713 protein-coding genes, 28 tRNA genes, 12 pseudogenes, 1 CRISPR repeat array and 2 riboswitches (1 of these 756 only partly in view) are annotated in these 922,746 nt (G+C 64.0%); of the genes and pseudogenes, 494 read left to right on the forward strand and 259 right to left on the reverse strand.

Annotation, left to right across the window (positions count from 1 at the left end; translation table 11 throughout):
* Positions 1–382 (reverse strand): rhamnan synthesis F family protein (locus tag PT282_RS00885; RefSeq protein WP_277167723.1); only part of this gene is annotated, 382 nt, incomplete at its 3' end.
* A gap of 102 nt (positions 383–484) precedes the next feature.
* Positions 485–2,371, reverse strand: coding sequence for a rhamnan synthesis F family protein (locus tag PT282_RS00890; RefSeq protein ID WP_277167724.1), 1,887 nt, complete (start codon positions 2,369–2,371; stop codon positions 485–487).
* 275 nt (positions 2,372–2,646) lie between these two features.
* Here PT282_RS00890 and PT282_RS00895 point away from each other — a divergent pair, with 275 nt between their 5' ends.
* The gene (locus PT282_RS00895) at positions 2,647–3,522 is read left to right on the forward strand and encodes a decaprenyl-phosphate phosphoribosyltransferase (protein WP_277167725.1); all 876 of its coding nucleotides are present in this window, start codon (positions 2,647–2,649) and stop codon (positions 3,520–3,522) included.
* A 135-nt stretch (positions 3,523–3,657) separates the two neighbouring features.
* The gene (locus PT282_RS00900) at positions 3,658–5,055 is read left to right on the forward strand and encodes a DUF6056 family protein (protein ID WP_277167726.1); all 1,398 of its coding nucleotides are present in this window, start codon (positions 3,658–3,660) and stop codon (positions 5,053–5,055) included.
* A 181-nt stretch (positions 5,056–5,236) separates the two neighbouring features.
* On the opposite strand, the gene PT282_RS00905 is transcribed toward PT282_RS00900, so the two are convergent.
* Positions 5,237–7,087 (reverse strand): hypothetical protein, encoded by a 1,851-nt coding sequence (locus tag PT282_RS00905; RefSeq protein ID WP_277167727.1) that lies wholly within the window; start codon positions 7,085–7,087, stop codon positions 5,237–5,239.
* Positions 7,088–7,371: 284 nt separating this feature from the next.
* Here PT282_RS00905 and PT282_RS00910 point away from each other — a divergent pair, with 284 nt between their 5' ends.
* The 4 genes from PT282_RS00910 (at position 7,372) to PT282_RS00925 (ending at position 9,877) form a co-directional block, all read left to right on the forward strand.
* Positions 7,372–8,223, forward strand: coding sequence for a glycosyltransferase family 2 protein (locus PT282_RS00910; protein WP_277167728.1), 852 nt, complete (start codon positions 7,372–7,374; stop codon positions 8,221–8,223).
* A 155-nt stretch (positions 8,224–8,378) separates the two neighbouring features.
* Positions 8,379–8,924 carry a hypothetical protein gene (locus PT282_RS00915; RefSeq protein ID WP_277167729.1) on the forward strand — a complete coding sequence of 182 codons (546 nt, stop codon included), beginning with the start codon at positions 8,379–8,381 and terminating at the stop codon, positions 8,922–8,924.
* 63 nt (positions 8,925–8,987) lie between these two features.
* Positions 8,988–9,461, forward strand: coding sequence for a helix-turn-helix transcriptional regulator (locus PT282_RS00920; RefSeq protein ID WP_277167730.1), 474 nt, complete (start codon positions 8,988–8,990; stop codon positions 9,459–9,461).
* Positions 9,458–9,877, forward strand: coding sequence for a hypothetical protein (locus PT282_RS00925; protein ID WP_277167731.1), 420 nt, complete (start codon positions 9,458–9,460; stop codon positions 9,875–9,877). The genes PT282_RS00920 and PT282_RS00925 overlap by 4 nt, the downstream gene beginning before the upstream one ends.
* Positions 9,878–9,919: 42 nt before the next feature.
* Here the strand turns inward: PT282_RS00925 and PT282_RS00930 are convergent, their stop codons facing one another.
* Positions 9,920–11,041, reverse strand: coding sequence for a glycosyltransferase (locus tag PT282_RS00930; protein ID WP_277167732.1), 1,122 nt, complete (start codon positions 11,039–11,041; stop codon positions 9,920–9,922).
* A 248-nt stretch (positions 11,042–11,289) separates the two neighbouring features.
* Here PT282_RS00930 and mvk point away from each other — a divergent pair, with 248 nt between their 5' ends.
* The 4 genes from mvk to PT282_RS00950 all read left to right on the forward strand — a co-directional run bounded on the left by mvk (position 11,290) and on the right by PT282_RS00950 (position 16,994).
* Positions 11,290–12,375: a mevalonate kinase gene (mvk, locus tag PT282_RS00935; RefSeq protein ID WP_277167733.1), complete on the forward strand. Its 1,086-nt coding sequence runs from the start codon at positions 11,290–11,292 to the stop codon at positions 12,373–12,375.
* A gap of 183 nt (positions 12,376–12,558) precedes the next feature.
* Positions 12,559–13,734, forward strand: coding sequence for a diphosphomevalonate decarboxylase (gene mvaD, locus PT282_RS00940; RefSeq protein ID WP_277167734.1), 1,176 nt, complete (start codon positions 12,559–12,561; stop codon positions 13,732–13,734).
* Between the two features lie 142 nt (positions 13,735–13,876).
* Positions 13,877–16,219 carry a phosphomevalonate kinase gene (locus PT282_RS00945; protein WP_277167735.1) on the forward strand — a complete coding sequence of 781 codons (2,343 nt, stop codon included), beginning with the start codon at positions 13,877–13,879 and terminating at the stop codon, positions 16,217–16,219.
* Positions 16,220–16,424: 205 nt separating this feature from the next.
* Entirely contained in the window at positions 16,425–16,994 is a 570-nt protein-coding gene (locus PT282_RS00950; protein ID WP_277167736.1) for a DNA-3-methyladenine glycosylase, read from the forward strand.
* Positions 16,995–17,048: 54 nt separating this feature from the next.
* Here the strand turns inward: PT282_RS00950 and PT282_RS00955 are convergent, their stop codons facing one another.
* The 3 genes from PT282_RS00955 to PT282_RS00965 all read right to left on the reverse strand — a co-directional run bounded on the left by PT282_RS00955 (position 17,049) and on the right by PT282_RS00965 (position 20,581).
* Positions 17,049–17,972, reverse strand: a complete 924-nt coding sequence (locus PT282_RS00955) for a YwiC-like family protein (protein WP_277167737.1) — start codon at positions 17,970–17,972, stop codon at positions 17,049–17,051.
* 153 nt (positions 17,973–18,125) lie between these two features.
* Complete coding sequence (locus PT282_RS00960) at positions 18,126–19,517, reverse strand: MFS transporter (RefSeq protein WP_277168901.1); 1,392 nt, start codon at positions 19,515–19,517, stop codon at positions 18,126–18,128.
* 125 nt (positions 19,518–19,642) lie between these two features.
* Positions 19,643–20,581, reverse strand: coding sequence for a nucleoside hydrolase (locus PT282_RS00965; RefSeq protein WP_277167738.1), 939 nt, complete (start codon positions 20,579–20,581; stop codon positions 19,643–19,645).
* 339 nt (positions 20,582–20,920) lie between these two features.
* Here PT282_RS00965 and PT282_RS00970 point away from each other — a divergent pair, with 339 nt between their 5' ends.
* Positions 20,921–21,958: a LacI family DNA-binding transcriptional regulator gene (locus PT282_RS00970; protein ID WP_277167739.1), complete on the forward strand. Its 1,038-nt coding sequence runs from the start codon at positions 20,921–20,923 to the stop codon at positions 21,956–21,958.
* 110 nt (positions 21,959–22,068) lie between these two features.
* Here PT282_RS00970 and PT282_RS00975 read toward each other — a convergent pair whose 3' ends face one another.
* The gene (locus PT282_RS00975) at positions 22,069–23,040 is read right to left on the reverse strand and encodes a ribokinase (protein WP_277167740.1); all 972 of its coding nucleotides are present in this window, start codon (positions 23,038–23,040) and stop codon (positions 22,069–22,071) included.
* Positions 23,041–23,213: 173 nt separating this feature from the next.
* On the opposite strand from PT282_RS00975, the gene PT282_RS00980 reads away from it, so the two are divergent.
* A complete protein-coding gene (locus PT282_RS00980) occupies positions 23,214–24,239 on the forward strand; it encodes an alpha/beta hydrolase (RefSeq protein WP_277167741.1) in 1,026 nt (341 codons plus the stop codon).
* Between the two features lie 132 nt (positions 24,240–24,371).
* On the opposite strand, the gene PT282_RS00985 is transcribed toward PT282_RS00980, so the two are convergent.
* The gene (locus PT282_RS00985) at positions 24,372–25,385 is read right to left on the reverse strand and encodes a ribose-phosphate diphosphokinase (RefSeq protein WP_277167742.1); all 1,014 of its coding nucleotides are present in this window, start codon (positions 25,383–25,385) and stop codon (positions 24,372–24,374) included.
* A 484-nt stretch (positions 25,386–25,869) separates the two neighbouring features.
* Here PT282_RS00985 and PT282_RS00990 point away from each other — a divergent pair, with 484 nt between their 5' ends.
* The 10 genes from PT282_RS00990 to rplI all read left to right on the forward strand — a co-directional run bounded on the left by PT282_RS00990 (position 25,870) and on the right by rplI (position 35,147).
* The gene (locus PT282_RS00990) at positions 25,870–26,601 is read left to right on the forward strand and encodes a hypothetical protein (protein ID WP_277167743.1); all 732 of its coding nucleotides are present in this window, start codon (positions 25,870–25,872) and stop codon (positions 26,599–26,601) included.
* 23 nt (positions 26,602–26,624) lie between these two features.
* Entirely contained in the window at positions 26,625–27,194 is a 570-nt protein-coding gene (locus tag PT282_RS00995) for a zinc ribbon domain-containing protein (RefSeq protein ID WP_277167744.1), read from the forward strand.
* Between the two features lie 91 nt (positions 27,195–27,285).
* Positions 27,286–27,873, forward strand: a complete 588-nt coding sequence (locus PT282_RS01000) for a hypothetical protein (protein WP_277167745.1) — start codon at positions 27,286–27,288, stop codon at positions 27,871–27,873.
* Positions 27,874–27,977: 104 nt separating this feature from the next.
* The gene (locus PT282_RS01005; protein ID WP_277167746.1) at positions 27,978–29,315 is read left to right on the forward strand and encodes an SPFH domain-containing protein; all 1,338 of its coding nucleotides are present in this window, start codon (positions 27,978–27,980) and stop codon (positions 29,313–29,315) included.
* Between the two features lie 11 nt (positions 29,316–29,326).
* Positions 29,327–30,049, forward strand: a complete 723-nt coding sequence (locus tag PT282_RS01010; protein WP_277167747.1) for a hypothetical protein — start codon at positions 29,327–29,329, stop codon at positions 30,047–30,049.
* Positions 30,050–30,121: 72 nt separating this feature from the next.
* On the forward strand, positions 30,122–33,046 hold the full coding sequence (locus PT282_RS01015) for a zinc-ribbon domain-containing protein (protein ID WP_277167748.1): 2,925 nt from the start codon (positions 30,122–30,124) through the stop codon (positions 33,044–33,046).
* Between the two features lie 336 nt (positions 33,047–33,382).
* Complete coding sequence (gene rpsF / locus PT282_RS01020; protein ID WP_277167749.1) at positions 33,383–33,679, forward strand: 30S ribosomal protein S6; 297 nt, start codon at positions 33,383–33,385, stop codon at positions 33,677–33,679.
* A 71-nt stretch (positions 33,680–33,750) separates the two neighbouring features.
* Positions 33,751–34,377 (forward strand): single-stranded DNA-binding protein, encoded by a 627-nt coding sequence (locus PT282_RS01025; RefSeq protein ID WP_277167750.1) that lies wholly within the window; start codon positions 33,751–33,753, stop codon positions 34,375–34,377.
* 56 nt (positions 34,378–34,433) lie between these two features.
* Positions 34,434–34,682, forward strand: a complete 249-nt coding sequence (gene rpsR, locus PT282_RS01030) for a 30S ribosomal protein S18 (protein ID WP_277167751.1) — start codon at positions 34,434–34,436, stop codon at positions 34,680–34,682.
* Between the two features lie 18 nt (positions 34,683–34,700).
* Entirely contained in the window at positions 34,701–35,147 is a 447-nt protein-coding gene (gene rplI / locus PT282_RS01035) for a 50S ribosomal protein L9 (RefSeq protein ID WP_277167752.1), read from the forward strand.
* Between the two features lie 271 nt (positions 35,148–35,418).
* On the opposite strand, the gene PT282_RS01040 is transcribed toward rplI, so the two are convergent.
* Positions 35,419–36,162 carry a glucose 1-dehydrogenase gene (locus PT282_RS01040; protein ID WP_277167753.1) on the reverse strand — a complete coding sequence of 248 codons (744 nt, stop codon included), beginning with the start codon at positions 36,160–36,162 and terminating at the stop codon, positions 35,419–35,421.
* Positions 36,163–36,468: 306 nt separating this feature from the next.
* On the opposite strand from PT282_RS01040, the gene PT282_RS01045 reads away from it, so the two are divergent.
* Positions 36,469–37,884: an MFS transporter gene (locus tag PT282_RS01045; protein WP_277167754.1), complete on the forward strand. Its 1,416-nt coding sequence runs from the start codon at positions 36,469–36,471 to the stop codon at positions 37,882–37,884.
* Positions 37,885–37,927: 43 nt separating this feature from the next.
* Here the strand turns inward: PT282_RS01045 and PT282_RS01050 are convergent, their stop codons facing one another.
* Both PT282_RS01050 and PT282_RS01055 read right to left on the reverse strand, forming a co-directional pair.
* Complete coding sequence (locus PT282_RS01050; RefSeq protein WP_277167755.1) at positions 37,928–38,311, reverse strand: type II toxin-antitoxin system PemK/MazF family toxin; 384 nt, start codon at positions 38,309–38,311, stop codon at positions 37,928–37,930.
* Positions 38,308–38,553, reverse strand: coding sequence for a hypothetical protein (locus PT282_RS01055; RefSeq protein WP_277167756.1), 246 nt, complete (start codon positions 38,551–38,553; stop codon positions 38,308–38,310). Before PT282_RS01055 ends, PT282_RS01050 begins: the two co-directional genes overlap by 4 nt.
* 514 nt (positions 38,554–39,067) lie before the next feature.
* Between PT282_RS01055 and PT282_RS01060 the strand changes: the two genes are divergently transcribed.
* Complete coding sequence (locus PT282_RS01060) at positions 39,068–43,654, forward strand: BspA family leucine-rich repeat surface protein (protein WP_277167757.1); 4,587 nt, start codon at positions 39,068–39,070, stop codon at positions 43,652–43,654.
* A gap of 135 nt (positions 43,655–43,789) precedes the next feature.
* Here PT282_RS01060 and PT282_RS01065 read toward each other — a convergent pair.
* A tRNA-Lys gene (locus PT282_RS01065) sits at positions 43,790–43,866 on the reverse strand.
* Positions 43,867–44,376: 510 nt separating this feature from the next.
* On the opposite strand from PT282_RS01065, the gene PT282_RS01070 reads away from it, so the two are divergent.
* From PT282_RS01070 to PT282_RS01120, 11 genes are all read left to right on the forward strand, one after another.
* Entirely contained in the window at positions 44,377–45,279 is a 903-nt protein-coding gene (locus PT282_RS01070; protein WP_277167758.1) for a DUF3152 domain-containing protein, read from the forward strand.
* A gap of 218 nt (positions 45,280–45,497) precedes the next feature.
* Complete coding sequence (locus PT282_RS01075; protein ID WP_374114124.1) at positions 45,498–46,682, forward strand: glutamate--tRNA ligase family protein; 1,185 nt, start codon at positions 45,498–45,500, stop codon at positions 46,680–46,682.
* A 434-nt stretch (positions 46,683–47,116) separates the two neighbouring features.
* Complete coding sequence (locus PT282_RS01080) at positions 47,117–48,586, forward strand: anthranilate synthase component I family protein (RefSeq protein WP_277167760.1); 1,470 nt, start codon at positions 47,117–47,119, stop codon at positions 48,584–48,586.
* Entirely contained in the window at positions 48,583–49,182 is a 600-nt protein-coding gene (locus PT282_RS01085) for an aminodeoxychorismate/anthranilate synthase component II (protein ID WP_277167761.1), read from the forward strand. Before PT282_RS01080 ends, PT282_RS01085 begins: the two co-directional genes overlap by 4 nt.
* Before the next feature lie 146 nt (positions 49,183–49,328).
* On the forward strand, positions 49,329–50,375 hold the full coding sequence (gene trpD, locus PT282_RS01090; RefSeq protein WP_277167762.1) for an anthranilate phosphoribosyltransferase: 1,047 nt from the start codon (positions 49,329–49,331) through the stop codon (positions 50,373–50,375).
* A gap of 55 nt (positions 50,376–50,430) precedes the next feature.
* On the forward strand, positions 50,431–51,297 hold the full coding sequence (trpC, locus tag PT282_RS01095) for an indole-3-glycerol phosphate synthase TrpC (RefSeq protein WP_277167763.1): 867 nt from the start codon (positions 50,431–50,433) through the stop codon (positions 51,295–51,297).
* On the forward strand, positions 51,294–52,493 hold the full coding sequence (trpB, locus tag PT282_RS01100) for a tryptophan synthase subunit beta (protein WP_277167764.1): 1,200 nt from the start codon (positions 51,294–51,296) through the stop codon (positions 52,491–52,493). Before trpC ends, trpB begins: the two co-directional genes overlap by 4 nt.
* Positions 52,486–53,439, forward strand: coding sequence for a tryptophan synthase subunit alpha (gene trpA, locus PT282_RS01105; protein ID WP_277167765.1), 954 nt, complete (start codon positions 52,486–52,488; stop codon positions 53,437–53,439). Before trpB ends, trpA begins: the two co-directional genes overlap by 8 nt.
* A 233-nt stretch (positions 53,440–53,672) precedes the next feature.
* Positions 53,673–54,554, forward strand: a complete 882-nt coding sequence (locus PT282_RS01110; protein ID WP_277168902.1) for a YggS family pyridoxal phosphate-dependent enzyme — start codon at positions 53,673–53,675, stop codon at positions 54,552–54,554.
* Between the two features lie 347 nt (positions 54,555–54,901).
* The gene (locus PT282_RS01115; RefSeq protein ID WP_277167766.1) at positions 54,902–55,291 is read left to right on the forward strand and encodes an acylphosphatase; all 390 of its coding nucleotides are present in this window, start codon (positions 54,902–54,904) and stop codon (positions 55,289–55,291) included.
* A 217-nt stretch (positions 55,292–55,508) separates the two neighbouring features.
* A complete protein-coding gene (locus PT282_RS01120; protein WP_277167767.1) occupies positions 55,509–56,327 on the forward strand; it encodes a fumarylacetoacetate hydrolase family protein in 819 nt (272 codons plus the stop codon).
* 80 nt (positions 56,328–56,407) lie between these two features.
* Here PT282_RS01120 and PT282_RS01125 read toward each other — a convergent pair whose 3' ends face one another.
* Positions 56,408–57,472, reverse strand: coding sequence for an endonuclease domain-containing protein (locus PT282_RS01125; RefSeq protein ID WP_277167768.1), 1,065 nt, complete (start codon positions 57,470–57,472; stop codon positions 56,408–56,410).
* 179 nt (positions 57,473–57,651) lie between these two features.
* Between PT282_RS01125 and clpB the strand changes: the two genes are divergently transcribed.
* The 15 genes and pseudogenes from clpB to PT282_RS01195 all read left to right on the forward strand — a co-directional run bounded on the left by clpB (position 57,652) and on the right by PT282_RS01195 (position 74,937).
* Positions 57,652–60,279, forward strand: coding sequence for an ATP-dependent chaperone ClpB (gene clpB, locus PT282_RS01130; RefSeq protein ID WP_277167769.1), 2,628 nt, complete (start codon positions 57,652–57,654; stop codon positions 60,277–60,279).
* 239 nt (positions 60,280–60,518) lie between these two features.
* The gene (locus PT282_RS01135; RefSeq protein ID WP_277167770.1) at positions 60,519–61,877 is read left to right on the forward strand and encodes a DNA recombination protein RmuC; all 1,359 of its coding nucleotides are present in this window, start codon (positions 60,519–60,521) and stop codon (positions 61,875–61,877) included.
* Entirely contained in the window at positions 61,870–62,496 is a 627-nt protein-coding gene (locus PT282_RS01140; RefSeq protein WP_277167771.1) for an orotate phosphoribosyltransferase, read from the forward strand. The genes PT282_RS01135 and PT282_RS01140 overlap by 8 nt, the downstream gene beginning before the upstream one ends.
* Position 62,497: 1 nt before the next feature.
* Positions 62,498–62,665 carry a hypothetical protein gene (locus PT282_RS01145; RefSeq protein ID WP_277167772.1) on the forward strand — a complete coding sequence of 56 codons (168 nt, stop codon included), beginning with the start codon at positions 62,498–62,500 and terminating at the stop codon, positions 62,663–62,665.
* Positions 62,658–63,129 (forward strand): annotated as a pseudogene (locus PT282_RS07580) (RNA methyltransferase); the annotation flags it as partial. The gene PT282_RS01145 and the pseudogene PT282_RS07580, both read left to right, overlap by 8 nt.
* 68 nt (positions 63,130–63,197) lie before the next feature.
* A pseudogene (locus PT282_RS07585) lies at positions 63,198–63,449 on the forward strand (TrmH family RNA methyltransferase); the annotation flags it as partial.
* 729 nt (positions 63,450–64,178) lie between these two features.
* On the forward strand, positions 64,179–64,412 hold the full coding sequence (locus PT282_RS01155) for a hypothetical protein (protein ID WP_277167774.1): 234 nt from the start codon (positions 64,179–64,181) through the stop codon (positions 64,410–64,412).
* Between the two features lie 391 nt (positions 64,413–64,803).
* On the forward strand, positions 64,804–65,103 hold the full coding sequence (gene gatC, locus PT282_RS01160; RefSeq protein ID WP_277167775.1) for an Asp-tRNA(Asn)/Glu-tRNA(Gln) amidotransferase subunit GatC: 300 nt from the start codon (positions 64,804–64,806) through the stop codon (positions 65,101–65,103).
* Positions 65,103–66,641: an Asp-tRNA(Asn)/Glu-tRNA(Gln) amidotransferase subunit GatA gene (gene gatA, locus PT282_RS01165; RefSeq protein WP_277167776.1), complete on the forward strand. Its 1,539-nt coding sequence runs from the start codon at positions 65,103–65,105 to the stop codon at positions 66,639–66,641. The genes gatC and gatA overlap by 1 nt, the downstream gene beginning before the upstream one ends.
* A 21-nt stretch (positions 66,642–66,662) precedes the next feature.
* Positions 66,663–68,162, forward strand: a complete 1,500-nt coding sequence (gene gatB, locus PT282_RS01170; RefSeq protein WP_277167777.1) for an Asp-tRNA(Asn)/Glu-tRNA(Gln) amidotransferase subunit GatB — start codon at positions 66,663–66,665, stop codon at positions 68,160–68,162.
* A 278-nt stretch (positions 68,163–68,440) separates the two neighbouring features.
* Positions 68,441–69,700 carry a GNAT family N-acetyltransferase gene (locus PT282_RS01175; protein ID WP_277167778.1) on the forward strand — a complete coding sequence of 420 codons (1,260 nt, stop codon included), beginning with the start codon at positions 68,441–68,443 and terminating at the stop codon, positions 69,698–69,700.
* Entirely contained in the window at positions 69,697–70,011 is a 315-nt protein-coding gene (locus PT282_RS01180) for a DUF2469 domain-containing protein (RefSeq protein WP_277167779.1), read from the forward strand. The genes PT282_RS01175 and PT282_RS01180 overlap by 4 nt, the downstream gene beginning before the upstream one ends.
* Positions 70,012–70,480: 469 nt before the next feature.
* A complete protein-coding gene (locus PT282_RS01185) occupies positions 70,481–72,127 on the forward strand; it encodes an NAD(P)/FAD-dependent oxidoreductase (RefSeq protein WP_277167780.1) in 1,647 nt (548 codons plus the stop codon).
* Between the two features lie 367 nt (positions 72,128–72,494).
* Entirely contained in the window at positions 72,495–74,366 is a 1,872-nt protein-coding gene (gene rho / locus PT282_RS01190) for a transcription termination factor Rho (RefSeq protein WP_277167781.1), read from the forward strand.
* Between the two features lie 178 nt (positions 74,367–74,544).
* Positions 74,545–74,937, forward strand: a complete 393-nt coding sequence (locus PT282_RS01195; protein ID WP_277167782.1) for a chorismate mutase — start codon at positions 74,545–74,547, stop codon at positions 74,935–74,937.
* Between the two features lie 235 nt (positions 74,938–75,172).
* Here PT282_RS01195 and valS read toward each other — a convergent pair whose 3' ends face one another.
* From valS to PT282_RS01215, 4 genes are all read right to left on the reverse strand, one after another.
* Complete coding sequence (gene valS / locus PT282_RS01200; protein ID WP_277167783.1) at positions 75,173–77,929, reverse strand: valine--tRNA ligase; 2,757 nt, start codon at positions 77,927–77,929, stop codon at positions 75,173–75,175.
* A 51-nt stretch (positions 77,930–77,980) separates the two neighbouring features.
* On the reverse strand, positions 77,981–79,510 hold the full coding sequence (locus PT282_RS01205) for an ABC transporter substrate-binding protein (RefSeq protein WP_277167784.1): 1,530 nt from the start codon (positions 79,508–79,510) through the stop codon (positions 77,981–77,983).
* Positions 79,511–79,578: 68 nt separating this feature from the next.
* Positions 79,579–80,247 carry an endonuclease III gene (nth, locus tag PT282_RS01210; protein WP_277167785.1) on the reverse strand — a complete coding sequence of 223 codons (669 nt, stop codon included), beginning with the start codon at positions 80,245–80,247 and terminating at the stop codon, positions 79,579–79,581.
* A 200-nt stretch (positions 80,248–80,447) separates the two neighbouring features.
* A complete protein-coding gene (locus PT282_RS01215; protein WP_277167786.1) occupies positions 80,448–81,239 on the reverse strand; it encodes a response regulator transcription factor in 792 nt (263 codons plus the stop codon).
* A 256-nt stretch (positions 81,240–81,495) separates the two neighbouring features.
* On the opposite strand from PT282_RS01215, the gene PT282_RS01220 reads away from it, so the two are divergent.
* On the forward strand, positions 81,496–82,365 hold the full coding sequence (locus PT282_RS01220; RefSeq protein ID WP_277167787.1) for a hypothetical protein: 870 nt from the start codon (positions 81,496–81,498) through the stop codon (positions 82,363–82,365).
* A gap of 7 nt (positions 82,366–82,372) precedes the next feature.
* Here PT282_RS01220 and PT282_RS01225 read toward each other — a convergent pair whose 3' ends face one another.
* The 3 genes from PT282_RS01225 to PT282_RS01235 form a co-directional block, all read right to left on the reverse strand.
* Positions 82,373–82,942, reverse strand: coding sequence for a manganese efflux pump MntP family protein (locus tag PT282_RS01225; protein WP_277167788.1), 570 nt, complete (start codon positions 82,940–82,942; stop codon positions 82,373–82,375).
* Positions 82,943–83,105: 163 nt separating this feature from the next.
* Positions 83,106–83,600, reverse strand: a complete 495-nt coding sequence (locus tag PT282_RS01230) for an inorganic diphosphatase (protein WP_277167789.1) — start codon at positions 83,598–83,600, stop codon at positions 83,106–83,108.
* A gap of 157 nt (positions 83,601–83,757) precedes the next feature.
* Complete coding sequence (locus PT282_RS01235; RefSeq protein ID WP_277167790.1) at positions 83,758–85,893, reverse strand: maltotransferase domain-containing protein; 2,136 nt, start codon at positions 85,891–85,893, stop codon at positions 83,758–83,760.
* 307 nt (positions 85,894–86,200) lie between these two features.
* Here PT282_RS01235 and PT282_RS01240 point away from each other — a divergent pair, with 307 nt between their 5' ends.
* The 4 genes from PT282_RS01240 (at position 86,201) to PT282_RS01255 (ending at position 90,368) form a co-directional block, all read left to right on the forward strand.
* On the forward strand, positions 86,201–88,432 hold the full coding sequence (locus PT282_RS01240) for a peptidase (RefSeq protein ID WP_277167791.1): 2,232 nt from the start codon (positions 86,201–86,203) through the stop codon (positions 88,430–88,432).
* A gap of 232 nt (positions 88,433–88,664) precedes the next feature.
* On the forward strand, positions 88,665–88,928 hold the full coding sequence (locus PT282_RS01245) for a hypothetical protein (protein WP_277167792.1): 264 nt from the start codon (positions 88,665–88,667) through the stop codon (positions 88,926–88,928).
* 22 nt (positions 88,929–88,950) lie between these two features.
* Positions 88,951–89,301, forward strand: coding sequence for a hypothetical protein (locus tag PT282_RS01250; RefSeq protein ID WP_277167793.1), 351 nt, complete (start codon positions 88,951–88,953; stop codon positions 89,299–89,301).
* Between the two features lie 599 nt (positions 89,302–89,900).
* On the forward strand, positions 89,901–90,368 hold the full coding sequence (locus tag PT282_RS01255; RefSeq protein ID WP_277167794.1) for a hypothetical protein: 468 nt from the start codon (positions 89,901–89,903) through the stop codon (positions 90,366–90,368).
* On the opposite strand, the gene PT282_RS01260 is transcribed toward PT282_RS01255, so the two are convergent.
* Positions 90,334–90,609, reverse strand: coding sequence for a hypothetical protein (locus tag PT282_RS01260; protein ID WP_277167795.1), 276 nt, complete (start codon positions 90,607–90,609; stop codon positions 90,334–90,336). The genes PT282_RS01255 and PT282_RS01260 overlap by 35 nt on opposite strands.
* Positions 90,606–90,845, reverse strand: a complete 240-nt coding sequence (locus PT282_RS01265; RefSeq protein WP_277167796.1) for a helix-turn-helix domain-containing protein — start codon at positions 90,843–90,845, stop codon at positions 90,606–90,608. The genes PT282_RS01260 and PT282_RS01265 overlap by 4 nt, the downstream gene beginning before the upstream one ends.
* A 134-nt stretch (positions 90,846–90,979) precedes the next feature.
* Between PT282_RS01265 and PT282_RS01270 the strand changes: the two genes are divergently transcribed.
* A complete protein-coding gene (locus PT282_RS01270; RefSeq protein WP_277168903.1) occupies positions 90,980–91,216 on the forward strand; it encodes a helix-turn-helix transcriptional regulator in 237 nt (78 codons plus the stop codon).
* On the opposite strand, the gene PT282_RS01275 is transcribed toward PT282_RS01270, so the two are convergent.
* Positions 91,173–91,249 (reverse strand) — tRNA-Met (locus PT282_RS01275). The two genes, PT282_RS01270 and PT282_RS01275, sit on opposite strands and share 44 nt — an antisense overlap.
* Before the next feature lie 300 nt (positions 91,250–91,549).
* Between PT282_RS01275 and metA the strand changes: the two genes are divergently transcribed.
* From metA to nucS, 10 genes are all read left to right on the forward strand, one after another.
* Positions 91,550–92,584, forward strand: coding sequence for a homoserine O-succinyltransferase (metA, locus tag PT282_RS01280; RefSeq protein WP_277167797.1), 1,035 nt, complete (start codon positions 91,550–91,552; stop codon positions 92,582–92,584).
* Positions 92,585–93,235: 651 nt separating this feature from the next.
* Positions 93,236–94,048 (forward strand): F0F1 ATP synthase subunit A, encoded by an 813-nt coding sequence (atpB, locus tag PT282_RS01285; protein WP_277167798.1) that lies wholly within the window; start codon positions 93,236–93,238, stop codon positions 94,046–94,048.
* Between the two features lie 86 nt (positions 94,049–94,134).
* On the forward strand, positions 94,135–94,362 hold the full coding sequence (gene atpE / locus PT282_RS01290; RefSeq protein WP_277143542.1) for an ATP synthase F0 subunit C: 228 nt from the start codon (positions 94,135–94,137) through the stop codon (positions 94,360–94,362).
* A 55-nt stretch (positions 94,363–94,417) separates the two neighbouring features.
* Positions 94,418–94,945 (forward strand): F0F1 ATP synthase subunit B, encoded by a 528-nt coding sequence (locus tag PT282_RS01295; RefSeq protein WP_277168904.1) that lies wholly within the window; start codon positions 94,418–94,420, stop codon positions 94,943–94,945.
* Positions 94,946–95,005: 60 nt separating this feature from the next.
* Entirely contained in the window at positions 95,006–95,833 is an 828-nt protein-coding gene (locus tag PT282_RS01300; RefSeq protein WP_277167799.1) for a F0F1 ATP synthase subunit delta, read from the forward strand.
* Positions 95,834–95,898: 65 nt separating this feature from the next.
* Positions 95,899–97,530, forward strand: a complete 1,632-nt coding sequence (gene atpA / locus PT282_RS01305; RefSeq protein WP_277167800.1) for a F0F1 ATP synthase subunit alpha — start codon at positions 95,899–95,901, stop codon at positions 97,528–97,530.
* A gap of 3 nt (positions 97,531–97,533) precedes the next feature.
* The gene (locus PT282_RS01310) at positions 97,534–98,493 is read left to right on the forward strand and encodes a F0F1 ATP synthase subunit gamma (RefSeq protein WP_277167801.1); all 960 of its coding nucleotides are present in this window, start codon (positions 97,534–97,536) and stop codon (positions 98,491–98,493) included.
* An 8-nt stretch (positions 98,494–98,501) separates the two neighbouring features.
* The gene (gene atpD / locus PT282_RS01315; protein WP_277167802.1) at positions 98,502–99,986 is read left to right on the forward strand and encodes a F0F1 ATP synthase subunit beta; all 1,485 of its coding nucleotides are present in this window, start codon (positions 98,502–98,504) and stop codon (positions 99,984–99,986) included.
* Positions 99,986–100,276 (forward strand): F0F1 ATP synthase subunit epsilon, encoded by a 291-nt coding sequence (locus PT282_RS01320; protein WP_277167803.1) that lies wholly within the window; start codon positions 99,986–99,988, stop codon positions 100,274–100,276. Before atpD ends, PT282_RS01320 begins: the two co-directional genes overlap by 1 nt.
* Positions 100,277–100,427: 151 nt before the next feature.
* Positions 100,428–101,228 (forward strand): endonuclease NucS, encoded by an 801-nt coding sequence (gene nucS / locus PT282_RS01325; protein WP_277167804.1) that lies wholly within the window; start codon positions 100,428–100,430, stop codon positions 101,226–101,228.
* Between the two features lie 125 nt (positions 101,229–101,353).
* On the opposite strand, the gene PT282_RS01330 is transcribed toward nucS, so the two are convergent.
* Positions 101,354–102,319 carry an FKBP-type peptidyl-prolyl cis-trans isomerase gene (locus tag PT282_RS01330; protein ID WP_277167805.1) on the reverse strand — a complete coding sequence of 322 codons (966 nt, stop codon included), beginning with the start codon at positions 102,317–102,319 and terminating at the stop codon, positions 101,354–101,356.
* Between the two features lie 150 nt (positions 102,320–102,469).
* Between PT282_RS01330 and PT282_RS01335 the strand changes: the two genes are divergently transcribed.
* The 3 genes from PT282_RS01335 (at position 102,470) to PT282_RS01345 (ending at position 106,490) form a co-directional block, all read left to right on the forward strand.
* Entirely contained in the window at positions 102,470–104,431 is a 1,962-nt protein-coding gene (locus PT282_RS01335; protein ID WP_277167806.1) for a hypothetical protein, read from the forward strand.
* Positions 104,432–104,433: 2 nt separating this feature from the next.
* Positions 104,434–105,438 (forward strand): hypothetical protein, encoded by a 1,005-nt coding sequence (locus tag PT282_RS01340; protein ID WP_277168905.1) that lies wholly within the window; start codon positions 104,434–104,436, stop codon positions 105,436–105,438.
* Between the two features lie 86 nt (positions 105,439–105,524).
* A complete protein-coding gene (locus PT282_RS01345) occupies positions 105,525–106,490 on the forward strand; it encodes a tetratricopeptide repeat protein (protein WP_277167807.1) in 966 nt (321 codons plus the stop codon).
* Positions 106,491–106,559: 69 nt separating this feature from the next.
* On the opposite strand, the gene PT282_RS01350 is transcribed toward PT282_RS01345, so the two are convergent.
* Entirely contained in the window at positions 106,560–107,180 is a 621-nt protein-coding gene (locus tag PT282_RS01350) for a hypothetical protein (protein WP_277167808.1), read from the reverse strand.
* Positions 107,181–107,328: 148 nt separating this feature from the next.
* Between PT282_RS01350 and PT282_RS01355 the strand changes: the two genes are divergently transcribed.
* From PT282_RS01355 to PT282_RS01395, 9 genes are all read left to right on the forward strand, one after another.
* Positions 107,329–107,405: transfer RNA gene (locus PT282_RS01355), tRNA-Arg, on the forward strand.
* A 122-nt stretch (positions 107,406–107,527) separates the two neighbouring features.
* Positions 107,528–109,333, forward strand: a complete 1,806-nt coding sequence (argS, locus tag PT282_RS01360; RefSeq protein WP_277167809.1) for an arginine--tRNA ligase — start codon at positions 107,528–107,530, stop codon at positions 109,331–109,333.
* Between the two features lie 190 nt (positions 109,334–109,523).
* The gene (locus PT282_RS01365) at positions 109,524–111,143 is read left to right on the forward strand and encodes a diaminopimelate decarboxylase (protein WP_277167810.1); all 1,620 of its coding nucleotides are present in this window, start codon (positions 109,524–109,526) and stop codon (positions 111,141–111,143) included.
* 164 nt (positions 111,144–111,307) lie between these two features.
* Positions 111,308–112,690 carry a homoserine dehydrogenase gene (locus tag PT282_RS01370; RefSeq protein ID WP_277167811.1) on the forward strand — a complete coding sequence of 461 codons (1,383 nt, stop codon included), beginning with the start codon at positions 111,308–111,310 and terminating at the stop codon, positions 112,688–112,690.
* An 85-nt stretch (positions 112,691–112,775) separates the two neighbouring features.
* A complete protein-coding gene (locus PT282_RS01375; protein WP_277168906.1) occupies positions 112,776–113,828 on the forward strand; it encodes a homoserine kinase in 1,053 nt (350 codons plus the stop codon).
* 120 nt (positions 113,829–113,948) lie between these two features.
* Positions 113,949–114,215 (forward strand): type II toxin-antitoxin system RelB/DinJ family antitoxin, encoded by a 267-nt coding sequence (locus PT282_RS01380; protein ID WP_277167812.1) that lies wholly within the window; start codon positions 113,949–113,951, stop codon positions 114,213–114,215.
* Positions 114,208–114,486 carry a type II toxin-antitoxin system YafQ family toxin gene (locus PT282_RS01385; protein ID WP_277167813.1) on the forward strand — a complete coding sequence of 93 codons (279 nt, stop codon included), beginning with the start codon at positions 114,208–114,210 and terminating at the stop codon, positions 114,484–114,486. Before PT282_RS01380 ends, PT282_RS01385 begins: the two co-directional genes overlap by 8 nt.
* A gap of 187 nt (positions 114,487–114,673) precedes the next feature.
* Complete coding sequence (locus PT282_RS01390; protein ID WP_277167814.1) at positions 114,674–116,812, forward strand: BspA family leucine-rich repeat surface protein; 2,139 nt, start codon at positions 114,674–114,676, stop codon at positions 116,810–116,812.
* Between the two features lie 280 nt (positions 116,813–117,092).
* Positions 117,093–118,640 carry a Maf family protein gene (locus PT282_RS01395; RefSeq protein WP_277167815.1) on the forward strand — a complete coding sequence of 516 codons (1,548 nt, stop codon included), beginning with the start codon at positions 117,093–117,095 and terminating at the stop codon, positions 118,638–118,640.
* Between the two features lie 132 nt (positions 118,641–118,772).
* Here the strand turns inward: PT282_RS01395 and PT282_RS01400 are convergent, their stop codons facing one another.
* Positions 118,773–119,714 (reverse strand): AEC family transporter, encoded by a 942-nt coding sequence (locus PT282_RS01400; RefSeq protein ID WP_277167816.1) that lies wholly within the window; start codon positions 119,712–119,714, stop codon positions 118,773–118,775.
* Positions 119,715–119,959: 245 nt separating this feature from the next.
* On the opposite strand from PT282_RS01400, the gene dapE reads away from it, so the two are divergent.
* From dapE to rplA, 15 genes are all read left to right on the forward strand, one after another.
* Positions 119,960–121,150, forward strand: coding sequence for a succinyl-diaminopimelate desuccinylase (gene dapE / locus PT282_RS01405; protein ID WP_374114125.1), 1,191 nt, complete (start codon positions 119,960–119,962; stop codon positions 121,148–121,150).
* 303 nt (positions 121,151–121,453) lie between these two features.
* The gene (locus PT282_RS01410; protein WP_374114126.1) at positions 121,454–124,393 is read left to right on the forward strand and encodes an Rne/Rng family ribonuclease; all 2,940 of its coding nucleotides are present in this window, start codon (positions 121,454–121,456) and stop codon (positions 124,391–124,393) included.
* A gap of 201 nt (positions 124,394–124,594) precedes the next feature.
* Complete coding sequence (gene rplU, locus PT282_RS01415; RefSeq protein ID WP_277167818.1) at positions 124,595–124,903, forward strand: 50S ribosomal protein L21; 309 nt, start codon at positions 124,595–124,597, stop codon at positions 124,901–124,903.
* Between the two features lie 39 nt (positions 124,904–124,942).
* Complete coding sequence (gene rpmA, locus PT282_RS01420) at positions 124,943–125,194, forward strand: 50S ribosomal protein L27 (protein WP_277162447.1); 252 nt, start codon at positions 124,943–124,945, stop codon at positions 125,192–125,194.
* 232 nt (positions 125,195–125,426) lie between these two features.
* Positions 125,427–125,702, forward strand: a complete 276-nt coding sequence (locus PT282_RS01425; RefSeq protein WP_277167819.1) for a hypothetical protein — start codon at positions 125,427–125,429, stop codon at positions 125,700–125,702.
* A complete protein-coding gene (locus PT282_RS01430) occupies positions 125,699–125,923 on the forward strand; it encodes a hypothetical protein (RefSeq protein WP_277167820.1) in 225 nt (74 codons plus the stop codon). Before PT282_RS01425 ends, PT282_RS01430 begins: the two co-directional genes overlap by 4 nt.
* Before the next feature lie 35 nt (positions 125,924–125,958).
* On the forward strand, positions 125,959–126,183 hold the full coding sequence (locus PT282_RS01435) for a hypothetical protein (RefSeq protein WP_277167821.1): 225 nt from the start codon (positions 125,959–125,961) through the stop codon (positions 126,181–126,183).
* A gap of 180 nt (positions 126,184–126,363) precedes the next feature.
* Positions 126,364–128,070 (forward strand): GTPase ObgE, encoded by a 1,707-nt coding sequence (gene obgE / locus PT282_RS01440; RefSeq protein WP_277167822.1) that lies wholly within the window; start codon positions 126,364–126,366, stop codon positions 128,068–128,070.
* Between the two features lie 71 nt (positions 128,071–128,141).
* Positions 128,142–129,269 (forward strand): glutamate 5-kinase, encoded by a 1,128-nt coding sequence (gene proB / locus PT282_RS01445; protein ID WP_277167823.1) that lies wholly within the window; start codon positions 128,142–128,144, stop codon positions 129,267–129,269.
* Positions 129,270–129,494: 225 nt separating this feature from the next.
* Entirely contained in the window at positions 129,495–130,700 is a 1,206-nt protein-coding gene (locus PT282_RS01450) for a pyridoxal phosphate-dependent aminotransferase (RefSeq protein WP_277167824.1), read from the forward strand.
* A 280-nt stretch (positions 130,701–130,980) separates the two neighbouring features.
* Positions 130,981–131,056: transfer RNA gene (locus PT282_RS01455), tRNA-Trp, on the forward strand.
* 28 nt (positions 131,057–131,084) lie between these two features.
* Positions 131,085–131,312 carry a preprotein translocase subunit SecE gene (gene secE, locus PT282_RS01460; protein WP_277167825.1) on the forward strand — a complete coding sequence of 76 codons (228 nt, stop codon included), beginning with the start codon at positions 131,085–131,087 and terminating at the stop codon, positions 131,310–131,312.
* A gap of 31 nt (positions 131,313–131,343) precedes the next feature.
* On the forward strand, positions 131,344–132,213 hold the full coding sequence (gene nusG, locus PT282_RS01465; protein WP_277167826.1) for a transcription termination/antitermination protein NusG: 870 nt from the start codon (positions 131,344–131,346) through the stop codon (positions 132,211–132,213).
* Positions 132,214–132,777: 564 nt separating this feature from the next.
* Positions 132,778–133,206, forward strand: a complete 429-nt coding sequence (rplK, locus tag PT282_RS01470) for a 50S ribosomal protein L11 (RefSeq protein ID WP_277167827.1) — start codon at positions 132,778–132,780, stop codon at positions 133,204–133,206.
* Between the two features lie 14 nt (positions 133,207–133,220).
* Positions 133,221–133,913 carry a 50S ribosomal protein L1 gene (rplA, locus tag PT282_RS01475; protein ID WP_277167828.1) on the forward strand — a complete coding sequence of 231 codons (693 nt, stop codon included), beginning with the start codon at positions 133,221–133,223 and terminating at the stop codon, positions 133,911–133,913.
* A 234-nt stretch (positions 133,914–134,147) separates the two neighbouring features.
* Here the strand turns inward: rplA and PT282_RS01480 are convergent, their stop codons facing one another.
* Together PT282_RS01480 and PT282_RS01485 are read right to left on the reverse strand one after the other, a co-directional pair.
* The gene (locus PT282_RS01480) at positions 134,148–134,936 is read right to left on the reverse strand and encodes a PucR family transcriptional regulator (protein WP_374114155.1); all 789 of its coding nucleotides are present in this window, start codon (positions 134,934–134,936) and stop codon (positions 134,148–134,150) included.
* 191 nt (positions 134,937–135,127) lie between these two features.
* Positions 135,128–137,578, reverse strand: coding sequence for a DUF6020 family protein (locus PT282_RS01485; RefSeq protein ID WP_277167830.1), 2,451 nt, complete (start codon positions 137,576–137,578; stop codon positions 135,128–135,130).
* 174 nt (positions 137,579–137,752) lie between these two features.
* Between PT282_RS01485 and PT282_RS01490 the strand changes: the two genes are divergently transcribed.
* From PT282_RS01490 to PT282_RS01560, 15 genes are all read left to right on the forward strand, one after another.
* Positions 137,753–138,643 (forward strand): biotin--acetyl-CoA-carboxylase ligase, encoded by an 891-nt coding sequence (locus PT282_RS01490; protein WP_277168908.1) that lies wholly within the window; start codon positions 137,753–137,755, stop codon positions 138,641–138,643.
* 199 nt (positions 138,644–138,842) lie between these two features.
* Complete coding sequence (locus PT282_RS01495; protein ID WP_277167831.1) at positions 138,843–139,868, forward strand: sugar kinase; 1,026 nt, start codon at positions 138,843–138,845, stop codon at positions 139,866–139,868.
* Between the two features lie 25 nt (positions 139,869–139,893).
* Positions 139,894–140,595 carry a bifunctional 4-hydroxy-2-oxoglutarate aldolase/2-dehydro-3-deoxy-phosphogluconate aldolase gene (gene eda, locus PT282_RS01500; protein WP_277167832.1) on the forward strand — a complete coding sequence of 234 codons (702 nt, stop codon included), beginning with the start codon at positions 139,894–139,896 and terminating at the stop codon, positions 140,593–140,595.
* A 42-nt stretch (positions 140,596–140,637) separates the two neighbouring features.
* Positions 140,638–142,104 (forward strand): tagaturonate reductase, encoded by a 1,467-nt coding sequence (locus tag PT282_RS01505; RefSeq protein WP_277167833.1) that lies wholly within the window; start codon positions 140,638–140,640, stop codon positions 142,102–142,104.
* Positions 142,105–142,192: 88 nt separating this feature from the next.
* The gene (locus tag PT282_RS01510; protein ID WP_277167834.1) at positions 142,193–143,761 is read left to right on the forward strand and encodes a UxaA family hydrolase; all 1,569 of its coding nucleotides are present in this window, start codon (positions 142,193–142,195) and stop codon (positions 143,759–143,761) included.
* Between the two features lie 118 nt (positions 143,762–143,879).
* Positions 143,880–144,992 carry a LacI family DNA-binding transcriptional regulator gene (locus tag PT282_RS01515; protein ID WP_277167835.1) on the forward strand — a complete coding sequence of 371 codons (1,113 nt, stop codon included), beginning with the start codon at positions 143,880–143,882 and terminating at the stop codon, positions 144,990–144,992.
* 243 nt (positions 144,993–145,235) lie between these two features.
* Entirely contained in the window at positions 145,236–146,642 is a 1,407-nt protein-coding gene (gene uxaC, locus PT282_RS01520; protein ID WP_277167836.1) for a glucuronate isomerase, read from the forward strand.
* A 259-nt stretch (positions 146,643–146,901) separates the two neighbouring features.
* Positions 146,902–148,350, forward strand: a complete 1,449-nt coding sequence (locus PT282_RS01525; protein WP_277167837.1) for a glycoside-pentoside-hexuronide (GPH):cation symporter — start codon at positions 146,902–146,904, stop codon at positions 148,348–148,350.
* A gap of 38 nt (positions 148,351–148,388) precedes the next feature.
* Positions 148,389–149,267 carry an aldose 1-epimerase family protein gene (locus tag PT282_RS01530; protein ID WP_277167838.1) on the forward strand — a complete coding sequence of 293 codons (879 nt, stop codon included), beginning with the start codon at positions 148,389–148,391 and terminating at the stop codon, positions 149,265–149,267.
* Between the two features lie 177 nt (positions 149,268–149,444).
* Positions 149,445–151,367, forward strand: a complete 1,923-nt coding sequence (locus tag PT282_RS01535) for a biotin carboxylase N-terminal domain-containing protein (RefSeq protein ID WP_277167839.1) — start codon at positions 149,445–149,447, stop codon at positions 151,365–151,367.
* Between the two features lie 38 nt (positions 151,368–151,405).
* Positions 151,406–152,974, forward strand: coding sequence for an acyl-CoA carboxylase subunit beta (locus tag PT282_RS01540; protein ID WP_374114156.1), 1,569 nt, complete (start codon positions 151,406–151,408; stop codon positions 152,972–152,974).
* Between the two features lie 106 nt (positions 152,975–153,080).
* A complete protein-coding gene (locus PT282_RS01545; protein ID WP_277167841.1) occupies positions 153,081–162,512 on the forward strand; it encodes a type I polyketide synthase in 9,432 nt (3,143 codons plus the stop codon).
* A 485-nt stretch (positions 162,513–162,997) separates the two neighbouring features.
* Complete coding sequence (locus PT282_RS01550) at positions 162,998–165,652, forward strand: BspA family leucine-rich repeat surface protein (protein ID WP_277167842.1); 2,655 nt, start codon at positions 162,998–163,000, stop codon at positions 165,650–165,652.
* 453 nt (positions 165,653–166,105) lie between these two features.
* Entirely contained in the window at positions 166,106–168,988 is a 2,883-nt protein-coding gene (locus tag PT282_RS01555; protein ID WP_277167843.1) for a BspA family leucine-rich repeat surface protein, read from the forward strand.
* Between the two features lie 496 nt (positions 168,989–169,484).
* Positions 169,485–170,864, forward strand: a complete 1,380-nt coding sequence (locus tag PT282_RS01560) for an ATP-binding protein (protein WP_277167844.1) — start codon at positions 169,485–169,487, stop codon at positions 170,862–170,864.
* Positions 170,865–171,059: 195 nt separating this feature from the next.
* On the opposite strand, the gene PT282_RS01565 is transcribed toward PT282_RS01560, so the two are convergent.
* Positions 171,060–171,680: a DUF3021 domain-containing protein gene (locus PT282_RS01565; RefSeq protein WP_277167845.1), complete on the reverse strand. Its 621-nt coding sequence runs from the start codon at positions 171,678–171,680 to the stop codon at positions 171,060–171,062.
* A gap of 11 nt (positions 171,681–171,691) precedes the next feature.
* On the reverse strand, positions 171,692–172,177 hold the full coding sequence (locus PT282_RS01570) for a LytTR family DNA-binding domain-containing protein (RefSeq protein ID WP_277168909.1): 486 nt from the start codon (positions 172,175–172,177) through the stop codon (positions 171,692–171,694).
* A 355-nt stretch (positions 172,178–172,532) separates the two neighbouring features.
* Here PT282_RS01570 and PT282_RS01575 point away from each other — a divergent pair, with 355 nt between their 5' ends.
* The 5 genes from PT282_RS01575 (at position 172,533) to PT282_RS01595 (ending at position 183,457) form a co-directional block, all read left to right on the forward strand.
* Positions 172,533–175,295, forward strand: a complete 2,763-nt coding sequence (locus tag PT282_RS01575) for a BspA family leucine-rich repeat surface protein (RefSeq protein WP_277167846.1) — start codon at positions 172,533–172,535, stop codon at positions 175,293–175,295.
* Between the two features lie 469 nt (positions 175,296–175,764).
* Positions 175,765–178,728, forward strand: a complete 2,964-nt coding sequence (locus PT282_RS01580; protein ID WP_277167847.1) for a BspA family leucine-rich repeat surface protein — start codon at positions 175,765–175,767, stop codon at positions 178,726–178,728.
* A 213-nt stretch (positions 178,729–178,941) separates the two neighbouring features.
* On the forward strand, positions 178,942–179,520 hold the full coding sequence (locus PT282_RS01585; protein ID WP_277167848.1) for a holo-ACP synthase: 579 nt from the start codon (positions 178,942–178,944) through the stop codon (positions 179,518–179,520).
* A 186-nt stretch (positions 179,521–179,706) separates the two neighbouring features.
* The gene (locus PT282_RS01590) at positions 179,707–180,285 is read left to right on the forward strand and encodes a LemA family protein (protein WP_277167849.1); all 579 of its coding nucleotides are present in this window, start codon (positions 179,707–179,709) and stop codon (positions 180,283–180,285) included.
* Between the two features lie 391 nt (positions 180,286–180,676).
* Entirely contained in the window at positions 180,677–183,457 is a 2,781-nt protein-coding gene (locus PT282_RS01595) for a DUF2207 domain-containing protein (protein ID WP_277167850.1), read from the forward strand.
* A 127-nt stretch (positions 183,458–183,584) separates the two neighbouring features.
* On the opposite strand, the gene PT282_RS01600 is transcribed toward PT282_RS01595, so the two are convergent.
* Positions 183,585–183,860, reverse strand: coding sequence for a hypothetical protein (locus tag PT282_RS01600; RefSeq protein WP_277167851.1), 276 nt, complete (start codon positions 183,858–183,860; stop codon positions 183,585–183,587).
* Positions 183,861–183,896: 36 nt separating this feature from the next.
* On the opposite strand from PT282_RS01600, the gene PT282_RS01605 reads away from it, so the two are divergent.
* The gene (locus PT282_RS01605) at positions 183,897–186,551 is read left to right on the forward strand and encodes a DUF2207 domain-containing protein (protein WP_277167852.1); all 2,655 of its coding nucleotides are present in this window, start codon (positions 183,897–183,899) and stop codon (positions 186,549–186,551) included.
* 274 nt (positions 186,552–186,825) lie between these two features.
* On the opposite strand, the gene PT282_RS01610 is transcribed toward PT282_RS01605, so the two are convergent.
* Both PT282_RS01610 and PT282_RS01615 read right to left on the reverse strand, forming a co-directional pair.
* Positions 186,826–188,337, reverse strand: a complete 1,512-nt coding sequence (locus tag PT282_RS01610) for a nitrate/sulfonate/bicarbonate ABC transporter ATP-binding protein (RefSeq protein WP_277167853.1) — start codon at positions 188,335–188,337, stop codon at positions 186,826–186,828.
* A 131-nt stretch (positions 188,338–188,468) separates the two neighbouring features.
* Entirely contained in the window at positions 188,469–190,250 is a 1,782-nt protein-coding gene (locus PT282_RS01615; RefSeq protein ID WP_277167854.1) for an ABC transporter permease subunit, read from the reverse strand.
* Between the two features lie 615 nt (positions 190,251–190,865).
* Here PT282_RS01615 and PT282_RS01620 point away from each other — a divergent pair.
* The 14 genes from PT282_RS01620 (at position 190,866) to PT282_RS01685 (ending at position 211,026) form a co-directional block, all read left to right on the forward strand.
* Positions 190,866–192,509 carry a DUF2207 domain-containing protein gene (locus tag PT282_RS01620; RefSeq protein WP_277167855.1) on the forward strand — a complete coding sequence of 548 codons (1,644 nt, stop codon included), beginning with the start codon at positions 190,866–190,868 and terminating at the stop codon, positions 192,507–192,509.
* 112 nt (positions 192,510–192,621) lie between these two features.
* A complete protein-coding gene (locus tag PT282_RS01625; RefSeq protein WP_277167856.1) occupies positions 192,622–193,206 on the forward strand; it encodes a DUF2207 domain-containing protein in 585 nt (194 codons plus the stop codon).
* A gap of 270 nt (positions 193,207–193,476) precedes the next feature.
* The gene (gene rplS, locus PT282_RS01630; protein ID WP_277167857.1) at positions 193,477–193,848 is read left to right on the forward strand and encodes a 50S ribosomal protein L19; all 372 of its coding nucleotides are present in this window, start codon (positions 193,477–193,479) and stop codon (positions 193,846–193,848) included.
* 245 nt (positions 193,849–194,093) lie between these two features.
* Complete coding sequence (lepB, locus tag PT282_RS01635; RefSeq protein WP_277167858.1) at positions 194,094–194,852, forward strand: signal peptidase I; 759 nt, start codon at positions 194,094–194,096, stop codon at positions 194,850–194,852.
* A gap of 287 nt (positions 194,853–195,139) precedes the next feature.
* Positions 195,140–195,844, forward strand: a complete 705-nt coding sequence (locus PT282_RS01640; RefSeq protein ID WP_277168910.1) for a ribonuclease HII — start codon at positions 195,140–195,142, stop codon at positions 195,842–195,844.
* Positions 195,845–195,959: 115 nt separating this feature from the next.
* Positions 195,960–197,075 (forward strand): LacI family DNA-binding transcriptional regulator, encoded by a 1,116-nt coding sequence (locus PT282_RS01645; RefSeq protein WP_374114127.1) that lies wholly within the window; start codon positions 195,960–195,962, stop codon positions 197,073–197,075.
* A 379-nt stretch (positions 197,076–197,454) separates the two neighbouring features.
* Positions 197,455–199,089, forward strand: a complete 1,635-nt coding sequence (locus PT282_RS01650; protein WP_277167859.1) for a xylulokinase — start codon at positions 197,455–197,457, stop codon at positions 199,087–199,089.
* A gap of 331 nt (positions 199,090–199,420) precedes the next feature.
* Entirely contained in the window at positions 199,421–200,938 is a 1,518-nt protein-coding gene (gene araA / locus PT282_RS01655; protein WP_277167860.1) for an L-arabinose isomerase, read from the forward strand.
* A gap of 178 nt (positions 200,939–201,116) precedes the next feature.
* On the forward strand, positions 201,117–202,007 hold the full coding sequence (locus PT282_RS01660) for an aldo/keto reductase (protein WP_277167861.1): 891 nt from the start codon (positions 201,117–201,119) through the stop codon (positions 202,005–202,007).
* A 137-nt stretch (positions 202,008–202,144) separates the two neighbouring features.
* Positions 202,145–203,140 (forward strand): family 43 glycosylhydrolase, encoded by a 996-nt coding sequence (locus PT282_RS01665; RefSeq protein WP_277167862.1) that lies wholly within the window; start codon positions 202,145–202,147, stop codon positions 203,138–203,140.
* A 312-nt stretch (positions 203,141–203,452) separates the two neighbouring features.
* Positions 203,453–204,748: an oligosaccharide MFS transporter gene (locus tag PT282_RS01670; RefSeq protein WP_277167863.1), complete on the forward strand. Its 1,296-nt coding sequence runs from the start codon at positions 203,453–203,455 to the stop codon at positions 204,746–204,748.
* Positions 204,749–205,071: 323 nt separating this feature from the next.
* The gene (locus PT282_RS01675; RefSeq protein WP_374114128.1) at positions 205,072–206,148 is read left to right on the forward strand and encodes a LacI family DNA-binding transcriptional regulator; all 1,077 of its coding nucleotides are present in this window, start codon (positions 205,072–205,074) and stop codon (positions 206,146–206,148) included.
* 145 nt (positions 206,149–206,293) lie between these two features.
* Positions 206,294–210,022, forward strand: coding sequence for an ATP-binding cassette domain-containing protein (locus tag PT282_RS01680; protein ID WP_277167865.1), 3,729 nt, complete (start codon positions 206,294–206,296; stop codon positions 210,020–210,022).
* A gap of 296 nt (positions 210,023–210,318) precedes the next feature.
* On the forward strand, positions 210,319–211,026 hold the full coding sequence (locus PT282_RS01685) for an HNH endonuclease family protein (protein ID WP_277167866.1): 708 nt from the start codon (positions 210,319–210,321) through the stop codon (positions 211,024–211,026).
* A gap of 248 nt (positions 211,027–211,274) precedes the next feature.
* On the opposite strand, the gene PT282_RS01690 is transcribed toward PT282_RS01685, so the two are convergent.
* Entirely contained in the window at positions 211,275–213,077 is a 1,803-nt protein-coding gene (locus PT282_RS01690) for an MDR family MFS transporter (protein ID WP_277167867.1), read from the reverse strand.
* 297 nt (positions 213,078–213,374) lie between these two features.
* Here PT282_RS01690 and galE point away from each other — a divergent pair, with 297 nt between their 5' ends.
* Positions 213,375–214,394 carry a UDP-glucose 4-epimerase GalE gene (gene galE, locus PT282_RS01695; protein WP_277167868.1) on the forward strand — a complete coding sequence of 340 codons (1,020 nt, stop codon included), beginning with the start codon at positions 213,375–213,377 and terminating at the stop codon, positions 214,392–214,394.
* Positions 214,395–214,900: 506 nt separating this feature from the next.
* On the opposite strand, the gene PT282_RS01700 is transcribed toward galE, so the two are convergent.
* Positions 214,901–215,881 carry a G5 domain-containing protein gene (locus tag PT282_RS01700; RefSeq protein WP_277167869.1) on the reverse strand — a complete coding sequence of 327 codons (981 nt, stop codon included), beginning with the start codon at positions 215,879–215,881 and terminating at the stop codon, positions 214,901–214,903.
* 261 nt (positions 215,882–216,142) lie between these two features.
* Positions 216,143–216,487 (reverse strand): thioredoxin, encoded by a 345-nt coding sequence (trxA, locus tag PT282_RS01705; RefSeq protein WP_277167870.1) that lies wholly within the window; start codon positions 216,485–216,487, stop codon positions 216,143–216,145.
* A gap of 153 nt (positions 216,488–216,640) precedes the next feature.
* Between trxA and PT282_RS01710 the strand changes: the two genes are divergently transcribed.
* The 5 genes from PT282_RS01710 to PT282_RS01730 all read left to right on the forward strand — a co-directional run bounded on the left by PT282_RS01710 (position 216,641) and on the right by PT282_RS01730 (position 223,420).
* The gene (locus PT282_RS01710) at positions 216,641–217,273 is read left to right on the forward strand and encodes a DUF4916 domain-containing protein (protein ID WP_277167871.1); all 633 of its coding nucleotides are present in this window, start codon (positions 216,641–216,643) and stop codon (positions 217,271–217,273) included.
* A gap of 138 nt (positions 217,274–217,411) precedes the next feature.
* Positions 217,412–218,491 (forward strand): NAD(+) diphosphatase, encoded by a 1,080-nt coding sequence (gene nudC / locus PT282_RS01715; RefSeq protein WP_277167872.1) that lies wholly within the window; start codon positions 217,412–217,414, stop codon positions 218,489–218,491.
* Positions 218,492–218,652: 161 nt separating this feature from the next.
* Entirely contained in the window at positions 218,653–220,200 is a 1,548-nt protein-coding gene (locus PT282_RS07555; RefSeq protein WP_277167873.1) for a L,D-transpeptidase, read from the forward strand.
* A gap of 129 nt (positions 220,201–220,329) precedes the next feature.
* Positions 220,330–220,761, forward strand: coding sequence for a glycine cleavage system protein GcvH (gene gcvH / locus PT282_RS01725; RefSeq protein WP_277167874.1), 432 nt, complete (start codon positions 220,330–220,332; stop codon positions 220,759–220,761).
* 91 nt (positions 220,762–220,852) lie between these two features.
* Complete coding sequence (locus tag PT282_RS01730; protein WP_277167875.1) at positions 220,853–223,420, forward strand: S9 family peptidase; 2,568 nt, start codon at positions 220,853–220,855, stop codon at positions 223,418–223,420.
* Between the two features lie 7 nt (positions 223,421–223,427).
* On the opposite strand, the gene PT282_RS01735 is transcribed toward PT282_RS01730, so the two are convergent.
* Entirely contained in the window at positions 223,428–224,039 is a 612-nt protein-coding gene (locus tag PT282_RS01735) for a hypothetical protein (RefSeq protein WP_277167876.1), read from the reverse strand.
* Between the two features lie 177 nt (positions 224,040–224,216).
* On the opposite strand from PT282_RS01735, the gene PT282_RS01740 reads away from it, so the two are divergent.
* The 12 genes from PT282_RS01740 to PT282_RS01795 all read left to right on the forward strand — a co-directional run bounded on the left by PT282_RS01740 (position 224,217) and on the right by PT282_RS01795 (position 240,972).
* Positions 224,217–225,254 (forward strand): 3-isopropylmalate dehydrogenase, encoded by a 1,038-nt coding sequence (locus PT282_RS01740; RefSeq protein ID WP_277167877.1) that lies wholly within the window; start codon positions 224,217–224,219, stop codon positions 225,252–225,254.
* A 20-nt stretch (positions 225,255–225,274) separates the two neighbouring features.
* A complete protein-coding gene (locus PT282_RS01745) occupies positions 225,275–226,417 on the forward strand; it encodes a biotin/lipoate A/B protein ligase family protein (RefSeq protein WP_277167878.1) in 1,143 nt (380 codons plus the stop codon).
* A 52-nt stretch (positions 226,418–226,469) separates the two neighbouring features.
* On the forward strand, positions 226,470–227,189 hold the full coding sequence (locus PT282_RS01750; RefSeq protein ID WP_277167879.1) for a Crp/Fnr family transcriptional regulator: 720 nt from the start codon (positions 226,470–226,472) through the stop codon (positions 227,187–227,189).
* 189 nt (positions 227,190–227,378) lie between these two features.
* On the forward strand, positions 227,379–229,682 hold the full coding sequence (locus PT282_RS01755; protein ID WP_277167880.1) for a transglycosylase domain-containing protein: 2,304 nt from the start codon (positions 227,379–227,381) through the stop codon (positions 229,680–229,682).
* A gap of 263 nt (positions 229,683–229,945) precedes the next feature.
* On the forward strand, positions 229,946–230,770 hold the full coding sequence (locus PT282_RS01760) for a DeoR/GlpR family DNA-binding transcription regulator (protein WP_277167881.1): 825 nt from the start codon (positions 229,946–229,948) through the stop codon (positions 230,768–230,770).
* Positions 230,771–230,778: 8 nt separating this feature from the next.
* Entirely contained in the window at positions 230,779–231,912 is a 1,134-nt protein-coding gene (locus tag PT282_RS01765; protein ID WP_277167882.1) for a phosphate ABC transporter substrate-binding protein PstS, read from the forward strand.
* A 483-nt stretch (positions 231,913–232,395) separates the two neighbouring features.
* Positions 232,396–233,790, forward strand: coding sequence for an NCS2 family permease (locus tag PT282_RS01770; protein WP_277167883.1), 1,395 nt, complete (start codon positions 232,396–232,398; stop codon positions 233,788–233,790).
* Between the two features lie 442 nt (positions 233,791–234,232).
* Positions 234,233–234,754: a 50S ribosomal protein L10 gene (gene rplJ, locus PT282_RS01775; RefSeq protein ID WP_277167884.1), complete on the forward strand. Its 522-nt coding sequence runs from the start codon at positions 234,233–234,235 to the stop codon at positions 234,752–234,754.
* Positions 234,755–234,882: 128 nt separating this feature from the next.
* Complete coding sequence (gene rplL / locus PT282_RS01780) at positions 234,883–235,266, forward strand: 50S ribosomal protein L7/L12 (RefSeq protein ID WP_277167885.1); 384 nt, start codon at positions 234,883–234,885, stop codon at positions 235,264–235,266.
* Positions 235,267–235,559: 293 nt separating this feature from the next.
* Positions 235,560–237,119, forward strand: a complete 1,560-nt coding sequence (locus tag PT282_RS01785) for an FHA domain-containing protein (protein ID WP_277167886.1) — start codon at positions 235,560–235,562, stop codon at positions 237,117–237,119.
* Positions 237,116–240,751 carry a helicase gene (locus tag PT282_RS01790; protein WP_277167887.1) on the forward strand — a complete coding sequence of 1,212 codons (3,636 nt, stop codon included), beginning with the start codon at positions 237,116–237,118 and terminating at the stop codon, positions 240,749–240,751. The genes PT282_RS01785 and PT282_RS01790 overlap by 4 nt, the downstream gene beginning before the upstream one ends.
* A complete protein-coding gene (locus tag PT282_RS01795) occupies positions 240,751–240,972 on the forward strand; it encodes a hypothetical protein (protein ID WP_277167888.1) in 222 nt (73 codons plus the stop codon). Before PT282_RS01790 ends, PT282_RS01795 begins: the two co-directional genes overlap by 1 nt.
* 121 nt (positions 240,973–241,093) lie before the next feature.
* Here PT282_RS01795 and PT282_RS01800 read toward each other — a convergent pair whose 3' ends face one another.
* The 3 genes from PT282_RS01800 to PT282_RS01810 all read right to left on the reverse strand — a co-directional run bounded on the left by PT282_RS01800 (position 241,094) and on the right by PT282_RS01810 (position 243,213).
* The gene (locus tag PT282_RS01800) at positions 241,094–241,855 is read right to left on the reverse strand and encodes an SAF domain-containing protein (protein ID WP_277167889.1); all 762 of its coding nucleotides are present in this window, start codon (positions 241,853–241,855) and stop codon (positions 241,094–241,096) included.
* 152 nt (positions 241,856–242,007) lie between these two features.
* Positions 242,008–242,199: an FmdB family zinc ribbon protein gene (locus tag PT282_RS01805; protein ID WP_277167890.1), complete on the reverse strand. Its 192-nt coding sequence runs from the start codon at positions 242,197–242,199 to the stop codon at positions 242,008–242,010.
* Positions 242,200–242,352: 153 nt separating this feature from the next.
* The gene (locus tag PT282_RS01810; protein WP_277167891.1) at positions 242,353–243,213 is read right to left on the reverse strand and encodes a 5-formyltetrahydrofolate cyclo-ligase; all 861 of its coding nucleotides are present in this window, start codon (positions 243,211–243,213) and stop codon (positions 242,353–242,355) included.
* A 54-nt stretch (positions 243,214–243,267) separates the two neighbouring features.
* Here PT282_RS01810 and PT282_RS01815 point away from each other — a divergent pair, with 54 nt between their 5' ends.
* The 12 genes from PT282_RS01815 (at position 243,268) to dapC (ending at position 252,925) form a co-directional block, all read left to right on the forward strand.
* Positions 243,268–243,918 carry a GNAT family N-acetyltransferase gene (locus PT282_RS01815; protein WP_374114129.1) on the forward strand — a complete coding sequence of 217 codons (651 nt, stop codon included), beginning with the start codon at positions 243,268–243,270 and terminating at the stop codon, positions 243,916–243,918.
* Positions 243,919–244,288: 370 nt separating this feature from the next.
* On the forward strand, positions 244,289–245,416 hold the full coding sequence (locus PT282_RS01820) for a hypothetical protein (RefSeq protein WP_277167892.1): 1,128 nt from the start codon (positions 244,289–244,291) through the stop codon (positions 245,414–245,416).
* A 188-nt stretch (positions 245,417–245,604) separates the two neighbouring features.
* Entirely contained in the window at positions 245,605–245,898 is a 294-nt protein-coding gene (gene groES / locus PT282_RS01825; RefSeq protein ID WP_277167893.1) for a co-chaperone GroES, read from the forward strand.
* 171 nt (positions 245,899–246,069) lie between these two features.
* Positions 246,070–247,152: a histidinol-phosphate transaminase gene (locus PT282_RS01830; RefSeq protein WP_277167894.1), complete on the forward strand. Its 1,083-nt coding sequence runs from the start codon at positions 246,070–246,072 to the stop codon at positions 247,150–247,152.
* A 396-nt stretch (positions 247,153–247,548) separates the two neighbouring features.
* A tRNA-Tyr gene (locus PT282_RS01835) sits at positions 247,549–247,630 on the forward strand.
* A gap of 1 nt (position 247,631) precedes the next feature.
* Positions 247,632–247,703, forward strand: a tRNA-Thr gene (locus PT282_RS01840).
* Positions 247,704–247,707: 4 nt separating this feature from the next.
* Positions 247,708–247,781: transfer RNA gene (locus PT282_RS01845), tRNA-Met, on the forward strand.
* Positions 247,782–247,829: 48 nt separating this feature from the next.
* Positions 247,830–248,000 carry a 50S ribosomal protein L33 gene (gene rpmG / locus PT282_RS01850; RefSeq protein WP_277156933.1) on the forward strand — a complete coding sequence of 57 codons (171 nt, stop codon included), beginning with the start codon at positions 247,830–247,832 and terminating at the stop codon, positions 247,998–248,000.
* A 93-nt stretch (positions 248,001–248,093) separates the two neighbouring features.
* Positions 248,094–249,398: a UDP-N-acetylmuramate dehydrogenase gene (locus PT282_RS01855; RefSeq protein WP_277167895.1), complete on the forward strand. Its 1,305-nt coding sequence runs from the start codon at positions 248,094–248,096 to the stop codon at positions 249,396–249,398.
* A 167-nt stretch (positions 249,399–249,565) separates the two neighbouring features.
* Entirely contained in the window at positions 249,566–251,137 is a 1,572-nt protein-coding gene (locus PT282_RS01860; protein ID WP_277167896.1) for an amino acid permease, read from the forward strand.
* A gap of 164 nt (positions 251,138–251,301) precedes the next feature.
* Positions 251,302–251,625, forward strand: a complete 324-nt coding sequence (gene fdxA, locus PT282_RS01865) for a ferredoxin (protein ID WP_277146267.1) — start codon at positions 251,302–251,304, stop codon at positions 251,623–251,625.
* Positions 251,626–251,788: 163 nt separating this feature from the next.
* Positions 251,789–252,925 (forward strand): succinyldiaminopimelate transaminase, encoded by a 1,137-nt coding sequence (gene dapC, locus PT282_RS01870; RefSeq protein ID WP_277167897.1) that lies wholly within the window; start codon positions 251,789–251,791, stop codon positions 252,923–252,925.
* 133 nt (positions 252,926–253,058) lie between these two features.
* On the opposite strand, the gene PT282_RS01875 is transcribed toward dapC, so the two are convergent.
* The gene (locus PT282_RS01875; protein ID WP_277167898.1) at positions 253,059–254,045 is read right to left on the reverse strand and encodes a hypothetical protein; all 987 of its coding nucleotides are present in this window, start codon (positions 254,043–254,045) and stop codon (positions 253,059–253,061) included.
* A gap of 424 nt (positions 254,046–254,469) precedes the next feature.
* Here PT282_RS01875 and PT282_RS01880 point away from each other — a divergent pair, with 424 nt between their 5' ends.
* Positions 254,470–255,402 (forward strand): CPBP family intramembrane glutamic endopeptidase, encoded by a 933-nt coding sequence (locus tag PT282_RS01880; protein ID WP_277167899.1) that lies wholly within the window; start codon positions 254,470–254,472, stop codon positions 255,400–255,402.
* 394 nt (positions 255,403–255,796) lie between these two features.
* Here the strand turns inward: PT282_RS01880 and dinB are convergent, their stop codons facing one another.
* Positions 255,797–257,212 carry a DNA polymerase IV gene (gene dinB / locus PT282_RS01885; protein ID WP_277167900.1) on the reverse strand — a complete coding sequence of 472 codons (1,416 nt, stop codon included), beginning with the start codon at positions 257,210–257,212 and terminating at the stop codon, positions 255,797–255,799.
* Positions 257,213–257,468: 256 nt separating this feature from the next.
* Between dinB and PT282_RS01890 the strand changes: the two genes are divergently transcribed.
* Entirely contained in the window at positions 257,469–258,437 is a 969-nt protein-coding gene (locus PT282_RS01890) for a DMT family transporter (protein ID WP_277167901.1), read from the forward strand.
* Between the two features lie 77 nt (positions 258,438–258,514).
* Positions 258,515–258,601, forward strand: a tRNA-Ser gene (locus PT282_RS01895).
* Positions 258,602–258,916: 315 nt separating this feature from the next.
* On the opposite strand, the gene PT282_RS01900 is transcribed toward PT282_RS01895, so the two are convergent.
* The gene (locus PT282_RS01900) at positions 258,917–259,714 is read right to left on the reverse strand and encodes a GNAT family N-acetyltransferase (RefSeq protein ID WP_277167902.1); all 798 of its coding nucleotides are present in this window, start codon (positions 259,712–259,714) and stop codon (positions 258,917–258,919) included.
* 421 nt (positions 259,715–260,135) lie between these two features.
* On the opposite strand from PT282_RS01900, the gene PT282_RS01905 reads away from it, so the two are divergent.
* The 36 genes from PT282_RS01905 (at position 260,136) to PT282_RS02080 (ending at position 283,643) form a co-directional block, all read left to right on the forward strand.
* On the forward strand, positions 260,136–260,786 hold the full coding sequence (locus PT282_RS01905) for a YigZ family protein (RefSeq protein WP_277167903.1): 651 nt from the start codon (positions 260,136–260,138) through the stop codon (positions 260,784–260,786).
* Between the two features lie 321 nt (positions 260,787–261,107).
* Positions 261,108–261,947 carry an AbrB family transcriptional regulator gene (locus PT282_RS01910; protein ID WP_374114157.1) on the forward strand — a complete coding sequence of 280 codons (840 nt, stop codon included), beginning with the start codon at positions 261,108–261,110 and terminating at the stop codon, positions 261,945–261,947.
* 1,036 nt (positions 261,948–262,983) lie between these two features.
* The gene (locus PT282_RS01915; protein ID WP_374114158.1) at positions 262,984–264,603 is read left to right on the forward strand and encodes an InlB B-repeat-containing protein; all 1,620 of its coding nucleotides are present in this window, start codon (positions 262,984–262,986) and stop codon (positions 264,601–264,603) included.
* A gap of 192 nt (positions 264,604–264,795) precedes the next feature.
* Positions 264,796–265,245 (forward strand): 50S ribosomal protein L13, encoded by a 450-nt coding sequence (gene rplM / locus PT282_RS01920; protein WP_277167905.1) that lies wholly within the window; start codon positions 264,796–264,798, stop codon positions 265,243–265,245.
* Positions 265,246–265,266: 21 nt separating this feature from the next.
* Complete coding sequence (rpsI, locus tag PT282_RS01925; protein ID WP_277167906.1) at positions 265,267–265,761, forward strand: 30S ribosomal protein S9; 495 nt, start codon at positions 265,267–265,269, stop codon at positions 265,759–265,761.
* 641 nt (positions 265,762–266,402) lie between these two features.
* Entirely contained in the window at positions 266,403–266,711 is a 309-nt protein-coding gene (gene rpsJ / locus PT282_RS01930) for a 30S ribosomal protein S10 (RefSeq protein WP_003808013.1), read from the forward strand.
* Between the two features lie 14 nt (positions 266,712–266,725).
* Positions 266,726–267,379, forward strand: coding sequence for a 50S ribosomal protein L3 (rplC, locus tag PT282_RS01935; RefSeq protein WP_277167907.1), 654 nt, complete (start codon positions 266,726–266,728; stop codon positions 267,377–267,379).
* A gap of 6 nt (positions 267,380–267,385) precedes the next feature.
* Positions 267,386–268,045 carry a 50S ribosomal protein L4 gene (gene rplD / locus PT282_RS01940; protein ID WP_277167908.1) on the forward strand — a complete coding sequence of 220 codons (660 nt, stop codon included), beginning with the start codon at positions 267,386–267,388 and terminating at the stop codon, positions 268,043–268,045.
* Positions 268,046–268,049: 4 nt separating this feature from the next.
* Entirely contained in the window at positions 268,050–268,346 is a 297-nt protein-coding gene (gene rplW / locus PT282_RS01945; protein WP_277167909.1) for a 50S ribosomal protein L23, read from the forward strand.
* A gap of 35 nt (positions 268,347–268,381) precedes the next feature.
* Positions 268,382–269,212 carry a 50S ribosomal protein L2 gene (gene rplB / locus PT282_RS01950; protein WP_277167910.1) on the forward strand — a complete coding sequence of 277 codons (831 nt, stop codon included), beginning with the start codon at positions 268,382–268,384 and terminating at the stop codon, positions 269,210–269,212.
* A gap of 14 nt (positions 269,213–269,226) precedes the next feature.
* Entirely contained in the window at positions 269,227–269,505 is a 279-nt protein-coding gene (gene rpsS / locus PT282_RS01955; protein ID WP_091847714.1) for a 30S ribosomal protein S19, read from the forward strand.
* Positions 269,506–269,520: 15 nt separating this feature from the next.
* Positions 269,521–269,880 (forward strand): 50S ribosomal protein L22, encoded by a 360-nt coding sequence (rplV, locus tag PT282_RS01960; protein WP_277167911.1) that lies wholly within the window; start codon positions 269,521–269,523, stop codon positions 269,878–269,880.
* Positions 269,881–269,882: 2 nt separating this feature from the next.
* A complete protein-coding gene (rpsC, locus tag PT282_RS01965) occupies positions 269,883–270,704 on the forward strand; it encodes a 30S ribosomal protein S3 (RefSeq protein ID WP_277167912.1) in 822 nt (273 codons plus the stop codon).
* 6 nt (positions 270,705–270,710) lie between these two features.
* Positions 270,711–271,130, forward strand: a complete 420-nt coding sequence (rplP, locus tag PT282_RS01970; protein ID WP_277167913.1) for a 50S ribosomal protein L16 — start codon at positions 270,711–270,713, stop codon at positions 271,128–271,130.
* The gene (gene rpmC, locus PT282_RS01975) at positions 271,130–271,384 is read left to right on the forward strand and encodes a 50S ribosomal protein L29 (protein ID WP_277167914.1); all 255 of its coding nucleotides are present in this window, start codon (positions 271,130–271,132) and stop codon (positions 271,382–271,384) included. The genes rplP and rpmC overlap by 1 nt, the downstream gene beginning before the upstream one ends.
* A gap of 2 nt (positions 271,385–271,386) precedes the next feature.
* Positions 271,387–271,653 carry a 30S ribosomal protein S17 gene (gene rpsQ, locus PT282_RS01980; protein ID WP_277167915.1) on the forward strand — a complete coding sequence of 89 codons (267 nt, stop codon included), beginning with the start codon at positions 271,387–271,389 and terminating at the stop codon, positions 271,651–271,653.
* Positions 271,654–271,724: 71 nt separating this feature from the next.
* Positions 271,725–272,093, forward strand: a complete 369-nt coding sequence (rplN, locus tag PT282_RS01985) for a 50S ribosomal protein L14 (protein ID WP_277167916.1) — start codon at positions 271,725–271,727, stop codon at positions 272,091–272,093.
* Between the two features lies 1 nt (position 272,094).
* The gene (gene rplX / locus PT282_RS01990; protein WP_277167917.1) at positions 272,095–272,430 is read left to right on the forward strand and encodes a 50S ribosomal protein L24; all 336 of its coding nucleotides are present in this window, start codon (positions 272,095–272,097) and stop codon (positions 272,428–272,430) included.
* On the forward strand, positions 272,427–272,999 hold the full coding sequence (gene rplE / locus PT282_RS01995) for a 50S ribosomal protein L5 (protein ID WP_277167918.1): 573 nt from the start codon (positions 272,427–272,429) through the stop codon (positions 272,997–272,999). The genes rplX and rplE overlap by 4 nt, the downstream gene beginning before the upstream one ends.
* Before the next feature lies 1 nt (position 273,000).
* A complete protein-coding gene (locus tag PT282_RS02000) occupies positions 273,001–273,186 on the forward strand; it encodes a type Z 30S ribosomal protein S14 (protein ID WP_277167919.1) in 186 nt (61 codons plus the stop codon).
* A gap of 87 nt (positions 273,187–273,273) precedes the next feature.
* Complete coding sequence (rpsH, locus tag PT282_RS02005) at positions 273,274–273,672, forward strand: 30S ribosomal protein S8 (RefSeq protein ID WP_277167920.1); 399 nt, start codon at positions 273,274–273,276, stop codon at positions 273,670–273,672.
* A 17-nt stretch (positions 273,673–273,689) separates the two neighbouring features.
* The gene (gene rplF, locus PT282_RS02010; protein WP_277167921.1) at positions 273,690–274,229 is read left to right on the forward strand and encodes a 50S ribosomal protein L6; all 540 of its coding nucleotides are present in this window, start codon (positions 273,690–273,692) and stop codon (positions 274,227–274,229) included.
* 1 nt (position 274,230) lies between these two features.
* Positions 274,231–274,602 (forward strand): 50S ribosomal protein L18, encoded by a 372-nt coding sequence (gene rplR, locus PT282_RS02015; protein ID WP_277167922.1) that lies wholly within the window; start codon positions 274,231–274,233, stop codon positions 274,600–274,602.
* Positions 274,599–275,366, forward strand: a complete 768-nt coding sequence (rpsE, locus tag PT282_RS02020) for a 30S ribosomal protein S5 (RefSeq protein ID WP_277167923.1) — start codon at positions 274,599–274,601, stop codon at positions 275,364–275,366. The genes rplR and rpsE overlap by 4 nt, the downstream gene beginning before the upstream one ends.
* Positions 275,366–275,545 (forward strand): 50S ribosomal protein L30, encoded by a 180-nt coding sequence (rpmD, locus tag PT282_RS02025; protein ID WP_277167924.1) that lies wholly within the window; start codon positions 275,366–275,368, stop codon positions 275,543–275,545. The genes rpsE and rpmD overlap by 1 nt, the downstream gene beginning before the upstream one ends.
* A 1-nt stretch (position 275,546) precedes the next feature.
* On the forward strand, positions 275,547–276,008 hold the full coding sequence (gene rplO, locus PT282_RS02030; protein ID WP_277167925.1) for a 50S ribosomal protein L15: 462 nt from the start codon (positions 275,547–275,549) through the stop codon (positions 276,006–276,008).
* Positions 276,009–276,229: 221 nt separating this feature from the next.
* Positions 276,230–277,561 (forward strand): preprotein translocase subunit SecY, encoded by a 1,332-nt coding sequence (gene secY, locus PT282_RS02035; protein WP_277167926.1) that lies wholly within the window; start codon positions 276,230–276,232, stop codon positions 277,559–277,561.
* Positions 277,562–277,692: 131 nt separating this feature from the next.
* Positions 277,693–278,253 (forward strand): adenylate kinase, encoded by a 561-nt coding sequence (locus tag PT282_RS02040; RefSeq protein ID WP_277167927.1) that lies wholly within the window; start codon positions 277,693–277,695, stop codon positions 278,251–278,253.
* A gap of 140 nt (positions 278,254–278,393) precedes the next feature.
* On the forward strand, positions 278,394–278,612 hold the full coding sequence (gene infA / locus PT282_RS02045; RefSeq protein ID WP_003808114.1) for a translation initiation factor IF-1: 219 nt from the start codon (positions 278,394–278,396) through the stop codon (positions 278,610–278,612).
* 20 nt (positions 278,613–278,632) lie between these two features.
* The gene (gene rpmJ / locus PT282_RS02050; protein ID WP_043164480.1) at positions 278,633–278,746 is read left to right on the forward strand and encodes a 50S ribosomal protein L36; all 114 of its coding nucleotides are present in this window, start codon (positions 278,633–278,635) and stop codon (positions 278,744–278,746) included.
* 126 nt (positions 278,747–278,872) lie between these two features.
* Positions 278,873–279,250 carry a 30S ribosomal protein S13 gene (gene rpsM / locus PT282_RS02055; RefSeq protein ID WP_277143870.1) on the forward strand — a complete coding sequence of 126 codons (378 nt, stop codon included), beginning with the start codon at positions 278,873–278,875 and terminating at the stop codon, positions 279,248–279,250.
* A gap of 98 nt (positions 279,251–279,348) precedes the next feature.
* Positions 279,349–279,747 carry a 30S ribosomal protein S11 gene (gene rpsK / locus PT282_RS02060; RefSeq protein WP_277167928.1) on the forward strand — a complete coding sequence of 133 codons (399 nt, stop codon included), beginning with the start codon at positions 279,349–279,351 and terminating at the stop codon, positions 279,745–279,747.
* 84 nt (positions 279,748–279,831) lie between these two features.
* Positions 279,832–280,827, forward strand: coding sequence for a DNA-directed RNA polymerase subunit alpha (locus PT282_RS02065; protein WP_277167929.1), 996 nt, complete (start codon positions 279,832–279,834; stop codon positions 280,825–280,827).
* Between the two features lie 92 nt (positions 280,828–280,919).
* A complete protein-coding gene (rplQ, locus tag PT282_RS02070; protein ID WP_308201362.1) occupies positions 280,920–281,576 on the forward strand; it encodes a 50S ribosomal protein L17 in 657 nt (218 codons plus the stop codon).
* 524 nt (positions 281,577–282,100) lie between these two features.
* Complete coding sequence (locus PT282_RS02075; RefSeq protein ID WP_277167930.1) at positions 282,101–283,051, forward strand: tRNA pseudouridine(38-40) synthase TruA; 951 nt, start codon at positions 282,101–282,103, stop codon at positions 283,049–283,051.
* Between the two features lie 507 nt (positions 283,052–283,558).
* Positions 283,559–283,643: transfer RNA gene (locus PT282_RS02080), tRNA-Ser, on the forward strand.
* Between the two features lie 164 nt (positions 283,644–283,807).
* On the opposite strand, the gene PT282_RS02085 is transcribed toward PT282_RS02080, so the two are convergent.
* Entirely contained in the window at positions 283,808–284,605 is a 798-nt protein-coding gene (locus PT282_RS02085) for a hypothetical protein (RefSeq protein WP_277167931.1), read from the reverse strand.
* Positions 284,606–284,778: 173 nt separating this feature from the next.
* Here PT282_RS02085 and nusA point away from each other — a divergent pair, with 173 nt between their 5' ends.
* From nusA to PT282_RS02110, 5 genes are all read left to right on the forward strand, one after another.
* Complete coding sequence (gene nusA, locus PT282_RS02090) at positions 284,779–285,825, forward strand: transcription termination factor NusA (protein ID WP_277167932.1); 1,047 nt, start codon at positions 284,779–284,781, stop codon at positions 285,823–285,825.
* A gap of 186 nt (positions 285,826–286,011) precedes the next feature.
* Positions 286,012–288,828 carry a translation initiation factor IF-2 gene (gene infB / locus PT282_RS02095; protein ID WP_374114130.1) on the forward strand — a complete coding sequence of 939 codons (2,817 nt, stop codon included), beginning with the start codon at positions 286,012–286,014 and terminating at the stop codon, positions 288,826–288,828.
* Positions 288,829–288,989: 161 nt separating this feature from the next.
* Positions 288,990–289,472 carry a 30S ribosome-binding factor RbfA gene (gene rbfA, locus PT282_RS02100; RefSeq protein ID WP_277167933.1) on the forward strand — a complete coding sequence of 161 codons (483 nt, stop codon included), beginning with the start codon at positions 288,990–288,992 and terminating at the stop codon, positions 289,470–289,472.
* The gene (locus PT282_RS02105) at positions 289,456–290,811 is read left to right on the forward strand and encodes a tRNA pseudouridine(55) synthase TruB (protein WP_277167934.1); all 1,356 of its coding nucleotides are present in this window, start codon (positions 289,456–289,458) and stop codon (positions 290,809–290,811) included. The genes rbfA and PT282_RS02105 overlap by 17 nt, the downstream gene beginning before the upstream one ends.
* A gap of 121 nt (positions 290,812–290,932) precedes the next feature.
* The gene (locus tag PT282_RS02110; RefSeq protein WP_277167935.1) at positions 290,933–292,177 is read left to right on the forward strand and encodes a riboflavin kinase; all 1,245 of its coding nucleotides are present in this window, start codon (positions 290,933–290,935) and stop codon (positions 292,175–292,177) included.
* A 231-nt stretch (positions 292,178–292,408) separates the two neighbouring features.
* Here the strand turns inward: PT282_RS02110 and PT282_RS02115 are convergent, their stop codons facing one another.
* The 6 genes from PT282_RS02115 to radA form a co-directional block, all read right to left on the reverse strand.
* Positions 292,409–294,526: a BspA family leucine-rich repeat surface protein gene (locus PT282_RS02115; protein ID WP_277167936.1), complete on the reverse strand. Its 2,118-nt coding sequence runs from the start codon at positions 294,524–294,526 to the stop codon at positions 292,409–292,411.
* 263 nt (positions 294,527–294,789) lie between these two features.
* Positions 294,790–297,108, reverse strand: a complete 2,319-nt coding sequence (locus PT282_RS02120) for a BspA family leucine-rich repeat surface protein (protein ID WP_277167937.1) — start codon at positions 297,106–297,108, stop codon at positions 294,790–294,792.
* 803 nt (positions 297,109–297,911) lie between these two features.
* Positions 297,912–298,487 (reverse strand): cupin domain-containing protein, encoded by a 576-nt coding sequence (locus tag PT282_RS02125; protein ID WP_277167938.1) that lies wholly within the window; start codon positions 298,485–298,487, stop codon positions 297,912–297,914.
* A gap of 53 nt (positions 298,488–298,540) precedes the next feature.
* Positions 298,541–298,822 (reverse strand): helix-turn-helix transcriptional regulator, encoded by a 282-nt coding sequence (locus PT282_RS02130; RefSeq protein ID WP_277167939.1) that lies wholly within the window; start codon positions 298,820–298,822, stop codon positions 298,541–298,543.
* On the reverse strand, positions 298,815–299,186 hold the full coding sequence (locus PT282_RS02135; RefSeq protein WP_277167940.1) for a type II toxin-antitoxin system RelE/ParE family toxin: 372 nt from the start codon (positions 299,184–299,186) through the stop codon (positions 298,815–298,817). The genes PT282_RS02130 and PT282_RS02135 overlap by 8 nt, the downstream gene beginning before the upstream one ends.
* A gap of 51 nt (positions 299,187–299,237) precedes the next feature.
* Positions 299,238–300,662, reverse strand: coding sequence for a DNA repair protein RadA (gene radA / locus PT282_RS02140; protein ID WP_277167941.1), 1,425 nt, complete (start codon positions 300,660–300,662; stop codon positions 299,238–299,240).
* A 193-nt stretch (positions 300,663–300,855) separates the two neighbouring features.
* On the opposite strand from radA, the gene PT282_RS02145 reads away from it, so the two are divergent.
* The 3 genes from PT282_RS02145 (at position 300,856) to tpx (ending at position 302,314) form a co-directional block, all read left to right on the forward strand.
* Entirely contained in the window at positions 300,856–301,464 is a 609-nt protein-coding gene (locus tag PT282_RS02145) for a hypothetical protein (RefSeq protein WP_277167942.1), read from the forward strand.
* Positions 301,465–301,565: 101 nt separating this feature from the next.
* Positions 301,566–301,655, forward strand: a complete 90-nt coding sequence (locus PT282_RS02150; protein ID WP_004268639.1) for a 30S ribosomal protein bS22 — start codon at positions 301,566–301,568, stop codon at positions 301,653–301,655.
* Positions 301,656–301,807: 152 nt separating this feature from the next.
* Entirely contained in the window at positions 301,808–302,314 is a 507-nt protein-coding gene (gene tpx, locus PT282_RS02155; RefSeq protein ID WP_277167943.1) for a thiol peroxidase, read from the forward strand.
* A 122-nt stretch (positions 302,315–302,436) separates the two neighbouring features.
* On the opposite strand, the gene rpiA is transcribed toward tpx, so the two are convergent.
* The 3 genes and pseudogenes from rpiA to pgm form a co-directional block, all read right to left on the reverse strand.
* Positions 302,437–303,135 (reverse strand): ribose-5-phosphate isomerase RpiA, encoded by a 699-nt coding sequence (gene rpiA / locus PT282_RS02160; protein WP_277167944.1) that lies wholly within the window; start codon positions 303,133–303,135, stop codon positions 302,437–302,439.
* Positions 303,136–304,111: 976 nt separating this feature from the next.
* Positions 304,112–304,724 (reverse strand): annotated as a pseudogene (locus PT282_RS02165) (ribonuclease H); the annotation flags it as partial.
* A gap of 117 nt (positions 304,725–304,841) precedes the next feature.
* Complete coding sequence (gene pgm / locus PT282_RS02170) at positions 304,842–306,518, reverse strand: phosphoglucomutase (alpha-D-glucose-1,6-bisphosphate-dependent) (RefSeq protein ID WP_277167945.1); 1,677 nt, start codon at positions 306,516–306,518, stop codon at positions 304,842–304,844.
* Positions 306,519–306,752: 234 nt separating this feature from the next.
* On the opposite strand from pgm, the gene PT282_RS02175 reads away from it, so the two are divergent.
* Both PT282_RS02175 and PT282_RS02180 read left to right on the forward strand, forming a co-directional pair.
* A complete protein-coding gene (locus PT282_RS02175; RefSeq protein ID WP_277167946.1) occupies positions 306,753–307,193 on the forward strand; it encodes a DUF3290 domain-containing protein in 441 nt (146 codons plus the stop codon).
* 200 nt (positions 307,194–307,393) lie between these two features.
* Entirely contained in the window at positions 307,394–308,029 is a 636-nt protein-coding gene (locus PT282_RS02180) for a DUF421 domain-containing protein (RefSeq protein ID WP_277167947.1), read from the forward strand.
* A gap of 241 nt (positions 308,030–308,270) precedes the next feature.
* On the opposite strand, the gene PT282_RS02185 is transcribed toward PT282_RS02180, so the two are convergent.
* Positions 308,271–309,368, reverse strand: coding sequence for a diacylglycerol kinase family protein (locus PT282_RS02185; RefSeq protein WP_277167948.1), 1,098 nt, complete (start codon positions 309,366–309,368; stop codon positions 308,271–308,273).
* 539 nt (positions 309,369–309,907) lie between these two features.
* On the opposite strand from PT282_RS02185, the gene PT282_RS02190 reads away from it, so the two are divergent.
* From PT282_RS02190 to PT282_RS02215, 6 genes are all read left to right on the forward strand, one after another.
* Positions 309,908–311,389: a hypothetical protein gene (locus PT282_RS02190; RefSeq protein WP_277167949.1), complete on the forward strand. Its 1,482-nt coding sequence runs from the start codon at positions 309,908–309,910 to the stop codon at positions 311,387–311,389.
* Between the two features lie 633 nt (positions 311,390–312,022).
* Positions 312,023–313,282, forward strand: a complete 1,260-nt coding sequence (locus PT282_RS02195; RefSeq protein WP_277167950.1) for an aromatic amino acid transport family protein — start codon at positions 312,023–312,025, stop codon at positions 313,280–313,282.
* A 259-nt stretch (positions 313,283–313,541) separates the two neighbouring features.
* Positions 313,542–314,828, forward strand: a complete 1,287-nt coding sequence (serS, locus tag PT282_RS02200; RefSeq protein ID WP_277167951.1) for a serine--tRNA ligase — start codon at positions 313,542–313,544, stop codon at positions 314,826–314,828.
* 243 nt (positions 314,829–315,071) lie between these two features.
* Positions 315,072–315,156: transfer RNA gene (locus tag PT282_RS02205), tRNA-Ser, on the forward strand.
* 69 nt (positions 315,157–315,225) lie between these two features.
* Positions 315,226–315,411, forward strand: a complete 186-nt coding sequence (locus tag PT282_RS02210; protein ID WP_277167952.1) for a hypothetical protein — start codon at positions 315,226–315,228, stop codon at positions 315,409–315,411.
* A gap of 210 nt (positions 315,412–315,621) precedes the next feature.
* Positions 315,622–316,158 carry a Fic family protein gene (locus PT282_RS02215; RefSeq protein ID WP_277167953.1) on the forward strand — a complete coding sequence of 179 codons (537 nt, stop codon included), beginning with the start codon at positions 315,622–315,624 and terminating at the stop codon, positions 316,156–316,158.
* Positions 316,159–316,247: 89 nt separating this feature from the next.
* On the opposite strand, the gene PT282_RS02220 is transcribed toward PT282_RS02215, so the two are convergent.
* The 3 genes from PT282_RS02220 to PT282_RS02230 form a co-directional block, all read right to left on the reverse strand.
* Entirely contained in the window at positions 316,248–316,715 is a 468-nt protein-coding gene (locus tag PT282_RS02220) for a hypothetical protein (RefSeq protein ID WP_277167954.1), read from the reverse strand.
* A gap of 64 nt (positions 316,716–316,779) precedes the next feature.
* Positions 316,780–317,331 carry a helix-turn-helix domain-containing protein gene (locus PT282_RS02225; protein ID WP_277167955.1) on the reverse strand — a complete coding sequence of 184 codons (552 nt, stop codon included), beginning with the start codon at positions 317,329–317,331 and terminating at the stop codon, positions 316,780–316,782.
* A gap of 780 nt (positions 317,332–318,111) precedes the next feature.
* Positions 318,112–318,723 carry a TetR/AcrR family transcriptional regulator gene (locus PT282_RS02230; protein ID WP_277167956.1) on the reverse strand — a complete coding sequence of 204 codons (612 nt, stop codon included), beginning with the start codon at positions 318,721–318,723 and terminating at the stop codon, positions 318,112–318,114.
* Positions 318,724–318,936: 213 nt separating this feature from the next.
* On the opposite strand from PT282_RS02230, the gene PT282_RS02235 reads away from it, so the two are divergent.
* Complete coding sequence (locus PT282_RS02235; protein ID WP_277167957.1) at positions 318,937–320,367, forward strand: MFS transporter; 1,431 nt, start codon at positions 318,937–318,939, stop codon at positions 320,365–320,367.
* Positions 320,368–320,577: 210 nt separating this feature from the next.
* On the opposite strand, the gene PT282_RS02240 is transcribed toward PT282_RS02235, so the two are convergent.
* Complete coding sequence (locus PT282_RS02240; protein WP_277167958.1) at positions 320,578–321,093, reverse strand: HXXEE domain-containing protein; 516 nt, start codon at positions 321,091–321,093, stop codon at positions 320,578–320,580.
* A 168-nt stretch (positions 321,094–321,261) separates the two neighbouring features.
* Between PT282_RS02240 and PT282_RS02245 the strand changes: the two genes are divergently transcribed.
* Positions 321,262–321,807, forward strand: coding sequence for a TetR/AcrR family transcriptional regulator (locus PT282_RS02245; RefSeq protein WP_277167959.1), 546 nt, complete (start codon positions 321,262–321,264; stop codon positions 321,805–321,807).
* 84 nt (positions 321,808–321,891) lie between these two features.
* Here PT282_RS02245 and PT282_RS02250 read toward each other — a convergent pair whose 3' ends face one another.
* Together PT282_RS02250 and PT282_RS02255 are read right to left on the reverse strand one after the other, a co-directional pair.
* The gene (locus PT282_RS02250) at positions 321,892–322,554 is read right to left on the reverse strand and encodes a response regulator transcription factor (protein WP_277167960.1); all 663 of its coding nucleotides are present in this window, start codon (positions 322,552–322,554) and stop codon (positions 321,892–321,894) included.
* 112 nt (positions 322,555–322,666) lie between these two features.
* On the reverse strand, positions 322,667–324,418 hold the full coding sequence (locus PT282_RS02255) for an ATP-binding protein (RefSeq protein ID WP_277167961.1): 1,752 nt from the start codon (positions 324,416–324,418) through the stop codon (positions 322,667–322,669).
* Positions 324,419–324,530: 112 nt separating this feature from the next.
* Between PT282_RS02255 and PT282_RS02260 the strand changes: the two genes are divergently transcribed.
* The gene (locus tag PT282_RS02260; protein ID WP_277167962.1) at positions 324,531–326,819 is read left to right on the forward strand and encodes a PspC domain-containing protein; all 2,289 of its coding nucleotides are present in this window, start codon (positions 324,531–324,533) and stop codon (positions 326,817–326,819) included.
* On the forward strand, positions 326,816–327,361 hold the full coding sequence (locus tag PT282_RS02265) for a hypothetical protein (protein WP_277167963.1): 546 nt from the start codon (positions 326,816–326,818) through the stop codon (positions 327,359–327,361). The genes PT282_RS02260 and PT282_RS02265 overlap by 4 nt, the downstream gene beginning before the upstream one ends.
* Positions 327,362–327,498: 137 nt before the next feature.
* On the opposite strand, the gene PT282_RS02270 is transcribed toward PT282_RS02265, so the two are convergent.
* Positions 327,499–328,686, reverse strand: coding sequence for an MFS transporter (locus PT282_RS02270; protein WP_277167964.1), 1,188 nt, complete (start codon positions 328,684–328,686; stop codon positions 327,499–327,501).
* Positions 328,687–328,710: 24 nt separating this feature from the next.
* Here PT282_RS02270 and PT282_RS02275 point away from each other — a divergent pair, with 24 nt between their 5' ends.
* Positions 328,711–329,085: a hypothetical protein gene (locus tag PT282_RS02275; RefSeq protein ID WP_277167965.1), complete on the forward strand. Its 375-nt coding sequence runs from the start codon at positions 328,711–328,713 to the stop codon at positions 329,083–329,085.
* Positions 329,086–329,135: 50 nt separating this feature from the next.
* Here the strand turns inward: PT282_RS02275 and PT282_RS02280 are convergent.
* Positions 329,136–329,212, reverse strand: a tRNA-Pro gene (locus PT282_RS02280).
* 362 nt (positions 329,213–329,574) lie between these two features.
* Here PT282_RS02280 and lysS point away from each other — a divergent pair.
* The 4 genes from lysS to PT282_RS02300 all read left to right on the forward strand — a co-directional run bounded on the left by lysS (position 329,575) and on the right by PT282_RS02300 (position 334,518).
* The gene (gene lysS, locus PT282_RS02285; protein ID WP_374114159.1) at positions 329,575–331,179 is read left to right on the forward strand and encodes a lysine--tRNA ligase; all 1,605 of its coding nucleotides are present in this window, start codon (positions 329,575–329,577) and stop codon (positions 331,177–331,179) included.
* Positions 331,180–331,439: 260 nt separating this feature from the next.
* Positions 331,440–332,462, forward strand: a complete 1,023-nt coding sequence (gene menA, locus PT282_RS02290) for a 1,4-dihydroxy-2-naphthoate octaprenyltransferase (protein WP_277167967.1) — start codon at positions 331,440–331,442, stop codon at positions 332,460–332,462.
* A 164-nt stretch (positions 332,463–332,626) separates the two neighbouring features.
* Positions 332,627–333,640 (forward strand): 1,4-dihydroxy-2-naphthoate octaprenyltransferase, encoded by a 1,014-nt coding sequence (gene menA, locus PT282_RS02295; protein ID WP_277167968.1) that lies wholly within the window; start codon positions 332,627–332,629, stop codon positions 333,638–333,640.
* Between the two features lie 131 nt (positions 333,641–333,771).
* Positions 333,772–334,518, forward strand: a complete 747-nt coding sequence (locus tag PT282_RS02300; protein WP_277167969.1) for a phosphoglyceromutase — start codon at positions 333,772–333,774, stop codon at positions 334,516–334,518.
* A 163-nt stretch (positions 334,519–334,681) separates the two neighbouring features.
* Here the strand turns inward: PT282_RS02300 and PT282_RS02305 are convergent, their stop codons facing one another.
* Complete coding sequence (locus PT282_RS02305; protein ID WP_277167970.1) at positions 334,682–334,939, reverse strand: hypothetical protein; 258 nt, start codon at positions 334,937–334,939, stop codon at positions 334,682–334,684.
* Positions 334,940–335,335: 396 nt separating this feature from the next.
* Here PT282_RS02305 and PT282_RS02310 point away from each other — a divergent pair, with 396 nt between their 5' ends.
* The 4 genes from PT282_RS02310 to PT282_RS02325 all read left to right on the forward strand — a co-directional run bounded on the left by PT282_RS02310 (position 335,336) and on the right by PT282_RS02325 (position 340,653).
* On the forward strand, positions 335,336–336,286 hold the full coding sequence (locus PT282_RS02310) for a CHAP domain-containing protein (RefSeq protein ID WP_277167971.1): 951 nt from the start codon (positions 335,336–335,338) through the stop codon (positions 336,284–336,286).
* A 135-nt stretch (positions 336,287–336,421) separates the two neighbouring features.
* Positions 336,422–337,096, forward strand: coding sequence for a C40 family peptidase (locus PT282_RS02315; RefSeq protein WP_277167972.1), 675 nt, complete (start codon positions 336,422–336,424; stop codon positions 337,094–337,096).
* A gap of 157 nt (positions 337,097–337,253) precedes the next feature.
* Positions 337,254–338,261: a universal stress protein gene (locus PT282_RS02320; RefSeq protein WP_277167973.1), complete on the forward strand. Its 1,008-nt coding sequence runs from the start codon at positions 337,254–337,256 to the stop codon at positions 338,259–338,261.
* Between the two features lie 169 nt (positions 338,262–338,430).
* Complete coding sequence (locus tag PT282_RS02325; protein WP_277167974.1) at positions 338,431–340,653, forward strand: BspA family leucine-rich repeat surface protein; 2,223 nt, start codon at positions 338,431–338,433, stop codon at positions 340,651–340,653.
* Positions 340,654–340,777: 124 nt separating this feature from the next.
* On the opposite strand, the gene PT282_RS02330 is transcribed toward PT282_RS02325, so the two are convergent.
* Positions 340,778–341,194 (reverse strand): OsmC family protein, encoded by a 417-nt coding sequence (locus PT282_RS02330; RefSeq protein WP_277167975.1) that lies wholly within the window; start codon positions 341,192–341,194, stop codon positions 340,778–340,780.
* Positions 341,195–341,330: 136 nt separating this feature from the next.
* On the opposite strand from PT282_RS02330, the gene PT282_RS02335 reads away from it, so the two are divergent.
* The 4 genes from PT282_RS02335 to PT282_RS02350 all read left to right on the forward strand — a co-directional run bounded on the left by PT282_RS02335 (position 341,331) and on the right by PT282_RS02350 (position 343,962).
* Positions 341,331–342,200 carry a thymidylate synthase gene (locus PT282_RS02335; protein ID WP_277167976.1) on the forward strand — a complete coding sequence of 290 codons (870 nt, stop codon included), beginning with the start codon at positions 341,331–341,333 and terminating at the stop codon, positions 342,198–342,200.
* A gap of 48 nt (positions 342,201–342,248) precedes the next feature.
* Positions 342,249–342,908 carry a dihydrofolate reductase gene (locus PT282_RS02340; RefSeq protein WP_277167977.1) on the forward strand — a complete coding sequence of 220 codons (660 nt, stop codon included), beginning with the start codon at positions 342,249–342,251 and terminating at the stop codon, positions 342,906–342,908.
* A gap of 38 nt (positions 342,909–342,946) precedes the next feature.
* Complete coding sequence (locus tag PT282_RS02345; RefSeq protein WP_277167978.1) at positions 342,947–343,459, forward strand: low molecular weight protein-tyrosine-phosphatase; 513 nt, start codon at positions 342,947–342,949, stop codon at positions 343,457–343,459.
* 338 nt (positions 343,460–343,797) lie between these two features.
* Complete coding sequence (locus PT282_RS02350) at positions 343,798–343,962, forward strand: hypothetical protein (RefSeq protein WP_277167979.1); 165 nt, start codon at positions 343,798–343,800, stop codon at positions 343,960–343,962.
* Between the two features lie 135 nt (positions 343,963–344,097).
* Here PT282_RS02350 and PT282_RS02355 read toward each other — a convergent pair.
* The 3 genes from PT282_RS02355 to PT282_RS02365 form a co-directional block, all read right to left on the reverse strand.
* Positions 344,098–344,173 (reverse strand) — tRNA-Phe (locus PT282_RS02355).
* Between the two features lie 46 nt (positions 344,174–344,219).
* A tRNA-Asp gene (locus PT282_RS02360) sits at positions 344,220–344,293 on the reverse strand.
* A 61-nt stretch (positions 344,294–344,354) separates the two neighbouring features.
* Positions 344,355–345,527 carry a DUF4190 domain-containing protein gene (locus PT282_RS02365; protein WP_277167980.1) on the reverse strand — a complete coding sequence of 391 codons (1,173 nt, stop codon included), beginning with the start codon at positions 345,525–345,527 and terminating at the stop codon, positions 344,355–344,357.
* A gap of 57 nt (positions 345,528–345,584) precedes the next feature.
* Between PT282_RS02365 and trmB the strand changes: the two genes are divergently transcribed.
* From trmB to cydC, 9 genes are all read left to right on the forward strand, one after another.
* Complete coding sequence (trmB, locus tag PT282_RS02370; protein WP_277167981.1) at positions 345,585–346,385, forward strand: tRNA (guanosine(46)-N7)-methyltransferase TrmB; 801 nt, start codon at positions 345,585–345,587, stop codon at positions 346,383–346,385.
* A 102-nt stretch (positions 346,386–346,487) separates the two neighbouring features.
* Positions 346,488–346,559 (forward strand) — tRNA-Glu (locus PT282_RS02375).
* A gap of 344 nt (positions 346,560–346,903) precedes the next feature.
* Entirely contained in the window at positions 346,904–349,999 is a 3,096-nt protein-coding gene (locus tag PT282_RS02380) for an HAD-IA family hydrolase (RefSeq protein ID WP_277167982.1), read from the forward strand.
* Between the two features lie 270 nt (positions 350,000–350,269).
* Positions 350,270–351,442: an NAD(P)/FAD-dependent oxidoreductase gene (locus PT282_RS02385; protein ID WP_277167983.1), complete on the forward strand. Its 1,173-nt coding sequence runs from the start codon at positions 350,270–350,272 to the stop codon at positions 351,440–351,442.
* A 388-nt stretch (positions 351,443–351,830) separates the two neighbouring features.
* Entirely contained in the window at positions 351,831–353,012 is a 1,182-nt protein-coding gene (locus PT282_RS02390; protein WP_277167984.1) for an NAD(P)/FAD-dependent oxidoreductase, read from the forward strand.
* A 45-nt stretch (positions 353,013–353,057) separates the two neighbouring features.
* Positions 353,058–354,524 carry a cytochrome ubiquinol oxidase subunit I gene (locus tag PT282_RS02395; protein ID WP_277167985.1) on the forward strand — a complete coding sequence of 489 codons (1,467 nt, stop codon included), beginning with the start codon at positions 353,058–353,060 and terminating at the stop codon, positions 354,522–354,524.
* Entirely contained in the window at positions 354,521–355,591 is a 1,071-nt protein-coding gene (cydB, locus tag PT282_RS02400) for a cytochrome d ubiquinol oxidase subunit II (protein ID WP_277167986.1), read from the forward strand. Before PT282_RS02395 ends, cydB begins: the two co-directional genes overlap by 4 nt.
* 151 nt (positions 355,592–355,742) lie before the next feature.
* The gene (locus tag PT282_RS02405) at positions 355,743–357,680 is read left to right on the forward strand and encodes an ABC transporter ATP-binding protein/permease (protein WP_277167987.1); all 1,938 of its coding nucleotides are present in this window, start codon (positions 355,743–355,745) and stop codon (positions 357,678–357,680) included.
* Positions 357,681–357,696: 16 nt separating this feature from the next.
* Positions 357,697–359,598 (forward strand): thiol reductant ABC exporter subunit CydC, encoded by a 1,902-nt coding sequence (cydC, locus tag PT282_RS02410; protein ID WP_277167988.1) that lies wholly within the window; start codon positions 357,697–357,699, stop codon positions 359,596–359,598.
* Between the two features lie 130 nt (positions 359,599–359,728).
* On the opposite strand, the gene PT282_RS02415 is transcribed toward cydC, so the two are convergent.
* The 3 genes from PT282_RS02415 to PT282_RS02425 all read right to left on the reverse strand — a co-directional run bounded on the left by PT282_RS02415 (position 359,729) and on the right by PT282_RS02425 (position 362,662).
* Positions 359,729–360,697, reverse strand: a complete 969-nt coding sequence (locus PT282_RS02415) for a polyprenyl synthetase family protein (protein WP_277167989.1) — start codon at positions 360,695–360,697, stop codon at positions 359,729–359,731.
* Positions 360,698–360,809: 112 nt separating this feature from the next.
* On the reverse strand, positions 360,810–361,523 hold the full coding sequence (locus PT282_RS02420; RefSeq protein ID WP_277167990.1) for an MgtC/SapB family protein: 714 nt from the start codon (positions 361,521–361,523) through the stop codon (positions 360,810–360,812).
* A 245-nt stretch (positions 361,524–361,768) separates the two neighbouring features.
* Positions 361,769–362,662 (reverse strand): glycosyltransferase family 2 protein, encoded by an 894-nt coding sequence (locus PT282_RS02425; protein ID WP_277167991.1) that lies wholly within the window; start codon positions 362,660–362,662, stop codon positions 361,769–361,771.
* 57 nt (positions 362,663–362,719) lie between these two features.
* Between PT282_RS02425 and PT282_RS02430 the strand changes: the two genes are divergently transcribed.
* From PT282_RS02430 to PT282_RS02465, 8 genes are all read left to right on the forward strand, one after another.
* Positions 362,720–364,273 carry an AI-2E family transporter gene (locus PT282_RS02430; protein ID WP_277167992.1) on the forward strand — a complete coding sequence of 518 codons (1,554 nt, stop codon included), beginning with the start codon at positions 362,720–362,722 and terminating at the stop codon, positions 364,271–364,273.
* A complete protein-coding gene (locus PT282_RS02435; protein WP_277167993.1) occupies positions 364,273–365,496 on the forward strand; it encodes a glycosyltransferase family 2 protein in 1,224 nt (407 codons plus the stop codon). The genes PT282_RS02430 and PT282_RS02435 overlap by 1 nt, the downstream gene beginning before the upstream one ends.
* Before the next feature lie 79 nt (positions 365,497–365,575).
* Entirely contained in the window at positions 365,576–367,051 is a 1,476-nt protein-coding gene (locus tag PT282_RS02440) for a D-alanyl-D-alanine carboxypeptidase/D-alanyl-D-alanine-endopeptidase (protein ID WP_277167994.1), read from the forward strand.
* A gap of 7 nt (positions 367,052–367,058) precedes the next feature.
* On the forward strand, positions 367,059–368,186 hold the full coding sequence (gene tilS / locus PT282_RS02445) for a tRNA lysidine(34) synthetase TilS (RefSeq protein ID WP_277167995.1): 1,128 nt from the start codon (positions 367,059–367,061) through the stop codon (positions 368,184–368,186).
* Positions 368,173–368,736, forward strand: coding sequence for a hypoxanthine phosphoribosyltransferase (gene hpt, locus PT282_RS02450; RefSeq protein ID WP_277167996.1), 564 nt, complete (start codon positions 368,173–368,175; stop codon positions 368,734–368,736). Before tilS ends, hpt begins: the two co-directional genes overlap by 14 nt.
* Positions 368,733–370,832: an ATP-dependent zinc metalloprotease FtsH gene (ftsH, locus tag PT282_RS02455; RefSeq protein WP_277167997.1), complete on the forward strand. Its 2,100-nt coding sequence runs from the start codon at positions 368,733–368,735 to the stop codon at positions 370,830–370,832. The genes hpt and ftsH overlap by 4 nt, the downstream gene beginning before the upstream one ends.
* 41 nt (positions 370,833–370,873) lie before the next feature.
* On the forward strand, positions 370,874–371,743 hold the full coding sequence (locus PT282_RS02460; protein WP_277167998.1) for a hypothetical protein: 870 nt from the start codon (positions 370,874–370,876) through the stop codon (positions 371,741–371,743).
* Positions 371,740–372,315 carry a DUF3180 domain-containing protein gene (locus PT282_RS02465; RefSeq protein WP_277167999.1) on the forward strand — a complete coding sequence of 192 codons (576 nt, stop codon included), beginning with the start codon at positions 371,740–371,742 and terminating at the stop codon, positions 372,313–372,315. The genes PT282_RS02460 and PT282_RS02465 overlap by 4 nt, the downstream gene beginning before the upstream one ends.
* Before the next feature lie 17 nt (positions 372,316–372,332).
* On the opposite strand, the gene PT282_RS02470 is transcribed toward PT282_RS02465, so the two are convergent.
* From PT282_RS02470 to ettA, 3 genes are all read right to left on the reverse strand, one after another.
* Positions 372,333–373,262, reverse strand: coding sequence for an acyl-CoA thioesterase II (locus PT282_RS02470; RefSeq protein WP_277168000.1), 930 nt, complete (start codon positions 373,260–373,262; stop codon positions 372,333–372,335).
* Positions 373,263–373,538: 276 nt separating this feature from the next.
* Entirely contained in the window at positions 373,539–374,498 is a 960-nt protein-coding gene (locus PT282_RS02475; protein ID WP_277168001.1) for a hypothetical protein, read from the reverse strand.
* 193 nt (positions 374,499–374,691) lie between these two features.
* The gene (gene ettA, locus PT282_RS02480; RefSeq protein WP_277168002.1) at positions 374,692–376,368 is read right to left on the reverse strand and encodes an energy-dependent translational throttle protein EttA; all 1,677 of its coding nucleotides are present in this window, start codon (positions 376,366–376,368) and stop codon (positions 374,692–374,694) included.
* A gap of 437 nt (positions 376,369–376,805) precedes the next feature.
* On the opposite strand from ettA, the gene PT282_RS02485 reads away from it, so the two are divergent.
* Positions 376,806–377,699 carry a dioxygenase gene (locus PT282_RS02485; protein ID WP_277168003.1) on the forward strand — a complete coding sequence of 298 codons (894 nt, stop codon included), beginning with the start codon at positions 376,806–376,808 and terminating at the stop codon, positions 377,697–377,699.
* 89 nt (positions 377,700–377,788) lie between these two features.
* Here the strand turns inward: PT282_RS02485 and PT282_RS02490 are convergent, their stop codons facing one another.
* Entirely contained in the window at positions 377,789–378,205 is a 417-nt protein-coding gene (locus tag PT282_RS02490) for a peptide deformylase (protein WP_277168004.1), read from the reverse strand.
* A gap of 260 nt (positions 378,206–378,465) precedes the next feature.
* Here PT282_RS02490 and PT282_RS02495 point away from each other — a divergent pair, with 260 nt between their 5' ends.
* Positions 378,466–380,514 (forward strand): DEAD/DEAH box helicase, encoded by a 2,049-nt coding sequence (locus tag PT282_RS02495; RefSeq protein WP_277168005.1) that lies wholly within the window; start codon positions 378,466–378,468, stop codon positions 380,512–380,514.
* Between the two features lie 159 nt (positions 380,515–380,673).
* Complete coding sequence (locus tag PT282_RS02500; RefSeq protein ID WP_277168006.1) at positions 380,674–383,448, forward strand: excinuclease ABC subunit UvrA; 2,775 nt, start codon at positions 380,674–380,676, stop codon at positions 383,446–383,448.
* Positions 383,449–383,454: 6 nt separating this feature from the next.
* On the opposite strand, the gene PT282_RS02505 is transcribed toward PT282_RS02500, so the two are convergent.
* From PT282_RS02505 to msrA, 3 genes are all read right to left on the reverse strand, one after another.
* Positions 383,455–383,892, reverse strand: coding sequence for a type II toxin-antitoxin system VapC family toxin (locus PT282_RS02505; protein ID WP_374114131.1), 438 nt, complete (start codon positions 383,890–383,892; stop codon positions 383,455–383,457).
* The gene (locus tag PT282_RS02510; protein WP_277168008.1) at positions 383,882–384,193 is read right to left on the reverse strand and encodes a type II toxin-antitoxin system RelB/DinJ family antitoxin; all 312 of its coding nucleotides are present in this window, start codon (positions 384,191–384,193) and stop codon (positions 383,882–383,884) included. The genes PT282_RS02505 and PT282_RS02510 overlap by 11 nt, the downstream gene beginning before the upstream one ends.
* A 329-nt stretch (positions 384,194–384,522) precedes the next feature.
* Complete coding sequence (msrA, locus tag PT282_RS02515; protein ID WP_277168009.1) at positions 384,523–385,527, reverse strand: peptide-methionine (S)-S-oxide reductase MsrA; 1,005 nt, start codon at positions 385,525–385,527, stop codon at positions 384,523–384,525.
* Positions 385,528–386,028: 501 nt separating this feature from the next.
* On the opposite strand from msrA, the pseudogene PT282_RS07590 reads away from it, so the two are divergent.
* The 3 pseudogenes from PT282_RS07590 to PT282_RS07600 all read left to right on the forward strand — a co-directional run.
* Positions 386,029–388,212, forward strand: a pseudogene (locus PT282_RS07590) (SNF2 helicase associated domain-containing protein); the annotation flags it as partial.
* Positions 388,213–388,263: 51 nt separating this feature from the next.
* Positions 388,264–389,331, forward strand: a pseudogene (locus tag PT282_RS07595) (DEAD/DEAH box helicase); the annotation flags it as partial.
* Positions 389,332–389,460: 129 nt separating this feature from the next.
* Positions 389,461–390,087, forward strand: a pseudogene (locus PT282_RS07600) (DEAD/DEAH box helicase); the annotation flags it as partial.
* 80 nt (positions 390,088–390,167) lie between these two features.
* On the opposite strand, the gene PT282_RS02525 reads toward PT282_RS07600, so the two are convergent.
* The 6 genes and pseudogenes from PT282_RS02525 to PT282_RS02550 form a co-directional block, all read right to left on the reverse strand.
* A complete protein-coding gene (locus PT282_RS02525; protein ID WP_277168011.1) occupies positions 390,168–390,668 on the reverse strand; it encodes a PIN domain-containing protein in 501 nt (166 codons plus the stop codon).
* Positions 390,668–391,216 carry a helix-turn-helix domain-containing protein gene (locus tag PT282_RS02530; protein ID WP_277168012.1) on the reverse strand — a complete coding sequence of 183 codons (549 nt, stop codon included), beginning with the start codon at positions 391,214–391,216 and terminating at the stop codon, positions 390,668–390,670. Before PT282_RS02530 ends, PT282_RS02525 begins: the two co-directional genes overlap by 1 nt.
* A gap of 216 nt (positions 391,217–391,432) precedes the next feature.
* Positions 391,433–395,113: an ATP-binding protein gene (locus PT282_RS02535; RefSeq protein ID WP_277168013.1), complete on the reverse strand. Its 3,681-nt coding sequence runs from the start codon at positions 395,111–395,113 to the stop codon at positions 391,433–391,435.
* A gap of 197 nt (positions 395,114–395,310) precedes the next feature.
* Positions 395,311–396,455 (reverse strand): annotated as a pseudogene (locus PT282_RS02540) (IS256 family transposase); the annotation flags it as partial.
* Positions 396,456–396,801: 346 nt separating this feature from the next.
* Entirely contained in the window at positions 396,802–397,779 is a 978-nt protein-coding gene (locus PT282_RS02545) for a hypothetical protein (protein ID WP_277168014.1), read from the reverse strand.
* Complete coding sequence (locus tag PT282_RS02550; RefSeq protein ID WP_277168015.1) at positions 397,772–398,158, reverse strand: nucleotide pyrophosphohydrolase; 387 nt, start codon at positions 398,156–398,158, stop codon at positions 397,772–397,774. The genes PT282_RS02545 and PT282_RS02550 overlap by 8 nt, the downstream gene beginning before the upstream one ends.
* Positions 398,159–398,335: 177 nt before the next feature.
* Here PT282_RS02550 and PT282_RS02555 point away from each other — a divergent pair, with 177 nt between their 5' ends.
* The 6 genes from PT282_RS02555 (at position 398,336) to PT282_RS02580 (ending at position 407,238) form a co-directional block, all read left to right on the forward strand.
* The gene (locus PT282_RS02555) at positions 398,336–400,576 is read left to right on the forward strand and encodes a DUF2075 domain-containing protein (protein ID WP_374114132.1); all 2,241 of its coding nucleotides are present in this window, start codon (positions 398,336–398,338) and stop codon (positions 400,574–400,576) included.
* A 44-nt stretch (positions 400,577–400,620) separates the two neighbouring features.
* Positions 400,621–402,567 (forward strand): ATP-dependent endonuclease, encoded by a 1,947-nt coding sequence (locus PT282_RS02560; protein ID WP_277168017.1) that lies wholly within the window; start codon positions 400,621–400,623, stop codon positions 402,565–402,567.
* Entirely contained in the window at positions 402,564–404,411 is a 1,848-nt protein-coding gene (locus PT282_RS02565; protein WP_277168018.1) for a UvrD-helicase domain-containing protein, read from the forward strand. The genes PT282_RS02560 and PT282_RS02565 overlap by 4 nt, the downstream gene beginning before the upstream one ends.
* Positions 404,412–404,504: 93 nt before the next feature.
* Positions 404,505–405,185, forward strand: coding sequence for a hypothetical protein (locus PT282_RS02570; protein WP_277168019.1), 681 nt, complete (start codon positions 404,505–404,507; stop codon positions 405,183–405,185).
* 180 nt (positions 405,186–405,365) lie between these two features.
* Entirely contained in the window at positions 405,366–406,316 is a 951-nt protein-coding gene (locus PT282_RS02575; RefSeq protein WP_277168020.1) for a zinc-binding dehydrogenase, read from the forward strand.
* A 316-nt stretch (positions 406,317–406,632) separates the two neighbouring features.
* Positions 406,633–407,238 carry an NAD(P)H-dependent oxidoreductase gene (locus PT282_RS02580; protein ID WP_277168021.1) on the forward strand — a complete coding sequence of 202 codons (606 nt, stop codon included), beginning with the start codon at positions 406,633–406,635 and terminating at the stop codon, positions 407,236–407,238.
* Between the two features lie 428 nt (positions 407,239–407,666).
* On the opposite strand, the gene PT282_RS02585 is transcribed toward PT282_RS02580, so the two are convergent.
* Both PT282_RS02585 and PT282_RS02590 read right to left on the reverse strand, forming a co-directional pair.
* Positions 407,667–409,067 (reverse strand): CapA family protein, encoded by a 1,401-nt coding sequence (locus PT282_RS02585; RefSeq protein WP_277168022.1) that lies wholly within the window; start codon positions 409,065–409,067, stop codon positions 407,667–407,669.
* Positions 409,068–409,226: 159 nt separating this feature from the next.
* Positions 409,227–410,582, reverse strand: coding sequence for a hypothetical protein (locus tag PT282_RS02590; RefSeq protein WP_277168023.1), 1,356 nt, complete (start codon positions 410,580–410,582; stop codon positions 409,227–409,229).
* Between the two features lie 168 nt (positions 410,583–410,750).
* Between PT282_RS02590 and PT282_RS02595 the strand changes: the two genes are divergently transcribed.
* The 4 genes from PT282_RS02595 to PT282_RS02610 all read left to right on the forward strand — a co-directional run bounded on the left by PT282_RS02595 (position 410,751) and on the right by PT282_RS02610 (position 413,508).
* Positions 410,751–411,287 (forward strand): NADPH-dependent FMN reductase, encoded by a 537-nt coding sequence (locus PT282_RS02595; RefSeq protein ID WP_277168024.1) that lies wholly within the window; start codon positions 410,751–410,753, stop codon positions 411,285–411,287.
* 212 nt (positions 411,288–411,499) lie between these two features.
* Positions 411,500–412,135 (forward strand): CE1759 family FMN reductase, encoded by a 636-nt coding sequence (locus PT282_RS02600; protein ID WP_277168025.1) that lies wholly within the window; start codon positions 411,500–411,502, stop codon positions 412,133–412,135.
* Positions 412,136–412,457: 322 nt separating this feature from the next.
* Complete coding sequence (locus PT282_RS02605) at positions 412,458–413,228, forward strand: ECF transporter S component (RefSeq protein ID WP_308201363.1); 771 nt, start codon at positions 412,458–412,460, stop codon at positions 413,226–413,228.
* A 206-nt stretch (positions 413,229–413,434) separates the two neighbouring features.
* Positions 413,435–413,508: transfer RNA gene (locus PT282_RS02610), tRNA-Ile, on the forward strand.
* Between the two features lie 29 nt (positions 413,509–413,537).
* Here the strand turns inward: PT282_RS02610 and PT282_RS02615 are convergent.
* Positions 413,538–413,777, reverse strand: coding sequence for a hypothetical protein (locus PT282_RS02615; protein WP_277168026.1), 240 nt, complete (start codon positions 413,775–413,777; stop codon positions 413,538–413,540).
* 306 nt (positions 413,778–414,083) lie between these two features.
* Between PT282_RS02615 and rpmE the strand changes: the two genes are divergently transcribed.
* The 3 genes from rpmE (at position 414,084) to prmC (ending at position 416,646) form a co-directional block, all read left to right on the forward strand.
* Complete coding sequence (gene rpmE / locus PT282_RS02620; RefSeq protein ID WP_277168027.1) at positions 414,084–414,296, forward strand: 50S ribosomal protein L31; 213 nt, start codon at positions 414,084–414,086, stop codon at positions 414,294–414,296.
* A gap of 141 nt (positions 414,297–414,437) precedes the next feature.
* Positions 414,438–415,526, forward strand: a complete 1,089-nt coding sequence (gene prfA / locus PT282_RS02625) for a peptide chain release factor 1 (protein WP_277168028.1) — start codon at positions 414,438–414,440, stop codon at positions 415,524–415,526.
* A gap of 109 nt (positions 415,527–415,635) precedes the next feature.
* Positions 415,636–416,646, forward strand: a complete 1,011-nt coding sequence (prmC, locus tag PT282_RS02630) for a peptide chain release factor N(5)-glutamine methyltransferase (protein ID WP_277168029.1) — start codon at positions 415,636–415,638, stop codon at positions 416,644–416,646.
* 178 nt (positions 416,647–416,824) lie between these two features.
* Here prmC and PT282_RS02635 read toward each other — a convergent pair whose 3' ends face one another.
* Positions 416,825–417,481 (reverse strand): sugar O-acetyltransferase, encoded by a 657-nt coding sequence (locus tag PT282_RS02635; protein ID WP_277168030.1) that lies wholly within the window; start codon positions 417,479–417,481, stop codon positions 416,825–416,827.
* A 146-nt stretch (positions 417,482–417,627) separates the two neighbouring features.
* Between PT282_RS02635 and PT282_RS02640 the strand changes: the two genes are divergently transcribed.
* The 9 genes from PT282_RS02640 to PT282_RS02680 all read left to right on the forward strand — a co-directional run bounded on the left by PT282_RS02640 (position 417,628) and on the right by PT282_RS02680 (position 428,900).
* Complete coding sequence (locus PT282_RS02640) at positions 417,628–418,281, forward strand: L-threonylcarbamoyladenylate synthase (RefSeq protein WP_277168031.1); 654 nt, start codon at positions 417,628–417,630, stop codon at positions 418,279–418,281.
* A complete protein-coding gene (locus tag PT282_RS02645; protein WP_277168032.1) occupies positions 418,278–419,630 on the forward strand; it encodes an MraY family glycosyltransferase in 1,353 nt (450 codons plus the stop codon). The genes PT282_RS02640 and PT282_RS02645 overlap by 4 nt, the downstream gene beginning before the upstream one ends.
* 178 nt (positions 419,631–419,808) lie before the next feature.
* Complete coding sequence (guaB, locus tag PT282_RS02650; protein WP_277168033.1) at positions 419,809–421,359, forward strand: IMP dehydrogenase; 1,551 nt, start codon at positions 419,809–419,811, stop codon at positions 421,357–421,359.
* 353 nt (positions 421,360–421,712) lie between these two features.
* Entirely contained in the window at positions 421,713–422,207 is a 495-nt protein-coding gene (locus tag PT282_RS02655; RefSeq protein WP_277168034.1) for a hypothetical protein, read from the forward strand.
* Between the two features lie 100 nt (positions 422,208–422,307).
* Positions 422,308–422,958, forward strand: coding sequence for an oligoribonuclease (orn, locus tag PT282_RS02660; RefSeq protein WP_277168035.1), 651 nt, complete (start codon positions 422,308–422,310; stop codon positions 422,956–422,958).
* 169 nt (positions 422,959–423,127) lie between these two features.
* Positions 423,128–424,540 carry an ATP-dependent RecD-like DNA helicase gene (locus PT282_RS02665; protein ID WP_277168036.1) on the forward strand — a complete coding sequence of 471 codons (1,413 nt, stop codon included), beginning with the start codon at positions 423,128–423,130 and terminating at the stop codon, positions 424,538–424,540.
* 87 nt (positions 424,541–424,627) lie between these two features.
* The gene (locus PT282_RS02670) at positions 424,628–426,442 is read left to right on the forward strand and encodes a proline--tRNA ligase (RefSeq protein ID WP_277168915.1); all 1,815 of its coding nucleotides are present in this window, start codon (positions 424,628–424,630) and stop codon (positions 426,440–426,442) included.
* 272 nt (positions 426,443–426,714) lie between these two features.
* Positions 426,715–427,566: a 3-hydroxyacyl-CoA dehydrogenase gene (locus PT282_RS02675; protein WP_277168037.1), complete on the forward strand. Its 852-nt coding sequence runs from the start codon at positions 426,715–426,717 to the stop codon at positions 427,564–427,566.
* A 542-nt stretch (positions 427,567–428,108) separates the two neighbouring features.
* Complete coding sequence (locus tag PT282_RS02680; protein ID WP_277168038.1) at positions 428,109–428,900, forward strand: single-stranded DNA-binding protein; 792 nt, start codon at positions 428,109–428,111, stop codon at positions 428,898–428,900.
* 251 nt (positions 428,901–429,151) lie between these two features.
* On the opposite strand, the gene PT282_RS02685 is transcribed toward PT282_RS02680, so the two are convergent.
* Positions 429,152–431,230: a M13 family metallopeptidase gene (locus PT282_RS02685; protein ID WP_277168039.1), complete on the reverse strand. Its 2,079-nt coding sequence runs from the start codon at positions 431,228–431,230 to the stop codon at positions 429,152–429,154.
* 211 nt (positions 431,231–431,441) lie between these two features.
* On the opposite strand from PT282_RS02685, the gene PT282_RS02690 reads away from it, so the two are divergent.
* From PT282_RS02690 to PT282_RS02700, 3 genes are all read left to right on the forward strand, one after another.
* Complete coding sequence (locus tag PT282_RS02690) at positions 431,442–432,257, forward strand: HdeD family acid-resistance protein (protein ID WP_277168040.1); 816 nt, start codon at positions 431,442–431,444, stop codon at positions 432,255–432,257.
* Between the two features lie 211 nt (positions 432,258–432,468).
* Positions 432,469–433,245 carry a type I methionyl aminopeptidase gene (gene map / locus PT282_RS02695; RefSeq protein ID WP_277168041.1) on the forward strand — a complete coding sequence of 259 codons (777 nt, stop codon included), beginning with the start codon at positions 432,469–432,471 and terminating at the stop codon, positions 433,243–433,245.
* 312 nt (positions 433,246–433,557) lie between these two features.
* Complete coding sequence (locus PT282_RS02700; protein WP_277168042.1) at positions 433,558–434,853, forward strand: citrate synthase; 1,296 nt, start codon at positions 433,558–433,560, stop codon at positions 434,851–434,853.
* A gap of 111 nt (positions 434,854–434,964) precedes the next feature.
* On the opposite strand, the gene dapD is transcribed toward PT282_RS02700, so the two are convergent.
* Positions 434,965–435,966 (reverse strand): 2,3,4,5-tetrahydropyridine-2,6-dicarboxylate N-succinyltransferase, encoded by a 1,002-nt coding sequence (gene dapD / locus PT282_RS02705; protein WP_277168043.1) that lies wholly within the window; start codon positions 435,964–435,966, stop codon positions 434,965–434,967.
* Positions 435,967–436,119: 153 nt separating this feature from the next.
* The gene (locus tag PT282_RS02710) at positions 436,120–438,417 is read right to left on the reverse strand and encodes a BspA family leucine-rich repeat surface protein (protein ID WP_277168044.1); all 2,298 of its coding nucleotides are present in this window, start codon (positions 438,415–438,417) and stop codon (positions 436,120–436,122) included.
* 130 nt (positions 438,418–438,547) lie between these two features.
* Between PT282_RS02710 and PT282_RS02715 the strand changes: the two genes are divergently transcribed.
* The 12 genes and pseudogenes from PT282_RS02715 (at position 438,548) to PT282_RS02770 (ending at position 452,681) form a co-directional block, all read left to right on the forward strand.
* Positions 438,548–438,679 carry a hypothetical protein gene (locus PT282_RS02715; RefSeq protein WP_277168045.1) on the forward strand — a complete coding sequence of 44 codons (132 nt, stop codon included), beginning with the start codon at positions 438,548–438,550 and terminating at the stop codon, positions 438,677–438,679.
* A 188-nt stretch (positions 438,680–438,867) separates the two neighbouring features.
* A complete protein-coding gene (prfB, locus tag PT282_RS02720; RefSeq protein ID WP_277168046.1) occupies positions 438,868–440,016 on the forward strand; it encodes a peptide chain release factor 2 in 1,149 nt (382 codons plus the stop codon).
* A gap of 90 nt (positions 440,017–440,106) precedes the next feature.
* Positions 440,107–441,087 (forward strand): annotated as a pseudogene (gene ftsE, locus PT282_RS02725) (cell division ATP-binding protein FtsE); the annotation flags it as partial.
* A 290-nt stretch (positions 441,088–441,377) separates the two neighbouring features.
* A complete protein-coding gene (gene ftsX / locus PT282_RS02730) occupies positions 441,378–442,301 on the forward strand; it encodes a permease-like cell division protein FtsX (protein ID WP_277168048.1) in 924 nt (307 codons plus the stop codon).
* A 102-nt stretch (positions 442,302–442,403) separates the two neighbouring features.
* Positions 442,404–443,729, forward strand: coding sequence for a CHAP domain-containing protein (locus PT282_RS02735; protein WP_277168049.1), 1,326 nt, complete (start codon positions 442,404–442,406; stop codon positions 443,727–443,729).
* Between the two features lie 127 nt (positions 443,730–443,856).
* Positions 443,857–444,336 carry an SsrA-binding protein SmpB gene (gene smpB / locus PT282_RS02740; protein ID WP_277168050.1) on the forward strand — a complete coding sequence of 160 codons (480 nt, stop codon included), beginning with the start codon at positions 443,857–443,859 and terminating at the stop codon, positions 444,334–444,336.
* Between the two features lie 523 nt (positions 444,337–444,859).
* The gene (locus tag PT282_RS02745; RefSeq protein WP_277168051.1) at positions 444,860–445,807 is read left to right on the forward strand and encodes an ABC transporter substrate-binding protein; all 948 of its coding nucleotides are present in this window, start codon (positions 444,860–444,862) and stop codon (positions 445,805–445,807) included.
* Between the two features lie 129 nt (positions 445,808–445,936).
* Positions 445,937–446,938 carry an amino acid ABC transporter permease gene (locus PT282_RS02750; RefSeq protein WP_308201364.1) on the forward strand — a complete coding sequence of 334 codons (1,002 nt, stop codon included), beginning with the start codon at positions 445,937–445,939 and terminating at the stop codon, positions 446,936–446,938.
* Between the two features lie 88 nt (positions 446,939–447,026).
* On the forward strand, positions 447,027–447,833 hold the full coding sequence (locus tag PT282_RS02755) for an amino acid ABC transporter ATP-binding protein (RefSeq protein WP_277168916.1): 807 nt from the start codon (positions 447,027–447,029) through the stop codon (positions 447,831–447,833).
* A 279-nt stretch (positions 447,834–448,112) separates the two neighbouring features.
* Positions 448,113–450,002, forward strand: coding sequence for a glutamine--fructose-6-phosphate transaminase (isomerizing) (gene glmS, locus PT282_RS02760; protein WP_277168052.1), 1,890 nt, complete (start codon positions 448,113–448,115; stop codon positions 450,000–450,002).
* A 375-nt stretch (positions 450,003–450,377) separates the two neighbouring features.
* A complete protein-coding gene (locus PT282_RS02765; RefSeq protein ID WP_277168053.1) occupies positions 450,378–451,130 on the forward strand; it encodes a pseudouridine synthase in 753 nt (250 codons plus the stop codon).
* Between the two features lie 195 nt (positions 451,131–451,325).
* Complete coding sequence (locus PT282_RS02770; RefSeq protein WP_374114160.1) at positions 451,326–452,681, forward strand: sugar ABC transporter substrate-binding protein; 1,356 nt, start codon at positions 451,326–451,328, stop codon at positions 452,679–452,681.
* A 38-nt stretch (positions 452,682–452,719) separates the two neighbouring features.
* On the opposite strand, the gene PT282_RS02775 is transcribed toward PT282_RS02770, so the two are convergent.
* Positions 452,720–453,484 carry a type III pantothenate kinase gene (locus PT282_RS02775; RefSeq protein WP_277168055.1) on the reverse strand — a complete coding sequence of 255 codons (765 nt, stop codon included), beginning with the start codon at positions 453,482–453,484 and terminating at the stop codon, positions 452,720–452,722.
* A gap of 206 nt (positions 453,485–453,690) precedes the next feature.
* On the opposite strand from PT282_RS02775, the gene PT282_RS02780 reads away from it, so the two are divergent.
* The 5 genes from PT282_RS02780 (at position 453,691) to PT282_RS02800 (ending at position 459,003) form a co-directional block, all read left to right on the forward strand.
* Positions 453,691–455,397, forward strand: coding sequence for an ABC transporter substrate-binding protein (locus tag PT282_RS02780; RefSeq protein WP_277168056.1), 1,707 nt, complete (start codon positions 453,691–453,693; stop codon positions 455,395–455,397).
* A gap of 29 nt (positions 455,398–455,426) precedes the next feature.
* A complete protein-coding gene (locus PT282_RS02785; protein ID WP_277168057.1) occupies positions 455,427–456,398 on the forward strand; it encodes an ABC transporter permease in 972 nt (323 codons plus the stop codon).
* Positions 456,398–457,309 carry an ABC transporter permease gene (locus tag PT282_RS02790; RefSeq protein ID WP_277168058.1) on the forward strand — a complete coding sequence of 304 codons (912 nt, stop codon included), beginning with the start codon at positions 456,398–456,400 and terminating at the stop codon, positions 457,307–457,309. Before PT282_RS02785 ends, PT282_RS02790 begins: the two co-directional genes overlap by 1 nt.
* Positions 457,309–458,097 carry an ABC transporter ATP-binding protein gene (locus PT282_RS02795; RefSeq protein WP_277168059.1) on the forward strand — a complete coding sequence of 263 codons (789 nt, stop codon included), beginning with the start codon at positions 457,309–457,311 and terminating at the stop codon, positions 458,095–458,097. The genes PT282_RS02790 and PT282_RS02795 overlap by 1 nt, the downstream gene beginning before the upstream one ends.
* Before the next feature lie 126 nt (positions 458,098–458,223).
* Entirely contained in the window at positions 458,224–459,003 is a 780-nt protein-coding gene (locus PT282_RS02800; RefSeq protein ID WP_277168060.1) for an ABC transporter ATP-binding protein, read from the forward strand.
* Between the two features lie 19 nt (positions 459,004–459,022).
* Here PT282_RS02800 and PT282_RS02805 read toward each other — a convergent pair whose 3' ends face one another.
* Positions 459,023–460,015, reverse strand: a complete 993-nt coding sequence (locus PT282_RS02805) for an NAD(P)-dependent oxidoreductase (RefSeq protein ID WP_277168061.1) — start codon at positions 460,013–460,015, stop codon at positions 459,023–459,025.
* Between the two features lie 139 nt (positions 460,016–460,154).
* On the opposite strand from PT282_RS02805, the gene PT282_RS02810 reads away from it, so the two are divergent.
* From PT282_RS02810 to PT282_RS02835, 6 genes are all read left to right on the forward strand, one after another.
* Positions 460,155–460,520 (forward strand): damage-inducible protein J, encoded by a 366-nt coding sequence (locus tag PT282_RS02810; RefSeq protein ID WP_277168062.1) that lies wholly within the window; start codon positions 460,155–460,157, stop codon positions 460,518–460,520.
* Positions 460,517–461,026, forward strand: a complete 510-nt coding sequence (locus PT282_RS02815) for a PIN domain-containing protein (protein WP_277168063.1) — start codon at positions 460,517–460,519, stop codon at positions 461,024–461,026. Before PT282_RS02810 ends, PT282_RS02815 begins: the two co-directional genes overlap by 4 nt.
* Before the next feature lie 100 nt (positions 461,027–461,126).
* Complete coding sequence (locus PT282_RS02820; RefSeq protein WP_277168064.1) at positions 461,127–461,750, forward strand: isochorismatase family protein; 624 nt, start codon at positions 461,127–461,129, stop codon at positions 461,748–461,750.
* Between the two features lie 108 nt (positions 461,751–461,858).
* The gene (locus PT282_RS02825; RefSeq protein ID WP_277168065.1) at positions 461,859–464,057 is read left to right on the forward strand and encodes a RecQ family ATP-dependent DNA helicase; all 2,199 of its coding nucleotides are present in this window, start codon (positions 461,859–461,861) and stop codon (positions 464,055–464,057) included.
* A gap of 330 nt (positions 464,058–464,387) precedes the next feature.
* A complete protein-coding gene (gene ileS, locus PT282_RS02830) occupies positions 464,388–467,768 on the forward strand; it encodes a mupirocin-resistant isoleucine--tRNA ligase (RefSeq protein WP_277168066.1) in 3,381 nt (1,126 codons plus the stop codon).
* A 269-nt stretch (positions 467,769–468,037) separates the two neighbouring features.
* Positions 468,038–468,111, forward strand: a tRNA-Arg gene (locus tag PT282_RS02835).
* A gap of 300 nt (positions 468,112–468,411) precedes the next feature.
* Here the strand turns inward: PT282_RS02835 and PT282_RS02840 are convergent.
* The gene (locus tag PT282_RS02840) at positions 468,412–469,428 is read right to left on the reverse strand and encodes a DsbA family protein (RefSeq protein ID WP_277168067.1); all 1,017 of its coding nucleotides are present in this window, start codon (positions 469,426–469,428) and stop codon (positions 468,412–468,414) included.
* 522 nt (positions 469,429–469,950) lie between these two features.
* On the opposite strand from PT282_RS02840, the gene PT282_RS02845 reads away from it, so the two are divergent.
* From PT282_RS02845 to PT282_RS02905, 13 genes are all read left to right on the forward strand, one after another.
* A complete protein-coding gene (locus PT282_RS02845) occupies positions 469,951–471,153 on the forward strand; it encodes a TraX family protein (RefSeq protein ID WP_277168068.1) in 1,203 nt (400 codons plus the stop codon).
* A 404-nt stretch (positions 471,154–471,557) separates the two neighbouring features.
* On the forward strand, positions 471,558–472,766 hold the full coding sequence (locus PT282_RS02850) for a type I-U CRISPR-associated protein Cas7 (RefSeq protein ID WP_277168069.1): 1,209 nt from the start codon (positions 471,558–471,560) through the stop codon (positions 472,764–472,766).
* A gap of 11 nt (positions 472,767–472,777) precedes the next feature.
* Positions 472,778–474,493, forward strand: coding sequence for a type I-U CRISPR-associated protein Csb2 (csb2, locus tag PT282_RS02855; protein WP_277168070.1), 1,716 nt, complete (start codon positions 472,778–472,780; stop codon positions 474,491–474,493).
* Complete coding sequence (gene cas3u / locus PT282_RS02860; RefSeq protein WP_277168071.1) at positions 474,493–477,570, forward strand: type I-U CRISPR-associated helicase/endonuclease Cas3; 3,078 nt, start codon at positions 474,493–474,495, stop codon at positions 477,568–477,570. Before csb2 ends, cas3u begins: the two co-directional genes overlap by 1 nt.
* Positions 477,571–477,576: 6 nt before the next feature.
* Positions 477,577–478,668, forward strand: a complete 1,092-nt coding sequence (locus PT282_RS02865) for a hypothetical protein (protein WP_277168072.1) — start codon at positions 477,577–477,579, stop codon at positions 478,666–478,668.
* Complete coding sequence (gene cas1, locus PT282_RS02870; protein WP_277168073.1) at positions 478,665–480,263, forward strand: CRISPR-associated endonuclease Cas1; 1,599 nt, start codon at positions 478,665–478,667, stop codon at positions 480,261–480,263. Before PT282_RS02865 ends, cas1 begins: the two co-directional genes overlap by 4 nt.
* Positions 480,264–480,274: 11 nt before the next feature.
* On the forward strand, positions 480,275–480,571 hold the full coding sequence (gene cas2 / locus PT282_RS02875) for a CRISPR-associated endonuclease Cas2 (RefSeq protein WP_277168074.1): 297 nt from the start codon (positions 480,275–480,277) through the stop codon (positions 480,569–480,571).
* 259 nt (positions 480,572–480,830) lie between these two features.
* Positions 480,831–484,368: direct repeats of the CRISPR family, unit length 36 nt; unit sequence GTCTCAAAGCTTCAATGCTCTGAGCTTCATTGAGGA.
* Between the two features lie 207 nt (positions 484,369–484,575).
* The gene (locus PT282_RS02880) at positions 484,576–485,073 is read left to right on the forward strand and encodes an S-ribosylhomocysteine lyase (protein ID WP_277168075.1); all 498 of its coding nucleotides are present in this window, start codon (positions 484,576–484,578) and stop codon (positions 485,071–485,073) included.
* A 175-nt stretch (positions 485,074–485,248) separates the two neighbouring features.
* Positions 485,249–485,797 carry an N-acetyltransferase gene (locus PT282_RS02885; protein WP_277168076.1) on the forward strand — a complete coding sequence of 183 codons (549 nt, stop codon included), beginning with the start codon at positions 485,249–485,251 and terminating at the stop codon, positions 485,795–485,797.
* Positions 485,798–485,969: 172 nt separating this feature from the next.
* Positions 485,970–487,328, forward strand: a complete 1,359-nt coding sequence (alr, locus tag PT282_RS02890; protein ID WP_277168077.1) for an alanine racemase — start codon at positions 485,970–485,972, stop codon at positions 487,326–487,328.
* Between the two features lie 68 nt (positions 487,329–487,396).
* Positions 487,397–488,683 (forward strand): deoxyguanosinetriphosphate triphosphohydrolase, encoded by a 1,287-nt coding sequence (locus PT282_RS02895; protein ID WP_277168078.1) that lies wholly within the window; start codon positions 487,397–487,399, stop codon positions 488,681–488,683.
* Positions 488,684–488,792: 109 nt separating this feature from the next.
* Positions 488,793–490,949 carry a DNA primase gene (gene dnaG / locus PT282_RS02900; protein ID WP_277168079.1) on the forward strand — a complete coding sequence of 719 codons (2,157 nt, stop codon included), beginning with the start codon at positions 488,793–488,795 and terminating at the stop codon, positions 490,947–490,949.
* Positions 490,950–491,583: 634 nt separating this feature from the next.
* Entirely contained in the window at positions 491,584–492,780 is a 1,197-nt protein-coding gene (locus PT282_RS02905; RefSeq protein WP_277168080.1) for an SLC13 family permease, read from the forward strand.
* 81 nt (positions 492,781–492,861) lie between these two features.
* On the opposite strand, the gene PT282_RS02910 is transcribed toward PT282_RS02905, so the two are convergent.
* The 3 genes and pseudogenes from PT282_RS02910 to PT282_RS02920 form a co-directional block, all read right to left on the reverse strand.
* The gene (locus PT282_RS02910) at positions 492,862–494,121 is read right to left on the reverse strand and encodes an ATP-binding protein (protein ID WP_277168081.1); all 1,260 of its coding nucleotides are present in this window, start codon (positions 494,119–494,121) and stop codon (positions 492,862–492,864) included.
* A gap of 188 nt (positions 494,122–494,309) precedes the next feature.
* Complete coding sequence (locus tag PT282_RS02915; RefSeq protein ID WP_277168082.1) at positions 494,310–494,726, reverse strand: type II toxin-antitoxin system HicB family antitoxin; 417 nt, start codon at positions 494,724–494,726, stop codon at positions 494,310–494,312.
* Positions 494,723–494,919, reverse strand: a pseudogene (locus tag PT282_RS02920) (type II toxin-antitoxin system HicA family toxin). The gene PT282_RS02915 and the pseudogene PT282_RS02920 overlap by 4 nt, the downstream one beginning before the upstream one ends.
* Before the next feature lie 222 nt (positions 494,920–495,141).
* On the opposite strand from PT282_RS02920, the gene PT282_RS02925 reads away from it, so the two are divergent.
* The 3 genes from PT282_RS02925 to PT282_RS02935 all read left to right on the forward strand — a co-directional run bounded on the left by PT282_RS02925 (position 495,142) and on the right by PT282_RS02935 (position 496,291).
* Positions 495,142–495,215: transfer RNA gene (locus PT282_RS02925), tRNA-Arg, on the forward strand.
* 78 nt (positions 495,216–495,293) lie between these two features.
* A complete protein-coding gene (locus PT282_RS02930; RefSeq protein ID WP_277168083.1) occupies positions 495,294–495,602 on the forward strand; it encodes a YhbY family RNA-binding protein in 309 nt (102 codons plus the stop codon).
* A gap of 278 nt (positions 495,603–495,880) precedes the next feature.
* Entirely contained in the window at positions 495,881–496,291 is a 411-nt protein-coding gene (locus PT282_RS02935; RefSeq protein ID WP_277168084.1) for a Fur family transcriptional regulator, read from the forward strand.
* A gap of 112 nt (positions 496,292–496,403) precedes the next feature.
* Here the strand turns inward: PT282_RS02935 and PT282_RS02940 are convergent, their stop codons facing one another.
* Together PT282_RS02940 and PT282_RS02945 are read right to left on the reverse strand one after the other, a co-directional pair.
* Complete coding sequence (locus tag PT282_RS02940) at positions 496,404–499,568, reverse strand: bifunctional lysylphosphatidylglycerol flippase/synthetase MprF (protein WP_277168085.1); 3,165 nt, start codon at positions 499,566–499,568, stop codon at positions 496,404–496,406.
* A 46-nt stretch (positions 499,569–499,614) separates the two neighbouring features.
* Positions 499,615–501,012, reverse strand: coding sequence for an alpha/beta hydrolase-fold protein (locus tag PT282_RS02945; RefSeq protein ID WP_277168086.1), 1,398 nt, complete (start codon positions 501,010–501,012; stop codon positions 499,615–499,617).
* 221 nt (positions 501,013–501,233) lie between these two features.
* Between PT282_RS02945 and PT282_RS02950 the strand changes: the two genes are divergently transcribed.
* Positions 501,234–503,483 (forward strand): LTA synthase family protein, encoded by a 2,250-nt coding sequence (locus PT282_RS02950; RefSeq protein ID WP_374114133.1) that lies wholly within the window; start codon positions 501,234–501,236, stop codon positions 503,481–503,483.
* A 114-nt stretch (positions 503,484–503,597) separates the two neighbouring features.
* Complete coding sequence (locus PT282_RS02955; RefSeq protein ID WP_277168087.1) at positions 503,598–504,956, forward strand: glycosyltransferase; 1,359 nt, start codon at positions 503,598–503,600, stop codon at positions 504,954–504,956.
* 199 nt (positions 504,957–505,155) lie between these two features.
* Here PT282_RS02955 and PT282_RS02960 read toward each other — a convergent pair whose 3' ends face one another.
* The 5 genes from PT282_RS02960 to PT282_RS02980 all read right to left on the reverse strand — a co-directional run bounded on the left by PT282_RS02960 (position 505,156) and on the right by PT282_RS02980 (position 511,779).
* A complete protein-coding gene (locus tag PT282_RS02960; RefSeq protein WP_277168088.1) occupies positions 505,156–506,181 on the reverse strand; it encodes a low specificity L-threonine aldolase in 1,026 nt (341 codons plus the stop codon).
* 284 nt (positions 506,182–506,465) lie between these two features.
* The gene (locus PT282_RS02965) at positions 506,466–507,356 is read right to left on the reverse strand and encodes a formate/nitrite transporter family protein (protein WP_277168089.1); all 891 of its coding nucleotides are present in this window, start codon (positions 507,354–507,356) and stop codon (positions 506,466–506,468) included.
* A gap of 573 nt (positions 507,357–507,929) precedes the next feature.
* Positions 507,930–508,005 (reverse strand) — tRNA-His (locus tag PT282_RS02970).
* Between the two features lie 378 nt (positions 508,006–508,383).
* Complete coding sequence (locus PT282_RS02975; RefSeq protein ID WP_277168090.1) at positions 508,384–510,168, reverse strand: adenine deaminase C-terminal domain-containing protein; 1,785 nt, start codon at positions 510,166–510,168, stop codon at positions 508,384–508,386.
* Between the two features lie 234 nt (positions 510,169–510,402).
* On the reverse strand, positions 510,403–511,779 hold the full coding sequence (locus PT282_RS02980; RefSeq protein WP_277168091.1) for an NCS2 family permease: 1,377 nt from the start codon (positions 511,777–511,779) through the stop codon (positions 510,403–510,405).
* A gap of 291 nt (positions 511,780–512,070) precedes the next feature.
* Here PT282_RS02980 and PT282_RS02985 point away from each other — a divergent pair, with 291 nt between their 5' ends.
* The 8 genes and pseudogenes from PT282_RS02985 (at position 512,071) to gmk (ending at position 520,126) form a co-directional block, all read left to right on the forward strand.
* The gene (locus PT282_RS02985; RefSeq protein WP_277168092.1) at positions 512,071–513,084 is read left to right on the forward strand and encodes an adenosine deaminase; all 1,014 of its coding nucleotides are present in this window, start codon (positions 512,071–512,073) and stop codon (positions 513,082–513,084) included.
* A gap of 480 nt (positions 513,085–513,564) precedes the next feature.
* Positions 513,565–513,936: a 30S ribosomal protein S12 gene (gene rpsL, locus PT282_RS02990; RefSeq protein WP_004269067.1), complete on the forward strand. Its 372-nt coding sequence runs from the start codon at positions 513,565–513,567 to the stop codon at positions 513,934–513,936.
* Positions 513,937–513,941: 5 nt separating this feature from the next.
* A complete protein-coding gene (rpsG, locus tag PT282_RS02995) occupies positions 513,942–514,412 on the forward strand; it encodes a 30S ribosomal protein S7 (protein WP_277168093.1) in 471 nt (156 codons plus the stop codon).
* A gap of 30 nt (positions 514,413–514,442) precedes the next feature.
* Positions 514,443–516,572: an elongation factor G gene (gene fusA, locus PT282_RS03000; protein ID WP_277168094.1), complete on the forward strand. Its 2,130-nt coding sequence runs from the start codon at positions 514,443–514,445 to the stop codon at positions 516,570–516,572.
* Positions 516,573–516,738: 166 nt separating this feature from the next.
* Positions 516,739–517,941: an elongation factor Tu gene (tuf, locus tag PT282_RS03005; RefSeq protein ID WP_277168095.1), complete on the forward strand. Its 1,203-nt coding sequence runs from the start codon at positions 516,739–516,741 to the stop codon at positions 517,939–517,941.
* Positions 517,942–518,124: 183 nt separating this feature from the next.
* A complete protein-coding gene (efp, locus tag PT282_RS03010) occupies positions 518,125–518,691 on the forward strand; it encodes an elongation factor P (RefSeq protein WP_277168096.1) in 567 nt (188 codons plus the stop codon).
* A gap of 49 nt (positions 518,692–518,740) precedes the next feature.
* Positions 518,741–519,295: pseudogene (nusB, locus tag PT282_RS03015) on the forward strand (transcription antitermination factor NusB); the annotation flags it as partial.
* Positions 519,296–519,556: 261 nt separating this feature from the next.
* Positions 519,557–520,126 carry a guanylate kinase gene (gene gmk, locus PT282_RS03020; RefSeq protein WP_277168918.1) on the forward strand — a complete coding sequence of 190 codons (570 nt, stop codon included), beginning with the start codon at positions 519,557–519,559 and terminating at the stop codon, positions 520,124–520,126.
* 345 nt (positions 520,127–520,471) lie between these two features.
* Here the strand turns inward: gmk and ilvD are convergent, their stop codons facing one another.
* A complete protein-coding gene (gene ilvD / locus PT282_RS03025; protein WP_277168097.1) occupies positions 520,472–522,331 on the reverse strand; it encodes a dihydroxy-acid dehydratase in 1,860 nt (619 codons plus the stop codon).
* Between the two features lie 167 nt (positions 522,332–522,498).
* On the opposite strand from ilvD, the gene rpoZ reads away from it, so the two are divergent.
* The 9 genes from rpoZ to dop all read left to right on the forward strand — a co-directional run bounded on the left by rpoZ (position 522,499) and on the right by dop (position 535,520).
* Positions 522,499–522,792 (forward strand): DNA-directed RNA polymerase subunit omega, encoded by a 294-nt coding sequence (rpoZ, locus tag PT282_RS03030; protein ID WP_277168098.1) that lies wholly within the window; start codon positions 522,499–522,501, stop codon positions 522,790–522,792.
* Between the two features lie 153 nt (positions 522,793–522,945).
* On the forward strand, positions 522,946–524,169 hold the full coding sequence (gene metK, locus PT282_RS03035) for a methionine adenosyltransferase (RefSeq protein ID WP_277168099.1): 1,224 nt from the start codon (positions 522,946–522,948) through the stop codon (positions 524,167–524,169).
* A gap of 225 nt (positions 524,170–524,394) precedes the next feature.
* Entirely contained in the window at positions 524,395–525,705 is a 1,311-nt protein-coding gene (locus PT282_RS03040) for a class I SAM-dependent methyltransferase (protein WP_277168100.1), read from the forward strand.
* A gap of 225 nt (positions 525,706–525,930) precedes the next feature.
* On the forward strand, positions 525,931–528,705 hold the full coding sequence (locus PT282_RS03045; RefSeq protein ID WP_277168101.1) for a hypothetical protein: 2,775 nt from the start codon (positions 525,931–525,933) through the stop codon (positions 528,703–528,705).
* A 303-nt stretch (positions 528,706–529,008) separates the two neighbouring features.
* On the forward strand, positions 529,009–529,716 hold the full coding sequence (locus tag PT282_RS03050) for an HAD family phosphatase (protein ID WP_277168102.1): 708 nt from the start codon (positions 529,009–529,011) through the stop codon (positions 529,714–529,716).
* A 113-nt stretch (positions 529,717–529,829) separates the two neighbouring features.
* Positions 529,830–530,816 carry a methionyl-tRNA formyltransferase gene (gene fmt / locus PT282_RS03055; RefSeq protein WP_277168103.1) on the forward strand — a complete coding sequence of 329 codons (987 nt, stop codon included), beginning with the start codon at positions 529,830–529,832 and terminating at the stop codon, positions 530,814–530,816.
* Positions 530,817–530,942: 126 nt separating this feature from the next.
* Positions 530,943–531,797, forward strand: a complete 855-nt coding sequence (locus PT282_RS03060) for an aldo/keto reductase (RefSeq protein ID WP_277168104.1) — start codon at positions 530,943–530,945, stop codon at positions 531,795–531,797.
* 234 nt (positions 531,798–532,031) lie between these two features.
* Complete coding sequence (arc, locus tag PT282_RS03065; protein WP_374114161.1) at positions 532,032–533,612, forward strand: proteasome ATPase; 1,581 nt, start codon at positions 532,032–532,034, stop codon at positions 533,610–533,612.
* Positions 533,613–533,747: 135 nt separating this feature from the next.
* Positions 533,748–535,520, forward strand: a complete 1,773-nt coding sequence (dop, locus tag PT282_RS03070) for a depupylase/deamidase Dop (RefSeq protein WP_277168106.1) — start codon at positions 533,748–533,750, stop codon at positions 535,518–535,520.
* Between the two features lie 257 nt (positions 535,521–535,777).
* On the opposite strand, the gene PT282_RS03075 is transcribed toward dop, so the two are convergent.
* The 15 genes from PT282_RS03075 to PT282_RS03145 form a co-directional block, all read right to left on the reverse strand.
* Positions 535,778–537,349, reverse strand: a complete 1,572-nt coding sequence (locus PT282_RS03075) for a proteasome accessory factor PafA2 family protein (protein ID WP_277168107.1) — start codon at positions 537,347–537,349, stop codon at positions 535,778–535,780.
* Positions 537,349–537,552, reverse strand: coding sequence for a ubiquitin-like protein Pup (locus PT282_RS03080; protein ID WP_277168108.1), 204 nt, complete (start codon positions 537,550–537,552; stop codon positions 537,349–537,351). The genes PT282_RS03075 and PT282_RS03080 overlap by 1 nt, the downstream gene beginning before the upstream one ends.
* A 46-nt stretch (positions 537,553–537,598) precedes the next feature.
* Positions 537,599–538,462: an inositol monophosphatase family protein gene (locus PT282_RS03085; protein WP_277168109.1), complete on the reverse strand. Its 864-nt coding sequence runs from the start codon at positions 538,460–538,462 to the stop codon at positions 537,599–537,601.
* Positions 538,463–538,664: 202 nt separating this feature from the next.
* The gene (locus PT282_RS03090) at positions 538,665–538,949 is read right to left on the reverse strand and encodes an HU family DNA-binding protein (RefSeq protein WP_277168110.1); all 285 of its coding nucleotides are present in this window, start codon (positions 538,947–538,949) and stop codon (positions 538,665–538,667) included.
* Positions 538,950–539,095: 146 nt separating this feature from the next.
* Positions 539,096–541,540 carry a lysylphosphatidylglycerol synthase transmembrane domain-containing protein gene (locus tag PT282_RS03095; RefSeq protein ID WP_277168111.1) on the reverse strand — a complete coding sequence of 815 codons (2,445 nt, stop codon included), beginning with the start codon at positions 541,538–541,540 and terminating at the stop codon, positions 539,096–539,098.
* On the reverse strand, positions 541,537–542,982 hold the full coding sequence (purB, locus tag PT282_RS03100) for an adenylosuccinate lyase (protein WP_277168112.1): 1,446 nt from the start codon (positions 542,980–542,982) through the stop codon (positions 541,537–541,539). Before purB ends, PT282_RS03095 begins: the two co-directional genes overlap by 4 nt.
* Positions 542,983–543,264: 282 nt before the next feature.
* Positions 543,265–544,800: an alpha/beta fold hydrolase gene (locus tag PT282_RS03105; protein ID WP_277168113.1), complete on the reverse strand. Its 1,536-nt coding sequence runs from the start codon at positions 544,798–544,800 to the stop codon at positions 543,265–543,267.
* Positions 544,800–545,105, reverse strand: coding sequence for a hypothetical protein (locus tag PT282_RS03110; protein ID WP_277168114.1), 306 nt, complete (start codon positions 545,103–545,105; stop codon positions 544,800–544,802). The genes PT282_RS03105 and PT282_RS03110 overlap by 1 nt, the downstream gene beginning before the upstream one ends.
* 100 nt (positions 545,106–545,205) lie before the next feature.
* Positions 545,206–545,841, reverse strand: a complete 636-nt coding sequence (locus PT282_RS03115) for a DUF6466 family protein (RefSeq protein ID WP_277168115.1) — start codon at positions 545,839–545,841, stop codon at positions 545,206–545,208.
* Positions 545,838–546,878: a VWA domain-containing protein gene (locus PT282_RS03120; protein ID WP_277168116.1), complete on the reverse strand. Its 1,041-nt coding sequence runs from the start codon at positions 546,876–546,878 to the stop codon at positions 545,838–545,840. Before PT282_RS03120 ends, PT282_RS03115 begins: the two co-directional genes overlap by 4 nt.
* The gene (locus PT282_RS03125; RefSeq protein ID WP_277168117.1) at positions 546,875–547,942 is read right to left on the reverse strand and encodes a VWA domain-containing protein; all 1,068 of its coding nucleotides are present in this window, start codon (positions 547,940–547,942) and stop codon (positions 546,875–546,877) included. Before PT282_RS03125 ends, PT282_RS03120 begins: the two co-directional genes overlap by 4 nt.
* On the reverse strand, positions 547,939–548,508 hold the full coding sequence (locus tag PT282_RS03130) for a hypothetical protein (RefSeq protein WP_277168118.1): 570 nt from the start codon (positions 548,506–548,508) through the stop codon (positions 547,939–547,941). Before PT282_RS03130 ends, PT282_RS03125 begins: the two co-directional genes overlap by 4 nt.
* Positions 548,505–549,464 carry a DUF58 domain-containing protein gene (locus PT282_RS03135; RefSeq protein ID WP_277168119.1) on the reverse strand — a complete coding sequence of 320 codons (960 nt, stop codon included), beginning with the start codon at positions 549,462–549,464 and terminating at the stop codon, positions 548,505–548,507. The genes PT282_RS03130 and PT282_RS03135 overlap by 4 nt, the downstream gene beginning before the upstream one ends.
* The gene (locus tag PT282_RS03140) at positions 549,461–550,525 is read right to left on the reverse strand and encodes a MoxR family ATPase (protein ID WP_277168120.1); all 1,065 of its coding nucleotides are present in this window, start codon (positions 550,523–550,525) and stop codon (positions 549,461–549,463) included. The genes PT282_RS03135 and PT282_RS03140 overlap by 4 nt, the downstream gene beginning before the upstream one ends.
* A 42-nt stretch (positions 550,526–550,567) precedes the next feature.
* The gene (locus PT282_RS03145) at positions 550,568–551,314 is read right to left on the reverse strand and encodes a uracil-DNA glycosylase (protein WP_277168121.1); all 747 of its coding nucleotides are present in this window, start codon (positions 551,312–551,314) and stop codon (positions 550,568–550,570) included.
* A 216-nt stretch (positions 551,315–551,530) separates the two neighbouring features.
* On the opposite strand from PT282_RS03145, the gene PT282_RS03150 reads away from it, so the two are divergent.
* The 3 genes from PT282_RS03150 to groL all read left to right on the forward strand — a co-directional run bounded on the left by PT282_RS03150 (position 551,531) and on the right by groL (position 554,429).
* Complete coding sequence (locus PT282_RS03150) at positions 551,531–552,124, forward strand: LytR C-terminal domain-containing protein (RefSeq protein ID WP_277168122.1); 594 nt, start codon at positions 551,531–551,533, stop codon at positions 552,122–552,124.
* A gap of 209 nt (positions 552,125–552,333) precedes the next feature.
* A complete protein-coding gene (locus PT282_RS03155) occupies positions 552,334–552,537 on the forward strand; it encodes a cold-shock protein (protein WP_277168123.1) in 204 nt (67 codons plus the stop codon).
* Positions 552,538–552,803: 266 nt separating this feature from the next.
* Positions 552,804–554,429: a chaperonin GroEL gene (groL, locus tag PT282_RS03160; RefSeq protein ID WP_277168124.1), complete on the forward strand. Its 1,626-nt coding sequence runs from the start codon at positions 552,804–552,806 to the stop codon at positions 554,427–554,429.
* Positions 554,430–554,570: 141 nt separating this feature from the next.
* Here the strand turns inward: groL and PT282_RS03165 are convergent, their stop codons facing one another.
* Positions 554,571–554,864: a WXG100 family type VII secretion target gene (locus PT282_RS03165; RefSeq protein ID WP_277168125.1), complete on the reverse strand. Its 294-nt coding sequence runs from the start codon at positions 554,862–554,864 to the stop codon at positions 554,571–554,573.
* A gap of 85 nt (positions 554,865–554,949) precedes the next feature.
* On the opposite strand from PT282_RS03165, the gene PT282_RS03170 reads away from it, so the two are divergent.
* The 7 genes from PT282_RS03170 to PT282_RS03200 all read left to right on the forward strand — a co-directional run bounded on the left by PT282_RS03170 (position 554,950) and on the right by PT282_RS03200 (position 564,527).
* Positions 554,950–555,798 carry a TPM domain-containing protein gene (locus PT282_RS03170; protein WP_277168126.1) on the forward strand — a complete coding sequence of 283 codons (849 nt, stop codon included), beginning with the start codon at positions 554,950–554,952 and terminating at the stop codon, positions 555,796–555,798.
* Positions 555,799–556,094: 296 nt separating this feature from the next.
* Positions 556,095–556,838 (forward strand): response regulator transcription factor, encoded by a 744-nt coding sequence (locus PT282_RS03175; RefSeq protein ID WP_277168127.1) that lies wholly within the window; start codon positions 556,095–556,097, stop codon positions 556,836–556,838.
* 56 nt (positions 556,839–556,894) lie between these two features.
* Positions 556,895–558,808 (forward strand): ATP-binding protein, encoded by a 1,914-nt coding sequence (locus PT282_RS03180; protein ID WP_374114134.1) that lies wholly within the window; start codon positions 556,895–556,897, stop codon positions 558,806–558,808.
* A 193-nt stretch (positions 558,809–559,001) separates the two neighbouring features.
* Positions 559,002–559,391 (forward strand): cold-shock protein, encoded by a 390-nt coding sequence (locus tag PT282_RS03185; protein ID WP_277168128.1) that lies wholly within the window; start codon positions 559,002–559,004, stop codon positions 559,389–559,391.
* Between the two features lie 7 nt (positions 559,392–559,398).
* Complete coding sequence (locus tag PT282_RS03190) at positions 559,399–560,889, forward strand: DUF3027 domain-containing protein (protein WP_277168129.1); 1,491 nt, start codon at positions 559,399–559,401, stop codon at positions 560,887–560,889.
* A gap of 154 nt (positions 560,890–561,043) precedes the next feature.
* On the forward strand, positions 561,044–563,758 hold the full coding sequence (locus tag PT282_RS03195) for an ATP-dependent Clp protease ATP-binding subunit (protein ID WP_277168130.1): 2,715 nt from the start codon (positions 561,044–561,046) through the stop codon (positions 563,756–563,758).
* Between the two features lie 319 nt (positions 563,759–564,077).
* The gene (locus tag PT282_RS03200) at positions 564,078–564,527 is read left to right on the forward strand and encodes a hypothetical protein (RefSeq protein ID WP_277168131.1); all 450 of its coding nucleotides are present in this window, start codon (positions 564,078–564,080) and stop codon (positions 564,525–564,527) included.
* A gap of 71 nt (positions 564,528–564,598) precedes the next feature.
* Here the strand turns inward: PT282_RS03200 and PT282_RS03205 are convergent, their stop codons facing one another.
* On the reverse strand, positions 564,599–566,110 hold the full coding sequence (locus tag PT282_RS03205) for a DUF349 domain-containing protein (protein WP_277168132.1): 1,512 nt from the start codon (positions 566,108–566,110) through the stop codon (positions 564,599–564,601).
* Between the two features lie 91 nt (positions 566,111–566,201).
* On the opposite strand from PT282_RS03205, the gene hisS reads away from it, so the two are divergent.
* The 9 genes from hisS to PT282_RS03250 all read left to right on the forward strand — a co-directional run bounded on the left by hisS (position 566,202) and on the right by PT282_RS03250 (position 578,943).
* Complete coding sequence (gene hisS, locus PT282_RS03210) at positions 566,202–567,602, forward strand: histidine--tRNA ligase (RefSeq protein WP_277168133.1); 1,401 nt, start codon at positions 566,202–566,204, stop codon at positions 567,600–567,602.
* 54 nt (positions 567,603–567,656) lie between these two features.
* Positions 567,657–569,456 (forward strand): aspartate--tRNA ligase, encoded by a 1,800-nt coding sequence (gene aspS / locus PT282_RS03215; RefSeq protein ID WP_277168134.1) that lies wholly within the window; start codon positions 567,657–567,659, stop codon positions 569,454–569,456.
* 200 nt (positions 569,457–569,656) lie between these two features.
* Positions 569,657–570,448, forward strand: a complete 792-nt coding sequence (locus PT282_RS03220) for an amino acid ABC transporter ATP-binding protein (RefSeq protein ID WP_277168135.1) — start codon at positions 569,657–569,659, stop codon at positions 570,446–570,448.
* A gap of 23 nt (positions 570,449–570,471) precedes the next feature.
* Positions 570,472–571,326: a glutamate ABC transporter substrate-binding protein gene (locus PT282_RS03225; protein WP_277168136.1), complete on the forward strand. Its 855-nt coding sequence runs from the start codon at positions 570,472–570,474 to the stop codon at positions 571,324–571,326.
* Positions 571,323–572,000 (forward strand): amino acid ABC transporter permease, encoded by a 678-nt coding sequence (locus PT282_RS03230; protein ID WP_277168137.1) that lies wholly within the window; start codon positions 571,323–571,325, stop codon positions 571,998–572,000. Before PT282_RS03225 ends, PT282_RS03230 begins: the two co-directional genes overlap by 4 nt.
* Positions 572,001–572,003: 3 nt before the next feature.
* Positions 572,004–573,164, forward strand: a complete 1,161-nt coding sequence (locus PT282_RS03235; protein ID WP_277168138.1) for an amino acid ABC transporter permease — start codon at positions 572,004–572,006, stop codon at positions 573,162–573,164.
* Between the two features lie 110 nt (positions 573,165–573,274).
* On the forward strand, positions 573,275–573,994 hold the full coding sequence (locus PT282_RS03240; protein ID WP_277168139.1) for a hypothetical protein: 720 nt from the start codon (positions 573,275–573,277) through the stop codon (positions 573,992–573,994).
* 80 nt (positions 573,995–574,074) lie between these two features.
* Entirely contained in the window at positions 574,075–576,663 is a 2,589-nt protein-coding gene (locus PT282_RS03245; protein ID WP_308201365.1) for a DUF3516 domain-containing protein, read from the forward strand.
* Between the two features lie 657 nt (positions 576,664–577,320).
* The gene (locus PT282_RS03250; RefSeq protein ID WP_277168920.1) at positions 577,321–578,943 is read left to right on the forward strand and encodes an ABC transporter substrate-binding protein; all 1,623 of its coding nucleotides are present in this window, start codon (positions 577,321–577,323) and stop codon (positions 578,941–578,943) included.
* Between the two features lie 138 nt (positions 578,944–579,081).
* On the opposite strand, the gene PT282_RS03255 is transcribed toward PT282_RS03250, so the two are convergent.
* Positions 579,082–580,428, reverse strand: a complete 1,347-nt coding sequence (locus tag PT282_RS03255) for an amidohydrolase family protein (protein WP_277168140.1) — start codon at positions 580,426–580,428, stop codon at positions 579,082–579,084.
* 154 nt (positions 580,429–580,582) lie between these two features.
* On the opposite strand from PT282_RS03255, the gene PT282_RS03260 reads away from it, so the two are divergent.
* The 9 genes and pseudogenes from PT282_RS03260 to PT282_RS03300 all read left to right on the forward strand — a co-directional run bounded on the left by PT282_RS03260 (position 580,583) and on the right by PT282_RS03300 (position 592,610).
* Positions 580,583–581,992, forward strand: a complete 1,410-nt coding sequence (locus tag PT282_RS03260; RefSeq protein ID WP_277168141.1) for a replication-associated recombination protein A — start codon at positions 580,583–580,585, stop codon at positions 581,990–581,992.
* Between the two features lie 112 nt (positions 581,993–582,104).
* Positions 582,105–582,815 (forward strand): annotated as a pseudogene (gene mtrA, locus PT282_RS03265) (MtrAB system response regulator MtrA); the annotation flags it as partial.
* A gap of 105 nt (positions 582,816–582,920) precedes the next feature.
* Positions 582,921–584,588: an MtrAB system histidine kinase MtrB gene (gene mtrB, locus PT282_RS03270; protein ID WP_277168143.1), complete on the forward strand. Its 1,668-nt coding sequence runs from the start codon at positions 582,921–582,923 to the stop codon at positions 584,586–584,588.
* Complete coding sequence (locus PT282_RS03275) at positions 584,585–586,330, forward strand: LpqB family beta-propeller domain-containing protein (protein WP_277168144.1); 1,746 nt, start codon at positions 584,585–584,587, stop codon at positions 586,328–586,330. Before mtrB ends, PT282_RS03275 begins: the two co-directional genes overlap by 4 nt.
* 208 nt (positions 586,331–586,538) lie before the next feature.
* Positions 586,539–587,528 carry a substrate-binding domain-containing protein gene (locus PT282_RS03280; protein WP_277168145.1) on the forward strand — a complete coding sequence of 330 codons (990 nt, stop codon included), beginning with the start codon at positions 586,539–586,541 and terminating at the stop codon, positions 587,526–587,528.
* Positions 587,529–587,652: 124 nt separating this feature from the next.
* Entirely contained in the window at positions 587,653–589,197 is a 1,545-nt protein-coding gene (locus tag PT282_RS03285) for a sugar ABC transporter ATP-binding protein (protein ID WP_277168146.1), read from the forward strand.
* Positions 589,197–590,273: an ABC transporter permease gene (locus tag PT282_RS03290; RefSeq protein ID WP_308201372.1), complete on the forward strand. Its 1,077-nt coding sequence runs from the start codon at positions 589,197–589,199 to the stop codon at positions 590,271–590,273. Before PT282_RS03285 ends, PT282_RS03290 begins: the two co-directional genes overlap by 1 nt.
* The gene (locus PT282_RS03295; RefSeq protein ID WP_277168148.1) at positions 590,270–591,304 is read left to right on the forward strand and encodes a sugar ABC transporter permease; all 1,035 of its coding nucleotides are present in this window, start codon (positions 590,270–590,272) and stop codon (positions 591,302–591,304) included. Before PT282_RS03290 ends, PT282_RS03295 begins: the two co-directional genes overlap by 4 nt.
* A gap of 313 nt (positions 591,305–591,617) precedes the next feature.
* On the forward strand, positions 591,618–592,610 hold the full coding sequence (locus tag PT282_RS03300) for a D-2-hydroxyacid dehydrogenase (protein WP_277168149.1): 993 nt from the start codon (positions 591,618–591,620) through the stop codon (positions 592,608–592,610).
* 238 nt (positions 592,611–592,848) lie between these two features.
* Here the strand turns inward: PT282_RS03300 and PT282_RS03305 are convergent, their stop codons facing one another.
* From PT282_RS03305 to PT282_RS03315, 3 genes are all read right to left on the reverse strand, one after another.
* On the reverse strand, positions 592,849–594,198 hold the full coding sequence (locus tag PT282_RS03305; protein ID WP_277168150.1) for an amidohydrolase family protein: 1,350 nt from the start codon (positions 594,196–594,198) through the stop codon (positions 592,849–592,851).
* Between the two features lie 97 nt (positions 594,199–594,295).
* Positions 594,296–596,890, reverse strand: coding sequence for an energy-coupling factor transporter ATPase (locus PT282_RS03310; protein ID WP_277168151.1), 2,595 nt, complete (start codon positions 596,888–596,890; stop codon positions 594,296–594,298).
* A gap of 33 nt (positions 596,891–596,923) precedes the next feature.
* Positions 596,924–597,538, reverse strand: a complete 615-nt coding sequence (locus PT282_RS03315) for an ECF transporter S component (RefSeq protein WP_277168152.1) — start codon at positions 597,536–597,538, stop codon at positions 596,924–596,926.
* Positions 597,539–597,543: 5 nt separating this feature from the next.
* Positions 597,544–597,694, reverse strand: a riboswitch (FMN riboswitch).
* A 155-nt stretch (positions 597,695–597,849) separates the two neighbouring features.
* On the opposite strand from PT282_RS03315, the gene PT282_RS03320 reads away from it, so the two are divergent.
* Positions 597,850–598,920 carry a glycosyltransferase gene (locus tag PT282_RS03320; RefSeq protein ID WP_374114135.1) on the forward strand — a complete coding sequence of 357 codons (1,071 nt, stop codon included), beginning with the start codon at positions 597,850–597,852 and terminating at the stop codon, positions 598,918–598,920.
* Positions 598,921–599,067: 147 nt separating this feature from the next.
* Here the strand turns inward: PT282_RS03320 and PT282_RS03325 are convergent, their stop codons facing one another.
* Entirely contained in the window at positions 599,068–599,850 is a 783-nt protein-coding gene (locus PT282_RS03325; protein ID WP_277168154.1) for a nitroreductase family protein, read from the reverse strand.
* A 194-nt stretch (positions 599,851–600,044) separates the two neighbouring features.
* On the opposite strand from PT282_RS03325, the gene ppgK reads away from it, so the two are divergent.
* Both ppgK and PT282_RS03335 read left to right on the forward strand, forming a co-directional pair.
* The gene (gene ppgK, locus PT282_RS03330) at positions 600,045–600,812 is read left to right on the forward strand and encodes a polyphosphate--glucose phosphotransferase (protein WP_277168155.1); all 768 of its coding nucleotides are present in this window, start codon (positions 600,045–600,047) and stop codon (positions 600,810–600,812) included.
* 30 nt (positions 600,813–600,842) lie between these two features.
* Positions 600,843–602,078 carry a pyridoxal phosphate-dependent aminotransferase gene (locus PT282_RS03335; protein ID WP_277168156.1) on the forward strand — a complete coding sequence of 412 codons (1,236 nt, stop codon included), beginning with the start codon at positions 600,843–600,845 and terminating at the stop codon, positions 602,076–602,078.
* On the opposite strand, the gene PT282_RS03340 is transcribed toward PT282_RS03335, so the two are convergent.
* Positions 602,075–604,342, reverse strand: coding sequence for a glycosyltransferase (locus PT282_RS03340; protein WP_277168157.1), 2,268 nt, complete (start codon positions 604,340–604,342; stop codon positions 602,075–602,077). The genes PT282_RS03335 and PT282_RS03340 overlap by 4 nt on opposite strands.
* 254 nt (positions 604,343–604,596) lie before the next feature.
* On the opposite strand from PT282_RS03340, the gene PT282_RS03345 reads away from it, so the two are divergent.
* The 3 genes from PT282_RS03345 (at position 604,597) to PT282_RS03355 (ending at position 612,293) form a co-directional block, all read left to right on the forward strand.
* Positions 604,597–608,025, forward strand: a complete 3,429-nt coding sequence (locus PT282_RS03345; RefSeq protein WP_277168921.1) for a tetratricopeptide repeat protein — start codon at positions 604,597–604,599, stop codon at positions 608,023–608,025.
* Positions 608,026–608,136: 111 nt separating this feature from the next.
* Entirely contained in the window at positions 608,137–610,995 is a 2,859-nt protein-coding gene (gene ligA / locus PT282_RS03350; RefSeq protein ID WP_277168158.1) for an NAD-dependent DNA ligase LigA, read from the forward strand.
* 185 nt (positions 610,996–611,180) lie between these two features.
* Entirely contained in the window at positions 611,181–612,293 is a 1,113-nt protein-coding gene (locus PT282_RS03355) for an Mrp/NBP35 family ATP-binding protein (RefSeq protein WP_277168159.1), read from the forward strand.
* 167 nt (positions 612,294–612,460) lie between these two features.
* Here the strand turns inward: PT282_RS03355 and PT282_RS03360 are convergent, their stop codons facing one another.
* The 5 genes from PT282_RS03360 to PT282_RS03380 form a co-directional block, all read right to left on the reverse strand.
* Positions 612,461–613,291 carry a hypothetical protein gene (locus PT282_RS03360; protein WP_277168160.1) on the reverse strand — a complete coding sequence of 277 codons (831 nt, stop codon included), beginning with the start codon at positions 613,289–613,291 and terminating at the stop codon, positions 612,461–612,463.
* Positions 613,292–613,612: 321 nt separating this feature from the next.
* Positions 613,613–615,049, reverse strand: a complete 1,437-nt coding sequence (gene glnA, locus PT282_RS03365; RefSeq protein ID WP_277168161.1) for a type I glutamate--ammonia ligase — start codon at positions 615,047–615,049, stop codon at positions 613,613–613,615.
* Positions 615,050–615,224: 175 nt separating this feature from the next.
* Positions 615,225–616,007 (reverse strand): DUF4191 domain-containing protein, encoded by a 783-nt coding sequence (locus PT282_RS03370; protein WP_277168923.1) that lies wholly within the window; start codon positions 616,005–616,007, stop codon positions 615,225–615,227.
* A 124-nt stretch (positions 616,008–616,131) separates the two neighbouring features.
* Positions 616,132–617,676 carry an NAD(P)/FAD-dependent oxidoreductase gene (locus tag PT282_RS03375; RefSeq protein ID WP_277168162.1) on the reverse strand — a complete coding sequence of 515 codons (1,545 nt, stop codon included), beginning with the start codon at positions 617,674–617,676 and terminating at the stop codon, positions 616,132–616,134.
* 145 nt (positions 617,677–617,821) lie between these two features.
* The gene (locus PT282_RS03380) at positions 617,822–618,442 is read right to left on the reverse strand and encodes a DUF3043 domain-containing protein (RefSeq protein WP_277168163.1); all 621 of its coding nucleotides are present in this window, start codon (positions 618,440–618,442) and stop codon (positions 617,822–617,824) included.
* Between the two features lie 110 nt (positions 618,443–618,552).
* Here PT282_RS03380 and PT282_RS03385 point away from each other — a divergent pair, with 110 nt between their 5' ends.
* The 8 genes from PT282_RS03385 to argR all read left to right on the forward strand — a co-directional run bounded on the left by PT282_RS03385 (position 618,553) and on the right by argR (position 630,685).
* Entirely contained in the window at positions 618,553–619,920 is a 1,368-nt protein-coding gene (locus tag PT282_RS03385) for a dipeptidase (RefSeq protein ID WP_277168164.1), read from the forward strand.
* 798 nt (positions 619,921–620,718) lie between these two features.
* Positions 620,719–620,836, forward strand: a riboswitch (TPP riboswitch).
* A gap of 49 nt (positions 620,837–620,885) precedes the next feature.
* Positions 620,886–621,536: an ECF transporter S component gene (locus PT282_RS03390; RefSeq protein WP_277168165.1), complete on the forward strand. Its 651-nt coding sequence runs from the start codon at positions 620,886–620,888 to the stop codon at positions 621,534–621,536.
* Between the two features lie 53 nt (positions 621,537–621,589).
* Positions 621,590–624,286 carry an ATP-binding cassette domain-containing protein gene (locus PT282_RS03395; protein WP_277168166.1) on the forward strand — a complete coding sequence of 899 codons (2,697 nt, stop codon included), beginning with the start codon at positions 621,590–621,592 and terminating at the stop codon, positions 624,284–624,286.
* A 45-nt stretch (positions 624,287–624,331) separates the two neighbouring features.
* Positions 624,332–625,225 carry an RNA methyltransferase gene (locus PT282_RS03400; protein ID WP_277168167.1) on the forward strand — a complete coding sequence of 298 codons (894 nt, stop codon included), beginning with the start codon at positions 624,332–624,334 and terminating at the stop codon, positions 625,223–625,225.
* Between the two features lie 196 nt (positions 625,226–625,421).
* On the forward strand, positions 625,422–626,489 hold the full coding sequence (gene pheS / locus PT282_RS03405) for a phenylalanine--tRNA ligase subunit alpha (RefSeq protein ID WP_277168168.1): 1,068 nt from the start codon (positions 625,422–625,424) through the stop codon (positions 626,487–626,489).
* A gap of 7 nt (positions 626,490–626,496) precedes the next feature.
* The gene (gene pheT / locus PT282_RS03410; RefSeq protein ID WP_277168169.1) at positions 626,497–629,100 is read left to right on the forward strand and encodes a phenylalanine--tRNA ligase subunit beta; all 2,604 of its coding nucleotides are present in this window, start codon (positions 626,497–626,499) and stop codon (positions 629,098–629,100) included.
* 25 nt (positions 629,101–629,125) lie between these two features.
* Positions 629,126–629,938 carry a DUF4190 domain-containing protein gene (locus PT282_RS03415; RefSeq protein WP_277168170.1) on the forward strand — a complete coding sequence of 271 codons (813 nt, stop codon included), beginning with the start codon at positions 629,126–629,128 and terminating at the stop codon, positions 629,936–629,938.
* A gap of 243 nt (positions 629,939–630,181) precedes the next feature.
* A complete protein-coding gene (gene argR / locus PT282_RS03420; RefSeq protein WP_277168924.1) occupies positions 630,182–630,685 on the forward strand; it encodes an arginine repressor in 504 nt (167 codons plus the stop codon).
* Between the two features lie 324 nt (positions 630,686–631,009).
* On the opposite strand, the gene PT282_RS03425 is transcribed toward argR, so the two are convergent.
* The gene (locus tag PT282_RS03425; protein ID WP_277168171.1) at positions 631,010–631,456 is read right to left on the reverse strand and encodes a GNAT family N-acetyltransferase; all 447 of its coding nucleotides are present in this window, start codon (positions 631,454–631,456) and stop codon (positions 631,010–631,012) included.
* Positions 631,457–631,816: 360 nt separating this feature from the next.
* Here PT282_RS03425 and arcA point away from each other — a divergent pair, with 360 nt between their 5' ends.
* From arcA to PT282_RS03450, 5 genes are all read left to right on the forward strand, one after another.
* Complete coding sequence (arcA, locus tag PT282_RS03430; protein WP_277168172.1) at positions 631,817–633,076, forward strand: arginine deiminase; 1,260 nt, start codon at positions 631,817–631,819, stop codon at positions 633,074–633,076.
* 233 nt (positions 633,077–633,309) lie between these two features.
* Positions 633,310–634,359, forward strand: coding sequence for an ornithine carbamoyltransferase (gene argF, locus PT282_RS03435; RefSeq protein ID WP_277168173.1), 1,050 nt, complete (start codon positions 633,310–633,312; stop codon positions 634,357–634,359).
* Between the two features lie 23 nt (positions 634,360–634,382).
* Positions 634,383–635,324, forward strand: coding sequence for a carbamate kinase (gene arcC / locus PT282_RS03440; protein ID WP_277168174.1), 942 nt, complete (start codon positions 634,383–634,385; stop codon positions 635,322–635,324).
* A 145-nt stretch (positions 635,325–635,469) separates the two neighbouring features.
* Positions 635,470–636,891 carry a basic amino acid/polyamine antiporter gene (locus tag PT282_RS03445; RefSeq protein ID WP_277168175.1) on the forward strand — a complete coding sequence of 474 codons (1,422 nt, stop codon included), beginning with the start codon at positions 635,470–635,472 and terminating at the stop codon, positions 636,889–636,891.
* Between the two features lie 334 nt (positions 636,892–637,225).
* Complete coding sequence (locus PT282_RS03450) at positions 637,226–637,825, forward strand: hypothetical protein (RefSeq protein ID WP_277168176.1); 600 nt, start codon at positions 637,226–637,228, stop codon at positions 637,823–637,825.
* Between the two features lie 486 nt (positions 637,826–638,311).
* Here the strand turns inward: PT282_RS03450 and PT282_RS03455 are convergent, their stop codons facing one another.
* Positions 638,312–638,953, reverse strand: coding sequence for a GntR family transcriptional regulator (locus PT282_RS03455; protein ID WP_277168177.1), 642 nt, complete (start codon positions 638,951–638,953; stop codon positions 638,312–638,314).
* 187 nt (positions 638,954–639,140) lie between these two features.
* On the opposite strand from PT282_RS03455, the gene PT282_RS03460 reads away from it, so the two are divergent.
* The 13 genes from PT282_RS03460 (at position 639,141) to PT282_RS03520 (ending at position 655,088) form a co-directional block, all read left to right on the forward strand.
* Positions 639,141–639,911, forward strand: coding sequence for a dimethylarginine dimethylaminohydrolase family protein (locus PT282_RS03460; RefSeq protein ID WP_277168178.1), 771 nt, complete (start codon positions 639,141–639,143; stop codon positions 639,909–639,911).
* 153 nt (positions 639,912–640,064) lie between these two features.
* Positions 640,065–641,126 (forward strand): alanine/ornithine racemase family PLP-dependent enzyme, encoded by a 1,062-nt coding sequence (locus tag PT282_RS03465; RefSeq protein WP_277168926.1) that lies wholly within the window; start codon positions 640,065–640,067, stop codon positions 641,124–641,126.
* Between the two features lie 148 nt (positions 641,127–641,274).
* The gene (locus PT282_RS03470; protein WP_277168179.1) at positions 641,275–642,357 is read left to right on the forward strand and encodes an alanine/ornithine racemase family PLP-dependent enzyme; all 1,083 of its coding nucleotides are present in this window, start codon (positions 641,275–641,277) and stop codon (positions 642,355–642,357) included.
* 19 nt (positions 642,358–642,376) lie between these two features.
* Positions 642,377–643,801, forward strand: coding sequence for a basic amino acid/polyamine antiporter (locus PT282_RS03475; protein ID WP_277168180.1), 1,425 nt, complete (start codon positions 642,377–642,379; stop codon positions 643,799–643,801).
* Positions 643,802–644,039: 238 nt separating this feature from the next.
* Positions 644,040–644,753 carry a B3/4 domain-containing protein gene (locus PT282_RS03480; RefSeq protein ID WP_277168181.1) on the forward strand — a complete coding sequence of 238 codons (714 nt, stop codon included), beginning with the start codon at positions 644,040–644,042 and terminating at the stop codon, positions 644,751–644,753.
* 622 nt (positions 644,754–645,375) lie between these two features.
* Positions 645,376–646,614, forward strand: coding sequence for an argininosuccinate synthase (locus PT282_RS03485; protein WP_277168182.1), 1,239 nt, complete (start codon positions 645,376–645,378; stop codon positions 646,612–646,614).
* Positions 646,615–647,077: 463 nt separating this feature from the next.
* Complete coding sequence (argH, locus tag PT282_RS03490; protein ID WP_277168183.1) at positions 647,078–648,559, forward strand: argininosuccinate lyase; 1,482 nt, start codon at positions 647,078–647,080, stop codon at positions 648,557–648,559.
* A 233-nt stretch (positions 648,560–648,792) separates the two neighbouring features.
* Positions 648,793–649,524 carry a GDSL-type esterase/lipase family protein gene (locus tag PT282_RS03495; protein ID WP_277168184.1) on the forward strand — a complete coding sequence of 244 codons (732 nt, stop codon included), beginning with the start codon at positions 648,793–648,795 and terminating at the stop codon, positions 649,522–649,524.
* A gap of 130 nt (positions 649,525–649,654) precedes the next feature.
* Positions 649,655–650,977: a tyrosine--tRNA ligase gene (gene tyrS / locus PT282_RS03500; protein ID WP_277168185.1), complete on the forward strand. Its 1,323-nt coding sequence runs from the start codon at positions 649,655–649,657 to the stop codon at positions 650,975–650,977.
* Between the two features lie 137 nt (positions 650,978–651,114).
* Positions 651,115–653,091, forward strand: a complete 1,977-nt coding sequence (locus PT282_RS03505; protein ID WP_277168186.1) for a lipopolysaccharide assembly protein LapB — start codon at positions 651,115–651,117, stop codon at positions 653,089–653,091.
* 23 nt (positions 653,092–653,114) lie between these two features.
* A complete protein-coding gene (locus PT282_RS03510; protein WP_277168187.1) occupies positions 653,115–654,152 on the forward strand; it encodes an HAD-IIA family hydrolase in 1,038 nt (345 codons plus the stop codon).
* Between the two features lies 1 nt (position 654,153).
* The gene (locus PT282_RS03515) at positions 654,154–654,333 is read left to right on the forward strand and encodes a hypothetical protein (RefSeq protein ID WP_277168188.1); all 180 of its coding nucleotides are present in this window, start codon (positions 654,154–654,156) and stop codon (positions 654,331–654,333) included.
* A gap of 17 nt (positions 654,334–654,350) precedes the next feature.
* Positions 654,351–655,088, forward strand: a complete 738-nt coding sequence (locus PT282_RS03520; protein WP_277168189.1) for a TlyA family RNA methyltransferase — start codon at positions 654,351–654,353, stop codon at positions 655,086–655,088.
* Here PT282_RS03520 and PT282_RS03525 read toward each other — a convergent pair.
* Positions 655,070–655,759, reverse strand: coding sequence for a hypothetical protein (locus tag PT282_RS03525; RefSeq protein ID WP_277168190.1), 690 nt, complete (start codon positions 655,757–655,759; stop codon positions 655,070–655,072). The two genes, PT282_RS03520 and PT282_RS03525, sit on opposite strands and share 19 nt — an antisense overlap.
* Positions 655,760–656,000: 241 nt before the next feature.
* Between PT282_RS03525 and PT282_RS03530 the strand changes: the two genes are divergently transcribed.
* From PT282_RS03530 to PT282_RS03545, 4 genes are all read left to right on the forward strand, one after another.
* On the forward strand, positions 656,001–657,137 hold the full coding sequence (locus tag PT282_RS03530) for an NAD kinase (RefSeq protein WP_308201366.1): 1,137 nt from the start codon (positions 656,001–656,003) through the stop codon (positions 657,135–657,137).
* A complete protein-coding gene (gene recN / locus PT282_RS03535; protein WP_277168191.1) occupies positions 657,137–659,038 on the forward strand; it encodes a DNA repair protein RecN in 1,902 nt (633 codons plus the stop codon). The genes PT282_RS03530 and recN overlap by 1 nt, the downstream gene beginning before the upstream one ends.
* A 346-nt stretch (positions 659,039–659,384) precedes the next feature.
* Entirely contained in the window at positions 659,385–660,047 is a 663-nt protein-coding gene (locus PT282_RS03540) for an HAD family phosphatase (RefSeq protein ID WP_277168192.1), read from the forward strand.
* A gap of 110 nt (positions 660,048–660,157) precedes the next feature.
* Complete coding sequence (locus tag PT282_RS03545) at positions 660,158–660,535, forward strand: GntR family transcriptional regulator (protein WP_277168193.1); 378 nt, start codon at positions 660,158–660,160, stop codon at positions 660,533–660,535.
* 282 nt (positions 660,536–660,817) lie between these two features.
* Here the strand turns inward: PT282_RS03545 and thrC are convergent, their stop codons facing one another.
* Entirely contained in the window at positions 660,818–662,326 is a 1,509-nt protein-coding gene (gene thrC / locus PT282_RS03550) for a threonine synthase (protein WP_277168194.1), read from the reverse strand.
* A gap of 418 nt (positions 662,327–662,744) precedes the next feature.
* On the opposite strand from thrC, the gene PT282_RS03555 reads away from it, so the two are divergent.
* The 10 genes from PT282_RS03555 to PT282_RS03600 all read left to right on the forward strand — a co-directional run bounded on the left by PT282_RS03555 (position 662,745) and on the right by PT282_RS03600 (position 672,456).
* Positions 662,745–664,061 carry a glutamate-5-semialdehyde dehydrogenase gene (locus tag PT282_RS03555; protein WP_277168195.1) on the forward strand — a complete coding sequence of 439 codons (1,317 nt, stop codon included), beginning with the start codon at positions 662,745–662,747 and terminating at the stop codon, positions 664,059–664,061.
* 169 nt (positions 664,062–664,230) lie between these two features.
* Complete coding sequence (locus PT282_RS03560; RefSeq protein WP_374114162.1) at positions 664,231–664,854, forward strand: phosphoribosylglycinamide synthetase; 624 nt, start codon at positions 664,231–664,233, stop codon at positions 664,852–664,854.
* A 4-nt stretch (positions 664,855–664,858) separates the two neighbouring features.
* A complete protein-coding gene (gene nadD, locus PT282_RS03565) occupies positions 664,859–665,659 on the forward strand; it encodes a nicotinate-nucleotide adenylyltransferase (RefSeq protein WP_374114136.1) in 801 nt (266 codons plus the stop codon).
* Between the two features lie 118 nt (positions 665,660–665,777).
* Entirely contained in the window at positions 665,778–666,800 is a 1,023-nt protein-coding gene (locus PT282_RS03570) for a ribose-phosphate diphosphokinase (RefSeq protein ID WP_277168197.1), read from the forward strand.
* A 93-nt stretch (positions 666,801–666,893) separates the two neighbouring features.
* Positions 666,894–666,964, forward strand: a tRNA-Gln gene (locus PT282_RS03575).
* Between the two features lie 100 nt (positions 666,965–667,064).
* Complete coding sequence (gene glmU, locus PT282_RS03580; protein ID WP_277168198.1) at positions 667,065–668,447, forward strand: bifunctional UDP-N-acetylglucosamine diphosphorylase/glucosamine-1-phosphate N-acetyltransferase GlmU; 1,383 nt, start codon at positions 667,065–667,067, stop codon at positions 668,445–668,447.
* Positions 668,448–668,450: 3 nt separating this feature from the next.
* A complete protein-coding gene (rsfS, locus tag PT282_RS03585; protein WP_277168199.1) occupies positions 668,451–668,882 on the forward strand; it encodes a ribosome silencing factor in 432 nt (143 codons plus the stop codon).
* Entirely contained in the window at positions 668,879–669,610 is a 732-nt protein-coding gene (locus PT282_RS03590; protein ID WP_277168200.1) for a histidine phosphatase family protein, read from the forward strand. The genes rsfS and PT282_RS03590 overlap by 4 nt, the downstream gene beginning before the upstream one ends.
* A gap of 313 nt (positions 669,611–669,923) precedes the next feature.
* Positions 669,924–671,201: an alpha-amylase family protein gene (locus PT282_RS03595; RefSeq protein ID WP_277168201.1), complete on the forward strand. Its 1,278-nt coding sequence runs from the start codon at positions 669,924–669,926 to the stop codon at positions 671,199–671,201.
* A gap of 271 nt (positions 671,202–671,472) precedes the next feature.
* On the forward strand, positions 671,473–672,456 hold the full coding sequence (locus tag PT282_RS03600; protein WP_277168202.1) for a hypothetical protein: 984 nt from the start codon (positions 671,473–671,475) through the stop codon (positions 672,454–672,456).
* 108 nt (positions 672,457–672,564) lie between these two features.
* Here PT282_RS03600 and PT282_RS03605 read toward each other — a convergent pair whose 3' ends face one another.
* Both PT282_RS03605 and PT282_RS03610 read right to left on the reverse strand, forming a co-directional pair.
* Entirely contained in the window at positions 672,565–673,263 is a 699-nt protein-coding gene (locus PT282_RS03605; RefSeq protein ID WP_277168203.1) for an SOS response-associated peptidase, read from the reverse strand.
* A 168-nt stretch (positions 673,264–673,431) separates the two neighbouring features.
* The gene (locus PT282_RS03610) at positions 673,432–673,836 is read right to left on the reverse strand and encodes a pyridoxamine 5'-phosphate oxidase family protein (protein ID WP_277168204.1); all 405 of its coding nucleotides are present in this window, start codon (positions 673,834–673,836) and stop codon (positions 673,432–673,434) included.
* Between the two features lie 225 nt (positions 673,837–674,061).
* Here PT282_RS03610 and PT282_RS03615 point away from each other — a divergent pair, with 225 nt between their 5' ends.
* The 15 genes from PT282_RS03615 (at position 674,062) to PT282_RS03685 (ending at position 694,189) form a co-directional block, all read left to right on the forward strand.
* Positions 674,062–675,204 carry a hypothetical protein gene (locus tag PT282_RS03615; RefSeq protein ID WP_277168205.1) on the forward strand — a complete coding sequence of 381 codons (1,143 nt, stop codon included), beginning with the start codon at positions 674,062–674,064 and terminating at the stop codon, positions 675,202–675,204.
* A 226-nt stretch (positions 675,205–675,430) separates the two neighbouring features.
* Positions 675,431–675,503, forward strand: a tRNA-Ala gene (locus PT282_RS03620).
* A gap of 171 nt (positions 675,504–675,674) precedes the next feature.
* Positions 675,675–676,514, forward strand: coding sequence for a histidine phosphatase family protein (locus PT282_RS03625; protein ID WP_277168206.1), 840 nt, complete (start codon positions 675,675–675,677; stop codon positions 676,512–676,514).
* 268 nt (positions 676,515–676,782) lie between these two features.
* Positions 676,783–677,751: a magnesium transporter CorA family protein gene (locus PT282_RS03630; protein ID WP_277168207.1), complete on the forward strand. Its 969-nt coding sequence runs from the start codon at positions 676,783–676,785 to the stop codon at positions 677,749–677,751.
* 62 nt (positions 677,752–677,813) lie between these two features.
* On the forward strand, positions 677,814–678,797 hold the full coding sequence (locus PT282_RS03635) for a transporter substrate-binding domain-containing protein (RefSeq protein ID WP_277168208.1): 984 nt from the start codon (positions 677,814–677,816) through the stop codon (positions 678,795–678,797).
* 83 nt (positions 678,798–678,880) lie between these two features.
* Positions 678,881–681,859, forward strand: a complete 2,979-nt coding sequence (leuS, locus tag PT282_RS03640) for a leucine--tRNA ligase (RefSeq protein WP_277168209.1) — start codon at positions 678,881–678,883, stop codon at positions 681,857–681,859.
* A 395-nt stretch (positions 681,860–682,254) separates the two neighbouring features.
* The gene (locus PT282_RS03645) at positions 682,255–683,910 is read left to right on the forward strand and encodes a ComEA family DNA-binding protein (RefSeq protein ID WP_277168210.1); all 1,656 of its coding nucleotides are present in this window, start codon (positions 682,255–682,257) and stop codon (positions 683,908–683,910) included.
* 401 nt (positions 683,911–684,311) lie between these two features.
* Complete coding sequence (locus PT282_RS03650; RefSeq protein ID WP_277168211.1) at positions 684,312–686,012, forward strand: ComEC/Rec2 family competence protein; 1,701 nt, start codon at positions 684,312–684,314, stop codon at positions 686,010–686,012.
* Between the two features lie 123 nt (positions 686,013–686,135).
* Positions 686,136–687,119 carry a DNA polymerase III subunit delta gene (holA, locus tag PT282_RS03655; RefSeq protein WP_277168212.1) on the forward strand — a complete coding sequence of 328 codons (984 nt, stop codon included), beginning with the start codon at positions 686,136–686,138 and terminating at the stop codon, positions 687,117–687,119.
* 1 nt (position 687,120) lies between these two features.
* Positions 687,121–687,747, forward strand: coding sequence for a tRNA (adenosine(37)-N6)-threonylcarbamoyltransferase complex ATPase subunit type 1 TsaE (tsaE, locus tag PT282_RS03660; protein WP_277168213.1), 627 nt, complete (start codon positions 687,121–687,123; stop codon positions 687,745–687,747).
* 151 nt (positions 687,748–687,898) lie between these two features.
* Positions 687,899–688,852, forward strand: a complete 954-nt coding sequence (tsaB, locus tag PT282_RS03665) for a tRNA (adenosine(37)-N6)-threonylcarbamoyltransferase complex dimerization subunit type 1 TsaB (protein ID WP_277168214.1) — start codon at positions 687,899–687,901, stop codon at positions 688,850–688,852.
* 8 nt (positions 688,853–688,860) lie between these two features.
* A complete protein-coding gene (locus PT282_RS03670) occupies positions 688,861–689,514 on the forward strand; it encodes a GNAT family N-acetyltransferase (protein ID WP_277168215.1) in 654 nt (217 codons plus the stop codon).
* Positions 689,507–690,550, forward strand: a complete 1,044-nt coding sequence (tsaD, locus tag PT282_RS03675) for a tRNA (adenosine(37)-N6)-threonylcarbamoyltransferase complex transferase subunit TsaD (protein WP_277168216.1) — start codon at positions 689,507–689,509, stop codon at positions 690,548–690,550. The genes PT282_RS03670 and tsaD overlap by 8 nt, the downstream gene beginning before the upstream one ends.
* 172 nt (positions 690,551–690,722) lie before the next feature.
* Positions 690,723–690,795: transfer RNA gene (locus tag PT282_RS03680), tRNA-Asn, on the forward strand.
* A gap of 433 nt (positions 690,796–691,228) precedes the next feature.
* Entirely contained in the window at positions 691,229–694,189 is a 2,961-nt protein-coding gene (locus PT282_RS03685) for an acyltransferase family protein (protein WP_277168217.1), read from the forward strand.
* Between the two features lie 61 nt (positions 694,190–694,250).
* Here PT282_RS03685 and PT282_RS03690 read toward each other — a convergent pair whose 3' ends face one another.
* Positions 694,251–694,940, reverse strand: a complete 690-nt coding sequence (locus PT282_RS03690) for a DNA-3-methyladenine glycosylase I (RefSeq protein ID WP_277168218.1) — start codon at positions 694,938–694,940, stop codon at positions 694,251–694,253.
* Positions 694,941–695,136: 196 nt separating this feature from the next.
* Here PT282_RS03690 and PT282_RS03695 point away from each other — a divergent pair, with 196 nt between their 5' ends.
* Complete coding sequence (locus PT282_RS03695; RefSeq protein ID WP_277168219.1) at positions 695,137–695,922, forward strand: M23 family metallopeptidase; 786 nt, start codon at positions 695,137–695,139, stop codon at positions 695,920–695,922.
* A gap of 8 nt (positions 695,923–695,930) precedes the next feature.
* Here PT282_RS03695 and PT282_RS03700 read toward each other — a convergent pair whose 3' ends face one another.
* The gene (locus PT282_RS03700; protein WP_277168220.1) at positions 695,931–697,712 is read right to left on the reverse strand and encodes a hypothetical protein; all 1,782 of its coding nucleotides are present in this window, start codon (positions 697,710–697,712) and stop codon (positions 695,931–695,933) included.
* Between the two features lie 81 nt (positions 697,713–697,793).
* The gene (locus PT282_RS03705; RefSeq protein WP_277168221.1) at positions 697,794–699,011 is read right to left on the reverse strand and encodes an NADP-dependent isocitrate dehydrogenase; all 1,218 of its coding nucleotides are present in this window, start codon (positions 699,009–699,011) and stop codon (positions 697,794–697,796) included.
* 207 nt (positions 699,012–699,218) lie between these two features.
* On the opposite strand from PT282_RS03705, the gene PT282_RS03710 reads away from it, so the two are divergent.
* The 25 genes from PT282_RS03710 to PT282_RS03830 all read left to right on the forward strand — a co-directional run bounded on the left by PT282_RS03710 (position 699,219) and on the right by PT282_RS03830 (position 724,443).
* Positions 699,219–700,340 (forward strand): GuaB3 family IMP dehydrogenase-related protein, encoded by a 1,122-nt coding sequence (locus PT282_RS03710; RefSeq protein WP_277168222.1) that lies wholly within the window; start codon positions 699,219–699,221, stop codon positions 700,338–700,340.
* A 464-nt stretch (positions 700,341–700,804) separates the two neighbouring features.
* A complete protein-coding gene (locus PT282_RS03715) occupies positions 700,805–701,317 on the forward strand; it encodes an Rv3235 family protein (RefSeq protein ID WP_277168223.1) in 513 nt (170 codons plus the stop codon).
* A 77-nt stretch (positions 701,318–701,394) separates the two neighbouring features.
* Complete coding sequence (locus PT282_RS03720; RefSeq protein WP_277168224.1) at positions 701,395–703,443, forward strand: long-chain fatty acid--CoA ligase; 2,049 nt, start codon at positions 701,395–701,397, stop codon at positions 703,441–703,443.
* Positions 703,444–703,447: 4 nt separating this feature from the next.
* Positions 703,448–703,930 (forward strand): peptide deformylase, encoded by a 483-nt coding sequence (gene def, locus PT282_RS03725; protein WP_277168225.1) that lies wholly within the window; start codon positions 703,448–703,450, stop codon positions 703,928–703,930.
* A 435-nt stretch (positions 703,931–704,365) separates the two neighbouring features.
* Entirely contained in the window at positions 704,366–705,214 is an 849-nt protein-coding gene (gene rpsB / locus PT282_RS03730) for a 30S ribosomal protein S2 (protein ID WP_277168226.1), read from the forward strand.
* 81 nt (positions 705,215–705,295) lie between these two features.
* On the forward strand, positions 705,296–706,147 hold the full coding sequence (tsf, locus tag PT282_RS03735; RefSeq protein WP_277168227.1) for a translation elongation factor Ts: 852 nt from the start codon (positions 705,296–705,298) through the stop codon (positions 706,145–706,147).
* 235 nt (positions 706,148–706,382) lie between these two features.
* Complete coding sequence (gene pyrH, locus PT282_RS03740; protein WP_277168928.1) at positions 706,383–707,132, forward strand: UMP kinase; 750 nt, start codon at positions 706,383–706,385, stop codon at positions 707,130–707,132.
* 65 nt (positions 707,133–707,197) lie between these two features.
* Entirely contained in the window at positions 707,198–707,752 is a 555-nt protein-coding gene (frr, locus tag PT282_RS03745) for a ribosome recycling factor (protein WP_277168228.1), read from the forward strand.
* A 45-nt stretch (positions 707,753–707,797) separates the two neighbouring features.
* Entirely contained in the window at positions 707,798–708,799 is a 1,002-nt protein-coding gene (locus PT282_RS03750) for a phosphatidate cytidylyltransferase (protein ID WP_277168229.1), read from the forward strand.
* 433 nt (positions 708,800–709,232) lie between these two features.
* Complete coding sequence (rlmN, locus tag PT282_RS03755) at positions 709,233–710,417, forward strand: 23S rRNA (adenine(2503)-C(2))-methyltransferase RlmN (RefSeq protein ID WP_277168929.1); 1,185 nt, start codon at positions 709,233–709,235, stop codon at positions 710,415–710,417.
* A 450-nt stretch (positions 710,418–710,867) separates the two neighbouring features.
* Positions 710,868–714,155 (forward strand): leucine-rich repeat domain-containing protein, encoded by a 3,288-nt coding sequence (locus tag PT282_RS03760; protein ID WP_277168230.1) that lies wholly within the window; start codon positions 710,868–710,870, stop codon positions 714,153–714,155.
* 317 nt (positions 714,156–714,472) lie between these two features.
* Positions 714,473–715,243, forward strand: a complete 771-nt coding sequence (hisF, locus tag PT282_RS03765; protein WP_277168231.1) for an imidazole glycerol phosphate synthase subunit HisF — start codon at positions 714,473–714,475, stop codon at positions 715,241–715,243.
* Positions 715,244–715,366: 123 nt separating this feature from the next.
* A complete protein-coding gene (gene hisI, locus PT282_RS03770) occupies positions 715,367–715,801 on the forward strand; it encodes a phosphoribosyl-AMP cyclohydrolase (protein WP_277168232.1) in 435 nt (144 codons plus the stop codon).
* A gap of 86 nt (positions 715,802–715,887) precedes the next feature.
* Positions 715,888–716,841: a prolipoprotein diacylglyceryl transferase gene (lgt, locus tag PT282_RS03775; RefSeq protein WP_277168233.1), complete on the forward strand. Its 954-nt coding sequence runs from the start codon at positions 715,888–715,890 to the stop codon at positions 716,839–716,841.
* Positions 716,842–717,127: 286 nt separating this feature from the next.
* Complete coding sequence (rpe, locus tag PT282_RS03780; protein WP_277168234.1) at positions 717,128–717,793, forward strand: ribulose-phosphate 3-epimerase; 666 nt, start codon at positions 717,128–717,130, stop codon at positions 717,791–717,793.
* A gap of 43 nt (positions 717,794–717,836) precedes the next feature.
* Entirely contained in the window at positions 717,837–718,100 is a 264-nt protein-coding gene (locus PT282_RS03785) for a phosphoribosyl-ATP diphosphatase (RefSeq protein WP_277168235.1), read from the forward strand.
* A gap of 37 nt (positions 718,101–718,137) precedes the next feature.
* Complete coding sequence (gene hisG, locus PT282_RS03790; RefSeq protein WP_277168236.1) at positions 718,138–718,989, forward strand: ATP phosphoribosyltransferase; 852 nt, start codon at positions 718,138–718,140, stop codon at positions 718,987–718,989.
* 12 nt (positions 718,990–719,001) lie between these two features.
* A complete protein-coding gene (locus PT282_RS03795) occupies positions 719,002–719,610 on the forward strand; it encodes a CDP-alcohol phosphatidyltransferase family protein (protein ID WP_277168930.1) in 609 nt (202 codons plus the stop codon).
* A 6-nt stretch (positions 719,611–719,616) separates the two neighbouring features.
* Complete coding sequence (locus tag PT282_RS03800) at positions 719,617–720,603, forward strand: DUF881 domain-containing protein (protein WP_277168237.1); 987 nt, start codon at positions 719,617–719,619, stop codon at positions 720,601–720,603.
* A complete protein-coding gene (locus PT282_RS03805) occupies positions 720,603–720,935 on the forward strand; it encodes a small basic family protein (RefSeq protein WP_277168238.1) in 333 nt (110 codons plus the stop codon). Before PT282_RS03800 ends, PT282_RS03805 begins: the two co-directional genes overlap by 1 nt.
* 6 nt (positions 720,936–720,941) lie before the next feature.
* Entirely contained in the window at positions 720,942–721,760 is an 819-nt protein-coding gene (locus PT282_RS03810; RefSeq protein ID WP_277168239.1) for a DUF881 domain-containing protein, read from the forward strand.
* 4 nt (positions 721,761–721,764) lie between these two features.
* Positions 721,765–722,202: an FHA domain-containing protein gene (locus PT282_RS03815; RefSeq protein ID WP_277168240.1), complete on the forward strand. Its 438-nt coding sequence runs from the start codon at positions 721,765–721,767 to the stop codon at positions 722,200–722,202.
* 71 nt (positions 722,203–722,273) lie between these two features.
* Complete coding sequence (locus PT282_RS03820; RefSeq protein WP_277168241.1) at positions 722,274–722,969, forward strand: MerR family transcriptional regulator; 696 nt, start codon at positions 722,274–722,276, stop codon at positions 722,967–722,969.
* Positions 722,970–723,010: 41 nt separating this feature from the next.
* Entirely contained in the window at positions 723,011–723,391 is a 381-nt protein-coding gene (locus PT282_RS03825) for a hypothetical protein (protein ID WP_277168242.1), read from the forward strand.
* Positions 723,392–723,552: 161 nt separating this feature from the next.
* Positions 723,553–724,443 carry a dihydrodipicolinate synthase family protein gene (locus PT282_RS03830; RefSeq protein WP_277168243.1) on the forward strand — a complete coding sequence of 297 codons (891 nt, stop codon included), beginning with the start codon at positions 723,553–723,555 and terminating at the stop codon, positions 724,441–724,443.
* A gap of 862 nt (positions 724,444–725,305) precedes the next feature.
* Here the strand turns inward: PT282_RS03830 and PT282_RS03835 are convergent.
* The 6 genes from PT282_RS03835 to PT282_RS03860 form a co-directional block, all read right to left on the reverse strand.
* Positions 725,306–726,007: an HAD hydrolase-like protein gene (locus PT282_RS03835; RefSeq protein ID WP_277168244.1), complete on the reverse strand. Its 702-nt coding sequence runs from the start codon at positions 726,005–726,007 to the stop codon at positions 725,306–725,308.
* Between the two features lie 268 nt (positions 726,008–726,275).
* A complete protein-coding gene (locus tag PT282_RS03840; RefSeq protein WP_277168245.1) occupies positions 726,276–726,623 on the reverse strand; it encodes an RNA polymerase-binding protein RbpA in 348 nt (115 codons plus the stop codon).
* A 135-nt stretch (positions 726,624–726,758) separates the two neighbouring features.
* On the reverse strand, positions 726,759–729,422 hold the full coding sequence (locus PT282_RS03845) for an RNA helicase (protein WP_277168246.1): 2,664 nt from the start codon (positions 729,420–729,422) through the stop codon (positions 726,759–726,761).
* A gap of 2 nt (positions 729,423–729,424) precedes the next feature.
* Positions 729,425–729,853, reverse strand: a complete 429-nt coding sequence (locus PT282_RS03850; RefSeq protein WP_277168247.1) for a hypothetical protein — start codon at positions 729,851–729,853, stop codon at positions 729,425–729,427.
* Between the two features lie 9 nt (positions 729,854–729,862).
* Positions 729,863–731,773, reverse strand: coding sequence for a YafY family protein (locus PT282_RS03855; protein WP_277168248.1), 1,911 nt, complete (start codon positions 731,771–731,773; stop codon positions 729,863–729,865).
* Between the two features lie 231 nt (positions 731,774–732,004).
* Entirely contained in the window at positions 732,005–733,399 is a 1,395-nt protein-coding gene (locus tag PT282_RS03860; RefSeq protein ID WP_277168931.1) for a UTP--glucose-1-phosphate uridylyltransferase, read from the reverse strand.
* A gap of 294 nt (positions 733,400–733,693) precedes the next feature.
* Here PT282_RS03860 and PT282_RS03865 point away from each other — a divergent pair, with 294 nt between their 5' ends.
* A complete protein-coding gene (locus PT282_RS03865; RefSeq protein WP_277168249.1) occupies positions 733,694–734,257 on the forward strand; it encodes a hypothetical protein in 564 nt (187 codons plus the stop codon).
* A gap of 656 nt (positions 734,258–734,913) precedes the next feature.
* Positions 734,914–735,858 (forward strand): bifunctional 2-polyprenyl-6-hydroxyphenol methylase/3-demethylubiquinol 3-O-methyltransferase UbiG, encoded by a 945-nt coding sequence (locus PT282_RS03870; RefSeq protein WP_277168250.1) that lies wholly within the window; start codon positions 734,914–734,916, stop codon positions 735,856–735,858.
* A gap of 134 nt (positions 735,859–735,992) precedes the next feature.
* Here PT282_RS03870 and PT282_RS03875 read toward each other — a convergent pair whose 3' ends face one another.
* From PT282_RS03875 to PT282_RS03885, 3 genes and pseudogenes are all read right to left on the reverse strand, one after another.
* On the reverse strand, positions 735,993–737,576 hold the full coding sequence (locus tag PT282_RS03875) for a hypothetical protein (RefSeq protein ID WP_277168251.1): 1,584 nt from the start codon (positions 737,574–737,576) through the stop codon (positions 735,993–735,995).
* A 458-nt stretch (positions 737,577–738,034) separates the two neighbouring features.
* Positions 738,035–738,556 (reverse strand): annotated as a pseudogene (locus PT282_RS07560) (hypothetical protein); the annotation flags it as partial.
* A 439-nt stretch (positions 738,557–738,995) separates the two neighbouring features.
* Positions 738,996–739,310: a helix-turn-helix transcriptional regulator gene (locus tag PT282_RS03885; protein ID WP_277168253.1), complete on the reverse strand. Its 315-nt coding sequence runs from the start codon at positions 739,308–739,310 to the stop codon at positions 738,996–738,998.
* Positions 739,311–739,317: 7 nt separating this feature from the next.
* Here PT282_RS03885 and PT282_RS03890 point away from each other — a divergent pair, with 7 nt between their 5' ends.
* Together PT282_RS03890 and PT282_RS03895 are read left to right on the forward strand one after the other, a co-directional pair.
* Complete coding sequence (locus PT282_RS03890; protein ID WP_277168254.1) at positions 739,318–740,724, forward strand: MFS transporter; 1,407 nt, start codon at positions 739,318–739,320, stop codon at positions 740,722–740,724.
* 622 nt (positions 740,725–741,346) lie between these two features.
* The gene (locus PT282_RS03895; RefSeq protein ID WP_277168255.1) at positions 741,347–742,582 is read left to right on the forward strand and encodes a Na+/H+ antiporter NhaA; all 1,236 of its coding nucleotides are present in this window, start codon (positions 741,347–741,349) and stop codon (positions 742,580–742,582) included.
* A 168-nt stretch (positions 742,583–742,750) separates the two neighbouring features.
* Here PT282_RS03895 and PT282_RS03900 read toward each other — a convergent pair whose 3' ends face one another.
* Positions 742,751–743,623: an aldo/keto reductase gene (locus PT282_RS03900; protein WP_277168932.1), complete on the reverse strand. Its 873-nt coding sequence runs from the start codon at positions 743,621–743,623 to the stop codon at positions 742,751–742,753.
* A 172-nt stretch (positions 743,624–743,795) separates the two neighbouring features.
* On the opposite strand from PT282_RS03900, the gene PT282_RS03905 reads away from it, so the two are divergent.
* The gene (locus PT282_RS03905; RefSeq protein ID WP_277168256.1) at positions 743,796–744,248 is read left to right on the forward strand and encodes a MerR family transcriptional regulator; all 453 of its coding nucleotides are present in this window, start codon (positions 743,796–743,798) and stop codon (positions 744,246–744,248) included.
* Positions 744,249–744,548: 300 nt separating this feature from the next.
* Positions 744,549–744,935, forward strand: coding sequence for a helix-turn-helix domain-containing protein (locus PT282_RS03910; protein ID WP_277168257.1), 387 nt, complete (start codon positions 744,549–744,551; stop codon positions 744,933–744,935).
* A 211-nt stretch (positions 744,936–745,146) separates the two neighbouring features.
* On the opposite strand, the gene PT282_RS03915 is transcribed toward PT282_RS03910, so the two are convergent.
* Together PT282_RS03915 and PT282_RS03920 are read right to left on the reverse strand one after the other, a co-directional pair.
* Positions 745,147–745,320: a hypothetical protein gene (locus PT282_RS03915; RefSeq protein ID WP_277168258.1), complete on the reverse strand. Its 174-nt coding sequence runs from the start codon at positions 745,318–745,320 to the stop codon at positions 745,147–745,149.
* Positions 745,321–745,640: 320 nt separating this feature from the next.
* Positions 745,641–746,072 (reverse strand): hypothetical protein, encoded by a 432-nt coding sequence (locus tag PT282_RS03920; protein ID WP_277168259.1) that lies wholly within the window; start codon positions 746,070–746,072, stop codon positions 745,641–745,643.
* A 499-nt stretch (positions 746,073–746,571) separates the two neighbouring features.
* Here PT282_RS03920 and PT282_RS03925 point away from each other — a divergent pair, with 499 nt between their 5' ends.
* Positions 746,572–746,976: a hypothetical protein gene (locus PT282_RS03925; RefSeq protein WP_277168260.1), complete on the forward strand. Its 405-nt coding sequence runs from the start codon at positions 746,572–746,574 to the stop codon at positions 746,974–746,976.
* On the opposite strand, the gene PT282_RS03930 is transcribed toward PT282_RS03925, so the two are convergent.
* The 3 genes from PT282_RS03930 to PT282_RS03940 all read right to left on the reverse strand — a co-directional run bounded on the left by PT282_RS03930 (position 746,958) and on the right by PT282_RS03940 (position 750,144).
* Positions 746,958–747,031, reverse strand: a tRNA-Pro gene (locus PT282_RS03930). The two genes, PT282_RS03925 and PT282_RS03930, sit on opposite strands and share 19 nt — an antisense overlap.
* A 219-nt stretch (positions 747,032–747,250) precedes the next feature.
* On the reverse strand, positions 747,251–749,374 hold the full coding sequence (gene der, locus PT282_RS03935) for a bifunctional cytidylate kinase/GTPase Der (RefSeq protein ID WP_277168261.1): 2,124 nt from the start codon (positions 749,372–749,374) through the stop codon (positions 747,251–747,253).
* Positions 749,371–750,144 (reverse strand): pseudouridine synthase, encoded by a 774-nt coding sequence (locus tag PT282_RS03940; protein ID WP_277168262.1) that lies wholly within the window; start codon positions 750,142–750,144, stop codon positions 749,371–749,373. Before PT282_RS03940 ends, der begins: the two co-directional genes overlap by 4 nt.
* A gap of 214 nt (positions 750,145–750,358) precedes the next feature.
* Between PT282_RS03940 and PT282_RS03945 the strand changes: the two genes are divergently transcribed.
* Complete coding sequence (locus PT282_RS03945) at positions 750,359–751,402, forward strand: MIP/aquaporin family protein (protein WP_277168263.1); 1,044 nt, start codon at positions 750,359–750,361, stop codon at positions 751,400–751,402.
* On the opposite strand, the gene PT282_RS03950 is transcribed toward PT282_RS03945, so the two are convergent.
* The 19 genes from PT282_RS03950 to PT282_RS04040 form a co-directional block, all read right to left on the reverse strand.
* Positions 751,391–751,678, reverse strand: coding sequence for a DUF3017 domain-containing protein (locus PT282_RS03950; RefSeq protein ID WP_277168264.1), 288 nt, complete (start codon positions 751,676–751,678; stop codon positions 751,391–751,393). The two genes, PT282_RS03945 and PT282_RS03950, sit on opposite strands and share 12 nt — an antisense overlap.
* 121 nt (positions 751,679–751,799) lie before the next feature.
* A complete protein-coding gene (gene purH / locus PT282_RS03955; protein WP_277168265.1) occupies positions 751,800–753,515 on the reverse strand; it encodes a bifunctional phosphoribosylaminoimidazolecarboxamide formyltransferase/IMP cyclohydrolase in 1,716 nt (571 codons plus the stop codon).
* A gap of 55 nt (positions 753,516–753,570) precedes the next feature.
* The gene (locus PT282_RS03960) at positions 753,571–754,887 is read right to left on the reverse strand and encodes a DUF6350 family protein (RefSeq protein WP_277168266.1); all 1,317 of its coding nucleotides are present in this window, start codon (positions 754,885–754,887) and stop codon (positions 753,571–753,573) included.
* Entirely contained in the window at positions 754,884–755,807 is a 924-nt protein-coding gene (gene sucD, locus PT282_RS03965; protein WP_277168267.1) for a succinate--CoA ligase subunit alpha, read from the reverse strand. The genes PT282_RS03960 and sucD overlap by 4 nt, the downstream gene beginning before the upstream one ends.
* Entirely contained in the window at positions 755,804–757,000 is a 1,197-nt protein-coding gene (gene sucC / locus PT282_RS03970) for an ADP-forming succinate--CoA ligase subunit beta (RefSeq protein ID WP_277168268.1), read from the reverse strand. The genes sucD and sucC overlap by 4 nt, the downstream gene beginning before the upstream one ends.
* A gap of 59 nt (positions 757,001–757,059) precedes the next feature.
* Complete coding sequence (locus PT282_RS03975; RefSeq protein ID WP_277168269.1) at positions 757,060–757,641, reverse strand: adenine phosphoribosyltransferase; 582 nt, start codon at positions 757,639–757,641, stop codon at positions 757,060–757,062.
* A 58-nt stretch (positions 757,642–757,699) separates the two neighbouring features.
* Positions 757,700–758,206, reverse strand: a complete 507-nt coding sequence (yajC, locus tag PT282_RS03980; RefSeq protein WP_374114137.1) for a preprotein translocase subunit YajC — start codon at positions 758,204–758,206, stop codon at positions 757,700–757,702.
* A 63-nt stretch (positions 758,207–758,269) separates the two neighbouring features.
* Positions 758,270–759,334 carry a Holliday junction branch migration DNA helicase RuvB gene (gene ruvB / locus PT282_RS03985; RefSeq protein WP_277168270.1) on the reverse strand — a complete coding sequence of 355 codons (1,065 nt, stop codon included), beginning with the start codon at positions 759,332–759,334 and terminating at the stop codon, positions 758,270–758,272.
* A gap of 1 nt (position 759,335) precedes the next feature.
* A complete protein-coding gene (ruvA, locus tag PT282_RS03990; RefSeq protein ID WP_277168271.1) occupies positions 759,336–759,953 on the reverse strand; it encodes a Holliday junction branch migration protein RuvA in 618 nt (205 codons plus the stop codon).
* A 123-nt stretch (positions 759,954–760,076) separates the two neighbouring features.
* Positions 760,077–760,658 (reverse strand): crossover junction endodeoxyribonuclease RuvC, encoded by a 582-nt coding sequence (gene ruvC / locus PT282_RS03995; protein WP_277168272.1) that lies wholly within the window; start codon positions 760,656–760,658, stop codon positions 760,077–760,079.
* Positions 760,659–760,665: 7 nt separating this feature from the next.
* Positions 760,666–761,424, reverse strand: coding sequence for a YebC/PmpR family DNA-binding transcriptional regulator (locus PT282_RS04000; protein ID WP_277168273.1), 759 nt, complete (start codon positions 761,422–761,424; stop codon positions 760,666–760,668).
* A 243-nt stretch (positions 761,425–761,667) separates the two neighbouring features.
* Entirely contained in the window at positions 761,668–762,324 is a 657-nt protein-coding gene (locus PT282_RS04005; protein WP_277168274.1) for a CDP-alcohol phosphatidyltransferase family protein, read from the reverse strand.
* Positions 762,325–762,351: 27 nt separating this feature from the next.
* Positions 762,352–764,385, reverse strand: a complete 2,034-nt coding sequence (thrS, locus tag PT282_RS04010; RefSeq protein WP_277168275.1) for a threonine--tRNA ligase — start codon at positions 764,383–764,385, stop codon at positions 762,352–762,354.
* A gap of 466 nt (positions 764,386–764,851) precedes the next feature.
* Positions 764,852–764,927: transfer RNA gene (locus PT282_RS04015), tRNA-Gly, on the reverse strand.
* Positions 764,928–765,107: 180 nt separating this feature from the next.
* A complete protein-coding gene (locus tag PT282_RS04020; protein ID WP_277168276.1) occupies positions 765,108–767,930 on the reverse strand; it encodes a CAP domain-containing protein in 2,823 nt (940 codons plus the stop codon).
* 379 nt (positions 767,931–768,309) lie between these two features.
* Positions 768,310–768,382: transfer RNA gene (locus tag PT282_RS04025), tRNA-Val, on the reverse strand.
* 45 nt (positions 768,383–768,427) lie between these two features.
* Positions 768,428–768,500: transfer RNA gene (locus PT282_RS04030), tRNA-Val, on the reverse strand.
* Positions 768,501–768,540: 40 nt separating this feature from the next.
* Positions 768,541–768,611: transfer RNA gene (locus PT282_RS04035), tRNA-Cys, on the reverse strand.
* Between the two features lie 29 nt (positions 768,612–768,640).
* A tRNA-Gly gene (locus PT282_RS04040) sits at positions 768,641–768,713 on the reverse strand.
* A 236-nt stretch (positions 768,714–768,949) separates the two neighbouring features.
* Here PT282_RS04040 and PT282_RS04045 point away from each other — a divergent pair.
* Positions 768,950–769,822, forward strand: coding sequence for a PAC2 family protein (locus tag PT282_RS04045; RefSeq protein WP_277168277.1), 873 nt, complete (start codon positions 768,950–768,952; stop codon positions 769,820–769,822).
* Positions 769,823–769,938: 116 nt separating this feature from the next.
* Here PT282_RS04045 and PT282_RS04050 read toward each other — a convergent pair whose 3' ends face one another.
* The gene (locus PT282_RS04050; protein WP_277168278.1) at positions 769,939–770,811 is read right to left on the reverse strand and encodes an undecaprenyl-diphosphate phosphatase; all 873 of its coding nucleotides are present in this window, start codon (positions 770,809–770,811) and stop codon (positions 769,939–769,941) included.
* Positions 770,812–770,994: 183 nt separating this feature from the next.
* Between PT282_RS04050 and PT282_RS04055 the strand changes: the two genes are divergently transcribed.
* Positions 770,995–771,786, forward strand: a complete 792-nt coding sequence (locus PT282_RS04055; protein WP_277168279.1) for a fructosamine kinase family protein — start codon at positions 770,995–770,997, stop codon at positions 771,784–771,786.
* 40 nt (positions 771,787–771,826) lie between these two features.
* On the opposite strand, the gene dnaJ is transcribed toward PT282_RS04055, so the two are convergent.
* The gene (dnaJ, locus tag PT282_RS04060) at positions 771,827–772,966 is read right to left on the reverse strand and encodes a molecular chaperone DnaJ (protein WP_277168280.1); all 1,140 of its coding nucleotides are present in this window, start codon (positions 772,964–772,966) and stop codon (positions 771,827–771,829) included.
* A gap of 54 nt (positions 772,967–773,020) precedes the next feature.
* Positions 773,021–774,118, reverse strand: coding sequence for a heat-inducible transcriptional repressor HrcA (gene hrcA / locus PT282_RS04065; protein WP_277168281.1), 1,098 nt, complete (start codon positions 774,116–774,118; stop codon positions 773,021–773,023).
* A 289-nt stretch (positions 774,119–774,407) separates the two neighbouring features.
* Between hrcA and tkt the strand changes: the two genes are divergently transcribed.
* Positions 774,408–776,507 (forward strand): transketolase, encoded by a 2,100-nt coding sequence (tkt, locus tag PT282_RS04070; RefSeq protein WP_277168282.1) that lies wholly within the window; start codon positions 774,408–774,410, stop codon positions 776,505–776,507.
* A gap of 105 nt (positions 776,508–776,612) precedes the next feature.
* Complete coding sequence (gene tal / locus PT282_RS04075; RefSeq protein WP_277168283.1) at positions 776,613–777,716, forward strand: transaldolase; 1,104 nt, start codon at positions 776,613–776,615, stop codon at positions 777,714–777,716.
* Between the two features lie 228 nt (positions 777,717–777,944).
* Here tal and PT282_RS04080 read toward each other — a convergent pair whose 3' ends face one another.
* The 10 genes from PT282_RS04080 to uvrA form a co-directional block, all read right to left on the reverse strand.
* Positions 777,945–778,742, reverse strand: coding sequence for an alpha/beta fold hydrolase (locus tag PT282_RS04080; protein ID WP_277168284.1), 798 nt, complete (start codon positions 778,740–778,742; stop codon positions 777,945–777,947).
* Positions 778,743–778,799: 57 nt separating this feature from the next.
* Entirely contained in the window at positions 778,800–779,651 is an 852-nt protein-coding gene (locus PT282_RS04085) for an HAD hydrolase family protein (RefSeq protein ID WP_277168285.1), read from the reverse strand.
* 160 nt (positions 779,652–779,811) lie between these two features.
* Entirely contained in the window at positions 779,812–780,063 is a 252-nt protein-coding gene (gene secG / locus PT282_RS04090) for a preprotein translocase subunit SecG (protein ID WP_277168286.1), read from the reverse strand.
* 162 nt (positions 780,064–780,225) lie between these two features.
* On the reverse strand, positions 780,226–781,029 hold the full coding sequence (gene tpiA / locus PT282_RS04095) for a triose-phosphate isomerase (RefSeq protein WP_277168287.1): 804 nt from the start codon (positions 781,027–781,029) through the stop codon (positions 780,226–780,228).
* 192 nt (positions 781,030–781,221) lie between these two features.
* Complete coding sequence (gene pgk / locus PT282_RS04100; RefSeq protein WP_277168288.1) at positions 781,222–782,427, reverse strand: phosphoglycerate kinase; 1,206 nt, start codon at positions 782,425–782,427, stop codon at positions 781,222–781,224.
* 265 nt (positions 782,428–782,692) lie between these two features.
* Positions 782,693–783,652 (reverse strand): DNA-binding protein WhiA, encoded by a 960-nt coding sequence (gene whiA, locus PT282_RS04105; RefSeq protein ID WP_277168289.1) that lies wholly within the window; start codon positions 783,650–783,652, stop codon positions 782,693–782,695.
* 156 nt (positions 783,653–783,808) lie between these two features.
* Positions 783,809–784,735, reverse strand: a complete 927-nt coding sequence (gene rapZ, locus PT282_RS04110; RefSeq protein ID WP_374114163.1) for an RNase adapter RapZ — start codon at positions 784,733–784,735, stop codon at positions 783,809–783,811.
* Between the two features lie 32 nt (positions 784,736–784,767).
* Positions 784,768–785,889 (reverse strand): shikimate dehydrogenase, encoded by a 1,122-nt coding sequence (locus PT282_RS04115; protein WP_277168290.1) that lies wholly within the window; start codon positions 785,887–785,889, stop codon positions 784,768–784,770.
* A 301-nt stretch (positions 785,890–786,190) separates the two neighbouring features.
* The gene (gene uvrC, locus PT282_RS04120; RefSeq protein WP_277168291.1) at positions 786,191–788,722 is read right to left on the reverse strand and encodes an excinuclease ABC subunit UvrC; all 2,532 of its coding nucleotides are present in this window, start codon (positions 788,720–788,722) and stop codon (positions 786,191–786,193) included.
* A 47-nt stretch (positions 788,723–788,769) separates the two neighbouring features.
* Positions 788,770–791,709: an excinuclease ABC subunit UvrA gene (gene uvrA / locus PT282_RS04125; RefSeq protein ID WP_277168935.1), complete on the reverse strand. Its 2,940-nt coding sequence runs from the start codon at positions 791,707–791,709 to the stop codon at positions 788,770–788,772.
* Between the two features lie 203 nt (positions 791,710–791,912).
* Here uvrA and PT282_RS04130 point away from each other — a divergent pair, with 203 nt between their 5' ends.
* From PT282_RS04130 to PT282_RS04150, 5 genes are all read left to right on the forward strand, one after another.
* The gene (locus PT282_RS04130; RefSeq protein WP_277168292.1) at positions 791,913–793,514 is read left to right on the forward strand and encodes an ABC-F family ATP-binding cassette domain-containing protein; all 1,602 of its coding nucleotides are present in this window, start codon (positions 791,913–791,915) and stop codon (positions 793,512–793,514) included.
* Between the two features lie 347 nt (positions 793,515–793,861).
* On the forward strand, positions 793,862–795,751 hold the full coding sequence (locus PT282_RS04135) for a bifunctional ADP-dependent NAD(P)H-hydrate dehydratase/NAD(P)H-hydrate epimerase (RefSeq protein ID WP_277168293.1): 1,890 nt from the start codon (positions 793,862–793,864) through the stop codon (positions 795,749–795,751).
* Between the two features lie 104 nt (positions 795,752–795,855).
* Positions 795,856–796,557: an HAD family phosphatase gene (locus tag PT282_RS04140; RefSeq protein WP_277168294.1), complete on the forward strand. Its 702-nt coding sequence runs from the start codon at positions 795,856–795,858 to the stop codon at positions 796,555–796,557.
* A 148-nt stretch (positions 796,558–796,705) separates the two neighbouring features.
* On the forward strand, positions 796,706–797,629 hold the full coding sequence (locus tag PT282_RS04145) for a LysR family transcriptional regulator (protein WP_277168295.1): 924 nt from the start codon (positions 796,706–796,708) through the stop codon (positions 797,627–797,629).
* A gap of 218 nt (positions 797,630–797,847) precedes the next feature.
* Positions 797,848–798,903, forward strand: a complete 1,056-nt coding sequence (locus PT282_RS04150) for an Abi family protein (protein WP_277168296.1) — start codon at positions 797,848–797,850, stop codon at positions 798,901–798,903.
* 179 nt (positions 798,904–799,082) lie between these two features.
* Here PT282_RS04150 and PT282_RS04155 read toward each other — a convergent pair whose 3' ends face one another.
* Positions 799,083–799,922, reverse strand: coding sequence for an SdpI family protein (locus PT282_RS04155; RefSeq protein ID WP_277168297.1), 840 nt, complete (start codon positions 799,920–799,922; stop codon positions 799,083–799,085).
* Positions 799,919–800,311, reverse strand: a complete 393-nt coding sequence (locus PT282_RS04160) for a metalloregulator ArsR/SmtB family transcription factor (RefSeq protein ID WP_277168298.1) — start codon at positions 800,309–800,311, stop codon at positions 799,919–799,921. The genes PT282_RS04155 and PT282_RS04160 overlap by 4 nt, the downstream gene beginning before the upstream one ends.
* Before the next feature lie 251 nt (positions 800,312–800,562).
* Between PT282_RS04160 and PT282_RS04165 the strand changes: the two genes are divergently transcribed.
* Together PT282_RS04165 and PT282_RS04170 are read left to right on the forward strand one after the other, a co-directional pair.
* Complete coding sequence (locus tag PT282_RS04165; protein WP_277168299.1) at positions 800,563–801,117, forward strand: hypothetical protein; 555 nt, start codon at positions 800,563–800,565, stop codon at positions 801,115–801,117.
* A 68-nt stretch (positions 801,118–801,185) separates the two neighbouring features.
* Positions 801,186–801,323 carry a helix-turn-helix domain-containing protein gene (locus PT282_RS04170; protein ID WP_277168936.1) on the forward strand — a complete coding sequence of 46 codons (138 nt, stop codon included), beginning with the start codon at positions 801,186–801,188 and terminating at the stop codon, positions 801,321–801,323.
* 277 nt (positions 801,324–801,600) lie between these two features.
* Here the strand turns inward: PT282_RS04170 and PT282_RS04175 are convergent, their stop codons facing one another.
* The 9 genes from PT282_RS04175 to PT282_RS04215 form a co-directional block, all read right to left on the reverse strand.
* A complete protein-coding gene (locus tag PT282_RS04175; RefSeq protein ID WP_277168300.1) occupies positions 801,601–803,415 on the reverse strand; it encodes a long-chain fatty acid--CoA ligase in 1,815 nt (604 codons plus the stop codon).
* Positions 803,416–803,531: 116 nt separating this feature from the next.
* Positions 803,532–804,224 carry an orotate phosphoribosyltransferase gene (pyrE, locus tag PT282_RS04180; RefSeq protein WP_277168937.1) on the reverse strand — a complete coding sequence of 231 codons (693 nt, stop codon included), beginning with the start codon at positions 804,222–804,224 and terminating at the stop codon, positions 803,532–803,534.
* A 172-nt stretch (positions 804,225–804,396) separates the two neighbouring features.
* A complete protein-coding gene (locus PT282_RS04185; RefSeq protein ID WP_374114138.1) occupies positions 804,397–805,371 on the reverse strand; it encodes a dihydroorotate dehydrogenase in 975 nt (324 codons plus the stop codon).
* A 50-nt stretch (positions 805,372–805,421) separates the two neighbouring features.
* Positions 805,422–806,258, reverse strand: a complete 837-nt coding sequence (locus tag PT282_RS04190) for a dihydroorotate dehydrogenase electron transfer subunit (RefSeq protein ID WP_280925218.1) — start codon at positions 806,256–806,258, stop codon at positions 805,422–805,424.
* A gap of 162 nt (positions 806,259–806,420) precedes the next feature.
* Positions 806,421–807,419, reverse strand: coding sequence for an orotidine-5'-phosphate decarboxylase (gene pyrF, locus PT282_RS04195; RefSeq protein ID WP_277168301.1), 999 nt, complete (start codon positions 807,417–807,419; stop codon positions 806,421–806,423).
* A gap of 128 nt (positions 807,420–807,547) precedes the next feature.
* Positions 807,548–809,023 carry a dihydroorotase gene (locus PT282_RS04200; protein ID WP_277168302.1) on the reverse strand — a complete coding sequence of 492 codons (1,476 nt, stop codon included), beginning with the start codon at positions 809,021–809,023 and terminating at the stop codon, positions 807,548–807,550.
* A 217-nt stretch (positions 809,024–809,240) separates the two neighbouring features.
* Positions 809,241–809,660 carry an aspartate carbamoyltransferase regulatory subunit gene (locus tag PT282_RS04205; protein WP_277168303.1) on the reverse strand — a complete coding sequence of 140 codons (420 nt, stop codon included), beginning with the start codon at positions 809,658–809,660 and terminating at the stop codon, positions 809,241–809,243.
* Positions 809,660–810,643, reverse strand: coding sequence for an aspartate carbamoyltransferase (gene pyrB / locus PT282_RS04210; RefSeq protein ID WP_277168304.1), 984 nt, complete (start codon positions 810,641–810,643; stop codon positions 809,660–809,662). Before pyrB ends, PT282_RS04205 begins: the two co-directional genes overlap by 1 nt.
* A 271-nt stretch (positions 810,644–810,914) precedes the next feature.
* Positions 810,915–814,109, reverse strand: a complete 3,195-nt coding sequence (locus PT282_RS04215) for a bifunctional [glutamine synthetase] adenylyltransferase/[glutamine synthetase]-adenylyl-L-tyrosine phosphorylase (protein ID WP_277168305.1) — start codon at positions 814,107–814,109, stop codon at positions 810,915–810,917.
* A 213-nt stretch (positions 814,110–814,322) separates the two neighbouring features.
* On the opposite strand from PT282_RS04215, the gene PT282_RS04220 reads away from it, so the two are divergent.
* Positions 814,323–814,619 carry a hypothetical protein gene (locus PT282_RS04220; RefSeq protein WP_277168306.1) on the forward strand — a complete coding sequence of 99 codons (297 nt, stop codon included), beginning with the start codon at positions 814,323–814,325 and terminating at the stop codon, positions 814,617–814,619.
* Between the two features lie 57 nt (positions 814,620–814,676).
* On the opposite strand, the gene metF is transcribed toward PT282_RS04220, so the two are convergent.
* The 10 genes from metF to hemW all read right to left on the reverse strand — a co-directional run bounded on the left by metF (position 814,677) and on the right by hemW (position 831,274).
* Positions 814,677–815,528, reverse strand: a complete 852-nt coding sequence (gene metF / locus PT282_RS04225) for a methylenetetrahydrofolate reductase [NAD(P)H] (protein ID WP_277168307.1) — start codon at positions 815,526–815,528, stop codon at positions 814,677–814,679.
* Between the two features lie 202 nt (positions 815,529–815,730).
* Complete coding sequence (gene metE, locus PT282_RS04230; RefSeq protein WP_277168308.1) at positions 815,731–818,052, reverse strand: 5-methyltetrahydropteroyltriglutamate--homocysteine S-methyltransferase; 2,322 nt, start codon at positions 818,050–818,052, stop codon at positions 815,731–815,733.
* A 256-nt stretch (positions 818,053–818,308) separates the two neighbouring features.
* Positions 818,309–819,397, reverse strand: a complete 1,089-nt coding sequence (locus PT282_RS04235) for a tRNA (adenine-N1)-methyltransferase (protein ID WP_277168309.1) — start codon at positions 819,395–819,397, stop codon at positions 818,309–818,311.
* A gap of 238 nt (positions 819,398–819,635) precedes the next feature.
* The gene (locus tag PT282_RS04240) at positions 819,636–820,487 is read right to left on the reverse strand and encodes an ABC transporter ATP-binding protein (RefSeq protein ID WP_277168310.1); all 852 of its coding nucleotides are present in this window, start codon (positions 820,485–820,487) and stop codon (positions 819,636–819,638) included.
* 192 nt (positions 820,488–820,679) lie between these two features.
* On the reverse strand, positions 820,680–820,856 hold the full coding sequence (locus PT282_RS04245; protein ID WP_277168311.1) for a hypothetical protein: 177 nt from the start codon (positions 820,854–820,856) through the stop codon (positions 820,680–820,682).
* 416 nt (positions 820,857–821,272) lie between these two features.
* Entirely contained in the window at positions 821,273–822,490 is a 1,218-nt protein-coding gene (gene glgA, locus PT282_RS04250; protein WP_277168312.1) for a glycogen synthase, read from the reverse strand.
* 49 nt (positions 822,491–822,539) lie between these two features.
* Positions 822,540–822,989 carry a tripartite tricarboxylate transporter TctB family protein gene (locus PT282_RS04255; RefSeq protein WP_277168313.1) on the reverse strand — a complete coding sequence of 150 codons (450 nt, stop codon included), beginning with the start codon at positions 822,987–822,989 and terminating at the stop codon, positions 822,540–822,542.
* A gap of 229 nt (positions 822,990–823,218) precedes the next feature.
* The gene (locus PT282_RS04260; RefSeq protein WP_277168314.1) at positions 823,219–824,751 is read right to left on the reverse strand and encodes a glutamate synthase subunit beta; all 1,533 of its coding nucleotides are present in this window, start codon (positions 824,749–824,751) and stop codon (positions 823,219–823,221) included.
* A complete protein-coding gene (gene gltB / locus PT282_RS04265) occupies positions 824,748–829,337 on the reverse strand; it encodes a glutamate synthase large subunit (protein ID WP_277168315.1) in 4,590 nt (1,529 codons plus the stop codon). The genes PT282_RS04260 and gltB overlap by 4 nt, the downstream gene beginning before the upstream one ends.
* Positions 829,338–829,747: 410 nt before the next feature.
* Positions 829,748–831,274: a radical SAM family heme chaperone HemW gene (gene hemW / locus PT282_RS04270; protein ID WP_277168316.1), complete on the reverse strand. Its 1,527-nt coding sequence runs from the start codon at positions 831,272–831,274 to the stop codon at positions 829,748–829,750.
* Between the two features lie 96 nt (positions 831,275–831,370).
* On the opposite strand from hemW, the gene PT282_RS04275 reads away from it, so the two are divergent.
* Positions 831,371–831,604, forward strand: coding sequence for a hypothetical protein (locus tag PT282_RS04275; protein ID WP_277168317.1), 234 nt, complete (start codon positions 831,371–831,373; stop codon positions 831,602–831,604).
* A gap of 305 nt (positions 831,605–831,909) precedes the next feature.
* Here the strand turns inward: PT282_RS04275 and PT282_RS04280 are convergent, their stop codons facing one another.
* From PT282_RS04280 to PT282_RS04290, 3 genes are all read right to left on the reverse strand, one after another.
* Positions 831,910–832,596, reverse strand: a complete 687-nt coding sequence (locus PT282_RS04280; RefSeq protein WP_277168318.1) for a nitroreductase family protein — start codon at positions 832,594–832,596, stop codon at positions 831,910–831,912.
* Between the two features lie 189 nt (positions 832,597–832,785).
* Complete coding sequence (gene lepA / locus PT282_RS04285; protein ID WP_277168319.1) at positions 832,786–834,678, reverse strand: translation elongation factor 4; 1,893 nt, start codon at positions 834,676–834,678, stop codon at positions 832,786–832,788.
* Between the two features lie 85 nt (positions 834,679–834,763).
* Positions 834,764–838,921 (reverse strand): BspA family leucine-rich repeat surface protein, encoded by a 4,158-nt coding sequence (locus tag PT282_RS04290; protein WP_277168320.1) that lies wholly within the window; start codon positions 838,919–838,921, stop codon positions 834,764–834,766.
* A gap of 250 nt (positions 838,922–839,171) precedes the next feature.
* Between PT282_RS04290 and rpsT the strand changes: the two genes are divergently transcribed.
* Positions 839,172–839,432, forward strand: coding sequence for a 30S ribosomal protein S20 (gene rpsT / locus PT282_RS04295; RefSeq protein WP_277168321.1), 261 nt, complete (start codon positions 839,172–839,174; stop codon positions 839,430–839,432).
* Positions 839,433–839,550: 118 nt separating this feature from the next.
* Here the strand turns inward: rpsT and PT282_RS04300 are convergent, their stop codons facing one another.
* From PT282_RS04300 to PT282_RS04315, 4 genes are all read right to left on the reverse strand, one after another.
* Positions 839,551–839,694, reverse strand: coding sequence for a hypothetical protein (locus PT282_RS04300; protein WP_277168322.1), 144 nt, complete (start codon positions 839,692–839,694; stop codon positions 839,551–839,553).
* A 159-nt stretch (positions 839,695–839,853) separates the two neighbouring features.
* On the reverse strand, positions 839,854–840,567 hold the full coding sequence (locus PT282_RS04305; protein WP_277168323.1) for a trimeric intracellular cation channel family protein: 714 nt from the start codon (positions 840,565–840,567) through the stop codon (positions 839,854–839,856).
* A gap of 244 nt (positions 840,568–840,811) precedes the next feature.
* Complete coding sequence (locus tag PT282_RS04310; protein ID WP_277168324.1) at positions 840,812–841,939, reverse strand: branched-chain amino acid aminotransferase; 1,128 nt, start codon at positions 841,937–841,939, stop codon at positions 840,812–840,814.
* Positions 841,940–842,145: 206 nt separating this feature from the next.
* Entirely contained in the window at positions 842,146–842,814 is a 669-nt protein-coding gene (locus PT282_RS04315) for a 50S ribosomal protein L25/general stress protein Ctc (RefSeq protein ID WP_277168325.1), read from the reverse strand.
* A 322-nt stretch (positions 842,815–843,136) separates the two neighbouring features.
* Between PT282_RS04315 and PT282_RS04320 the strand changes: the two genes are divergently transcribed.
* Both PT282_RS04320 and PT282_RS04325 read left to right on the forward strand, forming a co-directional pair.
* Positions 843,137–844,192: an alpha/beta hydrolase gene (locus PT282_RS04320; protein ID WP_277168326.1), complete on the forward strand. Its 1,056-nt coding sequence runs from the start codon at positions 843,137–843,139 to the stop codon at positions 844,190–844,192.
* Positions 844,193–844,360: 168 nt separating this feature from the next.
* Entirely contained in the window at positions 844,361–846,403 is a 2,043-nt protein-coding gene (locus PT282_RS04325) for an AMP-dependent synthetase/ligase (protein ID WP_277168327.1), read from the forward strand.
* Between the two features lie 98 nt (positions 846,404–846,501).
* Here PT282_RS04325 and PT282_RS04330 read toward each other — a convergent pair whose 3' ends face one another.
* From PT282_RS04330 to PT282_RS04360, 7 genes are all read right to left on the reverse strand, one after another.
* The gene (locus tag PT282_RS04330; protein WP_277168328.1) at positions 846,502–847,581 is read right to left on the reverse strand and encodes a GTPase Era; all 1,080 of its coding nucleotides are present in this window, start codon (positions 847,579–847,581) and stop codon (positions 846,502–846,504) included.
* Entirely contained in the window at positions 847,574–849,004 is a 1,431-nt protein-coding gene (locus PT282_RS04335) for a hemolysin family protein (RefSeq protein WP_277168329.1), read from the reverse strand. The genes PT282_RS04330 and PT282_RS04335 overlap by 8 nt, the downstream gene beginning before the upstream one ends.
* Positions 849,005–849,107: 103 nt before the next feature.
* Positions 849,108–849,698, reverse strand: a complete 591-nt coding sequence (gene ybeY / locus PT282_RS04340) for an rRNA maturation RNase YbeY (protein ID WP_277168330.1) — start codon at positions 849,696–849,698, stop codon at positions 849,108–849,110.
* Positions 849,695–850,933: a PhoH family protein gene (locus PT282_RS04345; protein ID WP_277168331.1), complete on the reverse strand. Its 1,239-nt coding sequence runs from the start codon at positions 850,931–850,933 to the stop codon at positions 849,695–849,697. Before PT282_RS04345 ends, ybeY begins: the two co-directional genes overlap by 4 nt.
* A gap of 6 nt (positions 850,934–850,939) precedes the next feature.
* Positions 850,940–851,272 carry a histidine triad nucleotide-binding protein gene (locus PT282_RS04350; protein WP_277168332.1) on the reverse strand — a complete coding sequence of 111 codons (333 nt, stop codon included), beginning with the start codon at positions 851,270–851,272 and terminating at the stop codon, positions 850,940–850,942.
* Positions 851,273–851,394: 122 nt separating this feature from the next.
* Positions 851,395–852,192 (reverse strand): 16S rRNA (uracil(1498)-N(3))-methyltransferase, encoded by a 798-nt coding sequence (locus PT282_RS04355; RefSeq protein WP_277168333.1) that lies wholly within the window; start codon positions 852,190–852,192, stop codon positions 851,395–851,397.
* A 157-nt stretch (positions 852,193–852,349) separates the two neighbouring features.
* Positions 852,350–852,438 (reverse strand) — tRNA-Leu (locus tag PT282_RS04360).
* A 357-nt stretch (positions 852,439–852,795) separates the two neighbouring features.
* On the opposite strand from PT282_RS04360, the gene PT282_RS04365 reads away from it, so the two are divergent.
* From PT282_RS04365 to glgC, 3 genes are all read left to right on the forward strand, one after another.
* Positions 852,796–854,367: a DUF2142 domain-containing protein gene (locus tag PT282_RS04365; protein ID WP_277168334.1), complete on the forward strand. Its 1,572-nt coding sequence runs from the start codon at positions 852,796–852,798 to the stop codon at positions 854,365–854,367.
* Positions 854,368–854,495: 128 nt separating this feature from the next.
* Positions 854,496–855,425 carry an RNA methyltransferase gene (locus PT282_RS04370; RefSeq protein ID WP_277168335.1) on the forward strand — a complete coding sequence of 310 codons (930 nt, stop codon included), beginning with the start codon at positions 854,496–854,498 and terminating at the stop codon, positions 855,423–855,425.
* A gap of 149 nt (positions 855,426–855,574) precedes the next feature.
* Positions 855,575–856,816, forward strand: coding sequence for a glucose-1-phosphate adenylyltransferase (gene glgC, locus PT282_RS04375; RefSeq protein ID WP_277168336.1), 1,242 nt, complete (start codon positions 855,575–855,577; stop codon positions 856,814–856,816).
* A 285-nt stretch (positions 856,817–857,101) separates the two neighbouring features.
* Here the strand turns inward: glgC and PT282_RS04380 are convergent, their stop codons facing one another.
* The 7 genes from PT282_RS04380 to PT282_RS04410 form a co-directional block, all read right to left on the reverse strand.
* Positions 857,102–857,656 (reverse strand): metal-sulfur cluster assembly factor, encoded by a 555-nt coding sequence (locus PT282_RS04380; RefSeq protein WP_277168337.1) that lies wholly within the window; start codon positions 857,654–857,656, stop codon positions 857,102–857,104.
* A 199-nt stretch (positions 857,657–857,855) separates the two neighbouring features.
* Positions 857,856–858,410, reverse strand: coding sequence for a Fe-S cluster assembly sulfur transfer protein SufU (sufU, locus tag PT282_RS04385; RefSeq protein ID WP_277168338.1), 555 nt, complete (start codon positions 858,408–858,410; stop codon positions 857,856–857,858).
* A gap of 2 nt (positions 858,411–858,412) precedes the next feature.
* Positions 858,413–859,684 (reverse strand): SufS family cysteine desulfurase, encoded by a 1,272-nt coding sequence (locus tag PT282_RS04390; RefSeq protein ID WP_277168339.1) that lies wholly within the window; start codon positions 859,682–859,684, stop codon positions 858,413–858,415.
* Positions 859,685–860,135: 451 nt separating this feature from the next.
* On the reverse strand, positions 860,136–860,912 hold the full coding sequence (sufC, locus tag PT282_RS04395) for a Fe-S cluster assembly ATPase SufC (protein ID WP_277168340.1): 777 nt from the start codon (positions 860,910–860,912) through the stop codon (positions 860,136–860,138).
* Positions 860,913–862,136 carry a Fe-S cluster assembly protein SufD gene (sufD, locus tag PT282_RS04400; RefSeq protein ID WP_277168341.1) on the reverse strand — a complete coding sequence of 408 codons (1,224 nt, stop codon included), beginning with the start codon at positions 862,134–862,136 and terminating at the stop codon, positions 860,913–860,915. It lies immediately after the preceding gene.
* Positions 862,137–862,139: 3 nt separating this feature from the next.
* Positions 862,140–863,594 carry a Fe-S cluster assembly protein SufB gene (gene sufB / locus PT282_RS04405; protein ID WP_277168940.1) on the reverse strand — a complete coding sequence of 485 codons (1,455 nt, stop codon included), beginning with the start codon at positions 863,592–863,594 and terminating at the stop codon, positions 862,140–862,142.
* Positions 863,595–863,869: 275 nt separating this feature from the next.
* Positions 863,870–865,552: a CTP synthase gene (locus PT282_RS04410; RefSeq protein ID WP_277168342.1), complete on the reverse strand. Its 1,683-nt coding sequence runs from the start codon at positions 865,550–865,552 to the stop codon at positions 863,870–863,872.
* Positions 865,553–865,980: 428 nt separating this feature from the next.
* Between PT282_RS04410 and PT282_RS04415 the strand changes: the two genes are divergently transcribed.
* Entirely contained in the window at positions 865,981–866,937 is a 957-nt protein-coding gene (locus PT282_RS04415; RefSeq protein WP_277168343.1) for a hypothetical protein, read from the forward strand.
* A gap of 188 nt (positions 866,938–867,125) precedes the next feature.
* Here the strand turns inward: PT282_RS04415 and PT282_RS04420 are convergent, their stop codons facing one another.
* The 3 genes from PT282_RS04420 to aroC form a co-directional block, all read right to left on the reverse strand.
* Positions 867,126–867,578, reverse strand: a complete 453-nt coding sequence (locus tag PT282_RS04420) for a type II 3-dehydroquinate dehydratase (RefSeq protein WP_277168344.1) — start codon at positions 867,576–867,578, stop codon at positions 867,126–867,128.
* Between the two features lie 142 nt (positions 867,579–867,720).
* The gene (locus PT282_RS04425) at positions 867,721–869,346 is read right to left on the reverse strand and encodes a bifunctional shikimate kinase/3-dehydroquinate synthase (protein WP_277168345.1); all 1,626 of its coding nucleotides are present in this window, start codon (positions 869,344–869,346) and stop codon (positions 867,721–867,723) included.
* 97 nt (positions 869,347–869,443) lie between these two features.
* Positions 869,444–870,625, reverse strand: a complete 1,182-nt coding sequence (gene aroC / locus PT282_RS04430; RefSeq protein ID WP_277168346.1) for a chorismate synthase — start codon at positions 870,623–870,625, stop codon at positions 869,444–869,446.
* An 86-nt stretch (positions 870,626–870,711) separates the two neighbouring features.
* Here aroC and PT282_RS04435 point away from each other — a divergent pair, with 86 nt between their 5' ends.
* The gene (locus tag PT282_RS04435; protein ID WP_277168347.1) at positions 870,712–871,305 is read left to right on the forward strand and encodes a hypothetical protein; all 594 of its coding nucleotides are present in this window, start codon (positions 870,712–870,714) and stop codon (positions 871,303–871,305) included.
* Between the two features lie 155 nt (positions 871,306–871,460).
* Here the strand turns inward: PT282_RS04435 and mltG are convergent, their stop codons facing one another.
* The 6 genes from mltG to PT282_RS04465 form a co-directional block, all read right to left on the reverse strand.
* The gene (gene mltG / locus PT282_RS04440) at positions 871,461–872,636 is read right to left on the reverse strand and encodes an endolytic transglycosylase MltG (RefSeq protein WP_277168348.1); all 1,176 of its coding nucleotides are present in this window, start codon (positions 872,634–872,636) and stop codon (positions 871,461–871,463) included.
* Positions 872,636–873,103, reverse strand: coding sequence for a Holliday junction resolvase RuvX (gene ruvX, locus PT282_RS04445; RefSeq protein ID WP_277168349.1), 468 nt, complete (start codon positions 873,101–873,103; stop codon positions 872,636–872,638). Before ruvX ends, mltG begins: the two co-directional genes overlap by 1 nt.
* A gap of 6 nt (positions 873,104–873,109) precedes the next feature.
* On the reverse strand, positions 873,110–875,791 hold the full coding sequence (alaS, locus tag PT282_RS04450) for an alanine--tRNA ligase (protein WP_277168350.1): 2,682 nt from the start codon (positions 875,789–875,791) through the stop codon (positions 873,110–873,112).
* Positions 875,792–875,885: 94 nt separating this feature from the next.
* Complete coding sequence (locus PT282_RS04455; RefSeq protein WP_277168351.1) at positions 875,886–876,131, reverse strand: hypothetical protein; 246 nt, start codon at positions 876,129–876,131, stop codon at positions 875,886–875,888.
* 3 nt (positions 876,132–876,134) lie between these two features.
* Positions 876,135–876,545, reverse strand: coding sequence for a DUF948 domain-containing protein (locus tag PT282_RS04460; RefSeq protein ID WP_277168352.1), 411 nt, complete (start codon positions 876,543–876,545; stop codon positions 876,135–876,137).
* An 87-nt stretch (positions 876,546–876,632) separates the two neighbouring features.
* Entirely contained in the window at positions 876,633–877,307 is a 675-nt protein-coding gene (locus tag PT282_RS04465; protein WP_277168353.1) for a histidine phosphatase family protein, read from the reverse strand.
* Positions 877,308–877,373: 66 nt separating this feature from the next.
* On the opposite strand from PT282_RS04465, the gene PT282_RS04470 reads away from it, so the two are divergent.
* The gene (locus tag PT282_RS04470; RefSeq protein WP_277168354.1) at positions 877,374–877,763 is read left to right on the forward strand and encodes a phage holin family protein; all 390 of its coding nucleotides are present in this window, start codon (positions 877,374–877,376) and stop codon (positions 877,761–877,763) included.
* 152 nt (positions 877,764–877,915) lie between these two features.
* On the opposite strand, the gene rpsD is transcribed toward PT282_RS04470, so the two are convergent.
* The 6 genes from rpsD to deoC all read right to left on the reverse strand — a co-directional run bounded on the left by rpsD (position 877,916) and on the right by deoC (position 884,147).
* The gene (rpsD, locus tag PT282_RS04475) at positions 877,916–878,542 is read right to left on the reverse strand and encodes a 30S ribosomal protein S4 (RefSeq protein WP_277168355.1); all 627 of its coding nucleotides are present in this window, start codon (positions 878,540–878,542) and stop codon (positions 877,916–877,918) included.
* Between the two features lie 251 nt (positions 878,543–878,793).
* Positions 878,794–879,672, reverse strand: coding sequence for a hypothetical protein (locus PT282_RS04480; RefSeq protein ID WP_277168356.1), 879 nt, complete (start codon positions 879,670–879,672; stop codon positions 878,794–878,796).
* 165 nt (positions 879,673–879,837) lie between these two features.
* Entirely contained in the window at positions 879,838–881,130 is a 1,293-nt protein-coding gene (locus PT282_RS04485) for a pyrimidine-nucleoside phosphorylase (RefSeq protein ID WP_277168357.1), read from the reverse strand.
* A gap of 11 nt (positions 881,131–881,141) precedes the next feature.
* Complete coding sequence (locus PT282_RS04490; protein WP_277168358.1) at positions 881,142–882,101, reverse strand: sugar-binding transcriptional regulator; 960 nt, start codon at positions 882,099–882,101, stop codon at positions 881,142–881,144.
* A 186-nt stretch (positions 882,102–882,287) separates the two neighbouring features.
* On the reverse strand, positions 882,288–883,475 hold the full coding sequence (locus PT282_RS04495; RefSeq protein ID WP_277168359.1) for a phosphopentomutase: 1,188 nt from the start codon (positions 883,473–883,475) through the stop codon (positions 882,288–882,290).
* 3 nt (positions 883,476–883,478) lie between these two features.
* Entirely contained in the window at positions 883,479–884,147 is a 669-nt protein-coding gene (gene deoC / locus PT282_RS04500; protein WP_277168360.1) for a deoxyribose-phosphate aldolase, read from the reverse strand.
* Between the two features lie 485 nt (positions 884,148–884,632).
* On the opposite strand from deoC, the gene uhpT reads away from it, so the two are divergent.
* Both uhpT and PT282_RS04510 read left to right on the forward strand, forming a co-directional pair.
* Entirely contained in the window at positions 884,633–886,036 is a 1,404-nt protein-coding gene (gene uhpT, locus PT282_RS04505; RefSeq protein ID WP_277168361.1) for a hexose-6-phosphate:phosphate antiporter, read from the forward strand.
* Positions 886,033–886,788: a tyrosine-protein phosphatase gene (locus PT282_RS04510; RefSeq protein ID WP_277168362.1), complete on the forward strand. Its 756-nt coding sequence runs from the start codon at positions 886,033–886,035 to the stop codon at positions 886,786–886,788. The genes uhpT and PT282_RS04510 overlap by 4 nt, the downstream gene beginning before the upstream one ends.
* 302 nt (positions 886,789–887,090) lie before the next feature.
* Here the strand turns inward: PT282_RS04510 and PT282_RS04515 are convergent, their stop codons facing one another.
* Entirely contained in the window at positions 887,091–889,772 is a 2,682-nt protein-coding gene (locus tag PT282_RS04515) for a UvrD-helicase domain-containing protein (protein ID WP_280925247.1), read from the reverse strand.
* Positions 889,773–890,357: 585 nt separating this feature from the next.
* Between PT282_RS04515 and PT282_RS04520 the strand changes: the two genes are divergently transcribed.
* Together PT282_RS04520 and PT282_RS04525 are read left to right on the forward strand one after the other, a co-directional pair.
* Positions 890,358–890,936, forward strand: a complete 579-nt coding sequence (locus PT282_RS04520) for a xanthine phosphoribosyltransferase (protein WP_277168364.1) — start codon at positions 890,358–890,360, stop codon at positions 890,934–890,936.
* A 771-nt stretch (positions 890,937–891,707) separates the two neighbouring features.
* Positions 891,708–893,045 carry a nucleobase:cation symporter-2 family protein gene (locus PT282_RS04525; RefSeq protein WP_277168941.1) on the forward strand — a complete coding sequence of 446 codons (1,338 nt, stop codon included), beginning with the start codon at positions 891,708–891,710 and terminating at the stop codon, positions 893,043–893,045.
* Between the two features lie 139 nt (positions 893,046–893,184).
* Here the strand turns inward: PT282_RS04525 and PT282_RS04530 are convergent, their stop codons facing one another.
* Positions 893,185–894,357 (reverse strand): ArgE/DapE family deacylase, encoded by a 1,173-nt coding sequence (locus tag PT282_RS04530; RefSeq protein ID WP_277168365.1) that lies wholly within the window; start codon positions 894,355–894,357, stop codon positions 893,185–893,187.
* Positions 894,358–894,549: 192 nt separating this feature from the next.
* Between PT282_RS04530 and PT282_RS04535 the strand changes: the two genes are divergently transcribed.
* Positions 894,550–894,894, forward strand: coding sequence for a hypothetical protein (locus PT282_RS04535; RefSeq protein WP_277168366.1), 345 nt, complete (start codon positions 894,550–894,552; stop codon positions 894,892–894,894).
* Between the two features lie 39 nt (positions 894,895–894,933).
* Here the strand turns inward: PT282_RS04535 and PT282_RS04540 are convergent, their stop codons facing one another.
* The 3 genes from PT282_RS04540 to guaA form a co-directional block, all read right to left on the reverse strand.
* Positions 894,934–896,142: an MFS transporter gene (locus PT282_RS04540; RefSeq protein WP_277168367.1), complete on the reverse strand. Its 1,209-nt coding sequence runs from the start codon at positions 896,140–896,142 to the stop codon at positions 894,934–894,936.
* A 220-nt stretch (positions 896,143–896,362) separates the two neighbouring features.
* Positions 896,363–896,842 carry a GNAT family N-acetyltransferase gene (locus tag PT282_RS04545; protein ID WP_277168368.1) on the reverse strand — a complete coding sequence of 160 codons (480 nt, stop codon included), beginning with the start codon at positions 896,840–896,842 and terminating at the stop codon, positions 896,363–896,365.
* A 327-nt stretch (positions 896,843–897,169) separates the two neighbouring features.
* The gene (guaA, locus tag PT282_RS04550) at positions 897,170–898,732 is read right to left on the reverse strand and encodes a glutamine-hydrolyzing GMP synthase (protein ID WP_277168369.1); all 1,563 of its coding nucleotides are present in this window, start codon (positions 898,730–898,732) and stop codon (positions 897,170–897,172) included.
* A gap of 453 nt (positions 898,733–899,185) precedes the next feature.
* Between guaA and PT282_RS04555 the strand changes: the two genes are divergently transcribed.
* The 3 genes from PT282_RS04555 (at position 899,186) to PT282_RS04565 (ending at position 905,266) form a co-directional block, all read left to right on the forward strand.
* Positions 899,186–901,666: a phosphoketolase gene (locus PT282_RS04555; protein ID WP_277168370.1), complete on the forward strand. Its 2,481-nt coding sequence runs from the start codon at positions 899,186–899,188 to the stop codon at positions 901,664–901,666.
* Positions 901,667–901,851: 185 nt separating this feature from the next.
* The gene (gene pta / locus PT282_RS04560; protein WP_277168371.1) at positions 901,852–903,531 is read left to right on the forward strand and encodes a phosphate acetyltransferase; all 1,680 of its coding nucleotides are present in this window, start codon (positions 901,852–901,854) and stop codon (positions 903,529–903,531) included.
* Positions 903,532–904,036: 505 nt separating this feature from the next.
* Positions 904,037–905,266, forward strand: a complete 1,230-nt coding sequence (locus PT282_RS04565) for an acetate/propionate family kinase (protein WP_277168372.1) — start codon at positions 904,037–904,039, stop codon at positions 905,264–905,266.
* A gap of 209 nt (positions 905,267–905,475) precedes the next feature.
* Here PT282_RS04565 and aroA read toward each other — a convergent pair whose 3' ends face one another.
* The 3 genes from aroA to PT282_RS04580 all read right to left on the reverse strand — a co-directional run bounded on the left by aroA (position 905,476) and on the right by PT282_RS04580 (position 910,317).
* Entirely contained in the window at positions 905,476–906,927 is a 1,452-nt protein-coding gene (aroA, locus tag PT282_RS04570) for a 3-phosphoshikimate 1-carboxyvinyltransferase (RefSeq protein ID WP_277168373.1), read from the reverse strand.
* 61 nt (positions 906,928–906,988) lie between these two features.
* Positions 906,989–908,176 carry a hypothetical protein gene (locus PT282_RS04575; protein ID WP_277168374.1) on the reverse strand — a complete coding sequence of 396 codons (1,188 nt, stop codon included), beginning with the start codon at positions 908,174–908,176 and terminating at the stop codon, positions 906,989–906,991.
* Positions 908,177–908,328: 152 nt separating this feature from the next.
* Positions 908,329–910,317, reverse strand: a complete 1,989-nt coding sequence (locus tag PT282_RS04580; RefSeq protein ID WP_277168375.1) for a hypothetical protein — start codon at positions 910,315–910,317, stop codon at positions 908,329–908,331.
* Between the two features lie 235 nt (positions 910,318–910,552).
* On the opposite strand from PT282_RS04580, the gene PT282_RS04585 reads away from it, so the two are divergent.
* A complete protein-coding gene (locus PT282_RS04585; protein ID WP_277168376.1) occupies positions 910,553–911,449 on the forward strand; it encodes a TipAS antibiotic-recognition domain-containing protein in 897 nt (298 codons plus the stop codon).
* 10 nt (positions 911,450–911,459) lie between these two features.
* Here PT282_RS04585 and PT282_RS04590 read toward each other — a convergent pair whose 3' ends face one another.
* On the reverse strand, positions 911,460–912,182 hold the full coding sequence (locus PT282_RS04590) for a YaaA family protein (protein WP_277168377.1): 723 nt from the start codon (positions 912,180–912,182) through the stop codon (positions 911,460–911,462).
* 205 nt (positions 912,183–912,387) lie between these two features.
* On the opposite strand from PT282_RS04590, the gene PT282_RS04595 reads away from it, so the two are divergent.
* Positions 912,388–913,845, forward strand: a complete 1,458-nt coding sequence (locus PT282_RS04595) for a catalase (protein ID WP_277168378.1) — start codon at positions 912,388–912,390, stop codon at positions 913,843–913,845.
* Positions 913,846–914,007: 162 nt separating this feature from the next.
* Here PT282_RS04595 and PT282_RS04600 read toward each other — a convergent pair whose 3' ends face one another.
* From PT282_RS04600 to PT282_RS04610, 3 genes are read right to left on the reverse strand one after another with little or no spacing between them, the layout of a single operon-like run.
* Positions 914,008–916,407, reverse strand: a complete 2,400-nt coding sequence (locus PT282_RS04600; protein ID WP_277168379.1) for a BspA family leucine-rich repeat surface protein — start codon at positions 916,405–916,407, stop codon at positions 914,008–914,010.
* A gap of 14 nt (positions 916,408–916,421) precedes the next feature.
* Positions 916,422–917,522 carry a class C sortase gene (locus PT282_RS04605; protein ID WP_277168380.1) on the reverse strand — a complete coding sequence of 367 codons (1,101 nt, stop codon included), beginning with the start codon at positions 917,520–917,522 and terminating at the stop codon, positions 916,422–916,424.
* Positions 917,523–917,572: 50 nt separating this feature from the next.
* Positions 917,573–919,459 (reverse strand): isopeptide-forming domain-containing fimbrial protein, encoded by a 1,887-nt coding sequence (locus tag PT282_RS04610; RefSeq protein ID WP_277168381.1) that lies wholly within the window; start codon positions 919,457–919,459, stop codon positions 917,573–917,575.
* Between the two features lie 462 nt (positions 919,460–919,921).
* Here PT282_RS04610 and PT282_RS04615 point away from each other — a divergent pair, with 462 nt between their 5' ends.
* From PT282_RS04615 to PT282_RS04625, 3 genes are all read left to right on the forward strand, one after another.
* Positions 919,922–920,476 carry a DUF2975 domain-containing protein gene (locus PT282_RS04615; RefSeq protein WP_277168382.1) on the forward strand — a complete coding sequence of 185 codons (555 nt, stop codon included), beginning with the start codon at positions 919,922–919,924 and terminating at the stop codon, positions 920,474–920,476.
* Between the two features lies 1 nt (position 920,477).
* Positions 920,478–920,720, forward strand: a complete 243-nt coding sequence (locus tag PT282_RS04620) for a helix-turn-helix transcriptional regulator (protein WP_277168383.1) — start codon at positions 920,478–920,480, stop codon at positions 920,718–920,720.
* 104 nt (positions 920,721–920,824) lie between these two features.
* The gene (locus tag PT282_RS04625; RefSeq protein WP_277168384.1) at positions 920,825–922,366 is read left to right on the forward strand and encodes a DUF4153 domain-containing protein; all 1,542 of its coding nucleotides are present in this window, start codon (positions 920,825–920,827) and stop codon (positions 922,364–922,366) included.
* A gap of 135 nt (positions 922,367–922,501) precedes the next feature.
* Here PT282_RS04625 and PT282_RS04630 read toward each other — a convergent pair whose 3' ends face one another.
* On the reverse strand, positions 922,502–922,746 hold the 3' portion of the coding sequence (locus PT282_RS04630; RefSeq protein WP_277168385.1) for an aldo/keto reductase. Its footprint extends 622 nt past the window's final position; only the last 245 of its 867 coding nucleotides appear in the window; its start codon lies off the right edge, out of view; it ends in the stop codon at positions 922,502–922,504.

Here is a 922,746-nt window from a genome sequence, read left to right on the forward strand (position 1 = left end):
TGCCCCAGAAGTCCAGGTCGCGTTGGTCCATCGCCTCGAACATCTCCGAGAAGGGATAGACCGGCCCCATGATGGTGTGGTTGAACAGGCAGACCTCGTCAAAGGTCGCGAGCTTTTCCCAGCCATAGGTCTCCAGTCCCGTTTTGTAGGCCCAGACGTCAAACCCCTTGTTCTCACGGACGATGAGCTTGTCGGCATCCGTGTACCTAAGGAGTCTTGCGCGGCTGGTGTCGGTGAGCTTGCCGTTGACCACGATGGTGAGTTCGGAGAAGAAGGGCTTGAAGCCAGCCAAGAGAGTGGTGACGTAATCGTCAACAACGCCTTCGGCGTCATAGAAGAAAAAAATCCCTAAGCGATTTACCTTCTTGCCTGGCAATAACATGAATTATGCTGCCTTCTCTGTAATCAACAACGTATGCCGCTTCTTCTCAAGCCTAGATTATCGATATTCTCGGATAACAATTTGCAGTGACGGGGCCGATTATCACTTGTTGAGTTGTCGTTTTCTTAACTTGACCAAAGCCGGACCGATGAGAGGGATGCGCTTGACGATGTTCTTGATGAACCGCAGTATGGTGTACCGGAACCGTTTGCCCTTCATCACGCTGTGCTTGGTCTTCTCCAATGTCTTCTTGATCCATGGATCGGAGATGGCTCTGACGATCTCACGCTCCTCGAATGCTAGGTTGGTCAATTCGATGCGGGCGAACCGGTCGGAGAAGATATAGGCGGGGAAATAGCCGTTGGACTGGGGGACATACGCGTATGAGCGTTCAATATAGTGCAACGGTGTGTTGTCGATGTCGTTGGGTTCCGCGGGAAAATCCGTGTATTTCCAGTCAAGGTCGAGCAACCCTCTCATTGCTTCAGGGCGGAACCAGAACATTGTGCCTAGAGGGGCGATGGCCTCCTTCTCGTCGTCCAGCGGTACATCGATATGCAACGTGTCGTGGAGGAACTCCTCGGTGCCGTCGAAATTAGGGCCCCAAGTGAAGGTGAAATTGGGGAAGTAGTCGCCATGGTTGGGTGGCGAAGGCATCGCGATGCCCAAACGAGGGTTGTCCTCGAAAAGCTGAAGGACGTTCTCAACATATGCTTTGGTGGGCAGCATGTTCTCGAAGCACTTGTAGCGGAACCCATCACCGATGCTCTGTGGCGTCAGCTGAGTCACCTTCTTATCGTGCATGAAACAGACATAGTCATAGTCGAAGAGGTCCTTGCCAGCGCCGACGAGTAGGGCGCTGACGTCACGTCCGCGGTTCTGGATGACGCGCACATCGGCGTGGTAAGGCAGATCCTTGCACTTCTTGCGCACCAGCTCGGCGTTCTCCTCGCTTACGACGGTAAGGATGAGGTCGCTGCCGGCGGGCATGGATCTTGCGTAGGCCAATGTCTGATCGAGCAGATCCATATAATACAAATGCATCACCAGCGCAATCCTCTTGCCGCTGGACAGTTGCGCGCCGTGGTTCGAGGGGAGCACAAAATCGAGGTGCAGGTTTTTCATGAGGTCCGCGAGGTTCATGGTGCGCAGGGCGTTCTGCCAGATGAGGTCGGTGTCGTAATCGGTGTGGTCGCGCAGGAACTCGTAGAGGTCCAAGGCGTTGTTGCCCACGGATTGGTCCATGCTATCGCTATAGGGGTGGAAGAACGAACGGCGCTTGAAGATGGGGCAACGCTTCTGTTCGATGAGCTGTTTTACCGCGAAAGTGATGGGGCCGTAAGTGAATCCTTCGAGGTCGTCGGTGTTGACGTAGACGTCCCATTTGAAGCCCTTGTCGGCGAAGCGTTTCGTGAACAGGCTTTCGTGCAGGCCGACGGAATCGTAGTAGCTCTTGATCTCTGGCAGGTTGTCCCAGTAGTCGTGGAATGCCTGGCTGGTTACCAGGCTGTGGCGATAGGCGTGGAAGTGGGATTGGATGTGTTCGGGCAGGTACCCATAGGGGCTGCGGCCGAATGGATCCCCTTCGGTCTTGTGGAACTTGGTGATGCCCCAGAAGTCCAGGTCGCGTTGGTCCATCGCCTCGAACATCTCCGAGAAGGGATAGACCGGCCCCATGATGGTGGCGTTGAACAGGATGATCTCATCGAACTTGTCGAGCTTTTGCCAGCCATATGAGTCAAGGGCCGTTTTGTAGGCCCAGGCGTCAAACCCCTTGTTCTCACGGACGATGAGCTTGTCGGCATCCGTGTACCTAAGGAGTCTTGCGCGGCTGGTGTCGGTGAGCTTGCCGTTTACCACGATGGTGAATTGCGAGAAGAAAGGAGTGAGGCCATCGAGAAGGGTGAGCAGATAATCATCTACGATGCCTTGGGCGTCATAGAAAAAGAAGATTCCAAGACGGTTCACATCGGTTTCAGAAAGCACCATGGGTTTGCGGTTCTCCTCATTCGGACAATTTCAGACAATACGGTAGACTACAAGGTTACACGTATCTCTGTAGAATCTAAGATTTCAAGCGTTGAGGGAACTCACCATGTTCGTTGTGAGGAAGGACGGATTGTGCGTCTCGCTCTCCTTGATGGAATCAGGGCGGGAGATGGGCTAGAGTGGTAAGGTGAAGAACTTATGGACTCATGGTATTCCGCTGTGATTCGATATGGGTTTGTTGGGATGATTGGCCACTGGTCATTGAGGTTTCGGGTATGAAATATTTGAAGTTGATGCGCGTGCGGCATTACGTGAAGAACGTGCTTATTTTCGCTGCCTTGCTATGCAGCGGGAATTTCTTCCACGTCCATGAGCTGACCGCCGATCTTATCGGTTTCGTGTCCTTCTGCTTGATTTCCTCAGTCGTCTATATCATCAACGACATTCGCGATCGCGATAAGGACCGTGCCCACCCGACCAAGTGCCATCGGCCCATCGCCAGTGGAGCGGTGAGCGTGCGAAGCGCATGGGTGCTCGCCGGTGTGCTGTTCATCCTGTCCATGGCCATCAACGCCGCTGTGTTCCACGTGGTGTCCACCGTGGTGATTTTATTGTATTTGGCCTTGAATCTGGCTTATAGCTTCGGTTTGAAGAACGTTCCTTTGCTCGATGTCGCGATTCTAGTATCGGGGTTCCTTATTCGCGTCGTCTATGGAGCGGTCATCAGCGATATCGATGTTTCCAATTGGCTGTATCTGGCGGTTACCACGTTGGCATTCTATTTTGCCTTCGGCAAGCGTAGGAACGAATTGCAGCGTAGCTTGGATTCGGACCAAAAGAAGCGCGGGGAGACTCGGGCGGTGCTTAAGCACTATACCGCGCATTTTCTTGATAGCAGCATGAACATGTGCATGACGTTGGCTATCGCCTTTTACTCGTTGTGGAGCATCGAAGCTAGTCATCCGCCGCTGTCCCGCAGCAAATATCTGGTGTTCACTGTCCCGCTAGTACTGCTTATCGTCATGAAATATAACCTCACGATTGAGGGGGATTCCGATGGCGATCCCGTGGAAGTGTTGGTACACGATAAAGTGTTGATGGCGCTTTGCGTGCTGTATGCGGTCGTCATGTTCGCGCTTCTCTATCTGTAAGATATCGGTGCCAATATTTCAAAGGTCATACGCGATTAAGGTTACGTAGGTGTACTGTTGCGGATGATTCGTTTTGTTTCGTGCAGTATATGACGTTTTGCCGCGATGCGGTACGTACCATGGAGAGGAAAGCTTTTGAAAGGATCCGAGCTGGTAGGTTCCCTCAAGAAAATCAGTAAGAGGGACGGTTTCAAAGCTACATTGGCGTTATGCCTGTGCTGGCTGTTCTTCTTCCTGCTTTCGTTGCTGGAAGTCCGTTGCACAGGAGCGCAGGATGACGATGCGGTCTACACGAAACAGCTCCTCCATATGAACGGAATCCAATGGCTCGGAGAACGGTACAGGACATGGTCGGGCAGAGCCTTCTCGGAAGTGGCCGGAGCCCTGTTTTTCCCCGCGCCTCAAATGGTCTGGCGTATTGTCAATGCGGCATTTGCCGTGCTGCTGGTTTATGCGATCACAAAGATTGCATTCCGGCGAATCAACATCGCAAACGTCGCTTTTGTATGTGCTGCCTACTGGCTCATCGCGCCTAAGATCCTGCTCGACTCGACCTTCTGGATGACGGGGTCCTTTGTATATCTTTGGCCGGCGGCACTGGCCGTATTCAGCTGTATCGTACTCGACAATGCGGTGCGTGGTGAAAAAACCAAGTACTGGTTCCTGTATGTCGTCGCCGCTCTGTTCGCTTCCACCGGTGGCGAGCAGGTGGGGCCGTGCATCGTGGGATTCTCGGCAGTGGCCGTGATCTATCTTTTGGCGACCACACACAAATTGCGCAAAGAGCCTTTTGCGGTGCTTATCGTCTCGGTGATAGGCGTGCTATTCGAGTTGACGAGTCCGGGCGAGCAGGCACGGTCTGGTCTGGAAACGAAGCATTGGTATCCGGAATACAAGACGTTGCCGTTGTGGGAGAAGATAACTAGGGGAATGACATGGCAGTTTAGCTCGGTTGCCAATGATATGTTCCTTCTTCTGACTTGCATCATCGTGGCGCTGGTGCTTGCTGTCGTCATGCGGCAGAAGGCCGGCCATCAGGATGGTCAATTGGTGAAAGAGGCGGCGAAGACCACTTCGCTGGATTATGCGTTGATGGCGATTCTGATTGGCCAACTGCTGGTCGTTGCCGCAGAACCGAAAATGCGACTGGGGTCTGTGCTCTTTAATTTCATAGGCTTCGGCAGCGCCGGTTCGGCACTTGCCAAAATCGTTCCCTATCTTTTCTGGACGGTTCTGTTTGTCTGCCTGATAGTGCTGCTTCTGCGCTTCGTCGATCAGAAATACACGGTGTTGTTTATCGTGCTGGCATCGGTATGCGCGGAAATGATCATGTACTTCTCTCCGACCATCTATGCGTCAGGGGCGCGGCCGCTGTACTTGTCCTCCATCATGATGGTGGTTGTGCTGTGCATGATTCAACGGCAATCCAGGAACAGAATAGCGTATGCCGCGATTTATGTTCCGGCAATCGCGATGATGTTGGTATTCGTTTATAGGATTATGCGTTTTGGGTACAGCATGACGATTTTCTAAGACACGTTCTTATACCGGGGTGGGTTTAGGCTGGCCTGCTCAATAGAGCCGAGTGGCATAGTTTATTCTGCGGCATTTGGTCAGCATACGAAGTAGAAACAAAGAACCCGTTGAGGCTGCCTATGCGAGCAGCCTCAACGGGTTCTTTGTATGATTCCTGCGCTATTGACGTTCCGTTCCCTCAGACGCCGAACGCATAGGTTCTTGTGTCCGCGAGGCGGCCGTCGGAGGTATACAGCTCATAATGTGTCCAATAGACGCCGGGAGTCGGATGCCACACGGACCATTGGCCATTGAACTGGGCCACCCAGCGCTTGGCGTTGTAGTCGTAGATTTTCTCCACGTACTTTCCTTGGGGGTCGTTGGAACTCATGCCGAGCAGAATGCCGTCGCTGCGATAGCCGGAGTAGGTTCCGGTAATCGCTGCATAACCCGGTGTGTAGTGGAAAGCGATTGTCTTGCTGCCCAGGGAACGATGGCTGCCGGCTTCCCTGACCTCCAGATGCAGCCAGTAGTCGCCGGTTTCCGCTGACCATCCTGCCCAGTTCCCCGCATACCAGTTCGTGATGTTATGCCAGACGTGGGTGGAGAGATTATAGGATTGCCACTTGTACTCGAGGTTGTGTACGGGTGAGTTGACCGCAGCGCCCACGGCGATGTCTTCGCTGCGGACGATCCAGGTCAGGTCGATTGTGCTGACGGAAGCGGGATCTGCGGCCAGGGTCAGGGCATCGCGTGCCTGTGTCAGTTGCCAGTAGCTTATGGTGAAGTATGCCGGATCCAGGGTCGTGTCAGGTGGCAGGGGCGCGACTCGCGATTTTGCCATGTTCAGGGCGTCGGCGAAGTCCTGCCATCCGTCGCTATAGTCGCTTTCCTTCAATGTGCTGCAAGAATCGATAAGCTGTTGCAGCTCCTCACGGGTCTTTCCAGGAGACGCGCCATTGGGCTCTCCGGCCTTGGCGTGCTTGAGCTCTGTGGGGATGCGGTTCAAATGATCATTGAACCAGTCGGTCCAACCGGTTGGGCCCGCATCCGGCTCAATACTTCCATAAAGCTGATTCATGTCCATTTTGAAAAGCAGCCAAGATAATTGCGTATAGTCTGCCGGGTTATCGCTCAGATGTCTGCTCTGCTCGGAATATAACGCATTCATCTTTTCCCAGTCATCAATGGTCGTGCACTGGTATTGTCCGCAGAAATCAGCATACAGAGAGATTGCAAGAGTGAGATCATCTCGATAGATCAGAAGCTGCTTGTACTCTCCGGTCCAACCGGTTGAGGGCGTGGTGCCTGTCGCATCCATCTGTTTTGCGCTGTCGATTTCGTTTTTCAGCGCATTCCAAGCCTGGACGGTGCCATAGCACCCTGGTGTTTGAGAAGACTTCAGCTGCGAATATTGTGCGACCAAGGCCATTACATCCGTTTTCGATTTTTCTCCGGACGACCAGCCGGGAATCGGACGCAAAAGCGTGTTGTCACCATCTTCCATGTGATAGAAATTTCCATTTACCGTGACGTAATAAGGTGCATTGAACGTACTTTGGTCGTATCCGTTCGCAGTGGCTGTGGCGTCGTCCATGTCATGCAGTGTCTCAACTGTCGCCACACTTTGCTGGAACGCGGCCCACATCTCAGCGCGATACATATTCGGATTGTCGTTTTTGTGCTCTTCAACGAAATCGTAGGCTTTGTCAATCAAGTCGCGGAAGAACGTCGTTTGTGCGCCGGGGTTTGCCTGAGGCGCGCTTGGATCGGAAGGGCTGGAGGTTTGACCTGATTGCTGGGCAGGATTTTGGGTTTCCGGTGCTTTGGCGGTTATCGGAGCCTGCGGATTCGGCGTTATGCCGGTCTCCTGTTTTTGCGCGCTCGAATCAGGGGTCTGGCTTGAGGGCTGGGGAGTCTGGGCATTCGTTGTTTGCGTTTCCGGAATATCGGCTGCGTTCGCCACGATATTGCCGGAAACCAGCATACAGACTGCAATGGTGCTGGCAGCTGTGTATGCGATTCGCCGCACGAAGCTGTGTTGCCTCATAACGATTTCTCTCTTTCTGTTCCCACGATGAAAACGGTCCTCTCTATGCTACTATGCGTTGGACATGCCAATTTTCTGTGTCTAAATATTGGTATGACGGCAATAAAGTAATTTGTTTGTGTTGATGAAGACCATCTTTCTGAAGTGGGATGCGATGCCGCAAGGGGCGTACTCGACGCGATGGAGCGGCAGCTTACGGATAATTGGCAGATAAAGTGGGTGGACATCTGCCTATGCTCCATGTTCTACAGTAGGGTGACAGGTATTGGAAATCTGGGAGGCATATGCGTATTGCGGCATCGATGGTGACGTTCAACCCGTCGCTGGACGACCTGCGGGCCAGCGTGCCCGCGCTGCTGGGGCAGGTGGACGCGCTCGTCGTGGTCGACAACGGCTCCGGCAACGTGGACGACGTCGCGCGGCTCGTCGGCGGATTCGACAAGGTGACGCTGCTGCGCAACGGCAAGAACCTGGGGGTCGCCACCGCCCTCAACCGCGCGTTCGAGTGGGCGCGGAAGGCCGGCTTTGACTGGGTGCTCACGCTCGACGACGATTCCGAGATCCCCGAGGGCATGGTCAGCGGTTACGTGCGCTGCCTTCAGTCCCAGCCGGACGGCGGGACGGGCGTCGGCATCGTCTGCCCGCTGCTGCGCAACCGCAGGGACGGCACCGTCTTCCACAGCAAGCGCAACGAAGGCGAGTGCATCACCTCCGGCAGCCTGACCAACGTGGCCGCATGGCGCGCGATCGGCGGGTTCGACGACTGGTTGTTCATCGACGGCGTGGATTTCGACTTCTCGCGCCGACTGGTCGCCGCCGGCCATCCGATCGTCGAATGCGCGGACGTCATCATGCCGCACCAGATTGGCGAAAGCCGCACGGTCAACCTCGGCTTCAAGCATCCGATCGCCTGGAACCACGCGCCGTTCAGGTGGTTCTACATCGAGCGCAACGCCCTCTACATCGACGCGAAACTCGGCACGTATTCGTGGCCGCGCTCCCTGGCGCGCCTCGCTCAGGACATGCTCATCGTGCTGCTCTTCGAGCGAAACAAGGCCGCGAAGGTCGGCGCCATGCTGCGTGGCTGGCGCGCCGGCAAGCGCAAGATTCGTGCGATGCGGGCTGGGCGGGGTTAGCCAGAAACGGATACTGTGCTGGAAGCCGTCCGGAATTCTTGTGTACGGTAATCTGCCTTATTTCGTAGCAAAACAGGTGTCGTTGGCTGCCCGCGAGCGGTGCCATCGAAGGCATATTATATTTTTAGGTAACGATACCGATACACTGGAAAAGTATGAATGAAACGCCGCTTCCCTCAAAGGTGCTGATTGGCCCCAAGAAGTCGTTATGCGCGGATTCGGGCAACAATCGCCTCTTCTGGGTGCCCGGAGACAAAGTCCGGACGATTGTGGAAGCATTTGACGCTTACTTGGCCGATCGGTTCCCCAATGAGGAACAGGAGAGTATGGCGTTCGGGGAATACGTGAGCCGTCTCTTACGCGCGATGCATGGGAAGCTGCGCCAGTCGAGAGGAAGCGATGCCGAAGTCAAGCGGATGCTCGAGGCTCCGGGTATTTTCGAGATTCGTTGGCATTGGAACGTCATGGAGCATGGGCTTCGGAAATTCATAGGAGCTCGGCTGTTCCATAGGGAAATCAGCGAAGGCCGTAAACTCGTCGCGGCGCGTCTGATGTGCAAGAAAGGTGATATTGACCAGCTCGCGACGCATTACAAGCAGACCGGTTTTGCCAAGGACGCGGATTGGGCCATTCGGCATTCCGATGAGACTCAGTGGAATGAGGTTTTGCGTTCCGACCTTGAGATGCCCAGCGATGAATAATGGACGGACGGGTGCTTTATGATGTTTAATGGGATGACAATGTGAAAAGGAAGGAGGATGCGTATGCGAGAACATAGTAAAAATTACGCCCGATTGGTGAAGCAGGCCAGTTTGCTGGTCCGCAATGACGAGAAGCTCATCGACGAGCTTGCTGAGTACAGGAAAAAATCAGGAATGAGTGTCGAGACCGTCGCCGACAAGATGGGAATTCCGGCTGACGAACTGCGGGACATCGAAGGCGGCGTCGGTGATCCGGCGATGTCGGTCGTAAGGCGCTTCGCCCATGCGTTGGGATTGGTCGTCTCGCATGACGTTCGTCCTTACGAGGATTTTGTTGGCGGCCAAGCAAAGGGCAATCCCTTGAATGAGCAGACCATCTATCTGTTGATTCAGCAAAGCGACAATGTGCCTGAGCTTGCCAGTGTCCAAGCCTCGTCTGGCCCCATCGCCTCGATGGAGGCCTTCACGAAGAGCGGTGGCAAAATACACTTTGATTCGACCATGTCCGTACCGTCGGCAGGAAGTGCGCTTGTATGAAACGAGTCAAGGGATTTAGCCGCCTGTCTTCGCAAAGCAGGTTTGCCTACGATCAATTTCAGGGAATCATAAATGAGGCCGTCGCGAAGGATGCCGGTGCGACGCAAACCCAGGTGCCGATTTCGTACGATATGAATGTGGCGGTTTCCGCCAAGGAGAATGGATTCTGGCCGGTAGTGGTGACGGCTGAGATGACTGCGACTTTTTCGAAGAAATCAGGCGGTGCCTCCTCGAAGCGCGAGCCTTTTATGCTGATGCGCGTCGAATACGGGGTTACGCTCGATGACAACAGCGTCGAAACCGATGCCGAAAAAGACGAAGTCAGGTCTTTGGTATGGCCATATTGCAAAGACTATTTTGATGAACAGACGCGGTATATCCCGGTGCCAACGCCTGATCTGCCCCTTTTCCGGTAGGGCAACACGTGGTTGACGCATGGGAGATGCTGCGGCGGCGCCTCACTTCATGTTCTTGATCTTGTGGTCGTAGACGAACTTTTCGAAGAGGCGGATGGCGCGCAGGGCCATGCAGGTGAGGCGCTGGGCCAGGCTCAGTGACGTGAGCGCCTGAGCGGTCCGGCTGTTGTCGCTTTCGGCGACGGCGGATGCGCTTGGCGAGTTCGTGGCGTCTGATGTGGTGGCCGAAGTGCCTGCCGGGTTCGTGGCGCCCATGGCGCTCGCGGACTGGCCGCCCGCCTCGATCCGTGCGGCCTTCTGCTCGTAGCGGTTGTTGCTGACGAGGGTGTAGTAGCTGCGCGCGGGCAGGACGTGCTCGGCCTGGCACAGGCGCATGTTGCGCAGCGACGCGGCGACGTGGTCATGGTAGAACGACGCGCTGCGCATTCGGTGCGTCACGGAATCCGCGCGCTGCAGCCAGTTGTAGAGGTTCACGTCGATGTCGGCCACCCTGCCCATGCGCGCGTAGAGCCGGCACGCCACGGCGGTGTCCTGCGCGTAGACGCCCTCGGGGAAGCGGATGCCGTCCCACAGCTCTCGGCGGTAGAGGCGGCACCAGTTGGCCTCGTTGAAGTACTTCGCCTCGGTGTTGCGGCCGAGCGCGCCGCCGAGGACGCGCAGCGACTTGCAGAACACCGTCTGGTAGGCGTGCAGCGGGTGCGAGAACACCGTGATCTTGCTGGGCTCCGTGGCGCCATGCCGTGCCTCGTCGGCGACCTGGTCGATCTGCGAGACGCCGAACTGGCGCCAGCGTGCCTTGCTCATGTCGGCGCCGGTCGAGGTGAGCGCGTGCAGCAGCAGCTCGATGTTGCGCCGGTCGAGGATGTCGTCGTTGTCGGAGAACGCGATGTAGCTGCCGTGCGCGGCGTCGAGGCCGGCGTTCTGCGCGCGGCCGATGCCGCCGTTGGCCTGGTGGATGACGGTGACGCGCTGGTCGGCCGCGGCGTATTCGTCGCACACCTGCGCCGAGCCGTCGCTCGAGCCGTCGTCGACGAGGATCACCTCGAGGTTCGTGTGGCTCTGCGCCAGGATCGAGTCGACGCAACGGCGCAGGTAGTCCGCCGCGTTGTAGACGGGCACGATGATGGAAACGAGCGGTTCGGCCGCGTCGGAGGTCTTGGTCATATCCACAAGTGTAGATGGTGGCTGGGGCAGCCGCGGAGCGGGGCCTGCTCTGGCTGGTGACGGCGTTCACAATTGCGGGACGGCCTTTTTCGTTATCTTCACGTTCGTTCGCACCTGATTCACAAATCCATTTCTAGACTCGGGAACTGAACGGCAGACGGCGGCGATGCCATTATCGTCTTATCGTTGCCGCGATTGCCGATGGCGAACGGACGAACACAAGCATTTGTGAAAACGGAGGGCTGATCATGGTGCGGGTTCATGCTGGCTACGGGGAAACCTGGGCGAAGATCATCCTCATGGGCGAGCACTCCGTGGTCTACGGGTATCCGGCGGTCGCGGTGCCGATCCAAGCGCTGAAGATGCGGGCCTGGGTCACGCCCATGCAGGCCGATGCCGCTTCAGACACCGCCAGCAACGCTTCGGGCAGCACCGTTTCCGAGACTTCTTCCCGCATCGTTAACAAGACTTCTCACGATGCCTCCGTGCCCAGTAACGTCTCTTCCGACCCTACCGACCTGTGCCATATCGGCACGCTGAAGGCCCTCAACTACGACGGCTCCATGGCCGACGCGGGCACCCGCTTCGGCGGACTGGAACGCGCGGTCAAGGTCGCCACCGAATTCGTGGGCCATCCGGACCAGGCCTTCGATGTGGTCACCGACGGGTCGTTCCCCGCGGGCCGTGGCATGGGCTCCTCGGCGGCGTCGTCCGGGGCCGTGATCCGCGCGATCCTCGACGCCTACGACGCCCATCCCGGCGAGCGTGAGATCCTACGGTTGACCAACGAGGCCGAGATCGTCACGCACGGCAACCCCTCCGGCCTGGACGCGGCGACGACCTGCTCCGACGAGGCCGTGGTCTTCGAGTCCGGCGAGATGAGCACGATGCCGGTCAACATGCCCGCCTATCTGGTCATCGCCGACTCCGGCATCGCCGGCAGCACACGCGAGGCCGTGGGTGGCGTGCGCCAGCAGGACGAGCGCGACCACATGCGCGTCAAGGGCATCATGGACGAGCTGGGCGAGCTGGCCCGGGATTCGGAGACCGACCTGGAGCGTGGCACGGTGCGGCTGCTGGGCGAGCGCATGAACGAGGCCCACCGCCTGCTGCATAACCTCAAGGTGAGCCATCCGCTGGTCGACCGGCTGGTCAACGCGGCGCGCAAGGCCGGGGCCGTCGGCGCCAAGATGACCGGTGGCGGCCTGGGCGGCTGCCTCATCGCCCTGGCGCCCACCGCCGAGACCGCGGACCGGGTGCGCGCGGCGTTGCTCCACGGCGGCGCCCGCGAGGCGTGGGTCCATCCGATGGCCGACGCCGTCGTGGCCGCCTGAGATTTCGGCGAGCTGCCGCGGTCGTGCTGTGGTTTGTGCCGCGGTGTCCACAAGCGTTCTTGCCAGTCAGCTTTGTCCATCAGCCTTGCCAATCGGGCGGATTCGGTGGATGATATCGCCATCCCGTCTCGCGGACGTGATGCACGGGGTAGGCTTTCAGTTGTGAAAATCGGAGTATCGGATATGAACGTGACGTCAGTGGGTGAGGCGACGGGCGATTTGGGCCAGGCCGCGCAGCTCGGCGCACGTTCCTACGGCACCGATGCTGATATCGATATTGATACTGATTCCGCCGTCGTTTCCCGCACTTCCGCTACTTCCGCACTCGGCTCGGCCACGGCCAGTGCGAACGCGAACATTGCCCTCATCAAATACTGGGGCAAGGCCGACGAACGGCTCATCATCCCACGCGCCTCGAGCCTTTCGCTCACCTTGGACGGCCTCACCACGCGCACCAGCGTCGAGTTCCTGGCCGATGGCGGTCCCGGCGATACCGGCGACTCCGACGTAAGCGCTTCCAACAACGCCACCGATACCAGCGCCATCGCCGACAGCCTGACCATCGACGGCAAGCCGCAAGCCGGCAAATCCCTCGCCAGGGTCTCCCGTTTCCTCGACATCGTGCGCGAGCGCTCCGGCATCGACGCCCCCGCCCGCGTGGTCTCCTCCAACACCGTTCCCTTCGGCGCCGGGCTGGCGAGTTCCGCCTCGGCGTTCGCCGCGCTCGCGGCCGCCGCCAGCAGGGCCGTCGGCCTCGACCTCCAGCCCCGCGACCTGTCGCGCCTGGCCCGCCGCGGCTCCGGCTCGGCCTGCCGCTCGGTGTTCGGCGGACTGGTGAAATGGAACGCCGGCCACGACGACGCGACCTCGTACGCCGAGCCGGTGGACGACTCCAAGCTCGACCTCGCCATCGTCGTGGTCCTGATCTCCGGCGAGAAGAAGCCGATCTCCAGCCGCGAGGCCATGCGCCGGACCATCGCCACCTCGCCGCTCTACGACGCGTGGATCGACTCGTGCGCCAGCGACCTCAGCGAGGCGTTGCGCGCGGTGGCCGGCGGCGACGTGCGCCGGCTGGGCGAGGTGACCGAGGCGAATTCGTTCGGCATGCACGCGGCGATGATGGCCTCGCGTCCGGCCGTGATGTATTGGCTGCCCGAGACGGTGGAGGCGCTGCGGGCCGTGGCCTCCATCCGCGAATCCGGGCTGGGCGCGTGGGCGACGATGGACGCCGGCCCGAACGTCAAGGTGCTGGCTGACGGGCGAGACGCGACCAAAGTCGCCGACGAATTGCGCTCGCGGCTGCCCGGCTGTGGCGTGGAGGTCCATCGCCCCGGCAGCGGCGTCCGCTTCGAGCGCTGACACGGAGCGCCCAATCGCCCGGCGGCGCGCGATTTCGGGTATTTGGTGCAGAGAATGCCAAATAATCCCATAGCGTTGCCGCGCGTGCTTAGATTGATTGGTTAGGTACTTTTCAGCGGTGCGTCGAAGGGACAGCGTTCAGATGGGCGGTAAGCAGGGCGAGCAGCCTCGTGGCAGTGAGGCGAGCGCATCCGGCAAACTCTACGTCGCGGGGGAGTACGCGGTGGTGGAGCACGGCCATCCCGCGATCCTGGTCGCCGTCAATCGCCTGCTCACCACCCGCATCACCGCCTGCGACGAGAGCCGCCGCGCCCATGGCGTCGAGGCCGTGGGCCGCATCCATTCCGCCGGCCATCCCGAGGCCTCGGTGACCTGGCGTCGCCGCGCCGGCCGCGTGGTGCCCGATCTGGAACAGCCCGGCGCCGCCTTCATCCTCGCGGTCATCCACGCCGTCGAGGAGCTCGCGCAGGAGGCCGGCAAACGGCTGGTCACCTACGACGTCAACATCGACAGCCAGCTCGACGACAAGTCCGGCCGCAAATACGGGCTCGGCTCCTCGGCCGCGGTGACGGTGGCCACCATGAAGGCGCTCACCAAGTTCTACGGCCTCAAGCTCACTCCGATGCAGCAGTACAAGCTCGCGTTCGTGGCGGCTAGCAGGGCGCAGAAGGTCGGCTCCGGCGGCGACATCGCGGCGAGCCTCTTCGGCGGCTGCATTCGCTTCACGGCCGTCGACCGGCGCTGGGTCACCAACCGCCTGCAGGATAGGCCGCTCGTGGAGCTGATCGACATGCCCTGGCCCGGCCTGAGCGTCTCGCGCATCCGCGCCTTCGGGGCGTCCAGCACCCTGCGCCTGATGGTCGGCTGGACCGGCGATCCGGCCTCCACGCCCACCCTGGTGGGCCACGTGCAGAGCCAGAGCGCGGCCGAGCACGAGCGGATGTACCAGGACTTCCTGGGCCAGAGCGACGTGTGCGTCGACATGCTGGCCCGTGCGCTTGGCGAGGACGACGAGCAGGAGGCCGCCGCCCAGATCCGCCAGGCGCGCAAGCTGCTGCAGGGGCTTTCCTCGTTCACAGGCGTGACGATCGAGACCCCGGAGCTGCGCGAGCTGACGAAGGTGGCCGAGTCGCACGGCGCGGCCGCGAAGAGCTCCGGCGCGGGCGGCGGCGACTGCGGCATCGCCATCGCGGGTCCGGACGCCGACGCCAAGGCCATCGAGGACGGTTGGACCGAGCGGGGCATCGTGCCGCTGCACTTGGACGTCTGCGCCCCGCAGGTCAGCATCCCAGAATGGCGCGCCGGCGGCCGCCACGCTTCCGATGGGTCGGTCTCCGAGCGCAAGGACGACCACGTCCGCCTCGCCCTGGACGAGCACGCCGACGAGCGGCGCAACGCCTTCGACGACCTCGCGTTCATGCACCACAGCCTCGCCAGCGTCGCCGTCAACGACGTCGACATGTCCACCGAGGTGTGCGGCAAGGCGTGGGCCGCGCCGTTCTTCATCAACGCGATGACCGGCGGGTCGAGCCGCACTGGCGAGATCAACGCTTCCCTGGCGCGCGTGGCCGGCAGGACCGGGCTCGCCATCGCCTCGGGCTCGCAGCACGCCGCCATCCGCGAGCCGGCGCTCGAACCCACGTTCACCGCCATCCGCGAGCACGACGCCGAGGGCTTCGTCTTCGCCAACGTCGGGCCCACGGTCACCCCGGAGCAGGCCGTGCGCGCCGTCGGGATGGTGCGCGCCGACGCGCTGCAGGTCCACGTCAACGCCGCGCAGGAACTGGTGATGCCGGAGGGCAACCGCGACTTTGACGGCTGGCCGGAGCGCATCGCCGCTATCGTGAAGGCCTCGCCGGTGCCTGTGGTGGTCAAGGAGGTCGGGTTCGGCATGAGCGCGCGCACCATCCGCCAGCTGGCCGGGCTCGGGGTGCGCACCGTGGACGTCAGCGGCCGCGGCGGCACTGATTTCGCGCATATCGAGAACGCGCGGCGCCAGCGGGGCGACTACGCCTACCTCGACGGCTGGGGCCAGTCCACGACCCTGTGCCTGCTCGCCTGGCAGCAGGTCGCCGATGCGTCTGATTCGTCGACGCGGTCGGCCGGGTTCGCCGGCTCGGCCAGTGCTGCCGATTCGGGCAAGGGCTCCGACGGTTCCGACGGTTCCAACGGAAATATCGCCGTGATGGCTTCCGGCGGCGTGCGCAATCCGCTCGACGTGGTCAAGGCGCTCGCCTTGGGCGCGCGGGCCGTGGGCGTCTCCGGACACTTCCTGCAGGTGCTGTCGTCCCATGGCGAGGACGGCCTGGCCGCCGAGATCGAGGCCTGGAAGGACCAGGTCCGCTCGCTGATGGCGCTGCTCGGCGCGAAGACCGTGGCCGACTTGGGCGCGACCGACCTGCTGGTGACCGGCAAAAGCGCCGAGGAGGCCCGCCTGCTGGGCGTCGACCTTCAGGCCTTGGCCCGCCGTTCGCAGGCTCGGTAGTTCGCAGGTCACCGTAGTCCGGTTGCCGTTTGAACGTGGTGCCTACTGCTCGCAGGTGCGGTAATTCGCCGTTCGCCGACGTTTCTCGCATCCAATGAAATATACGGACTGCATAATGTGTCCTGAATATGCAGTCTTTGCATAATATGCAGCATATGCATATTCCGACGGTGCGATATCCGGGGCGACGACTTCAATGAGAGCCATGTTCCCAACATTTCTGGATGAGACCGCCGAAGAAGTGGCGCGCAAGCTGCTGGGCTGCCGGCTGGTCAGGATCGTCGACGGCCAGCGCCTCGTCGTGCGCATCGTGGAGACCGAGGCCTACGACCAGCTCGACCCCGCCAGCCACACCTTCCGTGGCAAAAGCGAACGCAACCGCGCGATGTTCGGCCCCGCAGGCCACGCCTACATCTACCTGGTCTACGGCACGAACCTGTGCATGAACGTCACCGCGTTCGAGGAGGGCTTCGGCGCCGGCGCCCTCATCCGCGCCGCCGAGCCGGAGAACAGCGAGACCGCGGAGAGCATCGAGGCACGCCGCGGCGGCAAGCGCATCCGCGACTGCCTCAACGGGCCCGGCAAGATCTGCAAGTCGCTCGGCATCACCATGGACCTCTACGGCCACGACCTGCGCAAGCCGCCGCTGAGCTTGGAAATGGGCAAGCTGGGCGCCGGCGAGAAGGTGGAGGCGACCGAGCGCGTCGGCATCACCAAGGCCAAGGAGAGCAAGCGCCGTTTCGTGATCGCCGGCAACCCCTACCTTTCGCGCTAGGCAACCGGGAGACCGAAACGGTCGGAGGCCGGAACAAGGTGGCGTCGTTTTGTCTCAGAGCAGCACCACGACGATGACGACGAGGTTCATCAGGCTCGTGGCAACCTCGACCATGCCGGTGAAGATCGGCTTGAGCCGCCGGTGGGTGAGCGGTAGGGCGGCCGCGCGCAGCAGGAGCACGCACGCGGCGACGCCCCAGACGGCGTTCATGGCGAATCCGGCGGCAGTGAGCGCGAGGTGGTAGACCACCGAAAGCGCGTAGTAGCCGCGGTGGCCGTGCTCGCGGATCATCGTCTTGACGAAAAGCGCCGAGGCGTATTCGGTGGCGATGAACGCGGCCGCCGTGATGACGCCGACACCGGGCAGCGGGATGCGCGAGGGCATGCCGCTTTCGTAATATCTCGAGCCGAGCGAGACCGCGACGAGTGCCATGCCGCCGGCCGCGATGACGGCGACCGCGTTGCCCCACAGGCTGCGCTCGCGCCTCAGCCACGCCGCGCCGAGCGAGAGCGCGGCCAGCGCGGCATACGCGGGGATCCACCACAGCAGCAGGGGAGCGGCGACCAGCAGCGGCAGGCCGACGACGGCCGTGACGATGGCGTAGGCCGCCGCCGGGAGCAGATAGGTGGCGGAGCGGTTGGAGGTATGCCCGGTCGTGCGATAGACCTTGCCATTCTGGATGCCAGAGGCTTCGTGATCGCAGTTTCGAGTGCGGCCGCGAACTTCGTGGGCGCGGGCCGCGAGCCAGCGCGAGGCGGTGAACTGGAAGCAATAGCAGAGCGTCCAGGCCACGAACAGCCAGACGTTGCGCCACGAGACTCCGCCGACAATGATGCCGCCCAGCGCCGGATAGAGCGCCATCGCCCAGGCGCCCGGCTGGTCCGGCAGCCACAGCTTGGCGCGGTGGCGATGGGGCCGTCCGCGTTCTTTCGTCGTCGTATTTTTTGCGACAGAATCAGCATGAATTGTCTCGCTCATGAGGCCAACACTATCGCCAGCGGTCTATTGGGTCAATGAAATAATAAAAAATCCGGGACCGGCGGAAACGTACGCAATGACGTTCCGCCGTTCCCGGATCAAATACTCAACCAGCTAACCGATCAATGTATCGGTTGGCCGGCAGGCTCCGTCTCAGTCGACGCTGTCGGGGTCAGGGATGAGGAAGGAGCAGGCGAAGGCGAGGACCAGCAGGACCAGGCCCGCCACCATCGCCGCGGAGTAGCCCGCGACCGCGCCGCTGGACTGGGTGAAGGCGTTCATGAACGCGTAGAGCACCGCGAAGCTCAGGCCGGAGCCCAGGTTGAAGGCGCCGGCGTTCATGCCGGGCAGGTAGCCGGTGTTGTCCTTCGGGGAGAGCACGATGCCCAGGCCGTTGAGCATGATGTTGCCCGTGCCGGCGTAGCTGACGCCGAGCACCACGGAGATGAGCACCAGGGCCCAGATCGAGGGCGCGTGCGCCACGTAGATGCCGAAGATGGCGCCGAGGATCGTGACGACCATGCCCACGCGCAGCACGCGCTTGTAGCCGAAGCGACCGGCCAGCTGACCGGCGATGGGGCCGAAGACGAGGCCGACCAGGGCGTAGGGGGTCAGGGTGGCGAAGGAGACCACGCTTGCGCTCATGCCGGCGCCGAACTGGGTGTCCTGCGCGATGGCGGGGACCACGCCGTTCATGATGGCGAAGACGCCGGTCATGGTCAGCAGGGTCGTGGAGAGCAGGCCCCAGGTGCGGCGCTGCTTGAGGTAATGGGTGGAGACCATCGGGTCCTTCTTGTGCTTCTCGATCTGCCAGAAGGCGACGAAGAAGACGGCCGCGACCACGATGAGCACGGCGACCAGGATCCAGTTGGCCTTGGCGAGCTTCTGGATCTCGTTGATGGCCAGGTAGGTGGCGAGGAACGCGATGACCAGGGCGGCGACGCCGAGCCAGTCCATCTTGGGGGTGTCGGAGGCGGTGGACTCGTCGGTGAAGAGCATCACCAGCACGATGGCGGCGACGGCGACGACGGCCATGGCCCAGAAGACCGAGCGGAAGCCGAAGGTGCCGGCCAGCCAGCCGCCGAGGATGGCGTCGACGCCGGCGATGCCGCCATTGACGCTGCTCAGGATGGCCATCAGTCGGGCATAGCGCTGCTCCTCATGGATGCGGTCGTGCAGCATGATCAGGCACAGCGGCAGCAGCGGGCCGGCGGTGCCCTGCAGGATGCGGCCGAACATCAGGATCGGCACGTTCGGGGCCAGCGCCGAGATCGCGCAGCCGACGGTCGTGGCGATGAGCATGCCCAGCAGCACCTTCTTGCGGCCGGCCAGGTCGGCCAGGCGCGGCAGGAAGAGCGCGAAGAGCGCGGCGGCGGTGTAGAACACCGTCTGGATGAGGCCCACCTGGTCGGCGGTCGTGTTCAGCTCGCGCTGCATGGTCGCCAGGGCCGGCGAGAGCATGGAGGCGTTGAGCTGGAAGGCGAAGATCGCCACCAGCAGCGCGACCATCAGCGAGACGATCGAGCCGCCGCCCTTGTCGAGCATCTTGGCGTCGACGGGATCGCCGGAATGCGATACTTGTTTGTTGTCAGTCATTGTCGTTCGTTTCTTCTGTCTATCTGGATTTCGTGAATCTGTCTAGGTTGGAATTGCCTGTCCGGGGCAGCCGCTCAGCCGATGCGCTTGATGGCGTCGATGATCAGGCCCCAGAACTTCTCGAAGTCGAGCTTGGTGGCCACCTGGGTGTGGCACTCCTCGGCGCTCGGCTCCGGGCCGCGCAGGTCGGCGACGGTCATGCCCAGGGCGGGGCCGTCGGCGGTCTCGATGTCCACCGGGCAGCGGCGGGTGGCCACCACGCTCGGGTCGATCAGGTAGGCGACGGTGCAGGGATCGTGCACCGGCGGATCGATGAAGTCCTGGTTGTTCTGGTAGGACTTGCGGAAGAAGTCCATCAGCTGGCTGGCGAAGTGGGCGAGCGGTGTGCCGATGCCGTCGATGCGCTTCTGCACCTCCGGGGTGCACAGCGCCTGGTGGGTGAGGTCGAGGCCCACCATCGTCACCGGCCATGCCTCGTTGAAGACGATCTTCGCGGCCTCGGGGTCCACCTTGATGTTGAACTCGGCCACGGCGCTCCAGTTGCCGACGTGGTAGCCGCCGCCCATGAGCACCACTTCCTTGACGCGCTCGACGATGCGCGGCTCGAGGCGGGCGGCCATGGCGATGTTGGTCAGCGGGCCGGTGGGCACCAGCGTGACGGTGCCGGGCTCGTTGCTCATCACGGTGTCGATGATCCAGTTGACGGCATGGCCCTCGTCGAGCGGACGCGTGGGCTCGGGCAGGTCGACGCCGTCGAGGCCGGTGTCGCCGTGGATCGAGGCGGCCACCTCGAGCGGGCGCAGCAGCGGGCGGTCGCAGCCGGCGTGCACGGGGACGTCGGTGGCGTGCGCCATCTGCAGCACGGAACGCGCGTTGTAGGTCACCTTGTCGAGGCTCTGGTTGCCGCCGACGGTGGTCACGCCGAGCAGGTCGATCGTGGGGTTGCCGAGCGCCAGGAGAATCGCCATCGCGTCGTCATGGCCCGGGTCGGAGTCGAGAATAATCTTTTTCATGTTTCCTCCTTCGCCTGCGGTCATCGTCTTCCATGGCCGTGGCGGATTGCGGCATTGCTGGTAAAACAAGACAGAGATAAAGCGTTTTATCAATATCCGTCCCTATATTAAAAGCGTTCACCGATCGAGTCAAATCTCATTCGATTTCTTTTACATTAGATAAATCACTTGTGGATGCCGCGCCCGGATTCCTCGGGTTTCCGCTGGTTCCCGCCGGCCTCTGCCGTGCCGGTCCGCCGGGTTCCCGTGGTGTTGCCCCGTCGGTTTCGCCGATATTGTATGGTATCTGGTATGGATGCCCCTTTCGTGGGGCATCGCGCATGGTGGAGGTTATGGCTGATGGGGTCCAGGGTCACGCTCAAGGATGTGGCGAAGATGGCGGATGTCTCGATCGCCGCCGCGTCCCGGGTGCTCAACGGCCGCCCCGTGCGCGTCTCGCCCGGCAAGCACCGGCGCATCGTCGAGGCGGCGCGCGCGTTGCGCTACGTGCCCAACCAGGCCGCGCGGAGCCTGGCCACCAAGCGCTCCATGCTGCTGGCGCTGCTTGTGCCCGACATCGAGAACATGTTCTTCGCCTCGATGGCCAAGGCCCTGGAGGACGCCGTGAGCGCCGAGGGCTACACCCTGGTCGTCGCCAACTCCGACGATTCGCGCGCCATCGAGCGCAATGTGCTCACCCAGTTCAGGGCCCGTGGGGTCGACGGCCTGTTCCTGGTCCCCTCGCGCGAGTCGGTCAAAAGCTCCGAGGGGTTGCGCGGGGACGTCGAGAGCCTTGATTTTCCGGTCATCCTCACCGACCGGCTCGTGGAGGAGCCGTGGTGCGACGGCATCGGCTCCGACAATTTCACCGGCGGGCTGGTGGCCGCGCAGACGCTGGTCGGGCTCGGCCATCGACGGGTGGCCTGCATCTCCGGCGACAACACGCTCACCGACAGCGGCGTGCGGCGCAAGGGCTTCGTCTCCGGGCTTCGGCACGCCGGCCTCGAGCTCGATCCGGCGCTGGACTGCGACGGCGACTACCGCTTCAGCAGCGGCTACCGGATGGCCGGGCGCATCGTGGAGGCGGGGGCCACGGCCGTGTTCTGCGGCAACGACCTGATGGCGCTGGGGTTCATCAAGCGGCTCGGCGAGCTCGGCGTGCGCTGCCCCGAGGAGTTCTCCGTGATCGGCTACGACAACATCGACAGCCGGCTGGGCCTCGAGCTGGGGCTGACGACCCTCGACCAGGACGTGCGGGCCGTCGCCGAGGCGTGCCGCGGCTGCATGAAGGCCCGGTTGGACGGCGACGACTCGGACGACCGGCAGCTGGTGCATTGCCTCGTGCGGCCGAGGTTCGTGCGTGGCAAGACCGTGGCCAGGCCGCCGGAGGGCCGCTGAGGGTCCGGCGCGCACCTGGCGGCCATAGGATTGGCGGCCATAAGAAAAGGCCGGTCGGATTCACGATGAACCCGACAGGCCGATGCATATATGCGGTATATATCCGGCGATCACTCGGCGCCGAAGAACCTCTTGATCTCCTCGCCGGTGCCGTAGGAGGCCTGAGCGCCGTAGTTCGTGGCCGCGTATCCGGCGACGTAGACGGCCAGCGAGGCCGAGTCCCTGATCGACAGGCCGGAGGAGAGCCCGGCCAGCAGAGTGCCCATGAACGCGTCGCCGCAGCCGGTGGTGTCCTTGGCGTCGACGGTGGCGGCCTCGACGTGGTGGGTGGAGCCATCGGCGTCGATCACCACCGCGCCGTCGCCGCCGAGGGTGACGATGGCCTCCTTGAAGCCGAACTCGTGCATCGAGGCGGCGATGGCGCCCCAGTCGCTGCCCAGCCAGTCGCCGTCCTCCGGCTCGCCGATGCCGAGCAGCTGCGCCATCTCGTGCTCGTTGACCAGCAGCACGTCGGCGTACCTGATGAGCTCCTCGGGCAGCTCGGCGGTGAAGGGGGAGTCGTTGAGCAGCACCTTGATGCCGGCGTCGTGGCACATCTTCGCCGTCGCCGTCACGGTCTCCATCGGGCTCTCCAGGCACAGCCCGAGCACGGAGGAGGCGAGCAGCGTCTCCTTCTGGCTGTTGACGTAGTCCATGTCCACCTTGGCGTTGGAGCCGGCGGAGTAGATGATGGTGTTCTCGCCCTTGGCGTCGACGGTGATGACCGTGGTGCCGCTGGCGCCCCCGACATGGCGCACATGCGAGGTGTCGACGCCGGCGTCCTGGAGACGGCCCAGCAGGAAGTCGCCGTTGGCGTCGCTGCCCACGGCGCCGAACATCGTCACGTTCGCGCCGATGCGCGCCGCCACGGCCGCCTGGTTGCCGGATTTGCCGCCGGGCAGGATCTGCAGCGGGCCGCCGTTGAGGGTCTCGCCGGGTTGCGGCAGGCGCTCGGTGGTGACGGTGTAGTCGGCGTTCATGGAGCCGACGATGCTGATGGAGCCGGAGATGTGGTCCAGCGCGGAAAGATCGATTCTTGTCATGACACCTTCGTCCTCTAGTGGTTTGGCGTTGTGGTTGACTCTTATGATAAAGCGCTTTATCATGAAAGTCAACAACGCTGGTCCGTGCCTGGGGTATGACGTCTTCTCCATGGCTTCGGTCACAATATGGATAAACATAGTGGTTTTCGACAACGATGCGAAAGAGGGTTGCCATGACGCAAGGCGAACGATTGGACGACGACGAGCGCAAGGTGCTCGACACATGGACGGAACTGGACGAGGACCTCGGCGGCCTCGACGGCAAGCTGGCGGACGCCACGCTCTTCTCGAGGGTCATGTTCGCCAGGGGCGACCGCCCGCGCGTGGAGCACTGGCAGTTGCCGGAGGACGTGGACGTCCTCGCCGACATCCCCTACGCCGACGACGGCCTGCGCGGCCACCTGCTCGACGTCTACCTGCCGCACGACGCCGTGATGCGCGGCGGGCACAGCCTGCCGGTCTACATCGACGTGCACGGCGGCGGCTTCATGTACGCGCACAAGGAGATCAACCGCAACTTCAACATGAACCTGGCCGCCTCCGGGTTCGCCGTCTTCTCGGTGAACTACCGGCTGGCCCCGGGCGCCGACTTCATCGACCAGCTTTCCGACGTCGAGAAGGCGTTCGCCTGGATCCGCGAGAACCGCAAGGACTATCCGGTCGACCAGGGCGACGTGTTCCTCACCGGTGACTCGGCGGGCGCGACCCTGGCGCTCTACGCGGCGGCCGCCGAGGGCAGCGCCGAATTGGCGCATGAGCTGGGCGTCGAGCCCTCGGGCCTCAAGTTCCGTGGCGCGGCCTTCGTCTCGGGCCTCTTCGATATCACGCCCTATTTCGCTTTCGACAAGCCCGGCGAGATGGACCTCTCGTCGCCGACCTTCGGCATCGAGGCCGTCGCGCCGGTCTTCTTCAAGCGCATGCGCGAGAAGCACGCCGAAAGCGCCGCGCTCGACGAGCTGATTTCACGGGCCGATCTGCCATCGGTCTACCTCAACACCAGCAACGACGACTTCATCCAGCGCGACACCCTGCTTTTCGCCTCGATCTCGAGCGAGCAGGGACGGGACTTCGAGATCAACGACCGCCACACCGCCAAGGGCGAGTCGCTCGGCCACATCTACCCGGTCAACATGAGCTGGCTGCCCGAAAGCCGGGAGGCGCTGCGCCGTATCCACGACTTCTCGTACCGGCTGCTCTAGGTGCTGCGGCGCGCCGCGTCGGGTCGTGACGGCACGTCCACCAAACACTTGAGGCATCCACGTAACGTCCATTGCCAATGGCATGAGTCGTTACGTGGATGCCTCAAACAGTTTCAAGTCGGCGATCAGCGCTTACGCATACATGTTGCGCGGGTGCATGTCGTCGGGCAGGCCGTCCATCAGCCCGGAGACCGAGCCGGACTCGAAGACCGAGCGGATGCCGGCGGCCAGCAGCGGGGCGATGGAGAGCACGGTCATGTTTGGCAGGCGCTTCTCCTCGGGGATCGGCACGGTGTCCATCAGGACGATCTCGCGGGCGCCGCAGGTCTTGAGCCTTTCGATGGCCGGGCCGGACAGCAGGCCGTGGGTGGCCACCAGCGTCACCGACTTCGCGCCGGCCTCACGCAGCGTGCGCACGGCCTCGCAGATGGTGCCGGCGGTGTCGATCATGTCGTCGACGACCACGCAGTCGCGCCCGCGCACCTCGCCGATGATGCCATGGGCCACGGCGTGGTTGGGGCGCGTGACGTCGCGGGTCTTGTGGATGAAGGCCAGCGGCAGTCCGCCGAGCTTGGCGGCCCAGCGCTCGGAGACCTTGATGCGCCCGGCGTCGGGGGAGACGATGGTCGCGTTCTCCAGCGGCATCGAGTTCTTGACGTAGTCGAGCAGCACGGGCATGGCGGTCAGGTGGTCGACAGGTCCGTCGAAGAAGCCCTGTTCCTGCGAGGCGTGCAGGTCGACGGTCATGATGCGGTCGGCTCCGGCGGTCTTGAAGAGGTCGAACATCAGGCGGCCGGTGATCGGCTCTCGGCCCTGGCCCTTCTTGTCCTGGCGCGAATAGCCGAGGAACGGGGCGACGACGGTGATGGAACGGGCCGAGGCGCGCTTGAGGGCGTCGAGCATCAGCAGCTGCTCCATGATCCACTTGTTGATCGGATCGGTGTGGGCCTGCAGCACGAAGACGTCGGCGCCGCGCACCGGCTGTGTGTAGCGCACGTACATCTCGCCGTTGGCGAAGTCGTAGGCCGTGGTCTCGAGCGGTTCGATGCCCAGGCATTCGGCGGTGGCCTCGGCCTGTTCGGGGTAGGCTCGCCCCGTCACCAGCGCCATTCGTTTCTTGGGCTTGCTTTTGAGAATCGCCGACATGTCTTGCCTTCCAATGAGTCGATCTTGCCCGGCGGGCGTCACCCGGATGCCGGACGGCAGACGGGTGAAGATGAGTTATATAAGGAATCCTGCTCCATGATACAGGCAACCCCGCGCAAATGTTCGGCAGGAGGCCGGGCCGGGTTTCCGGCGGCCGGTCCGCTTTCCCGTACTTGGTCCGCTTGACGTCGGCGCCCGCATTGCGTCCGGCGGCGGCTTCGGTTGCGCGATATGCCCGTCAATCGGGGGACACGTTCGCGTTCAGGGTTGTTTCGGTATTGACGTCAAACATTTGACAACATTCCGCTAGTCATTTATCTGGCTTCTGCCTTGTAATATGTTCGCTGTATGCGTATTATTTGACGTAGGCAAGTATTACGTGTGTGTTGCCGAGAAGAGCGGAGGAGGATCGATGGTGCTTCGTCATGGCGCCGCTCTGGTTCCTTCTGCCCAGCAATGAGACCAACCAGAAAAGAAGGTGACCATGGCCAAGCAGCAGAAGGTCGATGAGTACAAGAACGCCATCACGGTCCTCGATACCGATTTCTCGTATGAGGTGACTGAGGCCTACCAGACCGCGAGAACGCAGTTCGACAAGATTCAGCAGATGAACCTTTCGGGGCCGGACCGTGCGTTGCCTTCCGAACTCCGCAACAACCTCGAGAACCTCAACACCACCTTCCGCCAGCAGATTCCGCAGAAGCAGGCGCAGATCCAGCCGGCCAGGCAGAAGGCCGAGCAGCAGCACACCATCTTCCTGGTCGTCCAGATCGCACTGATTGTGCTCGGCGTGCTCCTGTGCTTCACCGGTTCCGGCACGGCGGCCACCTTCGGCGTCATCATGGTCATCGCCGGCATCATCTGCCATTTCGTCTTCAAGTCGAAGAGCGCCAAGGCGGTGCAGGGTCTGGCCGCGGACTGGCGGGCCTTCTTCGACTACTACGCCGAGGTGATCGGCCATCCCGAGTCTCTGCATGAGATGGCGACGGGGCTCTACAAGCAGATCGACGATGTGTATCTCAAGAGCCTCGACAACATAAGCCGTGGCTTCGAGATCCAGCAGCGCCAGATGAACAAGCAGGCTCAGGCGCAGGCCGAGCAGAGCCGGCAGGCTTTGGCGCTGCAACAGCAACAGCTGGCGGCCATGGACAATATCACCGATGCAGTCATTGGTACGCACGTTGACGCTATGACCAAGTTCGGTTTTCTTAAATAATCTCGAAACGAGGAATTTAGGTCATGCCATCTATTGACACTTCACTGGTATGTCCAGGATGTGGGGCGCCCCTTTCCCGCGATGACACCGTCTGCGAATACTGCGGACGCAAGGTGGCCGTCACGGGAGTGACGTTGAAAACGACGAACCGGGACGTGTTCAAACAGGCCGACAAAACCATCGAGAAGATCAAGGGAATCGTGGGGGCGTCCGAGAACTCGGATGTGCTGGCCGCCGAGGCGTTCAACATGCTTCACCGCGGCCAGTACGCCGAGGCGGCCCGAAAGCTGGATCGGGCGCAGGCCACCACCAATAACCCCGATATCGTCTTCTACGACGCCGTTGCGCATTACAAATGCCAGGAGCCCTACGAAATCGATCTGGATGAGGCCGAATCGATCATCGCCACCATCGACTCGGCTGTCGCCCTCAATCCCGATCCGCAATATTTCTATGCGAAGGCGTTCATCATCCGTGAGGTCTTCGAGAAACGTTTCCTGAGCTATGAGGAAAGCTCGCAGGAAGTGTTCGCGAAGGCTGTGGGATTGAACGAGGGAGACAAGGCCGATATCGAATCGATTCTGTCGCAGTGATGCGGCGGCGTCTGTTCTGACGGAGTTGCAGGCGCCGATGTTAGGCGGAATACAAGCAACCAGCAGGTGTTAGTTGAATTTGGAGGAGACGATGGACGAATCGAATCAGGCTTTCGTCGCACAGATGCGTGAGATGGCCATCCACCTGTGTGGCGCCAGCCCGAAGGAAGTGTCCAGGGTCAGGGAGCTGACCTATTGCGAACCGTCGGGGCAGCATTTTTTCGTCACGGTCTGGTTGTTCGGCAACAACAAGCTCATGTCGGCCATGTTCGATCCCAACGCCCCGCTTGATTCATTGGGCAGGCCTCAGGACGGTTCGGTCGAGGAATACGAGATCAAAAGCATCAACAATGTGATGGTCGATCCCTACGGCTGTGTCATCACCCTGAAAAACGGCAGGAAGCTGGAACTGAAGCCCGAGTGCATGGAGGGGCCGGAGTCCTTCAACGCCTCCGCCAACGGGCTGAGGTCGTTGTGGCATCAGTTCCGCAAAGACGCTTCCGGCGGAGGCGTGCGTTCCAAGGACGTGCAGGAGATTCTGGACCAGCTGCAGGACATCAGGCAGATGCTGGAACAGATGCAGCAGGCTCAGCAGGCCGCTTCTTCGATGCCGCAGCAGGGTATGGGGCAACCGCCGTTCCCCTCGCAGCAGCCACCGATGCCGGGGCAGCCATGGTAGGCCACTGATCCACACCGGCCGGGCGGCGACGGCGCCGTCGCCAATGCGGCCGGTCTGCAACCAACATTCGTACGATTCCCGCAACGGGAGCAAGAGAGGTAAAGATGGCGATATTCAAGAAGAATCCCAACGAGGTGATGTACCAGGGCGGCCAGAAGCATTTCGTTGACGTCATTAAAAATCGCGCCCCTGATGACACGTTCCTTTTCAAGAATCCGGAAGAGGATTTCAACAATGGCACCACCTTGGTGGTCGGGCCGGGCGAGCAGGCGATATTTGTTAACGAAGGCAACATCGAACAGACTTTCAATCAAGGCACATATACGCTTTCGACCCAGAATTATCCCTTCATTTCACGCTTGCGTAATGCGTTTTCGGGCGGTATATCCTCGTTCCATTGCCTTGTCTATTTTGCGCGTATCGCCAGCGGCCACGAAATCAAGTGGGGGACGTCCGAACCCATCAAGGTCTACGACAAGGCCCTTGCCGATCCGTTCACCGGTATCGGCGCAGAGACTGAAATCCGGGCACGCGGGGCCTACCGTGTAAAAGTAGTGGATGCAGGATTGCTGTTGACCAATTTGGTTGGAGGTAATTATGACCTCACCAGTCAGGAATCACTACGTGATTTCTTCCGCAATGAATTCCTTGAGAGCATCATCTCGACGCTGACTCAGGAATTCAATATGTGGAATGGTCCGTTGAACGCATTGCCTGGCAACGCGGGAAAGTATAGTTCCGAGATTCAGGAACAACTCGCTCCCAAAGTGGCCGAGTATGGTCTTCAAATGCAGAAATTCTCTATTTCGGCCATCAACGTCGCCGACAACGAGCAACGCCGCGAGGCTCAGGAACTGGCTTCGGAAAACCGCCGTAACTATTTAGGAAGTATGGCTGCGGGGGCTGGGAATGCCGCCTTTGCTCAAGGTCAGCAGCAGGCTTATCAGGCATATGGTACCAACTACCAGCAGGCGCAGGTGCTCGGCGCGATGAACAAGACCGCCGAGAATCCGGGCGCCGCCGGCTCCTCGCTGATGAACGCAGGCTTGGGTCTGACGATGGGCGCGGGACTCGGCCAGGCGCTGCCGAACGTGTTCGGCTCGACGATGCAGGCGGCCCAGGGGCCTGCGGGTCAGCAGGCGGGTCAGGCAGCCCAGAATACGCAGGGCGCTCAAGGTGCGGCCGGACAGCAGCCGGCTCAGCCTGGTCAGCCCGGCGCTCCCAGTGTCCCCATGCCGCCGTCACCTTCGGCCGCGGCTTCTCAGCCCGCCTCCCAGCCCGCTGCGCCCGAGGCACCCGCGGCAACGGGTGAGCCCGCGCCGCCCGCCGCGCCTCAGTCCATGTTCGATCGGCTCAGCCAGCTCAAGCAGATGCTCGATGCCGGGCTGGTCTCGCAAGACGAATACGACAACAAGAAATCCGAAATCCTGAAAGACCTGTGAGGCGCAATATCATGAAATACCTGGCTTCCATCATCGTTACCCTCTTCTTCGCCGTCGCCGCGGCCGCGTTCGGCGTGCAGCTGGGCACCTACGGCTTCGCGCCGCCGGCCCAGTTCGTGGTCATGTTCTTCCTGCTGCTCTTCACCGCCCTGGTCTGGGTGGCGCAGTCCCAGCGCGACAAGGGCGACCCCTCGCAGCCCGACGCCAACGGGCTCTACTACCGCACCATCGCCGACAACTCAGCCTTCCCGATCGTCGGGTTCGTGGTCCAGTGCGTGATCACCGTGCTTTACTTCTGCGCCTGGAACCTGCCGTTGCAGAATCCGCTGGCGACGAGCCTGAAGCTGGTGCTGCCCAAGGGCCTGTTCGTCCCGCTGGTGATCGAGCTCATCATCGCCGTCATCGTCGTGGTGCTCTGGGTCGGCAACAACCGTGCGAACGAGCATACGGTCGTGCAGCAGCAGGTCCGTCAGCAGAAGATCATGCGCAACGATCAGCTGTCCTCGTTGGTCACGTTGATCGCGCCGCGTGTGGATGCCGCTGACGCCGATGCCCTCTCACAGCTGAACCTCATCCAGGAGAAGGTCCGGTCCCTGCCGCTGAACGTCAACCCGGCCACCGCGATGTTCTATCAGCAGGCCATGCAGGAGCTCAACGCGGTCGCCGAACGCCCCGGAACGGTGGACGCCGTGGAACTGCGGAAGATCTGGGGACTGGTCTCCCAGGTGCGGTGAGGCTCGCCCCGGTTGTTTCCGGCGAGTAGCATTTCCGGCAGAGGATGCCAATGAGATTGGCGGAGGATGCCGGTGAGACCGGCAGAGGCCGCTGGCGAGAAAGGTTTACGAATGTATTGTTCGCATTGCGGCACGGGACTTCCCGACGACGCGAAATTCTGTTCCAAGTGCGGGTCGTCGACCGTTGACGCGACCGTCGAAGCGCCGGCTGGCCCGTTGCCCGGTTCGCCCGCCGATGTGGCTGCCGATGCGCCCATCAGCGACGAGACGGTGCTCTCTGCCGGAACAAGTGGTGTGAATGGCGCAGCTGGTTCGGTCGGTTCGGTGGAGTTCGGCAGTATGACTGACGCCGCTGATTTGGCTGGCACACAGGCAGGTCCCGTTTCGGCGAATCTCGCTGGTTCGACCGGTGCACAGACAGGATCCGGAATGGTTGATGTTTCGGAACCGAGTAAGGCTTCGCCGTCCGCGGACGTACCCGCACCTGCCGCTGCGGCTTCCGCCGTGCCGGTGCCGGGCCCGTCCGGTCCGACCGGTGCCGCCGGTGCAGGCGATCAGGCTCCGTTGAGCGTGCCCCTGCCGGGCAGCCGGTCCGGCAACATTCCGGGCAGCGCGTCGGCTGGCGTGCCGCAGGCATCGTCGGCCATGGCTTCTTCCGCCACATCGGCGCAGGCACCGCTTCCGGCGGCCGCGTCCGTTTCCTCTCAATCTTCCGCAACTCCCATTCCGTCGACCGCTGCTTTCGCGACGCCGTCGAACGGCGCTGCCGGAACCCTGCCCGGTGCTGGAACGGCTGCTGGTACCGCATTGCCGGGTGCGGGTGTCGGCACTGCCGCCGGAACACTCCCGGGTGCCGTCCCGATGGCGGCGGGCTCCGGTTCCTCCGCCGGCAAGAGCCTGCTCGCCGAACTCACCGATGCACGGAACATCAAGGGCATGCTCACCTCATGGGGCATCGGCCTCGGCGCCTCGCTGGTGGCCGCGCTGATCGTGCTCGGCGATCTTGCCCTTGCGCTGGCGAAGGCGCCTTGGGCCATGCTGTTCAGCAACACAAGCATGGACCAGATGTTGTATGCGTCCACGAACCACGGCTTGGCCTGGGGTGGTCCCCGTGGTGTCATCAAGGTGCTGGCGTTCCTGCTGAGCACGGGCGCCGGCGGCGGAATGAGGATGAAAGTCTGGGTGGCATCTAACCATGCCCATCTGATCGGCGTGAAGTCGTTCGCCTTCGGCAACGTGAATCTCGTCGGCGTCGCCTTGCTGCTTGGCGCGGCCTTCGGCATGTTCATCTTCGCGCGCAAGGCGAACGTCCATTGCAAGTGGGCCGGCCTCGCCGGTTCCGCCATCGTAGGCGTGGCCACCGGAGCGGTCTATCTGCTGGTGGCTGGGGTCTTCCCCTTGTCAGGAATCCTGGATTATGGCGACCTGCGCACCGCTTTGACCGGTGCGGTGAGCCTGGGGTCCCATTCCGACGGTTCCATGTTCTACGCCATCGCCAGCACACTGACGTGGCCCACCTTCGTCGTGCCGTTCCTGCTGGCAGGGTTCGGCGCCTTCGTGGGCTACGTGCTGGGCGAATACGCCTCGGATGCCGGCAACGTGTTCGCCGCGGCGTGGCGCTGGGGTCACAGGGCGCGCGGCGGCATCCGCACGTTCGTCGAAGCCTGCTGGGTGTATTTCCTCGGGGCGCTCGGCGTGCTCGTCGTCAATGTCGTGCTCGTCGTCATTACGTTGAGGAGCAGTGGCGCGAACATTGGCGTGCAGTTGCTCAACATCGTGACCGGTTTGCCGGGCAACGAACTGGGTATGCAGTCCGCATACTCGTTGGGTGGCCAATTCGGGCAGGGCGTGAACGGCCAGACGACCCATTTGACCTTGTTCTCGAACTACAATAACGTGCTGTATTGGCTCTACTTCGTCGTGTTCCTGCTGCTGACCGTCTACCTCGCCTTGCGCGCCTCGGTCCGCAACATGCAGGACCGGGCCAACGCCGAGTGGCGCCACACGTGGAAGGCGCCGGCCATGATGGCGGGCACGTGGGTCGTCCTGATCGCGCTGTGCGGATGGAGCATGGTCTCCTGCAAGCTGGACCCGAATTCCACGGAGTACGCCTTGGCCGAGCGGTTCGGCATCGGAGACGAGGCACATACGCTCTCCAACGGCATCGAGCTGTGGTACGTCGTCGTCATCGCCGCGTGGGTGTTCGTCATCGAGGCCGTGGCCATGACCGTCGGCCAGCAGGTGGCGGCCAGGTTCCCCGCGCTCATGAAGGTTCTCAAGGGCGGACTGGTGCGGCCGATTCCCGTCGAGGTGATGCTGCGCGTGCGCTCTCTGGACGGCTACGGCACGACCTACGGCTCGCAGTTCACCGATCCCGACCTGTTTGTCGCCATGATTGGCGCCGGCCAGATCGCCGCCAAGCCGATGAATATGCCTTCTTCGATGTCGTCGGCGACGGCGGCTTTCAGGGCGGGTGCGCCTGCGGCATCCGGTGCGATGCCGGGCTCGGCTGCTTCGTCTGGCGCTCTGCCGGGTCTTGGCACTCCGCTTCCCGGTTCGGGTTCGTTGCCCGGAGCAGCGTCGCCCATGACCGGTGCGACCGGCAGTTACCAGCCGCAAAGTCCCGCACCCGCGGCCGTGCCCGATGCGTCGTCGGCTGCCGGTGCCGCGTCTTCGCCGTTGCCGGGTTCCGGTTCCATGCCGTCCCAGCCGCAGGCGATGGACGGTGCGCCATCAATGGACGGCGCTCAGCCGACAGAGGCTTCTTCGGTTCCGGCCTCCGCTCCCATGGCTCCAACCGCGTCGTCCGCGCCGTTCGATCCTTCGGCTTCACCGATGCCGGTGGCGGCTCCAACACCGGTTCCTGACGCCTCACCTGCGCCTAGTGCGCCGGCTGCGGGCGAGACCCCTGCCGCTCCTGAGGCGGCTCCGGCCGCGGATGTGCATCTGCCGGGCCTCGCGGACCTCGAGCGTCTGCGCAACGGCGGCGGCATGTAGTCAGACTCGGTCGCCAGAATCCCCAAGAGTGGCGCGTCATCCGATAGTCTCGGATGGTGCGCCACTTGTCGTCCGGATGAGAATGGCAAGGCGGACGCGAGGGTAGATGTAATTCCCATGTCCATATCCGTTCGAATTGGCCCAAACCTTTCGAAACCCGTCCATACCCTGCTTGCTCCCAGCCTTTGAGCCGTCCACATCCGCGCACCTCCGCGCTGTCGCAGGCCGCCCGTAATATTGAAAAGCTATGTCTGGGCTCGATGCCCAAGCATGGCATGCATACACACTCCTGTCGCGGAAAGGCCGCGGCCGACTTTAGTCCAGAGGAGGTGGGTGATGTCTGCACACAAGTATGAACTGATGTTCATCGCCGATCCCGAGCTCGATGAAAGGGCTCTGAAGAAGCTGACCGATCAATACATGGAAATGGTCACCAAAGAGGGCGGTTCCGTCTCGGATCCCGACATTTGGGGACGCCGCAAGCTTGCCTATGAGATCGACGGCAAGAACGAGGGCAACTACGTCGTGGTGAACTACAGCTGCGAGCCGGCGACGAGCGACGAGCTCGACCGTGTTCTCAACCTGAACGAGTCCGTAATCCGCACGAAGATTCTTCGCAAGGACGTCAAGTAAATAGTATTTTCGTCTGTTCATGTTCCGGTCCAACCGGACCAGGGCATGCGTTTTGTTGAGGGAGACAGGTCATGGCAGGGGATACCAGCATCACGATCATCGGCAATCTCACGGCTGATCCGGAGCTGCGCACCATCGCCAGCGGCGCTTCGGTCGCGAGCTTCACGATCGCCAGCACGCCGCGGACGTTCAATCGCAACACCCAGCAGTGGGAGGACGGCAACGCGCTGTTCATGCGCTGCTCGGCCTGGCGCGACATGGCCAACCATTGCGCGCAGAGCCTTTCGAAGGGCATGCGCGTGATCGCCCAGGGCCGTCTCCAGCAACGCAGTTACCAGGCCAACGACGGGTCGAACCGCACGGTCGTCGAGATGACGGTCGATGAGATCGGGCCCTCGCTGCGTTACGCCACCGCACAGGTCGAGCGCCAGCAGTCCAGCAATGGATTCCAGGGCGGCTCGCGTGGCGGCAATGGCTACAACGGCGGCAACCAGGGCAACGGTGGCTACAACAACAACGGAGGCTACCGTGGCGGGGCCGGCTATTCCGGCGGCGCGTCCGCGACTGGCAACGGCCAGTCCCAGCAGAGCGCACCCGCTGCCGATCCGTGGGGGTCCTCGACCTCCTCGGGCGACGGGTTCTCCACCTTCGGCGGAAGCTCCGATTTCGGCGGCGACTCCGACGAACCGGAGTTCTAGCCCCGGGCGCCACCAAGACGAACAGACGTAGGAACATATATTAAGGAGACATCATTATGTCACGCAAAAGGCCGAAACCACCAGTAAAGCCGTTTAAGAAGAAGCCGAACCCGCTCAAGGCGGCCAAGATCACCGAGATCGACTACAAGGACGTCGCGCTGCTGCGCAAGTTCGTCTCCGACCGCGGCAAGATCCGCTCCCGTCGCATCACCGGTGTGACCATCCAGGAGCAGCGCAAGATCTCCCGCGCCGTGAAGAACGCCCGCGAGATGGCCCTGCTGCCGTACTCCACCACCGGCCGCTGATAGGAAGGACCAAGGAACATGGCTGAAACCAAAGTTATTCTCACCAAGTCCGTCCCGAACCTGGGCCACTCCGGCGATGTCGTCGAGGTGAAGCCGGGCTACGCCCGCAACTACCTGTTCCCGCAGGGCTTCGCCTTCGCGTGGAGCAAGGGTGCCGCGGCGCAGATCGAGGGCATGAAGCGCGCCCGTCTGGCCAAGTCCGTCGCCACTCGCGAGGATGCCGTCGCCGCCAAGGCCGCCATTGAGGGCACCGTTGTCGAGCTGAAGGCCAAGGTCTCCGAGTCCGGCAAGCTCTTCGGCGGCATCTCCGCCGTCGACATCGCCGTGGCTCTCGAGTCGCAGGCCGCCGTCGATCCGAAGGCCATCAAGGTCGAGACGATCAAGACCACGGGCGATTTCCCCGCCACCGTGGCTCTCCACCCCGAGATCTCCGCGAGCTTCACGGTTCGTGTCGTCGCCGAGTAACCAGGGCACCATCGGTAATATCACCGAAGCTTAAGCATTCAGGAGACCCCGCCGCGCAATCGCGTTGGCGGGGTCTCCTGTCGTATGCGGCCCGGATATGGGTGGCGGATTCCACGTGACCGTCGTGTGCCGGTTCCGTCCTTCCGCAGGCACGTATCCGCACATGAATGGACCCCTGCCGCAACTTGATGTTGCCGCAGGAGCCCATGCGCCTCAGGCCGGCGTCACCGCGATCCGATGGATGCGGATCTGCCGGGCCGGCCAGCCGGAATCACTGGGCGGTGAAGCCGCCGTCGACCACGAACTCGGAGCCGGTGGCGAACTTGGACTCGTCGCTGGCCAGGAAGGTGGCCATGTTGGCGATGTCCTCGGGCTCGCCCAGGTGGCCCAGCGGGGTCTTGGACTCCTCGAGCTTCACCAGGTCGGGGGAGACGTCCACCATCGGGGTGTGGATGTAGCCGGGGTGGATGGTGTTGACGCGGATGTTGAGCTTGTTCTCGGCGCAGTAGAGTGCCGCGGACTTGCTCATGATGCGCACGCCGCCCTTGGTGAAGTCATAGGCGAGGTTGAACGACTCGCCGATGAAGCCCTCGATGGACGACATGTTGATGATCGAACCGCCGCCGAACTGCTTCATGGCGATGATGCCGTGCTTGGTGCCGAGCATCATGCCGGTGCCGTTGATGGCCACGATCTTGTTCCACTGCTCCAGCGGGATGTGCTCGATGTCACCGCCGATGGCGATGCCGGCGTTGTTGACCACCACGTTGACCTTGCCGAATTTGTCGACGACGGCCTTGAACGCGTCGTCCCACATGTCTTCCTTGGTGACGTCGAGGGTGACGAACATGGCGTTGTCGCCGATGCCCTTGGCCACCTTCTCGCCGGCCTCGGCGTTGATGTCGCCCAGCGCGACCTTGGCGCCCTCGGACGCGAACTTCTTGGCGATGGCGAGACCGATGCCGCTGGCGCCTCCGGAGATGAGCGCGACCTTGCCGTTAAGACGATCTGACATGGAAAACCTCCTTGTTTTGCGGATACACCCTGTTGTATATCGTTGGTTTCCATCATAATCTGACTGTGATATGTCCTGGGAGAAATTGCACGCTCGATGCGCGAAATGAATAGTCGCTTTGACGGTGTGTTATGCGCGGGCCGCCGGCCGCGTTTCCAGCCGCTTGCGCCGCCGTTCTTCTCGTCGATACCGTCGGCATAAAATGACGAGGTTATGCCCGGTTGGGGGCCGCTGCCAACAACGCCATGGCGATCTGCCAGGCGGCCAGGCCCACGTAAACATTCCGGTGCTGAATGGGGTTCGAATTTGCAAGAAGAACGCGTCACGCTGCAGACCAAGCTTTCGATTGCCGCGACGGCACTGCTGTCGTTCGACGGCATCCTGACCGAGACGTCGCTCAACGTCACCTTCCCCGGCATGACCGCCGAATTCGGCCTGCCGCTTTCGACCATCCAGCTGCTGACCTCCGGCTACCTGCTCATGGTCACCGTCATCATGAGCACCTCCTCGTTCCTGCTCAAGCGCTTCGACGCGCGCCCGCTCTTCCGCTGCGCCATCATCATCGCCATCCTCGGAACGGTCCTGTGCAGCCTGCCGCTCAACTACTGGCTGCTGCTGCTCGGCCGGCTGATGCAGGCGATGGCGACGGGCATCTCCACGCCGCTGCTCATCCACGTCATCCTCTCGATGGTGCCGATCAGCCACCGCGGCGCCTACATCGGCCTGGCCAACATGGTCACCTCCTTCGCCCCGGCGCTCGGCCCCACCTACGGCGGCCTGATCAACCACTACTTCTCCTGGCGCATCATCTTCGCGCTCACCCTGCCGCTGCTGCTCGTCTCCTGGATCCTCGGCGAGACGAACCTGCGCCTCAAGGCCGACGGGGCCGGAAAGTCGTTCGACGGCCTGGGCCTGGTGCTGCTGAGCCTCTTCATGGTCTCCTTCACCGAGATCTTCGACCAGATCGGCGTGGCCGGCGGATGGTCGCCGCTGGTGGGCGTCGCCATCGCGGTGGCCGCCGCCACCCTCGCGCTGTTCGTCTGGCGCTGCCTGAAGGCGAGGTCGCCGCTGCTCGACCTGCGGATCCTGCGCACGCCGATCGTCAGCCTGCGCGGCGCCAACTACTTCATCCTGCAGTTCATCAACATCGGCAGCTCCTTCCTGCTGCCCGTCTTCGCCGAGAACTTCCTCGGGATCGACTCGCTGGCCGCCGGCCTGATGCTCCTGCCGGGCTCGCTGCTCGGCGCGCTCATCGCCCCGTTCGTCGGCCGGCTCTACGATCGCCGCGGCCCCAGGCTGGTGCTGCTGGTCTCGAACGTCTCGCTGATCGTGGGTGCGTCGGCGCTCTGGGCGGTCACTGGCAGGGCCACCGTCGTGCTGCTCACGCTGCTCTACATGTTCCTGCGCGCCGGCTTCAACTTCGGCTACGGCAACACCATGTCGGACGCCAGCAAGTTCGTGGACGGCTCGAAGCAGACCGATTTCAACTCGTTGTTCAACGTGCTCCAGCAGTACGCCGGCTCGCTGGGCACCACCGTGCTCTCCTCGTCGCTGTCGCTGAGCGAGGCTCGCATCCCGCACGACGTCAAGGCCGCTTCGGCCGCCGGCGCCGGCAACGCCTTTGCGCTGCTCATCGTCATGTCTCTGGTGGCGCTGGCCCTCACGCTCGTCTCGCTGAAGGTGCGCCGGGATCCGACGCCCCAGCTCCGTACTGTCGAGTAGCGAGGGGCGTGCGCAGCGGGCATTATGGGAGAGGCACGATCTGTCATTCCGCGTCGAGAACATCTCGAATGAATGTTGTGGGTCTGCGTAGGCAGTCGAAGATGCGTGCGCTGATGACTGACAGCGTTCGATAGTCCAGAGAGCCGACTTTTACCGTGTTGCGTATGCTGACATCCAATGATTTCAGCTGCTCTACCTCGGCCCAGCCGTGAATGGGCTTTTTGGAGTCTTCTTGCGGTACGGTTCCAATATCGACATGGAGAGGATATTCCTTTGCATGTGATATCGGAACTACCATAATCACGTTGTTATATCGGTTGTAGGCGTCATTGCTGACGACGACGGCCGGCCGTCTTTTCTTCTGCTCGTGGCCAAGCGATGGGTCAAAATTCATCCAGACCAAGTCTCCATAACGGAATTGGCTCATCGTATCTCCTCTCCGGCTGGTATGTAATCGTCTGTGGGCTGTGGGCCGTCGTAATCGGCGAAGAGCTTGTCGAAATCCAACGGCGAGATGACGTGGAAATTCGAGGGCGTCAGGGTGATGACGCAGTCCTTGACGCTCACTTCGAATTCGTCGCCGAGTTGCAGGTTGCCGTTCTCCATCATCTCCTTGGTGATGCGGAACCCCTGCCCGTTGCCCCATTTGATGAGTTTCGTGGTTGACATACCGACCTCCTTGTTGTGTTGGTATACATTGTATACCAACGAGGGGCGGCCGGCGAATGCGCCGGACGGGTGACGGCCTTTTCTCTGTGGGTGCGTTGGCGCTGGCCGCTGTTCCGAGGAGCGTATGGGGGCGGAAGTCCTCGGTCTGTTGCGCTGTGTGCGGCGCGGTGGTGCGGTGACTGTTGCCATGTTGGTCCTCCGTTTCGGTTTCGGTTGGTTCCGGCTGATGGTCCGTCGGATTGAGGGGCGCTCACGCTCAACTCGTCTGCTCGCCGCTCCGTTCCGGTGCCATAGGGAGAGTCTCTCATGGTTTCGTCGTCGGGACGGGGAATTTCGGCCACTGTGGTCGAACGGTTGCCGTTTTCCGTTTTTTCGGCGTGTCTGTGGATAACTTCGCGCCCGAATACGGGTTGTGGATGGAGTTCCGCGCTGAGAGTGATTTGTCTTACAATCGTTATATTGTATTTTCTAGTAATTTATGACGCGTTTCATAAACACTGTGAAGAGGGAAGTTATGAAGAAGGGTTCATTCAAGGCACTTGGCGTGGCGGTCGCGGCGGCGATGCTGCTCGGCACGGTGACGGTGTCGGCCACGGCGAACGAGTCGGTGGGCGATGCCGAAGGGTCGAACGTTGCGACGCAGGCGCTGCAGCCGGGCACCCGGCAAACGAAGGACGCGCAGCCACAAGGCCAGGCTCCGCAGCTTCCCGATGCCAATGCGCCGGCTGATCCTGCCAATCCAGCCAATCCATCCACTCCAGCTCAGACTCCAAGTGCCGACGGGTCGACTTCGCAGAACGAAGCCCAGCAGAATGGCTCATCCGAGCCCGGTAAGGCGAACGGTTCCAACGCGGATGGCTCGAAGACGGGCAAAGCCGATGGCGCTGATTCGTCCGCCAAGTCTGGTGCGGATACTTCTAACCAGCAGGTCGGCACGCAGGGCGACGAGTGGGCTCCTGCTTGTCCGACGTCGTACCCAGCGAAGTGGGGCGACGCGGATTGGTTCCTCACTCGTGATGGGGATACGCTGGTATTCACCGTCCACGCGGGCCACGTCGGCGACGATTTGCACGCCCCTTGGCACTGCGGTAACTCGCCGTATCCACTTGTCAACACCTATAAGCTGAGAATCGTGTTCACCGACCCTACCCATACGGTGCTTCCGGAGGACAGCTCGCTGCTGTTCGCCAACGAACGCGGGCTCAGTTCGATCGAAGGCGTGGGCGATCTGGACGTCAGTCATGTGAAGAATATGCATTACATGTTCGGAGACGACCCGAACCTCGACGATCTGAGCACACTGAGTCACTGGGGCCGCAACACCCATAACGTCACCGACATGTCCGAGATGTTCAAGTCGGATGTTTACCATAGCCCCAGCGAAGGCTATCTCGGCATCAAAAAGATTGGCGTGTCCGGCTGGGACACCTCCAACGTCACCACTATGAAAGAGATGTTCCAATACGATGAGCGTGTCGAGACCCTCGATGTCGGCACTCGGCAGGCCACGGACAGCAAGGGCACGTACACTGCTTGGGACGTCTCAAAGGTGACCAATATGTCCTATATGTTCAACGACTGCGTGCAGCTGGTGAACCCCGACGTCTCGCACTGGAACACCCATAACGTGACGACAATGGAAAGCTTGTTCTCAGGTATGGGCGGAGACTCGCCGATGAAAGGCATCACCAATGTCGATGTCAGCAAGTGGGTCACCAGCAATGTCACTAACATGAGCGGGTTGTTCTTCGCCAGCTATATCGACCACCCCGCAGTGGACAAGTGGGACACCTCCAAGGTCACCGATATCGGTGGCATCTTTGGTTTCGACACCAAGCTGACCTCGATCGGTACCGTCAAATGCTCCGACGCGAAGGCCAACGGGCTGAAGGCATGCCCGTCGCATGCGAAGCTGAAGGATGTCGTCGGTGCGAACGACGTGCCGGACACCGTGGGCGTCTCTGATTGGGACACCTCGAAAATGACGAGCTTCACCGAGGCGTTCTATATATGCCCGAAGCTGAAGTCCGTGGATCTGACGAATTGGGATACCAGCAGTGACTTGACCATGACCTTCATGTTCGCCAATGACTACAGCTATCCGGGCAACGGGAACGGGCCCTCCGCGCTGACCTACGTCGGTGATCTGAGTGGCTGGGACACCTCGAAGGTGCGCGACATGGAATGCACCTTCCGCTATAACGAGAATCTGAAGACCATCGGCGATCTCTCCAACTGGCAGACCGGCGATGTAACGGATATGTCCTCGATGTTCGAGGATACCGGCATCGAGTCGCTCGGCGGTGAGGACCCTGAGCATCCGGAGGCTCCGCCCGCCGGTCTGAAGAACTGGGACACCTCGAAGGTCACGAGCATGGCCTGGATGTTCGGGCAGGCGACTGCACTCAAGGGCCTGGACCTGAGCAAGTGGAACACCTCTGCAATAAGAATGGATGATGATGGTAATTGCACTCCGAACGGTTTGCATAGCTGCTGGAACCAGTCCGGCATCACCGACATGTTCTACAAGACGACCAATCTCAAGTCTGTGGGTAACCTGTCGCATTGGGACGTGTCGCATGTCAAGCAGCTGAGCTCCTTGTTCCGTGAGAGCGGCGTCGAGTCCCTCGATCTTTCCGGCTGGGATGTGAGCAATGCGGAAGAGGCAAATTACACGTTCGCATTGACTCCCAATCTACAGAACTTGAAACTTGACGGCTGGGATATGCGCAAAGTCACGAGTATGCGCCAGCTGTTCTCGTATACGGGCTATCAGATTGGCGTGTTGCTGGATCTGACTGACTGGAAAGTCAATCCGAATCCGACCGATTCCAAATTCATATTCTATGGTGACAGCCTGCTATCCCTCGATCTGTCCGGTTGGGACACGGACACCATTGGCTCGTTCGAACTGTATTTCCCGAAGAGCCTGCAGCGGCTGACGCTTGGGCCCAAGACCAAGTTGCGTAATTCGTTCTTCACCGGGGATGCGGCGAATCTGGGTATCCGTACGGGCGATCCGTACAACTTCCAGGAACATGATGCGAATGGCAATCTCACCACCGATTGGACCACGATCTATTCCGGCGAATGGGCCGAAGCCACCAACAGGACCAGTGGCTTCACTGCGCCTAGCTGCTCCGTCGGCGGTGCACGCCGTGGCGAGGAGTGGAACAGCTGCGACAGCCACGCCGGCGGTTCGGCCACCTCGTCGTTGGTCGATCGTAACGCGACCACGCCGCACGCGGGCACCTACGTCTGGGAGACGAAAGCCACCGTTCATTTCTCCGGACTGAACCATACCGATGCCGCCGATGCCGCTGCTGAGGATGGCCAAAAGGGTCCTGAGACCGCTTATGGCGTGCATGGCGTCGGCAAACTTGACGGTGCTGCGGAGCCAGAAGACTTCGACTCCTTGGCCATCAAGGCGCCGGCCAAGCTGGCGGCGCAGGACCATCACACCTTCACCGGTTGGAAGCTGGATGGCAAGAAGGACGGCAAGGGCAATCCGACTTCAGTGGTCGACGAGGGCGACTTCGTCTATGTCAGGCCCGGTGACACTCAGGTCGATCCCACGGATCCGACCGGCCAGCGCCGCGTTGACACCAACATCCTGCGCGGCCAGTGGCAGGAAGCCAATAAGACGTCCTTCTACACGCTTCACTTCGACTCCAATATCCACGATTCTGGAGCGACCGTAGACGGAACGGTTGCCGATTGGACGAGCGAGCCGTCGTGGACCGATTCCGGTTATGCGCAACCCACCCTGCCGCAGAACGGCTTTACGGTGACGAGTGACGACAATGTGTATACGTTCAAGGGTTGGTCGCCTACTCGTGATGGTTCTTCCGCTGTCTATCCTGCTGGTTCCACCGGGTACATGATGGTCGGTCTGCTTGGGCAGCATGAGGCGACGATGTACGCCCAGTGGGAGAAGACACCGAAGGTCAACTATCAGTTGCAATTCGAAGCCAATACCGGCTCCGCCGCGACCGATGGCGACGTCACCGGTCTGCCTGATTCGCAGTCCCAGAAGACCGCGGACAACAGCCACAAATTCACGTTCGCTGGTGCCGATCCGGTCCGCGGGAGCCATGATAACAACTACACGTGGGAATTCACCGGTTGGAGCACGGTTGCCGGCAACACCGGCGGCACTTCGCTGACCAAGAACCATGCAGGCGGCTATGATTACACGGTTGAGAAGGAGAATCCGTCCGTCAAGCTGTATGCGCATTGGCAGAAGAGCTACACGTACGAGCTGTCGTTCGACCCGAACGTCCAAGACGGCAGCGCCACGGGGCATTATACCGATACCGTTTCTGCCCATTCCACCAATCATGCGCAGACCATTGTCCTGAATGGCAACGAGTCCTACGAGCGTCCTGGCTATGAGTTCACCGGTTGGTCCGAGGATTCGCATGACGTGAACAATCCCCATTACAGGCCGGGTGTGAGGTACAACATCGGCTTCTGCGGCACCGGCACCGCCAATCCGTCTTGCCCGGCCACTGCCGATGGCACGACGGCGCGCGTGCACGTGGTTCTGTACGCGCAGTGGAAGCAGAACCCTGTGCCCTCCACCCCGACTCCTCCGACGCCGACTCCTCCCGCTCCTGCGCCGCCGGCTCCGACGCCTCCGGCTCCTGCGGCGCCGCGTCTGCCGGTTCCCGCTCCGGCGGTGACCCCTGCGGCGCCGGCGCTGCCGCAGGCGCAGTCCGACCAGCCGAAGTCGCAGCCCGAGCGCCGCAAGGGTTCGTCCTCCGACGGTTCGGCCTCGTCGCCGGCCCCGTCGGCGAGCGGCCGTGACTGGCGTTGCAATCCGATTACGGGCGAGGTGACGCCTCGCGACGGTTCCGGGTCCGGCAGCGCGTACGTGACGCGTGGTTCCGGGTTCGTAGCGATCGAGGACGCTTCGGCGGTGTCGGCTTCGCAGAGCTGCGCTTCGATGGCGGCCCGCATGCTGCGGTTCGTGAAGATGCAGGCGGACTTCCCGTGGTGGATCGTGCTGGCGTTGGCCGTGCTGCTGATGCTGATGTTCGTGCGCAGCCGCGAGCGGTTCGTGTACGCGCAGCATCGCGCCCCGGAGGTCGATGACTGACCTAGCGAGGTAGCTGCTAAGGTTTCGGGCCGGGCTCGCCGTTTCGACGGCAGCCCGGCCCGAACCGTAGGCGCCTCGCCGCCGTGCCTTGCCGAAGAAAGCAAAAACCCGCAGCCATGACGACTGCGGGTTGAATGGTGCCCCCACGCGGATTCGAACCGCGGACACGCTGATTAAGAGTCAGCTGCTCTAACCAGCTGAGCTATAGGGGCGCTGGCAAATTCAAGAGCCAAGTGGTTATATTACTGTCTCGGCCTCAAGAGTGCAACTCGGTGTGTCGTGATAGCGAAATCCGCCCCTCCATCGCGCCTCGCAGGCCAGCCATGCCGCGCCACGCATGAGGTCATGAAGGTCGCATATCATGAACACAGAAATGGTGATGCCCGACATGGGGAGAAGATGTGAAACACGACGGACGATCTGACAAGGGTACGGCCGGCAGGTTTTCGGCTGTGTCGGGGCCCGTCGCCGAGTGGGCGCTCGTCGTGCTGCGGCTGTTGGGCCGCGGGGCGCTGGCAGTCATCCGTGCATTCAACCACGGTGCCCGTCGCGGCCTTCGTGCATTGATGGGATTCCTGGGATTCTCCGGCGAACGCAAGGCGAAGAGGGCGAACAAAGGCGGGCACGCGCGTCGTGGCGGTGCCCATACCCACGCCTCACGGGCGAAAACCAACTCAAGGCATGGAACGCGGGCACGGCCTGAAGCGACGGGCGCGCTGGACATGGCGTCGATATCCCACAGCTTCATCGGTTCGGTATTGGAAACCGACGGTTCCGGAGCGCAGGCGTCGGGACGCTCGGGGCGCCGGGCCAAGGCGAGGCCCTCGGCCGCCGTGTACCGCGTGCGCCGTACGGTCGTGGCGCTCATCGCCGTGCTGGTCGTGCTCGCAATCGTCTTCGCCATCCACGCCCTGGCCGCGCCAAAAGCCCAGCCGCAGGCCAACGACGCCGAGCAGACCGCCGCCCAAGCGGCCCGGAAGCGCAAGGCCGCCAAGGCCCGGGCGAAGGCCAGGCGCGAGGCCGCCCGCGCCCCCTACAGGATTCCGCGCCAGCCGGCGCTGACCGATCAGTCACGCCAAGACATCCTCGCCAAGGCCCAGAAGGTGGCGGACGCCAGCGGCAAGCCCGCGCACCAATACGTCTACTGCGTCGGCACCCGCGGCAACGTGGAAGACTCCAGCATGCGCGTCTTCGAGAACGACATCTTCCGCACGCTCAACAACCCGAAGGGCTGGCCGAGGGCGGGCGCGACCTTCACGCTGGGCAGCGCCGACGCCGGCAACTGTGACTTCACCATGTACCTGGCGCAGGCCAACCAGATGACCACGTTCTCGGCCGACTGCTCCGACGAATACAGCTGCCGGGTGGGCGACGACGTGATCGTCAACGAGGACCGCTGGAACGGCGCGACCAAACAGCTCATCAAGGCCGGGCTCACCCTGCAGCGCTACCGTGAGATGGTCATCAACCACGAGGTCGGCCATCGCCTCGGCCACATCGACAACGAGCAGACCTGCGCCGGGCCAGGCAAGCCCGCGCCGCTCATGCAGGAGCAGTCGATGGCGCTCGACGGGTGCAAGCCCAACGAATGGCCCACCGACAGCGAGCTCTGGATCACGGAATGACCGGGCCGGGCCGGGGAGCGGGCGTTACGGCAGCGGAGGGCTCTGCGGCTGTGGGGGGTTCCGCGGCGGATTCCGCGTTGGCGGGAGCTATGACTGCGCGTTCGGTTTCGGGTATTCCGGAAGTTCCGGTCGCGTGCCAATCTCCAATTTCGGCATCGCCTTCGCAGCGGCCGGCCGCCGGGCGCGTGGGACGGTTCGCGCCGACGCCCTCGGGGCGGATGCATATCGGCAATGTATATGCAATGCTCGGCGCATGGCTTTCGGCGCACGCGGGTGATGGTTCGGAATCGGGCAAGGTGTTGTTGCGCATCGAAGACGTCGACGAACCGCGTTCGGTGAAAGACGCCGACAAATGGATCATGGACGATCTGCACTGGCTCGGGCTCGACTGGGACGGCGAGCCGGTCTATCAGTCGCAGCGCACGGAAATCTACGAGGAGGCGCTGCAGGCGCTCAAATCGGTGGGTGTTGAAGATGTCACATCGGCCGATGCGGTTTCAAAAGGTTCGTCGACGTCCGCAGATTTTCCGCTGGTTTACCCGTGTTTCTGCTCGCGTGCCGACCTGCGCGCGGCAACGGCGCCGCAGGAGGGCGACCGGTTTCTGATCTATTCCGGGACCTGCCGAAGGTTGTTGGCAGAATGTCCCAACGAGGTGCGCTCGCGGCTGGAAGAGGGGAGGCGGCATTCGTGGCGTATCGCCGTGCCGGAAGAAGGCTCGCAGGGAAGCATCGTCACGTTCGATGACCGCGTATTCGGCCATCAGCGCTTCGACTTGCCGCTTCAGGTCGGCGACACGGTGATTCGCCGTTCCGACGGCATCTTCTCCTACCAGCTGGCAGTAGTGGTTGACGACTTGTTGATGGGTGTCAACGACATTGTGCGCGGCCGTGACCTGCTGCGTTCCTCGGCCTTGCAGGTCTGGATTCGGCGTGCATTGATCGCTTCTGGTTTCGCTGCGGAATATGGGATTGGCATAGACGGCACCATCGCGGAAAACGGCAAAACGCGAACCGTGCGAGGTGAGAACGCAGGACGTGGGTTTGGTGATTCAAGCGATGGCGGCGCAGCCTCTGCCGTGAATCCAGCCCATGCCCACCTTCCGCTGATTGATGATCCGAGTGGGATTCGTTTGGCCAAACGCAAGCACTCGCTGGATATCGGCGCGCTGCGTGCGAACGGAGTGAAACCGGAGCAGGTTATCGGGTATTGCGCGTGGCTGCTTGGCGTCCGTCCTCCCGACCGTGTCCACGATTTGGACACTTCCGCGCCGATTGCGATGAGTGCTCGAGAGGCCTTGCATTGCTTTACTTTTGACGATATACGAGCCGATAACTCCGACCGAATTTTGGCTCCGAATTGGACAGATGAAGTTGACAGGCCGGAAAATGGAAGTGTAGCGTAAGCGTCAATAATTAAAAACACTACAAACCGATGAAGCGGGGAAGTAGGCGGAAACGCGCGAGGAGCGAGCCCGGGATGGTGAGAGCCGGGACGAGATGCGAACCGTTGAGTGGGCCGCTGAGGGCGCACCGATTGGCCGGGTTTCCGGCGATGAGGCTGCGACGTAAGGCATACGTCAGTTGCCAGGGGTGTGATGGCATCCCGATAAGGGCACGGGAGACCGTGAACCAAGGTGGCACCGCGGGCATATATTCGCTCGTCCTTGGCTGTAATTGACAGCTGGGACGGGCTTTTTTAGTCCCTCAATGAGGCGGAAGCCTTCGGGAGGTGCCCATGGTGAACGTGAGTGCGGGAGCTGGTGCGGCCGTTCGGGGCGCTGCCGGCGACGAGAGCCGTTACGCTGGCATTCGGCCGACGCTTGTTGAAGTGCGCGACATGGCGAAAACTGGACAATACCGCCGTATCCCGGTGATGCGCGAACTGCTTGCCGACCGCCTGACCACCATCGAGGCCATGCGTCGGGTGCGTGCCGCTTCTAATCATTGCTTCCTTCTAGAAAGCGCCGAAGCCGATCAGCGCATGGGGCGCTATAGCTTCCTTGGATTCGCGCCGACGCTCGAGCTGACCTGCAAGGCCGGCGACCTGCGTGTCAAGCGCGTGGCTCCTGCCGGAACTTCGGATGGCGACGTCGTGATCGAGCATACGCACGTCGACCACCCCAGCGATGCGATACGCAAGGTGCTCGACCAATATGCCAGCCCGCGGCTCGAAGGCTTTCCGCCGTTCGCCGGCGGCTTGGTGGGCTACTTCTCCTTTGGCTATTTCGCCTACGCCGAGCCGACATTGCGGCAGGAAACCCGCGATCCCAAGGCGTTGCCCGATGTCGACCTCATGCTCTTCGACCAGCTCATTTCCTTCGATTCCTACCGTCAGCGTATGCAGCTTATCGCCGGGGTCGATACCGATGATGTGGACGCCTCCTACGAGCGCGCGGTCGCCCGGATTGAGGGCATGCAGCAGATTCTCGAGAATGGTAAGCGCTACGATTTCAAGCCGCTGGAGCTTCAAGGCGAATTGCAGCTTACCCTCGACCGTGAGCAGTATGGCTCGATGATCAGGACGGCGAAGGAACACATCTACGCCGGCGACATCTTCCAAGTCGTGCTCTCCAATCCCAGCACCGCTCTGGCCTCGGGAAGCCTGTTCGATTCCTACCGTCTTATGCGGGCCGAAAACCCGAGTCCCTACATGGTCTTCATGTCCAGCGACGACATCGAAGTCGCCGCCGCCTCGCCCGAGACGCTGGTACGGCTCGAAGATGGCAGGCTGCTCACCTATCCGCTGGCCGGAACGCGTCCGCGCGGCGCGACGCCGGAAGAGGACAAGCGCATCGAGCGCGACTTGCTCGGCGACGAAAAGGAACTGGCCGAGCACAATATGCTGGTCGACCTCGGGCGCAACGACATCGGGCGGGTGTCTTCGCTCGGTAGCGTCGAAGTCGAGCGTCTGCACGATATCCTGCGCTTCTCGCATGTCATGCATATCGGCTCCACGGTTGCGGGCAAGCTCGCACCTGGCAAGGACGCGCTGGACGTCATCGACGCGGTACTGCCGGCCGGCACCCTTTCCGGAGCCCCGAAAATTCGCGCCTGCCAGATCATCGCGGAACTCGAGGATTCCCCGCGCGACATCTACGGCGGGGCCATCGGCTACCTCGATTTCTCGGGCAACCTCGACACCTGCATCGGCATCCGCCTGGCGTTCAAACACAACGGCAAGGTGACGGTGCAATCCGGCGCGGGCATCGTGGCCGATTCCAACCCGGACAAGGAATTCGAGGAATGCCGCAACAAGGCGCTCGCTGTCGTGGACGCCGTCAACCAGGCGAACGGAGGCCTGAAATGATCACCATCGTCGACAATTACGACAGCTTCTCCTACAACCTCTACCAGATCATCGGCTCCATTGAGCCGGACGTCAAGGTGGTGCGCAACGACGACCTCGACGTCGCCGGGCTGGCCGCCTTGGGTTCCGATGGCATCGTGCTTTCGCCGGGGCCGGGCAAGCCTGCGGACGCGGGTATCTGCGAAGACGTGGTGCGCGAGCTCGGTGGGAAGGTGCCGATTCTGGGCGTCTGCCTCGGCCATCAGGCCATCTGCGAGGCGCTGGGCGGCAAGGTCGTTCCCGCTGCGGAGCTGATGCATGGCAAGGCCTCACCGGTCGAGCTCGACAACGATTGCCCGTTGTTCGCCGGAATGCCCGCCGAGATTCAGGCTGCGCGCTACCACTCGCTTGAGGCGGACAAGGCCACGTTGCCGGAGACGTTGCGTGTCGTGGCCCGCACGCTCGGCACTGACGAGATCATGGCCGTCTCCCACGTCGCCGATCCGACGTTCGGCGTCCAGTTCCATCCCGAAAGCATTCTGACCCCGCAGGGCTCGCAGATACTCAGGAATTTCATCGATGTGGTCGACCGATGGCGGGCGGGCAAGCGCCGTTGAGCCGCCGTTGAGCCGATAAGCCAGACGGGCGGGTCGGCGGGCGGGATGTCAACGGTTTGCTCATCGATATCGATAGTCATCAATCAATAAACCAATCAGTAAGTAAACCGATAAGTAAGTAAATCAGTCACAAGGAAGTAATCATCATGATCAGTGAAGCAATCGTCAAAATCGTCAACAAGCACGACCTCACCTACGACGAGGCCTACCAAGCAATGAAGGAGATCATGGGCGGCAAATCGACGCCGACCCAGAACGCGGCCTTCCTCGCGGCGCTTTCCACCAAGTCGGCCGAGGCCGAGACCATCGACGAGATCGCGGGCTGCGCGGCTGCCATGCGCGAACTGGCCACCCCGGTGCCGCACCCCGGCATCGAGACCATCGACATCGTCGGCACCGGCGGCGACGGCGCCAACACCTTCAACATCTCCACCACCGCGGCGCTGATTTCCGCGGCTGCCGGAGCTCACGTGAGCAAGCACGGTAACCGCGCGGCCAGCTCGCAGTGCGGCACCGCCGACTGCCTCGAAGCTCTGGGCGCGAACATCTCGCTGGCGCCCGACGAGGCGCTCGACCTGCTCAAGGCCGACAACTTCACCTTCCTCTTCGCCCAGCGCTACCATACCGCGATGCGCTACGTCGGCCCGATCCGCAAGGAGCTCGGCTTCCGCACCGTCTTCAACATCCTCGGGCCTCTCACGAATCCCGCTCGCCCCGAATACTTCCTGCTCGGCGTCTATGACGAATACCTCGTGGAGCCCATCGCCCACGTGCTCGAAAGCCTTGGCGTCAAGCGCGCGCTGGTCGTCTACGGCCGCGACAAGATGGACGAGGTCTCGCTTTCCGCCGAAACCGCCGCATGCGAACTGCGCGACGGCGAATACCATCCGATGACGCTGACGCCCGAGGAATTCGGCCTGACCCGCTGCACCAAGAAGGACCTGCTGGGTGGCACCCCGCCGCAGAACGCCGAGATCACCCGCACCATCCTGGGTGGCAAGGAGACCGGTCCGAAGCTCGAAGCCGCGCTGTTCAACGCCGCTTGCGCGCTCTATGTTTCTGGCGTTGCCTCGTCGATTGGCGAGGGCGTGGAGCTGGCCCGCGAGCAAATCGCCTCCGGAGCCGCGATGAAGACGCTCGAGGCGTTCGTCGCCGGTTCGCAGAAGTTCGCCAAGGCCGACGCGGATAAGTAAGGACTGCCATATCCGATTCCGGCTTCGATGTCAATGATGAGAAGGTGCAAGAGTAATGGCTGATTCCGAGAATATCCTGCAGCGTATCGCCGCGAAAATCCGCGAGCGTGTGGCCGATGAAAAGGCGCAAACCCCGCAGGATGTGGTGGAGGCGCAGGCCCGTGAAGTCGCCGCGCAGAAGGTGGCGGCAGGGGAGACCGGCGACGCGGCGTTCCCGTTCGAACGCGCGTTGAAGGCCCCGGGCATGAGCTTTATCTGCGAGCTCAAACGCGCCTCGCCGAGCAAGGGCCTCATCGTGCCGGACTATCCCTACCTCGACATCGCCCGCGACTACGAAAAGGCAGGCGCTGCGGCCATCAGCTGCCTGACCGAGCCGACTTGGTTCAAAGGTTCCGACGAGCATCTGCGGCAGGTCGCGGCGGAGGTCAACATTCCGGTGCTGTGCAAGGATTTCGTCATCGACGAATACATGATCTTTGAGGCCCGTGCGTGCGGCGCCTCGGCCGTGCTGCTCATCTGCTCGATTCTCGACGACCGGCAGATCGCGGATTACGTCGCGCTCGCCCACGAACTCGGCATGAGCGCACTCGTGGAGGCCTACCAGTCCGACGAGGTGCCGCGTGCCATGGCCGCCGGTGCCGGAATCATCGGTGTCAACAACCGTGACCTGCGCAATTTCGAGGTGGATTTCGAACGCAGCCTGCGTCTGCGGCCCACCGTCGGCCCGGACCGCGTGTTCGTCTCGGAATCCGGTGTATACACCCGTGGCGATGTGGCGCGGCTCGAGGCGGCCGATGTGGACGCGGTGCTGATCGGCGAGACGCTGATGCGTTCGCCTGACAAGGCCGCGGCGCTCGCCGAGCTTCGTGGTGACACCGCCAATAATCAAAAACAACTGTATGTATTAAGGAGCAAATCATGACCAATTCGCCCAATTCAAAGGGACGCTTCGGCATCCACGGGGGACAATACATCCCCGAGACGCTGATGGGCGCCGTCAACGAGCTGGAGGAAGCCTACGACCATTACAAAAACGATCCCGACTTCCTCGCCGAACTCGACGACCTCGAGAAGAAGTACGCAGGTCGTCCGTCGCTGCTGTATTACGCGGAAAACATGACCAAGGACCTCGGCGGAGCGAAGATCTATCTCAAGCGCGAGGACCTCAACCATACCGGCGCGCACAAGATCAACAACGTGCTCGGCCAGGCGCTTTTGGCCAAGCGTATGGGCAAGACCCGCCTGATCGCCGAAACCGGCGCGGGCCAGCACGGTGTGGCCACGGCCACCGTCGCGGCGCTGTTCGGCATGGAGTGCGTGGTCTACATGGGCCAGGTCGATATGGAACGTCAGGCGCTGAACGTCTACCGCATGCGGCTCTTGGGTGCGGAGGTGCGCGGCGTGACCAGCGGCACCGGCACGTTGAAGGACGCGGTTTCCGAGACCTTCCGCGAATGGACGCGTCGCATCGCCGACACCCACTATTGCCTCGGCTCGTGCATGGGCCCGCACCCCTTCCCGACGGTGGTGCGTGACTTCCAAGCCGTCATCTCCAAGGAGGCCCGCGAGCAGATTCTTGAGGACGAAGGCAAACTGCCCGCTGCGGTGATCGCGTGCGTCGGCGGTGGCTCCAACGCCATCGGCAGCTTCTACAACTTCATCGGCGACGAGGGCGTCAAGCTCATCGGCTGCGAGGCGGCCGGCCGTGGCATCGACACCGACCGCACCGCCGCCACGATGAACACCGGCTCGCTCGGCATCTTCCACGGCATGAAAAGCTACTTCTGCCAGAACGAATATGGCCAGATCGCGCCGGTCTACACGATTTCCGCCGGCCTCGACTACCCGGGCGTTGGCCCGGAGCACGCGGCGCTGAAGGATTCCGGACGTGCCCAATACGTCGCCATCACTGACGACGAGGCCGTCGACGCCTTCGAATACCTGAGCCGTACCGAGGGCGTGATTCCGGCCATCGAAAGCGCGCACGCCGTGGCCTACGCCATGAAACTCGCGCCGACGCTTCCAAAGGACCAAAGTATCATCGTCACCCTTTCCGGGCGTGGCGACAAGGACGTGGCGGCCATCGCCCGCTACCGTGGGGAGGATCTTCATGACTGACAACAATGTTGACCAGAAGTATTTTGACGATGCGTATACTCGTGCCGCGGCCACCGAGGCGCGTTTGTTCGCCGACAACGACGGCGATGCTCAGGGTTCACGCCCGGCCGGCGACGCTGCAAAATCGCAACCCTTCGCGTTGCACCGTTCTCGCATCGCGACTGCGTTTACAGCTCCCGACGGCAGCCGCCGTAAGGCGTTCGTCCCGTTCGTCACCGTCGGCGACCCCTCGATTGCCCTGACCGAGAAGTTGGTGCCGGCCATGGTCGACGCCGGTGCCGACCTGATCGAGTTGGGCGTGCCCTTCTCCGACCCGACCGCCGAAGGCCCGGTCATCCAGGAAGCGAGTAACCGTGCGCTTTCCGCTGGGACGACCACCGACGACGCTTTCGCGCTGGTCGAGCGCCTGCGCGGCGAGCACAGGATCGAGACGCCGATGGTGTTCATGACCTATTCCAACGTGCTCTATTCCTACGGCCTCGAACGTTTCGCGCGCCGCGCCGCCGAAGTCGGGCTCGACGGCGTGATTCTGCCCGACGTGCCCCACGAGGAAAAGCCGGAATTCGACGAGCCGCTCGCTGCCGCAGGGCTCGATCTGGTCAGTCTCATCGCGCCGACCTCGCACGAGCGGATCCGCAGCATTGCCTCCGATGCCAAGGGCTTCATCTATTGCGTCAGCTCTTTGGGCGTCACCGGCGTGCGCAAGGAAATCACCACCGATGTGGCGGGGATGGTGCGCGAGGTGCGCGCCGCCACCGACGTGCCGGTCGCGATCGGCTTCGGCATCTCCACCCCCGAGCAGGCCGCGAAAATGGCTGGTGACTCGGACGGCGCCATCGTCGGCTCCGCCATCGTGCGCCTCGTCGGCAAGTACGGCGAGGACGCGGTGCCCTACGTCGCCGACTACGTGCGCTCCATGGCCGACGCCGTGCACGCCTTGAACTGAGTGATGCGTGTGCGTGCACGAGGTGCGTGTATGTAAAAAGTGCATTATGGCGATCGTATTTCGCATGTTTTTACGTGACTGTGAAAAATGTGCGTTATACGGTTTCCATCTCGTATATTTTTCACACGGATGCCAAAAAGTCCAATTGGCTTGGATGCGCTATACATTCGGAGCGCGATGACATGGGCGTGCATAATATGGAGGCGGACAATCAGCGTGGGAAGCGGGGAATCATGACTGCTTATATGGATCACAAGGATCTCGCCAACGAGGCCATCGACGAGACGCGGATCAAGGAAATCACGGACGGCGTGCACCGCGTGCTCGACGATATCGCGCAGGCCGAGGCGACTTCCGGGCGCAAATCCGGAGCGGTCAAGCTGCTGGCGGCCACCAAAACTCGCGATGTCGGCGAGATCATGGCGGCCATCGACGCCGGCGTGCGCATGATCGGCGAGAACCGTCCACAGGAGATCTCGGCCAAGGCCGAGGGGCTGATTCGTCAGTGCGCCGAGCGCGGGTTTTCGCTGGGCGCCGCTACGAATGTCCAGAATGCCAATGGTTCCAATAGTCTTGCCGTTTCCGCCGCTTCTGTGGATACCCAAATTTCCCAAGCTGCGCCGAATGGCCACATCCCCTTCCACCTCATCGGCCAGCTGCAGTCCAACAAAATCGGCAAGGTCCTGCCGTACGTCGATACCATCGAATCGGTCGGTTCGCTCGACGAAGCGCAGAAAATCTCGCATCGCGCCGTTGCCCGCAATATCGTCGTCGGTGTGCTTATGGAGGTCAACGAATCCGGGGAAGCCTCGAAGTCCGGGTGCGACCCCGATGAAGCCGCGGATCTCGCCTACCGAATCGCCGCACTTGAAGGCCTTGAGCTGCAAGGTCTGATGACCATCGGCGCCCACGTCGACGACGAAAAGACGATACGTGCCGGATTCGCCCACTTGCGTGGCGTCCGTGATACGATTCTAAAGTCCGGCGAGACCGGAACGGCGGGCTGCAAGGAACTCTCGATGGGCATGACCCACGATATGGACTACGCCGTGGCCGAGGGGTCGACCATCGTGCGTGTCGGCACCGCCATCTTCGGCGAGCGCGCCTTCATCTGAGTGGGTGTTCGGCGAGACCGGGGCCGTTTGTGGTTGAAGCGGCTCGGGCGACTGGTTCGAGCATCCGCCGTTCGTGGCCCTGAGGAATCGCTCTCTCAATCGGTGTGGTTTCTGTCGTGCGGCCCGTTCGTGTCTTGGAAACATGAACTGTTGGGCCGAGACGGGAACTAGGCCTCTTGATAGTTCGCAGCCTCATCGACCGTGCACCACGCATGCTCCTCGATAGACGGAAATGCCGGAATACCGGTCATTTCAGCGTGCCCTTGGGGTGCAAAACCCTGATATGGATTCGAAATGATCTCAAGACCAACCCCATAGATGCGAACGGAAGGAGCGTGAGCAGGCCTATGTCGCGACACAACGATTCCACGAGCGGTCGGTGGCCGAAGCATGCCGATGTTGGCGAGCTTGTCAATGTCGACGCTGCTGCCGATGCTGGCGGCGAAGTGCGCGTTCGGGCCGTGGTCACCGGGATGGTGCAAGGGGTCGGATACCGTTATTTCACCGTGAACGCGGCCTCGCGCCTGGGCGTCGCCGGATGGGTGCGCAACCGCCGCGACGGCTCGGTCGAAGTGGAGGCGCAAGGCGACGCCGAAGCCGTGTCCGCGCTGGTCAAGACGCTGAACGACGGGCCTCGATGGGGCCACGTCGACCATGTGGCGGTGCGCGGCGAAGCGGTGCGGAACCTGCCGTCAAGCTCTCCCCGGCGTCGGTTCGAGGTCCGCGCGGACGTGTGAGCGGCCGCCTTCCTTCATGGCGAAGGACCATCGTGCCGAAGCCACGCAATGTGTCATGGCGCTCCGGCGCTTTCAAATCTGCGTGTGGTGAATGTTCCAATTCCTCACGTCGGTAATTCTCCCAGATCTCATGACTCCGGGCGCTGATCGACGCCGCAACCGCGCCTGCGGCAGAATAACCGCGGCGAAGTGACGCGGGTCGGCGTAGGCTGGAACCATGAGAATCGCACGTTTCACACATGATGACAGCGCCCCGCAGTATGCCTTCGTGCAGACCGACAAGGGCGACGGCAAAGACTACCTCGTGGTGCTCGACGGCTACCCCTTCGGCGGCCAGACGGTGCGGCCCACTGGCAAGCGCCTCCCGGTCGACGGCGACGGCGTCCGCCTCCTGGCACCGATCATCCCCTCGAAGGTCTACGGCCTGGCCAAGAACTACGAGGCCCACGCCGAATACATGCACGCCAAGGGCCAGTCGCAGGCCGAGCACGCGCCGAGCGAGATGGTGGTCTTTATGAAGCCCAGCACCTCGGTGATCGGGCCCGACGACCCCATCGTCATTCCCTCGTATTCCAACGACATGAACTTCGAGCCCGAGGTGGCCGTCGTCATCGGGCGTATCGCCAAGAACGTCTCGGTGACCAAGGCGATGGACTACGTGCTCGGCTACACCTGCGTCAACGACGTGACGCTGCGCGACCTGCAGGGCGACGACCCGATGTGGACGCGCGCCAAGGGCTTCGACACCTCCTGCCCGCTCGGCCCGTGGATCCAGACCGACCTCAACTGGCAGGACGCGAAGATCTCCTTCGCCCTCAACGGTGAGGACGTGCCGGCGGCCTCGGGCACCACCGCCGACCTCATCCACTCGATTCCCGAGCAGATCGCCGAGATCTCGAGCTTCGCCACCCTGCTGCCGGGCGACGTCATCATGACCGGCACCCCCAACGCCTCCGGCACGTTGAGGCCGCGCGACGAGGCCATCGTCACCATCGAGGGCATCGGATCGCTGCGCAACGTGGTCGTCAAGGACTGATTTCGATTTTGGCGCACACACTAACTCGACTTATAAAAATAAATCCCCGGAATTGCAAGGATCGTTTTTTAATTCTCGAGTTAGTGTGTGCGTGGTCTTGAGTTTTTCCTTCTAAGATCGCACAAAGAGTCCAATGTGATCGGCCTGGTCAGATGTGAGAATGTGCGATTGCCCGACTGACGGATAGCACCTTCTAATTGATTGCAAAATCTGATGTTGAGCATGGTCGTACCTAGGTTCTCAGTTCCGACAGTGAGGATTTTCCATCCATGGGATTGAACTGTATTGGATCGGTCCCAGTCTTGGGCGATTTGACGATAATGGTGTCTTCCGTTGAATTCGATGCCGATTCTGTATTTCGGATAAGCCATGTCAAGGAAACAATATGATTTGCCCGTTTTGATTTGGTAGTTGATGCAGGGATTCGGGAATCCGTACCTACGTAGCATGAGCCGTAGTTTTGTTTCCGCTGGAGAATCGGTGTTTTCCCGTATCTGGGTGAGGGCTTTCAGGCATGCGTGGTGTCCTCGGAATGGTTGGCAATCGCGTAGGTAACGTCCTATTGACCGTTTGCTGCTGCGTCGGAGCTGCGGATTCCTGCAGACGATGGAGTCTCCCAATATTATGAGCTCTTCTAAATTGAGCTCTCGAGATAGTTGCGCGAACGTCGCTTCCGGAGATGAACAGAGGATATTGGCGACTTCTATGGCATTGCCGGTCATGTCGGCGTTATTCCAAGTCCTGAATCGGACGCCTTTCATACGGAATCTCGATGAGCCTTGTTTCACGCAGGCATAGAGTGCGGTGTTTCTGGGATGTTCCGGTGTTGGAATGCCCATCAGGTGAGCCGCTGTGAAATGGCTGGCGGTCAATGTTTTTCTGGTTCGGTTTTGAGCTTCGAGAAAAGCCTGCAGGGTATGCCTTTGGCGTGACCATGCCTCGTGGAGCATGAGATCGCCGGCGCTGGGCTCGTTAATAAATTCAAACATGTTTTCAAAATAAAGACTTTTTCGCGCGAATGAAAGGTATTTCGGGCAATGTGGATAAGTGGTTGGCAATTCGACACGCAGTAACTGGCGAATCAAAAAATAATCGTTGGAAACAAAGGGGTCTTTTTTGAGAAGTCGAGTTAGTGTGTGCGTCAATTCCTTGGAAACCGTGATTTTTCGAAGCTAGACAATACGAATCTAAAAGTTGAGTCGAAGACGCTCAAGTTTTGGGAATAGCTGTGGCCGCGACGCTGTTGTATAAGGCAGACAACGGAATATGCCCCGGGGCCCGCGCGCAGAGGGCGCGGAATCGGGGCGAACAGACGGAGGTAGATATGGAACAGAAGTTCACGACCATGGCGCAGGAGGCCATCGGCGACGCGATCCAGAGCGCGTCGGCGGCGGGCAACCCGCAGGTCGACACCCTGCATGTGCTTGACGCCCTGCTGCGGCAGGAGAACGGCGTGGTGCCCGGGCTCATCGAGGCCGCGGGCGGCAACCGCCAGGCCATCGGGGCCGCGGTGCGCAACGCGTTGGTGGAGCTGCCGAGCGCGAGCGGGTCGTCGACCTCGCAGCCGCAGGCCAGCCGACAGCTGACCACCGCGATCGCCGAGGCCGAAAAGGAGATGCAGAAGATGGGCGACGAGTACGTCTCCACCGAGCACCTGCTCATCGGCATCGCCGACGCCGAACCCAATGAGGGCGCGACGATCCTCAAGAACAACGGCGTGACCGCCGAGGCGCTGCGCAAGGCCGTGCCGGGCGTGCGCGGTGGCGCGAAAGTCACCAGCCCCGACGCCGAGGGCAGCTACAAGGCGCTTGAGAAGTATTCCACCGACCTCACGGCCCAGGCGAAGGAAGGCAAGCTCGACCCGGTCATCGGCCGCGACCAGGAGATCCGCCGCGTCATGCAGATCCTCTCGCGCCGCACCAAGAACAACCCGGTGCTGATCGGCGAGCCCGGTGTCGGCAAGACCGCCGTCGTCGAGGGATTGGCCGAGCGCATCGTCGCCGGCGACGTGCCGACGACCCTTCAAAATAAGAAATTGATCAGCCTTGATCTGGGGTCGATGGTGGCCGGCTCGAAGTACCGTGGCGAGTTCGAGGAACGGCTGAAGGCCGTCCTCAACGAGATTAAGAGCGCGAACGGCGAGATCATCACCTTCATCGATGAGATCCACACCATCGTCGGCGCGGGTGCCGCCGAGGGCTCGATGGACGCGGGCAATATGTTGAAGCCCATGCTGGCGCGCGGCGAGCTGCGCCTGATCGGCGCGACCACGCTCGACGAATACCGCGAAAACATCGAGAAGGACCCGGCCTTGGAGCGTCGTTTCCAGCAGGTCTTCGTCGGTGAGCCTAGCGTCGAGGACACCATCGCCATCCTGCGTGGCCTCAAGCAGCGTTACGAGGCACACCACAAGGTGACCATCGGCGACGATGCGCTCGTGGCCGCGGCGACGCTTTCGAACCGCTACATTTCCGGCCGTCAGCTGCCTGACAAGGCCATCGACCTGGTCGATGAGGCGGCGGCGCACCTGCGCATGGAGCTCGACTCGCAGCCCGAGGAGATCGATGAGCTGCAGCGCCGCGAGACACGTCTCGAGATGGAGGAGATGCAGCTGAAGAAGGCCGAGGATCCGGCCAGCAAGGACCGCTTGAGGAAGCTGCAGAGCGACCTGGCGGACACCCGCGAGAAGCTCTCCGGCCTGAAGTCGCGGTGGGACGCCGAGAAGGCCGGCCACAACAAGGTCGGCGATTTGCGCGCCCAGCTCGACGCCAAGAAGGTGCAGGCCGACAAGTTCACCCGCGAGGGCGACCTGGAGCAGGCCAGCAAGATCCTCTACGGCGAGATTCCGGCGATCCGCAAGCAACTCGACCTGGCCGAGCAGGCCGCGGACGAGGAGAACGCGAACGGCCAGGAGACCGAGCCGATGGTGCCCGACCATGTCGACGCCGATTCGGTGGCGGGCATCGTCTCCGAGTGGACCGGCATCCCCGTCGGCCGCCTGATGCAGGGCGAGAACGAGAAGCTGCTGAACATGGAGAAGGCGCTCGGCAAGCGCGTCATCGGTCAGAGGGAAGCCATCCAGGCGGTCTCCGACGCGGTGCGGCGCTCGCGTGCCGGCATCTCCGACCCGAACCGCCCGACCGGTTCGTTCCTCTTCCTGGGCCCGACGGGCGTGGGCAAGACGGAGCTCGCCAAGGCGCTCGCGGACTTCCTGTTCGACGACGAGAAGGCCATGGTGCGCATCGACATGAGCGAGTACATGGACAAGGGTTCGGTGACCCGCCTGATCGGTGCGGCCCCTGGCTACGTCGGCTACGAGGAGGGCGGTCAGCTCACCGAGGCCGTGCGCCGTCGCCCCTACTCCGTCGTGCTGTTCGATGAGGTGGAGAAGGCGAACCCCGAGGTCTTCGACATCCTGTTGCAGGTGCTTGACGACGGGCGGCTGACCGATGGGCAGGGCCGGACCGTGGACTTCAAGAACACGATCCTGATTATGACCTCGAACCTCGGCTCGCAGTTCCTGGTCTCGCCAGACATGGACGACGAGGCCAAGCGCAACGCCGTCATGGACGCGGTGCACACGCACTTCAAGCCCGAGTTCATCAACCGTCTCGACGAGCTGGTCATCTTCCACCCGCTCACCCGCGAGGAGCTGGGCGAGATCGTGGACATCCAGGTGCGTCAGGTCGCCTCGCGCCTGACCGACCGCCGCATCACGCTCGACGTGACCAAGGCCGCCAAGGAATGGCTCGCCAACGCCGGTTATGACCCGGCCTATGGCGCCCGTCCGCTGCGCCGCCTGGTGCAGACCGAGGTCGGCGACCAGATGGCCAAGATGCTGCTGAGCGGCAAGGTCCACGACGGCGACACCGTCTTGGTCGACCAGACCGGCGGCGAGCATCTCGAGCTGAGCGCGATGCCCGAGGACCCGCTCGACGAGGATGGCGAGTGAGGCGATTGGCCGCTTCGGGATAAGGCTCGGCTGATGGCCGAATGATGTGGATGGCGTTTCCGCTGGGATTTTCCGGCGGGGACGCCATTCCCGTGTCTGGAGAGGCGCTTCGCCATTGATTGGAGCGACGGGCTGAATCTCGGTGGTTTGAATGAGGGAAATTATCCGGTTGCCTCTTGGGGGATGCGGATGACGTAGCCGGCTGGGCGTCGTCTATGGTTTCCGGTTTAATAGAACATATGTTCGAAAATCCTGTTGTGATTATTGTGCTGGTCATCCTCGCGGCGGCGCTGGGACTGATGGCCGGCTTCGTGCTGGGCAAATCCAAGGGCCAGGAGGCCGTGCAGGGTGGCGGTAGCGGTGTCGATGCGAGGCAGGCACAGGCCCAGAACGACGAGTTGCGTCGACAGGTCGGCGACCTGACGACGAAAGCGGCGCAATACCGGACGCAGGCCGAGGGGCTGAACCAGCAGCTCGCCTTCGTCAAGTCCCAGTTGGCCCAGGCGCAGCAGGCTGAGCAGGTGCGTGTGGCGCGGCAGCGCGAGCAGGAGCAGCAGGCCGCCGCGCGCAAGCAGGAACGGCAGGCCAAGGCGATGGCCGAGCAGAGCAAGGTGCTCTCGGCGCTCGCCCCGGTGCAGAAGAACCTCGACGCCCTGCAGCAGAAGGTCGCCCAGATCGAGGAGGGCCGAAAGCACGAGATGGGCGCCCTGGGCCAGCAGCTCAAGGGCTTGAACGACCAGCAGACCCGTTTGGACAAGGAGACCAGCTCGCTTTCGGCCGCGTTGCGCAACAACAAGGTGCGCGGTGCGTGGGGCGAGGCGCAGCTGCGCAACATCGTCGAGTCGGCGGGTCTTCTGGAACATGTCGATTTCGACACTCAGGTGGTCGTCACCGATCCTGAAGGCCGGGTGCAACGGCCGGATATGGTGGTCTATCTGCCCGGCGGCAAGACCATCCCCATCGATGCCAAGGCTCCGTATTCCGATTACCAGCGGGCCTGCGAGATTCCCGACACCGCCTCGCAGGACGAGCTCAAACGCCGTGATGAGCTGCTCGCCGCCCATGCCAAGGCGCTGCGCGAGCATGTCAAGACCCTGGGCGACAAGGCCTATTGGAACGCCTTCGACACCACTCCCGATTTCGTCATCGCCTTCATCCCCAACGACGCGTTGCTCGAAGCGGCTCTGCGGGTTGATCCGACGCTGATGGACGACGCGTTCGCACGCAAGGTGGCGCTCACTTCGCCGGTCACCCTCTGGTCGGTGCTGAAGTCGGTCGCGTTCGCCTGGCAGCAGCAGAGCCTCACCGACGACGCCAAGATGCTCTTCGACCTCTCGCGCGAGCTGTACGAGCGCTTCGCCGTCCTGGGCGACAGGGCCAACAAACTCGGCCACTCACTCACCCGTACGGTCTCCGCCTACAACGCCTTCGCGGCCTCGCTGGAATCGCGTGTGTTGGTCACCGCGCGTAAGATGCAGAAGATTGATTCGAGCAAGGTCATCGAGCCGGTCGACATGGTGGATTCCGAGAAGACCGACGTCCACGAGCTGACCGCCCCCGAATTGAACCTTGAATCCAAGGAGGGCGCAAATGAGTGACGGCAATGGCAGGGCCGAGGGCGACGATGAGCTGCGGGCATTGTTGCGCGCCATGATAGCCAAAAAGCCATTCAGCGAGCTATACGACGTCAGCCTCGGGCACAGGGGAGCGGAGCTGATCGGCGACGCGTTGCTCGACGCGCTCGGGCGCCGCGGTTTTGCGCTTGGCGACTTTGATGCGGTAGGTGCGTTGACCGCCGCCGCCGTGCCCATGGTCACCGCGGTGATGCAGGCCGCCGGTGCGCGCGGGCACGAGCTCGACGGTTTCGTGATGGACTTCGTCTACCCCTCGGTCAAGGGGCCGTCCGTCAAAGGCAAACGCGTGGTGCTGCTCGACTCATGGCTTTCCGAAAAATCGTATGTGCAGACCTCGTCGCTGGTCACCTTGCGCAATGGCAACGAGTTGAGCCTAGACTTCGGCATCGTCGAGCACGAGGGCGCGCAGGTGGTGGCCATCGCCTCGCTGATCGGCGGTGTGGGCCGTGACGGCGACGCCGATGCGGACAGCATCAAGGTCATCAACCCCGTTTCCGGCGACAAGCACGATCTGCCGTTCGTGAAGGCTTTCGACGAGGACGAGTTGCGTGGTGACGCCTCGGTCGCGGAACGGGCCGACTGATATGCGTGAGGCAGGATTTGCGCCCGCCGTGGCTTTCGCCGCATGTGGCAAGCGTTCGTATTCCAGGCAGTTCAATCGCCGCGTACAGTTGAGAAGCATCGGTGGTGTGGCCATGGCCGGTGTCGATGCCAATGCAATGACCGAGGAGGGCACTGAATATCATGCGTGATCCCAATCCCGTGACCGCCGCAGCCCAGGCTTCCGGCGAACCGGTGTTCCGCAAGATAGGCGTCGGCCCGTGGGCGCAGGAGCACGCCGGCGAACCCCGGCCCGACGATCCGCAATCGCCGAATTTCGACGCGCGTTACGATACGGGACTGCTCGACAATGGCGATCGTCGCAATGTGCTCGACCGGTTCCGTTATTGGTCGGTCGAGGCCATCAAGGCCGATCTCGACAACCGGGGCAGGCACGGCTTCGAGGTCGCCGTCGAGAACTGGACGCACGATTTCAACATCGGCTCCATGGTGCGCACCGCCAACGCCTTCGCCGCCCGCAAGGTCCATATCGTCGGCCCCCACAAGTGGAACCGCAAGGGCGCGCTGATGACCGAGCTCTACCAGCACGTCGACCACCATCCTTCCATCGAGGAACTGGTGGCGAGCTGGAAGCAGGAAATCGCAGAGGAGATCAAACAGGCCGAGGTCGACGAGGCCAAGGCCGAATTCCGTGTGGACAAGGCCCGCTATCACCGCATCGCCGAAGAGGCCAAAGCCTCGCGCATCATCGCGCTCGACATCATTCCCGGTGCCGTCCCCATCGAGACCTACCGATTCCCGAACCGCTGCCTCATGCTCTTCGGCGCCGAAGGACCCGGCCTTTCCCAGCGTGCGCTCGAACTCGCCGATGACGTGGTCTACATCTCCCAATTCGGTTCGGTGCGCTCGATCAACGCCGGCGCCGCCGCCGCGGTCTCGATGCACTGCTGGATATCCCAGCATCTGACCGCCTGAGCATGGGTGGCGGCTTCCTCCGCCCGCCCGTGCTCGTGTGATTACGTCAAGTTCATGTGAGTGCAAGAGCGCACCGGGCGAGAGTTGCTTTCGCTTGCCCATATCCGTGTGATTGCACCGGAACCGGAACTAGGTTGCCGCTTTCATGCGTCCGTGCAGCCTCATTGACTTCTTGATGTTGAATGCCACAAATGCGACGGAATTCGCAATGGTGATTCGTAGCGGAGCGTCCGAGTATATTTCCTTTCTTCCTACACATATGAATTCGTATGGGTTCTCGAAGCATCAAGACCTGTCGACCATTCCCTGTCAGTATTTGCCACCAATCGCCGAAGCCCTGGGATCCGCCCCAATTCCCGCGACACGCCTGGATTGTGGATAACCCCAACCGTTCGACCACATCACCCGTTCCGGCTTGTATACGAATCAGTTCGTCCTGTGCAATGGGAATATGCAAATATCTCAGGACAACATTTTGGTCGATCCCAGGATTCATCGGCGGCATCCGCAGATAGCCGACGATGACGTCAGGCATGCCTGGCGCTCGCGGATTCGTGTCCGTCAGCGAAGGAACGACAGAAGCAGATGGTCGGCGATCGGGCTTGATGGCCGAGGCAGATTACTTGAGATGGTCGCGACGTTTAAGGAGAACAGGGAGTGGCTTATTTTCCATGCGCTTACACCGCCGACAAAAGGTATGATGAGAGAACTCGGGTTATGAAAGGAGGCATGATGAATCAGGAAGCGATGTATAGGTATTTCGGCGTCACGGCAGAGCAAGTGGAACAGTGGTCGGAGGAGGCCGAAAACGGTGAATTCCGGGGGGAGCCAGGAACGCTGATTCAGCAGCATCCGGTAACCGCACAGGAGCGGGCGGCGATCGATCGAGCGCATGAATACCACCGTCGGCAAGACGCGCAAGCCATTGGAAACGGGCGAAAGCTGACGACGGCTTCTCGGTGAGGATGCGCCGATTCAAACGCAACTGTCGATGTGCCGCTCACGATTGTCGTGGTTCGACCGCTAGATCGCGCTAGAAACAAGACAGTCCTGCTGGAAAACGTGTACTTTGAAGGCCTAAAACGTACGTTTTCTCGCAGGATTGTCTTGTTCCCAGCAGTAGTCGCGGCGGGGCAGGCACCAGTCTGTTCGTTTCGGTGAGGAAACCTATGTTTGCGGACGTTGGGAATGGTCGTCTTGTCGGTGATGGAGCCGGTTGGGCGACAATATGACTGGTTTGGAACCGTGGGCTGGGTGGCCGTTGATCTACCGTCGGTCCGCCGCCACAGGAAGGTCGCCATGGCACCCGAATCTCGTCACCCGAACGTCACAGACGACTCATACAATTGAGGCTATGCCTACTTTCACAAGAGATACAGTCGAGCATCTGGGCCAACTCGCCCAAATTGCGCTCACCGACGAGGAAGCGACCCGCATGCAAGGCGAGTTGAACGTCATCGCCGATTCCATCAACAAGGTGCAGGAGGTCGCGTCCGACGACGTCGAGCCCACCGCCAACCCGGTGCCGCTCGAGGCGTACCTGCGCCCCGACGTCCCCGAAACGCCGCTGCGCCGCGAAGACGCGCTCGCTGGTGCGCCCGCCACAGAGAGCGGCATGTTCGTCGCCCCGCGCATCCTTGGAGGTGAGGCCTGATGACCGAAGCAAACGAACTGGTGAAGCTCACCGCCGCCCAGATGGCGGAGAAGATTCGCAACAAGGAAGTCTCCAGCCGCGAGCTGGTCGACGCCGAGCTCAACGTCATCGACGCCGCCGAGCCGGACATCCACGCCTTCCTGCACGTCTCCGCCGACGAGGCGCGCGCCCAGGCCGATGCCTTCGACGCCAAGAACGCCAAGGGCGAGACCGAGGGATTGCCGGAGCTCGCCGGTGTGCCAATCGCCATCAAAGACATGATCGTCACCAAGGGTATCGAGACCACCGCGGCCTCGAAGATCCTCGAAGGCTGGATCCCGCCCTACGACGCCACGGTCATCACCAAGCTCAAGGCCGCCGGCATGCCGTTGCTCGGCAAGACCAACCTCGATGAGTTCGCCCAGGGTTCCTCCACGGAGCATTCCGCGTTCGGCCCGACCCACAATCCTTGGGACACCTCCCGCGTCCCCGGTGGCTCCGGCGGTGGTTCCGCTTCGGCGGTCGCCGCGTTCGAGGCCCCGCTTGCGCTCGGCACCGATACCGGCGGTTCGATCCGCCAGCCCGGCAGCCTGACCGGCACGGTCGGCGTCAAGCCCACCTATGGTGGCGTCTCCCGTTTCGGCGCGATCGCCATGGCGAGCTCGCTCGACCAGATCGGCCCCGTCTCGCGCAACGTGCTCGATTCCGCGCTGCTGCAGGAGGTCATCGGCGGCCACGACGTGCGTGACTCCACGTCCATCCCGATGGACGTGCCGCCGATCGTCAAGGCCGCCCGCGAAGGCTACAAGCGCGACCTGAAGGGCATGAAGGTCGGCCTGGTCAAGCAACTCGGCGGCGACGGCTATCAGCCTGGCGTCGAGGCCCGCTTCAACGAGGCCGTCAAGCTTCTGCAATCCATGGGTGCCGAAGTGGTCGAGGTCGATTGCCCGCACTTCGACTACGCGCTCGCGGCCTACTACATCGTCATGCCGTCCGAGGTCAGCTCCAACCTGGCCCGCTATGATGGCATGCGCTACGGCCTGCGCGTCATGCCGCCGGAAGGCGTGCCGCAGACCGCCGCCAACATGATGGCCTACACCCGTGAGGCCGGCTTCGGCGACGAGGTCAAGCGCCGCATCATCCTCGGCATCTACGCCCTTTCCGCCGGCTACTACGACGCGTGGTATGGCTCGGCGCAGAAGGTCCGTACCCTGATCATCGACGACTTCAAGAAGGCGTTCGAGCAGGCCGACGTGCTGATCGCGCCGACGAGCCCGACCACCGCGTTCAAGTTCGGCGAGAAGATGAACGACCCGCTGACCATGTACATGAGCGACGTCGCCACGATTCCGGCGAACATGGCCGGCACCCCCGCGATGAGCATTCCCGCCGGTCTTTCCGACGACGGTCTGCCCGTGGGCTTCCAGTTCATGGCGCCGCAGAAGCACGACGAGCAGATGTACAAGCCCGCGGCCGCGCTCGAGGCGGCCCTCGAGGAGCAGTGGGGCGGCCCGGTGTGGCAGAGCCTGAAGACCCCGTGGCTCGACAGCGCGAAGTGAACGGACGGCAAGGAGAAAATCATGGCTGAAAAATTGATGAAGTATTCCGATGCCGTCAAGGAGTTTGACCCGGTATTCGGTCTGGAGACCCACGTCGAGCTGTGCACGCAGACCAAGCTGTTCTGCCCGGCGCACGAGGAGTTCGGCGCGGAGCCGAACACGGAGCTGAGCCCGGTGAGCCTTGGCCTGCCCGGAAGCCTGCCGGTGGTCAACAAGACCGCCGTCGACTTCGCGATCAAGCTGGGCTTGGCGCTGCACTGCCAGATCAACGAGTGGAGCCAGTTCGCCCGCAAGAACTACTTCTACCCCGACATGCCACGCGACTATCAGATCTCGCAGTTCGACAAGCCGACCAACGGCAACGGTTACCTCGACGTCGAGCTCGACGACGGCACCATCTTCCGCGTGCCGATCGAGCGTGCGCACATCGAGGACGACGCCGGCAAGAACACCCACGTGGGTGGCGCCGACGGCCGCATCGAGGGCGCGGACCATTCGCTGGTCGACTACAACCGCGCCGGCGTCCCGCTCATCGAGATCGTCACCAAGCCCGTCGAGGGCGGCGGCGACCGCGTCCCGGAGATCGCGGACGCCTACATGCGCGCCATCCGCGACATCGTGCGTGCCCTGGGTATCTCCCACGGACGCATGGAGCAGGGCAACATGCGCGCCGACGTCAATATCTCGTTGCGCAAGAAGGGCACCACCAAGCTCGGCACCCGTTCTGAGACCAAGAACGTCAACACGTTCCGCGGCATCAAGAAGACCTTGCAGTACGAGATTCGCCGCCAGGCGGCCATCCTCGACGAGGGCGGCGAGATCCTGCAGGAGACCCGCCACTGGGACGAGGCCACGCAGACCACCGCCGGCGGCCGCGTGAAGTCCGACGCGAACGACTACCGTTACTTCCCCGATCCCGACCTCGTGATGCTGCACATCACGCAGGAGCACATCGACGAGATCGCCAAGACCATGCCCGAGATGCCGCGCGAGCGCCGCACCCGCCTGCAGAAGGAATGGGGCCTGACCGACCTGCAGATGCGCGACCTCATCAACGCCGACGCGCTCGACCTGGTCGAGGAGACCGTCAAGGACGGCGCGTCCGCCACTGGCGCTCGCAAGTGGTGGCTCGGCGAGATCTCGCGCGTCGCCAACGAGCGCGGCGTCTCGCTCGAGGAGCTGCCGATCACCCCGGCCGACGTGGCCGAGGTCGAGAAGCTCGTAGCCGCGGGCAAGCTCAACGACAAGCTCGCCAAGCAGACCGTCACCGGTGTTCTGGCCGGCGAGGGTACGCCTGACGAAGTCGTGAAGAAGCACAACTACCAGGTCGTTTCCGACGATGGTGCGCTCGAGAAGGCCATCGACGAGGCCCTGGCCGCCAACCCCGACGTGGCGGAGAAGCTCAAGAGCGGCAACATGAAGCCCATGGGCGCCATCATCGGCGCCGTCATGCGCGCCACCCATGGCCAGGCCGACGCCAAGGCCGTGAGCTCGCTGGTCATCAAAAAGATGAAGGGCTGAGTCTTCTCGGCTGGGTAGTTACTGACGCCTGGCCGGAAGGATATACGTTATTCGACACGCTCCGGGCCGCTCTGGCCGAGTCTTTACGGTCGAACAACGCATATCCTTCCGGCCAGGCTTTCGCGTATATAAGTATGCCGAAGACTCAGCAAGTGGGGAGCGGATAGAACATACTGGTGCTTGACGGGAATATCATGTGGTGAACGCGGGACTCGTCACTTCGATACACTATCCTTGTGTTATAGATGTGTCTCGAGTTCGTTGGAGGGTGAGTGACGATGTCTGCAAACTCCGCAAAGCCGGCTGCCGGGCCGGATGCCCGTCAGCTTCCCAACCGTATTTCCATCCCCGAGATCCGTGGCGAGATGGTGCATCTGCGTCCGGCCACGATCCAGGACCTCCCCAAGCTCGACCGGCTGCAGGTCTACGCCAACGCCTCGGGCGACATGGGCAAGGACGAGGCCTCCGAGCGCGCGCTGGTGCACGCCTGGGTCCAGCGTTCCGAGGCCTGGCAGCACGGGGTGGCGCCGGGCGATTCCGGCGTCGGCGACCCTGAGTCGCGCCGCACGATGGCCTGGGCGATCCTCACCGACGCCGACCACGACATCGACGGCAAGATCGACGCGGGCGAGACCGACAACGTCATCGGCATGATCTTCCTCATCGACCTCGACGGCTGGTCGCGCTCGGCCCGCATCCAGGTGATGCTGGGGCGTGACTACCGTGGCCGCGGCTACTCCCGCGACGCCATGCCCCGCGTGATGACCTACGCCTTCGCCTCCGAGCCTGCGGGCCTGGGCATGCACCGCATCTGGGTGGCCGTGCCCGAGAAGAGCGCCCGTACGCTTTCGGTCTACCAGTCGCTCGGCTTCATCAAATCCGGCACCTCGCGCGATTCGCTGTGGGACCCGGCGCTCGGCAAGTACCAGGACCTCATCGTCCTCGACACCCTCGTCGACGAATACGACCCGATCCGCTCGCTCGACGCCTTCGGCATGCACGTCATCGAGGGCAACCCCGGGGTCAAGGAGGCCATGGCCGCCCGCGAGCACTCCATCGAGATCCAGCAGCGCGCCAAGGTCAAGGCCGACCAGCTGGCGGCGGAGATCGCCAAGTCGGCCACCGCCGATGCGTCCGGGAACGCTGCCGGTTCCGCTGCCGGCGATACCTCGGCACGTTCCGAAGCGGCCAAGGGCAACGGCGAGATGCATTCGTTCGCCAGATCATCCGAACAGGCCGGTGAGGCCTCGCCTCAATCCGGCAAGAAGGCCAAGGCCAAGGGCAAGGTCGCTTCGAAGGAAACCGCTTCCGCCACGGAGCCGGGTAAGCCCTCGGCGAATAAGGACGGACGGAAACGCACCACGCCGGTCGTGGTCGGCAAGGACGAGAACGAGAACGGCGCCGACTGGCCCTTCTCCGCCACGCAGACCAAGACCTCGAAGAAGGCATGGTGGCGTAATCTGGGCCACGGCAACCATGGCGGCCGCACCCAGAAGGACGACCGCCGCTCCAACGATCAGCAGGGAGGACGTCGGTGAGTGCCGAAGACCTCGACAATTACGAGACCAACGCCGAGCTCGCGCTCTACAAGGAATACCGCGACGTCATCAAGCTCTTCACCTACGTGGTGGAGACCGAGCGGCGCTTCTACCTGGCCAACAAGGTCGATTTCAACGTGCGCTCGGCCGGGCAGGACGTCTACTTCGACGTGCGGCTCACCGACGCGTGGGTGTGGGACGTCTACCGCTCCTCGCGCTTCGTCAAGAACGTGCGCATCGTCACGTTCAAGGATGTCAACGTAGAGGAAGTGCAGAAGACCGACATCGATATCCCTGATGCGTTGATGTGATTCCTTATTTATGACGGTGTGGATAGCAAAAATATGCTTTCTTCGGGACGCTCCTTGGCCGCTCGGCCATGTCTTACGCCCGAAGAAAGCATATTTTTGCTATCCACACCTCAGCCAAGGTAATCCTCGAGGCGAGTGACTGCGAAGGATGTCGGTGTTCTGAGGCGCTTTTAAGCGGATAAAAATAGATTATTGGTGCTTTAGCAGTTGTTGGTTGAAGATGTCGGGGAAGATATGCTTTGCTCGGGCGTAAGACATGGCCGAGCGGCCAAGGAGCGTCCCGAGCGAAGCATATCTTCCCCGACATCGTGAGTTGTTTTCAACGTGAATTATCAGCCCGCTTGCAGATGGTTCGTGTATGTTGGCGCACATTGATGGCGCGCGTTTGCGGCTGCGTGTAGGCTTGTGGTGATTTGAACAATGCAGGACGACGGGGCGTCGAAAGTCCCCGGAACTGTTTCAGGAGGTAATGGTGAGCGACGGTAAATCCGGCAAGAAGTCGGTGGTGATCATCGGTGGTGGGCCTGCGGGCCTGACGGCGGCTTGGGAGCTGTTGAAGGACGGCGGCGCCGACAAGTATGACGTGACGGTGCTGGAGGCCACGCGCGAGTTCGGTGGCATCAGCCGCACGGTGAAGCACAACGGCAACCGCATGGACATCGGCGGGCACCGGTTCTTCTCCAAGGACGACCGCGTGATGGACTGGTGGAAGAACATCATGCCGCTGCAGGGCGCGCCCTCGTACGACGACAAGAAGCTCGGCCGCCACCACGACCTCGAGCCCGGCGGCCCGGACCCGGAGAAGACGGACGTGGTGATGCTCAAGCGCCACCGCGTTTCGCGCATCTTCTGGAACCAGCATTTCCTCGACTATCCGATCTCGCTTTCCCCGGCCCTGTTCAAGGCGCTGGGCTTCAAGCTGACGATGAAGGCCGGCTTCAGCTATCTGTGGTCGATGATCCACAAGCTGCCCGAGGACAACCTCGAGAACTTCTACATCAACCGTTTCGGCCGCCAGCTCTACTCGATGTTCTTCGAGGGCTACACCACCAAGGTGTGGGGGCGCACCCCCGCGCAGATCAGCGCCGACTGGGGCGCCCAGCGCGTGCGTGGCCTCTCCGTGATCACGGTGCTCAAGAACGCGATCGCGAAGATGATGCCGAAGAAGCGCGATTCCAGCCAGGTGGAGACCTCGTTGATCGAGGAGTTCTGGTACCCCAAGCTCGGCCCGGGCCAGCTGTGGGAGATCGTCGAGGGCCAGGTCGTCGACAACGGCGGCAAGGTCATCACCGACGCGAACGTGGTCGAGCTGCGCCAGAAGGACGACGGCGGCATCGCCAGCGTGGTCTACGTGGACGACAAGGGCGCGCGCACCGAGCTCGGCGCCGACGAGTTCATCAGCTCCATGCCCGTCAAGGACCTGGTCAACGCCATCGGCCGCGCCACCGACGACAAGAGCGAGGGCAAGGAGGTCGCCGCCGAGCCGAAGGCCGTGCCCGCCGACATGACCCGCATCGCCAACGGTCTGCCCTACCGCGACTTCGTCACCGTGGGCCTGCTGGTCAAGCACCTGCGTCTGAAGAACACGACCGACATGAAGACGCTCGGCAACCCACCGATCGTGCCGGACTGCTGGATCTACGTGCAGGACCCGGGCTACAAGGTCGGCCGCGTGCAGGTCTTCAACAACTGGAGCCCGTATCTGGTCAAGGACGTCGACAACACCGTGTGGGTCGGCCTCGAGTACTTCTGCGAGGAGGGCGACGACTTCTGGAACCTCTCGGACGAGGAGGCCACGAAGCTGGCGATCAAGGAGCTGACCCGCATGCGCGTGATCAACGGCCCCGAGGACGTCCTGGACTCCCACCGCGAGCACGTCAAGAAGGCCTACCCCGCCTACTTCGACACCTACGACGAGATGCCCGAGCTGATCGACTACCTCGACACCTTCGGCAACCTCTACTGCGTGGGCCGCAACGGCCAGCACCGCTACAACAACCAGGACCATTCCATGGCCAGCGCGATGGAGGCCGTCTCGAACATCAAGACCGGCCGCGCCGACAAGAAGAACGTCTGGAGCGTCAACACCGAGAAGTCCTACCACGAGGAGAAGTAACACCTCCGCGTCCAATGGGATTCGAATGGGATCCTGACGTAATCGGCGAACCGGCCACCCACTTCGCATGGGTGGCCGGTTTCGCATTCCCGGTGGGTTTTCCGATTGCGGTCCTGGTCTGTCTCGCCGGCCGCTTTCCTCCTCGTTTTCTGTGTCATTTTCATAGCGTTCCGCGTGCCGCAATCCTGCGTTTCGGCCGACGCGCCGCCATATCCCCACATTGGTCTTAGCTTTACGGTATCGTGAACATCAGTTCGAAAGTCGCATAATGGCGACGAACGTTCGTACGCGGTTTTTCATAATCCGCATCTTTTTCATAAAGCTTCCGAGCGATATTGCTATAGGAAGCCAAGGAAAGGCATTACCAGTGGCAACAAGCCAGAATATTGAAGACATGAAGCTGCCCGAGCTCAAGCAGCTCGCCAAGCAGATGGGACTCCGGGGCACGTCAACGATGCGTAAGCCGGATCTTCTCGCCACCCTTCAGGCTGCCCGTTCCGGCGGTGAGGCGCCGAGCGGCGTCACCGTACGCGCGCCCAAGACCAGCGTCAAGCCCGCCGTCAAAGAGACGAAGGACGATGCCGAGGACACCACCGTGAAGCAGCAGGAGCCCGCCGAGCCGGAGCATGCCCAGGCCGAGCGCGCCCACGCCGCGACCTTCGATTTCGAAGAGGCCGAGGAGGAGCCGCTGCGCAGGCACGTTCGCTCGGTCCACCACCATGGCGAGCGGATGGACGACGACGGGGAGAGGCGAGTCCATCGCGGCTCCCGCGCCGAGCGCGAATCCGGCCGTGACGGCCATTCCGGCGATGTGCGCGACCTCGACGACATCCTTGCCACGCTGCCCGTCGCTGACGACAGGCACGAGCGCGAGGACGAGAAGTCCGAGCCTCGGCACGAATACAACCGCCGCTCCCGTGGCCGCAACGAGCGCCACCAGCGCGGCGACCACGATCGTCATCAGCGTCGCATGCGCGGCCGTGACCGCGACCGCAACTACGACTACAACGACCGCCGTGACCACGAGGACCGCTACGGCCGTTCCGAGCGCGAGCGCGAGCGTGACCGTGACGACCGTCGTGACGACCGCCGCAACGATTCGCAGGAGGGCCTCGTGCCCGTCGCCGGCATCATCGACGTGCTCGATTCCTACGCCTTCGTGCGCACCTCCGGCTATCTGCCCGGCCCCAACGACGTCTACGTCTCCATGGGCCAGATCCGCAAGTACGGGCTGCGCAAGGGCGACGCCGTGCAGGGTACGATCCGTCCGCCGCGCGAGGGCGAACGCCGCAACCAGCGCCAGAAGTTCGTGCCGCTGCAGTCGGTCGACACCATCAACGGCATGAGCATCGAGGATGCGGCCAGCCGCCCGCACTTCTCCAAGCTCACCCCGCTCTACCCGCAGGAGCGTCTCGTCCAGGAGACCGCTCCCAACAAGCTCATCGGTCGCCTCATCGACCTGGTCTCGCCAATCGGCAAGGGCCAGCGCGGCTTGATCGTCTCCCCGCCCAAGGCCGGCAAGACGATCACCCTGCAGAACATCGCCAACTCCATCGCCACCAACAACCCCGAGGTCCACCTCATGGTCGTGCTGGTCGACGAGCGACCCGAAGAGGTCACCGACATGGAGCGCACGGTGCAGGGCGAGGTCATCTCCTCCACCTTCGACCGTCCCGCCTCCGACCACACCACCGTCGCCGAGCTCGCCATCGAGCGCGCCAAGCGCTTGGTGGAGCTGGGCCAGGACGTGGTGGTGCTGCTCGATTCCATGACCCGCCTGGCCCGCGCCTACAACATCGCGGCGCCCGCCTCCGGTCGCATCCTCTCCGGCGGTGTCGACGCCCAGGCGCTCTACCCGCCCAAGAAGTTCTTCGGCGCGGCCCGCAACATCGAGAACGGCGGCTCCCTGACGATCATCGCCTCGGCGCTGGTGGAGACCGGTTCCAAGATGGACGAGGTCATCTTCGAGGAGTTCAAGGGCACCGGCAACATGGAGCTGCGCCTGTCGCGCGATCTGGCCAACAAGCGCCTCTTCCCGGCCATCGACATCAACGCCTCCGGCACGCGCCGCGAGGAGCTCATCACCCCGAACGACGAGCTGGCGGTCATCTACCGTCTGCGTCGTCTGCTCGGCGGCCTCGAGCCGGAGCAGGCCTACCAGACCATCGTGCCGAGGCTCAAGAAGACGGCGACCAACCGCGACTTCCTGCAGGCCATCATCAAGCAGAAGGCCAACTGATCGGGTCGCTTTATCCGATCGACGGCGGCATCCGGCTACGGCTGGGTGCCGCCGTTTTCGTATCCGGAATCGTGTGCGTATCGGAGCCCATGCCGGCCTTTCATATCGGATATGGCGGATCTCGTTCGCCTGCACCTGCGGCGCGCTGGTTGGCGCCGGGCGCGCTATCCTAGGAACCATGAACGATAGTGAGCAATCCGGCTGGAGCGACACGACCATCGACGACGCCCAGGCCCAACGCAATCCTGAAGTCTCGCGCGACGTGGCGCGCATCAAGCAGCTGCGGCAGTCCATCGACAACGTCGACACCGCCATCGTCTCGCTGCTCGCCGAACGCTTCACATGCACCGCCGAGGTGGGGGCGCTCAAGGCGCGCGCCGGCTTCGCTCCCGAAGACAAGGAGCGCGAGAAACGCCAGTCGGAGCGCCTGCACCAGGTGGCCGTTTCCGCCGGCCTCGACCCCGATATCGAGGAGCGTTACCACGAATTCGTCGTCACCGAGGCCAAGAAGCGCCACCAGCGCATCGCCGATGCCGGGGGAGACCCGGGCGCGCTCGGCGTCTCCGCGTGAGACAGGTAGGGCTGAATATCAGGGCGGGTATGCAGACCGGCTGAATGCCTGTACGGTTCCGATATTCCGGTGGCTCGAAGGTGGATTCGACAATTGAATATCCTGGCCTGTAACCCATAGCTTCTCAACGCATATACAGTCCGAATTTGCAAGGATATACAAGAATATACAAAGCGGGGCCGCGCACGAACCAGATGTCGCGCGCGGCCCCGCTTCGCTGTGGGAAGCCGGAAGCCTACTTCTTCTTGCGGGGCTTCTTGGCCGGCGGCTCGCCGAGCTCGGCGTCGCTGACCTTCACCATGATCTCGCTGTCGGCGGCATCGGCGGAAGCGTCGAGTGCGACCGCGAGCGGGCCGGTGACCTTGCCCGCCTCGGCGATGTCGACCAGGCTCGCGTCGACGGCGGTCTTTCCGGCCTCGTTGGCCACGTTGAGCGTCGCCTTGAGGATCGGGGTCTTCATCGAGACCTTCGCCTGCGACTTCAAGCCGCGCAGCTCGGCCAACGCCTTGCCCGCCCAGACGAGCATGTCCGGGTCGGCGTCGCCCGCGGCGGCCTCGTAAGGTTCGGCGGTCGGCCAGGCGGCGGTGTGCACCGAGCCCTCACCGGCGTGCATCCAGCCCCAGACCTCTTCGGTGGCGAAGGGCATGTAGGGGGCGAGCAGACGCGCGAACGCCTCGAGGCCGAGGCCCAGCGTGGTGTGCGCGGACTTCACGGCGGCCTCCGACGGCGTCTTGCCGGTGGAATCGGCGGTGCCGTAGGCGCGGTTCTTCACCAGCTCGATGTAGTCGTCGCAGAACTGCCAGAAGAAGGTCTCGATGAGCTCGAGCGCCTTGGAGTGCTCGTAGACGTCCATCGACTTGGTGGCTTCGCGGATCACGGAGGCCAGGCGCGCCATCACCGCGCGGTCCAGCGGCTCGGTGACGTCGGCCGGGTTCCAGGCAGCGGTGGCGGCCTCTCCGACATGGTGGTTCTCGTCCTCGCGGCCGATGGCCAGTGCGAACTTGGTGGCGTTCAGCAGCTTGATGGCCAGGCGGCGCCCGATCTTCATCTGCCCCTCGTCATAGGTGGCGTCGAGGCCGAGCTTGGCGGAGGCGGCCCAATAGCGCACCGCGTCGGCGCCGTACTTGTCGACCGGCTCCTTGGGGACCACGACGTTGCCCTTCGACTTCGACATCTTCTTGTGGTCGGGGTCGAGGATCCAGCCGGAGAGCGCGGTGTGCGCCCACGGCAGGCAACGGTTCTCCAGATGTGCGCGGTCGATGGTGCTGAAGAGCCAGGTGCGGATGATGTCCTGGCCCTGGGGGCGCAGGTCCATCGGGAAGGTCGCTTTGAAGAGGTCCTGGCTCTCCTGGTCCGGCTCGGCCCAGTGCGTCACGATTTGTGGGGTCAGCGACGAGGTGGCCCAGGTGTCCATGATGTCCTTCTCGGCCGTGAAGCCGCCGGGCACGTCGCGCTGGTTCTCGCTGAACCCGGCCGGCACATCGTTGGTCGGGTCGATCGGCAGCTGGTCCTCGCTCGGGGTGATCGGATGGTCGTAATCCGGCTCGCCGTCGGCCTTGACCGGGTACCACAGCGGGAACGGGACACCGAAGAAGCGCTGGCGGGAGATCAGCCAGTCGCCGTTGAGGCCGTTGACCCAGTTCTCGTAGCGCACGCGCATGAAGTCAGGGTGGAACTGCAGTTCCTTGCCGCGCTCCAACAGCTCGGCGCGCAGACCCATGTCAGTGCCGCCGTTCTTCAGGTACCACTGGCGCGAGGTGACGATCTCGAGCGGCTTGTCGCCCTTCTCGTAGAAGTTGGTCATGCGCTTGGTCGGCTTCGGCTCGCCGTCGAGGTCGCCGGACTCGCGCAGGTGCTCGACGATGATCTTGCGGGCCGTGAAGGTGGTCTTGCCTTCGGTCTCCTCGAAGATGGCCTTGCCGCCCTCGTCTTCGATCCAGTCCGGCACGCTCATGATGATGCGGCCGTTGCGCTGGATGATCGGGCGGGTGGGCAGCTTCAGGTCGCGCCACCACTCGATATCGGTCTGGTCGCCGAAGGTGCAGCACATCGCGATGCCGGCGCCCTTGTCCATCTCGGCGGCCGGATGCGCCAGGATCGGCACCTTCACCTTGAAGAGCGGGGAGTAGACGTACTGGCCGAAGTACTTCTTGTAGCGCTCGTCGTCGGGGTTGGCGATCAGCGCGCCGCACGCTGCCAAGAGCTCCGGGCGGGTGGTCTCGATGTAGATCGGGGTGCCGTCCTCAAAGCGAAAGGCGACGCGGTGGTAGAAGCCGTCGTATTCGCGGCTCTCCAACTCGGCCTGCGCCACGGCGGTCTGGAAGGTGACGTCCCAGAGGCCCGGCGCGTCCTTCTGGTAGACCTCGCCGCGCTCCAGGTTGCGCAGGAACGCCTTCTGGGCCACGCGCTGCGGATGCTCGCCGATGGTGTGGTAGGTCTGCCGCCAGTCGATGGACATGCCGAGGCTGCGCCAGAGCGCCTCGAACTGCTTCTCGTCCTCGGCGGTCAACTTCTCGCACAGCTCCACGAAGTTCTTGCGGCTCACTGGCACCTGGTCGCGGGCGCTGATCTTCTTGCCCTGCGTGCCCTCGAACGGCGGCTTGAAATCGGGGTCGTATTTGAGCGACGTGTCGACGCGCACGCCATAGTAGTTCTGCACGCGGCGCTCGGTGGGCAGGCCGTTGTCGTCCCAGCCCATCGGGTAGAAGACGTGCTTGCCGCGCATGCGCTCGTAGCGGGCGATGACGTCGGTGTGGGTGTAGGAGAAGACGTGGCCGACGTGCAGGTGGCCGGAGACGGTGGGCGGCGGGGTGTCGATGGAATAGACGGCCTTGCGGTCGGGCTCGCCGTTGCCGTCGCGCGGGATCTCGAATTCATAGGTGCCGTCGTGGTCCCAACGGCCACGCCATTTGTCTTCGAGGCCGTCGACGCCGACCCGGTCGGGAAGCGGCGAAAGGCTGGCGTTGATGGTGTTATTGTCCTGATCAGTCATAACCCTCAAGTTTAGAAAGCAATGGTGACATCAGGGCGTGCGCGCCGGCGGCTATTTCAGGCGCAGGTCGCGCAGCGGCAGCAGCTGGTCGGTCATGTTGCCGGGGGCGCCTATCACCTTCCTGCCGGTCACCACCGTGCTGCTCTCGTTGTAGAGCCATGCGGCCGCGGCGTCCTGGCTGACGGCCTTGGCGTAGGAGCGCAGCCCGGCCTGGTGGTCGGCGTCGTTGGTGGCGGCCATGGCCTGGCGCCACATCGCCTGCGCGTCGCCGTTCTGGTAGCCGAAGATGCCATCGGCGAACTGGCCGGCGTCGTCGGTGCCGTCCATGGTGGTGATGGCCATGGTGTAGTCGCCGTTCGTCAGGCGCTGGCGCAGCGTCTCGTCGTTGACGACCTGGACGCTCAGGCTGAATCTGGTCGGCTCGAACTGCTTGGCGATCTGGTTGCCCAGGTCGCTGTATTCCTCCGGCACAAGGAACGTGGTGGTGCCCAGGTACTCGGGAGAGAAGTAGTTGATGTCGTTCTCGCCCTCGCTCAGGTCGTGCTCGTAGAGCGAGTTGAGGTCGTCGTAGCCGGGTTCGAGCGGGCCGATCGGGCCTCCCAGCGGCGCCGACGCGCTCGGCTCGTGACGCACCAGGCTCGGGGTGTCGACGATGAGGCGTGCGGCCTTGCGCGCCCGTTCATCGGAGAAGATGGAATTGGTGCCGTTGTTGAGCGCCAGCATGACCTTCACGGTGCCGTTGCCCTTGGCGACATGGTACTTGCGGTTGCCTTCGTACGGTTGCGGCGATTCCCCGGGGCGAAGCACCGCCATCTGGATCCGGCCGTCGCGCATCGCCTCGCGCATGGCCTTGGGGGTGTCGAAATAGCGCAGGCGCACCTGCGCGCTGGCGGACTGCTGCTGCCAGTAGAGGGTGTTGCGCACGAGCTTCATGGCATTGCCGGGCTCGAAGTCGCGCACGGTGAACGGTCCGCTGCCCAGCGCCTGTTTGGCGTAGTCGAGCTTGGCGCTCGAATCGTAGACGATGCCCGCCCGCGAGGAGAGCGCGCGCAGCAGCTTCGGGTTCGGGGCGCTCAGGGTCACCACCACCGTGGAGGGGTCGGGATTGCGCACCTTGGCGATGCCGGCCAGCTCACCCGCGTCCACGTAGTTGCCGTCGATGGCCTGCTGGAGCGAATAGACGACGTCGGAGGAATCCATCGCGTCGCCGTTGGAGAAGCGCATGTCGCTGTGCAGGTCGAAGGTGTAGGTCAGCCCGTCCTTGGAGACCTGCCAGTGCTCGGCCACCGAAGGCACGAGGTTGTTGTTCTGGTCGCGGCCCACCAGCGTCTCGTAGACGTTGCCCAGCAGCGCCTGATCGAGCTCCTTGCCCGCGCTTTTGCGGATGTCGAGCGTCTGGGGCGCCGGGCCGTCGATGCCCACGGAGACCTCCTCGACCTGGGCGAAGGGGGAGAGGGAGCTGATGGAACGGCGGCTGTGCGCCGCCCAGCCGACGCCCACGACGGCGAAGAGCATGGCGGCGACACCGATGAAGGCAAGACCCCTCAACGGTCGAATCGAATGCTGCGCATGCCGTGACATAATTATGTACTTTAGCCCGTGGTGCTGAATGCCAGCTGAAAGCCCTCCGAGTGTGCCGGACGCCGGTCTCAGCCGAACATGCCGGCCGAGGGGCAGGTGTCGTTGAGCGGGCAGTCGGCGCAGGCCGGCCTGCGCGAGTGGCAGGTCGAACGGCCGAAGAGGATGAGGCGGTGCGAGAGGTTCGTCCATTCCTCCGGCGCGAAATAGCCGGTGATCTCCTTCTCGATCTTCACCGGGTCGGGATGCGCGCTGCGCCAGTCGGTGCGCCAGCGCAGGCGGCCGGTCAGGCGCATGACGTGGGTGTCGACGGGGAAGCCGGGGATGCCGAAGGCGTTGCCCAGCACGACGTTCGCCGTCTTGCGGCCCACCCCCGCCAGCCTGGTCAGCTCCTCCATCTTCTGCGGCACCACCCCGTCGTAACGTTCCATGAGTTGGCCTGAAAGCGTGATGATGTGGTCGGCTTTGGCATGGTAAAAACCGACCGGATGGATGATGTCTTCGATGACTTCCGGGTTGGCCGCCGCGAGCAGGTCCGGGGTGCCGTAGTCCGCGAAAAGCGCCGGCGTGACGCTGTTGACCCGCACGTCGGTGGTCTGGGCGCTTAGGACGGTGGCCACCAGCAGTTGGAAGGGGGTCTCGAAATTGAGGGCGCAGGCCGGCTCCGGGATGAGCTCGCGCAGCACCTCGTACTCGGCGTGCATGCGTTGCAGCCGGTGCTTCTTCGTTTCCTTGGGCATGCGACGATTATAGAAGCCGGGCCTGCCGTCTGCGGCCGCCGGAACAGATTGCGCCATTTTTGAGCCGCTGACGCCTGCCAAAAGGCCCGAATATGGCGCGATTTTTAGGTTCCGCCATTTTTGAGCCGCTCAGTTGGACTCAGCGGCTTGTTTATGGCGCAATTCGGGGATGGTTTGCGGTGGGCTGGCCGGATGGGATGTCAGTCGGTGCCGGAAGCGGCGGAAGCTGTGGATGCGCTGGACGGTGCCGCGCCATTTTCGGTTGCGTCGCCGTCCTCGCCGTCGCCCTCCTGCTCGGGAGGGTCGAAACGGTAGCCGACGTTGCGCACCGTGCCGATCATATGCTCGTATTCGCCGCCGAGCTTGGCGCGCAGGCGACGGATGTGCACGTCGACGGTTCTGGTGCCGCCGTAGTAGTCGTAGCCCCACACCTCCTGGAGCAGCTGGGCGCGGGTGAAGACGCGGTGCGGATGCTGCACGAGGTATTTCAGCAGCTCGAACTCCTTGTAGGCCAGGTCGATCGGCTGGTTCTTCAGGGTGGCCGTGTAGCTCTTGGTGTCCACCACCAGGTCGCCGGAGCGCACCCGCCCGTCCTCGCGGTAGTCGGCCAGGTCCTTCGGCGCCGGAGCCGTGGCCGGGGCGTTCGCGCCGCGCTCGCGGACCAGCCGCAGCCTGCCCTCCACTTCGGCGGGCGAGGCCGTGTTGACCACCACGTCGGCGGCGCCCCACTGGCCGTTGACCGCCGTGAACCCGCCTTCGGTGAGCACGAGGATGATGGGGACGCCCAGCCCCGAGGCGTGGATGAGGCTGCACAGCGTCTTGGCGTTGGCCAGGTCGTCGCTGGCGTCGAGGAAGAGGATGGTGCGTTCGGGTAGTTTGACGAGGCTCGCGGCGTCCATCGGCAGCACGCGCACGCGATAGGAGAGCAGGGCCAGGGCGGGCAGCACGCCCGCCGGATCCGAGGCCGCGGTCATCAATGTCAGATCTGTCATTGACTCCCTCCCAGTCGCCCTCGGGAGCCTCGTCCGCGCATATGCGCGCGTGGCCGGACCCCGCTGATTACGTGTCATTCTAGCCGTTGGTTGTGGACACTTACGGCTAGCATATAATGCTATGGAAAGCCCGGATTGTGTCGGCTGTGTTACGCTCGGCGCTCCCGGAGCCAGACAATCGGGCCGGAAACGACTGTGTGACGGCCAAAGAGGCGATATGGGGCGATGCCCCACATGCGAGAACGGAGCTCATAATATGGACGCTGGGGTGGCGAAGGACGCCGAAGGGCGGCAAGAGGTCGGCTCGGCGCACGGCTCCGGCCACCCGGCCAGGCCCGTCGCGCTGCTTGAGGCCTGCGCCTATGCCGTCATCGCCGTCCTGCTCGTGCTCTGCGCGTTCGTCGACGGCAGGGTCCAGCTGGTGGTCTGCGAGATCGTGGCCCAGGCCGTCCTGTTCTTCGGCATGGTGTTCTGGCCGATGCGAGGCACCGTCGTCGACCGGGTCATCGGCGTGGTCGGCGGCGAGGCCATGATCTTCGGCACGCAGGCGGTGCTGGTCGGTATGCTGCCGCGCGCCACCCGTCCGTTCGGATTCGGCTGGAGCGGCCAGACCGGATTCGGCATGGTCGCCGCCTCCTTGCTGCTGCACGTGTGCACGGTGTGGGCGACGGGCGCCATGGTGGTGCTCACGGCGTTCGTCATCGTCGGGTTCCTGCACCAGATGCTGCGTCGCGAACGTACCGATATGGTGCTTTCCCTCTCGCAGAGCCTCATGGTCAACGTGGGCATGCTCGCCTCGTCCGGATGGATGTTCGTGCCGGTGCTCTTCCGCTATCTGCACATTCATGAAAGCGGTTTCGTCGGTCCGGCCGCGGCCTACGCCGGGACGGTGGTCGGCGTCGTGCTTGTCGTGGCGATCGCGCTCATCGCCGCCATCTCGGCGGTCTCCCTGCGCTGGTACCGCGATTTCGAACCTGTGCCGGGCGGCATGCGGCAGTCCGAGGCCGAGCGGAACGTCACGGTCTGGCAGCGCTATTCGTGGGCCGGCATCGGCCTGAGCGCCGTCATGCTCTCCGGCCTGGTCGTCTATCTCGCGGCGGTCGCGCTGCTGTTCGTGGTCGGCTGAGCGAATCTCACCAGGCGATGACGCCCAGGTGCTCCAACAGTGTTTTCAGGCCGATGAGGATCAGGACGATGCCGCCGGCGATCTGCGCGGCCTGCTGCCAGCGCACGCCGATGACATGGCCAAGGTAGAGGCCCGCCGCCGAGAAGGCTCCCGTCACCACGCCGATGATGGCGGCCGCGCCCCAGATATCGAGCGGCATGAACTGGAAGCTGACGCCCACGGCGAAGGCGTCGATGCTGCACGCGACGGCCAACGGGGCCATGTGCCGCCAGTCGAACTGCGCCGTTTGGCTGGCATCCTCCCCGGGCTCGCCGAAGGCCTCGCGAATCATGTTGCCGCCGATCAATGCCAGCAGACCGAAGATGATCCAATGGTCCACCGCCTCCACGTAACGGCCGAAGAGCGAGGCGAAGAAGTAGCCCAGAACGGGGAAGAACGCCTGGAAACCGCCGAACCACAGCGCGGTCTTGAGCGCGTTGATCGGCCTGACGCGGCGCGTGGCCAGCCCCTTGCCGATGGCGATGGCGAAGGCGTCCATGGAGACGGAGACGGCGATCAGCAGTATCTCGACGAGCATGGCCTGTGCCTCCGTGGTGCGGGAATGTGGCTGGTAAATGAAATGGTTGTTTTATAAAAACGGAGGCGCCGGAACCCATATTCGAATTCCGGCACCTCCATCAAGTCGGGGTCTCTGCGGCGAATCATGTCACCGCACGAGACGAGTCAGTGAACGGAAGCGCTCACTTCTTCTGGCTGGCAAGGCGCTCACGGGCGGCCACGATCTGCTTCTCGGCCTCGGCCACGTTGGTCCAGTAATCGCCGGGCATGACCTCCTTGCCGGGCTCCAGGGCCTTGTACTGCTCGAAGAAGTGCTTGATTTCGGCCTTGTGGTACTCGTTGACGTCGTCGATGTCCTTGATGCCGTCGAAGCGCACGTCGGCGGGCACGCACAGCACCTTGTCGTCGCCGCCCTCTTCGTCCTCCATGTGGTAGAGGCCCACGGCGCGGCACTCGATGACGCAGCCGGGGAACACGGAGTTCGGAATCATCACCAGGGCGTCAAGCGGATCGCCGTCCTCGCCCAGGGTGCCCTCGATGTAGCCATAGTCGTCCGGGTAGCCGAAGGAGGTGAAGAGGGTGCGGTCGAGCGTGATGCGGCCCGTCTCCTGGTCCACCTCGTACTTGTTCTTCGATCCGCGCGGAATCTCGACGAGAACGTTGAATGTCTCTGCCATGGTTGCTCCTTTTTGAACATGCTCATATAGAGGGTTTGTTACCACGTCCAAGTCTAGCGCAGATACCCGTCGGTGGCGTGGCCGCGGTCCGGGCCGGTGTCCGCACGCGATTGGTGGCTGCCGTCTCGCTCCGCCGCCTTGCCGCGGTCCGCCACCGTCAGCCGCGGACCGTGAAAATGTAGGCCGGCCGTTCGGCGGGGTCGAGGGTGACGGTGTTGTCGCTGCACCAGGTGACCTCGCCGCCTCCCAGCTCGTCGCGCACCGTGAATTCCCGGTCGCGGGGCAGGCCGAGCAGAGCCGGGTCGAAGTTCACCTGCGAGGTGCGGGGCTTGGAGCAGTCGAGGTTCACCACCACGATGACGGTGTCGCCGTTCGCATGGGCCTTGCCGCCGTCGTGTTCGCCGGATTCGCCGTCGGCATCCGCTGGCGGGATGTGGCGCGCGAAGGCGACGACGTCCGGGTCGCTGGTCCAGAGCATGGCGAGGTCGTGGTAGCTGCGGCAGGCGGGATGGGCGCGGCGGATGCGGTTGAGCTCGGTGAGCAGCGTGGCGATGCCATATTTATCGGCCTTGCTCCAAGCGCGCACCTTGATCTCGTATTTCTCGTTGTCCGCCTGCTCCTCCTGGCCTTTCTGCTGGCGGTTCTCCACCAGTTCGTAGCCGTTGTAGATGCCCCACGAGGGCGAGCCCATCGCGGCCAGCACCGCGCGCACCCTGTGCCCGGCCGCGCCGTTGTCGCGCAGGTAGTCGGTGAGGATGTCGGGGGTGGTGGGCCAGAACGTGTTGTGCTGGCAGTAGGCCTCGTCGCCGTTGGTGGTCTGCAGGTATTCGCCCAGCTCGTCCTTGGTGTTGCGCCAGGGGAAGTAGCAGTGCGACTGGGTGAAGCCGGCCAGGCTCAGCGCGCGCATGATGGCCGGGCGGGTGAAGGCCTCGGCGAGGAAGAGGATTTCCGGGTGCTTGCGCTGCACCGCCTCGATGACGTCCTGCCAGAAACGCACCGGCTTGGTGTGCGGGTTGTCGATGCGGAACATGGTGACGCCCGCCCCGATCCAGAGGTCCATGATGCGTTCGGTCTCGCGCTCGATGCCGGGCATGTCGACGTCGAAATCGATGGGATAGATGTCTTCGTACTTCTTCGGCGGATTCTCGGCAAAGGCGATGCTGCCATCGGGCTTGTGACGGAACCAGTCCGGATGCTCGCGCACCCAGGGATGGTCGGGCGAGCACTGCAGGGCGAAGTCCAGCGCGACCTCGAGGCCGAGCCCGTGGGCATGACGACAGAAGGCCCTGAAATCGTCCATGTCGCCCAGCAGCGGGTCGACGGTGTCGTGCCCGCCGGCAGCGGAGCCGATGCCGAACGGCGAACCCGGGTCGTCTGGGCCGGCCACGAGCGCGTTGTTGCGGCCCTTGCGGTTGGTGGTGCCGATGGGGAAGATCGGCGGCAGATAGACCACGTCGAACCCCTCGGCTGCGGCACGGTCGAGCCCGGAAACCGCGGTGGAGAAGGTGCCCTGCGTGATCCTGCCGGTCTTGGGGTCCCGGCTCGCCCCCTCGGAGCGGGGGAAGAACTGGTACCAGGCGGTGAAGCTCGACTTCGGCCGTTCGACGCGCAACCGCAGGGGAGCGCTGGCCGTCAGCCCGTCGCGCAGCGGATGGTGCCGGTGCAGGTACTCGATCGAAGGGTTGTCCGCGGCCGCCAGGCGCGCCTTGGCATCAGCGCCGTCGTCGGCGAGGTTTCGCGAGACTTCTTCCAAGGTCGCCTTCTGCGCGTCATCGAGCCGAGAGTCCTCCGAGCACGCCCAACGGGCGAACAGCGCGGCACCGGAGGCGAGGATGTTATTGACGTCATCATCGACCTCCACCTTGATCCGCGCGTCGGCCAGCCATGAGGCGTAGGCGTCCTCCCAGCCCTCGAGCGTCACCGTCCACTTGCCGAGCCGCCGGGCGACCCGTTCGAACCCGGGTTCCCAGGGTTTCGCGTCGCTCGGCTCTCCCGCCGCCAGGGTCGCCTTGAACAGGTCGAGGCCGGGGTTGACGCACGTCATCGCCACGCTTCGGCGTACCGTGCCGCTCGGGTCGCGTAGCGTCGCGGTGGCGCCCGTCTTGGCACGGCCCTCGATGAAGATCCGGGCGCTGACGGTGAACGCCTCGCCCAGCTCGACCCGTGCCGGCCACGCCCCGCATCCGACGCTCGGCGTGGCCGAGAGGATGACGATGCGCCCGAACTGGCCTGGCCTTGTTATAGGGAAGCTCGGTGTGCCCGTCTGCTCGTTGGTTGTCGCTGGTTTCATCATTGCCCCGCTCCGTTGGTGTCTGTGCGCCGGAATTCCGCCCCGATCCAGCTTCCTGCCTTCATTGTAGATGGGCTCGTCGCAGGCTTCCAGCGACGTCCTGGACGTCCAGATGATTTGTGGATAAGTCGGCGACGTCGGTCTCGAAAACGGCGAAATGTGGATAAGTCGGCGGCAGTTATCCACAACACGCCGGAGACCCCCACCGTTCGACCACAGTGGTCCGAATCGCTTTCGCGGTAGCGCGGAAGCGCGCATCCTGTTGTCTACCCGCTCGGGATCGGGAGGGAGGAACGGAAAGGACGTTGAGATGAGAATATGGACAAGACGCCTGGCCGCGGTGGTCTGCGCGGTGGCGATGATGGCGGCAGCGCTGGTCATGGGGGTCACGGGCGCTTCGGCGCAGGCCAACGTGCTGCAGAAACCCGGAGCGGACACGTACCTCAAATACCGCATCGATGGCTCCTCGATGCATATCGGCGTCATCAGCCAGGACGCGCAGGGGCGCAAATACTACTGCATCGAGGCGGGAGCGCCGTCGAACCACGACGTGAACAACGTCATCGGCCTGCCCGACAGCCAGGAGGCCCGCCGCGTCTCGTGGCTGATGGGGCGCTACGCCCAGTCCGACCAGCGCACGCAGGCGGCCATCGGCGTGCTCACCCACGACCATTTCGACCACAACGCGGCCATCTGGGGCCAGCACCGCGCGATCATCATGGGGCAGTACCCCGACCTCGCCGGGCGTGCCGACGCGCTGTGGGCCGAGGCCGGCGCGAACACGCCCACGGGGGCTGACATCCAGCAGGCCTATGTGCAGGGCATCAGGAAGGGCAAGCTCACCGTGCAGATCGAGGACGCCTCCGGCTCGCCGGTCGCCGGTGTCGTCTTCCATGCCAGGCTCAACGGTCCGGCCGTCTTCGACACCGGCAGCGCCGAGACGAGCGGTGTATCCGCCTCGCAGCCGATCGAGTTGAACTGGAAGGCGACGGGCAAGGGCGACGTGACCGCGTCGCTCACCTACGAGCGCAAGACGCTCGACATGGTTCTCAGCGGTCAGGACTACGCCCGCATCGGCAACGACGAGAGCACCGACGCCGGCTCGATCACCTTCAAGGTGCGCAAGGACTTCAAGCCGGGCATCCTGAGCACCGTCTCCAGCAAGATCGTCAACGACGGCCAGCCCGTGCGCGACGAGCTCACGTCCACGCTCGTCGGCGAGGACAACTATTGGGTGCCGGATCTCAAGGTGACGGCGTCCGGCTGGTATTTCGCCGGTCTGACTCCCGAGCAGCTGCGTGGCGCGGTGACGGCCCGCCAGGGCGAGGGTGCCGCCAACGCCTTCCTCGCCCGTCTCGCCGCGGACGGCCACAGGCCCGCCGCCTACGGGAGCGCCGATTTCACCGGACCGGGCCAGAGCGTCCGGGCCACCGCCGTCACCGAACCCGGAGGCTCGCAGCAATACCGTGCGCCCTCGGGAGGCTTCGGCACCTGGGTGTGGGCCTTCGAACGCGACAAGCAGAGCGCGGAGGCGCAGGACTACCTCATCGGCGACTCGGTCGCTCCCTTCCTGGAGCCGAACGAGACCAACTCCAACCGCTTCAGGCTGCACGTCGAATCAAGCGTGACCGAGCATTCGGCCAGCGTCGGCTCCGAGCTGAGCGACACCATCACCGTCTCCGGGTTTCCCGACGACCACGGCAGTTTCCAAGGCAACCAGAGCTACGGGTTCCGCCCGGACCAGCCCAACGCCCAGGTGGACGTGTGGTGGGCCGGCAGCACCGACGACCAGCAGGACGACGAGCGGTTCCGCCCGCAGGGCAAGGTCGAGCCCGAGGAGGACGGCAACCACCGCCTCGTCGGCACCTGGGACTTCCCGGCGCGCAACGGCACGATCCGCGTGGGGGCCGGCGCCAGCGACGCCCACGGCGCACCGGTCAACATCGCGGCCCAGGACCACGGGTGGTACGTGTTCGTCTGGCGCTTCACCGGCGACGACCGGGTGAAGCCCGCCGCCAGCGACTACGACGACGCCTGGGAACGCACCCGCGTCGAAGGGTTCTCGCCGCAGGAGAAGGCGATGATCGTCACCCACGTCGACAAGAGCGAGGTCAACGTCGGCGACACCTTCCACGACGTCGCCAAGGTCACCGGCGACCTGCCGGCCGGTTCCCGTGTCGAGTTCACGGCCTATGAGCCGGTGGCCAAGGGCGCTCCCGCGGGCAGCGGCCGGAAGATCATGGACGCCCGATCGGTCGCGGTCACCTCGAAACATGCCGGAGCCAAGGTCTCCAGCCCCGAGGTGACGGCCGACAAGACCGGCGAGGTCTACTGGAAGGCGGCCGTGGTCTCGCCGCAGGGCGATGTGCTGGCGTCCCACGATGTCGGCGTGCCCGAGGAGACGGTGAGCGTCGGCGAGGAGCCCAAGGGAAGCCTGGCGCATACCGGCGCGCCCATCCTGGTCTTCGTCGGCGTCGGACTCGCGGCGCTCGCGGTGGGCGCGCTCATGGTCGCGTTCATCCGTCGCCGCAGCGGCTGCTGATCGGCGCTGACCGGTGTAGTCCCATGCCTCTGATTCAGCGGGTGAGGCCAGCAAAGCCCGGAACCATCACGATTCCGGGCTCTGTGTCGGCGCTTTTGACGGTTTGCATATGTGTTTTGACAGGTATCGGAAAGGCCTAAGAGCCGTATTCGACACAGCATAAAGGTGTCGTCTTTTGAAGAAATGGTTCGCAACAATTAACTGTAGCACTAGTTTGTAGGATGATTATAGTATGATTATTGAGATAGAGGAATCGGCTCGAAAGCATGGGTGCAAGGACTGCGAAATTGAGTACGCGGTGCTTCATGCTGTGAATTACGAGCAGATTCCAGGTAGGCGTGGACGGCTGGCTTTCATGTTTGTCGGGCATCCGCATCGGGGAGCATTGGATGATGATTGGCTGGAGGTCGGTGTCGCCCGCTGGAGAGATGGCACACTGCGTGCTTTTCATGCCATGAGGATGACCGACAACTGGTGGCATCTCAGCAAGAAGTAGATCGTCGAAAAGGAGAATGACAATGGAGAATAGAAGGACAGAAGAGGAACAAGCGGAAATTCAGGCTTGGGCTGAGGATCTTAATCGTAAGGTCGAGAATGGCGAGCTTAAACCCATACCTGGAACCAGAGTGCACCGTGGCGAGGACGCACCGGCATTGACGGACGATGATTTATTGGCTATTTTCGAGGGACGACCTCGCCAGGAAGAGCATCAGCCTGCAAAGAAGACGTGGAGAGTTCGCACCACGCAGAAACTCGATGCGTGGGCCGCTGCAGGCGCCCATGAGGAGCATCTGAACACTTCTGCTTTGATTCGTAAGGCGGTAGCCGAGTATCTGACGTTGCACCATCTTTCCGCGCAACCTGCCTGATGTCTACATGGTCTTTTTGGCTGATTGCTCAGAATGAATATAAACGCGGAAAAGTTTGGGCTGAGGTCAATGGTCTATGCGCATATGCAACCACTCATCAGATTTTCTTCAGCTAGCTTTTGAATCAGGCAAACAGCACTATCTGTAATAACGCCAACAGCAGTCCGAGCTCCATGAACACCACGGCCGTGCGACGCACGAGGTGTTTCGTCTCCTGCTTCCACCCGCCAAAACTAATGCCAGGTACAACGTGAACGCGGCGAAAAGCCACCAGAAGCCACACAGCAGGCTCACCAGCCCACCAGCAACCACCACCTCACAAGCCCTCTCATCGACGACCTCCTTCACGAAATGCCGACCTTGGCCGTAAACTTGGAATCGCCAGACAAACAGGCAAACAGCCAAGGAAGGCAAAAATAATGGCAATAGACTGGATAGCAATAGGCGCTCTAGTGGTATCCCTTGCGTCGTTCGCCCGAACAATCCGACGGCGGCCAGAAGCCTCGTGGTCGTTCACTCGTGTCGACATCGAGGAATATGAGCTTGCTGGACTAATGCCGGCAATTAAGGAAGCCAGTGGCATCGCTGGAATGCAATATATGCAACTGACCAACGACGGAGACGGCGACGCCTTCGACGTGCGGGCGTTCGGGCATAACTGCATCGTGTACGAAGCCGAATGGGAAAAGCGGCCGGACGGACGGTGGACCAACAAAGAAGTGACTATGTACCCAGCCATGCCCAGCAACGGCGAAACCGCAAACCTGATAATCCTGCCACCCGAGGGACACGACGAAATACCATGCGACGCGGAAGTCTGCATACACTGGAAGAGGTCACCCACCCGGCTGCGCCGTTGTGGATACACGCATACTCCGATCGCCGGTGACGAGGACTGGTGGAACGACAAAGACTGGCAGATTCGGCACCGAGTTGCTGAGCGTCTCAAATTAGTGGTGGAGCATCGAAGGTTCCACCACAACCCAAAGGACGCGGAGACGACCCCGAACCAACCTATCTCAATGCCGAATCTCACTCCGACTCCTGACGCTCAAGCTCGGAATTGACCGCATCCTTCAACATCGTCGCCGAGGAACGTGTCATCATTTTCGGATAAAGATAGACCGCCTTTGCGTTCTTGATGATCACTTCGTCGTTTTCCTTAGAGAAGCCTTTCGCAGACACCACAACGACCTTGCCGGAGCAATCCACCGTCTTCGGCGAAATGGTGGGGTCGTCGTCGGACCAGAGATTGTCGTCATGTTCGGTAGCAACACCATTGAGACTCTTATATTGTCCGATGATCATTGCGCCACCTCCATTGGTTCGCGGCCGAGCAAAGCGTCAGTGGAGACGTTGAACAAATCGGTCATAGTTGATAGTTCATCCGCCGAAAAGCGAATCTTTCCGGTGAGCTTGTTGGACAGAGTCGCAAGAGCAATCTTTAAAGCGGCGGCTAAATCTTGCTGCCGTAATCCGTGAAAGGCCAGTTGACTTTTCACTATCCGCTTTATCGTTTGTCTATTACGAATTGCACTCGTCATAAACGTATTTATAACATGATAATTCGTAATAAGCAAATCTATATGTCGATTTGCGTTGAAAATCATAATATACTAAATTAATTCGTATGAGTACAGCAACGTTAGAATCTGTAGTAGAAGCTAAGACGAAACACATGTCATTGCAAGATAAAGTTACCTTTAACCTAAGGTTACTTTTGATGTTGCGTGACCGTACGCAGAAAGATTTGGCTAAAGCTATCGGTATAGCTGGAGCAACTTTGTCTCAAAAGTTCAGTGGACGCACGCGTTGGAATCTTGATGATATAGAAAAAGCCTCCGATTTCCTTAATGTGAAACCGGAGGCATTGGTAGCGGGGTCAGGATTTGAACCTGAGACCTCTGGGTTATGAGCCCAGCGAGCTACCGAACTGCTCCACCCCGCGACGGCTGCTTCAAACAGCAATAAACTACATTACGAGAAACACGGAGAATGTCAAACCGCGGCGCGTTTTCAGCTCTGAGACGAGCGATTCGCCTATAACCGACCAATTATGAGTCGGCTGGCCTAATAATCGGCTGGCTCAGCAAACGGTTGGCTCGGCAACCGGGTGATTGTCGGGACAAGCATCGGCAGTCAATCGTTCCCTGCATCGGGGTATCGGGTATCGAAGATATCGAATCGGCCATCTTCCCTCGTGGAAATTCATATTCATAAAGGGCGAGGGCAAGAGGATAATGGAGACATGCCTATCAGGATTCCCAGCGGCCTGCCCGCGCGTGCCATACTCGACTCGGAGCGCATCTTCGCCCTCGAGCGGCCCGACGCCGAAGAGCAGCAGATCCGCCCGCTGCGTTTGGTGATTCTCAACCTCATGCCCAAGAAGATCGAGACCGAGACCCAGCTGCTACGCCTGATCTCGAAGTCGCCGCTGCAGGTCGAGATCGACTTCATGAAGACCTCCACCCACGAGTCCACCCACGTCAGCGCCGACCACCTGCTGAAGTTCTACGAGAACCTGGACGCCTTCGCCGACAACTATTACGACGGCCTCGTGGTCACCGGCGCGCCCGTGGAGCAGATGGACTTCGAGCAGGTGGACTATTGGGACGAGCTCACCTCGATCCTCGACTGGGCGCAGTCGCACGTCTTCTCCACGATGTACCTGTGCTGGGGCGCGATGGCCGGGCTCCACTACCATTACGGGGTGCGCAAGGTCGACTACGAACGCAAGGTCTTCGGTGTCTTCCCGCAGTTCCTCCAGGACGAATACTGCTTCATCACCAACGGCTTTGACGAGGTCTGCCTGCAGCCCCACTCCCGGCTGGCCGGCATCGACGAGGGCGACGTGGCCGCCAACCCCGACCTGCAGGTGCTCACCTTGGGCCCCGAGTCCGGCCCCGGGCTCATCGCCTCGCGCGATTTCTCGGAGGTCTTCGCGCTCGGTCACTGGGAATACGGCAAATACACCCTGCGTGAGGAATACGAGCGCGACATGGCCAAGGGCCTGGATAACGTGCCCTTCCCCAGGAACTATTTCCCGCACGACGACCCGGGCCTCGAGCCGGTCTTCTCGTGGCGCGCGCACGCGAACCTCCTGTGGCGCAATTGGCTCAACTGGGTCTACCAGACCACGCCCTACGACCTCGCCGAGGTGCCGCACCTGCGCGCTAGGAAACTGCTGGGCACCGACCGCGCCATCCGTCACGAGCCGGGGGCGCCGAGGAAGGACGGCTTCAGGCCGCTGGAGCATGACGGGTACGGCCTGATTCGGCACTGAACGCACCTAGTAAAGATGAGTGCGCTCAGCGCGCGATGTGCGCCGTCGCCTCCGTCCTGGGATTGAAGAAACCCGAGACAGTGAAGATCTTGGATGGGCCAGGGCAATCGTTTCGAAAGCCGATCGACAGCCCGACGCGTACGTTTCGTGCCCTGAGCGCCGTCACCGCGTTCGCTCGCGGCCCAATTCGGCCGTCTCGGCTGTGATTCAGCTCCTATGTTCGGCCCCTTTTTGGGCTGTTTCCGACTCGTATTCACGGTGCGGCCGCCGAATCAACACCGAACAGGCATCCCCGTCCGTTTTCGGCTCCGAGACCCGTCAACCGGCAACTAGACAACCGATTTCAATGTGCCGCAATTGAAGCCGGCAGTAAGGCTTACGGGGGGGTGCGGCAAACAAGAAACGCCGAGGAAACCGCCGACTTCGAGGGGCTGTCGCGCTGGCCCCAGCGCAACGGCGTACAATCATCTCTCGGTTCTCTTCAGGCCATGCCACACAGGGGATGAGCGGATGTTCGCGCCGGGTTTCCGCCCGGAGGCGGTCCGGGGGACGTCGCATCGCGCCAAGCAAGCGACGCCTGCCGAGACGTCAGACCATTATCTCCGACGTATGGCTTAGACTGGTAAGCCTGTAGTGAGTCAGGAGGCGCACATGATGGAAACGGTTGGCACGAGTATGCTGCTGGCGGCCGGGGCAGGTCCCGAGCTGCCGACCGTCAATGACTTCCTGCCCCCCGAGATCCTCTTCCAGGGCACGCCTTTCGCCATCAACCGCATCATTCTCATCAGGTTGGTCGCCACGGTCGTGCTGCTGCTGGTCCTGGGCATCACCGCCGCACGCGCCAAGCTCATCCCCGGCCGCTGGCAGGGTCTGATCGAGTACGGCATCGACTTCGTGCGCAACAACGTCGTCTACGAGACGATGGGCGAGCTGCGTGGCCGCCGCTACGTGCCGATGATCGCCACGCTTTTCTTCACGATCTTCATCTTCAATCTCTTCGGCATCATCCCCGGCGCGAACATGGCCGCGACGGCCACGGTCACCATGCCGCTGGTCTTCGCCATCTGGGTGCTGGTCCAGTACTGGATCGCCGCCTGCCGCGAGAAGGGCTTCTTCCGCTACATCCGCGACGAGTGCTTCACCCCGGGCGTGCCGTGGCCCATCTACATCCTGCTGGCGCCGATCCAGCTCATCGAGCTGCTGATCATCCGTCCGGCCTCGCTGACCATCCGACTCTTCGCCAACATGATCTCCGGCCACTTGGTGCTGGCCACCTGCTTGGCGTTCGCGCAGTACTGGATGGTCGAGGCGGCCAACAAGTTCGTCGGCATCCCGGTGGGCGGCATCTGGTTCCTCGGCGGCTTCGTGATGACCCTGTTCGAGGCGTTCATCGCCTTCCTGCAGGCCTACGTCTTCGCGATCCTCGCCACCGTCTACATCAACCTGAGCTATCCGGATGAGTGAGGCGAAAGCCACGGCCCGAGTCGGCAAGCAACCAAACAAACAAACAGATTTTTAACGTGAATCCATCCCGTTAGAAAGGAAAACAAATGGACATCATCACCCTCGCAGAGGTTGCAGGCAACCTGAGCGTCATCGGTTACGGTCTCGCCACCATCGGACCAGGCATCGGCTTGGGCATCCTGTTCGGCAAGGCCATGGAATCCACGGCCCGCCAGCCCGAGATGAGCGGCAAGATCCAGACGATCATGTTCATCGGCCTGGCTCTCGTCGAGCTGCTCGGCCTGCTCGGCTTCGTGGCGCTGCTCATCAAGTAGTCCATAGGCTCGGCAGAACCATAACGGCAACAAAACGTGAAAGGAGGACTTCATGATGACACTTGCGGACGGCGGCATTGACCTGTTCATTCCCAAGGTCTACGACATTGTGTGGTCCCTGATCATTCTCGTTATCGTCGCGCTGTTCTTCTACAAGTTCTTCATGCCCAAGTTCAATGCGATCTTCGATGAGCGTGCCGAGAAGATCGAAGGCAACATCTCCAAGGCCAAGCAGGCCAAGGACGATGCGGACAAGGCCAAGAAGAAATACGAGGACCAGCTCAACCAGGCCCGTGTGGACGCGTCGAAGATCACCGACGACGCGCGCACCGAGGCCACGAAGATCATCTCCGAGGCGCACACCCGCGCCGATTCGGAGGCCGCGCAGATCGCCGCCAACGCGCAGCGTTCCATCGCCTCGCAGCAACAGCAGGCCATGGTGAGCCTCAAGGGGCAGGTGGGCACTCTGGCCACCGCCCTAGCCGGCAAGATCCTCGGCGCCAAGCTGCAGGACGGCGATGTGCAGCAGGGCATGCTCGACCAGATGATCGACGGGCTCGACAAGACGAGCGAGAAGAAGTGACGCCACAGGAGGGCAACCGGCTGTGAGCTGCAAACGGATTGAATGGAAGTGAGGTGAACAATGCGAGGAGAGGCATCACTGAGCGCCGATCGCGAGTCTCGTGACTCGCTGGCACCCAGGCTCAAGGGCGCAGGCGCCGACACCTGGCGTATCGGGGAGGACCTGTTTGTGGTCACGAACCTCCTTGATCACGATGTGCAGGTGGAGCGTTCGCTGACCGATCCATCCAGGCCGTCGGCCGACAAGGTGGCCCTGGTCAAGGCCATCGTCGGCTCGCAGGCCCATCCGATCACCGTTGAGATTCTCTCGGACCTGGTCTCCCGCAAGTGGAGCAAGGTGGGCGACATCGCCAACGCCACCGAGGATTTCGCCGTGGACGCGATGATGTACTACGCGGATTCCACCGACGCCACGCTCGAGGTCTCCACCCAGCTGGCGCAGATCCACTCGGCGTTGCTGGAGATGTCCGTGCTGCGCTCGGAGCTTTCCGACGGGTACGCCTCCGCCCAGGCCCGTGTCGACCTGCTGCGCAAGGCCCTGGCAGGGACCGAGCTCAACAAGGTGACGATGCGTCTGACGGAGCACGCCGCGGCCAATCCCCGCAGGCGCCGCTTCCTGCAGACCGTGCAGTGGCTCATCGGCAAGTTCTCGCGTCACATGGGCCAGTCGATGGTCACCGTGACCACGGCCACGCCGCTCAACGAGGCCCAGACGCAGAAGCTCGCCAGCCACTTCGGCAAGCAGGTGGGCCGTCCGGTCCACATCAACTCCGTGGTCGACGCCTCGGTGCTTGGCGGCATGCGCGTGCAGATCGGCGACGACGTCACCGACAACACCGTCGCGGCCCAGCTCGAGCAGCTTCACCGCAGCGTGCGGGAGCACGTGTGAGGCGGCGCGGCAGGCGTGACGAAAACAAGACTTACCAGTCAATCAATAATCAATAAGGAGTGATCATGGCAGAACTTACCATTGATCCCACCGCGGTACGGAAGGCCCTCGACGACTTCGTCGAGTCCTACCAGCCCAGTGACACACCCACCCAGGAGGTGGGCTATGTCGCGACGGCCGGTGATGGCATCGCACACGTGACGGGACTGCCTGGTTGCATGGCCAACGAGCTGCTGACGTTTGAGGACGGCACCCTCGGCCTGGCCTTCAACCTTGATCCCCGCGAGATCGGCGTGGTGATCCTCGGCGACTTCGCAGGAGTCGAGGAAGGCCAGGAAGTACGGCGCACCGGCGAGGTGCTCTCCGTGCCCGTGGGCGACGGCTATCTCGGACGCACGGTGGACCCGCTGGGCAAGCCGATCGACGGCCTGGGCGAGATCAAGAGCGAGGGTCGCAGGATCCTCGAGGCGCAGGCGCCCGACGTGATGCACCGCCAGCCCGTCGTCGAGCCGCTGTCGACCGGCCTCAAGGCCATCGACGCGATGACGCCGATCGGCCGTGGTCAGCGCCAGCTCATCATCGGCGACCGCCAGACGGGCAAGACCGCCATCGCGATCGACGCCATCCTCAACCAGAAGAGCAACTGGGAGAGCGGCGACCCGAAGAAACAGGTGCGCTGCATCTACGTCGCCGTGGGCCAGAAGGGTTCCACCATCGCCTCCGTGCGCCAGAGCCTCGAGGAGGCCGGCGCCATGGAGTACACCACGATCGTGGCTTCCCCGGCGTCCGATTCCGCGGGCTTCAAGTACATCGCCCCCTACACCGGCTCGGCCATCGGCCAGCACTGGATGTATCACGGCAAGCACGTCCTCATCGTCTTCGACGACCTGTCGAAGCAGGCCGAGGCCTACCGTTCGATCTCCCTGCTGCTGCGTCGCCCGCCGGGGCGTGAGGCCTACCCGGGAGACGTGTTCTACCTGCACTCCCGTCTGCTCGAACGCTGCGCCAAGCTCTCCGACGACCTTGGCGGCGGCTCGATGACCGGTCTGCCGATCGTGGAGACGAAGGCGAACGACGTGTCCGCCTACATCCCGACGAACGTCATCTCGATCACCGACGGCCAGATCTTCCTGCAGTCCGACCTCTTCAACGCCAACCAGCGCCCCGCAGTGGACGTCGGCATCTCGGTCTCCCGCGTCGGTGGCGCGGCCCAGACCAAGGCCTTGAAGAAGGTCTCCGGCACGCTCAAGATCTCCCTGGCCCAGTACCGCTCGCTGCAGTCCTTCGCGATGTTCGCCTCCGATCTGGACGCGGCCTCGAAGGCACAGCTGACGCGCGGCGCCAGGCTCACCGAGCTGTTGAAGCAGCCGCAGTTCTCCCCGTATTCGATGGAGCAGGAGGTTGTCTCCGTGTGGGCCGGCACCCATGGCAAGCTCGACGATCTCGAGATCGTCGACGTGCTGCCCTTCGAGAAGGGCCTGCTGGACTACGTCGACCACAACACCGATATCCTCAAGACCATCCGCGAGAGCGGCAACTTCACCGACGAGACCGAACAGGCGTTGGAGAAGGCGGTCGAGGCGTTCCGTGCCACCTATGTCACCAAGGCGGGCAAGCCGCTGGTGGGCAAGGACGACGACGCGGAGTTCACCCCGGCGAAGGTCGAGCAGGAAAAGATCGTGGCGGGAGATAAGTGACGCATGGCTTCGCAACTCGCATTAAAATCACGAATCAATTCCACGACGTCGTTGGGGAAGATCTTCAACGCGCAGGAGATGATCGCGTCTTCGCACATCGCCAAGGCACGTACTGTGGCTTTGAATGCGAAGCCCTACAGTGACGCGATTTCGGATGCGGTGCAGGCGCTGGCCGCCCATACCGACATCGATCACCCGATCGTTCGCAAGAAGGAACGCAACCCCCGTGTCGCGGTGCTGGCCCTGACGGCCGACCGTGGCATGGCCGGTGCCTACACCTCTTCGATCATCCGCGAGACCGAGTCGTTGCTCGACCGCCTCGACGGCCAGGGCAAGCAGCCGGAGCTCTACGTCTACGGACGCCGTGGCGTCTCCTACTACAAGTACCGGAACCGCGACATCTCCGCGACTTGGGAAGGCGACAGCGACCATCCGGGCGTGCGTGTGGCCGAGGACATCGCCAACCGCCTGCTGGCCGACTACATGAAGCCGGCGAGTGAGGGCGGCGTCTCCGAGCTCTACATCGTGTTCACCGAATTCGTGAACATGGTGGTGCAGAAGGTGCGCGTGCTGCGCATGCTGCCGGTGAAGGTCGTCAGGTCCGGTGACGCCAAGAGCGTGGTCGGTGACGGCGGCAAGGCTCCGAAGGCCGATGCCACGGACGCCGACGATGCGCAGGCCGACGGCACCTCGCCGCTCTACTCCTTCGAGCCGAGCGTCGAGCAGGTGCTGGACGCCATCCTGCCGAAGTACGTGCAGTCGCGCATCCACGAGTGCCTGCTCACCGCGGCGGCCTCCGAGACCGCGAGCCGGCAGAACGCCATGCACACGGCGACCGACAACGCCAACAACCTGATCGACGAACTGACCCGACAGCTCAACGCTTCGCGCCAGGCCTCGATCACCCAGGAACTTACTGAGATTATCAGCAGCGCTGACGCGCTGAACAAAGAGGAAGAGTAGGAACGCATATGGCTGACAAGCAGTCCACAGCGGCTTCCGAAAAGCCGACGATCGATCCGAGCGCAGGGCGCATCACACGCGTCCAGGGCTCCGTCATCGACGTCGAGTTTCCGGCTGGCCACCTGCCCGACATCTACAATGCCCTGAAAGTCAAGATCGGCAACGAAGGCGACACCGAAGGCGAGACCGTCAAGGAGATCACCCTTGAGGTCGAGCAGCACCTCGGCGACTCCACCGTGCGTTGCGTGGCGCTGAAGCCGACCGACGGCTTGGTGCGCGGCGAGAGCGTTCAGGACACCGGCGGCCCCATCGAGGTGCCGGTCGGCGACGTGACCAAGGGCCATGTCTTCGATGTCACGGGCAACATCCTGAACAAGAAGCCCGACGAGACCGTCAAGGTCAAGGAGCGTTGGTCCATCCACCGCAATCCTCCGGCCTTCGACCAGCTCGAGAGCCGCACCAAGATGTTCGAGACGGGCATCAAGGTCATCGATCTGCTCACCCCGTACGTCGAGGGTGGCAAGATCGGCCTCTTCGGCGGCGCGGGTGTCGGCAAGACTGTGCTGATCCAGGAGATGATCCAGCGCGTGGCGCAGAACCACGGCGGCGTCTCCGTGTTCGCGGGCGTCGGCGAGCGTACCCGTGAGGGCAACGACCTGATCGGCGAGATGGACGACGCTGGCGTGCTGGAGAAGACCGCGTTGGTCTTCGGTCAGATGGACGAGCCCCCGGGGACCCGTCTGCGCGTGCCGCTGACCGCGCTGACGATGGCCGAGTACTTCCGCGACGTGCAGAACCAGGACGTGCTGCTCTTCATCGACAACATCTTCCGCTTCACGCAGGCCGGTTCCGAGGTCTCCACGCTGCTCGGGCGCATGCCTTCCGCAGTGGGCTACCAGCCGAACCTGGCCGACGAGATGGGCTCCCTGCAGGAGCGCATCACCTCGACCCGCGGCCACTCGATCACCTCTCTGCAGGCCATCTACGTGCCCGCCGACGATTACACCGATCCGGCCCCGGCCACCACGTTCGCCCATTTGGACGCGATCACCGAGCTCGCTCGTGACATCGCCTCCAAGGGTATCTACCCGGCCGTCGACCCGCTGTCGTCCACCTCGCGAATCCTCGATCCGCGCTACGTGGGCCAGGAGCACTACGACACCGCGAACCGCGTCAAGGCGATTCTGCAGCGCAACAAGGAGCTCCAGGACATCATCGCCCTGATCGGCATCGACGAGCTCGGCGAGGAGGACAAGACCACCGTCAACCGCGCGCGCAAGATCCAGCAGTTCCTGGGCCAGAACTTCTACGTGGCGAAGAAGTTCACCGGCCTGGAGGGCTCCTATGTGCCCGCCGACGAGACGGTCGAGGCCTTCAAGCGCATCTGCGACGGCGTCTATGACGAGGTGCCCGAGCAGGCGTTCAGCGGCATCGGCGGCATCGACGACCTCGAGCACAAGTGGCACGACATGCAGAAGGAATACGGTGCGTGATGGCAGGGTCACAGTCTTCCATGCAGGTGAACATCGTCGCCGCTGACCGCCCCCTGTGGAGCGGCGCGGCCAGGTCCGTCACCATCCCCGCGAGCGAGGGTGGCATGGGGATTCTGCCCGACCACGAGCCGATTCTCACGGTCATCAAGTCCGGCACGGTCTCCGCGGTCGACACCGAGGGGAAGCGTCACTCGTTCGATGTCTCCGATGGGTTTATCTCGTTTGACTCCAACAGGCTCACCGTCGCGGTCCAACGCGGCGAGGAGCCCAAGGCGGGCGCGGCCGAATAGCGCGCCGCCGTTCCTTTCAAGGGCGGGGATACCGGTTCGTCCGGTGTCCCCGCCTTTTGCATGCCCGTGTGCGCCATGCCGACGGAGCGCATGAACCGTTGAATCGGACGGTTGCTCGCGCTTCGCCCAGAGGATTGGGTAGAGTGGTCCCGTGCGAATTATTGTTGCTGACTGCTCCGCCATCTATTCCGGCAGGCTGAACGCCTCGCTGCCCATGGCCAAACGCGTGCTGCTGATCAAGGCCGACAACAGCCTACTGATCTTCTCCGAGCTCGGCTCCTACAAGCCACTCAACTGGATGGCCGCGCCCTGCACCATCAGGGAGGTCACGCCCGAAGCCGACGACGCGGTGACTGACGGCATGGCCGATGACGGTGCCGGCGACGCCGATAAGACCACTGAAGTCGTTGAAGTCGCTGAAGCCAGTGACGCCGTGGAAGTCGATGAATCCGTCGAGGCGGCACCGGAGAAGGTCTTCCGCGTGGCGGCGCAGAAGTCGAGCGACATCCTCGAGGTGACCCTGCAGCACGTCTACTCCGACGAGACCTACGACCTGGGGGAGGACCCAGGCCTGGTCAAGGACGGCGTCGAGGACCACCTGCAGCACTATCTGGCCCAGCAGATCGGGCGCATCGGCGAGGGCGCCAGGCTCGTGCGCCGCGAATACCCGACCCCCATCGGTCCGGTCGACATCATGGCGATCGACGGCAAGGGCCAGCATGTCGCCATCGAGATCAAGCGCCACGGCGGCATCGACGGGGTCGAGCAGCTCACCCGCTATTGCAAGCTGCTCAACAAGGACCCGTTGCTCGCCCCGGTGCGTGGCATGTTCGCCGCGCAGACCATCACCCCGCAGGCGCGTGTGCTGGCGCAGGAGCGTGGTTTCGAATGCCTCATCCTCGACTACGACGAGATGAAGGGCACCGACGACGACAGCCTGCGCCTCTTCTGATACGACTGATACGACTGATACGACGATGCCCACTCCATCTGCTGGTGAAGTGGGCATCGTTTTTACGTGGTGCGTTCCTTGGCCCGCGGTCGGTTCAACACCGAGCAGCCAAGGGCGCCGCGCCGCTACTCGGACTGCTGCGGGCCGTAATCGTAGAGCAGGTCGACCACGAAGTAGAGCGTGGAGTTCGCCGGGATCTTGTCCTGTGCCTTGTCGCCGTAGCCGAGATCTGGCGGGATGACGAGCAGCACCTGCGAGCCGACGGTCTGGCCGGCCAGGCCCTGCGTCCAGCCCTTGACGACCTGCTGCAGCGAAAGCTGGACCGGGGCGCCCTTGGACCATGAGGAGTCGAACTGCGAGGGCTTGCCGTCCTTGCCCATCACCCAACCGGTGTAGTGGACGTCGACGGTGTCGTTGGCCGTCACCTTCTTGCCGTTGCCGCGGATCAGCGTCTGCGCCACGAGGCTGCCGCCGGGCTGGTAGCCATTGAAGTCGATGGAGGGGGCGCCGTTAGAGGCGAGCGTGACCTTGGGCAGGTCGGCCGGGACGTCGGCCACCTTCTCGCCCTTGGCGCGCATATCGGCCTTGGACTTCGAGACCAGGGTGAGCGCCATGATGTAGGAGGTGCTGGACTTGTTGCCGTCGTTGACGCCGAAGGCCACGGTCGTATTGATCTTCTGGCCCTTCAGCAGGTTGTAGTACATGGAGTTGAGGCTCTTCTTGTTGATCACGATGGAGCAGTCGGGAGTGCCCTTCTCCCAGGTGCTCATCATCTCGCTGCCGTCCTTGGCATTGAGCGAGACGCCCTGCGTGCATACGCGGTCGCCGTCGCCGATCGTGGCTCCGTCGCCCTTCTGCAGGACCGCATAGGAGTTGTTGACCACCTGCATCGGGGTGTGGAACGAGATCTTCGGCTTCTTGCCGAGCTGGCCGGACGCGGTGACGCCGGCCATCTGGGTGTCGTCGGAGCTCGCGGACGAGTCGTTGGAGGAGCCGCAGGCGGCGAGGCCCACGGACAGCGCCAGGGCGCACAGCGCCGCGCATGCCCGGGCCAGTGATTTCAAGGGTGAACCGGTCTTGAGATTGTGCATGGTTCTCCACTCTAGCCTTTGACCATGATTAATGGTGTGCTCGTTATTGTCATGGGGGAATAGATATCGGCAAGGCCGCCGCCGTGGTACGCCGGGGGTTTCACCCGATTCAGAAATCTATCAGCCTCGTCTTGTAGAATCGAGACAGTTATGACTTCAATACACCATGAACCACAGAAGGCGAACGCCAAGCCGACGCGGCGCGCCTCCGTCATGCGTGGAATCGTCGCGCCGATTCTGGGTCTGCTGGCCGTCGCGTCCCTCGTGCTGGGCGTGCTCAACGCCACCGTCTGGAAGCCAAGCCCCGAGATCACCGCCTCCGGGCAGGTGCAGGGCACCAGATACATCGTCACCGACCCGGGGGTGCTGAACCTCGTCGACGACGCCGTGGACCTCAAGGTGGGCGTGGGCGGCCACGCGCGCAAGTCGAAGGTATGCGTGGCTTTGGCCTCCTCCAAGGACGCCGCCGGATGGGTGGCGGGCCACAGCTACACGAGGGTGACTGGCCTGGGCAATTGGACGACGCTCGCCAGCAAGGTGAGCCAGGCCGGAGCCGATTCCGCTGGCAGGACTTCCGACGGCGACGTGGCGTTCAAGGATTCCGACATGTGGCGCCAGGTGCGCTGCGGGGCCAGCGGGACGAGCCTCAGCCTGCGCAACGTCGACGATGGGGAAGTGGCCATCATCGACCTCAAGGGCGGCGAGGCCCCCGCGAAGACGGCCGCACATGCCGACAAGAAGTCCCATCATTCAGCCAAGAGCGATGACGCCTCGTCGGTTCCGGTGTCGCTGAGCATGCACTGGGTGCGCCACACGGCCTCCAAGACGCCCTATGTCTTCTATGGCCTCGCGCTGCTCTTCGCCATCCTCACGGCTCTGGCCGCCTCGGTGCTCGCCATGGAGCCGAAGAGACTCAAGCGGATGCTCGGTTTGGACAAGCACAAGCGCAAGGCCAGGAAGGCCGAGCCCGTCAGCGAGGAAGTGACCATCAGCGAGGCGATGACCGGCAGCTTCCAGGCCCTGGGGCTCAGCCTGAAGCGCAGCGACCATACACCCACCCACACCGCCAGCCACATCGCCAGCGTCCAAAGGACGGGTGGCGCCGAGGCGGGTGCCATGGGTGATGAGGGCGCGTCCGGCACGCCGAACATCATCGATCCGTTGCGCCGCAATATGGTGGCCAGTCTCCAGGCGAGCAACGCCGGCGACATCGGGGCCAGCGGCACGGGTACGGCCGAAACGGGCACGGACGCCGTCGCCTCCGATTCGCTTCGCGTTCCCGACTTGGCCGGCGCCTCGGCGCTCGCTGGTGCGGGTGTCGCCGGAATCGCCGGCAGTGTCGCCACTGCTTCTTCGAACGATGATGCGTCCATGGTCTCCGGCGAGGATGGCGAGGCTGGCAATGCCGATCGCGCCGCCGTAGCCGAAACGGACGATCTGACGAATGCATCCGGTGCCGGCATCGGGACCGGCGAGCCCGGCGAATCCGGTATGACCGCTGACGAATCCGATTCCGACAGCAAGCCGGATACCATCGGCGAGAAGAGCGTGCTGGGTGGCAATCCCCAGGATGAGGTGTCCACCGCCATGAACGACGCGGGCGCGATGGCGTCCCTTTCCGCGCTGGCGACCGATCTCGGCGGTGACCAAGACGGACAGGGCACCCAGGATGACCAGCCGGCCCACATGGACGACGCATCCGCCGCTCAGCCGGCGGAGAAGGCGGACGGGTCCAGGGAGTCCGGCCGCACGGGCCACGCCAGGCACGGCAGGCATGCCGGTCGCCCCGAGAGCGAACCTGTCGAGACGCACGAGGCCAGCCGGAACGAGCTGCAGTACTATCTGCAGCGTCTCGCCGCCGAGGCCTCCGCACAAGACGATGGCGAGGGCGATCGGAACGGCCAGGATGGCCAGAACGATCAGAACGTCCAGAATGACCAACATGGTCAGGGCGACCACGAATCGGCCGAGACGCCCTCTGTGAAGCAGGACGATATGGATTCCTTCATGGCGGCCCTGAACGGCACCGCCACGGATCCGGTGGCGGCCCAGGCGCAGAACGCCGGGGGCGCCGACGGCGACGATAACAAGCATGAAGGAGGGGCGGCATGAGCATGAACAGCGTATGCAGGAAAGTGGCCATCGCCGGGCTCGCCATCGTGGCGGCGTTCGGCATGACCGGCTGCGCCGGACAGGTGCCCCATCCCTCGGGTTCGGCGGACTCCGCCTCGCAATCCCCCGACATGAGCGAGGCGCAGGAGAGGAAGATCCGCGGCGAGGTGCTCGATACCCTGGCCGAGGCCGACAAGGCGAAGAGCCCCGACGGGCTTTCGGCGCGGCTTTCGGGCCCGGCGCTCGAGGTGCGTTCCAGCGAGCTGCAGATCGCGCAGGCCACCGGCAACCTCGATTCGAAGGCCACGATCCCGCGTGACATCGCGCAGACCGTCATCCCCACCCAGTCGGGCTGGCCGCGTTCCGTCTTCTCGATCACGACCACCACCAAGGACCAGCAGTCCAAGCGCCTGATGGTGATGAACCAGGAGAGCGCCCGCAGCAACTACAAGCTGTGGGGCATCGTGCGCCTCTTCCAGGGCGCGAAGCTACCGAAGTTCGCCATCCCCAGCATCGGCGCCGACATGGGCTCCGCCGACGACACCGGGCTGGTGGCCACCCCGCAGGACACGGTGAGCGAATACGCCAACGTGCTCGAGAAGGGCAAGCAGAGCAAATACGCCTCCCAGTTCGATGACGACTACTTCCGCCAGGACCTCGACAAGCTCTCGCAGACCGTGGCGCAGGGCATGGAGCGCAACAAGGGTACCCAGACCCAGACCTTCGCGCCTGTCAAGGGGCAGATTGCGGTGATGCGTTCCAGCGACGGCGGTGACCTGGTGGTCGCCCAGATCGACTCCGAGTGGACCCGTGCCGCCGGCGAGGGGCGCGAGTCCCAGCCCGCCTCCGACGCCGAGCGTGCGCTGTTCGGGCAGGGCAAGGCCACCAGCACCATGAAGGTGACCTATGTCAACGTGGTCGCCTTCTACGTGCCGCCGGCCAAATCCGGCCAGAAGATCATCGCGGTGGGCGCCGAACGCCAGCCGACCAAGGTCGAGGCGGTCTGATGGTCCGGCGGCCGGTCGGGGCCGCGGAAAGATATGAGCATAACGTTTAAGCATGCGAGCGACGCGTGCATGGGGAAAGAGGCAACATGGCAGAGAAGAAGCCGCAGGCGAATCCGGGCATCTCACTGGCGGGCGCGGTCGACTTGGGCGCGCTGAAGCACCAGGTCAAGGCCGAGCCGGGGCAGGCGGGTGGTGCGCCGGCCGCCGGAGGCTACGTCATCGACGTCAGCGAGGCGACGTTCCAGGCCGTGGTGCAGACATCCGCGACCTATCCGGTGCTGTTGCTGCTGTGGATGCCCACCGACGACAGGCTCTTCCCGATGGCGCGCGCCCTGGCCGACGCCGTCAACGCGCTCAAGGGCAAGATGCAGCTGGCCCGCATCGACGTCAACCAGGATCCGCAGATCGCCCAGGCGCTGCAGATCAAGGGCGCGCCGGCGCTCTTCGCCCTGATCGGCGGGCGTCCGATGCCCATTCTGCAGGGTCTGCCCGGCGACGCGGAGATGAAGCAGATCGTCGACGAGCTGTTGCCGCAGATCGTGCAGCTGGCCCAGCAGTCGGGCGTGACCGGCGAGGCGCCGTATTCCGGCGATCCCGATGCCGATGCCGGTGGCGCCGGGGCCAATGCCGAGCCGGCCGTGCCGCCGGAGCACCAGGAGGCGCATCGCCTCGCCGCCGACGGTGACTATGCCGGCGCCGCCGAGGCCTACGCCAAGGTGCTCGAGGCCAATCCCAACGACAGGCTGGCCGCCCGCGAGCGTTCCAAGGCACTGCTGCTCGGCCGTTCCGGCGATGTGGATGTGCGGCAGGCCCGCACGGCCGCGGCCGACAGGCCCGACGACGTCGACGCGCAGCTCACCGTCGCCGACGTCGACATGATCGGCGGGCAGATCGGCGACGCCTTCTCGCGCCTGCTGGACTATCTGGCGGCCGGGCACAAGGCCGACCTCGAGCCGGTCCGCAAGCGCCTGCTGGAATACTTCACCATCCCCGAGCCCGACGACCCGAGGCTCAAGACCGCGCGCCGCCGCCTGTCCACGCTGATGTACTGATGTACTGACGGATTGATGGATTGATCGAGCCGGCTCGCCGATTGCCGAGGCAACCAGCGGGCCGCTGTCTTATTCGTGGCGGTTGTGCCCGTAGATCTGCTCGAAATGCGGGCCGGTATGCGCCAGCTCCCGCTCGAAGTCCGCGCTCCATTCGCCGAAGGGCCGCCCGGCGAGCCCATCGTTGGAGAACCGAGCCTGGTCGGTGATCTCGGTGACGCAGAAATCGGGGATGACGAGGTTGGTCACCGGCCTGCTGCGCTTGGCCTCGGCGATCACCAGCGGGGCGTTGCCGCCGCCGAAGACGTCGATGTCCCAGCCGTCCTCGCCGATCCATGCGGCGAACCGGTTCTTGATGATGGTCTCGCCGCCGCGCTTGACCAGTTCCGCGGCGATGTTGGCGTCGATCGGGCGCGAGGCCTCGTAGCGCGTGCCGCCCACCGACGGGCCCTTGATGGCCACGGAGGCCTCGGTGAAATCGTCGCGATAGTGGTCGAGCACTGCTCTGGCGTCGGTGTCGGGGCCCATTTCGATGCGGGTCTGATGGCTCACCAGCCGCACGCGCAGCGCGTAGTTGTCGGCGTGCACGTAATAGCTCTGCACGATCAGCGTCGGCGTGTCGTCATAGGCGTCCGGCATCTGGCGGCAGAAGAACCGCCGGTCGAATTCGAAATCGTTCATTTCAGGGGCCATACCCCAAGTCTAGACGCAAATCGGCGATCGCGCATGCCGGTTTCCGCGCCGCTCGCAGGTGGACGCGCCCTGTCCGCCGGCTCTTTCCGGCCCTCGCCGCGCGCCCGCCGGGTTGGTCGGCTGAGGTGCTATGCTTGAGAAGTTGTCTGGGTCCGTAGCTCAGCTGGATAGAGCGTTTGCCTCCGGAGCAAAAGGTCGTGGGTTCGAATCCCATCGGGCCCACCAGATTCGCGGATTGTTCCCCTGTGTCTTTTTGTTTTCCCGATATGGGCGTTTCGATGTCGAATGGCGGACCCGGCACGTCGTGGGGTCGCTAATTGGTTATGAGATATAGTATCGTAAGTTCTATGAACCCAGAAGCGTTAAGTGAACTGATTTCGAAAACAGCGCATGAGCTGGTGGACGAGGGTGCCGCCGGCCAGATGACCGCTGACATGATCCCTCCCGTCGAGAAGCTGAGCGTCATGCGACCCAAGGACCGCGCCCATGGCGACTGGTCCTCCAACGTGGCCATGCAGTCGGCCAAGAAGGCCGGCATGAAGCCGCGCGACCTGGCCCAGGCCTTCGCCGACAGGCTCGCCAAGGCCGATGGCATCGCCTCCGTCGAGGTGGCAGGCCCCGGCTTCATCAACATCACCCTTGACTCCGCATCGGCCGCCGCCGTGGTCGACGACGTGCTCGAGCAGGGCGACAAGTACGGCAAGAACGACCATCTCGGCGGCAAGGTGCTGAACCTCGAGTTCGTCTCCGCCAACCCCACCGGACCGCTGCACATCGGCGGCGTGCGTTGGGCCGCGATCGGCGACGCGCTCGGCCGCGTGCTGGAGGCCAACGGCGCCAAGGTCGTCCGCGAGTACTACTTCAACGACCACGGTTCGCAGATCGACCGCTTCGCCAAGTCGCTGGTCGCCGCCGCGCACGGCGAGCCGACCCCCGCCGACGGCTACAAGGGCAAGTACATCGACGAGATCGCCCAGCGCGTGATCGACGAGGCCAAGGCCGACGGTGTCGACGTGCTCTCCCTGCCGCGCAAGAGCGCCGGCGTCGACGAGAGCGGCGAGTCGCTCGGCGAGGGCGATTCCGAGCAGCGCGAGGAGTTCCGTTCGCGCGGCGTGGACATGATGTTCACCGAGATCCAGGATTCGCTCGAGAACTTCCGCGTCAACTTCGACGTGTGGTTCCACGAGAACAGCCTCTACCAGAATGGCGCGGTCGAGAAGTACATCGACAAGCTGCGCCAGCAGGGCGACATCTACGAGAAGGACGGCGCCACCTGGTTCGCCTCGACCAAGCACGGTGACGACAAGGACCGCGTCATCATCAAGTCGAACGGCGAATACACCTACTTCGTGGCCGACATCGCCTACTACTACAACAAGCGCCATCGCGACGGCGACCCCTCCATCCCGGCGGACGTGGCCATCTACATGCTCGGCGCCGACCACCACGGCTACATCGGCCGTCTGATGGCCGTGTGCGACGCGTTCGGCGACACCCCGTACGTCAACATGCAGATCCTGATCGGCCAGATGGTCAACGTGATGAAGGACGGCAAGGCCGTGCGCATGTCCAAGCGCGCCGGCAACGTCGTCACCATCGAGGACCTGGTCGACGCCGTCGGCGTGGACGCCGCCCGCTATTCGCTGGCCCGCACCGACTACAACACCAGCATTGACGTGGACCTCGGTCTGCTGGCCTCCCATACCAACGAGAACCCCGTCTACTACGTGCAGTACGCCCACGCCCGCAGCTGCAACGTCGACCGCAACGCGGCCGCCGCCAAGATCGACGCCAAGGACGCCGACATGTCGCTGCTCGACACCGAGGTGGACGGCGAGGTGCTCGCCTCGCTGGCTCAGTGGCCCGCCATCGTTACCGAATCGGCCGATCTGCGCGCCCCGCACAAGGTCGCGCACTACCTCGAGGCCCTCGCCGGCTCGTACCACAAGTGGTACAACGTCGAGCGCGTGGTGCCCATGGCCCTCACCGACGCCGAGGAAGGCAAGGGCGAGGCCGAGCGCGAGGCCCTGCGCATCGCCAAGAACCCGGAGCCGGCCCGCGCCGCCGCGCGTCTCAAGCTCAACGACGCCGTGCAGCAGGTCATCGCCTCCGGCCTCGACATGCTGGGCGTCACCGCTCCCGACAAGATGTGAGGCAAGGGCTTCTGAAGAGCCTGTGAGGCGACGCCGCCAATGGCCGTCGCCCGACGCGCCCCGCGTACGATGTTTCGGCATCCGTACACGGGGCGCGTCTTTCATGCGGGTTCGCTATCGTTGAATCATCGAATTATCGAATCATCGGTTCACCGCCGGGCATCCGGCCGACATGGAGGGGACGAGCAGCATGGGTATCACTTCGATCTGGCCGGAGGCGACGGCCTTCAACGCGGACGGCGAGCTGGCCTTCCATGGCCACGGCGTCTCGTCGCTGCTCGACGAGTTCGGCTCGCCGCTCTACCTCATCGACACCGACGAGGTGCGCAAGCGCGCGCAACGCTTCATGCGGGCCGCGGCCGACGCCTTCGCCACCTCCACCACGCACGCCAGCTTCGCCGGCAAGGCGTTCCTCTCCAAGGAGGTCGTGCGCATCGTCACCCAGGCCGGCATGTCTATCGACACCTGCTCGATGGGCGAGATCCGCATCGCGCTCGCCGCCGGGGTGCCGGGCCGCCGGCTCGTGCTGCACGGCAACAACAAGTCCGACGAGGAGATCGAGCTGGCCATCCGCGAGGGGTTCGCCAAGATCGTGGTCGACTCGCCCGACGAGCCCGCCCGCATCGCCGCCATCGCCCACCGCCTGGGCCGCCGCGCCAAGGTGATGGTCCGCGTCACCTCGGGCGTGCACGCCGGCGGCCACGAATACATCTCGACGGCGCACGAGGACCAGAAATTCGGCGTCCCGCTGCTGCCCGCCGGCATGGGCCCCGAGGTGCTCTCGATGCTCGATACGTTGGGCGAAGGGAATGGCGACGAAGCCGGCAAGGCCGGTGAGGCCAACGAGACCGGCAATGGTGCCGGCGCCGGTTCGTCATCCAAGGTCGACTACTCGGTGAAATATCCCTACGACCTCAACAACGTGAAGGTGTCCGATGCCGACCGCGAGCTCGCGCAGGCGATGGAGGCCGTGGCCGACGGTCCGGCGCTCGCGGTGCTCAAGGACATCCACCGCCGCCGGGAGGACCTGGAGCTGGTCGGCATCCATTCGCACATCGGCTCGCAGATCCACGACGCCGACGCCTTCGTGATCGCCGCGCGGCGCATGATGCTGCTGCGCAAGACCTTCTACGCCACCGACGCCTACACCCTGCCCGAGGTCGATCTGGGCGGCGGCTATTCCGTGGCCTATACCGACGCCGAGGACTCCATGGACATCGACGCCGAGCTCACCCGCCTGGCCCACGCCGTCACCACGGTCAACAAGGCCCTGGGCATGCCCGCGCCGGTCATCTCCTTCGAGCCCGGTCGCTGGATTGTCGCCCCGGCGGGCGTCAGCCTCTACCGCGTCGGCACCGTCAAGCGCGTGGCGTTGCCCGAAGGCACCAAGGACAGCGCCGGCAACCCGATTGCCGAACGCACCTACGTCTCGGTCGACGGCGGCATGAGCGACAACATCCGTCCGGCGCTCTACGGCGTGGATTACATGGCGCTGCTCGCCAACCGCGGCTGCGGCGGCGGCATCGACGGACACGGCCGGATGGCCGAGGGCACCGAGACCATGCTCGCCCGCGTGGTCGGCAAGCACTGCGAGTCCGGCGACATCATCGTGCGCGAGTGCCTGCTGCCCGCCGACGTCCGCCGTGGCGACATCCTCGCCGTCCCGGTCACCGGGGCCTACGGGCGCACCATGGCCAGCAACTACAACCAGGCGCTGATCCCCGCCGTCGTCGCCGTGAGCGAACGCGACACCCACGTGATGATCCGCCGGCAGACCATCGACGACCTGCTCGCCCTGGACGTCAGCTGAGGCGGATTGCCGTAGTACGGAAAGTCGTTACTGAGGGATTCCCGATGAACGGTTTTCCGCATGTGTGGCGGTGAAAACGGGAAGATTGCCTGTCGGATTCGTTTCATAGGATTGATGAGTCTGAACGAATAGTGCGAAACAAGCGGCTGAAACGGGAGAGTGACATGGGTCAGGTGGAAGATTCGGCGCGGCAGCGCACACAGGGTAAGGGCGATCGGGCGCAAGCCGCGCCGAAGGGAACGCGTGACGGCTCGGCCCCGATCCGCGTGGGCCTGCTGGGCGCCGGCACCGTCGGTTCGCAGGTCGCGCGGCTGCTGGTCGAGCAAGGCGACGAGCTCGCGCAACGCGTCGGCCGACCCCTCGAGATCGCCGGCGTCGCCTGCCGTCATCCGCGCAAGGTCAGCCAGCCCTGGATCGATCACTCGCTGCTCATTGATGACACCGCCCACGTGGCCACTCATGCCGACATCGTCGTCGAGTTGATCGGCGGCATCGAGCCGGCGCGCACGCTGGTGCTGCAGGCGCTTCGCAGCGGGGCCTCGGTGGTGACGGCCAACAAGGCGCTGCTGGCCAAGCACGGCCCCGAGCTCTACCGCGCGGCCGAGGCCAACGGCGTCGATCTCTACTTCGAGGCGGCCGTGGCGGGCGCGATCCCGCTGGTGCGGCCGCTGCGCGAGTCGCTGGCCGGCGACACCATCACCAGCGTGGTCGGCATCCTCAACGGCACCACCAACTACATCCTCGACGAGATGACCACCAAGGGCCTCGATTTCGACGTCGCGCTCAAGGACGCGCAGGCCAAGGGCTACGCCGAGGCCGACCCGACCGGCGACATCGAGGGCGAGGACGCGGCCAACAAGGCGGCGATCGTGGCCACGCTGGCTTTCCACACGCCGGTCGGCATCGACGACGTCGCCGTCGAGGGCATCACCAAGGTCACCGCCGACGACATCGCCGCCGCCACCGCCGAGCACAAGGTGGTCAAGCTCCTCTCCGTGGTCTCCAACGGCGAGCATGGCGTCTCGGCGCGCGTCTACCCGGCGCTGATTCCCGAGGAGCATCCCCTGGCGAGCGTGCACGGCAGCTTCAACGCGGCGTTCGTGCACGCGCAGGCGGCTGACGACCTGATGTTCTATGGCCGTGGGGCCGGCGGCGCGCCCACCGCCTCGGCCGTGCTGGGCGACATCGTCACTGAGGCCCGCCACATCGCCGGCGGCTGCGTCGGGCCGAGCATCCCGCTCTACGGCGACCTGCCCAAGGCGCCGCTGGATGCCTCTCGCGCCGCGTTCGCCGTGCGCTTCCGCATCTGCGACCGGCCGGGCATCCTGGCGGCGATCTCCAAGACCTTCGCGGACTACGGCATCTCGATCAACGGCATCAACCAGGACCTGAAGCCCACTCCGCATAACCCGGGCTATTCCGGGGAGCTGCAGACCCTGCGCGTGGTCACCCACATGTGCGACGAGACCACGCTGCGCCGGTGCGTCGAGGAGGTCTGCAAGCTCAGCTTCGTGGTGGGCGATCCCTCCATTCTGCGTGTGATGTGAGCCGTTGGGGCTCGTCGTATCGTGAGTCCCATCGGACGGTAATTCTGACGCCAACTCGAACGGCAATGAGGTGAATATGACTGGAATGACGCCACAGGCGAAGGTCGTGAAGGTGCGGGTGCCCGCCACGAGCGCGAATCTCGGATCGGGATTCGACACGGTCGGCCTGGCGCTCGACTACCACGACGAGCTCACCTTCACGCTCGACGACGCGCAGGAGCAAGGTTCCGCAACCCGCGCCAACGTCATCATCCATGGCGAGGGCGAGGACACGTTGCCGCGCGACGAGACCCACTTGGTGGTCTCCACGTTCCGCCAGGCGTGCGAGGCGTTCGGCCTGCGCCGTTTCGCCTTCACCCTCGAGGCATGGAACCACATTCCCCAGGCGCGCGGCATGGGCTCGTCCGCCGAGGCCATCGTCGCCGGTATCGCCGCGGCGTCCGCCTTCGCACGTGGCGGCGCCGAGCTCGACCGCGACACCATGTTCCGCATGGCGGCGGCCATCGAAGGCCACCCGGACAACGTGGCCCCGGCCGTCTACGGCGGGCTCACCGTCTCGTGGGACTTCCGCACTCCGGAGGGTGTGGGCTCCGTGGGCATCCCCGGCGGCGAGCCGTTGCGCGCCGGGTTCCACACCGTCAACTACCCGGTCTCGCCCGCCGTCGTCGCCTCCGTCTTCGTCCCCGATTTCGAGCTGTCGACCCAGAAGGCTCGCGAGGCTCTGCCCGAGCAGGTGCCCTACCAGGACGCGATCGCCAACGTTTCGCGTGTGGCGTTGCTGCCCGAGGCGATGAATCCGCAGGGGCTGCGGGGCGATGCGCAGGGGGCGGGGGATGCTCGGGACGATGCGCAATCCCGGTCCCGTTCGAACGCCCTGCTCTTCGCCGCCACGCAGGACTGGCTGCACCAGCCCTACCGCAAGTCGCTGATGGCGCCGTCGTGGCAGCTGATCGAGTCGCTGCGGGCCGAGGGCTTCGCCGCCGCGGTCTCGGGAGCGGGCCCCTGCGTGCTGGTCCTCCACCACGGCGACGCCTCCGCCCGGATCGACGAGATCGCAGCCCCCCAGCTCGCCGGCAGCCACTGGCGAGTCCTCCACCTCCCCGTCAGCCCGCGCGGTGTCGAGGTAGAGCTGCGCTGAACGAAGAGCGCCTATAATCCTGCTGTTGCTTGTTGTATTTTTGTTTTTAATGAGCCAATATGGCTCAATTTTGACTATACTTAGTTGATATAGAGAACATTATTGCAGTAAGGAACGAACATGGCACAGGTGACGCAGGGCATTTCCCGCATTCAGATCAGGACGAAGAAGAGCCTCAAGGACCAGGCGTCGAAGCTCTTCGACAGCCTCGGGCTCGACATGGGCACCGCCATCAACATGTTTCTGGCGCAGTCGGTGCGCGATGGCGGCCTTCCCTTCCGTGCGAGCCTGACCCCGATGGAGCGCGACATTGACGAAGCCGAGGCCTCGCCGGTTTATTATGCGGGCGACGCGGATGCCATGAAACGGATCATTGAACATGTATGAGTTCGAGTACACCGGGAAATTCATCAAGGACGTGAAGCGGCTCAAGAAGAAGCACTATGACTTGGGAAAGCTGAATCAGGTCCTCGATGATTTGCAGGTCTATGATTCCGCTCAATTGACGCGCCGATATCGCGATCATCGGCTTAAGGGGAATTATCGCGGTTACCATGAATTGCACATCGAAGGCGATTGGCTTCTGGTCTACCGGCGCGAGAAGAAGAGACTCGTGCTCACGTTGATGAGCACTTCGGACCATGACGACACGTTCTGATTGTCGCAGGTCATCTTAAGGCATTGAATTTGAGCGGTTGCGTCACCCATTTTGTTGGTGGTGTCCGCTGTGTTTTTTAAAGTTGTGAATATCTATCGCGTTTGAAGTTGAGCGCGGGAAGATGTTGTGTGAGGTACGGGTGCGGTTCCCGTTGGTTATGGTCTTTTCGGCGTTGTTGGGAGCATCGATGAGCAAGCGTGGTGTCGCGTTCAAGGTTGTGGCGGCGGTGGCCGCGTCGGTGCTCGCTTTCGCATTGCCTGCCGGTTCGGCGATGGCCGATGAGCTCCCGTCTTCGGTTTCTTCCCCGGTTTCGTCGGCTTCGGCGAATAACGAGAAATTAGCTGGGGGGGGGGGGCAGGTAGCTGCTCCTTCTTCGTCCACATCGGGTTCTGCGTCGTTTCCGTCTGCGTCGAAAATTTCTAAAACTGAAACGAATGAGATTAATTCGAGCGTTTCTGCACAATCTCAGCAAGAACCGGTTCCCAGTGTTGCCGCGCAAAGCACATGCGCTCCGTTGGCAAATCAAAAATGGAAGGGTTCGGATCACGGCGGTCCAACAACTGATTACATCAATTGGAGTATCGATTCCAGTTGTAATTTCACGGTTTCAGACGCCATGGTTGATACTGGCTATGCTATTGCATCTGTTCCTTATAATTATTTTCCTTGGTCTCAAATGTATCAGAACTCAGTCGCAAGTATCACGATACTGAATTGGCATATGGGGCCTCATGCAACGGATATAACTAACTGGTTTGTCGCTTTGCCTAATTTGCGGTCTATTAGTGGTCTGGAACATATTGATATCAGCAACGTATTAAGTATGAATAATCTGTTTTGTGACGACGCATCATTGAATGCGGTATCAGGCTTGTCTGATTGGAATACGTCGAATGTGACTTGGATGCAGGGCGTTTTTGCAAGAAATTATTCGTTGCGTTCTTTGGATTTATCCGGTTGGAATTTTTCTAAAGTCGTTCATTGGTATGGCTTCTTTGAAAGAATAGCAAATAATTTTGTTGCGTTGCGTTTAGGCCCTGGTGTGGCATTGCCAGATGATGTTCGAACTCCGGCAACTCCAGAGGGCGGTCCATTTACAAAAGTTCAGGGCGAAAATAAAACCTGGGAAGGAAAACAATGGACTTCTGAAGATGGCTCTTGGGCTGGTTGCCCTGCGTATGGGATTCCAGCACGTAGTAAAAAGACGTGGTACGGCCTTCGAGGTGCGCAATTCTATGTTTCGTACGATTGGAATGGTCAATCTGATGCTCCGCTTCCAAACGCTTTCGGGCCTGTAACGTTTCCGAATTCGTTCCCGTCGACAAGCGTTCCTCTCCCTATTGTCTCTCATATAGGACATCCGGGTGTTCGTGCCGTTGGATGGAGTCGCTTCCCGTCCGCTGTCAATCCTGATTGGATGTTGGGGGCGTCAGCGCCTCTTGATGATGTTGTCGGTTCGACTTTGCATACTACTTGGTATTCTTTGCCCATTGCGCATATGGCATCAATGACGTCATCTGGAACAGCGAGCAACCCGGTGACCGAGCTAAGTGTGTCTGGCACGGTGCCTCAGGGGACGGGCATCGCTCCACTCAACCAGACCGGTGATGGAGTGGTGGCGAAGCTGTTGCCGCAGGACAGGCAGGCTTCCACGATCGACGCTGACGGCACTGCATTGACGGGCATGTCTTTCGACCCGACTGCGCATACGTGGTCTGGATCGGTTGCGGTTTCCGATCTGTCTGCTGCCGATACGGTTGGCAAGGGTGCTTCTTATGTGTTCCGCACGCGGCTGACGACGACCAGTGACGGCAATTCCGAGTACAGCTTCTCGTCTCCGATGAAGGCGGATGTGGTGGCTCCGGCGTTCGGGGCGGGGTCGCTGAAGTTCGACCAGGACGCACGCACGGTATCCGGCGCGGTTCTCAGTGGCGACAAGGCGGCTCATGCCGGTGCGCTCGCCGAGCAGGGCGATGCGGTGACGGTGACGTGGCCGGCCGGTTCGACTCCCACCACTTCGACCGGTACCACCGATGCCAACGGAAAGTTCATCATCGCGATTCCTCGGGGTGTGCTGCTCAGGGGTAACGCGCGTCTGACGGTCGGCGACCATCCGGCGGCCGATGTCCCCACGACGACCGGCACCGGTTCGCCGAACGTCTCGCCGATCTCGACGCTCGATGTCACCGCGGAGACGGTCTCGTCGCTGCCGCTGACCGGTGGCACACAGCCGTGGTGGAAGCAGCCGTGGTTCTATGCGCTCCTGGCCGCCGTCGGCATCGCGCTCACCGACGTCATCCTCCGCCGCCGCTCTTGCGTTCGATGAGGATCAATCGATTGCGTTTCGAACGGCTATTTCCATATACCTATCTGCTGGTGGATCCTGCCGGCGAAATGAGGGTTCCGTGATACGCTGCTTAAGGGTGATGGGGTGGGTCCCATCCGAGATCTCATTGGCCTCCTTGCAAAAGGAGGTCAGTTGTTTTTTTGAGGTATAGGCCAGACTCCAATCTTGAGTTCGCTTTTCGTTTGATAACCCGGAATTGGGTAGGATAGGCGTAGATAAGTGTTGTGCCGGTTGTGGCCGGTGAAACGTTTGGAGTGTTATGTCGATTCCGCTGATCCTCGCCTCGCAGTCGCCGTCAAGGCGCAATGTGCTCAATGCCGCTGGCATCTCGCCAACCATCCACGTCTCGCATGTCGATGAGCCGGCCGCCGTGGCCGCCGAGGCGGAGGCGCGGGGCGTCGCGGTCGACGACCTGAGCTGCGAGCAGCGTGTGATGATACTGGCGCAGGCCAAGGCGCGCAGCGTCTACCAGGCGTACCGGGAGGTGGCGGCCGCGGCACAGGGCGCCGGCGGAGAGCAGGTGACGGCCTTCCCGCTTCGGGCCAAGGGTGCCGCCGAAGCCGGTACGGATTCCAGCGCAGGGGATGGCAAAGGCGGTATCAGCAGCACCGCGGATGGCAACACCAATCAGTACGGCGAGAAGGTCTACGACCACCATTCGACCCTGACCCGCGACTTCTCCGACGTCGACGTGCCCGTCGAGGCCGAACCGATGAAGAAGGCGCTGGCCGAGCACCCCGGATTCGCCGACGCCAAGGCCGGCCCGCTGATCGTCGGCTGCGACTCCATGTTCCTCTTCGAAGGCGAGCCGCTGGGCAAGCCGCACACCCCCGAGGTCGCGCGCCGGCGTCTGGGCGCGATGCGCGGCAAGTCGGGCGAACTGTGGACCGGCCACTGCCTCATCGACTTCGCAACCGGCCGCCAGGAGCTCGAGTCCAGTCATGCCACGGTGCGCTTCGGCGATTATTCCGACCGCGACATCGAGGCCTATATTGCGTCCGGCGAGCCGCTGGAAGTGGCCGGATGCTTCACGCTGGAAGGCCTCGGCGGCGCATTCATCGACGGGGTGGACGGCGACCCGAGCGGCGTGCTCGGCCTGAGCCTGCCGCTGTTGCGCCGCATGGTCGGGCATATGGGCGTGGCGTGGACCGACCTGTGGAACGTGGGCATCGGCAAGCTCGCCGCGGCGAGGCTGGAAGAGGCCGAGGCGCGGAAGGCCGACGGCGACGAAAAAGCCAAAGCCACCACGGATGATGGCATCTCGGCCGAAGAACAGGCCGCATCGATCGTGCCCCCGAAAAGCAACGTCCACCAGCCCGGCGACGGCTGGGTGCACTGCGCCTGCGGGCGTCGGCACTGGGGGCTGAACGGCGCCGCCGGCGTGCTGCTCGCGCGCCGCAGCCCGGAGACCGGCGAGGTGACCCATGTGGTGATGCAGCACCGTGCGATGTGGAGCGCGGAAGGCGGCACCTGGGGCATTCCCGGCGGTGCGCTCGCCGACGGGGAGAGCCCGATCGAGGGAGCCCTGCGCGAAAGCTACGAGGAGGCCAACATCACCCCCGAGGACATCGAGGTGGTCGGCACGCACCGCGAGGAGCACGGTCCCTGGGCCTACACCACCGTCTTCGCCTTCGAGAAGCCGGGCCACGAGGTCGACCCGCATCCCAACGACGACGAGAGCATGGAGATCGCCTGGATCCCAGTCGCCGAGGTCCCCAAGCGCAAGCTGCTGACGGCGATGAACGCCGACTGGCCGCGTTTCGTCGCTCGCTTGGGCGATCTGGCGCGTGAGTACCGGCAACAGTAACCTGTTGATTCGTTTTGGGGTCCTTTATGCCGGAAACGGACTCACAAAAGTCGCAGATACAACGGTGCTGTTGGCTTGATTGCGCCGATCGCTGTTTTGTATCTGCGACTTTTGTGAGTCCTGACCCGCGGCCTAGCTCAGTATCGCGGCGATGATGGCGATGATGACGGGGCTGGAGACCGTCGAGATCAGCACGCCGTCACGCGCGAAGGTCATGCCGACGTTGTAGCGCGCCGCGTAGTTGTAGACGTTCTGGCCGGCCGGCAGCGCCGCGAGCACGACGCACGCGTAGAGCACCTTGCCGGTGAAGCCCATGATGAAGTAGGCGATGAGGTAGGCGATCAGCGGCATCACGATGTTCTTCAGGACGGTGACCGCGATAACCGCCGAGCGCGAGCTCTTGTTCTGCATCGGCTTGGAGCCGTGCAGCGACATGCCGAACGCCATCAGGATCATCGGCACCGCCGCCTGCCCGATCATGTTGACCGGGTCGAAGATGAATTTCGGGATGGGGTAGAAGCCGATCCACGTGCTGATGGCCGAGACGAGGATGCCGCCCAGCGAGCCGATCAGCAGCGGCTGGTGCAACGGCTGCATCAGCGCCTTCTTCGCCGACATCTTGCCGGTGGTCGTGTAATCGAGCACGGTCAGGGCGATGGGGGTGAAGATGGCCTGCTGCATCACCAGGATCGGCGCCACCAGCGCTGGGTTGCCAAGGATGTAGGTGGCGATGGGCAAGCCGATGTTGTTGGAGTTGAGGTAGAGCGAGTTGAGCGCGCCCACCGTCGCGTCGGCCGGGCCCATGTGGAAGAACAGTTTGTTGAGGATCAGGAAGAGCACGCCAACGGCCAGCGCCGAGAAGAAGGCGACGAAGATCGAGGGGTGGAAGATCTCCATGATCGGCTCCTTGGAGAGGATGGCGAACATGAGGAACGGGTTGGTGACGAAGAAGGCGTAGCGGTTGAGGACCATCTGCGCGGTCGGGCCGCCGACGTTGAAGCGCGCCGCGACGTAGCCGGTGCCGATGATGACGGCGATGACGACGAAACCCTGCATTGCGTTCAGCAGACCCATGAGTTCTCCCTTGGCCGGAGCGATCGTACCCCGCCTCACACAATATAATGCCCCGCCACCCCACGTTTGTGAAGAACGGTCTCAAAACCCGTCTCCCGCCTGGCTTCGCCGTGGCAACATGTTTCCAAAGGCGCGAGGCCGGGATGGGGAATTCGCAGGCTGGAACATCGGAAGTGGCCGGAGGAAAGGCCGACGGAATCGATCACGGGCGGATGGGGCGCGGACCTTTCCGATACCATGGAGGCATGAGTCTGATGATCGAGCGGGGGGCCTTGCGAAAGGCCGCGTTGACGGGATTGTTCGAAGGGCTGATGGGCGTGCGCTCCGTCAGCGACGAGGAGACGGCGCTCGCCGACCAGGTCGAGGCGTTCCTGCGCTCGCAGGCCCACCTGACGGTCCATCGCCTGGGCGACACCGTGGTGGCCTCCACGTCGCTGGGCCGTCCGCAGCGCGTCGTGCTCGCCGGCCATCTCGACACGGTGCCGATCATCGACAACTTCCCACCGGTCTGGCTCGACCCGGGCGACCCACGGGTCCGCGCCGACGTGGCCGAGGCGCATCCCGGCCAGCGCGTGATGTTCGGCCGCGGCGCCACGGACATGAAGGCCAGCGACGCGGTGATGCTTTACCTTGCCGCCACGATGACCGATCCGCGATATGACCTCACTTTCGTCTTTTACGACCACGAGGAGGTCACGGCCGAGAAGAACGGCCTGGGCAAGGTCGCGCGCGCCCATCCTGAGTGGATACGGGGCGATTTTGCCATCATCGGCGAGCCCACCGACTGCGGCATCGAGGGCGGCTGCAACGGCACCATGCGCTTCGACGTGGTCACCCACGGCGTCGCCGCGCACTCGGCCCGCGCCTGGATGGGGTCCAACGCCATCCACAAGGCCGCCGCCATCCTCGACCGCCTGGCCGCCTACGAGCCGCGGGACGTCGAGGTGGACGGCCTGACCTACCGCGAGGGCGTCAACGCCACGCTGATCTCCGGAGGCAAGGGCACCAACGTGATCCCCGACGAGTGCCGCGTGCACGTCAATTACCGTTTCGCGCCCGACAAGGACCTGCCGGAGGCGAAGGCCCTGATGATGGGGGCCGACGCCGGCGCCGAGATGGGCAACGGCGAGCGTCGGGCGACAGGTGGCATGTTCGAGGGCTTCGGCATCGAGATGAAGGACGAATCGCCGTCCGCACGCCCCGGCATGGACGCGCCGCTGGCCGTCTCGTTGGCCCGTCTGGTGGAGGAGAGGACCGGGCGCAAGCCGTTGGCGAAGCTCGGCTGGACCGACGTGGCGTGCTTCTCGTCGATCGGCGTGCCGGCCGTCAACTTCGGTGCCGGCTCGCCGCTGCTGGCCCACAAGGCCGACGAGCAGCTGCCGGAAGACGACCTGGAGCTCATGGCCGCCATCCTCGTCGATTGGCTGGGCGAGTAGCGTTCCGCGGCCCATCCGCAGGTGATGATTCCGCGCCGGTTCCGCCAAATCGCTCTGCATGGCACGTTCGGTTGTTGCCAGGCCCTATAATGGTATTAGGTAATTCTGCAAGTTACCCAGACCCGATGGCGTCGATCCCCTCGCGAGCCGATTTCGCGAGCGCCGGTGTCCGCCATCGGCAAGATGACTTTTAGGATGCTGTCTACGAACGCAATTGTTGCGTGGCCGCGGTGAGAGCGCGGTGTGAGCCAACGTGGGCGGCCGGAAACGACGACACGATTGCAGCGTGTCGCAAGGAGCATTGTGCCCAGGACAAAACGTGATGGGGTCGAGGAAGCCGACTCCATGGTATCCGCCAACGAAAACAGCAATTCATCAACCGAATCCTCCGATTCCGCAGCCGGTGGCTCAACGACCCGTCGCCGTCGTGGCGGCAGGCGTGTGGTGCGCGGGACCGGTGCCGCCGGCGCGGCCCTCGCACTGAAGGTCGAGGAGCGCGAGGCCAAGACCCGCGCCACCAGGAGGCGCAAGGCGGCCGCCGCCGAAGAGGAAAGCGCCGAGGGTTCGCACTCCGAGCGCGACAAGGACGACGAGGGCAACGGGCGTTCATCGCAGCGTTCCGGCGCCGCCTCCGCTCGCACCCGCCGTGCTACGGGCACCCGTTCCCGTTCCCGCTCCACCGTTGAGCGTGCGGATGCCGGAGCCTCTGAGGAGTCCGGCGACAACAGCCGCTCGAGGGGTCGTGGCGGCCGTCCGATGACCTCGCTGCTCTTCCAGGAACCTGTGCTGCCGGCCAGCGACAACGGCGGGCACGACACCATGGACGACGATGACGAGGACAGGCATTCCTCGCGCCGCGGGTCCCACTCCGGCCGTCGCAGCCGCTCGCATCGCGGCCATGACGACGAGGACCGGTATGAGGAGGAATCCCGCCACACCCGTTCGCGCCATCGCGGCCGTGGCCATCACGACGACCATCGCGACGACCGCCGTGAGGACCGCCACGAGGACGAGGAGCGCATCGACGACGATTTCATCGACATCGAGGACTTCGAGCGCGAGCCCCGTCGCCGCCGTTCCCGCAGGCTCAACGCCGAGGAACGCCACGCCGCCGACGAGGTCGAGCAGATCGAGGAGGACCTCGAGGACGACGACATCACCTACCGTCCGATAACGGATTTCGAAGAGGACGAGGAATCGTCCACCCGTTCGCGCCGTCGCCGCCGCCGTGGGGGCAGGGACGAGGAGAGGGACTCCCGCCGCGAGGGCCATGGTCGCCGCGACCGCGACCACGATGACGAGCATGAGGACGACGAGCGTGGGGGCAGGTCCTCCAGGCGCCGCCGTTCGCGAGACGAGCGTCACGACCACGATCATGACCATCAAGATCGCCAGGAGCACAAGGACGAGGAGAAGGAGTCGCGCTCCGAGTCGCGTCGCCGTCATCGCCGCGAGCACGAGGAGGACAACGAGGAGCAGACCACGGTCCGCCGCCGTCGCCGCCGCCGTGGGGGCAAGGACGAGGAGAAGGACTCCCGTTCCTCCGGCCGTTCGCGCAAGCAGCAGTACATCGACGAGATCACCGACATCGCCGGTTCCACCCGTCTCGAGGCCAAGAAGCAGCGCCGCCGCGACAACCGCCGCGAGCGCGGGCGACAGAACCAGCTGATGGAGCAGAGCTTCCTGGCCCGCCGCGAGAACGTCGACCGTCTCATGGTCGTGCGCGAGCGCGGCCACCACACCCAGATCTCCGTGATCGAGGACAACGTGCTTGTGGAGCACTACGTCTCCGACATCCAGGAGGTCGCCACCGTCGGCAACATCTACCTGGGCCGCGTGCAGAACGTGCTGCCCAGCATGGAGGCCGCCTTCGTCGACATCGGCCAGCCGCGCAACGGCGTGCTCTACGCCGGCGAGGTCAACTGGGACGCCACCAGGCTGGAGGGCCGTCCGCGCCGCATCGAGCTGGCGTTCAAGTCCGGCGACCCGGTGCTGGTGCAGGTCACCAAGGACCCGATCGGCCACAAGGGCGCGCGCCTGACCTCGCAGGTCACCCTCGCCGGCAGGTTCCTCGTGCTCGTGCCGTCCGGCGGCATGACCGGCGTGAGCCGCAAGCTGCCCGAACGCGAGCGCGGCAGGCTCAAGTCCATCGTCTCCAAGATCGCCCCGAAGCACATGGGCGTCATCATCCGCACCGCCGCCGAGGGCGCCAGCGAGGAGGCCCTGGAGAAGGACCTCAAGAACCTCGAGGGCCAGTGGGAGAAGATCGAGGAGAAGCGCAAGCTCTACCGCAACGGCAAGCGCGCCAAGCTCCTGCAGGGCGAGCCCGACGTGGCCATCCGCGTGGTGCGCGACATCTTCAACGACGACTTTTCCAAGCTCATCGTCGAGGGCGACACGGTCTACCACCGCATCGAGGAATACCTCGACTCCATGGCCCCCGACCTCAAGGAGCGCCTGGAGAAGTGGGACCCCGAGGAGCACAAGGGCAAGGACGTCTTCGACCATTGGCAGATCGACTCCCAGCTCAGGAAGGGCATGGAGCGCCAGGTCTACCTGCCCAGTGGCGGCTCGATCGTCATCGACCGCACCGAGGCCATGACCACCATCGACGTCAACACCGGCCGGTTCATCGGCAAGGGCAAGTCGCTCGAGGAGACGGTGACCCGCTGCAACCTCGAGGCGTCGGAAGAGATCGCCCGCCAGCTGCGCCTGCGCGACATCGGCGGCATGATCATGATCGATTACGTCGACATGGTGATGCCCGCCAACCGCGACCTCGTGCTGCGTCGCTTGGTCGAGTGCCTCGCGCGCGACCGCACCAAGCACCAGGTGGCCGAGGTCACCTCGCTCGGCCTGGTGCAGATGACCCGCAAGCGCATCGGCCAGGGCCTGGTGGAGGCCTTCAGCGAGGAGTGCCCGACCTGCAAGGGCCGCGGCTTCATCCTCCACGACGAGCCCACCATCTCCTCCGACTACTCCGACCCCTACGCGATGAAGGGCGGCGATCCGTTCGTGCACACCAACAAGCACGGCCACGGCACCCACGCCGCGCCCGAGGTGCAGGCGCCGAAGGGCTCGAGTCCGGCGGTCAAGGCCAAGCTCGCGCAGATCGCCGCGGCGGCCGTGGCGGCCAACGACGAGGAAGAGCAGGAAGGTTCCGCATCGTCCAAGGCAGGCGGGGACGCCGCGAAATCCAAGGCGGACGACGCTTCCGGCGATACGGGAGACGCGAAGGAATGATCCGGTAGGACGTGATGTTCGGCAACGCCGTCGTGGGGCCTTCACCCATGGTCCGCGGCGGCGGTTGCGCCATGTGGATGCCGGCATTGCGTTAGTACGTGGGTCGGTGTACTCTAAAAGACTGGTGTCTGGCCATGAGACTCGCTGTGGGGCTCGCAAACGTGCTGGGCAGGTTAGCTTTCAAACAGCAAGGAACGGAATATGTACGCGATTGTGAAGGCCAGTGGCCATCAGGAAAAGGTCGAGGTCGGTGACGTCATCCTGGTCAACCGTCTCAATGCGAAGAAGGGCGATACCGTGGAGTTCCCGGTCGCGCTCGTGGTCGACGGCGCCAAGGTGACGCTCGCCGCCAAGGATCTTGCGAAGATCTCGGTGAAGGCCGAAGTCGTCAACGACGAGGCCAAGGGCCCGAAGATCAACATCCAGAAGTTCAAGAACAAGACCGGCGTCGCCCGTCGCAAGGGCCATCGTCAGCCGCTCTCCATCGTCAAGATCACGTCCATCGCCTGATTGACGGCGTGGGCAATTAAAGACTGAAAGGAACAGACAATGGCACATAAGAAGGGCGCATCCGCTTCACGCAACGGTCGCGATTCAAGCGCGCAGTACCTCGGCGTCAAGAAGTTCGGTGGCGAGGCTGTCGTCGCCGGCAACATCATCGTCCGCCAGCGTGGCACCAAGTTCCACGCCGGCCAGAACGTCGGCACCGGCAAGGACCACACCCTGTTCGCGCTGTCCGACGGCAACGTCAAGTTCGGCGTCCGCCGCGACCGCAAGGTCGTCGACGTCGTCTCCGAGTGAGATAGCCGAGCCAATAGCTTTTAGGAAAAGGCCGTGCCCTTCGTGGGTGCGGCCTTTTCGCATGTCCGGGCGCCACCGTCGTATGTGCATAACTTTTCCCGAGCCTCGTCCATTCGGTGGATAAGTCGGCGCTCAGCGCCGCGACACGCCACAAATGTGGATAACCCCAACCGTTCGACCACATCGCCCGGTTTCCCTTCGGCTCCCGTTCAATTTCCCGTTGAATGGGACCATGAGCCAAGATCCGATCATCGCCGAACGCATTCACAGACGACATCCTCAGCTTCGAGATGCCGATGTGAAGGCCGCTTGGCATGCCATATTGCACATGGAACGCAGGAGAAGCAATCCGACGCAGTGGCTGGCCATTGGCGTGGACAGTAATGGCAGATTGCTGGAAATGATTGCGACATATGAAAAGGATGGGGTATGGCTTATTTTCCATGCGCTTACGCCGCCGACGAAAGGTATACTGAAGGAACTGAGAATGATAGGGAGGCGACATTGAACGACGACGAGATTTTTGAACGATTCGGGATTACGGCCGAGGAGATGGACGAGAGCGCCGAAGCGGCGGAAAACGGCACGTTTGAGGTCGACCCCGATTCCATCGTTCGGTTTCGGCCGATTACTCCCGAAGTCCGGGCGGCCATCGATAGGGCAGTGGCCTATTGGGACGCTAAAGATGCAGAGAAGGCGAAGAGGCAGGTCGTTGGAGTGCATGCGTAGCTTTTGATATCCGGGAAGGTCGCAATGAGGTGACGATGAACGAAAAAGAGCTAAACGAGCGGTTCCATATTACCGAACAGGAGATGGATCAGTTAGCTGAGGAAGTTGAAAATGATGTTTTCTCTGTGGACCATGACTCGTTAATAAAATTCAGACCGATCACTCCTGAGGTGCGAGCATCTATTAATAGGGCGGTGGCTTACTGGGATGCTAAAAATGCGGAACAAAGCAAAATGCAGTCCGCCGGGGCAACCGCCTAGTTTCATTTGCTCGGACGTGTGAGTGCGAAGAGGCATGATGGATCGAACGGAAATCAGCCGTCTCGCTGAGTGCAGCGAGCGGACGTGATGAGGCCAACACCGCTTTTGCCCAAAACGATAATGCGACATATCCTCGGCGGGTTGTGCGAAGATGAATACCCACCGGTAGGGTAAGGAATCATGACAGACTTTGTAGATAGGGTGACCGTCCACGTTAAGGGCGGCGATGGCGGCAATGGGTCCGCAGGCGTCAAACGCGAGAAGTACAAGCCGCTCGCCGGGCCGAACGGCGGCAACGGCGGCGACGGAGGCTCGGTCATCTTCGTGGCCGACCCCAACGCCAACAGCTTGCTCGACTACCGCTTCGTGCCCCATCGCAGCGCCGAAAGCGGCACGATGGGCCTGGGTGACACCAAGGACGGCTCGAAGGGCGCCGACGTGGTGCTGCCGGTGCCGCCGGGCACGATGATCTTCGAGGCGAAGGGCCGCCAGGGCCAGTCGAAGCATCCCGGCCGCGAGCTGGCCGACCTGCGCCATGCCGGCGAGCGATTCGTGGCCGCTGCGGGCGGCATGGGCGGTCTCGGCAATGCCTCGCTGGCCAACAAGACCCGTCGCGCCCCGGGCTTCGCGCTGCTCGGCGAGCCGGGCGAGGAACGCGACGTCATCCTCGAGCTCAAGTCCATCGCCGACGTGGCGCTGGTCGGCTTCCCCTCGGCGGGCAAGTCCAGCCTGATCGCCGCGATGAGCTCCGCCAAGCCGAAGATCGCGGACTATCCGTTCACCACCCTGGTGCCGAACCTCGGCGTGGTGAAGATGGAGGAATACCGCTACACCATCGCCGACGTGCCCGGCCTGATTCCCGGCGCCTCGCAGGGCAAGGGCCTCGGCCTGGAGTTCCTGCGCCACATCGAGCGCACCGAGATCATCGCCCACGTCATCGACTGCGCGACGCTGGAGCCCGGCCGCGACCCGGTCTCCGACTACAAGGCCCTCGAGTCCGAGCTCGCCCAATACGCCGACAGACTCAAGCTGCCGATCGGCGTCATCCCGATTCCCGAGCGCCCGCGCGTGGTCATCCTCAACAAGGCCGACGTGCCCGAGGCCAAGGAGCTGGCGGAGTTCGTGCGTCCCGAGTTCGAACGCATGGGCCTGAAGACCTTCATCATCTCCACCGCCTCGCACGAGGGCCTGAAGGAGCTTGGTTTCGCCCTGGGCGAGATGGTCCAGGAACTTCGCGGCAAGCTCGCCGCCCAGGAGGCCGAGCGTGACGAGGCCCGCGTGGTCATCAAGCCGCTCGAACAGAAGAACCGCCGCCGTCGTCGCGCCGACGACGAGCACGGCACCTCGCTCGACTTCCACGTCGAACGCAAGGGCGACAAGAACGGCAACGTGTGGTTCACCGTCACCGGCGCGAAGCCGGAGCGCTGGGTGCGCCAGACCAATTTCGACAACGACGAGGCCGTGGGCTATCTCGCCGACCGCCTGGCCGGTCTGGGCGTGGAGGACGACCTGCGCCGCCATGGCGCCAAGCCGGGCGACGAGGTGCGCATCGGCGAGGGCGCGAACGCGGTCGCCTTCGATTGGGATCCGACCGTCGCCGCCGGCGCCGAGATGCTTGACGGCACCCAGCTGGGCGCGCGCGGCAAGGACCTGCGCCTCGACGACGGCGCGGACGGCAACAGGGTCCGCCGCCGCACCAACGCGGAGCGCCGCCGCCAGTACCATGCGATGATGGACGCCAAGAGCGCGGTGCGCGAGGCCATGCGCGAGGAGCGTACGGCCGGCCATTGGGCCGATCCGAGCGTGGACGACGACCGTCACGACGAGCATGCGATCCTCGGCGGCCACGACACCGACGACGGTTCCGGTGACGGCTCCGACGAATAGGATCTGGACGGTAACGCTTCAACACAACAACGCAATGATCACGAGGCATGGCTGAAATGTCGGAACATCGAATGCAGACGGAGGATACGGTCCGCCAGGCGGTGGCGCAGGCGCGGACGGTGGTGGTGAAGGTCGGCTCCAGCTCGCTGACCAAGCCCTCCGGCCATCTGGACGTCGACAAGGTCGGCGCGCTGGTCGAGGCGCTGGCGCAACGGGCCAGGCACGGCACACGGATGGTGCTGGTGTCGTCCGGCGCCATCGCGGCGGGCTTCGGGCCGTTGGGCTTCGAGTCCAGGCCGACCGACGTCTCGACCCAGCAGGCCGCGGCCTCGGTGGGCCAGGGCGTGCTCATGCAGCATTATGAGACCGGTTTCGCCCGCTACGGCGTGCGCGTCGGCCAGATCCTGCTGACCGCCGACGACACGATGCACGCCTCGCGCTACCGCAACGCGCAACGCACCCTGTGCCGCCTGCTCGACCTCGATGTGGTCCCCATCGTCAATGAGAACGACGCGCTGGCGACCAACGAGATCCGTTTCGGCGACAACGACCACCTTTCGACGCTGGTGGCCAACCTGGTGCGCGCCGACGCCCTGGTCCTGCTCACCGACGTCGACGGGCTCTACACCGCCCCGCCCTCCAAGCCGGGCGCACGACGCGTCGGTTTCGTGCCCGACGTCGAGGCGATCCTGGGCAAGGTCTCGGTGGGCGGCAGCTCCTCGGGCGTGGGCAGCGGCGGCATGGTCACCAAGCTGGAAGCGGCGCGCATAGCGTCCAATTCGGGGATTCCGGTCGTGCTGACCAGTGCCGGCAGCATCGTCGGAGCCCTGGCCGGAGAATCGACGGGAACGGCGTTCGCCCCGAAGCAGCATCGTGACTCCTCACGTCGTCTGTGGATCGGTTTCGCCGCGAACCCGCGCGGAACACTGGTCGGCGACAAGGGCGCGATCAGGGCGGTGCTCGGCGGCAAGGCGAGCCTGCTGGCGGCCGGCGTGCTTGAGGTGCACGGCGAGTTCTCCGCCGGCGATCCGGTCTGGATCGACGACGAGGACGGCAACCATGTCGCCAAGGGTCTTTCGGGCTTCGATTCCGACGAGATTCCGCACACCCTCGGCCGCGACACCTCCCAGCTCAGGCGCCTGCTCGGCGAGGAATACGCCCATCCGCTGGTCCACCGCGACAACCTGGTCCTGCTGTAACCCAAGCCTTCGTAGGTCGATTGCGCCATAAACGAGCCGCTGACAGCTACTCAGTGGCCTGTTTATGGCGCAATCGCGTGGATGGCGGGTTGGGCGTCGGCGGATGACGGGTTGGGCGTCGGCGGGCGTCCGCCGTTTCGGCATATGCCCATCCGCCGGTCCAGTTCGCGTCGCCGGTCTAGTCTTGAGGTGGTAATGAACGCCGAGCGACGTGGGAGATGCGAAATGGCAGACTGGCAGACGTTGAGTGACCGTGTGAACCGCGTGGAGCCGAGCGCCACGCTGGCCGTGGACACCAAGGCGAAGGCGATGAAGGCCTCCGGCATCGATGTCATCGGCTTCGGCGCCGGCGAACCGAATTTCCCCACCCCCGACTACGTCGTCGTGGCCGCGGCGAAGGCCTGCCGCGACCCGAGGAACCACCGTTACACGCCGACCCCCGGCCTGCCGCCGCTGCGCGAGGCGATCGCCAACAAGACGCTGCGCGACTCCGGCTACGAGGTCGATCCCGCGCAGGTCGTGGTCACCAACGGCGGCAAGCAGGCCGTCTACGAGGCGCTGCAGGTGCTGATCAACCATGGCGACGAGGTCATCATCCCCGCGCCGTACTGGACCACCTATCCCCAGGCCGTCAAGCTCGCCGGTGGCACGCCGGTGGAGGTGCTGGGCGACGCCGAGCATGGTTTCGAGCCGAGCGTCGAGGCGCTGGAGGCGGCGCGCACCCCGCGCACCAAGGCGATCATGGTCAATTCCCCGACCAACCCGACCGGCGCGGTGTGGAGCGAGGAGACCATGCGCGCGGTCGGCGAGTGGGCCGTGGAGCACCACATCTGGGTGCTGAGCGACGAGATCTACGAGCACCTGACCTATGACGGCGCGAAGACGGCGTACATCGGCGCGGTGGTGCCCGAGGTGCGCGACCAGCTCATCGTCCTGAACGGCGTGGCCAAGACCTACGCCATGACCGGCTGGCGCGTCGGCTGGCTCATCGGCCCCGAGCCCGTCGCCAAGGCGGCCGCCAAGCTGCAGGGCCACATGACCTCCAACGTTGCCGACGTCTCCCAGCAGGCCGCGCTGACCGCCGTGGCCGGCTCACTCGACGCCGTGGCCGCCATGCGCGTCGCCTTCGACAAACGCCGGACCGCCATCGTCGCCGCGCTCAACGCCATCCCCGGCGTCGAATGCCGCACGCCCCGCGGCGCGTTCTACGCCTTCGCCGACGTGCGCGCGCTGCTCGGCCATCCGGTCGGCCCCAAGGGTTCCGTGGCCTCCAGCTCCGCCGATCTGGCTGCGCTGCTGCTCGACGAGGGGCATGTCGCCGCGGTGCCGGGCGAGGCGTTCGGAGCGCCCGGGTTCCTGCGTTTCTCCTACGCGCTCGCCGACGATGACCTCGACGAGGGCATGCGCCGCTTCAGGCAGTGGGTCGGCTGAGCTTTTCGGTAGGGTTCGGGCTCGCGCCGTACTTTCGCGCAACGCGATGAACCGTGACGAACCTCGGCATACTGTGACCGAACGCGGCATACCGCGGCATACCGCGACCGAACGTGACCGAACGTGACCGAACGTGACCGGATGCGACCGGATGTGACCGGATGAGACGAAATGCCGCGACTCACGGAGTGGACGAATCGGCGATGAGACGTTACACTATTACCTCGGCGGTTTATGTCGCATGGTCTCGTGCTTCGAGTATCGTGGACAGAGTTCACCTAGGGAAGTGGCGCAATTGGTAGCGCAACGGTCTCCAAAACCGTAGGTTGTGGGTTCGAGTCCCGCCTTCCCTGCCAAATTTGAGAAGCCAAACGAAGGATGGATATGGCGAAGGCACGCGAGTCTGAAGAAGACGTCAAGCCCAATGTGTTCATGCGGATTGGCCTGTTCATCAAGCAGATCATCGACGAGTTGCGCAAGGTCGTCACCCCGACGACCAAGGAGCTGGCCGGCTGGTCGATCGCCGTGTTCATCTTCGTGGTGCTGCTCATGGCCGCCGTCACGGGCATGGACCTGGGGCTCGGCAAGCTGACGCTGTGGATCTTCGGCTGATCGTAGACAAATCTTTAAGGTGACTAACAGTATGGATAATGAAGTGAATCTCGAAAACCTCGACGCGCTGCCGGACCAGCCGCAGGGCGACGCCGCGACGGTCGAAGACGCGCAGGTGGACATCTCGCAGGTTCCGGCCGGCGACGAAGCCCAGGAGCCCGCCACCGAATCCGCCGATGCCCAGGCCGATGCGTCCGACTCGTCCGATTCGTCCGCAGAGAACGCGGGCGACGGCGAGAACACCGAGAGCGCCGGCGACGCCGAGCCTGCCGAAGAGGTCGAGGACGCCGGCACCAAGGCCGTCAAGGAATTCTCCAAGAGCCTGCGCGGCCTGGACGGCAAGTGGTACGTGCTCCACACCTATTCCGGCTATGAGAAGCGCGTGAAGGCCAACGTCGAGTCGCGTATCCAGAGCTTCGGCCTCGAGGACCAGATCTTCCAGGTCGAGGTGCCGCTCGAAGAAGTCGAGAAGCACACCGACAAGGGCAAGAAGGTCGTCACCCGCGTGCGCGTGCCCGGCTACGTGCTCATCCGCATGTGGCCCGACGAGAACGCCCGCCGCATCGTGCGCGAGACCGAAGGCGTCACCGGCTTCGTCGGCCCCACCAAGGAGCCGGCACCGCTCAGCCGCAAGGAGGTTGTCAAGATGATGGCCCCCATGATCTCCTCCCAGGCGCTCAAGGAGGCGGGAGACAAGCCCGCCGCCGCCAAGAAGCGCACGGTCGAGGTCTCCTACGCCGTGGGCGATCAGGTCACCGTCATCGACGGACCCTTCGCCACCATGGCCGGCGCGGTCTCCGACGTGGAGCCGACCACGCAGAAGCTCACCGTCCTGGTCTCCATCTTCGGGCGCGACACCCCTGTCGAGCTCGGGTTCGGCCAGGTCGAGAAGATCGTCTGATTCGATTCCATCCTTTTTTGACGGTGCCGCAGGTCGCAAGGTCTGCGGCACCGTCGTATTTGCGGGGCTGCCCTAGCTCCCGTTGCTTCACCGCAACCGATTGCTCCTGTTAAAAAACCGCATCTGACGCATTGTTAGGTGCGGTTCCTTCACTTGGACTCATTGCTCTGTTACGAAACCGAATCTTACGCGCGCTTAGATGTGGTTCCTTCACTGGGAGTGGTCGGGTGCTGGGTATGGGCGTGTGGGTGTGTGTGGGTGTGTGGGTGTGCGGGTGTGTGTGGGTGTGCGGGTGTGCGGGTGTGTGTGGGTGTGCGGGTGCATGGGCACGTGGGTGAAGTAGGGCAATGAGGATTGTCCCGCTGGGTTGGAATAATGGTAAGGCTTGTGTCTGGAGGGGAGACCCGCTAGCACAGCACAGCAATATCGGTTGCGGGAGGAGACCCGCGACGTCAGATGCACCAAGGTTCGGCGCGGCCCCAGAGGCACGGCCGGGCGAGGTATGTCACGATGGCGCCGTAGGCGACCGATGGCACCGCACAGACAAGAAAAGGAGCCATATTCATGGCTGGAAAAAAGGTCACTGCGCTGATCAAGCTGCAGATCGAGGCCGGCAAGGCCAACCCCGCGCCGCCGCTCGGCCCTGCGCTCGGTTCGCACGGCGTCAACATCATGGACTTCTGCAAGTCCTACAATGACGCGACGAAGGACAAGATGGGGCAGGTCATCCCTGTCGAGATCACCGTCTACGAGGATCGTTCCTTCGACTACATTCTTAAGACCCCGCCGGCCGCGGCCCTGCTGCTCAAGGCCGCCGGCATCAAGAAGGGCACCGACAACCCGCTGACCCACAAGGTCGGTTCCGTCACCTCGGCCCAGGTCCGCGAGATCGCCGAGACCAAGATGGCCGATCTTTCCGCTCGCGACGTCGAGGCCGGAATGAAGATCATCGCGGGCACCGCCCGTTCGATGGGCATCACGGTCGAAGGCTGAGAGGGGACACAGAGATGACTAAGCATTCCAAGAAGTACCGCGAGGCGGCCGAGAAGGTCGATAGCAGCAACCTGTACACCGCTTCCGAGGCGATCGCCCTGCTCAAGAGCATGCCCGAGCGCGGTTTCGACGAGACCCTCGAGGCGACCTACTGCCTCGGTGTCGACCCCCGCAAGGCCGACCAGCTCGTGCGTGGCGTGGTCAACCTGCCCAACGGCACCGGCAAGACCGCGACCGTCCTCGTCTTCGCGCGTGGCCCCAAGGCCACCGAGGCCACCGAGGCCGGCGCCGACCTGGTCGGTGACGACGACATGGTGGCGAAGGTCCAGGGTGGATTCCTTGACTTCGACGCCGTCGTGGCGACCCCCGACATGATGGGCAAGGTCGGCCGCCTGGGCCGCGTGCTCGGCCCCCGTGGCCTCATGCCGAACCCCAAGACCGGCACCGTGACCATGGACGTGGCCAAGGCAGTCAAGGACATCAAGGGCGGCAAGATCGAGTTCCGCGTTGACAAGGACGGCAATCTGTCGTTCATCATCGGCAAGAAGTCCTTCGAGCAGAAGGCTCTGGAGGAGAACTTCCAGGCCGTGGCCGACGAGATCAAGCGTCTGCGCCCGGCGACCGTGAAGGGCCGCTACATCTCCAAGGCGACGCTCACCTCCACGATGGCCCCCGGCGTGCCGCTCGACATCGCGACGCTCGCCTGAGTAGGTCTTTCCAAGATCGGGTGACGATGGCCTGAAATGGCCGTCAGTCGTTTGCAGAAGGTCCCGAACCAGTGCATGATGCACCAGTTCGGGACCTTTCGCATATTCTGGGACATCCGGAAGATTGTCTCGCGTGGACTTTCCGGGAATCGCACATGCCTGTTCGCCATCAGACGGGCCTTATCCGGATACGCTTGCCCATACAGGGGCACCCATGGCGCAAGTCGGCGGATGTCAGCGCCGGTCGCGGATGCGGCCGATGACGATGGCGGTGCGCAGCACGAAGGCGTCGCGCGGATCGCCGGCGTCCCAGCCGGTGGATTCGGCGGCGCGCTTGATGCGGTAGCGCACCGTGTTCGGATGCACGTTGAGCTCCTTGGCGGTGACGTCGAGCGCGCCGCCGTTGTCGAGGAACGCGGAGACAGTCTGCAGCGTCGGATCGTTGTCGTTGTTGGTCAGCAGGCTGCGGTAGACGTGCTCGTAGAGCTCGTCGGCGGCGTCCTCGTCGCCGATCAGGGCCCGCTCGGGGAGCATGTCGTCGGCGCGCATCGGCCTGGAGGGCGCGCCGATCGCGGGCAGCGCCTCGAACGAGGCCAGGGTGGCAGACAGCGAATGTGCCGCGCCGGCAAGGTCGCGCCGCGTCGGCCCGAGGCACACCGGTTCGTCGGACTTGAAGGCCTCCATCACCGCGGTGCAGGTCACCTCTGGGGTCACCGCGCTCTGCATGACGATGAGCGCGAGCGTGAGCCCATGGGCGCGCCCGACCAGGCAATGCCCACCGCCGAGGTCGCGCACCTTTGCCTCGATGATCGAGCGCGAAGTGGCGAAATCGATGGCCGCGGTGCCGCCGATGGAGAAGCAGGAGAACTCGTCGGGCCAGTCCAGCACATGCAGCAGGGCGTGCACCCGTCCGTCGCAGAGGCCGCCGGCCAGGCATTCGAAGGCGATGGACCTGAGCGTCGCCTTGCTCGAAAAGTCGAGGTGCGGGGCGTGCGAGGGATTGTCCTGCACGTCGGCGAGCACCTTGATCCGCTTGTTCGCGTCATCGTCGCGCAGGTGGACTTCGCCTTCGCCGGCGGAACGCAGTGGCATCGCGTCGGTGTTCGAACCGTCATCGCCAGAGCCGGCCGCACCGGCGCCATCGCCGGCCTTGGCGGCCATCGAGCGTTTCATGCCGACGATCAGGTCGAGGAAATCGGGGACGTCGCGCATGCTCATGCCTTCATCCTAGTCCGTGGCGCGTTCGCCTCGCGGGGATTCCGGCGATTGTTCCCGGGGCGCATGCCGGCCCGCCGGTCGGCGAGGCTGTCCTGCCAGAAGGTGATCGCAACGAACCCGAGCAGGAAGGCCAGGGGCAGCATATGCCGCTCGAAGTTGTTGGCCGGCGAGGTGATCATGACGCCCATGAGCAGCAGCAGCGGGATGTGCGTGACGAGCGTGCGCCAGCGCCGCTGGATGACCTCGGCGGCCCCGATCAGCAGGGTGGCGATGACGTAGGTGTTGCCGTGGATGATCCAGCCGAGCACCGGGATGTGGCTCCACTGCTTGGCGAACTGGGTGATCGCTCCGCGCCAGGGCGCGCACCAGGAGCCGATCCATGCGGTCGTGGTGCGCACGTACTCGTTGGAGGCGTAGTAGGTCATGTCGATGTAGGGGCCGTCGGCGATGTCGAAGTAGCCGTAGCTCTTGGCCATCAGCGCGTCGAGCGAGACGCGTGGGTTGGCCTTGACGATCTGCAGCCACGCCTTGTTGAGGTTGGCCATGTCGGCGGCGGTGACGGTGCGCCAGCGGTAGCTGACCTTCTTCGACTGGATGCCCGAGGACTTCACCGGGTCCGCGTCCTGCTGCTTGTAGGCCTCCGCCATCTGGTCGAGGTTGAAGATCGGGGCGAGCTCGTCGCGCGCGGATTGGGGGATGGTCTTCGGCTCGAGCCTGGCGACGCGGGCGATCTGCTGCAGCTGGACGCCGTGGCTCTCGATGGGGTCGCCGCCGATAATCGTTCCGTTCGCGATGAGCAGCGACAGGCCGCCGTGCACCACGACCAGCGGCAGCAGGATGCCGACGGCATAGGTCTTCCAACGCTTGCGGTCGCTGACCAGCAGCAGCACGATCTCGACGACGAGGATGTACCAGGCGTATTTGGCGGAAATCAGCATCACGACCGTCGAGACGGCCAGGGCGGCGAGGCTGTGGCCGCGTATCTGGCCGAGCAGGGGAGCGCCGGTCAGCCGCTTCCTGTCGGATTTTCCGGATTCTCCGGATTTTCCGTCATGGTGTGGTCGCTCGATGCGCATGCCGCGGGTCATCAGCAGCTCGTAGACCACGCCGAACCACCAGATGAAGGCGAAGGCGAAAAGCGGCGACTTGGTCAGGCTGATGGTGGAGAAGACGGCCAGCGGGCAGAACAGGAAGAACGCCATGATGGCCAGGCGGACGAGCGGGCCGATGATCGGCAGCGCGCCGACGAGCTTGTCGCCATCGGTGCCTTTGACCGACGTGGCGTCAGCGCCATCATGCTTGTTCCGGTCGTCCTTGCCGTTCGCGCCGTTGCGCACATGGGCGAGCCAGGGGCGGTTGAGGAACCGGTCGGCGGTGACCGCCACGCAGAAGACCGCGAAGAGGAACTGGGCGAAGGAGAGCGCCGCGATGCCCCAGTCGTTCGAGCCGGTGAAGAAGCGCGAGAGGGCCGCCACCGAGCCGTAGACCATGGTCAGCACGATGTTGTGCTGGTCGGTCAGGTAGGTCGGGTTGGCCGGCCACAGGTAGTGCGCGGTGGGGTAGATGTCCATCGGCACGAAGGAGAAGAAGCCGATATAGGGTTCTCTGAGACCGGTCCACTGGTTCAACGCCCAGCTGAACTCGCGGAACTGACTGCGCAGGTCCGCGCCGAACGCGGTGACGAGCGTCGTCGGCACCCACAGCCAGCCGATCAGCAGGACGAGTGCGATGCGCTGCCAACGGTCGGTGCCGCGCATGAGCCAGCGGCGGCAGAGCGCGACGGCCTTGCGCGCGAACCGGCGGAAGCGTCCCTTGCCGGCCTTGCGCGATTTCGCTTGGGTCTGGCAATGGTGGTCGGCGGCAGAGTCGGTGCTTTCATCATCGCCACGAACGGTATCACCGCCGTCATCTTCTCCGTCTGTTGCGTGTGCGGAGGCTGCGCCATCGTGGTCGGCATCCTCGGTGACACTGACGGCGACGGGTCGCGAGCCGCGCTTGCCATGATGCAGGCGGATCGAGGCGCGTTGGAACCACCAGCCCACCCGCCGCGGCACCAGCCGCAGCCCACGGGCGTAGCGCACCAATTCGATGATGATAATAAGGTAAGCGGCGAACGTGAGCACGCCGATCAGGCCGTTGATCCACGAGAAGGCGCCCAGGGTCGCGGCCTTGGGGTTGAGGTCGAACTGCCAATAGAGCGGGCCGATCGCGGTGCACCATGCGAGCCACAGGCAGGCCAGCACGGCCAGGCCCCAGCGGGCCGTCGCGCCGATGGCGCCGTGCCACTTGCCGCCTGCCGTGTTCCCGCCGTGCATGGTCTGCGTGTCGCGGGGAGAGGTTCGGGAACCGGTCCCAGACAATTCCGTGACGTGCGCGATTCCCGGAATCTGGCCGTTCTCGCCCATGGCGTCCGGGCGCGGTCTCGCGGAATCGTTGGCATTGCTCATGCTCTGGATTCTAGCGTGCGTCGTGAACCTGCCCGGGCCAGAGCGTGACGGCGGGCGCGTAGAGTGGTCAGCATGAGCGAACAGTCATGGTCCGGCGTCCTCGCGAGGCGCCTTGAGCGGGTCGGGCAGGAATACGCCTTCTTCGCCGATGAAGTGGGAGCAATCACGCCGGCCATGCCACGCACCGCACTGGCCGCCGACGAACTGGTCGCGCTCGCGGCCGTCGACTCCACGAACATCCTGGGACGCACGCTGCTGGCGGATGGTGCGTTGGGACTCGTCGACGAGGGCGGGCCGCGCCTGGCCGTGATCTGCGCCGACGCGCAGTCCGCCGGCCACGGGAGGCTGGGGCGCCGGTGGAGCGACCAAGCCGGCTCGTCGCTGCTGGCCACTTTCGTGACCGCCTTGCCGCGCCGCCTGGTCACCGACCCGGAGCTCAACGGCTGGTTCACGATGGTCGCGGGCCTCGCCTCGCTCGACGCCCTGAACGGGGCGCTGGGGGAGTGCGGCGTCGAACCCCTTGGCGCGCATGACGGCGGCCTTATGCTCAAATGGCCGAACGATATCTTCCATGACGGCCACAAGCTGGGTGGCATCCTCGCCGAACTGGTGGAGCTGCCGGATGGCGTGGACCGGTTTCGGAATCCGGGCGACACCGCCGCCGACGCCGAGCCGGCCGTGGGCGTGATGTTCGGCATCGGCATCAACCTCGCCCTGCCCGCCGAGGCGCTGCCCACCCCCATCTCCACCTCGCTGCAGTTGCTCTACCAAGGCCTTCCCGACGGCCGCACCGTGCGCGACATGGTCGCCGCGCGCTTGGCCGCCTCGCTGCGCCGTCGCCTGGCCGCCCTGGCCGCCGACCCGTCCGGGGAGCTGCCCCGCCTGCTTGACGAAACCCAACGCCACTGCTGGACCCTGGGTCGGCTGGTCGAGGCCAGGTTCGCCGACGGCACCACGCTTCGGGGCCGGGCCCTGTCGCTCAACGCCGACGCGTCGCTCACCGTCGAGGACGAATCCGGCGCGCCGCATGTGGTGCGCACCGCCGACGTGGGCGTGCTCGCCTGAACGCGCCCGCGTGCCACGCCGCTCCATGGGCCCCGACGAAATCTGCAACTGTTGGCAACAAGATGAATGATTCCATGCTCCATTCCATAAGGTTGTGGGTACGGGACAATATGTGAGGAAAGTCACATAGCACTATGACGTAGTGGGAACGTTGGTTTCACTTGCCCCGCATCCATCCGGCAGATACAGAGGAGTGGGCATGGTTGGCACAAACGAGGGTCCGGCGTTCGGGATTCGCGGTCTGCGCGCAGGTGGGATATTGCTCGTCGGCGAGAGCATGGGGCTTTTCGCCGCCGACGAGGAAGGCTCGTGCAGCCGGGTGGACGAGTTCCACGCCTCGGTGGCCGGCGCCGAGCTCAACGTGGCCCTCGGCCTCAAGCGCCTCGGCCAGCGCCCCGTATACGTCACGCGTGTGGGCAAGGATCCCATGGGCGAGCGCATCACCTCGTTCATCAACGACAACGGCCTCACCGATTCGCGGGTGGGCGTTGACGAAAGCCGTTACACCGGGTTCATGATGAAGACGAAGGTCTCCCATGGCGACCCGAAGACCTATTACTTCCGCCGCGGCTCGGCGGCCTCCGCCATGTCGGCGCAGGACATGTTCGACCTCGACCTGCAGGGCATCTCCGTGCTGCACCTGACGGGGATCCTCTCGCCGCTTTCCGCAAGCACCATGGAGGCCGCCGATGCTCTGGTGGCCCGTGCGCGCTTCAACCACATCTTCGTCTCCTTCGACCCGAACCTGCGTCCGGTGCTCTGGGATTCCGAGCGCCAGATGCGCGCCACGCTCAAGAGGCTGGCCTCGCAGGCCGACCTGGTGCTGCCCGGACGGCGCGAGGGCGAGGAGCTCTTCGGCTGCTCCACCCCGCAGGACGTGGGCCGGGCATTCATCGACAACGGCGCGCGCTACGCCGTGGTCAAGGACGGGGCCCGCGGCGCGTGGGCGACCGACGGCACCCATGGCGTCTACGTGCCCGGATTCGTGGTGGACCACGTCGTCGACAGCGTCGGCGCGGGCGACGGATTCTCCGCCGGCCTGCTCTCCGCGCTGATGGAGGGCCTGCCCGTCGACAAGGCGCTCGAGCGCGGATGCGCCGTGGGCGCCATCCAGACCCAGTCGCCCTCGGACAACGAGGGACTGCCGACCCCCGAGCAACTCAAGGCGTTCATGGACGGTCACCGCCGTGCCGCCACACCCGACACACACAACGACAAGCAATGAGCAACGATTCCACGAAGGAGCGATCATGACCACCATCACCACCTATCCCAAGCGCGAGAGCCACGAAAGGCTGAGCCTCAAGGAGCAGACGGACTACCTCTGCTCGATCGGCGTCATCCCGCTGGTCACCTTCAACACGCCCGACGAGGCCGTCCCGCTCGCCCGCGCGCTGGCCGCCGGCGGCGTGCCCGTCGCCGAGGTGACGTTCAGGTCGGCCGCCGCGCTGGAAGGCATGCGCCGCATCCACGCCGAGGTCCCGGAGGTCACCCTGATGGCCGGCACCGTTCACACCGTGCGTCAGGCGCACCAGGCGATCGAGGCGGGCTGCACCGGCATCGTCACCCCCGACTTCGACGAGCAGGTGGTCGACTGGTGCATGGGCGACGACATCCTCGTCGTGCCCGGCACCGCCGTGCCCACCGACGTGGAGAAGGCCTGGGACCGCGGCCTGCGCTACGTCAAGTTCTTCCCGGCCGAAGCCTACGGCGGCGTCAAGACGCTGAAGGCGCTCAACGGCCCGTTCTCCGACATGAAGTTCCTGCCGACCGGCGGGGTCTCGCTGAAGAACCTCAAGGACTACATCAGCCTGCCCAACGTCTTCGCCGTCGGCGGTAGCTTCCCGGTGCCGAAGGACGCGCAGAACTCCGGTGACTGGGACGCCATCACCAAGGCCTGCAAGCAGGCGCGCGAGCTGGTCAAGCCGATCATCGAGGCCAAGAACGCCTGAGCGGCGCACGGCTGCGGACAATGTTGTAAACAATAAGGAATTATGAGCAAAGGAGTCATAATCATGGAGCATCTCAACAAGGAAGTGGCGCTGAAGCTGGGGCTGACCAAGCCGGAGGCCGCCGATCGGCCGATCAAGGTCATCCAGTTCGGCGAGGGTGGGTTCCTGCGCGCGTTCGTCGACTGGACCTTCCAGAAGCTCAATGAGAAGGGACTGTTCAACGGCAACGTGGCCGTCGTGCAGCCTCTGGCGAAGGGCCGGGTCGATGACCTGCGCGCCCAGGACAACCTCTACACCGTGGTGCTCAAGGGCATCCTCGACGGCAAGACCGTGCAGAGCGAGACGCTGGTCGATTCCATCGGCAAGACGGTGAAGGTCTACGACGAGTGGGACCGCTACCTGGCCCTGGCCGACGACCCGGCCACCCAGATCATCATCTCCAACACCACGGAGGCTGGCATCGCCATCGACGACGCCGACACCGTGCAGATGACCCCGCCCAACGGCTACCCCGCCAAGCTGGCCCACCTGCTCAAGCGCCGCTTCGACAAGGGCCTGCCCGGATTCCTGATCGTGCCCTGCGAGCTCATCGCCGACAACGGCAAGGCGCTGCACGACGCGCTGATCGAGGTCTCGCACCGCTTCGGCTTCGGCGACGACTTCATCAAGTGGATCGACAGCGACAACACCTTCGTCTCCACCCTCGTCGACCGCATCGTCCCCGGCTTCCCGGCGGCGGAGGCCGACCAGCTCTGGAAGGACATCAACTACCAGGACGACCTGCTCGACAAGGCCGAGCCCTTCTACTCCTGGGTCATCGCCGGCGACAAGGCCGCCCAGGCCAAGGTCGACGAGCTGATCCCCGCCAAGAAGCTCGGCATCAACCTCATCACCACCGACGACGTGCAGCCCTACCGCGAGCGCAAGGTCTACCTGCTCAACTGCCAGCACACCTCGCTCGCCCAGATCGCCCGCCTCGAGGGCATCTCCACCGTGGGCGACGCGATGAACGACGAGACCATGCGCTCCTTCGTGCTCGGCGAGATGAACGAGGAGGTCATCCCCGTCCTCACCCTGCCGGCCGACGAGCTCAAGACCTTCGCCTCGCAGGTCATCGAGCGCTTCGCCAACCCGTTCAACGAGCACCGCCTCGATTCGATCGGCCTCAATTCCGTGTCGAAGTACAGCGTGCGCATCCTGCCGATCGTCAAGCGCAACGTCGAACAGCGCGGCAGCCTGCCCAAGCGCCTGGTGCTGGCGCTCGCGGCCCTGCTCTACACCTACGGCGGATTCGCCGACGGCAAGGTCAACATCGACGATTCGCCCGAGGTGCAGGAGCTGTGCCTCAAGCTCGCCAAGAACGACTCCTACGTCCATGACGCCCTGGCGTCGGCCGAGCTGTGGGGCGAGGACCTCACGGCCATCGCCGGGCTCGAGGACCTGGTCAAGCAGGACTTCGAGGCCATCGGCAAGGACGGCATCGCCAGCCTGGTGCAGGGCCTGGCCTGATCAACGGTTAACCAAGTCGCCGGTCGTCCCATGCGGGTCCGCGGAGGTCCGCATGGGACGGCGGCGCATCTAGGTGAAAGAGACGGATATGGATACCATAAAGCTTGACAACGCCGACAAGGTGGTCGTGGCCGCCCGTGATTTCCACGCCGGAGATCAGGTCGAGGTGGCCGGCATGGACCAGCCGCTCACGGTGCGCGACGACGTGCCGCGCGGGCACAAGATCGCGGTGCGCGACATCGCCGCCGGCGAGCAGATCGTCAAATACGGCTACCCGATCGGCCACGCGAAGGCGGACATCCCCGCGGGCTCATGGGTCCATACCCACAACTGCAAGTCGAACCTCGGCCCCGACCTTTCCTATAGCTACGAGCCGGTGGCCGGCGTGGTGACCCCCGGTTGCGACGTCGACGGAGGAGTCTCGACGCGCACCTTCCAGGGCTACCGGCGCAAGACCGGCAAGGTCGGCGTGCGCAACGACCTCTACATCGTGCCCACCGTCGGCTGCATCAACTCGCTGTGCGACAACATCGTCTCCCGGTTCAAGCAGCGCCATCCCGGCAACGGCTCGTTCGACTCCATCGTCATCGCCCACCATCCCTACGGCTGCTCGCAGCTCGGCGGCGACCACGAGATGACCAAGCGCCTGCTGCAGGACATCACCGCCCACGCCAACGCCGGCGGCGTCCTGGTGGTCGGCCTGGGCTGCGAGAACAACCAGATCGACGAGTTCCGCTCGGGGCTCAGCTGCTGCGGCGAGGAGAGCGAGAACCCGTGGGAGGGCGTCGACGACATCCGCGAGGGGCTCGTCTACGACCCGGAGCGCGTGAAGTTCATGGTCTGCCAGAACGAGGACGACGAGTACGCCACCGCCGAGGCCCTGCTCGACCAGCTCGACGAGGCCGCCAAGGGCGACCACCGCGAGCCCGTCCCGCTCAACGAGCTGACCATCGGCGTCAAGTGCGGCGGCTCCGACGGGCTCTCCGGGGTCACGGCCAACCCGCTGGTCGGCAAGTTCGCCGAGTTCCTGGTGGGCCAGGGCGGCAAGGTCGTGCTCACCGAGGTGCCGGAGATGTTCGGCGCCGAGCAGGTGCTGATGAGCCACGCCAAGGACGAGGCCACCTTCGACAGCATCGTCTCGCTGATCAACAACTTCAAGGACTACTTCCGCCGCCACCACCAGCCCATCGGCGAGAACCCGTCGCCGGGCAACAAGAAGGGCGGTATCACCACCCTCGAGGACAAGTCGCTGGGCTGCATCCGCAAGGGCGGCAAATGCCAGGTCACCGACGTGATCGCCTACGGCCACTACGCCACCAAGCCCGGCCTCACCCTGCTGCAGTCGCCCGGCAACGACTTGGTCTCGTCCTCGGCGCTGGCCTCCGCCGGCTGCAACATGGTGCTCTTCACCACCGGCCGCGGCACGCCGTTCGGCACCTACGTGCCGACCTTCAAGGTGGCGACCAACAGCCCGCTGGCCGGCAAGCACTCGCATTGGATCGACTTCAACGCCGGCCGCCTGCTCGAGGAGCCCATGGACGACGTCCTCCCCGATTTCATCGACAAGGTGCTGGGCGCGGTCGACGGCGAGCAGACCCGCAACGAGCAGTACGGCATGCACGAAATCGCGATTTTCAAGGATGGCATAACAGAGTAACATAGCAATTAATCCGGTTTTGCCTGTTAAACGGTGATGTTCGCAGGCATGGGCCCGCTGTCGTCGCCTCGGCGTCGGCAACGGGCATCCGGGTATACGCACTTAGGTGAGGAGGCCTATGCAACGACCACATACCAAAGTGACGATACGCGATGTGGCGAGCAGGGCGAAGGTGTCCACATCAACGGTCTCAAGGGCCTTCTCGCGGCCGGACAGGGTCAGCGCCACCACCGCGAAGAGGGTGTTCAAGGCCGCCGACGAGCTCGGCTACCACAGCGAGGCCGTCGACGTCAGGCCGATACGCCATCGCAAGGGCCTGATCGCCATCCTCGTGCCCGACATCTCCAACCAGTTCTATTCCGACATCATGCGCAGCGTGCAGCGCCAGTGCTTCAAGCACGGGCTGGGCCTGATCGTCTCCGAGACACGCGAGAGCCCCGCGCTGGAGCGGATCGCCTTCGACAAGGTAGTCAAGGACGCCGACGGCGTCATCCTCGTCTCCTCGCGCATGACCGACGCGATGATCCGCAAATGCGCGCAGGCCCGGCCGCTGGTGGTCGTCAACCGCGCGGTGCGCGGCGTGCCCAGCGTCGTCATCGACGTGCGCCCGGGCATCCGGCAGGCCATCGAACAGCTGCAGGTCAGCCAGCCCGGCGCGGACATCACCTACCTCGACGGCCCGGCGAGCTCCTGGTCGGTGGGCGTGCGCTGGAAGGCGCTGCGCCACGAATGCCAGGTCCGTGGGATCCACGTGCGGCGCTTCTGGCCCGGCACGCCGACCTTCGAGGGCGGCTACGCCTGCGTCGACCGCTACCTCGACTTTCCCACCAGCGCCGTGATCGCGCACAACGACATGATGGCGATCGGGTTCGTGGCCGGCATGCGCAAGCGCGGCCTGCAATGCCCCCGTGATTTCTCGGTCATCGGCTTCGACGACGACCTCGTCGGGCGCATGAGCAATCCGTCGATCTCGAGCATCCACATGTCGTTGCCGGAGGTCGGGGCCTACGCCGAGAAGACGCTTCGCGACGTCATCGGCGGCGATGCGAAGAAGGAGCTCTTCGCCAGCATCCCCACCTCGTTCGTGCTGCGCGAGAGCACCCGGGGAGGGGAGCCGCCGGCATCGGGCTTCCACATGGCAGGCGGCCTGTCGGGGCCGCTGCAGGGCTTGCCCGCTTCCAAGCCCCCGGCAGGCCGCGTCGGAGCGGGGCTCAGGACGAGTCGGGTCTGAACCGGTTCCGCGGGTGCGGCGTGCATCTCCAGACGCGTTATTGGCGGCGTGGCTTCGGTCACGCCGCTTTCGCATGTCCCGACGTCTTGCGTACCGAAGCCGTACATTGCATTACAATGCCTTGCAAACCTTGGCAACAAAAGCAAGATTCCCCATTTAGTTGAAATAACGTGATAAATGTCACAAAAAAATCTGCATTGTGCTGGCAATGAGGCCGATGCAAGGTTCACAAAGGAAGCGAAAATGGATTTTCTTGATGATGACTATCTGCTGACGACAGATACCGCGAAGAAGCTGTTCCACGACACCGCGGAGGATTTGCCCGTGGTCGACTACCATTGCCACCTGCATCCCCAGGAGATCTACGATGATCCGAACTTCGGCAACATCGTCGACGCCTGGCTGACCGACGGCAAGAACTACGGCGACCACTACAAGTGGAGGCTCATGCGCGCCAACGGCGTGCCCGAGGACCTCATCACCGGCAAGGGCGACCCCTGGGACAAGTTCCAGGCGTTCGCCTCGACCATGGAGAAGGCCGTGGGCAGCCCGGTGTTCATGTGGACCCAGATGGAGCTGCGCCGTTACTTCGGCATCAAGGACGTGCTGAGCAGCCGCACGGCCCGCAGCATCTATGAGCAGACCAACGAGATGCTGGCCACCCCCGAGTTCTCCCGCCGTTCCCTGCTGCGTCGTTTCAAGGTGGACACCATCTGCACCACCGACGACCCCGTGGACGACCTGCACTACCACGAGCTGTTCGCCAAGGACAACGAGAGCTTCAACATGATCCCGGCCTTCCGCCCGGATCCCGCCCTCAAGCCCGACCAGCCCGGATTCGGCGACTGGGTCAACCGCCTGGAGGCCGCCAGCGGCGTCACCATCCATTCGTTCGCCGATCTGGTCTCCGCGCTCGCCAAGCGCGTGGACTACTTCCACGACCACGGCTGCCGCCTCTCCGACCACGCCGGTGGCATCATGACCTACGACGAGGCCAGCGATTCCGAGCTCAACGCCATCCTCGACAAGGCGCGCGCCGGCAAGGGCGTCACCCCGCTCGAGTTCTCGCAGTACCGCACCGCGCTGTTCATCGAGCTGATGCGCATGTACAACGCCAAGGGCTGGACCATGCAGCTGCATATCCACTCCCTGCTCAACATCAACACCAAGGGCTTCGCGGACCACGGCCCCGACACCGGCTTCGACGCCCTGAACGACCGTTCCATCGCCGAGCCCCTGGCCTACCTGCTCAACGCGGCCCACAACAAGGGCGGCATCCCGAAGATGCTCATCTACTCGCTCAATCCGAACGACTACATGGCCATCTCCACGGTCGCCGGCTGCTTCCAGGGCGGCATGAAGCAGCGCATGGCCCTGGGCAACGCCTGGTGGTTCAACGACACCCGCAACGGCATCCGCAAGCAGCTGCAGGTCATGGCCGAGACGTCGCTGCTGGGCAACTTCGTGGGCATGACCACGGATTCCCGCAGCTTCCTGTCGTTCCCGCGCCACGAGTTCTTCCGCAGGATCCTCTGCGAGCAGATCGGCGAGTGGGTCGCCCGCGGCGAGATGCCCGGCGATCCCGAGTTCCTCGAGCCGATCGTGCGTGACGTGTCCTTCAACAACGCCAAGGAACTGTTCACCGACTGAGGCGATGTGCGGCGTGCGGCCGGCTGAGCGGGCCGCACGCCATCGATAGGGTCTCTGTGCGTCGGGGCGTCGATTCGGCCCGGCGCGCAGAGATTCGTATACGGCCCGGTGCGAAAGCCTGCTGCCAATGGCGGGTTCGCAAGGCCTGGTTCGCGCTGATGCGCATCGGTCCCTTTCCCGATGGGGCCGTATCGGTAGGGACAACCCGATACCGGTGGATGCCCGGCGACGATGAGACCACAATAGAAAGAGAAAAGCAATGACTGAGACTAGCAAGGTCGATGGGGCCGTCGAGGGCGACGTCATCAACGACGAGGCGGGCAGCGTCAACAAGAAGATCCCGCTGATACAGAAGATCTCATATGGCTTCGGCGATTTCGGCAACGGATTCATGTTCGATCTGGGCCAGGCCTACCTCACCAAGTTCTACACCGATGTCGCCGGCATCGGAGCCGGCGCGGTGGCCGGCATCTTCGGCTTCACGAAGATCTTCGACGCGTTCATGGACCCGATCGCCGGCACGGTGATCGACAGCCGCAAGAACATCGGCAAGCGCGGCAAGTTCCGCCCGGTGATGATGCTCTGCGCGATGATGTTGGCCGTGATGACGGTGGTCACCTTCACCATGCCCGACCTCTCCGCGGGCGGCAAGCTGGTGTGGGCCTACGCCACCTACATGATCTGGGGCCTGATCTATTCGTTCACCAACGATCCCTATGGCTCGCTCGCATCGGTGATGAGCCGTAACGTCGAGGACCGCAGCCTGATGTCCACCACCCGCCAGGTCGGCTCCGTGGGCGCCCAGCTGGTCACCGGCATCGCCTTCATCCCGCTGGTGCTGCTCTTCCCGACCGAGAAGCAGGGTTACTTCTTCGCCTCCGTGGTCATGGCCGTCATCGGCGTCTGCGGCTTCGCCGTCTGCTACCTGGGCACCAGGGAGAACGTGAAGGTCAACCGTGAGGTCCAGAAGGAGAAGAACGGCTTCAAGGACTACATCAAGGTCGTCTTCACCAACGGCCCGCTGCTCGCGCTCATCCTCATGACGCTCTTCACCATCTCCGCGATGAACACCAACAACCAGATGATGGTCTACTTCTGCCAGTACGACCTCGGCAACATCGGCCTGCAGCCGCTGGTCAACGGCATCATGATGGGCACCTCCGTTGTCGGCGTCTTCATGATCCCGACGCTCACCAAGCACTTCGGCAAGAAGCGCACGGCCATCGCCGGCTTCGTGGTCGGCGCGGTCGCCAACATCCTCAACTTCGTCATCCCCACCAACCTGTGGTCCTTCATCATCCTGGTGACCATCGGCTACACCGGCCTGGCCATCCCCAACGGCATCACCTGGGCCTTCGTCTCCGACACCATCGACTACGGCGAATGGCACACCGGCGTGCGCAAGGAGGCCACCACCTACGCGGCCTTCAACTTCTCCAGGAAGATCGCGCAGTCCCTGGCCGCCATCATCTCCGCAGGCGTGCTGGCCGTCACCGGCTATGTCGCCAACGCCAAGCAGTCGGCGCAGACCCTGCTGGGCATCAAGGCCGCCATGACCCTGTATCCCGGCGTCGCCCTGATCGCCGCCATGCTCATCCTGCTGTTCCTCTACAAGCTCTCCGACAAGGAGTTCAAGCGCATCGCCAACGATCTTGATCACGGCAGGTGGCAGCACGGCATCATCAAGTCCGCCAAGGCGGCCAAGTGATGCCCGCCGTTGTCGGCAGCAAGACTAAGGACTAGATAATGGAACAACTGCAAAATGACAACTTCCTGGTGGAAGTCGACCGTCATGGCGCGCAGATCAACCACATCTACAACCGTCACGGCCACTTCGACTACATCTGGAACAACGACCTCTGGCCCAAGCACGCGCCGGTGCTGTTCCCGGCGATCGGCAGGTCGAACGAGGACGCCTACACCTACGGGGGCAAGCGCTACGACATGCCCCAGCACGGCTTCGTCAGCGAGTACGATTTCGACGTCGTCGAGTCCAGCGACACCAAGCTGACGCTGCGGCTCGCCGCGAACGCCGAGACGCGCAAGCTCTACCCCTTCGACTTCACGTTGAGCATCACGTTCACGCTGGGCGAGGCGGGGCTTTCGCTGAGCTTCGCCGTGGGCAACGAGGGCGACAAGCCGCTCTCGTACTCCTTGGGCTCGCATCCGGCGTTCAACGTGCCGGTGGCGGGGGAGGGGTCCTTCGAGGACTACACCCTCACGTTCTCGCCCAGCCAGAGCAAGCTGCGCCAGTTTGAGATCGTCAAGACCCCGAACCCCTACCGCGACGGCAAGCTCAAGGAGGTCGAAGGGTTCGACGGCGAGCTGCCGCTGCGCTACCGCCACTTCGACGACGGCCTCATCATCATCGAGAACGAGGGCATCGACAAGGTCACGCTCTCCTCGCCCAAGACGAGCCACTCGGTGTCGCTGACGCTCTCCGACTTCCGCTACCTGACCTTGTGGACCAAGGAGGGCGCGGACGCGCCGTTCCTGTGCATCGAACCGTTCAACGGACTGCCCGACGTCACCGGCGATCTGGTGGACATCATGCATAAGGAAGGCAATATCCTGCTCGATCCGGGCAAGACGAAGACCAGTTCCTACGACATCCTCCTCTCGTAGTAGGCATTGGCACCCGACGGGGCGCCGTTCACCGAGTGTTGGCTCGGCGGGCGGCGCCCCGTTTTTTCATGGTTTCCCATGTGTCGTGCATCTTTGTACGAACCTACAAAAGCGCTCCGACGATTTTGTGGATTTGACGCTCGCGCCGGGTTCGGCCCAGGCGTTACGTTGGAAACCATGGTCAAGAATGTCAACAAACTGCTGGTGGCGAACCGCGGCGAAATCGCCTTGAGGGTCATCCGCACGGCCCACGAGATGGGGATTCCGACGGTGGCGATCTACGCCGAGCAGGACAGGGATGCGCAATATGTTCAGATGGCCGACGAGGCCTATCTGCTTCACGGGGACTCCTACCGGTCCTATATGGACGAGGATCTGATCATCGACGTGCTGCGCCGCAGCGGGGCCGACGCGGTCCACCCCGGCTACGGCTACCTCTCCGAGATCGCCTCCTTCGCCGACAAGGTCATCAAGGCCGGCGCCACCTGGATCGGGCCGAGCCCCACCGCCCTGACCGACCTGGGCGACAAGATCACCGCACGCCGCGTCGCCAAGCGCGCGCACGTGCCACCGGTGCCGGGCCTCTCCGAGCCGGTGAAGGACATGCGCGAGCTGCTCACCTTCGCGCAGATCAACGGCTACCCGGTGATGATGAAGCGCACCGACGGCGGCGGCGGCAAGGGCATCACCCTGGTGCACAACGACGACGAGCTGCGCAGCTTCTACATGAACCACGACGCCCTGGAGGGCGGCGACCTCGACGAGTACTTCGTCGAGCTGTTCATCGACAAGGCCCGCCACGTCGAGACCCAGTCCGGCCGCGACTCCCACGGCAACTTCACCGTCTATTCCACGCGCGACTGCTCCGTGCAGCGCCGCAATCAGAAGCTCATCGAGGAGGCGCCCGCGCCCTTCCTCACCGACGGCGAGCGCGAGCAGCTCGAGCGCTACTCCCGTGGCCTGTTCAACGCCGTGGACTACGTGGGCCTGGGGACCTGCGAGTTCATGGTCACCCCGCAGCACAAGGTCTACTTCCTCGAGGTCAACCCGCGCCTGCAGGTGGAGCACACCGTCTCCGAGCAGGTCTGCGGCCTCGACCTGGTGCGCGAGCAGATCAACATCGCCAACGGCGGCGAACTCACCGAAGCCCCGCAGAGCCACGGCCACGCCTTCGAGCTGCGCATCACCAGCGAGGACCCCGACAAGAACCTCACGCCCTCCGGCGGCACCCTGACGCGCCTGGACTGGCCGTCCGGCCCCGGCATCCGCGTCGATTCCGGCGTGAAGGTGGGCGACGTGGTCTCCCCGAAGTTCGATTCGATGATGGGCAAGCTCGTCGTCACCGCGCAGGACCGGCCCACCGCCGTCGCCCGCGTGCGCCGCGCCCTGAAGGAATTCAGGCTCGAGGGCGTGCCCAGCCCGAAGCCGCTGTTCGAGACGATCTTCAACGATCCCGAGTTCACCGCCGACGGTCAGCCGTTCACGGTGACCACCAAGTGGCTCGAGCGCAAGTACCTCAACCGCAAGCCCAAGAGCGCCGGCACCGGCCAGCCCGCCTCGCTCAGCGGCTCCGAGGAGCAGCCGAAGAAACAGGAGACCGACTCCTTCGTCATCGAGGTCGACAACAAGCGCGTCAAGCTCACCGTGCCTCGCGACATCGTCGACAACCTCATGGGCTCGGCCCGCGCCCGCGGTTCCAAGCGCCGCACCCAGCCCCTGCGCGGCTCGTCAAGCGGCGCAGTGGAGCAGAAGGTCAAGGCCAACGACGGCAAGTCCGGCATCATCGACTCGCCGATGCAGGCCATCGTCACCCGCGTCAACGTGGCGGAAGGCCAGGCCGTCGCCAAGGGCGACCTGCTCGTCGTGCTGGAGAGCATGAAGATGGAGAACTACGTCTACGCACCCGTCAACGGCACCGTGAGGAAGATCTTCGTGGGCCCGTCCGATTCCGTCGACGCCGGCACCACGCTGATGAAGCTCGACGTGGACGGCGCCGAGCAGCGCGAGAAGTCCGGAGCCGTCGCCGGCGCGGCGGGCGGGCCGGCATCGGCCGACGCCGCGAAACCGGCCCAGGACCAGGCGAAGGAAGGTGACCGCTGATGGCTGACGTCCTCACCACCTCGGCCGTCGAGAAGGCCATGGCCAGCAGCCAGCCGCTCGACCAGCAGCCGATCCGCGCCTCTGTGGCCCGTGCCGCGCAGCTGGCGCAGGCCGCCGAAAGCCACGCCCACGAGCGCCAGAGCGCCAAGGGCAAGTTCACCGCCCGCGAGCGCCTCGACCTGCTCTTCGACTCCGGCTCCTTCCAGGAGATCGGCCGCTTCGCCGGCGGCGACATCAACAAGGGCGTCGCGGGCTCCGCGGTCATCACCGGCTTCGGTGACGTCTACGGCCGCAAGGTCGCCGTCTACGCGCAGGACTTCTCCGTGCGCGGCGGCACGCTCGGCCACGCCGAAGGCGAGAAGATCTGCCACCTGATGGACATGGCGCTCGACCTGCGCATTCCGGTGGTCGCCCTCATCGACTCGGGCGGCGCGCGCATCCAGGAAGGCGTGGAGGCGCTGACCCAGTACGGCCACATCTTCCGCAAGACCTGCGAGGCGAGCGGCTGCATCCCGCAGCTCTCCCTGATCCTCGGCCCCTGCGCGGGCGGCGCGGTCTACTGCCCGGCCCTGACCGACTTCATCATCATGACCCGCCAGAACTCCAACATGTTCGTCACCGGCCCCGACGTGGTCAAGTCCGTCACCGGCGAGACGATCTCGATGGAGGACCTCGGCGGCGGCAAGGTGCACAACGCGGTCTCCGGCGTGGCCCACTACCTGGGCGAGGACGAGGCCGACGCGATCGACTACGCGCGCACGGTGCTCGCCTACCTGCCCTCCAGCTGCGAAAGCCAGCCGCCGACCTACGCCTACGCGGCCACCCGCGCCGACCGCGAGACCGCCGAGCGCCTAGCCTCGCTCGTGCCCGACAACGACCGCCAGCCCTACGACATGAACGACGTCATCCGCTGCATCGTCGACTACGGCGAGTTCGTGCCCGTGCAGTCGCTCTACGCCAAGTGCGCGGTGGTCGGCTTCGCCTGCATCGAAGGCCATCCGGTCGGCGTCGTCGCCAACCAGCCCAACGAGCAGGCCGGCATCCTCGACGTCAACTCCAGCGAGAAGATCGCCCGGTTCGTCCGCCTGTGCGACGCGTTCAACCTGCCCGTGGTCACCTTGGTGGACACCCCCGGCTACAAGCCTGGCAGCGACCAGGAGCACGCGGGCATCATCCGCCGCGGCGCCAAGGTCATCTACGCCTACGCCAACGCGCAGGTGCCGATGGTCTCCGTGGTGCTGCGCAAGGCCTTCGGCGGCGCCTACATCGTCATGGGCTCCAAGGCCATCGGCGCGGACGTCAACTACGCCTGGCCCTCCAGCCAGATCGCGGTGCTCGGCGCCGCGGGCGCGGTCAACATCATCCACCGCAAGGACCTGCACAAGGCCGCCGAACGCGGGCAGGACGTCGAGGCGCTGCGCTCGCGCTACATCAAGGAGTACGAGACCGAGACCTTGAACGCCAACCTCTCGCTGGAGACCGGCCAGATCGACGCGATGATCGACCCCGGCCAGACGCGCGAGGCCATCGCCGAATCCCTGCGGATGCTGCGAGGCAAGAGACGCGGCCGCCGCACCTCCAAGCACCACGGCAACCAGCCGATGTAGCTTCCCGACGCCGGACACGGACCGTGAGGGTCCGCGCCCGGCGTCCGCGCCCCATCAGGATTTTCAACAGCTATACACGAACAGATCACCATATATAAGGAAGACAATGACTGAGAACACCTTCTTCTTGAACCGACTGAGCACCGAGCCGCACGCGCTCGTCTTCGGCGGCCAATCCACGCCCTGGGTCAGCTCGCTGGCCGACGAGTGCACCGACCCGACCCTCGAGGCCAAGCTGCGCGAGCACGCCGACGCCTCCTCGCGCCTGCTCTCGGCGGTCGCCCCCGACCTGCTCGCCACGATGGGCGGCATGGTCGACCTCTTCGGCTTCGAGCCCAACCCCGCCAAGCTCGGCCACGCCGCCGACGCCGCCGCCAGCGTCCCCGGCATCGCCCTGGCGCAGCTGGGCGCCCTGATCGATGCCGAAGGCCTGGGCTACAGCGTCGCCGAAGCCAAGCCGGTCGCCGCCCTCGGCCATTCGCAGGGCATCATCGCCGAGCACATGGTCGACGCCATCAAGGCCGCCGGCTCCATCGACGCCGCCGGTGACGCCATCGACGAGATCCTCGCCATCGCGCGCCTGATCGGCGCCGCCGGCACCCGCCAGTCGCGTCTGCTGCCGGTCTCCACCCGCTTCGGCGAGGCTACCCCGATGCTTTCGGTGCGCGGCGCCAACAAGCGCCAGATCGAGGTGCTGGTCTCCCGTGTGGTCAAGCCGCGCGGGCCGATTGCTTTTGCCGTCACCAACGCCACCGACAACTACGTGCTCTCCGGCCATCCCGAGGACCTTGCGGCCTTCGTGGTCGAGGTCGGCAAGGAGCACACCCGCCAGTCCAAGCTGCGCGCCGACAAGGTGCGTGGCGGCGAGGTCTTCGACCCGATCTGCGAGTACCTCGAGGTCACCGTGCCCTTCCACTCCCCGCTGATGGCCGAGGCCGTCGAGTCCACCGTCAAGTGGGCCAGGGCCTGTGGGCTGGACGCCGATCGCGCCCGCACCCTGGCCAGCGAGGTGCTGGTCAACCACGTCGACTGGGCTTCGCGCACCGATCAGCTCCTGAAAAGCAACGACCCGACCAGGCTCTGGATCGTCGACATGGGCCCGGGCAACACCGTCGGCAAGCTCGTGGGCGCCCTGGTGCAGGGCACCGGCGTCGGTGTGGTCGAGGCCGACAGCGAGGAGGCCCGCGCCGCGCTTTCCACCATGGAGGAGGACCCGGCCCGCACGCAGGACTGGCGCAGGTTCGCCCCGAAGGTCATCGCCACCCCCGCGGGTGACAAGATCCGCACCAAGTTCAGCGATCTGACCGGCAAGCCGCCGGTGCTGCTGGCCGGCATGACCCCCACCACCGTCAACGCCGACATCGTGGCCGCCGCGGCCAACGCCGGCTACTGGAGCGAGATGGCCGGTGGCGGCCAGGTCACCGCCTCCGTCTTCGACCGCAACGTCGCCGCGCTGGATCGTCAGCTCGAAGAGGGCCGCACCATCGAGTTCAACGCGATGTTCATGGACCGTTACCTCTGGAACCTGCAGTTCGGCCCCGCCGGCATCGTCGCCAAGAAGCGCGCCTCCGGCACCCCGATTGACGGCGTGATCATCTCCGCCGGCATCCCCGAGCTCGACGAGGCCAAGCAGCTGGTCGCCAACCTGCGCGAGCAGGGCTTCCCGTATGTCGCCTTCAAGCCCGGCACCGTCGACCAGATCCGCCAGGTCGTGCGCATCGCCAAGGCCGTCGCCCCGATCGATGTCATCATGGAGGTCGAGGGCGGAGCCGCCGGCGGCCACCATTCCTGGGAATCGCTCGACGTGCTGCTGATGAGCACCTACGCCGACGTGCGCGCCTGCTCCAACCTCGTGCTGGTCGCCGGCGGCGGCATCGGCACCCCCGACCGTGCCGCGGACTATATCTCCGGCACCTGGTCGCGCGCCTACGGCAAGCCCGACATGCCGGTCGACGGCGTGCTGATCGGCACCGCCGCGATGACCGCCAAGGAGGCCCACACCAACGCCGACGTCAAGCGCATGCTCGTCGAGACCCCCGGCATCTCGCCGAAGCCCGACGACTCCGATCCCTTCGCGCCCCTGGGTGAGAACTGGGTCGCCGCCGGACAGCCCGCCAAGGGCGGCGTCGCCAGCGGCCTGAGCCATCTGCACGCCGACATCTACGAGCTCGAGAACGCCTCCGCCCGCTGCGGCCGCCTCCTGGTGCGCGTGATGAAGCACCCGGAGGAGCTCGAGAGCCGCCGCGACGAGATCATCGAGGCCCTCAACCAGACCTCGCGCCCCTACTTCGGCGACCTCGACAAGATGACCTACGTTGAGTGGGCGCAGCGCTTCGCCGACCTCTCCTTCCCGTGGGCCGACCCGACCTACGCCGACCGCTTCCTGCACCTGCTGCAGCGCGCCGAAGCCCGCGCCTGCGACCAGGAGAGCGGCGAGTTCGCCTCGCTGTTCACCTCCCGCGCCGATGTCGAGGACGACCCTCAGGCCGCCATCGACAAGCTGAAGGCCGCCTATCCGCGCGCCGCCGAGGTCACCGTGACCCCGACCGACGTGGCCTGGTTCCCGACCCTGATCCACGAGTACCACAAGCCGATGCCCTTCGTCCCGCAGATCGACAACGACCTGCTGCGCTGGTGGGGCCAGGACCAGCTCTGGCAGTCCGAGGACCCGCGCTATTCCGCCGATTCCGTGCGTGCCATCCCCGGCCCGATCTCCGTGGCCGGCATCACCACCGTCGACGAGCCGGTCGGCTCCATTCTCGGCCGCTTCGAGGCCGCCGCGCTCGAGCGCACGCGTGAGATCAACGGTGACGCGCAGCTGCAGGCCGCCTTCGCTGAGCTCAGCGCCGCAGCCGACGCCGAGGAGTTCATCCGCAAGTCCCCGAACATCTCCTGGGTCGGCCACCTGATGGCCAACCCCGCCTTCGGCACCCCGATGGGCGACAAGTACTATGAGATCCGCTCCGTCGGCGAGGCCGACGGCACCGAGATGTTCGACCTCGACATCCACCTCGACACCTTCTGGGACGACGACCCCGACGGCGGCACCTCCAAGCACGCCGTGCGCGACATCGTCATCCCGCTCAACGTGCGTCCCCAGGAGTCCGGCCTCTTCCCGGTGGTCGACCGCGACCGCCTGCCGCAGCACGTCTACGCCATGCTGGCCGACACCGCCGGCATCGGCAACACTGCCATCACCGGCGACAAGCTCACGGCGATGCCGCAGATCGAGGAGATGGACGACAAGGAGGCCTTCCCCTACGGCCAGGCCCACTCCAGCTACACCTTCTCCGCCAACCTCGGCTACGACCACGAGGCCGCCACGGCCGGCAACATGCCCGGTTCGCTCAACGCCTCGCGCATCGCGCCCGACGCCCTGGTCGGCCCGGCCTGGCCCGCGATCTACACGGCGCTCGGCTCGGTCTACGTCCACGGCTACCCGGTCATCGAGGGCCTCTTGAACGCGGTCCACCTCGACCACCAGATGGAGCTCGAGGTCACCGAGGACGAGCTGCTCGCCCACGTCGGCGAGACGGTCGGTCTCACCAGCTGGGCCGACGCCTACGCCGAGTCCGCCTCCGGCCGCATCGTCACCATCCACGTTACCCACACCGCTTCCGACGGCACCGTGCTGGCCCACGAGGTCGAGCGCTTCGCCGTGCGCGGCCGCTCCTACTCCGAGGACCTGCCGGTCGACGTGCCCGATTACGGCAACTACCTCGCCTACCGCAAGCGCCACACCGGCGCCGGCACACCCTTCGACGAGGGCGCCGAGACCGGCCTCGACCAGGTGGTCTCCACCCCTCGCCGCATGCTGCGCCGCGTCACGCTGACCGCGCCGGGCGAAATGACCGCCTTCGCGCGCACCTCCGGCGACTTCAACCCGATCCACACCTCCCACCGCGGCGCCGCCGTCTCGGGCCTCAGGGCCCCGCTGGTGCACGGCATGTGGCTCTCCGCCGCCGCCCAGCACGTCGTGCAGGCGCGCGACGACAAGGGCGCGCACTACGAGATCGCTGGCTGGACCTACAACATGTACGGCATGGTGCAGCTCGGCGACAAGGTCGAGATCAGCGTCGAGCGCATCGGCAAGCTGCGTCACGGCGGCATGACCCTCGAGGTCACCTGCCGCATCGACGGCAACATTGTCTCGCGTGGCACCGCCGCCGTCCGCGCCCGCCGCTCCGCCTACGTCTACCCGGGCCAGGGCATCCAGCAGCAGGGCATGGTCCTCGACGAGCGCGCCAAGTCCGCCGCCGCCCGGCAGACCTGGGAGCGGGCCGATAGGCTCACCCGCAGCAAGCTCGGCTTCTCGATCCTCGCCATCGTGCGCGACAACCCGAAGACGCTCACCGCCAACGGCGTGACCTACCATCACCCCGACGGCCTGCTGAACCTCACGCAGTTCACCCAGGTGGCGCTCGCCACCGTCGCCTACGCCCAGACCTCCCGCCTGCGCGAGGCCGGCAGCGACATCTGGCCCGCCTACTTCGCCGGCCACTCGCTGGGCGAGTACAACGCGCTGAGCTCCTTCGCCGGCATCATCCCCTTCGAGACGGTGCTCGAGCTGGTCTTCCAGCGCGGTTCCGCGATGAACAGCCTCATCGAACGCGACGAGCAGGGCCGTTCCAACTACCGCATGGCCGCCCTGCGCCCGAACCAGTTCGGCGTGGGCGACGACGGCGTGGACGACTATGTGAAGTCCGTGAGCGAGGCGAGCGGCGAGTTCCTGCAGATCGTCAACTACAACCTCGCCGGCCAGCAGTACGTCATCGCCGGAACGCTCAAGGGCCTCGAGGCCCTGAAGGCCGACTCCGCCCGCCGCGTGCGTGAATACGGCGGCAAGCCCGCGCTCATGTACGTGCCCGGCATCGACGTGCCGTTCCACTCCATGCTGCTGCGCAAGGGCGTGCCCGACTTCCGCAACAAGCTCGACACCCTGCTGCCGGCGCATATCGACTACGATCGCCTGGTCGGCCGCTACATCCCGAACCTCGTGGCGACGCCCTTCGAGATGACGAAGGAATTCGCTAAGAAGATCGTCGATGTCGTGCCCTCCACCCGCATCCAGGAGGCGCTGGACGACCCGAAGGTGTGGGACTCCTACGCCGCCGACGAACAAAAGCTCGGCCGTCTGCTCTTCACCGAGCTTCTGGCCTGGCAGTTCGCCTCCCCGGTGCGCTGGATCGAGACGCAGGCCATCATGTTCGGCGACCCGGCTCAGGGCGGTCTCGGCGTGGAGAACTACGTCGAGGTCGGCCTCGGCAACCAGCCGACCCTGGCCAACCTCGCCACCAAGACCCTGCGTCTGCCCGACTTCTCGGGCGCCGAGGTCTCGGTCTACAACCTTGGCCGTGACGAGCAGCGCGTCTATATGACGGATTCGGACTCACTTGTCCCCGCGGAGGAGACCAGCGAAGAGCTCAGTGAGCTCTCCGCCTCCGACGCTGAGCGCGATTCATCGAGCGCGAAGCAGCAAGAAACGGCGGCGTCAGCCGCTCAAAATTCTCCTGCGGCTACGGCGTCCGCACCGGTCGCCGCCGCGCCTGCCGCCGCATCCGGCGAGCGTCCCGCGGACCTGCCCTTCGCCGCCTCCGATGGCATCGGCATGCTCCTGGCCTACGCGGCCAAGGTGCGCCCCGACCAGATCGGCGAGACCGACACCACCGACACCCTGACCAACGGTGTCTCCTCGCGCCGCAACCAGCTGCTGATGGACATCAGCTCCGAGCTGGGCGTGGCGAGCGTGGACGGCGCGGCCGAGGCCTCGATCGCCGACCTCTTCGCCCTGGTCAACAAGGTCGCCCCGCACTACAAGCCCTTCGGCCCGGTGCTCTCCGACATCGTGCGAGACCGCATCAAGAGCCTCTTCGGCGCCGCCGGCGTCAAGATGGCCCAGGTCACCAAGCGCGTCACCGACACCTGGCAGCTGGGTGGGGGATGGGCCAACGCGGTGCTCGCCACGCTCGTGCTCGAGACCCGCGAGGGCTCCTCGTCCCGCGGTGGCGACCTCGCCAGCCTGACTACCGGGCAGGCGTCCAACGCCTCCGCGGCCAACGCGCTGATCGACGCCGCCGTGCAGAAGGTGGCCGCCGACCACAACGTGGCCGTCGCGCTGCCGAGCGCCGGTGGGGCCGGTGGCGCTGTCGTCGATTCCGCGGCGCTCGACGCTTTTGCGGCTAGTGTCACCGGCGCCGACGGCGTGCTCGCCAAGACCGCGCGCTTCGTGCTCGACGAGCTCGACATCAAGGCTCCCGCCGCCGATGACGACGAGAACGATGACGCCGCCGTGGTCGAAGCCGTCGAGGCCGAGCTGGGCAGCGACTGGCCCGAGCAGGTCGCCCCGCGCTTCGACGAGCGCAAGGCCCTGCTGCTCGATGACCGTTGGGCCACCGCGCGCGAGGACCTCGCACGCCTCTACTACAACCACGACCAGGCCGTGGCCGGCTTCAGCTTCATCGGCGCCGGCCCCGAGGTGGCAGCGCAGGCGCAGTGGTTCGCCTCCAAGGCCCAGGCCGATGGCGATTCGGCGCTCGCCGCCACCTTCAACCGCATCGCGGTCGAGGCCGGTTCCAAGGCCGGCAACGACCCGAAGGCGTCCCGCTTCGCCGGCGACGTCGCCGTGGTCACCGGCGTGGCCGCCAACTCCATCGCCGGCCAGGTCGTCGAAGGCCTGCTGGCGGGCGGCGCGACGGTCATCGCCACGTCCCACAGCTTCAGGCAGTCGGTGAAGGCCTGGGCCGAGCGCATCTACCGCGAGCATGCGGTGGGCGACGCGAAGCTCTGGCTGGTTCCGGCCAACCTCTCCAGCTATCGCGACGTCGACGCGCTCGTGCGTTGGGTCGGCACGGTTTCCAAGAAGACGACCGGCGCCACCACCACGATCCTGAAGCCGGCCTACGAGCCGAGCCTCTTCTTCCCGTTCGCGGCGCCCCCGGTGCACGGCACCATGGCCGATTCCGGCCAACTCTTCGAGTCGCAGGCACGCCTGATGCTCTGGGGCGTCGAGCGCGCAATCACCGGCTTCGCGGCCATCGGCGGCGACACCGATGTGCAGCACAAGCTCCACGTCGTGCTGCCTGGCTCCCCGAACCGCGGTGTCTTCGGCGGCGACGGCGCGTACGGCGAGGTCAAGTCCTCGTTCGACGCCATCGTCACCCGCGCCCGCGCCGAGAAGGACTGGTCCGGCCGCGTCACCTTCGCCCACCCGCTGATCGGCTGGGTGCGGGGCACCGGACTGATGGGCGGCAACGATCCGCTGGTCGACGTGGTCGAGCGCCACGGCATCCAGACCTATTCCACCGCTGAGGTCGCAGCCTCGCTGCTCGACCTCGCCGACGGCGACGCGCGTCAGAAGGCCGTCGAGGCCCCCCTGAACGCAGACCTGACCGGTGGCCTGGGCAGCGAGCCCATCGACATCAAGGCGCTGCGCGCCGAGGCGGAGGCCGACAAGGCCAACTCCGCCGCGGCCACCGCCGATGCCGATGCCGCCGCCGACGACAACGCGAAGCACGACGGCAAGGCGACGCTCATCAAGGCGCTGCCCACCCCGAATCCTCCGCGCCAGGCCGAGGTGAACCTCGCCGATTGGCAGAACGTGACCGCCAAGCCCGAGGACCAGATCGTCATCGTCTCCATCGGAGAGCTGGGCCCCTGGGGCTCCGGCCGCACCCGCGCCGAGGCCGAGCTGGGCATCCACCACGACGGCTCCGTCGACCTGTCCGCCGGCGCGGTGCTCGAGCTGGCCTGGAACATGGGCCTGCTGACCTGGCAGGACAGCCCGAAGGCCGGCTGGTACGACACCGACGGCAACCTCGTGCCCGAGGCGGACATCGCCGAGCGCTACCACGACGAGGTCGTGGCCCGTTCCGGCCTGCGTCCCTTCGACAACGGCATGGGCGGCGACTACAAGGACGACACGGCCAGCGGCGAGGTGGAGATCTACCTCGACCACGAGGTCACCTTCTCCGTGCCCGACGAGGAATCCGCCCAGCAGTACGTCATCATGGACGCCGAGCACACCTCGATCGCCCGCGACGACGAGTCCGGCGAATGGTCCGTCACCCGCCAGCCCGGCTCCCTGATCCGCGTGCCCAAGCGCTTCGCGATGAGCCGCACGGTCGGCGGCCAGTTCCCGAAGGGCTTCGACCCGGTGCGTTGGGGCATCCCGGCCTCCATGGTCGGCGAGGTCGACCAGATCGCGCTCTGGAACATCGTCACCACGGTCGACGCCTACCTCTCTGCCGGCTTCACCCCGGCCGAGGTCCTGCAGACGGTCCACCCCTCGATGGTCGCGAGCACGCAGGGCACCGGCTTCGGCGGCATGGCCAGCATGCGCAAGCTCTACCTCGACCGCTTCCTCGGCCACGAGATCCCGACCGACATCCTGCAGGAGGCCCTGCCGAACGTCGTCGCCGCGCACGTCATGCAGTCCTACATCGGCGGTTACGGCAACATGATCCAGCCGGTCTCGGCCTGCGCCACCGCGGCGGTCTCGCTGGAGGAGGGCGTCGACAAGATCGCCCTTGGCAAGGCGGACTTCGTGGTCACCGGCGCGATCGACGACATCGGTGTGGACTCCGTGATCGGCTTCGGCAACATGGGCGCCACCGCGGATGCCGGCGTGATGTACGGCAAGGGCATCTCCGACCGCTTCTTCTCGCGTGCGAACGACCGTCGTCGCGACGGCTTCGTCGAGAGCGAGGGCGGCGGCACGATGCTGGTCACCCGTGGCGACATCGCCTTGAAGATGGGCCTGCCGGTGGCGGCCGTGGTCGGCTACGTCCACAGCTTCGCCGATGGCGCGCACACCTCGATCCCGGCTCCGGGCCTTGGTGCCCTCGCCGCGGCGCAGGGCGGCCAGGACTCCCAGCTGGTCCGCCAGCTGGCGAAGCTCGGCGTCACCCCCGACGACATCGCCGTGGTCTCCAAGCACGACACGTCCACCAATGCCAACGATTCCAACGAGTCCGAGCTGCACAACTCCGTCCAGCACGCCATCGGCCGCGCCGACGGCAACCCGCTCTTCGCCATCTCGCAGAAGACGCTGACCGGGCACGCGATGGGCGGCGCCGCGATCTTCCAGATCGACGGCCTGACCCAGCTCTTCCGCTCCGGCGTCATCCCGGCGAACGTCTCGCTGGACTGCGTCGACCCGAAGATGCGCAAGGACGACCACATGGTCTGGCTGCGCAAGCCGCTGCATATCGGCTCCATCAAGGCCGGCCTGGCCACCTCGCTCGGCTTCGGACACGTCTCCGGCTTCGTCGCCCTCGTGCACCCCGGCGCCTTCGAGGCCGCCGTCGCCGCCGAATACGGCGAGGACGCGCTGGTCAAGTGGCGCAAGCGCGCCAACGAGCGTCTGGCCCGTGGCGAGCGCCGCCGCATGATGGGCATGATGGGCTCGGCCCCGCTCTTCGAGGAGGTCGACAACCGTCGCTTCCACGAAGACACCAAGGCCTACGACTCCCACGAGGTCGAGAAGGCCATGCTCCTGAACCCCGACGCCCGCCTCGGCGCCGACGGCTACTTCGAGTAAAGGCCGCATCGGTTCGGCAGGGCGGCGGTTAGCGCCCCGCCGAACCGCTCCGTGAGCACCCAGCCTTATGGCCGGTAACCCATAACAGGTTACCGGCCATAAGCGTTTTCACTGCTGGTTTCTGGTTTCCGGTTGCGATCGCCGGATAACGGTTGCCGTTCTCTTATGCCGTGGGCTCCGCATCAATTGGTTGGTGCGGGGCCTGCGGTTTTTCATTTCGTTTCGGATAACCGCGATGTCGACAAAAACGCGATAAACGATTCGAATCGGCTTCTTAGGTCGGCCGTTTTTATGCTTGGGAACCGTGTTTTTCCGCCATATTGTTCTTACGGCGTAAAGCGATGTAAGCTGTCTTACAGTATTTGTCTTACAGTTTGTTATAATAAAAATAAGTGACTACGAAAATAGCCAGGAAACAAGATTTCGTCAAGTTTCCATCCCGGGCATTCGTGCCGTCCAGAGTGGGACACAAAAGAGGTTGAGCAATGAGGAAGTTGAAGCGTTGGGAGAAGTCGCTGGTCGGCTTGGTCGTCGCTTCGTCGTTGGCCATCGTTCCGACCATCGCGTCGGCAAGCGCTACCGGTGATGAGGCGTCGAACGACGAAGCCACCGCGCAGCAGTCCGGTCAGCCGTCTCAGGCACCGAAGCCCGCGGGAGTGCCGGGTGTCTCGCCCGAAACCCCGAAGCCCGCAACCGCTGGCGATACTGATGCCGCTGCCGCCGATTCTGCGAGCAAGGATGGCGCCACCAAGACCGAAAGCCAGACTCCGCAGGTGCAGAGCGATCCCGCTGCGCAGTCCGGAGAACAGGGTAGTTGCGACAACGAAGAATATTCAGGAGGGGCGCATATCACGTTCGCCGATGCGGGTGATGGCACTTGCATGGCCACCGTTGGCGCCGGCACGATTCAAGGCCAGGCGGGCGACGGCCCGTGGAACTTCTATAGGGACAATGCCCATCCGGCGAAGCCGCTCACACGCATCAGGTTCACAGGTGCGGTTACCGTCAATGGCCCTGTCAACCAGTTGTTCGAGAACATGGGCAGTCTCAAGGAAATCGACGGTCTGGAGAAGGTCGACACCTCGAACGTGACGGATATGTCTCAGATGTTTGAAGGCGACAAGAGCCTCACCGAGGCTGACGGTCTTTCCGCTTGGGATACCTCCAAGGTGACGGATATGAACTCCATGTTCGATGGGGCCGGTTTCTATCAGTTGCCTGACCTATCTTCCTGGGATACCTCACGGGTAACGAATATGACCATGATGTTCAATTTGATGCCGAATCTGCGTAGTGTGGGCGATTTGTCTGGATGGAACGTTTCGAAGGTCACTACGATGGTTGAGATGTTCCGTGGCTGTGCTCATCTTGATGGTGTCGGATCTTCGGTGGCAGCATGGCATCCTGATTCTTTGAAGAATGCCTGGCAGATGTTTATGAACGATACGGCACTCACTTCATTGGATCTCTCCGGTTGGAAGACCAACGGGCAAGGTACGGTGCGTGATTTGCAGATTACCAATATGCAGGAGTTCGTTTCCGGTGATTCGCATTTGAGCTCCCTGACCGGCATGAATGGCTGGCAGGTGCCGCATCTGAATAACCTGAGTTCTGCATTCAGTGGTATTTCAGTGCAGAGCCTTGATTTCACGGGTTGGCATCCTGTGCTCACCGGTGATGCGTTGGTAGAAACGTTCTATGGTGATTCGTCGCTGAGGAAACTCAATTTGAATGGGTGGAACACTGCTGCTGTTACCAGTATGCGGGGTACGTTCCTGAATGATTCCTCGCTGAGCAAGCTCGATCTGAGCAATTGGGAGACGGGTAGCGTCACGAATATGTATGGCATGTTCGGCAGCGACGGCTCGCTGAAGAGGATCACGGGTCTGGGCGACTGGGACGTGAGTGGCGTTCAGGACATGAGCTTCATGTTCTACAACGACGTGCTCTTCGAGTACGGCAACGAGTTCGAGAGCGATCCCTTCTACCTCAGCAAGAGTGTCGCGAAGTGGCATGTCTCGGCGGTCACCAATATGGACTACATGTTCTGCGGCGTCCTCTATATGCGGGCGCTGGATCTCTCCCAGTGGGACACCTCCCACGTCACCTCGATGAAGGATGCTCTGCCCGATTACATCAACAAGCTGACGCTTGGCGGAAACACCAAGCTGATGGGCAGCGCGTTCCGCTATCAGCCCTCCGCTGCTCAAACCAAGTTGGTGCAGAGTGGCGAGCAGGTGGTTGGCTATACCGGCCGCTGGACCGATGACAGCAACAAGCCGGCCGCGTGGGTTAGCGACGACGACGATGACGACGACAACGCATCGTTGGCCGATCAGACGCAGGCCAACGGATTCGCCGGTGGCACATACGGCTGGCAGCAGTGGGCCAAGGTGGCCTTCAACGGCGGTCGAACCGGTGTGACCGGTCATATGGACACCGCCACGGTCACGGCCATGGACGTCAGCCAGGCGACATTCGCCGCTCCGGCGAATCCCTACACGCTTCGCGGCTACAAGTTCGACAAGTGGGTTGACAACTTTGGCGAGGGTGTCCATGAGGGAGAACTGCTTGGCAACTTCATTCCGGGCGAGACCGTGACGCTCATGGCCACCTGGATTGAAAAGCCCGCCGTGGTCCCCGCCCAGCCGATCATTCCGCTGCCGGGCATCACCGTGACCACGCCGTTGCATGTCGACCTCACACCCGTCCACCACTCGGATGGCACGGGTACTGGCAACAACCAGCAGACGCTCACCCGTGGCGTTCGTCTTCCGGCTCCGTCGCCGGTGGCCGCACCCTCGGTGATCGCGGCGCCCCAGGCTGCCGGATCCGACAACGTGGTGACCGCTCCGAAGAAGGGCCAGGCCCGTCCGAAGTGCGTGCCGGCCAGCGTCGCCAAGCGCATGGGCCGCAAGGTCCAGGCCGCCAGCTGGAGCGACAGCGACTATGCGGGCCTGCCGCAGTGCAACGTCACCGCCCGCTCCGCCTCGGTGAGCACGACCAAGCCCCAGATGAACTGGTGGTGGCTGCTGCTCTTCGCGGCGGCGATGGTGGCCATCTACCTCTACCAGCGCCACGACTCGTTCGAGCCCGTGCGTCACAGGAGCATGGAGGAGGAAGACGGCTCCAGGATCTAACCGGTAATCGCTTCCTTTCAAGGCCGGAGGCCCGTACCTTTTCGCAGGTGTGGGCCTTCGGCCTTTTCGTACGCGCGCTCTCGATCTGCGAGTGTGGGGAAAGGAGCGCATTGCCGCTCCGTTCGCGCCTATGCCCGAAGCGGGACGGATTGGTTTGGTCTGCCGGGTTCCCGCAGACGATAAACCGAATCTGTCTAGTTACGTAAAACGTTGGATGTATTGCTATCGGTGAATTCGGATCTTTTCTTTATTTCTTTTGGATGATTGGTTTTGAGTTGGGAGTAGGGGAGCAGGGTGGTCATATAGCCGCATCTATCGGTTATGTCTATTTCTATTACCGAAGAAGCGAAACGTTTTTGTCTTACATGTGATAGGGTGAAGGTAATTGTGATACGTGATTTTCATCACATTTGATGTGCGGTAGGTAGTTGTCAGAACACGGGTAATGGAAAGGTGAAGCAATTGCGTTCGTTCAACAAGACCATGATCGGTTTGCTCGTCGCTTCGGCGATGGCGCTCGGTCCGGCGATGGTGTCCGCCAGCGCCGAGACCATGGGGAGCCCTGATGCCCCTGCCGATGAGTCTTCGCTGAGTCAGGGTTCCGCCAGCACGGTTCAGGCCGACGCCTCCCAGGGCGCCAACGGTTCCGGAGCCGTGTCCTCCGATGCTTCCGGTTCCGCGGCTCTCACGCCGTCGAACGCCTCCAATTCTCCGATGGGCCAGCAGAACGGCGAGGGCGTCGTGGCCGACGCGCAGAAGCAACAGCCCCAGGCGCAGAGCGGATCCGAAGGCATCTGGAGAGACGGCACCGCCCCGTATCGCTATGAGGATGCCGGCAACGGCATGGTCGAGGTCCATATCGGCGCGGGAACGATCGGTTCAATCAACTGGGCTCCCTATAGGCTCAATAGCCAGGTCTCCAAGATCGTCATCGAAGGGAAGCTCGAAGTCGGATCTGATCTTGGTAGTTTGTTCCTTGGCCTGCAGAATCTGGAGTCCATCGAAGGGTTGAGCAACATCGACACCTCGCATGTGACTTCGATGCGTATGGCGTTCGCCATGAACCCAAAGCTCAAGAGCCTTGACCTGTCCACGTGGGACGTCTCCCATGTCGCGAATATGGGCGACATGTTTTCCGGCGATTTCGCCCTCGCCGAGATCAAGGGAATCTCCGGCTGGAAGACCTCGAGCCTGGAAGAGATGGGCGCCATGTTCAACGGGTGCGGTCTGCGCTCGCTCGACCTGTCCGGCTGGGACACGTCCAAGGTCACCAATCTTCATCTGACGTTCGGCTGGATGAACGATCTGGAGACGATCGACGTCACGGGCTGGGATGTCTCGCATGTGGTCAGCATGTACGGCGCGTTCTATAACAACCAGAGTCTGCGCGCGATCAAGGGGGTCGGGACCTGGGAGCCCGATGCGGTGACGGATACCACCCAGATGTTCACGGGAGACCCGTTGCTGACCGCTTTGGATCTCTCCGGTTGGAAGGGGCATACCTCGAATCTCGAGAGGGCTTCGGAGATGTTCAACGGAGATAGGGCGCTTGTCTCGCTGACCGGTCTTGCGAACTGGGATGTGTCGAAGGTCAATACGCTGCGCTTCGCCTTCGCCAAGACCGGACTCACCACTCTGGATCTTTCGGGTTGGAAGCCTGCTTTGGCCGGCGAAGGTGCGGAGTATGTGTTCTACGACGACTCCGCGCTGGCCAGGATCGACGGTCTCGACGGTTGGAACCTCGGCGCGGTGACCAGCATGGCGGGCATGTTCTGGGGCGTGCCGAAGATGACGGACGTCGATGACATTTCCGGCTGGAATGTGAGCAACGTGGAGAACATGGACTACTTGTTCTTCGATTCCAATGCCATTCAGTCGCTTGACTTGGGTGACTGGGACACACGCAAGGTCAGCAGCGCGACCGTGGCCCTGCCTTCGCAGCTCCACGTCCTCAAGCTTGGCAGGAACACCGTGCTGCTCGACCAGGCCTTCCTGAATTCCTATCCCGGCGTCTATGCGAAGGAGATTGACGGCTATACCGGGCGCTGGACCAAGGCCAGTGGCAAGTGGACCTCCAAGGTCAACGGTGTGCGGCAGCAGACCAACGACAACTACGTGCTCGCCTCCTACACGCGGCAGGGCGACTTCACGGGCGGCAAGTTCGTCCTGCAGGAATGGGTCGAAGTGGCCTTCCGCAAGAACGTGCCCAAGGGCGAGAAAGCAAACAACTTGCCCGCTACAATCCGTGCCGTGGGCCCCCATGCCAACGCCATCAAGATCAAGCTGCCGAAGCAGACGCCCACGCGCGACGGCTACAGGTTCGCGTCGTGGAACAGGGGCAAGAGGGGTGGCCAGCTTTCATACGCTCCCGGCGAGACCATCGACGGGCTAAAGCGCGGCAAGACGACCCAATTGTGGGCCCAGTGGAAGGAGAAGTCGAAGCCCAACAAGCCTTCCAAGCCCAGCGTTCCGCTGACGCTCACCTATGTCGTCCGTTATCATGGCGTCGCTCCTGGTGATAAGGTCATCAGCGCAGATATGGTCCAAGGTTCCACGAGTGATGATGTCTTCACGGTGACCGTGGAACAGGGCAAGGAGCAGGAATACTACACGCAGTATCGCCGCGCCGCCAAGGCCAGTGGCTACAGTGTCGCCGGCTACCATTTCGCGGGATGGGACACCGAGGCAGACCTTGATGGCGGTGTTTTCCAGGCTGGTTCGAAGCTGAAGCTTGCTCCTGGCCCGAACGATTACTACGCGACATGGGAAAAGAACGAGGACACCGTGCCGGTCAACCCCGGTGATGGCGGCCAGACTCCCGAGACGCCTGGTGACGGCGACCAGACGCCCGGTGACGGTGGCCAGACTCCGCCCCGGCAGACTCCGCCCAACCCTCTGGTGAGGGCCACGCCGATTCCCACTGTCCTCAACATCCCGGTGGCCGCTCCCGCGGCGCCGCTGGCCCAGGGCGATGCCGTGGCGGCTCCCGCCCCGATCGCGAAGCCGAAGCCGAAGTGCGTGCCCGCGAACGTGTCGAACGGGCGGGCCCCGAGTGCCGGCCACCGCGCCAGCGCGGCGGAATGGATCGAACCGGACGGCACCGTTCACACGGCGTCCTCGGAGTACGACGGCCTGCCGCGTTGCTCGGTCGCCGCGCCGGCCACCGCCACCTCCTCGAGCACGCATGGCCAGCTGAACCTGTGGTGGCTGCTGTTGCTGGTGGCGATGATGTTCCTCGTCATCCTCTACGCGCAGCACCGCAACAAGTACATCCGCTCCCAGCACTACAGCGGTGTCAACACCGGCGAGGAATACATCGCGCGCTCCGATCGGTGATGGATCGACGGGTCGATGGCTCGATGGTCCGGTAGCCCGTTGACCCGATAACTGAAGAAGCAAGGAGAACGAAAGCCCGGTGACGCCGTCCGTGTCACCGGGCTTTCGCCATGTATGAGCGGTTTCGCGCATCCGACAGGTTCGGCGTTGCGAAGTCCTGCTTTTCTATGGTCGGTCAATCGGCCAATGTGGGTGGCCAGCTACTCTTTGCGACGGTGCGAAATGGGTGCCGGCCACGCGTTGCGCCATGCGAAATGAACCTCGCGTGTGCCTGGGTACATATATTCGCCGCGCCGGGTTCCGTCCGATTTTTGCAGAATTCACGGTTTGTTCGTTCCGATTTTTGCACGATTTGCCATTTCTTCCTTCCGATTTTTGCAAAAATCTCCGTTTCTTCGTTCCGACTTTTGCATAATTCACGCTTTCTTCGTTCCGAAAAGTGTAAACTGAGTCCAAGAAACGTTGGTATTCCACGGTTGATAAGAGGTGCACGAACATGTATCGAGATATCGATGGGCGCTTGGCCCGGTGGAGCAGGTCGGATCGGCGCTCGCCGCTGGTGCTGTGCGGCGCGAGACAGGTCGGCAAGACCTATGCGCTCAGGCACCTTGGCGAGACGATGTACGAGTCGTGTGCCTATGTCAACTTGCTCGAGAGGCAGAACCAGGATCTGTTCGACGAGCGCTTCAGCGCGGGCGAGGTGTTGGAGAACATCAGCGTGCGCACAGGTGTCGATATCGTGCCCGGCAAGACGCTGGTGGTCATCGACGAGATCCAGGAGGCGCCCCATGCGCTCACGCTGATGAAGGCGTTCAAGGAACAATTCCCGGGCCAGCACATCGCCTCCGCTGGCTCGTATCTCGGCATCGCCTACCATGCGGGCCATTCGTTCCCGGTGGGCAAGGTCGACATGGTCGACATGTATCCGATGACCTATGCGGAGTTTCTGCGGGCCTGTGGCGAGGAGCGCCTGGCCGATCTGCTGGACGATCTGGATTTCGAGCGGCTCGGGGCCTTCGAATCCCTGCTGCAGCGTTATCTGCGCCAGTATTATTACGTGGGTGGCATGCCGGGCGTGGTCAACGCGTTCCTGGGCGGGCAGGCCGGTGAGGGCAATCCGGACGTCAAGGAAGATGTGGCTGAGTCCCGCGAAACGGCGGAACGCAGGGAACGTTCGGTCGACGACTACCGTGCGGCGCGTGAGGTGCAACGTGGCCTGCTGCAGTCCTACGATGCCGATTTCTCCAAGCATCCCGCGGCCGGTGTCGCCTCCGAGAGGGTGCGCCTCGCCTTCGACTCGATCCCCACGCACCTGAGCCGAGAGAACCACAAGTTCGTCTTCGGCCACATCGCCAAGGGCGCACGCAGCGCGCAATATGACACCGCGATCCAGTTCATCGTCGATTCGGGCCTGGCCACCAGGGTCTACCGGCTCGGCAAACTGGCGCTGCCGCTGCGTAGTTACGTCGACCTGTCCTCGTTCAAGCTCTTCATGCTCGACGTCGGCCTGCTCGGCGCCGCCATGGATGTGGACATCGACGAATTGCTGCTGGGCGACTCGGGTCTGACGGAATACAAGGGAGCGATGACCGAGCAGTATGTCTGCCAGCAGCTCGTCGCCGCCGGATGCTCGCCGTATTATTGGTCGTCACGTGACTCCAAGGCGGAGATCGACTTCGTGCTCAAGCACCGTGGCAAGGTCGCGCCGTTGGAGGTCAAGGCCGAGGTGAACGTGCATGCCAAAAGCCTCAGAAGCGTCTGCGACCGCACGGGGCTGCATGGGTACCGGGCGTCGATGCGCGGATATGGCGAGCAGGATTGGATGACGAACGTGCCGCTGTGGGCCGTCGGCGGCTACTTCCGCCGCGAGATGTGAGGTATGAATTTTAGGGCACAAGACGTGAGGCGTGCGATGCGAAGCTCAAGACGCGAGATACGAAGTGTGAGATATGAGGCGCGAGGTGTGAGGCATGAAGTGCGGGGCGTGAGGCATGCGGCGCGAAGTACGAGATGTGAGGCGCGAGACGCTCTTTACGCTTGATGCCAGCGAACCGCCGACCGTCTCATGCCGTCATGTGCGCAGGGTGAAGGAGAAATCCGTCGGATTCGGTGGCAGGGGCGGTGGGGCTCCGTGGGTGGTGGTCCCAGTGTCGGGACCGTCGGTGGTGGGTCCAGCGGCAGGTCCGTTGGCGATGTCGCCGGACGCGTCATTGTTTCTCGCGTTGGCGTGCGCCACCAGTTTGTCGAGATTCCTGTTGATCTGGTCGGTGACGAGCCTGGAATAGAGCACGGTGATGAGCCAGACGCACGCGTAGATCACGACGAACACCGCGATGTAGAGCGCCAGACCCTCATGGAAGATGAACGACTGCCAGCCGTTGACGAAGATCCATCCCACCGAGACCGCGAACGTCAACACGCAATGCACCGGGATGAGGGCGAGCCATGGTAGGTCGGAGCGCAGCGTGACCATGGTCACCTCGCCGAGCAGCGCCTCGGCGACGAACATGGTGGCCATGCTCCAGCGGGTGATGGGAATCCAGTGGGGGAGGCAGAGCTCGAGCAGCGCGAAGACAAGTGAGCCATACAGCACGCCCTTGATGGCGTATTGGAGCGCGGCGTGACCCAGCGAGTCCTTGCTCGTCGATTTGAGAACATCGCTGGCGCTGCCGATAGGCTCACCGTTGGCCAATGGTGCTCCTTTCATGACGCAGCCCCAATGATTTTACGCAGTCTGGCGACATAGCGCCGGCCCACGGTTTCCTTGACTCCGCCGGTAAGTAAAGCGTTCATGTTTCCTGAATAACTTAATTTTAGCGAACGGAGATGACGAATGTTGATAATTGTTTGTCTAGATATCTGTACGAACTCGGCCGGAAGGCGTGTCAGGAAGTGATTGAGCGTGTCGCGGGTGACCAATTCCGTGACGGCCTTTCCGGGGTTCCGGTTGACGGATGTAGTGACCAGCGTGCGGATCACCAGCGCCTTGTCCTTCACGTTGATGGAGATGATCGAGGCGAAGGGGACGACCTCGAGGCTGTCGTTGGTGTCGATGGCGATGGTCGTGGCGCTGGTCTGCTGCAGCGTCTTGATGGCCTGCATGAGTTGGACCGTGTATTCGTTCGGCTGCGCCGCCTCGACGATGACGTTCGTCTTCCCATCGGGCAATTGAGGATTCGGCCGAAACATGATGGTCACTGTTCCCTGTCCTCCTCGAGTAAGTCGTTGCAATGCAACAGCTGTATCGCATCTGCCTAACCGTTTGTCTATTTCTATATTAGCGGGGTGTACTCACAAATGAAAACCGGGACATATGGTGAACAGGACGTAATTCATACCGTTTAGCATCGAATTTAGGCAGTTCGGGTTCTGACAGTGATATAAACACCTCAAATGTGTTATCGCTACATATATATATGTGGTCGTTCTGACTGCAAACGTTTTAAAACGTTTTAATGCCCATAGGGTTTGGGAAGCGCGGTCGGGCTGAAATCCATATATGGAGAACTCAAGCAGAGAGGGAATCATGAAATCGTGGAGAACAGTGGCGATCGGTCTTGCGGTCGCTTCCGCCATGGTCGTCGGCCCGGTGATGGCCTCGGCCAACGAGACTGCATCGGACACGCCGGCGCAACAGCAGGCCGCCCAAGTCACAACGACGAAGCCGGAACCCGTGTCGGCTTCCGCGCAGCCGGTGCAGCCCGCGGCAGGTGAGTCGGGGGTCCAGCAGACCGAGCCCCAGGCCCCGTCCGTTTCCCAGCAGGCCCAGCAGGTCCCTGGTCAGCAGGCCGATACGGCAGACGAGACCGCTGCCGACCAGGCCACCCAGCAGCCCCAGGCGCAGAGCGATCCCGATCCGTCGATCAAGGCCCAGGGTGATTTCGGTGGCAATGCCGATGGAACCGAGAAGGTACATTGGTATGTCAAGGAAATCACCCAGGATCAGGATGTGCTGCACATCGGTTCTGGCGTGCTTGGCCGGCTAGAGGATTCTCCCCAAGGTACGCTGGAGGATACCAATGCCGGAAGGCAGCTGCTGAACAATATCGTTCGCATCGTGTTCGACAACGCTCCCGACACCCATGTCGTGCCGACGACCATGTTCCGGTGCGGTGGACTCCCGAGTGTGGAGCATATCGACAATGTCGGCAATCTTGATTTCAGTCGTTTGCAGGGGCAGGCCGGTGACTTCGATCTTGGCGGGTTCTTCGAGAGCGATCCCAAGCTGCAGAGCCTCGACCTGACCGGTTGGGGCACGGGACGTACCGCTCCCGGAGCCGGTGTGCCCGGTGCCAAGGCCTCCAGCAAATGGCATACGGGTATGTCCCTCGGCCTCATGGCCTTGGTGGAAGGCGATTACGCGCTGACCGAGATCAAGGGTCTTGATGATTGGGACACTTCGGCCGTGACCAACATGGACGACACGTTCCGCATCGACAACGATGGCAAAAATGGTTCGCAACTCACGTCGATCGGAGATCTGTCTGGTTGGGACATGAGCAACGTGACCAGAACCGTGACCATGTTCGATAACGACACCAAACTGACCAACATCGGCGATCTCTCCAACTGGAATCTCGGCAATGTCAAAATCGCAGAATGGATGTTTAGCAACACGGGTATCCGTTCGCTTGGCGATGTTTCGAATTGGGGCATGGGCAATGTCGAGGACATGCAGGGCATCTTCTCCCATATGCACAATCTGACCGGGCTGCCGGGCATCTCCAGCTGGGACGTGAGCAAGAATGACTGGTTCACATGCATGTTCGAGGATGATTTTGCGTTGACGTCGCTGGACTTGGGCGGATGGGACACCAAGGCCGCCACCGACATGGAATATATGTTCTTCGATGATTTCTCGCTGACGGAGATCAAGGGACTTGAGGGCTTCAAGACCGACAACGTGACCGATATGTCCTATATGTTCGCCAACGCTTCCACTGATGTCAATTACAGTACGTTGACTAGTCTCGGCGATCTGAGCAATTGGAAAACCTCGAATGTGACGAACATGTCCAATATGTTCGCCTACCAGACGAAACTCAAGGTCAAGGGCATCGAGGGCTGGAACACCTCCAAGGTCACCGATATGTCCTATGCGTTCAATTGCGATATCGCGTTCGATGATATCGACATTTCCAATTGGGACACCAGTGCCGTGATCAATGGCACGTGGCTGTTCCCCTACAACGTCAAGAAGATCACGCTCGGTCGGCTGACCAAGCTCGATGCCTCGTTCTTCAGCTACTCGCCCACGGAAGCCGGTGCCACCGAAAGCAATGGCTATACGGGCCGCTGGACCCAGAGCGACGACAGCTGGACCAGCGTTTCCAGCGACGATAACCAGTCGCTTGCCGCGTTGACCCAGGTCCCCGGCTTCCCGGGCGGCACTTTCGGCTGGCAGGAGTTCGTCACGCTGAACTTCGACAAGAACGAGCCCGCGGGAGTGAACGCGACCGGTGATGCCAACCCGATCTCCAAGGTCGGCTTCGACGTCTCCAAGCTCACGCTCGACCTGCCGAAGCTCAAGTCCGACAGGATGGAGCGTGGCTTCAAGGGTTGGAACACCGAGCGCAACGGCACCGGCACCCAGGTGCCTGGCGGCTCGTACCACAACGCCCTTCGTGGCGCGGTCGATCTCTTCGCCCAGTGGAAGGTGCCGACGACCATCGGCTCCGGCTCGATCAGCTACGTGACGCTGCCCACGCCCGCGCCTCCGGCCATTCCCATCGCTCCGTCTCCAGCCCCGAACCCCGGTGGCAACGGTGGCAACGGCGGCCAGGGCAACAACGGTGGTGGCCAGGGCGGCAACGGCCCGGTGAACTATTACACCATCTACCGCTCCACGGCCTACTCGTCGTTGCTTGGCGCGGCCCCCAGCGCCACGGATTCGCATGCAAACGCCAATGACCATGCGAAGTCTGCTACCCGAGGGAAGGCTCGTCCGAAGTGCATGCCCGCCAGCGTGAGCAAGCGCTTGAAGGCCAAGAAGACGCACACGGCCGCGGCCGACGCCAACGGCCGTATCGCTGCCGCCGACTGGGTCACCATCGATGGCGCGCAAGGCAATGTGAAGCCGACCACCAACGGCTGGAGCGACTCCGACTACATCGGTCTGCCCCGCTGCTCGGTGCCCGTCCCCGAGGCCGCCACGGTCAAGCCCGCGGTGACGCACCACTTCAACTGGCTGTGGCTGTTGTTGCTCCTGTTGGTGGTCGCGGTGGCGGTTGCCGTCTACCTCTACGAGAGGAACAAGGACGACGACCTGTCCGCACAGCATCGCGACGGTGACGGCATCGCGTTCTAATTTTTGGGTCGGTCCGGTCCGGCGGTTGCTTCGGCGGTAGCTGTGGCGATCGCCCCGGACTGGTTCAAAGGCAGATCCCTCTGCAGTGTTGATGTTGGCCGGTACCTACGGGTGCCGGCCAACATCCATATTCGGGCGGAACGGCGGAGTCGCCGCATGCATCGTTTTTGCGTGGACATCTCCGCCTTGATGGCCCGTATGGGCTGAGTCTCGTTCTCGTGCGTGACGGCAAAGATGTGGATGAGCGAAGAAGCTTTCCATACCGTTTAAGGTCGGTTTTCCACCGCTCGGGTTTTAAACGCGATACGTATGAGTCAAATGTGTTATCAGTAGAGACATATATGTGGTTGTTTCGACTGAAACGTTTTAAAGCGTGCCCCCGCCCATGGGTTATGGGATTCGTGGTCGGACTGGAATCCATATATGGAGAACACTAGCAGAGAGGGAAATCATGAAATCGTGGAGAACAGTGGCGATCGGCCTAGCGGTCGCGTCCGCCATGGTCGTGGGCCCGGTGATGGCCTCGGCCAACGAGGACGCCTCGGACGCGCCGGCACAGCAGGCCGCCCAGACGATGACGAAGCCAGAAGCCCCGGTGGCCGCCCCGAAGCCTTCGGCGGATGCGTCCAAGGGCCAGCAGGCCAAGCCGCAGAAGCCGTCCGCTGACCAGCAGGCCCAGAAGGCCACGGACCAAAAGGCCGACAAGGCCGCGACCGCCCAGACCACCCAGCAGCCCCAGGCGCAGAGCGATCCCGATCCTTCGATTATCTACGAGGGTGATTTCGGCGGTGACGACCAGGGCAACAACAAGGTCCACTGGCAGCTGAAGCATGAAGGCGATGGCATTGTGCTGCATTTTGGCGCCGGCATCTATCTGGTGAATGCTTCTAACTCGCCGACACAGTGCATGATTCAAAATTATGAGCATGCGTGCGATGCTTACGATTTGCCGCAGTATGTCGATAAGCTGACTGGTGTTGTCTTCGATGACGCTGTCCATACGAAGCTCTCGATCAGACCTCGTTATGGTGCTGGCCATGGTGGAAATTATTTCAGTTTTCGTAACTTCCCCGCATTGACCCATATCGACAATATCGGTAACATCGATTTCTCGCTGGTCGCCAAACCGACGTCGGCGTATCTCGGGTTTCTCTTTGATGAAGATCCTGCTCTGACGAGTATCGACCTGACTGGATGGGGTTCGGGACGTACCGTCCCCGGTGCCGGGCTTCCCGGCAGCAACGCCAACAGCAAGTGGAAGACCGGCGCGGAGATAAGTATGAATGAGATGTTCCGCAACGACACCGCATTGACCACCATCAAGGGAATCGGCGATTGGGATACGTCGGCCGTGACCGATATGGGTGGTATGTTTGAAGCCTTGGACTCTGGCGGTAGTAATGGTGACGAGGAGACGTATCAGACGCCTTCCTTGACCAGTCTCGATCTATCAAAATGGGATGTGCATAATGTCACCAGCTTCATGCAAATGTTCCTTAACAATCCGAAACTGACCACCGTTGGTGACCTGTCGAACTGGAAAATCGGCAACGTCTGGCAATTCACTTACATGTTTAGTAATACGGGGATCACCAGTCTCGGTAATCTGTCTGGCTGGAATGTGAGCAATGTGCACCATTTCGGTGGCATGTTCGAGGACATGCCTGCTTTGGTCGAACTGCAGGGAATCGAACAATGGAATGTCGGCAATGCTGAATCGCTTTGGTCAATGTTCAGTGGCGATTCCGCGTTGACATCTCTTGACCTGTCAGGTTGGGACACTGGGAACGCTTCGAATATGGACGAGATGTTCTTCGATGATTACTCGCTGACGGAGATCAAGGGCATCAAGGACTTCAAGACCGGCAACGTGACCACGATGTCCTGGATGTTCGGCAATGATCATGCGCTTACCTCTCTTGACTTGTCAGGTTCGGGCTGGGACACCGAAAAAGTCACGAGTATGAATGGTATGTTCTACGATGATTACTCCTTGACGGAGATCAACGGTATCAAGGACTTCAAGACCGGCAGTGTGACCGATATGTCCTGGATGTTCGGCAATTCAGAAGACGATGCCGATTACAGTTCGTTGACCGAGCTGGATCTGTCAGGGTCGGGCTGGGTTACTTCAAATGTTGAGAACATGTACAGTATGTTCGACCACCAGGAGCTGCTCAGTGAGATTAAGGGCATCGAAGACTGGGATGTCTCCAAAGTCACCGACACCGCCTATATGTTCAATTGGGATTTCGCACTTGATCATATTGACATCTCCAATTGGGACACCAGTGCCGTGACTGACGGTACCTGGATGTTCCCCTACGATATCCAAAATCTTAAGCTGGGCCCGCTGACCAAGCTCGATGCCTCGTTCTTCAGCGACTCGCCGACGGAAGCCGGTGCCACCGAAAGCAAGGGCTATACGGGCCGTTGGGCCAAGAGCGATGACAGCTGGACCAGCATCAAGGACCAGGACAATGAGACCTTCGCCGCATTGACCCAGGTCTCCGGCTTCCCGGGTGGCACCTTCGGCTGGCAGGAGTTCGTCACGCTGAAGTTCGACAAGAACGAGCCCGCGGGAGTGAACGCGACCGGTGAGGCCAACACGATCTCCAAGGTCGGCTTCGACGTCTCCAAGCTCACGCTCGACCTGCCGAAGCTCAAGTCCGACAGGATGGAGCGTGGCTTCAAGGGTTGGAACACCGAGCGCAACGGCACCGGCACCCAGGTGCCCGGCGGCTCGTACCACAACGCCCTTCGTGGCGCGGTCGATCTCTACGCCCAGTGGAAGGTGCCGACGCCCATCGACTCCGGTTCGATCTCCTTCGTGCCCGTGGTCACGCCGACGTTGCCGGCCCAGTGGCCTCCCGCCTCGAACCCCGGCGGCGGTAACGGTGGCAATGGCGGCCAGGGCAACAACGGTGGTGGCCAGGGCGGCAACGGTCCGGTGAACTACTACAACACCATCTACCGCTTCCGCGTCTACGCTCCCACGGTCGGCGTGGCCCCCAACGCCACGGACCAGAGCGGCATCGACCGCTCGGTCTCCCACGGCAAGAAGGCCCGTCCGAAGTGCATGCCCGCCAGCGTGAGCAAGCGCCTCAAGGCTCGGAAGACCCATGCGGTCAGCGACAGGGTGGCCGGACATGTCAACGCCATCGAGCCGGCCGCCGACAACGGTGAGGGTCATGTGCAGCTCGCCACCAACGGTTGGAAGGACTCCGACTACATCGGCCTGCCCCGTTGCTCGGCGCCGGCCCCCGAGGCCGCTGCGGTCGAGCCGGCCGCGACGCACCACTTCAACTGGCTGTGGCTGCTGCTCCTGCTGGTGGTCGCGGTTGCGGTTGTGGTCGCCACCTACCTCTACGAGAAGAACAAGAATGGCGACGAGTCCGCGCAGCATCGTGACAGCGACAGCATCGCGTTCTGATCTTCGGGTCGGTCCGGTCCGGTGACCGCTTCGGCGGCCACTCCGGACTGATTCAAAGGCAAATCCCTCTACAGTAAGGATGTTGGCTGGTACCTACGGGTGCCGGCCAATATTCATATTCGGGCCGCATCGGCTGGGGTTTGTGCTTCGTTCCGTGTGCAGGAATCTCACGCAGTGAATACGATGGGATTGTTGACGAATGAATGGGGAGCGATGAAAACCGGGAAAATCGAGGGTTCTGATCGTACTGCCGAAAGTTTGCTCGGGCTGGGGCATGACGTGGTGGACGTGGCCGGGTTCGCGGCGCAGCTGGGCGAGCCGGGGTCGCGGATGCGTGGGCTCTTCTCGGCGCGCGAGCTGCGGCAGGCGGCCTTGCGAGCCAAGGCCAAGCACGACGACGAGGCGACCCACCTCGCCGCGCGGTGGGCCGGCAAGGAAGCCGTGCTCAAGGCGTGGTGCGAGGCGTTGGGGGAGCGGCCGAACCCCTATACTCTTGACGATTTCCCATGGACCTCGATCGAGATACTCGACGATTCGCGCTCGCGGCCGCATGTGGTGCTGGGCCCGGCGTGCGAGGCAACGCTGCGCGATTCGTTGGGGCTTGGCGGCGGTGCCGATTCCGGCGGTGACGCGCAGACCGACGCTGGCAATGGCAATGGCAATGGCAACGGCTACGGCAAGACCAACTCGGGCGATGACGTCGATGGTGACGCGCTGCGCTGGCACATCTCACTGAGCCACGACGGCCCGGTCGCCTCCGCGGTGGTGGCTTTGGTGGCGCTGGCGCGCTGAACGCTGTGGTGGCCGGACGAGAGTGCCGGCCGCGTTGACCGCGGGACGGTGAGGCCGAGTTCGGTGGGATAAACGGCGCCGCTATCGTATGCCAGTGGAATAATGTCAGATACCAAAGAAGATATCCGGCACGCGTTGTATGGCAACGTCTGCGACACGAGCGGCCGGAACCGAAACGGAGGAAGAATGGGTGTTGGAGCGATCGTAGCCCTGGTGGTGCTCGCCGTCGTCGTCATCGTGCTGGTCTGGGCCGTCATGGCCTACAACCGCTTGGTCACGCTGCGCAACCGCGTGGAGAACGGCTATTCGCAGATCGACGTGCAGCTCAAGCGGCGTACCGACCTGGTGCCGAACCTGATCGAGACCGTCAAGGGCTACGCGACCCACGAGTCCCAGGTCTTCCAGAACGTCACCGAGGCGCGGGCCGAGGCCATGAAGGCCGCCGACAGCGTCTCCGCCACGCCCGCGGACCGCGCCCAGGCCGAGTCCGCCCTTACCAACGCGCTCCTGGCGCTGAAGGCCACCGCCGAGGCCTACCCCGACCTCAAGGCTAACCAGAACTTCCTGCAGCTGCAGGACCAGCTCTCCGACCTCGAGCAGAAGATCGCCTACGCGCGCCAGTTCTACAACGACGTGGTGCAGAAGCTCAACACGGCCATCCAGACCTTCCCCTCCAACGTGATCGCGGGCATGTTCCATTTCGCGCCCGGCCAGTACTTCCAGGTCGCCGAGGCCGACAGGCAGGTGCCGCAGGTCAAGTTCTAGGCCGTGGCCGCGGGCTCTCGGACGGTGCGGCGATGTGGCACGGTGATGTGGCGCTGTGGCGATGTGGCGACGATGCGATGGAAATCAGCAAAACGGTTCCGAAACGCTGATTTTGCTCGCAGGTCCAGATGAGACATGCGTCGAAAAGCAAGAAAAGGTGCCCGAAATCGTGCTTTTTGTCGCACCAACGCGAACCATGCGTCGAAAAGCACGGAAATCGGCCCGAAATCGTGCTTTTCGACGCATCAACGGTTGGGCGTGCGTCGAAAAGCAGAACGAGGGCATCATAATGCTGCTTTTCGACGCAGTGTCGAAGAGGCAATGTGACGACGAGGCGAACTGCGTGTGTCGACGCGTATGAATGGGCATAAGAGAAACGGAAGGCAAAGCCATGGTGCATAGTCTGACTTGGCGAAGGGTGTTGCGCATCGCTCTGGCGATGTTCCTGGGCATAGGGCTGGTGGGATCCCTGTGCCTGTGGGCGGTGACGGACGATTCCGGGGCCGATCACGACATGACCTACCGCTCGCTCGACTATGACGCCACCGTGCGGCCCAACGGCGACCTGCGCGTGGTCGAGCACGTGGACATGAAGCTCGGCAACCGCAGCGGACTGTTCGGCTCCGACCACCCGTGGCGGCAGCTTTTCCAGCGCTTCGAGATCAACGACACCGATGACGGCGAGAACCCGCTGAGCGCCATCACCGACGTGTCGGTGCGCGACGCCGACACCGGCAAGGTCTTCCGCCATGGCGACGCACGGTCGGCGATGACGGTGCAGAGCGATGAGGCGATGGAGCACACCGACTGGAACAGGCAGTACGCGGGTACGTGGTACGCCATGATGGTCGACGGCGGCTACGAGAACTATGCGCCCGCGGCACGGCGCGACGTGCGCACCTGGTCGCCGGAAAGCCAGGGGTCGGGTGACGCGAGCGGGCAGGCCGACAGCAACACCACCTCGGGCAACGCGGCTGCCGGAAAATCCGCCACCGACGGTTCAGCTGCCGACAATGCCGACACCAATAAAACCGATGCCGGTAAATCCGACTCCAAGACAACGGACGACGGCAATTCGTCTTCGAACAGTACGGATAACAAGGACAGCGCCGACTCCCAGTCCGAGGGCAAGAACGACCACGGCACCCTGGAGATCGGCTGGAACATCCCCGAGACGAAGTCGGCCAAAAGCGTCCGGTTCGACATCTCGATGACGCTCAAGGACGTCGTGAAGGTTTACGACGACGTGGCCTACGTCAAATGGGAGCCGATCGCCGGCAACAACACGGTGCCCGTCAAGCGGATGGGCATGCGCATCACCTTGCCCAAGGGCGCGGCGAAGGGACAGACCTGGCAGTGGCTGCACTTCGAGGGGCGCGGCTCCATCGCCAAGGGCGGGGCGCGCGTGGTCGAGGCCAGCGCCCGCAACGTCAAACACGGCGAGCATGTCGACGCGGTGCTGATGTTCCCGCGTTCGGCGATGGGCAAGGTGCGCCACGACATCTACGGCTCGCAGAAACAGAAGGTGCTCTCCAATGAGCGCCTCGAACAGGATTCGGCGTCGTGGGACCGCTCCGAGTCCGTCGTGCTTCTGGCGGTGTTCCTGCTGCTGGTGGCGATGTTCACCGCCATAGGCATCGGCCTGGTCGTCTCGTCCAACAAGGCGGTCGACTACAAGGGCGCCGGCGGGCCAAACGACGGGCCGAACAACAAGCGGAAGGTTGGCCGGAAGGACGAGGTCGACTATTACCGCGACCTTCCCGACGTGAGCCCGGCCGTCGCGGCCAAGCTGCTCAGCGTGCTCGACCCGGGCGACTACGGCACCACGGACGAGGGCAGGGACCTGGATTCGCGCAAGTACAAGTCGCGCGTCATGGCCACCGTGCTCTTCTCGTTGGTGCGCAAGAAGCTCGTCGCCGTCTACCCGGGCCGCTCGGCCTGGTACCGGGGCGTCGACTTCTCCACGGCCGGCGACGCCCAGCTGCGGGAACGCTACGAAGCCGGCCTGCAAGCGGCCAAAGCCGGCAACGACGACATCTACGACGAGAAATACTATCTGCCGAACCTGCTCGCCCCCTACCCGGCGAGCCGCCATGGCAAGGCCGGAAGCGCGAGTTCCGCGCGTGGCAGCGTCATGGGCTCGTCGGTGGTGCGAAAGCTCGTGCGCAGGCTCCTGCCGTACCGGCCCACCAGCACCATCGTCATGCTCACCGATCCCGACAACGACCCGGTGTTCAGGCGCAAGGGCAAGAAGGGCGGCAAGAAACGGCAGGCGACGGACCTGCAGGAGACGATGGAAGGCAGGTCGTTCGACGTGGGCTACGGGCGGCGGCAGGGCGACACCGGCGCGCAGACCCCGGAGGTCGCGGCGATCGCCTCGCTCAGCGACGCCGAGGCGCGGCTGCTGTTGCTGCTGAGGCATTTCGCCGACCTCTCGAAGGAAGGCGACCGCTTCGACCTGGTGCAGATGAGGCATTGCGCCAAGAAGTCCCCGGAGGCGGCCAAGATGCGTGGCAAGTTCATCAAGGCCGTGCAGAAGGAGTTCGGCAAGGAGCATCTGGTCAGCTCTCGACCCGTCACCGACGGAAGCCCGGGAAGCGTATACATGCTGGCGGCGTTGGTGGTCGAGGGGCTGTTCCTGGCGCTGGTGTGGCATCTGGGGCTCAGGGCGTTGACCGTCGAGCTGGGGATGCTCGGCCTGTTCTGCCTGTGCGTCACGGGCACGCTGATCCGCAGCACCACGCTGACCAAGGGTGGCGCGACAATCGCCGGCCAGGTGCTCGGGCTGCGGCGCTACCTGCTGGACTTCAGCGACTTCTCCGACCGTGACGTGCCGGACCTGGCGCTGTGGGACCAATATCTCGTCTACGCGACGGCGCTGGGTGCCAGCAAGCCCATGACGAAGCGCATGGCGGGCGTCGTGCCCCAGCTCGAAGGCGACGACGCGGATGGGCGGTTCGACGACTCCCTGTGGATGTGGAGCGCATGGGGACTGGGCTCCGGTGGCGCCGACCTCACGGATGCCTTCGGCGACATCGGCTCCGGGCTGTCGTCCGGATTCGACGGCGTGGGTGCCATCATCTCGTCGTCCTCCTCGGGCTCCGGCGGCGGCGGTGGCAGCTTCGGCGGTTCCGGCGGTGGATCCGGTGGCGGCAGCTTCGGCGGTCGCTAGTCCAGGCTGGCCGGCTGATGGTGGGCTGGGTGTGGTTGCGTGCATGGGCGACGATGCGACGAAAGTCAGCGAAACGACCTTGAAGCGCTGATTTTGCTCGCAGGGTCAGTCGAACGTGCGATGAAAGTCAGCGAAACGGGCCTGAAATGCTGCTTTTTAACGCATCGGCGACAACCCACGCGTTGAAAAGCAGGGTAATGGCCCCGGAATCCTGCTTTTTGACGCGACGTCTGCTGGCCTTGCGTTGAAAAGCAGAGAAATCGGCCTGGAACGCTGCTTTTTGACGCGACGTCTGCTGGCCTTGCGTTGAAAAGCAGAGAAATCGGCCTGAAACGCTGCTTTTTGACGCGGTATCGGCGGACATGCGTCGAAAAGCAGACAGGCGCCGGCCAATGGTGGTCACAATCCGATAATGTGGGAGACGGAAGAAGGGGGAGCAATGCGCAATCACGAAGGATGGTCGGTGAGGCTCAAGTCCATCGTGGGGACGGTGATCACCGCGTTGGTGTTCTCCGTGGTGGGCGGCCTGTGCCTGGCCGGCCTCGTCGTCGGCGGCAGCGGCACTATGAGCTACCGTTCGCTCGACTATGACATGACGGTGCGCCCCAACGGCGACCTGCGGATCGTCGAGCACGTCGACGTGAAACTCGGCAAGCGCGACGGTGGCGGCAAATCCTCGTGGCATCAGCTCTTCCAGCGCTACAAGCTCGACGCCGGACAACTGAGCGCCATCACCGACGTGTCGGTGAAGGATGCCAACACCGGCGAGGAATACACGACCGGCGAGATGGCGAGCGGCTTCGACCTGGACTATACGTCAGACGCCGATTGGGACGACGAGTTCGCGCACACCTGGTACGCGGCGGACGTCTCGTGCGGCTCGAGCGACCATCCTGTGCGCTATACGCCCGCGGGGACGACCAAGAAAGCCGATGACGCGGACGACGATGACGACTATCCGCTTTTCAATGGCATGTTCGACGGCACCCATGGCGGCGACGGCGCGACGGGGCAGAACCCGGGCGACCAGGGCGTCATCGGCAATCCAGCTCAGAACCAGAATCCGGCCCAGAACCAGTCCCAAGCTCAGCCCCAGCCCCAAGGCAATCCCGCCAGCTACGCTCAGCCGGCCCGGCGCGGAGCGGACCAGCTTGTAGCCCAGACCGGCGCCCGTTCCTCGGTTCGGTCCGCGGTCCAATCCCAACCCCAACTCGGGCTTCAATCCCAAGTCCAGACCGGAAGCCAGCCCCAGCCCCAGGTCCGTCCCGCCGACGACACCAGTGACGATGACAGCGACGACGGTTTCTGCTCCACCGGCAAGCCGGGCGACACCATCGAGATCGGCTGGAACATTCCGGCGACCCACACCGCCGAGAGCATGAAATTCGATATCGCCATGACCTTCAAGGACGTGGTGACCCGCTACGACGACGTGGCCTACTTCAAATGGGAGCCGGTGGGCGACGACAACACCGTGCCGATCGGCAGTATGAAAGCCAAGGTCTCGCTGCCCAAGGCCAAGACCAAAGGCGGCAAATCCGGCGGGACGTCCGGCGGCTCCTCCTCGGTCTCCCTGCCCCAGCAGTGGCTGCACTTCTCGGGCATGGGCCGCGTCTCGGCGCAGGACGGCCATACCATAACGTTCAACGCCAGCAATATCCGGCCCCACCAGCACGTCGACCTGGTCTCGATGTCGTCGGCCGGCGCGATGGGCAAGGTGAAGCACACGCAGTCCGGTGACCACGCGCAGGCCATCGTCCACCAGGAGAACGTGGAGCGTTCGAAGGCCATGGTCTCCCGGACCTTCAACATCGTCATCCTGCTCGCCGCGCTCGTGGCGCTCATCGCGGCGTTCGGCTATGGCATCCGCCAGTTCGTGCTCCTCACCCGCAAGTCCCGCTACCACGGCGAAGTGGACTATTACCGCGACATCCCCTCCGCCTCGCCGGTGGCCGTCGCCCGCCTGATGCAGACGCTGGAAGGCGCCTCGTCCTCCAGGCTCTCCAACGCCTACCTGAGGGCGAACAACAGCAAGCACCTCGTCTCCCGGCAGATGGCGGCCACCATGCTTTCCCTGGCGCGCAAGAAGCTCATCGCCATCTACCCCGGCGAATCCTCGTGGTACACGGGCCTCGATATGTCGAATGCCGACTCCGCCCAGCTCGCCGAACGGGTGCGGGCCAACGACGCGGAGGACGGCAGGAAGACCAGCACCATCGTGGTCATGCCGCTCGCCTACAGCAACGACGGCGAGACCCTGCGTGACGCCAGGCGCCGCGAGGAGCATCCCCTGTCGCTCACCCGCGCCGAGAAGGCCCTGCTCGACCTGCTCAAGTCCTTCGCCGAGTACTGCGGTTCGCGCGTCTTCGACATGAAGGAGATGCGCAAGAAGGGCAGGAAGTGGGACGTGAGCGTCACCCGCTACCGCACGTTCACCACCGAGGCCGAGAAGGAATACGAGGAATCTGGGCTGAGACTCTCGCAGACCGGCGTGCTCGCCAAGGTCGGCGTGCTGATGGCGGTGGCGACGGCGCTGGTGGCCCTGTGCTTCTGGCGGTTCCGGAAAGCCGGTCTGCCCGGCGTGGTGGTCGTCGGCATCGTGGTGCTGGCCTTCGTCGCCATGATGATCCTGGGGCTGCTGCCCCGTGAGACCTTGACCGACAAGGGCCAGAAGGTGGCGGGCCAGGCGCTCGGACTGCGCAGGTACATGCAGGACTTCAGCGACTTCTCCAAGCGCGGCGTGCCCGACCTGGCGCTCTGGGATGACTACCTCATCTACGCCACCGCCCTGGGCATCAGCGGCGAGCTGGTGCGCAAGATGGCCGAGGCGCAACCGGCGCTCGCCGACGCGGCCTGGCTCGACGAGAACGCCCGCGGCTCGCTGGTCTACTATGCCTACTGCGGCCCGGCGTGGTCCGGCTCCTCGCCGGCCAACGCCCCGTCCTTCGGCGGCGGCTTCGCGGACCTCGGCTCGCAGCTGAGCGCCGGCTTCGGCGGCATGGCCGCGTCGGTCGGCGTTGGCGGCGGATTCGGCGGCGGCAGCTTCGGCGGTTCGGGCGGCGGCGCCGGTGGCGGCAGCTTCGGCGGCAGGTGAGCCGGCTGTCCATACGGCGGCGCGGCGGCGCGTCCGTGGCATCCTCGTGCGTGGCTGGTTGCGGCCGCTCATGCGTTTAGGCGTCTATGCGTCGGAGCGCCGGATTGACTGGCGTGGCGCATAGCTGGTCGTCGCCTCCTCCGGATGAACATGCGTCGAAAAGCACGAAATCACCCGTAAAAACGTGCTTTTCTACGCATGTGCGGCTGGCGATGCGTTCAAAAGCAGATAATGCGGGGCGAAAGTCTGCTTTTCGACGCTGTAAGGGCCCGGCCTACCGGTTGGCCTCGTCGAGGGTGAGTCGGTCGTCGTCGGCATCGTAGTCGAAGAGTTCGCCATAGCGTCCCCAGGTCACCGCGATGGCGAACTGCAGCCGTGCCTCCTCATCGGTGTGCTGGCGACGCAGCAGGTCGAGAATAAGCTCGCCACGCAGGCCCTTGTCCGGGTGGTGGCGCAGAGCGTGGTCGATGGTGCGCACCAGCGGCGCGTGCTCCATGGCGAGTCCGGCGAAGAGGCGCTTGGCGTCGAGCACGTCGGCGTGGCACCAGCGCTCGCCGGAACGGGTGATGGTGCAATGGCCGCGGCTCACGGTCATCAGTCCGAGCATCGTGCCGGCGTCGATCAACGGGAAGAGGTCGTCCACCTCGAAGGAGAGGTCGGCGGCGAGATCCGCCAGATCCACACCGACCGGATAGTTCGAGACCACGTCAAGCAGGCCGGCGAGTCCGCCCGGGGTGGCGTTGGGCAGTAGGCCGACTGTTTCGTTGTCTTGACGTTTCATGGTGTCGGCGTCCGCCGTAGATAGGCTCACAGAAGTGGAAGATACCGGTGACGGTTTGTTGGAATTCCGCGGTCTTGCCGTTTCTTTCTCCGACTTTTGTGAGTCTGTGGCCCTGCTCTTCCCGGTGAGGATGGCGTAGAGCCTGTCGACCGTCGCCTCGAACTCGGCGCTGTGCTTGTCGCGCGGGCGAGACAGGTCGATCGGCACCTGGGCGATCAGGTGGCCGGGATGCGAGCCCAGCACCACCACGCGGTCGGCCATCTGCACGGCCTCCTCGATGTTGTGGGTGACGATGAGGATGGATTTGATGGCGTTTTCGCGGTTCTGGTAGAGCTTCAGCACTTCCTGGCGCAGGTTCTCGGCGGTCAGCACGTCCAGGGCGCTGAACGGCTCGTCCATGAATAGCGCGTCGGGCCGCAGCACCAGCGCGCGGGCGATGCCGACCCTCTGGCGCATGCCTCCCGAGAGCTCCTTGGGATAGGCCGATTCGAAGCCGTCGAGACCTATGGCGTCGATGGCGGCCAGCGCGAGCTCGTGGCGCTTGGCGCGAGGCATGCCATTGGCCTCCAGCCCGAGCTCGACGTTGGCTTGCACCGTCAGCCACGGCATGAGCGCGAAGGTCTGGAAGACCAGCGCCACCCCGGGGTTCGGCCCGTCGAGCGCCTTACCGCGGTAGGAGACCTGCCCGTCGCTCGGCTCCACCAGCCCCGCGAGGATGCGCAGGAAGGTTGATTTTCCGGCCCCGCTGCGCCCGAGCACGGCCACGATCTCGCCCTCGTGCAGGTTGAAGGAGATGTCGTCGAGCACGGTGGTCTCATGGCCCTTCTCCGAGGTGAAGCGCTGGCTGATGTGGCTGGCCTCGATGACGGTGTGGGTGGCGTTGGCGTCGAGGTCGGCGAAGTCGGGGTTGGTGCGTCGGCGGCCGCGTGTGCGGGTTGCGGCGGCGGTCGCTCCGCCGGTCCGGGTCTCGCTGGCAACGGCGTTCAGCAGTTTGTTGAAGTTCATGATGGGGTCCTTTTGATGCTGTTGATTGGAATGTTCGGAACCGTACACGCCCCAATGGGGCCATGTGAAACAGGAATGGCGGAAGCGCAGGGGTCTGATTCCAAATGGGCGTTTGGGCGTGCGGCCTTTCGCTAGCCGACCATGAAACGGCGGTCGGCGAGCCTTTGCAGCGGGTTCCAGAAGAGGCGGTTGACGGCCACGACGAAGATCGCCATCACGGCCACGCCGATGATGGTCTTCATGCCCTCGCCGTGCGCGGTGGCCTCGGCGATGTAGGAGCCCAGGCCGTGGGCCACCAGCGTGTGCCTGCCGTAGCTGACGATTTCGGAGACGATCGAGGCGTTCCATGCGCCGCCCGCCGCGGTGATGCCGCCGGTGACCCACGAGCCGAAGACCGCCGGCAGGATGAGTGTGCGCCACCGCATCCACGTGCCCATGCGCAGGCTCTTGCTCATCTCGACCAGGTCGTCGGGAATCGCGCTCGCCCCGGCGATGATGTTGAAGAGGATGTACCACTGCGTGCCCAGCGCCATCAGGAGGATCGAGCCCCAGTTGATGTCGACGCCGCACGTCACGAAGAACATGACCGCGAAGGGGAAGATGAAGTTGGCCGGGAAGCTTGCCAGCACCTGCACCAGCGGTTGCACGAGCCGTGAGATCCGCGGATTCATGCCGATGATCGCGCCCACCGGCACCCATACCGCCGAGCAGAGCAGGGTCAGCAGAGCCACGCGCAGGAAGGTGATGCCCCCGAGCCCGAAGGCCCGTCCGAGCTCGCCGAGCCCGGTGCTGTGTGAGATGGCGACGAGAAGCTCCGCGGCCCCGAACGTCACCAACGCCCCCACAGTGACGTCGAAGGCGATGTCGCCCGCACGGCGCCTGCCGGGCCTGGCGCCCCATGTCGCGCCAGTGCGCCCCAGCGGCCGGGTGACGCGCTCGAGCAGGTCGCCGACCGGCCGGAGCAGCCGCCCGAGCCATTCATCGATATGCGATTGGCGGATGAGCGTGAGCGCGACACTGCGCTTGGGCGTGGAGGATTCGCTTTGGGTGATGCGGAACTTCTCGGCCCAGGCGGTCATCGGCTTCCAGACGCACACGTCGACCAGCAGCACGACGATGACCATGGTGAGGATGGCCCAGCAGATTTTCGCGGGGCTCTCCTCGGCCGACGCCGCGGCCACGTAGCTGCCGATGCCGGGCAGCGCGTAGGTGTGGTTGCCCACCGAGATCATCTCGGAGGCGGTCAGGAAGAACCAGCCGCCGCCCACGCTCATCATCATGTTCCAGATCAGCGGGATCATCGAGTTGGGCACGTCGAGCGTCCAGAAACGCTGCCATCGCGTCAGACGCAGGTTGCGCGCCGCCTCGTCGAGCTCGACGGGTTCGCTTTTGAGCGACCGATAGAACGAGAAGGTCATGTTCCAGGCCTGTGAGGTGAAGATGGCGAAGATCGAGGCGGCCTCCACGCCCATCATCGAGCCGGGGAAGAGCGCGAGCCAGATGGTCACGGTCGCCGAGAGGAAGCCGAGGATCGGCACGGATTGCAGGATGTCGAGCAGGGGGATGAGCACCTTGCCAAGCCGGCGCGAGCGGGCCGCGGACAGGCCGTAGGCGAAGGTGAAGATCAGCGAGAACAGCAGCGCCAGAGCCATGCGGAAGACGGAGCGCAGGGCGTAGTAGGGCAGGTTGACCGGGTCGGTGGAGATGGTGGACGGCACGCCGTTCGGGCCCACGGGCGCGTTGATGGCGGGCACGAGCCAGGCGATTGCGGCGAGGATGGCGAGGATGCCGGCCACCACGGCGCAGTCGGAGAGCACACGGGCGGCGAGGCTGGGTCGGCGCGCGCCGTCGTGGGCGTTGGCGCCGGGCCTCCCTGCGATGGGGGAGGCGGGGTTGGTGAAGAACATGGTCATGAGAATCCCTTGTGTCGTAAGGCATGCGCAGGCTTTCGCCCCGTCGGGCGAGCTTGCGTTTTTCGATTGGAATCTCGATGAATGCGGTTGGCGTCGTGTCGTGTTGCGTGGTCCCGTGGGCGGTTTGGCGCTCGCGGTTGGCTGCCGCGTTTCCATGATGTTTCCGTATCGCTGCCGTATGGCGGCTATACATCATGCCGATTTCGATGAGGCGTCGCCGGAGTGCCCGGTGTCGAGGGTCATCGTCGGGGGTCGTGTCGTCGTGGGTGAGCCAGGCGTCGAAAGATCCGCGCGCCAGGTACGCTGGCCGCGAAATTCGCCGTTGTCCGGTTCTAGTTATCCATCGAGAGTGGGGTCGTTGCTTCGCATAAATGATGCAGGTCGCTGAAACTATTAGGCAGATCGCTTGTCATGATCCCCACCCCCTTAAGCAGTCGCGCGGTGCGCGGGTTTTCATTACCGCCCTCAAGATAGGGGCCTCGCCGCGGCTTGTCAAATTGGGATTGATTATTCATCGGTTTCGATATCGCCCCTCGTCAGTCATAGAAGACGATATGGCCGATTGGCTGGCATGCTGCGTATTCTGGATGAGCCGAAGTGAACAAAGGGGCGAATATGAGATCAATGAGTCCGAGGCACGTGCTGAATGCCATACTCGTCTCCCTTGTCTTCACCGTGATAATCGGCATTCCGTTCCTCGCCGTGTATCTTTTGGGCGTGAAGCTCGGCGGTGACGACGATGAGTCCGACATCACGAATCTCGATTTTCAGGCCGATCTCCGCGATTTCCTCGTCATTCTGGTCCTGTTCACGATCGTGGCGCTCGGCGTGGTCATCTATACGAACCTGAGCTCGCGCCTGCCGCACGACATCGAGTACAGCCGTGACCTGCCCACGATCAGCCCCGGATGCGCCACGGTGTTCAGCGACATCATCGACCCGCCTCCCGTGGCGTTCTCACGAGTGATCAATATCGGATCGTCGGCCATGGCCGCCACGTTGCTGGCGTTGGAGGAGAAGCGGCTCATCGCCATCTACCCGGGCGTCGCCGCCGATTATGAGGGTTTCGACCTGCGCGATCCCGATGATGCAGGGCTGCAGGGCCGCATGCGCGAGGTCGCCGAGGCGCAACGTTCGTCCGCCGCCGCAACCGCCGCCCGGACCGAGGCGCAAGACGCCGCCGATGGTTCCGGCCGATCCTCGCGCCGCAAGGGTCGCCAGGGCCGCCACCGTGCCAAGCGACCCGCGCCCATGAGCGGCATGTGGGGCCGGTTCCTCTGGAACACGTCGTTGGGTTCGAAGCTGCGCAAGAACGTCTACAGCCAATCCTGGGTGGGTGACGTCAGCCAGCCGTCGGGCCTGGTGAGCACGATCTGCGTGATGCCCATGGCCTTTGAGAATCCCCAGGCGCCGAACGGCTTGCGGAATCAAGACGATCCGAATGGCGTGAACGATCCGAATGGCGCAAGCGGTTCAGCGGCCACGAATCCCTTGGGCGCCCTATCGTCCACTGATCGGGCGTTCCTGCGATTCCTGACCGACTTCTCGCGTTGGCGGGGCAGCACGGTCTTCGATCTGAACCAGCTGCGCGCCGCCTGCTGTGCCGAGGACGCGGCGCTGGGCGAGCAGATGAGGAGGAGGCGCGAAAGCGAGGACAAGGAAGGCCGGCTCGTCAGGACGCCGAAGCCGGTCTCCTTCGACAGCCTGTTCAGGGGGTACCGGCTCCAGGCCGGATTCTTCCGGGCGATGCGCGACGAGCTGCGCGACAGGAAGCTGGTGGCATACAACATGGGCCCGTTGCTTCTGCTGCTCCTCGTCATGACGGCGGCCGTCATCTTCGGCGCCCATCCCCTTGAAGATCTATGGGACGGCAACGCCGGCTTCCTGGCGATCGGGCTCGGCGCCCTGGGCTCCGTCATCGGCGTGACCATGCTGTTCTGCTCGCAGCCCTATTCCCTGAGCCCGGAAGGCAGGCGCGCGGCGATCCAGCTGATGGGCCTGAAGAAATACCTGCGTGATTTCAGTGATTTCTCGTCGCGTGGCGCTGCCGATGTGGAGCTCTGGGGCCAGTACCTCGTCTACGCCACCGCGCTCGGCCTGAGCGAAGAGACGCGTCGCCAACTGTCCGTCTATATCTACGTTTACGCGGTGATGGAGGCCTATAACTACTACGGCACCGATTACGAGGGCATCGTCATGGGCGGTCCCACGGCTCCAGGCGCATCGATGCCGGGCACGACGGCCAACATCAGGTCATGAAGCCCGGTTGAGCCCAGGACATCCATCGGATAGGACCGTTTGGCGGATTCGCAGCCAGGCTGGGTATTCTGGGTGAAGCGAAGTCGGCGAGGTGCGAGACAAGGGGGCGAAGATGAGACCGATAAGCCTGCGGCGCGTGATGAACGCCATGCTCTATTCCCTGGGCCTCACCGTGCTCGTGAACGGCCCTCTGCTCCTCGTCTACCTCTACGGCAAAGCGACCAGGCCCAGCTATCCGGATGACGATTTCCGCGACCATTGCCTCGAATTCATCGTTGACATGGTGATCTTTTCCCTTGTCATGATCGGCGTGGCCATCTACACCAACCAGGCCTCTCGTCTGCCCAAAGACATCGAATACAGCCGTGACCTTCCGGCGATGAGCCCCGGTTGCGCGGCGTTTTTCGCCGACCAAGTCGACCCGGGCCCCGAGGGGGTCTCGATGACGGGCATCGTTCGCTCGTGGGCCGCGTCGGCCACGTTGCTTCAGCTGCGGGAGAAGAAGTACATCGCCATCTACCCGGGAGTGGCCGCCGATTACGAGGGCTTCGACCTGCGCCGTCCCGATGACGCCGGTCTGCGCGAGCGCATGCTTCAGATCGACGAGGCGCAACGTTCGTCCGCCGGCGCCGCCCGATCCGTGCCGCCGGGCGCGATGCCGGGTACGTCGTATGGCATGACCTCCGGCCAGAGCTGAAGCCGAATGCCGTATCTGTCTTCATACTTCGCTAAAATCAAAGTCTGTTATGCCGAGAAACGGGTTGCCGCATGGACCTGTTTCTTCTTGGGTTCAGCCGCCCGGCCGCGTTCGTGCATTCGACCATGGTCGCCTCGGCGAATCGGCAGCGTTCCGCCGGGTTTCGGCGGAAAAGACAACGGGCGCGTTCGGTTTCATCAACCGCTGGGTGCGCAAGCACGGCGCCGCCCCTGACATGTACGCTGATATGCGGCAGCGACAGGTGAGACAATGGTTAACGCTATTGAGGCATTTGATGCCAAGCACATGAAGTCCTCGGATTCGATTCCGGAGTTCCGTCCCGGCGACACCGTCGAGGTCAACGTCAAGATCCAGGAGGGCAACAACTCCCGTCTTCAGGCGTTCACCGGCGTCGTGATCGCTCGCCAGGGCGCTGGCGTTCGCGAGACGTTCATCGTCCGCAAGGTCAGCTTCGGCTGCGGCGTGGAGCGTCGCTTCCCGCTGCACTCCCCGGTGATCGATTCCGTCAAGGTCATGCGCCATGGCCGTGTGCGTCGTGCGAAGCTCTATTACCTTCGTTCGCTGCGTGGAAAGGCCGCCCGCATCGTCGAGCGCCAGGACAACGCTGAGAAGAAGGCCTGAGCCACCGCTCACTGCCGAAAGGCGACCCGCTTGTCGAAAGTGGGTCGCCCTTCCTGTATTCGGGGGTATCCCGTATCCGTTTCCGCTCTTCGTCCGCGGCCGTTGCCAAGGCAGGCGGATGACGCTATTCGGCCGCGCTGCGTAGTATGAAGGCATCGAAAATCGTCATATGCCAGGTCGTTGCATAGGTGCCGAACGGCATGGGCATGACGATTGCGGATATGGCGAGGAACGGGGAGGCGCACATGGCAGGGCGAAGGCCGGGCGGGCCGCGGTCGGCACGGCACGAGGCGATGAACGATTCCCATATCGTCGACGTGGCCGGCTACGGCGTCGACCCGCGGCCACGCGCGCCCGCCGAGGACTCCCGGCGAGGCGGGCCGGCCGATGATGCGCCCCGCCGCTCGGAAGGCAAGAGAACCCTGGGTATCGTGCTGGTCGTGATCGTCGTCATGGTCCTGCTGCGCGTCTTCGTATTGGGTGTCTACAAGATCCCCTCGGGCTCGATGCGCGAGACCATCGAGATCGGCGACCACGTGGTCACCGACCGGCTCGCCCCGGGCATGGTGAGCCTCAAACGCGGCGACGTCATCGTCTTCAGGGACCCGGCCCACTGGCTGGCCGGCGACCCCGAGCGCCAGTCCGACGACCTCATCAAGCGCCTCATCGGCCTGCCCGGCGACTCGGTGGCGTGCAAGGGCCACGGCGCGCCGGTCACCGTCAACGGGGTGGCGCTCGACGAGACCTCCTACATCAAGCCGGGCGGCAATCCCAGCGACTTCGCCTTCAAGGCCAAGGTGAGCGCTGGCCACGTCTTCGTGCTGGGCGACAACCGTTCCGATTCCGCCGATTCGCGCTACCATGCCGACGATGGCGACGGCGGGCTGGTGCCGATCGGCAACGTGGAAGGCGTGGCGATGCTGACCATCTGGCCGGTGGGCCGCCTGGGCGTGCTGAAGGCGCACCACGAGGTCTTCTCCGCCGTGCCGGAAGGGCGGGTGTGATGGCGTCGTATGCCGATGGGGAAGCCATGCAGGGGGCCTTGCCTCTGCCGGAATCGGAGGAGCCGACGACACCGAAATCGTCAATGCCGGTGACGGCGGAAACGGATCGGGATACTTTGACGACGACAATGGAGTCGGCCAAAACGACGGCACCGAAAGCGGCGTTGGCGAAAGCGGACACGACCGCGGGTGGCGGTACGAAAGGGCAGGCGAAGCCGGCATCGCCGCGGCGCCGTCGTCCCCGCACTTCCCATCGCGTCGCGCCCACTCTTGACTTCGAGCGTTCGCTGGCGGAGCAGGGCTTCGACCTCATCGTCGGATTCGACGAGGTGGGGCGCGGCGCCCTGGCCGGGCCGGTGATGGTCGGCGCGGCGGCGATCTGGGCGAAGGACCTCGATGACCTGGAGGTGCCCGAGGGCGTCGCCGACTCCAAGCTGCTGAGCCCCAAACGCCGCGAGGCGATGTTCGGGCCGCTGCGCGACTGGTGCGCGGCCAGCGCCGTCGGCCAGGCCACCAACGTCGAGATCGACGAGTGGGGCATCTCCTGCGCCCTGGGCGTCGCCGCGCTACGTGCCCTGAAATCCGTGGAGGACGACCTGGCGCTCGCCGGAGGTCAGGGCGAGGATGGCGGGAAATCGGCAGCCTCCCTTTCATCCGCGTCCTCGAACGGCCTGCGCGTGGGCGCGATCCTCGACGGTCCCTTCGACTACATCACCCAGTCGGCCGATATGTTCGGCGCGCCCGCCGTACCGCTGCTGGCCGCGGTGCATACCAAGGTGAAGGCCGACCAGAGCTGCGCGCTCGTCTCCGTGGCCTCGGTGGCCGCCAAGGTGACCCGTGACCGCCTCATGGTCAGCATCGCCCACGGCAACCCGCGCTACGAGCCCTACCAGTGGGAGCGCAACAAGGGCTACGGTTCCGCCGCCCACCGCGCCGCCATCGCCGAGCATGGCCCAACCGACCTCCACCGCCTCAGCTGGCATCTGGTGTAGGGGAGTCCGCACGGTGTTTCGCATCTCGCTGCGTCGGAACAGCGATGCGCCCTATAGAGTAGACTTGTGAGCGTTCACTGCGCTTGTGGCGCGTGGCATGGATTGGGAGGTGGATATGGCTGGGTCGGCCCGCAGGAAAAAGCGTCCGTCGATGTTCGAGGTCGCGAAAATGGCCGGCGTGAGCCACCAGACGGTCTCCCGCGTCATCAACCATTCCCAGGACGTATCCGACGCCACCCGCGCCCGCGTGCAGAGCGCCATCGACGCCCTCGGCTACCGCCCGAGCAACTCCGCCCGCACCCTGGCCTCCCACCGCTCGCGCACCATCGGCCTGATCGCCGGCGGCATCCACTTCTTCGGCCCCTCCTCGTCCATCGCCTCCATCGAATCGCTGGCCAGGCGCCACGGCTTCTTCATGAACGTCTCGATGGTCCACGAGGCGCTGTGCACGCAGGAGGAGTTCGACGAGCTCTGCCGCACCTTCGACGAGCAGAACGTCGACGCGTTCATATTCCTGACCCCCACCGACGTGATGTTCGCCGACGCCTGCCGCGCCCGGCTGAGCCAGCCGAGGGTGCTGGTCACCTCCACGCATGGCGGACTTTCGATGAGCCAGGCCGGGCGTCTCATGGACGGCGCCGAGCGTGGCTGCACCGCCATCGTCGGCATCGACCAGTGGGGCGCGATGGCCGAGGTGGCCCGGCTCGTCGCGCGTTTCGGCCACCGTTCGACCCTCTACTTCTCCGGCCCGCTGCAATGGCGCGACGCCTCCACTCGGCTCGCCGCCTGGCGCAAGGCCACCGCCGCCTACTCGCTCGACGCCCAGATCGTGCAGTGCTCCTCGTGGGACGCCTCCGAGGCCTATGCCCGCATGAACCACGAGCTCGAGCACCTCGGCTCGGCCGGCGCCACCAGGCCCACCGTCGTGGTCACCGCCAACGACGCGCAGGCCCTGGGCGTGGCGCGTGCCCTGCGCGAGCATGGCCTGAGCATCCCCGGCGACATCAGCCTCGTGGGCTTCGATGACATGACCGGCATGGACAACATGCTGCCGCCGCTGACCACGGTGCGCCCCGATTTCGAGGAGCTTGGCACCGCCGCGATGCGCGAGACGCTGCGGCTGCTCGGCGAGGGCGGCGAGACGGCGTTCGTCACCAGCGCCCACGGTGCGGGCCTGATCCCCGCGCAGGTCATCCAGCGTCGCTCGCTGGGCCCCGTCCCGCATTTCTAGAGTCTCGCATCGCTTGCCGGCGTATCCGTGTTGATTTCTTGGTTGTCGCCGCTTTTGTGTCGGTCGTCGATTCCCGACGCATCCGTTCAGGTCGTGCCGAGCTTTCCGTATTCTCATATTCGCTGTTCCTGTATTTCCTGTATTTCTCTGTGTGCCGCGTGCTCTCCATTCCGTCTTCGTCTTGCCTTTTCGCCTGTCCTCGTTCGTCTTCGTACGCTTCCGATATTTCCCCACCTGCGTCGGTGGAGAAATGGCGGCGAACGTAGTAGTATAGGTGCCTAAGAGTTGTTAGCGTTCACATAAGGCCGATGGTGGCACCGCAGCGATGACGCCATCGGCCGGCGGAACGGTCCGCACGACAGTAAAGGAGCTGATCGATATGGCAATGACGGAAGGCGGCACGGAGCACGTGGGATCCATCGCGGAGAAGATCCGCGCGGGCAAGACCTCACTCGGCATCGAATTCGGTTCGACGCGCATCAAGGCCGTGCTGATCGACGACACCTACTCCACCATCGCCGCCGGCGAGCACGGCTGGGAGAACCACCTCGTCAACGGGCTGTGGACCTACTCGCTCGACGAGGTGTGGTCGGGCCTGCAGGCCGCCTACGCCTCGCTGGCCTACGACGTGGAGAACGCCTACGGCGAGAAGCTCACCAGGATCGGCACGATGGGATTCTCGGCGATGATGCACGGCTACCTCGCATTTGACAAGGATGGCAAGCTGCTCGTCCCGTTCCGCACCTGGCGCAACTCCAACACGCACGCCGCCCACGAGAAGCTCTCCCAGCTCTTCCAGTACAACATCCCGGAGCGCTGGTCCATCGCGCATCTCTACCAGTGCATCCTCAACAAGGAGGACCACGTGCCCTCCGTCGCGTTCTTCACCACCCTGGCCGGCTACGTCCACTGGATGCTCACCGGCAGGAAGGTGCTCGGCATCGACGACGCCTCCGGCATGTTCCCCATCGACCCCGAGACCCACGACTTCAACAAGCACATGCTCGCCCAGTTCTCGGCGCTGCCCGAGGTCGCCGCGCAGCCCTGGAAGATCGAGGACCTGCTGCCCACTCCGCTGGTCGCCGGATCCGACGCGGGCACGCTCACCGAGCAGGGCGCCAAGCTGCTCGACCCCACCGGCACCCTACGCCCGGGCACGCCGCTGGCCCCGCCCGAAGGCGACTCCGGCACCGGTATGGTGGCCACCAACTCCGTGCGCGTGGGCACCGGCAACGTCTCGGCCGGCACCTCCATCTTCGCCTCCGTGGTGCTCGACCATCCCCTCGAGCGCCTGCACCCCGAGGTCGACCTGGTCTCCACGCCGGCGGGCGACCCGTGCGGCATGAGCCACGCCAACAACTTCACCTCCGACCTCAACGCCTGGATCAAGGTCTTCAGCGAGTTCGCCAAGGCCATCGGCACCCCGCTGGACGCCGGCAGCCTCTACGGCACCCTCTTCCGCGCGGCCATCGGCCCCGACGCCGACGCCGACGCGGGAGGCCTGGTCAACTTCTGCTTCTATTCCGGCGAGTTCCTGGCCGGCCTCGAGGAGGGGCGCCCGGTCTTCGCGCGCGGCCCCGAGTCGAAGATGGGCCTCGCCAACTTCATGCGCGCCCAGCTTTTCGGCGCGTTCTCGCCGGTCAAGATCGGCATGGACATCATGACCAAGGACGAGCATGTGCGCGTCGACTCGATGGTCGGCCACGGCGGCATCTTCACCACCCCCAAGGTGGCGCAGAAGATCCTCGCGGCGGCGTTCGACACCCCCATCAAGGTGATGTCGACGGCGGCCGAGGGCGGCGCATGGGGCATGGCGGTGCTCGCCGACTACCTCTGGCACAAGGACACCCCGCTCGACGAGTACCTCGACAAGCGCGTCTTCGCCGGCGCCGAGTCCACCACCGAGACCCCCGACCCCAAGGACGTCGCCGGCTTCGAGGACTTCTTCGCCCGGTTCACCCGCGCCCTGCCGATCGAGAAGGCCGCCATCGAGACCATCGACCTCGAAAGCTGAGCCGGCCCGGTCCGGTGCCATTTCGGTCCGTGTCCAGTCGTCCGGTCCTGTTTCCTCACCGGGTGTTCGTCTGCCAGTGAAGAAACGTGATCTGACGCTCGCCAAGGTGCGGTTTCTCCACTGGGAGGTTGGTTTCGGTGGGGAAACGTGATCTGGCGCTCGCCAAGGTGTGGTTTCTCCACTGGGAGGTTGGTTTCGGTGAAGAAAAGGGACCTGGCGCAGGATGAGGTGCGGTTTCTTCACCGGAAAGGATGGAGCGGATCGGGGTGCGTGACACGGCACATACATATTTGGACATATCGCAGTAACCACAACAACAAAGGAAGTAATCATGGCATTCGAAAACCCATTCGAAGGCAAGACCGTCTGGTTCGGCGTCGGCTCGCAGGACCTCTATGGCGAGGAGGCGCTGCGCCAGGTCGCCGAGCAATCCACCAAGATCGTCGACGCGCTCAACGCCACCGGCAAGATCCCAGTCAAGCTCGTCCTGAAGCCCACGCTGAAGTCCTCCGACGGCGTCAAGGAGTTCATGACCGCCGCCAGCGCCGACCCCAGCTGCATCGGCGTGATCGCCTGGATGCACACGTTCTCGCCGGCCAAGATGTGGATCCGCGGCCTGCAGGTGCTGACCAAGCCGCTGCTGCAGCTCAACACCCAGTTCCACAAGGAGATCCCGTGGGACACCATCGACATGGACTTCATGAACCTGAACCAGTCGGCCCACGGCGACCGTGAGTTCGGCTACATCGTCTCTCGCCTTGGCATCCCGCGCAAGATCGTCGTCGGCCACTACACCGATCCCGAGGTCGCCGAGAAGATCTCGACGTGGGTCCGCGCCTGCGCCGGCTGGAACGAGTCGCGCAACATGCGCGTGATGCGCTGGGGCGACAACATGCGCAACGTGGCCGTCACCGAGGGCGACAAGACCGAGGCCGAGCGCGTCTTCGGCACGCAGGTCAACACCTGGGCCGTCAACGAGCTGGTCGGCTACTACGAGAAGGTGAAGGACGATCAGGTCAAGGCCCTGATCGAGGACTACAAGGCCAAGTACGACGTGGCCCCCGAGCTGCTGGACTCGCGCTATGACGAGCTGAAGATCGCGGCGCGCGAAGAGGCCGCGATGGTCAACATGATGAAGGACAACGGCGCCACCGCCGCGGTCGACAACTTCGAGGACCTCGGCACCCTGCCGCAGCTGCCGGGCGTGGGCGCCCAGCGTCTGCCCAGCGAGTACGGCTATGGTTTCTCCGCCGAGGGCGACTGGAAGACCTCGGTGCTGGTGCGCATCGCCAGCGTCATGGGCTACGGCCTGCCCGGCGGCTCCAGCCTCATGGAGGACTACTCCTACAACTTCGTGCCGGGCCACGAGATGGACATGGGCTCGCACATGCTCGAGGTCTCGCCGTCCGTGGGCACCATCGCCAAGCCGAAGCTCGAGATCCATCCGCTCTCCATCGGCAACAAGGCCGATCCGGTGCGGCTGGTCTTCACCGTCGCCCCGCACAAGGCCGCCACGGTCATCTCCATGGCCGACATGCGCGAGCGTTTCCGCCTGCTCATGGACGTGGTCGATGTGGTCGAGCCCGAAGGCTCCTTGAAGGCCCTGCCGTGCGCCCGTGGCCTCTGGCAGCCCCGCCCGTCGCTCAAGACCGCGGCCGAGTGCTGGCTGCGCGCCGGCGGCTCGCACCACACCTGCATGACCACCTCCGTCGGCCGCGAGGCCTGGGAGGACTTCGCCCGCATGGCCGGCGTCGAGCTGGCCACCATCGACGAGCATACCGAGCCGCGCCAGTTCGAGCGCGACCTCGAGCTCTCCGAGATGTACCACCGCCTCGACAACCGTCGCTGAGACGGTACCCATCGAGTACTCATCGAGTACCCATCGAGTCGACGGGTGGCCCGGCCGATTGGCTGGGGCCGTCTCCCGTTCTCTCGTTTGGCTTTGCCGGCAGAAGGATCGTTCCTCCTGCCGGCGTTTTCATGCCGAGATATCCTAGTCTGGAACGCGTTGATGAAAGGTGAGAGCAATGGGCGATGACAGCATGAACAGGACTGGCGGCGTGGGATCGAATCATGGAGTGCCCGCGATCGCCCTGAACGACGGGACGGCCATCCCGCAGATTGGGCTGGGCGTGCTGCGCATCGGCGATGACGAGGTGTCGGGCGTGGTCGAATCCGCGCTTGAGCTGGGCTACCGTCATATCGACGCCGCCGCCGGCTACGACAACGAGGCCGGGGTGGGCCGTGCGCTCAGGGCCTCCGGCTACGCCAGCGGCGAGCGGCGCAGGAGCCTGTGGGTGACCACCAAGCTGCGCGACTCCCAGCAGGGCTACGACTCCGCGCTGAAGGCCTTCGACGACTCCCTTCGCCTGCTCGGCCTCGATTACGTCGACATGTACATGCTGCACTGGCCCACGCCCTTCGACTGGCGTTCCGGCGAGACGTGGAAGGCGTTCGACAGGCTGCGTGGCGAGGGTCGTGTGCGCTCGCTGGGCGTCTGCAACTTCATGCCCGGCCACCTCGAGCGCCTGCACCGCGAGACGGGGGAGTGGCCCTCGGTCGACCAGATCGAGCTGCACCCCACCTTCCAGCAGCGCAAGGCGGTCGCGTTCTGCCGCGAGCACGGCATCGCCGTCGAGGCTTACTCACCGATGGCCCGCGGCGCCGACCTCGACGCCGGCGACGGCACCATCGAGCGCATCGCCGCCGCCCATGGCGTCTCGGCGGCCCAGGTGATCCTGCGCTGGCATGTCGAGAACGGCACCGTCATCATCCCCAAGTCGGTCCACGCCGGCCGCCAGCGCGAGAACATGGACCTCTTCGGCTTCGCGCTCACCGCCGACGAGCACGACGCGATCGACGCGCTGGACGGGCCGACCCGCGCCGGCCACGATCCGGAGACCTTCACCTACGCCTGACCGGCGGGCGCCCACATTTCGATTTGCACAACGGATGGGTGTATTATATACTCTGTTACTGAGACCGGTTACAGTAATGAATGGGCATTGCTGGTCTCGCTGGCAATAGTCGCTAGCAACGGCGCAGAAAGGAAATCATGGCTGATATACCTAATCCGATAGTGCTCCAACGTGCTGATCCATATGCCATCCGCTTTCAGGGACAATACTATTTCACCGGTTCCTACCCGGCTTACGACCGCATCGTGCTGCGCCGCGCCGAGCACCTGGCCGACCTGCAGAAGGCCGACGAGGTGACTATCTGGAAGAAACATGAAACCGGTCCCATGAGCCATCTCATCTGGGCGCCGGAACTGCACCGCATCAACGGCAAGTGGGAGATCTACTTCGGCGCCGCCCCCAACGACGGCCAGAGCGACGGCACCTTCAACCACCGCGTCTTCTGCCTCGAGAACGCCGACGAGGACCCGATGAGCGACCACTGGTTGGAGCGCGGCAAGGTCGACACCGGCATGGACACCTTCTCCCTGGACGCCACCACCTTCATGCACGACGGCGAGCAGTACCTGGTCTGGGGCCAGCAGGACCTCGACATCCCCGGCAACTCCAACCTCTACATCGCCCGCATGGCCAACCCGTGGACGCTCGCCACCAAGCCCGTGATGCTGGTGAAGCCCGAATACGACTGGGAATGCGTGCGCTTCAAGGTCTGCGAGGGCCCGGCGGTCATCGAGCACGGCGGCAAGGTCTACATCACCTATTCCGCCTCGGGCACCGGCCCGGAGTACGCGATGGGCATGCTCACCGCCAGTGCCGACGCCGACCTGTTGGACGCCAAATCCTGGAAGAAGTCGGCCAGGCCCGTTTTCGCCACCAACGAGGCCGCGCACATGTACGGTCCGGGCCACAACTCCTTCACCAAGGCCGAGGACGGCGTCACCGACGTGATGATCTACCACGTACGCGACTACACCGAGATCAAGGGCGACCCGCTCTACGACCCGAACCGCCAGGCCTGCGCCAAGGAAATCGGTTGGAACGCCGACGGCCCGGTGTTCGGCCGGCCCGAGGCCATGACCCGCTGGACGCCGCAGACCACCGAGGTCCTGCCGCCCGACGGCTCGCATAGCTGAGCTCCCGAGTCCCTGAGTCTCCGGAACCCCGATTTCCGGGTTCCCGATTCCCCCATTTTCGAACGGCGTGGCCCAAGCCTCCAGGCAGGCGAACGGCGCGGCCTTCGGAATGTCCAGATTTTTCCTTCCCTTCCAGCGCGTCGCGCCGCGGATCCGCAACGAAAGCGGGCCACGGGGCGCCACGAGGGGCCGGATCGAAGGTGATGAAAGGTGAGGCGGCCGGCAGTCGGCGCCGCCGAACCGACGCGAAGAGGCGGGATCCCGCGCGCGCAACGCGGGGCCTTGAAACGAAACCAACAAAGAAGTGAGATCATGAAATTACTGAAATCGTTGAAACGACCGGTGTTCTGGAACTTCGGCCTGCTGAATTTCTTCTACTTTGCCGTCTGGCAGTTCTCCGGCACCTTCCTGCCGATGTGGCTCAAGAGCATCGACGTGACGCCGACCTACATCGGCCTCCTGAACACCGTGGCCGCGCTCGCCGCCCTGGTACTGCAGCCCGTCTTCGGCCCCCTGCAGGACAAGCTGGGCCTGAAGAAGAACCTGTTCTTCTTCGTGGTCATCTGCATCCTTTTCGCCGGTCCGCTCTTCAACTGGGTGTTCCTGCCCATCCTCAAGTTCAATGAGCTGCTGGGCGCCCTGCTCGCCGGCATCTACCTGAGCCTGTGCCTCAACGGCGGCTCCGGCGTGGTCGAGGCCTACAACGAGCGTTCCTCGCGCGCCAACGGCTTCGAGTACGGCCACGCGCGTCTCTTCGGCTCGCTGGCCGGCGCCTGCGCCTCCTTCGTCGGCGGCTTCATGTGGTCCGCCAACAAGAACTCCATCTTCTGGGGCATGACCTTCTGCGGCGCGGTGCTGATCGTGCTGCTGCTGCTCGTGCGCGTGCCCAAGGACGCCCTCGAGGTGGCCGAAGGCATCGACGTCTCCAAGGACGACGCGAAGAGCAAGGAGGCCGAGCTGAAGGTCACCAAGGAGGACTTCGCCCGCAACACCTGGCGCAACCGCAGCTTCTGGGGCTTCGTGCTGCTGATCATCGGCTCCGCCACCATGTACGACGTCTTCGACCAGCAGTTCGCCAACTACTTCTCCGAAATGTTCGTGAAGCATGGCATGGGCACCCTGGCCCAGGGCAACTCGCTGTTCGCCAAGGTCGTCTCCGTGCAGATCCTGCTCGAGGCCTGCTTCATGCTCGTCATGCCCGCCCTGATCGACAAGATCGGCGCCAAGACCGGCCTGGTCATCTACGGCGGCATCCTCTTCGTGCGCGTGCTCGGCTGCGCGTTCATCACCAACGTGCCGATGCTGATCTTCTGGCGCCTGCTCGCCTCGCTCGAGATGCCGTTCATGCTCATCTCCGTGATGAAGTACATCACCCGCGTCTTCGACAAGAAGGTCTCCGCCACCGTCTACATGTACGGCTTCGGCACCGCCAAGCAGATCGGCGTCTCCATCTTCTCGCTGGTGATGGGCGCCGTGATCACGGCCCTGCAGTTCCAGAAGGCCTATATGGTCCTCGCCGCCGCGATCTTCGTGCTCGTGGCCATCGGCTCCTCGCTGATGCGCTCCGACGTCAAGGCCGTGCGCGCCAAGGATTCCGCCGAGGCCTGATCGCCCCGACTCCTAGCGGTTTTTCTCTGACACAGGGCCCCACGGTTGCGAATCCGTGGGGCCCTGTCGTTTGTTGATGTGGGGTACGGGGGATTGCAGTCCTGTGGTCTCTGTGGTCCCGTGCAAAGCGCCGGGTTGGTAGAGGATTGGGACGCCGCCGGCCGGTGGGCCCTCGGCGCTGTTATATTGAAAATAGACAATAGATTGAATCGGTGCTCCATATATACGGTATATGCGTATACGCACGGTATATGCGCGGCACCGGTTGACTTATGCGTTGACGCGCGTTGCCGGCGCGCGGGGCATACGCGGGCCCGCGGCAGATGAGGAGGCTGGCCATGGACGGCAAGAAGATGACGATCCGCGACATCGCCAGTCGCTCCGGCGTCTCGCGCGCCACCGTCTCCCGGTACCTAAACGGCGGGCACTGGGTGAGCGACGAGGCCGCCGCCAAGATCCGCAAGGTGATCGAGAAGACCGGCTACGTGGCCAACAAGAACGCCCGCTCCCTGGCCACCGGCCACTCCGATTCCGTGGCCTTCCTGCTGGGCGAGCCCCAGGAGCTGCTCTTCGACGACCCCAATTTCTCCACCCTGCTGCGCTCCATCGCCGACGAGCTGGGGCGCAAGGGCATGTCGCTGATCATGATGACCACCGACAACGACGACGAGAACGAGCGCAACCTCAAGTTCCTGCGCGGCGGCCCGGTCGACGGCGTGCTGCTGGTGGCGTGGCACCGCGGCGTGCACCCCGGGCTTTTGCAGTCGCTGCGCGAGATGCGCATGCCCGTGGTGGTGGCAGAATACCCGCCCATCGACGCCGAGGCCACCAGCTACGTGCACGTCGACGACTACCAGGGCGCGGCCCAGGCCACGCGCTATCTCGTCGAACGCGGGGCGCGGCACATCGCCATGCTCACCGGCCCCGAGGGGCCTTCGGGCACGCAGGCCAGGATCCGCGGGTTCGAGGACATGCTGGAGAAACTGGGATGGGAGCCGGTCGCCATCGAACATGGCACCTACAACAAGGCCAGCGGCTACCAGGCCACGCTGCGCCTGCTGGAACGCGGGGGGAGTGGCGGTCAGACCGTCCAGGCCAGCTCCGATGGCAAGGCAGGGGCACCCATCGACGGGCTGTTCGCCGCCTCCGACCTCATGGCCGCCGGCGCCCTGCAGGCCTTGAGGCAGCAGGGGCTGCGCGTGCCCGGCGACGTGCAGGTGGTCGGCTTCGACGACCAGGCCATCGCCAGGATCTGCGAGCCTGCGCTTACCACGATCCGCCAGCCGTTCGACGGCATCGGCAAGCACATGGTCGACCAGCTCATCGACCTGATGGGCGGCGGCGCCCCCTCGGGCGTTACCCTGCCGCTCGAGCTCGTGGTGCGTGACTCGACGCGATAGGTTTCATCGGCGCTTGCGGCCGCTTGTTTTTGGCGCGTCCGTGGGAGTTTCGTGCGCGCGTTTTGGGTGTCGTGGCACGTACAGTATTCTTTGAATGCATCGTAGGAATGGGACGGGCCCGGGGCTCGCTGTGAAAGGTTCGCATATGTTCGATAAACGGCTGTTTTCGTTGGTGCAGCGCGTCGGAATCCTGGTGGGGGCCAAGGTCCTGTGCCTCTGGATCTCGCTGCTGGCCGACGTCGGCTTCGCGTTCATGGCCGTCGGCCTTCTGGGCAAGCTCTTCCCCGTCATCACCTCGAACCACAAACAACTGGTCAAGCTGCTGCGTGACTTCCAGGCGTTCCCCGACGACTACTCGGCCTTCGTCTTCGCCTTTCTCGTCATCATCATCGTGAAATATCTCGCCAACCGCGCCGCGCACTTCTTCGGCTCGCAGGCCAGCGAGCGGGTCAAGCTCATGCTGCGCGAACAGCTCTACGGCAAGATGCTCGACCTCGGCCCCTTCTACGCGCGCCACGTGCGCACTGCCGACGTGGTGCAGTCGATGAGCGAGGGCATCGACCAACTGCGCGACTTCTTCGAGAAGTTCCTGCCGCAGCTCATCTTCTCCGTGGTGGCCACCCTCACGCTTTTCGTGGTGCTGCTACCCATCAACACCTACGCCTCCCTGGTGCTGCTGGCCTGCGTGCCGCTGCTCATCGGGGTGGTGGCCCTGGCCGCCTTCGACGCCAGGAAGGTCCTTCCGCGCTACTGGGGCGCCTACACCGACATGGGCGGCATGTTCCTCGACAGCATCCAGGGACTGGAGACCCTCAAGAACTTCGATGCCGACGGGCTCGCCTCCAAGGACATGAAGGAGAAGTCCGAAAGCCTGCGAAAGGTGACGATGCGGCTGCTGGGCGTGCAGCTGCGCTCGCTCTCCACCGTCGACCTGGTGGCCTATGTGGGCGCCGCGGCCGGCATCGCCGTGGCGGTCTGGCAGGTCTTCGCGGGCGGTCTGGGGCTGCCGGCGGCGCTGATCATCGTGCTGCTCTCGATCAGCTTCTTCACCCCGCTGCGCAAGCTCGGCTCCTACTTCACCATCGCCCTGAGCGGCCTGACCGCCACCAAGCGCCTCTTCGCCATCCTCGACACCCCCGTCGCCGACGACGGGCAGATGACCCTGCCGCGTGACGCCTACGACTTCTCCATCACCTTCAACAACGTCGGTTACACCTACGCGCCCTTCGACCGAGACGGCGACGGCGCGCAGGGCATCGAGGTCAGGCACGGCGACGCCAAGGGCGAGGACGGGGACGCCACGAAGGCGGTGCGTGCGCTTGACGGCGCGAGCTTCTCGGCGTCCGCCGGCCGGCTGACCGCCATCGTGGGCACCAGCGGCTCCGGCAAGTCGACCGCGGCCTCGCTGATCGCCGGCACCAACCGGGTCTACGACGGCTCGCTGCGCCTGGGCTACCACATCTTCGACGGCGTGGGCAGCTGCGAGGTGCGCAGCCTGAGGACCAGGTCGCTGGCCAACACGGTCACCCTGGTCTCCTCCCAGAGCCACCTGTTTGCCGGCACGCTGCGCGAGAACCTGCTGATGGCCAAGCCCACCGCCACCGCCAACGAGATGTGGCTCGCCCTCGACAGCGCCAGCATCGACGACTTCGTCTACTCGCAGCCCGGCGGGCTGGACATGCGCATCGAGCAGGACGCCTCCAACCTCTCCAGCGGCCAGCGCCAGCGCCTCGCCATCGCCCGCGCCCTGCTGCGCGACAGCCCCGTCTATGTCTTCGACGAGGCCACCAGCAGCGTCGACGCCGAAAGCGAACGGCTCATCGAGACCACCATCCGCAGCCTGGCCAGCACCCACACCGTCATCATGGTCACCCACCATCTCGCCGAGGCCGCGAAGGCCGACGACATCGTCGTCTTCAAGGACGGCGAGGTCTGCGAGGAGGGTACGCACGCCGAGCTGATGGGCGCCGGTGGCCTCTACGCCGAGATGTACCGCGACCAGGAACTCATGGAGCGCATCACCCATCGCGACGGCTGGAGCCTGCACTATGGCAGGCAGGACGCGGACGGCAAGGCCGGGAAGACCGACGCCGACGAGACCGACGCTTCCGCCGCCGCCAACCGGGAGGCGCAGCCCGGCCAGGCCGAGGCCGCCAAGCCCATGGGTACCCTGCGCGTGGTGGGGCGCCTGCTGCGCGAGGTCGGCCCGCTGGTGCACTGGATGGTCGCCGCCTGCCTGCTCGGCTCCGTCTCACAGCTGGCCGGCACCTTCCTGCCGGTCTTCGGGGTCATGGCCTTCGCCGCCGGCTTCGGCCATCCCATCTGGGGCTTCGACCTGCGGGTCTCGCTCATCGCCATGGCCGTGTGCGCCCTGCTGCGCGCCCTCATGCGCTTCAGCGAGCAGTTCATGACCCGCGGCGCCTCGATCCGCCTGCTCTCGCTCTTCCGTTCGAAGACCTTTGACGCGTTGCGCCGGCTGGCTCCCGGCAAGCTCCTGGTGCGTGGCAAGGGTGACTTGGTCGCTTTGCTCACCGAGGACGTGGAGCAGCTGGAGGTCTTCTTCGCCGACACCATCGCCCCGGTCGTCGTCGCGCTGCTCACCTCGGTGTGCTACGCGACGACGCTGTGGAGCCTGGACCCCGAGTTCGCCGTCCTGCTCATCGTCTCGCACCTGCTGATGGGCGTGGTGCTTCCCGAGCTCTTCGCCGCCTCCGTGGGCGGCATCGGCGCGCGCATCCGCGACGAGTCCGCCGCCCTCGATGACCGCATGCTCGACGACCTGCGCGGCCTCGACGAGATCATCCGCTTCGGCCGTGGCTCGCGCCGCCTGAAGGGCATCGTCTCCGGCAGCAAGGAGCTGTGGCTGCTGCAGAACCGGCTCACCCGCAAGGACGGCGTCTTCTCCGGCCTGGCCGACGTGCTCATCGTCTTCTCCCTGATTGCCGCCTCGTTCGTGGCCCTCGACGTCTGCCAGCGCACCCCGTCCATGGCGCTGAACTGCCTGGTGGCGGTCGTGCTGGTGGCCAGTTCGTTCGGCCCCACCCTGGCGCTCAACGCCCTGCCACCGAACCTGACGCGCAGTTTCGGCGCGGCGCGGCGCATCTTCGCCATCCTCGACGAGGCCCCCGCCGTCGCCGAGAACGGCACCATCAAGCCGGCCTATGACGGCATGGCGCTCAAGGGCATCACCTTCACCTACCACCAGAGCCGTCCCTCCGCCGAAGGCCTCGGCGCCGGCACGGCCTACGACGGCCTCGTGGTTGGCCGGGAGCCGCTGGCCAGGCCCGTCTTCAGGGACCTCAGCCTGGCCATCCCGCGTTCGGGCATCCTCGGGCTGCAGGGTCCCTCGGGACGCGGCAAGTCCACGGTGCTCAAGCTGCTCATGCGCTACTGGGACCCCCAGGGCGGCGTGGTCGACTTCTCCGGGCACCCCCTGCCCACGCTCGAGGCGCACCACCGGCGCCACATGCAGGCCATGATGGGCCAGGAGACCTACCTGTTCAACGGCAGCATCCGCGACAACCTGCTGATCGCCAAGCCCTCGGCGAGCGACGACGAGCTGCTCGAGGCCTGCGAGAGGGCCTCCCTGCGCCAGTTCGTCGACTCCTTGCCCGACGGCCTCGACACCTGCGTGCAGGAGCTGGGCGCCCGGCTTTCGGAAGGCGAGCGGCAGCGCGTCGGACTGGCGAGGATCTTCCTGACCGACGCCTCGCTGATCCTCTTCGACGAGCCCACCAGCCGCGTGGACGCGCTGAGCGAGGCCGTGATCCTCAGCTCGATCAACGAGCTGGCCAGCACGCGCGACGTCGCCATCGTCCTGGTCTCCCACCGCGAGTCGACCATGCGCATCGCCGACAAGGTGGTCACCGTCTAACGATTGTGCGCGCCGGCGGCGTGCCGGTGTGCCGTGCGGTGACGGACTCCGATTCGCCGCGTCCACAAGAACGATCCAGAAGGACGTCCACAAGGCCTTGCCTTGACGGGCGTCCTTTCGTATACCTGCTGGTAGGTCGGTGTTTCGTGAGCGGTCGGGAGGTGCGTATGGTCTTGCCTGAGTGGAGTGGTTGCGGTGCCGTCGGCGTGAGGTCACGCATGTGGTGCGCGCGGGGGAGCGGGCATCGGCATCGGTCCGCCGCGCATTTCTCGCCCAGGCGTTTCCGGCGTGACGGCATGGCGGTGAGGCTGGTGGTGCTGCTGCTCTGCGCCGCGCTGGCGGGAGTGCTCTGCGGGCTGGCGCTGCCGCGTATCAGCCCGCCGTTGGCACGCATTACCGGCCAGTATGTCGCCACCGGTCCCGTCGCCCAGGCACTGGCCGCCCTGCCGGTGGACGACCGTCCCAGCAAGCGCGGCTACGACCGGGATTCCTTCGGCTACAACACCACCGACGACGACGGCAACGGCTGCACCATCCGCGACGACGTGCTCGCCCGCGACATGAAGGCGGTGCGGTTGGGCGCGAACCGCCAGTCTGGCGGGGCGGTATGCCAGGTGCGCAGCGGCGAGCTCAAAGATCCTTATACCGGCGAGACCATACGCTTCGTGCGAGGGCCGAGGACGAGTTCGGCGGTGCAGATCGACCATGTGGTGGCGCTCGAGAACGCCTGGCAGTCAGGTGCGAGCCAGTGGAGCGTGGACCAACGGCGGCGCTTCGGCAACGACCGGCTCAACCTGCTCGCCGTCGACGGGCCGGCCAACCAGGAGAAGGGCGCCGCCTCCGCCGCCTACTGGCTTCCCGGCAACCGCGGCTACCAATGCCCCTACGTCGCCCGGCAGGTCGAGGTGAAGAGCGAGTACCGGCTGAGCGTCACCACCCAGGAGCGCGACGCCATCGCCAAGGTCCTGCGCACCTGCCCCACCCAGCGGCTGCCGGATCGGTGAGCCGGACGGGACAGCGAGGTCGGCAGACAGGCAGGTGAGTCGGACGGGCGGATGGATTTGTCGGACCGTTGACCGTTCAGGCGCTGGGTTCCTCTCCTGCGGGACGGTTCACTGCGTCAGGCGTGATGTTGTCGGGGAACAATGCCCGGCCGATGCGTGAAACGGTTGCCTTTGCATGCGCATATACACGAACGCCTGCCGCATCCCGGTATAGGAAGACGACAGGCGCTGGCTGGCGTTTCAGGCGATCACTGGTGCACGTGGATATGCGGCACGCGCACATGGCGCAGCGTGCGGTTGGCGAGGTCGCGGGCCGAGCCGGCGCCCTGCCCCTTGACGCCGAAGAACACGATCAGCACCATCCCGAGCGCGATCACCGAGCTGATAATCAGCGACATCCTGATGCCGAAGATGTTCGAGAGGATCGCGGCCTGGTGGCCCGGGCCCATCGAGGCCTGGCGCAGCTTGGTGAACTCCTCCATGAGGATGACCAGCACCGGCGCGCCGATGGCTCCCGAGATCTGGCGGACGGTGTTGGTCACCGCCGACCCGGCCGACATGGAGCGCACCTGCAGGCAGTTGAGCGACCAGGTGGTCACCGGCATCAGCACGAAGCCCATGCCGATCTGGCGGATGAACTGGCAGATCGAGACCCACCAGATCGGAATGGTGGGGCCGATGAAGCTCATCATGATGGTGCCGCCCATGAGGATGGTCGTGCCGGCCAGCGCCACCGGGCGCGCGCCGTACTTGTCGAGGAAGCGGCCGCCGAAGAACTGCGCGATGCACTGGCCGATGGCGCCGGGCAGCATCACCAGTCCGGAGATCGTGGCCGAGTAGCCGCGGTCGTTCTGGATGAAGAGCGGGATGATGACGGTGATGGAGCTGAAGGCGAAGAAGCTCATAGCGGCGGTGATCGTGCCCATCATGAAGCTGTGGTTCTTGAGCACCGTCAGGTCGAGCAGCGGCGGCTGGATCTTCTTGATCCGGTCGATGGTCGCGCGGCTCCTGGCGCTGGCGAAATGGCTCTTGAGCTTGTCCGCGTTGTCGGGGTTGTCGGCGACGCGCTTGACCATCGCGTGCACGCCCTCCACGGTCGTCGGGTGCGCGGGTGTGCCGGTGGCGCCGCTGGCCGGGGCGGTGGTGGTTTTGCTCTCCTTGAGCGCCTGCAGCTCGCTGCCTTCAAGCTCGCCGATGGCGTCGTCGATCTGTTTGCGGTAGCGCTTGGCGCCCTTGAGCTGGCGGGTGACGAACCAGACGATGCCGACCAGGCCCACGGCCATGGGCAGCCAGACCAGCGGGTTGGTGAACGCATAGGTCTCGATGTTGGTGAAGCCGAAGAGCAGGCCGCCGAAACCGATGACCGAAAGGCACACCGAGAAGAAGTCGGCCTTGGCGTCGTGGTCGTTCTCGCCGAAGTTGTGCAGGCCGAAGATGGCGAGCACCAGGGCGATGCCGCCCACGATGGTCAGCGAGACGAAGATGGAGCGCCAGCCGCTGGCGTCGGTCTGCCAGCCGCCGAAGGTCGGGCCGATGGCGGGGGCCACGCTCATGGCCACGCCCACGGTGCCCATCGCCACGCCGCGCTTGGCCATGGGGTAGACGGTGAAGACGATGATCTGCAGCACCGGCCACATCACGCCGGAGCCGATGGCCTCGAGCGTGCGGCCGGCCAGCACCACGACGAACGAGGGGCCGAACCAGGCCAGCACCGAGCCGAGCGTGAAGACGACCATCGAGGTGATCACGATCTGACGGGTGGAGAAGCGCCTGGTGAGGTAGGCGGTGAGCGGCACCATCACGCCCTGCACCAGCTGGATGACGGAGGTCAGCCACTGGCCGGTGGTCACGTTGATGCGGAACTCGGAGACGATGGTCGGCAGCGCGGCGCTCAGCTGCAGCTGGGTGAAGTTGCCGACGAAGGTGATGAAGGTGAGTATGGCGATGGAAATGAATGCGGCGTGCGTCAGATGTCCGTCGATGTATGACTCCTCTTTGGTCAGTACTTTCGACAGGCCCCGTCTCGTCTTGGAATTGCCTTGCTGTTGCACGACTTGGAATCGCTTCTTTCTTATTTCGGTTTTATAGGTGTTTTCTCAGTTCACTCAACGGATTGAGGGGCACCGGAGGGAACGATTCCGCCCGTCTCGCGCACCCCATTCAATGTGTTCACATTACACCATCGGCCCGATAGCACAAGGAGTGCCGCGGCATCGTGTCCTTCCGCCCCGCGGCGTGGGCCAGACGTGGCGGCCTGGTGTCGGTGCCATGCCACGGCGGCGGCGCGCCCCGGAGGTGTTGTACTGTTATGTTCTGTTGGATTGCGTTCATCGCGATAAGGAGCAATTATGACAACGGTTTTGGTAACCGGAGGTGCCGGCTACATCGGCACGCACACCGACGTGGAGCTGCTGAACAAGGGCTACGACGTCATCAGCGTCGACAACTACGGCAATTCCTCGCCCGAGGCCCTGGAGCGTGTCAAGGCGATCACCGGCCGCGAGGTCAAGCGCTACGACGGTGACGTGCGCGACGAGGCGCTGATGAACCGCATCTTCGAGGAGAACAGCGTCGACTGGGTCATCCACTACGCCGGGCTCAAGGCGGTGGGCGAGTCCGTAGCCAAGCCGATCGAGTACTACGACAACAACCTCACCGGCACCATGGTGCTGCTGCGTGCGATGCGCGACCACGACGTCAAGAAGATCATCTTCTCCTCGTCGGCCACCGTCTACGGCGCGGCCGAGCACCTGCCGCTCACCGAGGAGAGCCCCATCGGCGGCACCACCAACCCCTACGGCACCTCCAAGCTCTTCCAGGAGCAGATCCTGCGCGACGTCTACGTCTCCGACGACACCTGGACCATCGTGCTGCTGCGCTACTTCAACCCGGTCGGCGCCCATGCCTCAGGCCTTTTGGGCGAGGACCCGAAGGGCATCCCCGCCAACCTCACCCCCTACATCGCCAAGGTGGCGCTGGGCGAGCTCGAGCAGGTGCAGGTCTTCGGCGACGACTACCCGACCCCCGACGGCACCGGCGTGCGCGACTACATCCACGTCGTCGACCTGGCGAAGGGCCACGTCGCCGTGATCGAGAAGATCGGCAAGACCGGCGTCTACACCTACAACCTCGGCACCGGCCACGGCTACTCCGTCCTCGAGGTCATCAAGGCCTACGAGAAGGCCGCCGGCCACACGATCCCCTACGTCATCAAGCCCCGCCGCCCCGGCGACATCGCCGCCTGCTACGCCGACTCTTCCAAGGCCGAGCGCGAGCTGGGCTGGAAGGCCGAGCTGGGCATCGACGAGATGGCCGCCTCGTCGCTCAACTGGCAGACCAAGAACCCGAAGGGCTTCCGCAAGGACTGACGCCTTCGGTGCGCGTGCAAGCGCAACTAAGATGCAAAGAGGTCGTCGCACATCGGTGCGTCGGCCTCTTTTGGTCGGTGCCACACAGTGGTGTGGCCGTGTGGTGATTGTGGACTGAGTTGCCATTGGCTCAATCAACCGTGGCCGTGATGGGACAGCTCAAGCTGCGGGCGGTCATTGTTGAGTAATGCTGTTGGAATAGTGACAGTTGTGGCTTCGTATGGGCATTATCCCAACACTGCCGTTGGATTAATGACTGTTTGGCGCGTGTATTGTCACTGGTTTTGCGAGTGTGTTGGAATAGTGACAGTTGGGGGTTCCTATCGGCACCGTTTCAACAACGTTGTTGGATTATTGACAGTTATGGGATGAGATGCCGTCAGTCCAACAACGGTTCGGCGGTGCCCGCGTTTCCGGCGCGTGAAACAGGCCAAGCGCACAAACGAAGAGGCCGCCGCGCTCTTGTGAACGCGACGGCCTCTTCAAACGCCTATGACGTTGGTGACTCAGTAGTTGCTGTGGGCCACCCAGTACTGGTAGGCACCCTGCACCGAGCCGTAGCGGCCGTTGCAGTAGCCCCAGAACCACTTGAGCTGCGTCTGGTAGTTGGTGGCCCAGTCCGCGCCGGCGCTCGCCATCTTGCTGCCGGGCAGCGCCTGGGGCAGGCCGTAGGCGCCGGAGGGGTTCTGCGCGTCGACACGCCAGCCGGACTCGTGGGTGATGATGAAGACCGTGGCGCTGAAGTCGGCCTCGGTGCCGCCGTTGGCGAGCAGGTAGTCGTGCGCCCACTGCTGCATCTCGCCGACCGGCACCGTGGTGCCGATGGAGGAGCTCGAGCCGCCCGCGCCGGTGCCCACCAGCACGACTTTGTCGACCGGGGCCTTCTTGACGAAGGAGGTGAAGACGTTGGAGGAGATGACCTTGCCGCCGGCGCGGGTGACAAGGCTCGTGGTCTCCATCACGCCGTCCTGGCCTTCGGTCTCGGTCTTCTCCTGGCCCTTGGGCAGCGAGGAGGTTTCCTTCCGGACGGTGTTGAAGCCGATGGCCTCGTTGGAGGTCTTCAGGTCGCTGCCGGCGCGCTCGATGGAGATCGTGGTGGACTCGGTGACCTTGCTGGTCAGCTTCGGCTTGATGACGTCGCCGGGCTCCAGGGTGATGTCGCCTTGGTCGAGCACGGACTTGACGTTGGTGAAGTGCGAGCCGATGACCGCGCGCGCCTTGCCGTTGATCTTGACGGTGACGTAGGAGTTGCCGGCGTTGCCGCCGCGCAGATCGGCACGGTCGGCTCCACGCGAGACACCGAGGGCGTTGGTGTCCGTCGCCGAATACGCGGTGATGTGGTTGGCCGTGTAGGTCTCGTAGGCGTTGTAGGAGACGATGCCGCCGCCGAGCAGGCAGGCTGCCGCAGCCACCGAAGCCGTGATCTTCAGCCACTGGCGCTTGCTCAGTGACCGTAACGTCTTGGTCTGTTTGCGGTGGTTAGCCATTGCTCTCCTTGTTCATAGCGGTGCGGGTCGTGGCCCATGCCCCAAATTCGGCGCGACCCACCTGATCGATGTTCAGTTATCGGCGCGGCGGTGGCGCCTGCCTTGATTCGCCCATGACGATATGGGCCTTCTCGTACACACGTGCCGTTTCGGCATAACGGGAAAAATTCTATCGCCCAGGTCTGACAGTCAATCCTTTGATGGGGGAATGCCGCCGGATCCGGGCGATTCTTCGCGGGTCGGCCCGTGGCGCCGAGGCGCTCAGGCCTTCGCGTCGGCCTTGACGTCCAGCGCCCTGGCTTTCTCGATGAGCTGGTCGAGGTCGGAGGCGCGCAGCGCGCCGGCCTGCTTGAAGATGATCTGGCCGTTCTTGGTGATCAGCAGGGTGGGCACGGCCTGGATCTCGGCGGCGGTGGCCAGCTCCTGGTTCTGGTCGATGTCGACCTTGCCGAAGACGATGTCGGCGTTGGCCTCGCTGGCCTTCTCGAACACGGGGCCGAAGGCCTTGCACGGGCCGCACCAGGTGGCCCAGAAGTCGACGAACACCAGCTCGTTGCCGGTGATGGTCTCCTCAAAGTTCTTTGCCGTCAGGGTCTGTGTTGCCATGGAAGGCTCCTTCCTCCGTGCTCCGCTCCGCGCTTGACGCCCGGATGAAAACGTACCCCCAGTGTCTCAGGCATCCCCAACAACGCTAAGCTTGAGGACGAAACGGCGCGTTTTGTCTGTCGTGAGTCTTGAGATGAACGGATAATGGGAATCATGCCAGTCATGAATGATGAGGTCCCAGACGAGGGCGATTTCGACGCGGGGCGTCGCCGTGGCGAGTTCGATTCGATCACGCCCGAGGATTTCGTGCGCGGTTCGGGCAACGGCAACCCTCCCGGTTGGCTTTCGGCCCGCGAGATCGACGAGGTGCGTTCGAAGATGCCCATCCTCTACGTCGAGGTGGTGCCGGTGCGCTGCGACGACCTCGGGCGCATCAGCGAGGTGGGTTCCCTGCTGCGCGTGCGCGACAACGGCTCGCCCGAGCGCACGCTGATCACCGGCCGCGTGCTCTTCCACGAGACCATCCGCGAGGCCATCGCGCGCAACATCGGCAAGGACCTGGGCGAATTGGCGCTGCCGAACCTGCCCCAGAGCCTGCAGCCCTTCACCATCGCCGAGTTCTTCCCGACCCCGGGCATCTCGGAGTTCTACGACCCGCGCCAGCACGCCATCGCGCTGTGCTACGTGGTGCGCATCTCGGGCGACTGCAAGCCGCTCGACGCCTCGCTGGACCTCGAATGGTGCCCCGTGGGTGACAAGAGGGTCGAGACGTTCATCGACCAGATGTCGGGAGGCCACGGCCAGATCGTGCGCCGCGCGCTGGCGTGGGGCGGCGTCTGCCGCTAGCCGCGCGCGCTTTCTTCGTCTTCCGTGACGTCGCGGGGTCGGTGACGCCGGCGCCGTCGTTCACGGAAGCATTGGATATCATGGCCTATGTATCCACCCATACCCATCCTGCTGCATACGTTTCGGAGGCACAAAAGAATGAACGCGTCGTTCTCGCCATTGGCGCTGACCCAGGCCCTGCCGTTCCTGCCCATGGCGCGGGGCGACCTCGACTACCGCACCGAGCGCCGTGGCGAGCCGGGGCTCATCGGCGAGGTGCTCGCCGACCCCGCCGCCACCGTGATGCTCGTCCGTGATGGCGAGCTGGCCGTGCCGCGCGGACAGGGCAAGCGCGTGGATTTCGAGAACGTAGATATGCGACTCGCGTCGCTGCCGGGCCAGTATGTGGCCAAGGCGCTGAGCGATTCCACGGTGAACGGCGCTGCGTCGGATGAAGACATGTCAGATGTCGACACCGCGCGGCCGGTGGCGATGTACCTGGGCGAGACCAAGGGGCCCGACGCCCGCGGCGTGGTGGCGCTGGACATCTCGGGAATCGGCGACGAGGCCACCGATTCCTCCTCATCCACCCTGTTCGCCCGTGCCTTGCAGCGCTTCGACTGGGTGTCGCTTAACGGTTTCGCCACGCACGGCTCGGCCCGCGAGGTCGGCTGGGCCGTCACGGCCGTGGCGCTCGCCGCCTGGCATCGCAACCAGCGCCATTGCCCGCTCTGCGGCGCGCCGGTGCGGTCGGCGATGGCCGGATGGGCCCAGCGTTGCTCCAATACGGACTGCGCCCACGCCCGCAGGCCGCTGTTCCCGCGCATCGAGCCGGCGGTCATCGTCTCCATCGTCGACGGCAGCGACCGCCTGCTGCTCCAGCACAACCGCGCCTGGAAGGCCTCCACGCATTATTCGGTGTGCGCCGGATTCGTCGAGGCGGGGGAGGGCCTCGAACACGCCTGCCGCCGCGAGGCCAGGGAGGAGGTCGGCGTCGAGCTGGGCGAGGTCAAGTACCTGGGCTCGCAGCCGTGGCCCTTCCCGGCCTCGCTGATGGTCGCCTTCAAGGCCCAGGCGCTCGGCACCAAGGTCGACGTCGACGGCGAGGAGACCACCGAGGCGCGCTTCTTCACGCGCGAGCAGTTCGGCCAGGCGCTCGCCTCCGGCGAGATCGTCGCCCCGTCGCGCGACACGATCGCCCGCTACATGATGGAGGAATGGTACGGGCGGAAGCTCTGAGCCGTCCTCCGGCGGACCGGCGCAAGCGGCTCGTCCGATGCCCGGAATCCCGCGGAATCGTGGCCAATATATCCGATGTGAATAATCTCATATCATTCGTGCTTCACCGGTCATATCGTGGAGATATCCTGAATGTCTGAAAAGGTGAGAAAGGATTCGACGTGACAGAAGGCTACGGCGAAGGCGAGGCGTTGACTCAGCAGTTCAGCGCCGCGGAAGTGAACGCTTTGGGCGAGGGGACGCACACGGAACCCCGCAAACCCGGCGACTCCAGGAAAAAGACGACGATCATCGTCGCGGCGGCCGTGCTGGCCGTGCTCGTGGTGGCGTTCGTCGCCGCGTTCTTCACCGCGCGTTGGTACTACCAGGACAAGGCCGCCCCCGGCGTCACCCTCGGCAACGTGAAGGTCTCCGGCAAGACCGCCGCCGAGCTCAAGCCGATCGTCACCCAGCAGATCGCCGCCTCCACCGTCACCGTCCAGGACGCGCGCGGCCACAAGGTCAAGGCGACGCTGAAGGACCTCGGCGTGCAGACCAGCGTCTCCCAGACCGTCAAGGACCTGCTCGCCGCCAAGAATGGCAACGCGCTGGGGCGGGTCAATCCGTTCGCCCACGACCATGTGCCGCTGGCCGCGCAGACCAACGACCTCAGCATGCAGTCCTACCTCACCGACAAGTTCGTGGCCCCCGACAAGCGGGCCGTGCCCTCCACCATCGGCTTCGACGCCGGCCAGGGCGCGTTCGTGGCCACGCAGGGCCGCGGCGGCCGCTCGCCGAAGTCGGCCCAGGTCAAGAGCGCCGTCAACACGCTGGTCGCGCAGCCCGGCCAGGCGCAGACGGCGACCATCGGCTACGAGAACATCGACACACCCGTCTCCCTTGAGAACGCCAACCAGGCGGCCAACGAGGCCAACAAGCGCCTCAACAACCCCATCGTCATCAACAATGGCGACGCGAGCACCTTCAACGTGGCCGGCCCGCAGGTGGCGGCGTGGATCAAGCCCGACGTGGACATGGGCAAGGGCGTCATCACGCTCAAGTACGATCGCCAGGCCATCAACGACTACGCCAACACCGAGGTGCCCAAGCAGCTCAACCAGGACATGGTCTCGCAGGTCGACGTGGTCGACGACACCGGCAAGGTGCTCGCCACGATGACCAAGGGCGTGGACGGCGTGAAGGTCAAGGACGCGGCCTCGGTGGCCAAGCAGGTCTACAAGGCCCTGAGCACGGCCCAGCCCGCCACCATCCAGTCGCCGGCCGACATCGCCAAGTTCGACGTGCAGCAGAAGAAGTCGGAGTACCGCGTGGTGGTCGACAAATCCTCCCAGACCGTCTCGGTCTACAAGGGCGACCAGGTCATCAAGACCTTCCCGGTGTGCACCGGCGCCAACGGCGGCGACGAGACCGACAGCGGCAACTTCTTCATCTACCTGAAATACCGCGTGCAGGACATGCGCGGCCTCAACAGCGACGGTTCGCACTACCTCTCGCCCGGCGTGCGCTGGGTCAGCTACTTCAACGGCGGCGAGGGCTTCCACACCGCCAACTGGAACTACGGCGGCATCGCCCGCGGCGACCCGGCCCACGTGGGCTCGCACGGCTGCGTCAACATGTACGAGGCCGACGCCCAGTGGATCTACGACAACTGCCCCGAGGGCACCTTCGTACAGGTGGTGGGCAGCCAGCCCAGCGGCCCGGTGAGGTAACCGGGGGCCGGAACTGGCAGTCCGTCAGGGGCCGTCGGCGCAATGTGGCATCACGCGTGCGCGTGTCCATGTTCGCCGTCGGCTCTTTTGCGTTTCGCCGGATGCCATGCATGCGTTATTCTTAGGGCCATGAGCCAAAACGAAGAACAGAACGCCTCCGCCGCCTCCCCGATCAGCCTGGCGGTGCCCGACCATCTGCGCTATTCCGCCGACCACGTGTGGATCGACGACAGCGACGGCGAGCTGGCCGTGATCGGCCTGACCGAATACGCCGAGACCCGGATGGGCGAGCTGGTCTACGCCGACCTGCCCGAGCCCGGCACCGAAGTGCGCGCCGGCGACGAGATCGTCGAGATGGAAAGCGCCAAGTCGGTGGAGTCGCTGATCTCCCCGGTGGAGGGCACCGTGCGCTACGTCAACAGCGCGGTCGCCGACGATCCGGCGGTCATCAACAGCGACCCCTACGGCGAGGGCTGGATCCTGAAGATCGAGCTGAGCGACGACGAGCCCGACCTGCTCGACGCCGACCAGTACGCGGCGCTGCTGCCACAGGGCAAGTAGCGCGTCACCGCCGTCCGAGACCTACTTATATCCACCGGCCCGTGCCGTTCGCTGGCGTCGAATCGGCACGGGCTTCGTATAGTCTGTTCCTATGACAGACGAGCAACGCACGAACCAGGCGGCCTCCGACCATGGGCTCGACGGCAGGGCGGCCGCCGGGGCACCCCGAGCCGCAAGGATCCCCAGCGCACGCACCGCGCACGGCGACACCTTCGTCGACCCGTATGCGTGGATGCGCGACAAGGACTCGGCACGGCTGCAGGCCTACGTCGCCGGGCAGAACGACTACTTCCACGCGCGCACCGCCGGCCTGAAGGGCCTCAAGGAGACCCTGTTCGAGGAACTGCGCTCGCGCGTCAACGAGACGGACATGTCGGTGCCGATCCGCATGGACGGCTTCTGGTACTTCATCCGCATCCGGCGCGGCAGCCAGTACTCGGTGCAGTGCAGGCTGCCGATCGCCGGGCCCGACGACTGGGACCCGCCCACGATCGATGTCGAGGGCGAACCAGGGTCGATGCCGGGCGAGCAGGTCGTCTTCGACCCGAACCTCGAGGCGAAGGGGCGCCAATTCTTCACGCTGGGCGGGCTCGACCTGAGCCGTGACGGGCGCTGGATGCTCTACGGCGTCGACGTCACCGGCAACGAGCGCTACGACTTCCGCATCCGCGACCTGAACGACGGCACCGAATTGCCCGAGGTCTTCGAGGGCATCGCCGGCGCCTGCTTCACTCCCGACGCGCGCTGGGTCTTCTACACCCTGCTGGACGAGGCGTGGAGACCGTACGCGGTGATGCGCCATCGCGTCGGCACGCCGGTGGCCGAGGACGTCGAGGTCTTCCGCGAGCCGGACGAGCGCTTCTTCGTGCGCGTGGGCATGAGCTTCGACGAGCGGCACATCGTCATCGGCAGCTTCTCCAAGACCACCAGCGAGGTGCTGATGCTGCCGGCCGCGACGCCGGACGGCGAGTTCCGCGCGTTCATCCCGCGCCGGGAGGGCGTGGAATACGACGTGAGCTTCGCCCGCTTCGAAGGCGCCAGGCCCGATGGAGGCGACATCGCCGTGGCGCTGGTTTACCACAACGAGCGCAACCCCAATTTCGAGATCGACGTGATCGACCTGGCCTCGCACGAGCCGCCCTACCGGCTGGGGGAGGGCACGGTGGTGGCCGCCGGGTCGCCCTACGGCTGCGAGCACGGCGACGAGGTCGAGGCCGGGGCCGGTGCGAAACCAGTGGGCACACCCTGGCTCTCCGACAGCAATCCCGAGGTGCTGCGGGGCGAGCGCGGACTGGGCATCGAGGGCATCGCGATGCACCGGCATTTTGTGGCCCTGAGCTACCGGGCCGACGGCCTGCCGCATGTGGTGGTGATGACCAAGGAGCAGGCCACCCAGGACTATCTGGCCGGCAGGCCGTGGTCGTTCCGCCCGCTGCTGCCAGGCCGTGGCATGGTCGGGCCGGACGGGCAGGACGCACTCGGCGACGGCCATCTCTACTCCATCAACGTCGGCGGCAACCCCTCCTACCGGGCTCCCCGCATGCGTTACATCTTCTCCAGCTACACCACTCCGGCCCAGCTGCACGAGCTGGACCCCGCCACGGGCCGCGACACCCTGCTCAAGCGGGTCAGGGTGCTGGGCGACTTCGACGCCGCCGACTACCAAGAGCGCCGCGTCTGGGTGAGGGTGCGCGACGGCGAGATGGTACCTGCCTCGCTGGTGTGGAGGCCGGACCGCTGCGAACGGATGAGGGACTTCGACGCCCCGACCGGCGCCGGGGATGGCGCCGCACGGGCGCTTTCGCTGGGACTTGACGGCCGTTGGCGCTCCGGCGGCGTTCGGCTGGAAGGCGATGGCGGTCAGACGGTCGCGGGCGCGCCGATGTTCATCACCGGCTATGGCGCCTACGAGGTCAGCTCCGACCCCGGTTTCTCGGTCGGCCGGCTGAGCATGCTCGACCGTGGTGTGCTCTATGTGGTCGCCCACGTGCGTGGCGGCGGCGAGATGGGCCGCGCCTGGTACGAGCAGGGCCGCAGGCTCAACAAGCGGCGCACCTTCGAGGACTTCGTCGACGTCACCCGGGCCCTCGAGCGCGCGGGCCTGGCCGACCCTGGGCGCACGGTCGCCAACGGCGGTTCGGCGGGTGGCCTGCTGATGGGCGCGGTGGCCAACATGGCCCCCGAATGCTACGCGGGCATCGAGGCGGACGTGCCTTTCGTCGACGCGCTCACCACGATCCTCGACCCCTCGCTGCCCCTGACGGTCACCGAATGGGACGAGTGGGGCGATCCGCTGCACAGCAAGACCGTCTATGACTACATGAAGTCATATTCACCCTACGAGAACGCGCCGTTCGGCCACTGGCAGGGCGACGGCGATGACCATGATGACGGCATGGACGGTGCCGTCGATGGCGACAAATCCGTCAAGGCCTCCGGCTTCCCGCGCATCTTCGCCACCACGTCGATGAACGACACCCGGGTGCTCTACGTCGAACCGCTCAAATGGATCGCGCGCCTGCAGTCGCAGGGTGTGGACGCCATCGCGCGCATCGAGGTCGAGGCCGGCCACGGCGGCGCCTCGGGCCGCTACCACCAGTGGCGCGAGGTGAGCGAGGAGAACGCCTGGTGCCTGTCGGCGATGGGCATCGAGAAGTGAGCGGCGCCTAGCGCCGGTTGCCGCCCATGACGTCGTTGTCGGTGCCACCTGTTGTGGCTCCTGTCGTCTTGCCGGCGTCGGTGCCGCCCTTGCCGGTGGTGCCGCCGGGGTCCTTCAGGTGGCTGATCGTGTAATAGCTCAGGACCGCGGTTACCGCACCAACCCAGACCGACCCCTGCATCACGCCGCCCACGACGGCCTGCGCCGGTATCATGCCGGTGACGAAGAAGACCACGCATATCGGGATGATCACGAAGATGCCGAGCAGGCCTATCCGCTTCGGCAGGAAGAGGATGGCGGCGATCAGGCCTTTGATGTGTGGCCGCCGCCTTTGGCCCGGGTCGCTGAAGATCTGGGGGTCGCCCTGTGCTCCGGTGCCGCCGGACCCGTCCACGTCGCTCGTCGCCGCGCCATCGCCCCTGATCTCGTTGGTGTTGATGTCGAGTTGCTCGCTCTGGGAAGGCGAGACCAGGCTCACGATCGCGGGAGTCAGGAAGAACACGACGATCCAGAACACGACGGTGACCCAGAAGGCGACGGTCTGCGCGTGGCCGTGGGGAATGAAGCCGTAGACGTCGAGGTTGGAGCCCGGGATAATGCCGTCCACGCCGCTTGCCATATGCAAGGTCTCTCCTTTCGCTCGCCATTCGTCAAGGAAAGTCTAGTCCGGAGGGCGTCGCCACGGTGGATGGAGATGCGAATCGTGGGCATCGTCGGGTGATGGCTTCTGTCCCATGATGTCCATTTTTCGGACCATATAGTGGACACTTGTCGTCGGGCGCGTAGTGTCCGAAGCATGAGCACAACAAAGACATATCACATCGCCGTCATCCCCGGAGACGGCATCGGCAAGGAAATCATCCCGCCTGCCCAGCAGGTCATGGAGAAGGCCACGCAGGGTGTGGCCGACTTCGAATACGAGGACTTCGACCTCGGCGCGGAGCGCTATCTGCGCGACGGCGCGATCCTGCCCGACGAGGAGCTGGAACGCATCAAGAAGACCGATGCGATCCTGCTCGGCGCCATCGGCGACCCCCGCATCCACGCCGGCGTGCTGGAGCGCGGCCTGCTCCTGAAGCTGCGCTTCGATCTCGACCAGTACGTCAACCTGCGCCCCTCCAAGCTCTACAAAGGCGTCGAGTCGCCGCTGAAGAACCCGGGCGACATCGATTTCGTCGTCGTGCGCGAAGGCACCGAGGGCATGTACTGCGGCGTCGGCGGCGCCATCCGCAAGGACACCCCGCAGGAGGTGGCCACCGAGGTCTCCACCAACACCGCCTACGGCGTCGAGCGCGTGGTGCGTTACGCCTTCGACCTGGCGATGAAGCGCCGCAAGCACGTCACCCTGGTCCACAAGAAGAACGTGCTGACCAACGCCGGTGACATGTGGCAGCGCATCGTCGACCGCGTGGGCGCCGAATACCCCGAGGTGAGCCACGACTATCTGCACATCGACGCGACCACCATCTTCCTGGTCACCGAGCCCTCGCGCTTCGACGTGATCCTGACCGACAACCTCTTCGGCGACATCATCACCGACGAGGCGGGCGCCGTGGTCGGCGGCGTCGGCTATTCCGCTTCCGGCTGCATCAACGCCAGCGACGAATACCCCTCGATGTTCGAGCCCATCCACGGTTCCGCTCCCGACATCGCGGGCAAGGGCATCGCCAACCCGACAGCCACTATCCTCTCCACCGCGATGCTGCTGCGCCACCTGGGCATGGACGAGCCGGCCGCGCGCATCGAGAAGGTCGTAGAGGACGATATCGCCGAAAACGCGCAGAAGCGGCGCACCACCGACGAGGTCGGGCGCGACATCCTCGCCCGCCTCTAACGCTCCTATAATCGGGCCCTATGAGGTGGCGCGGCGAATACAAGGTCCCCGGCGGCAAGCTGGTGGCGGTCGGCATAGCCGAAGACAGGGCCGGGAAGGTGGCCTCCTGCGCGATCGACGGTGACTTCTTCGTCGACACCACCGACGACGCCGACGCGCAGGAGCTGCTCGAAGGGCTCGGTGCCGCCTTGGTGAGCGGTTCGTCGCTGGACGACGTCTTCGCCGCTCACCCGGCCACCCGGCTGGTGGGCACCGACGCCCATGCATTGCGTGAGGCCTATCGCCGGGCCAAGGCGAAGGCGGATGGCGCGCATGGCGCAACACATGGGGCTTCGGACGCAAAGCGCGTTTCACTTTCCGCAAACTTTCATGGGTCGAATGCCGGCGATATGCGGTGTTCCGGAGACAGAAAAGACGCCGGTGTCGGAAAACGTAAAATTTTACGTCAATGGCATGCGCGCTGGAATTCGCTGGGCCCCGAAGTCGTGGTCGACGTCCCGCGAAGCCCCGCCGGGCAGATGCGCACCGACGAGCTCTGGGCGCGCCAGGTAGCCGACGGATCGAGGCCCGCCACCCTCCGGTTCTGGCACTGGTCGGGCCCGGCCGTGGTCATCGGGCGCTTCCAGTCCGCCGCCGACGAGGTCGACCTCGACGAGGCCGGGCGCGAGGGCTTCGCGGTGGTCAGGCGCTCGACGGGAGGCGGCGCGATGTTCGTCGAACCGGCCAACGTCATCACCTTCTCGCTCTATGTCCCCGCGCCCTTTCTCGCCGACATGAGCGTGACGGACTCCTACGCGTTCCTCGACATGTGGCTTATCGACGCCCTGAGGGATATGGGGCTGGACGTGGGCCGGTCGGGGATGAACGACATCGCCTCGCCCCGCGGCAAGATCGGCGGCGCGGCGCAGCGCAGGTACCCTTCCTCCGGCGGCGGTCCCGGCGCGGTGCTGCACCACGTCACCCTCTCCTACGACATCGATGCAAGCAAGATGGCCAGGGTGCTCAGGATCTCGGAGGAGAAGAGGAGCGACAAGGCCGTAAAATCGGCCGTAAAATCCGTCGACCCGCTCGCACGGCAAACCGGCATGACCCGCGAGACGATTCTCGCCAGCCTAGTCTCCAGTGCGTCAAGACGTTACAATATGAATAGAAGACTGAATTAGCGGATACCAACGTATGCCACGTACTTTCCCATGGACGCCATCTGGAGGTGTGATGATCGTGACGAAACCGAACGAGATTTCGGAAGAAAAGAACGAGCTGCTGCAGACGGCTCTGTTCAAGCATGTCTCTCCCGGCGACGCGGAAGAGCTGATGCCCCATATGAAGCACGCGCAGTTCGACAAGAACGGCATTATCTTCCGCGAGGGGTCCACGGACCAGCGCATGTACATCCTCGAGCGCGGCAGGGTCAAGCTCATCCGCGAGGCGAGCGACAACCGCATCCAGCTGCTGAGCATCCACACCCGTGGCGAGTTCCTCGGCGAGATCCCGGTCTTCGACCCCTCCGGCGGCCCCCGTACCGCCTCGGCCGTCGCCATGCGCAACGGCACCCAGGTCGGCTGGATCGAGCACGACACCCTCTTCGCGTGGCTCAACAAGCATCCGCGCGTGGCCGTCGACATGCTGCAGGTGATGGCCAACCGCATGCGCGCCAACAACGAGCAGATCTCCGACCTGGTCTTCATGGACGTGCCCGCTCGCCTGGCCAAGACGCTGCTCGACCTGGCCACCCGCTTCGGCGAGCCGGTCGAGGCCGGCGTGAAGGTGCCCCACGACCTCACCCAGGAGGAGATGGCCCAGCTGGTCGGCTCCTCGCGCGAGACGGTCAACAAGGCGCTCATGGACTTCGCCAACCGCGGCTGGATCGCCCGCGACGGCCGCGCCATCATCATCTACCAGCCCGGCATGCTCATCAGGCGCTCGCGCCACTGAGCCGGAACACGTCGGTCATATGGGCCCGTCGCATTCACGCGGCGGGCCTTTTCGTATCCCTTGCACGGTCCGGATACGGGGCGCGCCGGCTTCCAGCGAATACCCAGACTCTCCGTCGACGCTTTCGCCTCCAAGGCGGGCGCGGCGAGGGGGCGGGGCCGGTAGAGGCGGTCCTTTAGAATGAGACGCATGTCTGAATCGAATAATCTCACCGTGCGACGTGTGCTCGCACTGCTGCTGACCTACGTCACGCTGTGCTTCGCCGGTGGTGTCGTCGGTGGATTGTTCTTCGTGCCGGGTGTGATCGGCGCCAACCACGTGGCCAGGGCCATCGTCCCCTCGCTGAAGATCGAGGGCATCGACTTCGATGTGACGAGCCTGCCGCAGCGTTCCACGCTCTACGCCTCCGACGGGACCACCGTCATCGCCTCCTTCTACGCGCAGAACCGCACCGTGGTGCCGCTGCGCAAGATCTCGCAGCCCATGCAGCAGGCCGTGGTGGCCCGCGAGGACCGCCGCTTCTTCGAGCACGCCGGCGTCGACGTGCAGGGCGTGCTCAGGGCCTTCATCCAGACCTTCGTCAAGCACGGGGCCACCCAGGGCGGCTCCTCGCTCACCCAGCAGTACGTCAAGAACGCGCTGATGGTGCAGGCCCGTGAGGACGACGACCCCATCGCCGAATACCACGCCTCCGAGGAGACGATCGCGCGAAAGGTGCGCGAGATGCTCATCGCCGTGCAGATCGAGAAGCAGTACTCCAAGGCCGAGATCCTGCAGGGCTACCTCAACATCGCCCAGTTCGGCAGCAACAACCTCTACGGCGTCGAGACGGCGGCGAAGCGCTACTTCGGCGTCTCCGCGGCCGACCTCAACATCGGCCAGGCCGCCACCATCGCGGCCATCACCAAGAACCCGTCGCAGTACGACCCCTCGATTCCCGAAAACCAGCCCGAGGCGCAGAAGCAGCGCAACATCGTGCTCGACCTCATGCTCCAGCAGGGCTTCATCTCGCAGTCCGACCACGACAAGTTCCACGACCAGCCCATCCAGCAGACGCTGAACCTGCAGGACAACACCACCAACATCGGCTGCCAGTCCGCCGGCGACGCCGCGTTCTTCTGCGACTACGTCACCAAGCAGATCCTCAATTCCCCCGAGTTCGGCAAGACCACCACGGAGCGCAACCGGCTGCTGACCGAGGGTGGGCTCAACATCTACACCACCATGGACGTGCACGCCAACGCCGACGCCATGTCGGCCGCCAGGGACACGATCCCCGTCGACGATCCGAGCCACTTCGAGGTGACCATGGCCTCCATCAAGCCAGGCACCGGCGAGGTGCTGGGCTTCGGCATCAACCGCATCTACGACGCCACCGACGCCGCCAAGGGCAGCGAGGAGCGCACCGCGGTCAACTACGCGGTCGACGAGAAGGACGGCGGCGGCACCGGCTGGGGCGTCGGCTCCACCTGGAAGCCGATCAATATGGTCGCCTGGATGGAACAGGGCAAGCCGATCACCCAGCAGCTGCGCCTGAGCACCTACTACCCGGTCGGCTCGTTCTCGTGCGCCAACTATCCGGGCCAGTCCTTCGGCTGGAACGTGCACAACTCCGAGGGCGGCAGCGCCAGCGTCGAGTCGCCGCTGCAGGGCCTCATCCGCTCGCACAACACCACCCAGGCGGGCATGACCCAGCAGATCGGCCTGTGCTCGGTGGCCGACGCGGCCAAGCAGATGGGCTACCACAACGCCTCGCTGGCCAACTCCGACATCACCACGCCCGCCACCTTGGCCGCGCTCAACGGCCCCATGGTCATCGGCTCGGTCAACGCCGACCCGCTCACCATGGCCAACGTCTACGCCACCATCGGCGCCAACGGCGTGGAGTGCACGCCCATCGCGCTCAAGAAGGTCATCTCCAAGTCGGGCAAGTCCCTGAAGGTGCCCAGCGCCAACTGCCACCAGGCCATCTCGCCCGAGATCGCGCAGACCACCGCCTACGCGCTCAACCAGGGCGTGGTCCAGCCGGGAGGCGAGGCGTCGATGACCCAGCTCGACGGCGGGCGCAAGACCTTCGCCAAGACGGGCACCAACGAGGACACCTACATGACCACGGCCGGCTTCGTGCCCAACCAGGTGGCCACCTTCGTCACCGTCGGCAACGCCGAGCACCAGGAGAGCTTCAACGGCAAGGTCATCAACCACAAGGCCTACGGCACCTGGTACGGCATGTACATCGCCACCCCGGCGTGGAAGGAGTTCATGAACCGCTACCTCGCCGACGCCGGCATCCCCATCGACAACAACTACGGCAACGCCGACCCGAAGTACATGAGCGGAGGCTCGTCGTCGACCTACGGCGGCACGTCGGGCAACACCTTCGGCAACAACAACTACACGATGACCAACGGCAATCGCAACATGAACGTGGCGCCCAACGCCAACGTTACCGGCGGCAACACCTTGGGCCAGACCACCGTGCCCGGGCAATAGTCGGGGCACTCGCAAGCGCCGTGCGGCCCTCTTCCTTCTTTGGAGGGGTGGCCGCACGGCGTTTTTGTTTTCCGCGCCAGGCCGCGATCCGCCGTCCCGGGTATGGCTGGCCCGGTGGCACGCGTCCGCAGGTGTGCCGTGAACCGGGCACCGCGTGAGCTTTTGTGCATCGATTTCGTGAAGATGTTCGTAACCCCGGATTTCGGCGTCCGAAACGCTCAATCGAGTTTGTTTCCTGCGCCTATTTGTGCGATACTGTGCGCATGATTTCTTCACAGAGGCAGCATCTCATCCTCAGCAGGCTGCGCACCCGCGGCGCCGTGCGCATCACCGCATTGTCCAAGGAACTGGGCGTCTCGGCCATGACCGTGCGCCGCGACATCACCGACCTGGCCGACAAGGGCCTGCTCAAGCGCGTGCACGGGGGAGCGGTGACCACCAGCGCCCTGCTGAGCGAGCCGCTGTTCTCGGTGAAGTCCCAGATGGACATCGGTCTGAAGGACTCGATCGCCCGCGAGGCCGTGAAATACGTGGCCCCCGGCGACGTGGTCGCCATCGGTGGCGGCACCACCTCCTACATCTTCGCCCAGCACCTGCTGGAGTCGCAGCGCGCCAGCGGCATCACCATCCTCACTAACTCCATCCCCGTCGCCGAGCTTGTGCAGGCGCTGGAGTCCAAGGACGTCGAGGTCATCGTCACCGGCGGTGTCATCACCCGCTCCAACTCGCTGGTCGGCCCCATCGCCGACAAGGTCATCGAATCGCTGCGCGTCAACACCGTCTTCCTGGGCACCCACTCCGTCTCCGTGCCCCGCGGCTTCCTGATGCCCAACTCGCTCGAGGCGGCCACCGACATGTCGATGATGGACATTGCCGACAAGACCGTGATCCTGAGCGACCACACCAAGTGGAGCTGCACCTCGCTCTCCCTCTTCGCACGCTTCGACCAGGTCGACACCCTCATCACCGACGACGGGCTCGACCCGGCCTCGCTTGCCGAGACCAAGAAGCTGGTCAACAACCTCGTCGTCACCCACCAGAACGCCGAAGGCAACGGCAAGGACGGGGCCAAGGACGCCAAGGAGTAGCGCCGAAGATGAACAGCAACATCGTCTCCCATGCTCCCCGGCGCCTCGTCGCGCTGCTGTGCGCGCTGCTGATGGGCGTCTCGCTGGCCGCCTGCGGCGCCGGTTCCGCCGCGTCCCCTGGCGCCACGGGCCGCCGCGCCACGAAGGTCTCCGGCCAGTTCCACGGCGCGGGCGCCTCGTCGCAGTCGGTGGCGAGCGGCGCGTGGATCGACGACTACCAGCATAGGAACCGCGGCGCGCAGGTCGCCTACAATCCCTCGGGCTCGGGCGCGGGCGTCGACACCTTCCTCACCGGCGCGATCGCATGGGCCGGCACCGACACCCCGCTGAGTGACGAGCAGATCGCCCAATCGCAGTCGGTCTGCAAGTCCGGCACCGCCTTCGAGGTGCCGGTCTACCTCGCGCCGATCGCCGTGATGTTCAATCTCAAGGGCATCTCGGGCACCGACCGGCACCTGAACATCGACGCCGCAACCCTGGCCGCCATCTTCGACGGCAGGATCGCCAACTGGAACGACGAGGCCATCAAGAGCCAGAACCCCAAGGTCACGCTGCCCAACGAGCCCATCACCGTGGTGCACCGCTCCGACCGGTCCGGCACCACCATGAACCTCACCGGCTATCTGAGGGCCACCGCAGGCGACGGCTGGCCGTACGAGGCGCAGGAGAGCTGGCCCAACGGCGTCGGCCAGGGAGCCAAGGGCTCCGGCGGGGTGATCGACGCCATCGAACGGACCAACGGCTCCATCGGCTATGCCGAAGCCCCGAAGGCCGCCAACCTCGGCACCATGAGCCTCAAGGTCGGCTCGGACTACGTGGCCTACACCCCGGAGGCCGCCGCGGCCACGGCCGACGCCTCGCCGGTGCGTCAGATGCCCCGGTCGAGCAGGCGCGTGGTGGTCGACGTGGACTACCGCACCCAGGCCAAGGGCAGCTATCCGCTCGTCTCCGTCTCCTACGCCGTGGCGTGCCCGGCCTACAAGGACGCGGCCACCGGCAGGTTCGTCAACTCGTGGCTGGGCTATCTCGTCAGCGCCAGGGGCCAGAAGACGGCGGCCGACAGCACCGGCTCGGCGGCGTTGGGCGGCGACCTGACGCGCAGGGCGGCGAAATCGGTCGCCACCATACAGGCGAGGGGCTGAGAGCGAGGCGTCGTCGCGCTCGTCGCGATGCCGCGTGGCGCGGTCGTTGGGGGCGTCCCTGGCCGGCATCGCCAAGCCGGCGCGAACATCGGAATCCCAACGCGTCAGGCGTGGCATCCGCGGTGGCGCGAATCCGGTGATTCCGGCACTTTGGCGAGGCATTGCCATGGCGGCGTCGCGCGAATCGCGCCGGATTCGTGCCATCGAAACGGCCGTTTCGGGACATGCCACCGGTGAACTAGTGTAAAAAGATTTTTTGATACAAAATCATACCAGACACGCCGAATAAACTTGTTCGCCCAGGGTGTTATATTGGCTTGTGTCCACGGAAACGTGGGCGAGTCGCAGCAACCTCCGTATCGTCAATTCATCTATCAACAGTAAGTGAAGTCGTCGGTTTGCAGTGGTAACGCTCCTTGAGCCGACCGCCCGCTTTTCCCATAGCTCTGGCCTGGCGATGCACAAACCAAGGAAGAGAGAGCGATGGACAAGTTCTTCCATCTCAAAGAGAATCACACCACGGTATCCACCGAAATCACGGCGGGCATCACCACGTTCTTCGCGATGAGCTACATCATCGTCGTCAACCCCCAGGTCCTGAGCACCACCGGCATGCCGTGGGGCGCCGTGTTCCTGGCCACCATCATTGCCTCCATCGTCGGCACGCTCGTCATGGGACTCTTCGCCAACGTCCCCTACGCCCAGTCCGCCAGCATGGGCCTCAACGCCTTCTTCGCCTACACCGTGTGCGCCGGCCTCGGCTTCACCTGGCAGGAGACGCTGTGCATGACCTTCCTGTGCGGCCTGATCAACATCCTGATCACCGTCACCTCCATCCGCAAGCTCGTCATCGCCTGCATCCCCGAGTCCCTGCAGCACGCCATCGGCGGCGGCATCGGCCTGTTCGTGATGTACGTCGGCATGCTCAACGTCGGCTTCATCTCCTTCACCCCCGGCGACCCGAAGGCCGCGGCCAAGGGCGGTCCGATCGACGCGACTCCCGGCCTGGCCACGCTCAACACCCCGGCGCTCTGGGTCTTCCTCATCGGCCTGGCCATCGCCATCGTGCTCACCCTGCTCAACGTCCGCGGCTCGCTGCTGATCGCCATCATCGCCGCCGCGCTCATCGGCATCCCCTTCGGCATCACCAACATGAGCCACGCGGTCTCCATCTCCGACACCTTCGCCCAGCTGCCCACCACGTTCCTGGCCATCTTCAGCCCGCAGGGCTTCCCGTCGCTCTTCGGCGACCTCGGCCGCCTGCCGCTGGTGATCGTCACCATCTTCGCCTTCTCCATGTCCGACACCTTCGACACCATCGGCACCTTCGTGGGCACCGGCCGCAAGACCGGCATCTTCTCCGACGAGGACATCAGGAACATGGCCAACGGCAAGGGCTTCAGCTCCAAGATGGACAAGGCCCTCTTCGCCGACTCCATCGCCACCTCCATCGGCGGCCTGTTCGGCACCTCCAACGTCACCACCTACGTCGAGTCCTCCGCGGGCATCGCCGCCGGCGGCCGCACCGGCCTGACCAGCGTCACCGTCTCGGTGTGCTTCCTCATCTCGATGTTCCTCTCACCGCTGGTCTCCGCCATCCCGTCCGCCGCCACCGCCGGCACCCTGGTCGTGGTCGGCTGCATGATGGCCTCCAGCCTGAAGGAAGTGCAGTGGAACGACCTGGCCGAGGCGATCCCGGCGCTCTTCGCCTCCGTGTTCATGGCGCTGTCCTACTCCATCTCCTACGGCATCGCCGCGGGTTTCATCATGTACTGCCTGGTGAAGATCTGCAAGAAGCAGGTCAAGGAGATCCACCCGGTGATGTGGGTGGTCACCATCCTCTTCATCCTCGACTTCGCCCTGCAGGCCGTGCTGTAAGGCTGTCGCCCGTAGCTGGTCCGAAGCGTCGAAAAGCAGATTCTTCGGTCGTTCGTTCTGCTTTTCGACGCTGGCTGTCAACCCCGTGCGTCGAAAAGCAGGGTTTTGGACCGATAGTTCTGCTTTTCGACGCATCCGTCCAGCGGTCTGACGATGCGCGTGTCGCGAAGTCGGGCCGCTTCCGTATACTTTCCATTTGTAAACCACAGACCGTTGGTTAGGGCCGCAAGGTCCTCGAAGTTTGGTTCGCCAAGCCAGCATAGGTTGAACAAGATGAATGTTCCTTGCAAAAGGGACAGGCCATGAGAATGGCGTGATTGTTGCTCTGCCTGTGCGCAGGGCATTTTTTATTGGTGGATGCGATTACCGCATCAAACGATATCGCCCGGAACGCCGAAGCGTCCGATCTTCCCGATCAATGGTCGACTCAGGAAGGAACGCCATGAAAAGGCCCGATAAGGCAAAGGTGATCGAGGAGCTCACGGATCAATTCCGTGACGCCGACGCGGTCTACCTCACCGAGTACCGCGGGCTTACCGTTCCGCAGATCTCCGATCTGCGCGAAAAGCTAGGCCGCGATACTTCCTACTCAGTGGCTAAGAACACGCTCGCTCGCATCGCCGCCAAGGAGGCTGGGTACGAGGGCTTCGATGAAGCGCTCTCCGGCCCCTCCGCAATCACCTTCGTGAAGGGTGACTACGTCGAGGCTGCGAAGGTCCTGCGTGACTTCGCCAAGAAAAACAAGGCCCTCGTCATCAAGGGTGGTTTCGCAGACGGAACCATGTACGATGCCGAAGGCTTCCAGAAGCTCGCGAGCCTCAAGTCCCGCGACACGCTGCTGGCGGAAATGGCCGGAGACCTCAAGGAATCCATGGCCAAGGCCGCCCGTACCTTCGCCGCGCTGCCCACCAAGGCCGTGCGTACGATCGACGCGCTGCGCGAAAAGCAGGAGAAGGCCGCCTGATTGCCCGTGGCCTTTGGCCGCGCGGGAATCCGGTGTTCGGATCCATCTGGAAAACAAACAAACAAAAGAATTTTTCGGTGACGGAACCACAACAATCATCCGCCGCCAGATAAGAAAGGAAGCCTATTATGGCTAAGCTCTCAAGCGATGAGCTCCTCGACGCGTTCAAGGAAATGACCCTGGTTGAACTCTCCGACTTCGTCAAGAAGTTCGAGGACGAGTTCGATGTCGAAGCCGCCGCTCCGGCCATGGCCGTTGCCGCCGCTCCGGCCGCCGGCGCTGGCGATGGCGCCGAAGAGAAGAGCGAGTTCGATGTCGTGCTCTCCTCCTTCGGTGACAAGAAGATCCAGGTCATCAAGGTCGTCAAGACCCTGACCGGCAAGGGCCTCGCCGACGCCAAGAAGCTGGTTGACGGCGCTCCCGCCACCATCCTCGAGAAGGCCAAGAAGGACGACGCCGAGAAGGCAAAGTCCCAGCTCGAAGAGGCCGGCGCCACCGTCGAACTCAAGTAGTTTTCCTTCTCGCCCCGAAGGACTCGCTCTCCGTTTGCGCACGTGCGCGGCGGCGTGAGTCCCCAAGCGAAGAAAACGAACCCCCGTATCGCATTGCGCTGCGGGGGTTTGTTCGTTTTGGCGCGTAAGGTGGCAGTGGAAGCACGGCCGATTCGCGCGGACGGCGTCGCAAGCGCCCATATCGTCAGGGCCGTGCGAAAAAGTTGTCAATGTAATGGCGTTGGCGTGACGAGAACCCGCAAGGCGTGGCAGAATGGCCATGAGTGCGTACAGGTGACAGGAGGCCAGTGAAAGTGGCAGATCAACGAACCGCTGGGCGGTGGGTCATCAAGGTCAACGGCGGCGTGCAGGTCGGCGTGGGCCCGGGCGAGGACGTCGAGATCGGGCGTCACCCGTTGAGACCGTTGGCCGACGACGGCCACAAGCGCGTCGAGATCGTCGATGCCACACGATCGATGTCGAAGCGCCATGCGCTCTTCGCGGTGGGCCAGGATGGCTCGGCCACCCTCGAGGACCGCAACTCCACCAACGGCACCTACCTGGTCGGCCAGGACGGCAACCTCACCAGGCTGGCGGCCAAGAAGCCCTTCGCGCTGCAGACCTCGCCGATGAGGATGCAGCTGGGCGACGTGGCAGTGGACTTCGTGAAGGTCGAGGCCGACGACGGGTTCGGCGACGACGAGCCGGGCAATCCGGTCACCGACCTCTTCGACTATGCCGCCAGCCATGCCGACGACGAACCGATGCCCGAGAACATGTCGGTGGACGACATCCTCAACCTGCGTGCCGGCGAGCCCACCACCGCGTTCAAGGCCGCCGACGTGGCCGAGGCCGCGAAGGCCGGCCAGGACGGCAAGAGGCAGACGCGGGACGGCGGAAACGACGGAACCGAAGCCGGATCCGCGGTTTCCGGCAACGCCAAGGAGGCGGAGAGCCAGAAGGTGGTCGACAGCATCGCCCTGGACGTCAAGCCCGCCCAAGCCGCGGCCCCGGTCGAGCCACGCGACCTCTTCCAGGACGCCCTCGAGCAGGAGGCGCAGCCGCAGCAGGCAGTGCAGTCCCAGCAATCCGCGCAGGTCCACCAGCAGGCCGCGCAGGCACCACAGACCTCGCAGGCGGGCATGACCGGCGATGCCGCGGCTGCGGCCCAGCAGGCGACGCCCTCGGTCTCCCTGCCCGAGCGCCACAACGACGCGGAGCGGCCCCAGGCCTCACAGCCGGCGCGGCAACCCGCCCAACAGCCCGTGCAAACCACCCAGCCGGTGCAATCCGCGCAGCCGACGCAGAACCAGCAGGTTCAGGCGGCCCAGACCGCGCAGCCGACGCAGGGCCAGCAGGCTCAGGCTCCGATCAACGCCGACTACCAGCCAGCGGCGCAGGCCCAACGGCAGGATGCCCCGCAAGGCATGTTCAAGCCGATGTACGCCCAGGCGCCGGCCGGCCAGTCCGGCCAGGTGCGCGAGGACGCGGGCGAACGCAACCGTTTCATGCGGCCCGAGCCCCACAACGATGCGACGCCGCAAGCCGCCAATGCCAACGCCTTCGAGCCGGCCTTCGAACCCGGATCCGTCTTCGAGAAGGTCTCCAAGGGTGAGTTCGACAAGCCCGACCAGGCGATCGAGGTCGACGGGCTCAACTCCAACGACGCCAAGGTGACCACCGATTTCGCCCTCCAGTTCGAGATGGCGAAGCACCCCGAGCTTCTGCCTTTCCTGGCGATGAATCCCGGGCTCTACGACGATCTGTACGCGTGGCTGGGGTCGCTGGGCAACCAGGACATCGACTCCGCGTTATCTCATAATTCCGGCTACGACGACTACCGGCAAGCGCAAGGGACGGGAATGCAAGCATGAACGACAACAGCAACAGCGCCAATGGCAAAAGCGTCAACGGCATCGAGAAGATGACCCAGTGGTATGAGGAATACCGCAAGGGGCTGAGCCCCTCGCCCCTGCAGGACGTCAGCCAGCTCGCCGCGCAACTCGACCTGACCCACGCCCATCCCTCCGGCATCGCCCAGCTCTTCGCCAGCGGACACACCACCCTCGCCTCGCTCTTCCGCGACACCGGCATGCTGCGCGCCGCGGGCCGCAGGCTCGAACGGGTGCTTGACGACAAGGCCGCCAAGACCAGGATCTCCGGGGTGGCCGAGCTGTCGATGGTGGTCGGCGTGGCCACGTGGAAGGGCAACGGTGTGCCCGTCCTGCTCTATCCGGTCGATGCGGTCCGCAAGGCCGGCGGACGCGAGACCGACGCCACCATCCGCTTCACCGGCCACGTGGGCCTGAACCCGGCCTTCGCCACCGCGATGCGCGCCGAGCACGTCGACATCGACGAGGCCGCGCTCTTCGACGGCTCCAACTACGAGAGCGGCACCCCCGACACTTCGGCCGTCTTCGCCGCCATCACCGCCCTGGCCCGCCACGAGCTCGCCGACTTCGACATCGAACGCGACATCGTGCTCGGCTGCTTCATGGACCCGGCCACCAAGATGACCGCCGAGGGCCAGCGGATCATCGACGTCCTCAGGCGTGGCCAGTCCGGCAACACCATCCTCGAGGCGATGGCCGGCGACGCCAAGGCGGTCGAACGCCTACGGGGCGGCGCGCTGCCGCAGTTCAGCCCCTTCGACGACGACCCGCACAACGAGCACGCCGCCGGCGACGTCGACAACGTGATGCGCTACGCCGGCAACCTCGTCTCGCAGGGTCATTCGCTTTTCGTCAACAGCGACAGCTCCAACGACACCGCCCTGCAGGCCGCCTCGATCGCCTCGCGCTGCGTGGCCGCCAACCGCTCGGTGCTCTATGTGCCGGCCGTGGCCCAGCAGAAGAAGCGTTTCGTCAAGCAGATGGACTCTTTCCAGCTCGGCGACCGTGTGCTCGACATGGCCGACCCCGCCGCCACGGCGAACCTCGACAAGCAGCTCATTGCCGCCGTCGGCTTCCAGCCCGGCGTCTCCACCTCGCGCTTCGACCAGCTCTCCGACGAGCTGGTGGGCGTGCGCTCGCGGCTGACCCGCTACCTGGGCGACCTGCACGGCGTGAGCAAGGAATGGGGCGTCTCGGCCTACCAGACCATCCAGAACCTGGCGAGCATCGCCAACATGCCCACCCATCCGGCCACCCGCGTGCGCCTGGGCAAGGACGCCGCGCGCGCCATCGCCCCGCATATGGACGAGTGGGCGAAGAAGCTGCGCCGCGCCGGCCAGTTCGGCGAGTTCAGCGTGGGCCCCGAGGACACGGTGTGGTACGGCGCCTCGCTGTTCAGCGAGGAGGAGGCGGTCAGCGCCTACCAGAGCGTCGAGGACCTGCTGCAACGCCTGCTGCCGGCCATGCGCGAGGAGGTCGTCTCCACCTCCGAGACCTGCGGGTTCCCGGTGCCGGCCACCGTCCAGGAATGGTGCGGCCACGTCAAGGTCCTGAAGAACCTACGCCGCGTGCTCGACGTCTTCCAGCCCGAGATCTTCGAGCGCGACATCAACGCCATGATCGAGGCCTCCAAGCCCAAGGAGCAACGCAAGGCCGAAGGGACGAGCATGGGCTTCTGGGAGCGCCGCCGCCACGTCAAGGAGGCCAGGAGTCTGCTGCGCGCCGGCGCCCAGGTCGGCGACCTGCACGAGGCGCTGAAGGTCGTCTCCAAGCAGGCCGACCAGTGGCGCGCGCTGGTGCCCCACGGCGGCTGGCCCGTGCTGCCCGCCAAGCTCGACGAGATCGTCGAGACGCGCGAGGCGCTGATGCGCGACGTCACCGCGCTCGACGCCGTGCTCTCCACCACCGTCGAGGGCGGCAACCTGCAGGCCGTTCCGATCGAGCGTCTCGAGAAGAGGCTCAAGGACCTCTACGCCGACCGTCTGGCCCTCGACACGCTTCCGGGCCGCGCCCGCCTCGAGCGCGAGTTCCGCGGCGCCGGCCTGAGCGAGCTCATCGACGACCTGCGCGCCAGGCATGTGGACACGCAGGGCGTGGAGGGCGAGCTGCAGCTGTCGTGGTGGACCACTGTCTTCGAGGACATCGTGCGTTCCTCGGCCATCATCTCCAACCAGGACGGTTCCGCGCTGCAGTCGGCCGCCAACCGCTTCGCGCAGGTGGACGCCGAACACGTCGATTCCATCGGCCCCATGATCGGCCAGGAATCCATGCGCCGGCTGTGCGACCTGCTCTTCTCGCACACCCAGGAGGCCAACCAGCTGCACACGCTGCTGGCCAGCCACTCCCGTGTGCCGCTGCAACGCGTGCGCCGCGACCACGGCCAGATCCTCGCCGCGGCCAAGCCCGTCATCGTGGCCACGCCCTCCGCGCTCGTGGTGTTGAGCGATCCGCAGCCCCTCGCCGACGTCGTCATCGTCGACGCGGCGGCCCACATGCCCTCGCTCTCCCTGCTGGCCATTCTCAGCCGCGCCCGGCAGGTCGTGGTGCTGGCCCACCGCGACACGGTGACCTCGCCGGCGGTGCGCACGCTGATCGACATCCTTCCCGAGGTTGACATCGAACCGCAGCCGGTGCGCCGCGACCCGCGTCTGGCCCTCTTCCTCTCCCAGCATGGCTACGGCCGCATCCGCCGCGACGTGGCCACCGAGGCGATGCAGGGCGCCGTGAGCTTCCACCGCGTCAAGGCCAACGGCGTGCCCGTGCTCTCGACCGGACTGGTGGAGAGCAGCCAGCAGGAGATCGACGAGGTGATCGCCACCATCAAGCGCCGCGCCAAGGGCTTCAGCGTCATCCCCACCGACTACCTGCTTGTGGTCGTCACCCTCACCTCCGTCTTCCGCACCAGGCTGGGCGCCGAGCTCAAGTCCCTGTCGCTCAAGGACGAGTCCATGGCCCGCTTCCTGCGCCACGTGCGCCTGATCGGCGTCGACGAGGTCGCCGGCTGCAAGGCCACCGACGTCATCCTCTCGCTGTGCTTCGCCAAGACCGCTCACGGCCGCCTGCTCCAGCAGTTCGGCTCGCTGGAGGGCGAGGGCGGCGACGGCAAGCTGCTCGACGCCCTGGCCCTGGCCGAGCGCAACCTCGACATCGTCTCGGCCTTCGGCTCCTCGGACATGGAGGACGACCGCCTGCACCAGTCCGGTCCGAAGCTGCTCAAGGTGGTGCTTCAGTGGGCCGAGAAGCTGGGTCGCCAGCTCGTCCGTCCGTCGGTCAAGGCCGATTGCGACAACGTGCTCTTCAACGATCTGGCCCGCCGTATCAAGGCCCGTGGGCTCAAGGTCGCCGTCGACTACGGCTTCGACGGTGGCGGCATGCGCATCCCGCTGGTCGTCGGCCTCAAGGACAAGCCCTTCTCGCTGGCGGTGCTGAGCGACGACGCCGCCTTCATGGGCGTGCAGTCCACCCGTAAGCGCCACCGCGTCCTCGCCCACCAGCTCGAAAGCCTCGGCTGGTCGGTCATGGACGTCTGGAGCGTCGGCGCCTTCGTCAATCCCGACAAGGAAGTGGACCGCGTCGTCTCGCAGATCGGGGAGATCTACCGGGAGGTGCGTTGATGGGCGGCTACGACCCGACCCGTCGCTCCGCCCGCCGTCACCATCGCGTCACGCGCGAGGGCTCCGAGCGTTTCGACGTCGACGAGGCCGACCTCGGCCTGACCGGGGTCGAGGAGTCGGGCGTCGAAGGCTCCAAGGACGCCAGAAGCCGTGACGACGACGCCCGCATCCTGCGCGAGCTGCCGCCGCACTGGGGCATCTTCAGCGAGCGGGGCGCCTAGCGCTTTCGGGCATCGGCCGTGCCGTGGTTGTGGCTGCGCTCATCCTCCTTTCACCGTGGCGTCCCGGCGATGCCATGGTTATGTTTTCCCAAGCGGACCGACCCATGCCGGTCCGCTTTTGCTATGTGGTCACCATGATCGGCGCTCCTTCCCTCGCGGCGATGACGTTCGCTGCCTCCTGTGGCCGCAGGGCCACCTGGATGTGCGTCGTCGCCCCGGCGTCGCGCTCCGGCTCGTCGTGGCCGGCCTTGATGACGAGCGCGTCCCGTGCCAGCGTGCAGGCGTCGTCCTGGTCTTCCGCGGGGTTTCCGCCGTTCTTTTCGCTGTCGTCATTGCCATCTTGTGAATCGGCCGAATCGGTTTGTGGGTCGGTCTGGCCGTCCGCTTCCGGCCGCTCGGCCGGCATCCCCTCGCCGCAGACTCCCGACGTCACCAGCGAGACCCGCGAGCCTGGCAGCAGCGAGGAGCCCGAGCTCACCACGGCGACGTCGATTACGGTCATCCCCTTGGCGGGTACGGGGGAGGCCCGGGCCATCGGGCGGGTGAGGATGTCGCCGGCGGCGATGTCGACCTGCGCGACCATGCCGCTGGCCTGGCCGGGGGAGGAGAACGCGGAGGCGAGCGGCGGACCCTGCGCCATCCGCACGATCTCGATGTCGCGTTCACGGATGGTGCTGCCCCGGGCGATGGCGCGCGCGGCAGTGGCCACCGGCCTGCTCGCCACCATGCCCGCCATCGCCTGCAGGGCGAGGAACACGGCGAGGCCCGCGCACAGTGCCATCGCCAGCGAGCGGATCGTCCGTGTGCGCCGGCGCTGTTGGAGGGTGGGCTGGCGGGATCCGGGCCGGCCCACCGCTTTGCTGCTATGAAAAAAGGTCATCATGATTGCCATGATGACCTGAACCCAAGCGGATGGAAAGCCCGGACGGGTGATGTGGTCGAACGGTTGGGGTTATCCACATTTCGGGCGTGTCGCGCCCTGTCGTGCCGTTTCGACCTGCCTTGCGGATGGCCGCGCGGCGACCCGCGTCCCGCTTACTTGGAGGATTCGCTCTTGTCGGTGCGGTAGAAGCCATGCCCCTTGAACTCGATGGGCACCGCCGAATAGACCTTGCGCACCTGCTCCTCGCCACACTTGGGGCATACGGTGATCGGGTCGTCGGTGAATGACTGCCGTTCGGTGAAATCGTAGCCGCAGTTCTTGCAGCGATAATGATAGGTAGGCAACGGTCCCTCCACAAAGTCGACGAATCAAAGAATAGACTGTTCATATCCTAGTCCCAGGCCGGACCGCGGCGTTCTCCGAAAGGGAACCGGGCCGCCGGCGAAGCTCACGCCCGGGCGCGTGCGGGCCCGTTTCGGCCACTTGTGCCCGTCTCTTCAGGAACGCAGCCGCACCATGCGCTCCGACGTGAGCACGGCGTCCACGGCGATGTCGTGCGGCAGATGCGGCACCGCGGCGTGGCGGCCGACGAACTCCCAGTCCCAGCAGACGCCGACTTTCAGGGTGGCGGGGGAGCAGTGCCCGAGGGCGCGGTCGTACCAGCCGCCGCCACGTCCGAGCCTGCTGCCGTCGAGGTCGATGGCGAAGGCGGGGATGAGCACGAGCCTCGCCGTCGCAAGCGCCTCCGGGCCGAGGGTCTCGCTCGCCGGTTCCGCCGGTCGGAGCCCTCCTCTGGCGCTGCGTGGCATGGCTCGCAGCGCATCCGAACCTTGGTAGGCGCCGAAGCCGATGTCGCGTCCGCGTCCGAGCCGGGGCACGAGCACCCGCAGCCCGCGCGCCAGCAGGCCGTCCAGCAGCGCCAACGTGGGCGCCTCGGTGCCCATCGAGACATAGCCGGCCACGGTGTCGCCGCGGCGAAGGGCTATCGTTCGCGGTTCGGAGGGGCTGGTGTCCGTACGTTTGTCGGCCATATGTTCTTTGCCGGTTTGGACGCCGTCCGTACGACCACCGTTCGCATACTCGTGGTCCGTATCCGTATGGCCTATGGCCAATCCTTTATCCCCGCGCGGCGTCGCAGCCGGAATCTGCACATCCGTCTTGGTTTGGAATGCGGATGTGGTTCCGTCGTCAACCACGCGCACGGCCTGGGCCATCACCGTCGCCAGGCGCTCGCCGGCCGTGGTCCTTTCGGCCTCGCCCACGCCCCGTCGCTCGGCGACGGCCTGATGGCGCATCCGGCGCTTGCTCGCCTCGATTTCCCGGCCCGCCGTCCCGTCGCTCACCCATGTGCTCTCCATGCCTCGTATGCTAGCCCGTCGTTCGTCCAGTGTCCGACGGCGTATCATGAAGGCGTGTCTGTCCTGAGATCCCTGCGTGGCGCGCTCACCCCCAACCCCAATGCCATCACCATGCCCTCGCGGCTGCTGGCGCCGTCCGGTGCGATCCAGATCGCCCTGCGCCCGCTGGGCGTCGAGGACGAGGCCGGGTGGAGCCAGGTGCGCGCGCGCAACGCCGACTGGCTGCGGCCCTGGGATTCCGGCGACCCCATGCACGGCCCCGGCCTCACCTTCAACACCTGGTTGCAGCGCCAACGCCGCGACGAGCAGGACGGTGTCGCCGCACAGTTCGCCATCGTCTACCAGATGCGGATCGTCGGCCAGGTCTCGGTGGGCGCCATCAGCTACGGCTCCATCCGCTCGGGCAGCGTCGGCTATTGGGTCGACCGGGACCACGCGGGCCTCGGCATCGCGCCGCTGTCGGTGGCGATGCTCGCCGACTGGGCGATGTGGAGCCCCAACGGCCCCCGTCTGCACCGCCTGGAGATCGCGATGCTGCCGGGGAACGGACGGTCGAAGCGGGTGGCGCAGAAGCTCGGCGCCCATCACGAGGGGCTGCGGCGCGCCTACATGTACATCCGCGGCGAATGGCGCGACCACGAGGTCTACAGCCTGCTGGCCGAGGATGCGCCGGAAGGGTTCGCGGCGCGGTTGCTGGGGCGCTGACAGGACCCTGCGCCATCGAGTCGTGGCAAGGATTGGCGCGGCGGGATGCGTTCCTCGGCGTGTCGCCCGACTTCGCGGCGTTTTGCGGGCAGGCTAGCGGCCAGACGACACGCGTGTGGTTTATCGCCTCAAAAGTCACGAACTCTCTCTATTCTAGAGAGATATGGATTATGCGTGGTTGAGCAGTGTCATCGTGCTGGTCATCCTCACGGTCCTTGTTATCGGCTGGCTGCCGCGGCGAACGGTGGACAGCATGAAAAGGGTGGTTGAGCATACGGCCGACAAGTATTCACTGTCGTTGCATCTGGTCGATGCCGAAAGTGGTACCAGGTTCTCCGATGGTCGTCACGCTCTCTCGGAAGGGGTAGTCATGCGCTCGGAACAAGCGGGGGATGCTGCCAAGGCGGCGGCCGGCAAAGAGGCGAAACGTGTGGCCCGTATCCGTCGCCTGAGGCGTCAGGCCGCGCGTCGGCGCGCCATCATCGCCCTCTCCCTGCTCGCGCTGACCGTCGTCGTCGCCATCGCGGCCCTCGCCTTCCGTTTCAGTCTTCTCTTTGCGCTTATTCCCTTCGCCCTGCTGGTGGCGGTCCTGGCGTTGGGCGCCAGGGCGTCCAGTCATGCCCGTGAATGGGAGCGCCAGCTCAAGCTTCGGCGCCACAGCCGTGCCATGGCCGCCGCCAGACGCGGGGTCGCGGCCGCTAAGCGCGTCGGCCAGCTCGAGGCGGCGGCCCAGTCCGCCCAGTCCGTTGACGCCTCCGCCGATGCTCCCGCCGCCCGCGATGAGGACGACGAGCCGACCGGCGTCATGGAGCAGCGCGAGATCCGCCAGGCCCTGCGCGCCAGCCGTGCCGACCACCGCCGCGTCGAGGCGATGAGGGCCGAACGCGAGCATGCGCGGGCCGATGCCAAGGTCGAAAGCCAGCCCGTCGCCAAGGCCGGCAAGCCGCAGGCCGCCAGTGCCGTCAAGAAGACCACGGCGAACCGTTCCGTCTCCAAGACGAATGCGTCCAAGCCGGCATCGGGCAGCAAGACCGCCGAATCCGCCAAGGCCGCGAAGCCCACCAGCCAGGCCAAGGCCGTCGCTCGCGTGGAGCATGAGGCCAGCGACGCCACCCACGAGCTCAAGCAGGTCCATCCGGTTCCCGCGCTCGACGTCGTCGACATGGTCAGCAACCAGGACCTCATCTCCTTCTCGCTGGGCGCCCCGCGTTCCGGCGTCGAAGTGCGTGCCGAGGAGCCGCAGAGCCTGGAGATCAAGTCGACCAAGCAGGTCGCCAAGGCCGTGCCACAGGATGCCGATACTTCCGAAACCGCTTCCGCTTCCGCCAAAGCCGACGACACCGCCGGCAAGGGCAGGTCGTCCAAGGCCGCCGGCAAGGCAGCCGAGGTCGAGTCGTTCCATGAGTCCGAGGTGTCGGCCGACGTCGAGGCCCCGAGCGGCACGTCCGATTCGCTGGGCGTCGGCCTGGAGAAGATCCTCGCTCGCAGGGGTGCCTGAGCGCCGCCGTTGCGCGGATTTGTGAAGGTTTCACTCAGAGCGTTAGCACTCGGGTTGGCAGAGTGCTAATTTTCGCGCTACGATGGTTGGTAAGCGCAAAGGGACGGTGCCGAAAGTGATCGTCAGCCTCTGAAAGCGGTGTCCTCGCGCGAGGAAATGAAATGCTCACTAGAAAGAGGAGGTCCACAGTGTCGATCTCACTTACACCGTTGGAAGACAAGATTATCGTGCGTCAGGCCGAGGCGGAGACCCAGACCGCATCCGGTCTCTACATCCCCGACAACGCCAAGGAGAAGCCGCAGCAGGGCGAGATCCTGGCGGTCGGCCCCGGCCGTCGCGACGACAACGGCAACCGCGTGCCCATGGACGTCAAGGTCGGCGACAAGGTGCTCTATTCCAAGTACGGCGGCACCGAAGTCAACTACAAGGGTGAGGATTACCTCATCGTCGGCGCGCGCGACGTGCTCGCCATCCTGAACTGATCGGCATCCGCCAACGCGGTTTTTCGATGTGCCCCGGCTGTTTCGGCAGTCGGGGCACATCGCGTTGTACGGCCGGTTCCACCGGTTCCTTCGATTGTCGCCAGCACTTGGGAAACGGCGGTTTCGGAACGCGAGAGGCATGCCCGATCCACCACGGCTTACAATGCATATATGACTTATAAACATCGCCCGATAATCGACACCATTCCCGCCTACAAGCAAGGCAAGCCGGCCCCCGCGCTCGCGGGCCAGCGCTCCTTCAAGATCTCGAGCAACGAGAACCCGTATCCGCCGCTGCCCAGCGTCCAGAAGGCCATCGAAAGCCAGGCGCTCGACCGCATCAACCGCTACCCCGACATGTCTGGCTGGCAGGTCGTCAGCAGGCTCGCCGAGGACTACGGGGTCGAGCCGAACGAGGTCGTGCTCGGCTGCGGGTCCACCGAGGTCATCACCCAGCTGGTCGACCTGCTCGCGGGCCCCGGCGACGAGGTCATCTACCCGTGGCGCAGCTTCGAGGCCTACCCGATCATCGTCTCCGGCGCGGGCGCCACCAGCGTCCAGATCGCCAACCGCCCCGACGGCGGCCACGACATCGACGCCATGATCGCCGCGATCAACGACAGGACCCGCCTGATCATCGTCAACAACCCCAACAACCCGACCTCCTCCTCCGTCTCCGACGCCGAGGCCCGCCGCCTGATGAAGGTCGTGCCGAGCGATGTCATCGTGCTTTTCGACGAGGCCTACATCCACTTCAACACCGCTGCCGGCACCAGCGTGGCCATGGACCTCTTCCGCGAGTATCCGAACATCGTGGTGGCCCACACCTTCTCCAAGGCCTACGGGTTGGCCGGCCTGCGCATCGGCTACGGCATCGCCCGCGCCGACGTGGCCGACGGCATGCGCAAGCTGTCGATCCCATTCGGCGTCACCCAGACCGCGCAGGTGGCCGCCGTCGCCTCCCTGGACGCCAAGGACGAGCTGATGGACCGTGTCAAGGCACTGATCGCCGAACGCGGCCGTATCGTCAAGGCGCTGCGCGAACAGGGCTGGGACTTCCCGGAGCCCTACGCCAACTTCTTCTGGCTGCCGCTGGGGGAGCGGACCGCCGAGGCCGAGGCGCGCTTCAAGGCCGCTGGCCTCTCCACCCGCGTCTTCGATGGCGAGGGCATCCGCATCTCCATCGGCGAGCATGAGGCCAACGACAAGGTCATCGCCGTCTGCCAGGGTCTCAAGGACGACCACATCGCCTGATCGCCTGATCGTTCAGGTGCTCGGGCATTCGGGCACTCGAACATTCGGGAGCGTCGAGCCGCCAGTGGTTTCGGCGCGCCGATGAGCCCGGACATTCCCGCGGGCGTCGCCTGGCCGACGAGTCATTGTCGTCGACGGGGCGGCGCCCGCTGGTCGTATGATCCACCAATATCGCTCCGAACAGAATAGGTGCGAGATGGTCAAAAGGCCGGAATATGACTGACATCGAAGTGCCGAAAACGGTGTGATACCGGGGCTTAGTCCAGTTTCGTCCGCCACGCCACCAGACGCAAGGCACCGGTTTCGACACACAGGGCGTGTCGGGAACTTGCGTAGGTCGGCGGTTCATGGCATTATAGTCAAGTTGCCCAGCCAAGCTGATGTTTGGTTCGCAATGGCGGATTTCCCAAGCGGTCAAAGGGAGCTGACTGTAAATCAGCCGCTTATAGCTTCAGTGGTTCGAATCCACTATCCGCCACGCCTCGATAGCTCAGTGGTAGAGCACTTCCTTGGTAAGGAAGAGGTCGTGAGTCCGATTCTCACCCGAGGCTCTCTGGCGGGATAGCTCAGCTGGTTAGAGCGTACGACTCATAATCGTAAGGTCAAGAGTTCGAGTCTCTTTCCCGCTACAAAGATCGGCATACGTCGGTTGGAAAACAAACGCAGAAGGTGAACCAATGGCAAGCAAAAGCGCCGCAGTCCGTCCGGGCATCACGCTGGCATGCACGGTGTGCAAGGAGCGTAACTACATCACGACCAAGAACCGTCGCAACACGCCGGATCGTCTTGAGCTCAAGAAGTTCTGCTCTCGTTGCGGCAAGGAGACCGTGCATCGCGAGACTCGTTGAGTTCTGGCGAGATAGTGCAAGCCTGACTTCGGTCGGGCTTTTTTCATATCCGAACGTGTGGGGAAGCCAATCATGGACAATGCCAGAGCAGGCGTGAACGCAAGTGGACCGGGGCAGGAGGCCGCACCGACGCTGGCGCAGCTGACGACCATCGGCGTCGGCGGGCCCGTCGCACGGTTCGTCGAGCCCGAAAGCGAAGCCGACTTCATCGATGCCGTGCACGCGGCCGACCGGGCGGGTATGCCGCTGCTGGTCATCGGCGGAGGCTCGAACCTGTTGGCCGGTGACGCCGCGTTCGATGGTGTGGTCGTGCGCGACCGGCGCCGGGGCATCGAGGTCCTGCCGGCGGCCGAAACACAATCCGGTCAGCATGCGGACGCGGGGGAGGGCCTTGTCACCGTCCGCGCGGATGCCGGCGTGAACTGGGATGATTTCGTCGCCTTCTGCGTCTCCTCCGGTTTCATGGGCGTCGAAGGTCTCTCCGGCGTGCCCGGCACGGTCGGTGCCTCGGTGGTGCAGAACATCGGCGCCTACGGCCAGGAGGTCGCCACATCGGTCGTCTCGGTCCGCGTCCTCGACCGCGCGAGCGGCGAGGTGGATCGGCTCGGTCGCGACGACATGCGCTTCGGCTACCGCAGCTCGCTGCTCAAATCCAGCATGTACGCCGCGCCCGCCAAGCCGGCGGACAGCTATTTCCCGACGCCACGGTATGTGGTGCTCTCGGTGACCTTCGCCCTACGCCGCGGCACGCGCGACGAGGTCGCCTTCGGCCAGCTGGCCAAAGCGCTCGGCGTGCGGGTGGGCGAGCGGATGCCGATCGGCGAGATCCGACGGGCCGTGCTCGAAGTGCGCGCCGGCAAGGGCATGCTCGAGGATCCGGGCCGCTACGCCACGCCATGGATGCGCGGCTGCAAAGACAAAGGCAACGTGCCGATCGAGGGTATGGACGAGGTAAACGCGCCAGGTAATGCCACGGGGAACGCATCAGGCGACACCGCATCGAGTGACACCGCTGGGCCCGCGATGGCGGGCGCTCCCGACTTCGACCGCCACAGCTGTGGTAGCTTCTTCATGAATCCCATCCTCGCGTCCGACGTCGCGCAGGCGCTGCCCGAAGACGCCCCGCGCTTCGACGCGACCCAGCCCAACGGCCAACCCGGCGTCAAGACCTCGGCGGCCTGGCTGATCGACCACGCCGGCTTCCACAAGGGCTTCAAGGTCCGTCCGGACGCCCATGCCGGCCTCTCGTCGCGCCACACGCTGGCCCTGACCAACCGGGGCGGCGCCACGGCGGCCGACATCGCCGAGCTGGCGCGCACCATCCAGGATGGCGTCGAGCGGGCCTACGGCATCCGTCTCGTGCCCGAGCCCGTGGTGGTGGGGATGGACCTGCGCTAGGGCCCGCGAAAATATCATGCTATTCAATCAGATAGTTATCGTCTAATATGAGTGTCCGAGATATGGCTGCCGGACCACGAACTTGCTCCGGTGACCCTACGCTACAGAATGACACGTCTTATGGCATGTGCGCGTAAACACGTGTCATCGAGGGGGAGGCAGTTGACATGAAGCTGTTCAGGACCAAGTCGGTGGAGCAGGCGCTCGCCGAAACGACCACCGGCGACCGCAAGCTGGTGCGCAATCTGGGCGCGTGGGATCTGGCCATCATGGGGGTGGCGGTTGCCGTCGGCGCCGGCATCTTCTCCATCGGCGCGCAGGCCGCGGCCTACCACGCCGGGCCCGCGGCGATCATCAGCTTCCTGATAGCCGGTGTGATCTGCGGGGCCGCGGTGATGTGCTACGCGGAGTTCGCCTCGATGATCCCCGCGGCCGGCTCGGCCTACACCTTCACCTACACCACTGTCGGCGAGATCGTGGCGTGGGTCATCGGCTGGGACCTCATCCTCGAGATGCTGTTCGCCGGCTCGGTCGTATCCAAATATTGGAGCGTCTACCTCAACGATTTCCTGCGGCTCATGGGCTTCCACGCCAGCACCGAGATCCACTTCGGTTCGTTCACCTTCGACTGGGCGCCGCTGATCGTCATCACGTTCTTCACCGTCCTGCTGGTGCTGGGCACCAAGATCGGCGCGCGCGTCGACGGCGCGTTCACGATCCTGAAGATCGGCATCGTCATTTTCGTGGTGGTCGTCGGCTTCTTCTATGTCAAGATGTCGAACTACACGCCGTTCATCCCACCGAGCGAACCGGCCAGCAAGGTGCTCGGCCCCTCGTCCGGCGGCGTGATGACCCAGCCGCTCTTCCAGTGGCTCACCGGCCAACAGCCCACCGTCTACGGCATTTCCGGCATCGTCTCCGGCGCCGCGTTGGTCTTCTTCTCCTTCCTCGGCTTCGACGTGGTCGCCACCGCGAGCGAGGAGGCCAAGAACCCGAAGCGCAACGTGCCGCTGGGCATCGGCATCGGCATGGTGATGGTCATCGTCATGTACATGCTCGTCGCCATCGTCACCACCGGCATGGTCTCCTACAAGGACCTGGCGAAGGCCAAAGACCCGTCGCTGGCCACCGGTTTCGAGCTCGCGGGCGCCACCTGGGCGGCCAAGATCATCTCCTTCGCCATCGTCATCGGCCTGACCACCGTGGTCATGGTGCTGCTGCTCGGCCTGACCCGCGTCATCTTCGCGATGAGCCGTGACGGCCTGCTGCCGCGTGGCCTCTCCAAGGTCGGCAAGCACGGCACGCCCGCCAAGCTGCAGATCGCCGTCGGCGTGCTCTTCGCCATCGTCTCGTCCTCGTTCGACGTCTCCATCCTGGCCGACATGGTCAATATCGGCACGCTGTCAGCCTTCACCCTGGTCGCGATCTCGATTCCGATCATGCGCAAGAAGCGCCCCGACCTGCCGCGCGCCTTCAAGATCCCCGGCAACCCGTGGGTGCCGATTCTGATCGCGCTGGCCAACCTGTGGCTGATGATCAACCTCTCCGTGCTCACCTGGATCCGTTTCCTCGTGTGGCTGCTGATCGGCTTCTGCATCTACTTCGGCTATTCCTACCGCCATTCGCTGCTGGGCCGGGGCAAGCTCGACGAAGCGGTGGCGCATGCCGAGGAGCAGGCCGAGGAGGCCAAGACCATCGCCGGCGTCGTCCAGACCGACACCGAGACCCGCCGCGCCTAGCGCCCGCCCTGTCGTTTCCGGCCGACGCGACGGTCTCGCGAAGCTCCCATCCCGTCTTTCCGGCGGTGCCGACATCACGGTGTGCTCGCCGCCGACGGGCCTGCCGTGCCGTCGCTGCGTCCACGTAATCTAAAGAAAGTTCAGGTTGTAAGGAGGCCTCCTCGATGGCTTATGTGATTGCTCAGCCCTGCATCGATGTCAAGGACAAGGCGTGCGTGGATGAATGCCCCGTCGACTGCATCTATGAAGGCGACCGTACGCTCTACATCAACCCCAACGAGTGCGTCGACTGCGGCGCCTGCGAGCCCGTGTGTCCCACCGAGGCCATCTTCTACGAGGACGACGTGCCTGAGGAATGGTCGTGGTACAAGGACGCGGCCGTCACCTACTTCAACGACCTCGGCGATTTGGGCGGCGCGCAGGCGGCAGGTCCCTCCGGCAAGGACGAGGCCCGCATCGCCGCGCTTCCCCCGCAAAACCAGGACTGATTGCTCTTTCTTTCCGAGCCCGCCAGACTTCGTCATTCGCTACGGAGTCCGGCGGGTTTTCGCGTTGTGGATACAGCCGGCGAAACGGTGGCTGCCGTTTGGCGTCGTCATCGCTATCATCGAACCATAGTGCTGTTCGGAGCGACGCGAAAGGCGGCGAGAGATGGGTTTTTACAGGTTTGATTCCCCCTACGACTGGGGTCGCGTCGCGCCGTACAAGAAGATCGCGGCGCAGGCCGAGGGCGGCATGGTCGACCTCTCCGTCGGCTCGCCGGTCGACCCGGTGCCGATGAGCGTGCAGCAGGCGCTCGCGGTATCCACCGACCTCGCCAACGCCCACGGCTACCCGACGGTGGCCGGCAGCGAGACCCTGCGCATGGCCGTGCCGACATGGTTCCGCGTGAACCGCGGTGTCGATTTCGAGGCGATCGACGCCGATTTCGTACCCACCGTAGGCTCCAAGGAAGCCGTCGCGCTGATGGCCTCGCTGCTGCATTTCGGCCCGGGCGACGTCATCGTGCAGCCCGCCGTCTCCTACCCGACCTACGACATCGGCACCCAACTGGCCGGTGCCAAGACGTTCAAGGCCGCCGACATCGCCGACGTGGACTCGTGGCGTTCTATCCCCGGAGTCAAGGCCGTCTGGGTCAATTCTCCTTGCAATCCCACCGGCGAGGTGCTCTCGGCTTCGCAACTGCACGCCATCGTCGCCGCCGCGCGCGAGATCGGCGCCGTGGTGCTCTCCGACGAATGCTATGCCCTGCTCACCTGGGCGGGGGATGACGACGCCGAGCCGTCGCCCGCGCCCTGCATGCTGCAACCGGACGTGTGCGACGGCAGCGCCAAGGGCATCCTCGTGCTCTATTCGCTGAGCAAGCAGTCCAACATGGCCGGCTACCGCACCGCGCTCATCGCCGGCGACCCCGACCTGGTGCGCCCGATGACCGTCTACCGCAAGCAGATCGGCGAGATCATCCCCGGCCCGATCCAGGCGGCGATGGGCGCCGCGCTGCGCGACTTCAACGCCGTCAACGCCCAGCGCGAACGTTACGACGCCCGCCTGCGCCAGCTGGTCGGCGGACTGTGCGCCGCGGGCTACGACGCGCGCATGCCCCAGGGCGCGCTCTACGTCTGGACGCGCGCGAGGTCCGGCGACTGCTGGCGCGACATGGACGACCTGGCGCATCTGGGTATCATCGCCAGCCCCGGCGAGTTCTACGGCGACCCCACCCACCTGCGCTTCTCCGCCACCGCCCCCGACTCCGCCATCGCTGACGCCGCCTCCCGCCTCCGTCGCTGATACTTTGTGTGGTAGATTGCGTTGAAAAGCAGAAAAGATGCCCTCTCAATCTGCTTTTGAACGTTGAGAGTTAGTGTTGTGCGTTGAAAAGCAGATTCTGCTGCTGCTTTTCTGCTTTTCAACGCAATGTAGGTCAGCGCAGGCTGGGGAACGGGTGTATACGTGGCAATCCCGCATCAATCAGTTTGCTTACCAGCGTTGTGCGTCGCATCGTTTCCGTGAAATCAAGACGGACGATTTTGGTAATTGAGGTTTTGGCGAGCAAATCGCGCTCGCGCTCCTTTTCCTCATGCACGACTTGGCGAACGCTGTGATAATTCGTCATTTCGGGATTGACGTATTTTCCCATACCGTCGAATTCTACGGCTATGAGTTTGTGGGACGGCAACTGGTACGTCATGTCGACGCGGTACGTGCGATTGATGCCTGCGTCGTTCCTGATCCGGAATTCTTGTTGCAATCTCGGTACGCCGAAGCCTTCCTCGAGCATGATGGCGCGGCACAGTGACTCTCCGCCGTTTTCGCTTAGAGGGTCGGCATAATGCAATAACCGACGTAGTTTTTGCCGTAAAGGACGTGGAATTCCAGGCATGGGCGTCATGCTTTCCTTGCTGGCCAACTGGTTTCTCAGCGCGGAATCGAACATGGGCAATACTTCATGGAACCGGTAGTGTTTCGCGCAATGGCAGAGGGCCTCCGTCACGGGAACGGTCGATGATTTGGCCAGTTTGGAAGCATGGTCGCCCATGGATTGGATGTATCTGACATTCTCGTTTCGATTTGTCCCCATTGCCCTGCCCGTGGCGAGAAAGACCTGGTTGCCATCATGAAGCCAGGATGGATGCTCGATGCCATAGGCGCTGATGGCGCTGATTCCCGCGAATACCCATTCGGGGTGCCAATGGTGCAGCCCATTGATAATCCGGAAATATCGCTCGTTGCGACCTAACTGGCTCCATGAGTCGCTGCGTGCATAAAGGCCGTGCCGGGTGCGGGTGACCTCGCCCGATTTTGCGAGCAGTCTGAGTATCTGCTGGTCTCGATGGTCGTGGGTATGTAGGCAGCGTCGTTGACTCTCGGCGTTGTCCAGTTGTGCGCTGATACGTGGATTTACTCTCATTGTTCCAAGCTAAGGCGGCGGGATTCGGGCGAAAAGCCGAAGCAGGTAGTGTGGTCGAACGCTTGGCATTTTTGATTTTCCCGGGCGTGTTGTGGATAACTCGGCGCAGCGATGTACCGAATGTGACTGGTGTTGTGGATAAGCGTGATCCTGAAGTGTCGGTCGACGAGACGAGATGCCTTTCGATTGCGTTGAAAAGCAGAATGTAAACCGTATAAATCTGCTTTTTGACGCTGCTAGATATTGGGTTGCGTGGAAAAGCAGAATAGTACCCGCATTTTTCTGCTTTTCAACGCAATATGGGGTTGTGCGTCACCGATGATTGCCCGCAACCACCTCGGTACGTTTCGCTATGGTGTGGAATATGCGCACATATCACGAATCCCGTAAGGCTGACTTGCTGACCGAAGACCATCCGCGTCGCTTGTACGCTACTGGAGGCTGCACGCCCGAGCCGGCGAGGCTCAACCCGTTGCTGCGGGGCCTGGTGTTCTTCGCGGTGTTCGTGGTGGCCATGATGGTGGTTTCGATGGTGCTGATGGGCGTGTATGCCGCCGCTACTGGCAGCGGCGTCCGCGCGTCGGACCAGGACGTGCATTCGCCGGTGACGCTGCTGGGGATGCTCGGTGAGATGCTCGCGGCGATCGCGGGATATGTGGTCGTCGTCCGTTTCATGGAGCGTCGCCGCCATCCGCTCGAATTGCGTGCCTCGCGCTGGCCGGGGCTGTTCGCGGGATTCGCCATCGGTTTCGCGGCCATCGGCATCTGCATCGGCGTGCTCGCCATCGCCGGCGATTACCGCGTCGTCGGCTTCGACTCACATTACAGCCCGTGGATCGACCTGCTATCCATGGGCGTGTGCGCGGGCATCGCCGAGGAGATCCTCATGCGCGGCATGCTGCTGCGGCTCGTCGAGGAATGGCTCGGCTCATGGGGCGCCGTCATCGTCTCCGCGTTGGTGTTCGGCCTGCTGCACCTGGGCAACCAGGACGGCACGGTGTGGGGCGGGGTCGCCATCGCCATCGAGGACGGCATCCTGGCCGCCGCGCTCTACTTCGTCACGCGCTCGCTGTGGGTGTGCATAGGCCAGCACATCATGTGGAACATCGCCGAAGGCCCGATTTTCGGCTCCGTCGTCTCGGGCAACGGCCGGCAGGATTCGTGGCTGGTGTCCCGCTGGTCCGGTCCCGACATCATGACTGGCGGCAACTTCGGCCTCGAGGCCAGCATCGTCCCGGTGGTGCTCATGGGCATCGCGGGCGTCGCATTGCTGGTCTACGCCCAGCGCAAGGGGCTGCTGGTCCGGCCGTCCTGGACGCGCAGGCGGATACTGTCCGGACTATCCGGCGAGCGTTGAAAAGCAAATGTGTGTCCTAATGAATCTGCTTTTCGACGCGGCGGTAAGTTGGTCGGCGTCGAAAAGCAGAAAATGTGTGGCCTGAATCTGCTTTTGGACGCGGTGAGAAGATAATCGGCGTCGAAAAGCAGAAAAATGTGGGCACCATTCTGCTTTTCGACGCGGCGGTAAGATGATCAGCGTCAGAAAGCAGAGAAGCCAGCTTTGCTTTGCCAAGCGTCTCTGGGCATGCGCTTCGAGGGTGGCGCTGATTGATAACAGCGACCGAAAGCATGAAAACCTGTGCTTTTCGTCGCTTCGAAACCGGAGATGCGACGAAAAGCACGTTTACACCCTCGCTTTCGTGCTTTTGGTCGCAGTGAGGCACTCAACGGTTTGCCGCTTTTCCGCTGAATCACGCTTCGGGATTGTGGTTGTTGGCGGTCTGCCGGGCCTTCCAGTCGCCGTGCTCCAGGCCGAGGCTGGCGGCGCCGGAGCCGTAGCGCTCGCGGACGGCGTCGAGTACTGATTCGGCGTTGCGCAGGTTGGCGTTTTTCCCTTTTGAAGTCTCATCGTTCTGGTTGCTGGCGCTCGGGTTGGTTGTTTCGTCTTCACGACCGTTGCGGCGCTTGGCGCCATCGCCATCCCCGCCGTCAGCTACGCCATCGCCCAGCATGTCCTCGATGGTCAGCTGCACCGGCGTGGTCTCCTTGGCGCTCAGCGAGCTGGCGCTCACCCCGGCCAGCCTGATTTCGCGTGGCAGGGGAGCGTCGTCGGGAGCGTCGGCAGGCATCCTGAGCATCGCCTTCAGCAGCGCCACGGCCTCGGGATACATGGTGGCGGCGGTGTCGGTGGGCCGTTCGAGCGTGTGCGCCTTGGTCGAGTAGCTCATGTCGGCGAAGCGCAGCTTGACGTTCACCGTCCGCGCCACGAGCCCCTTGGCGCGCAGCGTGTGCGTCACCTCGTTGCTGCAGTGGTGCAGTAGCTCGCGTACCTTGGCGGCGTTTCTCGTGTCCTTCTCGAAGGTGATCTCCGCGCCGATGGATTTCTCCGGCGCATGGGTGACGATGGGCCGCTCGTCCTGCCCGCGCGCGGCGAGATAGAGGTTGTGCGCGGTGATTTTCGAACGCGTCGCCTGTGCGAGTGTCGTCTCGTCCATCTCGGCCAGTTCGGCCACGGTCCTGATGCCCCATTCGCCCAGTCGTTTCTCCAGCGACGGCCCGACACCGGGGATGCCTCGCAACGGCATCATCCGCACGAATTCGGCGTGCCGTGCCTTGGGGATGAGCAGCATCCCGTCCGGCTTGGCGTTGGTGGAGGCCATCTTCGCCACCAGCTTGTTGGCCGCGATGCCCACCGAGCAGGTGATGCCGAAGCGCGCCGCGACCTGCGCCCGGATCCACGCGCCGATGACGCTCGGCGACTTCCAGCGCAGCAGCGCGCCCGAGACGTCCATGTAGCCCTCGTCCACCGAGACCTGCTCGATCCGGTCGGTGACCTGCCGGAACACCTCGTCGAAGATGCGCTTGGACATCTTGCGGTAGTAGGCCATGTCGACCTGCACGTAGGCGCCGCCGGGGCAGAGCTGCTGCGCCCGCACCATCGGCATCGCCGAGTTCACCCCGTATTTGCGCGCCTCGTAGTTCGCCGCCGAGACCACGCTCCGCGGCCCGAGCCAGCCGATGATCACCGGTCGTCCGCGCAGCTCTGGATGCCGCGCGGTCTCCAGCGACGCGTAGAAGGCGTCCATGTCGATATGCAGCACCGTGCAGCCACTCTCGTCGTGGCCCCAGTCGCGTTTCGCGGCCGCGTTCCTTGGTGCTGTGCTCATACCCTCATTGTAGGGTCGCTGCCGCGCTTTCGGCCCGCGTTCGTCGAAGGCGCGACGCCGGATCCGCCGGTCCGAGCGAATTCCCACTACGCCCGTCACGGCAAGGTAGGGGACGGCTAGGGAACAAGCGGAAAGCCGACGTAGAACGGAAGTAAAACAGAAGTAAAACAGAAGTAAAACGGACGGAAGCAGGTGGCGCGTTCCGGCATTAGATAATCCGTCGTGTCATTGTCTGGTTTGGTGTAGCGTGGGCGTCATGAGGTCATCTCCGGTCAACGTGGTGCGCAATGGCGCCGATGTCGTGCTCAATCGCCTGCCGGTGGTCGCCATCGTGATGGTCGAGGGGCTGATGATCTATCTCGCCACCTCAATCGCCAAGCTCGCCTTCACCCAGCTCGACCCGTTGCTGGCCGCCTGGTACCGTGTCGGTTTCGTCGCCATCCTGCTTTTCGCCTGGCGCCGCCCGCTCTCGCGCGCCAAACGCAAGGGGCTGCCCAGGACCCGCCGCGACTGGGGCATCGTGGTCACCGCGGGCGTGTCGGTGATGCTGATGAACACCATGTTCTATCTGGCCATCAGCAACATGGACATGGGCATCGCCGTCTCCATCGAGTTCATCGGCCCGCTGGCCGTCGCCGTGCTCACCGGCCATGGCTGGCGCGAGCGGGTCGGCATCCTGCTGGCGGCCTGCGGTGTGGTGCTGCTCGCGGGCATCTCGCTGGCGAACCCCGCCAAGCAGGCGCGGTTCCTGGTCGGCCTCGTCGCCATCCTGATCGACGGGGTGATGTGGGGGCTCTATATCGTCTCGGGCCGCCAGGTCGCGCAGCGCGCCAACCCGCTCGACTCGCTGAGCCTAGGCCTGGGCATCGCGTGGCTGCTGCAATCCCTGTTCCTCGCCGTCCCCGCCGTGCGCGGCGTGGCCAGCCCCAAGCCCGGCGCGACGTGGGCCCGCGGCCCGTTCGGCTCGTGGAAGCTGCTGGCGGTGCTGTTCGTCGTCGCGTTCTTCGCTTCGTTCCTGCCCTATCTGATCGACCAGTTCATCATGCGCCGCGCCTCCTCGGCACGTTTCTCGGTCATCCAGTCGGTCAATCCCGTCATGGCCGTGCTGGTCGGCCTGCTCATCGGCGAGGTACCGACGTGGGGCGAGCTGGCGGGCGTCGCCATGGTGATCGCGGCCGTCATCGTCACCTTCTCCGGCGACATGCGACACGCTGAGACCGAATGAACGCCGCCATTCGCTGGCATGCGTCCGCTGATGATGCTAAAGTATTGAAACGTTGCGTTCGCATAGCGTCGCGATGTGGAGCTGTGCCTGAGTGGCCGATAGGGGCACCCTGCTAAGGTGTTAACCGCGCAAGCGGTTCGAGGGTTCGAATCCCTCCGGCTCCGCTTTAGAGGTATAAATCAAGATGCGGTCGGGAGTAGGCTCAAGCTTACTCCCGACTTGCGTTTCGGATGTTTTCGCGAGTCAGTCAGGTCCGTCGCCGATCATTGGGGATTGCGGCGAATGGCGAAGGCGCGGACTCATGACGTACTCACGGGTTGTCTGCCGCAGCTCGGATATCTCATCGCTCCGTGGTTTCGACGTCAGCTGACATCGGTGTCTTCGGGTCCAGGTCGACCTCGGTCGCAAACGGAGTTTCCCGGCCCGTACCATAACCCTTATGGCTCCCAGCTTCCCAAGGTCGCCTGATTGTCATGGCTTCATCCCCGCTGTTCGCGCCGTTCCCACTGTTCCCGGGTGACCACCCGGATGATGGCGTCGTGCCGCTCGCCGATCAGCGGGAAGTAGTCGCCGTCCTTGCGGCAGACGGCCCGCATGCCGCAGTGCTCCATCACCTTGCCGGAGGCCGGATTCTCCACGTAGTGCCCGCCCCACACCGCGTTGGCGCCGAGGTCCGCGAAGGCGTGCCGGATCATCGCCTCCAGCGCCTCGCTCATCAGCCCGTGGCCCCAGAACGGCCGTCCGATCCAGTAGCCCAGCACGCGGTCGCCGTCGTAGTGGGCCAGCGCCCGCTCCAGCTCGTCTGTATCCATGCCTTCGAAAAGCCGGTGCCCGTCGATGGCCTCGCGCACGAACGCGCCGACGTGGTCGTCCGGCCCGGTCTTTTTCAGCTCGATGGCGCCGATGGGCTTGCCGGGCGTGGCCGCCGTCATCTCGTCGCCGGCTCCCGACGTTTCGGTGCCGTTGCCGGTGCGATTGTCGTCTCCTGCGCTGTCACTGTCGCCGTCATTCCCGCCGACATGCTCGTCTTCGCCACTGGTCGCGTTATCGCCGTCGTCCTTGCCGCACCCGGCACCGCGCAAGGTGATGGCATAGTTCTCGTCTCCGGTGAACACATGGTTGAGCGTGTCCATGCTTTCGGCGGCGTCGCGGTGCGGCGTCCACCCGCAGCGCGGCCCGATGTCGGGGTCGCGGGCGTATTCGAACAGCGAGGCGGCCTCGTCCGGGTCGTTCCTTTTCCAGTGGCGCAGCGTCAGGCGCGGGGTGATGATTTCCATGGCGTCATGATAGGTCGCGTTCCGCGCCGCTTCAACAATCCGCCGGATGGTGACATGCCTGGGGTGGGTGACACGCCTAGCTGAATGGCATGCCTGGTTGGGCAACACGCCTGACTAAACAACATGTCTGGCTAGATGACGTGCCGGCTTGAATGACACGCCTCGTGGCCGGCATCGGTCAATGGTGCTATATCTGTGTGTCGGACGTACCTTTGTCGATGGAAGGGGAGCCAAAGGTACGTCTTTGTCCCTTTGTCTCCTTAAAGAGCCAGTGTATCCTCTTTTCGCGCTTTTCGCCGTCAGGTCCGCTTTTCGGCTTCTGGATCATGGACGTCGTCCGCTAGAGTGGGTCATGGATCTGTCCACAATATCGGGCCTGACACCGGACCCAGATGGAGCCATTCTAGACAAGGGAGGTGCGATGACTGGGATTTCCAGACAACCCAAGACGATTGACGGGTTTTCGACGGTCGTCGACACTTCCGAGCGCCCGGCGCACGACTCGTTCGTCGAGAAGAAATCCGAATTCATCGGCGATGTCTGCCATGTGGACACCCTCGACGAGGCGCTCGCGTTCGTCGATGCCATCCGCGAGCGGCATCCCAAGGCCCGCCACGTCGCCTACGCCTCGATCGTCGGAGCTGCCCAGGGTGCGGCCAAGGAGCGGATGAGCGACGACGGCGAGCCCTCCGGCACCGCGGGCAAGCCGATCCTCGACGTCATCCGCGTCAACAAGCTCACCGACTGCGTGGTGACGGTCACGCGTTATTTTGGCGGCATCCTCCTCGGTTCGGGTGGGCTGATCCGGGCCTACGCCACGGGTGCGTCGATGGCGGTGAAGGCCGCCGGCAAACGTCGCATCGTGCCGATGACACGCTACCGGGTGGTGCTGGAATATCCGTGGTTCGACCGTTTCGAGCAGCTGCTGGCCGGTGTGGGCGGCGAGGAGACCGGCCGCGAGTTCACCGACCGCATCCGCATGGAGCTCGCTGTGCCGAGCGCGAACGCCGACGATTTCGCCGCCCGTGTCCGCGAGACATTCAACGCCCGCGCCAGGCTGACAGCTCTCTGAGCCCTATACCGCCGTACAAGTCGGCTTCAGCTCGTTCGATCCGTCGGCTATGGCGATGCACGTCTTCAATGGTCTTACGTCAATTCATGAGACAGCAGTCTGATGGCTCGCGGATTGCCGTGTGGCTTGTTTCTCCAACGGTTGGATCGCCATACGTGAACCGAGTGCGTTTCCTCGTAGTGAGGTTCGCGCATCCCTGTCATCGGACCATACGATGGCCACCTGCGAGGCGTCAGCCACCTTGCCGAGCGGTCTGGTTGCCGTCGACTCGGCAAGGGGTGCCGGTCGGGCGGGCTGGGCTAAGCTGGGCGCATGAGCGAAATGGACCAGCAAGAGACGAACGGCGAGCAGGGCGAGGCTGTCGCGCAATCTGACCCGCAGCGGGACGATGCGCAGGCGAATACGCAGTCCGAGGCCAATGACGCCACCGACGCCAAGACTGCCGATGCCGGCACAACAGATGGCGCTGGTACCTCCACTGCAGATGCGTCCGATGGCACCGGTGCCGCCAAAGCCGGCGATGAGGCCGCCGGCAGCGTCGCAGACGCCCATGATGGTGACGACGCCGACGACGACTTCGAGCCGCTGACCAACACATACGAGGAGCTGCGCCACACAGCCGATGCCGCCGAGCTGAGCGCCGCCGCCCGCAAACCGCTGCCACCGAAGGCCGACCAGTCCGCCTTCTCCCGCGCCACGGCACTGCTCGAGGCGGTGGCCGGCAACAGTCACACCCCGATCGAGGACCGCATTTTCCTGGCCAAGACTATGCCCTTCCCGAACATCCTGGTCAAGCTTTCCGAAGACCCCGAGGACAGCGTGCGCGAAGCCGTGGCCGCCAACGCCGACGACAAGAACTGGCTGGTCGGCCGGCTCACCAAAGACAAGGTGGGCAAGGTCCGCGAGGCCGCGCTGCGCAACCCGCAGACCTCGTGGAAGATGCGTCTGGAGGGGGCCGAGAACCTCGAGACCACCGCCGCCACGCTCGATTTCCTCGCCAAGCTCGGCGTCGAGCTCGAGCCCGAGGCCCCCGCGATCCTCTCGGCGATGGTACGCCGCGCCGTTGCGCTCAACCCCAACTGCGGGCCGGACACGCTCGCCAGACTTGCCGGCGACGCCTCCACCGACGTGCAGCACGCCGCCCAGAGCCGCCAGTCCTGAGTCGTTCGCTCTGAGTCATCGATCCTGAGTTGTCGGTCTTGGGTCGTCAGCCCAGAGCCACCAGTCCAGAGTTGCCAGTCCTGAGCCAAGACTTCCTGAGTCTCTGCTCCTGAAGTCGTCAGTCCTGAGTCGTTCGCGTTTCCTCCTGCCTCAAATCGTCCTTTCCTGCCCGAAAACGTACATTTTCATGGCCAAAAATGTACTAAAACGTGCAGGAATGGTCTTTTAGAGGCGGGAACGGCAAGGTGAAGGCAGGAAAACCCGGACGGAGGCGTGATTCGGGCTGGCGGTCATTCGTCATGTGCCCGCATCCGCGATGATCCGATGGTGTTGAGCTCTCGTGTGGTGATTGGTCGGCTTTTCTTCGTCGGCTTGCTACATCGTATGTTGCCTTTTGTGTTATGATTCGAAGATTTAACGCAGAATGTGACAACCACTGTGTATATTTGAAATGCAAGTGTGCGGTGTCGTATCGGTCGATCACAGCCGGCAGAGTCGTTTGGCGCTGTGGTCGCGATGTATGCAAAGGGGAGTCGTCATGGATATGCGCAGGACGGTTGGCAGTCTGCTGACGGGATTCGTCGCCTTGGCCGTATCGTTCGGCATCGCCCAGCCCGCCGCGTTCGCCGTCGAAACTCCCAGCGCGCCCGCCGCCTTCGCTTCGCCCGACTCTGGTTCAGCATCTCCCGCCGATGGCAATTCAAGCGGGGGGCTTGCCAAACAGCCTGATTCCCCGGTTCCGAACAATTCCGCGCAGGTAGGATTTCAATCCAAGCAGCCACAAACCAAGACCGAGGTTTCGCCACAAGGTGTCACGTGCAACACAGTCCCAGCTCATACGCCATGGACGGGCACAGGCGGAACGGTGTATTGGAATGTCCACCTTAGTGGGGACGGCAACGATTGTGTGCTCGAACTCGAGAGCGGAACGGTACCGAATTATGGAATACAGGGAGCGGATGATTTAAGGGAAATTCCATGGAATAATACTACGGTTACTCGCGTGGAAACAGGGAATGTGAAAGTCGGCACTTCCATGATTGGAATGTTCAATATGGCCCACAACCCTTCATTGCGATCCGCAGATGTCCGGGGCCTCGATGTTAGCGACGTTGAATCGTTTTGCTGGTTGTTCATGGGTGACTCGCAACTGACCAAGGTTGAGGGGATGGACAATTGGAATGTCTCCAACAGACTTACAAACGTGGGCAATATGTTCTATGGATGCAACATCTCATCATTGGATTTGTCGCGTTGGGATATGTCGAACGTCACGTACTTTGATGGATGTTTTTGGGGTCTTGGGTCAAAGTTACGTTTCTTGAAGCTCCCGGCAAATGTAAGGAACATTCCGACAACTGCATTTACCACTGATGTTAATGCCGGGCCAAGTGACGCCAGTTGGTCCAACGTTCCTTACTATGTTGAAGACACTCCGGGAAATACGTCAGCTAGTCCCTTTTATCCGTACAACACAGGAATTGTTGCCACGTCTTTTTCTGTTTGGCGCGGCCGTCCCTATGCTGTCTCCTTCAATGCCAACGGGGGAGCAGGAACAGCCGATACGCTCAAGGGCGGCTGGCCCGATAACCCCGGTGTGACTCTGGCCTCCGGAGCCGGGTTCACTCGCGCGGGCTACAGGCTGGTGGGCTGGAGCAAGACCGCCAACGCAACCTCTCCCGACTATGCGCTTGGTAGCTCCTACACGCCGACCGATGATGTGACGTTGTATGGCGTGTGGCTGCCCACGCCCACCGTTTCCAACGATCTGCTGTTCCCGTGGATGAACGGGGGAGAGGCCGGCAAGGTGAAGGTCTCCGGCGCGGTTCCGCAGGGTGGCGGAGTCCGGGCGGTGCAGTCCGGCGACAAGATCGAGGTCGCGCTGATGCCCAAGGGCGATCCCGGCTCGACGAATCCGAGCGTCGGCACGCCCGCCGCGGCCAACGACGTCACTCTGGATACGGCGTCGTGTTCCGCAACCGCCTGCAACTGGTCGGCCACATTCCCGATATCCACGCTGTCCGATGCCGACGATGTGGGCCAGGGCATGTCGTATGTGTTCCGCGCGCGGTTGGTGACGGCCTCGGACAGCAATTCGGATTACGCGTTCTCCGCGGGCAAGCGGGCCGATCTGGTCGCGCCGGCGGTCACGGGAGCGACGTTCAACAAGCGTGCGCGCACGGTATCGGGCAGCGTGTGGAGTTCCGGCGACGCCTCCAAGCAGCCCAACCGCGCCAAGGAAACCAAGTTCTCGGTGACCGTGGCCTGGCCCGCAGGCTCGTCGCCGGCAACCACCACACTGACCTGCGATTCCGGAACGGCCAGCATCGTCGGCGCCACCTGCCCGTCCGCAGGCTCCGGCGATGGCACGTTCACCTTGCAGGTGCCCAGCGGTGTCAAGCTCAAAGGCGACTCCCACATGACGGCCAAAGACGCCCCATCTGCGGACGAGCCGACGCTGGTGGGCGGCGGGGAACCCAACGTCTCAACCGCGGTGACGTTCGACACCACCATGCCCATGGTCGCCTCATTGCCCATGACCGGCGGCGAGGCCCCGGCCGTGTGGTGGCGCCGCATCCTGCTCCCCGCGCTCCTCGCCGGCACGGTCGCCGTCGTCTTCGGCGCCCGCCGCCGTCGCCTCACCATGCGTCGCTGAACCGTCGTGTTGCGGTTGGTCGGGGCATTCGGTACAATGGTGAGTTGTTGTGTTTCCCTACGGGGTCCTTCTAAGCGCTTTCCCACTCGCACTAGGACTTTCAGGGAGCCCACGGATAAAGCGGTCGGAGAGGCATCATCGCAAGGTTTTGCCGATTTGGCCGGGAACACAATATAAGGAAAAGGTACACTCGTGAAAACTTTCACACCGAAGCCAGCTGACCTGACTCACGACTGGTACATCATCGACGCCACCGACGTGGTGCTGGGCAAGCTTGCGACCAGGGCCGCGCTTTTGCTGCGCGGCAAGAACAAGCCGACGTTCGCGCCCAACGCCGATCTCGGCGACCACGTCATCATCATCAATGCCGAGAAGATCGCTCTGACCGGCAAGAAGATGGACAAGGTCCTCTACGCGCATTCCGGCCGCCCGGGTGGCCTGCGCGCCGACAGCTATGCCAAGCTGCTCAAGACCAATCCTGCCCGCATCGTCACGACCGCGGTCAAGGGCATGATGCCGAAGAACCGCCTGTCCAGGGTCGAGCTCGATCGTCTCCATGTCTTCGCTGGCCCCGATCACCCGCACACCCCTCAGAAGCCCCAGCCCATCGAAGTCGACAAGATTTCGCAGCAGGGCAAGTGAACCGAAAGGAGACAATGAATCATGGCTGAAAACAACAATGGTAACTCCGCGGTTCAAGAGACCGAAGAGGAAATGACTTCGTACAGCACCGAGACCAACTCCGGCGCTGGCACCGGCACCTCGCAGATCGCCCCGGGCTATGGCACCGGCCGCCGCAAGGAAGCCGTCGCCCGCGTGCGTCTGGCTCCGGGTTCCGGCAAGTGGACCATCAACGGCCACAGCCTCGAGGAGTTCTTCCCCTCGCGTCTGCAGCAGCGTGAGGTCAACTCCCCGATCGTCCTGCTCAAGCTCGAGAACAAGTTCGACATCAACGTCCTGGTCAACGGCGGCGGCACCACCGGTCAGGCCGGCGCCATCCGCCTCGGCGTGGCCCGCGCTCTGAACGCCATCGACCGCGACGCCAACCGCGCCACGCTCAAGAAGGCTGGCTTCCTCACCCGCGACGCCCGCGTCGTGGAGCGCAAGAAGGCTGGTCTGCACAAGGCACGTCGCGCCCCGCAGTTCTCGAAGCGTTGATCTCGCTTTCCAACTGTTGCGAATCCCTCCCGGCCGATCGGTCGCGGAGGGATTTTCGTATTCGCGTTCGCCCGCTGGCCGCCTTGCCCGGCCCGAAGTCACAGGCAAAGGTTCGATGATGCGACCATAAGCATGGTTTCGCGTGCTTTTCGTCGCATCCACGTTCGCCCTGCGTTCAAAAGCAGAAAAAGCGCCGTCATATACTGCTTTTGAACGCGCTTGTCGATTACCTAGCGTTCAAAAGCAGGAAAGCCCCGTCATTTATCTGCTTTTCAACGCATCGATCGCGTTCCCTGCGTTCAAAAGCAGAAAATCGCCGTCAGTTATCTGCTTTTCGACGCGATGGGTGGGTGTCGGCATCCACCCGGGCGCGTGTGGGAAACGCTGGAATCACCGCCGATACCAGCGACACGCCCGAATTTTCCTAGTAGCCCCCCGATGGTTTAATAGAACAGTTGCCTGTTTTGGGCTCGCAAATTGTTATTCAAAAGAGCGGGTGCAACCCAGTCGCCTTGGAAACAAGGGGATTGCAGTGTTGCACACTGATGTGGTTGGCCACGGGATTTCCCGGGGGTCGTACGCGCCGGTGTCCTTCAAACGGGTTGGTAATGTCAACAAATCGCTAGAAAGGGCGGACGGCAATGGCGGGACAGAAAATCCGCATCAGGCTTAAGTCCTATGACCATGAGGTCATCGACCAATCGGCGAAGAAAATCGTCGAGACGGTCACGAACGCGGGCGCCACTGTGGTGGGCCCGGTTCCTCTGCCTACCGAGAAGAACGTTTTCGTGGTAATTCGTTCTCCTCATAAATACAAGGATTCTCGCGAGCATTTCGAGATGCGCACCCATAAGCGCCTCATCGACATCGTGGACCCGACCCCCAAGGCCGTGGATTCGCTGATGCACATCGATTTGCCTGCGGATGTCAACATCGAGATCAAGCTGTAGGGAGGGGAGAATCAATGTCGTTGCAGAAAGCAAACCGCTCTGCTCTGCTGGGCCGCAAGCTCGGTATGTCGCAGGTGTGGGACGAGAACGGATTCTTCGTCCCCGTGACGCTCGTGGATGTGTCCACCAACGTGGTCACGTGCGTCAAGACCGAGGAGACGGATGGCTATAAGGCCGTCCAGCTCGGCTATGGCCAGATCGATCCGACGAAGGTGACCAAGCCCATGGCCGGTCACTTCGCCAAGGCGGGCGTCACCCCGCGTCGTCACTTGGTCGAGGTCCGCACGGAGGACGCCGAGGAGTTCAAGCCCGGTCAGGAACTGACCGCCGAGCTCTTCGCCGACGGCTCCGAAGTGGACGTCACCGGTACGACCAAGGGCAAGGGCTTCGCCGGTACCATCAAGCGCTGGGGCTTCAAGTCCTATCGTCGTACCCACGGCTCTCACAAGAACGAGCGTCGTCCCGGTTCGGTCGGCGCGTGCGCCACTCCGAGCCGCATCCTGAAGGGCAAGCGCATGGCCGGCCGTATGGGCCATGTCACCTCCACGGTGCAGAACCTCGAGATCGTCTCCTCCGACGTGGAGAACGGCGTCATCGCCATCAAGGGTGCCCTTCCCGGGCCCAAGGGTGGCATCGTCCTGCTCCGCACGGCTGTGAAGGGAGCCTGATAAATCATGGCTAACGTAACACTCAATGTCACAGACGCCAAGGGCAAGTCCGCAGGGTCCGTCGAGGCTCCCGCCGAGATCTTCGGTATCTCGAACGAGGACGTCGAGGCGCACGTCCCGCTGATCCACCAAGTGGTCATCGCGCAGCTCGCGGCCGCCCGTCAGGGCACCCACGCTGTCAAGACCCGCGGCATGGTCTCCGGCGGCGGCAAGAAGCCTTGGAAGCAGAAGGGCACCGGTCGCGCCCGCCAGGGTTCGACCCGCGCTCCCCACTGGGTCCACGGTGGTGTGGTGCACGGACCGGTTCCGCGCAGCTATGCCCAGCGCACCCCCAAGAAGATGAAGGCCAGCGCCCTGCGCTATGTGCTTTCCAACCGCGCGAACGCCGGTCGTGTCGCGGTCGTCGACTTTGGCATCAAGGACACCCCGTCCACCAAGGCCGCCATCGCCGCCCTCACCCCCGTGAGCAACAACCAGTTCACCACCGTCGTGCTCTCTCGCGACAACGTGAACGAGTGGCTCTCCGTTCGTAACATCCCGACGGTGCATGTGCTCTTCGCAGATCAGCTCAACACCTACGATGTGGTGACCGCTCAGTACGTCGTCTTCAGCAAGGATGGCTTCGATGCCTTCGTCGCTGCGAAGACTGAGCCTAAGGAGGCCTGAACCAATGGTCGCTATTCATAACCCCGCCCACGATGTCATCATCAAGCCCGTCGTCTCCGAAAAGAGCTACGCGGCAGGTGACCGTGGCCAGTACACCTTCGTGGTCGCGCCCGATGCAAACAAGGTGCAGATCAAGCAGGCTATTGAAGAGATCTTCAAAGTCAAGGTGACGAACGTCAACACCCTCAACCGTGCAGGCAAGCGTCAGCGCACCCGCACCGGTTTCGGTCAGCGTGTCAATGAGAAGCACGCGATCGTGACCCTGGCAGAGGGCCAGACGATCGACATCTTCGGTAACTGAAGGTTAGCCGAGAAAGTCAAAGGAAGAACTACATTATGGCTATCCGCGTTTATAAGCCGACGACTCCGGGCCGTCGTAACGCGTCCGTGTCGGATTTCTCCGACCTCACGCGCTCCACGCCTGAGAAGTCGCTGGTACGCAAGCTCAGCAAGACTGGCGGTCGTAACTCTTACGGCCGTGTGACCTCCCGCCATCGCGGCGGCGGCCACAAGCGCCAGTACCGTCTCATCGATTTCAAGCGTTGGGACAAGGACGGCGTGCCTGCCAAGGTCGCTGAGATCGAATACGATCCGAACCGCTCCGCACGCATCGCGCTGCTGCACTATGCAGACGGCGAGAAGCGCTACATCATCGCCCCCGAGGGTGTCAAGCAGGGCGACGTGATCGAGACCGGCGAGAAGGCCGATATCAAGCCCGGCAACAATCTGCCGCTGCGCAATATCCCCACCGGTACCATCGTCCACGCCATCGAGCTCCGCCCCCTGGGCGGCGCCAAGATCGCGCGTTCCGCAGGCGCGGGCGTCCAGCTCGTCGCCAAGGACGGCGCATACGCCCAGCTGCGCATGCCCTCTGGCGAGATTCGCAACGTCGATGCGCGCTGCCGCGCCACCGTCGGTGAGGTCGGCAACTCCGACCACGCCAACGTGCAGCTCGGCAAGGCCGGTCGCGCCCGCTGGATGGGTCGCCGCCCGATCACCCGTGGCGAGTCGATGAACCCTGTGGACCATCCGCATGGTGGCACCACCCGCGGCGGCAAGCCGCCAGTGTCGCCTTGGGGCAAGGGCGAGGTTCGTACTCGTCATCCGAAGAAGGCTTCGAACAAGATGATTGTCCGTCGTCGTCCCAATGGCAAGAACCGCAAGTAAGGAGCGTCGAACAGATGTCACGTAGCATCAAGAAGGGCCCCTTCGTCGACGCCCATTTGCAGAAGAAAGTCGACGAACAGAACGAGAAGGGCACGAAGAACGTCATCAAGACGTGGTCGCGCCGTTCCATGATCACCCCTGACTTCATCGGTCACACCTTCGCGGTGCACGATGGTCGTAAGCATGTCCCGGTGTTCGTCACCGAGTCCATGGTCGGCCACAAGCTCGGCGAATTCGCTCCGACGAAGACCTTCCGTGGTCACGTTCATGACGACAAAAAAGCCCGTCGCTAAAGGAAGAGAAAGATTATGGAAGCTAAAGCAATCGCACGTCACGTCCGTGTGACGCCGCGCAAGGCTCGCCGCATGGTCGACCTCATCCGTGGCAAGAAAGTGGACGAGGCCGTCACCATTCTGAAATTCGCTCCGCAGGATGCCTCCGAGCCTGTGCTCAAGGTCCTCAAGAGCGCCACCGCGAACGCGCGCGTCAAGGCCGACAAGGCCGGCGAGGCGTTCCGTGAGAACGACCTGTATGTCAAGGAGACCTTTGTGGACGAGGGTGTGACGCTCAAGCGTTTCCGCGCCCGTGCACAGGGCCGGGCCGGCCGCATCAACAAGCGCACCAGCCACATCACGGTCGTTGTCGCCAGCAAGGAAGGAGCCCGCTAAAGATGGGTCAGAAGATCAATCCCCTTGGCTATCGCCTGGGCATCACTGAAGACCACCGTTCCAAGTGGTTCTCCGACTCCAACAAGGTTGGCGAGCGTTACAGCGATTTCGTCCTCGAGGACGACAAGATCCGCAAGGCCATGAACAAGGACCTCGAGCGTGCGGGCGTTTCCCGCATCGTCATCGAGCGTACCCGCGACCGCGTGCGTGTGGACATCCACACCGCCCGTCCGGGCATTGTCATCGGCCGCCGCGGAGCCGAGGCCGAGCGCGTTCGCGCCAAGCTCGAGAAGATCACGGGCAAGCAGGTTCAGCTCAACATCTTCGAGGTGAAGAACTCCGCGCTCGACGCGCAGCTCGTCGCCCAGAGCATCGCCGAACAGCTGACCAACCGCGTCACGTTCCGTCGCGCCATGCGCAAGGCCCAGCAGGACGCCATGCGCGCCGGTGCCAAGGGCATCCGCATCAAGCTCTCCGGCCGCCTTGGAGGCGCTGAGATGAGCCGTTCCGAGTTCTATCGCGAGGGTCGCGTCCCGCTGCAGACCCTTCGTGCCTTGATCGATTATGGCTTCTTCGAGGCCAGGACCACCTACGGCCGCATCGGCGTGAAGGTCTGGATCTACAAGGGCGATATGACCGAGCATGAGTTCGATGAGCAGCAGGCCCAGCAGGGCAACAACCGTGGCCGTCGTGGCGATCGCCGCCCGCGCCGTGGTGGTCGTCCCGCTTCCGGCCCCCGTGGCTCCAAGCCCGAGGCCAAGGCGCCCGCGGCTCCGGCGAAGGCCGAAGCCCCCGCGCAGCCTGCGGCGGAAACGAAGGAGTGAGCAGATATGCTTATCCCAAAGAGGACTAAGTACCGTAAACAGCAGCGGCCGAAGCGCCGTGGCATGTCCAAGGGCGGCAACGAGATCGCGTTCGGCGACTATGGCATCCAGGCTCTGGCCCCTGCCTATATCACCAACCGCCAGATCGAGGCCGCTCGTATCGCCATGACCCGCTACATCAAGCGTGGCGGTCGTGTGTGGATCACGATCTTCCCCGATCGTCCCCTGACCAAGCACGCGCTCGGAAGCCGAATGGGTTCCGGCAAGGGCACCCCCGAATCGTGGATTGCCAACGTGCATCCCGGTCGCGTGATGTTCGAGATCGGCGGTGTCGATGAGACGACTGCGAGGGAAGCCCTTCGCCGCGCCATCGACAAGCTGCCGATGAAGTGCCGTATTATCGCTCGTGAAGGCGGTGACATCTGATGGCAGTCGGAACTGCAGACTATAGCATCAAGAATCTCAACGAGAAGACCAATGCCGACATCGAGGGCTTGCTCAAGAAGTCCAAGGAAGAGCTGTTCAACCTGCGCTTCCAGAATGCCACCGGCCAGCTCGACAACTCGGCCAGGCTCAAGGCCGTGCGCCACGACGTCGCCAGGATGTACACCGTCCTGCGCGAGCGTGAGCTTGGCATCAGCCAGGAGCCTGAGTCGGGCAAGAAGACTGAGGAGAAGTAAGCATGGCTGAGAAGCAAGAGCGTAACTTCCGCAAGACCCGCAGCGGCTATGTCGTGTCCGACGCGATGGACAAGACCATCACCGTCGAGCTCGAGCTGCGCACGACCCACCCGCTCTACGGCAAGGTCGTCCGCTCCACTCGCAAGGTCAAGGTCCATGACGAGCACAACGACGCCCACATTGGCGACCGCGTGAGTATCATGGAGACTCGGCCCTTGAGCAAGACCAAGCGTTGGCGTCTCGACTCCATTATCGAGCGCGCCAAGTAACAAGTTCGGCAAGGCTCCGCTGCTCACCTTCGCGGGTGGCAGGGGAGAACCAGCGCGGCTAAGGAGAATCAATGATTCAGCAGGAAACGCGGCTTCATGTCGCCGACAACACGGGTGCCAAGGAGATCTTGGCCATCCGAGTGCTCGGCGGATCGAAGCGACGCTATGCCGGCATCGGCGACGTCATCGTCGCCTCCGTCAAGGATGCCATCCCTGGCGGGTCGGTCAAGAAGGGCGACGTGGTCAAGGCCGTCGTCGTCCGCACAGTCAAGGAGCACCGCCGCAACGACGGCTCCTACATCAAGTTCGATGAGAACGCCGCCGTCATTCTCGGCTCTGGTCATGAGCCGAAGGGCACGCGTATCTTTGGACCGGTCGGTCGTGAACTGCGCGACAAGCGCTTCATGAAGATCGTGTCCCTCGCCCCGGAGGTGATCTGAGATGGTAGCCAAGATCAAGACCGGCGACCAGGTCAAGGTCATCCGCGGCAAGGACCGCGGCAAGGAAGGCAAAGTGACCCGCGTGCTGCCCAACGATCGTCTGATCGTCGAGGGCGTGCAGATCGTCAAGAAGCACGTCCGCGCCACGCAGCAGGGCCAGGAGTCCGGCATCGTCTCCGTCGAGGCGCCGATCCACCGCTCCAACGTCATGGTCATCGACCCGGAGACCAAGAAGCCGACCCGCGTCGGCGTCAAGGTCACCACCGAGGCCCATGACGGCAAGGTCAAGACCGTCCGCACCCGCATCGCCAAGAAGTCAGGAAAGGAGCTGGCATGACCGATACAGCAGTTGAAGCGCCGGCAACACCGCGCCTGAAGCAGCAGTACATCGACAAGATCGTGCCCGAGCTCGAGAAGGAATTCAAGTATTCCAACCCGATGCAGGTGGCCAAGGTCCAGAAGGTCGTCGTCTCGATGGGCGTCGGTGCCGCGGCTCGCGACTCCAAGCTCATGGAGGGCGCCGTCCGCGACCTCACGGCCATCACCGGCCAGAAGCCGAAGATCACCAAGGCCAAGAAGTCCGTCGCGCAGTTCCATCTGCGTGAGGGCCAGGCCATCGGCGCGTACGTCACCCTGCGTGGCGACCGCATGTGGGAGTTCCTCGACAGGCTGCTCACCCTCGCGCTGCCCCGCATCCGCGATTTCCGCGGCATCAGCGGCAAGCAGTTCGACGGCCAGGGCAATTACAACTTCGGTCTCACCGAGCAGTCCATGTTCCACGAGATCGATCCCGATGCGATCGATCACCAGCGCGGCATGGACATCACCGTGGTGACCAGCACCAAGGATGACCAGGAGGCTCGGGTTCTGCTCAAGCATCTTGGCTTCCCCTTCAAGGAGAACTGAAATGGCAAAAACCGCTTTGAGAAACAAGGCAGCTGCCAAACCAAAGTTCAAGGTGCGCGGCTATACGCGCTGCCGGGTTTGCGGCCGTCCCCACTCCGTATATCGCAAGTTCGGCCTGTGCCGCATCTGCCTTCGCGAGAAGGCGCACCGCGGCGAGCTGCCCGGAGTTACGAAGTCCAGTTGGTAAACATCGACGCTGAAGGTCCCCTCCCCGGTCGTCGCTGAAACGGCGGCCGGTGGGAGGAAACCACGGCGAGAAAGGGCGTTAGCCCACATGACAATGACAGATCCAATCGCAGACATGCTCACGCGTCTGCGTAATGCGAGTGCGGCAAAGCATGAGACCGTTGCTATGCCTTACTCCAAGTTCAAGGCGGCGATCGCCGAGATCCTGAAGCGTGAAGGCTACATCAGCGACTTCACCGCCAAGGATGCCCGCGTCGGCCAGGACCTTGAGATCACGCTGAAGTACGGCCAGAATGGCGAGCGCGCCATCCAGGGCATCAAGCGCATCTCCAAGCCCGGCCTGCGTCGCTACGCGAAGTCGGACGCACTGCCCATGCCCCTCGGTGGCATGGGTGTGGCCATCATCTCGACGAGCTCAGGCTTGTTGACCCAGAAGGAATGCCTCGACCGGGGCATCGGTGGCGAGATCGTCGCCTTCGTTTGGTGAGAAAGGAGAGCTGAAACATGGCATCACATATTGGTAAGCTCCCTGTCACCATCCCGGCAGGAGTAGAGGTAAGCATCAAGGGGCAGGAATTCAGCGTCAAGGGCGCCCAGGGTTCCGACTCCTACACGATTCCCGAGGGCATCACCGCCAAGGTCGAGGACAACCAGATCCTCTTCGAGGCGGCGAATGACGACCGTCAGACCAGCGCCTACCACGGTCTCGCGCGTTCCATCGTGGCCTCCATGGTCCAGGGCGTGCACGAGGGCTTCACGAAGACCCTCGAGATCGTCGGCACCGGTTACCGTGCGCAGATGAAGGGCAAGGGCATCGAGTTCTCGCTCGGCTATTCGCACACCATCACCGTCAACCCGCCCGAAGGCATCACCTTCGAGCTGCCGAACGCCAACCAGGTTGTCGTCAAGGGCACGGACAAGCAGGCAGTCGGCCAGGCCGCCGCCAACATCCGCAAGCTGAGGAAGCCGGAACCCTACAAGGGCAAGGGCATCAAGTACTCCGACGAGCACATCCTGCGCAAGGCTGGAAAGGCTGGTAAGTAAGATGACAGTCAAGATTTTCGGTAAGGGCAAGAAGGTCGCAAGACTGCGCCGTCACGCGCGTCTTCGCAAGCACATCGCAGGTACCGCCGAGCGTCCGCGCCTGGTGGTCACCCGCTCCAACCGTCACATGGTCGCGCAGATCGTCGACGACACCAAGGGCATCACGCTGGCCAGCGAGTCCACCATCATGCATGATTTCGATGGGTTCAAGGGCACCAAGACCGAAGCGGCCCAGAAGGTCGGCGAGCTGATCGCCAAGAAGGCCAAGGACGCGGGCGTCAGCTCCGTCGTCTTCGACCGTGGCGGCAACAAGTATCATGGTCGCGTCGCAGCCGTTGCTGAGGGCGCCCGTAAGGGAGGTCTTGCACTGTGAGCGACAACGAAAAGGAAACCCAAGTGGCTGAAGAGAATCAGAGCACGCAGGCGTCCAACACCAAGTCCAACGACACCAGGCAGGGCCAGCATGGCGATGCCCGTCGTGACGATCGTCGCGGTTCTCGCCGTGGCGGCCGTGGCGAGGGACGTCGCGGTGGCCGTCGCGGCCGTCACGATGACAACCATGGCGACGAGCTGCTCGACCGCGTGGTGACCATCAACCGCGTCTCCAAGACCCGCAAGGGCGGCCGCTCCATGAGCTTCGCCGCGCTGGTCGTGGTCGGCGACGGCAACGGCACCGTGGGTGTCGGCTACGGCAAGTCCCACGAGGTCCCGGCGGCGATCGCCAAGGGCCAGCTGGATGCCAAGAAGCACATGTTCACCGTTCCGCGCGTTCGCGGCACCGTGCCTCACACCGTCATCGGTCACGATGCGGCCGGCACCGTGTTCATGCGCCCGGCGGCCCCCGGCACCGGCGTGATCGCCGGTGGTGCGGTGCGCGCCGTCATGGAATGCGCGGGCATCACCGACATCCTGACCAAGTCCATGGGTAGCGCCACCGCGGTCAACGTGGTTCGCGCCACCGTCGATGGACTCAAGCAGCTCGAGGAGCCCGAGGAGATCGCGGCCCGTCGTGGACTGACGGTCGAGGAAGTCGCCCCCGATACATTGCTCCGCCAGCGCGCCGAAGGCATCGCCGAGGCACGCAAGGCCCGCGAAGAGGCCAAGGCGAAGCAGGAACAAGCGAAGGATGGTGAGTGATGGCTGATTTGAAGATCACTTTGCACCATGGTGTGGTCAACCGCAAGCCCAAGCAGCGCGACACCGTTCGCACCCTTGGCCTGCACAAGATCGGCCAGTCGGTTGTTCGCAAGGATTCCCCGGAAACCCGCGGCTTGGTCAATGCCGTCCGCAACCTGGTCACGGTCGAGGAGGTCTGAAATGGCAGAACAAAAGGAAAACACTATTTTGCAGATGCACGATCTGCGTCCCGCGCCGGGCTCCAAGAAGAGCCGCATCCGCGTGGGCCGTGGTGAGGGCTCCAAGGGCAAGACCGCGGGTCGCGGCGCCAAGGGTACGCTGAAGCGTTACCAGGTGCGTCCCGGCTTCGAAGGTGGCCAGCTGCCGCTTTACATGCGTCTGCCGAAGCTGCGCGGCTTCAAGAGCCCCTTCAAGAAGGAGTTCCAGGTCGTCAACGTCTCCGCACTCTCCGAGCTCTTCCCGAAGGGCGGAGAGATCACCGTGGCCGATCTGGTCAAGAAGGGCGCGGTCCGCGAGGGCTACCCCGTCAAGGTGCTCGGCGACGGCGACGCCAAGGCCGCCTTCACCCTCAAGGGCGTGAAGGCCTCCGCGTCGGCCCGCAGCAAGATCGAAGCCGCTGGCGGCTCGATCTCCGAGGACTGAGTCCCTTCGCCGCCTAGCCGGCGAAACGGATTGTGGTTGTAAGCGGTTGAGGCCCTCCCTCGCAAACGGGGGAGGGCCTCAACCATATCCGGGCCATTGCCGGCGCGGTCGCTCCCGCGCATTTCGCCATCGCGCCGCTGTAGGTGCGTTGGGCTAATGTTACTTGATAGTGTGTGTTGTCATCGGTACCCCTTGTGTGCCGAATAGGGAAGGAAATCTAGGTGAGGACGTTAATCCAGGCCCTGAGGACGAAGGAACTTCGTCATAAGATCCTCTTCGTGCTCGGCATGATCATCATCTACCGCATCGGCTCGTTCATCCCGACGCCGGGTGTGGACTACAAGGTGGTCCAGCAGTGCGTCGGCACCATGAAGACGACCCAGGAGAACTTCGTGGGGTTGGTCAACCTCTTCTCCGGCGGCGCCATGCTGCAGCTGTCGATCTTCGCGCTCGGTGTGATGCCCTACATCACGGCGTCCATCGTCATCCAGCTGCTGCGCGTGGTCATCCCCCGTTTCGAGGCCCTGCACAAGGAGGGCCAGTCCGGCGAGACCAAGCTCACCCAGTACACCCGTTACCTCACCATCGGCCTGGCGATCCTGCAGTCCACCACCATCCTGGTCACCGCCCGCTCCGGCGCGCTGTTCAACTACCAGTGCGGCCAGGTCGTGCCCGACGGCTCCGTGTGGAACCTCGTGGTCATGGTCCTGATCATGACCGGCGGCACCGGCCTGATCATGTGGATGGCCGAGCTGATCACCGACAAGGGCATCGGCCAGGGCATGTCGGTGTTGATCTTCATGTCCATCTGCTCCGGCTTCCTGCCGCAGCTCTGGGAGATCGGCTGGGGCACCAACGGCAAGAACGGCGACTGGACCAAGTTCGGCATCGTCACCGGCGTGCTGCTGGTCATCCTCATCTTTGTCGACTTCGTCGAGCTGGCGCAGCGCCGCATCCCGGTGCAGTACACCCGCCGCATGATCGGCCGCAAGATGTACGGCGGCTCCTCGACCTACCTGCCGCTCAAGATCAACATGTCCGGCGTCATCCCGCCCATCTTCGCCTCCTCGATCCTCGCCATCCCGACGCTGATCGCGCAGTTCGGCAAGGCCGACCAGAAGTGGGTCAAGTGGATCAACACCAACCTGGCCAACACGACGTCCATCTGGTACATCGCGCTCTACTCGGTCATGATTGTGTTCTTCTGCTTCTTCTACACCTCCATCACCTTCAACCCCGACGAGACCGCCGACAACATGAAGCAGTACGGCGGCTTCATCCCGGGCATCCGCGCCGGCAACGCCACCAGCCGCTACCTCACCTACGTGATGAACAGGCTCAACACGGTCGGCGCCGTCTACCTGCTCTTCGTGGCGCTGATCCCGACGGTGCTCATCATGGCGCTCAAGCTCAACAACAAGCTGCCCTTCGGCGGCACCACCATCCTGATCATCGCGGGCGTCGGCCTCGACACCCTGCGCCAGGCCAAGGCCCAGACCGAGCAGTTCCAATACACCGGCTTCCTGCTGGAAGGCGAACACAAGGAAGGCTGAGCCAGCCCACCAAGCAAACGCACGATGGCCCGTCCCGCGCAAGCGAGGCGGGCCATCCGCGTTCCCGGCGGGAGGCGGTCGTCTATACTGGACGGGTACAGCCAATGAAACCGAAGGAAAGAAAGAGTCACATGCGTCTTCTCATTATGGGCCCGCAGGGAGTCGGCAAGGGAACCCAGGCCAAGCTGATCGCCAAGCACTACGGCATCCCGCACATCTCCACCGGCGACATGTTCCGCTACAACATCAGCAACAACACCCCGCTGGGCATCGAGGCGAAGGGCTACACCGACAAGGGCCAGCTGGTGCCGGACGAGCTGACCAACAAGATCGTCAAGGACCGCCTGGCCATGGATGACGCCAAGAACGGCTGGATCCTCGACGGCTACCCGCGCAACGCCTCCCAGGTCGAGGCGCTCGACAGGATGCTCGAGGAGCTCGGCACCCCGCTCGACCACGTGGTCGCCCTGGACGCCGACCGCGACGTCCTGATGAAGCGCATCGCCAAGCGCGCCGAGGAGGAGGGCCGCGCCGACGACAACGCCGAGGCCATCGCACAGAGGCTCAAGACCTACGACGAGCAGACCGCGCCTCTGCTCGACACCTACAAGGACCGCGGCTGCCTGGTCGAGATCGACGGCGAGGGCGAGATCGACGAGATCAGCAAAGCCATCGTCGCCAAGCTCGGCTGAGCAAAGCCCATATACCACAAGAGGCGACAGAACGCAACACGCCGTGTTGTGCGTTGGTCGCCTCTTGCTGTATATTTATAAGTTGGCGTGTCTTTAGACTCGTCACAATGTGATGTCCGCAAAAGGATGGAATGAGGCTCATGGCAAAAGACGGTGTGATTGAGGTCGAAGGTCAGGTAGTGGAAGCACTGCCGAACGCGATGTTCCGCGTCGAACTCGAGAACAAGCATATCGTACTCGCCACGATCTCCGGCAAGATGCGCAAGAACTACATCCGCATTCTGCCGCAGGACCGTGTGGTCCTGGAGATGAGCCCCTACGATCTCAACCGCGGGCGCATCACGTACCGTTACAAGTAAGGTACAAGCAAAGGAAAACCATGAAGGTCAGCCCTAGTGTGAAGAGGATCTGCGAGAATTGCCGCGTGATCCGTCGTCACGGTCGCGTCATGGTGATCTGCTCCAACCCGCGCCACAAGCAGCGCCAAGGCTGAGCGGAAAACCTCCGACCAAGAAGAAGGTGCTGAGTCGCAGCCGCGAGGCTGAACCCCGGGTACACAGGCCTGGGCCGGGAGACCGGATGACTCGGTACAAACCTGTGGAAAACAGAAGGAATCGCAATGGCACGTCTTGCCGGAGTCGACATCCCCAATGAGAAGCGCATCGAGATCGCCCTCACCTACATCTTTGGTGTCGGCCGTACTCGCGCGAAGGAAACGCTTGCCGCCACGGGTGTGAACCCGGATACGCGCGTCAAGGATCTGAGCGATGAGCAGCTTATTACGCTGCGTGACTATCTTGAGGCAAACTACAAGATCGAAGGCGACCTCCGTCGTGAGGTCGACGCTGATATCCGTCGCAAGATTCAGATCAACTGCTACCAAGGCCAGCGCCACCGTCACGGCTTGCCCGTGCGTGGTCAGCGCACCAAGACCAACGCCCGCACCCGCAAGGGCCCGAAACGCACGGTCGCCGGAAAGAAAAAGGCCGTCAAGTAAGTAGCGGTCGCAAGAGGGACGGGGCGTCGCGCTAACCGCCGAGGTTCCATGCTCTTGCTGGCGCATGTAATCAATTCGTTACAAGGAAACGAGGATCAATGGCAGCTCCTAAGCAAGCCGCGCGTAAGCCGCGTCGCCGGGACCGCAAATCGGTGCCGGTTGGTCAGGCTCACATCAAGTCAACATTCAACAACACCATCATCTCCATCACCGATCCCTCGGGCGCCGTCGTGGCCTGGGCCTCGGGTGGCGATGTCGGTTTCAAGGGCTCTCGTAAGTCCACTCCCTACGCCGCAGGCATGGCGGCCGAGTCCGCCGCCCGCAAGGCGCAGGAGCACGGCGTCAAGAAGGTCGACGTCTACGTCAAGGGCCCGGGTTCCGGTCGTGAGACCGCCATCCGCTCCCTGCAGTCCGCGGGCCTCGAGGTCGGTTCGATCACCGACGTCACCCCGCAGGCACATAACGGTGTGCGCCCTCCCAAGCGCCGCCGCGTCTGAAGCACTCTCACCATTCCATTCAAGTCCAACCCGCTTATGATCCAGTGAGTGCACCACCGATCAGAAGCTGAAAGGATAACCACAGTGCTTATTGCACAGCGTCCGACACTTACCGAGGAATCGCTGAGTCCTCAGCGTTCTCGTTTCGTCATTGAGCCTCTGGAGCCCGGTTTCGGCTACACGCTTGGCAATTCGCTGCGTCGTACCCTGTTGAGTTCAATCCCGGGCGCGGCAGTGACTTCGGTGCGTATCTCCGGTGCCTTGCATGAGTTCACCACTCTGCAGGGCGTCGAGGAGGACGTCACCGAGATCCTGCTCAACGTCAAGGGCATCGTGCTCACCAGCGAATACGACGAGCCGGTTGTCATGTATCTGCGTAAAAGCGGCAAGGGCGAGGCCACCGCGGGGGACATCACCCCTCCCGCCGGCGTCACCATCGCCAATCCGGATATGCATATCGCGACCCTGGCTGATGACGGCGAGCTCGAGATCGAGTTCACGGTGGAGCGTGGCCGTGGATATGTTCCCGCTCAGATGAACAAGCAGGACAACGACGAGATCGGCCGCATCCCGGTCGATTCCATTTATTCCCCTGTGCTCAAGGTGAGCTACAAGGTCGAGGCGACGCGTGTCGAACAGCGCACCGACTTCGACAAGCTCATCCTTGACGTGGAGACCAAGCCGGCGATCTCGCCGCGTGACGCGGTCGCTTCCGCTGGCTCCACCCTTGTCGAGCTCTTCGGCCTGTGCCGCGAGCTCAACACGCAGGCGGAGGGTGTCGAGGTCGGCCCCGCGCCGGTCGAAGAGGAAGTCAACCCTGAGATGGCGATTCCGATCGAGGAATTGAACCTCACCCAGCGCAGCTACAACTGCCTGAAGCGCGAGGGCATCCACACCGTTGGCGAGCTCGTCTCCCACACCGAGCAGGATCTGCTCGACATCCGCAATTTCGGTATGAAGTCGATCGATGAGGTCAAGGAGAAGCTCGAGAGCATGGGCCTCTCGCTGAAGACCTCGCCGCTGGGCTTCGATACCAACAACCTTGAAGGTGGCACCTTCTTCTCGCCTGAGGACGAGTGAGCGCCAACTTCATTTTAAGCTTCGGTCACCGTTCGGATGTTCGGGCGTATGCCCACCTGGACGGTGAGGAGCCGGAGCGTTAAGGAGTAACAATGCCTACACCTAGAAAAGGGCCGCATCTCGCATCGAGCCCCGCACATGAGCGCCTGATGCTCGCGAACATGGCGACCAGCCTGTTCGAGCACGGCCGCATCGTCACCACCCTGCCGAAGGCCAAGCGCCTGCGTCCGGTGGCCGAGCGCCTCATCACCTTCGCCAAGAAGGGCGACCTGGCCCATCGTCGTCGCGTGATGCGCGTCATCCGCAACAAGTCGATCGTGCACAAGCTGTTCACCGAGATCGCCGAGCAGATGAAGCAGCGTGAGGGTGGCTACACCCGCATCGTCAAGATCGCGCCGTCCAAGGGCAACAACGCGCCGCGCGCCATCATCGAGCTCGTCACCGAGCCAGTGAGCGCCAAGCAGTCCGTGGTCAAGGAAGCGGAAGCCTCCGCCGCCGTCGCCGCCGACAAGGCCGAGGTCGAGAAGACCGAAGCCAAGGACGAGAAGGCGAAGGCCAGCAAGGCCAAGTCCTCCGCCGCCAAGGCCGAGGCCAAGGAAGCCGAAGTCAAGGCCGATGTGGCCGACGACGACGCCGAGGTCAAGAAGACCGAAGCGAAGGCCAAGAAGCCCGCTGCCAAGAAGGCTCCTGCGAAGAAGCCCGCCGCCAAGAAGACGGCTGCCAAGAAGGCCGACAAGGAAGAGAAGTGAGCCGTTAGGTCTCGCTGAGATTTCTTAGCCAGAAGGTCGGGGACGAAAGTCTCCGGCCTTCTTTCGTATGTGTGCGCCCGGTGCGAAGTCGGGGAGCCAGCGTTTCGGGAAATCGCTGTGAGTGACGCCGCATCGTTGCGAATGTGCGGAGATAATCACGTTTTCGACCGGTTTTCCGTGATTAACCCTGCACTGTCATCATGCATACGGCGTTAATCTCATTTTTAACCCAATTTCTGTGATTACCTCTGCACGATTAGGAGTTTCCTGCTTTTCGACGCGATGATGCGTACCCGTGCGTCGAAAAGCAGATTCTGAGGTTCGCTTTTCTGCTTTTCGACGCGACGACGGCGACTAATGCGTCGAAAAGCACGGTTTGGGGGCTGTTTTCGTGCTTTTAGACGCATGTTATGGTCTGGGCGGATGCGTCCCCTCGTACTTGGCCTGGTGGTTTCCGCTGCGGTCTTACCGCTTTGCACGAGCAAGACGGTGTGGCACGTATACTGGCAACGATGAGACTACGAATGGATCTGTCATATGACGGCGGCGGCTTCCACGGATGGGCGAGGCAACCGGACCTGAGGACCGTGCAAGGCACCGTGGAGTCGGTGCTGCACACCGTGCTGCGGGTGCCGGCCGATGACGCCGACGAACCGCTGCGCCTCACCGTCGCCGGCCGCACCGACACTGGCGTGCACGCGGTCGGCCAGGTCTGCCACCTCGACGTGGGGGAGGGCACGCTCGCCCGTTGCGTGGGGCACATGGACGTGCCTCCGCTCACGGCACTGCACCGCCGGCTCAACCATGTGCTGCCCGGCGACATCACGCTGCGTGGGCTTGCCGAGGCTCCGAAAGGTTTCGATGCGCGCTTTTCGGCCCTGGAACGAACCTATGTCTATCGCATCGCCGACGGGGCGTGCGTGCCCGATCCGCGCTTGCGGGGATTCGTGCTCGGCGTGGAGGAGCGGCTCGACATGGAGGCGATGACCGCCGCCGCGGCGATGACGGTCGGACTGCACGATTTCGGCTCCTTCGCCACGCCCAACCCGGGAGGCACCACCATTCGCGAGGTGAAGAGCGCACTCTGGCGCCGGGTGCCGGTGATGGGTATGTTTGGCTCGGCTGGCGTTGGGCAAGGCTGGAATTCCCGAGGAACCGATGAAGCCACGGCCCATGGCCATCAGGGCTACGAGGTGCCGGCGCTGGAATCCGGACTGCTGTGCTTCACCATCGTCGCCGACGCCTTCGCGCACAACATGGTGCGCTCCCTGGTCAACGCCTGCGTCGAGGTCGGCCTCCACCGTCGGAGCCTCAACTGGTTCGCCGGCAAGATGAGCGAGCCGGTGCGCGAGGGATCCACCGGGCCGATCGCCGCCAAGGGTCTGACCTTCGAGCATGTGTCCTATCCTGCCGACGACGAGCTGGCCAGTCGCGCCGAGTCCATCCGTGCCCGCCGGACCTTGCCGGAGCAGTAGCGTCGTCGTCGTGCCGCCACGGGCCAGTCGCCGTTCATGGTCGTGGAGCGGATCGAGTTGATGATCTGAACTACATGCAGAGAGACCGGTGTGTGGTGTTGACCTGTATCGACGGAGTCGCATCCTGTCGTATATGAGCCCACTGCGGCTCATGGTTGTGGCTAAGATCGTTCCGGTGGCCTGAGACAGATGCCGGTAATGCCGGTATGCGGTGTCGAGCGCGAGGTAGAGTGCATTCGATTGTACGTGGGCCATTGCTGCCGGGGCCGAAGTCTGAATCGTCTCGACGATATAAAGCAGGAGACGAAGGAGTCAGTGCGCGGTGTTGGCTTGTGTTGGCGGAGGCGCATCAAGTCGCCTGGGACTTGAATGGACGGCGGTTAGCTTCGGCTGTTATTGGATAAACACCGCCGTCTTCGTCTTGGTGTTTCGGGCACGCCACGCACAGTTGCCGAGATCCGCATCATGCCTTATACTTGTGAAGTTGCCTTTTTGAAGGCAATGGATGGATGAGTGTCCGAGCGGTCTAAGGAGCACGCCTCGAAAGCGTGTGAGGAGAAATCCTCCGCGAGTTCGAATCTCGCCTCATCCGCTTGCCGGGTCTCCGAATCGTTTGGTTCGGAGACCTTTTGCGTTCCGAGTCGTTACGGCTGTTCGCAAGCCTCTTCTCTGCGAGATCAACGCGAATGGCATGGCTGGAGTGGCCAGTGCCGAGTGCGGCGCTCAACGCATCTCCTCGTTGCCGCCACTGCAAGCTCAGTCGAAAAGCGCGGCGTCGAAGGCGGGGTAGCCTTTCTGCAGGGCGAGGGAGATGCGTGAGATGACCAGATTGGCCAGCACCTGCGCGGTGTCGTCGGAGCCCTTGCCGGCGGTCGCGCCGGACTTGGCGGCGGCGGGGGAGTCATCGGCGATCGCCGCGATCTCGGCGCGCGCGCAGTTCATCTCGCTGGCGGCGAGCACCGGGGTCTTGAGCCCTGTGGCCGGATCGTCGATCTCGTTCGGGGCGGCCAGCAGGGCACTGGTGTCATAGACCTTCTGCCGTGGGTCGCCTTTGGCGCCCGGGGCCTGCAGGGAGATGAGCCGCGAGGCCACAGCCCGGTGCCCGTCGCTCAGTGCCAGGCTCGCGCCGTCGACCTGCCGCGCGGCCAGCACGCCGGTCTCGAAGCCGGCCCTGTCCTCGGCCAGCGCCATGGACTTCAGCGCGGTGTCGCTGACGTCGAGCGCCGCCACGTTGTCGAGGTTCTGCGTCGCCGCGTCGGGCAACGTGATCTGAGCCTGCAGCTGTGGGGCGATGCCCGCCTGCAGGTGCAGGGCAAGGGCCGAACGCATGGTGCCCTCGGCGAAGCGCGATGGGCAGCTCGCGGCGGTTCGGTTCCATGCGCCCGCGCCGTTGCCGAGTGCCAGATAGCGCACGGCGAGGGGGTTGCCGGGCGCCGAAAGCCGCTCGTCGATCCTGGCGGCCGAATAGGCGCTGTCGCAGGGGCTCGCCGCCGTGCCCGGGGCCTGCGACGTCTCGATGCCCACCGACGAGCACGCGCCCAGGGAGAGTGTCATCGCTGCGAAAAGGGCGCCCGCGGCCATCGTTTTGGACCACAAATTGCGGGAGGCGAAAAAGCGATGATGTGTCTGCATAAACCACTACAATATCGTTTGATTATGACTAAATGAGCAGAGCGCTCGCTGGATTTTTATTCGTTGCATAATTTCATATAGGAGGTCTTGCGACCATGGAACTGGACCTGACAGGTATTCATCAACTCGCGTCCGAGCAGGGCATCGATTCCCAGACCCTGGATGACGCACTTTCCGAAGCATTGCTCCTCGCCTATGGCAAGGCGCCGCATGCCGCACGGCACGCCCGCGTCGAACTCGACGAACGCGCCGGCACCTTCACCATCTGGGCCAGGGATGAGAAGCCCGTGGAACCCACCGAGGAGGACCCGCATCCCCGCCCCGAACTGGGTGAGGAATACGATGACACGCCGCACGATTTCGGCCGTCTCGCCGCCTCCACCGCACGGCAGGTCATCCGCCAGCTCTTCCGCGACGCGGAGGACGAGCGTGTGCTCGGCGCCTTCGCCGGCCAGAAGGGCAAGCTCATCACCGGCGTCATCCAGCAGGACGCCAAGGATCCGGCCAACGTGCACGTCAAGGTGGGCGACGTCGAGGCCATCCTGCCCAAGCGCGAGCAGGTGCCGGGCGAACGGTACCGCCACGGCGAGCGTCTGCGCGTCTACGTGGTCACGGTCGGCCGCGGGCTCAAGGGCCCCGAGATCGTCGTCTCGCGCTCGCATCCCGAGCTGGTGCGCAGGCTTTTCGAGCGTGAGGTGCCCGAACTAGTCTCCGGCGCGGTCTCGATCATGGCGATCGCCCGCGAGGCCGGCGCCCGCACCAAGATCGCGGTGCGCGCCAACACCGAGGGCATCAACCCCAAGGGTGCGCTGATTGGCCCCGGCGGCGCCCGCGTGCGCGCGGTGATGGAGAACCTCGGCAACGAGAAGATCGACATCGTCGACTGGTCGAAGGACCCGGCGAAGTTCGTCGGCTCCGCGCTTTCGCCCGCGGTGTGCACCGGCGTCAACATCGTCAGCGAGAAGAACAAGACGGCCATCGCCTTCATCCACGACGACCAGCTTTCGCTCGCCATCGGCAAGGAGGGGCAGAACGCCCGTCTCGCCGCGAAGCTGACCGGCTGGAAGATCGGCATCGAGTCCAGCGAGGCGCACGCCGCGCAGCAGGCCGCCGAGGCGTCGCTGGCGGGCAAAGAGCAGTGATTCGCAATCCAGCGTCACGAGTATGCTGGAACGCGGTAATCCGGGCGTGGGTTCAAGGTGAGCCCGCGCTCCGGTTGGAGACGAGGTAACACGATCATGGTCGCACGATGAGTCAGGGTAAGCTCGCCGGCAAAAGACATTGACCGCACGCATATGCGCGCGGCCGTAATAATAGGAGAAAACTGAGTGGCAAAACAGCGCGTATATGAACTCGCCAAGGAGTTTGGCGTAAGCAGCAAGACGGTATTGAACAAGCTCAAGGACATGGACGAGTTCGTCAAGTCCGCTTCGTCCACCGTCGAGGCGCCGGTGGTGCGCAAGCTCCGCGCCGCCTTCCCCAAACAGGGCGGGGACGCGAACGGTTCGGCATCCAACAAGGGCAACGGCGGTCCGAAGGGCTCCGCCAACAACAGGCATTCCGGCTCGGCTCCGAAGCCGGGTCAGCGTCCCTCCTTCTCCGCCAAGCCGGGGCAGGCCGGGCACAACGGCCATCAGGGCGGCCAGCACGGCCAGTCCCGTCGGTCTGGTGCGATGCCGGGACCGCGCGGCGGCCAGCACCAGCAGCACGGCAATGGAGGCCATGGCGAGGGCATGAGGCCCGGCCAGCAGCGTAACCACGGTGGCGCGCCGCGTCCGCATGCCGCGAACCCGGGCCAGCACCATGGCTCCACGCCCCGTCCGGGCAACAATCCGTTCAGCCGCAAGCAGGGCATGCACGTGCCCATGCCCAGCGGCATCCCGCGTCCGCATCCGATGGCGCGCCCCACGGTCAACAACAGCCGTGGCCGCGGTGGCCGTGGCGCCGGCCGCGGAGGCTTCCGCAACGGGCGTCAGGGCCAGGGAGCACGCCCAGGGCAGTGGGGCCACAACCGTCCCGGCCAGCAGGGCGGCGGCGCACGCACCGGTGGCAACCGCTTTGGCGGCTTCCAGGGCGGCGGCCCCTCGCACGGTCCGTCACGCGGCGGACGTCGCGGAGGCACCGCGGGCGCGTTCGGCCGTCAGGGCGGCAAGTCCTCGAAGGCCCGCAAGAACAGGCTCGCGAAACGTCGTGATTTCCAGGAGATCAAGGCTCCTACCATCGGCGGCGTGCGCATTCCGACCGGCAACGGCCAGACCATCAGGCTGCGCCAGGGCGCCACGTTGGCGGACCTCGCCGAGAAGATCAACGTCAATCCCGCAGCGCTGGTGACGGTGATGTTCCACTTGGGCGAGATGGCCACGGCCACCCAGTCGCTCGACGAGACCACCTTCCAGATCCTGGGCGAGGAGATCGGCTGGAACATCAAGATCGTCTCCGCCGAGGAGGAGGACAAGGAGATCCTGCAGCAGTTCGACATCAACCTTGACGCCGAAGAACTGCAGGACGACGAGGACCTGAAGCCGCGTCCCCCGGTGGTCACGGTCATGGGCCACGTCGACCACGGCAAGACCCGCCTGCTTGACACCATCCGCAAGACCAACGTCATCGCCCGCGAGGCCGGCGGCATCACCCAGCGCATCGGCGCCTACCAGGTGACCGTCGATCTCGAGGACCAGAAGCGCAAGATCACCTTCCTCGACACCCCTGGCCACGAGGCGTTCACCGCCATGCGTGCCCGCGGCGCCGAGCTCACCGACATCGCCGTGCTGGTGGTGGCGGCCGACGACGGCGTGATGCCGCAGACTGTCGAGGCCATCAACCACGCGCAGGCGGCCCATGTGCCGATCGTGGTGGCGGTCAACAAGATCGACGTCGAGGGTGCGAACCCCGAGAAGGTGCGCGGCCAGCTCACCGAGTTCGGCCTGGTACCCGAGGAGTACGGCGGCGACACCATGTTCGTCGACATCTCCGCGAAGATCGGCACCAACGTCGACAAGCTGCTCGAGGCGATCCTCCTGACCGCGGACGCCTCCCTCGACCTGAAGGCCAACCCCGACATGGACGCGCGTGGCGCGACCGTCGAGGCCAGGCTCGACAAGGGCCGCGGCGCCGTGGCGACCGTGCTGGTGCAGCAGGGCACGCTCCATGTGGGCGACGCCATCGTGGCCGGCACTTCCTATGGCCGCGTGCGCGCCATGCTCAACGAGGACGGCAAACAGATGAAGGAGGCCGGTCCCTCCGCGCCCGTGCAGGTCTTGGGCCTCACCAGCGTGCCGAGTGCCGGCGACCTCTTCCTGGTCGCTCCTGACGACCGCACCGCCCGCCAGATCGCCGAGAAGCGCCAGGCCTCCGAACGCGCGGCCCAGCTGGCCAAGCGCCGTAAGGTCGTCTCGCTCGAGAGCCTCAAGGAGCAGTTCGCCAAGTCCGAGGTCGACATGCTCAACATCGTCATCAAGGGCGATTCCTCTGGCTCCGTCGAGGCGCTGGAAGATTCCCTGATGAAGATCGAGGTGTCCGACGAGGTCGGCATCCAGGTCATCCACCGCGGCGTCGGCGCCATCACGCAGAACGACGTCAACCTGGCCACGGTCGACAAGGCCGTCATCATCGGCTTCAACGTCCGTCCGAACCGCCAGGTCGCCGATCTGGCCGACCGCGAGGGCGTGGAGATCAAGTACTACTCCGTCATCTACAAGGCCATCGAGGACATCGAGGCCGCCCTGAAGGGCATGCTCAAGCCGGAGTACGAAGAGGTCACCACCTCCCATTCCGAGATCCGCCAGATCTTCCGCTCCTCCAAGTTCGGCAACATCGCCGGCGTCATGGTCCAGGACGGCGAGGTCAAGCGCGGCACCAAGGCGCGCATCCTGCGCAACGGTGTGGCCACGGTCAACGACCTGGAGATCAGCTCGCTGCGTCGTTTCAAGGACGACGTGCAGTCGGTCAAGGAAGGCTACGAGGCCGGCATCAACCTCGGCTCCTTCAACGACATCCAGGAAGGCGACGTCATCGAGACCTTCGAGATGAAGGAGATCGAGCGCAAGGACATCAAGCCCTCCAAGAAGGACGACAAGGACAAGGAAGGCGGCAAGGCCGGCGAGCCCAAGGACTCCGGCAAGGCCTCCAAGCCCAAGAAGAACTGATATCCGATAATTCGCTATCCGGCATCCCGGCGGTTGCCCTCTGCGGCGCATGGCGTGGCAGGTGGCGGCCGCCGGGTCCGTTTTGGACGGAAACCACGGGCTCATTACCATGGGATACATCGGTATCCTTATTACGAAAAGGCTATTTTCAAGGAAACGTTATGGCAGGAATCAATCCACGCGCCGCGCGCATCGCGGCCCTGATCCAGCGCGTCATCGCCTCGTCGATGGAGCGCACATTGCACGACAAGCGCCTCACCGGGGTCACTATCACCGACGTCCGCGTCACCGGCGATTTGCAGATCGCGCGCGTCTTCTGGACCCAGCTCGGCCAGGAGGGCAAGGCGCAGGGCGAGCGCAAGCGCGCCGAGCAGGCGCTGAAGCAGGCCACGGGCAAGCTGCGTTCACTGGTCGGCTCGAAGGCCGGCCTGCGTCTGACCCCGCAGCTGCGGTTCGTCTACGATGAGGTGCCCAGCGAGGCCCACGAGATCGAGGACATCCTCACCGTGGCGCACAAGCGCGACGAGGAACTCGCCAAGACTCGCGAGACCGCACGGTATGCCGGCGGCGAGGACCCGTACGTCGAGTCCCGCAGGAAGAAGACCGCCGCCGACTTCGAGGACGACGGTGGCTTCGAGGAGTAAGGGGCCCGAGCCTTCAGGCCTGCTGCTCGTCGACAAGCCGCTCGGCGTGACCAGCCACGACGTGGTGGCGGCCGTGCGCGGGGCGCTGCATATGCGCCGCGTCGGCCACGCCGGCACGCTCGACCCGCAGGCCTCGGGCGCGCTGGTCATCGGTTTCGGCCACGGCACCCGGCTGCTCAACTACATCGTCGACCACACCAAGACCTACGAGGCCACCATCAGGCTCGGCCAGACCAGCACCACCGACGACTCCGAAGGCGAGATCCGCACGGTTGCCCCGGTGCGGTTGGCGGATGATGCCGAACAGGGCGAAGGTTCCGGGGAGCTTGGAGACTCCAAGCATATCGATGACGTCGAAACTGGCACCGATGACGGTTCGGAGTCCATCGAAGGCACCAATAGCGCTGAGACCTCAGAGCATGACGAAACCCCTGAACCCCCTAGGGCTGAAGGCGTCACCCGTGGGCTGACGCTTCGGGGCATCGAACGCACCATCGCCGCACACTTGACTGGCGACATCGAGCAGGTGCCCAGCGCCTATTCGGCGGTCCGCGTCAACGGCCGCCATGCCTACGAGCTGGCGCGTCAGGGCAGGGAGGTCAGGCTCAAGGCCCGGCCGGTCACCATCAGTGAATTCAGCGTGCTCGCCGCCCGCAACGTGTGCGTTGACGACTTGCACGATATGTCCGGAGGGATGCGCGACCATGCCAACACGGCGGCCGACTGCGCGCATGAGGACGGTGAGACGGAGGCCTGGGCAGTGAACGGCGAGACCGCCGCCGCCGATACGGTCGCTGCGACCGGTGATGCCAAAACAGGGAACGGACCTCACGCCGAAACCACCCAAGTGGTCGACCTGGACGTGCGCATCGGCTGCTCGACCGGCACCTATATCCGCTCGCTCGGACGCGACCTGGGCGACCTGCTCGGCGTCGGGGGCTACCTGACCAGGCTGCGCCGCACACGAGTCGGCCGTTTCGACCTCGCCGACCCGGCGCTGGCCGGACGGGTGGTCACCGCGCATACGGAGCCGCACACCTTCACCAACCGCGAGGGCGTGGAGGTGACGCTCGGCAAGGCCGTGCTCGACGTCGATGCCGCGCAGCTGGAACGCCGCTCGCTGACGATGCTCGAGGCCGCGCGGCGCACGATGCCGACCATCGCCATCACACCGGCCGACGCCGCGGATTTGCGCTTCGGCCGCAGGCTGCGGATGACTCTGGCCCAGCCGGGACCCGCGGTGGCCTATATCCCGGATTCCGGCGAGGTGGTCGGCATCGTCCAGGCCGCCAATGCCAGCGAACTCAAGTCCCTCGTGGTGTTTCCCGCGCGCCCTTGATTGTTCCTGAGCCGCGCTCCGAAGCTCCGCATCCTGTATCGAGTCTCACGGAAAGGGGTCTTCCGCCGGGCGAGCCTTGGCTGGTAGGATTGATATCGGCAAGACAAGACAAAGGACTTTGATGAAGATCACCACGTTGACCCCCGATGAGAACGGATTGGTGGCCTGGCCCACCCTGAGCGCCCACAAGCGGACGGTGCTGACCATCGGCGTGTTCGACGGCATGCACCGGGGCCACCAGGCCGTGATCGCACGGGTGGTCGAGCTGGCCCGCAAGACCGGCTCGCTCGCCGTGGCCATGGTCCTTTCCCCTCGCCCCGCGCTGGCCCACCGCTACGCCAACGAACACGACGGCATGGACCTGCCGGACGGCGCGGCCGACACCGAGGCGCTGAGCTCGGTGGAACAGCGGCTGCGGATCATGGAGGCGATGGGCGTCGACCAGGTGCTGGTGGTGCGCTACACGATGGCGTTCGCGGCCAAATCGTTCCGCTTCTTCCTGGGCCAAATGGTCGGCAAGCTCGGCATGCGTACGCTCGTGCTCGGCAAGGATGCGGCCCTGGGCGCGGGCCGGGCCGGTGACATCAAGGCGATCTCGGCGCTCGCCGACGCCACGCGGGTCTTCGAGCTCGACGTGGTCGACGACCTCGGGCCGGGCGACACCTGGATCCCCTCGCATATCGAGCCGAGGATGCCGGAGGGCATCGGTGAGCCAAAGGACCCGACCGAGGGGATGAGCAAGGCCGAGCGGCGCGCGTGGAGCAAGGCCAACCAGTGCCGCAAGGTGCGGGTGTGGAGCTCGTCGAACGTGCGCTACCTGCTCTCGCAGGGGCGCGTGCGCGACGCGGCGGCCGTTCTGGGCCACGACCATGCCGTCGAAGGCGTCGTGGTGCACGGCGAGCAGCGCGGCCGTGAGATCGGATTTCCCACCGCGAACCTGGCGCAGAAGGTCGAGGGCTACGTGCCCGTCGACGGCGTCTATGCCGGCTGGCTGGTCGATTTGGGGCCGGCAGACGACGGCAAGGACGGCGAAGGGACCGGCAGCGGCGTCCGCAACGGCGACGATACCGCGGTTTCGGCCGCGCCGGATGATCGGGCTCGCATGGCCAAGGGGTCGCCGTGGCGTTGGCCAGCCGCCATCTCCATTGGCACCAAGCCGACCTATAGCGACGAGACCGGCATCGCCGAGCGGGTGATCGAGCCCTATTGCGTTACCGACGACTGGCTGGAGCTCTATGGCCACAAGGTTCGCGTGGAGTTCACCAGGTTCCTGCGCGGCCAGGTCAAGTTCGCCGGCACCGACGAGCTGAAGGTGGCGCTCAAGGACTACGCCGACCAGACGTTGGCCATCACCGGCGCGCAATGATCGCAGTGACCGTTGCGTTGACGGTTCGGTGACGGCGTTGATGATGATTCGGCGCACAGAGGCGTAGGTGGCGGTCTGAAAGCGAATGACTAAGAGGGGCTTCCGCATGGTGGTGCGGAAGCCCCTCTTGTGGTATCTGCCAGGGAACCGTTCTTGCCAAGTAACCGTTCCTAGTGCTAGGCGGTTGCAATCATGCCAGACGGTCGGTCTGTCGGACTGATGGGTGACTGGCTATCGGCTCATCGTGTGGTTGTGGCGTGTACGGATGAGGCCGAGTCCCAATCCGAGTGTGACCAGAATCGTCGCGGCGAGCATCGTGCTCACGGTTGCGGAACCCGTGGCCGACAGTTGTCCGTTGGCGTTTCCGTCGCCATTGTTGTTCGCGCCGCCGTTGGATGTGTGGCCGGGTGTGGCTTCTTTGAGGCCGAGTGTGAAGGGTGCGCTCGTGTTGCCTGTCGCGTCCTTTACGCTCACGCTCACTTGGTCGCCCGGGGCGACGCTTTCGGGCCATTCGGCGGTGAACGTGCCGTCGGCACCGCTGGTCGTTGTCGTCTCCAGGGGCGTGCCGTCGCGGCTCAGCGCATCGGGTGTGGTCAGGGGATTGCCTTGCGCGTCGAGCCAGCTGAGGGTGATCGTCACGCCCTCTTCGGCTTGTGGGGTCACGCCGGTTAGCCCGTCCTTGGCGGACATCGTTTTGCCGCTCACCGTGCCCTTGGCCTGGTCAACCGGAGCGGTGGACGTAAGATCCGCCGTCGCAGGTGCGACCATGTCGGCATGCAAGGTCTTGAAGACGTAGTCGGAGCCGTCGGTGCCGTCAAACGCCTTGGCACGGACCACATAGTCCACTCCGGTGCCCGTGGTGTCTGCCGTGAGCCCGGTGAGGTCGGAGACCTTGAACGTGGCCGTCCAGGTGTTCGCACCGGTGTCGGCGGTCACGCTTCTGGCCGCCACGCCGGCGTCTTCCACGTCACTGGTGCTGCCGGCGGGCAGCAGCCTCACCGAGGTGCCGTCCATGTTCGTGTCCGTGCCCAGAGTGCCGGTCACGCTTACCGTTCCGTCCGCCGCCACGGGCGTGCCGCCGAGCGACTTCGGAACGGTCGTGTCGCCGATGGCCGGCGTGGGAATCCGCTCCCACACCGCATGGAACTTCTTCATATCGCTCACGCCCCAACCGTCATAGGCGAGTGTGCTGCCTTCGGTGTAATCAGGTGCTGTGGCCGAGGCGTCCGTCGACCAGCCGAGGAACCGGTAGCCAGCCCGCTTCAGCGTTCCCGCGCCGGGCATGGTGAGATCCTCTGACGAGCTGTCGGGAATCATCAGCGGCGCGGGAGCCTCACCTGTCGCATTGTCGCCGCCGTGGAATGAGACCGCCAACCGGCCATACCACATTCTTCTTGAAGGATTGCCGAATTCGTCTTCCGGTTCACCGGACCATGAGCCATCTTCGTTGACCCAGGTGCCACCAGAAGGACGTGCATAAGCCGGGAAATGAGTATTAGGAGTAAGTCGTATCTCGTTAAGCGAGATGCTGTTGTAAAATATCTCGTCCATGCCGGTGACGTTGCGGGTATCGAACTTGGGGCCCAGATCAATACGTTGCAATGGGTCGCAATAAAAGAACATCTGATCCATGTTGGTGACTTTGCTGGTGTCGAAGTTGGCTCCCAAATCAATACTTATCAGATTGCTGTTGTTATTGAAGAAATCGTGCATGTCGGTGACGTTGCTGGTATCGAAGTTGTCTGGAACGCGCACACTTCTTTTCCTTCCGTCGGGTTGAGAATCGAAACTTTGTGCGAACATCCAGCTCATGTTGGTGGTTTTGCTGGTGTCGAGCTTATCAAGGCCGCTGATATCGGTTAGGCTGTCCAGAAAGGCTATCAGATACGACGAGTTCTGCGGGGCGTAGACCTTGTCGTCTGACACCACGCTAAGGATATCATTGAAATAGTCCTGCCAGGGTGCGTAGTTGCTGGTAGCTTCATCTAGCCCGCCCAGTAGCGTACCGGTGCCTTGGGAAGGGTCGGTGGTACCGAAGTGGAGCGTGCATTCGGCGTCGACCTGCCAGTAAGCGTTGTCGCCCCAGGCCTGCTTGTCGCTATCATTGCAGGTGCTCTGCGTGCCAATCGCGGGACGTGCTTCGGTCTGGGGGAGATTTGGCTTGGCTGTCGTCGGATTGGCGGTCGTGGAAGTCGTTCCCTGTTTGATGTTCGTCGTCGTTGCGGTTTCGGCCGGCGACGGTGCGGTGGTGGGTGTGGCGGCTCCGGCCATCTGCGGGGCCATGATGGTGGCGGCTGCGGCCAGTAGCGCGACTGCGGCGCCCGTGATGGTATGGGTATGGTGTCCCATCTGTTTCTCCTCTTATGCTTTGATGTGATGTCCGGTTTGATACGCACATCATTGCACGCTTGACTAATTATTACTATATTCAAATCAATGGTATCAAAATGTGTTGCATCGCACAAAACAGAGCAGTGAAAAACGGGAGCTGGTACCGTCCTGGGAGGAGGGAGCCTTAATACTAAAAGGGTCCCCGCACGGTGGTGTGGGAACCCTCTTGTGCTCGTCATCCGAATAACCTGTCGTTCGACCGGTTAGCGGTCTGCGGCCGGTTACCGGGCTGTTGTATGGCTGCGATTGCGGCGCGCACGGATGGCAACGAGTCCCAGTCCCAGTGTGGCCAGGATTGCTGCGGTGAACATCGCGCCTGCGGTCGTGGAGCCTGTGGCCGACAGGTTGCCATCGGTGCCGGAACGATCGCCGCTGGCGGATTCCTGGCCTCCGTCGGATGCTGAGGACGGCCCTTCATTGCCGGGGGTTGTCGTATGCCCACCGGATTCGCCACCGGACTCTCCACCCGATTCCTCTGACCGGTTGAGGTCAAGGGCGGTGAGGGCGCTGGTGTTGCCTGCGGCGTCCTTGGCCTGGACGCTTGCCTTGACGGCCCTGCGGTCGGAGGGCCAGGCGACGGTGAAGGTGCCGTCGTTGCCGCTGGTCACGGTGCTTGCCGCGACGCCGGCGACCGTGTTGCCATCCGAGTCGAGCCAGGTGACGGTTATGGTGTCGTCCTTTTCGATTTGCGGAGTAACTCCCGCTAGGCCATTCTTCGCGGACATGGCCTTGCCGGTCACGTGGCCCGTTGCGAAAGCCAGGTCGCCGGGCGCGGGCGCGATCATGTCGATGGTCTGGTTCTCCAACTTGGCAAACGGCGAGTCGCGTCCATCGCTGGTGTGCACGCGTGCGTAGAACGTGTATTTCGCACCCGCGCCATTGGTGTCCGCATCGAAGGCGGAGACGGGCAATCCGGCGGTCCAGGTGAGCGCCCTGCCCGCCGACGGGTCGACGGCGACGCCCGCCCCGGTGGTCGGGTCGGCCGACGAATCCGCGGGCAACACGTATGTCTGGATCTTGTCGCCCGCGGCGGCTCCGGCGGCCGTTCCCGTCAGGGTGACGTTTCCGGAAGCCGGGTCGCCATTGGTGGAGTGGGGTGCGGTGATAGTGGCGTCGATGGTCGGGGCGGCCACGGGATTGGACTTCCACACCGCGAAGAGGATCTTCAGCCCTCCGCCATAGGTGAGTGTGTCTCCCTCGCGGTAATCGGGCGTGGTGGCCGTTGCGGAGTTCGCCCAACCCTGGAACCGATAGCCAGGACGTGCCAGTGAGCCCTGGCCCGGCACCGTGAAGTCCTGGGAGCCACCGGTGACGGTGAACGGTGCCGGCGGCGTGCCCTGTGTCGCTCCGTTGCCGTTGAACAGGCATCCGTTCATCCCGTACCACATACGGCGTGACGGATGGCCGAAGCCGTAATAGACATAACCCGTCCAGGAGGCGTCTTCGTTCGTCCAAAGTCGGTTATAAAGGTGGGCGTCACGCGAGAATGTGGTGTTTGGTGTCAGCCGTATCAGCGTCAACGCCTTATCGTCACTGAGCATATCGAACATATCGGTGACCTTGGTAGTGTCGAATTTCGGGCCAAGGTCCAGAACTGTCAGACTCTTATCGTTCTCGAACATTTCGTACATGTTGGTGACGTTGCTGGTGTCGAATTTGTCACCGAGATTCAGATTGGTCAGTTTTTGGTCTTCTGCAAACATATTCCCCATGTCGGTGACGTTGCTGGTATCGAATTTGTCGCCGAGGTCCAGGCTCGTCAGGCTGCGATCATCGCTGAACATGCCGTCCGTTCTAGTGGCTTTGCTGGTGTCGAATTTGTCTCCGAGGTTCAGGCTCGTCAGGCTGCGGTCGCCGCCGAATATACTGCCCATGTCGGTGGCGTTGTTGGTGTCGAATTTGTCGCCGAGGTTCAGGCTCGTCAGGTTGTGATCACCGTCAAACACGCCATGCAAGCTGATGGCGTTGCTGGTGTCGAATTTGTCCCCTAGGTTTAAGCTACTTAAACGTTGATTTTCTCCAAAGAGCCAGGTCATGTCGGTGACATTGCTGGTATTGAATTTGTCGCCGAGATTCAGGCTGGTCAATTCAAGGTCGTTGTAGAACATGTATCCCATGTTGGTGACGTTGCTGGTGTCGAATTTGTCGCCGAGGCTTAGGCTCGGCAGCCACTGTTCGTTGTAGAACATGTATCCCATGTTGGTGACGTTGCTGGTGTCGAATTTGCTACCAAGGTTCAGGCTCTGCAGATGCGGATCGTTCTTGAACATGCATTCCATGTTGGTGACGTTGCTGGTGTCGAATTTGTCTCCGAGGTTTATGTTCGTAACTTCCGGGATATGGTCAAACATGTGTTGCATGTCAACGGTCCTACTGGTGTCGAGGTTGCCGAGTCCATCAATGTCGGCGACGTCTGGCATATTACTCAACAACCATGATGCGTCTTCAGGGGCTTTGACCTCGGAATCGAATACGATTTCCGTGCTGTTATACCACCAACCGTCGTGGGTTACGTCCTCTCTTCTTCCCAACTCGCCCATGCCGTTGTTGGTATCTGTGGTGCCGAAGTGCAGCGTGCAATCACTGTTGAGCTGCCAGTAGGCGTTGCTGCCCCACGCTTGCTTGCCGCTACTGTAGCATGTGTTTTGTGGCTGCGCACTCGATGCGTCTTCGCTCGAATCGATAGCCGGATTGATCGACTGAACTTTGGTGGTAGGGCTCTGGAGCTCATCCGGTTGTGTCGTGGTGCCATCTGTCTGCGGATTGTTCGCCTGCCCTGCTTCGTCGTGATGGTCCGCCTCGCTTGAATGGTTTGCGCCTTCGTCTTCGGAGGCGTCCGTTGGGTTCTTGGCTACCTGCCCGGATGCGATGTTATTGGCGGGGGGGGGTCTGCGCTTCTGGCTCCACCGCGCTGGCGAGCTGGGGCGAGACGGCCATGGCCATGGCGGCCAGCAGGGCGATTGTTACGCGCGTGGTTCTGCGATTCATGGTTCTCTCTTCGGTCTCTTGGATTCTCCATGCCACGGCACGGTTCGTTTCGGTAAGGAAGTCCCGGCGCTGCGACAATTGTTATACAAATAACAGTATAGGGTGTTCGCCGATAAATGTGTCGGGATTCAGACAATGTGTCGCCATTTGGACAATGATGAATCGTGGGTTATATGCTAAACCTCAGTCGTAGCCAACTCTTTTTGGTCTATAACCTAGGCGCTTGAATCTTGATGCCGGTGAATCTGGTCATTCCTCGCTGAATGATCTGGAATCTGAAAACGGCGCTGCCTGACCGGTTGAAGGTTCCCGGCCAGGCAGCGCCGTTGTGTTGTTTTCCTGTTTCCGTTTCGGTTTATTCGAGCGTGAAACCGTCGAAGGTGAAGCCGGGGCTCACCACGCAGGAGACCAGCGCGTCGCCGTGGCCGGGGATGGTGCGCTGCCAGCAGCCTTCGGGGATAGCGTACTGAGCGACCGGTTCGGCAAGCTCGATCGAAGCGTCGGACGGCTGACCGGCTTGCTGCGAGTCGAGACCGGTCTGCGCCGGATCGATGCCGGCGATGCCCTGGCCCAGCGTGATGAGCGTGCGCTTTGACTTGTCGGCCTCAGGCGCGTCGCCGTAGCCGCCGAGCTCGAGGCCGACGGTGGCCGGCCCGTGCCAGAGCCAGATCTCGTCGGCGTCCACCTTGTGCCAGGCGCTCGCGTCGCCCTCTGGCAGCAGGAAATAGATCAGCGAGGCCAGCGGACGCTTGCCCGAGGCCGCGTCGGTTGACTCGGAAGTCTCGTCTCCGGCGGCATCCTGGCCGGCCTCGACGGCCTTGCGGCTCAGCCAGGTCTGGCGGTACCAGCCGCCCTCGGGATGCGCCTCAAGGTCCAGCGTCTTCACGACGTGCTGCGCGTACTCGCTCATATCCTCGATGGCAATGCTCATGTGGTTCCTTTTCCTTGTCTGTCTGATGGTAGTGCGGTGGTGCATAGAGGTTGCTAATTGCTGAATCCGATTGTCAGTCTTTTGCCCATTGCTTCGGCAAGAGTGCCGAGAGTGCGGAACGAAGGGCTTATCCGACCCTTTTCTATACGGTTGATAGTGGTTCTGGATACGCCTGATTCTTCTGCGAGGTCCTCTTGGGTGAGACCTGCGCTTTCTCGGGCTTGCATAAGCGCGACGGCGGCATCGAGGCGCTGCGTTTCGTCGTCGATGGCTTTCGCCATTTTCCGATTCTTGCGAACTTTTGCGAGATGCGTGTCGAAACTGTAACTAGGCATGATGTTTCCTCTTGTTCTCATTCTGATAAAGATCTTGAATCCGATGGGCTTTGGCTATTTCGGATTTTGGTGTTTTCTGGGTTTTCTTCGTAAACCCGTGTGTTATGAGATACTCGTTGTTGCGTATTTGGAAATAGCAGGCACGCTGGATGTTACTGGAGAATTTCGATCGTATCTCCCAAATGTCAGCATCCAGTCTTTTGACCCATTGCATTTTCAGAGATGTTGGAATGCCATATACTTCGATGCGGTCGATGATGGCGTCCAGTTTTGCGGCATCTTTGGCGGGCAGCGTTTGGTACCAATCGTCGAATGGACAGTTGCCATTTTCTGATTGATAAATGTTGAAGGAAAGCTGTCGCATATCTAAGAATGTAGCATATGTGCTACATTCGAGCAAATGTGTGTCGTCTTGTTAGTGCCGATTTTTTGTTCCTAGCGCCTCGAGGGCGTCGCGCAGGGACGAGACCTCCACGATCTCCAGGCCCTTGACGGCCTTGAGGCGGCGCTTGCCGCGATGGGTGGGCACCACGGCGCGGGTGAAGCCCAGGCGCGCGGCCTCGTTGAGGCGGTGGCTCAGCTGGGGGACGGGGCGCACCTGGCCGGTGAGCGAGATCTCGCCCATCGCGCAGGTGGTGCGATCGATGGGCTTGCTGGTGGAGGCGCTCGCCAGTGCGGCGACGATGGCGAGGTCGCAGGCCGGTTCCTTGGCAAGGCCTCCGGCGATGGTCGAGACGTAGAGATCGTTGGCCAGAAGGTTCACACGCCCATGGCGGTACAAAACCGCCGAAAGCATGGCCAGGCGGTTCGCGTCGATGCCGTTGGTGTTGCGGCGCGGGGTCGGCAAGACGGATTTGGTGACCAGCGCCTGCACCTCGATCGGCAGGCTGCGGTGGCCGTCGAGCGTGAAGGTGACACAAGTGCCCTCCACGGGCGCGTCCTCGGTGGAGAGGAACAGGCCGGAAGGGTCGGTGACCTCTTCGATGCCCTCGCCGCTCATGTCGAAGCAACCCACCTCGTCGGTCGGTCCGAAACGGTTCTTGGCGGCGTGCAGCATGCGCAGCGCGGTCTGCGAATCGCCCTCGAACTGGCAGACCACGTCGACCAGGTGCTCGAGCGTGCGTGGGCCGGCGATGGAGCCGTCCTTGGTGACGTGGCCGACCAGCATCACCGGGATGTCGAGGGTCTTGGCGGTGTCGATCAGGGCGCTGGCCACCTCGCGCACCTGCGTGGAGCCGCCGGAGATGCCATCGACGTCCTGCGAGACGATGGTCTGCGCCGAATCCACGATGGCGAGGCTCGGCTTCTCCTGCTCGATCAGGCCGAGCACCGTGGCCAGGTCGGTGGTGGCCGAAAGCAGCAGGTTGTCCTCAAGCGCGTTGATGCGCGAGGCGCGCATGCGCACCTGGGCCTGCGATTCCTCGCCGGAAATATAGAGGACCGATTTCCCGGCGTCGAGGCGCGCCACGTTGCCCGCCGTCTCCAGCAGCAGCGTCGACTTGCCGATGCCCGGTTCGCCGGCGACCAACACCACCGAGCCCGGCACGATGCCGCCGCCGAGCACCCGGTCGAACTCCTCGAAGCCGGTGGGCACGCGGGTGACGTTCTCGGTGGAGACCTGCGTGATCGGCTTGGCGGCGGCGCTTCCGGCGATCACCGCGTCGCGGGCCTGCGTGCGCGAGGTCCGCCCGGGCGCGGCGGTGCGCGACGAAGCGGCGGGGCGGGCCTCATGGAATTCCTCGACGGTGCCCCATTGCCCGCACTCGGGGCAGCGGCCGTACCATTTCACGCCGTTCCAGCCGCATTCCGAGCAGACATACTGTGTCGATTTTCTAGCCATGAGGCCGACGCTACCGACGTTGGCTGACAAACCCGTTTCCACTCGCCATCCACGCACGCACTAACTCGAGAATCAACAACAAGAACGTTGCAATCTCGGGGTTTTGTTTTTGATTCTCGAGTTAGTGCGTGCGTCGTGTCATCCGCCGTGTCATACACGCCAAGCGTCAGCCCGCTGTGAAATAATCGGACCCATGTCCAACGTTGAAAAATCCTCCTCCCACGGCAAGCTGATCGCGGTCATCGTCGCCGCCGCGGTCGTGATCGCCCTGGCTCTGCTCTCCGCGTTCGTCTGGCCCGGTTGGGCGATCGACCGCAACGGCTCGCACGCCCAGCAGACCCAGGCCGCCAAGTCGCAGCCCACCACCCCCAGCATCAAGTCCAAGGATCTGCCGCAGGACGCGACCGCCCTGCTCAAGGCCATGCCCGACAGCGTGCTCAACTTCGCCCGCATCGAGGCCGCCCCCAGCGCGGACTGGACCTCGTCCTCGCCGCTCGAGGAATATACCCTGACCTACTCCACCGGCGACGACACCAAGAACGTCAGCCTCAAGGTGGCGCAGTGGCCCAGCGGCGACGGCGCGAAGAGCCAGTACGACGCGCTCGCCAAGGCGCTCAAGGGCGAGGACGTGGCCGGGGGAGCCGTGAAGGTGGCCGGCAACGCCACGGGCGACTACGTGGTGAAAGCCACCGGCAAGAAAGGCAAGACCGCCACGGCGCTCTGGCGCAACGACAGCGTGGTCTTCCAGGCCACCGGCCCCAAGGATTCGGTGCAGCGCTTCTACCAGAAGTTCCCGCTCTGAGACCGATATCGCCGCCACGCGGGCCGATGGCGTTTTAAGTCGGCTTGGCAGTGTATCATTGGGCAAGTTGCACACTTACAGTCAAGGAATGGAGGCTTCAGATGGGTTCTGTCATCAAGAAGCGCCGCAAGCGGATGAGCAAGAAGAAGCACCGCAAACTGCTGCGTAAGACTCGTCATCAGCGCAAGTAGTTCTTACATGCTTTAAGGCCCGGAATCGCAAGGTTCCGGGCCTTTGTCATATCCGTCCGGCGCGGAGTGGCGAGGCGCGGGCATTGGTGCAGCCGTTTGTCACTGAGCGCAAAGCCATGGTGTTCCGCCCCGTTTTGTGACACCATGGTGTCATGGCACAGATCAATCTGGGTGGTGCGCCCACTCGCACCGTAGGCAATCTCCCGTCCGTCGGCTCCAAGGCCCCGGCATTCTCCATCGCCGATGGCGATCTCAACGACTTCGGCCTCGAACGCTTCGCCGGCCGCAAGGTCATCCTCAACATCTTCCCTTCGCTCGACACGGCCACCTGCTCGATGTCGGTGCGCAAGTTCAACAAGATGGCCGAGGAACTCGACGGCGTCAGCGTGGTCTGCGTGTCGATGGACCTGCCGTTCGCGCAGGCGCGGTTCTGCGGCGCCGAGGGCATCGAGAACGTCGTGACCGGCTCTGCGTTCCGTTCCTCGTTCGGCCAGGATTACGGTGTGACCATCGCCGACGGCGGCATGCGCGGATTGCTCTCCCGTGCGGTCGTCGTCATCGACGCCGAGGGCAACGTGGCCTATGCGCAGCAGGTGCCCGAGATCCACGACGAGCCCGATTACGAGGCCGCGCGCCAGGCCGTCGAGGCGCTGAAGTGACCGCTTTGATGTAGATATTCGCGTTGGATATCAAAATGCGATGGGCGCGACGCCGGGAGTTTCCTGACGTCGCGCCCATCGCATCTTGCGTATTATGGGCCCCTATCCGACGGGCCCGCGCCTCACTTCCCGGAGACGGTTAGCACGCGCGGGCCGTTGGGATTGCCCACGATCACCTTGTTGACGCGGTCGAGGAAGAGGCCGTGCTCCACCACGCCCACGGTGTTGATGAGGTCCTCGGCCAGTTCCTGCGGGTGGTCGATGCGCCCCAGGTGCAGGTCGACGATGTAGTTGTTCTCGTCGGTGCGCACGTCGTTGCCCTCGGCGTCGAGGCGCAGCACCGGCTGGTAGCCCTTGGCCTCGAATCTCTTGATGACGTGGCCGGCGCCGTAGGGGATCACCTCGACGGGTAGCGGGAAGGCGCCGATGGTGTCGACCACCTTCGACTCGTCGACAATCCAGATGTTGTAGTCGGAGTTCTCGTTGACGATCTTCTCCCAGAGCAGGGCCGCGCCGCCGCCCTTGATGCCGTTGAAGTCCTTGTCCACCTCATCGGCGCCGTCGATGGCCAGGTCGATGTGGTCCACGTCGTCGATGTCGACGATCTCGATGCCGTAGCCCCTGGCCTGCTCGGCGGTGCGGCGCGAGGTGGTCACGCCCGTGAACTTCAGGCCCTCCTCCTGGGTGCGGCGGCCGAGCTCATCGACCAGGAACCGCACGGTGGAGCCGGTGCCGAGCCCGGCGATCATGCCGTCCTCGATGAATTTGGCACCCTCGATGCCGGCCGCCTTCTTCAACGCGTCTTGCTGCTGCTTGTCCATCTTGCTCCTTTTTCGAGCCTGGCTCGAATCGGCGAATGATACCTGCCATGGTATCGGGGTTGCGCTACTTTCGGCGCGCCTCACCGACTCTCCTGCCGCCCGCGTCGCGCCGTGTTGGCGATCAGGAACGGTGCGGCGTCCAGGGTGATCTGGCCGTCGCCCGCCACGTAGCCGTCGATGGCGATGACGCCGCGGATGCGACGGGGCCGGCCGTCGAAGGTCGGGCTGGTGCGCGGGGCGGGGGAGAAGCGCAGAGTGCCGTCCACGCTCAGTCCGCTGCGCAGGTACTTTGGCTGATGTGGCGTCTGCGGCTTCGGGGCGGCGGAGTCGGATTCGGAGATGTCCGATTTGTCGCTGGTGCCGGGTTCATCGTCGGTGACGGAATCGGTGGTGTCGTCGCCGACGGCCGCGGTGTTGGCATCGTCCGAAACGGCTGAGTCGGACGACGCCTCGACATGGTCGGGATTGCTCGGGGAGTCGCCATTCATGGTCGGTTGCGAAGGTTCCGGTGACGCCGATGAGACCGAATCGTCGGAGGCGTTTGTGGTACTCGGGCCATTCGGCGCATCCGGTTCCTCTGAATCGTTCGAGGATTCCGCGGCCTCCGAAGGTTCCGTGGATGTCGAAGTGTCGGCAAATCCTGAATCATCGAGGGTTTCCGATTCATTCAATCCATTTGATTCATGCGAGTCGTTCGCGTCGTCCAGATCGTTCGTCGACGCCTCATTGGCGGACCCGCCATCATCCGCGGCGCGGTGGTGGGCCACGACGGGCTTGCGCCCACCGAAATCGTAGTCGGGCACGCCTTCGGGGCCTGCCAGACGTTCGGCGAGCGTCGGCTTGTGGCTGTGGCTGCCGTTCTCGGCCTCATCGCCATGGCCCTGGTCATTCTGAACGTCCTGAACACCCTGATCGTCGGAGCTGTTCGAATCGCCCCCGTTGTCCGCGTCGTCGAGGTCATCGCCGCCGGAATGCGCGCCGCGCCCGAGATGATACTGCTCCTCGGTGATCTTGCCATCGATGAGCAGGCGCGCGTCGCTGGGGATGTCGACGCCCTTCGCGTAGGCGGAGGCGAGCAGCGACTGCCAGCCCTCGAGCGGCAGATAGCCGTCCTTGACCCCGCTGCGCGCGTCGCCGGAGTAGGTGTGGGCAAGGTCGTCGACCTTCTCGTTGCCGGGGTTGCCGTTGTGGCCCTTGACCCAGACGAACGTGACCGGGCCCTCGCGTCCGGCGATCTCGGCGTCGATGGCCTTGATCAGCGGCGCGTTCTTCACCGGCTTCTTCTGCGAGTTCTTCCAGCCGTTCCTCTTCCAGCCCTTGACCCACTTGGTCGAGCAGTTGATGGCGTACTGCGAGTCCGTCTCGATGGTCAGTGCCTCCGAGCCGCGATGCGCCCGCAGCGCCTCGAGCACCGCGCACAGCTCGCCGATCTGGTTGGTGCCATTAGTGGCGCCGCCCGCGTCAGAGTCACCGTCATGCTGGTGGCCCGTGGTCCGTGCCGCGTTCGCCGCGTGGTCCGCCCACGCCCATCCCATCGGCCCGTTGGGGTTGCCCAGCGCGCTGCCGTCCGTCGATACCGTAATTGTCATAATCATCAGCCTACGGTCTGCCGGCGAAAACGATGGTGACGGCCGGAACATAGGGAAACGGACACGATACCGATGGGATACCGTGTCCGTTTTGTCGTTATTGCGTTTGGCGACGAATCAGGCTCCCAGCGCCTTGTCGACCACGTCGGTGGCCTCTTCGAGCACCTGGTCGAGTGCCTCGGGGGAGGCGAACGACTCGGCGTAGATCTTGTAGATGTTCTCGGTGCCGGAGGGGCGGGCGGCGAACCAGTTGTTCTTCGTGGTCACCTTGATGCCGCCGAGCGCGGCGCCGTTGCCGGGCGCCTCGGTGAGCTTGGCGGTGATGGGCTCGCCGGCCAGGGTGGTGGCCGAGACCGCCTCAGGGGTGAGCCCCGCGAACTTCCGCTTCTGCTCGAGCGTGGTGGACGTGTCGACGCGCCTGTACCAACTCTCGCCGAATTTCGCCACCTGCTCCTGATGCAGCTGCGCCGGGTTCTTGCCGGTCTTGGCGGTGATCTCGGCGGCCAGCAGGTCAGGGATGATGCCGTCCTTGTCGGTGGTCCACACGCGGCCGTCGCGGCGCAGGAAGCTCATGCCGCTGCTCTCCTCGCCGCCGAACGCGACCTCGCCGGTGAAGAGCGGATCGACGAACCACTTGAAGCCGACCGGCACCTCGACGAGCTTGGCACCGATGGAGGCGGCCACGCGGTCGATCAGGGAGGAGGAGACGAGCGTCTTGCCGACGCCGGTGCCTTCGGGCCAGCCGGGGCGCGCGCCGCCGAAGAGGTACTCGATGCACACGGCGAGGTAGTGGTTCGGGTTCATGACTCCCCAGTCGGGGCAGACGATGCCGTGGCGGTCGGCGTCCGGGTCGGTGCCTCCCACAAGGTCGTACTTGCTCCACGCCCCGGCGTTGAGCTCGTCGACCAGGCCCTTCATCGCGTACTGCGAGCTGGGGTCCATGCGGATCTTGCCGTCGTGGTCGATGGTCATGAACCGCCAGGTCGGGTCGACCTCGGGGCGCACCACGCCGATCGAAAGTCCGTACTTTTCATTGATTAGCGGCCAATAGTTGACGCTCGCGCCGCCCAGCGGGTCGATGCCGAGCCTCACGCCGGAGGAGCGGATGGCGTCGAAGTCGATGACGTCGCCCAGGTCGGAGACATAGTGGTCGCGGTAGTCGAAGCGCTCGACCAGCGGGGACTTGATGGCCTCCTCGTACGGCACGCGCTTGACGTCGCGGAAGTGGCCCAAGAGCTCATTGGCGCGATTGGCGATGGCCTCGGTCGCCTCGGCGGGGGCGGGGCCGCCGGTGACGGGATCGTACTTGAAACCGCCGTCGGTGGGCGGGTTGTGCGAAGGGGTCACCACGATGCCGTCGGCCAGTCCCTCGCCCTTGAAGCGTTGCGAGCCATCGGCGGCGCGGTTGTGGGTGAGGATGGCGTGCGAGATGACGGGGGTGGGTACGAAGTCGCCGCGCGAGTCGATGCGCACGGTGACGTCGTTGGCCACGAGCACTTCGATGGCGGTTTTCATCGCGGGGCCGGAGAGCGCGTGGGTGTCGCGGCCCAGGTAGAGCGGCCCGGTCACGCCCGCCTTCTTGCGGTATTCGGCGATGGCCTGGCTGATCGCGACGATATGCGCCTCGTTGAACGAGGTCTTGAGCGACGAGCCGCGGTGGCCGGAGGTGCCGAACGAGACGCGCTGCGCCGGATCGTCCGGGTCCGGGACGGCGTCATAGTATCTGGACGTCACCTCGTCGACGTCGATGAGATCATCCTGTGTGGCGGGTTTGCCCGCATTATTAGCAACCATGCCTCCATTGTGCCACGTACCCCGTGCCGAAGCGCCCGGCCGTCTGACGGTTGTCCGGTTGGAAACGCGAAGCGAGGGGAGCGGGCCATGGGGCGCCGAGCCGGGTCCGGTTGCCGACAGCGCGTTTCGAAATGTCATATAAATTCCCCTGTGAGCGCCAAAGCCGCGGCGGCCGGCGCGCCAACCCTACGATGGGGCGAAAGGGATTCCATCAACCTACAGTTCGGGGCGCCCATGACCTTCTATGGCATCGATTACCTGCAAAACCAACACGGCATCAACGAATACGTCCGCTTCTTCGTCATCATCGGCCTGTGCGTGGTGTTCGTCGCGTTCTTCGTGCTCTACCTGCGCCATCGTCTCAAGACCAAATACCGCGACCTGGGCATCATCGCGCTGCTGCTGGTGGCGCTGGTCTTCGGCGGCGGCTACACGCAGTACCGGCAGAGCGAGACCGCCAGCGCCAAGGCCACGCAGATGGTCGGCTTCGTCACCCATGTCGCCCGCGAGCGCCACGTCCCCGTGCGCGACGTGCTCGTCAACTCGAAATACCTCAATCAGAACGTCATCGTCAAGATCGGCGACAAGTTCTACACGGTGACCCTCAACACCGACTACACCGCCTACAAGCTCACCGAGACCCACATGCTCACCGACGTCAAGGAGGAGCGGTGAACGCGCCTGCCGGCAGGCCGCCGCTCCCTTCCGCTGGAAATCGGACAATTCTGCTAGAAAACGTACGTTTCGGCGGTCGAAAACATACGAAAACTCGCAGGACTGTCCGATTTCCAGCAGGACCATGCTCACTTCGGTAAGGGGCGATTGGCCGCGCCACCGTCTCACGCTCATTGGCATAACAAGTAAAAGGAGCCATCATGCTCATCAGCACCACACTCATCGTCAAGCTCGTCGTGGGCATCGCCTTCCTGATCGTCCACATCAACCTCTTCGGCAAGTCCAACCTCGCGCCCACCAGCGCCATGGACCAGATCCAGAACTATGTGCTCGGCGCCATCATCGGCGGCGTGATCTACAACGAGCAGATCAGCGTGCTCCAGTTCGTCTTCGTGCTGGTCACCTGGACGCTGCTGTGCATGATCATCAAGGTCGGCAAGGAGAACAGCCGGCTGGTCAAGCGCGTCATCGACGGCCGGCCGGTCATGCTCATCTCGCATGGCTTGGTGGACGTCGCCACCTGCATGCGCAACGGCGTCTCGGCCAGCGACCTGATGCTGAAGCTGCGCTCGCAGGGCGTCTACGAGACCTCCAAGGTGCTCAAGGCCTACTTCGAGCAGAACGGCCAGCTCACCGTCATCTGCTACGGCGACGAGACGCTGCGCCTGCCGCTGGTCGTCGACGGGCAGGTCGACGCCGACGTGCTCGAGGCCATCGGCCACGACAGGGAGTGGCTGGAAGGCGAGGTCGCGCGGCGCGGCTTCGACGGGGTGAAGGCGGTCTACCTGGGCGAATACGTCAAGGGCGGGCTCGAGCTCACCGGATACGCCAAGTGACCGGCGATGTTTGGAGTGGCGTTGGGCGAGGGCTTCCTTCGACAGTGTTGGTTTATGGACAGTTGGCGTTGTCTCGCGTCAGTATTTTTGCGATATTGGGACAATAGTGACGATTATGGTATCCAGCTGTCATTATTTTTGCGTTACTGTGTGAATACTGTCTGCAGGGGCAGCGCGGGAAGGCTGTCGCGTACGCCTTCGGCACTAGCTCGCCGGGGTAGGGCATGCGGCTTGGCCGGTACTAGGCGAGGGCGTCCTTCGACGGCACGCGCACGCACAGCGACTTGGGTTCGATGGTGAAGCGGATGTGGTCGGACTCGCCGAGCATGTCGCCGTCGACCTCGGCCAGGGCCGGCTTCTCGAGGCGCACCTCGGCGCTCACGCCCTGGATCTGGTCCATGGTGGAGTTGGTGGAGATGGGGCTCTGCTGTGCCTTGCCGGTGATGGTCTGGTGCATCACGTCGCCGAAGAGGTTCGCCCAGCCGAGGATGCCGCCGGAGGTGTCGATGATCTCGAAATCGAGCCGGCCGTCGTCGAAGGAGGCGTCGGGCATCAGCGAGAACATCGGGATCTGGCCGCAATTGCCGGCCAGCATGGTGCGGAAATGCACGTTGGTGATGGTGCGGGCGGTGTCGTCGTCGCTGGTGATGGTGATCGTGCCGCGGTACTTCGGCGCGAAGAGGTGCTTCATGGCCCCGGCGAAATAGGCCAGCCAGCTGATGTTGTTCTTGAGCTGCGGGTCGGTGTCGTCGATCATGTCGGCGTCGAAGCCGATGCCCGCGATGATGAGGAACGCGTGGGCGTGGTCGTCGGCGGGACGGTCGAGCAACGCCATGCGGCCCATGTCTACCAGGCGCTCGCCGCGCGAGGTCGCCACCGTCAGCGCCGCCTCGATGTCGTCGATCGGGATGCCCATGTTGCGCGCGAAGAGGTTGCCGGTGCCGATGGGGACGATGCCCAGGATGTGGCCGGTGCCGCCCACGGCGCTCGCCACCGTGCGCACCGTGCCGTCGCCGCCCACGGCCACCAGCACGTCGGCGCCGTGCTCCAGGGCCTCGAGGGCGCAGACCCGTCCGTCGCGCTCCAGCGTCGTCTCGATGAATTCGATGTCGGCGATGCCATGCTGCTTGCAGAAGCGCTCGATGTAGAGCCGCGCGCGCTGCGCCTGGGGCTTGGAGGGGTTGACGATGAAGGCGTAACGGACCTGGTCGCCATGGCGTTCCCTGAGTTTCCGGGCCCTGCGCCAGCGTTTCCAGCCACGCCAGGCCAACGCCGCGGCGGCCACGAGCACACATGCTGCGAGCAGGACGGCGATGACGATAAGCGCAGTGCGAGACATGGTTACATTGTGGCGCGATACGGTGACCGTTGTCTGGGAAAGGAAGAAAAACGAACGAATCTTACACGTCTGTCCGCTGCGGTCGTCGCTTCGCGTTCCGTTGGCGTATAAGCGTTCCGGGGTGGCGTGCCGGTTCGCTTCGGCGGCGTCTCACTATTCGTCGCCGTGCTGTCGCGGGCGGTGAAGTTTTCCTATACTGTCAACCATGTTCGAGATGAGGACCGAAGCCAGCGCCATGGCCACCGCCATGCCTGGCTCGTCGATTGCCCTCCGGCCGTGCGCCATCGTCGTGGGTCGCTGAGGCCGGCGGGCGCATAGGACGATCGCTCCCACGATGTTTTTCGATGATTTCCGATTGATTTGCGCGGATCGCGCCGGTACTGTGCGTTGAGTCACATGGCCCCTCGATCCGCCCCACAGTGAGATATGATGTTTTGCCCCGTATCGGCCGACGGTTTCGAAAGTGGCCATACCGGGGCGGGTTGCGCAGGATGAAGGCGGCGGAACCGATGGATTTGGTAAGGAAAAGCGGCATTGCCATGACGACACCACAGAATCGCCCGATGCGGCGGCAGGCGGACGGCGCCCGGACGCAGGGAACGCGGGTGACGTTGCGCGCGGCCAATGAGAACGCGGGCAACGACGTGAACGACGACGTGAACAAGGTAAAGGACAACGTGAACGCGAAGGTGAAAGTCGGCGTGAACCCCAAGGGCGCGGCCGATGCCGCCGCCGATGGCGCCGACGGCGGGGAGGCCCGCGCGATGAAATGGCACGGCCAGGACGTGCGCTGGATGCTGAGCCTCTTCGGCACGGCGATCGGCGCGGGCGTGCTCTTCCTGCCGATCGACGTGGGCGGAACCGGCGTCATCGGCCTGCTGCTCATGCTGGCCATGGCCTATCCATTGGCTTATTTCGCGCACCGGGCGATGTGCCGCTTCGTGCTCTCCGCGCGCGACCCCGACGACGACATCACCGATGTGGTGGAGCAGCATTTCGGATTCGGGCCGGGCATGGCCTTCACGGTCGTCTATTTCGTGGAGGTGCTGGTCATCCTGCTGATGTACTCGGTCTCCATCGTCAACACGGCCGAAAGCTTCATCGTCAACCAGCTGCACATGCACGCCCCGCCGCGTGCGCTGCTCTCGCTGCTGCTGGTCGGCGCCTTGATCCTCATCGTGTCGTGCGGCACCGGGGTGGTCACCCGCGTGATGAGCTGGCTGACCTGGCCGGTGCTGGCCGTGCTAGTGGCCTTCGCGCTCTACCTGGTGCCCCACTGGAACGCCTCCATGCTCACCAGCGTCCCGAGGAACGCGTCCGGCGGGCTCGATGCCGGTTCCCTGGCGCTCGGGCTGTGGCTGTTGGTGCCGGTCATCGTGCTCACCTTCGACCACTCCGCCATCGTCTCCTCCTTCTCCGTCAACGTGCGCCGGCGCTATGGCCGGTTCGCGGACCGCAAGGTCGGGGCGATCCTCAAGGCCGGCGAGCCGCTTATGGTCACCGTCGTGCTCTTCTTCGTGATCAGCGGCGACCTCGCCCTCACGCCCGCGGACCTCGCTCGGGCCAAGGCGCAGAACGTCTCCATCCTCAGCTACCTGGCCAACGTGCTCGACACCCCGGCCATCTCGTGGATCGCCTCGATCACCGCGTTCATCTGCATCTTCAAGGCGTTCCTCGGCCACTACCTCGGCGTGGAGGAGGGCTTCGGCGGCGTGATCCGCAAGGTGGCCCACATCCGCCACCGCGTCATCGAACGCAGGGTGCTGCGCCCGGTAGTCAACGTGGTGATGTTCCTCGCCTGCTGGATGGTGGCCTGGGCCAACCCCTCGGTGATTAGCATGATCGAGACGATGGCCGGACCGCTGATCGCCTTCATCCTGTTGCTGCTGCCGATGTACGGCATCCACCGGATCCCCGCGCTCAAAAAGTATGCCGGCCGAGCCAGCAACGTGTTCATCACGCTCGTCGGCCTCGTGGCGGTCAGCGCCATCTTCTACAACATCGCCGCGCTGTTCGTGTGAGGCGGACGCGTCGGTGGCCTTGCCGCCGGTCCTCTTAGGCGTGCGGTCACGCTTTCCCGGCATGGCGCAGGTCGCCCGTCCCGGCGTTCCGTCCTGACGCCTGCGCTCGTTGCCGCGCCGCGGTGGGGCCGCTCTCCTCGCTCTGCGCAACGGGCCGCGTCTCACTATGTGTCGGTGGGGTTGCCTTTCCCCCGTTTGCGGTTAAGGTTGTCGCTATGTTCGGTTTGACAACGCAATCAGGCGTCGCGGCGGTGGCCGCGCGCCGTCTCGGTGTTGCCCAAACCTTGAACGTCTCGCGCTCGGCTCGTCGATCGTCGTCTTCGACTGCCGTCAGCAGCGATATCTCGGGTTCGTCGTCTGAACTTCGTTAACACCGCCATATCGCATCCGTGTCGGCAGTCCTCTGCCCGGTGATGCGTGTGATGTCTTGCTCCATACGGGCAGTGATCCATATCGAAACGGATTCCCCGCAGTATCGAAAGCAAACCATCAGAAAGCGGCATCATGTCACCATATCCAGAACAACGAGAACGGCCGGAACAGCCGAAGCGACGTCAACGAGCGGCGGAACCGCGAACGCACGGGGCGCGGCCCGACGCGCCGGAGGAGCGGAAGGTCAGCGAGGCCTATGCCATGAGCTGGCACGGGCAGGACGTGCGCTGGATGCTGAGCCTGTTCGGCACGGCGATCGGTGCGGGCGTGCTGTTCCTGCCGATCGACGTGGGCGGGGTGGGGACCCTTGGGCTGCTGCTCACCATCGTCATCGCCCTGCCCCTGGCCTATTATTCCCACCGTGCGATGTGCCGCTTCGTGCTTTCGGCAAGGAACCCCGGCGACGATATCACCGATGCGGTCGAGCAGCATTTCGGTTTCGGCTTCGGCATGGTCTTCACCCTCATCTATTTCGCGCAGACCTTCGTGCTGCTCATGGTCTATTCCATCTCCATCACCAACACGGCCGAAAGCTTCATCGTCAACCAGCTGCACATGCCCGCGCCCTCACGCGGCCTGCTCTCCCTGGTGCTCGTCGGCGTCCTCATCCTCATCGTCACCTGCGGCACGACCGTGGTGACCCGGGTGATGAGCTGGATGACCTGGCCGGTCATCGCGGTGCTGGCGCTGTTCGGACTCTACCTCATCCCGCGTTGGAATCCGGCCATGCTCACCAGCTATCCGCGGGGCACCGGCGGCGGCCTCGACCTCGGTTCCCTGGCGCTGAACCTCTGGCTGCTCATCCCCGTCATCGTGCTCACCTTCGACCATTCCGCGATCGTCTCCTCCTTCACCGTCAACGCGCGCCTGGAATACGGCGCCGAATACGCGGAACGCAAGATCGTCAAGATCCTCGGGGTCGGCGAGCCGATGATGGTCGCCGTGGTCCTGTTCTTCGTGGTCTCCAGCGACCTCGCCCTCGACCCGGCGAGGCTGGCCATGGCCAAGGCAGAGAACGTCTCCATCCTCAGCTACCTGGCCAACGTCCTCAACAGTCCCGCCATCTCCTGGGTGGCCGCGCTCACGTCATTCTTCTGCATCTTCAAGGCGTTCCTCGGCCACTACCTCGGCACCGAGGAGGGGCTGGGCGGCATCATCCGCAAGGTGGCCGAGACCCGGCATCGCGTCATCCCGAGAAAGGCGCTGCGTGCCGCGGTCAATGCCATCATGTTCTTTGCCTGCTGGCTCATCGCCTGGGCCAATCCATCCGTGATCGGCATGCTCGAGACCATGGCCGGCCCGCTGATCGCCTTCGTGCTGATGCTGCTGCCGACCTACGCCATCCACCGGGTGCCGGCGCTCAGGAAGTACTCCGGCAAGGCGAGCAATGTGTTCGTCTTCGTGGTGGGCCTCGTCGCGGTGAGCGCCATCGTCTACAACATCGTGGAACTGTTCGTCTGAGTGTCCGTCAACCCATGGAAGGCAGGTGGTGCCATCGGAGCCGGGAAGGTCGGCATCCCCGGTCGGGTGACCGGGAAGGGTTCCGGAAGAAGGAGCCGAGAGTTTTGCAAGGCAAAGGTAATCGAGGGAGACGCCATGCGCCGTTCGCGGGACTTGCGTGCCGGATCGAGGAAAGGCCATACAAGGCCGGATTCGGCCCGGTTCGCAAGCGCTATCGCGGCGGCCATGGGTGTCCCTTTGGGAAAGTAGGCTAGAAGCTATGCTAGATATCCAATTCATCCGTGAACATCCAGACGTGGTGCGCGACTCCCAGCGCAAGCGCGGCGAGTCCGTCGAGCTCGTCGACGAGGTCCTCAGGCAGGACGAGACCCGCCGTGCGGCGCTGAAGTCGTACGAGGAGGCCCGCGCCAGCCAGAAGGCGATGGGCAAGAAGGTCGCCTCGGCGCCGGCCGACGAGAAGGCCGCGCTCATCGCGCAGACCAAGGAGCTTGCCGGCAAGGTCTCCGAATACAAGAAGGCCTCCGACGACGCCTCGGCCGCCTACACCAAGGCCATGTGGCAGTTCTCCAACATCGTCGAGCCCGAGGCGCCCGAAGGCGGCGAGGATGACTACGTGGTCGTCAAGAAGGTCGGCACGCCGCGCGACTTCAAGGCCGAGGGCTTCGAGCCCAAGGACCATCTTTCCCTGGGTGTCGGCGTGGCCGGCATCGACATGCGCCGTGGCGTCAAGGTCTCCGGATCGCGCTTCTACTTCCTGCGCGGCGCCGTGGCCCGCATGCAGATCGCGATGCTCACCATGGCCGTCGACCAGGCCGAGGAGAACGGCTTCACGCTCGCCATCACCCCGACGCTGGTGCGCCCCGAGGTCATGGCCGGCACTGGCTTCCTCAACTCGCACGCCGATGAGATCTACCGCCTGCGTGAGCCCGACGAGCAGTACCTGGTGGGCACCTCCGAGGTGGCGCTCGCAGGTATGCACGAAAACGAGATCCTTGATTTGTCTGACGGCCCGCTGAAGTACACCGGCTGGTCCAGCTGCTACCGCCGCGAGGCCGGCGCCGCGGGCAAGGACACCTCCGGCATCATCCGCGTCCACCAGTTCGACAAAGTGGAGATGTTCGTTTACTGCAAGCAGGAGGACTCCCGCGAGATGCACCAGCAGCTGCTGGGCATGGAGGAGCAGATGCTGGCCAAGGTCGAGGTGCCCTACCGCACCATCGACACCGCCGCCGGCGACCTCGGCTCCTCGGCCGCGCGCAAGTTCGACAACGAGGCGTGGGTCCCCACGCAGGGCCGTTACCGCGAGCTCACCTCCACCTCGAACTGCACCGAGTATCAGGCCCGTCGCCTGAACATCCGCGAGCGCTGCGAGGACGGCTCCACCCGTCCGGTCTCCACGCTCAACGGCACGCTGGCCACCACCCGCTGGCTCGTCGCCATCCTCGAGAACCATCAGCAGAAGGACGGCTCCATCGAGATCCCGAAGGCCATGCGCCCCTACATGGGCGGCCGCGAGGTCATCGAGCCCACCAAGTGGGAGGCCTGAGCCTGAAAGCTGACGTCCGAAAGCGCCATAAACAAGCCGCTGGCAATCGCTGAGCGGCTCGTTTATGGCGCTTTTCCATGGTTCCGCCATTTTTGAGCCGCTTGGTTGCGGTCAGCGGCGGGTTTATGGCGCATTTGATGGTTCCGCCACTTTTGGGCTGGTGCTTCGGCTGTCTGCGGGCGGTTGGTATAATTCATGAGTTGCGCTGCGTTGCATGCCGAAACGCATGTGTCGGCGCGACATGGACAGATGTCTGAGCGGTCGAAAGAGACGGTCTTGAAAACCGTTGAGGAGCAATCCTCCGCGAGTTCGAATCTCGCTCTGTCCGCTTTCAAATGGGGATTTTGAGTATTTGATCAAAATCCCCATTGTTCTATCGTCCATTAGGAGGCTGGCTGTGACCATCGTAGAGAAGCGTGCTCAGGATGTGTATCAGGCCATACATTCCACGGAGATGGAGGGACAGCACGTCGATGGGCAGTTCATGGCCGATGCGAAGGAATATATTTTCGGCGATATTGATTTCGAGGAATGGGGCAAGCGTGTCAGGAACCGTGTTCGCCGAGAGGTAGCCCATGCCTGATAATGGTGGGTTTGCCGATCCGTATCTTATGAATGGCACAGATATACTCGTCAATCTGGCCGGGGCGAAAACGCGGAATGATCTGCTGCATGCAGAGAGCATGCTTGTTACTTATTCCAGTGCTGGATTGCGGAGAGAACAACTACAGGCTGACGGAACCATCGGTCAATTGTGTTTTATACATCGGTCATTGTTCTCTGAAGTTTACCCATGGGCGGGCGAGTTCCGTACGGTGGATATATCCAAGGGTGGTTCGACATTTCTGCCGGTCGCGTCCTTGAGACCGGTGCACAATATGTCGAGTCTGTACTGCGCGAGGATGGCATGTTCAAAGGCATGGATCGTAGGAAGTTCATCGAGCGACTGAGTGTCAGTTACGACAATCTCAACGACCTTCATCCTTTCCGCGAGGGCAACGGTAGAGCGCAACGATTCTTCTGGGAGCTGATTGCCCATGATGCCGGCTGGCATTTTGATTGGGGTCTTGTGACCAAGGAATTCAACGACCAGGCGTCGATTGCCGCTATGCGTGACGACGACTTATCGTTGCTTGAGCGAATGTTCGACACCATCGTCAAACCATTGGACGAGCCGCTTGTCGCTGGTCCCGATCCCAAGGCGCTGAGCAGAGGCGAATATGTTCCCTCAAGAATCAGCGGCATCAAGCTTGATCCTGCCAATTCTTCGGCGTTGTATGAAAAGTACATTGGTGCGCATAGGAGGATGAAACCATACTACGGTCGCTGAACCGTTTGAATTGTGTTCGGTTGTGGTGTGCGGCTCGTTCATTCGTGGCGTGAGGGGTGTTTCTCTTTCCGGCTGTGGTCCGCTTGCTGTCAGCTGATCGCGCCGTTGATGAGGTCGGCGGTGCCGCGCGGGTCGGCCACGCCCAGCACGAGCCGGCTGTATTTCTCATCGCGCAGCTGGATGACCAGCGGCTGTTCGGGTTGAGCGACGTTCCAGAACTCGGTGTCGCCGTCCTTGAACCTGAACGTTCCCGCGTGCTTGCCGGGCACCGACAGGCCGGGCGCGCGCACCGCTTTGCGCTTGGCCAGGCTCATCCCGGGGTCGACGGTCGCACCCATCACGTGCGTCAGCGGTATCCTCATGCCACCCGTGAGCGACCAGAGCTTGTCGAGGCCGTTGACGCTCACCGTCAGTGTCGCGCCGTCGATGGCCACGGTGTTGCTCGCCTTCGTCGTGCCGGCGTTCGTGCCGTGGCTTTCGGTGTTGTCGGTGTCGGTCTTAGCGGTCGAGCCGCCGTCTGCCATGGTGGCCGTTGCCTTCTCATTGTTTTCGGACATATTCTCGTTCCCTTCTCGTGGTTGTCGTTGTGCTTTCGGTACGTATGGTTTGTGTTTTCGTGTCTTAGGCTGACGGTGAGCCGATCTCAGCACGCTTGAGCAAGGACCGGCCAAGCGCTTCGGTCAGCCGTGTGCGTTGCGATTGGCTGAGCTGGGAACGCCAGTCCGCGAGGATGTCCCGCGCCTTCGCGTCGTGCGGAGCCAGCTCCAGGCAGGTGATGGCCACAAGCGTGAGGACGTCGTCGCAGAACGCGTCGCTCGGGGGATGTGGTGCCGAGGGCGATTGGTTGTCACTGTCCTGTTCGAGAAGGTCCGATTCCGGAACCTTGCCGGCGTGTTCGGTCTTCGTTGTCGTCGTGTCGGCGGCGGTCGCCTTCGAGGGAGAGGATACGATTCGTTCCCGCGCCGCACTATCCGGCGTGCTCTGCAACGCGCCGCGCAGAACGGCGAGGAACACGCCCCGTTTGCTGCCGAAGGCCTGGTAGAGGCTGCCACGCTTCAGTCCTGTGGCCGCGACCAGATCGTCGACCGAAGTCGCGTCGTAGCCTTGGCGGTGGAACATCTCGCCGCACCGCGCGAGCACCTGGTGCTCATCAAAACTTCTTGGCCTTGCCATGGCTATCACGATAACAGTTTTTGAATAAATAGTCAAAAACTATGGAGCCTGAGTTTCTCTCGATTGCTGAACGTCGGGTAGTGACGGCGAATGTCGGGTTTCAAGATGTCGATTTGACCGTTCCTGGCTGGGTTTGTCGTTATTCGGCATGTTGTATAGGCCCATCGGAATATTAAGTTTTCTGGAACGCATACGATGTCAGGCCAAGAATCATCAAAGGCGTAACTCGTCTTCAAGGTAGTGCGGCTTTGGAATTGAATTATGAAGGTCAATCTTACGAAGAGCATATGTTGGGACTCCTCGTCAGGAACGCTAAATAACAAGTCCATCGGTCCAATATTGCCTGTCTCGCCGGTACCTTTTACGGATATGGAGCTGATTCGTATGCTGGATGTAGCCGAAAGTTTCATCGTCTTTGAGGAAGGCCGGTTATGACCATCGTTGGGAAGCGCGCGCAGGATGTGTATCAGGCTGTTCGCTCCACGCAGATGGAAGGACAGCGCGTCGATGGCAGTTCATGGCCAATGCGAAGGAATATATTTTCGGCGACATTGATATAGATGCGTGGGAGCGTCGCACCGAGCAGCGCATTCGCGGGGAATTCGCCCTTGCTCGAGGAGAGGTTTGTCGATCCCTACCTGATTCCTGGAAGATTGGCCCAAGGTGGGGAAGGCGTTCGTGCAATTGATAATGTGGCAATTGTCTTTGTGGATTTGTTGGGCTGAGTCCTGTTTTGTTGAATATGTTCGAAAGTCAATGCCAGCGTGAGGCTTGTTTCGGTCATTGCTCGATGTTGCGCTCGATAATCAGCGCGAGGGAGTCGACGCCGGATCGCCGGATCCGGTCGTGTTCCTGGCTGGTGTGGTCGGTGTAGAGCAGTTCGTCGACGAGGGCGGTGGTGAAGTCGAAGATGACGGTCGACAGTGTCTTGAGATTTTCGATGTCACCGCCGTTGGTGTAGTACAGGCAGCATTGGTGGACAAGGTCCTTGATTTTCTCGCTGTGCCGTTCCTGTACCTTTCTTGCTGCGGGCACGGCGTGGGCGAGTATCTCGATCTGGAGGTGGAACCGTCGGTCCTCGCTGTCGACGAGCTGGTCGATGAGACGGCCGAGCCATTCTCTTTTGTCGTTGCGGAACAGGTCGAACGACTCCTGGGTGTCGATGCGTTCGAACACGTCGTTGAACGACTCGTCGTATTCCTTGAGGAGCTCGGCCAGAATGGCCTCCTTGTCGGTGAAATACGTGTAGAGCGTGCCGATGGACACTCCGGCCTCGCGGGCTATCTGGTTGGTGGTGACCTCGAAGTAGTTGCCCTCGAGAAACAGTTTCTTGGATGTGTCGAGGATGCGCCTGACCTTCACTCTGGCACGTTGCTGCGTCGGTTGCTTCATCGTCGCCGTTTCCTTCCGTTCCTGACTTGTTGTTCTGAGTATACGCTCGGTTTTCTTACAAGAAGGCCGGCTTTCCTGAATTTATGGCCGATGCGGGCTTCGGTAAGCATAAAATAAAATGAGTATAAACTCGCTTTTGGTTTGACGGGTCGCTTTTCCCGGTGTATTCTCGCTCAAGCAATTGAGCAAATACTCATTTTTTGGAGGTTGATTGTGGAAAACATCGGAATGCAAGCGGCGCCGTCGCGTGGCAGAAGGGTCGCGCTGACGGTGGCCATGTGCCTGGGCATAGCGCTGGTGATGCTGGACACCACCATTATGAACATCGCCCTGCCGGCCATGCAGCACGGGCTGGGCGTGGGCCTCGACCGGCTCTCGTGGGCGCTGAACGTCTACACCATCATCGTGGCTACCTGCACCATACCGTTGAGCCGACTGGCCGACATCTATGGACGCGGAAGGCTCTTCGTCGTGGGCCTGCTCCTGTTCGGCGCGGGAAGTCTGATCGCCGGGATGGCGCCGGGTTTCGGCGTGCTCATCGCCGGACGCGTTGTCTCCGGGCTGGGTGCGTCGGTGCTGCTGCCCGTCGCTAACGCGCTCGGTATCTCCGCATGGGGCGTCAAGGACCGTGTCAAGGTCGTCGCCGCGCTTGGCCTCACCCAGGGAGGTGCCGCCGCCGTCGGCCCGACCGTGGGTGGAATCGTCACCGATCGGCTCTCGTGGAACTGGATCTTCCTGGTCAACGTCCCCATCGTCGCCGTTGCGCTGATACTTTCGTTCTTCGCCCTTGATCTGAAAGGCGAGAGTCGGATCCAAGCCCGTATCGACTGGCTTGGTAGCATCGTGTCCATGGCCGGCCTGTTCGTCGTCACCTTCGGGCTCATCGAGTCCAAGAACTGGGGGATGGCCGATCCGCGCGTCTGGATGTGTCTTGGTGTAGGTGTTGTGGCTGTGGTCCTGTTTGTGCTTGTCGAACGCCATGTGTCCTCGCCGATGGTCGATCTGCGTCTTTTTCGGTTCCGCCAGTTCACCGCCGCCGCGCTGGTTGCCCTCATCGCCCAGTTCTTCTACATAGGCGTATTGGTCATTCTGCCTACCTTCTTCACCGCTGTGCAAGGCAGAAGCGAGCTGAACGCGGCGATGATCCTGCTGCCTATGTCGCTGACCGTCTTCGCGTTTGGCGGGTTTGGCGGGCTGGCCATCAACAAGCTTGGTCCGCGCCTCCTTGTTCTGGCGGGACTGTTCGCCGTGCTTGCCTCATATGTGCTATTGGCGATTGTGAATCCCGTGAGCGTGACGGCCATGGCCCTCGCGGCTCTCGTTCTAGGTGTTGGCTTCGGCGTCATTGCCGGACCCATCAACGTGCTCGCCGCCTCAAGCTTGCAGGGCGAGCTGTTGACCGCCTCCCAGAGCGTGATCAGCGTCGTCCGCCAGATCGGCTCCGTGCTGGGCGTCTCCGTCTTCGTCTCCATGACCACCCGTAACATCACGGCTCTGCCGACGCACACCCCGCAGGCCATGACCGGCGCCTACATCGGCGTCTACCGGATATGGATACCCGTGCTCGCGCTTTGCCTGCTTCTTGCGCTTCTGTTCCCCAGAAAACGCAAATATCTGCGGGAACTGAGCGTTGGCGTTCGATGATTTCACGCGTCCGTGAAAATGTAGGATTCGTCGGTCATGTAGACGGTTTGGCCTGTGTGACCGGCAAATCCCATGCACGGTGAGGTTCATAATGGCAACTGCCGTCGGTGCCCCAAGGAATGGAGTAAAGGAAGAAGATGCGGCATCAAAATAACGTTGCATGACTACTTTGCTTGCATGGATATATGAGTCTTCCGCATTGGCGCACCTTTAATGGTTGGCGTATCTCAACAGTACGGTTTGAATTTTGGGCATGAGCGTATGGATGAGTTTGAGATTAGAGGCGAACACCGCGAGCGCGGCGGCCTGCCAGAGCAGATAGACCGGCCAACCCGATCGGTCGATATGCCAGTAGGCGACGATGAGCCAGGCCATGAACGGCATCTCGGCAAGGGCGGTGATGGCGCCGGGGACGTAGCCGCGCGCCAGCGGGCAGGCGAGGATGTGCACGACGAGATGGAACGTGTAGGCTCCGCAGCTGGTCAGATACAAGGTGGTTCCGCCGGTGAGCGAGCATGCGATGGAGACGATGACCAGCAGTACCATTTCCTCGGCGACGCCTGAGCAGAGCGCCGGCCCGTCGGTGACGGCGCCGAAGGCCCGGCGCTTGATGCCGTTCGTACTGCCCGATTCCCGCCGCTTCCATGCGGGCACCATGATCATCTCTTCGAAGTCGTGGAGGATGAAGACGATGGGTAGGATCCAGAAACTCAGGAACATCGACATGATACCGGCCTTTCCGCCAAGGGTGACATTTGTTACCCTATGAAGGTAGGGCGCTCGCGGGTCGGAAGTCCACCGGATGACACAGATTCATCTGAAGTGTCACCTCGCAACGACGAAGTGGGTTGTACGGCGGGCGACGGAAGCGGGAGTGGGGTTGTCGAGATGCGCATGGATGGTAACAAGACCAAGGTCGAAGACCGGATCATTGACGCGCTGTTCGCCAAGTTGGAGACGAGCACCTTCGCGTCTCTGACTGTCTCCGAGATCGCGGCCGCGGCGGGAACCTCGCGCAAGACGTTCTATCGGCATTTCACTGGCAAGGCGGATGTGGTGCGCTGCTATCTTGAGGGACTGATGTCGGGGCTGGTCGACGAGGACGAGCGGATTGGAGACATGACGTTCGCCCAGGGAATCCGGCATTATTTCATGTATTTTCAGCCCCGGATACCCCGGCTGCGGTTGCTGCGGGACAACGGGCTGCTGGACTCGGCGTTGCTGATCCAGAACAAGGTGTTCACCGGACGCTTTCCGCGGTTGAGCCTGCCGTGGCACGAGCCCGAACTGGGGGAGGAGCGGCTGGCCGATCTGTTCGTCGTCGGCGGTCTGTGGAACGTGCTCGCAGACAGCCTCGACGCCGATCCTCCGGCCGACCCTACGCGCCTCGCCAATACGTTGATGTCGCAGGTGGTCAGGCGCACCGGCAGGCTGGGCTGAAGCGTTGTGGAAGAGACGAGCCTGTAGGATGTGTGCATTCGCAGACTTGCGGACTGCTGCAGGAGACGAGAATCAACAGAGACCTCAGACGATGCGGCGGTCGGCGGCCCAGCGGGTCAGCTCGGTGCGGTTGGAGAGCTGGAGTTTGCGCAGCACGGCGCTGACATGCGTCTCGACGGTCTTCACGGAGATGAACAGCTCGCCCGCCACCTCGCGATAGGTGTAGCCGCGCGCGATGAGGCGCATGACCTCCTGCTCGCGGGTGGAGAGCTTGTCGAGTTCGTCGTCGTGTTGCGCGGGCCCGGTGCCTTGGAATGTCGAAAGCACGAAACCGGCCAGTTTCGGCGAGAAGACGGCGTAGCCCTCGTTGACCTGGATGATCGAGGAGATGAGGTCGTCGCCGCTGATGGTCTTGGTGACGTAGCCGCGCGCCCCGGCACGAATGACCGCGCCGACATCCTTCGGTGAATCCGACACCGACAACGCGAGGAACGCGGAATCAGGGGAGAGGGGCTGCGATTTCGCCAATATCTCGGCGCCACCACCACTCTCGCCGCCGGGCACATGGACGTCCAGCAGCACGACATCCGGTTTGGTGTCGGCGATCATCGCCACCGACCCCTCCACATCCGGCGCCTGGCCGACGATGGTGAAGAACGGGCTGAGGGTGGCGATCACACCGGCGCGGAACATCTCATGGTCATCGACCACGGCCACCCGGATGTCACGGTGGTCTGACGACGCCATGGCGGTGCGCCGAATATCGGACTGGTATGTGGAGGAAGCGGCTTTGCCGGTTTCCACATGGGGAAGCTGACCCGCCCCGGACCGTGCCATGGGTTGTGTCATATTCGTCCCGTCATTCATGCGCGTCTCCAGTCCTGTCTCCATCCGCCATTATGCCATCCCCGCCATCGCGTTGCCCGGAGATGGGCATATGCATGCGGACCTCGGTGCCCCACTGAGGCCGCGAGACGATTTCCGCGGTGCCTCCCCGGCGTTTGATCCGCCCGACGATGGACTCGCGGATGCCAAGTCGGTCTTCGGGGATGGCGTTGACGTCGAATCCCTTGCCGTGGTCGCGCACGAACACCTCGACCTTGTTCCTGCCGGCCTCGCAGTATACGGAAATGGGTTCGCCGCCATGCTGCGCCGCGTTGAGCATGGCCTGTTCGCTGGCGTTGAGCAGGGCGTCGGTCTGCGCGCTGGGACGGGCGTCGCCCACGGTCACCACGTCTATGGGCTTGCGGTACTCGTCCTCTATGCGCGCGGCGATCTCGTGGAGCCCCGCGCCCACCGACCGCTCCGGGGGAGTGCGGTCCTGGTAGAGCCACCGGCGCAGTTCCCGCTCCTGACCGCGTGCCAGGGCGAAGACGTTTTCGGGCTCGTCGCTGTGCAGCTGGATCAGGGCGAGAGTTTGCAGCACACCGTCGTGCAGGTGCGCGGTCATGTCGGCGCGCTCCTCCTCGCGTTCCTTCAACGCCCGTTCGTGGCCAAGGTCATGGACGAACTTGTTGCCCAGCGGTACCAACGCCACGGCGACACCTGCCAGAAGCGCCAGGCCGGCCACCATCGCCGAGATCGGCAGATGGGAGTGGAACGCTGGCGAATCGGTGCAGATGATGTAGCCGACACCCACCAGCGCGACGCCGACGATCAGATAGGGCAGCTGGCCCTTGGCGGCGTTCATCTTGAGCCATGCCACGCCGATGCCGCAGAGGGCGAACAGGCCGCCGATGGTCAGGTCGGCGGGAATGGGGCTGGCTGCGAGCGCGATGGACAGGACGATGAGCGCCAATCCGGACAGGGCTATCAGCGAGGGCTTTGAGGCCCGCCGCAATGCCTGGCCGATGTCCTCGAACGAGCCGAAAGCGTTGGCTATGGTGTCGTCGTCGAACATCGCCGACGAATCCATGGCTGGTTGCGCCGACGTCTCCTGGGATTGCCGGTGGCTGGCGGTGCCGGATGGTGAATTCGCTGCGGTTCCGGATCTGACGTGTTGCTGGTACGGAGACGGAGCGGCACCGTTGGTTCTGGTGCGTTTCGTGCTCCCGGAGTTTTGATAGCCGAAGTCGGCACCGTTGCCACGATAGGCGTCATCTCGCGGCTGATACGCGGCGTTTCCGCGGGAGAGCGGTCCTTGATTCGCCGTTCGCTGGGCCCAATAGGCGGCCAAGGGGTCGCCGGCCGGCACGAACACCCACAGGAACACATAGGCGGCGATGCCGGAACCGAATAGGAACGTCAAGGCGATGAACGCCAGACGGATGACGGTCACGGGGATTGACAGATGCAGGCTCAGCCCACGGCACACGCCGCAGAGCACGCGCTTGCTTTTGGGCCTGAGCAGAGGCAGTCGCTGGCGGACGGGAATGGGGAACGCCGACTGCCCCTGATGGCCGCTGCGGTTCGACGATTCGCTGGAAGCCTTGCGATAAGGGGCATTCCCGGCATCATCACGACCATAAGGGGGCCGATAGCCATATCCGCTCCTTTGATGATACGTGTCGCGGAAACGGCCATGGGGATCATCACCGTGCCGGCCGTACGGCGTACCAGGGCATGGCTGCCCCGCTGGTGCGCGGTACTCGGCTCGGTTTCTTGGTCTCATGGTTCCATTGTGCCCTCAATATGACAAGGATAGGGGGAATTTGCCGAAAATCAGGGTCGAATCAGGGTGTTCCCTGACCCTTTCGCGAGTGTCGCCATGATGTAATGGCCTTATGAGCAACCACAACATGTATGCCGGGCCTGCGCAGGGTCCGCAGTATTACCAGGGCGCGCCCGGATCGATGCCGCCCAGCCATGAGCGGATAGACCATTTCTTCCGCTGGATCCGTTCCAGCGGATTGATGCGTGGCAACAACCGTTGGATCGCGGGCGTGTGCGATGGCATCGCGGTGCGATACGGTCTGAGCCCCGTCTTCGTGCGGGCGGTGGTGGCCGCATCCACGTTGGTGTTCGGCTTTGGTGCCGCGTTCTACGCCGCGGGTTGGGCGCTGCTGCCGGATTGCCGCACTGGCCGGATCGACGGCGAGGAATTGGTGTATGGCCACTGGCAGTGGTCGTTGCTGGGGCCGATCGTCTTCATGATCATCGCCTTCGCAACGCCCGGTATCGGTGGGTTGGCGGCAATCATCGCCGTCGGTGTGCTGCTGATCATGGTCAATAGCCTGCAGCATCGTGTCCGCAACCAGAGCGGGGGCGGTTTCGAACAGGGGGGAATGCCTTATCGTCAGCAGCCAACCGGCCCCGAAGGTCCCGGTTCCTGGCAGGGAGGGCAAGGGCACCCTCCCATGTCGAACGTGAACATGCCTGCCGGAAACGAGCCGAACGCCGAAGGAGGTGCGCCCCGGCCGTCTGCGTTTCAAGGACCATACGATGACGGACAACAGGGCCAATCCTTTCGTGCCTCGAATGATCGAGCCGGGGGATACCAGTCGGTAGATACGGACGCGGAGCCGGATTTCGTGGGCTATGAATCAGCTCCGCCTCGGCATCCGGGCAACGACGGCGCCGAATATTACGACGAGCCGCCCACCTATATGGCACAGCCGTATGGGCCTGCCTATCGTCAGGAACAGCCTTACTTCCAACCCGCCGATATGGATCATGCTCTGAAACGGATGAAGCGCAAGCCGGCGGGAGCCATACTGGTCCTCTTCATGCTGGGTCTCATCCTCTGCTCCGGGGCTGTCGTCGCAATCGTGTGTGTGAGCGAAAGTGATTACCTTGGCTCCATGCTCAGGATGGGTACCATCTGGGTCGGCGGCGTGCTGCTGTCTCTGGGCATCGCCATCGCGGCGCTGGGGATGGTCGGCAGGCGTTCCGGTGGTCTGCACCCATTGATGTGGATCGCGGTCGTCGTGGCCGTCGCGTTCATCGCCTCCGACATCGGCTACTCCTATGTGCTTAACGACATGAATCGCGCCGACGCCTCCTATCAATCGGTGAGCGTGACCGGTTTCAAGGCCCTCAACGGCAGCAGCAAGAGCGAGATCTCCAGGCTGGACGATGGCGTGGCTATCAGGGGGAACCGCCTCGACCATGATGTCGTCAACATCGACATGAGCGGATACGCCAAGGTCCATGGCACCCATGAGATCGAGCTCAATGACGGCAGCAAGGTTCAGTCCGGTTGCCCGACCGGCCACATCGACCTGACGGTGCAGCAGGCGACCACATACATCACCTTGCCGGCAGGCTGCTCCTACCGTCTCAGCCATGATGGCAGCATTGGCCAAGGTTCTTCTGCATCAAGGTGGCAGCGGGAGTCGAGTACACCGGATAAGCCCGACAAACCAGCTAAGCCCGACAAGCCGGCCAAGCCAGGCAAACCCGATGTGTCAGCCGAGCCGGAGGCGTCGGACATGATGACGCAATCCTCTGCTTCGCGCAATGCCGACGCAACCGATGGCTCCGTCGCGGTCGTGGCCGAGAACGCCTATGGAGCTGGTGGGCAGGCCGGGGAAGTTTCGGGTCATCCGATTGAGCAATACTCTGCGGCGGGTTCGGTGAGGTCCGCTTCCTGCTCCCACAAGCATATGAAATCAAGCGATGGCAGCGAATACGACGAAAGCTACGATTGCGACGACGATCACGACGGTGACAACGCCGATGACGATGACGACGAAGACTATGACGATGACCACGATGGCGACGAGGACCATGATTTCTGCTTCGGATTCTGCGACGGTGGCTTCGGTATGTGGGTCGATGACAGTCTGGCCACGGGCACGAAGTCCTTGGGAAGCGGCTATGTGGCCATCGGCCGCAACGCCCAGATCGGTATCGGAGACCGCAGCTACGGCCGCCTCGAATTCCAGCACGGCGCTCGCACGTCCAAGGACTACCAATGGTATTTCTCCGACAACCATGCCAAGATGCCGAAAACCGGTCCGGAACTCACCATTGACGTGCCGTATATCGTTGAAGGCCGCGTGACGGTGCAGTATCCGTCCGAAAGCACCGTGCCGACCTATGCGCGGTTCAGCAAGGAGCAGGGCAAATGACAGACGTCTGGAATGGAGAACATGAAATGACGAACAACGATGCGGGTGCCGGCTTCGATGGCGTTCGCGACGCCGATACCGTCGAGATGTCCGCAGGGTCGTACGCGAACGGGGCGTCGGATGAGACGGACGAAGCGGTATCCGCTCGTCGGGATGGCAATCACGGTGCCCGAGAAGGGTCGGGCGGCGCCGATGGGTCGTATGGCTACCGGTCTGGCGGAGACGAAGAGGCCCCAGGGCCGGCCCCGTATGGCCGTGTGCCACACGATATGCCGGAACAAGGCTCTTGGAACGGCCCCCAGCCTCCCAGTGGTCCGGCCGTGGCGACCATCGCGCTGAGTCTGCTGCCGCTATGCGTGGGAGTGGTGGCGCTGGTCGTCGGCATAGGCTTCCCGATCCCGGTGCTGCCGAGGTTCATGAATGCCGATCCGCGTGCGCTGGTGGCGTTGTCGTTGGCGGTACTGGGTGGCTTGCTGATCATCGTCGCACTCGTCTGGGGTTCGGTGTCCCTGGTCCGGTCCCATCGAGCCAAGTCGCTGTAGAGGATAGATAGGGAGGCAGGAAACATACGAAAGGAACGAATCTCGTCTGGATGCGGTGACCTGGCGACAATGGACGCTTAGGTTTCAGATGAACCTGTTTGGCACTGAGCCGCATTCAGCTCAAAATCTGGCGTGGTTCAGACCTCCACCGGTTCCAGACGCTCGAACGCATCGGTGTGGGTCTCGTACTTCAGCGAATAGACCGCTAGCAGCACGATGGCCACGACGCCGAACGGGAAACCGCCCAAGGCGGGGTAGTGGTAGTTCATGTTCGACACCGTGAGCATCGAGCCGCCGACCATCGACCCGACGGCATTGCCCATGTTGAAGGCCATCTGCACCGCGGCCCCTCCGATGAGTTCGCCGCCGCCCTTGCCCGCCTCGGCAAGCAGCAGCTGCTGCGGGGTGGAGATGAAGAAGAGCGCGAAGGCGATGATGAAGGTGAGGATCGCGGTGCTCACCCGATTGCCGGGCACGAGGAACACGAGGATCAGGCCGATGACCGAGAAGAGCTGGCCCAGTCCGGCGGTGCCGGCGGTGCGCCAATGGTCGGTGAGCTGGCCTCCCACCAGCCCTCCGATGACCATGGCGAAGCCCGCGAGCATCATCAGCAGCGGCACGGTGGAGGACTGGTAGCCTCCGACCTTCTGGAGCCACGGCGACACGTAGCTCCACCAGCTGAAGATGCCGGTGTTGCCGGTGAACACCGCCGCCAGGATCACCCACGGGCCCGGTTTGCCCAGGAAGCGGAACTGGCCGATGATGCCGGTGTCCCTCACCGGTTCGACGCGCGGGATCCACGCGAGAACCAGCACGATGGTCAGCGCCGCGGTCCCGGCGAGGATGAGGAACGCCAGGCGCCAGGAGAGGTGCTCGGCGATGAAGGTGCCCGCCGGCACGCCCAGCATGTTGGCCACGGTCTGCCCGGTGATGGTCAGCGACACCGCCTGCGCCTCCTTGCCGGGTTTCGCCAGTGTTTTGGCGATCAGCGCCGACGTGCCGAAGAACGCCCCATGGGGCAGGCCGGAGATGAAACGCGCGGCGACAAGGACCGGCGCGTTCGTGGCAAGCGCGCTGAAGGCGTTGCCGGCCAGGGCGATGGCCATGAAGATGACAATGAGCCGCTTCGGCCCGGTCTTGCGGCCGAAGACAAGCATCACCGCGCCCACGCACACCCCGATGGCATAGGCGGAGATGAAGTTGCCGGCGGTGGGGATGGAGACGCCCATGGTGTGGGCGGCCTGCGTGAGGATGCCCATCATCACGAATTCGGAGGCGCCGAAGGTGAAGGCTCCGGCGGCGAGTGCGAGCAGACTCTTGTTCAAGGTCGTTCCTTTGCGGTTGGGTTGATGGCCGATGCGGCTGGTGGAATCGTTGCTGTTGCTGTTGCTGTTGCTGTTGTCGTTGTCGTTGTTGATGTTGGTGTGGTCTTAGTTATTGCCGGTTTATTTGTTCTGTCGGTTTCGCTCATTGCAGTTGCCCATGTTCGGGTTGCCTATGTTGCGGGCCGCATCCGTCCGGCGGCATGGCGTCCGTTGCGGTCGTGGCTCGTAATGGGCGGACCGTTTCCCAAGCGCCTTGTGTCTCGGGCGCCCTGTGTCGTTTGCCACATATCGGACGAACGCTGTGCGCCGCGCGACGCGAGCCCATCTCCGACGTTCACGCAAGGACGTGGCTCGGAGATGATGACGCACAATGGACAACTGAAAAAACTTTGGGGATGACCAGCACTGCTGGGATGAGGAAACCCCTTGCAGAACAAGGGGTTTCTAGTTGGTCGGGCTGGCGAGATTTGAACTCGCGGCCTCTTCGTCCCGAACGAAGCGCGCTACCAAGCTGCGCTACAGCCCGATGAACAACAGCAATCATCATACAACCAACCCACCGACGAGCGATCTGTGCGTGTCGCGTGGAGGTCGGTGGCTCGCTTTCCGTGGTTGTGCTTCCTTCGGGAAGCACTCCGGTTTTTCGCGGTATCGCATTGGTCGTCCCACCCGCCAGTCCGCCAATCATCCCATCCGTCGTCCCTTCCGCCAGTCATCCCATCCGTCATCTCATCCTCATATCGCCGTTCGTCTCACCGTCCGTCTCACCCAATGGTCCTCCCGCAAAACAACGGCCCATCGTGTATCCACGGCTCGGTACACTCATGAGGTATGAGTGAAACCAAAGAGCCCGGGGAGAACCGGCAAGAAGAAGCCGAAAACCGGCAGATGTCCACCATCGAGCACGCGCAGATGCTCCTGGAACAGGACAGGCACATCGCCAAGAACATCGAGGATGGCGCGTCGTTCGACGAGGCCATCGATCCCACCAACAAGGAATTCGGCCCACTGGCCCACCCCGAGCAGGTGCAGATGCGCGTGGCCAAGCGCGCCCAAATGCTGAAGGACGGCGTCAACCCCTACCCGGTTCTCATCCGCCCGACCGACACGATTCCGGCCGTGCGCGCCAAGTATGACGGCAAGCTCGAGGCCGGCCAGGAGACCCAGAACGTGGTCTCGGTGGCGGGCCGTGTGCTCTGCCTGCGCAACGGCGGCGGGCTGTGCTTCGTGCAGCTCTCCTCCGGCGACGGCACCAAGATTCAGGGCATGATCTCGAAGAAGGAGATCGGCGCCGATTCGCTCAAGTCCTTCAAGCAGTTCGTCGACCTCGGCGACCTGCTCTACCTCAAGGGCCGCGTCATCGCCTCCAAGACCGGCGAGCTCTCCATCTTCGCCAGCGAGTGGAAGATCGCCTCCAAGGCGCTGCAGCCGCTGCCGGCGCTGCACAAGGAGCTCTCCGACGACACCCGCACCCGCAAGCCCTACATCGGCATGATCGCCGACGAGAAGATCCGTGACATGGTCCGCAGGCGCTCCAAGGTCGTCTCCTCGCTGCGCAACACCTTCGCCCAGGATGACTTCCTCGAGGTGGAGACCCCGATGCTGCAGACCGTGCACGGGGGAGCGGCGGCCCGCCCGTTCACCACCCACATGAACGCCTTCGACATCGACCTCTACCTGCGCATCGCCCCGGAACTCTTCCTCAAGCGCTGCCTGGTCGGCGGCATCGAGCGCGTCTTCGAGATCAACCGCGACTTCCGCAACGAGGGCGTCGACGGCACGCACGCTCCCGAGTTCACCATGCTCGAGGCCTACCAGTCCTACGGCAACTACGACACCATTGCGGCCCTGACGAAGAAGCTCATCCAGCGCTCGGCCATCGACGCGTTCGGCTCCACCAAGGTCACCTTGCTCGACGGCAGTGAATACGACTTCGGCGGCGAGTGGAAGCAGATCTCCATGTACGACTCCCTGTCCGAATCGCTGGGTGAGGAGATCACCCCGGAGACCAGCGTCGAGCACCTGGGCAAGATCGCCGACAAGCTCGGCGTGGAGCGCGACGAGGTGGAGAACCACGGCAAGCTGGTCGAGCACCTCTGGGAGCACTTCTACGAGGCCGATCTCGGCGCCACGGTGCCGACCTTCGTGCGCGACTTCCCAGTGGAGACCAGCCCGCTCGTGAAGGCGCACCGTTCCAAGCCCGGCGTGGTGGAGAAGTGGGACCTCTACGTGCGCGGCTTCGAGCTGGCGACCGGCTACTCCGAGCTCAACGACCCGGTGGTGCAGCGCCAGCGCTTCGTCGACCAGGCCAAGGACGCGATGGCTGGCGACGTCGAGGCGATGGACATCGACGAGGACTTCCTCGAGGCCCTCGGCGTGGGCATGCCTCCCACCGGCGGCATGGGCATGGGCATCGACCGCCTGCTGATCGCCTTGACCGGCGCCACGATCCGCGAGACCATCACCTTCCCGCTGGTCAAGCCGCTCAACTGATCGCATTTCGGCGATAGGCGATAGGTGATGCGGCCAGCACGACGCATCGCCTGTCCGTCAAACACGGGTCCGCTTCCTTTCCGGGGCGGGCCCGCGTTCGTTCGCGCGTGCGCCAGTGCCGGCCGATGTAGTTTGCGTGGCCTAGAGTGACGATTAGCGATACGGGCGAAACGGTTGGCCGGCGGCGCAGCCGTCGCGGGTGGCCGGGCCCGGGAATTCCCGCCAGACAACAAGTCAGGAGCGTTGAGTTGGAGAATACTATGTCGTTATGGATTTCGGGTCTGCGCCCGAAGACGTTGCCGGCCTCGATCGCCCCGGTCCTGGTGGGCATCGCCGCGGGCTACCACATCGTGAAGGATCCGGCGAGCTGCGGGGCCGTGGCGCCCCAGCCGGTCGCCTGCGTGGCCAGCGACCCGACCGTCGCCGTCTCGCCGTGGCCCCAGTTCGCGCTGCTCTCCATACTGTGCGTGCTGGTGGCGCTCTTCCTGCAGATCGCGGCCAACTTCGCCAACGACTATTCCGACGGCATCCGTGGCACCGACGAGGGCCGCGGCGCCAGCGAGGCCCAGACGGCCAAGCCCCAGCGCCTCACGGTCTCCGGCATGGTGACCCCGCACCAGGTGCTGGCCGCCGCCGGCGTCAACGCGCTCATCGCCTGCCTCGCCGGCATCGCCGCCATCGCCATCACCGGCTACTGGGGCTTCTTCATCCTCGGCGTGCTGTGCCTGCTGGCCGGCTGGTTCTACGTGGGCGGCAAGCACCCCTACGGCTACGCGGGCTTCGGCGAGGTCGGCGTGTTCCTCTTCTTCGGCCTGGCCGCCGTACTCGGCACCGAATACGTGCTCGCGGGCAGGATCAACGGCGAGGGCGTGCTCGGCGCGGTGCTGTGCGGACTCTTCTCCTGCGCCATCCTCATGGTCAACAACCTGCGCGACGTCGACGAGGACAAGGTCAGCGGCAAGATGACGCTGGGCGTGCGCCTCGGCCGCAAGAACGCCAAGACCACCCTGTTCGTCACCTACCTGGCGCCCTTCGCCGTCACCATCGTCATGGCCTTCGTGCCTCTGGTCGCGGTCATCCGCCGTTCGATGGGCGTCAACCTCGTCGGCCTCGTCCTCGCCGTGCTCGCCCTGCTGGTGGCGGCCGTCTGCGTCAAGGCGATGACCGGCATGGTCCGCAGCGTCAACGCCGGCAACTTCGTCAAGGCGCTGCCGATGTGCAGCGTCACCGTCCTGCTCTTCGCACTCATCTTCATCCTCATGGAGCTTTCGCTCGCGCTGTGAAACGGCTCCGCCGGCGCGGTCCGACATCGCCGAAGTCAAACGTTTGCTAGGCGAGTCCCGCCTGTTCTCCCGTTCATCTACGATTTGAGACGAAATCGAAATGAGACAGAGATCGGGGCCTTCGGCGGCGAATCGTGCGTGGGCCTCGGGAAACGGTGGTCGCGATGATGAATGGAAAGATGTGGGTCGCCGGAGCGCGCCCCAAGACGTTGCTGCTCTCGATCGGCCCGGCACTGGTGGGCATCGCAGCCGGCTACGGGGCGGTGCGGCGGTCCGGCCCGTGCGGCGGTGGCGCCAGGGCCTGCGTCGCCTCGGGTGCCGGGGCCGGCGCCTCGTCGTGGGGCATGTTCGCGCTGCTGGCGGCGCTGTGCCTGGTGGTGGCGGTGGCGCTGCAGATCGCGGCCAACTTCGCCAACGACTATTCCGACGGCCTTCGGGGCACCGACGACAACCAGGCGGACCTCGAGTCGCAGGAGGACATGCCGCTGCACCTGCTGGCCAACGGCCTGACCACCCCGCGAGACCTGCTGATCCAGGCCGGGCTCGCGGCGCTGGTCGCCTGCCTCGCCGGTCTCGCGACCGCGATCATCACCGGCTACTGGCTCTACATCCCGCTGGGCGTGGTCTGCCTGCTGGCCGGCTGGTTCTATGTCGGCGGCAAGCACCCCTACGGCTACGTCGGCTTCGGCGAGGTCAGCGTCTTCCTCTTCTTCGGCCTCGTCGCCGTGCTGGGCACCCAGTTCGCGCTCGCCGGCAGGGTCGACGCGGCGGGCATCGCCGGCGCGGTGCTCTCCGGCCTGTTCACCACCTCGATGATGCTGGTCAACAACCTGCGCGACATGAGAAGCGACAGGACGAGCGGCAAGATGACCCTCGTCGTCCATATCGGCAGCGGCAAGGCACGTGATCTGCTCTTCGGCACCTACCTGATGCCGCTGGCGCTCACCGGGCTCATGGCGCTGCTGCCGTTGGCGCTCGCCTTCAGGCACGGCAGCGCCGCCTACGTGGCATTGGCCGTCGTCGACCTGGCCATCGGCGCGCTGTGCGTGGTGGTCGCCAGGCGCGTGGCCGGCTGCGTCGGCGCCCGGAACTACCACGCCGCCCTGCCGATGGTCAGCGTCACCTCCCTGCTGTTCTCGCTGGTCTTCGTCGTCACCCAGCTCGCGCTGGCCCTCTGAGGGCGTTGCCGCGCGGTTTCCCAAGGATATCGGGGAGGATGTGGGCAACCGCGCGGCTTGCGGCGAGAGGGGACTGTGAGCGCTCACGTCTTCGGTATCGCCACGTCGTGTTCTTCGCCTAGAATCGAACTATGTCATATAGATTAGTATTGCTCCGGCATGGCCAGAGCGCATGGAACAAGACAAACCAGTTCACTGGCTGGGTTGACGTCCCGCTCACCGAGAAGGGTGTGGCGGAAGCCAGGCACGGCGGCGAGCTGCTCAAAGAGAAGAATGTCCTCCCCGACATCGTCTTCACCTCGCTGCTGCGTCGCGCGATCAACACCGCCAACTACGCGCTGGACGAGGCCGACCGCCTCTGGATTCCGGTGAAGCGCAGCTGGAGGCTCAACGAGCGCCACTATGGCGCCCTGCAGGGCAAGGACAAGTCCGAGATCCGCGAGAAGTACGGCGAGGAGAAGTTCATGATCTGGCGCCGTTCCTACGGCACCCCGCCGCCGGACATCGATCCCGACGACAAGTTCTCCCAGACCCACGACCCGCGCTACGCCGGCGACCCGGTGCCGGAGGCCGAGGCCCTGGCCAACGTCGTCACCCGCGTGACCCCGTACTGGAACTCCGACATCGTCCCCGAGCTCAAGAGCGGCAAGACCGTCATGATCGCCGCACACGGCAACTCGCTGCGCGCCATCGTCAAGATGCTCGACGGCCTGACCGACGAGGAGATCTCCAAGGTCAACATCCCCACGGGCATTCCGCTGGTCTACGAGCTTGACGAGGACATGAAGCCGATCAAGCCCCGTGGCGAGTACCTCGATCCCGAGGCCGCCAAGGCCGGCGCCGCCGCCGTCGCCGCGCAGGGCCAGGCCAAGAAGTAGGCTCCGCCTCGCGCATCGTCCCGAACGTCCCGGATTTCCCGAGAGGTTCGGGACGGGATAGACGTCAGGATGGGCACAGTCAGATCTGTGCCCATCCTGTTTTGTTTGTTTAGGTTGAATGGTGATTCAGTATGGCCGCGTCCCGGGGCCGGTGGCGCGATGGCTAGTCGGCGCCGAGCCGGCGGTAGTCCCAACGGTCGAAATGCTCCCAGACCAGCAGCAGGACGCCGATGATGATGCCTGAGGAGCACAGCACCAGCGCGCCGATGACATGGAATCCGCAGACGAGCAGGACCACGGTGACGGCCAGCGCGATCAGCCACCAGCTGGTCACGATCGCGAACGTCTTGCGCAGGTCGACGCGCACCGGCTTGGGAGCGGGCCTGCATACGTCCGGGTTGATGATGGGTGTCAGCTTCATACCGCCGACTCTAGTATCCGGGGCTAACCTCGGCGCCCGGCGCCGGGTGGAGGAGCTGCCTGCATTCCTTTCCTGTATCCATTCCCATGTCCTCCATATATTCCCGATTCGTCTCCGTCGCGTCTCCGATATCACCACGAAGGATGTGGATGGTGGCTTCCATGGGCACAATGTGTCGAAATGGTGAAGCGTGACACGCCGAGCCTCCCACCGTTTTCCCTATGTTCGCGCGGCGCCGGAGTGGAGTCCCCGGGGCGAAATTCGCCCGGTCGGGTAGAATGATGGACTGTTGAAAGCGGTGCGGGCGCATCGCTTGATGAGTGGGTCGGCGCGTTTGGCGTTGGCCAGTGGTCAGTAGTTGTCGGAAAGTGACGTCGTTCACGAGGAGTTGTTCGTATGAGGCATGCAGCGCATAAGGCGCTAGGGCGCACAGGCGGCCTGTCGATATCAAAGCTGATGTCGCACCCCACCCACGCGGCGCACTCGGCGAAGGCCATGCGCCACGCCGCTGCCGTCACCTCGGGCGGTGCAGTCGTCGAACTCGATGCCGCCGTCGCCGAGAAAATCAACGAGATCATCCCTCCCACGCGCCGTTCCATCCGCCTCGAGCGCCAGGCCGAGAACCGCCGCCACTATGCGGTGGTGTCCGCGTCGCTGGCCGCCCTGGTGGGCACCACGGCGACCGCCGCGATCGCCATGGGCGGGGGTCGCTCGCGCATGGCCGTGGCCGATCCGGCCACCACCTCCGTCATCCGTCCGGCGGACGGCGCCGCCTCGCGTTCGCAGGACCGCGCCTCGCTCGATGGCACCTCGGTCAGTGGCGACAACGCCCAGACCAGCAACTACGGCGCCTGGGATCTCGGCGCCGCCAATACCTCCCTCGACGTCGCCATGATGTCGAAATCAGCGGCGAACAACCCCAAGGTGGCCGACCTGATGGACCAGGACGCCGGCCTGTTGCCCGCGGGCTTCGATCCCAACCACGCCACCGGTGACGTCGGCAACGCCTACGAGTTCAGCCAGTGCACCTGGTGGGTCTATGTGCGCCGCCACCAGCTCGGCCTGCCCGTCGGCTCGCATATGGGCAATGGCAACATGTGGGCCAGCTCGGCGCGTTCCCTCGGCTATTGGGTCGACAACAGCGCCCGCCACGTCGGCGACATCATGGTCTTCGCCGCCGGCCAGGACGGCACCGATACGACCTGCGGCCACGTGGCCATCATCGAGAAGATCAATCCCGACGGCTCGGTCGAGACCTCCGAGTGCGGCAGCGTGATGAACGGCAAGACGTATTCCAAGACATATTCCGCCGCCCAGGTCGCCCAGCACGACATCATCCATTACTGATACTGCGGATTTCGCCTTCGGCGTGACGCCGGGCGTGGTCTTCGTCTCAGTGGGTTTCGGTTTGGATATCCGCAGACGTTCAAATGCTTTGCAATACAAACGTTTTTTGTTGAGGCTCCTTGCTATGGTGGAACAATGATCAAGTTCACGAAGTCCTGCTCTGCCATTGCGGCCGTCGCGCTATTGGGTTCGGCGCTCTTCGCATTCTCCCCGGCGGCATCGGCCAACGACGCCGACAGCACCCCGGTGACCTCCTCCCGTTCCTTCCACAAGACCAACGTGGCTAGGAAGAACCTGTTCAAGGAGTCGACCTCCACCAGCGTGGACGCCCGTTCCAGCTGGGGCGGCATCGAATCGCTTGACGTGCCGCAGACCCAGTCCCAGGCCGAACGCGACGCGGCGGCCTCACGCTCGGCGAGCCGTGAGTCGCTGAGCCGCAATTTCACCGTCACGCCTCCCGACGGCCAGTCGGTCGCCAGCCTGCTCAACTTCGCCGCCCAGTTCGTCGGCGTGGTGCCCTATCGCAGCGGTGGCAATACCCCTGACGGCTGGGATTGCTCCGGCTTCGTGCAGTATGTGTATGGCCAGATCGGCGTCCCGCTGCCGCGCACCTCGGGCGCGCAGGCCGGCGTGGGCCGTCCGGTGGCCGACCTGAGCCAGGCCATGCCGGGCGACATCATCGCCAACGGCGGTCACGCCGCCATCTATGTCGGCAACGGCATGGTGATCAACGCCCAGCTCGCAGGCACCCAATACGATGCGGTGGCGACCGTGTTCAGCGGCGGCTATTCCATCCGCAGGGTCCTCTGAGACGGCCCGAAGGCCACGGTCTTGAAAGACTTTTCGACGCGCTCCAACCCGGGGCGCGTTTTTTTATTCAACGCGCAAACTTACGAGAGTTATCCTCGGCGCGCTATTCTTAGTGTAGTGGCGGCGCTCAGGGTGCCGCTGGTTCAAGGAGGTAGTCATGGTAAACGATAAGGCCATTCTGGTGGGCGTAGATGGGTCGCAAGCCAGCTACAAGGCGACATGGTGGGCGGCGAACTACGCCAAGCACGCGGGGCTCACCCTGCAGATCGTGTGCGCGTACTCATTGCCGAGCTATGCGGCGGTCTCGTTCGATTCCACCTACACCTCGATGGGTGACGACAGCGCCGCCCACATCGATGCCCAGGAGATCCTCTCCAAGGCCAAGGCGATCGCCAACGAGCAGGGCGTCAACGCGCAGACCCTCATCGTCACCGGTGATCCCTCCTCGGTGTTCGTCGAGCTTTCGCGTAACTACAATCTCATCGTCATCGGCAACCGCGGCAAGGGTGGCCTGGCGGAGCGCTTGCTGGGCACCACCAGCTCCTCGCTGCCGGCCTACGCCTATTGCCCGATCATCGTGGTGCCCTACACCGACGACGACGGCAAGACCATGCACTTGAACAACAGCATCGGCAGTGTCGCCGTCGGCATCGACGCCAGCGCCTGGGGTCTGAAGGCGCTGCAGATCGCCGCCGACCTTTCCGCCGCCCGCGGAGCTGAGCTTGACGTCATCGACGCGGTGGCCGGCCTGCAGGGCGTCAGCGACGAGGACGGCGTCTACGACTCCTACATGGAGGACCTGGAGACCCAGATCGCCCCGGTGCGCAAGGCCCATCCCGACCTGAAGATCACCAAGACCATCGTGCCCGAGTCCGCCGTCAGCGCGCTGACCAAGGCCAGCTACGACCATGACATCGTGGTCGTCGGCTCCCGCGGCAAGGGCGGGTTCACCGGCCTGCTCGTCGGCTCGACCAGCCAGGGCCTCATCCAGCACGCCGCCGGTCCGGTCTACGTGGTGCCGCGCAAGTACGTCGAGGCCGAGAAGTCCCGCTCCGACGGCTCGTTCGAGTCCATCGAAGGCGTGGAGAAGGTGGCCGTGGAGACCGCCGACAGTTCCGCCGCCGAGGCCATCGAATCCACCATCGACCCCCAGCACAAGGACTGACCGGCCGAGGTTCGATTCATTCGATTCAGGTGCCCGCTCGACTCATGTCGGCGGGCACCATTTGTTGGTGTCGTTGGTCGCGTATGATAGGTAATGCGATAAAAGGTCATTTGACCTGCGGAGTCGAGAGTATCTGTCGGAAGTGAGCATGCGGGGATTCGGGAAAGCTATGAGGACCACGGTGGCGGCGCTGCTGTCATTGGCCGCTTCCGTGGCCACGCTGCTGGCCGGCGGCGGTTTCGCGGCCGCAACGCCAGCGATCCAGCCTGCCCAATCCCCAACGCTTGGATACACGCAAAAAGCGCCGGGAGGGGGCTTACATAGCTCGTCGGTCCTTGATGCCGGCCATGCCGCGTTGAGTTCGCGCGGTGTCGCCTGTGTTCCGGTGGCGCCGACGGCGTGGGGGACCTCCACCTGGTCCGTCGTCGACGAGGGCCCGGCCAGCGACGCCAATGGCGCCTATGAGCAGTGCACGCTGCATTTGACGAGTGGGTCGGTCAATATACGGCCTAGTGACGAAGTCACTAACATTCCTTGGCACGACTCGGAACCTATACGGGACAGCATCACGAAAGTCAGCATCGACGGGCCGCTGACGGTGGATGCTGATGTCGAAGCGGTAAAGCAGCCTAATGCTGACCTGTACAACGGTTTGTTTGCCGACATGAAGGCGTTGAGAAGTGCTGAAGTGCCGAATGACACCTCGACCTCCGACTCATTGGTGTTGTTGGGATTGGCTCCGGAATGCCTGTTCCGGCACGACGTCGTGTTGACCAGTGTCGACAGTGTGCATTGGGACATGTCCGGGGCAACAAGCATCAGTAACGTATTCGTCAATGCGATCTCGCTTTCACAGGTTGATGTTTCACAGTGGAATACCGGCAATGTCAAGGATATGCACGGTGCATTCTGGGGCGTTCAAAGCTTGGGAAGCGTCGACGTCGCGCATTGGGACACAGCAAAAGTCAAGAGGATGAATGGCTTGTTCTGCGGAGACAATAGTCTTCGTGCATTGGATTTATCTGGATGGAACACAGGGGCGGCATTGAGGATGGATCAGATGTTCGCTCAGGAAGAGAAGCTGGAAACGCTGATAACCGGGCCTCATTGGGACACCTCGCAGGTCCAGACGATGAATTCGATGTTCGCACAGGACCCCGCCCTCGCCTCGCTGGACGTGTCCGGGTGGAATACCGGTTCGGTGACCAACATGGGCGGCATGTTCTACCTGGACGCCAGCCTGCGCACCTTGGATGTCTCGAACTGGGACACCTCGAACGTCACCGACATGAACACCATGTTCGAGGCCATGGATAATCTTTCCTCGCTGGGAGCCTCGGGCGTATCCGGTTGGAACACCGCAAAGGTGACGAATATGAGCTTCATGTTCAGCGCCTCGCCGAAGCTCACCTCGCTCGATCTGACAGACTGGAACACCGCCGCCCTCATCGCCGCCGACGACAACAAGATGAACGGTCTCCTCCCTCCGAATCTCGAGCGTCTGGTGCTGGGGTCCGACGTCGAGCTCAGTTCCTATTCGTACGGCGCGTTCCTTTCAGTGACGAACACCCTGGGCTGGGTGCAGATCAACGACGGCAATGTCTCCAGCTTGCCGGAGCACGGAAGATACGTGGGGCTCAGTGTCGATCTCGCCGAGCTGACCGCGCGTTCCGGTGGCGCGCCGGGCACCTACGTGGCCCGCAAGGCCAACGCTCTGCATCTCGATGCGAACGGCGGCGAGAGCAGCGCGGATGACGTTACCGGATTCACCGATGCCGGGCCCGCGGTCCCCGAACCGGTGGGCCTTTCCAAGCCGCATTGTCTCTTTGACTCGTGGAACGCCAAGGCGAACGGCTCGGGCGACACCCATGCGATAGGGGAGCGGCGCTACCTGCCGGAAGGCACCACGGCGATCTACGCGCAATGGCATGAGGTCGCCGCACCCGTCATCACGACGCCTTCCGCCACCCACACCATACCGCCGACGGGAGGCAGCTTCGACGTCTCCGGCACCTGGTCGCCACCCGCCGGCGCCAAGCTGGTGGTGAGCGTCACCGACCACGGCGGCACGGTCCGCACGCATACCTACGAGCCTTCGGCCGTCGAGACCTCGTCCGGCTCATGGCGCGTGGCGCTGCCGACAAGCGACTTCCTCGGCGGCACCAACACCGTGACGGCCCACATCCTGGTCCACGACGGGCACACGCAGGCCGATGTGACGTCGGCGGACAGCGATCCGGTGCGGTTGCGCTTCAAGTTGCCGGTGGCCGCCGCACCTCTGACCGGCGGACAGGTCCTTGCCCTCGCGCTGCTGGGCCTGGCGTCGGTCGGTCTGTCGCTCACCGCAATCGGCCTGACCCGGAAGTGGCTGAAGCGTTCCCTGGTCCTCTGATATCCTTCATGATCGTTTCGCGGTGAACGGCCGTGGTCTGGATATGTGAAAGCGCATACGAAAAGGCCGGACGGAACCGCTCATGGGTTCCATCCGGCCTTGGTCGAAGTCGATATCGACGCGGTTACTTGGTGAGCACCTTGACCTCCATGCTCACCGGCGTGGCGCGCTCGTAGGTGTGCATCACCGTGCAGGACTTCTCGATGTGCTTGGCGACGCGGTCCTTGAGCTTCTCCACGTCCTCGCCGTGGATGCCGGCGCTCTGCGCGTCGACGACCACCTGCTCGCGGAAGGCGGTGTAGACGTTGGCGTTCGGGTCGGAATCGCCGTCGACGGTGATCTTCGCGCCCTTGCCCTCGCCCAGGGACTGCTCGATGGTCATCTGGCTGGACAACGCGCCGCAGGCCGCCAGCGCCACCTTCATCAGGTCACCGGGGTTGAACTGCCCCTTGCCGTGCCCGAACTTCAGATGCGCGCCCTCGTCGCTGAACGCGTCCCAGGAACCGTCCTTGTTGCGCTCCACCCACAGTTTCTTGGCCATAATAACCTCCTCGCGGTTTCGCCTTGTTCCCAAGGCCTTTGCCTCCCAATTTATCCCCAAGTGCCGCCGAAGTCCACGTCGCGATTCCTCTTTGAGAAAGACGGGCGGCCCACACTGCTTGCTAGGATTGGGAGGTATGTTGAACCAAGAACAGCTTGAAGAGATCCGTCGCCGCATTCCCGCCCGCCCGCAGAGCGATATCAAGACCCCGTACGAGGACCTGGTGCGCAGGATCCTCACCGAGGGGACGCTGAAGACCGACCGCACCGGCACCGGCACCATCTCGCTGTTCGGCCAGCAGATGCGCTTCGACCTTTCCGAAAGCTTCCCGCTGCTGACCACCAAGACCGTGTTCTTCAAGGGCATCGCCTACGAGCTGCTGTGGTTCCTCAAGGGCTCGAGCAACGTGCGCTGGCTGCAGGAGCACAAGGTGCACATCTGGGACGAGTGGGCCGACGAGAACGGCGACCTGGGCCCGGTCTACGGGGTGCAGTGGCGCAGCTGGCCGGCACCCACCGCAGACGACCCGAACCGCACCATCGACCAGATCTCGAACGTGCTCAACCTCATCAGGACGCATCCCGATTCACGCCGCATGATCGTCACCGCATGGAACCCGGCCGAGGTCGAGCAGATGGCCCTGCCGCCCTGCCACGCCCTCTTCCAGTTCTACGTGGCAGATGGCAAGCTCTCCTGCCAGCTCTACCAGCGTTCCTGCGACATGTTCCTGGGCGTGCCCTTCAACATCGCCTCCTATTCGCTGCTGACCCTGATGATGGCCCAGCAGACCGGCCTGAAGCCGGGGGAGTTCGTATGGACCGGCGGCGACTGCCACGTCTACGACAACCACATCGAGCAGGTGCTCACCCAGCTCGGCCGTGAGCCCTACCCCTATCCGCAGATCAGGATCGACAAGGCGGACTCGATCTTCGACTACCGGTACGAGGATTTCGAGATCCTGAACTATCGCCACCACCCGTCCATCAAGGCGCCGGTGGCCGTCTGAGCCGGCCTATAGACTTGTGGCCAAATTCGTATTCAAGGAGTGAATGAAATGGAGCATGACAGTAGTCGCAGTGGCTATCACGAACCCGTGCCCGGATCCGCCGGGCAACAAGTGACTGAGGACTGGGGTGACGATGTCGTCAAGACCTTCTCGGTCAATCTGATCTGGGCGTGCGCCAGCGATATGCAGGGCCGTCCGGGCGCGATGGGATTCAAGGGCGGCATGCCCTGGCACCTCGCCGAGGACATGCGCCGCTTCAAAGAGCTCACCGTCTCGCATCCGGTGATCATGGGCCGCAAGACCTGGGATTCGCTCAATCCCAAGTTCCGCCCGCTGCCCAACCGTGACAACATCGTGGTGACCCGTGACCCGGACTTCCGCGCCGCCGGCGCCACCACGGCCAACAGCATGGAGGCCGCGTTGGATTTCGCCCGCCAGGAGGCGATTCCCGACGACGGCCTGGACCGCAGCGAGATCTGGGTGATCGGAGGGGCGCAGATCTTCCGCGAGGTCATGCCCTTCGCCAACAAGGCCTACGTCACCTACATCCGAGGCCGTTTCGACGCCGACACCTACGCGCCCGATATGGACGCGCTGACGGGCTCCGGCGCGTGGAGCGTGGTGGACGACGGGCTATGGATGAGCCCGAAGAAGGCGGAGCAGGGCGTTCAGGCCTACCGCTTCGCCACCTACCGCAAGAACCGGTGAGCCACAAGCCGTTGGACCGAAAGAAAGCTGCATAGGCAATGACCGATAAGCCCTACACCATCATGACCGTCTGCACCGGCAACATCTGCCGGTCGCCCATGGCCGAGATCATCCTGCGTTCGCGCTTCGAGGACGCGGGGCTTGGCGGCCGGGTGCGGGTGATATCGAGCGGGGTGAGCGACGAGGAGCACGGCAACCCGATCGACCGCAGGGCCGTGCGGGTGCTCAAAGGCAGGGGATACCCGATTCCCGCGCACCATTTCGCGCACCGCATCACCGCCTCTGAGATCGAGGAGACCGACCTCTTCCTGCCGATGACCGCCTCGCATATGCGCGAGTTGCTCTGGCAGCTACCCGAGGCCAAGCGCGGGGAAGTGCGCCTCTACCGCAGTTTCGACCCAGAGCTGCCCAAGCCGGCCAAGGGTCACGAGAGCGACATCGACCTGGTGGACCCGTGGTACGGCGGGCCTCGTGATTTCGAGATCGCCATCGACCAGATCGACGGCGTGGCGCCATATATCGTCGATTGGGTGCGTCAGCGCCTCTCCTGAGCCCGAACCTGGGCGTCTGATCGTCGGATTGGCGGATATACCTCGGCCCCGGTGCCTGTTTCCAAGCGCCGGGGCCACGGCATAATCAGTATTGGGAGGATATCCCAACCCGTTACGGCCTCAGCGGATAAAAGCTTTAAACGCCGGCTAGATTCCGGTGAGTCACCTTCCGTAACGGATAAATCCATTATAGCATCAGCACGATAACATGCCTGTTTTACGATAGAATGATTCTGTCATGCAACTCTCTCACCAAGGGTTGCTCGACCGTGCGGCCAATCGGCCGTATCGACCTCGCCGCGTCCATTGCGGCGCGGCATAATCAGTAAGGACAGGATATGTCCCATAACAGGAAGGGTTCTGAGTATCCCGAGGCCATCCAGGCCATCGTGGCGCTGACCGTCGTTCTGGCGGCCAACGCCGACAACGCGGTGGTCGACGTGCTGCTCGCGGTCGTAGTCGGCTGCGGGCTGGTCGTCGTCTGGAGGTGCCGTAGGCGATAACCAGGGCCGGTCCGGCGCGGGGCGACCTGTGCCGGGCACTTCCTCGTCCGAGGGGAAGGCGCCGATAGGTGCGGCGGAATGCAAAAAACAAAAAAGTCCCGAAACCGTTGCAATCATGTGGTTTCGAGACCTGAGTGGTGGCTCCGAGCGGCATCGATCCGCTGACCTAACGATTTTCAGTCGTTCGCTCTACCAACTGAGCTACAGAGCCATGAATAATTAAAAACCCGGACGAGCCGGGCTCCTAATCATTCGAGCGACTCCGGCCAGACTTGAACTGGTGACCTCCGCCGTGACAGGGCGGCGCTCTAACCAACTGAGCTACGGAGCCGTGGCTTGCTTTCATCAAGCAGCCGAGTATCCATAATACTGAAAACCGGAGAATGCGCAAGTCATTGGTCGCTACAGCGTGTCGCAGTCTCCGTCAGCACCCGGTTCAGGTAGGCCTCAACGCCGTGATCGCCTACGAAATCGGTCTGTTTCGAGGAGCAGCTCTCGCCGTAATAGCAGTCGTCGTCATCCCAATCGGAATCGCTGTTGTTCGCGGTCAGCCCGGCGATCAGCAGCGTGGCCAGCAGGATGGTACCCAGGGTGCCGAGCGTGCCGATCACGATGCCGGCGATGCTCAGTCCCTTGTTCTGCTCGCCGGTCCTGTTGATCTGGCTCAGGGCGATGCACGAGAACACCAGGCCGACGGGCGGCAGGATGAAGGTGAGGACGAAGCCGAGGATGCACAGCGTGTTCCAACGCTCGTTCGATGCGGGGGAGTAGGAGACGTAGCCGCTCGGCGCCGCGTTGCCCTGGGGCTGGTAGCGCTGCGCGTAGGGCTGGTACTGCCCGTACTGCTGGGCCGCCGGGTCACCATAGCCCGGTTGCTGGTATGGGTCCTGCTGGCTCTGTTGCGTCCCATAGCCGGATTGTGCGGGTTGCGCCGTATAGGCCGGCTGGGCTGGTTGCGCCGGCTGCGTGCCGTAGGCCGGCTGGGGTTGCTGGGTCGGTTGCGCGTCGCCTTGGCCTTGAACCTGTGACTGGTCCTGTGATGGCCACGGCTGGTCCGGTACCTGTGGCGGAGCGGAGTAGCCGAAGCCCTGATCGCCGATGCCTCCGCCGAGGGAGTAGGCCGATGACGGGCCATCATAGGGCGACTCATAAGGCGATTGGAGCTGCGGCTTGTCGGCGCCCTTGCCGCGTCCCCTGGCCGACGGCTTCTTCCACAGGTGGGTGGGCTTGGACGCCTGCGCTTCGGGCTGAGCCTGCCGTTGCGCGTGATCCTGTGCTTGTGGCTGGGTCTGGGTCTGGGTCTGTGGCTGTGGCTGCAACTGGCTCTGAGCCGGAGCCGGGGCTTGCGGCTGGACCGATGGCTGCGCCTGGTCCTGGCCCTCTGTGGGCCGTGTCGCGCTCTGCGCCTGGGCCTGCGTGCCCGGCGTCTGCCATGGCTCGTCTCCCCCCGTGGCGCCCTGCTGGTCGTGCTGATCGGGCTGATCGGGCTGATCGGGCCGGGTGGCACCGGCGGTATCGGGGTTCGGCTCCAGGCCGTCTGTGCTATCGGAACTGTAATTGTTCATGGATATTAGTCTACATGGGGCCGTGAAGGCGCGCAGGGGATGGGCTAGACTGGCCTGGTGCAAGAGAACAACCAGCCCCATATCCACCACATCCTCTCGTTCGCCCGGCGCACCGGCCGCCTCAACGACCGGCTCCGGCGCGCGTGGGACCGCCATGCTTCCGAATACCTGCTCGACATCACCCCTTCCCAGGCCTCGCTCGCCGTCAGGGACGGGTTCGTCTTCGATTCGGATTTCGCCCGCAAGGCCTGGGGCAACGACCATCCCGTGATCGTCGAGATCGGCACAGGGCAGGGCGAGAACGTCGTCGCCGCGGCCGAGGCCCATCCCGAGGCGAACTTCCTGGCCGTGGAGGTCTACGACCCGGGCGTGGCGCACACCATGCTCCTTGCCGGCAAGCGTGGCATCGACAACCTGCGCATCGCCCAGGTGGACGCCCCCGAGCTGTTCGCCGTGGCGCGGCCGGGCGTCTTCGAGGAGGTGTGGACCTTCTTCCCCGACCCCTGGCCGAAGATGCGCCACCACAAGCGCCGCCTCGTCCAGCCGGCGTTGGCCTCCCAGGTGCGCCATGCGCTGAACCCCGGAGGTCTCTGGCGCCTGGCGACCGACATCGAGGACTACGCGCTGCACGTCCACGAGGTGATGGACGGCCGCGACGACTTCGGCAACGTCGGCACGCTCACGGTCTCGCTGCCCACCGAGCACGTGGGCAAGGGCACCGCGGGGCAGGCCTCGGCGCTGCCCCATGCCGATTTCAGGGAATCCGAGCGTTTCGAGGGGCGCGTGCTCACCAATTTCGAGCGCAAGGGCCTCGACGCGGGCCGTCGCATCCACGACCTGACCTACCGGGCGCTCTGAACGGACATGGCCGGAGCGCCGGCGGGCGTGAAAGCCGCCCGGGGCACAACACGCCGATGCCTCCTCCGGTCTGCCTTCTCACGTAACCTGAGAAGGTTGTTGGCCCCCTTCGTCTAACGGTTAGGACACCAGACTTTCAATCTGACAACAAGAGTTCGACTCTCTTAGGGGGTACTTTTCCGGGCTTTCTCAAACAACAGTCGGCAGTAGGCTTAGACTTACTGCCGATTGGCATTAGAAGGTGTTCGGTATTGTTGCCGGTTTCATCGTGAATCACTTCAAATCACCCTAAATAACGACGAGCTTTCATCAAATTTTCATCACGCCGGTGCTGGATGATTCTTAGTGGTGTCAAGGTTTAGCAAGCATTCGGAACGGCATGGTGCGTCAATGCAAGTGGAGTTGGTGCGTGACTGATATGTGGTCGGCGCACAGTCATGGTTTGTTTGCCGTCCGCACGATTCGATGGACGGGTTTGATTATTATGGTTCCCGGGGTCAACGAAGAGGAGCGGAACGATGAGCGGCAAGAACGGGATCGATGCCAGGCATGGCGGCACGGGGGAGCGCAACGCCGCGAACGGCAGGCCCGACAGGACCGGCTGGCGCATGGAGGACTTTGACGCCGCGCTCTTCGATCTCGACGGCGTGCTCACCCCGACCGTCGACCTGCACAAGCAGGCTTGGAAACGGCTCTTCGAGGCGGTGCTTCCTGACGATGTGACGCCCTATAGCGACGAGGATTATTTCAAGTACGTGGACGGCAAACCCCGCTACGACGGCGTCGATGCCCTGATGCGCAGCCGTGGCATCGTCCTCGAGCGGGGAGAGGCAAGTGATGATCCCGGCGCCAACACGGTCTGCGGGCTGGGCAACCGCAAGAACGCCGAGTTCGAGCGGCTGCTGCGCCAGCAGGGCATCAGCCCCTACGACGATGTGGTCGACGTGCTGCGCCACCTGCACGCCGCCGGCAAACGCCTCGCGGTCGTCTCCAGCTCACGCAACGCCCGCGAGGTGCTGCATGCCGCCGGCATCCTGAGGTACTTCGACATCGTGGTCGACGGCAACGTGCGCGCCGAGCAAAAACTGGCCGGCAAACCCGCCCCCGACACCTACCAGTACGCCTCCCGCAGGCTGGGGGCGCGCTATTCGCGGTCCATCGTGCTCGAGGACGCGCTCTCCGGCGTCGCCTCGGGGGCGGCCGGCCATTTCGGATTGGTCGTCGGCGTCGATCGCGGCGCGGGGCGCCGGGCGCTGCTGGAGGCGGGCGCGGATATCGTGGTCACCCGGCTGGGGCAGCTGCTCGACGGCGCCCACCGCGGCGCGACGCACACCACGCCGGCCCACCTCGACGCGCTCAGGTACCCGATCGACCCGTGGAGTTTCACCCAGATCGGCGAGCCGAGCGAGGAGAGCGCCACCCTATTCTCGGTCTCCAACGGCTCCATAGGCGTCCGTGCCGAATCCGGCAAGCCCCGCGATCTGGGCTCCGGGACCTTCCTCAGCGGCTTCCACGAGACCTTCGCCATCAGGCACGCCGAGGAGGCCTACGGGTTCGCCAAGGTCGGCCAGGTGGTGCAGGGGGTGCCCGACACCTCCGATTTCCGATTCTCGGTGAACGGACGACCGCTGGCCTCGCCTGGCTGCTACAGGCAGAGCGTGGACTTCCGGCAGGGCTGCGCCACTCGCAGCTACCGCTACGACGTCGGCGGCCACACCTGCCTCGAGGCCAACATCACCTCCATGGCCTGCCTGTTCCGAGCCGACCTGCTGGTGACCACGCTCACCCTGCGCGCCGTGGGCGACGACCTCGACGTGCACGTCTCCGCGCCGATCAACGTGCGGCATCCCGAGGTCTCGCGCGACATTGACCCGCGCAAGGCCGACCTCATCGCCGACGGCGGGCTGCGCAAGCTCGAGGTCGACGCCGTCTCGCAGAGCGACAAGAACGAGACCTACGGCGCCTACCACTGCAAGAACTCCGGGTGCACCATGGCCGTCGGCGTGGCGCAGCGGGTCGATGGCACCTCCGTGCCGAGGGGTTTCGACGTGCATGTCGCCAAGGGGTCGCAGGCCACCGTGGTCCGCTACTCGGCCTACGACAACCATCCCATCGACCCGGTCGGCGTGCGCAAGGGACTCAAGGCCGTCGGTCCGCAGGCACGCGACTCCATCACGCTTTTCCAACGCTGCGCAGCCACGCTGGCCTGGGCGGCGGCGCAGGGGCCGGACGCCCTGCGAGACCGGCAGCGCCGGTGGCTCGAACGCTTCTGGTCGCAGGCTGACATCACCGTCGAGGCCCATGACGACGGACGCACCCAGCAGGTGCTGCGCTGGGAGCTCTTCCAGCTGGCGCAGACCACCGCGTTCGTGCCCAACGGCATCGCGGCCAAGGGGCTGAGCGGCACGGGCTATTCCGGCCATTATTTCTGGGATACCGAGGCCTTCATCGTCCCCTTCCTCACCTACAGCGCTCCCGACCGGGCGAGGGACGCGCTCGCCTTCCGCTTCCGCATGCTGCCCGCCGCCCGCAAGCGCGCCGCGGTGATGAACGTCGACGGCGCCCTTTTCCCATGGAGGACGATCGACGGCGAGGAGGCCTCGGCCTTCTTCGAGGCGGGCACGGCCCAATACCACATCGACGCCGACATCGCCTACGCCGTCTGCCAGTATGTCTCGGCCTCGGGCGACACCGCGTTCATGGCCACCCAGGGCGTCGACATCCTCGTCGAGACCGCCCGCATGTGGGCGAGCCTGGGCTCCATGGGCGCCGACGACCGATTCCACATCAACACGGTGACCGGCCCGGACGAATACAGCGCCCTGGTCAACGACAACTACTACACCAACGCCATGGCCCAGTTCAACCTACGGGCCGCCACCCAGTCGTTGCGGGCGCTGGACGACGGACAGCGTGAGGCCGCGAGCGAGCGCCTTGGGGTCCGCGACGACGAGCCTTCACGCTGGCTGGCGCTCGCCGACGCCATGGCCCTGCCCGTCGACCCGTCCACAGGCGTCCACCTGCAGGACGCGGGCTTCATGGCGCGCAAGCCCTGGGATTTCCGGCACAATACCCTGCGTCCGTTGCTGCTGCACTACCATCCGATGATGATCTACCGCCACCAGGTGCTCAAGCAGGCCGACACTGTCCTGGCGCTCTACCTGCTCTCCTCGCAGTTCGACGCGGTCTCAAAGCGACGTGACTTCGACTTCTACGATCCGCTGACCACCGGCGACTCCTCGCTTTCGGCCTCCACCCAGCAGATCGTCGCCGCCGAGGTCGGCCACGGCGAGCTGGCGATGCGCTACTTCGACGAGGCGCTCTACGCCGATGTGGCCAACCTGCACGGCAACACCGCCGACGGCATCCACCTGGCCTCCGCCGGCGGCGTGTGGCTCTCCGCGGTGGCCGGCTTCGGCGGGCTGCGCGATTCCGGCGGCCGGAGCCTGTCCATCGACCCACGCCTGCCGGAGCGGTGGTCGTCGCTGCGCTACCGCATCCGCGTGCGCGGCTCCCTGCTGCAGGTCACGGTGCGCCACGACGGCGTCGAGGTCCGGCGCCTGGAGGGCGGGCCGGTCCGCCTGAGCGTGCAGGGCGAGCCTCGAACCGTTTGACGCCGCGGCGCCGAAGGAGGCCGTCGTGGCCGCCGCCCTGGCGTAGCGACGGTCGGGGAGCCCAATGCTGGGGCGACGGATGCCATGAATGTGAAATATGTCATATTGCATGGTCGATATATGCAGAAACGTTTCCATTTCCGCAAATTTGCCAATTGTTTGCATCGTGTGCGAATATTCTTGATACTGATATTCAACAGTGAAGAACATGCGACGGTGCCTCACGCAACGGCTCGTTCTTCCTCAAGATTCCCAATGGAGGGGGTTGCTATGACAACGATTGTTGTTCTGGGCGCGGGTTACGGCGGTCTGCGCGCCGTCAAGCAGTTGGTCAAGGCCAAAGTCGACGCGAAGATCGTTCTGGTCAACAAGAATCCGTATCACTATCAGTCCACCGAGCTGCACGAGGTCGCGGCCGGCACCAAGGAACCCGACGAGATCACCTTCGACGTGCGCAAGGCCGTCGACGAGCGCGTCGACGTCGTCATCGACGAGGTGACGCGCGTGGACCAGGACGCCAGGAAGGTGGAGCTGAAGAACGGCGAGCCATTGGCGTATGACTACCTGGTCAACGCGCTGGGCTTCGAGTCGGAGACCTTCGGCATCAAGGGCGCCGACGAGAACGGTTGGCCGATCCTCGACATCGACACGGCCGTCGCGGCGCGCAAGCACCTCGAGGACACGCTGAAGAACTACAAGACCAGCCATGACGTCAACGACCTGCACATCGTGGTGTGCGGCGCCGGCTTCACCAGCATCGAGTACTTGGGCGAGCTGGTCTACCGCCTGCCCGACCTCGCCGAGGAATACGGTTTCCCGCTAGACAAGGTGAAGGTCGACTGCATCGAGGCGACCCCGAAGATCCTGCCGATGTTCGACCCGAAGCTCGCCGACTGGGGCGTCAAGTACCTCGAGGACCACGGCGTCACCTTCCATGTGGCCTCGCCGATCACCGAGGTCAAGCCCAACGCCGTGGTGAGCGACGGCACCGAGTATCCGGCCAACACGATCATCTGGACCACGGGCGTGCACGGCAGCCATGTGATCGCCGACTCCGGCTACGACCAGAAGCGCAACCGCGTGGTCGTCGAGGACGACCTCTCCGTCAAGGGCCATCCCGAGGAGTTCCTCGTCGGCGACGTCTCCGCGGTGCCGAACCCGGACAACGGCCGCCTCTATCCGACCACGGCCCAGATCTCCATCGCCCAGGCCGACACCGCCGCCAGCAACATCGCGGCGCGCATCGCCGGCAAGGAACCGAAGAAGTTCGTCTACAAGTCGCTCGGCACCCTCTGCTCGCTCGGCCCCAAGACCGGCATCGCCGAGGTCGACATGGGTGGCCACTGGAAGCTCAAGGGCGCGAAGGCCTCCTTCGCCAAGAAGAAGGTCGCCGACCGTTCCGTCACCGAGCTGACGGATGTGCCCGGCATCATGAACAGCTGACACCGGTCCGCGTTCCACGTTTCCAAGGCGCGACGAAAGCATCAATCTTTCGTCGCGCCTTGCCGTATGCGCGGGGCGGGCGGCCGCTCCGATCGTTTCCATTCGATGGCGGGGAGGTATAGCGTGTCGCCGGAAACCCTCGAAGGATAACCGTACGTAATACTTGCGATTCCCTTGTGATTGCTGGGGTGGGCGCAGATGTGAGATGTCAGATAAAAGAGGCCCGATTCGGCCCGGAGTCGCGGTTTTGTTGTACGGCAAACGTTTTTTTGTTCGGCGGCCCATATAACCTATGTGATGGATTTCTGCAGTAGAAAGCCCTTCGCGCGGTCGAACAGGGCTTTTGGAGCCAAACAATGTAAAAGAAGAAAGAAAGGATATTCTCCCCATGAAGAGAATCGTCGTATTGGGCGCGGGCTACGCGGGCCTGCGAGTCGTCAAACAATTGACGCACGCCAAGGTCGATGCGCAGATCGTCCTGGTCAACAAGAACCCGTACCACTATGAGTCCACCCAGCTGCACGAGGTCGCTGCCGGCACCAAGCAGCCCGCGGACATCACCTTCGACATCCGCCCCCTGCTGGCGCGCAAGCGCAACGTCGAGGTCATCATCGACGAGGTGACCCGTGTGGACCAGGACGCCAGGAAGGTGGAGCTGAAGAACGGCGAGCCGCTGGACTACGACTACCTGGTCAACGCGCTGGGCTTCGAGTCGGAGACCTTCGGCATCAAGGGCGCCGACGAGAACGGCTGGCCTCTGATCGACATCGAGACCGCCGTCGCGGCGCGCAAGCACCTCGAGAGCACGCTGGCGAACTACCGGCGCAGCCATGACGTCAACGACCTGCACATCGTGGTGTGCGGCGCCGGCTTCACCAGCATCGAGTACCTGGGCGAGCTCGTGCACCGCCTGCCCAGGCTGGCCAAGGAATACGGCTTCCCGATGGAGCTGGTGAAGGTCGACTGCATCGAGGCCGCCCCGAAGATCCTGCCGATGTTCGAGCCCAGCCTCTCCGCCTGGGCCGTCAAATATCTGGAGCGCAAGGGCGTCACCTTCCACGTGGCCACCCCGATCACCGAGGTCAGGCCGGGCGCCGTGGTCAGCAACGACACCGAGTTCCCCGCCAACACCATCATCTGGACCACCGGCGTGCACGGCAGCCATGTGATCGCCGACTCCGGCTACGACCAGAAGCGCAACCGCGTGGTGGTCGAGGACGACCTGCGCATCGCCGACCATCCCGACCAGTTCCTGATCGGCGACGTCTCCGCGGTGCCGAACCCGGGCAACGGCCGCCTCTATCCGACCACCGGCCAGATCTCCATCGCCCAGGCCGATGCCGCCGCCGCCAACCTCGCCTCCCTGCTGCGGGGTGGCAAGACCAAGAAGTTCGTTTTCAAGCCGCTGGGAACGGTTTGCTCCCTCGGCCCCGGAGCCGGCATTGCTTCGATTGACATGATGGGCCATTGGAAGCTCAAGGGTTCCAAGGTCTCGATTGTCAAGAAGATGATCAATGATCGCACGGTGCTGGAATTGGCCAATATCCGTACTATGCTTGAAAGTGATTGATTCCATACTTTTATGAGTAAGGAATAGTAAGAAGAAAGGAACAAAATGACCATTCTAGGGTTATCGCGATTCCAGTTCGCGATGACGACGGTCTTCCACTTCTTCTTCGTGCCGCTGTCCATCGGTCTGGCGTTCACCGTCGCCGTTATGGAAACGTTATATGTCGCGAAGAGAAAGAGTGTCTACAAGCGCATGGCCCAGTTCTGGGGGAAGATTTTCCTCCTGAGCTTCGCGGTCGGCGTGGTGACCGGCATCATCCAGGAATTCCAGTTCGGCATGAACTGGTCGAACTACTCCCGCTTCATGGGCGACATCTTCGGCGCCCCCTTGGCCATCGAGGCCCTGCTCGCCTTCTTCATGGAGTCCACCTTCATCGGAGTGTGGATGTTCACCTGGAAGCGCTTCAAGCCGGGCGTGCACGTGATCTTCATCTGGCTGACCTGGCTCGGTTCCACGGTCTCCGCGATCTGGATCCTCGCCGCCAACAGCTTCATGCAGAACCCCGTGGGCTACGGCATCGACAAGAAGACCGGCCATGCCGTTATGACCAGCTTCGCCGCCGTGGTGAGCAACCCGCAGCTGTGGCGCCAGTTCCCGCACGTGGCGACCGGCGCGCTGCTGACCGGCTCCTTCGTGGTCGTGGGCATGAGCGCCTTCGGCCTGATGCGCAAGGACGGTGACCGTGCCTTCTTCGAGCGTTCGATCCGCGTCGGCTCCATCCTGGCCATCATCGGCTCCATCCTCGTGATCATCACCGGCGACCTGCAGACCCTCGAGGTCATCAAGGACCAGCCGATGAAGTTCGCCGCGACCGAGGGCCTCTATGAGGACGCCAAGAGCCCGGCTCCGTGGATGGTCGTCGGCCTGATGAACGAGGGCCAGCACACCGCCGCGGGCCTTGAGATCCCGGGCATGCTCTCGCTGCTTGCCTTCCACAAGCTCTACGGTGGCACCATCTACGGCATGAACACCCTCAACAAGCAGTTCATCGCCGACCACGGCAAGATCATCAAGGACGGCATCGCCCACCCCGAGATCTCGAACTACTACGTGCCCACCAACGTGCTGTTCTGGAGCTTCCGCTTCATGGCCGCCGTCGGCGTCGCCACGCTGATCCTCGCGATCTGCGTGCTGTGGTTCACCCGCTCCTCCAAGAACACCCTGGCGGACAGCCGCTGGAAGCTCTGGATCCTGGGCGTGTGCACCTACCTGCCGTTCGTCGGCACCACCGGTGGCTGGCTCATCACCGAGCTCGGCCGCTATCCGTGGATCGTCTATGGTCTGCAGACCATCGCGGACGCCGTCAGCCCGACGGCCACCGTGCCCAGCCTGCTGATCACCAATATCGTCTACTTCCTGCTCTTCTGCCTGATGGGCGGCGTGATGATCTTCTACTCGCGCCGTGTGCTGCATCAGGGCCCGGAGCCGGAGAACGCCGCAACCGCCAAGGCCCCGGAGTCCGCTCCAGCGGCCGCGGCCCAGACGGCTACTAGAAAGGTGGCGCTGGCATGAGTGAGTTCCTTGCCAAACCATTGATTGATGGCAATACGTTCCTGCAGTTGCTGTGGTTCTTCGTGATCGCGCTGGTGTTCGCCATCTTCCTGTTCCTCGACGGCATCGACTTCGGTGTCGGCATGGCCACCCGTGTGCTGGCCCGCAACGGCGACGAGCGCGCGCTCTACATGCGCGCGGTCGGCCCGCACTGGGACGGCAACGAGGTCTGGCTGATCACCGGCGGCGGCGCGATGTTCGCGGCCTTCCCGCTGTGGTACGCCAGCCTGTTCTCGGGCTACTACCTGCTGCTGTTCCTGGTGCTCGTCTCGCTGATCCTGCGCGGTGTCTCCTTCGAGTTCGCCGGCCATGCGATCACCGACGGTGAGCGCAGCCTGTGGCAGTGGTTCAACTTCATCGGCAGCGTCGGCGCCCCGTTCTTCCTGGGCATGATGCTGACCTCCCTGATCCAGGGCATGCCGATGGACGCCCAGGGCAACGTCCACGCCGGATTCTTCGACGTGGTCAACCTGCTCTCGATCGTCGGTGGCGTGGCCGTCGTGTTCTTCAGCTTCGTGCACGGCCTGCACTTCCTGAGCCTGAAGCTCGACGACGAGATGTCCGAGCGCATGCTCAACACCTCCAGGAAGGTCTACTGGATCGCCTACCCGGCTCTGGTGGTCTTCGTCCTGCTGGCGTTCTTCTGCACCGATTTCTATCAGCGCCGTCCGGTCTCGACGCTCGTGATCACGGTGGTCATCCTCGTGGCGACCATCTGCGCTCACTTCGCCGCGGCCAAGAAGCACGGTGGCTGGGCCTTCCTGGCCTCCGGCATCACGCTGGCCGGCATCATCGCCTTCATCTTCAACGGGCTCTTCCCGAACGTGATGATCGCCGACGACGCCAAGAACAGCCTGGCGGTCTCCGTCGCCTCCGCGTCGCCGTACACGCTCAAGGTGATGACCATCGTGCTGTGCTGCCTGCTGCCGATCGTGCTGATCTACTTCAGCTGGTCCTACTTCATCCAGCGCAAGCGCCTGATCACGGACTCCTCGTCGGCCTCCATCAAGGCGGCCATCGCCGAGTGACGGTCTGATGTCCGTTCCCATTCAGCCGCATCGCTGAATCCCGCCCGTCGCCCTTTCGGCCTCCATGGTGAATGTGCAATAATGTTCACCGTGGTGGCAAAGGGCGTCGGGCTCTTTTGTTCCTCTCTTCGACGTAAAGGTTGTGCTGGTCGTGATCGATAAAAGTCTATTCGAGTTCGCGGGCGTGCGGTGGCGCATGGGGCTGCTGGCGCTGCTCTCCCTGCTGCAGGCGCTGTGCATCGCCGGCCAGGCGCACGGCCTGGCGCGCGGCTTGGTGGAGATCTGGAAGCTCCATGCCGTCTCCACGCTGGTGGGGCCGGCCATCGAATTCCTCGCCTTCTATGCGGTGCGCCACCTGTGCGACGTGGCCAAGCAGCATATTTCCAGCAGGTACGGCACGCTCGTCGCCGGGCAGATCCGCCCGCGGCTGCAGCACAAGATCTTCCGCCTGGGCCCGCAGGCGCTGGCCTCGAGGGGCACCGGCTCGACGGTGACGATGCTCATCGACGGACTCGACCAGGTCAGGCACTACATCGAGATCCTGCTGCCGAAGATGACCGACATGATGCTCATCTCGCCGGTCATCCTCGTGGCCGTGTGGTGGCAGGACTGGGTCAGCGGCCTCATCCTGCTGCTGATGTACCCGCTCATCATCTTCTTCATGGTCATCCTGGGCCTCGCCGCCCGCGACCGCTCCAACAGGCAGTACGCCCAGTTCAACATCCTCAACACCAAATTCGTCGACAGCATCCTCGGCCTGCCCACCCTCAAGATGCTCGGCGTCGACAAGGAGTACGAGGGCGAGATCTACAGCGTGAGCGAACGCTTCCGCAAGCGCACCATGGACGTGCTCAAGGTGGCCATGACCTCCACCTTCGCCCTCGACTGGTTCACCACGCTGGGCATCGCCATCATGGCCGTCTTCCTGGGCCTGCGGCTGGTCAACGGCACCATGCCGCTCTTTCCGGCCATGTTCGCGCTGATCATGGCCCCCGACTACTTCCTGCCGGTGCGCCAGTTCGGCGACAACTACCACGCCACGCTCGACGGCAAGAACGCCCTGCACGACATCATGGGCTTCATCGCCAGCCCCGAGACCCCGCAGGACGGCGATACCCAGTGGGACGGCTGGAAGGCCGACAGCGAGCTGAGGCTCGAGGATGTCGACTTCGCCTATCCCGAAGGCAGCAGGCCCCAAGGCGAGGACGCGGCGCAGACGGTGGCCGGCCACAGCGTGGCCATGAACGCCGTCGAGCAGCAGCGCGAAGGCGACGACGCCAAGGGCTCCAAGGGACCCAATGGGTCCCAGCGACATAGGCGGGGGAGTGCGGGCAAGGGCGCGCCCCAAGGCGTCGACGAGGCCGGAAAAGCCCCGGCCACACAGCCTGACGCCCTGCACCACATCTCCATGGACTTCAAGGGCTATGGCAAGATCGCCGTCATCGGCAAGTCCGGCGCCGGCAAGTCCACGCTCATCAACCTGCTGGCCGGCTTCAACGTTCCGCACGCCGGTTCCATCGAGCTGGATGGCCACCATCTCGAGCATTTCAACGTCGAGACGTGGCAGCGCCATATCAGCTACATCCCGCAGACCCCCTACATCTTCAGCGGCACCATCGCCGACAACATCCGCTTCTACGTCGAGGACGCCAGCGACGGGGCCGTCAAGGCCGCCGCACACGAGGCCGGGCTGGACGAGTGGCTCTCCCAGCTGGGCGACGGGCTCGACACCCTGATCGGCGAGGGCAACCGCGGCATCAGCGGCGGGCAGGCCCAGCGCATCGCCCTGGCGCGCGTGCTGCTCGACAAGTCCCGCGAGGTGCTGCTCTTCGACGAGCCCACCGCGCACCTGGACATCGAGACCGAATACGACCTGAAGCAGACGCTGCTGCCGATCATGGAGCACCACCTGGTCATCCTGGCCACGCATCGCCTGCACTGGCTCGAGAACGTCGACCAGGTGCTGGTGCTGGAGAAGGGCCGGGTGGCCGAATCCGGCTCGCCGAAGCAGCTGATCGGAGCCGGCGGCCCGTTGGACCGGCTCATGGACGAGATGGGAGGCAACCAGATTGACCGCTATCTCGACTGAGACGCAGAAGGCGAACATGACCCCATCCGGCAACGACAGGAACGGCGAGGACGGCTTGAACGGCAAGGCAATGAACGGCACCGGCACCGGCGAGGCACAGGTCCCGCAGGCCGCCACACCCCACGACGGCGGCAAGGTGAGGCTGCGCGACTACCTGAAGGTCTGGGAGCACGACCACTGGTTCTGGCCCTACCTCAAGGAGAACCGGCGCAAGCTCGTCCTGATCTTCTTCCTGGGCTTGATGACCTTCGTCTGCGCGGCGGCCCTCATGTTCACCGCCGGCTACCTGATCAACCGTTCGGCGCGCATGCCCTACAACATCCTCCTGGTCTACGTGCCCATCGTGCTGACCCGCGCCTTCGGCATCGGCAGGCCCGTCTTCAAATACGTCGAGCAGCTCAAAAGCCACGATTGGGTGCTCCACGTCATCTCCAAGCTGCGCGTGCAGCTCTACCGCACCCTCTCCAAGGACGCCGCGTTCCTGAACGAGCACGAGCGCACCGGCAGCGTGCTGAGCCTGCTGGCCGACGACCTCGACCACCTCGAGAACTTCTACCTGCGCACCATCTTCCCCACGGTGGTGGCCTATGTGCTCTGGGTCGTGGTGACCATCGCCATGGGCGTCTTCTCGTGGACCGGCGCGCTGCTGCTCTTCGTGATGCTGGCGCTGGTCCTGGTGCTCATCCCGCTGGTCTCGCTGAGCTTCTCAACCGGCCATTTCGCCCTCGAGAAGCAGCAGCAGGCGCAGGAATACACCAAGGTCACCGAAAGCTACCTGGGCCTCAGCGACTGGGTCATCACCCACAAGGGCGACGAGTTCGCCTCCATCGGCGCCAACGAATACCGGCGCATCCAGCGTAGCCAGGACGAGCAAAAGGCCTTCGAGCGTTGGCGCAACTTCGCCATCCAGGTCGTCTTCGGCGTCATCGCCGTCGGCCTGATGGTCGGGGCGGCGATGACCATGACCGGTTCCAAGTCCATGGCCGACTGGTCGGCCTCCATCGTGCTGGCGGTCTTCCCGCTGGTCGACTGCTTCATCAACGTGGCGCAGGCCGCCGCCGAGGTGCCGCTCTACAGCGACTCCCTGAAGCATCTGAACGACCTGACCGAGCGCGTGGAATCGAGGCAGGGCGAGCCGGTGGCGCAGCAAAGCCTAGACGGGCCCATCGAGTCCATCGACTTCGACCATGTCACCTTCGCCTACGGCCCCGGCCAGCCCACGCTGCTCGACGACTTCACCCTGCACATCGGCGCAGGGCGGAAGGTCGCGCTGCTCGGCCCCAGCGGCGAGGGCAAGACCACGATCCTGCAGCTGCTGCTCGGCGACCTAGAGCCCCAGAGCGGCAGCATCACCATCAACGGCATCCCCGTGGCCGCCCTGCAGGACGAGCGCGCCCGCATCTTCGGCTACCTCAATCAGCAGGCGTTCCTCTTCAACACCACCATCGCGCAGAACGTGCGCCTGGGCGCCCCCGACGCCAGCGACGAGGACGTGTGGGCGGCGCTGAAGGCCGTACGGCTCGACGAGACGGTCCGCGCGCTGGCCGACGGCATCGACACCTCCGTGGACGAGTCCGGCCAGCGTTTCTCCGGCGGCCAGCGCCAGCGCATCGCTCTGGCCCGCATCGTGCTCAAGGACACCCCGGTGATCCTGCTGGACGAGCCGACCATCGGCCTCGACCCGATCACCGAGCGCGACCTGATGGCCATGATCTTCGACGCCGCGGGGGATCGCAGCATGCTCTGGGTCACCCACCACCTGCAGGGGCTGGAACAGGCCGATGAGGTCGTCTTCCTCGAGGACGGCCGGATCGCGATGCAGGGGGCTCCCGCCGAGCTCTACCGCACCAACACGCGCTTCCGCGAGCTCTACAAGCTCGACGTGGGCGATCTGGAGGCGGTCGGGAAAGGCGCGTGAGCGCGTTCCTTCAGAAGGCTGTGAAACCGTGATCCACGGCAAAGCAATGGGTCCCACCGGCTGATGCTGGTGGGACCCAACTGTGTTTTCCATAGGAACTCATGGGAAGGCTATGGCCTGGCCTGCGCTCTCAGAGCGTGGCCGCCAGCTTGTCGAGCGTGCGCGAGAGCAGGTCGCGGGTCTCGGCGTTGAGCTCCTGGCTCCCGGGTTCGCCCAGGGTCTTCCTGGCACGTTCGATGCGCGCCCGGACCGCGTCCTTGGCCCGTTCGATGTACTGCGGGTGCGCGTCGAGATAGGCGAGCACGCGGGCCGGATCGTCCGCCCTCACCACATCGGCGAAGGAGGGGTCGTCCTCCAGGGCCAGGATCACCGGCAGGGTGTAGATGCCGTCGCGGATGTCCTCGAGCTTGGGCTTGCCGGTGTCGTGGGCGACGTTGAAATCCTCGATGTCGTCGACGATCTGGAAGGCCACGCCGAGGTTCTCGCCGAAATCCCTGGCCAGCGAGATGAGCGGGCTGGACGGGTCGATGCCCGAAAGCTCGAGACCGGTGGTGCAGGCCAGGCGGAAGAGCGCGGCGGTTTTGCCGCTGATGGCCCTGCGGTAGCGTTCGCGGGTGATGGCGGTGTCGTGCCGGGCGCTTTCCTGCAGCAGGTCGCCGGCCACGATCTCGTTGACCGTGTGGGCGTGGTAGGCGATGAAGCCGGTGCTCGGCGCGATGCCGGCCATGATTTCCATGTAGCGCGAGAGCAGCAGGTCGCCCAGGTAGATCGCAGCCTTGTTGCCGCGCAGGGTGTGCACGGTGGGCTTGTTGCGGCGGATGGGGGCGTCGTCGAGCACGTCGTCGTGCACGAGGGTCGCCAGATGCAGCATCTCGATGGCCGCGGCTCCGGTGACGATGGTCTCGGAGGCGGGTTCGGGCCTGGCGCCCAGGCCGTAGGAGAAGATCAGGACCAGCGAGGCGCGGATCATCTTGCCGTGGTTGTCGAGCAGATCGCGGTAGTCCTGCCGATACGGGGTGACATCGTCCTGCTCGCGGTGCAAGACGTCGACGACGCTCCGCATATCCTCGAGTAGCAGGTGTTCCTGTCGAATTGGCATGCTGCGACCTCTTGTTGTGAAGTATTGGACGTACCCAATATAGCAATCGCCGTCTATTTTCGGCGCTTTCGGTGCAAACGTTTTGGGCATGCGGCGCACGGGCCGCCGGCGCTCACTCGTTGCCGTCGATGCGGTTGACCGAGAGTACGCCGTCCAGGTCGCTCAGGTCTCGGATCAGCTCGCCGCTCTCCCTGCCACGTATCTCGAGGTTGGCCGAGACGACGGGTTCGCCGCCGGCGCGCGCCTCGCCGCCGTTCTTGGGCTTGTGCGTCGAGAAGCCCTCCACCGAGATGTCGTGGGCGGCGCAGACCGCGAGGATCGAGCGCAGCGTGCCGTGGCCGTCGACGTAGCGCAGCCGGAGCACGTCGTTGTAGTTCAGGCGCGGCGAGATGAGCTTCATCATCGCCGGGAAGAGCAGCACCGCGATGAAATAGAGGATGGTGCACACTGCCGCCGGCGGGAACAGGCCGGCTCCGCAGGCCGCGCCGATCGCCGCGGTGATCCAGACCGAGGCGGCCGTGGTGAGCCCGCGCACGTGGGAGCGCTGGGTGAAGACCACGCCGGCGCCGATGAAGCCGATGCCGGAGACGATCTGGGCCGCCACTCGCGAGGGGTCGAGTTTAACGTTTGCCGCGAGTACATCCATGAAGCCGTACTTGCTGATGATGACGAACAGCGCCGAGCCCACGCCCACCAAGGCGTGCGTCCTCGTGCCGGCGTCCTTGTGCCTGGCCTGGCGTTCCACGCCGATGGCGGTGGAGAGCACGAACGCCTCGAAAAGATAGAGCGCCTGCCAGCCCCACATGCCCCACTGAAATTGCGTCATCGTTCACCTTCCTGGCGCCTGTCGACGCCGGAGATCCTACCCGTTTTTAGGTCACCAATCCTAGCGTGTCTCTCAAACATTGATATCTTTCAGCGCAAACGGGTGTTCACCTCGCGCAGTTGCTGTCCTGCCGACGCTTCGGATGGTTTGTTCCGACCGTGCCGGACCCGAGGTCCAGCTGAGTGTGAAAGACCGCGTTGCCGGCGGTCCATATCGGTGACTGCCGGAATTGTTGGTTGTCGGTATTACCGGTCGATGTCGTCCTCGGTGACGGAACGTGCGCCGACCAGCTCGCGCTGCTCACGCCGCCAGAGGGCCGCGGCCGGGTTGATGTCCCTGCGTCCGAGATAGCGCTGGTAGACCGGGTAGAACACGCGCAGTGCCGGATAGATGGCGTAGAGCGTGCGCTCGGTGTTGTGGCGCCGGGAATGGTTGGGATGGGCCTCGAAGGTGTTCTTGAAGCGGCGCATGTAGCGGTGGAACGAGGAGAACGAGGTGTCCATGCGCCTGGCCGAGACCCCGGTGATCATTCTCGAGGAATAGACGGCCTTGAGCCCGTGGTCCACCAGATGCAGCGAGATGTCGATGTCCTCGTGCATCACGTCGCGCTCGTCGCGGCACACGTCGCCCTTGATCGCCTCCCACGCCGAGGCGCGCAGGGCCATGTTCGAGCCGAAGAGCAGCACGTGGCCGCCGTCGGCGCGGTAGGTGACGCGCCGCACCTTGTCGTCGCCCTCGAGGGCCGCGTGCCGGGCGGGCATGTCGTAGTAGACCGCCGGGCCGGTGGCCGCCATCGCCTCGGGGTCGTCGGAGAATATGGAGGTGACGGTCTCGACCCAGTCGGGCTTGAGCATGCAGTCGGCGTCGATGCGCCCGTAGATGTCGCCCGAGGCGGCGGCGAAGCCGAAATTGCGCGTGGGGATCAGCCCCTGCTCGTCTTCCTGGTGCAGCAGGCGCACGCCACTGCCGGGATGCTCGGCGATGAAACGCTCGACCAGCGCGCAGGTGCGGTCGGTGGAACGATTGTCGACCACCAGGATCTCGCCGGGTGCGACGGTCTGCCGAATTGCGTTCAAGAGGCAATTGGCGATGCGTGCCTCCTCGTTATAGGCGGGGATGATGATCGAGACCTTCAGCATAATGTACAAGGATAAGCCATATGCCCTACACACGGGGGGCGGGTAGGATGAGGAAGCATGGACGAACGTGATGACCAGAAAATCGATTTTGCCTCGGTGTTCCCCCCGAAGGGCGACTCGCGCCGGCCGCCTGACTGGTGGGGCCGCGCGCTGCTCTACACCGGCATCGCCGTCTTCGTCTTCGTCTTCGTCTGGCGCTCGTGGGGCAAGGTCGAGTTCGTGGTGCTCGACCTGGTCATCTCCGTGTTCATCGCCCTGGCCATGGAGCCGCTGGTCGTGCGCCTGGTGCGCCACGGCTGGAAGCGCGGGGTGGCTTCGGCGACCTGCTTGGTGGGCCTGATCGTCATCGTGGTGGGCCTGCTGGCCCTCTTCGGCAACATGTTCATCCAGCAGATGATCTCGATGATCAGGGGCATCCCCTCCCTCTACGAGCAGCTGCGCGACCTGGTCACGCAATACCTCAACCTTTCCCTGCCCGAGATCAACAACCTCGGCAGCGAGATCATGAAGAACGTGCAGACCTCGTGGGTCACCGATTTCGCCGGCCAGGCGCTGAGCACCACCATGGGCCTCTTCAGCTTCCTGCTCAACCTGCTCACCGTGGTCATGGTCACCTACTACGTCTCCGCCGCCGGTCCCAAGATGCGCAGGAGCCTGTGCCAGTGGCTCGGGCCCGCCATGCAGCGCCGCTTCCTGCTCGGCTGGACCGTGGCGCAGACCCAGATCTCCGGTTTCCTCTTCTCGCGCACGATCCTGGCGGTGTTCAACGCCTTCTTCACCTCGATATTCCTGATGGCCATCCGCGTGCCCAACTGGCTGCCGCTGGCGCTCTTCTGCGGCATCGTCTCGCAGTTCGTGCCCACCATCGGCACCTACATCGGCGGCGCGCTGCCGGTCATCTTCGCCTGGAGCTCGCGTGGCCTGGTCTATGGGGTGGCCGTGGTCGCCTTCATCATCATCTACCAGCAGATCGAGAACCTCATCATCTCGCCCAAGGTCTCGCAGCGCACCATGGACTTGAACCCCGCCATCGCCTTCCTGTCGGTGCTGGTGCTGGGCGCCCTGTTCGGCGCGCTGGGGGCGTTCTTGGCGCTGCCCGTCACCGCCAGCCTGCAGGCGATCTTCAAGGTGTGCACCAAGCGCTACGACCTGGTGGAGTCGCCGTTGATGAACGACCCGGTGCCCGTCAAGAAGTCCAAGGTGGTCGAGGGCGCCGAGGCGTTCAACGAGCACGTCATCAAGCCGGTGGCCGACCACATGCCCCGCGCCGCCAAGGGCTCCAGCGCCCGCGTGCCGGTCAACGAGGAGGTCCGCAACCTGCGCGACCAGGTCTACCATCTCGACGAGGCCGGCGGCGCGGCCACCTCCTCGGACCTTGACGAGTCGGCGACGGTGGCCATCCCCAAGGGCGTGCTCGCCACCTCCGCCAAGTCCGGCAAGGCCTCCGGCGGGAACGGCGGTGGCGCCAAGCCGAGGCTGCGTGGCACCGAGGAGCCCGAATCCAGCGAGGCGGGTGGCGACGGCCGGTCGCGGCATGCCCCGGACGTCGAGGCGCACCGGAAAGATGAAGTCGATACGCCAACCGACAATCCGCGAAGCAGGTGGAACTAATGGTCTTGCTCAGCATCCTCGACGTGCTGATGACGATCTTGGGCGTCGTCAGCCTCGGATACCAGGGCGTGTGCATCATCGCCTCGCTGTTCCACCACCGGATCACCTTCCCGCCCGCGCCGATGGACAAGCGCTACGCCGTGCTCATCAGCGCGCGCAACGAGGAGAACGTGGTGCCCCACCTCATCGACTCGATCCGTGCCCAGACCTACCCCAGCGACATGGTCGACATCTGGCTGGTGGCCGACAACTGCACCGACGCCACCGCCGAGGTGGTGCGCGCCAAGGGCTGCAACGTCGTCGAGCGGCACGACACCGAGCATATCGGCAAGGGCTACGCGCTGACCTACCTGCTCAACGCGATGATCGGCAGGGGCGTCACCGACGACTACGACGCCTACTTCGTCTTCGACGCCGACAACAAGCTCGACAGCCACTACATCGAGGAGATGAACAAGGCCTTCCAGTCCGGCTTCAGAATCCTGACCAGCTACCGCAACTCCGTGAACCTCTCCGACAACTGGGTCTCCTCCGGCTCGGCGCTCTGGTTCATCCGCGAATCGCGCTTCCTCAACAACTCGCGCATGCTCTTCGGCTCCAGCTGCCACGTGGGCGGCACCGGCTTCATGTTCTCGCGCGAGGTGATGAAGCGCAACAACGGCTGGAAGTTCCACCTGCTGACCGAGGACCTGGAGTTCACCATGGACTCGGTGCTGCATGGCGACCGCATCGGCTATTGCGGCACCGCCATCCTCTACGACGAGCAGCCGGTTACCTTCGGACAGAGCTGGCGCCAGCGCCTGCGTTGGAGCAAGGGGTTCCTGCAGGTCTTCCGCTACTACGGCCCCCAGCTGATCAAGCGCGCGGTGCGCGAGCGCGACTTCTCGGCGGTCGACTTCACCCTGCTCATCTGCCCGTTCACCCTGCTGGGCGCGCTGCGCGTGGTCTTCGGCGTCTGCTTCTCGCTTTTCGGCTTCGTCTCATGGGCCTCGCAGCTCGACGCGCTGGTCAGCTGGATCGCCGGCGGCGTGCTGGGCCTGCTGGGCATGATGGCGCTCGCCCTGCTCACCATCCTCGCCGAGCGCGACCAGGTGGGTGCCTCCAACAAGGAGCTCTTCGCCTACGTGCTGAGCTTCCCGATCTACATGGCCAGCTACATCCCCATCTCCTTCCAGGCCATCTTCTCCAAGGCCCAGTGGAAGCCCATCGCCCACAAGGGCTAGGAGAAGAGGGTGTGCGAGGTGCCAGCCATGCTCTATGGTTGGCAGAAGGAAACGACGTGGTGACGCAACGATGAGGGGCATGATGGACAAGGAATCCGGCAAGGGCAGGCACGTGCGGCGTTCGGGCAGGGCGCTCGCCGTGGCCCGCGCCTGGCGCATCGGCCTCGCCGTGCTCGTCACCCTGGCCCTGGCGTGCGGCTATGCCGTCCTCGACATCCGGGGCGAGGTTCCGGGCATGCTCACCTCGGGCGGCACGCAACGCCCGCAGGCCTCTGCGCCGATGCGGGTGCGCGCGGCCAGGGACGTGGCCGGCAGGGCCGACCTGGGCAAGCCGGTCGACAAACAGGCCGCCGAGGCCGCGATCGATGCCTTCGCCTCGGCCCCCGGCGTCGGCGGGGACTTCTCGGTGGCCGTGGCCGGCGCCGACGGCTCGATCGTGGCCTCCCGCAACGACGGCACGCCCCGCGAACCCGCCTCCACCATGAAGACGCTCACGGCCCTGGCGGCCTCGACGAGCCTCGACATGGGCTCCACCTTCTCCACTGTCGCCTACCTCGACGGCGCGCGGGGCCGGGGCGGCGCGGCCACCGTGACGCTCAAGGGCGACGGCGACATGCTGCTCGGCGCCGGCGAGAACGACCCGAACCACATCAACGGTCGCGCCGGGCTGGCGACGCTTGCCGACCAGACGGCCCAGTCGCTGGCCAGGCGCGGGATCTCCACCGTCAGGCTGCGCTATGACGACGGCCTGTTCGGCAAGAGCAGGTACCCCGAGAACATCGCCGAGAACAACGACGGCAACACCGAATACACGGCCGTCTCGTCCATGGCCGTCGACGGCGGACGCCAGTGGGGCGGCTATGGCCCCGACGACCCGGACACCTACACCGCCTATCCGACCATGAGCACCACACCCGCGCAGGACGCGGCGGACCTCTTCGCCTCCTTGCTCGCCCAGCGTGGCGTGAAGGTGGACGGCGGGGCCTCCGCCGGACGCGTGGCCGGGGGAGCGGCACGGCTGGGCGTGGTGCGCTCCGCGACGCTTTCGCAGGTGCTGGCCTTCGCCCTGCGCCATTCCGACAACACGCTGGCCGAGGAATTCGGCAGGCTGACCGCCCTGCGCAACGGCTTCGCCAATTCGCCGCAGGGCGCCACCAAGGCCGTCACCACCAAGGTGCGCCAGGCCGGCATCGACACCACGGGCCTGACCATGGCCGATTGCTCCGGGCTCTCCCCGGGCTCCAAGGTCGGTGTCAGGACGTTGGTCGAGGTGCAGGCGCGCAACCTCAAACCCGGTTCCGGCGCCGCGGCGGCCGAGGGACTGTCGGTGCCGGGGCTGGTGGGCACCGCGCGCAACCGCATCCAGGATCCCGACGACGCCGGGCTGCTGCGCGTCAAGACCGGTTCGCTCGACGAGGTCACCTCGATGGCCGGCACCGCCTCGCGCAGGGGCGGCGGCGTGGTGGCGTTCGCCGTGGTGGTCAACGACCCCGGCGACCTGCTCCAGGCGCGCGAGGCCATCGACGCCTTCGTCTCGGCGATGGACAGGCTCTAGGTTCCCCATGGCATATTCGGCGAGGCTCAGGAAGGCGATAGGCGCCGTGCGCGCCAGCCTGGCCTGTCTCGGCATCGTCTCGCAGGATGCGCGTTTCAGGCAGCATGGCCGGCATGCGCCCGACCCGGAGGCCCCACTGGTGCTGGTGGCCTGCTCGGGAGGCCGCGACTCGATGGCCCTGGCGGCGCTGTCTGGCACCGTCTGCGCCTCGCTGGGGGTGCGTTGCGGCGCCGTGGTGGTCGACCACCAGTTGCAATCCGGTTCGGCGCAGGCGGCCGCGGACGCGGCGCAACGATGCCGCACGCTGGGGCTTTCGCCGGTCGAGGTACGTCGAGTGGCCATCGACGTGCGTGGGCGGGGACTCGGCGAGGAGGCCGCCGCCAGGGAGGCCCGCTACCAGGCCATCGTCGACGTGGTACGCGAGACCGGTGCCGATGTCGTCCTGCTGGCGCATACCAAGGACGACCAGGCCGAGACCGTGCTCATCGGACTGTCCAGGTCCTCCGGCATCGACGCCGTCTCCGGCATGCCCGCCACCTTCACGCGCGACGGGGTCCGTTTCGCCCGACCGCTGCTGGACGTGACGCGCCGGGAGACCACGGGCATCTGCGAGGACCTCGGCCTGAGGTGGTGGGACGACCCGACCAACGGCGACGCCGTCGAGGCGGGCACACCGCTGCCGGACAGGTACCCGCTGCGCTCGCGGATCAGGCACACCCTGGTGCCCTATCTCAACGGATTCTTCGGCGGCGACCTCGCCTCCCACCTCGCCGACGCCGCCCGCCTGGCCCGGCAGGACAAGGACTACCTGGACGCCGCGGCCGACGTCGCCTGGCGCGAAAGCGTCATCCGATCATCGGCAGCGGAGCCCGGCCGGGACCATGACGGCGCCCGGCAGATCGACATCCGCGCCGACGCCCTCGCCGCCCGTCACCCCGCCATCCGCCGGCGCGTGATCGCACGGGCCCTGGCGTTGCTCGGTGCGCCCTTCACCTCCCGGCATGTCGAGCGTGTCGACGAGCTGGTGGTCCGCTGGCACGGGCAGGGCCCGGTCTCGCTGCCCGGAGGGTTCCAGGCCGGCCGTCGCCGACACGTCATTCGCCTGTGCGAGAATGGTACTCATGCAGATCGCTGATGTACAAGGTGAAATCGACCGTGAACTGGTCTCGAAAGCGCAGATCGAAAACAGGATAAAGCAAGTGGCGAAGCAAGTGAGCCGGGATTACGCCGGCAAGAACGTGCTGCTGGTATCGGTGCTCAAGGGCGCGGTCAACACCATGGCCGCCTTCTCGCAGGCGCTGAGCATCAACGCCCAGATGGATTTCATGAGCCTTTCCAGCTATGGTGCCGGCACCTCGAGCTCCGGGTCGATCACCATCAGGCAGGATCTTTCCACCGACGTCAAGGGCCGCAACGTGCTGATCGTGGAGGACATCGTCGATTCCGGCAGGACGCTCGACTGGCTGATCCGCGAGCTCAAAGGCCGCGGCGCCGCAAGCGTGGAGGCCTTTGCGCTGCTGGAGAAACCCTCGCGCAGGGAGATTAATGTATCGGTGAAGTACACGGGCTTCGAGGTGCCCGACGAGTTCGTGGTCGGTTTCGGGCTCGACTATGACGAGCGGTACCGCAACCTGGATTCCATCGCGGTGCTGAGGCCGGAAGTCTATCAAGGAGGACAGGCATGAGCTATCCCCAGAGTCCGCGCAACCCCATGGGCGGCGGCAATCCCTTCGGCAACCGCAACAACGACGGCAAGCGCGGCAAGGACGGCAAGCGCAACAACCGCAACGGCGGCGCAGGCAACGGCAACAACAACGGCAAGCGCCCCCTGTGGCAGTCGCCGCTGCTGTGGGTCGTCGTGCTCGCGCTGCTCGTGGCGACCGGCTTCCAGCTCTTCTCCTCGAACGCCACCCAGACCATCGACACCAAGGATGGCATGTCGTTGGTGGCCAATAACAAGGCCAGCAGGGTCCAGATCATCGACAACAAGCAGCTCGTGAAGCTCAAGCTCAACAAGGACTTCAACAAGGCCGATCCCAAGACGCACAACAACCACAACTACGGCAAGGACGTGCAGTTCTACTACACCGAGGCCGAGGGGCCGGAGGTGCTCAAGGCCGCCAAGTCCACCAAGGCGCATGATGGCTGGACCGCCGACATCCAGTCCGACAGCATGTGGGGCTACCTGCTCACCTCGATCCTGCCGCTGATCCTCATCTTCGGACTGTGCTGGTGGCTGCTCAACCGCATGAGCGGCAGCGCCGGCGGCATGTTCGGCATGGGCGGCAAGAAGGACAACGGCAAGCTGCTGGAAGGCGAACGGCCGACCACGAAGTTCTCCGACGTCGCCGGCGAGCAGTCGGCCGTCGAGGAGGTCGAGGAGATCAAGGACTTCCTCAAGGACCCCTCCAAATACAAGGCCCTGGGCGCCAGGATCCCGCGCGGCGTGCTGCTCTACGGCCCTCCCGGAACCGGCAAGACGCTGCTGGCGCGCGCCATCGCCGGCGAGGCGGGCGTGCCCTTCTACGCGATGGCGGGCTCCGACTTCGTCGAGATGTTCGTCGGCCTCGGCGCCTCGCGCGTGCGTGACCTCTTCGAAGAGGCCAAGAAGAACGCGCCGGCCATCATCTTCATCGACGAGATCGACGCCGTGGGCCGCAAGCGCGGCAGCGGCATGAACGGCGGCCACGACGAGCGCGAGCAGACCCTGAACCAGCTGCTGGTGGAGATGGACGGCTTCGACAACGACACCAACCTCATCATCATCGCAGCCACCAACCGTCCCGACGTGCTCGATTCCGCGCTGCTGCGCCCCGGCCGCTTCGACCGCCAGGTGGCCGTGGAGGCCCCCGACCTCGAAGGCCGCGAGGCGATCCTCAAGGTGCACGCCAAGGGCAAGCCGTTCGTGCCGAACGTCGACCTGCACACCGTCGCCGTGCGCACCCCCGGCTTCACCGGCGCCGACCTGGCCAACGTTCTCAACGAGGCAGCCCTGCTCTGCGCCCGCGCCGGCGCCCAGCTAATCGACAACCGCGCCATCGACGAGGCCATCGACCGCGTGCAGTCCGGCCCGCGCCGCCAGTCCAAGGGCATGGCCCTCGACGAGATGCGCAACACGGCCTACCACGAGGGCGGCCATGCGCTGGTCGCCGCCGCCATGCACCACACCGACCCGGTCACCAAGGTCACGATCCTGCCGCGCGGGCGCGCCCTGGGCTACACGGCCGTCATGCCCACCCAGGACCGCTATTCGCAGTCGCGCAACGAGCTGCTGGACCAGATGGCCTACGCCATGGGCGGGCGCACCGCCGAGGAGGTCGTATTCCACGACCCGACCACCGGTGCCTCCAACGACATCGAGAAGGCCACGCAGATCGCGCGCAAGATGGTCATGGAGTTCGGCCTGGCCTCGCCGCTCGGCGCGGTCAAGTGGGGTGACGCCGACAACGACCAGGATTCCATGAACGGCCTGGTCCACAACTACTCCGAGCACACCGCCGAAGAGATCGACAAGGCCGTGCACCAGCTCATCGAGACGGCCCACACCGAGGCCTGGCGCGTCATCACTGAGAACCGCGACGTGCTCGACGAGCTGGTCCGCCAGCTGCTGGTCAAGGAGACCCTGAACGAGAAGGAGCTGGCCGCCATCTTCGCGCCGATGAAGAAGGCGCCAGAACGCGAACTCTGGCTCTCCGACGCCGCCCGTCCCGATTCCCCGCTTCCGCCAGTGCCGATTCCCGACGAGCTGAAGCGCTCCGTCGGCATGAAGCCGGAAGAATAGGGCGCGCCATGGGCGAGCTTCGGCACTCCATGACGAGGGGCATGTCAGCGGATGGCACGCCCCTTGGCGTTTGCGCGCGAATCGGGCTCTCCTTCGGGCCGGACGGCGGCGATGCGGACCCGCGGCTGGCACGGCTGCGCGAAGCCATCGCCACCGGGCACGCCCATGCCCGGGTGAGCGTCGACTTCGATGATGAGACCATTCGTTTCGATGATGCTCATATCGCTATCGTCGGTCGGTCGCAACGCGACGGAGACGATATCGCCGATGACGGCACGGGCCGGAACGGCGACGGGCACGATTCGATCCCCAGCGACGCCTCGCTCGCCGGAGCCGATATGTCCGCGGATACCAGACGCAAGGCCGCCGATGCCGCGGCCGTTGGCGGGGCGAACGGGGACGGCGGCTCGAACGCGAACGCCACCGCGCACCGTGCCGTCATCGCGCTGAAGAGCAAGGCCATGGATGCCGAGCAACGTTTCCGCGCCGTGATCGTCTCCATCGACGCCGTGCCCGGCAACCAGGTCGAGGGCATCTCGCCGCTCTACCACGTCATGGGCATCGACACCCCCGACGCGCAGGCCGCGGTGATTCAGGTGACCACCAGGCTCACGCCGTCCGGACTCGCCGACCTGCTCGACTCGCTGTCCGCCTCGCACGAGGGCGCCGTTTCGCTGCGCCTGATCGACATGGAGGGCGGAACCGGCGACAGCGGCGAAGATACCTCAGGCAAGGTCCAGGTGCCGTTGAAAGAGGCCAGGCGCGAGGCCGAGGTGCTGGCCCCCTGGCTCGACATGGACCCCGACGCCAGGTTCGACGGCGACCCGGTCTCCTTCCTGCTGGCCATGGCGCCCAACGCCGCGCGGGTCGGCCTGCTGTCCGACGGCTGGATCCTGGGGGACACGCAATGATCAACCGTCGCACCCCATGGTGGTATTTCCTCGTCGCCCTCGGGCTGGGGCTGTTCCTGGGCATCGTGTTCGCCAAATCCGACGAGATCACCGGCCTGTCGCTGGTGGGAGCGCCGTGGATCGTGGCCATCCTGCTGATCGCCCTGGGCGCCATCGTGCTCATCCTGGCGCTGCACGTGCACCAATACGCCACCACGGACCCCGCCAGGCGCCGCAGCTGGATCGACCCGACCAAAGCCGTCTACACGCTGGTGCTGTGCAAGGCGCTGGGCATGGCCGGGGCCGGGCTGGCCGGCTGGTATTGCGGCCAGTTGCTGCTGACGCTGGCCCACTTCGACGCGCCGTTCTACCGCGACGCCAGCATCCAGTGCGTGGTCACCGCCCTCATCTGCCTGGCCGACATGGTCATCGGCATCGTGGGGGAGTGGCTCTGCCAGCTGCCACCGAATGACGGGCCCGAAAGCCCCAAGATCAAGGCCGCCAAGCGCCTCGAACGCCAGCGCAAGATCGCCGCCGGCTCGCTGGGCCGCCGGAGCGATGCCGGCACCATGGGCAAGGACAGCGACCGCTGATCCGGCCGCTTGAAGACCTACCGCGTCTTTTCTGTTTCCGATTTCTTTTCCGGCACGCGAATCGTGGCCTCCTGCGTCATCGCGGCCAACAGCCTGCCGTCGGCCGAATAGACCCTGGCGATGCCTAGCGCACGGCCGTGGCCGGCCACCGGGGCGTCCTGCACGTAGAGGTGCCACTCGTTCATGTCGATGTCGTCGTAGAACCACATCGCGTGGTCGATCGAGGCGTAGAAGATGCCGGGCGTCGAGATGCTCAGGCCCGCGCGGCGCAGGTCCGGCTCCATCATCACCTGGTCGCACTCCAGCGCCAGCAGGGCGCGGTGCCGCGTCTGCGTGGCGGCTACGGGGCTCGCCATGCGCATCCACACCATCTGCTTGCCCGAGTCGGCCTTGGCGCTCGTCTTGTCGGGGGCGAGCATCACCGTCGAGCCGACGTGGCGGATGTCGAACGGCGACTGCGAGGCATAGTACTTGGCGAAGCCGGACTTGTCGGCATACGGTTCCATGAGGTCCTGCGCGCTGGTCAGCGTCTCCGGGGCCGGCAGGTCGGCCGGCATCTCGTCGCTGAACTCCACGCCCGTCTGGCCGGCCTTCTGCAGGCTCACCGTGGCGGTGAAGAGCAGCTGGTCGCCCTGCCTGGCGTCCACGCGTCGGGTGGAGAACGAGCGCCCGTCACGCAGCGGCTCCACCTCGAAGCGGGTCTCCTCGTCGAGCCTGCCCACCTTGATGAAGGTGGCATGCACCGACTCCGGCACCTTGTCGGCGTCGGCGGTTTCGGAGGCGGCGACGAGGGCCTGCGCCGTCAGCTGCCCGCCGTAGATGCGCTCGGTGGGGTAGTAGAGGTTCGTGGCGGCGAAGAGGGCGCGGTCGCCCCGCCCCTGTCCGGCCTTGAGATTGAGCGCCTCGAGCGCCTGCTGTGCCGCGTCGAGAGCCTGTGCGTTCGCCATGTCGTTCCCCGTTTCGTTCGATGTCAGCTTATGAGAGTCTATCCAATCCGCCCAACCTTTCATCCTCCCTATTCCCTCTGACCTGTTCGATGGGTGCCTGCTCATGACGCTGGCCCCCAACTCAACGGACCAACCTCCAACCACTTGCACGAGAAATAAGACAGTCCTGCTAGTTTTCGTATGTTTTTGGGGTCAAAAACGTACGTTTTCTAGCGGGACTGTCCTGTTTCTAGCGGGACTGGTCGGTTGCTCACGACAATGGGCCGCCATCGGCCATCACCTTAGCTTAGGGACGCCGGCACGAGTCAGGCGAGCGGACAATAGTCCCGGGGTGTTCACTTCGCGCGAAGAAATCCTGATGATATCGGTGACGCCTGCACGTTTCAGCGCTGATTCGTGCCGTCGTTCCTCGTTGACGACCCGCCATCCGCCATGTCCATGCGTCATTCCGGGGTCGACGTATTTTTGCAGGCCATCGTATTCCAGGACGACGGTTCTGCCATCGGTCGTATGCCAAAGGAAATCCGTACGATATCGTGAGCCGTCAGCTGGATCGACGAATTCGTGCTGAAGCTCCGGAATCGCGAAACCCGCCTCGATGATGAGCGCGCGGCAGAAGGATTCGCCACCGTTCTCGCTTGCTCCGTCGTCGTATCGCAGCAATTTCGGAACCGCCAGTGTGTCGGTATGCAGCGCGGAACAGATCCTCTCGATCTCCGCGGTCACCAAAAGTCGTTGCCGGGCCGCGGAATCGAACAGTGCCAAGGTTTGCGAGAACGGGAAAAGCAGAGCGCAGTCCACCAAGGTCCGTGAAGGGTCGGTGACCGATACGTTCCCCACTTTCCAACGGTGTACATACGGGATATAGATGCGGTGCAGATGCCGGTCCGACTCCGCCACCGTCGAGTTCTTGGTGGCGATGAACACGGACTCGTCATGATGCATAAGCCACCCATGCTCGAGTCCCAGCATTACGGCCGCGCTCGGACCGGCGAAGTCCCAGTTAGGATGCTTTCTCGCCAGGGTGCGGATCAGATGCCGGTTGCGCTCGATCGGATCCAAGGTCGAGACGTACTCCGCGCGGGCATAGACGTTCCTATAGGGGCTTGTCAGCAGGCCTGATTCCTTTTTGCGCGTCAATGCTCGTCGCTGTCCGTCATCCGCGCCGTAACAATATCGACGCTCCGCCTCGGCCTGCGCCAGCATCTGGCTGACCTCCACTTGTTTCCGTCCCATACCACCAAGCTAGGGCGGAACGCCGGTGGATGTGAACCTCAACAGGGCACTGTGGTCGAACGGTTCCACTCTCGGCGTGTCTGTGGATAACTTCTGCGAGAAACAAGACAGTCCCGCTAGAAAACGTACGTTTCGAACCCCAAAAACATACGAAAACTAGCAGGACTGTCTTGTTGCTTACTGGACTGTCCGCTTAACGCGTCAGCTTGCGGTGGATGCGGTGGGGGCGGGAGGCCTCCTCGCCCAGACGCTTGACCTTGTCGTCCTGGTAGGCCTGGAAGTTCCCCTCGAACCAGTACCACTTGGCCGGGTTCTCGTCGTCGCCCTCCCACGCGAGGATATGCGTGGCGATGCGGTCGAGGAACCAGCGGTCGTGGGAGATGACCACGGCGCAGCCCGGGAACTCGATGAGCGCGTTCTCCAACGATTCCAGCGTTTCCACGTCGAGGTCGTTGGTGGGCTCGTCGAGTAGCAGCAGGTTGCCGCCCTGCTTCAGGGTGAGCGCGAGGTTCAGACGGTTGCGCTCGCCGCCGGAGAGCACGCCGGTCATCTTCTGCTGGTCGCTGCCCTTGAAGCCGAAGCTGGCGACGTAGGCGCGGGTCGGCACCTCCACGCCGGCCACCTCGATGAAGTCGTTGCCGTCGGAGACCGCCTCCCAGAGGTTCTTGTTCGGGTCGAGGCCCTCGCGGTTCTGGTCGACGTACGAGATCTTGACGGTCTCGCCGATCTTCAGCTCGCCGCCGGAGAGCGGCTCCTTGCCGACGATGGTCTTGAAGAGGGTGGACTTGCCGACGCCGTTGGGGCCGATGATGCCCACGATGCCGTTGCGCGGCAGGGTGAAGCTCAGGTCGTCGATCAGCACACGGTCGTCGAAGGCCTTGTGGATGTGCGTGGCCTCGAGCACCTGCGAGCCCAGGCGCGGCCCCGGCGGGATGACGATCTCGGAGAAGTCCAGCTTCTTGGAGTTGCGCGCCTCGTTCTCCATCTCGTCGTAGCGCTCCAGCCTGGCCTTGTTCTTGGCCTGGCGGGCCTTGGGCGAGCTCTTGACCCACGCGATCTCGTTCTTGAGGCGCTTGGCCAGCTTGGCGTCCTTGGCGCCCTGGATCTCCATGCGCTTCTCTTTGGTCTCCAGGTAGGTGGTGTAGTTGCCCTTGTAGGGGTAGAGGTGGCCGCGGTCGACCTCGCAGATCCACTCGGCCACGTTGTCCATGAAGTAGCGGTCGTGGGTCACGGCGATGACGGCGCCCTTGTAGGTGTGCAGGAACTGCTCCAGCCACAGAATCGACTCGGCGTCCAGATGGTTGGTCGGCTCGTCGAGCAGCAGCAGGTCCGGCGCCTCGAGCAGCAGCTTGCACAGCGCGACGCGACGGCGCTCGCCGCCCGAGCACACCTTGACCGGGGTGTCCGGGTCGGGGCACTGCAGCGCGTCCATGGCCTGCTCGAGCTGGGAGTCGAGGTCCCAGCCGTTGGCCGCGTCGATCTCCTCCTGCAGCTTGCCCATCTCCGCCATCAGCGCGTCGTAGTCGGCGTCCGGGTCGGCCATCTGCTCGCCGATCTCGTTGAAGCGGGTCACCTTGTCGGCGATCTCGCCGAAGGCCATCTTGATGTTCTCGCCCACGGTCTTGCTCTCGTCGAGCGGCGGCTCCTGCTGGAGGATGCCCACCGAGTAGCCGGGCGTGATCTTCGCCTCGCCGTTGGAGACGGTGTCGAGGCCGGCCATGATGCGCAGCAGCGTCGACTTGCCCATGCCGTTGGGGCCCACCACGCCGATTTTCGCGCCGGGCAAAAAGCTCAGGGTCACATCGTCGAGAATCACGCGGTCGCCATAGGCCTTGCGCGCGTTGATCATCTGATAGATAAACTCAGCCAAGTATTCGTTCCTTCATTGTCATTGTCTCTCGCCGTCAACTGCGGCGCGGGTTCCGTGGCGTGCGGGGCCATGCCGTTCCCGCCGGAAGCCCCTCGCTTGTCGTCGCGATGTCGGGCTTTCCGCGCCCACGATTCATCACAATTTTGCCATGGCGAGGCGACACTGGCCGAGGCGGCCGATCGTTTCGCCGACAGCCGATACCCCCGGTGCGCAACAGTGGCGGCGTAGGCTGTGGGCGGTCCTCGGCCGCGTCCATAAGGGCATTGAAAGGCATGGCTCCGAATGCGATAATGGGATGTCGGAATGTGAAATTTCGTGGTTCCGGGGAACAACGGCTGGCGCGGACGTGTTGAGTCTGGTAATGTGCACGGCTCGACGTCATCGGCGCGGGCCGACGCGGCGCGAGACGGACTTTTCGACGACCCGAAGGAGGCGGCATGATGGAACGCGAACTGAGCAACCTGCCGGAGGCCCTGCCCATCGAGAACCCATTGGGCTCGGTGAGCGCCCGGGTGCCGGAGCAGATGGAGCTTTCCAGCGGGGTCGTGCTCGAGGGGCGGCGCCTGCGCTCTTTCGCCTACACCACCGACGTGGCCGTGATTCACAACACCAACGCCGACGCGATCCTGGCGGTCTACCCCTTCACCGGCCAGCCGGTGATCAACCAGGCCGTGCTCTCCGTGGCGCGCTCGCCGGTGTTCGTCGGCGTCGGGGGAGGCACCACCACCGGCACGCGGGTGCTCGAGCTGGCGGTGTTCGCCGAGATGCAGGGCGTCTCCGGGGTCGTGCTCAACGCCCCGTCCACCGTCGAGATTGTGCGCGAGGTGGCGATGACGGTGCATGTGCCCGTGATGGCCACCGTGGTGCGCTTCGACGACGACGTGGCGCGCAAGATCGAGGCTGGGGCGCGCATCGTCAACGTCGCCGCGGGCAGGCGCACCGCCGAGGTGGTCGCGCAGGTCAAGCAACGGTATCCGGAGATTCCGCTGGTGGCGAGTTCCGGCGGTTCGGCCGAGTCGATCAGGGAGACGATCGCCGCCGGGGCGAACGCGCTGACCTGGACGCCGCCGAGCGCCGCCTCGATGCAGAAGGCTATGATGGAGCGCTACCGCAACGGTGAGGCTGCCCACACGGCACCGGTCTCGGGCGGGGGAGCGGCCGCGTCCAGGGCGTCCGGAAGTCCCGCCGCGACCAGCAAGAACTTCTACACCGCCACGGCCACCATGGGCCATCCCTACACGGATGCGCCGGCGGCCAAGTCGCCGAGCCCGCGCCACAAGAAGCAATCCGCGCCGGGCGACGACGGCGCCATCGAACCGCACGGCGCCTGACCCCGGGTTCTGAGGCCACCGAACATTCGGATATCCGGATACCTAAGCGCCCTGACGCTTAACCGTGCAATTGGCGAGAAGCCGGCCAATCAGATGAGGATGCCGTCGCAGTGGTCGATCTCGTGCTGGATGATCTGGGCGGTGAAATCCTGGAACCGCGCGGTGTGCTCACGCATGCGCAGGTCGGTGTAGCGCACCCGGATGATGCGAAAGCGCGTGGCCTTGCGCATGCCGTTCAGGCACAGGCAGCCCTCCTCGGTCCCGTAGGGCTCGGACTTCTCCACGATCTCGGGGTTGAGCATGGTGGCGATGCGGCCGGTGAGGTTGTCGGTGAAGACGATGACGCGCCTGGTCTCGCCGACCATGTTGGCCGCCATGCCCACGCAGCTGCTGGCATACGCCTCCAGGGTGTCCTTGAGGTCGCGGGCGAGCCCGAGGTCCTGCTCGGTGGCGGGGGCGCTGGCCTTGCTCAGCCGCGCCGGAGAGGTGATGATGGGTCGTTGCATCCTGGGTCCTCTGGTCGATGGGTATGGTCGTTCCACCATACTATTCCCGTCTGCTGTCGCCCCGTGACGGGCTTGGGCGATAGTTGTGGGGCGCGTCTGATACACTGAGGTGTCCATTACGAAGCCGGGGTCTCTACACTACTTATGACAGACAGGTCGGCTTCACTCTTTGTGAAAGGCTACTGTGCCGCGCTGTCGTGTCCTTTGAGACAATATTCGACTGTTTCCGTGTTTTCGACGGACGGCATATACATTACGAAATGAATAATTCTGAATCCCATAATTCCAAGACGACCAAGGCCGACCAGGCGGCCGAAAGCGCCGCTGCGTACGCCAAAAGCGGCGACCGGCCCGAGCGCACCTTCTCCGAGCTCGGCGTGCCCGGCCCGCTGGTCAGCGTCCTGGCCCACGACGGCAAGACCGTCGCCTTCCCCATCCAGGCCGACACCCTCGGCGACTCGCTGGCCGGCCGTGACGTGCTCGGCCGCGGCGAGACCGGCAGCGGCAAGACGCTCGCCTTCTCGATCCCGCTGGTAGCCCGCCTGGGCGAGACCGGCGAGGGTGCGGCCGCGATGCGCGATTTCGAGAGCATGGACCGCGGCGACCACGACGCCCGCAAGCGCGCGATGCTGCCCCATCCGCACGGCATGATCCTGGCGCCCACGCGCGAGCTGGTCAACCAGATCGACGAGGTGGTGGCCCCGCTGGCCGCCGCCTACGACATGCGCACCGCCACCATCTACGGCGGGGTGAAATACAGCCGCCAGATCAACCAGCTCAAGGCCGGCGCCGAGATCATCGTCGCCTGCCCCGGCCGCCTTGAGGACCTGCTGCGCCAGGGCGCCCTGTCCATCGAGGACGTGGAGGTGGCGGTGCTCGACGAGGCCGACGAGATGGCCGACATGGGCTTCCTGCCCGCGGTGCGCCGCCTGCTCGAGCAGGTCGACCCCGACGGCCAGCGCATGCTCTTCTCCGCGACGCTCGACCACGGCGTCGACAAGGTCGTTAAACAATTCCTTCACGAGCCGAAGATCCACGAGATCGCGCCCGCCGACGCGCAGGTCGACACCATGACCCACCACGTCTTCGAGGTCTCGCAGGGCAACAAGTACGAGGTCATCCGCGAGCTCGCCAGCGGCATGGGCAAGCGCATCCTCTTCACCCGCACCAAGTACCAGGCCAAGAAGATGGCCGCTAAGCTGGTGCATGCCGGCATCCCCGCCGTCGACCTGCAGGGCAACCTCTCGCAGAACCAGCGCGACCGCCACCTGGCGGCCTTCACCTCCGGCGACGTCAACGTGATGGTGGCCACCGACGTGGCGGCCCGCGGCATCGACGTCAGCGAGGTGACGATGGTGGTGCAGACCGAGCCGCCGGAGGACCCGAAGTCCTTCCTGCACCGTTCCGGCCGCACCGCGCGCGCCGGCGAATCCGGCGACGTGGTCACCCTCGTGCTGCCGCAGCAGCGCCGTGACGCCCGCCAGATGCTGCGTCGCGCCGGCATCAAGGCCAAGGCGCAGCAGATCGTGCCGGGCTCGCCGGAGCTCGAGGAGCTGGTGGGGGAGCACGCCCCGCTGGTCGAGGGCTGGACGCTCACCGTGCCGGTGGTCAACCGCAAGGCCGGGCGCAACGGCCGCGGCGGACGCAACGAGGGCCGCGGAGGGCGCGGCGGCTACGGCCGTCACGATCGCGGCGGGCGGCGTGACCGCAACAACCGCCACGAGGGTTCGCACCGCTCCTACGACAAGAAGCGGCACGGCGGCTCGCACGACGACTTCAATGACGGCGACTATCGCGGCGGACGCAACGAGCGCCATGACCGCAACGGCCGCGGTGGCCGCGACTTCGACGACTCGCGTTCACGAGGCGGACGCCGTGACGGCCACAGGGACCACGGCAACCCCCGTTACGACGACGGCCAGGGCCCGATCGACGCGCGTTCCTACCATGGCCGCGGCCGCGAAGGCTACCGTTCCCATGGCTTCCACGACGACGATTTCGGCGGCAGGCGTTCGCGTCGCTCCGATCACGACGATCGTGGCGGCCGCGACAACCGGTACGAGCATGGCGGCAAGCGCCATGGCGGACGTGACCACGGCTACGACCGTGGTTACGAGGAGAACCGAGGGCGCGATTCCTACGGCTCTCGCGGCAACCGCCACGGCGGCTACGGCAAGTCCGGCGGCCGCGGGCGCGGCGAGGGCTACGAGGGCCGCTCCGGCGGCCACGGCCAGCGCTCGCGCAAGGCCGGCGGCTTCCGCCACGGGCATGGCAAGCGCAACTCGACCCCGTTCCGCCGTTCGCGCTGAGCGGAGACGGTAGGCGGCCTGACTGCTGAAACAGGTCGCCGATGACTCGAATCGTTACCAAGGTGCTGTGGGTTTCCACGGCACCTTTCGCATATGCGGAGGGGAGTCTCCCGTGTCCCAAGGCGAAACAAGGCGGGTGCGGCGCATAGAGTTGGCACTATGGACGATGGCGAGAACGCGACACGAGCGATGCATGGGGATGACGACGAAATGACGATGAACGGCGACGGCGACAATGGTCAAAGTAAAGGGAATGCCGGGAATGGTCGCGGCGGCAGGAACAAGGGTGGTGCGAATCCCAAGAGCAACCGTGGCGGGACCGGTCCCATAGCATCATCCGCATCTTTGGCGACCCCGTCCGTCCCACGGGCCATCGAGGTGCGCGGCGCCCGCGTGCACAACCTCAGGAACATCGACGTCTCGATCCCGCTCAACCAGCTGGTCGGCATCGCCGGCGTCTCCGGCTCCGGCAAGTCGTCGCTGGCACTGGGCGTGCTCTATGCCGAGGGGTCGCGCCGCTATCTCGACGCGCTCTCCACCTATACGCGCCGGCGGATGACGCAGGCCGAGAAGCCGCAGGTCGACTCGGTGCGCTTCGTGCCGCCGGCCCTGGCGCTGCGGCAGCGTCCGGGCGTCGGCGGCATGCGCTCCACCTTCGGCACCTCCACCGAGACCCTCAATGTGGTGCGCCTGATGTTCTCGCGCCTCGCCTCGCACCGCTGCCCGAACGGCCACTACCAGAAGCCGACGCTCGATGTCGCCGCCGAGGTGCCGATCCACTGCCCGGTCTGCGGTGCGCTCGTCGAGCCGCCCAGCGCCGAGCAGCTGGCGTTCAACTCCACCGGCGCCTGCCCTACCTGCCAGGGCACCGGCATCATCCACGAGGTCAACGACGCCGCGCTCGTGCCCGACGAGAGCTTGACGATCGACGAGGGCGCGGTGGTGCCGTGGCGCACCTTCGGTTTCAACGTCCAGCCCGACATCGTCCGCGAGTTCGGCGTGCGCACCGACGTGCCCTTCCGCGAGCTGACCGACGCCGAGCGCGAGATCGTCTTCAACGGGCCCGAGGAGAAGAAGCCCATCACCATCACCTCCATCAAGGGCGTCCACCACCTCGACTTCACCTTCCGCAACGCGCGTCTGACCGTCACCAAGGAGCTCGACCGCGCCAGCGACGAGAAGCGGATGGCCAAGGTGGCCAAGTTCCTGGTCGAGCGCACCTGCCCGGACTGCGGCGGCTCGCGCCTCAACGACGCGGCACGCGCGCCCAGGATCGGCGAGCGCAACCTCGCGGAGGTCGCCTCGTGGCCGCTGCGCCAGGTACTCGCCTGGGCCCAGGGTGTGCCGGACTCGCTGCCGCAGGGCATGCGGCGGATGGCCGAGAGCCTGGTCGAGGCGCTGGAGGAGATGGGGCATCGGCTCCTGCAGCTCGGCCTGGGCTACCTCGCGCTCGACCGCGCCAGTGCCACGCTCTCCACCGGCGAACGCCAGCGCGCCCAGCTCTCGCGCGCGGTGCGCAACGAGACCACCGGCGTGCTCTACGTGCTCGACGAGCCGTCCACCGGCCTGCACCCCGCCAACATCGAGGGACTCATCGGCGTGATGCGCGACCTGCTGGCCTCCGGCAACTCCGTGGTGTTCGTCGACCACGACGTCCACGTGCTCGCCGCCGCCGACCATTTCATCGAGATGGGCCCCGGCGCCGGCAGCCGCGGCGGACGCATCCTCACGCAAGGCTCGCCGGAGCGCATTCTGCACGACCCGCACTCGCGCATCGCCGGATTCCTTGACGGATCGCAGCCCGTGGTGGTGCGCGACCGCCTGCCGTTGCCGACGAAGTCCGGGCAGGGCTGGATCGGCATGGAGACCGGTCCCATCCACACCGTCCATCCGCTGCATGTCGCCATCCCGCGCGGGCGCATGACCGCCGTCACCGGCGTTTCCGGCTCCGGCAAGACCACCATGGTGCTCGAATCCCTGATCCCGGGGCTTCAGGCCCGTCAGGACGGCTCGTCGCTGCCGGGCCATGTGCGCTCGCTGTCCGACGCGGGCGTCACCCGCGTACGCCTGGTCGACTCCACGCCCATCGGCATCAACGTGCGCTCCACGCTCGCCACCTATTCCGGCGTCATGGACATGCTGCGCCGCGCCTTCGCCTCCACGGTGGTGGCGAAGGCGCGCAGGCTCAAGCTCTCGGCCTTCTCCTACAACACCGGTTCGCTGCGCTGCCCGCAATGCGACGGCACCGGCCAGATTAGCCTCGACATCCAGTTCCTGCCCGACGTCACCATTACCTGCCCGGCCTGCGGAGGCAGCCGCTACCGGCGCGAGGCCGACGGCATACGACTGGCCACACCGTCGCATCCGCAAGGGATGACGCTGCCCGAGGTGCTGGACCTGGAGGTCGACGACGCGCTCGACTTCTTCGCCGTCGACGGGCAGTCCGTGTCGGCGACGGCCGCGGCCGAGACGGATTCCGGGTCCATGATCGGCACATCCGCGCTCAAACGCATCCACCGCTCGCTCGAAACCCTGCACGACCTGGGCCTCGGCTACCTCACGCTCGGCGAGGACACGCCCAGCCTTTCCGGCGGCGAGGCCCAGCGGCTCAAGCTTTCCAACGAGCTCGGCAAGAAGCAGGGCACCTCGCTGTTCGTGCTCGACGAGCCGACCACCGGCCTGCATCCGCTCGACGTACGCACGCTCATCGACGTGCTGCAGCGACTGGTCGAGCGGGGCGCGACGGTCGTCTTCATCGAACACGACCTCGACATGATCGCCAACGCCGACTACGTCATCGACATGGGGCCCGGCGGCGGCGAGGAGGGTGGCACCATCGTCGCCACCGGCACGCCCGACGAGGTCGCCGCTGATCCCGCAAGCGTCACCGGCCGTTACCTGGCCCGGCACATGGCCGGTGGCGCGGAGCGGTGATGGAGGTCATCGCTCAAGCGGAGCGTTCTCGACATTGCCGACGAGCATGTCGCCGGTGATTTTCGGCACCGACGAGTCGAGGAACGCCTTGGCGTCGCGCGAGACGATGCAGTCGGCGTTCCATTGCTCGGCGCATGCGCGGATGATGCCGTCCTCGAAATCCGGTTCGCTTGAATCCACGGCGATGCCGCATGTGGCGCTGTCGACTGGAAGCACCTCGAAGGTCTCGATGAATCGGCGGATCCAGTTTCTTCGTTGGTTTTCCGACAGATCGCGTCGCGAAATATAATAGGCATCCTTAAGACTCCCGGCGCAAACCGCCAAGCAAGGTCCCCCGTCTTTCGCCGCATTCTCGAAAAGGGAAAATGCCGAAACGAAGTTCGCGCGGTCGGGACTCATGACGTCAAGAAGGAAATTGGTATCTACGAAAATTCTATTCTGCACGATGCGCTAACTCCTCTTTGACGTCCACTGGTGTCAGCTGCCCTATGTGGGAAGGCAGCTTGACCGAAGCGATATCAGCCTTCGCCTCCTCGATCATCTTCTCGTGGTCCATCCGGCGCTTCGGATAGCCGACCTTGAAACCGGTGGGGTAGGAGGAGGGCTGGAAGGGCAGCATGCCGTCGCGCACGCTCTGCTTGAGGAACATGGTGACCGCCGTGGTCATGTTGAGCCCCATGTCCTCGAAGAGCGCCGCCGCATCCGCCTTGAGTTCCGGGTCGATGTTCATCGTCAGTTTCGCCATGTCGTCCTCTTCGAAGTTCCGTATCCGTGCATTCGGTATCTTCAGTATAGGACGAGCAGCGGTATGTTGTATGGTCAACGCACCCATAATAGCCTCCTAACAGCAGTATCATTTCTCCTGTCCATCAAGTCTATTGGTGCTATACGTTGCGGCGCAAACGGAAACGGGACATGTGGTCGAACGGTCGAATCCGTTGCAACGATGCGGATCCGGATATCAAAAAGGCGATGTGGACAACTATTTCCTTATACACACCGCCCTGCACGGGCCGAGCGTTTTTAGACCGTGATTATGCACTGTTTCGGTTAGGGTCCGTTCCTGGTTTCCGCTCACTTTGCCTTATCAAGTAGAGACAAGTACTTCCCGTAACCCTGCGCCTCCATCTGGTCGCGAGGCACGAAACGCAGCGAGGCGGAGTTCATGCAGTAGCGCAGCCCGCCGCGTTCGGCCGGCCCGTCGTCGAAGACATGGCCCAGGTGGATCTGCGTGTCGGCGGTGCGCACCTCGATGCGCGGGCGGCCGGGCAGCGAAGTGTCGCGGTGCTCGGTGAGCGACGAGCCGTCGATGGGCTTGGAGAACGAGGGCCAGCCGCAGCCCGCGTCGAACTTGTCGGTCGAGAGGAACAGCGGCTTGCCGCTCACCACGTCCACGTAGATGCCCGGCTCGAAGGTCTGGTCGTATTCGTTGGCGAACGGCCGCTCGGTGGCCGCCTCCTGCGTCACCGCGTACTGCTCGTCGCTCAGCTCCCAGATGCGCTCGATGTAGCGCTGCCGCTTGCCCACGTTCATCAGCTTGGCCACGGAGATATGGCAGTAGCCGCCCGGGTTCTTGTCCAGGTAGTCCTGGTGGTAGGCCTCGGCGGGGTAGAAGTTGCGCAGCGGCTCCACCAGTACGGCCGGCCGGCGCCCGTAGCGCACGTAGAGCTGCTGCAGCGCCTGCTCGTAGACGTCGCGCTGCGCCTGGTCGGTGTGGAACATGCCGGTGCGGTACTGCCTGCCGGTGTCGTTGCCCTGCCGGTCCACCGAGAACGGGTCGATGACGTCGAGGAAGAGCAGGGTGAGTGTGCGCAGGCTCACGCGCGCCGGGTCGAAGTCCACGCGCACGGTCTCCGCCGCGTCCGTCGTGCCGTCGCAGACCTCCTCATACGACGGATCCTCCTTGCGAGATTGCGCGTAGCCGACCTGCGTGGCGGTGACCCCGTCGACGCCCTGGAAATACCGTTCGACGCCCCAGAAGCAACCGCCCGCGAAATAGGCGGTCCGGGTTCCGGCCGGTTCTCGCCGCGTGGTCTGGCCCTCGTTGGTTTTGCCGTTGTTGCTGTTCGCATCCGTCATGTCGTTCTCCTTCAAGCGCTGGTCGCCGTCGCGGTCTGTGCGCCGGTGCCGTGCGTCCGCGTGCGTCGCGATTACTGATAGTCTGCCACAAACGCCCTCGCGATGATGCGCATCGTTCGGCCGGGGCGTAAACCTCTTGAGGGTCGGCGTGCCATCGCGCCCTCCCGACTCCGCCCGGAGCATGCCCGATGACACGGCCGGCGAAAGAAGAGTAGAATGAAAGTTTGCGGTATTCGGTACCAGCGGTATCGGAACCGGTGACGTTGTTTGTGGCGAAAAGGGGACCGGAATTTGGATTGGCGCGCGTCGGTATACGGCTCGAGGACCGGAAGCTCGGGAGGCTTCGGGCTTGGTTCGGGTTCGGACGACGACGTCTTCGGCGCCGACCCTGACGGCGGCGTGACCTTCGGCGCCAACGAGCCGGCCGTGCCCGAAAAGGTGCTGCGCCAGCGCGGCGGTAAGGCGTTCTACCGCGCCTACGAGGTCATCTCGGGCGGGCGCATGCACGGCTTGACCTGTACGCCCGGCGAGGACGGCACGCTGTTGGCCGCGTCCGTGGAACCGGCCGACGAGTTCGCCGACGACTATGCCGTGAGCGCCCGCATCGACGAGAACCATGGTCAGATCATCGCCTCGGACTGCACCTGCCCGGCGTTCGGCCGCTTCGGCGCGATCTGCAAGCACGTCATCGCGCTGATCATGCAATATAACGACACGCCCCAGAAATTCGAGGAACTGGGCAACGGTATCGCCGCCTCCGGAGCCAACGGCGCTTCGGGCAGGCCGGCGCACAGGGTCGTGCGCCACACATCCCGCGTGCTGCGCTCGTTCATGCACCAGGAGGATTCCCAGCTCGCCGAACAGGCCAAGAACCGCCAGCTGGAGCTGTTGAAGGAGGTCAGCAGCCGCGCGTCCGGCGACCTCGGCAGCGACGCCGCGCTCACCCGCCATATGCCCATCGGTTCGGTGGCGCTGCGCCCGATGCTCGAGAACTCCGGCCGCGACTGGTACCTGCGCCTGCACATCGCGGTGCCCAGCAAAGGCATCTCCTACGTCATCAAGGACATCAAGGCGCTCGTGGCCGCGGTGCAGCGCCGCGAATTCGTGACCTACGGCAAGAAGCTGGCGTTCGTGCACTCCCGTGATTCCTTCGACGAGCGCTCGCGTTCCATCCTGGCCATCCTGGGCCGCGCCATCGAGATTCGCAAAAGCGTCTCCGGCGATTTCCAGTTCTACCAGAGCAAGGCCGAGGCGCAGGAGATGCGGCTGAGCGACGACGAGACCGCCGAGCTGCTGGTCCTGTTCGTCGACGCGGACGTCACCCTCGACTACGTGCCCGCGCACGGCAGCTTCTCCTCGGCTATCCCCGTGCGCGTGGTCGACGGGGACCCGGACCTGGGCCTCGAGGTCGCCGCTGTCGGCGGTGACGGTGGGAATGATGATGGCAATGGCAACGGCAACGGCAACAGCGATGGCGCCCACGCCAATGGCAACGGCGGGGCGGGCCAGGGCTATGTCATCCACCACGACCTCAATATCGAGATATTCGTCATCGGCCGCGGCTCACAGTTCGTCATCGTGCGCCGTTCCGGATCCAGCCGCGCCTTCGCCTCCGACGCCCCCGAGATCCACCGGTGCTCCGGCACGATGGCCGACCAGCGCAACCTGCTTGAGGTGCTGTGCACCGGCGACGAGCGGGGCGACCTCTATCTGAGCGCCGACGACATCGAGGAGTTCTCACGCACGGTGTTGCCCGCGCTCGATCCCGTTCCGGCGGACGGACATGCGTCGCCGGATGCGGCGGGCGCGACTGATGGAACCGCGCGTGATGCGGGGAACGGCGAGCAAGGCGAAGGCTCCGAGACCGGTATCTCGACGTCTGATGGAGCGACGGATACGGCTCCCGATACCACCTCGACAGTGAGTAACGACCTGACGCCCGCCACCTCCCGCGACACCTCGCGCCACGGCATCGCCGTCAGGCTGCCCGAGGAACTGATCAGGCTGCGCCACGTGCCCTGCCACATCGAGACCTACCTCGACCGCGACCGCAAGGGCATCACCTGCGACGTGCAGGCCCGGTACGGCGACGAGCGCTTCCACGTCTTCTCCGGCATCAGCGGATCCGAGCCGGTCGCGCGCGACCATGGAGCCGAACGGCTGGCGGTGGAGGCCGTGCGCCAGTACTTCCCGATGCCCACCGGCCCCATCGCCCGCATCGCCGAGGACGACGACAAGGCCATCTACAAGCTGCTGAACGAGGGGCTGCCCGTGCTGCGCGGGCTGGGCGAGGTGTACTCCACGCCGAGCTTCGACGGGCTCACCTCCTCGCCGCATCCGGTCTTCAGGATCGGTCTCTCGATCAAGTCCGGGCTGGTGGAGATCTCGCCGATCGCCGACGAGATCGACCCCTCCGAGGTGCCGGCCTTGCTCAACAGCTACCGCAAGCGCCGCAAGTTCCACCGCCTGCGTAACGGTGCCTTCGTCAACATGGCCGACGTCGACACCAGCAAGCTCGACGAGGTCGGCGCGGACCTGGGCATCAAGTCGGTCGACCTGGACTCCGGAGCCGTGAGCGTGCCCGCCTACGAGGCCTATTACCTCGACGGCGAGGCGGACGACGAGGACAAAAGCGACGAGTTCCGCAGCTACCTGGGCGACCTGCGCGTCATCGACCCGAAAGCCTACCGGGTGCCGCAGGCGCTCGCCGGCGTGCTGCGGCCCTACCAGGTCGAGGGGTTCCGCTGGCTCAACGCCGTGGCCGACAAGGGCTTCGGCGGCATCCTGGCCGACGAGATGGGCCTGGGCAAGACCGTGCAGATGCTCTCGTACCTGCTCGCGCGGCGCGACGAACAACGCAATATCGGCCCGAACCTCATCGTCTGCCCGGCGTCGCTGGTCTACAACTGGGCCGCCGAATGCGCCAAGTTCGCCCCGGAGCTCAACGTGCAGGTGCTCGCCGGCTCCAAGGCCTCCCGCCGCGCGACGCTCAGGAACACCAAGGCATGGTATGAGGGCAGGAAGGCGCTGGGGGCCGATGAGGCCGGTGCCGGTTCCTATGTCGGTTCCGCTATTGGTTCCTCTGCCGACATGACGGAGCGTCTGAGCGTTCATCAGGATGTCGCCGGGGCGCAGCAGGCGAGTTTCGATATTTCAGCGGGTGCGAACGACGACGGCTGGCAGAGTGCCGACAGCCCGCAGCCCATCGACGAGGACGGGACGGCGTCATGGGACGCGCCCGACGTGCTGATCACCTCGTACGACCTGCTGCGTCGCGACATCGACGATTACGACGGGCTGGAATGCCACTGCATGACCCTCGACGAGGCGCAGTACATCAAGAACCACGCCACCAAGTCCGCCCGCGCCGTGCGCAAGGTCAATGCGCGGCACCGGTTCGCGCTCACCGGCACGCCGATCGAGAACCGGCTTTCCGAGCTGTGGAGCATCTTCGACTTCCTGATGCCCGGCATGCTCGGCGCCTACAAGCATTTCCGCGAGCGTTTCGAGATGCCGATTCTCTCCGGCGACGAGCACGCCCAGCGCAAGTTGCAGGCGTTCGTCGGCCCGTTCATCCTGCGGCGTTTGAAGTCGCAAGTCTTGAAGGACCTGCCCGACAAGATCGAGAACGTGCTCACCGTCCAGCTTGAGGGTGAGCAGCGCCGGCTCTACGCCGCGCTCGAGCAGCAGCTGCGCGCCACCTTGAACAAGCAGCGTGACATCGAATACAAGACCGGCACAATCCAGATTCTGGCCCAGCTCACCCGTTTGCGCCAGGCCTGCTGCGACCCGCGGCTGCTGTTCAGCAATGTCGGCAGCAACGTCGTCAGGAAGGACGCACACGTCTGGGGCATGCCCAGCCGCGAGACCGAGCGCGCCGACGACGAGCCGATCGACGAGGCCGTCGGGGTGGCTGACGAGCTCAGCGAGACCGCCGATGCGTCGGCGAACGCGATCGCGGGCAACGGTGGTGCGGTCGCTTCGGTGGCAGACGGAGCCGCCGGGGCGTGGTCCTCCGGCAAGCCGCGCAAGGTCACCTCGGCCAAGCTCGACGCCATCGAGGAGCTGGTCGCCAGTTGCCAGGACGCCGGCCGCAAGATGCTGATCTTCTCGCAGTTCACCAGCTTCCTCGACCTCATCGCCGAGCGACTGCGCAAGAACAAGGTCGCCTACAACGTCATCACCGGCGCCACGCCCAAGCGCAAGCGCCTCGAGCTGGTCGACCGGTTCAACGCCGACGACACCCCGGTTTTCCTCATCTCGCTGAAGGCCGGCAACACGGGCCTGAACCTGACCGGTGCGTGCGTGGTGGTGCATGCCGACCCGTGGTGGAACGCCGCCGCGCAGGAGCAGGCCACCGACCGCGCCCACCGCATCGGCCAGACCCAGGACGTCAACGTCTACCAGATCGTCGCCAAGGACACCATCGAGGAGCGCATCCTGAAGATGCAGCGCTCCAAGAGCGATCTGGCCGACCGCTTTGTCAACCACGCCGGTACCGGCAGCGCCACAGGCATCTCCAACCTCACCAAGGACGATCTGCTGCAATTGTTGGGGTAAGGAAAATTCTATTGCTGATAGACGCGATCTAGTGCTTCTAATGCTGGATAGACACATTGCGCGAATTGGGGGACTCCGGACTATTCCAAAGCAATTGCATAGTCTTCGGGGGTCTGCGGATAAGACTGGTAGCTGCTGAATATGTCGTAACAGATTTGCGTTACCTGTCCATGTGCCAGATCAAAGAGGTCAAGCAAGAAATCGTCTGGATGTTTGATTTCGATATGCAGCGGAGCCGTTGATTCGGCCGGGAAATCTTTGATGTTAAAAGTCACAAGCGTTTCCGCCGAACAATATGCCGCTGCCGCCAAAACATGCTTATCCCCTTCATCGCACGTCATCGTTTCGATGAGTTTCTCGTAACCGGTTATCTCGGCGTTGGGGAAGTGCTGACGCATGAGTTGGATACGGTGTTCCACCTTCTCTTGGCCTATCCGAGGCGATAACGTTCGGTTGAGTTCTTCAAGCACGCCGTCAGACCAGTAGGGGACGAAGAGCTGCTGTTCGGCGAGACACAGGAATAAATCGCTGGTTGTTTCGCCGAACAGCGTGCAGGTGTCGAAGAAGACGGGGAAACTCATTATGCGCCTCGCTTCTTGCGGATGAGCGGATTGTCGAAGGTGAGTTCGAGATTTGTGTCTTTGGCGAGCTCCTTGAAATCCTTGACGAAGGCCTCATGCCTGCTTTGCATGTATTTTTGAAGATCGGTAAGTAAAACTCTGCGATGCCTGCCGACTTTGCGATAGGGAATTTCTTTGTTTTCGAGTAGTTTCACGAAAGTGGGACGGGAGATGCCAAGCATGTCCGCAGCAGCCTGGGTGGTTAATTCCGTACTGCAGGGTGCGACCATCACGGCTTTGCCGCGTGAAAGTTGCGAGGCCACTTCCACAAGAACGTCTGCTAACTCTTTGGTCAAGGGTATTGGACTTTTGCCAGGTACGCTGATAGTGGGAATGGGAAAGTCTTTGCCCTGCGTCATATTGGTGAACTCAGCGTCGGTTTTCTGCTGAGTTTTCGATTTGGCAAGGCTCTTGGTAAGGGAATTCTTGATATTAATAAGTTGAGAACGATCCTCCTTTCTTGGCATGTATGTTGTTGATTCGTTGACCATGGTCTTGGCGGCGGTCATGATCGTTACTTCTTTGTTTGGCTTAGTATCTATTGTACGTCATATTCGAAATATTCGAAAATAACGAGAATTTTCGAAAAGTTTTGTACGTGTGGATAACATCCGGTAGGTTGCGCACTTTTGGTTTTCAGTTCTAGTCGTCTACATGTGATGTGCCAATCGTGTTGTCTTTTATTGGGTATTACGCAATATCAGTTGTAAATACTCGAATCAAAATCATGAAAAGTCTTCATCGAATAACCGAAACTTTTCGTAATTCATTTCTTTTTCTTCACGCCGAATATATTGTTTTATCCTTTGTCTATAACTTAAATATCTTGGATCTGGTGGGAGCTCTTTGAGTAAATTCGTAGCAAATATTATTTCTTTTTCATAACATGGAATAAAACCTGAATTTCCAACTCCAGTCATTTCATAAGTTTCGAGAGGAAGCACGTCTACGAGATTTGAGTTTTTGTCATTGATAATGATTAAGCGTAATGCATTGTTTCTCTCTTCCTCCGGAAGCTCAGGGATTGCTCGACGTAATGATTGGATGTAAATAGGGGATTGTATGTTCTGAAGAATAAAGAACTCCAAGAATTCAAAAGAATGACTAGAATTTGTAAAAAATCTCTGAATTATTTCCGAACTGGAAAACGAATCTGTTTTATCGATAATCGTTTTTAGCAAAGTGTTGATCATGTCAAATCGGGTATCACCAAGGGCCAGTAATTGCTTTATTTTGCTGAGTTGATTGCATTTGATTTTATAGTCTGATTCGTTAATGTATTGTTCGACAAATTTCGATGCAAATTGTCCATTTTGTGTAACGAGAAAGCAGAAAATAGTTCCTTTAAGATCGAAATGATTGCTAGTAGTGTTCGCAAGGAAAATATCTTCAAGCGAATTCAGATTTTTGGAGAAACCCATCTCAAGAAAATCTAGATTAGCTTCCCTTTCTGGCATATCTAATTCATAGAAGAAGCGAGAAGCGATTTTAGCATTTTTTAATGCTGTGCATGCGTGTTCACAATATACAGCTGCAAAACCTTTATGCTTGTTTTCGATTCTTTTGATGGAAGTTAAGCGGATAGGAAGCTGAGTTACATCTAAATCCTTAATCAGTTGCTGTCGATCTGTTTCTGACATGTTTGATGTAGCTACGCATTCATCAAGTTGATTTAATAATATCGGTTGTCGATGATTGCTTTTTTGAATGAGGCTGTGCATTTTTGACGAACCAATTTTTGTACTAATAGTTGGAATTAGGTTAAAACCAACTGGGATGGAGCGTCTACTGCCTAGTGTCATAATAAGGGTTTGAAGAAAGACCTCTTCAGAAATTGAGGGTTTCTCGTGTCCTTTAAATAGGCCTTCAAAAAGTTTGTCTACGGCAAAACTTAGTTCAGTCCAACCAGCCTGTTGTTCCTGAACTGCGGCAAGTAGATACTCAAAAAGCTGGGTAAATTGTGCGGAAGTCCAGGTTAATATTTTTTTGCAGGGCTTATATTTTTTTCTGCTCCAAGGAACAGTATCTGGGATCAGAGAGGTTGCTACAAGGAAAGCATCAGAGAAATTAATTTCTCTACCAATATGGTTTTGAATCTCTAATAAATCGCAATATTTCTTGATCTGCCAGCAGAATGAGTATTCCATATATGTCCGAGGATTGATAAATTCCAATGTATACTTATTGATCTCAGATAAGTCATATTTTACAGCTTTTATCTTGTCGCTAGTTTTTTGTTTTGCCAGGTAAGAGAAATTCGGCAATATTTGAATCAAAGTTTTCAATATCGTGTTGTGAAATTCCGCATTTGAAAGAATCGTAAATAATGCAAGAATGCATGTATGATGCAGGTTCTTTATAGCTGAGGATAAAGGTAAAGTCAGTTGACGGATTGATACACCTTTCCCCTCGAATTCAGTCAGTGTTATATCTGTTTTTAGGTAGTTGGAAGTAAGCTTAATAACCGCGTAAGCGAGATTGTTTGAAGGGGTTTTATGGTAAGCGTCAGTGAGTGATTGTATTAAAATAATTTCATCTGTAAATTTGTGGCTTATCGATGCCTCGGTAAAATTCAATGTGTGATCAAAAGCATTTTTATAGGCGCTTTTATTGGTTATTCCTTTCTGCAAGCAGGTAATGAGGAGCGGGAGAGCGGTCGCAAAATTTGAGGTGTTTTTACGAGCAGATAGAATATCTAGCGCTAAAGAATTTGAAGATTGTGCTGTCTCGTCTCTCCAGTATGCGCATGCTTTGCTTTTCTGTATCAGTATCTTTGCGAAACTTAACGCATAATCATCCAGAATCGGATGTAATGCGGACATAATTGTTTTTTGATTTTCTAGCGTATCAGTGCCTGCGTTCAGCCAAGCATCTGTGCAGCTCTCTTTAACTCTGTCGTTCAACTTTTGCGAATAGAAAATATTGGTCATTGTGTTAAGTACACGGATAACTGATTGTCTGTTATCTACAAGATAAGAAGAGATATATTTGGTGAGATTAAGAATATTATCTTCGAAGAAACAACGATACACTAAATAGTCGCGTAAATTTTGTTGTTCAAACTTTATAGCCAGTTCATCCGTGTATGGATTTGTGCAGATGTCAACTATAGAGCGATTTGAGAGCTCTTTAGCAGCTGAACGTATTTCTGAAGCCGTATACTTTTCTTTTACTAATATGTCATATGTTGGATGTCCGCTGGATAAATGGCTGATATTAAAACAAGAAAGGATCTCTAGGAATTTAATATTTTTGGCTGAAAAGTTTGTAGTTAATCCATGAAAGTAATGGTTCATTATGCTGTATGAGTCAGTTATTGCGGAAAAGCCATCTTTCTTTGCTAGCATTCCTGCCATGATGGCGAGCCGAATATTTCCGTGTGCTATTTTCTGAATCTGTTTTAAATAGTTATAGTTTGTGATTCCATAGCCTTCAGAGAGAATTCTTTCTATGGTTTCATTGTCCAATGAAGGTAGTGACATGCTTTTAAATCCGCAAGAGTCGTTGGCTTCCTGCTCCACTCGTTTTGCGGCATAATCCCTTACTGTCAATAAAAGTTTAAGTTTTGGATTTTGCAAAGCAGTGTGCATCAAAGTTTTCAGAGCTGTCAATTCATTCGCGTCATCGACTAACACGATTGTATTATCACTGTGAGAGAGAAAGCTGATAATATCTGATTCGGCATTTTCTGCACTTCGAGATTCCAACACTAAGCATTGATAATGATATTGTTTTGAAAACAAGTCGCAGGCTTCGAGTCCTAGTCTTGTTTTCCCTGTACCTGATGCACCTTTTAAAATCGTAATTTCATTTTGTTCGATTAGCGTGACGAGCTGCGATAATTGTTCATCGCGGCCTTTGAAAGGCGCAGAATGTGGGGTAGTGTATGCTCGTTTTTCTTCATTTGTTTTAAATTGTTGGATAGTGCAGAGAGTTCCGTCTCCGAGTTTGATTCCCAGATGCTCATCGGCTAAGGCGGGGTAAAAAGCATCTAGATCGTGCGCAATTTGTGAAGGTCCAATAAGCTCAATGCGTCGATCTATGGTCTTCAGTTCTTGTTCCTGACTAGGTGTAAGGCGGCTACATGTGTGACAGCAAATAATTTTCGTTATTCGTGAATCAGAAATTCCTGTTTTGCTGCTATTTAGACAATCGGTAATATCTTCTTTTAGTTTCTTAAACTGATTGTTTTTTGTAGTCGTAAATGCTGCGAGAACTACGCCGTTCTCCTCTATGCTGTGGGCATCTGGGATTCCTTTGGTGACATTGTCGGAACCGAATTCAGATCCTAACGTCACTAGATGATTGAAATGAAATTTTATGTTTAGATATGCCTCGGCAAGTTTTTGGAATGGTCCGCCGGAGATACCCTGTAGGGCTTTTTCTATATCGTTTAGACGAGTCAATTTTCCTCCTGCAGCAGGTGAATCTCATTCTGTTGATACTTGCTTCTAATTGTAATATCAGTAGAGATTAGAATGATGCCTTTTGTATATATACCGCTGATTAGAATTGCTGATAACGTCCGGTAAGTTGCGCACTTTCGGTTTTCAGCTTTGGTCGCTTCGTGCGGTGTCTCAACCGTGTCGTCCATTATCGGTTCGAGCGGTGACATGTCCAGGTAGCGGCGTTCGGGCCAGTCTTGGGTGACGTGGCGGACGCGGGCGGTGACGAGCATGAGGGCGCCCTGTCCGTCGGGGAACTGGCCGACGACCCTGGTCCTGCGCCGTATCTCCCTGTTGAGGCGTTCGATCATGTTGTTGGTGCGGATGAGCCTCCAGTGCTCCATGGGGAACTCCAGGAGCTGGTAGGTCGTGGCCTCTCCGATGCTCTCGCGCAGGCAGGAGGCGGCCTCCCTGAGTTTCATGCTGTCCAGTTCCGCGGCGACCGACTCGGCCTTGGCCAGCGTTCCTGTCCCGGTCCTCCATGGCGAACACGGCCTTGAGCTTGGCGGCCAACGTCTTGCGCCTCTGGCGGGGCGTCCTGAAGAGGACGTTGCGTTCGAAGTGGACCATGCACCGCTGGTAGCGGGCCTGCGGGAGCAGTTCGCCGACGGCTCGCACCAGCCCCGGGTTGCGGTCGCCGACCGTCAGCCGCACGCCGGAAAGGCTGCGGCCAATCATCGGGCGGATGAAGACCTCCCAGCTTTCCGTGTCCTCCCTCATCCCTTCGGCTATGCCGATGACCTCGCGCCGGCCGTCGTCGCCGACGCTGATCGCGGCCAGCTCTCTGACGTTCTCCAGCTTCCTGCCCCCAGTTTCGTCTCAGCCAGATGCCGTCCATGAACACGTACGGGAAGTCCCGTTCCAGCAGCCTGTTCCGCCATTCGCCGATGTCCTCATAGACCCTCTTCAGGTCGTTGTTCAGGGTCTGGGGAGGGATGCGGTTGCCCCACAGCCGCTCGCTAATCGAACCGACCTGACGGGTCGAGACCCCGCTGAAGTACATCTCCATGAGCGCCTCCTCTACGCTCGACTCACGCGTCCGGTAACGCTGGATGACCGCGGACTCGAACAGGGCGCCCTTGAGCTTGGGGACCTTCACGCCCATGCTGCCGGCCTTCACCGTCAGGCTGCGCTCGTAATGGCCGGCGCGATAGGCCTTCCGGTCTTCCTTGCGCTCGTAGCGCGCGGCGCCGGCCACCTGTTCGGCCTCGGCGTCGAGCATCGCGTTGAGGATCTCCTCGACCTTCGAGGAGACGAGCCTGTCGAGCTCGGTCTCGAACTTGGACTCGTCGACCTGTATGATTTGTTATTGGGCATGGTTCCCGCCTGCTTTCCAATCGGATTTTCTTTCTGGCGATTGAAAATCGTACACAGGCAGGGCCATGTCCCCTATCAAATCCCAAAATCCAAAGTGCGCAAAATCTCGGACACTACCACCTCAAGCTGTCAAATATGGAAATGAAGCCGGTATCCAACTTATCGACGGCAACGCCCTGGTCCAGATGTGTCAGCAAGCCTGGGGAAACTCCCTCCCTCAGCGGTCCATAGATCCGAGAGTTTTCGAGTTGACAGAAGGCGATCTGCTAGACAATATTTCTAGAGATATGCAATATGAGTTTGTGTAAATGATTCGAAGATCATGCTTTAAATCATTTTGAGATTTCATTTTGCCACTTGATCTTAGTAATCAATGCTTTGATAATATGCTTAACTCCATAGTTGTTTTTCTGAGCATTCAAAATGCGGGGTTCAGTATAGAGAGCATAAATAAAAAAGAATATCCCATATAGATATAGTACCAGAAACAGCAATAGAGCGTAATTCTTTAATACTGCTTGTGTAATTGGCATGAGATTAGTAGCAAGTAGTAGCACCGTCAAATAAGCAGGGATTGAGGCGCCGCATAAGAAACCTGAAATTGAGTAAGCCTTAGGATGTCTAGGACCAGTATCTTCTCCTAATTGGTCTGTTTGGGTCAGAGCGTTTCTAAATAGCTGATTTTCAAAGAAGTATCTGTCGGTAGGCCGCTTACCCAATAAATATGTTCTATAACAGAATCTTAGTATTTTCCACTGCCAGAAAGTTCTAATTATAGTCAAGAAGACGACATATACAACAGATAATACGAGAAAGACAATTACGAAATTAAGAGTTCCTTTATATGTCAGTCGATTACCCGCGATTATGGAAGATATACCTTTACGGCTAAAAGCTAATATGTATATTAGTGCTGTTGGAAAATAAAAACCGGTGCATATATATTTTAAAAATGAGAATATTCCCTGTTCGTTGGCAATTTTAAGCTTCTGAGTTTTATTCTGGTAAGATTTTCGCAACTCATTTTTGCCGAAAAGATAAAAATGTTTTCGATACAGTTGTTCTATAAATTCATTACTAATTTGTTTGTATTCAATATGTAATATGTCGATATCGTTGGGATTGACAAACGCTTCAGCTTCTTTTAGCTCTTTCATGCGATTAAACCTAGGCTCAAACGTCATTGTGGATAAGAGAGGTAGTGTTTTGACAATTGTAAATGCAATCGTGATAATGGCACAGAAAGCTGTTGTAATACTTGCAATTGTCGATGCAGAGTTAACAAGAAAGTTAAAGAGTGAATCAATCATTTTCGTTCTTATTCCTGTTCTTTAGTTGATTGCAGCGATGTTTGATTTTATGTATATTTCGATAAGTTTTAAAGTTGGCTCGTACCTTTTTGACTGGATATTTGGCTTTAGTTTTCGTGAGCTTGTCCATGATGATCTCATCCATGTCACAGTTGAGCTTTTCGGCGAGATCGATGCAGTAGGTCAGGACGTCGGCCAGTTCCTCTTTGACGTGTTTGATGTCGGGGTCGGCGACGTCCGGTGACCATTGGAAGCATTCGAGCAGTTCGCCGGCTTCGATGCTGATGGACTTGGCGAGGCTTTCGGGGGAGTGGTACTGTTCCCAGTCGCGCTCGTGGTTGAAATCTCGGATGGCCTGAATGGTGGATTCGCTGATCATGCTTATCAAGCCTACTCGCTTGGACAAAGGCGACTGCGACGAATCCCACGCAAGAGGTTCGGCGGACGGCTTTTCGCAAACCAATGCAGCGAGTTATGCACATTTTTAAATATGAATAATTCTTTTTCGTCGGTGTGTCGTGGCGAAAAGCTGGTTGTATTGCGACATAATTGATATATGGGAAATGATGTTCAAGAGCCGATCATTGTGAAGTTGCCGTATAAGCAATACTCTCGAGAAGCGTTTATGGATTCGGAGCTGATTCATAAGAACGGAACGATTTCACCGGTCGAAGATTGGATGTTGAAGAGCTTCCGTGGTCTGAACAAATTCGTGCTTGAGTATCCGACTGTTTATGTGGTCTATGCAGACAAGAAAAACAGGCACAAGCATAAGCCTGAATACACGGTCTATATCGGTGAGACCAATGACATCATCCACCGCACGGCTCAGCATCTGAACAACGATTCCAAACTTGACAACCGCGGCGATTGGAAAGCTGTTGCCGGCAGCGACGCGTACAAGCAGTATGTCATCGGCCATCCGGAATTCAACAAGTCGCTGACGTTGGACGTCGAGAACCGGTTCATGCACTATATGTCGAGCACGGATTCGGTCAAGCACCTCAACAATCGCCGGACGAACGCGCAGGGACATTATTACACCGACCAGGACTTCGAGAAGATTTTCTCCAAGATCTGGCTCGAGCTGCACAATGACGATCCTGAGCTGTTTCCGGCGGAGCAGATCATCCGTGATTCCGCGTTGTTCAAGGCATCACCGTTCCATAAGCTTGGCGACGAGCAGGTTGAAGCGGAAGAATCGATTCTGACCCAGCTTTCCGCGATTTTGGCGGATGAGAGCAAGGACGCGCAAAACGAAAACGCACAAAGTAAGCAACAGAGGCCGAAGCTTATCTTCGTCGAAGGTGCTGCGGGCACTGGCAAGACCGTGCTGCTCAGTCATCTTTTCTACCGTATCTATAAGGAAATCGAGGAAGTCCGAGAACGGCAACCTGAGGAAGAGAAGCAAGAAGATGACGTTCAATCGGCGGATAAACAGTACCCGGCCTATATTCTGGTCAATCAGAAGGAGCAGGTGACGGTCTACAACCAGATTGCCACGAAACTCGGCCTGCAAAAAGAGGCCGGCAAAGTGGTGATGAAGCCGACCCAGTTCATCAATAGATTCAGCAAGCCGATGCATGGCATCAAAGGACGTGGCGATCCCACCAAGCCCGATGGCAAGGCGGATATTGTTTTGGTGGATGAGGCGCATCTGCTTCTGACGCAAGGCGACCAGGGATATTCGGGCAAGAACCAGCTTTATGATCTGCTTCGCAGGGCTCGCGTGGTCATCGCCGTTTTTGACCCGAAGCAGATTCTTCAATCCAAGCAGAAGATGAACGCCGTCACGTATCAACGATTGTTCCCGAAGGAAGAACTCGAGAATCAGAGCCAGGTCCACGCCGGCAAGATAGAAGCTGATCGGGTTGTCAAGCTGGGGCCTGAAGACCATCTGCCCGAAATGGAAACCGAGGTCGCGCATATTCGTGTGCGGCATCAGTTCCGTATGGCTGCGAGCGACGAGATGATTCAGTGGATAGACGATTTCGCTGATAACGGGCACATCGGCAAGCTACCGGTCGATCCGGGCGTGCATGACGAGGACGCCGAGGCCAAGGACGGAGAGATTCATTGGAAGCGTGAGCCTTACGAGGTCAAGGTTTTCGATTCGCCGGTCGAGCTGTTCAGGGCTATCCGGAAGAAAGCTGAGCTGAAGTCGGACGGCTGGGACGGCAAGGGGCTCTCCCGAGTGCTGGCGACCTATGACTGGAAGTATGTAGACAAGAAAAAGAATTCAAAAGACCCGAATGGTTTTTGGAACGTTGAAATGTACCGCGATGCAGACGGTTTGTGGAAATACGGGCCGAAGCCAGGCATGGCGAAATTCAGTCCTGTTGAGCGTGAAGAGGCCGATGACACGTTCACCAAGAACGGCTATTACAAGCGTTGGGAGAGTCGGACAACGGATGATTACTTCTGCCAGCCGTGGAACTACCAGCTCACCGATCAAGCCGAGTCAAAACGGGTCGGTGACGAACAGGCGTGGGCTGAGCAGTCGCACACCATCAACGAGGTCGGCTCCACGTTCACCATCCAGGGCTTCGATCTCAACTACGCAGGCGTCATCATTGGTCCGTCGGTTGGCTACAAAGATGGGCATATCACTTTCGATCCGGCCAAAAGCGCCAATCGTCTGGCCAAGCCCGAGCGTAAAGATCTAGGCGACACCTCAGCCGAAAACCTCTTCCGCAACGAGCTGAGTGTCCTTCTCAAACGTGGAGTTCATGGGCTGTATCTGTTTGCAGTAGATGAGGAGTTGGAATGTAAATTAACCAACCATTTAAAACAGTAATAATAATTTAAGCAGAATATGTTGAGGAAAGGGAACAGTGCAACATGAAATTAGAAAAAATGATTATAAAAGGCTTTCGCTCGTTCGGTGAAGAGCAAGAACTCACATTTAATAAAAACACGGTGTTTGTTGGAACTAATGGGACTGGTAAGACGACTGCACTATTGGCATTATGCAAAATTTTCTCTAAAGATGCGAAAGAACGAACAATAGAGCAAGAAGATTTCCATTTAAATATTGGGGAAGATTATGCGACAGAACAAGAATTAAATTTATTTATTGAAGTAACTTTTAATTTAGGCAAGGATGTTATTTCAGCGGGACCTACCTTTTTTAGAGGTTTAACAGTAGAACAACCTAATGGGGATTTAATTCTACGAATTCGACTTGAATCAAAATGGGCGAATGATGGTAGCATTGGTGGAGCAATAGACACTGAAGTTTATGTTGTGACTTCTGAAGGGAAATCTCATGTTTCTCGTCAGTGGTTGAATGCAATACGTGTAATTTATGTACCTGCAAGCAGGAATCCTGCACAAGCGTTAAATAGGGTTTCGGGGGGTATTCTTTCTAATTTGATTCGCGCAATTGATTGGGAAAAGGGTGATCAAAGGAAGCTAATAGAACAGCAAATCGAGGATTTAGATAATTCCTTTTCTTCCGTTAATGATGTCGAGGATTTATCGGGACAAATTAATAGACAGTGGAGGGAATTGGATAACGATAGTCGTCATTCTACTGTAAAATTGCATTTTATAAACAACGATTTTGAGCATATTGTTCGGCGTCCATTTGTGGCTTTTTCTGAAGACGGGTTTACGAGAGAGTATAAAACGGATGATTTAAGCGATGGTCAAAAGTCTTTATTTTACTTTTCTTTGATTAAAGCATTGTTTGGAATTGAGACTGTAATAAGAAAAACAATTCAAGAACAATTCACTCCGGTTAAGTCGGTAAAAAAGGTACAAATTCCTGTACATAATGTTTTATTGGTCGAAGAGCCGGAGAACCATATTTCGCCTCAGCTGCTTGGTAAGCTGGTGGAAATCTTGGTTACGCTAACTAATGATGATTCGTGTCAACTTATTTTTTCTTCTCAGTCTCCCGCAATTATTAAAAGAATTGAACCAAAAGATATTAGGTATTTTAAACTTTCAAAAGAGTCGAACACCTTATGTAAGCCATTGACTCTTCCTGATAATGAATCAGAAGCATATAAATATATAAAAAATGCTATACAAGCATATCCTGAACTATATTTTTCTAAGTTGGTAATTTTAGGAGAGGGCGAGAGCGAACAAATAATTTTGCCTAAAGTGTTAAATCCTGAAATAAAGAGTGATTTAACGATGGATGTTCGTAGTATTTCTATAGTTCCTTTAGGTGGAAGATTTGTACATCATTTTTGGAAGTTACTAAGAGGCCTCGGAATTCCATACATTACATTACTTGATTTTGATCAGGAACGATATGGAGGCGATTGGGGGAGGATACGCTACGCGATTAATGAGTTGAAAAGCTTTGGTTTTAATGTCGAGAGTTTTTATGATTTTGATGGTTCAAAATTTGATAACGAGAAACTTAAACAAATGACGAGTCGTCCTTTGGATTTAAATCAATTAACTTATTGGAGAAATCAGCTCGAGAGTTTTTCTATCTTTTATTCCGCTCCTCTGGATATTGATTTTTTAATGTTGGAGCAGTATCCAGAAATTTATAAGAGTATTGCAGACGAATTTTCAGATAAACTAAACTTGAAAAGCTCTGACGAGGCCGTTCGGTTAGTTTTACATGAGCATGGGAAAGATGGTACCTCATATTCTCCGCAGGAAAAAGAGCTAATGCCTTTGTATACATATCTATTTTTAAATAAAGGCAAGCCAATAACACATTTTATGGCGATACAAAAATTAGGAAAAAATGATTTAGCGAAAGAACCTGAGATCTTCCAACGGATGTTTAATAAGATTAATGAATTATTGGGGGAATGATGGAACAAGACCATTGGATTCCTACAGATGGAATTGACCTTGAAGAAAATGCGATTAAGACTGTAAAAGATTTAAATAATGTCTTGACTTACGCGGGACCTGGCGCAGGAAAAACTGAATTACTAGCTCAAAAGGCAAATTATCTTTTAGAAACAGGGATTTGTCCTTCTCCTTACCAGATTTTGGCAATCAGTTTTAAAGTGGACGCTGCTGACAACATTAGAAAAAGGGTTGAACGGCGCTGTAGTATTGTCAATGGTAAAAGATTCTCATCATATACCTTTGATGCCTTTGCGTCGTTTATTTTAAAACATTTTCGCCTGGCAATTCCGGTAGCTTTTCGTCCTAGTTTAAATTATTTAATTATTGATAATAAAAAACATTCCGAGAACACAATTTCAAGCAAAGCTATTGATAGGTATTTCAGAACGCTTTCAGATTTTGAACCGGATTCTATTAGGAATCTGCTTGAATCCTCTTCTTTCAGACCGTTTTTACGGCAAGGAACAGGCTTACCAAGTTTACTTACTTATAAAACTGTTTTTTTGCTCGCATTATATATCGTTAAAACAAATATTAAGATTGCTGATTTAATACGGAGCACCTTTCCTTTTGTTTTTGTCGATGAATTTCAGGATACGACGGATTTACAATATTCGTTGCTTTCTACATTATTCAAAGACACTTCAACTTCGGTAACTGCTGTTGGCGATTCTAAACAGAAGATAATGGTATGGGCAGGGGCCAAAAAAGATATATTTAGTACTTTTCAGAAAGATTTTTCAGCAAAAGATTATTCTTTAATTGTGAATCATAGATCTGTACCAGAGTTAGTTAGATTCGAAAAGAAATTTGCTTCTTTGCTGAATAACTCACCAATTGAAAATGATTATAAAGAAAGCTATGGAAACGTAGTTCAATATTTTATCTGTGAGAATGATGATATTGAGGCAAATGTGATTGCTCAAGATATTGCGGAAAAAATTAAATGTGGCGTCAAACCTGAAGAAATCTGTATCATCTCAAAAAAGATGTGTGTTGATGCTAGACGTGAATATAAATATGCCAACAAAATCTGTGAGCAATTAAGAAAATCAGGAATTCGAGCAGCTGATTTAAGTCAAAATCAGGAGTTTTTCCATGATTCGCTTTTTTCGCTAGTGTTTTCAATATTGGAATTATCAGTAGGGAACATTACTTCTGAAGAAAGATTTGAGATTGATGCGGAACTGATGAGATTAAAGAATATATCAGGAAATATTGAAGATGGAGGTAAATACATTTCTTTTGAGAGAGACTTTTCTTCGCTGTTAAGTAACTTATGGCACAGCTGTATTTATTTGAAAAATAATCCTTCACATAATGAAAAGATGCTTGAACGAGTTTTGCGCCAAATTGTAGATTTTATTGGAATCAACGCAATTGAGGAAAACTACTCTATTTACAGCGAAAAAGGATTGATCAGTGAGGCTGTGAAACGATTTGCAGAAAAAATATACTCGGAATTGAAATTTTCGAATTTTGACTTTCCCAAAGCATTAGACAGTTTACGTGGTAGAGGAATAGTGCACATTATGACAGTGCATAAAAGTAAAGGACTCGAATATGAATATGTATATTTTATAGGTATTGAGGATGACTCTTTCTGGCAAATAATGTCAAATCCTTCTGAAGAATACAGTGTCTTTTTCGTTGGTGTATCACGTGCTAAAAAGGGTCTTATTCTAAGTAGCTCTAAAAAAAGAGGAATACAAGATGAACATATACATAATATTAGAGAAATTATACAATTATTGCCTCGATGTTCTTGGAAGCGCAGTATTACTAGTTGTTCTGCATACTGAGGAAGATGAAGAGATGGGTGTTAGCTAGTCCGGTATTCTGCTAGTCCAAAAAGATAACTGAGCTTCCTTATCGATGATCAAGAGGAGAAAAATATGAGGAGTGAATGTCCAGTCGATTATCCATGTGCTATTGCTGATCACAGTAAAGAAGGTTGTAAAGCTGCACTCACTTGGGTTGTTGGTCATCTCGAGCAAGGACAAACTTTAACGCTTTGGATACCCCAAAAACAGATGCTTAGAAGTAATCAGTTTCTTGTCTGTCTTTCAAAGGAACCAGCCATTAATGTTGTGACGTTACGTGGCGGTTTCTATTGTGCTGATGGCCCCGTGCTTGCTATGTATCCAAATTCTAATGAGATTGCATGGATTATGGGTGCCAACGGAATCACAGCTCTCGCAGTCGTACAATGGAGCGACGATCTTGATACCTGGGTGAAAGAAGTTGGTGCCAAAGTTGTTCATTCTTTCAAACCTGATAAAACTCGCAGATTTCCTTTTTTTGAGAAAGAACCTGAACTGGATCCCGAAGTTATCAAAAGGCTCGAGGATATTACGGTAACTATCAATCTCAACAACTCTATTGCTAGTGCGAGCTTTGAAAAAGATATTACAGTTCGGCAACTACTGCAACTCCATGATACTGGGTACGAACTTCCTCCCAAAAGAATGGCTCAGTGGGCTGCTGCACATGGTTGGTTATATGATAACCCCAAAGAATTGGCTAATTGGGCTAGGAAGATTTCATCTGGTATCCGTCCGCGTATAAGTCAATGACACACTTTGTTAAAACGGACTCTCGATTTGAGCACTGTGAGTAGGCTTGAGGGCCACTGTTGGCAATCAGTATGCCAGTATGAGCGGACGATAGCTAGTGATTCTCAGTGGAGCTGCAGACTAAGATGGTGCCCGTAATCAATGAGCACTCAACAACATAAGCCAAAGGAGGCAACAGCCATGAAGGCATGGAGATTTTACGGGACCAACAAGCCGCTGAAACTGGAGGAGGTGCCGGAGCCGCGTGCCAAGGCCGGCGAGGTCATCGTCGACACGAAGGCGGTCGGGCTGTGCCACACCGACGTCGGGTTCCTCACCGATCCGGGTTGGATGAAGGGCCATACCGTGCCGTTCACGCTCGGCCATGAGGACGCGGGCGTCATCAGCGAGGTCGGCGAGGGCGTCGAAGGCTTCAAGGTCGGCGACCGCGTCGCGATCTGCCCGACCACCTCGGCCGGCACTCCCGGCGGTGGCTTCGACGGCGGCTATGGCGAGAAGATCGCGATCGGGGCGCAGGCTCTGGTGCCGATTCCCGATGCGGTCGATTTCGTCAAGGGCGCCGCGGCCACGGATGCGGGCATGACCTCGTACCACGCCGTCGCCACGCGCGCGGCCGTCAGGAAGGGCGAGGACGTCTGCGTCATCGGCGTCGGCGGGCTCGGCCAGATCGGCGCCCGCGTGGCCCATCTGCTCGGCGCGAACCTCTACGTCGCCGAGGTCAAGGAGTCCGCGTGGCCGATGGCCAAAGATTTGGGCGCCATCGACGTGAAGAAGTCTATTGATGAGTTCGTGGCTGAGGGCGTCAGGTTCGACAAGGTCATCGATTTCGCGGGCTTCGGTACCACCACGGCCCAGGCGGTCGAGGCGTGCAAGACGCACGGCACCGTCGTGCTCGTGGGCATGGGCCGGCTCGAAAGCACCATCGACACCAAGGCGCTGATTATGAGCCAGGTCAACCTGCTCGGCTCCAACGGCGGCACGAAGGACGACATCGCCGGCGTCTACAGGCTCATGGAATCCGGCGACCTCGACCCGGTCACCACCAAGATCGCTTTCGACGAGATCCCCGAGGGCTTGAAGAAGCTGCAGGCCGGTGACGTCCGCGGTCGCCTCGTCGCCGTCTACGAGTGATGGGTCGATCCGCAACTCTATAGATTCCAGACTCTGTCGGAGTCGATAAACAATAAAGCCGGGTAGTCAATGTCCGGCTCCCAAGCCGTCGGTCAATGCAGCCGGCGGCTTTGTGCTTTTGATACAAAGCTGAGTATGAAATGGGAATCTACCATCTAGGTGGAGTGCAACAAATGAAGTATTGAGTGAGCGTATTTTTATCCTGCCGAAGGAGTCGATGCTTCATTAGTAGCATATAGTGCAACAAATGCAGCGCGTAACCGACGGCACTTGGCGATTGTCGGCGTTGTTGGCGGGCGGCCTCTACAATGGGAGCATGACCAACTTCCTAGCATTCACCGCGAATCCCGATCCGGAATCACTCACGCAAACCATCGGCAAGGCGTTCCTCGAGGGCGCGAAGGCCAAGGATCCGGCGGCGGGCACCGACTTCGTCGACCTGCACACCATCGGCTTCGACCCGACCTATCGCATGGCCGACCGCCAGCAGTACCTGGGCGAGGCCCCGATGCCCGATGATGCGGCCGCCCTCCAGAAGAAGATCGTCGACGCCGACGTCATCGCGCTCGTCTTCCCGGTCTACTGGTGCCAGATGCCCGCGATGATGAAGGGCTTCACCGAGCGCGTGCTCTGCCGCCACTTCGGCTATAATCCGGACCACACCAAGTCCGCCATCGCCGACAAGAAGTTCCGCGTCATTATGCTCACCGGAAGCTCCGAGAAGTGGTACCGCGACTCCGGCATCGATTTCGCGATCCGCCAGCAGGTCATCTACTACATGTTCCACCATTATTGCGGCGTGGACGACGCCGAGCTGGTCTACGTCGACAACCTCGAGATGGGCAACGACTCGCCCGAGGCGCGCGAGGCCGCGTCCATGCACATCGAGCGCATCAAGGAGCTCGGCGCCTCGCTGGCATAGGCATGCCGCTGGCGCATTTTGGATAGTTGGCAGCGTTGCTGCCTCACTGGTTCTGTGCTGCAGATGAGCGTAATTTGGCGATAACACGTAAAAAGTGCCAATACACGGCTCTGGCTGTCAATATTTTTCGGATAACGTGAAAATATTGACAGCCAGCGGGTTTACTTGGTCTTTTCCCAACACTGTTGTTGGAAAAACGACGTCATGATGCCATAACTGTCACTATTCCAACAGTGATGTTGCGTATCGCTTGTTGTGCGTGGATACCGTCTCTTTGGGTGCCGTAGTGGCCACGGCCTGCACCCGCCGCAGTTCGCCGCGCCGCCGGAAAACACGGCTGCCGTTGCCACCGCTGCGGTTTTGCAATGCCACCGAAACCACAGCGGTCGTTTTCATGGCCTGTCCAAGCCACGTCGCGACCTCAATCGCTACCGCTTCTGCTGTGGTTTTTGCGGCTTCTGCGGTTGCTGCTGCTCGTCGGTCAGGCGCCACTCGTGCACGACGTTGCTGTCGGCGCCCATCGAGTAGATGACATTGTTGATACGTTGCTCCTGCTTCGCGTCGGTGGCCTGGTCCCAACAGGTGCCGTCGGGATGGTCGTTCGCGATCGGGCACCATCGGTACTGGCCCTGCTGCATGTTGGCGGTGGGCACCCAGTCGATGCGGCTGACCCGCCAGGTGCCGGGCTTGCCACGCTTGCCGGCGAACTGGATGCGCGCGCTCACGCCCTGGTTGTTGACCTCGTTGCCCGGAATGTAGGAAGTGACGGTCACCGCGTTGCCCAGCCCGTAGACGATCCACGTATTGTGATAGTACTCGATCGGCTGCGCGCAGTGGCATCCGGCGCCGTAGATGACGTCGAAGGCCCCGGTATCCGCGAGCTCGTGCGCCTCCGAGACCTGCCATGAGTCGGCTTTCGTCAGGTATTCCTGCAGCGAGTGCATCGCGATCGCCACCACGTCCGCGCCCTGCTTGCGGGCCTCGTGCGCCTTGGTCACCGCCCGCTGGATGTCGGAGTCGTGGTGCGGGTCGCCGTCCTCGCGCAGCCGGTCCACACGCCAGTCGTAGTCGGGCGTCATGGCGTTGAGCGACACGGTTCCGGTCACCAGCCCCATCTTGCCGCCGCCGGTGGGGGAGTCGATGACCAGCGGCTTCATCGAATCGGCCTCGGTCTTGTAGGATCCGGTCTGCGCGATGCCGGCCTGGTCGAGGTCGTCCCACAGCCGGTCGATGCCCGCGGCGCCCTGGTCCCACGAGTGGTTCGTGCCGTGGGTGCAGGCGTTGTAGCCCACGTGCTGCGCCGCGTCGACCACCTCGGGCGGGATGTTGAAGACCGGGTAGGCCGTGTAGGGGCCGCCGCGCTGCGCCACGGGCGTCTCGAACTCGCAGACCGCGATGTCGGAATGCTGGATGTAGGGCTTCATGTTGGCGAACAGCGGGTCGAAGTTGAAGGCCGTGCCGTCGGTCGCGCTCGGATTGTTCTGGAAGTGCTCCCAGAGCCCCTCGTGGAAGAGCAGGTCGCCGTTGACGAACAGGGCGATGCAGTCGCTGTCGGGGCAGTCCGGGGAGTTGCCATGGTGCACGGTCACCGGCTTGGGCGTGGCCTTCCTGTTGATCGCGGTGGCCTCGTTAGTCTCGCCACTGCGCACGCCGAATGCCGAATCGTGGTTCGAGAAGCCGAGGAACAGGGCCACGCATGCCACCGCGAGGGCGAGCAGGACGATGCTGGAGGCCGTCACCAGCCGCGCGGAGACGCCGGGGGCATCTGCTCGGGCATGGGCGGAATGGTGTGCCGCATGCTTCATGTCGTGTCGTGGCTGGTGCCTCATCGTGCGCTTCCTTCTCGTCTCTCGTCTCTGATGTCTCTGTATCTCTGACGTCGTTGTCACTCCATATTAAGCGATTCGTGCTTCGGCCATGCCGGATAGTCATATGGGGAGACGGTGTCGGGCGGAATCCATGCCATTCGGTTGCGGCGGGCGACGCGTCTACCGGAATCCGAGGTAGCGGCGATGGTTCAGTCGAAGCATCCACGGGTCGGGGGAGTAGACGTTCGCGGCGGCAGCGGGCCGTCCGTCAGGATGACGGTAGGTGCCGTCGGCGTCTCGGGCCAGGCGCGAATCGGCGATGGCCTCGAGGAAACCCTGGATTTCAGCGTCGGAGTCGAAGGGGTAGGGAGTCGTGCACCACACCGGATCGGCCTCGATGACGTAGGCGGCGGGTTCGCCGGCGCGATTGTCGGAGGGCCGATCTGTGGCTTTGCCGGCAAATTCACTTGCCGGTTCGTTCGCAAGCTTGGCTGCTGGTCCGTTTGCGGTTGCGTTTGTGGGGCTGGCTGATATTCCGTGCGAATGCCGTGGTGTGCATTCGTTTTTGGCGGCAGCCGGGACGAACCCGACGATGACGCTGGCATTGCCCAGCCCACCAAGCCGTGCCGCCCGCTCCGCCGTCCGTTCCACCAGACCTTTATATTCCTCGTGGAACGTGGCCCCGTCGAAGATCGTGGCGATGCCGTGGCCGTCGTCGGCGTCGAGGTGCACGCAGTAGCCGCACGATGCCACCGCCTCGCCGTCATGGACGATGACGCACCATTCCTCGATGATGCCGGGGATATGGGCGCTGACGGTGATAGCCGAATCCGCCGGAGCTCCCGCGAGGTCGTGGCGCAGCGTGGCCAGGTCGCGCCTGGCCGCCCGGAATTCCGGCACGCGGCCCTGGTCGAGCTGCGACCAAGGTTCCGCTCCCAATCCAGCCGGTATATGCGTCCAGGTCAGAATGTCGGCCACGCTGGTGGTCATGCTTGCGCGGCCGAGCAGATCCGCCGGAAGCCTGCCCATCCAACCGTTCGACGGTGCCTCGAGCGCGATCGGCTCCTCGTTTCCGGCGGCCCTGAACGCGTTGAGGGCGATGAGTAGGTTCGGCGTGATCCAGACCGGGTCGCCGTCGTCAAGGTCGCGGGAAGGCGCCAAACCGTTGTCGTGATTGAAGTCCCAGGTCTTGCCAAGAGGCGTGACGAGGCCTTCGCGGCGGGCTTTGTCGGAGGGATCGTCGGAAGAATCATCGGAAGGACCGCCAATGTGAGGCGCATGAATGTGAGATTTGTCCACATAGGTCTGAAAGGCGTTTTGTACCCAGAAAATAGGGCAGATGATGCGCATGGTGACCATTTCGGGTGTCTTTCTGGTGGGAAACCGTTCCGTTCCCTCAAGCGTAACCCGACGAGGTGAACGGCTCAAAAGCGTTGTCATCATTGGCATCGAGGTAATCGAAAGCGATAAAAACAGTCGCAACGAGTCATTTCGGAACCGTCCCTCGTTTTTATTCCCGCTACTCTGCCAGCTCAATAAGACAGACCGTCTTACGTTGCTTAATATGGCAATTGTCAGCGAGAACAGCCCCGCAAACCAATGAACGGGCCGTGAACGCACGCACGTACCGGACGGACGTCGGCACAGCCAAACGGCGGCCATCCGAAGCAAACAGCAAGCAAGCAACAACTAGGAGAACACATTATGACCAGGATCGCAGTTTTCGTCGGATCGCTCCGCAAGGATTCCTTCAACATGAGCCTAGCCAAGAACATCGAGGCCCTCATGCCCGAAGGCTTCGAGTTCGACTACATCGACATGGACCTGCCCCTCTACAACCAGGACCTCGACGGCGCCCTGCCGCAGAAGGTCGTCGACATGAAGAAGACCGTCGAGGCCGATGACGGCGTGCTGCTCGTCACCCCCGAGTACAACCGCAGCTTCTCCGGCGTCATCAAGAACGCCATCGACTGGGCCTCCCGTCCGTGGGGCCAGAGCTCCTTCGCCGGCAAGTCCGCCGCGATCATCGGCGCCTCCATGGGCGCGCTCGGCGCCACCCAGGCCCAGCAGGCCCTGCGCAACGTGGCCCTCTTCCTCGACATGAAGCTCATGGGCCAGCCCGAGGTCTACTTCAACGCCGCGGCCGCCCTGGACGAGGACGGCAAGGTCGTCGAAGGCTCCAAGGACTTACTCAAGGGCTTCGCGGACGCCTTCGCCAAGCACGTCGAGGCGAACAAGTAGTTCCAAGCGCATCACATTGACGCAGATTGCGTTACATTATGTGAATGCAGTCACGTTTTCCCGCCAATACGGCTTCCTTTTGGGGTGCCGGGCGGGAAAAGTGATAAATTAACAGTAGACATACGTTTGATATCCGGCACTACGGACGACCACGGCCCGATGAGGTCGGGCGGTGGCGTTGGTGGGTTTCGATTCCGCGGAAGGGGAATACATTGGCTCTTGAAGAGACGGACATCGTGGCATTGGCGGCCAAGGCGGAGACGGGCATCAGGCAGTACCATCTCACCGTGGTCAACGCAGGCATCTCCGATCCTTCCAGCACGCTTCGCCTGGCGGAGGAGATTGCGCAGAAGACAACGGAATACATGGCCAGGCACGGCAAGGAGGTCACCGTCAACACGGTGACGCTCAAGGACTACGCCGAGGACATCGCGGACGCGTCGGTGACGTTCCGGCCCTCCGAGAAGCTCAAGGCGGTCATCAGGTCCGTGTCCGAAAGCGATGGTCTCATCGCGGCCTCGCCGATCTACAAGGCCTCGTATTCCGGCCTGTTCAAGGAATTCTGGGACGTGGTGGAGCAGGATGCCATCTTCAACATGCCCGTCGTGCTCGCCGCCACCGGCGGTTCCGATCGCCACGCGCTTGTGCCCGACGTGGTGATGCGTGGGCTCTTCGCGTTCTTCCGCGCCGTGCCGGCCGCCACCAGCCTCATGGCCACCAAGGAGGACTTCGACACCCCGGAGCTCAACAACCGCGAGGCCCGCGCCGCCAGCGAGCTCGGAGCGCTGATGCTCTCCGGCGTGCGCCAGCAGGTGTGCGAGGAGCAGAAAAGCGCCATGAAGTGGTGATGCGTCGCCACTGGCAGCGTTATTGAACGATCGAGCGATGGGCTGGGACTTCGGTTCCGGCCCATCGTCGTATCCGGAGCATGGGCGCGCGAGTGAATGGATACGTTTTGCGTGTGGCTACGCTGGGGTGAGCATGTGCGGGCATACGGACGCATGGGACAGGCCTGATATCCGTTATTGCGGTCTTCCATTCGACCTCTCTGCGTGCTGTTGCAACATGCCATAAACCGCAGCGATAGCCCGATTGGCGCGGCGGCCGTCCCACGGATGCTAGAGTGGCGCGTGGCGTCTCCGCCCGTGCTGCGCAGGTCAAGGGGCGTCGATGGCCCCAGCTGTGCGCAGTCCCGAACCCAAAGGCCCGACCATGCCCGAATACCAACGAAAACCCGACGACAATTCTTCCCGGACCTCCAAGGCCCGGGTCCCATCGCGACAATCTTCTACCGTTTCTTCTTCCTCTTCTCAGCCGTCCGGACGTTCCGGCGGCCCGCGGATCCGCTCGGGACGCCTGCGGTGGCGCGCGGCGGACATCGCCGTCGGCGCGGCCCTGGGCGTGGCCTGCGGCGTGGTGTTCTGGGGATTCAACTTCGCCTACTCCTGGCTCTCGCCTCTGCTCGGCGCCATCCTGCCGGGCATCGCCAGCCTGCTGCACGCCTTCTGGTACTTCTCGGGGCCCCTGGCGGTCCTGATCATCCGCAAGCCCGGCGCCGCGGTCTACGTCAACCTCATCGGCAGCGTTACCGAGATGCTCTTCGGCAACCAGTATTCCGTCGGTTTCGTCTTCGTCTCCGCGCTCCTGCAGGGCATCTTCGCCGAGATCCCCTTCGCCTGCCTGCGCTACCGAAAGTTCAACCTCGCGCTGAGCGCCCTGTCGGGGGCGTTGGTCGCGTTGGAATACGGCGTCTTCGTGCTGCTCTTCCGTTTCCAGGGCGTGGCGTTCGCCAGCCCGCGAGGCATCATCCACATGGTCTGCGAGCTCATCGGCGGCGTGCTGATCGCCGGGGTGATGAGCTGGTTCCTCTATCTCGCCATCGCCAGGACGGGCGCGCTCGACCGGTTCGCTTCGGGCAGGGCCGTGCGCCGTCAGCGCTGATTTTTTATACGCAAACACTGCTGAGACTCTGTGATGGCAAGGTTGAGTTGAGTGCGTTGCGATGTGTGGGCCGTGCGCCGGCAGCGTCGAAGCGCGTAGGTCAGTGGTGTTGAGACGCTGCGGTGACAGTGCTGACCTACGCGCTGATCGCCGGCGTCGATGGGCAGAGCGTTTGTTAGACTGGCGTGGTTGGCTTCGGCCAGCGTGGGGCTGTAGCTCAGTCGGTTAGAGCATCGGACTCATAATCCGTCGGTCCAGGGTTCAAGCCCCTGCGGCCCCACTTACTCACTATGGCTAAGCACATTCATTTCAGAATATAGGCGTTTGGCTGGCATTGGACCGTCTTTTCATTTCCGTGAATTGCCAATAGGTCCATTCCTTGGGATTGATGTAGATGGTGTAGGTCTTTTTGCCGTAGACGATTTCCACGGGGAATATGGCCGTCGGATTGGCCATGATATCGGCCTCGAGCGCCGTGGCGCGTTCATGGTTCGGCAGATATAGCGTATGGGTTTTGCCATGTGCCTCAAAACACAGGATATCGCTCATCAAAGGCTCCTTTGCTTGGATGCTGATAAGGATAACGATATCAAGATTCTCGGCGGCGAGACAGCTGTGGCGCGGACAGCGACGGAGACTGGCCACGATCAATCAGCCGAAAGAGGAAGCCGGGATGATTCGGCGTCGCGATTGGTTGTACGCTGTGAGCGCTTGCCTGTTTTTTCTGAATCGATGTATCGCCGATTTCATTGGGCGAGCCAAGTCAGCGCTCGCTGGTACAATTTCACTGTTCCGGTTCACGTCTGGTCATTGGGGCTAGGCGACCCGGGTCACCTGAATTCCTTAGGAGACATTATGAAGCAGGGTATTCATCCCGATTACCACACCGTGCAGGTCACCTGCTCGTGTGGAAACACGTTCGTCACCCGTTCGACCGCCAAGGGCGATCACATGACGGTTGATGTGTGCTCGCATTGCCATCCCTTCTACACCGGCAAGCAGAAGATTCTCGACACCGGTGGTCGCGTGGCGCGCTTCGAGAAGCGGTACGGCAAGAGGAGCAAGTAGCTTTTCTTCGTTCGCCAGCCTATGGCCTGGGTCGCCTGACCCGGCTTGGGCTGGCGTTTTTATTGGTACGGGACGATGGCTTGGGCCATGGTGGCATGCGATGGGGCAGGGCACCGGGCAGGGCCGAGTAAAGGACGTTATATGCAGGACGAGCAATTTCCGGCGGCGCAGAGCGCGGTGGAGGAATACCAGGACATCGAGCGGCAGATGAGCCAGCCCGAGGTCGCCTCCGACCCCAAGGCCATGCGCAAGCTGGGTCGTCGCCACGCGCAGCTCGGCACCATCGTCGAGGCCTACCAAGCCTGGCTTTCGGCGCGCGAGGACGCTGAGGCGGCCAAGGAGATGGCCGGGGAGGACGACGATTTCGCCGAGGAGGCCAAGCGGCTGGAGACGCTCGTGGCACCCGCCGAGGAGAAGCTGCGCAACGCGCTCATCCCGCGCGACCCCGACGACGTGCGCGACACCATCATGGAGATCAAGGCCGGCGCCGGCGGCGAGGAGGCCGCGCTCTTCGCCGGCGACCTGCTGCGCATGTACACCCGCTACGCCGAGAAGCGCGGCTGGAGCGTCACCATCCAGAGCGAGAACGGCACCGAGCTCGGCGGCGTCAAGGACGTGCAGGTCGCCATCCGCGCCAAGGGCAACCCGGCGCCGGAGGACGGGGTGTGGGCGTCGCTCAAGTACGAGGGTGGCGTGCACCGCGTGCAGCGCATCCCCGTCACCGAATCGCAGGGGCGCATCCAGACCTCCGCGGCCGGCGTCATCGTCTTCCCCGAGGCGGACGAGGACGACGACGAGATCGAGATCGATCCCAAGGACCTGAAGATCGACATCTTCATGAGCTCCGGGCCCGGCGGCCAGTCCGTGAACACCACGTATTCCGCGGTGCGCATGACCCATATCCCCACCGGTGTGGTGGTGAGCATGCAGGACGAGAAGTCGCAGATCCAGAACCGCGCCGCCGCCCTGCGCGTCCTGAAGTCGCGCCTCTTGGCGATGAAGCACGAGAAGGAGGCCGAGGAGGCGGCGGACATGCGTCACTCCCAGGTCCGTTCGCTCGACCGTTCCGAGCGCATCCGCACCTACAACTTCCCTGAGAACCGCATCGTCGACCACCGCACCAACTACAAGGCCTACAACCTCGACCAGGTGCTCGACGGCGACCTGCAGGCCGTCATCGACAGCGACATCCAGGCCGACGAGCAGGAACGCCTCTCGCGCTCCAAGTAAGTGTGGTCTGGTCACTGACCGTCAGCGGTCGGTGTGGCCGTCGGCGTGGCAGGTGCGCCACGGTTGTGTAGAGTTGAGGCAATGCCAGGAGAGCGAAGAAGGGGATTCGATGTCGCAACAGGTCGGTCAGGACGTTTCGCAGATCATCAAGGAAGCGGCCGACCGCCTGCGCCGGGCCGGCGTCGACACCCCGGAGCATGACGCAAAGCTGCTGCTGGCAGAGGCCTGCGGAGCGACGCTGAGCGACATCGACAAGGCGATGCTCATGGGCTCGCCGCTGCCACTGAAAGACGGACCTGCCAGTGGTGCTCGCGATGCCGATATCGCTAATGCCATTGATGCCACCGATGAATCCACCGAAACCAAGGATTCGGGCAACGCTGCCAGTCCCGCCGATGCCCTCGAACGTTTCGACGCGATGGTGGCCAGGCGCGCCAAGCGCGAGCCGCTGCAATATATCGTCGGGCACGCCCCGTTCCGCTATCTCGACCTCGAGGTCGGTCCGGGCGTCTTCATTCCCCGCCCCGAAACCGAGACGGTGGTGCAGGCCGCGATCGACTGGATCATGCGCGAGAAGATCCGCCCGTGCCGCGTCGTCGACCTGTGCGCGGGCAGCGGCGCCATCGGTCTGTCGATCGTCACCGAGATCTCCGGCAGCGAGGTATGGGCCGTGGAATGGTCGCGAACCGCGATCCAATGGGCCGAACGCAACATGCGCCGCATCTTCGGCAAGCAGTCCCTGGCCGGCTACAACTATCACCTCAAACGCGCCGACGCCACCGACATGACGGTGCTCTCGCAGCTCGACGGCACCATCGACGTGGTGGTGACCAACCCTCCCTACGTGCCGCAGGACGACGTGCCAGCCCAGCCGGAAGTGCGCGACCACGATCCGCAAATGGCGCTGTACGGCGGCTCGCCGGACGGGGCGCTCATCCCCGAGCAGATGATCCTGCGCGCCGCCCGCCTGCTCAGAAGCGGGGGAGCGCTGGTGATGGAGCACGACATCTCCCAAGGCGGGCGACTGGTGGACTTCGCACGGGTCAACGGATTCCGGGACGCCAAGACGGGCGACGACCTCACCGGACGGCCGCGCTACCTGTTCGCCATCAAGCGGTGAGCGCTGCGGCATCGGGCAATTGCGCCGGGTGCAGAAGGCTTAGGTGATTGCCATATTGAGCGATCGTTGTGGTTACTTGTCACATATAGTTGCTTGTCGCATATATATGTCGTTTTGACGTTCGCGTCGCGGTGGCTGGCCGTATCGACTATCGACTGGCCATTGTCCGGTTTGCGGCTCAGCGGGCGTAGTCCTGTTTCGCGGCGGCCATGCTCTCGTCGATCTCATGCACGACGTGCGCCGGATTGCCCACCGCCACGCAATGCGCCGGGATGTCATGGACGACCACGGAGCCGGCGCCGATGACCGATCCCTCGCCGATGCTCACCCCGCCGATGACGGTGACGTTGCCGCCGAACCAGCAGTTCCTGCCGATGGTGATGGGGCGCGAATACTCGTAGTCGTACAGGTTGCCATTCTTGTCGCGCCGCTGGTTGCGGTCCTGCCAGCGCAACGGGTGCATCGGCGGCAGCAGCGAGACGTTCGGGCCGAAGAGCACGTCGTCGCCGATGGTCACCTGGTTGGCGTCGAGCACGGTGAAATTGAAGTTGATGAACACGCGGTCGCCGATCTTGGTGTGGATGCCATAGTCGAAGGCGATGTTGCCCACGACCTCCAGCCCCTCGCCGTGGCCGGGCAGCAGCTCGTCGAGGATCGCCTTGCGCGTCTCGGCGTCGTCGCGCGGCGTGGCGTTGAAGCGCTCGCACAGGGCGCTGGCTCGGTGGCGCTGGGCGTCCAGCTCGGGGTCGCCGGTGTTGTAGAGCCGGCCCGCGAGCATCTCCTCGGTTTCGCTGAGGCGTGGCTGGCGTAGTTCGACGGGTGGCAGCGAGGTCATGGCGTTCCCTTTCCTTGGCGTGTATGGCGGCACGTTACAATCTAGTATGATTCCGCGAAAATGACGGTCATCGTTCCATGAGGGCCGCGGGCGGCGAAGTCGTGGCGGAATGGTGCAATGGGTGGTATTCGAAGCCGGGAGGATGTATGAGCGAAGTATGCGCGATCGACGAAGGGTCCCTTGCCAAGGCGAAGCGGATCGTGGCCGGCGGAGGGCTGGTGGTGCTGCCGACCGACACCGTCTACGGCGTGGCCTGCAACCCCTTCGACGCCGAGGCGGTCTCGCGCATCTACGAGGCGAAGCGGCGTCCGCGCAGCAAGTCCCTGCAGGTCCTGCTCTCCTCCGTCGATGATCTCGACGGGCTCGGCCTCTGCCTTCCTCCGGCCCTGGCCCGCCTTTCCGCGGCGTTCCTGCCCGGACCGTTCTCTCCCATCGCCGTGGCGAAACCGGGCTCGAAGCTGGTCACCCTGCGCGACGAGGCCGACGGCAGCCGCACCCAGGCGGTGCGCGTGCCCGATTCCGAGGCCTGCCTGACCACCCTGCGCGCCACCGGGCCACTGGCCTGCTCCAGCGCCAACCGCAGCGGCGGCGAAAGCCCCCAGAGCGTCCGGGAGGCCGTGGCCGCGCTGGGCGACGACGTGGACCTCTATCTTGACGGCGGCCCGACGAAAAGCCATGTGGCCAGCACCGTCGTGGCCGCCAGCGCCTCCGACGCCGACGGCATCGCCATCATCCGCCAGGGCGTCATCGACGAGTCCCGGGTCCGCGAGGTCGTGCGTGGCGGGAGCCTGGGCGCGTGAGAGTCTACCTGTTCATCGCCGCGATCGCGGGAGGGGCCACATGGCTGGTCACCCCCCTCGTGCGGCATCTGGCCATCGAGCTGGGGGCCGTGGGGGAGGTGCGCGCCAGGGACGTGCACACCGTGCCCACGCCCCGCATGGGCGGGCTGGCCATGCTCATCGGCCTGATCGTCTCCGTGCTCTTCGCCAGCAGGATGCCGTTCATATCGGGCCTGTTCGTGGGCACGCACCAGGCCTGGGTGGTCCTGGCCGGGGCGGCGATGATCTGCCTGCTCGGCATCGCCGACGACCTGTGGGACCTGGACTGGATGCTCAAGCTGGCAGGGCAGCTGCTCATATCGGTGTTCGTGGCGTGGGGCGGCGTGCAGATCATCTTCCTGCCCTTCGGCTCGCTGGTCACCGCCTCGCCCAGCATCTCCATGGCCATCACCGCCTTCCTCATCGTTGCCTCGATCAACGCCGTCAATTTCGTCGACGGGCTCGACGGGCTCTCCTCCGGCATCGTGGCGATAGGCGGCATCGCCTTCGGCGCCTATTCCTACATCCTCGCGCGCTCCTCGCCGAGCTATGCCTCGATGGCCACGATGTTCGACATGGCGCTGGTGGGCATCTGCGTCGGCTTCCTGCTGCACAACTGGCATCCGGCGAAGCTCTTCATGGGCGACTCCGGCTCGATGCTGCTGGGCTATCTCATCACCTGCGCGTCGATCATCATGACCGGCCACCTCGACCCGGCCTCCATCCACACCAGCGTCTACCTGCCGGTGTTCATGCCCATCCTGCTGCCCATCCTGGTGCTCTTCCTGCCGGTGCTCGACATGTGCCTGGCCATTGTGCGCCGTCTGAGCAAGGGGCAGTCGCCGATGCACCCCGACCGCATGCACCTGCACCACCGCATGCTCAGGATCGGCCACAGCGTGCAGGGCGCCGTGCTGATCCTCTGGGGGTGGGCCGCGCTCATCTCCTTCGGCTCGATCATGATCCTCTTCTTCAAGGCGCGATACGTGTTCATCGGCATGGCGATCGCCGCGGTCGTGCTCACCGTGCTCACCATGTTCCCCTACCTGATGCGGCGTTGGCTCGAGATCCAGAAGTTCGAGGGCCAGGCGCCGCCGGTCCGCATGGGCGGGGACGTCGCCGGGGACGAGGGACCTGCGGCGCACGGCAAGGCCGAGATGGACGGCAAGACGGACAAGGCAGATAAGCCGCGTAAGGCTGACGAGTCCGACAAGCCGGTCCGGTCGCGTAAGGCCGTGCCGGTCGTCCAAGGAGCCCAGCACGGAGCGCCGGATGGAACCTTGATCGATTCGTTGCATGTGAATTCGCATGATGTCGATGATCGTGGGTGAGGCATCGCTGGGCCAGGCGCTCAATCGGGGCTGAGGCGATCGGTCTCAACGGTGCGGAATCATTTTCGGCGATTGCGCGGGGCATGTCGAAATCGATGATCTGATGGCGGCCATTCGTCGGCAACGGCGTCATCGTCGGAGTGTCGCCTTGGTCACCCCACGCCCATATAGTTGATTTATGGCTATTAACTCACAATCTGATATCCAGTCATCCTACAATCCTCTACCTCCGATCTTCGCGAAGATGGGCCTCGCCTACGACGACGTCCTGCTGCTTCCCAACGAGACCGACGTCATCCCCTCGCAGGTCGACACGACCACGCACCTGACCCGTGAGATCACCATGAAGGTGCCCGTCCTCTCGGCGGCCATGGACACCGTCACCGAGTCCGACATGGCCATCGCCATGGCGCGCAACGGCGGCATCGGCGTGCTGCACCGCAACCTCTCCATCGACGACCAGGCCGCCCAGGTCGACATCGTCAAGCGAAGCGAGTCGGGCATGATCACCGATCCGCTCACCGTAAACCCCGAGGCCACCCTTGCCGATCTTGACAAGCTGTGTGGCCGTTTCCATATTTCGGGTCTTCCCGTCGTCGACAACGACAACAAGCTGCTCGGCATCATCACCAACCGCGACATGCGCTTCATCGCCTCCGAGGACTACGACAAGCTCAAGGTCAAGGATGTGATGACCAAGGACGGGCTGATCACCGGTCCGGCCGACATCTCCCGCAAGGACGCCCATGACCTGCTGGCCAAGCACAAGGTCGAGAAGCTGCCGCTGGTCGACAGGGACGGCAAGCTGGCCGGCCTGATCACCGTCAAGGACTTCGTGAAGACCGAGCAGTACCCCGACGCCACCAAGGACGACCAGGGCAGGCTCCGCGTGGCCGCTGGCATCGGCTTCCTGGGCGACGCGTGGCAGCGTGCTTCCGCGCTGATGGAGGCCGGTGTCGACGTGCTCGTGGTCGATACCGCCAACGGCGAGGCCCATCTGGCACTCGACATGATCAAGCGCCTGAAGTCCGACCGCGCGTTCAACGGCGTGCAGATCATCGGCGGCAATGTGGCGACCGCTTCCGGCGCGCAGGCCATGATCGACGCCGGCGTGGACGCGGTCAAGGTCGGCATCGGCCCCGGCTCCATCTGCACCACCCGCGTGGTCGCCGGCATCGGCGTTCCCCAGCTCACCGCCGTCTATGACGCGGCCCAAGTCTGCCGCGCGGCCGGCGTGCCCTGCATCGCCGACGGTGGCATCCACTATTCCGGCGACATCGCCAAGGCACTCGTGGCAGGCGCCTCCACCGTCATGCTCGGCGGCGCGCTCGCCGGCTGCGACGAGACCCCGGGCGAGAAGGTGCTGCTGCACGGCAAGCAGTACAAGCTCTACCGTGGCATGGGCTCGCTCGGCGCGATGGCTCCGCGTGGCAAGAAGTCCTACTCCAAGGACCGCTACTTCCAGGCCGACGTCACCAGCAACGACAAGGTCATCCCGGAGGGCGTCGAGGGCGAGGTGCCCTACCGCGGCTCCCTCAACGCGGTGCTCTACCAGATGATCGGCGGCCTGCACCAGTCGATGTTCTACATCGGCGCGCACAACATCAAGGAGATGGCCGAGAAGGGCCGCTTCGTGCGCATCACCACGGCCGGACTGCGCGAGTCGCATCCGCACGACATCGTGATGACCGCCGAGGCCCCGAACTACAGCGGTTTCCACAACGACTGATATTCGGATTTGATTCCAGCCAGGACAGACTGACGTGCTTGGGGCTGGGATATACGATGTTCGACACGCTCCGGGCTGAGCCGTTAAGCGGCCAATCCAGTGGATTGGCCGTAGGCGAAGTGAGTGCTCGCCAAGAGCACGAAGGCAAAATCTTCGATTTTGCACAGGCCAAGTCTTTACGGTCGAACATCGCATATCCCAGCCCCAAGCACTCAGCAGGAAGAGCGGTAAGGCACCGAATGCTGTGGTGTTATTAAAAAATCATGTCGTTCGGGGCCTGGCTTAGAAGCGGAATAAAAACAATCTAACCGATAAGATGAATAAATAGTCTATAAGGTTAGAAAGAGATGAAAATGGCAAAGAAGCTCACTGAAAAAGAAGTTTTACAATTACTTGATATTCCAGATTTTAGGCATATGTCTAAAGATAAAATTATGACCTTTGCTTCAGCTATTCCTAATATGGATCCGAGCGTTGCTTTAACGGCGTTAAAGCAATTCCCGGATTTTGCAAAAACTTCTGTTTCGTTGATGACGGACGCTAAAGAAGTATTTGCTCAAGTGTTGGGGGACGCTTCCAAAAGCGATGATGCTTATTACCGTGCATGTGACATGGTCGTTGAAAATATTGAGGCCGCTTTAGCAGACGGGAAGATAACCCGAAAAGAGCGAAGTGAACTCATCGATAAAATGATGAATGTCTTGCAAATGATGTCTGAAAAGAATACTGAAAATAAGCAGTTTATTGGGAAAATTGCACAGCTAACTGCAGCGATCGCGATAGCAGGTATTTCTGCCGCTGCGATGGTTCTAGGCGTTAATGTTAACCTTAACCAAGTTAAAAAATAATTAAACGTTGAGTGGTAGGGGAGAAGAAGATTAGCCAGTGCCGTCACGCTGGTGAGATAGTGTGTAGAGTTCTGTTGTTGGCAGCGAAAGGGTCAATATTATGGTGAATGCTCAGGATGACGAGACGTACACGGCCGAGGGGTCGCGGCTGATCTGGATCGACTGCGAGATGACCGGCCTCGATATCTTCGGCGGCGACGAGCTGGTCGAGGTCTCCGTGGTGCCGACCGACTTCAACCTGAAGGTGCTCGACGAAGGCGTGGATTACGTCATCAAGCCCTCGCAGAAGGCCGTCGACCACATGGGCGACTTCGTGCGCGCCATGCACACCCGCTCCGGGCTCATCAACGAGTGGGAGCACGGCCTGAGCCTGGCCGAGGCCGAGAAGAAGGTCAGCGAGTATGTCGCCCGCTTCACGCCCGCCGGCGTCAAGCCGCTGCTCGCCGGCAACACCATCGGCAGCGACAAGAAGTACCTCGACCACTTCATGCCCGATTTCATGAGCCACCTGCACTATCGCAGCATCGACGTCAGCACCATCAAGGAGCTGGCCCGCCGCTGGTACCCGGCCGTCTACGCCAACCGTCCGCCCAAGAACGGTGGCCACCGCGCCCTCGCCGACATCATCGAGTCGCTGGACGAGCTGCGCTACTACCGCGAGGCCTTCATGGCCCCGGCTCCCGGCCCGGACGAGGCCCAGGCCAAGAAGATCGAGGCCGACATCGAGAAGACCAGTCTGCTCAACAAGTAGAAACCAGGGCTGCGTTGAAAAGCAGAAAAATCACCTCGATAATCTGCTTTTCAGCGCATTTGAATGTGAACTTGCGTCAAAAAGCAGATTTGAGGGCTTGATTTTCTGCTTTTCAACGCAATGCGGGTTGATGATACGACGGTAACATGACGAGGAAAGCAGGAATGGCATGAAGCAGGCGGAGGCGCTGACGATTCTTGGCGCGGGGGCGAACGCGTTCATCACCGGTGCTCCCGGCGCCGGCAAGACCTACGTCCTGAACGAGTTCATCCGCTCGGCCCGTGCCCGCGGAGCGTCCGTCGCCGTCACCGCATCCACCGGCATCGCCGCCACGCACATCAACGGCCAGACCATCCACTCCTGGTCCGGCGTCGGCGTCTCGCAGGTGATGACCGAGACGCTGATGAAGCGGATCCGCTCGCGCCGCAAACGCAAGATCGAGTCGGCCGACATCCTCGTGATCGACGAGGTCTCCATGCTGCCCGCGTGGCTCTTCGACATGGTAGACAACGTCTGCCACGTGCTGCGCCACAGCCCCGAGCCCTTCGGCGGACTGCAGCTGGTGCTTTCCGGTGACTTCTTCCAGCTGCCACCGGTCAAGAAGTCGTTCAGACGCGACGACGTGCCGCCGAGCCCCGAGTTCCTGATGTCGCGCCAGCGCTACGCCGACGCGGGCAAGGACGCCGACGGCTTCGTCACCCAGTCCCTCGTCTGGGACGAGCTCAACCCCGTGGTCTGCTACCTGACCGAGCAGCACCGCCAGGACGACGGACAGCTGCTCACGGTCCTGACCGACATCCGCGAGGGCGACGTGACCCAGGAGGACCACGACGTGCTCGCCGGGCGCATGGGCAAGTCGCCGGCGGACGGGGACGTGGCCGTGCACCTCTTCCCGGTCAACAAGCAGGCTGACACACTCAACGATTTGCGGCTTTCGCAGATCCATGACGAGACGCACGAATACACCGCCGAATCGGCCGGGCCGGCGAACCTGGTCAAGCGGCTCAAGAAGAACATGCTGGCCCCCGAGAAGCTGGAGCTCAAGACCGGGGCGGCGGTGATGGCGCTGCGCAACGATGCCGACCACCAATATGTCAACGGCTCCATCGGCAAGGTTCAGGGATTCGCCTCGCAGGGCAAGGGCGGCTGGCCGATCGTCGCCTTCGAGAACGGCAACACCGTGACCATGAAGCAGGCCTCGTGGGACATGATGGACGGCGAGACCGTGCTGGCCAGCGTCAAGCAGGTGCCGCTGCGCTGCGCGTGGGCCATCACCATCCACAAGTCGCAGGGCATGACCCTCGACCGTGCCGTGATGAACCTGCGCCGAACCTTCGCGCCCGGCATGGGCTATGTGGCCCTTTCCCGTGTGGAGAACCTCGACGGACTCTACCTCGACGACATCAGCGAGCGCGCGTTCCTGGTCTCGCCCGACGCCGTCCTGCTCGACGGCGAGCTGCGCGACAATTCCAAGGCCGCCTGCGCCAGGCTGGCCGACGAGGGGAGCGAGGCCTTCACCAAGCGGGCCGCCGGCCAGCTGGAAGGCGACGAGGACGAGTTCGGCCAGGCCGAGCTGTTCTGATCCCAACGGCGCGATTTAGGCTTGTCCGCGCGGCCGCCAATGTCGGCTCGCGCGAATAATTTAGGGACTATGACAAAAGCACTTCGTATGTCCACCATGTTCCTGCGCACCCTGCGCGAGGACCCCGCCGACGCCGACGTTGATTCGGCGCGCCTGCTGCAGCGCGCGGGCTATATCCGCAAGGCCGCGCCCGGCATCTGGACCTGGCTGCCGCTGGGCCTGAAGGTCCTGAACAAGATCGAGGCCGTGGTTCGCGAGGAGGTCGACGGCATCGGCGGCCAGGAGGTACACTTCCCGGCCCTGCTGCCCAAGGAGCCCTATGAGGCCACGCATCGCTGGGAGGAATACGGCGAGAACATCTTCCGCCTGAAGGACCGCCACGAGGCCGACTACCTGCTGGCCCCGACCCACGAGGAGATGTTCACCCTGCTGGTGAAGGACATGTATTCGTCCTACAAGGACCTGCCGGTCACCCTCTATCAGATCCAGACCAAGTACCGTGACGAGTTCCGTCCGCGCGCGGGCCTGGTGCGCGGCCGCGAGTTCATCATGGAGGACGGTTATTCCTTCACCATCGACGAGGAGGGCCTCAAGAAGGCCTACGTCGAGGAGCGCGACGCCTACGAACGCATCTTCAAGCGCCTCGACCTCGGCTACATCATGGTCCACGCGGTCTCCGGGCCCATGGGCGGCTTCGAGTCGCAGGAGTTCCTCTCTCCGATGCCTATCGGCGAGGACACCTTCGCCAAGGCGCCGAGCGGCAAGGCATGGAACGTCGAGGCGCTGACGACCCCCGAGGTGCCGGCCATCGATTGCTCCAAGACCCCGGCGATGAGCCTGAAGGACCTGCCCGAGGCCGGCAGCGTCGACGAGATGGTCGCCCAGTGCGACAAGCTCTACCCGCGCCAGGACGGCCGCGGCTGGGCCGCCACCGATATGCTGAAGAACGTGGTCATCGCGGTCAAGCATCCGGGCGAGCCCGATGACGAGAACGAGGACCATCGCAAGCCGTGGCGCGAGGTCGTGGTCGTGGCGCTGCCCGGCGACCGTCAGGTCGACATGAAGCGTCTGGAGGCGCAGTTCGCCCCCGCCGAGATCGAGGAGGCCAACGAGGCCGACCTCAAGGCGCATCCGGAACTGGTCAAGGGCTACATCGGCCCGAACGTGCTCGGCCCGCAGGCGCGCGTCGAGGGTTCCGAGATCAAGGACCCCGTGCGCTATCTGATCGACGCGCATATCGCGCAAGGTTCCGCTTGGGTCACCGGCGGCGACAAGGCCGGCGTCGACGCCTTCGACATGGTCTACGGCCGTGACTTCAAGGCCGATGGCACCGTCGAGGCGACCGAGGTGCGCGACGGCGACATGAGCCCCGACGGCTCCGGCCCCTTAAGCTTCGAGCGCGGCGTGGAGATCGGACAGGTCTTCCAGCTCGGCCTGAAGTATTCCGAGGCGCTCGGCCTGAAGGTCTTGAACCAGAACGGCAAGGCCGTGCCGGTGTGGATGGGCAGCTATGGCATCGGCGTCTCGCGCGTCATGGCCTGCATCGCCGAGACCCATCACGACGACAAGGGCCTGGCCTGGCCGGTCAACATCGCGCCCGCCGCGGTGCACGTGGTGGCCACGGGCAAGAAGGACGAGGCGTTCGCCGGCGCCGAGAAGCTGGTGGAGGAGCTGGAGGCCAAGGGCCTCGAGGTCATCTACGACGACCGTAAGAAGGTCTCGCCCGGCGTCAAGTTCAAGGACGCCGAGCTGCTGGGTGTGCCGCTGGTGGCCGTGGTCGGCCGCGACTTCCTCAACGACGGCACCATCGAGGTGCGCGACCGCAACGGGGAGAACCTGGTGAAGGTTCCCGCCGCCGAGGCCGCCGGCACCCTGGCGAAGCGTTACGAGGCGATGCTGTAAATCGTTTGATGCGCTGATGGCAGCGCACTCCGCTGGCGGGCCGTTCCGATTTCTCGGGGCGGCCCGTTCGCGTAGCTGTGGCGGCGTGGGCCCAGTGTGTGCAATGTCACTTGGCAATTCGCGCAAACATGGGATTCCCGAGGCGCCGGTAGTCTATGATTGATAATAGAAATCAATGGATCGCACTGATGGGTCCATCCGGTTTCCGCAATCGAAATCGTATGTTTCGCTCCACAACAGGGTGGATGCGAAATGTTTGACGAAAGAAGGCAATGATGCAGAACCTAACCGTACTGGGCACAGGCACACTCGGCTCCCAGATCATCTTCCAGTCCGCCTACAGCGGCAAGGACGTGGCCGCCTACGACATCAGCGACGAGATCCTCGCCAAGCTGCCGGATCGCTGGGAGCAGCTCAAGGACAACTACCGCCACGACGTCAAGGGCGTGAGCGAGGAGAAGCTCGATGCCGCGGTCGCCCGCATCCGTCCGACGGCCGACATCAAGGAGGCCCTCAAGGACGCCGACATCGTCATCGAGGCGGTCCCCGAGCGTCTCGACATCAAGCAGGACACCTGGAAGAAGGTCAGCGAGAACGCGCCGGCCAAGACGATCTTCTGCACCAACTCCTCGACCCTGCCGCCGAGCAAGATCGCGCCGTTCACCGACCGCCCCGAGAAGTTCCTGTGCCTGCACTTCGCCAACGAGGTGTGGAAGTACAACACCGGCGAGGTGATGGTGCAGCCCAAGACCGACCCGGCCGTCTTCGAGCAGGTCGCCAAGTTCGCCGAGGAGATCGGCATGGTCCCCATCCGCATCAAGAAGGAGCAGCCGGGCTACCTGCTCAATTCGCTGCTGGTGCCGCTGCTGGACGCCGCCGCGGACCTGTGGGTCCGCGACGTGGCCTCGATCGAGGATATCGACAAGACCTGGCGCATCGCCACCGGCTCGCCGCTCGGCCCGTTCCAGATGCTCGACGTCGTCGGCATGATGACGCCCTACAACCTCAACAAGGACGCCACCGATCCGGTCATGAAGGAGTTCGGCCGCCGCATCAAGGAGGACTACATCGACAAGGGCCGGATGGGCAAGGCCTCCGGCCATGGCTTCTACGACTATGAGTGATCGCTGAAGCGTCGCCGGTCGCTTCGCCGACGACGTGACGCTGCGGGCGCCGTGCACCTTCGGGTGTGCGGCGCTTTCGCATTCGAGGGGCTGGTGGGAAAGGGATGCTGGGTTATGCGTTTGGTTTGTGTCGGTGTGGTGACGCTTGGCGTGGTCGGTTGGGATGTGGTTGGTTTGGATGTGGCTGGTCTTGGTCAGGTCTGGTTGACTTGGTCGGGTTTGGTTGGGTCCGGTTAGGCCAGGTTCGGTTGGTTCGTTCCGAATGCCAGCTATTAATTGGACATGAGTAACATTGTTGGATGGTTCGAGGTCGAGTTATCCACATTTTTACCGCGACACGCCGATGATGCCAACCGTTCGACCACAGTGCCCGTTTCTCCTGTTCTCGCCACCGGATTCGCCGCATACTGGGTCTACCGCGGGAACCGCGCATCGAAGAGCGAAGGCGACGGGTCGTTGCGAATCCAATGGCAGCATCGCTTTCCGGTGGTTCCCGCAGTCCAACCTGACGGATGGAACGTTTATGGAACGAAGGAGCGAGGATGGCACAGCAAGGCACGGTGACGATTTCGGGATTTGTGGGCGCGGACCCGCAGAGTTTCGGCAAGGAAGGAGGTTCGGCGGCCTGTTCGTTCAGGATCGGCTGCACGCCGAGGTATTTCAACCAGACGGCCAACGAGTGGCGAGAGCGGCCGACCACATGGCTGACGGTCAAGGCCTATCGTATGCTGGCGCTCAACGTGCTCGCCTGCGTGCACAAGGGCGACCCGGTGGTGGCCACCGGCAGCCTGGTCACCGAGGAATGGACCCGGGACGGCACGTCGCACAGCAAGATGGTGATGGAGGCGACGGGTGTCGGCCATGACCTGGCGTTCGGCGTCTCGGCCTTCCAGCGCGTGAGGTCCGGCGTCAACGGCGGTGGCGGAGCGAACGGTACTGGTGGGCGCACCTGGCAGAGGCCGGCGGAGCGCACCGTCGCGGGTGGCGGCGGCCAGGCGGTTGGAGTGCAGCCCGGCGACATGCAGGTGGCGGCTTCCGGTGGTGACGGACAGTCCGGTGTCGGAGGACAGCCGGGCATTCAGAACAACGGCCAAGCCGGTGGCCAACCAAATGATCAGGTAAACGGACAACCAGTCGATGGTCAGGTCGGTGGCCAGCCCATTGGCGATAACAGTGCCGGTGGTGGAGCGCAGGTGGGATCCGGCGGCGATGACGGGCAGGGCGAGGGTTCCGACCCGTGGGATGCCAGCGAGGTGTTCGGCTCGTCGGAGCCCGAGCATGCTGAGGACTCGGCGGCTTCGGAGAACCGGCAACCAGAGCGCCAGCCCGCGTGATGACGATTCATGTGGTGTTGGCCCGCATCCGTCTGTCGGCATGGCGGTAGGCCGGGCGCGAGCGGCTTGGCCCGTTTCGGCAGAGGTAAGTACGAGTTTACGGGTATCTGCCTGCTGGTGCCGCGGCATGCCGTGGCACCCCAAATGAAGGGGATGGGGATTCTCGGGATGGTTCTTGGCCGAGTACATAAGTGGCGGCGTCGCGGAACGATGTCCACGGTGCCGCCGCCTCGAAGCTCGGTCGATGCGATCTACCAGATGTGCACGCGCTGCTCCGGGTCGAGCCACAGCTTGTTGCCGTCGTTGACGTCGAAGGCCCGGTAGAAGAGGTTGACGTTGCGCACGATGCCGTTGGTGCGGAACTCGGCGGGGGAGTGCGGGTCGATCTGCAGGTACTGCTCGGTGAGCTCCACGCGCTGCGCGGTCCGCCAGATCGAGGAATAGCTCAGGAAGAAGCGCTGCAGGCCGGTGAACCCGTCGATCACGGGCGCCTGCTCCAGCGTGCGGGCCACGCCCTCGTCGGAACCGTCCAGCGGCTGGCCGTTGGCCTTGTCGAGGGCGAACGCGTAGGCCTTGAGGCTGATGTTGACGCCGCTCAGGTCGCCGATGTTCTCGCCGATGGTCAGCGCCCCGTTGACATGCGGCGCCTTGTCGGGCTCGTCGGCGTACTTCTCCGCGAGCTGCGAGGGCACGAAGCCGTTGTACTGCGCGATCAGCGCCTCGGTGAGCTTCTTGAAGTTGGCCTTGTCGTCCTTGGTCCACCAGTCATGGAGCCTGCCGTCGCCGTCGTACTGGCTGCCCTGGTCGTCGAAGCCATGGCCGATCTCGTGGCCGATCACCGCGCCGATGCCACCGTAGTTCGCGGCGTCGTCGGCCTCCGGGTTGAAGAAGGGGGGCTGCAGGATCGCGGCGGGGAAGACGATGACGTTCATGGACGGCTCGTAGTAGGCGTTGACGGTCTGCGGGTTCATCAGCCATTCCCCGCGGTCCACCGGCTTGCCGACCTTCGCCAGCTGGAAGCCGAGCTCGTAGATCGTGGCGGCGCGCAGGTTGTCGACCAGGCCCGCGCCGGGGCGGATGTCGAGGGCCGTGTAGTCGCGCCAGTGGTTGGTGTAGCCGATCATCGGCGTGAACTTGTCGAGCTTCTCCAGCGCCTTGGCCTTGGTGCCCTCGCCGAGCCACTTGCTGGAGGAGATGGAGACGCGGTAGCCCTCGATGAGGTTGGCGACCAGCTGCTCCATGCGCGTCTTCGAGCTTTCGGGGAAGTGCAGGCGCACGTACTCGCGGCCGACCTCCTCGCCGCAGATGCCGTTGACCGTCGAGACGGCGCGCTTCCAGCGGTCACGCTGCTTCCTGGCACCGGAGAGGGCGCGGCCGTAGAAGTCGAAATGTGCCTTGTCGAAGTCGGAGCCCAGCGCGCCGGCCCAGCCGCAGATCAGCGAGACCCGGGCCCACAGCTTGAGCTCTTCGAGCGAGGCCTGCTGCCAGAAGGCGTCGAGCCCGCTCAGGAAGCTCGGCTCATGGACGATGACGCGCGAGAACGCGGCCTTCAGGTCGATCGGCTGCGCCTTCGACGCGGGCGCGGCGTCGTAGGCCCGCTGCCAGGCGTCGATCCAGGAGACGAGGTCGAAGTGGTCCAACGTGGCGGCCAGATCGGCGAAATCGGTGGGGTTGCAGGTCTTCTGGGAATCCCTGGTGGCCACGTTGTCCCAATGGTTGGCGGCGATGCGCGTCTCGACGTCGAGCAGGCTCTGCGCCTGCTGCGTGGCTTCGGCGCCCTCGACGTAGCCGGCGAGCGTGAGCAGCCTGGCGACCATCGCAACGTAGCGCTCGCGGATGGGGGCGTACTGGTCCTGGCGGTAATAGGCCTCGTCGGGCAGGCCGATGCCGCCCTGCTCGATGTGCATGATGTTGTGCTCGGGGTCGTCGGGGTCGCCGTAGACGCCGAAGTCGAAGAGATCCGGGCCTCCGGTGACGTTGAGCGAGCCGAGCGCCCGGGTGAGTTCGGCCTTGCTCTGCGCGCCGTCGACCAGCTTGAGGTCGGGGGCGATGGGGGTGATGCCCGCGGCGTCGATGGCGTCGGTGTCGAGGAAGGAGCGGTAAAGGCTCTGCGACTTGCGCGCGGGGCAGTCCTCGCTTTCGAGGATGTCTCGGATCTGCGCCTCCGCGTCCTCGGCGAGCTTGTCGAAGGCGCCGAAACGGGAGCGGTCGTCGGGCAGGACGTAGGTGTCGATCCATGGTCCGTTGACGTAGCGGAACAGGTCGTCGGCGGGGTTGATGGTGCTGGAGAATGAGGTCGTATCGAGGCCTGAAACCATAGGTGTTGACATGGGTCCACTGTATCGGCGTTCGCTGACAACAACGGCTGTCCGCAATCGGTTGAGAAAGGCGCGATTCGGCGTTTTCCGCAGGCACATCGACTATGCTCATGGCGTTGCCGGACGGGAACCGGAATAGCCTGTGGCGTCCACATGTTGTGTAGGGGGACGGACGGACCGTGGGTCTCGTCCGCATCGCAAGCAAGCGAATGAAGGAGTTGGTATGCAAGACCAGGATATGCGCGGGGGCGCGGATGGCCAGGACGCTCGGAACATGAACGGGAACGGCGGCGAGGGCTACGGCCCCTATGCCAGCGACCCGAACCAATACAACCAAAATGGCCAGTACGGTCAGCCCGGGCAAGGGCAGTATGGCCAGCCGGGTGCGCAGCCCGGCCGCGACAATGGATTCGCCGGCGGCCCGAACGGCGGCTGGCGGCCCGGCGAGCCCGGCAGCAGCGAATGGTGGAGGATGAACCCCTTCAAGCTCGCCGAGCAGTGGCTGCCGAAGAAGGCCAAGCGCATGATCCGCACCATCTACGGCGTCGTCGGCGTGGTGGCCGTCCTGCTCGGCCTGGCGCTGCTGATCTGGCCTGGCAAGACCCTCGTCGTCTTCGCGGTGGCCCTGGGCATCTACTTCCTGGTCTCCGGCATCGTCCGTGTCATCGGCGCGATCGTGGAGAACGGGCTGCCGGGAGGCTGGCGCGTGCTCGACATCCTGGTCGGCATCCTGCTGGCGATCGGCGGCGTGGTGATGCTCAAGAACACCGTGATCTCCACCGCCATGCTCACCATTCTGACCACGCTCGCCGTGGGCCTCGGCTGGATTATGGAGGGTATCATGGCACTGGTGGAGACCTGGCACCTGCCGAGCTCCGGCTGGGCCATCTTCTATGGCATCGTCTCGATCCTCGCCGGCATCGTCGTGCTCGTCTCCCCGTTCGCCTCGATGATCTGGCTTATCGTGTTCGCCGGATGCGCGATGGTCGTCATGGGCGTCGTCGCCATCGTGCGCGCCTTCCGCTTCGGCAGGCGCTGAGCCCGCCGAACCCACCGCCGCCGCCCCTGCCGCGATCGTATTCGTGGCAGGGGCGGCTACGTTTTCCGGGCATGGTTTCGTAGGCGTTTTCGAGGCCATCGATGCCATGTCGCGTCCGTATCGTCGCGGTATCGCCACCATGGCGAAGCCGTATCATCGCCACATCGTGGCGGCCGCGGTGATTGTTGGGCGAGCGAAGTAGGGTGAAGGCATGATCGAATTGAAGACACCCAAGGAAATCGCCTCGATGAAGGTCGCCGGCCGCTTCGTCGGCAGCATCCTCAAAGAGCTGAAGGAGACCACCAAGGTCGGTACCAACCTGCTCGAGATCGACGACCTGGTGCGCCGCCGCATCGAAAGCCGAAAGGGCGCCGAGTCCTGCTACGTGGACTACGCCCCCGACTTCGGCACCGGCCCGTTCAAGCACTACATCTGCACCTCCGTCAACGACGCCGTGCTGCACGGCGTGCCCTACGACTACGCCCTGAAGGACGGCGACCTCGTCAGCCTCGACCTGGCCATCAGCGTCGACGGATGGTGCGGCGACTCCGCGGTGAGCTTCGTGGTCGGCAAGGACCCGAACCCGGAGGACCTTGCCCTGATCAAGTGCACCGAGGACGCGCTCGCGGCAGGCATCGCGGCGGCCCAGTCCGGCAACCGCCTCGGCGACGTGTCGGCGGCGGTCGGCGAGGTGGCCCACGAGCACGGCTACACCGTCAACATGGAGTTCGGCGGCCACGGCATCGGCCACGTGATGCACGGCGATCCGTTCGTGCCCAACGACGGCAAGGCCCACCACGGCTTCAAGCTGCGCCCGGGCCTGACGATCGCGATCGAGCCCTGGTTCATGAAGTCCACCGACGAGATCTACCAGGACGCCAAGGACGGCTGGACCCTGCGCAGCTCCGACGGCTCCAACGGCGCCCACAGCGAGCACACCATCGCCATCACCGACAATGGCCCGGAGATCCTGACCGTGCGCGAGTAGCGTCGTGTCGCGGGCATGTTCCGCGTTCGCTTTCCACTTACAGCGGCATCCATGGATTCGGTCCGTGGGTGCCGTTTCCGTTTCCGTATCCTTATCGAGCAATACGCGCAAGGCCGCGAGTAATCTCGCCATGGCCGTGTCCACGTCCGTGATGATGGGTACAACCGGCGGAATGTACGCTACGTGGACATCGCGCCGGCGAGTTTACATTCATGAAATAAGGTGAGGCCCATCACGGGCGGCGCAGGGCCTCCCGGACCCGCGGACGCAAGCTTCCAGACGCGGCGCGGGCGACGAGGAAAGGTGGATGCCATGGCGCAGGCGAAACTCAATGTGGACGCGAGCAAGTTCGACCTGCCCGTGGTCAAGGCCACGCAGGGCCCCGACGGCATCATGGTCTCCAGCCTCGCCAACGACGGCTTCGTCACCCTCGACCCCGGCTTCCTCACCACCGCGCAATGCGAGTCGAAGATCACCTTCATCGACGGCAAGAACTCGGTGCTGCTCTACCGCGGCTACCCGATCGAGCAGCTGTGCGAGCAGTCCGACTTCCTCGAGGTCGCCTGGCTGCTGCGCCACGGCGAGCTGCCCAGCCGCGCCGAATACGACCGGTTCTGCGCCGATTTGAACCACCGCACGATGGTGGGCGAGGACTTCCGCAGCTTCATGGCCTCGTTCCCGCGCGCCGCCCAGCCGATGAGCGTGCTCGCCTCGGCGATCAACGCGCTCGCGGCCTTCTATCCCGACACCACCGACATCACCGACCCCGGCAAGCTCGACGAGGCCTCGCGCATCATCATGGCCAAGGCCCGCACCATCGTCAGCTACATCTACCGCCGTCGCCGCGACGAGCCGATGCTCTACCCGGACGTGGCGCGCGGCTACGTCGACGACTTCCTGCGCATGTGCTTCGCCGTGCCCTACGAGCCCTACGAATCCGACGATCTTTCCATCCACGCGCTGGGCCGGCTGCTCATCATCCACGCCGACCACGAGCAGAACTGCTCCACCTCGGTGGTGCGCATCGCCGGCTCCGCGCACGCCAACCTCTATTCGGCCATCGCGGCCGGGGTCAACGCGCTGTCAGGCCCGCTGCACGGCGGCGCCAACGAGGCGGTGCTGCGCCAGCTCGAGGTCATTCGTGATTCCGGCGAATCCGTCGCCAGCTTCGTCGAGGACGCGAAGAGGAACGGCACCCGCATCTCCGGTTTCGGCCACCGCGTCTACAAGTGCCACGACCCGCGCGCCGAGGTGGCCAAGCACTATCTGCAGGAGCTGATGGCGCGCGGCGACGTGGACGACCGGCTTCCCGCCGACGAGCGCGCCCTGTTCGACATCGCCACGCAGCTGGAGGACATCGCCACGCACGACGACTACTTCGTCTCGCGCCATCTCTACCCGAACGTCGATTTCTACACCGGCCTTCTCTACCGGATCATCGGCTTCGAGCCGGCGATGTTCACCCCGCTCTTCGCGCTTGGCCGCATCCCCGGCTGGATCGCGCAATACCGCGAGATGCTGGCCGATCCCGGCACCAGGATCGGCCGTCCACGCCAGGTCTACACAGGTAGGACCCGGCGCGACTACGTGCCCATGGACCAGCGGTAGGGCGACTATTCACCCAAGCGAAAGGCCGGTCGAAGGCGTTTCGATATTGGCGTGGTACCAACGTTCGCAACGTCCGCCGACCGGCCTTTCGCCGTCAAAGCGCGGCATGGCTCAGTTCTTGTGCAGCTTCTCGTTCAGGGCGATGCCGACCTTGCGGTAGCGCGCCTCGATGGTGCCGCTCACCGAGTTGCGGATGAAGAGGATGTTGTCGCGTCCGGAGAGCTCCGAGCCCTTGACGACCTCGAGCGGCTCGCCGGCGGCGATCCTCGCCTTGTCGTGGATGGTGATCTTGGTACCGGCGGTGACGTAGAGGCCGGCCTCCACCACGCAGTTGTCGCCGAGGCTGATGCCGATGCCGGCGTTCGCGCCCAGCAGGCTGTGCTCGCCGATGGAGTTGCGCAGCTTGCCGCCGCCCGAAAGCGTGCCCATGATCGACGAGCCGCCGCCGACGTCCGAGCCGTCGCCGACCACGACGCCCTGAGAGACGCGTCCCTCGATCATCGAGGTGCCGAGCGTGCCGGCGTTGAAGTTGACGAAGCCGGCGTGCATCACGGTGGTGCCAGAGGCCAGGTGGGCGCCCAGCCGCACCCGGTCCGCGTCGCCGATGCGCACGCCGTCGGGCACCACGTAGTCGACCATGCGCGGGAACTTGTCGACGCCGAGCACGTTGACCTCGACGCGGGGAGCGGCCATGCCACCCGCCAAGCCCGCCTTCGCCTGCGCGCCCATGACGTCCATCTTGCGCAGCGCGAAGTCCTCGACGGCGAACGGACCGTAGTTGGTCCACACCACGTTCGAAAGCGCGGCGAAGATGCCGTCGAGGTTCAGGGTGTTGGGCTTGGCCATGCGCATGCTCAGCAGGTGCAGGCGCAGGTAGGCGTCGGCCGCGTCGGCGATGGGGGAGTCGAGCCGGGAGACGGTGAATACCGGCATGCGGCGCACGCCACGGGCGTCCGGCTCACTGTGCGCCAGCGCGTCGAATCCGTGGTTCGGGCGCTCGGCCTCTGCGGGTGCCGCGCCCAGCTCGAGCTTCGGGTACCAGACGTCCAACGTGTGGCCCGCCCCATCGATGGAGGCCAGGCCCCAGCCCCATGCCGTGCGTTCTTCGCTCATGCTTCGCTCCTTCATGCTTCTGCTTTTGAGTGGATGGTTGTGCCGTCCAGTCTATACGCGCGCCGCCGTGGCGTCGTCGGGATGTCAAGGAACAAGACGGTTTATGGGACGGCTTGCGCCGGAGATGGTAGCAACGTCAGGGGTTATCGTGCCTCAGCGCCGACCGCTGTGGCGCGGCCCTGCCGATCCCGCCGTCCTGAAGCGGTTCGTCGCGGCCACGACGCCCAGGCAGGCCAGTGCGGCGGCCACGAGTTCCGCCAGATAGGCCCATGCGCGTCGGACGCCTGTGAGGGGAATGGCATGTCGCACCGAGCGAATGGTGACCGACTGTGGCGAGGAGACGTTGTGGGCATGGTCGGCGGTCGTGTCCTCGGCGCTCAGCGACGCCTGGCCGGCTCCGTGCCCGGCGGTCTGCGAGGTGGTGAACGACCATGAGCCGTCCGCTCCGCTGGTGGTGGTGTCGCTCTGTCCGTCGGGCCAGGTGGCCGTGACAATGACGTGCGCCTCTCCGGTTCCGCCGGCCTTGCCGAGGGCCTTGCCGCTCAGAGGTGTGCCGGCCATGATGGTGCCGTGGTCGAGCGTCAGCGCCGGGGCGGTGATGTCCACGTTCGCCGAGCCGCTGTCGGCGATTGAGGCCACGGTCTCGCCGTCGTTGGCCGCATCGGTGGTGTCGAGCTCGGCAGTGAACGAGGCGTCCACGCCGGTTCCGGTCGCGTCGGGGAAGAACGAGGCGGGCAGGGAGGCGGACCAGGTGTAGGAATCGGCGACCCCGGTGGGGCTCAGCACGACGCCGCCCTGGCAGTGGCTGGTCGACGGCGCGATGGTGGCGCAGACGCGCACGGTGTCGCCGGCCTTCAGCCGTGTGGCGGTGCCGTCCACGCTCACCGCGCCGTCGGGCGTCGGCTGGTTGTGGTGCACGGTGATGGCGCCGATTTTGGGCATGGGCACGGTGGCCCACTGGGCGTAGAGGGTCTGCGGGCCGGCGGTGGGGCAGAGCTGTGAGCCTGCGGAGTATGTGGTGCCGGTGCCGCCGCGTTCGCTGTTCCAATCCCTGAAGACGCTGTGCGGCTTGCGCAGGCCGTGGCCTCCGGGCAGGGTCGAGGGCAGGTCGGTGAAGGTATCGGTGCTGGCGGGAGCTCCGGACCCGCCGTTGGCGTCGAAGGCGATGGTGGAGGCGACCCTGGTGACATAGGTGCCGGGCGAGCCCTGCCGGCTCAGGGAGGCGAGGTCGGTGTTGTGGCCGATGTAGGTGCCGTGCTCCGGCAGTGTGGTCGTGTTCGCGTCGTTGACGTGCACCCAGCCGATCGTGTTGCTTACCACGCTGAATGCCAGGGCGTTGAGATGGGTTCCAGAGCCGATGGTCAGCTTGCTCAGCCCCTGGGGCAGCGCCCTATCCATGATCGCAGACGAGTTTAGATTCCATCCGCTCAGATTCAGGTCGGTGACCGCGGAGCCGTTGAAGGCGTTGTTCATGTCCTGTACCTTGGAAGTGTTCCATTTCGAGACGTCGACGGAGGTGAGCGCTTTGGTATTGGTGAAGATCATCTGCATCTGGGTGACCTCGCTGGTGTTCCAATTCGAGACGTCCACCGATTCGAGGGCGTAGGCGTTGTGGAACGCGCCGCCGATGTAGAAGACCTTGGGCATGTCCCATTTCGAGACGTCCACATGGGTGAGGCTGTGTGTCTCCTCGAACATGCTGCCGATGCTCGTGGCGCTGCGCATGTCCCATTTCGACACGTCGATGGAGGAGAGCTTGGTGGCGAACCAGAACATGCCGCCGAAGATCATGACCTTTCCCGTGTCCCATTTTGAAACGTCGAGCGCGCCCAAGGCGTACGTCCTTTGGAATGTGGCGTTGAAATCGGTGGCGGCTCCGGTCTGCCAGTCGGCGCAGTCCACCGATTCGAGACGCTGGTCGTTGGTGAACATGTAGGAGGCTCCGTAGTCCTTCAACGTGAAGGTGTGGCCGTCGCAAGACATGGAACGCAGTGCTGGCATGTCCGAGAAGAGGCCGACATAGTGGTGGCCGTCGTAGTTCAGGTTGGTGGCGTCGGCCCCCTGGTGGCTGGCGGTCACCGTCAGGTCGCCTTCGAGCCGGATGGTAGTGATGGCGTCGGCGTAGGCCTTGTTGGTGATCCATGGGATGTCACTGGCGAGCACGCGTGGTCGGATGTCCGGCGAGGTGCCCGCCGAAAAATGCAGTGTGCAGCTACTTGAGCCGTCGTCGCTGATCCACCAGGTCGAGCTGCCCCAGGCGGCCGGGGATGTGGACACGCATGCCGAAATGGGGTCTAAGGTATCGGATACCGAGCGTGGAGAGATGGACGATGCGGTTTTTCGTGAGGGGGTGAGCGCAGTGGCATTCGGCACCATCGCCGTCAGAGAGAACAGGGTGGCGGCAAGCGTCAGCAGCGACATGACGCCGCGCAGGATGCCGATGCCTCTCATGTCTTTCCCTTGTGTGCTCGCCTAATCTCTTGGTATGTCATCAGTATAGTCATCGAACCGGAGAGAACTGTCTTGCGCAGCCTCTGTCGTCGGACCATGAAATCCCATAGGGCCGATACAATGGGTGGCTGTGAAGGATTACAGGAACGAACGCGAACGCCGCGAGAGCCGTCGCCGCAACATCGTGCGTGCGGTGTGCGTGGTCGTCGCCGCGGCCATGCTGGTGGCCCTGGTGGTTCCTGCGATCTACGCGGGTCTTTGACGTCACCGCATGCGCGTCGCGGCGATGCGGAGGCGTGACGGATGGCCATCGCAGGCCTTTCGCCAGGTTCCGGCGGTGATTCGGCAACGGATTGCCGGTCATCTTTCCGATCGCTCGTCTGACGCGGGACGCGGATCGTCCGGCAGGTTTTCGATAACGGTAGACAACGGTATATAAGGTGGAACACGATGGCAGAATTTGATTTTTCACAGGCGCTGGGCGAGGCCCGCGCGAAATACGGGACGATCGAGAAGGCGCTTGACGTCGACCGGCTCAAGGGCGAGGTCGCCGAGCTGGAGCAGGAGGCCTCGCAGCCGAATCTCTGGGACGACGTGGAGCACGCGCAGAAGATCACCAGCCGGCTCTCGGGCAAGCAGAACCTGATCAAGAGGCTCTCCTCGCTCTCCGGCCGCCTCGACGACATCGAGACGCTCTACGAACTGGGGCAGGAGGAGGACGACCCCGACTCGATGAAGGAGGCCCAGAAGGGCGTCGAAGAGCTGCAGAAGGACCTCGACGAGATGGAGATCCAGACCCTGCTCGACGGCGAGTACGACGAGCGCAGCGCGGTGGTGACCATCCGTTCCGGCGCCGGCGGCGTGGACGCGGCCGACTTCGCGCAGATGCTGCTGCGCATGTACATGCGCTGGGCCGAGCGCAACGGCTATAAGGCCAAGGTGATGGACACCTCCTACGCCGAGGAGGCCGGCATCAAGTCCGCCACCTTCCAGGTCGACGCCCCCTACGCCTATGGCCGCCTTTCCGTGGAAGGCGGCACGCACCGTCTGGTGCGCATCTCGCCCTTCGACAACCAGGGCCGCCGCCAGACCAGCTTCGCCGCCGTCGAGGTGGTGCCGCTGGTCGAGGAGACCGACCACATCGACATCCCCGACTCCGACATCCGCGTGGACACCTACTGCTCCTCGGGCCCCGGCGGCCAGGGCGTCAACACCACCTATTCCGCGGTGCGCATCACCCATCTGCCCACTAACATCGTGGTGACGATGCAGGACGAGCGCAGCCAGATCCAGAACCGTGCCGCCGCCATGGCCGTGCTGCAGTCGCGCCTGTTGGTGCTGCGCCACGAGGCCGAGGCCAAGAAGAAGAAGGAGCTGGCCGGCGATATCAAGGCCAGCTGGGGCGACCAGATGCGCTCCTACGTGCTGCACCCCTACCAGATGGTCAAGGACCTGCGCACCGGCTACGAAACCAGCCAGACCCAGGCCGTCTTCGACGGCGACATCGACGGGTTCATCGACGCGGGCATCCGCTGGCGCCACGAGAACCGCCGCCAGGCCGAGTTGGAGGCCGAGCAGGCCGGCGACGACAAGCGCTGAGCGGATGCCTGGTGGATGCCACGGCGCTTCGCGGCCGTGGGGTTCGTACAATATAGTATGTTCGCTTGAAAACGAGGTAAGGACGGCAACATGGCGTTGATTACATTGGATCAGGTCACCAAGATCTATCCCAAGGGCACGCGTCCGGCGCTGGACCGCGTCAACCTGAGCGTGGACCGCGGCGACTTCGTCTTCCTGGTCGGCGCCTCCGGTTCCGGCAAGACCACGCTGCTGAGCCTGCTGTTGTGCGAGGAGGAGGCCACCGACGGCGAGATCCGCGTGGCCGGCAACGACCTGCGCCGCCTCACCTCGCGCCAGATCCCGCAGTACCGTCGTTCCATCGGCTTCGTCTTCCAGGACTACAAGCTGCTCAACAACAAGACCGTCTGGCAGAACGTCGCCTTCGCGCTCGAGGTCATCGGCACCCGCCGCTCGACCATCAAGTCGCTGGTGCCCAAGGTCCTCGAGACCGTGGGGCTCACCGGCAAGGAGAAGAACTATCCGCGCGAGCTCTCCGGCGGCGAGGCGCAGCGCGTGGCCATCGCCCGCGCCTACGTCAACCATCCGCAGATCCTCTTGGCCGACGAGCCCACCGGCAACCTCGACCCCACCACCTCGCTGGGCATCATGGAGGTGCTCGACGCCATCAACCGCACCGGCACCACTATCGTGATGGCCACCCACAACGAGGAGATCGTCAACTCCATGCGCAAGCGCGTCGTGGAGCTGCACGAGGGCTCGATCGTGCGCGACGAGCAGAACGGCAGCTACGATTCAGCGCTCTACTTCCCCGACGCCGAGGTGGAGTCGAAGGCCAAGAGCGTCATCAATCCGTATATGAAGAATGGCGGTGCGCAGCTGCAGGCCGCCAAGGCCGCCAACGGCCAGGGCGGCGACCGCGCCACATCGGCCAGCGAGGCCGTCGACGCCGTCGCCGACGCGGTGGGGCAGGGGACCGGCGAGGACAGCGGCATCGCCAGGCTGGCCAACTCCGTGCACTCCGGCAGGACCGGCCACTACGGCGAGGCCTTCCAACCCGCCGAGTCCACCATGACCTGGGGCAAGGGCCTGAGCGAGGCCGAGGTCACCGGCGTGCGCGACGCGATCAGCGACCGTACCATCATCGACGCGGACGCCGGCGAGAGCAAGCCTGCCGCGGGCGGTGCCAATGCCGGTGATGCCAATGCCAACGCCGCCGCCAACGCGGGCAGCGCCAAGCCTTCCGTCTCGCCGTCGCTGCCTCCGGTGCCACCCGCGCCAAACGGCGATTCCGGCGATGCCAAGGGCAAGGCCTCGAAATACGACGACCGCGCCCGGGGCGGCCAGAGCAACGCGAACGGCGGCAAGAAGGAGAATCAGCGATGAGAATGAGGTTCATACTTTCCGAGACCTGGACGAGCCTTCGCCAGAACGTCTCCATGATTCTTTCGGTCATGCTCGTCACCTTCATCTCCTTCGTCTTCATCGGCGCCTCGGGCCTCATGCAGGCCCAGGTCACCAAGGCCAAGGGCGATTGGTACAAGGAGGTCGAGGTGGTCGTCTGGCTCTGCCCGGACGGCACCAGCCAGTCCGCCAACTGCTCGGCCGGCAAGGCCCCGAGCAAGCAGGAGGTCGTGCAGCTCGAGGAGAAGATCCACCGCGACCTCAACAACGAGGTCTCCAAGGTCACCTACGTGAGCCGCGAGGACTTCTACAAGCACACCTTCCTGAAGCAATACCCCAACGGCGTCTACCAGGGCCGCACCCTGACCGCCGCCGACATGCAGGCCTCGCTGCGGCTGAAGCTGCGCGATCCCACCAAGTACCAGGAGGTCTCCGAAACCCTGACCGGCAGCAACGGCGTCGAGGAGGTGCTCGACCAACGCCAGATCTTCGACCCGGTCTTCAACATCCTCAACAAGGCCACCGTCGTCACCGTGGTGCTGGCGGTGGTGATGGTGGTGGTCGCGGTCATGCTCACCGGCACCACCATCAGGATGAGCGCGGCGAGCAGACGCAACGAGACCGAGATCATGCGCCTGGTGGGCGCCTCGAACTGGACGATTCGGTTGCCCTTCATCCTCGAGGGCGTCTTCGCCTCGCTCGTCGGCTCGCTGCTTTCGGCCGGCACCCTGAGCCTGATCGTCAAGGTGTTCATCACCGACTGGCTCGCCCGCACGGTGCAGTGGATGCCCTATATCGACCAGAGGACGGTGTGGCTGATGGCCCCGGTGCTGGTGGTCGGCGCGGTGCTGCTCTCCGCATGCGCCTCGGCGGTCTCGCTGCGCCGCTATCTCAAGGCCTGAGCGACGGTCGCGCCGAAATGTGAAGGATTATCAAAGGGAAATAACGCCCGTTCGGGCGGTATGGTTACAATGGTAAGTCCAAAGGTAGGAAAGGTGAGTTCCATGCTCAAGCAGAAATGGATCAGCGCGGCTTCCAGCATGCTGCTGGCCACCGCCACGGTGTGTGGCGCGGCGGCCATGTCCATGACGGCCAGCGTGCCGCAGGCCCAGGCATCCACCCAGAGCGATTACCAGCAGGCTTCGGCCACCGAGGCGGACCTCAAGAGCCAGCTGGCCGGGGTCGACAGCGATCTGGCCAACCAGATCCTCGAGCTCAACGACCTGACGAACAACAAGATCCCCGCGGCCCAGGCGGCGGCCCAGAACGCCCAACAGGGCGCCGACCAGGCCAAGAGCCTGGCGCAGGCCACCTCCGACCGTCTCGCCGCGGCGCAGAAGGACAAGTCGGACCTCGAGGCGAAGATCAAGAAGACCGGCGTCGATTTCGACGACGCCAAGGCCGGAGTCGCCGCCCAGGCGCGCGAGAGCTTCCATGGCTCGCACGCGGCCGACGTGATGGACGTGGTCACCAAGTCCGGCACCACCAAGGACTTCGTCGACAAGATGCAGTCCTCGGCGGCCGTCACCCGCAGCGAGGCCAACGCGGCCGACGCCGACGCCAACACCCTCGGCACCTCGATGAACCGCAAGCAGCGCCTGAACGCCATCGAGACACAGATTTCCAAGCTCAAGGACCAGGCCGACAGCCAGGCCGCCAGCGCGCAGCAGGCCGCCGAATCGGCGCAGGCCCAGCAGAGCAGTCTGCAGGCCCTGCGCGACCAGGGCGCCCAAGCCCGTGCGAGCCTCGAGGCCCAGAAGAGTTCGCTGACCACGCAGTCCTCGCAGCAGGCGGCCCAGCTGGCCATCCTGCAGTCGCAGGTGGATGCGGAGAACGAGCAGTTCGGCAACCAACAGGCGGATCCCACCCAGGGCACCAGCCAGCAGGGCAGCGCCGGCAACGTGCAGAGCAATCCCTCGCCTGTGGCCGCGGCTCCCTCGCCGGTCTACGGCGGTGGCGGCCATCCCTCCGGTGACTCGGGCAACGCCTATCCGCCGCGCCAGTGCACCGAGTGGGCCTATCTGCGTCGCCACCAGCTCGGCCTGCCCGTGGGCTCCTACTTCGGCAACGGCGGCTCGTGGGCCAATTCCGCCCGCGCGCTCGGCTACCAGGTCGACCGGACGCCTTCCTACGGCGCCATCGTGGTCTTCTATCCCGGCCAGAGCGTCGGTGGCCATTGGATCGCCGACCCCTACTACGGCCACGTCGCCATCGTCGAGGGCGTGTGGGGCAACACCATCGCCATCTCCGAGGGCGGCACCGGATTCGCCACCTTCCCGGCCAACGAGGTGCTCAACGACGCCTACAACTACGAATACATCCACAACTGACCGATAGCTTTCGGGAAGTTCGACTCGGGCGCGCCATTCGCAAAGGATGGCGCGCCTGTGTTATGGTCGGACTGTCATGCCATCCGGGCGTCGGGATGACGAACACGAACAAGGAACGGGCTTTCACATGGCTAAGGAACAGGGTACGAAGCTGATCGCGCAGAACCGCAAGGCGCGGCACAACTACACCATCGAGGACCATTACGAGGCCGGGCTGGTGCTCACCGGCACCGAGGTCAAGTCGCTGCGCGAGGGCAGGGCATCGTTGGCGGAGTCGTTCGTCTCCATAGACCGTCACGGCGAGATCTGGCTCGAGAACGCGAACATCCCCGAATACCTCAACGGCACCTGGAACAACCACGCGCCCAAGCGCAAGCGCAAGCTGCTGCTGCACGCCTCGCAGATCGCCAAGCTCTCCCGCCAGACCGAAGCCAAGGGCTATACCATCGTGGCGCTGAGCCTCTACTTCAAGGACGGCCGGGTGAAGGCCGAGATCGCTCTGGCGCGAGGCAAGAAGGAATACGACAAGCGGCAGGCGCTGCGCGAGGCCCAGGACAAGCGCGAGGCCCTGCGAGCGATGCGCTACAAGAACCGGCTCGTGCGCTGAGCCGTCCATCGCGTCCGCCGCCGTGGCCGGGCGTGTCTTGTTGGATGTAGCCACGGGCACCTGAGTGTATACGAGAATCGGAACGTCGGCGACGAAGCCGCTTCCGATGGCGTCAACGACGAGGCGAGAACCATGCAAGCAACGATTTTGAGGATGGGACCGTTTCTTTTCGAGACCTTGTCGCGTATATTGTATACTGAATAAAAAACAGCTCAATATGCAGAGTGCGCCAGAAAATGCCATTGAGCTCTCACGAGGAATGCCACTGAATATATTAATTTATGATGATGCTTGCAGGAATCAAACAAACGGTAAGAAAACGTTAATATAAAGCCAAAAACATAGTGATATTGATGGGTGAAATAGCTTGTTCGAAAGTATTTCCGTGCATTTTCATACAAAAGAAAGTCGATTGTGATAACGGTCCATATGGTGATACGGAATGGTGAATAAATACAGGTCGCAGCATATTATGTCAGCAATCAACGAATCGATCGTTGGTGGGAACAGGGGAGGAACGGATATGTCAGCTACATCAGGATTATGGGGCAAGGCGGCCAAAGGCGCGCTTGCGGGATGCTGCGCGTTGGCGATGCTGGTGACGATGGGGGCCTGCGGCACCACCGACGCCAACGACAAGCCGGCGGCCAACACCAAGGGCGCGGACCTGAGCCAGGTGAAGAAGGACGCGAAGATCGCGGCGATGCTGCCGGAATCGGTGAGCAAGGACGGCAAGTTCACCGTCGGCGTCTCGCCGGACTTCGCGCCCGCCGAGTTCCTCGACACCGACGGCAAGACACCCATCGGCTACGACATGGACTTCGGCAAGGCCATCTCGAAGGTCTTCGGCCTCAAGTTCGAGCCGGTCTCCGCGGTCTTCGACTCGATCATGCCCTCCATCGGCAGCAAGTTCGACGTCGGCCTCTCCGGCTTCACCGTCGACCCCAGCCGCAAGGACGCCGGCGAATTCGTCTCCTTCCTCAAGGAAGGCTCCTCCTACACGGTCAAGAAGGGCAACCCCAAGAACGTGAAGGTCGACGACCTGTGCGGCCACAGCGTGGCGGTGCAGTCCGGCGTCTCTCAGGAGCAGACGGTCAAGAAGGCCAATCAGCAGTGCGTGGCCCAAGGCAAGAAGCCGATCGACATCCAGTCGATGAAGCAGCAGACCAGCGTCACCACCGCCGTGGCCACCGGCAAGGCGGACGCCTTCTGCGCCGACACGCCCATCGCCGGCTACGCGGTCAAGGAGAACGGCGACGCCCTGCAGCTGATCGGCAAGAGCTTCGACGAGACCACCGAGGCTGTGGTGGTGCCCAAGGGCGACATGCAGACCGCGAAGGCCGTGCAGGCCGCGCTGCAGAAGCTCATGGACGACGGCACCTACACCAAGATCCTCAAGGCCTGGGGCAACCAGACCAGCGCGATGAGCCAGGCGAGGATCGAGACCTTCGACGAGGGCAAGCAGGAGTAACGGCCACAAGCGTACAAACGGACTGGCGGTCGGCCGGCCGATTCATCGGCTGGCCGGCCGGGTGGACAGCGCGAACAACACCGCGTCTGAAGAAGATGGGGGTTCGAACCCCCGGGAAAGGTGACGTCGATGGCACGTCGAAAACAACCGGAATGCCCTGAGGTACCCAACGAGATCAAGGCGTTGCCGGTGCGACGTCCCGGCTCGCTGGTCGCCGGGGTGATCGTGGCGCTGCTGGCGGTCATGCTCGTCCGCGGCATGGCCACCAACCCGAACTTCGAATGGGACCTGGTGTGGAAGTACTTGTTCAACGAGCACGTCCTCAACGGCATCGGCTGGACGCTGGTGCTCACGGTCACCTCGATGCTCATCGCCATCGTGCTGGCGGTGCTGCTGGCGGTGATGCGCAAGTCGGTCAACCCGGTGCTGCGCGGGGTGAGCTGGTTCTGGATCTGGTTCTTCCGTGGCACGCCAATCTACACGCAGCTGGTCTTCTGGGGCCTCTTCGCGGTGCTGATTCCGCACCTCACGCTGGGCATCCCCTTCACCGGCATCCACTTCTGGCAGATGGACACCGCCCAGCTCAACAAGGTCATCGCCCCCGGGTTCCTGGCCGCCATGCTCGGCCTGGCGCTCAACGAGTCCGCCTACCTGGCCGAGATCGTGCGCGCCGGACTCGAGGCCGTGGACCCCGGGCAGAGCGAGGCCGCGCAGGCGCTGGGCATGTCGCGCTCAATGATCATGCGCCGCGTGATCCTGCCCCAGGCCATGCGCATCATCGTCCCGCCCACCGGCAACGAGGTCATCAGCATGCTCAAGACCACCTCGCTGGTCTCCGCGGTGCCGTTCTCGCTCGAACTGCAGTTCGCCACCGACGCGATCGCCAACCGCATCTACAAGCCAATCCCGCTGCTCATCGTGGCCTGCTTCTGGTACCTGGTGGTCACCTCGATCCTCATGGTCGGGCAGGCATGGCTCGAACGCTATTTCGGCAAGGGCTTCGACGGCCAGTCCGCCATGCCGGCCGGCGGCGACGGCGGGGATGGGGCGGCCGAGCCCAAGGCCAAGGCCGCGCCGAAAGCATCCATTGACGGCGACAGGACCCCCGAGTTCCTCGGGCTCAACGCATAAGGCAGGACGGAAGATGAACGAACAGACAGCGAACGAAGAACCGTTCGAAGCCGCGCAGACCGCGCAGACCGCGCAAACTGTGCCGGAAATGCCGGCGGCGCAGGATCCGCGGGGTCAGGCGGGCGTTATCCCCGCGGTGAAGGCCACCCAAGTGCACAAGGTCTACGGCAGCCTGCACGTGCTCAAGGGCATCGACCTGACCGTCATGCCCGGCACCGTCACCGTGATCCTGGGGCCCTCCGGCTCCGGCAAATCCACGTTCCTGCGCCTGGTCAACCAGCTCGAGACGCTCACCGGCGGCAGCATCGAGGTCGACGGCGAGCTCAACGGCTACCGGCACGTCGAACAGCACGGAGCCGACGTGCTCCAGACGCTCAACGACAAGGAGATCGCCCGCCAGCGTGCCAAGATCGGCATGGTCTTCCAGCGCTTCAACCTCTTCCCGCACCGCACCGTGGTCGAGAACGTGATGGAGGCGCCCGTCCACGTGGCCAAGGTGCCCAAGGAGCGGGCGCGGCAGGAGGCCATGGCGCAGCTGGAACGCGTGGGGCTCGCCGACCGCGCCGACTACTACCCGATGCAGCTCTCCGGCGGTCAGCAGCAGCGCGTCGCCATCGCCCGCGCGCTGGCCATGCACCCCGGCATCATGCTCTTCGACGAGCCCACCTCGGCGCTCGACCCGGAGCTGGTGGGGGAGGTGCTCGGCGTGATGCGCTCGCTGGCCGACGCGGGCATGACCATGATCGTGGTGACCCACGAGATCGGATTCGCGCGAGAGGTCGGCGACCAGATCGTCTTCATGGACGGCGGGGTCGTCGTCGAGAAGGGCGGCCCGGAGATCATCGACGAGCCCAAGGAGGCGCGGTTCCGGGACTTCCTGAGTCACGTACTGTAGCTGAGGGTTAGTGGCGCTGTTTCGGCGGGATATGCCATGTTCGAGACACTCACGGACCGTTCGGCCAAGCCAACGCTCGAACATGGCATATCCCGCCGAAACAGCTTGCACTGGTGTTTGTGGGGGAGCGGATTCATTAACACTGATGTGGTGAGGGGCCTGATTCGCTTGAGCCGGTGGTGTCCACTGTGTGAGTTGGGTTACTTGGTTGTCTGCGTTGGGTGAATCTTTCGGCGTGGGTATGGGCTTTCCATGGTTGGTCACGTAGACTGAGTCGTTATGTGTGGAATTGTTGGATTCGCAGGTAATCAAACCGCTTGTGGCAAACCGTTGGAAGTCTGCATGCAAGGCCTCAAACGCTTGGAATATCGTGGCTATGACTCCGCGGGCGTGGCGCTCGTCGCCCCCGGGATGGGCACGGTGGCCGTGCGCAAGAAGGCCGGCCGTCTTTCGAACCTCGCCGCCGAGATCGAACGCAGCCCCCTGCCCGACGCGACGGTGGGCATCGGCCATACCCGCTGGGCCACCAACGGCGAGCCGAACGACGTCAACGCGCACCCGCATACCAGCGCCGACGGCCACGTCGCCATCATCCACAACGGCATCATCGAGAACGCCGGAAGGCTGAAGCTCGACCTGCAGGCCGAGGGATACACGTTCGTCTCCGGCACCGACACCGAGGTGGCCGCGAAGCTTCTGGGCAAGACCGCCAACACCATCATCGACGAGACGGGCAAGCCGGACCTCTTCGAGGCCTTGCGCCGCGTGGCCCGCATGCTTTCCGGTGCCTTCACCATCCTCGCCGTCGACTCGCGCCAGCCCGATATCGTCGTCGGCGCCCGCCACGACTCCCCGCTGGTCGTAGGCCTCGGCGACGGCGAGAACTTCCTGGGCTCCGACGTCGCCGCGTTCGTCGCCTACACCAAGAAGGCGATGGAGCTGGGGCAGGACCAGGTCGTGTGCATCAGCGGCTCCGAGGTCACCGTCACCGATTTCGACGGCAACGAGATCGACGACAACCGCCGCTTCACCATCGACTGGGATGCCAGCGCCGCCGAGAAGGGCGGCTGGGACTCCTTCATGGACAAGGAGATCCACGAGGAGCCGATGGCCGTGCGCAACACGCTGTTCGGACGCTTCAACGACGCCGGCGACATCACCCTCGACGAGGTGCGCATCGATCCCGAGGTCTTCCGCGCCGTCGACAAGATCATCGTGGTCGCCTGCGGCAGCGCCAGCTACGCCGGCATGGTGGCCAAGTACGCCATCGAGCACTGGGCGCGCATCCCCGTGGAGGTCGAGCTCGCCCACGAGTTCCGCTACCGCGACCCGATCCTGACACCGAGGACGCTCGTCGTGGCGATCTCGCAGTCCGGGGAGACCATGGACACGCTGATGGCCATACGCCACGCCCGCGCCCAGGGCTCCAAGGTGCTCGCCATCTGCAACACGCAGGGCTCCACCATCCCGCGCGAATCCGACGCCGTGCTCTACACGCACGCCGGACCCGAGGTGGCCGTCGCCTCCACCAAGGCGTTCGTCGCCCAGATCATCGCCTCCTACCTGCTCGGCCTCTACCTGGCGCAGGTCAAGAACACGCTCTACCACGACGAGATCAGCCAGATCATCGACCAGCTCAAGGTGATGCCCGAGAAGATCCAGTGGATCCTCGACAACCAGGCCGACGCCATCCAGAGCGCCGCCGAGCGGCTCGTCGACGCGCGCTCCTTCCTCTTCCTGGGCCGCTACGTGGGCTACCCGGTGGCCATGGAAGGCGCCCTGAAGCTCAAGGAGATCGCCTACACGTTCACCGAGGGCTTCGCAGCCGGCGAGCTCAAGCACGGGCCGATCGCGCTGGTCGAGGAGGGTGAGCCCGTCGTGGTCATCGTCCCCTCCGCCCGCGGGCGCAACGTGCTGCACGACAAGGTGGTCTCCGGCATCGAGGAGGTCAAGGCCCGCGGCGCCTTCACTCTCGCCGTGGCCGAGGTCGGCGATCCCGACGCCGAGAAATACGCGGACGTCGTCTTCTGGCGGCCCGCGTGCCCGACGCTGATGAGCCCGCTGGTCGACGTGATCTCGCTGCAGCTCTTCGCCCTCGACGTCGCCAGGCTCAAGGGCTATGACGTCGACAAGCCCAGGAACCTGGCGAAGTCCGTAACGGTTGAGTGATGTGAGGGTTAGACAGTGCTGATTCGGCGGGATATGCCATGTTCGAGACACTCACGGACCGTTCGGCCAAGCCAACGCTCGAACATGGCATATCCCGCCGAATCAGCTTGTGCTGGTGTTTGGGGTGGAGCGGATTCATTGGCACTGATGTGGTGAGCGATCTGGTTCGTTCGGCCAAGCCTACGCTCGAGCAACGCATATCCCTACCAGACGCTTGTGCTGGTGTTTGGGGTGGAGCGGATAACGTTGACGACGCGCAGGACATTCTGCCTGGTCGTTCCTGTGCGGGCCAGGAGAAGGGGACTACGAGATCGCGGTGAAATCGGTATGCCGTAGAATCGGCTGTATGTGTGTCTATGGTCGAGGGACCGCCTGATGGGGAAGCACCGCTTGGTGAGTGACGAGCCGGAGGTGCCGTTCGCGCTGCGCGTCATCTACGAGGACGAGGCGATCGTGGTGGTGGACAAGCCGCACTTCCTGGCGACCACGCCACGGGGGATGTGGTACCGGCAGACCGCGCTCATCCGGCTCCGGGAACGCTATGGTGACCAGCAGATCACGCCCGCGCACCGGCTCGACCGGCTGACCGCCGGCGTGGTGCTCTTCGTGCGCGACCCAAGCCTGCGACGCGCCTACCAGATGCTCTTCCAGGACCATCGGGTGCGCAAGACCTACGAATGCCTCGCACCCGCCAGGCCAATCACCAGGCCGGCGACGGGCACCATCGAACGGCTCGATCGCCCCGCCGTCTTCCCGCTCAAGCGGCGCTCGCACATCGTCAAGCAACGCGGCCGCCTGCAGGCCTACGAGATCCCCGGCGAGGTCAACGCGCAGACCGTCATCACCCTGGGCGACACCGATACCGGTGCCGGCACCGACGCGAAAACCGTGGCGCAAGGCTACCGCCGCTACGTGCTGCGTCCGCTGACCGGCAAGACCCATCAGCTGCGCGTGCACATGAACTCGCTGGGCCTGCCGATCAAGGGCGACGACCTCTACCCGGCGGTGAGGAAGCCTGATTACGCGGATTTCTCGGACCCGCTGCAGCTGGTGGCCCGTTCGATGAGCTTCACCGACCCGGTGACAGGGGAGGAGCGGACCTTCACCTCGAGCATCCCCTTGGGCTGAGCGGATCGAATGGCAGGCGGCACGGGAGTTGGCCCACGGCCGGATCCGGAGCGAGCCGGAGGCGACGCCGCCGACCCGCGTCGCGGTAGGCTCGGCAGGCTAGACTGGGGTCTCATCAAGACAAGCACGGAGGGCATGGGCATGGCATCTACGAGGTGGGGCGCGCGCCTGCTCGCCGTGGTCTCCGCGTTCGCCATGCTCCTCGCCGTGGCCGGGTGCGGCGCCCGCGACAACCGCACGGTGGTGACCGTCTGGTCGTGGGAGCCCAGCATGCGCGCCGAGGCCCGCGCCTTCGAGAAGGCCAATCCCGACATCCGCGTCGACATCGTCTCCACCAGCGGCTACGACAACCTCAACTCCGCCATCCAGGACGGCTACAACATGCCCGACGTGGTGCAACTCGAATACTTCGCACTGCAGCAGTACGCCATCAGCGGCCAGCTGCGCGACATCACCGACCGGACCCAGGGCTACGGCGCCATGTTCACGCCCGGCACCTGGTCGAGCGTGCGGCTCAACAACCGCGTCTACGGCGTGCCCATGGACTCGGGGCCGATGGCGTTCTTCTACAACCAGGACCTCTTCGCGCAGGCCGGCGTCGACGCCTCGTCCATCCACACCTGGGACGACTACTACCAGGCCGCCAAGAAACTCAAGGCCATCGGCGTCTACATCGCCGCGGACGGCGGTGACGCCAGCTTCTACAACGCCATGATCTGGCTGGCCGGCGGCAGGCCCTTCCACACCTCAGGCGACGGGATGACCGTGACCGTCAACCTCGAAGGCGACACGGGAACGCGCGAGTTCACCAAGTTCTGGCAGAGGATGATCGACGAGGGGCTGGTCGACACGCATCTGGCCACATGGTCGGACGGCTGGAAGAACGCCGTCGCCGGCGGCAGCGTGGCCTCCATGTTCTCAGGGGCGTGGATGCCCTCGATGCTCCTGGCCGACGTGCCGGGCGGCGCGGGGCTCTGGCGGGTCGGCCGGATGCCCACCCCCGACGGCTCCGTGGTCGATTCCGAGAACGGAGGATCGGCGCTCGCCGTGCTGCACCTGAGCCGCAAGCCCGACGCCGCCATGCGCTTCGTCGACTACGTGTGCAAGAGCCGCGCCGGCATCGCCAAGCGCGTCGACGGCGGCGCCTTCCCGGCCGACACCGCCAGCCTCAACTCGCGCTCGTTCCTGACCAAGACCACCATCCGCGACTCCCGGGGCGTCGACGTGCCCTATTTCGGCGGCCAGGAATTCAACCGGGTGCTCGCCGGCTCCGCCGAAAGCGTCTCGCTGGGCTACCAATACCTGCCCTTCGAGGTCTACTCGCGCGGCGATTTCGGCAACACGGTGGGCCAATCCTACTCCTGGACGACGCGGCACCGTTCGCTGCAACGCGCCAAGGAGCGCATCCGAGAGGGCCAGAGCAACTGGGACGGCACCCCGATCGAGGTGCCGGACGACCCGGGTCCCAAGGTCAGCCTGGCCAAGGGGATAGGGCTGTGGCAGAAGGACCTGAAGGAATACGGCATCAACCAGGGCTTCACCATCCAGTGAGCCGGTGACGGCCGGAGACTGCACGGTGGCGGAAGCGCTCACGCGTTCTTACGGTAGATGATCGCCATGCCCTTGAAGATGAGGTCCGGGTCGTAGATGTCGATGCGGTCGGTGTCGTCCTTGAACACCGAGGCGAGCCCGCCGGTGGCCACCACCTTGAAGTCCTCGTCGATCTCGGCGCGGAACTGGTCGATGGTCCTCTCGATGCCACCCAGGAAACTGTAGTAGAGGCCGGCCTGCATCGCGGTCTTCGTGCCCTTGGCGAGGATGGAGCCGGGGCGGGTGATCTCCACCTCGGGCAGCTGCGCCGTGCCGCTCACCAGCGAGCCCACGGCGGTCTGCAGTCCCGGGCTGATGAGTCCGGCGGTGATCGCCTTGCGCGCGTCGACGTAGTTGAAGGTGGTGGCCGTGCCGAAATCCGCCACCAGGATCGGCCCGCCATAGAGCTCGTAGGCGCCCACGCAGTCGGCCAGGCAGTCGGCGCCCAGCGATTTCGGATCGTCCATGCGGATGGAAAGCCCCGAGCGCACGCCCGGGCCGACGACCATCGGGTCGATGTCGAGGAACTTGACGACGCTGGAACGGAAGGAATGCATCACCTGGGGCACCACCGAGGCGATGATCACGTCGTCGACGTCGCCGGCCTTGAGGCCTTTGAGCGCAAGGAACTGCAGCATCATCAGGCCGTACTCGTCGGAGGTGTGGCGCGCGCTGGTGGTGATGCGGTAGGTGCCCAGGATGCGGGTGCCGTCGAGCAGGCCGATGACGATGTTGGTGTTGCCGATGTCGACCGCGATGAGCATGGTGATCCTTTCGTCCCGGAGCGCCGTCAGTCCGTTGGCCGCGCCTCCATATCCGCTTCGATTCTAGTGCGGGCCGTTGCCTTCGCCGCTTGCGCCGGATGTCGCGGCGGTGCCTGCGATTTCCCAGCGATGGTCTAGACTTGGGTTCGTGCAGACGACCCCTACGGGCGGCTAGCGCGCAACATGATAACGATCGAAGAGGAAACATGCCAACCAATCCAGGTGCGCACGATGATGACGGCGCAACCAAGCACAGCAACAGCATGACATCCGGCGAGGCGAACGCCCAGGACCAGGCGCGGGGCGCGTCCGCCAGCACCGACGAGACGCTCAATGCCCACGTCAAAGGCGCTTCGTCCGGCGCGTCCGGCAAGGGGGCGAACGGCCATGGCAAACGGCGCTGGCCGTGGCTGCTGGTGGCGGCCGTGGTCGTGGTGGCGATCGTCGTGGCCGTCGTGGTGCTGCGCAAACCCGGCTCCGGCCAGGCTCAGGGCAAGAGGGCCGATACGGTGTCCATCGGACTGAAGCTGGCGCCCACGAACCTCGACATCCGCAACCAGTCCGGCTCCGCGCTCGACCAGGCGCTGATCGGCAACGTCTACGAGGGGCTCGTGGCCCGTGACGGCGAGAACAAGGTCGTCCCGGCGCTGGCGAAGAGCTGGGAGAAAAGCGCCGACGGTACCACCTATACCTTCCATCTGCGAGACGGCATGGTCTTCTCCAACGGCGACAAACTCGACGCCCGCGACGCGGCATGGTCCATCGACGAGCTGGTGCGCCATGACTACCACGAGGCCGAGTCGCTGCAGAACTTCAAGTCCGTCACCGCCCCCGACGCCAGCACCGTGCGCATCGAGCTGAGCGCCCCCTACGCCAACCTGCTCTGGGCGCTGACCGGCAGGCCCGGCCTGGTGCTCGACCGCGAGGCGCGCTACGACCCCAAGACCCAGGCGGTGGGCAGCGGCCCCTACACCGTCGCGAAATTCACGCCCAACGACTCCATCACCCTCAAGGCCAACGCCAGATACCGCGGCCCGAACAAGGCCAAGACGCAGAACGTCGTCCTGCGCTACTTCGGCGACGACAACGCCGCCGTCAACGCGCTGAAATCCGGGGACGTGCAGGTGCTCGCGCCGGTCACCGAGAACCTCGCCGAGCCCTTCGTCAAGGACAAGGCGCATTTCAACGTCGCGGCCGGCGACGACACCGACAAATACGTGCTCGCCATGAACTCCAAGGGCGCCAAGACCAGTGACAAGCGCGTGCGCGAGGCCATCCGCTACGGCATCGACCACAAACAGCTCATCGCCTCCCGTGGCGGCGCCGACAGACCGATGGGCGGTCCGATCCCCTCGCTCGACCCGGGCTACCAGGACCTCACCGGCCTCTACCCCCACAATCCGGCCAAGGCCCGCCGCCTGATGCGCCAGGCCGGCTACACCCCGCAGCACCCGCTGCGGCTGCGCCTGACCTACGCCAACACCTACGGCACCGAGCTCGGCGACCAGCTGCGCGCCCAGCTCAAGCCCATCGGCATCGACCTGAAGGTCAACGTCGTCGAGTTCTCCACCTGGCTGCAGGACGTCTACGACAACAAGGACTACGACCTCTCCCTGGTCGACCACAACGAGAGCCACGACTTCTCGCAATGGGTCAACGCCAAGTACTACTACAACTACGACAACGCCAAGGTGCGCGCCCTCTACGACAAGGCCATGGCCGCCACCAGCGACAAGGAGCGCGACCGCGACCTCGCCCTGGCGGCGAGGCAGGTGAGCGAGGACGCGCCCGCCGACTGGCTGTTCAACTACCGCATCACCACCGCGCAGGCCACGGGCGTCAAGGGCTTCCCGCTGAACCTCAACCAGGTGCTGCTGCCGCTCTACGACGTCACCTACACGCCGGTGAAATAGGCGGACAGGGCGAACGACAGGACGACACCATGAGACGGTTCATCATCGAGCGGCTGGCGCTGTTCATCGGCGCGCTGGCGGGCATATCCGTGGTCATCTTCGCGGCCCTGCGCATCCTGCCGGGTGACGTGGCCACGGTGATGGCCGGGCTCAACTCGCCTCCGGACAAGGTGGCGCGGATCCGCGCGCAGATGGGCCTCGACCGACCGCTCGTGCTCCAGTACGGCGACTGGATGGGCGGGCTGCTGCGCGGCGACTTCGGCAAATCGCTGCTCACCGGCCGTTCGGTGACCTCCACGGTCGCCATGCGCGCCTCGATCACCTTCCCGCTCATCGTCATGGGGCTGGTGGTGGCGCTCGCGGTCGGCCTGTCGCTCGGGGTCGCGGCCACGCTGGCCACCCGCCCTGCCGCGCGCTCCTGCTTCCATTTCTTCGGCATCGTCGGCGGCTCCATCCCGGCGCTCTGGGGCGGCCTGCTGCTCATCCTGCTCTTCTCGCGGGGCACCGGGCTCATCGGACTGTTCCCCTCGCAGGGGTTCCCGCAGCGCGGCTGGCATGACACGGGCGCGGCGCTGCTCTCGCTGGTGCTGCCCGCGCTCACCGTCGGCATCATCGACGGCGCGAGCCTCATGCGCTACACGCGTTCCGCCCTGGCCGACCTGCTCTCCAGCGGCTACCTCGACCAAGCGATGGCCTGCGGCTACACCCGGCGCCAGGCGGTGCTCAGGGTCGGCCTGCGCCTGGCCATGCCCCAGCTGGTGAGCGTGGTCGGCCTGATGTTCGCCGGCATGGTCACCGGGGTCATGGTCATCGAGAACCTCTTCGCGCTGCCGGGCATCGGCTACGGGCTGGTCACCGATCTGGGCAACCGCGACCTGATCGCCGTGCAGAGCGAGCTGTTCATGCTGGCCGCGTTCTTCCTGGCGATGGGATTCGTGGTCGACGTGCTGCACCGGCTGCTCGATCCCAGGCTCAAGAGCTCGTTGGAAGGAGGGCGCTGATGGCCGCTGACAATGGTGGAAAGAAGGTCGCGGCGCCGGCCCTCGCCCCGTTGGCCCGCAAGGCCGCCGTCGTGCTGCGCTCGATCTGGGCGCGCGGCGAGGGCCGGTTCGCGCTGGTCGTGCTGGCGCTGTGGCTGGCGGTATCGCTGATCTCGCTGGTCTGGACGCCGCAATCGCTGTGGAGCACGGACGGCTACCACGTCTGGCAGGGGCCGACGGCCGCGCACTGGCTGGGCACCGACGGCACCGGCTCCGACGTGCTCAGCTGGCTGATGGCCGGGGCGCGCACGAACCTGCTGATCGCCGTGCTGGCGGTGGCGCTGGCCGGCGTGCTGGGCATGGCGCTGACCGCGGCGATGGTCTCGCGCTCGGCCACGGTCTCCGGGGTCTCGGCGGTGCTCGTCGACGCGCTGATCTCCATACCCACGGTGCTGATCGCCCTCATCCTGGCGGTGCCGATGGGCGCCTCCGTGGCCGTCATCGTCATCGCCTGCGGCATCGGCTACGGGCTCAACCTGGCGCGCATCGCCCGTCCCCAGGCGCTGCTGGCCGCCAACTCCGGCTACGTGGATTCCGCGCTCGCCAACGGGGCGTCGTGGTTCTCTGTGCTCGTGCGCCACATCATGCCCAACACGATGCCCACGATGACCGTCCAGCTCTCGCTTTCGGCGGGCACCGCGGTGCTGGCGGAAAGCGGACTGACCTACCTGGGCGTCGGCGTGCCCAGCGGCGTGCCGAGCTGGGGGCATTCGCTGGCCACGTCGGTCAAGTTCATCGACGTCTACCCGCTCACCGTGCTCTGGCCGGGACTCATCGTCACCGTGGTCGTGGTGGCCCTGAACGTCTTCGGCGACGTGCTGCGCGACGCGGTCGACCCGGTGGCCAATCCGGCCCTGAGGGAGGTGGCGTGATGGCAATCGAGGTCTCCGGCCTTTCGGTCGATATCGGCGGCAGGCCCATCGTGAGCGACGTGGCGATGGGTGTCGCCGACGGTGAGCGCGTGGGCTTGGTCGGCTCCTCCGGCTCCGGCAAATCCATGATCGCCAAGGCGCTGCTGGGGCTGCTGCCACGCCAGGCGTCGGCGTCCGGTTCGGCGAGGCTCGGCGGCACGGAGGTCATCGGGGCCGATGAGACCACGTTGGCCGGCCTGCGCGGCCGCTACGTGGGTGTGGTCTTCCAGAATCCCGGCTCGTCGCTCAACCCGGTGCTCAGCGTCGGCAGGCAGATCGAACTGCCGCTCAAGCTGCACTATGACCTGGACGCCGGCGACCGGCACGAACGCGTGATGGCGATGATGCGCAAGGTCGGCCTCGACGCGTCATTGGCCGGCCGCTACCCGCACGAACTCTCCGGCGGCCAGCAGCAGCGCGTCGGCATCGCCACGGCGCTCATCACCTCGCCGCGCTTGATCATCGCCGACGAACCGACCACGGCCCTCGACTCCATCACCCAGCGCCAGATCGTCGACCTGCTGGTCTCCCTGGTCGACGGCGCCGGCGCCTCGATGCTGTTCATCACCCATGACTTCTCGGTGCTCGCCCGGGCCACGAGCCGCTGCTATGTGCTCGACCGGGGCCGCATCGTCGACTCGGGCCAGACCGCCGGGCTGCTCGCCTCGCCGCAGGTCGCGCAGTCCAGGAGGCTCGTCGAGGCCGCCAGGAAACTGACCCTGGGCGGGCCTGATATGGAGACGTTGTGATGCGGTGCATTGGAAAATCGTCCGTCGTGACGCACACACTAACCGGCGAATCAAAAACGGAGGCCCGGAATTCCGGGGGTCGTTTTTTGATTCCCGGGTTAGTGTGTGCGGGGAATGGGGAAACCGATGACTGAAACGCATGAATTGCTCGCCGGACGTGGCATCGGCCGCGTCTTCGGGCGCGGCAAGGCGCGTCAGGCCGCCCTGCGCGACGTCGACATCGACGTCAGGCCGGGGGAGTGCCTGGCCATCATCGGCGGTTCCGGTTCCGGCAAATCGACCCTGGCCCGCATCCTTCTGGGGCTCGACCGGCCCGACTCGGGAACGGTCACCTACCGTGGGGAGCCAGTGGACGGGCCGCGCTCGCAGGGCTACCGGCTGCTGCGCCGCGAATCCGGCCTCGTCTTCCAGGATCCCTTCGCCTCGCTCGACCCGCGCTGGAGGGTCGAACGCTCCGTCGGCGAGCCGCTGAGGATCCAACATCATGGCATCGCGGGCGACGAGCTGCGCGACAAGGTCGCCGACGCGCTGGATTTGGTCGGCCTCGATGCCGGGGAGTTCATGGGCCGCTATCCGGCGGACCTTTCGGGCGGGCAGGCCCAGCGCGTGGCCATCGCGCGCGCCGTGGTGGCCGGCCCCAGCCTCATCGTCGCCGACGAGCCGATGAGCGCCATCGACGTGGCCGCCAGGCTGCGGATCCTCGAGGCGTTCGCCACGATCCGCAAGGCCAGGCCCGAGACCGCGATCGTCATGATCTCGCACGACCTCGGCGTCGTCCAGCACATCGCCGAACGCATCGTCGTGCTGCACGACGGCTCCGTGGTCGAGACGGGACCGTGCGACGAGGTGCTCGGCCACCCGAAATCGGACTATGCCAGGCAGTTGGTCGCCGCGGCGTCGCTATGAGCGAGCGTGCGCGGAGCGGCTATTCGACGACGTTGAAGCGTTCGCCGTTGTAGAAGGCGAGGATGGAGCGCGCCACCTGGCGTGACATGTCGTGGTAGGCGTCATCGGCCCGCCAGGCGACGTGCGGGGTGAGGATGACGCCGGGAACCGAGCGCAGCGGGTCGTCGGCCGGCAGCGGTTCCTTGTCGAAGACGTCGAGCGCCGCGCGGATGTCGCCGCGCCCCAGGCGGGAAACTAGGGCCCCGTCCTCGATGAGTTCGGCGCGGGCGGTGTTGATCAGCAGGCTGCCGGGCCTCAGTTTCTCCAGGTCGTCGGCGGTGATGACCCTGTCGGTCTCCTCGTTGAGGGGCAGATGGAGGCTGACGATGTCGCTGTGGGCCATGAGCTCGGCGATGGTGTCGACGCGGATCGTGCCGAGCGAGCGGGCCGTGGCGGCGTTGACGTGCGAGTTCCAGACCATGGTGCGCATGCCGAAGCCGTCGGCGATGCGGGCGACGCTCTGGCCGATGCCGCCGAAGCCGATGATGCCGAGCGTCTTGTCTTTGAGCGCGAACCCCTCGCGTCCGGACCAGTTTCCGGCGCGGATGCCGCGGTCCATGGCGCCCACGCCGCGCGCGAGCTCGAGGATCAGCGCGAAGGTGTATTCGGCCACGGTCTCATCGCCGTAGTGCACGGTGTTGCACACGCGGATGCCCAGCTCCCGGGTGCGTTTCAGGTCGATGAAGTTGCTCACGCCGGTGCCGCCGAAGACGAAGCAGCGCACGTGGTCGGCGAGCTTCTCGAGCAGGGGGCCGTTGACGTGGAAGCCGATGACCATCACGGTGTCGGCCTGCGCGCAGCGCTCGACGATGGTGTCGGCGTCGATGTTGAAGTCCTTGTACATTCTCACCCTGGCGACGTCGTGCAGGATCCTCAGGCTGGAGGCGAGCGGGCGGTACATCGCCTCGAACATCGTGGGGACCACCACCAGTGGCAGGTCGGTGCGTTCGGGTTGCGTTTCGATATAGTCCATGCTTCCAGAATAATTCCCGTTCCCGCCGATGTGAAGTCGATGGCCACGCTTGCCTCGATGCGGGGCGACATGATATGCTATATCGTATAGCAGCCGATGGCTGGGTGGTGGCTGGCCGATGACGGCGAAAGGAGAGGCCATGACGATGGTGCAGATGAACGTGCGCGTCGACGCCGGGGTGAAGGCCGATGTCGACAAGATTCTCGAGCGCCTGGGGGAGACGCCCAGCTCCGTGGTGCGCCGGCTCTGGGACTGCATCAGGGACCGCGGGCAGGTGCCCGACCTGATGACCGGCGAGCAGGAAGCCGACCTGGAGGCCGAGAAACGCAGGAAGCTCGGCAGGATCGGCAACATGAACGGCATCGTTCCGCGGCTGCTGGAAAGCATGGGGCTTGTAGGGTCGGGGGCGGACCCGTTCGGGGCGATGTCGGCCGCGGAACTCCATGATTACGCCGACGAGCAACGGTACCTTGACTACGTCCAGGAAAGCGGAGGTGAGCGATGAGTGGGGAAAGCCGCAACATCGTATTGGACACCAATGTGCTCATCGACCTGGTCATGCACCGCTCACGTGGGGAGTCGGCGGCTCTGCGACTGCTGGATGAATGCGTCGAGCGGAATCTGAATCCGATGTGCGTCTCCCTGTCGCTCAAGGATGTCGACTACATCGTCAAAGTGAACGTCAAGAGGGAATTCAAGGATGCGATGGCCGGGGTGGAGCGTATCACCGTTCGGCAGATGGTGTCGCAGATCGGCTGGACCAGTGTGGAGTCGATCCTTGGGGTCTGCGAGGTCGCTCCCGTCGACGGCGAGGTATGTGCGAAGGCGCTGGAGCTGCGCTCCGTGCATCCCGATTACGAGGACGACCTCATCGTCGCGGCGTCACGGCAGGCGGGCGCCGACATGGTGGTGACGGGGGACCAGACGCTGATCAGGCATTTCCCCGATCTATGCGTCAGCGTGGAGGACGCGCTCAAACGGGTGGAAAGCCAATCCGAAGACGGAGCCTGAGCCAGGCGACCCGGGTGGTCTCGGGTCGGTACGGCAATCTTTATAGAGTGGGAACAAAGGTCCGGCGCTCGCCGGATACGAAACGGAAGAGGAGCTTGACATGGCTGGCAAGGCATTGATCATCGTGGATGTGCAACCGACGTTCTGCGAAGGCGGCGAGTTGGGAGTCGAGGGAGGAACGGCGGTGGCCGAACGCATCGCGAAATACGTAGGCGCGCACCGCGCCGACTACGTCTACATCGCCACCACGCAGGACTGGCACATCGAGCCGGGCTCGCACTTCTCCGAGCATCCCGATTTCGTCGACTCATGGCCCAGGCACGGCGTGGCGGGCACCCCGAACGCCGAGCTAATGCCGCAGATCGCCGCCCTTGGCGTCGTCCACCACTTCAAGAAGGGGCAGTACGCCTCGGCGTATTCGGGCTTCGAGGGCATCGAGGACAACACCGACCGCGTGCAGACGCGCGACGAGTTCGCCACGATGCAGAAGGACGGCAAAACGTTGGCGCAGGGGCTCAAGGACGCCGGCGTCGACCATGTCGATGTGGTCGGCCTGGCGGAATCACACTGCGTCAAGGAGACCGCGCTCGACGCCAAGAAGCTGGGCTACGGGGTCACGGTCTTCGAGGACATGACCGAACCGGTCAGCGCCGAACAGGGTGTGAGCGCCCGCAAACAGATGAAAGATGCCGGCGTGCGGCTGGCCAACGGCCTCGAAGGCTGAGAACCGTTGGGCGCGGTCTCTTCGGAGCCGGCCGACGGCATACATGCGAGGCGGGGGATGCGTCCCGCGCAGGCAAATGAACGACATGCGAAAACGGAGTGGTGAACGATGAACGAGGACGACTACCTGGATGATGATGGGCTCTTCGCCATTCCCGAAGACGATGGTGGCTGGCCTGGCGCCGACGCGGACCAATCCGAGGAGGACGAGGCCTGGCAGCTGCATCTGCGTGACCTACGCGAGGGCTCCGCCTCCGCCGCCGGGCCGGCATCGTCGGCCGCCGCGGCTCAACCGGCGCCGTCCGTCGCCGCACCCGTCTTCGCCCAAGGTGACGCGCTCGCGGCGCTGAAGCAGTACTTCGGCTATGACTCGTTCCGCGCCGGCCAGCAGGACCTCGTCGACGCCATCCTCGCCGGCCACGACGTGCTGGGCGTCATGCCCACCGGCGCCGGCAAATCGATCTGCTACCAGGTGCCGGCCACCATGCTGCCGGGCCTGACCATCGTCATCTCGCCGCTGATCTCGCTGATGCGCGACCAGGTCGACGCGCTGAACGACACCGGCATCGCCGCCGCGTTCGTCAACACCACACAAAGCGCCGACGAGCAGGGCATGGTCCTGGCCCAGGCCGCCCGCGGCGATGTGCGGATGCTCTACGTGGCCCCCGAACGGCTGGAGACCTCGCGGTTCCGCACCTTCGCCTCGCGCGTCAACATCTCGCTGGTCACCGTCGACGAGGCGCACTGCGTCTCCCAATGGGGGCAGGATTTCCGCTCCTCCTACCTCGGCATCGGCGAGTTCATCGCCTCGCTGCCCCAGCGTCCGACCCTTGCCGCGTTCACCGCCACCGCCACCGAGAAGGTGCGCCGAGATATCGTCAGGCTGCTGGGCCTGCGCCGCCCCAAGATCACCGTCACCGGCTTCGACCGGCCGAACCTCTATTTCGACATCATCAACATGCCGACCAAACGCAAGAACGCCTGGATCGCCGACTACGCCGCCGGCCACGCCGACGAATCCGGCATCGTCTACTGCGCCACGCGCAAGGAGACCGAGGCGCTCGCCGACGCGCTCAACCGGCGGGGCGTCAAGGCCGTCGCCTACCACGGCGGCATGTCGGCCGAGGTGCGCAACAAGGCCCAGCGCGACTTCGTAACCGACACGGTGCCGGTCGTGGTGGCCACCAACGCCTTCGGCATGGGCATCGACAAATCCAACGTGCGCTACGTCATCCACCACAACATGCCGGAGAGCATCGAGGCCTACTACCAGGAGGCCGGGCGCGCCGGAAGAGACGGCGAGCCGAGCCGGTGCACGCTGCTGTGGAACGAGTCCGACATCGTCACCCGCCGCAGGCTGCTCGACATGGATTCCGACAACGAGCGGCTCAGCCCCGAGCAACAGGAGGTCGTGCGCGCCAGCCACCGCCGCCTGCTCAACGCCATGATCGGCTACTGCCGCACCACCGAGTGCCTGCACCGCTACATGACCCGGTATTTCGCCGATCCCAACGGCGTGGAGACCGCGGCCGCGGCAGGGGAGTCCGGCAACGGCGGCATGACGGACGGAACCGCCGGCAACGCTCAGGGGCGCGATAAGCCGGAAGCCGAGAAGTGCGGCAACTGTGCGAACTGCGAAAGCACCTTCTCCACCATCGACGTCACCGACACGGCCCGTGCCATAAGCCGATGCGTCCACGACCTCAACCAGAGCTTCGGCATGGGCAAGATCGTCGCCGTGCTGCGCGGATCCAAGGCCCAGGACCTCATCAGCCGCCGCCTGGACCAGGTGCCCAGCTACGGCGCGCTGCACGAGGTGCCCGACGCCCGCATACGCGACGTGCTCAACCAGATGGCCACCGACCGCTATCTGTCCATCTCCGAAGGCCGTCTGCCGATCGTGCGTTTCGGCGCCCGCGCCGCCGAGACCGCGCAGGCCGACTTCCACTATGAGATCAAGCGCATCGAGCGCCGCCGTTCGTCCGCCGCGTCGTCCTCCGGTGCCGCGTTCGGTTCGTACGATGCCGATGCCGCGGGCGCTTCAGGCACCTCGGGTTCGGCGGCCTATGGCGACTATGAGCCGAGCGAGGAGGACGAGGCCCTCTTCCAGAAGTTCCGCGAGTTGCGGCGCGACATCGCCCGCGAGATCGGCAAGCCGCCCTACATCGTCTTCTCCGACAAGACCCTGCGCGACATGGCCCGCATCAAGCCGGTCACCGACGCCCAGTTCCTGGCGGTCAACGGCGTCGGCGAGAACAAGCTGCACCTCTACGGCCCCCGTTTCATGGACGTGGTCCGCTCGGACTAGCCGCCGGCTGAGGCCGCCGATTCAGGTTGTGGACGGCGCGCGCCTGCCTATCCCAATGGCGTGCTAGGGTGACAACCACAAGCAGCGATCCGCCATCAACGGGGAGCTTTCGGAAGAACGGTAGTGGCCTGAAATAAGGTCGCAAGCCCAGTAGAACCGACGGGATGGGCCCGACACAGCCCGACTCAAGCGGTCGTTTCCGCAGCATCCATGAGGTGCCTGCCAGGGGCGACAAGCGAGGTGGTACCGCGGTGCCGGGGCGCGTCAACGATGCGTCGCCAACATCGTCCTCGTGGTAGTAACGATGACCTGCCAAGCGAGGAGACAACGGTGAGCGAATCCACCAATGCACATGTGTACCCCAAGGCGTCCCTAGGTGCGGAAAGCGCGCACGTCGCGCCCAACCCGAGCTTCCCCAAGATGGAGGAGTCGGTGCTCGACTACTGGGACAAGGACGACACCTTCGAGAAATCAGTCGAGCGCAACCCCAGCGGCGACCACAGCGACAACGAGTTCGTCTTCTTCGACGGCCCGCCCTTCGCCAACGGCCTGCCGCACTACGGACACCTCCTGACCGGCTACGCCAAGGACGTCATTCCGCGCTACCAGACCATGAAGGGCCGCAAGGTCAACCGCGTCTTCGGCTGGGACACCCACGGCCTGCCCGCCGAGCTCGAGGCGCAGAAGGAACTGGGCATCGAGTCCGTCGACCAGATCGAGCAGATGGGCATCGAGAAGTTCAACGACGCCTGCCGCACCTCCGTACTGAAATACACCAACGAGTGGAAGGACTACGTCCACCGCCAGGCCCGCTGGGTCGACTTCGAGCACGGCTACAAGACCCTCGACACCACCTATATGGAGTCGGTGATGTGGGCCTTCAAGACCCTCTACGACAAGGGCCTGGCCTACAAGGGCTACCGCGTGCTACCCTACTGCCCCAAGGACCGCACCCCGCTTTCCGCGCACGAGCTGCGCATGGACTCCGACGTCTACCAGGACCGCCAGGACACCACCGTCTCCGTCGCCGTCAGGATGCGCGACGAGGACGACGCCTACGCCGTCTTCTGGACCACGACGCCCTGGACCACCCCCACCAACTTCCTGATCGTGGTCGGCAATGACATCGATTACGTCGAGGTCAGGCCCACCGAAGGCAAGTTCGCCGGCAAGAAGTTCTACCTCGGCAAGCCGCTGCTCGGCTCCTATGCCAAGGAACTCGGCGAGAACTACGAGGTCGTCCGCGAGCTCAAGGGCAAGGAACTGGTCGGCCGCCGCTACTGGCCGGTCTTCCCGTACTTCGCCGGTGACGAGGCCGAGAGCGAGGGCCATGTGCCCGGCCCGAACGCCTACCAGATTCTCGCCGCCGACTACGTCGACACCGTCGAGGGCACCGGCCTGGTCCACCAGGCTCCCTATGGCGAGGACGATATGAACACGTTGAACGCCGCCGGTGTCAACTCCATCGATGTGCTCGACGCCAGCTGCACCTTCACCTCCGCCTGCCCGGACTATGAGGGCATGTACGTCTTCGACGCGAACCTGCCGATCCTGCGCAACCTGCGCGCCGGCGACGGCCCGCTCGCCCGCGTCCCCGAGGAGCGCCGCGCCCTGCTCTTCCAGGAGAAGAGCTACGTGCACTCCTACCCGCACTGCTGGCGCTGTGGCACCCCGCTGATCTACAAGCCGGTCTCCTCGTGGTTCGTCTCCGTGACCAAGGTGAAGGACCGCCTGCTGGAGAACAACCAGAAGGTCAACTGGATCCCCGAGAACGTCAAGGACGGCCAGTTCGGCAAGTGGCTGCAGAACGCCCGCGACTGGTCTATCTCGCGCAACCGCTTCTGGGGCTCGCCGATTCCCGTCTGGGTCTCGGACGACCCGAAGTACCCGCGCGTCGACGTCTACGGTTCGCTCGATGAGCTCAAGGCCGACTTCGGCGACTACCCGCGTGACGGCGAGGGCAAGGTCAACATGCACCGGCCCTACATCGACAACCTGACGCGCGTCAACCCCGACGACCCGACCGGCAAGTCGCATATGCACCGCATCTCCGACGTGCTCGACTGCTGGTTCGAGTCCGGCTCGATGCCCTTCGCGCAGTTCCATTACCCCTTCGAGAACAAGGAGTACTTCGAGCAGCACTTCCCGGCCGACTACGTCGTGGAGTACATCGGCCAGACCCGCGGCTGGTTCTACGTCCAGCATGTGCTGGCGACGGCCCTCTTCGACCGCCCGGCCTTCAAGAACGTCATCTGCCACGGCATCGTGCTCGGCGACGACGGACAGAAGATGAGCAAGCACCTGCGCAATTACCCGGACGTCAACGGCGTGTTCAACGACTACGGCTCCGACGCGATGCGCTGGTTCCTCATGTCCTCGCCGATCCTGCGCGGCGGCAACCTCATCGTCACCGCCGACGGCATCCGCGACACCGTGCGCCAGGTGTTGCTGCCGGTGTGGAGCTCGTACTACTTCTTCACGCTCTACGCCAACGCGGCCAACGGCGGCAAGGGTTACGACGCCCGCGCGCTCAAGCCCGAAGAGGTGGCCGGCCTGCCCAACATGGACCGCTATCTGCTGGCCCGCACCCGCCGCCTGGTGGTCTCGGTGGAGCACGCGCTCGACACCTTCGCCATCTCCGAGGCCTGCGCCGACGTGCAGGACTTCATCGACATGCTCACCAACTGGTACATCCGCAACAACCGCGAACGCTTCTGGAACGAGGACGGGAGCGCCTTCAACACCCTCTACACCGTGCTCGAGGTGCTCATGCGCGTCATGGCGCCGCTCGCCCCGATGGAGGCCGAGTCGATCTGGCGCGGCCTGATCGGCGGGGAATCGGTACATCTTGCCGAGTGGCCGTTCGTCACCGTCTCCGACGAGGAATCGCACGATGTCGGCGCGAACGCCGAGTCCGCCAGCGAGCTCAACGCCGGCAAGGCGACCGAACTGGGCCGCGTGCTGGTCGACGAGCCGGCGCTGGTCGAGGCCATGGAGCAGGTGCGCGAGGTCGTCTCCGGCACGCTCTCGCTGCGCAAGTCCTGCCAGATCCGCGTGCGCCAGCCCCTGGCCAAGCTCACCGTGCTGGTCGACGACCCCGACGGCGTCGCCGATTACGACGACATCCTCAAGACCGAGCTCAACGTCAAGACCGTGGAGTTCTCCACCATCGCCGACGCCGGCAAGCACGGTCTGAAGATCGTGCACGACCTCAAGGTCAACGCCCGCAAGGCCGGCCCGAGGCTGGGCAAGCAGGTGCAGTTCGCCATCAAGGCCTCCAAGTCCGGGGCCTGGCATGTCGACGAGTCTGGCGCGCCCGTGGTCGAGACGCCGAACGGCGACCTCGCGCTGGTCGAGGGCGAGTACACGCTGGTCAACCAGGTCGAGGAGGTCGAGGCCAAGGACCGCGCCAACGACGTCTCCGCCTCGCTTCCCGGTGGCGGCTTCGTCATCCTCGATACCGAGCTCAACGATGACCTGATCGCCGAAGGCTACGCCCGCGACGCCATCCGCGCCGTGCAGGACGCCCGCAAGGCCGCCGACCTCGACATCGCCGACCGCATCAGCCTGAAGCTCGATGTGCCGGCCGCCGATGCGCCCAAGGCCGAGCAGTTCCGCGACCTGATCGCCCACGAGACGCTCGCCACCTCGCTCGAGATCAGCGCCGACGCCTCTGCCGACGAGCTGAAGGTCACGGTGGCCAAGGTCTGAGCGGGGCGCAAGGACACCGCTAGCTGAGCGACCAACGGCCGCACGAATCCTCAAGGGTCCGTGCGGTCGTTGCCTTTGCCGTTGCTATTGCCGTCGACTTTGTCATGGACCGATAGGAGATTGCGCGTTCGTGCGAAGCCGGCCGGCGGCTCGGAACATGCCGCTTGACCGTCTGTCGCCCGTCATTCCGGGGGACTCGCCGTGGAACCCAAACCTCGAAATATCGGTTATACTATTTAAGTGGTTGAAGCTAATACTTCAATGACGTTGCGCCCGTAGCCCAATGGATTAGAGCAGCTGACTACGGATCAGCAGGTTACAGGTTCGAATCCTGCCGGGCGCACTTTCTTTCTTTTTTATCTTTTATTTATTTGATTTCCAGCAGTACTGATTTATGTCATTGCTGTCCGTGATTTCCCAAGACCTATGTGCTGCCATTTGTGTTGTGTCGGCGGATTCCCTCGGTCTCTTCGGCTATAGCCCGCTGTGACCCTTATAATCAGTCCCTTTCAGATACGACGACAGCCGCCGCTCCGATGTCAATGAATTCGGAAGCGACGGCTGCCAGGCTATGCGAGAGTAGACGAGCATGTGCGAAAAGTTCGCAGTCGCAGCCATGCTCGAGCGAAAGCCCTGATCCCGATCAGAGGAACTTCTTCGCGATGGGCAGCGCCTTGTGGTAGTGGCCGATGGACGGCATCACCGTCTTGTCGCCGACCTGGCTCTCCTTGAGCCCCAGCGACTGGATGAGCGTGGGCGCGACGTCCTGGAGCGTGTGCAGCCTGCGGTAGCGCCACATCGTGCCGTTGATGCAGATGGTCGGCGTCGAGAAGCGGTGCTCGCCACGGATGTCGACGAAGAGCTCCTTGCGCTGGATGGTGTAGTCGTTGGCCTTCTGCGCGAAGTCCTTGTAGGTGCCGTCGGTGGCGTGCGTGGCCACGTCCCGGCTCACGCCCGCCTTGAGGGCCTGGGCGACGATCTGCTGGTCGCTGACGTCCCTGCCGTTCTCGCGGCTCGGCTGGTAGTTCTTCTCGAAGAGCGCTGAGGCGAAGTCGAGTGCCTTGCCGGGCTCGTGCGCGGCGACGTAGGTGAAGGCGCTGGCCGCACGCACCGAATAATGGTGCTTCGAGTTGTGGTCGAGGAAGGTGAGAGGATGGATGTAGAGGTTGATCTGCCCGGCCGACTGCAGCTTCTTCAGCGTCGGCGCGATCTTCTGGTCGAGGTTGGCGCAGTTGGGGCACAGGAAGTCGACGTAGAGGTCGACGTCGGGTGCCTGGGCGTTGTAGGCCTTGGTCGTGAACGCCGGCACGCCGCCCTGCTTGGTGGTCCGCGCGGGCTTCGTGGCCAGGGATTGCAGCTGATCGTAGGAATGCTTGAGGCCATGCTGCTTGTTCCAGTAGCCGTACCCCGCGGCGAGCACGATCACGACCACCAGAATCGCGGCGATGATGGCGAAGATTGCCTTGATGAGCTTGGAGGAGGTCTGCCGGGGGAGCGCTGCGGCCTGTGGTACTGACGGAGCGCCGCTGGCCGGCTGTCCGCCGTTCGCCGCTGCCTCGCCCTTGCCTGCAGCGGCCTCGACAATGTCGATGGAGGAGTCGTCGGTTTCGTTTGCCTTCGGGGCCTCGTTCGTCGGGTTGGAATCGTTTGTGCTGCCCATTTCGCCTTCTCGTGTCATGTTGCGACAGTCTCTCGTCGCTCATCCAGCATCATTTGGACATGATGCTAGTTTTCAGCGTACTACGTAACCGGGGGTGTTGACAACGTCAAGGCCATAATCTTGTTATGACATTCACGTTGACGTCAAGATAAACGTGAGGAAAGGCTGAAAACGGGCGATGACGGTTTGACGGCCGTCCGCGATTTCTCATACTCGGGGATGATTGCCAGGGCCTGATCGTGCGTTTAGACTTGGGGTCGATACGAGAGGCGGCGCGAAGGTCGTCGTCGGAGTCCGGGAGTTTCGCCGGCTTCGTTCTCGGTGGGTCGCCGTCGCCTTTCGGTGTGCTGGTTCGCCGGAAAACGAACGGCAAGAAAAACGATATCAATCTGAATCGAATCATGAATGACAGATGAGCCGGCCGTGCTCGCAACGGCGGTCGGAAGGAAACGGAACGGAGGCGAAGTGGATATGGAGACGAAGGACGATAGGTCGGCAATGCAAGGGGAGGCGTCAAGGAGCATGGAACACGAGACGGCAAAACGGGATTCGACGTATGACGCACAGGCGGCACGGCAACAAGTAAGCCAGCTGGCGGGGGAGGGGAACGAGGCGAAGGCAAGTGTTGACGTCAAACCCGCGCCCTCCTCGCTGGAAGCCGGGAACCGTGCGGACCGGGAGACTCGGGCGAACGCCGGGCCCGAGGCAGGCAGGGCGGCGGCGGGTCCGGCTGGCGAGATGGCTTCTGCGCCGTCGCGTCACCGGCGCTTCGGGCTGACCACCTTCGACATCAAGATGATCGGCGTGGTGCTGATGGTGGTCGACCATGTCCACCAGATGTTCGCCTCCCAGGGCGCGCCCAACTGGCTCGATTGGTTCGGCCGGCCCGTCGCCACGCTGTTCTTCTTCGTCAGCGTCATCGGCTTCTCCCACACGCACAGCAAGCGGACCTACATGGTGCGGCTCTACGTGTGCATGGCGCTGATGGGCGCGCTTGACTTCGGGCTGCAGCAGGTGGTCGGCTACGACGGTGCGGAACTGGTCAACAACATCTTCCGCGACCTGTTCATCGGCACGCTGTTCATGGCCGCCGTCGACTGCTTCGAGGCCGCGTTCAAGAAGGGTGGAAACGGGGAGTCTGCGGTTTCCGACGTGGATGTGCGCGGCGGCGATGGGCGTATCGGTTCGGTGCATGGTGTTGGGGATCGCGCCGCTGAGAGCGCAGCTGCGACGGGTGGTTTCGATACCGACTCGGCTGCGATGTATGCGGGCGCACATGCCGGCGGCGTCACCCGTGGTTTCCGCGTCAGGAAGACGCTGGAGGGTCTGCTGCTCTTCGCGCTGCCGTTCGTGCTCTCGCTGGCGCTGCTGCCGTTCATGGCCCAGGCCAACGGCACCGAAAGCGGCGCGATGCTCTGGACCTTGCGCGCGCTCACCGTGCTTGACCCCGCGATCCTGTTGGCGGAGAACACCGTCATGGTGCTGCTCATCCCGGTGATGTACGCCCTGCGAAACGTGCGGCACGGCCGGATCTGGCAGTGCGTCGCCATCGCCGTGGTCGCCGCGCTCTACGCGCTCGCCGGCCAGACCCAGTGGATGATGGTCTTCGCCGTCATCCCGATCCTGCTCTACAACGGCGCCAAGGGTCGCGGCGACAAATATTTCTTTTACGTTTTCTACCCCGCCCACATCGCCGCGCTGTATGTGCTGGCAAGCATACTGTAATTTCTTCACTCATATAAATATTCGTGTTATACTCTCTATTGCCAGCTATTAACCAACGACAATAGAGAGGAGGTCGAAATGAGATTCGAAGATTGGCTGCAACTAATCCTCGGTGTCTTGGAAATCACTGATGTGATTATTAAGACGCTGACCTAATATCAAGAATAGCAGGCGGGGTTGGGTAAAAGCAACCACGTCTGTTGTAGTCTGTGATATTTCATTGAGGCATGAGATAGGAAATTACTGTTTCATACGTTATTTCCCAAGCGAACCTTGGGACTTCATTGAAGTTGGCTGTGTCCCATAGAACGGGCACAGCTAGCTTCAAGCCCTTATGATGTACTACAATCTTAATAACCGTTCAAAAACAACGATGTTCAACAACAATCGAGAGGAATGCATAGATGCGTGAACTCAGTCTGGAAGATCTCAATGCCGCGGCCAAGATTGGCGGGCCAAGCACACTATCGGAAAAGACGATGTTGGAACCGGCAGCAGGTCCGGAAGGCATCGTCGCGCCGGCAAAATATGTGGATGATAAGTCAGCGACGTATGTGTTCGAGGATAGGTTTGTCGATGGCCAATCCAAGAAAACGGTATTGATTGACTCCCGCACCTCGCAGAACAATCGCCTTGAGGACTATATTTCTAAGGCCATTAAAGAAGGGCACTCGGTGTTCTCAAAGATGCCGAGGATTCAGGTGACCTATCAGAGTGACGATGGCGCAGGGGAGGTGCGTGAAGAGCATTATCTGGATGTGGATCTGCCGCATCGTGCGTTCGACGCACACATCAGGGTCGGCTTAGTCGATGGCGTTTCGACCTCACAGCTGCCGCAATATATCGAAGCCAGGAACTCCACGCTTGCGGACATGCGCGCGATTTTCGATCTGTCTCCCATTACCGTTGCGATGGGCGCTTGGGACTCGACGCGTAACAAGAACCAGCTTCGTATCGCCTCGTCGTTCAACGGCGAGATCATCGGGGTCCTCGCCAACCAAGAGGATGGGAAAGCTGTGTATCGTGCCGGCGCGCGTGTGGATCCCGTCGCCGCGAGTATTAAGTTCAACAAAAGTGAAGCACAAGAAATTGAGAACGCAATACATGATGATTTGAGCGAGAAGACCAGCGGCAGCTTCGCTAAGGATGGCAAGGGGTCAACAATCGGTCTCGGTGCGATTCCGCCGACTGCCGGAAGAAACAGCTCCCTTGATGGCATTGCCGTCAGCAGCGTCATCCGTACCCATGTGCTGAGCTTCAGCACGCTGCGTTCGATGAGCTTCAACGCAGGCAAAGACGGCGATGAGGCAATACGTGCGCTGCTTGCAGCCATGTTGCTCGACGCCATGGCCGGCAGCAACACCGAATTGAACCTACGCGCCAACTGCATGCTCCGGGAGTCCGCGAAGCCGCTGACGGTTCTGGACAAGCGTTTCGGCGAGCAGGAAGAGCTCGAGATGCTGACTCTGGACCATGCCGACGAGCTTTTGGAACAGGCCTATCAGCAGGCACACGACAAGGCGGGAGTCGATTGGAGCGGTCAGGTTCTGGAAGTGGAAGGCAACCAGCTGGTCCTGAGCCATGCTTCGGATAAAGATTCGGAAAATGACTAGTGGGTGCTGAGATGTCATTTATCATTTCCGTACATTTCCTGATGGGTACCTATCAGGGCGCTGATGACACCGGTCGACCTGAGGCGTATCCGTCGCCGGAGCGCTTGTACAAGGCGTTGGTTTCCGTCGCCCACACCGTATTCGGTTTTCGTTCCGGCGTCTCGGCTGAGGAAGAACATCTGAGCGATGATGCCATCGCCGCCGCTTTGCAGTGGTTTGAGCGCAATCCTCCTGATGCGATTTACTTGCCCCGCAAAATACGTCGTAACGGTCGCAGAAAGCATGATACTTTCACGTATAGGGACAAGGGATATTGGAACAAGGCTCAGGGCGTCAAAACTATCGATGCCGTCACCGGACGTCAGGATATACGCAGCTCCAAGGCATCGAGAGTAGGTATCGCCACCGCTTATGACGATGACGAAGCCGATGGCAATTTGGCATGGCAATGGGCAGAAGCTCCGGACGAACACATTCGCGAAGCCCTTGCAAGGTTGTGCTGGGAAGTGCCATATCTTGGCGAGGCCTGTTCGCCGGTTTCCCTGAGCGCTCACGAAATGGGCGAGGGTACCTATCCGTTGTCTGGGTCGTTGGAAATTGATAGACAGCTGTCATTGAGGCATGCATCCATCAGCGAGGAATTCCAGGTTCCAGACGAGGGGCATCTTCAGGAGCTTGAAGATGGGTATGCGCAGGCGAACCCGAAAAAGAAGACGAAGAAAATCGCCTTTTCGGAGCACGAAAACACGGTGGTTTCCGATTCCCTGACGCAGCATGTGCGCAATGTCGGCTATCTCCGTCCCTCGTTGCAGGACGATTCGAAGAAGCTCCGCGCTCCATGGTCCCTTGGTGTTTTCATTCCCGTCGAGGTCTTGGGCGACAAGCAGGCGCAGTGGCAGCCGCGGGAGTCACAGTATGTGGCTTGGTGTGTCGCGTTGCACCGTCTTCTGGTGCGGCTGGGCGGATACGGTGTGACCCCGGTCTTGACCGGAAAATACGAGCCAGACATCGAACGGCCAGCCAACAACGTCGCCATTCAGATATTGAGCGATGGAGGTCTGCCAATCGCCCCTGAAATGCTGGAGCGCATGAACCTGCCTGGATTCTTGGTCATGATACCGAGGAGTGCCTCGGGCGCGGATGTCAGCACCATCATTTCGTTGTGCGAATCCTTGAAAGGGCGCAGGCTCTATTTCTCCAAGAATTACGAGACGCTGCGCCTGGGCGAAGCCGTGACCGATATCGATCTGTCCCAATTCTGGGAATCGGTTCGCACTGGTTGCCGTCGCTTCTGGACGCCTTCGCCTTTCTGCCTGCGTGAGACCCGGTCCATTCCGAGCGAGGATCCGGGCAAGCGGTGGAAGGCCCGCGAGGACATGGCATTGGCCGTTGGCCACGTGTGGCGAAAGAATTTCAAGCCTTCTGCCCCCTGCGCTTCGAAGGAAGAGGAGTATTGGGGATTTGTGGACAACGTGTTGGAAACGGATTCGCCTGCGGGAATCGTTTCGGCACGGATCGTCGCCAGAACGCAGATGGGCGATTACGCGCATAGGTCCGATCCCTCGACGCCATTGCTGGGCGTGATGGCATCGATGCGTTTGGACTTGGTGACTGAAAGGGAAGTGGTGGCCATCGGGCAGAGCAGACACCTGGGCGGTGGCTTGCTGGTGCCGGTCGACTATCCGGAACGGCTGGCGGACGATATTGTGGGCGGAGGCAGACGCTGATGGATTCCAAGCTTCAGAACTATGTCGATACGCGGTTCGACCGATTCGTGGCGGCCATTCATGGTGGGCGCCATCCATATCAGTGGCAGCGGCGGTTGATGCATTATGTCATCGATCATGGCCACTGGCCGGATGAGATCGCGGCACCTACCGGAGCGGGGAAGACCATGGTCATGGATATCCATGTGTTCCTCAATGCCCTTGCGGGATTGGTTAAGCCGGACAATTCCGAAGACGGCAACGCTAATTTGGATCCGGAATTGCAGCAGCTTACCGAAATGGGTATCGCGCATATTCCACGCCGATTGGTAATGACGGTCAACAGACGTTCCCTCGTCGATGACCAATATGACGAGGCGATGGACTTGGCAAGCCGTATCGAAAGTGCGGAAGCGCAGTCTGAAGGCTCCATTCTCTCTGAGATCAGGGATGGTCTCATCCGTCGTGCCGGTACTGTTCGCGACATCAATGGCAAACCCCAATGCATCGAGGACTGTTCCCCCTGCCGGGTGACTCGCTTGCGCGGCGGCGAGGCGACGGACAATGCCAAGAACCAGTGGCGTTATTACCCGACTCAATGCCAGATTTTCTGTGCCACTCCTGATATGTTCGGCAGTCGTCTGCTGTTCCGGGGATATGGCATCACCAAGGCCGCACGTCCTATGGAAGCGGGTCTGTTCGCCTATGACACTGTCCTGATCCTCGACGAGGCGCATCTCGCCCGGCAGTTGGCCCAGACTGCGACCGATGTGTCGCGTCTTGAGGGTCTCCAGAAGAGCGAAGTGGCGAAGTTCGCGTCACCGCTGCAGGTTGTGCGGACCACGGCGACTCCCGCAGACACCGGAGAAATCGAATCGGTGGGCGTGGAAGCTGAAGATTTTCAGAAAGATACAGATCTCTGCAGTAGACTGACTCGTCCGAAGCCTGTTGCCTTGGACGAAGTGGAGTGTTCCGACAAAGAGTACGCTGAACATATCGCGCAGCGGTGCATGGAGCAGCTGTCGAATATACAAGAAGGTTACCGCGGCGTCGTGGGCTGCATCGTCAACAAGGTGGATACCGCTGGCAGGGTGGCTCATGCCTTGACGGAGGCACTGGGAAAGACCGATCAGTATGATGGCAATTCGTCGAAGAACGCGGTGTGTTGTTTCGTCGGACCGATGAGGCCGTACGATAAGAACCAATTGAAGAGTGTGTTCTCGGAAATTTGTGGTAAGACGGAGCGGAATTCTGGACTGCGATTCGTAATCGGTACGCAGACCCTTGAGGTCGGCATCGATGCGGATTTCAGCGCGTTGGTCACCGAATTGGCCCCGGTCAATTCTCTGGTGCAGCGCGCGGGACGCGTGAACCGTCGGGGATCGCGCGATAACGGTCCCATCACTGTAGTAATCCGAAAAAATGAGAAGAAGCAAGGCGCGTATCACCAGAAAGATTTGGAGCTCTCGCTTGCGTGGCTGCAATTTGAGCATGGGGCGAATCGTGATCTCAGCGCTTGGAACTGTGTGAAGCATCCTGTGTCGCCACCCGAGCTGGATCGCATGGCGTTGCAGCGCTTGGAAATCTGGGATGCCGAGAACCTGTCATGTACGGATGAGCAGTTGGCCGCCGATCACGCTTCCTATGGCCGTAGCCCAGCCGATATCAATCTATGGCTTCGCGATGAGCTGGCGTCTGATGATGGCCCGGGCGTCGGTGTGGTGGTTCGTGATTTGCCGGCGGATGGCGCCGACGCGGCACAGTTGGTGTCTTCCGCGCCTCCTGTGGCCGAGGAATCCTTCCCGATGCGGAACTATGCCCAGTTTGACGATATCGAGAAGGCATATGAAAAGAATCAGGAGGAGATTAGGAAGGCATTCAAGAAGGGCCAGAAGAAGAAAGAACCGTTTGGTCCTTTGGTGATCTATCGGCCATCTGCTGATGACAAGGGCATTCCGTGGGACCGTAAGACTGACTTGAAGACGCTGGTTCAGTCAGGTGATACATTGGTCGTGAGCACATCGGCTTCGCTGTTCGACTCGGGAACCCATGTGCTGAGCTGTTCCGGAGGCAAGGCGAATCAGGCTGAGGATGACGTCTACAACAAGTGTCAGGACTCTGGATGGGTGCTGGAAGCCCGAAAGTCCGGTGACGAGGATGGACGCTATCGTATCTTGGACGATTTGGATGGGAAGTATGCTGCCAATGGTCAGGATACAGAGACGGGGGATGACCATCTCGTTATGCCGACACTTCGACAGATTGCCGATGAGATCGGGCATAAGTTCGCTGAGGATGTATTCGGAGATTCTTACGATCCCGAAACTAGAGTCAACGTCTATCCGGCGATAAAGGTGGATGCTGAGCGTGAGAACCAGTCTGATCGAATTTGGATATCCGTACAGCCGTTGAAGAATCTTGATGAGGATGAGCTGCAGGAGATTCGAGTTGATGGCAGCAATCGTATCGTCTATCTCAATACGCCGGACGGGCACCAGCCGTGTGTTGCAAGGCGAGCCTCGGACTTGGCGACGATTCTGGGCTTTGATGGGCAGGTTTGCGATGAATTGGCGAATGCCGGTCTTCACCATGACGATGGGAAAAAGGACTGGCGTTTCCAGAAGTTGCTGCGTTATCGGCTCAGCAAGTCCGAAACTGACGATGATTCAACATATCTCGCCAAAAGCCGTTTCTATTCCGTCTCATGGGAGAAACGGATGCGAAACCAGCTGAGTCTGGCTGGCTGGCGGCATGAGCAACGTTCCGCGGCGGAATACTGGGCAGACCCTGACCAAAAAGACGGCGAATATGATACGGATTTGATCACACGGCTGATCGGGACCTCGCATGGTCATGGACGGTCAGCGTTCAGGGCTTCGGCCGCAACGGCGATTCCTGAGAGCGTGGCGGGTAAGGACATGCGGCGCAACTCTGATCTGGCGATGGAACCGGCCATAGCCAGTGCGCGCAATCTGTTTGACACGGGCTTATGGCAGACCATCGTCCATCGCACGGATTGGAAATACGGCTTCTGGGGAGTCTCCTATCTCGAAGCCATTCTGCGTGCTGCGGACATCACCGTCTCCAAGGAAGGATGATTGAGCATGGGTCTTGAATTGAGAGGCAGCTGTGAGGATGCTTTCGCGCACCTGTATCTGGTGGGATTGGCTTCGATCCTCGAGGACGCCGATCCAAGCCGTCGACGGATTTGCCAGATACGGTGGAAAGACCAAGAGCATGCGGTGCTGGAAAGTAGTGACGACGTCTCATGGAGGCAATGTGCCGAAATCGTCCACGAGCACGCGTTGCGTTGGAGCGAATCCGATTGGCTTCATGCCGGAGGAGAGTACTGGGAATCGCCGAAGGAGGATGGGGCCAAATCAAAGAAGAAGGTCTCGCCCGTGCGGGCGACATTGAGCCCGAGGCTTGGCAAACCGAATACCAGAGGATCCTGGCAGAAGCTGGAACGTGATCGACATAGGGCCATCGACCAATTGGAGACGCCCCTCGACTATGAGTACATAGGTGCGCTGGGCGAGCCTTCATACTGGTCAGGCGACATGGGCAAAGACAAGAACTACACTCCCGATCGTGGAGCATCCCGTTGGGAGATGGTGGCCCGCAACCGAGGGCAGGAATTCGTTTCCGGCCGTCTGCTGCCTCTTGCCCAGGCCGTGGCCAGGCGAGATGTCGATGCGGTATTGAACGGTTTGAAGGGTGAGAGCGTCGTCGACGAGGTGGGGAAGGACAGCCAGCAAAGCCGTACACCCACCGGTTTGAGAAGGCCGAGCAAAACCGACAACGCCCAGGCATGGTGCGCGTTGTTTGGGGTTTCGGCATTCCCGCAATCCAAGTCGACCACGAAGGATCGAGGCGCCACCGCCGGGTTCTTCAGAATCAGGGGACACGGCCAATATGTTGTCCTGCCGATTTTCGAGCAGTTCTGGACCTTGCAAAAGTATCGCTCGGTGGTGCGTAGCCTTTGGCTGGAACAGGCAGCGGTCGGCAAAGTGGATGCCGATGATGAGACGAACAGCGGAAGTGGGTTTGGTTCCTTCGCCGGCAACCAATGGCTGAAGGAGCAAGGCGTCGTCCTGTGCGCGCTTTTCCCGCAGTACGTTTCCGGCAATGCCTCGGCTCCGGAGCGTTGGCTGCAGAAGGGTGAGCTGTTCGACGTCTCTGGAGATGGACGATGAAACAGGAAGCCGCCGACCCGATCCCCATCAGTCTCGTTGCCAATTACATGTTTTGCCCGCGGCGTGCCTGGCTTGAGGCGGTTGGCGAGAAGGTGAGCTCGGCTCAGATAGCCGCTGGCACCTATGGACATCGTAAGGTCGACAGATTCGACAAGGCTCCCGATGCCGATTCGTTCCAGGCGGTCAATATCCGCCATGAGGAATGGGGCGTGACCGGCAGGTTGGATGCGGCGCGGATGACCGACGATGGGGTCATCATCCGCGAATACAAGGCGACTCCGGTCAAGCGCGCGATGGTGGTGACCGACGCGATGCGGATTCAATTGGCGTTGCAGGCCGCCTGTCTTAAGGACATGGGCTTTGAAGTGGCCGGCACCGAAATATTCTTCATCACCCACCATCGGCGGGTGGAGGTCGATCTCGAGGAAGAGGATTACCGCGACGCCAAGCGTGCCGTCGACGAGACGCGGGCGCTGATCGATGCGGATATGGCTCCGCAACCGTTGGAGGATAGCGAACGCTGCATGCGATGCTCCCATGTGGGCATTTGCCTGCCGGAAGAAAGGAAGCTGGGTGCGGTCAGGCACCGGGTCATGGTCTCTTCGCCGGACAACCAGGTCACCCATCTGGCCACGCCGGGAGCGAAGGTCTTCAGCAGGTCCGGCCGCATGGTGGTCTACAAAGGCGGCGAGCAGCTCGCGGCCGTGCCGTTGAATACGATTCAGGGATTGCAGGTCCATGGCAATACGGATTTGTCGAGCGGGCTGATCCGGGAGCTCATGTGGCGCGATATCCCGATTCTCTGGTGCAGCGGCACCGGAAGGCTCTACGGGTGGACGGTACCGTCGTACGGGCCCAATGGAGAGGCGCGCGTTGACCAGCATGTCGCTTCCCACGAAGGACGTTTGGGGCTCGCCCGTGAGTTCATCATCGCCAAGGTCCATAACCAGTCGGTGCTCCTAAGACGGTCGAGCAAGGACAATCCCGTGCTGGAACAGTTGCGGGGCATCGAGAAACAGCTGTCGAACGCGAACCGCTGGCAGGATATCCTGGGTTTGGAGGGCGAGGGTGCGGCGCTGTATTTCTCCCAGTTCCAGCAACTGATCAAGCCCAGGAAGTGCGGTGAATGGCAGTGGGTGGCGAGAATGAGAAGGCCGGCGCCGGACCCGCTGAACTCCCTGCTGGACTTTACCTATACGCTGTTGCTATCGGATTGCGTCAGGGCGCTGATCTCATGCGGCCTTGATCCCCATGCCGGGTTCCTGCATAGCAGCAAGAGGAACAAGCCTGCGTTGGCGTTGGACCTTATGGAGGAGTTCCGGGCTCCGATCGCGGATTCGGTCGTTCAGTCGGTGGTGAACAACGGCGAGGTCAAGGCTTCCGGATTCACGGATATCCTTGGTTCGATACGGATGAGGGACGTCACGAGAAAAGCGCTTGTGGCGGCGTACGAAAGGCGCATGGCCACGGAGATCACCCATCCCATATTCGGCTACAAGGCCTCGTGGAGGAGGACGGTCGAAATTCAGGCAAGGATGATTCTGGGATATTTGGACGGCACGCAATCCTCATATAAAGGGATACGGATCAGGTAGGGAAGCGGCTCATGAGTGACGAAAGGCGCAGCTACCTGATTGCCTACGATATCAACAACGACAAGCGGAGGACCCATGTCGCCAAGACCTTGCAAAGCTATGGAGAGCGCTTGCAATACAGCGTGTTCCTGGTGGAGACGAGGCCGGCGAAGATGTTCCAACTGCAGCAGGAGCTAGAGGATCTGATGGCGAGCGGACAGGACTCCATCGTGATTTGCCTGTTGGGGACGGTCGATCACGCTCATGACGCCATGACTTTCCTTGGAAGGGAGCGATACCAGGATTTGGTGGTTCCCACCGTTATCTAGTATTCGGGTTTTTAGTCTTGAAACAGCCGATTGGTTTGTTTTCGATGTTTGAAAATTTCATAGTGTTACTGCTGTTCGTGTTTTCTTTGGTGGTTGCGAGCGGTGAATCATCTCGGAGATTGCGGGCTATTGCTCGCACTAGTGCTGATGCGGATTAGAGCATGGTCTTTCTGCTTTCCGTTTGTTTGCGTTCCGGTTTCCCATAGCGCTCGCAATGGGTGCCGGGACACTAATCAGCGGAAGGCGTTAGACTAGTGCTGTCTCAAAGCTTCAATGCTCTGAGTTTCATTGAGGAATCCATACCGTCGTGACCTCACGTGTGCTCGTGCTGTCTCAAAGCTTCAATGCTCTGAGCTTCATTGAGGACCAAAGGCCAGGCGTACAGCGTGGGCGACGCGGCGTCTCAAAGCTTCAATGCTCTGAGCTTCATTGAGGAAGACAATGTGCGAGGACTTTCCCCACACATTTTACATGTCTCAAAGCTTCAATGCTCTGAGCTTCATTGAGGAGTCATGGATGCTGGTGTTGCCCAGTGAGAATCGACTGTCTCAAAGCTTCAATGCTCTGAGCTTCATTGAGGATTGACATGGCGCGTCGTGTGCTCCCCGACATGGTGGTCTCAAAGCTTCAATGCTCTGAGCTTCATTGAGGAGATTCAGACTCATTTTGTCTCCTCTCCGTCATCGTAGGTCTCAAAGCTTCAATGCTCTGAGCTTCATTGAGGATCGCGTTCCAAGTTCTTGCCGACGATATGCACTTCGTCTCAAAGCTTCAATGCTCTGAGCTTCATTGAGGAGCGGGTGCCGCGCCGGGCATCGCCAACAACCCCGTGGTCTCAAAGCTTCAATGCTCTGAGCTTCATTGAGGAAAGCAATATTGTGAAGATGCCCTGATTGAGTACAAGTCTCAAAGCTTCAATGCTCTGAGCTTCATTGAGGATCGGCAATAAGTGAATGGATGGCACCCGGCGTCCGTGTCTCAAAGCTTCAATGCTCTGAGCTTCATTGAGGACGCGGTATCCGCATCCCTGTCGAAGAAGCAACCATGTCTCAAAGCTTCAATGCTCTGAGCTTCATTGAGGACGTTACGTGCAATCGGCCAACGCCTTCTACAGCAAGTCTCAAAGCTTCAATGCTCTGAGCTTCATTGAGGACCGAACAACAGCGGCACCAACTCCACCGTCACCGATGTCTCAAAGCTTCAATGCTCTGAGTTTCATTGAGGAGAGCGTGAATTTGAGCAGTTGGATGAAATGAGAAGGGTCTCAAAGCTTCAATGCTCTGAGCTTCATTGAGGAGTGTAGACTTTCGTTGCCTGCTCGTAGTTGATTTTGTCTCAAAGCTTCAATGCTCTGAGCTTCATTGAGGATTTGATATTTCCAAGAATTCCCGATGGAAAAGCGGGTCTCAAAGCTTCAATGCTCTGAGCTTCATTGAGGATCGCTACCGTCGGCGAGGGTGGCCCGCTGACCCTCGGTCTCAAAGCTTCAATGCTCTGAGCTTCATTGAGGAGTACCGTTGAAACCCTGGGACGCATGTATGCGGTGCGTCTCAAAGCTTCAATGCTCTGAGCTTCATTGAGGAGGTGCCGAGGATAGCGCGGAGCGTGTAGAGTGGCGTCTCAAAGCTTCAATGCTCTGATCTTCATTGAGGAGATCGAGAACCGCTGACCAGGTAGTAGAGGAATTACCCGTCTCAAAGCTTCAATGCTCTGAGCTTCATTGAGGAACGCTCGAGGGGACGGTAAGGGGACGGTCATACCAGGTCTCAAAGCTTCAATGCTCTGAGCTTCATTGAGGAGTGAAAGGCTGGGGCGCCCAGCTCAAGGCGTTCCGGTCTCAAAGCTTCAATGCTCTGAGCTTCATTGAGGATGTTCATCGGTCTTCGCTTCCTATCCGTGGTAGAACGTCTCAAAGCTTCAATGCTCTGAGCTTCATTGAGGAGCGACGAAATAACCAGCGCGAAGTTTTCAAATGACGTCTCAAAGCTTCAATGCTCTGAGCTTCATTGAGGAGAGGCACGCGCCGCCGAACGAGAGGTCAAGGAACAGGTCTCAAAGCTTCAATGCTCTGAGCTTCATTGAGGATGGGTGCTGGATATCACCGCCGACACCGGTTTCGAGTCTCAGAACTCCAATGCTCTGAGCTTCATTGAGGAATGGTCATGCCCAGCTGGTCGCCGTCGATGCGCCATGTCTCAGAGTTCCAATGCTCTGAGCTTCATTGAGGACGGCTGAAAATCGCTGGAGCCGCTTGACAAAATCAAGTCTCAGAGTTCCAAAGTTCTGAGCTTCATTGAGGAAAGTTCCAGGAGACGTTCTTCAACGGCGACACCGTGTCTCAGAGTTCCGATGTTCTGAGCTTCATTGAGGAACCAACGCGCAGGTGGACAGCCTGCTGAACTCGGAGTCTCAGAGTTTCAATGCTCTGATCTTCATTGAGGATCGTCGACGAACACCGCGTCGAACCAGCCCTGCACGTCTCAGAATTCTAATGTTCTGAGCTTCATTGAGGAAACGGCCTGTATGAGACTGTCGTTCTGTTCTGTGGCCTTAGAGTTTCAGTGTTCTGGACTTCATTGAGGAGACATCGTCGCCACCGGCGACCCCGTCGACGCCGAGTCTCAGAGTCTCAATGTTCTGAGCTTCATTGAGGAGGAGGCTATGGGTTCATGCTGGTCAGAGCGGTGCTGGTCTCAGAACTTCAATGTTTTGAGCTTCGTTGAAGATGTATATGAACGCGGTGTCCTTGCCATCGGACGCATCTGTCTCAAAATTTTAACGTTCTGAGTTTCATTGAGGAGTGAAGGCGCAGGTTATCGCTCTCGCTGAGCAGGTCGTCTCAGAGTTGCAGTGTTCTGAGCTTCATTGAGGAGATCCAGATCTGCGCAAGTCGTTCGGCATCTACCTGTCTCAGAACTTCAGTGTTCTGAGTTTTATTAAGGAGGCGGTCACAAATACCTCGAATCCATCGACGACCCTGTCATCTTAGAATTCTAATGTTCTAAGCTTCATTGAGGACATGAATATAACAACACAAAGGGTGTTGGAAACAAGTCTCAGAACTATAATGTTCTGAGTTTCATTGAGGGTGGTTCGAGACCCAGGTTAACTACCACAAGGCCGGTAGTCTCAGAGTTTCAATGCTCTGGGCTTCATTGAGGAAGAGTTTTGGCTCGATGCCGGATTCGATCGCCTATGTCTCAGAATTCTAATGTTCTGGGCTTCATTGAGGACCGTCGGCTTCCTCGATGAGTGTCAGGTCAGAGCGCGTCTCAGAATTCTAATATTCTGAGCTTCATTGAGGAGGAGGCTATGGGTTCATGCTGGTCAGAGCGGTGCTGGTCTCAGAACTTCAATGTTTTGAGCTTCATTGAGGATGGCACATCATCTCCCAGTGGTTGCCCGAGTTTCAGTCTCGGAGCTTCATTGAGGAGATCCGGATCTACGTAAGTCGTTTGTGCATCTACCCGTCTCAGAACTTCAGCGTCCCGAACTCCATTGAGGAGACTGGGGTCCCGACGGGTTCAAGGCGTTCACCTCATCTCAGAGTCTTAGTGCTCTGAGCTTCATTGAGGACAGCTTGACAGCTCGGTCCTGCGCGCCAACCGCGCCTAGTCTCAGAGCTTTCGATGTTCTGAGTTTCATTGAGGAGGCGGCCATGGGTCGATGCTCATCCGTGCGGTGCAGGTCTCAGAACTTGAGTGTTCTGAGCTTCATTGAGGAGGTGGTCACAAATACCTCGAATCCATTGATGGCCCTGCCTCTCAAAATTATACTGTTCTGAGCTTCGTTGAGGAAGGATATCGAACATGGTTTGCATACTGAGATCGTCGTCTCAGAGCTCCTATATTCTGGACTGTATTGAAACCGGTGAACCGCGTATGCTTGACCTTCGTTGTTCGTATCAGCCAGATTGTGTTTTCTTAAGAACCCGGCCCGCCGAAATATAACCCCGGCCAACTACACTGAAACCAAACGTTGAACCTAATCGAAAGGGGAACAACATGGCTGAGGAAAACAGCGCGAACAAGCCGGAACCGGAGAGCTTCAAGCTGGACCACACCAAGGTGAAGGCGCCGTATGTGCGCTTCATCAGCACCGAATCGGGGCAGAAGGGCGACGTCATCTCCAACTATGACCTGCGCCTGGTCCAGCCCAACGAGAACGCCATTCCGACCGGCGGCCTGCACACCATCGAGCACACCATCGCGGTGCTGCTGCGCGAGCGCATCCCCGGCTACATCGACTGCTCGCCGTTCGGCTGCCGCACCGGCTTCCACCTGCTGACCTGGGGCGAGCACAGCACCGAGGACGTCGCCAAGGCGCTCAAGGAATCGCTCGAGTTCATCGCCAACGAGGCCACGTGGGACGACGTGCCGGCCACGGACATCAAGAGCTGCGGCAACTACCGCGACCACAGCCTGTTCACCGCCAAGGAATGGTGCAGGAAGATCCTCGACGAGGGCATCAGCTCCGACCCGTACGTGCGCAAGGTGGTCTGATTCCGATTCCGTCAGGGGAGCGGCCTGGTTTCATGCAGGCGTAAAACCTGGCATGATTCGGTTGTGACTCCGAGCAGCAAGGATATATATAAAGGGTGCGTCGGCCATTGGTGTCGACGCGCCCTTTTATGTTGTCTACAGGTATCGGGCAAGAGAAGGGCAAGGTGGTCTCGGCATGGTCAAAGGTCAATCGGCGCAACGGTTCCGCAAGGCGGGACGGGCGGATCTGGACGCCATCCTCGCCATCTTCGCGCGGGCGCGCAAGCTGATGGCTGCCAATGGCAACCCCATGCAGTGGGGGACGAGCTGGCCGCCGGTCGAACTGCTCGAGCAGGACATCGACAGGTCGCGCGCCTGGCTGCTGGTCGACGACGACGGCGAGGGCGGCGCCGAACGGATCCTGGCCTACTTCGCCCTGTGCGAGGGCGCGGAGCCGACCTACGCCAAGATCGACGGCCACTGGCTCGACGACGACGAGTACGTCACCATGCACCGCCTGGCCGCCTCCGGACTCAGGCCGCACATCGCGAAGACCTGCCTCGACTGGGCCGTGGCGCGCTGCGGCAACCTGCGCTGCGACACCCATCCCGCCAACGCGGCCATGCGCCACATCTTCACCACCGACGGCTTCACCTACTGTGGGCTGATCAAGGTGGTCAACAACGTGACAGTGGAGCCGGACACGCGCGTCGCCTACCAGCGCCATGAGCTCGCAGGCGCCTGACGCATCGGATCGACGTGAGAGCGGGATTCTCGGGCGAACGACCGGGTGTATTTCCCCAATCAGAATCCAGCGAACCGGGGTCGGCTGCCCGTCCCGCTGGCGCCGCCGAACCGGTGTGAGCGTTTCGTATCGCCTAATTGCGCTCGCCGCCTTCCCGAGACACAATGAGACCATGACTCTCAACGCTTTGCAACCCTGGCCATTCTCATCCACGCTCGGCGAATCGAACTACGAGGCGGCGCTGCGGCGCTACCCCGGGCAGGCCATCGTCGACCTCAAGGCGATGTGCGACAACATGCGCCACCTGGTCGAGGTGGTCGGCGGTCCGAAATCCGGCACCGCGGTGATGGGCGTGGTGAAGGCCGACGGCTACGGGCACGGCCTCATCCCCTCGGCGCTGGCTGCCCTGGCCGGCGGCGCCACCTGGCTCGGCACCGCCCAGCCGCGCGAGGCCCTGCTGCTGCGCATGGCGGGCATCGACCCGAAGCGCTGCCACATCCTCACCTGGATGTTCAACGGACGCAACGCCCCGCTGCCGGAACTGATTGCCAGCGACATCGACATCTCCCTGGGCTCCCTGGACGGCATCGAGGCCGTCGCCCAGGCCGCACGCAAGCTCGGCAAGCCCGCCCGCGTGCACATCAAGACCGACACCGGATTCGGGCGAAACGGCTTCACCGAGGCCGGCTTCCAGGCCGCGCTCGACCGCCTCGTTCCGCTCGCCAAGGAGGGCGTGCTCGACATCGTGGGGCAGTGGAGCCACTTCTCCGTGGCCGACGCGCCCGACGTGCCCGAGTTCGTCGAGGTCACCGACCGCCAGCTGGAAAGCTTCAACCGCTTCACCGAACGCATGCGCCAGGCCGGCATCGAACCGCGCATCCGCCATATCGCCAACACGGCGGCCACCCTGAGCCGCCCCGAGACCCGCTTCGAGCTGGTGCGCCCCGGCATCGGACTCTACGGCTACGAGGCCGACCCTGCCATGGGCACCCCCTCGAAGTACCAGCTGCGCCCGGCGATGACCCTGCAGGCCCAGCTTTCGACCGTCAAAGGCGTCGAGGCGGGCCACGGCATCTCCTACGGCCGCACCTACCTGACCGACGAGGCCACCAGCACCGCCATCGTGCCGTTGGGCTACGCCGACGGCATCCACCGTTCCGCCTCCGGCTTCGACGAGGCCGGCGCTAAGCACACCAGCAAGCCCGGCGGCCCGGTACGCGTGATGACCGCCGACGGCCCCAGGCTCATGCGCGTCTCCGGGCGCGTGTGCATGGACCAGTTCATCCTCGACCTGCACGGCGATGCCGAGGCCATGGGCGTGCGTGAGGGCGACACCGTGGAGCTCTTCGGGCCGGGCCGCGGCGAGGAACACTGCGAGCCGACCGCCGACGACTGGGCGCGCGCCGCCGACACCATCAGCTACGAGATCTTCACCTGCCTGCGCATCCGCATCCCCAGGCTCTATCTGCATGCGGCCGAGGTGCTCGATGCGCAGGACATGAGCAAGCTCAACGCCAAGACGCTGCTCTAGGGCGGGGCCAGCGGGCCGAAAGCCGAAGCGATAACACCAGTCAACACGACCGAGAAGGAGGCACGGGCATGACGACGAACGGGAACGACCGGCAGGCGCCGCCGCAGGAGGGCTACACGCCCTTCGACGAGGAGCGCTGGGCCGAGGAACCGCCGAAATCCCAGTCCCGAACCGCCTTCCAGCGCGACCGCGCCCGGCTCATCCACTCCTCGGCGCTGCGCAGGCTCGGCGCCAAAAGCCAGATCCTGGTGGCCGGCACCGACGACTTCGCCCGCACCCGCCTCACCCACACCCTCGAGGTCGCCCAGATCGGCCGCCAGATCGGCTCGATGCTCGGCTGCGACCCGGACGTGGTCGACTGCGCCTGCCTCGCCCACGACCTCGGCCATCCGCCCTTCGGCCACAACGGCGAGCGCGTGCTGGCCGAGATCGCCAAGGACATCGGCGGCTTCGAAGGCAACGCCCAGACCCTGCGCCTGCTCACTCGCCTGGAACCCAAGGTCTTCCACGCCGACGGCCGCTCCGCCGGCGTCAACCTCACCCGCGCCTCGCTCGACGCGGCGGTGAAATACCCGTGGACGCTCGCCGAGGCAGGCCGGCATCCCAAGGGGGAGCGCAGCGCCAAGTTCTGCGTCTACCCCGACGACGTCGACGTGTTCGAATGGCTCAAGACCGGCGCGCCCAAGGACGCCAAGCCGATGGAATGCCAGGTGATGGACCTCTCCGACGATATCGCCTACAGCGTCCACGACTTCGAGGACGCCATCGCCACCGGCGCCTTCAAGCCCCTGGCCCTGGCCGACCCGCGCGTCATCGACGGCATCATCGCCATGGCCCGCGAATGGTACGGCAGCCGGTGGGACGCCGACAAGCTGCTCGCCGCGTTCGCCCGGTTGCGCAAGCTGCACATGTTCCCCTCGCACTTCAACGGGTCGCGCCAGGCGCTCGCCCAGCTCAAGAACATCACCAGCGCGCTCATCGGCCGCTTCGCCGGCTCCGTCGAACGGGCCACGCGCGAGAAATACGGCAAGGGCAGGCTCACCCGCTACAGCGCCAACGTCGTCATCCCCGAGGAGACCGACTACGAGATCGTGGCCCTGAAGGGCATCGCGGTCTACTTCGTGATGGCGCCGCGCGAGCACGAGCAGCTGCACGAGCAGGAGCTCAAGGTCGTCGAGGACCTGGTCGACGTGCTCATGGCCGACTCGCCGCGTCCCTCCGACGCACTGGAGACCGTGTTCCTCGAGGACTGGAACGAGTCGACCAACGACGACGAGCGGCTGCGCGTGGCCATCGACCAGGTGGCGAACCTCACCGACGGCTCGGCGCTGACCCTGCACTCCATTCTCTGCTGAGGGCGGGGGAGAAGGCGGCGCGCCCGAATGCCGATGGAAGGGGCGGCCTCCAGAAGACGTCCACAATATCCGCCCGCGAAACCCATGGCTGTGAGTAAGATGGAACGTTATGGCCGGAATGATCGTTAAGCAAGACATCGAGAAGGTGCGCGCCACCGCGGACCTCTATGACATCGTGTCGTCGACCGTGACGCTCAAGGCGTCCGGTTCCGGGACCTTCATGGGCCTGTGCCCCTTCCACGACGAGAAGACCCCGAGCTTCAGCGTGCGTCCCTCGCTGGGTGTCTGGCACTGCTTCGGCTGCGGGCTCGGCGGCGACGTGTTTGGCTACGTGGAGCACAAGGAGAACATCGACTTCCGCGAGGCCGTGGAGCTTCTGGCCGACCGCTACCACATCGAGCTGCACCACGAGGCCGGCGACGGGCGCGAGCAGGGCCACCACGGCTCCAAGCGCTCCCGGCTGCTCGAGGCCAACGAGGAGGCGCAGCGCTATTTCGTCTCCCAGATCCTCTCGCGCGAGGCGCTCGCCGCTCGCAAGCTGCTCGGCGGCCGCAACTTCAGCCAGGCCGACTGCGAACGCTTCGGCTGTGGCTACGCCCCGCGCGGCTGGGACAATCTCGTGCGTCACCTGGCCGGCAAGGGATTCACCCAGCAGGAGATGCTCGACGCCGGGCTCGCGCGTCAGGGCCAGCGCGGCGTCTACGACTACTTCCGCGGCCGCGCCACCTGGCCGATCCGCGACTCCACCGGCCGCACGCTCGGCTTCGGCGCCCGCAAGCTCTACGATGACGACAACATCAACGCCAAATACATCAACACGCCCGACACCCAGCTCTACCGCAAGACGCAGGCGCTCTACGGCATCGACCTGGCCAAGTCCAGCATCGTGCGTAAGCGCCAGGCCGTCATCGTCGAGGGCTACACCGACGTGATGGCCTGCCACCTGGCCGGCATCGACACGGCCGTGGCCACCTGCGGCACCGCCTTCGGCGAGGAGCACGCCAAGATCATCCGCAGGCTCATCTCCGACGACTCGCTGGGAGCCATCCAACTGGTGGGGCCGCTGAAGGTGGAGGGCCAGTCGCTGAGCTCGCGCATCGTCTTCACCTTCGACGGCGACGCGGCGGGGCAGAAGGCCGCCATCCACGCCTTCGGCCTCGACTCTGCCTTCCTTTCGCAGACCTTCGTGGCCGTCGCGGACGACAACCTCGATCCCTGCGACCTGCGCATCCAGCGCGGCAACGAGGCGGTGCGCTCGCTGATCGACCACGCCCGGCCGCTCTACGACTTCGTGATCGACACGGCCATCGACCGCTTCGACACCTCCTACGCCACCGGGCAGATGGGCGCGGTGAAGGCCGCCGCCCCGCTGATCGCGCAGATCCGCGACCGTTCCCTGCTCGACCTCTACACCCGCAAGGCCACCAGGCGCATCGGCATCGAGCTGGACATCATGCGCCGCGAGGTCAACCGCGCCCGCCGCCAGCTGCACGTGCGCGACGACGACGCCTACGCGCCCAAGAAACGTTGGAACAGCGGGCCGGAGGCGAGGCGGGGGCAGCGTGGCGACGAGTTCTCCAACCCCGCGGCCAGGAAGGCCCTGGAGCGCAAGAACGCCAACGGGCAGACCTACTACCGCGTCGACGACTCCGTGTTCATCTGCGAGCAGCAGTTCATGGCGGTGCTCATCCAGATCCCGCGCGCCATCGACCCGCAGGCCTTCGGGCGGCTGACCCTGGACGATTTCATGACGCCCGTCTTCCGTTCCATGTTCCAGGCCATCGCCGCCGCGGGCGGGCTGCCGGACGGCGATACGCCGCAGGGCCTGTGGATGCACGACCTCACGAAGGCCGCCGGGCCGATGCTCGAGCAGGTCATCAACGAGCTGGCGGTGATGCCCCTGCCGCTCTCCGGCGGCGACGCCGAGACCGGCAACGCGAACAACGTCAATGGTGCCGACGGAGGCGTCAACGGCAACGTGGCGGCCGGTGGCCCCAACGGCCAGGATGCCGGAACCGGCGCCAACGCGCAGAGTCCGGCGTCGATGCGGCTGCGCGCGGCGAGCGCGGAGGAGCGGCGCTACGCCTCGGAGCTGACCGCCCGTCTGCTCGACATCGGCTACATGCGGCGCATCGGCGCGGCCAGGCGCAAGATGGCCCAGCTGCCCGACGGCGAGGAGAAGATCGCGCTGCTCGGCAAGATCACCGACATGGAGACCGCGCGCAAGGACCTGCAGGCCCAGGTCTACGAGAACGCCGGCGCCTGAGCGCGAGCGGGGAAGGCGTCCAATCGGGCCGCGGCGGGCATTCGACGGGCTTTCAACGGATCGGTAACGGGCGTCTGACGGGGGACCAGTAACAGTCTTCCGTCGGGCCTTCGACCTGCCGCGATAGCTTGGGCATGTCACGGCCCGTCGAATAATGGCAATCCCTGGGCGCGTCACGGTCCGCCAAGGAGCTGAAACCGCCGGGAACGGCGTCCCTACACCGGTTGCGAACATCTGCCCGGATATTGCGACACGACACGGCTTTTAATTTTTTTCATGATTTTGGTCGCTGTTTTCACATTTGGTCCGGCCAGTATTTTCTAGGATTTTCGCCCCCTCGGTATCGCCCCCATGTGAATTTTGGTCGCTTTTCGAACCCGTTTGTGTACTCAAGTTCCCCGAAAACCCATACAATAAGAGGTGACAAGAAATGCTGATTCGTTCGGCTGGGCCGGACCGGATCCATAGGCATGCGACGGGGAACCGGAGTTCCGGCAGCCCCCTGGGTAGGGATGACGAATGAAGATGACTTTAGGGGATATCTCCAAAGACTGTCGTCAAGCGATTGGATTGCTGTGGTGAACGCAGGTGACGATACCGTGGTCTTCGCAAAGACGGTCTGGCTGGGGGATTGATGCGTAGCTGGATCGTCAGGGAACTGAAGAACGACACCATTCTGGTGGTGGCGACAGTACTCGCCATCATCTCCTGTATCATCATCCCTCCCGATAGCCAGTACCTCGGCTACATCCACATGAACACCATCTCGCAGCTGGTCTGCCTGATGCTCGTGGTCTGCGGATTCCAGCGCATCGGCGTCTTCCACATCATCGGCACCAAGCTGCTGCACCACGTCGCCAGCGAAAGCACCCTGGTGATCACCCTGGTCTCGTTGGCCTTCTTCTCCGCGGCCTTCATCACCAACGACGTTGCCCTGGTCACCTTCATACCCTTCGCGCTGTCGGTGCTGATGATGGCGAAGATGGAGGACAAGGCCGTGCTCGTGGTCACCCTGATGACCGTGGCCGCCAACACCGGCAGCATGCTCACGCCCATCGGCAACGCCCACAACCTCTACCTCAAATCCGTCTCCAAGATGCCCACCGCCGAATTCCTGGAGGTCATGGGACCCTATTCGCTGCTCTCGGCGGTGCTGCTGCTCGCCGTGGTGCTCATCGCCTTCCGCAAGCGCGGCACCAAGGCCGACTTCATGAGCATCGACAGCGAGGACATCGAGCAGTCGCTCTTCGCGCCCCAGGGCGACGACAAGAAGCCCGACGAGGTGCAGGTGCTCACCTACGGTGCCGGCCACGGCGGCTGGAGGGCCTGGGTCTACATGGTGCTCTTCCTGGTCTGCATCCTCGCCGTGGGCGGCTGGATCCCCCTGTGGCTGATGTGCCTGGTGGTGTTCGCCGCGTTCCTGGTCTGCGACCGCAGGGCCTTCCTCAAGGTGGACTGGAGCCTGCCGCTCACCTTCGTGATGTTCTTCATCTTCATCGGCAACATGCGCCGCGTCTCGGAGTTCTCCGCGTTCGTGGCCTCCATCGTCAACCAGCATCCGATGGGCGTGGCCATCGGCTCCAGCCAGCTGATCAGCAACGTGCCGACCTCCATCCTGCTCTCCGGCTTCTGCAGCCAGTGGAAGGAGCTGATCATCGGCACGAACCTGGGCGGCCTCGGCACGCTGATCGCCTCCATGGCCTCGCTGATCTCCTACCAGCAGATCGTGCGCAAGTACCCGGGGCACAAGGCCCGCTACCTGCTGGTCTACACGACGGTCAACGTGCTGTTCCTGGCCGTGCTCGTCGGACTGTCCTTCTTCATCAACTGAGGCGTTTGCCGGCCAGGCGTGTCGGAGCATCCGGCGCGCCTTGGTCTTCTTCTGCGGCGTCTTCTTCTGCTGCGTCCTCTTCTACGGCAGCGAATACCTGATCGTGCCCCGGTCGTCGGTGGCGCGCAGGCGTCCCTGCTCGGCGAGTCCCGCGAGCACGTCGTCCACTCGGCCCGAGTCGGTGCCCAGCCGCCTTTCGATCTCCCTCAGGCTCAGCTCGGTGCCTTTCCGGGCGAAGAGGTGCATGGTGATCTCCGCCAGCGTGTCGATGTGGTATCTGGCGTCCTGCCCGTCGTCGCCGGGCCTGGCCGTTCCGGCATTCTCGTGGTTGCCGGCGGCCGCCGTGGGGCCGGTATGGGCCAGGCTACGTTCGCCGCCCATCGAACGCCACGCCTTCTCGCCGGAGAGGACCAGCGAGGGCAGCGAGGCCACGCTCAGCACGCGGCTGCCGGCCAGTGCCCGCGCGGGCACGGTGGTGAACAGATGCTGGCCGCCGGACGGGAAGATGTAACGCTTGGCCTTGCCCCCGTCGTCATCCGGTGCCGCGTGGCCGTCGTGGCTTATGCCGTCGTATTCCGTCCCGTCGCCGGTGGCCAGCTCACCATCGTCGTCCATGCCGGCTTTGGGCCAGGCGTCGCCGAGCACCGGCTTGGGCAGGATCATCGCCACCGAGCCCGGCCCTACCCTCAGCTGCGGGCTGGCGAGGCTCTGTGAATAGGCGTCGAGGATGCGCTGCACGCCGGTGCCGTAGTTCTCGCACAGGTGCAGGGCCTCGAAGACGTCGGCCAGCCAGGGGTTGCGCGCCTCGCTGACCCCGTTCAAGAGATCATTGACCTCGAAGCCGTCGACCAGTCCGCCCGGCGAGACGATCTCGACGCTGGAATCGAACACGCTGATCAGGATGGGGCCGCGGCGCTCGTAGTCGCGGTGCAGCACGGCGTTGACCAGCGATTCGCGCAGCGCGGCGTGCGGCCAGGCGTCCTCGGGGTTGTGGCGGTTGAGGAAGAGCGGCGCGGCGTCGATCTGGTTGAGCACGGAGCCGGAGATGGTCAGCCGTTCGGCCAGGTCCGCCTTGGTGTCGCCGCTGAACACGGCGCATTTGATGGCGGAGGGGCATTGGTCGCTGAGCAGCAGCGCGGTGTTGGTGGCCCGGCCCTCGGCGTCGTGGAGATGCAGGCCGGCGAGCCGCTCGGGTGACCAGTCCAACCCCGCCGAGGCGAAGGCGGACCTGGCGTAGTCGAAGCCCAGGTTCCGGACGTCGCTCGTCCGATGGTCGAAGGGGAATGCGGACGGCAATGGTCCGGCGGCCTGTTGAGCGTCGTTGCCAGCTGTCTGGGGCATTCCTTCGTCCGTGTCCATGGTTCGAGCTTACCGTCACTTTACGACACGCAACCGTTGTGTTCCCTAGGCTTTTGCCCTGGTTTGGCGCCTTTTGCTATCGAAATTACGACGAAAATGCGATTTGCCGAATTCCTCGTCGCAGCGCTGAAGTCGAGTCCACAATCCCGGAAATTGTTCGAATACGGTGGTCAGGCCTCCTGCCGTTGCTTTCGATAGATGCTTTCCAGGCCGTCACGCAGCACCGCCGAATAGCTCACGTGGTGCTTGTCGGCATAGGTGCCGAGCCACGCCGGGATGGTCACGTTGCGGCGTACGGCCTTGCTGCCGTATCTCTCGGCGTAGGCGTCCATGTCCAGGGCGATGAGGCTCACGATACCATCCGGTTCGTCGGGATGGATGTCTTCCAAGCGGCTCGCTTTTGGGGCTGGCCTGCCGTTTTCGAGCTCGTCGAGGACCCAGCCGCTGGCGGCATCCTCCGCCATGAGCAAGGCCTCGGCGAGCGAGTCGCCTCCGGTGGCGCAGCCGGGGAGGTCGGGGACCTCGACCGCGTAGCCGCCCGAACGGTCCTCATAGGGCAGCAGGACGATGGGGTAGACGAGCTTCATTTCGTTCTCTTTTCCTTTATCCCGGCTTGTTTCCATATCGATCTGACGATGGTTGGGTTGATGTCCTCGGGGTGCCTGGGAACCGTCACTTTCCCGGATTTCAATGGGTGTGTGTATTGGCAGTGGCTGCCTTTTGCGCGTGCAGGCGCCAACCATCGGCGAGCAGCCGTTTCTCTATCTCGTGGAATCTCATGCTTGACGGTACGCATAATACGCATTATACGTCAACCAATCCTGGATAAATCTTTATTTCCCAGGGAATATTGTGGATATGAACGGAACCCATGGTTGCTTGCATGGACGAAAGTCTGGGGTGTCATGTCGAATGCCGCGATGATATGGGCAACCAATCGAGGTTTTTCGCGGGCGTCGGTGGGTCATTCCGGTGTGCTGATACAATGATTGATTGGTGTTTGGCCCCGTAGCTCAGCTGGATAGAGCAACTGACTTCTAATCTGTAGGTCGCGAGTTCGAATCTCGCCGGGGTCACTTGGTGGTGGGCCGGTCGCATCGGCCGTCGCAATCGCGGCAGGAACCGCAGGAAACTTAGGAACGCAAGGATCTGATATGGCTACGAAACTCAACAAACGGCAGATCAAGCAGCTCAAATCGCTCGCGAGCAAGCTCTCGCCGCTGCTGTGGATCGGCAAGAACGGCGTCACCGACGCCGCGGTGAAGCAGGCTTCGGAGACGCTCGAATCGCACGAGCTGCTCAAGGGCGTGGTGCAGGACAGCTGCCCGGTCGACGAGAAGGAGGTCGGGGAGACCCTGGCCGGCCAGGTCGGCGGCGCGCTGGTGCAGGTCATCGGCCATCGCTTCGTGCTCTACAAGCCTTCGAAGAAGCCGGGCGTCGAGAAGATCGAGCTCGTGCGCTGAACGCGCGAAACGCCTTGAACGAACATGCGACGCCATCGAGCAATCGGTGGCGTTTCGCAAGGATGCACGGTTCTCCCGGCATGTGACGAGACAGATGCGGCCGCTTCAAATCCGTTTGATTCAGAGGTTCCGTCAACAGGGGCGAAGAGTATAATTGGCCCCTGTCAAACAGATTGCGTATGGTCGTTGGCCGCCGGTTTCAAGCCGGACGAACGCCATCATGCCCGGCTGGGAGGTTCGTGCAAGTGGGGTCGATACCGGAACGGAAGAGTGCGGCGATGCCGCGCCCGGGCCGCCGCCGTCGCCAGCATACCTGGCAGCGCGACGCCGTGCTCAAGGCGCTTTCCAGCTGTGAGGATTTCGTCTCCGCGCAGGACCTGCACCGCCGGCTCAGTGATGAGGGGCAGGGCATCGGGCTCTCCACGGTCTACCGCCAGCTCAACGCGCTCGCCGACGACGGCCAGGCCGACACCATCCACCTGAACGACCAGCAGATGTTCCGCATATGCAAGGACGGCGAGCACCACCATCACCTCGTGTGCGCCAATTGCGGCAAGACCATCGAGATCGAGCCGCCGGAACAGTGGGTGCGATCCATCGCCGATAGGCACGGCTTCACCGTCATCTCCCACACCCTCGAGGTCTTCGGGCTGTGCCCCGACTGCCAGCGAGACGCCGAAAGCCGGTGAGGGCGGACTCCATCCGATCGGAATCTCTTGAATACAGAGGGGGTCGGGCTGAATCTCGTGTGACACGATGATTCGGCCCGACCCTTTGGTGATATCTGGTCGGAAGGCTGGCTCAGCGCTTCGACTTGGAATTGGCGGTCATGGTCTTCAGAATCTCGACGACCTGCGCCGGCTTGAGCTCCGGCACGTAGGCGTTGACCACCGCGATGCCGATCTGGGCGAGCTTCGCCGAATCCGGATAGCAGATGTAGATCGGCGCGGGCGTGGGCTGGAACTTCTTCTTGAAGAAGAACAGCGACTTGAAGGCGTAGGCCGGTTCGAGGATGTCGGCGACGATCTGCAGGGCGTGCTCGATGATCTCCGTTCCCGAGGGCGAGGAGGACTCCGTGGTCGAAGACGAGGCGGCGGTCTGCGGTTGCTGCGAGGCCTTGCCGGTTGCTCCGGTAGCACCGTTCGCATTGGCCGCATCTGTTGCGTTCGCTTGTCCGGCTGGTGTGCCCTGCGCGACCTGTGCGTGTTGCGTCGCTGTGGCCTTTGCCTCGTCCGCCGGCTTGGATTTCGCATCCTTCTGAGCCTCGGCGCCGGTCTTCGTCTTGTCGCGGCCAACACCCATGCCTGCCAGGGGCGCGGCGGAGAGGCTCATGAAGTCGACGGCGTCGGCCGGGTCCTCCTGGCCCTGGTCGCGCAGGCGCTCGGCCATGCGGGCGATGAGGAACTCCATGGTGCCGTTGGGGCTGTCGGTGCGATGGCGCATGAAATCGAGCGTCCAGCCCACCACGCGTCCGTCACGGTAGGTCGGCAGCCAGCTGGTGACGCCCAGCACCTTGCCCTCGGAGTCCTTGGCGTAGAGTAGCGCCACGCGCTCGTCGCGCAGCTCCTCGACGCCGCCGAGCGTGAACTTCATCTCGGGCAGGGCCTTGAGCTGCGCCCACTGCTCCGAGATCTCCACGATCTGCTGGTCGATCTCGAAGCCCGCCTGGTTGTAGGTGGTGAGCACATCGGTGATTCCGTCGCGCTTGGCCTTGTTGATGGCGGTGCGGATGTCCTGCCATTTCTTGCCGCGCGTGGCCCACTTGTTGGGGTCGATCACCATCTCGGTGCCCACCTGGATGGACGACCATCCCAGCGACTCGAGCTCCTCGCGCTGGTCGTCGTGCACCGCGTAGAAGGAGGGCGACCAGCCCTTGCTCTCGCAGAAGCGCATGAACTCGCGCATGGCCTGCACGTATTCGCCGGGGTCGCCGAACGGGCCGGTGACGGTCAGCGCGATGCCGTGCAGCACGCGGTAGGCGATGCCGGTGCGGCCGGTGGAGGAGAACCAGTAGTGGTTGCCCTCCCACGTGGTCATGAAGCTCATGGACTCGCCTCCGCGGCGGATCAGCTCGCCGGCCTGCACACGCCCGCGCTCGTCGGCGGTGACCTTGTCGCGGAACCAGAGCACGAAGACGATGAGCACGGTGAGCCAGAAGACGACGGTGAGCCCCTCGCTGACCCAGGTGGCGGTGATCGTCTGCGGGACGATGAGGGCGGTCTTCCTGCCACCGAAGCCGGTGGGCAGCAGGCGCCGCATCATGTCGAGCAGCAGCAGCTTGACGCCCGGACGCGGGCGGAAGGAGGCGGGGGAGGCCAGCGCGTAGCTCATGTAGCCGGCGCCGGTGAGCACGAGCATGCCGAGGATGGCGGTGATGCCGCCGGCCACCTGGCGCCTGCCGGTCGTGATGGAGAAGTGGGCGAGCTCACGCGACATGAAGATGATGAGCAGCAGCGGCGGCAGCACCGTGGTGATGAAGGCGGGCATCACGTTGTAGCGCTGGGCGAGCTCCTGGCTCATCGGCGTGATGGTGAGCGGGAAGACGATGTAATAGAGCGTGGCGAAGACGATGGCCGTGCCGTTGAGGACCATGCTCACCCAGGCGGCGAGCCGGCGGCCGTGCGAGAGGCCCCACGCCACGATGGCCAGCGCGGCCATGGGCAGCAGCATGTGCAGCCACAGGCCGGCCATGGCGATGTGGTGCTGGCGGGCCAGCAGGATGCAGCTCTTGGCCGCGGGATTGGCGTCGCAGAAGCCGAGCAGCGTCGAATCGCTCCAGACCGAGGAGGTGAACAGGCCGAGCGTGGTCAGCGGGCCGATGCGCGAGCTGGAGGTCAGCGCCAGCAGCGGGCCGATGGCCAGCACCAGCTGGGCCAAGGCGAAGAGGTGGCGGATCTCGTAGTCGGTGCCGCGCCTCCAGTGCAGGTGGTCCTTGATGGGGCCGTGCATGAGCAGGCCAGTGGCGTGGCCGACCAGCGCCGCGCCGAGGGTGCAGTAGTCACCCGGACTGCCGCTGAAGAGCAGCAGCGTGCCGATGAACGTGTAGCCGAGCAACAGGATGCGGCGCCTCCACAGCACGGATTCGTAGGCGCTCACGGCCATCAGCGAGCCGATGATCAGCGCCAGCGGCGAAAGCAGGACGGGCAGGCGTTCCAGGCGCTGCCAGTCGTGCATGCCCATGTCGACGGCCACACAGACCAGCAGGCCCAGCGTGCCGCCCACCACGAAGCTGAACAGCGAGGTGAAGATGGTCTTGAGCGCGCCCAGCCGGCTTTGCGCCACTGAGAGCAACACCAGGATCACTATGGTGTAGAGGATGACCAGCAGGGGGTTGCGCACCAGGACCGCCGAGCGTAGGATGTGGCCGATCCAGGGCAGCACGTCGGCCTCGTGGATGAAGTCATGTGGGCCGGGGGCGTGCGGATGCGGGTTGCGCAGCAGGATATCGGTGAGGCTCAGCGCCCGGTTGCCCGGCATGCGCAGGTGCCGCACCGCGTTGATGGACCAATAGGCGGCGTTGGCGAGGAAGAAGAGCAGGGCGACGGCGATGGAGAAGAGATGGCCGTGCATCCACTGGACGACGTCCGTGCCGAGCACCTGCCAGCTGGAGGGCTTGCGCGCCTTCTTCTGCTTGCCCTGCTTGCCGGATTTGCCTTGCTGGCCGGCGTTGGGCTGCTTGCCGTTGCCGTTGGCCGGTTTGACGTTGTTGTTGCCGTCGGTCTTCTTATCGTCGGTCTTCTTGCCGGCGGATTGCTGGCCTTGCTTGGGCTTCGGCTTGCGCTGCTGTTGCTGCGTGTGCTGGTGCTCGGGAATGTTCTGCCCTTGCTGCTTCGGTCGGGCCTGGGGCCGCTGAGATTGTTGTTGACTGGATTGCCGGGCCTGAGCCTGTTGTGGCTGCCCGGTCTCCGGCTCCTTCCGTTGCGGCGGGACCTTCGCCTGTCCCTCGGCCTTGCTGTTGCTGTGCATTGGATTCTCGTTGGTCGTCAATCTCTTGTTCCTCGCCAGTCGTGGGTCAGTCGTTCTCGTTGTTCGTGTTCGCGGCGATAACCTCTAACCTAGGATAATCGCCGATGGACTTGTGGGTCCTGCCCAGCCCCGTTTCGGTACCGAACATGTCGATTTGCGCCTCCATGCCGGCCTGGACGGTGTGCCAGTCGTGGCCGGTCGACCTGACCACCACGGTGGTGGTGGACATGCCGGCGTCCATGGCCGCCTTGGAGATGGCCGCCTGGTTCTTCTGCGACTTGCCGTCCCACTGGCCGGCGGCCGAGAACCAGGTCTGCGTGGAGGGCGCGTGGGCCTTGATGATGTTGATGGGCACGTGCTTGTCGAACTCCTTCTCCTTGCCGTCGAAGAAACGGTCCACGGTCTTCCTGTGGCCGCCGTCTGTCGGCTCGATCTCGCCGCCGGCCGAGAAGATGTGCCCGTAGATCGAGGGGTATGCGGCGCCGAGCTGCGTGGCGCAGGTGCCGCCCTGCGAGAACCCGCCGATGAGCCACTGGTCAGCCGATCTGGCGACCGGCAGCGTGCGCTTCACCCAAGAGGTGACGTCGCGGGTGAGGTAGGTCTCGGCGTTGCCATAGACCTTCGTGTCGCTGCACAGCGTGTTGTGCACCAGCGCGCCGTTCTGGTCCGGCGAGACGGCGATGGGCGCCAGGCCGTCGTGCTTGGCGGCGTAGGCGTTGAGCATCACGCCCAGCTGTCCGGCGCTGAAATAGCGGTCCGGGCTGCCGGGCTGGCCGGCCAGGACGACCATGACGGGCAGCGCCGGAGGAGTCTTGCTCAGCGCGGCCGGCGGCAGATAGACGTTGGCGGTGCGTGCGCCGAAGCCGGAGGTGGTCGCGTCGATTCTCACCGAATGCACCTCGCCCTTGCGGGGCATCGAGGGCAGGCGGCCGCGTTTGGCGAGCTTGCGCCACTGGTCCACGCTCATGGAGGCATGGCGCACGGTTGACTCGTCGAGCTTGGAGAACTGCGGGACGCCGAACAGCGAGCCGACGGTGGTGTATTCGCCGTAGATCCTGTCGACGCTGATGCCGCAATAGATCAGCGCGAAGACGATGGTGACCGCCGCCACCGCGCGCCTGGCGCCCTTGGACTGCACGATGGCCGCCACCAGGGCGGTGGCCACGCCGAGGCCGATGGCGATCGTGGTCATCACCACCCAGCCCAGGCTCACGCCGAAGACCTTGAAGACGTCGGAAAGCAGCCAGACCACCAGTCCGCCCACGGCGAAACCGATCAGGCCGATGCCGATCTGGACGAGCAGCGGCCTGATCCACCCCTTCTTTGACCTGAGGATGACGACTGCGGCGAGGCCGATCACGGTGAGCGCGAGCACGGTGTTGGGAAGCCATCCGGCGATGATTTGAGTCTTGAAGAACCAGTCCATTATGTCCCTTTGTGCCATCCAAGCGTGATTTCCTTCACTGATTCTATGCGTCATCTGCGAACTTGGGTAATCGACTGCGGCGGCGCCGCGATGTGGCCCGCGTGAGGAGGTTTGTCGCGGTGAGATATGAGAATGACTCAGAGAGTCGAGCTCGGGGCGGATGAATGGGCGCCCGAAGCGAGGTAATGGTTGACCGTGGCCGATATCGGCCTTGTTCTCATTGAAATGGTACGAGTTGTATGAAATTGACGCAGCGGCAAGATGATGGTGATACCCGCGAGACGCAGGACGGATTCCCGGAGGATCGTGCCGGGGACATGAAGGATGCGAACGCTATAAAGGAAGCCGACGCCGTGAAGGACGCAAACGTCGCAAAGGACGTGAAGGACATGAAGGGTACGGCGGCCGATTCCGCTTCGGCGGTGGCCGGGGAATCCGGCGACGGCCAGGCCGCGGAACGTGCCGAAGACGAACGAGGGAAGGAGCCCCGGCGCTTCCACATCCCCGCGTGGGGCTATGCGCTGCTCTTCGTGCTCTTCGACTTCGTCACCGTGCTGATGCTGCAATGGGGCGTGACCCAGGGCAGCACGCGCGTGCAGCTCTCCAGCCCGCTCGACGGCGTGTGGGACCTGGTTGCCAAGATGTGGACCAAGGGCAACTTCGTCATCGTGCTCAACATGCTGCTGCTGGGCCTCATTTACCTGGCGCTGATTATGCTCTTCAACCGCTTCTGGGTGGCCACCCCGCTGCTGCTGGCCGCGGCCGTGTTCGTCGCGGTCGTCGAGCACTTCAAGGTCAGCCTGCGCTACGAGACCGTCTCGCCCTCCGACTTCGACTTCCTCTCCAGCGGCAACGCCGGCTCCCTGATTGGCTTCATCCCCTCCGGCTCCGGGCCGCTGATCGCCGTCTCCGTGGTGGCCATCATCGCCATCGTCGCGCTCTTCTGGGCGGTGGCCCACTTCGATGCCCGGCACGGCAAGGTCTTCTCGATGTCCGGCCGCCAGGGCAAGTCGGTCGGCGCGGTCAGCCGCATCCTTCTGGTCGTCGCGCCCCTGCTGCTCTTCGCCGGCTACGGCGCCTCGGTCAGCGGGGTCAACACCTTCACCAATTCCTTCGCCAAGGCGCTGGGCGACATCCCCTCGATGTGGGATTCGGTCTACGACGCCCAGCGCAACGGTCCGCTCGTTTCCTTCATGGGCCAGGTCAACCCGCATGTGATGGACGAGCCCGCCGACTACAGCGAGGCGACTATGAGGCAGGTCGCCAAGCGCTATGCCGGCGAGGCCAGGCGGATCAACAGGACCCGCACCTCCAACCTCGACGACGGTACCGTCATCTTCGTGCTCTCCGAATCCTATTCCGACCCGACGCGCGTGCCCGGCGTGAAGGTCAACCACGACCCGATGCCCGGCATCCGCTCGGTCAAGGAGGGCACGACCAGCGGCCTGATGCTCTCTTCGGGCTACGGCGGCGGCACCGCGAACCTCGAATACATGAGCCTGACGGGCCTGTCGATGGCCAACTTCGACCCGTCGCTGACCAGCCCCTACCAGCAGCTGGTGCCGGGCGAGCGCTGGACGCCGACGGTCAACCAGATGTGGGGCGACAAGTCGAATTCGGTCGCGTTCCACCCCTACGAGCCGTCGATGTACTCGCGCGCTTCGAACTACAAGAAGTTCGGCATCTCGCACTTCTACACCCTCGAGCCGCCGGATGTCATCGCCCACCAGGGCAAGCTCGGCAAATCGCCCTACGTCTCTGACCAATCGACCTACCAGAGCGTGCTCGACGAGGTGTCGAAGACCAAGTCGAACCAGTTCGTGCAGGTGGCCACCATGCAGAACCACATGCCCTACCACGGCTGGTACCCCGGCAACACGTTCAAGGCCACCTCCTCCGACCCCTCCAAGCCGCTGAAAAGCGACGAGAACGAGTCGATCGACACCTACGCCAAGGGAGTCAACCTCACCGACAAGGCGACGACGAAATTCCTCTCCAAGCTCGACGCGTTGGGCAAGCCCGTCACCGTCGTCTTCTACGGCGCCCACCTGCCCGGCATCTACTCGACCGCCTCGGCCGACCAGGACAACTCGCTGGCGCTGCACGAGACCGACTACTTCATCTGGTCCAACAAGGCCAGCGGCCGGCAGGGCGCCAAGGCCCAGGGCGCGGCCTATTCCTCGCCCAACTTCTTCATGGCGCAGACGGCCGAGCACGACAACGCCAAGGTGAGCCCCTACCTCGCCTTCCTCACCGACCTGCACGGCAAGGTCTCCGCCATTGAGCCGCCCGTGGTCAACAAGATCCAGGGATGGGACCGCATCCCCGAGGGCCAGCCCATCTACCTGGACGCCAAGGGGCATCCGATGGCCGCCAAGGACTTCGACGCCAAGACCAAGCGGCTCATGCACGACTACCAGCTCATCCAGTACGACATCACCGCCGGCAAGGGCTACCTGCAAGACACGGACTTCATGCGCGCCAAGTGAGCGGTGGCCTCGCCGTCAGCATTCGCCGGGGCGTGGGATGGGCCGGAAGACCGGCCTGTTTCCGCTCCGGCGAAAGCCGGCCCGCGCGTCGGATGGTGACGTAAGATGGGAGCCATGCCCGATTTCCAGCGTGACGCCACACTTGGCGCGACACCTCACGGGGCCAAACAGCCGCTGACCATCGCGCTGGTGGTCGATTCGGTCGGCAACCGGGGCAACGGCACCTCGAACTCCGCGCTGCAATATGCGCGTGAGCTTAGGCGCCAGGGGCACCGGGTCCGGCTGGTGGGCGTGGGCGCGCCCGACTATCCGGTCGCGGTCCATCACCTGCCGTTCGTCTCCTGGCTCGCCGCCAAGCAGCAGATGCAGTTCGCCGCGCCCGACGACGCGGTCTTCCGCCGGGCCTTCCAGGGTGCCGACGTGGTCCATATCTACATGCCGTTCAAATTCGGCAGGCGGGCGCTCGCTCTCGCGCGCTCGATGGGCGTTCCGGTCACCGCCGGCTTCCACCTGCAGCCCGAGAACGTCACCTATTCGGCGGGGCCGCTGCGCTACGTGCCCGGCGTGCCGTCGCTGATTTACCGGCTTTTCGACTTCTGGCTCTACCGCCATATCGGCCACATCCATGCACCCAGCGAGATGATCGCCAGCCAGCTGCGCGCGCACGGCTACGGCGCCAAGCTGCACGTGATCTCCAACGGGTATTCGAGCCGGTTCCATCCCGGCGACGGCGCATCCGGCGAGGAGGCCAGCCGGAAGGCCGATAACGACGAACCGGTGGTTCGTGAGTCCCGTCCTCCCAAGTTCCCGTTCTTCAACAGACTTGGGCTTCGAGCCATGCTTTCGGCGACTCGGAACGCCGGTGGCTCGCGCCCCGTCTTCCGCATCATCGCCTCCGGTCGGCTCAGCCACGAGAAGGACCATGAGACCCTGATCCGTGCGGTCGCGCTGAGCAGGCACGCGGATCGGATCGACCTGACCATCTGCGGAACCGGTCCGCTGCGGCACCATCTGCGCCGGCTCGCCAGGAGGCTGCTGCCCGGGCCGGCGCATATCGGCTTCCATCGCAACGACGACATGCCCGATCTGCTGCGCTCGGCCGACCTGCTGGTGCATCCCTCGATCGTCGACATCGAATCGCTGAGCGTGCTTGAGGGCATCGCCTCCGGGCTGGTGCCGGTCATCGCTGACTCGCCGCTTTCCGCAGCTGGTCAGTTCTCGCTGACCGACGCCTCGCTGTTCCCCGCGCGCAACGCCAGGGCGCTCGCCCGGCGCATCGACTGGTGGATCGAACACCCGGCGCAGCGCTCGGAGTGGGGCAGGCGATACGCCCGTGAGGCCCGCGAACGCTACGGTTTGCCGGACTGCGTGCGCCAGTTCGTGGCAATGGAGCGCGAGGCGATTGCTGATGCGCAGAAGACGCGGCAGCCTGCAGTGCCGGGACGACGGTTATTGTCGTTGCTGCAATCGTAATGCTGCCGCAGAATGTGATTATCTCTGCATTCGCAGCTGGATTACAGAGATAATCACGAAAATGGCCCAGAAAGTGTGATTATCTCTGCACATGAGGTCGGGCTACAGAGATAATCACGAAAGTAGAGGCATAAGTGTGATTATCTCTGCAACTCGGGCAAAGACACAATGGAAATCACGAACCATAGGAACGGCGGCGCTACAGCAGTGCGATGAGCTGGTCGGCGTGCTCCTGCGTGGTCGCCCAGCTGGTGCACAGACGCATCACCGAATGCATGTCGTCGTACTTCTCCAGGAAGTCCATGTTGACGCCCTGCCTGAGCCGCTCGATGGCCGGCTGGTCCATCACCACGAAGACCTGGTTGGTCGTGTTCTCGTAGGCGAGCCGGTAGCCCTTGGCCTTGAGCGCGGCGCGAATCTGGTCGGCCTTCTCGTTGGCGTTGCGCGCGATCTTGGTGTAGAGCCCGTCGGTGAAGAGCGTGTCGAACTGCAGGCCGAGCAGCCAGCCCTTGGCCAGCAGCGCCCCGTGCTGCTTGATCTGGGTGAGAAAATGGCTGGGCGTGTTGTGCTTGGTGAAGACGACCGCCTCGCCGAACAGGGCGCCGACCTTGGTGCCGCCGATGTAGAAGACGTCGGTGATGCGCGCGATGTCCTCGAGCGTCAGGTCGGTGCCGGAGGCGGTGAGCCCGTATCCCAGGCGCGCGCCGTCAAGGAAGAGCGGCATGTCGTAGCGGTGCGCGACCTCGGCGATGGCCGTAAGCTCCGCCTTGGTGTACATCGTGCCGTACTCGCTGGGGTGCGAGACGTAGACGCAGCCAGGGAAGACCATGTGCGTGTAGTTGCCGTCGGCGTAGAAGTCCTCGCAGTACCGCTCGAGGTCCGCCGCATCGATCTTGCCCTCATGGCTGGGCAGCGTGAGCACCTTGTGGCCGGTGGACTCGATGGCCCCGGCCTCGTGGACGTTGACGTGCCCGTTGCTCGCGGCGACGACTCCGGCGTAGGCGGGGGTGATGGTGTCAATGACGGTCTGGTTGGTCTGCGTGCCGCCCACCAGCAGCCACACGTCGGCGTCCGGGCAGCCGCAGGCCTCGCGGATCTTCTGCTTGGCGGAATCGCAGTATTTGTCCGAGCCGTAGCCGGGCAGCTGCTCCATATTGGTCTCCTCCATCCGCTTCAGAATCGCGGGATGGGCGCCTTCGCAGTAATCGTTGACGAAATTCAGCATGATGCTCCACTCTCATGGTCGATGAACTATGCCTCAACCCTAGCCCCAACGCCGGCGCCGGCGCATGCCTCGTGTCGCATGGCAGGCGAGGGGGAGCGGAAACCGTGGATGCTGGCAGGACGACGAGATACAAGGAATGGGGGGGTAGAGGGAATAGGGAGGAATACGGGAGGGCATGGTATGGGAAAGCCCCTCCGGCAATGCTCGGAAGGGCTTGGTGCGTTCGGAAACGTCGGGAACGTTCGGGAACGCTAAGGAACGCGGGGTAGGGGGGGGTACGAAGCTCAGCGCCTGGCGCCGGCGGTGATGCCGCGCTCGTCGTTCATCGTCGCGAAGTTGAGGCCGATGAGGATGCCGCCGCCCACGATGTTGCCGAGGATGGCCACGACGATCACCAGCACGGCCTTGCCCGCGTTGATTACCCCGTGCATGCCGAGGATGAGGAACATCGCAGAGTCGGCCACGGAGTGCTCGAAGCCACAGAAGGTGAAGACGAAGACCGCCACGACCATGATGGAGCACTTGGTGAAGTCGTTGGTGAGCTTGCCGTTGTAGACCATGAGCATGGCGATGTTGATGCAGAAGTTGCAGAAGATCGCGCGCACGAAGAGGTCGGCCACACCGAAGCCGGAGTCGAGGTAGGCGAGCTTGGTGTTCGCGGCGGCGAGCATCGCGTCGAGGGAGGGTCCGGAGATGATGGAGGAGAAACGCAGGATGACGGCCACCACCAGGGCGCCGAGCAGGTTGCCCAGCAGGCACAGGCTCAGCAGCTTCAGCGATTCGCCCCAGCCGATGCGCTTATGGTAGGCGCCGATGCTCACGACCATCATGTTGGAGGTCAGCAGCTCGGAGTTGGTGTAATAGATGAGCACCAGGGCCCAGCCGAAGGTGATGCCCGCTATCACCTTGCCGGCCACCGCCAGGCCCGGGTCGGCCTTGGAGGTGGCACCCATGATGACCCAGAAGGCCGCGAAGAAGACGCCCACGAGAATGCCGGCCATGGCGGCGCGCTGGATGTAGCGGCCGATCATCCTGCCGGTCATGGTCTCCTTGCTGTCAAGCGCGTCGAGCACGGTGGAGATGAACGCGCGGCCCGGGAAGAGGGGCTTGGTCTTTTCGGCCTCCTTCGCAGCTGCGAGTTCGGGGTCGACGATGGGTTGGGATTGTTCGGTCATGCTTGTTCTGTCTCTTCTTGCTTTTTATTTATCTGTTATCTGTTTTTCTGTATGCCGGGGTGTTGAGATTCGTCAATCATTCATCAGCAGACGCCACGGTTATCATGTTTCGTGGCCACGTACCTCATTATGGAACTAGGTATGACGTGTTTCCGTCTCAAAAACGGCGTTTCGTAAGCAAGACCACATTGCAAAAGTGACGAATGTCACAAAATTGTCCAGAAGAATGGACGTGCCTGAATCCATATGACGGAAAAGTATTGGAGTGTGGTGACGGTTCGTGCGCCGTCACTGTGGTCGACGATGGCGTGAAGACGTTCCGGAACCGGCTCGGGCACGCGTGCGCCACGATCGTCCCGAAGGCGTATGCGTGACTGTGGCCGGGAAGGCCCGACGAGGTTGTGGACGCAGTCGGCGGAGCGGAGAGCGAGGCACTTGCCGGTGAGGCCCGGAGTGCGCTGCGTGCCGTTGGCGGGTGAGTGGGTCATGTATGCGGGTGTTGCCCATCGTTGCCGGCACGCCTGCAGCGGAGAAACGAAAAAATCCCCGGAACCATATGATTCCGAGGATTGATGGGGTGGATAACGCGGTTCGAACGCGCGACCTTCTGAACCACAATCAGATGCTCTACCTGCTGAGCTATATCCACCATGCAGTGGCGATCGGTCGATTCCCAAAGGGAGTCGGGCTTTACGCAACAGATAGACACTATACATGATTCCGAGGACCTTGTGCGTTCGGCGCGTCGCAATTCGGCAGGGGAGCGCCGAAGAGGCCGGTTCTCGCACCGATACCGAGGTGGAACCGGAGATCGGCGCAGGCTATCCGTACCGGATGTCTGGCCCTGTGCCGGAGTCAATATTATGGTCGCCGATATCGCCACGCCGACGACCAATGCGGAACGCGGACCGCACCACGCCCTCGCACGCCTGCTGAACAAGCGTACGGGAACGCGCGATGCGGTCCGCGTCGGCGTTCGGCGGGCCGGACCTACCGGTCGGCCCATACCTTATTACTTATCTCGTTGTCACTTGGCCTCGTCGATGGCGACGATCGGGTCGAAGTAGCGCAGCTTGGTGTAGTCCACGTTGCCGCCGTCGGTGATCGCCAGGTCCGGGATCGAGGTGATCGGCAGGAAGGAGAGGTAGAAGAGCGGGTCGGGCAGCTGGCTGCCCAGCGCCTCCGCCGCCGTCTTCAGCTCGATCTCCTTGGCCGCCAGCTCCTGGGGCGTGGCGTCGGTGGTGATGCTGCCGATGGGCAGCTTGAGCAGCGCCTTCACCTCGCCGTCGGCGACGACCACCTGGCCGCCTCCGCATTCGATCAGCGTGTTGGCCGCCAGCGCCATGTCATCGGTGCTCATGCCGGCGACCACGAGGTTGTTGTCGTCGGGGGAGACCGAGGTGGCGATCGCGCCGTGCTTGATGCCCCAGCCCGAGATGAAGCCGCGGGCGTGGTTGCCGTTGACGCCGTAGCGCTCGATCACCGAGACCAGCGCGGTGTCCTTCTCGACGCTGGGCAGCACCGTGCCGTCGCTGACCGGCAACGTGACGTCCTTGCGCTTGCGCACGAACGGCCCGACGCTGTGGATCGTGGCCACTGTCGCCGTGCCCTCGCCCGCCTTGACGTGGTATTCGAAGTCACCGGCGGCCATCGGCTCGTGGCGCAGGGCGCCCTTGAGGCCCGCGCTGCGCTCCGGCGGCTCGAAGTCCGCGACTTCCTTGCCCTGAAGCGTGACGACCTGGCCCTTGCTGATGACGGTCTCGACGTTGAAGGTGCCGGGCTGGTCGACCAGCAGGATGTCGGCGTCCTTGCCCGGAGCGATCGATCCGACGCGGTCGTCGATGTGGTAGGCCTCCGCGCCGTTGATGGAGCCCATCTGGATGGCGGTCATGGGCGAGACGCCTGCGTTGATGGCCAGGCGCACCATGTGGTCGAGGTGGCCGTGGTCCAGCACGTCGCGTGCGTTGACGTCGTCGGTGCAGAAGCTGGTGTGGCGGGCCATGCCGGGCGCGTGCTCGGTGATGGCCTTGATGTTCTCGGAAAGGAACTTGGTCACCGAGGACTCGCGGATGACCACGTGCACGCCCTTGCGCGCCTTCTCCAGGAACTCCTCGTGGCCGTAGCTCTCGTGGTCGATGTGCACGCCGCTCATCAGAAACTGGTTGAGCCCCACGCCGCGCGCCATGGGCGAGCAGCCGAAGATCGGCTTGTGCATGCGCTGGGCCATGCTGATGGCCTTCAGGGTGTCGGGGTCCTTGAGGGCGACGGACTCGCGCACCGTCTCCCACACCCCGTAGCAGCGCTCGTCGGGCTGCCAGCGCTCGTGGTCGGCGCCCTTGACGTTGTAGCTGATGGTCGACTCCGGGATGGTGTAGGGGGTCTTGTAGGGCAGGCCCCAGAAGACCTTGAGCGGGATGCCGTCGATCTCCCTGAAGATCTCGTCGAGCCCGTCGAGGCCCATCGCCGAGATGTACTCGTCGAGTCCGGAGACGATGCTCGTCGTGCCGTGCGGCACCACCGCCTGGGCGAAGCGGGTCATGCTCAGCTTGCTGCACTCGACGTGGATGTGCCCGTCGATCAGGCCCGGCGCCAGGTACTTGCCGGTCGCGTCGATGTGTCTGGTATCGGGGCCGACATAGGCCGACACGTCCGGGTCGACGGCCACGATGCGCTCGTGCCAGACGGCGACGTCCGCCGGATAGTATTCTCCGGTGTCCACGTTGACCAGCGTGCCGTGCTCGATCACCAGGTCAGCCGGCGTCTTCGCGGCGCCCGCGTCGATGTATTCTCCCAATTGCTCAACGGTTGTCATGCTTGCGTTTCCTCTTTTGTGTGTTCGCTTGGTTTGCGCCGTCGCTCCGGTCCGGGTATCCGTCACGATGTGCGGGGCCGGGGCTCTGGCTTCTTCGGGGATGGTTGGTGTGCAAGGATCCTGTGTGCTGCTGCTGTTTTTGAGACGCCGCCTCCTTTCAAAGGGCTTGGAACGCTGGAAAGTGTGGAAAAGTTTATGGCCGCCAACCACGCGGTGTGGTTGGCGGCCATGGGGCTATGCGATGTTGCCTCCCGGCACGATGGTCAGGATGTAGAGCAGGAGTATGAAGACCACCATCATCACCCACATCATCGGGTTGATCTCCTTGCGCCTGCCGGCCGCGGTCATCATGATCGGGTAGGTGAGGAACCCGAAGGCGATGCCGTAGGAGATATTGTAGGTCAGCGGCATGCCGACGATCACCAGGAAGGCCGGCATGGCCGTCTCGAAGGAGGCCCAGTCGATCTGCTTGAGCGCCGAGGCCATCAGCACGCCCACCACGATCAGCGCGGGTGCCGTCACCTGGTCGGTCACCACCGTCAGCAGCGGCGAGAAGAACAGGCTCAGGACGAACAGGCCGCCCGTGGTCAGCGCGGTCAGGCCGGTGCGCCCGCCGATGGCGATGCCCGCGGAGGACTCGACGTAGGCCGAGGTGGCGGTGGTGCCCATCACCGAACCGGTGAGCATCGAGATCGAGTCGGCCATCAGGGCGCGGCCGATGCGCGGCATCTTGTTGTTCTTCATGATGCCGGCCTGCTGGGCCAGGCCGATGAGCGTGCCGGTGGTGTCGAAGAACGCGACGAGCAGGAATATGAGTGTCACGGCCCACATCTGCGGGTCGGTGACGGCGGGCAGGTTCATCACGCCCGCGCCGAAGGTGGGCTTCATGCTCGGCGCCAGCGAGATGATGGCGCTGGGCGGCTTGATCAGGCCGGTGACCAGGCCGAGCACGGTGGTGGCGACCAGGCCGATGAAGATGGAGCCGGGGATCTTGCGGGCCATGAGGATGCCGATGACGAAGATGCCGAAGATGGTCAGCCACGTGGTCGGCGTGGTGAACGAGCCGATGGAGACCAGCGAGGACTTGTTGCCCACCACCAGGCCGCCTTCCTGCAGGCCGACGAAGGCGATGTAGATGCCGATGCCCGCGGCCATTGCGAGCTTGAGGTCCTCGGGGATGGCGTCGACGATCTTCTCGCGGATCTTGAAGATCGAGAGCAGGGTGAAGATGATGGCGGCCACGAAGACGCCGGCCATGGCCTTCTCCCAGGGGATGCCCATGCCGATGACCACCGAGTAGGAGAAGAAGGCGTTGTCGCCCAGGCCCGGCGCGATGGCGATGGGGTAGTTGGCCAGGAACGCCATGAGCACGCAGCCGAGCACCGCCGAGAGCGCCGTGGCGGTGAACACGGCCCCCTTGTCCATGCCGGACTCGCCGAGGATGCTGGGGTTGACGAAGAGGATGTAGGCCATGGAAACAAAAATCGTCAGGCCTGCGAGCATCTCGCGCCTGACGGTGGTGTGTTGTTCCTCTAGGTGGAAGGTACGGTCCAGCAGAGCGTTGAGCCGTTGTGAATATATATGGTTATGGGAGTGGTTGGTAGTGTCCATGCTCGTCTTTTTCAATGACGATCCTATCTGTGGTTGAAGAAATAGGGAATTATGACGGATACAGGAATTATTGTTGCGCGGATGGCGTACAGAATTCTCGGAAACCGATACCGATGTCCACTATGTGAGATGATTTGTCTTGTCGGCGTCGTCGCCTTTCGGGCGCGTCGCGGCGTGGAAACCGGCGGAACTCCGCCGATCGACGATATCGCCAGATCGAGAGTTGTTCTCCGAGTCGGCTAGTTTGGAAAATGCAGTGACAATCGATTCCCAACGGAAGGTATCGCAACAATGACAGAAGTGACACGCGAGTTCATCGAGGGTCTGCCCAAGGCCGAGCTCCATCTGCACATCGAGGGCACGCTCGAGCCGGAGCTCAAGCTGAGGCTCGCCAAGCGCAACCACGTCGACATCGGCCAGAGCACCATCGAGGAGGTGCGCAAGAGCTACCAGTACGACGACCTGGCCTCGTTCCTCGCCGTCTACTACCCGGCCATGAACGTGCTGCAGCATGAGCAGGACTTCTACGACCTGGCCTTCGACTACCTGCGCCGCGCCGCCGCCAACAACATCCGCCACGTCGAGATCTTCTTCGACCCCCAGGCCCATACCAGCCGCGGCATCGCCTTCGACACCGTCATCAAGGGCCTGCGCCGCGCCGTGGTCGACGCCCGCGCGCTCGACGTCGACGCCGAACTGATCATGTGCTTCCTGCGCGACTTCTCCAAGGAGTCGGCCCGCAAGACCCTGATCGAGGCCATGCCCTACAAGGACTGGATCCTCGGCATCGGCCTCGACTCCGACGAGCACAACAACCCGCCGCTCAAGTTCGCCCGCCAGTACGAGGACGCCGCCGCGGCCGGCCTGCATCTGACCGCCCACTGCGACATCGACCAGAAGGACTCCATCGAGCACATCCGCCAGGCCCTCGAGATCATGGGCGTGGAGCGCCTCGACCACGGCACCAACATCGTCGAGGACCCGGACCTGGTCGACTTCGTGGCCAAGAACGGCATCGGCATGACCTGCTGCCCGCTCTCCAACTCCTTCGTGAGCCCCGTGATGAAGGGCGACGAGATCGTCGAGCTGCTGGGCAAGGGCGTCAAGGTCTGCATCAACTCCGACGACCCCGCCTACTTCGGCGGCTATGTCAACGACAACTACCGCGCCCTGGCCAAGGAATACAAGCTCACGCGCGAGCAGGTCGTCCAGCTGGCCCGCAACTCCTTCGAGGCCTCGTGGATCAGCGACGAGAAGAAGGCGCTCTACCAGGCCCAGATCGACGCCTACGTCGCCAAGCACTGAGGCGCCGGGCGTCAGGCATCACCTGACATCATCGGATCCGCGTGGATTTGATGTCGGATTCCGTTGAGTGGGTGCCTCGGGGCTCAAGTGGATGCCACCTCCGCGACCGATCGCCGCATGCCGGCGGTTGCGGGCCGGAAGGCCGTCGCGCGGCACCCACTTGAGGCCCGGGGCACCCACTTGCCTTGTCGGGAATTCCCCGGAAGGCGAACCAACGTCGGTTCGTCCGTCCGGCCCGGCCAGTTGTCCGGGGTTCTGGTATAGTTGAGCAATGTGTGTGCCAATGGCATGCCTTATGTGATAGGCGTGGGCGATTGGGATATCCCGGAACTCGCAAGATTGCGCGTAGTGATACGGCAGCAGGAGAGCGACGGGCCATCGGGCCGGTGGGCAGTGGCTTTCCAAGCGATTCGTTCGCCGGATGCCGCGGTGTGGCGGCTCCACAGAGGAAACAATGGTTAACGAATCGGAGAATCGAAGTTGCCTACTATAGAACAACTCGTCCGTAAAGGACGTAAGGCCAAGCCGAAGAAGTCGAAGACTTTGGCCCTCAAGGGAAGCCCGCTGCGTCGTGGCGTGTGCACCCGTGTGTACACCACCACCCCGAAGAAGCCGAATTCCGCGTTGCGTAAGGTCGCCCGTGTGCGCCTGAGCTCCGGCATCGAAGTCACCGCCTACATCCCGGGCGAGGGCCACAACCTGCAGGAGCACTCCATCGTGCTCGTGCGCGGTGGCCGTGTCAAGGATCTTCCTGGTGTGCGTTACCACATCGTGCGCGGCGCGCTCGATACCCAGGGTGTCAAGGACCGCAAGCAGGGGCGTTCCCTGTACGGCGCAAAGAAGGCGAAGTAAGAGATATGTCACGTAAAGGACCCTCCAAGAAGCACCAGCTGCTGCCCGATCCCATCTACGGCTCGACCGTGGTGGCACAGCTCATCAACAAGATCCTGCTCGATGGCAAGAAGGCCATCGCCGAGGACATCGTCTACTCCGCGCTCGATATGGTCAAGGCCAAGACCGACCAGGAGCCCGTCTCCGTGCTCAAGCGCGCGCTCGACAACATCCGTCCGTCCCTCGAGGTCCGCTCCCGCCGTGTCGGCGGCGCGACCTACCAGGTCCCGGTCGAGGTCAAGCCCAACCGCGCCAACGCCCTGAGCCTTCGCTGGCTGACGGACTTCTCCCGCAAGCGTCGCGAGAAGACCATGGCCGAGCGTCTCGCCAACGAGATCCTCGACGCCTCCAACGGCCTCGGCGCTTCCGTGAAGCGTCGCGAGGACACGCACAAGATGGCCGAGGCCAACAAGGCCTTCGCCCACTATCGCTGGTAATCGAAGAGACGAGTTAGGTAAGGACAATCTATGGCACTCGATGTGCTCAGCGACCTCAATGAGGTCCGTAACATCGGCATCATGGCCCACATTGATGCCGGCAAGACCACCGCGACGGAACGTATCCTGTTCTACACCGGCAAGAACTACAAGATCGGCGAGACGCATGAGGGCGCCTCGACCATGGACTTCATGGCCCAGGAGAAGGAACGCGGCATCACCATCCAGTCCGCCGCGACGACCTGCTTCTGGAACCGCCAGACCCATGATCCCGACAAGAAGTTCCAGATCAACATCATCGACACCCCCGGCCACGTGGACTTCACGGCCGAGGTGGAGCGCTCGCTGCGCGTGCTCGATGGCGCCGTCGCCGTCTTCGACGGCAAGGAAGGCGTGGAGCCCCAGAGCGAGACCGTGTGGCGCCAGGCCGACAAGTACGGCGTGCCGCGCATCTGCTTCATCAACAAGATGGACAAGCTCGGCGCCGACTTCTACTATTCCGTCGACACCATCAAGAAGAAGCTGGGCGCGACCCCGCTGGTCGTGCAGCTGCCGATCGGCGCCGAGAACGACTTCGTCGGCATGGTCGACCTGATCCGCATGAAGGCGTACGTCTGGAAGGACGTCACCAGCGATCTGGGCGCCCACTACGACGTCGTCGACATCCCCGACGACCTCAAGGACAAGGCCGCGGAATACCGCGAGACCCTGCTCGACCAGGTGGCCGAGTCGGACGACGACCTCATGGAGAAGTACCTCGAGTCCGGCGAGATGACCGACGACGAGATCCGCGCGGGCATCCGCAAGCTCACCATCGACCGCAAGGCCTACCCGGTGCTGTGCGGCTCCGCCTTCAAGGACAAGGGCATCCAGCCGCTGCTCGACGCGGTGGTCGACTATCTGCCCAGCCCCGAGGACGTCCCCGCCATCGTCGGCTTCGAGCCCGGTGACGAGTCCAAGGAGATCGACCGCAAGCCGACCATGGACGACCCCTTCGCCGCCCTGGTCTTCAAGATCTCGACCCACCCCTTCTATGGCAAGCTCGTGTTCGTGCGTGTCTACTCCGGCGCCATCAAGCCCGGCGACACCGTGCTCGACTCCACCAAGGACAAGAAGGAGCGCGTCGGCAAGATCTTCCAGATGCACGCCGACAAGGAGAACCCGGTCGACGCCGCCGAAGCCGGCAACATCTACACCCTCGTGGGTCTGAAGAACGTCTCCACCGGCGACACGCTGTGCGACGAGAAGGCCCCGATTTCCCTGGAGTCCATGACCTTCCCCGACCCGGTGATCGAGGTCGCCGTGGAGCCGAAGACCAAGGCCGACCAGGAGAAGATGTCGATCGCGCTGGCGAAGCTCGCCGACGAGGATCCGACCTTCCAGGTCAAGACCGACGAGGAGAGCGGCCAGACGCTGATCAGCGGCATGGGCGAGCTCCAGCTCGACATCATCGTCGACCGCATGCGCCGTGAGTTCAAGGTGGAGTGCAACGTGGGCAACCCGCAGGTCGCCTACCGCGAGACCATCCGCAAGGCCGTCATGAACCAGGAATACACCCACAAGAAGCAGACGGGTGGTTCCGGCCAGTTCGCGAAGGTCCTGATGAACTTCGAGCCCATCGCCCCCGAGGAGGGCAAGGACTACGAGTTCGAGAACGAGGTCACCGGCGGCCACATCACCAAGGAATTCATTCCTTCGATCGATGCTGGCGTGCAGGAGGCCATGGAGTCCGGCATCCTCGCCGGCTTCCCGGTGGTGGGCGTCAAGGCGACCGTCACCGACGGCCAGATCCACGACGTCGACTCCTCCGAGCTCGCGTTCAAGATTGCCGGTTCCATGGCGTTCAAGACCGCCGCTCCGAAGGCCAAGCCCGTCATCCTCGAGCCGATCATGGCCGTCGAGGTGCGTACTCCCGAGGAGTACATGGGCGACGTCATGGGCGACATCAACTCCCGCCGTGGCAGCATCCAGGAGATGAAGGATTCCACCGGCGTCAAGGTCATCGAGGCCAAGGTCCCGCTTAGCGAGATGTTCGGCTACATCGGCGACCTGCGCTCCAAGACCCAGGGCCGCGCGATGTTCACCATGCAGATGGATTCCTATGCGGAGGTGCCGAAGGCAGTCTCCGAGGAGATCATCAAGGCCCAGCGCGGCGAGTGATCGCTTCGCCACAAGGCGTGTCCTGTCTCCAGTCAGCGTTACTATTTTCTAGCGCTGACTGGGTTAGGGCACTTATGTGGCAGGTAACCCAGAAACCCAGTAAATTGTAGCGAGTGCCCGTGCTGTTGGGCACGGGCTAACTACGAAACGTCCAGGAGGACAAGCAATGGCAGAAAAGGAAAAGTACGAGCGGACCAAGCCGCACGTCAACATCGGTACTATTGGCCACGTCGATCACGGCAAGACGACCCTGACCGCGGCCATCTCCAAGGTGCTGCACGCGGAGTACCCCGACCTCAACCCGGAGTATGACTTCGAGCAGATCGACGCCGCTCCCGAAGAGAAGCAGCGCGGCATCACCATCAACATCGCCCACATCGAGTATCAGACCGAGAAGCGTCACTATGCTCACGTGGACTGCCCCGGCCACGCCGACTTCGTGAAGAACATGATCACCGGCGCCGCCCAGATGGATGGCGCGATCCTCGTGGTCGCCGCCACCGACGGCCCCATGGCCCAGACCCGCGAGCACGTCCTGCTCGCCCGCCAGGTCGGCGTCCCGAAGATCCTCGTCGCGCTCAACAAGTGCGACATGGTCGAGGACGAGGAGCTCATCGAGCTCGTCGAGGAAGAGGTCCGTGACCTCCTCGATGAGAACGGCTTCGATCGTGACTGCCCGGTCATCCGCACCTCCGCCTACGGCGCCCTGCACGATGACGCTCCGGACCACGACAAGTGGGTCCAGACGGTCAAGGACCTCATGGATGCCGTCGACGACTACATCCCGACCCCTGTCCACGATCTGGACAAGCCGTTCCTGATGCCCATCGAGGACGTCTTCACCATCTCCGGCCGTGGCACCGTGGTGACCGGCCGTGTCGAGCGTGGCCGCATCCCGGTCAACGCCCCGGCCGAGATCGTCGGCATCCGTCCGACCCAGACCACCACCGTCACCTCCATCGAGACCTTCCACAAGCAGATGGACGAGTGCGAGGCCGGCGACAACACCGGTCTGCTGCTGCGCGGCATCAACCGTGACGACGTCGAGCGTGGCCAGGTCGTGGCCAAGCCCGGCACCGTGACTCCGCACCACAAGTTCGAGGGCGAAGTCTACGTGCTGACCAAGGACGAGGGCGGCCGTCATTCGCCGTTCTTCTCGAACTACCGTCCGCAGTTCTACTTCCGCACCACCGACGTCACCGGCGTCATCACGCTGCCTGACGGCGTCGAGATGGTCCAGCCCGGCGACCACGCCACCTTCACCGTCGAGCTCATCCAGCCCGTCGCCATGGAGGAGGGCCTGACCTTCGCGGTTCGCGAAGGCGGCCACACCGTCGGCTCAGGCCGTGTCACCAAGGTGATCGAGTAGTTCTAAGGCGTAAGCCGTAGATTTACTTAGCCGAATGTCCTCCGCATCGATTGGTGCGGGGGACATTCCCGTTGTACGGCCGCGACGGCGGGCCGCGGCGGTGTACAGCGCATGTGGCATAATTACTGAGGCATTTTATGGAATGCAAGTCGTTTGAAACATTGAAAACTAAGGTGACGAGACGTGGCACAAACAAGCAATGACATCAAGAACGGTTCGGTCCTGAATCTGGACGGTCAACTGTGGACCGTCACGAAATTCCAGCACGTCAAGCCCGGCAAGGGCCCGGCTTTCGTGCGCACCACCATCAAGAACGTGCTCTCCGGCAAGATCGTCGACAGGACGTTCAACGCGGGTATGAAGATGGAGTTCGAGACCGTCGACAACCGCAACCTGCAGTACTCCTATGACGACGGCGAGAGCTTCGTCTTCATGGACATGACCACCTACGACCAGTTCAACATCCCGAAGACCCTGGTCGGCGAGCAGTCCAAGTACCTGCTCGAGGGCACCGACTGCATCGTCAGCTTCCACGACGGCACGCCGCTGAGCGTCGAGCTGCCGGCCTCCGTCATCCTCGAGGTCACCCACACCGAGCCGGGCCTGCAGGGCAACCGCTCCAACGCCGGCACCAAGCCGGCCACCGTCGAGACCGGCGCCGAGATCCAGGTGCCGCTCTTCGTCGGCGAGGGCGAGAAGGTCAAGGTCGACACCAGGGACGGCTCCTACCTCGGTCGCGAGAACAACTGAGCGCAAGCGTCCACACTGCTGACTTCGACCGACTGAGAGGTATTCATCCATGGCACGTTCCACCGCTCGCAAGAGGGCTTTGAACACGTTGTACGAGGCGGACGAGAAGGGGCAGGACATCGAGTCCCTGCTCGCCGAACGCCTCGCGCAACCCGGCGCGCAGACGCCCTTGCCCGATTACGCGGTGCGCATCGTGCACGGGGTCGCCGAGCATCGCGACGACATCGACCGCGCGCTCGACGAATACTCCACCAAGTGGAGCGTGAGGCGCATGGCCGTGGTCGACAGGAACATCCTGCGCATCGCCGTCTGGGAGATGCTCTTCGGCGACGACGTGCCCGACAAGGTGGCCATCGACGAGGCGCTCGGCCTGGCCAAGACCCTGAGCGACGACGACTCGCCCTCCTTCATCCATGGCCTGCTGAGCGCCGTGTCCGACCACAAGGACGAGGTGTTCGCCGCCATCGCCGAGGAGCGCAGGCGCCGCGAGCAGGCCGAGGCCGAGAAGCGCAGGCTGGCCTCGCCCACGGCTCCGGGATTCCTGGTCTCCGGCGGCGTCAGCGGCCACGGCGACGGCAAGGGCATGGATGACGAGTCCGATGCCGCTGTCTCCGGAGATCAGGCCGGGGCCGAGTCTGATACATCTGGACAGGCCGAAAACGTGGAGACCGTTGCCGGTGATACCGACGAGGCCAATGATGACGGCAACGCCGGGACCTCCAATGACGCCACCGATGTGAACGACGCCGATGGCGCGGAAGAAGCCGACAAATCCGCAACCAACGTTGCCCGAACGAGCGTTGCCGAAAACGGGTCCGAAGCGAGCGGCGCGACCGAAGCGGAAGATCCGGCGCACAAGGGCCGTCTGATCGTGCTGACCGGCCCGACCGCCGTGGGCAAGGGCACCGTCGAGGCGGCGCTGCTCGAGCGGCATCCCGAGATCTGGGTGTCCGTATCCGGCACCACCCGTGACCCGCGTCCGGGCGAGGTCAACGGCAAAAACTACTGGTTCATGAGCGAAGACGAGTTCGTCGAGCGTGAGAAGCGGGGCTGGTTCCTCGAGACCGCCGTCGTGCACGGCATGGCCCGCTATGGCACGCCGCTGCAGCCGGTGCTCGACCACCTGGCCCGGAACATCCCCACCATCCTGGAGATCGATCTGCAGGGCGCCCGCCGCGTCAAGCAGCGCGCCGCCGAGCTCAACCTCGAGATCGTCTCCGTCTTCATCGCCCCGCCGAGCTACGACGAGCTGGTGAAGCGCCTGGTCGGCCGTGGCACCGAAAACGAGGAGCAGCGCGCCAAGCGCCTGGAGACCGCCAAGGTCGAGCTGGCCGCCGAACCCGAATTCGACGTCAAGATCGTCAACGACAAGGTAGACCAGGCCGCCAATGACCTTTGGCAGGTCATTGCCAAAGAGTACGGCATCGCGGATTAGAGTCCGTTCCCGACTGTCTTTAAATTTTTGGGCCATGGCTAAATGCCATGGCCCAAAAAATATCCCCTCCAAAAAATGACAAGAGGCGCCGCCTCCCACGAATAACGCAACATTTACAGCGCAACAAACGCATAAAGTGGCGTTCACATCGCAACGTAGTGGAGGGGCAGAATAAATTTTTCTGGGCGTAAGACTTGGCCGAGCAAAATCCAAGGATTTTGCCTTCACGCTCGATACATCGCGCTCACTGCGCCTATGTGAAGCCCACAGGGCTTCACACTCAACGGCTCAGCTCAGAGCGTCCCAGAAAAGTTTATTCAGCCCCTCCACGGTAGGGCAGTGGAATCACTGAAGACCAGAGAGCTTATTAATCAGCTCCGGATCCCTAGTAGCCCCCTTGTCAGCCGACCGTGCAAACGCCGCATAGGCCTTCAACGCCAGCGACACCTTCCTGTCGCGATGCGCCACATACCCGTCTCCGGCTTCGAGCTCCTTGCGACGAGCCGCGAACTGCTCAGGCGTCAATTCAACGTCGATGGTGCGGTTGGGGATGTCGATGTCGATCATGTCGCCATCGCGGATCAGGGCGATCGGGCCCTTGTTGGCCGCTTCGGGGGCGACGTGGCCGATCGCCAGGCCCGATGAGCCGCCGGAGTAGCGGCCGTCGGTGATCAGCGCGACGTCGCGGCCGATGCCCTTGCCCTTGACGAACGAGGTGGGGTAGAGCATCTCCTGCATGCCCGGGCCGCCCTTGGGTCCCTCGTAGCGGATGACCAGCGCCTCGCCCTTCTTGAGCTTGTCGCCGAGGATGACCTCGACGGCCTGCTCCTGGGATTCGACGATGTGGGCCGGCCCGCGGAACTTCCAGATGTTCTCGGGCACGCCCGCGGTCTTGACGACGCAGCCGTCGGGGGCGAGGTTGCCGCGCAGGATGGCGAGGCCGCCTTCCTTGACGGCCGGATGGTCGATGTCGTGGATGGCGCCGTTGACGCGGTCGGTGTCGAGCGAGTCGGCGAGGGTCTCGTGGGTGAACGGCTCGGGGGACTTGATGTGCCCCGGTGCGGCGCGGTAGAGTTCCTTGGCCTTCTCGAGGCAGGTGGGGCGCATGATGTCCCAGTCGTCGAGCTTGGCCTGAAGCGTGGGATAGTCGACGGAATGCACGTCCTGGTTGAGCTTGCCGGCGCGGTCGAGCTCGCCCAGAATGCCGCAGATGCCGCCGGCGCGGTGCACGTCGGAGATCTCCCAGTCGCCGGAGGGGCTGGCCTTGCAGATGCAGGGCACGGTGTGGCTGATGCGTTCGATGTCGTCGAGGGTGAAGTCGACGTCGGCGCTCTGCGCGGCGGCGAGGATGTGCAGCACGGTGTTGGTGGAGCCGCCCATGGCCACGTCCATGGTCATGGCGTTCTCGAAGGCGTGCTTGGTGGCGATGGCGCGCGGCAGCACGCTCTCGTCGTCATCGTCGTAGTAGCGCTTGGCCAGATCGACGATCATCTTGCCGGCCCGCTCGAAAAGCTGCTTGCGGTAGCCGTGTGAGGCGAGCGTGGTGCCGTTGCCGGGCAGGGCCAGGCCGAGCGCCTCGGTCAGGCAGTTCATCGAGTTGGCGGTGAACATGCCGGCGCAGGAGCCGCAGGTGGGGCATACGGTCTTCTCGAAGGCCAGCAGGTCGGCGTCGGAGACGTTGTCGTCGGCGGAGGCGTACATCACGTCGATGAGGTCGGTGGTCTCGGTCTTGCCGTTGGACAGCGTGGTCGAGCCGGCCTCCATGGGGCCGCCGGAGACGAAGATGGTGGGGATGTTGAGCCTCAGCGCGGCCATGAGCATGCCGGGGGTGATCTTGTCGCAGTTGGAGATGCAGATCAGGGCGTCGGCGCAGTGGGCGTTGACGGAGTACTCGATGGCGTCGGCGATGATGTCGCGGCTCGGCAGCGAGTAGAGCATGCCCGTGTGGCCCATGGCGATGCCGTCGTCGACGGCGATTGTGTTGAACTCGCGGGGGATGCCGCCCGCCTCGCGCACGGCCTCGGATACCAGACGTCCGACCTTGTTGAGGTGGACGTGGCCGGGCACGAACTCGGAGAACGAGTTGGCGATGGCGACGATGGGTTTCCTGCCCAAGTCGTCCCCTGGCACGCCTGCGGCGCGATAGAGTGCTCGGGCACCGGCGAACATGCGGCCGGTCATGATATTGTGTGAGCGCATTTGCATGGTCCAATATATACGTGGGTTTGTGTGGCGTCCGAGGCGTTTCGACCGCATAATGAACGCTTTCCGGGCAATTTCGTGGTCCCGGAGTCCAAGGGGCGTGAAAATCACGGTGTCGGCGTATAATGAAGACTTTGGAAAGCTTTATTCTTCTTGAGGGAGCAAACGATATGGCATTTGGCACCGAGCCCACACCGAGCGGTCTTGCCGATCCGACGATCGACCAGCTGATGGAGAAGAGCGAGCACAACAAGTATTCGCTTTCGATCTTCGCCGCGAAGCGTGCCCGTCAGATCAACTCGTACTTCACCCAGCTCAACGAGGGTCTGCTGCAGAACGTCGGCCCGCTGGTCGAGTACCAGAACCAGGAGAAGCCCCTGTCGATCGCCTTCCGCGAGATCAACGAGGGCCTGCTGGAGGAGACGCTCGGCGAGGACGATCCGAGCGAGGGCGGCCTCAACTGATTTTGCCTTCGGGCGCATGGGTCCGGTTCCCGGAAGGGGCCGGGCCTTTTCGTTTCCTGGTGCATGTTTCGATACAGGCGTGCGCGTAAGATGACCGGCTGTATGTATACACGTCGGCCCTCAGGGCTCTGGCATGGAAGAAAGAAGTCCATTGTGACCAAAGAACGTCATCTCATTTCCGCCGAATCGGTTACCGAAGGGCATCCCGACAAGGTCTGCGATCAGATTTCAGATGCGATCCTCGACGACATGCTGCGCCAGGATCCCCATTCCCACGTGGCCGTCGAGACGTCGGCCGCCATCGGACAGTTCCTCGTCTTCGGCGAGGTGACCAGCTCCGGCTACACCGACATCCAGCGCATCGTGCGCGATGTCGTCAAGAACATCGGCTACACCTCCTCCGAGGTGGGCCTCGACGCCGATTCCTGCGGCGTGCTCGTCTCGCTGACCGAGCAGAGCGCCGAGATCAACCAGGGCGTGGCGCGTCTCAACGCCGAGCAGGAGAGCGAGGTCTCGCGCGAGGAGCGCTACGAGGCCCAGGGCGCCGGCGACCAGGGCATCATGTTCGGCTACGCCTGCGACGAGACCGACGTGCTGATGCCGCTGCCAATCTACCTCTCGCACCGCCTGGCCTACCGCCTGGCCCAGGTGCGCAAGCAGGGCATCGTCCCGCACCTGCGCCCGGACGGCAAGACCCAGGTCACCATCGAATACGACGATGACGACCGGCCCGTGCGCGTCGACACGGTGCTCGTCTCCACCCAGCACGACCCGGACGTCGACCACGACTGGCTGCTGCCGCAGCTGCGCGAGCACGTCATCGAGCCGGTGCTCGCCGAGGTCTGCGGCGAGAGGATCAAGCATGATGACTACCGCATCCTGGTCAACCCGACCGGTTCCTTCGTGCTCGGCGGCCCCGCCGCGGACGCGGGCCTGACCGGCCGCAAGATCATCGTCGACACCTACGGCGGCGCGGCCCACCACGGCGGCGGCGCCTTCTCCGGCAAGGACCCGAGCAAGGTCGACCGTTCCGCGGCCTACGCCACGCGCTGGGTGGCCAAGAACATCGTCGCCGCCGGCCTGGCCCACAAGGTCGAGGTGCAGGTGGCCTACGCCATCGGCGTCGCCGACCCGGTGAGCGTCAACGTCAACACCTTCGGCACCGAGATCGGCGGGGTGACCCGCGAGCAGATCCAGGCCGCCGTGCGCGAGGTCTTCGACCTGCGTCCGGCCGCCATCATCGACGAGCTCGACCTGCTGCGCCCGATCTACCTGAAGACCGCCGCCTACGGCCACTTCGGCCGCACCGACCCGGACTTCACCTGGGAGGCCACCGACAAGGTCGACGAGCTCAAGGCGGCCATCGCCAAGGGCTGACCCCGGTTTTTCCGCTTTCGGCTTCGGGCCGCGTCGCACGACGATCGCCGTGCGACGCGGCCCGTTTCGTCTCTCCGGCACGCGTCGCGACGGTGCCGACGCGCGTCGGCGCACGCCGTCCCACCGAGGAATTTCGCGCCACGCAAAAACGCTCAGGTGTCGGAACCGGACAATAGGCTGAGTGTGATTTGCGTTAAGAAAATGCACATGTTTTGGAGGTTGCGCATGGCCACTATGACCGTAGCCGATATGGTTGGCAAGTTTTTGAATGACAGCGGGAAGATCAACATCTCGGCGTTCGACGGGTCGTCGTTCGGGCCCAAGGACGCCCCCCTGCACATCACGGTGAACAACTCCCGCGCGGTCTACTACATGGTCGACCATCCCAATGACCTGGGCCTGGCGCGCGCCTACCTGCAGGGCGACATCTCCTCGCCGGAGCTCATCCCCGGCGACCCCTACGAGGTCTTCAAGGAGCTGACCGCCCTGAAGCCCGAGACGAAGAAGCCGAGCCCGGCCGACCTGGCCCGCATCGTCGCGTCTGTCTATTCGCACGGCATCCGCCACCCCGAGGCTCCCTCCATCGAGGGCCCGAGCCGCTGGAAGCGCCGCACCGAGGGCCTGCTGCCTCACTCGAAGGCCGGCGACTCCGCCACGGTGAGCTACCACTACGACCAGTCCAACGAGTTCTACCGCATCTTCCTGGGCTCCTCGATGACCTACACCTGCGGCGTGTTCGACACCCCGGAGGACTCGCTCGAGGACGCCGAATGGCGCAAGCTCGACCTCGTGCTCGACAAGCTCAACCTCAAGCCCGGCGACCGCCTCCTGGACATCGGCTGTGGCTGGGGCTCCATGGAGATCCGCGCCGCCCAGCGCGGCATCAAGGTCCTCGGCGTCACCCTGGCCGGAGAACAGGTCAAGTGGGCACAGGAATGGATCAAGCGAGAAGGCCTCGAGGACCTCGCCGAGGTGCGCCAGATGGACTATCGCGACGTGCCCGAGGGCGACTTCGACGGCATCTGCTCGATCGGCATGATGGAGCACGTCGGCTTCAAGCACTATCCCTCCTACTTCAAGGAGATCTTCGACAAGCTCAAGCCCAACGGCCGCCTGCTGAACCACCAGATCACCCGCGTCAACTCCATGACCGGCAAGTCCGCCGGCGAGTTCATCGACCGCTACATCTTCCCCGACGGCCAGCTGGCCTCCCCGGGCGAGATCGAGACCGTCATCCAGGACACCGGCTTCGAGGTCGTCGGCCAGGAGAACCTGCGCCAGCACTACGCCCTCACGCTGCACAACTGGAACAAGAACCTGGTGGCCGGCTGGGACCGCGCCGTCGAGCTGATGGGCGAGCCCAAGGCGCGCCTGTGGGGCCTCTACATGGCCGGCTGCGCCCTGAACTTCGAGCTCAACAACATCCAGATCCACCAGTTCCTCTGCGTGCGTCCGGACTCGCAGACCATGACCGACACCTATCCGCTGCGTCCGTGGTGGGTCGAGAACTCCGAGGTCCTTCCCACCAAGGCCTGAGGAGGATGAAAGGCGCCACGGCCGAGGCCGTGGCGCCTTTTGTATTTGGCAGTGGCTCACATTTTTTGAGGCGCCTTAAAAAATGTGAGCCACAAACGAACATTTTCTTGTGGACAAAGGCTCAAAACGTTGCAATGGTGCGGTTTATGCTCACGGAAGAATGTTCGTTTGACTCACAGAATTTTCGGGCGCCGAAAAAATGTGAGCCCACGTTATCATTGAACCATGAGCGAACCGCAGGCCGAACAGCTGGCGCTCGCGGGTCTGGCCCCGCGCAAGCGCCGCAAACGGGCCACCCATGCCCCGGCGGCGCACGATCCGGTGGCGCAGGTGGTCCTCGACGTGCAGGCGGCCCACCTGGGGCAGACCTTCGACTACCTGATCGACGCCAAATACGACGAGACCGCTCTGCCCGGCGTGATGGTGCGCGTGCGCTTCGGTGGCCGGCTGGTCAACGGCATCATCTGGGCCCGCGTGGCCGAAAGCCATACGGCCGCCTCGTCGCTGCGTTACCTCGAACGGGTGGTGACCCCCGAGGTGCTGGTGAGCGCCTCGATGCGCCGCGACATCACGCTGGTCGCGCAGGCCTACGGCGGCACCCCGGCCAACATCCTGCGCCTGGCCGTGCCCCCGCGCGTCGCCCGCATCGACAAGGAGCAGCGGCTGGCGATGTCCGGATCGTGGCAGGGCAGCCGTGGGCGGGTGAGCCTCGACGAACGGGCGCTCGACGAGGCCGAGAGCCATATGCTGGCCAGCTACGACAACGTGCCGGCGCTGCGCGACGCCTTGCAGGGCGGCGGGTTCGCCTCGTTCGTCGTCGACGCGCTTCCGGGCGCGGGCGTGTGGGCGCGTGACCTGGCATGGATGGCGTGCCGGTCGCTCGACGCCGGGCGGACGGCGGTGCTGGTGCTGCCCACCATGCGCGAGGTGCGCGATGTGGCCCGGGCGCTGACGTCCTTCGGCCTGAGACCTTTCAGGAAGACCGCCGCCACCCACGGCGGCTTCGACGGCGATTTCGCCTTGCTGGCCGCAGCGATGGCCCCGGCGGAACGCTACCGCTCGTACCTGGCGGCGGCCAGTGGGCAGGTGCGCTGCGTCATCGGCACGAGGGCGGCGATGTACGCGCCGGTGGAGGGGCCCGGCCTGTTCGCCATCGTCGACGACGTGGCCTATCAGAACGCCGACGGGATGATGCCCTACGCCGCGGCCAGGGGAGTGCTGCGCCTGCGATCCAAGGCCCATGGCGGCGCGTTCGTGGCGTTCGCCAACGCCCGCAGCGCCATCAGCGAGTGGGAGGTCAGCGCCCATGCCGGAACCGCCGGTGGCTCCGATCGCCGTGGCGGTTTCCAAGACGATTCGGCACCGGTTGCCGATGCGAAGTATGGCGCCAGCGATACCATGCCGCCGATTGGCGGTGGGGTCCATGAGGCTGGAGGACCGATCGACGATGTGGCTCGGTCGGCGGAGAATGCCACAGTTCCAGCTGCCGGCGCAGGCAAGAACGTAGCGTCCTCTTTCGTGAACACTATAGGGAACGTGGCCGCCATGGCCGCTGACATCGGCAAGAACGCGATGTCCTCTGTCGATGATGGGGCAACACACAAGATCGCCGTCGCGGGGTCTGGCGCCGATGCCGGCGTCGATTCCGTTTCCGGTGCAGTCGGCTCCATGGCTGACGCCCATAGTCAGCCGGTATTCGTTTCCGCCGACGCCCGGCAGGAACCCATTTTGGAGACCGGCGAGACCTACCCGCTTAAGCCGTGCGCCACGGGATCGTCGGCGAACGGTGACGCCGTCGGAACACAAGCAGGGGCGGATGGCGCCTCCGGGTTCCCCATCGAACCGGCGTACCGGCCCGAGGTCTGCGAGACGCCGGTGAGCGGCTTCTCCACCCCGGTGCATCCGCTGCCCGCGGTGGTGGGCGAACGGGCCCCGTGGGTGCGGTGGCTCAACCGCGACGAGCTGGCGCGCCTGGCCGACCCGAGCATCGGCGCGCGCGTGCCGCATATCGCCGTGCGCATCCTCTCCCAGGCCCTGGAACACGGCCCCATTCTCTTCTCCATCCCGCGCGACGGCATCGCCGAGGTCTTGAGCTGCGCGCGCTGCCACCGCCAGGCCCGCTGCCCGCGCTGCACCGGCCCGCTGCAGCAGGTACGCGGCGAGAAGGCGCGCTGCCGCTGGTGCGGGGCGCCCGTCACCCATTGGCGCTGCCCGCAGTGCGGCGGCACGCGGATGCGGGTGGTGCGCGTGGGAGCCGCCGGTACGGCCGGCCAGCTGCAGCGGCTCTTCCATAATATCCCCATGGTGCTTTCCAGCCCGAGCCAGCCCAATGGCATCGTCGAGGTCGTACCCTCGCGCCCGATGATCGTGATCGCCACCCCGGGCGCCGAGCCCCGCGTCAAAGGGGAGGACGGCACGTTCGCCGGCTACCGCTCCGTGGCGATCCTGGACGCGTGGACGAGCCTCTACGCCCCCGGGGTCGACGCGAGGATCGATGCGCTGACCGCCTGGATGCGCGCGGCCTCGCTGTGCATGCGGCGCTCGGAAGGCGGGCAGGTGCTGTTGCTTGGCGAGACCGACCCGGTGATCGCGCGCTCGCTGGTGGACTGGGATTCCAGGATCCTCGCCGCCAGGGAGCTCGACGAGCGCGCCGAGACGGGGCTTTCGCCGGTCTACGCGGTGGCCTGCGTGTGGGGACGACGCGACGCGGTGATGGCCACGCTGCACGCCATCGGCGCCGCCGACGACGATTGGTCGACCGTGGGGGTGGGCGACGACGAGCTGCCCGCGGTGCTCGGGCCGGTGCCGATCGCGCAGCCGAGGACGGTGGACGCCCGTGAGCTCGAGGCCACCCGCGACCGGGTGAAGGCCGTGGTGCGTGTGCCGCAGGCCAGGCGCGCGGAGCTGGCGCGGCGACTGCACGTCGAGGTGGCCCGCCACGTCGCCACGCGCACGCCCGGCGAACTGCGCTTCCAGCTCGACCCTAAGGACCTCACCTGAGTCATTGGGGTCTGGTTTAGATGGCATTCCTTCGTGCGTCCGAATCGATTGGGCCTGTCTGAGGAAGGATACTTGTCTGGCGCCTCGGCCGGTAGGGAATCGGCTTTCCAGGGCAGATGGGCCTGTGCGATTGCCGTATGCCCGACGGTCTTCATCATCCGGTGTAATGGCAATGATGCCGTTTTTCCAGTGGCGACGTTCCGAGACGCAGCCAACGTTGTCTCCTCAGCCGCCCGCAGCGCCCCTCGTCGGCGCGCCATGACACCATGGAGCCGAATGTGAAGGCCGCGAATGGGAGGATGCATGAAGGGTTGGCCCGGAGAACCGGAAATGGCCTATGGCGAGGTGATGGCGGAAGGCGAGGCGCGGCAGGCCTCGGGCAGGCCGGTCACCGACGTGATCTTCGACTTCGGCAACGTGCTGGTCGACTGGGACCCCGCCGCCGTGATGCTGCCGCGCTACAGCGCAGAGCTGACCGAACGCTTCCTCGACAACGACGTCTCCGGTTTCTATGACGCCAGCGACGAGATGGACGTGGGCGGCACCATCGAGCAGGCCGTCGGGCACATCCGTGCCAGCCACGGCGAGCCATGGGCCACGATGTTCCGCTATTATTGCGAGAACTTCGAGGACTCGCTGCTCGGCGTCATCAGGGGCATGCGTGTGCTGCTGGCCGACCTAAGGGCGGCGGGCGTCGGCGTGTGGGGCCTGTCGAACTGGGCCGAGGAACTCTTCGGCGTGGCCGAACGGCAGTACCCCATCCTCAGCTCCCTGGACGGGCGCGTGGTCTCCGGCGAGGTGCGGCTGCGCAAGCCGCATGCCGACATCTTCCGCTTCGCGCTCGATCGGTTCGGCGTGGACGCGGGCACGGCGCTGTTCGTCGACGACAAGTCCATGAACATCGTCGGCGCGAACGCCGTGGGCATGCGCGGCGTGCGCTTCAATGACGCCGTACGCCTGCGCGAGCTGCTGCGCGGCCTGGGCGTCGCCATTCCGGACGTGCGGCACTAGATTTTGGTGGCGCCGATGGCCTACCATGGAGTATCGGCCATGCGGCGCCGCACCAAGGCGCGAAGAGCAAGGCAAGACCGATCGAGGAACCGTCATTGAAAGGGAGAACGCATATGTTGAAGGTGCTTTTCGCGGGCACTCCCGATGTCGCCGTGCCGGCCCTGCGCCAATTGGCCGGCGACACCGAGCATTTCGAGGTCGTGGCGGCGCTCACCAGGCCCGATGCGCCGAAGGGCCGCGGCCGGAAGCTGGAGCCGAGCCCGGTCAAGCGGGCCGCGCTCGAACTGGGCATCCCCGTGCTGGAATCCGATCCGAAGGAACCCACCTTCGTCTCAGAGCTCAAGGCCAGCGGCGCCGAGGCCGGGGCCGTGGTGGCCTACGGCAACATCCTGCGCCAAAACGTGCTCGAGGCGCTGCCGATGGGATGGTACAACCTGCATTTCTCGCTGCTGCCGCAGTGGCGTGGCGCGGCCCCGGTGCAGCGCGCGATCTGGAGCGGCGACACCGTCACTGGAGCCACCGTCTTCCGGCTCACCCGTGGCATGGACACCGGGCCGATCCTCGCCCAGTCCACCTGCGAGATCGGCGCGCACGAGACCTCCGGCGACGTCCTCGCCAAACTCGCCGACGACGGCTCGCGCCTGCTCGCGGCCACGCTGACCGCCATGGCCTCCGGCGAGATCGTGCCGCAGGAGCAGCCGCAGGGCGCCTACGAGGTCGCCAGCAAGATCGGGCACGACGACGCCCACGTGCGTTTCGACGTCCCCGTCTTCGCCGCCGACCGGCAGATCCGCGCCTGCACGCCCGAACCCGGCGCATGGTGCACGATGCATCCGCAGGGTGGCGTGGCGAAGGCCGACGGAACCGACGACGGCGAGGCGTTCCACATCCTCAAGGCACGGCCCGCAGACGCTGCGGATCCGCAGACACCGAAGGACCTGAAACCGGGAGCATTGGCCGTGAGCAAGAAGCATGTGTGGGTGGGCACCGCCACCACACCGATCGAGCTCGAGACGGTCAAGGCACAAGGCAAGAAGGCGATGAGGGCCGCCGACTGGGCGCGTGGCGCACGGCTCGGCGACGGCGCGTTCGCTGACTGACGCATGCCGGCCCGATAACGGGGTCTGCGCAACTGCGATACGAACGGTATAACCAATAAGTAAGCAACCAAACAACTCAACAACCAAACAACGGGAGCCGATGACGGTTCCCAGGGAAAGGCGGCAATGATGAAGCAACTGGACATCGCGGGGCAGCGGGTGCCGGCGGTCGGCATCGGCACATGGCACATGGGCAGCGACGCGGCCAGGCACGACGACGAGCTGGCGGCGATCCGCGCGGGCATCGAGGCCGGGGCGCGTGCCGTCGACACCGCCGAGACCTACGGCACCGGCGACTCGGAGCGGCTCGTGGGCGAGGCGCTGCGGCCGTTCGAACGCGGCGACATTTTCCTGATCTCCAAGGTGCGCCCCGAGAACGCCTCCAAGGCCGTGATGGAGCAGCACCTCGACGACAGCCTCAAGCGCCTGGGCACCGACTACCTCGACCTCTACCTCTACCACTGGCGCGGCTCCATCCCTCTCGAGGAAACCGTCGCCGAGCTCGACCGCCTGCGCACCACCGGCAAGATCCGCGCGTGGGGCGTCTCCAACTTCGACATCCCCGACATGCGGGAGCTGGTCGGGCTGCCGGCCGGCGGTAACGTGGCCGCCAACGAGGACCTCTATAACATCGAGGCCCGCGGCATCGAATACGACCTGCTGCCCTGGCAGCGCGAGCGCCACATCCCGCTCATCGCCTACAGCCCCGTAGGCGGCCTCGCCAATGACCTGAAGACGAGCATGCTCACCGACCCGGTGGTGCGCGAGGTGGCCGCGGGCCACGGCGTCTCCACCTACGAGCTGATGGTCGCCTGGGCGGCGCGCGACGGCAACACCCTCGCCATCCCGCAGACCTCCAACGCCGAACACATGCGCGGCAACATCGCCGCCGCTGGCATCGAGCTGAGCGACGAGGACCTCGCCGCGCTCGACAGGCGCTACCCGGCACCCACCCACCACGTCCCACTCGCCGGCGACTGATCCGGGACATCCATCCGATGGCGTGCGGCCGTCGGTCCGCGGTGCCGCCCATGCCGATACGCATGGACGGGCCCGGACCGGCGGCCACACGTTTTTCCGTGGCGTTCATCGCCTGACGGGAAACGCGTTGTGCGATCCGGGCATGCACCCTAAAATGGTCACGGTATATTCGCCTTGCCTTGGCGGGTGTGGCCGAAGGGGGAGTGCATGGGCGAGTGTCAGGACGGCGCGCGGATGGCGGCGAGTGACGAAACGGCGAAGCAGGCGGCGGGGGAGAGCGTCCCCGAGACCGAGATCCAACGCCGGGCGCGCGAGGTCGACGCGCTGCGCGAGAAGAACCATGCGCTCGCGGCCGCCCTCACCCGGGCCGGCAAGGAACTGCAGAAGGCCAAGTCTCAGCTGGGCCAGCTGGCCGGGCCTCCGCTCACCTTCGCCACGATGGTGCGCGTGGACTCGTGCCGCACCGACGAGCACGGCGTGCAGCACGCCACCGCAGAGGTCGTCTCCGGCGCCCGCCGCATCATCGTGCCCGTCGCCGCCGACCTGCCGGCCTCCAGGCTTGCGGGCGGGCGCACGGTGCTGCTCAACGAGAACATGGTGCTGGTCGAGCAGCGCGGCCTCGCGATCGCCGGCCAGGTGCGCACGGTCAAGCAGGCGCTCGACGACGGACGGCTGCTGGTCGCCGACGAATCCGGAAGCGTCAGGCTTGTCGGCCGCGCCGGGGCGCTCGCCGACACCACGGTCGCGCCGGGCTCGCGCCTGCTGCTCGACGAGGCGACCAGCGTGGCCCTCGAGGTACTGCCGGGCGAGAACGCCAACGACCTGGTGCTCGAGCAGAAGCCGGACGCCACCTTCGACGACATCGGCGGCCTCGACGAGCAGATCGGACGGATCAAGGACGCCGTCGAGCTGCCGTTCCTGCACCGCGACCTCTTTGCCAGCTATGGGCTGCGTCCGCCCAAGGGCGTGCTGCTCTACGGACCTCCGGGCAACGGCAAGACGCTCATCGCCAAGGCCGTGGCCAACGCCCTGTCGGCCGGCAAGGGCACCGACGGCGTGTTCCTGTCGGTCAAGGGGCCCGAGCTGCTCAACAAGTTCGTCGGCGAGTCCGAGCGCCTCATCCGCCTCATCTTCAAGCGAGCGCGGTCGCGCGCGGCCGAGGGCAGGCCGGTCATCGTCTTCATCGACGAGATGGACTCCCTGCTGCGCACCCGCGGCTCCGGCGTCTCCAGCGACGTGGAGACCACCATCGTCCCGCAGTTCCTCTCCGAACTCGACGGCGTGGAGAGCCTCGACAACGTGATGGTCATCGGCGCCTCCAACCGCGTCGACATGATCGATCCGGCGGTGCTGCGCCCCGGACGACTCGACGTGAAGATCCGCGTCGACCGCCCCGCCCGCGAGCAGGCCCTGCAGATCGTCTCGCACTACCTCACCGACGACCTGCCCTACGAGGATGGCGAGGACGCGGCCAGCCTCGGCGAGGCCCTGGTCGGCGACGTCTACGACCCCGGCGAGGGCCGCCATATCTGCGACGTGCGCGACGCGCAGGGCCGGTTCGTACGGGTGACGATGGCCGACGTGGTCAGCGGCGCGATGCTCAGGAACATCGTCGACCGGGCCAAGACCCGTGCCGTCAAGGACTCGATCACCCAGCGGCGGCAGGTCGCGCTCGGCGTCGGATGCGTGCGCGGGGCCGTGGCCGCGGAGTTCGACGAGACGCGCGACTCGGTGCTCGACGCCGATCCGGAGCAATGGTCGAAGATCAACGGCGTCGCCGGCGGACACGCCGTGCAGATCAGGCCGGTCGAATAGGCAGTCAGGCAAATCGGTAACCATGTAAGTCGGCAGGCAATCGGTCGAATGGACGGATTGCGCGGGCCGGTATGGTCCATTGAGAACATGTGTCGCTATAGAACATGGCGGCGGCAGGAAGGGGAGAGCGCTGCGATGAGTGTGCGCAGGATGATGGGCACGGAGACGGAGTACGCCGTCTCGACGGACGACGGCCGGCGCTACCAGCCCGTCGAACTCTCCTTCAAGGTCGTGGGCGGCGCCGCCGGCGCGGGCACCAGCCACATCCGCTGGGACTATCGCCAGGAGGACCCGCTCAACGACGCCCGCGGCATGCGCCTGCCCCGCGCCAGCGCCCGACCCGACATGCTCACCGACGAGCCGCAGAACCGGATCGTCAACGTCATCGCCCCCAACGGCGGGCGCGTCTACGTCGACCACGCCCATCCCGAATATTCCGCGCCTGAGACCATGGACCCGTTCTCGGCGGTGCGCTACGACTTCGCCGGCGACCGCATCATGCTCCAGGCCGCGCGTCGGGTGAACGCGCGCGAGGGCGCCCACATCGTCCTGCATCGCAACAACGTGGACGGCAAGGGCGCCAGCTGGGGGACCCACGAGAACTACACGACCCTGCGCGCCATCGATTTCGAGCGCCTGGCCGACCTGATGACCCTGCATTTCGTGGCCCGCCAGATCTTCACCGGCTCCGGGCGCGTCGGCCTGGGGGAGCGCGGCGAGCGGCCAGGCTTCCAGCTGAGCCAACGGGCGGACTACGTGCACGCCCGCATCGGCCTGCAGACCACCTTCGACCGGCCCATCGTCAACGCGCGCGACGAATCCCACGTCACCGGCTCCTGGCGGCGGCTGCACGTCATCGTCGGCGACGCCAACCGCATGGAGGTGCCCCAGGCGCTGAAACTGGGCACGACCAGCATGGTGCTCTGGCTGCTGGAACACGCCGGAGAGGGTGGCTTCGACCTGGACGGGCTGCTCCACCAGCTGCGGCTGCTCGATCCGGTAGAGGCGATGCACCGCGTCTCGCACGACCTCACGCTCGGCGCGCCCCTCGAACTCGAACACGGCGGCACCACCACCGCTTGGCAGATCGAGGTGCGGCTGATGACCGCCGTATACACGCTGGCCGCCGCGCTCCACGACACCGACAGCAAGGGCGAGCCGCTGTGGCCCGACGAGGAGACCAGGCGGACCATGGCGATGTGGCGGCAGGCGCTCGCCGACGTGGCCGCGCTGCGCCATGCCGGCGACGAGGAGCGGATGGCGATGCGTGAGCCGGCAGGGCGCCTGGAATGGCTGCTCAAGTGGCAGCTGATGGAGCGCCTGCGCCGCAAGGCGAATCTGGGATGGGACGACCCGCGTCTGGCCGCGCTCGACCTGAGCTGGGCCGCGCTTGACCCGGCGCGGTCGGTCTTCGCGAAACTGGAGTCGCAGACCGAGCGTCTTGACGGTGATGAGGGCGACGACGACGGCGATGCAGACGATGCGCGCATACGCCGGGCCATGGCCGAGCCGCCGGAGGACACGCGGGCATGGCTGCGCGCCGAGCTCATCCGGCGTTTTCCCGACGATGTGGTGGCGGCCTCGTGGTCGCATGTCACCGTGCGCAATGACGGCGGCGGAGACGGTATCGGCGATGCCGGAACGGTTAGCGATGGCCAATGTGATCGTCATGATGCCGGCCATGGCGATGGCGCAAGGACGGACGCTGCGGGTTGCGATGCCATGGCCTCCGCCAAGGCCAGCGACGCCGAGGGCAACCGCATCGCGCCGGCCGGCCACGGGCTGATTTCCCTGGACATCTCGGAGGCCGCCAAGTGGAACAAGGCCAGTTGCGAGCAGGTCCTCAAGGATTCCGAACGCCTCGGCGAGACCGCGGCCCGGACCCTGGCCCGTCTCGCCCGGCTATGAGGGGTGCGATGCCGAGGGTAGGGTCCGGAAACCCGTAGGCGTTGCCGGTTGCCGTCAGCCGTCAGCCACGATATGTGCCGTGAAGAAACCGCATCTGATCAGCCGTCAGATGCGGTTTCCCACTGATACCGTTTTTCGAGTGTGGAAACGGTATCCTGGCGACGTTCGGATACCGTTTCTCCACAGATAGATGGGTTAGTGTGAGAAAACGGCATGTAAGCGGTCGGTATGGGGCCGTTGCCATGAAATGGGAATGGCTACAGCCTCGCCAGCAGACGCGTGTAGCCCGCGTCGCTGTGGGCGTCGAAGGGGTCGAGCAGCGTCAGCTCCGCGCTCGCCGGCTGCTTGAGCGTCAGATGCGTCCAATCGCAGGTGAACTGCGCGCCGGCGGCCAGCGCGTGGGCGATGAAGCCTCCACGCAGCGCGGCGCGGGTGTCGGCCGGCGGCTCGTTGAGCGCCCTGTCGACTTCGGCCTGGCCCGCCACTCGCCGCATCACCCCGTGCCTCAGCAGCGAATCGTAGAGCGAGCCGTTGGTGATGTCGTGGTAGTCCATGTCGATCTGGCGCAGCCTGGCCGTCGGGATATCGGGGTCACGCGCCTTGAGACGTCTGATGAGCAGGAGCTTCGCGATCCAGTCCACCCGCCCCTGCAGGGCCCGCAGATCGCCACGGGCCAGCGCGTCGAGCGTCGTGCGCCAGTCGGCGAGGATGGCGGCGCACTCGGTGCGGGGCAGCGACGAGGCCATCTGCCCGCCGTGCTCGTCCATGAACCGCGAGACGACCGCGAGGTAATGGTATTGGACCTCCAGCCCACTGACCAACCCGGCCCGGCCGTCACGGTCGCCGCTGTGCTCAAACCCATCTTCACCGATTCCGGCGTCGCGTGCCCCACCCGGCGCAATCACCGAGCCGAAGTCGCGCTGGCCGGCGCGGAAGGCGTCCGCATCCTCCAGCTCGATGGTGGCGGCCCGGGCGCTCAGGTCCGCGCTGAGGGCCTTGTTCGCCGCGCTCGGCGCCCTGAACGCGCAGGCCTCGAAGCCGGAGGGGATGCCGAGCCGTTGCGCCGTCTCGATGACGCAGAGCACCAAATGGGTGGTCGCCAGCTTCATCATCGTGGAGGTCTGGCTGCGGTTGGAATCGCCGATGATGACGTGCAGCCTGCGGAACTCGTAGGGATCGGCATGCGGTTCGTCGCGCGTGTTGACCATCGGCCGCGATCGCGTGGTCGACGAGGAGACGGCCTCGTCGAGGAACCCGGCCCGCTGCGTGATCTCGAAGCCGTGGCCGGTCACGCGTCCGGCGCCGGTGAAGAGCTGGCGGGTGATCAGGAAGGGCAGCAGCTGCGCCTTGATGACCGGCAGCGGCACGAAACGGCGCACGAGATAGTTCTCGTGGCAGCCGAAGGAATGGCCGGCCGAGTCCACGTTGTTCTTGTAGAGATGGATGGTGGCGCCGGCCCCGTGCGTACGGCGCAGCCGTTCCTGCGCCTGGCCGACCAGCCGTCGCATGGTCTCCTCGCCCGCCAGATCCTGCACCAGGGCGTCGTAGGGGTCGCAGGCCTCCGCCGTGGCGTATTCGGGGTGCGAGCCGACGTCGAGGTAGAGCCGCGAGCCGTTGGGCAGGTAGGTGTTGGTCGAGCGCGAGCGCGAGAGCACGGGCGCGAACATCATCATCGCCACCTGCCCCGGGTCGCAGGGCTTGCTCGCGCCGGTCACGGAGACGCCGTACTCCGTCTCGACGCCGAAGATGCGTTTCAATGACTCGTATTGCGGGGAATGGGGGACCTCGGAGCCGGGCCCCTGGTTGCTGCTGTCACGCAGTTGGGGCATCACTGGCCGCCTTTTTGCACGAAACTGGCCACGTAGCGCTCGGCGTCGTGTTCCAGGGTCGAGGAGATGTCGTCGAGCACCGCATCGAGCGCGTCGCTCTCGGCCTGCGCGGAATCAGTCGTGCGCCTCCTCAGCCCGTCCTGTGCCTCCGGTTGGCCGGAAACCTGATCGCTGGTATAGTGCTGTGAGAATTGTTGTGGCATGTTCGCTCCTTGCCCTCCCTACTGTAATGGCTCGTCGAAGGTGGTCTCAAGGCCGTTTAGTCGCCGGCGCGTCGTCGGCCAATGCGGGCCGCAGCTCGTCGTCGAGCAGGCCGTTGCTGGCCACGACGTCGTTCTCGCCGCGCCAGTGGATGGGGTTGCCGTTCCAGCGGCTCACCTCGCCCTGCGCCTCGCGCACTACCACCGTGCCGGCCGAGACCGCGGGGATGTCCCAGCGGTGCAGGTGCGGCTCGAAATAGGCGTCGTAGGTGCCGTCGGCCACCTTGCACAGGTCGAGCGAGACCGGTCCGACGCGCTTGATGTCGGCGGGTCCGCCGGCGATCCTATTGAGCACCCTGAAGGCCCGCGCCGATTCGGCCGGCACATGCGGCATGCCGAAGCTGACCACCGATCCGGCCAGCCGGGAGGTGGTGGAGGGCATGACCTTGCAGCGCTGCTCGCCGGTGGGGGTGCGCCGGATGCGGATGGCGCCCTGGCCTTTGGCCGCCGCGTAGGTGAGCCGCAGCGCGGGGGCGTGCACGACGCCGAGGATGGGCTGGGCCGACCCTTCGCGGTTGAATTCGAACATGGAGATGGTGATGGTCCATTCCGACATGTCGCGCCGGAAATTGATGGAGCCGTCGATGGAGCCCACGCACCAGAATCGCTGGCCGGGCCGGGCGTCGTCGGGCCGCTGCCGCCACATGCCGTCCGCCGGATCGATCTCCCCGAGCCTCGACTCGATGTAGGCGACGAGCTTGGTGTCGATGGAACTGCCCACGTGCACGCTGGCGGAGGGGATGGCGGTGTCGTTGAGGTCGTGCGGGTTGATCTGGTCCTGCAGGGCGTGCCACCCCGTTTCCTGCGCCACCCGTGTGGCCTTGAGGGTCAATGCTCGAAGATCCGTGGTCATGTCCGTCTTTCCTCAGGGCCGCGCCGCCATGCCTTCATGGCATCCGTGCCCCGCAACCGTCCATTCTATAGGCTTGCTCGCACCGTCCGTCCTCCGCCGCGTGTACGAGGGTCGCTCGCGGACCGGGAGCCGGTCGAGGGGCTACGAAAGAAGCCCCCGTCCCGACAGCGGAACGGAGGCTTGAAGTCTCGGTAAGTGAACCTTACTTGTCGGAGACGGCCTTCTTCAGCAGCGAGCCGGCCGAGATGCGGACGCCGAACGATGCCGGGATCTTGATGGTCTCGCCGGTGCGGGGGTTGCGGCCCGTACGCGCGGCGCGACGGACGCGCTCGGCGGAGAAGAGACCGGTCAGCTTCAGGCCTTCGCCGGACTGCATAGCTTCGACGAACACATCCTGGAAAGCGTTGACCGCGGCCTCTGCCTGCGCCTTGGTCAAGTTGGACTTCTGTGCAATCTTCGAAACGAGATCTGACTTGTTGTATGCCATAAAGCAATCCTTCTTGTTAGGGGTTTCCACGTTTCCTCTGAAAACCGTGTTCACCACTGATTCTAGCGCAAGACCTCGCCAAAAACCGCCATTTTCCGTTGTGTTTTCAACGGTTCTTTCCGTTTTGGCCACATTCGGGGAGGGTTTCAGAGCAGATGGTGGTGGTCCAGCCATTTCATGGCCACGGCGCCGATGGGTATCCGCAGCCAATAGAAACCGACACGGTAGAGCAATGTGGCCGACAGGGCGATGGCCGGTGGCACGCCGGTGGAGGTGAAGGCGAAGGTCAGCGCCGCCTCGACCGCGCCCAGGCCGCCCGGGGTGGGCATCGCGCTGCCCAGGGTGTTGGCCAGCAGGAAGACGAAGACCGTCTCGATGAGGTTCGAGGGGCGCCCGAAGGCCATGAGCGCCGTCCAGAAGCCGAGGCCGGTGGACAGGGCGAGGATCATCGAGCCCACGATGCCGCCGGCGAGCTTGCTCGGCTGGCTCATCACCTCGACCAGCTGGTGGGCGTAGGAGCGCAGGATCGGCAGGTACTTGTCGATGACCAGGCGGCGCAGCGGCGTGATGGCCATGCACACGCACAGCGCCAGCACCACGGCGCCGATGACGATGATGAGGGTGTTGGTCGGCACCATGTCGGAGAGCATGTTGCGGCCGGTGAACAGGGCCATGAGCAGCAGCAGGACCACGGTGACCAGCCCCTGCACCGCCCAGGTGACGCTCATGATCGCGGTGGCGGTGGTGTTGCGGTAGCCGCTTTTGCGCAGGAACTGCAGGTTGACGAAGGCCGGGCCCACGCCCGCGGGCATCGACACGGCGGTGAAGCCGGAGGCCGCCTGCGAGCAGTAGAGCGAGAAGGGATGGCGCCGGTCGCGGTCCATGAAGGCGCCGAGGCTGATGGCCGAGCCGCCCCAGGCGATCAGGGAGCAGGCCAGGCAGGCCAGGGCCCAGCCGATCTTGGCGTGGCTCACCGCGCCGATGACCTCGTTGGGGCGCAGCTGGGTGAAGATGACCGCCGCGGCGATGATGGCCAGGGTGATCGAGAAGAAGGACTTGAAGTTGAAGCGCGCGATCTGCACCGGCTCGCTGCTCTCGCCCTCCTCGTCGTCGACCAGCGCGTTGAGCCCGTCGCGCACCTGGCCGAGCAGCTGCTTGTTCCAGCTCGGCAGCGTGCGGGTGGCCGAGGGGATCGCCACCTTCTGCACGAAGGGGGTGAGCGTGACGAGCGCCTCGTCGCCCCAGGCGCGCCTGGCCGCGGCCAGGGCCTTGTCGGTGCCGGCCAATGCGCCCAGCAGCACCAGCAGCTGCACCTTGTCGATGGCCGCGTTCGTGGCCGAGGAGGCGTAGTCGCCGTTCTGCCAGCCGACGATGGCGCATTTGCCCCCGATGCGGGTGAGGGTGTCGGCGGTGATGCGGCGGTGCGTGTAGCCGCGGTCGTTGGCCCGCTGCAGGTAGCGCATGAAGGCGACCATGCCCTCCTCGTCGAGCGTGGCGGTGCCGAAAGGCTCGGGCACGTCGGTGGCGTTGAACACCAGCACGCTCGACTCCTCGCTGTCGAAGACGCCGTAGGGGCTCGGCGTCGGCAGTCCGCAGGCGCGCAGGCCCAGCAGCATGGCGTAATGGTGGTGGTTGGCGTCGCTGGCGGAACGGTCGTGTCGCATCGAGACGCCGGTGAAGCGAAGGCCCTGCCAGAGCTGGTTGAGGTAGCCGGCGGCATGGGACTGCCCGTCGAGCACCGAGACGATATAGGAGCGGCCATCGGCGTCCGTGGCGTCGTAGATCCGCGAGTTCTCGGTCAGATCGTCCTCGAGCGCCATCCTAAGCACGCCGGAATCGCCCTTGGACGCGTCGTGGCGCCGCAGCTCCGCGATTTTCAGGCCGATGCCCCTGGCCGCCTGCACGATCTGCTCGCCCCAGAGCCCCTGGTTGCGGGTGCCGATGGCGAAGCGGATGACCAGGCCGATGACCCGGCCGACCGCGAAGGAGACGATGACCCCGGAGACCGAATGCCAGGAGATGACCACGAAGACGGCGGCGGCCACGAACAGGACGTTCCACCCCCATTTCACCGAGGTGCGCGAGCGGCGGGGGCCGGCCACCGTCAGGAAGGCGCCGAGGCCGGCGTAGAAGTCGGGCAGCATCGCCGCGCCCGCGCCCTCGCCGGGGGAGCGGATGGCCATCAGCAGCGCCGGCACCCCCAGACGCACCACCACCGTGGACAGCGTGAGGATGACCGCGTAGCCGAGGAACAACGCCACCACGGAGACGGCCGATTGCAGCCATTCGCGGTTGACGAGCAAGTGGACGAGCACGCCGATGACGATGATGAGGCTCGCCAGCTGCTGCAGCATCGAGGCGGGCATGTCGGTCAGCCAGTTGACCGCCCGGCCGGCGCTGCGCGCGTCGTACTCCACGCCGTTGGTGATGCCGCGCAGGTAGACGGCGAAGAAACTCATGCCGATGGCGAGCAGCAGGGCTCCGGCCGCGTGCAGCAGGTCGTTGAAGTTATGCGTGCGCTCCGGGGGCACGTCCTCGATCACCGGCGCCTGGGCCGTTGCGGCCTGCGGCGGCATTGCCTCCTCGCTCATCGCCGGTCGTAATCCACCAGTCGCGCCGCCAGACCGGTGTAGGTCGCGGGGGTGAGGGCCTTGAGCCTGGAGGCGGTCGCCTCGTCGAAGTCGAGCGAGTCGATGAAGGCCTCGATGTCGGCCTTGCCGATGGAATGGCCGCGCATGAGCTCCTTGACCTTCTCGTAGGGCTTGTCCATGCCGGGCCGCCCCGCGAACTCCTGGGCGCGCATCGCCGTCTGGATGGGCTCGCCGAGCACCTCCCAGTTGTCGTCGAGCTCGCGGGCGATGGCCTCGAAGTTCGGATGGATCGACTTCAGGCCGCCCAGAAGGTTGTCGAGCGCGAGCAGCGAATAGCCGAGCGCCGCGCCGATGTTGCGCTGGGTGGTGGAGTCGGTCAGGTCGCGCTGCCAGCGGCTTTCGACCAGGGTGTGGGCCAGGGTGTCGAGCAGCGAGCAGGAGAGCTCGAGGTTCGCCTCGGCGTTCTCGAAGCGGATCGGGTTGACCTTGTGCGGCATCGTCGACGATCCGGTCGCGCCCTTGACGGGCACCTGGGCGAAGACGCCGCGCGAGATGTACATCCAGACGTCCACCGCCAGGTTGTGCAGGATGCGGTTGGCGTGGCCGATGGCGCCGTAGAGCTCGGCCTGCCAGTCGTGGCTCTCGATTTGCGTGGTCAGTGGGTTCCAGGTCAGCCCCATGCGCTCGGTGACGAAGACGCGCGAGACGGCGAGCCAGTCGGTGTCGGGGCAGGCCACGGTGTGCGCGCCGAAGGTGCCGGTGGCGCCGTTGATCTTGCCGAGGTATTCCTGCTCGCCGACGTGGCCGAGCTGCCGGTTGAGGCGGTGGACGAAGACGGCGAGCTCCTTGCCCAACGTGGTGGGCGTGGCCGGCTGGCCGTGGGTGAGCGCGAGCATGGGCAGGTCCCTGAACTCGTCGGCCTTGCCCGCCAGGTAGTCGCTCAGCTCCCGTGCCCGGGGCAGCCAGATGCGTTCCACGGCGGCCTTCACGCAGCGGCTGATCGCCAGGTTGTTGATGTCTTCGGAGGTGCAGGCGAAATGGACCAGCGTCTTCAGGCCCGGCAGCTGCGTGCCCTCGCCGAGGACGCCCGCGGCCTTCTCGAGCTCGTCGTCGATGTAGTATTCCACGGCCTTCACGTCATGGTGCGTCTTCGCCTCGTAGGCGGCGTGGCGCGCGATGCCCTCCTCGCCGAAGTCGCGGGGTATGGCCCGCAGGTAGTCGCATTCGGCCTGGCTCAGCGGCCTGACGCCCGGCACGATGGGCTGGTTGCCGTTACCCTCGAAGCCGTTGGCCAGCATGATCATCCACTCGACTTCGACGGTGATGCGCTCGCGGTTGAGCGCGGGCTCGCTCAGGTATTCCACGAGCGGGGAGGTCTGGGCATGGTACCTGCCGTCCAGTGAGGTCAGTGCTATCGCCGGTGAGATGTCAGTCAACTGCATACTGGCCAGCCTACTGCCAGCCGTGAACCGTGTCGAGCCCGCCGGGCGGGTGTCCTCGCGCCGATTTCACGTGTTCCGGCGTGCCGTTCCAAGGCGGTGGTCGAGCGTGTTTCGCGGATCGTCTGGGCTCCATGAAGCGACGTCGTGGCGGGACGTCGTGGCGGGACGTCGTGGCGGGACGCCGTGCGGGCATCGCAGCAAGGTGCCATGGAGTGGCCGCGGCAAGGCGTCGTGCCGGGCGCCCATGCCGTGCGATTGCGCCGGATGATTGCCCCGGACGACCTAGCGGCGCATGCGCCCCTGCCAGTAGGTGGTCGATTCCAGCTCGCCGTCGAGGATGTCGTCGAAATGCCGCTCGTGGGCTTGCACCGCCGGCGAACCCAGGTCGGAGGCGTTGCGGTAGGCGGCCTGGTGGTACTTGAGCCAATGGGTGATCTCCTTGTCGTCCGGGGCGTCCCTGACGCGGGCGCCGTCGTACGGGTTGGCCAGCTTCGGGGCCTTTCCCGGCACGCACGAGCCATCGGCCATCACCTTGGCCCCTCCCTGGTCGCCCTCGCGTTCGGCGGTGCCGTGGATCGTCAGCCAGTTGAGCTTCGGGGCGTTGTCGGCCCCGTCGAGCGCCGCCACCAGCTCGTCGTCCATCTCCACGCTGGTCACCCAGGTCTTCGAGGGGATGGGATGGTTGGCGATGGGGGAGCCGGCGGTGACGATGTGCTCGATGTCGAACTCGTCGCTTCGGTCCGCCGCGATCTCGCCGGCCACGATGCCGCCCTGGGAATGGCCGATGAGCACCACCGGCTCGCCCCGCTTGATGCCCGCCCGGCGCATCGTCTCCACCACCATCCTGGAGCTGTCGGCGTCCATGCGCCGCTTGCGCTCGGCGCTCATCAGCTCCGCGTTCTGCTCCCAACCGAAGGGCGAATCGTGTTCGCCGTCGGTGCCGGGTATGGTGACCAGCCACGCCACGCTGCCGTCGGCACGCCGGTATTTCTGGATGGCGATGGTGGCATAGGTCAGCCCGCTGTCGAGCTGTATCTTGCCCAGCCTCTCCTCGGCCAGCCGCCGCAGGTTCTCCATGGCCTCCGAAACGGTGTGCGACTCGCCCACCACCTCGGTGTTGGCCTGGACCTTGGTGACCACCAGATGGTCGCCCTGCAGCAGGTTCTTGACCGTCGCTGTGGCCCCGGCGATCTTGGCCGCCCCCTCGTTGAGCTCGTCGGTCCTGCCGAGCTCCTCCCGTACGCTTATGTCGGCGACCCAGCCGCCCAGGGCGCCGGCGAGCCCCTGCTGGAATCTCCTGGTGGTGGTGAGCGCCCCGATGGGATTGCGCCTGCCGGAGTCGGCGCTGGTGGCCAGCGCCCCGCCCAGGGCGACCGCACCCATCGCCGCCAGGGTGTGCGCGGGCGCCAGACGCGCCGAAGCCTGCGTGGCCTCGGTGAAGGCCCTGCCGTTGCGCCGTTCGGCGTCGTCGTAGAGGCTGTGGGCGCGGATGAGCAGGTCGGCCATCTGCCCGAGGCTCCTGCGGATGGCCGCGCAACCGGCGGCGTGGCTCTGGCAACGTCGCTCGATCCGGTCATAGGGCAGGGTGGCGTGCCCGTGGCCCGCGGCCGCCGTGTCGCCGCCGGAGAGTGCGGGACAGATGGGCGTGGAGCGCCGTTGGCGTTGCAGTTGTATGGTGGCGTCGCTCCACGCGCGTCCCACGGCGTCGAGTTTGCGGGCCATGTCGTTGAGCTGCGCGGCCACGCGCTCGTATTGCGCCCGTTCGGCGACGCTCAGCTGGTGGCCGCCGCTCACCCTCGCCCGTACCTTCCAGCCCATCACGCACCTGCCCCACGTGCCATGCGCTCGGTGGCGCGGCACTCGTCGCACAGTGCGGTGGCGCGCGAGAGCAGCTCGCCCATGCGCTGCCGGAAGAGCATGGCGGCGTTGCCCTGCCAGTCCAACGCGCGGGCGTGGGCGGTGGTGCCGGCCAGCGAGGAGGTCGCGGCCGTGGTGGAGGTGTTCAGCGAGGCGAGCAGCGACTGCCCCTCGCGCACGGCCCGGTGGCACCCGCAGCCGCCGTCGGAGAGAAGTCCCTGCGGCGTCGCGGGGAACGCCGGGTATTGGTTGTTGATGAGGTTCATGCCCTCATTGTGGGCCGTGGACGGCGCGCGGCAAAGCGGTTTCGGGTGATGTGGTCGAACGGTTGGGGTTATCCACATTTCGGGCGTGTCGCGCCTGGGATCACCAGGGCTTGGCCTTGTTGCCCTCGTCGGTGGTGGTCTTGCCGTCCTTCTGCGCCCCGGAGGCCGGCTGGTTGGCCTTGAGGGTCTGCTCGATCTGCTTGCGCTGCTCGTCGCTCAGGCCCGGCGCCTCGTTGGAGGACTGCCCTGGCCGCCCCGCGCCCGCCTGTCCGCCCTTGCCCTGCTGGACGGCCAGCTTCTTGCTGGTCTTCTTGCTCATCGAATGCAGCACGGTCCGGTTGGCCTTGATGGAGGACCTGACCTGGGGCAGTAGCAGCGGTGCGAAGGTGTCGGCGCTCTCGAACTGCTGGTCGATCTGGTCTTGGCGGGTCTTCAGGCTTTGCAGGTCGCTTTCTGGGTTGTTGTAGGTGGCGATGGTCTGGTTGAGCGATGTGGTGGCCTGGTTGTAGGTGCTGATCGCCGAGATGTTGGCGCACACGAGCCCCGCGCCGGCCAGGAACGCCGCCGCGAAGACCCCCAGCGTGATCCTCACGGCCAGCGGCGCCATGGCCTTGCGGCGCTCGCCTGGCCGCCCCTGCCGGGCTCCGGCCGCCGGTGGTGCCGATGGCGTTGCCTTGGCCTTGGGGCCCTCGGCCGCGGCTTGCCGGCCGTTGCGATGGTGGTCGAATATCGTCATAGCAGCCTTCTTGATGTCGAGATCCAGGCGCCCAGCTCGCAGGCGAGCAATGCCACGAGGGCCATCGCCTCCGGCCAGATGACGGCCGTGACGCGCTCGTGTTTCTTCGGCGTCTGGGTGATCCTCCACCGGTTCGACAGCGGGGTCATGTCCCTGCCGGTGACGGTGTGGCTGTCGTCGAGCAGCACTGACTTGCCGCTCATCTCATCGGCGATGCCGGCGAGGTTCTTGGCGTCCAGCTTGGAGACGCCGGGCTGGCCGGTGTCCGGGTCCTTCACCCAGTCGCCCTGCTTGACGGAGCCGGGGGAGTCCGCGTCTCCGGCCGCGATCTCGGGGATGTTGCCGCCGGCCTTCGAGCCGACCCCGAGGGTGAAGGCGTCGTCGAGATAGTGGCGCAGGGGGGAGTAGGAGCGGCGCACCTTGGTGGAGGTCTGCTCGCCGTCGGTGATGACGTAGAGCACGATCCTGTCCTGCGGATGGCTGTTGCGCACGCTTTTGAGCTCCACGAGCAGCGGGTCGATCGGGGCGTCGAGGCTCGACCCGGCCGAAAGCGAGGTCGGCTCCGGCTGCAGGGCGTCGGCCCAGCCGCGTATCGCGCCCACGTCGGGGGTCAGCGGCACGTCCACCGTCGAGCTCGCCCCGAAGCGGGCGGCGGCGAAGTTGGAGTTCGGGTAGGACTTGGTCAGGTCGTCGATGGCGCGCTTGGCCGCGTCCAGCCTGGTCATCGTGTCCTTGGATCCGTAGGTGGCGTCCTTGACGGCCATGGAGCCGGTCACGTCGGTGGCCACCACCACGTCGGTGGCGTTGACCGCCCTGTTGGTGGTCCGTTCGACGGTGCTTGGCGTCAGCGCCATCACGGCCACGATCACGCATATCGCGCAGCGGCGGGCGCAGGCCCATGCCGTCTCGTCGCTCGAGCCGTCGGCGCGGCGGCGCACGTGCACGACGACGACCGCGCAGGCCAGCGCCAGCATCACCACTGCGAGCGCGATGCCCGCCGGCCAGCCGAGGGCCGGCGCGAGTTTCCATTGGTTCATCGTCTCAGCCTCCAAGCCAGCCCCAGCCACGCGGCCAGCGCCACCGCCAGCGCCAGCGTCCACCAGCCGGGGGCGTCTACGAGGGCGGCGCGCCGGTTCTGGCGTTCGGCGCGGCTCTTGCGCCTCTCGATGTCACGCACGAGCCGGTCGACCGACTGCCCGGAATGCACCGAGGAGTATTCGCCGCCGTGCGAGGTGATCTCGCGCCTCATGTCGAGCGTGGTCTTGTCGTTCTCCTGGCTCTTGTCGCCGGCGTAGAGCCCGTCGACGGTGATGCCCGCCTTGCGCGTCAGATCGAGCGCCGAGCCGAGCGTATAGGTGGATTTGCCCGAGATATTGTCGGTGGCCAGCACGATGGAGCGCTTCGAGGCGTCCGTGCCCTTCCGGGCGGTGCCGTAGGTGAAGCCCGGAAGCATCGCGGCGCAGCTGACCAGCCCGTCGCCGATCAGCGAGGTCATGTCCTTGCGGTTCTGCGTGCCCTCGATGAGGTCCGAGAAGTCCTGCGAGGTGCGCGAGTCGAGCTTGTCGATCTTGTCCTGCGAGGAGACCTTGCCGAGGATGTCGCTGGCCTTCTTCAGCTGGCCGGACGCCAGGTCGTAGTCGTCGGTCAAGGGGAAGAGGGTGCGCGAGGTGGAGTTGAACAGGCTCAGCCCGATGCGCTCGCCCTTGAAGTTGTCGACCAGATGGCGGTAGGTCTCCAGTACCTGGTGATCGTAGGAGAGCATCGAGGGGGAGACGTCCATGCACAGCACGATGTCGCGGTTGCTGGCGCGCTCGTCGCCCTCGTCGATCGTCGAGGGACGGGCCACCATCGCCACCGAAAGCGCCAGAGCCACCGCCAGCGCCGCCACGGCGAAGCGGCCGAGCAGACGCCACTGGTGGAAGCGGGCCGATATGCGCTCGGTGTTGAGCTCGTCGTCCATGCCGAAGACGGGCAGCAGGGTCCGCCGGCCCTTGCGCCGGGCCGACACCACGACCATGGCGATCACGACGGCCAGGGCGGCCAGTGCCGCCACGAGCCCGATCCAGGGCCAACGCCATTGCAGGTTCGTCTCCAGGTTCATCGACGCCACCTTTCAATGAGAGTCGACACCCATTCGCCGGCCTGGGCCACACTGGTCTGCCGCGCGGTCGCGTTGATGGCCTCGTCGGCGAATTCCGGGGGATAGAGGGCGCTCAGCGTCTGGCGCAGCAGGGCGATGCCATGGGCGTTGGCGGTGGTGCTCGGCTCATGGCCGATGTCGGAGAGCGTGTGGGCGCTCAGGTCCCTGCCGGTCTGCTGCGAGGCGAAGTCGCGGGCCACCTCGGCCAGCTGCGCCAGAGCGTCGTCACGGCTGATGGCGCCATGCTCATGGCTGTCGACGATGGCCTGGATGCGTGCGCGCCATGGCGAGAGCCCGTTGCCGGTGATGTGCGCGCCCTGGGGGCGCGGGGCCGCTTTCCTGCGGCGCGGCCGCGAGAGCAGGACGATGGCGACGATGAGCGCCACGGCGGCCAGCAGGCAGAGCGCCAGCGCCCAGAAAAGCACGGCGGGCATGGCGATGGTGCCCTGCGGCTTCAGCTTCTGGCCGGCGGCGGTGGCATGCGCCGCGATCGGGCAAAGGAGGAAAGTGGAGGTTGGTGTGCTCATCGGGCGTCCACCCCCGAAAACGCCAATGCCGCGTCGGGTGCCATGGGGGCCAGCGGCGCGCGCCTGAGCGTGGTGGAGAGCAGGTGGATGAACGCGTCGAACATGCCCTGGCTCGACGAGGCGCGGATCATCGTGGCGTTGTTGCGGCGCAGCTCCTGCTCGAGGCGCGCGGCCATGTAGCTGCGGTGACGGTCCACCGCCTCGGCGCTGCCGCCGCCGCGCATGAAGGCCGGCACCCGCCTGCCGGACCCGCCGTCGGCCACCGAGCCGAAGGGGTATTGGGCGAAGGGATTGAGGGTGGAGACGACCACCATGATGAGCGGATGGCCCATCGCGATGTTGCGGATCGCGCGCAGATGGCGCTCGCCGATGGCGTGCTCGTCGGTGGCGATGACCACCAGCGAGCTCTTGGAGCCGATGGTGGGGATGTAGTCGAGAAGGGCGTCGATGTTCCTGTTGACGGCGGTGGCGTGGGCGAGCCCGTCGTCGATGGTCCGCTCGAAGCGTGCCAGCCCGCCCTTGAACGGCACGCGGGTGATGCTCGCGCCGTCGGCGAAGGTCAGCGAGATCTGGTCATGGCGCTTGGCGCTCAGCGAGGCGAACATGCACAGCCCGTTGGCGGCGACCTCCAGGGCCGTCTCGCCGGAGGGGCACATGCCCGTCATCTCCAGGCCGGTGTCGACGAACAGGTGGATGCGCGAGGTCACCAGCCGCTCGCGTTCGATGACCATGGGCCGGCCGGTGCGCGCGCTCATCTTCCAGTCGATGAGCCTGGCCTCGTCCTCCGGGGTATAGGGGCGTGCCTCGAGCGGCTCGTCGCTGCCGTTGAAGCGGTGCGAATGGTGCTCGCCCTCCATCACGCCCAGCGCCCGGCGCACCGTGGGCAGGCTCAGGCGCGAGGAGAGCGCCTCGATCTTCCTGCGGACCGCGGCGCTTTGCTTGGCCTGCTGACTCATGGCACCGGCACCGTGGCAACGATGGAGTCGATGATCTGGTCGGTGCTCGCCCCGTCGGCCTGGGCCTCGAAGGTCAGCAGGATGCGGTGGCGCAGCACCTCGTGGATGAAGGCCCTGATGTCCTCGGGCACCACGTAGTCGCGTCCGTTGAGCAGCGCCTGCGCCTGGCCGATGCGGATCAGCGCGATGGAGGCGCGGGGGCTGGCCCCGAGGCGCACGCGCGAGGCGAGGCCCTGGATCGGATGCGTGCCGGCGCCGCGGGTGGTGGCCACCAGGTCGACGACGTAGTTCATGATCGCGCTCGAGACGTGCACGCGGCGCGCCTCGGCCCTCATGAACTCCACGTCGGCGATGGAGAGCACGTCCTGGCCCATCAGGGCGGGGTCGGCCACGTCGGTGCCGCGCTTGGCCAGCAAGGCGAGCATGCGCTGCTCCTCGTCGGTGTTGGGGTAGGTCATGACCGCCTTCATCATGAAGCGGTCCATCTGTGCCTCGGGCAGCGTGAAGGTGCCCTCCTCCTCGATGGGGTTCTCGGTGGCGATGACCATGAAGGGCTTGGGCAGACTGATGCGTTTGCCGCCGATCGTGGTGGCGCCCTCCGACATGGCCTCGAGCATGGCGGACTGCGTCTTGGCGTTGGAGCGGTTGATCTCGTCAAGCAGCACGAAGTTGGCGTGGATGGGTCCGATCTGGGTGCTGAAGCTCTGCTTGGCGAAGTCGAAGACCTGCGTGCCCACCAGGTCGGAGGGCATGAGGTCGGGGGTGCACTGCACCCTGCGGAAGGAGCCGGAGACCGATGTCGCCAGCGTCTGCGCCGCGGTGGTCTTGGCCAGGCCGGGCACCGATTCGATCAGGATGTGCCCGCCGGCCACCATGGTGGTGATGAGGGCCTCGCGCAGCTGGTCCTGGCCGATCAGCGTCTGCGCGAACCGCGCCCTGATGCGGTCGGCGAGCCGTTTCGTCCTGGCGCTGGCGCTGACCGCCGAGTTCGTGGCGGCCGGGGCGGGGACGGCGCCTCCGCGCTGCTGTGGCATCTGGGGATGGGGTGGAAATATTGCCATGAGCCTGTCTCTTCACTTCATTGAGTCCGTTTTGACGTATATCTAGGGCATTGTAGTGGCCGCCGGCGATGATTCAGCGGTCAGCCGCCAATCGACAGGCCGCGCGCCCATGCGCTGAAGCGCCTCGTTGGTCCGCGAGAAGGGACGGGAGCCGAAGAAGCCGCGCGAGGCCGAAAGCGGGCTGGGGTGCGGCGACTTGATGATGAAGGCGTTGGTGAGCAGCGGTTCCAGGCTCTGCGCGTTGCGGCCCCAGAGGATCGCCACCAGCGGCTTGGGGCGGCCCTGCCCGTCCTTGCGGTCGTTGAGCGCGCGCACGGCGGCGTCGGTGATCGCCTCCCAGCCCTTGCCATGGTGGCTGTTGGGCCGGCCGGCCTGCACGGTCAGACACCGGTTGAGCAGCATCACGCCCTGCCGGCACCAGGGGGTGAGGTCGCCGTTTTCGGGGATGGGCAGGCCGAGGTCCGTGTTCATCTCTTTGTAGATATTTTGTAAACTTTTCGGCACCGGTCGCACGTCCGGCGCCACGCAGAAACTCAGTCCCACGGGGTGCCCCGGCGTGGGATAGGGGTCCTGGCCGACGATAAGGACCCTGATCGAGTCGAAGGGGATGGTGAACGCCCGGAGGATGTTGCGGCTGGCGGGCAGGTAGCGGCGCCCGGCGCGCAGCTCGCCGCGCAGGAAGTCGCCCATGCGGTGCACGTCCGGCTCCACGTCGGAAAGGGCCTCGGCCCAGCCTTTTTCCACCAGTTCGCTCAGCGGTTTGACATGTGTCTGCTGTGTCTCGTTCATGGGAACGATTCTAGGAGCCAGGGCCTATCTCGTCCCCGGCTTTCCGCGGGGGTGCCGTGCCTGTATGGTGCGTATGACGTCCGGTACGACAAATGGTGTCATACAAACGTTGTCGCAGTAGGGCTTCGGAGGTCCGGCGCGGAAACGCTTTGACGGTGCCGGCGGTTAAAGTTGTAGACTGGTTTATTGAAAAGGGATTTGCACGGAAGGAATAAAATGGCTCACGACGAAGAGAACTCCTTTGATTCGCTTCAGAAGGATGTGTTCGACAACCCACCCCAGGGGCCGGTCGGGGTACATCGTGGCAACACCCCGCTGATCAAGCGCCTGATTCCCTATATCGTCGTCCTCGTCGTGGCGGTGCTCGCGGGCCTGCTGGTCTACGGCATCTATTCCGGCAATCTGTCCAAGGCCTTCGGCGGCCATGAGGACACCCAGCAGCAGACGGTGGCGCCCAAGAAGGTTGTCAAGAAGAAGGTCGTGAAGAAGAAGACCGTCAAGAAGGACGATTCCGCCGCCACCCAGCAGCAGCCCGCGCCCACGGTCAACAAGTCGACCGCCGTCGCCGTCATCAACGCCACGCAGACCTCCGGCTACGCCAAGCAGAAGGCGGCCGTGCTGCAGAACGCCGGCTACACCCAGGTCTCCGCGGCCAACCCCACCGGCCAGGTCCCCTCCTCCTCGGTGGTCTACTACCAGAACGACGCCGACAAGGCGACCGCCCAGGACGTGGCCAACCTGCTCGGCATCTCCGCGGTGCAGCAGCAGACCGGCACCTCCGCGCCGATCGAGGCCGTGCTGCTCAACTGAGTCTCCTGTCTCGAACGCCCGTCGCACACCGGCGGGCGTTTCGCTTGCCGGTCGCCTGTCATTCGTCCGTATTAGTTGTCTCTACGGCGTGTTGCCGTGCAAATGACCATACGAGTGCATATACTTGTGCCTAAGCCGCAAAGGGCGTTCGGAATCAGCCGGATGCTTGCTCAGTTTGGTGTGGCTTCTCGAATGAGAGAATGGTTATTATGGCACAAGGTACCGTGAAATTCTTCAACGCTGGCAAAGGCTACGGCTTCATCAGCCCTGATGATGGAAGCGAAGATGTCTTCGTCCATTACTCGGCTATCCAGAGCGAGGGCTTCAAGAAGCTCGACGATGGAGACAAGGTCGAGTATGAGTTCGAGCAGGGCCCCAAGGGCCTGCAGGCCACCACGGTCACCAAGCTGTGAACGCATAGGTCTTTAACGCTTTAGTCGGAACCGGTTCCGGTGCGCTTTCTGGCGCGCCGGGCCGGTTCTGTCGTATCCGGAGGTCTGCGCGGTTCCGTTTCATGCCAACAGCGCAATTTCGCCGGTATTGGCACTCGGGCATCGAGAGTGCTAATCTGTGGGTTAGCACTCGAAATCCGACAGTGCTGACCGGCAGCTGACGGCCGGTCGCGCCGGTTCGGGTCGAGAGTGGGCAACAAAACCGTATAGCCATATGTGGAGGAACAATGGCAAAGATGATTGCATACGACGAGGAAGCTCGCCAAGGAATGCTCGCGGGCCTCGATGAGCTCGCCAACACCGTCAAGGTCACGCTGGGCCCCAAGGGCCGCAACGTCGTGCTCGATAAGTCCTACGGCGCTCCCACCATCACCAACGATGGCGTCTCGATCGCCAAGGAGATCGACCTCGAGGACCCGTACGCCCGCATCGGCGCGGAACTGGTCAAGGAAGTCGCCAAGAAGACCGACGACGTCGCCGGTGATGGCACCACCACCGCCACCGTGCTCGCCCAGTCGCTCGTGCACGAGGGCCTGAAGAACGTGGTCGCCGGCTCCAACCCGATCGCGCTGCGTCGCGGCATCGAGAAGGCCGCCGACACCGTGGTCAAGGAGCTCGTCTCCGTGGCCAAGGACGTCGAGACCAAGGACCAGATCGCCGCCACCGCCACGATCTCCGCCGCCGATTCCGAGGTCGGCGAGAAGATCGCCGAGGCGCTCGACAAGGTCGGCCAGGACGGCGTCGTGACCGTCGAGGACAACAACCGCTTCGGCCTGGACCTCGAGTTCACCGAGGGCATGCGCTTCGACAAGGGCTACATCTCCCCGTACTTCGTCACCAACGCCGACGAGCAGAGCGCCGTGCTCGAGGATCCCTACATCCTGCTCACGAGCGGCAAGCTCTCCAGCCAGGAGGACGTGGTGCACATCGCCGAGCTCGTGATGAAGAGCGGCAAGCCGCTGCTGATCATCGCCGAGGACGTCGACGGCGAGGCGCTGCCCACCCTGATCCTCAACAAGATCCGCGGCACCTTCAACTCCTGCGCCGTCAAGGCCCCTGGCTTCGGCGACCGCCGCAAGGCCATGCTGCAGGACATCGCGATCCTGACCGGCGCGCAGGTCGTCTCCGACGATCTGGGCCTGAAGCTCAACTCCGTGGACATGTCGGTGCTGGGCACCGCCAAGAAGGTCATCGTCTCCAAGGACGAGACCACCATCGTCTCCGGTGGCGGCTCCAAGCAGGAGGTCGAGGACCGCGTCACGCAGATCCGCGCCGAGATCGAGAACACCGATTCCGACTATGACCGCGAGAAGCTGCAGGAGCGCCTGGCCAAGCTGGCCGGCGGCGTCGCCGTCATCAAGGTCGGCGCGGCCACCGAGGTCGAGGCCAAGGAGCGCAAGCACCGCATCGAGGACGCGGTGCGCAACGCCAAGGCCGCCATCGAGGAGGGCCTGCTGCCCGGCGGTGGCGTCGCGCTCGTCCAGGCCGCCAAGAAGGCCGAGGACTCCAAGGAGATCAAGGCTTTGGCCGACGAGGAGGCCACCGGTGCCGCCATCGTCTTCCGCGCCGTCGAGGCCCCGATCAAGCAGATCGCCGAGAACTCCGGCGTCTCCGGTGACGTGGTCTTCAACAAGGTGCGCGAGCTGCCCGAGGGCCAGGGCTTCAACGCCGCCACCAACACCTACGAGGACCTGCTCGAGGCAGGCGTGGCCGACCCGCTCAAGGTCACCCGCTCCGCCCTGCAGAACGCCGCCTCCATCGCCGGCCTGTTCCTGACGACCGAGGCCGTCGTGGCCAACAAGCCCGAACCGCCGGCCGCTCCGGCGCAGGGTGGCCAGGACATGGGCTACTGATCGGTAGGTGAGGCCGGGCCCCGGGAGGGGCAGGGCCTGCGCATCCGATGAACGTGCGCTTCCGCCCTTGCGGCGGGAGCGCACGTTTGCTGTCTGCGCGGTGTCGCGCACGCGTCGGCGAGCGCTTGCCGCCGCGCCCGCCTATCGCGTGGCGAAGAGGCGCGAGGCCTGGCTCTCGGCGTCGGAGTAGACGTTGGAGGCCTGCGTCAGGGCCCGTTGGATCGACTCCAGCGACTGCTCCATCTGCTGCTGGGCCGAGCGCCATTGCGCCGCCACTGCGTTGAACTGGGTGGCCGCGCCGCCCTTCCAGACGCCCTGCAGCGCGTTGAGGTTGTTGTACATCCCCGACACCGCCTCGCGTATCGAGCCCACGGAGGCGGAGACCGCCCCACTCGCGCTCTGGATCTGTTCCGAATCGACTTGGTACTGTGGCATGTTCGCTTCTTTCTCTGTCTGGTTGTGCTTGTCGTGCCGGCGGCGGTTTCCTCTGAGGTGGAACCCAGCCGCTAGAATCGAGCGTATGTCTGATGGCAACGAAACTCGGCCGATTCCGGCCACTGTGGTCGAACGCTTCGGCGAAACGCGCCCCCTCGGCGTGTCGCGTGCCCTCGAAAGTGGCCTGAGGGCGCTCTGCGCAACGCTTGCCACCGTATTGACGGCCGTATTGTGGATAACTCTCCCCGCCGGCTCCGCCATGGCCCAGGACGCCCCCAAGGCCCCCATGCGCCAGACGGTCTCCGCCAACATCACCGACCCGCAGAACCTGCTGGGCGGAAGCGTCTCCAAGGTCTCCGACGAGATCGCCTCCACCCGCGAGAAGACCGGCGTCAACGTGCGCCTGCTCTACCTGGAGCAATTCGCCGGCGCCAAGGACCCGAACGCGTGGGTGGCCGGGGTGCTCAGGTCGCTCAAGCCCGCGCCCAACACCGTCATGCTCGCCGTGGCCTCCAAGGACGGCAAGCTGGTGGTGGCCGCCTCGCAGAACTCGGACCAATGGCTCAAGAGCTCCGGCAACGTCGACAAGCTCTCCCAGGCGGCGCTCGACCCGATCGACAGGACCGACGTGCCCGACTGGTCCGGCTCGGCCATCGCCATGATGGAGGAGATCAAGACCCTCAAGCGCCATTCGACCATGATGCGCACCGCGCTCGTCGTGGCCATCGTGGTGGTGGCGCTGCTCGCCGTGGCGCTCATCGTCTTCGTGCTCGTCAGGAGGAACCGGTCCGGTGGAGGCAAGGGTCGCCAGGCCGGTGATGCGGCGGACGCTGGCGGCACAGGAGATGCGTCCATCGCCGGATCGGGAGGCAAACGTGTCTCCGGGAGCAAGGGAACCGGAGGGCCGTCGGGGCCACGCCACAAACGCCATTAGCTCCGGCGGCGGCCCGAGCCGTTGCGGCGCGTCGTATGGATGGCGGTCGGCTCGGTAGGGCATCGCCATGCAACGGTCGGCAACGATGCCCGCCAACATATGCCCATGGCATAGTTTTCGGCACAGGTACTACGTAAGTCCAGGCTTCATCAGGTATCCAAAAGCCATGCCGCTCAAGGCAAGGCCGGCCTTGTGCGTCCTCTGCGGCCCCGTCCCTCGCGGCCAGCGGTCCGCGTATCGTTGGGCGTACAGGCGGCGTTCAGGAAACGTTCAGAGTGGAGGGCGAGGCTTACAGCATGAGCAAAACAATAGAAGCGTCGATCGTGGTGGTGGACGACGAGCCGTCCATCCGTGAGCTGCTGGTGGCCTCGCTGCATTTCTCCGGGTTCGCGGTCAAGACCGCGGCCTCCGGGTCCGAGGCCATCGAGGTCATCGAGAAGACCCACCCCGACCTCATCGTCCTGGATGTCATGCTGCCCGACATCGACGGCTTTACCGTCACCCGCCGCATCCGCCAGGAGGGCATCGACGCCCCGGTCCTCTTCCTCACCGCCCGCGACGACACGCAGGACAAGGTGATGGGGCTGACGGTGGGCGGCGACGACTACGTCACCAAACCCTTCAGCCTCGAGGAGGTCGTCGCACGCATCCGCGCCATCCTGCGCCGCACCCGCGAGCAGGTGGAGGACGACCCGATCATCCGCGTCGGCGACCTGGAGATCAACGAGGACTCGCACGACGTGACGCGCGCCGGCCAGTCCATCGACCTGAGCCCCACCGAATACAAGCTGCTGCGCTACCTGATGGACAACGAGGGGCGCGTGCTCTCCAAGGCCCAGATCCTCGACCACGTCTGGCAGTACGACTGGGGCGGCGACGCGGCCATCGTCGAATCCTACATCTCCTACCTGCGCAAGAAGGTCGACGGCATCGAGGTCGCCGGCGAGGACGGCGCCAAGCGCAAGGTCGACCCGCTGATCGAGACCAAGCGCGGCATCGGCTACATGATCCGCGCGCCCAAGAGCGCCACGGGGCAGTGATGGACATCGTCCGGCAGCCGGTCCCGGTTCCGGCCCCAGCTCCAGGCGCCGGCTCCATGCCACCGCAGTCAGGCCCCGGGGCACAGGAGCCCACGGGCCGTTTCGCCAGGCTGCGCAACCGCGCCGTGCACCGCTTCGACGCCGTGCCGCTCTCCACCAAGCTGGTGGCCTGCATGCTGGTGCTGCTCATGGTCGGCACCTTCGGCATCTCGCTGACGATCCGCCAGCTGGTCGGCAACTACCTGCTGGGCAAGACCGACGAGCAGCTACTTGACCAGGCCCAGCTGGTCTATAACAACGTCGACCTGCTCAGCCAGCGTGATGACGACGGCACCTCGGCGGGGCCCAACGACTACTTCATGCAGATCCGCGACGTGGAGGGCAACATCGTCAGCACACCGTTGGTGCCCGTGCTGCGCGACAACATCATCGCCGAGCCGGTGCTGCCCGCCAGCGGCTCGAAGGGCAAGATCGAGCTGGGCAAGCCGTTCACCACCGGCTCCAAGGTGCGCACCGTCAGTGGGGGAGGCCAAAACGACAGCCGCGCGCTCGAGGATGCCCAGGCCCCTTGGCGAGTGCTCGCCCTCGAAGGCCGCGAGCGGGGCCCCGACGGCACCAGCGTGGTGAGGATGGTCGTCTACATCGGCGTCTCCCTGGGCGACCAATACGACATCACCAAGACGCTCACGCAGTACTCGATACTGGTGAGCATCATCATCGTGCTGCTCGGCGCCGTGGCCGCCACGTTCATCATCCAGCGCACGCTGCTGCCGCTCAAGCGCATCGAGAAGACCGCCGCTCAGATCGCCGCCGGTGACCTGAGCCAACGTGTGCCCACCATGCCCGTCAACACCGAGGTCGGCTCCCTGGCCGCCTCCCTCAACGCCATGCTCGCCCGCATCGAGCACGGCTTCCGCGAGCAGCAGGAGACCACCGAGAAGATGAAGCGCTTCGTCTCCGACGCCAGCCACGAGCTGCGCACCCCGCTGGCCACCATCCACGGCTATTCCGAGCTCTACAGCATGCAGCGCGAGCTGCCCGGGGCCCTCGAGCGCGCCGACGAGTCGATCGAGCACATCGAGGCCTCCAGCTCGCGCATGACACTCTTGGTGGAGGACCTGCTCTCGCTGGCCCGGCTCGACGAGGGCCGGGGCATCGACCTCAACCAGGACGTGCGGCTGGACGCGGTGCTGCGCGACGCCGCCGACGACCTGCACGCCCTCGACCCCGAGCGCGCCATCCGGCTGGGCGTGGTGAGCCTGGAACACACCCATACCGGGCCTTCGCGGCTGGGATTGGTGGAAGGCGAGCTGCCGCAGGTCGGCCTTCACGGCGACACCTCGCGCCTGCGCCAGGTCGTCACCAACATCGTGGGCAACATCCACCGCTACACCCCCTCCGACTCCGCCGTGGAGATCGGGCTGGGCCGCGTGCCGGCCGCGCTGGGCCCTGACGAGCTGGAGCATATGCCGTCCACCGAGAGGTCGCTGCGCCGGTTCCTCGACGCCGCCGAGGCGACGCAGGCCACGCACGCCGGGATGAGCTGCGCGGTCTTCAGGTTCATGGACCACGGCCCGGGCGTGCCCGCCGACCGCCAGTCGCAGATCTTCGAGCGCTTCTACACCGCCGATCCCTCGCGCGCCCGCCAGAAGGGCGGCACCGGGCTGGGCATGTCGATCGCGCAGGCGGTGGTGCGGGCCCATCACGGACTCATATCCGCCTCCAACACCCCCGGCGGCGGCCTCACGCTCACCGTCGTGCTGCCCATCGCGCCCTTCGTCGCCGACGAAACGGAGCAGGACGACGGCCGTGGCGACGCCAATGGCCATGCCGGCAAGCCAGGCAAGTCCGGCAAGTCCGCGAGGACGGGCAAGGCCGGCAGGGGCGCCAGGGCCGAGAAGTCGGGCATGGGCAGGAAGCTGCACCACATGCGCCGCGAACATGAGCGCAAGGCGAAACCGGCCTCCTAGCCCAGGGTGGTGCGCGGGGCCGCGCCTTCGTTGCCGTGGGCGGCGATACGTGGCCCGGCGCGACCGCGTATTTTCCCCTTGGCGCCCGGCCCGCGCGGGTTTGCATAGCGGTTGGGCTAAAATGGAGGAATAGTGGACAAATATCGGCCGGGCATCGCCCGACACGGTCATCAATGAGGCAGTGAGGTGTGCGATGCCCAGCGGTAAAGTGCGTTGGTTCGATCAGAAACGTGGCTATGGATTCATCACCGATGACCAGGGCAACGACGTGTTCCTGCCGGCCGCGGCCCTGCCGCAAGGCACGCATACGGTGCGCAAGGGCGCCAAGGTCGTCTTCTCCGTGGTCGACGGACGCAAGGGGCCCCAGGCGATGGACCTGCAGGTCTCCGGGCCCGCGCCCTCCATTGTGCGCGCCACCCGGCCCAGTCCGGACGACATGGCCGCTATCGTGGAGGACCTGATCAAGCTGCTGGATTCGGCGGGCAACCACCTGCGCCACCACCGCTACCCGTCGCAGGCCGAAAGCGGCAAGCTCGCGGCACTGCTGCGCGCCGTCGCCGATGATTTCGATGTCGAGGATTGAAGAGGTTATGACAGAAGATACGTTGGATCCCAAAGCGCTCGCGAAATCCGTGGCGGTCGTCTCCGCCGACGAGCCCGGCGACGTGGGCGATTTCGCCAGCCAGGTCGAGCTCGGCGACAACGTCACCGACTTCCGCTTTACCTGCCGCAGGCGCGGCTACGAGGGCTGGCAGTGGGCCGTGACCCTTTACCACGACGAGGAACAGGACCGCTGGACGGTCAACGAGTCCTCGCTGGTGCCCACCGACGATTCCCTGGTCGCCCCCGCCTGGGTGCCTTGGAAAGACAGGCTCGAGGCCGAGGACATCTCGGTGACCGACGCGCTGGGCACCGACCCGGACGATTCGCGCATGGAGGACGGCTTCCGTCGCACCGGGCCCGCACAAGGTGAATCCAGTGCCGACGACGGCAAGGTCACTGGAAGTGACGACGGTGCCAACACCGGCAAGGCCGGGACCGGTGCCACGCCGGAGGGCAAGCCTGCCGATGCCACCGGCGGGAACGGCAAGGACATCGACCCCGAGACCGGGCTGAGCATCGACGCCGAGGAAGCGATCGAGGACTTCCACCTCTCGCGACGCCACGTGATGAGCCCTCTTGGCCGCTCGCAGACTGCGAAGCGTTGGTATGAGGGCCAGCACGGCCCCAAGTCGCTCTCCACCAAGACCGGCGGTGGCAACCTGTGCTCCACCTGCGCCTTCTTCATCGGTCTCAAGGGCGATCTCGACACCATGTTCGGCGTATGCGCCAACCGGTGGAGCCCCGACGATGGCCGCGTGGTCTCCATCGACCACGGCTGCGGCGAGCACTCCGAGATCGAGGAGGCCGAGCCGACCAGGCTGTGGGTGCAGTCCAAGCCCGCCTTCGACGACCTGCACATCGACATCATCGCCCAGAAGCCACGCGAGGAGCGCGGCCAGGTCGAGCTCATCGAGTCCCTGGACGGCGATGAGGACGACGAAAGCGCCGATGACGATGATATCGAGCGCCATGCCGTCCCCGCCTCCGAGGCCGATCGGGACGACGTGTCGGACGATGACGCGGCGCCATCCGAGGTCAGCGCCGTCACCGACGTGGAGTCGACGATCGACCTGGCAGCAGGCGATGGGTCGGACGATGACGGGTCCGATGACGACGTTGAGGGCGACGATGGCGATGCCGACGACGAGTCGAACGCCACCGATGGTGCCGATGACGACGACACCGACGATGCCGATGACACTGACGACTCGGATGATGAATCCGATGGTGTCGACGAAGCCGATAACGCCGATGACGATGCCGATGGCAAGGCCGCGACTACGGCGCCGTCGAATGGCAGTGGCGATGTCGAAGATGATGCCGACGACACCGCTGGCACCCATGCCGACACCGACACGGATACGGACACGGACACCGACCCGGACACCGACGATACCGATACCAGTGACGCCACTGATGCCGATATCAGCGCCACCGCCGACACGGCCCCCGCCGACGACGCGCCGGGCGACGAGTGACCCGTGCCGAACCCAATCGGAACCCGTCTGTCCCGTTGTTTGCGCGTGTCCGCGCCGTTTGTTGCGTTCTCAGCGCAAAAGGTGTGGCGCGGGAAATAAACGTCACTCTGAATCGGTAGAGTGAAATGGACTATCAAGAAGTGGAAGGACAAGTATGTTCGAACGGTTTACTGACCGCGCCCGTCGTGTGATCGTGCTGGCGCAGGAAGAAGCCAAAGCCCTCCAACACAACTATATCGGCACCGAACATCTGTTGCTCGGCCTGATTCGTGAAGGCGAAGGAATCGCGGCCAAGGCGCTCGCGGCCAAAGGCGTGACGCTGGAAGACACCCGCAAGCAGGTGGAGGAGATGATCGGCAAGGGCAACGCCGCGCCGGATGGTCATATTCCGTTCACTCCACACGCCAAGCAGGTGCTCGAGCTGAGCCTGCGCGAGGCGCTGCAGCTGGGCCATAGCTATATCGGCACCGAGCACATCCTGCTCGGCCTGATCCGCGAGGGCGAGGGCGTCGGCACCCAGGTGCTCATCAAGATGGACGTCGACCTGGGAGAGCTGCGCAGTTCCACCATCGACCTCATCCGCGGCAACTCCGGTGGCGCCGAGGGCGAAGGCAAGGGCGACCTGGCCAACGCCGGCGGCGTGGAGAACAAGGGCCGCCAGTCCGGCTCCGCCATCCTCGACCAGTTCGGACGCAACCTCACGGCCGAGGCCGCTGACGGCAAGCTCGACCCGGTCATCGGCCGCGCCAAGGAGATCGAGCGCGTGATGGTGGTGCTCTCCCGTCGCACCAAGAACAACCCCGTGCTCATCGGCGAGCCCGGCGTCGGCAAGACCGCCGTCGTCGAGGGCCTGGCCGAGAAGATCCACGTGGGCGACGTGCCCGAGACCCTCAAGGACAAGCAGGTCTATTCGCTCGACCTCGCCTCCATGGTGGCCGGCTCGCGCTACCGCGGCGACTTCGAGGAACGTCTGAAGAAGGTCTTGAAGGAGATCAAGACCCGCGGCGACATCATCCTCTTCATCGACGAGATCCACACCATCGTCGGCGCCGGCTCGGCCGACGGCGCGCTGGGTGCCTCCGATATCTTGAAGCCGATGCTCGCGCGTGGCGAGCTGCAGACCATCGGCGCCACCACCACCGAGGAATACCGCAAGTACATCGAGAAGGACGCCGCGCTCGAACGCCGCTTCCAGCCCATCCAGGTGGAGGAGCCGTCCATCGCCGACACGATCGACATCCTCAAGGGCCTGCGCAGCCGCTACGAGAACCACCACAAGGTGACCATCACCGACGGCGCGCTCCAGGCCGCCGCCGAGCTCTCCTCCCGCTACATCCAGGACCGCAACCTGCCCGACAAGGCCATCGACCTGATCGACGAGGCCGGCGCGCGCCTGCGCATCAAGCGCCTCACCGCCCCGCCGGAGTTGAAGGAGCTCGACGGCAAGATCGCCAAGGTCTCCGACGAGAAGGACAAGGCCATCAAGGGCCAGGACTTCGAGAAGGCCGCCGAGCTGCGCGACCAGGAAGGCAAGCTGCAGACTGAGCGCAAGGAGAAGGAGAAGACCTGGCGCGAGGGCGGCAGCGACGTCAAGATGGTCGTCGACGAGGACGTGATCGCCCAGGTCGTCTCCTCGACCACCGGCATCCCCGTCTTCAAGCTCACTCAGGCCGAGTCCAAGAAGCTGCTGAACATGGAGTCCGAGCTGCACAAGCGCATCATCGGCCAGGACGAGGCGGTCTCCGCGCTGTCCCGCTCGATCAGGCGCACGCGCGTGGGCCTGAAGGACCCGAAGCGCCCTGCGGGCTCGTTCATCTTCGCCGGCCCCACCGGCGTGGGCAAGACCGAGCTGGCCAAGGCGCTGGCGCAGTTCCTCTTCGACGACGAGGACGCGCTAATCCGCGTCGACATGTCCGAGTTCTCCGAGAAGTACGCCGCCTCGCGCCTCTTCGGCGCCCCTCCGGGGTACGTTGGCTACGAGGAGGGCGGCGAGCTCACCGAGAAGGTGCGCCGCAAGCCGTTCTCCGTGGTGCTCTTCGACGAGATCGAGAAGGCCCATCCCGACATCTTCAACACGCTGCTGCAGGTGCTCGACGACGGCCACCTGACCGATGGCCAGGGCCGCAAGGTGGACTTCAAGAACACCATCATCATCCTCACCACCAACCTCGGCACCAAGGACATCGCCAAGGCCGCCAACACCGGCTTCAGCTCCGGGGTCGACAAGGAGTCGAGCTACGAGCGGATGAAGGGCGAGGTGACCAGCGAGCTCAAGCAGCAGTTCCGCCCCGAGTTCCTCAACCGCCTCGACGACATCATCGTCTTCCGTCAGCTCACCAAGGAGCAGGTCCGCCAGATCGTGGACCTCGACCTGGGCCAGCTCAACGACCGTCTCTTCGAGCGCCACATGTCGCTCGAGCTCACCGACGGCGCCAAGGACCTGCTCGCCGAGAAGGGCTTCGACCCGCTGCTGGGCGCCCGTCCGCTGCGCCGCGTCATCACGCGCGACATCGAGGACGCCGTCTCCGAGCAGATCCTGATGGGCAAGCTCAAGAACGGCGAGAAGGTGGAGGTCGACGCCGAGGGCGAGGGCATCCTGGGCGAGTTCACCTTCAAGGGCGAGCCGTTCGAGGACCCGAGCGCCAAGAACGGTTCCGCCGATGCCGATGCCGATGGCAAGCAGCCCGAGCTGGTGGGTGATGGCGCGCCGGCCGATGCTGGTGACGCCGCGGCAGACGGTTCCGGAGACGCTCCGGCCGCTCCGTCGTCGCCGGCAGGGTCCTCCGCGGATTCCGGTGCCGCTTCCGACGTTTCCGCCAATGGCACGGATGACGCAGGCAAGGATGGTACGGGCACATCCGCTGACTGACATCCAGCCGACAATGCACTGAAAGGGCTCGACTCCACAAGGAGTCGGGTCCTTTTTCGTATTCAGTGTTCCGGGATGGCACGGGGGCGAGCAAAATCAGTGAAACCTCCGATAAAGCGTGAGTTTCCTCGCATGTCAGTCGGCGGCTGCGTCGAAAAGCAGATAACCTGCCCTGTAATTCTGCTTTTCAACGCAGGGATGGGTAAACAGGCGTCGGAAAGCAGAACAACCAATCCAAAACGCTGCTTTTGGTCGCAGCTGTGGGAAGAGCGAATGGGGGGCTGATAATCTGCAATCAAGAGAAATTAGCAACATCGATATGGGTACCCAAGGAAGGATACAGGCGATGCGAAGGAATGTGCGAGGGGTTATCGTCACGGTTGCGGTACTGCTGTGCGTCGGTAGTCTGGCAGGGTGCGGAGCCAAGAGATCGGAACCGAGCGCCAGCGACGTCGCGGACAGATTCTCGGCCATGGACCAATACAGTGTCGATCCCGATGGCGACGCCACCACTGTCACCACGTCCAAAAGCGGCAACATCTATGTTCTGGCCTATCGCGATGATTTGAAAGACATGAAAGCCGAAAGCTGCACGGTCGACGGCAATCCCATGAAGGCAAGTACCGAAGACCTCAACCATCCGGATTCCAAAGGCAAGAATCTTTTCGCGTTCGCGCAGGCAAAGATCGGACAGGCCGGTGACCATAGGCTCAGCTGCAACCAGCCAGGAACCGCCAAGCTGAAAGCTCTGTTCGAAACCGCAGAATAAACGGATCATAAAAGTGGTCTGCACCAACTCCATGGTGCAGACCACTTTTGGTATTGGGCAAGCCCAACCGCTTACTTCACGGCGTTGAGCCACTGCTCCTTGGTGGCCTTCTCGGCCTCGAGTTTGCTCTTCTTGGCCGGGTCGGACTCGGCGGCGATCTTCGCGTCGAGCTCGTCGAGCTGGGCCTTGAGCTGGGTCTCGAAGCTGGAGACGCGGGCGTCGGCCTCGGGGTCGCTCTTCTGCCAGGCGGCCTGCTCGACGGCCTTGATCTTGTTGTCGACGGCGTCCAGGCGGCTTTCGATGCGGTGCATGTCCTCGCGGGGCACGTAGCCGATCTGGTCCCACTCGTCCTGGATGTCGGCCAGCGCCTGGCGCGCCTTCTTGGCGGCCTTCTCGTCGGCGACCGGCACCAGCGCCTCGGCCTTCTTCAGCAGCTCCTCCTTCTTGGCGAGGTTGTCCTTCTCGTCGGCGCCCATGCGGTCGCGGTCGGCCTGGCGGGCGTTGAAGAAGACGTCGCAGGCCTCGCGGAAGCGTGCCCAGAGCGCGTCGTCGTCCTTGCGTCCGGCGCGGCCGGCGGCCTTCCAACGGTCCATGAGCTCGTTGAACTGGTGCGAGGTGGCGCCCCAATCCGTCGATTCCTTGATCTCGTTGGCCTCCTTGATGATCTCTTCCTTGAGGCGCTTGGTCTCGGCGCGGTTGGCGTCGCGGGCCTGCGCCCACTTGCGGCGGTGCTGGTTGAAGGTGGTGCGGGCGGCGGAGAAGCGCTTCCACAGCGCGTCGGCGGTGGGCTTGTCGATGCGGATGGTGGTGCGCTGGTGCTGCTGCCAGGCATCGAAGAGCGAACGGAACTTGTCGGCGGTGGAACGCCAGTTGGTGTCGTCACCGAGACTGGCGGCCAGCGCCTCGGCCTTCTCGACGATGGCGGTGCGCTCCTTGATGGCCTTGGCCAGGGCCTCCTTGCGGGCCTCGGCGAGCTCGGTCTTCTTGGCCGCGCCGGCCTGCTTGAGCTCCTCGTACTGCGCCTTGAGCGCGGCGATGTCGCCGACCACGGCGGGCTCGGCGGTCTCCTCGGCCAGGGTCTTGAGCGACTCGTCGATCTCATGGGCCTTGATGTTCGCGGCCTTCAGGCGCGTGGCGAACAGGTCGAGCTTGGCCTTCAGGTCGAGGTAGCGGCGCGCGTAGAGCGTGAGCGCCTCCTCGTTGCTGGCGCCCGGGAACTCGCCGACCTCGCGCTCGCCGGCGTCCTCACGCACGAAGACGGCGCCCTTGTCGTCCACTCGGCCGAAGGACTCGGCGGCCTTGACATCGGCCTCGGAATAGGTGGGGGCCTTGGGCGCGGCCACGGGGCGCTTCGCCGCAGGCTTCTTGGCGAAGGCCAGGGGAGAGGGCGCGTGCGGCTTGGGTGCGGGATGCGGCGCCGCGGGAGCTGCAGGCTCGGCGGGAGCTGCTGGTGCGGCAGGTGCGGCGGGAGCGGCAGGCGCCGCGGGGGCTGCGGGAGCGGCTTGCGTGCCGGCGGCGGGCGGCACTGCCTGCGCTTCGGGCTCGGTGGTGTGTTCGGTTTGGGTGACTTGTTCGTCGGCCATGTCCAGCTCCTTGAAGGTCTTCGTGTACGGAGGTGTCAAAAAGCGAGGCCGGGGCCCCGGTTTTCCACAACAACTCTTATTATAGGGATTTATGGCTAAAGGTGCATCAATATCAGGATTTCCGGAGTGGCTGCCCCAGGAACGGGTGGTCGAACAGCAGGTGATGGACACCGTGCGCAGGGTCTTCGAGCTCAATGGGTTCATCGGCATCGAGACGCGCGCGGTCGAGGAGGGGTCCAGCCTGCTGAAGAAGGGCGAGACGAGCAAGGAGATCTACCTGCTCTCGCGCCTGCAGGAGGTCGGCCACGAGTCCGACACTCCCATCGAGCGCCGGCTGGGGCTGCATTTCGACCTCACCGTGCCGCTGAGCCGCTACGTGGTCGAGCACTCCGGCCAGCTCACCTTCCCCTTCAAGCGCTGGCAGATCCAGAAGGTCTGGCGCGGCGAGAGGCCGCAGGAGGGCCGCTTCCGCGAGTTCGTCCAGGCCGACATCGACGTTGTGGGCAACGGCAATCTACCGGAGCATTATGAGGTCGAGTTACCGCTTGTGATGGTGCAGGCGCTTGAGGAACTGCGCAAGTTCGGTCTGCCCAAGGCCACTGTGCACGCCAACAACCGCAAGCTTTCCGAAGGCTTTTATCGTGGTGTTGGTCTGGGCGATATCGAAGGTGTGCTTCGTGAGATTGACAAGCTTGACAAAATCGGGGCCGACGAGGTTTCTAGACTGCTGATTGAAAATTGCCACGCCAACCAGCGCCAAGCTCAGGCGTGCCTTGAACTTGCCCAACTCACTGCCGACAGTGGCGAGGAATTGCAATCTAAGTTCGACGCGTTATGGAGCAAGTATTGCACGGAAATCGATCGTGAGCAATATCATCCTATGGCCCAGCAGGGTTTGGATACATTGGTGATGATCATCGATGAAGCAGCGAATATCCGTCCTGGTTCAGTGATTGCAGATTTGAAGATTGCCAGGGGTCTTGATTATTACACCGGTTCTGTCTACGAGACGTTTTTGGAAGGTGCCGATTCGCTCGGGTCGATTTGCTCCGGAGGACGTTACGATAACCTTGCCTCGCAGGGGAATCATAAATATCCTGGTGTCGGTCTTTCGATAGGCCTGTCGCGTCTGGTTTCGTATATGTTGCATACTGCAGGAGCCAGTGCTTCTCGCGTTTCTCCGGCTTCAGTGTTGGTAGCGGTATGGAACGAGAATGATCGCCTTGCTTCGAATAAGATTGCGACTCAGCTGCGAGAACGCGGCATCGCGACCGATGTAGCACCGTATGCCGCAAAGCTTGGCAAGCAGATTAAATACGCCGACCGCCTCGGCATCCCCTACGTCTGGTTCCCGGCCGACGCCGCGCAAGGCGAGGGCGGCGCGCACGACGAGGTCAAGAACATCGTCACCGGCGAGCAGGTGGCGGCCGACTCCACGTCATGGCGACCCGATAGTGTGTATGCTCAGCAAACCGTCGATCTGGATGCCTGATCGAACACGGTTTTCCGCGGTTTCATAGGTTTGAAGTAAAGGAATAGAGGAAGCATGGGCCAGACGGCTTATAGAACACATCACGCCGCTGAGGTGACCGAGGAACTCATCGGCAAGAAGGTCACCCTCGCGGGATGGATCGACCGCAGGCGCGACCACGGCGGCGTGGCGTTCATCGACCTGCGCGACAGCACCGGCCTGGTGCAGATCGTCATCTACGACGAGGAGGTCGCCCGCCCGCTGCGCAGCGAGTTCGTCGTCCAGGTCGTCGGCGAGGTGCGTGAGCGCCCCGAAGGCAACGAGAACGAGCATCTCTCCACCGGCAAGGTCGAGGTCGTCATCGAGAGCCTCAAGGTGCTGGCCAAGTCCGACGCGCTGCCCTTCCAGGTCTCCACGGCCCTCGAGAACGAGGCCGAGAACAAGCTGCCCGGCGAGGACGTGCGTTTGAAGTACCGCTACCTCGACCTGCGCCGCCCCTCCATGCAGGCCAACCTGAAGCTGCGCAGCGACATGACCCGTGCCGCGCGCCACGCCCTGGAGGACATGGACTTCACCGAGGTGGAGACCCCGACCTTCATCAAGTCCACGCCCGAGGGCGCCCGTGACTTCGTGGTGCCGGCCCGCCTGGTGCCCGGCTCCTGGTACGCCCTGCCGCAGTCGCCGCAGCTGCTGAAGCAGCTGCTGATGGTCGGCGGCGTCGAGCGCTACTACCAGCTGGCCCGCTGCTACCGCGACGAGGACTTCCGCGCCGACCGCCAGCCCGAGTTCACCCAGCTCGACATCGAGATGAGCTACGTGGACCAGGAGGACGTGATGGCCATGGCCGAGAAGGTCATCGCCGCCATCTGGAAGACGCAGGGCTACGACATCAAGCTGCCGATCGACCGTATCACCTGGCAGGACGCCATGGACAAGTACGGTTCCGACAAACCCGACCTGCGCTTCGGCAACCCGATCGTCGAGCTGACCGATTACTTCAAGAACACCCCGTTCCGCGTCTTCCAGGCGCCCTACGTCGGCGCCGTGGTCTTCCCCGACGGGGCCGACACCCCGCGCCGCCAGTTCGACGCGTGGCAGGAGTGGGCGCGCCAGCGTGGCGCCAAGGGCCTCGCCTACGTGCAGTTCACCGGCGACGGCACCCTGAAGGGCCCCGTGGCCAAGAACCTCTCCGACGCCGAGCGCAATGGTTTGAAGGAGGCCGTGGGCGCCAAGGACGGCGACGCGGTGTTCTTCGCCGCCGGTCCGCGTGAGTCCTCGCAGCTGCTGCTCGGGGCCGCCCGCGTCGAGATCGCACGCCGCGCCGGCTTGCTGGATCCGAAGAAGTTCGCGTTCACCTGGGTGGTCGACTTCCCGCTCTTCAAGCGCACCGACGACCCGGACGACGACGACGTGGCCGTGGGCCACTCCAAGTGGACTTCGATGCACCATCCGTTCACCATGCCGAGCGCCGACTGGATTGACAAGTTCGATAAGGACCCGGAGCACGCGATGAGCGACTCCTACGACATCGTCTGCAACGGCGAGGAGATGGGTGGCGGCTCGGTGCGTATCCACCGCAACGACATCCAGGAGCGCGTGCTCGACGTGCTCGGCATCGGCGAGGAGGAGGCCCAGGAGAAGTTCGGCTTCCTGCTCGAGGCCTTCAAGTACGGCGCCCCGCCCCACGCGGGCATCGCGCTGGGTTGGGACCGCACGGTCTCGATCCTGGCCGGCGCCAGCTCCATCCGCGACGTCATCGCCTTCCCGAAGGCCGGCGGCGGCCGCGACCCGCTCACCGGAGCCCCCGCCCCGATCTCCGACGCGCAGCGCGCCGAGACCGGCGTGGACTACGACCCCGACGAGGACGAGGAATAACGGTCCCGGCCCGATGTTCGGCGAGAGCTGAATAAGGCCTATACACCAATATCGCGCGTGCGCCCGGTCGCCTTCGATGGCGGCCGGGCGCATGTGCATATCCGGTATGTTCTCTCAATATGTGAGACTTCTCACATCAGCATGCACGGATAATTTCGCTGGTAACCATGCGGTAACAGTGCGCCGATATACTGCTTGACATGTCAGATAGCAAAGAAACCACCAAGCGCACGCAGGACGCCGCCCCCGCCACGACGGGGCCCCTGGTCGAGCTCTCGCACGTCGAGAAGCATTTCGGCAAGCTCCACGTCCTCAAGGACATCAACCTCAAGGTCAACAAGGGCGAGGTGCTCGTCGTCGTCGGCCCTTCCGGCTCCGGCAAGTCGACCATGTGCCGCACCATCAACAGGCTCGAGACCATCGACTCGGGCACCATCCGCATCGACGGCAACCCGCTGCCCCAGGAGGGCAAGGATCTGGCGAACCTGCGCGCCGAGGTGGGCATGGTCTTCCAGCAGTTCAACCTCTTCGCCAACAAGACGATCCTCGACAACGTCACCCTGGCGCCGATCAAGGTGCGCCACATGGACAAGAAGGACGCCAACGACCTGGGCATGGACCTGCTGGCCCGGGTGGGCGTCGAGAGCCAGGCGGAGAAGATGCCCTCGCAGCTCTCCGGCGGCCAGCAGCAGCGCGTCGCCATCGCCCGCGCCCTGGCCATGCAGCCCAAGATCATGCTCTTCGACGAGCCCACCAGCGCCCTCGACCCGGAGATGGTCAACGAGGTGCTCGACGTGATGATCAAGCTCGCCTCGGAAGGCATGACGATGATCTGCGTGACCCATGAGATGGGCTTCGCGCGAAAGGCCGCCGACCACATCGTCTTCATGGCCGACGGACGCATCATGGAGAAGGGCACCCCCGACGAGTTCTTCGACCACCCCCAGACCGAGCGCGCCAAGGACTTCCTCTCGAAGATCCTCACGCACTGATGGCCGGAGCAAGGAAGCAGCTTATGAAGAGATACAGCAATCCCGCGGCCCGTGCCTGGCGCAGGATCCTCGCCGCCCTGTGCGCCGTGGCCTGCCTGTTCACCGTGGCGGCCTGCGGCTCGGGCAACGAGGCGGGCAAGATCCGCATCGGCATCAAGTTCGACCAGCCGGGCGTCGGCTTCAAGAAGTCCGGCACCTACGTCGGCTTCGACGTGGACGTGGCGCGCTACATCGCCGAGAAACTCGGCTACTCCGACGACCAGATCGTCTTCAAGGAGGCGCCCAGCAAGCAGCGTGAGGCCATGCTGCAGAACGGCGACGTCGACATGATCGTCGCCAGCTACTCGATCACCGACGAGCGCAAGAAGGCCGTCAGCTTCGCCGGCCCGTACTTCGTGGCCGGTCAGGACCTCATGGTGCGCCAGAACGACCACGAGATCAACGGCGTGCAGGACCTCGACGGCAAGCGCCTGTGCTCGGTGACCGGCTCCACCTCCGCCGAGGTGGTCAAGCAGCGCTTCGCCTCGAAGGTGCAGCTGATGGAGCAGCCCGGCTACGCCGAATGCGCCACCGCGCTCTTCTCCGGCATCGTCGACGCGGTGACCACCGACGACATCATCCTCGCCGGCCTCGCCTCCAACGCGCGCGGCAAGCTGAGGCTCATCGGCAAGCCGTTCACGCAGGAATACTACGGCGTGGGCGTCAAGAAGGGCAACACCGCCCTCGCGCACCGGATCGACCGGGCCATCGCCGACATGGAGCAGGACGGTTCGTGGCAGCGCGCCATCGCCAACAACACCCGTGGCGTCAAGTACAAGCCGAATCCGAAGTTCAATCCGCCCACTCCGGACCTCGGCAGGACGGGGGCCTCGCAATGAACGAATTCGTGCAGCTGTTCAGCCAATACAACGTGCCGGGGGCCTTCCTGGTCAACATCGAGCTGACCCTCTGGTCGGCCCTGTTCTCGCTGATCCTCGGCGTCATCCTGCTGATGATGCGCATCTCGCCGATCTCGTCGCTGCGGGCCGTGGCCGGCGGCTACGTGGAGTTCTTCAAGAACATGCCGCTGACGATCATCATGGTCTTCATGGTCCTTGGCGCCTTCGCGCAGCTCAAGCTCACCTTCTCCGACACCTTCGCCACCAACTTCTTCTGGCTGGCGGTCACCGGCCTGTCGCTCTACACCGCGGCGTTCGTCTGCGAGTCGCTGCGCTCCGGCATCAACACGGTGCCGTTGGGACAGGCCGAAGCGGCACGCGCGCTGGGACTCAACTTCATGCAGTCCGCCACGCACGTCATCCTGCCGCAGGCCTTCCGTGGCTCCGTGGCACCTCTGGGCAACACGCTCATCGCGCTGCTCAAGAACTCGACCGTGGCCGCCGCCGCGTCCGTGGCCACCGAGACCTCGAGCCTGATGAGCGAGATGATCGAGTTCCATGCCAACTCCATCGTCGGCATCTTCCTGATCTTCGCGTTCGGCTACGTGATCCTGATCATCCCCATCGGCGCCCTGACCACGGTGCTGTCCAACAAGCTCGCCGTGAGGAGGTAGGCCATGGCAAGGAATACGAACGAAAGCTCGGTGCTCTTCGACGAGCCGGGTCCCAAGGGCAAACGCCGCATCCGCATCGCCAACTGGATCGGCGCGCTCGTCGTCGCCGTGGTGGTGGTGCTCATCCTCATGCGCCTGCACAACCCGCCGGACGGCGAGAACCAGCTCGACTGGCAGCTCTGGAAGCCGGCGCTCGACAGTGAGGCGTGGACCGATTTCTACCTTCCCGGCCTGTGGATGACCCTGAAGGCGGCGGTGCTCGCCGTCGTCGGTTCGGTGCTCTTCGGCCTGATTTTCGGCATCGGCCGTCTGCTGCCCAACGTGGCCGTGCGGGCCGTCTCCGGCGTGATCGTCGAATTCTGCCGCGCGGTGCCGGTGCTGATGTTCATGATCTTCTTCTGGCGCTTCTTCTCCTTCGCGGGGATCGAGAGCGCGGCCTACTGGGCCGTGGTGCTCGGCCTGATCCTCTACAACGGCTCCGTGGTCGCCGAGTTGGTGCGAAGCGGCGTCGGCAACCTGCCCGGCGGGCAGCGCGAGGCGTCGCTGGCGCTCGGACTGACCACCACGCAGTCGCTGATGCAGGTGGAGGTGCCGCAGGCGGTCTACGCGATGCTGCCGGCGGCGGTCACCCAGCTGGTCGTGGTCCTCAAGGACACGGCCCTGGGTTCGATCATCATGTACACCGACCTGCTGCAGGAGTCGCGCCGCCTGGGCTCGATGTATTTCAACATCCTGCAGACTCTCGTGGTGGCCGGCGTGGTCTACTTCATCGTCTGCGCCCTGCTCTCCAAGCTCGCCGAATGGCTCCCGAGCCGCATGCAGCAGCGCACGGCCGCCCCCGCCGAGCCGGAGCCGGTCGCGCCGATCGCGATCATGGACGCCTCGAACGTCAACCAGATCGCGGTGGCCAAGGAAGTCGACGAGGACCGCTACGGCGGCGTGCCGCGCCAGTACCACGCGCACCATCGCGGCACCAACGCCTCGGTGCGCCACTGGAGGCAGACACGCTACGAGCAGGGCTACGACTCCACCCAGCCCGACAGCGAACGGCAGCCGGAGCGCCACGTGCCGCCGCTGCCGAACCTGCGTCCGCATCCCCACGGCGAAGGCCACAAGGCCGATGGCCACAACGGCGAGCGCAAGGACGGCCACCAGAGCGAGTAGCCCCTGCAGCCGCCGCATCTCCGGAATGCGCCATAAACGAGCCGCTGACACTGCGTCAGTGGCGTGTTTATGGCGCAATTCCTATTTTTGATGCCTGATACTATGAAAGCATGAGACGCCGGACCGCACGCCAAGCCCGTGGGGGAGGCATGCGCCGTGCCGTGGTCATCTCGATCGCCGCGCTGCTCGCCCTGGCCGTCTACACGGTGGCGGTCGTGTTCGGCGCGGTGGCCTGCGCGCCGCGATATCCGGTCGAGCCGGGCACGGTGCCCATCGACCGCCATTCCCGGGCGGTGCTGGACCGATATATGAAGCTGCTCGAATGCACCTACCTCGGAGACGCAGGGGGACTGGCCTCGTTCGATGCCGCCGATCGGGACTTCGCCGAGCAACAGGTCGGGGTGCTGCGCCAAAGCTATACGGATCATGGTTCGACGATCAACAGCGTGAAGGTGAGCTACGTGCCGCGCAGCGAGCGGATCTCGGGCGGTCACGTGGTGGTGCGCGCCCTGACCAGCACCAAGATGCGCTGGATCGAGCACGCCTATGGAGAATCCAAGGAAGAGGAAAGCGACTGGAACGACCTGCATGAGATCGCCTTCCGCATGCCGACGTCCGGCGCCACCGGGCTCGGGCTCAGCGGCGACACCCTCATCGACGAATACGCCGACGCGGAGGAGGGGGATGGCCGGGACACCGGTGGCAATGCGCCCCAGGGGCCTGCGATGACCGAAGAGCGGTACACGGGCCGCAACGCCGCCAAGGGAAAGCCGGCATCGGACGATGGGGCTCGGACCAGTCCGCCTGTCTCGTCGGATGGACGGTCGTAGATCCGGCCAATGCCTCGCGAACAGCCGTTTCGCAAGCGCCCGGGCCGGGGGAGTAGCCGGCGGACGATAGAGTGGGCGCTATGACACAGACTTTAGGGCAGCTGGCACCGGACTGGTTCGCGGGCGGAAGCCGTGGCGGCGGCAGTGACGACGCGCCGCGCCGCATGGACGCTGACGAGATCTACGAGCGTTTCTTCGACTGGGTGGCCGAGGCCAAGGGCATCGACCCGTGGCCGCACCAGGAGGAGGCGGTCATGGACCTCTTGACCGGCGACCATGTCATCCTGAGCACCCCGACCGGCTCCGGCAAGTCGCTGGTGGCCCTGGGCATGCACTTCGCCGAGCTGTGCACCGGCAGGCGCTCCTACTACACCGCCCCCATCAAGGCGCTGGTGAGCGAGAAGTTCTTCGACCTGGTCGAGGCGTTCGGCCGCGACAACGTCGGCATGATCACCGGCGACACCTCGATCAACCCCGAGGCGCCCATCATCTGCTGCACCGCCGAGATCCTGGCCAACCAGGCGCTGCGCGAGGGCAGTCACGCCGACATCGGCTGCGTGGCCATGGACGAGTTCCACTATTACGGCGACGCCGAGCGCGGATGGGCCTGGCAGGTGCCGCTGCTCACCCTGCCCGCCACCCAGTTCCTGCTCATGAGCGCCACCCTGGGCAACGTCGACGCCATCGCCGCCAAGCTCGAGGACATGACCGGCACCGACGTCGACGTGATCGACGACGCGCCGCGCCCCGTGCCGCTGAGCTACGAATACACCGACAAGCAGCTCGCCGGCACCGTCGAACTGCTCTTCGGCCGCGAGCAGACCCCCATCTACGTGGTGCACTTCTCGCAGGACGCCGCCCTCGAGACCGCCCAGGCGCTCGCCAGCACCGGTGTGTCAAGCAAGGAGCAGCGCAAGGCGATCACCGAGGCCATCAAGGGCACGCGTTTCACCACCGCGTTCGGCAAGATCCTGCAGCGCCTGCTGCGCACCGGCGTCGGCATCCACCACGCGGGCATGCTGCCGCGCTACCGCCGCCTGGTCGAGCAGCTCGCCCAACAGGGCCTGCTGCCGGTGATCTGCGGCACCGACACGCTCGGCGTCGGCATCAACGTGCCGATCCACTCGGTGGTGCTGACCCAGCTGACCAAATTCGACGGCGTGAAGATGCGCAGGCTGCGCGCCCGCGAGTTCCACCAGATCGCCGGGCGAGCCGGGCGCATGGGCTTCGACACCGAGGGGCTCGTGGTCGCCGAGGCCCCCGAGTTCGAGATCGAGAACGCGCGCGCCATCGCCAAGGCCAACGGCGACCCGAAGAAACTCAAGAAGATCAAGCGCAAGAAGCCCCGCGAGGGATTCGTCACGTGGAACGAGGGCACCTTCGACAAGCTCATCGCCGCGCCTCCCGAGACACTCACCCCGCATATGCGCGTCAGCCATTCCATGGTCCTGAACGAGGTGGCGCAGGGCGGCGACGCCAAGGCCCGCATCGGCAGGCTCATCGACGACTCTTCGCAGACCCCCGGCCAGAAGACGAGGCTGCACGAGCGCGCCGACGAGATCTTCTCCACGATGCTCGACTCCTCCTTCATCGAGGCCGAGGACAACGGGCGTGGCGGCCAGGACTATTTCCTTTCCGTCGATGTGCCCGACAACTTCGCGCTCGACCAGCCGCTCTCGCCCTTCCTGCTCGCCGCCATCGAGCTGCTCGACCCCGACTCCGACACCTATGCGATGGACCTCATCTCTATGGTGGAGGCCACGCTCGAGGACCCCAAGCAGGTCCTCAAGGCCCAGCAGCGCCAGGCGCGCGACGCCGCCCTGGCCGAGATGAAGGCCGACGGACTCGACTACGAGGAGCGCATGGACAAGCTGCAGGAGGTCACCTACCCCAAGCCGTTGGAGCAGATGCTCGACGCGGCCTTCGACGAATACCGCCACGACGTGCCCTGGGCCAACGACTACGAGCTCAAGCCCAAATCCGTGGTGCGCGACATGGTCGAGACCGCCAGCGACTTCAGCGGCTACATCTCCCGCTACAACATCGCGCGCAGCGAGGGCACGCTGCTGCGCTACCTCTCCGACGCCTACCGCTCGCTGGCCCGCACCGTGCCCGCCGAGAAGCTCAACGACCAGCTGCGCGACATCGTCTCGTGGCTGCGCGTGGTGGTGCGCTCCGTCGACTCCAGCCTCGTCGACGAATGGGAACAGGCCGGCCAGGGCTCCGGCGAGGCCGAGGCCAACGCGCTTTCGGCCGCCGAGCCCGGCGGAAAGCCGGCGGTGGTGGAGGACCGGCGAGGGCTGATCGTGCTGGTGCGCAACGCCATGTTCCGCCGCGTCCAGCTGATGGACCAGGAGCGCGCCGACGAGCTGGGCGCGCTCGACAAGGAGTGGGGCTACGGCGTGCACGAGTGGGAGGACGCGCTCGACGACTACTACGACGCCCACGACTACGTCGGCATCGACCAAAAGGCCCGCAGCGGCAAGCTCTTCATCCTCGACGACGCCGGCGAGGCCAGGGAGCACACCTGGAAGGTGCGCCAGATCATCGACGACTCCGACGGCGACCACGACTGGGCCATCACCGGCGTCGTCGACCTCGACGCCACCCAGGAGGGCGGCGAGGTGGTGTTCGCCGACTACCACGTCGGCGACGGCATCGTGATGTGAGCCGGTGGGCCAGCTTCGGCCGTGGCGTCGGCGTTGGCACCCGACGCGCCATTGCCGCCATTGGATGTCCACGTTTTGGACATGACGCCAGATGGGGCGGCAGTTCGGGTATGTTGAAGGTATTCGTTTTCGAACGGCCGCCTGCGCGGCACGGTCGGAAAACCGGAAATAGGGCAAAGGAACCGTCATGGAACATATGTCGATGGGCATGGGGCGTCGCGTCGCGGCGTCGGCTCCGGCATGCCGTGCGGCGGATGCCTGCCCGACAATCGTAGGCGGCGCCATGGGCGCGCGCAGCTGGCAGTGGTGGCATAGCTGACACCACTGCGTCGCATATCGGTCACAGTTCGTGTCTTCAAACGGAATCTGTGATTCGACAGTCTTCATGGGATGGATCGCGGATCGCGGTCCATCCCGTTTTTTATATCGTTTCGGAATCACCGGCCACCGCAACGGTGGCGGCAAGGGAAAGCAAGGAAAAGCAGAAAGGAGGTGATGGCGTTGGTCGATATATGAACAGCAACCATCGGGCCGCAAGCGACACGGCGAGATTCGACACCAAGACCACAACGAGAAGGAACAGGAAACATGACCATGAACATTCACCAAGGAACATCGGCGGCGGCCGGCTGCGCCGTGCGCCGTCCGCTCAGGCGGATGATGGCGCTGGCGTTGGCGGCGACGAGCTGCGTCGGCATGCTCGCGGGCTGCGGACAGGCGAAAGGCGAGGCGGAACAGGGCGGCGACACGAATGTCATCACCGCCTACGACACCGAGCCGCAGAGCCCGCTGGTGCCGGGCGACACCAACGAGACGGGCGGCGGCAAGCCGATCGGCCTGCTCTTCTCCGAGCTGGTGCGTTTCGACCAGTCCGGCAAGGCCGTCAACGAGGTGGCGGAATCCATCAGCCCCGACGCCTCCCTGACCACGTACACCATCAAGCTGAAGCCTGGGTTCAAATTCAGCGACGGCACGCCGGTGACCGCCAAATCGTTCACGCGAGCCTGGAGCTACACGGCCAACGCCAAGGACGCCCAGAAGGGGACCTCGTACCTGACGAAGATCAAGGGCTACCGCGACCTGCAGGACGCCTCGCGGCTCAAGGGCGACGAGCAGCTCTCCGGACTGCATGTCGTTGACGCGCGCACCTTCACCGTGGAGCTCGAGAGCCCCGACGCCACCTTCCCGATCAAGGTCGGCTGCTCCGCCTTCGCGCCGCTGCCCGACGCCTTCTTCAAGGATCCCAAGGGATTCGGCCAGCATCCCATCGGCGACGGCCCCTACAAGTTCGCCTCGTGGGACCACGATTCCGCGATCAAGCTGGTGAAGAACCCCTATTACCACGGCGGCCGCAAGGTCAGCAACGCCGGGGTGACCTTCAAGATCTACACCTCCGACCAGGCGGCCTATTCCGACGTGCAGGGTGGCAGGCTCGACGTGATGGAGATCGTGCCGGCGGCCGATTCCAAGTCCTTCCGCACCGACCCCGAGGTCACCGCCTACAACAAGCCCGGCTCGAGGCTTTCCATGCTCGGCCTCACCTCGCGTCTGCCGCATTTCGAGGCCAGGACCCAGGAGGGGACGCTGCGCCGCCAGGCGGTGTCGATGGCGATCGACCGCAAGGCGATCATCAACAAGATCCTCAACGGCACGGCCACGCCCGCCAAGGAGTTCACCTCCCCGCTCATCCCCGGCTATTCGGACAGCCTGCCCGGCAACGACGTGCTCGACTACAACCCGCAGAAGGCCAAGGAGCTCTGGGCCAAGGCCGAGGCCATCGACAAGGACACCGATCCGCTGGTCATCACCTACGACTCCGACAGCGGTCTCAAGCCGGTCTATGACGCGATCGCCAACTCCATCACCAACACGATCGGACTCAAGGTCAAGACCAACCCCATGCCGACGTTCAAGGAATACCGCAGCGCCGTGGAGGCCAGGAAGGTCGTGGGCGCCACCAGGTACGACTGGACCCCCGAGTATCCCTCGCCCGAGGCCTACCTGTTCCAGCACTTCGACACCCGCACGGCCCACGGTGCCGGCGCCAACGACACCGATTACCTCAACCCCGACTTCGACACCTATATGGACAGGGCCTACGCGGCCACGTCGAGCGCCGAGGCCGACAAGGTCTACCAGGACTCCCAGGCCATCATCCTCAAGGACCTGCCGGTGATCCCCCTCTACTACAACAACGCCCATGGCGTCGGCGCCAAGGGGGTCAAGGGATTCGCGATGGATTGGAGCAACAACATCGTCTACGAGCGCCTGAGCAAGTGAGCTCTTCCGCTTTTGACGCCGCTGCCGTCCTGTGAACGGCGAAGGCCCGTACCGGTTATCCGGTGCGGGCCTTTTTCGTTGTTCGGTTCGTTGTTCGGCCGGCTTGCCCGTTGGCTGCAGGCAGGCCGGCCGTAGAACTCAGCTGTAGATGGAGTCCAGCGTCGCCTCGATGGCGGGGTAGCGCCTGACCCGGGGCCTGAAGACGGGGTGGCCGGCGGCGACGACCATCAGTGGATGCTCCAGAGTGCGCAGGTCGTCGACGGGGTTGCCGGCGAGCACCAGCAGGTCGGCGTATTTGCCGACCTCGATGGAGCCGGTGATGTCGCCGACGCCGATGATCTCGGCGGTGACCTGCGTGCCGGCGTGGAAGGCCTCGGCGGGGCTGAAGCCGCTGAATTTGCAGAGCAGGTCCATCTCGCGCCAGGTGGCGTACATCATCGAATAGGGCACGCCGGTGTCGGTGCCGACGCCGACCTTGATGCCGGCCTCGCGGGCGTCGCGCGCGGCCTCGACCACGCCTTTGGCGATCGGGATGGAATTGGCCAGCTGCACCTCGGTCATGTGCAGGGTCTCCTTGGAGAGGAACGTGGTCGGCAGGCCGGCCGAGAGGGTCGGCTCGATGGCGCTCCAGCCGCGCAGCGTGCGCGGGTTGTCGAGGAACATGCCGATTAGCTCGTCGTCCAGCGGGGCGCCGTGCTCGATGGTGTCCACGCCCGCCTTGAGCGCGTTGTAGACGCCCTGCCGGCTCTGCGCGTGGGCGGCGACGATGATGCCGGCCTCGTGCGCGGTCTCGCAGATCGCCCGCATCTGCTCGATGCTCATCTGCGGGGTGCCGGCCTCGCCGGGCACCTGCGAGTCCGTCACGCCTCCGGTGGCCGCGATCTTGATGGCTTCGACCCCATGGGCGATGTTGATCTGGGTGGTGCGGCGCGACTCCTCGGGGGTGGCGCCCTCCAGCGCCGAAAGCGGGGCGCCGTGCCCGTCGGGGATCGCCATCATCGGTCCGGCCGGGATGATGCGCGGGCCGGGAAGCAGGCCGTCCTTGATCTGGTCGCGCAGCCAGGTCAGCTCGTAGCCGATGTCGCCGACCGAGCGGGCGGTGGTCACCCCGGAGTTGAGCAGCGTCTCGACGTTGGACTTGCTGTTGAAGTACATGAACACGCGGCCGGGCAGCGAACGCAGGATGCGCACCATGCGGCGCTGGCCCTGCGGGGTCTGGTGCTTGGGATTGCCGGGCAGGCCCTTCGAGTTGGTGTGGACGTGGCCGTTGATCATGCCCGGCGAGACGACCTTGCCGGTCGCGTCGAGACGGTGGTAGCCTTCCGGCACGGCCGTCGAGGCGCTGGGGCCCACCGCGGCGATCATGCCCAGCCCGTCGACGACGACGGTGGCGTCCGGTATGGTGCGTCCGTCCCTGTCGCCGGTGGCGATGGTGGCGTGTTCGATGGCGAACGGTTCGACGGTCGGATGGTATGGCGGTCTCATGATGTCTCCTCTTCTCCTCTTCGTTGTGGCGTTGCCTCCGACTCTAGCGGTTCGCGCCGTGCCGTGCCCCCGGTATTCCGGCGTTTGGGCATTCCCGTTCGGCGATACGAATAACATCGAACGGATGTTCGAACGCCGTGGGTAGAATGGGGGCATGACCGATGATCTGTTCAGCGCCGCCGACGCGCCCGATGACGTCACCCGTCCGCTGGCCGTGCGCATGAGGCCCGCCACGCTCGACGAGGTGGTCGGCCAGGGGCAGGTGCTGGGCGCCGGCTCGCCCCTCAGACGCCTGGCCAACCCGGCCTCCAAGGGCTCGCTCACCGCGCCGAGCTCGATCATCCTCTTCGGCCCTCCCGGCGTGGGCAAGACCACCCTGGCCTATATCGTCGCCCGCCAGTCCGGCCGCGAGTTCGAGGAGCTCTCCGCCGTCACCTCCGGCGTCAAGGACGTGCGTGCCGTGCTGCGGCGCGCCCACGAGCGGCTGGTCACCCAACGGCGCGAGACGGTGCTGTTCATCGACGAGGTGCACCGCTTCTCCAAGTCCCAGCAGGACGCCCTGCTGCCCAGCGTCGAGAACCGCGACGTCACCTTCATCGGCGCCACCACCGAGAACCCGAGCTTTTCGATCAACAAGCCGTTGCTCAGCCGCTCGGTGGTGGTCAAGCTCGAATCCTTGGAACCCGACGACCTGAAGGCCCTGATCGAGCGCGCCATGGAAAGCGAGCATGGCCTGAAGGGCGAGGTGAGGGCCAGCGACGAGGCGGTCGCCGAGATCATCCGCATGGCCGGCGGCGACGGGCGCAAGACGCTGACGATCCTCGAGGCCGCGGCCGGAGCCGTCACCGGCGACAAGGCGCGGAAGAAGGGCGCGCGCAAGCCGGTCATCACCCCCGAGGTCGTCTCCTCGGTGATGGACACGGCCACCGTGCGCTACGACAAGGACGGCGACGACCACTACGACGTCGCCTCCGCCTTCATCAAGTCGATGCGCGGCAGCGATCCCGACGCCGCCCTGCACTACCTGGCCCGTATGCTGCGCGCGGGGGAGGACCCGCGCTTCATCGCCCGGCGCATCATGATCGCCTCCGCCGAGGAGGTGGGCATGGCCGCCCCGCAGATCCTCCAGGTCACCGTCGCCGCCGCCCAGGCCGTGGCCATGGTCGGCATGCCCGAGGCGCGCATCATCCTCTCCGAGGCCGTGATCGCCGTGGCGACCGCGCCCAAGTCCAACGCCAGCTACAACGCCATCAACCAGGCGCTCGCCGACGTCGACGCCGGCATGATCGGCCAGGTGCCGCTCTGGCTGCGCAACGCGCCCACCAAGCTCATGAAGCAGTGGGGCAACAAGGAGGGCTATGTCTACGCACACGACGCCCCCGGCGCCGTCGCCGCCCAGCAGTACATGCCCGACGAGCTCAAGGGGCGTGAGTACTACCATCCCAACGACCGTGGCTACGAGCGTGAGGTGGGCCCCAGGCTCGAGCGGATCAGGGCGATCCTGCATAAGGGCCAGGCCAAAGGCCCGCACGATGCCGATGACGGCCAGGGCGGCGGCAAGTAGCCGCCGCGTCTTTGCCGCCCTGTAATTCAAGAGCTACAATGGTGGCACAACCGTCCGAACCCGGCGCATGGATGCCCGCAGGACGGCCGAAGACAAGGAGGTCACGGCGAGCATGCATAGCGGTTCATGCAAGAAGCGGGTGATACTCATCGTGGACGACGACCAGGCGCTGGCCGAGATGCTGTCCATCATCCTCGAGGACCACGGTTTCGGCACCGTCATCTGCCTGGACGGCGCGCGCGCCGTCGACATGTTCCCCACCCTGAAGCCCGACCTCATCCTCCTGGACGTCATGCTGCCGGGCAGGAACGGCATCGACGTGGCCAAGACCATCCGCCAGAGCTCCGGGGTGCCCATCATCATGCTGACCGCCAAGACCGACACCGTCGACGTGGTGGCCGGTCTCGAGGCGGGCGCCGACGACTACGTGACCAAGCCGTTCAACACCTCCGAGCTGCTGGCCCGCATCGCCGCGAGGCTGCGCGGCTTCGGAGCCAGGGGCATGGCCGGCGGCGTGGGCGCCTCCGACACCTCGAACCGCCTGCACTGCGGCTCCATCGTCATCGACCGCGACGGGCACACCGCCACCAAGGACGGCGCCGACCTGGGACTCACGCCGGTGGAGTTCGACCTGTGCTTCGTGCTGGCCGCCAACGAGGGCAAGGCCATCAGCCGCGAGGACCTGCTGCGCACGGTGTGGGGCTACGAGAACTCCGGCGACACCAGGCTGGTCAACGTGCACATCCAGAGGCTGCGCGCCAAGGTGGAATCGAACGTCGACCATCCGCGCATCATCCGCACCGTGCGCGGCATCGGCTACCGCTTCGTCTCCGATGACGATGACGACGCCGACCAGCCCGACCGGTCCGGCGTGCCCGCGCGGGCCGCGAATCCCGACAGTTCCACGAAAACCGGCGAGTAACGCATAATGGCCAGGAGGGAAAGGCACGTCGGGGGCTGGGCCAGCCGTCTGCGCTTCGAGGTGCTGCACTCCCTGCAGGCCCACGTCGTCGTCTTCGGCGTGGTCGTCTCGCTGCTGGTCGCCGCGATCTTCTCGATGGTCTCCCTGCTCTGGGTGCGTTCCTCGCTGTTCGAACAGGTGCGGGGCGACAGCCGCAACGACTTCTCCAACCAGGTCACCCGCGTGCGCTCCACCCTCAACTCCGCCGACGTCTCGGACGCCGCGCAATACCAGCAGCTGGTCAACGAGACCGCCTCCTCGATCCAGAACGACGGCGCCACCAACCTGCTCGGCGTCTACGTCTTCAGCCACACCGTCTCGGGCGACGAGATCACCCCGGTCTCCACCTCGCCCGCCTACACCTCGCTGGTCGGCGACGACATCCGCGCCAAGGTCCTCGACGACGACGGCAACAACGTCTACTACCAGCCGGTGCGCATCCCCGGCTCCGGCGGCCGTCACGGGCCCGGCGCGATCCTGGGCACCCGGTTGCAGTTCGGCTCCATGGGCGACCTGGAGCTCTTCTCGCTCTATTCCTACGGCGCCGAGGAACGCTCGCTGACCCGCATCCAGCTGAGCCTGCTGGGCATCTGCCTGATGCTCAGCGCCCTGGTGGGCATCCTGGTCTGGTTCTTCCTGCGCCGCATCGTCATGCCGGTCAAGCGAGTGGCCGACGCGGCCGAGTCGATGGCCGAGGGCGACCTCGACGCGCGCGTGCGCATCGACCGCAAGGACGAGATCGGGGTGCTGCAACGCTCCTTCGACGAGATGGCCATCTCGCTGGGCCAGAAGATCGACGAGCTCGAGCACGCCGGCCAGGCCCAGCGCCGCTTCGTCTCCGACGTGAGCCACGAGCTGCGCACGCCGATCACCACCATGCGCATGGCCTCGGACCTGCTGGTGGAGCGCAAAGGCGATTTCAATCCCTCCACCCGCCGCACCGTCGAGCTGCTTTCCGGCCAGATCGGCCGCTTCCAGAAGATGCTCGACGACCTGCTGCTCATCTCGCGCTACGACGCCGGCAAGCTCACCCTCGACCTGGTGGAGACCGACCTGCGCGAGCCGGTCCGGTCGGCCGTCGAGCAGGTGCGTGCGATCGCCGAGGCCAACGACACGCCGCTGCGCCTCGACCTGCCGGCCACGCGCTGCCTGGCGAAGGTCGACGCCCGGCGCATCGTGCGCATCGTGCGCAACCTGCTCACCGACTCCATCGATTTCTCGCTGCACCGTCCAATCGAGATACGCCTGGCCGTCAACGCCCGGGCCGCGGCGATCGGCGTGCGCGACCATGGCACCGGGATGGGCGTCGACCAGCTGCCCCATATCTTCGAGAGGTTCTGGAGGGGTGACTCCTCGCGTTCGCGCACCACCGGCGGCTCCGGACTCGGCCTTTCCATCGCGCTGGCCGACGCCAAGGTGCATCACGGCGATATCCACGTGCGCTCCAAGCCGGGCGAGGGCACCTGGTTCCTGGTGGTCCTGCCGCTGGACCCCGACCAGCCACCGCTGCACGACGACGAGCCACCCATCGCCTTTTGCGGCGCGCCCGACAGCTTCGAGACCACCGGCGGCTTCGGCGCCACGCAGGCCCCGGCCGGCGGCAAGGCGCCGACGCCAAGGGGGCGGTCGCGATGAGGCATAGCCATGGCATGCGCGGGCCGGTGCGCCTGGCGTTCGCCGTCCTCACGGCGCTCGCGCTCGTCGCGCTGCCCTCGGGATGCTCCAACCCCATGGGATTCCCGGAAAGCGGTGCGGTGCAGCGCCTTCCGGCCGCCGAGCCGCGCTCGAAACGCGTGTTCACCAACCCGCGCGGGCCCAAGGACGGCGACCAGCCGGAACAGATTGTCAAGGGCTTCCTCGACGCGATGCCCGCCGGTGTGCAGAGCGACGGCTTCCATGTCGCCCGAAGCTTCCTGACCGGCACGGCGGCCCGCGGCTGGGACGGCGACTCCACCTTCCTCATCGCGCTGTCGGCGCCGAAACTGGTGCGTAGCGTCCTGCCGCAGGACGGGGGAGAGGACTCCTCCTCCACGGCATGCGACGTGCAGGCTGACGTGCGCCTGAAGGGCCAGCTCGACGCGGGCGGCCAATACACCGCCGCCGAATCCGGCACCGTGCGCTCGCTGACCTTCTCCCTGCGGCGCTCCAAGGGACGTTGGCGCATCGACAGGGCGCCGGACGTGGTGGTCGTGCTCGACGCCGATGTCGACCAGGTCTTCCGCCAGGTCACCCTCTACCGCGCCGACGCGGCCTCGCGCGTGCTCATCCCCGACGTGCGGTGGCTCGCCTGGCGCGACTGGCGCGTGCTGGCGGTCAGGGAGCTGCTCGCCGGCGCTCCGAAATGGCTAGGCGAGGCGGCCCGCAACGCCAACACGCATGCGGCCAGGCTCGCGGTCAACGCCATCCCCATCGTCAACGACAAGGTGCAGATCAGGCTGGGTGACGCCTTCGAGCAGCTGCCGGACGCCGACAAGGCCATGTTGGTGCGCGAGATCAGGCTCACGCTCGGCGACGGCGACGCCGACTATGACATGGAGGTCACCGCCTCCTCGCGCCACGACTACTCGCACGCCGACGCGGGGCTGTCCATCGCCACCGCCCCCGCCTCGCCGCCCGTCTATTCGCTCAGCGCCGGCAACATCGTCTCGCTCGACTCCTCGGCGCCCCTGCGCGTGGGCGTGGTGCGGGACTCGGCGACGGCCCGCGGCTTCGTCTTCGGGCCGAACGGGGGAGCGCTGCTGGCGGCCGATTCCACCGCCGAGTGCCTGCGGTCCAACGGCTCGGCGTGCGGCCCGATGTTCGCCGGGGCCCGGCTGCGCCAGATCGCCGGCGGGGCCAGGAACGAGGTCTGGGCGCTGGGCGAGGACGGACACACGCTGATGGTCCAGGACGGCGGCTCCGTGCAGACGCTGGCCATCCCGTGGCTCGGCTCGGCCGGCGTGGCGGGCATCGCCGTCTCGCCGGACGGCTCGCGCTTGGCCCTGGCCGTGCAGTCCGGCCCGCTCACCGGCGTGGTGATGACCGGCATCGTGCGCAACCAGGCCGGCGCGCCCCAACGTCTGGGCGGGGTGGCCGCGCGCGTCTCGGCGCGCTACGGGGTCACCATGCTCACCTTCTACAACGACACCACGCTGGTCTACGTCGTCCCCGGTTCCTCCGGCGTCGCCGCGCAGGCGTTCCGGCAGATCGGGCCTGGCCCGGAGCAGGTGCAGCGGCTGCCCGGCGAGGAGGTGCGCGCCATCACCAACGGGCGCATCAACGACGCCCCGAGGCTCGCGGCCATCAACTCGCACGGCGTGGTCCACTCGGATTCCGGGGCGCTCGACGGCTCGTGGTCCATCGTCGACATGCAGTCCACGGTGGTCTCGCAGCGCTGAGCGGCCACGCCCGCCGATTATCGGAAACGGGTAGACAAGATGCCGGAATTCGCCATCGTTTGCCCTGTTTTGTGGGGTGTCTCATAAAAAGTTATCGAATTGTTATCATTTCTCGATGCGATGTTAGCGCGAACAATTCATAATGGAAGTGTCAGTAAACAACGGTGGGAGCAATGAACGGCTCTTACGTACTCGAAGAGGAGTTGATATGAAGAATATGTGGAAAAAGGGTCTGGCCATGCTGACGGCCGCGACCGCACTGGTCGGCATGGCCGCCTGCGGTTCGTCCAACGGTGGGTCCAGCAGTTCCAAGAGCGGCAAGAAGACCGTGGGCTTCGTGGCCGTCGGCCCCGAGGGCGGCTTCCGTACCGCCAACGAGAACGACGTCAAGAAGGCCTTCAAGGCCGCCGGCTTCGATCTGATCTATTCTCCTACCCAGAACAACGACCAGCAGAAGCAGATCCAGGCGTTCAGCAAGTTCGTCAATGACGGCGTCGACGCCATCGTGCTGTCCGCCACCGAGGATTCCGGCTGGGATGACTCGCTGAAGAAGGCCGCCGAGGCCGAGATCCCGGTCTTCACCGTCGACCGCAACATCGATGTCAAGGACGCGAAGGCCAAGAGCGCCATCGCCTCCCACATCGGGCCCTCCAACGAGTGGGCCGGCCAGCAGGCCGCGGAGTTCATGAACAAGAACTTCCCCGATGGGGCCAACGGCTTCATCCTGCAGGGCCCCGCAGGCCTCTCCGTGGTCAAGGACCGCGAGACCGGCTGGAGCGCCAAGGCCAACAAGAACATCAACGTCCTCGAGAAGCAGTCCGCCAACTGGTCCACCGATGAGGGCAAGACCGTGACCGCCGGCCTGCTCGACAAGTACAAGGCCAAGGACCCGCAGTTCATCTTCGCCGAGAACGACGAGATGGGCCTGGGCGCCGCGCAGGCAGTTGACGCCGCCGGCCTCAAGGGCAAGGTGAAGATCGTCACCATCGACGGCACCAAGCCCGGTCTGCAGGCCGTCGTCGACGGTGACCTCTCCGAGGACATCGAGTACAACCCGATCTTCGGCAAGGAGACCGCCAAGGCCGTCAAGGACAAGCTGGACGGCAAGAACGTCCAGAAGAACATCGTCATCGATTCGAAGGTCTTCGATCCCACGGCCGCCAAGCAGGCTCTTGACGCCGGGACCCGTGTGTACTGATCGATTCGGTCTCTGATTGACGCTACGAGGAGCATGGACGGTGTGCAGGTGGATACCCATCACCATGGCGTCCATGCTCTTCTCATGCTCTGATAACCATTTACATTTTCTGTAAGGCAAAAACATGACAGACAAAAAACCCATCGTCGTGATGAAGGGCATCACGATCGAATTCCCGGGTGTCAAGGCTCTGGACAATGTTGACCTTAGTCTTTATCCAGGTGAGGTGCACGCCTTGATGGGCGAGAACGGCGCCGGCAAATCGACCATGATCAAGGCGCTCACGGGCGTCTACAAGATCAACGCCGGCTCCATCACCGTGGAAGGCAAGCCACAACTGTTCAAGGGCACGCTCGACGCCCAGAACGCCGGGATCGCGACCGTATACCAGGAAGTGAACCTCTGCACCAACCTGAGCATCGGCGAGAACGTGATGCTCGGCCACGAGGTGCGCGACAAGATCGGCATGATCAACTGGAAGAAGACGCACGCCAAGGCCGCCGGCTTCCTCGCCGAGATGGGGCTTGGCAGCCTCGACACGCACGCGCCGCTGAGCTCGATCTCCATCGCCATGCAGCAGCTCGTCGCCATCGCCAGGTCGATGGTCATCGACGCCAAGGTGCTGATCCTCGACGAGCCGACCTCCTCGCTGGACGCCAACGAGGTGGAGGAGCTCTTCGCCATCATCCGCAAGGTGCGCGATTCCGGCGTGGCCATCCTCTTCGTCTCCCACTTCCTCGACCAGGTCTACCAGATCAGCGACAAGATGACCGTGCTGAGAAACGGCAAATTCATCAAGGAAGTCGTCACCAAGGACACGCCGCGCGACGAGCTCATCGGCATGATGATCGGCAAGAGCGCCGAGGAGCTGAGCCAGATCGGCACCAAGAAGACCCGCCGCGAGCCCGAGCCCGGCGAGAAGCCGATCGCCTCGGTCCACGACTTCGGCAAGAAGGGGAGCATCAACCCCGTCGACATGGACATCTACAAGGGCCAGATCGTCGGCTTCGCCGGCCTGCTGGGCTCCGGACGCACCGAGCTGGCGCGCCTGTTCTTCGGCGCCGACAAGGCCGACTCCGGCAGCTTCACCTTCAACGGCCACAAGCTCACCGTCGCCGACCCGTCCACGGCCCTGCGCAACAAGATCGCGTACTCCACCGAGAACCGACGCGACGAGGGCATCATCGGCGACCTCACGGTGCGTGAGAACATCCTCATCGCCCTGCAGGCCACCCGTGGCATGTTCAGGCCGATCCCGAAGAAGGAGGCGGACGAGGTCGTCGACAAGTACATCAAGGAGCTCAACGTGCGCCCCGCCGACCCGAACAGGCTCATCAAGAACCTCTCCGGCGGCAACCAGCAGAAGGTGCTGATCGCCCGCTGGCTGGCCACCAACCCCGAGCTGCTGATCCTCGACGAGCCCACCCGCGGTATCGACATCGGCGCCAAGGCCGAGATCCAGCAGGTCGTCATCGACCTGGCCGGCCAGGGCATCGGCGTCATCTTCATCTCCTCGGAGCTCGACGAGGTCGTCCGTCTTTCCGACGACATCGAGGTCCTCAAGGACCGCCACAAGATCAAGGAGATCGAGAACGACGACACCGTCTCGCAGGAGACCATCGTCCAGACGATCGCCAACACAAACGTCAATAGCGGAAAGGAGGAATGATGGCCGAAGAGAAGAAGAACGCGGAGGAGAAGACCTCGTCGTTCAAGAAGCTGCTGTCCTCGAACCTGACATGGTCCGTGGTCGCCTTCATCGTCCTGATCATCATCTGCACGATTTTCGACCATGGGTTCCTTTCGCTGAAATGGAACACCAACACCGGCGGCCTCGCGGGCCCCCTGATCACCATGATCCAGGAATCCGCGCGTTACCTCATGATCGCCACCGGCATGACGCTGGTCATCTCCACCGCCGGCATCGACCTCTCCGTCGGCTCGACGATGGCCGTGGCGGGCGCCGTGGCCATGCAGATGCTCATCGGCGGCAGCAACGTGTGGGTCGCCATCCTGTGCGCCCTGCTCGTCGGCCTGCTCATCGGCTGCGTCAACGGCGCGCTGGTCTCCATCCTCGGCCTGCAGCCCTTCATCACCACGCTGATCATGATGCTCGCCGGGCGAGGCCTGGCGAAGGTCATCACCTCCGGGCAGAACGCGGACGCCAGTTCCATCGCCGGCATCGCGCCCCTGCGCTGGATGGCCAACGGCTTCATCGTCGGCATCCCCGCCAACTTCATCATCGCCATCATCATCGTCGCGATTGTCGGACTGCTCGCCCGCAAGACCGCGATGGGCATGATGATCGAGTCCGTGGGCATCAACCCCGAGGCCAGCCGCATGACCGGCATCAAGCCCCGCAGGATCCTGTTCATGGTCTACGCGATCTCCGGCCTGCTGGCCGCGGTCGCCGGCTTGTTCGCCACCGCATCCGTGATGCGCGTCGACGTGGTCAAGACCGGCCAGGACCTGGAGATGTACGCGATCCTCGCGGTCGTCATCGGCGGCACCTCGCTGCTGGGCGGCAAGTTCTCGCTGCTGGGTTCGGCGTTCGGCGCGATCATCATCGCGATGATCCGCAAGACCATCATCACGCTCGGCGTCGATGCCGCCGCGACCCCCGCGTTCTTCGCGGTCGTGGTCATCATCGTCTGCGTGATGCAGGCTCCGAAGGTCCATAACCTCAGCGCGGAGATGAAACGCAAGAGGGCGTTGAAGGCACAGTCAAAGGCGGTGGCGGCATGAGTGGCGCAACGGCAAAAGCAAAGACAACGGTTCGCAAGTCCGGCGCGGGCAAGTCGCGCCATCTCGATCCGCAGATGATCCCGACCATCGCGGCCGTCGTCATCTTCATCCTCATGCTGATCATGGGCCAGGTGCTCTTCGGCACCTACATCAGGCTTGGATTCATCTCCTCGCTGTTCATCGACCATGCCTACCTGATCATCCTCGCGGTCGCGATGACCCTGCCGGTGCTCACCGGCGGCATCGACCTGAGCGTCGGCGCCATCGTCTCCATCACCTCGGTGGTGGGCGTGAAGATGACCATCGCGGGCACCCCCTCGTGGATCGCCATGATCGCCATGATCGTCATCGGCATGTTCTTCGGCCTGCTGGCCGGCACGCTGATCGAGGAATTCAACATGCAGCCCTTCATCGCCACGCTGTCGACGATGTTCCTGGCCCGTGGCATCTCCTCGATCATCTCGACCGACTCGCTGCCCCTGCCGCAGGACAACAACTTCGACTGGGTGGCCGATCCGATCAAGATCATCGACAACCCCAAGATCGCCAATGACCTGACCTTCAACATGGGCGTGGTCATCGCCATCGTCGTGGTCGTCTTCGGCTACATCCTGCTGCACAAGACCCGCACGGGCCGCACGATCTACGCCATCGGCGGTTCCCGCCCCTCGGCGGAGCTCATGGGCCTGCCGGTCAAGCGCACCAACTACATCATCTACCTCACCTCCGGGACCCTGGCGGCCATCGCCTCCATCGTCTACACGGCGAACATCGGCTCGGCGAAGAACACGACCGGTGTGGGCTGGGAGCTCGACGCGGTTGCCTCCGTGGTCATCGGCGGCACCATCGTCACCGGCGGCTTCGGCTACGTGCTCGGCTCCGTCATCGGCGCCCTGGTGCGTTCCACGATCGACCCGCTGACCTCCGACTTCGGCGTGCCGGCGGAGTGGACGACCATCGTGGTCGGCCTGATGATCCTGGTGTTCGTGGTGCTGCAGCGCGCGGTCACCGCATTCAACAAGAAGGAATGACCGGCCTGACCACCTGTGGTCGGCGACCGGTCGCCAATCCAAGGCCATGTGTGCTCGGCGCCTGAGGGCGCGGGGCACCGGCCCTGGAGAGCAAGCGAAGGGACATGCCCGGTTTCCGGGTGTGCCCCTTCTGCGTTTCCGGCTAGTCACAGGCGGCGGCCTCCGGGCGATACGCGTCATTCCTTGGCATTCCCGGACGCGGATCCGGCGTCCGCCAACGGCACGGCCTAGAATGGATGCAGAACGATTCATCAGCCGTTCCCTCGTCGCGACGCGGCGGCGCGGGACGGCACCAAAGGAAAGGTCGGCAGCGATGAGCGCACAACACGGCAATGACGAAAGACTGATCGTCAACTGCATTCCGGTGGACGAGGCGGACCGGCGGCGGTTCGTCGAGGCTGCGGACGGCGTCGACATCCGCTTCTGCGGCAGCCTCGAGCACTACGGCGACATGAAGGTCAAGGCCCAGATCCCCGAGGACCTGCGCGCCCGGGCGACCGCCGTGCTCGGCAACTTCGACCCCGTGCTGGCGCCGCAGTTCGCCAAACTGGAATGGCTGCAGACCTGGAGCGCCGGCGTCGACGCCTACATCGCCCCGGGCGTACTGCCCGAAGGCGTGCGCATCACCAGCGCCACCGGTGCCTACGGCCAGTCGGTCGGCGAGCACATGATCGCGATGATGTGGGCGCTGATGAAGAACTTCACGCTCTACGCGCGTGACCAGGCGGCGCACCGCTGGAAGGACGAGGGCACCGTGCTCACGCCCGCCGGCGCGACCGCGCTGGTCGTCGGCACCGGCGACATCGGCTCGCATTTCGCCGCCCTCGCCAAGGGCGCCGGCATGCGCACGGTCGGTGTGCGCCGCAGCGCCAGCAAGCCCGTGGACGGCATCGACGAGATGCATGGCTTCGACGAGCTGGACGCGCTGCTGCCGCAGGCCGACGTGGTGGCGCTCTCGCTGCCGAGGGCCGCCGACACCCACCACCTGCTCGACGCGCGCCGGCTCGCCCTGCTCAAGGCCAGCGCCATCGTCATCAACGGCGGACGCGGCGACGCGGTCGACGATGACGCCCTGGCCGACGTCTTGGCGCACGGCGCGATCCGCGGCGCCGGCCTCGACGTCTTCGAGACGGAGCCGCTGCCGGAGGACCATCCGCTCTGGTGCCAGCCTCGCTGCCTGATCACCCCGCACGTCGCCGGCGGCAGCCACCTGGCCAGCAACGACGCGCGCATCATCGACATCGCCGTGGCCAACGTGAGCCGCTACGTCCACGGCGAGCCCCTGCGCGACCAGGCCCACCGCTGAGCTCCTGTGGCACTGGATTCCCAAGCCCCCAGGCTCGGGGACGCCCATTGATGCGAATCCGTCCGGTTCCCTTTCGCGCCGGACGGATTTCCGTATCTCCTAGCCCACTGGCGTCTGCCCGGACAATATGGGAAACCCCAACGCTCGGTATGCCGATGCGTTGGGGTTTTGGATTTCCACACGACGATGAACCGATTGGTTCGCCCCATCGCCGTGCCAGGAAGTGGGGAGCCGGGGCTCAGCGGCCGTAGGCCTCGTCGAGCTGGGCCTCCATGTCCTCGAAGCGGTCGACTGACGGCCTCCACACCGGGTGACCGGCGGCGACCACGAGCAGCGGACGCTCCAGGGTGCGCAGGTCGTCGACGGGGTTCTCGTCGAGCACGAGCAGGTCGGCGGACTTGCCGACCTCGATCGAACCGGTGATGCTGTCGACGCCGATGACCTTGGCGGTCACCTGGGTGCCGGCGTGGAAGGCCTGCGCGGGCGAGAAGCCGGCGAAGCGGTTGAGCAGCTGCATCTCGCGCCAGGTGCCGTACTGCGGCACGAAGGGCATGGCGCTGTCGGTGCCCACGCCCACCAGGATGCCCGCCTCGTGCGCCTGCCTGGCGCCGGTGATCATGCCCTCGACCACCGGCCCGGAGTTCTGCATCTGCACGTCGGTCATGTTGAGCGCCTGCTGGGAGAGCAGCTTCATGGGCAGCCCGGCCGAAAGCGTGGGTTCCAGTGCGCTGTAGCCGCGCAGCGAGTTCGGGTTGTTGAGGAAGAGCTCGGTCAGCTCGTCATCCAGGGCGCAGCCGTGCTCGATGGTGTCGACGCCGGCCTTCAGCGCGCGCAGCACGCCCTCGTGGCTCTGGGCGTGGGCGGCGACGATGATGTCGTTGGCGTGCGCGGTCTCGCAGATCGCGCGCATCTGCTCGGTCGTCATCTGCGGGGCGCCGGCCTCGCCGGGCACCTGGGAGTCGGTGACCCCGCCGGTGGCCGCGATCTTCAGTGCCCGGGCGCCATGGTCGATGTTCGTCTCGGCGGTGGCCCTCGCTTCCTCGGGGGTGCTGCTCTCCAGGGCGATCAGCGGGGCGCCGTGCCCGTCGGGGATCGCCAGCAGCGGCCCGGAGGGAAGGATACGCGGGCCGACGACGCGTCCGCTCTCGATCTGGCGGCTCAGCGTGACCAGCTCATAGCCCACGTCGCCCACGGAACGCACCGTGGTGACGCCCGAATTGAGCAGGGTCATGATGTTGGATTTGCTCGTGGCGTACATGAACGCCCTGCCGGCCGGGTTGTGCAGCAGCTTGGCGAGCTTGCGCTGGCCTTCCGGCGTGCTGCCCTTCGGGTCGAGCGGGCGGCCCTTGGAGAAGGTGTGGACGTGGCCGTTGACCATGCCGGGGGAGACCACCTTGCCGGTGGCGTCGAGGCGGTGGTAGCCCGGAGGCACGATGGTGGAGGAGGAGGGGCCGATCTTGCTGATCCTGCCCAGTCCGTCGACCACGACGGTGGTGTCGGCAAGCGTGCGGCCGTCCTCGTCACCGGTGGCGACGGTGGCGTGCTCCAGGGCGAACGGCTCGATGATGGTGCTACGTGGTGAATGCATGTCCAACTCCCTTGATGGTGGAATGATACGGGAACCCGATGTGCCTCCACTCTACCAGCATGGCGAATGGCCCGGGCGGGTATGGCGGAGGTTGCGCTCAGAGGCGGGGAAGGGCCGGGATGGCCTTCATCGTCAGCAGGACGGCCAGGTAGATGGCGCACAGCGCGATGAAGACGAGGTCGCGGCGGGCCACATGCATGGCGTGCCAGTGGGTGCGGTGGATGCCCTCCTCGTAGCAGCGGGCGTCGAGGGCCAGCGAGAGGTTGTCGGAATGGCGCAGCGCGCCGGCGAAGATGGGCACCACGATGGCGGCCAGCGCGTGGATGCGCCGGGCGGGCGTGCCGGTCTCGATGCTGCCGCCCCTGGCGGACTGGGCGTCGACCACGTCGCGCGCCTCGCCGGCCAGCGTGGGCAGGAAGCGCAGCGCCAGGCTCATCACCAGGGCCAGCTCCTGGGTGTGCAGGCCGAGCCGGCGCAGCGGCGAGAGTAGGGAGCCGAAGCCGTCGGTCAGCGCCGTCGGCGTGGTGGTCTGCAACAGGATGATGCCCAGGACGATGACCAGTCCGAAACGGCCGGTGTAGAGGATGGCCGCCATCACGCCGTCGGTGGTGACCGGCAGGCCTGCGATGGTCAGCAGCGGCCTGCCGGAGCGCACGAAGAGCATGTTGACCACGCCCATCACCAGCAGCAGGGCGACGAAGCCACGCAGCGAATGCCAGAGGTTGCGCGGGCTCAGGCGCGCCGCGGCCGCCATGGCGACCACCATCGCCAGCGTGAGCAGCAGCTGGGGGACGGAGCCGACCATGAACGAGGTGAACATGAGCACCAGGAACACCACGAGCTTCACACGCGGGTCGAGCCGCTGCACCAGCGGCTGGCGGTGATGGGATGTCTTGGCGCCCGGGCCTGAAGGTCGAGCCTGGCGTTCCTCGGCGTCCTTACACTTCGTTCGTTTGCCGCCGTGTGGCGAGGACGGGGATGAAGAGGGGATGGCGGTGGCCGGCTGCGGGGATGCGTCGCCGTGACCGTGCGCGGCCGCCGCGTCGCCGTCGAGCGTGATGACGCGGTCGGCCAGCTGACGGGCCTGGCGCAGCGAATGCGTGACCATGACGATGGTGACGCCCTGGGCGTTGAGCGTGCGCACCAGCGCGTAGATGCGCTCGCTGGCCGCGGCGTCGAGCCCGGCGGTCGGCTCGTCGAGGATGAGGATGCTCGGGTCGCAGGCGATCGTGCCGGCGATGGCCGCCAGCCGCTGCTGGCCGCCCGAAAGGGAGAAGGGGGAGCGGTCCGCCAGATCGGCGATGCCCATGAGTTCCAGCGCGCGCTCGACGCGCTCGTCGACCTGCTGCTGTGTCAGCCCTTGGTTGCTCGGCCCGTAGGCGACGTCCTGGCGCACCGTCTCGGCGAAAAGCTGGCGTTCGGGCTGCTGCATCACCAGTCCCACGGCGCTTCGCAGGGCCTTCTTGCGCTGCTTGGCGTGCTTCTTGCCGCCGCCCAGATCGATGCCGGCCACCTCGAGCCTGCCGGCGCCCGGCTTGCTCAGCGCGGTCATGAGCCGGGTCAGCGTCGATTTGCCGGTGCCGTTGCGGCCCATGATGGCCACGACCTCGCCGCGCTCGATGCGCATGGAGAAGTCGTGCAGCGTGTCGGCGTCCGCCTTGGGGTAGCGGAAGGAGACGTGGTCGAAAAGCACCGCCGGGTCGTCGTCGGGACGCTCCGATGGCTTGCGGGACAAGGAAGGCGATGATGCCGATGGCGCCGTGTCGCCGTTTCCGGCGTTGATGATGACGCCGTCGGGCCTGAGCGTGCCGGTGTCGTTGGCGTTCGTGACCGCCAGCCGCAGTGCGGCCTGCGTGGCGCTCAGCTCGACGAGCCTGCCGCCCTCGACGCTCAGGATGCGGTCGGCCCGCGTGAGCTCCTCCGGCCGGTGGGTGACGTGCACGATGGTGACGCCCTGGCGTTGCAGGGCGTCGAGCACGCTGAGCACGTGGCGCTGCGACTGGGTGTCGAGCATCGCGGTGGGCTCGTCGAGCACGATCATGCGCGGACTCATCGCGAGTATGCCGGCGATGGCGATGCGCTGCTGCTGCCCGCCGCTCATGCGCGAGGGGTCGGCCTCCAGGTAGCCGCCCATGTCGACGGCGTTGAGCGAGGCGTCGACGCGCCTGGTGATGCGATCCGGAGTCAAAGCGAGGTTCTCGGGGCCGAACGCCACGTCGTCGCCGACCACAGTGGTGATGATCTGGTCGGTGGGATTCTGGAAGACCGCGCCGATGCCCTTGCGGGCCCTGCGGAACCGATCGCTGTGCGGGGTGCCGTCCTCGAAGACCGGCTCGCCCAGCAGGGTGACGCTGCCGCCGTCCGGGGCGGTGAGCCCGGCGATGAGGCGGGCCAGCGTCGACTTGCCGCTGCCGTTGGGACCCACCAGGCAGATCCGTTCGCCCTCGCGGATATCGAGGTCGATGCCCTCGAGCACCCAGGTCTCACCGTGGTCATAGCTGAAACGGATATCGTTGAGGCTCACGGCCAGGCCGTTGCCGACCGGGCCGTCGCCGTGTTCGTCGCGATGGCCGTATCCGCCGTTTCCGGGGTCGCCGAAGGCGGCCGAAGCCTGCCCGCGGCCCTGTTCGAGGTCTGCGGGACGGGCGTCGGTCGCCTGTTCGCGCTCGGAGGTCATGTGTGTGGGGGACATCCTTGCCTGTGGTCTCTTGGTTCGGAGTCCGGTCTAGAGCGACCGGTTGAGCAGGTTCGAGATCGGCTTGTAGATGATGAAGGTGACCACGCCGTGGATCGCGAACTTGATGAGGTTGAACGGCAGCAGGATCGGCACCACCATCGCCATCACCTGCGCGGTGGTCATATGCGCGTAGATCGGGGTGATCAGCAGGTTGCCGCCGATGGCCGCGACGAGGCCGAAGACCACGCCGACCAGGATGCCGGCCAGCGCGCCCATGCGGGTGCGGATGCGCTTGTAGACCAGGGCCGCCGGAACGCTCAGGAACACCGAGACCGCGATGGACATGATCGCGCCCCACGGGTTCATGAATAGGTGGGGGATCCAGCTCAGCACGCTGACGATGAAGGCGGCCATCGGCCCGAAGGCGAAGCCGGCGACCAGGCAGATGATGCCGGAGAGGTCGTATTTGAGCCACGGGGTGCCGGGCATGATGGGAAACTCGATGAAGGAGGCCGCCATCGCCAGCGCCACGAACAGGGCGTAGACGGCGATGCGCTGGGTAGACCAACGGCCCTTGTCGGCCACGCCGGTGGAATGCGAGGATTGCGTCTTGTCGCGTCTGCTGGGATCCGTTGGAATTTGGGTATGGGAGATATCGCTCATGATGAGCCTCGTTTCTTTCATCCGGACTGTCACCGTTGGCCTCGGATTCACACCGGATCGACCGCTTTCGCGGCTCGCGGGCTTCGGCTCGCTGTCGTTGTCGACCGACAGTGCCGTTACCGCCAATAAGGAATTTCACCTTCCCTGAAACTGACGGTTCCATCTATACCCGTACGGGTGGTCATCGGTCGATGGATTGTCGTACGGCATATCGTGACGGCATGGGGTCATGGCTTGATTTCGGCTTGATTCCGCCGTTTTGCGGCTTTTGCCGACCCGTTGTCGTCCATCCATCGCGTGGGGGTGCAAGAATGGGAGGCATGACTGAAGATGTGAAATCCAAGGACAAGGCAGGCAAGGCCGCTTGCGCCGAAGTGAGCGCGCGCGGCGATTCGCCGATCGAGAAACTGGCCATCGTCGTGGTCACCTACAAGCGCCAGGAGCTGCTGGCGACGCTGTTCGACTCGATTGAGAAGCTCACCGTGGCGCCGTGGCGCGTGGTCGTGGTCGACAACGAGCACAGCGACAAGACCCACGGCATGGTCGAGGAGTTCTCGGCCCAGCTCAAGGAGCGGTGGGGCGATACGGAAGCCGACGAAAGCGGCAACACGGGCCGTGTGCTCTACGAGCCCCAGGCCGGCAACATCGGCGGCTCCGGCGGCTTCTCCAACGGCGTGAAGAAGGCCTACGAGATCGGCGCCGAATGGTTCTGGGTGATGGACGACGACGTGGCGGTGCTGCCCAACGCCATCGCGCAGCTGGCCAAATGGACGCCGCGCCACGACGTGATCCAGGGCTCCAGGCTCGACTACGACGGCGGCGACTTCTACTGGCAGTATGATTTCATCGTCCCGCTGGGCATCCCCAACCCGATCGCCCCCGCCGCGTTCGGCCCCTCCGGCTACCGCACGATGGACACGATGTGCTTCGAGGGCGGCCTCTTCCGCCGCAACATCGTCGAGAAGATCGGCCTGCCCGACCCCCGTTTCTTCATCTACTGGGACGACACGATCTACGGCTACCTGGCCAGCCTGGTCACCGACCCGATCGTGGTGGCCGACAAGATCATCCGCCGCACGCGCAACATCGGCAACTGGGACATCGCCGGCGTGCGCCAGCTCAACTCGACCTCCGACATGAACCGCTACCACATCATGCGCAACCGCGGCTACATGGCCCGCTACTTCATGGCCCACGGCGACTACCGTCCGGTCCTCTTCGCTCTGGGTACCCTGCTGACCGCCGTCAAGGAGACCATCCGCCTGGTGGCCGTCGACCGCGAGCACCTCAAGAGCGGCCTGGTCCGGATCGCCAAGGGATGGCTGGACTCGCGCAAGCTGCTGCACGACCCGAACTGGGAGCCGATGCCGCCGCTGAAGTGACGGCCGGCCAATAGGCGAACATGGATACCGGCCTTGCGCCGGTGACGTGACGGTAATGTCCACGTCGCCGGCGCAAGGCCGATTCGTATGTATGCGAGGTATGCGCCCATGCGTCGTGTGGAGGCGCAGGCGCCGACCGGCGGACGATCAGCGGTGGATGAACAGGCCGCCCTCTCCCCAAGCCCACTGTCCGCTGCCCGCGCCGATCTGGAAGTGGAGCTTGGCGATGCCCAGGTCGTTCATCGCCTGGCCGTCCTCCACGTCGTGGTCGAGGGTGGCACAGGCGGTGTCGTCCGCGGCGCTGTAGGAGAACCGGATCGGCTGGGCGTTCATGGCGCTCGGGGCCTTGAGCGCGGCCTCGACCCCGGCGGTGAACCAGGCCGGGGCCTTGGCACGCTTCTCGGTGTCCATGCCGGGTGTCATCTGCGCGGCGGTGATGGACTTGCGGTGGCCGGCGGCCTGGCTGGCCAGGGTCCGGTAGTCCTTGGAGACGAAGGTCTCGGGATGCTCGTGCTGGCCGATGACGACGGCCAGATAGAACGCCTCGTCGTTCTTGATGCGGCAGTGGCTGGCGGCCAGGTCGCGGTCGAGGCTGCCACCGGCCCAGCAGGTCGCCAGGCCCCACGAGGTGGCGGTGAGCACCAGCCGCTCGGTGAAGAACCCGGCGCGCTCGCGGGCCTCCTCATCGTCCTTCGGGCCCACCACGGCGATGTAGTCGGCCGCGTTGACGAAATGGCCGGAGGTGTTGGCGTCGGCGAAGACGGCGGGCTGGTCGCGCACCAGCTGCAGGCGCAGCCCGGAGATCGTGTCGATCGCGTCGATCGAGGCCTCGAGCTGCCGTGCCTTCTCGTCGGCCAGCGGCGTGGACGACCAGTTGCGGGTCGAGGTGCGGATGTTGATCATGTCTATCAGTTGGTTGTGTTCGCTCATGGTTCCATTATGCTTCGCGCACCGCGATAAAACGCGGTACGGCGGAAATTTTCAAAGGTGAGGCAACGCCTTGCGCGCCCGTGCCCCGGGCGGGAAAGGCCGCGCCGCGTTGGGTATCGCGCGAGGTAAGGTGGCAGCGATCACAGGCGTCGCCACGCGCTTTCGACACATTCGAGATTTCAAGAGGAACGACAATGATTGAGACGGCACAGGCATTCGGCATCGACATCGGCGGTTCCGGCATCAAGGCCGCGCCCGTCGACCTCGAGCGGGGCGATTTCGCGGTGCCGCGCCTGAAGGTCCACACCCCCGAACGCTCCACGCCGAAGGCCTTGGCCAAGATCGTGCGCCAGGCCGTCGAACGCTTCGAGGTGCCGGAGGGCGCCCCCATCGGCATCGCCTTCCCGGCGCCCGTCAGGCCCGGCAGGCCGCTCGACTTCATGGCCAACCTCGACAAATCATGGATCGGACTGGACGTCACCGAGGTCTTCTCGCGCGCCTGCGGGCGGCCGGTCACCGTGGTCAACGACGCCGACGCGGCCGGACTGGCGGAGCAGCGCTACGGCGCGGCGAAGGGACAGGGCGGGCTGGTCGTTGCCACCACGCTGGGTACCGGCATCGGCACCGCGCTCATCTACGACGGCGTGCTCATCCCCAACACCGAGCTCGGCCACATCGAGCTGGCCAAGGGCAAGGGCGAGGCCGAGAAATACGCGGCCTCCTCGGTGCGCGACAAGAAGAGCCTCGGCTACAGGAAATGGGCCAAGCGCCTGACCAAATACTATGGGCTTCTGGAGAAGTACCTCAACCCCGACCTCTTCGTCGTCGGCGGCGGCGTGAGCCGGATGAGCGAGAAGTTCCTGCCCTATATCGACGTGCATACCCCGATCGTGCCCGCCAAGCTACGCAACCAGGCCGGCATCGTGGGCGCCGCCTACTACGCGACGTCCAAGCTCGTCTGAGCGCCGCGCGGAACAACCGGAAGGAACGACATGCGCTTTTCGTCAAGGGTGGGCTCCACCAGGCTCAACGCGATCGCCGAGGCCGAGCGGGCGGCACGCGCCGCGGGCATCGGCCTCGAGACCGTCAACGATTCCAATCCCACCCACCACGGCCTGGCCCCCGCGCAGGTGCCGGGCGTCTACACGGCCCAGCCGCGCGGACCTCTGGCGGCGCGCGAGGCGCTGGCCGAATTCCTGACCGGGCGCGCACGCCAGGAGACGGCCGAGGGCAGGCAAGGCGAGGACGACGGGGGAGCGCCGGCGGACGGACCCGAGCACGTTGACCCCGAGCGCCTGTACCTGCTGAGCTCCACCTCGCAGGCGTATTCGTGGCTGTTCAAGCTGATGTGCGATCCGGGCGACATCGTGCTCGGGCCCAAGCCTGGCTATCCGCTCATCGAGTCCATCGGCGGGCTCGAGGGCGTGGAGACGATGGAATACCAGCTGCGCTTCGACGGCTCGTGGTTCATCGACGTGCCCTCCGTCGAACGGCTGCTCGACGGCGAGCGGGGCGAGAAGGTGCGGGCCATCGTGCTCATCAACCCCAACAACCCCACCGGCTCCTACGTGCATCCCGGCGAACGGGAGGCCATGGTCGAGCTGTGCCGCAGGCGAGGCATCGCCATCATCGCCGACGAGGTCTTCTTCGACTACTCGCTCGAACCCTTCGCCGGCAACCGCCGCCTCGCCGGCGAGCGGGGCGCGCTGGTCTTCGCGCTCGACGGCTTCTCCAAGTCGCTGGCGGCCCCGCACGCCAAGGTCGGCTGGATCGAGGTCAGCGGTCCCGACGACCTGGTCGCCGAGGCGCAGCGCCGGCTCGACGTGATCGCCGACGACTACCTGCCCTTCAGCGACATCATCGCCGAGCGCATGCCCGAGCTGCTCGGCGCGGTGCCGGGCCAGCTGCGGCGCGTGCGCGAGCGGACGCAGTCGAACCTGCGCACCCTGCATGCCGTGCTCGCCGCCGACGAGACGGGCGTGGTCTCCGTGCTGCGCGCGGAGGGCGGATGGAACGTGCTGCTGCGCTTCCCGTCGATGATCGACGAGAACGAGCTGGTGCTGCGCCTGATCCACGACGCGCACCTGACCGGCCAGCCCGGCTACTTCTTCGACATGGCCGCCAACGGCTACCTGGCGGTCTCGCTGCTGCCCGTCCCCGAGGTCTTCGCGCGCAACGTCACCGCGGTGCTCGACGCCGTCGCCGCGCTGATGGATCCGGCGAGCTAGACGATCCTGAACCAGTCCTGCACCCGCTCGAAAAGCGTGGGATCGGTGCCGGTCAGCGCGTCGTCACGGCCCGGCACGAACAGTGCCATGAAGGCGATGGCCAGGCCGGCGAGCACCAGCGCCATGACCAGCAGGCGGGCGAGATAGCGCAGCCAGCCGATATGCGCCCACCAGGGTTCTCGCAACGAGGCGGTGGCAAGCGCTCTGTCTTGTGGTTCGTCGCCGGCACCCGACCCGTCATCGGCGTCCTCACCCAACAGCGAGGGGAGCGTGGCGACGGTGGCGAGGCTTGCCAGCCAGCCGAAATCGACCATGTAGCGCCAGCCGAGCCCGCCCTTCATCGCGTCCAGGATCATCAATGCCACGGCCGACGCCAGCAGCGTCCACACGAAGCCCAGCATGCCATGCCCGCGCAGCCGGCGCCGGGCCCTCGGCAGCAGCGCCAGCAGGCAGACCAACGCCGGGCAGAGCGCCACCAGGCCGCCGACCATCGGCTCCACATACGACCAGGACGGCAACGGCGCCGGATCGATGGAAAGGAACGGGAAGGCGTGCGTGGCGCGCAGGGGCAGGAACAGGTAGTAGCCGATGACGGCCGGCAGGTCGGCCAGGGGCGTGTGGTGGCGCGTCATGTCGGCGACGGTGATCTGGTAGCGTTCGCCGAAATCGAGCGGGGAGCCGAAACGCACCTGGTTGTAGGCCATCAGCGGGGCCACGACGACGAGCGCCGGCAGCAGCATCGCGCAGCACGCGGCCACGATCGAGCGTACGTCGCGCCTCGTCGCCTGTCGGCCTGGCAGCGCCAGCCGGATCTGCGGCCAGAACAGCGGCAGGGCGAGCAGCGCGACGAGCACGAAGGTGGGCCGGCAGCCGAAGTTCGCGGCGACGCACAGCGCCCCGGCGGTCAGATGCGGCCAGGAGAGCGGTGGGGCGCCATCGAAGACGAGCGCATGGCGTCGCCGCGATGCCGGGCCGGCCGCCCCCAGCCAGAACCACAGCCCCATCGTGCTCAGCAGCAGCGAGGCGGCGAAGGGGATCACATAGAAATTCATGCGGAACGCCAGGTAGCCGGCGTTGCTGCCCACGGCCACCAGCGCCAGCGCCAGCGAGACGGTGGCCAGCGAGGCGCGGGGGGCGACGCGCCCGATCAGGCGGATGACCAGCAGCGAGCCGAACGCCGCCACGCCCAGCAGCAGCAGCGCCACCGCCACGCCGGCCGGCAGCATGCGCCCGCCGGGCACGAACCACGAGGTGACGATGCGGAACGGGGCGAAGAGCAGCAGGGCCGGCAGCACGCCGAAATACGAGTACCAATGGCCGCCGTGGAAGGCGTAGTCCCAGTAGATGGGGGAGACGCCGTGGGCCAGCAGCGCCTCGCGCGCCTGCGGGTCATAGGGGTCGGCGGCCCGCGCCAGCTCCTGGGGCACCGGCAGGTCGATGGTGGTGCGCCCGGCGATCAGCGAGTCGGCGAGATGGCCGTACTGGTTGAAGTCATAGGTGTAGCCGCCGGGGGCGTGGAAGCTGCCCGAGGGATTGGCGAAGGCCGAGACGACGCGCGAGGCGGCCAGCGCCACGAGGGCCAGCGCGAAGACGAGGAACGCGGCGCGCTGCCGGACGCTGGAGGTGTCGAGGCCGATCCGCCAGAGCCTCGACCCGGGCCACCACGCCGCCACGAGCAGCGCCACGAGCAGCATGGCCGCCACCCTGCCGGTTTCGAAGCGGAAGGGCACCTTCGCGTTGGCGCGCACGGCGAGGAAGGGGATGTCGCTGCCCGCCGGCTCCTCGACCCACAGCGTGACCGTCCGGCCCCGGCACGGCATGGCCAGATACAGCGACTGGGGCACCGCCGTCGACAGCGTCTTGCTGCTGGTCGCCTTGCCGTCGACGTCCATGCGCACATGCACGGAGGCGAGTGGCCCGGAGGAGCCGGAAGCCTTGCGCGGGGCGGCGTGACGGGTGTGGCTCGCCAGCCCGGGTGTGGCTGCCGTCGACGGGTCGACGCGCACATAGGGCGAGCTGCCGTCGCTGCGCACGCGCAGGTAGGCGCCGGCCTGGTCGGTGACGCGCAGCGTGCCGTCATCCTGCCGGCTCAGGCCCGGACCCATCTCGTTGAGCGCCGAGGCGGAGTCGGTGCTGGCGCCGAACGAGCTCCAGAAGGGCATGTTGAGCGGGCCGGCCTCCAGCAGCAGGACGACGAGGGTGACGAGAAGGGCCGGAACCGCCCATCGGCGCCGTAAAGGAAGGCCGTGCTTGTTAGTGCTCACCCCATTATTCTATAAGCTTCATGTCTGGCTGAATTGAAAGAATTGCACATATGTCTCATTTCTTTTCGCACGCGCGTGGTTTCGCCGATTCAACCGGAAAACATGACTTCCTCTCCAGGCTTGCGCGTGTCGCGAATCGACTGAACGTGGCGTTCGGCACCGGTGTCGGCGCCGCTCCAGCGCACGGAGCCGACGGGGTGCCGTCGGACGGTGCCACGGGCCGCGCCCAGGCCTCCATCCCCCCGGAGCTGAGGATGCTGATGAGCCAGACCATGCGGCTCGGACCGATGGTCAAGCGCCGCAGCTTCGACTTCGACGGCGTACCGCGTGAGCTGGCCTTGGGATGGGCGCAGCTGCCGCGGCTGGGCGGCCGCTTCTTCTCGCTGGGTGTCTTCGTGGGCAGGGACGGCTTCTGCCAGGTGGCGCTCGCCGACGGCAAGGGGCGAGTCTTCCTGGGCTCCGACCCCGAGATGGACACGCACGGCATGGACGCCGCCCTGGTGATGGGCAAGGAGGGCGAGTTCCTGCTGCACGACGACTCCCGCCTGATGCGCGGCGAGTCCGGCGAGGGCCGGCGCGCGCATGGCAGGGACGTGAGCACCATGCAGGGCGGCATCGTCGGCCGCGACATGTTCGGGCGCATGACCTGGCTCGCCTCATGGCTGCGCCACGGCGGCAGCTACACCCTCGAGCAGATGCGCTACCGCCTGCCGGAGGACATGCGCATCGACCTCGACTACCGTGACGCGCTCACCATCGCCTTCTTCGCCGCCTACATGCTGCCGGGCATGGACGGCCGGCTCATCGGCTTCGGTGCCGGCAACATCTTCCGCCGGCTCAACCGCGAGGCGCCGCTCGGCGCGATCCGCCGTAGCGTGCGCGACAGCTCCGAGGCCCGCTCCGCCGGCCTGCGCGTCTCCGGGCTCGAGGACTACTTCGCCGACCTTATGCGCGAGTCCGGCGCGCTCAAGGAGTCGACCGGCCTCGAGGCCGTGCACGGCGCCGAGCCGCTGCACCTCTACACCTCGAGCTATTCGGGCAACTACTTCTTCACCTGGGACGACTCGCTCAGCCTCGCCCCGGCCCTCGAGGCGCTCAGCATCGAAGGCAACCTCAACCGCTTCGCCGCCGTGAGCGGCTGGCTGGAGCACAACTCCCGCGTCGGCGCGTTCCCCATCGAGGACACCGTCACCCGCGCCGAGGCCGCGCAGATGGACCACAAGCTGCTCGACAACCCCGCCCTGATGGCCCTGGACCCGGGCAAGGACGGCTCCGTGCGCCTCGACGAGCCCAGCACCGTCTCCATGCGCCGGCTCACCGGCCTCGCCGCCCGCGTCGCCGACGGGGTCGCCGGCCATGCCCCGGGCGCCGACGGCGGGTCGGGCAGGGGCGTCCGCGGCGAATGGGTGTACCGCCAGAGCGTGGCCACCCTGCTGCGCCGGCTCAAGGTGCCCTATCGCTTCGACACCGAATTCCGCTCCAACCTCGAGAAGGGCGACGTCGCGGTCGCCTTCACGATGGCGGGCAGGACCATGATGCCCACCAGCCGCTTCGACGTGGCGAGCCACGAGTGGAAGTCGCTCGGCGAGGACGAGCGCACCGAGATGAGCGTCAACTACAACCTGCGCCTCGGCCTGATCATCGCCGCGCTGTGCTTCGGCGCCGACGAGAGCGTGGGCAACGTGTCGATCCGCGTCGACTCTCTGGGCCTGGAGGAGGCGCTGGCCCAGCAGGACTCGGCCATCTCGAAGCTCATCGCCCAGGCGCTGGGCGCCTTCGAGCACGCCTCCAAGCCCAACATGGGCGCCGGTGGTTCCAAGGCCGACCCCAAGGACGGCGACATCCACGGCGATCCGATGCGCTCCGGCGCGATGCCCGTGCGTGCCCAGGCAGGGCCGTCCGCGCGGCCGATGCGCACCGGCGAGCCGAAACCGGAGGATGCCCCAGATGCCGAGAACGCCAAGGATGATCAGGGCGATCAGGTCTCACGCAACGTTCAGGACGGGCATGAGGGCGCCGAAGACGTGAAGGACGGTAACGCCGGCGGAGCCGTCGGTTCCCGGCCCGATGCCGGACAGGGGTCCGCCTCGACGGACAACGCCACGGTGGCCGGAGCGGCCAGCACTACCGCGGCGAGTGACGATGACGGTGATCCGCGGGACGATGGTTCCCACGGCGCCGACGCGCAGGACGACGACTCGCTCGACGCCCAATTCGAGGACGTGATGCGGGGCGTCGATCTCGACTCCATCGCCATGAACGTGCCGCAGGGCGCGCAGGACGGCCAGGAGCCGGCGGATGGCGAGACCGAAGGGACCGACGGGCAGGCCGACGATCCCCTGGCGGTGCTGCGCAGCGGCCCGACCACCAAGACCCTGGCCACGGTCACCTTCTCCCGCCATGAATTCATGGAGCGCATGCGCGACTGCGGGCTGGACCGACCCGTCGAGACCTACCGGAGCTTCGGCGCCACGCTCGACATCGCCGGCTTCGACGTCGTCTCCGGGCAGGCGAAGACCCCGCAGTTCACCCTGCGCGACAAACGCTTCTCGCCCCTGGGCAGCCAGGAGGAGCCGGAGCTTTCCGACCAGCGCTTCGACCCATCCGTGGCCCGCGTGCTGGGCTGCGGACAGGCGATGGGCCTGTCGATCCAGCGCGCCGACCTGATGCAGCGGGCGGTCGACGAGTTCCACCGGATCGCCTCCGACGCCTCGCTGCCCAGCGTCGCCAAGGCCCAGAAGGCCATGGACATCGTCGACCAGATCGGTGACCCCGAACTGGCCGACCTGGCCCCGCAGGTGAGCAAGGCGCTCATCGACGGCGTCGACACCCCCGACCTGGACTTCACGATGGCCAAGCGCCTCGACGGCGAACGGCTCAAGGCGCGCGACCTGCTCTTCTCCGGGCAGGTCGACCAGGCGATCGACAGCCTGCAGCGGGCCGTGGATGCCATGGATGAGCGTTACGCGGGCAGCGGTGCGGCGCGCTATTTCAACTCCTACGCCGAACGGGTGGTCTATAACCGCCTCTTCGCCACGCGCGACGAGCGCACCGTGCTCATCCCCGACAACCTCTTCTACGCGCATATGGAACTGGCGGACGTGCTCGCCCAGCTGCGTGGCGCGAAAGCCGCGCTGCCGCACCTCAACCAGCTGGTGGCCTACGCGCCCTCCTACCCGCTCTCGCACCTGCGCCTGGCCGTGCAGCTGGCCCGCGAGGAGGACTGGAACCCCGCCAGGGCCGCGTGCCTCAACGCCCTGCGAGTCTCGCTCGACCGTGACGACGCGGCCTACGCCTACTACCGCCTGGCCTACGCCGAATGGATGTGCGGCCGGCTCGACGTGGCCGCCGCCAGCTACATCATGAGCGAGCACATCGCGCCCGGCAAGATCGCCTCGCTCGACAATGAGCTGCAGGAGCTCTTGGCCCGGGCCCAGTCGCAGTGCATCCTGGTGCCTACCGGCCTCCAGTTCGCCGAGCACGTGCTCTCCGGCCACGGGCTGCCGGTCTGGCCGAACACCGAGGTGGCCGACATCGTGCGGCGGGCGGCCCGGGTGTGCGTCGACGGCGGCATGTTCGTGCCGGCCCGCACCCTGTCGGTGGCGGCCGCCCGCATGGACGACGGCGCCGACGAGGGCATGGACATGGCCCAGGCCCAGTTCCTGCGCTCGCTGAGCGCCTGAGGCGTGCCGGCGGCCCGCGTCGCTTGCGGCGGCGACAGTCGTAAGATGGTGTGATGCCGGTCGGCGGACGGGACGCCGGCCAGAACTTCAAGCAGTACAAGGTAGGCGGATATGAGCACATCGCAAGGCAACGGCGGCAATGGTTCGGGCGACCAGCTCGCCTGGGATTTCGACGGCGGCCAGGACGTCGTCGAGAACATCGGCATCGCCTCGCTCGCGCCGGGCTCGCCGGCATGGATCGCCGCACTGCGCCCCACCGACGCCGACGCCGAACGGCTCGGCCGGCTCGACGTCTCCAAACTCTCTGCAGACGAGGCCGCCAGGCTCTGGGCCAGGCTCGCCTCGTGGGTGGAAAGCGACCAGGTCGCCTACTACATCCACGATTCGCCCTCCTCCTCCGACGCCGCCTACGACGCCCGCATGCGCTGCCTGCAGGCACTCGAGGCCGTGTTCCCCTCGCTCGACACGCCCCAGTCGCCGACCCACCGCGTGGGCGGCACCTTCTCCAACGACTTCGCCTCGGTGCGCCATCCCTCCCAGATGCTGAGCCTCGACGACGTCTTCTCCATCGCCGAGCTGCGCGAATGGTACGACGGCGTGATCAAAGCCCTGGAATGGCCGGAAGGCAAGCCGCTGCCGATGACCTGCGAGGTCAAGATCGACGGCCTGGCGCTCAACCTGCTCTACCGCAACGGCGTGCTCCAGCAGGGCCTGACGCGCGGCGACGGGGTGACCGGCGAGGACATCACCATGAACGTGCGCACCATCGCCTCGATCCCGCAGAACCTCGGCGGCGCGCCGAATGACATCCCCGAGTTCGTCGAGATCCGCGGCGAGGTGTTCATGCGCTTCGACGATTTCAACCGGCTCAACGAAGCCCACGAGCAAGCCGGCAAGCCGCCGTTCGCCAACCCGCGCAACGCCGCCGCCGGCTCCCTGCGCCAGAAGGACCCGCGCATCACCGCCACCCGTCATCTGAGCTTCTACGCCCACGGGCTCGGCACCCTGCGCTGGGCGCCCGGCTCGGCCAACGAGGGCCACGACGCGGTCGACGACCAGTCGCAGGCCTACGACCTCTACCGGAAGTGGGGGATCCCGGTCTCGCCGCACAACCGCGAGATCACCGGCTTCGACCAGATCCTCGAGATGATCGACTACTACGGCGAGCACCGCGGCGACATCGAGCACGCGCTCGACGGCATCGTGGTCAAGGTCGACGACCTGGCGCTGCAACGCCGGCTTGGGGCCACCTCCAGGGCGCCGCGCTGGGCCATTGCCTACAAATACCCGCCCGAGGAGGTCAACACCCGCCTCAAGGACATCGTCGTGCAGGTCGGCAGGACCGGCCGCGTCACGCCTGTGGCCATCCTCGACCCGGTCTACGTCGCCGGATCCACCGTGGCCGCCGCCACTCTGCACAATCCCTCCGAGGTCAGGCACAAGAACGTGCTGATCGGCGACGACGTGGTGGTGCGCAAGGCCGGCGACGTCATCCCCGAGATCGTGGGGCCCGTGCTGGCCAGCCGTGAGGGCCGCGAAGGCGAGCTGCGCGAGTTCGTCATGCCCTCCCGCTGCCCCTCGTGCGGCGCGAAGCTGGCCCCGGCCAAGGAGGGCGACAAGGACATCCGCTGCCCCAACGTGGAATCGTGCCCGGCGCAGTTCACGCAGCGCGTCATCAACCTGGCCAGCCGCAAGGCCTTCGACATCGAGCACCTGGGCGAGCAGAGCGCCGTGGCGCTGACCAATCCCGAGGAGAACCGGCCGGAGAGCGTGGCCACCTATTCTCCGGGTGACAAGGCCATTGAGACGAAACCCGGGGAAGAGCCTAAGCCCTATGAGCCGCCGGCTGGTTTGCGCCTGCCCGAACGTCAGACACCAGTGCTCACCAGCGAGGCCGGCGTCTTCTCGCTGGACGTCGACATGCTGCGCGATGTCAAAGTGTGGCGAGAACTTCCTGTCGTGGAGGTCACCGAATACACCGACGCCAAAGGCAAGAAGCGTAGGAAACGCAAGAGTCTTGGCGGTTCGGGCGTGTGGCACACAGTATCGGCCTTTTGGACAGCGCGCACCGATGCGTCGCTTGCCAAGACCGACGAGAATGAGACGGCTGAAGACGCTGGAAATGCCGTGCTCACCGGAACTGAGGCGAAGGCTTCGGCGCCCACCGACACTTCGGCGACCGCTGAAGCTTCGGCCGATTCCACAGGTGCTTCCGACTCCTCCGAAACGGCCGACACCCGTTCCGAGAACCTCTATCCGGGCTATGTCGTCCCTGACGACGCGGTGGTGGTCGGTACCACCGGCCGCCCCCAAAAAGCCCCGAAGACGCTGGGGCCTCGGCCCGTCTACGTGCGTCCGGGCGAGAACACCCGCAAGATGCTCGCCGAGATCGAGAAGGCGAAGGGCAAGGACCTCTGGCGCGTGCTCGTGGCGCTGTCGATCCGCCGCCTCGGCCCGCCCACGGCCCGCCTGATCGCCAACCACTTCGGCTCGATCCAGGCTATCGCCGACGCCAGCAAGGAGGAACTCTCCGCCATCGACGGCATCGGCGACGAGATCGCCGAATCGGTGGTCGGCTGGTTCGCCGCCGCCAAGGATCCCGACGACTGGCGCGGCAGGATTCTCAAGGCCTGGGCCGAGGCCGGCGTACGTGCCGAGGTCGAGAGGAACACGCTGCCCCAGACGCTCGCCGGCAAGACCGTCGTGGTCACCGGCTCGCTCGAGGGCTTCAGCCGCGATTCCGCCAAGGAGGCCATCGTCGAGCGCGGGGGCAAGGCCGCCGGATCGGTGAGCCGCAAGACCGACTACGTGGTGGTCGGCGCCAACGCCGGTTCCAAGGCCGCCAAGGCCGAGGAACTGGGCATCCCCATGCTTGACGAGGATCAGTTCAAGGCGCTGCTGGAAGCCGGCGAGGTCGACGAGGCCGGAGAGGCCACGGGCGACGAGGCGGAGGCATCCGAGGACGAGTGAATCGCTTGGCCGCACGGATGGATGGCCGTTGCCCGAATCTCCCGTGGTGACGGGCATTGGCAGCTGACGGCCTTGCCTTCCGGCCCGCGTCCGACGACGTTGCGCGGGCCGATTCCGGCCCGGAGGTCTGGCGCGTTGCCACCGGTCACGATATGGTGGGGGAGTTGACGACAAAGGAAGTTGCGATGACGGATAGCGGCACGATCGAGCGGAACATCTACCAACGGCTGGGGCATGTCATCGACCCCGAGCTCGGCCGTTCGGTGACCGATCTGGGCATGATCACCGGCGTCGACGCCGTTCCGCGCGGCGACGGCGGTAAGGAATACGAGCTCACCGTCCACGTCGAGCTCACCGTGCCGGGATGCCCGCTCTCCAAGACCATCACCGAGCGCATCAACCAGGCCGTGCGCTCCTATCCCGATGCGCACCTGACGCCGAAGATCGAGATCGGCGCCATGAGCCGCGAGAAACTCGGCAGACTGGTCACCCAGCTCAAGGCCGAACGCCGTCAGAATCCCTTCAACAAGCCCGGCACCAAGACCCGCATCTTCGCCATCGCCTCCGGCAAGGGCGGCGTGGGCAAGTCGTCGGTCACCGCCAATCTCGCGGCCACCTTCTCCGCCCTGGGCTACGACACCGCCGCCATCGACGCCGACATCTATGGCTTCTCGCTGCCCGGTCTCTTCGGCGTGCACACCCGGCCCACCGACCTCAATGGCATGCTCATGCCCGTGGTCGCCTGGGGTGTCAAGATGATCTCCATCGGCATGTTCGCCGGCGCCGACCGGGCGATCCTCTGGCGAGGGCCGCGCCTGCAGCGCTCCCTCGAGCAGTTCCTCGCCGACGTGTGGTGGGGCAGCCCCGACGTGCTGCTGCTCGACCTGGCGCCGGGCACCGGCGACATGGCCATCTCCGTGGCGCAGGCGCTGCCCAATGCCGAATTGGTCGTCGTCACCACCCCGCAGCCCAGCGCCTCGGATGTGGCGGTGCGCAGCGGCCTGGTGGCCCTGCAGGTGCCTATGAAAGTGCGTGGCGTGGTGGAGAACATGAGCTACTTCGACCACAAGGGCGAGCGGCTGCGCATCTTCGGTGAGGGCGGGGGTCAGAGGGTCTCCGAGCAATTGACCGAGGCCCTGGGGTATGACGTGCCGCTGCTGACCCAGCTGCCGCTGCAACCCGAGATCCGCGAGATCGGCGAGGCCGGCCGCCCCGCCGTCCTCACCTCCGACGGCCACCTGGCCGACACCCCTGTCGCCGCCGCCTTCAAGGCGTTGGCGGAGGGGTTGATGGGATAGGTGGCTTACATTTTTTCGAGCTTGCGGAAAAATGTAAGCCAAACGAACATTGAGGGAAAGTGCGCTTGTGCTTAAATTCGTTGAAATTCCAACGATTTCGGATTTTTCCTCGAAAGAAAATGTTCGTTTCGGACTTACATTTTTATTAGCTCGTCCAAAAATGTAAGTCACGTATTTTGTATCAACCTCATCAGTGCGGTCTGTCTGGAGATGGCGCGCTGAATTTTTACCAGCAATTGCTCACTCGCGTGTGCCGTGCGCATGTCGGAGACCGTGACCTGAATGATCACCCATCCCAGGTCAATGAGCTGGTTCATGCGGTTCGCATCCTCTCGCATCTGCGCGATGCCTGCGTGGTAGGAGCCCTGGTATTCAAGCCCCAGTCGGATTGCCGGCAGTGCCAGATCGATGAAACGAAGGTCGCCGTGGGGCAGGGTCACTTCGAAATTCGGTTTGATGCCGCGAATGCCGTGGATGCTGAGAAAGGCCAGAAGATTGGCTTCAGCCGGTGAATCGGTTCCCTCGACGAGATGGGGCAACGCCGCCTGGCATTGCTTCCTTCCCTTGAACCTTTGATTCGCGGCGAGATATTCCTCGAAGTCATCCAGCGTGGCGACACGTCGGCGCCGGTTCTTGCTCATTAGCATGCAACCGACGGCAATCAGATCCTGCAACGGAAGAAATGGCGCGATTTGAGCCCAGGCGGCCGTCGGGGACGCCAGCCGAAAATCGCCCAGGGTATGGGTCCGTGATTGCGCTTTCCATATGTGGGCGTGCACTCCGCGCATGTTCGGCCGCTCATCTGCGCCATCCACGCATACGTGCACGTCGTCGACTGAAAGGCGGCAGTGTTCGCCAATCGGCACGCCATAGAGCCGCAGCGCGTTGGCGTATCCGACCGTCAGTGTCTTGCCGGTCCTTGCGGCGGTCTGCTGGCAGTGAAGAAACTCGTGCTCCCGCAGCCGTTGCAGGTCGTCGTTGAGGAATGAGGTGCCCATGGTCCGACCATACCGGATTACGCCCGTTTGCCGCCGTGAGAATGGCATCGATGGTCGAACGCTTTTTCGCCGCCATGCGAGAGACGTTCTCCTGGTTGGCGACACGCCGTATATGACGGAAGAAAAGTTATCCACATTTCCAGGGTTTGCTACGCTGAGTCCCTTGAAACATCGGTTGCCGATGTGGCTGCGAAAAGGGAGTCCAAATCTATCATCCATCGACAGTGAGGGCTTAAGGAAAGATAACAATGGTCCCGGCGGTGCGCGGGGCATCGCCGGGACCATTCATTCGGGCCGTATGGCCGGCCGTGTCAGGCTCGATCAGAGGTTGAAGTAGAGCTCGTACTCCAGCGGGGTCGGCGCCAGACGCTGCGCGTCGATCTCCTCGCGCTTCAGGCCGATCCAGGTCTCGATCAGGTCGCTGGTGAACACGTCGCCGGCGGTGAGGAAGTCGTTGTCCTCCTCGAGAGCGTCCATCGCCTCGTCGAGGGAGGCGGGCACGTGCTTCATGTTCTTGAGCTCCTCCGGAGGCAGCTCGTAGACGTCCTTGTCGACCGGGGCCGGCGGCTCGATGTGGTTCAGGACACCGTCCATGCCCGCCATGAGCTGGGCCGAGAAGCCGAGGTAGGGGTTGCAGGTCGGGTCGGGCACGCGGAACTCGAGGCGTTTGGCCGCGGGCGCGGTGCCTGCGAACGGGATGCGGATCGCGGCGGAGCGGTTGCGGGCCGAGTAGACGAGGTTGGTCGGGGCCTCGTAGCCGGGCACCAGGCGCTTGTAGGAGTTGAGCGACGGGTTGGTGAAGGCCAGCACCGAGGAGGCGTGCTTGATCAGGCCGCCGATGTACCAGCGGGCCATGTCGGAGAGGCCGCCGTAGCCGTTCTCGTCGTAGAAGAGCGGCTTGCCGTCCTTCCACAGCGACTGGTGGCAGTGCATGCCGGTGCCGTTGTCGCCGGCGATCGGCTTGGGCATGAAGGTGACGGCCTTGCCCGCCTCGAAGGCGGTCTCGTGCACCACGTACTTGTACTTCATCAGGTCATCGGCCGCATGCTGCAGGGTGTTGAAGCGGTAGTTGATCTCCTGCTGGCCGGCGCCGCCGACCTCGTGGTGGCTGCGCTCGAGGATGAGGCCCACTTTCTGCAGGTTGGCGACCATGTCGTCGCGCAGGTCCTGGTTGTGGTCCTGCGGGGCCGGCGGGAAGTAGCCGCCCTTGACGCGGTTCTTGAAACCGATGTTGGGCGAGCCGTCCATCTCGACCTCGGCGCCGGAGTTCCAGGGCGCCTCGATGGAATCGACCTCGTAGAAGGAGCGCTGCATCGAGTTCTCGTAGCGCACGGAGTCGAAGAGGAAGAACTCGGCCTCGGGGGCGAAGCAGGCGGTGTCGGCCACGCCGGTCGACTTGATGTAGGCCTCGGCCTTGGCGGCCACCTGGCGCGGGTCGCGCGAATAGGGCTCTAGGGTGATCGGGTCCACCACGGAGTGGGCCACGACGAGGGTCTTGTGCTTGCGGAACGGATCGACGAAAGCGGTGGAGACGTCGGGCAGGAGCTTCATGTCGGAGTTCTGGATGGCCTGGAATCCACGGATGGAGGATCCGTCGAACGGCTCGCCGTCGGTGAAGGCGTCCTTCAGGAATTCGCTGGCCGGCACCGTGAAGTGCTGTTGCACACCGATGAGATCGGTGAAGCGCACCGAGATGTACTCGATGTCTTCCGCGTTGATGAGGGCCTCGAGGTCTTCCTTGGTTTCAAGTGCAGTCAATGGACCGCTCCTTTCGTGTTGTTCTCAATATTCAAGTCTAGGGTGATGGGTTTCGCCGGCTCGCTGATTGGGTTACGAGTATGTTTCGAAATCGGTGTCCGGCGCTCGCGCCGGCGCCTGGCAACGGGCGGATACGACGAATCCCCCCGCCTTTCGACGGAGGGATTCATGAGGGTCAGCGTCCGCGCATCGCTCGACGGCTGATGTGCTGGCGGCGGGTCGGGTCCATGCCCTTGGGGATGCCGAGACCATGCTTTTTCTGCAGGGTGCGCAGGCGCTCGTTGAGCACCTCGAGCTCGCCCTTGGTGAGCATGAAGCGGCGGCGCGGATGGATCTTGCGCATCAGGGAGAGCTTGTATTCGGTCGGCTCGTAGCTCTTGCAGCCCAGCACCTTCTTGCGCAGGTCCTTCAGACGCACCTGGCCGGCGCCGGTGCCCACGCAGATGCGGTAGACGGGGATCGAGCTGCCGGCGGTGACGCTCTTGATGGCGTGCTCCTGGCGGTCGAGCGGGCGCTTGGTGCGGCTGATCGGTCCCTCGGCGAGCAGGTAGATGCCGTTGTAGCCGGTGCCGCGCCAGATGGCGTCCTTCGTCTTCGCGTCGATCCAGACCGGCTCCTGCGGGAAGTCATAGCCGGCCTTGTTGATGTTGCCGAGCACGCTGATGGAGGCGCCCGGACGGCCCTCGATCTTGGCGTAGCCCACCTTGTCGGCGCGGTTGGTCAGCGCCAGGGTGGCCAGCAGCACGCCGAGCATGACCGCGAGGATCATCATCAGGATCCACCAGAACCAGCTGAAGCCTAGGACCACACCGGTGACGACGCCGGCCAGCACGGGCAGCAGGAAGGCACCGGCCAGAAGCCAGGGCAGCGCCTTGTCTTCGGCATGGGTGTACTTGTAGATCTGCACCAGCTGGCGGATGGTTTGCGATCCTTTGTTAGCCTTCTTTTTCTTGGCCATCGGCTTCCTCACTTGCATTGCTCGACGATTGACACACAATGTCACCAATTCTAGCAGTGGTCCAGACGCGCCTGCCCGAGGTGTCGGCGTGGATCGGCCGCGGGTCCGCGCCCGCTCTGTGGCCTCACCGGCTGTGCAGCGGCCTGCCGTCTGCGCGCAGCAGCGCCTCGCCCAGCGTCTCGGAGAAGGTGGGATGCGGATGGATGAGGCGCGCGGCCTCGGATAGGGGCACATGGTTGCCGACGAGCTCCTCCGCCTCGGCGATGAGGTCGCTGGCGTCGGGGGCGAGCATGTGCACGCCCAGCACCACCGTCGTCTCCGGGTCCTCGGCGCGCCTGCCGGTGACGATGGACATGGATCCGGGCAGGCCGCTCATGCGTATGCGCGCGTTGCCCATCATCGGGTAGGCGGTCTCGCGGGCGTTGTCGATGCCGTCGCGTTCGCGCGCCTGTTCGAGGGTGAGGCCCACGCCCGCCGCCTCGGGCGTGGAGAAGACGACCGTGGGCACGGTGTCCCCGTCGACGGGCGTCGGGTCGAGCCCGGCGATCGTCTCGGCGATGACGATGCCCTGCTCGAAGGCCCGGTGCGCCAGAGCCGGTCCGGCGGTGATGTCGCCCAGGGCCCAGACGTGTTCGACGCCGGTGCGTCCGTAGTCGTCGGTTTTCACCAGGCCATTCTCATCGAGCTCCACACCCAGGTCGGCGAGCCAGGGCTGGTCGGTGTTGGGGTCGCGGCCGATGGCGGCCAGTGCGAGGTCCGCATGGATCTTGTGCTCCTCGCCTTGCGAGGTGTAACGGACGGTGACGCCTTGGGCGTCCGGTGACGATGGGGGATCGGCGGTCGTTTTCGCCACGGTGGCGCCGTCGCCATTGCCTTCATCACCAACATTTTCGTCGCCGTTGTTTATTAGTCCCGCAGGCAGATTGCCGGCCTGGACACCGGTGACCTGGCTGCCGGTGACGATGGCGATGCCGGCATCCTTCAGTGCCCGGGTGAGTGCGGAGGCCGTGCGGCGATGGCTGTGGGAGAGCACGCGGTTGTGGCGGATGAGCATGGTGACCTCGACGCCGGCCTGCCGCCACATCGAGGCGAATTCCACTGCCACCGCGCCGGCGCCGATGACGACGGCCGATTTCGGGAAGCGGGCGAGCCCGAGCGCCTGTGTGGAGTCGATGAGCGCGCCGGCGAAGGGGATGCCGGGCAGGGGTCGTGGCCGCGAGCCGGTGGCCACCACGATCTCGCCGGCCTCGATCCGTGTGGTCCCAGGATCATTTCGGTCGTCCGGCGTGCGGCCGATGACGATATGGTGCGAATCGACGACCTTCGCCTCGCCACGGAACACCGTGACGCTACGGGCGTCGAGCAGTCCCGCCAGGCCGTCGGTCATCGCCGTGACCATGTCATTCTTGAACCCGTTGAGCCTGCCGAAGTCGATGCCCTCGAGACGGGCGTCTATGCCCATGCGCCTAGCGTCGCCGAGCCGGGCGATGGCGTGGGTGGCGCCGATCAGCGCCTTGGAGGGGATGCAGCCGCGGTTGAGGCAGGTGCCGCCCAGCCTCGTCTCGCGGTTGACCAATGCCACCGAAAGCCCCAGCTGCGCCGCCCGCAGGGCCACGCTGTAGCCCCCCGGTCCGCCGCCGATGATGCCGACATCGAAATGCTCTGTCATAGTGCCCCCGTCCCGAACGCGCATGCGTCATGCCATGTGCGACGCATGCCAGGTTCCATCATCGTCCACCCCGGCCCGGTATGCAAACCGCCCGTGTCCCACCATCGAGAGGATGGGGCACGGGCGGCCGAAAGCGGAACCAGGATCACCGGGGCCAGTTGCCACGCTTCTTGGACGTGGGCTTCGGCACGCGCCAGCGACGCAGCTGGATGGCGCGGCCCCAGGCGTAGGAGCAGGAGCGCGTGCCCTTGGCCACGGATTTCTCACCGTACTTGTCGATCAGCTTCTTCTTCAGCTTGTGCCACATCAGCACCACGTCGATGATGGCGATGACGAGATAGACATAGGAGATGCCGATGATGGGCGCGTAGAGCGAGGGCCACTTGAAGGCCAGCAGCATGCCCAGGATCATCGCGCCGAAGACGACGGGGATGAAATACTCGGCGATGTTGAAGCGCGCGTCGACGTAATCGCGGATGTAGACGCGCCACGGAATCTGCTCGGACTTGGGCATGTGGGCAAGGTCGCCGTTGCGCATCGCGTCGTACTCGCGGTCCTCACGGGCGCGCATGCGGCGCTTGTTCTCCTTGGCGTCGGCCTTGCGGTCCTTGGGCACCAGCGGGTGCAGGTTGCGGCTCTGGGCCTGCTTGCGCTTGGGGGTCGGGCGTCCCTTGCCCGCCTGTGGGTCGGCCTTGGGCGCGGATTGCTCGATGGGTTTCTGCGCCGGTTCCTGCTTCTTATCCTTGCTGAAAGGGTTCCATGTCATGTTTGCAGATTACGGTGAAGACTAGACTCTTGGCGGACTGGCCGGTACGGTTATTTGCCGTCCGCAACCAATGGAAGACACCGGAATACAGGGAATACAAGGAGCTTGTCATGGCGCAATCGCGAGTGGAAGAGATAAGGGAGCGTGTGGACGGTGACTTCGCGCGCATCGTCGACCTGCTGGGCCGCAAGGTGGCCATGAGGTCGGTGTCGGCCGAGGGCATCACCGGCGAGCACATGCGCCGTTCGGCCCAATTCGTCGCCGACGAGCTGCGCGGCGAGGGCGTGGACACCCAAGTGGTGCAGTCCACCAACCCCGACGGCACCCCCGGCGCCTACGAGGTCGTCGGCTCGAAGATCGTGGACCCGGCCGCGCCGACGGTGCTGCTCTACGCGCACCACGACGTGCAGCCCGTGCCCGACGCTTCCGCGTGGAGCACCGAGCCCTTCGTCGCCACCGAGGTGGACGGCAGGCTCTACGGCCGCGGCTCGGCCGACGACGGCGGCGGCATCGCCATCCACTCCGGCGCTCTGCGCGCTCTGGGCGACGAGCTGAAGGTCAACATCAAGGTCTTCGTCGAAGGCGAGGAGGAGATGGGCTCGCCGAGCTTCATTCCCTTCATCGAGGCGCATAAGGAGCAGTTCGACTCCGACGTCATCATCGTGGCCGACTCCGGCAATTGGAGCGCCGAGATCCCGAGCCTGACCACCAGCCTGCGCGGCAACACCGACCTCGACGTCACCGTGCGCGCCCTGGAGCATCCGGTGCACTCCGGCCAGTTCGGCGGCCCGATCCTCGACACCAACACCCTGTCGTCCATGCTGATCGCCTCGATGTATGCCGAGGATGGATCGCTGAATATCCCCGGGCTGCAAGGCGGTGACCCTGTGGGCGGACTCCAGCGCGATCTCGACGAGGCCGGCTTCCGGGCTGATGCTTCAGTGGTCGATTCCTACCGTCTCGCCGGCTCCGGTTCGTTGGCTTCGAGGCTGTGGACCAAGCCCAGCATCTCGGTCATCGGTTTCGATGCCCATCCCGTCGACGGTTCGTTCAACGTCATCGCCAACGAGACCCGTTTCCGCCTGTCCATCCGCACCGCGCCCGGCCAGCGCCCCGAGGACGCGGCCAAGGCCGTGACCGACTTCCTGACAACCCATGCTCCGTTCGGCGCCGAGGTTTCCGTCTCCACGCTCGATACCGGCATGGGATGGAGCATGGACCCGGACGCCGAGGCGACCCGCGACGCGATGGCCTCGATGCGTGAGGCGTTCGGCGTCGACCCGGTCAACAAGGGCGAGGGCGGGTCGATCCCGTTCATCCCCGAACTGCAGCGCCTCTTCCCCTCCGCCCAGGTGCTCGTCACCGGCCCCGAGGACCCGAAGGCCAACGCCCACAGCCCCAACGAGTCGATCGACTTGCGCAGCCTCAAGAACAATGTGGTCACCGAAGCCCTGATCCTTGACAAACTGGGCAAGTAGGGGATATTACCGACCGCTTTTGATGGTTGACGTGGTGGCGCAGATATGCGATGTTGAGACACGCTTACTGGCTGAGTCGTTAAGCGTGGAGCCCAGTGGGCTCCACGTAGACGAAGTGAGCGCGATGTATCGAGCGCGAAGGCAAAATCTCTGATTTTGCATAGGCCAAGCTTTATGTCTAAACATCGCATATCTGCGCCATCACTCATGTTTGAGGCATGTAATTGCCTGTGACCTCACTGATGAGAATGGATCAGGGTCGGTGTGGTGGGGGAGCGGATAGCTGCCGCAGGTTGGATCGGATTCTGGTGTGTGAAGGCGATTCGGTGGGGATGGGCGAGCTGGATGCTGTTGCGGTCGAATGCTTGTTGTGGAGAGGTTTCATTGGCGAGGCGTGTGGTGGCTGGATGCTATTAGGGGATTCTGACCGTAGCGAAGTGTCGTCGATGTTGGCGACGAGCTATAGGCGTTGGTGCTTGGGTGACTCCGCGACGAAGCGTGGGTGTCTCGATATTGGTGGTCGGATAGCTGTCGCCGAAATCTAAGTGTTCGGATGCCAGTGCTCTGCTGATTGGACGCCGAGCGAAGCAACGGCGAAGCGACGGCCATCCGCTACTGAGCCACCTCCCGCCACCCTTGTCAGTCAGATCCCCCAAACAGTAAGCGTGGCGCGGGAATGTGTGATGTTTAGGCATAAAGCTTGGCCTACCGGCCTTGAGGGTGCCTAAACATCACACATTCCCGCGCCACGCGCCCCGGTTGCCGCCATCACCCATGACAAGGGATCGCTCTAGGATGGCGAATTGACACGGGGGCTGATCGCCTGGATGGGCGGTTGGCTGAGATGAGGGTTTCCTCGACCGAATGAACGTGAGTCCGGACAATGCCGGCGAACGGACGTCTCTCTTTCCCGTGCCTTGAAAGCGCGCCGATCGGCGGTGCGCACTACGAAAGGCACAATCATCATGTCGAACATATCGAATTCGAATCCAACGTCGTCACCAGCATTTGCCGAGGCGCTCGCGCAACCGCATTCCCTGCGCTGGCGCGTGGTCGACATCGTCGTCGCCGCCGCGATCGGCGTGGCGAGCTCCCTGGTCTACTGGCTCGCCGCCATCCTCACCGCGGCGCCTTGGTCCCTGATCGACGCGATCGTCCCTGGCCTGGCCGGCATCCTCAACGGTCTCTGGCTCTTCGCCGGGCCGCTGGCCTCCGTCATCGTGCGCAAGCCGGGCGCCGCGGTCTTCGCCGAGATCGTGGCCGCCGTGCTCGAGGCCCTGTTCGGCAACCAGTGGGGCGGCGTCGAGACGGTGCTCATCGCCCTGGTGCAGGGCCTGCTCGCCGAGCTGGTGTTCGCGGCCTTCCGCTACCGCAAGTGGAACCTCGGGGTCACGATGCTCTCCGGCGCGTGCTCGGGCCTGGGCTGCTGGGCCTATAGCTTCGTGAAGCGACTGGTGGTCATGAGGCCCACCTCGGCCTACGGTCCCGTCTATTTCGCCACCACCGTCGTCTCGGGCGTCGTCGTGGCCGGCGCGCTGATGTGGCTGCTCTATCTCGCCATCGCCAAAACCGGCGCGCTCGACCGTTTCGCCTCGGGCCACGTGCGCAACGCCTAGCCTTGTGGGTAGCATGACCATTGACATTGGGCGATGAGGATACAGGGGGTCGGATGCAGTCCACAGCACCCGCACGCGGCGTGACGGCCGGGCCAGGGGACGCGCGCCCCGGCGGCAGCGTGCCGCGATCCGTGCGGTTCGAGGGCTGGGGCTACCGCCATGCCTCGCGCGAACAGTTCACGCTCTCCGGACTCGATTTGGACATCGCGGCTGGACAGCGCGTGCTGCTGCTGGGTGCCTCCGGCATCGGCAAGTCGACCCTGCTGGAGGCCACGGCCGGGCTGATCGGCACTGGCGTTAACACCACCGATGCCGCCGACGGCGAGACTGCCGGGGCCTATGAGGACGAGGACGGGGGCGTGGGCGCCGGACGCATCCTGATCGGTGGCGTCCCCGTGCGCCAGGCGCGCGGCGAGGTCGGCCTCGTGCTGCAGGACCCGGACGCGCAGGCCGTCTTCGAACGCCTGGGCGACAATGTGGCCTTCGGCCCGGAGAACATGGCCATGCCCCCGGAGCGCATCTGGCCGTGCGTGCGCCGCGCCCTGGGCGAGGTGGGCCTCGGTGGGCTGCAATTGCACCGCATGGTGACCCATCTGAGCGGCGGACAGCTGCAGCGACTGGCGTTGGCCGGCGCGCTCGCCATGAATCCGGGGGTGTTGCTGCTCGACGAACCCACCGCGAACCTCGATCCGGTTGGCGTCGGCCAGATCGTCGGCGCCGTCGGACAGGTGCTGGAGCGCAACCATTCCACCATGATCCTGGTGGAGCACCGCGTCGACGAATGGATCGACCTGATCGACCGCGTGGTCCTGCTGGGACGCCGCGATGGCGATGGCGCCGCGCGCATCGAGGCGGACGGCGCGCCGGAAGAGGTGTTCGCCGATCCCTCCATCGACTTCGACGAGCTGGGCGTCTGGGTGCCCAAACGCTACAGGCGGCATGCGCGAAAGTCGGCCAGATTCCCTGCCTTGGAGCCGGAACCCGACCCCGGTCATTCCGAAGATTCCAAGCCCACAGTGCTCTCCACGCGACGGCTGTCCATCGGCCGCGCGAGCAAGGCGATCGCCAGTGGCATAGACCTCGAATTCCACGCCGGCGAGATCACGGCGCTGGTCGGCCGCAACGGGGCAGGCAAATCCACCCTCTCGCTCACGCTGGCGGGCCTGCTCGCCCCGGTCTGCGGCGAGGTCGTCGCCGGCGAATCCCTGTGCCGGGGCGTGGAGGGCAGCTCGCCGATCGCCTGGCCGTCGTCCAAGCTGGCCAGCCGCATATCCTATGTCTTCCAGAACCCCGAGCACCAGTTCGCCCGCGGCACGGTGCTCGACGAGGTCATGCTCGGCCCGCTCAAGGCCGGAATCCCGGAGGAGGAGGCCCAGGCGAGGGCAAATGATCTGCTCGAACGCTTCGGATTGAGGCGCTATGCCGGCGTCAACCCCTACACGCTTTCCGGCGGCGAGAAACGTCGCCTGACCGTCGCCTCGGCGCTCGCGTCCGCCCCGCGGGTGCTCATCCTCGACGAGCCCACCTTCGGCCAGGACCGGCGGACCTGGCTGCAGATGGTGGAGCTGATCGCCGGGCTGCGCGGCCAGGGGATATGCGTCATCGTCGTCACCCACGACCGCGACCTCGTGCGGGCCCTGAAAGCCCGCGTCATCGAGCTGCGTGCCGAAGGCGACGGGGGTAGCGATGGCCCTGAACGCAATGGTGGCACCGGTACCTTCGACACTGTCGATGACATTGATAATCTCCGAGATGCCGACCGCGACACCGACGTCGTCGAAAATACCGAAACCGCCGATGGTCCCGTCTCCGTCGATGATGGCGTCCATGCCACTGACGGTGCCGACGATGTGAATGATGCGGATGATGCCGGCCGTGTCGACGATGCTCCAGTCAACCGGCAGTCCAAGCAAAACCGCTCCCGCCATCCCGGCCAGACCATCGGGGTCAGCGCCATCGACCGGCGGCAGGAGGCCCGGCGCCCCTCGAGCGCCTCGCCGTGGCTGGCCACGCTCAACCCCTCGTTCCGCTTCATCGGCGGCCTGCTGGTGGCCCTGCCCCTGTTGCTGAGCCTCGATTGGGTGTCCGCCGGCGTCGCCCTGGCCTTGGAATTCCTGCTGCTGGCGCTGCTGGGCATCTCGCCCTGGCGCGTGGTGCGCTCCACATGGCCGGTGTTCGTCGGCGCGCCCGGCTCGGCGCTCGCCGTGGTGCTCTACGGCAAGGAGGGCGGCACCCTCTGGTGGCACTGGGGGCTGATGACCGTCACCGACCGCTCGCTGCTGCTCGCCCTGGCGACGGCCCTGCGTGTGCTCGCCATCGGCGTCCCTGCCATCATCGCCGTCATCGGCATCGACGCCACCGACCTGGCCGACTCCTTCAGCCAGATCCTCCACCTGCCCGACCGCTTCGTCTACGGCGGCCTGGCCGGCATGCGCCTCTTCTCGGTGCTGCGCGACGACTGGGCCGCGCTCACCGCCTCGCGCCGCTCGCGTGGCCTGGGCGACGAGAACCGCGTGAAGGCGTTCTTCCCGCAGACCTTCGCCCTGCTGGTCCTCTCCATCCGCCGCTCCACCATGCTGGCCACGGCGATGGAGGCGCGCGGCTTCGGCTCCGACGCGCCGCGTACCCACGCCCGCGTCAGCCGCGTGCGCCCCCGTGATTGGGCGTTCCTCGTGGCGTGCCTGCTCGTCCCCGCGCTTTCCCTGTCCGTCTCCCTGCTGGCCGGCACCTTCGCCTTCTTCGGCGGCTGACGCCCCGACGGCGATGACGCGGGCGGGTCGCGTAGAATATGGGCTATGCCTTTCAATCCGCATATCATCGACAATCCGAAATCCGAGCGCATCCGGCACGTGGCCGGCCTCCAGCGCTCCAAGGGGCGCAAGCGCGCCGGCCGGTTCCTCGTCGAGGGGCCGCAGTCCGTGCGCGAGCTGGTGCGCTGGATGCCCGGGGTGGTCCGGGACTGCTACGCGCAGCTCGACGATCGTGGCCAAGGATTGCTTTCGCCGGTGGTCGACCGCATCGCGCGCGACGCCGACGGGCAGGGGCTTTACGTTCATCAGGTCACCGGCGAGGTCATGCGCCATATCAGCGCCGACTCGCAGGGCATCCTCGCCGTCGGCGACCTCGAGGCCATGCGCGAGGGCATGCGCCACGACTTCGACGGGCAGGGGGAGCGGGGCGGCGAGACCTACGCCGCGTTCTGGCAGGTGCGTGACCCGGGCAACGCCGGCACGGTGATCCGCTCGGCCGACGCTGCCGGGTGCCGCGCCGTCATCTTCGTCGACGACTGCGTCGACCGCTTCAATCCCAAGGTCATCCGCTCCACGGCCGGCTCGCTCTTCCACCTGCCCGTGGTCACCATGGGCACCGACGAGTTCTTCGCATGGAGGGCGGGCAAGGGCCTTGCGGTCATGGCGGCCGACGTCTACGGCACCGAGAAGGCCAGGCCGGAGTCTCTGGTCGACGTGCTCGACGGGGAGCGGGACAGGGTCGGCAGGACCGATGAAAGCGCCGGTCGCGCGATCCTGTTCGGCAACGAGGCCCGCGGCCTGCCCGGCGAGGTGCTGAAACGCGTGGATCGCATCGTCTCGATACCGCTTTATGGCAAGGCGGAGTCGCTGAACCTGGCTACGAGCACCTCGGTGATGCTCATGAGCCTGGCGATGGCCGGCCATGTGCGCGAGGGCTGACGGCGGGCGGTGATGGCGCCGCCGTTCGCCTCCCCGATCGGCCGGTGCGAGCCTTGTGGTCAAGGGGTCGTTATGTCGAGTCATATTGGGAGAATGAAAAGGTTGCGAACGCTTGTATTTTCGCGTGTTTGACACGGTCGGTGCAAGGCGTTTCCCCAAGTTTTTGGGTCAAGGAAAATTGAAGGAAAGGGTACTCGTGGCACAGAGTGCGGCATTCGATGCCGGAGCGGTGACCGACGCGGTCAACGAGGGCATCTCGAAAATCAAGGACGCCTCCACGATGGAGGAGCTCAAAGCCATCAGGACGCAGTACGCCGGAGCGAACTCAGCGATGACGCAGGCGAGCCGTTCCATCGGTGGATTGCCGAAGGAGGAGAAGAAGGGCGCCGGCCAGCTCATGGGCAAGCTGCGCGCCGACTTCGGCCGTGCGTTCGGTCTGAAGGAGCAGGAGGTCAAGGCCGCCGAGGAAGCCCGTAAGCTCGCCGACGAGACCGTCGACATGACCCTGCCGGTCAACCGCAAGCCGCTGGGCGCCCGCCACCCGCTGCCCAAGCTGATGGAGGACGTCGAGGACCTCTTCGTCTCCATGGGCTGGCAGATCTCCACCGGCCCCGAGGTGGAGACCGAATGGTACGACTTCGACGCCCTGAACTTCGGCCCCGACCATCCCGCCCGTCAGATGCAGGACACCTTCTACGTCAAGGGCAACCAGGCCAAGGACGCCGCCGGGTTCGTCGGCTCCAACATGGTGCTGCGCACGCAGACTTCCTCCGACCAGGTGCGCGCGCTGATCGGACGCGGCGTGCCGCTCTACATCGCCTCGCCCGGCCGCGTCTTCCGCACCGACGAGCTCGACGCCACCCACACCCCCGTCTTCCACCAGTGCGAGGCGCTGGCCGTCGACAAGGGCCTGACGATGGGCGACCTCAAAGGCGTGCTCGACAAGCTCGCCGTCGCGATGTTCGGCCCGGAGGCCAAGAGCCGCCTGCGCCCGAGCTACTTCCCGTTCACCGAGCCCAGCGCCGAGCTCGACCTGTGGTTCCCCGACAAGAAGGGCGGCCCCGGCTGGATCGAATGGGGCGGCTGCGGCATGGTCAACCCGAACGTCCTGAAGTCCGCGGGCCTCGACCCGGACGTCTACACCGGCTTCGCGTTCGGCGTGGGCATGGAGCGCACGCTGCTGCTGCGCCACGACATCAACGACATGCACGACCTCGTCGAGGGCGACGTGCGTTTCAGCAAACAGTTTGTGATGGGGGAGTGAACCAACAATGCCAATGGTAGATATTGACTGGCTCAAGGAGCATGTCGAGGTTCCGGCCGGTCTCACGTATGAGCAGCTTGCCAAGGACCTGGTCCACGTCGGCCTCGAGGAGGAGCAGATCCACGCCTCCCAGGTCACCGGCCCGATCGTGGTCGGCTACGTCGTCGACTGCACGCCCGAGCCGCAGAAGAACGGCAAGGTCATTAACTGGTGCCACGTCGACGTCGGCGATCAATACAACGACACCGACGAGGACGGCAACAAGGTGCCGCGTGGCATCATCTGCGGCGCGCCCAACATGGCCGCCGACGAGAGGGTCGTCGTCACCCTGCCCGGCGCCGTGCTGCCCGGTGATTTCAGGATCGAGCCGCGCAAGACCTATGGCCACATCTCCAACGGCATGTGCGCCTCGGAGCGTGAGCTGGGCCTGGGCGACTCCTACGACGGCATCATCCTGCTCGACCACTACGGCCTCGACAAGGACGTGGTCGACAGCCTCAAGCCAGGCGACGACCTGATGCACCTGCTGCATCTCGACCAACCGCTGCTCGAGATCAACATCACCCCCGACCGCGGCTACACCCTCTCCTACCGTGGCGTGGCGCGCGAGTACCACCATTCCACCGGCGCCGCCTACACCGACCCGGTCGTCGCGCTCGACGCCGAGACCCCGAAGCCCAAGGCCAGCGGCGAGGGCGACATCGCCGTCGAGATCGAGGACGACAACCCCATCCACGGCGTTCCCGGCTGCGACCGCTACTACGCCCGCACCGTGCGCGATTTCGACCCTTCGGCCAAAACACCCAACTGGATGCGCCGCCGCCTGGTGCGCGCCGGCATGCGTTCGATTTCCCTGGCCGTCGACGTCACCAACTACGTGATGATGGACCTGGGCCAGCCGATGCACGCCTACGACCTCGACAAGATCGAGGGCCCCATCGTCGTGCGCCGCGCGAAGCCGGGGGAGACCCTCACCACGCTCGACGGCAAGAAGCACGAGCTGAGCGTCGAGGACCTGCTCATCACCGACTCGCCCGAGGGCAGGCGCAGCTCGCGCATCCTCGGCCTGGCCGGCGTGATGGGCGGCCTCTACGGCGAGGTCACCGCCGACACCAAGAACATCCTGCTGGAGTCCGCACACTTCGACCAGGTCACCATCGCCCGTTCGGCCCGCCGCCACAAGACCCCTTCCGAGGCGTCCAAGCGCTACGAGCGCGGCGTGGATTATCGCTTGCAGCCCGCGGCCGCCCAGCTGGCCGCCGACCTGATGGCCAAGTACGGCAACGGCGAGCCCTCGGCCACCCCGGTCGACGTCGACACCACCAAGCCGCGCGAGGCCATCGACTTCAAGCTCACCGAGACCAAGCGCCTCACCGGCCTCGACATCGGCGACGAGCGCATCCGCGAGATCCTCGCCGACATCGGCTGCGAGGTCAGCGACGGCCAGGAGCCGGGCCACGTCCGCGTGGTGCCGCCCACCTGGCGTCCTGACATCACCATGCCCTGCGACCTCGTGGAGGAGGTGGCCCGTCTGGTCGGCTACGACGAGATTCCGGTCACCATGCCCCCCGCCCCGGTCGACGGGGCCGTCGGCCTCACCCAGGACCAGCTCCACCAGCGCCAGGTCGCCAACGAGCTGGCCGAATACGGCATGGTGGAGACGCTGAGCTACCCGTTCGTGGGCCCGGCCGACTTCAAGGCCTTCGCCTACGACCCGGATGAGATCGAGCCGGTGAGCGTCGAGGTCGCCAACCCGCTGGCCGGCGACCGCCCCTACCTGCGCCGCTCCGTTCTGCCGACGCTGGCGCAGACCGTGCAGCGCAACATCCGCCGCGGCCTGGAGAACGTCTCGCTCTACGAGATCGGCCACGTCTACCTGTGGGATCCGAACGCCCCGGCCATCCCGGCCCTGCCCGGCGGTCAAAAGCCGACCGATGAGCAGCTCAAGGCGCTCGACGCCGGCCTGCCTGACCAGCCGCTGCACGTCGCCGGCATCCTCACCGGCAAGGCGCTCGAACCCGGCTGGATGGGCGAGGGGCGCGACGTCGACTGGAGCGACGCCGTCGAGGCGATGAACCGCGTGGCCTCCAGGCTCGGTGCCGAGGTCACCCTCGAGCAGCCCAAGGCCGACGACATGCCCGCGCAGTGGCATCCGGGCCGAGCCGCGAAGGTCATGGCCGACGGCAAATGCGTTGGCATGGTCGGCGAGCTGCATCCGCACGTCAACGCCGCGCTCGGTTTCCCCGAGCACAGCGCCGCCTTCGAGCTCGATCTCACCGACGTCTTCGCCACGCTGAGCGGCAAGCCGGTGCAGGCCAAGCCGATCGCCACCTTCCCGCCCGTCAAGCAGGACCTGGCCTTCACCGTCGACGAGTCGGTCACCGCCGCCCAGCTGCAACGCGTGATCGAGCAGGCCGCCGGTGCCAACCTCGAGTCCATCGAGCTCTTCGACGTCTTCTCCAGCGAGAAACTCGGCGAGCACAGGAAGTCGCTGGCCTATGCGGTCACGTTCCGCAGCGCCGACAAGACGCTGACCGGCGAGGACTCAGAGGCCATCCGCAAGACGATCGTCGAGGCCGCCGCGAAGTTGGGCGCGCAGCTGCGCGCCTGAGCGGGCACAAGAGACAAGGAAGATCATGAGCGAAGCGCAGAACCAGTATCAGCCGGCAGGTTCCGCCGGCCCGCAGGGCCAGTGGAACCCGCAGTCCCAGCCCGGCCAGCCGGCTCAGCCCGGTCAGTTCGGTCAGCCGACGACGTTTGGCCAGTCCGGCCAGCACGGTCAGCCCAGCCAGCCGGCCCAACTGGGCCCGAAGGGCCAGCCCGGCCAGCAGGTCGTGCCCAGCACGCCGGGCCTTGCCGATGGCCTGGCCGACGCTTCCGCGCTCCGCTCCCAACAGCCCGAGTATGGCGCCATCAAGCTGCCCGAATACGGCGCCCTGGCCAGCCAGTTCCCGGCGGACTACGACCCCTACGTCTACGGCAGGCCCGACGACCCAAAATCCAAGGACAAGGATAAAGGCAAGGGCGGCAAGGGGAAGCGCTCCAACTTCGACCGCGCGGTCTTCGGTGACGGCGCCAGGCCGCAAAGCCGTGACGAAGGCCGTCAGCGCGACATGCGCCACGGCATCGACCTCAACGATCCGGAGCAGAATCCGCTGCTCGGCCATTGGGACTCGATGTCGATCCTCTCGTTCGTCTTCGCCTTCCTCATTCCCGTCATCTCACTGGTCCTGGGCGTCATCGGCATCTGGCGTGCGCGCAGGTTCCACATGAGGGGCATTGGCTTCGCCATCGCGGGCATCGTGCTGAGCCTGCTGAGCGTGGCGGTGGAGGTCTGGCTGATGATGCACGGCATCTCGGTCGAAGACCTGGAACGCAAGCTGCTCAGCCAGATCATGGCGGGCCTCGCGGGTGGCATCCCCCTCGGGTTGTGGTTCCCGGGCCTGTGAGAAGGTGTATGATGTAGGGCGTTTGCCTGCGGTTTCACCCGTAGGCGGCGTTTATGCTTGGTATTGAACATCGGATGACGATGGCAAGTCGAAGGGGGCTTGCCATCTTGCGTAGGGAAGGTCGGCATGGTGGACCACATCGAGGATGACGTGCACGGGGGAGATGGCAGCGAGGTGCAGGAGGCCGCGCATGCCTCGAACCATGCCTCGAATGGCAAGTCCGACGGGCAGGTCCGCGACTACATGCACCGGCCGCCCACCAGGGCCGCCCGTCTGGTCGCCATCGAGAGCATCCTCACCCACAATGTGGTCGAATCGCAGTCCATGCTCTCCAAGATGCTCCTCGGCAAGGGCTTCAAGGTCACCCAGGCCACGCTGAGCCGCGACCTCGACGAGCTGTGCGCCGTCAAGGTGCGCCTGCGCAACGGGCACATGGCCTACCGCGTCGGGCGGATGCAGGACCAGGACGGCATGGAGGCCGAGAAGATCGAGCACCAGCTCTCGCGCGGCTTCTCCACGCTCATCGTCTCCGTGGCCTGCGCGGGCAACATCGTGGTGGTGCACACCATCGACGGCGCGGCGCAGTACCTCGCCACGGTCATGGACAAGCAGGAGATCGACAACCTGCTGGGCACCCTGGCCGGCGACGACACGCTGCTGCTCATCTGCGCCAGCGAAGAGGCAGCGGTGCACCGTTCCAAGTGGCTTCTCGACATCGCCTCCAAGGAGCCAAGGCAGAGGAAATAAGGCTTTTCGCCCGCCTTGCGGGCGGCACAACGAGTGGGGCCTGGCTTCCGGATGATGACCGGAGGCCAGGCCCCACAGGTATTTGTGAAGAAAATGTGAAATAGTGGCTGCGATTACCCGAAAGTCGTCTTTATACAGCGACTAGCCATTTGTTCCTTGTGATACATGGTGAGGGTTATGAGGATTGCATACCACTCCGAACGCTCCATTTTGATCAATCGGTAAAGCATTGTCCTTACTGCCATTTGGGGATTCAGCCAACGGATGAAATAGCGACCAAATGGAAAGTCCAATTGTATACAATCCATTCATATCGTCTTCCGGTCAGTCCATCACCATGTCAAGATGTGGGATGTTGTCCTCCAGATAGACGTCCGAGACGGCCTTGAAGCCAAGCGACTCGTAGAAGGGACGCAGATAGTTCTGCGCCTGGATCTTGATGGACTCTCCCTTGCGGTTGGCGTGGATCCAGTCGATCGTCGCCTTGACGACCTGCCTGCCGTAGCCGTTGCCGCGGTACTGCTTGGGCACCAGCACGCGCCCGAAGCTGATGTGCTCGCCGTCGTCGTGGGGGATGACGCGCGTATAGCCCACCATCTCGCCGTTTTCGCGCAGCATCACATGCACCGCCTCGTCGTCCTTGTCGTCGACCTCCTGGTAATAGCAGGTCTGCTCCACCACGAACACCTTCACGCGTTCGCGCATGATGTCGACCACTTCCCTGGGGTCCAGCTGCGCCGTCGTGCGTACGTCCAATGTCGTTTCCGCCATCTCATGGCTCCTTTCCTAAAGCACGCTCCATCTTAGGGGAGTGCGTCGGTTATTGACAACCGGATGGGAATTTTCGCTGAGAATACTGTATGCAATCGAAGGCAAAAGGCGTAGGGCGCGGCGACTTTCGCCAAAACGTCGATTTCCCGTTTTCGGCTCCCTCGAAACCGAGAACCAGCCGTTCGGGACTTGAGTACGTCAAGTCGAGTTTCGATGATTTTTGACGTACAATATTCCGCAAAACGCCGCGAAACGGCGTCATTCCAACCATTTCACGTCAATGATTGACGTTGGTCACCCGAGTCGTTATATTTAAGTCGTCCAAACAACATATGAAATCAGTTGAGGAGGATTGATTTTATGACAGGTAGACAGGATTCTGTCCCCGATTATGGATACGAAACCCCCATTCACAACAACTCGGAAATCGGCAAGCTGAAGGCCGTCATCCTGAAGCGTCCGGGTCGTGAGATCGAGAACCTGACGCCGGACACCATGCCGCGTCTGCTCTTCGATGACATCCCCTATCTTCCCATCGCCCAGAAGGAGCACGATTTCTTCGCGCAGACCCTTCGCGACAATGGCACCGAGGTCCTCTACCTCGACGACCTCGCAGCCGACGCCCTCAAGGACGACGCCGTGCGCTCCGAGTTCATCGACCGCATGGTCCAGGAGTCCGGCTTCAACCGCGGCCTGACCTATGAGGCCCTCAAGGACTACCTGGGCAGCATGGATCCCGCCAAGATGGTCACCACCGTCATGGAAGGCGTGCGCAAGTCGGACATCGACCTGAACTTCGCCGACCTTCGCCTGCTCTCCGAGGACGCGGACTATCCCTTCCTCATGGACCCGATGCCGAACCTGTACTTCACCCGCGATCCCGCGGCCGCCATCGGCAACGGCCTGTCGATCAACCACATGACCTTCGCCGCCCGCCAGCGCGAGTCGATGTTCATGGAGTACATCATCAAGCACAACCCGCGCTTCGCCGACAAGGGCCTGCACGTGTGGCGCGACCGCAACCACTCCACCCGCATCGAAGGCGGCGACGAGCTGGTGCTCAGCGACCGCGTGATGGCCATCGGCATCTCCCAGCGCACCTCCGCGGACGCGCTGGAGGACATCGCCCGCAACCTGTTCAAGGATTCCGACCGTGACACCGTCATCGGCATCAAGATCCCCCACAACCATGCGATGATGCACCTCGACACCGTCTTCACGATGATCAACTACAACCAGTTCACTGTGCACCCGGAGATCCTCGACGGCGGCAAGATCGACATGTGGATCCTGCACCCCGGCAAGGATGGCGAGATCACCAGCGAGCACCGCACCGACCTGGTCGAGGTCCTCAAGGAGAACCTGCACCAGTCCGAGCTCGACCTGATCCCGACCGGCAACGCCGATCCCGTCATCGCGCCCCGCGAGCAGTGGAACGATGGTTCCAACACGCTCGCCATCGCGCCCGGCGAGGTCGTCACCTACGACCGCAACTACGTCTCCAACGAGGCGCTGCGCAAGCACGGCATCAAGGTCCACGAGGTCATCTCCAGCGAGCTCTCCCGTGGCCGCGGCGGCCCGCGCTGCATGTCCATGCCGATCGTGCGCGAGGATCTCTGATCCGCTAGCGTATACTCCGCCGGAGGCACGCCCGGATGGCCGTCAAAGGCCGCCCGTCCTCCGGCCGGGGTGGGGGAGTGACCAGGCGATTCCGCAAGATTTCGTCCGGTCTCCCGGCCATCCGGGCTATGGTCATGAGTTGACCGGCATTTTTTCGCGTACTGTGTTGTAAACTGTCTTTTTAGATTGCATACAACACGGTATGCAATCGGTAACAAACAAGAGGTAATTAAATGGCAAAAGAGTTTCTTGGTAAGGAAGAGAATGTCTTCCAGGGACGCAGCATTCTCGCTGAGACGTCGATGACCCCCGCCGAGATGGAGTACCTGATCGATTTCGGCCTGCATCTCAAGTATCTGCGCAAGCACAACATCCCCCACCGCTACCTCGAGGGCAAGAACATCGCCCTGATCTTCGAGAAGGGCTCCACCAGGACCCGTTCCTCCTTCGTGACCAGCGCGGTCGAGCTGGGCGCCCACCCGGATTACATGGGCGTCGACGACATCCACCTGGGCAACAAGGAGAGCGTGGAGGACACCGCGCGCATCCTCGGCTCCATGTTCGATGGCATCGAGTTCCGTGGCTTCAAGCAGTCCACCGTCGAGGGCCTCGCCAAGTTCTCGGGCGTCCCGGTGTGGAACGGCCTGACCGACGAGTGGCACCCCACCCAGACCATCCCGGACCTGATGACCGTCAAGGAGAACTTCGGCTATCTCAAGGGCCTGACGCTGACCTACATGGGTGACGGCCGCAACAACGTGGCGAACTCCTTGCTCGTGGCCTGCACCATGGTGGGCATGAACATCCACATCGTCACCCCGAAGTCGCTCAACCCCTCCGAGAAGCACGTGGCGATCGCCAAGAAGAACGCCGAGACCAGCGGCTCCGAGATCCTCATCACCGATGACATCGACAAGGGCGCCAAGGGCTCCAACATCATCTACACCGACGTGTGGGTCTCGATGGGCGAGAAGAATTGGGAAGAGCGCGTCAACCTGCTCAAGCCCTACCAGGTCAACATGGAGCTGATGAAGAAGACGGGCACCCCGTCCGACCAGCTCATCTTCCTGCACTGCCTGCCCGCCTTCCACGACACCAACACCACCTATGGCGAGGACGTCTACGAGAAGTACGGCATCAAGGAGATGGAAGTCACCGACGAAGTATTCCGCAGTGAATACAATCGTGCCTTCGAAGAGGGCGAGAACCGCAAGCACGGCATCAAGGCCATCATGGCCGCCACGCTCGGCAACCTCTTCATCCCCTCGGTCGCCCTGCGCTGAGCGGTAAGCAGTTAGGAACAACAATGTCGAAAAGAATCGTCGTCGCATTGGGCGGCAACGCGATCGTGACCAAGGACGGCTCCGCCGCCTCGCAGATGGCCTCGATCCGCAAGACCGCCGAAGTCCTGGCGCAGTTCATCAAGGCCGGTGACCAGCTGGTGATCACCCACGGCAACGGTCCGCAGGTCGGCAATCTGCTGCTGCAGATGTCCGACGGCCAGTCCGAGGGCAATCCTCCGATGCCGCTGGACACCGCGGGAGCGATGACCCAGGGCAGCATCGGCTACTGGCTGCAGAAGAGCCTGGATGACGTCTTCGCTCAGGACGGGATCGACAAGAAGGCCGTGACCATCGTCACGCAGACCATCGTGGCCAACGATGATCCCGCCTTCGAGTCCCCGACCAAGCCGATCGGTCCGTTCTACTCCGAGCAGCAGGCGGCCGATCAGAAGGCCAACCATCCCGACTACACCTTCGTCGAGGACGCCGGCCGTGGCTACCGCCGCGTCGTGCCCTCGCCGCGTCCGATCGAGATCAAGGAGGCCTCCGTGGCCTCGCTGCTGCTCAACAACGGCATGGTCCCGATCGCCTCCGGCGGTGGCGGCATCCCCGTGGTGCAGGCAGCCAACGGCCAGCTGACCGGTGTCGAGGCAGTGATCGACAAGGACTTCAGCGCCGCGAAGCTCGCGGAGAACGTGAAGGCCGACGAGCTGATCATCCTCACGGCGGTCGACAACGCCTGCATCAACTTCGGCAAGCCCGATGAGAAGAAGCTGGGCGCCACCACCATCGAAGAGATGAACGGCTACATCAACGACGGACAGTTCGCCAAGGGAAGCATGCTTCCCAAGGTGCAGGCCGCCTGCTCGTTCGTCGAGCGTACCGGTGGCAAGTCGATCATCACCTCTCTGGAGAATGTCTCCAGTCTGATCGCCGGGGAATCCGGCACGGTTATCACGAAATAACAACGTAATACCGTGATACGATGACGAAAGGGAGCGTGGCATAGCTTCTGGTTGTGCTTTCGCTCCCTTTTGCCGTGTTTGGATCGAATCTGTGTTTTTTATGCGGCTGCACGGTGACGTGTGGTTGCGTTAGGAGAAAAGAAAAATGACAAGTGAAAAGAAAGGCATCGGCAAAGGCGAGCTCGTCGCGCTGATCGTCAGTTCCTCGATCGGAACCGGCGCGTTCGGCATCATGAGCGATCTCGCCGGAGCGGCCGCGCCCGGCCCCATGCTGCTGGCATGGGTGTTCGTGGGCATCGGCATCTTCGCCTTGGTCATGTCGTTGAACAACCTGGGCGCCAAGCGCCCCGAACTCAGCGCGGGCATCTTCAGCTACCCGGGCGAGCAGTTCGGACCGCTGGGCGAGTTCATCTCGGGTTGGGCCTACTGGCTCTCCGCCTGGTTGGGCAACATCGCCTTCGCGACCATGCTCATGAGCTCCTTCGGCACGTTCTTCCCGGCCTTCAAGGGCGGCCAGAACCTGGCGTCGATCCTCGTGGCGATCGTCTTCGTGTGGCTGCTGACCATCCTGGTCAACAACGGCATCGAGGGCGCCTCGTTCATCAACACCATCGTGACCATCTGCAAGCTCATCCCGATCTTCGTGTTCATGGTCTTCATGATCATCAGCTTCAAGGCCGGCGTCTTCACCGCCGACTTCTGGGGCAATGTGGCGGACAACACCCTGCACAACGGCGGACACGCCTCCGTGTTCACCCAGATGAAGGGCTCCGTCATGGTGATGATGTGGGTCTTCGTCGGCATCGAGGGCGCCTCGGTGCTCGGCAACCGAGCCAAGAAGAAGTCCGACGCCCGCGCCGCGACCACAATCGCGCTGATCGCCCTGCTGGCCATCTATGTGCTCATCTCCCTGCTTCCCTTCGGCGTCTTCAGCCAGGCCAAGCTCGCCGCGATGGACCAGCCCGCCATGGGCGAGATCCTCAAGGCCGTCGTCGGTCCCTGGGGCTCCGTGCTCATCAACGTCGGCCTGATCATCTCCACCCTGGGCTCCTGGCTCTCCTGGACGATGCTGCCGGCCGAGACCACGATGCTCATGGCCCGCGACAAGACCCTGCAGAGCTACTGGGGCAAGCTCAACAAGAAGGGCGCCCCCACCGCCTCGCTGGTCATCACCGGCGTGCTGCAGACCGTCTTCCTCTTCTCGCTGCTGTTCACCGAGTACGCCTACAACTTCGCCTACTCGCTGTCCACCGCGGCCATCCTCATCTCCTGGCTGCTGGTCGGCACCTACCAGGTGCAGTACAGCTACCAGAAGAAGGATTGGACGCAGTTCGCCATCGGCATCGTCGCGGCGGCCTTCCAGCTGATCGCCATGGTGCTCGCCGGCTGGCAGCAGATCCTGATGGTCTCCATCCTGTGCGTGCCCGGGTTCATCTTCTACTACCTGGCATGCCGTGAGAACGACCGCAAGATGACCCGCAACGAGAAGCTGGTCATCGCGGCCTTCGTGATCGTCGCCATCATCTCCGTCGTGCTCATCTGCACCGGCGTGGTCTCCATCGGCTGACCCACCATCCGTCCGGCTCCGAAGCGGTCACTCCTTCGCTTTGGGGCCGGCACTCCTGTTGTGTACAACGGCAAGGCGCCCATCGCGGCCTTGCCGTTTTCTCATATCCAAGCCGCGACCGCGGCACCGTTGTCGGCGTACGCGGTTTCGTCCGCATCGTTCGCCGCGCATCAATCCCCGCGACGTCGGCGAATGCGGCCCGCCGTGGATGGCGCCACCCGTCACCGCTCTGGTAACCACCCATGGATTACCATGGTTCCAGTCACCGCGGCGACGGTGATGCCGAATCGAGACAAGACGCCAACACCAGGTACGAGGGAATGGAGAAACGAACGTGAACGGCATGAACCTACTGGTCTTCGCGGGGGCGTGCGTATCCGTCGCGTTCAGCTGCTCCTACATCGTCTCCACCATCAAGGGCACCGTCAAGCCCAACAGGATCACCTGGCTGCTCTGGGCGGTCTCGCCGATGATCGCCACCTTCGCCGCCCTCTCCACCGGGGTCAGCTGGTCGATCCTGCCGGTCTTCACCGCCGGGTTCATGCCGCTGCTGGTCTTTTTGGCCAGCTTCCTCAACAAGGGGAGCTATTGGAAGATCGGTCCGGTGGACTGGTGCTGCGGGGCGCTGTCGATCATCGCCCTGGTGCTCTGGGCCATCACCAAGGAACCGAACCTCGCCGTCATGCTCTCCATCCTCTCCGACGGCCTGGCCGCGCTGCCCACCTACATCAAGATCTTCAAGGCCCCGCGCACCGAGCGCGCCTACTACTATCTCGGTGGCCTGTTCTCGGCGACCACCAGCCTCGTCGCCGCGCCGAATCACCATTTCGCCACCATCGCCTTCGCCGTCTACCTGGTCTGCCTCGACGCCTCGCTTATGGTCTTCATCACCGCGTGCACCCATCTGCGCCGTGATCCCGCCGTCGAGGCCTAGGGGAGTGCGCATACAACGTGTGTTCCACGACGTTGCGGCACACACGTCGGTGCGTATGCCCCGTGGTGTGGCGTGCGCAGAGCGGGCTCCATTCGGGCGCAAGACTGATGCGAGCCAAGACGTGGTTCACAACCGGATTTCGGGGTGTGCCCGACGTGTATCCGGAGAGTTTCGCTCATAAGGCCCCGCGAGTGAACGGGTCGGCCATGCGAAACGAGGCGCGGAACGGTGAAGAACGCGGATCGGCATGGGCGTCGACCGTAACGGGTCCCACTGCGAGACCGGACACCCCAACGTCGCCCGCCGGAAACCGATCCCTGGCAACGCGTTTGCTGATAACCCGATAACCTGCATATAGGGGCTGTCACTTTCCGATCCATACCTATATATAAGGAAGCGCGGCATCCGTCGGTGGTCGTTCACCTGCGGATGCCGCGCTTGGTGCCACCCAATGGGCGGGCGGCTGGCCATTGGTTACTTAGGCAGTCATTTCCAATTGTCGTAGAGCGCGTAGATGCCGTTCCAGTGCACGTCCTCGATGTAGTGGCGCAGCTCGGAGGCGTCCTTGGCACGGAAGAGCTTGAGGATCTGGCGGTGCTCGTCGTTCGAGATCTTCAGGAGGTCCTTGAGCTTGGGGGAGTTGACGTGCTCGTAGGTCTTTCCCACGAACGCGCTTTTCTTCGTCTTCAGGTCCGCCACCAGGTAGGGATTCGGATGCTTCTTGATATAGATATTGTGGAACTGCGCCTGCAGCTCGTTATATTTGGTATACAATCCGTTCTCGACTGCCGAGTCCATGCTGTCGATCAGAAAGCTCATCAGCGAAAGATCCTCGTCGCTCATCAGGTCGACCGTGCCCTCGGCCACCTTGCCATCGAGCAGGCCGATCAGCTGGTAGAGGTCCTTGGCGTCCTGCTTGGTGTAGCGGCGGAAACGGTAGCCCCGGCGGGGGATCTTCTCGAGGATGTTCTCGGCGGAGAGCTCAACGAGCGCCTCCCGCACCGGAGTACGGCTCAGGCCGAGATTGTCGGCGAGGTACTGCTCGGTGATGTAGTCGCCGCGCTCGATCTCCCCCTTGCTCAGCGCATCGGAAAGAAAGTCGTAGACTCTGCTCGTCGTGTCCAACATGGTTCCCCTGTTAGTGTTATTTGCCTTGATAGTTAACCCTTCAATTATACACCACAATATTGCGTTTCGTAAGACGATGAAGCAAAGTATACATTCTAATTTTCAACACGCCGGGGCGGGGTTTGACGGGGGTCATAAGTTCGTTGTATACTATCTCGTACCACCTCAATGAAAGGAAGTTGGTACTATGTTCACCAATGTTGTTGTTAGAGTACCGGGCAAGTCGTTGGCTGATGGCCTCTCGGGTGCCGATCTCGGCAAGCCGAACTACACGAACGCCATCGTTCAGCACGAGTACTACATCAATGCGCTCACCAAGACCGGTGTCAACATCACCGTTCTGCCTCCGATGGAGGAGTTCCCGGACTCCTGCTTCATCGAGGACAACGCGCTGTGCACCCCGAAGTGCGCGATCATCAGCCGCCCCGGCGCCCCGACGCGTCGCAAGGAGGTCCAGTCCCCGGATCTGCGTGCCACCCTCGAGCAGCACTATGACCACATCGAGGAGATCAAGGCTCCGGGCACCATCGAGCCCGGCGACATCATGATGGTCGGCGAGCACTTCTACATCGGCCTCTCCGCCCGTACCAACAAGGAAGGCGCCGAGCAGATGATCGGCTACCTCGAGAAGTACGGCATGTCCGGCGAGACCGTGACCATGAAGGAAATGCTGCACCTGAAGACGGGCGTCAACTACCTGGAGCACAACAACCTGCTGATCTCCGGCGAGTTCAAGGAAGATCCGCGCTTCGACAAGTTCAACAAGATCGAGATTCCGGAGGACGAGGGCTACGCGGCCAACTGCATCTGGATCAACGACTACGTGATCGTGCCGAAGGGCTATCCGAAGACCAAGAAGGCCATCGAGGATCTCGGCCAGTACAAGGTCCTGGAGTGCGACACCTCCGAGTACAAGAAGGTCGACGGCGGCCTGAGCTGCCTGTCGCTGCGCTTCTGATCGCCTTAGGCGAATCCTGACGAACTTGTGCGGGCACAGGCATCCGTGCGCCGTGTCCGCACAAGTTCTTGTTGTATTTTTGTTCAATGATGAGCAGTGAATGGCATTGAATACAAGGAAGAGGATATTGTGTCCAGTTTTCCTAAGTTAGTAGTGCATACCAAGAAAATCGAACATAACGCGCGGGTCATGGTTGACCTGTGCGCCAAGAACGGCGTCACCGTCTCCGGCGTGATCAAGGGCGCCAGCGGACTGCTGCCGGTATGCAACGCGTTCCGCAAGGGCGGCGTGAGCTCGCTGAGCAGCTCCCGCATGCCACAGTTGCGGGCGATCAAGGAGATATGGCCCGACCAGGAGACCCTGCTGCTGCGCATCCCCATGATGTGCGAGCTCGACGAGGTGATCCGCTACGCCGACGTGAGCCTGGAAAGCGACGTGGAGACGCTCAAGGCGCTCGACGCCCGCTGCCTGGCGCTTGGCCGAACCCATCGGGTGATCCTGATGGTCGACCTCGGCGACCTGCGCGAGGGCTTCTTCGAAGACGACGACCTCTACGCCGCCGCCAAGCTGGTCGAGGACGCGAAGGGGCTGGTGCTCGAGGGCATCGGTACGAACCTCGGCTGCTACGGCTCCATCGAGCCCGACGCCAAGAACCTGGGTCGCCTGTGCTCGCAGGCCGAGCACATTGAGTCGATGATCGGGCGCAAGCTCGCCGTCGTCTCCGGAGGATCGACCACGAGCATTCCGCTGTTGCTCGACGGCACGATGCCCAAGGGCGTCAACCAGCTGCGCGTCGGCACCGAGGTGCTGATGCTCGACGAGGAGAAGGACCACCACTTCGAGGTGCCCGGCATCTACGGAGACGCGTTCACCCTCGAGGCCCAGCTCATCGAGAAGCGCCGCAAGGCGACGTTCCCGATCGGCACGCTGAGCGTCGACGCCTTCGGCAACAAGCCGCACTACGTCGACCGTGGCCGGCGCATACGTGGGCTGATCGCCGTGGGCCGCCAGGACGTGGGCGACATGACGCAGCTGCATCCCCAGGACGAACGCATCAAGGTCTACGGCGGTTCGAGCGACCATACGATCCTCGACCTCGAGGACTGCGCCGATGACTATGCCATCGGCGACATCGTGAGCTTCACGATGGACTACGAGAACCTGATGCACTCCTCCCTGAGTCCCTATGTCGCCAAGGAATTCGTCGACGACTGACGAAACGTGACGTGCGACACGTCATATGGCGATAGGATTGGTCCGTATGGCGACTGTCCGGAACGGCCGAAACGGCGCCGCGTGCGCGCGACGGCCGGTCCGGGCCCTGTCCCAGACCACATCCAATAGAGAGAACGGAAGGAACATCATGGCACATTATCCCCAATTGACCATCAATCTCACCAAGCTCGGCGAGAACGTGCGCAACGTGCTGGGTCTGTGCGCCGACAACGGCATCGACGTGGCCGTGGTCGTCAAGGGCGCCAACGGGCTCATGCCCATCGTCAACGCCTACCGGCAGGCCGGTGCCAAGACCATCGCCAGCTCGAGGCTCGAACAGCTCGAGGCGGTGCGCCGGATGTGGCCCGACCAGCAGACGCTGGACCTGCGCATCCCGATGTTGAGCGAACTGCAGCAGATGATCGACTGCGCCGACATCAGCCTGGAAAGCGAGGTCGAGACCCTCGCCAAGCTCGACGAGCTGTGCGTGGCCCAGCACCGCACCCATCGGGTGATCCTGATGGTCGATCTGGGCGACCTGCGCGAGGGCTTCTTCAAGGAGGAGGACCTCTACGCCGCCGCCAGGCAGGTCGAGGACGCGAAGGGGCTGGTGCTCGAGGGCATCGGCACGAACCTCGGCTGCTACGGCTCCATCGAGCCCGACGAGACCAACCTCGGCAGACTGTGCGAGCTGGCGGAGCATATCGAGTCGGTGATCGGGCGCAAGCTCGCCGTGGTCTCGGGCGGCGCGTCGACCAGCCTCTCGCTGCTCACCCACCACACCATGCCCAAGGGCATCAACCATCTGCGCATCGGCGACAATTTCCTGCTGCGCGACATGGAGTACTACTTCGACTATGCCATTCCCGACCTCAACGGCGACGCGTTCACCCTGCAGGCCGAGATCATCGAGAAGAAGGAGAAGCCGACCTACCCGATCGGCCACATCAGCGTCGACGCGTTCGGAAACACGCCGGAGTACGTCGACGAGGGCATCCGCACCAGGGGCCTGCTCGCGATCGGCCGCCAGGACATCGGCGACATGACCAAGCTGCACCCCGTCGACAAGCGGATCAAGATCTACGGTGGTTCCAGCGATCACACGATCATCGATTTGACCGATTGCGATGGCGACTACCAGCTCGGCGACACCGTCGAGTTCACGCTCGAATACGAGAACGTCCTCTATTCGACCGGTTCACCCTACGTACACAAGAAATATGTCGACTGACATATAAGGAAGAAGCATCATGGAAGAGAAGGATAAGAAGATAGGCCTCGTCAGCCTGGTGGCCCTGTCGGTCACCTCGGTGGTCGGCGGAGGCGTGTTCAACCTGATGAGCGACGTCGCCAAGAAATCGGCGGTCGGACCGGTCATCATCGCATTGCTCATCTCGGGATTGGGCATGGGTATGTTCGTCATGTGCCTCAACCACCTGACAGTGCGCTACCCGGAGCTCGACGCGGGCATCTTCAGCTTCGCGCAGAAGGGCTTCGGCAACTTCGTCGGCTTCGTCAGCGCGCTCGGCTACTGGGCCTCGATTTTCCTGGGCAACGTCGCGCTCGGCTGCCTGGCGTTCAGCGCGGTGGGCTACTTCTTCCCGGTCTTCGGTGACGGGCAGAACGTCTACGGCGTCATCGGCGCCAGCATCGTGCTCTGGGTCATGCACTTCGTGATCCTGCGCGGCTCGGACTTCGCCTCCAAGATCAACGGCTTCATCACCGTGGCGAAGATGGTGCCCCTGATCATCTTCATCATCACGATGATCATCGCCTTCAAGTACAGCATGTTCACCGCCGACTTCTGGGGCACCGTGACCGGCAACTTCCAGTGGGGCGACGTGCTCTCGCAGGTGCGTGGCGCCATGGTCTCCGTGGTGTGGGTGTTCGTCGGCGTCGAGGGTGCGGTCGTCTATTCCTCCCGCGCCAAGAGCAAGAAGATCGTGGCCAAGGCCGTGGTCCTCTCCTTCGCGATCATCACCTCCATCTACATGCTCTCCACCGTCCTGTCCTTCGCCGTGATGTCGCAGGGCCAGCTGGCCAAGCTCGACAAGCCGGCCATGGCGGGCGTGATGGAAAGCGTCGTCGGCCCGTGGGGCGGCATCCTCATCAGCATCGGCGTGATCATCTCCGCGATCGGCGCATGGTTCGCCTGCACGATGTTCTCCGGCGAGATCCTCTATCAGATTTCCAAGGAGCACATCTTCCCGAAGGTCTTCGCCCACACCAACAAGTACGGCGCCCCGAGCTACGCCCTGCTGCTGAGCGACGGCCTCGTGCAGTTCTTCTTCTTCTCGCTGCTGGTCAACAAGAGCGCCTACAACCTCATGGCGCTGCTGGCCTCCAGCACCATGCTGGTGCCCTACTTCTTCGTCTCGCTGTCCTACTGCAAGCTCAACCTGCAGGAGAAGAAGATCAACTGGGGCCACGTGGTCCTCGGTGTGCTCACCACCTGCTACATGGGTCTGGTGCTCTACATGTCGGGCTTCAACTACCTGTTCCTCACCACGCTGCTGTTCACACCCGGCATCCTCGTCTACATCTGGGCGCGTAAGGAGAACAAGCTGCGGGTGTTCAACAAGCCCGAGGCCGTCGGCGCGATCCTGCTGGCCATCTGCGGGGTGCTGTGCGTGTTCTTCATCGCCACCGGCACCATCAACGTGGCCACCATGTAGCCACCGTGTAGCCACAGACGTCGGGCTTCGCCCCTGAACGCAATCGTCCCGTCCCTCCGGGTTTCCGGTCGGACGGGACGATTCGTGTGTCTTGGGCGAGCGGCCCGAATCATGCCGGTCGCCGTCGTCCGATGTCCGGACGACAGGGTCGGAGATACGGCCCGGTCCCGAGATTGATTTCGCCAACCATGTCACTAGAATTGAAATGACAACCAATAGAGAAGGAATGCAAGAAAAGATGACCAAGAAATTCACTGTCGAAGAGCCGTTCTGGGATATTTTCCCCGATGTCCACATCGCCGTCCTGGTGGCGAAAGGCATCGACAACTCGGACTACGGCCGCGTGCCCAAGGACCTGCTGGCCAAGGCGAACAAGACGGCCCTGAAGTGGGTGCCCGACGCCCGCATCAGCGCCAATCCAGTCGTCGCCGACTGGCGCGAGGCGTTCCGCAAGTTCAAGACCAAGAAGGGCGCCCGCTGCGCGGTGGAGAACCTGCTCAAGCGCGCGGCCAACGACAAGGGCGTTGGCCACATCAACCCGGCGGTCGACATGTACAACTCCGTCTCGCTGGACTGGGCGTTCCCGATCGGCGGCGAGGACCTCGACAACATCGACGGCGACATCAGGCTCACCGTGGCCCGGGGCGGCGAGAAGTTCTGGCCGATCTCCGAGGCCGACGGCGAGGCGCAGGAGGCCCTGCCCGGCGAGGTCATCTACGCCGACGACCATTCGGTGCTCACCCGCTGCCTGGCATGGAGGGACAGCGCCCGCGCCGAAGCCACCGAGAACAGCCACAACATCATCTTCTACATGGAGAACATCAATCCCGAGCGCGCCGAGGACCACCAGAAGGCCATGGATGAGCTCAAGCAGAAGATCCACGACTACTTCGGCGTCGACGCCACCTCGTGGATCGTCAGCCGGGACAACCCCAGCATCGAGGTGTACTGAGGGGCTGCGGTCGCGTGGAGCGGTGCCGGACCGGTGTCGGGCCGGTCCGGCACCGCTTTTTGGGACTTTGGGCCGTGCCGCAACTCGATTGACTCCGGCGTGCCGATGCCGTCCACACGGTGGGCAAGGCATATGTGATGTGCGCGACACTCCGGCATCCACGGACCGGGACGCTTGTCCCGGTCCTTTTTTATGATGTACACAATCGACATCAGCAGACGATTAAGGAAACAAGATGATGGCAGTAAGCTTCGCTGTAGACCGCATCGCACGTCCGTCTGCCACCAGGATGTCTTCGCGACGACGTCGATTCTCACGACGAGTTCGTTGATCTGAGGTTTCCCTCATCGATTCCAACCGCTTGCCAATAAGGGCCCGGCTTTGCCGTACCTTTTCAGGCACTGGCGGCGTCATGCGCCAAGATGGCGGGAATCGTCGATGAGGTACCTTTCATTTCCGGTCTGAACCATACCCGATGTGTGTTCTTCCATGGTTTCTCATTGCCATAGATGGCGTGAAGAACGATTGACGCGTAACGCATGGCATGGGCAGGACTCCACATTTTTTCCAAAAAACACAACCACAACCAACATCGGCCAACACAATCCAAAAGGGGATTCACATGGTAGCAAACAAACCAATCGTCCTGGCGTACTCCGGAGGACTCGACACCTCCGTGGCGATCTCGTACCTCAAGGAGCGCACCGGCAAGGACGTCGTCGCCGTCTCCCTCGACGTCGGGCAGGGCGGCGAGAGCCTCGAGACCATCAAGCAGCGCGCGATGGCCTGCGGCGCCATGGAATCCTACGTGGTCGACGCCCGCGACGAGTTCGCCAGCCAGTACTGCATGCTCGCCCTCAAGGCCAACGCCAAGTACGAAGGCGTCTACCCGCTCGTCTCCGCCATCTCGCGCCCGCTGATCACCAAGCACCTGGTGCGCGCCGCCCACCAGTTCGGCGCCGACACCATCTCGCACGGCTGCACGGGCAAGGGCAACGACCAGGTGCGCTTCGAGGTGTCCATCGCCTCGATCGACCCGGACCTCAAGGCCATCAGCCCCATCCGCGACCTCTCCCTGACCCGTGACGTCGAGATCGCGTTCGCAAAGGAACACAAGCTGCCGATCACCCAGACCGAGAAGAGCCCCTATTCCATCGACCAGAACGTCTGGGGCCGCGCCATCGAGACCGGCTTCCTCGAGGACCCGTGGAACGGGCCGACCAAGGACTGCTACACCTACACCGACGACCCGGCCTTCCCGCCCGTGGAGGACGAGGTGACCATCGAGTTCAAGCAGGGCATCCCGGTGAAGATCGACGGGCGCGAGGTCACCCCGCTGCAGGCCATCGAGGAGATGAACCGGCGCGCAGGTGCCCAGGGCATCGGCCGCATCGACCTGATCGAGGACCGCCTGGTGGGCATCAAGTCCCGCGAGCTCTACGAGGCGCCCGGGGCCGTGGCGCTCATCACCGCCCACGAGGAGCTCGAGAACTGCTGCCTGGAGCGCGAGCAGCACCGCATCAAGCGCGACATCGACAAGCGGTGGGCCGAGCTGGTCTACGACGCGCAGTGGTTCTCGCCCGCGGTGCGTTCACTCAACGCCTTCATCGAGGAGACGCAGCGCTATGTGTCCGGCGAGATCCGCATGGTGATGCACGGCGGCCGCGCCGTGGTCACCGGACGGCGCAGCGACTCCTCGCTCTACGACTACAAGCTCGCCACCTACGACTCCGGAGACACCTACGACCAGAACGCCTCCAACGGGTTCATCGCCATCTACGGCATGCCCGACCGGGTCGCCGCCGCTCGCGACGTGAGGTTCGGCAACGCCATAGAAGTTCCGGATAACTCCGTGGAGTAGTCCTTTATCCGCTTATATATAAAAGCTTCGAGAGCCCCCCTCTCATCTATGAGGAGTCTGACTGTGCGGAGGGACTGGAATATACGATGTTCGACACGCTCCGGCTGAGCCGTTAAGAACGAAGCCCAGTGGGCTTCGTTTAGGCGAGGTGAGCGCGATGTATTGAGCGCGAAGGCAAAATCTTCGATTTTGCTCGGCCAAGCCTACGCCCGAACATCGTATATTCCAGTCCCTCATCGGACTGATGCGATGAGTAGGGGCGCTTTGACCTATAAGTCATGGATATTCCACGCAGTTGAGTTTTTGAGGGGAGGGGTGGGGATATGCGATGTTGAGACATAAAGCTTGGCCTACCGGCCTTGAGGGTGTCTCAACATCGCATATCCCCACCCCTGGCACAGCTAGAATACGGATAACGGCCATTGTGGCGATAAGAATGAAGAGGAATTGAGGAATGACGCAGATGAGTGAGAAGAGCGGCGAGGAACATGTGGCGCTGTGGGGCGGACGGTTCAAGTCCGGGCCGTCGCCGGAGCTTGCCAGGCTCTCGAAATCCACCCAGTTCGACTGGAGGTTGGCCGACGACGACATCGCGGGCTCGCGCGCCCACGCCCGGGCGCTGGGCAAGGCCGGATTGCTGAGCGCCGACGAGCTCAAGCGCATGGAGGACGCGCTCAACACCTTGCAGCGGATGGTGGATTCGGGCGAGTTCGCACCCGTCGAGGACGACGAGGACGAGGCCACGGCACTGGAACGCGGGCTGCTCGAGATCGCCGGCGACGAGCTGGGCGGCAAACTGCGCGCCGGGCGCTCGCGCAACGACCAGATCGCCTGCCTCATCCGCATGTGGCTGCGCCGGCACGCGCGCACCGTCGCCGGATTGGTGCTCGGCGTGGTCGACGCGCTGATCGGGCAAGCCGAGAAGGCCGGGGGAGCGGTGATGCCGGGGCGCACGCACATGCAGCACGCCCAGCCGATCCTGCTGGCTCACCAGCTCATGGCGCACGCCTGGCCGCTGCTGCGCGACGTCGACCGGCTCGCCGACTGGGACAGGCGCATCGACGAAAGCCCGTACGGCGCCGGCGCGCTCGCAGGCAACACGCTGGGCCTCGACCCGGAGGCCGTGGCCCACGAGCTCGGCTTCTCACGCGTCAACGCCAACTCCATCGACGGAACCGCCAGCCGCGACACGGTGGCCGAGTTCTCGTTCATCGCCGCGATGATCGGAGTGGACCTGAGCCGCCTGGCCGAAGAGACCATCATCTGGAACACCCAGGAGTTCGCCTTCGTGCGCCTCGACGACGCCTATTCCACCGGCTCCTCGATCATGCCGCAGAAGAAGAACCCCGACATCGCCGAGCTCACCCGTGGCAAGTCCGGCCGGCTGGTCGGCGACATGACCGGCTTGATGACCACGCTCAAGGGCCTGCCCACCGCCTACGCGCGCGACCTGCAGGAGGACAAGGAGGCCGTCTTCGACCAGGTGGACACCCTCGAGGTGCTGCTGCCGGCCTTCGCGGGCATGGTGCGCACGATGGTCTTCGACCTCGACCGGCTCAAGACACAGGCTCCCACCGGTTTCGCCTTGGCCACCGACATCGCCGAATGGCTGGTCAAGCAGGGTGTGCCGTTCCGCCACGCCCACGAGCTCTCCGGCGCCTGCGTGCAGCTGGCCGAAGGTCGCGGCGTGGAGCTCTGGGACCTGGCCGACGAGGATTTCGTCACCGTCTTCAAGGGCTTCCTTCCCGCCGGCCTGGCCCCGCAGGTGCGCCGGGTGCTTTCGGTGGAGGGTTCCGTCGAGCAGCGCGACGGCAAGGGCGGCACCGCGCCCGCACGTGTGGCCGAGCAGATCGCTCAGGCCAAGGGCGTGGCCGCCAAGGCGCGCGGTTTCGCCGAATCCACCAGTGACGGCCCCGCCTACCTCGACGGGCTGGCCGATCGGTGACGGATGACGCCATTCGCCTGCGGGAATGCGGGGACATGCTGGGTTGATGCTCCCGGCACAGGTGCCGTCTGTGCCCGTACGCGTGGTCGACACGCTCCCGCAGGCATGGTCTGTCCTATAATCGGCAGTATTAAGGCACCCGGTTAGGGGAGTCCTCAACAACATATCAACGAAATATACCGGCCCATGCCGCTTCGCTACGAGGCGGCATGGGCCTTCGGAAAGGCGATGTCATGACGTTGGGAATCGGGACCCCGGTGGCGAGCATCGAGGCGTTGTGGGCGAAGCATACGGTGCATCTGGCGCAGGCCCCCGCGGGTGACCCGTTCGGCGTCAAGCCCGGCCGGGGAGGCGACGACGGCGAGTCAGCGCCGATCACGATGTGCGCCATCGGCGACTCCATGGTGGCCGGATGCGGCACTCGGGACCAGAGTGAGGGCTTCGTGCCCGATATCGCGGAAGGCCTGGCCCGCCGGCTGGGGCGCGACGTGCATTGGCGGGCCTACGGCAAGCTCGGCGCCACCATGCGCCGCGTGCGCTACCGCCTGATCCCCGAGGCCAGGAAAACGGGGAAGCGATACGACCTGCTCGTGTTGTGCGCCGGATCCAACGACATCATGGCCAACCGCACGCTCGACGAATGGCGCGACGACCTGGCCGCCGTGCTCGACGAGGCCCGGCCGCTGGGTGAACGCATCGTCGTGCTGAGCCCCGGCCAGATGCAGCACGAGCCGTCGCTGGGCCGTGCGTTGCGGCGCGCGCTCGAACATGAGATGGACGCGCAGGCCGCCGTCAGCCAGGAGGTGTGCCGCGCCCACGGCGCCACCTACGTCAACATGATCCACGAGGACGTGCACGCCGGCGATCCCGACTTCTTCTCGCCCGACCATTTCCATCCCGGCGTCGTGGGCTACCGCCATATGGCCGACGGTGTGGTGGAGCGGCTGATGGCCATGCGCGCCTAGCCGCTGCGGGGTGCCCTGCCGAAGCGCGGTATCGGCATAACGACGCCTGTCGCCGTCTCCTGCGAAAATAGATAGGTTCGAGAGCGTTCTGCCCTCATGGCTTCTAACCTACGAATAGAGGAACACGGTTATGGCTCACGTCACCAACTTCAAGGAAGCGGGATTCGACTCCCTCTTCGATGAATTGACTTGGCGCGGACTGATCTCCCAGTCCACGGACTCCGATCAGCTCGCCAAGGCGCTCAACGGCGGGCCGGTCACCTACTATTGCGGTTTCGACCCCACGGCGGCTTCGCTGCATATCGGCAACCTGGTGCAGCTGATCAACATGCGGCACCTGCAGGAGGCCGGGCATCATCCGATCGCCCTGGTCGGCGGCGCCACCGGCCTGATCGGCGACCCGCGACAGAGCGGTGAGCGCACGCTCAACCCCAAGGACGTCGTGGCCGGCTGGGCCAGGCGCCTGAAGAAGCAGATCGGCGGCATCCTCGAGACCTCCGGTGACAACCCGGTGCGCTTCGTCTCCAACTACGACTGGACCGCCTCGATGTCGGTCATCGACTTCCTGCGCGACGTCGGCAAGAACTTCCGCATGGGCACCATGCTCGCCAAGGACACGGTGGCCCGGCGCCTGAAAAGCGACGAGGGCATCTCCTTCACCGAGTTCAGCTACCAGGTGCTGCAGGGCAACGATTTCCTGCACCTCTACGACGAATACGGCTGCACGCTCGAGCTGGGCGGTTCCGACCAGTGGGGCAACCTCACCAGCGGCCTCGACCTCATCCGCAAGGTGCACGGTGAGTCCGTCAACGTGTTCACCAGCCCCATCATCACCGACAGCCAAGGCAAGAAGTTCGGAAAGTCCGAGGGCAACGCCGTCTGGCTCGACCCCACGATGCTCAGCCCCTACAAGTTCTACCAGTTCTGGTTCAACCAGCCCGACGGCGAGATGGTGAAGCTCCTCAAGGCGTTCACCTTCCTGCCCAAGGCCGAGATCGAGCGGCTCGGCCACGAGGTCGAGGCCAATCCCGGCGCCCGCGAGGCCCAGAAAACGCTGGCTTGGGAGGTCACCAGCTTCGTGCACGGCGAGGAGGCGACCCGCCAGGCGCTCGACGCGGCGGCCGCGCTCTTCGGGCGTGGCGGGGACCTGAAGACCATCTCGATGGACGTCCTCGAGCCCTCGATCGAGGGGCTGAAGGTCGAAGGCGAGGACGGCGGCAGGCAGTTCGCCAAGGTCGTCGTCGGCGAGCGCGTGGCGCAGGCCGGCGTGGCGGCGGGGCTCTTCAAGTCCGTCTCCGAGGCGCGCAAGACCATCAAGTCCGGCGGCGTCTACGTCAACAACGAGCGCGTGGCCTCGCAGGACCAGGAGCTCACCGGCTCGGACTTCCTGCACGGCCGGTTCGTGCTCATCCGCCGCGGCAAGAAGGCGATCGGCGCGGTCGAGCTCGCCTGAGCGGGCGGCCGCGCATGGCCGGGGCGCAAGGATATCGTCTCGCCCCGGCTTCCAGATAACACCAGATAACAACAGGCCCGTGGTCCGGCAAGAGCCGGACGGGCGCAAGACAATCAAGCAAAAGGTACACAGACATTATGGCTCAAGAACAGCATGGCAACCGTGGCAACTCCTACGGTCACGGATCGTCGCATTCGGGCGGCTACCGAGGCCACGGCGGCGGCTCGTACGGCGGGCACCGCGGCGGCGGCTTCCACAAGGGCGGCGGCCACGGCGGCTACCGTGGCAACGACCACAGTGACGGCGGGCACCGCGACTTCCACAGGGACGATCGCAGGGGCGGCTATCGCCATGACGGCGACCGCAGGGACTTCCATCGCGACGGCGACCCCCGTGGCGGACAGGGCGGCTTCCACCGCGATGACCACCGCGGCTACCGGCATGACGGCGACCGTCGCGACTTCCATCGTGACGGCGGGCACCGCGACTTCCACAGGGACGATCGGCGCGGGGGCTACCGCGGCCATGACGACCGCCGTGACGGCGGACGTGGCTTCCACCGCGATGACCACCGCGGCTACCGGCATGACGGCGACCGCCGTGACTTCCACCGCGATGGCGACCGCAGGGACTTCCACAGGGACGATAGACGCGGAGGCTACCGCGGCCATGACGACAGGCGCGACGACAGGCGTGGCGGCTTCCACGGCCGCGATGACCGCCGTGACTTCCATAGGGACGATCGCCGTGGCGGCTATCGCGGCCATGACGACCGCAGGGACTTCCACCGCGACGACAGACGTGGCGGCAACCACGACAACGGGCGCCGCGCCTACATGGAGAACGGTCCGCGCCGCAACTCGGACGGCACCGTCTCGTTCCCCTCGCAGAACCCGTACACCGACCGCCGTCCGGGCGAGCCGCGCATGCCCAAGGGCATGGAGTGGTCGATGCTTTCCAAGGACGAGAAGGAGCGCCTGAGGGGGCTGGCCAAGGAGCACGCCGAGAACATCGGCCTGCACATCCTCGCCGCCTACGCGCTTGAGGAAAGCGAGCCGAAGTCGGCGCTCGACCATGCAAAGTGGGTGGCGCGCCAGGCCTCACGCATCGATTTCGCCCGCGAGACGCTCGCCTTCATCTCCTACCGCCAGGGTGACTACAAGACCGCCCTGCGCGAGTTCCGCACCGCGCAGCGCATGAACGGCTACGACGACTACCTGCCCTTCATCGCCGACTGCGAGCGAGGGCTGGGCAACCCGAAGAAGGCCATCGAGATCGCGCTGGGCGACCGGGCCAAGGGACTCAATGGCGAATCGAAGGCCGAGCTGTTCCTGGTCTACGCCGGAGCATTGGGCGACCTCGGGCTGTGGGACAAGGCCATCGAGGTGGTCCACAAGCTGGGCACCTCCAAGGGCCTGCCCGGAGCCTACCGCATGCGCACGCTGCAGGCCGAGCAGTACTTCCTCGAGGAAGCGGGCCGTGGCGACGAGGCGGCCGACCTGGACACCGTCCTGGAGAAGCTCGAACAGCGTTACGCTGATGTGGACGAGGATGACGAGGACGCCGAGCCGGTCGTGATCGACTACGACCTCGAGCGCCTGCCCGACGACATGATGGAGGAACTCGGCATCACCGAGGAGGACTCGCAGTACGCCCCCGAGGAGCCTGAGGACGACTACGACGAGGATGACGAGCGCCACGGTGAGGAATCCGGGCGCGAGGAGTCCGGCGAGAACCATGAGGACGCCGAGGCGGATCAGGCCGACCAGGCAGAAGGCGACCACGCCGAAGACGGACAGGCCGGGGACGAGGCGGCCGGCGAGGCCGTCGACCCCGATGCCGCCCAGGCCGGCCAGTCGAGTACCGCGCTCGACCCTGAAGGCGCTGAGGCCCAACTGAGCGCCGCCGGTACGGTCGCCGAGAACCGCGAGGGCTTCGAAGCCGCTCCGGAACCCGCCGAACAGGAGGAGGAGCACAAGGCCGAGGCCGAGGCATCCGCCGATGCCGATGAGGCCACCTTGCCCGCCGAGGAGACCGACGAGGGCGCGGGCAGCGCCGTCGACCCGGCCGAGCGCCAGGAGAACGCCGACGACAAGGCCGCCGACGAACAATAATCAATGAGGAAAGGACGTCGCGCATGCTGAAGGGAACGCCAAGGCCACTGAGCGAGACCTACGGGCTGGCACTGCTGGACCTGGACGGTGTCGTCTACCGGGGCAAATTGCCGGTGGACCACGCCGCCGACAGCATCCGCGACGCCGAAGCCGCGGGGATGACGATGGAATACACCACCAACAACTCCTCGCGCGAACAGGCCACCGTGGCCGACCAGCTCAAGAGCTTCGGCCTTCAGGTGGAGCCCCACCAGGTCATCACTTCCTCGATCGTCGCAGCACGTATGGTTGCCCACGACTTTCCGGCCGGTTCCAAGGTCATCATGTCGGGCGCCCGGCACCTGCGCGAACAGCTCGAAGGCCAGGGGCTCACCGTCGTCGAGAGCGTCGAGGACGGGCCGGTGGCCGCCGTGCAGGGCTGGCGTCCGGAGATCACCTGGAACGAGATCGCCAACATCGCCTTCGCGGTGGAACGCGGCGCCCGCCACTATGTGACCAACATCGACCTCACCATCCCCCGCGAGCTCGGCATCGCGCCTGGCGCCGGGTCGATGGTCCAGGCCGTCGTCAACGCCACCGGCGCCGAACCCCACGCCTCGGCCGGCAAGCCCGAATCCGCGATGTACGACGAGGCGCGCGTGCTCGCGGCCGGCGACGGCGAGCGGATGGTCGCCAAGGAACGCTGCCTGGCCATCGGCGACCGGCTCGACACCGACGTGGAGGCCGGCAACCGTGGCGGCTACGATTCGCTGGTCGTGCTCACCGGCGTGGCCACGCCCAGCATGATCATGCGCGCGCCCGCCCATCTGCGCCCGACCTATGTGGCGGCGGACCTGCGCGACCTCGCCGAGGCGATGCCGCAGCCGCAGCGGGTGTCGGAGCGTGAATGGTCCTGCGCCGGCGCTTCGGCCATCCTCGATGGCGGCAACCTGTCGGTCAGTGACGCCAGCGACATCAACGCGTTGCGTGCGGCCTGCTCGCTGATGTGGGAGCGGACGGACACCGATCCCGATTTCGACGCCACGGCCATCGCCCTTCCCGAATTCAAGCTGGGGCGCTGACATGGACGACGAGCAGACCAAGGATTCCGCCATTTCCCCAGAGCCGCAGGCGACGGACGCCGCCACGCTCAAGGAGCATTACCCCCAGCTGGCCAACCTCGCCGAACAGGACGGGGAAGGCAGAATCGAGGCGTTCCGCTCGGTGCTCTCCGGCCTGCGCGCCGAATTGGACAGCCAGTGAGCCACGGAGCCTCTTCGTTGACACGACTCGATGCGCTTATCGCCGCCAGATCGCTGGCCCACAGCCGTTCGCAGGCCCAGCGCCTCATCCGCGCCGGACACGTGCGCGTCGACGGCAGGACGGTGCTCAAGCCCTCGACGCAGGTCGAAGCCGCCGCCCGGATCGACGTGGACAGGGGCGACGACTACGTCTCGCGCGGCGCCTACAAGCTCAAGGGCGCCTTCGAACGCTTCGCCGGCATGGGGCTCGCCGGCCCGCAAGGCCTACGCTGCCTCGACATCGGCGCGTCGACCGGCGGGTTCTGCGACGTGCTGCTGCGCGGGGGAGCGGCGTCGGTGATCGCCCTCGACGTGGGCCACGGCCAGCTCGACCCGCGCATCGCCGCCGACCCGCGCATCATCGAGATGAGCGGCGTCAACATCCGCGACGTCACCGTCGACGACCTGCCTTTCCGTCCGCAACTGGTCGTCTCCGATGTCTCCTTCATCTCCCTGACCTTTGTCATCCCCGTCATCGCCCAGCTGGCGGTACCGCACGCCGCCGTCGTGCTGCTGGTCAAACCCCAGTTCGAGGTCGGGCGTGGGCACCTGGGCAAGAACGGCATCGTCGACAGCGAGTCCGAACGCAGGCAGGCCCTGAGCCGCGTCGTCTCATGCGCGGCCGAGCATGGCCTCGACGTGCGCGCCACCGGCCCCTCGCCGATCGCCGGCACCCACGGCAACATCGAATACCTGCTCTACGCCACCTTGCGCTGAGCCTCGAGCTCCGGACCCTCGTCTCGCACGCGCCGCATCAGCATGACCTCGCTGGACCGGTCGTAGCCCAGGTCGTCCTCGTAGATCACCTCCTTGGCCTGGCTGTGGGCACTGAGCCGTATGGTTCCGCCGCATATCCTGCCACACTCGCAGTTCCACAGCCTCACGCCGCGCGCCTCGGCCCTGGCGATCGCGCTGCGTCCGATATGCTCGCGCATCCCGAAGCGTTCGAACATGGCGCTGTGGATCGGCTTGACCACGATGTCGCGTGCGGTCAGCGAAACGACCTCGAGACGGCCGACAAGCCTGAGGTCCCCTCCCGCGCGCACGTCAGAGGCGCGGGCCAGGCCCACGATGCGCGCTCCCGCCTGGCACTCGAGGGTCTCGCGCACCCGCATCTCGCCGGTGAAACGCATCGCGTGGCAGCGCAGCCCACCGGCCACGTCGCAGCGGCCATGGCCGTGGATGTCGCCGACCTCCATCCCGCCACCGCAGGCCAACGTCCCCGATTCGAAGAGCACGGCGCCACCCACGCATTCGGGGCAGTCGAGCACCCCGCGCACGACCAGCGTCGAGAACCTCACGCCTCGTTCGAGCGTGCAGGCGCCGTTGACGACGATGACATCGTAGCGGCCGGCGCGGATCGGGCCGCCGAACGTGTTCAGGTTCATGGCGGCCCTCCCTTGGTGCCCGTTGCCGTTGGCGTGGTCCCATTCATAGCGGATGGCGCGAAGGAGGCCAAGGCCTTGTGGACATATCTCCAGCATGCCCTCCGTCTTCTGGATGTGTCCTTGACATGACGGTCGGCGGGCGCGCCGTGGCTTTTCCTCGGACGGATATGGCTCCGGGCGGGGCGTTGTGACGGTGTGCGGATAGGATTATGGGTGTTCGGCATCGAGTGAAAGGCGCGTCATGGCTCAACGAAGGCATGCGGTGGTGGTGACCCACACCCGGCTGCGCGAGACCAGCCTCGTGGTGCGCGAGGCCGTCGACCAGCTGCGCCAGGTGGGCTTCGAGATCACCATGATTGACGAGCTCAAGGCCCGGAAATTCGGCGATCCCGCGCCCCAAGTCGACGATGACACCGAGATCGTGGTGGTGCTCGGCGGCGACGGGACGATCCTCGGCGCCGCGGAACTGGTGCACGGCACCAGCGTACCCATCCTCGGCGTGAATCTGGGCCATGTCGGCTTCCTCGCCGAATTCGAAAGCTTCCAGCTGCGCGAGGCCATCCGCCGCGTGGCCGACCATGATTACTCCATCGACGAACGCATGCTCGCCAGCGTCTCCGTGATCTCGCCGCAGGGCCAGCCGGTCGCCTCCGACTGGGCGCTCAACGACATCGCCATCCAGCAGGACGACCGCGACCACATGCTCGAGCTCTCCGTCGGCGTCGACGGGGTGGAGACCAGCTCCTTCGGTTGCGACGGCGTGGTCGTCTCCACGCCCACCGGCTCCACCGCCTACGCGTTCTCGGCGGGCGGGCCCATCATCTGGCCCAACGTCAAGGCCCTGCAGCTCATCCCGCTGGCCGCCCACGCGCTGTTCACCCGCCCGCTGATCATCGGCGACGGCTCCACCTTCTCGGTCGACATCCTTCCCGACTCCACCGTCGACGGAAGCATCTGCTGCGACGGCAGGCGCAAGATGAGGGTGCCGAAGGGCTCGCGCGTCACCGTCCACGTCTCGCCGCTCACCCTACGACTGGCGAGCCTCTCCGGCGTGCCGTTCACCAACAGGCTGGTCAAGAAATTCAACCTTCCCAGCGTCAGCCTGCGTGAGCGGGCCCGCCGCGAGGAGCGCCTGCGCGAGCGCGCGATCGCCAAGGGGGAGGATGAGGCCTACGCCGCCAGCCGGATGCCCCGATACGTCGGCGATGGGGAATACCTGGACTATCTGGCGGCCGCCGGCCGGACCGCCGGCGCTGGTTCCGATAGCGGTGAGGCCAGCGAGGACTATGGGGACGACCACGACGGACGTGACGTCGACGGCAGCCGGAAAAGCGGCGCCGCGGATGGGAAAGACGAGAATGTTGGAGGTGGACGCTGATGCTCGAAGAGCTTGAGGTGCGCAATCTGGGGCCGATCCGTTCGGCCATGCTGCGGCCCGGCAAGGGGATGACCGCCATCACCGGCGAGACCGGCGCGGGCAAGTCCATGCTGCTGAGCGCCCTGCGGATGATTTCCGGGGATTCGGCCAAGGTGGCGCGTGTCTCGCCCAAGGCCGACAAGGCATGGGCGCAGGGCATCTTCGACGTCGACCCCAACGGGGCGGCCGCCGGCATCGCCCGCGACTCCGAAGTGCTCGCCGACGAGGGCCAGGCCGACCCCGACCCCGACGAGGCGGGCCACCTCGAACTGTTCCTGACACGCACCGTGCCGGTCTCCGGCAGGTCGCGGGCGGTGCTGTGCGGCCACAGCGTGCCCCGGGCGTTGCTCGGCGACGTGGCGCGCGAGCTGGTGACGATCCACGGCCAGGCCGACCAGCTGCGCATCGCCTCGGCCGCCCGGCAGCGCGAGTTCCTCGACATGGTCGCCGAGGACGGCAAGGAGCTCGAGAAATACCGGAAGGCTTGGTCCGCCCTGCAGCAGGCCGACGAGCGGCTGGCCAAGCTCACCGGCCAGGAGGCCGAGACACGGGCGCGCGCCGACTACCTGCGCGACTCCATCAAACAGATCAACGACGTCGACCCCAAGCCGGGCGAGGAGAAGGATCTCAAGGAGAAGCGCGCGCGCATCGAGCATGCCGCCGAGATCGCCAAGGGCGTGGGCTCCGCGCTCTCGGCCCTGGACGCCTCGCAGGTCGACACCGAAACCGATGAGGCGGGTGCCTCCGACGCCATCACCCACGCCATCCAGGCGCTGCGCACCATCCACGCGGGAGACGCCTTCGGCGAGGCCGCCGACAGGCTCGAATCGCTCAACGCCGACCTGTCGGACATCGTCTTCTCGCTGTCCAACGAGATGGGCGAGGACGTCAGCGACGAGGGGCTCGACGCCATCAACGCCCGCATCCACCAGCTCGACGAGCTCACCCGCCGTTGGGGGCCGGAACTCGAGGACGTGATCGCCTGGAGAGACAAGGCGGCCTTCGAGGTGGAGGACCTCGACGCCTCGCCCGAGAAGGTGGACGAGCTGCGCCAGCAGCGCCGGCAGGCGTTCGACGCGGCGTTGAAGGCCGCCCGCTCGCTCGGTTCCAAGCGTGAGGCCGCCGCCCGAGATCTGGCGAAAACCGTGACCGGCGAGCTCTCCTCGCTGGCGATGGCCGGCGCGAAGCTCGAGATCGTGGTCACCCACCGTGGCGACGCGGACTCCAGGGGCAAGGCCGGCGCAGCGGCGAGGCGCAAGGCCGGGAAGGCCAAAGGTGCGACTCCGGCCCTGGCATCGGACAAGTCCGCGAAGACTCGGGATTCCGGCGAGGCCGACGGCCAGCGTTCCCCCACATGGCCGCTGGACGCCAACGGCAGCGACGACATCGAATTCCTGTTCACGCCGTTCCCAGGCTCGCCGCGCCTGCCGATGGGCAAAAGCGCGTCGGGCGGCGAGCTCAGCCGCCTGATGCTGGCCCTGGAGCTCTCCGCGGCGCAGAAACGTTCCGCCTCGTCGGCCGCCTCCGACATGACGTTCATCTTCGACGAGGTGGATGCCGGCGTCGGAGGCAAGGCCGCGGTGGAGCTGGGCCGGCGCCTCGCCAAGCTAGCCGCCAGCTCGCAGGTCATCGTCGTCACCCATCTGGCCCAGGTCGCCTCGTGGGCCGACACGCAGTTCGTGGTCGCCAAGGGCAAGGATGGAAAGGACGGCAAGGCCGCGGCCGGAGGGGAGGTGCGCACCACCGTCGAGGAGGTGACCGGCGACGCCCGAGTCCACGAGATCGCCCGCATGCTCTCCGGCAGCGAATCCGCCACGTCCCTGGACCACGCCAAGGAACTCCTGTCTTCCAGTCGGCTCTGAATGAGTCCAGATGATTGCCTGGTGTCGGGATATGCAATGTTCGGGACGCTCCTTGGCCGCTCGGCCGTGTCTTACGCCCGGACATCGCATATCCCGACACCAGGCTTATGCGGTGAAAAGCCAATTGCGATCTGGTTCCCTCTAGCGGTTGGGAACCATGCTTGGTTATCCGCTCCAGGCCGCATCTTTGCGCAAGTGAGTGGTTGGGTTGGCTGTTCTTTAGCATGAGCTGGTATGCCGGGATATGCGATGATCAGGCATAAAGCTTGGCCTACCGGCCTTGAGGGTGCCTGAGCATTGCGTATCCCGGCATACCAGCGCCCCCGGTTATAGAGAGGATAGATAGATGGACACGAACGAAGGCAAAGCGGCCATCTTTGACTTGGACGGCACCTTGCTCGACTCCATGGACGTGTGGCACCAGGTCGATGTCGACTTCTTCGCCTCCCGCGGCCTGACGCTGACCGACGACTACATGAACGCCGTCAGCGCGATGAAGCCGGACGAGGTGGCACGTTACACCATCGAGCGCTACGGGCTCGACGACGTGCCGGGCGAGCTGTCGGCGCTGTGGGACGGGATGGTGCTCGAGGCCTACGGGTCGACGGTGGAGGCCAAGCCGCACGCCGTCGAGTACCTGGACCATCTCAAGGCCAGCGGCGCGAAGCTGGCGGTGGCAACGTCGCTGTCGCCGAAGGTCCGCGGGGTGGCGATGCGCCACGTGGGCATCGACGGATGCTTCGACGAGGTGGTCAGCGTCGAGGACACCCAAGCCGCCAGCAAAAGCAGTCCCGAGGTCTATCTGCTCGCCGCCTCGAGGCTGGGCGTGCGGCCGGAGGACTGCACGGTGTTCGAGGACCTGCTCACCGCGGTGCGCACGGCCAAGGCCGCCGGCATGCATGTCTGGGCGATGGAGGATTCGTATTCCGCAGGGAACAGGCCGGCCATCGCCAGGATCGCCGACGGGGTCATCGACGACTTCGACGACGCTCCACGGACACTGTTATAGTCATAACTTGCACAGTTGATTTAACTGTTATATAGTATAATTAAACAGTATAACAGTGGCAAGAGGTCATGGTGACCGCTGTTCGGCGACTGGAAACGAAAGGGGCATGGATGGAGCTGATCGTCTCATCGGTGTCCGGGGAACCGATCTATGGGCAAATCAAACGCCAGATCCGCGAGGCGGTGCTGGACGGCGAGCTCAAGGGCGGTCAGGCGCTGCCGAGCCTGCGCAAGCTGGCACGCGAGCTGCATGTCTCCGTGCTCACCGTCACCCGCGCCTACAACGAGCTGGCGGACGAGGGCATCGTGGTCAACGTGCAGGGCAAAGGCACGTTCGTCGCCGAGAAGGGCGATGAGCGTATGAAGGTGAAACTCGCCGGGCAGGTGCGCAACGCCTTGCGCCAGGTGGGCGAGGTCGCCAGGAGCGCCGACATTCCGCTCATCGACCTGATGGCCATGCTCGAGACCGCCTACAACGACGCCGAATGACGACGGTGCTACGGGCGCGCGTTGTATAGGATGCTCATCGCCAGACGTGGCATGAATCTTTGCCTGTCGCACTGCATCTTGGGATTTGCGCCTGCCCGTTCGCCATTTCCGTACTTACCTACGGCCGCAAGGCTTTCCGAACACCCTTCTCGTGACGATGGGTGTTCCCATGGGCTGATGCCGTTGTGGGCGCAGGACAGTTGCCGGCAACGCTTGTGCGACGGAGGCTGGAGGCTTCGGGCCCGAAGATGGTGGCCGCCGTGACCGAGCCGATGCGAAGCCTTAGAGCCGCAGCGAGGCGTTCCTGACGTAGTCGGCCATCCCGGCGATGTCGATGACGTGGGTGTGGCGTTCGGTGGCGTGCTCCAGGCCGCGCAGGTTGCCGGGGGCCTTGGTGCCGCTGGCCTCCGCCAGGCGGTCCATGCATTCGAAATCGGTGCCCGTGGTCGTCAGTCCGAGCGCCCAGCAGACCACGCGCGGGAACTTGTAGGGGCTGGCGGTGCTCAGCAGCACGCGCGGCATGCCGGCCTGCCGTGGCGCGTGCGCCATCACGTGGTAGCCGCAGGCGGTGTGCGGGTCGATGACGTAGCGGTTGCGCTTCCAACAGTCGGCGATCGCCCGGCTGACCTGACCCTCGTCGGCCCAGCCGCAGGAGAAGAGCGTGCGGATGCGCCTCAGCAGCGCATCGGGAACCGAGAACGAGCCTTTGCCGCGCAGGTCGTCCATCAGGCCTCGGACGAGGTCGGTGTCGCCGTCGGAGAAGTAGTAGAGCATGCGTTCGAGGTTCGAGGAGACGAGGATGTCCATCGACGGCGAGGTGGTTTCGAAGAACGGGCGCTCGCGGTCGTAGGTGCCGGTTGTCAGGAAGTCGAAAAGAACGTTGTTGCGGTCGCTGGCCACGGTGAGACGGCCGACGGGAAGCCCGAGGCGCTTGGCGTAGTAGCCGGCGAGGATGTCGCCGAAATTGCCGGTCGGCACCACGAACTCGACCTCGTCGCCGGCCTCGATGGCCCCGCGCCCGACCAGCTGCGCGTAGGCGGAGAAGTAGTAGACGACCTGCGGCACGAGCCGGCCGACGTTGATGGAGTTGGCGGAGGAGAGCGAGACATGGTTGCCGTCCTCGAGCCGCGCGGCCAGGTCCCGGTCGCCGAAAATGCGCTTGACCGCCGACTGCGCGTCGTCGAAATTGCCGCGCACCGCGCAGACGCTGACGTTCGAGCCGGCCTGCGTGGTCATCTGCAGGCGCTGCACCTCGCTGACCTTGCCCTCGGGGTAGAAGACGGTGATGCCGGTGCCGGCGGTGTCGGCGAAGCCCGCGAGCGCCGCCTTGCCCGTGTCGCCGGAAGTGGCGGTCAGCACCATCACCTTCTCCCGGGCGGCTGCGTCACCGGCCGGATTTCCGTCGCCGGAGGCGGTGCGGGCCATGAACTGCGGCAGGATCTGCAGGGCCACATCCTTGAAGGCGCTGGTCGGCCCGTTGAACAGTTCCAGGATGTAGTCGTCGCCCAGCGGCTTCAACGGGGTGATCGCCGGGTCGAGCCACTGCGCGCCATAGGCCGCGCGCACGCATGCGTCGAGCTCGGTGGCCGAGAAGTCCGGCAGCAGCACGCCCAGGACCCGCCTGGCGATGGCCTGGTAGGGCTGGCCGACCATCGGCGCCACATCGACCTGCCGGTCGCCGAGACCGTCGCTGACGAACAGGCCACCGTCGCCGGCGAGCCCCTGGCGGATGGCCTGGCGGCCGGTCAATGCCTCGTCGTTGCCGCGTGTGCTGTGGAAAGTCGTACTCATGCCGGTGCCTCGCTCGTCGTCCTCGGAATCGATACAAGCCACCAGTCTAACCACAACGAAAGCCATGGCGGGCCCGGTGCCCACCAAGGCCGGCCGGGGACGGCGGATCCTGGAGGAACCGCCAAGGTCGAAGCTGAGGGATATGCGCTCGCCGGATGCCGGAAACGGTCATCGAACATGCGCCCGGTGCGTGCCGACGGTGCCGGCCAAGCGCATCCCTCAAATGTGTCATGGGCCACACATCGTCCGATTCGTCGGCCGTGCGCCGGCCGTTAGACCGCGCCAGGGAATACAATCGAGGCAAAAGCGCCGTGCCTTCCGACCGGTCTTCGGGGCCGGACCGTGGCGTCCTTGCGGACGTGATGGCGGGCGGAGCCGCGCGACGCCATGGACCGTTATGAGCAAAGGGTGCGTGCACATGGTTGACGAAGGTGGCAGGAACGGGTCGACGCTCGATCTGCAGGTGTTCGACGAGGTCTGCAAGATGGCCGACGCCGCGGGAAGGGCGCAGGGCGAGCTCGCCCGCGCCGACGCGGAACGCAAGAACGCGCTGCTCCTGGCCCTGGCCGACGCGCTCGAGGAAGGCAGGGCGGGCATCGCCGAGGCGAACGCGGAGGACATGAGCGCCGCACGCGGCGAGGGGATGGACGCCGGCAAGCTCGACAGGCTGCTCTTCGACGGGGATCGCGTGAGCGCGGCTGCCGAGGGCGTGCGCCATGTGGCCACGCTCGCCGACCCCGTGGGCGAGGTGGTGCGCGGCTCCACGCTGCCCAACGGCCTGCGCCTGCAGCAGGTGCGGGTGCCCATCGGCGTGTTCGGCATGATCTACGAGGCACGGCCCAACGTGACGGTCGACGTGGCGTCGCTGTGCCTGAAATCCGGCAACGCGGTGCTGCTGCGGGGCGGCCACGCGGCGCAGCGCACCAACGCGGCCACGCTCAGGGTCGTAGCCTCGGTCCTGCGCGCCAACGGCTTCGACCCGGCGTTGATCGCCTCGGTCGACCGCTTCGGGCGCATGGGCGCCACCGCGATGATGGAGGCCCGCGGCCACGTCGACGTGCTGGTGCCGCGCGGGGGAGCCGGGCTCATCCAGGCCGTCGTGCGCAACTCCAAGGTGCCCGTCATCGAGACCGGCGCCGGCAACGTGCACATCTACGTCGACGCCTCCGCCGATTTCGCGCGTGCCATCCCCGTCATCCTCAACGCCAAGACGCAGCGGGTCGGCGTGTGCAACGCCGCCGAGAAGCTCATCGTGCACCGCGACGTGGCCCGGGACTTCCTGCCGCTGGCCGCCAGGGCGCTCGCCGACGCCGGGGTGGAGCTGCGTGCCGACGAGACGGCCTACGGCATCATCGCCGGCGCCGGCATCGACGGCATCTCGCTCGAGCACGCCACCGACGAGGATTGGGACACCGAGTACCTCGCGCTGAGGATGGGCATCAGGGTCGTCGACTCGCTCGACGCGGCCATCGCCCACATCAACGCCCACTCCACCGGCCACACCGAATGCATCCTCGCGGAGGACTATTCGGCGATCGAACGCTTCACCCGGCTCATCGACTCGGCCGTGGTCATGGTCAACGCCTCCTCGCGCTTCACCGACGGCGGCGTGTTCGGCTTCGGCGCCGAGCTGGGCATCTCCACCCAGAAGCTGCACGCCAGGGGGCCGATGGGCCTGGCCGAGATGACCACGACCAAATGGGTGGGCTACGGCACCGGCCAGGTGCGCAAGTGAACGCGAACGGACAATGACGTTGGAGGCAATGACCATGGCGACGACAGGAGGGCACGATATGACGGACGGCAAGGACGAGAAAACCGGCACGCAGGATATGCCGGTGGATGCGACAAGGACCGGCACGCAGGCGGCCACGCAGGACAGGTCGGCAAGCGGCGGGGGCTATATCGACTATGCGCTCGCCAAGGAGCGCGGCATCGACGTCGACGACCCGCGCATCGGCCTGAAGATCGCCTCGGAGCGCCTCGCCATCGTGCGCTACGTCTTCCTCGTGCAGGTCGAGGACGGCATCGCCACCGCCGACCAGCGCGCCTGCTTGGAATACGCCGACGCGGTGCTCATCGGCTGGCCCGAGATGGACGCCGACGACGTGGTCGACCCCGACGAGTCCGGCCGGCGCACCGTCGCCGATCGCCTGCGCTCCATGGAGGGCTACATCGCCCGGTTCAGCGCCGAGGAGGCCGCCGGCCACGTCGACACCATGGCCGACCTGCTCGTCCGCGCCACCAAGTGCGTCGCCGCGGTCCGCCGGCTCTACCAGCCCGATTTCCCCATCCCCACCTATGCCGAGATCCGGCACGTGGTGCAGGGGGAGTGGGACGACGACATGGACAAGATCGACCTCAAGGAACCCGCCACCACCGTCGAGGCCATCGAGCAGGAAACCGAGAAGGCCGACGAGCAGCGCGACACCGCCGACGATGGCGGCGACCAGGCGAACAAGGCCGGCAAGGCGGGCAAACAGGACGGATCCGGCAAGCGCAATGACGGCAAGCGCGAGGGCAAGTAGCGCCATGGCGATCGAACAGGGCACCGGCGCCGCCACCGACACCGCCATGGACGGGGAAACCGGGCAGGGCCGCAAGATGGCCGAGCTCTCCCTCGACGCCGAAAACCGCGGCAGGGACACCGGGGAAGGCCATGCCGGCAGGGCGGCCGGACGGCACGACGCCGCGAGGCACCGCAGGCGTATCGGCATCATGGGCGGCACCTTCGACCCGATCCACAACGGCCATTTGGTCGCCGCCAGCGAGGTGGCATGGGTCTACCGGCTCGACGAGGTGATCTTCGTGCCCACCGGCCGCCCCGCCTTCAAGCTCGACAAATCCGTCACCAACGCCGAGGACCGCTACCTGATGACGGTCATCGCCACCGCCTCCAACCCCAAGTTCACCGTCTCCCGCGTCGACATCGACCGCCCAGGCGTCACCTACACCATCGACACGCTGCGCGACATCCACGCGCTCTACCCCGACGCCGAGCTCTTCTTCATCACCGGCGCCGACGCCGTCGCCGAGATCCTCTCCTGGAAGGATTTCGGCCGGATGTTCGACTACGCCCACTTCATCGCCGTCACCCGCCCCGGCTACACCAGCCCCGAACGGCTGCGCTCGGCCCTGAAGGACAAGGTCGACACCCTCGAGATCCCGGCGCTCGCCATCTCCTCGACCGACGTGCGCCACCGCTGCCTCGACGGCGAGCCGGTCTGGTACCTCGTGCCGGACGGCGTGGTGCAGTACATCGGCAAGCACGGCCTCTACCGCGACGGCGAAGGCGGCGTGGCCGACGGCGCGCGCCGGACCCGACGCCGCTGACCGGTCGCGCAAGTCGTCTGAAACCATCAAAAACCGGCGGAGGGGCCATTGCTGTCCCTCCGTCTCGCTGGCTGGCTAATATGAGACGAGGTTCGTGCAAACGCTAACGTTTGGAGACATGGTGAGCGCAATCCTCGAAGGACAGCCCAATAAGAATCTCATACTCGTCACCGGCCGGTCGCATCCGCAGCTGGCCAAGGACGTCGCCAACCAGCTTGGCATCGACGTGCTGGAGACCACCGCCTACGACTTCGCCAACGGCGAGATGTACGTGCGCTACACGCAGTCCGTCAGGGGCGCCGACGTCTTCGTGCTGCAGAGCCACGCCGGCGACGTCAACAAGGCCATCATGGAGCAGCTCATCATGATCGACGCCTTGAAGCGCGCCTCCGCCCGCTCCATCACCGCCGTCTGCCCGCTGCTGGGCTATTCGCGTCAGGACAAGAAGCATCTGGGCCGCGAGCCCATCTCCTGCCGCCTCGTCTTCGACATGCTGCGTGTGGCCGGCGCCGACCGCGTGATGAGCGTCGACCTGCACGCCGCGCAGTCCCAGGGCTTCTTCAACGGCCCGGTCGACCATCTGATCGCCATGCCGGTGCTCGTCGACTACATCCGCGACCGCTTCGAGGGCAACCTCGGCAACGTCGCCGTCGTCTCGCCAGACGCCGGGCGCATCCGCGTGGCCGAGCAGTGGGCCCAGCGCCTCGGCGGCGGCCCGCTCGCCTTCGTGCACAAGACCCGTGACATCAACCGTCCCAACCACGCCGTCTCCAACCGCGTGGTCGGCGAGGTGAAGGGCAAGGACTGCGTGCTGGTCGACGACCTCATCGACACCGCCGGCACCATCGTCGGCGCCTGCGACGTGCTCAGGAAGGCCGGTGCGAAGTCGGTCACCGTCGTCGCCACCCACGGCGTGCTCTCCGGGCCGGCCGTCGAGCGGCTGCGCAACTGCGGCGCCCGCGAGGTCGTGCTCACCGACACCGTGCCGATCGACGAGTCCAAGCGTTTCGACGGGCTCACCGTGCTCTCGATCGCCCCGCTGCTGGCCAGCGCCATCACCGCCGTCTTCGAGGACGGATCGGTGGCCAGGCTCTTCGACAACTACCCGGTGCACCACGGGCAGGGCTTCCTCTTCGCGTGATTTCCGGGGAGTCTGGTTTCCGCGCCACGCCGGCCGTCTTTGTCAGCCGGTGACAGCATAATGGAAATCCGAGCTTGGGCGTTCCCAGGCCATTCCTCCATGGTGTAAAGGCAGCACACGGGTCTTTGGAACCCTTAGTCTTGGTTCGAATCCAGGTGGAGGAACTTCAACAGTCGGCTGGCTGGTCGTGGCAACGGCCGCCAGCCGATTCGCGTTCGTGCGCGGCATGCGCCGGCGTGGCACAGTGAAGGAATTGGAGCGGCAATGGCATTATCAGCGGCAATCATCCTCGCGGCGGGGGAGGGCACCCGCATGCGCTCGTCCAAGCCGAAGGTCCTGCACTCGCTGGCCGGCAAGACGTTCCTCGAGCGCGTGATGTCGTCGGTCTCCGCCCTTGAGCCGAACACGCTCGCCGTCGTGGTGCACCACCAGGCCGAACTGGTGGCCGAGGCCGCCCGCAGCTACGACGGGCACGTCACCATCGTCAACCAGGACGACATCCCCGGCACGGGCCGCGCGGTGCAGTGCGCCATGCGCCAGCTGGGCGAGGCCGGCAAGCTGGAAGGCCCGGTACTCATCGCCGCCAGCGACATGCCCCTGCTCGACACCGCCACCCTCAAGGCCCTGCTCGACTTCCACGATGCCAGCGGCGACGACGCCACCGTGCTCACCACCAACCTCGACGACCCGACCGGCTACGGCCGCATCATCCGCGAACGCGACGGCGGGGTGCTGCGCATCGTCGAACAGAAGGACGCCAACAGCAGCGAACTGGCCGTCCACGAGGTCAACACCTCCGTCTACGTCTTCGACGCCGCCGTGCTCGCGCGCGCCATCGAGGGGCTGGACTCCAAGAACGCGCAGGGCGAGTTCTACCTGACCGACGCGCTGGAGACCGCGCACGCCAACGGCAAGGTCGGCGCCTTCACCGCCTCCGACGCGCTGAGCGTGGAAGGGGTCAACGACCGCGTGCAGCTCTCCAACCTCGCCCGGGCGCACAACCGCCGGGTCTGCGAGGCCTGGATGCGCGCCGGCGTCACCATCCCCGACCCCGGCACCACCTGGATCGACGACGACGTCGAGATCGAGCAGGACGTCACCATCCTTCCCGGCTGCTTCCTGCAGGGCGGCACTGTCATCGCGCACGACGCCGTCGTCGGCCCCTACACCACCCTCATCGACGTGAGGGTCGACGCCGGGGCCAGCGTGGAGCGCAGCCGCGTGCAGCAGTCGCACATCGGCGCCGGTGCCACCATCGGCCCCTGGACCTACATCCGCCAGGGCAACGAGCTGGGCGAGTCCACCAAGGCCGGCGCGTTCGTCGAGATGAAGAAGGCGCGCATCGGCAAGGGCACCAAGGTGCCGCACCTGAGCTATGTGGGCGACACCGAGCTGGGGGAGAACTCCAACGTGGGCGGCGGCACCATCACCGCCAACTACGACGGCGTGCACAAGAACCGCACCCGCATCGGCTCGAACGTCCACGTCGGCGCCGGCAACCTGTTCGTCGCCCCCGTCGAGGTCGGCGACGACGTCACCACCGGGGCCGGCTCGGTCATCCGCCACGCGGTGCCGGACGGCTCGATGGTATATTCGGAGAACACACAACACGTAGTAGAGGGCTGGAAGCCCGAATGGGAGCGTTGATACATGGCAGCACTGCAAAGTTCGATTGATGCCCTGCGTCTGGCGGCCGCGGCGGCCGACCGGGTGAAGGCCACCGACCTCGTCGCCTTCGACGTCACCGGGCCCATCGCCATCACCGACGCGATGCTCGTCGCCACCGCCTCGAGCGAACGGCAGGTGCTCGCGGTGGCCGAGGAGATCGAGAAGGAGCTCTACACCAAGGGCGGCAAGCTCGAGGCCCGTGCCCGCGAGGGACTCCAGGAGGCCCGCTGGGTTCTGCTGGACTACGGCGACTTCGTCATCCACGTGATGCACCAGGAGGAGCGCTCCTACTACGACCTCGAACGGCTCTGGAAGGACTGCCCGCGCATCGATCTGCAGCTGCCGGAAGCGCCTGAAGGGTCCGACGCGGCCGCCGCCGGGAGCGCGGACGTCGCCGGCGAAGAAAGCGAATGAGCATGGACTTCAGCACCCTCTTCGACCCCGACCAGCACGTGCGTTCCCTGACGCTGGTGCGCCACGGACGCACCGCCTACAACGCCTCCGGGCGCGTGCAGGGCAACATCGACATCCCGCTCGACGAGATCGGCGACTGGCAGGTCCACCAGACCGGCAAGGCCCTGAAGGCGCTCTACGTCGACCGGGTCGATGACGCGGACCGCAAGCGCCTGGTCGTCAGCTCCGACCTCGGGCGCGCCCAGGCCACCGCCCACGCCTTCGCCGACCTCATCGGCGCCGAGGTGCATCTCGACCCGCGCGTGCGCGAGCGCCGCTACGGCGACTGGGAGGGCCAGTTCACCCGCGACATCGCCGAACGCTACACCGAGGACTTCACCTCGTGGATCCACGGCGAGGACGGCGCATTGGGCCACAATGTCGAGCCTGACCGCCACGTCGGCCAGCGCGCCGTCGAGGCCATCACGGAATGGGCCGGCAAGGCCGAGCCCGACACGGACCTGTTCGTCTTCTCGCACGGCGCCTGCATCGCCGACACCATGCGCACCCTGCTGGGCATCGAGGGCGACCATGACGCCAACAACTTCGTCTTCTCCATGCGCAACGCCCACTGGGCCCGCCTGATGCCGATCGCGGTGCCGGGCAAGCCGCTGCGCTGGGCCATGACCGACTACAACCACGGCCCGGCCATCGCCGACACCGAGGAGTGGGAGCATCCCAACCTCTGATTGGCGCGGTGCCGTCATCGCTTGATGGTTGCGACAAGGCCTCCGAATCCGTTCATGCGACTCGGAGGCCTTGTTCGTCTTGGTGCGTGGTGCCGTCCGTCCTGGGCCATTGGCCGGAATATGCGGCTGGTGACCGGGGCTTGGCCTTGGGGGGGGGTAAGCGTTTCGGCTGGTTCCTTGTGACAGGACGATGACCTGTTTCGTGATATCCGGTATCCGTGCCCGGGTATGCGATGCCTGGCGACGATGCTGATAGGGTGGGAGGCAAGGCCTTACGGCGTCGTCTGAAGGGAAGCGGGCAGCCATGCGCGACATGAGCCAACGGATCTGGTGGCAGGTCTATCCCCTGGGGTTCTGCGGGGCGCCCGTACGCCCGCGATCGGAGACCGAACGCGCGATGACGCCCCGGCTCGACCGCCTGACCAGCTGGCTCGACTATCTCAAGGGCATGGGCTGCGACGGACTGCTGCTCGGCCCGGTCTTCGCCTCCGAAACCCACGGCTACGACACCATCGACTTCTACCGCATCGACCCGAGGCTGGGCGACGACGCGGCGTTCGACCGGCTGGTGGCCGCCTGCCACGCCCGCGGCATCGCGCTGATGCTCGACGGGGTCTTCAACCACGTCGGCCGCGGTTTCCCCGAATTCCGCAAGGAGCGCCAGCGGGCCGAGAGGGACGTCGAGGCGGGAAGGCCACCCGCGCACCAAGACGATGACATGTTCCGCTTCATCCTCGACGAGGACGGCAAGCTCGATTACGCGAAATTCGAGGGCCACGACATCCTGCCCGCCTTCGACCACGGCTCGCCGCGCGTCGCCGACCTGGTGGCCGATGTGATGGTCCATTGGATGCGCCGCGGCGTGGACGCCTGGCGGCTCGACGCCTCCACGAGCGTGCCGGCCGGCTTCTGGGCCAAGGTCCTGCCACGGGTGCGCCGCGAGTTTCCCGACGCATGGTTCCTGGGCGAGGCCATCCACGGCGACTACCCGGCGTTCGTGCGGGAATCCACCATCGATACCCTCACCCAATACGAGCTGTGGAAGGCGACGTGGAGCAGCCTCAAGGACGGCAACTTCTACGAGCTGGACTGGTGCCTGAAACGCCACGACGGATTCCTGAAGACCTACGTGCCCCAGACCTTCATCGGCAACCACGACGTCATCCGCGTGGCCAGCATGGTCGGCGATGACGCGAAACTCGCCCTCGCCACGGTCATCCTGCTCACGGTCGGCGGCATCCCGTCGGTCTACTACGGCGACGAGCGCGCCCTTCGCGGCGTCAAGACCGACGGGGTGGGCGGCGACGACGCGGTGCGCCCCGAATATCCCGAGACGCCGGCGGGACTGGGTACCCAGGGCGAATGGATGTATGAGCTCATCGGCCGCCTCGCGGCGATCCGCAAGGCGAGGCCATGGATGACCGATGCCACCACCTCGCCCACGCTGCTGGAGAACCGCCACTACGCCTACGATGTCATCGCCCGAGACGGCGGCGCCAGGCTGCACGTCGACATGGACCTCGACGCCACCCCGCACGCCGACATATCCGAAGGCGGCAAGCTCCTGCTCCACGTCGGGTACCGCGCCTGACGCATGCAGAGATAATCACGCGATTCGCCCATTTTTCGTGATTATCTCCGTATCCGTTGTGTGCATGCAGAGATAATCACACGTTCAGCCTGTTTTTCGTGATTATCTCTGCATCCGCTAGACCGTACCTCACCAATCGGCTGTGGATGGTGATGTGCACAGCCGAAAAGTTATGCACAACACGCCCGGGATTCCGCGAAACGGCCACCGTTCGACCACAGTGTCCGTTCCTGTTTCGCGGATGCGGGAGGACGCCTTTAGAGTCGCAGGCATGAGGATGAACAAACGTGTCGGAGACAAGCTGATCGATGCGGCGCGCCATGGCCGGTGCCTGCACGCTTCCAGCCATGCGGACCAGGCGGTTCTCAGCCGTCTGGTGCGCACGGGGCTGGTGGTGAGGGCGAGGCAGGGCCTGTATGCGTCGCGTGAGGTATGGCGGGAGCTCACTCCACGTCAACGGTACGTATGGGTGATTCGAGGATTGCATGTCTGGCATCCCGATTGGGTTTTCGCCGGATTGAGCGTGATCGCGCTGCATGGCATCGAGTATCCCCTCTGGCTCGATGAGCGGCAAACGGTGTTTCTGGCTTCCGTAAGGGCGGTTGGCGTCGCCAGGAAAAGCACGACACGGTATATCCACGTCGAGCAGTACCGGGAGCTTTGCGGCCAGGGCCGTTGCATGACATCGGTTGCACGGGCCCTGCTCGATTGCGCGGCAAGTTTCGAATTTCGCGAAGTGCTGCCGATGGTCGATTCCGCGTTGAGGAAACGCTTGGTCACACGGCAGGAGCTGGCAAATGTCCCGGGACTCTCGTCGCCCCTGAAAGCCAAGGTCGGCTTCCTGCTGCGATACGCCGACCCCGGAAGCGAGAACGGGGGAGAATCGCTGTGCCGTGCGACCATCATCGAGGAGGGGTTCCCGCCTCCGAAGCTGCAACAGGAATTCAGGATGCGGGACGGACGGAAATACAGGGTGGATGGCCTGTATCGACTTGCGGACGGGAGCATGGTGGTCGTCGAGTATGACGGCATGGGAAAGTACGTCGACGATGCCATGACCGGCGGGCGGAGCGTTCGTCAGGTCGTCCATGCCGAAAAACGGCGCGAACAGGATCTGCTGGATTCCGGAGTTACCAGAATCGTGCGTTTTGATTACCGGGATGTGTTGCGGCGAGATCCGGTGGTGAGGAAGCTGCTTGAGGCAGGAGTGCCGCGTATTGCCCGCATCCAGTGGCCCTTCTCCGTGCAGAGATAATCACGAAATATACGTCAGAAATGTGATTATCTCCGCAATTGCCACGTTGATGCAGAGATAATCACGAAAATGGGGTGAAAAGTGTGAGTATCTCTGCACGGCGGGCCGTCAGAAGAGGCGGGGTGGGGCGCTGTCGGCCAGCGGGGCGACGCAGCGTGGGCCGTCCTCGCCCGGGGCCGGCTCGGCGACCTCGTAATGATCGAGGTCCCCGGACAGGGGCACGCCGGCGCGATGGACGTCGGCGATGATCTCGCTGCCGTCCACGCTGCGGTCGAGCCACGCATCGGTCATGCCGGCAGGGACGAGCAGGGGCATGCGGTCGTGGACTTCCGCCGCGCCGCCGACGGCCGCGCAGGTCAGGACGGTGGCGGTCAGCAGCCACGGCGCACCCGCCTCCGCGCGCCACCAGGAGAACAGGCCGGCCATGGCCAGCGGCGCGTCATCGGACGCATGGAAATAGAACGGGCGCCGGCCCTTGAACTCGAAGTATCCCGCCGTAGGGATGATGGCCCGGCTGCCGCGCATGGCGTCGCGGAACGTGGGCTTGCGCGCGGCGGATTCCATGCGCGCGTTGTAGGTGGGGTAGCCGAGCTCCCGGCTCTCGCTCCACGATGGCACCAGCGACCAGTCGCCACCGGAAAGGTGCCGCTTGCCGTCCCTGCCCGAGGCGACGACGCCGATCGTCTGCCGGGGTTCGACGCGGAAGGTCCGCTCCGGCAATGCGGTGGCATCGATGCCGTCATCGTCCACGCCGAAATCGCGGGCGACGGCGTCCCAGTCAAGGTCAAGCGAGAATCTGCGGCACATCTCGTCCCCTTTCTCCAGTCGAGCTTCCGCAAGCATATGCGACGTGAGCATTCATGCCGCTACCAAGCATAGGCATATGAAAAGAGGGCCTCCGTGGGGAGACCCTCATCGCATGCGTGGCTCGAACCTTGCGCCCGGGCCGTCGCGCCGTCACCGGCGTCGCGCCATTCAGTCCTTGCTGATGGTGGTGCCGGCCTTGGCGCCGGCGGAGAGGTCCTGGATCTCGGTGATCTCGAGCACCGGGATGGTGGCGGGCTTCTTGGTGCCCTTCTCCTCGGCGACCTTGACCTGCTCGTCGTAGATGGCGTCGTCGGAGTGCAGGGTTACGTTGCCGCGGAAGCGGTAGCCCTTCTTGCTCTCGAGGTTGGCGAAGCAGATCACCAGCTGGCTGCCGTCCTCGAGGTTCTTGTAATGCTGGCCGGCGGTGCGCTCGTGATAGGCGAGGTGGTTGTCGTCGAGCACGAACATCGACATCTTCGGGCCGAGGTCCAGCTGGCCGTCCTTGCTCACGGTCGCGATCCACGCGAGGTTGTTGTTGATGAAGTCCTTCATTTCTGCGGTCAACGTAGCCATGTTGTTTCCTTTCGTTGATTTTTGTTCTTGGTTTCATCTTACGTCGCCCCGCGTCCGTTCGCTGGCATTACGCTGTGAATTAGCTCACCGATGGCGCGATCTGCACGCTTTTCGGCCGATTTCCGGGTTTTGTGTGGCCGGGTTCACGTCCGGTTGTGACCGTTCGGCGGGGCTTCAGGCGTTTCCCAGCGTCCTCCAACCATTTCGGTTATCCTAGGCGGTACTATGAAGAACTTTTTCAAGGGGCTCTCGATCTCGCAGATCGTCGCGGGCGCGCTGGCGGCCGTCACCTCCTTCCTGCTTTCGGCCAAGATCGGCATCGCGGGTTCCGTCATCGGCGTGGCGATAGGTTCGATCGTCTCGGCCGTGGCCTCGCAGATCTACCAGAACGTGCTCAAGGAATCCAGCAAGAAGATCCAGGCGTCCACGCCCGACCACGGTGACGGGGGCGGCAAGGCAACCGACGCGCAGGCGCACCCCGGTGCCGACGACCGCACACGGGTGATCGGCTCACACCCCGGCACGACCCTCGACGTCGACGGTTCCTCCGGCCTCGCGCTGCTGGCGCGTGGCGGCCAGAGTGGCAAGGATTCCGACACCAACGGCAAGGGTCCCGATGGTGTTGATGCCGGCAAGACCGACGTGATGACCACGGTGTCCGGTGGCGCGAACGGCGCCGACGGCACTGAAGGTTCCGACCAGACGGTGGCCATGCCGTCCGTGGCCGGCACGGACAAGACCGCCGTCATGAAACCGGTCGCCACCGGCGGCAAGGCCAAGGGGCAGGCGGCGCTCCGTTCCGGCAAGTCCGGCACCGGCCTGCTGGGCACGGATGCGGCGCAGACGGAGACGCAGCGGCGCAACAAGCGCATCGCCATCATCATCGCGGTGGTCAGTGCGCTGGTCGCCGTGGGCATCACCGCCGGCGTCATCATGCTGGCTACCAAGGGCCAGGGCACCGATGACGTGGTGCGCAACATCGTCAAGTCGCCCACCACCCAGCAGCAGACGCCTCGCGACGACTCCTCGCGCAACGGCTGGGGCTACGGTGACTCGTCCAACGGCACCAACGGCAACGGCACCACCAAGCCCAACGACTCCACTGGCTCCACCACCAACGGCGGCAGCTCCAACGGGGCCGGCAACTCCGGCAACGGGAACAGCGGTTCCAGCAGCACCAACAATGGCGGTTCCGGTTCCGGCAATAGCAGCACCGGTGGTTCGAACAACAGTGGTGGTAACGGCGGTTCCGGTACCAGTGGCGGGGCGAACTCAGGCACTGGCGGCTCGTCGTCCGGTTCGACAAGTAATGATGGTTCCTCCAATAGTGGTAGTGGTTCGAACAGCAATACCACGCAAGGTAATTAGGCCGGTACTGCAGTCATCCCTGGTCCATCCATGACCATTGGCGATGCCGACCGTCCGGATATCTCGGGTATCCTCAGGCGGATCGGCATCGCCAATACTCATAAAACCGCGGAATGACGCCGAAACCGTGCCTTCGAAGCTGTCTTCGACACGCCGATTTTGCCATCCGCGATGTTTGTTGTAAGCTATCTAAGGCTTCGCAAGGAGCCCACAACTGAACAAGACCGGGGCTATGGCGCAGCTGGTAGCGCATCTCCATGGCATGGAGGGGGTCGGGAGTTCGAATCTCCCTAGCTCCACCGGTAAGGCTTCCAAGGAAATCCTTGGAAGCCTTTTTCATATCTTCGACCGGTTCCGGCGCGGCTTTGCACCAGCCAGAAGGCCCGCGCATGTCGCACATCGTGGCCCGGCGCGACAATGGTGGCCATGACGTCCCGGAGACCGGGGCAAGACCAACCCAAGGGGAGAGCATGATAGACGAAGTGATTCTGCTGCGCCACGGGCGCACGTCCTACAACGTGGTGCACCGCCTGCAGGGCCAGGTCGACGTGCCGCTCGACATCGTCGGCCAGTGGCAGGTCGACCGGTCCGGCATGGAACTGGCTAAGCGCTACTACTGGGCCAAGGTCGGCAACATCGCGCGCCACCCGGATCTGCTGGACCAGCCCGGAGCACAGGCGGCGAAGCGCAGCGATATCAGCGAATACCAAAGGGCGGCGGCCGGCAAGCGCGCGATGAAGGTGGTCTCCAGCGACCTTTGCCGCGCCTCGCGCACCGCGCATGCTGTCGCCGACATCCTCGGCCTGCCGGTCACGCTCGATGCCAGCCTGCGCGAACGCAGCTTCGGCGGCTGGGAGGGCCTGACCCGCGACGAGATCCGCGACAAGGACCCGGAGGCCTACCGCTCCTGGCGCGCCCACCGGGGCGGCGAGGCCAAGTACGGAGTCGAATCGCGCACCGAGGTCGGCAGGCGCGGCGCCGACGCCATCACGCGTCTGCTTGACGGGAACGCCGACGACCCCACGCCCACCACGCTTCTGGTCGCCAGCCATGGCTCCCTCATCGCCGCCACCATCGAGACGCTGCTGGGCATGGACGCCGAGGTCGACGCGCTGGGCAACATCCCCAACGCCTTCTGGTCCACGCTCCAGCCCGTCGCCAGGCCGGAAGGCGGCTACAAGTGGAGGCTCGCCCGGTTCAACGAGGGGCCGGCGATCGCCACGCAGGCCGACTGGATGAACGGGCCGGAGGGGCTGCGCAACCCCGACATGCCGACCATGATGGCGCTGAGGCCCTCGCAGAGCATCTGAGGTCTCCGCCGGACGCGGCGGGCGGCCCGTGAGCCACGTGCGCCGTCGCGGCTGCCCGTATGACGCCACGCGCGAAGACGCCCTGAAAGTTGTGTCGAAGGGTTATTCTTGAGGTTTGGGTTTAAATGCAGGAATCCTTCGGGTCGCGCAAGCCGCCTTCCGGTGTGTCCGGAAGCCGCGCGCGGACGTTGGTGGCCAGGGCGTCGGATTGCTCCGCCGCCTCCTGCGGTGACCGTACAGCGATAAGCGCGAAAGGCGGGTGGCAGACATGTTGAGGATGTTCAATACCATCAACGGACAGGTGGAGCAGATCAACAAACCGGAGAACGGTTCCTGGATATGCCTTTCCGACCCCACCGACGTCGAGCTCGCCACCGTCGCCCAGCAGACCGGCGTGGACCTCGCCGACCTGCGCGCCCCGCTCGATGACGAGGAGCGATCCCGCGTCGACGCCGAGGACGACTACACCATGATCATCGTCGACATCCCCACCGTCGAGCAGCGCGACGGCCGCGACCACTACGAGACCATCCCGCTCTCCATCGTCATCACCGGCCACACCATCATCACCGTGTGCATGCGCGACACGCCGGTGCTGCACCCCTTCATGGAAGGCACCATCCGCGGGTTCAACACCTACATGAAATCCCGGTTCGTCCTCCAGATCCTCTACCGCAACGCCACGATGTACCTGCGCTACCTGCGCATCATCGACCGCAATTCAGACAACCTCGAGCTCAAGCTGCAGCATTCCATGCAGAACCGCGAGATCCTGATGCTGCTCGAACTGTCCAAGACCTTGGTCTATTTCACCACCAGCCTCAAGTCCAACGAGATCGTCATGGAGAAGCTGCGGGTCACCGAGAAGCTCAATTCGCTCACGCACCTGCGCCAGTACCCCGAGGACGAGGACCTCCTGGACGACGTCATCACCGAGAACAAGCAGGCCATCGAGATGGCCAACATCTACAGCGGGGTCTTGGCCAACATGACCGACGCCTCCGCCTCGATCGTCTCCAACAACCTCAACAACGTGATGAGGATCTTCACCATCATCTCCATCGTCCTCTCCATCCCCACGCTGATCTTCTCCATGTACGGCATGAACTTCCAGCAGGGCATGTTCGGCATGCCGTTCACCGGCTCGCGCTGGGGATTCCTGATCGTGGTGGTCGTCTCCCTGCTCATCACCGGTCTGGCCACATGGTGGCTCACCAGATCGAAGCTCTTCAAATGAGGGGCGGGTGCGATCGTCTCATCTCCCTCGCGAGGCATGCCGGCCTGGCCGGCATGGCTGGCATGGGCCCACGTCGGGGGAGCGGCAGCGGCTTTAGGCGGCGCCGTCGTGGCTGGCGTGCGCTCGCGGCCGCGCTGTGCGGGCTGACGGTGTCGCTGGGCGCGGCTTGCGGCGCCGTGCCGTTCCCGTCCGCCGGTGTGCCCCAGGGGCCCACCATCGCCATCGCCGTCCCCGTCGACGAACCTGGCCTCGGGCTGCTGCACGAGGGCCGCTATTCGGGCTTCGACATCGAGGTGGCCCGATACATCGCCAAGAAGCTCGGCTACGCCAACAAGCAGATCGTCTTCAAGCCCGTGGCTCCCGGCCAGCGCGCCTCGATCCTGCGCGAGGGCAAGGCCGACATGCTCGTCGCGGCGCTGCCCGCCGACCTGGATGTCTCCGGCCAGCCGGGCGACGGCGGCATCGGCGTCTCCAAGCCATATCTCAGCGTCCCGCGCGGACTGATGGTCTCCTCGGTTCCCTCCGCTCCGTCCGATTCCTCCGCTTCGGCCCCTTCCTCTTCCCATGGCTCACACGCTTTCAAGGACCGTACTTCCTTCGGCGGCCGTCCTGTCTGCACGGCGGCCAGTGGGGTCGACGAGACCGGTTTCGCCCAATACCTGCCCGGAGCCGTCCTGCGCACGCGCGCCAGCTACCAGCAGTGCCTCACCGCCCTCATCGCCGGCGAGGCCGACGCGGTGAGCGCCGATGACGCGCTGCTGCATGGGCTCGCCGTCAGCGTGCGCCACGGGCACATGAGGGTACTGGACTCGCCGGCCTTCACCATGGCCGACGGTTCCGCCCCGGTTGCGTCGCCCTCGCAGGTCGCGGTGGTGCGCCATGCCGTCGCCGTGCGCGAATCCAAGGGGGAGCTGACCGGCAAGATCGACTCGATCCTCGACGACATGGCCCGCGACGGCTCGTGGCGCAAGGCCGCCGACACCATGTTCCGCACCATCGGCTACCGGCCCGATGCCGCGCTCAACGCCCGGATGCGCCGCAGGTGAGACGGTCCCACATACCCATTCCCCCGGTCACGTTCTGGAAGATGGGCCGCCTGTGTCCAGTTGAGCCACGATAATTTCGAGATATGAGTGACAACGAGCAGAGCGTGGACGGCCACGCCAATTCATCAAGCCAGCCAGCCTACCGCTACAACGCGCACATGGCGCAGGGCATCGAGGAGAAATGGCAGAAGACCTGGGACGAGAAGGGCACCTTCTGGGCCGCCAACGTCTCCGGTGACCTGAAGGACGGCAAGGGGCGCAACGCCGAGGGCCGCACCCCCTACTTCGCGATGGACATGTTCCCCTATCCTTCCGGCAAGGGCCTGCACGTCGGCCATCCGCTGGGCTACCTCGCCACCGACGTGGTGAGCCGCTACCACCGAATGAAGGGCGAGAACGTGCTGCACGCCATGGGCTACGACGCCTTCGGCCTGCCCGCCGAGCAGTACGCCGTGCAGACCGGCCAGCACCCGAGGGTGACCACCGAGGCCAACATCGCCAACATGCGCCGCCAGCTGCACCGCATGGGCCTGAGCTTCGACAACCGCCGCACCTTCGCCACCATCGACCCCGGCTACATGCGCTGGACGCAATGGATCTTCTCGCGCATCTATGACGCCTGGTACGACCCCGACTTCACGCGCCCCGACGGCGGCAAGGGCTCCGCCCGCCACATCGACACGCTGATCGACCAGTTCAAGAGCGGCGAACGCGCCATCCCCGGCTTCGAGGATTCCGGCAAGGAATGGGACGAGCTCACCGAAGCCGAGCAGGCCGACGTCCTCAACGACTTCCGCCTGGCCTACATCTCCAAGTCGCCGGTCAACTGGTGCCCGGGCCTGGGCACGGTGCTGGCCAACGAGGAGGTCACCGCCGAAGGCAAGTCCGAGCGCGGCAACTTCCCGGTCTTCCAGCGCGAGCTGCGCCAGTGGTCCATGCGCATCACCGCCTACGGCCACCGCCTCATCGAAGACCTCGACATCATCGACTGGCCCCAGAAGGTCAAGCTCATGCAGCGCAACTGGATCGGGGAATCCCACGGTGCCTCCGTGCACTTCAAAGTCGCCACCCCCAACGGCGAGCGCGACATGGAGATCTACACGACCCGTCCCGACACCCTCTTCGGCACCACCTTCGCCGTGGTCTCGCCCGAGCATGACCTCCTGGCCGATGCGCCCGAGGCATGGTCCGCGGGCATCCCGGACAGCTGGAAGGGCGGCTACGCCACACCCGCCGAGGGCATCAGGGCCTACCGTTTGGCGGCCGAATCCAAGACCGCGCAGGACCGCGTCGACGAGGGCGGCGAGAAGACCGGCCTGTTCACCGGCCTCTACGCCACCAACCCCATCACCGGCGCCAAGCTGCCGATCTTCACCGCCGACTACGTGCTGATGGACTATGGCACGGGCGCCATCATGGCGGTGCCTGGCGGCGACCAGCGCGATTACGACTTCGCCGACAAATTCGGCCTGCCGGTCATCTATACCGTCGAACCGCTGCCGGATTCGGGTGAGAACCTGAGCGACTACGAAGGCAAGGCGCCGTTCGTCTCCCACGACGGCATCGTCATCAACTCCTCGACCGAGCACACGCAGGCCAAGGGCGACGCGCTGAGCCTCGACGGCCTGCGCGTCAACGACGCCATCGACAAGGTCAACGCCTGGCTCGAATCCGCGGGCGTGGGCAAGGGCACCGTCAGCTACCGGCTGCGCGACTGGCTCTTCTCCCGTCAGCGCTACTGGGGCGAGCCGTTCCCGATCGTCTACGGCGAGGACGGCGTGCCGCATCTGCTGCCCGACTCGATGCTGCCGATCAACCTGCCCGACGTGCCGGACTACAGCCCCAAGACCTTCGACCCGCAGGACGCGGAGAGCAACCCCGAGGCGCCGCTGAGCCGCAACGAGGACTGGGTCAAGGTCACCCTGGATCTCGGCGACGGCCCCAAGACCTACTACCGCGACACCAACACCATGCCCAACTGGGCCGGCTCCTGCTGGTACTACATGCGCTACATCGACCCGAGCGACACCGAGCACATGGTGGAACGCGACGAATACGACTACTGGATGGGCCCGAACCACAACGCCGCGTCCGGCAAGACCGGCGGCGTGGACCTCTACGTCGGCGGCGTCGAGCACGCGGTGCTGCACCTGCTCTACTCGCGCTTCTGGCACAAGATCCTCTTCGACCTGGGCTACGTGGACTCGCCCGAACCGTTCCACAAGCTCTTCAACCAGGGCATGATCCAGGCCTACGCCTACACCGACGACCGCGGCCAGTACGTGCCCGCCGCCGAGGTGAAGGAAGGCCCGGCCGACGCGTCCGGCGAGCCGACGTTCACCTACAACGGCGAACACGCCAACCGCGAGTTCGGCAAGATGGGCAAGAGCCTCAAGAACATCATCACCCCCGACGACATGTACGCCACCTACGGCGCCGACACATTCCGCCTCTACGAGATGAGCATGGGCCCGCTCGACGAGTCCCGCCCGTGGAACGACCGCAACGTGGTGGGCGGCATGCGCTTCCTGCAGCGCCTCTGGCGCAACGTCGTCAACGAGGAGACCGGCGAGGTCACCGTCAGCGAGGAGACCCCCGACGCCAAGACGCTGAAGCTGCTGAACAACACCATCGCCGACGTGACCGTCGAGATGGAGCACATGCGGCCCAACACCGCCATCGCCAAGCTCATCGTCCTCAACAACAGGCTCACCGGCCTCAAGGCCGTGCCGCGCGCCGCCGTGGAGCCGCTGATCCTCATGCTCTCGCCGATCGCGCCGCATATCTGCGAGGAGCTGTGGCAGAAGCTCGGCCACGAGGAATCACTGGCGCATGTCGACTGGCCCCAGGCCGACGAACGCTACGTGGGCGAGGACTCCGTCACCGCCGTGGTGCAGATCAAGGGCAAGGTGCGCGCCAAGCTCGAGGTCAGTCCCTCGATTGATCCCGACGAGCTCAAGGCGATGGCCTTGAAGGCCGTCGAGAAGCGCCTGGGCGGCAAGGAGCCGCGCAAGGTGATCGTCAAGGCGCCGAAGATCGTCTCGATCGTGCCCGCCGAATAGCGGAGGGCGGGCCGGCCGCGCGTCATCGACGGCCGGCATCGCGAGGGGCGTCGGATTGCGGTCCGGCGCCCTTTCCGTTTGTTGTGGAACGGTTGCCTGTCGTGTCGTGGCTTGGTTGAGACGTGTTGCGGCAGGTCATGGCGTGGTGTGGCGGATGTGGCATGGTACGGCATGGAGCGGCTCGGTTTTGCCGTGACGGGGCATGGCGCGGGGCGACTCCTGGTCTGAGTGGCGCGAATGGTGTGAGGCAGGTTCCGGTTTGATGTCATTGCCGGGGCCGTGGTTGTGTTTGGGGTCCGACAATCGTTCTGCCGACTGGCGACACGCCGAAAATGTGGATAACCCCAACCGTTCGACCACAGTGGCCGTTTCCGCTTTGCTTCTCGCTCGCGGACATGCATGCTGGGTTCATGGACACGATGAAACCTTTCGCAGGCGAGAGCGTGGGACTCGCCGGTGTGGCGGTCAGCACGCCACTGCCGCACGCCGTCACGGACGCCAACGGCATTGGCCGGCACGCCTTGCGTGGCGATGCCTTGATGCCGGGGCGCGACGGCCTGAAGGGCAACGATGTGGCACACGGTTACGGCCTGGCCGGCAGTGGCGTAGGTGTTTCGGGCGTCAATGGACCCTGGGGATATGGCGCAGATCGCAGTGTTGCTGACGGTGTGCTGAGTGTTGATGGTCTGGATGGTGATGGTTCGAGCGGCGATATTCTCGGCGCTCGCGCGTTGGGCCATGGCGTGGGTGGTGGCATCGTGGATGATGCCACCGTGCTGGGCGGTCTGGCGAGGTATGGCGATCCAAACCGTCGTTCGGGCGGAACGGGGCCACGATGGGAGCGACGGATTCCGGCCAACTCCGGATTCGCGTCACGCCGTGTCACTCCATTGCCATTGGACGAGGGGATTCGGCGGCTTGGCCTGCCTCCGTTGCCGGCCGCGCGTTCATCGGTGGGTTCGGTTCCGTCGGTAGGTTCGACTCCATCGGCGAGCGGCCAAGATTCTGAGCAGGCTATCGCCGCCACGACTTCTTTCCGCGACGTCGCTGCCACGGCTTCCTTCCATGACGTCGATGGCCTCGCCGACCTGAATGGCGGTGCTGGTGATGTCACCGCTATCGAACGTCATAACGGCGTGGTCGTTGGTGGCGTGGATGCCACGAACCATGCTCATGATACGGATGCGGCTAGCGATGGTGGCGTTGCGAAACATCCCAATGAAACGGCTGTTTTCGGTGGTGCGGATACCGCGAATGCGGATGATGCCATGGATACGGCCTCACGCGTGACGGACGAGGATGCGGAACTGGTGCCGCATGGAGGTGTCGCCGATACCCGGCGTGGTCGCCATCGCCGCTCCATCGATGGCCGGCACCGGCGCCCGGCGAATGGCAGGCATCGCGAAGATTCGACTGGTAATGGTGGACGGTCGGCAGGTGGCAGGTATCGCGGGGGTTCGGATGGCGGTAGCCATCGGTCATCAATGGGTCGCGGACATCGTGACGTCGAGACTGACGGGCGCCAGCGGCATGGTGCGCCCAGAAGCCTGCCGAGGCTGCTGTTCAAACCGACCCACGCGCTCATCGTCATTCTGGTGCTGATCATCGCCCTGTGCGCGAGCCTGACGATGCTCATCGAGCAGACCATGAACTACGCCAGGCAGGATTCGATGGCGACGGCCAGCCTGGCGAACTCCGGGCAGTATGGTTCCGCGTCGGGTTCCGGGAACGGCTTCGCGAAGCAAGGCAAGGGCAAGTCGAAATCCGGAGCCGGGGAATCCGACGCCGCACAGGGGAGTGCGGACGACGCGTCGGCACCGCAGAACGCGGGCACGCCAGGCGCGCAGGCCGATTCCTCGCTGGTCGATATCAACACGGCCGACGCCGCGCGCCTGCAGACCATCAAGGGCGTCGGGCCGGTAATGGCCCAGCGCATCATCGACTACCGCAATTCCAACGGACGGTTCACCAGCGTCGACCAGCTCCAACAGGTCAGCGGCATCGGCTCCAAGACCCTGGAGAAGATGCGCGGGCAGGTGACCGTCTCATGATCGGCGCAGGGAAGAGGAGAAGACGGCGTGCCACCGGACCCTCCGAGAACGGGAGGCCCGGATACGGCAGGCTCGAGCAGGGTAGCCGAGACTGGCGGATGCTGCCCGTCGCCGTCACCGTGTGGGCGTCCATGCTCGCCACCCATGCCGCGTTCATGGCATTGACCGGGCAGCGTTCTGGCGCGGGTGGCGGTGACGGCAATTCCCGTTCCTCTGCCGCGACTCCTCGCTCCGGACCGCTTGTTTCCATATTGGATACCGTTTCGAACGTCTGTTCGAATCTGTCGATATCGTATCTGATGGCGCTCGCGGCCGCGCTCATCGTCCTCGCCGTGCTCGCTTGGCAGGTACGGCGGTTTTGCCAGGACTACGGGGTAGCGAACCGGGAGGATGCGTGTTGCTTGGAAGAGACGAATGGTCAGGCGCTCGCCGACAGCGCTGATATCGCCGATTCCGCTGGAGTTTCCAGTAATACCGATGACGCCGATGCTGATCGGGTCAAGTCAGGACGCGTGCCGGAACGCGCACCAACACGACGGCACGGCATCTGGCTCGCCGGATGCGCCGCGCTCGCGGCAAGCGTGCCCAGGCGCTCGGTGGGGACGTGGGGATTGGTGCTGGTGTGCGTCACGGCCATCTCGTCGTTGGCCTGCCTCGCCTCCGAGGTGTCGCAGTTCCGTGACCCGGCCGTCGTCCTCGCCAGGCAGGGACGGGCGACGGTCGGGGCGCGGGTGAGGCTCACGTCCCCGGCCACCGCCTCCAACTCGTTCGAGGCCGACTGCCAGGCGCGCGCCCGGCTCAAGGGCATCCGGCACGATGGCGTGGACGCGGGCAGCGCCGCCACCCTGACGCTCTATGCGGACCAGCCGGATTGCGCCAAGCTGGACGACGGGGAGGCCGTCGCCGTCAAGGGCACGCTGGAGCAGGCGCGTTTCGGCATCCGCCCGCTGTCGCTGAGCGCCGGGGAAGGCATGGTGCGTCCGGTGGCACGGGCCTCGCCGCCCCAACGGATGGTCGCCTCGATGCAACGCTCGTTCTTCTCGGTGACCGAAGGGCTTTCGGAACAGGGGCGCGTGCTCGTGCCGGGGCTCACGATCGGATTGCTGGGCCAGGATTTCATGGGGCCGACCAGCCGCGAGCCGGTCGACCAGACCTTCGCCACGCTGCTGCAACGCCGCTTCAAGGATTCCGGCATCATGCACCTGATGGCCGTCTCCGGAGGCCATTTCGCCCTCATCGGCGAGCTGGTGCGCCTCGGCTGCGCATGGCTGCTCCTGCCACGCCGGCCGGTCTCGTGGCTGACCATGCTGGCCTACGTGGCGCTCGCGGCCGCCATGTATCCCTCGGACTCGGTGTTGCGCGCGCTGGTCATGGGCGTCATCGTCTGCCTGGCCCGGATGGCCGGGCGACGCCCGCAGGCCCTGAGCGCGCTGAGCTGGACGGTCATCGCCACACTGCTGGCCGATCCCGCCATGGCACGCAGCTTCGGATTCGCCCTCTCGTCCGCCTCCGTGCTGGGCATCGTGCTGTGCGCGAGCCGGCTGGCTGGTTGGATGGCAACGCTGTTGCCCGGTGTCCTGGCCGAGGGCATCGCGGTGACGCTCGCCGCCCAGATGTTCACCCTGCCGATACAGGTGCTGATGGACCCGCAGCTGCCCCTGCTCTCCGTGCCGGCCAACCTGATCGTGGCCCCGTTCGTCGATTTCTCGACGCTGACCGGACTGACGGCCCTGCTGCTGGCCGGATGCCTGCCCCGCGTCGCCTTCGCCTTCGCGTGGGCGTCGAGCTGTGGCACGGTGGTGATGCGCTGGTGCGCCGACACCATAGGCTCGCGCACCCACGCCACCATGCCATGGGCAGGCGGGATCGGCGGAGCGCTGGCGGTGGTGCTCGCCGAAGTCGTCGCCGTGCTCTCGGCCCAGGCGTTTCTGCGCTGGCTGCGGTACCGGCGACGCGAGGATGGTGTGGACGTCGGATCCCGGTTCGCGCCGAATCCCAAGTCGAAGATCGTCACCTGGCTCGGCGAGACCAGGCAGATGCTGCGACAGAACGAGGACGGCGCGGGCCCCGATGACGGAGCCGTGCGGACAGGGCCGAATTGACGATGCGCCGACGCGGGCGATGTCCACCGATGACGCGACATTGAATACAGCGATAGGATAGGCGAGGACGGGCGCCCGACCGGTAGAAGGCCAGGTGCGTTCAATAACGACGGGAGGAGGCGTATGGCGGGCACAGCCAAGAACAAGGCGCCGCGGTTCAGCGTGGTCATGGGCGGCGACGCGTTCCTCAACGACCAGCAGGTGCGCGACCTCAGGGCATCGGCGCAACGGGCCGACCCCGAGGCCGAACTCATCGAGCTCGACGCCGGCGAGGCCAGCCAATACGACTTCGACGAGGCGGTCGGCCCCTCGCTGCTCAGCCCGAGCTCCATCGTCATCGTGCGCCACATGCAGAACGCCGACGAAGGGCTGGGCGAGGCGATGGTCGCCTACTGCAAGCAGACGGTCCAGGACCCCACGGCCAGCGCCGTGGTCATCGCCCAGCACGACGGCGGCCAGAAGGCCAAGCGCCTCGTCGACCAACTGACCAAGGCCGGGGCCGCCAAACCCGAGGTGCCGGACCTCAAACGCGCCGACGCCAAGCTCGGATTCGTGATGGGCCGCTTCAAGCGCGAGCACCGGCGCATCGACCCGGCCGCCGCCCAACAGCTGGTGGCCGTCCTGTCCGACAACACCGGCGAGCTCGCCGCGATGTGCTCCCAGCTGTGCTTCGACTTCGACGACGACCCCATCGGCCTGGACCTGGTCAACCGCTACCTCACCTCCAATCCGCAGGTCACCGGCTTCGCCGTCGCCGACAAGGCGCTCGCGGGCAACGGGGCGCAGGCCATCGTCGACATGCGTGCCGCCGTGGCCCAGGGCACCGATCCCATCGCGCTGGTCGGCGCGCTGGCCATGAAGCTGCGCACTCTGGCCAAGGCTTCGGCCGTACGTTCTGGCGCCATCTCGCGCGCCGAGGCCAAGACGAATCCCTGGGTGCTCAAGAACGCCATGCGCCAGCTCGGCGGATGGACCTCCGACGGCCTGTCGCGCTGCATCCAGACGCTGGCGTGGGCCGACGAGCAGAACAAGACCAACGGTGGCGACCCGCTCTACGCGCTGGAACGCTCCATCGAACTGATCAGTCGCAAAGGACGTGTGTCATAGCATGGCGAACAACAATCTGAGTCTGCCGGTGCCCACCGGCGAGGACATGAAAACACTCGGCTCGCAGGTGGCCGGGCTCGTGCGCGGCGGCGATGTGCTGCTGCTCTCCGGGCCCCTGGGCGCCGGAAAGACGACTTTCGCGCAGGGCTTCGGCACCGGGCTGGGCATCGAAGGACCCATCGTCTCGCCAACCTTCACCATCGCCCGCGAGCTCGACGGACACTTCCGTGACGGTCTGCCGGCCCACCTCATCCACGTCGACGCCTACCGCCTCGGCGGCGACGACTACGCGCCCGGTCAGGACACCGTCGGCCGCCTGCTCGACGAGCTCGAGTCGCTGGGCCTCGACGAGGAGCTGGAAGATCCGGGGGAGCATAGCGTCGTGCTGATGGAATGGGGCGAGCAGATGGCCTCGGCCCTGGCCCCGCAGCGCCTCGAGGTGCATATCGACAGGGCGCTGGACACATCCGCGTCGGACAGTGTGGATGTCGGACATGGTGACGACGAGAACAATAACGACGACGGGCCGGCCATGCTCAGCGCCGACGGCACGCGCAGGGTCACCTTCGTGCCATGCGGCGGGCGATGGAGCGGTTTCGCCAGCCAACTCGAGTCCATCCGCGGCTGACCTCGCGCCGGCCGTGTCTCCGAATCGGGGGAGCGGCGACGGTTAGCGGTGGGTTGTAGAGTGGCAAACGCATATACGGGCGTCGTCCAAGACCGGCGGAAGGCCGGCGTCACCAGGCACGATGGACACCCGGCCTGCATCGGAGGAATTGATGACACACACGTTGGTGATTGACACCTCATACGGTTCGACGGTAGGCGTCGTCGGCCTCGAGCCGATCGTGGAGACCGACTCGCGCACGCATGTCGAACGGCTGCAGGACAACATCGCCCGCGCCGTCAGCGAGGCCGGACTGCGCCCCGACCAGCTCGATCGCATCGTCGTGGGCGTCGGCCCCGCACCCTTCACCGGGCTGCGTGCCGGCATCGTCGCCGCCAAGGCCCTCGCCTTCGCCACCGGCGCGCAACTTCTTGGCCAGGACATCCTCGGCGTGCAGGAACGCATGATGCGCCTCTGGCGGAAGGGCGATGACTCGCTACGCAATTGCCCGTTCCTCGAGCCAGCGAAGACCTCCGCCGATTCCCCGTCCACGCGCCACCTGACCCTGGCGGTCAACGACGCGCGTCGGCGCCAGCTGTACTTCGCCCTCTACGGTGACGGGACCGGAGAAGGGACGACCACAGGCGACAACGTTCCGCTGATCGCCATGGACATCGATTATCCCGCGCATATCGCCGAACGCGTCATGGAGGCGTTGGGCTCCCTTGGCGAGGCGCCATGCCTGGTCGATGTCGTCGGCCACGGCGCGCGGAAGTACGCGGAGGCATGGCAGGCGCTGGGCACGAACCTCGGCGCGGTCATCGACTCCTCGGCGCTCGACGCGGGCGGCGCGGGGCTGCGGATCTTCATGGATGCGGCGCTGAGCTCCCAGGACGGGATGGAACAGGGCCGTCACGAGGTCTCCGGTGATGACGGCGATGCGGATGATCCCGTCAAGGCCGCCGACTCCGATATGGACGAGCATGAATTCGCCGCCCGTGCCATCAAACCCAACGGCCCGGTCGAACCGCTCTACCTGCGCCGGCCCGACGTGTCGGTGCCGAACCCGCTCAAGCACGTGCTCAACCACGACGGCGCCACCAAGGCGGCCGAGGCGAGGCGATGATCGTCGCCATGCCATCGCTTGGCCGGGCGTGGGCGCTCGGGCAGGCCGCGCTTCTCGACGCCGAGTTGTTCGGCGAGGACGCATGGAGCCGCGACGAGATCTGCTACGAGTTCGACGCCCCCGACCGCGTCTACCTCGCCGACGTCGTCTTGGCGAGCGACGTCCTCGGCCAAGGCTCCGACGGCGTGGCGGACACCGGGCCGGCATTCGCTCGGCCCACGGAACCCATGGCCATGCGTGGCTACGCGGGCATGTGGTGCGCCGAGGGCACCGCGCAGATACTGACCGTCGACGTCGCACGGAATCACCAACGGCAAGGCGTCGGCCGGACCCTGCTGCGGGCTCTGCTCGACGAGGCCCGCCGGCGCGGGACGCACCGTGTCTCGCTGCAGGTCCGCGTCGGCAACTCGGCGGCGCTTGGGCTCTACTGCGGGTTCGGCTTCACGACGGCGCGCGTCCTGCGCAACTACTATGGCAAACGCGACGGCGACGCCTACGAGCTGACGCTGGGACTGGGGCCGAATCCGGTCGGCTTCGCGTCTGGCGCGGTCGGGCGCAACAAGACGGACAAGACGAACCGGATAAACAACACCAACAAGACGAACGATATGGCAAGCAACGCGCCGGCAATCCCGGCGGAAGGACGGACGGACGATGAGTGAACCGATAGTGCTGGGCATCGAATCCACATGCGACGAGACCGCGGCGGCCATCGTGCGCGGCAGGACCCTGGTCTCCAACGTGGTCGCCTCCTCGATGGACGAGCACGCCCGCTACGGCGGCGTCATCCCCGAGATCGCCTCGCGCGCCCACGCCGAGGCGTTCGTGCCGGTCGTCTCCAAGGCGCTGGCCGACGCCGACATGTCCCTGGCCGACATCGACGCCATCGCGGTCTCCGCAGGCCCTGGACTGGCCGGATGCCTGGCGGTCGGGGTCTCCGGCGCCAAGGCGCTGGCATGGGCCTCGGGCAAGCCGATCTACGGCATCAACCACGTCATCGGCCACATCGCCGTCACCCAGCTGCAGTTCGGCGCGTTTCCGCCCGATACCCTGGCGCTCATCGTCTCCGGCGGGCACACCTCGCTGCTGCACGTCAAGGACGTCGCGCGCCACGTCGACGTGGTCGGCACCACGCTCGACGACGCCGCGGGGGAGTGCTTCGACAAGATCGCGCGCCTGCTCGGCTTCCCCTACCCGGGCGGCCCCCACATCGACCGCCACGGCCAGCTCGGAGACCCGCACGCCATCAAGGTCCCGCAGGGGCTCACCAAGGGCAAGGCCGGCAAGGAGCACCCCTACGACTTCAGCTTCTCCGGCGTCAAGACGGCCGTCGCCCGCTGGGTGGAGGCCGAGCGCGCCGCCGGCCATGAGATACCGGTGGACGACGTGTGCGCCTCCCTGGCGGACTCGGTGGCGAGCGTGCTGGCCAACAAGGCGATCCGCGGCTGCAAGGAATACGGCTCCGAGACCCTCATCGTCGGTGGCGGCTTCTCCGCGAACTCGCAGCTGCGCGCCAAGCTGCTCGAGGTGGGCGAGGCCAATGGCGTCGAGGTGCGCATCCCGCAGCTCAAGCTGTGCACCGACAACGGGGCGATGGTGGCCACGCTCGGCGTCAACCTCGTCGAGGCCGGCGTGCGGCCCTCGCCGATGGACTTCTCCATCGACTCGGCCATGCCCATGGATGTCATCAGCGTCTGAGGGGAATTCGCGTGCCATGATGGCATCCGTTCGGGGGCGCCAGAGTGGTTGCCGGACCCCGGATGCCAGGCGGGAGAAGCCCTGCCGCAGACGACACGCCACTGACTTGCGCAAAGCGCATTGTTGTATAAGATATGTTTCTTGTGCGGTGCTTCAAGCGCTGCGCGGACATTCCCGCATAGCTCAGTTGGCAGAGCGTCTGACTGTTAATCAGAATGTCGCTGGTTCAAGCCCAGCTGCGGGAGCTCACAGAAATCCTCGGAGTCATTATGGCTCCGAGGATTTTCGCTATCATGCGCCGTCTTAGTGCCGCTAAGAAATCCGTTGGGCCGGTACCCGAATGGATCGGATACCGGCCCGCGGCATTTGAAGCGGGACGATCCAAATACGCCCCTGCCGGTTTCGACACCATCCGGTCAAAAGCTTTTGCGCGCCTTCATGGTCCGGATGGGTAACGTTGCCGTTTCCGACTTGCTTCAACCATACCGTAACTTTTGGGATAATGTCTGATTCAGATAACAATATTTTCGCTGGACGTTTGTTCTATGAGCCAGATGACGGGCGGGCGCGAAGGGCGGCGTGTCGCGCTTGGGGCCATCCACTCCTCTTGATAATCTTCTATTCGGTGCATGGCAGTATTGCCGGCCTATGATTGGTTGAAAGGCGAAGACGGAGTTGGTGTTGCGGCGGTCAGGGCAGGCAGACGAGAGCCATGGGAATTCACAGGCCTCGGACGGTGATGCCAAGGAAACGGTATCCAAGGGCACAAGCGTGAACCGGGGCGGCAAGGGCACGGCGCCTTCCCGCAAATCCGGTTCCGGCAAAGGCAAGGCCAGCGCCAACAAGGGCACGTCGCATCGTTCCGGGAACAAGAAGGCATCCGGCAAGTCCGAGGACGGACAGGCCAAGAAGCGGGACGCTTCGGACCATAAGAGCGCCAAATCCGAGACCAAGCCGCACGGCGATGCGAAGAACTCGCAGGGCAAGACGTCGAAACGATCGAACCAAGACGCGTCGAATCGTACTTCGAGGCGCAAGAAGCAGTCGAAGGCCGCCAAGCCGACCACCAAGGCTGGCACGTCGACCGCGAAGGGTGACAAGGCCGCGAAGTCTGCGGATTCCAAACAGTCGGCCAAGAAGACCGTCAAGACGGCGAAAAACCAGCAGTCGGCCAAGAAGCAGACCGCAAAAGCTGTGAAGTCTGGGAAACCTGCGCAGGCGAAGCAGGCCGCTAAGTCTGCGAAGCCTGCTGTGCAAACGAATCAAAACACGAAGTCTGCGGAAGCCACCCAAGCGCAGCAATCCACGAAGTCGGCGTCGAAGCGTCATCGCGCCAAGATGAAGGCGCAGCCGAAGCCCGCGTTGCCTCCCAAGCATCCGGACAAGGCCCGGAAGCCTGCATTGCCTCCGCGCACGTCGAAGGCAGCGAAACCGGCATTGCCTCCCAAGCCCGCGAAATCGGCGGAACAGACGAAATCGGAATCGAGCGCGCCGGCCGTCGTGTGGCACAGGCTCTATCCTTCGGATTCCGGGGAAACGTCGGACTCGGCAGTGGCCGACCAGACGCAGCAAACCCGGAAGGACCGGGAATCCCAAGGACATAGGAAGTCGTCGAACGCCGGTGGGTCTTCGGCGTCTTCCGCATTGCAGAAGCCGTCTCCGGCAAAGGCGGCCGAACCAGCAACCGGGTCCGCAGCGGTTTCGGCATCCGCCTCGGTCTCCGCCCCGCGCCACGTCGACGCCATCGACGGCCTGCGCGCCCTGGCGATCATCGGCGTGGTGGCCTACCATGCGCGCCCGTCGCTGCTGAGCGGCGGCTTCCTCGGCGTCACCCTCTTCTTCGTCATCTCCGGCTTCCTGATCACCGCCAGCGTCGAGCGTCGCTTCGCCTCCGCACGCGGGTTCGGCTTCTGGAGCTACCTCTTCAGCAAGGTCAAGCGCCTGGCGATCCCGGTCTTCGCGCTGATGGTCCTGGTCGTGCCGGTCACCTACGCCGTCTCGCCGGGCCTGCTGCCCAAGGTGCACGCCGACGCGCTGCCCAGCGTGCTCTACGCCAGCAACTGGGTCTACATCTTCCGCAAAGTCCCGTATTTCGCGGCCGCGGGCCTGCCGTCGCCATTGACGCACCTGTGGTTCCTCGCCGTGACCATGCAGTTCTACCTGCTGTGGATCTTCGCACTGTGGCTGATGCACCGCCTGCACTTCCGCCGAGGCCTGAAATTCACTGTCAGCCTCGTTCTGGCCATCGCCTCGAGCGCGGCCATGGTCCTGCTCTACGCGTCCACCGGCGACGTCTCCCGCGTCTATTACGGCCTGGACACCCGCTTCTCGGAGCTGATGATCGGCGCGATGCTCGCGTTCCTGGTCGCCAACCGCCGGTCGGATGGCACCACGGATGCCGCTTCGACCATCGCCTCGACCGAGGCATCAGCGGCCCAACCGTCCCAGAACCGCACCGGCTCGATACTGCGCGCCCTGGCCGGCCTGTGCCTGCTCGCCGCGACCGTGGCGCTCTACGTCTTCGCCGACGGCAACGACACCCTGCTCTACCGCGGCGGCTACCAGCTTGTGGCGCTCATGATGGCGTTGCTGCTCTTCGTGGTGCTCGACACCCGCAACTGGTGCTCGAAGGTGCTCGGCTCGCGCGTGCTGCGCTACATCGGCTCCCGCTCGTTCTCGATCTACCTGGTCCACTATCCGCTGCTCGAGTTCATGAACCCCGCGATCCGCACCTCCAAGCCCGCATGGTGGGAGCTCGTGGCGCAGATGCTGGTGGTCTGGCTCGTCGCCGAGGCGTTCTACTGGCTGGTGGAGGCGCTGCGGCCCACGGCCAGGCGCAAGCCCGGCCCGTTCGGCGAGGTGAGGATCGCCTCCAAGACCATCGCCGCACTGGGCGTGGTGGTCACGCTGGTGGTCGCGTTCGCGCCGTGCAACTGGACCGCCGTGGCCCAGCAGCGCTCGACCGACCTGCGTCGCGAGTTCCTGACCGTCGGCAACGCCACCGGCGTCGGGGGAGCGATGAAAAGCGACGTGCTGGCGCTACGCCGCGACCCCGTGCCCAAGCCCTCGCGCAACCTGCCGCCCAAGCTGGTGCCGAAGGCCGCCAAGGTGCCCAAGAACCTCGACGCCTCGCACTGGACCTACGACGCGGCCAGCGGCACCTGCACCGCGGATCCGCTCATCATCAGCGATTCGGTGGAGATGGGCGCCCACGACTACGTGCAGGACCACATCCCCGCCGCCTTTCAGGACAACCTCGTCGGCCGTCCCTTCGGCGCCGGATTGGGCCTCTACCAGCAGCATCTGGGCGAGGGCCACAACGGCGTGCTCATCATGGCGCTGGGCACCAACGGGCCCATCAACAGCCCGCAGGAGATCGAGGACGTCATCAAGGCCGCCAACGGCAGGCCCGTCTACTTCACCACCGTGCGTGCGCCCGTGGCCTGGCAGGACAGCAACAACGCCATCCTGCGCTCCGTGGTTGCCAAGCACAAGAACGTGGGTCTGCTCGACTGGTACACGTTGAGCAACGGCCATGCCGAATATTTCTACGACGACGGCACGCACCTCACCCCGGGCGAGGGCGGCGGACGCGAGGCCTACGGCATCATGGTGCGCCAGGCCCTGTGCGGACAGTGAGGCGATCGGGCGGGCATGACTGGTTTCTGATCGGAATTCGGCCGGTTCCAGCCCGAACCGTTCAGACGCAGCGGAAACAGCCGACGCAGTGGTCGTTGACCATGCCGATCGACTGCATGTAGGCGTAGATGATCGTGGGGCCGACGAATTTGAAGCCGTCGGCCTTCATCGCCTTGCTCATCGCCTCGGCCTGCGGCGTGGTCACCGGCACGTCGGCCCATTGCTTGGGCCGGTTGGTCTTCGGCCCGTCCGGCGCGAACCGCCAGATATAGTCGGCGAACGGCATATCCAATTCCAGCACCACCTGCGCGTTGTGGATGATGGCCTCGATCTTGCGGCGGTTGCGGATGATCGCCTTGTTCTCCAGCAGTTCCGGAATCTCCGGGGTCATCGCGGCCACCCGCTCGACGTCGAAGCCGTGGAAGGCCTCGTCGAGGCTGGCGCGTTTGTTGAGCACCGTGTTCCAGGAGAGCCCGGCCTGCATCGCCTCCAACCCGAGCTGTTCGAACAGCTGTTGGGAGTCGTGGCAGGGCACGCCCCATTCGTGGTCGTGGTAGTAGGCCATCAGCGGCGAGATCGCCTCGAGCGGCCAGCAGCGCGGGAGGCTGCGGTCGATGTCTGGCGTCTGCGCGGCTGCCGGTTCGTTCGTCAAGGCGTTGCCCGCATCGGATCTGATGACATCGTTGTTTGGCGTATGGGCCTTGTCGATTGTGGCGGTTTGTCTGGTCTTTTTCTTGGTGTTCTTATTCATTACCAACCAATATAGGCGGTGATGAAGCCTTCTTCGTTTTCTCTTTAATCTGACTGACGACATCGCGACATGCCGCGACACGCCCGGAATGTGGATAACCCCAACCGTTCGACCACATAAGCCCGTTCCGCTGGATTCCGCACCCTCGCCGTCGCAGGATGGAAGCATCAGGTCGATACCAGAGAAAGGAGATGGGATGAACGATGTCGAGGAGCGCAGGAGATGGAGGGCCAGGCGCTGGCGCGAGCGACAATGGCTGAGGCGATGGAGTCAGATGACGGCCGTCATGCTCGCGGCCGTCCTCGCCTTCGCGCTGTTGCTGGTCGAGGTGGGCGCCGATGCCGGAGCCGAGGCGATGCCGGCTGTTGGTATGGATGCCGTGGCGAATCCAATCGGATCAAACCGGTATCCGGCGCTGACCACGCAAGCCGTACTGACGGAAAGCGCCGTTGATGGCTCAGGAGCGATTGCCGATGATGGGCAAGTGCATGATGCCCGCGAACCATGCGTGGACGGGACGGCGCTGGCTCCGGGCGTGACGCCGGCGGCGACGACGGGGGAGGCGGACTGCAAGGCGCAGTTCTTCTGGCCGGTCCATCCGGCCGTGGTCATCAGACGTTTCGACGCGCCGGCGAACCGCTGGGGGCCGGGCCATCGCGGGGTCGACCTCGCCGCGCCCGAAGGCACGCCATTGACGGCGCCGACCAGTGGCATCATCAGCTTCGTCGGACTGGTGGCGGAAAAATCGGTGGTCAGCATCCGCCACGGCCGGCTCACGCTCACCTTCGAGCCGGCGCAGACGGTGTTGCCGCCCGGCACCCCGTTGGTCAAGGGCGCGCCGTTCGCCACCGTGGCCGGCATATCCGACCATTGCACCGCCATCTGCGTGCATTGGGGCGTCAAGGACTCCAGAAGGAACTACACCGATCCGGCCCACAAGGTACGCAAGGAGAAGATCGTGCTCAAGGAGCTCGATCCGTGACGCCCGGCTCAGATGCCGGCGTCGGCCATGGAGATGTAACCAGGCTCGATCAGCTGCGCCTTCAGGTTGTCGGCGCTCACGGGCACCAGCCCCTCGCTGATCATCGGCACGGAGGAGCCTTTCGCGCCCTGCTGCCTGCCGACGAACGCGTAGTCGGTGAAGGAACGCCCCGCGCCCATGCGCGTGAGCACCTTGGCGATGTCCTCGCAGAGCGCCTGGCTGTTCTCCATGCCGGTCATCCACTGCTTGCCGTCGACGATATGGCCGATCATGTCGAGGTAGGCGCCGTAGCCGGTGACGATGGGCCAGGCCATGGCGGCCTTGTTCGGCTGCTTGCCGGACTGCGCTTCGGCCTGTGCGTCCGTCGAACCGTTGTCGCCACCGTTCTGGGAATCGTCCTTGCTCTTGGGGCTCGGCACCGCGAGGCGGTCGATGTCCTGGTGGCCGGTGATGCTGCCGACGATGCCGGAGACGCTGATCTCGGGATTGATGTCGGCGGAGGTGCCGGTGTATTTGAGGTTGCCCAGCTCCTCGACCACACCGGAGCTGACGAAGTCGTTCATGGCGATGATGCCGTCGATGTGGCGGGGCGCGGAACCCTCGGAGCCGTCTGTCAGGCGCTTGTCGAGCGCGTCCCTGATCTCGCTGGTCTTGCCGGCCTGGAAGGTCAGCTTGCGCCAGTCGTCCTTCGTGGTGCCCTTGCCGATCAGCCCGGAGGGACTCACCGCCTTGCCCTCCTTGAAGTAGGGGCCGAGTGCGTTCCAGATGCCCGCGAAGGCCTGCCTGGCGAACTGCGTGTCGGATCCCGCGGCCTCCTCGCCGCCCTTGGCGTCGTCACTGCCCGGGTTGACCGGCAAGAGCACCTCGATGTCCTTGGGATGGTTGCTGGTCGCCTTGTCCAGCGCGAGCTTGCTGATGAGCTGCTGGGCCTGCAGGGCGCCGATCTGCTCGGGCGTCGACATCTGCACGTAGGCGTCGGGGGTGAAGCCGGCGATCGGGTCGGCGAGCACCAAGACATGAGCCCCGGCCTTGCGCGCCAGCTTCAGCGCCTTCACCAGGCGTTTGCCGTCCGCGGTCGTCTTGGCGTTTTTGCCGCCATTGCCACCGTTGCCGGACTCGGAGCCGTTGCCATTGGAAGCTTGTCCGTTCGTGGTCTGCTGCTCGCCGTTGGCTTGGTCGCCGGGATTCTGCCCGTCCGCAGGCTGTTGTCCGCCAGCGGCCTGTCCGTCGGCCGGCCGCCCGTTCGGCGATTGCTGCCCGTCGGCCGGCTGTTGCGCGTTGGGATCCTGCGCATCGGAGCCCTGAGCGTCGGTCGTCTCGTCGGCGGGTGTGGTGACGTAGTCGCCGTACTGCCGCAGGTCGCCGTCGGCTCCCATCACCGGCGCCACGATCAGGAAGGTGTGCCGGTTCTGGCTGGCGGTGGACGAGGAGAGGCGGTTGACCACATAGTCCTGCACGTCCTTGCCCATCTGCGTGGCGTCGCCGTCGCTTTTGGTGGTGATATTGCCACGCGTGAACCCGGACTTCACCAGCTGCTTGGTCAGGCGCGGGGTGAACTTCGTCCACTTGTTCAGCGGCGTGTGCTGGGAGATGGAGAAGCCGTCCTTGGGCGTGAAGATGGCGATCTTGGAGGCGGCGACCTGTTTGGAGGTGGCGCCGCCGTCCGCGCCCGTCGAGGGAGCCGCGCCCTGGCCGGCGGAGCCCGAGCACGCCGAAAGCCCGAGGGCCAGCGCCACACAGGTCAGAAGCGTCGTCACACGGGTGAATCGGTGCAGGTCTCGCGCCTTCATGGGACCATCCTTCTTAGCAGATGCAAAATCGACATAGCCCATACTAGACCGTGCCGGATAAGAGGGGAGCCGCCGGCCCGCTCACCGTGCCATGGCGCGCCGCAGGCCGTCCTCGAGGGCGTCCATGAACTCTTCGGTGTCGAGCCACGGCTGCTCCGGGCCCACCAGGATCGCCAGGTCCTTGGTCATCCTGCCACCCTCGACGGTCTCGATGACGACCCGCTCCAGGGTGCGGGCGAAATCGTCGACCTCCGGCGTCCCGTCGAGCTTGGCGCGCTGCTTGAGGGCGCCGGTCCATGCGTAGATCGAGGCGATGGGGTTCGTGGAGGTCTTCTCGCCCTTCTGCCAACGGCGGTAGTGGCGGGTGACGGTGCCGTGCGCGGCCTCGGCCTCCACGGTTTTCCCGTCGGGCGTCATCAGCACCGAGGTCATCAGCCCCAGAGAGCCGAAGCCCTGCGCCACGGAGTCGGACTGCACGTCGCCGTCGTAGTTCTTGCAGGCCCACACGTAGCCGCCGTGCCACTTCATCGAGCTGGCCACCATGTCGTCGATGAGCCGGTGCTGGTAGGTGAGCCCCTCGGCCTCGAAGCGCTGTTGGTATTCGGTCTCGTAGACTTCGGCGAAGATGTCCTTGAAACGCCCGTCATAGGCCTTCAGGATCGTATTCTTGGTCGACAGGTAGACGGGGTAGTGGCGCAGCAGCCCGTAGTTGAAGCACGCCCGCGCGAAGCCGCGGATCGAGTCGTCGAGGTTGTACTGCACCTGGGCCACGCCGGCGCCGGGATAGTCGTAGACCACGCGTTCCACCGGCTCGCCGCCGTCGGCCGGGGCGAAGGTGACGGTCAGCCGACCGGGCCTGTCGACCTTGAAATCGGTGGCCTTGTACTGGTCGCCGAAGGCGTGGCGGGCGACGATGATCGGCTTGCTCCAGCCGGGCACCAGGCGCGGGATGTTGGAGATGACGATGGGCTCGCGGAAGATCGTGCCGCCGAGGATGTTGCGGATGGTGCCGTTGGGCGACTTCCACATCTTCTTCAGCCCGAATTCCTCGACCCTTGCCTCGTCGGGGGTGATGGTGGCGCATTTGACGCCCACATGGTGCCGTTTGATCGCGTTGGCCGCGTCGATGGTGACCTGGTCGTCGGTGGCGTCGCGGTTCTCGATGCCGAGGTCGTAGTAGTCGAGGTCGATGTCGAGGAAGGGCAGGATGAGCCGGTCCTTGATCTGCTTCCAGATCACCCTCGTCATCTCGTCGCCGTCCAGCTCCGCCACGGTTCCCTCGACCTTGATCCTGCCCATGCCTGCTCTCCTTCGCTTCGTGCGGACCGGACGGCGCGTCGTGCCTTTGGCCAGGCCTCCCGGTCCGGCGCGATCGCCCATCCATTTCGTTCGCAGCCATTGTTACTCGATTTTGTTACGGGCACCGCAGGTGCTCACACTTCGGAACGTCCGGTGGCGCGCGGCCCGAAGTGTCGTCCGTCACACGCGAGCATTAGTCTGGAAACCATGACTCAGGAAATTGAAATCGGTTTGGGCAAGAAGGGCCGTCTGGCCTATTCGCTGGACGACATCGCCATCGTGCCCTCACGCCGCACCAGGGATCCGAAGGATGTATCCACCGCCTGGCAGATCGATGCCTACCAGTTCGACGTGCCCGTCATCGGCGCGCCCATGGACTCGGTCACCAGCCCCGCCACGGCCATCGCCATGGGCAAGCTGGGCGCGCTGGGCGTGCTCGACCTCGAGGGCCTCTGGACCCGCTACGACGATCCGCAGCCCCTGCTCGACGAGATTGCCACGCTCGACGGCGCCAAGGCCACCGAGCGCCTCCAGGAGATCTACAACGAGCCCATCAAGCCCGAGCTGATCGCCAAGCGCTTGCACGAGATCCGCGACGCCGGCGTCACCGTCGCCGCCTCGCTTTCCCCGCAGCGCACGCAGGAGTTCTCCGCCGATGTCATCAAGGCCGGCGTCGACCTCTTCGTAATCCGCGGCACCGCTGTCTCCGCCGAGCACGTCTCGCAGGACCACGAGCCGCTCAACCTCAAGAAATTCATCTACGACCTCGACGTGCCGGTCATCGTCGGCGGCGCCGCCAGCTACACCGCTGCCCTGCACCTGATGCGCACGGGCGCCGCGGGCGTCCTGGTTGGCTTCGGCGGGGGAGCGGTCTCCGCAACCCGCGCCACCATCGGCGTGCACGCGCCGCTGGCCACCGCCATCTCGGACGTGGCCGAGGCACGCCGCGACTACATGGACGAGTCCGGCGGCCGCTACGTGCAGATCATCGCCGACGGCGGCATGGGCACCTCGGGCGCCTTCGTCAAGGCGATGGCCATGGGCGCCGACGCCGTCATGCTCGGCACCCCGCTGGCACGCGCCACCGAGGCTCCCGGCAAGGGCATGCACTGGGGCGCCGAGGCGCGCCATCCCTCCCTGCCGCGCGGCCTGCGCACCAACGTGGGCACCCTCGCGCCGCTCGAGCAGATCCTGTTCGGGCCCAGCCACCGTGCCGACGGCACCGAGAACTTCATCGGTGCGCTGCGTCGAGCCATGGCCAGCGCCGGCTACGTCGACCTGAAGAGCTTCCAGCATTGCGACGTCGTCGTGGCGCCGCAGCGGGGCTAGTCCCGGCCTGCCGAAACGTCCGCGTGGCCCGTCGCCTCTCACCAGGCGGCGGGCCACGCTTTCGTTATATGGCGGTGTCGGCAGGCCGGTTATGCCTTGCGTGCGCCATCCGATTGGCGTGCTCGTTTCGTCCGGCATCGTGATGATGGGGACGTCATGCCCGGCACCGTGATGATGGGTCTGCCATGCCCGGCTTCTTGATGGTTAGCTCGTCATACTCGACATCGTGACTACAGGCCCACCATGACCGGTGCCGTGATGATGGGGTCGTGATGATGGGGCCATCGTGTTCGATGTCTCTCCAACTATCCGGTCCGATATCCAGGACTCCACAAGATATGTCCACAAGGCCTTGCCTCTATTGCCGTTTCCTGTTGCACTGGGACCACGACCCCGTGCCAGCACCGTCGCCGCTGGATGCCGGCACGGCGGACTGAAGCAGAAGACGAGAAGCAAGGAGACGTATGGACATGCCAACGATGCAGCTGGCCGTGCGCAGCCCGTTCCCGCAGGCCAGGCCACGCGAAGGGCTTCCCGCCTGCGATGGCTCGATACGCGTGGAGCTTTCCAACAGTCCCGTGCCCTACCACATGGCGCGCTGTTACCCGGGAAGGCTGGACGCGGGGCAGTGCCGCCACTTCGCCATGCTCTCGTGCCGCATCGCCTGCATGAGCCTCGACATCGTGCGCGGCCGCACGCCCCCGCAGGTGCTGCAGCGCACCGTCTCGCCGCCATGCCTGAAACGCCTGGAGACCATGAGCTACTTGCTGGAGAACCACATGCGCACCCATCAGGAGCTGAGGAAACAGCTTTGTTACCTGCCGGCGATTCCCTCTCTGGTCTACGGCACGCTGGTGAGCCCCGAGACCAGCGAGGCCGTGGTGAGCCTGTTCGTCGGCGATATCAGCTACTGGGTCAACCTCGTGTTCAAGCAGGTCGGGGCGCGTTGGATGTGCACCCTGGCCGACCTCGGCTGAGCCCGCGGAGCACCACTTACCGCAACGAAAGTTACGTTACCGTAGGATTGGTGCCACGAGCGCGTATAGTGGAAACCATGTTGCGAGAATTCTATTTGGATCCTGTCACCAAGACCACCGACAAGGACACCATCTATTCCCTGTTATCCAAGCGCGCCGGCAAGGACCCGGACGGAGACATCGCCGAATGGCTCGATGGGCAGACCCACCAGTGGCACACGGTCAGCGCCGGCGAGATGCTCGCCACCGTGCGTGCCGTCGCCAAGGGCCTCATGGGCCTGGGCGCCAAGGCCGGAAGCATGGTCGTCATCTACGCCGCCACCAGCTACGAGTGGGGCGTCGTCGACTTCGCCTGCGCCGCCATCGGGGCCGTGAGCGTGCCGATCTACGAGACCGACTCCGCCAAGCAGGCCAAGGGGATCGTCGAGGACGTCGACCCCATCATCGCCTTCGGCGGCGACGCCGAGCACGCGCAGACCCTCGAGCAGTTCCGCCAGGAGCGCGACGGCCTGAAATACGTGTTCAACCTGGGCGAGGACGGCCTCGACGCCGTCTCCGACTTCGGCACCTCCGTGAGCGACGAGCGCCTCGATGAGGCCATCTCGCGGGTGCGCGCCGACGACATGCTCACCATCGTCTACACCTCCGGCTCCACCGGCAAGCCCAAGGGCGTCATGCTCTCGCACCGCAACTTCGTCTCCACGGCCTTCATCGGCTGGGCGGTGCTCGACGACATGCTCTACCAGCCCAGCCGCCTGCTGCTCTTCCTGCCCCTGGCCCACTGCTTCGCCCGCTACATCCAGTACGTGGCGATCGGCGCGCACGGCGTGGTTGGCTACACCTCCAGCGCCAAGCATCTGCTCACCGACCTGCGCACCTTCCAGCCCACCTACCTGCTGGGCGTGCCGCGCGTCTTCGAGAAGGTCTACAACGCCGCCTCGCAGAAGGCTGGCGAGGGCCTGCAGGGCCGCGTGTTCAGCAAGGCGTTCGACCACTTCGTGCGCTGGAGCAAGGACGAGCAGGAAAGCCGCGGGCACACCGGCCGCGAGCGCTTCATGCACCGCTTCTACATGAAGACCGTCGGCGCCTCGGTGCGCAGCGCCCTGGGCCCGAAGCTCAAGTACCTGGCCTGCGGTGGCGCGCCGATGAACGCCGATCTGGCCCACTTCTTCAACGGCATGGACGGCATCACCTTCATCCAGGGCTACGGCATGACCGAAACGGCCGCCCCCTGCATCGTCGCTTTCCAGGACTTCAACAAGGTCGGCGCCGTGGGCCGCCCGGGCTGCGGCATCGCGGTCAAGCTGGCCGACGACGACGAGCTGCTGATCAACGGCGAGGACGTCTTCCTCGGCTACTACAAGCAGCCCGAGCTCACCGCCGAGGCCACCGAGCCGGGCGGCTGGGTCCACTCCGGCGACATCGCCCAGATCGACGACGACGGCTTCGTCTACATCACCGGCCGCAAGAAGGACATCATCATCACCGCCGGCGGCAAGAACGTCAGCCCCGCCCCCATGGAGGACACCATCGGCACCTGCCCGCTGGTCTCCCACGCCGTGGTCATCGGCGACGGCCGACCCTTCGTCGCCGCGCTCATCGAGCTCGACCCGGAAATGACGCGCTCCTGGCTGGCCAACCACGGCATGGACGCCGACATGCCCATCGCCGAGGTGTGCGCCAACGACGCGGTGCGCTCCTGCGTGCAGCAGTACATCGACCAGGCCAACAGCTCCGTCTCCCGCGCCGAGTCCGTGCGCAAGTTCGTCATCGTCCCCGACGAGTTCACCCAGGAAAACGGCATGCTTACCCCGAGCATGAAGGTGGTGCGCGGCGAGGTGCTCAAGCACTACGCCGAGCTCATCAACACCAGTGTCTATACTCCGAAGACGAAAGCGAAGCCCGCCCCGTCCGCGGCGGCCGGCTTCATCGACAAGACGGCCTCGAGCGTGCGCCAGGCCACCGATTCGGTCACGCCCAAGGTGCGCAAGGCCTACGAGCAGGCCAGGCAGAACGTCGGTTCCCTCAAGGCCCAGCGCGGCCACGGCCCCACTGATGGGGCCGACGAGGGCGCGGGGGAGCGGCCCGGCGGGTCCGGCGACGAGGCCAAGAGCCAAGAGGAGTAACGCATTGACCATACGAGAGATTCGTGTCGTACCCGATCCCGTGCTGCGCACGCCCTGCGAGCCGGTCAAGGAGATCACACCCGCCGTGCGCAAGCTGGTGCAGGACCTGCTCGACACCGTCGACGACCCGGGCCGTGCCGGCCTTTCCGCCAACCAGATCGGCGTGGGGCTGCGCGTCTTCTCCTACAACATCGACGGCAAGCTGGGCTACGTGATCAACCCGGTCGTCGAGGAGACCAGCGGCGAGCAGTACGGCGACGAGGGGTGCCTGTCGGTGCCGCAGCTCTGGTACAAGACCCGTCGCGCCGACTACGCCCGCGTGCGCGGCATCAACCTCGACGGCAAGACGATCGTGGTGGAGGGCCGCGGCATCATGGGCCGCATGCTCCAGCACGAGACCGACCACCTCGACGGCCACATCTACCTCGACCGCCTCGAGAAGGAGGAGCGCCGCGAGGCCATGCGCCGCATGCGTCAGGCCCGATAAGGCGAACACCGGAATCGGGACAGACTCAAGGCCCGCACCGCGTCATCCGAACGCCGTGCGGGCCTTTCGCATGCTCCCCGCTGTTTTGGGATATGCGGACGAGTGGCCTTTCCCATGGCACGCCGCATCCCTGGCATTGGCCCTCGCATGACATCGGCTGGCGAACCCCGGGACGCCGACGCCGCGAGCGGACGCCGCAGACGGTGACGCCGGCAGAGAAACATATACCTTGGCCATGGTATCCTTGGCTCTTGTGCGCCGGATTGGCTCCTCGACCGTCACGTCGTCGATGGGCCGCACCGATTATCGTCAACAAACGGCGCGCGAAAATCGCGTCATGCACGTGATGGGCTGTGTCGGTCGGCGTCCCGCTTGCGGGCCGTTGCACGCAGACCCGCATGACCAGGCAATAACCGACTGAAAGGTAGCATTACCATGGCTCAGATCACTATGAGCGAAATGCTGAAGGCAGGCTTGCACTTCGGCCATCAGACCCGTCGTTGGAACCCCAAGATGAAGCAGTACATCCTGATGGAGCGCAACGGCATCCACATCATCGACCTGTTCAAGTCGCTCGATCTGATCGACAAGGCCTACGACTTCGTCAAGCAGACGGTCGCCCACAACGGCACCGTGCTCTTCGTCGGCACCAAGAAGCAGGCCCAGGAGGCCATCTCGGCCCAGGCCACCCGCGTCAACATGCCCTACGTCTCCGAGCGCTGGCTCGGCGGCATGCTCACCAACTTCCAGACGGTCTCCAAGCGCGTCTCGCGCCTCAAGGAGCTCGAGGAGATGGACTTCAGCGACGTGCACGGCAGCGGCCTGACCAAGAAGGAGCTCCTGCTGCTCGAGCGCGAGAAGAACAAGCTCGAGAAGCAGCTCGGCGGCATCCGCAACATGAACCGCACGCCTTCGGCCATGTTCGTCGTCGACATCAACAAGGAGGCGCTGGCCGTCCAGGAAGCCCACAAGCTGAGCATCCCGGTCGTCGCCATCGTCGACACCAACACCGATCCCGACCTCGTCGACTACCCGATTCCGGCCAACGACGACGCCATCCGCGGCGTGGAGCTGCTCACCAGCCTCATGGCCGACGCGGTGGCCGACGGCCTGCTCGAGCGCAGCGGCAAGGCCGAGAAGACCGAGGACAAGGCCGAGCAGCCGATGGCCGCCTGGGAGAAGGACCTCTTGAAGGACAAGGACGCCGCCCCCGCGGCCGAAGCCAAGTCCGAGGCCCCCAAGGCCGAAGAGGCCGAGGCCAAGGCGGAAGAGCCCAAGGCCTGACCTTGACCAATGGCAGTGGCGGCGCCGGCGCATGCAACCGGAGCCGCCACTGGCGCATGAAACCTTTAAAGGAGATATGAAATGGCAGCAGTTACAGCAGCTTTGATCAAGCAAGTGCGCGACGACACCGGCGCGGGCATGATGGACGTCAAGAAGGCGCTCACCGAGGCCGAGGGCGATGTGGCACGCGCCAAGGAAATCATCCGCGCCAAGGGCATCCAGGCCGCCGGCAAGCGCGAGGGCCGCGCCGCTCAGGAGGGCACCATCGCCTCCCGCGTGGTCGACACCGACAAGGGCCAGGCGGGCTATGCCGTCGAGCTCAACTCCGAGACCGACTTCGTGGCCAAGACCCCGAAGTTCGTCGCCTTCACCGACAAGGTGCTCGACGACGCGATCGCCGCCGGCGCGAGCAACGTCGACGAGGTGCTCGCGGCCAAGAGCGAGGACGGCACCGTCAAGGAGAGCGTCGAGGAGGCGGCAGCCCTCTTCGGCGAGCACGTCAAGGTCGGCCAGGTCGCCAAGATCGAGGGCCCGAAGGTCGAGATCTACGCGCACAAGAAGTCCGCCGAGATGCCGCCGAGCATCGTCGCCATCGTCGCCACCGACGAGAAGGGCGCCTCCGTGGCCCACGAGGCCGCGCTGCAGATCTCCGCGATGGGCGCGAAGTGGCTCACCCGCGAGGACGTGCCGGCCGAGGTCGTCGAGTCCGAGCGTCGCGTGGCCACCGAGAAGTCCCAGGCCGAGGGCAAGCCCGAGAAGATCATCCCGAAGATCGTCGAGGGCCGCATGAACGCCTTCTACAAGGACAACGTGCTGCTCGAGCAGGAGTACGTCAAGGATTCCTCCAAGCGCGTCGGCGACCTCTTCAAGGAAGTCGGCGGCCAGCTGCTCGCCTTCGCCCGCATCGAGGTCGGCAAGGGCGACGAGAAGTAAGTCGCGTCCAGTGGTGATTCTCCTCGAAGGCGCGGTCCGCAGGGCCGGCCGGTAGGGGAGCGCAAGTAGACGAAAATGGGGATGGCATCGCCTGGTGCCGTCCCCTTTCGCATATCCGGCCATCACGTTCGCAGGGCCACCGGCGCGGCCGCCGCATGCGGGCGCATCCCTGTCGCCGCGAACGGATATCCTAGAGAACCGGAATGTGCCCACCAACCAGGACGGAGAGCCGCAGATGACGGACGACGACAAAGGCAAGACAGTTCGACGAGTGATGCTGAAACTTTCCGGCGAGGCGTTCGGAGGGGGCAAGATCGGCATCGACACCTTTGTCATCCGGCGCATCGCACAGGAGATCCACGCCGCGCAGCAGCAGGGCGTGCAGACCGCCATCGTGGTCGGCGGCGGCAACTTCTTCCGCGGCGCCGAGCTGCAGCAGGCCGGCATCGAACGCAACCGCGGCGACTACATGGGCATGCTGGGCACCGTCATGAACTGCCTGGCGTTGCAGGATTTCCTCGAGCAGGAGGGCCAGGCCACGCGCGTGCAGACCGCCATCACCATGGGCCAGGTCGCCGAACCCTACATCCCGCTGAAGGCCATCAGGCATCTCGAGAAGGGCCGTGTGGTCATCTTCGGCGCCGGCGCGGGCATGCCGTACTTCTCCACCGACACCGTCTCCATCCAGCGCTCCCTCGAGATCCACTGCGACGAGGTGCTCATGGGCAAGAACGGCGTCGACGGCGTCTATACCTCCGACCCGGAGAAGGATCCGAACGCCAAGCGCTTCGACACCTTGAGCTACCGCCGCGCGCTGGTCGACAACCTGGGCGTGATGGACGCCGCGGCGCTCTCCATGGCCCGCGACAACAACAAGCACATCCGCGTCTTCGGCCTCGAGCAGGCCGGCAACGTCACGCGCGCCCTCACCGGCGAGCCCATCGGCACCCTCGTGTCGGGCATCGACTCGAAACTCGCCGACTGACCAGGCCACCCCGGCCCACATCCGCAACCGAACCAGAACCAACCGTTTCCACAAAGGAGCAAATCATGGCAAACGCCGTAGAACAAGCCAAGACCCAGATGAACAAGTCCGTCGAGGCCACCAAGGAGAACTTCTCCGGCATCCGCACCGGCCGCGCCAACCCAGCGCTCTTGAACGGCCTGATGGTCGACTATTACGGCGCACCCACGCCGATCAAGTCCGTCGCCTCCATCGGCGTGCCCGACGCGCGCACCCTGGCCGTCACCCCCTTCGACGGCTCGCAGGCCAACGCCGTCGAGAAGGCCATCCGCGATTCCGACCTGGGCGGCAGCACCCGCCGCGATGGCAACGTCATCCACATGACCATGCCGGAGCTCACCGAGGAGCGCCGCAAGGAGTACGTCAAGCTCGCCAAGACCAAGGCCGAGGACGGCAAGGTCGCGGTGCGCAACATCCGCCGCAAGGCCAAGGAAAGCATCGACAAGGCTGTCAAGGACGGCGACATGGGCGAGGACCAGGGCGACCGTCAGCTCAAGGAGCTCGACAAGGTCACCAAGCAGACCACCGAGTCCATCGACTCCCTGCTCGAGGCCAAGCAGAAGGAGATCATGGAGGTCTGACCCTCCCTGAGGCAAGGCGGAGGAACAGGCTCGAAAGACGGGACGATGGCAGAAGAGAATCACAAGGGAGCATCCGGCGAGGCCGGGGCCACGATCAGCGACATCAACAAGAAGACCGGGCGCAACATGCCGCAGGCGGTGGCGACCGCGGTCCTGCTGATCGCCATCATCGTGGCGTGCCTGCTGGTGCGCATCGACCTCTACGTCCTGCTCATCGTCGTCTTCCTCATCCTCGCGCTGGTCGAGCTGCGCGTCGACTTCGCGACCGTGGGCCTGCACATCCCCGCCGTCACGCTTTCGCTGTGCTGCGCCGGCACGCTGCTGGCCGTCTATTACGCGCCACGCCACGTCCTGGCCGGCGCGCTGGGCGTCGTGGTCTCGCTGGTGGCGGTGGCCATCATGGGCAGTCTGCGCCACAAGGTCGGCGACCGGCTCTCCGCCGCCGTGCAGGGCAAGAAGACCACGGCCTCGCCCGCCTCGCAGACGGCCCGCGCCAAGGGCGACGCCGTCACGAAGGTCGGCGCCGCGCAAGGCGAGAAGAGCCTCGACAACGTGGCCGTCTCGCTGTTCATCGTGCTCTACATCCTGGTGCTCGCCAGCTGCATCATCCTGCCCGAGACCTTCAACGGCCATCCGGTGGCGCACGCCATCATGGTCATCTTCCTGCCCGCCCTTTCCGACACCGGCGGCCTCTTCGCCGGCGCGTGGCTGGGGCGCCACAAGCTCTCGCCGCGCATCTCGCCGAAGAAGTCGGTGGAGGGGCTCGTGGGCTCCATCCTGCTGGCCATGGCCGGCGCCTTCGTCATCTTCGCGATCACCTACCCGGGCCTGTGGGCCAGCCGCTGGTGGGTGCCGGTGCTCATGGGCGTCATGGTCGGCATCCTCGGCACCTTCGGCGACCTGTGCGCCTCCATGCTCAAGCGCGACATGGGCATCAAGGACATGGGCCACCTGCTCAAGGGCCACGGCGGGGTGATGGACCGCGTCGACTCGATCCTGCTGTGCGCGCCGTTCTTCACGCTCGTGCTCTGGGCGACCGGGCTGTAGGCGCGAGTCTGGTTGCGGGCTCGGTCGAGAGATCCGGGCATGGATTATGCGGGTATCGGGAACCGTGGGCTTATGACCGTGTACCGAGTCATTGGCGACAATGTGATGGCATTGTAGTGCCATTGACCTGCGGGAGACGGGCGTAGGATCTACGAACCCACCGAGCCAACGCTCGGAGACGGATGATCAACGACCGGCAACGAACCATGGAAACGGGCGACCGGTGGTCGATGATTGGCGATCCGCGACGAACAGACAACGGATGGTCAATGGCGAATGACCGACGACCAACCATGAACGAGCAATGGCGAATAACCAACGATCAATAATGAATGACCGAAGAAAAGGCGATGGATTTCCAATGACCGACGAACACACGCAGACCGCTGCCGATACCGTGACCGGCTCCGCCCCCGCTTCAGCGCGAACGCAAATGGAAGCGCAAGCCGTCACCGGCGCCGACGCCCCCGAATCCGGCACCGTCACCGGCGGCAAGGCCGGCGCCTTCCGCGAGGTGCTCTCGAAGAAGCACGCCCGCCGCGGCAAGCCGCCGCTCCACTTCGCCGACATGGATGAGGAGCAGCGCATCGAGGTCGCCAAAGAGCTTGGCATGCCCAAGTTCCGCGTGCGCCAGCTCGCCAACCACTACTACGCGCATTTCGACACCGACGTCGACGCGTTCACCGATTTCCCCGAGTCCCAGCGCCGCAAGGCCAAGGAGGCCTTCTTCCCGACCCTCATCACCGAGGTCACCCACCAGGTGGCCGACGACGGCATGACCGTCAAGACCCTCTGGCGCCTCTTCGACGGCTCGCACATCGAGTCCGTGCTCATGCGCTACCCGACGCGCGCCACCCTGTGCATCTCCAGCCAGGTCGGTTGCGGCATGGGCTGTCCGTTCTGCGCCACCGGCGGCCTGGGGCTGACGAGAAACCTCTCCGCCGCCGAGATCCTGGAGCAGGTGCGCATCGCCGCCAAGGCCATGGAGGACGGCAAGATGGCCGGCGGACCGGGCCGTCTGAGCAACGTGGTGTTCATGGGGGAGGGAGAGCCGATGGGCAACTACAGGTCCGTGCTCTCCGCCGTGCGCCAGATCAGCGCCATGCCGCCGGAGGGCTTCGGCATCTCCGCGCGCAACATCACCGTCTCCACCGTCGGCGTGGTGCCGGGCATCAAGAAGCTGACCGCCGAGGGCATCCCGGTGCGCCTGGCCGTCTCGCTGCACGCGCCCAACGACGAGCTGAGAAACGAGCTGGTGCCGATGAACCGCCGGTTCAACTCCGAGCAGGTGCTCGACGCCGCCCACGACTACTACCTCGCCAGCCACCGCCGTGTGAGCATCGAGTACGCGCTGATGAAGGGCATCAACGACCAGGCAGAGCACGCCCGCCAGCTGGCCCACCGCCTCAACCACTACGGCGACGAGTGGGTGCACGTCAACCCCATTCCCCTGAACCCCATCGAAGGCTCGAAGTGGACCGCCTCCAAGCCCGAGGACGAGCGGCGCTTCCTCGAGATTCTGCACAGCGCCGGCATCGCCGCCACCCTGCGCGACACCCGCGGCTCCGACATCGACGGTGCCTGCGGCCAGCTCGCCGCCAAGAACATCAACGCCTAGCCGCCGAGGGGAGTGGTCTGGCCGGCTGGCTGTCGCGGAAGCTACATTTGTCTGACCGGGCACGTCCAAACGTTGCGTTTGTAGCTGAGAAGTTTGTGGAGGCTACGTTTACAAGGTTAGGTGGTTCTTCGTCTTGCTTTTGTAGCCGGGATGTTGGCGGAGGCTACATTTGCAAGGTTGGGGAGTGCCTTGTCTTGCTTTTGTAGCTGGAATATCGGTTGAGGCTACATTTGCGTCATGGGAATTCGCCTCGTGTTATGTGTGCCGGATGGCCGTTGTCGGATGGGTGTCGGCGATGCGATCGACCGCTGGCCACATGTTGGGTTTCCGGCTGTTTCCCGTGTGTTACGCGTTTGGTATCACATTGCGCTAGAATGTAATCCTGTTGGTCCGTTAAGCGCCTGGTTTGAGCGATAAGCCGCTTCGGCGGGTGAGCAAGAGGATTGCGCAATGAGAAGGTTGGTGTCGGGCGTGGCGACGGTGTTGGCCGCGTTGTCGATGTTGCTCGGCCTTGCTCCGTCGCTGGCGTCCGCCGCCACTCTCGATCGGGGGGGGGTATCCGTCGCTGAGCCTTCGCACGGCTTGATTTCCCATGGCGGGGAGCCGAGGGACCATGGGTTGGCCGATGCGGGTTCTCCGTTGGGCGGCCGTGGTTCCGGCGGTGCGGGTGGTGTGGCCGCGCGTGATTATGACGATTGCGATCCTGACTATTGCGACCATTCGGATGGCACCACTTGGAACAATCCGATCAACCAGTTCTTTCCCGATCCTGTGGTTGCTCAGGCGGTAGCTGACAAGCTGGGTGTGAGCGTCACCGCCTCCTTCACCCTGCAGATGGGTGATTCCATCACCAGCCTTGATCTCAATAACAAGGGCGTCACGAGTCTGGACGGCACCGAGTGCTTGCGTAACATGACGTCGCTTGCTGCTAAATACAACAACATCTCCAAGCTGCCTTGGCTGAAGATGGCAGTTTGGTCCCAGAACTGGAAAAGTCTCAAATCACTTGATCTTGCCCACAACCAGCTCAGGAACGTTCATCAGCTCGAATACGTGAATGGTCTGACGTATCTCAGTTTGTGCGACAATAAACTAGATGACAGCGGCGACTTGCAGGCGCTGAGGGGTCTGCCGGACGGGAACGGCAACTATCCCGAGCAGACGCTTACCTATCTGGATTTGAGCATCAATCAGATTTCCGATATCAGCAGTCTTAGGAACCTGACCAAGCTGCAGCATTTGTTTGTCAATGTCAATACGATATCCGTCCTTCCCAATCTCTCAGGACGGCCCTGGCCACAGCTTGTCGAACTCAATCTTGGTTCGAACCAATTGACGGACCTGACGCAGCTGAAATACGTCACCTCCGTGCAGAGCCTGGCTCTTTATATTGACAAGCTTGATGACAGCTCCAATTTGGCGGCGTTGCAGTCGTGCACGCATTTGAGACAGCTTGATCTGACTCATAACAACATCTCGGACCTGGGTTTCCTGGCTCCCATGATGTGGCTGGTAAACGTGTATCCCGGTGACAATGAGATCGCGGATATGTCGGTGCTTGCGAGACTGCCGAACCTGTTGGAGCAGCCCACGCCAGCCTGGCCCGTTCCGCTGGCTTACCAGCGTCTGACCGCGCCGAAGCAGCGGGCGAGGACGGGTAGGCCGCTGACGCTTGATGTGGCGGGGATGCTCAAGGGTGGCGATAACTCGTCTTTGGCGCTTTCCGACGCGAATCCCTCGGCCGAGTTCAGCTCGGCCAACGGCAAGGCGACGTGGCAGTCGGTGCCGGCCGGTGGCACGAGTGCGACGGTGAGGTTCAGCGAGCCGGTGCCGTTCGGCTCGTCGGGGGCGACCACGGAGTTCAACGGGACGGTCACCCAGCCCTACTCGTATGGCTTCGACGTGAGCTTCACCGGCCAGGACGGCACGACGCTTTCGCCGACGCAGGATGTCGACGAGGGAGCCAAGGCGACGAGGCCCACCGTCACGCCGACGCCCTCCAACGCGGGGCTGAGCTTCATGGGCTGGGGAGTTCCGGCCGATGGCGCGAGTGGCGGCCGCGGCAGAATGAAGGTCTATGATTTCGATGCCGCGGTCACCAAGGACCTGACCGTCTACCCGCTGTGGGGCGTGCGATGGGGCTCCGGTGGCGCGGCCGGGACGTGCACGATGGGCATCGATACCATCCGGACCTGCTTCCCCGACACGCACCTGGCCGCGAAGGTCGCCTCGACCCTGGGTTCGTCCCGTGCCGTCACCGACGTCCTCACCCAGGCCGACGCCGAGTCGATCGGCGAACTGGATGGTCAGAACAGTGGCATCACCGACCTGCAGGGCATGCAACTGTTGACGAAGATAGCGAAATGCTACCTGTTCAATGGCATTCCCGTTTCGGCGACGCCCAATACCATCAGCGATTTGACGCCGTTGTCGAACCTGGTGTCGTTGGAAAAGTTGGTGCTCTACGACAACCGGGTAACTGACATCAGTATGCTTGGCAAGCTCACGGCGATGCAGTACTTTGATGTGGGCCAGAATTCAATCTCCGACATCTCGGTGCTGGAACACATGCCGAGCATCTGGTATTTGGGACTGCAATACAACCGGATTTCCGATATCGCGCCGTTGAAGAACCTGCATCTGCTACGGGAATGCTATCTCGAGTTCAACAACCTATCCGATCTCGAGCAACTGCGTGACGCGAGCATGCCCAATCTAAGGGTGTTGCAGGTTTCGGATAATGGCAATCTGCCCGATCTGAACCCGGTCGCCCATTTCACCACATTGACGACGTTCAGCGCCCGTGACGATAACGTCACCGACATCACTCCCTTGGCCGGGATGACCCACATGCACGGGCTGGAGTTGAAAGGCAACAGTATTTCGGATTTGACCGCCCTGGCCGGGATGACCGATCTGCGCAACGCGGAGCTGTACGAGAACGACATCGCCGACATCACTCCGTTGGAAGGCATGGGTCGGCTGTCCACGCTTTACATGGCGCACAATAAGGTCTCCGATGTGTCGCCGTTGGCCGGCCTGACAAGCCTGACTCAGGTCGATCTCTCATACAACGCCGTAGCGGATGCATCGGGCCTGCGCAGCCTTTCCAATCTGAACTATCTGAGGATCAATGACGAGGCCATCACCCGTCCGTCGGTCGTGGCGGATCCGGATGTGCGGGTGGAGTCGGCAATCGGCGTGGACGGCACGCATGTGGCGCCGACTGGCGGCTCGATGGCGCCGATGGATGGCGTCTACGATCCGGTGAGTGGCAACGCGGTGTGGGCCAAACGGGCGGAGGACGGCACTGCGTCGCTCGGCTTCGATGCGACCGTTTCCATCGGGTCGGCGTCGGCGGTCTATTCCGGCACCATCACCCAGCCGTACACGGTCACCAAATACGCGGTGACGGTGGACCGGGGCGACGGGTCGGCGCCGACCTCGAACCGGGTCGCGCTGGGCCAGCCGGTGCCCGATCCGGGCAGACCCTCGCGTGCCGGCTACCGGTTCATGGGCTGGACCACGGACACCAGCGGCAATGGGCCGGCCGTGGACTTCGATACGGCGACGGTCTCGGGCGATGTGACGTTGCATGCGATGTGGCGTGCGGTGTCGTCGTCGGTGCCGCTGACCGGCCGGGACCCGTGGGTCTGCTGGCTGCTGCTGGCCGGCGCGCTGGCGCTGGCGGTGCTGGCGGCCCGCCGCACCGCCAGGGCCATGCGCGCCAGGCGATAGGCGGCCGTTGTCCGAGCCCGGTTTGTCGTATGAGTAAATCCCAAAGCTACAAAAGGCTGGCGGATGATCCGCTGCCCAGGCTTTTGGCGCTTAAAGTTCGGTGGAAGCGACAAATGCGTCATGAGGACCGGCTTTATGACCCGTTTGTAGCTCATATTCCAGCGGATGCGACAAATGGGTCATAAGGTCGCCGATTCGCTGTCGTCGCCTCCACGACTTTGCGCCGCTGTCTGCCTGCTGAGACCAAACGTCGTCGCGCCCGCCGGTTCCGCTAGTCTGAGACGATAACGATTGGGACAAAGCGGCGGAGGTGAGCCATGGCATTGGCGGTTCGGGTCATTCCATGCCTGGACGTGGACGACGGGCGCGTGGTCAAGGGCGTGCATTTCGAGCATCTCAGGGACGCCGGCGACCCGGTGGAACTGGCGTCGCGCTATTACGCCGAGGGCGCCGACGAGCTCACCTTCCTCGACGTCACCGCCTCGAGCGGCCACCGGCAGACCATGCGCGACGTCGTCGCCCGCACCGCCGGCCAGCTCTTCATCCCGCTCACCGTGGGCGGGGGCGTGCGCACCGCCGACGACGTGGACGCGCTGCTGCGATGCGGCGCCGACAAGGTGAGCGTCAACACCGCCGCCATCAACGACCCCGGGCTGATCGGCCGGGTCGCGCAACGTTTCGGCAACCAGGTGCTGGTCCTCTCCGTCGACGCCAGACGCGAGCGGGGGGAGCGGCGCACCCAATCCGGCTACGAGCTCACCACGATGGGCGGCCGGCGCAGCACCGGCATCGATGCGCTCGAATGGGTGCGGCGGGCCGAACGCCTGGGTGCCGGCGAGATCCTGCTCAACTCCATGGACGCCGATGGCACCGGCGACGGCTTCGATCTCGAGATGATCCGCGCCGTGCGTGGCGTGGTCGGCCTGCCGCTCATCGCCAGCGGTGGCGCCGGCAGGCTCGAGGACTTCCCGCCGGCAGTCGAGGCCGGGGCCGACGCGGTGCTCGCCGCCTCCGTCTTCCATTACGGCACCCTCACCATCGGCCAGGTCAAGCGCACGCTGCGCGAGCATGGCATTCCCGTGCGCTGAACCGGAGTCCGTTGCATCGGCAGCGGCCCGGCGCCCCACGGTCCGTCATATGGAATGGGCATAGTCACCACAAAGCCGCCCCGCTATGCTTCGAGCTAATACCACGACAAGGAAGACTGGCACATGGCACAACGCACGAACGAAGACGTAAACGCAGACGCGAAGGCAAACGCGAACGTAAACGCGAACGACACCGCGGCAGGCACCCTCGATCCCGCCATCGCCGCGCGGCTCAAGCACGATGACAAGGGGCTCGTGGCCGCCGTCATCCAGCAATACGATTCCGGCCAGGTGCTGATGGTCGGCTATATGGACGACGAGGCGCTGCGTCGGACGCTGACGACCGGCCGCGTCACCTTCTGGTCGCGCTCCCGGCAGGAATACTGGCGCAAGGGCGACACCTCCGGGCACGTGCAGTACGTGAAGGCCGTCTCGCTGGACTGCGACGGCGACGCGCTGCTCGTCGAGGTCGACCAGGTCGGCGCCGCCTGCCACACCGGTGCGCGCTCATGCTTCGAGGCCGGCGGCCCCCTGCCCGCGTCCATCGGACACAGATGACCGGAAGAGGCCGGTGCCCGAAAACGGCCGGCGAGACGCGGTGGCGTATGATGGCTTGCAGTTGTGATTTCGAGCAATGAGGTGCCATGATGCTGAGCTATATTCCCTCGCCGACGATCTCCCGGTTCTCGATAGGGCCGGTGACCATCCGCTTCTACGCGCTGTGCATCCTCGCGGGCATCGTCCTGGCCGTCTGGATCACCTACCGGCGCTGGAAGCGCTACGGCGGCGACTTCGACCAGATCCTCGACATCACCCTGTGCGCGGTGCCCGCCGGCATCGTCGGCGCGCGCCTCTACCACGTGGTGACCACCCCCGAGCGTTTCTTCGGCCCGAACGGCGACCCGATGGAGATCCTGCGCATCTGGCACGGCGGGCTCGGTATCTGGGGCAGCGTGCTGCTCGGGGCGCTGGCCGTGTGGGCGTGGTGCCGCCACAAGCACTATCCCACCGCCCTGCTGGCCGACGCCGTGGCTCCCGCGCTTCTGGTGGCGCAGGCGGTCGGACGCCTGGGCAACTGGTTCAACCAGGAGCTCTACGGCGCGCCGACCACACTGCCCTGGGGCTTGAAGCTCAACACCGCGGGCACGGCCATCGGCCAGGGGGAGCAGTGCTACAACGGTGCCACCTGCCCCACCGGCACGCTGTTCCAGCCCACCTTCCTCTACGAGATGATCTGGAACCTCGTCGGCGCCGCGCTCATCGTCTGGGTCGGCGCCAGGATAGGCCGCCGTCTCAGGGCCGGCAGCCTCTTCGCCCTCTATGTGATTTGGTACACGGCCGGGCGCACCTGGATCGAGGCGCTGCGCATCGACTTCGCCCACGAGTTCCTGGGCGTGCGCGTCAACGTGTGGGTCTCGATGGTCGTCTTCGTGCTCGGCGTCATCGCATTCATCCTCATCCAGCGCCTCGGCTCGCGCACCCCGGAGCTCGCCGAGCGGCTGCGCACCCTCACCGAGGTGGAGGAGCGCGCCGAAGAGGAGCGCGAGGCCGAGCATGAGCGCGCCAGGGCCGAGCGCAGGAGCGGCAAGAAGCAGTAGGCGGCGCGAAGTCGGACACGGCGCCGTTGCCAGTTACGTCATCATGGCGAAACAGCGCCGACACCGATGAGATGGTCCGACGCCTCGACGCCGCAACCGCGGATACCGGTAACGGCCGAGGGCATGACGGCACAACCGCAGACGCCGGTGACGCAGCAACGGAACGACCACAAAAATAGACAAAGTATAATTCATTGTTGCCTATCTGCGGGAATCACGTTTTCGCAACCGACCGGAGCCCTGCTGGCAGGCCGCAAGTCGCTCATATCGCATAGTATGGAAAGCTATGACCATTCAAATCGCACCAAGCATTCTTTCGGCGGATTTCTGCAATCTGCAGCGTGATATCCAGGCCATCGACCACGCCGACATGGTCCACGTGGACGTGATGGACCACCATTTCGTGCCCAACCTCACCCTCGGCGAGCCCATCGTCAAGCGCATCTGCGAGGTCAGCGAACTGCCCGTCGACGTCCACCTGATGATCGAGGACCCGGACCGCTGGGCACCCGAATACGCGAAGCTCGGTGCGGCCTCGGTGAGCTTCCACATGGGAGCCGTACACGCCCCGGTGCGCCTGGCGCGCCAGCTGCACGAGATGGGCTGCAAGGCCTGCCTGGCGGTGCGTCCCGCCGAGCCGGTCGAGCCGATCTTCGACATCCTCGACGAGTTCGACATGATCCTGGTGATGACCGTGGAGCCCGGCTTCGGCGGCCAGAAGTTCCTCGACAACCAGATGCCCAAGGTGCGCCGCCTGCGCGACGAGATCACGCGCCGCGGCCTGAAGACCCACATCGAGGTCGACGGCGGCGTGAGCTCCAAGACCGCGCACATCGTGGCCGAGGCCGGAGCCGACGTGCTCGTGGCCGGTTCCGCGGTCTACGGCGCTAGCGACCGCGACCAGGCGATCGACGATATCCGCACGCAGGCGCAGGCCGCCTACCGCGACTGAGGCCTGCCGGCACGGCAGGAACGGGAAACCGAAAGGGAAGAGGATGAAGACATTCGAATCGCTGTTCGAGGAGCTTTCAGGCAAGGCGGCAGCGCACGCCGAGGGCTCGAAGACCGTCGACGAGCTCGACCGCGGCACCCACTTCATCGGCAAGAAGATTGCCGAGGAGGCGGGGGAGACTTGGATCGCGGCCGAATACGAAGGCGCCGAACGCACGGCCGAGGAGATGAGCCAGCTCATCTACCACCTGCAGGTGATGATGATCGACCGCGGCATCAGCCTCGACGACATCTACCGGAACCTGTAGGAAACCCGACATCAGAAACCCAAGGAGGCGATGACCCATGTTACGAATCGCGGTGCCCAACAAGGGCATGCTCTCCCAGCCCGCGTGGAGCCTGCTCGACGAGGCCGGCTACCAGCTGCGCAGCCAGCCGCGCCAGCTGGTGGTCGAGGACCACGACAACGACGTGGAGCTCTTCTACCTGCGCCCGCTCGACATCGCGATCTACGTGGGCCAGGGCGCCATCGACATCGGCATCACCGGCCGTGACATGCTGCTCAACACCGACACCGAGGCCAGCGAGGACATCCCGTTGGGCTTCGGCGCCTCCACCTTCCGCTTCGCCGCGCCGCAGGATTCGCCGATCCGCACGCTCGAAGACATCGAAGGCAAGCGCATCGCCAGCTCCTTCGACAAGCTCGTGGCCGACTACCTGGCCCGCCACGGCATCACCGCGCGCATCACCCACTTGGACGGCGCCGTGGAATCCTCGGTGCAGCTGGGCGTGGCCGACCTCATCGCCGACGTGGTCTCCACGGGCGCCACCCTGCGCAACGCCGGCCTGCGCACCTTCGGCGAGCCGCTGCTCAGGAGCGAGGCCGTCCTCATCCGCTCCTCAAGCATCGACGCCGACGACAAACGTCTGGTCACCTTCCGGCGTCGCGTCGAGGGCGTGCTCACCGCCCGCCGCTACGTGATGATGGACTACGACGTGCCCGTCTCCAAGGTCGCCGCCGCCGTCGCCATCGCCTCCGGGCTGGAAAGCCCGACCATCTCGCCGCTGCGCGACCAGCAGTGGTGCGCCGTGCGCGTGATGGTGCCGCGCAACGAGGTCAACCGGATCATGGACGCGCTCTACGACGTCGGCGCCCGAGCCATCATCGTCACCGCCCTGCAGGCCTCGAGGATCTAACCGCAGATGACCATGAGAATGCCAAGGATACCAAGCCGCTACAGCCCGGATGCCAGGGACCTGTTCTTCACCGTCCCCAACCTCATCAGCCTGCTGCGCATCGTCTCCATACCCTTCATCGCCATGCTGATCGCCAGCCGAAGGATGGTCCCCGCCCTCGTTGTGCTCGCCCTTTCGGCGGCCAGCGACGGGCTCGACGGCATCATCGCCCGCAAGTTCAACCAGGTCAGCCGCATCGGCCAGATCCTCGACCCGGTGGCCGACCGCCTGCTCATCTTCTGCAGCATCCTCGCCCTCGGCCTGGCCGGGATCATCCCCTGGTGGATGCTCATCATCGTGGGCATCAGGGACCTGATCCTGCTGGTGCTCATCGTCGTGCTCGCCCAGCACGACTACGGCCCGCTGCCCGTCCACTTCGTGGGCAAGGCCGGCACCGCGCTGCTCATGATCGCCATCACCGCCCTGATCTTCGCCGACCTGTGGCACAACCTCTTCACCACGCTTCTGCACCTGGCGGCACTCGCCGCCGGCATCTGGGGCATCATCCTCTACTGGCTCGCCGGCTACATCTACATCCGTCAGGGCGTCACGCTCATCCACCGCGACCGCGGGCGCAGGTAGCGGCCTATGGCAACCCAGAGCGAGGAGCGGCCCGCCGCCTTTCCCGTGCGTCCCGACGCCACGCCGGTGCGCCGCAGGGCCGCCTTCTCCCAGCAGGCACGAAATCTGGGTACCTGGCACGCCCTGACGCCCGAGGAGGCCGACTCGCTGGAGAACCGGCACCGGCGCAAGGTCGACGACGACAGCCTGAGGCTCATCGACGACCTCACCAACCGCCCGCTCGACCCGCTCTTCTCCGACGCCCGACTGACGCAGGGCAAGCCACGCTCGCCGTTCACCGTCTGGGCGACGCGCGTGATCGTCTTCGTCATCTGCGTGGCCGTGGGCCTGGCCGGCAGCGTCTTCGTCCGCCAGCTCAACACCGACCCGCGCAAGCAGGTGCGCAAAAGCCTCATCGCCGAGCAGCAGCGCCAGAACGCCGAGTTCGACAAGCTCAGCGGCGAGGTCACCGACCTGCACAGCCAGGTCAGCAAGCGGTCCAAGTCCATGCCCGCCTCCGCGCTCGACCCCACCCTGGCCGCCGACGAGATGGCCAACGGCACGGTGGGCGTCAAGGGTCCCGGCGTGGTCATCACCATGGCCGACCCCACCGCCGCCGACGGCCAGAGGCAGCAGGGCGCCACTCCGCGCGAGACCACCGGCGAGCCGATCCGCGTGGTCACCGACGCCGACATCCAGACCATGGTCTCGCTGCTCTGGAGCCTGGGAGCCGAGGCAATCGCGGTCAACGGCCACCGCATCGGCGCCTCCACCTCGGTGCGCACCGCCGGGCAGAGCATCCTCATCGGCGTCGACCAGATATCCAGTCCGTATAAGATAGAGGCGATAGGCAACCGCAGGACCCTCGCCAACGGCGTGGGCAAGCGGGCGCAACCGGCGCTCTACGGCCAGTTCGAGCAGATGGGCATCCATCCGCACGTCAAGACCTCGGCGTCGCTGCGCATGCCGGCAGCGCAGAGCGCGGACCTCAAGCAAGCGAAAAGGAGCAAGTGATGGCAGCCGTCCTGGGACTCATCATCGGCGTGATCATCGGGATCTTCGTCAAACCCGACATCCCCATCATGCTGCAGCCATACCTGCCCATCATGGTGGTGGCGGCCCTCGACGCGCTGCTCGGCGCCGCCAGGTCGTACTTCGAACGCTCGTTCTCCGACAAGGTGTTCGTCATCTCCTTCATCTCCAACGTCTTCACCGCCACGCTGCTGGTCTTCCTCGGCAACCAGCTCGGCGTCGGCTCCCAGCTGCAGACCGCCGTCATCGTCGTGCTCGGCATCCGCATCTTCTCCAACGTCTCGGCCATCCGCCGCTTCATCTTCAAGGGCTGATCGCATATGGCAAGGAAGAAGAGGACGCCGCGCGACGTGATCAGCAGGATGCACGTCCAGCACGCGCGCGACGAACGCAACGACAGCACCGACACCGGCTCGTTCCCGGCAGTGCGCCGCCGTCCAAGGCTTTCGATGGACGGCATGCTCGGCAGGCTCACCACCACCGTGCTCATCGTCGTGCTGTGCGCGCTGCTCGGCTTCGGCTACGCCATCCAGCTCAACAACAAATCCTCCAGCTACGAGACGATGAGCGAGGAGGAGCTCACCCGCCTGATCAGCGAGACCAGCACCCAGGTGCAGAACCTGCAGCAGCGCAAGGCCGAGCTCACCGGCCAGCTCAATTCGCTGAAGGCCGCGGCCGACAAGCAGCAGGAGGCCCAGCGCATCGCCCGCGAGAACGAGGAGACCAGCGGCATCCTCTCCGGCCGCCTGCCCGCCACCGGCAAGGGCGTGGTCGTCACCATCTCGAAGGGCAGCAAGGAGCGCGTCGACGCCTCCACCATGTTCCAGCTGCTCGAGGAGCTGCGCAACGCCGGCGTCGAGGTCATGGAGCTCAACGGTGTGCGCATCGTCACCTCCTCCTACGTCTTCGACACCAAGTCCGGCCTGGACTGCGACGGCACCAAGATCCAGGCGCCCTACACCTTGAAGGCGATCGGCGACCCGCGCAACCTGCAGAACGCCGTCGACATCGCCGGCGGGGTCGGCTCGCGCCTCAAGGTGAAATTCGGCGCGCAGGTCACCGTGACACCCTCGGATAGTGTGGATATCAGTCAGACCCGGGATGTCGAGCAATATAAGTACGCGAAGACGGTAGAATAGAGCTATGACTAATCCGATTCCAAGCGCGGGGGAGACCACCATCATCGGCCTGCCCGCAGTCAACATCCCCATGACCTCCAACGGCGACCGGCCGCTCACGCAGGACGACCTCGACACGATCGCCAAGCTGCGGCCCGGTTCGGCGCTGCTCATCTCGACCAGGGGAGCGGTTTCGGGCTCGAGGTACCTGCTCGACGAGGACGAGGTGAACGTGGGGCGCGACCCGCACGCCGACATCCTGCTCGACGACTCTACCGTCTCCAGGAACCACGCCGTGTTTAAGAGGATCGGCACGCTCTTCCAGGTGGAGGACGCCGGCAGCCTCAACGGCACCTATGTCAACCGCCAGCGCGTGGAAAGCGCCACGCTCAACAACGGCGACGAGATTATGATCGGCAAGTTCCGGCTCGTCTTCTTCTCGCCGGCCACACTGAACGCCTGAGGCGGAGTCATATAGGCAAAAACGATTTAGGGACCACCAGGGAATACAGCGCAAAGGAAGGACCGAGGCGAATGGCAGGGCAGGGGAGCCGGGCCGTCACCGGCAAGGCTGGCACGCGCGGCGCGGCCGGTCTGCCCGCTTCCGTGCCTGCGGCCTCTGTCCGTTTGGATGGCCTGCGGCCCGAGGTCGTCCAAGGGGAGCTGTTCGCCGAAAACGACGAAGAGGACGCGGGGCTCGGCTACCGTGGCACCGTGGCGTCGCGGGTGGCCGGCATCACCTACCGGCAGCTCGACTACTGGGCCCGCAAGCAGATCGTCGTCCCGTCGATCAAACCCTCGCACGGTTCCGGCTCCCGGCGTCTCTATTCCTTCAAGGACGTACTGATCCTGGCAGTCTCCAAGCGCCTGCTCGACACGGGCGTCAACCTGCAGAACGTGACCGCGGCCATCGGCTTCCTCTCGCGCCACAAGGTCGCCGACATGGAGCACATGACCATCATCTGCGACGGGCAGGATGTGCGCGAATGCGGTGACAACGACGAGGTGCTCGACCTGATCGAGAAGGGCACCGCCGTCTTCGCCGTCTCGGTGGGCCGGCTCTGGCGCCAGGTCGACGAGGCGCTGAAGGACGAGCCGTCCGTCGAGGTCACGCCCTCAGACACGGCGAACTCCGGGACTCCGTCCAGGCCGATCGACGAGCTGGCCGCGGTGCGGATGCGCGAGAAACTGCGCAGCCAGCATCAGATCCGCGCCAAGGGCGACGAATAAGTTCGGGTGCATATACGTACGAGATGGAAAGGGGAGTGGCCATGGCGGCGATCGTCCCGTTGGTGATGTGGCTCTTCGCGATGCTGTGGTGCCTCGGCATCTGCGCGATCTGCACGATCAACGGCGCCTTCCGCAAACGCTACGACCCGGACCGCCCGGTGCGCCCGGTCGAATGGTCGGTCGTGGCGATGCAGGTCGTCTCGGTGTTCACCAGCTGCGCGCCCTACGGACTCTACGAGCTGCTCGAAGGCGGCATGAGCGCGCATATTCGCGCTGTATATGCGTCGCTATGCATCCCGTCGGCCGTGCTGATGGCCCTGGCCTTCGCGGCCACGCTGGCGTGCATGTACCAGCAGGCCCGCCACGCCGACCGAGACATCAAGGAGCAGGTCCTCTCAGGCGGACGCCGCCAGTTGCCATGATTTGTTTTCACGCCATCCGCACCAGAGTTGGGCGTCGATCCCCGGATTCTCAGGTCCTCGGCCATATATCATTCTGTATGCAAACGCATCGAGCTGTGTATTGTGGTGGGTAGGTACCTGTTCGCGCGTATTCGTATGGCGACGGGGAAAGGAGACAATCCATGAGCAAGGTCTTTGACGGCGTCTATTGCCCGTCGATCACGATTACCAAGACGGACGGAAGCATCGATTACGAGCTGTGGGGGAGGCACCTCGACCATCTGGTCGAAGCCGGCATCGACGGCATCCTGGTCTTCGGCAGCATAGGGGAGTTCTACGCCTTTCCGTTGGATGTGAAGAAGGAGGCGGCCGACTTCGCGATCAAACGCGTCGCCGGACGCACCAACGTGCTCATCGGCGTCGGCGGCACGAATCCCGACGAGGTCACGGACTTCACCAGGTTTGCCACCGCCGCGGGAGCCGATGCCGTCGTGGCCATCGCCCCGTACTATTTCGGCCCCACCGACGCCGCCGCCAAACGCTATTACGCCATGGTGTGCGAGGCGAGTGGCCTGCCCGTGATACTCTACAATTTCCCGGCCCGCACCGGCATGGACCTTTCGCCCGAGTTGGTGGCCGACCTGGCCAAGGCTCATCCGCGGATCGTGGGCATCAAGGACACGGTGGACACCATCAGCCACACCCGCAAGATGATCGCCGCGGTGCGCGCGGTCAACCCAGACTTCAGCGTCTTCTCCGGCTACGACGAGTATTACATGCCGAACCGCATCGCCGGCGGCAACGGCGTGATCTGCGGGTTGACCAATGCCAGGCCCGAGGTGTTCGCCCAAATGAACAAGGCCTATCTGGCCAAGGCCTACGCCACCGCGATCGACTGCGCCCGCCAGATCAACCATCTGATGGCCGTCTACGACCACGCCGACCTGTTCGTCTCCGCGATCAAGGGCGCCGTCAAGGCCGAGGGCCTGCCGATTTGCACCGATATCCACGAGCCCGCCGTCCAGCTCACCGACCAGCAGATGGGCGAGATCAGGAATCTGCTCGGCGATTAGTGAGCATTGACGGATTCGTGCGATGTGTTTGACGGTGGCTTCTGGAACGCTTGTCCGGAAGCCACCGTTTCTTTGGCGGATGACCGTTCATGAGGAATGTCGCAGAATTCTGGGAGATCGATGTCTGTCGGTTTGTACGGATTTCCCCGAAAGCATGCGGAATGGAATCTGAATGCGAAAAGTTGGCTGGCATATCATGGCCTGAATCTGGTTATGGCGGCAAACCGGTTTGAAGTGCCAAAGGAAGCTCATGGCGGCAACAGGCCCAACGGAAACGAAACATAACTGAGAGACGTTATGTACAGATTTGAAGTGTGCGAAGGGAATCTCATGGCGGCAACCGAATTAATCGAGAATGGAACGTAACTGGGGAAGTGCTCTCAGTTATGTAAGCAAGCTACGCTTGCAACATAACTGAGAGACGTTATGTACAGATTTCTCTGAAATCTGACATAACGTACATTATCGGATGTTCGGATTAGATACGGTTTATACTGGTTTGGCGACTGCCATCAATCCCTGTTCGATTACTTCAGTCGATTCAGCCGGATGAACGATCCAATCTCTCTCAGCGACATTCAGAGAGACGCAACCCACCCATCAATCCGCACATTATCAAGCCGATCGATAGTCAGCGCTCAATTGTTCGATCATTTGGCAATGCGCCATCGTCGGCACGTAATCGTCAGGAAAACCTCCCGTTGATTCCGTCAATCATGATGCAGCTCGAATATTAGGCAACCTGATCGCCATGTCGCGCCATGATCGCACACATCAACCACCGGCCAACGTCATAGTCATAGCTTCGCGTCGAATCGGCGAACCGGCAGCCATTTGCGCACCAATCCGCTGCAATCATGCCTTATTGCGCGAAATATTCCTCGACGGCGTCGGCCAGTCCATCGACGCGATCCAGCACGCGGTACGCGCCGTGGCTTTCCAGCTCGTCGGGTTCGGCGTAGCCCCAGCCGCAGCCCAGGCAGTCGATCCCCACGGCCTTGGCGCCGTCCACGTCGGTCCAGCGGTCACCGACCATCAGCGCCCGGTCACTGTGCGCCTTGTCGAAACCGATCCTGTCGAACCCGTAGCGGATGACCTGTTCCTTGCTCCTGCGCGAGCCGTCGCGGCTGGCGCCGAAGATGTCGTCGAGTACCTTGCTGGCGCCGAAATGCTCGCAGACCGGCACGGCCTGGTATTCGGGCTTGCAGCTGGCGACGGCGAGCCGGTAGCCGGCGTGGTGCAGCCGTTCGAGCTGGCCGAGGATTCCCGGATAGAGTTCGCCGAGGTATTTGCCGGGGATCTTGATTCCGGGATGATGAGGCCGGTCGAAGACGGCCTTCTCGTCGTAATACATGCGGAACGTCCTCAGGCCCAACTGTGCCAGCGGTTCCGGGACGCCGTTGCGGGCGAAGGATTCGAGGATCGACGGGCCGATGAACCGGCGCAGCTCGTCGGCGTCCGGCAACGGCAGGTCCATGGCGTCGTAGGCGCGGCGCAGCGCGGCGATAATGCCCGGCTCCGAGCGTGTGAGTGTTCCGTCGAGGTCGAGTAGGACGACGTTCATGCCGGTTGACCTTTGCTTTCCTGGTGTCGTGGGTGTGCTGGAAATGTGTGGTGTTTGCCCATGGGTTGCCTCGGCGGCCGGACGCCGTTGGAATGAAGGTCGCCGACTAATTGTTCGTCGGCACTCCCCATCGTAACAAACGAACGGCGGAGCATCAACAACGTGCTTCGCCGTTCGATGGGTATCGTTTGGTTATTTCACCGTATCGATGTGGCAACGACTGCGAAATCCAGGACGCGAATCCCTGCGGATTCCGCGGCCGGACGCCTCACTCGTAGTCCGGGAACCAACCCTCGCGGTGCATCTTCAGACGCTTGTCGAGCAGCTCCTTGAGCTCGTCCTCGGAGCGGCGCTCCATGAGCATGTCCCAGTGCGTGCGCGTGGGCTTCTTGATCTCGTTGGCCTCGTCGTCATCGGCGTTCTCGCGCTTGGCGACCTCGCCGCAACGGCATTCCCATTCCGCGGGAGGCTCGGCGCCCTCGGCGAACGGCAGGATGGTGCGGTGGCCCTTCGGGCAGACGTATGCCACGTCGTTCCGCGCCACGAAGTCCACATTCTCGTCCGATTCCAGCGATTTGGCACCGATGCTCATGCCACGCAGGCTACGTTCGGCCATACTGCCTCCTTATACATATTGCTTCGTCCAAGCTACAAAACAGTTTGGACGAGCGTCTTATTCCATTTCCGTTGTTCGTGAAAGTGCGTTGATGTCATCGCTGTAAGGTCAGCTGCTGGCATCCGGCCGCAGCGCTCAGTCGACGCCCGAATAGGCGACGATGCCGCGGTTGACCATCTTGACCGCCCGGTGCGCGCTGTCGGCGAGCCCGCCGTCCCGGTCCTCGTAATAGGGGTGCGCGGTGGCGATCTGCTGCAACAGGTCGGCCACGCGCTTGGCGTTGCGCACGAAGTCGCCGCCGGTCAGCTCGGTGCCGTGCAGAATCTGGGCGAGGTCCTCTCCCCTGGACCAGTCGTACATCACGTCGACGATGCCGAAGTCCAGCGGCTCGGATTCCTCCAGGTCGGCGTCGTCCTTCAGGCCCTCGACGTCGGCGAAGATGTCGCGCAGCTGCCGGCACACCTCGGCCACCTGTCCCTCGGGGCCGCCCGGGTAGCGGCGGGGCTCGTTGTCCCCTCCCCTGCGGGCTTGGTAGACCAGCGAGGAGAGCACCGCGGCGAGCTCCTCGGGCTCGAGCTGGCCTAGGATGCCGGAATCGATGGTCTCGGCGAGCACCAGGTCGTACTCGCTGTAGAGGTGGCGCAGCAGCTGGCCGCGTTCGGTGAGGTGGTAGGCCTTGCCGGCCCCGCCGCGCCCGCTCTTGCTCAGGTAGCCCAGTGTCCGCAGGATGGAGCAGATGCGGTCGAACTGGCGGGCCACCGATCCGGTCCTGGAGTCGTAGCGGCCCTGCGCGCGCCTCAGTTCCTTGGACTCGCGCATCCAGCGGTTGCCCCATTTCAGGTGCTTCTGGAAGTCCGGGCACGACTTGCAGGGATGGTCGGATTCCTGCCGTTTGAGGTCCTCGATGCGCCGGTCGAGGTCGCGGAAGGCACGGGTGCGCTCCTCTTGGCTGTGGTACTGGCGGCGCTTGAGGTGACGGCGTTCGTCCTTCTGCAGGTAGGAGAGCTTGCGGCGGATCTCCATCAAGGATTTGAAGTTGCCGTGCGAGCAGGCGAAGGCGCGCTCGTAGCCCTCCACCGCGCCGCGCAGGGTGACGATGCGCGACTCCAGGTCGCCGGCGGACTCGTTGGCCTCCCACTGGGCGAAGGAGTGGTCGAGGGTGTCGCGCGCCACGTCGTAGTCGCTGGAATTGAGCAGGTTGACGGCCATGTTGAAGGTCGGCTTGAAGCTCGAGTGCAGCGGGTAGACGCGCTTGCTGGACAGCGAGGCGAGGGTGGCCGGCTCGAAGTCGCGGTGGTCGACCACCACGGCGTGCCCGACGGTGTCGATGCCACGCCTGCCGGCGCGCCCGGTGAGCTGGGTGTACTCCCCCGGCGTGAGCGTGACGTGGTCGGTGCCGTTGAACTTCTGCAGCTTCTCGACCACCACGCAGCGGGCCGGCATGTTGATGCCCAGGGCCAGGGTCTCGGTGGCGAAGACCATCTTGACCAGTCCCTCCTCGAAGAGCCGTTCGACGATCTGGCGGAAGAGGGCGACCATACCGGCGTGGTGCGGCGCGAAGCCCTCCTCGAGCGCGTAGCGGAAGCGTGCGAAGTCCAGTGCCTTCAGGTCGGTGCGGCTCAGCTGGCCGTCCACCATCTCGTCGACGATCTCGCGGATGCGCCTCACCTCGTCCTCGCTGGTGAGCTCCAGGCCGGCGTCGAGGCACTGCTCGACCGCCTGGTCACAGCCGTTGCGCGAGAAGATGAAATAGATGCCCGGCAGCAGGCCCAGGTAGTTGAGCTCGTCGACCACGGCCCAGCGGCGCGGCGAGTGGCGCTGGATCTGGTAGGAGGAACGGCGGCGCCGGTGCCTGCCGTGGCCGTTGCGTTTCTCGTCGCGGTGCTCGGCGGCGGCCCTGCGCCCGGCCTGGCGGTCGAGCTGGCGGATGCGGTCGATGAGCCTGACGTTGAGCTTGGTGGTCTGCTCCCCCGCCTTGTCGTGCCGGTAGAGGTCAATCAGCTCCGGCTCGTGGCGCTCGTCGGACTGCACCATCACATGCTGCTCCAGGGGCACGGGGCGCTTCTCGGAGACCACCAGCTTGGTGGCGCCGCGCACCGACTCCATCCACGCGCAGAAGTCCTCCACGTTCGAGACCGTGGCCGACAGGCCGATCACCTTCACGCTTTGCGGCAGGTGGATGATGACCTCCTCCCACACCGGGCCGCGGAACTTGTCGGCCAGGTAGTGCACTTCGTCGAGCACCACGTAGCGCAGCGCGCGCAGGGTCTCGGAGCGCTCGTAGAGCATGTTGCGCAGCACCTCGGTGGTCATCACCACGATGTTGGCCTCGGAGTTGATGGAGGTGTCGCCGGTGAGCAGGCCGACGTTCTTCTCGCCGTAGAGATCGACGAGGTCATGGTATTTCTGGTTGCTCAGCGCCTTGACGGGCGTGGTGTAGAAGGCCTTGACGTTGTGCTGCTGGGCCAGGTAGATCGCGAAGTCGGCCACCGCCGTCTTGCCCGCGCCAGTCGGTGCCGCCACCAGCACGTTCTGGCCGGCCTCGAGCGCCTGGTTCGCCTCGATCTGGAAGGGGTCGAGCTCGAAGGCGAGCGTGGAGGCGAAGCGGGAGGCCTGCGAGGCGTGGTAGCGCTGCTGGCGCCTGAACGAGGCGTAGCGCTGCGCCGGCGAGGAATCCTCGGCCCGCTCGTGGCGTTTGTCGCGTTCCTGCGACTCGTCGCGCCCGTCTAGCTTGTCGCCTCTGCGCTCGGACCGGCCTTTGGCGTGGGATGAATGGTGTGAATGATGGGAATGTGTCATGTCTATCGGTTGGTCGCTCCCGCGATGATGGTGGCCTGGCCGCTTTGCGTCGGCTTGGCGGTTTCGGCGTCGCTGGCCTGATTGCCGGCGAACACCTCGTCGATATTGTCCGGAATGGGATTGTCGCGCCACCGCGCCCATTGGTGCCCGTGGCCGGCCCGCTTGCGCATGCCGCGAGCGACGACGCCCTCATGCGCCTCGCTGTAGCGGTGCGAGACGCGCTCCAACGGTTCGGTGAAGGAAGGGACCGAAGGCTCACGATCGGAGGCGTCGTTGCGACGGCGCATGGCGTCGAGATAGTGGCTCAGGCCGCCCATGGTCGACGAGATGCCTTTCGCGGCGTGGTATGCGTGCACGCCGGCGTAGGCCACGCCGGCCGCCAGCACGGCGAGCATGAGCAGCACCAGTATGAGCCAATCCCACCAAGTCATGGCGAGTCCTTACTTCTGTTCGAGGCTGAGTTCGCGGTGGGCGCGCGCCACGATCATCAGGCGCAGCGTCTCGGGGGCCACCGCCACGATGTGGCGGGCGTGCGAGATGCAGAAGGCCACGAACCACGAGTCGGAGGAGACGGTGACATGCACCTTCTCGCCTTCGCCGCACGGTTCCACCGTGGCGCCGGGCAGGGTCTTGATGAAGGAGAGGCCGGTCTCGCCGGTGATGAACACCGCCGGGGTGCCGTTGTCGAAGCTCCACTTGCGCAGCTCGGCGACCGGGACGTTGGGGATGTCGATCTTGCAGGTGGGCTTGACCAGCGTGGCCTTCTCGATGCGCGAGAGGCGCAGCACCTGCCAGATGCGCGGAAGGCCGTTGGCCTTGTTGATCGTGGTGTCCTTGGCCACGAACTTCCTCACGTCCTTCGGCGCGGCCTTGGCCACGTCGGTCCACAACGCCACGTAGTAGACGCCCTCGTCGACGAAGATCTTAGAGGGGGCCACCAGCTTGCGCCGCGTGCGGCCCGTGCCGTCGGTGTATTCCATGTCGAGCAGGGAATCGGTGGAGATGGCGCGCTTGATGATGCCGAAGCTGCGCGGCTCCACCTCGTAGCCGGTCAGGCTCAGCCACGGGGTCTCCCCCGGCTTGACGTGCTGCTGCAGGCGCAGGTAGAGCTTCTCGGCCTGCTGGCGCTGCTGGTCGGGAAGCAGCGAGGAATGGGCCAGGTAGCTCACCGAGGCGGTCAGCATGCTCAGGTACTGCTGCGAGATGCCCGCCAGGCGCTCGAGGCCCAGCGAGTTGGTCGCCGAGACGATGCCCTCCTCGTCGAGCAGCGACCAGTCGATGTCGAAGAACTGGCTGCCGGCCATCTCGCCGTCGTCGGAGACGGTGGTGAGCGTGTTGATGTCCTTGCGGATCACCGCGACCGACTTGCGCTTCTCGTCATCGTTGGCCGCATGGCCGATGAAGCGGTCGGCGAGCTCCTCGAGCGAATACTCCTCGCCCAGGTGCGCCGACAGGAAGAGCATGAGGCGCAGCCTGCGGTCCACCTCGCTGCCGGTCTGGAAGGAATTGCCGTGCTTCTGATGGCTTTTGGAACCCTCGATGTCGTGGTCGGCGCTGGCCTTGCTGATCGAGTTGGCGACGATGGTCTCCTTGACCTCGTTCTCCGACTCGTCGGCCAGGGTCAGGTTGGTGGCCGCGGTGAGGCGGCGGTTGTAGGCATCGACGGCCTCCTGGGGCGACAGGACACAGGCACCGGGATGCTCGAGCACGAACATCGCTAGGTCGTCGGAGTCGCTGTAGGCCACGTTCATCTGCTCGCCGTCGACGTCCACGGTGGCCGCGAACCGGCGGGAGTCGATGACCTTGACCAGCGAGTCCGGAATCGGCTGCGTGCCGAGGCCCGGCGCGATCGAGTCGAGGCCGAGGCCGGGCGTCGGGGTCTGCGGGACGCGGGGCGCGGTGCGGGAGGTGTGCTGTTGCTGCTCCTGCTCGTGTTTCGCCGAAAGCGATGAGATCGACATGGAGCGGGCGAGGTAGTTGGCCGCGGCCAGGACGGGCAGGTCCTCCTGGCGGAAGCGCAGGCGCACGCGGGGCTCGTCGCCCAGCTGCAGGCGGTACGAGGCGAAGTCCTGGCCTTCGGACTTGGAGGAGTATTCGGGCTGGCGCGATTCGATGGCGATGCCCATCGCGGCGAGCTTGGCGCGGTCACGCTGGAACTGCTTGGCGAACGCGGCCTTGGCGGCCTGGTCGGCCAGCTCCCCGTAGGAGTCCGCGTAGGCCTTGACGCGCTGCGCTATCTGGCGTGAGGTGAGCCATTGGGGAAAGGCGGATGACAATACAGCCAACACGTCCAGCTCATGCTTGCCCCACTTGTCGGAAAAGCGCCGTCTCCCGTTGCTTCCTTCTGCCATTAGTCCTCACGTATCGTTAGTGTTCGAGATATGTGTGCCGTTTGTGCGCACGGTACCATAATAGATGGTTTTTTCGGAGAATTGCGCGTTTTTTCAAATTTGACGTAAACTTCTCACTTTTTGCATTATCTTAACGCGGTGATATAATGCCGCGCCTTTCATAGGCCGGGCGCACCGATGGTGCTGGTCCGTTCCAACCCTGCCAACGATGCGCTCCGACAACGGTCTCCCCTACCGCCACTCGTCCGGCTCGACGCCCTGCGGGCCGACGAACTCGCCGTTGGGCACATAGCTCGGCTTACCCTCGTCCTCCAGGTGCGCGTCGCCGTAGAAGGCCACGTTGCGCCCGAACGTCCAGTCGCCCTCGATGGTCACCGAGTTGGCGGCGGCCAGGGACGGCACCGAATACGGGAAGTGCTCGTTGAAGTCCTCGATGTTCTTGTAGTACTTCGGATTGAGCGTGACGTCGGGGAAGAGGTAGTTGCCGTCCTCCATCTCGTAGGAGTCGGTGAGGTGGAAGCGGTCCGAACGCATGATGAAGAGGTCCTCGGTGGTCTTCACCGGCAGGAAGCGCATGCGGTCCACCTGCACGCAAATCGCGCCCTCGAAGAGCTTCACCGCCGCGCCCATCGCCGTCTCCAGCTGCACGACCTTCGTGGTTGACGGGTCGGTGGGGTCGACCGTCTTGTAGTTGCGGATCACCGGCAGGGGCAGCACGCCGTCATATTCGGCGAGCTTGTCGCGCAAAGCGTCGACGCGCACCCAGATGCTGTTGGTGTTGAAGTACGGGTGGCGCTTGATGTCCTGGGCCGCGCCCTTGTCGTCGGGATGCACCTGCGTCATCTCGCGCAGCATGAGCTGGCCGGTCTCGCGGTCGCGCACGAAATGGCCGCCTTTGCGGTCCGCGTAGGTGCGGAAGGCGACCTCCATCATGAAGGGCGCGCCGGTGTTCTCGAAATACTGCGCCAGCGTGCGCGAGGGACGGGCGCCGAGGTTGTCGGAGTTGGAGATGAACAGGTACTTGATGCCTTTCCTCTCCAGCGCGTCGAGCAGGCCGGACTCCCAGATCGTCGAGAACAGGTCGCCGTGGCCCGGCGGGCACCATTCCAGCGTCGGGTTCGCCGGGAAGCTCACGGGCTCGCCGGTCTCCAGGTCGATCTTGGGTTCCTGGTGCTGCACGATCTCCATGGGCACATCGTCCTGCTCGAAGCCCTTGCAGCGCGCCAGCACGCGCATGGTATCGGCCGAGGTGTGGAAGGAGTTCATCAGGGTCAGTGGCAGCGGGACGTTCAGGCGCTCGCGGGCGGTCAGGACCTGGCCGAGGATGATGTCGATGAAGCGCATGCGGCGTGCCTTGTGGCGGCGCACCGGCAGCAGTGACTTCGCCTTGTCGAGGCCCATGGAGGTGCCCAGTCCGCCGTTGAGCTTCAGGAACGCGGTCTTGGCGAAGGCGTGGACTGCCTTGTCGTGGTCGATGGTCTCGTAGACGTCGTGGAAGCTTGGCACGTCGTGCACCGGCTCGATGTCGTCCTCGCGAATCCAGCCGGCAGCGTCGTTGCCGGCCCAGTCCTCGTAGAGCCGCCTGAACTGCGAGACCGCCATGTCGCTCATGCCGTTCTCCTGCATCTTCCGTCGCGAAGCCTCGAATGCGTCTTCCACGCCGCGCCCTTTCGTCGTTGTCTTTGCTCTGTCGGCCAAGTCGGTTCGCCGAGGCCGTTTGCCGTGTCCGTTCGCCTTGCATCGGCGAAAGCCCGTGACAATAGCCGCATACCAGTCTAACCCTTTATCTTGAAGCTTGCTGAACGTGGTGGTTTGGCTGGTGGATTGGCGTACATGAAAGTCGGAGACTGCTCTGGTTGTGATCTGAGTGCAATAGACGTATTGCGACCGATGATACCATACTCTTCAGGAAGGCATGAAATGACCGCAGAGGCACGTGTTCGGCATCGAGCGATTATTTCCGTCGTTGCAGTCATCGTTATGACAGTGCTCATGTTGGCAGGGCTTGCTGTTTGGTGGCATATTGCGCCATTAACGATTAAACATCGTGCGGACGCCGGGATTGTCACTCAGATGCAAGCTCTTTATGACAGTGATCCCGATCATGTTCAGCAGGCCATCGAGCGCAGCGGCAAAACAAATATTGTAATTCGCGCATCCCATGATCCGGGAAACCATATTATTCAAGAAATTGACGTTGAGTATCAGGGTTTTCATTGTTTGCTCGACCAATCTGCGGATTATGATAATCCACCACCTGACACACATGGGGAAACCATCATGGTGTGGATTGGTCGTAACCCATTAATCAATTCTTTTGACCCAGATTCAGCGGTGATCATCAATAACGAAGGCAGCGCGGCTCTAGATACAGAGGAGTTTCCTGGTTCGGATAAAAAACTGCATATTACAAAACAGCAAATTCAGGCATTGGCCTTGCGCGCCACGTGGGAGGCTATTGACACGGTAGCGGACAATTGGTGACCTGTTGTGATTCACCCATCTAGTTGGGCTAGAGACACATTTTCTAGGCTATAGCTTTCATAAACCGTCTTATTGCAGGAAAGTGAGTGAAGCCGACGGTTTCCGGACCATCGACCTCACGTCGTTCATAAAAGGACGCTAGAAACGCCCCGTCGGATCAGCGTCGTCAGGAGTGCTGGAGCGCATCTTGCAATCTCCTATCGCCAGCGGGTAATGCTGCCTTCCCGATATCACTAGTGCAATTCCAGATAGGGGTATGCGCTAATAAGAAGCATGGTGTTGTCGGACTTCTCAGTGATGCGGGAACGAAGACCGCCCGCTCATCCGGGCGGGTGACGTTCACAAGAATCGATGCCAAGATGAGGAATGACAATGATTCAGAATGTCGCGTAAGTAAGGTTTCCACGTGTCTCGGTGAGCAATCACTGGGACGCAATTCCTCTCTGCATTTGTTGTTCTGATTGCTTGCGTTTTCGAATTTCCTGGAAATGGTATCAAGTCATGCCGGTGTCTGATGGACAGCGCGTCGAGAAAGTTCAGCGCTTCGCACGTGCCACCATCGCTGATGGGAACTGGGATATTCGCCGAGGCGACAACATTCTATGCTGATACCATTTCCTTATATCAGATAAGAGTTCGAAGGAGAGACGCAAGCCATGAACGACGACAACTACGTTGCGCGAGAGGCGGCGGCACGCGCTTCGCGTCAGATCGAGGAGAACCGTGAGAACTGGGACGACCGGGCGGAGGTCCATTTCAATGGCGGCTACGGTGACCTCGGCGCTCTGATCGACGGTTCGCCGCTCGCGAATCCGATCGTCAGGCGCGACTACGAAGTGCTGAAACCGTATCTGCCAAACCATTCGGTACGCGGCCAGCGGCTGCTGCACCTGCAATGCCATATCGGCACCGATACCGTCTGTTGGGCCAGGCTCGGCGCCAGGGACGTCTGCGGACTGGACTTCTCCCCCGCCTCGCTGCGCCACGCCCGGCAGATAGCGCAACGGGCCGGAGAGAGCATCGCCTATGTCGAGGCCGACGCGCGCAAGGCGGCCGAAGCGCTTCCCGGCAGGCAATATGACGTCATCGTCACCAGCGTCGGAACGGTGACCTGGCTACCGTCGCTGGAGGGATGGGCGCGATCCATCGCCGAACTCCTGGCTCCGGACGGCGTCTTCATGATCCGCGACAACCATCCGCTGCTGTTCGTGCTCGCCGATGACGGCCTGGGCATCGGCAACGGCTACTTCCCCGGAACGGAGGATTCCTACGATACCGGGAGCACCTACACCATGGCGCCGCAGATGGGAAGTGCCGATAGCACGGATATCGAAACCGACAGCATCCGAGACGAAAGCGTCGCTTCGCGACAGCCGAAGATTACGCACGTCCACAACCACAACTGGGCCCATGATTTCGACGAGATGACGCGGGTGCTGATCGATGCGGGCCTGCGTATCGAGCGCATCGGCGAATACGACGTCGCTGACTGGCAGGCGCTGCCCATGCTCGAATACGACGAGCGGGACGAATGCTGGCGCATGCCCGAAGGTTATCCGCGCATTCCGCTTACCTTCTCTATCGTGGCAAGAAAAGCCTGAGGCATGCGAAGAGAATATCTCGGCTAATCCTCCTGCATGCCAGTGGACGGTATGCACGTCATATGTCGAGCTGGCTCTGGTCGTCTGCCATATCTCACGAGCCGTAGGAATCCGGATGTGGCGACGCGAGGCGGCTACGGAAGATAGTGGTGCAGCTTTTGACGCACGTGGTCGGTCACGAGCGCTCGCGTCTCGTCGTTCATCTCGACGCCCAGGTCATCGACGATCGACCATACCCGTTGCAGGTCAAACGCGAAATTGAACATCGCGCGCACGCCATCGAGGTAGGTGAAGCACCGGCACTCGTCGTCCTCGCGGAACCCGCCGGCCAGGAATCGGTCCCTTGTCGCGTCGTCGGGCACGTAACTCAGACGGTAGAGCCGGAAGCCATCCGACGACCTCTGCTCGGTCTCCACCAGGCACATCGCGCCCGTCACCCACTCGCCCGTCGAAAACCAGCGGGGATCGACCAGACCATAGGTGTCCGGTATGCTCCACGGCCGGCCCGCCCAGTCATAGATCAGCTCGCGCAGCCAGCGTTGCGTCACATGCAGCTTCCTGCGTTGCTCGCGAATGGCATCGGACACATCCCGGCCCGTGCCCTCCTCGTCGTAGGACATCAGCAGCTCGATTTCCAGCCGCAGGGCAGGCAGGGAACGAACCACGGCGAGCAGCCTGCGATTATGTCCATGGTCCTCGTAGTCGCTGTGGATCTCGAACGATCCGTCCTCCCGCAGCCGCACCTGCATCTCGTAGCCGAGATAGGACCGTGGCATCAGGTCCACGCCATGGACGCCGCGGGCTCCCTCCGCGCGCCACCGATACCGGCGCATTTGGGGATTCAGGATCCTTACGATATCCTGCACGTCCTTCGGGTCGTCCATCACCGCTTTCGCCCGGAGAGGCGGGGTCACGGGCCTATAGGTCTTCTTGAAAGCGGCCTTTGGCGTCCGGTCTTTTTGGGCGAAGGGACGGGCGGTCACCTCGTCCACCTGCGACCACCATGTCACCATCTCGCGCACCGTGTCGTCGATAGCCACATCGAGGCCGCGCACGACGGACCACACCCATTGCAGGTTCCGCGCGGCCTCGAACATCCTGCGCACGCCCTCGGCATAGGGCAGGCACAGGCAGAGATCCTCATCCCGGAACTCGCCTTGCGAGAACCGTCGCCTCATCCCCTCGTCGGCGACATAGGCGAGCCGATAGAGTTCGTCGCTGCCGGAGTCGACCAGGCATATCCTGCCCGTCTCCCAGCGGTCGACCGAAAACCAGCGGGGGTCGACCATCTCCCCCACGTCCGGCAGCTGACCGGGTCTGCCATCCCAATAGTCCAAAAGCCCCCGCAAGTCGGATTCAAGGTATAGGTCCTTCCAATGCCTGTCGAGGGTGCGGTCGTAGGCGCCCACCTCCGAGCCGAAAAAGGTCGCCATGCGTAGCGCCAGGTCGGTTTGCAGGGCCGGCAGGGAATGCACCACGGAGGTCATTCTCCTGCCGTAGACGGAACGATATCCCTCGATGAGTATCTCAACCTTGAACGCGCCGTCGCCCAGTATGGTCACCGTGCAGATCGTTTTCTTGAGGCCGGCGGGCACCGACGCGTCGCGCCATGTCTCCAGAACCATCAGGTCGTCCCGGGAAAACGAGGCATGCCAGCCGTATTCGCGCAGCAACGGCTCGATCGCCTCAGCGTCGCGCCAGTGTTTGTAGTACTTCATCGTGGTCACCTGCCGTACGTCCGTTCCGCGGCTTCGCGGGTTTCCTCATGCGGATTCGGCAAAGCCTGGAATTCCCACGTTATCAAAAACTTAGGAATTCCAGGCTTGTCTCGTCGGGTTGGCGGGATATGAATGTGCGGGCACTTACTGGATTGATGGTTGGTGCAGCTGGTGGCGGCTAGCGCTGGACGGCCTTCGCGGCCAGGCCGAGGACATGGGCCTCTACGACATACCCGACACCGATCAGAAGGGCTGAGGCAGTGGGACCGATTCCCAAGACTGTCTGACGCTGTCACGCAACAAAGCTGTCTCGCTCCGGAGCTCAGCATTGTGGTCACGCTATGGGATGAGATGCGCGAGCTCAACCAGTTGAAGACGTACACAACCGAATTCGCCGAACCATATTGGCAATAAACAAGGCAGACCGGCCCGCCCAATGGAGAAAACGCGCAGGAACCACGGTAATCCTTCGGTTGAGCGTCACGGTATATGACAGCTTCTTTGGACAGAGCATAGCCGATGGACGACTGAAGAGCATTGGTGACGATTTGCTGGCCATTGTCGTAATAGATCTTGATCGTCTCATACGATTGGAACTCATCAAGATGAGAGAGAAAGAAATTCGCCAAATCACGTTTTAGCTGCGCCTCAAACCGAGTTTTGTTATCACCGAACATGCTCTTCCGGTGAGCGAATGTCACATACCTGAACGGGAGATAACGAGTCAACGTGAAGAACGCGGAAAACAGCCGCTTGCGATCCGCCAAATGCATATTCCCGTAATCGTCGTGGCCGTTGAACAACGGACCGGCATGAAACGGGATATCAGGCAGTCCAGAATCCCGTAAACGACGCTCATGTCGTTCGATGGGCTCAGCAATGGGTGAAGATTGGACGTGCAGAACAAGCGTGATGAGATAGTATTCGGATAATTTGCTCCACTCGCCGGATTCATCCACGAAGATACTCAGCTCGCTCAACGGAGTCCCCTGACGATACGGCGTATAAAGTAATGCCGGGGGAATACCCCCGGCGACTTGGAGCCTTACCCTTTCGGGACAAAGCACTATTCATTTTGCCAGAGAACATCTCAATATGCAAGTTTGTTTCAGCGGAAGCATCAGGAGATACCGGCCAGAATTTGTGTCCAAAATAGGCGTCGAAGTGTTCTGCCATATAGCTTAGAAGCTGTTTGAGATCGGAATGTGGAGACTTGAACCTTCTCTTTGCCTACCCCCTCAATGGCTCAGAGCTGATTCTGGACTTACATTCTGGCCTATACCCCTGGCGAAAACAACGGAGGTCTACGGCCATCGTGTCAAATCGTGTCTAATCGTGTCTGAAATCGAAAAAGCCGGGTTATGGGCCAAAAGTGTTGTTTATAACCGGGGTTTGGCCTATAACCCCTCAATGACTGCTTCAATCAATGTGTTTGTCCTGCGCGGCGAGAATGGCGTCAAGAAGGCCGGGAAACGCCTTGTCGAGCGCCGCACGACGCAGGGTGTTCAATGACCTGATACCGTCGCGGCGAGTCTCGATGACACCGGCTTCGCGAAGAATCTTGAAATGGTGGCTGAGTGTGCTTTTGGTGACTGGAACATCAAAAGACCCGCAGGCGACGTCATCAGGAGCGGATGCGATCTGACTGACCACAGCAAGACGCACTGGATCCGCCAAAGCATGAAGAACGACGGCTAGGTCGAGTGTTGCCGGTGGTGCAGGATTCTGTCTCATGGTTCATATGATAGCAGATATTCGATTGTTTGACGAATATCGAATATATCTGCTACACTCCAGTTTCACGGTTATCAAACAATCAAAATTATCGGGCACACTGCCCGTTCTCATCCTGTCCATCGTCGCGCCTCTTCTGGTGTTTGTGCAAAGCACCGATATGAATGTGCTCTCCGGGCCGCTTACGGCGGCCTTCGGAGCCACCCGCACCCAGGTCGAATGGACGGTGAACGCCTACACACTGACCTTGGCGGCCGGACTACTCGGAGCTGGAGGCCTTGTGGACTCATGGGGACCTTCACGCTCGTTCCGTCTCGGCGCTGGACTGTTCGTGCTCTCCTCCCTCGCGGCCGCGGCCGCGCCCAACGTCGAAGTCCTTGTGGTTACCCTTCTGGTCATGGGTCTGGGAGCGGCTCTGCTGATGCCAAGCTCGCTGGTGCTCATCACCACGGGCGTCGCCGGCAAGGCACACACCGTCAGAGTGGGATGGTGGGCCGCGGCGGGATCGGTCGGCATGTCCGCCGGACCTCTGCTGAGTGGCCTGTTCACTCAACTTTCCAACTGGCGTGGCGTCTTCTGGTTCAACACCGTTCTTTGCGCGGTTGCTCTGATATGGGGATGGGTGGCCATCCCCCGCACCGTTCGCAAACGCGGACATGTCGACATGCCAGGCCTGCTGACCGCGGCCATCGCCATCGCGGGTCTCGTCTATACGCTGATCGAAGCCGGAAAGGACAATGGAACGGACGTCTATGTGGCGGCGGTCATCGCCATACTCGCCATCGTGGCCTTCATCATGGTCGAGCGCCGCAGCGAGACACCGGTGCTGCCCCTGGCCGTGTTCTCCGACCGCGTCTACCGCACCACGCTGCTGCAAGGTGCGCTGTTCAACTTCTCGTTCTTCGGGCTCATGTTCGCCATGGGACTCATGCTCCAGCAGGGCCGCGGCATGACGGCGTTCCAGTCCAGCCTGCTCTTCCTCCCCTTGACGGCGGCCGTCCTCGTCTCCAACCTGTTGACCGCTTGGCTCTCCGATCGCTTCGGGACCATCCGCATCCTGGCAATCGCGCAGGTCGTCTTCATCATGGCGTTGCTCGCCCTGGGATGGACCGGAGTCGCCGGATCATTGCCAGGCATGGTCATCTCGCTGATCCCCTCGGGTCTTGCCGCCGGCATACTCGTGCCCATCATGACCGGGCAATCCCTGACCACCATGCCCTACGAGCTGCAAGGCGCGGCCAGCGGCGGCTTCAACACCGCGCGGCAGCTCGGCTCGGCCATCGGCGTGGCTGTCTTCGGACTCCTGCTGGGCACCGATCTCATCACCGGCTTTGGCAAATGTCTCGCCGCCGCTGCCGTGGCCGGGGTCATCTCCTTGGCGATGACCCCCATACTGCGCAAGTCACGAGTCTAAACATGGACTCATATTCCAATCACGCAGCCGAGCACACAAGAGGTAACGCAATAGCTCAAGGACCTCACTGAAAGTAGCATTCACACGATGACCGCAGCTCGATATTCTCGAGGTCTGCGGTCATCGTGTCTGATCGTGTCTGGAAAAAGAAAAAGCCTGAAATCCCGATGTCTTGAAAACGTTGGAATTTCAGGCTTTTCTCGTCGGGTCGGCGGGATTTGAACCCGCGACCCCTTGCTGGATTGACGGTAGAAACGACTGGTAACGGACAGTGCTGGAAAATGCCGGTAACGTAGGAATCGCAACGATAATCAGGATGATCCGAAAAACGGTAGGGACGACTAGTGACGGTAAATAACGGAGGTCATCGTGTCTGAATCGTGTCTGAAAGCGACATCTACCCTGTTTACTTGACCAATATTCTGTCCGGGCTTTCCGCGCTCCGATAATTCGGACACATACGTATATGCATGCGCAGGCAGGCCCCGAAACTACTCAATCACGGCGACCTATGCCGTACTTTTACACAGAACAAGACAAACCATGATCCGAGAAAGCGGAAACGGTGTCGCCCTGGTGGCTTGAACTCGGCAATAGCATCCATCTATTAGAATCTTTGATTATGGGCATTTCACGTAGGTTCGCGATGACACGATCGGCCCTGCTCGACTTCGCACACGATGGCAGGCGCTCTGGAGCGCTCATGCTGACGGCGGCCGTGCTGGGTCTGCTACTGGCGAATCTGCCGGCCACGGAACCCTTATATCGTGGCGTGGGTGATTTCCGCATCGTCGTTCCGCTGCCGGAATTGACGATGGGGCTCGGCGATTGGGCGCGCGACGGGCTATTGGCCGTCTTCTTCCTTGTGGTCGGCCTCGATCTGAAATGCGAGCTGACGACGGGCTCGCTCTCCCGCGTGCGCGATGCCCTCGTCCCCGTGATCGCGGCGGTCGGCGGCGTCCTGGCACCGATACTCCTCTATCTGCTGGCCAATGCCGGATCTCCCTCTACGCAAAGCGGATGGACGGTGCCTACCGCCACGGACATCGCCTTCTCGGTAGCCGTGCTGGCGATGACCGGTGGGAAGGGGACGTCAAGGCTGGCACCTTTCCTGACCACCCTGGCCGTGGCCGACGACGTGATCGGCATACTCCTCATCGCCCTCGTCTACTCGCGTGGCGGCCGACCATGGACGCTTATACCTCTGGCGTTGTGTCTGCTGGCGTGGTGGCTGCTCGCGCGGATGGAAAAGCCCATATGGCCGCTCATGGTCCCGGTCGCCCTCGTCGCATGGTACATGGCTTTGCTCTCAGGCATCCACCCTACCATCGCCGGGGTCGCCCTTGGTCTGCTCGCGCCCGGCCGCCCAATGCACGCGGAGACCCGCGTCCGAGCCGAACGGTGGTCGAACGCCATCGGACCGTTCTCCTCGCTGCTCGTTCTGCCTGTCTTCGCCTTCTTCTCCATGGGGATCTCCTTGCGCGGCATGGATTTCCACACCTTGGCAAGCCCCGTATTCCTGGGTGTGTTCCTTGGACTGGTCATCGGCAAGCCGCTCGGCGTCACCCTGGCCGGAAAGGCCTGCCATCTCTGCGGACTGGGCTCGGGGCGCCGGCCGCTGGTCCGAAGCAAGAAGGGAACGGGTACGGCACGAATCGCCACTCTTGAGGAGATGGGCATGGCCCAGCTGTGCGGCATCGGGTTCACGGTCGCCTTCCTCATGGCCGACCTCGCCTTCGCCGACTCGGCCTACTCCGGCATCGCCAAAATTGGCGTCCTCGCCGGATCCATCACCGCCGCGCTCATAGGATCGTCCGAACTGCTCATAGCCGGACATCGCAAACATTCCAACGAGTAACGGGAACTCCCGGCAAAACCAATGGCGTGACTTCCGACCCATCACATGCTTCCTGTGATTTCCGCTCTGTCGACAAGCTTGCGTAATTCATCAATAAGCGGTATAGATCGGCGTCGGCCACCCAAAACCATATCCTGCCCAGAATGGGCCCGCCGACGAAGTAAAACGTTACTTGCAGTCGGTCTCACGACCGGCTCGTTCTTTTGCGTAACCGACGAACCGGTCGACGGCCTCGGGCGTGCGGTGGTCGAAGAACAGGCTCGTCTCCGTGTCGAGTTCCCTGATAGCGGCCATGTCGTCGCCATTCAGTTCGAAATCGAAGATGTCGAGGTTCTCGGCCATGCGAGCCTTATGTGTGGTCTTGGGCAAGACCACGATTCCGCGCTGGGTCAGCCATTGCAGGATGACCTGCGCGACCGATTTTGCGTGCCGTTGGGCGATGGACTGCAGCACCGGGTTGACGAACATGCCGGACTTGCCCTCGCCGAACGGGGCCCACGCCTCGTGCGCGATGCCGAGCCGGTGCATGTTCGCGTGCGCGGCGGCCTGTTGGTCGAGCGGGTGGGTCTCGACCTGGTCGACCATCGGGGCGATCTCGTTGAACGCGGCCATGTCCGCGAGGCGGTCCGGGTAGAAGTTGCTCACGCCGATGGCGCGAACAACGCCGTCATTGTAAAGCTTCTCGAGCGCATGCCACGCCCCGTAATAGTCGGCGAATGGCTGGTGCAGCAGCACGAGGTCGAGATAATCGGTTCCCAGCTTTCGCAGTGAAGCGTCGATGGATCTCAGCGTGTTCTCATAGCCGTAGTTGCTGATCCACACCTTGGTCGTGACGAACAGGTCCTTCCGTTCGATGCCGGATTGCCGGATTCCCTCGCCCACCCCGGCCTCGTTGAAGTACGACTGGGCGGTGTCGATGTGGCGGTAGCCGGTCTCGATGGCCTCGCGTACGCAGCGCGCGCACTCGCTCTTGCCTATCTGGAAGACGCCGTAACCGATTTGGGGCACCTTCACCCCGTTGCTCAAAGCAATGTTTCTCATCATCGTTCCTTTCGATTGCCGTTGTATTCAGATGATTTCAAACGATATTCTCCGGTAGCCGCTACCGGTCAAACTACGACACACCGGTAGAAACAACCGGACGCTGAGACCGCGCACGACGTGCGATAATGACGACAGCCAACCCGAGACTTCGACGGAACAGGAAACCCTTATGACGGAAGCAGCAGAAAAACGCAGTCATCCGTGCACGATGAAAGAGACGTGCGAACGTATCGGCATGAACTACGAGGCGCTGAAATTCTACTGCAACGAAGGCCTCGTGCCAGGACTCAAACGTAACGAACACAACCATCGCGTCTTCGATGAGCACCAGGTCGCCTGGCTGGAAGGCCTAGGCTGCCTGCGCCGCTGCGGCATGGGCATCAAGGAGATGAAGCGCTACAGGGACCTCTGTCTGGAAGGCCGGTCCTCCATTCCCGAACGACAGCGCATGCTGGACGCCAAACGCCATGAGCTGCAAGACAAGGTCAAGGAAATCAACGACTCCATCGCCTACATCGACCACAAGCAACGTTTCTACGACGACGTCCAAGCCGGACGCGCCGAATACCACAGCAACCTACTGCCAGACAAACTCGAGAAGCCAGATAACAGCAACGCATAAAGCCGAAACGCCATTCTCAGTCTGTTGGTCATACTCAAACCTGACCGAATCGGGTAAGAGCCAATACCCGTTACCTATGGATCTGCGGTCACAGAGCAGCCAAGGCAATACGAAACCAGCCTCAGCGCATTAATTAGTTTTTTTAAACTCCCGGCATTCCGAAATCCTGACATGTACAAAGGCGGGCACGTTCATGGCTTTCCGATCAATCGGCCGAGAGCCAATCCAAGAGATATGGCATATATCTGCTACTATTGGTCATATTGGACACTTTACTTGGTGAAAGGAGTTGCCATGAGCATGGCTGTCATTGAGGCGCGGCCGGTACGGTCAGACGCGCCGTACGTCCTGCAGGGCGACGGGAAGACCTACCAACTGGACAGGAACGCGTTCCAGGCGGCGATGGAAGCTGCAAAAGAGGCCTCAGACACGAGCCGTACCATCGGCACGGGAGAGGCGGCGCGGATCCTTGGGGTCTCGCGCAAGACCGTGCAGCGCATGCTCGACGCGAACGCCATCCCCTACCGGCGCAACGGCGAGGGTGGCAACCGGATGATGCGACAGGCCGACGTTATCAGCTACGCCGAGACCATGCGCTCCGATCGGAGGGCCGCGCTGGACGACCTGCGAGACCAGGCCGAGGACATGGGCCTCTACGACATGCCTGACGCCGGCCAGGAGGGCTGAGGCCAGTGGGACCCGCCGTCATCGACACCAACATCCTCTTCCACATGTGGATCCTCGACCCGATACTGACACTCGCCGACGAGAAGATGTTCGAGCCGCTCTGGTCCGGATTTGCATCCAAAACAGCTTTGTCGAAAATCCAAACGCCTAGAACGATGACCCGAAAATATTCAGAAAGGAACCCGTCCGGATGAACCGGACGGGCTTTTACCTAACGGCGGCTATGCCTACTGTGATAGTCCACGACCAGCAGGTAGCCGATGACGGCCACAAGCATAAGGTCGGTGACGATGTTGTCCGCCTTGGCAATCAAGGCGGCGATGATCGCCACGATGGACTCCCTCAGATAGTTGTCACCATTGGGTCCTTTCCTCTTACCAGGCATAATTGCCTCTTTGTTTTTATGCCGCGCCACGCGGGGCGCGGCTGCGGCGTACAGGCCGGACGGCCCGCACGGACACCGGAAGCGTTACCTGTCCGGCATCCGTATCATCGTATCCGATGGACGGAATCTCCACGGGTACGGTATACTTGGAACATGTCGGGTACGGCAGCGTTACCCATCCGGACCATAAAAGGCGGCAAGAAGCTTTTCACCGGATGGCGTCGAAACCGGCAGGGACACCTCTTACGTCCTGTTTTTATGCCGCGGGCCGGCATTCGAATCAAATCGGATGCCGGCCCTACGGATTTTCAACCACTCTCTCAATCTTCCGTGCGCCGGTAGGTGATGTCGTAGCCTAGGGCCTCCATGAGCAGGCCGATGATGAGGTAGGCCTGGTTCCATATGCGCCAATCGGTGATGTGGGTGGGCTGGTCGGCGGCGGCAAACCCGGCCGAATCTCGGTAGAGGGTGAAGTCCCAGCCGCCGGTCTCGGGGTCGCTTTCGCCGTTACGTCTCATCTCCTGCTCGTCGGCCATGAACGAGCGGATCTCGTCGATGAGCCCGGCGCGCTGCTCCCCCAGCCGCGCCATTGCATCATCGGGAGCCGTACCACCTTCCCGCTCCCAACCAAGTATCTGGCTGGCGGTCATGTCGAGTCTTGTGGCGAGGGCGTCGACGGGCAGGCCTAGCGAGAGCCGGTAGGTCTTGGCTGTCATGTCGCTGCCGTCGTTGGTGATGGTGTTGTCGTTCATGATTATTGATCCTTCTGTGATGTTGGTTCCAGCGTATCCGGGAACAGCATGCGATATCCCGTGTTCTGGCTCGTGTGGTCGAATGTTCCTGTTTGCCGTCACGTTCTCCGTATCTCCTCTTCCCGGTTTTTCCGCCGCGTTTGACGCTGGGTTTCCGCGTCCCTACGGAATCATTCGTCTTGGGTTTCGCACGCGTGGCGGTCTCCTTTGTGGATTGGTTTTTTCCTGCGTTCGGCGTTGTATGCGAGCATTCTTTCGCGGTGATGTTGCCGGAATTCGGAGCCGACGTGAAGACGTTGCAGAATCAGCTCGGCACGGCAGCGCGACCATCACACTGGACACCTACGCCGGACTGTGGTCGGAACGGCTCAACGATCTCGCCGACGCCGTTGACGACACCAGGACGAGGACACTCGAACTGGCAGGCTAGAAGAAAGCCAGCTCTAAGCCGACCGGCGTCTGCCTGTCAGTTTGTGCCGAACCTCGACAACGAAAAATCGTGTCTGAAATCGTGTATTGGCATGATTCAGACACGATTTTTAATATTTTCTTCACCGTCGCAACCGTCGCCATCGTCCGTAAAACCGAAATATTGAATCCCGTGTCCTGTGCGGGCACGTCCATCGCCGCGAGTCCACCATACAGGGGCGAAACCGCCGAACTTTCGACGCCTATCAACGGCACCGTATCTTCAAACCGTTGGAAAACAGGGGATTCAGAGCCAATCCATCATCAAGGAAAACACGTATCCCGACATCCGGAAGGTACCCGCTATAGGTGCCGAAAACGACGGAGGACTGCGGTCATCGTATCTAAGCGCATCTGGAAAAGAAAAAGCCTGAAATCCCGATGTCTTGAAAACGTTGGAATTTCAGGCTGTATTCGTCGGGTCGGCGGGATTTGAACCCGCGACCCCTTGACCCCCAGTCAAGTGCGCTACCAAACTGCGCTACGACCCGAACAGTGCAAAAGCACCGAGAAATAAGTTTAGCACATTCTTCGTGTTTGCCAAGGCCCGGCGTGGCGGGAAGAGCTACTGTCGGCTCTCGATAAGGGCGAGGGGTGAAATCAGCCGATGCCAATGGAAAGGCATCGATGAGAACGCCTATACAGCGGTGGGGCACGTGATTGATCGTTTCACTCGCCCCACCACTGCATCTACTGCGTTAGTGTCTCCCCTACTTCTTCTTGCGTTCGCGGATGTGCACAGAGATCTGGATCGGGGTGCCCTCGAAGCCGTACTCCTCGCGCAGCTGGCGCTCGATATAGCGGCGGTAGCCGTGCTCGAGGAAGCCGGTGGCGAAGATGACGAAGCGCGGCGGCCGGGTCGACGCCTGGGTGCCGAAGAGGATGCGCGGCTGCTTGCCGCCCCTCAGCGGATGCGGATGCGCCGACTGCAGGCGGCCGAGGAACGAGTTGAGCTTGCCGGTGGGCACGCGCTGGTCCCAGCTCTCGAGCGCATCGCGCATGGCGGAGGCAAGGCGGTTGGTGTGCCAGCCGGTCTTGGCCGACAGGTTCACACGCCGGGCCCAGGTCACGCGGTCGAACTCGGTCTGCCACAGGCGCTCGAGCCTCTGGCGGTCGAAGTCGTCCATCAGGTCCCACTTGTTGAAGACCAACACCACGGCGCGTCCGGCGTCCACGGCCTGGCTCATCACCTTGAGGTCCTGGTCGGCGATGGGCTGCGAGGCGTCGAAGAGCACCAGCGCCAGCTCGGAGCGCTCGATGGCGGCCTGGGTACGCAGCGACGAATAGTATTCGGCCCCGGAGAGCTTGTGCAGGCGGCGCTTGATGCCGGCGGTGTCTATGAAGAGCCACTGCTGGCCGTCGATGCCGATCACCTCGTCGACCGGGTCGCGCGTGGTGCCGGCGAGGTCGTTGACCACCGAACGCTCCTCGTGCGCCAGCTCGTTGAGCAGCGAGGACTTGCCGACGTTCGGCCGGCCGATCAGCGCCACGCGCCTCAGCCCGCCGGGCGTGAGGAATCCGGAGGTCTTCTTGGCCTTGGCCAGGGTGTCGACCGCCACGTCGAGCAGGTCGCCGACTCCCCTGCCGTGCATGGCCGAGATCCCGTAGGGCTCGCCCATGCCGAGCTTCCAGAATTCGGCGGTCAGGTATTCGTTGGCGCCGTCGTCGACCTTGTTGACGGCCAGCACCACTGGCTTGCCCGATTCGCGCAGCATCTGCACGATGCGCTCGTCGGTGGAGGTGATGCCCACCTGTCCGTCGACCACGAAGACCACCGCGTCGGAGAGCCCCACGGCCACCTGGGCCTGCGAGGCGATGGCGGACTCGATGCCCTCCACGTCGGTCTCCCAGCCGCCGGTGTCGACCAGCTTGAACTCGGTGCCGGCCCACTCGGCGTCATAGCTCACGCGGTCGCGCGTCACGCCGGGGGTGTCCTCCACGACGGCGGCGCGGCGGCCGAGGATACGGTTGACCAGCGTCGACTTGCCGACGTTAGGCCGTCCGACGACCGCGAGCACGCCCACGGCCTTCTGGCGACGCGCGCCACCCTCGTCGTCAACCGCCCCGGCCAGCAGCGCTTGGTCCTCCTCGTCGAGGTCGTAGCCCTCGAGGTTGGCGGCGTAGCGCGAGTATTCCTGCTCCTCCACGGCCTCGTCGACCAGGTGGACCAGTTGGTCGAGGGTCTCTTCGAAGGTCAGCTCGGAGTTGTCGAGCGTGGTGACGCCGTCGGCCGCCTTGAGGAAGCTGGTGGTCTTGGCGTCGGCCCTGTCGCGCTCGGCGACGTTCTCGGCGCCCACGCCCTGCGCGGACTGGCCGGTGCGCCGGGCCTGCCGCACCTCGGGGCGGGCCGTGAGCAGCACGCGCACCTCGGCGTCGGGGGCCACCACGGTGGTGATGTCGCGCCCCTCGGCCACCACGCCGGCGCCCTTGGAGAAGGACTCGGCCTCGGCCTCGCGGTTGATGTAGGCCTGCTGGGCGGCGATGAGCAGATGGCGCACGGGAAGGATGTTGGAGACCTTCGAGACATGCGTGGAGACCGCCGAGTCACGGATCGCCTCGCTGATGTCCTTGCCGTCCACGGCCACGAACGGGTCGTCCGGGTCCACGCCGATGTCGAAGTGGTCGCCGGTGAAGAGCTCCCCCACCATCTCGGTGATGGCGCGCTCGTCGACGCTTTCGGCGTCGAGGTCGGCGCCCTGGCTCATGCACCACCATGCGGCCGCGCGGTACATGGCGCCGGTGTCGAGGTAGGCGTATTCGAAGTATTTCGCCAGGGCCCTGGACGTGGAGGACTTGCCCACGCCGGCGGGGCCGTCGATCGCCACTCGTATCACAGTCCGACCTCCTTGGAAAGCGTGCGCACCTCTGTCTGCGAGAGGATGCGGTATGAGCCGGGCTTGATCTCGCCGAGCCTGATCGGGCCGATCTGCGTGCGCACCAGGCGGCGCACCGGGAAGCCGATGGCCCCGAAGATGCGGCGCACGATGCGGTTCTTGCCCGAATGCAGCACGACCTTGACCATCGTCTCGTCGCGCTTGGAGTCGATGATGGCGCAATGGTCGAGGCGGATGAGCCCGTCGTCGAGGTTGACGCCCTGGGTCACCAGGCGCCGGCAGACGTTGCCGCTGATGCGGCCCTCCAGCGTGGCGATGTAGGTCTTCTTGACTTCGTAGCGCGGGTGCATGACGTGCTGGCTGAGCTCGCCGTCGTTGGTCATGAGGATCAGGCCCTCGGAATCGTAGTCGAGGCGGCCCATGTGGAAGATGCGCTCGTAGCGGTCGCCCACGATGTCGCGCAGCGTGAAACGGCCCTTGGGGTCGTCCATCGTGGAGAGCACCTTCTTGGGCTTGTTGAGCGCCAGGGTGATGTGGCGGGTGTCCAGGCGGATGCGCGAGCCGTCGACGCGGATCTGCTGGCTGTGCGGATCGACCCTTGAGCCGAGCTCGGTCACCAGCTCGCCGTCGACCTCCACCCGTCCGTCGAGGATGATCTGCTCGCACTTGCGCCTCGAGCCGAAGCCGGCCTGCGCGAGCACCTTCTGAAGGCGGATGCCCTCATTGTCGTGATGATGCGCCTTCTCGGCGCGGGAATATGCGTGTGGCATCGTTCTCCCAACGTGGCCTTGCGGTTGGCCGGTTATTCGGCCGGTTCCGTCGCGTACAGAATGAATGCTCATGGTATCAACCGGGCCCTATAACGTTCGCCCGGAGCCTGAAACACATGGCCATATCATTATACAGGACTTACCCGCCTGCTGGTAGACTGGGTAGTTGCGCGGCGGCCAAACGCCGGGAACACAATGTGAAAAGGAATGCAATATGACACAAGTGCAATCACAGCATAACGGTGGCGATGGCAAGACGGCGCTCGGCGTGCTTTCTGCTTCCGGCGGCGAGCTCGTCGGCAGCTTCTTCATCTTCACGGCCATCTATCTGGTCTCGGCGCTCAGCCCGGCGCTCTACGGCCCGAGCCTCTTCCTGATCGCGATCGCCACGGGCCTGGCATACGGTGTCATGACCCTGGTCTTCGGCCGGCTTTCCGGCGGCCAGTTCAACCCGGCCGTCACCCTCGCCGCGATGCTCACCTACAAGACCAAGTTCCTCGACGGCATCTGCTACATCATCGCCCAGGTGCTCGGCGGCATCTTCGCCGGCGCGCTGGCCCGCTACATCATCCCCACCTCCACGATCGCCACCGGCAAGATGTGGTTCGCCAACGCGGTCAACGGCTTCGACAAGAACTCGCTGTCGGCCACCCAGCTGGCCAACGCGAAGGTCACCTTCGGCGTGTGGTTCGCCATCGCCGTCGAGCTGATCGCCGTCATCATTATCGTCGCCGTCGCCATGCGCACGCTCGACGGGGACGGCAAGGCCACCTCCGCCTCGGCCCTGGCCATGGGCGCGGCCTACGCCCTCGGCGTCACCTTCACCTACCCGGTCACCGGCGCCTCGCTCAACCCCGCGCGTTCCACCGGCATCGCCCTGTTCACCATGAAGTCCGGCCTGACGCTCAACCCGGCCAACCAGCTCTGGCTGTTCTGGATCTGCCCGATCCTCGCCGCGGCCATCGTCGCGCTCGTGCTCATCATCGGCCAGCTGATCTCCGACAAGACCGTCAAGGGCGGGCATGCACAGGCCGACGTCGCCTTTGACGCCGAGGCCGTGAACGGCGAGGGCCAGGTCGACTTCGACGCGGTCGTCGCCTCCGGTTCCGAGGATGCTTCCGACAGCAAGGCCGAGGGCCAGGACTCCTTCGAGATGCCCTCGCTTGACTCCGCCGCGGATCCGGCTTACGATGCCTCGGATTCCGCTTCCGCCGCCGACGAGGACGCCAAGTCCGACTCCGAGGCCTCAGAGAAGTAGTCTGATGCTGAAATAAACCACAAGAAGTCCGATCCCCAGGGCGATGCCGATGAAGGCGTCGAAGCCGACGGAACGGATCTTCCAAGGGCTCCGATTGCGCATCACCAAGCGGATCAGCCCGGTCACGATGGCCGTCACAGCGAACAGCACTGTGGCGGCCATCGTGTGTCCCAGGGCCGCGATGAGCGCCGAGACGATGACGACGATGGCCACCGCCCACTCGAACGCCGGCTTGCCTTCGTTGTCTTCTGAGACATGCGGATGGTGTGCGGACATGCTCTTCCTTCCTGCCGCCTGGATGGGCGGGACGCGAATGCTTGAACTGTGCACCATTCTAACGGCCCGGTCGCCAGAGGCGACGGCTCGGGCGTCGTGGAGGGAAAGCGGACCGCATGGCTCAGTGGAAGAAGTGGCGGGTATGCGTCAGGTACATGGTGGTGCCATGCGCCTGTGCGGCGTCGATGACCTCCTGGTCGCGGATCGAGCCGCCGGGCTGCACGATGGCCCTCACTCCCGCATCGATCAACGCCTCGGCGCCGTCGGCGAACGGGAAGAACGCGTCCGAGGCGGCCACCGAACCCCTGGCCCGGTCGCGCCCGTCATCGAGGGTGTTCGCGCGTTCGACCGCCAGATGGCAGGAGTCCACGCGGTTGACCTGCCCCATGCCGATGCCGACCGTCGCCTGGTCGTGGGCCAGCAGGATGGCGTTGGACTTCACGCAGCGTATCGCCCTCCACGCGAAGGCGAGGTCGCGCATCGTGGTTTCGTCCGCCGCCTCCCCCGAGACCAGCTGCCAGTTGGCGGGGTCGTCGCCCGGAGCGTCGATGCGGTCGGTGGATTGCACGAGCAGGCCGCCGTCGATCTGGCGGAACTGGGTGGCAGTGTTCGGCCGCCGGGGCACGCGCAGGATGCGCAGGTTCTTCTTCTTGGCCTCCAGCAACCGCAGGGCCTCCGGTTCGTAGTCGGGGGCGACGATGACCTCGGTGAAGATCGGACGCACGTTTTGGGCCATTTCCAGGGTGACCGTGCTGTTGGCGGCGATGACGCCGCCGTAGGCGCTCATCGGGTCGCAGCGGTGCGCCTTGAGATGCGCCTGCGCCACGCTGTCTCCAACGGCCACGCCACAGGGGTTGTTGTGCTTGCAGACCGCCACGGCGATGCCCGGCGCGAAGTCCCAGACGGCCCGCCATGCCGCGTCGGCGTCCACGTAGTTGTTGTAGCTCATCGGCTTGCCGTGCAGTTGCTCGGCATGGGCGAAGCCGTTTCGGTCGAGCGTGTCGGCGTAGAGGCATGCCCGCTGGTGCGGGTTTTCGCCGTAGCGCAGGACCCGTGTGCGCTGCCAGGTATGGGTGAAGGTGTGTGGGAAGGTCTGCCCGTCCGGTTGCTCGGAGTTGTTCGGTTGGGGCGATGGGGACGATCCGGTCGGTTCGACCTGGGCGGCCGAGGGCCCGGTTTGCGCCTGTCCTGTTGTCTCCTCGTTGCCGCATGCGTCATCCACGCTGTTCGGTCTGGTCCAATGGCCGCCTGTCCACTCGGCGATGGCTGCATCGTAGGCGGCGGTTGTGGCGAAGGCCTTCGAGGCGAGCCAGCGGCGTTCCTCCAGGGTGAGGCCCCGGCCCGATTCGATCCGTTGCGCGGCCAGCCGGTAATCCTCGGGGTCGGTGATGACGGCGACGCTCGCGCTGTTCTTCGCGGCGGCGCGGACCATGGCGGGGCCGCCGATGTCTATCTTCTCGATGATGTCGGCCTCGCTGGCCCCGGCTCGTACGGTGTTGGTGAAGGGATAGAGATTGACGACGACCATGTCGTACGGTTCGATGCCCAGACCCCGAAGCTCCTCGGACTGCTTGGCGTCGGTCATGTCGGCCAGGATGCCGGCGTGGATATGCGGGTCGAGCGTCTTCACCCGGCCGCCCAGGCTTTCGGGGAATCCGGTCACTTGTGCCACTTCGGTCACCCTGACGCCCAGTTCACGCAGCTTCCGGGCCGTCGAGCCCGTGGAGACCACCTCGGTGCCCGCGTCGGCGAAGGCAAGGGCCAGCGCCTCGAGGCCGGTCTTGTCGTAGACGGACACCAGTGCCCGTCGTATCGGTCGATTCGTCTTCGGCTCCATATCCCCTCCTTGGCATGCGGATAGCGGGAACGCAGGTGCCGTGAATCGTCGATGGCTATTCGGAAGAACCCGCTTCCCTACCACCATCTTGGCTGGTTTCGCGGTTCTGAGCCTTGCCGTTCTCGCTTTTCGAGATGGCGGCGGCCCTGCGGCGCCTGGAGACGATCCTCACGCCGATCACCGTGGCGATGAGCACGACGGCGATGCCCCATGCCATGAACATGCCGATCGAGGTCGGCTTGATGACCGCCTGCGTGGAGGCGGCCGAATCCACGCCGACGTGCCGAAGGCGGTTCTGGCCTAACGCCCCCGTGGAGCAGACGAACGCCAGGGTGGCGAGCAGCGACATCAGCACTGTGGAGATGACGAAGGAGACCAGCGGATGCGCCAGACTGGCCACGAGCCTGCCCACCTCGACGCGTTTGCCGGGCCTGCCGGCGTTGATCGCGAAGACCTTCGGGCTGAAGAGCTCCACCAGGGCGACCACCAGTCCGCATGCCAGCGGCAGGAAGAGCAGCACGTCGCGCGCAAGATCGCTGGAGACCGCCTGCGGGAAGAGGCCGAAGACGGGGACGGCGGGCAGTCCGGCGGCGTGGTCGCTCCACAGCGTGAAGCTGGCGAGCTCGCCGATGCGGAAGCCGCCGCCGAAGAGCCACGAGACCGCCCAGATGCAGAGGTTGGGCAGCCACGCGAGCGTGCAGATTGAGGTGACGATGCGCGAGCCGGTGCGCATGCCCGCCAGGTCGAAGACCCTGAACATCGCGGCATGGTTCTGGAAGGTCCAGACCAGCACGGTGAGCAGGCCCAGGGCGAGATAGCCGGTGAGCAGCCACAGCGCGTTCTTCAGGCCGAGCCGCAGTGTGCGGCGCATGCGTTCGGAGAGCGTGGCGCCCGCCTTGTCCATCATGGTCCTGAAAGCGCGGGACCCGGGCAGCGCGCCGACCAGATAACCGAAGGTGAAGACGATGGCCGTCTTGAGTGCCACGATGGGCAGGGTGTCGGTCAGCACCACCGTCACGTTGGCGGCGTAGAGCAGCATCGCCGCCTCCCAGAGCACGAGCGCGGCGAGATAGGATTCAAGGTTGACCGAAAGCCTTCTGGCCAGCCATGCGACCAGCCAGACCAGCAGCGCGGTCAGCAGCAGGGGGATGACGCTCAGGGTGATCGATCCGGAATGGAAGCCGATTCCCTGGCTGAGCAGGACGATGGCCAGGGTGATGGGAATCGAGGAGTTGAGGATGCCGCCACCCTCCTCCATGGAGACCACGAAGAAGGCGACGGAGAGGAAGACCCAGAGCAGCAGGGTGTAGATGACCAGGCAGAGACCGGCTACTTGCACGCCCTTGAGCCAGGGCCTGCCCTGCTTGCTCATGCTTCGCCGTCGCCGTCGAGCGCCTGCCGGAGCAGGGTCGCCGCCTGTGCGGGGGTCTTGCCCACGGCGATGCCGGCGGCCTCGAGGGCTTCCTTCTTGTCCTGGGCCGTGCCCTTGCCGCCGGAGATGATCGCGCCTGCATGGCCCATCTGCTTGCCTTCGGGCGCGGTGAAGCCGGCGATGTAGGCGACGACGGGCTTGCTCATGTGCTCCTTGGCCCAACGGGCCGCTTCCTGTTCGGCGCTGCCGCCGATCTCGCCGATCATCATCACGGCCTTGGTGTTGTCGTCCTGTTCGAACTGCTGGAGCGCCTCGAGCAGGGTGGTGCCGACGATCGGGTCGCCGCCCACGCCGATGCATGCGGTGAAGCCGAGGTCGGCCAGCTCACCCATCAGCTGGTAGGTCAACGTGCCGGACTTCGAGACCAGGCCGACCGGGCCAGAGCCGACGATGCCGTTGGGAATGATGCCTAGATTGTCGTTGCCCTCACCGACGGCGGACGGCACGAGCAGGCCCGGGCAGTTCGGCCCGATGATGCGGATACCGCGCTGCAGGGCGAGCTCGACGCAATAGGCCGTGTCGGCGACGGGAATGCCCTCGGTGATCACCACGATGAGCTTGATGCCGGCGTCAATCGCCTCGAGCATCGCGTCCTTGGCGAAGCGCGGAGGAACGAAGATGACGCTGGCCTGCGCCCCGGTCTTCTCCCTGGCCTCGCCGCAGGTGGCGTAGACCGGCAGGCTCGTTTCGGTGTCGCTGGCGTCTAAGTGCAAGCTGACGCTGGTGCCGGCCTTGCGCGGATTGACCCCGCCGACCACATGCGTGCCGGCGTTGAGCATGCGTGAGGTGTGGGTCATGCCCTGATGGCCGGTCATGCCCTGGACGATGACGGGAGCTCCATGCTCGATGAACAGTGTCATTTCGTGGTCTCCTTCGTGCTCGAGGCGTATTGGGCCGCGGCGCGGGCGGCCTGTTCCATGGTGTCGCGGACGTGCAGGTTCGCGTTGTCCGCCGACTTGAGGATCTCGAGGCCCTCCTTGGCGGCGTTGCCGTCGAAGCGCACCACGATTGGCTTGGAGACGTTGAGTTCCCCGAGCGCCCCGACGATGCCCTGGGCCACCTGGTCGCAGGCGGTGATGCCGCCGTAGACGTTGATGAACACGGATTCGACCTGCGGGTCGGAGAGCACGATGGAGAGGCTGGTGCGCATCACCTCGGCCGAGGCGCCGCCGCCGATGTCGAGGAAGTTGGCGGGCTTGACGCCGCTGCCCAGCTGCTCGCCCGCGCCGGACACCGCGTCCAGGGAGCTCATCACGAGCCCCGCGCCGTTGCCGATCACCCCGACCTGGCCCTTGAGGTGCACATAGTGCAGGCCGTGCTCGCGGGCACGGGCCTCGAAGGGGTCGGGATGCGAGTTCTGCGAATAGGCCTTCCACTCCTCATGGCGGAAGGAGGCGTTGTCGTCCAGGGAGATCTTGGCGTCGAGGGCGCACAGCGACTTGGAGGACTCGTCGTCAGGGTCGCCGATCTTGGCCAGCGGGTTGATCTCGACCAGCGTGGCGTCGTTGCGCTTGAAGCATTGCCACATCCGCAGCAGCACCTGGGCGGCCTGGTCCACGTCGGCGTGGTAGAAGCCGATAGACTCGGCCATCTTTCTTGCGGAGGCCTCGTCGAAATCCTCGAGGGCGCTGATGTGCAGGCGCTTGACGGATTCGGGATGGTCGCGGGCGATCTCTTCGACCTCGGTGCCGCCGTTGGCGGTGGCCAGCACGTCGAAATCGCGGGAGGTGCGGTCCAGCGAGATGGAGACGTAGTATTCGTGGATGATGTTCTTGGCCTGGGCCACCAGCACGCCGTTGACCTTGTGGCCGGCGATGGTCATGGGCAGTATCTGCTCGGAGCAGAGGATGGCCTCGTCCTGGTTGTGGGCCACCTTGACGCCGCCGGCCTGGCCGCGGTGACCGGTGCGCACCTGCGCCTTGATGACGCAGGGGTAGCCGATCCTCTCTGCGGCTTCGGCGACCTCGTGCGAGTTCTGCGCGAAGATCGCGTCGGGAGTGGCGATGCCCTGTTCGTCCAGCAGCAACCGTGCCTGGTGTTCATACAAATCCATGAAAACCCCTTGAATCTAACGATGGAAACTGGCTTGCGTCCGGCAACGGGAAGATGTCGTCAGGCGGGCATCCTGGTCAGCGAGCTGATGGGATAGCCCTTGAGGTCGTCCCTGCCGCTCAGCCCGTCGAGCTCCATGACGAAGCTGAAGCCGGCCACCTCTCCCCCGGCCTTGGCGATGAGGTCGGCTGCCGCCTTGGCGGTGCCTCCCGTGGCGATCAGGTCATCGACGATCAGCACGCGCGAGCCGGGCTCGATCACGTTCTGCTCGATCTCCACGCAGGCCTCGCCGTATTCCAGCGAATAGGTCTCGCCCAGGGTCTCCGGCGGCAGCTTGCCAGCCTTGCGCACGGCTATGAAGCCCTTGCCCAACGCCTGGGCCAGCGGCGGGCCGATCAGGAAGCCACGGGCCTCGAGGCCGGCCACGTAGTCGAAGCTGTCGGCAGGCACCGGCAGGGCCAACCGCAGCGCCTTGATCATGATCGAGAGCCCGCGCGCGTCGGCTATGGCGGGGATGAAGTCCCTGAACAGCACACCCTTCTTGGGGAAATCCGGAATGGTTCGAATGAGCGAGATCAGATACTCCGCATCGTCTCCACCGACGTTCTTCAGCTGATCGATGGTGATGTCGCTATCTTGCATGAACTGGGCCCTACCTCTGTATGTTGACTGCTTGTGCTGGCTGGTGAAGTCTGAAAGACTACTTGTCCGAATCCTCGGAATCGTCGACCTTCTCCTCGTGGGACTCTTCGGCCGGCTTCTCGTCGTTGGCTTCGGTCTCGGAATCGGAGTCATTGTCGACGTCCTGCTGCGCCTCATCGGCGGTGTCGAACGGCTTCTGTGCGGTCTCGTCGGCGTCCGTTGCCTGCGTGGCGTCCTCGTCGTCCTTGTCGACAGGGTTGCCGTCCTCGTCCACGTCGTCATCGTCGATGAACGCGGGACGCTCGTACTTCTTGCTGATCGCCGGGAAGGTGAAACGCATCGGGGATCCGTCGGAATCGATGACGATCTCCTCGTACTTGGTGTCGACGGAGACGACCTTGCCGATGATGCCGCCGATGGTCTGCACCAGGTCGCCGGGCTGCAGGGACTGGCGGAAGTCCTTGACCTTCTTCTGCTGCTGCTTGCTCTTGCGCGACTGCCAGAACATCAGCGCGACCATCAGCACGAGGAAGACGATGAAAATCATGTTGCCATTGCTGCCCACTTTGGAACTCCTATCGGACGTGTGTTTTACGGTGGACCATGCTCATGTCCAACGTCTGGAATTTTAGAATAACTTGTTGACATCATCCGGGGGCTGTATCCCCAGGTGTTTCCATGCCTTTTCGGTGGCGACGCGGCCCCTGGGGGTGCGCACGAGGAAGCCCTCGCGCACCAGGTAGGGCTCGCAGACCGTCTCCACGGTCTCCGCCTCCTCGCCGATCATGGCCGAGAGGTTGTTGAGGCCCACCGGCCCGCCGTCGAAGCGCCTGACGATGGCGTCGAGCACGGCCAGGTCGAGCCGGTCCAACCCCTCGGAGTCGACCTGGTAGAGCGCCAGCGCCTGCTCCACGTCATCGGGCTCGACCTCGCCGAGATCGTGGACTATGGCCCAGTCGCGCACGCGGCGCAGCAGCCGGTTGGCGATGCGGGGCGTGCCCCGGCTGCGCAGGGAAAGCTGCCTGGCGCTGCCCTGTGCCAGTTTGATGTCGAGCACCACGGAGCTGCGCTCGATGAGCCGTTCCAGCTCCTCGTGCGGGTAGAAGTCGAGATGCGCGGTGAAGCCGAACCTGGCGCGCAGAGGCGCCGGCAGCATGCCCTCGCGTGTGGTGGCGCCGATGACGGTGAAGCGCGGCAGGGTGAGCGGGATGGAGGTGGCGCCCGGGCCCTTGCCCACCATCACGTCCACGCGGAAATCCTCCATGGCGATGTAGAGCAGCTCCTCGGCGGCACGGGGCAGCCGGTGGATCTCGTCGATGAAGAGCACCTCGCCGGAATCCAGGGAGCTCAGGATGGAGGCCAGGTCGCCGGCATGCTGGATCGCGGGGCCGGATGTGACGCGGATCGGCACCTCGAGCTCGTTGGCCACGATCATCGCCAGCGTGGTCTTGCCCAGTCCGGGAGGGCCCGCCAGCAGGATGTGGTCCGGTGGCACGGCGCGCTTCTTGGCCGCGTCGAGGAAGAGCTGCAACTGCGCCTTGAGGCGCGGCTGACCGATGAAGTTGCTCAGCGTCTGGGGGCGCAGCTCCTCGTCGCTGACCGGCTCGTTGCCGATCGGAGCGGAGGAGACCATGCGCAGCGACTCCTCGTTGGCGCTTTCGTTCTCCTGGATATCCGGTGTCTCCCGTGCCATCTCAGCGCCCCCGATCCAGGGAGGTCAGCGCCAGCTTGAGCACCGTGGGGACGTCGGTGTCGGCCAGTGGCGTGGCGATGCCGTTGGCCTTGCAGACGCCCAGCACGGCGTGGGCCGCGTCGTGCTCGCGCCAGCCGAGCGAGACCAGGCCCTCGATGACCTGGGTGGTGCCGGAGTCGTAATGCGGGCCGTCGTCGTCTCCACGGCCCTCGATCTCGTCGAGGTTGATCGACCCGCGCAGCTCGAGGATGATCTTCTGCGCGCCCTTTTTGCCCAGGCCCGGCGCCTTGGCCAGCGCCGTGGCGTCGCCGTCCATCACGGTCTTGGCGAGCCTGTCGGGCGGAAGGGTGGAGAGCAGCGAGAGCGCGACTTTGGGACCGATGCCGCTGACCTTCTGCAGCTGCAGGAACATGCGTTTGGAGGCCTGCGAGAGGAAGCCGTAGAGCGTGATCGCGTCCTGCGAGACGTTGAGGTAGGTGTGGACCTCGGCGTCCTGTCCGGCGTGCATCGACGCCAGCTCGGACGCGGGCATGCGTACCTCGTAGCCGACGCCGGCGACCATGACGAGCGCCACGCCCTGCCCGACCGACTCCACACGGCCACGGAGCATTCCGATCATCGCTTCTCCCCTGCTCGTTCTGCCATTTCGATTGACGATGCCGATACGATGCTCGCTGGGCCTCCCCGCCCCAGATGGACAGGAGACCGAACGCCATCATAATTCGAACATCTGTTCGATAGCCTACATGCCCCTATCGACGCTGCCGCGGCGCTTGGCGCGTTGGCTGGCCTGGGCCCACTGGCGTTGCGCCAGGGTCAGGTGCTGCTCGCGCTCCCCGCCCTGCAGAGCCCCGGACGGACGCAACGCGTGGCAGATGGCCTGCGCGAGGGCGTCGGCGGCGTCGGCGGGCTGCGGCAGCTTGTTGAGGTTGAGGATGTGGGCGACCATGCGCTCCACCTGGATCTTCTCGGCGCGTCCGTTGCCGGTCACCGCCATCTTCGCCTCGGTCGGGGTGTGCAGCGCCACGGGTATCCCCCGTTGCGCCGCCGCGAGCATCGCCAGCCCCGCGGCCTGCGCCGTGCCGAGCACCGTGTTGCGGTTCTCCTGGGCGAACACGCGCTCGATGGAGACCGTGTCTGGAGAGAAGGCGTCGATCTTGGCGGCCAGGCCGTTGTAGATGGCGAGCAGACGCAGGTCCTGCGAGGTGTGCGGGTCGGAGCGCACCACGTCCACATGAACGAAAGAAAGCCGACGGGATGCGTCGGCTTCTATGACGCCGACCCCGCAGCGTGTGAGCCCGGGGTCGACTCCGAGGATGATCACCTTGCGGTCACTCCTCTTCGGCGAGCTGGGCCATCACCTCGTCCGAGGCGGTCCAGTTGCTGTAGATGTTCTGCACGTCGTCGAGGTCGTCCAGGTTGTCGATCAGCTTGGTGACCTTCTGCGCGTCCTCCAGGCCCAGGTCGACCTCGGTCTTCGGGGTCATGACCAGATCGGCGGAATTGTAGTCGATGCCGGCCTTCTGCAGCGCCTCGCGCACGGAGACCATGTCGGTCGGCGCGGTGGTGACGGTGTAGACCTCGTCATCGTCGGAGACGTCCTCGGCGCCGGCCTCGGCCACGATCTCGAAGAGCTTGTCGTAGTCGATGCCCTCGGAGGGGACCACGATCTGGCCCTTGCGCTCGAAGTTGAAGCTCACCGCGCCGGAGGAGGCCAGGGAGCCGTTGCCCTTGGTCAGCGCCGAACGCACCTCGGCGGCGGCGCGGTTGCGGTTGTCGGTCAGGCACTCGATGATGAGGCCGACGCCCGCGGGAGCATAGCCCTCGTAGTTGATGGTCTCGTAGTCGGCGGCGCCGGCCTCGGCGCCGGAGCCGCGCTTGACCGCGCGCTTGATGTTGTCGGCGGGCATGGAGGCCTTCTTGGCCTTGACGATGGCGTCATAAAGGGTCGGATTGCCATCCGGATCGCCGCCGCCCAGACGGGCCGCGATCTCGATGTTCTTGATCAGTTTCGCGAACAGCTTGCCGCGCTTCGCGTCGATGGCGGCCTTCTTGTTTTTGGTGGTCGCCCACTTGGAATGCCCTGACATAATGCTCCTAGCAGGTATACGAATACGTTAAACGAAATAATTCTAAAGGACTTTCGCGACAAAACCGATCCCGTATTTCGTGCGGATGGCTTTGCGACATAGGCCGATGACAAGGCATTACGGCGATGAGCAGCCTATGCCGAGACTCCCCGACCGGCCTGTCGTTGCCGTGCCGGAAACGCGAAGGCCCGTCCCCATCGAACAAGGACAGGGAACGGGCCGGAAGCGAAGTGATGAGCTGGCTCAGACCTCGCCGTCGGCCTTCATGCTCCGGCGCACCTCGAGGATGCGCTGGATGACAGTGATAGTGCCGAGCACGGCCAGGATGACGAGGAACGCCATCAGCCAGCGTGCGTCGTCGAAGATGCCTGTGATCAGCATGCCGACCAGAACGATCACCAGCCGGTCGCTGCGGGTGGCGATGCCGTTCTTGGCCTCGTAGCCGACCGATTCCGCGCGGGCCCGGGCATACGAGGTGACGAACGAGGTCATCATCGCGTAGAGCGTCGCGCCGATGCCGACCCAGCGGACGATGCCGCCGATCCCGGCATTTTCGGCCGACAGCGGCATGCCGACGTGCAGCAGGAAATAGAGCGCGGCGGCGAGCAGCACCGCCCAGTCGGCGATGCGGTCGAGCGTCGAGTCGAGGAAGGCGCCGAACTTGGTCCCGCCGCCGTTGATCAGTGCGACGGAACCGTCGAGCGCGTCGAACGCCGCGAGGATGGCCATGAGGATCGAGCCGGGCACCAGCCAGCCGGTGACGCCGGTGGCGATGGCCACGGCGATCGTGCCCACCGCCCCGATGACGGTCACCGCGTCGGCGCTCAGCCCCATCGCGGCCAGCAGCCTGGCCACCGGCGCGATGAGGCGTTTGAACGGCGCCCGTAGTCTCTCAAGCATTCCCGACGGTATTCCTTCCGGCCGCGCTCACTTGGTGGCGGCGGCGAAGTCGTCGGCGCTGTTGACCTGGGCGCGCGAGGCGATGACCTTCAGGATGTCGGCCTTGGCCTCGTCGACCGGCACGCCGTTGAGCTGGCTGCCGTCGCGGAAGCGGAAGCTCACCGCGTTCTTCGACACGTCATCCTGGCCGACGATCAGCGTGAAGGGCACCTTGGACTTCGAGGCGTTGCGGATCTTCTTGCCGAAGCGGTCGTCGGAGGTGTCCATCTCGCAGCGCACGGTCTCCTCGTTCAGCGAGTCGATGAACTTGCGCAGGTGCGGGGCGAACTCGTCGGCCACCGGGATGCCGGTGACCTGCACCGGGGCCAGCCAGACCGGGAAGGCGCCGGCGTAGTGCTCGAGCAGGATGGCGAAGAAACGCTCGATGGAGCCGAACAGGGCGCGGTGGATCATCACCGGGCGCTGGTGGGTGCCGTCCTTCGCGATGTACTCGAGCTTGAAGCGCTCGGGCAGGTTGAAGTCGAGCTGGATGGTCGAGACCTGCCAGGTGCGGCCGATGGCGTCACGGGCCTGCACGGAGATCTTCGGGCCGTAGAAGGCGGCCCCGCCCGGATCGGCGACGAGCTCGAGCCTGGACTCCTCGGCAACCTCGCGCAGCGTCTCGGTGGCCTCCGTCCAGATCTCGTCGGAGCCCACGAACTTCTTCTCGTCCTTGGTGGACAGCTCGAGGTAGAAGTCGTTCAGGCCGAAGTCCTTGAGGACCTTCAGCACGAAGTTGAGGATGGACTTGAGCTCGTCCTTCATCTGCTCGCGGGTGCAGTAGATGTGGGAATCGTCCTGCGTCAGGCCGCGCACGCGGGTCAGGCCGTGGACCTCGCCGCTCTTCTCGTAGCGGTAGACGGTGCCGAACTCGAAGAGGCGCAGCGGTAGCTCCTTGTAGGAACGCTGGCGGGACTTGAAGATGAGGTTGTGCATCGGGCAGTTCATTGGCTTCAGGTAGTAGTCGAAGCCCTGCTTGGTGATGTTGCCGTTCTCGTCCTTCTCCTCGTCGAGGTGCATCGGCGGGAACATGCCGTCCTTGTACCACTGCAGGTGGCCGCTGGTCTCATAGAGGCCGCCCTTGGTGATGTGCGGGGTCTGCACGAAGCTGTAGCCGGCCTTGCGGTGCATCTCGCGCGAGTAGTCCTCCATCGCGTTGATCACCGCGGCGCCCTTCGGATGGAAGACGGCCAGGCCGGGTCCGATCTCCTCCGGGAAGGAGAAGAGGTCCATCTCGGCGCCGAGCTTGCGGTGGTCGCGCTTGGCGGCCTCCTCCATGCGCGCCTGATAGGCCTTGAGATCCTCCTTGGAGGCCCAGGCGGTGCCGTAGATGCGCTGCATCGACGGGTTGTGCTCGTCGCCCAGCCAGTAGGCGGCCGCGGCGCGCTCGAGCTTGAACGCCTTGATATAGCGGGTGTTGGGCAGGTGCGGGCCCTGGCAGAGATCCTTCCAGACCACCTTGCCGTCACGGTCCAGGTTGTCGTAGAAGGTGATCTCGCCCTCGTTGGGAACCTCGGTGCCGACGGTCTCGTCGATGTCGGCCTTCTTCTTGCCGATCAGCTCGAGCTTGTAGGGCTGCTCGGCCTCCTCGGCCTTGGCCTCGTCCTCGGTGACCACACGGCGGTGGAATGCCTGCGAGGACTTGATGATGCGCTTCATGTGCTTCTCGATGTCCTTCAGATCCTCGGGCGTGAAGGGCTTGTCGACGTCGAAGTCGTAGTAGAAACCGTTCTTGATGGCCGGTCCGATGCCGAGCTTGGCGTCCGGACGGATCTCCTGGACGGCCTGCGCCATCACATGGGTGGCGGAGTGGCGCATGATCGCCAGGCCGTCTTCGCTGTCGAGCGCGATGGACTCGACCTCGTCGCCGTCGTGGAGCGGGGTGTAGAGGTCGCGGGGCTTGCCGTTGAGGCGCACGGCGATGATGTTCTTGTCTTCGGCGAAGAGGTCGGTGCCGGTCTGCGTGGCTGCCACCTCCTTGCTTTCGCCGTTGAGTGTGATGGAGATGGTCTGTTCAGCCATGGTATGTGTCCTTTGCTTTCAGGACCCGCGTTACTAGGGGCAGGTCTGGACGGTAAATCAACAGTGACAACGATATGAGAGCAGGGCGACATAGAAACGCGGGCTTGGATTTGGTGTTTTGCCCATGTACGAGGACTTTCAGAATACGCGATATTCATATATTTTATGATCTATTACTACTGTGGCGGGGGCTGGGGATATGCCCTGCTTCGGCACCCTCAAGGCCGGTAGGCCAAGCTTTATGCCTCAGCAGGGCATATCCCCAGCCCGATGATTAAGGATGTCAGAAATACACGAAGATCGAGAACTCTTGGGGCGCTCTGTCATGTTTTACGCAAGAACGTCGTATATTTCGAGAGTCCAATGAGAAGTGTTTATCCGGGATTAAAGCAACATTCAATTTCAAGCTGCGTGACGAACGATGCGATTGTTGCACTGTTGGGATGAATGAGGGGGGGGAAGAAAATGGAGCGGACAACGGGACTCGGACCCGCGCTCTCGACCTTGGCAAGGTCGCGCTTTACCAACTAAGCTATGTCCGCAAGAACAACGAAGTGAAATATACAGGAACCACTCCCCCAGTTCAAGTCTCCGGCGCGTCGCGGGTCGTCGAAACCGAGTGCCATGTGGTATTTGCGATTGTCGAATTTCATGCTGCCGCATCATCGAGGACGCCACGGATACGCAGATCGTGGACGTCCTCGATGTGTTCGCTGCTCCGTTCAGTCCTTGCGGCGCAGTGTCTCGGCGCCGAGGCCGGCGAGCAGCGTGGCGGCGGCCATGGCCGCGACGGCGGCGACGCCCGCGCCCGTGGAGGCGAGGCGCTGGCCGTTGGCGTCGTAGACCTGCGAGCCGTCGGCCTGGCCATTGTCGTGCGCGGCGGCGGGATGGGCCGCGTTGTAGCGGTCCAGCGCGCTCTTCGCGTCGCGGAACGTCCGATCGGCGCTCGCGGCCCGTGCGGCGGCCGTGTCGTAGGCGGTCTGCGCCGTGGCGGCGGCCGTGGTGGCCTCGTCCAGCGCGTGCTGGGCGCGGGTCAGCGCCTGGTCCGCCTGGTTCTTGACGGCCTGCGCGTCGGTGACGGCCTGCCGGGCGCGGGTCAGCGCCGGGCCGGCGGTGTCGGTGAGCGAGGCGAGCGTCGCCTGGTCGGCGCTCAGCGTGTCGGCCGCGTCGGTGGCGGCCTGCTGGGCGGCCTGCAGGGCGTTGGTCTTGGCCGTCAGGTCGCCGTCCGCCTGGTCGAGGGCGGTCTGGGCCGCCGTCAGGGCCGCGTCCGCGGTGTCCGCCTCGGCCTGCGCGCTCGTGTAGGCGGTGTGTGCCGTGGCCGCGGCGGTGGTGGCCTCGTCCAGCGCGTTGGTTGCGTCGGTCAGGTTCTGCTGGGCGTTGGTGTAGTCCTCCACCTTCTGGCTGGCCGTGTCGAAGGCCTGCTGCGCCGTCTGCTGGGCGGCCTGCTTGTTTGCCAGCGCCGTGTTCGCGTCGCTGACCCGCTGGTCGGCCGCCGCCTTCGCGGTGTTGGCCGTGTCCAGCGCCGCCTGCTTGGCCGTCTGGTCCGCCTGGGCCGCGGAAAGCGCGTTGGCGGCGGTCGTGTCCGCGTTGGCGGTGTCGTAGGCGTTCTGCGCGGCGCTCACCGCGGTGTCCTTGTCGTTCACGGCCTGCTGCGCGGCGGTCACCTTGGCCTGCGCCTCGTCCAGCGCGTTCTGCGCGGCCGTGACCGCGGCGTCGGCGGCGTCGCTGTCGCTCTGGGCTTGCTGCTGGGCGGCCAGCGCGTCGTTGTAGGCGTTAGCGGCGTTGTCGAGATAGGCGACGTAATCATTGATCGACTGCTCGAACTCGTCCACCGTCTGGTCGGCATGGTCGCTCTGCGCGCCAACACCCCAACTCGGCAAACCGAAATCATTGACGTCGGTGCATCCGTCTCCGAACATACTTGGATTCTCATTTTTCTGGGTATGACCGAAGCCGGTGATGGTGTAATCGGGATTGATGATGTTGAGATAGTGGCCGACTTCGCTGTAATGCTGATTGTAGACCTGCTCGGGAGTCAGCCCTTGATCGATATAGGAATCATAAAGATTTTTCTCCGACTGGTACCAGCTGCTTGTCTGATCCATGAACACATGGTCCGGGGTTTTATGCCCCATCGCGATGTTTTCGCCACCGTTATCGGGCACATTATGATGAGCGAAATCCGCGGCGTCGTGATCGGCGTTGACCTCGGCCCGGGCCATCATGAAATCGCTGACCTTCAGCTCCGACAAGCCGTTGGCCCGGCGTAGCTCGTTGAGCTTGCGCAGGTAGGCGAGGCTGGCCTTGAGGTTGTCCAGCGAGGTCGCGTCGTTCTTCTCGCCGACGTGCACGTTGTCCTGGAACCACTGCTGACCTCCGAACGTGGTGCCGTCGAGCTGGTCGGTCGCCGACTTCGATCCGCGCCAATTGAAGAAGCCGAGGCTGGAGCGTGACTCCTTGCTGTTGGCGTTGTCCGCCGCCGTCTTCTTGTTCTGCGCCTCGGCCTTCGCCGCGGCGAGCGCGTTGTGGGCCAGCGTCTGCGCAGCCTTGGCGTCGGTCAGCGCCGACTGCTTGGCGGAAGCCTTGCTCTGCGCGTCGTCCAGCGCGTTCTGCGCGGCGGTCCTGTCAGCCTTGGCCTGGTCCAGCGCCGTCTTCTTGGCGTTGACGTCGCCGGTATGACTGTCCAGGGCCGCCTGCGCGTCGCTGACCGCCTGGTTCGCGGCGTCGAGGTCGCTCTGCTTGTCGGCGGCGGTGTCGGCGGCCGCCGACGCGGCGGTCTTGGCGGCCGAGACGTCATCCTTGGCCTGCGAGACCTCCTGCTTGGCGGCGTCCAGCGCGGTCTTCTTGTTGGTCTTGTCCGTCTTGGCGGCGTCCATCGCGCCGGGACGGCTCGCCTCGCTGGCGTCCTGCGCCGCCTTGTCCTTCTTCGACTGCGCGCTCTGTTTGGCCGCCTGAGCCTGCTCGTCGGCGGTCTTCTTTGCCTTCGCGGCCGCGTCCTTCGCGTCGGCCGCCGTCTTCTTGGAGTCACGGTCGCCCTTCGCCGCATCCGTCGCGTTCTTCGCGTTCTCCTTCGCGGTCTTCGCCGTCTGCAGCGCGGAGTCGGCGTTCCGCTTGGCCGTGGTGTCGTCTCTGACCTTCTGCGTGGCTCCGGGCAGCTGCGCGTTCGCCGTGGCGGCGGCCGAGGTCGCGTTCTGCAACGCCGAATTGGCGGTGTCCAGATCCGAGGCGGCCTTCTGCGCCGCCTGCTGGGCCCGGTCACGCTCCGTCTTGGCCTGCTGCTTTGCCTGCTGGGCCGCCTGGTTGGCCTGCGCCTTCGCCTGCGCGTCCGCGTCGGCCTGCTGCTTTTCGGCGTTGGCCTCGTCATAGGCCTGCTGCGGGGTACGCGCACGGGCCCCGACGCCGGCGTCTCCCTGCGGCTGCGCCGCCTCGGCCACGCCCGTGAAGGCCATGCCGCCCATCAGCGTCGCGGCACCCACCGTCGCCGCGGCCGCCTTGCGCGCAAGCCTCCTGCCCGCATCCATCGGCTTCTCGTCGTTTTCTGCCATCTTCTTCTCCTTGAATTAGACTTCCTTGCCTGACTTGCACAACGTTATCAAACAATGTGGCAAATGTCATACCGTGTCCACTTGCGTAATGCATGGACATTTGTCATATCGAGGCTGCTCATGCGACTTGGTGAGGGTAATCCGGCATGACGCTGTGGAGTCACCCGGTCTTCTGAGCCCCAGTTCCGAGGTTCATCAAGGTTCTTTTCCGGGGTTCATCCGGGGTTCATCTAAAAGGGAGTGTTTTTTGCATTGATTGACCAAACGCGGGCCGGAAAACGGGTTTTCCGGGCGAAAACGACACTCCGAGGGAACGGCGGCATATCAAGGAAACGGCGTCATTGCAACAAAAAAGGGATCCCGCAGGATCCCAAGGCCGTGGGTGATGCTGGAATCGAACCAGCGACCCCTTCCGTGTGAGGGAAGTGCGCTAACCGCTGCGCTAATCACCCGATATTGAATTGTGAAACAAAAACCGGAGTCTCCTCCGGTCCTTGTGGGCGATACAAGATTCGAACTTGTGACCCCTTCCGTGTCAGGGAAGTGCGCTAGCCTCTGCGCCAACCGCCCAGGTTGCTTGGATTCGGAAAACTTTCGCTTTCCTCTTCCGAGGTGGGTACGAGAGTCGAACTCGTCTATACGGCTTTGCAGGCCGCTGCCTAACCGATTGGCTAACCCACCGTAAGGTCGTTACAACTCCTCGGACCTAGAGCGGACAACGGGACTCGGACCCGCGCTCTCGACCTTGGCAAGGTCGCGCTTTACCAACTAAGCTATGTCCGCAGATAACTGCTGTGCGCTCCGTGATGCGAACACCACCGAAGCACGAGAGATAACTATATATGAGTTCGCCCGATTTGCCAAATCCTGCGTGTCGTGAATACGTATTGCCACACCGCGCTAACTCCATATCTATATGGCACTCGAAACCGACGTGCAGGGTTCGCCCGCCGTGGAAATGCTTCACCGATGGCATAAGCGCCCAAACGGCGCGGTTCGGCCGGGCTAGATTGGAACACATGACCGAGCAATCCGACAACGGCAAATCAGTGATGGTGTGCGCTTTCGAGGGGTGGAACGACGCCTGCCAGGCCGCCACGAACGTGATAAGGCACCTGCTCTCGCACTATGAGTACCGCGAGGTGCGCCAGATCCGTTCCGACGGCTTCTATGATTACCAGCTGGCGCGTCCCATGATCTGCCATGTCACCGGATCGGCGAAGATCGTGTGGCCGAAGACCCGTTTCTATGAGATCTCCGTGGCGCCGGGCCTGCGCGTCTTCGCCCAGATCGCCCCGGAACCAAATTACCGCTGGATGGAGTACACCCGCCGCAGCCTCAACATCGCCGACGAGCTCGACGTCGACGAGATCGTCACCCTGGGCTCGATGTACGCCGACTGCCCGCACACCCGTCCGCTGCCGGTGGAACAGTCCGCCCTGCGCCGTCGCGAGGACAGCATCCGTGGCGCCGGTGTGCGCAAGAGCGGCTCATGCGACTGCAATCCCTACGACGGCCCGGTCGGCATCCCCACCGTCATCGACACCGTGGCCAACGAGGAGGGCTTCGACACCACCGCCATGTGGGTCTCCGTGCCCAAATACCTCGGTGGCGACGAATGCGCGCAGGGCACGCTGCAGATCCTGCGCCAGCTTTCCGACCTGCTCGGCGTCACGCTCAACGAAGCCGACCTGGCGGACAAGGCCAGACAATGGAAGGCCCAGGCCTCCGTGCTCATCTCGTGCAACGACGACCTGGCCGCCTACGTCTCCAGGCTCGAGAACCAGTACGACCTCAACGAGCAGATGGAACGGCTTCGCCAGTCCAACGAGCCGCAGTCCGAGCAGATCGCGCGCGAGGCCGAGGCGTTCCTGGAGCATATGAACGACTGAGGCTTCGGCCATATCACGTACTGCAGGCTTTCAGTATCTCTCCTATCAAACAGGGTCCCGAACCGAAACGGCCGGGACCCTGAAACATATTCGAACGACCGTGCCTCCACCTGTGTCTACATGGCCGAAGCGGCGGCAGGCACCGCCCCGAAGAGCAGCAGGAACACGATCACCAGCGCGAAGGCGATGCGGTAGATGGCGAAGACCTTGAGCGAGAATGTCGAGACGAACCTCAGCAGGCCGACGATGACGACATAGCCGAGCGCGAAGCTCACCAGGCCAGCGACCAACGTCGCCAGCAATCCCGGGAACACCGTCATGCCGCCCGAGCCGGTTACCGCCCCATACAGCTGATACAGCACGGAGGCCAGGCCGGCGGGAATGGCCATGATGAGCCAGGCGCGCACGACGGATTCGCGGGTCAGTCCCCTCGCCCGCCCCAGCGTGAGCGCGCCGGCGGAAAGCGAGACTCCGGGAATGAGCGCGAGCATCTGGCCGAGGGCGAGGAACAGGGCGTCCCTGTAGGTCATCTCCCTGAGGGTCTTCAGCTGCCCGACGCGCGCGTCCACGATCCAGAGCAGGACGCCGAACGCGAGCAGCGCCGCCACTTGAAACCACAGATTGTCCAGCGCCTTGCCCGCAATCCCGCCGAACGGCACGCCGAGGACGAGTACCGGCACGTTGGCGATGATGACGTACCAGCCGAAGGTCGCGTTCCGGTCACCACGGCCCATGCGGGATTTCCAGTCCGTGCCATGCTCGCCGAGCAGGCAGGAACGCCAGCGAGAGAAGATGCGGGCGATGTCGCGCCGGAAGCGGACGGTCACCGCCAGCACCGAGCCCAGCTGGACGGCCGCGACGAACGTCGGCGACGGGGCGCCTCCGAGCAACAACGTGCCCAGGACGCGGATATGGGTGGCCGAGGAGACCGGTGCGTACGCGCTCAAGGCCTGCACCAGGCCGAGGATGATGGCTTTCAGAAGATTCATGGTTCCTTTTGTCGTTTCTGGTTCTCTAGCACCATACCCGCACCCTGCCTGTCGCGCCCGACACGGCATGGCGCGACCCGGCGGTGCCGAGTAAGTTGGAGGTGGATGGCACCCGTCCGGTGCGGTTCGCCCGATCTGGACGGCGCGTCCGGCACGTTCCTATTCCGCTCGATGGAGGTCGGCATGGCGACATATCGCAAAAGCAGGGCGCACGCGCCCCAGGGATTCTTCGAATGCGAAGGCAAGGGGCTGCAATGGCTCGGCGGGGCCCAGGCACAGGGCGGTCCGAAGGTCGTCGACGTCTATGGATACGGCGACGGCTGGCTCGACATCGAACAGGTCGATTCCTGCTCCCCCACGCCCAAGGCTGCGCACGATTTCGGCGTCGCCCTGGCGCATATGCACGACTCGGGCGCACGCTGCTTCGGCTGCGCGCCCGACGGCTACGACGGCACCTGCTATTTCGGACCGCTGCAGGATCCGGTGCCGATGCCGACCGGCGCATGGAGCGACCCGGCCGACTACCTCGCGCAGGGCCGGCTGCTGCCGATGGTCCGATTGGGCATCGAACGCGGCGAGCTCGACGACTCCGACCTGCGCATGACCAAAGAGGTCATCGACGCCCTGCCGGACCTGCTCGGCCCGGCAGCCGACGACAGGCCCGCGCGTGTGCACGGCGACCTGTGGAGCGGCAACGTGATGTGGTCCGCCGACGCCGGGCAGCCGCGTGCCGTGCTCATCGACCCGGCGGCCCACGGCGGGCACCGCGAGGAGGATCTGGCCATGCTCGGCCTCTTCGGCATGCCCTATCTCGACGAGATCCTCGACGGCTACCAAAGCGCCCATCCGCTCAGGAAGGGTTTCCGGGAGCGGACCACGCTCTGGCAGCTCTACCCCATCGCCGGGCACTGCTTGTTCTTCGGCGGCGGCTACGTGAGCGAATACCGCGCCATGTGCCGTTCGCTGCTGGGCTAGGCGGTCTAGCCTGCCAGGGCGGCCATGATCCGGCCGGATCTCAGCCCAGCGCGTCCTTCAGCTTGCTGAAGAAGCCCTTGCGTTCGCTTGCCGGCCGGGAGCTTTGCCTGATCTGGGCCTTGCCCTCGTCATGGCTGGCGCCGAATTGCTCGATGAGCCGGCGCTCGTCGCCGCTGAGCTTGGTGGGGATGCGCACGCTGAAATGCGCGACCAGGTCGCCACGCTCCTGCGGGCGCTTGATCCTGGTGACGCCGAGGCCCTTGAGCGAGACGGTCTGCTCGGGCTGGCAGCCTTCGGGCACGTCGAGCTTCTGGGTGCCGTCGAAGGTCTCGATGTCGATTTGGTGGCCCAGCACCGCCCAGCTCATGGGGATCTGGATCCAGCAGTGCAGGTCGTCGCCCTCGCGGGTGAAATGCTTGTCGGACTTGAGCCGGATGTCGACATAGAGGTCGCCGGCCGCGCCGCCGCCCTCGCCGACCTCGCCCTGGTGGGCCAGGCGCAGGCGCGTGTTGTCGTTGATGCCGGCGGGCACGCTCACGCCCACCTTGCGCGTGGTGCGGATGCGGCCGTGGCCCTGGCACTTCGGGCAGGGATGCTCGATGATGGTGCCGTGGCCCTCGCAGCGATCGCACGGCACCGTGGTCATCATCTGGCCGAGCATGGAGCGCACGACCTTCTGTCGCATGCCCCTGCCCTGGCAGTCCGGGCAGGTCACCGGCTTCTCCTTGCCGGCCGCGCCCGAGCCGCCGCACTCCGGGCACAGGCCGAAGGTGTTGATGGTCAGATGCGCGGTGCCGCCGAAGACCGCCGTCTTCAGGTCGATGGCCGCGCTGGCCAGGGAGTCGCGCCCGGGCTGCGTGCGGGGCGTGGGCCCCTGCCCGCCGCCGCCGAAGGCGTTGCTGAAGAACTGGCCGAAGATGTCGCCCATGTCGCCGAATCCGGCCGACGAGTAGCCGGCGGAGGCGTTCGGGTCATTGGGGTCGACGCCGGAATCGTACATGCGCTTCTTGTCGGGGTCGCTCAGCACCTCGTAGGCGTTGTTGACCTCCTTGAACTTGTCCTCGTATTCCGGTCCGGCGATATCGGGATGGTACTTGCGGCTCATCTTCCGGTAGGCCTTCTTGATCTGGTCGTCGCTCGCCGAACGGTCGACGCCAAGCACCTCATAATAGTCTGTCACTGAATATCCTTTGTATCAGTAGGTTTCCGCGAATCATTGTCCCATCGGGGCCGGTCAGTCCGGTTTCGCCTCGTCGTAGGAGATGAGCTCGGTGAGATAGCGTGCCACCGCGCGCACGGCCGTGATCGTGGCCGCGTAGTCCATATGGGTAGGGCCGATGGAACCGACGAAGGCCACCGGGGCGTCGTGCGCCTGCTCGGCGGCCTCCTCGCTGGTGTCCGCGTCCTCGACCTCGGCGTCGGCCGGGACGCTGTGCCCGTAGCCGCTGGAGACCACGGAGGCGTTCATCAGGCCGGGGGTGTGCGTCTCGGAGCCGATGGCCACGCCCACCTCGGGATTGTCCTCGCTCAGCTCGCTCATCAGGCGCATGATCACCACCTGCTCCTCGAGCGCGTCGAAAAGCGGCCGCAGGCTGTCCACGGACTCGTGACGCGCCAGCCCCGAGGTGCCGGCCATGTACATCTGGCTGGAGTTCTCGTCGTTGGCCATGCCCTCGAGCGTGCGGGCCAGCGCCTCGCCGAGCATCCGTACGTCGCCGTCGTCGCGCGACTTGACGATGGAGCGGATGCGCCCGGCCGCCTGCGAGAGCGGCAAGTCGAGGCATTGGCGGTTGATGAGCTCCGAGAAGTCCGCAAGGGTCTTGGAATCGAGCATCGAACGGGAGGAGAGCGTGTGCTGGGCCACCGAACCGGAATCGGTGATGACCACCGCCAGCAGCACCGTGGCGGTCAACGGCACGATCTCGATGCGGCGCAGCTTCGACTTCGACAGGGCCGGCGCGGAGACCACGGCGACCTGGCCGGTGATGTTGGCCAGCAGGCGTGCGGAGCGCTGCAGGGCGTCCTGCAGGCTCACCGAACCCGAGAGGAACGTGGTGATGGCGCGACGCTGGCCCTCGGTCAGGCGCACGACGGTGGCCAGACGGTCGACGAAATAGCGGTAGCCGCGCTCGGTGGGGATGCGCCCGGCCGAGGTGTGCGGCTGGATGAGGTAGCCGTCGTCCTCCAGGGCCGCCATGTCGGCGCGGATCGTCGCCGAGCTGACGCCGAGGTCGTGGTTGCGGGTCAGCGCCGAGGAGCCGACGGGTTCCTGCGAGCGGATGTAGTCCTCGACCACCGCACGCAGGACGAGCATACGACGTGATTGCTTCATGCGATTCCTTTCCGCGATGGACCACCCAGGCTTGATTGTCCTATTATACTCTTGTATTAGCACTCCGATGGCGTGAGTGCTAACCCGTTCCCTCTCAGAGGATTTCGCGGACGCCTCCGTGCGGGCGGCCCCCGTTAGCGCTAACGGGCGAAAAGTCGTTTCGATTCGCGCGGAATTCCGCCCTCCGTCGGCTACAAAAGCTAGGATTAGAGGGCAATGTTTGGGATTTTTGGGACCGTCATAAGTCGGGTTTCCAAGCCCCAATATGTTGGAAGGAAAGTAAGAACCTATGACCGATTTCACATGGTCGGATTTGGACGAGCGCGCCGTCAAGATGGCGAAGGTTCTCTCAGCTGACGCTGTTGAGAAGGCTGGCAATGGCCACCCGGGCTCCCCCATTTCCTTGGCACCGATCGCCTACACGCTTTATCAGCACTACATCAAGCACGATCCCAGCGACCCGCATTGGGCCGGACGCGACCGTTTCATCCTTTCTGGCGGGCACGCTTCGCTGACGCAGTATGTCCAGCTCTTCTTCTCGGGCTATGACCTGACCCTCGATGACCTCAAGTACTTCCGTGGCGGCGCCGACACGCGTACTCCGGGCCACCCCGAGGTCGGCCTGACCCCCGGCCTGGAGATGACCACCGGCCCGCTCGGCCAGGGCCTCGCCTCCGCGGTCGGCTTCGCCTACGGCCAGCGCTTCGAGCGCGGCCTGCTCGACCCCGACGCCCCCGCCGGCACCTCGCCCTTCGACCACAAGGTCTGGGTCATCTGCGGCGAAGGCGACGTCGAGGAAGGCGTCTCCTCCGAGGCCAGCTCCTTGGCGGGCAACCAGGGCCTGGGCAACCTCACCGTGATCTTCGACGCCAACCACATCCAGATCGAGGGCGACACCAAGCTCACCTTCTCCGAGGACATCGTCAAGCGCTACCAGGCCTACGGCTGGTACACCGACGAGGTCAGCTTCATCCAGCCCGACGGCTCCTACAAGGAGGACACCGCGGCGCTGGCGGCGGCGCTCGACAAGGCCGAGCAGGTCACCGACCGCCCGAAGTTCATCAAGATCGACACCCTGATCGCCTGGCCGACGCCGGGCAAGACCAACGACGAGGCGGCCCACGGCTCCAAGCTCGGCCCCGAGGCGCTGGCCGGCCTGAAGAAGGCCGTCGGCTTCGACCCCGAGCAGAGCTTCCAGATCGACGAGGAGGCGCTGGCCCACGCCCGCGAGGTCGCCGAGCGCGGCCGCAAGGCGCACGAGGAATGGGACGAGCAGCTGGCCGCCTGGCGCAAGGCCAACCCCGAGCAGTCCAAGCTCTACGACCGCATCCGCGAGCACAAGCTGCCCGAAGGCTTCGACGAGGCCATCGACGAGCTCGAGAAGAGCTTCAAGGTGGGCGACAAGAACGCCACCCGCAAGTCCTCCGGGCAGGTCCTCAACGCCATCGCCAAGGTCATGCCGGAACTCTGGGGCGGCTCCGCCGACCTCGCCGGCTCCAACAAGACCAACCTCGACGGCGCCAAGTCCTTCGGCCCCGCCGCCGACGCGACCCGCACCTGGCCCGAGACCAGCGAATACGGCCGCCAGCTGCACTTCGGCGTGCGCGAGTTCGCCATGGGCGCCATCACCAACGGCATCCTGCTGGGCAGCGACACCCGCCCCTATGGCGGCACGTTCTTCCAGTTCTCCGACTACGAGCGTCCGGCCGTGCGCCTCGCCGCGCTGATGAGGATCCCGAACCTCTACGTGTGGACCCACGATTCCGTGGCCCTCGGCGAGGACGGCCCCACCCACCAGCCGATCGAGCACCTGGCCTCCTTCCGCGCCATGCCCGACATGGAGGTCGTGCGCCCCGCCGACGAGATCGAGACCGCCGAGGCCTACCGCCACTTCTTCGAGAAGAAGGACACGCTGCCCACCGCGATCATCCTGACCCGCCAGGGAGTGCCCACGCTCCCCGAGATCGCCGAGAAGGCCCGCGACGGCGTGCGCCGCGGCGCCTACATCCTCGTCGACACCGACGGCGAGCCCGACGTGATCCTCATGGCTTCCGGCTCCGAGGTCCAGTGGGCCGTCGAGGCCGCCAAGACGCTGGCCGGCAAGGGCATCAAGGCCCGCGTGGTCTCCGTGCCCTCGATGGAATGGTTCGAGCGGCAGGACGAGGACTACAAAGCCTCCGTGCTCCCCCGCAACGTCAAGGCCCGCGTCTCCGTGGAGGCCGGCGTGGCCATGCCCTGGTACAAGTACCTCGGCGAATATGGCCGTTACGTCTCCATCGAGCGCTTCGGCATGCAGGGCGACGGCGCCCAGAACCTGATCGACCTCGGCATCACCGCCGAGCATGTGGTCGAGGCCGCCGAAGCGTCCATCGCCGCGGCCCGCGACTGAGCCGGTTCCGTTCGGCATGGCCCGTGCGTGGATGCGATCCGCACGCGCACGGGCCATGCCGGCACGATGCCAACCAAGATTTTTCTGAACAAGGAGAAAGACAGAATGACTGAAGCAACACAGCGCACCACCGATTCCGGCGTGTCCATCTGGCTGGACGACCTGGACCGCACCCGCATCGAGTCCGGCAACCTGCAGGATCTCATCGCCACGAAGAACGTGGTGGGCGTGACCACCAACCCCTCCATCTTCCAGAAGGCGCTGGCGCAGGTCGGCCCCTACGACGCGCAGCTCAAGGAACTCGGCCCCATCGACGTCGACGACGCCGTGCGCGAGCTGACCACCACCGACGTGCGCAACGCCGCCGACATCTTCCGCGAGATCGCTGAGAAGAGCGACTACGTCGACGGACGCGTCTCCATCGAGGTCGACCCCCGCCTGGCCCACGACACCGAGAACACCGAGAAGCAGGCCGAGCTGCTGTGGAGCAAGGTCGACCGCCCCAACGCGATGATCAAGATCCCCGCCACGCTCGAAGGCCTTCCGGCCATCACCGCCACGCTGGCCAAGGGCATCTCCGTCAACGTCACGCTCATCTTCTCGCTCGAGCGCTACGCCAAGGTCATGGACGCCTTCATCGAGGGCATCGCCCAGGCCGAGAAGAACGGCCACGACATCACGCGTATCGGCTCCGTCGCCTCCTTCTTCGTCTCCCGCGTCGACACCGCGGTCGACAAGCTGCTCGAGGAGAACGGCTCGAGCGAGGCCAAGGCGCTCGAGGGCAAGGCCGCCGTGGCCAACGCCCGACTCGCCTATAAGCTCTTCGTCGAGAAGTTCGCCTCCGACCCGCGCTGGGCCGCGCTCGAGGCCAAGGGCGCCAAGAAGCAGCGTCCGCTCTGGGCCTCCACCGGCACCAAGAACGCCGCCTACTCCGACTGCAAGTACGTCGACGAGCTCGTCTGCCCCGACGTGGTCAACACCATGCCCGAGAAGACCCTGAACGCGCTGGCCGACCATGGCGACGGCAGGCCCAGCGTCGAAGGCACCTACGAGGAGAGCCAGGCCATCATGGACCAGCTCGCCGGACTCGGCATCGACATCAAGGACGTCACCGACAAGCTCGAGGCCGACGGCGTCTCCAAGTTCATCGCCTCCTGGGATTCGGTGCTCGCCGACACGCAGGCGGGAATCGACAGGGTCAATGGCTGATTCCCTTTAAAGGGTAGTCGTATTGCCCTCATATATGTGTTGTTCGAGACACTCAAGGCCGTTCGGCCAAGCCTACGCTCGAACAACACATATATGAGGGCAATACTTATGCCAAAGGAGCTCTTACTGCCAGCGGATGTGTCGGCAGACGGCTTCGCCTGTGCCGACACATTTAGGTTGGCGGACGGCTTCGCCTGCGCCAACAATCCATGAGGTTGAGTGGTTGGGTTAGCGCACCAGCTTTTGGGACCAGGCGGCCACGAGGGGTTTTACGGCTTCGGGGTTGTCGACGTGGATGTTGTGGCCCGAGGGATCGATGGTCTGGTAGACGGCGTTCGGATAGTGCTTCAGCAGGGTCTTCTGGTCCTCGTGGCCGACGATCTGGTCCTGCTGGGCGGTGACGATGAGGGTGGGGCCGTCGTAGGTGCCCAGGCGTTCCTCGGGGACGCCGTCGAGCCAGTAGCGCTTGCCGAGCCGGGCGTTGGCCTCGCGGTCGCAGAGCTTCGTACCGGGGAGGATGTAGCGCTGGTAGCGTCGCCAGGCGTCGAAGGACTGGTTGACGCCCATGGTGACGAAATCGATGACCTTGTCCTGCGGCAGACTCCCGGTGAGCTGCGGATTCGGGTCGGCCACGACGTGCTTGGCGAGATTGCGGTGCGACATCACCGGATCGACCACCGGGGCGATCAGCGCCATGCCGGCCACTCGACCGGGCTCGCGCGACAGGGTGTCGCGCACCAGCGCCCCGCCCATGGAATTGCCGAGCAGCGCGAACCGTTCGCCTTCCCCTACCAATGCGTTGACGGTCTCGAAGAACCATTGTGCCAGTTCCGGCAGGCCGCCGGGCTCGGGCAGCGCGGGCGTGCGCCCGTAGCCGGGCAGGTCGAGGTAGATCCGCTTCGTACCCGGTGCGAACGCGTCGTCGAGCATCATCAGCGACCGGTGGTCGACGCCCATGCCGTGGGCCACGATGACGGGCAGCCCCTCCCCCTTGACGACCGTATACGCCTCAGGCAGCGCGACCATATGCATTCCCCTTCTCCTCAAGACAGACATTCGTAACGTTATTCGGCAAGTGGCGGCTCACAGATGGTGTTCGATCCATTGGGCCACGCCATCGTCGTGGCAGGACGGGCAGACCTCGTCGGCCACGGCCCTGATCTCAGGCCTGGCGTTGGCGACGGCCACGCCATGCCCCGCATGCTCCAGCATCTCCATGTCGATCAGGTCATCGCCGAAGGCGATGGTACTGGCCATCGGGATGCCGAAATGCCGGCATGCCTCGCGCATCGCGTTGAGTTTGGTGGCCTTCGGGTTCATCAGCAGCCAGAGCACATCCTCGGAGACCAGCAGCGACAGGTCGTCGGGCACCAACGAGCGCAGCCGCTCCTTCTGCGACTCCGTGGGGAAGGCCATCACCTTGTCGGCGATGCCGGCGGTCATGTCGCTGAAATCGGTGCGCGTATAGCCCTGCTTGGGCCAGATCTCGTGTAAGTCGAAGTTGACATAGCGGGTGTCGTCGAGCTCGATGCCCAGCCTGAGCTTCGGAATGGCTGCAAGCAGCCGCCGGCACTCGGCCACGCAGCGTTCGACCGGTATGCCGAAACGGAGGATGCTGGCATTGGTGCCGTTGCGGTTGTCGGCCAGCTCGTCGATCGACGAATGCGCGCAATCCAGGTCGACCACGCCGCCGTTGTGGTAGGCGCATGCCGAGGCGCCGAGACGCCGGGCCAGGTCGAAGGCGGTCATGGGAGGCCTCGCGGTGGAGACCATCACCATATTGCCGGCCTGGCGGGCCGCGGCGAAGGCATCCTTGCAGCGTCGCGACAGCCACCGGTCGTCATAGTCCTCGCCGATGAGCGCCGTCAGGTCGAGATCCACCACCAGCAGCCTGCCACCCTCGTTGAGGCTGATATCGCGTTCGTCGTTTATCACACAGGCCATCATAGCGGCAAGCGGTCATCGCCGGGCCGGGCCGCGCCGCGCGGGGAGCGAAAGATGGTTGCCAATAGCATGGTGACCAGGCGGGTGAAGGCATGAAAAATGCGTTCCATGAACAACCATGGAACGCATCGAAAGCTTTGGTATGTGGCGGCTACTTGATGAGGTTGAACTTTGTCATCAGGCCCAGGGCGATGATGATGGCGACCCAGAGCAATGCGATGATGACCGTCCAGCGGTTCAGGTTCTTCTCCGCGACGCCCGAGGTGCCGGCGTTCTGCGTCAGCCCGCCGCCGAACATGTCGGAGAGGCCGCCGCCCTTGCCCTTGTGCATGAGGATGAGCAACGTCAGAAGCACGCTGAAGATCACCAGAATGATTTGCAGAACCAGCTTGACAATGGCCATGGTTGACACAGTTGTACCTCCGTTTGAACACGTACTTCGATTAGTCTAGCGTGAGGGGCCGAGAACGTCCAGCCCGTTCGCCGTGGATAGTTACGCGCTGTCGCATTGCCGGGACGGCGATGTCTGCATTGCACGGAGCCGCCCGGAACTGCCCGGAACCGCTCAGCGGCGCGAGGTGACGGTCTTGAGGGTGAGCCGGCAGATCTTGGCGAGCTCGTCGACCTTGAGCGAGGCTCCCCCGATGAGGAACCCGTCGACGTCGGGCTGGCCGATCAGCTCCACCGCGTTCTTGGAGCTCACCGAGCCGCCGTAGAGGATGCGCACCTTGTCGGCGACCTTGGCGCCGAACGTCTGCCTGAGGTCGCTGCGCACGGCGTTGGCCGCCTCCTGCGCGGTGTCCGGCGTTGCCACCAGGCCGGTGCCGATGGCCCAGACGGGTTCGTAGGCGATGATGAGCTTCTCGGCCTCCTCGTCGGAGAGATCGCGGGTGACATCGTGCACCTGGCCGACCGCGAAGTCGAGCTGGATGCCCTTGCGCCGCTCCTCCATGCTCTCGCCGACGCACAGGATCGGCTGCATGCCGGCGGTGAGCACGGCGCGCACCTGGTCGACGATGTTGGCGTCGTCCTCGGGATGGTACTTGCGGCGCTCCGAATGGCCGACGATGACGTATGTGCAGCCCAGGTGGGCGAGCATGTCGGCGGAGACGTCGCCGGTGAACGCGCCCTGGTTGGTCACCGAGACGGACTGGGCGCCATAGTTGATCCTGAGCTTGTCGGCCTCGACGAGCACCTGCACGCTGCGGATGGAGGTGAAGGTCGGCATCAGCGCCACTTCCACCTGCTTGTAGTCGAAATGGGCGTCGCGCAGCAGCCAGGCGAGCTTCTGCACGAAATACGTGGCTTCGAGATGGTCGAAGTTCATCTTCCAGTTGCCCGCCACCAATGGAATACGCGCTGACGACATTGCTCACCTTCCCGATATCGGCCTTCGAGCCGTGGCCGGTCCGCGCGTCACGCCACCCTGTGGCCTGGCCCGCGGACCGTCGCAAAACAAATGCGGACATACCAGACGGCATGTCCGCAAACATTCCTGCCACCAGTATAGCGTACCTGCGCCACACGGCTGGGCACGCTTGCCGGTGTCTAGGTCATGCTGCTACTCGAGCACCTTGAGGCCGGGCAGGGTCTTGCCCTCGAGGAACTCGAGGGAGGCGCCGCCGCCGGTGGAGATGTGCGAGAAACCGTCCTCCGGGAAGCCGAGGTTGCGCACCGCGGAGGCGGAGTCGCCGCCGCCGACGATGGTGAAGGCGCCGTTGGCCGTGGCGTCGACCATGGCCTGGGCGACGGCCTTCGTGCCGGCCTGGAACTGCTCGACCTCGAAGACGCCGGTCGGGCCGTTCCACACCACGGTCTTGGAATCGACGATCTTGTCATGGAAGAGCTGGCGGGTCTTCGGGCCGATATCGAGGCCCATCATGTCGGCGGGGATCTTGTCGGCGTCGACGACCTGCGGGTTGACCGCGGCGGTGCCGTCGGGGAAGTCCTTGTTGACCACGATGTCGACGGGCAGCACGAGCTCCACGCCGTTCTTCTTCGCCTGGTCCATGTAGCCGCGGACCGCGTCGATCTGGTCGCTTTCGAGCAGCGAGGTGCCGACCTCGTAGCCCTCGGCCTTCAGGAAGGTGTAGGCCATGCCGCCGCCGATGAGCAGGCGGTCGGCCTTCTCGATCAGGTTCTTGATGACGCCGAGCTTGTCGGAGACCTTCGAGCCGCCGAGCACGACGGTGAACGGACGGGCCGGGTTCTCGGTGGCGTGCGAGAGGGCCTTGACCTCCTTCTCGATGAGCTTGCCGGCCGCGCTGGGCAGGTCGGCGGCCACGTCGTAGTCGGAGCCCTGCGCGCGGTGGACCACGCCGAAGCCGTCGGAGACGAACACGTCGCCCAGGGCGGCGATCTTCTTGGCATAGGCGGCGCGCTCGGCGTCGTCCTTGCTGGTCTCCTCGGGGTTGTAGCGCACGTTCTGCAGCAGGACGACGTCGCCGTCCTGCATCGCGGCGACCTTGGCCTGCGCGTCCTCGCCATAGGTGTCGGAGGCGAGGGTCACGTCGACGCCGAGCAGCTCGCCCAGGCGCTTGGCGACCGGCGCCAGCGAGAGCTCCGGGACGGCCTTGCCCTTCGGGCGGCCGAGATGGGCCATGAGGATGACCTTGGCGCCGTCGGCGCGCAGCTGCTTGATGGTGGGCAGCGCGGCGCGGATACGGCCGTCATCGGTGATGGTGGTTCCCTTCAGCGGCACGTTGAAATCCGCACGGACCAGGACCTTCTTACCCTTGAGATCTCCAAGATCTGCCAGTGTCTTCATGCAATTCCTTTCGCTTCGCCGTTCCCCGGGCGCGTGTCGCAGCCGCGGTATGGAACCGGCATTGGATATGGTGCTAACACTTTCATTCTACAGCGTCGAAATACGAATGATGCCCAGGAACTCCCTTTTTCGGGGATGTTTCCCGGGCATCATTGTGAGCGTTAACAAGAACACTTGGCCAAGCGTTTGATTACTGACCGAACTGGCTCAGACCATTCGGTCGCATCGAAACGAACCGTTAACGGGCCATCGACCGGACTGCGGCTCAGCCCTTGGCCTCTTCGGCCGCCTTGCGTGCCTTCTCGGTCTTGGTGGCCAGCTGGAGCAGCCTGCGGATGCGGCCGGCGATGGCGTCCTTGGTGATGGGAGGGTCAGCCAGGCGGCCAAGCTCCTCGAGGCTGGCGTCGGTGTGCTTGAGGCGCAGATCGCCGGCGGCCTTGAGGTTCGGCGGGATGTCGTCGCCCAGGATCTCGAAGGCGTGATGCACCTTCTGCGTGGCCTCGGCGGCGGCCTTGGCGCTGCGGCGCATGTTCGCGTCGTCGAAGTTGGCCAGGCGGTTGGCCTTGCCGCGGGCCTCGCCGTCGGAGCGCTTGCCGGTCCATTCGCGGGCCGAGCGCGGGGCGCCCATGAGGTTGAGCATGCGCTCGATGGCGTCGGCGTCGCGCAGGGTGATGCGCTCGGAGCTGCGGACCTTGCGGGCCTGGGCGGTGATGCCAAGGCGACGTGCGGCGCCCTGCAGGGCGATCGCGGTCTCGTGGGTCGGGCAGATGATCTCCAGATAGCTGGCCTTGCCCGGGTCGGAGATGACGCCGCGGGCGAGGAAGGCGCCGCGCCAGGCGGCCTTGACCTGGGCGATGTTGCCGCCGATCACCTCGGCGGGCAGGCCGGGGACCAGGCGCATGCGACGGTCGAGCAGGCCGGTCTGCAGCGCCAGGGCCGTGGCGCCGTGCTCCACGAGCAGGTCGTAGCGCTGGATGATGCCGTTGGGCGTCTGACGGGTGACCTTGCTGACCTTGGCCTCGCGCTGGAAATAATGGTCGATCGTGCTTCGCAGCCATTCGACGGCCTCAAGGGAATCGAACTGGCCGTGGATGACGGCCTTGTGGTTGACGGGACGAAGGCCACCGCCGAACCTCATCATCGTCGCCGCCTGCGCCATCTTGGCGGCAGGAAGGTCAGAGTTAAAACTTGCCAGCTCGCTTTTGACGTCGTTGAGAAGAGCCAAAGCCCAACCTCCTACTTCCCGTTCTTCCTAAAGTCGAATCAACTGTCGGCAGATACCATTTCAAGTCTACGGCTCTCTGTCTTATCGAACGACTTGGACAAGATGCAACAGTTCGATGACAATTAACTATTTTAAGCAAAATCCTGGAATTTCAGGTCAATGCCGCTTGTGGTGCCCGAGCTCCCTGGCGGCGACCGTGACCGAAAGGCCGTGGGCCCTCAGGCGTCGCGCCAGGGCCTCGCTGATCGCCACCGAGCGGTGTTGCCCGCCCGTGCAGCCAACGGCAATCGTAACATAATGCTTGTCTTCCTGGGCATAGCCGCGCAACGCGATGCGGATCACACGTTCGTAGGCGTCGAGGAACTCCTGGGCGCCGTCGCTGCCCAGCACGTAGTCGCTAACCGCCTGGTCGGTGCCGTTGAGCTCGCGCAGCTGTGGCACCCAGTACGGGTTGGGCAGGAAGCGGACGTCGGCGATGAAGTCGGCGTCGAGCGGCAGGCCGTACTTGAAGCCGAAGCTGAAGATGTGCACGGAGACCGTGGAGGGGCCGGCGCCCAGCATCGCCTCGTAGAGCTTCGTGGAGAGCTGGTGGATGCTCAGCGACGAGGTGTCGATCACCGTGTCGGCGCGGGCCTTGAGGTTGGCGAGCAGCTCGCGCTCCTCGCGGATGCCGTCGATGATGCGGTTGCCGTGCTGGAGCGGGTGCGGGCGACGGACCGACTCGTAGCGCAGCACCAGCTCGCGGTCGTTGGCGTCGAGGAAGAGGATGCGCGTGCGCACGCCGAGGTCGTCCAGGTGGCTGAGCACCGCGGAGAGGTCGTCGAAATAGGTGCGCGAGCGGACGTCGATGACGGCGGCGAGGCGGTGGACCTTCGAGCCCGAGGAGGTCATCATGTCGACCAGCGGGATCAGCAGTTTGGGAGGGAGGTTGTCGACGACGTACCAGCCCATGTCCTCCACGCAATCGGCGGCGTGGGACCGGCCGGCGCCGCTCATGCCGGTGATGAGCAGCACCTCGAACTCGTTGCCCGGCTTGGGACGGGCCTCCCGAGGATCCCGCGGGTTCAGGCCTTTCGGCGCCACTTCCCCCGTCTCGGCGCCATTTTCGTCTGCACTCACAATGCCTCCCGCAGGGCCGCCCTCATGGCACGCTCAAGGCCCGGAAGCGAGCGGGGCGTGCCTGTTGTTGGTATCGATGCCATACTACTCCCCTCGGTGCTGGCGTCGTTGGGGTTGCCCGCTTCTTGCGGCTGAGGGCGCAGGCCGATGCCGGTCATCAGCAGCACCTGGTCGATCGCCTGGTAGAGCAGCATCTCCTCGCCGCCTATCGTGGCGCCTCCGAAGGCCCGCCAGGTCTTCATAAGCTTGGTCGGACGTGGATCGTAGACGACGTCGAGCAACGTTCCGGTGATCGTGTTCCCGTCGCCGTGGCGCAGCGCCGTATCCAGGGCTTCCGCCGTCGGATCGGCGCCGAGGCCGGGAATGGTGTTGATCGCCACGTCCGCATCCATCAGGAAGCGCCAGGCCTCCGGAAGCGGCTCGATCGCGAAATCGAAGCGCCCCTCATAGTGGCCGGCCAGACGGCGCAGCGCCTCGCCGTGCGCCGGGTTGCGGGCGCACACGGTCACCGAGGCGAGGCCTCCCAGCCCAGGACCTTTCATTTCGGTGCAGGCGGCGAGGGCGGACAGCGCGGTGTTGCCGTTGCCCATGATGACCGCCCTGAAGCCTTTGCGGGAGTTTGCGTCGGTCGCGCTCGAAGCGTTGGTGGCGTTGGCCTTCCCTGAGTTAGCCTGTTTCGATATGCCCGTTCCGTCGGGCTGCCGAGGACCGTCATCGGGCGTCGCGATGTGCTGGCGTTGACCGAACGAATGGTCGAACGCGTTGACGATGCCGTTGACGTCGGTGTTGTAGAGCCTGATGGTGGGCATCGTGCCGTCGTGGGAATCCGACCGGTCGAAGATGGCCGTGTTGGCCACCTGAAGTCTTTTCGACCAGGTGTCGCAGGTGGTGCCGTACGGGATGACGGTGCGCTTGAGGGGCATGGTGAGGCTCAGGCCGGCCCAGGTGTTGTCGAGCGACTCCAGGAAGCCATGCAGGTCGTCCTTGCCGACCTCGGCACGAGAATACCGCCAGTCGGGCATGCGCAGGTACCGGTACGCGGCATTGTGCAGCGTGGGCGAGAGCGAGTGCGAGATCGGCTTGCCCAATACGGCGCATTGGTGGGCGGCACTGTTCATGCGATGCTCCTTAGAAAATCCTGCCCCAGGCCCGCGGTGTGGAGTCCAGGTTCGACGGCTGCCGTTCGATGGCGATGGGATCCCATCCCGGGCCTCTGGCATGGGCAACCATGGTTCGTTGCCAGACTATACCTTCGCCGGCAACCGGGGCGTGTCCCATCTCGCGTCCGCGCACGTCCTGCAACCCACGGCGATCGGTTACGTTGCCGCTACCAGCCCGTGAATCGGCTGTGTCGCCGGCGATGTCGGTTCCCGTATCGGTATGGCTGTCGACGATACCGGTCTGTGAACGTTCAAGGGACTACGAAACATCCTTGGTGGAATCGTCGCTCGTTGCTGCCTTACCATCGGAGTCCTGGGCGTGCAAGGCCTCATAGATGGCCTTCGCCTTGGCCTCGCCGATGCCGTTGACCCGCTCGAGATCCTCCATGCTGGCCTGGCGCATCTTCTTCACCGATCCGAAGGCACGCAGCAGCTTCTTCTGGTAGGTCTCGCCGACCCCCGGGATGCCGTCGAGCGCGGAACGCAGCAGCCCCTTGCGCCTCGACTTGCGGTGGTAGGTGATGGCGAAGCGGTGGGATTCGTCGCGCACGCGCTGCAGCAGGTACATGCCCTCGGACTGGCGCTTGAGGATGAGCGGATAGTCCTCCCCCGGTATCCAGACCTCCTCCAGACGCTTCGCCAGACCGCAGACGGCCACGTCGTGCACGCCGCAGTCGTCGAGCGCCTTCCTGGCGATCTCGACCTGGGGCTTGCCGCCGTCGACGACGATGAGGTTCGGCTTGTAGGCGAAGTGGCGCGGATGCGTGTCCTGCTGGACCACGGCGTCGGCGTTGGTGAGGCTGGCAACTACGGAATTGGCGTCGTCCGGGCTCGCAGGAGCGGCTGGAGACGGCTGGTCCGATGGCGCCACGGCTTGCGCTTGCTCTTGCCGTCGGGCCTGTTCGATGCGCTTCTCGTTGTCGATGCTCTCGCCGGTATCGCCGGCGATGTTGCCGTGTCGGAAACGGCGGGTGAGCGTCTCATACATGGCGCTCAGGTCGTCGAGCGCGCCCTTGCCGTCGTCGCCACGGATGGCGAAGCGCCGGTATTCCGACTTCTTGGCGATCGCGTCCTCGAAGACGACCATGGAGGCGACCTGGTAGATGCCACCGATGGTGTTGGAGATGTCGTAGCCTTCGATGCGCAGCGGCGAATCGGGCAGTCCCAGCGCCTTGGCGACGTCGTTCATCGCCTGCGTGCGCGCGCCGATGTCGCTGATGCGGCTCATCTTGCTGCGCTGCAGCGCCTGCTTGGCGTTGGTGTTGGCACGGTCCATGAGAGCCTTCTTCTCGCCACGGCTGGGCACGCGGATGGTGACCGCCGAGCCGCGCAGGCCGCCGAGCCACCGTTCCAGCTCGCCGCGGCGCGCCGGCTCGATCGGGACGAGGACCTCGCGCGGCACCGGCGAGATGGGGGCCAGCAGGTCGCTGCGTCCGGTCCGCATCTGGCGTTCGCGGCGGATGCGCGTCGCCTGGGCGCGCGAGAGGCTGTCGGTGGCGGTGATGCTTTGCGTGGCGCCCAGGGCGTCGCGCCGTTCCTCGATGTCGAGGCCCGTGTCCGTCGTTGCCTGGCTGGCGTTCCCCTCGGTGCCATCGACACCAGTCGCGGAATCGCCGGTTCCATCATGTTTCGGATGCCGGGTGTCGTCGTCGGAACCATCGGCATGCCCTTGCCTGTCGTCGGACGTTCCGGCGTGGTGTTCCAGCAGTTCCTCGCCGTTGCTGGGCAGGTTCAACGGGATGTTGGCCTGGCTTTCCGTCTCCCCCATCATGTCGGCATAGACCTGGGTGATGAGGTCGGCGATGAGGTCCGCGTCGTCGATGTCCTCGACGCGTTTCACGCTCCAGTTGCGTTCGCCTCGGATGGAGCCGGAGCGCACGAAGAACGCATGGATGGAGGCTTCCAGCTCGTCGGACTCCATGCCGAACACATCGGCGTCCACATCCGAATCGAAGACGACGGCGTTCTGCTCGGACATGGTCTTGAGCATCGAGATCTGGTCGCGCAGACGCGCCGCCTTCTCGAATTCCATGTCGTTGCTAGCCTGCTTCATCTCGTGCGTCAGCCCGGCGATGAACGAGGTGCCGTAGCGGCCGGTGAGCACGCCGACCAGCCGCTCGCACATGCGGCGGTGCTCCTTGGCGCCGATCCTGCCGACGCAGGGTGCCGAGCATTTGCCGATGGACGCCAGCAAACAGGGACGGTTGGTCAGATGCGCGCGGTTGAAGACGGTTTTCGTGCAGGTGCGCACTGGGAACGCCTTGAGCAGCTTGTCGAGGCTGTGGCGCAGATCCCACGCCTTGACGTACGGGCCGAAATACCGGGTGTCACGGCGTTTGCGGTTGCGGGTCACCCACACCCTCGGATATTCCTCGCCCAGGGAGACGGCCAGGTAGGGGTAGGTCTTGTCGTCGCGGAAGACGACATTGAAGCGCGGGTCGAACTCCTTGATCCACGTGTATTCGAGGGTGAGAGCCTCGAGCTCGGTGGCGACCACGGTCCATTCGAGGCTGCGGGCCGTGAGCACCATGTTCTGCGTGCGCGGATGGAGCTCGCGCAGGGGCTGGAAGTAGAAGGTGAGGCGGTTGCGCAGGTTCTTGGCCTTACCGACGTAGATCACACGTCCGTCGCCGTCGCGCCACTTGTAGACGCCCGGATCGGTGGGGATGTCGCCGGTGGCGGGGCGGAAGAGGTCGCGGCTGTCGCCGAGCAGGCGCTTGGGCTTGCCGGCGTTCGCCTGCGTCGTCCTGCGCCAGGCACCCTGTCCATGCCCGTCGTCCGTGGAAGCCATGCCTCCCCTTTCTTTGATTCAGCCTCTGTCGTCCGCCATGGAAACGCTCAATGCCTGAGCATGGGGCCGAGGTACTTGCCGGTCCAGCTCTTCTCGCACTTGGCGACGTGCTCCGGAGTGCCCTGAGTGACGATGGTGCCTCCGCCGTCACCGCCCTCGGGGCCGAGATCGATGATCCAGTCAGCCGACTTGACCACGTCGAGATTGTGCTCGATGACGATGACGGTGTTGCCCTTGTCGACCAGCCCCTGCAGGACCTGCAGCAGCTTGCTGACGTCCTCGAAGTGCAGGCCGGTGGTCGGCTCGTCGAGGATGTAGACGGTGCGGCCGTTGGAGCGGCGCTGCAGCTCGGTGGCTAGCTTGACGCGCTGGGACTCGCCACCGGAGAGCGTGGTGGCGGGCTGGCCCAGGCGGATGTAGCCGAGACCGACGTCGACGAGGGTGTTGAGATAGCGCGAGATACCGGTGTAGGCCTTGAAGAAGTCCGCGGCCTCCTCGATGGGCATGTTGAGCACGTCGGCGACGGACTTGCCGTTGTACTTCACCTCGAGGGTCTCGCGGTTGTAGCGCTGGCCGTGGCATTGCTCGCATTCCACGTAAACGTCCGGCAGGAAGTTCATCTCGATCTTGATGGTGCCGTCGCCGTGGCATGCCTCGCAGCGTCCCCCCTTGACGTTGAACGAGAACCTGCCGGGCCCGTAGCCGCGCACCTGCGCCTCCGGGGTCTTGGCGAAGAGCTGGCGGATCTTGTCCCACACGCCCGTGTAGGTGGCCGGGTTGCTGCGCGGGGTGCGGCCGATCGGGTTCTGGTCGACGTGGATGACCTTGTCGCACTGCTCGATGCCCTCGACGCGGGTGTGTTTGCCGGGGACGATGCGCGCCCCGTTGAGCTTGTCCGCAAGCGAGGGATACAGGATCGAGTTGATGAGCGTGGACTTGCCGGAGCCGGAGACGCCGGTGATGCAGGTCATCACGCCCAGCGGGATGGACACGTTGATGTTCTTGAGGTTGTTCTCGCGCGCGCCGACGACCTTGAGCTGGCGGCTCCTGTCGGTCTTGCGCCGTTTCCTCGGCGTCTCGATCTCGCGACGGCCGGCGATGTAGTCGCCGGTGACGGAACGGGGCGCGTCGACCACATGCGCGGCCGGGCCGGAATAGACCACCTCGCCGCCGCGTTCGCCGGCGCCCGGGCCGATGTCGACCAGCCAGTCGGCCTTCTCGATGGTCTCCTCGTCGTGCTCGACCACGATCAGGGTGTTACCGAGGTCGCGAAGATGGTGCAGCGTCTTGATCAGGCGCTCATTGTCGCGCTGGTGCAGGCCGATGGACGGCTCGTCGAGGACGTACATGACGCCGACCAGGCCGCTGCCGATCTGGGTGGCGAGCCTGATGCGCTGCGCCTCGCCGCCGGAAAGGGTCTTGGCGGCGCGCGAGAGCGTCAGGTAGTTGAGCCCGACGTCGTTCATGAAGCCGAGACGCGCGCGGATCTCCTTGAGGACCTCGCCGGCGATAACGGCGGCCGAACCTTCCAGACGCAGCGAGCGGACCCATTTGAGGCTGCGCTCGACGGGCATGTCGCACACCTCGGCGATGGACTTGCCGTCGACGGTGACCGCGAGCACCTCGGGGCGCAGGCGGCGGCCCTGGCAGGTCTGGCAGGGCACCTCGCGCATGTAGGACTCGTAGTAGAGTTTCATCTGGTCGGAGTCGGTCTCGTCGTGGCGGCGCATGAGCGTGCGCACCACGCCTTCGAAGCCGGTGCTGTATTCGCGCAGGCGGCCCCAGCGGTTGCGGTAGGAGACCTTGACCTTGAAATCGTGGCCGTACATGATGGCGTGCTGGATCTTCTTGGGCAGGTCCTTCCACGGGGTGTCGAGGCTGAAGCCCATCTCCTCGGCCAGGCCCTCGAGCACGTGGCGGTAGTATTCGCCGGTGCCCTTGGTCATTCCCCATGGCTCGATGGCGTTCTCGTTGAGCGATTTGTCCGGGTCGGGAATGACCAGCTCCGGGTCGATCTCGAGCTTGTAGCCGATGCCGTCGCAATCGGGGCAGGCGCCGTAGGGGGCGTTGAAGGAGAAGGTGCGTGGCTCGATCTCGTCGAGCTCGAGCTGGTGGCCGTTCGGGCAGGAGCGCTTCTCGCTGAACGGCTCGCGGCGGCCCGGGTCCTTGGCATCCAGGTCGACGTAGTCGATGACCACGATGCCCTTGGCCAGCTTCAGCGCGGTCTCGATGGAGTCGGTGAGCCTCTGGCGGATGCCGTCCTTGATGACGAGGCGGTCGATGACGACCTCGATGGTGTGCTTCTTCTGCTTGGTCAGTTTGATCTCGTCGGAGAGCTGGCGCATCTCGCCGTCGATCAGCGCGCGTGAATAGCCGTCGCCGCGCAGCAACTCGAGCAGGTCCTCGAACTCGCCCTTGCGGCCGCGCACGACCGGCGCCAGCACCTGGAAGCGGGTCCGCTCCGGCTTCTTCATCAGCGTATCGACCATCTGCTGCGGCGTCTGGGCGCTCACGAGCTCGCCGCAGACCGGGCAGTGCGGAATGCCGGTGCGGGAGAAGAGCAGGCGCAGGTAGTCGTAGATCTGGGTGATGGTGCCGACGGTGGAACGCGGGTTGCGGTTGGTGGTCTTCTGGTCGATGGAGACCGCCGGGCTCAGGCCTTCGATGAAATCGACGTCGGGCTTGTCCATCTGCCCGAGGAACTGGCGGGCGTAGGCGCTCAGCGACTCGACGTAGCGGCGCTGGCCCTCGGCGAAGAGCGTGTCAAACGCCAAAGACGACTTGCCGGAGCCGGAAAGGCCGGTGAAGACGACCATGCGGTTGCGCGGGATGGAGATGTCGACGTTCTTGAGGTTGTGCTCGCGGGCGCCCTGGATCGTGATCTTGAGGTCGCTGGGGATGTGCGAGATGTCCGCCACCAGCGAATCGCCCGTCTTCCTCAGCGGGGCCTTCGCGATCTCCTGGGACAGGAACGAGTCGCTGTCCATCAGCTTGCGCGCCGTTGATGCTGTTGCCAATGCTTACCTCCGCTTTGCCGAATGCTTCACGCTAGGATAACCCATCATAGCGGACGGTTCGAACAAGTGTTCGATTGCATGTCGCCCGGCGCGAAACGAAGCGGTGCCGCTATGATGGCGTGTTGGTATATTGGGCCAGTATTTCTCGGGCATGACAGGATAGGTAATAAGGTATGGCAATCGAGGCGAAGGGACTGGAGATTCAGATCGGGGCGCGCACGCTGCTCAATCCCACTGATTTCCACGTGAGCAAGGGCGACAAGATCGGCTTGGTCGGACGCAACGGCGCCGGCAAGACCACCCTCACCCGCACCATCACCGGCGACCTGCTGCCCACGGCCGGCGAGGTGCGCATCTCCGGCAAGCTCGGCTACCTGCCGCAGGACACCCATGCCGACGATCCGGAGCAGAGCGCGCTCGACCGCATGATGAGCGCGCGCGACATCGCCAGCATCATCAAGCGCATCCGCCGCGCCGAGAAGGACATGACCAACGAGAACCCGAAGGTCATGGAGAAGGCGATGGACAAGTACGACAAGGCCATGCAGGCGTTCGAGAAGGCAGGCGGCTACGCGGCGCAGTCCGAGGCGATCTCAATGGCGGCAAGCCTGGGCCTGCCCAACGAGACGATGCAGCAGCCCATCGGCACGCTCTCCGGCGGTCAGAAGCGACGCATCGAGCTGGCGCGCATCCTCTATTCCGACGCGGACACGCTGATCCTCGACGAGCCGACCAACCACTTGGACGCCGACTCCATCGAGTGGCTGCGCGGCTACCTCAAGCGCTTCGAGGGTGGGTTCCTGGTCATCTCCCACTCCACGGAGCTGCTGGACGAGGTGGCCAACCGGGTCTGGCACCTGGACGCGCAGACCGCGCAGATCGACATGTATTCGCTGGGCTGGAAGGCCTACCTCAAGCAGCGTGTGGTGGACGAGGAGCGTCGCCGCCGCGAGCGCGAGGTCGCCGAGAAGAAGGCGGCGCGCCTGATGAAGCAGGGCATACGCCTGCACGCCAAGGCCACCAAGGCCGTCGCCGCGCAGAACATGATGCGCCGCGCCCAGCGACTGCTGAGCGAGACCAGCGAGGCCGAGGCGCAGGAGAAGGTGGCCGACATCCGCTTCCCGGAGCCGGCGCCCTGTGGCAAGACGCCGATCATGGCCGAGGGGATCTCGAAGTCGTTCGGCTCCAACGAGGTCTTCAACGGCATCGACCTTGCCATCGACAAGGGCTCGCGCGTGGTCATCCTGGGATACAACGGCGCGGGCAAGACCACCACGCTGCGCATCCTGGCCGGCGAGGACAAGCCCGACACCGGTGAGGTCGTCTACGGCCACGGCTGCAAGATCGGCTACTTCGCCCAGGAGCACGACACCCTGGAGATGGATGCGACGGTGCTGGAGAACCTGCAGCACGTCGCCCCCGACCTCAACGACACCCAGGCACGCTCCATCCTCGGCAGCTTCCTCTTCTCCGGCGACGACGCGTTCAAGCCGGCGAAGGTGCTCTCCGGCGGCGAGCAGACGCGTCTGGCCCTGGCGACGCTGGTGACCTCGCGCGCCAACGTGCTGCTCCTGGATGAGCCGACCAACAACCTCGACCCGGTCTCGCGCGACGAGATCCTCAAGGCCATCGCCAAGTACGAGGGCGCCATCATCCTGGTCACCCACGACGAGGGCGCGGTCAAGGCGCTCAACCCCGAGCGCGTGCTGCTGATGCCGGACGGCGACGAGGACCTGTGGAGCGACGACTACCTCGACCTGGTCGCCGAGGAGTAGGCGCCGGGCAGCAGCCGAATGCGTTTTCCCTGCTGCCGTCTCCTTCGCATCCTGGTTGTTGCCTCCTTTCCCCGTATCCAGTCACGGAAGCGTTCCTTTCCATCCGACAGGTTCGGTTTCGTGACTGGATTTTTGCATACGGTGACGAAACCGCATCCAACGAAGACTCAGATGTCGTATATTTACCGAACGTTCAGCCGGTGTGACGAAACCGCATCTGAGCGACAGTAAGGTCCGGTTTGTTCACTGGATTCCTGGCACGCATCGCCATACGAGGGGCACGGGGCCGAATGTGGCTGCGACGCGGTAGCATCGGGCTAGATATCGGCACACACAGGAGGTCGGCGATGGACGAGCGGATGGCGGATGTGAGGCGTGGGCGGCGGTTGCGCCACCAGGCCTATGACGTGGCGACGGTGCGTGGCATGGAGCGCCCGCTGCTCGACCGTGGCGTGCCGCTGATGCGCATGGCGGCGTCGGCAGCGGCTCGGGTCACCGCCGAGCTGTTGGACGAGCATGGACTCGACGTCGACGGCGCGCGGGTAGTGCTGCTGGCCGGCGCCGGCGACAACGGCGGCGACGGACTCTTCGCGGCCGCACGACTGGCAAGGGCCGGCGCTCAGGTCACGGCCATAGCGGTCGGGAAATCCCTGCATCTCCAAGGTCTGCTCGCCTTCACCCGTAGCGGTGGACGGCTGCTGGTGGTCAATCCCGACGCGGACATTCCCGGCGTCTCCTCCGGTTTCGGCGCGGGCGAGGCCGGCGAACGGTTGCAGGCGGCAAGCGAATTGGCCGGCCAGGCAGACGTCGTGCTCGACGCGATGACCGGCATCGGGGTGAACGGAGCCCTCCGCGGTCCGGCCGCCACCATGGCGCAGATCCTCCATCCCGGAGACTCGAGTAACGAGACGTTGTCTCCATCTCTCGCCGGCAAGGATGTCGGGCATGGCCACAAGCCGCTGGTCGTCGCCATCGACACCCCCTCGGGCATCGGCGTGGACGACGGCACGCTGCCCGGCGACTGCATACCGGCCGACGTGACCGTGATATTCGGGGCGATGAAGCCCTGCGCGATGCTGCCGCCGGCCACCTTCGCGTGTGGCCGCACCATTCTGGTCGATTTCGGCTTCGACCTCTCGCATGCGCGTCCGGCCGTCGTCTCCATCGACGACAAGGCCGCGGATGCGGTGCGCCTCCCCCGGGTCTCCGATTCCAAATACTCCCGCGGGGTCGCCGGCCTGATTACCGGCTCGGCCAGATACCCGGGCGCCGCGGTGCTCAGCTCTGGCGCGGCGGTGCGTTCCAACATCGGCATGGTCCGCTATCTCGGCCCGATCAACGCCTCGGACATGGTGCTGCGCAACTCGCCGGAGACCGTCATCGGCAAGGGACGCGTCGAGGCCTGGGCCGTCGGCTCAGGTGTGCCCACCGCGGCAGCGGCCAGGGACACCGACAAGCAGGGCGCCGGCAGACACGGCACGAACGGCAGCGACGGCCAGCGCGGGGCCATCGCGGCGCTGCTGAAGCACTACGCATTGCCAGACGGGGGCGATGAAGCGACGAAGGCCATCGACTTCGATTGGGAGCCATGGAGCCTGCCACCGATCTGCGTCGATGCCGGCGCGCTCGACCTGCTGCCCGAACGCGTGCCCGCGCATGTGGTCATCACCCCGCACGCGGCCGAGCTCGCGGCGCTGCTCAGGCTTCGCGGCGAGGATGTGGATGCCGAGGGCGTCGTTGCACAACCGTGGCGCTGGGCCAGACGCGCGCACGAGCTGACCGGGGCGACCGTACTGCTCAAGGGTGCGGTGACCATCGTCGTCGGAGGCGCCGGCCTGCCCGGCACGAATGACGAGGACGATGCGGAAGGTGCCGGCGAAGACAGCAAGGCGACCCTGACCTACATCTCCGGAAACGGTCCCGCATGGCTGGCGACTGCCGGGGCCGGTGACGTGCTGGCCGGCGTCATGGCCGGACTGCTTGCACAGCAAGGCGAGGATGCGCTGCAGCGTGACCCCGCCCTCGATGTCATGGTCGCCGCCAGCGCCAGCCACATCCACGGACTCGCCGCGTGCCTGGCCGCCGACAGTGACAGCCATGGCTGGCAGCCGCCGGAGATTTTCGACGCCGACGGCACCATCGAGCCGGACGGCAAACCCGGCCATCCGATCGTGGCGACCGACGTCATCGACGCGTTGCCGCAGGCGTTCGGGGAACTCCTGCGCCGCAAGGCCTGACAGCGAGTCACCCGTGGTCGTGTCTTCTGGCGAGACAACACCGCCATATTGGGCCAGATACGGGATAATGGATAATAGACGAGACCAAAGAACGGGAGACGGCCATGAGCCACAACACTGTCGACACTCACATTGACGGGACCCTAGGCAACAATGACGTAACCGCCATCACCTCCAATGCCGACGCCGGCATACACGACATCGTCTTCGACTTCTGCGGGGTGCTGCTGGAACTGAACTACCGCCCCTGCCTAGAAGGGCGTTTCCCGCAGGACATCGTCGAAAGCCTGTGCGCCGACCGCGGCGTCTATGGGTTCTTCGAGTCCGAGGCGCGCATGGACGCCGGCGAGGACTTCGCCGTGGTCATCAAGGACGTCGAGCGCGAGTATGGCGACGAGGCGGCCACGATGTTCCGCTACTACATCGAGCACTACGCCGACGCGCTGCCAAAGATGGTCGATGGCATGGAGGAGCTGCTCGCAGACCTGCGCGGAGCCGGATACGGGGTGTGGGGGCTGACCAACTGGTCGGCCGAGACCTTCCACGTCGCCTTCGAGAAGTTCCCGCGGCTCGAGCGGCTGCTGCAGGGCACCATTGTCTCGGGAGTCGAGAAGATGCACAAGCCGAACGCCGACATCTTCGAGCTCGCCCTCGCCCGCTTCGGTCTCGACGCCGGACGCACGGTCTTTTTCGACGACACCCAGCGCAACGTCGAGGGCGCCAGCGCGGTGGGCATCCATGGCATCCGCTTCACCGATGCCGCCGCCGCGAGGAGGGACCTGCGCCGTCTGGGCGTGAGAGTCTGAGCGGTGCGGTGCGACAATCCCCTGGAAACTCAGGAACGGCGGAACGTTGAGAATCCCGGCAACCGATCCTTCTACGCCCACAGCGTCAAACCGACGGTTTCGTTATAACCTGACCTCGCAAATACATGCGTCGTTATAAACTGGCGCTATGACACTGCTGCAGCTGAAATACATCGTCAAGATCGTGGAATGCGGCTCGATGAACGAGGCCTCCCACGAGCTCTACGTCTCCCAGCCCGCGCTGAGCTCGTCGGTCAAGGAGCTCGAGCACGAGATGGGCATCGAGATCTTCACCCGTTCCTCGCAGGGCATCGCGCTGACCGTCGACGGCGCGGAGTTCCTCACCTACGCGCGCCAGGTGCTCGACCAGGCCGAGCTGATGGAGGAACGCTACAAGCACGCCAAGCCGCGCAAGCAGCTCTGCTCGGTCTCCACGCAGCATTATATGTTCGCCGTCGAGGCGTTCGTGGAGATGATCGGCGCCAACAAATCCGACGAGTACGAGTTCACCCTGCGCGAGACCCGCACGCGCGACATCATCGACCAGGTCGCCAACATGCTCTCCGAGATCGGCATCCTCTACCTCTCAGACTTCAACAAGGACGTCATCGGCAAACTGCTGCGCGGCAAGCACCTCGAGTTCCACCCGCTTTTCCGCGCCCCGCTGCACGTCTTCCTGTCGCGCGACAATCCCCTCGCCACCAAGAAGAAGGTGACGATGGACGACCTGAAGCCGTACCCGTTCATCCAGTACGAGCAGGGCGAGGAAGGCAGCTTCTACTTCGCCGAGGAGGCCGTGTGGCCCAAGGACTCCCCCAAGCAGATCACCGTCACCGACCGCGCCACGATCCTCAACTTCATCATCGGGCTCAACGGCTACACGGTGTGCACCGGTATCGACAACGGCGACCTCAACAACGAGAAGATCGTCACCGTCCCGCTCGACACCGAGGAGACCATGCTGGTCGGCTGGATCGGCAACGAGCGCGCCAACCTCTCCACCGCCGCCGAACGCTACCTCGAGAAGCTCAAGTCCGTCATCGCCAGCCACGGCTACAAGCTCATCGAATAAAACGGTAAAACAGAACGGTATCCACAGTGTGCAGCACAAGGCACACTCAATCTTCATCGGAATTCAGCTTGGGCATTTGCACATTCGCGCACGTGCAGGTAGATTAGGAATTGCACGTACAGGGTAGTATCTGATGTCACTGACATCGTGATCCCCAAGTGTTCAGGAAGCAGCCTCGGTTGCTTCCTGAATTTTTCTTTTAGCACGACGAGGGAGCCATGACTGAAGTCAACGGAGATGACTGCGATAGACTAGATGACATCGATAAACCTATTATCGATGTCGATGCACAAATTGAGGTTCTTCGGTCACATGGCGTTGCGTTCAGACGCTGTTCCGTTGAATCGGCCAAGGAATTCCTTAAGTATCATACCTATTTTTTCAAGCTGAAGGCGTTCGACAAGGAATTCCATAAAAACGCGCGAGGAATATACGATAATCTTGATTTTGCCGATCTGAAGGAACTGTCAACACTTGATTATCAGATTAGGCGATTCGTACTCATGCGCAGCGGCGAAATCGAACATGCCATGAAAACACGTTTCAATCTGCTGCTTATGGGCACAGCAATGGACGGTTACGAATTGACTGAAGCCTTTGAAGCCAGCGAGAAGCACTTCTATCGAATTCGTTTCCATACGCCGTTCTCACTGCACAATGCAATGAACAAAAACGGATACAACCAGTGGATGATAGAAAAATACAGTTCGCATATTCCGCCCTGGGTCGTCTGGGAGACGTGCCCGTTTTATCTGAATATCGCCTTCTATCGATATTTTCTTAAAAAGAGTCGCTACAACGATATTATCTTCACAACACTGGATGGAGTCCGGCATCTGCGCAACGCGGCAGCCCATCACAACTGCTTGCTCGTTCCCACCTCGCAATCCGTCAATCCCACGGAACAGCTGACTCCCCTGCTGGTTGACCTCTTCAAAAGCAGCAGCATCGACACGGATTCAATAATGGCCTTGGCAAAATCGGATCCGCTGATACACGATTTCGCCTGCCTGATTTGCACGGATTTAAATCTCATACAAGATGCCGCGCATTATTCCTTAATCTCAGATTCGGCGAATCTTCTCAGGCGTCTTTCAAGTGTGTTTTCTCGGTATCAAGCTGAAAACCATCTTCGCCAACAGTTGGAAGCCATGATTGCCCTGCTCACTATTTCCAACAACCTCGACCCGAGCATCTCCTACTCGACTATGCGCCAACCGATACGCAAGCAGGGCAGAAGACTCATCAAGCGTAAGGACAACACACACGCTTAGGCCATCCTTATCCCCCCTAGTTCATGATTGGGCATCACCAAGTTCAAGTCCGTCATCGCCAGTCACGGCTACAAGCTCATCGAGTAGCTTGAACGGTGCCGGCAATCGCAGCGTTTTCATACGGTTGCCGACACCGTTCCATAAGGGTCACAGCCTCCGGATTCGAACGAAGTCAGTTTTCACCGATCTCTGATCGGACCGCCGATATTGCCGTATTTCTTGCCAGCGTAGATGCCGTAGACAGAGCACACCACCGCGATGACCAACGCGACGACGAGGATGGCATAGAGACCCACCACGTCGTAGGCGTGCATGGCCAGGCCGACGACCACGAGGAGCACGCCGCCGAGAATGAATGCGAACCCGCCGAAACGCTGGCAACGACGCCACGACTCACGGCTCTTGAAGGCTTCCGGCACACGAATGCCGCTCCATCGGTTCATTCTGGTATGCGGCATGACGTTGCCGATGACGATGAAGACCAGGCCGGTTGCGACGTTCAGGATCGCCTCCAGAGGTATCGCGGACCAGCCGCTCCCCTTGCCGAACGCGTCCGCGATGAACCATACGTTAAGAACGTTGAGAACCGTGAACATGCAGCATCCTCCGATGATCCACACGCGCACCGTCGTCTTAGCGCTCATGCCGGCATTCGACTGCTTGCGCGCGGAACGTTCGACGGGAATCTCGCAGACCAGCCAGACCAAGCAGACCAGCAACGTGAATAACGGGAAGAAGAGCCACTCGCCCTTGCCGCCCCAACTGTCGAGCTCGCCGTGCGCATTGTAGTGCATGGGCACGCGAGCGGGCATATACGGCAATGCCAGCAAATATACGATCAGCGGCAGCGTCCCCAGGACCACCATCGCGATGTTCCAGTTCCTCGCTCCGGTAAATACGGCCTTCCAACCGTTGTTTCCGCGCTCTCGTTTTTCAGCGTCCTCGAGGCCCTTGATTTCGGGGTTATCGCCATGTTCCGACTCCGTTGGCGATTTCCGTTCTTTGGTATCGTCGCTCATGACCTTTCTCCTTGCTTCTTCGCCTTGCCGCTTGCCACCGGCTCAACCGCCACTCGGCGGGTTGCGGATACCGACCGCCTTGTTTCGGCGGATTTCACGTCATAACCCGAAGCCCTGGAAATCGCACCATCACGCTGCAACTCCTTGAGCCAGACAATCGTGTCATCGAGCACGGTCAGGTTCGGCTCGTACCAGATGGTCGTACCCTCGCGGCTGTCCGTCACCAGCTCAGCCTCGCGCAGCTTCCTGAGATGGTACGAAAGCCTTGACGCCGACAACCCGGTCGCTTCCGCAAGCTCCCCGGCGTTCATCACCCTGCGACGCAAGAGCTGCAGGATCTCGCGCCTGGCCGGGTCCGCGAGCGCCGCCAACGTGGTCTGTATCGCCATAGTCGTCACCCCTCCTTCGTCGTATCGACGTGCTCAATATTTCAAATAATTTTGAAATATAGGATAACAATACCTCACCTCCGCTCTTATTTCAAATTAAATTGAATTAAATGTTGAAACTCTTCTAGAAAAACCACGAACCTCAGTCTCACCTATATTGACAACCCTTCATCACTGAAGTACAGTTTCCTTAACATAGTAAAGTTTGCTTTACTTACTTCAGACTTATCTCGTCAAGGAATCAAGGAGGAATGATGACGGCCTCATCCCACAACGAAATCAACCAATCCCAAACCCACAAACGTGCCACGACAGAGCCGACAACAGAAAAGCAACCTCGCACAAGCATCTGGGGAACCATGACCGTTTTCGGTGGTGGCAGGATTGCATTATGGTGTTCATCTTTGGCAATCGGCTGCGTGGGCGGAGTGTTAATCGGAACAATCGGAACCTTCCTACGTAACCCGCATCAGCTTGATGACTGGACGTTCGTAATTCTCATGTCGTTCTTGGCCGGCGGTGGCATCTTCTCTGTAGCGTACGTACTGCTTGTAGACCGCACCACCATTACCGGCAACATTCCCAATCCTGAGGAGAACATCGAAAGCCAGTGGCGCGAAAAGGCTTCATGGGCATCCATGACAGGAATGTTGCTTGCCATAGCAGCGTTCATCTTTTTGGTCGCGTTCTACGACAAACCCATTGCCCCGCTTGTGGTGTCTTCCGGACTTCTCGCCATCATCCTCGTAGGTCTACTCTCCGGATTGTTTGCATACGCCATCGTACGCAAAAGGGACCTATCGTGAACAATTCGCTTTCACAACTCCGTGCGGACAGAGACTTATCACAGGCGGCGCTCGCCAAACTCGCCAGCGTGAGCCGCCAGACCATCATCTCCATCGAAAAGGGCCGCTTTGACCCGTCTCTGCCACTGGCGTTCCGTCTCGCCTCGATCTTCGGCTGCACCATCGAGGACATCTTTGATCCGGACGAAAAAGTCGATGAAGAATGAGACTACTGTAAATCCGTCGTCCGAATCTGCCGATTTACAGCATGCCACCCCAAATGTTTTGGCATAATCAATTTTGGCTTCTATCTCCCTTAAATCCGCAGCTTTGAGCCTGTCTTCTTCACTGGTCCCAGTCATGCTGTTTGCTTTGTGCTCGAGACTATGCTTCACCCCGAACACCGCGCATAACGCGGCTGCACCGACCAGCACGACGATAACCAGCCACCCCATCACGACTCCTTCGTCTTCGACTTCGTGTTGTCGTCAGTTCGTTTGGCTTTCAACTCTTCTTCGGCGCGTAGATGACGTTGTCGATGAGGTCCTGGTAGTGGGCGGTGATGACCTGGCGCTTGGCCTTGAGGCTCGGGGTGAGCATGCCGTTGGCCTCGGTGAACTCGTCGGGGACGATCTCGAACTTGCGGATGGACTCGGCGCGCGAGACCAGCTCGTTGGCCCTGTTGACGGCACGTTCGACCTCGGCGCGCACGATGGGGTTGGCGACGGCCTCGCCAAGGTCCCTGACCGGTTCGGCGCCCTCGGACTTGAGCCAGGTGTTCGTCTCCTGCAGGTCCAGCGAGATGATGGCGGCGATGAACGGCTTGCGGTCGCCGACCATGACGCACTGGCTGACCACCGGCGAGGTCATGACGGCGGTCTCCACCTCGGCGGGCGAGACGTTCTTGCCGCCGGCGGTGATGATGATGTCCTTCTTGCGTCCGGTCAGCGTCACGAAGCCGTCGGCGTCGATGGAGCCGAGGTCGCCGGTGTGCAGCCAGCCGTCGACGATCTGCTCTGCGGTGATCTCGGGATGGTGGTGGTAGCCGACGCACACCGCGCGGCTCTTGATGCACAGCTCGCCGGCATCGCTCACGCCAACGGTGACGCCCTGCAACGGCAGGCCCACGGTGCCGATCTTGTAGCCGGACGTGGGATTGACCATGGCCGGCGCGCAGGTCTCGGTCATGCCGTAGCCCTCGAGCAGTGGCAGGCCGACGCCGTTGAAGAAGTGCGCGATGGACGCGTTGAGCGGGGCGCCGCCGGAGACCGCGTACTCGACCTGCCCGCCGAAGATCTGCATGATGGTGGAGTAGACGAGCTTGTTGTAGAGCGCGTGGCGCATATTGAGCGCCTTCGGGATCGGCTTGCCCGACTGCTGGGCCTTCGACCAGGCGATGGCGGTGTCGGTGGCCTTGGAGAAGACGCGTCCGGCCAGCCCGGCCCCGGCCTTCTGCGAGGCCGCGTTGTAGATCTTCTCGAAGACGCGCGGCACGGCCAGGATGAACGTGGGCCTGAACGTGCGGAAATCGGCGAGGATGGTCTTGAAATCGCTCGAAAGACCCAAAGTAACCGTTCCGGCGAAGCAGACGAGCTGCATGAAGCGGGCGAACACGTGCGCCAGCGGCAGGAACAGGAGCAGGCGGCGTCCGGGACGATTGAGGATGGCGCCCATGGAACGCACGCCGGAGATGGTGATGAACACGAAATTGGAGTGGCTCAGCTCGATGCCCTTCGGCGTGCCGGTGGAGCCTGACGTGTAGACGATGGTGGCCAGATCACCGCCCTTCACCGCCTTCTCGCGCTCCCAGAACTCGTGGTCCGCGACGCCCTGGCCGAACTTCTCGATGGTCTCGATGGCACCGGCGTCGATGACATAGACATCCTTGAGATCGTGGCAGCGGGCGCGCACCGATTCGATCTTGTCGCGCTGGGCGTCGTCCTCGGCGAAGGCCATCCTCACATTGGAGTCGTTGAAGATCATCTCGACCTGCGCCGGCGAGTTGGTCTCGTAGACCGGCACGGTGAGCGCTCCGATCGACATGATGGCCATGTCCAGCGCGGTCCACTGCCACGAGGTGTGGGCGATGATGGCCACCGAGTCGCCGGGCATGACGCCGCGCGCGATGAGCCCCTTGGCCAGGCCGATGACCTTGTCGCGGAACTGAGTGGCGGTGAAGGACTGCCATTGGCCGTCGCCGCCCACGTATTCGACCAGGGAGTCCTGTGGCGCGCGGGCGGCGCGGTCGTCGAGCAACGAGAAGATATTGCGGTCGCTGTCGATCGGCTGTTCCAACGTCCTGGTGTATTCCTGCTTCATACGGCTCCCCCATCGAGGCGATGCTTGACGTGATACCGGTCAATTTTAGTCCGACTGTGAGAGATTGTCGGACAATGACCGAATCAGCCGACACGGCCCACTTCAGGACCGCACGCTCAGGCGCCGTATTCGGCGAGGTAGGCGTCGGCGCGCTGCCGGATGTCGTCATCGAGCAGCGGTTGGCCGTCGGTGGTGACCATGTGGGAGGCGGCGGCGAAGATCTCGCGCACGTTGGCGATGGAGAGGACGGGGAAGCCGAACTCCCGCTCGACCGACTTGACGGCGGACATCTCGGAGTCCTTGGTCTTCTCCATGCGGTCCACCGAGAGCACCAGGCCCACGATGTCGACGTCCGCGGCGGCCTTGAGCTTGGGGACGACCTCGCGCACGGCGGTGCCGGCGGTCATCACGTCGTCGACCAGCAGCACCTTCATCCCGTCCTTGAGCGGCGTGCCGACGAGGATGCCGCCGTCGCCGTGGTCCTTCCTCTCCTTACGGTCAAACGTGTAGCCGACTTCCATGCCGTGCATGCTGGTCAGCGCGATCGAGGCGGAGACCGCCAGCGGGATGCCCTTGTATGCCGGGCCGAAGACCGTGGCGATGTCGCCGGGCAGCGTGCCGTCGGCGATGGCGGTGGCGATCTTCTCGGCGTAGAAGGCGCCCAGGGTGGCGATCTTGCGCCCGTCGTCGAACGCGCCCGCGTTGATGAAGTAGGGCGAGCGCCTGCCGGACTTGAGGGTGAAGTCGCCGAACCGCAGCGCCCCGGATTGCAGCATGAACTCGGTGAAGCGCTGGTCGAGCGGCGTCATGCCGTTGGATTCCCCGTTGTTGCTGGTCTGATTCATGATTGCCTCTTTCATTGCCCTGTGTGGGCATCGATTCCACGGTTACGCCATAAACGAGCCGCTGAGCGCAAGTCAGCGGCCTGTTTATGGCGGAATTGTTCGATTGTTGCGACGGTACAGCCGGCCGAAGCCACCATTACCACGTCTGCCCTTCGGCCAGCTTCGTAGCGAGCTCCGGACGCGCGTCGAGCAGGTCGTCGAGCTCGCGGGCCACGCGCATCGGGGAGGTGGGGTCGGTGAGCGCGGCGGCGCCCACCTCCACGGCGTTGGCCCCGGCGTAGAGGTATTCCAGCGCCTTCTCGCCCGAGTCGATGCCGCCGATGCCGATGATGGGGACGTCGGGGATGGCCTGGCGCACCCGCCAAACGAAGCTCAGCGCAATCGGGAAGATGGCCGGCCCGGAGACGCCGCCGGTGCGGTTGGCCAGGATCGGTTTGCCGGTGCGGATGTCGAAGCGCATGCCGACCAGCGTGTTGATGAGGCTCAGCGCGTCGGCCCCGGCGTCGACCGCGGCGTGGGCGATCTCGACGATGTCGGTGACGTTGGGCGAGAGCTTGACGATCATCGGCTTGCCGGTCATGGCGCGCAGATGGGTGATGAGGCGTCCGAGCGCCACGGGGTCGGTGCCCACGCTCATGCCGCCGTGGGTGACGTTCGGGCAGCTGACGTTGATCTCGAGCATGTCGGCCGGCGAGTCGGCGAGCTTGGCGACCACCTGCTCGTAGTCGTCGTCGCTGTGGCCGGCCACGTTGGTGACGACCGTGGCGCCGAGGTCCTTGAGGCGGGGCAGCTCGTCGATGAGGTAATGGTCGACGCCCGGGTTCTGCAGGCCGACGGAATTGACCATGCCGGCCGGCGACTCGGCGGTGCGCGGCCCGGGATTGCCCTGCCACGGCACCGGCGAGACGCCCTTGGTGCTGATGGCGCCCATCTGGGCCACATCGTAGTAGTCGCCGCACGCGTCGAGCTGGAAGGTGCCCGAGGCCGTGCCGACCGGGTTCTTCCACCTGACCCCGGCGACCACGGTCGGGTGACGCCATTCGTAGGGTTCCAGCACGTCCATCGGCTGGTGCGATTGGTCTTGTTCGCAGGTTTCGTTGGTTTCGTTCATCGCATCCGCTCCGGTTTCGCTCGTGTCGTTTTTCATCGCACCCATCCGGCTCACGCTCCCCAGCCCAGCTGCTCGGTGGTGAAGACCGGTCCGTCCTTGCAGACCTTCAGCCGACCTTGCGGCGTATCGACCACGCAGGCCACGCACGCTCCGTAGCCGCAGCCCATGCGGGCCTCCAAGCTCAACTGAGCGGGAATGCCGCGTTGGCAGGCCCATGCGGCGACGGCCCTCATCATCGGCGTCGGCCCGCAGGAGAGGATGACCGGCGGAAGCGGCGCGCCGCTGACCTCGCCTTCGATACTGTCCAGCAGGTCGACGACGTTGCCCCGCTCGTTGGTGATGCTGTGGACTTCGTCGGCATAGGGACGTACCAGATCATCGGCGAACCGCTCGTCACGATAGCCGAAGACGGAGGTCACCTTCGAGCCGTCGGCGCGCCCGTGCAGCGCCTGGGCGGCGAGGAGCAGAGGCGGGACGCCGAGTCCTCCGCCGACGAGGATGTAGTTGGCCCGTTTCGCCAGGTCGAACGGCTTGCCCAAGGGGCCGAGCACGTCGACGGCGTCGCCCGCGCGGAAATGCGAGAACTCCTCGGTGCCCGCGCCGACGACCTGGTAGATCAGCGTGACGTCGTCGCCCTCCACCTTGGCCACGCCGAACGGACGCGGCAGCACCATGGTGGCGTTGGCGGAATACAGGTTCACGAACTGGGCCGGCCGCACGGTCCGCGCCACGTACGGGTCGTGGACGACCAGCTCGTATATCCCGTCGCCGAGGCGCGACGCGGCGACCACCTCGTCGGTGCGTCGGCCCGGCTTGCGCCCGGCCTGTGCAGCCCGGAGCTCGACGGAGCCTGTGGTGAACGTGGGTATGAAGGTGTTGGTGGGCATCTCTCTCCTTCTGCAATCGTGGTGCGCGGAGCACCATGCATTTCCTCATCGGACTGTACGCCGTGTGCCGTGCCGGCTTCATCCATCTTTCCACGAATTCCGGGGAACACGCGAATGCTTCGGAAATGGACAATCGGCTTCGGCATGTCGGCGGGGCCGTCATCAGGGTCGTCGCAACGCCTCGCGCAGGTCATCGCGCATGGCGATGGCGGCGGCGCGGGCGCTGCGCCCGACCAGGTCGAGCGCCTCCTGGGCGTCCATGGTTTCTCGGTACTTCCCCGACTTTTTCCAGGCTCCGATGATGCCTCGCGACGAGTTGACGATGGCGCCGCGGCCATGAGCGCCGAACATACCGGCCACGTCCGCCGCGGTGCCGCCCTGCGCTCCGTAACCCGGCACCAGGAAGAAGGTGTGCGGCATACGCTCACGCAGTTTCTTGCCTTGTTCGGGATGGGTGGCTCCGACCACAGCGCCGAGTCGTGAGTAACCGTACTTGCCGATGGAGTCGACGCCCCAGACTTCCACCAGATCGGCCACGTGTTCATACACGCGCTCGCCGCTGGCGAGTTCGAGTTCCTGGATTTCCGCGCTCGAAGGGTTCGAGGTTCGCACCAGTGCGAACAGGTCCTTGTCAGCCTGTTTGGCGGCATTAAGGAACGGCGTCATGCCGTCCGTGCCGAAATACGGATTGACGGTGATGGCGTCCTCATGCCATGGGTGGCCGTTGATGTCGCCGTCCAAGGTGTTGACACCCGTCAGGTGCTTGGCGTAGGCGGCTGCCGTGGAGCCGATGTCGCCGCGCTTGATGTCGCCGAGGACGTACAAGCCCTGAGATTGCGCGTATTGGCAAGTAAGGCGGTAGACGTCGAAGCCGACCGAGCCGTAAGCCTCGTACATCGCGATCTGGGGCTTGACGGCCGGGACGATGTCTTTCACGGCGTCGATGATCGCGCGGTTGAAACCGTAGAAGCCGGTGACGATCTGCGCGGCCGGGGCCTCGCCCGACCGCTCCATGCCATGCGTGCCGTCCTCCTGCGCCTTCGGCCCGCCAAACCCATCCTGCGAAGTGATGGCCTGCGGCGGCACCAACGTCGGTGTCGGGTCCAGCCCGACGACGCTCGGATTGTCCTTCGCCTCAATGGCTTCGATCAGTCGGTCCATCCGCCCGTCTCCCCTTTCGTTGCAAGCGTTTGAACTGTTATATTGATATCCATAACAGTTTGCCTCACTGTATTGTTCATTGTCATATCAGTTCGTTTGTCGTTCTTATTGTTCATGTATATCGCTTCTCACTGTGCTGCCAACCGGCTATACACCAGCTTCGAACCGATGACCGTGGCCACGGGCCTGCCGGTGAGCTCCCAGCCGTCGAACGGGGTGTTGCGGCCCTTGGAGTGGAAGCTCGAGGAATCGACGGTCCAGCGGCGGCCGGTGTCGATGAGGGTCAGGTCGACGGTTTCGGGATGTTCCACCTGTCTCAGGTCCAACACTCGCTTCGTGGCGCAGGCCGCGGAATTGTTGAGCAGGGTCGCGACGTCGGTGGGCGTGTGCCCCATCAGCCGCTCGGGCGCCAGTGCCATGAGTTCGATCAGCCGTTCGTCGTTGATGGCCCCGGATTCGACCAGCACCTTGCGGCAGACACCGTAGGCGCATTCCAGGCCGATGATGCCGTTCGGGGCATCGGCCAGGCCAGCCTGTTTCTCGGCGGCAGTGTGCGGGGCATGGTCGGTGGCGATCATGTCGACGGTGCCATCGGCTACAGCGGCGATGGTGGCGCGCCGGTCGGCCTCGCTTCTTAGTGGCGGATTCATCTTGGCCATCGCGCCGTACTTGAGGATGTCCTCATCACACAGCGCCAGATAGTGCGGCGCGGTCTCGCAGGTGACGGGCAGCCCCTCCGCCTTGGCCCGGCGTATGGCGTCGAACGCATCGACGGTGGAGACGTGTTGGAAGTGGATGTGCGCGCCGGTGCGCCTGGCCGCCTCGATGTCGCGCTCGACGATGGCGAGTTCGGTGGAGGACGGAATGCCCTCGATGCCGAGCTTCTTGCTGACGGCTCCCTCGTTGATGGCGCCGGAATCGTGATGCTCGCAGTGTTCCAGCACCGGCAGCCCGGTGGCCTTCGCGTCGGCAAGCACGCCGTCGAGGATGGCCTCGGTGATGGCGGATCCGTCGTCGCTGATCGCGCGCAGGGGATGCTCCCGCACGGCCTCATCGTTGGCGTTCCCGTCTTCCGCGTCGGCGTCGGCTGGAGAGGCGGTGCCGGCGGGATGTTCCATGAACCTCACGTAATCGGCGGGATGCGTCGGCAGCTTGCCGGCCCGTCCGATCGACGCGCAGACCGTAAGGTCATAGCGCACCGGCAACCTCACGCCGTGCAACTGCTCGTAACGTTGCAGGTAGTCGAGCGTGTTGCGCACGCCGACCTTCCGCAACTGGTCTCCCCCGGCTCCGGCCTCCTGCACTTCGATGTCGCGCCCGTCGGCGGCGGGGATGGTGTTGGGCATGACCAGCACTCGCGTGTAGCCGCCCGCGGCCGCCGCTGCGGCACCGGTGCGCATCGTCTCCTTGGCCGTCTGACCGGGGTCTCGGAAGTGGACATGCGGGTCGGCCAGGCCCGGGGCGACTATGAGCGCCGATCCGTCGATGTCGCCGGAGGCCTTGGCTCCCGGCTCGACCAGCGAACGTGCCGGGTCGGCGTCGTCGACGATCAGGTCGATGCGTTCTCCGGTATCCCACACCTTGATGTCGTGGATGGTCAGCATCCCGTTTTTCCTTCCTGTATTTAGTCCGTCCAAAGCCGCGGACCAGCGTGCAAACGTTCGTTGAAGATGGTCTTCGATATCGGCCGGGAATGTCCGCAAGCCATATGGGCTCGAAACCCAGCCAATCGACAACAGCCTTTTTCCGCCAGGGCTCCGACCGGGCACGTGGCTTCCAATCCGAAGACGTGCCCGGCCCGAGCCTCTGCCGACAGCCGCGCTAGAGCTTGGCTTCCTCGTCGCAGTAGTCGCAGCGGTATTCCGCACGCTGCGCGTTGGCCAGGTGGAAGCGCTGCTCGAGGCCGCGCTCCGCGGTGGTGACGCAGCGCGGGTTCCTGCAGCTGATCACGCCGACGAGATGTTCGGGCAGGCCCGGCTGGCGCTTGTTGACGATGCCGCCGCCGCGCACGATGTTGATGGTGGCGTGGGGCGCCACGAGGCCGAGCGCGTCGAGGTTGAGGTCCTCGACGTCCTCGATCTTGATGATGTCCTTGGCGCCGAGCGCGTGGCTGCTGGCGTTCATGATCAGCGCCAGCTTGGTGGTGGTGGGGTCGACCTTCAGGTAGCGCAGCACGGTGAGCGCCGTGCCCGCGTCGACGTGGTCGATGATGATGCCGTCCTTGATGCTGGTGACTTCCATCAGTCCTGTGCCTCCTTGGTGTCTGCGTTGGCGTCGATGTCGTTGTGCTCCTCGTAGCCGGGCAGCTCGTCGCCGAGCAGCGAGCTCTCCAGGGCCATGCGCATGAGCATGCCGCGCCTGACCTGCTGGAAGTAGGCGGCGCGCGGGTCGGCGTCGACCTCCTGGGCGATCTCGTTGACTCGCGGCAGCGGGTGCAGCACGGCCATGGTGGGCTTGGCGAGCGCCATCTTGGCGGCGTCGAGGATGTAGGTGTCGCGCAGGCGCAGGTAGTCGTCCTCGTTGAAGAAGCGTTCCTTCTGCACGCGGGTCATGTAGAGCACGTCGAGGTCGCCGATGACGCTGGTCAGGTCGCTCGCCTCGGTGTAGGAGCAGGTGGGGCTCCCGTTGATGCGGTCGAGCACATATTGCGGGGTCTTGAGCTCGTCGGGGCTGATGAGCACGAAGCGCACGTTGCCGAAGCGGCAGAGCGTCTCGATCAGCGAGTGGACGGTGCGGCCGAAGGTCAGGTCCCCGCACAGGCCCACCGTCAGGTCGGTGACGCGGCCGAAGCGCGCCTCGATGGTGGAGAGGTCGGCCAGGGTCTGGGTGGGGTGCATGTGCCCGCCGTCGCCGCCGTTGATGACCGGCACGTCCGAGGCCTGGGCGGCCACGAGCGCGGCACCTTCCTTGGGGTGGCGCATGGCGATGATGTCGGCGTACTGGGAGACGACCTTCACGGTGTCGTGGATGGTCTCGCCCTTGGTGGCCGAGGAGAGCTGGGAACCGGCGAAGCCGATGACCTTTCCGCCCAGCCGCAGCATCGCGGTCTCGAAGCTCAGGCGCGTGCGCGTCGAGGGCTCATAAAACAAAGTGGCCAACACCCGTCCATTACAGGTGCCAGCCACTTCTTTCATGTGGGAATCGATGTATCGTGCCTTGTCGAGCAACGACTGGATTCCCGAGGTCGGTATGTCATCCAACGTGACGACGCTGGAACCGGCCAATGACAATCCCGGTGTTCGTCTTGACCGCCCGGAATCGGATGATGGGGAATTGTGGACTCCGTCCGTGGAGCCCGGAATGGGATGTTTCACTATCGACAACAGCTCACCTTTCTCGCTTGAAGGTGGCCACTTCGTGTGACCATTGACAAGTTACCCGCACGGGCTGACAGCGGTGAGTCGAAGCCGATAATCACGCCTGGACGTACCGGGCGCAGGCCTTGGAATGCCGGCGTTTTCGCGCTTTCCGTAGGTCGTGTTCTCCAGCGGCGTGTCACTGCCCGTAGAAGAGGCGTTCCATTACCTCGCGGCAGCGGCGCATCACGGCGGTCATGTCGTTGATGAAATACTGGCCGCGGTTGGCGCCATAGCCGAGGAAGGTGGCCACGCCGGACTGGGAAAACAGGTCGTCGGGCAGCACGTCGGCGCGGGCCATGTGCGCGTTCCACAGGTAGTTGCCGTTGCGGGCGTCGGTGAGCGTCTTCCACGCCTGCCGCAGGGTTGCCGCGTCGCGTTCGCCGATGTGGCCTAGACGTTCGAGCTCGTCAAGCGCGCCCAGCGTGGAGGTCAGGCGCAGCGAGGATTCCCTCCCGGCGTGCTCGAGCTGCAGCAGCTGCACGGTCCATTCGACGTCCGAGAGTCCACCGGCGCCGAGTTTCAGGTGGCGGTCGCGGCGCACGCCCCGGGGCAGCCGTTCCGCCTCCATGCGCGCCTTGAGGGTGCGTATCTCGCCGATCTCCGTGTCGTCCAGAGGCCGGTCCATGTAGCGTTGCGGGTCGGCGATGTCGGTGAGGAAGTCCTCGGCCAGGCGTCGGTCGCCGGCGGCGTATCGGGCGCGCAGCAGCGCCTGGCGTTCCCAGGTGGCCGACCATGAGGCGTAATAGCTAGCGTAGGATTCGTAGGAGCGCACCAGCGGACCGTTCTTGCCTTCCGGGCGCAGCCCGAGGTCGAGGTCGATGGCCGGTTCGAGGCTCACCGGCCCCTGCAGGATGCGGCGCAGGTCGGCGACCACGTCGGCCGCGAACCGGCCCGGCGAGGGCTGGGCGCCAGAGCCATCGGTAGCGGCGGAAGACACCGGACTCGTGGCCGTTTCCGTCCCTACCCCGGCGTTGCCGTCGGTTTCGCCTTCCGGCGCGCCTTCTTCCATGGCCCTGTAGATGATCATGGCGTCGGCGTCGGAGCAGAAATTGACCTCGCGGCCGCCATAGCGCCCCATGGCGATCACGCACAGCGTGGCCGGCGCATGCTCCAGACCCGTCTCGCGCATGCGGTTGCCGACCGCCCAGCCGAGCGCCGCCGAGATCACCGCGTCGTAGACGTCGCTCATCCCAATCAGGCTGCCGGCGCCGTCCATCACCCCGGTGGTCCATGCCAGGCCGATGCGTTCGATCTCGTGGCGCCTCAGCGCACGGACCGCGTCGGCGAAATCCTTCATATTGGTGGCATAGCGTTGCGCAATTGCGGCGAGCTGGGTGTCGAGGCTGACGCGGCTGCGGGCCTTGAGCTTGGCGTCGTCGCCGAGCCAGCGCACCGATTCGACCGACTTGTTGAGCGCGTCGCCGAGCAGCCGGGAGTTGGCAAGCACGTGGCAGAGCCTGGTCAGTGCCTGCGGAGAGTCGCGCAGGAAGCCGAGGTAGGGGCTGGCGCCGCCGAAACGCTCCTCGAGCCGCCGCCATTGCAGCAGGCCCATGTCGGGGTTCTGGCCTTCGGAGAGCCATTGGAGGATGGAGGGCAGCAGGATCCGATTGATCTTGGCGGCGCGCGAGACGCCCCTGCTCAGCGCCTCGACGTGGCGCATGGCCGCCTCCGGGTCAGCGAAGCCGATGGCGGCGAACCTCGCCTTGCTGGCCTCCGGGCTCAGGGTGACTTGCTCGTCGTCGAGCTGCGCGCTGATCGGCAGCATCGGCCGGTAGTAGATGTCGACGTGCAGGTGGCGCACCTCGCGGCGCGTGGCGTCATAGCGTTTCACCAGCTCGTCGGGCAGCAGGCCGAAGGCCCGTGCCAGCCGGGTCAGCTCCGGGTTGTCATTGAGGCCGAGAGGATTGTGCGCCCTCGTCGCGCTCGTCTCTGCGTTGGAAGCGCCGGTATCCGGGAACAGATGCGTGCGCCGCAGCTGCCACATCTGCTGACGGTGCTCGAGCACGCGTTCGAAACGGTAGTCGCGCTCGAGCCTCGTCGCCTGCGGCCGCGAGACGTAGCCGCCGGCGGCCAACGCCCTGAGCGCCTCCAACGTGGAGCGCACGCGCAGGGTGGCGTCGGAACGGCCGTGGACCAGTTGCAGCATCTGTGCGGTGAACTCGACGTCGCGCAGTCCGCCCTTGCCGAGCTTGATCTCCCGCTCGCGCAGGCCAGGGTCGATGGTGTCCTCGACGCGCTTGCGCATCCGCTGGCATTCGCGCACGAAGTCCTCGCGCTTCGAGGCAGCGAAGACCAAGGGAACGGTCATGGCCTCGTAGGCCGCGCCAAGCTCGCGGTCACCGGCCACCGGCCGCGCCTTGAGCAGCGCCTGGAACTCCCAGTTGCGCGCCCACTTGTCGTAGTAGGACCGGTGCGAGGCCAGCGTGCGCACCAGCGGACCGTCCTTGCCTTCCGGGCGCAGCGCCGTGTCGATCTGCCAGAGCGGCGGCATGGTGACGCCGGGCATCACCGACTGGCAGACTCGCTGCAGGGCCATGGCCAGTCTGGTGCCGATGCGGGTGAGCGCGGCGGTGCCGATGTCGCCGACGGGTTCGACCGCGTAGATCAGGTCGACGTCGGAGACGTAGTTGAGCTCACGGGCGCCCAGCTTGCCCATGGCGATGATGGCGAAGCGGCACCGGCGTGCGTCGGCCACGTCCGCTTTGGCGATCTCGAGGGCGGCGTCGAGCGTGGCGTCGGCGAGGTCGGAGAGCATCACGCTGATGTCGGGCTGGATCTCGGTGGGATCGTCGGCCGCGAGGTCCTCGGCCATGATGGCGGCGAGCTGCCGGTAGTAGCACAGGCGCAGCGCGTTGGTCGCCGTGGCCATGTCGTTTGCGTCGCGGGCACTGTCTTTTTCGGATGATGCGGTGACATCGGCGGTACCGGCAACCTCCGAACGCATGTGCTCCATGCTCTGGTCGTGGGTGAATGTGAGGCTTCCGCAGGCGTCATCGACCGCGGCGTCGACCAGGCTCGGATGCGCGAGCATGAGCCGGCCCATGGCGTCCGAGGCGCCCAGCACCCGGACCAGACGGTCGAGAGCCACATCGTCATCGAGTATGCGGGTCCTTCGTTCCCCCGGCAACTTCTCGATGATGGCCGCCAAATGCGCAAGCGCGGTATCGGGATCGCAGGCGTGCGAGAGCGCCTTGAGCATCGCGGCGTGACGGCCCTCGTCCATGCCCATGGCCGCGAGCCTGTCGAAGAGCTTGCGGGCGGCGTCGAGGTCGTGCAGTCCCGCGCGTATCAGCTCGCGTGCGCCCAGCTTCTCACCCATCGAATCCTCCATAGCTCAACGATACAACCAACCTCGCTCGTGCCGGCTCCCCCACATGCCCTTGGCTGGCGTCCCATCAAGGCTCTTCTGGCCATCCGCCATGCTCGTACGGAATCATCCATGCCGAACCGGCGCATGGTCCGGATTTCGCCGTGTCGGCCTATCATCGAGGTAGTCAATCAGCGTGGAAGCCGGTCGCGTGGCGGCCGGAAGCGAAGGAGCGTCATGGGCACCACCGGCATCGTCATCACCGTCATCGTCAGCGTCGTGGGCCTGTTCACGGGCATCCTCTTCGGGGCCATCCCCCTGAAGGCGAGCCGCATGACCGAGCGCCAGAACCGCTGGCAGCAATACCTGGGCATCGCCTTCGTGATCGTGGTGTTCATGCTGATCGCCGCCAAGCAGGACACCGCCTCGTGGGCCATCATCATCGCGGCCATCGTCGGCGTTCTGATCGCCAAGATCCCGCCGATCCACACCATCCTGCTCGACCATTTCCCCTCGCTTCGGCCGAAGGACTAGGCCTGGCCCGAACCTGGCGGGACTGGCCGACAGTCGACCAGTCCCAGCCGCGAGCCTTCAGTCGCTGACGGTGAACAGATGCTCCACGTTCGCCCAGATACGGCGGGCCAGCGCCGGCCTGTTCATCGTGTAGAGGTGCACGCCGTCGACGCCGTGAGCCACCAGGTCGCACACCTGCTCGGAGGCGTAGACGATGCCCGCCTGGCACAGGCTCTGCGGGTCGTCGCCCCAGCGCTCCACCAATGCCTCCACCGCCGACGGCACCTTCGAGCCGTTGCGTTTGGTCATGTTGTTGACCGATTTGGCGCTGCGCACCGGCATGATGCCGGCCTCGATCGGCACGTCGATGCCTTTGGCGCGCGCCAGGTCGAGGAATCGGTAGAAGTCGGCGTTGTCGTAGAACAGCTGCGTGATCAGGTGGGTCACGCCCGCGTCGACCTTGCGCTTCAGGTTGTCGACGTCGACCTCGAGGCACGAGGCCTCCATATGGCATTCCGGGTAGCAGGCACCGAAGATCTTCATGCCGGGGTCGGTCTTGTGGATGTAGGCCGCCAGGTCGCTGGCGTGCGCGAACACGCCGCACGGCTCGTTGCCGTCCACCGGGTCGCCGCGCAGCGCGAGCACGCCGGAGACGCCGGCCTTGTGGAACATGCCGAGCGCCTCGTCGACGGTCCTCTCGTCGCTGTAGAGCGCGGTGAGGTGGGCGACGACCGGGATCTGGTAGTCGTGGCGGATGGTGTGGGCGATGCGCGCGGTGAGCGTGCGGTCGTGCAGGGCGCCGTGGCCGTAGGTCACCGAGATGAAGTCGGGATTGACTTCCTCAAGCCCGTCGAGCGTGTCGTAGATGGTACCTACGGGCGCATGGCTTTTGGGCGGGAAGACCTCAAGCGAGAAAATCGGCGAGTGCATGGCTGTCTCCTGTGACGAATGGTAAATAGTAAATAGCGGATTAATAACGAATTATGGAATCAGGCCAATAAAGACTGATTGTCCCTCATATCCAACGGCTTACGGACCGCAATGGAACGACCTCATGGCCGACGGGTTTGCCGGCAATGCCGTGGCCGCCATCGATGGACCGATGGCGGCCACATGCCAGAGTCGGGGTCTCTCAGGCCTTTGAGCCTTCGGCGAGTTCGGCGCGGACCGTCCTGGCGGCCTCGACCATGTGCTCCAGGCTCGGCCAGGTCTCCTCGTTGCCGCGGGTCTTCAGCCCGCAGTCGGGGTTGATCCACACGCGGCCGGCGTCGGCCTTCTTGAGGATCTCGCGGATGCGCTCGACCAGCTCCTTGGTGGAGGGGATGCGCGGCGAATGGATGTCGTAGACGCCGGGGCCAACCTCGGTTTCGAAATGCGCGTCGTGGATGGCGTCGAGGACGACCAAATCGCCTCGGGAGGCCTCGAAGGAGATCACGTCGGCGTCCATGTTGTCGATGTCGGCGATGATGTCGTTGAATTCCGAATAGCACATGTGGGTGTGGATCTGCGTGGTCGGTTTCACGGCCGAATGCACCAGGCGGAAGGCCGGGATGGCCCAGTCGAGGTACTTCTTGTGCCAGTCGGAGCGGCGCAGCGGCAGCTTCTCGCGCAGTGCGGCCTCGTCGATCTGGATGACCCTGATGCCGGCGGCCTCGAGGTCGAGCACCTCGTCGCGGATCGCCAGGGCCAGCTGCTGGGTCTGCAGCTCGTTGCTGATGTCCTCGCGCGGCCAGGACCAGTTGAGGATGGTGACCGGGCCGGTGAGCATGCCCTTGACGACGTGCTGGGTTCGGCTCTGCGCGTACTTGCTCCAGCGCACGGTGATCGGCTCGGCGCGGCTCACGTCGCCCCAGACGATCGGAGGCTTGACGCAGCGAGTGCCATAGGACTGCACCCACGCGTTCTTGGTGAACAGGAAGCCGTTGAGATGCTGGCCGAAGTATTCGACCATGTCGTTGCGCTCGAACTCGCCGTGCACCAGCACGTCCAGGCCGATCCGCTCCTGGTGGGCGATGACCTCGTCGATGGACTTGGCGATGAAGGCGTCGTAGGCGGCCTGGTCGATTTCGCCCTTGCGTGCCTTGGCTCGCATGGAGCGGATCTCGCTGGTCTGGGGGAAGGAGCCGATGGTGGTGGTGGGCAGCTCGGGCAGTCCCAGCGCCTCATGCTGCAGGCGGCGGCGCTCGGCGCGGGCCGGCTGGCGCACGAAGTCTTTCTCGCCCAGCGCGGCGAGACGCTTGGCCACGGCTTGGTCGGGCGCCACGCGGCTGCCGTCGAAGAGGGCCTGGTTGCCGGCCAGCGCCTTGGCGCTCTTGCGCTTGCCGTCGTCGAGGTCGGCCAGGGTGGCGATGTCGTCGAGCTCGCCGAGCTTCTCGACGGCGAAGGCGAAGTGGCGGCGCGTCTCCGGCTCGATGCCGGTCTCCCCCTCGGTGCTGAACGGCACGTGCAGCAGCGAGCAGGCGGTCGAGGCGGCGACACGGGGCACCACGCTCTTGACGGCGTCGAGCAGGCCAAGGCTGGCGGCGTAGTCGTTGCGCCAGATGTTGCGCCCGTTGACCACGCCGGCGAAGATGGTGGTGCAGTCGGCGACGCCGTACTTCTTGAGGGCGGCGAGGTTCTCGTCGCGGCCTTCGATCAGGTCGAGGCCGATGCCGTCGAAGTTCAGGGAGTTGACGGTCTCGTAGATGTCGCCGATGTGGCCGAAGTAGGTATTGATGAGCAGCTTGACCGAGCCATCGACGCTGTTGCGGGCCGGCAGGATGGCGGAATAGAGCGACTTGAAGAGCTCGACGTCGCCCGGCGTCTTGTCGAGCACGAGGTAGGGCTCGTCGAACTGGGCCCAGTCGGCGTCGTGGCCGGCGAAGAGGCGCAGCATGTCGGCGTAGACGGAGGCCACCGAGTCGATGAGGCCGCGGTCGAGCTCGAGCTCCTCGGCCTGCGGGTCGCGCGCCAGCTTCAGGAAGGTGTAGGGGCCGATGAGCACCGGCTTGGTCTTGATGCCCTGCTCCAACGCCTCGTCGAACTCATCGATGGCCTTCAGGGAGGAGAGGCGGATGTCGGTGGAGGCGTCGATCTCCGGGACGATGTAATGGTAGTTGGTGGTGAACCACTTCTTCATCGGCAGCGCGGTGACGTCGCCCTCCGGGCCCTGGTAGCCGCGCGCCATGGCGAAGAGCATGTCCTCGGGGTTCTCGAAGCCGAGGCGGCGGTAGCGCTGCGGCACGGCGCCGAGCATGATGGCGGTGTCGAGCATCTGATCGTAGTAGCTGAAGTCGTTGCTGGGGATCAGGTCGATGCCGGCCTCGGCCTGCAGCTTCCAGTGCTCGGCGCGCAGGGCCTTGGCGGTGGAGCGCACATCGTCCAGGCCGTTGCGGCCCTTCCAATATCCCTCGATGGTTTTCTTCAGTTCCCGGTCGCGGCCGATGCGCGGGAAGCCCGAGACGGATGTGAGCATGGTAGTACCTCCAGTGGTAAACGTTGGTCTTCCTCGAGAGTACCAAAAAACGACGTTATCAGGTCATCAGACCACATAGTGTGTCGCTATAAGCCGAGGTTATATCGCCGGAAACAAGCCCAGGCTCATGGCAGGAACGCAGGGCCTGGGAACAACATTCCGCGCTCCCCCAATATGTCGCTCGCCAAACCTCGCAGGTCCGATGACGTTGGCGAGGGCACCATTGGCCATGGCGTCACCGTCGCAATGCCCTGTCTCAGTCGTCGTTTCCCGACGTCTCGTCCTCGTCAACGTCGATCCGGCGCAGCTGGTCGCCGAGGTCGCGCAGCACGCGGCGCAGCTTGCGGTCCGAGATGTCGCGCAGCTCGAGGTCCGCCAGGCGCTCCTGCCGCTGCTCGTCGCTCAGCGAGTCGACGTCGGTGACGGTGTCCTTGGTGGCGCGCTCGCGTTTGCGCAGGGCCTTGAAGCCCTCGGCCATGGCGCGGGTGACGACGAGGAAGCCGGTGTGGCCAATCATCTGGTGGTCGGGGCGCACCGCCAGGCCCTGCGCTTTCCACGTGCGCTCGAAGGTCTCCTGCACCTCCGGCTCCGTCCAGCATCCGGCGGCACGCAGCCCCTCGCACAGGCGCGACATCTGGGTGGTGGTGGTGACATAGGCGACGAGCACGCCACCGGGCGCGATCACGCGGTAGGCCTGCTCGAGCCGGTTCCACGGGTCGAGCATGTCGAGCATGATGCGGTCGAAGGAGTGGGTCGGCAGGGTGGCGGCCACGGAGTCGAAATCGCCGGTGAGCAGGTCCCACCACCCGGGACGCCTGCCGTAATAGAGGCTCGCGTTGGCCTCGGTGATGCGGGCGAACTCGGGGCGCATCTCGATGGTGGTCAGGTGGCCGCTTTCCCCCACCGCGTCGAGCAGGTTGAGGCTCATCGCCCCGGAGCCCGCGCCGGACTCGAGCACGCGCATCCCCGGGCGCATGTCGCCGAGCTGGATGACCTGGGCGATGTCCTTCGGGTACATGATCTGGGCGCCGCGGGGCATGGAGAGCACATAGTCGGCCATACGCGGCCTCATCACCGCGTAGTCCCACCCGCCGATGGCGCGGGCCGCCTTCCAAGGCTTGGCCTTGTCACGCTGCGGGTTGACCTTGTCGACCTGGTCGGCGCGCTTGGAGGTGACGGTGGTGACGACGATGCCCTCGCTGCCGCCGATGACCTGGTCGTGCAGGATGAGGCCGTGGTCGGTCTGGGTCGAGCCGCCGGCGACGAGCTGCTCGGTGATCCGCTTGCCCTTGCGGTCCGTGAACTGGACCTTCTCCCCCGCCTGCAGCGCTCCGGTTCTCGGCATGCCCACCCACACTTTCCTTGGCTTTTCGATACAAATGCGACGAGCCCATGCTCTCACACCATCTCGATGAGCGGCCCTTCCGCGACCGATTAGCGCGAGATTCGGGTTAATCGGGTGCCCAACGCGTCAATTGGGCGCCACATACCCGTGCCATGGGCTCGTAGAAGCACATATTAATCGAAAACGGCACCCACCTAAGCGCCGATGCACCCCACTTAACCTGCTGGGTATGTACGCTTCACACCGCGTAGGCGTTCCAGCGGCCGTCGTCGTGGGTCACCTTGAGCGGCAGGCCGAAGATGTGGCTGAGGCGCTCGGTGGTGAAGCCGTGCTCGAGGTCGCCGGTGTAGATGATGGTGCCCGGCTGCGGGTCGGCGCCGGCCACGTTGTCGGCGTGGGCGTCGGTCTCGTTGCCGGCCATGCGCCCCATGATGGCCACATGGTCGAAGCCCTGCGGGATCTCCTCGAGGCGGTGGGTGACCAGCAGGACGGTGCGCTCGGTGTCGTGCCGGCCGATGTCGCTCAGGGCGCGCAACGCCAGCTCGCGGCCGCCGAGGTCGAGGCCGGTGGTCGGCTCGTCGAGGATCAGCAGGTCCGGGTCGCCCATCAGTGCCCGGCAGATCAGCACGCGGGTGCGCTCGCCTTCGGAGAGCTTGAACATCTGCTTGCCTTCGAGGTATTCGATGCCGAACTGCGCCATGAGCGCGCGGGCCTTGGCGAAGTCCTCGTCGGTGTAGGTGTCGCGCCAGCGGCCGGTGGTGGCGGTCAGCGCCGTGACGACCGCGTCGAGCGGGTCCTCCTGGGGAGGGAAGGCCCGCGAAAGCTCGGCGGAGCTCAGACCGATGCGGTTGCGGTAGGAGAACACGTCGACCTTGCCCAGCCGGTTGCCGAGGATGTCGACGGTGCCTTCGGAGGGGAAGCCGCGCGTGGCCATCATCGCCACGAGGCTGGATTTGCCGATGCCGTTGGGCCCGAAGAGGATCCATTTCTCGCCGCGTTTGAGGTCGAGGTCCACGTCGCTCAGAATCACGCGCCTGTTCCTGCGGAATTCGACGCCCTTCAATGTCAATGCGGAAGCGGTCTCGCCCATCGTGTCACCTCACCTCGTTCGGCCGCGCCACGGCCGGTCATCATACGGTTTTGTGACCAACGATAATGATTCGCGGCGTGTGGCAACGGCGGAATTCCACATCGTGGGGACGGATAGCGGATAAAAACGGGAGACGTGGCCGATGCCATCCATGCCGACATGGCGCATGCGGCCATTACCTATTGAATCGAATCAGGTGAGCAGACGGCAGACGATGAGGATGACCGTGAAGAAGCCGAGCAGCGCGGCGGCCCATAGCTTCAGCCTGCGGTGCGCGCGGTCCTTGCGAAACAGCGCGGAAAGCAAGAGCGAAGCGACAAGCAGCAGGACAAGCACGATGAGTATGACCAGCACATCCTGCAGCATCATGTCCCTTTCCCCGCTCTCGACGAACTGATACGGACGGCACCGCTCCGTTGGCCGGCAACGTCCACAAGGTATTCATAGGATACCATTTTCGCCGAACACGGCGGGCGGCGTGGCTTTCCTCGGTCCGGTGCACGAAATCGAAAGCCTCTTCGAAATGAGTGCCATCGAGCCTGCGATACCGTCTTCTCCGGCGCGGAAGTCTGGCTTCTTTCGACTCCGGCGGATTCCGCGACCTTGCCGCCAAGGTTTCGCCGCGTTCCGCACGAGCATTTTCTTGGTGGCGGCCTTCGTACAGCTCTATGACGTCTTCCCAATACGACCGTCCCAGGAAGTGTTCGACGCCGGATTTCGCAGGACTTACGACGATCGGGATCAACGCTCATCAACCGTCTGGCGCATCACCGCCAAACCGTTGCCTAGCCGAGCGCCCGACGGTAGACGTCCATGGTCTGCTCGCCAATGCGTTCCCAGCTGAACTCGTCGCGCGCCCTGCGCCAGCCGGCCTCGCCCATCTGCCTGGCCTGTTCGGGGTCGGCCATCAGGCGGTCGATGGCCGCGGCCATGTCGCGCACGAAACGCTCGGGGTCTCTGGGTGTGCCGGAGCCGTCTTGTTCCTGGTCGATCGGCACGAGGTAGCCGGTCTCGCCGTCGCTCACGACTTCGGGGATGCCACCGGTGGCGGTGGCGACCACGGGCAGGCGGCAGGCCATCGCCTCGAGGTTGACGATGCCCATCGGCTCGTAGACGCTCGGGCAGACGAACGCGTTGCAGCCGTGTTCGAGCACGTTGAGCTCGTCGCGCGGCATCATCTTCTCGATCCACACCACGTTGCCTCGTTCCTCTTTCAACCTCACGAACGAGGCGCGCACCTGGTCGCCGAGGCTTTTGGTGTCAGGCGCGCCTGCGCAGATGACCACCTGTATGCCCTTGTCGATAAGGCGTATGGCGTCGAGCAGATAGGGCAGTCCCTTCTGCCGAGTGATCCTACCGACGAAGAGCAGCGTGGGGCGGTCGCGGGCGATGTGGTAGCGCTCGAATATGCCCCAGGCCGGGTCGTCTTCGGCCGGGGTGCGGAAGTCTGCGAGGTCGATGCCGTTGTGCACCACGGCAACCTTGTCCGGGTCGATGGAGGGATAGACGCGCAGGATGTCGTCGCGCATGCCGGCCGAGACGGCGATGACGCGGTCGGCATGGGTGAAGGCGTCGCGTTCGGCCCACGAGCTCAGGTCGTAGCCGCCGCCGAGCTGCTCGCGTTTCCATGGCCGCAGCGGTTCGAGACTGTGCGCCGTGACGACGAGCGGGACGTGGTGCAGTTGCTGGCCGAGTCGACCGGCGAGGCAGGCGTACCAGGTGTGGGCGTGGATGACTTCGGCGTCGATATCGGCGGCCATGCGCAGGTCGATGCCAAAGGTGCGCAACGCGGGATTGGCCGTTTCCAGTTCTTCGGGCACGTCATAGCCCACGACGTGCAGGCCGGGAATATCGGGGACCTCATCGGCCGCGCGAGGCCCGTCGAAGGCGCGGACGGTGACCTCGGCGTGCCTGGCCAGCACCTTGGAGAGCTCGTCGACATGGACACCCGCTCCCCCGTAGACATGCGGCGGATATTCGCGCGTGAGCAGGTCGACCTTCATCGTGTCGCCTTCATGCCACGTGCGCCGGTCTTCCGTCTCCGGACGCGTGTCAGACCGCGGTGCCGTTGTCATCGAGGTTGGGGTTGTGGTGGTAGTCGCCGGCGGTGAAGAAGAGGCTCAGCACACCGACGATGAAGACGACGGAGACGAGGATGATCAGCCACATCGGATGCGACGGCAGCCACATGACCACCACAAAGGCGATGGCCGCCAGGATGATCAGCGTCCAGCTGACCACGCGGAACCATTGGCGGATCGAGTGGGGTGCGCGTGCGATCTTGGGATCGTTGTAGTTCGGATTAACCGGCTCGCTGGGCGTGATGGTGCTGGCCGACGGCACCCATTCGCCGGTGGCGTTGTCCTCGAGGCGGCGGCTGCGCTCCTGCAGGGCGTACTCGTCGACCACGCCGTTGCGGCTGCGCGCCTGCTCCTCACGCTGCTTGACTTCGCCCTTGCGGCTTCGTTTGGCTTGTGCTCGGCGTTCGGCGCGGTTGGGCATCTCAATTCCTTTCGGCGTGTGGATTTCGTCCTATGTGTGAATTTTAGTCCTAGGCCTGACCGCTTACATTTTTCGGAGTCCGCCAAAAAATGTAAGGCCGAAACGAACATATCCTCGACATGGCAAATCGGCGGAACCGCGTCATTCCAAGGATGAACGCGATTCCGTGGCGATCTGACGATGTTCGTTTGGCTTACATTTTTTCGCGGCTTCGGAAAAATGTAAGCGGCTATAGCCTCATCGGCTTCTGCGTGGTGGCGATCGGAGCGGGAAGCTCGCTCGCACCCTGCAGGAACCGGTCGACGGCGGAGGCGCAGCTGCGGCCCTCTGCGATCGCCCAGACCACCAGGCTTTGGCCGCGCCCGGCGTCGCCGCAGACGAAGACGCCGTCCTGGTTGGTCTCGAATTGCGGATTGCGCGCCACGTTGCCACGGCCGTCCAGGTCCACCGGCAATTGATCGAGCAGGCTCTCCGTGTCGGGATGGAGGAATCCGGTGGAGATCAGCACCAGGTCGGCATCGATGACGCGCTCGGTGCCGGCGACATGCCCGCGCCCGCCATCCTTGCCGCCGCTGACATCGACGACCTTGACGCCGGTGACATGGCCGGACCCATCGGCCGCGAATCCGCTGGCCAGGCCGGTGTCGTCGAGCGTGACGCGCTCCGATCCCGCGACGTCCTCGATGCCGGTGAAGCTGATGGTATCGGTGTTGTATTCATAGGTGCCGCCCTCCTGCATCGAGGTGGTGGGCTGGTAGAGGCGCGCATACGTGGGCCATGGCTGGTTGTCCGGACGCTCGGTCGGCTCCTGGGGATTGATCTGCAGGACGGTGACGCTCGTGGCGCCCTGGCGGATGGCGGTGCCCAAGCAGTCCGAGCCGGTGTCGCCGCCGCCGATGATGACGACCCTCCTGCCCTTGGCGTCGATGCCGTTGATTGGCTCCTTGCCTTCGACGCGTCGATTGGCATCGGGCAGGAAGTCCATCGCGAAATGGATGCCGTCGAGCCCGCGGCCCGGCACCGTCACATCGCGGGGCACGCGGGAGCCGATGGCGACGACCACCGCGTCGTAGCGTGACCGCAGCTCGTCCCAGCCCACGTCCTTGCCGATCTCCATGTTGGTGCGGAAGACGGTGCCCTCGGCCTCCATCTGGCGCACGCGCCGGTCGATGAGGTGCTTGTCGAGCTTGAAGGACGGGATGCCGTAGCGCATCAGGCCGCCGATCTCGTCGTCGCGCTCGTAGACGACGACAGTGTGGCCGGCGCGGGTCAGCTGCTGGGCGCAGGCGAGGCCGGCGGGGCCGGAACCTACGATGGCGATGGTCATGTCGCTCAGGCGTTGAGGGGGCATGGGTTTCACGTAATCCAGCTTCCATGCCTGGTCGATGATGGCCTGCTCGTCGGCCTTGATCATGGTCGGCGGCTGGTGAATGCCCAGCACGCAGGCCTGCTCGCAGGGCGCCGGGCAGATGAGGCCGGTGACCTCAGGGAAGTTGTTGGTCATGGAGAGCCGCTGGTAGGCCTCCTCCCACTTGCCCTGGCGCACCAGGTCGTTGAAGTCGGGGATGATGTTGCCCAGCGGGCAACCGGTCATGCAGAACGGCGTGCCACAATCCATGCAGCGCGAGGCCTGCTCCTGGGTCCAGGGCTGGAAGCCGGACTGGGCGTGCACGTCGTTCCAGTCGCGGATGCGTTCGGCGACCGGCCTGTCCTGCGCCTCGTGGCGGGTACGGACTTTCAGGAATCCTTTCGGGTCGCTCATCGCGCCGCTCCTTCCATCACATGCTCGTAGACGTGGTCCCACGCGCCGGGCGCGTTGAAATCGACGTCGTTGGCACGGGCCTCGTCCATCGCCTCCCGCATCGCCACGAACTGCCTGGGCACGATGTGGGTGATCCGGGTCCGCGTGTGTTCCCAACCGTCCAGAAGATCCTGGGCGAAGGTCGATCTGGTTTCCTCGGCATGCTTCTTGATTATCTGATGGACATGCCGCGCTTCGGCATCGTCCAGCGCTTCGAAGAGCAGCGAACCGGAATTGACCGCACCAGGGTTGACCTTGCCCATATCCAGGTCGAGCACGTAGGCGTGGCCTCCGGAGAAGCCGGCGCCGAAGTTACGCCCGGTGGGGCCGAGCACCACCACGGTTCCGCCGGTCATGTACTCACAGCCGTGGTCGCCCACGCCCTCGACGACGAACGTGGCGCCTCCGTTGCGCACGGCGAATCGCTCCCCCGCGCGTCCGGCGACGTACATCTCGCCGCTGGTGGCGCCGAATCCGGTGACGTTGCCCGCGATGACGTTGACGTGCGGGTCGAAGCCGTCCGCCATCTCGCCGGGACGCACGATGACGCGTCCGCCGGACAGGCCCTTTGCCGCGTAATCGTTGACCTCGCCGTGGATGCGCAGCGTCTCGCCGCGCGGGATAAACGCGCCTATGGACTGGCCGCCGGAGCCGCGCAGGGTCATGTCGATGGTGTCGTCGGGCAGGCCTTTGGCGCCGTAGCGTTTGGTGATCTCGTAGCCCACCATCGTGCCGACGGTGCGGTTGACGTTGCGGATCGGCAGGTCGAGGCGCACCGGCTCGAGATGCTCGAGCGCGGGCTTGACCAATTCGATGAGACGGTTGTCCATCGCCTGGTCGAGCTCATGGTTTTGCGCGATGGTCTGGTGCAGGATCGTTCCGGGCGTCGGTCCGGATTGGGCCAGCACGTTGGACAGGTCGACACCGTTGGATTTCCAGCGTTCCACCGCCTCGTCCTGATCGAGGCATTCGACGTGGCCCACCGCCTCCTCAAGGCTGTGGAAACCGAGCTGTGCCAGCAGCTCGCGCACCTCGCGGGCGATGAACATGAAGAAATTGACCACGTATTCGGGCTTGCCGGTGAACCGCGCGCGCAGCTCCGGATCCTGGGTGGCGATACCCTGCGGGCAGGTGTTGAGATTGCAGGCGCGCATCATGACACAGCCTTCGGCCATCAACGCCGTGGTGGCGAAACCGAATTCCTCGGCGCCCAGCAGCGCGGCGATGACCACGTCACGGCCGGTTTTGAGCTCGCCGTCGCACTGCACGACGATTCGGGAACGCAGGCCGTTCAAGACCAACGTCTGCTGGGTTTCGGAAAGCCCGATCTCCCAAGGCGTGCCGGCGTGCTTGATCGCGTTCAGGGGCGCCGCGCCCGTGCCGCCGTCGGAACCGGAGATGAGCACCACGTCGGCATGGCATTTGGCCACGCCGGCCGCCACGGTGCCCACCCCGAACTCGGAGACGAGCTTGACGTGGATGCGGGCCTTGGGATTGGCCATCTTCGCGTCGTAGATCAACTGCTTCAGATCCTCGATGGAATAGATGTCGTGGTGAGGCGGCGGGCTAATGAGCTCGACGCCGGGCGTGGCGTGGCGCACCTTGGCGATCCACGGCGGCACCTTAGCACCGGGCAGGTGCCCGCCCTCACCGGGCTTCGCGCCTTGGGCGAGCTTGATCTGCAGATCGGTGGCGTGCACGAGATAGTCGCTGGTGACGCCGAAACGCGCCGAGGCGATCTGCTTGATGCGGCTGGAGCGCTTCGGGTCCTCGATGCGGTCGTCGGACTCGCCGCCCTCGCCGGAATTGGAGCGCGCCCCGATGGAGTTCATCGCGATGGCGAGCGTTTCGTGAGCCTCCTGCGAAATGGACCCGTAGCTCATCGCGCCGGTCGAGAAGCGCTTGACGATCTCGCTTTCCGGCTCGACCTCCTCGATCGGGATGGGCTTGCGGCCGCCGGCAAATTTCATGAGCCCTCGCAGGGTCATCAGCCGGTTGGAGGTGTCGTTGACGTGCCGCGAATAGCGCTTGAACAGGCCGTAGTCACCGCGCTGGGTGGCCTGCTGGAGCAGGAACACGGATTCCGGGTCGTTGAGGTGGTCCTCGCCGGTGCGACGCCACTTGTATTCGCCGCCAAGCCTCAGCCTGCGGTGAGGGGTGGCGGTCCACTGGTTCGGATAGGCGACGCGGTGGCGGGTGGCGACCTCCTCGGCGATCTCGTCGAGGCCGATGCCGCCGACGCGCGAGGTGGTGCCGGTGAAGTATTCGTCGATGACGTCCCGGTTGAGGCCCACGGCTTCGAAGAGCTGCGCGCCGCGGTAGCTCATGATGGTGGAGACGCCCATCTTGCTCATGATCTTCATCACGCCGGTGGAGAGCGCGTGCCGCAGGTTGTCCAGGCCGGTTTTGGCGTCGACCTTGAGGAATCCGCCGCGGGCGAGGTCCTCCACGGATTCGAAGGCGAGGTACGGGTTGACGCAGGCCGCGCCGTAGGCGATGAGCAGGGCGACATGGTGGATCTCGCGCACGTCGCCGGCCTCGACGGCCATCGAGACCTGCGTGCGGGTGTGGGTGCGCAGCAGGTGGTGCTGCACGGCGCTGGTCAGCAGCAGCGACGGGATCGGCCCCCAGGTGTGGTTGGAGTCGCGGTCGGAGAGCACGATGAAGTTCCTGCCGTCGGCGATGGCCCGGTCCACCTCTCCGAAGATCTCGTCGAGCCTCGCCTTGAGGGCCCTGCCTCCGCCCGCTACCTGGTAGAGGCCGTGGACCACGAAGGGCTTGTAGTAGCCGCCGAGCACCTTGGCGCGGTCGAGGCGCTTGAGCTGGGCCATCTCGTCGGAGTCGACGACTGGGTCGGGGATGACGATCTTCTTGGCCGAGAGTTCCTGGTCCTCCAACAGGTTGGGCTCCGGGCCGATGGCGGAGGCCAGCGACGTGACGATCTCCTCGCGTTCCCAGTCCAGCGGCGGATTGGTGACCTGGGCGAATTTCTGGGTGAAGTAGTCGAAGAGCATGCGGCTGTGTTTGGAGAGCACCGGCTGCGGCGCGTCGTTGCCCATCGCACCGATCGGCTCCTTGCCGGTGTCGGCCATCGGGGCGAGCAGGATCTTCAGGTCCTCCAGCGTATAGCCGAACGCGCGTTGGCGACGCACGACGGAGACGTTGGAATGGCGCACATGCTCGCGCGCTGGCAGGTCGGAAAGGCGCACGGCGTTGCCTTCGATCCACTGGCGGTAGGGATGGCCGGTGGCGAGCGTTCGCTTGATCTCCTCGTCGGGGACCATGCGCCCTGCGGCGGTGTCGATCAGGAACATCTTGCCCGGTTCGAGCCGCCCCTTGGCCGTGATGCGCTTGGGATCGGTCTCTGGCAGCACGCCGGCCTCGCTGGCCAGCACCACGTAGCCATCGTCGGTGACCTGCCAGCGGCCGGGGCGGAAGCCGTTGCGGTCGAGCTGGGCGCCGACGATGGTGCCGTCGGTGAAGACGATGTCGGCCGGGCCGTCCCATGGCTCGATGAGGCTGTTGTTGTATTCGTAGAACGCACGGATGTCGGGGTCAAGCGTGCGATCCTTCTCCCAGGCGGGCGGCAGCAGCATCAGCACGGCGTGCGGCAGGCTGCGCCCGGCCAGATGCAGCAGTTCCAGGCACTCGTCGAAGGTGCCGGAGTCGGAGTAGCCCGGCGTCGCGATGGGCAGCAGCGGCTCGAATTCGCCCAAAAGCTCGCTGGAGAAGCTGCCCTCGCGCGCGGAGAGCCAGTTGCGGTTGCCTTGGATGGTGTTGATCTCGCCGTTGTGCGCGATCATGCGGAACGGCTGTGCCAACGGCCAGCTCGGGAACGTGTTGGTGGAGAAGCGTGAGTGGACGATGGCGATGGTGGTCTTCATGCTTGCCGCGGTGAGGTCCGGGAAGAAGCTCGTCAGCTGCATCGTGGTGAGCATGCCCTTGTAGGTGATGGTGCGGGCGGAAAGCGAGGCGAAATAGACGCCGGCCTCATGCTCGACGCGCTTGCGCACGCGGAAGGCCTTGCGCTCGAGGTCGAGGCCGCCCAGGCTCCTGCCGGCCCGCGGCGCGGAGGCCATCACCAGCATCTCGAAGGACGGCATGGATGCGAGCGCCTGCAGCCCCAGTCCGTCCGGATTGGTCGGCACCGTGCGCCACGCGAGGACCTGCAGCCCCTCTTCGCTCACGATGCCGGCGATCTGGCTTTTCTGGGCACTGGACCTGGCGAGGTCGCGGTCGAGGAAGGCGATGCCGGCCGCGTAATGGCCTTGCTCCGGCAGCTCGATGTCACCCACGGCCGAACGGATGAATTCGTCGGGCATGGCCATGAGGATGCCTGCTCCGTCACCGGTGTTCTCCTCGGCGCCCACGGCCCCGCGGTGGTTGAGGTTGACGAGCACCTCGATGGCGTCGTCGACGATCCTGCGCTCCGGTTTCCTGTTGAGGGTGGTGACCATGCCGACTCCGCACGCGTCGTGCTCGGCCGCGGGATCGTACATGCCCTGCGGACGGTGGATGCTCAAATCGAGTGGGGTCCTGTCGCTCATCACCATCACCTCTTGTTTCTCTCGCCTCGCCATACGGAAGCGAGTGCTTTCACAGACTAGCGTGCGGCTATGGCACGAATGTGTCGAGGACCACTTTCGTGCAGATTCTTCCACATTATGGACACGAGGCTATCGATTCGGATGAGTTATTGCGACGTCGCACTATTCCTCGCCTCATCTGCAGAGCCAATCACACTTTTACGGTGAATTATGTGATTATCTCCGCATATCCGGCGTCGAAAAGCAGACTTCAGCCCCGAATCTTCTGCTTTTGAACGCAGTCAATCAGTCAGCGGCGTTCAAAAGCAGCATTCCTACGCCATTTATCTGCTTTTCGACGCGTTCGCCATTATCCGCCTACGGAGATGAAGCCATCACGTCGATTCGGTGCCGATGCCACAACGCCGGCATTACCAACCGCAGATGTCGAGCACCTCGGCGATGACCGTGTCATTGAGCAGCCTCCCCTGGCGCGTGGGGACGATGCGGCCGCCATCGCGAATCTCGATCAGCCCGTCACGTTCGATGCCTGCGAGCCGCGCACCGTCGACCGCACGCCCGGAAGCCTGTTCGACGCGCGAGATGTCAAGTCCCTCATGCAGGCGCAGCCCGAGCATGACCGTTTCCTCGAGGTTCTCCCCGTGGGTGATGGCTTCGCTTCCAGCCCACGGCACGGCTCCGGCAGCCATCGCCTCGGCCCACTTTCGCGGGTGAGCGATGTCCCAGGCACGGATGCCGAACTGGTTGTCGTCCGAGCGCCCGCCGGTTTCGTTGTCGACACAGTCGCCAAGGCCGCTTCCTGCGACACCGGAAACGTTGCCGCTGCTTGGGGTGCCGATATCGCTGGATTCATCCTCCCCGGCGATGTCGTGCGAACGCTTGTTTTGCCGTATGCAGTCGCCATGGGAGCCGTCGGACGTGCGATCGTCGATTTCGGCTTCGACGCCATACGATTCGACACCGGCCAACGACGTGCCCGAATCCGCGCCCATCGCCGGACCATCATTGCCCGCTTGTGACAATCCGGTTTTCCTGAACCCATTCTCGTCGACATCGCGAGCGCCGCCGTCCGCATGCTCCTGCCACGCGCCGACGTTGGAGGTGCGGTAGTGCGAATGCGCTCCCGGACCGATGCCCGCCCAGTCTACGTTGCGCCAATATCCGAGGTTGTGCCGGCTCTCATAGCCTGGCCGCGCCCAGTTGGAGATCTCGTACCATTGCAACCCGGCCTGTGAGAAGAGGTCGTCCGCGAGCTCGTATTTTGCCGCCTCGTCGTCGTCATCGGGTTTGGCGATCTGCCCGGCCTTGATCTGCCGGCCCATCTTCGTGGTCGGCTCGACAGTGAGCGCATACGCCGAGATATGGTTGACCCCCAGTTCGATGGCCGTCTCGACGGACGTACGCCAATCGTCCATGCTCTCGCCGGGCGCCCCATAGATGAGGTCGACGCTGGAGCGCAGCCCGACCTTGTTCGCCGCCCTGACTCCGGCGACGACATTGGCGGGCGTATGCGTGCGGTCGAGCGTTTTGAGCACATGCGGCACGGCCGATTGCATGCCAAAGGAGACACGGGTGAACCCCGCCGCGGCCAACGTTTCCAAGTATCGCTCGTCGACGGTGTCGGGGTTGGCTTCGGTGGTGACCTCCGCGCCATCCTGGATGCCCCAAGTCTCACGCACCGCTTGCAGCATCCGTCCGAGGTCCTCGGCCGGCAGCAGCGTCGGCGTCCCTCCCCCGAAGAACACGGTCGACGCCGCCGGCTCGTCGATGCCGTGCCGCTCCTGCCACGCGCGCACCAGCCGCATCTCGCCGATGGCAAGGTTCGCATAATTGCCACGTGAGGCGCCTCCACCCATATCGACAGCCGTATACGTATTGAAATCGCAGTATCCGCACCGCCGGTAGCAGAATGGCACATGAATATACACTTCGAACATAACGTTTCAGTCTAGCTTGAGGCCACACATTTCGCGCATCCCAACCAACGCATACGTTATAATGGAAAACAAGTCGAGACATACGAAGGAGGAGACATGAGCGACGAGAACGTGTTCATCATCGACGGCATCAAGACCCAGTGGGACAACGACTCGCTGCGCATCTCCGAACAGGGTTTCGACCGCACAGCACTGATGGATAACCACGGCAACATCGTCTCCTCCACATTCGGCAAGGAAGGCGTTTCCTTCCTCAAACATTGGTTCGACCGCGTCAAGCCCATGATCGACGAATTCAGGTCTATCGACCGGGAATACGCCCAGGCCTGAGGTCTTCTTCCTCGCCGGCTACAGCATCTACTTCAGCACGCTCAACAAAGAGCATGGCGTCCATGTCCACGTCGCGCACGGATCTCAAAGAGATCCGTGCGCGCTTTGTTCTGCACAGTGACTGCACGGTGGCTGTGGCTCATAACCATGGCCACCTTTCGACGAAGCATGTCAAGCTTATCGAAACTGCAATCAGACAGAACTTTGACGAAATCGTCGAGGATTGGCGCCGTCTTTTCGGCAGTGACGTGCATTTTGACAAATAACGCAGAACGTAAACGGTAAGATGGAAAACGAGATTGCATTCACGTCCACATGAAATCCGTATCGCCACCGGCGCCGATCTCGAAATGGTATTTCGCGATGCCGAGGTCGGTACGGGTGCAGGGGCCGAAACCGGCTTTGGCCTCCACCGTGCGGCCGTCGGGATGCAGGACGAATGTGAACTTCTGCTGGTTGAGCGAGGTGGGCGCGAGCAACGCGGCCTCGATGCCGGCGTGGAACCAGGCGGGCGTCGCCATGCCGTCGGGCACGCGCGCGACCTGGTCGTAGCGCTTGGACTTGTGCTGGTGGCCATGGTTGACGCCATAGCCCATCACGATGGCGAACCTCGGCCGCTCCCCCTGTTCCAGCGCGATGTGCTTGCGCAGGTGCCGCCCGAACTGCCGCACCCATCCGGTGTCGAGGCCGAGCTGCGTGGCCCGCAGCAGCACATGCGCGCCGTAGTAGCCGCAGCGTTCCTCCCAGTCGGGCGTTTTGTCGGAGACGATGGCGACGAGGTTGCGCGCGCCCCGGTAGATGCCGTAGTCGGTGAGGAACCCCTCGAAGGCGGCGGGGTCGTTGAGTCTCAGCTGCATGTTCAGGTCGCCTTCGCGGTTGCACCGGTCGATGGTGCGTTGCAGCTCATCGGCGGTTTCAGGTGGAATCGGCCTGTCGGTATAGTGCCGCACGGCATGGCGCACCCGGATCGCCTCGTCCAACCCCATCGTCATGGATGCCGCCCTTCTTTCCGTACGACCCGCCGATCATCCAACCACCCGATTTGCGCCATAAACAAGCCGCTGACACGCACTCAGCGGCGTAAAAATGGCGCAACCTGAAAATCACGCCATAAACGAGCCGCTTGGCGCGCGTCAGCGGCTCGTTTATGGCGGTTTTCGCGCTCGGTCCCGCCGGCTGCTTTACTTCACGGCCTTTTCGGCGGCGCGGATCTTGTTCTTGGTGTCGATGTCCATGGACTTGCCGCCTCCGGCGCTGCCGGTGGACAGCGCGGCGACGAACGCCTCCTGCGGCACCTCGACATGGCCGAGCATCTTCATGCGCTTCTTGCCGGCCTTCTGTTTCTCCAAGAGCTTGCGCTTACGGGTGATGTCGCCGCCGTAGCATTTGGCGAGCACGTCCTTGCGCAGCGCGCGGATGTTCTCGCGGGCGATGATGCGCGAACCGATGGCCGCCTGGATGGGGATCTCGAACTGCTGGCGCGGAATGAGCTTCTGCAGCTTCTTGGTCATCATCACGCCGTAACTGTAGGACTTGTCGCGGTGGACGATGGCGCTGAACGCGTCCACCTTCTCGCCCTGGATGAGGATGTCGACCTTAACGAGGTCCGCGGCCTGCTCGCCGTCCTCATGGTAGTCGAGCGAGGCATAGCCCTTGGTGCGGCTCTTGAGTTGGTCGAAGAAGTCGAAGACGATCTCGGCCAGCGGGATGCGGTAGTGCATCTCGACGCGCTCCGGGCTCAGGTACTCCATGGTGCCCATCTCGCCGCGGTGGTCCTGGCACAGCTCCATCACCGAGCCGATGAACTCCTTGGGCGCGATGATGTCGGCGGCGACCATGGGCTCCACGATCCTCTTGATCTTGCCGTCGGGGAACTCGCTCGGGTTCTTGACCTCGTGCACCACCCCATCCTCGGCGGTCACCTTGTAGGTCACGTTGGGCGCGGTGGAGATCAGGTCGAGGCCGAACTCGCGGCTGAGGCGCTCGACCACGATCTCCATGTGCAGCAGGCCCAGGAACCCGCAGCGGAAGCCGAAGCCCAGCGCCACGGAGGTCTCGGGCACGTAGGTCAGGGCCGCGTCGTTGAGCTTGAGCTTGTCGAGCGCGTCTCGCAGCTCGGGGAACTGGGCGTTGTCGATCGGGAAGATGCCGGCGTAGACCATCGGATGCGGGTCGCGATAACCGGGCAACGGCTCGCTGGCCGGGCGCAGCGCGGAGGTGACGGTGTCGCCCACCTTGGATTGGCTGACGTCCTTGGCACCGGTGATCACATAGCCCACCTCGCCGGCGCCGAGCGCCTTGGTGGGGGTCATGTCGGGGCTGATCACGCCGATCTCGATGGGTTCGTGGGTCATGCCGATGCCCATCATGTGCACCTTCTCGCGGCTTTTGAGCTCGCCGTCGACCATGCGGATGTAGGTGACGATGCCGCGGTAGGAGTCGTAGACGGAGTCGAAGATCAGCGCGCGGGCCGGGGCCTCGGCGTCGCCGTGTGGTGCGGGGATCTCGAGGACGATCTGGTCCAGGAGGTCCTTGACACCCTCGCCGGTCTTGCCGGAGACGCGCAGCACATCGCTGGGCTTGCATCCCAAGAGGTTCGCGATCTCCTCGGCGTGCTTGTCGGGCTCGGCGCTGGGCAGGTCGATCTTGTTGAGCACCGGGATGATGGTGAGGTCGTCCTCGATGGCCATGTAGAGGTTGGAGAGCGTCTGCGCCTCGATGCCCTGCGTGGCGTCGACCAGGAGCACCGCGCCCTCGCAGGCGGCCAGGGCACGCGAGACCTCGTAAGTGAAGTCGACGTGGCCGGGGGTGTCGATCATGCCGAGCGTGTATTCCTTGCCGTCGAAGGTCCACGGCACGCGCACGGCCTGCGACTTGATGGTGATGCCGCGCTCCTGCTCGATGTCCATGCGGTCGAGGAAGCGGTCGTGCATCTCGCGCTTGGGCACGATGCCAGAAAACTGGAGGATGCGGTCGGCCACCGTGGACTTGCCGTGGTCGATGTGGGCGATGATGCAGAAGTTGCGGATCAGCGACTGGTCGGTATACCCGGGTTTGTTCTTCGATTCGACCACCAATGCGCTCCTTCTGGCTTCCACGGCGCAACCGCATGGCTCCGCCTTCGTTCTGCCTCCATCCTATCGGCCAAGGTGGGCAAATCTAGAGGCGGCGACGCAGCCTTCGACGACTGACGACCGCTCCCGTCACCAGGATGGCCAGCGTGATGGCGCCGAGCACGAGGCGTGTCCGGGCCGAATCGGAGCCGGTGAATGGCAGCTTGCCAAGCATCACGTAGGGCAGCTTGAGCTCGACGGAGCCCCTGTAGGATTCGTTGCCCTTGGTGTCGGTGGCATAGAGCTCCGCCGTGCCGGCCTTCATGCCGTCGGGCACGGTCAGCGAGAAGCCGCCGTTGCCGTCCACGCTCACCACACCCGGATCATCATCCGAGTTCGCGGTGGTGCCGTCGGGCCAGGTGACCTTGAGCTTGGCGGCGAGTTCGGGGCCGCGGGCCGGATTGACCGGAGCCGAGTCGTGGTCAACGGTCCAGGCAGGCGCCTCATTGTCCGTTCGTGTGGAGTTCCACAGCTGGCCGGTGACCTTCTCGTTGGTGTTGAAAGTGTTCTTCGTCGGCGCGATGCTCGGAGGCTCCATATCGAGCAGCTGGTGCATCTTGGCGACGCCGCTCGACTGCGCACCAACCTCGGCCCTGGCCTCGATGGTCCATTCCAGGCTTGGGTATTGGGTGAAGGGGTGCGAGGCGTCGACGGGCACATCGACCACGGCGGTCGCTTCGTCACCGGTCTCGGCCACGGTGGTATCGGCGCAGCCGACGTCGGTGGACGCGCTGCACAGCCCTCTGCTAAAGCTGATGAACGTCGTGCCCATATTGGTCAGATCACTGCGATTGTCAGGCAGACTGTTGCGCAGCGGGCGGAAACCGAGGTCGAGCTTGGTCCACGAGTCGCCGACAGGCGCCAGATGCGAAAGTTTGACCTTCACCATAGATCCGGCCGGAAGCTCACCCTTGACAGTGGTGGGGCTGGTCACCTTATCGATGACGGGCGTGAACACGAGTTGCACCGTCGTCGGGTAGGACTGATTGCCAAGACTGTCAGTGGACACGATGCCGACGGGTTCGGTGAGCTGCGTGATGTCATCCACGTGCACGCTCCACTTGCCGTTGAGCGGGTCGGAGGATGCGGTCGCTGGCTCACTGCCGGGTTCGTCCGGCCACATGAAGGTCATGGAATTGCCGGCCTTCTCATGGTGCGGGAACGCCGGGGCCGCAGGTTCACCGGAGACACTGGTGTCCCAGCCGTCCGAGGCGGTGGGGGCCGTAAGTCCGGTCTTGTTGTCGGCCAGCAGGCCGGTCATGGCGTCGGTGCTCTTGCCCGTTACCCGGTAGCACTCGGCGTCGGCCTTGATGACGGGCGGGGCGAAATCGAGGTGCGAACCCGCGCCGTAGTAGGCCTTCCAGTCGGACTGCTCGCCGTCGACGCCGGTGAGATTCTCGATGACAGTGAATGTCCAGTTGAAGTCCGGGTAGTTGTCGAGGAACTTGATGTCCGACGCTTTCACGGAGAAGGTGTTAGTCACCTCGTCGCCCGCCGTGCCGCTTGGTATATCGGCACCGGTCTTGGAGATGATGGGGAACTTCAAGACGTCGGCTTCCGTGAGGAAGCTGTTGCGGCCGGGCTTGGCATAGATCTTCAGCGTTGCAGCAGTGTTCGTCGCTTCCGGCGCAGTATATTTGACGGTGACATTGACCTTGGCGCTGCCGTCAGTGGGTATCGAGCCGTTGACCGCATGCCCCACCTGCTCCACCTTGGTGACGAGCGGCTGGGCCGGCAGGGTGAACCAGTGGGCGTAGAACGATATCGTCGTGTTCTTGTCGGTGGAGGAGGGAACGGTGTAGGAGTCACCGACCTTGTAGGTGCTGCCGGAGTCATTATCCTTGGTGTTCCAATGCACGAAGCGACGGCCGGCGATGGTGTAGTGGTTGACCGGCATCTCATCCAGGGTGGCGCCGGGCTTGGCCGCGTAGACGTCCATCGTGCCGGTGACACCGGCCATGCTGGACGAATTGCCGCCGTTGGCCGGATTGTTGGGCTCGAACTTCAGGGCCACCCAGCCGTCGTGCACATAGGTGGTGGGCCCCGTGCGCTGTGCGTTGCCGGAGGTGGGGAAATCGGGCGCCAGGCCGGCGCCGCCGACCATCTGTCCCCATGGCCAGCTCTCGGTGGCGATGCCCGGCGGATCGACCTGCACCCAGTCGGGAACGTAATCCAGTCCGAGGAACATATTCTTGTGGGTCGTGCCGGCAGGCACACGCATATCCTGGCTGAGCACGATGACCTTGAGACCGATATTGATCTGGGAGAACATGTTGTCCATGTCGGTCACCTTGGAGGTGTCGAAGCTGCCGAGGTTGAGGCTTTCCATGGAATCGTCACGGCTGAACATGTCCTTCATGCCCGTGACATTCGAGGTGTCGAAGGCGCCGGCATTGATATGCGTGACCTTGTAGCAGTTGGTGAACATCTCCTCCATCGTGGTGTTGCACGTATACTGATACGCTGGTGAGCCGTCTGTGTTATAGCTGCCGTCCCACGTGCTGTTGCAGGTCTTGTCCTTGTCGGCGACGGTGCCGACCTTGCTGGTGTTGAAATGCGAGACGTCAAGCTCGGCCACGTGCCAGTCATAGGCGAACATGCTGGCCATCTCAATGGCGTTGCCGGTGTCGAATCCCGATACGTTCAGGTTGGTCACCTGTAAGCAGTTGACGAACATGCCCTCCATGTTGTGCACCAGCGAGGTGTTGAAATGGCTGACGTCCAAGGCGATGAGGTTCTCGTCGCCGGCGAACATGCGTTTCATGCTGGTGCACTTGGCGGTGTTGAACCCGCTGACGTTGAGTGTGGTCAGGGCCTTGCAGCCAAAGAACATATATTGCATGCTGGTGTCGTTGGCGGTGTCGAATTCGCTGACGGCCAGAGAGGTCACCGACTGGCAGCTCTGGAACATGCACTCGGTGGTGGTGACGTGGCTCATGTCGAACCCGCCGACGTCGAGCTTCAGCACATTCAGGTCCCCGTTGAACATGAAGGCCATGTTGGTGCACTTGCTGGTGTCGAACCCGCTGACGTCGATGACGGTCGGCTTCGCGAGGTTGCTGAACATGCTTGCCATGGTGGTGACGTTGCCGGTGTTGAAGTGGCTGACGTCAAGGCTTTCCAGCTGATTGTCGCTGGAAAACATCTGACTCATGTCGGTGACCTTGGAGGTGTCGAACTTCTGGCCGAACTTGATGCTCCTGAGCTTGCCCTTGAAGGCGTAATAGTGCATCGCCGGATTATCGGTGCCGTTGTCCACGTTGTCAGTGTCAAACATGGATTTCATCGTGGTGACGTTGTGAGTGTCGAACATGCTCAGATCAAGGGTGGTGAGGTTCTCGCAATTCTCGAACATCCAGCTCATGTCGGTGACGCTTGAGGTGTCGAAATCAGGGCCGAAGGTCACGCTGCTTAAAGCATAGTCCGTTTTCTCGGTCTGATGGCCATTTTCGTCTATCTTCTTGGTCTCAGGACCTGCGAACATGGAATGCATATCGGTGACTTTGTGAGTATCCACGCCGGTCAGATCCACGCTTTTAAGCTTAGGATCATTGTAGAACATGTAGTCCATAGCCCCAGTATGGCTGAAATCAAGCTTGTTGAGTCCTTCAATAGAGGTGAGATTAGGCATGTTCGCAAACAGTTGTGACCCAACAATGACTTCTCCTTCAGGCAAATGAGAAGCCTCCATGGTGTCCACGCTGATCTTGACGACGGTATCATTGACATTGAAATTGCCGTTCTCTCCTGCCCAATCCTTACCAATGCCAAGGGTTCTCGCGAACCTTCCAAGTCCGGTGATATGCAGCGTACATGAGGCATCAAGGCTCCAATTGAATCCCCAGTCATTGGTGTCATCCTTCGGCGTGCAAGGTACAGGGTTTGCGGGCGGGTCATCCTGCGGGGCGACGCCGTTCTGACCAGTCTGGTCGCCTTGGTCAGTCTGGCCATTGACATTCGCAGGTGCCTGGTTTGCCGCGTCATCCTGTTGTTGGGCGGTATTCGCAGCGGTCTGCCCGTCGTTTGGCGTCTGCTTTTGCTTAGCACTGCCCTGATCCTTGGCCTGCTGGCCACCTTGCGCAGATTGCGTGGTGCCCTGTTTCGCGGCGTCGGGCTGCTGCGCCGAGGCGATGGCGCCGGTGCCCATCAGGGCGCAGGCGGCGGTGACAAGCGCCAGGGCCTTCATGATCCTTCTGCTGCTCATGGGCACGCACTTCCTTCGACGCCCCGCTGTCGCCGGCCTTGCGCAGGCCGGTTCCACTCTTGTTCCGGCCCTCGTCGAATCGGGCGGCAACGATGCTCAATCAATACGACAAACCTTGTCACACATCATAGAACCAAGCGGATACAATTCCGCTATATTTGTCTAGAAGTGGCCGATGACGATAAATCCTGCTGAAGTGCTATCATGAACGCTTGTATGTCCTTAAAAGAAACCGTTGTTTGGAGAAATTGTGGCAAACATTAAGTCGCAGAAGAAGCGCGTGCTGACCAACGAAAAGGCGCACAAGCGCAACGTGGCGGTGAAGTCCGGCCTGAAGACCGCGATTCGCAACACCCGCCAGGCCATCGAGACGGGCGACAAGTCCGCCGCCGAGGCCGCGTACAAGATCGCGGGCCAGAAGCTCGACAAGGCCGCTGGCGCGGGCGTGATTCACAAGAACCAGGCCGCCAACCGCAAGTCGAGCCTCGCCACGGCGATCAACGCCCTGTGAGCCTTTCGCTTTAGGCATCGACCTTAGGGTCGGTAAGAACTCCTCCGGTTTCCATCATGTGGAAGTTGGAGGAGTTTTGTTATTTGTACTGTCGACTCTGCCGCGTCGGAGCCGTGGCTCAGAACGAAATCCTGGTCAGCGCGAAGAAGAGGAACGCCGCCAAAGTGAAGATGAACAGCGGTGAGCGCCAGCCACGGTAGGTGTGCTTGGGGCTACGATTACGGCGGTACCAAGCCATGATCTTGTCCTTGTTCACCACCACCAACACGATGGCGACGACGAAGAAGACACCATCGAATCGGTAAACAACGAAAAGCCGTCAATCACTGAATCCGCAAAGACCGATTTCGATAAAGCGGACCAAGCTTGACATCCGCGCCCGACTACCCTTCATCCCCAGCGCAAAAACCGTTGATACATGTCAATGGTTACCGTCAGCTTTTTCGTCGTCGCTCTTGACCGGCAACGGCAGCAACGCATGATGGCGTTTGATCGCCCCCGGTACCTTCCAATCGAAGCGGACGGAGAGCACACGTAGGATGACTACGAAGGCGACGATGGCGATATCGAAAGCCACTTCGAGCGCGAACGGGATATGCCCGCCCTGATAGGCCCGGGTGACGAAGACCGTCAGGACACTGCCGATCAGCGCGGGCACGGTGTACCAGTGGCTGTCGCGGATGACAGCAGGCACATCGTTCAGGAGCATGTCGCGGATGAGGCCTCCCCCGATGGCCGTGATCAGCCCCATGAAGACGGCGGTCATGCCGGAGGTGTGATAGATCAGCGCCTTTTGCGTCCCATTGACCGCATACAGCCCCAACGCCAAGGCGTCAAGCGCCACCATCGGCCATTTGAGCCTGTCGACCTCGGGATAGATGACAGCGACGGCGACACCGGTAATCAATGAGGTGATGACCAATCCCCTGTCGGAAACACCGACAGGTGGCAAGGCACCGAGCAGCACGTCACGGATGATGCCTCCGCCGAGGCCGGTGAGCCAGACGGTCAGGAGGATGGCGATGAAATCATACTTTTTCTTGACGGCACACAGCCCGCCCAAAAGGCCGCAGCAGAAAGTCGCGATATATTCGATGGCCCAGAAAAACACGTTACTTTCCAGCGCCAACTGCATGTCGCACATCCTTTGCATATTCGTTTGAATAATTGAAGAATATACCAGGTAACGGCCAAACACGGCTATCCAACACTCTGTTCGCATGCAATACTGTAATCCTTGGGTTTATTGCAGCGTTTCGTTGAAGCGGCGCAGCGATTCAGACCGAATCCGCACATACAAAGCGGCCTGCATCGTCTCCAAACCCAAGGAAACAATGCAGGCCGCTTCAAACCTCGAAGCCGGCAATCGGCGAAGCCGTTCAGCAGACCTTCCACATCCAGTCGTGCGGATCCTCGATCTCGCCGAGCTGGATGCCGAGCAGCTCGTTGCGCAGCTGCAGCGTGAGGTCGCCGGACTTGTTGCCGTTGACCTCGACGTCGAAGGTCTCGGACTTGAAGCGGCCGATCGGGGTGATGATGGCGGCGGTGCCGCAGGCGAAGACCTCGGTGACCTCGCCGGACTTGATGTCCTCCAAGAGGTCGTCGAGCTTGATCATGGTCTCCACGACGTCACGGCCGTGGTCCTGCGCCAGCTGGATGAGCGAACGGCGGGTGACGCCGGGAAGGATGTTGCCGGTGAGCGACGGGGTCTCCAGGTGGCCGTCCTTGTGCACGGTGAACATGTTCATGCCGCCGAGCTCCTCAAGGTAGGTCTTGGTGGCCGCGTCGACGAAGCAGACCTGCTCGCAGCCGTGGTCTGCGCCGCGGTACTCGCCCAGCAGGGACGCCGCGTAGTTGCCGCCGCACTTGGCGAAGCCGGTGCCGCCGGGGCCGGTGCGGAACCACTTGTCCTCCACCCAGATGCTCACCGGCTTGACGCCGCCCGTGAAGTAGGGGCCGGAAGGCGAGGCGATGACGCAGTAGTCGACGGTCTGCGGGGCGCGCACACCGAGGAACGCCTCGGAGGCGAACATGAACGGGCGCATGTAGAGCGTGTATTCGCGGCGGCTGGGCACCCAGTCGACGTCCTTCTTCACCAGCGCGGCGACCGAGCCGAGGAAGTCGTCCTCGGAGAGCGGCGGCAGGTAGAGGCGCTTGGCTGAGTTGGAGAAGCGCTCGGCGTTGGCGTCGGGGCGGAAGAGCCAGGTGCTGCCGTCGGCGTGGCGGTAGGCCTTGAGGCCTTCGAAGCATTCCTGGGCATAGTGCAGGACCGAGGCGCCCGGTTCCATCGCCAGCGGGCCGTAGGGCTCGACCTTGCGGTCGCCCCAGCCGCTGGACTTGTGCCAGACCATGTGGGTCATGTTGTCGCTGAAGAGCTGGCCGAAGGCGGGCTTGTCGATCAGCTGGTTGCGTTTCTCGTCGCTGGCCGGATGGGGGTTGGGCATGATGTCGAACGGCTCGGCGAGCTTGTTCAACGCTGTGGGATCATGATGGGTTTGCTCAGTCATTTTCACTTCTTCTTCGCGGTGACCGCCATGCGGCCTCTGGATCTGTTGTCGCCGTACGCTTGTGGCTGCGGCTTATGGTGCCACTGTGGCACACCGGGCGCGTGAAGTGGGTGGAATGGTTCACATAATGAAAAAGCCCACCCGAAGGTGGACTTTTCCGTCAGGCCCCAAGAGCGGGGCCCATGAGCTCGGATTGAGCGATGCCCTTACTTCTCCTCGGCGTCGCCATCGGCAGCGGCGGCGTCGCCATCGGCAGCCTCGCCCTCGGCACCCTCGGCGGCCTCGCCCTCGGCGCCTTCGGTCTCGGTGGCCTCGGCGGTGGATGCGGTGGCATCCTCGGGGATCTCGACGGAGACGACGGAGTCATCGTCCTTGATGTCGACGAGCTCGACGCCCTCGGGCAGCTCGAGGTCCTTGGCAAAGACCTTCTCGCCGTCCTGCAGGCCTTCGACGTTGGCGTCGATGCGCTCGGGCAGGTTGGCCACGTCGGCGCGGACCAGCAGGGTCTGCATGTCGACGAACGCGACGGCCGCGCCCTTCGGGGTGCCCACGGCGAAGACGGGCACGGTGACCTCGATCTTCTCGCCGGCCTTGACCTCGTAGAAGTCGATGTGCTCGACGATGCGCTTGACGGGGTTGCGCTGCACGTCCTTGACGACGGCGAGCTTGGAGTCCTTGCCGTACTCGATGGTGAACAGCGCGTTCGTGCGACGCAGCGCCAGGGTGGTCTCCTTCATCGGCAGCTTGACGAAGACGGGCTCGTTGCCGCCGGCGTAGATGGTGGCCGGAATCTGCTGGGCCACGCGCATGCGGCGGGCGACGCCCTTGCCGAACTCGGTGCGGACCTCACCGGAAAGCGTGATGGTGTTTGCCATGATGTGCTCCTTCATTGTTCCTTCGGTCCGGCGCGTACCGTGAAAACGGCATCGCCGACGACCGACTTAATTCATTGTGTTGTTTCGGCGCACCGATGCGCCGAAAGGAACGTCCGCAAGGCGGACACATCATTCAGCCCAGTCGATAACGGGAATCGCTTCCCCTCGCCAAAGCGCGACAGGCGTTCGGGCCGAAGCCCGGCACCCGCCAAAACAACTCTCTAAGTCTATCAGAGACGGCGACATTGCGCCAGTTCGCCGGCGACGCCTACCATGGGTGCATACGCTTTTTCATTCCGCGTCGCCATCGAAAGGGAGCCCCATGGTGCAACGATCCGCCGGCAGCAGATGGACCGGCCGTCTGCTCGCCGCCACCTCGCTGACTGCCGCGCTGGGCGCCGGCGCGACCTACGCCATGGCGGACCATCTGTTCAGGTCGATGATGGAGCCGGGACGCGGACGCCGGGGCGCAAGCGGTGGGATTGACGATGACGCCTGCGATGCCATTGACAACGGCGGAATCGCCGCAGCCTCGGATCGGACCGACCCCCATGTCGCCGAGGAGCGGACGGAGGCCACCCGATGGTTCGAGGAGGCGAAGCGAGAGGTCACCATCGGTGCGGCTGACCACACCAGGCTCACCGGATGGATGCTCGATCCCGACCGCGCCGATCCCCCGCGCCATCTCTATGCCATCTGCTGCCACGACTACCTGGGCGGACCGGCGGATATGGCCCTGTACGCACACCGCCTGGCGCGCCTCGGCTTCCACGTGCTCACCCCGGCCAACCGTGCCCACGCTCCCAGCGGAGGACGATATGCGGGCATGGGCCTGCTCGAGAACCGCGACCTGCTGCGTTGGGCCGAGGGGCTAGTCGCGCGCGACCGACAGGCGGGGATCCTGCTCTTCGGCGTCGGCATGGGCGCCTCCGCGGTGATGATGGCCGTGGGCGAGCGCCGCCTGCCCGGCAACGTCATCGCCGCGGTCTGCCAAGACGGCTACCACGACGCGTGGCGCCAGTGCGCGCACGTCATCCGCCGTTCCCGTCATATCCCATGGGCCTTGCGCGTGCCGGTGCTGCACACGCTGGACCTCATCACGCGCCGCCGCGCCGGCTACGGGCTGCGCGAGGCCGACTGCGGCCCCTCCCTGCGCCGCGTCCGCATCCCCATGCTCTTCATCCAATCCGGCGCCGACCGACTGGTCGCCCCGGCCAACCTCGACGGGAACTTCCGCGACTGCGCCAGCCCCACCAGACGCAAGCTGCTGGTCGCCGATGCGGGGCACGCGATGGCCGCCGCCGTCGATCCGAGGCGTTTTTGGAATACGGTCGGCTCGTTCGTCGCCCAGTCGTTCCGGCACACCTCGGGGTGCTGAAATCGTTTGCGCCACTGGCATCACATGTGCCCGCGCGGCGATGCGCGATAGCTCACAAAAGGCTCTATGACGCCGTTTCCTACGCTACCGTAAGGTGACGGGAGACGACGAATCCACTACTATCGAAGGTAACGAATAAACGAAGTCAAATTGTCGAGGAGTGCATACGTGTCCGTCATCAACTCGTTGAAAGAGCAAACGCTCAAGCTGAGCCAGAAGGCCTTCCACCTGGGCGGCGATTTCGTCCATCCGGTCAACAACGAGGGACCGGAATCCCCCGATTTCAACGATGACCGCCATCTGGCCGCCGTCAAGCCGGTCGACGTCTCGACGCTGCCGAAAAGCCACGAGTGGGGCCCCGGCTACCCCACCACGATCTACACCGACGAGGAAAGCGGACTGCTGACCGTCTCCACCGCCGGCAACGAGCCGCTCGACGAGGGCATGTCGATCTACGACCTCTACGCCGAGCGCGCCGAGCGCATGGGCGACGAGCCGCTCTACAGCTTCAAGTCCGACGGCCAGTGGGTCACCCGTACCGCCAACGAGTTCCTGGCCGAGGTGCGCGAGGTGGCCAAGGGACTGATGCACTACGGCATCGGCAAGGGCGACGGCGTCTCGTTCATGTGCCACACCTCCTACGAATGGGACGTGGTCGACGCCGCGGTCATGGCCGTGGGCGGCGTGCTCGCCACCATCTACGACACCGATTCCGCCGAGCAGATCCGCAACATCGTCAACAACTCCGACTCCCGTCTGCTCATCGTCGAGACGCTCGCCATGCGCCAGGAGGCCGACGGCGCCGTGGAGGACTGCCCCACGCTCGAGAAGATCTACACGCTGGAGTCCGGCGCTCTCGATGAGCTGAAGGCCTACGGCAAGTCCGTCGACGACGAGACGCTCGACCAGCGCATCGACTCGGTGAAGAAGACCGACCTGTGCTCCATCGTCTACACCTCCGGCTCCACCGCGGCGCCCAAGGGTGTGGAGATGACCCATGAGCACTACTGCACCACCGCGCTCAACCTGCGAGACTACATGCCCAAGCTGCTGAAGAAGAAGGGCAAGTCGGTGCTGCTCTTCCTGCCGCAGGCGCACACCTTCGCCCGCGCCGTCAACTACATCGTGGTGGCCAGCGACCTGCGCATCTACATCGCCGGCGGCATCAAGACGCTGATCGGCGACCTGCAGGTGGCCAAGCCCGCCGTCACCATCCTCGTGCCACGCGTGCTCGAGAAGGTCTACAACGCCGCCTCGCAGAAGGCCGGCCATGGCGCCAAGGGAGTCGCGTTCGCCGCCGCCGTGGTCGCCGCCCAGGAGTACGAGCGCCAGATGAGCGAGACCGGCCAGGCCAGCTTCGCCGCCCGCGCCCGCCGCGCCGCCTTCGACCCCATCGTCTACAAGTCGCTGCGCCAGGTGCTCGGCGGCCATGCCGAATGGTTCGTGGCCGGGGGCGCCCCGCTCGACCCGGAGCTGCTCGCCTTCTTCCGCGGCGCCGACGTGCCCGCCTATGAGGGCTACGGCCTCACCGAGACCACCGCGCCCTGCGCCTTCAACCCCAAGGGCACCCCGTTCCGCGAGGGCTCGGTCGGCGTGCCCTATCCGGGCTTCACGATCCGCTTGGCCGCCGACGGTGAGATCCAGGTCAAGGGCACCTGCGTCTTCCCCCGCTACCACAAGAACGACGAGGCCACCGAACTCGCCTTCACACCCGACGGCTGGTACGCCACCGGCGACCTGGGGCGCATCAGCGACGACGGCTTCCTCTACATCACCGGCCGCAAGAAGGACCTCATCATCACCGCCGGCGGCAAGAACGTGGCCCCCGGCCCCATCGAAGAGATCATCCAGCGCTGCGAGTTCGTCTCCCAGGCGCTCGTGCTCGGCGACAAGCGCCCGTTCATCTCCGCGCTCATCACCCTCGACGAGACCTCGCTACGCTCCTGGCTCGACGCCGCCGGCCTCGACCGCGACATGCCGATGGAGGAGGCGTGCGGCAACGCCGTGGTGCGCGCCGAGGTGCAGAAGGCCGTCGACAAGGCCAACGAAGGCGTCTCGCGCGCCGAGTCGGTGCGCAAGTTCATCCTGCTGCCCGAGGAGTTCACCCAGGAGAACGGGCTGCTCACCGCCTCGATGAAGGTCAAGCGTCCCGCGGTCATCAAGCGCTACGAGAAGCTGCTCGCCACCCGGATGTACACCAAGAAGAAGTAAGGCCTCAGCCCACTGATGCCAGCGGCCGGACGGCCATGGAAACGGTTCAATGAACCGCAACCGAGACCGTCCGGCCGTTGCCGTGTCTATGAGGCCGTTCAGAAACCGAGGCGCTCGAGCTGCTTGGGGTCGGACTGCCAGCTCTTCGCGACCTTGACGTGCAGGTCGAGCTTGGACTTCTGCCCGACGATGCGGTTGACGGCGGTGCGCAGCTTCTTCTTCACCCGCACCAGATGCTCGGCGCGGTGGCCGATGATGATGGGCTTCTGCGAATTGCGCTCCACGTAGATGGAGACCATGACGTGGGCCTTGCCGTCGGCCGTCTCGGGGTTGTCGGATTCGCCCGGGCGGTCGATGGAGTCGACGACCACGGCCAGCGAATGCGGCAGCTCGTCGTCCAGCTCCTCCAGGAACGCGCCGCGCACCAGCTCGGCGATGGTGTCCTCGGGCTTCTCCTCGGTGACCTGGTCGTCGGGATACATCTGCGGACCTTCGGGCATGTTGTCAATCAGCACACGCTTGACCTCGGCCACATTGTCGTGGCCCAGGGCGCTGACCGGCACCACGTCGGTGAAATCCGCGAACTGGCTGATCTCGATGAGCTTGGCCATCAGCTCCTGGCGGTTGAGCTCGTCGATCTTGGTGACGATGGCGATCAGCGGCACCTTCCAAACGAATTTGCCGTGCTCGTAGTCGCTTTCGTGCTTACCGTTTTGAGAATCGTTGCCGCCTTTGCCGGCACCGGCATGCTGCTTGCCGCTTTCACTGCCGTCCTTGACCTTGCGCGCGAACTCACCGCGCAGGCGGCTGAGGATGCGCTTGTCACCGGGCCCGATCTCCTGGTCGGCGGGCAGCAGGAACGCGACCTCCTGAACGTCAGAGAGCGATTCGTCGACGATGTCGTTGAGCCGCTGGCCGAGCAGGGTGCGCGGACGGTGGATGCCGGGGGTGTCGACCAGCACGAGCTGGGCGTCGTCGGTGGTGACGATGCCGCGGATGGCCTTGCGCGTGGTCTCCGGACGGGAGGAGGCGATGGCGATCTGGGTGCCCACGAGGGCGTTGATGAGCGTCGACTTGCCGACGTTCGGGCGGCCCACCACCGCGACGAAGCCGGAGCGGTAGGGCTTGCGTTTCGCGTCGGCGTGCTTGGCCTGATCGGTGTGCTGTTCTTCAGTCATGCGTGTTCGTGTCCTTTGCGTCGTTGGTGGCGTGGTTCGTGCCATGCTCGGTGTCGTTGTCATTGCTTTCGTCGGCGCCGTCACCGCCGTGCCGGAGCGATTCGGGTTCGACGACGATCATCGAGACCTTCTTGCGCCGCCCGGCCGAATCGGAGGCGGTGAGCTTGAGGCCGCGGGTCACGGCGCTCATGCCGACCAGCGGCACACGGCCGAGCAGCTTGGTCAGCAGGCCGTAGACCGTGTCGACGTCGTCCTCGTCGATGTCGACCTCGAAAAGCTCCTCGAGGTCGGCGATGGGCGTGCGCGCGGGCATCTGCCAGACGTGCTCGCCGATGCGCTTGGGGTCCTCGTGCTGCACGCGGTCGTGCTCGTCCTCCAGCTCGCCGACGATCTGCTCGATGGCGTCCTCGATGGTCACCAGTCCGGCGATGCCACCGTACTCGTCGACCACCACCGCCACGTGCTGGCGGGTGCGCTGCATCTCATGGAAGAGGTCATCGACCGGTTTGGATTCCGGCACGAGCATCGGATCGCGGCATATCGATTCCATGGTGCGGCCGCGGGCCTCGGGGTTGAAGGAGGTGGCGCGCACGGCGTCCTTGAGGTAGGCCATGCCCTTGAGGTCGTCCACGTCCTCGCCGATCACCGGGATGCGCGAGAAGCCGGAACGCGAGCACAGCTGCAGGAAGCGTTCGAGTGTCTCGTCGTCGTCCACGCAGATCATGTCGGTGCGCGGCACCATGATCTCGCGGGTCAGGGTCTCGGAGAGGGTGAGCACGTTGCGCAGCATCTCGGCTACCTCGGGGTCGAAGTCGTCGGCCTCCACGAGCCGGTCGATGGTGGCGCGCCCCTGCTCGCGCTGCATCTTCTCCAGCTCCTCGTCGTCGGAGAGCTCCTTCTGCTCCTCTCGGCGGCGCTGGGCGGTGTCCTGCCCGATCTTGGCGAACGGGGTGAGCGAGACGGCCAGCGAGATGACGCCGGCATAGCCCAGCATGACGTCAAGCGGCTTGGAGACGCCGGTGGAACGCGGGCGCAGCAGCACCGAGACCACGGCCACGACCAGCGCGAACACCACGCCGGCCACCAGCACGGCCCACAGCGGGGCGTCGAGCAGCATGGCGATGACGGCCACGAGCACGCCGTCGAAGACGTTGCAGAAGATCCTGAAGAAGGCGCAGGAGCCCGAGGTGGCGTGCCGGTCGACGATGAGCCGCTGGACCTTGTGGATCCTGGCGATCTGCTTGACCTGCGAGAAGTGGCCGAGCTCGTCGTCGGTCTGCACCTCGAGGATCCGGTTGTTGAGGCTGGCCCGGGTGACCCTCGGCACCGCCGATTCGCTGGAGGCCATGATCAGCGAAAGCCATACGAGCAATGCGGCGACCACGGCCAGCACGGCCATGGTCACTACCGTCAATGCGTCCATCTGCTATCAACGTTCCTTTCAGAAACCACTTCACAAACTGCGATTACGAAAACCTTGCGGGGATACCCCGTCCGGAAACCCTGTCCATCGGGCAGGTCGGCGATCATTCCCGCTTGCCTTCCTGTCCGCCTTCGAGGCGCCTCGCACCGCCCTTGCCGCCATTCCCGTCGCGGTTGTGCTCGGCGTCCCATCGGTCGAGCAGGTTCTCCGATCCGGGCGGCAGGACGGCGTCGTCGACCGATCGGCCGCGCACCGCGAAGAAGGTGAGCAGCAGCTGGCGCTGCAGGCCGAACATCTGCCGTTCCTGCTCCGGGTCGACGTGGTCGTAGCCCAGCAGGTGCAGGGTGCCATGGATGGCGAGGAGCATCATCTCCTCCATGGTGGAGTGTCCCGCGGCGGCGGCCTGCTGGCAGGCGACCCACGGGCAGATGACGATGTCGCCGAGCACGCCCTCCATGCTCACGCCGTCGACGCCGGGTCGCAGCTCGTCCATCGGGAAGCTCATCACGTCGGTGGGGCCTTCCAGCTGCATCCAGCGCAGGTGCAGCTGCGCGATCGGGTCCGGGTCGACGAAGAGGATGGTGAGGTCGGATTTCGTGCTCACCTGCATCCGGTCCATCACCCACAGCCCAAGCTCCGAGAAGATCTTGGGATCGATCCGCCAGACGGTCTCGTTGGTCACCCCGACGCTCACGCCGCTCCCCCTTGCTCGCGCTTGGCATTGGTGCGCTTCTCGTTGGCACGCCCGCCATTGCCACCCTCGTCTTTGCCGCCCTTGCCACGCCTCTGCCTGGCGGCGTCGCTGGCGTCATAGGCCTTGACGATCTTGCCGACCAGCGCGTGGCGGACCACGTCCTTGGCGCCAAGGTGCACGAAGGCGATGTCGTCGATGCCGCCGAGGATCGATTCGATGGAGCGCAGCCCGGAATTGGGCACGGTCAGGTCGATCTGGGTGACGTCGCCGGTGATGACCATCTTGGTGTTGAAGCCGAGGCGCGTGAGGAACATCTTCATCTGCTGGGCGGTGGTGTTCTGTGCCTCGTCGAGGATGACGAAGGCGTCGTTCAGCGTGCGGCCGCGCATGTAGGCCAGCGGCGCGACCTCGATGGTGCCGTCGGCCATATAGCGGTGCAGCTGGCCGGCGCCGAGCATGTCGGACAGCGCGTCGTAGAGCGGGCGCAGGTAGGGGTCGACCTTGTCGTTCAACGTGCCGGGCAAAAAGCCGAGGCTCTCCCCTGCCTCGACGGCCGGACGCGTGAGGATGATGCGGCTCACCAGCCCGTCGCGGAAGGCGCGCACGGCCTTGGCCACGGCGAGGTAGGTCTTGCCGGTGCCGGCCGGTCCGATGGCGAAGGTGATGGTGTTCTCCTCGATCGCGCCCACATAGAAGACCTGGCCTGCGGTCTTGGCGCGCACCGGCTCGCCCGCGGCCATGGTGATGACCCCGGGCACACGCGGCTTGCGGCGGCTTGCGCCCTCGGTTTCGGCGCCGGTGCCCGAAGACACGCGCGCACGCTCCGCCGACGCCTGGTTCGCGAACTCCTGGGTCACGGCATGTTCTGCCCCGCCGGACCTCACCGAACGGCCGTTGCCGGTACGGTGGCGCGACGCGGTACCCATCGTCTTCCTGCCGTCGAGCCCGACGTGCCTGCCGACCTCGCGCGCCTCGAGCATGCGGCGCACGTTGGCGGCCTGGACGGGCGACTGATAGGCGGAGTCGATGATCGTGGCGAACACGTCGGCGGCCTTGTCGGCCTCGACCTCGTCGCGCGCGGAATACGCGGATATCTGGATGCGGTTGCCCCGCACGAGCACGGCCACTTCGGGGAACGCGCGTTCCACCTCACGCAGCACGTCGTCGCCGGGCCCCAGCACCGCCACCGGGTCGAGGGTGGTGGGAATGGTGATGACTCGTTTCGCGCTTGCCACCCCTCGCTACTCCTCCAGCTTTTCGCCAGTGAGCACGTGGGCGTGGGCGTGCAGCACGGACTGGCCGGCGTCCTCGCCGGTGTTGAAGATCAGGCGGTAGGCCCCGTGGAACTCGCGGTCGGCGATGGACTGCGCCACCTCGACGATGTGGGCGAGCTCGGCCGGGTCGGACTTCGCCAGTTCGGTGACGTTGGCGCAGTGCGTCTTCGGCACGACCAGCACATGCACCTTCGCCTTGGGGTTGATGTCCTTGAACGCGTAGGTGGTGTCGTCCTCGTAGACCTTGTCGCTCGGGATGTCCCCGGCGATGATCTTGCAAAACAGGCAATCGTCAGCCATAATGCTCCTTGCTCAAAGCTTGCGGGGCACGATGCGCCCCTGGGATTCCATGCTATTAGCGTGCAAGGATATTGTGGCGCATCGTTTCGCCGTCCGCGCCACGAAGGCATCCGTGTGATATGTCAGGCGAAACGTCCCAGCGCCCGGGCCAGCAGCGAGAGCGCCACGGGGCCGGCCGTGGAGGCTCGCATGATGTTGCTTCCCAGCACGCAGACCTCGGCGCCCGCCTCGGTGAACCGCTCGATCTCGTCGTCGCCGATGCCGCCCTCGGGGCCCACCACCACGTAGACGCTCCTGGGCCTGCCGTCGTCGAGGCAGCGTTGCTCCATGGCGGCGACGCGCTCCTCCACTCCGGCCCAGGTGGTGGTGGCGTCCTGGTGCAGCACGACGACCAGGTCGCCATGCACGCACGCCCGGCGGCAGATCGCCACCACGCCCTTGCCGTTGACGCACTCGTCGAGTTCGGGCTTCCATGCGCGGCGGGACTGTTCGGTGGCGGCCACGAGCGTCTGGTTCCATCTGCGGTCGGTCTTGCCGGCCTTCCACTTGGCGATGGAGCGTTCCGCTTGCCAGGGGATCACCTCGTCGACGCCGATCTGCGTGGCCATGTCGACGGCGGCGGTGTCGTGGCCGGTCTTCGCGAGCGCCTGCACCAGCGCCAGACGGGTGACGGGGCGCGGCTCGGTGATGAAGTCGATGACCCTGGCCACCCCGTTGCCGCTGTCGACGATCTCGGCGTTGATGCGCAGGCCCTGCCCGTCGGAGAGCTGCAGCCGGTCGCCGGCCGCGAGCCTCATCGCGCCGATGGCATGACGTTTCACCGGTGCGGGCAGCTCGATGGTCCATCCGGCGTGCAGCGCGTCGCTGTTGAGCGGCACGTCGTCATGGTCGGGCTCGATGACATAGAGTGGGTTGGTCATGTGCCCACGATAACCGGACACGACAACAAGCGGGGGCGTTTTGTATATTACGTTTCGCTGAAACCGCGCCTTTTCGCCGCCTCCTTGCAGCGCCATGACGTTTGCGGATACAACAAGACCCCTTGGATTCCAAGGGGTCTCATGTCTTCGATTATCGTGCCCAGAACGGGAGTTGAACCCGTACTCCTGTAAAATTATAGGAACTAGCACCTCAAGCTAGCGCGTCTACCATTCCGCCACCTGGGCAGGTGTCGTCAAGCAACAGATAGTACTATACACCATGGCTCGAAAATCATGCAAAGGTGTGTCGCAGCGCCGCGCGACCTTCCGCAGGCGTATGGGAATCATGGGTTTCATCCCGCTTCTGCCCTACGGTCGATGGCTGCCGGCAAGCGTCGCCACGGCCATGGCATAGCGACAGGAAACGACGATGCGCACCGGCTCCATCCGATCTCCGACGACAGGTATCCACGACCAGGTATCGGCGCTCCCGTATATGCGCCACCTCGCTACCCCGACATCCGGCCGCCGGCCGTCGCATATCTTCGGCGACTGCCGATATAATCGCACGTATTACCGGCAAGTAGTGGAAGAAAGAAGACGATGGGCGCCCCGAAGCAGGAACAGGCACAAGCGCAGGCAGCGACGCGGCAGCGGTCGCGGACGAAGACCGAACCACAGGAACAGGCACACACGAACGGCAACGACGCCGAACCTTCGAAGGGCACGTCATCCAAGGCAATGTGGGCCAAACGAATCGCGTTGCTGCGCCGGCTCATGCCGCTGGTCACCGTGCTGCTCGCCCTGCTCATCGGCTCGTGGGGCATGCTGCGCACCCCCGCCGGCTACACCCCGGACGTCTGGCCGCACACCTACCGCATCTCGGCGATCATGAACGGCAGCAAGACCCATCACGTCGACTCGCAGATCGAATCCAGCGCGGGCAACGAGAACGTGGGCGGCAAGGTGAGTTGGAAATGGATCGACTACTCGCTTGAGCACGCCGACGTGACCACGCTGCGCCAGGACACCGTCGATGTCAGCGACGCGCGGGGCGAGGATGCGCCGTTCAACAACACCGCCACCAACAGCCCCGTGGTCTACGCCCCGCAGATCATCGGCTTCGGCATCGGCTCGTTGTTCAATCTCTCGGCGAGGGTGACCTACTACCTCACCGAGGCCGTCACCCTGCTGATCTGCTCGCTCTTCCTCGGGCTCGCGGTGGCGCTGCTGCCTGAGTGGCGCATCGTGGTGGGCCTGCTCATCCCCTTCCTCAACCTGCACTGCTTCATCTTCCCGGCAGAACTGTTCGCCATCTCCGCCGACCCCTTCACCCAGGTGATGTCGACGCTCTTCGCCTGCATGCTCTACCGGGCGTTCAAGCGGCGGATCTCCGCGCTCGGCGGTGTCGGGCTCGGCGTGGTCGGCGTGGTGCTGGCGATGTGCAAGTTCATCTACGCGCCGATCGTCGTGCTGGTCCTGCTCGTGCCGTTCTGGCAGAAGGGACTGGCCGCGCGTGAGGCGAATGCCGGTGACGCGGTTCCAGGCTCGCGCGACGACGGCGATGGCCACAACCGCATCGCAATGGCGGCCAAGGGCCTGCGGGCGCCGGTGCCGTTCAAGGCATGCCTGGCCATCATGGTGGTGGCCGTGGTGTGCGCGCTGGGGTGGCTCGCCTACTGGATGACGAGCAACGGCTGGTACACCAACGCCCCGGTGGTCGTCTCCTACGAGACCATGGTGGCCCGCAAGCACGCCATCCTCGCCAGTCCCTCGGGCTTCCTGAACGCCCTCGGCGCCATCATCTACGCCATCGTGCACGTCCAGACGCTCGGCGGGTTCTCGAGGAAGGCGGCGGCGCTGATCCTGGTCCTGCTGGCGCTGCTGTTCGTCGTCATGGTCGTGGCCACGTGCATGCGCCGCATGCGGGCACGCGAGCTGGTCTTCATCTGGCTGAGCTACCTGATGCCGGTGGGCATCATGCTGCTGACCTACCTGGCGCTCTACCTGCAGTACACCCCGGCCGGCATGGCGGGCGTCAACGGCATGCAATACCGCTACTTCCTGCCCATGGCGCCGCTGTGGATGCTCTGCGGACTGACCTGCCTGCGCGCGCTGGCACGTCCATCAGGCAAGCATTCCCCCGTTTCGGAACCCGCCGAAGCGACGAAGTAACGACAAGGCAGCGACGACCGGTGCCGACCGTATGCGCCGGACGGAGGCGACACTGGTAGAGTCGGATTCCGTAAGCGATAACGAAACAAACCCATCAGCAACCACGAGGAAAGCACGAGGCGAGACGCATGCGGATCATCAGCATCGAGTCGATCGACGACGAACGGGTGGCCGCCTACGTGAGCCTGACCGAGGCGCAGCTGCGCAACCGGCTCGAGCCCGAGAAGGGCATCTTCATCGCCGAATCCCCCAAGGTCATCGACCGCGCCCTGGCAGCCGGGCGCGAGCCGGTCTCGCTGCTGGTCGAGGAACCCTGGCTGGAGGGCATGGGCGACATGTTCAGGCGCATCGAGGCGCGCTGGGGCGATGACATCCCTGTCTACGTCGCCACGCCAGAGCAGCTGAAAAAACTGACCGGCTACCGGCTGCACCGTGGCGCGCTGGCGGCCATGCGGCGCTGGAAGCTGCCCACCGTCGCCGAGCTCTGCCGTGGGGCGCGGCGCGTCGCGGTGATGGAGGACATCGTCGACCACACCAACGTCGGCGCGCTCATGCGTTCGGCCGCGGCCCTCGACGTCGACGCGGTGCTGGCCACGCCCTCCTGCGGCGACCCGCTCTACCGCCGTGCCGCGCGCGTGTCGATGGGCACGGTCTTCCAGGTGCCATGGACCCGCATCGACGCCGAGACGCTTCCGGAACGGGACGGCGACGGCGATGCCGAATCCGAAAAGCACACCAAGCAGGAGGACCGGAAATACTGGCCGGCCCGTGGGCTCAGGGAGCTCAACGATCTCGGCTTCACCACCGTGGCCATGGCCCTGACCGACGACTCAATCAGTCTGGACGAGCTGACCCGGCGCCTGAACAACGATGCCGCCGAGCCCGACCACATCGAACGGCTCGCCCTGATCTTCGGCACCGAGGGTGACGGGCTGTCGCACCGCACCATCGCCAACACCGACCTGACCGTCAAGATCCCCATGAGCAACGGCGTCGACAGCCTCAACGTGGCCGCCTCGAGCGCCGTCGCCTTCTACGCCACGCGCGTGCGGCACTGACTGTGCTGGGACAAGTGGACTGAGCCAATCCTCCGCTTAACGCTTCGGCGGGAATCGACCGTCTTCTCACTCCGATAGAGTGAGGGCAGCGAAGCGGCAAGAGGATGGTGGACCACGAGGGTCCCTGCCATCGGTTCGAGGAGGTCGTCGTGGCGAAGAATCCCAAAGTGTTGGCGATAGTCCTGGCGGGCGGCGAGGGCACCCGGCTGATGCCCCTGACCCGCGACCGAGCCAAGCCCGCGGTGCCGTTCGGAGGCGTCTACCGGCTGGTCGACTTCCCGCTGAGCAACCTCGTCAATTCCGGCTACCAGCAGATCGTGGTGCTCACCCAATACAAGTCGCATTCCCTCGACCGCCACATCTCCAAGGTGTGGCGCTTCTCCCCGCTGCTCGACGCCTACGTCTCCCCCGTGCCGGCCCAGCAGCGGCTCGGCAAGCACTGGTACCTCGGCTCTGCGGACGCGGTCTTCCAGACCATCAACATCATCGAGGACGAGCGGCCGGACTACGTGGTCATCGTCGGCGCCGACCACGTCTACCGCATGGACTTCAACCAGATGCTGAAACAGCACATCGAGTCCGGGGCGAAATTCACGGTGGCCGGCATCCGCCAGCCCATCGCCTCCTCCGACCAGTTCGGCGTCATCGACGTCGACCCGGCGCATCCGCATATGATCCGTGGCTTCAAGGAGAAGCCGAAGACCACCGAGGGCCTGCCCGACGCCCCCGACCAGATCCTGGCCTCCATGGGCAACTACATCGCCGACACGGACGCGCTCTTCGAGGCGCTGGCCCGCGACGAGAAGGCCGAGAACACCAAGCACGACATGGGCGGCGACATCGCCCCCTACTTCGCCTCGCGCCACGAGGCCGGCGTCTACGACTTCAGCGCCAACGAGGTTCCCGGCGCCACCGAGTACGATCACGCCTACTGGCGCGACGTGGGCACCATCAGCCAGTTCTACGACGCGCACATGGACCTGATCGAGTACCGTCCGCCGTTCAACCTCTACAACCAGGACTGGCCGATATACACGCTCTCCGGCAACCTTCCGCCGGCCAAGTTCGTGCGCTCGGAGACCAACCGCATCGGGCGGGCCACCGAGTCCATCATCTCGCCGGGCGTCATCGTCTCGGGCGGCGACGTGCAGCATTCCGTGCTCTCGCCCAACGTGCGCATCAACTCGTGGTCGCAGGTCGTCGACTCCATCCTCTTCGACGGCGTCATCGTCGGCCGCCGCGCCCGGGTGTGCAAGGCGATCCTCGACAAGAACGTCATCCTGGAGGAGAACGCCACGGTGGGCATCGACCACGAGCACGACCGCGCCCGCGGGTTCGTGGTGCGCGACGGCATCACCATCGTCCCCAAGCGCACCGTCATCAGGGACTGAGCGGCCATCTGCCAAGCGTGGTCGATCGACGTGACGGTTGCCAGTTGGTGGACGACGACTTGGCCTACCACGACACAGAAGATTCACCATGGGTTTGCGGCATCGCTCAAGGCAAAAGCTTCAAATAGATGGCTAAGCCGCTTCCAGCCATCGGTTTGTAGCCAACACGCGGCAAGAAGCTACAAACCCATGACAAAATCGTTGCCTGTCAGCGTTTTGTAGCCGATAATCAGTTGACAGCTACAAAACGCTGACAGGCAACGGCATCACTCACATATATGACTGTCAGTACTTGGGCATGTTGTCGAAGTTGAAGCCGATGGCCTCGAGCTGCTCACGGCCTTCCGGGCGGATCATGTCGAGCGTCCAGCGCGGCTTCCAGGTCCAGTCAATGCGGAACTCCTCGACCAATCCGGCCAGGGTGGAGGCGCATTCGTCCTCGATGAGGTCGGTGAGCGGGCAGGCCGGCGTGGTCAGCGTCATCGTGATGATGGCACGGCCCTTCTCGTCGATCTCGATGCCGTAGACCAGGCCCAGGTCGACCACGTCGATGCCGAGCTCCGGGTCGATGACCTGGTGCAGGGCCTCGCGCACGTCGGCGGCCGTGGCACGCCCGATGTCGTCGATTGCCGTCAGCGGGATCTCGCCCTGCGGATCGCCGGCCTTGCCGCCTGCGGCCGTGGTGGCGTCCTGGCCGGTCGTTTCGTCGTCATTCAGATCGCCGACGGCTTGTGGATTGGCCATGGCCTGCCTGCCTTTCTCCTCGCTGCCCAGCGCCTTGGCGGCGGAGTCGAGCACCGACGAGGCCGGGGCGGGTACGAGATTGTCGTTGTCCGTCATGTTCTTTCCTTTGTGTTGACGTCATCATACTGCTGATCACCGTCATTGCCTTGCTGCCATCATTCCCACGGCATCATATGGATACGGCCGTTTGCCACTGTCTGACGTACATATTCCAACACCATCGGGAAAATATATCCAATCAAGCTCATCTGACGAACATATTCCAACAGTGTTCGACATCGGAACAGCCACGCCCTCAGCCCTTGTCCGCCGCCAGCGCCTTGGCCAGCGAGTCCTTGAGGCCGGCCCAGCCCAGTAGCGCGCACTTGATGCGCATCGGGTACTTGGAGACGCCTTGGAAGACGACGGCGTCGCCGATGGCCTCGGCGTCCGTGTCGTCGTCGAGCCCGGCGCCGCGCGACTTCATCAGCTTCTGGAAGATCGATTCGAGGCGCATGGCCTCGTCGACGCTCTTGCCGTCCACCAGGTCGACCATCATCGACAGGCTGGCCGTGGAGATGGAGCAGCCGCTGCCGTCCCACACCAGGCGCTCGATCCTGCGCGGCTCCTTGTCGGAGACCTCGACGTGGACGGTCACCTGGTCGCCGCAGGTCGGGTTGAACTGGTGCGACTCCCCCGGCGTGCAGTACTCGTGGCTGGCACGCACGGTGGTGTCGCCGCTGGCACCGCCCTCCTCCTGCGTCACGTCCACGGCGAAGCTTTCCTTGCCGTGCGGATGCTTGGAGGCATCGAGGATGACCTCCTGGTACATCTGCTGGAGGTCATCGTCACTCATACCGAAATCACTCATGCTCACACCTCAAAGAACGGACGGACTTTTGCTGCCACGTCGACGACCTGCTTCGCCTCGTCGACGGTGTTGTAGATGCCGGTGGAGGCGCGCGTGGAGGCGAAGAGCCCGAAGTGGCGGTGCACCGGCTGGGCGCAATGGTGGCCCACGCGCACGGCGATGCCCTGCGCGTCGAAGAACTGGCCGACATCGTGCGGATGCACGCCGTCGACGTCGAAGGAGACGGTGCCGACGCGATCCTTGGCGTCGGCGGGGCCGATGATCCTGAACCCGGGAACCTCGCCGATCTTCAGCAGCTCGTCGGTGATGGTGCGCTCGTGGGCCATGAGGTTCTCCATGCCGATGCCTCGCATCCAGTCGGCGGCCACGCCCGCGGCCACGACTTGGGCGACCGGCTGGGTGCCAGCCTCGAAACGCTCCGGCGGCGCCATGTACTGCGCCGGCTTATCCATCCAGGCGAGCTCGACCATCGACCCGCCGAAGCTGGCCGGCGGTAGCGCCTCGAGCAGCTCGCGCTTGCCATAGAGGAAGCCGACGCCGGTGGGCCCGTACATCTTGTGGGCGCTCCATGCGGCGAAGTCCACGTCCATGGCGTGGAAGTCGATCTTCAGGTGCGGCACGGACTGGCAGGCGTCGAGGATGAAGATGGCGCCGACCTCGTGCGCGCGCTTGACGATGGGTGCGATGTCGGTGATGGCGCCGGTGACGTTGCTGATGTGGGTGACCGCCACGACCTTGGTGCGCTCGGTGATGACCTCGTTGGCGGTGTCGGAGCGCACGCGCCCGTCGTCGGTGAGGTCGAACCACTTCAGGGTCGCTCCGGTACGCAGGGCCAGCTCCTGGAAGGGCAGCAGCACCGAATGGTGCTCGGCCTTGGAGACCACGATCTCATCGCCGGGACCAACGGCAAAGCGCTTGGCGGCCTCTCCCCCGCGTCCCAGCGAGGCGTTGCCGATGGCGGTGGCCAGCAGGTTGAGCCCCGCGGTGGCCCCGGCGGTGACGACGACCTCCTCTCCGCCCTCCTCATAGCCGGCGCCGACGAGCTTGGCGACCTTGGCGCGGGCCTGTTCGAAGGCGACGGTGCTGCGTGAGGCGAGCTCATGGGCCCCGCGGTGCACGCCGGCGTTGATGGTCTCGTAGAACTCGCTCTCGGCGTCGATCACGCACTGCGGCTTCTGCGCCGTGGCCGAAGAGTCGAAGTACACGAGCCGGTGCCCATGCACCTCCTGATCCAAAATGGGAAACTGCTTGCGAATCTCAAGGAAGTCAGTCATCTTTCCTTCTTCCCTCTTCTTAACATCCATACAACACCCGGACCGACGTGCCGGAGATCGGGATATGCCATTCTCGACACGCTCCGGGCCGCTCGGCCAAGTCATACGGTCGAGAACGGCATATCCCGATCTCCACCACTCAGCCAAATCCAACTCAATCGTAATCCCAGCAACAACCAAACGCGCCGAAGCTGGAACCGCAACTAAAGAGAGCGGAGCGCGGATTCCGATACTCGAAGTATCGGAATCCGCCAAAGCCCTCAACACAAACCCTGACCGTGTACGTTACATAAGTGGGTTGGGGAAAATATACGATGCTGAGGCATAAAGCTTGGCCTACCGGCCTTGAGGGTGCCGAAGCATTGTATATTTTCCCCAACCCGCGACCAACCGCCCAAAGCGAGCCGATCGCAAAAAGTCAGCCAAAACCGACCGGTCAGATCAGAGACCGTCACGCCATCGCGGACTCGGTGGCCCCTTCCGGCAGGTACTGATCGTACCCGGTCTCCTCCAGCTCATCGGCCAGCTCCGGCCCGCCGGTCTTGACGAACTTGCCGCCTGCGAAGACGTGCACGATGTCCGGCTTGATGTACTTGAGGATGCGGGTGTAGTGGGTGATGAGCATGATGCCCAGGCCGGTGTTGGCCTTGGCGCGGTTCACGCCCTCGGAGACGATGCGCAGCGCGTCAACGTCGAGGCCGGAATCGGTCTCGTCCATGATGGCGAACTTCGGCTTCAAGAGCTCCAGCTGCAGCACCTCGGCGCGCTTCTTCTCGCCGCCGGAGAAGCCCTCGTTGACGGAACGAGAGGCGAACTTCTTATCCATGCGCAGGTTCTTCATCGCGTCCTGCAGGTCCTTGGTCCAGGTGCGGATGGCCGGGGCCTTGCCATCTACCTCCGTCTTGGCAGTGCGCAGGAAGTTGGTCATGGAGACGCCGGGCACCTCCACCGGGTACTGCATGGCCAGGAACAGGCCCGCCTTGGCACGCTCGTCGGCGGTCATCTTGAGGATGTCCTCGCCGTCGAGCAGGGCCTGGCCGGAGTCGACGAAGTACTTCGGGTGGCCGGCCAGCGTGTAGGCCAGGGTGGACTTGCCGCTTCCGTTGGGGCCCATGATGGCGTGGGTCTCACCGGACTTGACGGTGAGCGTGGCGCCCTTCAGGATCTGCTTGCGGCCTTCCTTGGTCTCCACCGATGCGTAGAGATCCTTGATTTCCAATGTTGACATTTACTTATCCTCCAATACCGCTTGCATGTCCGCGCTTTCACCGCGCGCGAGCCTGCGGTCGATTACATTCATGAGATGTTCGGCGATGCTGGGCACGCCGATCTGTTCGATGAGGTCGGCGAAGAAGCCACGGACCACGAGCTTGCGCGCGTCGGATTCCGTGATGCCGCGCGACTGCAGGTAGAAGAGCTCCTCGTCGTCGAAGTGGCCCACGGAGCTGGCGTGGCCCGCGCCGATGATGTTGCCGTTCTCGATCTCCAGGTTCGGCTCCGAATCGGCCACCGGCCCGGGCGTGAGCACCAGATTGCGGTTGAGCTCGTAGGAGTCGGTGTTGGGCGCGGTCGGCTGGATCAGCGCGTTGCCGACCCACGTCGAATGCGCGTCCTTGCCGTCGAGCGCGCCCTTGTAGACCACGCGGGACTTGCAGTCGGCAAAGTTGTGCACCACCATCGTGCGGTGCTCCAGGTGCTGGCCGGCCTCGGCGAAGTAGATGCCGAGCATGTTGAGCTCGCTCTGGGGGCCGCCGAAGTCCTGGTCCATGCGCAGGCGCACGATGTCGCCGCCCAGCGTGACCACCGCGTGGCGCAGGGACGAGCCCTCGCCGACGTGGATGCGCTGGTTGCCGACATGCTTGGAGGCCCTGTCCCATTCCTGCACGAAGGTGGTGGAGACGTGGGCGTCGCGCCCGACGACGATCTCCACGCCCTCGGCGAGCCGGGCCAGGCCCTGGTGGCGCACCACGATGTCGCCATGCGTCCTATCGGCGACCTGGAGCACCAGATGCAGGGAGTCAAGGTCGGCGCCATGGCCCTCGACGTCGACCAGGACGGGCTGGCTGAGCTCGCCGGAGACGGAGACCACGACGGACTTGCCGCCGCTGTTCCACTCCACGGCCGAGACGCGGTCGTTGGGCTTCATCACCGTGCCGGAGGGAGCCTCTCCGCGCTCGACGACGCTCCTTACGACCTGGGAGGCGTCGACGGGCGTGCCGTCGATGTTGCTGACGGTGACCTTGGTCTCGCCGCTGGGCTCGAAGACGTCGAAGAACTCGCTGATGCGCTCGAGCGGCGTGTAGCGCCAGTCCTCCTGCTTGCGGGTCGGCACCTTGAAGTCGTCGACCTCGAACGAGCGCGTCTGGTTGTCGGCGCTGGACGGCATGGCCGCCGGCATCGCGTAGGGATCGTTGGGATCCGCCACTGGGATATTCACTTCTTGTTCGGCCATCGCTCAGCCCACCGATCCTTCCATCTGCAGCTCGACAAGCCTGTTGAGCTCCAACGCGTATTCCATGGGAAGCTCGCGGCTGATCGGCTCGACGAAGCCGCGCACGATCATGCCCATGGCCTCCTTCTCCTCGAGCCCGCGGCTCATCAGGTAGAAGAGCTGGTCCTCGGAGACCTTCGAGACGGTCGCCTCGTGCGCCATCGTCACGTCGTCCTCGCGGATGTCGACGTGCGGATAGGTGTCGGAACGCGAGTAGTCGTCGACCAGCAGCGTGTCGCAGACCACCGAGGAGCTCGAGTCCTTGGCGCCGTCGATGACCTTGACCAGGCCGCGGTAGGCGCAGCGTCCGCCGCCGCGCGAGATCGACTTGGCGACGATGGTGGAGCTGGTGTGCGGGGCCAGATGGATCATCTTGGCGCCCGTGTCCTGGTACTGGCCCTTGCCGGCGAAGCTCAGCGACATGGTGGAGGCCTTGGCGTACGGCTCGGCGAGAATGCACGAGGGGTACTTCATGCTGGCCTTGGAGCCGATGTTGCCGTCGACCCATTCCATGGTGCCGCCCTCCTTGACGTAGGCGCGCTGGGTGACCAGGTTGTAGACGTTGTTCGACCAGTTCTGCACGGTGGTGTAGCGCACGCGCGCGTTCTTGCCGACGATGATCTCCACGTTGGCGGCGTGCAGCGAGTCGGTCGCGTAGATCGGCGCGGTGCAGCCCTCGACGTAGTGGACGTAGGAGCCCTCCTCCGCGATGATCAGCGTGCGCTCGAACTGACCCATGTTCGGCGTGTTGATGCGGAAGTATGCCTGCAGCGGGATGTCGACGTGGACGCCCTTCGGAACGTAGACGAACGAGCCGCCAGACCACGCCGCGGTGTTCAACGCCGCGAACTTGTTGTCGTCGAAGGGGATGACCGTGGCGAAGTACTTCTTGACGATGTCAGGGTACTCGCGAAGCGCGGTGTCGGTGTCGGTGAAGATCACGCCCTGCTTCTTCAGGTCCTCCTGGATGGAGTTGTAGATGACCTCGGACTCGTACTGCGCCGCGACGCCGGAGACCAGACGCTTCTTCTCGGCGTCCGGGATGCCCAGCTTGTCGTAGGTGGTGCGGATGTCGGTGGGCAGATCGTCCCAGCTCTTGGCGGGCTTGTCGATCGGCTTGACGTAGTACTTGAAGTCGTCGGCGTCGAAGTCGGAGAGGTCCACGCCCCACTTGGGCATGGGCTTGTCGACAAAGGCGCGGTAGCCCTTGAGCCTCATCTCGAGCATCCATTCGGGCTCGCCCTTGTCGGCCGAGATCTCGCGCACGACGTTCTCGTCGATGCCCTTCTTCGCGGCCTCGCCGGCGGCGTCGGAATCATGCCATCCGTAGCTGTAGTCGCCGAACTGGTCGATGATCTCGTCATCCTGTTTTATCTTGTCCTCGTTGACACGTTCGCGATCGGCCACATACTGGCTCATCTCCGTGTCCGACGCGGCGCTTGGCGTTGGTTGTTGTGTCACCGTACGCTGCCTCCCATATCTAGACTGACTCACCTACCAACCTAACAGAATCGAAGCCTGATTACTAGGGTTCGAGGCCGAAACGCCAGCGATGGCGAAAGTGATTTAGTTCACATTACATTCGTTTGCGCTGCCACGGCCCTATTACGAGAGCAGGGGACCCCGCCGAAACGGAATCCCCTGCTCGCCGGCCCGTCACGCCCTGGTCGGCGACGGGCTCAATCGTGAAAGGCTCAGCCCTGCGACTGCTCGCCGGACTTGCGCGCCTCCTGATGGTCGAGCGCGGCCTTCACCAGCCCCTGGAAGAGCGGGTGCGGCTTGGTCGGACGGGACTTGAACTCGGGGTGCGCCTGCGTGCCCACGTAGAAGGGGTGCACGTCCTGGGGCAGCTCGACGAACTCGGTGAGCTCGCCGTCCGGGCTCTGGCCCGAGATCTCGAGGCCGGCCTCCTGCAGCGGCTTCTTGTAGGCCACGTTGACCTCGTAGCGGTGGCGGTGGCGCTCGGTGACGTCGGTGGTGCCGTAGAGCGAGGCGACCAGCGAGCCTTCCTTGAGCTTGGCCGGGTAGGAGCCCAGGCGCATCGTGTGGCCCATGTCGGAATTGGCCAGGATGTCCTTCTGCTCCTCCATCGTGGCGATCACCGGGTTCTTGCAGCCGGGCTCGAACTCGGAGGAGTCCGCGTCCTCGAGCTCGAGGACGTCGCGGGCGTACTCGATGACCATGCACTGCAGGCCGAGGCACAGGCCCAGCGCGGGCAGCTTGTGCTCGCGGGCATAGCGCAGCGCGCCGACCTTGCCCTCGATGCCGCGGATGCCGAAGCCGCCGGGAATGATGATGCCATCCATGTCACGCAGCTCGGTGTCGGCTCCGGCCTCGCTCTCGCACAGGTCGGCCGCGACGAGCTTGACGTTCGCCTTGGCGTAGTTGCCGAAACCGCCGGCCTTGACGGCCTCGATGACGGAGAGGTAGGCGTCGGGCAAATCGATGTACTTGCCGACGATGGCGATGTTGACCTCCTGCTTGGGGTGGTGCACCCGCTCCAGCAGGTCGTCCCACTCGGCCCAGTCGACGTCGTGGACCTGGACCTCGAGGGTCTTGCAGACGTAGGCGTCGAGGCCCTCGTTGTGCAGGATCTTCGGCACGTCGTAGATGCTCGGGGCGTCCACGCAGTTGACCACGCCGTTCTCGTCGACGTCGCACATCAGGGAGATCTTGTCCTTGATGGACTGGTTCAGGGGGCGGTCGCTGCGCAGCACGAGCGCATCGGGGGTGATGCCCAGCTGACGCAGGGTCATCACGGAGTGCTGGGTCGGCTTGGTCTTCAGCTCGTGGGCCGCCGGCAGGTAGGGCACCAGGGAGACGTGCACGAACATGCAGTTGTGAGGGCCGAGTTCGCGCTTGACCTCACGCGCAGCCTCGAGGAAGGGCTGCGACTCGATGTCGCCGACGGTGCCGCCGATCTCGGTGATGATCACGTCGACGTCGTCCGCGGCCTGGGCGCGCATGCGGCTCTTGATCTCGTTGGTGATGTGCGGGATGACCTGGACGCACTGGCCGAGGTACTTGCCGGCGCGCTCCTTGTCGAGCACGGACTGGTAGATCTGGCCGGTGGTGACGTTGGCCTTCTGGGAAAGGAAGACGTCGAGGAAGCGCTCGTAGTGGCCGATGTCGAGATCGGGCTCCGCGCCGTCCTCGGTGACGTAGACCTCACCGTGCTGGAACGGGTTCATCGTGCCCGGGTCCACGTTGATGTAGGGATCGAGCTTCTGCTGCAGGACGCGCAGGCCACGGCTGCGCAGGAGACGACCGAGAGAGGATGCTGTCAGGCCCTTGCCGAGGGATGAAACGACGCCACCGGTGACGAAAATGTGCTTGGTGACATGCCCATGGGAACTATCTTTTGTATCTTTGACCATGGAACTTCAGTCTATCAGCGCCTATTGACGCGGCGTGTCCGTAAGCCCCTCCATGACGGGCTGCGAATAGCCCGACCTCGCTTCAACGCGGTCGCATTCCAACGGTATCGCAAAATTGGTACCGCAGAAAGCCTCTGACCGTCCATATTCCAACGGTTTCGTCAAATTAATGACGCGCAGAGACAATAATCGTTATTGTTCCAACATTGTCGTAAAAACAATGCCTTCCACGTTTCATAACCGTCAATAATCCAACATCATCGCAACGTCAGCCGCATCCACAGCCAACCATCAAACGCATGATCAGGCCAACCGTGACGCCAACCGGCCAACATACGACACGCCAGAATGTGGATAACTAAAACCGTTCGACCACAGTCGTCGCACCAGCTTGCGCCGTCTGGGCCGCTCCCCATATCTTCGCTTTTATGAGACACAACAAACACATCGAGACCATGCTTGACCGGGCCCAATGCGCACATAGCTGCCTTGCATGTGGCGCAAGCCCCGAGTACCGCGCGCTGCACCGACGCTATAAATGCGGCGAACTGCTTTCACCATATCCCTGCGTCTTCGTCCGCGAATCGTTCTGGAACTCGCTCAATCCGATCGAGCAGGACCTCGCCACCATCAGGGCGCTCGCGCAATTGCATCCAAACTGGATCTTCACCGGATTATCCGCTGCCAGCGTCCATGGTCTCGACCACAGCTATGCGCTCCATCGTTTGCACCACATCCACATCGCCACCGACACCGGTCAGGGGGCGCATAACCATGCGAGGCTCGAACGGGTCTACCTGCATCATCCCCATATCGAAAGCGTGGAGATGATCAACGTCACGGATATCCCGCAAACCCTCGTGGTACTCGCCAGACGACTGCCGTTTCGCGACGCGCTCGCGCTTTTCGATTCCGCAAGTCGAAAAGGTACCGGCAAAACGGCGATACTCGAAGCCTGCAGAACGATGCGTTGCGACAAAACGGACATCAACCGCCTGATCGACGAGATGAATCCCCTGAGCGAGAACAGCGGAGAATCGTTGGCACGGGCAACCATGATCGAATTGGGTTTCATAGTTCCCCGATTGCAGGTACCGTTCCCCAACTCGGATCCATCGCGCCAGCCCTATCGCGTCGATTTCGCATGGCGCCTGCCCGACAACCGTTGCATTGTGGGAGAATACGACGGCATGCAAAAGTATGTGATGCAATCAGCGGGCGGACGAACCTATATCGAAGCAAAGGTGCACCAGCAACTCAGGCGTGAAGAGGATCTCAAACGACAGGGCGTGGACGACATTATCCGCTTTCAGTATGAGGATCTACTCCGGCCCGCACGATTGGCCGGCAAGCTGGTTGCCGCGGGAATACCAAGGTGTCGATGAATACCGCCTGCGCACACTGGCCAAACGTTATTGTTAGGATATAACCAGATACACGTCGCTAAAGGCAATATACCAACATTATTAGAAGAATAATACCTCTAAGCAGAGGTGTGAGGCCATAATCCAACATCATTATTGGATTATGGCCACATAGAACGCTAATAGTCAATAATCCAACATCATCAGGCTTACGTCCGGTCGGCGAGCAGGTGGGCGACGGCGTCGAGGGCGAGCTTGTAGCCGTAGAAGCCCATGCCGGTGATAGTGCCGGTGGCCACTGGACTGATGACGCTGTACTTGCGGAAGGCGTCGCGGGCGGAGGGGTTGGAGATGTGCACCTCCATCAGGGGCAGGCCGGCGTCGGTGACCATCTTGGCGGCGTCGGAGAGACCGTAGCTGTAGTGGGTGAAGGCGGCGGGGTTCATCACCACCGGGGTCCCCTCGTCGACGGCGCGGTGCATCCAGCCGATGACCTCGGCCTCGTCGTCGGACTGGCGCACCTCGGTCTCGAGGCCGAGCGCCTTGCCCCACCGCGCGCAATCCTCGCGCAGGGTCTCAAGGTCCTGGCGGCCGTAGATGTCGGGCTCGCGCACTCCCAGGCGCCCGAGGTTGGGTCCGTTGACGACGATTACCTTGGTCATATGCTGTCCCTTCATGGTTGGTTGGAAAACTTATCGCATATCGCACCCGCACTTTGCGATGGACGGGATTCGGGAAACGCCGGAATCCGGCCGTTGCCTGGAATCCATCCACCCTTTTGTGCGAGCTTTGGTGGCGCGGTCCTCAGCCGCGGATGCGCCTGAACGCCTCGACGAGCGCGTCCTGGGGCGGGTCCTCGAGGTGGGCGGGATGGCCGAGCGCGTCGAGGATGACGAAGCGCAGGGTGTTGCCACGGGCCTTCTTGTCCTTGTGCATCAGGGCGAGCACGTCGTCCCAGTTCCCGCCGCTCCACGAGATCGGCAGGCCGAGCGAGGAGAAGACCGTGCGGTGCAGCTCGACGGTCTTACGGTCGATGTGGCCGAGGATTTCGGCGAGCTCAGCGGCGTAGACGCATCCGACGGCCACCGCGTTGCCGTGCCTCCAGCGGAAACGCTCGATCTTCTCGATGGCGTGGGCCAGGGTGTGCCCGTAGTTGAGGAACTCGCGCAGGCCGGCCTCCTTGAGGTCCTGGGAGACGTGGTAGGCCTTGACACGCACCGTGCGTTCGATGAGCTCGGCGACCACGTCCTCAAGCGGCGTGCCCAGGAAGTCGTCGCCGTCGAAATGCCTCAGCTCGTCGGCGTGCTGCTGGAGGATGTCGAGGATCGTGGTGTCGCGGATGAAGCCGGACTTGGCCACCTCGCCCAGCCCCTCGATGAAGATGTCGCGCGGCAGCGTGTTGAACGTGCGCAGGTCGGCGAGCACCGCCGCGGGTGTGTAGAAGGAGCCGACGAGGTTCTTGCCCTCGTCGGTGTTGATGCCGGTCTTGCCGCCGGTGGAGGCGTCGACCATGGCCAGCAGCGAGGTGGGGCAGTTGACGTAGCGGATGCCGCGCATCCAGGTGGCGGCGATGAAGCCGGCGAGGTCGGTGGCCGCTCCCCCGCCGAGGCCGACGATGGCGTCGGAACGGGTGAAGCCGATCTCTCCGAGCCGCTTCCAGATGGTCTTGGCCACGTCGATGGTCTTGCCCTGCTCGGCGTCGGAAATGAGCATGTCGTAGACGTCGTAGCCGGCCTGGCGCAGCAGGGCGCGGGCCTGGTCGCTGTGGCGCTGCACCGGCTGGGTGTGGATCAGGGCGACGCGCAGCACGCCCTCGCCCAGCGCGTCGGGCAGCTGGTTGAGCGCCCCCTCGCCTATGCACACGTCGTAGGGCTCGATGCCGGAACCGGTGATGTGGATGATGCGTTCGTCGATCATATTGCTCAGCTTTCTCGCCGCATTGCGTGGTGTGGAACCGTGGGTGTGCACATGCATGTTGGCGACGGCGCGGAAGACAGGGTCGCGCTGCTCGAACAGGGACATCCAGCGCCGCTCGGCGTCGCCGTCGAGCATCGGGCGGCCGCCGGAACGCGAGGCGCGTTCCATGGCCTCGCGCCGGTCGGCCTCGAGATAGACGACCCTGCCGCCGGCCTCGGCGTATTCCTCGAGCTCACGGCGTGTGGACGGAGTCATCGGGGCGCCGCCGCCCAGGGCGAGCAGCCCGTCGAAGGAATGGAGCAGGTGGTCGATGACGTCGGCCTCGACCTTGCGGAAAGCGCGTTCCCCGTGGCGTTCGAAGTATTCGGGAATCGGCATTCCGGTCTCGCGCTCGATGCGCTGGTCGGAGTCTGCGAAGCCCATGCCGAGCATTCTCGCGGCCTCGCGGCCCACCCGGGTCTTGCCCGCGCCCGGCATGCCGATGACGACGGCGAAGGGACGATGTTCGTTCATACTGCCCGCACCTTCTCGTGATTTTGCTTACGGTTGTCTAGTTTAGCCCGTGGCCGTCCGTTTCCGTCCGGACGGCCACGAAGACCCAAAGGAGGACTCAGCGCATGTGCTCGGGCCAGGAGGCGAGGTAGCCCTGCACGTTGCGGCGGACCTCCTCGACGCTGTCGCCGCCGAACTTGTCGAGCGCGAGGCGGGCCAGGGTGAGGCGCACCATGGCCTCCACCACCACGGAGGCGGCGGGCACGGCGGTGCTGTCGGAACGCTGGTTGATGGCCTTGGCGTCGTCTCCGGTGGCCACGTCGACGGTGCGCAGGGCCCTGGGGATGGAGGGAATCGGCTTCATGGCGGCACGCACGCGGATCGGCTGGCCGTTGGACATGCCGCCCTCGATGCCGCCGGCACGGTTGGAGAGACGCACGATGTGGCCGTTGTCGTCGGTGGTCATCTCGTCGTGGGCCTTCGAGCCGGGGCGCCTGGCCTCTTCGAAGCCGTCGCCGATCTCCACGCCCTTGATGGCCTGGATGCTCATCACCGCGCCTGCCAGGGCGCCGTCGAGCCTGCGGTCGGACTCCACGTAGGTGCCGATGCCCGCGGGCACGCCGTAGGCGATCACCTCGACCACTCCGCCGAGGGTGTCGGCCTCGGACTTCGCCTCGTCGATGCGAGCGACCATCGCCTGTTCGGCGCTCTTGTCGAGCGTGCGCACCGGGGAGGCGTCCAGCGACTCGACGTCGGAAGGCGTGGGGGCCGCACCGTGGGCCTCGACGCCGCCGAGGGCCACCACGTGGGCGACGGTGCGGATGCCGAAGGCCTGCTTCAGGAACCGGGCGGCCACCGCGCCCAGCGCCACGCGCGAGGCGGTCTCGCGGGCGCTCGAGCGTTCCAGCACTCCCCTGGCGTCGTCGAAGCCGTATTTGCGCATGCCCGTCAGGTCGGCGTGGCCCGGGCGCGGCCGGGTCAGAGGCGCGTTGCGGCCAGTGCGCGGCAGCTCGTGGTCGAGCTTCTCGGCGCTCATGACCTCGGTCCACTTGGGCCATTCGGTATTGGCAATCTCGATGGCGACGGGCGAGCCGAGCGTCAGGCCCTGCCGCACGCCGGTGAGCATGCGGACCTTGTCCTGCTCGAATTTCATGCGCGAGCCACGGCCGTAGCCCAGGCGGCGGCGCGCCAACGCGTCGACCACGTCCCGGGCGCTCACCTCGACGCCGGCCGGCAGTCCCTCGATCATGGCCACCAACGCCTCGCCGTGTGATTCTCCGGCGGTCTGCCAACGCAACATATTCGCTCCTTCGTCGTCCACGACATCCGTCCAGAAGATTCCGCGCGGATTCGTCCAAAAACAGGGTTACCGCCTATCTTACCGATATGCTCTACATTGACATGGTTCCCGGTCTGGTCTGTGGACTCGCCCTATGCGTCGAGGACATGGCGCGCCGCCGCGTGCCCCGCAGTTGGGTGTTCGCCGCGATGCTGGCGCAGCTGGGTGTGCTGGCGTTGCACGCCACCATCGCCGCACGGCCCTCGTTGCTGCTGATGCCCATGCTCTATGGCGTCGCCGGCGCCTCGCTGCAGCTGGCGGCCGCACGCCTGGCCCATGGCTCGCTGGGGATGGGCGACGTGACCTGCACCTGGCTGCTGGGCCACAGCGTCGGCGTGTTCGGCCTCGGGGCGTTCCTGCGCTGGTGGCTGGCGATGGGACTGCTCGGTCTGGCGTGGATCGGGCTGTGGGTGGCGTATATGGTCTGGCTGGCCTACCGACGGATGCGGAAAGCCGCTATATCCTCATCTTCGGACCTTACGTCTTCGGATTCTCAAGGCAGGGCCGCCCCTCTTGAAATCGAGAGTGCTCCATTGGCATCATCTGGTCGGAGACCTTCGCCGGGCATGCCGTTCGTGCCGGTCATCGTGGCGTCGGCGGTGGTCGCCATCGCCCATGGCCTCATGGCCGCCTACGCGTGAGACCATGACAAGTCCGACTCCACTGGTCCGGCGTGACGATGGCAAAACAGTGCCAAGCCATTGGCGGGCAACGCCTCGATGGCAAGATGACGCGATGACGGCCGCGATCGACCCGAAAAGCCGCATCCGTCAGGCCACGGCCGACTGGCGACGACTCAGTTGGCGTCCTTGTTGGAGCTCTTGTATTCCTGCTTGAGCTGTTCGAAATCGGCCTCGTTGTCGGCGAATTTCGTCTCGCCGGTCTGCAGGTTCGTGGTCACGAAGTAGAGCCAGTCACCCGGCGTGGGCGCCATCGCGGCCTTGATGGCCTGGGTGCCCGGCGAGCTGATGGGCGTGGGCGGCAGGCCCGGGTTGACGCGGGTGTTGTAGGGGTCGGAGGCGTCCTCGAGCATCGCCTCGGTCAGATCGCCGGGGCTCACGTTGGCGCCGTAGGCGACGGTGGAGTCCATGCCCAGCACCATGCCTTGGTCGATGCGGTTGAGGATGACGCGCGTCACCTTGCCGTAGTACTGCGGCAGGTTTACCTCGGATTCGGCGATGGAGGCGATGATGAGCGTCTGCTCGCGCTGGGCGCCGGTGGGCACCTTGAGCGCGTCGAGCCTGGCGACACGCTTGTCGACCATCTGCTTGAGGATCGCGCCGGCGTCCTTCTTGCCCTTGACTTGGTAGGATCCGGGCTCGAACCATCCTTCGAACTTGCCGCCGGCCTCCGCGGGCAGGATCCCCGCGCCGCCGCCGTTGACGATGGCGTCGAACTGAGACTGGTCGATGCCGGAGAGTTTCGCGGCGTCGGCGATGACCTGCGAGCTGCGTTCGCCGGCGCGGACCTCGAGGAATCCGGTGGCCTTGCTCTGGTCGGAGAGGATGGAGACGACCTTGGCGCAGGCCATGTGCTTCTTCAGGGTGTAGGTGCCTGGATAGACGGTGCTGCCGTTGGCCGCCACGGTGCTGGAGAAGGTGGTGGCTGACTTGACGACCTGGGCGCGCACGAGACGTTTGGCGATGTGCTCGGTGCCTTCGCCGGTGTTGATGGTGAACTGGACCTCGCCGTAGCCGGGGCCGGGATAATCGGGCATCTGGACCTGCGCACGGTTCGCGGCGCGGATGTGGCGCACGGTGCGCACGCCGAAGAACGTGCAGGTGCCCAACAGGGCCACGACGACGATGACGATGATGGCGACAAGGGTGCGCTTGCGCCGCTTCAGGGCGCGGCGCTGTCGAATCTCGGCGCGCGAGCGTGGGGGCGCCGGCGGTTCGGCACCGCCCTGCTCCTCCTCGTTGTCGACCCATTCGGCATGCGTGTCGAAAAGCTCGTTGATGTCCTTTGCCATCACTCTTCTCTCTGTCGTGGCCGGCCGTCGAGCGCGGATTGCAGGATCAGCACGGCCGACTGCTGGTCGACCACGGGCCGATGGCTCCTGCTGCCCACGTGCGCCTGGCTCAGCTGGTGGTGGGCGCTGACGGTGGTGAGCCGTTCGTCGACGAGCTCGACCTCGGGGATCTCGTCGAGTCCCTCGCGTCCGTCCTCCTGGGCGTTGGCGAGCCTGCGGACCAGGTTGGAGGCCCAGCGACGGGCCTTCTTGGCGCTTTTGCCGGCCTCGCCGTTGAGCAGCAACGGCAGGCCGACCACCACGCGTTCGACGTCGTGGCCGGCGATGAAGTCCACCACGTCGTCGAGGGCGCGGAAGGAATCGCCCATGGCCTCGATGTTGCCTTCGGGGTGCGCCAGGGTCAGTTCGGGGTCGCTCAGCGCCAGCCCCACCCTGGCATCGCCCAGGTCAACGCCCAACCATGCCATGGCGCCTCAGCCCTGCGAGACGGCCTGGCGCAGCGCCTTGAGCGCCTCGTCGACCTTGGACGCGTCGGCGCCGCCACCCTGGGCGAAGTCCGGCTTGCCGCCGCCACCGCCGCCGAGCACCTTGGAGGCCACGCGCACGAGGTCGCCGGCCTTGAGGCCCGCCTGGCGCGCGCCGTCGTTGGTGGCCACGGCCACCATGGGCTTGCCGGTCTCGTTGACGCCGCAGAGCGCGACGACCGCAGGCTTGCCGTCGCCGAGCTTGGCGCGCACGTCCATCACGGTCTTGCGCAGCGCGTCGAAGGAGCCGAAGTGGCCCACGTTCGCCGCCGCCAGCGCGACAGGGGCGTCGGCCTCGGCCTGCGCCTGCTCGACCAGGCCGGGCACGGTGGCCTCGAGCTGGGACTCGTAGAGCGCGTTGAGCTTCTGGTCGGCCTCCCTGACCTTGGCCTCCAGGGTGCACACACGCTCGCGCAGCTCCTCGGGGCGCGCCTTGAGGTCGTCGGCCAGCGCGGAGACCGTCTTGTGCTGGCTGTGGTTGTATTCGTAGGCCTTCCTGCCCATGAACGCCTCGATGCGGCGCACGCCGGAGCCCACTGAGGACTCGGAGGTGATGACGAACTCGCCGACCTTGCCGGTGGCGTCGAGGTGGGTGCCTCCGCACAGCTCTCGGCTCCACGCGTCCTCGCCGATGGTCACCACGCGCACGCGGTCGCCGTACTTCTCGCCGAACAGATGCATGGCGCCGAGGTCGAGGGCGTCCTTGTAGTCCATTTCCTCCATCTTGACCGGCAGGTCGTTGCAGGCGCGCTCGACGACGCGCTCCTCGACCTTGTCGATCTCCTCGGCGCTCATGGCCTGGGGCCACTGGAAGTCGAAGTGCAGGTAGTCAGGCGCCACGAGCGAGCCGCGCTGGGTGGCCTGCTCGCCGAGCACCCCGCGCAGCGCCTTGTGCAGCATGTGGGTGGCGGTGTGGGAGCGGGCCAGTCCGTGGCGGCGCTCCTCGTCGATGGTCGCGTTGACGTGGTCGCCGACCTTGAGCGTGCCTTCGGTCAGGCGGCAGCTGTGCACCGTCAGGTCCTTGATCGGCTTCTGCACGTCGTCGACCTCGAGCACGGCGCCGTCGTCGGAGATCATCTCGCCCTCGTCGGCCTGCTGGCCGCCCTGCTCCGCGTAGAACGGAGTGCGGTCGAGCACGATCTCGACGTTGGCCGGCCCCTCAATGCTCTCGACGCCGCCCTGGCCCTCGACGAAGATGCCGATGACGGACGAGCGGCTGGAATGGTCGTGGTAGCCGAGGAATTCGATCGGCTCGGCAAGCGTCTTCTTGAAGTCGTCGTAGACGCTGACGTCAACGTTGTGGCGCTTCTTCAGGGCGTCGGCGCGGGCGCGGGATTTCTGCTCGTCCATCAGCTCGCGGAAGCCCTTCTCGTCGACCTTCACGCCTTGCTCCTCGGCCATCTCGCGGGTCAGCTCGATCGGGAAGCCGTAGGTGTCGTGCAGGGTGAACGCGTCCTTGCCGGAGATCTCAGAGTCCTCGGACTTCCTGGCCTTCTTCACGGCGGTGTCGAGGATGGTGGTGCCCTTCTCGAGGGTCCGGCGGAAGGCGTCCTCCTCGCCGTAGGCGGCCTCGGAGACGTCGTGGAAGGTGTCGTTGAGCTCCGGGTAGCTGGCGGCCATCGCGTCCTTGGAGACCGGCAGCAGGGTGGGCAGCACCGGGTCGTTGACCCCGAGCATCCTCATCGAGCGCACGGTGCGGCGCAGCAGGCGGCGCAGCACGTAGCCGCGGCCCACGTTGCTGGGGCGCACGCCGTCGCTCATGATCATCAGCGCACTGCGCACGTGGTCGGCCACGACGCGGAAGCGCACGTCGGATTCCTGGTCCTCGCCGTACTGGTGGCCGGAGACCTTCTCCGCGGCCTCGATGACCGGGTAGATCTCATCGGTCTCGTAGATGTTCTCCTTGCCCTGCAGCAGGTAGGCCATGCGCTCCAGGCCGGCGCCGGTGTCGATGTTCTTGTGCTCGAGCTCGCCGACGATGTGCAGGTCGGTCTTGGACTTGACGTTGTCTACGGCGTAGTTCTCGAAGACCAGGTCCCAGATCTCGATATAGCGGTTGTCGTCGGCCGAGGGGCCGCCCTCCTTGCCGTACTTGGGGCCGCGGTCGACGTAGATCTCGGAGCAGGGGCCGCCGGGGCCGGGGCCGCCGGTGGTCCAGAAGTTGTCCTCCATGCCGAGGATCTCCATGTGCTCGGGGTCCATGCCCTCGTTGGCCCAGAGGCTGCGCGCCTCGTCGTCGTCGGTGTAGGTGGTGACCCACAGCGTCTCGGGGTCGAAGCCCAGGCCGCCCTTGCTCTGCGGGGTGGTCAGCAGGTCCCATGCGTAGTGGATGGCCTCGGCCTTGAAGTAGTCGCCGAAGGAGAAGTTGCCGACCATCTGGAAGAAGGTGCCGTGGCGGGTGGTCTTGCCAACCTCGTCGATGTCGAGGGTGCGCACGCACTTCTGGTTGCTGGTCACACGCCGGCTGGGCGGGGTCTGCTCGCCGAGCAGGTACGGGATGAAGGGCACCATACCGGCGATGGTGAACAGCGTGGTCGGGTTCGGCGAGATCAGCGATGCCGAGGGCAGGACCAGATGGCCTTGGTTCTCGAAATAGTGTTGGAAACGCTTTGCGATTTCAGAGGTGCGCATTGCTTTGAATTGCTCCTTGGCCTTGGTCGCAGCCGTATACTGCGAGATTTCTTCTCAGTTTGCTAAGTGTCTTGGTGGTGTCGGCAGTGACCTGTCAGTCGCGCCGGCCGCCGTGGTGGGCGTAGCGCTCGTTGAGCTCGCTTTCGCGGCTGCGCCTGGTCTCGTTGAACTCGCCGAGCAGGCCGCGCAGGGTCCGCACCGCCACATGGTCCTCGTCGGGGCCGAGCACGAACTGCCGTGCCTTGTCGGGCGTGTTGGCACGCACGTAGGCCTCGGCCTTCGAGACGGCGACGACGCCCATGGCGAAGCCGAGGGACACCCAGAAGATCCGTTTTACCATCTCTCACTTCCTGCCTTGCTTGCCTGCCGCCGTCGCGCCGGAGGTGCCCTTGCCGCCGTGGTGCTTGGAGAGGAAGCCCTGCATGGTGGTCTTGAACGCGTAGGCCGACGAGGCCAGCTTGATGACGGGCTTGCCGAGGAACGAGCCGTAGAGGTCGGTGAGCGCCCCGACGTTGCGCGCGGTGGTGGAGGCCGCCGAGGAGATGCGGTTGACGTCCTCGAGCGACTTGTTGACCTGGCGCACGGTGGTCACGCCCTCGTCGAGCGCAGGGATGGCGTGCTCGCCGGAGTCCTTGACGGTCTGCGCGAGCTGGTCGAACAGCTTGCCCAGCCGGATGAGCGGATAGATCAGGAACCCCGCCAGCACGGCGAAGGCTATGGCGGCGATGAGCCCCGCGATGTCTCCGATACTCATGTGAGCCTCTTTCCTTCGGTCGCCTCGGCGACTTCACACACAATATTGCTCCACGTTACCCAACGCCCGCGACGCTTCGGGCCCGGCTCACTGGTTGTAGGCGACCACGGCGATGGCCTCGCCGATGGGCTTGGCGGTGTCGAAATCGAGTGTGGTCACGCTGCCGTTGGCCGGGCGCTGCGAGAGGTCGTAGCCGGCGGGGGCGAAACGGTGCATCAGGCTCAGCAGGGTGTTGCCGTGCGAGATCTGGAGCACGTCGTCGCCGTCGTGCAGCGCGGAGTTGGCGGCGATCAGCGCGAAACCGGCCTCCACGCGCTTCCAGTATTCCGCGTCGCTTTCGGCGTCGTGGAAGGGGTCGGCCTCCTTGAGGAAGTCACGCGTGCCCTTGAGCCCGTAGCGCTCGACGATCTCGTTGTAGGTCTTGGCGCCGTGCGGGGCGCCGGCCGCCCACCAGGCCATCGCCATGTCCTGGCCTTCGAAATAGCCGTAGAACTGCTCCCTGAAACGCATGTCGTCGGTGAGCTCGGGGCGTCGATGTCCGGCTTGCTCGTTGATGTCGAGGATGCGGCGCGCGGTCTCGACGGCCCGGGTGGTGTCGGAGCAGTAAGCGGCGGCGAAATCGAGGTCCTTGAGCTTCTCCCCCGCCCTGTCGGCGTCGGCGAGCCCGGCCTTCGTCAGCGGCGAGTTCGACCAGCCCTGCAGGCGGTTGTAGCGGTTGAAATAGGTCTGCCCGTGGCGGACCAGATGAAGATGCAGCAACATGGCTCTATTATCTCACCGAGGACGTAATGGACGACACGGCGGCCAAGGTCTGGCATAATGGCGCCTATGCATGGATTTCTGACACGCTGGATCGTCCTGACCATCGCCGCGGCGGTGATGGTCGTCCTTCTGCCCGGCATGCGCCCGATCGGCCACCCGCCGATCCTGGGCATCGCCGCCTTCGCGCTGTTCCTGGCCCTGATCAACGCCTCGCTGCGCCCGGTGATGAACGCGGTCACCCAGGTCCTGGCGCTGCCGCTGACGGTTATGTCGCTGGGCCTGGCCGCGCTGGTGGCGCTGATGCTCGTCAACTGGGTGTGCATGGAGCTGGCATCGTGGCTCGCCCTGACGCTTTTCGGCGTGGGCGTGACGGTCTCGGGCGTGCTCGCGGCCGCCGTGGGCGCGGTGGTCATGGCTCTGGTCTCGAGTGTCGTCAACTCGCTGATCGGCGCCTGAGGGAGACATACAAACGACAAGCAAGCAAGGCCTTCCGATGTCTCTCCTCGCCTGTCGGTCTCATCCATTCCCGGAAATAGCACGGTGCCCCGCGAGCGAACTCGTGGGGCACCGGCTGTATGTATGTCCTTAAATTTTATGGGATTCAGTCTTTAGTGGGCGTAGTACTCGACCACGTACTGGATGTTGACCTCGACCGGAATCTCGGAAGTCTCCGGCTTGCGGGTCAGGGTCGCCTTGAGCGAGGGAAGGTTGACGTCCAGGTATCCGGGGACGGCGGGCAGCACATCGCGGTGCACGCCCTCTGCGGCGATCTGGAAGGGAACCATGGTCTGGCTCTTCGGCTTGACCTGGATGGTCTGGCCGGGCTTGACGCGGTAGGACGGACGGTCCACCACGTTGCCGTCGACCATGATGTGGCGGTGCACCACGAACTGGCGGGCCTGGGCGGTCGTGCGGGCGAAGCCCGAACGCAGCACCAGGGCGTCGAGACGGGTCTCGAGATCGACGAGCATTGCCTCGCCGGTCTGGCCCTTGGTGTGGGTGCCCTTCTCATAAGCGGCGCGAAGCTGCTTCTCGGAGAGACCGTACTGGGCGCGCAGACGCTGCTTCTCGCGCAGACGAACCGCGTAATCGGATTCGGTGCGGCGACGCGTGCGGCCGTGCTCGCCGGGGGCGTACGGACGCTTCTCGAAGATGCGCTGAGCCTTGGGGGTCAGTGCGATGCCGAGGGCGCGCGAAAGGCGCACCTGACGGCGAGAACGCTGAATGTTAGTCATTCTGTTGTTCCTTTGTATTCTGTCGTTATCTGAACGGAACGCGGGCCTTGCGAACCCGCGCTGAGCCGGGCCTCTCCAGTGCTTCTAGGCGCCAAGCGCCAACGACGCTCCCCGTTGCCGGGCACGCCGCCGACCCACTGATGGGCTAAGACTCCAGATAATGCCCGCCTCGTGGCAGGCACAAGTATTCATTTTACCCGCAGGGTACGGACGAGCGACGGCCCGTCCCCCACCGCGGCGAGAACGTGCGCTCAGTGGGTGTAGGAGTTGCTGATGAAGTTGGCGATGAGCTCGTAGACCCAGACGATGATGGCGACCACCGCGCGGGAGCTCAGGATCAGGGCGAGCAGCGACCAGAGCATCTTGTGCACGGTGTCGCGGCGGGTGATGGAGTTGAAGGTCCAGGCCTTGCCCGCCATGAAGCCTCCGCTGCGGGCGGGCACGAAGTTGCCGGCGATGACGAACATGCCCATCGAGTCGAGCATCATCCACACCAGGAAGCACAGGCACATGATGGCGCCGGCGGTCAGCTGGATGGCGTCGAGCCAGTCGGTGAACTGCCAGGAGGGCACGTTGCGGCCGATGGTAATGAAGTCGTCGATGAACTTGCGGTGCCACACCCCGTCGGTGCCCTGCAGCAGCTTGGAGAAACTGCCCTCGAGGCGCGAGTCGTTGAGCGCCGCGCAGGTGTAGACGGTGATGACGAGGAGGAAGACGAACTCGAGCAGGCGCGAGAGGAAGCGGTTCCTGTTGTATTCGAAGGAGTGGTTGCGGGCCATCAGCGCCATCGAGACAATGTATTGCAGCACGACGATGGTGATCAGCACCGTGCAGATGGCCGAATAGGCCAGCGACAGGTAGACGAAGAAGACGCCGCCGACGATGCCGCACAGCACATAGACGATGATCGCCGCACTGTCGTCGCTTCCCGAGGGCTGCAGGTAGCGGTTGACGCTGCCCTGGTAGTCGGCGTTGGCGTGGGCGTCATCCATCGGCTCGTAGGCCTGGCCGTCGACCATGGTATCGCCGTCGTTGAACGATTCCGGCGGGCGCACCGCACGCCATTGCACGAGGCAGATGACCGCCTCGATGATGATGCCTACGATGATCTGCGCAATTATCCCCATCATGTTCCTTGTATCTCGGTTTGCGGATTCCCTACCAGATTATATGCACGTGCGGCCTTCTCCGCCGGATACGCCCTGGCCCATGGCGCGCATGGGGGCCGTATGTATACGGGTGTGCCCCGCCGCACGGACGGGGCACACCAAGCCGATGCCGACTCTTCGAAGGCCTTACTTGACGATCTTGTATACCATCGGGTAGGGCTTCGCCTCGTCGCCGATCTCGATGCAGCCGTAGAGCAGCTCCTTGATGTCGTCGACGTTCTCGCGGTCGCTGCAGATGGTGAGCAGGGACTCGCCCGCCTCCACCTCGTCGCCGACCTTCTTGTTGAGCTCGATGCCCACGCCGTAGTCGAGCTGGTCGTCGGCCTTCTCGCGGCCGCCGCCGAGCTTCATGCTGGCGATGCCCACCTCGTCGGCGAGCATGCGGGTGACGTGCCCGGCGCGCTTGGCCGGCAGCTCGATGCGGTACTTGGCGTGCGGCATGAGGCTGTAGTCGTCGACCACGCGTCCGTCGCCGCCCTGGGCGACGACCATGGCACGGAAGCGCTCGAGCGCGGAGCCGTCGGCGATGGTGGCCTCGAGCCTGGCACGTGCCTCCTTCTCGTCGGCGGCCTTGCCGCCGAGCACGACCATGTAGCTGCCGAGGGTGAGCACCAGCTCGAGCAGGTCCTTCGGGCCCTTGCCTTTGAGGATGTCGAGGGTCTCCTCGATCTCGAGGGTGTTGCCGACCTTGCGGCCCAGCGGCTGGTTCATGTCGGAGATGACGGCCATGCACTCCATGCCCACGCCCTTGCCGATGCCGACCAGCGCCTTGGCGAGTTCCTCGGATTTCTCGAGCGTCTTCATGAAGGCGCCCGCCCCGGTCTTCACGTCGATGACCAGCGCGTCGGTGCCGGAGGCGATCTTCTTGCTCATGATGGAGCTGGCGATCAGCGGGATGGAGTCGACGGTGTCGGTCACGTCGCGCAGCGCGTAGATCTTCTTGTCGGCCGGCGCGATGTTGCCGGTGGCGCCGATGATCGCCAAGCCCTCGTTTTTGACCTGGTCGATGAAGTCCTGCTCGCCGATCTCGACCTGGTAGCCGGGGATGGCCTCGAGCTTGTCGAGCGTGCCGCCCGTGTGGCCCAGGCCGCGCCCCGAGATCATCGGGACGGGGACGCCCGTGGCCGCCACCATGGCCGCCAGCGGCAGGCTGACCTTGTCGCCCACGCCGCCGGTGGAGTGCTTGTCGACCTTGACGCCGGGGATACCCGACAGGTCGAGCCGGTCGCCGGAGCGCATCATCTCAAGGGTGAGCTGGGAACGCTCGTGGTCGTTCATGCCCCTGAAATAGATCGACATGAGCAGCGCGCTGGTCTGGTAGTCGGGGATCTCGCCGCTCACGACGCCGGAGACGAAGAACCCGATCTCCTCGTCGCTCAGCTCGCCGCCGTTGCGCTTCTTGTCGATAACATCAACCATTCGCATGGTATTCACACCTCGTTGTTGTAGGTAAGTAGTTCCTGGGCTATCGCCTGGTCGACGATGAACTCATTGGCGTATCCGGCCTTCATCACCGCGTGGACGACGGGGGCCTTGAGGATGCCCGCCGCCACCACGATCGAATGCTTCTTGGCCTTCAGGTCGTCCAGCCCGATGCCCACGGTGCGGTCGTTGAGGCTGTCGCTGACCACGTTGCCGTCGCGGTCGATGAACCGCGAGACGACGTCGCCGACGGCCTTGCGCTGCAGCGCCGCCTTCTGCTTGGCGTCGAAGTAGCCGAGCCGGAAGAGCAGGGCGTCGTTGCGCACCGTGCCGACGGTGAACAGGGCGATGTTGGCCGTGCGTCCGAGCTCGAGCGTGCTCTTGATGAACTTGTCCTGCTCGACGATCTCCTTGGTCACGTCGCTGTCGAAGAACGGCGGGAGGGGAAGGAAATGCGGGGTCGCGCCCAGCGCGTAGGCCATCTGCGTGACGCTCTCGTTGGCGTACGTGTGCTCGTAGCCGAGGTTGATGCCGCCCTTGAGCTGCACCACCTGCACGTCCGGCATCGGCACCCGTGGCATGTGCTCGGTGACCGAGTGGATCGTGTTGCCCCAGCCCAGGCCGATGACGTCCTTGGGCTTGAGGGTCTGCGAGAGGTACTGGGCGGTGTAGGCCCCGATGCCGTCGAGCACGGAGACCTCGCCGTTGTAGTTGTTGGGCACCACATGGATGTTCAGCTTGTACTTCTCGACCAGCTGGACGCCCAGGTCCTCGGCGTTGACGAACGGGTTGTTGATCTCGATCTTGATGACCCCGGTCTTGCGGGCCAGCTTCAGCAGCCTGGAGACCGTGGGCCGCGAGATGCCCAGGTTGTGGGCGATCTCGGTCTGGTCGAGGGCATCCTCGTAGTAGAGCCTGGCCACGGTGATGCTCTGGGCCAGCTTCTTGCGTTCGTAGCGTTCGGACATGGTGGTGCGCCTCGCCTTTCGTCATTGCCCGCCGGCGAATCCGCAGGGCCCGGCACGGACGGCCGGCCGTGATAGGTCGGCGGCCGCCCATGCCGCGCGTCATGCGGGAATCCGCCGTGCGGGTCTGTTGCCTGCCTCGCACGACCATGGTAGCAACCATGGCCGCACCGGGCCGGCGGAATCCCGTCAGCGCAGGCTGTCGAGATAGCTGGTGCCGTTCGACGGGCCGGCGACCCCGAAGTTGTCGAGGATCGTGGCGCCGAAGTCGGCGAAGGTCGTGCGGGCGCCGAGGCTGCCCGGCTCTTTCATGCTGGGCGAGTAGGCCAGCAGCGGCACGAACTCCCTGGTGTGGTCCGTGCCCTTGAAGCACGGATCGTTGCCATGGTCGGCCGTGATCATCAGCAGGTCGTCGTCATGCATGTTGTCGATGACCCTGCCGAGGCGCGCGTCGAGGTCCATGAGGGCCTGGCCGTCACCCTGCGGGTTGCGGCGGTGGCCGTACATGGCGTCGAAGTCGACGAGGTTGGTGAAGCAGAAACCGGTGAAGTCCTGCTCCATGACGTGGTCGACGTGGTCCATGCCGTCCATGTTGCTCTCGTTGTGGTAGCCCTCGTCGAGGCCCACGCCCGAGAAGATGTCGTTGATCTTGCCGACGCCGATGGTCTTGACACCGGCCTCCTGCAGGTAGTCCAGCGTCGTCTTGCCGATGGGCTTGAGCGTGAAGTCGTGGCGGTTGGCCGTCCTGGTGAAATGGCCCTTGCCGGCCCCGACGTACGGGCGGGCGATGATGCGGCCGACCAGGTAGTCGGGGCCGTTGACCAGGCTGCGCGCGTATTCGGAGATGCGGTAGAGCTCCTCCACCGGGATGACGTCCTCATGCGCCGCGATCTGCAGCACGGAGTCGCCGGAGGTGTAGATGATCAGGTCGCCGGTCTCCATCTGGTGCTCGCCGAGCTCCTCGATGATCTTGGTGCCCGATTCGGGGCGGTTGCCCACGATCTTGCGTCCGGAGAACTCGGAGATCTTGTCGAGCAGGTCGTCGGGGAAGCCATTGGGGAAGTAGCTCAGCGTCTGCATGACGGGAAGCTGCATCATCTCCCAGTGGCCGCTCATGCTGTCCTTGCTCAGCGACACCTCGCTCATCTTGCCGAAGCAGCCGATCGGATGCTCGGCGGCGGGGACGCCCTGGATGGGCTCGTCGCGCAGATTGGAGATGCCGAGCCTGGCGAAGTTGGGCAGACGCAGCGCGCCATCGAAGAACCGGCCGATGGAGCCGAGGGTGTCGGAACCCTCGTCGTCGTACTTGGCGGCGTCGGGGGCCTCGCCGGTCCCGATCGAATCCATGACCAGGCCGAAGATACGCTTGTATCTCATGGACTAGTCCTCCTTCGCGCCCGCGAGGATCTTGATGGTGGCGCTGACACCGAGGCGGTTGGCGCCCGCGTCGATCATGGCCATGGCCTCGTCGTAGCTGTGGATGCCGCCGGCGGCCTTGACGCCGAGGCGGTCGCCCACGGTCTTGCGCATCAGCGCGACGTCGGCGGCCGTGGCGCCCGAGGCGCTGAAGCCGGTGGAGGTCTTGACGAAGTCGGCGCCGGCCTTCTCGCTCAGCTCGCAGGCGCGGACCTTCTGGTCGTCGTCGAGGAAGGAGCACTCGATGATGACCTTGAGCACCTTGCCGGTCTTGTGCACCGCGTCGGCCACGGCCTTGATGTCGGCCTCGACCGCGTCGTCCTCGCCGCCGAGCAGCAGGCCGATGTTGATGACCATGTCGATCTCCTCGGCGCCGTCCGCGATGGCCTGCTCGGCCTCGAAGGCCTTGGAGGCGCTGCTGCCGGCACCCAGGGGGAAGCCGACGACGCAGCAGGTGTTGACGCCGCTGCCGGCGAGCTGCTCGGTGACGAGCTTTGACCAGCAGGAGTTCACGCAGACCGAAGCGGTGTGGTATTCCTTGGCCTCGTCGCAGATCTTGACGATCTCGGCGCGGGTGGCCTCGGGCTTGAGGTAGGTGTGATCGATATAGGTGGCCAGTGTCCGCTTGTTCATCTTGACTAATACCTTTCGTTGTGTCATCGCGGGATCGGCGCCCGCTTGGCCCGGCGCGCCGCTCATGGCGCCCGGCGCCCGTCCCCCACCGCGTCGATGGGGCCCGCCGGCGTCCGCTACCTGAATCGTAACGGAAACCGCGGGATTGGGTCCGCGCACGTCTCGCGATTGGTTTCTCTGCGAAACCGGTAACAACATAACATCATTTTTTACATATGTAAAATTATTTTCTAAAATTTTGACAAATCCTTGTGATGACTGTAATGTCTTCCTTGTCATATGGCGAGGCAACAACGCGATGGAAACAGAGACGTTTTTGCCATATTGATACCGAATATAAATAAACACAAAGGAGTAACCTTGAGATCGAGAGTTCCCTTAGAGGGCGAGAGCATCGCCCGGTACCGTGCGGGAAGGGCCGGTTCGTTCCGCGCCGCTTCGCGCGAGGATTCCCTTCTTCACGCTTCTGAGACCAGGGGGATGTGATGGCGAGCAATACCTTCAACCTTCAATACGAGAAGCATGTCCCGAAGATCGACATACCGCTGCCCGAACAGCGCAAGCGCTGGTTCCGGGAGTTCCTGAAGCCGTATTCGATGATCATCATCCTCTACAGCACGATGTACCTGATCCGCAACAACTTTAAGGCGGCCCAGCCGCTGATGAAGAGCCAGCTCGGCTTCACCACCGCGGAGCTGGGCACGATCGGCTTCGTGTTCTCGCTGGTCTACGGATTCGGCAAGATCGTGGTGGCCTACCTGGTGGCCAACAAGGACACGAAGAAGATGGTGTCGCTGATGCTCTTCTTCTCCTCCATCGTCGTCATCGCCATCGGCTGCCTGTTCACCATGAACCACGTGCCGATGGGCTGGCTGCTGGTGCTCTGGGCGCTCAACGGCGCCTGCCAGTGCGCGGGCGGACCCTCGTGCTGCAACGTGATCTCCGGCTGGACCACCAAGAAGAGCTACGGGCGCTATACCGGCGTCTGGAACGCCTCGCACAACATCGGCTCCGGCCTCGCGGGCATCTTCGCGCTCTGGTGCGCGCAGACCTTCGCCCACGGCCACGTCGCCGGCATGTTCATCATCCCGGCCATCGTCGCGATGATCATCGCCGTCATCTCCTTCTTCATCGGCAAGAACCGTCCTGAGGACCTCGGCTGGGCCTCCCCCGAGGAGATCTTCGACGAGCCACTCAAGCAGGAGGACGTCGAGTCCAAGGGCGAGTCCACCTGGTTCATCTTCCGCAAGTACCTGCTGGGCAACCCGTGGGTGTGGATCCTGTGCCTCGCCAACGTCTTCGTCTACCTGGTGCGCATCGGCATCGACAACTGGGCGCCGCTGCGCGTGGTCGAGGAGCTGCACTTCACGACCACCCAGGGTGCGCTGACGATCACCTACTTCGAGGCCGGCGCGCTGATCGGCTGCCTGATGTGGGGCTTCATCTCCGATTTCATCGGCGGTCGCCCGGGCCTGGTCGCCACGGTGTGCGCGGTCTGCCTGACCTTCGCCATGCTCGGCTACCAGTACGGCAAGACCCCGACGGTCATCTACGTCTCGCTGTTCTTCCTGGGCATGTTCGTCTTCGGACCCCAGCTGCTCATCCCCGTCACGATGCTCAACCTGATCCCCAAGAAGGCCAACGTGCTTTCCGGCGGCCTCTCCGGCGCGTTCGCCTATCTGTTCGGCGACTCCACCGCCAAGGTGCTGCTGGGCCGCATCGCGGACTCCACCAAGAGCGGCTTGAACATCTTCGGCCATGTGCTGCACGGCTGGAATGACACCTTCAGCGTCCTCTACGTCGCCATCGCCCTGTCGGTGATCCTGCTGGCCGTGTGCGCGATCACCGAGGAGCGCAAGACCCGCGCCGCGAAGAGGTTGGCCGCATGAACCTGACGAATTTCAGAGACCTCGGCGGCATGAGAAACCGCAACGGCCAGAAGATCCGCGAGCACCTGGTGCTTCGTTCCGGCCAGCCCGTCGGCCTTGACGAGGAGAGCAAGCGCGAGCTTGTGGACACCTACCACCTCAGCGAGATCATCGACTTCCGCCGTCCCAAGGAGATCGACGGACAGCCCGACGACGAGCTCGAGGGCGTCAAGTGGATCTCCCTGGACCTGCTGGGCATGGTGCACGCCGTGGACGTCAGCCTCGACGACTTCGCGGCCTTCGGCCAGAAGTCCAAGGTGGACGACCACATGCTCAACACCTATCACCAGATGGTGCTCGAGCCCGGCGCGCAGAAGGGCTTCGGCCACTTCCTCGACCTGGTCCTCGACAATGAGACGGGTTCCACCCTGTTCCATTGCTTCGCGGGCAAGGACCGCACCGGCCTGGCCGCCGCCTTCATCCTGTGGCTGCTGGACGTGGACAACGACCAGGTGTTCGCCGACTTCATGAAGACCAACGGCGAGCGGGTCAAGGAGAACAACAGCCTGATCGAGCAGTTCAGGGCCAAGGGCTACGACCAGGATTCCCTGGACGCCCTGTCGGTGGCGCTCTACGTCAAGGAGGACTACCTGGTCTATGCCTTGAAGCTCATCAACGATGAGTACGGCGACATCTACACCTACGCCGACAAGGCGCTCGGATTCGGCCCCGACAAGGTCAAGGCCCTGCGGGCCAAGCTGTTGGAGGACTAGTCCCCCGATGGCATCGCTTGCCTTCCGGTGAGCGGTCACTGCGTGGTGGGAAACCCGATGTGGTTTCCCACCACTTTTTCATGCCCGATGGCGGGTTCGTTTCGGATGCTCCTCTATATATGAAGCTGCTTCAGTGCCGAACGTCGCGAGCTGCGATCAGACAATCCTCCAAAAAAGAATATATATAGAGAGCGGGAACCGCATCACCGCTCCCCCTGCGAAATGGCAACCGCCCACCGGTCATGCGAACCGGTGGGCGGTTTCTGCCAGGCGCAGTGTGCGCGAACGTGGCTTCGAGGCGGCTAGAGCTTCTCGATCGGGGCGACGCGCAGCATCAGCCGCTTGACGCCGTCTGACCCGAAGTCGACGGTGATGATGGAGTTGCGGCCCTTGTCCTGCGTGTCGACGACGGTGCCGAGGCCGTACTGGTCGTGGGTGATTTTGTCGCCGATCGCGAAGTCGGCGATGCTCAGCTTGTTGTCCTTCTTCAGTGACGAGGCGGGCACCGAGCGCGAGGACGATTTCGGCGCGGTGCGGCGTGTGGTCACCTTGCCGCCCCGGGTGTGCGAGCCGGAGGAATACGAGGAACCGCCATAGGAGCGGGAGCCGTAGCCGGAACGACCCGAGCGCGAGGACGAGGAACGGTGGCCGGAGCCATAGCCCGAACGCGAGCCGGAACGGGAACCGTATGAAGAGCTATAGCCGGAATACCCGGAACCATACGACGAACCGTAGCCGGAATGGCCCGAGCCGTAACCGGAGCGCGAGCCGCCGGAGGAACGCGAACCGTAACCGGAGCCGGAACCGCCGAACGTGGGACCGCTGGAGAAGCCGTCGTCATCGTCCCAGCCGCCGAACTCGTCGTCGAAGTCGCCGCCGCCCCAGCCGGAACGCATGCGCTCCACGCCGGCCTCACGCCGCTTCCATTCGATCAGGTCGTCGGGAATCTCGTCGAGGAACTGGCTGGGCATCATGTCGTTGGCCTGCCCCCACTGCGAACGCACCGCCGCGCGGGTGACGTAGAGGCGCTGCTTGGCGCGGGTGATACCCACGTAGGCCAGGCGTCGCTCCTCGCTGAGCTCCTGCTCGTCCTCCAGCGAACGCGAGTGCGGGAAGGTGCCCTGCTCCATGCCCGTGAGGAAAACGACCGGATATTCCAGGCCCTTGGCGGTGTGCAGCGTCATGAGGGTGACCTTGCCGGTGTCCTCCCCCTCGTCGGGCAGCTGGTCGGAGTCGGCCACCAGCGCGGTGGTCTCCAGGAACCCGGAAAGCGTGGCGTCGGGCGTCTTCTGCTCGAACTCGGCGGCCACCGATTGCAGCTGCGAGAGATTCTCGACGCGCGAGGCGTCCTGCGGGTCGGTGGAACGCTGGAGCTCGGCAAGCAGGGTCGACTTGTCGAGCACCTCGGCGACGACCTCGGAGGGCTTGGAGTCATGTTCTGCGGCGAACGTGGCCAGGCCGCGCATCAGGTCGCGGAACTCGCGCAGCTTGGTGCGGGTGCGGGTGGGCAGGTCGGGAATCTGGTCCATCTGGTCGATGGTGTTCCAGAAGGGCATGCCGTGCGCCTCGGCGAAACCGGCGACCACGGATTCGGCCTTCGCTCCCAGCCCGCGCTTGGGGGTGTTCATGATGCGGCGCATGTTCACCGAGTCGGCGGGGTTGGTGATGGCCTGCAGGTAGGCGATGGCGTCCTTGACCTCGCGGCGCTCGTAGAAACGCGTGCCGCCGACGAGCTGATAGGGAATGCCGGCGTTGATCAGCGCCTCCTCCAGCGCGCGCGACTGGGCATTGGCGCGGTACATGATGGCCATGTCGGAGTAGCGGTAGCCGTGCTCGCTCCTGAGGTTCGCGATCTCGTTGGCGATCCAGCCGCCCTCCTGCTGGGCGTTGTCGGCCGCATAGCCGACGATCGGCTCCCCCTTGCCCAGGGCGGTCCAGAGCTTCTTGGGCTTGCGGCCGGTGTTCTTGGAGATCACGGCGTTGGCGGCGTCGAGGATGGTCTGCGTGGAGCGGTAATTCTGCTCGAGCATGATCGTCAGCGCGCCCGGGAAGTCCTTCTCGAAGTCCTGGATGTTGCTGATGTCGGCGCCGCGGAAGGCGTAGATCGACTGGTCGGAATCGCCCACGACGGTGACCCACGCCGGCCCGTCGCCTCCCGCGGCCCGCGCGCCCTGAGGTGCAGCCGGGCCCATGGCCGGCCGGTCGGCGGCGTCGATGCCGGAGAGCTCGCGCACCAGCACGTATTGGGCGTGGTTGGTGTCCTGGTACTCGTCGACCAGGATGTAGCGGAACTTATGGCGGTAGTAGGCGGCCACCTCGGGATGGTCGTGCAGCAGCTCCACGGTGCGCACGATCAGGTCGTCGAAGTCCACGGCGTTGGCCGCGGCGAGGCGGTATTGGTATTCGGCGTAGACGACCGCGTAGACCTCCTCCGCGTTGCCGGGCTGGCCGATCTGGTAGCCGCGCTGGCCCGGCCGGTAATCAGGCGCGTAGGTCCTGAGCATGTCCTTGACGCCGACGAGCCGGTTTTTGTAGTCGGAGATCTGGGAGAGGATGGCGCGCGGCGTGTAGCGCTTGAGGTCGATGTTGAGGCTGGTGCCGATGAGCTTGACCAGCCGCTGGCTGTCGGCGGTGTCGTAGATGGAGAAGCCGGAATTGAGGCCGATGGCCTTGCCGTCGCGTCGCAGGATGCGCACGCAGGCCGAATGGAAGGTCGATATCCACATGCGCTGCGCCACTGGGCCGATCAGGGCCTCGAGCCTCTCGCGCATCTCGGCGGCCGCCTTGTTGGTGAAGGTGATGGCCAGGATCTGGCTGGGCCAGGCGCCGAACTGCGAGAGGATCCACGCCACACGGCGGGTGAGCACGCGGGTCTTGCCTGACCCGGCCCCCGCGCCGATCAGCAGCGCCGCGCCACGGTATTGCACCGCCTTCGCCTGCTGGGGGTTCAATCCGCCGAGGAGTTCCTCGGCGCTCCGTGCCATCACATCCGGATCCTGCTGCACACCAATTCCCTTCACCTCGGCCTTTCGCGAGCGCCGCCTGCCGCCGCGCCCCGCCTGCCATAGGTCTCCATTTCTACCACACGAGCTGGTCTTGCGAAACGGGAGCGGCGGCGCTATCGAACGCGGCGTTCCTGGGTACCGGAGCGTGGCGTCGTGACGTTTCCAGCGACCGGAATCATACGCCGTGCCAGTTTTACCATAGGAGATTTCGGCCATTCTGCCAGATTTACCATAGGAGATTTCCATGAATCTGCCAGTTTTACCATAGGAGATTTCGGCTGGCCTGCCACTTTTGCCATAGGAGATTCGATGATTCCGCCCATTTCGCCATGCAGAAATACCCTATATCCGTGTCCTCGCATCCGGCCATATCCGGCATATGCCACACGAGATAGCGCCCACGGCACGCGGCGACGCGGTCGGATCGCGCAGGATATAAGCGGAATCGATGACGGATGCCAGATTGCGCTTATCAACGTCACCGCCAGAGATTATGCTCATACTCCATATATGCGCGGCGCGTGGGCGTCGCCTGCGACCACACGCTTAACGAGAGGCTGGGATATGAAGGAACTGGAAGACAGGATTCGCCGCGACGGAACCGTGAAGCCGGGCGATGTGCTCAAGGTCGACGCCTTCCTCAACCACCAGTGCGACGTGACGCTCTTCGACCGCATGGGCGCCGAGTGGGCCCGTATCTTCGCCGACCGGCACATCGACAAGATCCTCACCATCGAGGCCAGCGGCATCGGCATCGCGTGCGTGGCTGCCCGCCACTTCGGCAACTGCCCCGTCGTCTTCGCCAAGAAGACCCAGTCCATCAACCTCGACGGCGACCAGTACACCGCCCGCGTCTACTCCTACACCAAGCAAAAGGAATTCCCGGTCATCGTCTCCAAACGCTTCCTCACCGCCGGCGAGCACGTCCTGCTGATCGACGACTTCCTCGCCAACGGCAAGGCCATGAGCGGGCTCATCGACATCTGCAACGAGGCCGGCGTGAAGATCGAGGGCATCGGCATCGCCATCGAGAAGGGCTTCCAGCGCGGCGGCAAGGAGCTGCGCGCGGCCGGCTACGACGTCGCCTCCCTGGCCATCGTCAAGTCCATGGACGGCGAGAAGGGCACCGTCGAGTTCGCCTAGCACGGTTCCGCGGCGTCTCGCACCATTGTACGACGTCGTCATCAGTGGCAAAAAGTCCGTATTCCAACAGCACCGTTGGAATACGGACTTTTTTGCATTCCCGGCGTTCATTATCCAACAGCACTGTTGGAATACGGCCGCCAGCGGACGCCGAACGTCACTCATCCAACACCACTGTTGGAATATGAACACCAATGGACGCCGAACGTCACTCAACCAACACCACTGTTGGAATATGAACGCCAAAGGACGCAGACTGTCATCAATCCAACACCACTGTTGAAATATGGACACTAATGGGCGCAGAACGTCACTCATCCAACACCACTGTTGGAATATGAACCTCGGTATACCTATGGCCGTCATTGCTCCAACAACACCGTTGGAGCATGAACACCGCCAGAACCCAGCTGTCAACAATGCAACAGTGCCGTTTGGATACGCACACCTGGTATGGGCCCGTACGGCACGTCGCACGCCGATAAAACGCCATGGGCCCCGCTGTTGGCACCCCGCGTAGAATGGTCGCATCAGCACTATCTCAATTTCATCAGGAAAAGAGACCCTTTGAGCACTGATCAGAATTCACGGCACGGCACCACCGGCATCCAGGATTCAACCACCACTTCCCCCACATCACAGTCGCATGGCTCCGGCGACGTCTCCGGTCCGTCGCCATCGGCAAACCCCGCGAACGGCCACGCCTCTCCCGCCAATCCGCTCGCCCGTCTGTTCCACAAGGGCCGCGGCGACGCCGAAAACGAACCGGCCATGTCCACGCAGCAGGCCCTGCGCAGCCTCAACGGCAGGATCTCCTTCTGGCGCGGCCTGCCCTTCGGCCTGCAGCATGTGCTGGCCATGTTCGTGGCCAACCTGGCCCCCATCTTCCTAGTGACCTCCGCCGCCCACCTGAGCTCCGAGCAGTCGGCGATCATCATCCAGAACGGCCTGCTCGTCGCCGGTCTCGGCACCTGTCTGCAGCTCTACCCGATCTGGCGGGTCGGCAGCCGCCTGCCGATGGTCACCGGCATCTCCTTCACCTACGTGGCCGCGGCCACGGCCATCGTCGGCAAGCAGGGCTACGGCGCCCTGGTCGGCGCCATCATCGTCGGTGGTCTCATCGAGCTGGCGCTGGGCCTGACCGCCACCTTCTGGAAGAAGTACGTGCCGCCGATCGTCTCGGCGGTGGTGGTGACCTCCATCGGCTTCTCCCTGCTCTCCACCGGCGCCTCCTCGTTCGGCGGCGGCTCGGGGGCCAAGGACTTCGGCAGCTGGCAGAACCTGACGCTGGGCCTTATCTCGCTGGTCGCCTGCCTGGCCTTCCAGCTGCTGATGAAGGGCACCGCCAAACAGCTTTCGGTACTCTTCGGCCTGGTGGTCGGCTATGTGGTCGCCATCTTCATGGGCAAGGTCAGCTTCGCCGGCTTCGCCGGCCTCCAGGTGGTCAGCGTGCCGCATCTCATGCCGTTCAAACCGACCTTCGACGCCGGCTCGATCATCTCCTTCGCCCTGCTCTACGTGGTTTCCTCGGTCGAGGTGCTCGGCGACACCGCCGCGCTTTCCAAGGTCGGGCTCGACCGGCTGCCCACCGACCGCGAGACCTCGGGCGCGATCGCGGGCGACGGCCTGATCTCCACGGTCTCCGGTCTCTTCGGCTGCCTGCCGCTGACCTCCTTCGCCCAGAACATCGGGCTGGTGGCGGTCACCAAGGTGGTCAACCGCAAGGTCATCCTCTCCGGCGGCTTCATCCTCATCCTGGCCAGCTTCGTGCCGGCCGTGGCCCAGGTGTTCAACTCGATGCCCCAGGCGGTGCTGGGCGGCTGCACGATCATGATGTTCGGCAACATCATCCTCTCCGGCTTCCAGATGATCGCCGAGGCGGGCTTCACCCAGCGCAACACCACCATCGCGGCCCTGTCGCTGACCATCGGCATCGGCTTCACCGAGGTGGGCGGCATCTTCTCCCAGTTCCCGCAGCTCTTCCAGTCAATCTTCGCCACCAACTGCATCGCGGTATCGTTCGTGGTGGCCATCATCCTGGCGGCGGTGCTGCCCGACGAGTCGCATTTCCTGGTCAACACCGGCCAGGACGACGCGAAGAAGCAGTGACCGCACCGCGACGACCAAGCCCGAGCGAACATACAAGAAGGCCGGCCGATCCCCGCAAGGACCGGCCGGCCTTCCCGTTACCTACGAGACGCCGCCGTCGTCCGTCACGTTCCGGCGAAAGGCGGCGACGTCACACCGCTTACTTCCCGATGCCCATGTATTCGTCGATGATCTCGTCGTAGATGCCGAGGAAGTCGAGGAACATCGACTTCGGCAGACTCTCGTTGACGCAGTGCATGGTGTCGTTGCCCGGTCCGAACATCACGTAGGCCGTGTCCTTGGGGCTGTCGAGCAGCAGCACGCTGCCGTCGGTGCCGCCGGAGACGCCGAACACCGGGATCTCGGCGGCCTTGCCCTGAGCCTTCAGGTGCCGCTCCCCCACGGACTTGACGATGTTGAGGAGCCTGGCGTCCTTGGGGCCGATGGCGGGGACGATGTCCATGCCGACGGTGTAGGAGACGGTGGCCTTGTGGCTGGCGTTGAACCTGGCCACCTCGTCGTCGAGAATCGCGAGGATCGCCTTGTTGTCGAACTCTGGGATGATGCGCATGTTGATCTCGGCGCTGGCCGATTCGGGGATGGCGTTGACCTGCTGGCCGCCGCGGATGACGTCGATGTTGAAGACGGTCTCGCCCAGGTCGGGATTGCTCTTGCCCTCGGCCGCGCCCTTGATGCGCTGGGAGATGGTGCCGAGGAACTCGAGCAGGTGCTCAACGGCGTTGATGCCGGCGGCCGGCGTGGAGCTGTGCGCGGCCTTGCCCTTCATCGCGATGTTGAGGTTGAGCTCGCCCTTGGTGGCGTAGACGATGTTGTAGCCGGAAGGCTCGCCCACCAGCAGCGCCTCGACGCCCTTCATGTAGCCCTGGGCCTGCAGCGCGGTGGCGCCGGGCATGCCGACCTCCTCGCCGGCGGTGGCCAGGAAGCGCACGGTGCCGTGCATCTGCCCCTCGTGCTTCTTCAGGTTGACCATGGCCGCGACCATCGCCGCCAAGCCGGCCTTCATGTCGGTGACGCCGCGGCCGTAGAGCATGTCGCCTTCCTCGACCAAGGAGAACGGGTCGCGCTCCCAGCCATCCTGCTGGGCGGAGACGGTGTCCATGTGGCCGGTGATGCCGAGCACCGGCTCGCCGTGGCCGACCTCGGCGACCAGGTTGGCTCGCTTCGGGTCCTCGTCGAGCGTCAGCACCTTGCTGTCGATGCCTGCGGCGTCGAAGATCGACTTGATCTCGTCGGCGACGATCTTCTCGTTGCCGTTCTCGGTGTGCATCCCGACGAACCTGCGCAGCAGGTCCATGGCCTCGTTCTCGTTCATGGCATGTCCTTTCGAAAAATGCGAATCCGTCACTCCATTAAACCACTTGCCGAGTTCACGCGTCGCAAAAGCGCACCCTGGCCCACGGACCTTGACGCATGGAAACGCGACGATGACGGCGACACCCCCGCCTCCCGACGGAGAGGTGTACACTGTGGTTTTGCATTTTCGCCACTTCGTCAAGGAGACAACATGGAAATCGGATCGCTTGCGGAATGGGCCACGGCGGTGGCGGAGACCGCCGCGGTGCTGGTGGCGCTCTTCCTGCCCTATCTGGAACGCCGTCGGGAGAACCGCAGGAACTCGCGCAATCTCAAAATCATGCTGCGCGGCATCATCCAGAGGGCGTTGCAGCAAGGCGACCCGCATTCGCTCGAGACGTTCCTCAACCTGTCGACGTTGACGGACGCCGGCGAACGGGACAAGGAGACCCTTGACGTCGCCCGCCAGATACTGGAGCTGTTCCGATCGCAGGACATGGACGAGCGGCAACGCCGCACGGAGATCGAGGCACTGCTCGACGGCATCCGCCCCTAGCCGCGCAGGCCAGGCGCCGCATCGGCCTTCCGCGTTGCCCTATTCGTAGATGTCGCGGCGGCGGATGACGACGATTCCCGCGGCGAACATCAGCGCGACGACGACGAGCACCAGCACGATGATGGGCGTCCAGGAGTGCAGCACGCCATTGAGGGCGCCGAGCGCCACCGGGCCGACCGCCGCGAGCAGGTAGCCGCCGGACTGGGCCATGCCGGAAAGCCGGGCGGTGTCGGCGGCGTTCGAGGTGCGCTTCTGGAAGAAGATCACGCAGATGCTGAAGGCCGCGGCCGAGGCCATGCCCATCAGGGCGGAGGCCACCACGTTGAGCGGCAGGTTCGCGCCCGGCACGAGGATGCCCAGCACCCCCAAGGCGAATCCCCCGCCGACGATGACGTTGATGATGGTCAGCCCGTGCCTGCGTTCGGCAATCATCGGCACGGTGAGCGTCAGCGGCATGCCGGTCAGCTGGAATATCGTGGCGAGGTTACCCGCGGCCACCGTGCTGAAGCCGGCCTCCTGCCATATCGAGGGCAGCCAGGTGAGCAGGGAGTAATAGAGCATCGACTGCATGCCGAAGTAGGCCAGGATCACCCAGGCCAGCGGCGAGCGCCACGGCGTCCTGTCGACCATCGGGCGGCTCTGTTCGGCAGTGGGGACGCCGGCCGGCGACGAGGCGCCGGAGCGCCGGCGCAGCATCCAGATGGCGAGCCATGCCACCAGCGCGATGGGGCCCATCAGCGAGAAGAGCGACATGCAGGACTTGATGCCGACCTTGGCGGCCACGACGCCCGAGGCGGCGGTGCCGAGCGAGGCGACGATCACCTGGGCCATGGTGTAGAGCGTGGTCATGGCCGCGATGTGGTCCGGGAAGCGGTCCTTGATGACCGCGGGCAGCAGCACGTTGCCTCCCGCGATGCCGATGCCCAGCACGGCGGTGCCGACCATCAGCGCCCACGGCGAGGGGATGACGCGCAGGTAGCTGCCGACGCTCAGGATGGCCAGCGAGGCGACCAGCACCTTCACGCTGCCGTGCCTGGCGCCGAACTTGCCCATCAGCGGCGAGGCGAGCGCGAATCCCAGCAACGGGATGGTGGTCAGCAGGCCGGCCAGTGAGGTGGGCAGGCCGATCTCGGCCTTCAGGTCGGTGAGCAGCGGCGGCATCATGGTGATCGGCATACGCAGGTTCGCGCCGGCCAGTATCAATCCCATCACGACCAGCCATGCGTTCCTACTCGTATGCTCGCTCACTATTCATCCTCCTAAGCCACTTGCTCATATTCGGCAGCAACCATCGTCTCCCGCCCTGACCGGCGGGGACCATTGCCGCATTGCCATTGTTGATACGTATTCCATTGAGGAACGGACGTTGATTCCACGATTACGGGCCCCAAAACCATAATCCTCAATGCTCAACCGTAACCGACCCGCCGACAGACTTGCTCCCGGTCATCGGCCGACGCCCACATGTCTATTGCGCGAGTTCCTTCAGCGTATCGCCGGCCAGCCGGTACGTCGTCCAGTCGGACATCTGCTCGGCACCCAGCGACAGGTAGAAATCGATGCTCGGCTTGTTCCAGTCCAGGCACCACCATTCCAAGCGCCCGCATTTGCGCTCGACGGCGGTCCTCGCCAGCTGTTTCAATATGGCCTTTCCGTAACCGTGACCCCGGTATTCCGGCGAGACGTACAGGTCCTCCAGATAGAGACCGGCTCTGCCCAGGAACGTCGAGAAGTTATGGAAGAACAGCGCGAAGCCGATCTCCCTGCCGTCTAGGCAGGCGAAGATGACCTCCGCCTTCTGCTTGTCGAACAGCCACTCCTCGAGGGTGGCTTCGTCGGCCACGACCTCGTCCAGCATCTTCTCGTAATCGGCGAGCTCCTTGATGAATTTCAGAATCAGCGCGACGTCTTCTCGCTTGGCATACCTGAATTTCAGTTCGTTGTCCATGCTTCGCTTTCCTTCCCTGGTAGGAATCCTTCATGCTGGCCATCACCCGTTGTGAGCGATTCCGGCAATGTCTCATATTGTCGAACGCACGAATATATCACCGATCAGTCGGATCAAGTCGACGATATTCCAGATTCTCCATCGGAATCGGCAAACGGGAAACGGAATATCGCATCCGTTCGGCATTCATGCTCCTCACCGGAGCCATGCCAATCCGCAACCTATATCGGTGGCGGATTGCGACGATGCCGCCGACAAAACGCAAAGAAAAGGTGCCGTATCCATTTCGATACGCGGATACGGCACCGTCAGGTCAGCGGGCCGGGCTCACTCCCACTCGATGGTGGCCGGCGGCTTGGAGGTGCAGTCGAGCACCACACGGTTGATGCCGCGGCACTCGTTGGTGATGCGCGTGGAGATCGTGGCCAGCACGTCGTAGGGCAGGCGGTACCAGTCGGCGGTCATCGCGTCGTCCGAGGAGATCGGACGCAGCACGATCGGCGAGCCATAGGTGCGCTCGTCGCCCTGCACGCCCACGGAATGGACGTTGGCCAGCAGCACCACCGGGCACTGCCAGATGTCGCGGTCGAGGCCGGCCTTGCTCATCTCCTCGCGGGCGATGGCGTCGGCCTCGCGCAGCAGGTCGAGGCGTTCCTTGGTGATCTCGCCGATGATGCGGATGCCCAGGCCCGGGCCGGGGAACGGCTGGCGCCAGACCATGGATTCGGGCAGGCCGAGCTTGGTGCCGATGGCGCGCACCTCGTCCTTGAACAGGCTGCGCAGCGGCTCGATGAGCTTGAACTTGACGTCGTCGGGCAGGCCGCCGACGTTATGGTGCGACTTGATGTTGGCCGTGCCGTCGCCGCCGCCGGACTCCACGACGTCCGGGTAGAGCGTGCCTTGCACGAGGAACTTGACTTCCTTGCCGCGCGCGCCGGCCTCCTCGAGGACCCGCTTCTGGGCCGCCTCGAAGGTGCGGATGAACTTCTCGCCGATGATCTTGCGCTTGCGCTCCGGCTCGGTGACGCCCTTCAGCGCGGTGAGGAACTCCTCGGAGGCGTCCACCTCGATGAGCCTGATGCCCGTGGCCTCGACGAAGTCGTGGCGCACCTGCTCGGCCTCGCCCTTGCGCAGCATGCCATGGTCGACGAACACGCAGGTGAGCTGGTCGCCGATGGCCTTGTGCACCAGGGTGGCCGCGACGGCGGAGTCCACGCCGCCGGAGAGCCCGCAGATGACCTCGGCGTCGCCGACCTCCTCGCGGATTTTCTTCACCTGCGTGTCGATGATGTTGTCGGCGTCCCAGTCGCTGGGCAGGCCGGCGCACTGGTGCAGGAACGTGGTGAAGAGGTCCTGGCCCAGCGGGGTGTGCCTCACCTCCGGATGCCACTGCACGCCGTAGAGCTTGCGCGACTCGTCCTGCATGGCGGCGACGGGGGCGCCCTGGGTGTGCGCGAGCACCTCGAAGCCCTCGGGGGCCTTCTCGACGGCGACCCCGTGGCTCATCCACGTGCTCTGGTCGTCGGGCGAGCCGGCGAGCACGCCCTTGGCGTCGTCGATCACGGCCTCGGTCTTGCCGTATTCGCCCAGCGCGGCCTTGTCGACCTTGCCCCCGAGCTCGTTGGCCATGACCTGGAAGCCATAGCAGATGCCCAGCACCGGCACCCCGGCGTCGAAGATGCTCTTGTCGATGTCCGGCGCTCCGGGCTCATAGACCGAGGCGGGGCCGCCGGAGAGGATGATGGCCTTCGGATCCTTGGCGAGCATCTGCGAAACCGGCATGGAATGGGGCACCAATTCCGAATAGACATGCGCCTCGCGCACGCGCCTGGCGATAAGCTGCGCGTACTGCGCACCGAAGTCAACGACGAGGACTGGTCCTTTTGCCATGATTCTCCCAACCGGTTTCGAGTTTGCGATGGATACATCGTATATTAAGGGCACTCCCTATTTTCGCGGCCCAAGGCGACAAAGCGCCGCCAAGAGCGTACACCCCCGAAAACCACAGAAAGAAACATCGCAAAAAACAACACGCCGCGTGTGTTTTCTGTGAATCGAACATACCTAAGCCCCGGAATAGCAGTGTTTTTGGCTTCATTTCAACGTTTGTCACGTTCGTTTCTCCGTGCGGAAAACGAACATTTCCTTGTGCTTTTCCTCTGTTTTCTAACATTTCCATAACAATTGGCGACACAGAAGCAAAAAAACGGCCAAAAGTCAGGCAGAGCACGTAAAGTGGGCCTCGATTGGGCGCAGACCCAAGCAGCAGCGACATAGCAACGGTTTGCGCCTGAAAAAGAATAATCAATTGCACACCATGTGTGCAGGAGTACAGGAGCATATATGACCAGTCCTGTTATTGGCACCCCGTGGAAGAAGCTCGGCAAGCCGGTCTCGCAAGAGGCCCTCGAAGGAGTCGACAAGTACTGGAGGACCGCGAACTACCTCTCCATCGGCCAGATCTATCTGCGCGACAACCCCCTGATGAAGGAACCCTTCACCCGCAAGGACGTCAAGTACCGCCTCGTGGGCCACTGGGGCACCACTCCGGGCCTGAACTTCCTCTTCGGCCACATCAACCGCCTCATCGCCGACCACCAGCAGAACACCGTGTTCATCATGGGCCCGGGCCACGGCGGCCCTGCGGGCGTCGCCCAGTCCTACATCGACGGCACCTACACCGAGTATTATCCGAAGATCACCAAGGATGAGGCCGGACTGCAGAAGTTCTTCCGCCAGTTCTCCTATCCGGGCGGCATCCCCTCCCACTTCGCCCCGGAGACCCCGGGCTCGATGCACGAGGGCGGCGAGCTGGGCTACGCGCTGAGCCACGCCTACGGTGCCATCATGAACAACCCGAGCCTGCTCGTGGCGGCCGTGGTCGGCGACGGCGAGGCCGAGACCGGCCCGCTGGCCACCAGCTGGCAGTCGAACAAGCTCGTCAACCCGCGCACCGACGGCATCGTGCTGCCGATCCTGCACTTGAACGGCTACAAGATCGCCAACCCCTCCATCCTCTCCCGCATCCCCGATGAGGAGCTGCACGAGTTCTTCGAGGGCATGGGCTACGAGCCCTACGAGTTCGTCGCCGGCTTCGACGACGAGGACCACATGTCCATCCACCGCCGCTTCGCCGACCTGCTCGAAGAGGTCTTCGACAAGATCTGCGACATCAAGGCCAAGGCCCAGACCGACGACATGGACCGCCCCACCTACCCGATGATCATCTTCCGCACGCCGAAGGGCTGGACCTGCCCGAAGTACATCGACGGCCAGAAGACCGAGGGTTCCTGGCGCGCCCACCAGGTGCCGCTGGCCAGCGCCCGCGACACCGAGGCCCACTTCCAGGTCCTCAAGGGCTGGATGGAGTCCTACAAGCCGGAGGAGCTCTTCGACGAGAAGGGCGCCATCAAGCCGGAGGTCACCGCGTTCATGCCCAAGGGCGAACTGCGCATCGGCCAGAACCCGAACGCCAACGGCGGCCGCATCCGCGAGGACCTCAAGCTGCCCGTGCTCGACGACTACGAGATCAAGCAGGTCAAGGAGTTCGGCCACGGCTGGGGCCAGCTCGAGGCCACCCGCCAGCTGGGCAACTACACCCGTGACGTCATCAAGATGAACCCGGATTCCTTCCGCATCTTCGGACCCGACGAGACCGCGTCCAACCGCCTGCAGGCCGCCTATGAGGTCACCGACAAGCAGTGGGACAACGGCTATCTCTCCGGCCAGACCGACGAGCACCTGGGCGTTACCGGCCAGGTCATCGAGATGCTCTCCGAGCACCAGATGGAAGGCTTCCTGGAGGGCTACGTGCTCACGGGCCGCCACGGCATCTGGAGCACCTACGAGTCCTTCGGCCACGTCATCGACTCCATGCTCAACCAGCATGCCAAGTGGCTCGAGGCCACCGTGCGCCACATCCCGTGGCGCAAGCCCGTCGCCTCGATCAACATGCTGATCTCCTCTCACGTCTGGCGCCAGGACCACAACGGCTTCTCGCACCAGGACCCGGGCGTGAGCTCCGTGCTGCTGAACAAGACGTTCAACAACGACCACGTGGTGGCCGAGTACTTCCCCGCCGACGCCAACATGCTGCTGGCCGTCGCCGAGAAGGCCTTCAAGTCCACCAACAAGATCAACGCCATCTTCGCCGGCAAGCAGCCCGCCGCCACCTGGGTGACCCTCGACGAGGCCCGTGCCGAGCTCGAGAAGGGCGCCGCCGAGTGGAAGTGGGCCTCCACCGCCAAGGACAACGACGAGGCGCAGATCGTGCTCGCGTGCGTCGGCGACGTGCCGACCCTCGAGATCATGGCCGCCAGCGAGAAGCTCCGGGAGTTCGGCATCAAGTTCAAGGTGGTCAACGTCGTCGACACCCTGAAGCTGCAGAGCCCCAAGGAGAACGACGAGGCCCTGAGCGACGAGGAGTTCACCGATCTCTTCACCGCCGACAAGCCGGTCCTCTTCGCGTACCATTCCTACGCGCACGACATCCACGCCATCATCTACGACCGTCCGAACCACGACAACTTCAACGTTCACGGCTACAAGGAGCAGGGTTCCACCACGACTCCCTACGACATGGTGCGTGTCAACGACATGGACCGCTACGAGCTCACCGCCGAGGTGCTGCGCACGGTCGACGCCAAGAAGTACGCCCACGAGATCGACAAGCTGGAGCAGTTCCGCAAGGACGCCTTCGACTTCGCCGTCGAGAAGGGCTTCGACCACCCCGACTACACCGGGTTCGTCTACTCCGACGTGAAGAACCAGGACAGGGAGGCCGCCGCCAAGGCCGCCATGAGCACCGGCAGCGACAACGAGTGAGCGCAGTGACGCTCGCCTAGGCCTCGCAGCCTGACACCCAGCCAGAAGGGCATCGGATTTCGGTCCGGTGCCCTTCTGCGTTGCCGACGCGAACTGTCGCCTACGTCACACCTGCGCCTAAGATGGAAGCGATCGATATCGTGTAGATCACATGATCGTGCGCAAACGCACAAAGGAGTTGCATCGTGACAAACGAAGTCATCTATATCGCCAGTCCGGAAGGCGGCAACGGCCGCAACGTGGTCGCCTACGGCGTGATCAGGGCCCTGGCCGCCAAGGGCAAGACCGCCCTGTTCCGCCCGGTGGCCTGCAGGAAGGAGACGCTCAGCGCCGAACTGCTCAAGGCCGCCAACGCCGGCCAGAGCGTCGAGCAGGTGCGGGGTGTGTGCCCCAAGTGCGCCCGCAAGGACAAGGGCGCCGCGCGCGGTGACATCGTCGCCGCCTACGCCGCCGAGCTCGAGCGCACCGATCCGGACACCATGGTCATCGTGGGACGCGACGGCTCGAAGGTCTTCGACCCCGAAGGCTTCGGCTTCGACGCCGACGTGGCCGCCGACCTCAAGGCCAAGACCTTCCTCGCCATCTGCACCATCCCGCGCGACGGCGAGCAGGTGAAGGCCACCGTCGAGGCCTGCACCGCCAGCGTGGAGAAGGCCGGCGGCAAGGTGGCGGGCGTGTTCGTCACCGGCTGCACCGACGAGAAGGCCGCCGACGCCAGGAAGGCGTTGGAAGGCTCCTCCGTCCCGGTGTGGACCATCCCGGCCACCGACTTCCCCGGTGAGGGCGCCGACGCCGCAGAAAAGGCCGCGAAGGCCTTCGACGACAACGCCCCCGCGGCCCAGGTCGTCGAGGCCGCCGGCACGAGCTTCGATGCCCCGACCACCCCGTACGCCTTCCAGAACGGTCTGCTGGCCAGCGCCAAGGCCCACAAGAAGACCATCGTGCTGCCCGAAGGCAGCGAGGACCGCATCATCAAGGCGGCCGACTACCTGCTCTCCCGCGACATCGTCGATCTAATCATCGTCGGCGACAGGGACGCCATCCTCGAGCGCGGCAAGGAGCTCGGCCTGGATTCGCTTTCCAAGGCCAGCTACCAGCCGATGGACGATGAGGAGGTCCTCAAGCCCATGGTCGCCAAGCTCTGCGAGCTGCGCGCCAAGAAGGGCATGACCGAGGAGCAGGCCCGCAAGCAGCTGACCGACCCGAGCTACTTCGGCACCATGCTCGTCGTGCTCGGCAAGGCCGACGGCCTGGTCTCCGGCTCCATCAACTCCACCGCCAACACGGTGCGTCCGGCACTGCAGGTCATCAAGACCAAGCCCGGCGCCTCGCTGGTCTCCGGCGCGTTCCTGATGTGCTTCAAGGACCACGTGGCCGTCTTCGCCGACTGCGCCATCAACCTCAATCCGAACGCCGAGCAGCTGGCCGACATCGCCGTCCAGTCCGCGCAGACCGCGCGTGCCTTCGGCGTCGACCCCAAGGTGGGCATGCTCTGCTACTCCACCCTAGGTTCCGGCAAGGGCCCGGACGTCGACCTGGTCGAGGAGGCCACCAAGCTCGTGCACGAGAAGGCCCCGGATCTGCCGGCCGTTGGCTCCATCCAGTTCGACGCCGCCTGGTCGCCCACCGTGGCCGCCACCAAGGCCAAGGGCAACGACGTCGCCGGACACGTCAACGTGTTCGTCTTCCCGTCGCTGGCCGCAGGCAACATCGCCTACAAGGCCGTGCAGCGTACCTCCGGCGCCGTCGCCATCGGCCCGGTGCTCCAGGGCCTGAACAAGCCGGTCAACGATCTCTCGCGCGGTGCCCTGGTCGAGGACATCATCAACACGGTCGCCCTCACCGCGGTGGAGGCGCAGCAGTAGTCGTCCCTCTCCCCTTCCAACCACCTAGGATTACTTTGGATTCCAACCAATTTGGATGGTTGGTCGTTGGAGGCTGCAATAACCCTTCACGGGACGCTCCGGGCCGCTCGGCCGAGTCTTATACCCGAGAAAGGTTATTACAGCCTCCAACTCATGTCTGAGAGGATACTTTCGTATTGACTCTTCCAAAATGCAAGATCTCATTGATTAGTTGAGGTCCGGAATCGACTTTCTGCGGCATACAATATGGCCGAACAAAATCTAACGATTTCGCCTTCGCGCGTGTGGACGCGCTCACTTCGCCTACAGATAGTCCACACGACTATCTGCTCAACGGCTCAGCCCGGAGCAGCCACGGAAAGGCCATTCTAGAGTCCAACGACTCAACGTCGTCAGATAAAAGCTATGTAAAGCCACTTCTTTGTAAGCTCACGTGAGTAAACTGGACGTTTGGTAGCCGTGGCGAAACCCACGGATCGATTTATCTATTTGGAGGATGCGAACAATGGCGAAAACCGTCCTTGTCATCAATTCAGGTTCCAGCTCGATCAAGTACCAGCTGGTGGATCTCGAAACCGGTGGGGCCCTTGCGAGCGGCCTGGTGGAGAAGATCGGCGAGCCCATCGATGGCCACTACAAGCACGAGTACAACGGCGAGAAGCACGAGCTCGACGAGCCCATCAAGACGCATGCCGACGGCCTGAAGCGCGTCCTCGGCTTCTTCGAGGAGTACGGCCCGAATCTGAAGGAATCCGGCATCGTCGCCGTCGGCCACCGTGTGGTGCAGGGCGGCTCCGTCTTCCCGAAGCCCGCGCTGGTCACCGACAAGACCATCCAGCAGGTCAAGGACCTCGCCGTGCTCGCGCCGCTGCACAACGGCCCCGAGGCCACCGGCGCCGAAGTGATGGAGCAGCTGCTGCCCGACGTGCCGCAGGTCTTCGTCTTCGACTCCTCCTTCTTCTTCCAGCTGCCCAAGGAAGCCAGCACCTACGCCCTCAACAAGGAGGTCGCCGAGAAGTACAAGATCCGCCGCTATGGCGCGCACGGCACCAGCCACGAGTACATCGGCTCCGTGGTGCCCGGCGTGGTCGGAAAGCCCGCCGAGGGCCTCAAGCAGATCGTGCTGCACATCGGCAACGGCGCCTCCGCCTCCGCGCAGATCTCCGGGCGTCCCGTCGACACCTCCATGGGCCTGACCCCGCTCGAGGGCCTGATGATGGGCAGCCGCACCGGCGACATCGACCCGGCCGTGGTCTTCCACCTGATCCGCAACGCGCACATGGACGTCGACCAGCTCGACACCCTCTTCAACAAGCAGTCGGGCATGATGGGCATGACCGGCTTCGGCGACATGCGCGAGGTCGACCGCCTGATCAAGGAAGGCAACGAGGACGCCATCACCGCCATGGGCGTCTACATCCACCGCATCGTCGGCTACATCGGCAACTACGCCGCGCAGATGGGCGGCGTGGACGTGATCACCTTCACCGCCGGCGTCGGCGAGAACGACGACCAGGTGCGCGCACGCGTGTGCAAGAAGCTCGAGCCCTTCGGCGTGAAGCTCGACGAGGCGAAGAACGCCGAGCACTCCAAGGAGCCGCGCGTCATCTCCACGCCCGACAGCTCCGTGATCATCGCCGTCATCCCCACCAACGAGGAGCTGGCGATCGCCCACAAGGCCGACAAGATCGCCACCGAAGGCAAGGACACCTACGGCAACGTCTTCAGCAAGTGAGCCGACGCCGATTGGCCGGCTGTTTCGTCGCTGATTCCTTCGATGACGACACGGGCCGGCCTTGAGGCACGGTAGGAAAACTCAAGGGCCTGTCCCACACGGTATCGATTCGCGTGGGACAGGCCCTTTCGTATTCGTTGCGACCTTCAAACCGTCAAAGGCGACGAATCGCACTGACCGGTCACCTCAAAGCATGGTCGGGTGTAGCCTCAGCCGAGCATGGCATGCCACATGCCGGGGAAATCGGGTATGGTCTTGCGCGTGGTGGCGATGTCGCGCACCTTCACGCCATCGACGGCCAGCCCGATCATGGCGCCGAAGGTGGCCATGCGGTGGTCGGCGTAGCTCTCCATCACCGCGCCGTGCAGCCGGTCGGCCGGCACCGGGGTGATGAGCAGTCCGTCAGGCAGTTCCTCGGCCTGCGCGCCGATGCGCGTGATCTCGGTGACCAGAGCTGCCAGCCTGTTGGTCTCGTGGCCACGCAGATGGCCGATGCCCTCGAGCCGGGAGGGCGAATCCGCGAGCGTGGCCAGGGCGGCGATGCTCGGGGTGATCTCGCCTGCGGCGGACAGGTCGTACTCCCCCAGCCCATGGATCTGCCCGTCCATCGACACGCCCAGCGTGGCGTTGCGCGGCACGTCGCCGCCATTCGCGGCCGAAGCCATGGCCTCGTCGTAGGGACGTCCGCCGTAGGTGACGTGGGCGCCCATATGCTGCAGGATGCCCGGCAGCAGGCCTCCAGGCTGGGTGGTGGCGGCGGGCCAGTTGGGCACGTCCACCTCTCCCCCGGCGATCATGGCGGCGCCCAGGAACGGCGCGGCGTTCGACAGGTCGGGTTCGACGACCACGCCGTCGGGAAGCCTCAGATCACGGTGCTCCACCGTCCAATGGGCGGTCTCGGGCATCGTCGCCTGCCCGCCGGCGGCGTTCACGTCGGCCATGGTCATGCGGATGTGCGGCATGCTCGGCACCTTCTCGCCCTGGTGGCGCAGGTCGAGCCCGTGCGGCAGGCGCGAGCCGATGAGCAGCAGCCCGGAGACGAACTGCGAGGACGCGGAGGAATCGATGGCCACTTGCGCGGCCGACGCCGAGGCCCCGGCATGCCAATCGGGAGGCGTGAGCGTGAAGGGCAGGAATCCCTTCTTGCCCTCGTAGTCGATGCGCGCGCCGAGCTGGGTCAGACCGTCGAGCAGCGGGTGCATGGGCCTGGCGTAGGCCTGCTCGTCGCCGTCGAAGCGGACCGGGCCGTCGGCGAACATCGCCAGCCCGGGCACAAAGCGCATCACCGTGCCGGCCAGCCCGCAGTAGACGCCGGTGGCGCCCTTGAAGACGCCGGACTTCGGCGGGGTGACCGTCACGCGCGTGCCGTCGGCGGCATCGTAGGTGACGCCGACGCTCAGCGCCCTCAACGCATCGGCCATCAGGTCGGTGTCGCGGGAGCGCAGCAGCTCGGAGATCGTGACGGGGCCGGAGCCGAGCGCGGCGAGGATGAGGTAGCGGTTGGAAAGCGACTTGCTGCCCGGCACCGTCACCGAGGCATGCAAAGGCGCCAACGCCCGCGGTGCCGGCCACGGGTTTTCCGCGGTGGCTGACTGCGATGGCGTTGACGCCTGATTGGATTCGTTCGAGGAGGCCGGAGCCGGGGTTACTACGCTGTTCATAGCAACAATTCTAGGGGAACTCCCCTACACTCGCCGGCCCTCGTCCACGTCCGAACCGGGGCTAGAGCACGGAGCCGCGCTTGGCCCGGGCGCCCTTGTCGACGACGCTCTTGAGCTTGTCGAGCTTGCTGGTCGGGTCGATGTTGGAGACGTCCTTGGTGATGGCCTCCTGCAGGGTCGTGGCGCTGTCCATCGGCACCTCGACGGCGTTGAACTGGTCGACGAGGCCGTTGACCTGGTCGATCTGCGCGTTGGAGCTGAAGGTGTCGGGGTCGCCCAGGGCCTCCATCTGCTTGAGGATGTCGTTCTTCTTGTTGACGTAGTCCTGCATGCTGCCCAGGAAGTCGGCGACCGGCTTGTTCGGCACCTTGCCCACGGACTGGAGCTTGGCGGTGCAGCCGGCGATGAACGTGTCGTATTCCTTGTAGAAGCTGCTGCCGACGGTGTCGCTCTCCACGTTGTTGGTGCAGGCCTGCTTGACCTCCGACATGCCCTGCATCGACTTGATGAGGTCGCCCATGTAGGCGTTGAAGCTGTCGGCCTTCGGGGCGTAGGCCTCGTAGGCGGCCTTGACGTCCGGATCCTTCATGACCTTGAGATTCTTGAAGTCCTTGTTGGCCTGCTCGTTCTTCTTCATGCTGCTCTTGAACTGCGAGAGCTCGGACTTGCTGATGCCGTCGGTGCTGGCGCCGTAGGAGGCGGTGACGAAGTCGGCGGTCATGGAGGTGAAGGTGTGCGACATCTCGTTGACGTCCGACTGGGCCGCGCGGTAATCCTTCTCCTTGGGCCCGCCGATGACGCCGGCTACGTCGAGGCCGAGCACCACAGCCACCACGACCACGATGGCGACGACGACGGTGACGACGATCTTGGCGTTCTTGCTCATGCCCTTCTTCTGCTCGACGGGCATGCCCGGCTGCATCGGCTGGCCGTCGGGGCCGACCGCCATGCCTTCGGGCTGGTAGCCGGGCTGGGCGCCCTGCATGGACTGGCCATCATAGGGCATCTGGCCTTGGGCGGGCATCTGGCCCTGGGCAGGCATCTGTCCGTCCATCTGCGGCTGCTGGTCGGCACCGGGGAATCCGGCTTGCTGGCCGTCGAAGGCACCCTGGCCCTGCGGCGCGGGGGCTCCTGCCATGCCATCGTTGGCGGGCATCGGCGCCTGGCCCATGTCCGGCTGCCCCTGGGGCATTGGCTGGTCGCCGTTCATCGGCGCGCCGCCGCCTTGCATATCGCGCTGGTCTGTCATCTGATCTCCCTTGCTATCGATGTCGTCCCGTCTGAAGGACAAAGACATAACAGTGTATAATGATATACCTTATGATGTAATGCAATTACGCTGTACGCCACGTCTTCACCATGGTTCTACACCATCGAAGCGCGGTCGGTGGCGCCGATGATCTACGAATTGACCGACCGGCGCAGGTCGTCCAACGACTGTTCGAGCTTGGCCTTCTTGCGCTGATTGGCGAGACTGTCGCCGAAGTGGGTGAACGCCGAATCGCCGTCGTCCTGCTCGATGCTGACGTCCAGCTGCCGCTTGAGTCTGTCGAAACGCGAATCCATGTCGTAGCGTTCACTGGATTTTTTGGTGGCGACGCGCGCCTGCATCTTCGTCAGGGTCTCCTGCATGCTGTCCATGCGGGCGCTGGAAAGGGCGTACATCTTGGCCAGCGGCTCGTTCTGGGTGCCATCGAAGGGTGCGAGCGCCGCCTTGCAGGTGTTGATGTAATCGGCATAGATGCCGGTCTGCCGCTCGTCGCTTCCGATGGCCTCCGGCGCGGTCGTGCAGGCTCCCTTGGCGGTCGAGACCTGCACGATGTTGGCCGCGTAGTCCTGGTCGATGGCCAGTTCCTTGGCATAGCTCTTCTCGTACTTGTCCCACGCGGGGCGGTACTTCGCATCCGAGGCGACCGGCAGCTTGGAGAGCGCGTCGTGGGCCTGCTGGATATCGGCGATGTCGGTGTTGAGGTCGGCGGCGTCGTCGGCATCCAGCTCGCCCATGCCGGTCACGTTCATGTTCTCGATGTCCTGGTCGAGCGTGTCATGGGCCAGCTCGAGCTTGTCGAGCGCCTTCACGGCCTTTTTGTCATCGGCGTCGTCGCCATAGTACTGCGTCGGCAGGCTGGGGTCGCCGTCGTAGGCCAGGGCCTCGATCAGCCGGTCAAGTTTCCAATCGGCGTGGCAGGCCTCGCGCGCCTTGCGCAGGTCGCGGGCGTACTGGTACTGCATGTCGCTGACCTCGCCCGAGATGTCGGCGGCGTCCATCGCCTGGCTCTCCTGGTCGCTGATGCCGCCGCCCTGGTCCTGGCCCGCCATGGAGTGCAGCGTATCGGCGCCGGCGCGGCCCTTGTCGACCACCGCGCCGACCTGCGTGGCGAGCTGCTGGGCGGACTGGTTTTTCGAGGCGGCCAGCGGCTCGAGCGCGGCGCGGCACGAGGCGTCGACCTTCACGTATTTGCCGTACTGGATGTCGTCCATCGGGTCGAACGGGAACGAGCCACAGGTCTTGACCGCCTTGGTGACGGCCTTCTGGTTGCCGAGGAACTCTTCGACCTGCGCCTGCTCGTCGCCGGACGCCTTGAGGTAACGTTGCAGACGCAGCTTCGCATGCGGCTTGCGCATCTCGGAGCGCTTGGCGAAGGTCGCGTCCTCCGTCTTGATCTGCTTGAGCAGATCCTCGATCTTCTGGACGTCCTTGCTTGAGATGGAGTCGTCAGTGTCGATGTCCGAGATCGCGCTGTCGAGCTTGCTGCCGAGCTGGGCAATCTTCTCCTGCTCGCTATAGGGATAGTCCAGGGCCGTGGGCTGGTGTGTCATATGCATCCTCATCAACGCCACTCGGCCGCGCGGCGAATGCAGGAATACCACGCCGCCGGCGATCATGGCCACGGCGACGATCACGGCGATGACCGCGAACACCGGTCCCCGCGAGCGCTTCCCGACCGTCTTCACGTAGGGGTTGCCCTGGGCATCCGCGGCGACATAGGGTTGCGGCTGCGGGTACGAGTCCGGTACTTGCTGGTAGGGAGCCTGCGCCCCCACCACGTAGGGGTTCCGCGTCTCCTGGTAAACGGGGACAGCGTTCTGAGCACCATCGGCCTGCCACGTCTGGGGCACGGGACCATTGGCTTGCCATCCGGTCGCGTCCGAGTTGTTTTGGCCGGGCCAGGCGGCGCCACCGGGCTCGCCTAACGATCCGGCGCCAACACCATTGCCGCCGTCGGTTCCGGTGTTCATGCCCATATCGGCGCCATGGCCCCCATCGCCGGGCTCCTGGTCGAACGGCTGCTGCGCCGGTTCGTCGAACGGTTCCTGATCGCGCCCTCGTGCCACGCCGACCCCCACTCTCGTCTCTGCGGTCTCTTCCAGGCCGATGATCACGGCCACGTCTCAAGTATAGCCAGCGAGCCGATCCGCGTGGATGGAAGCTATCATGGATGCCGTCAAGGCGCGACCTCCCCATCAAAGTCCTGTCAAGGAGGGAGCGTGTCGGCGATGACGGTTCAGACCCCGCGACACGCCGCGTGTCCTTGACCCTGACACGATGTCAGGCCCTAGCGTCGTTGTTGGCGGCCACACCCGTGGTCGCCCGGCAACGACGAACGCGAAAGAGAGGGAAGCGATGATGGAGGAAAGCGAAGAACCGTGTCGGCATGACCGGCGCAACCGCCGCGACGACACGGAACCGCAGGGCCATGCTCGCACCGACGGCTCCGGCACCTCCAACGCAGGCGATGACGACCGTCCCCTCGCCGAACAAGAGGCCCTGAGCGTGGGCGAGGTCTCGCGGATGTTCCACGTGAGCGTGCGCATGCTTCGCCATTGGGACGGGCTCGGCCTTCTCACGCCCCGACGCGGCCCCAACGGCTACCGCGAGTACCGCGTGCGGGACCTCAACCGCCTTCGCCGTCTGCTGACTTACAAGGAGCTGGGCATTCCAGGCGCCGACATCGGACCGCTGCTTGAGGCCGCGGCACCGGAGGTCATCGAGACGCTCGCCAAGCAACGCGACGCCATCGATGCCAGGATCCGCGATCTGCGCGGCGACCTGGGCAGGCTTGACCGGCTCATCGACATCGCACGGAAGGGGTCCACCATGGCGGACACGACGGACAAAACAATGCACGAGCTCCAGGCCGAAGCACAGAGGCGCTGGGGCGAGAGCACACAGTGGATGGAGTACGCCGAGCGCAAGGCCTCCACCACCGACGGGCAACGGCGGGAGGCAGGCGAACGGATGAGGAACGTCGAGCGGCAGCTGGGCGAGGCGAAACGGCGCGGAGTGAGGCCCGGCAGCATCGAGGCGAACGCGCTGGTCGAGGAGCATCGGCGCTCGATCCCCCAGTTCGAGGTGAGCCCGTCGATGCACGTGCTGCTCGGTCGGATGTACGCCGCCGACGAGCGCTTCGCAAGACATTACGACGACATCGAGCCCGGCCTGGCCGCCTGGCTGCACGAGGCCATCGACGCCGCCGCCAGGGCCCAGGGCCTCAACCCCGCTCGCGCCCGCTGGGAGTGAGCCTGCGCAATCAGAGGCCGTTGGGAACCAGGGTGAGCAGGCGGACGCCGGTTGATTCCTCGACGCTGACGGTACCGAGCGTGCACGCGACTTGTTCGACGTCATCGGTGCGCGCGTCGAGGAGGGCCCGAGCCAGCAGGCCACGGTAGTGCTTGGCCATGTGGGAGATGGTCTTGCCTTCCGAGTTGGTGATCCGCACATCCCACCACGGGCCTTCATCGCCGTTGGCCGGCTCGGGTTTGGTGACCCGATACAGGCCCGAGCGCAGCTCGACGCTCGCTTCGCCGCCCTGCCCATCGTCCGGATCCCAGCCGGCGAGCGCCTGGCGCCAGAAGGTCTTGAGCGGTCCGATGCCCGGCAGCGAGACGTTCATGGAGAGCCGGTAGGCGGGGATCGGGTCCTCTCCACTCGTCACGCCGAACAGTCCCGAAAAGATGAGCACGTCGTCGCCCTCGCGCAGCCGGGCCGCGTCGTAAAGCACCCCCGTATAGACCTCGCGTGCCGGCGCGCACGGCAGTTGGTCGAAATCGCGCTGGGCGACGACCTCGGCCATTCCCTTCTTCCCCACCTTCAGGACCTTCGCGGCGTCCTCGCCACGCGAGACCCGCAGCAGCGCCGCAAGCACCTCGGCCCTGGCGTCGTTGAGTTCGGGGAACGAGAGGGAATCCATGTCGAACGACGGCCCGCTTTTTGGGGCGGTCTTGCCTTCGGAAGGCGGCAGTAGCAAACGCATGCCTCCCAGTCTAGCCAGTCGCTTGGCGAACGGATTTCGTCGCGCCAAAGCGCCGTCGCAACCGTGCCTCTGCAAGCGCCGTCTGCGCCCTGCGGGACGCGCCGTCTCGCAGACGTGTGGAACATCACAGTAGCCGCGAAAACCCTTGTGTGGAGCGCATCACGTTGTTATGGTGGCCTGACATCCATGATGAAAAGAGGATAGTATGACCGATACGCTCAACACCGCCTCCGGGCAGCCCTGGGCCGACAACAACCATTCGCAGACCGCCGGCGTGCGTGGCCCGGTGCTCCTGCAGGACTACCAGCTGGTCGAGAAGCTGGCCCACTTCAACCGCGAGCGCATCCCCGAGCGCGTGGTGCACGCCAAGGGCGCCGGCGCCTACGGCACCTTCAAGCTCACCCGCGACATGAGCGAGTACACCAAGGCCGACGTCTTCACAGGCGTCGGTAAGGAGACCCCGGTCTTCCTTCGCTTCTCCCAGGTGGCCGGCGAGCTCGGCTACCCCGACACCCTGCGCGACGTGCGCGGCTTCGCGCTGCGCTTCTACACCCAGCAGGGCAACTACGACATCGTGGGCAACAACACCCCGACCTTCTTCATCCAGGACCCGCTGAAGTTCCCCGACTTCATCCACTCCCAGAAGCGCGACCCGCGCACCCACCTGCGCAACGCGACCCGCCAGTGGGATTTCTGGGCGCACTCCCCCGAGACCGTGCATCAGGTGACCTACCTGATGGGCGACCGCGGCAACCCGGCCAGCTACCGCACCATGAACGGCTACGGCAGCCACACCTTCAAGTGGGTCACCGCCGACGGCACCGCCTTCTGGGTCAAGTACCACTTCATGAGCGAGCAGGGCGTGCAGAACATGAGCGAGGAGGCCGCCATCAAGGCCTCCAGCGAGGACACCGACTACCTGCTGCACGAGCTCTTCGACGCCATCGAGTCCGAGAACTACCCGTCGTGGAAGGTCTGCGTGCAGATCCTGCCCTACGAGGAGGGCCTCAACTACAAGCACGACATCTTCGACATCACTAAGGTCGTCTCCCACAAGGACTACCCGCTGATCGAGATCGGCGAGTTCACCCTCAACCGCAACCCCGACAACTACTTCGAGGACGTGGAGGAGGCAGCGTTCGCGCCGGCCAACTTCGTGCCGGGCATCGAGCCCTCCCCCGACAAGATGCTGCAGGGCCGCATCTTCGCCTACAAGGACGCCGCACGCTACCGCCTCGGCGCCAACTACGAGCAGCTAAAGGTCAACCGCCCGCTCAACGAGGTGCACAACTACGAGCGCGACGGCTTCATGTCGAACAACGCGCAGGACGGCGCCGTCGACTACGAACCGAACAGCTTCGACGGCCCGGCCGAGGACACCTCCGCCCGCAACCACGGCGACGCCTTGGAAGGCAGGACCGGCAACTACGCCGCCTACGAGCCCGACAACTTCTCCGCCGCCGGCGACCTCTACCGTATCCTGAGCGAGGACGAGAAGCAGCGTCTGGTCGCCACCATCGCGGGTGGCCTGGGCCAGGTCGAGGGCGAGCACGCCCACGAGATCCAGGTGCTCGAGACCCGCCAGTTCTACATGGCCGACCCGGATTACGGCACCCGCGTTGCCGAAGCCCTCGGTCTGGACCTGGCCGAGATCGGCAAGTAGTCCGCGACACCGACCTATGTCGCCGTGGCAAGGTCGAGGCGACATAGACGACACGGCGGGTGGGTCGCACGCCATATCGTGTGCGACCCACCCGCCTTTTCACATCGGTCCGAACAGGCCGGTCGGTGCCGTGGCATCACCACCGCCGACGGCCCCCCCACGTCAGTCACTGTCGACTTGCGAGTCGTACCGCCTGATCAGCCGTCCGCTGAGCACGCATCCGGCGCCAAGCAGCGATGCGACCGCCAGCACGATATACACGCCGCCACCGGTCATCGGTATGCTGGTCACCGGGTCATAGAGCATTGCGTTGTCCGGGGAGCTCGCCGTGCCCACGTCCTTCGCCGTGATCCAATTGACCCTGACCTTTATCGGCCCTTCATGATGCTTATGCGTCGCGGTCTCGCTGCCGTCGAACACCCATGTGCCGTTGCCCTTGGCGTCGAGCGTCGCCGGATGGACCAAGGTCGTGTCGCCGCCCTTCCCCGGGGTTCCGTCCTTTTGCGGCCATGTGATCGTCACCTTGAGATTATCCATGGTGGCGCTGGACGGCGCGCCCGTGAACGTGCCGGAAATGGTCTGGCCCATCACATACTTGGATTCGCCGAATTTCACGTGTATGGATTTCAGGTACACCAATTTCCAATTCGCGTACAAATCCAAGGAGTCGCTCTCACTGGCGAGCGCCACGGATTCCTTCAACGCATGCTCCTGTCCGGCTCCTGCGGTCTCCGCGGTGCTCCACTTGGTGAGTGTATGGCCGATCCACGCGAATTCGGTCGCGTCCGGCAACGTCAGCGTATCGCCATAGACCAGCGTGCTGGAGTCTTTGCGGGATTTGGGAATCACGGTGTCGTCGGCGTTGGCGTAGTAGGTGACGACGTACTGCCTCGCGTACGTGCCGGCGAAGGAGCCATTCGCCTTCCCGGTCAGCTTCAGCAGCGCGGCGTCAAGACCCACCACGGTGCGCGACGCGAGGGCGATGTCGCCGCCGGCGTCCTTGGCCTTCACCCATTTTCTGTCGCCGTACTGGTCGCCGTCGAAAGCGTTGTCCGCCAATTTCGTCTGCGCTCCGACAGAGAGCCGCTGCAGGTTCGGGGGCAGCATGCCGGCCATGTTCGCCTGGGCGTTGCGGGTGTTCCAGGAGCCGATATCGAGAGCCGTCAGATGGGTGTCGCCCTCGAAGACGCCGGTCATGTCGGTGACGCCGCCGGTGCCCCATGCCCCCAGACCGGTGATGTTGCCCAGTGCCGGGTCGTCGGCGAATGTCCCATTCATGTTGGCGACACCGGTGCCTCGGAATTGCCAACCGGAGACATCGATGCCGGTGAAATCGGCCCCTTGGAACATGCCGCTGATATCCGTCGTGCCTGCGAAATCCCAATTCGGCAGGGCGATCGACCGGTCGGCGACGCTCCCGGCGCTCACGCCCGCCCGCAGGGACCTGGCCCCTTTGAACATGTCCCTGGCATTGGTGACACCGCTCAGGTCGAGGTTCGACAGTCCCAGCACCTGCGAGAGCACTCCGGTGGCGTTCTCGAACATATGGCTCATATCGGTGACATGCGCCATGTCCAGCAGGCTCCTGAGCGTGGACGGTCCATCACTGAGATCGGCCAGCTCGGCGCCCTGGAACATGTGGCTCATATCGGTGACGCCGCTTTGCCTGCCACCACCCGGTGCGCCGAGGTCAAGGGCGTGCAGATCCGTATCGGCGAAAATGCCCTGGACGCCGCCGACATTCGTCAGATCGAGACGGGACAGGTCCACGCTTGGCAGCTTCGCGTCATGGGCGAACACATAATCAAGCGTCAGCAGGTCATCCGAGGGGGCGCCAGCGGCGGTGACGCTTTCGAAGGCAACGGCATGCGTGCCATCACCGGTATCGACGCTCTGCAGCTCGGGATCGTTGTAGAACAGGCAGCTGGCCGCGGCGTTCTGCAAGGTCAGATTGGCGCTTCCGAGATCGAACGCCTTCAGATACGGCATGTTCGAGAACAGGCCCTTTCGGGGGGCCGCATACTGGTCGCCGACCGCACAGACCCCCGATTCGTCGGCCGTGCCGGGCTTGCAGTCGGCATTTGCCGGTTTCGAGGCGTAGAAGTAGACGTCGCCGCCGGTAAGCTCGACACGGGTGATGGCGTTCCTGAGCAGATGATACGTGTTGCCGTTCGTGCCGGACGTGTAGTCATCCTGCAACCACGGAATGGTGGGATTGTCGGCATCGGCCCTGAAATCCTTGCCGCTGGAATCGCCGCCGCTGACCGTCAGGACGCAATCACCGGTGGTGTTGCCGCCTTGATTCGGCGCCAATATCCTCCATTGCTCGTGGCTGCCGGCCATCCAATCCTGCCAGTCGGATAGATCGGTCGGGCACGTTTCCTGGGCGGGTGCCACGCCGCGCTTCGAAACGTCGGCGGTCTCATCGACCCTATTCGGCTGACCGCCATTCGACGGGTTCTGAGCCATGGCCTGCGAGCCCACGGCGAACAGACCGACCACCATCATGGCCGAGACCCCGGCCGCAAGCGCATGCCCGAACCTCCGCCACAGAGCGTTCATGCCTTTCCCATCTTTCAACATAGCCACCGCCTTCCGTCAATTTTCCGCACGTTTCCATCGTTTCGCATCGCACCATCCGGTTCCGTGGAACCTCCACTCGGCCCGAACGGGGGCCCTGCGCCCGGGGCCGCGTTCTCGGCCGCCGCCACGTGACGACCCCGTCCGACCGACAGCCGGCGATCGCGGCATATCGCCCATGCCAGGCCGGCGAGCAGCACGACGCCACCGACGGCCGACGCCGCGAACACGGCATCCTGGTCGCCGCCGTAGGGAGGAACCTCTTCGGGGATCCTCCCGCGTTGCGCCGTGATGACCAGCCGTTGGGTATTGACTCCGTACGGCGTGCAGGTCATCAGCGTGATCAGGTCCTTGCCCGGCACGACCTTGTAGAGGTGCACGTCGTTGGGCTCCACCACGTTGATGCCCGTGACCCGGTAACCCAAAGTGCGGTTCAACGCCTTGATGTAGATGACGTCGTCCTTCGTCAACTCGTCAAGCCTGGTGAACAGCTCGGCGTCGACGAGCCCGCGGTGACCGGTGAGTACGCTGTTCGTCGATTGGCCCCCGACCGGCAGGCTGGTGCCGTAAAGGTGGCCCACGCCCATCTGCAGGGTGTCCTTCGACGTACCGTGGTAGATGGGCAGCCGGGCCGATATCTTGGGGATTCGGATGGTGCCCATCACGCCGTTGTCCGACTGCATCATGGACTGGTATTCCGTGTCCTTTGCCGATAGGGAATCGTCGCCGGCGCCATCGACGAACGGATCGAGGGCCTCGCCCAACGAGCGCTGGCCCGACGCCACGATCCCGTGGTTGTAGTCAACCGCGTCACGATATTGCGCCCGGATCCTGTCCTGCGGCCATTGTGCCGTTTCATGGCTTGACGCGTCGGAGGCGGCATGCTCCCGACGGGCGCCGACGGTCCTGCTGACCGGGACCCACAAAACCGTCATCACCGTCAGCAGCACGAGCGACGTGTGCAGCACCCCAAGCGCCGCACGGTAGACGGTGGGTTTTCGGCGCCGGCGCGTCATGACCTGCTCGAAAGACAGGGGCCCCACAGGGCGTTCCTGCCTTTCAGCGGATTTCATTTCGCCAACGTTTCCGTCGCTCATCAACACCGTCCCACGTCACTTACGACCACTCATAGTCCTGGATGCATCGCTCACTTGCCGCTGCCGAATACGTTGCGACGGCGAGGCGCTGCGGTACTGGCGACGACGCCGGACACGACGGCGAGCGCGACCAGCAGGAAAAGGAATCCCACACCGCCGGTCATGGGCAGGCCGATGCTCGAGCCGACATTGAGGACCCTCACGTTGAGGTTCGCGGACTCGTTGTCCCCTTCCTTGCTGTGGTCGTGGTCGCCATCGATCTGCGCCAGCCCCCGGGAGTCGGTGTCGGTGAACCTGAAGTTGGCCTTGTACCGGCTCGGATCCGTCGGCTTCGCGATGGCCACCGTGAACGAGGACTTGGTGCTTTTCCCGGACTCGCCCGGCGTCTTGGTTTGGATGAAGGCATAGGTCGTCTCGGCCAGCCCCTTGATGGACAGGGTCTTGAAGCCGTCGCCACCGATCTCGCTGACCGTGCCTGCCGGATCGTACGTGTATTCGGCGTCGCCGCCGGCCGACGCGGTCAGCTTGAAGGTCAGCGCATTGGCGTGGGCGGGATCGGTGCCGTTGTCGAATACCTTGAACCTCGAGCCCGCGGTGAGATCCGCATCCGTCACGGCCGCGCTGGAATCATGCGCGGAGTAATTGCGGATGGTCACGGAATAGACGACCGAGGTGACCGTGCTATCGTCACCGGGCATGGTCCGGGTGACGCAACCCAGCTCCTGGTGGGCATGCTGGTAATCGGCGTCCAGACCGGCGCATTGCCCGTCGTTCTTGCCGGAATGCTCGATCACCGCCGAGTTGACGACACCTTCGTCATCGCCGGCATTCGTCACCTTCATCTTGTAGGTGATGACGATGGGAGCATCCACGTCATGCTGCTCGATGTTGGTGAATACGATATGGTAGGACCCATCGGCGTCGGCGGGATACGTTCCGTCCGGGTTCCTGCCGGTCGACACGGTGAAGTCGGTGCCTTCCCGCAGCTCGTCACCGCCGACGGCGACCGTAAGGTCCTTGATATCGCCTCCGGCGAATGCCGCGCTCGGCCGATCGATGACCTCGAAGTAATAGTGGTCGAAGCCCGTCCAGAGCGGCACTTTGGAGGTCACCTTATATGACAGGTATTCGCCATCGACCGCCTGCCCGTCGGTGAGCGCCTTGGCGACCTTCACGGCCTTCTGCTTGGCTTCGACCGAACCGAGGGTGAAGGGCGTGGCGGACCCGGCCACACCGATCTGGGTGTACGAGGAGCCGATGGTGGTGCCGGCGAACATGGGGATGCCGTTCGGCACGCTGACGCCGTCGGCGGTGCCGGATGCGGCGGGAAGGCTGGTCGTGTCCTCGATCATGTAGAGGCCGATGCCGAGGTTGCCGAACACCGCGCTCGTATCGCCTTGGGCGACCGACGCCTTATTCGCGCTGCCGGCGAAGTCCAGCGCCCTGTTGTTGCTTCCGCTTTTCTTCTCACGATCCAGCTTCTGCACGAATTTGCGCAGCGACCCTGAATATGGTGATGCGCCGGAGGTCTTGTCGGCATTGTTCGCTTGGTGGCCATCCGCATATCCAAGCCAGTGCTGGGCGACCCATCCGATGACGTTGCCCGCGGAGGGAGCGGCGGGATCGACCGAATGCGCCGCATCCGCCACCGCCGAGTCGACGGCGGCATTGCCCGTGGAATCAATCGAAAGGCTGCTGATCATCCTGCCGTCGCCCGAGTCGTCGGCAAGCGCGTACACGCCCACCTTGACGGCGGCATAGGTATGGCCTACGGTCGCGTGATTGACGGTGATGCTGCCCGTAGGGTTGGCGTTCAGATCCACTTTGCCGGGTTCGGCGGCTTGGGCGGAAGAGACACCGGCGACGCCCATGGCGAGCAGCATCGCCGCCGAAAGCGTCACGCCGATGACGCCTTGCATTCCCCTACGAATATTCATCAGTCAATACCCTTCTTCGAAGGTTTCTTCTCCCACGCAACCCAAGTTCGGACTTATCGCATCCCCGCGCACCAGGCCAGTGGGCGAATCGAATGCTTCCGCGCCTTCAGACGACTTTCCCGAAGCTCATCTTCCCGTCGTGCGACGCATATGACTCCTCATGGCCTAATAGGAAACTCTGCTGTGAGGAATATTACATCAATACTTAAACTTTTTTGTAAATTTGTCCAATATTTTAGTCAATATTTTATATTATACTAAATAACAACTCGATGAAGTAACGCTCCCGCAACAAGCATCCCTACATTTCCCCAATGCCAACACCCGAAAGAGGACCTCGCCATCCGCCCGCCATCGTTCAATACTCAATTGTGATAATATCGAAAAACGATATGCTTTTTATTGAAAAACGATATGAAGCGGTTATGATGGCAGGAAAGACACCACCGACGAAGGAGAGACATGGAGCTGCAACACCACCACGGCCCGGACCGGGACCGGACCCTGCCGAACACACCCGGCGGGAGCGGCCGGGACGGCGGGCGACGCCGCGCGCACATCCCCCACCACACGCTCGCCATCCTGCTCGAGGCCACCGACGCCTGCGTGGTCGCGATCTGCCTGGCGCTGCCGCTCATCGTGATCCCCGCGGCCGAACGGGCCGGCGAGCTCAAGCGCGGCTCGGCCCTGCTCGCGGCGCTCGGCATGCTGCCACTGGCCGTCGTCGCCGTCTGCGCGTGGCGCCTGTTCTCGGCGATCGGACGCGAGGAGACCTTCACTTCCGGCAACGTGCGCCGGCTGCGGACCATCGGCGTGGCCTTCGCGGTCTCGGCGGTCGTGTGGCTGGCGGAACTGGTGGTGGTCCTCGCCGCCACCGCAGACAGCCGCCGGCTCGTGCCGCTCGGGCTGGCCATGGCGTTCGTCTTCTGCCTGGTGCTCGCCGTGGTCTCCTCGGCCCTCGCCTCGCTGACCGCCGCCGCCACCGAGCTCAAGACTGACAACGACCTGGTGATCTGACATGGGACGCATCACGATAACCCTCGACAACATCCTCGCGCAACGGCGCATGACGCTCACCGAACTCTCCCAACGGGTGGGCGTGACGGTGGCGAACCTCTCGATCCTCAAGACCGGCAAGGCGCGCGCGGTACGCTTCACCACCCTGGCCGCCATCTGCGCCGAACTCGGCTGCCAGCCGGCCGACCTGCTCCATTACGAGCCGGAACCGCCGGAGTCTCCGGAATCTCCGGGCACGGAATAGTGTCCGACCGCTTTTAACCGACAATCCCGTAACCACTGGCTTTAACCCCTAGCAACATCAACCATTCGGCCGATTCCAAGCCGACATCGAAAAGGACATGACCCATGGATATGGATAAGTGCGCCCAAAATCAACCCGCATCGGCCATCGCCGAACCTGCGATTGACAAGCCATCCGCAATCGCCAAACCACTGGCCATCGTCGAACCGCTGACGAAGGCCGACAGGCTCTCGCTGGCCTGTGGCCTGGCCCTCGCGCTGCTCTGGACCGTGTGCGACGCCAACGTCTACCCGACCGGCATCTTCACGCTCATCGGCGGCATGGCGCTCTCCGCCTGCCTGCTGGCATTCCTCGCCTGCGCGTGGTTCCTCAGGAGCAAGCGCGACCCACAGGCGTCCAAGCGCAGGCTGTCGAAATGGTCGTACGCGCTGCTGGCCTGCACGGCGCTGCTGATGTGCGTGCCGGCCTTCTCGCAGGCCGCGTGGATCCGCATCCTCAACGCCTTCGCCCTGGCGGTCACGCTGCCCCTGACCTACCTGCTGATCTGCAAGGGGGACGACACTGGGCTCTTCGGGCTGCATGGCCTCGAGGACGGCGCCACCACCTTCCTCACCGAGCAGTTCAGGAACTGGCCGGTCATCCGCCGCATCCTCTCCTCCTCGACGCACGGCCACGGGCGCACGATCGGCGGCGTGGCGGCGGGCGCGGGGTGCGCGCTCGGCATCATGGTCGTCGTGGTGCCCGCCCTGTGCAGCGCCGATGGCAACTTCGCCTGGATCGTCGAGCACATCGACGAGGCGCTGAACCATATCGACCTCTACCACTGCGCCCTGAACGCCATCGGCCTCGCACTGCTCACCCCGATCGCGTTCTCGCTGCTCTTCGCGCTGCACCATCCCCACCCCAAGGTGCAGCCGTTCGCCGGTGCCTCGCTCTCGCATGCATCCGCGCCCACGGCGGCGCTCGGCACGATGCTCGCCATGCTCGACGTGGTCTACCTGGTCTTCGTGGCCATCCAGTCCTCGTATCTGTTCGGCGGTGTGGACACGCTCAAGCGCTTCGGCGGTTACGCCGCCTACGCCCGCGCCGGCTTCTTCCAGCTTGTCGCGGTCACGGCCATCAACCTGGTCATCGTGATGGCGTGCATCCACCTGCGCCGTGGGCAGGAGCGCGCGGTCTCGCTGCTGTGCCTGGAGCTGGTGCTCCTCGCCTCCACGGTGGTCATGCTGGTCTCGGCGGCCTGGCGCATGAGCCTTTACGTGGGCGAATACGGCCTGACGCGCCTGCGCCTGCTGACCTATTGGGGCATGGTGGCGATCGCGTTCCTGCTGGCCGTGACCGTGCTGCGGCTGCTGCGCCCGCGCACCAACCTCTTCCGTCTGGCCCTGTTCGGCGTCGTCGGCCTGTGGCTGGTCTTCGCCTTCGCCCAGCCCGACCTCATCATCGCCGAGGTCAACGTGGACGGCTACCTCAGCGGTGGTATCGAGCGGATCGACGTCGATTACCTTGGCCAATTGCCGAGCGAGGCCTCGGGGTCGATCAGCCGGCTGGGGAACGAGGCGCCGAGCAAGACCATGCGCCAGGACGCCGCGCAGGCGCTGGACGAATGCAGGTTCGACGGCACGTGGGCCGAATGGGGCATCTAGACGCCGAAACGACGACGGCGGCGAGGGCAATCGATCGTCCTCGCCGCCGCCGTTGCGTCACCGCCGTGCCGGTGTTGCGTCACCGTCCTGCCGCCTTTGGCGTCACCGCGGTGCTTACCGTATTCTCCGCCGGCCTTACTTGCCGCTGAACACCTGGAACTGCTTGGCGTCGCCGTAGCCGTCGAAATGCGGCATGGCGAGCAACGTGGCCATGTCCTCCTCGGAGATCGCGAAGTCGACCTGCGCGTTGGCGTCGATATGGGCCTTGGAGGAGGCCTTGGGCAGCGGCACCGTGCCGAGCTCGAGGCAGTAGCGGATCATCAGCTGCGGCACCGAGACGCCGTAGCGCCTGGCCATGGCGTTCAGGGTCTCGTCCTCGC

It is taken from the genome of Bifidobacterium sp. ESL0763 (genome assembly GCF_029433395.1).
GTDB lineage: Bacteria > Actinomycetota > Actinomycetes > Actinomycetales > Bifidobacteriaceae > Bifidobacterium.

What these genes read in the sequence shown, in the direction of transcription:
- PT282_RS02475 (WP_277168001.1), bottom strand. Translation starts at nt 374,498, where the DNA reads ATGGGACGGAAACAAGTGGAGGTCAGCCAGATGCTGGCGCAGGCCGAG.
- PT282_RS00915 (WP_277167729.1), top strand. Translation starts at nt 8,379, where the DNA reads ATGAATGAAACGCCGCTTCCCTCAAAGGTGCTGATTGGCCCCAAGAAG.
- trpA (WP_277167765.1), top strand. Translation starts at nt 52,486, where the DNA reads ATGACTGACAACAATGTTGACCAGAAGTATTTTGACGATGCGTATACT.
- PT282_RS01795 (WP_277167888.1), top strand. Translation starts at nt 240,751, where the DNA reads ATGGGCGGCTACGACCCGACCCGTCGCTCCGCCCGCCGTCACCATCGC.
- PT282_RS03720 (WP_277168224.1), top strand. Translation starts at nt 701,395, where the DNA reads ATGTTGCGAGAATTCTATTTGGATCCTGTCACCAAGACCACCGACAAG.
- PT282_RS03600 (WP_277168202.1), top strand. Translation starts at nt 671,473, where the DNA reads ATGAGGATGAACAAACGTGTCGGAGACAAGCTGATCGATGCGGCGCGC.
- PT282_RS01265 (WP_277167796.1), bottom strand. Translation starts at nt 90,845, where the DNA reads ATGACGAGTGCAATTCGTAATAGACAAACGATAAAGCGGATAGTGAAA.
- PT282_RS04380 (WP_277168337.1), bottom strand. Translation starts at nt 857,656, where the DNA reads ATGACGGACAACGACAATCTCGTACCCGCCCCGGCCTCGTCGGTGCTC.
- PT282_RS02915 (WP_277168082.1), bottom strand. Translation starts at nt 494,726, where the DNA reads ATGAAGCTCGTCTACCCCATCGTCCTGCTGCCCTATGAGGACCGTTCG.
- rpe (WP_277168234.1), top strand. Translation starts at nt 717,128, where the DNA reads ATGACCATTCAAATCGCACCAAGCATTCTTTCGGCGGATTTCTGCAAT.
- PT282_RS03375 (WP_277168162.1), bottom strand. Translation starts at nt 617,676, where the DNA reads ATGACAGAGCATTTCGATGTCGGCATCATCGGCGGCGGACCGGGGGGC.
- PT282_RS01505 (WP_277167833.1), top strand. Translation starts at nt 140,638, where the DNA reads ATGAGCAAAGGAGTCATAATCATGGAGCATCTCAACAAGGAAGTGGCG.
- PT282_RS01195 (WP_277167782.1), top strand. Translation starts at nt 74,545, where the DNA reads ATGAACGATAGTGAGCAATCCGGCTGGAGCGACACGACCATCGACGAC.
- pheT (WP_277168169.1), top strand. Translation starts at nt 626,497, where the DNA reads ATGCCAATGGTAGATATTGACTGGCTCAAGGAGCATGTCGAGGTTCCG.
- rpsJ (WP_003808013.1), top strand. Translation starts at nt 266,403, where the DNA reads ATGGCGGGACAGAAAATCCGCATCAGGCTTAAGTCCTATGACCATGAG.
- dapC (WP_277167897.1), top strand. Translation starts at nt 251,789, where the DNA reads ATGGGTTTTTACAGGTTTGATTCCCCCTACGACTGGGGTCGCGTCGCG.
- PT282_RS04420 (WP_277168344.1), bottom strand. Translation starts at nt 867,578, where the DNA reads ATGACCAAGGTAATCGTCGTCAACGGACCCAACCTCGGGCGCCTGGGA.
- rplI (WP_277167752.1), top strand. Translation starts at nt 34,701, where the DNA reads ATGGCTGAAACCAAAGTTATTCTCACCAAGTCCGTCCCGAACCTGGGC.
- PT282_RS03370 (WP_277168923.1), bottom strand. Translation starts at nt 616,007, where the DNA reads ATGGCCAAGAAAAAGAAGGCTAACAAAGGATCGCAAACCATCCGCCAG.
- PT282_RS01300 (WP_277167799.1), top strand. Translation starts at nt 95,006, where the DNA reads ATGCGAGGAGAGGCATCACTGAGCGCCGATCGCGAGTCTCGTGACTCG.
- PT282_RS03525 (WP_277168190.1), bottom strand. Translation starts at nt 655,759, where the DNA reads ATGAACCTGAACACGTTCGGCGGCCCGATCCGCGCCGGCCGCTACGAT.
- PT282_RS02865 (WP_277168072.1), top strand. Translation starts at nt 477,577, where the DNA reads ATGGGTCTTGAATTGAGAGGCAGCTGTGAGGATGCTTTCGCGCACCTG.
- PT282_RS02555 (WP_374114132.1), top strand. Translation starts at nt 398,336, where the DNA reads ATGGGAAATGATGTTCAAGAGCCGATCATTGTGAAGTTGCCGTATAAG.
- PT282_RS02195 (WP_277167950.1), top strand. Translation starts at nt 312,023, where the DNA reads ATGAGCTGGCACGGGCAGGACGTGCGCTGGATGCTGAGCCTGTTCGGC.
- PT282_RS03825 (WP_277168242.1), top strand. Translation starts at nt 723,011, where the DNA reads ATGGCGGCGATCGTCCCGTTGGTGATGTGGCTCTTCGCGATGCTGTGG.
- rpsI (WP_277167906.1), top strand. Translation starts at nt 265,267, where the DNA reads ATGGCTGAAAACAACAATGGTAACTCCGCGGTTCAAGAGACCGAAGAG.
- PT282_RS03105 (WP_277168113.1), bottom strand. Translation starts at nt 544,800, where the DNA reads ATGGGCTGGAAGGTACGGGCGAGGGTGAGCGGCGGCCACCAGCTGAGC.
- rplF (WP_277167921.1), top strand. Translation starts at nt 273,690, where the DNA reads ATGGCATCACATATTGGTAAGCTCCCTGTCACCATCCCGGCAGGAGTA.
- PT282_RS03170 (WP_277168126.1), top strand. Translation starts at nt 554,950, where the DNA reads ATGTCTGATGGCAACGAAACTCGGCCGATTCCGGCCACTGTGGTCGAA.
- PT282_RS03400 (WP_277168167.1), top strand. Translation starts at nt 624,332, where the DNA reads ATGCCTTTCAATCCGCATATCATCGACAATCCGAAATCCGAGCGCATC.
- PT282_RS02180 (WP_277167947.1), top strand. Translation starts at nt 307,394, where the DNA reads ATGCTCATCAGCACCACACTCATCGTCAAGCTCGTCGTGGGCATCGCC.
- PT282_RS01750 (WP_277167879.1), top strand. Translation starts at nt 226,470, where the DNA reads ATGATCGTGACGAAACCGAACGAGATTTCGGAAGAAAAGAACGAGCTG.
- rpmJ (WP_043164480.1), top strand. Translation starts at nt 278,633, where the DNA reads ATGAAGGTCAGCCCTAGTGTGAAGAGGATCTGCGAGAATTGCCGCGTG.
- PT282_RS03280 (WP_277168145.1), top strand. Translation starts at nt 586,539, where the DNA reads ATGAAGAATATGTGGAAAAAGGGTCTGGCCATGCTGACGGCCGCGACC.
- PT282_RS04535 (WP_277168366.1), top strand. Translation starts at nt 894,550, where the DNA reads ATGGAAATCGGATCGCTTGCGGAATGGGCCACGGCGGTGGCGGAGACC.
- PT282_RS03175 (WP_277168127.1), top strand. Translation starts at nt 556,095, where the DNA reads ATGAGCAAAACAATAGAAGCGTCGATCGTGGTGGTGGACGACGAGCCG.
- PT282_RS02905 (WP_277168080.1), top strand. Translation starts at nt 491,584, where the DNA reads ATGCGTAGCTGGATCGTCAGGGAACTGAAGAACGACACCATTCTGGTG.
- PT282_RS01025 (WP_277167750.1), top strand. Translation starts at nt 33,751, where the DNA reads ATGGCAGGGGATACCAGCATCACGATCATCGGCAATCTCACGGCTGAT.
- rplO (WP_277167925.1), top strand. Translation starts at nt 275,547, where the DNA reads ATGGCAGAACAAAAGGAAAACACTATTTTGCAGATGCACGATCTGCGT.
- PT282_RS01005 (WP_277167746.1), top strand. Translation starts at nt 27,978, where the DNA reads ATGGCGATATTCAAGAAGAATCCCAACGAGGTGATGTACCAGGGCGGC.
- purH (WP_277168265.1), bottom strand. Translation starts at nt 753,515, where the DNA reads ATGGAGCCGAAGACGAATCGACCGATACGACGGGCACTGGTGTCCGTC.
- PT282_RS03885 (WP_277168253.1), bottom strand. Translation starts at nt 739,310, where the DNA reads ATGAGACAGAATCCTGCACCACCGGCAACACTCGACCTAGCCGTCGTT.
- glmS (WP_277168052.1), top strand. Translation starts at nt 448,113, where the DNA reads ATGTGTGGAATTGTTGGATTCGCAGGTAATCAAACCGCTTGTGGCAAA.
- PT282_RS04410 (WP_277168342.1), bottom strand. Translation starts at nt 865,552, where the DNA reads ATGGTCAAAGATACAAAAGATAGTTCCCATGGGCATGTCACCAAGCAC.
- PT282_RS01070 (WP_277167758.1), top strand. Translation starts at nt 44,377, where the DNA reads ATGGCGTCGATATCCCACAGCTTCATCGGTTCGGTATTGGAAACCGAC.
- PT282_RS03605 (WP_277168203.1), bottom strand. Translation starts at nt 673,263, where the DNA reads ATGTGCCGCAGATTCTCGCTTGACCTTGACTGGGACGCCGTCGCCCGC.
- PT282_RS03045 (WP_277168101.1), top strand. Translation starts at nt 525,931, where the DNA reads ATGAGCGAACCGCAGGCCGAACAGCTGGCGCTCGCGGGTCTGGCCCCG.
- PT282_RS03515 (WP_277168188.1), top strand. Translation starts at nt 654,154, where the DNA reads ATGGACGACGAGCAGACCAAGGATTCCGCCATTTCCCCAGAGCCGCAG.
- PT282_RS04470 (WP_277168354.1), top strand. Translation starts at nt 877,374, where the DNA reads ATGCATGGATTTCTGACACGCTGGATCGTCCTGACCATCGCCGCGGCG.
- PT282_RS01685 (WP_277167866.1), top strand. Translation starts at nt 210,319, where the DNA reads ATGGCGGTGAGGCTGGTGGTGCTGCTGCTCTGCGCCGCGCTGGCGGGA.
- hemW (WP_277168316.1), bottom strand. Translation starts at nt 831,274, where the DNA reads ATGTTCGAAGTGTATATTCATGTGCCATTCTGCTACCGGCGGTGCGGA.
- PT282_RS03320 (WP_374114135.1), top strand. Translation starts at nt 597,850, where the DNA reads ATGGGAGGCATGACTGAAGATGTGAAATCCAAGGACAAGGCAGGCAAG.
- rpsC (WP_277167912.1), top strand. Translation starts at nt 269,883, where the DNA reads ATGGGTCAGAAGATCAATCCCCTTGGCTATCGCCTGGGCATCACTGAA.
- PT282_RS01620 (WP_277167855.1), top strand. Translation starts at nt 190,866, where the DNA reads ATGAGATCAATGAGTCCGAGGCACGTGCTGAATGCCATACTCGTCTCC.
- PT282_RS03495 (WP_277168184.1), top strand. Translation starts at nt 648,793, where the DNA reads ATGACGTTGGGAATCGGGACCCCGGTGGCGAGCATCGAGGCGTTGTGG.
- frr (WP_277168228.1), top strand. Translation starts at nt 707,198, where the DNA reads ATGGCAAACGCCGTAGAACAAGCCAAGACCCAGATGAACAAGTCCGTC.
- PT282_RS00950 (WP_277167736.1), top strand. Translation starts at nt 16,425, where the DNA reads ATGTTCCCAACATTTCTGGATGAGACCGCCGAAGAAGTGGCGCGCAAG.
- PT282_RS01140 (WP_277167771.1), top strand. Translation starts at nt 61,870, where the DNA reads ATGAGTGACGGCAATGGCAGGGCCGAGGGCGACGATGAGCTGCGGGCA.
- PT282_RS02470 (WP_277168000.1), bottom strand. Translation starts at nt 373,262, where the DNA reads ATGGCGAACGCACAGGCTCTCGACGCGGCACAGCAGGCGCTCGAGGCG.
- PT282_RS03690 (WP_277168218.1), bottom strand. Translation starts at nt 694,940, where the DNA reads ATGAATAAGAACACCAAGAAAAAGACCAGACAAACCGCCACAATCGAC.
- pgm (WP_277167945.1), bottom strand. Translation starts at nt 306,518, where the DNA reads ATGGTTGCTAATAATGCGGGCAAACCCGCCACACAGGATGATCTCATC.
- PT282_RS03225 (WP_277168136.1), top strand. Translation starts at nt 570,472, where the DNA reads ATGAAGAGATACAGCAATCCCGCGGCCCGTGCCTGGCGCAGGATCCTC.
- PT282_RS03705 (WP_277168221.1), bottom strand. Translation starts at nt 699,011, where the DNA reads ATGGGCAGGATCAAGGTCGAGGGAACCGTGGCGGAGCTGGACGGCGAC.
- PT282_RS01585 (WP_277167848.1), top strand. Translation starts at nt 178,942, where the DNA reads ATGAAAACCGGGAAAATCGAGGGTTCTGATCGTACTGCCGAAAGTTTG.
- PT282_RS03145 (WP_277168121.1), bottom strand. Translation starts at nt 551,314, where the DNA reads ATGAACGAGACACAGCAGACACATGTCAAACCGCTGAGCGAACTGGTG.
- PT282_RS03710 (WP_277168222.1), top strand. Translation starts at nt 699,219, where the DNA reads ATGACTCAGGAAATTGAAATCGGTTTGGGCAAGAAGGGCCGTCTGGCC.
- PT282_RS01915 (WP_374114158.1), top strand. Translation starts at nt 262,984, where the DNA reads ATGATTGGAATGTTCAATATGGCCCACAACCCTTCATTGCGATCCGCA.
- PT282_RS04165 (WP_277168299.1), top strand. Translation starts at nt 800,563, where the DNA reads ATGATGACGGCCTCATCCCACAACGAAATCAACCAATCCCAAACCCAC.
- arcC (WP_277168174.1), top strand. Translation starts at nt 634,383, where the DNA reads ATGTCGAAAAGAATCGTCGTCGCATTGGGCGGCAACGCGATCGTGACC.
- PT282_RS01660 (WP_277167861.1), top strand. Translation starts at nt 201,117, where the DNA reads ATGGGCGATGACAGCATGAACAGGACTGGCGGCGTGGGATCGAATCAT.
- PT282_RS01800 (WP_277167889.1), bottom strand. Translation starts at nt 241,855, where the DNA reads ATGATGACCTTTTTTCATAGCAGCAAAGCGGTGGGCCGGCCCGGATCC.
- PT282_RS02395 (WP_277167985.1), top strand. Translation starts at nt 353,058, where the DNA reads ATGACCATTCTAGGGTTATCGCGATTCCAGTTCGCGATGACGACGGTC.
- PT282_RS03295 (WP_277168148.1), top strand. Translation starts at nt 590,270, where the DNA reads ATGAGTGGCGCAACGGCAAAAGCAAAGACAACGGTTCGCAAGTCCGGC.
- PT282_RS02530 (WP_277168012.1), bottom strand. Translation starts at nt 391,216, where the DNA reads ATGACCGCCGCCAAGACCATGGTCAACGAATCAACAACATACATGCCA.
- PT282_RS00925 (WP_277167731.1), top strand. Translation starts at nt 9,458, where the DNA reads ATGAAACGAGTCAAGGGATTTAGCCGCCTGTCTTCGCAAAGCAGGTTT.
- PT282_RS03060 (WP_277168104.1), top strand. Translation starts at nt 530,943, where the DNA reads ATGATGAAGCAACTGGACATCGCGGGGCAGCGGGTGCCGGCGGTCGGC.
- PT282_RS04435 (WP_277168347.1), top strand. Translation starts at nt 870,712, where the DNA reads ATGCTCTACATTGACATGGTTCCCGGTCTGGTCTGTGGACTCGCCCTA.
- PT282_RS04620 (WP_277168383.1), top strand. Translation starts at nt 920,478, where the DNA reads ATGGGACGCATCACGATAACCCTCGACAACATCCTCGCGCAACGGCGC.
- PT282_RS04525 (WP_277168941.1), top strand. Translation starts at nt 891,708, where the DNA reads ATGTCCACGCAGCAGGCCCTGCGCAGCCTCAACGGCAGGATCTCCTTC.
- PT282_RS03085 (WP_277168109.1), bottom strand. Translation starts at nt 538,462, where the DNA reads ATGACCACGGATCTTCGAGCATTGACCCTCAAGGCCACACGGGTGGCG.
- PT282_RS03115 (WP_277168115.1), bottom strand. Translation starts at nt 545,841, where the DNA reads ATGACGATATTCGACCACCATCGCAACGGCCGGCAAGCCGCGGCCGAG.
- PT282_RS01615 (WP_277167854.1), bottom strand. Translation starts at nt 190,250, where the DNA reads ATGACCATGTTCTTCACCAACCCCGCCTCCCCCATCGCAGGGAGGCCC.
- nudC (WP_277167872.1), top strand. Translation starts at nt 217,412, where the DNA reads ATGAACGCGTCGTTCTCGCCATTGGCGCTGACCCAGGCCCTGCCGTTC.
- PT282_RS03425 (WP_277168171.1), bottom strand. Translation starts at nt 631,456, where the DNA reads ATGGCGGAAACGACATTGGACGTACGCACGACGGCGCAGCTGGACCCC.
- uvrC (WP_277168291.1), bottom strand. Translation starts at nt 788,722, where the DNA reads ATGGCTTCCACGGACGACGGGCATGGACAGGGTGCCTGGCGCAGGACG.
- tyrS (WP_277168185.1), top strand. Translation starts at nt 649,655, where the DNA reads ATGGCTCACGTCACCAACTTCAAGGAAGCGGGATTCGACTCCCTCTTC.
- PT282_RS01400 (WP_277167816.1), bottom strand. Translation starts at nt 119,714, where the DNA reads ATGGGTCTGCTGAACGCAATGCAGGGTTTCGTCGTCATCGCCGTCATC.
- sufD (WP_277168341.1), bottom strand. Translation starts at nt 862,136, where the DNA reads ATGGCCGAACAAGAAGTGAATATCCCAGTGGCGGATCCCAACGATCCC.
- PT282_RS03195 (WP_277168130.1), top strand. Translation starts at nt 561,044, where the DNA reads ATGTTCGAACGGTTTACTGACCGCGCCCGTCGTGTGATCGTGCTGGCG.
- PT282_RS01490 (WP_277168908.1), top strand. Translation starts at nt 137,753, where the DNA reads ATGCCACGCACCGCACTGGCCGCCGACGAACTGGTCGCGCTCGCGGCC.
- PT282_RS04365 (WP_277168334.1), top strand. Translation starts at nt 852,796, where the DNA reads ATGGGCGCCCCGAAGCAGGAACAGGCACAAGCGCAGGCAGCGACGCGG.
- PT282_RS03155 (WP_277168123.1), top strand. Translation starts at nt 552,334, where the DNA reads ATGGCACAAGGTACCGTGAAATTCTTCAACGCTGGCAAAGGCTACGGC.
- PT282_RS03110 (WP_277168114.1), bottom strand. Translation starts at nt 545,105, where the DNA reads ATGAACCTCATCAACAACCAATACCCGGCGTTCCCCGCGACGCCGCAG.
- PT282_RS02955 (WP_277168087.1), top strand. Translation starts at nt 503,598, where the DNA reads ATGCCCGATTTCCAGCGTGACGCCACACTTGGCGCGACACCTCACGGG.
- ruvX (WP_277168349.1), bottom strand. Translation starts at nt 873,103, where the DNA reads ATGGCATGGTTGGGCGTTGACCTGGGCGATGCCAGGGTGGGGCTGGCG.
- PT282_RS02490 (WP_277168004.1), bottom strand. Translation starts at nt 378,205, where the DNA reads ATGCAACGACCCATCATCACCTCTCCGGCGCGGCTGAGCAAGGCCAGC.
- PT282_RS02775 (WP_277168055.1), bottom strand. Translation starts at nt 453,484, where the DNA reads ATGCTCATCGCGGTCGACATCGGCAACACCAACATCGTCATCGGCCTG.
- metF (WP_277168307.1), bottom strand. Translation starts at nt 815,528, where the DNA reads ATGCACTCGCCGATTTTCTCGCTTGAGGTCTTCCCGCCCAAAAGCCAT.
- PT282_RS02380 (WP_277167982.1), top strand. Translation starts at nt 346,904, where the DNA reads ATGAGCGGCAAGAACGGGATCGATGCCAGGCATGGCGGCACGGGGGAG.
- PT282_RS03260 (WP_277168141.1), top strand. Translation starts at nt 580,583, where the DNA reads ATGACCGATGATCTGTTCAGCGCCGCCGACGCGCCCGATGACGTCACC.
- metE (WP_277168308.1), bottom strand. Translation starts at nt 818,052, where the DNA reads ATGCTCACATCCGTCTCGGGCTTCCCGCGCATCGGCCGCGACCGGGAA.
- trpD (WP_277167762.1), top strand. Translation starts at nt 49,329, where the DNA reads ATGATCAGTGAAGCAATCGTCAAAATCGTCAACAAGCACGACCTCACC.
- guaB (WP_277168033.1), top strand. Translation starts at nt 419,809, where the DNA reads ATGGCTATTAACTCACAATCTGATATCCAGTCATCCTACAATCCTCTA.
- PT282_RS04520 (WP_277168364.1), top strand. Translation starts at nt 890,358, where the DNA reads ATGAAGGAACTGGAAGACAGGATTCGCCGCGACGGAACCGTGAAGCCG.
- nusG (WP_277167826.1), top strand. Translation starts at nt 131,344, where the DNA reads ATGGATAATGAAGTGAATCTCGAAAACCTCGACGCGCTGCCGGACCAG.
- PT282_RS03040 (WP_277168100.1), top strand. Translation starts at nt 524,395, where the DNA reads ATGGCCACTATGACCGTAGCCGATATGGTTGGCAAGTTTTTGAATGAC.
- PT282_RS03855 (WP_277168248.1), bottom strand. Translation starts at nt 731,773, where the DNA reads ATGGCAGAAGGAAGCAACGGGAGACGGCGCTTTTCCGACAAGTGGGGC.
- PT282_RS02980 (WP_277168091.1), bottom strand. Translation starts at nt 511,779, where the DNA reads ATGGACACTACCAACCACTCCCATAACCATATATATTCACAACGGCTC.
- PT282_RS03345 (WP_277168921.1), top strand. Translation starts at nt 604,597, where the DNA reads ATGCTGATGAGCCAGACCATGCGGCTCGGACCGATGGTCAAGCGCCGC.
- PT282_RS04595 (WP_277168378.1), top strand. Translation starts at nt 912,388, where the DNA reads ATGACCGATACGCTCAACACCGCCTCCGGGCAGCCCTGGGCCGACAAC.
- PT282_RS04305 (WP_277168323.1), bottom strand. Translation starts at nt 840,567, where the DNA reads ATGCAGTTGGCGCTGGAAAGTAACGTGTTTTTCTGGGCCATCGAATAT.
- PT282_RS03785 (WP_277168235.1), top strand. Translation starts at nt 717,837, where the DNA reads ATGAAGACATTCGAATCGCTGTTCGAGGAGCTTTCAGGCAAGGCGGCA.
- PT282_RS01710 (WP_277167871.1), top strand. Translation starts at nt 216,641, where the DNA reads ATGCCAGTCATGAATGATGAGGTCCCAGACGAGGGCGATTTCGACGCG.
- PT282_RS03135 (WP_277168119.1), bottom strand. Translation starts at nt 549,464, where the DNA reads ATGAGTCAGCAGGCCAAGCAAAGCGCCGCGGTCCGCAGGAAGATCGAG.
- metA (WP_277167797.1), top strand. Translation starts at nt 91,550, where the DNA reads ATGCCTATCAGGATTCCCAGCGGCCTGCCCGCGCGTGCCATACTCGAC.
- PT282_RS01365 (WP_277167810.1), top strand. Translation starts at nt 109,524, where the DNA reads ATGGGTATCACTTCGATCTGGCCGGAGGCGACGGCCTTCAACGCGGAC.
- PT282_RS01590 (WP_277167849.1), top strand. Translation starts at nt 179,707, where the DNA reads ATGGGTGTTGGAGCGATCGTAGCCCTGGTGGTGCTCGCCGTCGTCGTC.
- PT282_RS04130 (WP_277168292.1), top strand. Translation starts at nt 791,913, where the DNA reads ATGGCAATCGAGGCGAAGGGACTGGAGATTCAGATCGGGGCGCGCACG.
- tsaE (WP_277168213.1), top strand. Translation starts at nt 687,121, where the DNA reads ATGGCGAACAACAATCTGAGTCTGCCGGTGCCCACCGGCGAGGACATG.
- PT282_RS04000 (WP_277168273.1), bottom strand. Translation starts at nt 761,424, where the DNA reads ATGTCAGGGCATTCCAAGTGGGCGACCACCAAAAACAAGAAGGCCGCC.
- rplV (WP_277167911.1), top strand. Translation starts at nt 269,521, where the DNA reads ATGGAAGCTAAAGCAATCGCACGTCACGTCCGTGTGACGCCGCGCAAG.
- obgE (WP_277167822.1), top strand. Translation starts at nt 126,364, where the DNA reads ATGACAGACTTTGTAGATAGGGTGACCGTCCACGTTAAGGGCGGCGAT.
- PT282_RS02800 (WP_277168060.1), top strand. Translation starts at nt 458,224, where the DNA reads ATGACTGAAACGCATGAATTGCTCGCCGGACGTGGCATCGGCCGCGTC.
- dapD (WP_277168043.1), bottom strand. Translation starts at nt 435,966, where the DNA reads ATGAGCGAAGAACGCACGGCATGGGGCTGGGGCCTGGCCTCCATCGAT.
- PT282_RS02125 (WP_277167938.1), bottom strand. Translation starts at nt 298,487, where the DNA reads ATGAGCATTGCCATCGAGGATATGAGCGAGTACGCGCAGCACGTCGTG.
- PT282_RS01385 (WP_277167813.1), top strand. Translation starts at nt 114,208, where the DNA reads ATGTATGAGTTCGAGTACACCGGGAAATTCATCAAGGACGTGAAGCGG.
- PT282_RS04005 (WP_277168274.1), bottom strand. Translation starts at nt 762,324, where the DNA reads ATGCTTGAGAGACTACGGGCGCCGTTCAAACGCCTCATCGCGCCGGTG.
- secE (WP_277167825.1), top strand. Translation starts at nt 131,085, where the DNA reads ATGGCGAAGGCACGCGAGTCTGAAGAAGACGTCAAGCCCAATGTGTTC.
- PT282_RS04485 (WP_277168357.1), bottom strand. Translation starts at nt 881,130, where the DNA reads ATGGTTGATGTTATCGACAAGAAGCGCAACGGCGGCGAGCTGAGCGAC.
- infA (WP_003808114.1), top strand. Translation starts at nt 278,394, where the DNA reads ATGGCAAAAGACGGTGTGATTGAGGTCGAAGGTCAGGTAGTGGAAGCA.
- PT282_RS02570 (WP_277168019.1), top strand. Translation starts at nt 404,505, where the DNA reads ATGAGGAGTGAATGTCCAGTCGATTATCCATGTGCTATTGCTGATCAC.
- tsf (WP_277168227.1), top strand. Translation starts at nt 705,296, where the DNA reads ATGGCAGCAGTTACAGCAGCTTTGATCAAGCAAGTGCGCGACGACACC.
- rpsS (WP_091847714.1), top strand. Translation starts at nt 269,227, where the DNA reads ATGTCACGTAGCATCAAGAAGGGCCCCTTCGTCGACGCCCATTTGCAG.
- PT282_RS01260 (WP_277167795.1), bottom strand. Translation starts at nt 90,609, where the DNA reads ATGATCATCGGACAATATAAGAGTCTCAATGGTGTTGCTACCGAACAT.
- PT282_RS03570 (WP_277168197.1), top strand. Translation starts at nt 665,778, where the DNA reads ATGGTGAGCGCAATCCTCGAAGGACAGCCCAATAAGAATCTCATACTC.
- PT282_RS01625 (WP_277167856.1), top strand. Translation starts at nt 192,622, where the DNA reads ATGAGACCGATAAGCCTGCGGCGCGTGATGAACGCCATGCTCTATTCC.
- PT282_RS01335 (WP_277167806.1), top strand. Translation starts at nt 102,470, where the DNA reads ATGACTTCAATACACCATGAACCACAGAAGGCGAACGCCAAGCCGACG.
- PT282_RS03645 (WP_277168210.1), top strand. Translation starts at nt 682,255, where the DNA reads ATGCATGCTGGGTTCATGGACACGATGAAACCTTTCGCAGGCGAGAGC.
- PT282_RS03290 (WP_308201372.1), top strand. Translation starts at nt 589,197, where the DNA reads ATGGCCGAAGAGAAGAAGAACGCGGAGGAGAAGACCTCGTCGTTCAAG.
- PT282_RS03625 (WP_277168206.1), top strand. Translation starts at nt 675,675, where the DNA reads ATGATAGACGAAGTGATTCTGCTGCGCCACGGGCGCACGTCCTACAAC.
- PT282_RS01185 (WP_277167780.1), top strand. Translation starts at nt 70,481, where the DNA reads ATGGTGAGCGACGGTAAATCCGGCAAGAAGTCGGTGGTGATCATCGGT.
- rplK (WP_277167827.1), top strand. Translation starts at nt 132,778, where the DNA reads ATGGCTGGAAAAAAGGTCACTGCGCTGATCAAGCTGCAGATCGAGGCC.
- trxA (WP_277167870.1), bottom strand. Translation starts at nt 216,487, where the DNA reads ATGGCAACACAGACCCTGACGGCAAAGAACTTTGAGGAGACCATCACC.
- PT282_RS03750 (WP_277168229.1), top strand. Translation starts at nt 707,798, where the DNA reads ATGGCAGAAGAGAATCACAAGGGAGCATCCGGCGAGGCCGGGGCCACG.
- PT282_RS03920 (WP_277168259.1), bottom strand. Translation starts at nt 746,072, where the DNA reads ATGAACGACAACACCATCACCAACGACGGCAGCGACATGACAGCCAAG.
- menA (WP_277167967.1), top strand. Translation starts at nt 331,440, where the DNA reads ATGTCGTTATGGATTTCGGGTCTGCGCCCGAAGACGTTGCCGGCCTCG.
- PT282_RS01900 (WP_277167902.1), bottom strand. Translation starts at nt 259,714, where the DNA reads ATGGAAATCATCACCCCGCGCCTGACGCTGCGCCACTGGAAAAGGAAC.
- PT282_RS02365 (WP_277167980.1), bottom strand. Translation starts at nt 345,527, where the DNA reads ATGAACAATTACAGTTCCGATAGCACAGACGGCCTGGAGCCGAACCCC.
- alaS (WP_277168350.1), bottom strand. Translation starts at nt 875,791, where the DNA reads ATGCGCACCTCTGAAATCGCAAAGCGTTTCCAACACTATTTCGAGAAC.
- trpB (WP_277167764.1), top strand. Translation starts at nt 51,294, where the DNA reads ATGACCAATTCGCCCAATTCAAAGGGACGCTTCGGCATCCACGGGGGA.
- PT282_RS01010 (WP_277167747.1), top strand. Translation starts at nt 29,327, where the DNA reads ATGAAATACCTGGCTTCCATCATCGTTACCCTCTTCTTCGCCGTCGCC.
- PT282_RS01820 (WP_277167892.1), top strand. Translation starts at nt 244,289, where the DNA reads ATGCGCTCGGAACAAGCGGGGGATGCTGCCAAGGCGGCGGCCGGCAAA.
- dop (WP_277168106.1), top strand. Translation starts at nt 533,748, where the DNA reads ATGAGTGTGCGCAGGATGATGGGCACGGAGACGGAGTACGCCGTCTCG.
- PT282_RS04585 (WP_277168376.1), top strand. Translation starts at nt 910,553, where the DNA reads ATGATGGAGGAAAGCGAAGAACCGTGTCGGCATGACCGGCGCAACCGC.
- cydB (WP_277167986.1), top strand. Translation starts at nt 354,521, where the DNA reads ATGAGTGAGTTCCTTGCCAAACCATTGATTGATGGCAATACGTTCCTG.
- lgt (WP_277168233.1), top strand. Translation starts at nt 715,888, where the DNA reads ATGATGCTGAGCTATATTCCCTCGCCGACGATCTCCCGGTTCTCGATA.
- argH (WP_277168183.1), top strand. Translation starts at nt 647,078, where the DNA reads ATGAGTGAGAAGAGCGGCGAGGAACATGTGGCGCTGTGGGGCGGACGG.
- PT282_RS02085 (WP_277167931.1), bottom strand. Translation starts at nt 284,605, where the DNA reads ATGACACTCTCCCTGGGCGCGTGCTCGTCGGTGGGCATCGAGACGTCG.
- thrS (WP_277168275.1), bottom strand. Translation starts at nt 764,385, where the DNA reads ATGGCTGAACAGACCATCTCCATCACACTCAACGGCGAAAGCAAGGAG.
- PT282_RS03865 (WP_277168249.1), top strand. Translation starts at nt 733,694, where the DNA reads ATGACCGCAGAGGCACGTGTTCGGCATCGAGCGATTATTTCCGTCGTT.
- PT282_RS01350 (WP_277167808.1), bottom strand. Translation starts at nt 107,180, where the DNA reads ATGGCCCCTGAAATGAACGATTTCGAATTCGACCGGCGGTTCTTCTGC.
- PT282_RS02580 (WP_277168021.1), top strand. Translation starts at nt 406,633, where the DNA reads ATGACCAACTTCCTAGCATTCACCGCGAATCCCGATCCGGAATCACTC.
- dapE (WP_374114125.1), top strand. Translation starts at nt 119,960, where the DNA reads ATGAGTCTGATGATCGAGCGGGGGGCCTTGCGAAAGGCCGCGTTGACG.
- PT282_RS04565 (WP_277168372.1), top strand. Translation starts at nt 904,037, where the DNA reads ATGGCGAAAACCGTCCTTGTCATCAATTCAGGTTCCAGCTCGATCAAG.
- rpsM (WP_277143870.1), top strand. Translation starts at nt 278,873, where the DNA reads ATGGCACGTCTTGCCGGAGTCGACATCCCCAATGAGAAGCGCATCGAG.
- PT282_RS03805 (WP_277168238.1), top strand. Translation starts at nt 720,603, where the DNA reads ATGGCAGCCGTCCTGGGACTCATCATCGGCGTGATCATCGGGATCTTC.
- PT282_RS03380 (WP_277168163.1), bottom strand. Translation starts at nt 618,442, where the DNA reads ATGACATGGAACCCTTTCAGCAAGGATAAGAAGCAGGAACCGGCGCAG.
- PT282_RS04215 (WP_277168305.1), bottom strand. Translation starts at nt 814,109, where the DNA reads ATGGAGGATTCGATGGGTGAGAAGCTGGGCGCACGCGAGCTGATACGC.
- PT282_RS01810 (WP_277167891.1), bottom strand. Translation starts at nt 243,213, where the DNA reads ATGGAGAGCACATGGGTGAGCGACGGGACGGCGGGCCGGGAAATCGAG.
- fdxA (WP_277146267.1), top strand. Translation starts at nt 251,302, where the DNA reads ATGGCTTATGTGATTGCTCAGCCCTGCATCGATGTCAAGGACAAGGCG.
- PT282_RS03820 (WP_277168241.1), top strand. Translation starts at nt 722,274, where the DNA reads ATGGCAGGGCAGGGGAGCCGGGCCGTCACCGGCAAGGCTGGCACGCGC.
- recN (WP_277168191.1), top strand. Translation starts at nt 657,137, where the DNA reads ATGCTCGAAGAGCTTGAGGTGCGCAATCTGGGGCCGATCCGTTCGGCC.
- PT282_RS02335 (WP_277167976.1), top strand. Translation starts at nt 341,331, where the DNA reads ATGTTGAACCAAGAACAGCTTGAAGAGATCCGTCGCCGCATTCCCGCC.
- thrC (WP_277168194.1), bottom strand. Translation starts at nt 662,326, where the DNA reads ATGAGTACGACTTTCCACAGCACACGCGGCAACGACGAGGCATTGACC.
- PT282_RS01345 (WP_277167807.1), top strand. Translation starts at nt 105,525, where the DNA reads ATGGCAGAGAAGAAGCCGCAGGCGAATCCGGGCATCTCACTGGCGGGC.
- PT282_RS04190 (WP_280925218.1), bottom strand. Translation starts at nt 806,258, where the DNA reads ATGCCCACCAACACCTTCATACCCACGTTCACCACAGGCTCCGTCGAG.
- PT282_RS02175 (WP_277167946.1), top strand. Translation starts at nt 306,753, where the DNA reads ATGACCTTCTATGGCATCGATTACCTGCAAAACCAACACGGCATCAAC.
- PT282_RS02310 (WP_277167971.1), top strand. Translation starts at nt 335,336, where the DNA reads ATGAGGCATGCAGCGCATAAGGCGCTAGGGCGCACAGGCGGCCTGTCG.
- PT282_RS01155 (WP_277167774.1), top strand. Translation starts at nt 64,179, where the DNA reads ATGATGAATCAGGAAGCGATGTATAGGTATTTCGGCGTCACGGCAGAG.
- PT282_RS04020 (WP_277168276.1), bottom strand. Translation starts at nt 767,930, where the DNA reads ATGGCAGAAAACGACGAGAAGCCGATGGATGCGGGCAGGAGGCTTGCG.
- PT282_RS03960 (WP_277168266.1), bottom strand. Translation starts at nt 754,887, where the DNA reads ATGAGCAAGCAGGGCAGGCCCTGGCTCAAGGGCGTGCAAGTAGCCGGT.
- PT282_RS03315 (WP_277168152.1), bottom strand. Translation starts at nt 597,538, where the DNA reads ATGAGCGATATCTCCCATACCCAAATTCCAACGGATCCCAGCAGACGC.
- PT282_RS01250 (WP_277167793.1), top strand. Translation starts at nt 88,951, where the DNA reads ATGGAGAATAGAAGGACAGAAGAGGAACAAGCGGAAATTCAGGCTTGG.
- PT282_RS01120 (WP_277167767.1), top strand. Translation starts at nt 55,509, where the DNA reads ATGAGAATCGCACGTTTCACACATGATGACAGCGCCCCGCAGTATGCC.
- PT282_RS03240 (WP_277168139.1), top strand. Translation starts at nt 573,275, where the DNA reads ATGAGACGCCGGACCGCACGCCAAGCCCGTGGGGGAGGCATGCGCCGT.
- uxaC (WP_277167836.1), top strand. Translation starts at nt 145,236, where the DNA reads ATGGATTTTCTTGATGATGACTATCTGCTGACGACAGATACCGCGAAG.
- cydC (WP_277167988.1), top strand. Translation starts at nt 357,697, where the DNA reads ATGACCCCATCCGGCAACGACAGGAACGGCGAGGACGGCTTGAACGGC.
- rplX (WP_277167917.1), top strand. Translation starts at nt 272,095, where the DNA reads ATGGTAGCCAAGATCAAGACCGGCGACCAGGTCAAGGTCATCCGCGGC.
- PT282_RS04335 (WP_277168329.1), bottom strand. Translation starts at nt 849,004, where the DNA reads ATGGACGCATTGACGGTAGTGACCATGGCCGTGCTGGCCGTGGTCGCC.
- PT282_RS02250 (WP_277167960.1), bottom strand. Translation starts at nt 322,554, where the DNA reads ATGGCGTCGTCAGACCACCGTGACATCCGGGTGGCCGTGGTCGATGAC.
- PT282_RS03860 (WP_277168931.1), bottom strand. Translation starts at nt 733,399, where the DNA reads ATGCAGGAGAACGGCATGAGCGACATGGCGGTCTCGCAGTTCAGGCGG.
- PT282_RS02575 (WP_277168020.1), top strand. Translation starts at nt 405,366, where the DNA reads ATGAAGGCATGGAGATTTTACGGGACCAACAAGCCGCTGAAACTGGAG.
- PT282_RS03845 (WP_277168246.1), bottom strand. Translation starts at nt 729,422, where the DNA reads ATGACACATTCCCATCATTCACACCATTCATCCCACGCCAAAGGCCGG.
- PT282_RS04355 (WP_277168333.1), bottom strand. Translation starts at nt 852,192, where the DNA reads ATGACCAACCCACTCTATGTCATCGAGCCCGACCATGACGACGTGCCG.
- PT282_RS02595 (WP_277168024.1), top strand. Translation starts at nt 410,751, where the DNA reads ATGACCAGGATCGCAGTTTTCGTCGGATCGCTCCGCAAGGATTCCTTC.
- PT282_RS02150 (WP_004268639.1), top strand. Translation starts at nt 301,566, where the DNA reads ATGGGTTCTGTCATCAAGAAGCGCCGCAAGCGGATGAGCAAGAAGAAG.
- tal (WP_277168283.1), top strand. Translation starts at nt 776,613, where the DNA reads ATGACTGAAGCAACACAGCGCACCACCGATTCCGGCGTGTCCATCTGG.
- rpmD (WP_277167924.1), top strand. Translation starts at nt 275,366, where the DNA reads ATGGCTGATTTGAAGATCACTTTGCACCATGGTGTGGTCAACCGCAAG.
- PT282_RS03875 (WP_277168251.1), bottom strand. Translation starts at nt 737,576, where the DNA reads ATGAAGTACTACAAACACTGGCGCGACGCTGAGGCGATCGAGCCGTTG.
- glgA (WP_277168312.1), bottom strand. Translation starts at nt 822,490, where the DNA reads ATGAAGGTCGACCTGCTCACGCGCGAATATCCGCCGCATGTCTACGGG.
- PT282_RS04145 (WP_277168295.1), top strand. Translation starts at nt 796,706, where the DNA reads ATGACACTGCTGCAGCTGAAATACATCGTCAAGATCGTGGAATGCGGC.
- PT282_RS04610 (WP_277168381.1), bottom strand. Translation starts at nt 919,459, where the DNA reads ATGAATATTCGTAGGGGAATGCAAGGCGTCATCGGCGTGACGCTTTCG.
- PT282_RS01875 (WP_277167898.1), bottom strand. Translation starts at nt 254,045, where the DNA reads ATGAGAGTAAATCCACGTATCAGCGCACAACTGGACAACGCCGAGAGT.
- PT282_RS01370 (WP_277167811.1), top strand. Translation starts at nt 111,308, where the DNA reads ATGGGTCAGGTGGAAGATTCGGCGCGGCAGCGCACACAGGGTAAGGGC.
- PT282_RS02435 (WP_277167993.1), top strand. Translation starts at nt 364,273, where the DNA reads ATGGTCTTGCTCAGCATCCTCGACGTGCTGATGACGATCTTGGGCGTC.
- PT282_RS02260 (WP_277167962.1), top strand. Translation starts at nt 324,531, where the DNA reads ATGAGCAACCACAACATGTATGCCGGGCCTGCGCAGGGTCCGCAGTAT.
- PT282_RS01085 (WP_277167761.1), top strand. Translation starts at nt 48,583, where the DNA reads ATGATCACCATCGTCGACAATTACGACAGCTTCTCCTACAACCTCTAC.
- PT282_RS03360 (WP_277168160.1), bottom strand. Translation starts at nt 613,291, where the DNA reads ATGGGCACCTCATTCCTCAACGACGACCTGCAACGGCTGCGGGAGCAC.
- PT282_RS01560 (WP_277167844.1), top strand. Translation starts at nt 169,485, where the DNA reads ATGTATCGAGATATCGATGGGCGCTTGGCCCGGTGGAGCAGGTCGGAT.
- PT282_RS02840 (WP_277168067.1), bottom strand. Translation starts at nt 469,428, where the DNA reads ATGGGCAGCACAAACGATTCCAACCCGACGAACGAGGCCCCGAAGGCA.
- PT282_RS02975 (WP_277168090.1), bottom strand. Translation starts at nt 510,168, where the DNA reads ATGACAACCGTTGAGCAATTGGGAGAATACATCGACGCGGGCGCCGCG.
- PT282_RS03480 (WP_277168181.1), top strand. Translation starts at nt 644,040, where the DNA reads ATGACCAAGAAATTCACTGTCGAAGAGCCGTTCTGGGATATTTTCCCC.
- PT282_RS03950 (WP_277168264.1), bottom strand. Translation starts at nt 751,678, where the DNA reads ATGTCCGCACACCATCCGCATGTCTCAGAAGACAACGAAGGCAAGCCG.
- PT282_RS01790 (WP_277167887.1), top strand. Translation starts at nt 237,116, where the DNA reads ATGAACGACAACAGCAACAGCGCCAATGGCAAAAGCGTCAACGGCATC.
- PT282_RS00910 (WP_277167728.1), top strand. Translation starts at nt 7,372, where the DNA reads ATGCGTATTGCGGCATCGATGGTGACGTTCAACCCGTCGCTGGACGAC.
- PT282_RS01670 (WP_277167863.1), top strand. Translation starts at nt 203,453, where the DNA reads ATGAAATTACTGAAATCGTTGAAACGACCGGTGTTCTGGAACTTCGGC.
- PT282_RS01595 (WP_277167850.1), top strand. Translation starts at nt 180,677, where the DNA reads ATGGTGCATAGTCTGACTTGGCGAAGGGTGTTGCGCATCGCTCTGGCG.
- PT282_RS04255 (WP_277168313.1), bottom strand. Translation starts at nt 822,989, where the DNA reads ATGCCCAACCGCGCCGAACGCCGAGCACAAGCCAAACGAAGCCGCAAG.
- ruvA (WP_277168271.1), bottom strand. Translation starts at nt 759,953, where the DNA reads ATGATCGGAATGCTCCGTGGCCGTGTGGAGTCGGTCGGGCAGGGCGTG.
- PT282_RS01230 (WP_277167789.1), bottom strand. Translation starts at nt 83,600, where the DNA reads ATGGCAGAGACATTCAACGTTCTCGTCGAGATTCCGCGCGGATCGAAG.
- PT282_RS02305 (WP_277167970.1), bottom strand. Translation starts at nt 334,939, where the DNA reads ATGAAGCTGACACCCATCATCAACCCGGACGTATGCAGGCCCGCTCCC.
- PT282_RS04370 (WP_277168335.1), top strand. Translation starts at nt 854,496, where the DNA reads ATGCGGATCATCAGCATCGAGTCGATCGACGACGAACGGGTGGCCGCC.
- PT282_RS04530 (WP_277168365.1), bottom strand. Translation starts at nt 894,357, where the DNA reads ATGAACGAGAACGAGGCCATGGACCTGCTGCGCAGGTTCGTCGGGATG.
- PT282_RS02880 (WP_277168075.1), top strand. Translation starts at nt 484,576, where the DNA reads ATGGCTGAGGAAAACAGCGCGAACAAGCCGGAACCGGAGAGCTTCAAG.
- PT282_RS04155 (WP_277168297.1), bottom strand. Translation starts at nt 799,922, where the DNA reads ATGAGCGACGATACCAAAGAACGGAAATCGCCAACGGAGTCGGAACAT.
- PT282_RS04175 (WP_277168300.1), bottom strand. Translation starts at nt 803,415, where the DNA reads ATGAAGCAGGAATACACCAGGACGTTGGAACAGCCGATCGACAGCGAC.
- rplD (WP_277167908.1), top strand. Translation starts at nt 267,386, where the DNA reads ATGGCTAACGTAACACTCAATGTCACAGACGCCAAGGGCAAGTCCGCA.
- PT282_RS02935 (WP_277168084.1), top strand. Translation starts at nt 495,881, where the DNA reads ATGCCGCGCCCGGGCCGCCGCCGTCGCCAGCATACCTGGCAGCGCGAC.
- PT282_RS03180 (WP_374114134.1), top strand. Translation starts at nt 556,895, where the DNA reads ATGCCACCGCAGTCAGGCCCCGGGGCACAGGAGCCCACGGGCCGTTTC.
- hisI (WP_277168232.1), top strand. Translation starts at nt 715,367, where the DNA reads ATGGCACAACGCACGAACGAAGACGTAAACGCAGACGCGAAGGCAAAC.
- groL (WP_277168124.1), top strand. Translation starts at nt 552,804, where the DNA reads ATGGCAAAGATGATTGCATACGACGAGGAAGCTCGCCAAGGAATGCTC.
- PT282_RS04590 (WP_277168377.1), bottom strand. Translation starts at nt 912,182, where the DNA reads ATGCGTTTGCTACTGCCGCCTTCCGAAGGCAAGACCGCCCCAAAAAGC.
- PT282_RS02440 (WP_277167994.1), top strand. Translation starts at nt 365,576, where the DNA reads ATGATGGACAAGGAATCCGGCAAGGGCAGGCACGTGCGGCGTTCGGGC.
- PT282_RS01680 (WP_277167865.1), top strand. Translation starts at nt 206,294, where the DNA reads ATGTTCGATAAACGGCTGTTTTCGTTGGTGCAGCGCGTCGGAATCCTG.
- PT282_RS02960 (WP_277168088.1), bottom strand. Translation starts at nt 506,181, where the DNA reads ATGCTGAATTTCGTCAACGATTACTGCGAAGGCGCCCATCCCGCGATT.
- PT282_RS01485 (WP_277167830.1), bottom strand. Translation starts at nt 137,578, where the DNA reads ATGAGCAATGCCAACGATTCCGCGAGACCGCGCCCGGACGCCATGGGC.
- PT282_RS02230 (WP_277167956.1), bottom strand. Translation starts at nt 318,723, where the DNA reads ATGAAGCAACCGACGCAGCAACGTGCCAGAGTGAAGGTCAGGCGCATC.
- PT282_RS03470 (WP_277168179.1), top strand. Translation starts at nt 641,275, where the DNA reads ATGGCACATTATCCCCAATTGACCATCAATCTCACCAAGCTCGGCGAG.
- PT282_RS01675 (WP_374114128.1), top strand. Translation starts at nt 205,072, where the DNA reads ATGAGGAGGCTGGCCATGGACGGCAAGAAGATGACGATCCGCGACATC.
- pyrH (WP_277168928.1), top strand. Translation starts at nt 706,383, where the DNA reads ATGACGGACGACGACAAAGGCAAGACAGTTCGACGAGTGATGCTGAAA.
- PT282_RS04415 (WP_277168343.1), top strand. Translation starts at nt 865,981, where the DNA reads ATGAGACACAACAAACACATCGAGACCATGCTTGACCGGGCCCAATGC.
- rplJ (WP_277167884.1), top strand. Translation starts at nt 234,233, where the DNA reads ATGAAAAGGCCCGATAAGGCAAAGGTGATCGAGGAGCTCACGGATCAA.
- PT282_RS04460 (WP_277168352.1), bottom strand. Translation starts at nt 876,545, where the DNA reads ATGAGTATCGGAGACATCGCGGGGCTCATCGCCGCCATAGCCTTCGCC.
- PT282_RS02390 (WP_277167984.1), top strand. Translation starts at nt 351,831, where the DNA reads ATGAAGAGAATCGTCGTATTGGGCGCGGGCTACGCGGGCCTGCGAGTC.
- rpiA (WP_277167944.1), bottom strand. Translation starts at nt 303,135, where the DNA reads ATGGACAAGCAGCAGCAAGACGCGTTGAAGAAGGCGGCCGGCATCGAG.
- aroC (WP_277168346.1), bottom strand. Translation starts at nt 870,625, where the DNA reads ATGTTGCGTTGGCAGACCGCCGGAGAATCACACGGCGAGGCGTTGGTG.
- tkt (WP_277168282.1), top strand. Translation starts at nt 774,408, where the DNA reads ATGACCGATTTCACATGGTCGGATTTGGACGAGCGCGCCGTCAAGATG.
- PT282_RS04605 (WP_277168380.1), bottom strand. Translation starts at nt 917,522, where the DNA reads ATGAGCGACGGAAACGTTGGCGAAATGAAATCCGCTGAAAGGCAGGAA.
- PT282_RS02185 (WP_277167948.1), bottom strand. Translation starts at nt 309,368, where the DNA reads ATGTCTCGCACTGCGCTTATCGTCATCGCCGTCCTGCTCGCAGCATGT.
- PT282_RS01330 (WP_277167805.1), bottom strand. Translation starts at nt 102,319, where the DNA reads ATGCACAATCTCAAGACCGGTTCACCCTTGAAATCACTGGCCCGGGCA.
- PT282_RS04330 (WP_277168328.1), bottom strand. Translation starts at nt 847,581, where the DNA reads ATGACTGAAGAACAGCACACCGATCAGGCCAAGCACGCCGACGCGAAA.
- lysS (WP_374114159.1), top strand. Translation starts at nt 329,575, where the DNA reads ATGTCCACCATCGAGCACGCGCAGATGCTCCTGGAACAGGACAGGCAC.
- ilvD (WP_277168097.1), bottom strand. Translation starts at nt 522,331, where the DNA reads ATGCAAATGCGCTCACACAATATCATGACCGGCCGCATGTTCGCCGGT.
- leuS (WP_277168209.1), top strand. Translation starts at nt 678,881, where the DNA reads ATGAGTGACAACGAGCAGAGCGTGGACGGCCACGCCAATTCATCAAGC.
- tpiA (WP_277168287.1), bottom strand. Translation starts at nt 781,029, where the DNA reads ATGTCGTCAGCGCGTATTCCATTGGTGGCGGGCAACTGGAAGATGAAC.
- PT282_RS02425 (WP_277167991.1), bottom strand. Translation starts at nt 362,662, where the DNA reads ATGCTGAAGGTCTCGATCATCATCCCCGCCTATAACGAGGAGGCACGC.
- PT282_RS02615 (WP_277168026.1), bottom strand. Translation starts at nt 413,777, where the DNA reads ATGAGCGATATCCTGTGTTTTGAGGCACATGGCAAAACCCATACGCTA.
- PT282_RS02465 (WP_277167999.1), top strand. Translation starts at nt 371,740, where the DNA reads ATGATCAACCGTCGCACCCCATGGTGGTATTTCCTCGTCGCCCTCGGG.
- pgk (WP_277168288.1), bottom strand. Translation starts at nt 782,427, where the DNA reads ATGAAGACACTGGCAGATCTTGGAGATCTCAAGGGTAAGAAGGTCCTG.
- PT282_RS02040 (WP_277167927.1), top strand. Translation starts at nt 277,693, where the DNA reads ATGCGTCTTCTCATTATGGGCCCGCAGGGAGTCGGCAAGGGAACCCAG.
- PT282_RS04495 (WP_277168359.1), bottom strand. Translation starts at nt 883,475, where the DNA reads ATGAGATACAAGCGTATCTTCGGCCTGGTCATGGATTCGATCGGGACC.
- prmC (WP_277168029.1), top strand. Translation starts at nt 415,636, where the DNA reads ATGTCGCAACAGGTCGGTCAGGACGTTTCGCAGATCATCAAGGAAGCG.
- PT282_RS02215 (WP_277167953.1), top strand. Translation starts at nt 315,622, where the DNA reads ATGGGCGGGCGAGTTCCGTACGGTGGATATATCCAAGGGTGGTTCGAC.
- aroA (WP_277168373.1), bottom strand. Translation starts at nt 906,927, where the DNA reads ATGAACAGCGTAGTAACCCCGGCTCCGGCCTCCTCGAACGAATCCAAT.
- PT282_RS01910 (WP_374114157.1), top strand. Translation starts at nt 261,108, where the DNA reads ATGGACCAGCAAGAGACGAACGGCGAGCAGGGCGAGGCTGTCGCGCAA.
- hisF (WP_277168231.1), top strand. Translation starts at nt 714,473, where the DNA reads ATGGCATTGGCGGTTCGGGTCATTCCATGCCTGGACGTGGACGACGGG.
- rplL (WP_277167885.1), top strand. Translation starts at nt 234,883, where the DNA reads ATGGCTAAGCTCTCAAGCGATGAGCTCCTCGACGCGTTCAAGGAAATG.
- PT282_RS01240 (WP_277167791.1), top strand. Translation starts at nt 86,201, where the DNA reads ATGAGAATATGGACAAGACGCCTGGCCGCGGTGGTCTGCGCGGTGGCG.
- radA (WP_277167941.1), bottom strand. Translation starts at nt 300,662, where the DNA reads ATGGCTAGAAAATCGACACAGTATGTCTGCTCGGAATGCGGCTGGAAC.
- PT282_RS03090 (WP_277168110.1), bottom strand. Translation starts at nt 538,949, where the DNA reads ATGGCATACAACAAGTCAGATCTCGTTTCGAAGATTGCACAGAAGTCC.
- PT282_RS04390 (WP_277168339.1), bottom strand. Translation starts at nt 859,684, where the DNA reads ATGACTGACTTCCTTGAGATTCGCAAGCAGTTTCCCATTTTGGATCAG.
- PT282_RS01040 (WP_277167753.1), bottom strand. Translation starts at nt 36,162, where the DNA reads ATGTCAGATCGTCTTAACGGCAAGGTCGCGCTCATCTCCGGAGGCGCC.
- rpmE (WP_277168027.1), top strand. Translation starts at nt 414,084, where the DNA reads ATGAAGCAGGGTATTCATCCCGATTACCACACCGTGCAGGTCACCTGC.
- PT282_RS04050 (WP_277168278.1), bottom strand. Translation starts at nt 770,811, where the DNA reads ATGAATCTTCTGAAAGCCATCATCCTCGGCCTGGTGCAGGCCTTGAGC.
- PT282_RS01510 (WP_277167834.1), top strand. Translation starts at nt 142,193, where the DNA reads ATGGATACCATAAAGCTTGACAACGCCGACAAGGTGGTCGTGGCCGCC.
- PT282_RS03140 (WP_277168120.1), bottom strand. Translation starts at nt 550,525, where the DNA reads ATGGCAATATTTCCACCCCATCCCCAGATGCCACAGCAGCGCGGAGGC.
- PT282_RS03540 (WP_277168192.1), top strand. Translation starts at nt 659,385, where the DNA reads ATGGACACGAACGAAGGCAAAGCGGCCATCTTTGACTTGGACGGCACC.
- PT282_RS03050 (WP_277168102.1), top strand. Translation starts at nt 529,009, where the DNA reads ATGAAGGGTTGGCCCGGAGAACCGGAAATGGCCTATGGCGAGGTGATG.
- rplB (WP_277167910.1), top strand. Translation starts at nt 268,382, where the DNA reads ATGGCTATCCGCGTTTATAAGCCGACGACTCCGGGCCGTCGTAACGCG.
- PT282_RS04625 (WP_277168384.1), top strand. Translation starts at nt 920,825, where the DNA reads ATGGATATGGATAAGTGCGCCCAAAATCAACCCGCATCGGCCATCGCC.
- sucD (WP_277168267.1), bottom strand. Translation starts at nt 755,807, where the DNA reads ATGACACTGTTCATCGAGCATGGAGCTCCCGTCATCGTCCAGGGCATG.
- PT282_RS01545 (WP_277167841.1), top strand. Translation starts at nt 153,081, where the DNA reads ATGACTGAGAACACCTTCTTCTTGAACCGACTGAGCACCGAGCCGCAC.
- rplU (WP_277167818.1), top strand. Translation starts at nt 124,595, where the DNA reads ATGTACGCGATTGTGAAGGCCAGTGGCCATCAGGAAAAGGTCGAGGTC.
- PT282_RS03715 (WP_277168223.1), top strand. Translation starts at nt 700,805, where the DNA reads ATGGACATGCCAACGATGCAGCTGGCCGTGCGCAGCCCGTTCCCGCAG.
- PT282_RS03510 (WP_277168187.1), top strand. Translation starts at nt 653,115, where the DNA reads ATGCTGAAGGGAACGCCAAGGCCACTGAGCGAGACCTACGGGCTGGCA.
- PT282_RS02825 (WP_277168065.1), top strand. Translation starts at nt 461,859, where the DNA reads ATGAACGAGGACGACTACCTGGATGATGATGGGCTCTTCGCCATTCCC.
- cas2 (WP_277168074.1), top strand. Translation starts at nt 480,275, where the DNA reads ATGAGTGACGAAAGGCGCAGCTACCTGATTGCCTACGATATCAACAAC.
- PT282_RS01220 (WP_277167787.1), top strand. Translation starts at nt 81,496, where the DNA reads ATGGACGCTGGGGTGGCGAAGGACGCCGAAGGGCGGCAAGAGGTCGGC.
- PT282_RS02735 (WP_277168049.1), top strand. Translation starts at nt 442,404, where the DNA reads ATGCTCAAGCAGAAATGGATCAGCGCGGCTTCCAGCATGCTGCTGGCC.
- PT282_RS03455 (WP_277168177.1), bottom strand. Translation starts at nt 638,953, where the DNA reads ATGTTGGACACGACGAGCAGAGTCTACGACTTTCTTTCCGATGCGCTG.
- PT282_RS04245 (WP_277168311.1), bottom strand. Translation starts at nt 820,856, where the DNA reads ATGATGCTGCAGGATGTGCTGGTCATACTCATCGTGCTTGTCCTGCTG.
- PT282_RS03900 (WP_277168932.1), bottom strand. Translation starts at nt 743,623, where the DNA reads ATGAGAAACATTGCTTTGAGCAACGGGGTGAAGGTGCCCCAAATCGGT.
- PT282_RS03275 (WP_277168144.1), top strand. Translation starts at nt 584,585, where the DNA reads ATGAGGCATAGCCATGGCATGCGCGGGCCGGTGCGCCTGGCGTTCGCC.
- eda (WP_277167832.1), top strand. Translation starts at nt 139,894, where the DNA reads ATGACCACCATCACCACCTATCCCAAGCGCGAGAGCCACGAAAGGCTG.
- PT282_RS02075 (WP_277167930.1), top strand. Translation starts at nt 282,101, where the DNA reads ATGGATCTGTCATATGACGGCGGCGGCTTCCACGGATGGGCGAGGCAA.
- PT282_RS03095 (WP_277168111.1), bottom strand. Translation starts at nt 541,540, where the DNA reads ATGAGCGAGGAGGCAATGCCGCCGCAGGCCGCAACGGCCCAGGCGCCG.
- PT282_RS04290 (WP_277168320.1), bottom strand. Translation starts at nt 838,921, where the DNA reads ATGAGCAGCAGAAGGATCATGAAGGCCCTGGCGCTTGTCACCGCCGCC.
- PT282_RS02145 (WP_277167942.1), top strand. Translation starts at nt 300,856, where the DNA reads ATGTCCAACGTTGAAAAATCCTCCTCCCACGGCAAGCTGATCGCGGTC.
- PT282_RS04220 (WP_277168306.1), top strand. Translation starts at nt 814,323, where the DNA reads ATGGGCACCACCGGCATCGTCATCACCGTCATCGTCAGCGTCGTGGGC.
- PT282_RS02255 (WP_277167961.1), bottom strand. Translation starts at nt 324,418, where the DNA reads ATGAGACCAAGAAACCGAGCCGAGTACCGCGCACCAGCGGGGCAGCCA.
- PT282_RS01050 (WP_277167755.1), bottom strand. Translation starts at nt 38,311, where the DNA reads ATGAGCCAATTCCGTTATGGAGACTTGGTCTGGATGAATTTTGACCCA.
- PT282_RS02320 (WP_277167973.1), top strand. Translation starts at nt 337,254, where the DNA reads ATGGTAAACGATAAGGCCATTCTGGTGGGCGTAGATGGGTCGCAAGCC.
- PT282_RS02780 (WP_277168056.1), top strand. Translation starts at nt 453,691, where the DNA reads ATGCCAACCAATCCAGGTGCGCACGATGATGACGGCGCAACCAAGCAC.
- argR (WP_277168924.1), top strand. Translation starts at nt 630,182, where the DNA reads ATGCACCGGCCGCCCACCAGGGCCGCCCGTCTGGTCGCCATCGAGAGC.
- PT282_RS03530 (WP_308201366.1), top strand. Translation starts at nt 656,001, where the DNA reads ATGGCTCAACGAAGGCATGCGGTGGTGGTGACCCACACCCGGCTGCGC.
- PT282_RS03125 (WP_277168117.1), bottom strand. Translation starts at nt 547,942, where the DNA reads ATGAACCTGGAGACGAACCTGCAATGGCGTTGGCCCTGGATCGGGCTC.
- tsaD (WP_277168216.1), top strand. Translation starts at nt 689,507, where the DNA reads ATGAGTGAACCGATAGTGCTGGGCATCGAATCCACATGCGACGAGACC.
- purB (WP_277168112.1), bottom strand. Translation starts at nt 542,982, where the DNA reads ATGCAGTTGACTGACATCTCACCGGCGATAGCACTGACCTCACTGGAC.
- PT282_RS00990 (WP_277167743.1), top strand. Translation starts at nt 25,870, where the DNA reads ATGGCCAAGCAGCAGAAGGTCGATGAGTACAAGAACGCCATCACGGTC.
- rpsF (WP_277167749.1), top strand. Translation starts at nt 33,383, where the DNA reads ATGTCTGCACACAAGTATGAACTGATGTTCATCGCCGATCCCGAGCTC.
- sufC (WP_277168340.1), bottom strand. Translation starts at nt 860,912, where the DNA reads ATGTCAACATTGGAAATCAAGGATCTCTACGCATCGGTGGAGACCAAG.
- PT282_RS04575 (WP_277168374.1), bottom strand. Translation starts at nt 908,176, where the DNA reads ATGACAGACCAGCGCGATATGCAAGGCGGCGGCGCGCCGATGAACGGC.
- PT282_RS00995 (WP_277167744.1), top strand. Translation starts at nt 26,625, where the DNA reads ATGCCATCTATTGACACTTCACTGGTATGTCCAGGATGTGGGGCGCCC.
- PT282_RS02745 (WP_277168051.1), top strand. Translation starts at nt 444,860, where the DNA reads ATGTCAGCTACATCAGGATTATGGGGCAAGGCGGCCAAAGGCGCGCTT.
- PT282_RS02665 (WP_277168036.1), top strand. Translation starts at nt 423,128, where the DNA reads ATGAAGCAGGCGGAGGCGCTGACGATTCTTGGCGCGGGGGCGAACGCG.
- PT282_RS01665 (WP_277167862.1), top strand. Translation starts at nt 202,145, where the DNA reads ATGGCTGATATACCTAATCCGATAGTGCTCCAACGTGCTGATCCATAT.
- PT282_RS02245 (WP_277167959.1), top strand. Translation starts at nt 321,262, where the DNA reads ATGGATGGTAACAAGACCAAGGTCGAAGACCGGATCATTGACGCGCTG.
- rlmN (WP_277168929.1), top strand. Translation starts at nt 709,233, where the DNA reads ATGGAAGCGCAAGCCGTCACCGGCGCCGACGCCCCCGAATCCGGCACC.
- PT282_RS02910 (WP_277168081.1), bottom strand. Translation starts at nt 494,121, where the DNA reads ATGCCCCAGACAGCTGGCAACGACGCTCAACAGGCCGCCGGACCATTG.
- PT282_RS01770 (WP_277167883.1), top strand. Translation starts at nt 232,396, where the DNA reads ATGGACAAGTTCTTCCATCTCAAAGAGAATCACACCACGGTATCCACC.
- PT282_RS04080 (WP_277168284.1), bottom strand. Translation starts at nt 778,742, where the DNA reads ATGGTCGCGCTGCCTGAGGCGTATACGGTCGTCAAGGGGGAGGGGCTG.
- PT282_RS03505 (WP_277168186.1), top strand. Translation starts at nt 651,115, where the DNA reads ATGGCTCAAGAACAGCATGGCAACCGTGGCAACTCCTACGGTCACGGA.
- PT282_RS03830 (WP_277168243.1), top strand. Translation starts at nt 723,553, where the DNA reads ATGAGCAAGGTCTTTGACGGCGTCTATTGCCCGTCGATCACGATTACC.
- PT282_RS02345 (WP_277167978.1), top strand. Translation starts at nt 342,947, where the DNA reads ATGACCGATAAGCCCTACACCATCATGACCGTCTGCACCGGCAACATC.
- PT282_RS04315 (WP_277168325.1), bottom strand. Translation starts at nt 842,814, where the DNA reads ATGGCAAACACCATCACGCTTTCCGGTGAGGTCCGCACCGAGTTCGGC.
- clpB (WP_277167769.1), top strand. Translation starts at nt 57,652, where the DNA reads ATGGAACAGAAGTTCACGACCATGGCGCAGGAGGCCATCGGCGACGCG.
- PT282_RS02850 (WP_277168069.1), top strand. Translation starts at nt 471,558, where the DNA reads ATGCGTGAACTCAGTCTGGAAGATCTCAATGCCGCGGCCAAGATTGGC.
- PT282_RS03555 (WP_277168195.1), top strand. Translation starts at nt 662,745, where the DNA reads ATGGTTGACGAAGGTGGCAGGAACGGGTCGACGCTCGATCTGCAGGTG.
- PT282_RS03635 (WP_277168208.1), top strand. Translation starts at nt 677,814, where the DNA reads ATGGGCCCACGTCGGGGGAGCGGCAGCGGCTTTAGGCGGCGCCGTCGT.
- PT282_RS00960 (WP_277168901.1), bottom strand. Translation starts at nt 19,517, where the DNA reads ATGCTCGACAAGGGCGGCGGCTCGATCGTCTCGCTGATGGTCGCGCTG.
- PT282_RS03545 (WP_277168193.1), top strand. Translation starts at nt 660,158, where the DNA reads ATGGAGCTGATCGTCTCATCGGTGTCCGGGGAACCGATCTATGGGCAA.
- atpE (WP_277143542.1), top strand. Translation starts at nt 94,135, where the DNA reads ATGGACATCATCACCCTCGCAGAGGTTGCAGGCAACCTGAGCGTCATC.
- PT282_RS03250 (WP_277168920.1), top strand. Translation starts at nt 577,321, where the DNA reads ATGATGGCGCTGGCGTTGGCGGCGACGAGCTGCGTCGGCATGCTCGCG.
- nusA (WP_277167932.1), top strand. Translation starts at nt 284,779, where the DNA reads ATGGAACTGGACCTGACAGGTATTCATCAACTCGCGTCCGAGCAGGGC.
- PT282_RS03190 (WP_277168129.1), top strand. Translation starts at nt 559,399, where the DNA reads ATGACAGAAGATACGTTGGATCCCAAAGCGCTCGCGAAATCCGTGGCG.
- PT282_RS02550 (WP_277168015.1), bottom strand. Translation starts at nt 398,158, where the DNA reads ATGATCAGCGAATCCACCATTCAGGCCATCCGAGATTTCAACCACGAG.
- PT282_RS00975 (WP_277167740.1), bottom strand. Translation starts at nt 23,040, where the DNA reads ATGACAAGAATCGATCTTTCCGCGCTGGACCACATCTCCGGCTCCATC.
- PT282_RS03080 (WP_277168108.1), bottom strand. Translation starts at nt 537,552, where the DNA reads ATGCCACAACAATTCTCACAGCACTATACCAGCGATCAGGTTTCCGGC.
- PT282_RS03230 (WP_277168137.1), top strand. Translation starts at nt 571,323, where the DNA reads ATGAACGAATTCGTGCAGCTGTTCAGCCAATACAACGTGCCGGGGGCC.
- smpB (WP_277168050.1), top strand. Translation starts at nt 443,857, where the DNA reads ATGGCTAAGGAACAGGGTACGAAGCTGATCGCGCAGAACCGCAAGGCG.
- proB (WP_277167823.1), top strand. Translation starts at nt 128,142, where the DNA reads ATGCAGACGGAGGATACGGTCCGCCAGGCGGTGGCGCAGGCGCGGACG.
- PT282_RS01310 (WP_277167801.1), top strand. Translation starts at nt 97,534, where the DNA reads ATGGCTTCGCAACTCGCATTAAAATCACGAATCAATTCCACGACGTCG.
- PT282_RS04045 (WP_277168277.1), top strand. Translation starts at nt 768,950, where the DNA reads ATGACCGAGCAATCCGACAACGGCAAATCAGTGATGGTGTGCGCTTTC.
- PT282_RS04350 (WP_277168332.1), bottom strand. Translation starts at nt 851,272, where the DNA reads ATGGCTGACGATTGCCTGTTTTGCAAGATCATCGCCGGGGACATCCCG.
- PT282_RS03285 (WP_277168146.1), top strand. Translation starts at nt 587,653, where the DNA reads ATGACAGACAAAAAACCCATCGTCGTGATGAAGGGCATCACGATCGAA.
- PT282_RS04200 (WP_277168302.1), bottom strand. Translation starts at nt 809,023, where the DNA reads ATGCTGACCATCCACGACATCAAGGTGTGGGATACCGGAGAACGCATC.
- PT282_RS02240 (WP_277167958.1), bottom strand. Translation starts at nt 321,093, where the DNA reads ATGTCGATGTTCCTGAGTTTCTGGATCCTACCCATCGTCTTCATCCTC.
- PT282_RS02845 (WP_277168068.1), top strand. Translation starts at nt 469,951, where the DNA reads ATGGAACACGAGACGGCAAAACGGGATTCGACGTATGACGCACAGGCG.
- PT282_RS03850 (WP_277168247.1), bottom strand. Translation starts at nt 729,853, where the DNA reads ATGACTTGGTGGGATTGGCTCATACTGGTGCTGCTCATGCTCGCCGTG.
- PT282_RS03940 (WP_277168262.1), bottom strand. Translation starts at nt 750,144, where the DNA reads ATGCCACACGCATATTCCCGCGCCGAGAAGGCGCATCATCACGACAAT.
- PT282_RS00945 (WP_277167735.1), top strand. Translation starts at nt 13,877, where the DNA reads ATGGGCGGTAAGCAGGGCGAGCAGCCTCGTGGCAGTGAGGCGAGCGCA.
- msrA (WP_277168009.1), bottom strand. Translation starts at nt 385,527, where the DNA reads ATGACGGATGCGAACAGCAACAACGGCAAAACCAACGAGGGCCAGACC.
- tuf (WP_277168095.1), top strand. Translation starts at nt 516,739, where the DNA reads ATGGCAGAAAAGGAAAAGTACGAGCGGACCAAGCCGCACGTCAACATC.
- PT282_RS03415 (WP_277168170.1), top strand. Translation starts at nt 629,126, where the DNA reads ATGAGCGAAGCGCAGAACCAGTATCAGCCGGCAGGTTCCGCCGGCCCG.
- rpsG (WP_277168093.1), top strand. Translation starts at nt 513,942, where the DNA reads ATGTCACGTAAAGGACCCTCCAAGAAGCACCAGCTGCTGCCCGATCCC.
- PT282_RS02680 (WP_277168038.1), top strand. Translation starts at nt 428,109, where the DNA reads ATGGCACAGCAAGGCACGGTGACGATTTCGGGATTTGTGGGCGCGGAC.
- PT282_RS03910 (WP_277168257.1), top strand. Translation starts at nt 744,549, where the DNA reads ATGGCTGTCATTGAGGCGCGGCCGGTACGGTCAGACGCGCCGTACGTC.
- PT282_RS02300 (WP_277167969.1), top strand. Translation starts at nt 333,772, where the DNA reads ATGTCATATAGATTAGTATTGCTCCGGCATGGCCAGAGCGCATGGAAC.
- PT282_RS02315 (WP_277167972.1), top strand. Translation starts at nt 336,422, where the DNA reads ATGATCAAGTTCACGAAGTCCTGCTCTGCCATTGCGGCCGTCGCGCTA.
- PT282_RS01000 (WP_277167745.1), top strand. Translation starts at nt 27,286, where the DNA reads ATGGACGAATCGAATCAGGCTTTCGTCGCACAGATGCGTGAGATGGCC.
- PT282_RS01760 (WP_277167881.1), top strand. Translation starts at nt 229,946, where the DNA reads ATGATTTCTTCACAGAGGCAGCATCTCATCCTCAGCAGGCTGCGCACC.
- hrcA (WP_277168281.1), bottom strand. Translation starts at nt 774,118, where the DNA reads ATGAAGCAATCACGTCGTATGCTCGTCCTGCGTGCGGTGGTCGAGGAC.
- PT282_RS03810 (WP_277168239.1), top strand. Translation starts at nt 720,942, where the DNA reads ATGGCAAGGAAGAAGAGGACGCCGCGCGACGTGATCAGCAGGATGCAC.
- fmt (WP_277168103.1), top strand. Translation starts at nt 529,830, where the DNA reads ATGTTGAAGGTGCTTTTCGCGGGCACTCCCGATGTCGCCGTGCCGGCC.
- PT282_RS02765 (WP_277168053.1), top strand. Translation starts at nt 450,378, where the DNA reads ATGGGGAAGCACCGCTTGGTGAGTGACGAGCCGGAGGTGCCGTTCGCG.
- hisS (WP_277168133.1), top strand. Translation starts at nt 566,202, where the DNA reads ATGGCTAAAGGTGCATCAATATCAGGATTTCCGGAGTGGCTGCCCCAG.
- PT282_RS04150 (WP_277168296.1), top strand. Translation starts at nt 797,848, where the DNA reads ATGACTGAAGTCAACGGAGATGACTGCGATAGACTAGATGACATCGAT.
- PT282_RS03905 (WP_277168256.1), top strand. Translation starts at nt 743,796, where the DNA reads ATGACGGAAGCAGCAGAAAAACGCAGTCATCCGTGCACGATGAAAGAG.
- tpx (WP_277167943.1), top strand. Translation starts at nt 301,808, where the DNA reads ATGGCACAGATCAATCTGGGTGGTGCGCCCACTCGCACCGTAGGCAAT.
- sucC (WP_277168268.1), bottom strand. Translation starts at nt 757,000, where the DNA reads ATGGATTTGTATGAACACCAGGCACGGTTGCTGCTGGACGAACAGGGC.
- hpt (WP_277167996.1), top strand. Translation starts at nt 368,173, where the DNA reads ATGCAGATCGCTGATGTACAAGGTGAAATCGACCGTGAACTGGTCTCG.
- rpsB (WP_277168226.1), top strand. Translation starts at nt 704,366, where the DNA reads ATGGCTCAGATCACTATGAGCGAAATGCTGAAGGCAGGCTTGCACTTC.
- PT282_RS03235 (WP_277168138.1), top strand. Translation starts at nt 572,004, where the DNA reads ATGGCAAGGAATACGAACGAAAGCTCGGTGCTCTTCGACGAGCCGGGT.
- ruvB (WP_277168270.1), bottom strand. Translation starts at nt 759,334, where the DNA reads ATGGCACGGGAGACACCGGATATCCAGGAGAACGAAAGCGCCAACGAG.
- PT282_RS03795 (WP_277168930.1), top strand. Translation starts at nt 719,002, where the DNA reads ATGAGAATGCCAAGGATACCAAGCCGCTACAGCCCGGATGCCAGGGAC.
- cas3u (WP_277168071.1), top strand. Translation starts at nt 474,493, where the DNA reads ATGGATTCCAAGCTTCAGAACTATGTCGATACGCGGTTCGACCGATTC.
- rpmC (WP_277167914.1), top strand. Translation starts at nt 271,130, where the DNA reads ATGGCAGTCGGAACTGCAGACTATAGCATCAAGAATCTCAACGAGAAG.
- rplE (WP_277167918.1), top strand. Translation starts at nt 272,427, where the DNA reads ATGACCGATACAGCAGTTGAAGCGCCGGCAACACCGCGCCTGAAGCAG.
- PT282_RS02605 (WP_308201363.1), top strand. Translation starts at nt 412,458, where the DNA reads ATGGCCCCAGCTGTGCGCAGTCCCGAACCCAAAGGCCCGACCATGCCC.
- PT282_RS04515 (WP_280925247.1), bottom strand. Translation starts at nt 889,772, where the DNA reads ATGGCACGGAGCGCCGAGGAACTCCTCGGCGGATTGAACCCCCAGCAG.
- PT282_RS01115 (WP_277167766.1), top strand. Translation starts at nt 54,902, where the DNA reads ATGTCGCGACACAACGATTCCACGAGCGGTCGGTGGCCGAAGCATGCC.
- PT282_RS02940 (WP_277168085.1), bottom strand. Translation starts at nt 499,568, where the DNA reads ATGCACAGCAACAGCAAGGCCGAGGGACAGGCGAAGGTCCCGCCGCAA.
- PT282_RS03590 (WP_277168200.1), top strand. Translation starts at nt 668,879, where the DNA reads ATGAGCATGGACTTCAGCACCCTCTTCGACCCCGACCAGCACGTGCGT.
- PT282_RS04320 (WP_277168326.1), top strand. Translation starts at nt 843,137, where the DNA reads ATGGTGCAACGATCCGCCGGCAGCAGATGGACCGGCCGTCTGCTCGCC.
- orn (WP_277168035.1), top strand. Translation starts at nt 422,308, where the DNA reads ATGGTGAATGCTCAGGATGACGAGACGTACACGGCCGAGGGGTCGCGG.
- ligA (WP_277168158.1), top strand. Translation starts at nt 608,137, where the DNA reads ATGAGCACATCGCAAGGCAACGGCGGCAATGGTTCGGGCGACCAGCTC.
- PT282_RS00980 (WP_277167741.1), top strand. Translation starts at nt 23,214, where the DNA reads ATGACGCAAGGCGAACGATTGGACGACGACGAGCGCAAGGTGCTCGAC.
- ftsX (WP_277168048.1), top strand. Translation starts at nt 441,378, where the DNA reads ATGAGAATGAGGTTCATACTTTCCGAGACCTGGACGAGCCTTCGCCAG.
- PT282_RS04055 (WP_277168279.1), top strand. Translation starts at nt 770,995, where the DNA reads ATGGCGACATATCGCAAAAGCAGGGCGCACGCGCCCCAGGGATTCTTC.
- dnaG (WP_277168079.1), top strand. Translation starts at nt 488,793, where the DNA reads ATGGCCGGAATGATCGTTAAGCAAGACATCGAGAAGGTGCGCGCCACC.
- PT282_RS02930 (WP_277168083.1), top strand. Translation starts at nt 495,294, where the DNA reads ATGGCTACGAAACTCAACAAACGGCAGATCAAGCAGCTCAAATCGCTC.
- PT282_RS01650 (WP_277167859.1), top strand. Translation starts at nt 197,455, where the DNA reads ATGGCAATGACGGAAGGCGGCACGGAGCACGTGGGATCCATCGCGGAG.
- PT282_RS01495 (WP_277167831.1), top strand. Translation starts at nt 138,843, where the DNA reads ATGGTTGGCACAAACGAGGGTCCGGCGTTCGGGATTCGCGGTCTGCGC.
- PT282_RS03895 (WP_277168255.1), top strand. Translation starts at nt 741,347, where the DNA reads ATGGGCATTTCACGTAGGTTCGCGATGACACGATCGGCCCTGCTCGAC.
- PT282_RS02640 (WP_277168031.1), top strand. Translation starts at nt 417,628, where the DNA reads ATGAGCGAAGTATGCGCGATCGACGAAGGGTCCCTTGCCAAGGCGAAG.
- PT282_RS03355 (WP_277168159.1), top strand. Translation starts at nt 611,181, where the DNA reads ATGACGGATAGCGGCACGATCGAGCGGAACATCTACCAACGGCTGGGG.
- galE (WP_277167868.1), top strand. Translation starts at nt 213,375, where the DNA reads ATGACAACGGTTTTGGTAACCGGAGGTGCCGGCTACATCGGCACGCAC.
- PT282_RS01535 (WP_277167839.1), top strand. Translation starts at nt 149,445, where the DNA reads ATGGTCAAGAATGTCAACAAACTGCTGGTGGCGAACCGCGGCGAAATC.
- deoC (WP_277168360.1), bottom strand. Translation starts at nt 884,147, where the DNA reads ATGAACAAGCGGACACTGGCCACCTATATCGATCACACCTACCTCAAG.
- PT282_RS02190 (WP_277167949.1), top strand. Translation starts at nt 309,908, where the DNA reads ATGACGACACCACAGAATCGCCCGATGCGGCGGCAGGCGGACGGCGCC.
- PT282_RS03075 (WP_277168107.1), bottom strand. Translation starts at nt 537,349, where the DNA reads ATGCCCCAACTGCGTGACAGCAGCAACCAGGGGCCCGGCTCCGAGGTC.
- PT282_RS01060 (WP_277167757.1), top strand. Translation starts at nt 39,068, where the DNA reads ATGAAGAAGGGTTCATTCAAGGCACTTGGCGTGGCGGTCGCGGCGGCG.
- alr (WP_277168077.1), top strand. Translation starts at nt 485,970, where the DNA reads ATGACTCTCAACGCTTTGCAACCCTGGCCATTCTCATCCACGCTCGGC.
- ftsH (WP_277167997.1), top strand. Translation starts at nt 368,733, where the DNA reads ATGAGCTATCCCCAGAGTCCGCGCAACCCCATGGGCGGCGGCAATCCC.
- araA (WP_277167860.1), top strand. Translation starts at nt 199,421, where the DNA reads ATGGCATTCGAAAACCCATTCGAAGGCAAGACCGTCTGGTTCGGCGTC.
- rpsR (WP_277167751.1), top strand. Translation starts at nt 34,434, where the DNA reads ATGTCACGCAAAAGGCCGAAACCACCAGTAAAGCCGTTTAAGAAGAAG.
- PT282_RS01540 (WP_374114156.1), top strand. Translation starts at nt 151,406, where the DNA reads ATGGCCAGCAGCCAGCCGCTCGACCAGCAGCCGATCCGCGCCTCTGTG.
- mltG (WP_277168348.1), bottom strand. Translation starts at nt 872,636, where the DNA reads ATGGCAAAGGACATCAACGAGCTTTTCGACACGCATGCCGAATGGGTC.
- rpsH (WP_277167920.1), top strand. Translation starts at nt 273,274, where the DNA reads ATGACAATGACAGATCCAATCGCAGACATGCTCACGCGTCTGCGTAAT.
- gcvH (WP_277167874.1), top strand. Translation starts at nt 220,330, where the DNA reads ATGAGCCAAAACGAAGAACAGAACGCCTCCGCCGCCTCCCCGATCAGC.
- PT282_RS01055 (WP_277167756.1), bottom strand. Translation starts at nt 38,553, where the DNA reads ATGTCAACCACGAAACTCATCAAATGGGGCAACGGGCAGGGGTTCCGC.
- PT282_RS03205 (WP_277168132.1), bottom strand. Translation starts at nt 566,110, where the DNA reads ATGGCCGACGAACAAGTCACCCAAACCGAACACACCACCGAGCCCGAA.
- PT282_RS02690 (WP_277168040.1), top strand. Translation starts at nt 431,442, where the DNA reads ATGCAAGACCAGGATATGCGCGGGGGCGCGGATGGCCAGGACGCTCGG.
- rplR (WP_277167922.1), top strand. Translation starts at nt 274,231, where the DNA reads ATGACAGTCAAGATTTTCGGTAAGGGCAAGAAGGTCGCAAGACTGCGC.
- PT282_RS01525 (WP_277167837.1), top strand. Translation starts at nt 146,902, where the DNA reads ATGACTGAGACTAGCAAGGTCGATGGGGCCGTCGAGGGCGACGTCATC.
- PT282_RS01245 (WP_277167792.1), top strand. Translation starts at nt 88,665, where the DNA reads ATGATTATTGAGATAGAGGAATCGGCTCGAAAGCATGGGTGCAAGGAC.
- PT282_RS04545 (WP_277168368.1), bottom strand. Translation starts at nt 896,842, where the DNA reads ATGGACAACGAACTGAAATTCAGGTATGCCAAGCGAGAAGACGTCGCG.
- map (WP_277168041.1), top strand. Translation starts at nt 432,469, where the DNA reads ATGATCGAATTGAAGACACCCAAGGAAATCGCCTCGATGAAGGTCGCC.
- PT282_RS03220 (WP_277168135.1), top strand. Translation starts at nt 569,657, where the DNA reads ATGTCAGATAGCAAAGAAACCACCAAGCGCACGCAGGACGCCGCCCCC.
- PT282_RS03695 (WP_277168219.1), top strand. Translation starts at nt 695,137, where the DNA reads ATGAACGATGTCGAGGAGCGCAGGAGATGGAGGGCCAGGCGCTGGCGC.
- gltB (WP_277168315.1), bottom strand. Translation starts at nt 829,337, where the DNA reads ATGAGCGACAGGACCCCACTCGATTTGAGCATCCACCGTCCGCAGGGC.
- PT282_RS01735 (WP_277167876.1), bottom strand. Translation starts at nt 224,039, where the DNA reads ATGGCAAGCGGCGTGGACGGCATTATCCCGGGCTCCAACCTCGACGTC.
- PT282_RS01550 (WP_277167842.1), top strand. Translation starts at nt 162,998, where the DNA reads ATGAGGAAGTTGAAGCGTTGGGAGAAGTCGCTGGTCGGCTTGGTCGTC.
- PT282_RS02700 (WP_277168042.1), top strand. Translation starts at nt 433,558, where the DNA reads ATGGCGCAGGCGAAACTCAATGTGGACGCGAGCAAGTTCGACCTGCCC.
- PT282_RS02945 (WP_277168086.1), bottom strand. Translation starts at nt 501,012, where the DNA reads ATGGCACAAAGGGACATAATGGACTGGTTCTTCAAGACTCAAATCATC.
- PT282_RS02585 (WP_277168022.1), bottom strand. Translation starts at nt 409,067, where the DNA reads ATGAGGCACCAGCCACGACACGACATGAAGCATGCGGCACACCATTCC.
- ppgK (WP_277168155.1), top strand. Translation starts at nt 600,045, where the DNA reads ATGATTGAGACGGCACAGGCATTCGGCATCGACATCGGCGGTTCCGGC.
- PT282_RS01340 (WP_277168905.1), top strand. Translation starts at nt 104,434, where the DNA reads ATGAACAGCGTATGCAGGAAAGTGGCCATCGCCGGGCTCGCCATCGTG.
- PT282_RS03300 (WP_277168149.1), top strand. Translation starts at nt 591,618, where the DNA reads ATGAGCGCACAACACGGCAATGACGAAAGACTGATCGTCAACTGCATT.
- PT282_RS01205 (WP_277167784.1), bottom strand. Translation starts at nt 79,510, where the DNA reads ATGTCACGGCATGCGCAGCATTCGATTCGACCGTTGAGGGGTCTTGCC.
- PT282_RS03870 (WP_277168250.1), top strand. Translation starts at nt 734,914, where the DNA reads ATGAACGACGACAACTACGTTGCGCGAGAGGCGGCGGCACGCGCTTCG.
- PT282_RS00970 (WP_277167739.1), top strand. Translation starts at nt 20,921, where the DNA reads ATGGGGTCCAGGGTCACGCTCAAGGATGTGGCGAAGATGGCGGATGTC.
- rplW (WP_277167909.1), top strand. Translation starts at nt 268,050, where the DNA reads ATGGTCGCTATTCATAACCCCGCCCACGATGTCATCATCAAGCCCGTC.
- PT282_RS00955 (WP_277167737.1), bottom strand. Translation starts at nt 17,972, where the DNA reads ATGAGCGAGACAATTCATGCTGATTCTGTCGCAAAAAATACGACGACG.
- PT282_RS03150 (WP_277168122.1), top strand. Translation starts at nt 551,531, where the DNA reads ATGGCTCACGACGAAGAGAACTCCTTTGATTCGCTTCAGAAGGATGTG.
- PT282_RS04455 (WP_277168351.1), bottom strand. Translation starts at nt 876,131, where the DNA reads ATGGTAAAACGGATCTTCTGGGTGTCCCTCGGCTTCGCCATGGGCGTC.
- mvk (WP_277167733.1), top strand. Translation starts at nt 11,290, where the DNA reads ATGGTGCGGGTTCATGCTGGCTACGGGGAAACCTGGGCGAAGATCATC.
- pyrE (WP_277168937.1), bottom strand. Translation starts at nt 804,224, where the DNA reads ATGACGCCGCTCGACCAGCGCTTCACCGAGTTCATGCTGCAATCCGGG.
- cas1 (WP_277168073.1), top strand. Translation starts at nt 478,665, where the DNA reads ATGAAACAGGAAGCCGCCGACCCGATCCCCATCAGTCTCGTTGCCAAT.
- PT282_RS02275 (WP_277167965.1), top strand. Translation starts at nt 328,711, where the DNA reads ATGGCCGATGCGGCTGGTGGAATCGTTGCTGTTGCTGTTGCTGTTGCT.
- PT282_RS02985 (WP_277168092.1), top strand. Translation starts at nt 512,071, where the DNA reads ATGACAGAAGTGACACGCGAGTTCATCGAGGGTCTGCCCAAGGCCGAG.
- uvrA (WP_277168935.1), bottom strand. Translation starts at nt 791,709, where the DNA reads ATGGACAGCGACTCGTTCCTGTCCCAGGAGATCGCGAAGGCCCCGCTG.
- rpmA (WP_277162447.1), top strand. Translation starts at nt 124,943, where the DNA reads ATGGCACATAAGAAGGGCGCATCCGCTTCACGCAACGGTCGCGATTCA.
- PT282_RS02885 (WP_277168076.1), top strand. Translation starts at nt 485,249, where the DNA reads ATGGTCAAAGGTCAATCGGCGCAACGGTTCCGCAAGGCGGGACGGGCG.
- PT282_RS04615 (WP_277168382.1), top strand. Translation starts at nt 919,922, where the DNA reads ATGGAGCTGCAACACCACCACGGCCCGGACCGGGACCGGACCCTGCCG.
- PT282_RS03475 (WP_277168180.1), top strand. Translation starts at nt 642,377, where the DNA reads ATGGAAGAGAAGGATAAGAAGATAGGCCTCGTCAGCCTGGTGGCCCTG.
- PT282_RS01395 (WP_277167815.1), top strand. Translation starts at nt 117,093, where the DNA reads ATGTCGATTCCGCTGATCCTCGCCTCGCAGTCGCCGTCAAGGCGCAAT.
- PT282_RS03915 (WP_277168258.1), bottom strand. Translation starts at nt 745,320, where the DNA reads ATGCCTGGTAAGAGGAAAGGACCCAATGGTGACAACTATCTGAGGGAG.
- rsfS (WP_277168199.1), top strand. Translation starts at nt 668,451, where the DNA reads ATGGCAGCACTGCAAAGTTCGATTGATGCCCTGCGTCTGGCGGCCGCG.
- PT282_RS01740 (WP_277167877.1), top strand. Translation starts at nt 224,217, where the DNA reads ATGAGCACAACAAAGACATATCACATCGCCGTCATCCCCGGAGACGGC.
- gatC (WP_277167775.1), top strand. Translation starts at nt 64,804, where the DNA reads ATGCCTACTTTCACAAGAGATACAGTCGAGCATCTGGGCCAACTCGCC.
- PT282_RS02755 (WP_277168916.1), top strand. Translation starts at nt 447,027, where the DNA reads ATGCCGGCGGCGCAGGATCCGCGGGGTCAGGCGGGCGTTATCCCCGCG.
- PT282_RS02950 (WP_374114133.1), top strand. Translation starts at nt 501,234, where the DNA reads ATGAAATTGACGCAGCGGCAAGATGATGGTGATACCCGCGAGACGCAG.
- rplC (WP_277167907.1), top strand. Translation starts at nt 266,726, where the DNA reads ATGTCGTTGCAGAAAGCAAACCGCTCTGCTCTGCTGGGCCGCAAGCTC.
- PT282_RS02805 (WP_277168061.1), bottom strand. Translation starts at nt 460,015, where the DNA reads ATGGACTATATCGAAACGCAACCCGAACGCACCGACCTGCCACTGGTG.
- PT282_RS02485 (WP_277168003.1), top strand. Translation starts at nt 376,806, where the DNA reads ATGATGGAACGCGAACTGAGCAACCTGCCGGAGGCCCTGCCCATCGAG.
- PT282_RS03595 (WP_277168201.1), top strand. Translation starts at nt 669,924, where the DNA reads ATGAGCCAACGGATCTGGTGGCAGGTCTATCCCCTGGGGTTCTGCGGG.
- arcA (WP_277168172.1), top strand. Translation starts at nt 631,817, where the DNA reads ATGACAGGTAGACAGGATTCTGTCCCCGATTATGGATACGAAACCCCC.
- PT282_RS01755 (WP_277167880.1), top strand. Translation starts at nt 227,379, where the DNA reads ATGTCTGAATCGAATAATCTCACCGTGCGACGTGTGCTCGCACTGCTG.
- atpD (WP_277167802.1), top strand. Translation starts at nt 98,502, where the DNA reads ATGGCTGACAAGCAGTCCACAGCGGCTTCCGAAAAGCCGACGATCGAT.
- PT282_RS02330 (WP_277167975.1), bottom strand. Translation starts at nt 341,194, where the DNA reads ATGGCCAAGAAACTGTGGGTGGAGCGCAACAAGGACGGTTCCTGGGAC.
- PT282_RS03120 (WP_277168116.1), bottom strand. Translation starts at nt 546,878, where the DNA reads ATGAACCAATGGAAACTCGCGCCGGCCCTCGGCTGGCCGGCGGGCATC.
- PT282_RS04480 (WP_277168356.1), bottom strand. Translation starts at nt 879,672, where the DNA reads ATGATGGGGATAATTGCGCAGATCATCGTAGGCATCATCATCGAGGCG.
- PT282_RS00905 (WP_277167727.1), bottom strand. Translation starts at nt 7,087, where the DNA reads ATGAGGCAACACAGCTTCGTGCGGCGAATCGCATACACAGCTGCCAGC.
- menA (WP_277167968.1), top strand. Translation starts at nt 332,627, where the DNA reads ATGATGAATGGAAAGATGTGGGTCGCCGGAGCGCGCCCCAAGACGTTG.
- tilS (WP_277167995.1), top strand. Translation starts at nt 367,059, where the DNA reads ATGGCATATTCGGCGAGGCTCAGGAAGGCGATAGGCGCCGTGCGCGCC.
- PT282_RS03200 (WP_277168131.1), top strand. Translation starts at nt 564,078, where the DNA reads ATGGGTACCCAAGGAAGGATACAGGCGATGCGAAGGAATGTGCGAGGG.
- secG (WP_277168286.1), bottom strand. Translation starts at nt 780,063, where the DNA reads ATGGCCATTGTCAAGCTGGTTCTGCAAATCATTCTGGTGATCTTCAGC.
- PT282_RS03975 (WP_277168269.1), bottom strand. Translation starts at nt 757,641, where the DNA reads ATGCAAGATAGCGACATCACCATCGATCAGCTGAAGAACGTCGGTGGA.
- PT282_RS02670 (WP_277168915.1), top strand. Translation starts at nt 424,628, where the DNA reads ATGTCCACCATGTTCCTGCGCACCCTGCGCGAGGACCCCGCCGACGCC.
- PT282_RS03670 (WP_277168215.1), top strand. Translation starts at nt 688,861, where the DNA reads ATGCCATCGCTTGGCCGGGCGTGGGCGCTCGGGCAGGCCGCGCTTCTC.
- rpsQ (WP_277167915.1), top strand. Translation starts at nt 271,387, where the DNA reads ATGGCTGAGAAGCAAGAGCGTAACTTCCGCAAGACCCGCAGCGGCTAT.
- PT282_RS03815 (WP_277168240.1), top strand. Translation starts at nt 721,765, where the DNA reads ATGACTAATCCGATTCCAAGCGCGGGGGAGACCACCATCATCGGCCTG.
- uhpT (WP_277168361.1), top strand. Translation starts at nt 884,633, where the DNA reads ATGGCGAGCAATACCTTCAACCTTCAATACGAGAAGCATGTCCCGAAG.
- PT282_RS04600 (WP_277168379.1), bottom strand. Translation starts at nt 916,407, where the DNA reads ATGAACGCTCTGTGGCGGAGGTTCGGGCATGCGCTTGCGGCCGGGGTC.
- PT282_RS04490 (WP_277168358.1), bottom strand. Translation starts at nt 882,101, where the DNA reads ATGTCCGAACGCTACGAACGCAAGAAGCTGGCCCAGAGCATCACCGTG.
- PT282_RS01530 (WP_277167838.1), top strand. Translation starts at nt 148,389, where the DNA reads ATGGAACAACTGCAAAATGACAACTTCCTGGTGGAAGTCGACCGTCAT.
- PT282_RS02810 (WP_277168062.1), top strand. Translation starts at nt 460,155, where the DNA reads ATGACGATGGTGCAGATGAACGTGCGCGTCGACGCCGGGGTGAAGGCC.
- PT282_RS02565 (WP_277168018.1), top strand. Translation starts at nt 402,564, where the DNA reads ATGATGGAACAAGACCATTGGATTCCTACAGATGGAATTGACCTTGAA.
- PT282_RS01730 (WP_277167875.1), top strand. Translation starts at nt 220,853, where the DNA reads ATGACAGACGAGCAACGCACGAACCAGGCGGCCTCCGACCATGGGCTC.
- rpsK (WP_277167928.1), top strand. Translation starts at nt 279,349, where the DNA reads ATGGCAGCTCCTAAGCAAGCCGCGCGTAAGCCGCGTCGCCGGGACCGC.
- guaA (WP_277168369.1), bottom strand. Translation starts at nt 898,732, where the DNA reads ATGGCAAAAGGACCAGTCCTCGTCGTTGACTTCGGTGCGCAGTACGCG.
- PT282_RS03325 (WP_277168154.1), bottom strand. Translation starts at nt 599,850, where the DNA reads ATGAGCGAACACAACCAACTGATAGACATGATCAACATCCGCACCTCG.
- PT282_RS01080 (WP_277167760.1), top strand. Translation starts at nt 47,117, where the DNA reads ATGGCGAAAACTGGACAATACCGCCGTATCCCGGTGATGCGCGAACTG.
- trpC (WP_277167763.1), top strand. Translation starts at nt 50,431, where the DNA reads ATGGCTGATTCCGAGAATATCCTGCAGCGTATCGCCGCGAAAATCCGC.
- PT282_RS02965 (WP_277168089.1), bottom strand. Translation starts at nt 507,356, where the DNA reads ATGACCGAACAATCCCAACCCATCGTCGACCCCGAACTCGCAGCTGCG.
- PT282_RS03760 (WP_277168230.1), top strand. Translation starts at nt 710,868, where the DNA reads ATGAGAAGGTTGGTGTCGGGCGTGGCGACGGTGTTGGCCGCGTTGTCG.
- fusA (WP_277168094.1), top strand. Translation starts at nt 514,443, where the DNA reads ATGGCACTCGATGTGCTCAGCGACCTCAATGAGGTCCGTAACATCGGC.
- PT282_RS03890 (WP_277168254.1), top strand. Translation starts at nt 739,318, where the DNA reads ATGATAGCAGATATTCGATTGTTTGACGAATATCGAATATATCTGCTA.
- PT282_RS01830 (WP_277167894.1), top strand. Translation starts at nt 246,070, where the DNA reads ATGACTTATAAACATCGCCCGATAATCGACACCATTCCCGCCTACAAG.
- PT282_RS01610 (WP_277167853.1), bottom strand. Translation starts at nt 188,337, where the DNA reads ATGAACTTCAACAAACTGCTGAACGCCGTTGCCAGCGAGACCCGGACC.
- rplQ (WP_308201362.1), top strand. Translation starts at nt 280,920, where the DNA reads ATGCCTACACCTAGAAAAGGGCCGCATCTCGCATCGAGCCCCGCACAT.
- PT282_RS03390 (WP_277168165.1), top strand. Translation starts at nt 620,886, where the DNA reads ATGTCGAACATATCGAATTCGAATCCAACGTCGTCACCAGCATTTGCC.
- PT282_RS01860 (WP_277167896.1), top strand. Translation starts at nt 249,566, where the DNA reads ATGAAGCTGTTCAGGACCAAGTCGGTGGAGCAGGCGCTCGCCGAAACG.
- PT282_RS01425 (WP_277167819.1), top strand. Translation starts at nt 125,427, where the DNA reads ATGAGCCAAGATCCGATCATCGCCGAACGCATTCACAGACGACATCCT.
- rplS (WP_277167857.1), top strand. Translation starts at nt 193,477, where the DNA reads ATGGTTAACGCTATTGAGGCATTTGATGCCAAGCACATGAAGTCCTCG.
- rbfA (WP_277167933.1), top strand. Translation starts at nt 288,990, where the DNA reads ATGGCAGGAATCAATCCACGCGCCGCGCGCATCGCGGCCCTGATCCAG.
- prfB (WP_277168046.1), top strand. Translation starts at nt 438,868, where the DNA reads ATGGCAGAATTTGATTTTTCACAGGCGCTGGGCGAGGCCCGCGCGAAA.
- PT282_RS02130 (WP_277167939.1), bottom strand. Translation starts at nt 298,822, where the DNA reads ATGCCTAGTTACAGTTTCGACACGCATCTCGCAAAAGTTCGCAAGAAT.
- dinB (WP_277167900.1), bottom strand. Translation starts at nt 257,212, where the DNA reads ATGAGCACAGCACCAAGGAACGCGGCCGCGAAACGCGACTGGGGCCAC.
- PT282_RS04310 (WP_277168324.1), bottom strand. Translation starts at nt 841,939, where the DNA reads ATGACTGAGCAAACCCATCATGATCCCACAGCGTTGAACAAGCTCGCC.
- PT282_RS03185 (WP_277168128.1), top strand. Translation starts at nt 559,002, where the DNA reads ATGCCCAGCGGTAAAGTGCGTTGGTTCGATCAGAAACGTGGCTATGGA.
- PT282_RS01175 (WP_277167778.1), top strand. Translation starts at nt 68,441, where the DNA reads ATGTCTGCAAACTCCGCAAAGCCGGCTGCCGGGCCGGATGCCCGTCAG.
- arc (WP_374114161.1), top strand. Translation starts at nt 532,032, where the DNA reads ATGGCGGCGAGTGACGAAACGGCGAAGCAGGCGGCGGGGGAGAGCGTC.
- PT282_RS02495 (WP_277168005.1), top strand. Translation starts at nt 378,466, where the DNA reads ATGAATAATTCTGAATCCCATAATTCCAAGACGACCAAGGCCGACCAG.
- prfA (WP_277168028.1), top strand. Translation starts at nt 414,438, where the DNA reads ATGCAGGACGAGCAATTTCCGGCGGCGCAGAGCGCGGTGGAGGAATAC.
- PT282_RS04510 (WP_277168362.1), top strand. Translation starts at nt 886,033, where the DNA reads ATGAACCTGACGAATTTCAGAGACCTCGGCGGCATGAGAAACCGCAAC.
- PT282_RS01215 (WP_277167786.1), bottom strand. Translation starts at nt 81,239, where the DNA reads ATGACAGATCTGACATTGATGACCGCGGCCTCGGATCCGGCGGGCGTG.
- PT282_RS04465 (WP_277168353.1), bottom strand. Translation starts at nt 877,307, where the DNA reads ATGTTGCTGCATCTTCATCTGGTCCGCCACGGGCAGACCTATTTCAAC.
- PT282_RS02115 (WP_277167936.1), bottom strand. Translation starts at nt 294,526, where the DNA reads ATGGGACACCATACCCATACCATCACGGGCGCCGCAGTCGCGCTACTG.
- PT282_RS01570 (WP_277168909.1), bottom strand. Translation starts at nt 172,177, where the DNA reads ATGTTTCGGCCGAATCCTCAATTGCCCGATGGGAAGACGAACGTCATC.
- PT282_RS02120 (WP_277167937.1), bottom strand. Translation starts at nt 297,108, where the DNA reads ATGGGCGAGTTGGGAAGAAGAGAGGACGTAACCCACGACGGTTGGTGG.
- PT282_RS03335 (WP_277168156.1), top strand. Translation starts at nt 600,843, where the DNA reads ATGCGCTTTTCGTCAAGGGTGGGCTCCACCAGGCTCAACGCGATCGCC.
- PT282_RS03800 (WP_277168237.1), top strand. Translation starts at nt 719,617, where the DNA reads ATGGCAACCCAGAGCGAGGAGCGGCCCGCCGCCTTTCCCGTGCGTCCC.
- rplP (WP_277167913.1), top strand. Translation starts at nt 270,711, where the DNA reads ATGCTTATCCCAAAGAGGACTAAGTACCGTAAACAGCAGCGGCCGAAG.
- PT282_RS03835 (WP_277168244.1), bottom strand. Translation starts at nt 726,007, where the DNA reads ATGAACGTCGTCCTACTCGACCTCGACGGAACACTCACACGCTCGGAG.
- csb2 (WP_277168070.1), top strand. Translation starts at nt 472,778, where the DNA reads ATGTCATTTATCATTTCCGTACATTTCCTGATGGGTACCTATCAGGGC.
- PT282_RS04280 (WP_277168318.1), bottom strand. Translation starts at nt 832,596, where the DNA reads ATGACGATGGGGTTGGACGAGGCGATCCGGGTGCGCCATGCCGTGCGG.
- PT282_RS03945 (WP_277168263.1), top strand. Translation starts at nt 750,359, where the DNA reads ATGACACAAGTGCAATCACAGCATAACGGTGGCGATGGCAAGACGGCG.
- PT282_RS02750 (WP_308201364.1), top strand. Translation starts at nt 445,937, where the DNA reads ATGGCACGTCGAAAACAACCGGAATGCCCTGAGGTACCCAACGAGATC.
- valS (WP_277167783.1), bottom strand. Translation starts at nt 77,929, where the DNA reads ATGACTGATCAGGACAATAACACCATCAACGCCAGCCTTTCGCCGCTT.
- rpmG (WP_277156933.1), top strand. Translation starts at nt 247,830, where the DNA reads ATGGCAAGCAAAAGCGCCGCAGTCCGTCCGGGCATCACGCTGGCATGC.
- PT282_RS02675 (WP_277168037.1), top strand. Translation starts at nt 426,715, where the DNA reads ATGATGCAGAACCTAACCGTACTGGGCACAGGCACACTCGGCTCCCAG.
- serS (WP_277167951.1), top strand. Translation starts at nt 313,542, where the DNA reads ATGCTAGATATCCAATTCATCCGTGAACATCCAGACGTGGTGCGCGAC.
- PT282_RS03630 (WP_277168207.1), top strand. Translation starts at nt 676,783, where the DNA reads ATGTTGAGGATGTTCAATACCATCAACGGACAGGTGGAGCAGATCAAC.
- PT282_RS02525 (WP_277168011.1), bottom strand. Translation starts at nt 390,668, where the DNA reads ATGAGTTTCCCCGTCTTCTTCGACACCTGCACGCTGTTCGGCGAAACA.
- PT282_RS00965 (WP_277167738.1), bottom strand. Translation starts at nt 20,581, where the DNA reads ATGAAAAAGATTATTCTCGACTCCGACCCGGGCCATGACGACGCGATG.
- PT282_RS02340 (WP_277167977.1), top strand. Translation starts at nt 342,249, where the DNA reads ATGGAGCATGACAGTAGTCGCAGTGGCTATCACGAACCCGTGCCCGGA.
- PT282_RS01145 (WP_277167772.1), top strand. Translation starts at nt 62,498, where the DNA reads ATGCGTGAGGCAGGATTTGCGCCCGCCGTGGCTTTCGCCGCATGTGGC.
- PT282_RS04425 (WP_277168345.1), bottom strand. Translation starts at nt 869,346, where the DNA reads ATGAACGAACATCGTCCCTTCGCCGTCGTCATCGGCATGCCGGGCGCG.
- PT282_RS01700 (WP_277167869.1), bottom strand. Translation starts at nt 215,881, where the DNA reads ATGGCTAACCACCGCAAACAGACCAAGACGTTACGGTCACTGAGCAAG.
- PT282_RS03840 (WP_277168245.1), bottom strand. Translation starts at nt 726,623, where the DNA reads ATGGCCGAACGTAGCCTGCGTGGCATGAGCATCGGTGCCAAATCGCTG.
- PT282_RS02220 (WP_277167954.1), bottom strand. Translation starts at nt 316,715, where the DNA reads ATGTCCGAAAACAATGAGAAGGCAACGGCCACCATGGCAGACGGCGGC.
- PT282_RS02895 (WP_277168078.1), top strand. Translation starts at nt 487,397, where the DNA reads ATGACGACGAACGGGAACGACCGGCAGGCGCCGCCGCAGGAGGGCTAC.
- PT282_RS04115 (WP_277168290.1), bottom strand. Translation starts at nt 785,889, where the DNA reads ATGAACAGTGCCGCCCACCAATGCGCCGTATTGGGCAAGCCGATCTCG.
- PT282_RS00930 (WP_277167732.1), bottom strand. Translation starts at nt 11,041, where the DNA reads ATGACCAAGACCTCCGACGCGGCCGAACCGCTCGTTTCCATCATCGTG.
- PT282_RS01380 (WP_277167812.1), top strand. Translation starts at nt 113,949, where the DNA reads ATGGCACAGGTGACGCAGGGCATTTCCCGCATTCAGATCAGGACGAAG.
- PT282_RS01905 (WP_277167903.1), top strand. Translation starts at nt 260,136, where the DNA reads ATGACTGGGATTTCCAGACAACCCAAGACGATTGACGGGTTTTCGACG.
- PT282_RS01765 (WP_277167882.1), top strand. Translation starts at nt 230,779, where the DNA reads ATGAACAGCAACATCGTCTCCCATGCTCCCCGGCGCCTCGTCGCGCTG.
- PT282_RS00895 (WP_277167725.1), top strand. Translation starts at nt 2,647, where the DNA reads ATGAAATATTTGAAGTTGATGCGCGTGCGGCATTACGTGAAGAACGTG.
- PT282_RS03460 (WP_277168178.1), top strand. Translation starts at nt 639,141, where the DNA reads ATGTTCACCAATGTTGTTGTTAGAGTACCGGGCAAGTCGTTGGCTGAT.
- nadD (WP_374114136.1), top strand. Translation starts at nt 664,859, where the DNA reads ATGGCGATCGAACAGGGCACCGGCGCCGCCACCGACACCGCCATGGAC.
- PT282_RS03615 (WP_277168205.1), top strand. Translation starts at nt 674,062, where the DNA reads ATGAAGAACTTTTTCAAGGGGCTCTCGATCTCGCAGATCGTCGCGGGC.
- rplN (WP_277167916.1), top strand. Translation starts at nt 271,725, where the DNA reads ATGATTCAGCAGGAAACGCGGCTTCATGTCGCCGACAACACGGGTGCC.
- PT282_RS01225 (WP_277167788.1), bottom strand. Translation starts at nt 82,942, where the DNA reads ATGCTCGTCGAGATACTGCTGATCGCCGTCTCCGTCTCCATGGACGCC.
- PT282_RS01390 (WP_277167814.1), top strand. Translation starts at nt 114,674, where the DNA reads ATGAGCAAGCGTGGTGTCGCGTTCAAGGTTGTGGCGGCGGTGGCCGCG.
- PT282_RS01135 (WP_277167770.1), top strand. Translation starts at nt 60,519, where the DNA reads ATGTTCGAAAATCCTGTTGTGATTATTGTGCTGGTCATCCTCGCGGCG.
- rpsD (WP_277168355.1), bottom strand. Translation starts at nt 878,542, where the DNA reads ATGACTAACATTCAGCGTTCTCGCCGTCAGGTGCGCCTTTCGCGCGCC.
- PT282_RS02785 (WP_277168057.1), top strand. Translation starts at nt 455,427, where the DNA reads ATGAGACGGTTCATCATCGAGCGGCTGGCGCTGTTCATCGGCGCGCTG.
- PT282_RS01295 (WP_277168904.1), top strand. Translation starts at nt 94,418, where the DNA reads ATGACACTTGCGGACGGCGGCATTGACCTGTTCATTCCCAAGGTCTAC.
- PT282_RS01450 (WP_277167824.1), top strand. Translation starts at nt 129,495, where the DNA reads ATGGCAGACTGGCAGACGTTGAGTGACCGTGTGAACCGCGTGGAGCCG.
- PT282_RS00890 (WP_277167724.1), bottom strand. Translation starts at nt 2,371, where the DNA reads ATGGTGCTTTCTGAAACCGATGTGAACCGTCTTGGAATCTTCTTTTTC.
- PT282_RS03310 (WP_277168151.1), bottom strand. Translation starts at nt 596,890, where the DNA reads ATGTCCCCCACACACATGACCTCCGAGCGCGAACAGGCGACCGACGCC.
- PT282_RS02635 (WP_277168030.1), bottom strand. Translation starts at nt 417,481, where the DNA reads ATGACCTCGCTGCCACCCGTCGAACTACGCCAGCCACGCCTCAGCGAA.
- PT282_RS02820 (WP_277168064.1), top strand. Translation starts at nt 461,127, where the DNA reads ATGGCTGGCAAGGCATTGATCATCGTGGATGTGCAACCGACGTTCTGC.
- PT282_RS01375 (WP_277168906.1), top strand. Translation starts at nt 112,776, where the DNA reads ATGACGCCACAGGCGAAGGTCGTGAAGGTGCGGGTGCCCGCCACGAGC.
- sufU (WP_277168338.1), bottom strand. Translation starts at nt 858,410, where the DNA reads ATGAGTGATTTCGGTATGAGTGACGATGACCTCCAGCAGATGTACCAG.
- PT282_RS02545 (WP_277168014.1), bottom strand. Translation starts at nt 397,779, where the DNA reads ATGATTGATTCACTCTTTAACTTTCTTGTTAACTCTGCATCGACAATT.
- PT282_RS03395 (WP_277168166.1), top strand. Translation starts at nt 621,590, where the DNA reads ATGCAGTCCACAGCACCCGCACGCGGCGTGACGGCCGGGCCAGGGGAC.
- PT282_RS02460 (WP_277167998.1), top strand. Translation starts at nt 370,874, where the DNA reads ATGTCAGCGGATGGCACGCCCCTTGGCGTTTGCGCGCGAATCGGGCTC.
- PT282_RS03700 (WP_277168220.1), bottom strand. Translation starts at nt 697,712, where the DNA reads ATGAAGGCGCGAGACCTGCACCGATTCACCCGTGTGACGACGCTTCTG.
- PT282_RS03245 (WP_308201365.1), top strand. Translation starts at nt 574,075, where the DNA reads ATGACACAGACTTTAGGGCAGCTGGCACCGGACTGGTTCGCGGGCGGA.
- PT282_RS04235 (WP_277168309.1), bottom strand. Translation starts at nt 819,397, where the DNA reads ATGCCGAGAACCGGAGCGCTGCAGGCGGGGGAGAAGGTCCAGTTCACG.
- PT282_RS03130 (WP_277168118.1), bottom strand. Translation starts at nt 548,508, where the DNA reads ATGAGCACACCAACCTCCACTTTCCTCCTTTGCCCGATCGCGGCGCAT.
- PT282_RS01605 (WP_277167852.1), top strand. Translation starts at nt 183,897, where the DNA reads ATGCGCAATCACGAAGGATGGTCGGTGAGGCTCAAGTCCATCGTGGGG.
- PT282_RS02325 (WP_277167974.1), top strand. Translation starts at nt 338,431, where the DNA reads ATGAGGACCACGGTGGCGGCGCTGCTGTCATTGGCCGCTTCCGTGGCC.
- sufB (WP_277168940.1), bottom strand. Translation starts at nt 863,594, where the DNA reads ATGAGCCAGTATGTGGCCGATCGCGAACGTGTCAACGAGGACAAGATA.
- PT282_RS01890 (WP_277167901.1), top strand. Translation starts at nt 257,469, where the DNA reads ATGAGGTCATCTCCGGTCAACGTGGTGCGCAATGGCGCCGATGTCGTG.
- PT282_RS02790 (WP_277168058.1), top strand. Translation starts at nt 456,398, where the DNA reads ATGGCCGCTGACAATGGTGGAAAGAAGGTCGCGGCGCCGGCCCTCGCC.
- PT282_RS02655 (WP_277168034.1), top strand. Translation starts at nt 421,713, where the DNA reads ATGGCAAAGAAGCTCACTGAAAAAGAAGTTTTACAATTACTTGATATT.
- PT282_RS02685 (WP_277168039.1), bottom strand. Translation starts at nt 431,230, where the DNA reads ATGTCAACACCTATGGTTTCAGGCCTCGATACGACCTCATTCTCCAGC.
- pyrF (WP_277168301.1), bottom strand. Translation starts at nt 807,419, where the DNA reads ATGGACCGACTGATCGAAGCCATTGAGGCGAAGGACAATCCGAGCGTC.
- PT282_RS04160 (WP_277168298.1), bottom strand. Translation starts at nt 800,311, where the DNA reads ATGGCGATACAGACCACGTTGGCGGCGCTCGCGGACCCGGCCAGGCGC.
- lepB (WP_277167858.1), top strand. Translation starts at nt 194,094, where the DNA reads ATGGCAGGGCGAAGGCCGGGCGGGCCGCGGTCGGCACGGCACGAGGCG.
- rpoZ (WP_277168098.1), top strand. Translation starts at nt 522,499, where the DNA reads ATGGCATTTGGCACCGAGCCCACACCGAGCGGTCTTGCCGATCCGACG.
- PT282_RS03385 (WP_277168164.1), top strand. Translation starts at nt 618,553, where the DNA reads ATGGCGCAATCGCGAGTGGAAGAGATAAGGGAGCGTGTGGACGGTGAC.
- PT282_RS02265 (WP_277167963.1), top strand. Translation starts at nt 326,816, where the DNA reads ATGACAGACGTCTGGAATGGAGAACATGAAATGACGAACAACGATGCG.
- PT282_RS04555 (WP_277168370.1), top strand. Translation starts at nt 899,186, where the DNA reads ATGACCAGTCCTGTTATTGGCACCCCGTGGAAGAAGCTCGGCAAGCCG.
- PT282_RS03305 (WP_277168150.1), bottom strand. Translation starts at nt 594,198, where the DNA reads ATGCATTCACCACGTAGCACCATCATCGAGCCGTTCGCCCTGGAGCAC.
- PT282_RS04205 (WP_277168303.1), bottom strand. Translation starts at nt 809,660, where the DNA reads ATGGAAGTCACCAGCATCAAGGACGGCATCATCATCGACCACGTCGAC.
- PT282_RS02415 (WP_277167989.1), bottom strand. Translation starts at nt 360,697, where the DNA reads ATGCCAATTCGACAGGAACACCTGCTACTCGAGGATATGCGGAGCGTC.
- tsaB (WP_277168214.1), top strand. Translation starts at nt 687,899, where the DNA reads ATGACACACACGTTGGTGATTGACACCTCATACGGTTCGACGGTAGGC.
- PT282_RS03445 (WP_277168175.1), top strand. Translation starts at nt 635,470, where the DNA reads ATGACAAGTGAAAAGAAAGGCATCGGCAAAGGCGAGCTCGTCGCGCTG.
- PT282_RS04260 (WP_277168314.1), bottom strand. Translation starts at nt 824,751, where the DNA reads ATGAGCGACCCGAAAGGATTCCTGAAAGTCCGTACCCGCCACGAGGCG.
- PT282_RS01270 (WP_277168903.1), top strand. Translation starts at nt 90,980, where the DNA reads ATGTCATTGCAAGATAAAGTTACCTTTAACCTAAGGTTACTTTTGATG.
- glmU (WP_277168198.1), top strand. Translation starts at nt 667,065, where the DNA reads ATGGCATTATCAGCGGCAATCATCCTCGCGGCGGGGGAGGGCACCCGC.
- PT282_RS02110 (WP_277167935.1), top strand. Translation starts at nt 290,933, where the DNA reads ATGAAGATCACCACGTTGACCCCCGATGAGAACGGATTGGTGGCCTGG.
- PT282_RS02815 (WP_277168063.1), top strand. Translation starts at nt 460,517, where the DNA reads ATGAGTGGGGAAAGCCGCAACATCGTATTGGACACCAATGTGCTCATC.
- PT282_RS01110 (WP_277168902.1), top strand. Translation starts at nt 53,673, where the DNA reads ATGACTGCTTATATGGATCACAAGGATCTCGCCAACGAGGCCATCGAC.
- PT282_RS02710 (WP_277168044.1), bottom strand. Translation starts at nt 438,417, where the DNA reads ATGAGAGGCATCGGCATCCTGCGCGGCGTCATGTCGCTGCTGACGCTT.
- PT282_RS00985 (WP_277167742.1), bottom strand. Translation starts at nt 25,385, where the DNA reads ATGTCGGCGATTCTCAAAAGCAAGCCCAAGAAACGAATGGCGCTGGTG.
- atpA (WP_277167800.1), top strand. Translation starts at nt 95,899, where the DNA reads ATGGCAGAACTTACCATTGATCCCACCGCGGTACGGAAGGCCCTCGAC.
- mvaD (WP_277167734.1), top strand. Translation starts at nt 12,559, where the DNA reads ATGAACGTGACGTCAGTGGGTGAGGCGACGGGCGATTTGGGCCAGGCC.
- PT282_RS02225 (WP_277167955.1), bottom strand. Translation starts at nt 317,331, where the DNA reads ATGGCAAGGCCAAGAAGTTTTGATGAGCACCAGGTGCTCGCGCGGTGC.
- PT282_RS03610 (WP_277168204.1), bottom strand. Translation starts at nt 673,836, where the DNA reads ATGGCTACGTTGACCGCAGAAATGAAGGACTTCATCAACAACAACCTC.
- PT282_RS01075 (WP_374114124.1), top strand. Translation starts at nt 45,498, where the DNA reads ATGCATATCGGCAATGTATATGCAATGCTCGGCGCATGGCTTTCGGCG.
- hisG (WP_277168236.1), top strand. Translation starts at nt 718,138, where the DNA reads ATGTTACGAATCGCGGTGCCCAACAAGGGCATGCTCTCCCAGCCCGCG.
- PT282_RS02350 (WP_277167979.1), top strand. Translation starts at nt 343,798, where the DNA reads ATGTCCCATAACAGGAAGGGTTCTGAGTATCCCGAGGCCATCCAGGCC.
- PT282_RS03255 (WP_277168140.1), bottom strand. Translation starts at nt 580,428, where the DNA reads ATGAGACCGCCATACCATCCGACCGTCGAACCGTTCGCCATCGAACAC.
- PT282_RS01235 (WP_277167790.1), bottom strand. Translation starts at nt 85,893, where the DNA reads ATGATGAAACCAGCGACAACCAACGAGCAGACGGGCACACCGAGCTTC.
- gatA (WP_277167776.1), top strand. Translation starts at nt 65,103, where the DNA reads ATGACCGAAGCAAACGAACTGGTGAAGCTCACCGCCGCCCAGATGGCG.
- PT282_RS04240 (WP_277168310.1), bottom strand. Translation starts at nt 820,487, where the DNA reads ATGGGCGAGACCGCTTCCGCATTGACATTGAAGGGCGTCGAATTCCGC.
- PT282_RS02500 (WP_277168006.1), top strand. Translation starts at nt 380,674, where the DNA reads ATGGACGATGGCGAGAACGCGACACGAGCGATGCATGGGGATGACGAC.
- rplA (WP_277167828.1), top strand. Translation starts at nt 133,221, where the DNA reads ATGACTAAGCATTCCAAGAAGTACCGCGAGGCGGCCGAGAAGGTCGAT.
- atpB (WP_277167798.1), top strand. Translation starts at nt 93,236, where the DNA reads ATGATGGAAACGGTTGGCACGAGTATGCTGCTGGCGGCCGGGGCAGGT.
- aspS (WP_277168134.1), top strand. Translation starts at nt 567,657, where the DNA reads ATGGGCCAGACGGCTTATAGAACACATCACGCCGCTGAGGTGACCGAG.
- mtrB (WP_277168143.1), top strand. Translation starts at nt 582,921, where the DNA reads ATGGCCAGGAGGGAAAGGCACGTCGGGGGCTGGGCCAGCCGTCTGCGC.
- PT282_RS03485 (WP_277168182.1), top strand. Translation starts at nt 645,376, where the DNA reads ATGGTAGCAAACAAACCAATCGTCCTGGCGTACTCCGGAGGACTCGAC.
- PT282_RS01435 (WP_277167821.1), top strand. Translation starts at nt 125,959, where the DNA reads ATGAACGAAAAAGAGCTAAACGAGCGGTTCCATATTACCGAACAGGAG.
- holA (WP_277168212.1), top strand. Translation starts at nt 686,136, where the DNA reads ATGGCGGGCACAGCCAAGAACAAGGCGCCGCGGTTCAGCGTGGTCATG.
- PT282_RS01255 (WP_277167794.1), top strand. Translation starts at nt 89,901, where the DNA reads ATGCAACTGACCAACGACGGAGACGGCGACGCCTTCGACGTGCGGGCG.
- PT282_RS01515 (WP_277167835.1), top strand. Translation starts at nt 143,880, where the DNA reads ATGCAACGACCACATACCAAAGTGACGATACGCGATGTGGCGAGCAGG.
- PT282_RS02135 (WP_277167940.1), bottom strand. Translation starts at nt 299,186, where the DNA reads ATGCGACAGCTTTCCTTCAACATTTATCAATCAGAAAATGGCAACTGT.
- PT282_RS04185 (WP_374114138.1), bottom strand. Translation starts at nt 805,371, where the DNA reads ATGAACGAAACCAACGAAACCTGCGAACAAGACCAATCGCACCAGCCG.
- PT282_RS02770 (WP_374114160.1), top strand. Translation starts at nt 451,326, where the DNA reads ATGCTCCTCGCCGTGGCCGGGTGCGGCGCCCGCGACAACCGCACGGTG.
- argF (WP_277168173.1), top strand. Translation starts at nt 633,310, where the DNA reads ATGGCAAAAGAGTTTCTTGGTAAGGAAGAGAATGTCTTCCAGGGACGC.
- PT282_RS04135 (WP_277168293.1), top strand. Translation starts at nt 793,862, where the DNA reads ATGGACGAGCGGATGGCGGATGTGAGGCGTGGGCGGCGGTTGCGCCAC.
- PT282_RS02000 (WP_277167919.1), top strand. Translation starts at nt 273,001, where the DNA reads ATGGCAAAAACCGCTTTGAGAAACAAGGCAGCTGCCAAACCAAAGTTC.
- argS (WP_277167809.1), top strand. Translation starts at nt 107,528, where the DNA reads ATGAACCCAGAAGCGTTAAGTGAACTGATTTCGAAAACAGCGCATGAG.
- PT282_RS02430 (WP_277167992.1), top strand. Translation starts at nt 362,720, where the DNA reads ATGGACGAACGTGATGACCAGAAAATCGATTTTGCCTCGGTGTTCCCC.
- PT282_RS01745 (WP_277167878.1), top strand. Translation starts at nt 225,275, where the DNA reads ATGAGGTGGCGCGGCGAATACAAGGTCCCCGGCGGCAAGCTGGTGGCG.
- nth (WP_277167785.1), bottom strand. Translation starts at nt 80,247, where the DNA reads ATGCCCAAGGAAACGAAGAAGCACCGGCTGCAACGCATGCACGCCGAG.
- PT282_RS00920 (WP_277167730.1), top strand. Translation starts at nt 8,988, where the DNA reads ATGCGAGAACATAGTAAAAATTACGCCCGATTGGTGAAGCAGGCCAGT.
- PT282_RS03165 (WP_277168125.1), bottom strand. Translation starts at nt 554,864, where the DNA reads ATGCCACAGTACCAAGTCGATTCGGAACAGATCCAGAGCGCGAGTGGG.
- PT282_RS04275 (WP_277168317.1), top strand. Translation starts at nt 831,371, where the DNA reads ATGAGCGACGAGAACGTGTTCATCATCGACGGCATCAAGACCCAGTGG.
- PT282_RS04140 (WP_277168294.1), top strand. Translation starts at nt 795,856, where the DNA reads ATGAGCCACAACACTGTCGACACTCACATTGACGGGACCCTAGGCAAC.
- PT282_RS02510 (WP_277168008.1), bottom strand. Translation starts at nt 384,193, where the DNA reads ATGGCGAAACTGACGATGAACATCGACCCGGAACTCAAGGCGGATGCG.
- PT282_RS02420 (WP_277167990.1), bottom strand. Translation starts at nt 361,523, where the DNA reads ATGACGCAATTTCAGTGGGGCATGTGGGGCTGGCAGGCGCTCTATCTT.
- PT282_RS01320 (WP_277167803.1), top strand. Translation starts at nt 99,986, where the DNA reads ATGGCAGGGTCACAGTCTTCCATGCAGGTGAACATCGTCGCCGCTGAC.
- gatB (WP_277167777.1), top strand. Translation starts at nt 66,663, where the DNA reads ATGGCTGAAAAATTGATGAAGTATTCCGATGCCGTCAAGGAGTTTGAC.
- PT282_RS02795 (WP_277168059.1), top strand. Translation starts at nt 457,309, where the DNA reads ATGGCAATCGAGGTCTCCGGCCTTTCGGTCGATATCGGCGGCAGGCCC.
- PT282_RS02560 (WP_277168017.1), top strand. Translation starts at nt 400,621, where the DNA reads ATGAAATTAGAAAAAATGATTATAAAAGGCTTTCGCTCGTTCGGTGAA.
- PT282_RS01645 (WP_374114127.1), top strand. Translation starts at nt 195,960, where the DNA reads ATGGCTGGGTCGGCCCGCAGGAAAAAGCGTCCGTCGATGTTCGAGGTC.
- PT282_RS02385 (WP_277167983.1), top strand. Translation starts at nt 350,270, where the DNA reads ATGACAACGATTGTTGTTCTGGGCGCGGGTTACGGCGGTCTGCGCGCC.